The organism is Achromobacter sp. FW305-C-13 (assembly GCF_058783475.1).
The window spans coordinates 73,445-981,329 of sequence record NZ_JBYSYN010000001.1; the positions used below are offsets into that span (position 1 = coordinate 73,445).

Sequence of the window (907,885 nt, forward strand, 5' to 3'; positions counted from 1 at the left end):
TCGGAGCGCCCGTAGCTCAGCTGGATAGAGTACCTGGCTACGAACCAGGGGGTCGTAGGTTCGAATCCTGCCGGGCGCGCCAAGTTTTCAGTACCCCATGTTCCTTGTGAACGCAGGATGCGAAAAAACTTAAAAGAAAAAGCAAATAGGGGCAGCAGCAGCCCCAACGGCTTAATTATTCTGATATAATTTTGCCTCTTTGTCGGAGCGCCCGTAGCTCAGCTGGATAGAGTACCTGGCTACGAACCAGGGGGTCGTAGGTTCGAATCCTGCCGGGCGCGCCAAAGAAAGAAAATGGAAAGGCCTTTGATCTCGTATCGAAGGCCTTTTTGTTTTTCCGGCGCATGGCGTGCATGCGTATTGAAACTGCGCCGGGAAATTCAGTGCTGCGGCGCTTGTGTGGCCGCAGTTTGCGCGCCGTGCCGCGCATCATCGGTGTCTTCGAATCCCCAATCCCCCACGCTTGCCCAATCGTCTCCAAGGAGTTCGATGGGGTGCATGGTGCGGTCGGAGCCATTGCCGCAACTCATCGCGTCGGTCGGGCAATAGCGGTCGCAGCCCCAGCAGATGCGTTCGGGGTGCTTGGGATACATCGGAAATTTCTTGGCCATGGTTTGCCTGCATGCGCGGTGGGGCAGGATCCGGTCCTGTATTGCTGCACATTCAGCGTACTGCGCGGGGGCACAAGCCATCGTTGATCTGGCGCAAGGCATCGTGCATCCCCGAAAACCGCGGGTTTTCGGCCCCCGATTTGCACGATGGTATTTTTTCATGTTATAAACACGCCTCTTTCGGAGCGCCCGTAGCTCAGCTGGATAGAGTACCTGGCTACGAACCAGGGGGTCGTAGGTTCGAATCCTGCCGGGCGCGCCACCTTATTTTGAACACGCGGTATCAACGATGCCGCGGTTCAGCCGAAAGGCAAAAGCAATACAAAAAGCGGCTTGATGGTCATCTATCAAGCCGCTTTTCTTTTGTCTGGGCGACTGCTGCCAAGTCCGCTGCAGCAGGTCAATCGTGCATCACCACACCCGGATCACGCGCCCTGTCTGCGCGCCTTCGACGCTGCGGCTGTAGGCCAGGGCCACGCGGCTGGCGGGCGCGGCTTCGAAGCCGGGGAAGTACGGGCCATAGCTTGCCATCGACTCCTGCAGCACGGTCGGGCTGACGGAGTTGATGCGGATGCCTCGCAGCTCCACGGCCGCGCCGCGCACAAAACCGTCGATGGCGGAATTGACCGCCGAGGCGTTGGCGCCGAAGCGGATGGGTTCGTCGCTGACGATGCCGCTGGTAAGCGTGATGGAGCCGCCCGCGTTGACGTAGTGCTGGCCGATCAGCGCAAGGTCCACCTGGCCCAGCAGTTTGTCATGCAAGCCGATCTTGAACTGGTCTGCCGTCATTTCGGAGAGCGGGCCGAAGTGCAGGGTGCCGGTCGTGGAGACGATCGCGTCCACTTTGCCCACGCGTTCGAACAAGTTCCGAATGCTGTCGCTGCGGGTCACGTCGACCTGGTACTGGCCTTGGGTCTTGCCCACGGCGATGATGTCGTGGCGTTGGCCGAGCTCTTGTGCGACCGCGCGGCCGATGGTGCCGGTGGCGCCGATAAGGATGATTTTCATAAGGGTCTCCCGGGGATTGCCCGAAATCTGTTGGCTTTGGGGCGCACCGGCCAAGCGCCAGTGCATGCAAGCATTCTCGCCGTTCGATTTCCATGGAAAAATCCAGGAATGGTGGAAACACTTCACACTCAGGGTGCGTAATTCATGGACCGCTTGCTAAGCATGGAAGTGTTCGTGGCGGTCGTGGAGCTGGGCAGCCTGACCGCGGCGGCGGCGCGGCACCAGATGTCGGCGGCCATGGCGGCCAAGCACGTCAAGGGCCTGGAGGCCCGCTTGGGCGTACGCCTGATGAACCGCACCACGCGCCGGCAAAGCTTGACTGAGGCGGGTCAGGCCTATTTCGCGCGCTGCAAGACCATCCTGGCCGAGATCCGCGATGCTGAACAGGGCGCCGAAGCTTTGCGCCTGACGCCCAGGGGCCATTTGCGCATCACCTCGACCGTGACCTTCGGTTCATTCGCGCTGACGCCGGCCATTGCCGACTACCTGTCCATCTATCCCGATGTCAGTGTGGAGCTGGTGCTGAGCGATGCGGTGGAAGACATCGTCGCGGCGCGCTATGACCTGGCGGTGCGGATCGGCGAACCGGCGGATTCAACGCTCGTCGCGCGCACGATCGGACGCTACCAGATGATAGTCTGCGCGGCACCCGCGTATCTGGAGCGCTACGGAACGCCCGCCACGCCGGACGATCTGGTGCGGCATCAATGCCTGGATTTTTCCTATTGGAGCCGCCGCACGGGCTGGCAGTTGAACAGCGGGGACGGCAATCAGGTGGGGTATCCCACCGGCCGGTTCGTGTCGAACAATGGCCAGGCGCTGCGGCAAGCGTCGCTGGCGGGCTTTGGCGTGGTGCTGCAGCCCGAACTGCTGTTGGGTGATGACGTGCGCGCGGGCAGGCTGGTGCCGATCTTGCAGCCGTACTGGCCCGCCGCGCGCCCGATCTCGCTGCTGTATCCCAAGGACAGGCAGGCGTTGCCCAAGCTCACGACCTTCGTGGACTTCCTGGTGGATCGATTCACGCGGTAGGGCACGGGCTCACCGCCGTCGTCGGTCGACGGCCGTCAGCGAGATACCGTTTTTGAGCATCTCGTACGCCTGGCCGCCAAGCCAGGTGACTTTTTCGCCTGAACTGGTCCGACAGATGCAATGCATCTTCGGATCAAAGCGCGACGTGCCCAGCGCGGAATACGCGTCAAGGTCGGCCACGAAACGTTCAATGCGGTACAGGGTGCCATCAGGGGACGTGACCAGCACGTCCGTCAATCGTCTTGCGGTGCCGAGCATACTGCTTACCTCCTGCGCGGGGCCGTCTTTCATGCGGCGCCAAAGTCACGTGGACGCTTCAATTTCCGGAGCCAAGGGGAATCCCCCTCGCTGCGCTACTGAAAACGTCCCCCTAACAATGAATCATCGAGTTGGTCGGGTGACACGCCCAATGCTTCCGAAACGCGATCCAGGATGACCTGGCGAGGCCGTGGACGCGGCCGTTCCAATTCAATGTAGATAGAGTGATCCACGCCAAGCCGGGCAGCCATATCCGCAGTGCTGATATTGAGGTGCTCGCGCCAGGCGCGTATCAAGCTCCAATCGTTGCCGGTTTTTAGATTGACGACAGCTAGTGGTAAACGAGCGCGCTCCGCAGTCAGTTTCTTGTGCGGGGTTGCCCTGTATGCATCCGGCCCACTTCGCTTGGCGGCGCCGCTTTTGCGGGATTCGCCTCGGGGCGTCGTGATATCGGATTCGGCGGTGTAGATCGCACCGCCATTAGTCTGACGATACTGGTTATTTCCTATCCAGGAAAGCGTTTCGCCGTTATCAAGCATGCACTCGCAATCTAGGTGGTAATTGCTGGGAACGCTCTCAAGTTTGGCGATGGTTTCGGTGGTCGTGGCGTGGCGCACCACACGATGCAGGACACCGTCTGATGAGCGCACAAAGACATCGGGAAGTCTCCAGGAAAAAGGGATGATGCTCTCCACGGCCGAAACAGCTTGCGCCACTGTAATCCGGTGACGAAGCGGTGAGATTTGGGGTTTCCCCTCGACTGCTGCAGCAACCTTGTTTCTACTCCACAACGGCCCTAAAGATCTTCACAAATCTTCACCAGACATGACGCGATCAAGCCCGCGTCGCCCATCGGCAAGGGGCCTGTTGCTAGAGTGTGGCGGAGGGTGGTCAGCGGCCCGTGGCGCCGAAAGCCGCCGCCAGCAGGCGGGGCATGACGTCGGCGGCAGCGCCGTGCAAATTGCAGTGCGCTTGCCGGTCCAGCGGCGTCACGGTCGGGTTGACCTGAACGACCGTGGCTCCGGCGGCCAGTGCGCGTTGCGGCAATTCAGCGGCAGGGTAGACCAGCGCCGACGTGCCGATGGAGAAGAGCAGATCGCATTGTTCGGCCGCGCGCAGCGCGTCGCTCCATGCGTCGGCAGGCAGGCTTTCGCCAAACCAGACGACGCCGGGCCGCACCGGCGCGCCGCAATGCGTGCAGGCGGGCGGCGCGAGGCGGCGTCCTTCGTGGGGTTCCTCCGGCACGCCGCCGGACAACGCTTGCGGCGTACCGCAAGATGAACAGCGCGGCGCATGCAGGCTGCCGTGCAGGTGCGCTACCTGAGGGCTGCCGGCACGCTCGTGCAGGTCGTCCACGTTCTGCGTGACGACGATCAATTCGGGCACGTGGCGCGCCAACGCCGCAATGGCGCGGTGCGCGGCGTTCGGTTCGGCGCGCAGCGCTTGTGCGCGGCGCCATTCATACCAGCCCCAGACCACATCGGGATGCGCGCGGAACGCTTCGGGTGTGGCCAGTGCTTGCGCATCAAAGCGCGACCACAAACCGGTCAAGGCATCGCGGAAGGTGGCGATGCCGCTTTCCGCGGAAACCCCGGCGCCGGTGAAGACGACGACGCGCTGTGCGCCGTGTAACGTCTCCACCAGCGTGGGCGGAATATCTTGATAAGTACTCGTCATTTTCAACCTGGAAGATAGTCCGATACGCTGCGCGCTTACGCCCAGGCCTGTCAAGCGCGGCTTGGCTCCCATCGCCGTGATCGCGACAGGGATAAACGTGCGCAAGTATCCCGAATGGTGGATACTGGTTTTCTCATCTGGGATTTTCTCGCCGACACGGAGACACGCAATGCCCGACGCTTCACCCGGTCTGGACCGGCTTCGCCGTTTTATCGCCACCGCGACGCGCTTGGCCACCCCGGACGGGCTGGCGCAGACGCCGGCGCTGGAAGCGGCCTTCGCCGACCTGGTGCGCCACGACGATTGGTTGCCCGAGGCCTGTACCACGCCGCATCCGCAGTACTACCAGCAGTTCCTGCTGCATTGCGATCCGCTGGAGCGGTTTTCGCTGGTCAGTTTCGTCTGGGGACCAGGGCAGTTCACGCCGGTGCATGACCATGAGGTCTGGGGCTATGTGGGCATGCTGCGCGGCGCCGAAATCAATCAGCGCTACGTGCGCCATCCGGACGGCCAACTGACGCCCGCGGGCGAGGCCACCACCTTGCAGCCTGGTGACGTCGAACGCCTGTCGCCTGAAGAGGGCGACATCCATCGCGTGTCCAACGCCTTCGCGGATCGCGTGTCGATCAGTGTGCACCTGTACGGCGGCAACATCGGTGCGGTGTCGCGCCATGTCTATGATCCACAGACGGGGCAGCCCAAGCCATTTGTCTCCGGCTATTCGTCGCCCAGCCTGCCGAATCTGTGGGACCGGTCCGCCGCCGTGCGTGCCACCATCCCCGGGCTGAAAGGCTGAGCGCCGCGCCCCGAAAGCGCTGTTCGCGCGCGGCGTCTCATGCTATGTTCCTGTCCTAAATATTAGGAAAAAATAGCATGGACAAGACGCTGCTCAAGGGGCTGATGGTGTTGGAGGCGGTGACCGACGTGGACAATCCGCCGCGCACCATCGATGCGCTGGCCGCGCGGGTTGGCCTCACCCGCAGCAATACGCATCGCACATTGCAAACGCTGATCCACGCCGGCTACGTCATCAAGGACGATGACGGCGGCGGATACCGTGGCGCGGTGCGCCTGTTCGAACTGGCGGCGCGCCAGCTTGCGCAACTTGACGTGCGCAAACTGGCGGCCCCGTTCATGCGCACGCTGGCTGACCAGACGGGCGAAACCGTGCACTTGTCGGTACTGGACGGGTTTGATGTGGTCTACGTCGACAAGATCGACAGCCCGCAGCCCATCCGGGCCTATTCCATGGTGGGCGGCCGCGCACCCGCTTACGCCGTCGCAACCGGCAAGGCTTTGCTGGCCTACCAGCCTGACGGCTATGTCGAACGCTATGCCGAGCAACTGGTGCGGCACACGCCGTCCACCATCGTGTCCATGGCGCTGCTGAAAGACGAGCTGCGCAAGATCGCCCGCGCGGGCTACGCCGTGAACCGTGGCGAATGGCGCGAAGGCGTGGGCGGGCTGGCCGTGACGCTGTTCAACAGCCTGGACCAGCCCGTGGCGGCGGTGGGTATCTCCGGCCCGCTGGACCGCCTGAGCGCCGCTAGGATGAAGCAGCTGGCGCCGGATGTGTCGGCCTGTGCGCAGGCCATCTCGCAGGGGATGGGCTATCGGCGGGGTTTCCTGGATCAGTAAGCGGCGCCGGCCGCGCGAGCGCAATTGCGAGGCGCTGCGCCTGATCCCGCGCCAAGCGCGCGTTCACATCCATCGACGTGGTCCAGAAGTAGGTGCCGCCGGCCAGGCTGCCCAGCACCGAGATCTGCGTCAGCACCGCGTTCCGCGCATCTTTCAGGCAACCCGATTCGTAGTCCAGCGCGAGCCCGCCGAACGGGTCCGCCTGCGCATGACCGTCCTGCAGCAGCGTGGCGACCAATGGATCACGTGTGGCCGCGGCATCGACCGAGAAGCTCGTGGCGTTGACCAGATGGCGGCTGGCCTGCGTGACGAGGCCATCGGCCCCACGCAGGCGCGTTTGGAACTGCTGGTCCGCCGGGTCGTAGTGGCTGTCCACATAACCCGCCCGCACCTGCAACTGGCCGCTTTGGAACAGCGCCTGAAGTTTCAGCGCATTGCGCATCGGAAAGGTGGCGCGGCGCGCCATCCACAGGGATCGCCATTGCGATTGGAAAACGCGGCGTTCAGAGGCGGGCATCAAATGCCAGATCTGATCGACCGCCGCGTTGGTGGCGGCGGCCACCGCTTGCCAGGGGCGGGCCGCTTGCGACGAACGGCGGATCTCTTCTTCCAGCGCCGTGTGCGCGTCTGCGTCCAGGCCCAGCACGTCGTCGGCGTCCAGCGTGCCGCCCATCGCCCGCACCTCGTCTTTCAACGCTTGCGTGATGACCTCGACAGATAGCGTCCCGCCGTGGCGTGCGGCCAGTTGCAAGGCGCCGTCGCGGCTCAGGTGGCGCAACGCCGCGGGCGGCTGATTGTGGGGGCTGCGCACGGAGGGCAGCCGCCCGTTGCGCGATACACAGAGGATGGGCCCGCGATGGCCGGACTGCTGCAAGGCGGCGATGGCGTCCACGGCGCTGAGGCTGGTGCCCACGACGCACACGGCGTCATCCCGCGCGATCCTGTTTGCCAATTCGGCGACGGGGTAGGGGCTGTTGAAATAGCCTGGCGCGCCTTCCAGATGCGGAAAGGCCTGCGAAGGCAGGTTGCCGTTGCACAGCACCGCTTGGCGGGCACGCCATGGCGGCCCCTCGTCCGGATTCACGCAGACGGCGCCATCGGGCAGCGGCGACACGCGTTGCACCCGGCTTTGCACATGCAGCAATGTCACGCCCAACGATGGCGCCAACTGGCGGCAACGCGCATGGACGGCGCGCATATAAGCGCCGAACAGCGGCCGCGGAAGGAAGTCCGACGGAGCGACGGCCTCGACGCCCGCTCCGCGCAGCCAGGCGGGATCCTGCTCGCGCAGCCAGTCGACGAAGTCCATCCGCTGATCGGCCCGCGCCGACATGTTGCCGGCGGGGATGTTGAGCAAGTTGCTGGGCAGGTCTGACTGGTAGGCGCCGCCCGGCCCCGGCTCCGCTTGCGGTTCGAAAAGCGCAACGCGCAAGGGGAGGGAGGCGGGGCCGCGCCCCGCTGCTTCCAGTGCCAGCAGGAATTGGTAGAGCAGGCTGACGGCGACCGAGCCGCCGCCCACGATGGCCAGGTCCGCGGCCATCGATGGGGAGGATGCGTGGGCAGGCGTCATTTGGCGTTCGACATGCGCACCACGTCCGCCCAGCGGGCGACTTCCTGCTTGAGCACGCGGCTGGTGTCGGCGGGCGATGTGGCCACGGCATCGGCGCCCAGCTTCAACGCGGCCTGCTGCACCGAGCCCATGGCGGCGGCCTTCTGCATGCCAGCCGACAGCTTGTCGACGACGGCAGGCGGCGTGCCGGCGGGCGCCAGCAACGCGTAGGCGGTGGCGACGGAATAATCCTTCACGCCTTGCTCCATCAGTGTGGGCAGGTCGGGTAGCGCGGTGGCGCGCGTGGCGGTGGTTACCCCCAGCAGCCGGATCTTGCCGCTGGCGACCTGCGGCAGGAGCGCGGGCAGGGTTTCGATCACCATGTCGATCTGGCCGCCTAGCAAGTCGGTGATGGCCGGGCCGCTGCCGCGGTAGGGCACATGCATCAGGCGGGTGCCCGTCACCACCTGGAAGAGTTCGCCCGCCATGTGTTGCGACGTGCCCGGGCCTGCCGATCCGAACGTGATGGTGCCGGGTTTGCTCTTGGCCAGCGCGATCAGTTCCTGCACGTTTGTGGCGGGCACCTTGCTGTTCACGGCGACCGCCATCGGCATGCTGGTCGCCATGGAGACGCCGACAAATGCGGTGGCGAAGTCATAGCCCGGCTTGTCCGGCATGGCGGCGTGGATAGCATGGCTGCCTACGGCCCCCATCAGCAGTGTGTAGCCGTCGGGCGCCGATTTGGCGACGTACTCGGCGCCGATTTCGCCGCCCGCGCCCGCTTTGTTTTCGACCACCACGCCTTGCCCCAGAAGATCTCCCAGGTGTTGCGCGTAGATGCGCGCGGCGGCATCCGTGGCGCCGCCTGGGGGAAACGGCACGACCATGCGCACGGGTTTCGAGGGCCAGGCCTGGGCTTGGGCAGGGCCGGCGGCCAGCGCCAGAACGGCGCCGGCGAGCGCAATGCGCCACGTTTGCTTCATGGGGAGTCTCCTTGGTGTGGTCGGGCCGTTCTGCGCGGGCCCCTGCGGCTGCGGGGGCTTGCTGCGCTGCGACCCTGTTCTATAAGTCCTAAAATATAGGACTTGTATTCCAATAAATGGTTTACGTAGAATTCCACACGGTGATATGCTGGTCAACAATTAAGCGCGTCACCTAGGGATTGCACTAGGAAACACGGGTGAATGTCATAAATCCGTCCGGCATGATGCCATCCTGCAAACCGCGCTCTTATAATATTTTTCGAATCCTAAATATTGAATTTTTATAACGAGAGGTCAGACATGACACCCAGTTCGGCACTTGCCGGCATCACGGTGCTGGAGATTTGCAATGTCGCGGCGGGGCCGTTTTGCGGCATGTTGTTGGCGGATATGGGCGCCGACGTAATCAAGGTGGAAAACCCCGAGGGCGGCGACACCTTGCGCAGCTGGCCGCCCATCTCCGACGGCTACAGCGAGAACTTCGCGTCCCTGAACCGCAACAAGAAGTCGGTGACGCTGAACCTGAAAGATCCGGGCGACCTGGCCCTGGCGCGCGAACTGGCGCTGACCGCCGACGTGCTGATCGAAAACAACCGGCCGGGCGTGATGGACCGGTTGGGGCTGGGCTATGCGCAATTGCGCGAAGCCAATCCCAAGCTGGTCTATTGCTCGATCTCGGCCTACGGCCAATCGGGCCCGCGATCGCAGGAAGGGGGGTTTGACCTGACCATCCAGGCGATGAGCGGCATCATGAGCGTGACGGGCGAGGCCGGCGGCGAACCCGTGAAATGCGGCGTGCCGGTGGCGGACTTTTCAGCGGGGCTGTACGGCGCCTTCGCCATCGCGTCGGCGCTGCGCGCAGCCCAGGCCAGCGGGCAGGGCACGCACATCGACGTGCCGATGCTGGGCGCAACGCTGGGCATCGCCGCCTTGCAGACGTCGGAGTTCTTCGGCAGCGGCAAGGACCCGGTCAAGCTCGGGTCGGCGCACCCGCGCAACGCGCCGTACCAGGCGTTCCGATGCAAGGGGGGCTACTTCGGCATGGCCGCGGGCAACCAGGCGCTGTGGAAGGGCGTTTGCGCGACCGTGGGCCGCGAGGACCTGCTGGCCGACCCCCGCTTTACCGACACCAGCGCCCGCGCCCGTAACCAGACGGCGCTGCGCGAAATCCTTGAAGCCATCTTCGCCAATGACGATGCGCAGACCTGGCTGGCGCGCTTCCGTGCGGCCGGCGTGCCGTGCGCGCCGATCAACACATATTCCGAAGTGCTGGCCGACCCGCAGGTGGAGCACATGGGGTGGGTGCAGCCGGTGGAACTGCCCAACGGCGTGCAGACCCGCACCTTTGGCCTGCCGGTGCGGTTCGACGGCCAGACCACGGCGCTGCGCTTGCGTCCGCCCGCGCTGGGCGAACACAACGACGAGGTGCTGGGCGCCTTGCGCGGCGCCAAGAAAGGGGCGACGGCATGAGCGGCGTTCTGCATATCGACAAGCAGGGCGCGCGGCATGTGCTGACGCTCACGCGCGCCGAGAAGATGAATGCGCTGTCGGCCGAATTGGTGGAGGCGCTGATCACGGCGCTGGACGCGGCCGAGGCCCAGGGTGCCAGGCTGATCGTGCTGAAGGGCGAGGGCAAGAACTTCAGCGCGGGTTTCGACTTCGGCGACTGGCAGGCGCAAAGCGAGGGCGACCTGCTGCTGCGCTTCGTGCGCATCGAAACCTTGCTGCAGCGCCTGGCGGCATCGCCCTGCCTGACGGTGGCCTTGGCGCATGGTCGCAATTTCGGCGCGGGCGTCGACCTGTTCGGTGCGTGCAAGTGGCGCATCAGCGCGCCGGATGCCACGTTCCGCATGCCGGGGCTGAAGTTCGGCCTGGTGCTGGGTACGCGCCGCTTTGCCGCGCTGGTGGGCGCTGAACGGGCCCGGACGGTCTTGGAGCAAGCCGCGACGTTCAATGCGGAAGAGGCGTTGCGTGACGGCTTCGCCAGCCGGCTTGCCGAGCAGCAGGAATGGCCTGAAATCGAGCAACAGGCGGCGGAAACGGCAGCCGCGTTGACGGACGCCAGCCGGGTTCAGCTGTATGCGGCCCTGTCGCTTGAGACGCCGGATGCCGACCTGGCGCGCCTGGTGCGTTCGGCGGCGGCGCCGGGGTTGAAGGACCGCGTGGCCGCCTATCTGCAGGCGCGCTAGGGCACCAAGAATCAGCAGGGGAGGACAAGACAATGGCTTCGGGTTTCAATCAAAAGAACAAGCAGTGCTCGGTGGCGGAGCTGGCCGCGCTGGTGCCGGATGGCGCATCCATTGCGCTGGGCGGCAGCTTCCTGCACCGCGGGCCGTTCGCGTTCGTGCGCGAACTGATCCGCCAGGGCAAGCGCGATCTTGAACTGATCAAGCAATCGCCCGGCTACGACGTGGACATCCTGTGCCGCGCCGGCGTGCTGCGCCGCGTGCGCGCGGGCATCGTGGCGATGGAAGGCAACTTCGGACTGGCGCCCTGGTATCGGCGCGCCGTGGAGCGCCGCGAGGTCGAATTGGAAGAGCATGCCTGCGCCAGCCTGACGGCGGGGTTGCGGGCGGCGGCGTTCGGCGTGCCGTTCCAGCCTTGCGGCGGCCTGCATGGCAGCGGCTTGCCGGCGCTCAATGGCTGGGCCTGCCTGGACGACCCTTATGGTAGTGGCGAGAAGACGTATGTCGTGCCGGCCATTCGTCCTGACTTTGCCGTGATCCAGGCTTCTGAAGTGGACGCGCTGGGCAATGTGCGCGTGCACGGCACGGCGCATTGGGACCGCATCATGTCGCGCGCCGCAGGCAGCGTGCTGGTGGTGGCCGAGAAGGTCGTCGACAGCGCGGTGTTCGAAGCGCAGCCGGAATCCACGCTGGTGCCGTACTTCATGGTGCAGGCCTACGCCGTGGCGCCGGGCAGCGCGTGGCCGGGATCGTGCTGGCCGGATTACGCCATCGACTATCCCGCGGTAGAGGCATACATGGACAAGAACAGCGATCTGCAAGCGCATCTGGCCGCGGCGCCCGAAGCGCAAGGGGGCAATCATGGCTGAGCAATGGTCGGGCTTTTCGTACATCGTCACCAACCTGGCGCGTTTCATCCGCCCCGACGAGATCACGTTCAGCGGCGTCAATTCCACGATGCCGATGCTGGCGTGCCTGCTGGCGAAACGCGCCTATGACTGGGACTTCGTCTACATCAACGTGGCCGGCGGCGTGAATCCGCGGCCGTCGCACATTCCGATATCGAGCTCGGACCCGGTGCTGGCCGAGCACACGGCGTCGATTTTCTCGAACGAGGATTTCTACGATCTGTGCACGCGGGGCCGCATGGACCTGACCTTCCTGGGGGCGGCGCAGATCGACGGCGCGGGTTGCGCCAACAATTCCTGCATCGGCGACTGGCACGAGCCCAAGGTGCGCCTGCCGGGCGGCGGGGGCGGGGCGGTGATGCTGCCCACGGCGCGGCGCGCGTGCACGTGGCGCACGGAACACTCGCGCCGCACGTTCGTGCAGAAGCTGGATTTCATGACGTCCTGGGGCGGCTTCCATGGCGTGGTGACGCCGATCGCCGTGTTCGTGAAGCGCGATGGCAAGCTGGCCTTGCAGTCGTGGCATCCGGAGTCCAGCCTGTCTGAAGTGCGCGAACGCACGGGGTTCGAGTTCGACGCCACCGGCGCCGTGCCGTCCGAACCGCCCACGGCGGCCGAAGCCCGTGCGCTGCGCGAGCTGGATGCGGACGGTCAATTCGAACGCGACGCTGCCGTCGCGCTGCGCTAGGAGACCGCCATGACGATTGCCGAGGCCACGCTCGCGGTGGCGTGCGAACGCGCGTGGCGCCAGCCTGAATGGTCGGCGCGGCCCGCCATCGTGACGACCGACGAAACGCTGACCTATGCGGCGTTGTATCGCCGGGTGGGGCAGGTGGCCGGCGGCCTGCGTGCGGCCGGTGTGCCGCGCGGCGCTTTCGTGGCGGTGGCGATGGAGCGTTCGTTGGCGCAAGTGCTGGCCATCCTGGGCGTGATGGCGGCGGGGGCCTGCCCTTGCCCGCTGGAGCCGCGCCTGTCGGTCGAGGAGACGGCGCGGCGCGTGTCGGCGGTGGGTCTGGCCTGGATGCTGCACGATGTGGCCAACGCCGCGACGGCGGAGGCTTGCGGCCTGCCGCCAGCGCGCCTGCTGGCAGCCAGCGACATCGAGCAGGGGCCGGGGGATTGGTCGGGCAGCGACGTCGCGGCAGCCGACCCTGGCTTGCTGCTTTTTACCTCCGGTAGCACGGGCAACCCCAAAGGCGTGCTGCTCAGCCACCGGGGCCTGGCGAACAATGCGCGCGGCGTGTTGGCGCACACCGGCTTGACGCCGGACGACCGCCTGCTGCACGTGATGCCGCTGCATCACACCAACGCCCTGAACAACCAGATTTTCACGCCGCTGCTGGCGGGCGCCAGCGTGGCGCTGGCCGGCCGCTTCCGGGCGGACGACATGCCAGGCCTGCTGCGCGCGTTCCTGCCCACCATCATCACCGGCGTGCCCACCATGTACGCCCGCATGCTGGAATTGACGTTCGACCCGCAAAGCCTGGCGGGCTTGCGCTTCGCACGCTGCGGGTCGGCGCCGATCACCGAGGCATTGCACCGGCGTATCGAGGCCTTTCTGGGCTGCCCGCTGGTGGTGTCCTATGGCTTGTCGGAGGCGACCTGCACGTCCACGATGAATCCGCCCGGGGCGCGGCGCGTGGGCTCGGTGGGCACGGTGCTGGCGGGCCAGCGCGTAACCTTGCGGCTGCCGGACGGCTCGCAGGCCGCACCGGGCGGCGAAGGCGAGATCTGCATCGAAGGCGACAGCCTGATGCTGGGTTATCTGGGCGTGGACGACGCGGACGGCGGGGCGCCCTTGCTGTTGCGTACCGGGGACCTGGGCAGGTTCGACGAGCAGGGGTATCTGAGCATCACCGGCCGTATCAAGGACGTCATCATCCGGGGCGGCGAGAACATTTCGCCGGCGTTGATCGAAGGCGTGGTCACCGGTTTGGCCGGCGTGGCGGCGTGCTGCGTGGTCGGCGCGCCCGATGAGGACCTGGGGGAAGTCCCGGTGATTTTCGTGCAGCGTGACGGCGATGGCATGGTGGATGACGCGTTGCAGGCGTCGGCGATCCAGGCCGAGGTGCTGGCCCGCCTGGGGCGCATCTATGTGCCGCGCGATATCGTGTGGATCGATCGCCTGCCGGAAAATGCGGTCGGCAAGGTGGATCGCAAGGCCTTGGCGCGGCAGGTGGCCGCGCAGGCTGCCAGCGCATGAAGATCGCGCGGCCAGGTCGCCAGGCTGGGTAGGGGAAGCCTGGTCGGCAAGCGTCCCTCCCTGGCCCGCAAGATCCGATCAGGACTTGCCGCGCAGGCGGGCCAGTTCGGCCGAAAGTTCCGCCACCAGTGCCTGCGCGCGGGCCAGCGGGTCATGCCCATCGGGCACGATGCCGGCCGGGGCGGCATGGCCGGGTTCGGCTTGGGCCGGGGTGTCCTGCAGCCGGGGCTGCACGCTTTCGTGACCCACGCTGACATCCACATCGAACACCAGTTGCTCGGCGCGGTGCCAGGTCGTGAACCATTCCAGCGGCCGGCCGTGCTGGTCCATGCCCTGGCCTTGCAGCATCAGCAGCGGCGTGCCTGCCCGGGTATCCAGCAAGCCGGCCAGCCGGTCGTCCGCGGCAACCGCGCGGATCTGGTTGCGGCCGGCGCCCGGGCGCAGGCCGAAGCGTCGCGTCAGCACGCCGTGCAGGGACGCATCGGTCAGGTCATCGGCACGCAGGCCGGGCACCGCGTCGGCGGGTAGCCAGGTGCGCACGTAGGCGAGCGGGGCGTCTGCCACGTGGCGCAGGCGCTCCAGCATCAGCAACTGGGTCGTGCCGAAAAAGGCGGCGACGTCATCGGGCGGCTCGGCGCGCGCAAACGCCAGCACACGCGTCTGCAAGGCCACACCTGATTGGGCGAATTGCTCGTACAGGCCGGTTGAACGCTGCACCAGCCGCCGGTGTTCCTGGGGCGCCGCCACGGTTGCGGGGCGCCCGGTCTCGCGCTGGATCAGTCCCTCGGTGGCCAGGGCGGCCAGCGCCTGGCGCACCACGCTGCGCGCGACGCCAAAGCGATCGCACAGCGCGGCCTCGCTGGGCAGCACGGCGCCGGCCGCGAGCTTGTTCGTCCGGATATAGCCCCGCAGCAGGGTCGCAACCTGGGCGTGCAGCGGGATGTCTCCTGTGCGATCAAGAACGGGCAATGCGTCGTGCGTGGCGGGCGCCATGGGAATCAACCTCCGGTTTGTGCCCGCGCAGTTTCCCACACATGCGTCCAGCCCGGGGCCAGATGCGCGGCACGCTCGGCGGCCAGGATCAAACTGTCTTCGCGGGCGATGCCCTTGCCGGCGATGTCGAATGCGGTGCCGTGGTCTACGGACACGCGCACGACGGGCAGGCCTACCGTGATGTTTACGCCGTCATCGCCATAGACCGCCTTGAAGGGCGCGTGGCCCTGGTCGTGGTAACAGGCGATCACGAACTGCCACTTGCCGCGCACCGCTTGCGGGAACAGGGCGTCGGCCGGGATGGGGCCGGCGGCCAGGATGCCGGCCGCGTTGGCTTCGGCCACGGCGGGCGCCAGGATATCGGCGTCTTCGCTGCCGAAGATACCGTTTTCACCGGCGTGCGGGTTCAGGCCCGATACGGCCACCGGCTGGTCGCCACGGCCCAGTGCCTTGGCGAACGAACCGGCCAGACGCAGCACCGCGCGCATGCGCACGGGCGTCAGGTCTTCGATGGCCTGGCGCAGCGACACGTGGGTGGTGGCGTGGAAGATGTAGAGGTCGCCGGCCGAGAGCACCAGCGAGAAGGTCTTCACGCCAAACTCGTGGGCCAGCAGTTCGGTGTGGCCGGGCCACTTGTGGCCGGCGGCGTGCATGGCGGCTTTGTTCAAGGGCGCGGTGACGATGCCGTCGACTTCGCCGGCGCGCGCCAGGGCGCAGGCCGTGGTGACGAAACGCACCGATCCGTCGCCGGCGTCGGCGCTGATTTCGCCCAGCTTGACGTGGGCCAGCGACGGGCCGGCTTGCAGCACTTCGATCGTGCCCGGGGTGTTGGTGCAGTCCGCTGCGCGGTCCAGCTTGCGCACGATGGCGGCGTCGCCGCCCAGGCCCTGCACGGCCTTGATCATGACGTCCACGTCGCCGACCACCAGCAGGCGGGCCTTCTGGCGCAGTTCGTCATGGCCCATCAGCATCTTGGCCGTGATTTCCGGCCCGATGCCCGCCACGTCGCCCAGGGTGACAGCCAGCAAAGGCAGCTTGTTGGGTTGGGGTTGTGTCATCGCTTGAATCTCCTGTCGCGGATCGCGCGTACTGCGCGAACCAATACGTCTTCGGTGCCAAAGCCGCCGGCCTTGGTCACCACGGGCAGGCCCGCGGCCATGCCCCCGGTCAGCGTGCCCAGGGGCACGCCGCCCATTACTTCATCCACCAGCGCAATGCCGCGGGCGGCAAGCGCCACCAGCACGCTGCGCGCGCCGTCGCCGCCGGTGGCGACCACGCCCGCCGCGCGCGACGTCGTGATCAATTGCGCCGCCAGGCTGCCCAGACGCTCGGCAACCGTTTCGGAGTCCAGCCCGTCGAGTTGTCCTTCAGGCGCCAGCAACAGCACGGTGCCGGCCTCGGCTGGCGCCTGCGCATGGTGTTGCAGCAGCGGCTGGCTCCAGGCCTGCCATGCCGCGTCGTCGGCCAGTTGGGCCAGCGACGGTGTCCAGGTGTCTGCGCCCGAGGCTTGCAGGGCGGCGGCTTGCGCGCGCGCCGCGCTGTGCTGCGAGGTCACGACGACGACGACGGGCGCCGTCTGGTCGGCGCCGGCCCAGACGCGGGCCAGCGGCACGGCCAGGCCACCCGCGCCTACGGGCAGCGCGTGTTCACCGAGCAGGCCGATGGCGCGCGCCAGGCGTTCCAGGTCGGCATCGGTGGCGGCGTCAACCACGACCGTGTTGCCCGCCTGCCGGATGCGCGCGGCCAGCGTGTCGGGCGTATCGCCCGCTTGCGCCGCGACGTGGGCGCAGCCCAGCAAGGTGGGGATGTGGCTTTCGGTCACCGGCGTGACCGGATCGGTCGCGGCCGAGGTCTCGGTGACCGGCTTGCCGTTCACATACAGAATGCCCTGTTCGACGGTGCGGCCCGTGGCAGGAAAGGCGGGGCAGATCACCGCCACCGTGTCCGGGCCCCAGGCGTCGCGCGCCGCGTCGATCTCGGCCTTGAAGGCCCCGCGCAAGGTGGAGTCCACCTTCTTGTACAGGCGCGATACGCCGGCGGCGCGCAGTTGTTCGACGTTCTGCCGGATGACCCCGGCGGCGTCGGCGGCGGCCAGGGCGCGGCTGTTGGTCGTGACCGCCAGCACTTCGACACCCTCGGTCGCCGGGCCCGACAGCGCTTCTTCGGCGCCGCCGATGGACAGATGCGTGCTCCAGCCGGCGCGGACGAACTGCACCGCGGTGTCGCCGGAACCGGTCAGGTCATCGGCAACGATGGCGATGGTGGGCGTCAAAGCGCTTCTCCACGGGCCTCGCCCAAGGTGGGCGTGCCGCCGGTTACGTCCGCATCTTCGGACTTGAGTTCACCCGCGCGTTTCAGGAAATACGAGGCCAGGATCGGGGCCAGGATCGAGCTGATCAGCACGCATGCGGCGACCTGCGCAGTGGCGGTCGCGACGTATTGCTGGAAGTTGGGGTCGGCTGCCGCCACCACGGCGGGCGTGGCGATGGCGTTGCCGGCCGTCGTGCCTGCAGCAAAGCCCAGGCCGCTCTTGCCGCCGCGGCGCAGGATCATACGATAGCCCAGGTAGACCAGGCCGCCGGTGATGGGGCTGATGATCAGGCCCAGGATCAGGCCGCTCATGCCGCCGCTGACGACGGCGCCCAAGTTGATGCCGGTGCCCAGCGCAAAGGCGAAGAACGGGATGACGATGTTCGGCACGGGTTTGAGCACGTCGCGCCACTTCGGGTCCAGATTGCCGACCACGACGCCCAGCAGGAACGGCACCAGTGCCGCCACCAGGGCAATCATCGGAATATCGGCCAGGCCCGAGGCGCCCAGGAAAAGCAGGCTGAAGAAGGGGCCGTCGTTGACCGCGCTGGCCACATAGGCGCCGCGGTCGCGGGCATCGCCGTACTGGCCGGTGTAGGCCAGCCACAGGCCGCCATTGCTGTTGTCGAACGCGGCCAGCATGGCCAGGATCGACACGCCCAGCACGCCGTCCAGGCCGACGTAGCTGCCCAGAATGATGATCAGCGTGGCGGGCACCAGCGTCTTCATCAACAGGATGGTGCCGGCGGTAGCCAGGATGGGGCCGCCGGTGCGGGTGTTGACTTGCGTGCCGGTTGCGAAGATCAGCAGGGCGATCAGCGGCAGGGCGCTGTTCTTGAAGAGGGCGGTAGTGAAGCCGCCGATGGCCAGTGCATCAGGGGCGAAGGTGCCGATCAGGGAACCCAGGATCAGCGGCACCAGCATCAATCCACCAGGGATTTTCTGCATGGTGCCAAAAAAGGGCGAGCGGGAAGAGGCGGCGGTCGACACTTGCGGGAGTCTCCAGGACGGTTCTGGTGGGTTGCAGACGTTCGTTGACGCGTCTGTCAGTGGGGGTTGAAAAACCGTAGTGTACACCTGTACGTACAGCCGGTACGTACAGGTTTTCCCCATCCTGGAGTTCGTGTGCTGCCTTAGAAGCGGTAGGCCCCGCTCAGCATGACCGTGCGGCGCGCCCCGTAAAAGCAGTCGCCACGGTCCAGGCAGACGACTTCATAGGTACGGTCGGCGATGTTGTTGACGTTCAACGCGTAGCGCCATGGGCCATTGTCGTAGCTGACCATGGCATCAAACAAGGTCACGGCCGGTGTCTGCGGCGCGCCGCCATCGCGGAATGCCGTCAGGTAGCGCACCCCCGCGCCCACCGCGAAGCCCGGTTGTCCAGCTAGGGCGAAGCGGTATTTGCCCCACAGCGACGCCATGTGTTTGGGCAGGCCTTCCAGCTGCGGATCGGGATCGGTATAGATGTAGTTGGCGATCACGTCCACGTCTTTGGTGACCCGGCCGCGCAGCTCCAGTTCGACGCCGCGCGTGCGCGTCTTGCCCGCCTGGATCTGGTTGTTGGGGTTGTTCGGGTCGTTGGTCTGCCGGTTCTTCTCCCGCAAATCGTAGGCGGCGGCGGTGAACTCGATGTCGGCATCCTTCGGCATGTACTTGATGCCGGCCTCGACCTGCTTGCCGCGCATGGGCTTCCAGCGCTGGTCGTAGAAGTCGGAACCCGCGATCGGGGTGAAGGATTCGCTGTAGCTCAGGTAGGGAGACCAGCCGTTGTCGGCGGCATACATCAGGCCAAAGCGTTTGGTCGTGGCGTAGTCGGTTTCCTTGTCCTGGCCGTCGATGCGGTTGTCGGCGCGGTCGCGCCGGATGCCGGCCAGGAAGATCCAGTTCTTGTCGAACTTGATCTGGTCTTGCGCGTAGAAGCCCAACTGTTGTTGCTTCTGCTTCGGCGTGTCGGAGAGTTCATATTCCGGCAGGTTGCCGTAGACAGGGTGATACAGGTTCAGTGGCGCGCCCAGGCCGCTGGCCGTCTGGCTGGTTTCGCGGTAGTGCGAATAATCCATCCCGAAGATCACGGTGTGCTCGGTGCGGCCCCAGTTCAGCTTGCCTTCGATGTTCTGGTCAGCCAAGAGCGTACGCATGCGCGGCTTGTTGACGTAGAAGAAGCGGTCGGTGGTGGTCTGGTCTGCATCGATGTACGAATTGCCGCGCCGGTCACCGTAGACGTTCGGGTACAGCGACTGGTAGTCGACTCGGCTGACCGTGTTGCGAAAGTTCTGGCGGAACTTCCAGGTGTCGTTGAACTGGTGTTCGAACAGCCAGCCCACGCTGAATTGCTCGGTATCGTAAGCATCGAAACCCGGTTCACTGACAAAGCGGCGGGTCGGGATGCGGCCGTTCGGATTTTCCTGCACCGATCCGCTCCAGGGCAGGAACGACTGGGTGGTGCCGGCCTTGTCCTTTTGCCACAGGGCCTGCAAGGTCAGCGAGGTGGCGGCGCTGGGACGCCACGTGAGGGAAGGCGCCAGCATCAGGCGGTCGTCGGGCGCGTGCTGAACCTGCGTGTTGCTGTCGCGGCCCACCGCCACGACGCGGTAGAGCCACTGACCGTCTTCCGTCACCGGCCCGGTCAGGTCCGCCTGTATCTCGCGGCGGTTGTCGTTGCCCAGCACCACCCCGATCTCGCGTTGGGCTTCGGCCTGCGGGCGCTTGCTGACCAGGTTCACGATGCCGCCCGTACTGCCCTGTCCGTACAGCATGGAAGACGGGCCGCGCAGCACTTCCACGCGTTCCATTCCGTAGATCTCGGTGCGAGGGTTGTTGTAGTTGAAGAACTGACGCAGGCCGTCCAGGTATTGCGCCGGTTCCACGCCGCGGATTCGGACGTAATCGCCGCGGTTGTCCACGCCGTAGGCGTTGGGCCGCACGCCAGCCGCGTAATTCATCGCGTCCTGCACGTTCTGCGATCCCTGGTCCACGATCTGCCCGCGCGGAATCACCGTGATGGCCTGCGGAGTCTCGGACAACGGGGTATCGGTTTTGGTGCCGGTGGCGCTGCGCGTCGCGACATAGCCGTCGACGGGACCTGTCGCGGTCTCACCCGTGCCGGTGACCTGCACCGCGGGAAGTACCGTGGCGGGCTCGGTGGACGGGCCGGGTGGGGCGGGTTGGGCCTGAGCCGCCGCGCCGAAGCAGGCGGCCAGCAGGGCGGTGACGGGCAACAGGGTCTGCGACCGCGCTCGATGCGTGGTCGGATAAGGGTGGCGTTTCAAGAGATCTCCCCGGCGGCTGCTTGGCGGCCGATTACATATAGGAATAACAACGATAATTATTATTAATTGAGGGTCGGCCGGACACGCGAAATCAGGGTGATCGCAGATGTAAAAAAGCCCTGCAAACTGGCTGCGCGGGCAGTTTTATCGCATTAAATTCCATATTTATCAGCGGCTTGGAGCGGCTTCTGGTTTCGGTGCCCCGCAGCGGACGGGTGTTGGCCTCGCGCGACAAATGGCGTTTCAGGCGTACCGCGCCCGGCGCGTGCCGCCTTCGCGGCGGCTAGCCTTTTCCGAGACGATATTGTCGTCGGCCATGCGGCGCCCGCGCTGTTCGATACGGGCCAGGAAGTCGCGCAGCAGCGCGATTTCATCGAGGCTCAGGTCCTGCACCAGCAGGTCGTTCAGGCGGGCGACCTCGGGCAGCAGGCGCTGGTAGCGGTCGATGCCTTCGGCGGTTGCCTCCACGCGCACGACCCGGCGGTCGGCGCTGTCGTGAAGCCGCCGCAGCCAGCCCTTTTCGCACAGCGTCCCCAGCGTGCGCGAGGTGCGGGGTAAATCAAGCTTGGCGGCCGCGGCCAGTTCGGCCGAGTTCATGATGCCGCCTTCGACGGCGCAGGCCAGGATCCGCCATTCGCGACGCGTGATGCCGAAACGGCCTTCGCACAGCCGCACGAAGACCGGATTGCTTTGCGACCAAGCCTGATACAGCCGGTACATCAGCATGTCCGCCAGATGGGGCGGCTCGGACAGGGGCGTGGATGGCATGGCGTGCATATCGTTATGGAAAGTCCTGGATTAGATCAACCAACGGCCGCGTTGCTACAGTCCGCTCACTCAATCGGGTACCGGCCAAGCATGGATAACCATAACCGACAGCGGGCCACTGTCTCCAGGAGAAGACATTGCGTAAATGGATGATGGGCGCCCTGGTGGCGACGGCGTTGACCGGGCTGGCCCCGCTGGCCTGTGCGCAGCAAGCGCCGCTGGACGGCCCGCTGACCATCGTGGTGGGCTATCCGCCAGGCGGCAGTTCGGATCGCATTGCGCGGCTGGTGGCTGACCGGCTGAAAGACCGCGCCGGCGTGTCGGTGGTGGTCGAGAACAAGACCGGCGCCGGCGGCCGTATCGCGGCGCAGGGGTTGCATGCGGCGCTTGCCAGCCAGAACGTGCTGATGCTGGCCAACCCGGCCGTGATGGTGGTGGCGCCGCTGGTCTATGCCCAACCAGGCTACGACGCCCAGCAGGACTTCAAGCCCGTGTCGCTGGCCAGCCGCTACAAGTTCGCGCTGGCGGTGCCGGCCAGTTCGCCGATTCAGGATGTGGCCGCATTGCGCCAGTGGCTGCGCCAGAACTCCAAGCAGTTCACGGTGGGCGTGCCGGCCACGGGCAGCTTGCCCCACTTTTTCGCGTTGATGCTCGGGCGCGAGATCGAGCAGGAGCCGGAAGTGGTCGGCTACCGGGGATCGGCCCCGCTGATCTCGGAGCTGATCGGCGGGATCCTGCCGCAAGGCATCGATACGCTGGACACGCTGCTGCCGCAGCACCGCGCGGGCAAGATCCGCATCCTGGCCACGTCCGGAGACACCCGTGACGCGGATCTGAAAGAGGTGCCCACGTTCAAGGAAAGCGGTGTGAACCTGGCGGCCGACGGCTGGAACGCCTTCTTCGCCCCGGCCGCGATGCCGCAGGCCAAGGTCGACCGGCTGGGCGCGGACATCGCGGCCATCTTGCGCGAACCCGCCATGCAGGAGGCCGTGCGCGGCGTGTTCCTGGAACCGGTTTCTCTCGATGCTGCCGGCACCGCCGACGCGCTGGCCGCCTACCGCAAGCAATGGGAACCGGTGGTGCGGGCCTCCGGCTTCACGGCCACGCAATAAGAGGAGCCGACATGGGCACCGTGCAGAACGTATTGTTCATCATGGCCGACCAGCTACGGGCCGACCACCTGAGCTGTTATGGCCATCCCTACTTGCAGACGCCCAGCCTGGACGCGCTGGCGGCCCGCGGCGTGCGCTTTGACCGCGCTTTCGTGAATTCCGGCGTCTGCGGCCCCTCGCGCATGAGCTACTACACGGGGCGCTACCCGTCGCGCCATGGCGCGACCTGGAACCGCGTGCCGCTATCGGTCAACGAGATCACGCTGGGCGAGTACCTGGCCGGGCAGGGGCGGGAGCTGGCGCTGGCGGGCAAGACCCACATCATCCCCGACAAGGCGGGCATGGAGCGGCTGGCGATCGATGGCGCCTCCGAATTGGGCGTGTTGCTAAGCCGGGGCGGCTTCACCGAGCTGGACCGCTATGACGGCCATCACACGCCCGGCAAGGAAAGCGGCTACCCCGCATTCCTGCGCCGCAACGGTTATGACAGCGTGGACCCCTGGACCGATTACGTGATCGCGGGCGTGGATGCTGGCGGCAACGTCGTCAGCGGGTGGAACATGCGCAACGTGCATCTGGCCTCGCGAGTCGCCGAGCCGCATTCCGAGACCGCCTACATGACGGACCAGGCGCTGGATTTCATGAAGCGGCGCGGCGACCAGCCCTGGGTGCTGCACCTGAGCTACGTGAAACCGCACTGGCCCTACATGGCGCCAGCGCCCTATCACCAGCGCTATACCGCCGACCAATGCCTGCCCGTGCGGCGCAACCGCGAAGAACTGGTGGACGCGCACCCCGTTGTCGCCGCATACCGCCAGCAGGAAGAAAGCGTCAGCTTCTCCACGGACGAATGCGTGCGCGTGGTGCGGCCCGCCTATCAAGGCCTGATCCGGCAACTGGACGACCACCTGGGCCGGCTCTTCGACTATATGGAAGGCGCCGGCCTGATGAAGAACACGCTGATCGTGTTCACGGCGGATCATGGCGACTTCCTGGGCGACCACTGGCTGGGCGAAAAGGAACTGTTCTACGACACCGTGCAGCGGGTTCCCTTCATCGTAATGGACCCGTCGGCCGCAGCCGATGCCACGCGCGGCCGCGCCTTGGCGGACATGGTCGAGAGCGTGGACGTGGTGCCCACCGTGCTGCGCGCGCTGGGGACGGCCGGACCGGGCCATCGGCTGGAGGGCCGGGCGCTGCAGGAACTACTGCATGGCCGGGATGCCGCCACGCCTTGGCGGGATTGCGTGTTTTCCGAACTGGACTACAGCTTCCGGCAGGCGCGGGTGCTGCGCGGCAAGACGCCGCAGAACGCGCGCGCCTGGTCGGTGCGGACCGACCGCTGGCGCTACGTGCATTGGTTGGACGAGCCCGAGCAGCTCTTCGACCTGCATGCCGATCCTGACGAGTTCCAGGATCTGGGTACCAGCAGCGCGCACGCGGGGGTGCGCGCGGAATTGCGTGAACGCTTGCTGGACTGGATGCTGCGCGGCAAGCGCCGCACCACGATCAGCGATGAAGCCGTGGAAAACGCCACCAACGCGCACAAGCGCGCCGGTGTGTTTTTCGGGCAGTGGTAGGCGGGGCGGCCCTCAGGCCTTTACCGCGGAGCGGGTTTGGGATTGGGGGGCGGCATTCTGCGCCTCCGGCTTCAACTCCCGCCGCAATATCTTGCCCACGTTGGTGCGCGGCAAGTCATCGCGAAACTCCACGTAGCGCGGCACCTTGTAGCCGGTCAGTTGCGTGCGGCAATGGGCGATCAGCGTTTCCGCGTCCAGCCCGGGGTCCTTGCGGATGACGTACAGCTTCACCGCCTCGCCCGAGCGTTCGTCGGGCACCCCGACCGCGGCCACTTCGCGTACGCCGGGATGCAGCGCGGCCGCATCTTCGACCTCGTTGGGATAGACGTTGAAGCCGGACACCAGGATCATGTCCTTCTTGCGGTCGATGAGGAATACGTAGCCGTTTTCATCGACGTAGCCAATGTCGCCTGTGCGCAGGAAGCCGTCCGGGTACATCACCAGCGCGGTTTCGTCGGGCCGGTTCCAATAGCCTTGCGTGACCTGGGGTCCGCGCACGTAGATTTCGCCGCTTTCGCCGATGCCTTGCTCTTGGCCTTCGTCATTGCGGATGGAAATTTCGGTGGACGGCACCGGCAGGCCGATCGAACCGGTGAACACCTTGACGTCCAGCGGGTTGACGGTGACGGCGGGCGAGGTCTCGGTCAGGCCGTAGGCTTGCGCCAGCGACTTGCCGGTAACGGCGCGCCAGCGGTCGGCCACGGCGCGTTGCACCGCCATGCCGCCGCCCATCGTCAGGCGCAGGCGCGAGAAGTCCAGTTTGGCGAAATCGGGATGATTGAGCAGCGCGTTGAACAGCGTGTTCACCCCGGTGAAGGCGGAAAATGGCACCTTGCCCATCTCTTTGATCAAGCCGGGGATGTCGCGCGGATTGATGATGAGCAGGTTGCTGGCGCCGATCTTCATGAAGGTCAGGCAGTTCGCCGTCAGCGCGAAGATGTGGTAGAGCGGCAGGGCCGTCACGACGCACTCTTCGCCTTCTTTTACCAATGGCTTGATCCAGGCATGGGCCTGGCTCAGGTTGGCCACCAGGTTGCCGTGCGTCAGCATCGCCGCCTTGGCCACGCCCGTCGTGCCGCCGGTGTATTGCAGGCAGGCGAGGTCGCGCTGGTCCAGCGGTACCTCAGTGAATGGCATGTTGCGGCCGGCACGCAAGGCGTCGCCCAGCCGGACGGCGCCGGGCAGCGACCACGCCGGCACCATGCGCTTGACGCGGCGGACCACGAAGTCCACCAGCCGGCCTTTTACGGGCCCAAGCATCCCGCCGATGGACGTCACCAGCACGCGCTCGATCGCAGTTTGGGGCAGGGCCTTTTGCAAGGTGGCCGCGAAGTTGTCCGCCACTACGATGGCGCGCGCGCCCGAATCGGCCAACTGGTGTTCAAGCTCGTGCGCGGTATAGAGCGGGTTGCAGTTGACGACGACGCAGCCGGCGCGCAGCGCGCCGAACAGGCAGACCGGATACTGCAGCAGGTTGGGCATCATCAGCGCGACACGGTCGCCCTTGCCCAGCCCGTTGGCATGCAGCCATGCGGCAAAGTCGCGCGTCAGCGCGTCCAGTTCGGCGTAGCGCATCGACTTGCCCATGCTGATGTAGGCGGTCTTGTCCGCAAAGCGGCGGCAACTTTCCTGCACGACCGAGACCAGCGTCGTCACGCCGTCCATCTCGATCTCCGCGGGAACGCCGGAGGGATAGCTCTTGTGCCAGATTCGTTCCATCGTCGTGCCTAGTTGCCCAAGAGGGCTTTCTTCAGGGAGGCCTGCGCGGGGTTGTCACCCAGCCAGACACGCAGCAAGGCGCGCGCGAACTCGGGGCTGTCGACACGGCCCAGTTGCTTGCCGTTGCCCGAGACCGTGACGCCCCGGGCGTCGAAGTCCAGGTCGACCACGTCGCCCGTCTTGGCGGTGCCGATCTCGGCCATCAGGCGGGACAACCGGTCTGCTGGCGCTTTCAGCGCGGCAAGCTCCTGCTTCGGCGTATTGTCGCGCAATCCCTCCTGCAACGCGTCGTCCAGGCTTTTGCTGTCTACGTCGCGCAGCAACTGCAGGCGCATGCGGCGAGGCTCCGCACTGTTGACCAGGGCCGCGGCGTCGCTGCTCCTGGCGGTGGCGTACAGCGCGGCCACGTAGACTTTCACGACGAACTTGGTGCGCACGCCGGCGCCGTTGAGCACCAGCGCGTGGCCGCCTTCGGACAGCTGTTCCGGCACGCGCACGCCCGCGACGTCCATGTCGGCGGCAAACGCAGGCGCACCCGCCAGGGTAGCGGCAACGATGAAGCTCAGGGCGGCGGATCGCCCTCCAGAGATGGGATGCATGGGTCTCCTCCTGTGTTCTTTCGCTTGTAGAACTTCTTGTCGGCGATATAGATCGTGCGTTCCACGACGGCATAGACCACGCCGTCCTTGTCCTTCAACTCCACCGTGTACGTGCGGGTCGTCTCATGGTCCCGCGCCAGGATGCGGCGGATCTCAGCAATCTCTCCGGGCGGCAGCCGGAAGTCCACATACAGGGTCGTGTACGCGGGCTTGCGGAAGCGGATCGACGCTGCCTTGTCCCACACGATGTGGTCCGCGCCAAGGGCGGACATCAGCATCGTGGGATGCGCGCCGTCGGTTACCGCGAAGAGCGACCCGCCATACATCGACCCGACGATATTGCGCGTGCGCCGCTGCAGGGGCAGCTTGATGCGGATGTGCTGGAAGTCCGGCGACACATGCAGCACGCGGCCGCCGGTGGCGCGAAACGCCGGATGCAGGTTGAACCCCACCCGCATCAGGCGCGCGCGCCATTGCGGCGACAGGCTCTTGAACCAATAGGGTTGGATCACATCGCCTCGAACAGGCCAGCCGCACCCATGCCGGTGCCGATGCACATGGTGACCAGCCCGTACTTGCCGCCAGTGCGGCGCAGGCCGTGCGTGATCGTGGCCGTGCGGATCGCGCCCGTCGCGCCCAGCGGGTGGCCCAGTGCAATGGCGCCGCCCAGCGGGTTGACCTTGGCGGGATCCAGCTTCAGTTCCCGGATCACCGCCAGCGACTGCGCCGCGAAGGCCTCGTTCAGTTCGATCCAGTCCAGCGCATCTTGCGTGATGCCGGCGCGTTCCAGCACCTTGGGGATGGCGGCGACCGGGCCGATGCCCATGACTTCGGGCGGTACGCCGGCCACCGAGAAGCTGACAAAGCGCGCCAGCGGGCTCAGGTTGAATTCGCGCAGGATCCGGTCGGACACCAGGACCACGGCGGCTGCGCCGTCGGACATCTGCGAGCTGTTGCCCGCGGTGACGCTGCCGCGCGCCGCGAACACGGGGCGCAGCCGGGCCAGCGCTTCCGCGCTGCTGTCCGGGCGGGGGCCTTCGTCCACCTCAACCAGGCGGCGCACCACGCGCACGGCGCCGCTGGCGCCGTCCGGCAGATGCGACACCACTTCGAATGGCGTGGTTTCCGCGCGGAAGTGGCCGGCCGCGATGGCGGCGCAGGCTTTCTGGTGCGAGGCCAGCGCAAAAGCGTCTTGATCCTCGCGCGAGACCTTCCAGCGTTCAGCGACCTTTTCGCCGGTCAGGCCCATGCCGAAGGCCATGCCGATGTTCTCTTCGTGGGCGAAGATGGCCGGGTTCATCGACACCTTGTTGCCCATGATCTGCGGCATGGCGCTCATGGATTCGGTGCCGGCGCCGATCATGATGTCGGCTTCGCCCGTGCGGATGCGGGCGGCGGCATCCGCCACCGCTTGCAGGCCGGATGCGCAGAAGCGGTTGACGGTGACCCCGGCCACGCTTTGCGGCAGGCCGGCCAGCAGCAGGCCGATGCGTGCCACGTTCATGCCTTGCTCGGCTTCCGGCATGGCGCAGCCAGCGATCACGTCTTCAATGCGCGCCGTGTCCAGCGCCGGCACCTGGGCCAGCGCGCCGTTCAGCGCGGCGGCCAGCATGTCGTCGGGGCGGGTGGTGATGTAGGCGCCATTGCGCTTGCCCACCGGCAAGCGTGTGGCGGCGACGATGTAAGCGTCCTGAATCTGCTTGCTCATGTTCAACTCCTCATATCTCTACAGCGAGACAATCAACAGCGAGACCTATAAACCCCGCTCCCAACGCACCACGGTCCAACACAAGCGGGGCCGCGCGGATCCGGCTCCGCCGGTCCGCAGCCGGCGCCCCTGGGGGGAAGCGCCGCAGGCGCTGCGGGGGGGATTAATTCCGTAGAGGCTTGCCGGTTTCCAGGGTGTGGCGGATGCGGGCCTGGGTTTCAGGCGTGCGCAAGAGCGCCACGAATTCGCGGCGCTCCACCGCCAGCAGCCATTCCTCGTCCACCTTCGTGCCGGTTTCGATCTCGCCGCCGCACAGGGCCACGGCGGCACTGCGCGCCACGCGATAGTCGTGAGCGCTGATCATGCCGCCTTCGCGCATGTTGACCAGCACCATCTCGAAGTTGGCGATGCCGTTGCGGCCCGCCACCGGGATGTTCGCCAGGCGGGGCGGCGGCGTGTAGCCGGCCTGGGCCGCGGCGCGCGCCTGGCCGATGGCCACATAAAGCAGCTCGTCGGGATGGAACAGCACGATGTCGTGCTCGCGCGCAAAACCCGTGTCGATGGCTTCCAGCCCGCTCTTGGCGACTTGTGCCGTGGCAATGGTCTGGAAAATGGGTTGCAGGTAGGGGAAGACCTCGCCCGGGGTGGCGGTCTTGGCGGCCAAGGCGGCCGCGCGACCGGCGAACTCCTTGCTGCCGCCGCCTGCCGGGATCAGGCCGACGCCTGCTTCCACCAGGCCGATATAGCTTTCCAGTGCCAGCACGCGGTGCGAGGCGTGCATCAGGAATTCGCAGCCGCCGCCCAGCGCCATGCCCTGCACGGCAGCGACGGTGGGGATCTGCGCGTACTTGAACGATTGGGAGGCACGCTGGAATTTTTCCACCATGGCTTCCAGCATGTCGAATTGGCCGGCTGCGCAAGCCTCGACCACTTGCTGCAGGTTGGCGCCGACGGCGAAGGGGGGCTCGTGCCAGATCACCAGGCCGTCGAATTCGCGCTCTGCGCGGGCGACTGCTTGCAGCACGCCTTCCAGCACCTCGCCGCCCAGCGTGTGGTTCTTGGACGTGACGGACAGGATGGCGATCCCGGCGTCCACGTCGGGCAGATTCCACAGGCGCACGCCCTCGTTCTCCCACACCGTGACGCCGCGGTCATCGGCCCCTTCGCCGAACACGCGTTCCGGGAACAATTGACGGCGGTACACCGGCAGGGCCGAACGCGGATGCAGGCGGCCGGTGCGCGCGGAATACGAGCCTTCCGGCGTGTGCACGCCTTGGCGGCCGGGTTCCAGCGCCCAGGCGGGCAGGGGGGCGTCGCTCATGGCGCGGCCGGCGGCGATGTCTTCGGCCACCGCGGCGGCTATCGCTTGCCAGCCGGCGGCCTGCCAGGTTTCGAACGGGCCTTGCGCCCAGCCGAAGCCCCACCGCATGGCCAGGTCCAGGTCGCGTGCATTGTCGGCCACGTGCTCCAACTGCACGGCGCTGTAATGGAAGATGTCGCGGAACAGGCTCCACAGGAACTGCGCCTGCGGATGCTCGCTGGCGCGCAGTGCGGCAAAGCGGCGGGCGGGGTCGCGTTCCTTCAGCAGCGCGGCGACCTCGTCGGCCAGCTTGCCGGCGCTGGGCCGGTAGTCTTGCGCCTTCAGGTCCAGCACCAGAATGTCCTTGCCCTGCTTGCGGTAGACGCCGGCGCCAGTCTTCTGGCCCAGCGCGCCTTTCTGGATCAAGACGGACAACCAGGCGGGCAATGCAAAGTAGCGGTGCCAGGGGTCGTCGGGCAGGTTCTTTTCCATCGTGCCGACCACGTGGGCCAGCGTGTCCAGGCCGACGACGTCCGCCGTGCGGTAGGTAGCGCTCTTGGGGCGGCCGATCTTCGGGCCGGTCAGCGCATCGACTTCGTCAAACCCCAGCCCCAGGCGCGCGGTGTGGTGCATGGCCGCCAGGATCGAGAACACGCCGATGCGATTGGCGACGAAGTTGGGCGTGTCCAGCGCGCGGACCACGCCCTTGCCCAGCGTCGACGTCAGCCAGGTTTCCAGCTGGTCCAGCACCGCAGGCTGCGTGTGGGACGTGGCGATGATCTCCACCAGCCGCATGTAGCGGGGCGGATTGAAGAAATGGATGCCGCAGAAGCGGTCACGCAGGCTCGCGGGCAGCGCGTTGGCCAGCGCGTCGATGGACAGTCCGGACGTGTTTGAGGCGATGATGGCGTCGGGCGACACATGCGGGGCGATGCGCTCGTACAGCGCCGTCTTCCAGTCCATGCGTTCGGCGATGGCCTCGATGACCAGATCGCAGCCGCGCAGCGCGTCCAGATGGTCGTCGTAGTTCGCGGGGGTGATCAGGGCGATGCGGGCCGTGCCGGCCAGCGGCGCGGGTTCCAGTTTTTTCAGGCCGGCCAGCGCCTTCTTGACGATGCCGTTGCGGTCGCCTTCGGCCGCGGCCAGATCGAACAGCGTGACGGGCACGCCGGCATTGGCCAGGTGGGCGGCGATCTGCGCGCCCATGACGCCGGCACCCAGGACGGCGACGTGTTTGACGACGAACTTGCTCAAGGGATTCTCCTGGAAAAGCGGGCGGGCGGCGCGGGGCCGCTCGCCCGTGCAAGGCTAGAAGCGGGACGACAGTTGCAGGCCCACGATGTGGCCGCTGCTGTCATAGGTGCCCGCCACGCGGCCCTTGGTCAGCTGATTGCCGGACGTCGTGTCGATGTCCGTCTTGCGCAGGTACAGATAGGTGTAGCCCAGGTCCAGCGTCGTGTTCTTGGTGGCGGCCCATTGCACGCCGGTCGAGAACCAATAGCGGTCGTTGTCGGGCAACGACGTCGGGCGGTCGGCTTCCTTGTGAACCGGCGACTGGTCATAGGCTAGGCCGAATTTCCACTTCCAGTCGGGAGCGAACTTGTAGTTCGCGCCCACGGCGACGCGCCACGTGTCGCGGAAGTTCAGCGGCAGGTCGTCGTCGCGAGCGCCGGCGCCCGAGTTGCGGATCTTCAGGTCGGGGATGCTGCTCCAGCCCGTCCACGACACGTCGCCCAGCAGCTCCCACCGTTCGTTCAGCTGGTGCGTGGCGCTGAGGATCAGCGAGTCGGGCAGGTCCACGGAGGCCTTGGCGTCGAACGAGACCGATGCCTTGGTCGGGCCGATGCTGGTGATGTCGGTATCGCCCTTGGCCGTGTGCTTGATCTTCGAACGGTACGACAGGCCGATGCGCGTGTCTTCCGTCGGTTGCAGCATGAAGCCCACGTTCCAGCCCCAGGCGTCGCCCTTCAGGTTCAGGTCCGCATCGCCGTTGGTGGCCAGCGGCAGGCCGGCGATTGGCACCACCGTTTTCTTCTTGTAGTTGGCGTCGATGTGCTGCCAGTTCACGCCGAAGCCCATCGAGAACTTGTCGTTGACCTTGTAGGCGATCGACGGGTTCACGTTGATGGTCTTGATCTCGAACTTGTTGGAGTGGTACTGGCCGACCCAGCCGTCGTCGTACTCGGTCATCAGGCCGAACGGGGCGCCGACGCCCAGGCCGATGTACCACTGCTCGTTCAACTGCCAGGAAGCGTAGAGGTTGGGAACGACGCCCAGGTTGCCCGCGTCGCCGCCGTTGCCGCCGGTGGGCACCGACCCGTTCAGGCCGGAACCCGGAATGCCGGGCACGCTGGGGTTGCGGCTGTTGCCGTTGTCCGAGAACTTGAACGAGGGCTTGATGAGGTTGACCCCGCCCGAGAAGTTGATGCCGGGCAGATAGGTCATCCCTGCCGGGTTGTAGTAGATGATGCTGGCGTTTTCCGGGTTTGCCGCCGAGCCCGCGTACGCGTTGCCCAGCCCGCTGGCGTTCTGCTCTAAAAGCTGAAAGCCGGCGGCGTAGGACGTTGCGGATGCGCCCAGGCCGACCACAATGGCCGACAAGGTGCTCAGGGACAATGAACGTCTGCGCATGGTACTGCCTCCTCGAGTTGGATGTATGTCTCTATTGCACTGCCGGTCTGCTTGTCGGGCCGGTCTAATCGGCGTGAGCCGTTTCACTGCGGTGCTTCGGGTTGCTGCCTTGGTAATGCAGGGGTCCGCCCGTGAATGGCGCGAACCCCGTTCCGAAAATCACGCCCGCGTCGGCCAGGTCGGCGTCGGCCACGACGCCCGCTTCCACGCGTTGCCGGGTAGCGTCGATCAGCGGTTGGATCAGACGGTGCGCCAGGCCCGCCGGTGCAGTGGCCGGGCTGGCACCGCCTTGCTTGACCGGTTTGCCATCGCGCCAGGTGTAGAAGCCCTTGCCGCTTTTCTTGCCCAGGTCGCCGCGCGCCAGCCGTTCGGCCAGGCAGCGCGGCGGCTCGGCGCCGCCGGCCAGTTCCTCGCCCGCCGCACGCGCGATGTCCAGGCCTACGGTGTCGGCCAATTCCAGCGGTCCCATCGGCATGCCGAACGCCACCATGGCGGCGTCCACGGTTTCCGGCGCGACGCCGTCGTCCACGCTGCGCATGGCCTGCAGCATGTACGGCGCCAGCACGGCGTTGACGAGGAAGCCGGGCGCGCTCTTGACGGGCAGCGCCAGCTTGTCGATCTGGCCGACAAAGGCGCAGGCACGCGTGAGCGCGTCGCTGGCGTCGTCCTCGGCATGCACCACTTCGACCAGGGGCATCTTGGCCACCGGGTTGAAGAAGTGGATGCCGATCAGTTGCTTGGGGCGCGCCAAACCGGCGCGCAGGGTTTCAAGCGACAGGCTGGAGGTGTTGGTGGCCAGCAGCGCGCCCGGCTTCATGCGGGGCTCCAGCGACCGGTACAGCGAACGCTTGGCTTCGGGTTGTTCGCTGATCGCTTCGATGACGATATCGGCCAGCGGCACGCCGTTGCCCGCCGGGTCGGGGATCAACCGGTCGAACGCCGCGCGCGCCAGGCGCGGGTCTTTCAGGCGGCGCGCGTACAGCGTGGCTGCGCGCTGGATGGCCGGGGCGATGCGTGACATGTCCTGGTCTTGCAACGTGACCGTCAAGCCCTTGAACGCGCACCAGGCGGCGATGTCGCCGCCCATGACGCCGGCGCCCACCACGTGGACGTGGCGCGCGGGCGTGACGCCCGTTTGCTTGCCATTGGCCTTCAGGCGTTCCTGCAGGCGGAATACGCGCAGCAGATTGCGGGCGGTGTCCGACGCGATGATGCCGTCGATCAGCTCGGGCGCCAGCAGGGCGTTGCCGCCATGCTTTTCCCACAGCGTCACGATGGCGGGCGCGGCGGGGTAGTGGCCCAGGGGATCCTTGGCGGCGATCTGCTTGCGGGCCCGGTTGGCCACGATGGATTTGAGCGGCCAGTGGTTGGCCAGCCCGCCCAGGCCGCGCGCACGGCGCGGCGGCTTGTTCGACAGCACCGTCTGGCGGGCAGCCGCCCGCAGCAGGCGGGGCGGCACGCGGGCGTCGGCCAGGCCCAGCGCGGCGGCGCGGCGCGCATCGGCGCCACGGCCGGTCAGCATCATGTCCAGCGCGGCGGGCGCGCCGATGACTTGCGGCAGGCGCAACATGCCGCCCCAGCCCGGGAAGATGCCCAGCATGACTTCGGGCAGCGCCAGCGACGTGCCGGGCTGGTCAGCCACCAGCCGGTACCGGCAGGCCAGCGCCAGTTCCAGTCCGCCACCGAGGCAGTGACCCTGGATCAGCGCCAGCGTGGGATAGCGCACGGCGGCCAGGCGCTTGAACAGGTTCCAGCCGCGGGCCACCAGCGCGCGGCCCTGTTCGGGCGTGTCCAGGCTGGCGAATTCATTGACATCCGCGCCCACGATGAAGCCGGTGGCCTTGCCGGATTGGATGATCAAGCCCTTGGGCGGCGCGGCGTCCAGCGCGTCCAGCACCTGGGCAAGTTCGGCCATGGTGTCGGCCGACAGGGCGTTGACGGCACTGCCCGCCCGGTCGAACGTCAGCCACGCCACGCCGTCGGCGTCGCGCTCCAGGCGCCAGTGGGAAAGCGAGTCCAACGTCGTCATGGGCGGTCCTCGTCCAGGGTTTCAACCAGCATGGCGCCGCCTTGGCCGCCGCCGATGCAGATGGCCGCCATGCCGCGTTTGGCGCCGCGGCGCTTCAGGGCGTCAAGCAGATGCAGGACGATGCGGGCGCCGGAGGCGCCCACCGGATGCCCGATCGCGATGGCGCCGCCGTCCACGTTGAGCTTGGCGGGGTCAAGCGACCCCCATGCTGGCGTACCGAAGTGCGCTTGGCAATAGGCGTCGTCGCGCCATGCCGCCAGGCAGCCTAGCACCTGGGCGGCGAAGGCCTCGTTGATCTCCCACAAATCCAGGTCATTCAAGCCCAGGCCGTGGCGTTGCAGGATGGGGGTGGCTGCATGCACGGGCCCCAGGCCCATCTGTGCCGGATCCAGGCCTGCCCACTGGCTGTCGACGATGCGGCCCAGGGGGCGCAGGTTCCATTTGGCGACGGCCGCTTCGGAAGCCAGCACCAGCATCGCGGCGCCGTCGGTCACTTGCGAGCTGTTGCCGGCGGTGATGTTGCCCCAGGGCTTGTCGAAGACGGGCTTGAGCTTGGCAAGCTTTTCGGGCGTGGAGTCTTCGCGCACGCCGTCGTCATCGTGATACAGCTTGCCTTGGGTATCGATGAGCGGCGTGATCTCGGTCATGACGCCGGCTGCGCGTGCAGCCAGTGCGCGTTGATGGCTACCGGCCGAATAGGCGTCCATGGCCGCGCGATCGATGCCGAAGCGGGTGGCGACGTTTTCGGCGGTCTGGCCCATCGACAGACCCACGACGGGATCCGTCAGGCCTTTCAACAGGCCGATGACGGGGGCCAGGTTCTTCAGCCTGAAGCGACGCAAGGTGGCCAGTTTGGCGCCGACGCCGCGGGCCGCGTACCAGCCGGCCAACCAGCGCACCATGTCGTCCGAGAACAACAGCGGGGCGCGCGAGAGCGCATCCGTGCCCCCTGCCAGCACCAGTTCCGAGCGGCCGGACTGGATGTTGGCGATGCCGGAATCCAATGCCTGCATGCCCGAGGCGCAATTGCGCATCACCGTCCAGCCGGGCACCTTGTTGCCGCAGCCCAGGCGCAGCGCGATGACGCGGCCGATATTCACTTCATCGGGCGAAGGGGCGGCGCAGCCCACGATGACCTCGTCGAATTCCGTGGGCGCGAAGGGCTGGCGCAGCAGCAGGCCGCGGCCCGCCTGCACGGCCAGGTCGCCGGCGGAGAAGGGGCCGGGCCCGGTGCGCGCTTTCAGGAAGGGCGTGCGGGCGCCGTCGACGACGTAAACCGGTTTGAATGCCATCCGTTCCCTCCCTTAGGCGACCTTGAGCTCGGCGGCGGGCCTGGTTGCACCCGACGCGCCGAGGTCGAAGGGGAAATCATCCACTTTCACGACGGTATCGCGCAAGCTGTTGCGGCGTTTCACCACCGCATATTCTTCGGCGGTTATGCCGCCGGCCGCAAAGGCGGCATCCGCGATGTCGCGTACGTTGGCCTGCGGGTTGCCTTCCAGCGCGCCGCGTTTTTCCAGTTCGCGGATCTTGGCTTCGATGGGTTCGGCCTCCAGCGTGGCAGCCAGCGCCTGTTCGATGGCGCCCACGGGTTCTTCGGCTGTGGCGGGCAGGTGGCAGCCCGCCGTCAGCCGGTCGCGCGTGGCGCTGGGGTTGATCAGCAGGCGCGCCACGTCCTGGCCAAGCTGATCGGAGGGGGGCGACTGCGTGCGGCCCCACGGGAAGATGATGCGGGCCAGGCTCCAGGCCACGAAGCGGTTGGGGTAGTTGGCGAGCACGCCGTCGAACGCTTCCTGCAGCTTGAACAGCGCGTCCTGGATCGACCAGTGCGCAAGTGGCGCGTCGGCGGCCTGGCGGCCTTCGTCTTCGAAGCGCTTGAGCGTGGCGCTGATCAGGTACATCTGGGACAGCACGTCGCCCAGCCGCGCCGACAGGCGTTCGCGGCGCTTCAGGCTGCCGCCCAGCACCAGCATCGAGGTATCGGCCAACAAGGCGAAGGCGGCGGAATAGCGGCTAAGCAGCTTGTAGTACCGCAACATGTCCGGCGCTACGTCGGCGTTCACGCTGACGTAGCGGGCCCCGGTCAGTGCCGTGCCCAGCGCGCGCAGCTTGTTGCGGGCGACAAAGCCGACATGGCCCCAGAACGCGCGGTCGAAATCGGTCAGGCCTTGCTTCCTGTCAGGCGATTGGGCAGCCTGCATTTCGGCCAGCACATAGGGGTGGCATCGGATCGCGCCCTGGCCGAAGATGATCAGGCTGCGCGTCAGGATGTTGGCGCCTTCGACGGTGATGCCAATGGGGATCTGCTGATACGCCCGGCCCAGGAAGTTGTTGGGGCCCAGGCAGATGCCCTTGCCGCCGATCACGTCCATGCCGTCGTTGACGACCTGGCGCGCGCGCTCGGTCACGTGGTATTTCACGATCGCCGAGACGACCGAGGGCTTTTCGCCCAGGTCCACGGCGCCTGCGGTCATGCTGCGCGCCGCATCCATCATGTAGGTATGGCCGCCGATGCGCGCCAGCGCTTCTTCGACGCCTTCGAACTTGCCTACCGGCATGCGGAACTGGCTGCGCACGCGCGCATAGCCGCCCACGGCGCGGGCCGTCAGCTTGGACATCCCGGTGTTGGAGGAGGGCAGCGAAATCGAACGGCCCGCCGCCAGGCATTCCATCAGCATGCGCCAGCCCTGGCCCGCCATGGCCGGGCCGCCGATGATGAAGTCCAGCGGCATGAAGACATCGGTGCCGCGGGTGGGCCCGTTCATGAACATCGCATTCAGCGGGAAGTGGCGCCGGCCGGTGTCTACGCCAGGATGGTCGTGCGGCACCAGCGCGCAAGTGATCCCCAGGTCCTTCTTGCCGCCCAGGAGGCCCTCGGGGTCATACAGGCGGAACGCCAGGCCCAGCAAGGTGCAGACGGGCGCCAGCGTGATATAGCGCTTGTCCCAGGTGACGCGCATGCCGACCACTTCGCGGCCCTGCCATTCGCCCTTGCACACGATGCCGCTATCGGGGATGGCTGCGGCGTCGGAACCGGCCCAGGGGCTGGTCAGCGCGAAGGCAGGCACTTCTTCGCCCCGCGCCAGGCGGGGCAGGTAGTGGTTCTTCTGTTCGTCGGTGCCGTAGTGCAGCAGCAGTTCGGCGGGGCCGAGGGAATTGGGCACCATGACCGATACGGCCAGCGCGGACGAGCGCGTGGACAGTTTGGTGACGATTTCGGAATGGGCGTAGGCCGAGAAGGCCAGGCCGCCATATTCCTTGGGGATGATCATGCCCAGGAAACCCTGGGACTTCAGGTAGGTCCAGACATCGGCGGGCAGGTCGTAGCGTTCTTGCGTGACGCTCCAGTCATTGACCATGCGGCAGGCTTGCTCTGCCTGGTTGTCCAGGAAGTGCTGCTCTTCGTCGGTCAGGCGCGGACGCGGGTAGGCCAGCAGGCGGCTCCAGTCGGGCCGGCCGCGGAACAGTTCGCCTTCCCACCACACGGTGCCGGCCTCCAGCGCATCGCGCTCAGTGTCTGACATCTGCGGCAGCACTTTCCGGTACAGGTTGAAGATCGGCGCGGACAGCAGCGCCCGCCGGATGGGGCGCACGCCCAGCACGACGGCAGCAAGGAGCGCGATGACGACCAGCGCGATGAGGACTGCGTTCATTTCTTTGTCTCCGTATGGGTTCTGTTCTGGCTGCCGGTCCGCGGGGCCCGCTATGTGCCGGCCACGGGCGGCAGCGGTGCGCGCAGCCCGCCCAGCAGGAAGCTCATCAGCCGGGGCAGCAGCAAGTCGGGGTTGTCGGGTTGTTCGGCTTCGTCCAGCGTCCATCCCGTGACGGACCGCAGCAGGTCCGTGCCGATGATGGCGTACGACGTGGCGCCAAGCATGAACTGGAAGCGCCACACGATTTCGGCCTTGGGCACGTCGGGCAGCGCAGCGAACAGGGCATTGCGGTAGCGCTCGAGCACGTCGGCGTATTCCTCGGCGAACAGCGCGCGAATGAAGTCGGACGGGTCGGTCATGGTGCGTTCAAGCAGCGGCAGGAAGGTGCTGCCCGCCTGCGCGGGATCGGCGGCCAGCCGCAGCAGCGTGCCGAAGAAGGCGTCCACGATGAGCGACGGCTTCAAGGGTTTGCCGCCGGATTGCGACTCCAGTTCATCCAACAGGCGCAGACGCTCGCGATTGAGGACCTCCAGGCGCCGTTTGAGCACCGCCTGCACGAGTGACTCCTTGGAGCCGAAGTGATAGTTCACCGATGCCAGATTGACGCCGGCCGCGCCGGTGATCTGTCGCATCGATGTTCCGTCATGGCCTTGTTGCGCAAACAGCGCTTCGGCTGTGTCCAGGATGGATTCGCGGGTGTTGGGGGTTCTGATTTCTTGCATAAGGTTGAATTCAAACGTTCGTTTAAAAACATTATGCGGTAGCGAAGTCCGAGAAGCGAGCCTCGGCTATCCCCAATAGGGTTTACCCGTAATGGCGATCCTGCACCGGTTGATCTGAACCTTTCAGGTACTGAAGTACCGGTCGCCATGAACCCTTCAGGTATTAGGGCACTGGGCCAGATAGACCAGATGGATGAGGCGGCTCGCGCAGTCGGACGACCCGAACATCGACCGTAGGCAGGGGGGTGAGGCGTTTGCCCTCGGGCGGCCGACCTAGGATGAATGTGGTCTGGAACACGCGCCCAAAACGCCGCAGTATCAGCGCGAGGACTTGAACGCATTGCACCGGCGATACGTGACGCGGGCCCGTTTGCCAGACCGCTGCGGCTACCCGTGCGCCCTGACACAGGAGCAGGACAAATGAAGACCTACCGAGTGGGACTGCTGGTTGACGGGTATGAGCAACCCGGCTGGATGCATGAGATGGCGGAGTGGTTGATCCACAGTCAGGACTTCGACATGTCCGCCTTGTTGGTGATATCCCCCGAAGGCATGGGCAAGGCGCCGCGATTGGGCATGAAGGCGCTGTTCGGCACGCTGTCGCGCTTCGAAGCCCGGCTGCTGCCGGTCAAGCAGCGCCAGATGCTGGCCAATTGCCGCGACATGCGGCAGAGCATGCCGGCCGGCGTGCCGGTCTTGCCGCTGATGCCGCGGGAACCGGATAAGGGCGCGCCGGGCGAGGACGTCGTGGCCGCGCTGGGTCTGGACCTGGTGATCACGCTGGGTGCGTCGCTGGCCACACGGGCCCAGATGATGGGGTGGGCGCGGCTGGGCGTCTGGCAACTGAGCTATTCGGATATCGCGGTGTCGACCAGTCGATATGCCGGTTTTTGGGAGGTTTATCAACGCGAGGATCACACCACGGTGAAACTCTGGCGTGTCGGTCCGCAAGCGGATCAGGATGAGCTGCTGGACCAGCGCAGTTTCAACACGGAAGTGTTCTGGTTGAAAAATCAGGCTCGTGCGTTCAGCCTGGGAAATTTCATGGTCTACGACGCCCTGCAGGCGCTGGCCCGCGCCAGGCAGGCTTTGGCGGCGCCTGAAATGCAGATCATGAGCGGGCCGCGCCGGCCGGATCCGGCGGAGTGGGACAGTGCGGCATATATCGCGCGTCAGGCCTGGTTAATATCGGATTTGATTGTGCGCCGCATCATGAAACGTAATGTCCGATGGCGGATCGGCATGTTTCCGTCATCGCGGCAACAGGCGGTGATATCCGAGGCGAAGGTGTTGCAACCCCCGAAGGGGCGTTTTTTCGCGGACCCCTTTGTATATACCCACGACAAGAAACCATATATTTTTTTCGAGGATTACGACTTCACTTCCCGCAAGGGGACAATTTCGGTCGCGACCTACTCCGACGGGGCTTTCCGGCTGCTTGGCACCGCCCTGAACCTGCCTTATCACCTGTCGTTTCCATATATATTCGAACACGACGGCGTGACGTACATGGTGCCGGAAACGTGCGGAAACCGCAGTATTGAATTATGGAAGTGCACGGAGTTTCCGCTTAAATGGGAGCTTGATGTCACGCTGATGACCAATATATCCGCCGTGGATACTATTATTTTTAAACACGGAGAATACTGGTGGTTATTAACGAATATTGATCGAACAGACGGGCAAAGCCACTGTGACGAGCTTTTCGCGTTTTTTTCGGATTCGCCGCGATCCACCGTCTGGACGCCGCACGCGTGCAACCCTATCGTGCGCAACCCGATGCGGGCTCGTAACGCCGGAATCGTTGTCTCGCCTAGCGGAGACGTGATCCGATGCGCTCAGTACCAGGGCTTCTGCCACTACGGCAAGGGCGTCTCGCTGAACCGGATCGAGGAGCTCTCGCCGACCACCTACGTCGAAACGGACGGCGAAATCCACTACGCGAGCTTTTTGAGGAAGCGTCATGCTTCGATGCACCATTGGCACCACCAAGGGGGTCATACTGTATTTGACTTCGCCTATATGGAGTAAATGACGTCTCCGGCACAAAAATAAAAATGTTACCCATATTTCGATTGCAAGATGCCTGCACGGGCAGGGTGTGTCCGTGGAAACATATAGATAGGCTTTTGATCCAAAATCGGACTTTCTTGCCGCGGCGGGGGCGTGCCCCGCTGCGGCTTTTTTTCGAACGCTTCCACCCCCTCATCCCCGTCCCCATTGCGCTTGCGCAGGGTGAGGATCGCAGGGCATCTCCTGGGAAGACCATGGATTCTTGGTGAAAACCCTAGCGGTAAAAAGGGGGAGACAGGTATCTCATCCCTATTTACGAGAGTGATTAAGGCTAACGAATGATTTCTGTTTTTATCGGATTATATCGCCCTGAAACGTCTTGATTTTGGCAGTTTCGAACCATAAGATGGGTTCATGCCATCCGTTATGTTGGCTACCAAAGTTGCCCAGCCCAAACGCCCCGGTCCAGCTTCATTAGATATTCCGGGATGGTGCGGACCACCCACCGCAGGGTTGGAAAAAAAATAGTCTTCAGCACAGCGAAGATCCCTTCTAGGCCCGTCGAAAAACCGGGAGGACACCATGGCCAAGATGGTCCTGATTGAAGCTCATCCGCTATTGCGGTTGGGGTTGTGGCAGATACTTAGCAAGTTGGATGATGTGTGGGAAATCGAGGGGATGGGCCTGGCAGATTTGTCCAAGGCCGACGGCGCGCACGCTGGCGCCGATCTTCTGATCTACGGGTTGCCGGTAGATACCGACGAGGCATGGAGCGCATTGCACGAGATCCAGCGTGTGCTCACCCCGAAGCGGATTCTGCTTCTGACGGACGTGATGCCCTTGCCGATGCCGGTTCAAGGCCTGCCTGGCGCAAGCGTGTACGGTTGCCTGATGAAGACCGCTTCGGTCGAAATCCTGGAAGCCGCGATACGCCTGGTCATGGCAGGCGGGCAGTGCTTCCCCAGCGAGCAGGCATTGCAGGCGCCTGCGGCTACGGTTTGCGCCTTGCCTTCCCGCGATGCCGACGACGCATCCGGAAAGGGCACGATGCCGGTCAGCGCCGGGGCGCAGTTGCTTCAGATCACGCCGCGTCAGTACGAAGTCCTGGTGTTGCTGGCCAGGGGCTATCCGATCAAGACGGTCAGCCGGATGCTCAATATTTCGGTCGCTACTGCCAAGACGCATGCCTGCACGCTTTACCAGCGTCTGCATGTCAAGAACAAGGGAGAGGCCGTATACGCGGCGTTGCAGCGTGGCGCGACCTTGGAATGGCATGATCCCAATGGCAGGGATACGGACGCCGGGCAGATCTATGGGCGCAAGCTGGGGTAGTAGCGGGTTGCGCTGCCTGCCCGGCAGCCTGGAACGCACAGGTTCCGTTGCTGCCGGGTCCTCATAGCCATCCTGGCTAAGGCATACATAGCAGGGCCCGGCGTGCCGCTCGGCACGCCTTTCCTCCACCAATCATCCTCCTGACCGAGATTCAGCGGACGTAGCCGCTGATAGCATGGGTTGTGTCCGCAAGCATGGGTTGAGAGCGCGAATCACAACGCCTCGCCATCGCGATCCAATAGCGCGGACGAGATTCCCGTCATGCCGGCGCACCGCCAAAACCTGCCTTGGCAGCCTGATGCGCCGGCGTGATGGGAACCGTGTATGGGCCATGCGTCACAAGGTTCCTCCCGGGATGACAACCGTACTGATCGAAGACTACGCTCTGCTTCGCGTCGCTATCCAGCATGTACTGGAACGTGTCCGGAACGCCGACGACATCCTGGCTATTTCGCCAGCCCATCTGCTCAACATGTCCAGTTCGATCAACCGTCCAGTGGAATTACTGGTCGTCGGTTGCAGCGGCATGGCCGAGCAGGACATCGGGCTCATCTCCCAGGCGATGGCTTTCTTCATGCCCCGGCTGGTTCTGGTGCTTTACTCCGTGCTGGACCCTTCGGTCATGGGCGTATGCGCGCGTACCGGTGTTGCGGGATACCTGCCCAAAGCGTCAAGCCCCGACGCGCTGGCCGCGGCCGTCAGCCTGGTGATGGCGGGTGGCGAGTGCTATCCCCAGCCGGCTGGCCGGCCCCAGGCCGTCTCCCACGCGCCAGTGCAGGAGCTACGCGAACTGACGCAGCGGCAGGAAGAAATCCTGCAGCTGCTGGTGCAGGGCAAGACAATGCGGGAGATCGGCCAGCAGGTTGGCATATCGGTCGCCACAGTGAAGAGCCACGCCCGCACGCTGTACTGGAAGCTGAACGCGCGCAACCAGGCCGAAGCGGCCTATATCGCGGTGCAGATGGGATTGGTCCGAAGCGGCGGCGCGCTGGCACAGGGGAAAGCGGACAGCAATTGACAGGGAGCGGGGCGGGGGCGGTTGTTCCCGCCGCAATCACCTGATGGGAAACCGTAGGATGGGTGGAGCGCGAGAGTGCTTAGGCAAGAAAGTTTCTGCCCAGCGCGCGTAACCCATCAAGCAGCGGTGATTTCTTGGCAACTTCGGCCACAGCGCAGCCGCTGCGTGATGGGTTGCGCGCGCTGAACGCAAGAGTCCTTGTCTAAGAACTCTCGCGCTCCACCCATCCTACAACCCTCGCGCTCCACCCATCCTACGTATCACTCTCGCGTGTGCGGCTTTTCAGGGAGGCCGGTTTGGCCTTGGCGCCGACTACGGCGGCGAACTCGCGTTCGGCCGCGGCCAGCACCGCATCTACGTGCAGATGGGTCAGCGCGTACTGGCGTGCCGACGCGCCCAGGGTTTGGCGGGCGTGCGCATCGCTGCTTAGCGTGCGTATGGCCTGTGCCATGGCGTCGGCATCTTCGGGCGGGGTGAGCAATCCGCAATGCGCGACGACGTCGGCCAGTTCCGTGCCGGCTGCGGCCCCGCAGACCACGGGGCGGCCGCTGGCCAGCATGCCGGTCAGCTTGGACGGCATGACGAGATCAGCCGCGCCGGCGCGCTGCGGCAACAGGTGGATGTCCGCCGTGTTCAGCAGCGCGCCCAGCCGGGCCGCCGGTTGCAGATCCAGGAACCGGACGCGCGGCAAGCCGTCACAGCGCGCCTGCAGCGGCGCGCGTTCCGGCCCCTGGCCGCAGAATACGAACCAGACCCGCGTGTCGTCGGCAAGCTGACGGGCTACGTCGGCCAGCGTCTGCAGCCCTTGCTTGCCACCCATGTTGCCTGAGTACAGCGCAACGATTGCGTCTTGGGGAATGCCGAGCTCGGCGCGGTAGTCGCCGCCGTCCGCGCGGGGCGTGATGGCGTTGACGTCGATCCAGTTGGGCAGCAGCACCGCGCGCTCAGGCGCCACGCCTTTGGCCAGCGCCAGGTCCAGCATGCGGTGCGAGATCGTCGACACGCGGTCGAAGCGGCGCATCAGCCACCGTTCGGCGCGCTTGACCAGGGCGCGCAAACCGGCGCCCTTGAGCAGGCCCAGCTCGAACGCCGCGTCGACTTCGTAGTCCTGGATGTGCAGCCACGCGCGGGCGCCGCACAGGCGGGCGGTCAGCCAGGCGGCGGGCGCGCAGAACAAGGCGGGTTCCACCACAAGGATGAGGTCCGGCCGGCTGGCGGCCGCTCGCAGCAGTGACGGCAGACTGGACACTGCGAAGCTGGCCAGGTGAATCAGACGCTTGAGCCCACCGGGGCGCGTTGGCACCCACAGGGGCGCGCGGCGCACCGTGACCCCGGCACGTTCTTCCTTGCGGTAGCGGCCGGCGCGGTAGCCGTCGTGGACCTGCCATTGCGGGTAGTAGGGCGGTGCAGTCACGACACTGACCTCATGCCCGTGCGCAGCCATCCATTCAGCGAGTTCGGCACTGTACTTGCCGATGCCGGTCAGTTCCGGCGCGTAGTTGATACCGTAGATCAGTATCTTCATGGCGGCGTCGGCATGCGGGGGCGGACAGGCCGGCACGGATTGCCGTGGCACACCATCGCGGGCGGCATGTTGCGAAACACCGAACTGCGCGCACCCACCACGGCTTCGCGGCCGATCGTCACACCTGGGCCGACGAATACATCGGTCGCCACCCAGGCGCCGTCCTCGACGCGCACCGCGCGTTCGCGCAGAGGGAAATCCGGCTGGCCCGCATCATGGTCGGCCGCGCACAGGTAGCTGCGTTGCGACACCACGGCATGTGCGCCGATATGGATGGGCCCCAGACTGTAGATTACGGCGTCATCGCCGATCCAGGCGTAGTCGCCGATCTGGACCTTCCACGGATAAGTCACCGTGGCCGTTGGCCGGATCAGCACCTTGCGGCCGACCTGCGCGCCGAAGCAGCGCAACAGCCAGCGACGAAAACCGTATGCCACCTGCGGCGACCATCGGAACACCGTGCCTTGCACCATCCACCACAGCTGCACTGTCAACGCGGAGCGGCCGCGTTGCCCGGGGGCCAGCGCAAAGCGATCCAGTTGCTGAAGTGTGCTCATTTGGCGGCTCCCGCCACGGTGTCGGCCTGCGTGTCGCCGTCACGCGCCAGGCGCGCCTTCTGGAGTTCTTCGGTCTTGATGCGGATCTGCCAGTAATACATGGCGCGCGCCACCGCATAGTCGTAGCCCGCCTTGCCGTCCAGGAAGCCCAGGCGGAAGACGTAGGAATGCAGGAACGAGATCGGCGCCTTGAACGGCATGGCCTGGAAGATGCGCTTGAGCAGCGCGCGCGCGCCCACGTTGGCTTCGCGCGGGTCGTTCATCAGCCCCTTGGTGCGCAGGTTGGCTTCCCAGTCCGAATAGCGGTTGTGCTTGTCGAAATAATGGAAAAGCGAATCGTGGTCGTTGTGCACCATGCGCTGGCGCAGCGCAAAGGTCTCGCCCTTGACCTGCGGCTGGTAGTGGCCTTCGACCTCCCACATGTGGGCCACGTCCAGATCGTCGTAGTCCAGGAACCGGGACTGGTCGCGCGCCAGCAGCGCCAGTTTGTAGACGCGGTGGCCGTGTTCCAGCTTCTTGCCGCAGAACACGTAATCGAACGGCACGAAGGCGCCGCCCGCGCCGGCCGCGAAGCGCGGCAGGACCTCGCGGATTTCGGCAGCCAGCTCGGGCGTCATTTCCTCGTCGGCGTCCACGTACAGCACGACTGGGTGCGAGAACGGCAGTTGTTCCAGGCACCACTGCTTTTTCTTGGGGTACTTGCCGTTCCACTGGAAGTTCGAGACGCGGGCGCCCAGCGCCGTGGCCATGGAGCAGGTGGCGTCGGTGCTGTCGGAGTCCACGACGAACACCTCGTCGAATTCCACCAGCGCTTTCAGGCACTTGGCGATATTGCGTTCCTCGTTCTTCGTCATGACCACTACGGAAACCGGTATTTTCTGCATGATGCTGTCCTGTTCAAGGCGTGCCGCGTTGCATCAGCGGCTGGAATAGCGCGATGACGTTGCGGCAATGCCGCTCTAGGGAAAAGGCGTCGGCGCGCTCGGGGCCTTGCGCGGCCAGTTGCTCACGGATGCTGCCGTCGTAGGCCAGGCGACGCACAGCATCGGCCAGCGCCGCGGCGTCGCCGACCGGCACCAGCAGGCCGTAGCGGCCCGCATCCAGTATTTCCGCGGGTCCGTGCGGGCAATCGGTCGAGATCACCGGTACACCCAGGCATAGCGCTTCGACCAGCACGTTGCCGAAGCTCTCGCGGATGGAGGTCAACGCAAAGGCGCCCGCGCCCGCGATCACGGGGAAGGGGTTGTCGATGTGGCCAGCCAGCGTGACCGACGTGCGGGAAGGGCGTTCGTCGATGCGCTTTTGCAGCGCGTCGTGTTCGGAGCCCTCGCCCAGGATGGTGAAGGCGATGCCGGGATCGTCCAACAGGGCGGCGGCGTCGACCAGTGTGGCGTAATCCTTCACCGCTTCCAGGCGGCCCACGGCCACCACCTGATACGGGGTATCGCTGCCGCTTTCCTGGCGCTGGGCGCCTTGCTTGCGCACATTGTCCAGCGGCACGCCGTTGTAAATGGTGTGCACCTTGCCGCGCAACGGCGGAAACATGCTGACCAAGTCCTCCTTCACGCCGCGGGACACGCCCACCACGGCGTCATGGCGGCGGTAGGTCTGGCTGACCAGCCAACACTTCAGGCGCCGCATCCGCGACGCGCCGTAATGGATGGCCGGGCTACTGTGCTCGAACGCGACGGTGCGGAAGGTGCCGCCCAGGAGCTTCCTCGCCAGCACCACCAGCATGTTGCACAGCAAGCCGTGCGAGCACACGATTGCAGGCTTGTCGCGCCGGATCTGTGCCACCAGACGCATGAACGCCAGCGGCAGCATCAGCCGGAGCTTGGTGGGCGATTCGATGACCGGCAGCGCGCGGGTGACCTGCGGATTGCCTACCGGGTATTCGCGGTTGCGCGAACGCAGCAGGAACAGCGCGGAATCGACGCCCTGTTCCGGCAAGGCGTCCACGATGAAGGCGACGCATCTTCCGACGCCGCCGTGCAAGTCGGGCGCGACAAACAGGACATCAGGCATGGGGAATCACTCGCGGTAGCGCCCGGCGCGCGGTGTCCGGACGGTGGCTGGGGGTGAGTGCCGAACCAGGCGTGTCCGCCTGCGGCACGGGCATGATCTGCGCATTGCGCATCAGCGACAGGCAATAGCACAGCAGGAAGCCGGTGAACGCGGTCTTGGGCGCGTAGGCCAGGCCGCCCGACAGCGAGTCGATGAAGATGTAGATGGGGGCGGTGGCCAGCAGGTAGCGCCGGTGCATCTCCAGCCCGGGATGGTTGTATCGCTTGAGCAGCGTCAGCAGCAGGATCAGCAGTGGCGGCAGCATGATCATGATGGTGCCCACTACGCCGAACTTCATCAGGTAGAACGCCCAGGAGTTGTGCGCGAAGGTGCTGAGCTCGAAGCCGTTCTCTCCCATTACCCAGCTGCGAAAGCCCGCACCCTTGCCGAACACGGGGCTTTCAGCAAAGAAGTCCATCTGCCCCTGCATTTCCTGGATGCGGGCGCCGTAGCTGGAGTCCTCGTCCAGCTTTTCCACGCTGAAGATGCGGTTGGTCAGCACGTCCAGATAGCCGATGCTGGCGAACACCAGCACCCCGGCCACAGCGGCGGGCGCGAAGATCAGCACGGCGCGCCGGCGGATCTCGGGGCCGGATCCCAGCAGCACGGCGATCAGTACCGATACCGCCAATTGCAGATACTGGCTGCGGTTCAAAGAGAACACCAGCGCCAGCAGCATGTACACCGTCAAGGCGTAGGCCTTTGGCCCGGACACGTTCAGTGTGCGGCGGAAGTACAGCAGCGAGACGACGCCGAACGGAATGGCCCAGACGCCCAGCCGCACGTTGCGCAACGGGTTGGCCACGCTGAAGCCCTGCAGCTGCTCCAGCAACATCAGCGTGGCGACGGCCAGGCAGGCCGCCACGATGTACTTCTGCAGCACGGCGTAGGCGGCAGGGCTGTCGATGTCCTTGTAGCAAAGGAACGGCGTGCACAGGAAATAGAACACGATGCGCAAGTCGCGCGCCACGTCGCCCGTCTCGATGCCTGGGTGGTGCACCGACACCAGCAGCAAATAAATCACCGACATCGCCTGCAGGCCCAGCAGCGCGCCGAGCAGGCCGCGCGGCAGGGCGTAGGCGCTGGGCTCAGCGAGCCGCAGCGCTTTGACGGCCAGCATGGCGACGAACAGCACGTCGAACGGCGACAGCTTGAAGCTGCCCACGCCCAGGATGAAGCGGTCGTCGTTCAGGGCCAGGGCGGTGAACGCGAACAGCCCCAGCAAGTGCAGGGTGGATAGGCGGCGGTGCGGGCTCATGGGGGTGTCCTGGTAGGGGATCTAGTGGGCGGCCCAGTCGTCGCGTCCGAAGATCTTGGTCGTCAGCTTTTCGAACAGGTAGGACAAGTCCCCTTGGCGGGCATGGGCTGCGACCTTCGACGCGCGGCAGGACAGTTCGAACAGCCGCCCCAGCCCGGGCTCGGTGCGCCGGATGCGGGTCACGATCTGTTCGCGCTCTTCCAGCAGCACGTCCTGCATCAGCGCGGTCTTGGTCTCGTCATGCGCGGTGTAGACCCCCAGCGCGTCCGGCACGATCAGATTCTTGCCTTCGCGCAACAGGCGGCTCCAGAGCTCCAGGTCCATGCAGTAGCGCATGCTTTCCTGCAGCAGTCCGTACTTGCGCAGCAGGTCGCGGCGGAAGATGGCCGACTGGTTGGGAATGGACGCCTTCACCACGGTCAGCGTGCCGCGGTTGACCGGCGTGTAGTGGATCTTGCGGAAAATCTGGTTGTTCGCGTCGGCCACGAACAGGTTGCCGCTGACGATCGGCGCACGGCCCCGCGCGGCAGCCGCACCCAGCTTGCGCAGCGCACCGGGAAAGTACAGGTCGTCGGAGTTCTGCCAGCCGACGTAGTCGCCGGTGGCGCGCTCGAACCCTTTGTTGATGGCGTGCGACTGGCCGCGGTCCGGGGTGCTTTCCCAGTAGGTCAGGTAGCGTTCGTACTTGCGGATGATGTCCACGCTGCCGTCGGTCGACCCGCCATCGATGATGATGTACTCCAACCGCGGATAGCCCTGGTTCAGCACGGAAAGAATGGTGCGTTCCAGGAACTTGGCCTGGTTGAACGAGGGAGTCACGATAGTCACCTTGGGCAACAGGCCCCCGGCGATCGGCGCGGGCGGACGAAGCTCGCGGACGAAGTCGATGAGCTGACGTGAGTACTCGTTATGACGCTTGCGCATGTAAGACCTCAACATGTTGGGGTTATCGAGTGGCCGCTGGCAACGCGCCCGGGAAGTCGGGGCGCGATTGACGGATGGCGAGAGCGACGCCAGCCAGCGTGATTGCCGCGTAGGCCATGCGGCCCCAAGCCGCGGCGTGCTCGCCCGCCGCGTGTACCAATCCCGCCATGACGCACAGCATCGCCAGTCCGCCCAACCCGTTCAGGATGGCGACCGCGCGGGAATTCCCGAGGCCGAGCAGCGAGAAGTGCGCCGCGGCATTCAGGGAAAGCAGCCCCGATGCCACGATCAGCAGCCGGAAGGTGGCAAGATGGCCTGTCGCCACGTTGTCGCCCAGCAGCAAGTTCAATAGCGGATGGCTGACCGCGAGTACGGCTAGCGTGGCGCTGGTCGACAGCGCCAGGTTCCACAGCATCATGCGGCGGATCTCGTGTTCAGCGGCGCCCGCATAGGGCGGCGACACCGACAGGCGGCTGACGCGCGGCATGGCCTTCTGGAAGATCGCCACCGCCGCGGTATGGATGATCTGGCCGACTTGCACGCCGACGGTGTAGATCGCCAGCGCGGCCGGGCCCATCAAACTGCCCACCAGCACGCGGTCCACGGACCCGAACGCCAGCGCGCTCAGGCTGTTCAACCAGGACCAGCGCGAAAACTTGAATGCGTCCATCATCGCGGCGCGGTCGCGCACTGGGCGCACCAGCACCCGTCCGTAGGCACGCGAGAACACGCGCATCTTCACGGTGCCGGCGATCAGCAGCCCGAAGGCCTGCGCCACGCCCGTCCAGGTGGGTGACGCGGTCAGCCAGGCCGTGGCGCAAGCCAGCGCCATCGTGCCGGAACGGCTGAAGACCTCGCACAGCGCGGTGGCGCGGAAATCCTCGCGCCCCTTCAGGCAGCCCGAAAACAGCTGGTCATATTGCTGCGTCAGGTAGATGGCCAGCGCTGGCATGGCCAGCAGCGTCACGGCCACGCCGCCGAATGTCGCGGCGGGCCACCCCAGGCCCACGACCGCCCACAGCAGCACCGCAGCCAGCGTGACCACGCCCAGCGCGCAACCGATCAGCGACATGCTGACGCCGGCTGCGCGGTAGGCGCCGCCTGGTTCGTGCAGCCGTTCGGACACCAGCTTGGTCGCAGTCACGGCCGCACCCAGGTTGGCGGCGTTGCCGAAGCCGGCCAGCGCGATGATCATCGAATACTGGCCAAAGCCCACCGTGCCCAGTTGACGGAACAGGATGGGCAGGGCCACCAGCGCCGCAACCGGGCCGATGCCGTATTCCACCAGCCCCCAGAAAGAGGCATTGCCGGCGATGTGTTTCCTGACGAATCCAAGCATCGGATGGCCTATGGTTCATGCTGGCGCGGCCGTCAGGCCACGGGCAGCGCCTGTTGGGGTTGTTCGGCGCGTTCACGCAGGAAGTGGCCGTATGCCAGCGTGATGCCGTCGACGAGCGATACGTCGGGCCGCCAGCCCAGCGCCTGCACGCGCGACGAGTCCATGAGCTTGCGCGGCGTGCCGTCGGGCTTGGTGGTGTCGTAGACGATGCGGCCGTGGTAACCCACCACCCGCGCCACCAGTGCCGCCAGGTCCGCGATGGAGATGTCCTTGCCCGCGCCGATGTTGTAGATGCCTTCGGCGTCGGGGTGCTCCATCAGCGTCACGCAGGCCTGGGCCAGATCGTCCACGTACAGGAACTCGCGCAGCGGCGTGCCCGTGCCCCAGATCGTTACGCTTTCCTGGCCCGATTCGCGCCCTTCATGGAATTTGCGGATCAGCGCCGGCAGCACATGGCTGCTGTGCAGGTCGTAGTTGTCATGCGGGCCGTACAGGTTGGTCGGCATGGCGCAGATAAAGCGCGCGCCGTACTCGCGCTGGTAGGCTTCGCACAGCTTCAGGCCCGCGATCTTGGCGATGGCGTACGGCTCGTTGGTGGATTCCAACGGGCCGGTCAGCAAAGCGTCCTCGCGCAGCGGCTGCGCAGCCTCGCGGGGGTAGATGCATGACGAACCCAGAAACAGCAACTTGCGCACGCCGGCCGCATAGGCGGCGCGGATCACGTTGCACTGGATCATCAGGTTCTTGTATAGAAAATCGACCGGATGATTCTGGTTGGCCAGGATGCCGCCCACCTTGGCCGCCGCCAGGTACACCACGTCGACGGGGGTCGTCGAAAAGAAGCGGTGCACCTGGTTCTGGTTTTCAAGGTCCAGTTCGGCGCGGGTGCGGGTCAGCACATGGGGGTAGCCGCGCCGCTGTAGTTCGCGGGTGATCGCGGCGCCCACCATGCCGCGATGGCCGGCGACAAACACGCGTTGGTCCAGGTTCGTCATGGCGGACTACTCCTTGTAGGCGTAGATTTCGTAGCCGTTCTGCTCGACCAACGCGTCGCGGCGCGCGTCCTTCAGGTCGCTCTCCACCATTTCCTTGACCAGCTGCGCGAACGTGGTGCGCGGCGACCAGCCCAGCTTTTCCCGTGCCTTGGTGGGGTCGCCCAGCAGCGTCTCCACTTCGGTCGGACGGAAGTAGCGCGGATCGACGCGCACGATCACCTGCCCGGGCTTGATGTCATGGACTGGCGAGAACAGCACGGTGGCCGTCTCCTCCAGCCCTTCGCCTTCCCACGCCAGCAGGATGCCCAGCTCGCGCGCCGCCGTATTGATGAATTCGCGCACGCTGTATTGCATCCCGGTGGCGATGACGTAGTCCTCGGGCGTCTCTTGCTGCAGCATCAGCCACTGCATTTCGACGTAGTCCCGCGCATGGCCCCAGTCGCGCAGGGCCGACAAGTTGCCCAGGTACAGGCATTCCTGCAGGCCCAGGACGATGCGCGCCAGGCCGCGGGTGATCTTGCGGGTGACGAACGTCTCGCCGCGCTTGGGCGATTCGTGGTTGAACAGGATGCCGTTGCAGGCGTACATCCCATAGGCTTCGCGGTAGTTCACGCTGATCCAATAGGCGTACAGCTTGGCGGCGGCGTAGGGGCTGCGCGGATAGAAGGGGGTGGTTTCCTTCTGCGGCGTTTCCTGCACCAGGCCATACAGCTCAGAGGTGGAGGCCTGGTAGAAGCGCGACTTTTCCTCCAGCTTCAGGATGCGGATGGCTTCCAGCAGGCGCAAGGTGCCCAGGCCGTCGGCGTTGGCGGTGTATTCAGGCTCTTCGAATGACACCCCCACGTGGCTTTGTGCCGCCAGGTTGTAGATCTCGTCCGGCTGAACGGATTGCACGATGCGGATCAGGCTGCACGAATCGGTCATGTCGCCGTGATGCAGCACGAAATTGCGCGGCTGGTCGTGAGGATCCTGGTACAGGTGGTCGATGCGCGCGGTGTTGAACAGCGAAGCGCGCCGCTTGATGCCGTGGACCTCATAGCCCTTGGCCAGCAGGAACTCCGCCAGGTAGGCCCCGTCTTGGCCGGTAACGCCGGTAATCAGTGCCCGTTTTGGCATGGTTGTATCCTTAAGACTTAGTGACTGCACGAAAGGAGCCGAAGGCTGCGGAACCGATGTGCAATGAGATTACTGTTGCACCAGCCGCCGAGATATCGGCCAAAAGGTCTAAGAGTTCAGCCTGTCGGTAGGGAAAAAAGGACTGGATTGATTCGTCCAGGGCACCTAAAGCCGTGATCGCCAGCATGGCCACAAGGGCCGGGCGCCGGTTGACCGACAGGTAGATCAACGCGGTCAGGAAGGCGTAAGCCACAAGGTGCAGACGCTTGTCGCCGAAGGCATCCGACATGTCCGCCGCCAGCCCGGGCAGGTTGCCCACCGTCACCAGCACGGCGAAGAACAACCCCGCCACAGGCAGGCAGATCCGCGCCATGCCGCGCCGCCAGAAGGGTTCTTGCACCGGGTTTTCAGACACGGCCGTAGAGGTCCTGGAAACGCACGATGTCGTCTTCACCCAAGTACGCGCCTGATTGCACCTCGATGATTTCCAGCGGGATCTTCCCGGGGTTTTCCAGGCTGTGGGTTTCGCCCAGCGGGATGTAGGTCGACTGGTTCTCCGTCAACAGGTACTGCTTGTCGCCGTTGTAGATGCGCGCCGTGCCCGACACCACGATCCAGTGTTCGGCCCGGTGATGGTGCATCTGGGACGACAGGCGGGCGCCCGGCTTCACCGTGATGCGCTTGACCTGGTAGCGCGGCCCATGGCCCACCGAGTCGTACGATCCCCAGGGGCGCTGCACCTCGCGGTGGTGGTTCAGTTCCGACCGGTGCTGGGTCTTGAAGATCTCGACCAGGCGCTTGACGTCCTGCGACCGGGATTTATGGGCCACCAGCACGGCGTCGGCCGTTTCGATCACCACGATGTCGTCCAGGCCCACCGAAGCGACCAACCGGCTGGTGGAGTGGATCAGGCAGTTGCGGGAATCCTCGACCATGACGTCGCCTGTGGTGGAGTTGCCCTCCACCGTCTTCTGGGCGATGCCCCAGACCGCGTCCCAGGCCCCTACGTCGCTCCATGAGGCCGCCAGCGGGATGACGACGGCGCTGTCCGTGCGTTCCATGATGGCGTAGTCCATCGAATCACTGGGGCAAGCCTCGAACGACGGCCCGTCCAGATGGAACAGCCCGCTTTCCCCATGGCCGGTGGCCACAGCCGCCTGCACCTGCTCGAGCATCTTGGGGGCCAGGCGGGCCATTTCAGACAGGAAGACGGAGGCCTGGAAGGCGAACATGCCGCTGTTCCAGTAGTAGCCGCCGTCGTCGATGAAGCGCTGCGCCACCTCGGGCGACGGCTTTTCGACGAAGCGGCGCACGCGGCGGGCCGGCGCCATGACGCCGGGTTCTTCCGCCTGGATATAGCCGTAGCCGCTGAGCGGCGCGGTCGGGGTGATGCCGAAGGTCACCAGTGCACCCTGGCGCGCGGCCTCGTAGGCGGCGGCGAAGGCCGCGCTGAGCACCTCGCCGTCCTCCAGCACGTGGTCCGACGGCATGATCAGCATGATGGGGTCTTCACCGTCCCGCATGGCCCGCAACGTGGCCGCGGCGATCGCCGGGGCGGTGTTCCGCGCGAATGGCTCCAGGATTACCTCGGCGTCCTTGATGCCCAGTTCCAGGGTCTGTTCGGCGGCGATGTACTGGTGGGCGTCGTTGCACACCAGCATCGGCTTGGCCTGGGCGTTAGCCGAGCCCAGGCGCAGCAGCGTGTTCTGCAACAGGCTGCGGGCATCGGTCAAACGGATGAACTGCTTGGGCAGCAGTTCGCGCGACAACGGCCACAGGCGCGAACCGGAACCGCCGCAAAGGATGACAGCCCGGTAGGGGGGAGGGGGATTCGTCATGGCGCTCACTCCTTGAAGTAGGCCTGGGTGTACGGATGCACGCCGGGGTCGGCGGCGATCTCTTCCGCAGGCAGCCAGCGGTAGCTCTGGTGCTGCGCCTGCGGAAGACAAGCGGTGTCCAACGACAACTCGGCCTCGTAGGCGAGGACGACGTAATGGGTGGAGCGTCCGGCTTCACCCGCGAAATTGGTGCCATAGAAGTGTTCGTACACGCCGCGCGGCGTCCAGGCCTCGGCCGCGATGGCCAGGCCCAGCTCGTCATTGGCGATGCGGCGCAGCGCGTTGCGCAGGGATTCGTTCTTGCGGATGCGTCCGCCGGGCACGAACCAGGCGCCGCGGGCCGGCGGATTGGTCCGCAGGCCTGTCAGATAGCGGCCATTGGCGTCGCGCAGCAACAGGTCGATGGACACCAGCGGCAGCATCTCCACCGCCTGGCGGAAGTCGGCCTGGGCCAGCATGCCGCCGCGGCTCGTGTCCGTGCGGGCGCTGTGGCCCGGCCATCCCAAAGGCTTAGTAGACATTGCGGCCCGTCCATCCCGACACGGCCGTGCGGGCGATGATCAGCAGGTCCATCCGGAACGTCCAGTGCTGGATGTAGTAGATGTCGTGCTCGACGCGGTCGCTCATCTTGCGCAGCGTGTCCGTCTGCCCCCGGAACCCGTTGACCTGGGCCCAGCCCGTAATGCCCGGCTTGACCCGGTGGCGCATCATGTAGCGCTGCACCAGGTCCTTGTACATTTCGTTGTGCTCCAGCGCGTGCGGGCGGGGCCCGACGACGGACATGTCGCCCATCAGCACGTTCAGGAACTGCGGCAGCTCATCCAGGCTGGTGCGCCGCAGGAAGCCGCCGATGCGGGTAATGCGGGAATCGTTGCGGGTCGCCTGCGTGACCGTGCCATGTTCCTGATGCACGGTCATGGTGCGGAACTTGTAGACGTGGAACACCTTGCCGTCCACGCCCAGCCGCGGCTGGGTAAAGAAAACGGGGCCACGGGACGTCAGCTTCACCATCAGGGCGATGGAGATCATCAGGGGTGACAAGCCGATCAGCGCGCAAAAGGCGAAGCTGCGGTCGAAGACCTCTTTGGCCCAGCCCCGCACGCCGGCGGCCGGCAGGCTGTTGAGCTGGATGGCGGGCAAGCCCAGGAATTCGCCGATGCGGTGGCCCAGCAGCTGGATCGACATCACATCGGGGATCCACCGGATATCCACCAGGTCGTTGCGCAGGTGATAGAGCACTTCACGCAATTCCTGGCCCGCCTCCATCGGAAGGACGATCCAGATCTCGCGCACGTTGTGTTCATGGACGAAGGCGTGCAGGTTATCCAGGTCCTGCAGGCGGCGTACTTGCGGCGGCAGGCTTTCATGCGGTTCGGCATAGATGCCGGCCACGGTGTAGCCTGCGCCCCGGTACCGTTCGACGCGGCGCCACAGGTCATGGCCCAGTGCGCCAAAGCCCACCAGCAAGACGTTCTTCTTGTTCAGGCCCCGGTCGCGCGCTGCGCCCAGCGCCGCATAGACGGCGATGCGCACACCCGCCAGCGTCAAGGCCGACATGCCGAACCAGGTAGCCGCCCATATGCGCGATATCGCGGCGGTCTGATGCATGAGAAAACTGACGAGGATGCCCAGTGCGAACACGGTGGCCCAGGCCATCAGGCTGCGCACCACCAGATCCGTCAGCAGCCGGCCCCGCCACGACACGTACAGGCGGAACGCCGGAAAGATGGCGATCACGCCCAAGCCGCACAAGTAGACGAGGAACAGATGGATCTGCGGTGGGTCCGCCAGAGCATCGTCCGAGAATTTCAAACCGGTGGCAGTCAGGCCGCAGGTGATCACGATCGCGGCATCGAGCAAGCGGTATAGATAGCTTGCTCCGCTGAATCTTGCCGACGTGTCCGAGTTGGACGGGTCCATCGCGCACTCCTGTTCGTGGAGAATCTCTTGCGGCGAAAAAAAACGATGCACTGCCGCAAAACATGTGGCTACCGACGAAATCTTATTGAGTGCAAGGCGTACCCGAAACCTCCAAACGATGTAGGAGAAGGCTTAGGGCATCCGTCGAATGTGCGGGGCTTCGAAAAGAGAGTGGAATGTCGCAACCCGTTACGCATCGGGCTCCATTCCAAGCAACGAAGTCATTCACAGTGGATTTGCCATGACGACATTTTTCGGAACGTTGAGCCGAGCCATCGCCGCTATCGCGCTCGTGTCCTCGCTGGGCGCTTGCGCCCTGTCTCCCGGTATGACCTTTAATGCCAGCCACCTCGTAGATCCCCTGGATCCGAACTCCGTGGCCCCGATCAAGGAAATCACGCCGTCGCTGGTCGTGGACGACTTGCGGGCCCGCCAGGCACTGATCGACAACGACGGCGTGGACCGCCTGGTCGGCAGCGTCGAGCCCTACCGCATCGGCCCGGGAGACATCCTCTCCATTGTGGTCTGGGATCACCCCGAGCTCGTCCTTCCGACGCAAACCTACGCCATCGGGACAGGGGTGACCGAACTAGTCATGGGAGATACCGCCTCGGGCATTCCGGGCTATACGGTGTCATCCACTGGATACATCCAATTTCCCTATACGGGATTGCTGAAAGTGGCGGGGTTGACGGAACTTCAGGCGCGCAATCTCATAGTCAATAGTTCCGGCAAGTACATCCAGGATCCGCAGATCACAGTACGCGTGCTTGGCTATCGCAGCAAGCGCGTCTACGTCGAAGGCGAGGTCAAGTTGCCGGGCACGGTTGCCATCAATGACATCCCGATGACTCTGCTCGAAGCGGTCAACCGCGCGGGAGGTTTGCTGCCCACCGCCGACCGTAGCGCCGTCTATGTGATTCGTGATGGCCGCCGTACCCGCGTGAACCTGCCGGCGCTGATCGAACGTGGCCAGGACTTGAATCAGGTCATGCTGAAGTCAGGCGACATCGTGCGTGTGACGCCACGTGACGACAGCAAGGTGTTCGTGATGGGCGAAGTGTTCCTGCCCACCACGGTGGTGATGCGCGACGGACGCATGTCGTTGACCGAGGCGCTGGGCATGGCGGGAGGACCGAACCAGCTCACGGCTGACGCGTCGCAGATTTTTGTAGTGCGTAGTACCGAGCAGGCGACGCCGCTGGTGTTCCATCTGAACTCCAAGTCGCCGCAGGCTCTGGCGGTAGGAGCGAAGTTCGAGTTGGAACCCAAAGACGTCGTGTTCGTGGATACGGCAGCGCTGGTGCGGTGGAACCGCTTCATCAGCAACCTGTTCCCGAGCGCACAAACGGTACAGACCGTGAAATCGATCAACTAGTCCGACTTTCGGGGTCGCCAGACCCTAAACCACGCCTTTGGGGGCGCCGCGACCGCGGCGGCGCCCACGTCTGGAGAGCTGCATGTCGTTGCCCATCGAATCATTCGAGCCGAACGTTCCGGCTCGCCAGCAGGAAACCCCGTTGTCGTCCCACGTGGATGCGATCGTCTCGAACCGGTGGATGATCATCGCCATCACCTTGCTCGCCTTTCTCGGCGCCTTGGCATACGTGATGGTGACGCCATCGGTCTATTCGGCCGACATCATCGTGCAGGTCGAAGAGGAAATGCCCAATGGCCAGGCGCGCAGCCTGCTGGGCGACGTCTCCGCCATGTTCGACACCAAGGCAGAGACGTCCGGCGAAATGGAAGTGCTGCGTTCGCGCATGGTGGTGGGGCCCGCTGTCGACAAATTTCTGCTCTACATCCACGCGAAGCCGCGCTATTTCCCCGTGGTGGGCGAATGGCTGGCGCAGCGCTACGAAGCGCTGCCGTATCCGTCCAGCCTGCCGCGCGGCGGGTATGCATGGGGCGGGGAGTCCATCGCAATCTCGCAACTGGACGTGCCCAATGAATGGCTGGGCAAGCCGTTTCGCGTGACGACGCTGGGCGAAGGCCGCTACACGCTGACCGACAAGTTCACGGGCGCCACGTTCAACGGTACCGTGGGCAAGCCTGAACATTTCCTGTTGCCCGGCGGCGGCGCCATGGACGTGCACATCGACGCGTTGGCAGGCCGGCCTGGCACCGAGTTCACCGTGTCGCGCAGCTCGCGCCTGGCGGCGATCGAAGACGTGCAATCGCACCTGGGCATCTTCGAGCGCGGCCGCGCATCGGGCGTGATCGGCGTCACGCTGGAAGGCAACGACCCGGCGTTGACCACCGCGGTGCTGAACCAGATCGGCCAGGAATACGTGCAGCAGAACGTCAATCGCAAGTCGGCGCAGGCCGAGAAGTCGTTGACGTTCCTGGAGCAGCAGCTGCCCATCCTGAAAGGCGAACTGGACGCCGCCGAAACCAAGTACAACGCGCTGCGCAACAAGCGCGGCACGATCGACTTGAGCGAAGAAGCCAAGCTCATCCTGGCGCAATCCGTGGACGCGCAGACCAAGGTGATGGAGCTGCGTTCCAAGCGGCAGGAACTGATCACGCGCTTTGCGCCGACCCATCCCAGCATCGTGGCCATCGACCGGCAGATTACGTCGCTCTCCGGTGACGTCAGCCGCATCGGCAACAACATCAAGCAGCTGCCGGACCTGGAGCAGGACGTGGTGCGCCTGGTGCGTGACGTGCGCGTCAACACCGAGCTCTACACGGGCCTCTTGAACAACGCGCAGCAACTGCGGCTGATCCGCGCCGGCAAGGTGGGCAACGTGCGCATCCTGGATGCGGCCGTGCAACCCGACCGTCCCGTGCGCCCCAAGGCCGCGATCATCATCGGCGTGGCGACGGCCATCGGCCTGATCTTCGGCATGCTGTGCGCCTTCGTGCGTAATGCGCTGTTCGGCGGCCTGTCGGAACCCGAGGACGTCGAACGCTACACGGGCCTGCCCGTGTTGGCCGCCATCCCGTACAGCGACATGCAGGACAAGCTGTGGCGCCGCAGCCGCCGCAAGAACGCGACCGTGCCTGCGCTGCTCGCGCAAAGCCAGGGCAACGCGCCGCCCATCGAAAGCCTGCGTTCGTTCCGCAATGTGCTGCAGGCGTCGCTGCGACAGTCGGCCAACAACATGGTCATGTTCACCGGGCCTGTGGCGGGCGTGGGCAAGTCGTTCCTGTCGGCCAACTTCGCCTTCATCCAGGGCGGCGTGGGCAAGCGCGTGCTGCTGATCGACGCCGACTTCCGCAAGGGCCAGCTGAACCGCTATTTCGGCGTGCCGAAAGAGGACGGACTGTTCGAAGTGCTGTCGGGCACCATCCCGCTGACGCGCGTAAGGAAGCACAGCGTGTCCGAAGGCGTGGACTTCATCGCCACAGGCGCGGTGACCTTTGATCCGTCGGAACTGCTGGCCTCGCCGGTGTTCGGCGCCACGCTGCGCGAACTGGCGTCGCAGTACGACATGGTGATCCTGGATACGGCCCCAGTGCTGTCGTCGCCCGACGCGGCGGTGGTGGGCACGCATGCGGCGGCCGTCATGGTGGTGGTGCGCTCCGGCATGAACACCGTGGGCGAGATCCGCGAAACGGCCAAGCGGCTGATCCAGGCCGGCGCGCCGGTGGACGGCGTGTTGTTCAACGGGCTCAAGCTCATGCCGGAGCGCTTCGGCTTCCGGTCCAAGTATGGGAGTTATCGGTATTCCCGTGCGGCGTATTACGGCGATTTCAAACAGAACGGCCCCAAATAACGCCACCCGGAGAAACTGGCATGCACGGAACTTTTGGCTGGGATACCCCGCAAATTCTGGATGCGGTTTTCAAGGCTTATGACATACGCGGCACGGTGCCGGACGAGATCGATGCGCGCTTTGCCCACAGCCTGGGCATGGCGGTAGGCACCCAGGCGCGGGACCAGGGCGCGCGCTCGATCGTGGTCGGGCGCGACGGCCGGATCAGCAGCGTGGAACTGGCGGCCGCGCTGCAGGCGGGGCTGCGTTCGGCGGGCATGCACGTCATCGATATCGGCATGGCCACCACGCCGATGGTGTACTTCGCCACGCGCCTGATGGACACCGGCGCCGGCATCGCCGTCACGGGCAGCCACAACCCGCCGGCCCACAACGGCTTCAAGATCGTGCTGGATGGCGCGTCGCTGTACGGCGAAGGCATCACGGCCTTGCGCGACGCCATGCGCTTGCCGATCGAATCGGCCACCGTGGCGGGGGGACGCACCCAGATGCAGATCCAGCCCTGCTACGCGGCCCGCCTGCTAGGCGACATCCGCATGGCGCGCCCGATGAAGATCGCCATCGATTGCGGCAGCGGCGTGGCGGGCGCGGTGGCGCCGGCGCTGTTCCGCGCGCTGGGTTGCGAAGTGACCGAGCTCTTCTGCGAAGTGGACGGTTCGTTTCCTGGCCACCACCCCGACCCGGCAGATCCGCAGAACTTGCAAGACCTGATCTATTGCCTGCGCTATTCCGACTGCGAAGTGGGCCTGGCCTTTGACGGCGACGGCGACCGGCTGGGGGTGGTGACGAAATCGGGACAGATCATCTGGCCCGACCGGCAATTGATTCTCTTCGCGCGCGACGTGCTGGAGCGCAACCCGGGCGCCGAGATCATCTACGACGTGAAATGCAGCCGCCACGTGGCGCGCGCCATCGTCGAGGCGGGGGGCCGCGCCACCATGTGGAAGACCGGCCATTCGCTGATCAAGGCCAAGATGCGGGAGACGGGAGCGCTACTTGCTGGAGAGATGAGCGGCCACATGTTTTTCAAAGAGCGCTGGTACGGCTTTGACGATGGCATTTACGCCGCTGCCCGGCTGCTGGAGATCCTCTCGGCAGCGCCCGACCCGTCAGGCTTGCTGGAAAGCCTGCCGCAGTCCTGCGCGACCCCTGAAATCAAGCTGGACACTGCCGAAGGCGAGCAGTTCGAACTGGTGGAGACACTGCGCGCGCAGGGGGAGTTCCCTGGCGCCATCTCCGTCAACGATCTGGATGGCGTCCGGGTGGACTATGCCGACGGCTTCGGCCTGGCGCGTCCGTCCAACACCACGCCGACGGTGGTTTTGCGTTTTGAAGGAGACACCGTGGCCGCATTGGCCCGTATCGAGGAGGACTTCCGCAACGCGTTCCGGCGCATTGCACCTCACGTTCGTTTACCGTTCTAAGGAGCATCACGCGATGGGTAAGGCCAACTATGCGATTGAGGCGTTAAGGGCCAATTCCGGCCTGGCGCAAAGCCCCGAGTGGCAGGCGTTTGCGCAGGCCGCGCAAAGCGCCGGTTTGGACGCCGGCACGTTGAAAGTGATCGAAGCGGCGGGATTGTGCGTGGACTTGACCATGCAACGGCAGTCCCCCGCCCTGGAGGCGGCGGCGCTGAACCTGCTGCAGGCGCGCGGCCTGGCGGATGCGCGCCACGCGTTGTTCGCAGGCGACCCGGTCAACTGGACCGAAGGCAAGCCGGCCTGGCATACCGCGTTGCGCGCCGGGCGTACCCGCGAGCAACCGGACGGCCTGGATGCGGATTCCGTCTGCGAGTATTCGCGCATGACCGATTTCGTGCGCAAGGTAGACCAGACGGCCGATTTTTCCTCCGTGCTGCATATCGGTATCGGCGGCAGCGACTGGGGCCCCCGCTTGGCCATCCAGGCCTTCGGCGGCCCGGGGCAGCGTCGCCAGATCCGCTTTGTCTCCAATATCGACGGCCATGCTTTCCATGACGCCGTGGCCGGGCTGGACCCGCGCCGCTGCCTGGTGGTGGTGTCGTCCAAATCCTTCACCACGTCCGAGACCCTGCACAACGCGCGGGCCGCCATCGCCTGGCTCAAGCAGGGCGGCGTGACCGACGTGTCTGAGCATCTGGCGGCGGTCACGGCGAACGCGCCTGCCGCGCGCGCCCTGGGCGTGCCGGCCAACCAGGTGTTCAAGATGTGCGACTGGGTGGGCGGACGCTATTCCGTATGGTCGGTCGCCGGCCTGTCGATCGCATTGACGGTGGGTGCCGACGTACTGATCGGCATGCGGGCGGGCGCCGAAGCGATGGACCAGCACTTCCAGCAGGCGCCTTTCGCCTCGAACGCGCCGATCCAGCTGGCGCTGGCCGGTCTGGTGAACTGCAGCGTGCTGGGTCACAACTCCCTGAACATCGCCGCCTACAGCGCGCGCTTGCTGCACCTGGTGACGTACCTTCAGCAGTTGGAAATGGAGTCGTTGGGCAAGCGGGTCGCTGGCGACGGCACGGCCGTGGGCGTGCCGACGGCGCCGATCATCTGGGGCATGCCGGGTACCGATGGGCAGCACACGTTCTTCCAGTGGCTGCACCAGAGCGAAGACGGTGCGCCGGTGGACTTCATCGCCAGCCTGCAAGGCCATACCGACAGCCCCGACGCACACCGCATGCTGCTGGCCAATTGCCTGGCCCAGCGGCAGGCGCTGCTGCGCGGCAAGTGCCTGGAGCAGGCGCTCCTGGACGTGGCGCATATCGACGACCAGGAACGCGCGCTCAGCCTGGCTCAGCACATGGTGCATCCGGGCGGACGGCCGTCGACCCTGATCGTCCTGCGCCAGCTGGACCCGCGGGGCCTGGGCGCGCTGCTGGCCTTGTACGAGCACAAAGTGTTCGTGCAGAGCGTGGTCTGGGGCATCAACCCCTTTGACCAATGGGGCGTGGAACTGGGCAAACGCCTGGCCACCGGCATCGAACGCGAACTGGCAGTGCCGGTTTCGGCTGGGGTGGTGGACTGGGGCCATGACGCCTCCACGTCGTATTGGATCGACCGCTATCGCGGCCATGCCCAGGCACCGCGTTCGCGGCACGCATGGGTGCCGGGCGTGGCGGCGCACCTTTGACGGGGGCCGGCATGGCGGACCTGCATGTGCTGGTGACGGGCGGGGCGGGCTACATCGGCACGCACACGCTGGTCGCGATGCTGGCGGCGGGCCAGCGGCCGCTGGTGCTGGATAACTTCAGCAACGGCAGCCGCGAGGCCGTGCGCCGCGTCGAGCGCCTGTGCGGCGTGCCGATTCCGCTGATCGAGGGCGACATCCGTACCCCCGGTCTTGTGGAATCGGTGCTGGCCGACGCCGCGGGCCGGGGCGAGCCCGTGCAGGCGGTGCTGCACCTGGCCGGCTGCAAGGCCGTCGGGGAATCGGTGGCCGATCCGCTCAAGTACTACGACAACAACGTGGCGGGGTCGCTGGCCTTGCTGCATGCGATGCGCGAGATGGGCGTGGCGCGGCTGGTGTTCAGTTCGTCGGCCACGGTCTATGGCGAACCGCAATACCTGCCGTTCACCGAAACGCACCCGCTGGCACCGACGAACCCCTACGGCCGCACCAAGCTGATGGTGGAGGAAATGCTGCGCGATGTCTGCTCGGCGTCTCCTGCTTTCAGTGCGGTCACGCTGCGCTATTTCAATCCCATCGGCGCGCACCCCAGCGGGCTGATCGGTGAAAGCCCCCGCGACCTGCCCAACAACCTGTTTCCCTTCATCACCCAGGTGGCGGTGGGCCGGCAGCCGTTCCTGCGCGTGTTCGGAGACGATTACGACACGGCCGACGGCACGGGCGTGCGCGACTATCTGCACGTCATGGACCTGGCGCAAGGCCATGTGCAAGCCTTGTCGTATTCCGAGGATCACCCGGGTTTCGTGGCGGTGAACCTGGGCACAGGGCAGGGCACCAGCGTGCTGGAGCTGGTGCATGCCTTTGAACGGGTAAATGGCTGCCGCATTCCGGTGCGCACGCAGGGGCGGCGTCCTGGGGACATCGAGCGGATGTGGGCGGACCCCGCCCTGGCGGCCGCTTTGCTGGGCTGGCGCAGCACGCACGACGTGGCCGCCATGTGCGCCGACGGGTGGCGCTGGCAGCAAGGCAATCCGCAAGGCTACGACGCGCCCGGCCAGCTGCCGCCGGGGCACGGGGAGGCCGCCGCTACCCAGGCCGCCGCATAACCCCAATGCCGTGTCGGATGGGTTACGGAAAAAGGGCGCTAGCGGTTACAGTTGACGGGATTATTGCGTAGCAACATGGCCCGGCGGCCTGGCGCCGGGGGCCATGCACCGTCAGTGAGGCACTTCCATGTTTGAATTCCATCCGTATGCCGGGCAGCACGGCGCCTTGCCGGAGCAGTGGCAATGAGCGGCCCCTCCTACCTGCCGCCGGCCCACTGGAACCTGGACAGCATCGTGTCCGGCCTGCGCGACGCGCGCGTCGCCTGGCGCGGCCCGCGCGGCCGCTTGCGCGAAGACTCGGGCTTGCGCGAGTTCCCGTCGCAGGAAAGCCTGCGCCAGATCGTCAAGGACCTCTGTGGCGCCTTGTTCCCGATGCGCCTGGGTCCGATCGACCTGCGCGAGGAAGTCGAAGACTTCTACGTCGGGCACACCATCGGCGCCGCACTGGACGCGCTGCTGCACCAGGTCTGTCTTGAACTGCAATACGTGGGCCGCCATGAACACGTGGACCCCGCTGAAACCCAGCGGCGTGCCATCGAGATCGTGCGCCAGTTCGGCGCCGAGCTGCCGCGGGTGCGCGCCGCGCTCGACCTGGACGTGACCGCGGCCTACCAGGGCGACCCGGCGGCGCACAGCGTCGACGAGGTGCTGCTGTGCTATCCCGGGGTGGCGGCGATGATCCATCACCGCCTGGCTAACGTCCTGTACCGCCTGAACGTGCCGATGCTGGCCCGCATCGTGGCCGAGATCGCCCATGCAGACACCGGCATCGACATCCACCCCGGCGCCACCATCGGCCGCAGTTTCTTCATCGACCACGGTACGGGGGTGGTTATCGGCGAGACCGCCATCATCGGCGACCGCGTGCGGCTCTACCAGATGGTGACGCTGGGCGCCAAGCGCTTCCCGCCCGGTGAAAACGGCGAGCTGAAGAAAGGCCTGCCGCGCCACCCGTTGATCGAAGACGACGTCGTAATCTACGCTGGCGCCACGATTCTGGGCCGCGTCACGATCGGCAAGGGCTCGACCATTGGCGGCAACGTCTGGCTGACGCGCAGTGTGGCCCCGGGCAGCAACGTCACGCAGGCCAGCCTGGTCAGCGACATGCCGGATTGCGGCCTGGGCGGCTGAACCGCCTTTATCGATGCGCGCAGCGCCGCGTGCGCGGGCGGCCAGGACAGAGGAGTCAGGATGGATACACGAGTCTCGGATCTGGCCGCGCTGCGCGGCTTCGTCGACCGTCACCCGCGGCTGTTCGTACTGACGGGGGCGGGCGTCAGCACTGACTCCGGCATCCCCGACTACCGCGATACCGAAGGCGAATGGAAGCGCAAGCCGCCCATGACGCTGCAGACCTTCATGGGCGACGACCTGGCGCGTGCCCGCTATTGGGCCCGCAGCATGGTCGGCTGGCGCCGTTTCGGCAGCGTCAAGCCCAATGATTCGCACCGCGCGCTGGCGCGGCTGGAGTCGCGCGGCCACGTCACCGTGCTGGTCACGCAAAACGTCGATGGCCTGCACGAAGCGGCGGGCAGCCGCGAAGTCGTGGACCTGCATGGCCGGCTGGACGAGGTGCGTTGCATGAACTGCGACTGGCGCGGCGGCCGCCAGCCGTGGCAAGAGGCGCTTCTGCAGGGCAACCCGGAATGGACGTCGCTGGACGCCACGGATGCGCCCGATGGCGACGCCGACCTCGAGGGCGAGGATTTCTCGCGGTTCACCGTGCCGCCTTGTCCGCGCTGCGGCGGCATCGTCAAGCCGGACGTGGTCTTCTTCGGTGAAACCGTGCCCCGCGATCGCGTGGACCGGGCCAATGCCGGCCTGATGAGCGCCGACGCAGTGCTGGTCGTCGGCTCGTCGCTGATGGTGTATTCAGGCTACCGTTTCGTGACCGCGGCGTCCCGTAACGGCATGCCGATCGCCGCCATCAACCTGGGCCGCACGCGGGCCGATCCGCTGCTGACCCTGAAGGTGGAACAGCCCTGTGCGGTGGCGTTGGATGCCTTATAGGCACGCTTTTTGCCGGCCGGTTTTTGACCGGTCTAAGCAAGTGCTTGCCCCGTAAGGGATTTTTCGCTCTGTTACAGACCTTTCCATAGGGTTGTCCACAGGAACTGTGGATAATTCCTAGGGATAACCCCCATTTTTTACGTCTCTAGCGGCTCAAGCCCGTCGCCCAGCAACGCCTTGCGGGCGGCGTGCCAGCTGCCGGCATCCGGCGCATACAGCAGCCCGCCCGTGCGATGCGTGGGCTTGTAGGGCGAGCCGTCAAAGCGCGCGGCGTACCCACCGGCTTCCCGGTGCAGCAGCCAGCCCGCCGCATGGTCCCAGGCCGTCAGCTGGTTGTACAGCGCGATATGGCAATGGCCGGCTGCCAGCATCCGGTATTCATGGGCGGCGCAGCGCAGCGATGCGGTGCTGCCCAGGCGCGACAGGTTGCTATTGACGGTGGTGCGCAACGGTTCGGGCAGGGCGCCCGTGGCGATCAGGCCATCCATGTCTTCGGGCGGCGCCGGGCTGGCGACTGCCAGCGGGGCCTGCCGGCCGTTCTCGTATTCCATCCAGGCGCCTTCGCCGCGCACGGCCAGCGCGCTGTCGCGGTTGACGGGGTCGTAGATCACGCCCGCGATGACATCGCCGCGATGGCAGGCCGCGATCATCATGCCGAACAGGGGCAAGCCAGCCACATAGTTGCGGGTGCCGTCGATGGGGTCGATCAAAAAGGCCAGGTCGGCGTCGACCAGCATGTTCAGCAGGGCGGGATTGCGCGCGGAGGCCTCTTCGCCGATCAGTACGGCGCCGGGGTGCAGCTTGGCCAGGCGGGCGGCGATCAGGCGTTCAGCCGCCTCGTCCGCGTCGGTCACCAGGTCGCGCGGCGAACTCTTGCCCCGCACCGAGCCTTCCGGCAGGTTGCGATAGCGCGGCATGACCTCCGCAAGGGCGGTTTCGGCTAGCACGACGGCAAGCTTGCGGGTGTCCTCGCGGGTAAAAGTTCTGCTCATACTGACTCATCCAGGGAACGCGCAAATCTATCACGCCTGAGCGGCATTTGATCGTGTTTTGCAAGTCACTGGAATGAAAGGACTTTTTCCGGCTATGCAGGAGTTATCTGCCGGGTTGTCCACAGTTGGTGGGGATAAGCGGGCCGAAACCCGCTTATCCCTTAGGACGCCGCGCCGCCCCCTCGGGGGGCAGCAAGCACGCGTAGCGTGCGCGGCGTGGGGGCCGCACCGCCGCAGGGCCGCCCCAAGGCGGTGCCGCCCCCTCGGGGGGCAGCAAGCACGCGTAGCGTGCGCGGCGTGGGGGCCTTTTCTCTTAGCCCAAGTCGACGCACAAGTATTTGATCTCGAGGTATTCCTCGATACCGTACTTGGAGCCTTCGCGGCCCAGGCCGGATTGCTTCACACCGCCGAACGGGCCGACTTCGTTGGAGATCAAGCCGGTGTTGATGCCGACGATGCCGTACTCCAGCGATTCCGACACGCGCCAGATGCGGGCGTAGTCGCGGGTGAAGAAGTAGGCGGCCAGGCCGAAGATGGTGTCATTCGCCATGCCGATGACTTCTTCTTCCGTTTCAAAGCGGAACAGCGGGGCCACCGGGCCGAAGGTTTCTTCGGTCGCGAAGCGCATCGACTGGGTCACGTCGCGCACCACGGTCGGCTCGAAGAACGTGCCGCCCAGCGCATGCGGCTTGCCGCCAGCGATGACCTTGGCGCCGTGCGAGGTGGCGTCGGCGATGTGTTCCTGCACCTTTTCCACGGCGCTGGCGTCGATCAGCGGACCTTGCGTCACGCCGTCGGCGAAGCCGTCGCCCACCTTCATGGCATTGACCTTGGCCACCAGGCGCTTGGCGATCTCTTCATACACGCCGGCCTGCACGTAGATGCGGTTGGCGCACACGCAGGTCTGGCCGGCGTTGCGGTACTTCGAGGCCAGGATGCCGTCCACGGCGCGGTCCAGGTCGGCGTCGTCGAACACGATGAAGGGCGCGTTGCCGCCCAGTTCCAGCGACAGCTTCTTGATGGTGGGCGCGCATTGCTCCATCAGCGTGCGGCCGACTTCCGTCGATCCGGTGAAGCTCAGCTTGCGCACGACCTCGCTCTCGCACAGCGCCGCGCCGATATCGCGCGAGCTGCCGGTGATGACGTGGAACACGCCGGCCGGCACGCCGGCTTCTTCGGCCAGCACGGCCAGCGCCAGCGCGGTCAGCGGGGTCTGCTGGGCGGGCTTGACGACCATGGTGCAGCCAGCGGCAAGCGCCGGGCCGACCTTGCGGGTGATCATGGCGGCCGGGAAGTTCCACGGCGTGATGGCGGCGGTGACGCCGATGGGCTGCTTCAATGCCAGCAAGCGCTGGCCGGCCTTCGGGCTTTGCAGCACGTCGCCGTCGATGCGCTTGGCTTCTTCGGCGAACCATTCCAGGAACGAGGCAGCGTAGGCGATTTCGCCGGCGGCTTCGGTCACGGGCTTGCCCTGTTCGGACGTCATGATGGCGGCCAGGTCTTGCTGGTTCTGCATCATCAACTGCGCCCACTTCAGCAGGATCGCGGCGCGTTCCTTGCCCGTCTTGGCGCTCCAGGCCGGCAGCGCGGCTTGGGCGCTGGCGATGGCCTGTTCGGTTTCCTTGCGGCCCAGCTTGGGCACGGACACGATGGTCTTGCCGGTGGAGGGATTGTCCACCGGGATCGATGCGCCGTTGCCGGCGCCTACCCACTTGCCGTCGATGTAGCAGGCGTCGCGCAGCAGTTCAGGGCGCGACAGGGGATGGGTCAAAGCGGTCATTATCGGAGTCTCCTTGAATGAAATGCAGCAGGGCCAGGAAACGGCTGCGGGCGTGGCGGTAAACCGCAACACGCCCGCAATTGCCATGCCTGCCCAACCGAAGATCGGGTGTTCAGGCCCTGGGCATCAGGCGGCCAGCGCCTCGGACAGGATAACCAGTGCGCGGTCGAATTGCGCGTCGGGAATGGTCAGCGGGTACAGGAAGCGCAGCACGTTGCCGTACACGCCGCAGCTCAGCAGGATCAGGCCTTGCTCGAGCGCGCGCGCTTGCACGCGCTTGACGGCTTCAGCGTCCGGCTTGCCGTTGGCGTCGTTCAGTTCCAGCGCCACCATCGAGCCCAGGCCACGCACGTCGGCGATGCCCGCCACCTTGCCACGCAGGCCTTCCAGATGGGCGCGCAGCTTGTCGCCCAGCACGGTTGCGCGTTCGCACAGCTTTTCTTCGGCGATCACGTCCAGCACGGCATGTGCGGCGGCGACTGCCAGCGGGTTGCCGGCGTACGTGCCGCCCAGGCCGCCCGCGGCCGGGCCGTCCATGACGTCGGCGCGGCCGACCACGCCCGAGATCGGGAAGCCGCCGCCCAGGCTCTTGGCCATCGTGATGATGTCTGCCTGCACCGAGTGGTGTTCCATCGCGAACAGCTTGCCGGTGCGGCCGAAGCCCGTTTGCACTTCGTCGGCGATCAGCAGGATGCCGTGCTCGTCGCAAAGCTTGCGCAGGGCGGTCATCAGTTCAGGCGGGGTGATGTTGAAGCCGCCTTCGCCTTGCACCGGTTCGATGATGATCGCAGCCACGCGCTTGGGATCGATGTCGCACTTGAACAGCAGGTCCAGCGCCTTGAGCGAATCCGCCACGGTGATGGACTGGGTGCCGTTGGGGAACGGCACGTGGTAGATGTCGCCCGGCATCGGGCCGAACGACAGCTTGTAGGGGGCGACCTTGCCGGTCAGCGCCATGCCCAGCATGGTGCGGCCGTGGAACGAACCCGAAAAGGCGATGACGCCCGAACGGCCGGTGGCCGAGCGTGCGATCTTGATGGCGTTTTCAACGGCTTCGACGCCGGTCGTGAAGAACGCGGTCTTCTTCAGGCCGTCGATGGGGGCCAGGCGGTTGATGCGTTCGGCCAGCGAGATGTAGCCTTCGTACGGCACGATCTGATAGGCCGTGTGCGTGAAGTTGTCCAGCTGGGCGGACACGGCGGCCTTGACCTTGGGGTGCAGGTGGCCGGTGTTCAGCACGGCGATGCCGCCCGCGAAATCGATGTATTCCTTGCCGTTGGCGTCCCACAGCGTGGCGTTTTCGGCGCGCACCGCGTAGAAGTCGCACATGACGCCGACGCCACGCGGGGTGGCCAAGGAACGGCGGGTATTCAGGTCCTGATTCTTCATCTCTGCCTCGGGGAACGTGGTGGGCGGGAAAAACCTTATTTAATGCTACGATGGCCCCATTTGTGGGAACCACTTTAATAAAACAGGTAGAACCAATTGCGGTCCATTGTAGGTGACTTGCTGCTGCTGCGTTTGGCCGATGGGGCGAACGAGCCGATGAACAAGCGGCTGTACCGCGGCATCCGCGAAGCGATCCTGGACGGCGCCATCGCCGCGGACTCGCGCCTGCCGGCTTCGCGCGACCTGGCTGCCGAACTCGGCATCGCCCGCAATACCGTGGTGCATGTCTACAGCCAGCTGCTGGCCGAAGGCTATACGCGCAGCCGCCAGGGCAACGGCACCTTCGTCAACGCTTCGGTGCCGGATTCCTACCTGGCCAGCGGCCGCCGGCTGCGCCAGCCGCCGAAGTCGCAGCCGGGCCCGGCCTTGTCGCCGCGCGGCGCGGCCATCGTGGATGGCGTGTCGGCCTCGCCCTACCAATGGGGCGCCTTCATGCCCGGCGTGCCCGACCTGACCGAGTTCCCGCACAAGAAATTCGGCCGCATCTTCAGTTCGCTATGGCGCAACCCGTCGCCCGATCTGCTGACCTATGCCTACGGCGGCGGCCTGCCGGCGCTGCGCGAGGCGCTGGCCCAGCATCTGGCGCTGACGCGCTCCATCGACTGCGACCCTGAACAGATCATCATCACCGAAGGCTCGCACCAGGCCATCGACCTGACGACCCGCATCCTGGGCGAAGCCGGCGAGACCGCCTGGGTCGAAGACCCGGGCTATTGGGGCGCCCGCACCATCCTGCAGGCCAATGGCCTGCATACCGTGCACCTGCCGGTCGATGAAGAAGGCATGCGCCTGCCGGACGCCGTGGGTACGCCACCGCGCTTCATCTTCGTGACCCCCTCGCACCAGTATCCGCTGGGCCCCGTCATGTCGCTGACCCGGCGCCGCCAATTGCTTGCCGTGGCGCGGCAATGTGGCAGCTGGATCATCGAAGACGATTACGACAGCGAATTCCGTTTCTCAGGCCGGCCCATCGCATCGCTGCTGGGCCTGGAGCCGGATGCGCCCGTCATCTACATGGGCACCTTCAGCAAGACCCTGTACCCGGGCCTGCGCGTCGGGTATCTGGTATTGCCCAAGCCGCTGACTGCGGCGTTCCAGGCGGCGCATGCAGAGCTCTACCGCGAGGGGCATCTGATGACGCACGCGGCGCTGGCGACGTTCATCGCCGAAGGCCATTACGCGGCTCATATCCGCCGGATGCGCATGCTGTATGGTCGGCGCCGCGCGATGCTGGTCAACCTGATCGAACGCCGGCTGGGTCCGGATTGGCTGCACCGCGACGCCAGCATGGCGGGCCTGCATCTGGTCCTGACCCTGCCGCCGGATATGGATGATTTGCGCGTGGTCGACGTGGCGCGCAGCAAAGGCGTGCTGACGCGCGCGTTGTCGCGGTACTACGTGAATGCGCAAGGGCGGCGGCCGGGCCTGCTGCTGGGCTACGCCTGTGTGCCCGAGCACGACATCGCGCGCAAGTTCGAAGTGCTGTTGGAAAGCCTGGCGGAAGTCGCTCGCAAGCCCGCAGCGGCCTGAACGCCAGCGTCGACACCGCGGCCTTAGAACGGCAGTAGCGCGGACGCGAATGCGGCGGCGTTGCGCATGCCCTGGTCTTCGAAATTGGTGTTGAACACGGCATGCGCCTGGGCGCTTTGCGTCGCCAGCCGCGAAAAGCGCTCTGCCAATTCGGCCAGTTCCTGTTCCGTGTATTCATACTGGAAGCGTCCCGACGAGGCCGTGCCGGATACGTTCCAGGCCGCGGCATTACGGCCGTGCAAGCGCAGCAGCGTCAGTTCGGGATGGCTGCTTTCCCAAACGGCGGGCACCGTGTTGTCAAAGCCCTGGGGAGCGTCGACCACGGTATGCACCACGCCCAGGTCGCGTTCGAACGCGAGCGTGTCCGCCGTGGCCGTCGGGGTCTCGAACCAGCTGTGGTGCCGGAATTCCACCGAGATCAGGTGTTCTTCCATGCGCCGCGCGCACTCGGCCACGTGCGCCCGGCCGCGCGCATCACGCCGGATCCAGGGCGGAAACTGGAAATGCACCGCGCCCAGCTTGCCCGGCATCCGCAGCGGCTCCAGCGCCATCTGGTAGCGGCGCCAGAGTTCGTCGCGCAGGTCTTCGGGCATCTGGCCGTGATAGATGACGGGGTCTGGCCAGTCGTCCAATTCGCGGCCGATGTCTGCGGGCAATGCAGCAAGCGGCGTCTGGTGGCCGGTAAACAGCCGGAACGCCTTGATGTTGAAGACAAAATCATCCGGTGTGCGTTGCGCCCACAGGTAGGCGTTTTCCGCGGAGGGCAGGGCGTAATAGCTGGAATCGACCTCGGCCATGGCAAAGCGCGACGCGTAGAACCGCAGCCGGGCCTCGGCGCTGCGGACGCCGGGCGGGTAGAAGCGACCGCAGGCCAGTAAGGTGGGATCGGTCCAGGAGGCGGTGCCGGTCAGGATGAGCATGGGAAAGGGCGGAGGGCGTGAAGGGGTGGGGTGGCCACGCTGCTATGATAGCTGGATATATAGCCAGTCATTTGGCCCGTGGCCGCGCATCGTGCGCGCGACGCCCCGGCGCGCCAAGCGGCCTCCTACGCGTCATGCCCGAACAGAATCCCGCCCCGTCAAACAGCCGCCCCGACCCCCTGGCCGACCTGAACCCCGCCCAGCGCGAAGCCGCCGAATTCGGCGTCAATGGCGCGCATGGCGCGTCGGGCGATGGAGGTCCCCTGCTGGTCATCGCCGGGGCGGGGTCGGGCAAGACCAATACGCTGGCCCACCGGGTGGCGCACCTGATCTTGAATGGCGCGGACCCGCAGCGCATGCTGCTGCTGACGTTTTCGCGCCGCGCCGCCCAGGAAATGGACCGCCGCGTGGGATCCGTCCTGCAGCGGGTCATGAACCTGCGCGGCTCGCAGCAGGCGCCGTCCTTGCCCTGGGCAGGCACTTTCCACGCCATCGGCGCGCGCCTCTTGCGCGACTGCGCGCTGCGTATCGGTTTGTCCGAAGCCTTCACCATTCATGACCGCGGCGATGCCGAAGACCTGATGGGCATGGTCCGGCACGAGCAAGGCCTGTCGTCCACCAAGTCGCGCTTTCCGTTGAAGGGCACCTGCCTGGCCATCTACTCGCGCGTGGTCAACAGCCAGACGCCGGTGGCTGACGTGCTGAAGACGTCCTTTCCCTGGTGCGCCCAATGGGAAGAAGAACTGAAGAACCTGTTCCGCGGCTATGTGGCCGCCAAGCAGGATCAGCAAGTGCTGGATTACGACGATCTGCTGCTGTATTGGGCCGAGATGATGTCCGACCCCGGCATCGCCGCCGACGTCGGCGCGCGCTTCGACCATGTGTTGGTGGACGAATACCAGGACACCAACCGGTTGCAGTCGGCCATCCTGCTGGCAATGAAGCCGGACGGCCGCGGGCTGACGGTGGTGGGCGACGATGCCCAGTCCATCTATTCCTTCCGCGCCGCCACCGTGCGCAACATCCTGGACTTCCCCAATCAGTTTCCCGAGCCGGCGCGCGTCATCACGTTGGACCGCAATTACCGTTCGACACAGCCCATCCTGAACGCGTCCAACGCCGTGATCGGGCTGGCGACGGAACGTTTCGCCAAAGACCTCTGGACCGACCGCGCCTCGTCGCAACTGCCCGAGCTGGTGACGGTCAGCGACGAAGCTGGGCAGGCGCGGTGGGTGGCCGACCAGGTGCTGGCCCAGCGCGAGGGCGGCGCCACACTGAAGTCGCAGGCGGCTCTGTTCCGCACGGCCAGCCACAGCGCCGCGCTGGAACTGGAACTGACCCGCCGCAATATTCCCTTCGTGAAGTTCGGCGGCCTGCGCTTCCTGGAAGCCGCGCATGTGAAAGACCTGCTGTCGCTCTTGCGTTGGGCTGAAAATCCGCGTGGCCGCATGGCGGGCTTCCGGGTGGCGCAACTGATGCCGGGCATTGGTCCGGCCACGGCGGGCAAGTTGATGGACGCCATGTCCGCATCCGCCGAACCGTTGCGCGCACTGCGCGAATTCAAGCCGGGGGCGGCGGCGCAGGAAGAGTGGGGCGCGTTCGCCGACACGTATGCGGCGCTGTGCGATCCCGCCCTGCGCTGGCCGGCCGACGTGGACCTGGCCCTGCGCTGGTACGCCGGCCAGCTGGAACGCCTGTATGACGATGCGCGCGTGCGAAAGACCGACCTGGACCAGTTGGTGCGGCTGGCGGCGGGCTACCCGTCGCGGGAACGGTTCCTGACCGAACTGACGCTGGATCCGCCCGACGCCACCAGCGACGAATCCGGCGCCCCGTCGCGCGACGAAGACTACATGATCCTGTCCACCATCCACTCAGCCAAGGGCCAGGAATGGAAGGCCGTCTATGTGCTGAACGTGGTGGACGGCTGCATCCCGTCCGACATGAGCACGGGCACCGCCGAAGAGATCGAGGAAGAGCGCCGCCTGCTGTACGTGGCCATGACCCGGGCCAAAGAGCGCTTGCAGCTGATCGTGCCGCAACGCTTCTATGTGCACCAGCAGACGGGCATGGGCGACCGCCACGTCTATGGTTCGCGCACGCGCTACATCACCAATGCCATGCTGCCGCTGTTTGACCATCTGCCCAAGCCGCCCGCGCTGCCTGATCTACCCGGCGGCCAGCCCAAGGAACCGCAGGCCCCCAGCATCGACGTGACCAAACGGGTCCGCAGTCTGTTTTCCTAGAGGCGGCGCGGGGCGCCCTCAAACCTTCACCGGCCCGAGCCTGGGCTATCATCGGCCGATACCCATAAGTTGTCCGGTAGGGATCGCATTGCCTGAGGTAGTCCATGTCCGCTGAAGAGAATTTCGCCGACGCCCACAAGGGCGAGGTGGTCGCGTCGATAGCCTATGTGAACGGGCGCCGCGATCGGGAAGTGCCCATCGACGAGGTGGGGCAGCACATTAGCCGGTACAACGGCCAGCCGCAGGGGCAGCCGCCCGGCATGCTGTGGATCGGCTTGCGCAATCCCACGCCGGAATTGCTGGCCAGGGTTACCGGAGAACTCGGCGCCTGCGGCAAGAACCAGGAAGAAATGTTGGAACCGCACCGGCGCCCGAAGATCATTGACTACGGCAATATGGTCCTCATCGTGACCATCACCGTCGAGGTCGAGGCCGAGCGCCCCATCTTCGGCGAGACCCAACTGCTGATCGGCGACGGCTTCCTGGTGACCGTGCGCCGTGGCGCAACGGCCGCCCACAGCCCCTTGCGTGAACGGTTGGAGGCGTCGCCCGACCTGCTCAAGCGCGGCAGCGACTACGTCGCGTCCGAGGTGCTGGACTGGTTGGTCGACCGCTATGTGGCCGCCGCCGGCAAGATCGAAAGCGTGGTGGAAGGCGCCGAGCAGAAACTGCTGATCCGCGGCGCCAAGGATTCCGACATCCGCAGGCTGTACCGCCAGCGCCGCGACCTGTTGCGCATCCACACCGTGGTGTCACCGATGGCCGAGATCTGCCGCCGGCTGGCGCGGGTCGAGATGTCGGCAGTGGACGAACACGCGCGCCCGTATTTCGGCGAGGTCGCCGACCGCGTGCTGCGCGTGGATGAGTTGTTCAATGCCTTGCGCGAGTCGCTGGCCTTCGCGTTTGAAGCCAGCCTGATGATCGGCCAGGCTGCGCAGAACGACACCACCCGCAAGCTCGCGTCCTGGGCCGCTATTCTTGCCGTACCGACGGCGATCGCCGGCATCTATGGCATGAACTTCGAATTCATGCCCGAACTGAAGTCGCCTTGGGGTTATCCCATCACGCTGGGCGTCATCGTGTCGGTCTGTTCCATCCTGTATTGGCGTTTCCGCAAATCGGGCTGGCTGTAGGACCGGACGCAGTCCTTTTCTGCACGCCGGGCGGTTGGCGGCACGCGGCGTGTGGCAAACTTCCAGCGTTTCTAACCTGGAGCCCGGCCGGTGCGTGGCAAACCTTCCTTTCGCGGTGGCAGCAAGCTGACCGCCCTGATCGTCGCCGTGATTCTTGCGGCGGCAGGCGCCATCGTCAATTGGCTGCAGCCTTCGGGGCCTGATGCGCCCCGTCCGCCGGCCACGGGCACATCGACGGCACCTGGCCAAACCCAAGCCCCTTCCCGCTCCGGCCCTGCGCCGGCCGGCGGCGTACCTCAGGGCAGCTACACACTGACCGGCACCATCGTCAACGTGGCCGACGGCGATACCGTCACGCTGCGTGCGCCGGACGGCCAGCGGCGCATCCGCATGGACAGCATCGATGCACCGGAGGAAGGCCACGGCGCCGATCAGCCCGGGCAACCCTATGCCGAGGCCGCGCGGCAGAATCTGGCCAACCTGGTGGCAGGCAAGACCCTGACCGCTCAGTGCTACGAGAAAGACCAGTACGGCCGTGACGTGTGCGCCCTGATCCTTGAAGACGGCCGCTCGGCCAACCGCCTGCAGGTGGAGGCCGGCTACGCCTGGGCCTATACCGCCAGAAAGGGCGACTACCTGCGCGACAAGGCCATGCCTGACCTGCAACGCCAGGCCAAGGATGCCGGCCGTGGCCTGTGGGTACAGCAGGGCGCCATGCAGCCCTGGAAATGGCGTTACGACTGCTGGCGTCAACGCCAGTGCGGCTGAGTAGGACGGCTTCGGACTGCCCGACGCGGCCGCTAGGGGGATGCCTGGGTACTGGCTCCGTCCCGCGTTTGCTATTCTCTGTCGCAACGATTTGAAGGGAAGGTTTCCATGCGTGCATTCAAGCGGCTCTGGGCGACGGCCACGCTGCTGTTGCTGGCAGTGGCGGGCTGCTCGCAAGAAAGCCCGATCAACAGCCCGTATCCGTCCGGGGCGGAAAGCCAGAACACGTTCTACTCCGCGTTCACGCAGCGTTCGCCGAAGTATCTGGACCCGGCCAGCTCTTATTCCGTGGACGAAACGCCTTATACCTACAACATCTATGAGACGTTGTACGGCTATCACTACCTGAAGCGGCCCTACGAGCTGGTGCCGCGCTCGGCAGAGGCCATTGCTCCGCCGCTCTATCTGGATGCGCAGGGTAAACCGTTGCCTGCTGACGCGCCGGGCGAACAGATCGCCGAAAGCGTCTACGACATCAAGATCCGCCCTGGCGTGCGCTTCCAGCCGCATCCAGCCTTTGCCCGCAAGACCGACGGCAGCTACGACTACTTCCCGCTGGCCACGGGCGAACTGGACGACAAGTTCTATATTCCTGACTTTCCGCGGACCGGCACGCGCGAACTCACCGCGGACGATTATGTCTACGCGTTCCGCCGCCTGGCCAGCCCGCGCGTGGTGTCGCCCATCTATTCGGTGATGGCCGATCATATTCAAGGCATGAAGGAATACGGCGACCGCTTGCGTCAACGCGACCGCGACATGCGCCGCGACCTGCCCGGCGGCAGCACGCCGCCCTGGCTGGATCTCCGCGAAGCCGACGGCTTTACCGGCGTCCAGGCGCTGGACCCGCATACGCTTCGCATCCGGGTTACCGGCAAATATCCCCAGTTCAAGTACTGGCTGGCCATGACGTTCACGGCGCCCATCCCCTGGGAGGCCGACCGTTTCTACAACCAGCCGGGCATGGCCTCGCACGACCTGTCGCTGAACACCTGGCCTGTCGGGACCGGCCCCTACATGCTGGCCGAATCGCTGCCGAACCGCCGCCACGTGCTGGTGCGCAACCCCAATTTCCACGGTGAACCCTACCCTTGCGACGGCGAACCCGGCGACAAGGCGGCCGGCCTGCTGGCGGATTGCGGCAAGCCTACGCCCTTCATCGACCGCGCGGTGTTCAGCCTGGAAAAGGAAGCGATCCCGCTGATCGGGAAATTCATGCAGGGCTATTACGACGCGCCGCAGATCGAGCGCGGCGAGTACGGCGTCGCCATGCTGGTCGCAGCTGGAGACAGCCAGGATAAGGCCCGCCAGTACCGCGAGCGCGGCATCCGCCTGCCCACCACGGTCGAAACTGCCAATTGGTATATGGGGTTCAACTGGCTGGATCCCGTCGTAGGCAAGGGCGATACGCCCGAGCAGGCGGAAAAGAACCGCAAGCTGCGCCAGGCCATCAGCATCGTGTTCGATTGGGAAGAATATGTGGCCGTGTTCGAGAACAGCCAGGCCTCCGTGGCGCAGGGACCGGTGCCGCCCGGCGTGCTGGGTTACCGCGAACTGCCTGAAGGGTTAAACCCTGTCGTGTACGACCTGGTGGACGGCAAACCCGAGCGCAAGTCCGTCGACGTGGCCCGCCGCCTGCTGGCCGAAGCCGGCTATCCCGATGGCCGCAATGCCAAGACGGGAGCACCGCTGGTGCTGTACTACGACGCCATGCAAGGGGGCGGGTCGAATCCGCAGTTCGACTGGATGCGCCGCCAGATGAACAAGATCGGCGTGCAGCTGGACTTGCGGTCCACCGATTACAACCGCTTCCAGGACAAGATGACGCGCGGCGCGGCGCAGATCTTCCTGTGGGGCTGGAACGCCGATTATCCCGACGCCGAGAATTTCCTGTTCCTGCTGTATGGCCCCAACGCCAAGGCCAAAGGCGGCGGCGAGAACGCGGCCAACTACGACAGCCCCGAATTCAACAAGCTGTTCGAGCAGATGAAGTTCCTGGACGACGGCCCGGAAAAGGAAAAGCTGATTGCCAGGATGGTGGAGATCGTGCAGCGCGACGCGCCGTGGATGTTCGGCTTTTTCCCAATGTCGGGCGGCGCCTACCAGCAATGGGTCGGCAACGCCAAGCCGACGCAGATGGTGCGCAATACGCTCCAGTACCTGAAGCTCGACCCCGCGCTGCGGCAGCAGAAGATCGACGAATGGAATTTCCCAAGGTGGTGGCCGATCGGCCTGTTCGTGCTGCTGCTGGCCTTGGCGATCTGGCCGTCGTACGTCGCGCTCAAGCGCCGCGAACGCCAGACGGCCTTTGGACCTGGCGTCCGTAAGGAGCATTAATCATGATCGGCTATGTAATCCGCCGGCTGCTGTATGGCGTGCTGATTCTGATCGGCGTGAACCTCTTCACCTTCATCCTGTTCTTCGCGGTCAACACGCCGGACGACATGGCGCGCCTGGCCATCGGCGGACAGCGCGCCAGCCAGGACGCGGTGGAAAAATGGAAGGTCGAGCGCGGCTACGACAAGCCGCTCTTCTTCAACGCCAAAGCCGACGGGGCGGCCCGGCTAACTGATACCGTGTTCTATCAGCGGTCGGTGCCCCTGCTGGTGATGGAGTTTGGTGCGTCTGACAGCGGCCGCGATATCGGCCGCGAGATCAAGACCCGGATGGGCCCCAGCCTGGCACTGGCGGTGCCCACGTTCATCCTGGGACTCTTCGTCAGCATCGTGTTTTCACTGACGCTGGTGTATTTCCGGGCGACGCGGCTGGATTTCTGGGGCGTGGTGGTGTGCGTGCTGCTGTTGTCGATCTCCAGCCTGTTCTACATCATCGCCGGCCAATGGGTCTTCGCCAAGCTCATGCGCCTGGTGCCATTCTCGGGCTTCGCGGGTGGGTTGGACGTTGTCAAGTTCCTGGCGTTGCCGGTGCTGGTGGCGATCGTGTCGCGGTTGGGGCCCGAGGCGCGCTTCTACCGCACCCTGTTCCTGGAAGAAATCGGCAAGGACTACGTGCGCACCGCGCGCGCCAAGGGGCTGGCCGAACGCGTCGTGCTGTTCCGGCACGTGCTGCGCAATGCCATGCTGCCGATCCTGACCAGCACGGTCGCTGCCTTGCCGCTGCTGTTCATGGGCAGCCTGATCGCGGAGTCTTTCTTCGGCATCCCAGGCTTGGGCAGCTACACCATCGACGCCATCAATGCGCAGGACTTTTCCGTCGTGCGGGCCATGGTGTTCCTGGGCGCGGCGCTTTACATCGTGGGGCTGATCCTGGCCGATATTTCCTACACGCTGGCTGACCCCCGCGTCCGTTTCGAGTAGCCGCCATGCCGAAGATCGTCTTTCTATGGACCGATGTTGCGCTGTGGCTGATGGCGCTTTGCGCGTTGGCCTACGTCTGGCGGGTGCGCCGCAGTCCGAACCTGCGCGCGACCTGGGGGCGTGTGGCGCGCGACACGCCCGCCATGTGCTCCGCGGTCGTCCTGGTCGCGTTCACCCTGGTGGGCCTGCTGGATTCCGTGCATTACCGTCCGCAGTTGCCTCCTGTGGCGGGTGCGGCCGCCGATGCCCCGCCGGTCTATGCGCCTGTCGTCAAGTCGGCGCTCGATGGCCTGCTGTCGGGCACCGTGCTGACCAGCCCCGAAAAGAACTACTCGCAGCCGCTGGCGGCGAACCTGTTCCTGAAGGAAACCATGGTGGTCGATGGCAAGCCGGTGCGCGACTATCCGCGCTTGCGCGGCGCGGCCACCCATCTGACCTACCCCGACGAACAGCATATGGGCGATGTCCTGAAGCGCCTGGGACTCGGCCTGGCCGGTGGGCTGGGCGTGGCGTTGCTGGCTACCATCATCCTGTACGCCTGCCTGGCGCGGCGCACCGGGTCGGCGTCCGAGGCAGCCGGCCAATTGCTTGGCGGCCATGCCGACATCCCGTGGCGCGCCATGGCGGTGACGTTCACGTTGCTTTGCCTGACGGCCGGTGCGCTGGCCGGCCTGTCCAGCGGCTACCACGCGCTGGGCACCGACCGCATCGGCAACGACGTGCTGTGGCAAGCGCTGAAAAGCATCCGCACGGCGCTGGTCATCGGCAGCCTGACCACCATCGCCATGCTGCCGCCGGCCATCATCTTCGGCATTGCGGCGGGATACTTCAAGGGCAAGGTCGACGACGCCATCCAGTACCTGTACACCACCATTACCTCGATTCCCGGCGTGCTGCTGGTGGCGGCTTGCGCGCTGATGATGCAGGTCTATATCGACAACCACGCCGACCTGTTCGACACCTCGGTCGCGCGCGCGGACCTGCGGCTGTTCCTGCTTTGCATGATTCTTGGCCTGACCGGTTGGGCGGGGCTGTGCCGCCTGTTGCGCGCGGAAACGCTCAAGCTGCGGGAACTGGAATACGTGCAGGCCGCACGCGCGTTCGGCGTATCGCACTGGCGCATCATGACGCGCCACATGCTGCCCAACGTGGCGCATCTGGTGCTGATCACGGTGGTGCTGGAATTCTCGGGCCTGGTGCTCTACGAAGCCGTGCTGTCGTATCTAGGCATCGGCGTGGATCCCAGCATGAATTCCTTTGGCTCCATGATCAATGGCGCCCGGCTGGAGATGTCGCGCGATCCCATGATCTGGTGGAGCCTGATGACCGCTTTCATTTTCATGCTGGCGCTGGTGCTGGCGGCCAACCTGTTCGCTGATGCCGTGCGCGATGCGTTCGATCCGCGCACCCGCCGCTACAAGCCCAGCCGCATGGCTCGTCTGGGAGGCCTGTTCGGGCGCCGCCCAGCGCCGGCGCTGGCCGCCGATCCGCGTCCGTCCAAGTCGGGAGAAGCGCCATGAGCTACGACGCGCCTTTGCTCGATGTGCAGGGCCTTGATGTCGACATCGCCGGCGAAAGCGGCATGACGCACGCGGTCAAGCGCTTGCAGCTGGCCATCTCCCAACGGCAGACCTTTGCGCTGGTCGGCGAATCCGGATGCGGCAAGAGCATCACGGCGCTGGCGTTGCTGCGTCTGCTGCCGGACGCCGGCCGCATCGTCGGCGGGCAGATCGACCTGGACGGCGAAGACCTGAACCGCCTGCCTGAAAGCGCCATGCGCGGGGTGCGCGGGGGGCGGATCGGCATCATTTTCCAGGAGCCGTCCACCAGCCTGAACCCGGTCATGCGCGTGGGCGACCAGATCATCGAAACGCTGACGGCGCACACGCCCCTGCGCGGCGCGGCCGCTCGTGCCCGTGCGGTGGACTGGCTGCGGCGGGTGGGCATTCCCGAGCCCGAGCGGCGCGTGGACGACTACCCGTTCCAGTTCTCGGGCGGGCAGAAGCAGCGTGTCATGATTGCGATCGCGCTGGCGGCGGAGCCCCTGCTGCTGATCGCCGACGAGCCGACGACCGCGCTGGATGTTACGGTGCAGGCGCAGGTGCTGGACCTGCTGGCCGACATCCAGCGGGAGATGGGCATGGCCGTGCTGCTCATCACCCACGACCTGGCGGTGGTGAAGAACGTAGCGCATCACGTGGCGCTCATGCGCGGCGGAGAAATCGTTGAAAGCGCCAGCGCCGAGGAATTTTTCCGGGCGCCCAAGCACCCTTACGCGCGGCAGTTGTTCGAGGCCATTCCCACCTTTGAAAAGCGTGGCACTCCGCTGACCGAACAGCGCCGCCAGGCGATGGCGCGCGAAGACGGCCGCGCGGCAGGCCAGCGCGCGGCGCGCAAGCCCGGCGACGTGGTGCTGGACGTGCAAGACCTCAAGGTGCATTACCCCGTGCGCAAAGGCCCGCTGCGCCGCATCGTGTCGTGGGTAAAAGCGGTCGACGGCGTGACGTTCTCGTTGCGGGCCGGGGAAACGCTGGCCTTGCTGGGCGAATCCGGTTGTGGCAAGACCACCACGGGCAAGGCGCTGCTGCGTCTGATCGAGGGGGCGCGGATTTCCGGCCGGGCAATGCTGCAAGGCAAGGATGCGCTGTCGGCCGAACGGCGCACGCTACGCGACCTGCGCCAGGACATTCAGATCGTGTTCCAGGATCCCTACGCCTCGCTCGATCCGCGTATGCGCGTGGGCGACATCCTGGACGAAGGCCTGGCATCCCTGCGCCGCGGCATGAGCATGGAAGCGCGGGCCGCGCATGCGGCGCAATTGATCGAGCGGGTCGGCCTGCCGGTCAACACGCTGACGCGCTACCCGCATGAATTCTCGGGGGGGCAGCGCCAGCGCATCGCGATTGCGCGCGCGCTGGCGGTTGAACCCAAAGTCCTGATCTGCGACGAACCCACGTCTGCGCTCGACGTTTCCGTGCAGGCGCAGATCCTGGACCTGTTGCGCGAGCTTCAGGACGAACTGGGTATTGCCTACCTGTTCATCACGCACAATTTCGGCGTGGTTGAGTATCTGGCGGATCGCATCGCCGTCATGGATGGCGGGCGCATCATCGAACTGGGGCAGGCCGATGCCGTGCTGCATGCACCGCAGCAGGAACTGACGCGCCGGTTGCTGGCGGCCGTTCCCCGTCTGCAGTTCGGTACGCCGCCCGGGTGACGCCATGAAAAACACGCCCTGATCCTGTCGGATCAGGGCGTGCGGGGCACTCGGCGCCGTGCGCGCGGATTGGGGTCAGTGATCGTCGTGATGCGCGCTGCGCGTTTCCAGCCAAACCAGCGTGTCGTGCCTCAAGGTGCGGACGCATTGCGCCAGGAAGGCATGCACCGTTTCCAGCTCGGTGGTGTCGTAGCGGCGCGCCATCAGCATGACAGCTTCGGCAATCCACTGGCGCTCCTGCGACAGGTGCTGGCATTGTTCCTCGACCGGCCGGATCACGATCATCCGGCGATCCAGCGGGTGGCGGCCGCGCTGCACGTAGCCTGCCGCCTCCAGCCGGTTGATCAAGGCGGTCGCGCCGCCGGAGCTGATGCCCATCAACTGGGCGAGCTGCCCGGTGGGCAAGGCATCGAACTCCATCACCAGTTCCAGCGCCTTCAGATCCGCCAGGGGGATCCCCAGCTTTTCCGCCAGGGCCGACTGGCATGCGGCGTTGTACACCGAAAACTGCCGACCCAGCATCAGGGCGATATCGTCAAGCATTCCCGGGCGCAGGTCACTCGTGCGAGATTCAGGCATCACGGTCACATGCTCATGGTGAACGATGGATTCTTGTTGCAGCATGATGTCGCTCCCTTGCGGATGTGATGGTTTACTTCTTGGCCGACAGGCCGCCCAGCAGGCCACCCAACAGGCCGCCGTTGGCCGCGCCGCCCGTCGTCGACGAACCCGTCACGCCACCGGTGACTCCACCCAGCAAGCCGCCCAGCAACCCGCCGTTGGTCGTACCAGCACCGGCTGCGCCGCCGGCGCTGGCGCCAGCGCTGGCACCCGTACCCGTCGTCGCGCTGACCGAGACACCACCGACCACGCCGCCCAGCAGGCCGCCAAGCAAGCCCCCGTTGGCCGTGCCACCGGACGTGCCGCCCGAGGTGCCGCCGGTCGTTCCGCCGGTGACTCCGCCCAGCAAGCCACCCAGCAAACCGCCGTTGGCCGTGCCGCCCGTCGCGCCACCCACTGCGCCGGTCACACCGCCCAACAAGCCCGTCACCGGCGCCAGCAGGCCGCCCACGCCGCCTGCCGCCGGCGTACCGCCCACACCCCCCACGCCGCCGAGGAGGCCGGTGATCGGGCTCAGCAAGCCACCCGTGCCGCCAGCACCGCCGGTCAGTCCACCCGTCACGCCGCCCAAGCCCAGACCGGAGGTCAGCGAAGCGACAGCGCCCGTGGCGTTGGCGAGCGTCGCGCCCAGCGGATTCGGATTGCCCGGGGTGGCATTGAGCAAGCCGCCCGCGCTGGCAACCGCGCCGCCCAGGCCTTGCAGCACGCCATTCAGGCCTGCCGTATTGCCAGGCAAGGAGCTGCCGGCCGAGGCCAGGGTACCGCCCAGGTTCGTCAGCAGCCCGGCGACCGGGGCGCCCAGTTTGGTGGTCGCGCCCAGCTGTTGCGTCAGGCCAGTGACCGTGCCAGCCAGTGGGCTGGCGGTGGGGTCAAGCGCGGCGCCCAGGCCGGCCAGCGTGGGCTGCAGGCCCAGCGGCAGCACGTTGTCCACCGTTTTGCCCACGTTGCCCAGCGCCGGCTCCAGAATCGGCTTGGAGGGGCCGCCCAGCACGCCGCCGGTGATGCCGCCAACGGCTTGCGTGACCGGGTTCAACAGGCCGCCTTGGCCGGAGAGGCCGGCGGTCAAGGCGCCCACGGCGTTCGTCGCATTGCCCAGGATGGTCGTCAACGGCTGCGGATTGGCGGGGTCTGCGTTCAGCAGGCCGCCGGTGCTGGCCACCGTCTTGCCCAGGCCATCGACCAGGCCGCCCAGGCCGGAACTCAAGCCGCCCGGCAGGCCGGTGCCCTTGACCGTGGTGCCCAAATCGCTGACCAGGCCACCCACTTGCTTGGTGACGCCGTCCACGGGTTGGCCCAGACCGGTTGTGGCGCCCACTTCCTGGGTCAGCCCGACCACCGTATTGACGACAGGCGCCAAGGTAGGATCCAGCGCCTTGCCCACGCCGCCCAACGTCGTACCCAGATTCAGCGGCAGCGTGTTGTCCACGGCCTTGCCGGTATTGCCCAACGTGGTTTGCAGAAGGCCGGCCGTCACGGGATTAACGGGCGTATTCGGATCGGTCCCGCCGGGGTTGGTAGGATCGGTGCCGCCCGGGTTGTTGCCGCCCGGATTCGTCGGAATATCGGTACCGGGCAGGCCGGCTGATTTCTTGCCGCTTCCGCCACCGCCGCCGCAAGCAGCCAGTGCGCTCATCAGAGCAGCGGCCATGACGGTGGAGGTCAAAATACGTTGAATGCGCTTTGCGTCTACTTTGGTATACATGGCGAGCTCCTCGGGTTGGATAGGTCAGGCGATGAAACTGCCCGATACGTCTCTCCATGCATAAACCGTGCCAACATTTGTCCAGCGGCTGCGTTTTTGCTTGTAGTTGATATTGGCTACTAAATAAATTCCTTATAAATCATGGGTTTGTTCGTTGTTTTGAGGGTTTGCACCAAGCTTGAGAAACCCTCATTTTTGCGACGGCAAAAACCCTGCGAATGTTACGAATGGCAGGTTATTTCCCGTTACGTTACGGGCGACGTTACGTAACGTGGTGTGTGGGATGCGCAAAAAAAAGCGCCTGTGAACACAGGCGCGGTCGGTCGGGAAGGCGTTGTCGCTGGGTCAGAACGCGTCGTAGAACAGGGAATAGTTGGCGTTGAAGCGCACGTCCCGGTCATTGTTGACCGAGGCCGAGCCGATCGGCTTGGCGACGTTGAAATCGAACAGATAGTATTTATCGTCCGTGAACCGCAGGCCCAGGGCAACCGAGGACAGGTGCCGTTGGTTAATCGCCTGCAAGCCCTTGTTGTTGTACCAAGTGCGGGCATAGTCCACCAAGGCATACGGTTGCACGCTAGACAGGTATTCCCAACCCGTGCCGAAACGGCGGTTGACTTCGGCCGATACACCCACGCCCTTGTCGCCGCTTTGCTCGCCTTGCGCATACCCCATGGCATACCGCCAGCTCCCGAAAGAGACTTGCTCGGACGAGGGCAGGATATTGCTGGAATATTGCGCGGCCCCGGAAAACGTCAGGCCGAACTGCGCGGGCAACGCAAACGTTTGTTTCGCGTTCAGGTTGTAGCGCGTGAAATCCAGATCAAGAATTGGCGTGGCCGAATATCCATAATTGGTCGCAATGTCCTTTTTCGCACCCGCCGCATCAAACCCCTTCGATACGCTGGCGGTAACGTCGGTTGTCTTGCTTTCTGAGACCTGAATATATCGAAGCTCAGCGTTGGCGGCGCGCACTCTTGCGTCCTGCTGCAGCCAGAGGTCCGAGGTGCGCGAGTCGTACCGGTCTTTGGAGTTTGCGGCGTAAACACCCAGCGTCCCTGTGAGGGAGCGGGTGTTGTTCAGCAGAAAGGGATAACTGACGCCGACGCCGACGCGGTCGTTTTTCACCCGCCGCTCAAATCCCAGGTATTCGATGGCATCGTCCTGGGGCCTGGCGTCATAGTGATAGCCGTCGACCTTGATCGCCAATCCGTCCGGACCGATCGGCACGCGCACTTCGCCCATGACGTATTTGACGTCGTCGCTATTGAACGGGACGGATGCGGTCAGTTTCACCTGCTCGCCCAGCGGCGTCAGGCTGTTTGTGCCCAGGTTCACTATTGGCTGCATGCCGGTGCCCAGATCGGCAACGCCGCCTGTCACGCTCACCGGTTGGCGTGATGCCGTCAGCACCAGTTCCGTCGCGCCGTCCGCGCGGCGCGGAAGATCCAGGTTAGGCGTGAACTTCACGCCCGGCACCGTGCGCATCAGATTCAGTTGGCGTTCCAGCGTGGCTTGCTGCAACGGACGGTCTTCTTTCAACGGGCCAGCCAGCGTTTCCAGGCGGTCCAGCGCATTGCCGATATCGCCTTCGATTCGCACGTTTCCGATATAGCCCTCGACGACGGTCACCACAACCAGCCCATTGGCGAATGTCTGGTTCTGCACCAGCGCGAACGATAGGGGATACCCCTTATCGCGGTATAGCTGGGTGATCTTGTCTACCTGCTGCACCAATTCGCCCAGGCTGATTTCCTTGCCGGACAGCGGCGCAAGAATGGCCGATACCTCGTCGAAGGGAATGGCGTGGACGCCGCTGACGTCGAAGTTGAGTGGCACGATGCGTTGCGCCAACCTGGCTTGCAACGCCAATTGTTCGGGCGTGGCCGTTTCCACGACAGGAGGGGGCTGCTGAGCGCCTGGCGGCCTTTCCAACTGCGGCAGCGAGTCAACGGGGTTGCCCCGCAGCGGGCCATCCGCGCGTGCATTCGCACTGAAGGCAAGGGCGCAGATAAGGGCGAGGGTAAGCGGACTTGCCGGGTACGAACGTCTCATGCCTTTTGTATCTCTCATTTCTTCAGGCGCTGTCCGGTCATGTATTCGATATTCGTTAGATATTGAATATATCTAGGGACGCAACACAGGTAAGAAGTGTTTGCGAACGCCACAGGCGGTTATGGTGCCAGCCGCCCAGGATAATGACAATTTATTTCATTGTGACCGATCGGAAACGACAAGATAACAACATTGCGAAATGCTCAGGAACCGATTCATATACGAAATATCAGGGTTAACTAGGGGTTTTTAATAGGATTGATATAAATTTCAGGATATCCGTTACATGTCTGGGGCCTAAGTATCACGAATATTCGCGTAAACCCTGATGTGTATTAAATGTTAATAGATAAGACTATATAAACGTATCAAATCACATCGGTTTTCGGGCAATCGGGGGTCCACAAGATGGGCGCGTGTGACTGCAGTACTTCTCGGGAATGCCTGACCGCGGAACGCGGCGAATACAGGCCATTTCATTGGGGCCGTTCATGAACCCGGGCGACATCGTTCCCCTTTCGTTTCATGGCGGGCTGGTCGCGCTCTCGTTCCTGACTGCGGTGCTTGGCTCGTATGTGGCGCTGCTTGCTGCGGCGGGTATCCGCACTGAAACCCAGGACGGTGAAATACGTATCGGTTACATCCTCATCGGCGCCGTGGCCATGGGTGGAGTCGGTATCTGGAGCATGCATTTCATCGGCATGCAGGCGCAGAACCTGCCCTTCGACGTGGGTTATCAGCTTGGCCTCACCATACTCAGCTTCGTGGTCGCCGCGGGTTTTTCCGGGTGGGCGTTCTGGTATGTGGGCCGCGACCGTTTCACCTTCGGACGTTGCCTGGTGGGCGGACTGGCCGCTGGCCTGGGCGTTGCTGCCATGCATTATCTGGGTATGGGCGCCATGCGCATGCCGGCCGTATTGCTTTGGAATCTGCCGATGGTTGTTTTATCGGTGCTCATCGCGGTAATTGCTGCGTCAGCCGCGCTGTGGCTGGCTTTCAATACGCAGAATGAGTTTCAGCGCGGCGGAGCCGCCATTTTGATGGCAATCGCCGTGTGCGGCATGCATTACACCGGTGCGGCCGCCGGCACGGTTATCTGCACGACGCCGCGCGACTCTTCCAGCCTGCAAATCGGCGGGCTCATGCTTCCATATATCGCTTTTGCGTTGTCCGCCGTGACGCTGCTGATCATGCGTTGGCAGTTGCAGCGGGCATCGACCCGGTTCCGCGCCCGTATGGCGCAGCGGATCGACTCGATTATTGAATCGGCGCCGGTGTCGGAGTCTGGCAAGGTGCCAGGGTCCACGCTAGGGCCGGGTTAGTAGGGCCCCGGATTGCACGCGGGCGAGGAATGCTCCCGCAAAGCAAGCAGTTCCGGGCATAGGGGGCTGGTGTCGCTCGACGGCGCAGCTCAATTATCAATCGAGTCTTAGGAGCTCGACATGAAAGCGAAACTTGCGCAGTTCTGGAATGACGAAGAAGGCATCACCGCCCTGGAATACGGGCTGATCGCCGGGCTGATGGCGGTAGCGATCATCGCCGCAATCGGCTTCTTTACTGGAGGCCTGACCAGTCTGTTCACAGACTTGGGCGCCAAGCTTACCTCCCAGGGCGGGGCAGTTTAACGCCCAGCAAGCCTAGTCCATGTCGTGATGGCCCTTTGGGCCATCCGGCAGGCGGGCTGTACGAAATTTCATTGGCTTCAGCAGCATTCTGCGGTTCCGTTTGAACACTTCTGAAGTCTGGTTTGCTGAATTATCGGAAGGTCCCGCCTTGTATCCAGGGGAAGTGTTGTGGTGGCTGCTATTCGCCTGCTGGAATCTGGTGCTGATCTACAACGATCTGCGCTATCGCCGTGTTCCCAACGCGTTGATCGTTGTGGGGTTCGTGGCGCAGCTGCTTTGGCTGGCCGCGGCTTGGGCAGTGCCTGGTTGGGTGTATCCGCCTCGATGGCCCGGCTGGTTCATGGCAATCGCCGGCTTTCTGGCCGCAATACCGTTCCTGTTGTTATGGGGCAGGCGTCTGATGGGCGCGGGCGACGTCAAGGCCATCGCGATACTCGGCTTGCTGCTGGGGATCGCGCCGCTGATCCTGACACTGGTGCTGGCGAGCCTGCTGGCCGGCTTGCACGGCTTGCTGTATCTGATCGCGTCGCGCTATTGGCCAGTGACCGACCGTCTTCGCCAAATTCCGTACGCCGCGTATATGGGAGCCGCCGCGCTCAGCGTGGCGTGTATGCCCTTGAATTCGGCCTGGTATTCGTGGTGTTCTTCCTGGTGTTCTACGCGATTCTGACGTATTCGCTGGTAGCCGCCGCACAGCAATCCGTGACCCTTGCCGCGCAGGATGGCGCGCGAAAGGTATTGCAGTGGCAAAGCGGCACGCCTTCCTTGACGGTGCGGGCCAATGCCGGACGCGATGCCGCGCTGTATCAGGCCCAATGGATCAGTTCCATGTCCGCCGCAGGCGTCCAGGTTGCGGTCTGCGGAAGTTCTGGTGCGCTCAGTAGTTCGGCAGGCGGAACATGCAGCGGCATGCCGCTCGCGCAGGGTCAGGTCGAGGTCACCGTGTCCTACGCCTATGGCGCCCATCCGCTCATTCCGTCGTTGCCGCTGATGAATACCGTGTTGATGCCGGCCTCCGGCGTGCTTCGCGCCCGCGCCACGGTGCATCTGAATGGGGAGAGCTGATATGCGCGCCCCTATACGGAACCGCAACGGGCATCCCGCCCGGTCGCCGCAGCGTGGCATCGCGGCGCTGGAGTTCTCCCTGACTTTGATCATGCTGCTGATGTTCATCTTCGGTGTGCTCAGCTTTGGCGTGCTTTTCTGGATGCAGCAGCAATTGGCGTCGGCGGCGACCGACGGCGCCCGCGCAGCCGTGTTTGCGCAGTTCAATGGTCAATCGAATGTGCCCGTGGCCGCGTGTTCCGCGGCGATGAGCGCCTTTTCCACCGGCTCGGCGGTCGTTTGCACGACGGCAACGCGACCGTGCACGTGGGTCGGCTCGGGCGGCCAGCCAGCCAATTGCGCCACCGTCGCCCTGACGTATGACACGCAGTCCTGGCCATTGCTGGCCACGCTGCAGCGCCTGATCACCACTCTGCCGGGCATGGGTCCGAACTGGATCCCTACCCGATTGCGTTCGCAAGCCGTTGTTCAGATATCGCAAGGGACACCATGAGCAGTTTGAGCAAGATCGTCGCAGGTTTGTTGTTGGTGGCGGGCCTGGTCCTGGCCTTTGTCGCTTGGCGCTTGGCGTCCGTACCCAGCGCGCCTCCCGCCGGCGTTGCGCCCGTGTCGACGGCGCCAGCCGCTGCGCCGGTAAAACTTTATCGGGTCGTCGTCGCCAAGGAACCCATCCCGGCGGGCACTCGCATCGACACGGGAAAAATGTTGACGGTCGCCGAGTGGCAGGCAGCCCTGTCTGGCGGCTATGACAGCGTAGCGCCGTTGGAAGGTGCGGTCGCGAAGGTCGATATCTCCGCTGGCGATCCGCTGTTGCCAAGCTTGCTGGCTCAGGGGCTGGCGCGCCAATTGAAGGCGGGTGAGCGCGCGGTGGCGATTGCCGTGGATGAAGTGATCGGCGGTGGCAACCGCGTCGCGCCGGGCGACTGGGTCGACGTCTTCTTCATGATCGAGAAGGGGCAGGAGGTGCCGGGCGGCCAAGCGCGCTTGCTTCAGTCCCAGGTGCGCGTGCTGGCGTACGGCAAGGACTCCGTGGACGGCCCGGAAGCAAAGGCCGATGGACAGCAGGGCGCGCCCAGCCAACCCGCCAAGACGGCGGTGCTGGCCGTGCGGGTCGAACAAGTCAATCAACTGATTTTGGCCAGCCGCTCGGGACGTCTGCAATTGGCCTTGCGCCCCTTGAACGACGACAGCGTGCCCGATACGCAGCTGTTCGCCCAGCGCGGCACAGTACTGCCGGTCCGCGCAGACCTGACGCCTGAACAGCGCGAAGCACTCAAGGAAGGACCGAACCGCGCGTTTGCCGGTGAAAGCCTGGTCCAGCTTGACGGCACAACGACAAATGCGCGCGCGCCAGCGGCACCCGTGCGCGGTGCCGCCACTGGCGGAGGAGGCGGCAGGACGGTGGAAATCTTGCGCGGAGACAAATCCGAACGTGTGCGTTATTGATCGTGGCTTCGCGCGGCCAGACGCCGCGCGTGGCTGGAATCCTTCTTATGACTAGATTCAGCACAATGAAGAAATATCAGCGCACCACCATGATCTGCATCCTGTCGGCAGCTGCGGCGATGAACTACGGCGCCGCCGTCCGTGCGCAGAACGCCGCGCCCGGGGCGAATGCGCCGGCGCCGGCTCGTGATCTTGCCTTGGCCGTAAAGGGGCAGCAGACGCTGCTGCTGGACGGGGCGGTCCCGGCGCGCATCGCGATCGGTGACCCAGACGTTGCGGACGTGAAAGTCTTGCCGGCCTCGGGAAAGCGGGCGGGATCGATCCTGGTCTATGGCAAAAAACCAGGGACGACGCAGCTCCAGATATGGACCGGCAACAACGCCGCGCCGCAAATCTGGAACCTGCGCGTGGGGGGCAGCGTGCAGGGCGCATTGGCCACGCGAGGCATCGCGGGCGGCGCCAATGTCGACATCGCGGGAGACCGGGCGGTGGTGTCAGGCCATGCCGAGACGCCGATGGGACAGATAGCCTCCACCCTTATCGCCGCGTCCGCCGTAGGGGGCGATAAGAATGTTGTCGACGTGTCTTCGGCTGGCACCGGCGGTGTGGTGCAGGTCGAGGTGAAGGTGGTCGAGGTGTCGCGATCGGTCATGAAAGAAGCCGGCATCAACTGGAGCGCGGGCGGCAGCGGCCCCTGGAGCGCGACCAATAGTCTGGTCCCCTCCAGCCTCGCTTCGGCGGCGTCGGGCTTTTCCCTGTTCTACGACACCAAGAATTTCTCCGCCAATTTGCGTTTGCTGCAGACCAACGGCATGGCGCGCGTGCTGGCCGAACCTACGCTGGTCGCCATGACCGGGCAAAGCGCCAGCTTCCTTGCGGGCGGCGAACTGCCGATTCCCGAGGCGGGCGGCCTGGGAACGGTTTCCGTTACGTTCAAGCCCTTCGGCATCGGGCTGACGGTCACGCCGACGGTGCTGTCGCGTGACCGCATTTCGCTCAAAGTGGCGCCCGAAGCCAGCGAACTGGACTACAGCAACGGCATCGTGCTCAACAGCGGCACGGATTCCAGTTCGATCATCCCGGCGCTGCGCACCCGCCGTGCCGACACCACCGTTGAGTTGGGCGATGGCGAAAGCTTCGTGATCAGCGGGCTGGTGTCGCGCCAGACCAAGGCGATGGTCAGCAAAGTCCCCTTGCTGGGTGATTTGCCGATCATCGGGTCATTTTTCCGCAGTCTTGATTACACGCAGGACGAAACGGAATTGGTGATCGTGGTGACGCCGCGGCTTGTCCGCCCCATCGCACGCGGGGTGACTTTGCCGCTGCCGGGAGAAAAGCAAGAGCGTGCGGACAACGGCTTTAACGCCTGGGGCTACTACCTGACGGGTCCCATGGGCGGCCAACAAATGCCGGGTTTTTCGCGGTGACTAATATGAAGACACATGCAAGCGAGTGGGTTGGCCTGCAAAACAGCAAGCGGTTTCTGTTCTGCTCCAAAGGCGCGGATGTCGCCGTGCAGTTGGGGCAGGTGCTGGGCGACATAGGGATGCTGACCCAGGAGTCTCCCGGGACGGAAGAGTTGGCGCGGCGCCTGGCGGAAATTTCGCCCCAGGTGGTGTTTCTGGATTTCACACTTAGCGAAGACGAGCCCGGAAAGCTGTTCAAGTCGGCCGAGTTGGCGCGCACGCTGGCGCGCATCGCCCCGACATTGCCGCGCGTGGCGGTGGGTCTGTTGAGCCAGCCCGAGGGGGCGATCGCCGCGCTGCGGGCAGGTGTCAGCGACTTTGTTGATCCGACGGTCGCGCCGCAGGAAATCAAGGATATTGTGCTTCGGCTGCTGGATGCGCAGACGGACGGCGGCCGCAGCGATGGCTCGCGGCGTAGCGTCCTGCTGCTTGGCGCGCGGCCTGGCGTGGGTGCCAGCACCCTGGCCGTGCATCTGGCGCATATGGCGCAAGACCGTCTGAAGCAGGCGCACGGCGCGCGCGCCACGGCCAACGGAGGCAAGGGCGCCAAGGCGGTAGCGGCGGAATCGGGCGCCTCACTGCCGCTGTCCAGCCGTGTTGCCCTGATGGACCTTGGCTGGCCCGTGGGCGATTGCCAGCTTTATCTGAACATCGGCGGCGAGTTCGATTTCTCTGAAGCCGCGCGCAACCTGCGCCGCCTGGATTCCACCTTGCTGGCCTCGGCCATGCCGCATACGCCCAACGGTCTGAGCGTGTTGTCGTTGCCGCGAGACCTGAGCCAGATGCGCGACGTTTCGCAATCCGATTCTCTCCTGGTGTTCGAGCGCATGCGCCAGCATTTCGGCGTGGTGATCGCCGATTCAGGCGGCTTCACCAACCCTGAATTCGTGGCGGGCCTGGCGCGCGCTTCCGAGCAGAATTGGATCGTGACCGATCAGAGCGTCGGCGCCCTGGTGTCGCTGGCCGGGTTGCTGCAGGAATTGGAGCAACTGCATGTGGACCGGCGCAGCCTGGGCCTGATCGTCAATCGCTATGACGAACGCTACGGCATGACGGCACAGCAGATTGCCGAACGTTTTCAGTTGGAGTTGGTGGGCACCTTGCCTGACCGCACGCTGGCCTTGATGGTGTGCACGAACCAAGGGCATCTCTTGCATGAGGACGCTGAGCGCGACGTCTATGTGCGCGCCGTACAGACGCTGGTGGAAAAGCTGGGGGCGGAAGACAGTACGCCCGGAGGGCGAGCAAGCTGGCTGGCCACGTGGCTGCCCGGCGTGCACCGCCGTATGGTCGTCGGTTAACGCAACGACGCGAAGGACTGCAACGGAAGCCGACATGATCATGACAGCGACGATAGAGTTTGGCGGGGACGGCGATAAGGGTTTTTCGGCGTCGAACCGCTTCCAGGAAGTAAAGACGGCGGCTTACGAGCACCTGCTTTCTCGCATCGAGGAACTGGGCGCGGAGTTCGGCCGGTGGGCGCGGTCGGCGATCCAGGAATTCGTCGATATCGAGGTCGCCAGTTTCGTGCGCTTGCGCCGGGTGCCGATCAACGAAGGGGAAATGCGGCAGATCGCCGAGGCGCTGACCAAGGAGCTGGCGGGCCTGGGGCCGCTCGAGGACCTGCTGGCCGATCCGGCCGTCGAAGACATCCTGATCAACGGTTACGACAACGTGTTCGTCTCGCGCCGCGGTGTGCTGGCGCGCGAGACGCTGCGGTTCACCGACAACCAGCACGTGTTGCGCATCGTGCGGCGCATCCTGGCGCCCATCGGCCGCCGGCTGGACGAATCCAGCCCCATGGTGGATGCGCGCCTGCCCGATGGCGGCCGCTTGAATGTGGTGATCGAACCGCTGGCCGTGGACGGCCCCATGGTGTCGATCCGCAAGTTCCGGCAAGACCCGTTGAAGCCTGCGGACTTGCTGACCCTGGGTTCTTTTGACGAAGAGATCTACCGGCTGCTGCACGAAGCGGTCAAGAACCGTTGCAACGTGCTCGTGTCCGGCGGGACGAGTTCCGGCAAGACCTCGCTGCTCAACGCGCTGGCGTTCTTTATTCCGGAAACGGAACGCGTCGTCACCGTCGAGGACACGGCGGAACTGTCGCTGAACCACCCGCACGTCGTGCGTCTGGAATCGCGCCAGGGCGGATTCGACGGCAGCGGCGCGGTCAGTATCCGCGAACTGATCCGCAATAGCTTGCGGATGCGGCCGGACCGGGTGGTGGTGGGCGAAGTGCGCGGCGCCGAAGTCATGGACATGCTGCAGGCGATGAACACCGGCCACGAAGGATCGATGGCGACGATACACGCGAACTCTCCGCGCGAATGCCTGTACCGGATCGAAATGCTGGCGGGCTTTGCAGGGTTCCAGGGTAGCGAAGACAGCTTGCGCAGGCAGATTGCCAGCGCGCTGGATTTCATCGTGCAGATCGGTCGCCTGTCCAACGGCAAGCGCCGCGTGCTGTCGGTGACCGAGGTCACCGGCATGGGCGACAACGTGATTTCCACGCAGGAACTCTACCGGCACGAAACCTTCACGACGCCCGACGGCGAAGAAAAAGACCGCTGGAACTGGCTGGGAATCCATCCCCATACGCCCAAGCTAGCCAAGATGCGCACCGAGGCGCGCAACAACGATCCCACGCCGGGCGACAACGACGGCGGCGGATTCTGGAGCCGGAGGCGCTGATGATGGAAGCCCTGGTACTGGCAGGCCTGGCGGTGGTGCTGGCCATCGGCGCGGTGCTGCTTTGGCGCCATGCCAACAGCGGCGCGCGCCGGGCCGCGAGCTCCACGTTTCTGGAAAACCAGCTGAAGCGGGGGCGCGAGACACCGTCCACACCCGAACCGATTTTCGACAGCGCGCGGGCGCTGCGCAGCGGGCTGCCGGGTTGGGACCGCCTGTTGCTATTGGCGGGCGTGCGGCAAAGCACCGGGCTTTATCTGCGCCTTGCGCTTCCCTTGGTGGGCGCCACGGTGCTGGCTTGGCTGGCCTTGGGCATCGTGTCCGGCATTGTGACGTTGTTGCTGGTCGGCATCCTGGAATATTTCCTGCTGTGGTTGCGGGCCGACAAGCGCCAGCGCCGGATGATTTCGCAACTTCCCGCGTTCCTGGACAACATCGTTCGTCTGGTCACCATCGGCAACAGCATGGGCGCCGCGTTCCAGACCGCAGCCGCCACCACGGATGAACCGTTGCGGGAAGTGGTCGAGACGGCCGCCAGCCTGAGCCGCTCGGCCAAGGAACTGGACGCGGCCCTGGTGCATGTGTCCCGCCTGTACGGCTTGAAAGAGCTGTACATGATCGCTGCGGTGGTGTCGCTGGCGATGCGTTTCGGCGGACGCAGTGATCAGGTGCTGGAACGGATGGCTGCCTTCATGCGAGATGTGGCGCAGGCGCGCAATGAGTTGTCGGCGAGTTCCGCCGAAATCCGGCTGTCTGCCTGGGTCCTGGCGTTGCTTCCGGTGGGTATTGGGGGCTTCATCATGCTGACGAACAACGATCTCTTCATGAATTTGTGGCGCGACCCGGCGGGATTCAAGATGCTCATGACCGCCGTGTTGCTGCAGATCGGCGGCAGTTATTGGCTGTATCGCATGGCGAAGTCCATTTGACGGGAGCGGTGATGGATATCCTGAAGGCGTGGAGCGTCTCTTCCGTACTGGCGATGGGCTTGATGCTGATTGCGGCGGCGATGTTGGTGCTGGGTATTGGCATCGTGCGCCGGTTGCGCGGCCAAAGCCGCAACCGGCAGATCGTCGATCACGCGCTGGCCTCGCGGCAAATGGGCGGTGCGGCCTCGGCGGCGCTGCCGGCGCAAGACGGGCAGGGAAAATTCGCGGCCGCCACGCGCGCAGCCGATTCGTTTGGCAAACGCTTGAGCGAAGGCCGGCTGGCCGAAGCCTTGCTGGCGGGTGAAGACCGCAAGCTGGTGGATATCGCCGGCTACGCCGACCCGGCGACCGCCAGGTCGCGCTTTGTGGCATTTCGGTTCGGCCTTGCCATCTTGTTGCCCGTGGCCGCAGTGACGCTCGGGTTGCGTTATCACTATGTCGATTCCTTGTCGGGAATATTGGTCGCGGCGTTTTTTGGCTTCGCCATTGGCTACATGCTGCCCAAGTGGGTCGTGCGGCGCCGCGTGGCGCAGCGCCGCCGGCTCGCGGCGGACGAATTGCCCCTGTTGATCGACCTGCTGCGCCTGTTGCAAGGTGTCGGGCTGTCCATCGATCAGAGCATGCAGGTGCTGGTCACGGAGTTCGGCCAGGTGTTGCCAGTGCTGTCGCACGAATTGCGCCTGGCCTCTGAACTGTATGTGCGCGGACGCACGCGTGAACAATCCTTGGCCAGGCTGGCGGGCGGGTTCGACAACGATGACCTGTCCGCCATCTGCCGGCTGATCGCTCAGGTGGATCAGCATGGGGGAGCCGTGCAAGAGCCGCTGAATCGCTTTGGCGAACGGCTGCGGGATTCCCGGCGACTGGAACTGAAAGAGAAGGTCGGCAAGACCACGGTCAAGATGACGGGCGTCATGATCGTCACCTTGCTGCCTGCGCTGTTGATCGTCACGGGCGGCTCGGGGTTTATCGCGGTGATTCGCGCGATGTCGCGCATGGGGGGAACATGATGTCGGGCGCTAGGAGAAGTCGGCAGGGTGTGGTGCGCTGGACACTTGTCGCTGCAGTGGCGGCCACGGCCGCGGGCTTGAGCGGATGCAAGACCAATAGCGCGGAAACCGCGTGGCAGTTGATGCAGCAACAGCAGCAGGAACAGGCGATGGCGCGGCAGAAAGAGGACGAGGCGGAAGGTCGGCGCCGTCCCAAGGAACCGGAGATGATGCTGTCGCTGATTGCCGAAGCGCAGCGTCAGGAACGTTATTTTGCGTCGCTGGCGTACATCGACGCGTATCAGCAGAAATTCGGCAACGACAACCGCGTGGCGGTCATGCGCGCTGACGCCCTGCGCCAGACCGGGCAGATCGCCCTGAGCGAACAGGCGTATCGCGCGCTGACCCGCGGCGAGCAAGCGGCGGACGGTTGGCACGGCCTGGGCTTGATCGCAGGCGGACGTGGCCAGTTCGACCAGGCGGTCGATGATTTTTCACGGGCGGCCAAACTGGCGCCTACGAATGCGCGCATCCTGGGAGACCTGGGTTATGCGAGGCTGCGGGCCGGTGACGTGGACGGCGCGCGGGTGCCGCTTGGCCAAGCGGCGGAACTGGCGCCGGAGAACGGCAAGGTCCTGGCCAATATGGCGGTATTGCTGTTGGTCGAGGGCGACGCCGTGAAAGCTCAGCGATTGATGGATCAGGCCCAGCTTGGCGACGAGGCGCGGGGTCAGGTCCTGCGTCTGGCCTCCGAGATTCGCAGCTATCGCGCGCCGGCGCCCCTGCCGGCAGCGGCGGTCGGCGGTCCGTCGCCCACTCGCGTGTCCAGCGGTGAGGGCGCCGTGATGCCGATGATGCGTCCGTTGATGGAAGGCCTGGGCAATGGGCCCATCGTGCGTTAACTCCGTGTTCAGGAAACCGTTTATGTCTCAAGCTCGCATGCTTCGTTCATTCTCCCTGGCCCTGACCGTGGCTGCGTTCGCGCCGTTAAGCGCCCAGGCCCAATCCAATACGCCGCTGACCGGCACTATGTCCAACGGCGCTGCTGCGTCTGCCGCCCAGCCGGTGCCGGCGGCGACGTTGCCGGATCGGCCCGTCGTGCAGCAGGTGCCGTCGTCCTTGCCGCAGCCCGGCGCAGCGGCGGCGCAACCTGCGCCAGTGCAGGCGAGCCCGCAGGCTGCCACAGCGGCGGAGGGCCGGGAAGATTTCGGCGATGTCACGCGCGGGTTGCTCGCGGCGCAGGCCGACGGCCGCCGCGCCGGGGGCGCGCTGCCCATCCTGGGGCCCGTGTCTACCGCGGCCTGGAACCGTTACGTGGACAGCTTCACGCACCCGATTCCGGAATGGTTCCAGAAACGCGTGGAAACCAAGAACACGAATTAAGGCTCGGACAGGAGCCGGAGCACCAGATCATGCCAGCCACCCCTTTGCGATCTGCTTCCCTGCTGCGCCAGCGCGGCAGCATTACCGTGGCTGTCGTGTTCGCTGTGCTGGTAGGACTGGTGCTACTTGGCGTGGCGCACCTTGCCTACAGCTTCTATATGAAGCGCGAGATGCAGAAGGGGGCGGACCTGGCGGCTTTATCGGCAGTCCAGGTGCTGAGCATGGGGGCGGCCGCGGACTGCACGCGGGCTGTGGCCGCCGGGCGGACGTCGGCGTTGGCCAATGTGCCCAGCTTTTTCGATACCTTCACGGCAGCCGACGTGACGGTTGAGTGCAAGGTCTGGGATTCCACCCGGACCGATCCGTCCGGCATGCATATCTTCGATCCCACCAGCGGGCAGTCCTTCAACGCGGTGCGCGTGACCGTAAGCAAGCGGCTCACCAGCATCATTCCCAATTTTTCGGGCGGTGCAAGCGGCGGCACGCAAGTCACGACTACGGCGGTGGCTACGAACACGCGGCCCGTCGCGGCATTCATGGTGGGCTCGCGCCTGCTGCGCTTGCAGCGGGGCGGCCTGCTGTCGCAGTTGCTGGCGACCGTTGGCGCAACGCCCGCCCAATTGGATGTGCTGGATGCTGCAGGGCTGGCCAGCGTCAACATCACGCCTTCGGGTTTGCTTAAAGCCTTGGGTTTGCCCTTGTCGGTGGCAACCGGGGTGGGCACGCCTGCAGAGTTGGCTGCGGTCAATAATCTGACGCTGGGGCAATTGCTGAACGCCACGTTGACCGTGGTGAACCAGAGCGGTACCGCCAGCGCCGGCATCGGACTGATTAACAACGCCATCAATACGGTATTGGCGGTGATGCCGCTGAACCTGCCGGTCAAGCTGTTTGGCGACGGCGGCGTGCTGAACCTGTCCGTCGTGGGGGGAGACGCCACAGGTGCCCTGGCGGCGAACGTCAATGCCTTGAATCTGCTTGAAACCGCGTTGGTCGTCGCCAACGGACAGAACCTGATCAACCTGGGGTTAAGCGTGCCGCTGTTGGGCGTGGACGCGCGCGTGCGGGTCGTGGAGCCACCCACGCTCGCGGTCGGAGGCATTGGCACCCAGGCGACGAGCGCAGGAATCCGCGTCTACCTGCGCGTGAATACCAGCAACATCCCGCTGGTAGGGCCGCTGCTGGCCAATACACTGGGCACGAAGGTGGACCTGCCCATCATCATCGATGTGGCGCAGTCCACCGGCACCTTGACCAATCTGTGCCAGGCGCCGTTGACGCCATCGCAAGCCACGATCGCCGTGACCTCATCCGTGGCGAACGTCTGCTTGGGAACCTTTCCCGGCATGACGTCCAACACCGACCAGAACGCCGCGCACTTCGTGTCGCTGACCAACAGTTGCCAACCCAGCTCCTTTGCCGCCATTCAGCGCCATCAGGTTTTGAATGTGCTGGGTATCCTGCCGCTGACCGCCAAGGTCACATTGCCTGTTTTCAATTCGGCTGCGCCGGTGTCCGTGACGCTGACCGAACCGCCAGGGACTCCGTCGACGCAGACCGTCACCGCCACATCGATCAATCTGGGCGCGTTGGCGTCCAACCTGTCTGATGCGCTGATCGGCGGCATTCTGGGCGATCTTTTCAATACCGGTACGCCGCTCACGCCGGCCGAACGTACGGCGCTGGCGACGGATCTGGTGGGCGGTGGGGGCAACAACGCCGGCAATTCCATCACGCAGGTGGTCAATAACCTGCAATGGTCTACCACCGCGCTGAACCAGCTGAGCGCGCGCTTGACCACTGGCGGCTTGACCGGCGTGCTGGGCGGGACCTTGCAGTTGGTCGGCAATATCCTGAGTTCGCTGTTGCTGGCGCCCGTCAATGATGTGGTCTGCGCGTTGGGCATTACCCCGAGCGCCATCCGGACGTGCCGCATCAACTCGGTGGCCACGATGGCGCTTAGCGGCAGCTCGCAGGTCGGCGGGGTGTTGTCCATCGTCGTGAACCTGCTGCAGCCCGTGCTGGCGCCGTTGTCTGGGCTGCTGCAACAGTTGCTTGACGTGCTGGGCCTGAGCGTGGGCCAGACCGATGTATCGCTGCTGTCCGTTGATTGCGGGCAACCCCGTTTGGTGTTCTGAGGATGCCTGTGATTTTTGCCCGCTTCTTGCTATCCAAGCTATGACCCAGAAATTCGCCCGCGACGAGTTCGACGTGTACGTGTGGGAAGGCACTTCCGATATTGCCTCCCGGGCGGAGCGTTGCCTGGCCGGCATGGATGTGTCGCTGGTGCGGGCGGACGCCGGCACCGCGTTTCCGCCGCCGCGCGATCCGACGCGTCCGGCCGTGGCGCTGGTGTCCGTGTCGGTGATGGGCGACAACCGGTTCAGCGGCTACGACTGGCTGGCGGTGCAGGCGCTGCCGGTGATCTGGGTTGCGGCCGAATCCCGGGGGCGCGATTCGCGCTATTACCCGCCTGAATATTCCTACACGCTGCCGTTGGCGTTCACGACGGCGGACTTGCGCAAGCTGCTGTTCGAATTGCTGGGAACGCTGGACCAGTTCAACCGTACCGCGCCGAAGCGCGAACAGCCCTTGATCGCGGTGTCCGAGCCAATGCGTGCGTTGCTGGCCGAAGCCGAGATGTTCGCCGATTGCCGCAGCAACGCGCTGATCCATGGCGAAACGGGCGTCGGCAAAGAGCGTATCGCGCGCCTCTTGCATGACCGGGCGGAATGGTCGGACGGCCCGTTCGTGGCGGTCAATTGCGGCGCCATTCCGGAAGGCCTGTTCGAAGCGCATTTCTTCGGACACGCCAAGGGCGCCTTCACCGGCGCGGTCGGCGCTCATAAGGGGTATTTCGAGCAGGCCAACGGCGGCACGCTGTTCCTCGACGAAATCGGCGATTTGCCCTTGTACCAACAGGTCAAGCTGCTGCGCGTCCTGGAGCAGAGCGCGGTCACGCGCCTGGGCTCCAGCGTGGAGATCCCGGTGGATTTCCGTTTGGTTGCCGCCACCAACAAGGATCTGCGGGTGCTAGTGGGCCAGGACGAATTCCGGGCAGACCTGTATTACCGCCTGGCCGTGATCGAACTGCGCATTCCGAATCTGGAACAGCGGGGGGCGGAAGAGAAGATCGCCATTTTCCGCGCCTTGTTGGAGCGCCTGGGCGGCGAGGGCGACCCGCCGGACTGGCTGCTGGAGCGCGTGGCGCGCACCCGCTACGCGGGCAACGTGCGCGAACTGTCCAACGTGGCCGAGCGCGTGGCCATCATGCGCCGGCAGTTCAAGAGCTGGGATCAGGCGCGCATCGAGCGCATTTTTGACCAGATCGCCGAGCCGTTGCGCGCCGCCGGCACGCTCGGCACGGCCAGCACGCTGTGCGAACCGCCTGTCTTCACCGATGCCGAGCGCGCCGAGCGCGCCCGTATCCTGGCCGCGCTGGACGTCAACGGCTGGCGCCGCCAGGACACCGCCAATACCTTGGGCATCAGCCGCAAGGTGCTCTGGGAAAAGATGCGCAAACTGCATCTGGGGGGCGGCCAGGGCGAAACGGCGGAAGGGACGGTCGAGGCATCCTGATCATGCAATAGGGAAAGGCCCGTACAGGGCCACAAATTTGCTTGCGGCGAATGTAAGTGGGTCTGCCGTGAGCGAAATAAATTGCTATAGTTCCGCAACGATTTTTTTGGGGAAGGCATGAACGTCCAATTTATCCGTGCCGCCACTCGCATGGCGCTGTTAGGCACGGCACTGTCCGGCCTGGCGGCTTGCGCCAGCGCGCAATCCGAAGCGCCACGGCCCACGGTTAAGCAGGTCGAGGACAAGCCGGCCGCATCCACGCCGGTGACGCCGCCGCCGCCCGCCGCCGCGCCCACGGCTGCCGCCCGGCCATCGTCCACCGTGGCCGAATTGCAAGGCCTGATCCAGAACCGCCAGGTGTCCGAGTTGCGTACCGCCTATAACGGCACGTACGGCGCCAGCCTGCTGTTCAAGCCGGACGACCTGACCTATTACGTCGCCTTGTTCCAACAGAAAGACTTCTGGCGTGTGCTGAAGACTGTGTCGGAAAAGCAGGCGGAAGCCACGTACCGCGCGTTCACCACGCAATCTGCGGACCTGGCCGAAGTGGACATCAAGCGCATCAAGCTGCAAGCCGAATACGCGAACGCCGAAAAGCTGTTGGCCAGCCGCAGCGCGCAGCTCAGCACCTTGCAGGCCGACCGCACGCTGCGCATGCAGCAGGAAGAGCAGGTCGCGGCCCGCCAGGAGCAATCGCGCCAGGAAACCACGGCATTGGCTGATCAGCAAAAGGACGTGCGCCAGCAACTGCGTGATCTGCAGCGCCAGATCGATTCGTTGCAGGCTCAGCAGGCGCAAATCGACGCCAGCCCGGCCGCCAAGCGCGGCAAGTAAGCGGCGCCAATCGCCAGGACGGGCCTTCGGGCCCGTTTTTACTTGGAGGCTGCCCTATCCCCGCCTGAGGCGGGAGGATGGCGCCCGCCACGGGCGGATTCTTGTATTCTGGCTGCTGGACCCCATATAGCAACCATGGCTCTCAAAGTTTTCGACCTCCAGTGCGAGCACAGCCACGTTTTTGAAGGCTGGTTCGGATCGCACGATGACTATGACGCGCAGCAGGCGCGTGGCTTGGTCACGTGCCCCGTCTGCGGGTCGGCCAGCATCACCAAGCGTCTGTCTGCGCCGCGCCTGAACGTCTCCCACTTGCATGCGCCGGCCCAACCGCCCGCCGTGCCGGCTGGCGCGTCAGACGCCGAGAAAATGGCCGCTTTGCAGGCGGTCGTGATGAAGCAGGTGCGCGCGCTGCTGCGCAATACCGAAAACGTGGGGCCGCGTTTCGCCGAAGAGGCGCGCCGCATCCATGAGGGCGACGCCGACGAGCGTCCCATCCGCGGCACGGCCACGCCCGAAGAGCGCGAAGCGCTGGCCGACGATGGCATCGAAGTCATGGCGGTGCCCGACTTCCTGGACGATGAGCGTTTGCAGTAGAAGATGTCGGCAATATGGGCAAAAAAAAAGCCAGATCGGTAGGTCTGGCTTTTTTGTACCTGCTGGCCGGATCAGTTGTTGACGCGGCTGCGGTATTCGTTCGTGCGGGTGTCGATTTCGATCTTGTCGCCGATGGCGCAGAACAGCGGCACGTTCAGTTCGTAGCCGGTGTTGATCTTGGCCGGCTTGGTGACCTTGCCCGACGTATCGCCACGGACGGCGGGTTCGGTGTAGGTGATTTCGCGAACGAGCGTGGTGGGCAGTTCAACCGAGATGGCGCGGCCGTCGTAGAAGACCACTTCCACGGGCATCGCTTCTTCCAGGTAGTTCAGGGCATCGCCCATGCTTTCGGCTTCGATTTCGTACTGGTTGTACTCTTCGTCCATGAAGACGTACATCGGGTCGCCGAAGTAGGAGTAGGTGCACTCCTTGCGATCCAACTGGACGACTTCGAACTTTTCGTCGGCCTTGTAGACCGATTCGCTGGCCGAGGCGGTCAAGAGGTTCTTGAACTTCAGCTTCACAACAGCAGCGTTACGGCCAGACTTGTTGTATTCGGCTTTCTGGACCACGAGGGGATCCTTGCCGACCATGACCACGTTGCCGACTCGCAATTCCTGAGCGGTTTTCATCGATAAAACTCCGGGGGTGATGGGTGCACTCGCCGTGCTTGCAAAAAGCCGCTGCCGCGAAAGACACGGACAAAAGAAAGGGGTCGGAAGACGGGCCGTAAGACCCAGCAAAAGACCCTGCTTGCGGTTTCATGCACACCCCGGGAGGCGTTCATTGTTGAGGCCCGACAAATCCAGGGCGACTCAGAAAACTCTCTATTCTAACGTTTCTTGGCCAAGTCTGCGCAAAAGTCCGCCAGATTTTCAGCCAGATCCGGCTGGCTGGCTTGGGTGGCATCCCATTGCCGGGCGGCAGCACACCACGCTTGCCAGGGGGCGGGCGCCAGGGCTTGGGCAGTGGCTGCAGCCGTCTGCGCGGTTTCGGGCTGGTTCCACGCCCGGATCAGCGCATGCGCAGGATCGGGAGCCGGATAGCGGGCCAGCCAGGACTCCAGCTTTTCCAGATGGATGTTTTCCTCTTGCGGGTAGATCTGCCACACGAGCGGGCGTGCCGCCCAGGCCGCGCGGATGAAGGAGTCTTCGCCGCGCACGAAGTTCAGGTCCGCGCACCAGAGCAGGCGATCGAAATCCGGCTGGGCCACGAAGGGCAGGCGCGCCAGAAGGGGGAAGCCGGGCGCGGCGCACGCGGCTTCGAGGCCGGGGGCCACGCCCTCGGGAACCAGCAGCACGCTGGGTTGCGCGTTGGCCGCCAACGCCTGGACCAGCGCATCGACCGGCGCCGTGGGATAGCAAAACAGGGACACCGTGCGGGCACCGTCGCGGCGACGCAACAACAGGGCTTCGTCCACGCCCAGCGATCGGAGAAACGCGTTCTGCTGGTCCATGGACGCCTGCAAGGTGTCGCGTTCGGCATCCAGCCCGGGTTCGCGCAACAGGCCGCCCGTGGCGGGCGTGAAACCGGGAAAGAAAAAATGCTTCACCAGCCCGTCTGGCCGCTGCGACGGCAGGCCGTGGCAGCTTTCCACCCAGGCCTCGGCACTCAGGTATTCCAGATTGATCCAGACCGGATGCACGCGTCGCATGCTGTCCACGAACGCCGGCGGGGGATCGCAGGCGAACGCTTCGATGACGACGTCGCGCGCAGTCAGGGCCGGGTCCGGCGCATCAGACCAATGCACGATGTCCACCCCGCCCAGCTGCTGCCGTGCCGCCAGGGGTTCGATGCCGGGTTGGATGCGCGCAAAGCTGGCCAGGTCGTCCACCCACAGGCGGATATCCCAGCCGCGGCCTTGCGACAGCCGGCGCGCCAGCCGCCAGCAGACGCCGATGTCGCCGTAGTTGTCGACGACCCGGCAAAAGATGTCTGCTTGCATGGCGGCTTTAGTGGAACTTGGCGGGCGCGGCTTCGGCGTCTTCGGGCAGTTCGGCGTGCACCAGTTCGCCCAGCGGGTTCGGGAAGTAGGGCGCGCCGCAGTCTTCGCAGTATTCCGCCGGCAGCACGCCGGGGATGCGTCGCACTTCGGTCACGCCGTATTCCTTGAGCAACGCCGTGATCTCGTCGACCACATCGGGCTGGCCTTCGTCGGACGGCAGTTCTTCCTCGCGCCCGTACAAGGGCCACACGCAGCCGTAGTAAACGTCGTTGTTGTTGCGCGCCGTGAAGCCGATGCGGTATTCGTCGATGCGGCTTTCGCCGCAGCCGGCCACGACCGCGCGCAACTGCGACGCTTCCAGGCTGACCGCGCCTTCCAGCCAGCTGATGGCCGCGCGCAGCGACAAGGGACGCACCCGGCGGTCCGCTTCGCGGTTGCTGACGTAATAGGCGTCAGGCAGCAGCGCTTCGAATCCGCAGCCCGGCATCAGGGCGGCCAGGGTGGGCTGCGCCTGCGCGGCCCACTGTTCCTGGCAGGCGTCGCGGCTGGCGTCGGCTTCGCCCATCTGTTCCTGCCAGCGGAAGATGGGCGCGTTCTCGGGCACCGCCACGGCGCCGATGATGTAGCGCGTGTCGGCCAGCATGTTCGCGGTTTCGGCTTCGGTGTTCAGGGCCGGCTTGGTGGTTTCGGCACCCAGCGCCTGCGAGCCCAGGCGTTGCAGCCACTGCCAGGTTTCGCCGAAGGTGCGGGGCATCTGGTCCACGCTTACCAGCATGGGCATCAAGGCCGTGCGCGCCTGGCTGGACAGCACATGGCCATGCAACTGGGCCAGCAGAGCCTGCTGGGCGGGCGCCGCGACGGAGCCGGTGGGAATTGCGTAACGGGTCCAGGCGACGATGGGCGCGACGATCAGCAAGACGTCGTACAGGACGCCGTTCTTTTCGATCTTCATTGATTCGGACAGGGTTTCCGCCTGTTCGATCAAGACTTCGTAGGCGCCTATGTCGCTTTGCGCGAGGTGGTCCAGGGCTGCTTCCAGCGGGGCGTCCTGCCCAGCCTTCAGCAGCTTGGGAATCGCTTCGCCAAGCTGGTTCTCCCAGAACACGTCTTCGACGCGGCTGCCCGAGCGGTTAAGCGCCTGGGCAAGCGCAACCAGGCGGGTCGCGTCACGGGTCATGCGGGGAGCGGATTGGCTGCGGGATCGGGCCATAACTTCGGAGGACGTCCAGTAAGTGGTGTAACGGTGTAGTTTAACGCCCGCCGCGCGCCTCGGCATTGGGGGCGGACCCGGGCGTGCGGTTCATGCGCTGTCATGGAGACCGGAGGGCATGCGTTGGCGCAGGTGTCCGAATTGATGCTTAGATGGCAACAGATTATCCCCGCGAAGGGGGTTTATTGCTGAATAGAAACATCCGAAAATGCTTTCATCGACTTGATCTATGGAGGCATCGCCATGCGCTGGCCTACGCTTTTCGTTTCCCACGGCTCGCCCATGCTGGCCGTCGAACCCGGCCTGACCGGCCCCGTGCTGGCGGACTGGAGCCTTGCGCAAGGCCGCAAGCCCCGCGGCATCCTGGTGGTATCGCCCCATTGGATGGGCGAAGGGCTGGCGCTGTCCACGCGTGACAAGCAGGTGGCCTGGCATGATTTCGGCGGCTTTCCACCCGAGCTCTACACCCTGCAGTACGCCGCGCCGGGTTCGCCCGAACTGGCGGCGCGAGTGCAGGCGCTGCTTGCCGAATCCGGGATCGCCGCTGAACGCGATCCGCGCCGGCCGCTGGATCACGGGGCCTGGGTACCGCTGCGCTACCTTTATCCCGAGGTCGACGTGCCGGTGGTGCAGTTGTCGCTCGACATGGGGCGAGACGCCGCGGGGCAACTGGAGTTGGGCCGCGCGCTGGCACCCTTGCGCGACGAGGACATCCTGATCATCGGGTCCGGGTCGTTGACACACAATCTGCGCCACGTGCGGATGCCGCAGAACGCGCCCGCCGTGCCTTACGTGCCGGCATTCCAGGACTGGTATGCGCGTAATCTGGCCGAGCACAACGTGCCGGCCCTGCTGGACTGGCAGACCCAGGCGCCTGGCGCCATGCAGGCCCATCCGCATGACGACCACCTGATGCCGCTGTACGTGGCGCTGGGGGCGGGTGGGGCATCAGCCAAGCGGCTGAACGACGAGATCTCGTACGGGGCGCTGGCGATGGACGCCTATCAGTTCGACGACTGAATCCGCCAATTGCCTGCGTAAAAAAAGCCCCGGAACCGCAAGGTTCCGGGGCTTTCCCTATTGCGAGGGCCGCGCGCGGGCTCAGGCGGCCAGCAGTTGGCGCAGCACGAAGGGCAGGATGCCGCCGTGCTGGTAGTAATCGACCTCGATCGGGGTATCGATGCGCAGCAGCACCGTCACGTCCTGCTTCGAACCGTCCTTGCGGGTGATCGTCAGCGTCACGTCCTGCATCGGCTTGATGCCGTTTTCCAGGCCCGAGATGTCGTAGGTCTCTTCGCCGGTGATGCCCAGCGATTGCACGCTATCGGCGCCCTTGAACTGCAGCGGCAGCACGCCCATGCCCACCAGGTTACTGCGGTGGATGCGTTCGAAGCTGCGGGTGATGACGGCCTTCACGCCCAGCAGCTGGGTGCCCTTGGCCGCCCAGTCGCGCGACGATCCGGTGCCGTACTCTTCGCCGCCGAACACCACGGTGGGCGTGCCGTCGGCCACGTACTTCATGGCCGCGTCATAGATGGACATCTGTTCGCCGGTGGGCTGGAACAGCGTTTCGCCGCCTTCGAAGCGGCTGCCGTCCGGCAGCGACGGGATCATCAGGTTCTTGATGCGCACGTTGGCGAACGTGCCGCGCATCATGATTTCGTGGTTGCCGCGGCGCGAGCCGTAGCTGTTGAAATCGGCCTTCATGACGCCGTTGGCCTTGAGCCACTTCCCGGCGGGCGAGGTTTCCTTGATGGAACCGGCGGGCGAGATGTGGTCGGTGGTGACCGAGTCGCCGAACACGCCCAGCGCGCGGGCGCCCTTGACGGCCGGCATGGCGGCCGGCGTCATGCCGAAGCCTTCGAAGAAGGGCGGCTCAGCGATGTAGGTCGATTCCGGCCAGTTGTAGGTGTCGCCGTTGACGCCCTTGATGTTCTCCCAGAGCTTGCCCGGGTTGCTCTTGACCTGGCCGTAGTTGGCTTCGAAGACCTTCGGGTCCAGCGCATGCTTCATCAGTGCTTCGACTTCTTCGGACGTGGGCCAGATGTCGCCCAGCCAGACGTCGCCGTTCTTGCCCTTGCCCACCGGTTCGGTCATCAGGTCGCGCGTGACGGTGCCGGCCAGCGCGTAGGCCACGACCAGCGGGGGCGAGGCCAGGAAGTTGGCCTTGATGTTCGGGTGGATGCGCGCTTCGAAGTTGCGGTTGCCCGACAGCACGGCCGAGCAGACGAGATCGTTGCCGGTGATGGCTTCGTTCAGGTCCGACGTCAGGTCGCCCGCGTTGCCGATGCAGGTGGTGCAGCCGTAGGCGGCCACGTCGAAGCCCAGCTTTTCCAGGTAGGGCAGGAGGCCCGTCTTGGTCAGGTAGTCGGTGACGACGCGCGATCCGGGGGCAAGCGAGGTCTTGATGTGCTTGGGCACCTTCAAGCCGGCTTCCACGGCCTTCTTGGCCAGCAGGCCGGCGGCCAGCAGCACGTTCGGGTTCGACGTGTTGGTGCAGGACGTGATGGCGGCGATCAGGATGTCGCCATTCTTGATCTTGGTGCCGGTGCTGGTCGTGAAGGTTTCACCCAGCTTTTCGGCGGGCTGGTTGAAGCCGTTCTCGGCGATGGGCTTGGAGAACAGGTCGATGAACGTGTTCTTCACGTTGCCGATTTCGATGCGGTCTTGCGGGCGCTTCGGGCCGGCCAGCGACGGGGCCACGGTGGACAGGTCCAGCGTCAGCAGCTTGGTGAAGTTGATGTCCTGGGCGGCCGGGATGCCGAACATCTTCTGGGCCTTGAAATAGGCTTCGAAGGCGGCGATCTCGTCTTCGGTGCGACCGGTGCCGCGGAAGTAGTCGATGGTGCGTTCGTCGACCGGGAAGAAGCCCATGGTGGCGCCGTATTCCGGCGCCATGTTGCCGATGGTGGCGCGTTCGGCCACCGTCAGGCTGGCGGTGCCTTCGCCGCAGAATTCGACGAACTTGCCCACCACTTTCTCACGGCGCAGCATTTCGGTGATGGTCAGCACCAGGTCGGTGGCGGTGACGCCGCCGCGCAACTGGCCCTTGAGTTCCACGCCCACCACGTCGGGCGTCAGGAAGTACACGGGCTGGCCCAGCATGCCGGCTTCGGCTTCGATGCCGCCCACGCCCCAGCCCACCACGCCGATGCCGTTGATCATCGTGGTGTGGCTGTCGGTGCCCACCAGCGAATCGGGGTAGTAGACATTGTTCTTCTTGTCCTGATGCACGCCGCGCGCCAGGTACTCCAGGTTGACCTGGTGGACGATGCCGAAGCCCGGAGGCACGACGCCGAAGGTGTCGAACGCCTGCATGCCCCACTTCATGAACTGGTAGCGCTCCTGGTTGCGCTTGAATTCCAGCTTCATGTTCAGGTCCAGCGCATTCTTGGTGCCGAAATAATCGATCATGACCGAGTGGTCAACGACCAGGTCCACCGGCACCAGCGGTTCGATGCTCTTGGGGCTCTTGCCCATCTTGTCGGCCACCGAGCGCATGGCGGCGATGTCAGCCAGCAGCGGCACGCCGGTGAAGTCCTGCAGCACGACGCGGGCCACGACGAACGGGATCTCGTCTTCGCGGCGGGCATTGGCCTGCCAGTTGGCGAGCTGCTTGACGTGTTCTTCCGTGACCTTCTTGCCATCACAGTTGCGCAGCACGGATTCCAGCACGATGCGGATCGACACCGGGAGCCGCTGCACATCGATGCCGAGGGACTTGCCCAGCGCCGGCAGCGAGTAGTACTGACAGGATTTATTGCCGATCTTGAAATTCTTGAGAGTATCGAGGGTGTTGTGCGGCATGATGGACTCCGTGGTTTTGCCTGGCTTGCTGTTCCCAAGCGCAGGCGGCATTTTTTGGCGTTTTGGCGCGTTTGTCATTGTAGGGGAGACAAGCCCGTGCGCGTCCTTATGTCTTATATCTTATATAAGACTTGGGTGGCGCGTCAAAGTTCCGCCCCTGTTCCGGAAAGCGGCAGCCGGAACTGCTGCAAAACCCCTACTTTGGCGGACAAGGGCCAAGCCTGCAAGACCCCGCGGTTTTACCAAAGAAGTCCTACCGTTGCATGGCGGGCCGCGCCGGGGGCCGGGGGCCGGCGGGGCGGGGGCGTTTCAGGCGAGGAATTCGCGCAGCAGGGGCTCGAGTTCGGCTTTCAGGTAATCCACCAGGGCGCGCTGGGCGGTGGACGGGTAGGGGGTGGGCGAGGTCAGGATGAAGAGCTTGTCGCCAGGCCCTTCTGCCTTGTAGGCGGGCAGCACCTCGCGCAGCCGCCGGGCCTGCAGGTCGGGCTGCACGATGTAGGCCGGCAGCAGCGCCACGCCCGCGCCGTCGCGGGCCGCCTCGGCCAGGAAGGGGAAGTATTCGGATTGCAGCCGGGGCGCCAGCTTGATCTCGTAAGTTTGCCCTTTGCGGTGCAGGCGCAGCGTCGCCTGGGGCTTTGGGCCGGGCGGGCAAAGAAAGTCCAGCCGCCCCAGGTCGCGTGGATGCGCGGGCGTGCCGGCGCGCTGCAAATAGGCCGGGGCGGCGCATAGGTGCCATTTCACGTCCCCCAGTTCGCGCGCCACGTAGTCCTGCGGGGGCGTCGAGACCACGCGCAGGGCCACGTCGATCTCGGACGAGATCAAATCGCTGACCCGGTTGGAAAACAGCACGCGCAGGCTCAGGCTGGGATGCGCCAGCGCGAAGCGCACCAACAGCGGGCGCAGCGCATCCAGTTCGCCCAGCCCGGTCGGCAGCGACAGGCGAACGTGGCCGGTGGGTTCGGCGCCCAGCTTCTGCAAGGCGTGGCGCGCCGATTCCACCTCCCGGGCCATGCGGACGCCGTGCTCGTACAGCACGCTGCCCTGATGCGTGAGTTCCAGGCGGCGGGTGGTGCGTCGGATCAACTGCGCCCCGAATGCCCGCTCCAGTTTCTGCAGATTGCGGCTGACGTGGGATCGGGTGACCCCCTGGCGCGACGCCGCTTCGCTGAGCGTGCCCGCTTCAACGATGGTCACGAACAGCTGGATCAGGTTCAGGTCTAGCGTGGGCAAGGTGGATATGGGCGTCGTCGATTGTTGCCTATGAGGAAACAGAGTTTACTCAGAGTGGAGGATTGTCGCGATATCTACGCGTTGATATTCTGGCTCTGAACCGCATCGGCACCACGCGTCCGGTGCCGGCAATTCCAACGACAACAGGAGACAAACCATGCCGCAAAGCATGTTCCGGGCGGATTTGTTCCGCGGCCAGCGCATCCTCGTCACTGGCGGGGGAACCGGGCTGGGCTACGCGATGGCCGATCAATTGGCCTCCCTGGGCGCCACCGTCCATCTGTGCGGACGCCGCTTGTCCGTGGTCGAAGAAGCTGCCGCCGCACTGCGCGCCAGGCACGGGGGCGAGGCGCATGCCCACGCGGTGGACATCCGTGACGCGGACGCGGTCGACGCGATGGTGGAGGGGATCTGGACCACGCACGGGGGCCTGGACAGCCTGATCAACAACGCCGCCGGCAACTTTATCAGCCCGACCGAAAAGCTGTCGGCGCGCGGCTTCAACGCCATTGCCGATACGGTGTTCCGCGGCACGTTCTATACGACGCAGGCCGTGGGCAAGCGCTGGATCGCCACCGGGGCGCGAGGCGCCGTTGTGTCCATCGTCGTGACCTGGGTCTGGACCGGATCGCCGTTCGTGGTGCCTTCGGCCATGTCCAAGGCCGGCATCGACGCGATGACCAAGTCATTGGCGGTTGAATGGGGCCGGCACGGGATCCGCATGAACGCCATCGCGCCGGGTGTGATCCCCACGGAAGGCGCGACCGCGCGGCTACGCCCGAATGGCGACGGCCAGGACGCGCTGATTCAGCAGAACCCCATGCGGCGATTGGGCACGGGGCACGATATCGGGGAACTGGCAGCCTTTCTGCTGGGGCCCGGCAACGACTGGATCAACGGCCAGACGATTGCGCTGGACGGTGGCGACTATCTGGCCAACGGTGCGTATTTCAAACAGTACTTCGAATGGACCGAGGAAGACTGGGCTGCCGCGCGCGCCGCGATCGAAGCGCGAACCGCGCAGGACAAGGCGCTGCGCGCCGGGAAGCCGGCATGAGCGGACTGATCATCGCGGGCGACCTCCAGCTTGACCGCGACGCGCTCGCCGCGCGAGGCGAGCAGGTGGCGGCGGGGCTGGCGGCCATGGGCATACGCGAAGGCGACGTCATCGCGGTGCTGCTGCGCAACGGCATGCCCTATCTGGAAATCATCCAGGCCTGCAAGCGGCTGGGCTGCTACTACTGTCCGATCAATTGGCACTACACGGCCGAAGAGGTGGCCTTTCTGGTGAACGACAGCGGCGCGAAGTTGTTGATCGGCGAAGACGACCTGTGGCGCCAGGTATGGGCGGCGCTGCCGGCCGGCCTGCCCGTGCTGCGGGTCATGGCCGACGCGGGCGCGGCCTTCGAGGCCAACGACTACGAAGCCTGGCGTAACGCCCAGCCCCGGTATGACGGTCCGCTGGTCGCGCCGCGCGGCCACATGGCCTATACGTCGGGCACGACGGGGCGCCCCAAGGGCGTGGTGCGCCAGCCTTTTCCGGTGGACCGGCTTGCCGAGCACCTGGCGGCCGTGGAGGCTGTGGTCGAGCAGGCCTACGGCTTGCGCCAGGGGAGCCGCGCGTTGTTGCCGGCGCCGATCTACCACAGCGCGCCCAGCGTCTTCGCCCAGGTGGCGCTGCGCGTGTGCGACACGCTGGTGCTGACGCGGCGTTTCGACGCGGTCGAGGTCTTGCGCCTGATCGAGCAGCACCGCATCGATACGATCTACCTCGTGCCCATCATGTATGTGCGCCTGCTGAAGCTGGATGCGCAAACGCGGGCGTCATTCGATCTGTCTTCGCTGCGCTTCGTGGCTTCGACGGGCGCGCCCTGCGCCCCGGAACTCAAGCGCGCGATGATCGACTGGTTGGGGCCGGTCGTGCATGAAACCTACGCGTCCAGCGAAGCGGGCATGGTGACCGCGATCGATTCGCATGAAGCGCTGGCCAAGCCCGGCAGCGCGGGGCGGCCGATTGGGCCCGCGCAGGTGCGCATTTACGCGGAGGATGGCTCGGTGTGCGCGCCCGGCCAGGTCGGCCGCATCTACGTGCGCCAGCCGGCATATGCCGACTTTACCTACCGCAACCATCCCGAGGCGCGGCAGGCGGTCGAGCGCGATGGCCTGATCGGGCTGGGCGACCTGGGGTACGTCGACGAGGACGGCTATCTCTTCGTATGCGACCGCGAATCGGATCTGGTGATTTCGGGCGGCGTGAACATCTATCCGGCGGAAATCGAGCACCACCTGATGCAATACCCCGGCGTGGCCGATTGCGCGGTCTTTGGCGTACCGGATCCGGAGTTCGGCGAACGCCTGCTGGGCTTGGTCCAACCTGCGCCCGGGGCCGCGCTGGACCTGGAAGACGCCATGACTTGGCTGACCTCCCGGATCGCCCGCTACAAGGTTCCGCGCGGGCTAGAAATGCGGCAAGCGCTCCCACGCGACGACAACGGCAAGATCGCCAAGCGCCGCCTGCGGGCGGAATTCTGGGAGGGCCACGCGCGCAAGGTGTAGCGGCCCGGTGCGGCCATTGCGAAAGGCCGCCGTCGCCGTCGTCCAGTCCCTTCAGGCAGTACCCAATACAAGAGTCGGTAAAGACTCGGGAGACAAGCATGTTGCAGATGAATCGTTGGTTCGGCCGCGCCGCGGCCGCCATGCTGGTGTGCGCCGCAGGCGCCCCGCAGGCCCTGGCGGCATTCCCCGACAGGCCCGTCAAACTGGTGGTGCCCTACACGCCTGGCGGCGCGGCGGATCAGTTGTCGCGCGTGTTGGCCGAGCGCCTGTCGCGCGAGCTTTTTCAGTCGGTCGTGGTTGAAAACAAGCCGGGCGCCAACACCATGATCGCCGCCACCCAGGTGGCCCGCGCGCAGCCCGACGGCTATACGCTGTTCCTGGCCAGCAACGCCAGCATGGTGCTTAACCCCATGCTTTATCAGAAGATTTCCTACGACGCGGCGCGCGATTTCCGCGTGCTGTCGGTGGTGGCCGAGTTGCCGCTGGTGGTTGTGGCAAACAACGAGGTGCCTGCCACGACCTGGGCGCAGTTCGTCAGCTATGCCAAGGCGCGCCCCGGCAAGTTGAACTATGCGTCGGTCGGGATCGGCAACCCTCTACAGCTTGCGACCGAATTGCTCAAGATACGCACCGGCATCGATATTGCCCATATCCCGTACAACGGCAGCGCGCCCGCGCTCAGTTCATTGATGGCTAACGACACGCAACTGATGGTCGACGTTATCAGCACGTCCTTGCCGCTGGTGAAGGAAAACAAGATCAAGGCGCTGGCGGTGACCACGGCCGAGCGGCTGCCCGTGCTGCCGGACGTACCCACCGTGGCTGAAAGCGGTTTTCCGGGCTTCCGCGCGGCGACGTGGTTCGGCGTTGCCGTGCCGCTGGCCACGCCGGCCGCCGAGGCCAAGGCCCTGCAGGATGCCGTGGCCCGCGTCATGGCGCAGCCGGATTTCCGGGAACGCTTCCAGACCCTGGGGCTGATGATCCAGGCACCGCGCGATCAGGCTGAGACCGACCGGTACGTCGCCGAAGACCGCGAACGCTGGGGCGCGGTGATCCGGGCGAACCAGATCAAACTGGACTGAGCAGATTGGCCGGCGTCGCGGCGACTGCGGGGAAATGGGGGATTGCGCGGGTTACGCGGAACCCATAAGCTTCGCGTCAGCTAGGGCCTGTCCACGCAAAAGGGAGCTTCCTTTTCGCGTGTACAGGCCCTAGCGTCACTCCCTCATCAGGCAGCACTTTTTTGACTATCCATCTCAGTAGCGTCGTTGCCGGCCAGCCCCAGTCAGCGGGCGAGGCCTGCACTCTCCGCCAGTTCCTGCATACCGATTTCTCCCATAGCCCGTCGCCCGTCGTCATGGTGGATCACTTCATCATGACCGGCCCCACGGCCGCGCCCCTGCCGTACGCCGGCCTGTGCGCCGCCACGCTCCTATTGGAAGATGCCAAAGGCGTCATGCAATGCCGGGACAGCGCGGGCAACGACCATGAGGCGAGGGCGGGCGACCTGCATTGGACGGTCGCCGGCAAGGGCATCCTGCGCACGCAGCAGCCGACGGGCCCGGCCCGCTTGAACGGGCTGCGCATCGCCTTGAACCTGCCGGACCGGTTGAAGACCCTGCCACCGGCCGTGTCGCTGTTGCGCGCCTGGGAGATGCCGGTCATTCAGACGGACGCCGGCCGCGTCCGCGTCGTGGCAGGCAGCCACGGCGGCTGGCAGTCGCCGCTGGCCACCCCCGAGGCGCTGATGATCCTGGACGGCTGGCTGCGCCCGGGCGCGACCCAGCTGCTTCCGCTTGCGCCCGGCTGGAACGCCTGGGTCTACGCCGTACAGGGCGAGCTGGGGGTGCGTGCCCGGCATCGTCGACATGGAGTGCCGCCCTTGCCGAAGCGGCAGGGTGGGGACCCGGATTTTGCCGTGCTCCGAGAGGGGGCCGCGTTGGCGGCATCGGCGACATCCGCCGACGATGAAGGCGTGCTGCTGCTGATGGCGGGCAAGGTGCCCGCCCATTTTGTGTTGATCGCCGGCCCCGCCGTGGACGAACCCGTCTTTCGGCACGGCCCGATCGTAATGGCGAGTCAGCGGGACCTGACGCGGGCACTGGCCGCCTACGAGGCGGGCGACTTCGGACAGTTGCGGCAGGACCAGGCGGCTTGACCCTGCCGCCATAAGGGGCGTTTGTTGCGTGGAGACAACGAACCGTCTTTCTATTATTGGGGACGTAATGATAATGATTCTCTGTTTGATAAGATTTCTTGCGTAAGACCTCAAGACCCCTTGGTGAACGGGCTCGGCAAGGCCGTTCCGGCCTTGCGGTGGTGCGACTGATCAGCCGTTTTCCGTGCGTGACCCATCGGGATTTTGCGTTTCTTTGCGCAGCGACGCGCTTCTCTTGCCCCCTCTCGATCCCGATATGAAAATCAGAACTCTTGCCTGCGTGGCCGCTACGCTGCCGTGCCTGGGCGTCGTCTACGGTCAAACCGCACCCCAAGCCCAACCCGCCGCGCCCAACGGCTCTGTCGTGTCGATGGAAGCCATCAAAGTCGAGGCCAGCGCCGATGCGTCGGCCGGCGGCCTGGCTGCGCCCTTTGCGGGCGGGCAGGTGGCCACGGGCGGCCGCGTCGGCGTGCTGGGCACGCAAGACAACCTGAGCACCCCGTTCAGCATCACCAGCTATACGAACGAACTGATCCAGGACAAGCAGGCGCGCAGCGTGGGCGACGTGCTGCAGAACGACTCGGGCGTGCGCGTGGCGCGCGGCTTTGGCAACTTCCAGGAGTCCTACTTCATCCGCGGCTTCATCCTGAGCTCGGACGACGTGGCCTACAACGGGTTGTACAGCCTGCTGCCCCGCCAGTACATCGCCACCGAACTGTTCGAACGCGTGGAAGTGCTGCGGGGCGCCTCGGCGTTCCTGACGGGCGCGACGCCTGGCGGCGGCGGCATCGGCGGCGTCATCAACCTGGTGCCCAAGCGTGCGCCGAACGAGCCGCTGACCCGTGTCACCACCGGCATTTCCAGCGGCGGCCAGTTCCAGGTGTCCACCGATATCGCCCGGCGCTTCGGTCCGGACGACAGCACGGGCATCCGCTTGAACGCGGCACAGCGCAGCGGCGATACGGCAATCGATGACGAACATTCCCGCACCAGCCTGGTGTCGTTGGGCCTGGATTGGCGCTCGGCCGATACGCGTTTGTCGGGCGATATCGGCTGGCAGGAAAACAAGCTCAAGCGCGCGCGTCCGAACGTGACGATGGGGGCAGGCGTGACCAGCGTGCCTGACGCGCCCGACGCCAGCTCCAACTATGCGCAACCGTGGTCGTATTCCAACGAGCGCGACTTTTTCGGCACCGTGCGCGCGGAACATGACTTCAGCGACAAGCTGACCGGTTGGGCCGCCTATGGTTTCCGACGCAGCGATGAAGCGAACTCGCTGGGCAACGTGACCTTGACCAACGGCAGCACGGGCGCGGGCAATTTCTACCGCTTCGACAACACCCGCGAAGACAGCGTCAACACCGGCGAACTGGGGCTGCGCGCCAAGGTGCGAACGGGTCCTGTGGGCCATGAGTTCGTCGTGTCGGCGTCCTTCTTCGATCTGAAGAAGAAGAACGCCTACATCATGGATTACGCGAACACGTTCGCCACCAACATCTATGACCCGGTGTCTTACGACAAGCCTGCCTTCAGCGCCGGTGCGCTGCGTGGCAACGATATCGACAATCCTGCGCTGCAAGGGCGCACGCGCATGAGCAGCTACGCCCTGGGCGATACCTTGTCCTTCCTGGACGACAAGGTGCTGCTGACCCTGGGCATCCGCCATCAGCGCCTGTCGCAACGCGACTACGCCTACAACACCGGTAAGGAAAATGGCGCCTATGACGCCAGCCGCAATTCGCCTGCCGCCGGCATCGTGTTCAAGGTGGCGCCCAGCGTTTCGCTGTATGCGAACTACATTGAGGCGCTGGTTGCAGGACCGACGGCGCCTGCGAACGCCAACGGCCGGCCGGTGCCCAACGTTGGCCAGAGCCTGCAGCCATACGTGTCCAAGCAAAAGGAAATCGGCGTGAAGTACGAAGGCGACGGGCTGGGCGCCGGTCTGGCGCTCTTCTCCACGGACAAGCCGCGCGCGATGTACAACGCCAGCAACGAGCTGACGACCTCGGGCAAGGACCGCCATCAGGGCGCGGAATTGACCGTCTACGGCGAACCCGTCAAGAGTGTGCGCGTACTGGGCGGCCTGACGTGGCTGGACGCCGAGCAGCGCTCGACCGGCACGGCTTCGCTGGACGGCAACCGCGTGATCGGCGTGCCGCGCTTCCAGGCCAACATGGGCGTGGAATGGGATATTCCGGGCGTCCAGGGCCTGGCTGTAGACGGCCGCGTGGTCTACACCGGTTCGTCCTATGCGAACGATGCCAACACCCTCAAGGTCCCCGGCTGGACCCGCTTTGACGCCGGCCTGCGTTACATGGTGGACGTCGACGGCCACGTCGTGACCCTGCGCGCGCGCGTGGAGAACATCGCCAACCGCAACTACTGGTCGTCGGTGGGCGGCTACCCGGGCAACGGCTACCTGGTCCTGGGCGGTCCGCGCACGTTCCTGCTGTCTGCCAGCATGGACTTCTGATCGCGACCGGCATGAGCCGGCATGCATTCAAAACCCCGGCGCCAAGCCGGGGTTTTTGCTTTCTGCGCCGGCTTTCCGACTTGATGCGCGTGAGTCTTTGCGCCCAATAGTCCGATATTTTGGTAGATGGGCTTGTACCTGTGTAGTGGGATCGTCACCCTCTGGATGAACCCGCGCCTCTCCGGCCGCCGCGTTGCGGCGCTTATGGAAATATACGCAGATAACGTACAATTATGCAGGCACTATTTGTCGAGCTACCCCCGTTTCAGCGCCATCGATCCACCTACTTGGATGGCACCGGATTCTTGGCCTTGCAAGTCATGTTGCTGCGCAATCCAACGGCCGGCGAGCTGATACAAAAGGCCGGCGGCCTTCGCAAAGTCCGCTTTGCCGACTTACGCCGGCAGAAGGGCAAGCGAGGCGGTCTTCGCGTCATTTATTACTGGTGGTCCGGGGGGGCGCAGTTCTGGCTCTTCACCGTTTATGGCAAAGACGAGCAGGACGATCTGAGTGCTGTTCAACGAAAGGCACTTGAGGGGCTGTTGGCAGCCGAATTGAGAGAAAGGACATGCTGATGAAACGCGACATTTTTGCCGAGCTGACTGAAGGGTTCACGGCGTTGGCTGACGAGCGCAACGGGAAGGCCACGCTTAGGTCGCATAAGGTCCGCTTGAGCGAGCTGGCGGCGATTTCGGCGGACGAACTGGTCGCCATCCGGGAGCGCCTGAATATGTCGCGGCCGGTGTTCGCCATGTACTTGCGGACCAATGCTCGTACGCTTGAAAACTGGGAGCAGGGCAGGGCAAAACCCAATGCTCAGGCGACAACACTCATCCGCTTGGTGGAGAAGTACCCGGAAACGGTGGAACATTTGGCGGCACTGGCTTGAGCGGCAAGCCGGTCCCCGAGTGCCGGCGCTAAGGCCGCCTCTTCACCAGAACCATCCCCCCCGCGTCAGATCCGCCTCGCAGCTCTTGTACTGCGACGTGAACTTCTCCGCGCGCGCCTGCACCTTTTGCGACACCGTCTTCAGCCATGCCTTGCGGTCGTAGCTGCGGTTGCGGTAGCCCGTCCAGCCTTCGTGGTAATTCAAGTATTGGCCGTAGGCATCCCACTTCGATACCCCGTTGATGCGCTGCGACTTGCTCATGTACCAGCCCATGAAATCCAGCGCGTCGGCGAAGTTGTCTCGGCTGGAGCCCCAGCCGCCGGCCTCTTTCTTGTAGTCGGCCCAGGTTTCGTCCTTGGCTTGCGCATAGCCGTAGGCGGAACTGACGCGGCCCCAGGGGATGATGCCCAGGAAGTAGTAGCGGGGCGGCACGGCGTCCTGCTTGAACGAGGACTCCTGGTACATCATGGCCATCGGCACCGGGACGGGGGCGCCCCACTTCTTCTGCACTTTCAGGGCGGCGTCGTGCCAGTCGGGCTTTTCGCGGAAGATCGCGCAGATGTTCTCGGGATTGGATGGCGGCGCGGTGGCGCAACCGGCAAGCGCCAGCAGTAGCAGCGGCGGCAGCAAAAGCCGGGTCATTGGCAGGCGTCCTCCTGGATAAGGGGGGCGCAGGGGGCAAGCCGCGCCGGGTTAAGGGCCAAGTGTCACAAGGTAGCGCGATTGTATGAAAACGTATCGCCGGAAAAGTTCCGTCCCTGAAATTTTTTGACCCGCTCGGTCGGCATCCGTTTGCGGCGGCCAAAGAAAAACGGCCCCGGATCGCTCCGGGGCCGTCGTGCAGGCTGGAAACCTGGCTATCGCGCGAGGCTTAGACCTCGATCACGTCCGCCACGTCCTTGTAGTCCGCGATCTTGTCGAAGTTCAGGTATTGGTAGATCTGGTCGCCGCTCTTGTTGATGACGCCCATATCTGCCATGTACTCGTCCTTGGTCGGGATGCGGCCCAGCTTCGAGCAGATGGCGGCCAGCTCGGCCGAACCCAGGTACACGTTCGTGTTCTTGCCCAGGCGGTTCGGGAAGTTGCGGGTGCTGGTCGACATGACGGTCGCGCCTTCGCGCACTTGTGCCTGGTTGCCCATGCACAGCGAGCAGCCCGGCATTTCCGTGCGTGCGCCGGCCGTGCCGAAGACGCCGTAGTGGCCTTCTTCGGTCAGTTGCGTGGCATCCATCTTGGTCGGCGGGGCGACCCACAGCTTGACCGGGATGTCGCGCTTTCCTTCCAGCAGCTTGGAGGCTGCGCGGAAGTGGCCGATGTTGGTCATGCAGCTGCCGATGAACACTTCGTCGATCTTGGCGCCGGCGACTTCCGACAGCGTCTTGACGTCGTCCGGGTCGTTCGGGCAGGCCACGATGGGCTCGTGCACGTCGGCCAGATCGATTTCGATGACGGCGGCGTATTCGGCGTCGGCATCCGGAGCCAGCAGCTGGGGATCAGCCAGCCAGGCTTCCATGGCCTTGATGCGGCGGCCCAGCGTGCGCTCGTCTTCGTAGCCGTTGGCGATCATCCACTTCAACATCACGATGTTGCTGTTGATGTACTCGATGATCGGTTCCTTGTTCAGGTGCACCGAGCAGCCGGCGGCCGAACGTTCTGCGGAAGCGTCCGACAGTTCAAAGGCTTGTTCGACCTTCAGGTCGGGCAGGCCTTCGATTTCCAGGATGCGGCCGGAGAAGATGTTCTTCTTGCCTTGCTTGGCAACCGTCAGCAGGCCTTGCTTGATGGCGTACAGCGGGATGGCGTTGACCAGGTCGCGCAGGGTGACGCCAGGCTGCAGCTTGCCCTTGAAGCGGACCAGCACCGATTCCGGCATGTCCAGGGGCATCACGCCCGTGGCGGCGGCAAAGGCCACCAGGCCCGAACCGGCCGGGAACGAGATGCCGATCGGGAAACGGGTGTGCGAGTCGCCGCCGGTGCCGACGGTGTCGGGCAACAGCATGCGGTTCAGCCACGAGTGGATCACGCCATCACCCGGGCGCAGCGAAATGCCGCCGCGGGTGCTGATGAATTCCGGCAGCGTGTGATGCGTCTTGACGTCCACGGGCTTCGGGTAGGCGGCGGTGTGGCAGAACGACTGCATCACCAGATCGGCCGAGAAGCCCAGGCAAGCCAGGTCTTTCAGTTCGTCGCGGGTCATCGGGCCGGTGGTGTCCTGGCTGCCGACCGAGGTCATCTTCGGTTCGCAGTAGGTGCCCGGGCGGATACCGCGGCCTTCCGGCAGGCCGCAGGCGCGGCCGACCATCTTCTGGGCCAGCGTGTAGCCGCGGCCGGTGTCGACCGGATCCTTGGGCAGGCGGAACAGCGTCGACGGGGCCAGGCCCAGCGCTTCGCGCGCCTTGCTGGTCAGGCCGCGGCCGATGATCAGCGGAATGCGGCCGCCGGCGCGCACTTCGTCGAACAGCACGTCGGACTTCACTTCGAATTCAGCGATGACTTCGCCGTTCTTCAGTGCCTTGCCTTCGTAGGGGCGCAGTTCGACCACGTCACCCATTTCCATCTTGGAAACGTCGAGCTCGATCGGCAGGGCGCCGGCGTCTTCCATCGTGTTGTAGAAGATCGGGGCGATCTTGTTGCCCAGGCACACGCCGCCAAAGCGCTTGTTCGGCACGAAGGGGATGTCTTCGCCCGTGAACCACAGGACCGAGTTGGTGGCCGACTTGCGCGACGAACCCGTGCCGACCACGTCGCCCACGTAGGCGACCAGGTGGCCCTTTTCCTTCAGCGATTCGATGAACTTGACCGGGCCGCGCTTGCCGTCTTCTTCCGGTTCGAACGCGGCGCCGTCGCGCTTGTTCTTCAGCATCGCCAGGGCGTGCATCGGGATGTCGGGGCGGGTCGTGGCGTCAGGCGCCGGCGACAGGTCGTCGGTGTTGGTTTCGCCCGGCACCTTGAAGACGGTGATGGTCAGGCTTTCCGGCAGTTCCGGACGGCTGGTGAACCATTCGGCATCCGCCCAGCTTTGCAGCACGGACTTGGCGTTGGCGTTGCCGCGGTCGGCCTTTTCCTTCACGTCATGGAAGGCGTCGAACATCAACAGGGTCTTTTTCAGCGCATCGGCGGCGATGGTGCCGATTTCCGCATCATCCAGCAGGTCGACCAGCGGGCCAATGTTGTAGCCGCCGAGCATCGTGCCCAGCAGTTCCGTCGCCTTGGCACGGCTGATCAGCGCACAAGCTTCCTTGCCCAGCGCCACGGCGGCCAGGTAGGACGCCTTGACCTTGGCGGCATCGTCCACGCCGGCCGGCACACGGTAGGTCAGCAGTTCGACCAGATTCTGCTCCTCGCCAGCAGGCGGGTTCTTCAGCAGTTCGATCAGTTCAGCGGTTTGTTTAGCCGTAAGGGGCAGCGGGGGAATCCCCAGAGCCGCGCGTTCGGCAACGTGTTGGCGGTAGTTATCCAGCATGTGAGGCCTGCTCAAAGTCGGGTTGGAAGAAGGGTTGTTGGCGGAATTGTAGAGGGAAGAGGGGGGCGCAAGCAAATGTCTTATATCTTATATAAGACTTGGGCCGATAGCTGTTGCTTGCGGGCGACGGCGTGCGGGCGGCTGTGCGGGGCGGGCAAGAAAAAGGCGGCCCCGTGAGCCGCCTTTTTCGTCAGGCGCGCAGAGGCGGCGCCCGTTCCCGGCTTAGCGAGCCACGGCGTCGTAGACCAGGCCTACCCGGGCGAAATTGCCGCCGTATTGCTTGACCTGGGCTTCGAATGGCGCGCTCTCGCCCGGCTTGAGCTTGGGCAGCCGCAGTTCCTTGAACGTGGCGCCGGACAACTGGTCCTGGGCGTCGTACAAGCTGATCCAGACCCGCACGTTGTCGACCTCCGCCTGGTCCTCATTGCGTACCCGGCCGTGGACGGTGACGTACTTGTAACGGTAGCGGTAGCTGAAATTGAGGGTGCCTGTGCCGATGTTGGCCTCGGTGTTCTCCACCGTGACGGCCAGCTTGGGGCGGGGGCCGGGCATCGCAGCGCGCTTGACGGGCCGCCAATCCGCCTTCATCTCGGTCACGCGGTCATAGCGGCCGCCCGGCAGCGCCACCGGCACCCGCTCGCCCGGATACAGGTGGGTAGGCAGTTCCCATTCCTGGCGCAAGTCCACCGCGCGCGACCCGTCGAAGACGGCGATTTTCACCCGTGGCGACAGGGCCACATAGGTGTCGCTGGTGTTGACGAGCTCGGTATACAAAACGGGGCGTTCGATTTCGTCCAGCAGCCGGCGCGGCGCGGACAGGCTGAACGCTTTCGGGTCGAACAGGGCAAAGTCCGGGTCCAGCAGTTCTTCGGTGGTCAAGCGCACCTGGTCGATGACCCGGGTATTGGCCGGGCTGACCCGCACGATGCGGCTGGCAGGACCCGCCTCTTTGGGCGCGGTGTCCTTGGACGAGGCCGCGGCTTGCGGCGCGGGGGCGGGCGCGAATTTCTGCATGGCCCAGGGCCCCACGGGGGTGTGCTTGTACAGCGCGAAGCCAATGGCGGCCAGGATGATCAGCACCAGCCCGGCCTTGGCCGGCCGGGACAGGGGTTTCGCTTCGGAGCGGTCAGCGTTCACTTTGCACCATGTAATCGTAGGACGCGACGTTGCCGTCGCCGAGCATCTCGCAGTGCACGTCGAACGACGTCAGCGCGCCGGGCGCCAGAGGGCTGGCGGTGGCGTAGCCGTTGCCGGTGCCGATCATCGCGCCGTCGTCGCCGTAGAGGATGACGGTGATCTGGGTGCTGTTGGCCTCTGTCGCGCCCTGGTTCTTCAGCAGGCCGACCAGCCGGTACGACCCGTCGTTGCGCACCAGTTGCACCTTGCTGGGCGCCACATCGTTGTTCTTGCCGCGCGCGGGCGAGGGGGTGGCGACTTCCAGCGTGTAGCGGCTGTAGGCCTTGTCCGGCACGGAAATCAGCACGGGGGCGTATTCGCCAGGCTGCAAGCTGCGCGCCGAGGGCGACCCCCAGGACGACGACAGCGTCAATTCGCCCTGGAAGAAGGTCGCCGTCACGCGCGGCGCGTCGATCTTCTTGCCGGTCTCGTTGCGCATCATCATGACAAGCTGCTTGCGGCCGCGCTGCTGTACCTCGCGCACGTCGGTCAGCTTCACCAGCGACGCATCGATCGGCGGCGGTTGCACCAGGCGTTGCGGCACCGGCGAACGGCCTGAACTCAGCAGCGAGGCCACCAGGGGAATGGCGATCACCGCCGCCACGGCCAAGCCGATGGCCGCCAGCACGGCAGGCTTGACCTGCGGCGTCGGGCTGGGTTGCTGCATGCCGCGCAGGATCTTTTCCAGCCGCTGGGCGACATCGTCCTCTACCAGCGTCAAGGCGTGGCAGTGGTTGCAGCGGTATTCGTTGGGGGCCAATTTGGTGAACTGAGCGCTGCCGCAAGTCGAGCAGGTCAGGGTCACGGTATTGATCGTGGTGTGTTTGGGCGTCATTCAGGCGAGGTCTAACCGGCAAGGACTGACAGGGCGGCAAGAATAGCGGCAGTCCGTCGGGGACGGGGTGCAGGGACGCTTCTATTTGTGACAAGATATGTGATTGCGGCACGCGCGACGCCGGGAGGGGGCGCCGATACCCCGGTGATATCATCGCCGCCTTGGAAAGCCCCGCGCCGCGCACGCCATCCGTGCCCGCCCTCCGACATCCCCGACGCATGAGCATCTCCCAACATCTGCTGTTCCTGGCCTGCGTGGCGCTTGCCACCTATGCCCAGACCATGACCGGCTTTGCGTTCGGGCTCGTTCTGCTGGGGTTGTCGGGCGTATTCCAGTTGGCGTCGGTGTCCGAAGTGGCGAACGTGGTCAGCGTGCTGTCGCTGGTGAATGCCGCCGTGACGCTGGCGCGCGCCAAGCCGCAGGTGAACTGGTCGCTGATGGGGCCGGCCATGACGGCCAGCCTGGTGGGAGTCGGCGTGGGCGTGGCCGTGCTGACGTGGATCAGCGGGTCGACGACGGTGCTGCTGCAACTGCTGCTGGGTGTCACGATCCTGGCTTGCGCCGTCCTGCTGGTGGCGCGCGCCAAACCGCTGGAGCGGCTGTCGTCCAAGGCGTCATTCGTATTCTTCGGAGGGATATCCGGCGTGCTGGGCGGCTTGTTCTCAAGTGCCGGCCCGCCGATGGTCTATCACCTGTATCGCCAGCCCTTGCCGCTGGCGTCCATCCGCAACAGCCTGCTGGTGCTGTTTTCGCTGAACGCCGTGGTGCGCTTGGGCCTGGTGACCGGACAAGGGGCGTTCATGGCGTCGTCGTTCTGGCTCAGCGTGCAGGCATTTCCGGTCGTGATCGCCGTGACCTGGGTGGCGCGCCGTTATGGTTCGGCAGGTTCGATGAAGACCATCAAGCGCATGGTCTTTGTGCTGCTCTTGGCCGCCGGGTTGGGGCTGATCGTGCCGGCGGCGCGGATCCTGGCGGCGGGCTGACCCGCCGCTTGGCCATCGGCGCCGCGGCAATGCGTCAGGCGTGGCCGCCGCTGATGTAGCGTTCCAATTCGTGGATGATGAACTTCTGTTCGCTCATGACGTCCTTGACCAGGTCGCCAATGGACAGCAGCCCGATCAATTTTTCATTGTCGATGACCGGAAGATGGCGAAAGTGCCGCTCGGTCATCATGGCCATACAGTGCTCGCGCGTATCGCCGGGACCCACGTAATAGACCGAGTCCGTCATGATGTCGCGCACCTTGGTGCTGCGCGACGAGCGGTCTTGCAGGACGACTTTGCGGGCATAGTCCCGCTCGGACAGCATGCCCAGCACGGTATCGCCCTCTACGACCACCACCGCGCCGATGCTGCGCTCGGCCATGGTCTTGATGGCGTCGTACACCGATGAGTCCGGTGAAACCGTTACGACGGACTGGTTCGGCTTTTCCCTGAGAATCTCAGCAACTGTCTTCACGATGTGCTCCCGAATCGCTGGCAAGGTTCAACGTTGGACCGCGCGCCGCACGCCCAGCCCCGCGGGGTGCTGTGGCGCGACCATGCTCCATCCTAAGCCTGCCGGCCACCTTGCCGCAAGCGCGGCACCGGATATTTGGCGGGCTTGTCTCGGAACGCCTGGCTGGCCATCTCGCGCAGGTTGCGCGCGGCGCTGCGTTCCGTATCGGGATTCCATGCCAGTGACATGCCGATGGAAGCATCGGCAGGGAAATCGGCCAGCGTCTTGTAGATCACATTGGGCCCGGGATGGCGACGGCTGCCGGCGGGTACCAGCGCCACGCCCAGCCCGCTTTCTACCAGGCTCAGCAGCGTTTGCACCTGCACCGCTTCCTGCGTGATGCGGGGCGTGAAGCCGCGCAACTGGCAGGCGTTGATCGCCGCCATGCGCAAGCCCGCGGCTTCCGTCGCGGTGTACATGATGAAGGCCTCGTCTGCCAAGTCTGTCAGCCGGATGCGGCCGCGCCGCGCCAACGGATGCCCCTTGGGCACTGCCAGCGCGAAATTCTCGGTGGTCAGCGGGGCCAGGCGCACGTTTGACCCCATGGCCACCGGCACGCGCACGATGCCGACCTCCAATGTGTCTTCCGCCAGGTCCTGCATGATGCGGATTGAGGTCGCTTCACGCAGCACGACCGTCACGCCGGGATAACGTTGGCGAAAGAGAGGCAGGATGCGCGGCAGGATGCCGTGCGTGGCGGACCCCACGAAACCGATTCGCACGGTGCCGCCTTCGCCCGCCGCGCCCGCGCGCGCGGCCAGCCGGAACTGCTCGGCATGGAACAGGGCGCGGCGCGCTTCGTCCAGGGCGGCAAGGCCCGCTTCGGTCAATTGCACGCCTTGGCGGCCGCGCACGAACAGCGGCACGCCCACCATCTCTTCAAGCTTGCGGATCGAGACCGACAGCGGAGGCTGCGACATGTGCAGCTTTTCCGCCGCGCGATGGAAGTTCAGCGTCTCGGCAAGAACCAGGAACTGTTGTAGATGGCGGAAGTCCATGAAGGCGGCCCGGGAGGATGGTTCCCGTGGATGATACGGCGCGCAGGTAGGTCAGCGCATCCGCGCCGCTGGCCAGCGCATGGGCGCCGATGCGTTCGTGCCAATAGGATTCCGACCCGCCGGCCAGCCGCCACTCGCGCAGCCGCCGGGTGTACAACTGCAAGTCGTATTCCGCGGTGACGCCGAGTGCGCCATGCACCGCGTGCGCGATGTCGGCGACGACAGGCGCAGCCAAGCTGGCGCGTGCCTTGCCCATCGCGGCCAGCATCGCCTGTGGCCGGCCGCCTGCACCTTGGAACGCCAACTGCGCGGCCATGCGGACGGCCCAGACCTGTTCGGCCATCACACTGATCTGCTGCTGCACGGCCTGGAAGCGGCCGATGGGCTTGCCGAACTGCGCCCGCGTGTTGGCGTAGTCCAGCGTCAGCGAGAGCACTCGGTCCATGGCGCCGGCCATCAGGCCGGCATAGGCGGCGGCCGCCAGTTCGTCCAGCAGACTGCCGCTGCCCAGGCATTGCGCATCGGCCAGTGCCCACGAGGCCTCGCCGTCCAGGCTGCCATGCACGCCGTTCGGTTCGACCTGGCCGGCTTGCGTGGCCAGCAGCCAGGCTTGCCCGTTGATGTGTGCCAGGACGTTGTCCGCCACGCGGACCCACGGCACGTTGGCGCCCATCACGCGTCTGCCCTGGATCGACAGGCCGTGCGGAGCGATGGCGATCGATCCCGTTGGCCGTGCGCGGCCCGCGCCGGCAAGCCACGCGCGCGCCAGCATCGTGTGCGCGATCGGGTAGGGGCAGAGGTGGCGGCCGGCGGCCAGCATCACGGGCAGCGCATCGGGCAGGTCCAGCCCAGCGCCGCCCTGCGCCTCCGGGACCAGCGCGTCGGCGAACCCGGCGTCTTCGCAGGCTTGCCACGCGGCGGCGGCTGGTTGGCCTTGTTCAATGCCGCGAATCAGCGCGGGCGAGCAAGTCTGGGCGAACAGGCGTTCAGCGGCGTCGCCAAGCAGAGTGTCCATGATGTTCGTCCTTATCGAAGGCCAAGACCGCGGGCGATGATGCCGCGAAGTATTTCGCGCGTGCCGCCGCGCAAGGAAAAGGTGGGGCTGACCTGTTCCAGGTACGCCAGCGTGCGTAGCAGCGGCAACGGGGGCGGCACATCGGGGCGGCGGCCCAGCGCATCGCCGATCAAGCGCGGAATAAGCTGTTCCAGTTCCGTGCCCAGGTCTTTGACCAGCGCGGCTTCCGTTGCGGGGCTGCCGCCCGCCGCCAGCTTGCCCGCCACCGACAGCGACATGGCGCGCAGCACCGCCATCTGCGACAGGATGCTGCCCAGCGTGGCGCGGTCGCCGGCGTTGTCCGACAAGCCGCGGCAATGCGTCAACCAGCACTCGAGCAGCGCGATGCTGGAATACAGGCGTTCGGGGCCACTGCGCTCGAACGCGAGTTCGGCGTTCACCTGGGCCCAGCCCGCACCCGCTTCGCCGATCAGCGCGTCGTGGGGCAGTTCGACGTTGTCGAAGAACACTTCCGAAAAGTGGGCATCGCCCGCCAGGTCTTCGATGGGGCGGATGGAAACGCCGGGCAGCGCCAGGTCCACGATGAGTTGCGACAGCCCTTGGTGGCGGTCGTCCGCGGTGCCGGAGGTGCGCACGAGCGCAATCATGTAGTGCGAGCGGTGCGCGTTGGTTGTCCAGATCTTGCTGCCGTTCAGGCGCCAGCCGTCAGCCACGGGCTCGGCGCGGCTGCGGATGCTGGCCAGGTCGGAACCGGATCCCGGTTCGCTCATGCCGATGCAGAAGAATGCCTCGGCCCGGCAGATGCGGGGCAGGTAGAACGCCTGTTGGTCCGCCGTGCCGTATTTGTGGATCAGCGGCGCGCTTTGGCGGTCCGCGATCCAGTGGGCCGACACCGGCGCACCCGCCCCCAGCAATTCTTCCGACAGCACGAAGCGCGCGAAGTGGCCGCGCGCCGCGCCGCCATGTTCCCGCGGCAGGGTCAGGCCCAGCCAGCCGCGCTCGGCCAACTGGCGGCTGAAGGCCGCGTCGTATCCCATCCAGGACCGCGCGCGCTCGTCGGGCTCCAGGCCGTCAAGCGCGTCGGCAAGAAAGGCGCGCACCTCGGCGCGCAGGGCTTCATCCTCGGGCGGGATGGCGATGAGTTCCAGCGTATCGATCATGGGGCCTCCGGTGCCGCGCCGGCCCGTCAGGGGCACACTGACGGGGGGCTACGGCCACTATCCCGGAGCGCGACGGCGGCCGTCCAATATTATTTTTGGGATTTTCGATACCGATTTCGTATCACCAACGCCAAAACTAATATTGGACGACGTCCGCCGCCACGCCTACGCTGCGGAATCGGTCTTCGCGCACGGCGGCTGACCCGGCATCTTCAACATGGGGAGACAGGCATGACGGAACTTGTGCACTACGAGCAAAGCGCGGAGGGCGTTGTGACGCTGACGCTAGACGATCCGGCCACGCGCAATGCACTGACCGGCAGCGGCATCGTGGACCAGCTGCTGGCGGCGTTCGCGCGCATCGAGCGCGACCCGGCTGTGCGCGTGCTGATCCTGACGGCGGCCGGCAACGTGTTTTCTTCCGGCGGCAACATCAACGATATGCAGCGGCAGATCGGCCCCGAGGTCGGCAGCGCTGCCTTGCGCCAGGAATACCGCCACGGCATCCAGCGCCTGCCGCTGGCCCTGCATGCCTTGGAAGTGCCGACGATTGCCGCCGTCAATGGTCCTGCCGTCGGCGCGGGCTGCGATCTGGCCTGCATGTGCGACGTGCGCATTGCCGCGGAAGGGGCGAGCTTCGCAGAAAGTTTCGTCAAACTGGGGATCGTGCCCGGGGACGGCGGCGCCTGGTTCCTGCCGCGGCTGATCGGGTCGGCGCGGGCGGCTGAAATGTCGTTTACCGGCGACGCCATCGACGCGGGCACGGCGCTGGATTGGGGGCTGGTGTCGCGGGTGGTGCCGGCGGTCGAGCTGCTGCCCGCCGCCCATGCGCTGGCCGCGCGCATGGCGGCGAATTCCCCCGATGCGGTACGGCTGACCAAGCGCCTGCTGCGCGAAAGCCAGCATGTGCGGCTGGATACCTTGCTGGAGCTGTCGGCGGCGTACCAGGCGCTGGCGCACAAGACCGACGCGCACGCGCAGGCGGTGGGCGCCTTCATCGCGCAGCGCGCCGCGCGCAAGCCCCGCGGCTGAGGCGGGGAACGATCTGAGGCGGCTGGCCGGCGGTATGATGGAACGCATTACAAGGAGGAAACACCATGAATGAAGTCATCGTCGCTTCGGCCGTCCGCACCGCCATCGGCGACTTCGGGGGCGCGCTGAAAGACGTGCCGCCGTGCGACCTGGGCGCCACCGTCATCCGTGCCGCGCTGGAACGCGCCGGCGTCAAGGGCGACGAAGTCGGCCATGTCGCGGTCGGCCACGTCATCAATACCGAACCGCGCGACATGTACCTGTCGCGCGTGGCCGCCATGAACGCCGGCATCGCCAAGGAAACCCCTGCCTTCAACGTCAACCGGCTGTGCGGTTCGGGCCTGCAGGCCATCGTGTCGGCAGCGCAGACCATCCTGCTGGGCGACGCCGAGATCGCGATCGGCGCAGGCGCAGAAAGCATGAGCCGTGCTCCCTACATCGTGCCGTCGCAGCGCTGGGGCGCCCGCATGGGCGACAGCGTCATGCTGGACATGATGACCGGCGCGCTGTCGGATCCGTTCGGCCGCATGCACATGGGCGTCACCGCCGAGAACGTGGCGGCCAAGTTCGGCATCAGCCGCCAGGACCAGGACGCGCTGGCTGCGGAATCGCATCGCCGCGCGGCAGCCGCCATCGACGCTGGCTACTTCCGCGACCAGATCGTGCCGGTGGTGCAGAAGACGCGCAAGGGCGAAGTCGTGTTCGACACCGATGAGCACGTGCGCCGCGATGTATCGGCGGCCACCATGGCTACGCTCAAGCCGGTCTTCCAGAAAGAGAACGGCACGGTCACGGCAGGCAACGCGTCGGGCCTGAACGACGGCGCGGGCGCCGTGGTGCTGATGAACGCCTCGCTGGCAGCCAAGCGCGGCATCAAGCCGCTGGCCCGCCTGGTCGCCTACGCCCATGCAGGCGTCGACCCCGACATCATGGGCATCGGCCCCGTACCGGCCACGCAAGCCGCGCTCAAGCGCGCCGGCCTGACCGTGGACCAGCTGGACGTCATCGAAGCCAACGAAGCTTTCGCGGCGCAGGCCTGCGCCGTGTCGCGCGAGCTGAAGCTGGATCCGGCCAAGGTCAATCCGAACGGCAGCGGCATCGGCCTGGGCCATCCCATCGGCGCGACCGGCGCGATCATCACCGTCAAGGCGCTGCACGAACTGCAACGCGTGGGCGGGCGCTACGCGCTGGTGACGATGTGCATCGGCGGCGGGCAAGGCATCGCCGCCATCTTCGAGCGCATTTAAGCGCCTGGCCATCCAGGCGCTTTGACTCGACCGCGTTCCGCCGCCAGCGGCGGAACGCGCCGCCTCAAGCGTGGCCCAGGTAGTCCTGGGCCCACGCCAGGCACTCGGCGCGCAGCAGCGCGCCCATCTGCACACGGCGTGGCCCGTCCAGCCGGCTGCTGATCGCCCCGAAGCTGAACGCCACCCAGGTCAGTTCCGATACCGGGAACGCCACCCCCACCCCTGATACGCCCGGCGTGATCGTATCCACGATCTCGGAATAACCGGCCGTGCGCGTCTGCTTCACGGCCTTCATCAAGGCGCTGCTGGACACGCCGATCTGCGCGTAGCTGGCCGCGTGGCGGGCGTATAGCGACGCGATGTCCTCGTCCGGCAGGCTGGCCATCAGTGCCAGGCCGCCGGCGCCCACGCCCAGCAGGCGTCGTTCGCCCTGGTCGATCGTGAACACTTTCACCGGAAACGACCCGGCTTCCCGCAACAGGCACAGGGCGTAGTCGCCCTGGCGGATGACCAGAAACACCGTATCGCCGGACAGGCGCGCCAGCTTTTGCGCGAAGGGGCGCAGCGCGTCCAGCAAGGGCGTACGCCGTAGCGCAGCAAACCCCAACTGCATGGAATCCACGCCCAGCCGGTACCGCCGGGTCTTGTTGTCGCGTTCGGCGAACTGTTCTTCCAGCAGGCAGCTCAGCAGCCGGTGCGCGGTCGACCGTTCCAGGCCGGTGGCACCCATCACGCCTTGCAGGTCGATGCCGTCTTCCTGGTGTTGAGCCAGCACGCGCAGCAGCCCAAGCGCGCGGCGCATGCTCTGCGTGCCGTCGGTGGCAGTTAGTTTGTTCATATTATGGGAAATATTATTCGAATATTTTGTATTCTAGGATTTAAGGTGCGTTAATTCAATCCAGTCGATCCGCGCCGGTGTCGAGCGCGGGCATAGCAAGAGACGAGGAGACTATGGAATACGCCACCCTGGCCGTCGAGCGCTTTGACTCGGTATGCCGCATCAGCCTGGCGCGCGAGTCCGCGCGCAATGCCCAAAGCCAGCAGATGCTGGATGAACTGGACGACGCCCTGACGCGCGCCGAGCAAGACGATTCGGTGCGGGTCGTGGTGCTGGCCGGACGCGGCGCGCATTTTTCGGCGGGCCACGACCTGAAGGAAGCCCAGGCCAAGCGCGCCGACTTCACCGTGGAAGAGCGCTGGGACTACGAGTCGCGCCGCTATTACGGCTATTGCCTGCGCATCTGGGACTTTCCGAAACCGACCGTTGCCCAGGTACAGGGTGCCTGCGTCGCCGGCGGATTCATGATCGCCAACATGTGCGACCTGGTAGTGTGTTCCGACACGGCATACTTTTCGGATCCGGTGGGCCACACCTTGGCAGCCGCCGCCACCGAAGTGCTGATCCATCCGTGGGTAATGGGCCTGCGCAAGGCCAAGGAAATGCTCTACACCGGCGAGAAGGTCGACGCGCAGGAAGCGCTGCGCATCGGCATGGTGAACCGCGTCGTGTCCGAGGCCGAACTGGATGAGGCCACGCTGGCGTTGGCGCGGCGCATCGCGCAGGCGCCGCCGTTCGGCCTGCGCCTGATCAAGCGGTCGCTGAACCGTACCGCGGACGCCCAAGGGTTCCGTACGGCGCTGTCGGCGCACTTCGACACGCACCAGCTCTCGCACCTGAGCGAGGAATTCCAGGCGGTGCGCGAGCGCGGGCTCGCCCAAGCCATCCAGCGCAACAAGAAGGGCGAGGCCGCATGAGAAGGCCCTTGGATTGCCTGCTGAACCCGGGGTCCATCGCCATGATCGGCGCCAGCGCGAATGCCGGCCGCATCGGCGGCATGCCCCTGGAACTCCTGACCCGCTTCGGTTACGCCGGCGGCATCTATCCCGTGAACCCCAAGTATCAGGAAGTGTTCGGCAAGCGTTGCTGGCCGGACATCGAAGCCGTGCCTGAACCGGTGGACCTGGCCGTGCTGGCGATCGGCGCTGCCGAGGTCACGCCCATGCTGCGCCGCTGCCACGCCAAAGGCGTGCGCGCCGCCATTGTCTATGCCGCCGGCTTTGCCGAGGCGGGCGGCGAGGGTGCGCGCTTGCAGGACGAACTGGAAGCCTTCGTCGCCGAAAGCGGTATGGCCGTGGCGGGTCCGAACTGCATGGGATTCGCCAACCTGAACACGCAGGCGCACACGGCGTTTGCCTCGGTCTTCAAGACGGCGCCGGCGCAAACCGGCCCGGGCGTCGTCAGCCTGCTGACGCAAAGCGGCAACGTCTGTGCGGCGGTGTACGCCATCGCGCGCAGGCTGGACCTGCCGTTTTCGCACTTTATCAATACCGGCAATGAAGCGTGCCTGGATTTTTCGCAGTACCTGGAATATCTGGCGGCCGATCCACAGACGGAAATCGTGCTGGGCTACATCGAGCAGTTGCGCGACGGCGACCGCTTCGTGCGCGCCTGCCGCGAGCTTGAGCGTCAGGGCAAGCTGCTGATCGCGCTGAAGGCGGGCAGTACCGACAAGGGCGCGCAGGCGGTGCGGTCCCACACCTCCGCCCTGGCGGGGGACCGGCGCGTGTACGCGGCGGCCTTCCGCCAGTTGAACGTCATCGAGGCGTCGGACTTCGCACAGATGGCGCATCTGGCCAGCCTGGCGATGCTGCGCCACCGCAGCGCGGGAAAACGGGTCGCCGTGCTGACGATGTCGGGCGCGCTGGGCGCGATCCTGGCCGACAAGTTCATCGGCGCGGGGCTGGACCTGCCCGATCTGCCCGAATCCCTGCAAGCGGTGCTGCGCGGCGGTATTCCCGATTACGGCATGGTCGGCAACCCGGTGGACGTGACGGGTAACGTAGTCAACGATCCGGACTTCGTGCGTACCGTGCTGCAGGCGCTGGCGACGACGGACGCGATCGACGCGGTGGTGGTCTATGCGCCGGGTTACATGCTGGACCGCATGGCGGACGCGCTGGCAGAGGCTTCGCGCCAGCACGCGCGCTTGTTCGTCGCGATCGATACCGGCCTGGCGCAAAGCCGCGCCGCCTTGCGCGAGGCGGAAGTCGCCGTGTTCGAAGACCTGGGGCAAGCCGTGTCCGCTCTGGCGCCGTACCTGCTGTGGTGCGAAGCGCGCGGCGCCAAGCGCATCGCGCCGATGCCGCGCCTGGACGCGGCGCCCGTGCCGGCGCTGCCCTGCAATGAAGTCGAGGCGCGTGCATACGTGGCCGCTTTCGGACTGCCGCAGGCGATGGCGCCTGCCGCGCGCGACGCTGGCGAGGCAGTAGCCCAGGCGCGCGCCGCGGGCTATCCCGTGGCGCTGAAGATACTGAGCCCCGACATCGCGCACAAGACCGAAGCCGGCGGCGTGGCGCTGGGGCTGGCCGACGACGCGGCGGTCCAGGCGGCTTGCGCCCAGGTGCGCCAGTCCGCCAGCCAGGCGCAGCCCGATGCGCGCATCGACGGCGTGATGGTGCAGAAGATGGAGCGCGGCGTGGCCGAAATCATCGTGGGCGCCACGCGCGATCCCGTGTTCGGCCCGGTCCTGACCGTGGGCCTGGGCGGCGTGCTGACCGAGCTGTACCAGGACACCAGCCACCGCTTGCTGCCCGTGGATGAGGACATCGCCTTGCAGATGCTGCGCGAACTCAAGGCGTACCCGCTGCTGGACGGTTACCGGGGAAAACCCCGCGCCGATCTGGCTGCGGCATGCCGAAGCATCGTCGCCGTGGGCAATGCCCTGCTTGCGGCGCCCGCCGAAGTGGCAGAAATTGAAGTGAATCCATTGCTGATCAAAGAGGCAGGACAAGGCGTCGCGGTGCTGGACGCGCTGATCCTGCCCGCAACCCCGTAGCGCGAACACGCAATCACGCAACCTCGCGCAGCGTATCCCCAGGAGGAGACAAGCATGATGAAGAGACTATTGGCCGGCGTCGCGCTGGCCTGCATCGGCGTCGCGAACCCGGCGCTTGCCCAGGATCCGTATCCCACCCGTCCCGTACGCATCGTAGTGCCGTTTTCGCCGGGCGGCGCGGCGGACATCATGAGCCGACTGCTGGCCGAACGCCTGACGGCGAAGCTGGGGCAGACCGTGATTGTCGAGAACAAGCCGGGCGGTGGGACGATGATCGCGTCCGACTACGTGTCGCGCGCCGAGCCCGACGGCTACACCTTGCTGATGGCGGCGTCGTCGCTGGGCATTGCGCCCAGCATCTACGCCAAGGTCAACTACGACCCCATCAAGGACTTCGCGCCGGTCAGCCAGGTGGCGTCGGTCGTGCACGTGCTGGAAGTGCATCCGTCGATCCCGGCCAAGAACGTGGGGGAACTGATCGTCTACCTGAAGGCCAACCCGGGCAAGGTCAGCTACGGCTCGGTCGGCACCGGCAGCTCGACGCACCTGGAAGCCGAACTCTTCAACAGCATGGCGGGCACGCAGATGGCGCATATCCCGTACAAGGGTAGCGCGCCCGCGCTGAACGATCTGGTGGCCGGACGCATCCAGGTGATGTTCGACGCCTGGGCGTCGTCGGGCCCCTTCGTCAAGGACGGCAAGCTGCGTGCGCTGGCCGTGACCACGACGCGGCAGTCGGCCTCGGTGCCGGACCTGCCGACGGTGGCGGCCTCGGGCTTGCCGGGTTATTCGGCCATGCCGTGGCTGGGCCTGGTGGCCCCCGCGCGCACGCCGCAGCCGGTGATCGACAAGCTCTACCAGAACCTGGCGCAGATCCTCGCGCAACCCGATGTGAAGGCGCAGTTCGTGGGACTGGGGCTGGACATCATCGGCAGCGATCCCAAGACGTTTTCCGCCTTCATCCGGCAAGACGTGACCACCTGGGCCAAGGTGGCGCGCGAGTCCAACATCCGCCTGGAGTAGTACGCATGAGTCGATGGGAGAGCGCGGCGCAGGATGACGCCGCTTTCCGCCAGGAACTGCGCGGCTGGCTGGCTTCGGCCTATGCCCGTTTTGCCCGGGATTGGCCGGGCGGCGCGGCGCCGCGCGACCTGGATTTTCGGCGCGCCTGGGAAGACACCCTGTGCGCCAATGGCTGGTCCGGCCTGGGGTGGCCAAAGGCGTACGGCGGGCAGGACTTGCCGCTGTCGCGCCAGGCCGTGTTCCATGAAGAGCATGCGCGCTGCGGTGCGCCGTTGGGCGTGAACCTGATCGGTCACGGCATTCTGGCGCCGACCTTGCTGCACTTTGGCACCGAGCCGCAAAAGCGGCGTTTCCTGCCCGGCATCCTGGCCAACCGCGAGGTCTGGTGTCAGGGGTATTCGGAGCCGGGCGCCGGGTCCGACCTGGCATCGGTGCGCACGCGCGCAGAAGCGGTGGCGGGCGGCTACCGGCTGAATGGCCACAAGATCTGGACGTCGTTCGCCGACCGCGCGCAGTGGTGCTTCGTCCTGGCGCGCACCGATCCGCAGGCGCCCAAGCACCGTGGCCTGAGTTTCCTGCTGGTAGACATGCGCAGCCCTGGCGTTCGCGTGGAACCCATCAGGCAGATCACCGGCGAAGCCGAATTCTGCGAGGTGTTCTTCGAGGACGTCTTCGTGCCGCAGGACCTGCTGCTGGGAGAGGCGAACCAGGGCTGGAAAGTGGCGATGGCCGCCGCCAGCTTCGAGCGCGGCACCTACTTCATTCCCCGTCTGGTGCGCTTTGCCCAGGAGCTGGCTGTGGTGCGCCGCCTGGCGCTGCGCCCCGATGCGTACGGGCACGTGCCGGCCTCGTCCGCGGCCGTCCGCCACAAGTGGGCGCGGCTGGCGGCCGACAGCCATGTGCTGGCGCTGAAATCGCAGCGCGCGCTAAGCGCCGCCATGCGGGGCGACCCGCCCGGCCCGGAAGGCTCATCCACCAAGATCCACTGGAGCGAGGCGCACCAGCGCCTGCTGGAACTGTCGATGCAACTGCTGGGCGAAACGGCTTGCCTGGCGGAGGGCGCTGACGAGCAAGCGGCGGCGCTGGCGCATGCCTACCTGTGGTCGCGCGCGGAAACCATTCTTGCCGGCACGTCCGAGATCCAGCGAAACATCATCGCCGAGCAAATGCTGGGCTTGCCCAAAGGCTGACATGACTTTGCCCCTGACTGAAGACCAGCGCATGCTGCAAGACGCGGCGCAGCGCTTCCTGGCCGATCGCCATCCGCCTGCCGTGGCGCGCGGCGCGGGTGGCCCCGCGGCTGAGGCCCGGCTGGCCCTGTGGGCCGACATCGCGGCGCAAGGCTGGCCCGCGCTGCTGGCGCCCACCGCGTCCGACGGCCTGGGATTGGGCCTGCGCGAAGCCTGGATCGTGGCCGAGGCCGCCGGGCGGCATCTGCTCAGCCTGCCGCTGGTGGCCAATATGGTCGTGCTGCCCACCTTGTGCGAGGCCGGCCTGGAGGGCGCACCCGCGCAATGGGCGCGCACGATGATGGAAGGCGGCGCGTATTTCGCCGACGCGGCGTTGCGCCCGGATGGGTCCGCCTTTTTCGAGGGCGCGGGCGACGGCGTGCCGGCGCTTGCGGTGCGCAACATCGGCCCGCAGGCCTTGCGGCTGGAGCGGTATGCGCCGGCGACGGGCGTCGCGGGCCTGGATCCCACGATGCCGGTGGCTCAGGTGGCGCGCCCCGAATTGCTGGATCGCATCGATGTGCAGGTCAATGCCGGCACCTGGCAGCGGCTGCGGACGCGGCTGTGCCTGCTGCGCTCGGCCGAATTGCTGGGCGCGGCATCCGCCGCGCTGGACATGGCCGCGGCTTATGCCCGCGAGCGCCGCCAGTTCGACCGCGCCATCGGCGCCAACCAGGCGATCAAGCATCGCCTGGCCGATGACTGGATGGCGCTGGATGACGCGCGGCTTGCCGGCATGGCGGCGGCGTCGGCGCACGATGCCAGGGATTTTTCCGCCGATCGCGACAGCCTGTACGTGCCCTTGCTGGCGGTGGAGGGCGGGCGTCGCGCTGCGCAGAATGCCATCCAGGTGCATGGCGCGATGGGCGTGACCTGGGAATGCGACGTCCACTTGTATCTGAAGCGGGTGTTGCGCCTGTCGGCCAGCCTGCATGCCGAGGCGTCTTGCGCGGAGCTGCTGGAGCGAATCTGGGATGGCGCGGCAGAGGAAGAGGCGGTCGCTTCCGCCATCTGATGCGAGGCGGAGGTATCGCGTCTGATGGCGGACTGGGCGGGCCGCCTGACGCCAGGCGGCGTCCGACCTACAATCCCGCCATGAATAAATCGAACTTCCCCTCTGAATTGGACCAGCCGACGCTGTCCGAAGTGGATGGCGTCCGCTATCTGCACTTCAACACCGAATGGGTCCAGGGTGCGATGCGCATCAAGAATCCGTCGGAACTGGTGCTGGAATACACCGGGCAGATGATGGCCTGGCTGCTGTTCCTGGAACCGCCCAAGGAAGAGGCCATCGGCATGCTGGGCCTGGGCGCGGGATCGCTCGTGCGGTTCTGCGTGAAGCACACGCGCAGCCCGTTGCTGGCGGTGGAATGGAACCCGCGCGTGACGGCGGCTTGCCACATGTTCTTCCGCCTGCCGGGCGAAAACCGGCTGACGGTCGAGCACGCGGATGCCGGAGCATGGGTGGCCGACCCGATGAACGCCGGACGCTGCCCGGTGCTGATGGTCGACCTGTATGACGCCGCGGCCCAAGGGCCGGTGCGCGACAGCGTGAAGTTCTACCGCGACTGCCGCCGTGTACTGGGGGATGTGGGGGTGCTGGCGGTCAACCTGTTTGGCCGCCACGACAGCTTCGGCAAGAACATCGACAACCTGTCCAAGGCGTTCGATGACCGCGTGGTGCTGCTGCCGGAAATCGACGCGGGCAACCAGATCGTGCTGGCCTTTTCGGGCCCCAGCCTGGCGATCACCCCGGCGGAACTGCTGGAACGCGCCGAGGTCGTGGAAGCCAAGTACGGCCTGCCCGCGCGTCGCTGGGCGCGGGCGCTGACCCGTCACGCCGTGGACGGCGTGCTGCATTTCTAACGCGCGGGCGCCCAAAATCTTATTAGGGTAGTCACGGGGCGGAAGGGGGTTTACCTTTCCGCCCGCCGGGCTCTATCATGGGCTTATTCATAATTATGAATTACGGCGCAGCCAAAGCCGTCCCCCATGAGCCAACCTATCGTCCGTCAAGCCCTGTACCTGGAAGTCGCGGATCGGCTGCGCGCCATGATCCATGCGCGCGCGCTGAGCAACGGCGAATGGATTGACGAAATGCGGCTGGCGGGCGAGCTGGGCATTTCCCGCACCCCCCTGCGCGAAGCCTTGAAGGTGCTGGCCACCGAAGGGCTGGTGCGGCTGGAACCGCGGCGTGGATGCTTCGTCAACGAACTGTCCACGCAAGACCTGGAAGACATCTTTCCGCTGATGGCCATGCTGGAAGGGCGCTGCGCCTTCGAGGCCGCACGCAAGGCCAGCGACGCGGAACTGGCGGCGCTTGAGCCCCTGCACGCCGAACTGGCGGGCCATGCCAAGGCCGGCCGCATCGACGCCTATTACCAGACCAACTACCTGATCCACGAAGCCGTGCAGGCCTTGTCGGGCAACCAGTGGCTGACGGACATGGTGGGCAACCTGCGCAAGGTGCTTAGCCTGTCGCGGCACCGCAGCCTGGCGCGGCCGGGTCGCATCGAACAGTCCTGCGCCGAACACCTGGCCATCTTCGCCGCCTTAAAAGCGCATGACAGCGACGCCGCGCAGGCGCTCGCGCACACCCATTTGATGCGGCAGCTGGAAGCGCTGCGCGCATTAGCCAATGAAGACGCCGCCGATCCGGCGTTATCCGATCCCATCGTCATCCAGGAGCCCGCCCATGTCCGTACCCGCCAATCTCGCGCCCGCGCGGGGCGCACGCACGCCTGAGCCCGAGGCCGAAGCGATCGACGCCGCATCGGCCGCCGAAAGCGCCAGCCTGATGACGCGGCTGGGCCGCCTGTGGGAGCGCGGGCGCCTGCCCAGCGAATCCGAAGTGCGGCGCCTGTTCGAGGCGCGCCTGACGGACGTGGCTGCGAACAAGCTGGCGCGCCGCTGGTGCGAGCAGTACAGCGCAGCCGACGGCAAGGACCGCCGGCTGATGCTGGCCGCGTTGGCGCAGGTGCGGGCCACCTACGCGGGCGAGGGCGGCGAAGGCACGCGCTTGTTCAAGCGCTTCAACGCCCAGGCGCAAGGCCTGCGCTTCCTGGTGGAGCTGCGCGCCGACATGCTGCGCTGGCGCAAGCAGGTCGCGGGTATCCAGAGCCTGGACAAAGAGCTCGAAGGCCTCTTGTCGGCCTGGTTCGACGTGGGCCTGCTGGAGCTGCGTCCGCTCACCTGGGATTCGCCGGCGTCGCTGCTGGAAAAATTGATCCTGTACGAAGCCGTGCATGAAATCACGTCGTGGGACGACCTGCGCCGCCGCGTGTCACCCGACCGTCGTTGCTACGCGTACTTCCACCCGCAGATGCCGGGCGTGCCGCTCATCTTTGTGGAAGTGGCGTTTGCCAGCCAGATGGCCGACAACGTGCAGGTGCTGCTGGACAGCACGCTGCCGCCGCAGGACCTGGACAAGGCGCGCTGGGCGATCTTCTATTCCATCTCGAATACGCAACCGGGCTTGAAGGGCATCAGCTTCGGCAACTTCCTGCTCAAGCGCGTGGTCGAGCAATTGCTGGACGAACTGCCCAAGCTGAAGTCGTTCGCCACCTTGTCGCCGATTCCGGGGTTTTCCGACTGGCTCGGCAAGCTGGACGCCGAATCCGTCGAGGCCATCGTGCGTGAAGACAAGGCGCGCGCCAAGGAACGCAAGCGCGAAGGCGTGCCGGACGGGCAGCGCTGGGTGTCGCGTCTGGCCCAGGCTGCGCAAGGCCGCACGTCGGACGTGGTCAAGCGCGCGGGTTTCCGCCTTGCCGCCAGCTATCTGCAATCCATGAAGAACAATTTGCCGCTGGACGCCGTGGCGCGTTTCCACCTGGGCAACGGCGCGCGCATCGAACGCCTGAACTGGGCGGCTGACACGTCGCAGAAGGGGCTCAAGCAGTCTTGCGGCCTGATGGTCAACTATCTGTACGACCTGGACGAGCTGGACACGAATCTGGCCAAGCTGGGCGAAGGCAAGCCGCAAGTCAGCCGCAGCGTGGGCCGCGTGGCCTGACCGCCGGATACCCGGCGCCATCCATCAAGAAGAAAAGGGCAGGGGACATGACGGAAGACGTGACTGGCCGCGTGCGGCTGGAACGCGAGGGGGCGCTGGCCTGGGTGACGCTGTCGCACCCCGGTCGCCTGAACGCGATAACGGTGGGCATGTGGCGTGAACTGCAAGATGTGTTCACGCAGCTTGCCGCCGACGACGCCCTGCGCTGCGTGATCGTGCGCGGCGAGGGCGGCAACTTCGCCGCGGGCGCGGACATCCGCGAGTTTCCTGCCCAGCGCGCCGATATGGCAGGCGTGCAACGCTATCACCGCGACATCCTGGCGCCCGCGCTGCGGGCCGTGGCCCAATGCCCGCATCCCGTCATCGCGCAGATCGAAGGCGTGTGCGTGGGCGGGGGTCTGGAGATCGCCAGCCAATGCGACCTGCGCATCGCAGGGGCGTCGGCGCGCTTCGGCGTACCCATCAACCGGCTGGGCTTTCCCATGGCGCCCGATGAAATGCGCGGGCTGCTGGCGCTGGCCGGCCGTGCGGCCACGCTGGCCATCCTGCTGGAAGGCCGCGTGTTCGGCGCCGAAGAGGCGCAAGGACTGGGCCTCCTGACCCGCATCGTGGCGGATGATCAGGTTGCCGAGGCCACGCGCCGCAGCGCCGACCGCATCGCCCAGGGCGCGCCGCTGGCCGCCCGCATCAACAAGCGCTTGTCCGCAAGGCTGGCCCAAGGCGGCGCCTTGACCGAGGACGAGTATCAGGATTATTTCTCCTATGCCGAAAGCCGGGACCACAAGGAGGGCGTGCGCGCTTTCCTGGCCGGTGTAGACCCTTCCTTTTCCGGAGACTGACCAAGGTGAGCAACGCCAACCTCTATGCTGTCCTGCAAGGCGGCTTTCCCGAAGACCGCAGCAAAGTCGCGCTGGAAACGCCCGACCTTGAATACACCTGGGATGACATCGATCGCGCCAGCGCGTGCCTGGCCAACCTGCTGACGTCGCTGGACCTGCCGGCCGGCTCGCGCGTGGCGGTGCAAGTCGAAAAGTCGCCCGAAGCGCTGCTGCTGTACCTGGCCACGCTGCGCGCCGGCCTGGTGTATCTGCCGTTGAACACCGCGTACCGCGAATCAGAGATCGAATACTTCCTGGGCAATGCCGAGCCGGCCGTGGTGGTCTGCGCCAGCAAGAATCGTGACTGGGTACAGCGCGCGGCCGATCGCGCCGGTTGCGCTCACGTCTACACGCTGGACGAGGACCGCACCGGCACGCTGCTGGCGGCCGCCGGCGGCTTGCCGCAAACCTTCAAGACCGTGGCCCGCAAGCCGGATGACCTGGCCGCCATCCTGTACACGTCCGGCACCACCGGCCGCAGCAAGGGCGCGATGCTGTCGCACGGCAACCTGGCGGCCAACGCGCAGGTGCTGCACGAATACTGGGGCTGGCGCGAAGACGACGTGCTGCTGCACATGCTGCCCATCTTCCACGTGCATGGCCTGTTCGTGGCTTCGCACGGCGCCTTGCTGGCCGGCGCCAAGATGATCTGGCTGCCCAAGCTGGATGCCGACCAGGCGCTGCACTACCTGCCGCAAAGCACGGTGATGATGGGGGTGCCGACCTACTACGTGCGCCTTCTGGCGGATCCGCGTTTCGACCGCGCCGTGTGCGCCAAGATGCGCCTGTTCATTTCGGGTTCCGCCCCGCTGCTGGCCGAAACGTTTTCCGACTTCAAGTCCCGCAGCGGCCACGCCATCCTGGAACGCTACGGCATGAGCGAAACCGTCATGCTGACGTCCAACCCCTACGACCCGAAGCTGGGCGAGCGCCTGGCCGGCACGGTTGGACGCGCGCTGCCGGGCGTGCAGGTGCGCGTGGTTGACGACGCGGGCATTGCGCTGGCGCCGGGTGAAATCGGCAACGTGCAGGTGCGCGGCCCCAACGTGTTCTCGGGCTACTGGCGCATGCCGGAAAAGACCCGTGAAGAATTCACGGAAGACGGCTGGTTCAAGACGGGCGATGTGGGCCGCTGGGGCGGGGAATCCGCCGGGCGCGACGTGCCGGCCGACTACCTGTCCATCGTTGGCCGCAGCAAGGACCTGATCATCTCGGGCGGCTTCAACGTCTACCCGAAAGAGATCGAGACCCTGATCGACGACATGCCCGGCGTGGCGGAATCGGCCGTCATCGGCGTGCCGCACGCGGACTTCGGCGAAGCCGTGGTGGCCGTGGTGGTGCCCAAGGACGGCGTGTCGCTGGACGCAGGCGCCATGCAGCTTGAGCTGAAGTCGCGCATCGCGAACTTCAAGGTGCCCAAGCGCGTGCACATCATTGACCAGCTGCCGCGCAACACCATGGGCAAGGTGCAAAAGAACGTGCTGCGCGAAACCTATAAGGCGCTTTGACGCCTGCCAGGATGCCGGTCCCGATGGGCCGGCATTTTTTTATTCAAGGAGGTCCATCCCCACCCAACGCAACGCCGTCCTGGCAGCTTCATTCCATAAGAATTTCAAGAGACGAGACGCACAAAACCGCGCCGTCCCCATGATGCAGCAAAGAGGAGACAACATGACATATCGCAAGACCGCCGCGGCCGTGTTCGCCGTGGCCGCCCTGGGTTTCGGCGGCATCGCCGCCGCGCAATGGCCCGAGCGTCCCATCACGCTGATCGTCCCGTTCCCCGCAGGCGGGGGCACCGACACCTTCGCCCGTCCGCTGGCCCAGCAACTGACCACGCAGTTGGGTCAGGCGGTGGTCATCGACAACAAGGGCGGGGCGGGCGGCACGGTTGGCGCAGGCGTGGCCGCCAAGGCGCGGCCCGACGGCTATACCTTCTTCATGGGCGGCGCGCACCACGCGCTGGCCCCGTCGCTGTACAAGAGCCTGAACTACAACATCCAGAAGGATTTCGTGCCCGTCGCCCTGGTGGCCCAGCCGCCGCAGGTGGTGGTCATCAACGCCACCAAGCTGCCGGTGAAGACCTTGCAGGAATTCATCGACTACGCCAAGAAGCATCCTGGCGAAATCAACTACGGCACGGCCGGCAAAGGCAGCACGCACCACCTGGCCGGCGAACTCTTCGCCATGCAGACCGGGATCAAGCTGGTCGACGTGCCCTACCAGGGCGCGGGTCCGATGCTGTCGGCGCTGATCGGCGGCCAGGTGGACCTGGCGTTCGACGGCTTGGGTTCGTCGTCCGGCCATATCCGCGCGGGCGTGATCAAGCCCTTGGCGGTGGCCGCCACCGAGCGCTCGGCGTCCTTGCCCGATGTCCCGACCGCCGCCGAGGCCGGCGTGCCCAACTACGTCGTGTCGACCTGGTACGCCATCTGGGCGCCGGCCGGCACGCCGAAAGAGGCCGTCGACAAGATGGCCGTGGAAATCACCAAGGCCTTGAACACGCCGAAGATCAAGGAAACCTGGGCCGGCAACGGGTCGTCGATCCCCACGCTGACGGGCGCCGATTTCGGCAAATTCGTCGACAGCGAGGTGGATCGCTGGGCAAAAGTCGTGAAGGATTCCGGCGTCAAGCTGGATTAATGCACTCGCACGGACCGGTTTCCGATTACTATTGATAATCGTTATCATTGGTAAATCTGCTTTCCGGTCCGTCGAATGCCATGAGTCAAAGCGGTTCCCCAACCCCCGTCGAGGGGCTCTACATTCAGCACCAGTCATGGTTGCGCGACTGGCTGCGCCGCAAGACGGGGTGCCCGTTCGACGCGGCCGACCTGACCCACGACACCTACCTGAAAGTGCTGGTGCGGGATGACGACACGCGCACCTTGCGCGAGCCGCGTGCCTATCTGACGACCATCGCGCACGGCCTGATGGTCAATCTGTTCCGCCGCCGCGACATCGAACGCGCGTATCTGGACAGCCTGGCGCTGGTCGAAGACGCGTTCGCGCCATCGCCCGAGCGCCGCGCCCTGGCACTGGAAGCGCTGATCGAAATCGACCGCCTGCTCGACGGACTGCCGGCCAAGGTGCGCAAGGCGTTCCTGCTGGCACAGCTGGAAGGCCTGCGCCATGGCGAGATCGCCGAGCGCATGCAGGTGTCGGTCAGTTCGGTGCGCCAATACCTGGCGCGCGCCATGCAGCACTGCCTGGCGGCCTGGTGAGCCGGCGCGCCACGGCTCGGGCCGAACTGCCGCAATCGGTCATCCGCGAAGCCAGTATCTGGTTCGTCCGCCTGGGCGCCGATGAGGCGACCCCGGAGGACGGCGCAGCCTGTCGCCGCTGGATCGACGCCAGCCCGCTGCATCGGCTGGCGTGGGACCGCGTGGAGATGCTCGGGCGCCAGTTCGGCCAGGTCGAACCACAGGCCGGGCTGGCAGTGCTGGACCGTGTTCCGTCGCGCGGCCGACGCCAGGCCTTGAAGGCCTTGTCGCTGGCGCTGGGCGTGGGCGGGGCGGCGGCGGCCGGCCTGCCGTGGCGGACCTGGACATCGGACTTTGGCACGGTTGTGGGCGAACGCCGCGTCACCACGTTGTCCGACGGCAGTGTGCTTACCCTGAATACCGACAGCGCGGCCGACGTGCGCTTTGACGCCGCGCAGCGATTGATCGTCCTGCGCAAGGGGGAGTTGCATATCGCGTCCCATGCGGACCCTGCGGTTCCGGGCCGCCCGCTCGCGGTCGCCACGCCGCTGGGGCGGATCACCGCGCTCGGCACCCGCTACGTGGTGCGTCTGCTGGAGGGCGAGGCCTGGGTTGCCGTGACGGAAGGCGCGGTCCGGATCGAACCCGCGGCGGGCGGCGAGGGCGCCGCGCGGGTCGTGGAGGCGGGCGCCGGCACCTATTTCAATGCAAGCACCGTTCAGGCCGCAAGGCCCGCGCCGCACGCCGACGCCTGGGTCCAGGGTGCGCTGTTTGCCGACGCGATGCGGCTGGATGCGTTCGTCGATGAACTCAGCCGCTATCGCAAGGGCCGGTTGGTGTGCGATCCGGCGGTGGCGGGCCTGCGCATTTCAGGATCGTTCCCATTGGGCGACACCGACCGCGTCCTGGCCGCGGTGGAGCGCGCGCTGCCGGTGCGCGCCGACCGATACACGCGCTACTGGGTCGTGCTCCGGCCAAAATGAGGAAGGGCGCCCCGGCGGCAAAAAAAACCTGAACCACGCTGTCACTTTTGCATTCTCGATTGGCATACGGGTGAAGCAACACATCACTTCGCCTGGAACCCAACGAAATGTCTCTGCCCTTTTTCCCTTCCCATTCCGCCGCGCCGGCGGGTCTGCGTGTCAAGGCGTTTGCCGCGTTGGTGCTGGCCGCGATGGCCGGCGCCGCGGTGTCGCCCGCGCCCGCCCAGGCCCAGTCCGCGGGCGCCGTGGCCGCGGCCCGCCACAGCGTGAACGTGCCTGCGGGCTCGCTGGGGGCGGCCCTGTCCAGCTTTGCCCAGCAAACGCAGGTGCTGCTGTCGTTCGACCCCGCGCTGGCCGTGGGCATGGAGACGGCCGGCCTGCAGGGCGGGTACGGCGTGGACCAGGGCTTTGCCGCATTGCTGGCGGGCACTGGACTTGAAGCCGTGCGCCGGGCGGACGGCGATTACCTCTTGCAGCGCGTGGATGGCCAGCAGGCGACCCAGCTGGCGCCGGTGGTCGTGTTGGGGGCGGGCGCCACGACCGAAGGCACCGGGCTGTACACCGCCGACTGGATGCGTTCGGCCAACGGCTTGGTGCTGTCGCAGCGCGAGACGCCGCAATCGACCAGCGTGCTGACCCGCCAGCAGATGGACGACCGGTCCATCACGTCGGTACGCGACGTCATGGAAAACGCCACCGGCATGAACGTGCAGCAGGCGGAGTCCGAGCGGCTGAGCTACTACTCGCGCGGCTTTTCCATGGACACGTTCCAGTTCGACGGCGTGGTCAAGCCGCTGAACGGCATCTACCAATTCGGCGACGGCAACCTGGATCCCGTCATCTATGACCATGTGGAGATCATCCGCGGCGCGACCGGCCTGATGAGCGGCACCGGCAACCCCGGCGGTTCGGTGAATTTCATCCGCAAGCGGCCCACGCGCGAATTCCAGGGCGACTTCAAGCTGTCGGCCGGCACCGAAGACACCTACCGCGGCGAAGTGGACCTGTCCACGCCGTTCAATGAATCCGGCTCGGTGCGCGGGCGCATCGTCGGCGCCAAGGAACGGCGCGGCGACACCATGGACCTCTACAAGAAAAAGCGCGATGTGCTCTACGGCATCATCGAGGCGGACGTGGCCGAGGCCACCACCATCAGCGTGGGCGGTTCGGTGCAGCGCACGCGTCCCAGCGGCATCAGCTGGGGCGGCTTGCCGGCCCTGGACGCCAATGGCAAGCCGATCGACTGGCCGAAGGGGCAGGCCATGGGCGCCAAATGGTCGCGCTGGGACACCGATTCGCACGAGTACTTCGCGCAGATCGACCACGGATTCGCCAACGGCTGGAACGCCCGCCTGTCGTACACCCGCCTGGAAAACAAGTTCGACGCGCCGCTGCTGTTCACGTCCGACGTGCCGGTGACCATCGACGGCTTCTCGACGCCGCCGCTGCTGCGCAAGTTCGTCGGCGGCAGTGACCAGGACGTGGTCGGCGGCTCGATGGACGGTGACTTCGACGCTTTCGGCCGCCGCCATCAGTTCAACATGGGCTTTTCGCATTCGGTCATCAAGGCGTGGAACCAAAGCTGGGACACCTCGGACCAGGCGACCTACCCCATTCCCGACGTGAAGAACTGGACGGGCGACTGGCCCGCGCCGAACTGGGACATCCTGGCGCTGTCGCAGACTAACCGCAACGAGCAGACGGGCGTCTACGGCACGCTGCGCCTGGGCCTGACTGACCGCCTGCACCTGTTGACCGGCGCGCGCTGGACCCGTTGGGAATCGACGGAAACCAGCTGGGGCGTGACGGGCTATTCCCACACGTACTCCGAGGTCACGCCGTATGTGGGCGTGACTTATGACCTGAACGACACCTATACCGCCTACGCCAGCTACACCAACATCTTCCAGCCGCAGATGGTGAAGACGCAGACGTGGGAGATGGCGGGGCCGGCATATGGCCACAACTACGAAGCGGGTCTGAAGGCGTCGTATCTGGACGGCCGCCTGAACGCGTCCGTGGCGGTGTTCCAGACCGATCAGAAGGATGTCGCCGAGTACGGCGGCTACGACTATGCGCACGACGACGGCTGGTACTACATCCTGGACGGAACCCGCACACGCGGGTTCGAGGCCGAGGTGGCCGGCGAAGTGATGCCGGGCTGGAACGTCTTCCTGGGCTACACGTACCGCCAGTCCAAGGACAACACCGGCAAGAAGGTGCAGACCACCCAGCCCGAGCAGCTGCTGAAACTGAGCACGGCATACCGCTTGCCGGGCGCGTGGAACAAGCTGACGGTGGGCGGCGGCGTGCGGTGGCAGAGCCAGACCAGTGCGCAGACCTATTACGGCCTGCAATCCGGCTCGATCGTGCAGAAGCCCTATGCGCTGTTCGATCTGATGGCGCAGTACAACTTCTCGGACAAGACGCAGCTGCAACTGAACGTGCGCAACCTGGCCGACAAGAAGTACTACCGCTCCATGGGCTTCTACAACTCGGTCTTCTATGGCGAAGGCCGCGCCGCGCTGGTCACGCTGACCCAGCGCTTCTGACGCCTAGCGCCACTCGCTGGCCTGGCTGAGCTTGGTCAACTGGTCATGCGTCAGCGTCAGGCTGGCGGCCTTGACCAGTTCGTCCAGCTGGGCGATCGAGGTGGCGCTGACGATGGGCGAGGTGATGCCGGGCTGCGCGATCTGCCAGGCCAGCGCGGCCTGCGCAGGCGTGCAGCCGGCGTCCTCGGAAACCTCGTCCAGCGCCTTCAGGATGCGCAGGCCCCGGTCGTTCAGGTACGTGTCGACAATCTTCTGGCCGCGCGCGCTTTTGCCCACGTCGGCCGCGCTGCGGTACTTGCCGCTGAGAAAGCCGCTGGCCAGCGCGTAGTAGTTGATCGTGCCCATCTGCTGGGTCTTCACCAGGCTCTGCAAGCCAGATTCGAAGGGCTCGCGGCTGTACAGGTTGTATTCCGGCTGGATGCTTTCATAGCGCGGCAGGTCGTGCCGTTCCGCCGTGATCAGCGCTTCGGACAAGCGCACGGCCGTGTAGTTCGACGCGCCGATGGCACGCACCTTGCCGGATTCGAGGTGCTTGGCGTATTCCGCCAGCGTGTCGGTCAGCGGCGTATCGGGATCGTCCTTGTGGGACTGGTACAGGTCCACATGGTCCGTCTGCAGGCGGGCCAGCGACGCTTCCAGCGAACGGCGGATGTAGGCGGGCGCCAGGCCGCGGGCGTCGGGCCCCATCTCCATGCCGACTTTGGTGGCGATCAGCACGCGGTCGCGCTTGCCGGAACGCTTGAGCCATTTGCCAATCAGCGTTTCGGATTCGCCGCCCTGGTTGCCCGGGACCCAGCGCGAATAGACGTCGGCGGTGTCGATGAAATTCAGGCCCGCGTCGACCAGGGCGTCCAGCAGCGAGTACGTGCCAGCTTCGTCGACGGTCCAGCCGAAGACGTTGCCGCCGAAGGTGAGTGGGGGGATTTGCAGGCCGGAACGGCCTAGAGCGCGTTTGATCATGGTAGGGCCTTTGGATGCGGCGGCAGGCTGCCGGGAAAGGGTGGCCCGCCGCCGGTTTAGTATATTGGCGCCGCGTGCCCCGGTGTGGGGCATGCGGTGAGCGGCATGCACCATTTCAGGGATTCCCCCCAAGTTATTTTGCTTGGCGGCAAGTTAGACTATACGGCTTTATGGCTAGCCAAACAGGCGGGAAGCCGCCGATGCAGCCATAACGACGAAACCCCCCACGAAACCCCCACGACAACCCCCAACGAACAACGATCAAGGGTTCAAGGAGCTTAGTATGCTGATCGGAAAAAAACATTTTCTGACGGTTGGCGCCATGGCGCTGGCGATGGCTATCGCCGCGCCTGTGGCCGCGCAGCAGAAGTCGGTGGCAATCACCGCCATCGTCGAGCACCCGGCGCTGGACGCCGTGCGTGACGGCGTGCAAGACGCGCTCAAGCAAGCCGGCTATGAAGCGGGCAAGAACCTGAAGTGGCAATATCAAAGCGCGCAGGGCAACAACGGCACCGCCGCGCAGATCGCCCGCAAGTTCGTGGGCGACAAGCCCGACGCCATCGTTGCGATCGCCACCCCGTCGGCCCAAGCCGTCGTGGCCGCCACGAAGGACGTGCCGGTGGTGTATTCCGCCGTGACCGATCCCGTTGCCGCCCAGCTGGTTGCCAGCATGGACGCCTCGGGCACCAACGTAACCGGCGTGTCGGACCTGCTGGCTCTGGACAAGCAGGTTGACCTGATCAAGAAGATCGTCCCCAACGCCAAGCGCGTGGGCATGGTCTACAACCCGGGCGAAGCCAATTCGGTCGTGGTCGTGAAGAAGCTCCAGGAAATCCTGCCCAAGTACGGCATGAGCCTGGTCGAAGCCGCCGCCCCGCGTTCGGTCGACGTGGCTTCCGCCGCGCGCAGCCTGATCGGCAAGGTCGACGTCATCTACACCAACACCGACAACAACGTCGTGTCGGCCTACGAATCGCTGGTGAAGGTCGGCAACGACGCCAAGATCCCGCTGATCGCCTCGGACACCGACAGCGTCAAGCGTGGCGGCATCGCCGCCCTGGGCATCAACTACCGCGACCTGGGCGTGCAGACGGGCAAGGTGGTCGTGCGCATCCTGAAGGGCGAAAAGCCCGGCGCGATCCCGTCGGAAACGATCTCCAAGCTTGAGCTGTATGTGAATCCGGGCGCGGCCGCCAAGCAAGGCGTGACCTTGTCGGATGCCATCATCAAGTCGGCCGCGGTGGTCGTGAAATAAAGCGGTTCCGCGCGGACCCCGCCACGCCTATCCGGCGTGCGCGGGGTTTTTGTTAGGTTTTTTTGGTGTCTTGCCTTACCCCCAGGTCTTCAGGGCGGCAGCGTTCACAAGATGCTCGCGGCCCGGCGCAGTCTGCTGGTCTTGAATTGCCAGGTGCCCCGCCAACGCGGCGCGTGCCGCACCGGGCGTTTTTGCTCCCTGAACGGTCTTCTACGACTCCGCTTGCGGCATTGCCGACACGCGTGGAGACGCTTTGGCAGGAAACAAGCGAAAATGGCGGCCCGGGAAACGTTTATTGCGAAAGCTGGGGTAAAACTGACCCCCAAACGCAAGAAATCCGACGTTTCAAGTCTTTAATATGCACCTTCCTTACCCTGATTGGATTTGACCCATGTCATTGTTCTCGTTGTTAGGCGCGTTGGAGATCGGGCTGATCTTCAGCCTGGTGGCCTTGGGCGTGTTTATCTCCTTTCGCCTGCTGCGCTTCCCCGACCTGACCGTTGACGGCAGCTTCCCGCTGGGCGGCGCCGTCTGTGCCACGCTGATCGCGTCGGGCACCGATCCGTTTTCGGCCACCATCATCGCCACCTTCGCCGGCGCGGCCGCTGGGCTGGTCACGGGCTGGTTGAACGTGAAGCTCAAGATCATGGATCTGCTGGCCAGCATCCTGATGATGATCGCGCTGTACTCGATCAACCTGCGCATCATGGGCAAGCCCAACGTGCCGCTGATCACCGAACCCACTGTCTTCACGATCCTGCAGCCGGGCTGGATTTCGGACTACGTCGCCCGCCCGCTGATCCTGATCGTGATCGTGATCCTGGCCAAGCTGGCGCTGGACTGGTTCTTCGCCACGCAGACCGGGCTGGCCGTGCGCGCCACCGGCTCCAACGGCCGCATGGCCCGCGCGCAGGGCGTCAACACCGGTCGCATGATCCTGGGCGGCATGGCGTTGTCGAACGCGCTGGTCGCCCTGGCCGGCGCGCTGTTCGCACAGACGCAAGGCGGTTCGGACATCTCGATGGGCATCGGCACCATCGTGATCGGCCTGGCCGCGGTGATCGTCGGCGAAAGCATCCTGCCGTCGCGAAAACTGGTGCTGGCGACGCTTGCCGTCATCATTGGCGCCATCGTCTACCGCTTCTTCATCGCCCTGGCGTTGAACAGCGATTTCATCGGCCTGAAAGCACAAGACCTGAACCTCGTCACGGCGGTGCTGGTCACAGTCGCCCTGGTCATCCCGATGCTCAAGCGCCGCTTGGTCGGCAAGAAGGGATGAGCCCACCCCCGAAGCGCCTGCGGCGCTTCCCCCTCAAGGGGGCGCCGCTGGCGGACCGGCAAAGCCGGCTCCGCGGCGCAGGTGCTGCGACTGCACAATGGAGTACTTAAATGTTGTCCGCTAAAGATCTCAAGATTACTTTCAACGCCGGCACGCCCATCGAGACCCGCGCTCTGCGCGGCATGTCGCTGGAAATCCCGTCGGGCCAGTTCGTGACTGTCATCGGCTCCAACGGCGCCGGCAAGTCCACGTTCCTGAACGCCGTGTCGGGCGACCTGCCGGTCGATTCGGGCCGCATCGACATCAATGGCGTGGACGTCACGCGCCAGCCCGTCTGGGCGCGCGCCGGCCGCGTGGCCCGCGTGTTCCAGGATCCGATGGCCGGCACGTGCGAAGACCTGACCATCGAAGAAAACATGGCGCTGGCGCAAATGCGCGGCGCACGGCGCGGTTATGGCCGGGCCGTCAAGGCATCGATGAAGGACGGTTTCCGCGAACGCCTGTCCACCCTGGGCCTGGGGTTGGAAAACCGCCTTACCGACCGCATCGGTCTCTTGTCGGGCGGCCAGCGCCAGGCGGTCAGCCTGCTGATGGCGGCCTTGCAGCCGTCGCGCATCCTGCTGCTGGACGAGCACACCGCGGCGCTCGACCCGCGCACGGCGGACTTCGTGCTGCAGTTGACGGCCCGCATCGTCGCAGAGAACCAGCTGACCACCATGATGGTTACCCACAGCATGCGCCAGGCGCTGGACGTGGGCGACCGCACGGTCATGCTGCATCAAGGCCAGGTTGTGCTGGACGTGTCCGGCGACGAGCGCCGCGGCATGGACGTGCCGGACCTGCTGGCGATGTTCGAACGCGTGCGTGGCGAGAAGCTGTCGGACGACGCGCTGTTGCTCGGCTGATTCCGTCCGGTTCAAGCAAAAGCGCGCGGCCCGCAAAGGCCGCGCGCTTTTTTTTTGTCGCAGGACAGGGGGCGTGTCGCAGCGCCTAGGGCAGCTCGCGCCAGCGCGCCAGAAGCAAGGTTTCGATGTCATGCACGGGCAGGCCGGTGGCGCGGGCAACGGCATCGCGGTAGGGCGGCATGTTGGTGCACTCCAGCACGATGTTGCGCAGGCCGGAATCGCGCGCCGCGAGGCGCCGGGCGGCATCCACCACATTGCGTTCGACTTCGGCCAGATCCATCTCGGGGGCGTTAGCCAGGATGCGCGCGTGCATCTCGCAGCCGGGCGCGATGCCCTCGACGACTGCGTCGGCGGGAACGTCCACGGCGTCCAGAAGGGGGCGCGACAGCGACTGCGCATCGAAGGTCACGATGCCGACACGGTCCAGGCCCCGGCATTGCAGCAGGCTGGAGGTGACGACGGGCACCGGAACGGCCGCCTGCAGCACCGTCTGGTACCTGGCCAGAAACCCGCAGCTGGTTGAGATCAGCCGGGCGCCCTGCGCGGCCAGCGCCACGGCCGCGTCCACGAAGGGCTGCAGGAAGGACGGGTCAGCGTCTTGCACGATCTTGCGCGGCGAGGCGCCTTGCACGGTGACGAAGCGCACCGGGATGCCGGCGCGCGAGTAGGTCTCGCGGTTGCCGACGTCGCCCGGGGGCCGCGGAAAGCGGGTGTCCAGCATCAGCACGCCCAGGAATCCGGCGGGGACATGGCGTTGCGGGCTCAACGGCTTCTCCTCGAAAGAGTTAACAGGTCTTAGATGAAGCGGCCGGGACGGAACGCGTGATGGCGCGCTCGGCTGGTGGCGTCAAACATCAGTTCGCCCAGTATTTTCGCCGTTCCTGGCGCCGTGCTGAATCCGATGTGCTGGTGGCCCAAGGCCAGCCACAGGCCGGGATGGCGCGGGGCCTCGCCAATCATCGGGCGGCTGTCGGGCAGCGTGGGCCGCCGGCCCAGCCAGGCAGCCGGATCCAGCCGTTCGCCCAGCGGGAATGCCTCGCGCGCGCGCGCTTCGGACAATTCCAGTTGCACCGGCCTGGCCGGCGCTTCGCAGTCGTCCAGCTCGACCCCCGTCGTCAGGCGCAGGCCGCGCGCCATGGGCGACAGCACATAGCCGCCGCCGGTGTCGTAGACCGGGCGGGATACGCGCGCGCCGTTCAGGCCGCTGTAGTGCATGTGATAACCGCGTTCGAATGCCATGGGCAGATCGATACCCGTGGTCTTCAGCAGGCTTTTGGACCAGGGCCCCAGCGCCACGACCAGTTGATCCGCGCGCAGCGTTTCAGATCCCCGCGCGCCGTGCACGGTCCAGCTCTGGCCGTCGTGGCGGATGCCGCTGGCTGCCAAACGCCTGAACGTGCCGCCCGAGCGGCGGAAGAGGTCGGCGTAGGCCGCGACCACTTCATGCGGATCGTCTACCGAATACGAACCCTGGATCCACAACGCCCGATGAAAGATGGGCGCCAGCGCGGGTTCCAGGTCGGCCAGTTCGGCCGGGGCCAGCGTCTGGGTCGGAACCTGGAATTGCGCGTAGGCTTGGCGGGACAGCTCACCTCCATGCCAGGCCTGTTCCGAGCGATAGAGGAAAATCCAGCCGGTGTCGCGCAGGCGATGCCGGGCGCCGCTGGCGTCCAGCAACCGCAGGTGTTCCGGAGCCGACAATCGGATCAGTTCGTCCAGCGCCGCCGCGGTTTCCTGAAAGACCGCCGGTCGGGCGTTCAACAGAAACCGGGCTGCCCAACCCAGGTTCTTCGCCAGGTAGCTGCGGCGGTAGCGGAACTGGACGGTGTCGTTCTTGAGCAATCGGGGCAGTTGGCGCCACAAGCCGGGATGGTTGAACGGCATCAGCGAACTGCGCGCCAGCACGCCGGCGTTGCCCAGGGACGTTTCCATGCCAGGCTCCTGCCGGTCGACCAGGGTGACGGTGAGGCCTCGGCGCTGCAATTCCAGCGCGCAACAGACACCCACAATGCCCGCGCCCAGGACAATGACGTGCTTTCCCATGTGTCGTTCTTTTAAGCGTCAAGGACGGCGATTGTATTGCAGCCCCTGCACGGTGTTGAAGCACAATTGTGCCAGGTGTCCGTCAGGCCGATGGGACCTTTTGACCCAGGATACGGCCGGCCGCCACGACGCCCCACCACGAGGCCTCTTCGAAGACGGAATAGCCGGACAAGTCCGCATGCGCGAACAGGATCGGCCCGTCGACGTTCCGCAGCGCGGCCAGTCCCGGGTTGGACAGATAGCCGCATAGCGGAGAGGCCATCGCGTGGCCCCGCACGGTGATGTCAAGCCGGCGCGCGTTGCGCCAGAACTCGCGGCCATAAGCGGCGACCAGATCGGCGGCGGCTTCGTCGCGCAATGCTTGCGGGCTGGCCGTGGCCAGCCATTGCCGCGCGGCATTCGGCGTCTGCCCGCTTAGCGCGTGATAGGCGGTGAATACCGTGCGCGGCGACCGGGTCACGCGCAGCAGTTGGTGCGTGGACACGACGTACCCCAGCGCGCGGCCTTGATAGACCACGTTGTCCCACGACAGCGGTTCGCCGGGCGCTTCCAACGGGTAGCCTTCCAGCACGAAGTTGGACACCAGCCACGGCGCATGCGACGAGGCATGCACGGCAGGGTCATAGCCGTAAGCGCGGATGTCCGGCAACAGGCGCTGGGCCACGAATAGCGGCATGGCGCAGACCGTGCGGCCCGATTGCACGGTGTAGGCCCCGGGCGTGGGGCCGTCCGTCACGCAGGTCGTGAGCGGGCCGGCGGGCGTTTCCGTCACCCGGACCGCGGTGCCCGCAAGCAGCCAACGGGTGTGCCCCAGCTTGTGGTTGATCGCGTCCCGCATGCGGTCCGTCAGCGCGGCCAGGCCGCCGGGCCAGGTCAGCACCGCGCCTTCGCCGGCGTTGGCGGCGTGGCCGTCGCGGCTGGCGAAGTAGTGCAGGCCGGCCCAGGCCGATACCACGTCGTACTGCGCGCCGTAGTCATCGCGGCAGCAGTAATTCAGATACCAGTGCAGGGCGGGCGAGGTATAGCCTTCGCGCTCCAGCCACTGCTTGAACGTCATCGCATCCAGCGCGCGCCACGCGGGGTCCTGCGACGACAGCACGATGGGAATGCTGAATACCTTGCGGCCGTCGCTTCCGACTTGCGTGTGCAACTGGTCGATCAGCGCCAGGAACCGACGGTGCTGCGCCACGTCGGCCTCGGGCAGCCCGGTCATGGGCAGCAGCCCGTCTTCCCAATGCCCGTTGCGCAGCAGGCGCTCCTGCGGCGAATGCACCAGGATGGATTCGTCGTAGTACGGGCGCAGTTCGCCCGCGCCGCGTTCGATGATGCCGAAGTCGGCCAACATCTCGCGCACGTGGGTCGACGCCATGGACGGTAGCGGCAGATAGTGCGCGCCCAGCGGGTAGTCCAGTTCGCCTTGGCGGCCGGCCGCCGCGTTGCCGGCGAATTCCGGGCCTTGGACCACGACGAAATCGGTGTAGCCCTCCCGCGCCAGTTTCCAGGCGCAGGACAGGCCGGCCACGCCGGCGCCCAGGATGGCGACGCCGTGCCGGTAGCTGGCGGACGGCACGGGCAGCGTTGCGCCGTCGCGCAAGGCGTGGCCGGCCCGCATGCCGGGGTAATGGACATCCGGGGTGGTCTCGACGATACGCGACCGGTAATAGCCGGCCGTGCCCGCCACCGCCGCCGTGGCGGTGGCGCCCAGCAGGAAGCTGCGGCGTCTCATCAGCGGATGACCTTGCGCCAGTCCTCGTCGAAATAACGCACGAGCGACTGCTCATTCAAGCGATTGGGCGGCATCGCCAGGGCAGGCATGTCGGCCGGGAAATGGAAGAGCTCGCGCGTGGTCGCAGGATCCAGGTAGCGCGTGGGCACGGTGATCTTGTCGGGGGGCGTGTAGTCGCGCCGCTTGCTGGCCAGGATGAAGCCCCAGTCGCCGAAGGACGGCACATAGGTGTGGTACGGCCATGTGTTCAGGCCGGCTTCCTTCAAGGTGGCGTCCACGCTCCAGAAAGAGCGCGGCGCGAAGTAGGGCGACGTGGACTGGATCACCATGTAGCCGTTTTCGGCCAGGTGGCGCGCCATCAGGTGATAGACCGGCACCGAGTACAAGCGGCCAAGGCCGAAGTTCGACGGATCCGGGAAGTCCACCACGATGAAGTCGTAGACCTCGGCGTGGGTTTCCAGCCAGCGGCCGGCGTCGTCATTGATGACGGTGACGCGCGGGTCCTTCAACGACCCCTGGTTCAGCTTAACCAGTGGTTCCGAGCGCGAGAACAGCCCGGTCATGGCGGGGTCCAGGTCCACCAGCGTCACGTGCTCGATGTTCTTGTACTTGAGGATTTCGCGCACCGCCAGGCCATCGCCGCCGCCCAGCACCAGCACATTGCGCGCCCAGGGCAGGGTCTGCAGGCCCGGATGCACCAGCGATTCGTGATAGCGGTGTTCGTCGCGCGACGAGAACTGCAGGTTGTTGTTGATGTACAGGCGCAGGTCGTCGTGCCAACGGGTCACGACCAGGCGCTGATAGGGCGTGGTTTCCGCGTGCACCACGTCGTCGCCGTACAGGCCTTTTTCGGCCCAGGCGGTCATGGCGCTGGAATAGATGAAGCCCAGCGCCAGGAAACCGATCACCACGCAGGCGCGGATGGCCTTTTCGCCAGGGCGGCGGATTTCGGTGCGAAACAGCCAGGTGGTCCACAGCGCTACGCTGGCGTTCATGATGCCGAAGAGAAAGCTGGTGCGCAGCAGGCCCAGCTTGGGCGCCAGCAGCAACGGGAAGATCAGGGACACGGCCAGCGCGCCCAGGTAGTCGAACGTCAGCACGCGGCTGACGATTTCGCGGAATTCGGCCTTGCGCTGGTTGAAGACGCGCATCACCAGCGGGATTTCCATGCCCACCATCAGGCCGATGACGAACACCCCCACGTACAAGGCGGCGCGGAAGGGGGCGGACAGCCAGGCGAAAACCAGGAACAGGACGGCGGCGGAAACCCCTCCCAATAATGCGACCAGCAGTTCGACGTCGATAAACCGATTCAAAACGTCTTCGTCTTTTACATATTTTGACAACCATGAGCCGATGCCCATGGCGAACAAATAGCAGCCGATGACGGAAGAGAACTGAAGTATCGAATCGCCCAGTAAATAGCTGGCCAGCGCGCTGCTGATGAGCTCATAGCCCAAACCGCAGGAAGCAACGATCAATACCGATAGGATGAGAACGCGGTCGCGCATGAGGTGTCCGACACGAAAAATGCGTTCGCAGTATATCGAACGCCGCGTATATACTGCGCGCAATTGGGAGGGTGGCAATGGGAGAAGCGATGCATCCGGCGGTGACCTATCTGATCTATATCGTCTCGGCGCTCGTCATGCTGGGCATTTTCACGGCGGTCTACACCGCCGTGACGCGCTACAAGGAATTCGAGCTGATCCGCGAAGGCAATATCGCCGCGGTGCTGTCCTATGGCGGCGCGCTCGTCGGTTTCAGCTTCACCCTGTGCTCCAGCATTGCCGTGCACGCCAGCTTCGTCATGTTCCTGGTGTGGGGCGTTGCCGCCATGGTGGTGCAGATCGTCGTGTACGTCGTGGTCGCGCAGACCATCCGCGGGATGAACGAAGCCATCGAACAAAACAATATCGCCATGGGCGGCCTGATCGGCGCGATCTCGCTGTCCGCCGGCGTCGTCAACGCCGCCTGCCTGACTTAAGGCAGGCGCGCCGCATCCGATCTGACACGGGAGGACAATCCATGAGTCTCGGTTCATTTATCCGCAAGCAGTTCATTGACATCCTGCAATGGAACGAGGATCGCGATGGCGTGCTCGCCTGGCGCCATCCGATGCAGGATTTTGAAATCCAGTACGGCGCCAGCCTGACCGTGCGCGAATCGCAGATGGCGGTGTTCGTCAACGAAGGCAAGGTGGCCGATGTGTTCGGCCCCGGCATGTACAAGCTGACCACGCAGACGCTGCCGGTCCTGACGTACCTGAAGAACTGGGACAAGCTGTTCGAGTCGCCCTTCAAGTCGGACGTGATCTTCTTCAGCACGCGCCTGCAGCTGGGCCGCCGCTGGGGTACGGCGCAGCCGGTGACGCTGCGCGACAGCGAATTCGGCATGGTGCGGCTGCGCGCCTTTGGCGTGTATTCCTATCAGATCACCGACCCCGCCAAGTTCTATCGCGAAATCAGCGGCACGCGCGACGAATACACCGTCGACGACCTGGAAGCGCAGTTGCGCAACATGGTGGTCGCGGCGATGACGACGGCGCTGGGCGGCTCCAAGGTGCCGTTCCTGGACATCGCCGGCAACCAGGGCCTGATGTCGCAAAGCATCAGCGAACAACTGGCGCCGGTGTTCGACCGTTACGGCGTCAAGCTGGACAACTTCACGGTTGAAAACGTGTCGTTGCCCGAAGAGCTGCAAAAGGCGCTGGATACGCGGATTTCGATGGGCATGGCGGGCGATCTGGGCAAATTCACCCAGTACCAGACGGCCACGTCGATCCCATTGGCGGCGCAGAACGAAGGCGGCATCGCCGGCATCGGTGCGGGCCTGGCGGCCGGTGCCGCGCTGGGCCAGACCATGGCGGCCGGCCTGGGCGTAGGCCAGGGCCAGCCGGCCCAGCAAGCGCAGCCTGCCCAGCAGGCCGCGCCGGCTGCCGCGGCTGTCGACCCGGTCGCGCGGCTGCAGCAGCTCAAGGACTTGCTGGACAAGGGGTTGATCACCGCCGCCGACTACGACACGGCCAAGGCGGAAGTGCTGAAGAAACTCACCAGCTAAGGCCCCATGCAGCAGGTTCTGTGTCCGCAGTGCGGCGCCCCGGTCAAGTTCACGTCCACGGCTTCGGTCATGGCGGTCTGCGGCGCTTGCCGCAGCACCTTGTTGAAGGATGCCGATTCGGTCAGGCGCATCGGCGAAATGGCCGACGTGCTGGAAGACTATTCGCCCCTGTGCCTGGGGGCGACCGGCAAGTCCGACAGCAAGCGCTTCGACGTGGTCGGCCGCATCCAGCTGCGGTTTGACGAAGGCTACTGGAACGAGTGGTATGTCTGGTTCGAAGACGGGACCGACGGCTGGCTGTCGGACGCCTCGGGCCAGTACGCCCTGACGCGCCGCCGCAAGGTCAAGTCCACGCAGGGCATGCCGGCCTTTGCCGACATCGCGCCCGGCGACGAGCTGAAGCTGGACGGCCAGCGCTTCATTGCGGCCGATGTGCGGGCCTGCAAGGCGGGCGGGGCGCAGGGCGAACTGCCGTTCGTGCCCGGCGACGGCTGGGAAGCCAAGGTGGCGGATTTCCGCAGCCTGGACGCCTTTCTGACGCTGGATTTTTCCGACGGCCCCGAGCCAGAGCTCTACATTGGCCGCGCGTTCGACCTGTCCGCCATGCAGGCGGGGTCTTTGCGCACCAACGAGCAGGTCGAGGAAACGGCCGGCCGGTTCCGCGGCCAGATCAAGGCGCTGGAGTGCCCGAATTGCGGCGGCCCCATCAGCTTCGTGGCCGCCATGGCCACCCAGGTGGTCTGCCCGTCCTGCGCGGCGACGGTGGATTGCTCGGGCCCCACGGCGGAAGTCATCGAGAAGGCGAACAAGGTCAAGTCGATCAAGACCACGCTGTCGCTCGGCGCGGTGGCCAAGATCGACGGCGCCAGCTTTACGCTGATCGGCCTGATGAAATGCGCCGACCCGGATCCCGAAGAGCCCTCGGACTGGATCGAATACCTGCTGTTCAATCCGCAGAAGGGCTTTATCTGGCTGGTGGAAACGGACGAAGGCTGGGAGCGCGTGCAGGTGTGCGACACCTGGCCCAGCTACAACAACGCGACCAGCGTGCGTTGGCGTTCCAAGCTGTACCAGAAGCTGTACGACTACACCTCTCGCGTGGAAGTGCCGCTGGGCGCGTTCAACTGGCGCGTCAAGGCGGGCGACACGACCAAGATCACCGACTACAAGGCCGGCACGCTGAAACTGACGCGCGAACTGGGTGAGGCCGAACTCGGCTGGTCGGCCGCGGCGCCTGTTGCCCCTGCGCAATTGGCCGAATGGTTCGGCAACGCCGAACTGGCCAAGCAGAAGTCCCTGCCGCTGGGCGGCAAGCCGGGCGGTTACGGCAAATGGGCGTGGTTCGCCACGATCGGGATGCTGTTCCTGAACATGGGCAATATCTTCAATGGCCGCTTTGTCCCGATCCTGATCGGGTTGGCGTTCCTGTGGTTCCCCGCCAAGCTGGCGGACAAGCTTTCCGGAAAGGACGAATAGGACGATGGGCAAGTTCCTGTATGCCATCTATGCCCTGGTCGTGGTGATGGCCGCCACCGGCGCCAGCTCTCCCGGCGTCCGCATGGTGGGCGGAAGCGGCGGCAGCAGCAGTAGCAGCAGCTGGGGCAGCAGCTCGTCCGGCAGTTCGGGCTGGTCCTCTGGCGGATCCCACAAGTGACGGTGCATGCCACGCCTGGCCGCCACGTGCTGGCGGACTTCAGCGGCGTCGCGGCCGATCTCCTGACCGATGCCGCCGCGCTCGAGGCGCAGATGATTGCCGCCGCGCAGGCCGCCGGCGCCCAGGTCCTGAGCGCCCACTTCCATCATTTCGGCGAAGGCGCCGGCGTGACCGGCGTGGTCATGCTAAGCGAATCGCACATCAGCATCCATTCCTGGCCGGAACACCGTTACGCGGCCCTGGACATCTTCATGTGCGGGGCGGCAGAGCCGGAACGGGCACTGGCCTGCCTGCAAGCCGCGCTGGCGCCCGAGTCGGTGCGCGTCACGACGGTCGCCCGCGGCTGAACCCGGCTTTTCCACGGGTTTGATCTGGCTCAATTTGCGCTTTGGCTGCAAATTGACTAGCGTTATATACCTATATATATTTCGTTACCGATATCGCGATTTCCGAGGAGAAGAATATGTCTTGCAAACGCCCCTTGCTGGCGCTGGCGTTGTCCGCCTTCTGGGGCGCGAGCGCCCATGCCGGCGACCTGGTCGTGTCCGCCGCCGCCAGCCTGACCAACGCATTCAAGGAAGTGGCGCAAGGCTACGAGAAAGCAAACCCCGGCACCAAGGTCGTCCTGAACTTCGGCGCATCCGATGTACTGCTGCAGCAGATCGTGAAGGGCGCGCCCGCTGACGTATTCGCGTCCGCTGACCAGAAGGCGATGGACAAGGCCATCGAGGAAAAGGCCGTCAAGCCCGCCTCCCGCGTGGACTTCGCCGCCAACCAGATCGTGCTGATCGTCCCGACGGACAGCAAGGCCAACATCACGGCCCTGAAAGACCTGACGCGCGACGACGTCAAGCGCATCGCCTACGGCAACCCGGCGTCGGTGCCGGTCGGCCGCTACACGCAAGGCGCGCTGGAAGCCGCCGGACTGTGGAGCGCCGTGCAGGCAAAGAGCGTGCTGGCCCAGAACGTGCGCCAAAGCCTGGACTACGTGTCGCGCGGCGAAGTGGATGCCGGCTTCGTGTTCGCCACCGACGCCGCCATCATGCCGGACAAGGTCAAGGTCGCCGTGCGCGTGCCGTCGCAAACGCCCGTCACCTATCCCATCGCCGTGACGACGCGTGAAGCCGCCGCCAAGGAAGCCGCAAGCTTCGTGGCCTATGTGCTGTCGCCCGCCGGCCAGGAAATCCTGTCGCGCTACGGCTTCCAGAAGCCCTGAGCCTTGTTCAATAGCAGGAACTGATGACTGATCCGGTTTGGGTGCCCCTGCTGCTTTCGCTGAAAGTGGCAGGCTGGGCAACGCTGTTGGCCACGGTGGCCGGCACCGCCGCGGCGTTTGGCTTGTCGCGCTGGCGCTGGCCGGGCCGCGATCTGCTGGACGCCATTCTGACCTTGCCGCTGGTGCTGCCCCCGACCGTGCTGGGCTATTACCTGCTGGTCTTGCTGGGCCGGCGCGGCGTCATCGGCGAAACGCTGGCGGGGTGGGGCATCGAATTGGTGTTCACCTGGCAAGGCGCCGTGATCGCGGCGTCCGTGGTGGCCTTTCCGCTGGTGTTCAAGTCGGCGCGAGCCGCTTTCGAAAACGTGGACAGCCAACTGGAGAACGCGGCGCGCGTGCTGGGCGTCGGCGAGGCCGGGGTGTTCTTCCGCGTGACCTTGCCTTTGGCTGCCCGCGGCATCGCGGCTGGCGTGCTGCTGGCATTCGCCCGTGCGCTGGGCGAATTTGGCGCAACCCTGATGATCGCCGGTAACCTGCCGGGCCGGACCCAGACCTTGTCGGTCGCCATCTATGAAGCCGTGCAGGCCGGCGACGACCGCACCGCGAACCTGCTGGTGCTGGTCACGTCGGTGACCTGCGTCGTCGTCCTGCTGGTGGCGGGCAAGCTGGTGCCCATCGGCGCCGGTCAGCGCAACGGAGGCGGGCGATGAGCGTCAGCATCCAGGTCAATAAACGCATGGTGTCAGGCGACCGGCATTTCGAACTGGATGTCGCATTCACGTCGTCGTCCAAGCGCATCGCCTTGTTCGGGCCGTCCGGCGCGGGCAAGAGCCTGACGTTGCGCGCCGTGGCAGGCCTGCTGCGGCCGGATGCCGGGCGCATCGACATCAACGGCCGGGTGCTGTTCGATGCGCAGGCGGGCATCTGCCTGCCTTCGCAATCCCGCCGCGTGGCGTACCTGTTTCAGGACTATGCGTTGTTCCCGCATCTGACGGTGGCGCAAAACATCGCGTTCGGCTTGCGCCGCGGCTGGCTAAACCCGCCCAAGCGCGAAGTCGGGCCAGAAGCCCGGCGTTGGGTCGACGCATTCGAGCTGGGCTCCATCGTGGGCAGCTATCCGAACGAAATCTCGGGCGGGCAGAAGCAGCGCGTGGCCCTGGCTCGCGCGCTGACGCTGCAGCCCGACATCCTGCTGCTGGACGAGCCGTTTTCCGCGCTGGATTCGCAGTTGCGCGGCAAGATGCGCCAGGAACTGAACGTTCTGCAGCGGCAGCTGGACGTGCCGATGCTGTTGATCACCCACGATCCGGCGGACGTCGACGCCTTGGCCGACGAAGTGTTTGAAGTCCGCGACGGCAAGGTGCGCCGCCGCGACGAAGACCTGGGCGTTTGACGCCGAGGCTGCGCGTCAGTCCAGCACGCCCAGGATCACGCTTGAAGCCTTGAAAATGGCCACGGCCGGCGCGCCCACGGCCAGTCCCAGGTCGGTAGCGCTTTCATTGGTGACGATGGCTACGAGCGTCGTGCCGCCCTCCATGCCGATCAGGATTTCGCTGTTGACCGCGCCCGGACGCACGGCGCTGATCTTGCCCTGCAACTGGTTGCGGGCCGACAGCCGCAGGCCGGGGCCGGGCGCGCCGACGATGACGTTGGACGCCTTCACCAGCGCGATTGCTTCCTTGCCGGGCGCCAGGCCCAGTTCCATCGTGCTTTCGCGGGTGATGGTGGCCGCGATGGTGTGGCCGCCGGCGATGCGCAGCAGGATCTCGTCGTTGACGGCGCCGGTGCGGACTTCGATGACGGTGCCCAGGAATTTATTGCGTGCACTGGTTTTCAGCATGAAACGCCTCATCAGGTCGATGTCGCCGCTGGCATCCAGGCCAGCGCGCGTCAGATTGTCCATGAACTTCCGGTGTTCGGACTCCAGCGCCCGGAACGTCGCGATCAGGCGGCGTGCGCGATCGGTCAGTTGCGTACCGCCGCCGCCTTTGCCGCCGGCCGCTCGCACGACGAGGGGCTCGCCCGCCAGGTTGTTCATGGCGTCGATGGCGTCCCAGGCTCCCTTGTAGCTCATGCCCACGGCGCGCGCGGCAGCCGTGATGGAGCCCGTGGCGTCAATCTGCGCCAACAGGTCTATGCGGTTCTTTCCGCCCCAGGTCTGGGCGCCGGAACGAAACCAGATCGAGCCGTCTAGTTCCAACATGGTCAAGTGTGTATCGGGTCAGGAGTCATTCCGGAGTGTAATGGACGCACGTGCGCTGGCGGGGCGACTGCGGGCGGCGAATTTCAGGATGCGAATGAGATTCTGTTGAAACTTTACGGGGTTCGCGGCACTATGTTCAGGCCCTGGGCTCTCGGAGAGAACGACATGAAAGCGTTTAAAGCGTTGAAATGGGTGGCAGCGGGTTCCATGACGGCATTGCTTGCCGCGTGCGCATCGGGCCCGACGGTGAAAGGCGATTACGACCATCAGGCCGATTTCGCGCAGTACCGCACGTTCGGCTACATGACGCCGCTGGGTACGGACAAGGCGGGCTACAGCAGCCTGTTGACCGAAAGGCTCAAGGACGCAACTCGCGGCCAGATGGAAATGCGCGGCTATGCCTATAGCGCGACCAATCCCGATCTGCTCGTCAACTTCAGCGCCAAGCTCCAGCAAAAGACGCAGGTCACTCCGGCACCGCCGCCCATGGGACCGTACTACGGCTACCGGTCAGGGTTCTACGGCGGCTGGCCTGGTTACGGCTGGGGCGACGACGTCTACCAGTACACTGAAGGCACCCTCAACATCGACCTCGTCGATACGCGCCGCAAGCAGCTGGTGTGGGAAGGCGTCGCCGTGGGCGAAGTCCAGAATCCCGAAACCGCCGGCTCGCCGCAAAGCGTGGACAAGGCCGTTGCCGAGATCTTCGCCAAATATCCGTTCCGCGCGGGTGTCGCCGCGCCGCAGGTGCCGGATAAAAGCAAACGTTAGCCAGAGGTAGCTGCATGACCACTCGCCGCAAGTCCCAGTCCACAGACACCGGCGATACGCCTCCCTACGAAACCGTCGCCCTCGTGCTGCAAGGCGGGGGCGCGCTGGGGTCCTATCAGGCCGGGGTGTACCAGGGCTTGCACGAAGCGGGCATCCGGCCCAACTGGATATCCGGTATCTCCATCGGCTCGATCAACGCGGCCATCATTGCGGGTTCCCGCGAGGATGAGCGCGTTGACCGGCTGCGCGGATTCTGGGAAAGCATCTGCCGTCCGGCGGGGTTCGCCTCGGTGCCGTGGGGCGACACCCTGGCGGGCATGTTCGAAGGCATTCCCTTCGGATTCGGTTCGCCCGCCATGAACGGCCAGTTGTCTGCGTTCCAGGCGCTGTTCTCCGGCCAGCCGGGCTTTTTCAAGCCGCGCTTTCCGCCGCCGTATTGGGCGCACGGCCGCGGCGCTGCCTCCACCAGTTTCTACGACACCACGCCGCTTGCCGCCACCTTGCGCGAATTCGTGGATTTCGACCTGCTCAATAGCGGGTCGGTCCGGTCCAGTTTCGGCGTGGTAAACGTGCGTACGGGCAATTTCGCCTACTTCGACAGCCTGAAAGACAAGCTGGGCCCGGAACACATCATGGCCTCGGGCGCCTTGCCACCCGGCTTCCCATCGGTGGAAATCGACGGCGAACACTATTGGGACGGCGGTGTTGTCTCGAACACCCCGCTGGCGCAAGTGCTGACCACTGACAACATGCGCGACACGCTGGCCTTCCAGGTGGACTTGTGGCCTGCCCGCGGCGGGCTGCCGACCACACTCGAAGAGGTGGCCGAGCGGCAAAAGGACATCCAGTATTCCAGCCGGACCCGTTTGGTCACCGACCAGTTGCGGCGCGTGCTGAAGCTGCGGCATGGCCTGCAGCGTCTGCTGGAACGCCTGCCCGAGGACGAGCGCAGCGCGCCCGAGCTGGCTGAAATCCGCAAGCTGTCGCACACGCCGGCGACCAACATCATCAACCTGATCTACGAGTCCAAGCACCTCGAGCGCTTCTCCAAGGACTACGAGTTCGGCACTGAAGCCATGCGCGAGCACTGGGAATCCGGCTTGTCGGACATCCGCCGGACGCTGGCCAAGCCAGGCATTCTGGCGCGTCCCACCGAAGACAGCTGCTTCGTAACGCACGATATCCACCGCAACGGCAAGCGCAGTTAGGGCAGGGCGGTAGGACTAGTCTGATATTTGAGGCATTGCGCCGCCAGACGTCGGACACCCCGGTAGGCTTTCGGGACAACCTGCAACCTTGTTCCCGGATCCCGCTGCCGCCGTGCCTGGCGCGGCGGCCCTGGTGGAGACCCGCCATGAATGCGCCTGACCCCTTGGCTTCCAACCCGATGGACTCCACCCCTTTGGCTTCCCAGCCCTTGGGCGTCCCGAACCCGTCGCCGGTGCGCGCGGGCCGAGCGCGGCAGTCCGTTTCCGCTGGCCCGCCTCTTGCTCATGATTCCGAACGCAACGACGGCTGGTGGAGCCTGCTGTACCACGGATGGACGCTGATGGCGCCCGGCGGCGCCCGTGTCGACCTGACCGCGACGGAGCGCGCCTGCTTTCTTTGCCTGCTTCGGAACCCCCAGCGGGAACTGTTGCGCGAGGATCTGATGGCCGCGCGCGGTCCCGGCAGCAATCGCATCAGCATGCGCACCCTGAACGTCGCCATTTGCCGGCTGCGCCACAAGGTCCTCCAAACCGGCACCCGGCTGCCGCTGCACACTGTGCACGGCGTGGGCTATGTGTTCCTGGGTAATCTCAGAGAGGTTTCCAGCGGCTGAGCCTGTTACTTATTTATCCCTCCGCGCAGCGAGTCAAGGCCCGAAAGTACGTAATTTCCCCAATAACTGAGTTACATTATCGGGCTATTCACGTGTCATGATCGACGCATGGCTTATTCTGATCGCGCCTTGTTGCCGCGATTGAACCCTGCGCTGCCCTGACCCGGTCAATTGAAGCGGTTAACTACGCTACGCGGGGGTTTCAATGCGGTTTTCGCCTAAACGTGTTTCAGGTCTGGCTTTTTCCGGTGGCGTCCTCGCGCTGATATTGGCGGGATGCGGCGAAAAGCCCCAGATGAATCCCGGCATGCCCCAGGTCAGCGTCATTACTGTGCAACCCGAGCGTGCTCCCATCGTCTCCGAATTGCCGGGCCGCGTGGACGCCGTGCGCGATGCGCAGATCCGCTCGCGCGTGACCGGCATCGTCCAGAAGATCACCTTCGAGCAGGGCGGCGACGTCAAGGAAAACCAGCTGCTGTTCAAGATCGATCCGGCGCCCTATAAGGCTGCCTACGATCAGGCGACGGCACAGTTGAAGCAGGCGCAGGCGAATCTGTTCAGCGCCAAGCTGCTGGCCGACCGCTACGCCCCGTTGGTCAAGGCCAACGCCGTCAGCAAGCAGGAATACGACAACGCCGTGGCGTCGTTCCGCCAGGCCGACGCCGCCGTGGCGGCCGCCAAGGCCACGCAGGACAACGCGGCCATCAACCTGGGCTATACCGACGTCACCTCGCCCATCACGGGCCGCATCGGCAAGCCGCTGGTCACCGAAGGCGCGCTGGTCGAATCCACCTCCGCCACGCAAATGGCCACGGTGCAGCAGCTGGACCCCGTCTACGTGGACTTCACCCAGTCCACCGCGGAACTGGCCACGCTGCGCCGCGCGTTCGCCAGCGGCCAATTGCAGCAGGTGGGCAAGGACACGGCGCGCGCCACCGTCGTGCTGGAAGACGGCACCGAATACGCGCACGCCGGCAAGCTGCTGTTCACGGGCATTACCGTGGACCCGTCCACGGGCCAGGTGAACCTGCGCGCCGAAGTGCCCAACCCCGACGGCATCCTGCTGCCCGGCATGTACGTGCGCGTGCGGCTCGAGCAGGGCGTAAACGACAAGGCGCTGGTCGTGCCGCAGCAGGCGCTGCAACGCACCGCCGACGGTTCGCAGAGCCTGATGCTGGTCAAGGACAACAAGATTGAACAGCTGCCCGTCACCACCGGCGGCGCCCTCAAGAACAACTGGTTGATTACCAGCGGTTTGAAGGCCGGCGACGTCGTCGTGGTGGAAGGCTTCCAGAAGATCCGTCCCGGCGCGCCCGTGCAGGTCAGCCAATGGAACAAGAACGGCGCGCCTGCGCCCGGCGGTCAGCCCGCGGCGGCGCAACCCGGCGCCAAGCCGGCTGCCCCCGCCGAATCGCCCAAGCCTGCCGAGCCTGCCCAGCAGGACAAGGCAGCAGGCCAGAAATCGTAAGCGGCACGCGGCGCAGCAAGCGCCGCGTTCCCCTTTGGTGAGCATCGCTTTCAGAGTCAGCCCACATGCCGCAATTTTTTATTGATCGACCAATTTTCGCCTGGGTAGTTGCCCTGTTCATTCTGCTGGCAGGGGTGTTGGCCATCCCGAACATGCCGGTGTCGCAGTACCCGGACGTGGCGCCGCCGGCGATCACGATCACCGCCACCTACCCTGGCGCGTCCGCCAAGGAAGTGGCGGAATCGGTCACCAGTATCATCGAAGACAAGCTGAACGGCGCCAAGGGCCTGATCTATTACGAGTCGGTCAGCGATTCCTACGGCACCTCGACGATTACTGCCACCTTCGCGCCGGGCACCGACCCCGACCTGGCGCAGGTGGACGTGCAGAACCGCGTCTCGAACGTGATTGCGCAGTTGCCGTCCGCCGTGCAGCAGCAAGGCCTGAAATACGAGCAGACCAGTACCGGCTTCCTGATGATCGTGACGCTGTCGTCTACCGACGGTTCGCTGGATCAGACCGCGCTGGCCGACTACATCACGCGCAACGTGCAGAACCCGGTATCGCGGGTGGCGGGCGTCGGCCAGTTCCAGCTGTTCGCCGCGCCGCGCGCCATGCGCGTCTGGGTTGATCCCGCCAAGCTGGTGGGCTTCAACCTGAGCATGTCCGAAGTCAATCAGGCCATCGCCGCGCAGAACGTCCTGATCTCGGGCGGCAGCATCGGCGCGCCGCCCAACCCGGATTCGCAGCGCATCACCGCCACGGTCACGGCCAATGGTCAGTTGAGCACGGTTGAAGGGTTCGGCAAGATCGTCCTGCGCGCCAACACCGACGGCTCCAAAGTGCTGCTGCGCGACGTCGCCCGGATTGAAGTGGGCGCCGACAACTACCAGTTCGGGGCGCGCCTGAACGGTAAGCCTACCGCGGCGTTCGCCGTCGTGCTGTCGCCGGACGCCAACGCATTGGCCACGGCGCAGGGCGTGCGCCAGCAGATGGAAGAACTGTCCAAGTACTTCCCGGGCAACATCAAGTACGCCATTCCCTACGACACCGCGCCGTACGTGAAGGTGTCCATCGAGCAGGTGCTCCATACCTTGGCCGAAGCCATGGTGCTGGTGTTCCTGGTGATGTACCTGTTCCTGCAGAACGTGCGCTACACCCTGATCCCGGCACTTGTCGTGCCGGTGGCCATGCTGGGCTCGTTCGCGGTCATGCTGGCGCTGGGGTTCTCCATCAACGTGCTGACCATGTTCGCGATGGTGCTGGCCATCGGGATTCTGGTGGACGACGCCATTGTGGTGGTCGAAAACGTCGAGCGGATCATGGCGACAGAAGGCTTGCCGCCCAAGGAAGCCACCAAAAAGGCCATGCCTCAGATCAGCGGGGCCATCATCGGCATCACGCTGGTGCTGGTGACGGTGTTCCTGCCGCTGGCCTTCATGAGCGGGTCGGTGGGCGTGATCTACCGCCAGTTCTCGGTGGCCATGGCCGTGTCGATCTTCTTCTCGGCACTGCTGGCGCTGACGTTCACCCCCGCCCTTTGCGCCACGATTCTCAAGCCGGTGCCCAAGGGGCATCACAACGAAAAGAAGGGCTTTTTCGGCTGGTTCAACCGCAAGTTCGACGCCACCACACACGGTTACCAGAACTGGGTGTCGCGCATCCTGCACAAGGGCGGCCGCATGATGCTGGCCTTCCTGCTGCTGGTCGTGCTGCTGGGCTGGCTGTACCTGCGCCTGCCGTCGTCGTTCCTTCCCGAGGAAGACCAGGGCTACGTGATCAGCAACATCGAGCTGCCCACCGGCGCCAGCGCCAACCGCACGATCGAGGTGATCGAGCAGGTCGAGGAATACTTCCGCAATATCCCGGCCGTCGAGAACATCATCACGGTGCAGGGCTACAGCTTCAACGGCAACGGCCTGAACGCCGCTATCGCGTTCACCACGTTGAAGGACTTCAAGGACCGCAAGGGCCGCGAGGATTCCGCGGGCGCGATCTCGTTCAACGCGTTCCAGAAGCAGCTGATGGGCGTTCATGACGCCATGGTGTTCACCTTGGTGCCGCCGGCGATCTCGTCCCTGGGCAATGCCACCGGCTTCGACCTGCGCCTGCAGGATCGTGGTTCGGGCGGCACGGAAGCCCTGGCGGCGGCCACCGCCCAACTGATGGGCATGGCGATGAAGAGCCCGGTGCTGTCGCAGGTCCGGATCACGGGTCTTGCGGCGGGTACGCAGCTGACGCTGAACATCGACCGCGACAAGGCGGCCGCACTGGGCGTGGACTTCAACGAGGCGGCATCGCTGGTGTCGACCGCCGTGGGTTCTGCTTACCTGAGCAAGTTCCCCAACATGGGCCGGATGCAAAACATCTGGGTGCAGGCGGATGCGCCGTACCGCATGCAGCTGTCCGACATCCTGAAGCTGAATGCGCGCAACGCACAGGGCGGCATGGTCCCGCTGTCGACCTTCGTGTCGGCGGAATGGGTCCAGGGTCCGGTCCAGGTGGTGCGCTACAACAGCTACGAGTCCATGCGTATCGGCGGCAGCGCCGCGGCGGGCTACACCACGGGCCAGGCCATGGAAGAAATGCAGAACCTGGTGGCGCAGCTGCCGCAAGGCTTCGGCTACGAGTGGACGGGCTTGTCCTATCAGGAACGCCAGGCTGGCAACCAGGCCCCCATCCTGATGGGCCTGTCGCTGCTGATCGTGTTCCTGGTGTTGGCCGCGCTGTATGAAAGCTGGGCCATCCCGATCTCGGTCATGCTGGTCGTGCCGCTGGGCATGCTGGGCGCCGTGGCGCTGGTCAGTGCCCTGGGCATGTCGAACGACGTGTACTTCCAGGTGGGGATGGTGACCGTGATCGGGCTGGCGGCCAAAAACGCCATCCTGATCGTGGAATTCGCCAAAGACCAGTATGCGCGGGGCATGGGCCTCTACGAGTCCGCGGGGGAAGCCGCGCGCCTGCGGTTCCGGCCGATCCTGATGACGTCGCTGGCGTTCATCCTGGGCGTGGTGCCGTTGGCCATGGCCACGGGCGCCGGCGCAGCCAGCCAGCGCGCTGTGGGTCTGGGCGTGCTGGGGGGCATGTTGGCCGCCACCCCGTTCGCTGTGATCTTCGTGCCGACGTTCTTCGTGGTGGTGCTGGGCTTGTTCAAGACCCGTCCGCGTCTGCTGGGCGCCGAGCTGCGCGCCTGGGAAGAAGAGCAGGCCGCCAAGAAGGCTGCCGGCGGCACGGCGCCCGAGGCGCCAGGCGCGACCCCCACTCCCGCACAACCCAACGGTGGCCCGGAGGGCAAGGTATGAAAGCCCTGATGTTTAAACAGACCGCCTTGTCCGCCTTCGTGGCGGTGGCGCTGGCCGGCTGCTCGCTGGCCCCTGATTACAAGCGTCCCGACGCCCCGGTGACGGGCGCGTGGCCCGACCAGCCCAAGGTCCAATACGGCGGCTACGCCAATCCGACGTCGCTGGGGTCGCAGCCTTCGACATCGGTGATGCCGCAAGACGGCACGCCCGCGGCGGATCTGGGCTGGCGCGAGTTCTTCCGCGATCCGCGCCTGCAAAGCCTGATCTCGCTGTCGCTCGTCAACAACCGCGATCTGCGCGTGGCCGTGCAGCGTGTCGAAGAGGCGCGCGCCCAGTACGGCGTGCAACGCGGCGCGCAATGGCCGAGCATTGGCGCCGGCATCCAGGGCCAGCGCCAGCATCTGCCCGGCAACATGCGGGCAGGCGGCCCCGATTCCAGCTCGATCTCCAGTTCCTATCAGGCCGGCATCGGCCTGACGACCTTCGAGATCGATTTGTTCGGCCGCTTGCGCAACCTGTCCGAGGCGGCGTATCAGCAGTACCTGTCGACCGAGCAGGCGCAAAAGAGCGTGCAGATCACGCTGGTCGGGTCGGTGGCGCAGTCGTACTTCAACCTGCGCGCCGCCGAAGTCCAGCTGGAACTGACGCAGCGCACGCTGGCCTCGCGCCAGGAGTCCTACAACCTGGTCAAGCGCCGTTTCGATGGCGGCGTGGCGTCCGAACTGGACCTGAACCAGTCCAAGACCTTGCTGGATACGGCATCGTCCGATCTGGCGCAGCTGGCCCGGGCTCGCGCGCAGGCGCTGAACGCGCTGGTGCTGCTGGTGGGCGCTCCGTTGCCGGAAGACCTGCCGGCGCCGGCGACGTTCGGCCGCGACCAATTGCTGGCCACGGTGCCTTCGGGCCTGCCGTCCGACCTGCTGGAGCGCCGTCCCGATATCGTCGCGGCGGAAAACCAGCTGAAGGCGGCCAACGCCAACATCGGCGCGGCGCGTGCGGCGTTCTTTCCGACGATTTCGCTGACCGGCCTGCTGGGCGTGGCCAGCCCGTCGCTGGGCGACCTGTTCAAGGGCGGGCAGGGCTATTGGAGCTTTTCGCCGTCGATCACGACGCCGCTGTTTGCGGGCGGCAGCATCCGCGAAGGCCTGAACCTGGCGAAGGCGCGCGACAATATCGCGGTGGCGCAGTACGAACAGTCCATCCAGCAGGCGTTCCGGGAAGTGTCGGACGCGCTGGCGGGCGAAGCCACGTACGGCGCGCAGCTTGACGCCCAGCGCGCGTTGCAGGATTCGTCCGCACGCACCCTGGAACTGTCGAATCTGCGCTATACCAATGGTATCGACAGCTATCTGCAGGTGCAGACCGCGCAGGTGGATTTCTTCAATGCCCAGCTGTCGCTGGTGCAAACCGGTTTGGCCGCGCTGATCAACCGCGTGGAGCTCTACAAGGCGTTGGGCGGCGGCTGGGAAGAAACCACGAAAGAACCGACCAAAGTTACGACGACTGCTCAATGATAGAACTTGGTGTAAATATCGATCACGTTGCCACGTTGCGGCAACAGCGCCATACGGCGTATCCGGACCCGGTGGCCGCCGCGCTGCGCGCGGAGGATGCCGGCGCCGACCTGATCACGCTGCATCTGCGCGAAGACCGGCGTCATATCCAGGACGCGGATGTGTATGCCATCCGTCCACTCTTGCGCACGCGCATGAACCTGGAATGCGCGATCACCGCCGAAATGCTCGAGATCGCCTGCGCGGTCAAGCCCAGCGATGTCTGCCTGGTGCCTGAAAAGCGCACCGAACTGACCACCGAAGGCGGGCTGGAAGTAGCGGGTGCGATGGGTCCGGTATCGGACGCCGTGGGGTTGCTGGCTGAAGCCGGCATCCGCGTGTCGCTGTTCATCGATCCGGACCCGGTGCAGATCGCCGCGGCGGCCAAGGCCGGCGCGACGGTGATTGAACTGCATACGGGCGCCTACGCCGAAGCCGAAGGCGACGCCGCCCAGGCCGAATTGCAACGCATCCGCCTGGCGGTCACTGAAGGCCTGCGTCATGGCCTGCGCGTGAATGCCGGACACGGCCTGCATGTGGGCAACGTGTCGCCGGTGGCGGCGATCGACGGCATTTCCGAACTGAACATCGGCCACGCCATCGTGGCGCAGGCGGTGTTCGACGGCTGGGAAAAGGCCGTGCGCGACATGAAGGCGCTGATGGTGCAGGCCCGCCTGCAAGCGCTGCGCGGCCTGTGATGATGCCCCTGGGGCCCGCCCATGTCTGACACGCCCAAGCCCCCCGCGCCCGCCGGCGCCATTGCCGGCATCGGCATGGACCTCCTGCGCATCGATCGCATCGAGCGTGCACTGGAGCGCCATGGCGACCGCTTCGCGGAAAAAATCCTGGGCGTGGAAGAATTGCAGAAGTTCCATGCGCGCCGCGCCCGGGATCCGGTGCGCGGCGTGCGTTTCCTGGCCACGCGCTTTGCCGCCAAAGAGGCGTTCTCCAAAGCGATCGGCCTGGGCATGCGCATGCCTATGACGTGGCGTCGCGTGCAGACCCTGAACGCACCCGGCGGACGCCCGGTGCTCGTGATCGCGCCCGAACTGCTGGATTGGTATAACCAGCGTTTCGGTGCGGCGCACGTCTCCATTACCGACGAATCCGACATGGCCGCCGCGTACGTGGTGGTCGAACGCAAGCCGTGAGGCCTTGCCCCTGTTAGTGTAGGGGCCTGGCATCACCTTGCCTGACATAGACACAAGGACAGCCCCATGGCCAAGAAAAAATCCAAGGCGGTCCTGCCCCCCGGCCCCGTGATGGTCGATGTGGCGGGATACACGCTGACCAAGGAAGAGAAGGCCCGCCTGCGCCATCCGCTGGTCGGCGGCGTGATCCTCTTCGCCCGCAATTTCGAAAGCCGCAAGCAGCTGACCAAGCTGACGCGTCAGATCCACAAGGCCCGCAACGCGCCGCTGCTGATCCTCGTGGACCATGAAGGCGGCCGCGTGCAGCGCTTCCGCGAGGACGGTTTCACTCCCTTGCCTGCGATGCGCGACCTGGGCGCGCTGTGGGACCGCGATCCGTTGCAGGCCATGCGCCTGGCAACCGAGGCCGGCTATGTGCTGGCCGCAGAACTCCGCGCCTGCGGCGTGGACATGAGCTTCACGCCTGTGCTGGACCTGGACTACGGCGTCAGCAAGGTGATCGGCAACCGCGCCTTCCATTCCGATCCACGCGTGGTCACCATGCTGTCGCGCGCGCTGGTGCAGGGGCTGGCCCTGGCCGGCATGTCGGCCTGCGGCAAGCATTTCCCGGGCCATGGTTTCGTGGGCGCGGATTCCCACCACGAGATCCCCGTCGACCCGCGCGGGCTGGACGAGATTCTGAAGGACGACGCCGCGCCGTACGCGTGGTTGGGCGATGCCGTGCTGCCGTCCGTGATGCCGGCGCACGTGATCTACCCCAAGGTCGACAAGCATCCGGCCGGCTTCTCCAAGCGCTGGGTGCAGGACATCCTGCGCAAGCGCCTGGGGTATGACGGCGTGGTGTTCTCGGACGACCTGACGATGGAAGGCGCGTCGGTCGCCGGCGACATCCTGGACCGTGCCAACGCCGCCCTGCGCGCCGGCTGCGACATGGTGCTGGTGTGCAACCGGCCGGACCTGGCCGACGAACTGCTGTCGCGCCTGAAGTTCGACCATGCGCCCGAATCGGTCGAACGCATCCGCCGCCTGATGCCGCGTTTCGATGCGCCCGACTGGGATACCTTGCAGGCCGAAAGCCGTTATCAGAATGCCCGACGACTTCAATCTCAAATCGTTCCTGGCTGACCTGCCGCACCTGCCGGGTGTCTACCGGCACCTGGATGCGGCCGGTGAAGTCATGTATGTCGGCAAGGCGCGCGACCTGAAGAAGCGCGTCTCGTCGTATTTCCAGAAAAACCTGGCCAGCCCCCGCATTGCCCAGATGGTGTCGAAGGTGGCCCGGCTTGAGGTGACGGTCACGCGCTCGGAAGCCGAAGCGCTGATCCTGGAAAACAACCTCATCAAGAGCCTGAAGCCGCGCTACAACATCCTGTTCCGCGACGACAAGTCTTACCCCTACCTGCTGATCACGGGCCATGAATGGCCGCGCATCGCCTACTATCGCGGCGCGACGAACAAGCGGGGCCAGTACTTCGGGCCGTTCCCCAACGCCTGGGCCGTGCGGGAAACCATCCAGATCCTGCAGAAGGTCTTTCGGCTGCGCACCTGTGAGGACACCGTCTTCGCCAACCGCTCGCGGCCCTGTCTGCTGCATCAGATCGGGCGCTGTTCGGCGCCCTGCGTGGGCGCGATCGAAGCGTCGGAATACGAACGCGACGTGCAGCGCGCGGTGCGCTTTTTGAATGGCGAAGCCAAAGACGTGATGGGCGAGATCGAGACCCGCATGCAGCAGGCGGCGGGCGAGCTGCGCTTCGAGGAAGCCGCGGCGCTGCGCGACCAGATGGGTTCGCTTGCGCGCGTGCTGCATCAGCAGACCATGGAGAACACCAGCGGCGAAGACACCGACATCATCGCGGTGGCCGTGGCCGGCGGCAAGGTCTGCGTGAATCTCGCCATGGTGCGAGGCGGCCGCCACCTGGGCGATAAGCCGTTCTTTCCGTCGCACGCCGAGGGCGAAGCCGCGCCTCAGGTGCTGGAAGCGTTCCTGGCCCAGCACTACACCGACAACGCCATGCCGCCCGTGCTGGTCTGTTCGCACGCCTTGCCCGACCCGGACTTGATCGGCCTGCTGGTCGAGCAGGCCGGCGGAAAGCCATCCCGGATGCTGACGCGCCCGCAGGGCGCCCGCCGGTCGTGGCTGGAGCAGGCGCTGAAGAATGCCGAGATGGCGCTGGCGCGAGCCCTGACCGAATCCGGCGCCCGCGCGGGCCGCACCCTGGCGCTGGCCGAGGCGCTGGATCTGGACACCGACGAAGCCGCACTGGATGCGCTGCGCATCGAATGCTTCGACATCAGCCATACCGCCGGAGAAGCGACCCAGGCGTCCTGCGTGGTGTTCGAGCACCACGACATGCAACCGTCGCTGTATCGCCGTTACAACATCGCCGGTATCACCCCGGGCGATGACTACGCGGCGATGCGCCAGGTGCTGACGCGCCGTTTCGCCAAAGTCGCCGACGGCGACGCGCAAATGCCCGGCCTCGTCCTGATCGACGGCGGCAAGGGCCAGGTGGAAGTTGCCCGCAAGGTGTTCGTCGAATTGGGCCTGGATATCCAGACGCTGGTGGGCGTCGCCAAGGGAGAAGGGCGCAAGGTCGGCCTGGAAACCCTGGTGTTCGCCGACGAACGGCCCCCGGTCGCCCTGGGCGGCGAGTCCGCCGCGTTGATGCTGATCGCCCAGGTGCGCGACGAAGCGCATCGTTTTGCCATCACCGGCATGCGCGCGCGGCGCGCCAAGACACGGAATGTGTCTCGGCTGGAAGAGATCGAAGGCGTGGGCGCCCGGCGGCGCCAGCGGCTGTTGGCGCGCTTTGGCGGCTTTTCGGGGGTGGCATCGGCCAGCATCGAAGACCTGGCGTCGGTGGACGGCATTTCCCAGGATTTGGCCGAACGCATCTATGAGGCCCTGCGTGGATAGCTTTCAGCCACCGGCCGGGGGGGGGCCGCCGGGCCGCACCGATACAGCCAGCGTCACCCGGCTGATGTAGCATACGGACACTATGCCAATTAACGTTCCCATTATCCTGACATGGCTGCGCATCGCCATGATTCCGCTGGTGGTCGGGCTGTTCTACCTGCCCGAAAGCTGGATGTCGGTTCCCACGCGCGACACCTTTGCCGCCTGGGCGTTCATCATTGCGGCGCTGACCGACTGGTTCGACGGATGGCTGGCCCGCCGCTGGAACCAGACTTCGGCCTTCGGCGCCTTCCTGGACCCTGTCGCCGACAAGCTGATGGTGTGCGCCGCGCTGATCGTCCTGCTGGACTTGAGCCGCGTCGACGCGTTCATCTCGCTGATCATCATCGGCCGTGAAATCACCATTTCTGCGCTACGCGAATGGATGGCCAAGATCGGCGCCAGCGCCAGCGTGGCCGTGCACCGCCTGGGCAAGTTCAAGACGGCGGCCCAGATGGTGGCGATTCCCTGCCTGCTGTACAACCAGCCCGTCTACGGCATCAGCACCAAGCTGCTGGGCGACGTGCTGATCATTGTGGCGGCGGTGCTGACGGTCTGGTCGATGCTGTATTACCTGCAGCGCGCCTGGCCCGCCATCCGCGAGAAAGCGCTGTAAGCAGTCCCGCAGTATCCTGATTTCCAAACGGCGGCCCGGCTCGCGCAAGACGGCCGCCGTTACAGTTCAAGAGCGATGGCCGGCACGATCCGGCCCGGCCTTGCCGCCGCATTCGCCGCGCACACGACGCCCGGGCCGCCCGGACGTTGCCGGAGACAACCCGCGCGCCGCCTCACGGCGCGCGCCACTTGCCGCTGCCGCGGCCTTTTGCAATGAACACCGCTGCGAATACCTTGCCTTCGGACGCCGACGTCCGCCGACGCGACTGGCAGACCATCCTGCTCATCGGCGTGGCGCATGCCGCGTCGCACTTCTTCCAACTGGTGCTGCCGCTGCTCAACGTGTCGCTTGCCAACGCGTTCGGGCTGGACTTCGCCCGGGTAGGCGCGCTGGTGGCGACGTTCTACGTGGTGTCCGGCATCGGCCAGGCATCGTCGGGTTTCGTCGTCGACCGCATCGGCGCGCGGCCCGTGCTGTGGTTCGGGCTGACGTGTTTCGTGCTGTCCGGCCTGCTGATCGGTTCGGCTAACGGCTACGCCATGCTGATGGCGGCGGCGGTCGTCGGCGGCATCGGCAATTCCGTCTTCCACCCGGCCGATTACTCCATCATCAACCATCGCATCACGGCGTCCCGCCTGGGCCACGCGTTCTCGGCGCACGGCCTGACGGGCAACCTGGGCTGGGCGCTGACGCCGGTGTTCATGACCACGATCATCCTGCTGGCCGACTGGCGCGTGGCGGCTTATAGCGCCGCCGGCCTGGTGGCGGTGGTGCTGCTGCTGACGGTGCTGGGCCGGAACCTGCTTGGCGGTCCCACGGGCCTGGAGACGGACGTCCAAGGCGATGCCAAGACCATCAAGCCGGCGGCCAAACCGCAAGAGGGCGTGCTGGCCACGCTGGCCACGCTGCTGTCCAAGCCGGCCTTGTGGGGCGCGTTCCTGTTCTTCGCCTGCACGTCGGTCGCGCTGTCGTCGGTGCAGAACTACACGATTCCGCTACTGGACCAGTTGTACGGCCTGTCCGAAGTGCTGGCCAGCTCGGCGTTGTCCGGCTATATGGTGGCGTCCGCCGTGGGCATGGCCGCCGGTGGCTTCCTGGTGTCGGCCAACCCGCGCACGGAGCGCACGGTGATGGTGGCCCTGATGCTGGCAGGCCTGACGCTGGTGGTGCTGGCGCTGGGCCTGGTGCCTGCCGCGCTGGCGGCCCCGGTGGTGGGCCTGGCCGGTTTCTGCTCGGGCGTGGCCGCGCCTTCGCGCGACATGCTGATCCGCCGCGTGACGCCCAAGGGGTCGACGGGGTCGGTCTACGGGCTGGTGTATTCGGGCATGGACGTGGGGTCGGCGCTGGGGCCGCTGGCCTTCGGCATGCTGCTGGATGCCGGTTTGCGCCAGGGCCCATGGGTGGGCGCCGGCGTGGCGTTCGCCGTGGCCGCCTTGCTGGCGCAATGGATCGCGGTGCAGGCGCGCCGCGCCGATCCTGTCATGGCAGGTGGCGTGGCCGCCCGGTCCTGATCAGGCAGCTGGCAAGCGGCACGCGAAAAAAAGCGCACCCGAGGGTGCGCTTTTTGCTTTCCAGGCTTCAGGCGTGGGCCTCGATATGCGCGGCGATCGCGCGACCGATGTCTTCGGTGCGGGCGGTGCCACCCAGGTCGGGCGTGCGCGGGCCGTCTTTCAGGCAATGCTCGATGGCGGCCAGGATGGCGTCGTGCGCGTCCTGGCTGCCCAGGAACTGCAGCATCAGCGCGCCCGACCAGATCATGGCGATCGGGTTGGCGATGCCTTGGCCATAGATGTCCGGCGCCGACCCGTGCACGGGTTCGAACAGCGACGGGAATTTGCGTTCCGGGTTCAGGTTCGCCGACGGCGCGATGCCGATGGTGCCGGTGCAGGCAGGGCCCAGGTCCGACAGGATGTCGCCGAACAGGTTGGACGCAACCACCACGTCGAAGCGCTGCGGCTGCAGCACGAAGCGTGCCGCCAGAATGTCGATGTGCTGCTTGTCGGTCTTGACGTCGGGGTAGTGCTTGCCCATGGCATCGGCGCGTTCGTCCCACCACGGCATGCTGATGGCGATGCCATTGCTCTTGGTGGCCACCGTCAGCTGCTTGCGTTCGCGGCGGTTGGCCAGTTCGAACGCGTAGCGCATGACGCGGTCGGTGCCGTGGCGCGTGAAGACGGATTCCTGGATGACGATTTCGCGGTCGGTGTCGGCGAACAGGCGGCCGCCCAGATTGGTGTATTCGCCTTCGGTGTTCTCCCGCACGATGAAGAAATCGATGTCGCCGGCGCGCCGGCCGGCCAGCGGGCAGGGCACGCCGTCGAACAGCCGGACATGGCGCAGGTTGATGTACTGGTCGAATTCGCGCCGGAACTTCAGCAGCGACCCCCACAGCGAGATATGGTCGGGCACGGTCGCGGGCCAGCCCACGGCGCCGAAGAAGATGGCGTCGTAGCCTTGCAGCTGCGCTTTCCAGTCGGCCGGCATCATTTCGCCGTGTTCTGCGTAGTACTCGCAATTGGCCCAGGGGAAGGTGTCGATTTGCAGGGCCAGGCCGAACCGCTTGGCGGCGGCGTGGACGGCGCGCAGGCCTTCGGGCATGACTTCATTGCCGATGCCGTCGCCGGCGATCGCTGCGATTTTGAAAACTTGGGACATGGGGAGCATTGCCTGAAGAGAGAACAAGATCGGCCATGGTAGGCGCGGGTCCCAGCCATTTACAATGGACCATACTGTGAATTGACTGTGCACATATCGTGAATAATGACCTGCTGCCCGCCGACCTGCGCGTGTTCAACGCCGTCGCGCGCGCCTCCAGCTTCTCCAAGGCTGCCGAAGGCCTGGGCATGTCGCCCGCCTACGTCACCAAGCGCATCCGGCTGATGGAGGAAAGCCTGGGCACCAAGCTGTTTCACCGCACCACGCGGCGCGTGGTTATCAGCGAGGCCGGCGAACGCGTCTATCACTGGGCGCAGCGCGTGCTGGACGACATGGACCATCTGGTCGAAGAGGTCAGCGTCACGCGGCGTGAACCGCGCGGCCTGTTGCGCGTATGCAGCAGTTTTGGCTTCGGCCGGCGGGTGGTGGCGCCGGCGCTGTCGGCGTTCGTGGGCCAGCATCCCGCGATGCAAGTGCGCTTTGATGTCGCCGACCGCTTGATCGACGTGGCGGCGGAAGGCTACGACCTGGACGTGCGGGTCGGCGACGACATCGCGCCGCACGTGATCGCACGCAAGATCGCCAGCAACCATCGCGTGCTGTGCGCGGCGCCTGCCTATCTGGCTGAACGCGGCGTGCCGCGCACGCTGGCCGAGCTGCCCGCGCACGACTGCCTGGTCATCAAGGAACGCGACCATCCCTTCGGCGTATGGCGAGTGCATCGCGGGCGCCAGGCGCACACGGTGAAAGTCCGCGGCCCCTTGTCCGCCAACAACGGTGAAATGGTGGTGCAGTGGGCGGTGGACGGCCGGGGCATCATCCTGCGTTCGATGTGGGATGTCGGGCCGCTGATCGCCCAGGGCAAGCTCGTGCAGGTGCTGCCGCAGTACCGCCAGGAAGCGAACGTGTGGGCGGTGTATCCCACCCGCTTGAACGCGTCGGCCAAGGTCCGGGCGTGTGTGGACTTCCTGGAAGCGCACTTGCGCACCCAGGCGCCGCTCGACTGATCCGTACCCGCCAACTGATCCGCTGGTTGCGGCATATCAAGCCGGCTTCGCATCCCTCAGCGCCCGCCGCGGCAGTTGACGCGCCGCAAGGCCGGGCTCCACCCCTCCCGATGTAATAACCATAAATAATTAGTGGTTATTCAACAGGAGAAAGCACATGAGAAAGCAGAGTGCGTTGCTGGCGGCGGGCGTGGTTCTTGGGCTGTGGACGGGCCACGCGGTGGGCAACCCCCGGCAGGAGCCGATTTCCCCGATCGAGGCGGCCGTGGTGAAGGACCCCGCCAAGGTAGAGCTGGGCAAGAAGCTGTTCTTCGATCCGCGCCTGTCGCGCTCGGGCGCCATTTCCTGTAATTCCTGCCACAACCTGGGCATGGGCGGCTCCGACAACCTGAAGGCGTCCATCGGCCACAAGTGGCAGCAGGGATCGATCAATTCGCCCACGGTGCTCAATTCCAGCCTGAACATCGCGCAGTTCTGGGATGGCCGTGCCAAGGACCTGCGCGAGCAGGCTGGCGGCCCGATCGCCAACCCGATGGAAATGGCGTCCTCGCACGAATTGGCCGTGCAGGTGCTGAATTCGATTCCGGGCTACCGCGCGGAGTTCAAGCAGGTCTTCGGCAAGGACGGCATCACGATCGATGAGGTGACAGGCGCATTGGCCGCCTTCGAGGAAACGCTGGTGACACCGAACTCGCGTTTCGACCAGTGGCTCAAGGGCGATGACCGCGCGCTGACGGTCAAGGAACTGGCGGGCTACACGCTCTTCAAGAACAGCGGTTGCGTCGCCTGCCACAACGGCGTGGCGGTGGGCGGCAATTCATTCCAGAAGATGGGGCTGATCGAGCCCTACAAGACCGACAACAAGGCAGAGGGTCGCGCCGGCGTGACGGGCAAGGACGCCGACCGCTTCAACTTCAAGGTGCCGACGCTGCGCAACGTGGCGCTGACCTATCCGTACTTCCATGACGGCGAGGCCACCACGCTGACGCAGGCGGTGGATGTGATGGGCCGCCTGCAATTGGGACGCAAGTTCACGCCGGAAGAGAACGCGGACATCGTCGCGTTCCTGAAGACGCTGACCGGCGACCAGCCGGTGATCCAGTACCCGGTGCTGCCGCCGTCCGAAGACGGCACGCCCCGGCCCGAGCCCTTCATGAAGTAGGGCGGGCGGGGCTGGCGCGCTTATTGGCGGACGGTGCGCACGTCCGCCGGGGGCGCGGTTTCGAAATTGCTGCGCCACGGGTTGATGTCGAGCCCGCCGCGGCGCGTGTAGCGCGCGTAGACTGTCAATTGCTCGGGCGCGCAGGCCTGCATGATGTCGCTGAAGATGCGTTCGACGCAGTGCTCGTGGAATTCCGCATGCTGGCGGAACGACACCACATAGCGCAGCAGCGATTCGCGGTCGATGGGCGCGCCGCGGTAGCGGATCTGCACGCTGGCCCAGTCAGGCTGCCCGGTGACCGGGCAGTTCGACTTCAGCAGGCGCGATGCCAGCGTTTCTTCGACCACGTCCCCGGGGCGGGTGCGCAGCACCTGCGGCGCGGGCTCGTAGGTATCGATCTCGATATCCAGCTTGTCGATATAGATGCCATCCATTTCGCCCATGCGCAATTCGGAAAAGCGCTGCGGCAGGAAGAAGTCCAGGCCCACGGGGGCGCCGGCGGCGGCGCTCAGGTCGCGTTCCAGGCGGCCGCGCAGGGCCGCCGAATTGACCAGGCGCGTCTGGTTGAACGAGTTCAGGTAGAGCTTGAACGACTTGGACTCGATGATGTTGGGGCTGTCGGCCGGCACCGAGAAGGTGGCCATGGCCACACGCGGCTTGCCCTTGGCGTCCAGCCACGAGAGCTCGTAGGCATTCCACAGGTCCACGCCGGTAAACGGCAGGTTGCCGGCGTTCAGATTGAGCGCCGCGCGGTTGTGCGAACGCGCGATGGGGAAAAGCAGCGAAGGATCGTATTGCGAGGCGTAGGCCACGCTCTGGCCCAGCGGGCCGTGAGACAGGGTCATAGCGGAATCAGGGAATCAGCGGGAATGGGGGCATTGTAGGCGGTCCGAAAACCGGCGATTTTTCGTATTGTGAAATGTAAGTCTCGTCATGTGAAAGTCCCTGCTGCTGTGCAACGAGCGCCCATTTCACAGATGACAATATCGTTCCATAATGCGAAACGTCGAATATAAGATGATGATTTTAAAGAAAAACATTTTTCATCTTCTATAAGACACAAGCCTGCATTGCTCCGCAGCAGAGGCATAGACTTTGTCCAACGATTCACGCAATGCAAGACGCGAATCTTTTGAAGTCTTCTCATCACTGACCAGGAGCATCACCATGAGCACTCGCGAAACCGAAATCCGCAATTTGCAGAAAGACTGGGCTGAAAACTCCCGCTGGCAGGGCATCAAGCGCGACTACAGCGCTGAAGATGTCATCCGCCTGCGCGGTTCGATCAGCGTGCAGCACACGCTGGCCCAGCGCGGCGCCACCCGTCTGTGGGAACAACTGCATAGCGAGCCTTTCGTGAATTCGCTGGGCGCCCTGACCGGCAACCAGGCCATGCAGCAGGTCAAGGCCGGCCTGAAGGCAATCTACCTGTCGGGCTGGCAGGTCGCCGGCGACGCCAACCTGGCCGGGGAAATGTATCCCGACCAGTCGCTGTACCCCGCGAATTCGGTGCCGCAAGTGGTCCGCCGCATCAACAACTCGCTGGCCCGTTGCGACCAGATCCAATGGATGGAAGGCAAGAACCCGGGCGACGAAGGCTACATCGACTACTTCGCGCCCATCGTGGCCGACGCTGAAGCTGGTTTCGGCGGCGTGCTGAACGCCTTCGAACTGATGAAGTCCATGATCGACGCCGGCGCGGCGGGCGTGCACTTCGAAGACCAGCTGGCATCGGTGAAGAAGTGCGGCCACATGGGCGGCAAGGTGCTGGTGCCCACCCGCGAGGCCGTGGCCAAGCTGGTGTCGGCCCGCCTGGCGGCAGACACGATGGGCACGCCCACGCTGCTGCTGGCCCGTACCGACGCCGATGCGGCGGATCTGGTCACCAGCGACGTCGACGACAACGACCGCCCGTTCATCACCGGTGAACGTACGGTTGAAGGTTTCTTCCGCACCAAGGCCGGCATCGACCAGGCGATCTCGCGTGGTCTGGCCTATGCGCCTTACGCTGACTTGATCTGGTGCGAAACGTCCACGCCCAACCTGGAATACGCCCGCAAGTTCGCGGACGCCATTCATCGTCAATTCCCGGGCAAGCTGCTGGCGTATAACTGCTCGCCGTCGTTCAACTGGAAGAAGAACCTGGATGACGCGACGATCGCCAAGTTCCAGCGCGAGCTGGGCGCCATGGGCTACAAGTTCCAGTTCATCACGCTGGCCGGCTTCCACTCGCTGAACTACGGCATGTTCGAGTTGGCCCACGGCTACGCCCGCCGCCAGATGAGCGCTTTCGTGGAACTGCAGCAGAAGGAATTCGCCGCTGCCGAACTGGGCTTCACCGCCGTGAAGCACCAGCGCGAAGTGGGCACCGGTTACTTCGACGCCGTCACGCAGACGATCGAAGGCGGCCAGTCTTCGACCACCGCGCTGACCGGCTCGACGGAAGAGGCCCAGTTCGAACACGGCAAGGCGCAGAAGGCGGCCTGATCGCCTGAGCAGGGATTTGCAGTTGCAGTTGTAGGTGCTGTTGTAGGGTGGATTCAGGGTGCCTTCGGGCACCCTTTTTTTCACCCCACCTGCGCAACGAATGCTACGCGGCGGCCGGTTCCGCGGCCAGCGAGGCCATGTCGATCACGAAGCGGTACTTCACGTCGTTCTTCAACAGGCGTTCGTAGGCGTCGTTGACCGATTGGATCGGCACGATTTCGACATCGCTGACGATGCCGTGTTCGGCGCAGAAGTCCATCATCTCTTGCGTTTCTTCCATGCCGCCGATGGCGGAGCCTGCCAGCGACTTGCGGCCCATGATCAGGTTCGAGCCCGGGATCGGGTCCAGCGGCGTCAGCGCGCCCACCAGCGCCATGGTGCCGTTCAAGCCCAGCAGCGCCATGTACGGGTTCACGTCGTGGCTGACGGGCACCGTGTTCAGCAGGAAGTCGAACGTGCCGGCGTGCGCGGCCATGGCCTCGGGGTCGCGCGAGACCAGCACTTCATCGGCGCCCAGGCGCTTGGCGTCGCGCCCCTTGTCGGCCGACGTCGTGATCATCACCACGTGTGCGCCCAGTGCATGGGCGAATTTCACGCCCATGTGCCCCAGGCCGCCCAGGCCGATGACGCCCACTTTCTGGCCAGGCCCCACCTTCCAATGGCGCAGCGGGGAATAGGTGGTGATGCCGGCGCACAGCAGCGGGGCGACGGCCTTCAGGTCCAGCGTGTCAGATACTTTGACCACGAAGTGTTCGCGCACGACGATACGGTCCGAATAGCCGCCGAAGGTCAGCTGGTCGTTGCCGCGTTCGTGGTCGTTGTAGGTCAGCGTGGCGCCTTCTTCGCAGTATTGCTCCAGGTTCAGGCGGCAGGCCTTGCAGTGCAGGCAGGAATCCACCATGCAGCCCACGCCGGCGTAGTCGCCCGCCTTGAACTTGGTGACGTTCTTGCCCACCTGGGCGACGCGGCCGACGATTTCGTGGCCGGGCACCATCGGATAGACGGAGTTGCCCCAATCGCCGCGCGCCTGATGCAGATCGGAATGGCAGATGCCGCTGTAGAGGATGTCGATCAGCACATCGTCGTCGCCGGGTTCGCGCCGGGTGAAACTGAACGGAACGAGCGGGGTATCGGTGCTGTGGGCGGCGTAGCCTCGGGCTTGGATCATGACGGTCTCGAATAAATTCTGTTGAGCAGGCGTTCACAATATTCCGGCGAAACCAGGGGATCAAGCTAGAATTTCCGCATGTTTTATTCGAAGAATTTGCATAATCATGCTGCCCGATAACTTATCGCACCTGGCCGCCTTTTCCGCGGTGGCCCGTCACAGCAGTTTTCGCCGCGCCGGCGAGGAACTGGGTTTGTCGACCTCGGCGGTCAGCTATGCCATCCGCAGCCTGGAGGAACGGCTGGGGGTGAACCTCTTCAACCGCACCACGCGCAGCGTGGCGCTGACCGACGCTGGCCAGCGGCTGGCCGAGCGCCTGCTGCCGGTACTGAGCGACCTGGGCGACGCGCTCGAGGAAATGAACCACTTTCGCGGGACGGCGTCCGGCACCTTGCGCATCAACACGTCGCGCGCGGCTTCCTACATGCTGCTGATGCCGTTCGCCGCGCGTTTCCTGGCGGCCTACCCGGACATCCGGCTGGAAGTCGGCGAAGACGACAGCTTTGTCGATATCGTGGCGTCGGGCTTCGATGCCGGCGTGCGGCTGCTGGAGGCCGTGCCGGAAGACATGGTGGCCGTGCCCATCGGCCCCAGCCTGCGCGCCGCCGTCGTGGCGTCGCCCGCGTATCTGGAAGGGCGCGAGATCCCTCGCCATCCCCACGACTTGATGCGGCACGAGTGTGTGCGCTACCGCTTTGCCAGCGGCCGCTTCTACAAATGGGAATTCGAGAAAGACGGTGTGGCGATCGAAGTGGACGTCACGGGCCGCATCGCGCTAAGCGACGTGCATGCCGAGGTGCGCGCCGCGGTCGACGGCATCGGGATCGGCAGCGTGCCGGAATACTACGTGAGCGAGCTCCTGGAGTCGGGCCGGCTGGTGCGGCTGCTGGACGAATGGTGCCCGCCGTTCCAAGGTTTCATGCTTTATTACCCGCGGCAGCGGCGCGTGTCGTCCGCCTTGCGGGCGTTTATCGACATGGCCCGACTGGAAGGTGGTGCCTGAGTTCCATCACGCCGATCTCGCGTTGTGCGCGTGATGCGCGTGATGCGTTATGGACGCGCGCCTTCCAATAGCGCCTGCACCAGCCGGTTGTCCTGGTCGGTCAGCCGGCAGACGAACGAGATCTGACGGTAGGGCGCCTGCTTGCCCAGCGGCAGCACGCGTACCGGATGCACGTTCAGCAGGTTCGGACCCGGCTCGGGCAGCACGCACACGCCCAGCCCGGCAGATACCAGCGCCGTCAGCGCCGCCAGCGATTGCATCTCGATGCGGCAGCGCGCATGGGGCGCATGCTGCGCGACATAGCGCGCGGCAAGCCGGCCGCCGATGGTGGTCTTGTCGAAACGGATCCATTCGTACTGCTGGAACAGGTCGGCGACGCGCGTCTCGTGCGAATCGGGCGGCGCGATCAGCACCAGCGTTTCCCGGAACAGCGGTGTCCAGGCCAGGCGGCTGGAGCCCCCGGTTTCGGGCTGCGTGATGATGGCGGCGTCGATCTCGCCCTTCTTCAGCTTTTCGGTCAGCTCGGTCGCGCGTCCTCGCACCAGGCGCACGTCCAGCAGGGGGTAGCGTTCACGCAGCTTGCGCAGCAACGGGGGCAGCAGCGTCACTTGCAGCGGTTCGATGGTGCCCAGCCGGACGCGGCCTTCGACAGCGGGCGTGCTGCGCCGGCGCAGTTCGTCCAGGCGCGCCAGCGCCTCCTGCAGCACGGCATCGACTTCCGCCGCAAAGGCGTTGGGCCGCACTTGCAGCGCCGAGCGGTCGAACAAGGGCTGTCCGAAGTATTCCTCCATCTGCTTCATCTGCAGGCTGACGGCGCTGGGTGACAGGTTCATGTCCGCCGCGCCCGCCGCGAAGCTGCCGCCGCGCAACACGGCATTGAGCGTACGGAAAGATTCGATCTTCATCAGAAATCCTCACGTAGTGTTTTAAGAATCCTCGCTTTATATCACCAGGCGGGCGTCCTAGTATTCGCTTCAGACAAAACGACAAGCGGCATGCACGCAGGGCGTCGGACGCCCGCCTGACCGCAACCGAGGAGACCCCCATGACGAAGTCCTTTGCCGGCCTGCGCGCCGCCTTATTGCCCGCCTTGGCCCTGACCGTGGCGCTGGGCGCGCCCGGATTGGCTGCGTCGCAGGCGGCGCCCGCCGTCCCCGCGACGATCACGATGGTCGTGCCGTTCCCGCCGGGCGGCAGCAACGACGTGTTTGCCCGCGTGCTGGCCGAAAAGCTGGGCGCGCGCCTGTCCACGACCGTCATCGTCGAAAACCGGCCCGGCGCGGGTGGCGCGATCGGGGCGGAATATGTGGCCCGCGCACCGAAGGACGGCTCCGTACTGATGCTGTCGTCGTCCACGCTCACGACCAATGCGGCCGTGCAGACCAACCTGAAGTACGACGTCGTGCGCAGCTTCGCGCCGGTAGCGATGCTGGCGCGAAGCCCGATGGCGCTGGTCGTGGGCAAGGATTCACCCTACCAGTCCATGGCCGACCTGCTGGCCGTTGGCCGCAAGGAGCCGGGCAAGCTGACCTACGGCAGCGCGGGCTTGGGTTCGGTCAACCAGATGGCCAGCGAAATCCTGGCCGGGGGCGAGAAGACGTCGTTCACGCACGTGCCCTACAAGGGCATGTCGCATGCGCTGAACGACCTGGCCGGCGGCCGGGTTGATTTCGTGATCGGCAGCTTCGCATCCACGGCCTCGCTGCTCAAGGGCGGCAAGCTGCGCGTGCTGGCCGTGACCTCGCCCGAACGGTCGCAGTTCTATCCGGCGCTGCCCACCATTGGTGAAGGCCAGCCCGGCTATTCGGTGGAACTGTGGTGGGGCGTGCTGGCGCCGGCGGGAACGCCCGCGCCCTTGGTCGACAAGCTGAACGCCGAGATCCGCGGCATCGTCAACGACCAGAAGATGCGCGCCATGTTCGCCGAAGAAAGCGCGGTGCCGGCTGCGCTGACCGTGCCGCAATTCACTGAATTGGTCGAGACCGATGCCGCCAAGTGGAAGCAGGTGGCCCGTGACCGCAACATCTCCATCCAGTAAGCGCCGACCCCGCATCAACTCTCTTTCCCAGAGTGCAAGCATGAGAAGCAAACTGTTCGTACCCGGATCGCGCCCCGAGCTGTTCGCCAAGGCTCTGGCGGGCGCCGCCGACGCCTTGTCGTTCGACCTGGAGGACGCGGTGGCGCCGTCGCGCAAGGACGAAGCACGCGGCCATCTGGCCCGCATGCTGGCCGCGCCCGAAGCCGCCGCGTCGGGCAAGACGCTGATCGTGCGTGTCAATGCGCTGGATTCCGGGCAGTTTCATGCGGACGTGCAGGCCGTGGTGCGGCCGGGGCTGCACCTGGTGAACCTGCCCAAGGCGGAAAGCGAGGCCGACGTCGTGGCGGCGGCCAGCGCGGTCGAGCAGGCGCGCCGCGCCAACGGCGTCGATCAACCGGTCGGCTTGCTGCTGAACATCGAGTCGCCGCGTGCGCTGCGCCGGGCGGCCCGCCTGGCGGCGGCGCATCCCAGCGTGGCGGGTTTGCAGTTGGGGCTGGGCGATCTCTTCGAGCCGGCGGGCATCGCCCGCCGCGAGGCAGTGGCGGTGCAGCATGCCATGTTCGCCTTGCGCTTGGCGGCGGCAGAGGCGGGCGTGTTCGCCTACGATTCCGCCTTCGCCAATATCGAGGACGAAGCCGGCTACCGGGCCGAGGCGCAACTGGCCCGCAGCCTGGGTTATATCGGCAAAAGCTGCATCCATCCGCGCCAGGTGCCGTTGGCCAACGCGGCGTTCCGACCCACCGATGACGAGATCGCGCACGCGGGCCGTGTGGTTGAGGCCGCGCGCGAAGCATCTGCCAAGGGTGTGGCGGCATTCGTGGTGGACGGCCGCATGATCGATGGCCCTTTCCTGCGCCGTGCCGAGGCGATATTGCGGGTGGCGGCCGGGCTTGGGCTCGCGACGACACACGCGGAGCACGCGCAATGATGGCGGCGGCAACGCAATCGCCGGGCGGTCCGCTGGCGGGCGTCCGTGTGCTGGACCTGAGCGCCTACATCGCCGGGCCGTATGGCTGCACGCTGCTGGCGGATCAGGGGGCGGACGTCATCAAGGTGGAACCGCCCAGCGGCGACAACCTGCGCAAGTACCCGTCCACGCTGGATGCCGAAAGCCGCGCCTTTCTTGGCGTGAACCGCGGCAAGCGTGGATTGGTGCTGGACCTGAAAAACCCGGAAGCGCTGGCCGTCCTGCACGATCTGGCGCGGCAGGCGGACGTGCTGGTGCACAACTTCCGGCCCAGCGTGCCGGCCCGGCTGGGCATCGCCTATGAGCAGCTGGCCGAGATCAATCCCAGGCTGATCTACTGCGCCGTCACCGGCTATGGGGAAACCGGGCCGTTGAAAGACAAGGCCGGCTACGACCAGGTGCTGCAGACGATGACCGGCATGTGCGCGTTGCAAGGTAAGGCCGAGGGGCCGCCCGAGATCCTGTATGGATCGGTGGTGGACTACTACGCTTCATCCATGGTGGCCGCGGGCGTGGCCTCGGCGCTGTACGAGCGGGAACGCAGCGGGCGCGGCCAGTTCGTGGGCGTATCACTGTTGCGCAGCGCGCTGGCCTTGCAGTCCGCAAGGCTGGTCTGGGCCGAAGGCGAACCGCGCGACATCGGGCGCGACATGCGCTCGGGCGGCATCACGGGCATCCATCCCACGGGCGAGGGGTATCTGTACATCTCGGCCAACACGCCGCATTTCTGGCAGGCGCTGTGCATTAAGACCGGCTTGCCTGAGCTTGCCGCCAACGAACGTTACGACTCGGTGCGTAAACGCGCCGAACACCGCGACGAGATCGTGCCGCGACTGCACGAGGCGCTGCGCGCGCGCACAGCGCTGGAATGGGAGGCCTGGTTCGGCGAAGAGGTGCCTTGCGCGGCCGCACGCGGCGTGCAAGACATGTTCGACTTCCCGCAGGTGCAGGCCGAAAACATGGTCACGACGTTTACGCACCCCGTGGTGGGCAGCTACCGCGGGTTCGCCCAGGCCATCAAGTTCGGCCGCAGCCAGCCGGATGCACCCCGCGCCGCGCCCGCGTTCGGAGAACATAGCGAAGCGGTGTTGGCGGAGGCGGGGGTGTCAGCCGAGCGCTTGGCGGCGTTGCGGGAACGGGGGGCGCTGGGATGAGGAGGTGTATGCCACGAGGCAGGCGTCCTGGCGCGCAGCGGCTCCCCTCACAACCCTTCAGGACCGTGCATCCAGGCCGGGATGTTCCGTTGTTGATGCAAGACTCGCCAGACATCAATATGACTCGGGCAATCTACATAGAAGATCAGGTAAGGATAGCGAGTCAATGGCCAGGATTGAAGCCCTGGTAAATCGAGTTCGTGCGCATATTTGGACGACCCCGTCGCGGCATGACGGCTCAAGTGAGAATACGCACGCTCCAACGCATCAATGAAGCCCAGTGCCACTTGTTCCGACGCTTGGTCAGAGTAATAGGCGATGGCAGTGTCGATATCTTCGTTTGCCTGCAAACGAGGTATGACGGGCTTTCCCTTCACAGCTATGCGTCAGGTTTGAGACGTTTGCTGGCGAGAGCTCGCAGGTCGGAAAAATAGGTGGCGTCGGCGGGTACGCCCTGCGCGGACGACGCGCCGGCAATCATCAGCCCCCGCAATTGGAGCCGATCTTGATCCTTGCGAATCAGTTCCCGGACGTACTCGCTGCTGGTGCTGTAGCCACGTTCCGTGACTTGTTCGTCAACGAAAGATTTCAGCGCGTCCGGAAGGGAGATATTCATGGTGCCCATTCCCACAGCTTAGGAGGCTTGCCAAAATTTGGCAAGATGGGGGTGGCCGCAGTTCATTAGCCGGCCACCGCGGGCGCCCCGCCCAATGCCGCCAGGCAGTCTTCCAACGGCGGGATGGTCTGCGCCAGCGCGTCGACGGCGGCGGCGTCCACTTTTGACAGGGGCGGGATTTCGGCCAGCACGCGCACGTCGCCGAAGCGTTCAATGGCTTCCTTGTTGCCCGCCGACAGCGGGCCGCTCATGACGACGCCCAGCACGGGAATACCGCGGCGCTTGAGCGCTTCCAGGCTCAGCAACGTGTGGTTGATGGTGCCCAGGCCGCTGCGCGCGGCCAGCACCACCGGCATGTCCAGGCGGGCGATCAGGTCGATCATCATGTGCGTGTCGTCAATGGGCACGTACAGGCCGCCCGCGCCTTCCACGATCAAGGGGGCGTCGGTCGTCGGCGGCACGATGGTGGTCGCGTCGACCACCGTGTCTTCCAGCGTGGCGGCGGCCCAGGGCGACAGCGGCGCTTGCAGCACGTAGGCCGGCAAATGCAGGCGTTCGGGCGGCAGCCGGGCCAGTTGCGCGACGGTGTCGGTGTCGCCGGGTTCTTCGGACACGCCGGTCTGGACCGGCTTCCAGTAGTCGGCGTTCCAGGCGCGCGCCAGGATGGCGGACACCAGCGTCTTGCCGATGCCGGTGTCGGTGCCGGTCACGAAAACCCCGACGGGGCGTTGAGTCGTTTTTTTCCACATACCGTAGGCCAGGTGATACGTCACCGTGGCTCCTTGTTCGTCAAACGCTGCCAGCACGCGCCGCAGTGCCGCTGCGCTGAGCGGCGGCCGCCCGGGCGCGGGCGTGGTGGCGCCGATGCCTTTCAGGCCCTTTAGGAAAGTCAGGCCGTCAGGATGATTTTGTATCAGCCGTTCGCTGTGCACGCTACCGGCCAAATTGCCCATGGCCGGACGGATGGCGGCGCGCGCGGGGTAGCGTGGCGTGGCCGCCACGAGGCCCTCGGCGTGATGGGCGGTGCGCCATTCGCCGAATGTGCCGTCGGCCAGCGTCGCGACGGCCAGATAGCCGCCTGGCGCCAATAGCGCGGCTAGCCGGCCCAGGCCGGCGTTCAGGTCCGTAAACCATTGGACGGCCAGGCTGGAGCAGATCAGGTCGTAGGGGCCGGCGAGCGCCTGGGGGTATTCGCCGTCCAGCACTTCAAACCTTGCCGTGCCCGGCAGCGCCGGGCCGCGCTGCGAGGTGGCGAGCATGGCAGGCGAGATGTCGGTGACCGTCCAGTCGGCCGGCCCCAGCCGGCGGGCCAGTGCCTGGGTCAGCAGGCCGGTGCCGCAGCCGATCTCCAGGATGCGGGGGCGCGGGGGCAGGCGCAGCCGGGCGATATCACCGGCCAGCCGTTCGGCCGTGATGCGCTGGATAGGCGCATGGTCTTCATAGCGGTGCGCGGCCGCGCCGAAACGGGCGGCGACTTGCGGCTTGCGTGGAGCTTGCGTCATGGTGCGTGCAGTCAGGCCAGGCAATCAGGCCGCCTGGGTCAGTCGGGCAATGAATCCGGCGATATGGCGCGCACACCATGACGCGTCCGTCACCGGTAACAGATGGCCGCCCTGTTCCCGCTCATGCCGTTCGTCGCCGGCGCGGCCGCCAAATGCGGCTTGCGTCATCGCCGCGGGGACGATCGGGTCGTCCTGGCCCGCCAGGATCAGCAGCGGAACGGGCAGGACCGCCAGCGCGCCGCGCTGGTCTTCATCGCGAAGCGCTTCCAGGTCTTGGGCCAGCGTTTCTAGCTGCGGTTCGCCAAAGGTGGAGGCGTCGCCGCAGCGCTGGCGGAAATCCTGCAGGACCGCAGCCGGATCGGCCGACAGGCGCTTGACCATGCGGTCGAGCATGCGGCGCGGCACGCCGGCGTCGAAGTCCGGCGCCGCGCCAAAACGCGGGAAGCCGTTGATCGACACCAGGCCGCGGCAATCCGAAGGCAAGCCGCGCAGCAGCCGCAGCACGCCCATCGAATGGCCGATGGCGATGACCGGTCCTTCGATCTTCGGCGTGTGGGCCGTACCGAAGTAACCGGCGTCGGCGACTGCATGCGGCCAATCGCGCAGTTCGGCGCGCAGCGGCGTCCAGACCGAGGCGTCGAAGGCCCAGCCATGCACGAACAGCAGGGTGGGGCGCACGGGCCGTGCGTGGGCGTCCGTCATGCCAGCACCGCCGCAAAGCCGGCGATCAGTTGCGCCACGTCGGCGTCGCGGTGGGCGGCGCTGAGCGTCACGCGCAGCCGGCTGGTACCGGCAGGCACGGTGGGCGGGCGGATCGCCACGGCCAGCAGGCCCCGCTGTTCCAGATCGGCGGCGATCGCCAGCGCGCGGCCTTCGTCGCCCACCATGGCGGGCACAATCTGGGTGGACGAGGCGCCGGTGTCCAGCCCCATGCCCTGGAGCGCGGCGCGCAGATGGTCACCGGCGGCCGCCAGCCGGGCGCGTTCGGCGTCCAGCGTGGGCACCAGGTCCAAGGCGGCGTCCATCGCGCCCAGCACGGCGGGCGGCAGCGCGGTGGTGTAAATGAATCCCGAGCAGGTGTTGATCAGGTAGTCGCACAGCGCGCGGGACCCGGCCACGTAGGCGCCGAAGCCGCCCAGCGCCTTGCTGAACGTGCCCATTGCCAGGTCGATGCGGCCGGGCGCCAATCCGGCCAGCCCCATGCCGCCAGGGCCGAGCACGCCGGTGGCGTGGGCTTCGTCCAGGTAGACGAAGGCCTGATAGCGGTCGGCCAGTTCGGCTAGCCGGACGACGTCTGTCCGATCCCCGTCCATGCTGAACACGCTTTCCGTGATGATGAACCGGGAGACGGGCTTATCCGACCCCTCTGCGGCCCGGGCCGCGAGCAGGCGCTCCAGATGGTTCAGGTCGTTGTGCCGGAAACGGATCTGCTTCACGCCGGCCGCCTGGCAGCCGTGGTGCAGGCTGGCGTGGTTCAACTTGTCGGCATACAGCTCGACCTCGCCCCGGGTGTCGGCGGCGCGCAGCAGTGCGGGCAGCACCGCGGCGTTGGCCTGCCAGCCGGAGGCCAGCACGAGGGCGGCTTCGGTGCCTTTCAGGCGCGCCAGCTTGGCCTCCACTTGCTCGTGCAGGTCAAGATTGCCGCAGACCAGGCGCGAGGCCTGGGCGCCCGCCCCGTGGCGGGCTGCCCATTCCTGGGCACGCTCGATCAAGAGCGGGTGCTTGGACAGGCCCAGATAGTCGTTGCTGGAAAAATTCAGCACGGGCGCGCCGTTCAGCACGATCCGGCCGGGCGGCGCCGCCGAGGCGGTGCGCAGGCGGCGTCGCACGCGGCGGGTGTCGGCCAGGGCCAACTCGGAGGAAAACAGGGAATCCAGCTTTGACATCAATCGTTCCGGCAGCGACCGGCGGCAGGGGCTGCCCCGCGCCAGGCCGTAGAATGCGGGCCATTGTAGTGGAGGCGCGCGCGGCGGTTTTCGGGGACAAACCTCCCCGGGGCCGCCGGGCCGCCGCCGGTTTTTGCGGAGTTCAATCATGCACACGCCCGACTGGGTGGCCCAGGGCCAGCCACATATCTGGCTTCCCTATGCCCAAATGAAGACAGCCACGCCGCCGCTGCCGGTCGTGCGCAGCCACGGCAGCCGGCTGGAGCTTGCCGACGGGCGTAGCCTGATCGACGGCGTGGCGTCTTGGTGGACGGCTTGCCACGGCTACAACCACCCGGACATCGCCCAGGCGGTGCGCGCGCAGCTGGACGCCATGCCGCACGTGATGTTCGGTGGGCTCACCCACGAACCGGCGTTGACCCTGGCGCGCCGGCTGGCCGGATTGCTGGGCCCGGGGCTGGATCGGGTCTTCTATACCGATTCGGGCTCGGTGGCGGTGGAAGTCGCCATGAAGATGGCCGTGCAGTTCTGGCTGAACCAGGGCGAACGCGGCCGCAGCCGCTTTCTGGCGTTCCGCGGCGGCTATCACGGCGACACGTTCGGCACCATGGCCGTATGCGATCCGGACGAGGGCATGCACAGCTTGTTCCGGGGCATGCTGGCCGAGCACGACATCGTCGACCTGCCGCGCGACGAGGCCTCGATGGCAGCACTGGACCAATTCCTGGAGACGCGCGGGCCGCAACTGGCCGGCATCCTGGTCGAACCGCTGGTGCAGGGGGCGGGCGGCATGCTGCTGCATGAACCGGAAGTGCTGCGCCGCCTGCGTCGGCTGGCGGACCGCCACGGCCTGCTGCTGATCTTCGATGAGATCTTCACCGGGTTCGGGCGCACGGGCACGATGTTCGCGTTCGAGCAGGCCGGCATCCGGCCCGACATCATCACCCTGTCCAAGGCGCTCACGGGCGGCACGCTGCCGCTGGCCGCCACGGTGGCCAGCAACCGGGTCTTCGAGGCATTCTGGTCTGATGACCCGGCGCACGCGCTGATGCATGGCCCCACCTTCATGGGCAATGCGCTGGCTTGCGCGGCCGCCAACGCGTCGTTGGACCTGTTCGAGTCCGAGCCCCGGCTGGCGCAGGCGCAACGCCTGTCGACGGCGCTGGCTGCCGGCCTGGAACCCTGCCGCGACTTGCCCTGGGTGCGCGACGTGCGCGTGCTGGGCGCCATTGGTGTGGTGGAACTGGACGGCATCGCCGACCGCGAGGCCTTGAAACGCCGGCTGGTCGAGGCCGGCGTCTGGGTCCGCCCGTTCGGCAATGTCGTCTACCTGACGCCGGCGCTGACCATTGCCGACGATGAACTGGCCGCCCTGATGCGCGCCGTGGTGGACGTGCTGCGCCAGCAGCGCCCCTGATCCTGCCGGCGGCCCCGGCCGCCCCGCCTCGGAAAGGGGCGGAAAGGGCCTTGATCCAGATCAAGGCGCCTGGCCAGGGCGCTGGTTACCATCGGCGCATGCGAGCAAAATCGATCTTCGCCGTTCCTGGCTGCCTGCCCGATGCCGACCGCCAGCAGCGCCGCCACGCGCTGGTGCGCCTGTCGCTTGCCTGGCTGGCGATGATGCAGGTCATGATGTTCGCGTGGCCCGGCTACCTGCGGCACGACAGCATGCCCGCCGACGCCCTGGAAACGCTGGATTGGGCCATCGTGCTGATGAACTGGGCCAGCTTCGCGCTGACTATCCCCGTGGTGCTGTATTCGGCGTGGCCCATCTGGCGCCACGCGGGCGACAACCTGCGCCACGGCCGCGCCGGCATGGACGTGCCGGTGGCGCTTGGCATCGTCGCGGCCTTCATCCCCAGCGTGCACGCCACCTGGACGGGGCGCGGCGAAGTCTATTTCGATTCCGTCACGATGTTCGTGGCCTTCTTGCTGACAGCAAGATACCTGGAGCTCTGCGCGCGCCAGTCCTTCGGCGCGGCAGGCGGGCTGCGGCACCAGCGGGTCGAGGCCCAGCGCCTGGACCTGGGCGCCCGCGCCGACCGCCTGGCCTCGCGCTTCGTCCTGGCGCAGGTGGCGCTGGCGCTGGCAGCGGCTGCCGCGTGGGCCTACATCGATCCCGCGCACAGCATCCCGGTGATGGTGGCGCTGCTGGTCATGAGCTGCCCCTGCGCCATGTCGATGGCGGTGCCCACGGCCATGGCTTCGGCGCACTCGGCGCTGGCGGCGCACCCGTCTATGCCCGATGCCGCGCTGGACGAACTCTTGCGGCAAGCCCGCCACAAGGCCCGCCAGAACCTCTATGGATCGCTGGTCTGGCATCTGCTCATGACGCCGCTGGCGCTGGTGGGCTGGGTCACGCCGTGGCTGGCCGCCATTACCATGCTGGTCTCGTCGTTGGCGGTGGCCTATAACTCCTGGCGCCTGTGCCGCCGGGACTGGTCCGGCGAACTCTCGCCGTCCGGCGCGCTGGAAGCCGCGCAATGACCATCCTGTACCTGCTGTTGCCCCTGTCCCTGCTGTTCGTGCTGGCCATCGGCATATCGCTGTGGTGGGCCGTCTTCAACGGCCAGTACGACGACACCGACAACGCCGGCACGGCCATCCTGCGCGACGACGACAGCGGTCCCGCCAGCCGCGGCTGAAAGCCGCTGCGCATCGCGGTTCAGGTTCGGGCGACGCGCCCGCCTCGACCGCAACATTCGCCCATCTTCTTGCAGTTCCGTTGCGCGGGCGCCGCGTTCCCCTGCGGGCCATCCACTGCTTGATCCATATCAACGCCGACTTGTGTGACTAGTCCCATCATCTGAGCCTGGAGCTATTTGTTACTTTGGGGGAAGGGTGATGAACGATTGCGCCGCAATCGCAAGCAAGGCCGATACCTTCAACTACAAGATCGTGAGGCAGTTCGCGCTCATGACGGTGGTTTGGGGCATTGTCGGCATGGCTGTGGGCGTTTTTATCGCCGCGCAGCTGATTTGGCCTCAGTTGAATTTCGATACCGCATGGCTGAGCTACGGCCGCTTGCGCCCGCTGCATACCAACGCGGTGATCTTCGCCTTCGGTGGCAGCGCGCTGTTCACGACGTCCTACTACGTCGTCCAGCGCACCTGTCAGGCCCGCCTGTTCTGTGGCCCCTTGGCCGCGTTCACGTTCTGGGGCTGGCAGATCGTCATCGTCGCCGCCGCCATCACGCTGCCGATGGGATTCACCAGCAGCAAGGAGTACGCGGAACTCGAATGGCCGATCGACATCCTGATCACGCTGGTCTGGGTCGCCTACGCCATCGTGTTCTTCGGCACGATCATCAAGCGCCGGTCCAAGCACATCTACGTGGCCAACTGGTTCTTCGGCTCGTACATCCTGACCATCGCCATCCTGCACATCTTCAACAACATCGAAATGCCGGTGTCGTTGTGGAAGTCATATTCGGCGTATTCCGGCGTCCAGGACGCCATGGTGCAGTGGTGGTACGGGCATAACGCGGTGGGCTTTTTCCTGACCACCAGCTTCCTGGGCATGATGTATTACTTCGTGCCCAAGCAGGCCGGCCGCCCGATCTATTCGTACCGCCTGTCCATCGTCCACTTCTGGGCGCTGGCCTTCACGTACATGTGGGCGGGTCCGCACCACCTGCTGTATACGTCGCTGCCCGACTGGACCCAGTCGCTGGGCATGACATTCTCGCTGATTCTGCTGGCGCCCTCCTGGGGCGGCATGATCAACGGCATCATGACCCTGCAGGGCGCCTGGTACAAGCTGCGTACCGATCCGATCCTGAAGTTCATGGTGACGGCGCTGTCGTTCTACGGCATGTCGACCTTCGAAGGCTCGATGATGTCGATCCGCACGGTCAACGCGCTGTCGCACTATACGGACTGGACCATCGGCCACGTGCACTCGGGCGCGCTGGGCTGGGTCGCCATGATTTCCTTCGGTTCCCTGTACTACCTGATCCCGCGCCTGTACGGCCGCGAAAAGATGTACAGCGTGAAGGCGATCGAACTGCACTTCTGGATCGCGACCATCGGCGTGGTGCTGTACATCGCTGCCATGTGGATCGCCGGCGTGCAGCAAGGCCTGATGTGGCGCGATACCGCTTCCGACGGCACGCTGGTCTACAGCTTCGTCGAGGAACTGAAGACGCGCGTCCCGTACTACCTGATCCGCTTGCTGGGTGGCACGTTGTTCCTGTCTGGTGTGTTTGTCATGGCCTGGAACGTGTGGAAGACGGTGCGCGGCGCGCAACCGGTCAACCCCGCCATTCCGCTGGACGATCCCCACGCCGCTCGCCCGCCGGTCGTTGCGACCGCCGCGCCGGCTACTGTTTGACGAGGACATCATGGCCAACAAGAAACCTGGCTTCTTTTCTCACCAGACGCTTGAGAAGAACATCGGCTGGATGATCATCGCCAGCATCCTGGTGGTGTCCTTCGCGGGGCTGGTCCAGATCGTTCCGCTGTTCTTCCAGCACAGCACGACCCAGCCCGTCGCCGGCGTCGAACCCTACAGCCCGTTGCGGCTGATGGGGCGCGACGTATACATCCGCGAAGGCTGCGTCGGCTGCCACTCGCAGCAAGTGCGCGTGCTGGCGGCGGAAGTGCAGCGCTACGGCTCGTACTCGACGGCAGCGGAATCGGTCTTCGACCATCCGTTCCTGTGGGGTTCCAAGCGCACCGGCCCGGACTTGGCGCGCGTGGGCGAGCGCTACTCCGACGACTGGCACCGCATCCACTTGCGCGACCCGCGCAAGGTAGTGCCCGAGTCGAACATGCCCGCCTATCCGTGGCTGGAAAAGACGGTCATTACCGGCCAGAACGTGGCCGAGCGCATGCGGGCCCTGCGCGCCCTGGGCGTGCCTTACACCGACGCCGACATCGCGGCCGCACCCAAGGCCATCGAAGGCAAGACGGAAGAGGACGCGCTGGTCGCCTACCTGCAGGAATTGGGCGTAGGCGTGCGCAAGGCCCAGGCCAAGCAGGCCGAAGACGCCAAGAAGGCTGAAGCGGCCAAGAAGGCGGCAGCGCCTACCGCGCAATCCGCCGTGCAACCCGCCGCGCAAGCGGCCACGGGAGGCTGATCATGGTGGGCTACCTGAGCGCGATCGTCACCGCCATTTCGATGGCAACCTTTTTCGGCATCGTCTGGTGGGCCTGCTCGCGCGGCCGCCAGAGCGCCAACCGCGAATCGGCCATGCTGCCGTTCGCCCTGCCCGACGAGTTCGGCCAGGCACAACAAGATGGAGCGAATCGGTCATGAGCGATTTCGTTAATGGCTTCTGGGGGTATTTCATCTCGGTCGTCGCCGTGGGCGGCGTGGTCTGGTGCGTGTGGCTGCTGTACACGCAGCGCCGTTGGCTCACCAACAAGCCGGCCAACGGCCAGGTCGAAGACACCGGCCACGTCTGGGACGGCGACCTGACCGAGCTCAACAACCCGGTCCCCACGTGGTGGACCTGGATGTACCTGCTGGCGTGCGTGTTCGCGCTGGGCTACCTGTTCTTCATGCCCGGCCTGGGTTCGTACAAGGGCCAATTGGGCTACAGCAGCACGGAAGAAGTCGCGCGCCACCAGGCCAAGATGGCCGAGGCCGTGCGCCCGATCTACGCGCGCTTCGAGACCATGACCGTGCCGCAGGTGGCCCAGGACCCGGCCGCTCTGGAAATGGGCCAGCGCCTGTTCCTGAATACGTGCGCGCAATGCCACGGCTCTGATGCGAAGGGCGGCCCCAGCTTTCCGAACCTGACCGATGGCGACTGGCTGTATGGCGGTTCGCCGGAAACCATCATGGAGACTATCACCAAGGGCCGTCACGGCGTGATGCCGCCCTGGAAAGCGGCGATCGACGCCAAGACCGCCGGCGACATCGCCCAGTACGTGCGCTCGTTGTCGGGCTTGACGTCGGACGACATCCGCGTGTTCCGGGGCAAGCGCGAGTTCGCCAATTTCTGCGTGGCCTGTCACGGCGTGGACGGCAAGGGCAACCCGTTGCTGGGCGCGCCCAACCTGACGGACGACGTCTGGCTGTACGGCAGTTCGGAAGCCTCGATCGTCAAGACGATCCTGGACGGCCGCGACAACCGCATGCCGGCGCACGAGCACATCCTGAACCCCGAGCAGATCAAGGTGCTGACGGCGTGGGTGTGGGGCCTGTCGAACAACAAGCCGGCAGCCGCGGAGAAGGGCGCGGCGGCACCGGCCGCGCCGCTTGCGGCTACCGCGGCGAAGTAAGGCGAACAGCAGGGCTTAGGTGGGGGGCGCGTCTCGCGGCCCCCACATCATTGGACTTACCGTACGGAGCAGCAAATGGAAGATGGGTCAACCGCAAGCGTCGGCACGCCGCCTGGCGGAGACCCGCCGCCCTGGCAACCGTATACGCGGCCGCCGCGTCCCGGCCAGGAAACGCTGGAGCAGACCCTGGCGGGTGTGCGCAGCAAGATCTATCCGCGATCCGTTAGTGGCATCTTCGCCCGCTGGCGTATCGCCTTCGTCTTTATCACCCAGCTGATCTTCTACGGGCTGCCCTGGCTGCAATGGAACGGCCGGCAGGCCGTGCTGTTTGACCTGGGCGCACGCAAGTTCTACCTGTTCGGTCTGGTGCTGTGGCCGCAGGACGTGGTGTACCTAGCCGTGCTGCTGGTGATCTCGGCGCTGGCGCTGTTCCTCTTCACCGCCGTGGCGGGCCGGCTGTTCTGCGGTTACGCCTGTCCGCAAACGGTCTACACCGAAATCTTCATGTGGATCGAGCGCAAGGTCGAAGGCGACCGCATCGCGCGCATCCGTCTGGACGAATCCCCATGGACCTGGCGCAAGGCTCGCCTGAAGATCACCAAGCACTTCTTGTGGATCGCGCTGGCCTGGTGGACGGGGTCCACCTTCATCGGCTACTTCGCGCCGATCCGCGAACTGGGCCATGAGCTGTTCGCCTTGCAGCTGGGGCCGTGGCAATGGTTCTGGATGCTGTTCTACGGTTTCGCCACTTGGGGCAACGCCGGTTTCATGCGCGAGTCCGTGTGCAAATACATGTGCCCCTACGCCCGCTTCCAGAGCGTGATGGTGGACCCCGACACCTTTGTCGTTACCTACGACAAGCGTCGCGGCGACCCGCGGGGCGGACGTTCGCGCAAGGTGGACCACAAGGCCGCCGGCCTGGGTGACTGCGTGGATTGCAGTTTGTGCGTGCAGGTCTGCCCCACCGGCATCGATATCCGGGACGGCCTGCAGTACATGTGCATCGGCTGCGGCGCCTGTATCGATGCGTGCGAACAGGTCATGGACAAGATGCAGTATGAACCCGGCCTGATCCGCTACACGTCGGACCGCGCCATGCAGGATGGCCTGTCCGCCAAAAGCGCGCGTTCGCATCTGCTGCGCCCGCGCGTGCTGATCTACGGCACGCTGATCCTGATCATGGCGGTGGCGTTCGTGGCGTCGCTGGCGATGCGCAACCCCTTGCGGGTGGACGTCATCCGCGACCGCGGCGCGCTGGGTCGGGAAGTGGCGGGCGGGCAGATCGAGAACGTCTACCGCCTGCAGATCATCAACACGTCTGACACCGCCATGCGCCTGCGCCTGTCTGCAGACGGCATGCCGGGACTGGCTGTGATGACGGGCCAGCAGGGGTCGGACGTGGTTGAAGTGGAACCCGCCGCCAACAAGCTGGTTCCGATGGTGATCCGGGCGCCTGCCGGTGCCACGCCAGGCGCGCATGCCATCACGCTGCGCGCGCGCGGCCACGACGGCGAAAACCATCCGATCGAAACCGACGAACCCGCCAGCTTCTACGTGCCCGATTGAATACGTAAAGGACGAACCTCATGACCCTCGCACAATCCGCTCCGCCGCCCAAGCCCTGGTACTACGAACCGTGGCCCTGGATCCTGATGGCTGGCCCGTTCGCGGCCATGATCGGGTGCTTCATCACGATCTACTTCGCCTACAGCAACTTCACGCACGAGCCGATCCTGGAAGGCGTGGTCAAGCGCGGCCTGGTGATCGAGCAGGCGGCGCCCAAGACCGGCGAAGCCGCGCGCGCCAATCCCTGATGGGAGGACACAAATGGGCTTGCGTTCATTGATGTGGATACTGTGGCCGTCGTTCCTGGCGGCTGCGGCGGGCAGCGCCCTGATCTTTGCGCTGATCGATCCGTTGGACGTGGCGATCTTCGGGCACGTGCCCACGGGGCGCATGGGCTTCTACACGGTGTCGTTCTTCGTGTTGTGGGTGATGGCCGGCTTGTCCAGCACGCTGACGGCCTACCTGATGCCGAAAGCGGCCGAGGAAGACCCGCTGTAATCCCTCGGCCTCCCTGTGGAACGGGAGGAGGGGGGGGAAAGACTGGGGCTGAGAGACAGGGGGCCCGCCAATCTGGCGGGCGCCGCGTCATACTTTCTTGACGAACTCCGACTTCAGGCTCATCTGGCCGAAGCCGTCGATCTTGCAATCGATGTCGTGGTCGCTGTCGACCAGGCGGATGCCTTTGACCTTGGTGCCCATCTTGATCACCCCGCCCGACCCCTTGAGTTTCAGGTCCTTGATGACGGTGATGGTGTCGCCGTCCTGCAGGACGTTGCCGGCTGAATCGCGGTAGACGCGGGCGTCGTCGTCCGAGGCCGTGGCGTCTTGCGTCGACCATTCATGCGCACATTCCGGGCAGACGTAGCCGCCGCCATCCTCGTAGGTGAATTCGGATTGGCATTTCGGACAGGCGGGCAATGCACTCACGGGTGTACCTCAGGTGAAACGCGCGAATCGCGCAATGCTCGATTGTACTGCTCTCAGCGTCTATTTTTTCCCTAACAGGCGCCTATCTTCACGCATTTTCATGCAGTAAGTCGACAAAGTGCTGCCCCGCCGCGCTTAAGGGGCGGTCGCGCGGGACGATGCTGCCGAACGCCGCCAGCGACTGCCGGATCTGGTAGGGCAGGATCGCCAGCAGCCCGTGGCGTGCATACCGGCTGGCGACCGATTCCGGAATCACGCCCAACATCTGCGACTTCATCGCCAGGTTGGTGGTGGTCAGGATGGAGGCGGACTCGATCAACCCCGGCGGCAAGGCCGTGTTGTGGGACCGGAATTCATGTTCGATCACGTCACGCATCGGGCTGCCTTGCGGCTGCAGGATCCAGGGATAGGCCTGCATCGCGTCGAAAGCGACACGCCGCTTGCGGGCCAGCGGATGATCCACCGCCGCAATGACGGACAAGGCCTCGTCGCCGATCGGGCGGAACAGGTAGTTGCGGTCCGACAGGGTCAGCATGCGGCCAATCACCACATCCAGCTTGCCTTCGTTCAACTGCGCAATCAGCAGGTCGCTGGTGCCGGTGGAAATTTCCACGGCCAACAGCGGGTACGTCTGTTTCAGCCGCAGCAGCGCATCGGTCAGATGGCCGGGAGAGGCCGCCATGATGCTGCCGATGAAGAGCTTGCCGGCGCTGCCCAGCCGCAGTTCATCCAATTCGCGGGCCAACGACGACACCGTTCCGCGCATGCCGCGGAAATGGCCCATGACGCACTCGCCCGCGGGTGTCAGCGCCAGGCCGCGGCCCACGCGCTCGAACAGCGGCTGGCCCAGCGCCAATTCCAGCTCGTGCAGCATCTTGCTGGCGGCGGATTGGGTCATGTTCAGTTGCTGCGCGGCCGCGCGCAGGGTGCCGCGGTCGTCGATGGCAAGCAGCAGCACGACCTGCCGCATGCGCAGCCTGGCCAACAGGGCAGGGACATTCAGGTTGCGTTCCATGATTGATCGCCTCAGGTGAACGATTGGTGCGAAAGTTTCATTTTACGGAAACGGAGCTTCTCCCTAAGATGCATTCACAACAAATTGCCCGTCAGCGGCAAAGAATTCATCAAGGAGACAACCATGAAGATTCGCGTATTGGCCGCGATGGCGGCGGGCGCCCTGTGCCTGTCCGTCATGGCCCCCGGCCCGGCGCACGCCCAGGCGCAACCGGCAGATTGGCCCACCAAACCGCTGCGCCTGCTGGTCGGATCGGCGCCCGGCGGCGGCACCGACGCCATGGCGCGCGCCGTGGCCGACAAGCTGGGGCCCATGCTCAAGCAGACGGTCGTGGTCGAGAACAAGCCCGGCGCGTCCAACACGCTGGCGGCGGATCTGGCCGCAAAGTCGGCGGACAGCCACACCATGGTGATGGGCGTGTCGACGGCCCACGCGATTGCGCCCCATCTGCTGAAGCTGGGCTACGACAATGACCGCGACCTGACGCCCGTGGTGTTCGTGGGCGCGGTGCCCAACATCCTGGTCGTCAACAACCAGGTGCCCGCGAAATCGGTGCAGGAACTGATCGCGCTGCTCAAAAGCAAGCCGGGCGAATACAACTTCGCCAGCAGTGGCTCCGGCAGCACCCAGCACATCGCGGCGGAGCTGTTCAAGGACGCCACCGGCGTGCAGATGACGCACATCCCGTACCGCGGCAGCGGCCCGGCCATGGTGGACCTGATGGGCGGTCAGGTGCAGATCGCCTTCGAGACCGCGTCGTCCGTCATCCCCCACATCAAAAGCGGCAAGGTGCGCGCGCTGGCGGTGCTGAGCGCCCGTCGCAACGCCCAACTGCCGGATGTGCCGACGATGGCCGAGGCCGGCGTGCCCGGCGTCGAGATGAGCGCCTGGTACGGCATTTACATGCCCAGCGCCACGCCCGCCGCCATCCAGAAACGCATCCATGACGACGTCAACCAGATCCTGGCGCTGCCTGAAACGCAGACCCGCCTGTTGGCGATCGGCGCGGACATCACCCCGATGAGCCAGGAACAGTTCGCGCAGTTTCACAAGACCGAGAACCAGCGTTACGCCGGCATCATCAAGAAGAACAACATTTCCGTGGAATGAGCCCAGCATGAACCCGCAACCGCAACCCGTTATTGCCCTGACCCTGGGCGACCCCGCCGGCATCGGCGCCGAACTGATCGCCCGCCTGCTTGCCAAGCCGGAGGCCTGCCAACGCGCCAACATCGTGCTGGTGGGCGATGCCTGGCTATGGCGCGAAGGCCAGCGCGTGGCGGGCGTTCAAGTGGAGACCCAGGCGGTGGACAGCATCGAGGCGGTGCGCAACCGGCCGGACACCTGCGTGCCGGCGTGGCTGGAGATGGATACGATCCGGCCCGACCAGGTCACCGTGGGCCAGCCCCAGGCGGCGGGCGGCGCATCGGTGCTGCGCGTGCTGGATGCCTGCATGGATGCGGCGCGCGCCGGGCATGTGGATGCGATCTGTTTTGCGCCGTTGAACAAGTTCGCCATGAAGCTGGGCGGCTTGAAGCACGACGACGAACTGCACCACTTCGCGCAGTACCTGGGCGTCACCGGCTACTTCTGTGAATTCAACACGCTGGGCGAGCTGTGGACGTCGCGGGTTTCCTCGCATATTCCGCTGAAGGACGCCGCAGCGGCGCTCAGCATCGACGGCATCAAGGCGGCCACGCGGCTGATCTACCGGTCGCTCGAGGCTAACGGCATCGCCGCGCCGCGGGTGGCGGTGGCCGCCTTCAATCCGCACGGCGGCGACGGCGGCACGTGCGGCCGCGAAGAGGTCGACATCATCGCGCCCGCCGTGCGCCAGCTGAACGAGGAGGGGTTGCCCGTGCAGGGACCGTTCCCCGCCGACACCATCTTCCTGAGAGCGCAGGCCGGCGAGTTCCAGGCGATCGTCACCATGTACCACGACCAGGGGCAGATCGCGATCAAGCTGCTGGGCTTCGCGCGCGGGGTGACGGTGCAGGGCGGCCTGCCGATTCCCATCACCACGCCTGCGCACGGCACCGCTTACGACATCGCGGGCCAGGGCCGCGCCAACGTGGAGGCCACCTGGCAAGCCTTCCAGATTGCCTGCCGCATGGGCGTATCGCACCGTTTCCCGTCTTCCAAGTAGGAACCCGACATGAAGATCAAATCCGTCCGCGCCCGTGTTTTCGAATGGACCGGCAAGACCGTGCCGCCCCAGGGCAACTTCTGCTCCAACGCCATGGACCTGCTGTATTCCAAGCAGGAAACCATGAGCACGTTCCGCTTCCACGGCTGGACCGTCGTCGAAGTGGAAACCGATGACGGCATCGTGGGCCTGGGCAATGTGGCGCTGGCCCCGCGCGTGGCCAAGGCCATCATCGACCAGTACCTGGCGCCGCTGGTCGTGGGGCAGGACCCGTGGGACTACGAATACCTGTGGCAGCGCATGTACCGGGCCACGCACGCCTGGGGCCGCAAGGGCGTGACGATGGCGGCGATATCGGGCATCGATCTCGCCATCTGGGACATTCTGGGCAAGTCGGTGAACAAGCCCGTCTTCAAGCTGCTGGGCGGCCGCACCAAGGAGAAGATCCCCGTCTACTACTCCAAGCTGTACCGCACCGACCTGAAGGCGATGCAGGACGAGGCGCAGACCTATCTGGACCAGGGGTTCACCGCGTTCAAGATGCGCTTCGGCTACGGGCCGGCGCATCTGCAGAAGGGCGTGGTCGAGAACCTGAAGTCGGTCGAGGCCGTGCGCGAAGTCATCGGGTACGACACGGACCTGATGCTGGAATGCTATATGGGCTGGAACCTGGAATACGCCAAGCGCATCCTGCCCAAGCTTGAGAAGTTCGAGCCCCGCTGGCTGGAAGAGCCCGTCATCGCCGATGATGTCGACGGCTACGCCGAACTGAACCAGCTGACGTCGATCCCGATCTCGGGCGGCGAGCACGAGTTCTCGCTTTACGGGTTCAAGCAGCTGCTGGACAGGAAGGCGGTGTCGGTCGTGCAGTACGACACGAACCGCGTGGGCGGCATCACGGCGGCGCACAAGATCAATGCGCTGTGCGAGGCCTACAGTGTGCCGGTCATCCCGCACGCCGGCCAGATGCACAACTACCACCTCACCATGAGCACGCTGGCCTCGCCCATGAGCGAGTATTTCCCGATGTTCGACGTGGAAGTCGGCAATGAGCTGTTCTACTACATCTTCGACGGCGAGCCGGTGGCCAAAGAGGGCTTCATCGACCTGGACGACAATAAGCCGGGCCTGGGGCTGACGCTGAAGACCGAGTACCTGAACGATTTCAACATCATCGAATAGGCCCGCGGATGACAACGACCCCCACGACCCCCACGCCGCGCTACCGCGGCATCTTCCCCGTGGTGCCCACCCCGTTTACCGAGACGGGCGAACTGGACCTGCCCAGCCAGAAGCGGGCGGTGGACTTCATGATCGACTCGGGGGTGGACGGCCTGTGCATCCTCGCGAACTTTTCCGAACAGTTCGTGTTGTCGGACGAAGAACGGGAGGTGCTCACGCGGACCATCCTGGATCACGTGGCGGGCCGCGTGCCCGTCATCGTCACGACCACGCACTTCAGCACCCAGGTATGCGCGGCGCGCAGCCGGCGCGCGCAGGACCAGGGCGCGGCCATGCTGATGATCATGCCGCCCTACCATGGGGCGACGATCCGCGTGCCCGAAGCGCAAGTCGAGGCTTTCTTCCAGCAGGTGTCGGACGCGGTGGACATTCCCATCATGATCCAGGACGCGCCGGTGGCGGGCACGCCGATGTCCGCCGCGCTGCTGGCCAAGATGGCGCGCGAGATCCAGCAGGTGTCGTACTTCAAGATCGAAACTGCGGGCGCGGCTTCCAAGCTTCGCGACCTGATCGCGCTGGGCGGGGCGGCGGTGGAGGGGCCTTGGGACGGTGAGGAGGCCATCACGCTGCTGCCCGACCTGGACGCGGGCGCCACCGGATCCATGACGGGCGGCGGCTTTGCCGACGGCATCCGCCCCATCATCGAGGCACACCGCGCGGGCCGCCGCGATGAGGCCTACCGCCTGTACGAGCGCTGGTTGCCGCTGATCAACTACGAAAACCGGCAGGGCGGCATCCTCACCGCCAAAGCGCTGATGAAGGCCGGCGGCGTGATCGATTGCGAGGCGCCCCGGCACCCGTTCCCGCCCATGCGCCCGGAGGTCCGCCAGGGCCTCCTGGAAACCGCCCGCCGCTTGGACCCCCTGGTGCTGCGCTGGGGGCGTTAATCCCTGAAACGGGAACACTGCGTTCCGCCACGCCGAACAAGCTGTAACGGCGTGGCGGGTAAAATCTCCGGCTATCGATCACGTCGGGGGCTCGTGTGCAGCCGGTTATATCAGTTCAGGGCTTATCCAAACGATACGCTTCAGGGTTTCAGGCGCTCAAGAGCGTCAACCTGGAAATTCAGCGCGGTGAGATCTTCGCCTTGCTCGGGCCGAACGGCGCGGGTAAGACGACATTGATCAGCATCATCTGCGGCATCGTCAATCCCAGCGATGGCCGCGTACTGGCTGACGGCCACGACATCGTGTCGGACTTCCGCGCCGCGCGCTCCAAGATCGGCCTGGTGCCGCAAGAGATTTCCACCGACGCGTTCGAAAGCGTCTGGAACACCGTCACGTTCAGCCGTGGCCTCTTTGGCAAGCCGGCCAACCCCGCCTACATCGAAAAGGTGCTGCGCGACCTGTCCTTGTGGGACAAGAAGGACAGCCGCATCATGGCGTTGTCCGGGGGCATGAAGCGCCGCGTCATGATCGCCAAGGCGCTGTCGCATGAACCGGCCATCCTGTTCCTGGACGAGCCCACCGCGGGCGTGGACGTGGAGCTGCGCCGCGGCATGTGGGAAATGGTGCGGCGGCTGCGTGAAAGCGGCGTCACCATCATCCTGACCACGCACTACATTGAAGAAGCGCAGGAAATGGCCGACCGGATCGGCGTGATCCGCAAGGGCGAGATCATCCTGGTCGAAGAAAAGGACGCGCTGATGGCCAAGCTGGGTAAGCGCCAGCTCAGCCTGACCTTGAAAGCGCCGTTGCCGGGCATCCCGATCGCGCTGGACGCCTATCAGCTGGACTTGTCCAGCGATGGCTACAAGCTGGTCTACACCTACGACAACCAGGGCGGCGGCCAGATTTCCCAGCTGCTGCACGACCTGAGCCGGCTACAGATCGAATTCACCGACCTGAATTCATCGGAAAGCTCGCTTGAGGATATCTTTGTCAGCCTGGTACACGGTCAATCATGAACTTCTACGCCATCCGCGCTATCTACCTGTTTGAAATGGCCCGGGCCTGGCGCACGCTGATGCAAAGCGTGTTGTCGCCGGTCATCTCCACGTCGCTGTACTTCGTGGTGTTCGGTTCGGCCATCGGTTCGCACATGGTCGAGATCGACGGGGTCAGCTACGGCGCGTTCATCGTGCCGGGCATGATCATGCTGTCGCTCTTGACGCAAAGCATCGCCAACGCGTCCTTCGGCATCTACATGCCGCGGTTCTCGGGCACCATCTACGAAATCCATTCGGCGCCCATCTCGTACGTGGAGATCGTCATGGGCTACGTGGGGGCGGCCGCCAGCAAGTCCATCATCCTGGGGCTGATCATGCTGGCCACGGCGCGCCTGTTCGTGTCGTTCGAGGTCGCGCACCCGATCTGGATGCTGGGCTTCCTGGTGCTGACGGCCGTCACGTTCAGCCTGTTCGGCTTCATCATCGGCGTGTGGGCCGATGGCTTCGAGAAGCTGCAGATCATCCCGCTGATGATCATCACGCCGCTGACCTTCCTGGGCGGCACCTTCTATTCCATCAAGATGCTGCCGCCTTTCTGGCAGACCGCCACCTTGTTCAACCCGGTGGTCTACCTGGTCAGCGGCTTCCGCTGGGCGTTCTACGGCGTGTCTGATGTCAGCGTGGGCGTCAGCGTCGGTATGACGCTGGTGTTCCTCGTGGCCTGCCTGATCGGCGTACGCTGGATCTTTAAGACGGGCTACCGGCTGAAGACCTGATCAGCCAGGGGCTACCGGCGCGCGGCGGGCCATGCCGTCAAAGGCATCAAGCAGCCGTTCGCGCCAGGCATGGACGGGGTCGTCGTCTGCCAGCAGCACAAGCGGGCTGGTGCAGCGGGCCCACATGAACATGCCGAACACCGCGTAGTCGGCATAGCCAGGCTGGCCGCCCGCCAGGTAGGGCTGCTTGGCGAGCGTCAGGCGCAGCGGCAGCAGCGCCGCCCGCAACGCCGCGATCTGGTCGGCGTAGCCCGCAGGCAGGTCTTCCAGCTTGCCGAAGCGCTTTTCGCGCGATGCGCGGAAGTAGTCCACGTCTTTCTCATGGATCAGGCCGTGGATGGCGGGCAGCAGCAGGCGCGCCAGTACCGGCACCAGCGTGGCATCCGCCCAGGCGTTCGTGAACAGGGTGACGGCGCGCCCGCCCGCGCCGCCAAACAATGACGGCCGCTCGGGAAACGTGTCTTCCAGATAGCAGGCGATCTGCCACGAATCGCTGACGACATGTGTGTCGTGCACCAGCACGGGAACAAGCTTCTGGCCGGAAAAGTCGATCGCTTCCTTTTCGGTGAAGCGCCAGGGCACGGTCTTGGCGGACAGGCCCTTGTGGGCCAGCGCCATGTGCGTTTTCCAGCAATGCGGGCTGAAGCGTAGCGACGCGTCGGCGCCGGCCAAATCGTACAGGGTGAGATCCGGGTTCAAGATGCCGTGCTCCTTGGACGTGCCAGTGGATAAAGACGGCAGTCAGGATAACGCGTCCGGCGCGTTGCGGCGCGCAAGAAAAAGCGCCACGCGCCCGAAGACGCGTGGCGCAGGCCGGACAATCCCCGGTCCGGCCCTGGGTTACTTCGGCGCGCCCTGGCTCATGTTCATGACCCGCTGCTTCAACTGCGGGTCCTGCTGCACGGCCTGGCCGATGCCATTGAATTCTTCGACGGTCAGTCCGTCCGCACGCACCAGCTGCACCATCTTGGCGTCCGCTTCCTGCACCACCTTCTGCTTGGCGTCGTCCGACTTCGCGGCGTCGACCTTGGGGCGGTATTCGTCAACCACGCCGGACACCTTCTGCGATGCCGATGCGAAGCGTTGCAGCTGCTGGTCGGTGGGTTGCGAAATGGCGGGGGCCATCTGCGGTTGAGCCGGCGGCTGGCTGGCGTTCTGCGCCAGGGCGGGGGCACCGGACAGCGCCGTCGTCAGAATGGCGGCGGATAGGAATGCGTAAGTGGAACGCTGCATGAAACCTCCTTGTTCCGGTTGAATGTCCGACCATGATGACGACGGGACGTGCCGTGGGACAAGTTTCGCGATGTGTTTTCCTGTGTCGGCAGGCCACGAGATCCAAGCGCGGCGTGGGAGGGTCGCCCCTGGGGCGGCCGCGGATACGTTTTGCGCGGTTTCGTAGTCGCTGCTGGTCGCGATGTGTCTTTAGGTTTGTGCGTTGCAGCGCGGTTCGCGTGCCGAACGGTCAGATCAGCACCATGCTCAGCATCACCAGCGCCAGCAGCAAGACGTAGACGCGGGCGTGCAAGCGGTCGGGAATGCGGGGAATCAACGGCGCGGCCAGCCGGATGCCTGCCAGCGAACCCAGGGCCAATGCCGCGAACGCCAGCAGATCGACATAGCCGACGATCCACGGCGCGAGCGCGGCCTGCAGGTCGCGCGCCGCCGCCATGTACGCAAGCGTGCCCACGATGGCCACCGGCAGCGTCAGCGGGTTGGCCATTGCCGCCGCCTTGGCCATGGGCAGGCCGCGCCGGCGCAGCAAGGGCACGGTCATCACGCTGCCGCCCACCCCCAGGAAGGTGGCGATGGCGCCGATGGCCACGCCGCCGCCCACCACGACGCCCTGTCCCAAGGGCTGCGGCGCCTGCGTCGCATGCTGCTGCGCCAGGAAACCTTGGCGCAGCAGGCAGTCCAGGATCGTCACGCCCAGGTAGGCGATGAAGATCCAGCGCACCAGGTCGCCGCTGGCGCGGGTCGCGGCCCACGCGCCCAGCAGGGCGCCCACGGCGATAAAGCCGGCCAGCGGCCAGACGTAGGCACGCACGATGTTGCCGGCGCGCTGATGCTTGCGCGTTGCGGCGATGGAATTCACGATCATGACGCAGGTGGACGTCGCCACCGCGATATGCATGGCGGATTGGCCGATGGCGTCGCCCGCGCCGTGCGTAGCGGTGAGCACGCCGTACAGCACCGGCACCACGACAAAGCCGCCGCCGAAACCGAACAGGACCGTGGTGACGCCGCTTACGCAGCCGAACAAAGCCAGTACGAGATAAAGCATGCCGCCCATCCTTTCGCAGAGAAGGCGTCACGATACGGCGGCCGGTATTGGCCTGCTTTATAGGATTGGTCAATAATGTTCGTATTTCGGCCAAGCCTGCCGGGTTGCTCTCTGTCCGCCATGCGCAATACCCATATCGACCGCTACGATTCGCTGGACCGCGCCGTGGTCGCCATCGGCAACGACTATCCGCCTGGCCAGTTGCTGCCGGCCCACGCGCACCGGCGCGCGCAGCTGCTGTACGGCGCCACCGGCGTCATGCAGGTGGAGACCCGCGACGGCAACTGGGTGGTGCCTCCGCAGCGCGCCGTGTGGATACCCGCGGGCGTGACGCACCAGGTGCGCATGCTGGACGTCAGCACACGCAGCGCGTACATCGAGCCCGGCGCCGCGCGCGCGGATCGCGGCGCCTGCGAGGTGATCGAGGTGTCGCCGCTGTTGCGGCAACTGCTGCTGGAAGCCGTGGACATGCCTGCCGCCTATGAGCCGGACGGCCGTGACGGCGCGTTGGCGGCCTTGCTGCTGCACGAGGTCGATCGCGCGCCCGTGCTGCCCCTGCATATTCCACTGCCGCAAGACAAGCGCCTGGCCTCGCTGTGCCGCGCCTTCATCGCCGCGCCCGATGCGCGTGTGCCGCCCCAGGCATGGGCCGACCGCTTGCACATGAGCCTGCGCACCTTCAGCCGCCACTTCCGGCAGCAGACGGGCATGTCCTTTTCGGCGTGGCGGCAGCGCGCCTGTGTGGTGCTGGCGCTGGCGCGCCTGGCGTCCGGGCAGCCGGTTACCACCATTGCACTGGACTTCGGCTATCAAAGCCCGGCGGCGTTCTCCACGATGTTTCGCCGCGTGCTGGGCAGCCCCCCGACGGAGTACCTGCGGCAGGACTAGTGTGTTGGTACTATCGCCGCACGAATGTCGGCCCGTGACGGGCCGACCGCCGATACGGATTCCATGACCTTGTCGCAATCACCGCTTTCCGTTGGGATCGCCGGCGCCGGCAGCGCCGGGCTGGCGACTGCGCTCGCCCTGGCGCAGGCCGGGCATCAGGTGCGCGTCTTTGAAAAGCACCCGGGTTTCACGACCCTGGGCGCGGGCCTGCTGCTGCAGCCGCCCGGCGTGCGCGCGCTGCGTACGCTTGGGGTGGACGTGGCCGCGCTGAATGTGGGCGCGCCGATCGACCGCCTGCTGGGGGTGTCGCATCGCGGCTGGCGCGTTGTCGATATCGATTACGCGGGTGATGGCGCTCGCGCGGTGACCCGGGCGGCATTGGGCGGCGTGCTGTTCGACGCCTGCCGGCGTGCGGGCGTCGCGTTTTCGTTCGGCTGTCCTGTCCAGACGCTGGACAACCAGGCGGGCAGGGCGCGTGTGGTCCATGGCGACGGCGCCAGCCAGGCGGAATCCACCTTCGACGTGTTCGTGGTGGCCGATGGCGCGGCGTCCGCGCTGCGTGAACAGGTGGGATTGGCCAGCAAGTCCCGCGTCTACCGATGGGGCGCGCTGTGGGGGCAGTTCTGGGCGCCGGACTGGCCGGGGGCCACGCAGCTTTTGCAGCGCTTTCGCGGCACGCGTCAGATGATGGGGCTGCTGCCTACCGACATCGGACCGCAGGGCGTGCGCCTGTCACTGTTCTGGAGCATCCGCCATGATGCCTTGCCCGCTTGGCGCGCCGCGCCGATCGGGCAGTGGAAAGATCAGTTGCTGGCGTTGTGGCCCGAAGCCGCGCCGGTCGTGGACCAGGTGTCCCGGCATGAGGATCTGTCCGTGGCCACCTACCGCCACACGTGGCCGCGCGGACTGGCCGCCGGACCCTACTGTGCGGTGGGGGACGCCGGTCATGCGATGAGCCCGCAATTGGGGCTGGGCGCGACGCTGGCGGTGTTGGACGCGCTGGCGCTGGCCCGCGCGCTGGGACAGTACGGCGCCGCCGAGGGGCCGGGGCGTTATGCGCGCAGCCGGTTGCTGCCGTCGCGCATGTATCAGACGCTGAGCCGCGCCCTGACGCCGTGTTTCCAGTCGTCGGGCCCGGGCTTGTGGCGCGACCTGCTGTTCGGCGGTTCGCTGCTGGTGCCTGGTGTGCGCGGGTTGATGAAGCGGGGGCTGCTGGCGATGCCGGAGGCGGGCGCGGCCCGCCGCCGTTGACGGCGCGTCAGGCCGCGTACCACAGCACCGCGAAGAAATGGCACACGGTGCCGGCCAGCACGAACAGGTGCCAGATGAAGTGGCTGTAGCGCCAGCGGTTGTCGAACACGAAGAACACCACACCGCCCGTGTAGGCCAGGCCGCCGGCCACCAGCCACCACAACCCGCCCGTGGGCACGCGTTCGATCAGCGGATTCACGGCGATGATCACTAGCCAGCCCATCGCCAGGTAGAGGCCCGTCGAGACGGCCGGGCGATTCAGGCGCTTGCTGGCCTTCAGCCCCACGCCCAGCAGGGCCAGCCCCCAGACCAGGCCGAACAGGGTCCAGCCCCACGGGCCGCGCAGCGCGCCCAGCGCAAACGGTGTGTAGGTGCCGGCGATCAGCAGGTAGATGGCCGAATGGTCCAGCACGTTGAAGATCTGCTTGGCGCGGCATAGCGGCAGCGCGTGGTAGATGGTGGAGGCCAGGTACAGCAGGCACATCGATGCCGCGAAGACGGCGGCCCCCGCGATGAAGGCGGCGTCACCCTGGCGGACGGCGGCAATGATCAGGAAGGGCGCAGCGGCGAGGGCGCCTGCCGCACCCACCCCATGGCTGATGGTGTTGGCGATTTCTTCGCCCAGGGTCTGGGGTCTGTCGTTGGGAAACATGAATGCGTCTTGTTGTGTTGGTGCAAGGCTTCCACCATAGGCGCTTTGCGCGGCGCGCTCAAGCGGCCGCGCGCAGTTGGGAGCGATTGATGCGGGCCGGCTTGATCTTGTGCAAATCGCACAAGGGGTCGGCGCGTAGCAATGCGCGGCTGCGAAGTTACTCTGTGATACATTTCACGCAGAAATAAATCCGTCCGCAGAGGCGGTGTACGTTCTTTTTCCCGGGCTCGCGTCCGCGAACTGCGCGACCGCGCGGCCGCAACAGAAACTCTTAGGGGAGGCACCGATGATTCCGGCAATTGGCCTTATGGTTGGGGCATACATCGTTACGCGGATGACAGCCATGTTGACGCGTCCCGACTCCAGTAAAGTGGTCAGGGTATTGTCCATCCTTACGATCGCCGTTGCGTTGATCTCCTGTCTGCAATTGTTGACGGGCGGTCCCGGCCCGGCTCCAAGATTCTGAGATCCAGGCGTCCGTGACCTTGCGGGCGCGATGGCCGGCGTGCCGCAGCGAGCGGCCCCGCGGCGTCTAGACGCCGACGCGAAGTCGAGAAGGTTTACTGGCCGAGGCCTAGCAATGGCGCGCAGTTTTACCAGCCTGTTTTTCAAAGCCGCAAAGAAACTAAGCAAACTCCAGCGCGCCGCGATGCGCATGGCAGCCCCCAAGGCCGCCAGGAAGCGAACCACGTCGGCACGCAAGGCGGCAGCCAAGCCGGCGCCGCCGGCCGCCACGCCCCGCCAGCCGGCCGCGCCTTCATTGGGCGGCGGCCGTTGGGAATCGTCGCGGCAATTCTCTGACGGCGCGGGGCGTCAACTGACCTTCGCGCGCTACACCCCGGTATCTGCGCCACGCGCCGGCATGCCGCTGGTGGTGATGCTGCATGGATGCCGCCAGACGTCACTGGCATTTGCCCGCGGCACGCGCATGAATCAGTGGGCCGACGCAGGCGGTTTCATGGTGCTGTACCCGCAGCAATCCATGACGCGTCAGGTCCAGCGCTGCTGGCGGTGGTTCCAGCCCGATGACCAGCATGGGGGTGCCGAGGCCGACCTGATCGCGGCGCTGATCCGATCGGAAGTCGCGCGGCACGGACTGGACCCGGAGCGGGTCTACATCGCGGGCCTGTCCGCGGGGGCGGGCATGGCGGCGTTGGTGGCATTGCGGCATCCTGCGTTGATCGCCGCCGTGGCCATGCATTCCGGCCCGGTCGTGGGCGATGCCCATAGCGCCACGGGCGGCATCGGCACCATGCGGCGCGGCAGTCTCAAGCCCTTGCTGCCGTTGCTGGAAGGCGTGGCCAACCCCGCTGTATTCCGTCTGGGCATGCCCGCGTTGATTCTGCAAGGCCAGTTGGATCCGGCGGTGGCGCCCCGCAACGGCAAGCAACTGTTCGAACAGTTCCGCGCGTTGAACGACCTGCGCCCGGAAGACGTGCCGGTCGAGCGCGTGCTGGGGCTGGGCACCGACAAGGCGTACCGCCGCGTGGATTTGCTGCGCGGACGCAAGACGATCTTGCGCCTATGTGAAATCACGCGGCTGGAGCACGCCTGGAGCGGCGGGGATGCTTCGGTGAAGTACCACGCGCGCGGCGGCCCCGATGCCTCGGCGCTGGTGTGGCGATTCTTCCAGGGCTTGCGTCGGACGGGCGCCGGCCAATCACCGCCGTAGGCACCATTGTTCGCGAATCGGGAATGCAGTTGTCGAGGCCGCCGGCTGGGGAAACAGCGGGGCGCGGCGTAAGATCGCCGCATTCCTGACGCAGGCGGAGCGCGTGCTTCGCCCAGGCTGGCTTTTCTGGAAATATTAGCTATGTCCCTCTCTATTTATCGGGCGTCCGTGCCTGTCTTCGTTCGCGGCATGACCGTGCTGGCCGACCTGCTGGAAAAGGCGGTCGCCCATGCCCAGGCGGAAGGGCTCGACCCCGCCTCGCTCGTCAATGCGCGCCTGGCGCCCGACATGTATCCCCTGTCAGGCCAGATCCAGCGCGCCAGCGACGCCGCCAAGTTCGCCGTGCAGCGCCTGTCTCACGGGCAGGCCCCGAAGTTTCCGGATGAAGAGACGACCTTCGCGCAGTTGCAGCAGCGCATCGCCGACACCATCGCCTACCTGCAAAGCGTGACGCCCGAACAGGTGGACGGCGCGGAAAGCCGCAAGGTCGTCGTGAACTTCGGCGACTTCAAGCCGGAGTTCACCGGTGAGGACTACCTGCTGACGTTCGCGCTGCCCAACTTCTATTTTCACGTCACGACCGCGTACGCGATCTTGCGCAATGCCGGCGTGAAAATCGGCAAGCTGGATTTCCTGGGGCCGTATTCGCAGTAAGCCGCCGTTACGGCTTGGCGGCCGGGTCGCCGCAGCCGGTCATTTCGCCCATCTTCGCCATGTTCTGCTGGATTTCCTCGGGCGAATAATCGAACTGATGCGTGGCGATGGACCAGCGGTGGCCGAAGGGGTCCACGACTTGGCCGTAGCGGTCGCCCCAGAACATGTCGGCCACCGGCATCGTCACGGTGGCGCCGGCCGCCACGGCCTGCTTCATCGCCGCGTCCACGTCTTTCATGTACAGATGCAGCGTCACCGGGGAGCCTTTCAGCGCCTTGGCGCCCAGGCTGCCCCATTCGGGGAAGTCGTCCATCAGCATCAGCACGGAATCTCCGATACGGATGGCGGCATGCATGATCTTGCCGTTGGGCCCGGGCAAGCGCGCGAGCTCTTCGGCGTTGAAGGCTTTCTTGTAGAAGGCGATGGCATCCGAGGCGCCTTCGCACACGATGTGCGCGGTCAGCGTGTGCATGCCGTCGGGGATGGGATTCTTTGCGGGCGTAGCCATGGTGTGTCTCCAGAATCGTGGACTATCAGTGGGGGACGGAGCGCCCGGATGCCATGCGGTCCGGACGCCTCCTTTCTCTACGACGAACGAGGGCGGCCGATTTCGACAGGCCGCCCGATTTTTATTTGCCGACCAAGGTATGGAAGCCGCCCAGGCACATGCGCTTGAAATCGAAAATGCCTTCGCAGGACATGCCGGTCAATCTGGGATCCGCCATGACGAGGGCGTTGATCCGGTCGCGTTCGGCCTTGTTTTCGAACACGACCCAGGCGAACACCACCGTTTCGTCCTCTTTGGCGCCCGCGGCCGCGGTGAATGAGCCAAAGCCCTCCCTGTCGATGTCTTCCGCCACGCATTCCCGGTAGTCCAGCGCGCCGTGCTCCATCCAGACGGCCATGGCCTGTTCCGCCATGTTCTTGTACGTCGGCAGCTTGGCGCGGGGCACGGCAAGCAGGTAACCATCTATGTACTTATCCATCAACCACTCCTTTGATCCGTGTTGTTCTAAGCAGCGTCAGGCATGCCCGCTGGTCACGCTCGCTGCCGTCCGGCCTTGATGCCGGCAGATGTCACTGTATCGGGATTGAGGGCGGTTTCAGATAGGGGATTGCGACATTCTTGCAGGTGGATTGCGACAGTCGGCAGGCGTATGCTTGGCGTCTGGAAAAACGCCGCCGCGCCGCATCCGCTGCGCGGGTTTTTGGCCCTCTTCCCAGGGGGCATCTTCGGAGCTGCCCGGCGATGAAAAACGTCGCTTTCCTTTTGCCGACGGGAGCCAATATCGCCTCCCTGGAAACCGCGCGCCATGGCTTTCTGGTGGCCAATGAATATCTGGTGGCGCATGGCCGCGAACCGCGGTTCCAGGTGCGCACGCTGGCGCTGACCCGCGAGGTCAGCCTGGACGACGGCCGCATCAAGGTGCAGGCCGACCTGGTGCTGGCCGACCAGCCGGACATCGACATCTGCATCGCGCCGCCGCTGCTGGGCGCCGTGTCCGACGCCGTCCTGTCGAATCGTGAACTCATCGACTGGTTGTCCCGCCACCACCGCGAAGGCGGCGAAGTCGCCAGCCTGTGCATGGGCGCCGCCCTGCTGGCCGCGGGCGGGGTGCTGGACGGCCAGCAGGCGGTGGTGCATTGGGTGGCGCAGAACCTGTACGCCAGCCTGTTCCCGAACGTGGAGTGGGTCTGCGACCGGATCGTCATGGCCGACAACGGCATCTACACCAGCGGCGGCGCGTTTTCGGCCGCGCATCTGGTGCTGCACCTGATCGAGAAATACACGGATCGCGACACCGCCATCTGGTGCGCCAAGTACTTCCAGCTGGACTGGAGCCGCCAGAGCCAGCTGCCGTTCTCGGTGTTCATGGGCCAGAAGGGCCACGCCGACGATGTCGTGCGCGCCGTGCAGAATGACATCGAAGGCCGCTACACGGAAAAGATCACCGTGGAAGACCTGGCCGACCGCCATGCGATGGGCCGCCGCACCTTGGAACGGCGGTTCCGGCAGGCCACCGGAAACAGCATCGTGGAATACGTGCAGCGGGTCCGTGTCGAAGCGGCGAAGAAGCGGCTGGAGACCTCGCGCAAGAGCGTGTCGGAAGTGATGTACGAGGTCGGCTACAACGACACGAAGGCGTTTCGGGATATCTTCAGTAAGTACTGCGGCATGTCGCCGGTGGGCTATCGCGAACGCTATCAGTGACCCTGCGCACGAATGAGATCCCGGCGCAGATACTCCGCATGGGGAATGCCCAAAAGTGGCTATATGAACTGCTTGGGATTGGCTATCTTACTTAGCGCCAATTACCCCTATCATCTTTGGCATTGTCCCTAACCGTGGAACATCCATGCCCGAGCTGACCCAAGCGCTGAAAGCGCGCATTCTCGCGGCCGTCAATGACGGCTATGCCGACCAGACCGATACGCTGGCGCAGTTGGTCCGAATTCCCTCGCAGCGCGGCGAAGAAGCGGCCGCACAGGATTTCATGGCGGCGCAGTACGCGGCGCGCGGCTACGACGTGGACCGCTGGCAGATCGACATCGACGCCATCAAGCACATGCCGGGTTTCTCGCCGGTAGCCATCTCGTACGACAACGCGTTCAACGTGGTAGGCACCCACCGCTCGCGCACCCGCCAGGGCCGGTCGCTGATCCTGAACGGCCATATCGACGTGGTGCCCGTGGGGCCCCGGTCGCAATGGAGCCGCGACCCCTACGATCCCGCTATCATCGACGGCTGGATGCACGGACGCGGCGCGGGTGACATGAAATCGGGCCTCATCGCCTGCATGGCGGCGCTGGACGCGCTGCGCCGGGTAGGGCTGCAGCCGGCGGCCGACGTGTTCCTGCAATCCGTGGTGGAAGAAGAGTGCACCGGCAACGGCGCGCTGGCCTGCCTGCAGCGCGGCTACCGCGCCGATGCCGCATTCATTCCCGAACCGCTGCTGCCGATGCTGATGCGCGCCCAGGTCGGGCCCATGTGGTTCCAGGTGCTGGTCGACGGCGACCCCCAGCACGCGTCGGCGGCGTTCTCGGGCGCGGGCGCCAACGCCATCCAGAAAGCCATCTTCATGATCCAGGCGATGGACGAACTGGAAGAACGCTGGAATGGCCGCAAATGCGAGCACACTCATTTCTGCAATCATCCGCATCCCATCCGCTTCAACCTGGGCAAGATCGCCGGCGGCGACTGGCCCTCCAGCGTGCCCGCCTGGTGCACCTTCGACATGCGCGTCGCGGTGTTCCCGGGCCAGAGCCTGGAGGCCGCCCGCGCGGAGATCGAAGCGTTCGTCGCGGAAGTGGCGGCGCGCGATCCCTTCCTCGCCAAGCACCCGCCCAAGGTGATCTACCACGGCTTCATGGCCGAAGGCTATGAACTGAAGAATTCCGAGGACGTCGAGGCGGCGCTGCGGGTCAGCCATGAGGCGGTCTTCAACGAACCGCTGCAGGAATACGTCACCTCGGCCGCGACCGACGCCCGGTTCTATGGCCTCTACGCGGATACGCCGGCCATCGTCTACGGCCCGGAATGCCGCATGCCGCACGGCAACGACGAATCGGTGAACCTGGAATCGGTGCGCAAGGTGACGCAGACCATCGCATTGTTCATTGCCGAATGGTGCGGCCTGGAAGAGATCGCCGCATGACGATCCGCAGCACCGCAACCCCCACGGCCGAACAGGCGCTCTTTGCGGCCGAAGCCCCGAAACTGACCATCGACGATGCCCGCGCGATTGCCTGGGACGTCTTCGGGCTGCGCGCCCAGGCGGAATTGCTCAGCAGCGAGCGCGACCAGAATTTTCACCTGCGCCTGGACGATGGCAGCGCCTATGTCCTGAAAGCCACGCATCCCGCCGAGGATCCGGCGGTGACGGACTTCCAGACGCGGGCGCAGCTGCATCTGATGCGTGCCGACAGCAGCCTGCCGGTGCCGCACCTGCTGTTGACACGCGACGGCCGCTACGTGCACTGGCACGACGGGCCGGCGGGCGTGCGCCGCGCCATCCGGGTGATCACCTTTCTGTCCGGCACGCCGCTCTACAGGACCCCACGCAGCGCGTCGCAGGCGCAGGCTCTGGGCCACGCGCTCGCAGGCTTCGATCTGGCCCTGCGGGGGTTCGAGCATCCGACTGCGGACCACACGCTGCTGTGGGACCTGCAGCACGCGGAACAGGTGGCGGATCTGCTGGCGGGCATCGAAGACGCCGACCAGCGCGCGCTGGCCGAGCGCACCCTGGCGCGGTTCATGGCGCATGTGCGGCCGGCGCTGCCGGGCCTGCGCCGCCAGGTCATCCACAATGATCTGAACCCCTACAACGTCCTGGTGGACGCGGCGCAGCCCGACCGTATTTCGGCCATCCTCGATTTCGGCGACATGGTGCAGGCGCCGCTCGTGCAGGACCTTGCGGTGGCCTGCTCGTACCTGCTGGAAGATTCGGCCAGCCCGCTGGATCGCGCTGCGCTGTGCGTGGCCCGCTACCACCGCATGAATCCGCTGACGGATCCGGAGATCGCGCTGCTGCCGGACCTGATTGCCGCGCGCCTGCTGCTTACCGTGGCCATCACGGGCTGGCGAGCCAAGCAGCACCCCGAAAACCGTACCTACATCCTGCGCAACAACGCCCCGGCCTGGATCGGCCTGGCGCGACTGGCGGCCTTGCCGCAAGGGCGCGCCCGGGACATTCTGTCGCGGGCCTGCGGCGCCACTTTGGAGAATCCTGCATGAGCAAAGACAAGGCCATGTTGAACGCGTTCGACCCCGCTGCCGCCGGCAGCCTGCCCGCCGCCGAGCGCGCCCTGATCGAACGGCGCCAGCGCGTTCTCGGAACGGCCTACCGGCTGTTCTATGACAATCCGCTGCACATCGTGCGCGGCGAAGGCGTGTGGCTCTACGACGCTGGCGGAGAACGCTACCTGGACGCCTACAACAATGTGGCGTCGGTGGGCCATAGCCATCCGCGCGTGGTCGCGGCCATTGCCGAGCAGGCCGCGATGCTGAACACGCACACGCGCTATCTGCACGACGGCGTGGTGGAATACGCCGAGCGCCTCGTGGCCACGTTCCCGTCCGCGCTGTCGCAAGCGATGTTCACGTGCACCGGCAGCGAGGCCAACGACCTGGCGTTGCGCATTGCGCGCAGCCATACGGGCGCCAGCGGCGTCATCGTGACGGAACTGGCCTACCACGGCGTTACGGCCGCTGTCGCCGCGGTGTCGCCCTCGCTGGGCAAGACCGTGCCGTTGGGCGTCGACGTGCGTGCCGTGAGCGCGCCCGACACCTACCGGCACGATCCCGCGACGATCGGCGTGTGGTTTGCCGCCCGGGTGCAGGAGGCCATCGACGATATGCTGCGCCATGGCATCCGTCCGGCAGCGCTGCTGGTGGATACGGTCTTCTCCAGCGACGGTGTCTATACCGATCCGGCGCCGTTCCTGGCGCCCGCCGTCGAGGCCATCCGCGCCGCCGGCGGGCTGTTCATCGCCGACGAAGTGCAGGCGGGTTTCGCGCGCACCGGTTCGTGCATGTGGGGCTTCCAGCGCCATGGCCTGGTGCCCGACATCGTCACCATGGGCAAACCCATGGGCAACGGTCATCCGATAGCCGGTGTGGTGGCGCGTCCCGAGATCTTCGAGCGCTTCGGCCGCGATGCGCGCTACTTCAACACGTTCGGGGGCAATCCGGTGTCTTGCGCCGCGGCGCTGGCGACGCTGGATGTCATCCAGGACGAAGGCCTGCAGGCCAACGCGGCGCGCACGGGCGCCTATCTGCGGGATAAGTTCCGCGAGATGGCGCGCAAGCATTCTTGGATCGGCGATGTGCGCGGCGACGGCCTGTTCATGGGCATCGAACTGGTCAAGGACCAGGCGGCCAAAACGCCGGCCACCGAAGAGACGCATCGATTCGTGAACCTGATGCGCGAACACCGCGTGCTGCTGAGCGCTACCGGCCTGCGCGGCAACGTCATCAAGCTGCGGCCGCAGTTGCCGTTCAGCCTGGAGAACGCGGATCAGTTGATGCAGGCGGCCGACGAGGTGTTTGCCAAGCTGTAGGCAAGGACTCGCGCGGAGGCCCGTTCAGGCCGCCGCGCGGCGGCGTCTGGGCCGGGCTGCGGGCGAGGGGCTGCTGGCGCGGTCAAGCGCGCGCGCGAAGCGTTCCACACCAGCCGGGATCTGCGATCCCGGCACGCCGCCATAGCCCAGCACCACGGCGTTGCGGTCGCCCTGGGCATGATCGGGCAGGAAGTGGGGCTGGCCCAGCACGATGTTCTCGGCCTGCGCGTGGGCGACCAGCTGCGACACCGACACCTGCGGTGACAGGCGCGCGTATACGTGCAGCCCCGCCCGGGCCTGCGACAGTTCGACCATCGGGCCGACCTGCCGTAACAGTTCTTCCCGCAGCAGGCGCTGGCGTTCCGCGTATTCCAGCCGCATGCGTTTGATGTTCTGCGAAAAATGCCCGTCGTTCATGAAATCCGCCAGCGCGGCCTGCAGATGCAAGTGCCCCGGCCGGTAGATGCGCGCGCAGGCGTTGGAGAACGCGTGCGCGATATGTTCCGGAACGACCATGTAGCTCATGCGCAGGCCGGCGAACATGGTCTTGCTGAACGTGCCCATGTAGATGACGCGGCCATCGGTGTCCAGGCCCTGCAGGGACGGAATCGGTGCGCCGTCGTAGCGGAATTCGCTGTCGTAGTCGTCTTCGATGATCCACAGTCCGCTTGCGCGCGCGGCTTGCAGCAGTTCCAGGCGGCGCGCCAGCGGCATGACGACGCCGGTGGGATATTGATGCGAAGGGCTGCTGATCACGAGGCGCGCGCGCTTCGGCACCTTGCTGGCGGACAGATTCAGCCCGCCTTCGTCGACGTGGGCGGGCTGCACGCGGATGCCCGCGGCGGTCAGCAGCGGCGGAAAGGCCCAGTGGCAGGGGCTTTCCACCAGCGCGGCGTCGCCGGTGTCGGCAAGCAGGCGCGCGCAGAGGTCGATGGATTGGTGGGTGCCGGCCGTCAGGATGACCTGTTCCGGCTGGCAGACGACCGAGCGCGAAATGCGCAGGTAGTTCGCGATGGCCTCGCGCAGCGGCACGAAGCCCGCACCGTCCTTGGAATAGCCCGCCAGCGCCAGGTTGGATTTGCCCAGGTGGCGCGACAGCAGCCGCTTCCAGACATGGAAAGGGAACAGCGTCGCGTCCGCGATGCCCGGCACGAAGGCGCCCGTGTGCTGTCCCAGTCCGCCCGTGCCGCCGCCCGTGACTTCGCCGCGGGTGGACAGCCCCAGGCGCTGACGGGCCGCCGTTTCCGGGGAAGGCGCCGCCAGCGGACGCTCGCCGGTGTGTTCGACGAAGGTGCCGCTGCCCTCGCGGGCGGTGAGATAGCTTTCGGCGATCAGCCTGTCGTAAGCCAGGGAGATCGTAATGCGCGAAATCCCGAGCTCTTCAGCCAGCGCTCGCGAGGACGGCAGCCGTTGCCCGGCGACCAGGGTGTGGTCGAGCACGCCGCGGCGCACGATCTCGTAGATCTGCCGTTGCAAGGGCAGCTCGGATTCCCGCGAGAGGGCCCCGGCCAGGAGATCAGAGAGGAGCACTTCTTTCATCAAGTGGCCTTAGAACATTGGCATTTGTGGCTATACAAGATATAGCCAGTCGCTGCTATCGTCAATCACAGCCATCAAGGCATACAAGGGGAATTAAATGGACAGCAAGAGCAGCCGGCGTCAGCCGGTTCGCGCAGCTTCGGCAGCATTCTTTGGCACCATGATCGAGTGGTATGACTTTTACTGTTACGCCACCGCCGCGGCGCTGGTGTTCGGCGACGTGTTTTTCGCGACCGACGATCCCTTCATGGGTACGCTGGCTTCGCTGGGCACGTTCGCCATCGGCTTTTTCGCGCGCCCGTTCGGCGCATTGATCTTTGGCCACCTGGGCGACCGCGTCGGCCGCAAGCAGAGCCTGATCATTACTTTGACGGTGATGGGCATTGCGACCACGTTGATCGGGCTGCTGCCGTCGTATCACTCCATTGGCCTGGCAGCGGTCATCCTGCTGGTGGCGTTGCGGCTGGTGCAGGGCATCGCCGTGGGGGGCGAGTGGGGAGGCGCCGTGCTGATCGCGGCCGAGCACGCGCCGCCCAAATGGCGCACGTTGCTGGCGTCCGCGCCGCAATACGGCAGCCCCATCGGCCTGATCCTCGCCACCGGTGTATTCCGTATCGTCTCCGACCTGCCCAAGGAAGACTTCCTGAGCTGGGGCTGGCGCCTGCCTTTCATCGTGAGCGGCCTGCTGGTCCTGGTGGCCTTCATCATCCGCCGCGGCGTGAACGAAAGCCCGGAAATGGAAGAGCGGCTGAAAGAAAAGCGCAAGGAGCACATTGCGCCGATCGGCCTGGTGCTGCGCGAGCGCAAGCGCGCGCTGGCGTTGGGAATCGGCCTGTGCCTCCTGGGAATCTCGGGGTTCTACTTCGTGACGACCCTGATGATCACCTACACCACCACGTATCTGAACATCACCCGCCCGCAGATCCTTGACGTGGTGACCTGGGCCGGCGTGGTCGAACTGATCAGCTTCCCGCTGGCTTCCTACGTCGCGATGAAGATCGGCGAGCGCCGCTTCCTGGCGTACGTGACGGCGCTGGCGACGTTGTGGTCCGTGCCGATGATGATGCTCATCCTGACGGGCAACATCACCAACATTGCGATCGGCATCCTCGTGGCCATCTTCCTGATCGGCGCCTATTACGCCGTATTGGCCCCATACCTGCCGCGCGCGTTCCCGATCGAGATGCGCTATACCGGCATTTCCCTCAGCTTCCAGCTTTGCGGCGCGATTTTCGGTGGCACCACGCCGCTGGTGGGGCTGTGGGTGGCGCACAAGTTCGGCCTGAACTGGCCACCCCTGGCGCTGATGTTCGCCATCATCGCGGGCGCGAACTTCCTGTGCGCGGTTTACCTGCCCACGGACGAGCGCGATGCCGCGCGCGCCGCGGCTCGCAACCGCAACCTGACGCCGCAGCGGTCGTGATTTGGCGGGCTACACGCTGAGGCGCGTCCCGGTTCGTAGTCGTGATCAATGCGACGTGCCCGCCGCCCCGGCACGTTGAGGGCGGGTGGCCAGCACGCGGTCGTAGATGTCCAGCGTGCGGCCGACGAAACGCTGGACGCCGAATTCGGCCAGGCTTTTCGCGCGCGCCGCCTCGCTCATGGCGCGCAGGCGTTCGCGTTGCGTCAGGATCTGCGCCAGGCAGTGCGCGATGGCGGCCGGCGACCCGGGATCCACCACCCAGCCGTCAACGCCCTCGGTGATGTTTTCGGGCAGGCCCGCGTAGCGGCTGACCATCACCGGCTTGCCCATCGCCATCATTTCGCGGCAAGCGAAAGAAATGGTCTCGATCCGGGTCGACAGCACAAACCCGATGTCCAGCGCCGCCACGAACGGCCGCACATCGGACAGGTGGCCCGCGTAGTAGACGTGGTCCGCCATGCCCAGCGCCAGGACGCGGGCCTGCTGCTCGACGGTGGGCGGCTGCCCGGCCACCGCGACCAACAACTGTTCGCGCAAGGGCGCGGGCAGCAGGGCGACGGCTTGCACCATATGCAGCCAGTTCTTGTACGGGGCGGTGCCGGCATTGCTGCCGATGACGAGGCGGCCCGCCGTGCGGACGGGCCAACTGCTGCGCACGCTGGCACCCGCCGCCTGCGGATAGGGCTGGAACCGGTCGGTGTCCACGCCGTTCTTCACCGTCGAGATGGGGCGCCGTGCGTAGGCCGATCGCTGCAGTTTCCGATGCGTGTCTTCGCAGACGGCAATCACATGATCGGTGGCCAGGCTTGCGCGCAGAAAGGATCCAAGCCCGGAGACCGCATGGTTGTCGTGCTTGGTATAGACGATACGCGGCCCAGGTCCAGCCAGCTTCATTCTGGCCAGCATCGCGCAGCGGTGGTCCAGCGACCCGTTGACGTGCACGATGTCGAACTCCTCGGCCGCCATGATGTCCGCCAGGCGCGATACCAGGGCGGGCGTATGCCAGATCCGGCTGGAATAGTTCACCGCCATGGCTTCGGCAAGGCCGGCCTGTCGCGTTTCCCGGTACAGGCGGCTCGCCTGCGGCGCGGCCAGTGTGACGTGATACCGCGGTCCCAGATGCTGGATCAGGGTGGTGAGATAGGTGGTGTGCCCGCCGCCATCGCCCTTGTGGTAGTTGGTGTAGAGGATTTTCATGGTCGCCAGGCGCAGGGCGCCCGCAAGGCGGGCGGCACTTGCTTGAAGGTTTGGATTCCTGGCACTCTAGTCAGGCTCGACTTACCCTAGCGTGACCCGTTGCTGACGGGAGGGCGTCACAAAACTGACAAAACCCTTGCTGACAATTGCGTCAGGTTCAGGTCATGTTCTTGACGGGGTTGCCGGGCTAGAGTGACGGCGCGCCGTTGTCGCCGGTGCAGGGATGCGTACCGGCGGTGGAACCCGGCGGCAGCCGCGTCCAATCAAGACCTATTGAGATGGCCCTCGAAGAAAATGCGCCTGTTACTACTGGAAGACGAGGCCAAGACGGCCTCGTACATCAAACGCGGCCTGACCGGACTGGGCTACACCGTGGATGTGGCCGACGACGGCACCGAGGGGCTGTTCCTGGCGTTGGAGCAGGATTACGACGGCATCATCCTGGACGTCATGCTGCCCGGCCACGACGGCTACACCGTCCTGGAACTGCTGCGCGCGCGCAAGAAGACGCCCGTGCTCATGCTGTCGGCACGCGGCTCGGTCGATGAGCGGGTCAAAGGGCTGCGCAAGGGCGCCGACGACTATCTGCCCAAGCCGTTCTCGTTCACGGAACTGGTGGCGCGTATTCAGGCGCTGTTGCGCCGGGGCGCGGGTGCAAGCGGCGAATCCACCTTGCTTCAGGTTGCCGACCTGCAGGTCGACATGATGGCGCGCCGGGCGATGCGCGGCGGCCAGCGGCTGGACCTGACGGCCAAGGAATTTGCGCTGCTCAGCCTGCTGGCCCGGCACGAAGGCGAGATCCTCTCCAAGCTGATGATCGCAGAACAGGTCTGGGACATGAATTTCGACAGCGATGCCAATGTGGTCGAAGTGGCCATGCGGCGTTTGCGGGTCAAGGTCGACGCGCCCTACGACAACAAGCTGCTGCATACGGTGCGCGGCATGGGCTATCTGCTGGAAAGCCGCGATGTGCCCGGTGCGGCGCAACCGCTCGACTGAGCGATGAGGGCGTCCATCTCGACGCGCCTGGCGTTGATGTTCGGCCTGTCCGTGGTGCTGATCGTGTCGGTCTGTGCGGTGCTGCTGCATGGATCGTTGAAAGCGTCGTTGCAGCAGCAGATGCGCAACGAACTGGAATTGCGCCACTCACTGCTGGATCCGTTGCTGATGTCGCGCGATTCCAAAGCGTCCTGGGCGAAAGTCATCAACAAGCTCAACGCCCTGGCGCCGGACGACGGTCCCGACGCGCAGCACTGGGTGGTCAGCGAAGACCCTTTTTACCGTTACGGCGTCGACGCACCACGGGGCGTGGATTGGCGCGCCGTGCCCGACGGCTATTCCACGCTGGCGCTTGATGGCGACTGCCGCCCGCTGAATGTCTTCGTCACGACCCTGCCGCCTGTCGGCAGCCGCCCCGAGGTCCGCTTCATTGTCGCGCTGGATTCCACGCCTTATATGGAGACGTTGGGCGCCTTCACCAGCACGCTCGTCGGCATGTCGGTCGCCGGCACCCTGTTCGTCGCGCTGTTGGGTTACTTCATCGCCCGCCTGGGCCTGTTCCCGGTCAGGCGGCTGAGTGCGCAAGCCCACGGTCTGGCGCCGGGAAACTCCGGCCAGCGCTTGCGTACTGAGCATCTTCCCTCGGAAATCAAGGACATGGCGGTGTCGTTCAACGGCGTGCTGGAACGGCAAGAGGTCGCGTGGCGCCAGCTTGAGAGCTTCAACGCCGATGTAGCCCACGAACTGCGCACGCCCCTGACCAACCTGGTGGGGCAGACCCAATTGGGTCTGGCGGTGGGCAAGGACGTGCACGAATTCAAGGAACTGCTCCAGTCCAACCTGGAGGAGCTTGAGCGCATGACGTCCATCATCAACGACATGCTGTTCTTGTCGCACGCGCAAGTCGGCCGCATGACGATGGACCTGAGCGACGTGTCGTTGCGCGAAGAGGCCGCCAAGACCACGGAGTATGTCGAACCGCTGTTCGGCGACAAGGACCTGACGGTGACGCTCAGGGGCGATGCGCGGGCGCTGATCGACCGCAGGCTGTTCCACCGGGCGCTGGCGAACCTGCTTGAGAACGCGGCGTTTTATGCCAAGCCGGGCACCGATGTCGCAGTCGCGATGCAAGCGCAGGCCGGCATGGCCCAAGTGTGCGTTTCCAATGTGGGCGACCCCATCGACGCCCAATCGCTGCCGCGCCTGTTCGAACGCTTCTTCCGGGTGGAATCGGCACGCACGCAAAGCGACAAGCACCATGGCCTGGGCCTGTCCATCGTGAAGGCCATCGCGTCGATCCACCAGGGCGACGTGTTCGTGCGCAGCGAAAACGGGGTCAACACCTTTGGGTTCACGATGGCGTGCCGGCCGGCGCCGGGCGCGCATTAAGCGCCAGTCCGGGGGCGGGGCCACCGGACAGTGATTGGATACTCACCACTGCGGGATCGCTTCACCGGCATGGGCATTTGGCGCCTGATTCATGTGCGGCGGGGATGTCGGCTGCGCGTCAGCCGAACGTATCGGTTTGAGATTCGATGTAAAAATTTGTAGGTTATTATCTCGCGGCTTGCGTGATTTGAATGAAAGCCGCATCAGGCATACGCCTGGGTTAATAACAGTCAGATTCAAAATCCGGTATGAAAACGAGAAACAAGAAAGCACCGCATTACGCCACGCAATATGGCGCCATGGCCAGAAATGAATTACCCCGAGGTATGACGCGCCGCCCGCTGGCGCTTGCGATCTCCCGCAGTTTCGTCCCGGCATGGGCAGTTGGCGGCGCGATGCTGCTGAGCTCGGCGATGGCGCAGGGGACGGTGATTGGCGTCGGTGATATACACGAGCTGCCATTCAATCCCCTGGCTAACGCGCCGGTACACATGGCCGGCGGCACATTGGTGGCGCATCTGGATGCCGCCCTTACGCCGTTGCAAAAGCTCGTATTCGATGAGAATACGGGCAGCGTTGTGAAGGCAGACCAATATGCCACGCTGACAATCGGCGGCGGCATGGATTTACAGGGCATCGCGCATTTCGGCGAAATTGGCAACCTGGGGGTTATCCAATTGACGGACGGAGGCCCGATTACGGTCGGTGCGGAAGGCGGATTCACCGTAATGGGGGGCACTCTTAGGAATGCGGCAGGGAGCGACGCGCTGAGCAAACTTACCCGTCAGACCGCTTCTACCTATGTGCATCAGGACAGCACGCTGGACTTTCAAGGCGGCACGGCTTACATCAAGAATCTGCATGGCAACGGCACCATCAATGTCGGTCTGGGCTCGCAGGAAGCGCTGGTCGTAGAGGAGGGCAACTTCTCCGGGGCGATACTCGGCGGGTCCAAGTTCAAGAAGATCTCGTCGGGTACGTTTGAATACCATCACGACCAAGGGCTGAGCGGCGTGATCGAGGTGGCACAGGGCACGCTGCTGGCTGGTGGGACCGGAAGCTATGGCTCCGCCGGCAAGAGCATCCTCAATAACGGTTCGCTGGTGTTCAAGTGGTTCACTGGCGGCGCCTCGGGGGATATTTCGGGTTCCGGCAACCTCAGCGCGACAGAAAATTCGCTGGTCGCACTGACCGGAACGAACACCTACACCGGCACCACGAAGATCGACCATACCTCGCAGATCATCCTTGCCGACGCGGGAGCGCCGGTGGACTCGTCGAGTACGCTGGGAACGGGTGCGGTCTTGAATGATGGCAAGCTCAGCAATCAACGAGCCGGCCGTACGCTCATTGCCAATGGCATCTCGGGGTACGGAGCGGTATTTCACAGTAGCCCTGGCTGGTTGACGCTGTCGGGAGACAACACCTACAGCGGCGGCACGGAAATCACCAACGGCGGTACGCTGGAAATCGGGACCGGCGGTTCGACAGGCAGCCTGGGAACGGGATATTTGACCACCGCTGCCGGGAGCACGCTGATCTTCAACCGTGGCGACGATTTCTCTGTGGCCAATAACATGTCATATTCGGAGTCGACCCTTATCAAAAAGGGCGCCGGCACGATGACCGTCACGGGCTCTACGGGTGGTTTCAATGCACTGGTGGACATTCAGAGCGGCACGATCCGCTATGTGAACGGGCCGGGCTCATCGATGATCCCCCCGGGAAACATCAATATTGCGCAGGGCGCGCAAGTGGTTTTTGATAATGCAGAGATCTTTCCTTCCGGCGAACGGTTTACGGGGCAGGGGACGATCCGCAAGACAGGTGCGGCCCGATTCGATTACTCGGGAGACGGTTCTGGATTTTCCGGCTCCACCATCGTCGACGGGGGAGAACTCTATCTGGCGAATGGCTCGCTGGGCGGCACGTTGACCATCAACGCTGGCGGACGCTTGCAGGGCACGGGCCGAGTCGGGACGACGGACATTCTGGCGGGCGGCATGCTGGTCAGTTCAGGTTATTCCCGATTGCGAATCAACGGCGACCTGTCTCTCAAGGACGGTTCCACCTTCCGCTATTACCTGGGCGATCCTGGCCCCGACGCGCCCAACGCCGGCACGACCGGTTCCACCCGGGTGGTCGGCAACCTTGACCTGAACGCCAAGCTGCAGATTCGCGACAATGCGCAGCCGACCCTCGGCTACTACCGCTTGTTCGCCTACGGCGGTACGTTGAGTGGGAACGGACTGACGCTGGACACGATCCCGGCAAACCATACGCGCGACCAGTTCTTGATCGACACTACGCGTGCCGGTTTCGTCGACCTGCGCGTGGCTCCTGTCACTACGCCTGATGCTTTGCTGGTCTGGACCGGCGGCTCAGGAACATGGGGACCCGGTGGCCTGCAGTGGGAGACCGACGGCCAGTCAGGCTGGTCGGGTGCCTGGGGCCAGCAGCATGCTGTGTTTAAAGGCACCGCCGGCCAGGTGTCGGTCTCCGGCACCCAGAGCTTCAAGGGCTTGCAATTCGTGTCTGACGGCTGGCAGATCGGCCCGCTCGCGGGCGCCGGCGGGGCGTTGCAGACGGCACCCGATGGCAGCGAGCTGCGCGTGTTGGCAGGCGTGACCGCCTCCATCGGCGCGCCGATCGAGGGCAGCGGTGGGCTGGACAAGACGGGCGGCGGCACGCTGGTGCTGGACGGCGCAAACAATCACACGGGCGGCACTCGGTTGTCGGAGGGCGTGTTAAGCGTGTCGCAGGATGCAAGCCTGGGCGATGCCTCGGGCGGCCTGACGTTCAACGGCGGCACGCTGCGCGTGACGGGCCAGAGCTTCTCGCAGACGTCGCGCAACCTGCAGTGGAGCACGCAGGGCGGGGCGTTCGATATTGCGTCGGCCAGCAATCGCTTCACGGTGGGGCAGGCGCTGTCGGGCGCGGGCGACTTGGTCAAGCTCGGCGCCGGCACGCTGGTGCTGACGGGCACCAATGCCTACGGCAATACGCGCGTCGAAGCAGGCACGCTGGTGGGCAATACGGATTCGATCCGCGGCAATCTGCTGAATAACGGTTTCGTCGTGTTCGATCAGGCCGCTAGCGGAACGTTCGGCGGCGACATCTCGGGCTCGGGCGAAGCGACCAAGGCTGGCGCGGGTGTCCTGACGTTGTCGGGCCGCAGTGCGCAGAACTGGCGCGTGACGGCCGGTACGCTGGCCGCCTCGGGCGGTGCCTTGTCCGGCAATGTGGACGTGGGTGCGGCCGGGGCCTTGCATATGGACGCCCCGCAATCGAGTACCTATTCGGGCGTCCTGTCCGGAACGGGCGGCTTGTCCAAGACCGGCGCCGGCATGTTGGCGTTGACCGGCGACAGCGCGGGTTTTGCCGGAACTACCCGCATTGATCAAGGCATCTTGTCGGTCGGCATCAATGGGCAGGGCAAGCTGGGCGGCCAGGTGACGGTGGCTCGCGACGCCGTGCTGCAAGGAACGGGCACCGTCGGCGGCACCACCGTGCAGGCGGGTGGCATCATCGCGCCGGGGAACTCCATCGGCACGCTGCGCGTGGCGGGCGACCTGACACTGGAAGCCGGTTCCGTATACCGGGTCGAGGCGGACTCGCAATCCAACGAGAGCGACCGCATCGCAGTCAGCGGCACGGCCAATCTGGGTGGTTCGGTGCTGCATGTCGGCCCGGACGGCAATCTGGCGGGCGAGCGCAGCTACACGATTCTGACTGCGAACCGGATCAACGGCGCGTTCGATTCCGCATCGTCCGCGTTCGCGTATCTGGATGCGAACCTGGGCTATGACGCGCAGGCTGTCACCTTGCGCCTGGACCGCAAGCGCGTGCCGGTAGAACCCACCACGCCGTCCACGCCGGGCACGCGTCCGATGCGCTTTGCCGACGCGGCAGGCACGTCGAACCAGCGCGCCGCCGCGAATGCGCTGGACAGCCTGTCCGGTGCGAATCCGTTGTATCAGTACGTGCTGACCTTGCCGGAAGGCGCACCCGCCGGCGTGTTCGACAGCCTGTCCGGAGAGGCGCACGCCAGCGTGACGTCGGGCCTGAACAATCTGAGCGGACTGTCGCGGAACTTGCCGTTCAAGAGCTTGCGCGCCAATCTGGATGCCGGCCTTGCGCCGGGCGCCGCCACCGCACAGGCAGGCGGCACGTCGCCCGCATCGGCACTGCCGGGTTCGGCAGCGCAACCCGCTTGGGCCGAGCTTGTCGGCACCTGGCAGACGCTGGATGGCAACGGCAACGCCTCGCGCGTGGATCAGCGTACCGGCGGCGTGTTCGTCGGTGCAGACCACGCGGTGGGCGGCGGCTGGCGCTTGGGCGGCGCGTTGGGCTACACCGATAGCCGCATCCGGGTCGATGCGAATTCGTCCAAGGCGGATGTCGACAGCTACAGCGCCACGGTCTATGGCGGCAAGGCCTTCCAGGCCGGACCGGGCAAGATCAACCTGCTGGTCGGCGCCGGCTACACCTGGCACGACGTTTCCACGACACGCAACGTTGCGGTCGCGGGCCAGCAAGACAAGCTGACCGCGGACTACGGCGCCAGCACGGGCCAGCTCTTCACCGAAGTCGGTTATGCGTGGCCGGTGGCGGAGCGGGCGCAACTGGAACCGTTCGCGGGCGTGGCGTGGTCCGACACGCGTACCCGGGGCTTCCAGGAATCGGGTGGCTTGGCGGCATTGAGCGGGGAAAGCAACCGCAATTCGCTGACTACCACGACCCTGGGCCTGCGCGGCAAGACGGCGTTCTCCGCGGGTAAGACGGAGGGCGTGTTGCGTGCGGCCGCAGGCTGGCGGCACGCGTTCGGCGACGTTGAATCGCGGACCCGCCTGGCGTTCAACGGCAGCCAGCCCTTCACGGTATCCGGCGCGCCGCTGGCGCGCGACGCGGCGTTCACCGAGCTGGGCGTGGATATCGCGGTGTCGCGTTCTGCCACCATCGGCATCACCTACAGCGGCCAGTTCGGAGGCGGCAATCGCGAGAATGCCGGCTCCGTGGGCGTGACCTGGCGCTACTGATCGGGCGCCAGCTCAAGGCAGCGGCAGCGTCTTCCCGACGCTTGCCGCCAGCATCTGCGCGGTGGCCGCCGACAGGGTCCATCCCAGGTGGCCGTGGCCCGTGTTGTAGAACACGCCCGGGCGCTTGCCCGGGCCGACTCGCGGCATCATGTTGGGCGTCATGGGGCGCAGGCCGCACCAGGGCACCACGCGCGATGTCCGGATGTTGGGGAAATGCTTGCGCGTCCAGTCGATCAGCGGCTGCACGCGTTCTGCGCGGATGTCCATGTTGAAGCCGTTGAATTCCGCCGTGCCGGCCACGCGGAAACGGTCACCCAGCCGGCTGGTGACGATCTTGGCCGCTTCGTCCAGCAGGCTGACACGGGGGGCGGCGTCCCGGCTTTGCGCGTCGTCCAGGTGCACGCTGATGGAATAGCCCTTGACCGGATAGATGTTCAGCGTGTCGCCCATCTGTCGCGCGAACTTGCGGCTGACGGCGCCGGCGCAGATGACGACGGCATCGGTTTCGTGCTGCTCGCGCTGGGTGCCGCCTTCGCGCAGGACGTCCAGCACATAGGGACGGCTGTCGCGGCTGATCTGCTCGATGTCGGCGTCCTGCACGAACGTGACGCCATGGCGTTCGCACGCGCGCGCCAGGCCGCTCGTGAATTTGTGGATGTCGCCGGTGGCGTCCGACGGCGTGTAGAAGCCGCCGTGGCAATCCGTTTGCAGCGTGGGTTCGATATTGCGGGCTTCGCTGCCGGATACCGCGTACCGCTCCAGGCCGCCTGCCTGCAACAGCGCGTTCGAACGGCGGGCGGCGTCGAAGCTGGCCGCGTCGTGGTAGATGTGCAGGATGCCCCGGCGTTCCAGGTCGAAGTCGATGCCTTCGGCTTCGGCCATGTCGAAGAGATGCTGGCGTGCTTCGATGGCCAACCTCGTGGTGGCGATGGTGTTTTCGCGGTAGTTCGGGATCTGCGCCATGAACTGCGCCAGCCACGAATACTTGTGCCAGCTGAACTTGGGGTTCAGCAATAGCGGCGCGTTCTTGCGCCACATCCAGCGCAGGCCCTTCAGGACGGTGGCGGTGCTGTTCCAGACCTCGGCGTTGCTGGCCGACAGCTGGCCGCCATTGGCGTAGGACGTTTCCATGGCGGGATAGCGCTGGCGGTCGTAGACGGTGACCTGGTATCCCAGCTTGGACAAGGCATAGGCGGACGTGACGCCGGTGATACCGGCGCCAATGATGGCGATGCGGGGCATGATGGCTCCAGATTGAGTGGCCGCGGCCCGAACTGGCCGCCGCACCCCATCTGTCTTGGTACCTGAGAGCTTCACCCGCTGCGCTGATGACGGCGGGATCCCCTTCGGTGGGCGCGCACGGCGCCTCTCTCCAGATTGTCTAGACTCGCGCAGTCCTGTTGCCTGAGAGTTTCCGGGGCGGTTGCTCCGTCGGCGCCGGCCGCAAGGGCCAGTCTCTTCTGCGCGGTTTTGAATCGACGGAATAGAGAATAGCCAAGTTCTTGTCGAATGGGATTCAGGGTAAGTACTATGTCGGGCGGTCGGCAGCGGCTGGAAATGAAGGGATAGGACCATGAGAATGCAAGTTGAAAGTACCCGGCGCATCGCCTTGTCGGGGCTGGCGGTTTTGGCGCTGGGCGCAGGCGCTGCGCAGGCGTTTGCCGCGCCGACGCCTCCCGTAGACCCGACCACGGCCAGCCGCAGCATCGACGAAGCCGCGCAGGCCGTGATGCGCGAATACGGCGTGCCCGGCATGGCGATCGCCATCACGCGGGACGGCCGGCAGCAGTTCTACAGCTATGGCGTGGCCTCGCGCCAGACCCAGGCCAAAGTCAGCCGCGACACCCTGTTCGAGGTGGGCTCGATCAGCAAGACCTACACCGCGACCCTGGCGGCCTATGCCGAAGTGCTGGGCAAGCTGTCGTTGAACGACAGCCCCGCGCGCTTCCTGCCCGTCTTGCAGGGGTCGGATTTCGGGAAGCTGACGCTCGTCCATCTGGGCACGCATACCGGCGGAGGGTTTCCGTTGCAGGTGCCCGACGCCGTGCGCAACGACGCGCAGTTGATGGATTACCTGAAGGCCTGGAGGCCCCAGTACCCAGCGGGCACGTACCGCACCTATGCCAATCCCAGCATCGGGATGCTTGGGGTGGTGGCCGCCAAGAGCCTGGGCGAACCGTTCGCCAACGCCATGGAAAAGACGCTGTTTCCCAAATTGGGTTTGTCGCACACGTACATCGACGTGCCGGCCGCCGCGATGGGTGACTACGCTCAGGGCTACAACAAACAGGATGCGCCGGTGCGCGTGAATCCGGGCGTGCTGGCGGCGGAGGCCTATGGCGTGAAGACCAGCGCGCGCGACCTGCTGCGCTTTGTCGAGGCCAATCTGAATACGGCGGGCGACGCCGCTATCCAGCGCGCCGTCGCCCGCACGCACGTGGGCTATTACCGGATAGGGGACATGACGCAGGACCTGGCCTGGGAGCAGCTTGCCTATCCCGCCACGCTGGATGCGCTGTTGACAGCGAATGCGGGCACGCTGAACAGCCAGAGCCATCCGGCGGCCGCACTGAATCCCCCGCTTGCACCGCAGGATGCCGTGTGGATCAACAAGACGGGATCGACCAACGGCTTCGGGGCCTATGTGGCGTTCGTGCCGGCCAGGAAGGCGGGGGTCGTGATCCTGGCCAACAAGAACTATCCGAACGAGGCCCGCGTGCGGCTGGCCTACCGGATACTGGAAGAACTCGCGCGCTGAGCGTCAGCGGCGGTTTGGGGCTCGGCAGGGGCTGCGCCCGCGCGCGGCAGCAGTCCCATGATTTCCAGCCGCTGGCACAGCTGCCCCAGACGCTCCAATTTGTAGGCGTCCACGTCCACGCCGGCGTAGTCGTAAAAGCCCTGGGCGTCGCGCAGGCCGTTGCGGCCTTCCTGCATATTGCGAGCAATGACTTCAGGTGAGGCGAAGCGGGGGCCGATGGCTTCGGACAGGTAGCGCGAGGCGTAGTAAAGGATGTCGCCGCCGCCCCAATCGATGAATTCCAGCAAGCCCAGCACCGAAAAGCGCAGCCCGAAGCCCAGCCGGACGGCGGTATCGATGTCTTCGGCGCTGGCGACGCCTTCCTCCACCATGCGGGCGGCCTCGTTCATGGCAAGTGCCTGGATGCGGGGCACGATGTAGCCTGCGGACGGCGCGCACTGCACCGGCACCTTGCCCGCTTGGCGCAACGCCTCCAGCAGCTGCTGGGCGGCAGCGTCGCGCGTCTTGGGCCCCCGGCTGACTTCCACCAGCGGAATCAAGGCGGCGGGGTTCAACCAGTGCGCGTTCAGAAAGCGCTCGGGGTGCGGCACCAGTTCGGCCAGTTCGGTGACCAGGAAGGTGGACGTGGTGGATGCAATGACGGCGTCTGGCGTGCAGGTTTCCCCTAGCCATTGGAAGGCATCGCGCTTGGCGTCCAGCCGCTCCGGCACGGCCTCGAACACGATGCGCGCGCTTTGCAGGTCAGCCGTGGCGTCGTCGCGCCGACACAGCCGCACGCGGCCCATCACGGCATCCGCCTGGCCGGCGTCCAGCAGGCCCAGTTGGCCGAACGTGGCGAGCTCGCGGCGCAGGTTGGCCCGCACGCGGGCGTCGTGCGCGGATTGTTCTGTGGGCTGCCGCGGCTTGATGTCGATCAGCGTCACGTCCCGCCCGGCCAGCAGGTATGACAGGGTGATGCCTTCGCCCATGCGGCCGGCGCCGATCACGCAGATTCTGTCGGCCATGGTCAGCATCCTTGTGCCAGCAATTCGGCCATGCCACGGCGCGACAAGGCGTCCAGCCCCAGGCCTTCCAGGGTACGGCCTTCGGCGTACAGATCGCGTCCCGTGATGGCGCTGGCGACGCTCAGCAAGCCTTGCGCCACCGGGGTGGGCACGCCCGCCCACCGGCCGGCAGACACCAGGAACGACAGTCCTAGCCGCGTGTCTTCCAGCATGTAGCGGTGGGTATGCAGGTCGATGGTTTCGCGCCAGTCGCCGCTATCGGTCAGTTTGCCGTGGGCGCCGCGGCCGTACATCCATTCGTCGCCTTCGCGGGCGTAATGGTCGGCCAGCGGAAAGTGCGGCGCGGCATAGCCCAGGGCGACGCGGATGGCGATGCGTTCGGCGTCCAGCGCGTCGGTCACGCGGCGGATCGAGGCCTGCGTGCCTTCGTTGTGGATGTCCCACTTGTCGAAATGTTCCAGCGGGCCGGCGTTCATCATGATGAGGGGCGGGTGGATGATCGGGCCGGCATTCATCAGCGCACCGGACAGGCCGTCCTCGATGGGTTCGATGGCCGGATAGGCCTGCCGCAGCAGCGCCAGGGCTTCCTCCGACAGACGGCTGGGGAATACGCCCGTGGGCAGGCGGGTGGCGTAGCCGCTGATCACCACCTGGTTGCCGTGCTTGCGGGCCAGGTAGGGCAGCGTGCCGGTTTCCGCATAGGCGACGCGGGCCGGATTGCCCGCGTCTTTCTGGGCGCGGGCGAAGAGGTAGCTGCCGAAGGTGCCCGGCGGCAGGAACACGACCTGTCCATCGCGCAACAGCGGGCCAAGCGCCGGCGCCAGCGCCTGGTGCGTCGTGGCGGGTAGCGGGATGACCAATAGTTGCGCATGGGTCACCGCGTCTTCCAGAGCGTCCGTCAGCTGCAGATGACCGGGGCCCGCGCCCACCGGGACCTGGCGTGTGCCGCGGTAGTCGGTGACGGTCAACGCGCCCGCATCCCGCAAGCCCTGGAACGCGCTGCGGTCGCGGCGCCACCAGCGCACCTCATGCCCCTTTTCCGCCAGCTCGGCCGCCGCCGCATAGCAGCCGTGGCCGCCGCCTATTACGCTGATTCGCATGATCAAGCTCCTTCGATTGAAGCTTGATCCTAGCGGCGGCGCCAGGCGCGGGCTGCGCAAAATGCGCAAGCGCCGTTCCGATCCGGCAAGGGAATGGGCCGCGCTTATCCGCGATGCTGCCGCAAGGTGTCCGACGGCAGGCAGCCGTAGCGCTTGCGGTAATGCGTGGCGAAATGGCCGAAGCTCGTCACGCCATGGCGCAGCAGGATGTCGGTCACGCTGTCGCCCGTGCGCGCGGACTCAAGCGCCGCATGGACCAGCGCCAGGCGCTGATTGCGCACGTAGTCGCTGGGGCTTTGCTTGAGGAACTGCGTGAAGCCGTTCTGCAGCGTGCGAATCGACACGCCGCAGTGCGCCGCCAGATCCGCCAGCGAGATGGATTCGTCGACGTGGGTTTCGATGTATTCCCGTGCTCGGCGCACATGCTGGGGTAAAGGCTGCCTGCGATCGGCGCGCAGCAGGTCCGAATAATTGTGGGGCAACTGCGTCAGCAGCAGGGCCAGCAGATAGTCGGAGAAGCCTGCCGCCAGTGTCTGCGTCACGCCGTCGATCGCGGGGTGCTGGTACAGCCGGCACAGGTAGTCCAGCGTTTCGCGCACGGCGGCCAGGCCCGGTGCATCGGGGTCCACTTCCAGGTCGAACACCAGCGCATGGCGGATCGGCCGGTCCAGCAGGCGTTGCAACTGCTGTTCCAGCGCCTGCCGTTCCACGCGCAGGATCAGGTTGCGGCAATCCCGCCCGATGCTGATCACGCTGGGTTCCGAGGGCGACGAGATCGTCAGGCCGCCTTCACGCATGAGCGCGCGGCGCTTGCCCAGCGTGACCAGGCCGGAGCCTTGCAAGGTGATGCGGATCAGGTAATAGCTGGCGATGTCGCCGGCATCGATTTCGACTTCCGCGCCGTAGTGCAGGTCGAACAGCGCCGCGCTGCCGAAGAACACGCCGTACAGCCGTGACTGCAAGGGTTTCCCCTGAGCGACGCACATACGGTGCGACCACAGGTGCTGGCTGACCTGGTCCTTGATCTCGGTGGCGTTGCCCGAGTCCAGCAAGCAATGGCGGTTCAGCGGATAGGTGTCGTTGAACATGCTTTCCTGCGCGGTGGGAACAGTCGTTGCGTCCGGCGTATAGAGTCCGGTTGCGCAAAGACCTACAACAGATGGACAAACGGGACGCAGCCCGATCCCGGCACACTCCAAGGGAAAAACATGACTGACGCCACCCGGCAGCAAGGGACAAGACGAAGCTACGCCTACGAGTGGTACGTCGTCGTGATATGCATGCTAGCGTACATATTTTCCTTCGTCGACAGACAGATCCTGGCGCTGATGATCGAACCCATCAAGCACGATCTGCAGCTGTCCGACACGCAATTCAGCCTGCTGCACGGCCTGGCGTTTTCCTTGTTCTACGCCTTCATGGGCATTCCGATCGCCTTGCTGGCCGACCGCTATTCGCGGCCGAAGATCATCGCGATCGGGGTGGCGTTCTGGAGCCTGGCCACGGCCGCCTGTGGGCTGTCGCGCAATTTCGCGCAGATGTTCCTGGCGCGCATCGGCGTGGGCGTGGGCGAAGCCGCCTTGTCGCCCGCCACCTATTCCATGCTTAGCGACATGTTCCCGCGTGAGAAGCTGGGGCGTGCGGTGGGTATCTATTCGATCGGGTCGTTCATCGGCGGCGGCATGGCCTTCCTGATCGGCGGCTATGTCATCGACTTGCTGAAAAGCGTGGACACCGTGGTGGTGCCGTGGATCGGCGCGATGCGGCCCTGGCAGGTCACGTTCTTCATCGTGGGCTTGCCCGGCCTGTTGGTGGCGCTGCTGATCCTGTTGACGGTGCGCGATCCCCAGCGGCTGGGCCTGCGCCGCAATGCCGCGGGCCAGGCGCAAAAGCCCACGCTGCGCGACACCGTCCGCTTCCTGGGCCGGCACCGGGGCACGTTCTTCTGCCATTACCTGGGCTTTTCGTTCTATGCCATGGTGCTGTTTGCGCTGCTGGGCTGGACGCCCGCGTTCTACATACGGAAGTTCGGCATGTCGCCGGTCGAGGTGGGCTACATGCTGGGTGTGGTGGTGCTGGTGGCCAACACCGCGGGCGTGTTCTGCGGCGGCTGGCTGATGGACTGGCTGGCCAAGCGCGGTTACAGCGATGCGCCCTTGCGCGCCGGCGTGATCGGCGCCGTCGGCATGGCCTTGCCCGCGGTGGCCTTTACTCAGGTGGACAGCCTGTGGCTGTCGGTGGGTCTGCTGCTGCCCGCGATGTTCTTCGCATCGTTTCCCATGCCGACGTCCACGGCGGCCATGCAGATCCTGCCGCCCAACCAGATCCGCGCGCAGGTGTCGGCCCTGTTCCTGCTGATCTCGAATCTGATCGGCCTGGGGCTGGGAACCACGGCGGTCGCGTTGCTGACCGACCGCCTGTTTAAGCAGCCGGCGGCGGTGGGGCAGTCGCTCTCCATCCTGGTGGGCGGCGCGACGGTGCTGTGCATCGTGTTGCTGGCCGCGGGGTGCGCCCGCTACCGGCGCAGCCTGGCGTTGGAGGACAGCACGCAGGCGGCCTTGCGGCCTGCGCAGGTGATGCCCTGAACGGATAGGAAGGCAGGGTATGGGGGCGCACGCGACCTGTACAGGCGGACGGCAACGACCTGTACAGTGAGGCCGGCGCGATGTGATTGTGTATTTGCAGGGCGCTGGTACACAGTCAAGAATGGCCCGTACCGATGCCGCATGCCGCGGCCGTCCCCTGAACAGGAACTCCCATGACGCTTGCCTCCGCAACCCCCACCCTGGCCGACCTGCGCGTGGATGGCGCGCGCTTATGGCAATCCTTGATGGACCTGGCTCGCATCGGCGGCACCGAGAAAGGCGGCGTGTGCCGGCTGGCGCTGACCGACCTGGACCGGCAGGGCCGGGACCTGTTCGTCAATTGGGCGATGGACGCCGGCTGTGAGGTGCGCGTCGACGCCATCGGCAATATCTTCGCGCGCCGGCCAGGGCGCGACAACCGCCTGCCCGTGGTCATGACGGGCAGTCATATCGACACCCAACCCACCGGCGGAAAATTCGACGGCAACTACGGCGTGCTGGCTGGCCTGGAGGTGCTGCGCACGCTGAACGACGCCGGGGTGCAGACCGAGGCGCCGCTGGAACTGGCGGTATGGACCAATGAAGAGGGGTCGCGCTTCGTGCCGGTGATGATGGGCTCTGGCGTGTATGCCGGCGCCTTCACGCTGGAGCACGCGCTGTCGCAACAGGACCGGGATGGTGTGAGCGTGCGCCAGGCCTTGAGCGACATCCGCTACGACGGCGACGCCGCCGTGCCGCCGGCGCAGCCGGACGGCGTGGGCGCGTACTTCGAGGCGCATATCGAGCAAGGCCCGGTGCTGGAAGCGGCCGATACCGTGATTGGCGTGGTGACGGCCGCCCTGGGCCAGCGCTGGTACGACGTGGTGCTGACAGGCGTGGAAGCACATGCGGGCCCCACGCCCATGCCGCTGCGCCGCGACGCCTTGCTGGCCGCATCCGACCTGGTGCTGGCCGTGAACGAGATCGCGCTGGCGCACGCGCCGGATGCGCGCGGCACTGTGGGCTGGATGGACGTGTTTCCGAATTCCCGCAATGTCATACCCGGCCGCGTGCGCATGACGGTGGACTTGCGCGCGGCCGACGACGCCACGCTGTCCGCCATGGACGCCGCGTTGCGCGCAGCGGTGGATACCGCGGCGTCGGCCCGGGGCGTTGCCGCCCAGGTGGAGCAAGTGGTGTACTTCGCGCCGCAGCCTTTCGCTCCCGTGTTGGTGGATTCGGTACGCGAAGGCGCCAAGTCCTTGTCGCTGTCGGCCATGGACGTGGTCAGCGGGGCAGGGCATGACGCCGTGTACCTGGCGCGCGTGGCGCCCGCCGCGATGATCTTCGTGCCCTGCAAGGACGGCATCAGCCACAACGAGATCGAGGACGCGCGCCCCGAGCACCTGGAGGCGGGATGCAATGTCCTGCTGCGCGCCATGCTGGCGCAAGCCGGCGTGGCGGCATGATCCGCTGACGCGCATGCCCGCACCACGGCGGCGCACGCTGCGCTGACGTGGTGCCGCCGGCCACGGGCCCACGCCGTTCCTGACTGCATTTCCCGGGGCCTGCCCCGGGCGCTCCGATGCCCTGCACATGGCACAGAACTTGCTTATACAAATTCTGTGTACTAACTCTGTGCACGTGTACCTGGAGAACCACAATGCAGACACGGAGTATCCGCATCAAATCCCTGGCCGCCGCGCTCGCGCTGACGGCAGCGGGCGCCACCGCCTTCTCGCCGGCCACGGCGCATGCCGAAAAGGTGCTGCGCATCGGTATGACGGCGGGCGACATCCCGCGCACGCTGGGCCAGCCTGACCAGGGGTTCGAGGGCAACCGCTTCACCGGTATTCCGATGTACGACGGCCTGACCCAGTGGGACCTGTCCAAGCAGGACGGCCCCAGTGTGCTGATTCCCGGCCTGGCCCTGTCCTGGGACGTGGATGCCGCCGATAAGACCAAGTGGGTGTTCAAGCTGCGCCCAGGCGTGAAGTTCCATGATGGGTCGGACTTCAATGCGGACGCGGTGGTGTGGAACGTGGGCAAGGTGCTCGACAAGAGCGCGCCGCAGTTCGATCCCAGCCAGGTGGGCGTGACGGCTTCGCGTATGCCGACGCTGGTGTCTGCCCGGAAAATCGACGACCTGACGGTGGAGCTGACCACGTCCGAGCCCGATTCGTTCCTGCCGATCAACCTGACCAACCTGTACATGGCGTCGCCTGCGCAATGGCAGAAGAAGCTGGCCGCGGTTCCGGCGTCGGTGACGGACGCCGCCGAGCGCTCGCAGAAGGCCTGGGCCGCGTTTGCGGCCGACGCCGCAGGCACCGGCCCCTTCAAGATGGCCAAGTTCGTGCCGCGCGAACGGCTGGAAGTCGTGAAGTACGACGGGTACTGGGACGAGAAGCGCCGGCCGAAGATCGACCGCGTGGTGATGCTGCCGCTGCCCGAAGCCAACTCGCGCACGGCCGCGCTGATGTCCGGCCAGGTCGATTGGATCGAGGCGCCCGCGCCCGACGCTTTCGACGCGATCAAGGCTCGGGGTTTCGTCATCTATTCCAATGAGCAGCCGCACGTGTGGCCGTGGCAACTGTCGTTCAAGGAAGGGTCTCCGTGGTTGGACCAGCGCGTGCGCCAGGCCGCCAACCTGTGCGTGAACCGGGGCGAACTGAAGCAGCTGCTGGGAGGCATGATGGCCGAGCCCAAGGGCACGGTGCCGCCGGGCCATCCCTGGTGGGGCAACCCCAAGTTCGACATCAGGTATGACCCTGACGCCGCCCGCAAGCTGATGGCCGAAGCGGGGTATTCCAAGGCCAAGCCCGTGAAGGTCAAAGTGCAGACCTCGGCCTCGGGCTCGGGCCAGATGCAGCCCCTGCCCATGAACGAGTTCGTGCAGCAGAACCTGAAAGACTGCTACTTCGACGTGAGCTTCGACGTGGTGGAGTGGAACACGCTGTTCACTAACTGGCGCAAGGGCGCCAAGGACCCGTCAGCCAACGGCAGCGACGCCATCAACGTCAGCTTCGCGGCCATGGATCCGTTCTTCGCCATCGTGCGCTTCGTCAGCACCAAGACTTTCCCGCCCACGTCGAACAACTGGGGCTATTTCGGCAACGCCGAGATCGACGGCTTGATCAAGGACGCGCGCACGACGTTCACGCCCACAGAACGCGACGCCGCGCTCGCCAAGCTGCATGCGCGCGTGGTCGAAGAGGCGCCGTTCGTCTGGATTGCGCATGACGTCGGCCCGCGGGCCATGTCGCCGAAGGTCAAGGGCGTGGTGCAGCCCAAGAGCTGGTTCATCGATATCGCCACGATGTCGATGGATTGACCCTGAACGCGGGAAGGACGGCGCCCGGCGCGGCGTCCTTCCCGCACTAGCCGGTGACGCCTATGCTGTCTTACATTTTCCGGCGCGTGGTGTACGCCCTGCCCATCATGGTGGGGGTCGCGCTGCTCTGTTTCCTGTTGATCCACCTGGCGCCCGGCGATCCGCTGGTATCCATCCTGCCGCCCGACGCATCAGCCGACCTGCAGCGGCAACTGATGCAGCTCTACGGCTTCGATCGTCCGCTCGTCGAGCAGTTCGCGGGCTGGCTGTGGCGCGCGCTGCATGGCGATCTGGGCACCTCGATCGCTACCGGCCGCCCCGTTGCCGCCGAAGTGCTGAACGCCGTGGGCAATACGCTGCGGCTGGCCTGTCTGGCGACGATGCTGGGTTTTGTCGTGGGAGCGTTCCTGGGTTTCGTGGGCGGCTATTACCGCAACTCACCGATGGACCGCGTCGCCTCGTTCGTGTCCGTCGTCGGCGTCAGCGTGCCGCACTATTGGCTGGGCATGGTCCTGGTCATCGTGTTCTCGACCCAACTGATGTGGCTGCCGCCTACCGGCGCGGGCCCGGGCGGTTCGGGGGAGTGGGTGGCGGACTGGGCGCATTTCCGCCACATGATCCTGCCCGCCGTGACCATGTCGGTGATCCCGATGGGCATCATCGCCCGCACCGTGCGCGCGCTGGTGGCTGAGACCCTGTCGCAGGAATTCGTGGTGGGGCTGCGCGCGCGCGGGCTGACCGACCTGGGCGTCTTCCTGCACGTGGCCAAGAACTGCGCGCCCACCGCGCTGGCCGTGATGGGCCTGCAGCTGGGTTACCTGCTGGGCGGCTCCATTCTGATCGAAACCGTCTTTTCCTGGCCGGGCACGGGCTTTCTGCTCAACGCAGCCATCTTCCAGCGCGACCTGCCGCTGCTGCAGGGCACGATCCTGGTGCTGGCGCTGTTCTTCGTGGTCTTGAACCTGGCCGTCGACATCCTGCAAGGCCTGTTCGACCCGCGTATCGAAAGGAGCTGATCGCATGACCGATTCCCTTGCAAGCCTGGCGGCCGTCCCGGCCGTGGCGCCGGTGGCGCGGTCGCCCGGTTACTGGTCCAACGTGCTGCGCCGCCTGCGGCGCGATCCGGTGGCGCTGGCCGCCGGCGCTGTCATCCTGGCGCTGATCGTCATGGCGATCCTGGCGCCCTGGATCTCGCCGGCGGACCCGTTCCAGGCGTCGATGCTCAAGCGCCTGCGGCCCATCGGCACCGAAGGCTATCCGCTGGGCGCCGACGAACTGGGGCGCGACATGCTGTCGCGCCTGATGCTGGGCGCGCGCCTCTCGTTGTTCATGGGCATCGTGCCGGTGATCGCGGCCTTCGTGGTGGGTAGCGCCATCGGCATCCTGGCGGGCTACGCGGGCGGCTGGACCAGCACGCTGATCATGCGGGTGGTGGACGTGTTCTACGCGTTTCCGTCCGTGCTGCTGGCGATCGCCTTGTCCGGCACGCTGGGGGCGGGCATCTTCAACGCCATCGTGTCGCTGACCGTCGTCTTCATCCCGCAGGTCGTGCGTGTGGCCGAAAGCGTCACCGCGCAAGTTCGCCGCAGCGACTACGTTGACGCGGCGCGGGCGTCGGGCGCCTCGCCCTTCACGATCGTGCGGGCGCACGTGCTGTCCAACGTGCTGGGTCCGATCTTCGTGTATTCCACCAGCCTGATCTCGGTGTCCATGATCCTGGCCTCGGGCCTGTCGTTCCTGGGCCTGGGCGTGCGGCCGCCGGAACCCGAATGGGGGCTGATGCTCAACACGCTACGCACCGCGATCTACACGCAGCCCTGGGTGGCGGCGTTGCCCGGCGTGATGATCTTCATCACGTCCATGTCATTCAACCTGCTGTCCGACGGGCTGCGGTCCGCCATGGAGGTCAAGGAATGAGCGCACTGATCGAGACGGCACGCGCCGCCCACGGCGATGTGGGCGGGCCGGCCCAGCCGCTGCTGAGCGTGCGTGGGCTGGTCAAGCACTTTCCGCTGAAGCGGGACCCGCTGTCGCGCAAGCGGGGCGGCAACGCCGTGCGTGCGGTGGACGGCGTTGACTTCGACGTGAAGAAAGGCGAAACCCTGGGCGTGGTGGGGGAGTCGGGCTGCGGCAAGTCCACCACCGCACGGCTCGTGATGCAACTGATCACCCAGGATCGCGGCGAACTGGTGTTTGACGGCATGGCGGTCGGCTCGCGGGCACTGGCGCTGCGCGAATTCCGCCGCCAGACGCAGATGGTGTTCCAGGACAGCTATTCGTCGTTGAACCCGCGCATGACCATCGAAGATTCGGTCGCCTTCGGCCCGCTGGTGCACGGCACGCCCAGGAACGATGCCATTGCGGTGGCGCGCGGACTGCTGGGGCGCGTGGGGCTGGAGCCGCAGCGCTTCGCCGGCCGCTATCCGCACGAACTGTCCGGCGGGCAGCGCCAACGCGTGAACATCGCGCGTGCGCTGGCGCTCCATCCGCGTCTCGTCATCCTGGATGAAGCGGTCTCTGCGCTGGACAAGTCCGTCGAGGCGCAGGTACTGAACCTGCTGCTGGACCTGAAGGACGATTTCGGGCTGACGTACATGTTCATCAGCCACGACCTGAATGTGGTGCGGTACATCTCTGACCGCGTGATGGTCATGTACCTGGGCGAAGTCGTCGAACTCGGCCCCGTGGATCAAGTGTTCGACGCGCCGCGTCACCCCTATACGCAAGCCTTGCTGCGATCCATGCCGTCGATGGAGCCGGGGCAGCGCACCGAATCCGCGCCCTTGTCGGGCGACCCGCCCAACCCTATCGATCCGCCCTCGGGTTGCCGCTTCCACACGCGCTGCGCCCAGGCGCGCGCCGTCTGTGCGCAGCAGGCGCCCGACCTGACGCGGCAGGGCGACGGCCATGCCGTGCGCTGCCTGATCCATCAACCCGATTCCGGCTACGCCGCCTCAGGAGCGCTGGCATGACGTCCGCCCCGCAACCGCTTGTCAGTATCCGCAACCTGGAAGTCGCTTTCCAGGCCGGCGCGAAGACCGTGCATGCGCTTAATGGCGTGAACCTGGAAGTCGGCCGTGGCGAGGCCGTGGCGCTGATCGGCGAATCGGGCTCGGGCAAAAGCGTAACGTTGCGCGCGCTGATGCGGCTGCATCCGCCGCGCCGCACGCGCATGCGCGGCCGGATGCAGGTGGACGGGCGCGACGTGCTGGCGATGAACTCGCGCGAACTGGCGGCCATGCGCGGGCCGGTGGTGTCCATGGTGTTCCAGGAACCGCTGCTGGCGCTGGATCCGGTCTACACCGTGGGCCGCCAGATCGAAGAAATGGTGCGCCGGCATACGGGCAAGACGGCCGCCGAAGCGCGTGCGCAGGCCTTGTCGTTGTTCGAACGGGTGCGAATCCCCAGCCCGGAGCGCCGCCTGCAGGCCTATCCGCACGAGATGTCCGGCGGCATGCGTCAGCGCGCGATGATCGCGCTGGCCCTGTCGTGCAATCCGAAGGTACTGCTGGCCGATGAGCCCACGACCGCGCTGGACGCCACCGTCCAGATCCAGATTCTGCTGCTGTTGCGCGAATTGCAGCGCGAACTGGGCCTGTCCATCATCTTCGTGACCCATGACATCGGCGCGGCCGCCGAAATCGCGGACCGCGTCGCCGTCATGTATGGCGGCCGGATCGTCGAGCAAGGCACGGTCGCCGACCTGTTGCGGGCACCGCGCCACCCCTACACGCAGGCTTTGCTGAAGGGCAGGGCGCACGGCGCGATGCGTAAAGGGCAACGACTTGAAACCATTCCGGGCTCCCCGCCTGATCTGGCTGCCTTGCCGCCTGGCTGTTCGTTCGCGCCGCGTTGCAGCTTGGCGCAGCCGCGCTGCCAGGCGACGGTGCCCGATATCGAGCCCGTGGCGGCGGGGCACGAGGTACGGTGCATCCGGGTGGCCGAGACCCAGTAGCGGCGGCAAACCTGTTTCAACCTATCACCGGCGCAATCTGTCCCTGATATGGATTTTCATTCTTGGCCGATAATGCTTGCTGTTGCTCCCAGCCGGACCCCTTATGCCCTGCTTTACCCGTCGTGTTGCTTTGCCTCTGTTCGCCATCCTGTCGGCCGTTTTGGCGGGATGTACCTCCCCTAAACCGGCCTATGAACGCGAGGACTTCACCCAGAACGACGTGTTTTCCCGCACGTTCCCCACCGCCAGCACCACCGCCTGCGACGCCGGCCGCCGCGCCTTGCTGAGCCAGGGCTACAACATCGACCGGTTCGATCCGGCGCGGGTGTCGGGGCACAAGAATTTCCAGGGTGAAGATGGGCTGCATACCCAGATCAATTTCAATATCGACTGCGCCTCGGATGGCAGCGCCAACCAGCGCGCCACGGTATTCGCCAATGCCGTGCAGGATCGCTATTCGATCAAGCGCACGAGCAGTTCCGCCAGCGTGGGCGTGAGCGTGCTGGGGCAGGTGTCGATGCCGTTCGGGTCCAGCGATGATTCGCTGGTGAAGACGGCCAGCCAGACCGTGTCGCGCCCCAAGTTCTACGAAGGGTTCTTCCAGCTGCTGCAGCGCTTCCTGCCGGACGCCGAAGCCGCCGCTGCGCCGCATGTGCCGTCGCCGGCCCGTGCACGCGCCAACCCGGGCAAGCCGCAGGCGGCGCCGGCGGATCCGGTGGTCGCGCCGGACGCGCCGGCCGACACCCTGAACCCGGCCCTCGCCAATGGCACCCCGGCGGCAGCCGACAAGACGTCGCCCGCGGCGGAACCGAATCACGCGGCAACGCCGTCCGCGTCGGGCAATTCGGAAGCGGGGACTGCCGCGCCTGCGACCGCACCGGCCACGGCGCCTGCCGCCACGCCTGCAACCCCGCCCGCAGCCACCCCGGCCGTGCAGGCGCCGGCCCCTGGCGCGACGCCCGCCGCAACGCCCGCTGCGCCCGCGTCCGGCAACTAGCCCGGTCCGTGCGTCGCGCCGGTTTGCCTTGGCGCAATCCGGCGCGGGCTTTCGGCGCCTCAGGCCGCACGCCAGCGGTGATAATGCCGGCCATGACATACCAACTTCTCAAGATGGCCCACGTAGCGGCCGTCGTCGCCTGGATCGTCGGATCGCTGTTCGTCTCCCTGTTCCTGTTGTCGTCGCAGCCGCAAGACGGCGATGACGCGCCCAAGGAACGCAAGATGCTGGGTGCGCTGCGCCGGTGGACGCTGTGGGTGACCACGCCGGCGATGGTCATCTCCTGGATGATCGGCCTGCACCTGGCGATGACCTTCGGCTGGTTCGCGATGAACTGGATCTGGATCAAGGTCGGCTGCGCGCTGGCTTTGTCCGCCTTGCTGGGCATCCAGAGCGCCGCGTTGCGCCGTATGGCGCAGGGCAGCCCGAAACGGCCGCCGGCGGTGGATCTCTACGCGCCGTTCACCGTCATCGCCTGCGCGGTCATCGTGACACTGGTCGTCGTCAAGCCGTTCTGATGCGGCACGGGCGGCTTATGCCGCCGCGCCATATCCAAAGATCCCCGTAATAAGGACTCAACGAAGTATTCGTTCGTGCCCGTCGGGGCCCTCCCTAGAATCGTCTCTCTCATAACTGCATTGACTTAGAGGCGATTCCATCATGACTACCCGTTTTCTAGGTGCGCGCACCGCGCAGGGCAACACCCCGCCCGTCAAGCGGACGCGGCTCGTCCTCAAAACGCTGTTGGGCGCCGTGCTGGCATCCGCCGCGATGTTCCATGGCCCGGCGTTCTCCGCGGATCCCAAGCCTCTGAAAGTGGGCGTGCGCGGCGGGGTGGACGAGCAGATCTGGGAAGTGGTGACGCAGGTGGCCAAGAAGAACGGCCTGGCCGTTGAGCCCGTCGTCATCACGGGCACCGCCAGCCCCAACGAAGCGCTGAACAACGGCGACCTGGAAGCCAACGCCTTCCAGCACATTCCTTTCCTGAACGACCAGATCAAGCAGCGCGGCTATAAGCTGGTGCCGGTGGCGAACACGCTGATCTCGCCCATCGCCTTCTATTCCAAGAAGTACAAGTCGCTGAAAGAGCTGCCGGACGGCGCCCGCGTCGGCATCCCGAACGACCCCAGCAACCAGACCCGCGCGCTGGTGATTCTGCGCGATCAAGGTCTGATCACGCTGAAGGAAGGGTTCGACCCGGCAACCGGCACCGCTACGCTGGCCGATGTGACCTCCAACCCCAAGAAGCTGAATTTCGTGGAAAGCGCCTCCGTCGTGCTGGCGCGTTCGCTGCCGGACGTGGACACCGCCGCCATCGTCAACAGCTTCGCCTACCAGGCGGGCCTGATCGCCACGCGCGACGGCATTGCGGTGGAGAAGAAGGAAAACAATCCTTACGTGAACATCATTGCCGTGCGCGAAAAGGACAAGAACGCGCCGTGGGTGCCCGAGCTGATCAAGGCCTACCACTCTGAAGAAGTCCGCCAGTTCATCCTGAGCAAGTACGAAGGCTCCGTGATCCCGGTCTTCTGAGATGCAGCACGAATTCTCCTACCCCGGCTCGGCGGTAGCGGCCGGGTCGCCTGCTGGGCCGGACGCCCACATCGTTTTCGACGGGCTGCAAAAGCGTTATCAAAGCCCGCAAGGCGCGGTGGCGGCGCTGTCTGATGTGTCGTTCTCGGTGGCGCGGGGCGAGGTCTTCGGAATCATCGGGCGCAGCGGCGCGGGCAAGTCCACGCTGCTGCGGTCCATCAACATGCTGGAACGCCCCTCCGCCGGCCGCGTGCTGGTCGACGGGGTGGACGTGGGCCAACTGGACGAAGACGGGCTGGTGGGCCTGCGCCGCCGCATCGGCATGATCTTCCAGCACTTCAATCTGCTGTCGGCCAAGACGGTGGCCGAAAACGTTGCGCTGCCGCTGCGCGTGGCCGGCGTGAAGCCCGCCGCCGCACGCGCGCGCGCTGGTGCATGAGCCGGAAATCCTGTTGTGCGACGAAGCCACGTCCGCGCTGGACCCGGAGACCACGCAATCCATCCTGGCGCTGCTGCAGGACATCAACCGCAAGCTGGGGCTGACGGTGGTGCTCATCACGCACGACATGGCAGTGATCCGCGAAGTCTGCCACCAGGTGCTGGTGCTGGACGGCGGCCGCAAGGTGGAGCAAGGCGAGGTCTGGCGCGTATTCGGCAACCCGCAGGCGGACGCCACGCGCGCGCTCCTGCGCCCCTTGCAGCACGAACTGCCCGCGGACCTGGCGGCCCGGCTGGTGCCCGACTTGCAGGGCCGCGATGGCGTTGCCGTACTGCGGCTGCGTTTCACTGGGCAGGGTCGGCCTGACGGCGTGTCGCTGCAGGCCTTGGCGGCAATGGGGCCGGGCGCCACCTTGCTGCATGGCGGACTGGACCGGTTGCGCGGCCATGCGCAGGGCAGTCTGCTGGTGTCGGTGCCCGCGGGCGCATTACAGGAAGAGGCCGCGCGCGCCGCGCTGGTGGCCGATCAGATAAAGGTGCTGGGGTATGTCGCTGCCGATGCTTGATAAATACCTGCAGGCGTTCCTGCAGACCCTGGCGATGGTGAGCGTCTCCGCCGTCATCGCGATCGTGTCGGGCCTGGCGCTGGCCGTGGTGCTGACGGTGACCGCGCCCGGCAACCTGTACCCCAAGCCGCGCTTGAACAAGGTGCTGTCGATCACGGTGAACACGTTCCGCGCCATCCCCTTCATCATCTTGCTGGTGGCCATGCTGCCGTTCACGCGCTTCCTGGTGGGCACCACGTTGGGAACCTGGGCGGCCATCGTGCCGCTGTCGGCCAACCTGGTGCCGTTCTTTGCGCGGATCGCGCAGGTCAGTCTGAATGATGTGGATCACGGGCTGGTGGAGGCGGCGCGCGCGATGGGCTGCCGGCGCTGGCACATCGTGCGCCACGTGCTGTTGCCCGAGGCCTTACCCGGCATCATCGGCGGCATGACGGTCAGCGTCATCGCCATGATCAACGCATCGGCCATGGCCGGCGCCGTGGGCGCCGGCGGCTTGGGCGACCTGGCGATCCGCTACGGCTACGAGCGTTATGAAACCCGCGTGATGTTCGAGGTGATCGTGATCCTGATCGCGCTGGTGTCGATCGTGCAGTTCACCGGTGAATGGCTGTCGCGCCGGGCCGACCACAAGCGGTAGGCACGGGGCGGCGATGCGGGCGGGCGGACAAATCGGATCAGGGCAGCGCCGAGAGGATGCTGGCCAATTGCTGCTTGCCCAGTTGTTCCTGTTCGGCGGACATCTTGCCGATCGCCGCCATGTGCTGGCGGAACCGGTTCAGGTCGTCGTCGCGGTCGAACAGCAGTTCGTCGTGGTCCGCGTACCAGTGCTGGCGGTTGTCGTCCAGCAACGTGATCATCTGGCCGAACTCCTGCAGGATGCGCGTCTCAAGCGTCCAGACCTGCGCAAGGCTGGCGCTGCGCCGCGCCAGCGACGCGTCCAGGCCCGTCAGCATTTTCTGCTTTTCCGGTTCGCGGATCGCCAGCGAACGGATCATCGCGGGCATGTCCTTCAAGACCTGCAGGCTTTGCTGCTGGTATTTCGGCACCAGACGCTCGGCCTGCTCAAGAATCATCCGGCTTTCCACCAGGCCGGTGTCCCGGGCCAGCCGGTGCGCGTCCAGCAGTCGCGGCATGCCGATGTCGTTCAGGTCTTGAAGGTAGGCCTTGTGCTGCGCCAGCCGCTCGCCGGCCACGGTCTTGATGATGCGTTCCAGCTCGCCGTAGAACCCGGTGGCCTTGGGCGTGGGGTCGATGACCGGCAGGGCGTCGGGCACGCCTTCCGGGCTCGTGACCATCAGCTGCAAGGTGTCTGCGACCTTGCGGATTTCGGCCGCGGCCACTTTTTCCTGCTCGCGTTCGCTGGCATTGCGCAGGCCGATCACCACGGCCGACACAAGCACCGCCAGGCCGGCGAACAGCGCAATGCGCAGCCAGCCAGGCCGTGCACGCGGGGATCGCAAAGGCTTGTCCTGGGAAATCATGGCGCACCAGAAATTGGGGACACGGTTTTGAATGTAACGCAGTTTTCCGGCAAGGGCGTGACGCCTTTGCAATATCCGATGACAGGAGTTCAGCTATGTCCGACACCACGCAGCAAGGCTTTGCCACCCGCGCCATCCACCTGGGGTACGACCCTCTGGAGGAACAGGGCGCTTTGTCGCCGCCGTTGTACCTGACGTCCACCTACACTCAGGACAGCATCGAAACCTTCGACCAGATCCGCCTGGGTGAAAAGCAGGGCTATGTCTATGGCCGCACGCGCAACCCCACGCAGGCGCTGCTGGAAGAGCGGCTGGCGTCGCTGGAAGGGGCCGAAGCCGGCGTCGTGACCGCATCCGGCATGGCAGCCATTTCCGCCACCTTGTTTTCGCTGCTGCAAAGCGGCGACGAGATCGTGGTGGACCAGATCGTCTACGGCACCGCGTTCACCTTGTTCACGCAAGGGTTGAGCCGCTTTGGCATCCATGCGGTCTTTGCCGACTTTACGCGGCCCGAGACGGTTGCCGCGGCGATCGGTCCCAAGACACGCGCCATCTATTTCGAAACGCCGGCCAATCCGAACCTGCGCCTGGTCGATATCGCGGCCGTGTCCGCCATCGCGCGCGGCAAGGGCCTGTTGACCATCGTGGATAACACTTTCGCCACGCCGGTGCTGCAACGCCCGCTGGAACATGGCGCCGACATCGTGCTGCATTCCGCCACGAAGTACCTGGGCGGCCACGGCGACCTGTTGGCAGGGGCCGTCGTGGGCCGCAAGGAACATATTGACGCCATCCGTCTGCAAGGGCTGCGCTACTTCACCGGTGCGACCTTGTCGCCGTTCACGGCCTTCCTGGTGCTGCGTGGCATCAAGACGCTGGAACTGCGGGTGCAACGCCATAGCGAATCTGCCTTGAAGGTGGCCAAGCTGCTGCGCGAGCACGGGGCCGTGGCGGACGTGTTCTATCCGGGCCTGGAAGGCACCGCCGGCGCGGAGATCGCGCGGCGCCAGCAGGCGTCGGGCGGCGGCCTGGTGGCTTTCGAGCTCAAGGGCGGGCTCACTGCGGGGCGGACCCTGTTGAACAGCCTGAAACTGGCGCGCATCGCCGTCAGCCTGGGTGACCCGGAAACGCTGATCCAGCATCCCGCGTCGATGACGCACGCCAGCTATTCGGCAGAAGACCGCGAAAAGTACGGATTGTCCGAAGGGCTGCTGCGCCTGTCCGTCGGGCTGGAGACGCCAGAGGACATCCTGGCCGATCTCAAGCAGGGCCTGGATCGGGTGTAGGGAACGGGGCGCAGGTGTCGCGCCGCCACGCGACCCATTCGCCTGCGCCGTCGAAATGACGCAGGCCGCGGGCGGCGATTGCCCGCCCTGCGCGCAGCACGTCCATGTCCAACCCCGGCAGATTGCGCAGCAGGGCGGGCGGCAGGTGGTCGATGTCCAGCACGCGCTCGTCCAGATCCATGCGCATCAGCCCACCGCCGTCGGTAGGCACGCGCACGAACCACAAGCTTTCCATGTAGTCGCCGAACCAGGGGTCGGGATACATCGCTTGCGTGAAGACGAAGCCGAATTCGTGGATGTCGCTCCAGGGCCAGAACTCCTGGATGCCCATCGCGCGCGCCAGTTCGCTTTCGCGGGTGAGGCCGGCGTCATCGAAACGCACGGTCTCGCGCAAGGGATCTTCAGGGGGCGGTGGGCCGTTCAGGAAGCGCTTGAGGCGTGACCACATGGCAGGCAAGGGGGCGGAATCGGAGACAGATGGCGCAGTGTACCGGGCCGGCATTCTGTAAAAAATGTTACAACCTTTGATTCTCGTCAAATCCACGCCTCGGCGCGCACGGTAGGGTTTCGCCTTTGCCTGATGGGGCCGTCGGCGATCGGCCGGCCGGCGTGGGCCAGACGACAAGCGCAGCAAGGACAGGATTCATGACAGACAAGACCCCGCAAGCCGAACAAGCCGTAGCCGCCACGCCGAACAAGCGCGCGGGGGCTGCCGCCAAGCGTACCGCCAGCACCCGCGCCGGCACGGGTTCGCGCCGGGCGCAGCCGACAGCGGCGCCGCCTATTGAACCGGTGGTGCAGGCCCGCAAGCGCGTGGCCGCCCGGGAAGACGCCGCCCGCCAGGAAACCGTGTCGGTGCTGTCCGACATCGCGCGCCGCTACACCGTCGGACCCGAGGCGCAGGCCCACGAAGCCTTGCGTTCCGTCATCGAAGACCTGTCGCCCGACGATGCGCGCGCCGTGCATCGCGCGTTGCTGGATGCCAGCACGCAGGGGCCGAGCAGCCGCCGCAATCCCGACGAGGAACTGGCGACCGATTGGCGCGAGGGCATCTATCCCTATCGCCACCGCATGCTGCGCCGCAATTACGAAAAGCAGAAGTACCAGCTGCAGGTCGAGCTCTTGAAGCTGCAGGCCTGGGTCAAGGCGACCGGCCAGCGGGTGGTGATCCTGTTCGAAGGGCGCGACGCCGCGGGCAAGGGCGGCACCATCAAACGCATGATGGAACACTTGAATCCGCGGGGCGCACGCGTGGTCGCGCTGGAAAAGCCGTCGGACACCGAGCGGGGCCAGTGGTATTTCCAGCGCTATGTGCAGCACCTGCCCACGGCGGGCGAGATCGTGATGTTCGACCGGTCCTGGTACAACCGCGCCGGCGTGGAACGCGTGATGGGCTTTTGCTCGCAGCAGGAGTATCTGGACTTCCTGCGCCAGGTGCCGGACTTCGAACGCCATCTGGTCACGAGCGGCATCCATCTGGTCAAGTTCTGGTTCTCGGTCAGCCAGGAAGAGCAACGCCGCCGCTTCCTGCAACGCAAGGTGCACCCGCTCAAGCAGTGGAAGCTCAGCCCGGTGGATCTAGCCTCGCTGGACAAATGGGACGACTACACGCGCGCCAAGGAAGCGATGTTCGCGCATACCGACACCGCGGACGCGCCGTGGATCGTGGTCAAGTCCGACTGCAAGAAGCGCGCGCGACTTAATGCGATGCGCTATGTGCTGAGCCGCCTGCCGTACGAAGGCAAGAGCGGCGACGCCGGCATGGCGCTGGACCCGCTGATCGTGGGCCGGGCGCTGTAGGCGTTCAGGCGCCCAGGGCCTTCAGGTTCAACGTGTAGCTGCGTCCGATCCACACCGCGCAGTCGCGGTGGTCGCGCAGCGAATCGCCGGTATTGGGATGCATGAAGACATCCAGCGCACCATGGTTCAGGGTCAGCCAGGTCGAGATCTCGGCGAAGTGCGCCGGGGTGAATGCGATCTGGTAGCTCCATTGCGGATGCGGGCCGACGGGGCGCTCATGGAAGCGCCCCATTTCCATCTTGCCGTCGAACTGCGCGATCACACGTTCGCGCAGCGCGAACGCGGCATCACGGCTGGCGCCGTCGAAATACACATGGGCGTGCCAACTGGCGACGCTGCTTACGGCGACATCGTTCATGGTGGTCTCGTCAGGTTCAGCCACCGGCGCGCTTGGCGCGATGGCCGCTTTTTATCAGGGTATCGATGATGCGGTCGCAGTGGTCGCCCTGGACTTCGATCACACCGTCCTTGACCGTTCCGCCCGAGCCGCAAGCGTTGCGCAGCTGCTTGCCCAGCACGCCCAGCGCGATCGGGTCCAGCGCCAACCCCTTGACTACGGTCACGCTCTTGCCGCCACGGCCCTTGGTTTCGCGGGATACGCGGGCCACGCCGTCGCCAGCGGGCACGGGAGAGGGAGCCTTGCATTGGCACTGCGCCAGCGCCTGCCGGCAATCGGGGCACATGCGGCCGCTTTCAGTGGAATAGACCAGGCCGCCGGTTGAGCTGCGTTTCATGATGGACGTTGCGGAAATTCAAGGATATGCGCCGGATTATGCCAGCCCGGCACGCCTTACTTGCCCCGCATCTGGTCGATCAGCCGGCGGTCGCGCTTGGTCGGGCGGCCCGTTTCGATCCCCAGGGCGGGTTCCGGCGCCAGGCGCCGCATCTCGGCCGCGCGCTCGCGCGCCGCGACGCTTTCCGGCGTTTCTTCGTACAACAGGCGGGCGACCGGCGCGGGGCCGCGCACGCCGCTCACCGCAACCACGCGCACCTGCAGCGCCGGGTCTTCCTTGCGGACGGTGACCCGATCACCGGGGGCGACTTCGCGCGAGGGCTTGGCGGCCTGGTCGTTCACGAAGACCCGGCCTTTGCCAATTTCCTGCACCGCCAGGCTGCGCGTCTTGTAGAAGCGGGCGGCCCAAAGCCACTTGTCGAGTCGAATCTTGTCCATCTTGGCTGTCCCTGCGCAATTCTGCTTCAAGCCATGATGATAGCTGCGCCGGCAGGACGCCGCTGCGCGAAAAAAAGCGGCGCCCGACAAGGGCGCCGCAAGACCGGCAATCCGGCAACCGGGCTGGCTGGCCCGGCAGTACTCAATCCAGCTTCAGGTCCGCTTCCTTCACGACGCGCTGCCACTTGGCGATTTCGGCGCGGCGGAAGGTGTCCAGTTCAGCGGGCGTCGAGCCGATCGGCTCGGCGCCGATGCCGGCCAGCTGTTCGGCGATGGCAGGGTCCTTCAACACCTTGGCCAGCGCTTGCGATACCTGGTCAACAATCGCGGGCGGCGTGCCGGCCGGGGCGAAGACGGCATTCCATTCATACGTCTCATAGCCCGGCACGCCGGATTCCGCGACGGTGGGCAGGTCGGGCGCGGTCTTCGAGCGTTCCAGACCGCCGACGGCTATTGCGCGCAGCTTGCCGTTCTTTACGTGCTGCCAGGCCGATCCCATGCTGGCGAACATGACGGGCACCTGGCCGGACATGACGTCGATCATGGCCGGGCCGCCGCCCTTGTAGGCCACATGCTGCAACTGCGTCTTGGCCAACAGGTTGAACAGTTCGCCCGCCAGGTGCTGCGCCGAACCGGGGCCGGCCGACGCGAAATACACGTGGTCCTTGGCGCCGGGCTGGCCCAGCGTGATCAGGTCGGCCACCGTCTTGACCTCGTACGAGGGCGTGACGACCAGCACGTTCGGCACGCGCAGCAGCAACGAGACAGGCGCGAACGCGGTGAGCGTGTCGAACTGCATCTTGGAATGCAGCGCGGGATTCTGCGCGTGGTTCGAGGCGTCCAGCATCAGCGTGTAGCCGTCGGGCTGCGCCTTGGCGACGACCGCGCCGCCGATCATGCCGCCGGCGCCGCCGCGGTTTTCAATGACGACGGGCTGGCCCAGTTCGGCGGCCAGCTTGGGGCCGATCAGGCGGGCTACGACGTCCACGGTGCCGCCGGGCGGATAGGTCACGACCAGCGTGACGGCGCGTTCGGGATAGGCGGCGGATGCCGTGCTTGCGGCGCCGGCCAGCAGGCAGGCGGCAACGAGCAGGCCGCTACCGCGCGCCAGGCGTTTGATCAGGTGGGTCATGGTTTGTCTCCTTGGAATTGGAACAGCTGCAACGGCGTGCCGGCAAGCACGGCGTGCCGTTGCGTGGGGTCGTCGATCCAGGCGTCCAGCCATTGCGTTGCCGTGGGGTAGGACGCCAGGTGGCGGTGTTCGGTATGGGGCCAGTCGCTGCCCCACATCAGGCGGTCCGCGGTGTAGGCGGCCAGCAGTTGCTGCGCGGCCAGCCGGCCGGACGCGGCACAGTCCGCGGCCTGCCAGTTGCGGTAGGGGGCCGACAGCTTGACCCACACGCGGCCGCTGCCGGCCTGTTGCAGCAGGTACAGAAAGCCGGGGTCCGACACGCCGAGTGCCGGGTCGGGCCGGCCGAAATGGTCGACGACCACGCGGCAAGCGGCAGCCAGCAAGGCGGGCAGGATATCCGGCAGGCGAGCCGCCTGGATATGGACTTCGACGTGCCAGCCCAGCGCATTCACGCGAGCCAGCAGGGCCTGCCAGCCAGGGGCGGCAAGCTCGGGCACGGGCAAGCCGATCAGGTTCAGGCGGATGCCCACCACGCCGGCGTCGGCCAGCGCCTGCAATTCGCCGTCGGCGATGCCGGGGGCGACGACCGCCACGCCACGCAGGCGTCCAGAGGCGGCGCGCAGGGCGTCCAGCAGGTAGCGGTTGTCGGTGCCTAGAAAACTGGGTTGCACCAGCACGCCGTGACTGAGCCCGTGCGTATCCAGCAGCGCCAGGTAATCGGCCAGCGTCGCGTCGTAATCGGGCGTGTGGCGGCGCGTGTCGGCAAGCGCCAAGCCTTGCTGGAATACGTGCGCATGGGTGTCGACGGCAGCGCCGGTCGCGAGCGGGGGCAAGGCGGTCTCCTGTTCTGTGCGCAGACGTTGTCCACGCTGTTCTGTAAGGCGGGATTCTAAGAAGTCAGGGTATAGTTTTCTATTGTGGAAAATCGCTTTATATATATCGGATTGATATGGAAACTCGGCACCTGCGTTACTTCCTGGCGGTGGTGGACCACGGCAGTGTTAGCCGCGCATCGGAATGGCTGGGCATCGCCCAGCCTGCCTTGAGCCAGGCGCTCGCCCGCATGGAAAAGGATCTGGGAGTGCGCCTCTTTGAACGGTCGCGCCAGGGCGCCGCACCCACGCCGGCCGCGCTTGCCATCCTGGAAGACGTGCGGACCAGCGTGGCGCGTATCGATGCGGCGGCGCAGCGGGCGCGCGAGATCGGCCGCGGCAGCGCGGGGCAGTTGACGGTGGGGCTGGTGTCATCCGCGCTTTTCGACACCTTGCCGCGCGCGCTGCGCGAAATGCGGCGGCAAGCGCCTGGCGTGCGCGTGATCCTGCGCGAAATGAGCAACGCCGAACAAGCCGAGGCCTTGCAGACGGGCGAGATCGACATCGGCCTGATGCACACGCCGGTCGCCGTGGGCGGGCGCATGCGGGAACGGCAGTTGTTGCGCGACCGGCTGGTGGCCGCGGTGCCCGACGAGTTCGTCGTGGCGGAAGACGGGCAGGTATCAATGGCGCAGATCGCGCAAGCGGGGCTGGTGATGTATCCGCAGGCGCAGTTGCCGGCGTTCTATGCGGGCATCCTGGACGCCATGCGCAAGGGCGGGCACGATGCCCAGGTGGCGCAGGAGGCCAACCGGACGTTGACCGTCCTATCCTGCGTGGCGGGCGGGTGCGGCGTGGCGCTCCTGCCCAGCTGGATCCGCACGATGAATTTCGGCGGCGTGCGTTTTTGCGAAGTGCGCGACGGCCACAGCTTGCCCAGCTTCGACCTGAGCGCGATCTGGCCGGCCCGTTCGGTGCCCACGCTGGCTGATCTTTTCGCCAATCTGGACCTCGGTCCGCGCTGATTTTCGCGCAGCCTTTCACTGCGCGTTCAGCCGCGCTTTCAGAACGCTTAAGCCTGGCTTAAAACGGCATTTTCTTCGGAACCCGGGCCATCCGCCCCGTCTAACCAGAAACGGTTATTCGGGGGCTTGCCCATGGATCTGAACTGGCAGCAGCAATTGACGGAAAGCGCGCTGTGGCTCGTGCGCGCCTTCGGCATCACGGCCATCGCGATGGCCGCGATGGCGATGGTGCTGGCCCGCAGCACCGATTGGGGCCGGAAATTCTGGCGCCTGGCTTGGCCGTACCTGACGCCGCGGCGCAGTTGGCGCCCCTTGCTGACGTTGGCGATGCTGCTGCTTCTGGCGATGGCGGCGGTACGCATGACCGTGTTGTTTTCCTTTTGGTACAACGGCTTCTACAGTGCGCTGCAGGCACTCGACCCCTCCGCGTTCTGGCGCTTTTTGGGCATCTTTTCGGTGCTGGCGTGCGTGCACGTGGTGCGCACCCTGGCCGACAGCTATGCCGGCCAGTCTTTCGACATCCATTGGCGCGTGTGGCTCAACGACCGGCTGACGCGCGACTGGCTGGGTGCGGGCGCCTACTACCGCGGCCATTTCGTCGATGCGCCCGTTGACAACCCCGACCAACGCATCGAGCAGGACATCGCGATGTTCGTCACGGGTTCACGCACGCTGGCCATCGGCGCGTTGAGCGCGATCGTGTCGCTGGTGGCGTTCACGGGCATTCTGTGGGGCCTGTCCGGCCCCTTGTCGGTCGCGGGCGTCGAGATCCCGCGCGCCATGGTGTTTGTGGTCTTCCTGTACGTGACCGTCGCGACCTGGTTCGCCTTCAAGATCGGCCGGCCCTTGATCCAGCTGAATTTCCTGTCCGAACGCTTGACCGCCAACTTCCGCTACGCGCTGGTTCGACTGCGCGAAAACGCCGAGAACGTGGCGTTCTACCAGGGCGAAGCGGCAGAGCGCGCCACGTTGTGGACGCGGTTCACGGCCTATATCGCGAACTTGTGGGCGCGGGTCTACCGGGGCCTGAAGTTCGACGGGTTCAACCTGTCGGTCAGCCAGGTAGCGGTGGTGTTTCCCTTCATCCTGCAGGCTCCGCGGTTCTTCAGCGGCGCGATCAAGCTGGGCGATGTGATGCAGACGTCGCAGGCGTTCGGGCAGGTGCAGGATGCCCTGTCATTCTTTCGTACGTCCTACGATTCCTTTGCGCAATACCGTGCCACGCTGGACCGGCTGAACGGATTCCTGGATGCCAACGAAGCCGCGCGCGCCTTGCCGTCCGTGCAGACCGAGCCGCTGCCCGACGCGATGGAGATCCACGGCGTCACGGTGACGCGGCCGGATGGCAGCACGTTGCTGCACGAACTGAACCTGCAGATGCGCGCGGGGCAGAGCTTGCTGATCAAAGGCCCCTCGGGCAGCGGCAAGACGACGCTGTTGCGCGCCTTGGCCGGGTTGTGGCCCTACGCGCAAGGTCACGTGCGCCGGCCGCAGGGCGCGGCGGCGCTTTTCCTGTCGCAGCGGCCCTATCTGCCGCTGGGCGATCTGCGCGGCGCCGTGGCCTACCCCGGCGAGTCGCAGCCGGAAGACGATGCACGCCTGGCCGAGGCGTTACGCCAAGTCAACCTGGGGCATCTGGCCCTGCGCCTGGATGAAGTCGCGGATTGGTCCCGCATCCTGTCATTGGGCGAACAGCAGCGGGTGGCGTTTGCGCGGGTGCTGTTCAACCGGCCCGCCATCGTGTTTCTGGACGAGGCCACGTCTGCTACCGACGAAGGGCTGGAGTACATGCTGTACAGCTTGCTGCGCAGCGCCTTGCCCGATTGCATGCTGGTCAGCGTGGGCCATCGCAGCACGCTGGACCCGTTCCACACGCATCGGCTGGTGCTGGACGGCGCGGGCAACTGGACGGCGGGGCCGATGGCGCCGCCTGCCGCCGGCAAGCCATTGCGCGCCGCGGCTTGAGGCCACCCGGCCGCGTGGGCCGGGCGCCTCGGGTGGGGCTTTAGGTGCCCACGCGCAGCGGCCCGGTCAGCTTGCGCAGCGCGGCGATCACGCTTTGCGCGGTGATGCGGCCGGTCTTCGGATTGGCCGACGGAATGTTCTGGATCTCCATCGAGAAAGACGCCGAATCCGACACGACTTCAACGCGATGGATATTGCGTTCCAGCGACGGGTCCGCCCAGATTTCCAAGGTGGTGCGGTCCGGCCCAATGCCCGCCAGCGACACGCTGACCGCCACGTTCAGGTTGGCCGGAAAGCCGACGGCGGCCTCGCGCGGCGAACCGCGGAAGATCAGGCGCGGTTCGGTGATGTCCGCGATGTCGATATTGTTGTCGGTCAGGTAAGGCGCGCCCAGCAAGCCGCGCACAGGCTTGCGGGTGATCATCGTGACGGAATGGATCACGCCTTCGGCGGCGGCGGTGATGGCGTCCAGGCCCAGGATGGCGCCCGACGGCACCAGGATCTGGCCGTGGTGCTGGCGTGCCAGTTCGATCAGGTCGTCGTGGCGCAGCAGGGCGCCCGAGCTCAGCACCACCATCTTCTTGCCGCTGCGCAGCACCGGTTCGGCGATATTGCGGAACACAGCGGCCGGCGCGCATTCCACCACCACGTCGCAATGTTCGTGCAGGGCATCGATGGTGGTGAAGGTCGGGGCGGCTTGCGTCCAGGCGAAGGCCGGCGGAGCCTTGGGGTCGCGCACGGCGACGGCGGCGAGGGACAGGCCGGGCAAGCCGGCGTCCAGGGATTGCGCCACGGCTTGGCCGATGGCGCCGAAGCCGGCGATGCCGACGCGGTAGCTGTTCATAAGGGTCCAGAAGAGGGCTGCGGCGGACCGCGGCGGTTCACGGGGCGAGGGCGCCAATTCACACGGCGCTGGGCTGCCGGCCACTGTAGCCACCGTGCCGGCGGGCGTCAATGCGCAAGGAGGGGGCGGACCGGCATCTCGAATTCCACGCCGGCATAGTCGGGCGCGATATCAATGGCGCCTGAGGCCAATTGACCGGCCCAGTCGTCCAGCACACGGCGTTCTTCCGCGCCGACCTTGGCGCCGACCACCAGGCGCAGCGACGCGGCTTCCTCCAGTCCGAAGCGCGTGATCCGGCCAACCGCCAGCGCGCCCACGGCATGGTCGGCAGCGGCGCGCTCCACGCACAGCCCCGAGTCCGCCAGGGCAGATGCCAGGTACACCTGCGGATCGCGGGCCACCCAGTCCAGCACATTGCCGATCTGCCACACGCCGGTTTCGCGGCATACCCGCGTCACGCCGTCGCGGCCGCCATCCATCATGGCGAACAGCACGCGGGCGTCCCGGGCCGACAGTGCGCGCGTCCAGGCCGCGCCCAGTTCCGGGTCGTGCTGGTTGCCGCAGAATGCGGTCAGCGGGTCCTGGCCAGTCACGCGCCGCACGCCATCGGCATAGGCGGCGCGGCCCTTTAACCCCGGCCGCACGCGCTCGCCCGACAGGTGGGCGGCCCGGCCGTTGCTGGTGCGCAAACCGGCCAGCACGCCTGCCAGAAAGGCTGAGTGTTCCTGCAGGATCTCGTATGACGCGACATTGGGGGCGGTGTGATGCCCCTGGGTGATGGCGAATTGCGTGCCCGGAAATCGCGGCGCTACCTCGGCGACGGGCGCGTCGCCCTGGCCGCCATGCACGATGACGAGATCCGGAGCCGTGTCGCACAACTGTGCAATGCGCTCGGCGCGCGTCTTGGCGTCGTTGGCGGCTATCCATTCCCGCTGCAAGGGCAGGCCGGCCTGCGCGGCGCGTTCGGCGCCTTGCACGGCGGCTTCGTTGAATCCGCCACGGCCCGGACGGCCGAACAGCACCAGTATCCGGCGGGCGCTCACAGGCTGGCTCCCGTGGCCCGCACCACCGGCCCCCAGGCCTCGGCCTGAAGACGGACGAAGTCCGTGAATTGGGCGGGCGATTTGCGGGCCAGCACAAAACCTTGCCCTTCAAGCTTCGCGCGGATGTCGGGCGTTTCAAGCACGCGGCCGATTTCCTCGTTCACGCGCTGCGACACCGCATCGGGCAAGCCTGCCGGACCGGACAGGCCGACGAAGTTTTCGGCGATCAGGCCGGGATAACCCAGTTCACCGACGGCGGGGATGTCGGGGGCTTGCGGCACGCGCTGCGCGGTGGTGACGGCCAGCAGGCGCAATTGGCCGGTCCGCAGGAACGGCAGGTTTTGCGGCAGGGCGTCGACGGCAACGCGGATCTGTCCACCCAGCAGGTCGTTGCGCATGGCGCCGGACCCTTTGTAGGGAATGTGCTGCAGGCGTGCGCCCGTCTGTCGGGAATACAGTTCCCCCACGATCTGCCCCACGGAGGCCAGGCCGCCGCTGCCGTACTGCACGGGCTGGTCTTGTGCGCGGATCCACGCGGTCAACTCCGCGAAGGTGGTGACCGGCACCGACGGATGCACGACGAATACGGTGGGCACCGCGCCGACATAGGCGATGTGGTTGAAGCTGGAGAGCGCGTCATAGCCGCCTTGCGGCATCAGCGCGGGCGAGATCGACAAGGGCGCCGAATTCGACATCAGCAGGGTGTAGCCGTCGGCGGGCGCCTGGGCCACCAGGCTGGCGCCGATGGTGGAGCCCGCGCCGGGCTTGTTTTCGATCACGATCGGCTGGCCCAGCCGTTCGGCCAGCACCGGTGCGATGAGGCGTGCGGCGATATCGCTGGCGCCGCCGGGCGGGAACGTGACGACCAGGCGGATGGGACGGTCGGGCCAGACGGCGGCGCGTGCGGCGCGCGGGCGCGCCAAGGGCAGCGCCAATGCGCTGGCAAGCATGAATTTTCGACGGGAGAGCGGCATGGCGGGGCTTCTACATGGCGGCCGCGCGGGCGGCAAAGGGGCGTAATGTAGAAAACCGGGCAACGCCTGACAAAGAATTTGTAGCCGTTTGCTTATGCCCGCCGCGGCAAGCCGCGGCGGGTTCACTTCAAGGGCGCATGGCCCGATCGTCAGCTACCTTTCTGCGCGCGGGCCATGTAGTCGATGGTCAGGTTCGACAAGGCGCGCACGCCGTTCACCAGACCGGACTCATCCACGTAGAAGCGCGGCGAATGGTTGGGGGCGGCCTTCTCCACATCGGTGCCCTTGGGCGTGACGCCAAGGTAAAAGAACATGCCGGGCACCTTTTCCTGGTAGAAGGAAAAGTCTTCCGATGCCGTGGACTTCGGCTGCAGTCCATAGTTGCCTTCGCCCGCCACGCGGCGCAACGTGGAACCCATCTGCTCGGTCAGCGCCGGGTTGTTGACGGTGGCGTTATAGAGTTCGACCACGCGCACGTCGGCGCGGGCGCCGGCGCTTTGCGCGATCATCTCGGCGGTGCGGGCGATGCGTTGATGGATGTCCTTCTTCATGCCTTCGTCATACGTGCGGATGGTGCCCGTCATGGCGACGTTGTCCGGCACGATGTTCATGCGGTTGCCGCCGTGGATGGCGCCCACCGTGATGACGGCCGGCTCCAGCATGCTGTTGATCTGTCGGCTGGGAATGGTCTGCAGGCCCAGGATGATCTGCGAGCTGACGACGATGGGGTCGATGCCCGACCAGGGGCGCGCGCCGTGCGTCTGCTTGCCGGTGACGTCGATCCAGAACTGGTCGGCGGCGGCCATGGCCGGGCCGCTACGCCACGACAGCCAGCCGGCCGGGTAGGCGCTGGACACATGCAGGCCGAAGATGGCATCCACCTTGGGATTGTCCAGCACGCCTTCCTGCACCATCATCTTGGCGCCCCAGATCTTCTTGCCGTCGGGTTCGAAGTCGGCCGGGCTTTCCTCGGCGGGCTGGAAAATGAATTTCACGCTGCCGGGCAACTGGTCTTTCATGCCGGCCAGGACTTCGGCGGTGGCCATCAGGATGGCGGTGTGGGTGTCGTGGCCGCAGGCGTGCATCACGTCCACTTCCTTGCCCAGATAGGTGCCTTTGGCCTTGGAGGCGAACGGCACGTCCACTTGTTCCTTGACGGGCAGGGCGTCCATGTCGGCGCGCAGCGCCACGACCGGGCCGGGCTTGCCGCCCTTGAGCACGGCGACGACGCCCGTGCCTGCCACGCCGGTCTTCACGTCCATGCCCAGCGCGCGCAGATGGTCGGCCACAAGCTTGGCGGTGCGCGTTTCCTGGTTGCCCAGTTCGGGGTGTTGATGGATGTCGCGGCGCCAGGCGATGAGCTTGTCTTCGATCGCTTTCGCACGCTGGTCGATCTGTTCGGACAGGGCGGCGTTGGGCGCTGGAGCCAACGGGCCTTGCGTGCCGGGCGCGCTTTGCGCGGCGGCGGGGCCGGCCATCAGCAGATGGGCGGCAAGCGCCAATGGGGCCAGCCGGAACACTGTCTTGCGGGACTGCATGGTCTTCTCCTCGTGGTTGTTAACCTGTTATTGGGTGAGGATCTTACCCAAGCGCCGCGCGGCCGGCAGCTTTGTTACGGATGCTTAAAATCCGCTCCGTTTGATTCCGAAAGGTGGAATTCCGAACGCCGAAATCGCACGTTCAGGCGGCGTGCAGCGCGGGTTTTGCGCCGCGCGCCACGACCCACAGCAGCAAGGCTGCCACCACCGATGCACCGCCCGCGATCAGCATCGCGGCGTGAAAGCCGCCGGCCAGCGCATCGGCGAACCACGCGGCGACGCTTGCCGGCTGCTCGGGCATCACATGCCGCGTGACGGCGGCGCGCGCCACGCCGTGCGCATCGCTGACGCCGGCGTGGGCGAGCGTGCGCGTCAACGCGTCGACCGCGCGCCCGCTCATCAGTGCGCCCAGCAGCGCGATGCCGATCGTCATGCCCGTCTGGCGCAGCGCATTCATGGTGGCGGACGCCATGCCCGAGCGTTCGCGCGGCACCGTGGCCATGACCGCCATGCTGGTCGACGGCACCGCCAGCCCCATGCCCAGGCCCAGCATCACCATCAGGGATCCGGTCTCGAGCCAGGGCGTGTGCGCCTCGAACCGCATCATGCCCAGCATGGCCACGCCGATCAGGCCATAGCCCGCGACCATCAGCCGCGGCAGGCCGAAGCGAACATTCAGGCGGCCGAACACCGTGGACACCAGTCCGGCCGCGACGAACTGCGGCGCCATCCGCCATCCCGCCGCCAGCGGCGACAGGCCCTGCACATGCTGCAGATACAGGGAAAAGAAGAACAGGCTGCTGTAGCCGGAAAAGCCGAGCACGAAAGACGCGAAGTTGGTGGTGGCAAAGCCGGTGTCGCGGAACAGGGCCAGCGGCAACAGCGGCCGCGCCGCGCGATGTTCGACGACGAGGAATGCGGCCAACCCCACGGCCGCCACGCAAAGAGAGGCCATCGCGTCCACCGCCCCCCAGCCGTGTTCGCCCGCGGCGATCAGGCCGTACGTCAGCGCGCCCAGCCACACCACGCTCAGCGCCTGGCCCGCCGGATCGAATGCCGCGTGCTCGGGGTTCGCGCTTTCCTGGATGCCCCATGCGCCCAGCGCGATGGCCAGCGCGCCGACCGGCAGGTTGATCAGGAAGATGCTCTGCCAACTTAGATGCGCCACCAGCAGGCCGCCCAGCATCGGCCCCACGATCAGGGAAATCGCATTGCATGACGCCCACACACCGATTGCCTGCGCACGGGCCTTGGGATCGGGAAACGCTTGCGTCAGCAGCGACAGCGCGCCGGGGATCAGCAGCGCGCCCGCCACGCCCTGCACGGCGCGCCCGGCCAGCAGCACGGGCAGGGTGGTCGCCCACCCGCACAGCGCCGAACCCACCGTGAACAACAGCACGCCCGCCAGCCACGAACGCTTGCGGCCATAGCGGTCGCCCAACGGCCCCGCCGACAGCATGAAGGCGGACAGGAACAGCGCATAGGCGTCCACCACCCATTGCAGGCCTGCCATGTCGATCCGCAGCGCGGCCTGCATGGTCGGCAATGCTACGTTGACGATGCTGATGTCCAGGATGGTGATGAAGCTGCCCAGGTTGACGGCCAGGACGAGGGCGCGGCGGCGGGAGGGGTGCATGGAAGAAACCGGCTAGGGAAAAGATCATTCTAATTATCGACTGACCGTCGGTCAATTGAAAAGAACGCATTCTCGATACCATCCGGCAAGCGCCGCCACCGGTGCGGCGCTTGCCAAGGGGGTGACGCCTATTGCAGCTTGATGCCCAGTTCCTTGATCAGCGGCGCCATCTCGGTCCGGTCTGCGTCGATCGTGGCGCCCAGTTCCTCCGGCGTGCTGCCGATGGGGATCATGCCCAGCGTCTGCATCTGCGCACGCATCGCCGGGTCTTTCAGGATGTCGGACACCGACTTCTGGATCAGCGCGACGCGGTCCTTGGGAACGCCGGCGGGCGCCATCAGCCCGATCCAGGGTTGCGGCGCATAGTCCAGGCCGGACTCTTTCAAGGTCGGCGTGTCGGGCAGGCCGCCGAATCGTTCCGGGCTGGTGATGGCCACCGCGCGCAGGCGGCCGCTGTCGATCAGGCCCTTGGCGCTGGAGGGCGCGTCCAGGCCCACATCCAGCTGGCCCCCGATCAGGTCGTTCTGCGTCTTGCCGGACGAGGACGACGGCACGTACAGCGCCTTGATGCCGGCGCGCCGGGCTGTCTGTTCCCACACCAGATGAAACGCCGTGCCGATCGAGAACGAGCCCACGCTCAGGTTGCGCGCGCGGCTTTCGCGCACGAAGTCTTCCCAGGTCTTGATCGGGCTTTCCTTGGCGACGATGAAGATGAACGGGGTGCGCGCCACCAGCGAAATCGGCTGCAGGTCCTTTTGCGTGTCGAAGGGCAGGGCATCCACGGCGAACGGCACGATCGTCACGGTGGACGCCACCACCATGCCCAGCGTGTAGCCGTCGGGCGCGGACTTGACCAGGGCGCTGGTGCTGATGATGCCGGAGGCGCCTGGCCGGTTCTCCACCACCACCGGCTGCCCCCAGGCGGCGCCCAGCTTGCTGGCCAGCACGCGCAGCATCACGTCCACCGGTCCGCCGGGCGGGTTGGACACGATGATCTTCACCGGCTTGTCGGGATACGCGGCCGCGGCGGCCAATGGCGTGACCAGCGCGAGGGCCAGCGCAGTTTGCTTGAACATGAAATTCCCCTTGTGTTGTTGGTGTGTGCGTTGGCCGCGGAATCAGGCCTGGATGTGCTGGTGTGGCGCCATCGGCCAGCCGGGCGCATCGCCCCGGATGAAGGCGATCCAGGCGTCCTGGGTGCGGCGCGTCAGTTGGGCGGCGTGGGCCTCGGGCAATCCGGCAAGCATGGGGGCGGCCGCAAAGGTGTCCACGGTGTCGAAGACGAACGGCAGTTCGATGCAGTGGCAGGCGCCGAAGCGCGCGGTCGGCGCGACGTCGAAGCGCGCCAGCCAGGCTTGCCGGCCTTGCGCAACGGCGTCCTCGGCCCATTGGCGCGAGGGCGCGCCGAAGACCTGCTCGCCCACCTGCAGGCCGTCCGCATCGGCCGTGTGGCCGGGAAAGGCGGCCATCTCGTCGCGGGTATAAGCCACCAGCACGTCCGCGCGGGAGGCGCCCTGCTTCAGCGCAGGCGCGATGTCCTGCGGCAGCACCTGGCCGTCAAGCACCGGGCAGAACTGGCTGCGGCTGCTGCCTTCGGCGCGCAGCACGTCCTGCACGGCAGGGGCTTGCTGCGCCGCGAGCAGGGCGGACACCGGCAAGCCGCGTGCCGCGTCCAGAGAGTCGACGCCTGCGGCTTGCAGAAACGCCTGTCCCAGCACGTCGGCCTGCGCGGCGCTGCGAAAGCCGCGCCCCAGCGCCGCGCTTTGCAAGATGACGCGCGAGAAGCGGGGTTGCCGCGCCAGCATGGCGCAGATCGAGGACGCGCCCGCCGACTGGCCCATGACCGTGATCCGTTCAGGGTCGCCGCCCAGGTCCTCGATGTTCTCCAGCACCCAATCGATGGCCGCTTCCTGGTCGAGCAGGCCCATGTTGGCCGTTTGCGCGGGCACGTACAGCCAGCCCAGCGCGGCCAGGCGGTAGTTGACGGCCACGACCACCAGGTCGCCCCGGGCCGCCAGGCGCGCGCCGTCGTACCAGTCCAGCGCGCCGCCGCCGCTTTGCCAGGCGCCGCCGTGCAGCCACACCACCACGGGCCGCCGCGCGCGGTCCGCGCCGGGCGTCCACACGGTCAGGTGCAGGCAGTCTTCGGATTGCGGGGCATCGAAATCGCCCATGGCGCCGCGCAGCCGCGAGGGCAGTTGCGGCGCCACGGGACCCGGGCGCGCGGCGTCGAACTCGCCGCGCCATGCCGCGGGCTCCGGCGGCGCGAAGCGCAGGTTGCCCACGGGCGCCTGCGCATAAGGAATGGCGCTATAGCGGCAGATGCCGCCCGCATCGCGCATGCCAGTCAGGGTGCCGGCCCGCAGCACCGCCTGAACGGGTTGATTCATATCCTGCCCCTTGCATCGTTGTCGTGCGGCCGGCGTCCGGAGGGCGCCGCAGCCGTGGGGCTATGGTAGGGACGATCGGGGCAGGGCAGCCATGCCGGTTTTGAACATTGCCATGCGCAACCCGCATGGCCGGGGCGTTGCAGGGTTCACGTGCCGCCTATTTGGCGATTCGGGCGTCCAGGCTGTTGTCGGCCAGCGCTTGCGCCTGCGCCTGGGTCATGCCCAGGTGCTCGTACAGCGCATGGAAGTTCTCGTTGACGTAGCCGCCGAAGTAGGCCGGATCATCGGAATTGACGGTGACCTTCACGCCCGCGTCCAGCAGCGTCAGGATGTTGTGGTCGCGCATGTGTTCAAACACGCGCAGCCGGGTGTTGGACAAGGGGCAGACGGTCAGCGGGATCTGTTCGTCGATCAGGCGGGCGATCAGGTTCGGGTCTTCGGCGGCGCGCACGCCGTGATCGATGCGCAGTACCTTCAGCAGGTCCAGCGCTTCCCAGATGTACTCGGGCGGACCTTCCTCGCCCGCATGGGCCACGGCCGGCAGGCCTTCCGCGCGGGCGCGGTCGAACACCCGTTGGAACAGACGCGGCGGGAAGCCCTTTTCGCTGCTGTCCAGGCCGACCGAGATGAAGGCGTCGCGAAAGGGCAGGGCCTCGTCAAGGGTGCGCATGGCCTGCTCTTCGGGCAGGTGGCGCAGAAAACTCAGGATCAGGCCGCTGGTCACGCCCAACTGCTTGCGGCCGTCATCCAACGCCTGGCGGATGCCGTTGACCACAACGGCGAATGGCACGCCGCGGTCGGTATGGGTCTGCGGGTCGAAGAAGGGTTCGGTGTGCACCACGTTCTGCTCGCGGCACTTCAGCAGATAAGCCCAGGTCAGGTCGTAGAAGTCCTGCTCGGTGCGCAGCACGTCCGCGCCCAGGTAATACAGGTCCAGGAATTCCTGAAGGTTGCCGTAGTTGTAGGCGCCGCGCAGGGCATCGATGTCGGGCCAGGGCAGCGCCACGCCATTGCGTTGCGCCAGCCGGAAGAGCAGCTCGGGTTCCAGCGAGCCTTCCAGATGCAGGTGCAGTTCCGCCTTGGGCAATGTGTTGAGCCAGTCGTACATGGGTGCTCCGATAAAAATGGGTGATGCAAAGGCAGAGGCCGTGCGCCTACGCGGCCAGTGCGATGTTGTCTGCCTGGATGGCGCGTTCGACCTGCTCGGTGAAGGCGCGGGCCTGCAGCGTACTGGGGCGGTCGCGGCGCCAGATGGCAGCCAGGGGCGATTTTCCGATGGCGGGGCGGGCCGGCAGCACGAAGAGTTCGCCGCGGGCCTGGCGCACGGCGGCCACGCTGCCCGGCAGCATCCATAGATACTGCCCATCCAGCAGTATTTCGCGGCCGAATTCCAGGGATAGGGCGCCGATCATATCCGGAATCGCCAGTCCGGCCTTGCGCAGGGACATTTCCAGTTCGCCCCGGATGCGGCTGCCCGGCAGCGCAGTGATCCACGGGTAGGCCACATAGTCCGCCAACGTGGTGCCGGTGCGCCCCGCCAGCGGATGGCCGGTGGCGCAGGCCAGCACCACTTGGTCCTCCAGCAAGGTAGTGGAACGGTAGATCTGCGGATTGACCGTGGACGAGAAGCGGCTGATCAGCACGTCCACGCCGCCTGCGTCCAGGTCTTCAATCAGGCGTTCGTGCGTGCCGATCTCGATAGTCAGGGTGATGCGCGGATAGGCTTGCCGAAAGGCGCGCGCGGCCTGGGCGACCGGCCAGCCGGCGAACATCGAAAAGCACCCTACGGTCAGGCTGCCTTCGTCGCCGCGCGACATGGCAGCCAGGTCGATCTCGGCTTTACGGAAGTCGGTCAACAGCAGGCGGGCATGCCGGCACATGGCCTCGCCCAGCGGCGTACAGGTGGTGCCCTTGGCTGTGCGTTCGAAGAGGCGGGCGCCCACCAGCTCTTCGATCTCGGCGATCGCGCGCGACAGCCCGGACTGCGTGCTGTGCAACTGCGCCGCCGCCTTGGACAGGTTGCCCAATTCAGAGACGGTCAGCACGATTTCCAGGTGCCGGATGCGGAGCTTGCCTCGGAAGGGTGTCATGGCGCGCGGTCGGAGGGGATGTGCCGATTATTCTCCCGCGCCGGGCGCTTGGCAACGACGGCGCGGGATTCGGATATAGTTCGTCGCCAGGCAAAACAACGAATAACGCGGGGCACGCCAGTGGGAGCGGCCCGCAAGCCGGCTCGTAGGGAGACAGTCATGAATGCAGCGGTATTGGGCGCGCGACGGACGATCCGGCTTGCCGGCGCGGGGCTGATGGCGCTGGCCTTGAGCGCATGCGGCGTCGCCAAGGTGGACGAGGTCTCCGTCAAGTGGCCGCCCTTCCGGGACGGTACGCCCGTAGTGCTGCCGTCGGACCCGACGCAATGCCCGGATTTGACGGGCACGTACCAGGCGCAGGGCGAATACCGCTCGGGCGACCGCGAAGCAAAATCCTTGAACGATTTGCGCAATTTCCTCATCTACCCGCTGGATCTTCAGGGCATGCGCGACCCTGTGCTGCCCGAATGGCAGTCGACGCCCGCAGCGACCGTGGCCTTCACGCGCGCGGCGGGCGGATGGGACGTGCTGGCGCTTGACGGGCGTGGGGCACGGTCGGCCGCATATCTGCCTGAGCTGAATGGCGCGCAGGATACGGCCGCCCTGGCTCACGATGCCAGGGCCGGCGTGCCGGACGGCATTCGCCGGCACACCGGTTGCGCGCAGGGCCGGCTGTGGGTCAGCGTGCGGCACGATTGGCGCCAGTACGAATCCATGGGCGTGCGGCGGCATGTGGCGCTGTTTCGCCCCGAGGCCGGCGGCCTGCTGGTGACCGTGCGGAGCGAATCCGATTCCATTGGCCTCTTGCCCTGGTATTCCAACGAAGGCCGTGTGTTCCAGTATTGGTTCGCGCCGGCCGCGCGGTAAGCGCGGTTCCTGTTGCCGGCTTGTCTTTCACGTTCGGGCGGCTGTGGTCGCCCTCAACCTACGCTATCCATGAGCCGTAAAAGCCTGTCCATCTCTATTGTCTTCCTGCTTGTCGCCTTGATGCTGACCGCATTGTTCTGGCGGCATCAGTTCGCGCACACGCCGCCTTCGCTGCGCCATCAGGTCGAGGGGGAATTGAGTGGCGACACGCACATCTACGGCGAGTCGCCGCGCCAGGACGCCATGGCCCAACGCGCCTTGCTGGCCGACGCGCAGCGCGGCAATCCTGGCGCCCAGTTCATGCAGGCCATGATGCTTGAGCCGGTCGATAGGGAGGCCGCGCTGCGCTGGTACGAGGCGGCAGCCTCGCAAGGGTACGAAGACGCCATCGAGCGTTTGCGGCAGCTGCGCGAGCAGCCTGCGCTGCGGTAGGGCGGGCCTTGGACGCTCCTGCCGCCGATCCGCGCGCCCGCTTCGTGTCCGGGCCCCTGGGCCCGCATGTGCTGGAAATGATCCTGACGGGCTGGGCCAGCATGCTGGCCGTCTTCGCGGTGGAATTCCTGTCGCTGTTTTACCTGGGCACGTTGAAAGATGAAGCCGTGCTGGGCGCGGTCGGTTTCGGGTCGATGACGCAGTTCACGATCACGTCGGTGTGCATCGGCGTCACCGTGGGCGGCGCGGCGCTGGTGTCGCGTGCGTTGGGGTCCGGCAATGCGCGGCGCGCGCGGACGCTGGCCGGGGCGTCGCTGATCCTGATGGCGGGATCGGCGGTGGCAGCCGGCGCAATCTTCCTGGCGGCGATCGGGCCGTTTACCGCGGCCATCGGCCTGGCGGAAGACGTGCGTGGCCACTTGCTGTCGTATGTGCTGATCACGACGCCCTTCGCGGTGGTGATGGGGGTGGGCATGATGCTGTCGAACCTGCTGCGCGCGGCGGGTCACGGCCGCCAGTCCATGTGGGTGCTGCTGGCGGGCACCGCCACGGTGGCCGCGCTGGATCCCATCGTCATTTTCGTGCTGGATGGCGGCATGGAAGGCATCGCCTGGGCAAGCGGCGTGGGCCGCCTGGCCACGGTGGCGCTGGGCGCATGGCTGGTGTTGCGCAAGCATCGTCTGGTGGCCTGGCCGGCATGGCGCGCACTGCAGGCCGACCTTGCGGCAATCGGCAAGATTGCGCTGCCTGCTGCCCTGACCACGCTGGCTACGCCCGCGGCGGTGATCTTCACCGTCTCGACGTATGCGGGCTTCGGCCCCAGTGTCATGGCGGGCGCCACGGTGGTGGACCGTGTGCTGCAATTGGCCTACTCGCTGTTCTTCGTGCTGCCCGGCGCCATCGGCCCCATTCTTGGGCAGAACCTGGGTTCGGGGCAGTGGGAGCGAGTGAAACAGACGGTCAGGCTGACCGCGCGCTGGGCGTTGTGCTACGGCTTTGCCGCGGCCACGGTGCTGGCGGTGTTGGCGCCCTGGGTGCCGGACGTGTTCCAGGTTACGGGCCCGGGCCGCGACCTGATCATTTTCTTCTGCCGCTACGGCAGCTTCGCCTGGGCGGTGAACAGCCTGTTCTTCGTGTCGATCGCGGTGTTCAACAACCTGGGCTACGCCACCTATTCCACGGTCATCGGCTGGCTGCGATCCACCCTGGGCACCTTGCCGTTCGTGTGGCTGGGCGCGCACTACGGCGGGCCCGAAGGGGTGATGCTGGGGCAGAGCCTGGGCTTTGCCTTGTTCAGCGTGATTGCCATGGTCGTCTGCCTGCGCGTGCTGCGCGAGCCGCCGGCCGCGCTGTTGGCCAAGCGGGGCGCCTAGCGCCAGGTTGCGGTTCGACGGCGCGCGGTTCGATTTCGGCGGCTGGTCGCGGTACGATCCTGCCTGACTTCGATTTTTCAGGATTACCATGCGCCAGCGTTCCTCAGGCCCTCGAATCGATACCTTTTCCCGCGCCTTGCTGGCTGCCGCCGTGATGGCGGCAGCCGCCAGCGCCGCCCACGCGCAATCGCCCGAGTCGGCGACCGGTTCGCGCGTCCAATCGCCCGCCCCGGCGCCGGTGCAACCGGCCTTGACGCCCAAGCGCTCCTTCGACGATGTGACGGCCGCGCAAGAGGCGGCGAAAAAGCCCGCGGCCACAGAGGTTCCGGCCGCCACGGCGACCCCGGCCCCGGCCCCGACCCAAGTACCCGCCGCGACGGCCACAACGGAGCCTGCCGCGGCGCCCACGGTCATCATCCCGACCGAACTGGACACCAAGGCGTGCATCGCAAAGCTGCGCAAGGGCGCCACGGCAAACGGCCTGACGGTGGCCGACTGGGACAAGTACACCGCCAACGCCAAGCTGTTGCCGACGACCGTGGCATCCGCCAAGGGCCAGCCGGAAGGGCGCGAAAGCTGGTGGGACTACATCGCCAAGACGGTCGACGATGAACGCGTCAACGACGGCCGCGCCGTGATGAAGAAGGTCGGGCCGCAACTGAATGCGATCGGCCAGCAGTATCAGGTGGATCCGGCCACGCTCGTCGCCATCTTCGGTATCGAAACGAACTACGGCCGCCAGATCGGCAAGACCGACGTGCTCAACGCCTGGTTGACGCGCGCCTGCACCGAAAACAAGACGCTGTGGGAAAAGAACGCCTACGCCTCGGTGCGCCTGCTGCGCGACGGCACGGTCCCCGCCGACAGTTTCGTGGGTTCCTGGAGCGGCGCATTCGGCATGACGCAGTTCATCCCGACCTCGTTCTATGAATTGGCCGCGGACGGCGACGGCGATGGCCGCATCGACCTCTACAACTCGCTGCCCGATGCGCTGGCCTCCACCGCCAACCATTTGCGCAAGCGCCGCGCCAAGTGGACGCATGGCCTGCCGGCTGTCGTGGAAGTGCGCGTGCCGGCTGAAATCGCCGCCGCGATTCCGCCCGAGCCCGATGCGGAGTACGTGGGTTCGCAAGACCGCCGCAGCATCGCGCAATGGGCCCAGGCAGGCTTGAAGCAAGGCGACGGCTCGGTGCTCAAGCTGCCGTCGGGCAACGACGAGCAGGCCTATCTGTTTGCGCCCACCGGCGCCAAGGGCCCGGTGTTCCTGGCCACGGTGAATTTCGACGCCATCCTGCATTACAACCAGTCGCGCCGCTACGGCCTGGCCGTGTCGCTGCTGCTGAACCGCTTGCAGGGCGGCCCTGGCATCGTCGCGGCCTGGCCCACGGACGATCCCGGCCTGTCGCGCGCCGAGATCAAGCAACTGCAGGAAGACCTCTATGGCCGCGGCTATGACATCGGCGTGGCGGACGGCATTCCCGGCGCCAAGACCCGCGACGCGGTGCGCGCCGAGCAAGAGCGCCGCAACCTGCCGCAGGACGGCCGCGTGGGCAAGCGCATTTTCGACATCCTGAAGGCTGATCCACCGTTGGCGGCGCGCGCGCTTCCGCCCAAGTAAGCCGGGTACCGTTTTCGGCTTCGACGGCGGCGTAAGACACGGGTCGCACCGGCAGACAGGATGCCGGTAGCGGCCCGGCGACGCTATGATGGAGCCGTCACCTCATAGGCCCGTTTGTCATGCCGCAATCCGTGTTTCCTGACATTTTCCTGACTCCCCGGCTGCGCGCGCAGCGCATGCGGCAGGGGCATCTGCCGTTCATCACCGACATGCACGCCAACGCCGATCTGATGGAGACGATGGGCGGCACGCGTGATGCGGCCGCCAGCCGGCTCTACGTGGCGCAGAACGTCTCGCATTGGGACGAGTACGGGTATGGCATGTATGTGCTGGAAGATCGCCACACGGGTGCGCTGGCGGGCCGTGCCGGCCTGAAGTACACCGTGTCCGGCGACTACGGCGCCATCGAGCTTGCCTACGCCTTCCAGCCCGACTGCTGGGGGCAGGGTTACGCGGGCGAGATCGCCGCCTCGCTGATCGAAATGGGGTTCGAATTGTTGCCGGTGGACGTACTGTCAGCCGTGGCGCTGCGCTCCAATGCGGCGTCTCGCCGCGTCATGGAAAAGACCGGCTTGCGGTATGTGGGCGAAACGGGAGGCGACGATGCCAGCGCCAAGGTCCGCTATGAAATCCGGCGCAGGGAATGGCGGGCCGCCCACGCGCCAGCCAGTGCCTGAGGGCGGGCGGATCGGCGCTAACATTGCGTCATGAGCACGACGATCCTTCCCGAAGACAACGACCCGCAGCCCGTTCCGCCGGAGCGCCCCGCGCCCGAGGAATGCTGCAACAGCGGTTGCATCCCCTGCGTATACGACCGCTATGACGAGGCCATGGAAGCCTACCGCGAGGCGCTGAAAGCCTGGCGCGCCCGCCACGAAGTGCAGGTCAACCCGCCAACTTCATGTGGATGATCGGGAACGGTCGGCCCGCGTCGTCTTGGGCCGACCTGCCCACGTCTTCGAATCCGTAGTGCTTGTAGAAGCCGTGGGCTTGCGGGTTCTGTTCGTTCACATCCACCAGCAGGGTGCCGTGCAGCGAACGCGCGAAGTTCAGCAGCCGGCGGCCGGCGCCTTTGCCGCGCTTGTTGGCGTCCACGAACAGCATTTCCACCTTGTTGCCGGACAGGCCCATGAAACCGGCGAGTTCACCGGCATCGTCTTCACAGACCCACACGCGTACCGATGGCAGGTAGGTGTTGAGCACCTGCGGATACATGGCCTGGATTTCTTTTTCGGTCAGGAAGGAATGCGTGGCGCGCACTGAACGGAGCCAGATGTCCGCCAGGACCAGGTCGTCGCCGTGATTGCGTTCTCGGATATTCATTTTCTTATTGATTCTGTTTGTCCAAAGGCGCCGCGGTCCTTGGCCGCCGCGCCTTCATCCTGCCTACAGTCCTGAACGGTACAGCTCGGTAGCCGCCAGGACGGTTTCCATTTGCACAGTATGCGCGAAAACAAAGCGGTCGCCGTACACGGTTTCATCCGGAAACTCCGAGATCAGCGCCAGCGGCAGCTCTTCGCGATCGCTCTCGGTGATCTGCACCGGAATGCCGTTCAACACGTCGAAGCCGGATTCGAGCGCGTGCGCATGAAAGAGTTCCAACTGGCGCGCATTGAATTCCACCAGCCCCGGTACATTGCGGGCCAGCCGGGCCGTCACGCCCTCGATCAGGCGGCGCGCGCGTTCGCTCCAGCCCGGATGATGGCGCAACACCAGGAAGAAGCCTTTGGGGACCGTCCACAGTTCGAAATTGCGGGGTAGGTAACCGGATAGCGGACGCGTCCATTCATGCGCGGGGTAGCCATGCAGGTTGATGTGCAACTGCGCGCCGCTGATTGCGTGGGCCTGGTGGCGGCCGTCGCGTTCGAAGAATGGGGCGTGTTCGCGGTAGGCGATGTCGTCGCCCAGGGCGCTGTAGCGCGACGCGTGCAGCATGTGGCGCGGATGGTGTTCGCGCAGGCGGTTAAAGAGCGCGTAGCCATCCGGGTTCTCGGCGGCGATCAGCGCAAAGTGGGCGTTGCCGCGGGCGGCCAGCGTCTGCGCCGCGCGCAGGGCGCCCACGACGCCGGAGGTTTCGTTAGCGTGCTGCGCACCGGAAATGAAGACGGCGGGGCCGGGGCCGCGCACATAGGTGCCCAGCACCGGGCGGCCCTGGCGGGAGACGGCCTGGAATGCATCGCCGCCGAACGCCGCCATGCAGCCGGCGATCTGGCCGGCCGTCAGAGGTTCACGGCGCTGGTCCAGCGCGGCGTCAAGCGGCGAGGCAACAACGGGCGCCGGCGCCTCGAACGGTTCGACCGAAATCTGCACGCGCGCGGCGCCGTCATGGCGGCGGATATCGGGAATGATCTGCCCGGGCTGCAGGCCGCGGTCGCCGGAGGGGCGGCCGGAGTGGTGCTGGAAATGTTCCAGCAACGAAAAATACACATCCTCGTGCAGCGCTTCGAAGGTGCTGACGATTTCTTCGTCCACGGGCAGGGCGAAGTCCATGCCCGGCAGGTCGACGCGGATTTCCAGGCGGTCGAAATACGGCTCGTGCGCACCCCAGGGGTGGTTGCGCACGGTGTCGACGATGCTGCGGAACACTTGCTGGTATTCGGTGGCCTGGGCGGCGTCGGTCTGCACCTGGCCGTCGGCGTCGCGCACCCGCAGCCAGCCGGTGGGCGACAGTTCAGGCTTGCCGTCCTGGGCCTGGCCCAGCTGGTTGGGGGCGAAGACGCGCGTCTCTACCTTGCGGCCATCGGCGTAGGTCAGCGTGACGTCATAGTGCAGGTCGGATGCGCCGGCCTGCATCACCACGCGCACGCCTTCCATCAGGGCGACCAGCGGGTAGGCTTCCAGCGTGAAGCGCTTGGCCTGGGCATGCTCGTGCAACGGGTAACGCACGAGGGCGGACACGAGGCCCTCGCGTTCGACGTCTTCCAGGAAGAAATGCACCAGCGGTTTGTACGCGCTGCGAAAGCGCGCCGTCACACCCGCCTGCGCCAGTCGGGCTTCCGCCGCGCGGCGGGCGTCCACGCCCTCAAACAGCCAGCCTTCCACGACCGCCCCGCGCCAGGCGGGCGCCATGTAGGCGTGGGTCCAGGCGTCCAGCGTGCGGTCGAATGTTTTTTCCAGCAAAGACATGCTTTGTGTTCCTTCGGAGTTCTTTCGTCATCCGGCAATGGGAAAAATGCCCCTTGCGGGGCATTTGTGCTTTACACCTTACCGGTGGGGTCCAGGCGGTCTCGCAGCCAGTCGCCAAGCAGGTTCAGGCCCAGTACGGTCAGCATGATCGCCAGGCCCGGGAAGACGCTGACCCACCATGCGGTCTGCATGTAGGTGCGGCCATCTGCAAGCATACCGCCCCAGCTGGGGATCATCGGATCCACGCCCAGGCCCAGGAAGGTCAGGCTGCTTTCCAGCAGGATGTTGTTGGCCACGTTCAAGGTCATCAGGATCACCAGCGGACCCAGCAGATTGGGCACGATGTGGTGGCGGATCATCGCCAGATCGCGCACGCCAAAGGCGCGGGCGGCCAGCACGAACTCGCGTTCACGCAGCGCCAGGACCTGCGCCCGCACCAGGCGCGCATATTGCACCCATTGCGACACGATCATGAAGAAGATGACGTTGAACAGCCCGCCGCCCAGGATGGCGATGAACGTGATCGCCACCAGGATGAAGGGCAGCGCCAGCTGCACGTCGGCGAAACGCATGACGATCATGTCCCAGAAGCCGCGGTAGTAGCCGGCGATCAGACCCATGATGATGCCCAGCAGGGCGCCGCCCAGGACGGACGCGAAGCCCACCATCAGCGAAATCTTGCCGCCGACGATCACGCGGGCCAGCACGTCGCGGCCCAGCGGGTCGGTGCCGAACGGATGTGCGGCCGACGAGAAGGGCGCCATCAGGCGGGCGGCCAGGTCCATCGATTCGCCGCCGTCCGGGAACAGCCAGCCGGAGGTCAGCACCAGCAGGACCATGACGCCGGTCAGCAGGGCGCCCAGCACGAATTCCAGCGAACGGTAGCGGCTGCGCGGCTTGAAGGGCTTGGGAGCGGCGGCGGTGGGGGTGGTTGTCTGCATGATGCTTACCGCGTGCGGATACGGGGATCGACGATGCCATAGGCGATGTCGACGATCAGGTTGACCAGGACGATGACGGTGGCCAGCACGGTGACCGTGCCTTGCAGCACCGGGTAGTCGCGGCCGGAAATGGCGTCGAACGCCAGCGTGCCCAGGCCGGGCCAGTTGAACACCATCTCGATGACGACGATGCCGCCGATCAGGCCGCCGAACTGCAGGCCCAGGTAGGTGATCAGCGGAATCGCGCAATTGCGCAGCGCGTGCTTGTACAGCACCACGCGTTCCTTCAAGCCCTTGCTGCGCGCCACCATGATGTATTGGGCCGACAGCGTTTCCAGCATGGTCGTGCGCACCAGGCGGATATTGGTGGCGCTGAGGATGATGGCCATCGTCAAGGACGGCAGTATCAGGCTGGCCGGACCGCTCCAGCCCGAAGGCGGCAGCAGCGGGAACGTGATCGACAGCAGCAGCACCAGCATCAGCGCCAGCCAGAAGTTGGGGAACGACAGCCCCACCAGCGACAGGATACGGATGGCCTGGTCGGTGGTCTTGCCGCGCTTGATGGCCGCCTGGATGCCCAGCGGCAGCGAGATCAGGATCGAGAAGATCAGCGACGTGAAGGCCAGCATCAGCGTCGCGGGCAGCGCGTCGCCGATCAGCTTGGCGACCGACGTGCCGCCCATGAAGCTGCGGCCGAAGTCGCCGTGCAACAGGCCCTGCATGTACGACAGGTATTGCTCGTGGAAGGGGCGGTTCAGGCCCAGCGCCTGGCGGATGTTGGCCAGGTCCTGTTCGGTGACGCTGCCCGAGCCCTGGCTGAGCATCAGCGCGGGGTCGCCGGTCAGGCGCACGGCATAGGAGACAAGCAGCGTCACGGCGACGATCACGAAGACCGCCTGCAACACGCGTTTAATGAGAAATCCGGTCATAAGGCGCCGCCCCGGCTTGCGCCGGGACAGGTCGGTAATGTTATTGCTTCACAAGGGGCACAGTGCCAGTGGGATGCCAAGGAGCCGGCTCCGCCGGTCCTTAGGCATGCCCCCTTGAGGGGGAAGCGCGTGAGCGCTTCGGGGGTGGGTTCAATCTACGCTGGCTTCAAGGAAGCGGAAACGGATGTCGCCGGGGACTTCCAGGTTCTTCACGCGCTTGTTCACGCCCACGATCGTGTTCAGGCTGTACAGCGGCAGTTCCAGCGCCTGGTCGGCCACGTAGCCGGCAATCTCCTGCAGCATGGCTTCGCGCTTCTTCACGTCGTAGACGGTGCGTTGCGCTTCCAGCATGCCGTTGAGCTTGGCGTCGTTGTCGTACGGGTTCCACTTCTGGCCCGTGTGGTACATCAGGTAGGCGGTGTTGTCGTAGTCGTACGTCCAGCCGCCCCACTGGTTCTGCCACATTTCGCCCGTCTTGCCGCCCGGGATGATGTCATTGAGCAGCACGCCGGTTTCGTACGGCTTGATGGTCGCGCGCACACCCACGGCTTGCAGGTAGCCCGACACGGCCTGGGCCACTTCGCGGAAGTTCGAGTCGCTGCCGCGCACGTCGATCTGCACGGTGGCGCCCGGCTTCACGCCGGCCGCGGCCAGCAGCTTCTTGGCTTCGGCGGGGTTGAACGGCAGGGGCTTCTGTTCGGGGTTGTAGCCGAAGGACTGCGGGCCCTGGAAGCTGGCGATGACCTTGGCCTGGCCCAGCAGCAGCTGCTTGACGATGGCTTCGCGGTCGACGGCCATGATCAGCGCACGGCGCACGTCGCGGTTCTGGGTGATGCCGCCCTTGGTGTTGTAGCGCAGGGCGAAGGCCACGGGGCCGCCGGTCGAGATCACGTCGGCGTTGCCGGACTTCTTCACGGTGTCGATCAGGCCCAGCGGGATCAGCGTGGCGATGTCGATGCGGCCGGCTTGCAGCTCGGCGACCTGGGTGCCGGGTTCGCCGATGAAGCGGTACACGACCTTGTCCAGCTTGGGCTTGCCGCCCCAGTATTCGTCATTGCGCGCCAGCGTCACATTGACCTTGGGCTGGTAGCTTTCGAACTTGAACGGGCCGGTGCCGACCGGGTTCGTGTTGAAGAAGTCTTCGCCCTTTTCCTTGATGTACTTCGGCGGCACGATCATGGCGCCGTAGCCGGCCAGCTTAGTCAGCAGCACGGGGTCGGGTTGCTTCAGGATGAAGTCGACGGTGTGCTCGTCCACGACCTTGACCTCGCCGATCGAGTCGTAGTTGGACTTTTGCGGGCCCTTGGCGCCTTCCGCGCCCAGCAGACGGTCGAAGGTGAACTTCACCGCTTCCGCGTTGAAGGGTTCGCCGTTGTGGAACTTGACGCCTTCGCGCAGCTTGAAGCGCAGGCGCTTGTTCTCGTCCAGGTATTCCCAGCTGGTGGCCAGGCCCGGCTGCAGCTTCAGGTCGGCGCCGCGCATCGTCAGGCCGTCGTACAGGTTGCCGCCCACGGAACCCCAGAAGGTCACGAAGGTGTCGATCGGATCCCAGCTGCCCGGGTCCTGGTTGATGGCCACGCTGAGCGTGCCCGCGGCATGCGCGGTCGAGAAGACGGCGGGCAGCGCGCCGCCCAGCGCCAGGGTCAGGGCGGCGGCGGTGAAGGTGGTGCGTAGGGATTGCATGTTCGCTCCAGGGACGGGAAGTCGGGTCGGGCCGAGGGAAAAAGGGGGATTCAAGCCGCCCGGGCCACTTGGTGGCCGGGCGCGAATTCGATCAGGGGGATGATGGCGGGTTCGTCGCCCACGCGGCGGACCGGGCTGGGAATTTCGCCTTCGATCAACGACGTGTCGATGTGGCGGCCGGGTTCAGCGACCGGCACCGCGGCCAGCAGCTTGCGGGTATAGGCATGTTGCGGCGATTCGAAGATCTGGCGGCGCGTGCCCAGTTCCACGATCTGGCCCAGATACAGCACCGCAACGCGGTGGCTGACCTTTTCCACCACCGCCATGTCGTGCGTGATGAACAGGTAGGACAGGCCGCGGTCTTTTTGCAGGTCCATCAGCAGGTTCAGGATCTGCGCCTGGATGGACACGTCCAGCGCCGACACGGATTCGTCGGCGATGATCAGTTTGGGGTTGCTGGCCAGGGCGCGCGCGATGCAGACGCGCTGACGCTGGCCGCCCGAGAATTCGTGCGGATAGCGCTTGGCGTGTTCGGGCTTCAGGCCCACCTGCTCAAGCAGTTCGCCCACGCGGCGGGCAATGGCGGCGTCGCCGGCGAGGAGGCCGTGCGTACGGATGGGTTCGGCGATGCTGAACTCCACCGTCTTGCGCGGATCCAGCGACGCGTAGGGATCCTGGAAGATGTACTGGATTTCCTGGCGCAGGCGCTGGCGGCCCGCGGCGTCCATCGAAAAGATGTCCTGGCCGTTGTAGCGCACCGCGCCGGAGGTCGGGGCCACGAGCTGCTGCAGGGTCTTGCCAATGGTGGATTTGCCGCTGCCCGATTCGCCCACCAGCGCGAGCGTTTCACCCGGGTAGACGTCAAAGCTCACTTCTTCCACGGCATGCACGCGGTGCGTGACGCGGCCGAACAGGTTGTGGCCCACATCGAAGCGGGTGGTCAGTTTTTCAACGCGCAGCACCGGTTCGTCGTAGCGCGCCGTGTCCTGTTCGCGCGTTTCGCCCACTTCGCGCAGGGTGTCGCCATCCAGCACGGTCTGCGGCGTGCGCAGCGGCAGGTCGCTGCCGGTCAGGCTGCCCAGCCGCGGCACGGCGGCCAGCAGCGCGCGGGTATAGGGATGCTTGGGCGCGTTGAAGATCTCGTCGACGGTGCCTTGCTCGACCTTCTTGCCGCGCAGCATTACGACCACGTCGTCGGCCATTTCGGCCACCACGCCCATGTCGTGCGTGATGAAGATGACGGCAGTGCCCAGGTCGCGCTGCAATTCGCGGATGGTGTTCAGGATCTGCGCCTGGATGGTCACGTCCAGCGCGGTGGTTGGTTCGTCGGCGATCAGCAGGCGCGGCTGGCACGACAGGGCCATCGCGATCATCACGCGCTGGCGCATGCCGCCGGATAGTTGATGCGGATAGCGGTCCAGCAGTTGCTCGGCGTCCGGCAGGCGTACCTTCTCAAGCAGCTTGCGCGCCGATTGGCGGGCGGCGGACCGGGACAGCTGCTGGTGCAGCATGATGGCCTCGACGATCTGGTCGCCGATCGTGAAGACCGGGTTCAGCGAGGTCATCGGTTCCTGGAAGATCATCGCGATGTCGTTACCGCGGATCGCGCGCATCTGCTCGTCGGTGGCCTTCGTCAGGTCGGTCTCGCGGCCATCGTTGTCGCGGAACAGGATCTGGCCCGTGGCGATGCGGCCGCTCGTATAGTCGGTCAGCCGCATGATCGCCATGGACGTGACGGACTTGCCCGAGCCCGATTCGCCGACGATTGCCAGCGTCCTGCCGGGCCGGACATCGAAGTCCAGGCCGTCGACGGCGCGGAACACGCCGTTGTCGGTATTGAAATCAACCGATACGCCGCGTACGGACAGCAACGGGGCGGACGAAGAGGCAGTAGTGCTAGACAACGTGGATTCTCACAGCGAGGTGGCGGCGCGGGCAGCCTGGTCATACAGGCCCGACAGGGTGCGCAGGGTGTTGGCCAACTGGTGGTTGGCGTCGTCTGCGGCGGGGGAGTCGATGAACGATTTGACGAGGCATTGCTCGCGCACTTCGGCGTAGCGCTGGATCGCGGCGGCGCCGGCTTCGGTGGTCGTGTAGATCACTTCCTTGCCCGTCTTGGCGCTTTGGACCACGCCCAGCCGTTCCAGCTTCTTCAGCGAATAGTTCACCAGGTGGGTGTCTTCGACATTCAGCGTGAAGCAGATGTCCGCCAGCTTCTTGCCTCGGCCGCGATGGAACACGTGGTTGAGCACCAGGATGTCCAGCGAGGTCAGTTCGGGCAAGCCGGCGCACGCCATGCAGCGCACCATCCAGCGGTTGAAGGCGTGGGACGCGATGATCAGGCCGAATTCCACCTCGGACAGCTCCGGGGCGGACGAGGCGAGATGGGCGGAGGAAACAATGGCGTCCCGGACGGATACGGACATGGACAAGGTAGCTGAGGGACGGATCGATGACAAAATGTTGGCGAATTATTGACGATTTGTCGATATGGAGGCATTCGGGATAACCCGCAGGAATAAGGCAGGCCCGCGTGATCGCTGTCAGTTGTTTGCCGCCGCCGGCTAGTCCCGTTCCGTCAGGCGCCACCCGGCCGGCGTCCACGTCAGCGTATGCGTTGGCGCGATCGCCTCCAGGAAGGCCGCGTCATGCGACACCACGGCCATGGCGCCGGGGTAGTCCGCTAGGGCGTCTTCCAGCGCCTGCGCGGATGCAAGATCCAGATGGTTGGTGGGCTCGTCCAACAACAGCAGTTGGGCCGGCTGCTGGCGCCACAGGGCGCAGGCCAGCGCTGCCTTGATGCGTTCGCCGCCGCTGAGTGTCGCGGACGGCGCCTGCACCTGCGCGGCACCCAGTCCCAGCAGCGCCAGGCGGCTGCGCAGTTCGCCTTCCGGCAGCGCCGCGCCCGACGTGTCCAACGTCTGCAGCAGCGAACGGTCCTGCGGCAGCCCTGACGCACGCTGGTCCAGTCGGGCCGTGGGGACGCGGACGTCGCACACGCCCCGTTGCGGCGCCAGTTCGCCCGCCAGCATCGCCAGCAGGGTGCTCTTGCCGCAGCCGTTCGGTCCCTGGACCGCCAGCCTGAACGGGCCGGAGAGCGTAAGGCTCACCGCGCGGGCGTCTTCTGGATAGGGCGCAATGGCGTCCTCCAGATGCAAGACCCGGCGGCCGGTCGGCACCGCCGTCTGCGGCAACGCCAGCGCCACGTCCGACGATGGGGCCACACGGGCCACGGCGGCGTTGACGGCTTGATCCAGGCTGGCGCGGGCTTGCTCGCGGCGCAAGCGTTCCCGACCCGCATGCCCTTCGGCGTTTGCCTTTTTCATGCCCAGCAGGATGGGCGCCTGATTGGTGTCGCGCGCCTGGCGAGCGTGGCGCGCGTTGCGCTGCTGCTGCGCATCGTGTTGCTGGCGCAAGGCGCGCAGGCCGGCGTCGCGTTCGTGGCGGGCATGGGCCAGCGCGGCTTCAGCGGCCGCGGCTTGCCGGTCGTGCTGCTCACGCCACGCGCTGTAATTGCCGGCGTGCCCGGCCAGCGTGCCGTGCGCCAGTTGCACGATGTGCGACATGGCGTCCAGCAGGGCGCGGTCGTGGCTGACGACGATCAGGCCGCCGCGGAAGGCGGCGATCCGCTCCATCAGCCAACCGCGTGCACGCGCATCAAGGTGGTTGCTGGGTTCGTCCAGCAGCAGGCCGTCGGGGGCATGCAGCAGGGCGCCGGCCAGCGCCACCCGGGTCAGCTCGCCGCCGCTTGCCGCGCTGGCGGGATGCTCGGGCGCCCAGGCGGGCAGGCCGGCGTCCGTCAGCATTCGCGCCCATTCCTCGCGGATCAGCCAATGGCCGTCGGCCAGATCGAAGTCTTCTTGCCGCGCGCTGCCGGATTCCAGATTCGAGAGCGCGCGCAGGATCGCGGCGATGCCGGCCACGTCGGCCAGTGTCACCCCGGTTTCACGGGGCAGCGTCTGGGGCACGTAGGCGATCTGCCCGTGGCGCACGATGCGGCCGGACTGCGGCGGGAATTCACCGTGCAGCAGCCGCAGCAGCAACGATTTCCCCACGCCGTTGCGGCCGATCAGGCCGTGGCGCGCCGTGGCGAAGTCGTGGCTGATGTCATCCAGCAGCACGCGGCCATCGGGCAGCACGTGGCTCAGGTGGTGCAGGCTGAGAAAGGGCGAGGCCGCGGGCGGTTGGGGGTTCGCCGACGTCGGCGAATTGGGGGAATGCGCCTGAGGCGGCGCGTGCAATGACTGGGCCATGGAAAGCTCTCCGGGTCGGTGAGACGCCTTTTCCGCGTGTTGCGGCAAGGAGGATCAGGGGGAGGGCTTAAAGAATCATGGCCGGTCGGGGCTCCGCGATGGGGACGAATGGGAAGTTCGAGCCAGGGGGCTCGGGAAAGTTCCCATTATGGCCCGGCTTGCGATCCGACGCAGGCCGGCCACGATTGGGGGGAGGGCATCAGCCCTCCAGCATCCTGAGGTCGGGCGGCCGGTTCTCGATGATGGCCTCCATGGCAAAGAACCCGGTTACCGTCGATAACTCGAAATCCGTGATCAGCTTCTGGTAGAACCGGTCATAGCCCGCCATGCCGCGGCAGACCACCTTGATCAGGTAATCCCAGTCCCCGCCGATGCGGTAGAACTCGGTGACCTCTGGCAGGCGTTCAACGTGCTGGCGAAAGCCGTCGGCCCAGGCCTTGGCGTGGTGGCTGGTGCGGATCATCACAAACACCGTCAAGTCCAGGCCCAGCGCCACCAGGCTGACCTCGGCCCGCGTGCCGCGGATGATGCCGCAGGCATTCAAGCGCTGCAGCCTGCGCCAGCAGGCGTTCTGCGATAAACCCACCCGATCCGCCAGCTCGCGCTGGGACAGCGCGCCGTCTTTTTGCAGGCAGCTGATGATACTAAGATCAAACTTATCTATTTTTTCCATTTGTTCGATCATATGATCTATTTTGGCGTGTTTTTCGCAAAATATCGGTGATGTTTCTTCATGCCGTTCCATCGTATGATATTTCGGTACTTACCGGAACCCGCATCATCATGAATACGCCCGTCGCGACCCGCCCCGCCAAGCCCAGCCTCCTGCAGCAGTTCCAAGACAGCCTGAAAGCCGGGGATGCCGCGGCGGCGCTCGCCGAAGGGCTCATCGGCAAGGATGCCGTTATCGAAGGCCCGTTCGGCGTCAAACCGCTGGTCTACGCCGACTATGTCGCGTCGGGCCGCGCCCTCATGCAGGTCGAGCGCTTCGTCCTTGAACAAGTGCTGCCGTACTACGCCAACTCGCACACCGAAGCTTCCTTTTGCGGCGGATTCATTACGCGACTGCGCCGCGAAGCGCGTGCTGTGGTCGGCCGGTGTTGCGGCGCGAGCGACGCGCATGCGGTGATTTTTGCTGGCTCTGGCGCAACGGCAGGCATCAACCGGCTGGTGCACCTGTTCGGCGTGCACGCGGCCATCGCGGCCGGCCGCAAGGTCCGCGTGATCATCGGCCCGTACGAACACCACTCGAACATCCTGCCCTGGCGCGAATGCGGCGCCGACATCATCGAATTGCCTGAAAGCCCCGAAGGCGGACCGAGCCTCGCCGAATTGGCTACCGCTTTGGAAGCGCCCGACGGCACGCTCGTCGTCTGCGCCTTGTCGGCCGCCTCGAACGTGACCGGCATTGTGGCCGACGTACCCGCCATCACGCGGCTGGTGAAGCGGTCGGGCGCAAAAATGCTGTGGGACTACGCGGGCGGCGCGCCGTACCTCTCCATCCAGATGTCGCCGGCGGCCGATGCGCAAATCGATGCCATCGTGTTCTCGCCGCACAAGTTCATCGGCGGCCCGGGCGCATCCGGCGTGCTGATCGTGCGGCACGACGCCGTGGCCGAGAGCACGCCCACGTGGCCGGGCGGCGGCACCGTCAAATTCGTGTCCCCTGCCGGCCACGATTACAGCGGCAGCCTGGAATCGCGTGAAGAAGCGGGCACCCCCAACGTGGTCGGCGACATCCGCGCCGCGCTGGTCCTGCTGGTCAAGGAAGCCTTGGGCGCTGAATTCATGCGGCAACGCAACGCCCACTTCGTGCAGCGGGCGCTTGCCGCCTGGCGCGGAGCAGAACACCTGGAACTGCTGGGGTCGCTGACGGCGAACCGCCTGCCGATCTTTTCCTTCCGTGTGCGTAACGGCAAGGGCGGCTTCGTGCATCAGCAACTGGTGACCCGCATGCTGAGCGACCGGTTCGGCATCCAGGCCCGCGGCGGCTGCGCGTGCGCCGGGCCCTATGTGCATCGCCTGCTGGACATCGACGAGGCCCAGTCGCAACAGATGCGCCAGGCCATTCTTGATGGCCGCGAAATCGAAAAACCCGGGTTCATCCGATTGAATTTCAGTGCGCTGCTGTCCGATGCCAAGGCGGACTTCATCCTGGAATCGGTGCTGGCGCTGGCCGCGGACGCCGCGGATTTCGAAAACCTGTATGGCTTCGATCCCAGCCGTGCCATCTTCTTCCCGAAAAGCGCAGAGCTGGCCGTCGCGGCCTGATCAGTCTTTCATCTGCGGGCCGCAGGTCCGGATCCAGGCGGCCTTCAGATCGGTCAGGTCGTCGGACGCCCGGGTCAGCGTCTTGACCACCTGATCCGAAAAGGCCGCGCCCTGGCGGCGGCAGGCCTCGAAGTCATCGCTGAGCGCAAAGCGCGCATCCAGCAAATCCAGGCGGCCTTGGCACAGGTCGCGATTCAACTGCAGATCGTTGGACGCCTCGCGCGTGCGCTGGATGTCTTGCGCGCGCTTGATGCTGGCCAGCCCGGCGTCGATCCGGGCCACGCAGTCGTCTGCGGCTTGCGCGGATGCGCCCGCGAAGGCGGCGATGATCAGGAGGGCGGCCAGGGGCCGGCGGTGCAATGCTGCCATACGGTAAGACCTTGGTATTGCGCTGAAGATGCTCCGCATCATAACTGCTGCGAAAACGCGTCCGGCATGTTGCGGCGCGGGCGTTGCCACTGCATGGAAACTGGGAGGGACCTGCTCTCGCTTGAGGGCCGCGCACTCTTAGGCCGCGCCATCGATTCGGCAATAGGGTGCCGCTCAGGCAAGCACCAATTCTTTTCAGTAATCGTACAATCCCGCTCAGTCGAAATCGGGGGGTGCAATGGTTTACCGGGTTGAATATTCCAAGGTGGTCGAACTATTCGAGAGTGCTGGTGTGCACTTCAAAATTGACGGTTCGAGGCGTCATCAGCCCAAGGATCTGTTGACTTTTGAAGAAACCATACTGCTGGAACCGAATACAGCTTTTTTGACCGGATCTAACCTCTATTCCATAGGGGCCTTCTCTTATTCTTGGTCAAATCTGCCGGTGTCCGTATCGGTTGGCCGCTATTGTTCACTCGCTGCGAACATGGGAGTTCTTGGAACGCGCCATCCTCATGAGTGGATGTCTACCTCGTCGTTTACCTACGACCCGAACTTCGTGATTTTTGCTAGGCACGCGGCAGAGCGGCGGAAGAAGTATCCGGTCAGCAAGAGGCCGAGTTCTGAGCATCGGATATCCATCGGGCATGACGTCTGGATAGGCGCAAACGTCACCCTGAAGCCAGGCATTCGCATTGGTAGCGGGGCTGTTATCGCAGCAGGATCTATTGTCGTCAAGGATGTGCCGCCATACATGATAGTAGGCGGTAATCCTGCTAAACCGATCAAGCCTCGATTTGACGACAAGCTGGTGGAGAGGCTCTTGCAATCCGAATGGTGGAATTACAGCTTTACAGATTTTGATTCCCTGGACATCACGAAACCTGCTGAATTTCTGCCTGCTCTTGAAGACGCTGTTGGCAAAGGGGCTGTATTGCCGTATTCGCCAAAACCTCTTACCGGTGCAGAGATCAAAGCGTGGGCTGGCCTCGCCTAGTAGACATCAGTAGTGGAGTTGATAGCGATCTCCACCTCGCGGAACCGAACTATCTCATCAAGAGAGAGATTCAGGTTTTCCGGGCTTTCTGAGAGTTGGCGAAGTTGGCAGAGCCGCTTGGCCGCAGCGTGAAGTTCAGCGTCGCTGAGGCCAAGCGCGTCGACTTGCGATTCAGTTAATCGTGTCATTGGGTCCGGGATTATTCATGAAACTGACAAATTTTCGTGCTAGATACCTGTCCTTGTCCTGAACTCCATGAAGGAGAGTATCGCGCGCTGTTCTGGGCATCCTTGCCACCAAACTCGCCCGTCTGCGCTTGATGGGCATGGTTGGATATGAGGCTGCGGCGCGGATAGATGGGGTAGGACGTACGACTGCTGTGTAAAAACACACTTTACCGTTGCCTGAAACTGTCCTACCGTGCTCGTCATATCAATGACGCTTGCGGATTTTTTTGAATCCCTTCCATTGGACGCTCATTGATTGAAAGTTCTGTTTTATCAACACGTCACGTTGGAGATGAAAGAGAATGGCGAACACGCTCATCAAAGTCGATCTGGAACAGTCCCCGTACGAGAACAAGCAGATCCATAACCGATGGCATCCCGACATCCCGATGGCGGTGTGGGTCAAGCCCGGTGACGATTTCGTGCTGGAAACCTACGACTGGACCGGTGGCGCAATCAAGAACGACGACAGCGCCGACGACGTGCGCGACGTGGACTTGTCCACGGTGCATTTCCTGTCGGGCCCGGTGGGTGTGGAAGGCGCCGAACCCGGCGACCTGCTGGTTGTCGATCTGCTGGACATCGGCGCCAAGCCCGACAGCCTCTGGGGGTTCAACGGGTTCTTCAGCCGCAACAATGGCGGCGGTTTCCTGACCGAACATTTTCCGCATGCGCAGAAATCCATCTGGGATTTCCACGGCATGTTCACATCGTCGCGCCATATTCCGGGCGTGAATTTCGCCGGCCTGATCCATCCGGGACTGATCGGCTGCCTGCCCGACAAGAAGCTGCTGGACACCTGGAACCGGCGCGAGCAGGCGCTGATCGATACCAATCCCAACCGTGTGCCGCCGCTGGCGAATCCGCCGGCGCCCAAGACGGCGCATATGGGCGCGTTGCAAGGCGCCGAACGCGACAAGGCGGCGGGCGAAGGCGCACGCACGGTGCCGCCGCGCGAACACGGCGGCAACTGCGACATCAAGGACTTGTCACGCGGCGCACGCGTTTTCTTCCCGGTCTACGTGAAGGGCGGCGGGCTGTCTGTGGGTGACCTGCATTTCTCGCAAGGCGATGGCGAGATCACCTTCTGCGGTGCCATCGAAATGGCGGGCTGGGTGCACATGCGTGTGACTCTGATCAAGGGCGGCATGGAGAAGTACGCCATCAAGAACCCCATCTTCAAGCCCAGCCCGATTACGCCCGCCTACAAGGACTACCTGATCTTCGAAGGTATCTCGGTGGACGAAACCGGCAAGCAGCATTACCTGGACGTGAACGTGGCGTACCGGCAGGCGTGCCTGAACGCCATCGAATACCTGAAGAAATTCGGCTATTCGGGCGCCCAGGCCTATTCGCTGCTGGGCTGCGCGCCGGTGCAGGGGCATATCAGCGGGGTGGTCGATATTCCCAACTCGTGCGCGACGCTGTGGCTGCCGACCGAGATCTTCGACTTCGATATCCAGCCTTCGGCGGCCGGGCCCATCAAGCACATCAAGGGCGGGGTGGACATGCCGCTGTCACGCGACCGCTAGGAGAGCCAACGATGCCCATGTATGACTACGCCTGCGCGGATTGCGGCGAATTCACGGCCTTGCGGCCGCTGGCGCAATGGCGCGATCCGGCGGGTTGCCCGCAATGCGGCGCGATGTCCGGCCGCATCATCGGCGAGGCGCCGGCGATTTCGGCGCTGTCGTCCGCCGTGAATCGTGCGCGCGCCACCAATGAGCGCAGCGCGAATGAGCCGCGCAGTTCCCGAGCCGGCCACGGGATGAACTGCGGTTGTTGTTCCGGCGGACGCGCCTCCGGCAAGACGCGCACCACGCCTGACGGTGCGAAGTCCTTCGCGGGCGCAAGGCCCTGGATGATCAGCCACTAGGCAGGCGGGCGTACCGCAAGCAAAGGGCCGGATTGTCCGGCCCTTTTTTGTTGAAGATCGGGGGATGGGTGAAGCGCTTCAAGCCTCCAGCGGCGCGACCGCGGCGCCCTGGATCTTGTGCCGCGCCAGCGCCTCGGCGACGAAGCCGGACTTCTTCATGGCTTCGACAAAGGCGGCCAGATAGGCACTGGCCTTGTCGCCGCGGCTCTTGGGCACGCCCATCGCCTGGCGGATCAGCATGAAGTGGCCGTCCAGCAGGCGTAGCCCGCCCAGGCGTTGCGCGTCGCCTTCCAGCTGCTGTTTGACGCCTGCCGCCACTTCCATGTTCTCTTTCATGAACGTGTCCACGACGGCGGGAGACGTGGGTGCGCGGAAAATCTCGGCCTGTTTCAGTTCGCGCGTCAGGTACAGATCGTAGGCGCTGCCTTTGCCGACCACCACGCGCAGGCCCTTGCTGTCGACCTGATCCATCGCGGTGATGGGCGAATCCTGGCGCACCAGGTAGGCACCTTCGATCACGACGTACGGCGCCGTGAAAGCGATCTGCTCGCCGCGCAGCGGGTCAATGGCGAAAAAGCCCACGTCCGCCTGTTCGGCGGCCACGGCGTTCACGGATTCTCCGGCGGACTTGAACACCACCAGCTCCAGCTTCACGTCCAGGCGCCGCGCCAGTTCCGTGGCCAGGTCCACCGACACGCCGCCGGGCTGGCCCGTGGCGGGATCGGTGTTGGCCAGGATGGGGTTGCCCAGGTTGATGGACGCGCGCAACGTCCCGGTCGGGGCGAAGGCGGAGAGCAGCTCGTGGTCGGTCTTCATGGCTTCCTTGGGGTGGGGGTCGCGCCGCCGGGCGCAGGCGATTCCAGAAGAATAGCCGGAAGCCCGGGGCTTGCGCGATGCCTTATTGCGCGCGCCGCAGCACGTAGTGAGGGGCGAGCGGGCCGGTCGGGCGCGTGCCGTCGCGATACAGCATGGTCACCTGGTTTTCGCCGACGAAGTAGCGCTGGCTGTCGCCAGATGCGTCCAGCCGGATTGTGCTGCCGTCCGACTCCCAACTGAACGTGCCGGAGACGATCTCGGGCTGCGGTTCGCGGTCCAGGTATTGGGTCTGGCGCTCGTAGCGGTCGCCCTTCATCAAGGTCAACCGGGTCTTGATGCCGGGGCAGTCGGCGCAGGGCAGGGTGCCGTCGTAGCTGCCGGGCCAGTCCAGCGCATTGCGTGCAGTGTGTCCGTCGGCCGGGGTATCGCGGGCGTCATGGGACTTGAACGGGGCGCAGCCGGCAAGCAGGGCAAGGCTCAGGGTGCAGGTCAGGGTGGTTTTCATCATGGCGAGCTCCTGTTGGGAATACGGGTCCACGATACGGACAGTAAGGGTGGCATGCTGAAACGGGATGTAAAGCGCGGCGGAAATCTGCGCTACGCTTGACCTCTTCCCCCGCCGCAACGGCACTGAATCCCGAGCCATCATGACGAAAGCGAAAGGCGAACATCACTACACCGTCACGGTGAACTGGACCGGCAATACCGGCACGGGCACCTCCAGCTACGCGGCCTACTCGCGCAACCACGTGATCCAGGCCGAAGGCAAGCCCGATGTGCCCGGTTCGTCCGACCCGGCGTTTCGCGGCGACCCGGCGCGCTGGAACCCGGAAGACATGCTGGTGGCCTCGCTGTCCGCCTGCCACAAGCTCTGGTATCTGCATTTTTGCGCGGTCGAAGGCATTACGGTGGAGGCCTACCGGGACGAGGCGCAGGGCATCATGGCCGAGGATCCGGCGCGCGGCGGCGCGTTCACCCGCGTCACCTTGCGCCCGGAGGTCACGATCCGCGCGGGCGACGACGCGGCGCTGGCCGCCGAATTGCACGACCGCGCGCATCACTTCTGCTTTATCGCGAATTCCGTGAATTTTCCGGTGCGTTGCGAACCCCGCATCGTGTTCGCACAATGAGCGCGGCTTGCGGCAAGACCACGATCTGGGGCCGGCGCAGTTCCTTCAACGTGCAGAAGGTGTTGTGGCTGGCCGACGAACTGGGCCTGGACTATGAACATGTGCCCGCGGGCGGCCAGTTCGGCCAGCTGGACACGCCGGCGTTCCTGGTCATGAATCCGCACGGCAAGGTGCCCGTGCTGCGTGACGATGACGTGACCGTCTGGGAGTCGCACGCGATCCTGCGCTATCTGGCGGCACGCCACGGCGGTCCCGCATTCTGGCCCGTACAGCCGGCGGCCCGCGCACGTGCGGACGCCTGGATGGATTGGGCGCAGACCGCACTGCAGCCTGCTTTCCTGGTCGGCGTGTTCTGGGGCTATTACCGTACGCCCGAGGCCCAGCGCGATACGGCCGCCGTTGCCCGCAGCCTGGACGCCACGCATGCCTGCCTGCGCAAGCTGGACGAAGCGTTGGCGGATCGGCCCTATCTGAGCGGCGCGGCATTGGGCCTGGCGGACGTCCCCGCCGCGACGTCGCTCTATCGCTACTACGAACTGGATATCCCGCATCCGCCGTTGGCGCACGTGCGCGCCTGGTACGACCGGCTTCAAGCGCGGCCGGCGTATCGCCAGCATGTGATGGTGCCGTTCGGCGAGTTACGTGGCCGGCTGGAATTTTGACGGGCCGGGTGGGGTAGACTTCCCCGCACTCTCTGAACGTGGATAGCCATGACAACCGCTTTGATCGTAATTGACGTGCAGCGCGCCTTGTTTGAATCGTCGCCGCCGCCTGCGGACGCCGCCGACGTGTTGGCCCGCATCAATGACCTGACTGGCCGTGCGCGCGACGCCGGTGTGCCGGTGATCTATGTGCAGCACGAAAGCCCCGGTACGGCGATGGCGCATGGGCAACCCGGCTGGGAACTCGACACGCGCCTCGTGCCGTCGCCCGCGGACGCCCGGGTGCGCAAGACGACACCCGATTCGTTCCAGGGCACGACTTTGGGCCAGACCTTGGCCGCTGCGGGGGTGACCGAGCTGGTCGTGTGCGGCTACGCCACGGAATTCTGCGTGGACACCACCGTGCGCCGCGCGGCAGGCCTTGGGCTGCCGGTCACGCTGGCCGCCGATGCCCACACCACGCAAGACAAGGCGCACGCGCCCGGTGCGCAGATCCGCGCGCATCACAACGCCACGCTGTCCGCGATCGCGAGCTTCGGCGTGAAGATCGCAGCCGTGCCGGCCGCCGAAATCGTTTTTTCCGCCTCCGCGCCCCGCTGAAGCGACGCCTCAAGACTGATGGATCCTGAACTCCTCAACCTGCTCGTCACGCGGGACATGCCTTTCGGCAAGTACAAAGGGCGGCTGATCGCCGACCTGCCCGGCCCGTATCTGGCCTGGTTCGCGCGCAAGGGGTTTCCGCCGGGTGAGCTGGGCCGGCTGCTGGCCTTGATGCACGAACTGGACCACAACGGCCTGTCGTCCTTGCTGGCGCCGTTGCGCAAGTCGCGGCCCGCGGCACCCAAGCCGTAGCGCCCGAAACGGCGGGAAACAACTCCGGCCGCCGCTGTAGCGTCTTGGCACGATACCCGCTGGCGGGGGGCGCTACGATAAGGCGGCTCGCCCGGGGCGGGCCATCGCGTCTGCGCCCCAGGGCGATTGCTTATACGAAGAGAGGTCGCCATGAAGAAACACACCCTTTCCGCTTTCCTGTTTGCCGCCTTGTGCGCGGCGGGCGCCGCGCAGGCGCAGAACGCCCCGCCGGCCACGCAGGAGTACCAATATCCCAGCTTGCCTTCCAAGGACGGCAGCCAGTCGCCGCCTTCCACCTTGCGCATGACGGTCACGCCAGCGCCGGGCGCGGCGCCTGCCGTCATCCGGGATACCGCGGAAAGCCAGGCCCAGTACGTGCGCTGCCGCGAGGTCTCGGACCGCGCCGCGGTGTCGAACGCGCAGATGCAGGCCGGCGTGGCGCAGTGCCTGAAAGAGCTGGAGCAGCGCCGCCAGCAGTAAGGGCTGCGCCGGGCGGCAGGCAGGGCCGGCTTTCCGTTCTAGTCAAACGGTAATAATATTCAATCTCATCAACTCTGCCCGCCCGCGATCCGCGGCCGCCTTCCTGACCGTGCCCGCGACCCGCCCCGATCTTGACTGGACTGTCTCCGCCGCCACGCCCGCGATGTCGTTGGCGGGCGGCACACTGTGCTTCGGGCAGGCCGAGCGGGTGCATGAACACCTGGACCCCGGGCTGAAACTCGTGCTGGTGCTGGACGGCGACCTGCGCTACAGCGTGCGCGGGGCGCCGGCCACGCAGGTCAGCGGACCATCGTTGCACATGAGCCTGTGCCAGGACGCGATGGGCATGGAGCACGAGTTCGGCGCCGGCAGGGCGCTGCAGTTTGTGTCCCTGCGCACCGGCCTGGACCAATTGCGCGGCGCCTTTGCCATGGAACCCGCAGAATTGGGCGCGCTGCTGCGGGCTCCGCGCGGCGGCCTGCCTTACGCCGATGCCAACCTGCGCGTGAACCATGCGCTGCTGGCGCTGGGCCACCAGATGCTGGCCTGCCCGATGCAGGGGGCGCTCAAGCGCATATACCTTTCTGCCAAGGCGCTGGAACTGGCCGCGTTGGCGTTCAACGCCTTGCTGCCCGTGCGGGCACATACCCCGGAAAGCGGTCTGTCGCGCGGCGACGTCGAACGGCTGCATCACGCCCGCGATCTGCTGCTGGCGGATCTGCAGGACCCGCCCTCGCTGCCCGAATTGGCGCGGCGGGCGGGCGTCAATGTGAACAAGCTGACGACAGGGTTCCGCAAGCTGTTCGGCCAGAGTGTCTACGCCTTTGTGCGCGAACGCCGCATGGAGCAAGCGCACGCCTTGCTGGCCGCCGGCGCGTTGACCGTATCCGAGGCGGCCTACGCATGCGGCTACACCGATTCGCACTTCACCAAGGCCTTCCAGCGCCGCTACGGCGTGCTGCCCAGCAGCCTCGTGGTCCGCAACTGATACCGGGTCTGGCAGCTCTTCCGCAGGGATACTTCCGCAATCGCCAGTGAAACTTCCGCAATCGCCAGCGGGCAGATCGGCTCGTCTCTAGAATTATTTGAGAATAATTCTCAATAATGAATGAAGAGGAACGGCGGTGCGTAAACAGGTGAAAACACGGGCGGCCAGACCGCGGCAGGGCATGGCGCGCGTTGGGCATTGGCCGCTCTGGCTGGCGGTGGCCGCAGGGCCGGCGATGGCGGAGGATGCGCCATCGCTGCCGGCGGTGACGGAGGATGCGCCATCGCTGCCGGCGGTGACGGTAAGCGGCGAAGGCGTGGCGCAGGAGGCGCCCACGGTGGCCAAGCTGCCGCTGACCGTGCGCGAAATCCCGCAGTCCGTCACGGTGATCGGACAGGAGCAGATGCGCGAGCAGAACCTGCAAAGTCTGGACGACGTGATGCAGCATGCCACCGGCATCACGGTGCAGCCTTATCAGTTGCTGACCACGGCGTACTACGCCCGCGGCTTCAAGGTGGATTCGTTCGAACAGGACGGGGTGCCGGTGCTGATGGGCAATATGGCCGCGTCGCCGCAAGACATGGCGGTGTACGAACGCGTCGAGATCCTGCGCGGCGCGAATGGCCTGATGCATGGCGCGGGCAATCCGGCCGCCACGGTAAACCTGGTGCGCAAGCGGCCGCAGCGCGAGTTCTCGTTCAATGGTTCGGTCAGCGCCGGAAGCTGGGACCGCTATCGGGCCGAAGCGGATCTGGGCGGCCCCTTGAACGACAGCGGCAGCGTACGCGGGCGCATCGTCAGCGCGGTCGAGGATCGCGGCTATTTCTACGATGTGGCCGACCAGCAATCGGCGTTGCTCTATGCCATCGGTGAGGTGGACCTGGGGCCGCAGACCGTGCTGTCGGCCGGTGTGCAGACCCAGCGCATCCGCTCCACGACCAACATGGCGGGCGTGCCGCGCTACAAGGACGGCGGCGATATCGGTTTGTCGCGGTCCACGTATCTGGATGCCGCCTGGGACCGCTTCAACTGGGACACGACCCGGGTGTTCGCCAACCTGGAACACCGCTTTGGCGATGGATGGACCGCCAAGGTCAGCGCCAACTACCTGACCGCCGACAGCAACCTGAAGTACGCCGGCGCGTATGGCGCCATCGACCGTCAGACTGGGCTGGGTTCCCGCCTGACGGGCGGCGCCTACAAGTTCGACAACACGCAGGCCAGCGTGGATGCCTATGTCAGCGGCCCAATCCAATTGTTCGGCCGCCGTCATGAACTGCTGTTGGGCGGCAATGCGCAACGCACCACGTCCGAGCAATACACCGGCCAATTCACACCGGCGTTGAACGTGCCGGTGAATGTGTTCGACTGGGACCCGCATGGCGTGCCGGAACCGGGCGTCGGCCCGTACGCGTCGCCGGGCGAAACGCGCTTGAAGCAGCAGGGCGTCTACGGCATGGGCCGCTTTTCGCTGGCCGATCCGGTCACCCTGGTGCTGGGCGGGCGCATGAGCTGGTGGAACCAGACGGCGCCGGGCGCGCGGCAACAGATCGATCCCGAACTCACGCCCTACGGCGGCCTGATCGTGGACCTGAACTCGCAATGGTCGCTCTACGGCAGCTATGCGCAAGTGTTCCAGCCGCAAAGCCAGTTGACGCGCGAAGGCAAGCCGCTGGATCCCGTCACCGGCACCAACTATGAAGCCGGCGTGAAGGGCGAACTGGCGGACGGGGCGCTGAACGTGTCGCTGGCGGTGTTCCAGATCCAGCAGAAGGACCGCGCGATGCAAGATCCCGACTGGCCTTGCGTGGGCAACAACTGCTACTACGTCCAAGGGGGCGAAGTGCGCAGCCGCGGCATCGAAGCCGAGGCCAACGGGCAGATCACGCCCAACTGGTCGGTGGCCGGCGGCTACACCTTCAACACCAGCAAATACGTGAAAGATCCCATCTCGAACGGGCAGCCGTTCGCGAGCTTCACGCCCAAGCACATCTTCCGCGTCTGGGCGAACTATGCACTGCCCGTGCTGGACCGGCGCCTGAGCGTGGGCGGCGGTGTGCAGATGCAGTCCGGGTATTCGACGGTGTCGGGTCCCGTGACCCTGCGCCAGGGCGGCGTCACGCTGGTGGACTTGCGCGCGGCGTACCGCGTGGACAAGCACGTGACGGTGGCGTTGAACCTGAACAACGTCTTCGACCGTGGCTACTACCAAAGCCTGTCGGGCACGTCCTGGAACAACCGCTACGGCGAACCGCGCAACGCGATGCTGACGCTGCGCGCGCAGTACTGACCGCCAGCTTCGGGCTGGCGTGCAAGCCGCGCCAGCCCGCTTAACTTACCGGGAGTTTTCATAATGAATACCGAAGAAGCCCTTTTGCCGGGGGCCGTTTTTGACTGGCTCGACCACTTCATGGCGCTGGGCCAGGGCGGCGGCATGCGCCAGGTGGGCAAGCTTCGACGCCTGTCGCCGCAAGACGGCTGGCTGGTCGGCATCAAGGCTGTGGCAAGCGATGCCGACGTGCATGGCGATGTCTGGGAACGCCATCCCGCTGGCGACGAAATGCTGTGCGTGCTGGAAGGGCGAGTGGTGCTGACCCTGATGGAAGACGACGGCGGGCAAACCGACGTGCCGCTGGACCACCGCCAGGGCACCGTGGTGCCGCGCGGCGTGTGGCACCGGCTGCACGTGGCCTGTCCTGGAAAGATCCTGTTCGTGACGCCGGGGCACGGCAGCGAACACCGCCGCGTGGCGGCATCCCCCCAATAGGAAACCTTGACCGTGAATCGATTGGCAAACGGGCGCTTGTTCATCATGATCGCCGCCCTGTATTTTTCCCAAGGCATCCCGCTGGGCGTAGCGATGGAAGCATTACCCACGCTGCTTCGCCGCGACGGCGCGGGGCTGGGCACCCTGGCCTGGCTGCCGCTGGTGGGCTTGCCGTGGGTGCTGAAGTTCCTGTGGGCGCCGCAGGTCGACAACCGCTGGCGGCCGTCCGCGGGCCGCCGCCGCAGCTGGATCGTGCCGATGCAGTCCATCGTACTGGCCTGCATGGCGGGCGTGGCCTTGCTGGGTATTTCGTCCGCCAGCGCCGCCTGGGTCGTGGGGTTGATGGCCGCGGCGTCCTTGGCCAGCGCCACGCAGGACATCGCCACCGACGGCTTGACGGCCGAACGCTTCGAAGGCCAGGCGCTGGCGCGCGCCAACGCCGTGCAGGTGGGCGGAACGATGGTGGGTTTCTTCTTTGGAGGCCCGGGCGCGCTGATCATGGCGGGCTACATCGGGCAGGGTGGGGCGCTGGCCGTGTTGACGGCGGTCGTGGCGTTCAGCCTGCTGATGGCCGCGACCTGGCGCGAGACCCCGCTCGACGGCTGGGAGTCGGCTGCGCCGCGCCAGCGCGCCTCGCTCGCGGGCTTCGTGCGCCGTCGTGGCGCGTGGGCGCTGGCCGTGGCGGCCTTCCTGTCGGCGATGACGGCAGTGGCGGGCTACGGCCTGTCCAAGCTGTATCTGGTGGACGCCGGCTGGGAGCTTGATGCCGTCGGGCGCATCGGCATGGCCGGCGGCTTGGTCACCGTGCTGCTGGGGTGCGGCGGGGGCGCCTGGCTGATCGGAAAGCTGGGTGCGCGCAAGGTGCTGGCGCTGGGGCTGGCCGCATCCGGCGCCGCCGCGCTGGCCTGGATGGCGCAGGCCCAAGGCTGGACGTCCGTCCGGCCAGGCATGGCCTTCGCGGCGCAAGGCCTGGGGTCGTTCGGGGCAGGCGCGGCGTCGGTCGCGTTGATGACGCTGGCGATGCGCTTTGCCCGGCAGGGGCGGCAATCGGGCACGGACATGACGGCGGTGCAGAGCGCGCGCGACCTGGGCGAAATCCTGACGTCGTCGATGATGACGGGCCTGGCCGCCCAGGTCGGCTATGGGGGCGGCTTTGCCAGCGGGGTGGCGGTAGCGGCCGTCACATTGCTGTTTACGGCCACAGCCTTGCGGCGCGCGGTGCCGGCTTGAACGCGACGGTGCCTGGGGCGGGCGGGAAGGGCCACCGAGCGTGGCGCCTGCCCGCTGGCGGCGAAGCGAGTACACTTGTCCGCCGTTTTGCTATAAGCCCCAGAATTCTCCATGATTTCCTCCGCATGCGGCGTCGACTTCGGTACGTCCAACTCCACCGTAGGCTGGAGCCGCCCCGACCAACGCGCGCTCCTCGCCCTGGAAGACGGCAAGACCACCTTGCCGTCGGCCATCTTTTTCCATGACGAAGACGCCGAGGTCAGCTATGGCCGCGCCGCCATTTCCGACTACCTGGCCGGGTACGACGGGCGCTTGATGCGCTCGATGAAAAGCCTCTTGGGCAGTTCGCTGATCGACGGTTCGACGGAAGTGCAGGGGCGTTCGATCCCGTTTCGCGTCCTCTTGACCCGATTCATCGCGGAATTGAAGCGGCGCGCCGAAACCGCTGCGGGGCGCGATTTCACGCGCGCCGTGCTGGGGCGGCCCGTCTTCTTCGTGGACGACAATTCCGCTGCCGACCAGACCGCCCAGGACACCTTGGGCGAGATCGCGCGCAGCGTGGGGTTCACGGACATCGAATTCCAGTTTGAACCGCTGGCCGCCGCATTCGACTATGAATCGCAGATCGACCGCGAAGAGCTGGTGCTGGTCATCGACATCGGCGGCGGCACGTCCGACTTTTCGCTGATCCGCCTGGGGCCGGACCGTGCCGGCAAGGCCGACCGCCGCGACGACATCCTGGCCTATGGCGGCGTGCATATCGGCGGGGTGGATTTCGACAAGCAACTGAGCCTGGCGCACGTCATGCCCTTGCTGGGCTTGGGCAGCCAGCTGCGCAGCGGCAAGGACGTGCCGTCCACGCAGTACGGTAATCTGGCCTGCTGGCACACCATCAACCAGGCTTATACGCGCAAGGCGGCCGAGCATTTCGCCTATATCCGCGCCGAAGCCGGCGACCGCGAGAAGATCGACCTGCTGCTGAACCTGGTGAAGCAGCGCGCGGGCCATTGGGTGGCGGTGCAGGTGGAAGAGGCCAAGATCACGCTGTCGGAATCGCCGTCGGCCCGCATCGACCTGTCGCGCATCGCGCCGGAACTGGGCGTGGACGTGACGCGTCCGTCGTTCGATGCCTGCGTGGGCCGCCTGATCGAAAAGGTCGAGACCACGGTGGGCGCGCTGCTGCGCGACGCCGGCGTGTCCACGGCCGATGTGGATACGGTGTTCTTCACCGGCGGTTCCAGCCGCGTGCCGCGCCTGCGCGAAACCGTGTCGGCGCTGGTGCCGGGTGCTCGCAGCGTGGAAGGCGACCTGTTCGGCAGCATCGGCGCCGGCCTGGCGCTGGACGCCCGCCGCAAGTTCGACTGATCGCGTTGGAACGACCCGCCGCTTAAGTCGCCAGCATCGCGGGCACACGCGCCGCCAGCGCATCAACGGCGGTGCGTGTCTTGGCCGGCAGGTAGCGGGCCTGTGGCCAGACCGCGTGCACTTCCTGCGCCGCCATCCGGTCACCATGCATCAGGACGTCCAATTCGCCCGTGCGCACGTAGTGGGTGAGCATCCAGCACGGTAGCCAGGCGATCCCTGCGCCCGCGATCGCGGCGTCCGCAATGGCTTGCAGGTCGTCCAGCCGCAGCCGCGGCTGCACCCGCAACGGGATGACCTGGCCTTCCGCATCCTTCACCTCCCACCCGCGCTCCGCCCCGCCATGCGAGTAGATGATGCCGGCGTGCTGCTTCAGCTCGTCGATGGTCGTCGGGCGCCCATGCGCCCGGATGTAGGCGGGAGACGCGCCGATGCCCATGGTCTGCATCCCCAGCCTGCGCGCCGCCAGGCTGGCGCTGTCGGGCAAGGCGCCCACGCGGATGCCCAGATCGTAGCCTTCCTCGATCAGGTCGACCACGCGGTCATTGAATGAGATGTCCAGCTGGAGTTGCGGGTGGCGCATGGCCAGCTCTCGCAGGACCGGGGCGACGCAGTGCCGGCCGAACACGAGCGGCGCGCTGACCCGCAAGCGTCCTTGGGGTTCGCGGCGGCCGCTGTCGAGTTCGGCTTCGCCAAGCTGCAGTTCGGCCAGGGCGCGGATGCAGCGGTCGTAGTAGGCCTGGCCGTCGTCGGTCAGGCTTTGCTGGCGGGTCGTGCGATGGAACAGCCGGACGCCCAGGCGCGCCTCCAACCGCGCGACCGATTTGCCCACTGCGGACCGCGTGAGGTTCAGGCGATCGGCCGCCAGCGCGAAGCTGCCGGCCTCCACAGCCTGCACGAAGACTTCGATGCCGCTCAGCCTGTCATGGTTGCCCGTCGTGGCCATGCTGCCCTTCCTGTCTGTATTGGTTCTTAATAGGAACCATTGAAAATAATATAGGTTGACATTGTTGAACTGAATTCCGCATATCTTATCGGTACCCGGCCGCGCTGTCATCGGCAGCCGACGCGGCCAGTCTTGAAACCGAACAGGAGTCCACCATGCAGGCCTATACCGTCATCAGCGGCAAAGACATCGCGTCCCTCACGCGTATTACGCGCGAACCCCAGGCGCTGGGGCCGCACGATGTGCGTGTGCGCATCAATGCGGTATCACTGAACTTTCGCGACCTGATGGTGGTGCGCGGCGACTATCTGCAGGGCGCCTCCGGCCCGGTCATTCCGGCCTCGGACGCCGCGGGCGAAGTGATTGAGGTCGGCAAGGCCGTGACGCGCTTCGCGCCGGGCGACCGCGTGATGGGCTCGTTTTTCCCCGATTGGATCGATGGCGACGTCACGCCGGCCACGACGCGCATCGCCCCGGGCGCTGCGACGGACGGCGTGCTGTCCACTGAACGCGTCTTCGCCGAGTCCGCGTTGGCGGCCACGCCGCCCTCGTTGACCGACGAGCAGGCCTCGACCCTGCCTTGCGCGGCGGTCACCGCCTGGAACGCGCTGTTTGTCGCGGGCGGCGCCAAAGCAGGGCAGACGGCGTTGTTCCTGGGAACGGGCGGCGTGTCGGTCTGGGGCCTGCAACTGGCGAAGGCGGCGGGCCTGCGCGCCATCATCACGTCTTCCAGCGCGGGCAAGCTGGAACGGGCCCGGGCCATGGGCGCCGATGGCCTCATCAACTATCGCGATACGCCTGAATGGCAGGACGAAGCCTTGCGCCTGACCGCTGGCGAGGGCGCGCACGTCGTGCTGGAAGTGGGTGGTGAAGGTACGCTCGCGCGCTCCGTGGCGGCGGCGCGCATGGGCGGGACCATCGCGGTGATCGGCGGCGTCAGCGGGTTCGCGGCCGTGCCGGTGGCGCCCTTGGCGTTGATTGCCGGCAGCAAACGCTTGCAAGGCATTTTTGTCGGCAGCCGCAGGATGCTGGAGGACGTGGCGCGCTTCGTGGAAGTGGCGGGCATCGTGCCCGTCATCGACCGGGTATTCAGTTTCGATGAAGTCCCCGCCGCTTTTGAACACCTGGCATCCGGCGGCCATTTTGGCAAGGTCGTCATCCGGGTCGCCAAGTAGGCCCGGGCAGGGCGGGCAATGGCGGGTCGCGCGGGCGGCGATGGTAAGCTGCACTGCTTGCCGAAGGCGCTTTCGCGCCTGACTGTTCGAAGAGACCCAGAGATCCCCACGCGCCCTCATGACCCGTCCAACCGATACCCATCTTGTCGAAACACTGGTGACCAGCGAAGCACCTTATGAAGGCAGCTTCCTGAAAATACGGCGGGACACCGTCAGCCTGCCCAACGGCAATACGGCTACGCGCGAATACGTTGTGCATCCCGGCGCGGTCGTGGTGATCCCCTTGCTGGATGACGGCCGCGTTCTGCTGGAGCGCCAGTTCCGCTACCCGATCGGCCGCGTCATGACCGAGTTTCCCGCCGGCAAGCTGGACCCGGGCGAAGATCCGCTGGTTTGCGGCAAACGCGAACTGCTGGAAGAAACCGGCTACACCGCCGATCAATGGGCGCACGCCGGCGCCTTGCACCTGGCCATCGCCTATTCCACCGAGATCATCCACATTTTCTTCGCGCGCGGTTTGCGTGCCGGTCCGCGGCAACTGGATCAGGACGAATTCCTGGACGTGATCAGCGCGGACCCCGCCGAATTGCTGGCGGCGTGCAGCAAGGGCGAAGTCACCGACGCCAAGACGCTGACCTGCGTGCTGTGGATGCAGAACGTGCTGTCCGGCGCCTGGCAGCTGGACTGGCAGGACAACGCCGGCTGACATGCCCGCGTTCCCGGTCCTGGTCCAACCCGCCGGCCTGCGGTTCGAGGCCGACGCGGGCACGTCCGTCCTGCTGGCCGCGCAGGCCGCAGGCATCAAGCTGCCCAGTTCGTGCCGCAATGGCACCTGCCGGGCCTGCATGTGCCTGATGCTGGAGGGCTCGGTGGCCTATCGCATTGAATGGCCCGGCCTGTCGCGCGACGAGAAAGAAGAAGGCTGGATCCTGCCTTGCGTTGCGCACGCCACGTCGCCGCTAGAGATCCAGGCGCCGCTTGCTGCGCCCATCGAAGCCGCGCCGGCGGTGGCGCGGCCGCTTACCGGCGCCCGACGCTAATCGCCAGCACCGGGGCCAGGCCCACGGCCATGCCGGCCGCCATGCCCAGTGCCATGCCGGCAAAGGGCGCCGCGTTCAGCATAAGCGCCGCCGCGACGCCCAGCCGCGCTCCCAGCACCATCCCTATCGCCATGGAAAGCGCGCAGAGCAGGCGTTGGCCCAGCGGCGGCGCGCGGGTGCGCCCCACCGGCCATGGCGCGAGAGCCGCCAGCGCCATCGCAGCGCTGCTGGCCGGCATCAGGCTGGCGTGCCGCCACGCCATGTCCAGGAGCCCTCCCGGTGCGCCGCACTCGCTGGCCAGCAGCGCCGCAGGCGTCTGGCGCGTGTCGACCCACAGGCCCAGCGCCATGGCTACCAGGCAGGCCAGCCATAGCGCTGCCATGGTGCGTACGCCGTCAGGCGCAAGCGTGGCACGCCTTCGGGGCGTCGTCGTACCGGTCATGGTGACGGACCCAGTCGCCCAGGTTGAAGTGGGGGCCGGTTTCATTGCGGCCCAAGGGCGCGAAATCCAGATAGTTGTAGGCGCCGGCCAAGCGCTCCACGCCGCGTTCGAACGCCGAGTAGGTGTGGAAGATCTCGCCGTCCGGGTCCGAGTAAAAGGCGCTGGCGCCCGAGCGTTCTTCCACGCTGCCATCGGCCTGCGGCACCGAGGCGTGGAAGTCGAAGTTGAAGTCGCATCCCTCGGACGAGAACCAATCGAAGCGCCAGCCCATGCGCTGTTTGAAGGCGTCCAGCTTGGACAGCGGCGCGCGCGACACCGCCACCACCGATACGTCGTGATGGCGCAGGTGCATCAGGGCGCTGTCCAGATGGTCTGCCAGGAACGAGCAGCCGACGCAGCCTTCTTCCCAATCCGGGCCGTACATGAAATGGTAGAGGATCAGTTGGCGCTTGCCGTCGAACAGGTCGGCCAAGCCCCGCGGCCCGCCTGCGCTCTGGAATTGGTAAGGCTTGTCCACCCGCACCCAGGGCAGGTCAAGCCGGTCGCGGGCCAGGGCGTCCTGGGCGCGCGTCATCGCCTTTTTCGCGGACAAGCAGGGCCTCGCGGGCGGCGTCCCATTGGGGACGGGATACGACAGGATGGGGGGTCTGCATCGTACGACTCCTTTGCGTGGCAGGCCACTCGGGCCTGGGCAAGGCAAACGGCTATTCAGGCCGCGCTTGCCAGATGGTCCGCCAGCCGGTCCATCGCACCTGCCCAGCCGTGTTCGTGGCCGTCGCGGGTTGCCTGATCGACAAACGGGGTTTGCAGGAAGGCCAGTTCAGTGCCGCCCTGCGCGGGAGCAAATTCAAGCGTGATCAGTGACGTTTCTTCGGGGGTGTCGCGCCAGGCCCAGGTAAAGACCAGCCGGCGCTGCGGCTGCACCTCGTGGTACTCGCCGCTGGCGTAATGCGACTGTCCGTCCTCGGTGACGAAGCCCACCAGGTAGGCCCCGCCCACGCGTACGTCGGTGTCGGCCACCAGCACTTCGCGCGTGCCGGCCGGGCCGAACCAGCGCATCAGCGCTTGCGGGTCCGTCCAGGCGCGCCAGACTCGGTCGACGGGGGCGGCGAAGCGCCGCGTGAGCCGGAGCTCGAGGGGGGCGTTGTCGGAGCGGGTTTGGGTTGCCATGGGTGGATCTCCTCGTCGTGGTACAGGTACCGGGCCAGCGAATCCAGTTGGCCGTTCCAGAACTTCTCGTAGCGGGCCAGCCAGTCGGACGCCGCGCGCATGGGCTCGGGCGACAGCGTGCAACTGACCACGCGTCCGTCCTTGGCGCGGGCGATCAGCCCGGCGTCTTCCAGCACCCGCAGATGCTTCATGAAGGCAGGTAGCGACATGGCATGGGGCCGGGCCAGTTCGCTGACCGATGCCGTGCCCCGTTCCAGGTCGGCCAGCACCTGCCGGCGGGTGCCATCGGCCAGGGCGGAAAAGATGCTGTCCAGCGTGTCGTTGTTTAAGTTAACCATAAGGTTAAGTATCCGCCCGAAAAACTGCCGGCGTCAAGCCGGCAGCGTCGGGAATTTCCCTAGGTTAGTCGTGCCGGTGCATGGCCGACTGGTGCTTCGTGTCGCGCATCGTCGCGTACACCAGCAGCGACAGGAAGATCACGCCGGCCAGGTAGTAGTAGAACCACGCTTCGTGCCCTTGCTGCTTGAAGAACAGGGCGATGGCGGGCGCCGTGCCGCCGAAGATCGACACCGTGACCGCATAGGGCACGGCGACGCCGGTGGCGCGGATGTTGGTGGGGAACAGTTCGGCCTTCACCACGGCGTTGATCGACGTATACCCGGCCGTGAACACCCACGCGCCGCAGATCAAGAGGAAGGCGATGAAGGGCGAGCGGGTGTTCGACAAGGTCATCAGGATGGGCACCGTCAGTGCGGCCCCCGCCACGCCGAAGAAGATCAGGAGCGGCTTGCGCCCGATCTTGTCCGACAGCGCGCCATACAGCGGTTGCAGGATCAGCGCGAAGATCAACGAGGCCGCGATGATGTAGGTCGTGGTGATGTCGGTAAAGCCCGAGGTCTGCCGCACGAAGGTCTGCATGTAGGTGGTGAAGGTGTAGAACGCCGCAGTGCCGCCGGCAGTCAGCCCCACCACGATCGCCACCTCGCGCGGATACTTCATCAGGCCGCGCAGCGAGCTGGTCTTCGGCTTGGTCTTCTGCGCTTCCTTGTACGAGTCGGTCTCGGGCATGTCGCGGCGCATCAACGCAGTCACGATGGCCAGCAGGGCGCCGATCACGAAGGGGATGCGCCAGCCCCATTCCACCAACTGCTCATGCGTCAGGAATACGTTCTGCAGCAGCAGCAGCACCAGGATCGCGCAGAGCTGGCCGCCGATCAGGGTGACGTACTGGAAGCTGGAATAGAAGCCGCGGTGTTCCGGGTCGGATATCTCGGTCAGGTAGGTGGCGCTGGCGCCATACTCGCCGCCCAGGCTCAGGCCTTCGATCACGCGGGCCAGCGCCAACAGCGCGGGCGCCGCCAGGCCGATGGTCGCGTACGTGGGCGTGACGGCGATGATCAGCGAACCCACGCACATCATCACCACCGACACCATCAGCGATATCCGCCGCCCGTGCCGGTCGGCGATGTGCCCGAACAGCCAGCCGCCCAGCGGGCGCACGATGAAGCCGGCCGCGAACAACGTGGCGGCATTCAATTGCTGGACGACGGGGTCATGCGAGGGGAAGAAGGCGGGGGCGAAATACAGGGCGAAGGCGGTATAGGCGTAGAAGTCGTACCACTCGACCAGGTTGCCCATGGAGCCGACGAAGATGGCCTTGATGCGGCGTTTGGCGTCGGGCATGGCGAGATACGTTTGCGTCATAGCTGTTCTCAGGGTGAGCTTGTCGGGAGTCGCCGGACACGCGACCGCGCCTTGTCCTCGCCCGTCAAGATCGCAAGGCCAGCCGCGAAATGGAACATGCATCGCGGTATCTTGCGCCTGCCCACGCTGAAATGCACGTAATGGCGAACAGTTTTCATTCAGGTTTTTGTCAGGGTTGGCGATGCGCCAGCGCCCTGCAAGCGGCTGCGGCGTTACTTGCCGCGCGGCTTGATGATGTCGCAGGCCGCGGCCCGGTCGCCGGCCTGGGCGCCACTGCCCAACAAGGCCTGCGCGCCGCAGACGGAGCCGAACATGCCCTTGTTGTCGTGCCCCACGCCGCCGACCTCGAAGGTGGTGCGGTGCAGCGGCACCGGCTTCGCGCCGCGAGCGGCCAGCAGGTATTCGTACTGCACGTAAGCGGTGCCGCGGGCCAGGCGCGTGGCGCCCTGCGCCTCGGCGCCGCAGGTCTTGTCCAGCAGGCGGTGCTCGGGGTTGTTGTCGGCCCCGCCCAGCAGATAGATCACGTCGCGGGCGGCATAACGGACGAACAGCCGTGTGTCGTCGGTTTCGCGCGCGTACGGCGGCAGCTTGTCCGTGCCGTACTTGTACTGGTTGTAGGTGGGGCAGATGCCGCGTTCGTACGGCGCATAGCCTTTGCCGTCTGCGCGCGGGCGCTCGTTGGTCAGGTACAGGTAGGACGAGGGGTTTGCGATCACGTAGCGCAGCGCCAGCCCGTCGCGGCGCAGCGGGCCGTCGGTGTTGTTCAGCACGGCGTAGCGCTGCACCAGCTGCGCGCCAGCGGAGTGCCCGGCCAGCACGATGTTGGCCAGGGTGGGCAGGCGCTTGCGGTCGTCCAGGCTGCGCAGCAGGTCGTCCAGCACCTGGAACGAGGTTACGGGGGGCGGCCGCCCGGCGGCCTGGATGCTCTCTTCGCCGTCTTCCCAACTGGCCTTGCGCCATGCGGCCATGCCGCCAAAACCCGAATCGATGGACCCGGGAAAGCGCGGCGCCAGGACCAGCGTGTCGCGCGCCCGGTCGGGGTTGCGGGCCAGCAGGCCGGCGGCAGTGTCGTAGTAACGGTCGGCGTCGCGCTTCACGCCGTGGATGACGATCAGGACCTGCTTGATATCGCGCAGGTCGTCGCGGGCCAGGTCGCGGTTAGCATAGAACGGCATCTTGTACCGATGCCCTGGCTTGCCCAGTTCCACCGTCTGCCAACGCAACGGCGTGGCGCGCTTGGGCGCCGGAACGGTTTCGTCGTAATCGTAGGGGTCCGGCAGCGGCGTCTGCGCGCGCAGGGCCCAGGGGACAAGCGTCGCGGCCAGGGCCAGCGCGACGCCCAGTCGGCGCCCGAATCGCCGGCGCGCGGGCGCGTGCGGCTGGGGTCGGGACGCGGAAGGGGCGGGGGCGCGGCGCATGGCGCGGCCTGGCGTCAGCAGGTCTCTAGGCCCAGCAACTGCTTGAGCGCAGGCAGATCCAGGATGCGGACTTCGCGCTGGTTGATCTTGATCAGGCCTTCGCGCGCGAAACGCGAGAACAGCCGGCTGACGGTTTCCAGCGTCAGGCCAAGATAGTTGCCGATTTCTTCGCGGCTCATGCGCAGCACGAATTCCGTCGACGAATAACCCAGCGAGGCATAACGCTGCGACAGGTTCAGCAGGAAGGCCGCCAGGCGCTGTTCGGAACGCATGGCGCCCAGCGACGCCAGCATCTGGTGCGAACGCGTGATTTCGCGGCTCATCAGGCGCCGGAACTGCTGCTGCAGCGACGGCAGGTGCGCGGCCACGCGGTCCACGTCGCTCAAGCGGATGACGCAGACTTCGGAATCTTCCAGCGCGACGGCGGCCGACACGTGCTTGCCTTCCAGCATGCCGTCCATGCCGACGATCTCGCCGGGCAGGTGAAAGCCGGTGACCTGGATCTGGCCGGTCGCGTCTTCCAACTGGGTCTTGATGCTGCCAAAGCGCACGCTGTAGACGGCATCAAGCGGGTGATCCAGCGAATACAGCGTCTTGCCCTTTTCCAGGCGCACACGCTCTTTCACCAGCTCATCCAGTTTTTCCACTTCGGCGGCGGCCATTCCCACGGGCACGCACACGTGTCCCAACATGCAGGTGGAACAGTGGGCGCCATCAGGGGCAACGGGAACCCGTTTTTGCATACGATGACCTCTATAGTGCCCGTTGCGCGCCGGGGAGGGCGAAACGGGTGTAAAGCGTGAAGACAACAGCTATTGTAGTCTGTTGTTACTACGGCCGTCTTACGAGGTGCCGCCGGTCGTCCGGCCGTGCCGGTGCGCGATCCAGTCCTCGCCGGCGATATCGGTCGCGGCGCCCCGCAACGCCGGGTCGATGGGGTAATACTGGCAGCGGATTTCGGTGTTGCCCCGTTCCGCCGATTCCAGGCGCGCGATGATTTCGCGGCGCACAAAACAGCAGGGCTGCCCGGGCACGTATTCCTCGATTTCGTCCATCAGCGCGATCAGGGCGGGCTCCACCAGGTAGACCTCGCCGCGCACGCGGCGGCCATCTGCTACGGGGATCAGACCAGGCCAGTTGCCGAAGTCGACCAGCATGCCGGGCACGGACGCCGCACCCACCAGCCGGGCGGCGGGCAGGCCCCGTTTGGCGACCGCTTGCGCAAGATCATTGATTTCGCCGGCGCGTAGGGTGCCGTAGACAAAAACGTATATGCTCATAGGTCGGATTGTTGCTGCACGTCGTAGCAAAACAAGTGGCCGGATGGTGTTGAAATTCTCTCATCTGTCCGCATATTCAGGATATCGAGCCAGCCGGCACGTATCGGTCAGGCTCCCCAACAAGCCAAACGACCATTATGCGATTCGACAAACTGACTACCAAGTTCCAGCAAGCCTTGGCCGACGCCCAAAGTCTGGCCGCCCGTAACGATCATCCCTACATCGAGCCCGTCCACGTGTTGTCCGCCTTGCTGTCCGATCCGGACAGCGGCGCAGGCAGCCTGCTGGCGCGCGCCGGTGTGGCGGTCAACCGCCTGCAACCCGCGCTGGAAAGCGCGATGAAGGCGCTGCCGCAGGTGCAGGGCGACGACAACGTGCAGGTCGGCCGCGATCTCAACGCGGTGCTGACCCGTACCGACAAGGAAGCCGCCCGCCGCGGCGACACCTACATCGCCAGCGAACTGTTCCTGCTGGCGCTGGCCGACGACAAGGGCGAGGCCGGCCGCATCCTGCGTGAAGCGGGCCTGCAGAAAAAAGCCCTCGAAGCCGCGGTGGACGCCGTGCGCGGCGGTGAAAACGTCTCGGGCGCGGAAGGTGAATCCAACCGCGAAGCCCTGTCCAAGTACACCTTGGACCTGACCGAGCGCGCCCGCCAGGGCAAGCTCGATCCGGTGATCGGCCGCGACGACGAAATCCGCCGCACCATCCAGATCCTGCAGCGCCGCACCAAGAACAACCCGGTCCTGATCGGCGAACCCGGCGTGGGCAAGACCGCCATCGTCGAAGGCCTGGCGCAGCGCATCGTCAACGACGAAGTGCCCGAGAGCCTGCGCGGCAAGCGCGTGCTGTCGCTCGACCTGGCCGCGCTGCTGGCCGGCGCCAAGTTCCGCGGCGAATTCGAAGAACGCCTGAAGGCCGTGCTGAAAGAGCTGGGCCAGGACGATGGCAGCAACATCGTCTTCATCGACGAGCTGCACACCATGGTCGGCGCGGGCAAGGCCGAAGGCGCGATGGACGCGGGCAACATGCTCAAGCCGGCGCTTGCGCGCGGCGAACTGCATTGCATCGGCGCGACCACGCTGGATGAATACCGCAAGTACATCGAAAAGGACGCGGCGCTGGAGCGGCGCTTCCAGAAGGTGCTGGTCGACGAGCCCGATGTGGAATCCACCATCGCCATCCTGCGCGGCTTGCAGGAACGCTATGAGATCCACCACGGCGTCGAGATCACCGACCCGGCCATCGTGGCCGCGGCGGAACTGTCGCACCGCTACATCACCGACCGCTTCCTGCCCGACAAGGCCATCGACCTGATCGACGAAGCCGGTGCGCGCATCCGCATGGAAATCGACTCCAAGCCGGAGGTGATGGACAAGCTGGATCGCCGCATCATCCAGTTGAAGATCGAGCGCGAAGCCGTCAAGAAGGAAACCGACGACGCATCCAAGCGCCGCCTGGGCGTCATTGAAGACGAACTTGAAAAGCTGCAACGCGAATACAACGACTTCGAGGAAATCTGGAAGGCCGAGAAGGCGGCGGTGCAAGGCACGCAGGCTATCAAAGAAGAGATCGACAGCGTGCGCGCGGAAATGGCCGAATTGCAACGCAAGGGCCAGTTCGACAAATTGGCCGAGCTGCAATACGGCAAGCTGCCCGACCTGGAATCGCGCCTGAAGGCCGCCGAGGTGGGGGCTGCGCAGGCTGCTGAAAATGCCGAGGGCGACGAATCCCGCCCGCGTCTGTTGCGCACTCGTGTCGGCGCCGAGGAAATCGCCGAAGTCGTGTCGCGTGCCACGGGCATCCCCGTGTCCAAGATGATGCAGGGCGAACGCGAGAAGCTCTTGCACATGGAGGAGTTCCTGCACAAGCGCGTGGTGGGTCAGGACGAGGCCGTGCGCCTGGTCTCCGACGCCATCCGGCGTTCACGTGCGGGCCTGGCGGACCCGGCGCGGCCTTACGGTTCGTTCCTGTTCCTGGGCCCGACCGGCGTGGGCAAGACCGAGTTGACGCGTGCCTTGGCCGAATTCATGTTCGACTCCGAAGAGCACCTGATCCGCATCGACATGAGCGAATTCATGGAGAAGCATTCGGTGGCGCGGCTGATCGGCGCGCCGCCCGGATATGTGGGCTACGAAGAGGGTGGCTACCTGACCGAGGCCGTGCGCCGCAAGCCGTACAGCGTGATCTTGCTGGACGAAGTGGAAAAGGCGCATCCGGATGTCTTCAACGTGCTGCTGCAGGTGCTGGACGACGGCCGTCTGACCGATGGCCAGGGCCGTACGGTGGACTTCCGCAACACGGTGATCGTGATGACGTCCAACCTGGGTTCGCATCACATCCAGAGCCTGGCCGGCCAGCCGTACGACGTGGTCAAGGAAGTGGTGTGGGGCGAGCTCAAGCAGACCCTGCGGCCTGAGTTCCTGAACCGCATCGACGAAGTGGTCGTGTTCCATGGTCTGGAAGCGCAGCACATCGAGTCCATCGCCCGCATCCAGCTGCGTCGCCTTGGCGCACGGCTGGAGAAGCAGGAAATGCGGCTGGAAGTCACCGAATCCGCCTTGGCGGAACTAGCCCGCTCCGGCTTCGATCCGGTGTTCGGCGCACGCCCCTTGAAGCGTGCGATCCAGCAGCAGATCGAGAACCCGGTGGCCCGCCTGATTCTGGAAGGCAAGTTCGGCCCGCGCGACGTGGTGCCGGTGGACTGGCAGGACGGCGAATTCGTCTTCACCCGAACCTTGCAGTAACCCGCAAGCAAAAGCCCGGCGCAAGCCGGGCTTTTTTTGTGCCGTGCAGCCGGCGCCTGCAGGCTTACTTCACCAGTTCGATGTCGCCCGGCTTCCAGCTCTTGTCGAAGGCGGCAGTTTCAGGACCGTAAATGCGGATGTAGGCAAACCACCCCTTGCCCGACGGCGTCTTGATCCAGCGGTTCTCGCCGCCTTTGGGCGCCTTGGGCCCGAAGTACAGCTCGACGGGCTTGGTCTTGTCCACGTCCTTCAGTTCGAACAGCGAGCGCAGGGCTGCCATGTCCTGGTCCGTCTGGACTTGCGAACGCGTCGCGGCGTCATACACCGTGACCGACCAGAACAGCTTGCCCGGGACGGGTTGCGGAATCGTCAGCTTGTACTGCTTGCTGCCGTCCAGATAGGCGCCCTTGCTGTCGCGCGCGCCCAGCCAGTACAGCGAGCCCGCGCCGGCATCGCGCCGGAACATGGCGGGCGACGCCACGATGGCTTGGGCGAACCAGCGGTCGCGCGCTTCCAGGTCGATGCCTGCCGGCGTTTCAAATTGCGCGTTGGTCGGCACCAGGCCCGCCCACTCCCATTGCCGATCCGGCCAGTTCTTGCGATCAGGGCGGGTGCTGGCGAAGGCACCCACCAGCATCTGGTCCCGACCCTCGCGTGCGGCACGCGTCAGGATGCCTTTGGTGCGCGCATCGGGTTGGAAAGGCTTGCCCTTTTCGATGCCAAGTTCCGCCAGCAGTCCGTACATGGGCAGAAACTCGGGAACGCGCGCTTCGGCCTGGATGATGCCGTTGAGCCGCTCCCAGAATTGGAAGTTGTCTTCCCAGCGCAACGACGTGCTGTCCATCGCCTTTTTGGACGTGTCGACGGCAGTCAGGGGTTGTGGGTTATCGGCGCTGGCCAGCGGGTAGATCTTGATGTTGCGCAGGCCGTCCAGCGCCTTTTGCAAGTCGCCTTCGGCCGGCAAGGCTCGGACGGCGACCAGGTTCTTGAAGGACTTCGAGTGCCCGACGTAATAACCCTCGGGGATCTTGCCGGTGTATCCGGGCGGCAGCACCAGATGCTTGCCGCCTTTGCCCGCATCGGGACCGGGCAGGCCCATGTCCAGCACCCAGCCCTGGTTGTGGTCGTCCACCAGGCCGATGAACGGTCCCGGGGGCAATTCGATCACCATGGGGCCGTCTTTCAAATCCAGCACGCCTGAACCGTACGGCGTATCGGAATTGAGCGTGAACCCCACCTGGCGGGGGCCTGTTGCGGCAATGCCCCATTGCTTGCCGTCTTCGATGCCGACGGCTCGGTTGCCGTTGAAAATGCCTTCCACGGACACGGTGGGATACCAGAAGCGGTACGCCACGATCGCGCGCTGCAAGGCGGCGTCGTCGCGCGCGCGCTGGCTGGCCTTTTCGGTCGGGAAACCTTTGTTGAAAGGGTAGGAGGGCGGCGCGGCGGTATCCGCGGCGTGGGCGGGCAGACCCGCGGCAAAGCTCAGGCTCAAGGCGGCCAGGAAGGTGCGTTTCATTGTTTCATCCCAGATTGAGTGCGTATGCGGCCGCCAAAACGTCGCGTGGCGCAGGCGGGGGGCCGCAGAGATCGGGCCAGAAGGCGCGCAGGCCAGGCCTGCGCGCCTTCCGTTTGCTACTTCAGCTTCTCCACATCACCGGGTTTCCAGCTTTGGTCGAAGAACGGCTGCTTCGGTCCATACAGGCGCAGGATCACGAAGAAGCCCGAGCCGGGAACGGTTTTCAACCAGTTCTTGCCATGTCCCGCCGGTTCAGTGGGGCCGAAATAGATATCGGTCGAACCGTCAGGATTGACGTCGGGCCGGTCCATCGTATTGATGGAAGGGAACGGCTGCCCATTGGCCAGGCCCGCTGCGGTTTCCGGCCGGTACACGGTGACGGACCAGAAGATGCCCGCCGGAATGTCCTTGGGCAAGTGAAGCCGGTAGGACTTGCCGCCCGACAGCGGATCGCCGTCGGCATCCCGGAACGCGACGGGATACTTGGCGCCCATGCCCGCCATGTTCACGGCCATCGCCGGACTGGCGGAATACGCCAGCGCGAAAAAGCCGGTCCGCAGATCCAGGTACTTGAACGAAGGCCCGGTGAACTCCGTATTGACCGGGAAGGGATTCACCCATTGCCGGTCGGAATACCAGCGCGTGTTGGGAACGATGGGCGGAGGGTCGTAGGCGATCGCGCGGCCAATCCGGTAGGCCGTCTTGCCGGCCTTGTCCAGGATTTCCCGCGTGTGAGCGTCGGGATTGAACGGCTGTCCCTTGATGATCCCGATGCTGGCGAGCATGCCGCGCATGTCGGCGTCGACGGGGTCCACGTATTCGCTGTCGATGAACCGCGACAACATGTCGAAAGCCGAGCCGTCGGTGGGGTACAGCATGTTGGGTGTTGCCTTGGACCCATCCGGAAACTGCATGGGCTTGGCCGATGCCTCTTTACCCAGCGGATAGATTCGGGTGCGGGTGACCAGGTCCACCGGGTCGCCGAGATTGGCGGGGTCCTTGAAGAATGCGCGCCAGAAAACGAAGACGTTGTAGGTGCGCGACTTGTAGACGATGTAGCCCTTCGGGATCTCGCCTTGGTAATCGGGCGGAATGACCAGGTACTTTGCACCCTTGCCCTTGTCGGGGCCGGGCAGGCCCACGTCGCCGCACCAGACATCCTTGGCGTACGGCTCCGGGTACCAGGTTTTTTCCGCGACGGGCGTCGGGTTGCAAATGGGGCGCTGGAAGAAGTCGTCAAGAATGCCCTGAAGACCGGGCGGCACGTCCAGGACCATGGGCCCATCCTGCTTCAAGTCCAGGTAGCCCATCGCGTAGATGACGTCCGAGTTCGGCGTCGTGACCAGCGTGTTGGCGTTGAGCCGTTCTTTCCACACCGGAAGGACGTTGTAGCCCTTGCCGAACAGCCGTTCGGATCCTTCCTTCATGGCGAAGATGTTCAGCGCCGGTTGCGCCCACAAGTAGCTCTGGACGGCTCGTTGAAAGAGCAATTCGTCTTTGAGGGTTGCGGAATCCGCTTTGGAAAGGTACCCCTCTTGCAGGGGAATTTGCGAAAGCTGGTCGTACCGGGAGGATTTCTGAGAAGGCGGCGTGCCGCAACCCGCGATGAGGAAAGCCACTGCCAATGTCGAGCAAATTGCCTTGAGCGCCATACGGGTTCCTTAACAACGAATATTGATAAGTCACTTGAACGTGCCAACCGCGAATGCATCGAGAAAAAAACCGCGAGTCAGATTATCACGATTATTCACAAGTAAAGGGGTAGTTCCAGGCCGCGGCCCGTCGCCGCTTCCCAATCGGCGACGCCCGGCCTTTGAACCGTGGCGCGCCCGCTCAGGGGACGGTGTAATCGGCCCGCTGCGCACCGATCTGCCGCCCCACACTTTGCAGCGAGCGCAGCACCAGCGCCACCCCGCGCCGCGTGTCCTCGTCACGCAACAGCGCCAGCAGCCCCAGCAGGCTGGGCGGATGTGCTTCCGTCAGCGTTTGCGCATGGGCGGCGCGCACGCTGTTGGCGGCCGTCCATGCGGCGCCCGCCGCTTGTTCGGACAGCAGCCCAAGCTTCTCCACCATGGGCTGGTCCAGCAGATCCACCAGGTCGGAAGTCAGCGAGATCAGGTCGACGATGTTGTCCAGCCGTTGGCTGTCGACAAGCGGACGCAGCTTGCCGGCCAGCGCCTGCAGCGTTTCATCATGGGTATTCATGTTCATAGCATTCCCCTTGCGACCGCCCAGTACAGCCCCCGGTTGAATCCGTGCCGAAGCAGCCCGCCCAGTTTGGTCGGAGGCGTGGGCTGCACGTCATGGGTGTAGTCGTACCACAAGGGCATGCCCGCATTCAGCCCCATCTGGGCAACGGCCTGCACCCGGCCTTCGTAGACGCTGCAAGGGTGGCCCAGCCGGATTTCGCCCGCGATGTTGTTGGCGATGACGGGCGCCTGGTTGTGGCACGAGCCGCCCGCTTTGCTGACTGGCAGGTCCACCGTATCGCCGATGACGTAGACATTGCGCAACCCGTAGACCTGCATGGTTTCGTGATCGGTCGGCAGCCAGCCCTCGTTGTCCTCCGCCTGGGATACGCCTGACTCCAGCACGGCATCGACGGCGCGTATCGGCGGCGTCGCCATCAGAATGTCGAACGGTTGCTCGCCGCCTTCCGCGGAATACGCGACGCGCGCCTCCGGGTCCACGCGCGCCAGCGTGAAGCCGCGCTGGAACTTGATGCCGCGCTGCTCGAAGATGGCGGGCAGCACCTCGCAAGTGGGCTGTTGCAGGAACAGGCAGTTGCGCAAGAGTTGCGACGTGGTGGGGTAGGTGTAGACGATTTCGACTTTGTCGCGCACGCCGCGACGGCGCAAATAGTCGTCCAGCATCAGGGTGGTTTCAATGGGCGCGATGCCGCATTGGTGGGGCACGTTCGGCGTCTTCGGGAAGGTGACGCTGACGAAGATGCGGCCTTTGTCGATCTTGGCCAGCCGGCTGGCCAATTGGCGCGCCGGCGCGTACTGATAGAAATGATCGCCGGCTTCTTTCAGGCCTTCTATGCGTTCGGGCGCGGGGATGCAGCCCGTGGCGATGACCAGGTAGTCATAGCCGTAGCGCTTGCCCTGCTGCGTCAGCAATTCCTGGCTGTTGAATTCAAATCGCGTGACTTTATCGACGTGGAAATGGATCTCGGGGCGCAGCAGAGAACGTTCCGGGCGCTTCAACTCTTCCTGGAAGAAAAGATTGAAGGCCACATACATGAAGGCGGGCTTGTAGTAATGGTCAGGAGAATCCGACAACAACGTGACGCTGACCTCGCCTCGCGACACCTCGGGATATAGCTTGGAGACCAGCTGGTTGGCCAGCATGGTGCCGCCAACCCCACCGCCTACGACAACAATTCGCTTGCTCATAAAAATCCTCCAGTGAGAATAGTCAGGAACCAAGTGCAGTTGCGCGTCTATATGTACCAACGGCGGGTAATAAGGTCAATTAAATAACTATTTCTTATATTTGAGGGCATCTACCGCGCCGGAAGCGCTGCTTGCCAGCGGCATGCACAGTCGCTTCCGATTAATGGTGTCGGATTACAATCCGCGTCAGGCTGCTTGTAGCCATCCTCCCTTTTCGCACGACCCACTAACGATGGAATGTCATTCCGTATGAAATTCAAGGCTTTGACCCTGGGTATCCTGATGGTCGGCGCAGGCGCTTCGCAGGCCGCGACGGTGAAGGAAGTCTTCAACGCCAACATGCTGGGCACCAATCAGCGCTATTTCGAATCGGTTGCCGGCATTCCGCGTGAGTCCAACGGAAACGACCACTTGTTCCTCGTCCAGAACTGCCCGATCACCGCCACGATCGGCGGGGGCAAGGTGTCGGCGCTGCGTATGGAATTGGCCAATGGCTGCGAAGCCGACCTGCAAAGCTTCATCGGCGAATATGCGCCCAAGGCCGGCCAGCCCATCACGCCCGGCGCGTTCGGCCGGGGCCAGCGCTACACGGCAAGCTGCTTGACGGAATGCGGCAATGCCGTGGATCCGTCGGCCTATGCGCTGTGGGTCGCACCGCGCGCGGCGGGCGGTCTGGAGGTCCTGATGGAAATGGTGTTGGCCGGCGGCAAGGCGGCGGATGCCGCCGACCAATGGGAAGCGCACATGAAAAAGGCCGCGGGCAATGACTACGTGATCAACACGAAGTTCAACTGCGAGACCCGCTTCGACGACGTTGCCGAGGCCGCCTTCAAGGACGTGCCGGTCAACGCCATCACCATTGGCTACGGCTTGCCGACAGAGCGCTGCCGCTGAACGGGGGCGCCCGGTCAGTAATCCCAGATGACCGGGACCCAGCGAAAGGCGTCGCCGTTGACGGCGACCCGGCCGACCGACGGGAACGGCAAATGGGCCGCCACCAGCAGCCCGCCGTTCTCGGCCAACTCTTGAAAGAGGCCGATGCGGACGCGGGCCGATTCTTCGGGATCATGCTCGAAGCCGTTATGCCAGTCGGGATGGTCAAATCCCACCGGGAACATGGCGTCACCGGCAAAGGTCAGGCGCTCGCCGCCTGACACCAGGTCGACCACGCTGTGCCCCGGGGTATGGCCGCCGGTTAGGCGCACGATCACGCCCGGCGCGACTTCATGCGTGTCTTCGAAGATCACAAGCCGGTCGCGATATTCGTTGTAGAAGGCCGTAGCGGTTGAACGGAGCACGTCGGGCACCGGCTTGGGCATGACGGTGTGCGTGAAATCGGGCGACGTCCAGAATGCGACTTCGGTTGCCGACACATGGATGCGCACGTCCGGACGTAAGCGTTCCTTCACGCCGGCGACGAGCAAGCCGCCTACGTGATCCATGTGCATATGGGTGATGATCACGTCCGTGACGGACTCCAGGGCGATGCCGGCGGATTCCAGGCGCTGCGGGAATTGGCCGGCACGCGGAAAGCCCGGGAACTGCCCGCCCAGCCCCGCATCGATAAGGATCGTCTGGCCCGCGCTGCGGGCCACCATCACGTTAAGCGGCCAGTCGAAGGCATCCGGCGGCATGAACATGTGGCTCAGCCAATCCGCCAGGTCAGCGGGGTCGGCATTGGTGGCCATCGTCGAGGTGGGCAACGGCAGCACGCCGTCGCTGACCACCAGCGCGTCGATCTCGCCCACCTGCACCGCGTACCGGGACGGAACGAGGTCGATGGGCTTGAGGCTGTCGGGGTGCAAGGTGTTGTCGGTGGAAAGCATAGCGAAATCTCCTGAATGAGGGCCGGACTAACCGGCGTGGATGTGCCAGGCGACTGGCGGCAAATTGCCGTGCGACGCCAGGGGCATCAGGCGCGAAGAAAGGCGAGCAGGTCGGCGTTGACGCGGCCTTGCATCGTGGCCGTGAGGCCGTGCGGTGCGCCGGGGTAATAGATCTCCTTGGCGTGCTTGACCAGCCGCGCCGCCTTCTTCGCCGAATCGTGTACCGGCACGATCTGATCGTCTTCGCCATGCATGAACAGCGTCGGCACGTCGATCTTTTTCAGGTCTTCCGTGAAGTCGGTTTCCGAGAAGGCCTTGACGCATTCGTAGGCGTTCTTCTGGCCGCTTTGCATGCTCCACAACCAGAACTGGTCCAGCAGCCCTTGCGAGACCGTGGCGCCGTCGCGGTTAGCGCCGTAGAACGGGATGGCCAGCGCCTTGTAGAACTGCGAGCGGTCGCCGGCCACACCGTCGCGGATGCCGTCGAAGACCTCAAGCGGCAGCCCTTCGGGGTTGGCGGCAGACTTGAGCATCACGGGCGGCACGGCGCCGATGAGCACGGCCCGGGCCACGCGGCGGGTACCGTGGCGGCCGATGTAGCGCACCACTTCGCCGCCGCCGGTAGAGTGGCCGACCATCGTGATGTCTTTCAAATCAAGCGTCTCGATCAACTGCGCCAGGTCATCGGCATAGCCATTCATGTCGTTGCCTGAGGAGGGCTGCGCCGAGCGGCCGTGGCCGCGGCGATCGTGCGCGATGACCCGAAAGCCATTGCGCGCCAGGAAGTGCATTTGCCCGTCCCAGGCATCCGCGTTGAGCGGCCAGCCGTGCGAGAAGGTGACGACCGGGCCGTCGCCCCAGTCCTTGAAGTAGATCTGCGTGCCGTCCTGAGTGGTGAAGGTATTGCGGGTCATGGGCGTGCTCCGGTTGGGGTGGGGAGGTATTGCGGGGCTGCTGCGCTTGCTGCGTGGAAAGTGAAGGCATCGTAGGTCTGCGCCCCAGGTGCGCGGTAGGTCCTCGCCGGGAAGCACGCTGTTGTGCGGCGCGCACCAATTCGCCGCGCGGCGCAGTGGTGCGCCGCGTGCGGGCTTGCGAGAATGGGCACAGGCACGGGCATTGGGAATGCAGCAGCGGATTGGTGTCGTCCAGGCAACACCATGCGTCGTGTCGCGGCCCTACCGCCCCGCAAGCGATCCCTCTAGCATTTATCCCGAGGGTCGCAAGACGCGCGACGTTCGAAGGCGCGGCTCACCGCGCATTGATTGGGCGCCAGATGGCGCAAGGCCGACACCATGCATCTGGGAAAATCCTATCGCTTGAGCGAATTCGTGATCTGGACGCGCAGGAGCCTCTATGGCCTGTTGGCGCTAAGCCTCGCGCCCGTGCTGCTGTATCAGGTCGCCGGCCTGAAATGGTTGACGCTGCCGCTGTCGGTGGTGTCGCTGCTGGGTACGGCCACCACCTTCGTGGTCGGCTTCAAGAATGTGCAGACCTACGCGCGCACGGTCGAAGCGCAGAAGATCTGGATGAGCATCGTCAGTGCCAGCCGCTACTGGGGGGTGATCAGCCATACCTACGTGAGCGATCCGGGCCGGATCGCGGGCCTGGTGAACCGGCATCTGGCCTGGTTGACGGCGCTGCGCTATCAATTGCGCGAGGCCCGCGTCTGGGAAAGCGCGGGTAGCCGGCCCAACGCGGAATACCAGAGACGGTACGTGATCCCGGAACGTGTCGAATCGCTGGAGTCCGCACTGTCGCGGTATCTGCCGACACCGGAGATCGCGGCGTTGATGCCGGCCGACGGCAAGGCGGCGCAGCTGCTTGCCATGCAGGGCCGCGCGGTCAGAGGCCTGCTGGACGAGGGCGCCATCACCGCATCGGAGTATGCCGAACTCAACAGCCGCATCAGGGAACTGCTGGATCTACAGGGGCAGGCCGAGCGCATCAAGAATTTCCCATACCCGCGCCAGTACGCCATCATCAATACCTTGTTCGTGCGTTCGTTCTGCGTGGCGTTGCCGTTCGGCCTGGCGGCCCAGTTCGATCAGATCGGGCAAAGCGTCGGCGGATTCATGCATGCCCAGATGGTATGGCTGGCGGTGCCTTTCAGCGTGATTATCTCGTGGATCTACACCTCGCTTGAGCAGGTGGGCGAAAGCACGGAGAACCCTTTCGAGGGCAGTGCCAACGATGTGCCCATCAGCCGGCTGAGCACGATGGTCGAGCGGGACTTGAAGCAGATGCACGGCAGCGCCGACCTGCCGGGGCTATCCGTCAACGTGATCGTGCTGTAGTCCACGGGGTCCCGTGCGGCAGGATCCGATTGCGCGGCGCCGGCGCATCGTGCTTGTCGCCGCAGGGCGGCTGCGGCAAAATACTTTTCCTCCCGCGTCGCCTTGCTTGGCGTTGATCCCCTCCCTATGACCGACTCCGTGCTCCTCTTCGAGCGTCACCGTCCTCGCCTGTACGCGATCGCCTACCGCATGCTGGGGGCGGTGGCCGAGGCGGAAGACGTCGTGCAGGAAGCATGGCTGCGCTGGGACGGCACAGACCGCGCCGCGGTGCAGAACGCCGAAGCCTGGCTGGTCACCGCCACCACCCGCTTGTCCATCGACCGCCTGCGCGCGGCCAAGGCCGAACGCGAGAATTACGTGGGGGTCTGGCTGCCCGAGCCGATGCTGATGGCCGCGCCAGCCACGCCGGAACAGATCCATGAGCAAGCCGACGACGTGTCGGTGGCTTTTCTGTACATGCTGGAGCGCTTGTCGCCGGACGCCCGTGCGGCTTTCCTGATGCGGGAGGTCTTTGACGCCGACTATGAAGACATCGCGCAGACGCTGGATAAGAAGCAGGCCGCGGTCCGTCAGCTTGTGCGCCGCGCCAAGCAGCAGTTGAGCCAGGGCACTCCCCGCCAGACCGTGCCGCGTGCGACGTTGCAACGCCTGTTGCTTGCTTTTGCCGACGCGATGCAGCGCAGCGATTTCCACGGCCTGCATGCGCTGCTGAGCGACGACGCCGAGCTTATCGGCGACGGCGGCGGCAAGGTGTCGAGCTTTGCCAGCCTGGTGGGCGGCAAACGCCTGGCACAGCTGTTCTATGCCGGCAAACGCCGCTACCGCGATGGCCTAAGCACTGAAGTCGTTCAGGTGAACGGCCAATGGACCCTGTTGCGCTTCATCGATGGCCACCTTGAATCGGTGCAGGCCTACGAAACGGATGGTCAGCGTCTGACGCGGGTCCTGGTGCAGCGCAATCCGGACAAGCTTGCGCGTATTTCGGCCGCGCTGGCGCAAGACTGATACCGACGTCCTGCGCGGGCGTTGGTGCCTGCGGGGCAACATGGTGATCCCCTGCGCGGACCTACCGCAGCAACGCTGGTGCTCCTACGATGGGCTTTCCTTCACGCTGCCAAGGATTGGCCATGTCAAAGATCACGAAGTTCGCGTTGCCGCTTATCGCCGCGGGCGCGCTGTTGAGCCCGTTTGCCCACGCCGCCTCCGGTGCGGCGCCGGCCGACGCCATCGTCACGGAGCTGATGAGCAAGGACCTCCCGGACATCCCTGGCAAGGACGCGCTGATGATCGTCGTCGACTACCCGCCCGGCGCGGCCGATCCTGTCCACCGACATGACGCCTACAGCTTCGTCTATGTGCTTGAAGGCAGCATCGTCATGCAGGTCAAGGGCGGCAAGGAAGTGACGCTGACCCCCGGGCAGACCTTCTACGAAGGCCCCCACGACGTCCACACCGTGGGTCGCAACGCCAGTCAGACGCAGCCCGCCAAGTTCCTGGTCGTCCTGATCAAGAAGCAGGGGGCGCCCGTGTTGACCCCTGTGAAATAAGGGACGAACCATTGCGTGGAATGCGGGGTCTCGTCCCCGGGGGACAAAACTTTTTTTCGGGCGATGTCACGAAATGACCTGCTGCGCCGTCTTAACGGTAGGATCAACCTACTTGCGACGCCGCCATCATGCCGACATCTCCCTCCGCTTCCCCGGCTGCTCCCCCGGCCACTGGCCCGGACTCCCTGGCCGACAGTTTCGCCACCAGCTATGCCGGCGTCATGGCGTTCATCGCCGTCGCGGTGGAAGGCAACTTCGCCAAGGCCGGTGACCGGCTGGGCATCGGCCGGTCGGCCGTCAGCCGCAGTGTGCAGAAGCTGGAAGACCAACTGGGCATCCGGTTGTTCGTACGTACTACGCGCAGCACCTCGTTGACCGCCGAGGGCCAACGCTTCTATGAAGAGTGCCACCCGGGCGTGGATCGGATCATCCGGGCCCTGGACGACATGCGGGACCTGCGCGAGGGGCCGCCATCGGGGCAACTGCGCGTGTGTTCCACGGTGGGTTTCGGCCGCAAAGTCGTCGCGCCGCTGCTGCACGGGTTCCGCCAGGCCAATCCAAACATTTCGGTTGAGTTGTTGCTTGACGACGGGCCCACCGACTTCACCACGGATCGCGTCGATGTGTCGTTTCGCAACGGCCGCATGGAAGACAGCCGCGTGATCGCCAAGAAGGTGATTCCCATGCAGATGATGCTGTGCGCGTCGCCCGACTATGCGGCCAGGCATGGCCTGCCGGGCAGTGTCGAAGAAATTCCCGGCCATCAATGCGTGAACTTCCTGTTCGCGTCGGGGCGAGTCTACGAATGGGAATTCAAGGTGGGCGGCCAGCTGCGCAAGGTGGCGCCGTCCGCCATGCTGACTTTCAACGATGCCGATCTGGTGCTGCAATCGGTGCTGGACGGCCATGGCATTGCGCAAATGGCGGGCTACCAGGTCTGCGACCACTTGCGGGCGGGCACTCTGGTCGCCTGCTTGCCGCAATACGCCCCGGACGACCGCGGGCATTACCTGTGCTTCCTCAGCCGCGAACACTTGCCAGCGCGCATGCGCGTCTTCATTGACTACATGACCGAAGGCATCCGTGCGCGGGACCTGCAGATATTGGAAAGCCTGCTGCCGAAACAGGCGTAAGACGCTATTGCGTCAAGGCAACGATGCTTTCGATTCCGTCCTGGGCCATCTTGGAGTACGGGCACAGCCGTTCCGTGTTGCGCACCAGTTCCTCGGCGACGGCGCGGGCCACGCCGGGCAGATGGATGTTGATGTTCGCGGTCAGCGTATACAGCCCATCGACGGGATCGCGGCCGAACGAAACGGTGGCCGTCACGGAAGCATCCGGAATGGCCAGGCCCGCCCGCTCGGCCAGCATGCTCAGCGCGCCGTGAAAGCACGCCGCGTAGCCGGCGGCGAACAACTGCTCGGGATTGGTGCCCCCGCCCGTGCCGCCCATTTCGGCGGGCAAGCGCAGTTCCACCAGCAGTTCGCCATCATCCGAAATGGCGATGCCCGAGGCGCGGCCGTGCGCGGCCTCTCCGCCGCGCACCGTCACGCTGGTGGTGTACAGGGGATGGAAATCCGAGCCCCGGTACTTGTCCAGGAGACTTTGGGGAGGAGGCCGCAGTTTGCGCATAAGGTCCTCGGGGTTGCCGCTACTTTCGTACGCCCGAACGGCTGAACCAGGTGTCGAAGTCGATCTTGCCCAACCAAGGACCGGCGCCCGGAACCAGTGTTTCGTCGTTGAGCAGCGCACCGAAATAGCGTGCGCCTATGTCGGCCCGCACGGTGCGTTTATCGCCGATTCGATCCATGTAGCGCTGTGCCAGTTCAGCCAGGCGAACCCGGTCGGGACCGGCGATTTCCACGATGCCGTTCACCGGCGCCGCCAGGGTGGCATCGGCCATGGCCTGGGCCACATCGTCCGACGCGATCGGCTGGACGAAGGCGGGGGACAGCAGCACCTCGTCGCCCTGGGTGCCCGATTGCACGATGCCGCCCAGAAACTCGAAGAACTGCGTGCTGTGGACGATGGTGTAGGGGATGCCGCCTTTGACAATCAGCGCTTCCTGGGCGATCTTGCCGCGGAAGTATCCGCTTTCAGCCAGGCGGTGCGTACCGACGACCGACAGCGCGACGTGGTGGCGCACGCCAGCCCGGGCTTCGGCGGCCAGCAGGTTGCGGCCTGAAACCTGGAAGAACTCCAGCACCGCCTTGTCTTCGAACGAGGGCGAGTTGGCGACGTCCACCACGGTGTCCACGCCAGCGAGCGCTTCATCCAGGCCTTCGCCAGTGATCGTATTGACGCCGGTGGCCGGCGACGCGGCGATGGCTTCGTGGCCGCGCTCAGTGAGCAGCTTGACGAGTTTGGAGCCGATCAGGCCCGTCCCGCCGATTACCAGGATTTTCATGATGCGTCCTTAGTTGAATTGGGCTTTGTCCAGGCCATACGCCTTGTCGGCCGAGCCAGGCACGGTCTGGAATCCCACGTTCAGGCGATTCCACCCATTGATCGCCATGACGGCGAAGCTCAGGTCCGAGATTTCCTTTTCGGACAATTGGGTCCGGACGCGCTCATAGATGTCATCGGGCACGCCATGCGCGCCCAGGGTGGTCAGCGCCTCAGTCCAGGCCAGGCAGGCGCGCTCGCGCGGCGAGAACTCGGTGGATTCGCGCCAGATCGCAACATGGTGCAGGCGCAGCTCGCGTTCACCGTGGATCTTGGCCTGCTTCACATGCATGTCCAGGCAGAAGCCGCAGCCGTTGATCTGCGAGGCGCGGATCTCGATCAGATCCAGGATGGACTGCTCGATCGTCCCGGACTTCAAGAGCATGCCGAATTCGACGAATTTCTTGAACAGTTCGGGCGATAGCGCGAAAGCGTTTAGACGTTGGCTCATGGTGACTCCCTGGGTGGATTTGCGTGTCCCGGCCCTGTTGGGCGGGTGTGGCGTGTGTTTGAACAACGCCCAAATCGTAGGTCCGCAAGGAAATCGGCAGTAGGCCCGGCCAAGGGACCATGATGTTGCCTCAATAGCAACAATCATCCGGGGACGCACCGCCGCGTAGCCCGGGGAGGCTGCCGCCCACGCGCGACCGTTATCGCGCGTGGAGGGCAGGGCACGTCTTTTTACTGCGCCACCGTCACGAACACCGGGTTCGAATAGAACCACAGGTCGTTGTAGTTGCGCGCGTTGATGGCATTGAAGCGCGCCACGTTGTCGGCCAGGTCCACCTTGGCGTCGGGCAGCGGTTCGCCCGCGGCGGTTTCGCCGGCCACGTCCACGCCCAGGTTGGTGCCGCGCAACCGCAGGTACTGGCTCTTGTCGGCCGTCACCGTGGTCTTGATGACGTTGTAGCCCTCGGCATCCACCGTCCAGTCGGCGCGCGTGAAGCGGGCCAGCACGCGGGTCGTCGGGTTGGTGTCGGCGTCGTAGCCCGGCGTGCCGGCGGCAGCGCGCGTGCCGACCTCGCCCATGATCAGGTCTACGTGGTTGACGGTAGGCTTGACGTAGGTGGGGTTGCCGCTTTCGATCGGGTATTCGTAGTGGTTGCTGTCCGGGCTGCGAAAGCGGATGGTGACTTCCACGCGCTCGCCCTTGGCCGCCTTCAGCTCGCCACCCATGTGCACGGCGCCGCCTGCGCCCTTGGCCTGGAAGTCCAGCGCATCGATCAGGTCTCCGAATACGCCAAACATGCGGCCGCTCTTCAAGCCCGCAACCACCGAGGCCATGTCCTTGCCGTCCTTCCAGACGTGCGTCTTGGCGTACTCGCCGGGCGCATAGCCCGAACTGTAGAGGCCCGAAGCCGTGCGGAAGTGGAAGTCGGAATCCGCCACGGTCCAGATGCGGCGGCCTTCGCCCAGCAACGCGTCCCAAGTGCCGCCCAGGTGCGCCACCAGATAGTCCACGCCGCCATAGGTGCGGTTGGGCAGGAAGGCGTTGGTATAGGCCGTGGCGTAGCCGCCGCGGTCCGGTTCCATCTGGTTGCCCACCATGCCTTCGATGGCGAAGAAGACGTCCGGCGCCAGATCGTTCATCTCGCGCAGTTGCGCCACGGTGTACTTGCCGGCGTAACGCGACGGATGGTTCAGCAGCATGTAGCTGTCGGGATGCTTGTCGCGCAGCCATTTCAGCGCGGCCAGCGAATCGGCGTGGGTGGTGAACGCACGCGTCTGGCCTGCCAGGCGCGACACCAGCAGCGGGTCGAAAAGGGCGGGGTCACGGTTGGTGAACAGGTATTCGAATTCGGCCACCGCCTGCAGCGACTTGGCAGACATCGGGTCGTTCACGCCGATGCCGATGTTCACGTGGTCATGCGTGGGCATGTCCCATTCGAACGACGAAAAGATGATCTTGCCGGCATAGCGGCCAGCGGCTTGCGCCGTCTTGATGAACGGCACTTCGTACTGGGCCATGCCGGTGGAAAAAGGCACGGGTCCGCCGGCAAGCGCCGTACCGGTATGGTCGCGGCCCGACAGGCGCAAATGGTTCGAGATCGCGGCCCAGTCCAGCTTGTAGCGGTCGAAGGCCTGGTCCAGCGCGCTTTCCAGGCTGACTTGCGCGTCGTCCGATTGATAGGTGTGCACGTGCAGGTCGCCCGCGGTCCAGGCGCCGGTCTCAACCGGCTTGGGATCGACCGGCGTGGGCTCCGTCACCACCGGCGGGGTGGGTGTGACGACATCATCATCGTCGTCGTCGCTGCCGCCGCAGGCGCTCAACAGGGTGACGCAAACCAGCGACAACGGCATGACGGCCCGCCGCAAGCGGGATACTTCGAACTGCATGGACACACTCCAACGTCTGGCGGCCTGCGAAGGCATGGCCGCGAAAGGGCGGAACTATGCCCGCGGCGGGTGACGAGGGAATGACAGCCAGATGGGCGGGGGCAGTCGCGCCCGCCCAGGATTACGGCTTGGCGGGCTTGGCCTCGGCCACGGCCTGCCTGATGATGGCCTGCGCCGTCCAGCGCACGACGTCCGTGATTTCAGGCAACTCCAGGTGCCAGATGTCCTTCAACACCAGGAACACCTCGGACCCGTAGACCAGCGACAGCGCCTGCGCGACGCGGTCTTGCTGCGCCGGCGTCAAGTCGGCCGCCAGCGGGGCGATGGCGCGCTTCAGGATGTCGACCCGATGGCCACGCACCAGGCGCGGTTCGTTGCCCGCCTTGCCGGCGCTGGCTTCGGCGTGCTGCTGCAATGACACCATGATGGCGGCGCGCAAGGGCGCCTCGTGCGCTTCCAGCCGGGGAAAGGCGAAGCGCAGCAGTTCGTCCACGCGCGTGGCGGCGTCCGGCGCCGCGGAGTTCCAGGCCAGGATGGGGCCCAGGCTTTCATCCACGACGGCGGCGATCAGCGCGCTTTGGCTGGGGAAGTAGCGGTACGCAGTCGCGCGCGAGACCCGGGCATGTTCGGCCAACTCGGCGACGGACGGGGTGATCCCCTGGGCCATCAACTGCTGCGCCGCGTCCAGCAGCGTCTTGCGCATGCGGGCGCGGGGCCCATGCGGGGGTTCCCCGCTGGCTGCCGCCTGTGGGCTGGCGGGCGCGATCAGGCGTGCGGTGCCCGCCGCCGGGGCGGCTGGGGTGGCGAGGGAGGTTTGACGTGAGACAGGTGTCTCAGTATGATTCTTTCGTCTCATTTCTTGATTCTACAGGCCTTGCGGCCTCACATATCGAGGCGCGCACCGAGTGTAGCCGCCCGCGGAGGAGCCATGACGCATTCGAACCGGTGGGTCTTTGTCGCCGCCACCTACGACACCAAGGGCCACGAAGCCGAGTACGTGGTGGATCTGCTCAAGCGCGAAGGCCTGGACGTGGTGTCGGTGGACGTGTCCACCACCGGCGCCGCCAGCGCCGCCCAGGTGCAGGCGCAGGAAGTGGCCCGCAGCCATCCCGGCGGCGCGCAGGCCGTGTTCACCGGCGACCGCGGTACGGCAATTGCCGCCATGGCGCTGGCCTTTGAACGCTACGCGGCCGGCAACGGCGCCATCGGCGCCTTGCTGGGCCTGGGCGGTTCCGGCGGCACCGCGTTGATCACACCGGCCATGCGCGCGCTGCCCATCGGCACGCCAAAGCTGATGGTGTCGACGATGGCCTCGGGCAACGTTGCGCCTTACGTCGGCCCCTCCGATATCGCCATGATGTATTCGGTGACCGACGTGGCGGGGCTGAATCGCATCTCCCGTCGCGTGCTGGCCAATGCCGCCGGCGCGATCGCGGGCGCATTCCGCCAGGCGGGCGTCGCCATCGAAGACGATGGGCGGCCCGCCGTGGGCATCACGATGTTCGGCGTGACCACCGCCTGCGTGCAGCAGGTGACGCCGTTGCTGGAATCCCGCTACGACTGCCTGGTGTTCCACGCCACGGGCACGGGCGGGCAGTCGATGGAAAAGCTGCTGGACAGCCATTTGCTGGGCGGCGTGCTGGACCTGACCACCACCGAAGTCTGCGATTTCCTGTTCGGCGGCGTCCTGGCCTGCACCGAAGACCGTTTCGGCGCCGTGGCCCGCACCCGCGCGCCCTACGTCGGCTCTTGCGGCGCGCTGGACATGGTGAACTTCGGCGGGATGGATACCATTCCCGAACGCTATCAGGGCCGCAAGTTCTATCCGCACAATCCGCAGGTGACGCTGATGCGCACCACGGTCGAGGAAAACACCGCCCAAGGTGAATGGATCGCTGCCAAGCTGAACCAGTGCGATGGGCCGGTCCGCTTCCTGATCCCCGAAGGCGGCGTGTCCGCGCTGGACGCGCCGGGTCAGGCGTTCTGGGACCCCGAGGCTGACGCGGCCCTGTTCGCCGCGCTGGAGGCCAACCTGGTGCAGACGCCGCAGCGCCGGCTGGTGCGCGTGCCCTGCCACATCAACGACCCGCTGTTCGCCAAGACGGCGGTCGACCATTTTCTTGAAATCGCTACCCATTAAGGATTGCCGTCATGCCCCGTTTCGACCGTAACGACCTGCTGGACAAGTTTCGCGCCATGGTGCGCGCACGCACGCCCATCGTGGGCGGCGGCGCGGGCACGGGCCTGTCGGCCAAGTGCGAAGAGGCGGGCGGCATCGACCTGATCGTGATCTATAACTCGGGCCGTTACCGCATGGCGGGCCGGGGCTCGCTGGCCGGGCTGCTGGCTTATGGCAACGCCAACGAGATCGTCGTCGACATGGGCCGCGAAGTGCTGCCCGTGGTGAAGAAAACCCCGGTGTTGGCCGGCGTGAACGGCACCGACCCCTTCTGCGACTTCGACGTGTTTCTGGACGACCTGAAGCGCCAGGGTTTTTCCGGCGTGCAGAACTTCCCCACCGTTGGCCTGATCGACGGCACCTTCCGCGCCAATCTGGAAGAGACGGGCATGGGTTATGCGCTGGAAGTGGACATGATCCGCCTGGCGCACAAGAAGGGCATGCTGACCACGCCCTACGTCTTCAATGAAGACGACGCGGTGGCGATGGCCAAGGCCGGCGCGGACATCATCGTCGCGCACATGGGCCTGACGACGGGCGGCTCCATCGGCGCCGAGACCTCGCAGACGCTGGACGGGTGCGTGGCCGCCATCGACCGCATTGCCGCCGCCGCGCTGGCGGTGCGCCCGGATATCATCGTGCTCTGCCATGGCGGCCCCATCGCCACGCCCGAGGACGCCGCGCACGTGCTGCGCGCCTGCAAGCATTGCCATGGTTTCTACGGCGCCAGTTCCATGGAGCGCCTGCCCACCGAACAAGCGCTGACCGCTGCCACGCGCGAGTTCAAAAACCTGACTTTCTAAGAGGGTCCCATGCCGCATACCGTCCACATCAGTGCCATCATCCATGCGCCGCTGGAAACGGTCTGGCCGCTGTTCCGCGACTTCGACGGGCTGGCCGGCTGGCATCCCGGCGTGGCGCAAAGCCGGCTGGAAGCCGGTGGCCGCCATGACGCGGTGGGCAGCGTGCGGCACCTGACGCTGGCGCCTTCGGGCTTTGTGCGCGAACAGCTGCTGATGCTGGACGATCCCGGCACCGCGCTGCGCTATTCCATCATCGAGACCGACCTGCCGATGCGCGACTACGTGGCGGGTGTGTCCCTGCGCCCCATCACGGAAAGCGGCCACACCCTGGTCGAATGGTGGGCCGACTTCCGGGTGGAAGGAGCGCCGCTTGCCGACGTGGCGCAGGCCGTGGGGCAGGGCGTGTTCGCGACGGGCCTGGCGGCGCTGGACGTAAAACTGCGCGCCGGCTAGGCCATCGCTTTCTTCCCGGCCGGCACGCGCTTGCAGCCGGCCGGCAGCGGTGCATCGCGCAGATAGTCGTGGATGGCGCGGATCAGCGCCTGCGCGGCCGGGCTCAACGGATACTCCTTGTGCCGGATGATGCACACCGTGCGCACGACGGTCGGCCGCGCCAGCAGCGCGTAGGCCAGGCCGGGTTCCAGCACGCGTTGGGCGGCCAGCGCCGGCAGCACTGCCACGCCCAGCCCGGCCTTTACCAGGGCCGCTTGCGACGTCGTGCTGGAAGCTTCATAGAAGGGCGCGCCCGCCTCGATGGGCAAGTCCGCCCGAGCGCGCAAAAGCGCCATGATCCCCGTTTCGTCGACAACCCCCACCAGCTTGCGCTCGGCCAGGTCCGACCAGCGCATGGTGCCGTCGCGTCCCGGCCGCAGGCCGGTGTCGTCGGCACGGTAAAGCACCCCGAAACGGTCTTCCAGCACGGGGTCGAAGCGCAGCCCGGGCGCGTCGGCCCAGCGGCTGGTTAGCCCGAAGTCCACCTCGCGCGTGGCGACTTTGCGCTGGATGCGGCCGGAATTGTCGTCGCTCAGGTACAGGCGCACTGCAGGGTACTGTGCCGAGAAGCCGGCCGCGGCCGGCGCGATGATCTGCGTGATGGCCGATGGCGCCGCAGCAACGCCGACGCGTCCGCGTTCCAGCGCCCCATAGCGCACCACGTCTTCGATCACGCCGTCAAAATCCGCCAGCAGCCGCATCACGCGGGGCAGGAATTCCTCGCCGGCGGCGGTCAGCAGCACGCGCCGGCTGGTGCGTGCAAAGAGCTGGGTGGCGAGAGCCTCCTCCAGTTGGCGTACCAGGCTCGTGACCGAGGATTGCGTCTGGAACAGGCGCTTGGCGGCATGGGTGAAACTGGATTCCTGCGCCACCGCAACAAAGGCGGTCAAGTGCTTCAGGGTGACATGCTTGGGCAGGCGATTCATTTCAAACCACGATAGATGGATCAATAAAAACAATTTTTCCAGATTGATCGCGCGAACGATACTAGGGCCTTCATCCAGGCAGGACAATCATGCGGCAGGAAACATTGGATCTGATCATTGAAGGCGGCTGGGTCATCGACGGCCTGGGCGCGCCCCGGCGGCGGGCCGACGTCGGCGTGGCGGGCGAGCGCATTGCGGCGATCGGCGACCTGTCCGGCGTGGCCGCTGCCCGCCGGCTGGACGCCCGGGGCAAGATCGTGGCGCCGGGGTTCATCGACGTGCACGGCCACGACGACCTGATGTTCGTCGAAAAGCCGGGCCTGGAATGGAAGACCAGCCAAGGCATCACCTCGGTCGTGGTCGGCAATTGCGGCGTCAGCGGCGCGCCCGCGCCGCTGCCCGGCAACACCGCCGCGGCCCTGGCCCTGCTGGGCGAAACGCCGTTGTTTGCGGACATGCAGGCCTACTTCGATGAAGTGCGGTCTACCCAGCCGATGATCAATGTGGCCGCGCTGGTCGGCCACGCGAACCTGCGCCTGGCCGCCATGCGTGATCCGACGGCGGCGCCCAGCGTGGACGAACAGGCGGCCATGCAGCGCATGCTGGCCGAGGCGCTCGCCGCCGGCGCGGTGGGGTTCAGCACCGGTCTGGCGTACCAGCCGGGCGGCGTGGCCGAACCCGCCGAACTGGAGGGGCTGGCCCGCGTGGCCGCGGCGCATGGCGCGCTGCACACCAGCCATATCCGCAACGAAGGCGACGAGGTCGAAGCGGCCGTGGACGAAGTGCTGGCCGTCGGGCGCAATACGGGCTGCGCCACCGTGCTGTCGCACCACAAGTGCATGATGCCGCGCAACTGGGGCAAGAGCCGCGCCACGCTGGCCAACATTGACCGCGCCCGCGCCGAAGGCGTGGACGTGGCGCTGGACATCTATCCGTACCCGGGCAGCTCCACCATCCTGATTCCCGAGCGCGCCGAAAGCATCGACGATATCCGCATCACCTGGTCCACGCCGCATCCCGAATGCAGCGGCGAATCGCTTGCCGACATCGCCGCGCGCTGGGGCTGCGACAAGACGACCGCGGCCCAAAGGCTGTGCCCGGCAGGCGCCATCTACTTCGCGATGGACGAAGCCGAAGTACGGCGCATCTTCCAGCACGAATGCTGCATGGTCGGTTCCGACGGCTTGCCCAATGATGCGCATCCGCATCCGCGCCTGTGGGGCAGCTTCACGCGCGTGCTGGGCCGCTATGTGCGCGAGGCCGAGCTGCTGACGCTGGAGGCCGCCATCGCCAAGATGACGGCGCTGCCGGCGCGCGTGTTCGGCCTGGCCGGTCGCGGCCAGCTCAGCGTGGGGGCGTGGGCGGATATCACGGTGTTCGATGCGGACACGGTGGTGGACCGCGCCACGTGGGAGTCGCCCACGCTGGCGTCCACCGGCGTCGAGCACGTGCTGGTCAACGGCCAGCCCGTGTTTCCGGCAGCCGACGGCATGGCGCGCCCCGGAAAGATATTGCGCCGGGAACCCGCCGCGCGAGACCAGCACCCCGAATAACAACAGCAACCATCCTTCAGGAGACAACCCCATCATGATGATGCGCAAAACTTGTACGGCCCTTCTGCTTGCCGCCGTGCTGCCCGCGGCCCACGCCGCCTTTCCCGATCATCCCATCACCCTGATCGTGCCGTTCCCGGCCGGCGGCCCCACCGATATCGTCGGCCGGGTGGCGGCGGCGAAGGCGGGCGAGATCCTGGGCCAGCAGATCGTGGTGGAAAACCGCACCGGCGCCTCGGGCACCATCGGCATGGTCGCCACGGCGCGCGCCAAGCCGGACGGCTACACCGTGGGCCTGGCCACCGTCAGCACGCACGGCACCGCGCCGCACCTGTTCCCCAACCTGGCGTACGACCCGGTGAAGGATTTCACGCCCATCAGCAACCTGGTCACCAGCCCCAACATCCTGAGTGTGAATCCGAAGTTCCCCGCGCAGACGCTGGCCGACTTCGTGTCGCACGTGCGCGCCAATCCGAACAAGGACGGCTATGCCAACGCCGGCGCGGGCGGTGTGAACGACCTGGGCATGATCTGGTTCCTGCAGATCATCGGCGGCAAGATGAACAGCATCTCTTACCGTGGCTCGGCGCCCGCGTTGACCGACACCGTGGGCGGCGTGGTGCCGGTGATCTTCGACAACTTTCCGTCCTCGTTGCCCTACCTGAAAAGCAAGCATCTGCATGCGCTGGCCATCACGGGCGCCGAGCGCAACCCACGGCTGCCCGATGTGCCGACGTTCGCCGAGCAAGGCTACAAGGACTACGACGTCACCGCCTGGTACGGCGTCGTCGGGCCGGCAGGGATGCCCGCCGACGTGCGAGACAAGCTGGCGCAAGCCTTCGCCCAGGCCGTGCGCGATCCGGCCACGGCGGCAAAGATGGAAGAGACGGGCGCGTTCCCGCTGGGCAACACACCGGCGGAATTTGCTGAGCAGATCCGCAGCGAACGTGACCGCTGGAAGACCGTGATCGACCGCGCGCAGATCAAGCTGCAGTAAGCGCCGTCAGTAGACGTCGCGGCGGTAACGGCCGCCGTGCTGCAGGGCTTGCAGGCGCTCGTCGCCCAGGATGTCTTGCAGCGCGGCGTCCACGCCGCTTGCCATGCCTTGCAGGCTGCCGCAGACATAGATGGCGGCGCCCGCGTCCACCCAGGATCGCACCGCGTCGGCGTGTTCGCGCAGCAGGTGCTGCACGTACCGGCGCTGGGGCTGGTCGCGCGAATAGACGGCGTCCATGCGTTCCAGCGTGCCGTCTTGCCGCCAGGCGGCGATGTCCTCTTGGCAGAAGCGGTCATGCGCGGCGTTACGTTCGCCGAAAACCAGCCAGTTGCGCCGGTGACCTGCGGCGCGCCGCGCCTTGATCAAGGCCCGCAGGCCTGCCAACCCGGTGCCGTTGCCCACCAGGATCATCGGGCGTTCGTCGTCCGGCGCATGGAAATTGCGGTTGGCGCGCACGCGCAGTTCAATGCCGTCGCCTTCCTCGGCAATATGGGTCAGCCAGCCGCTGCCCAGCCCCAAGCCGCCGTCCGCGCTGCGCATCTGGCGCACCAGCAACTGGATGGCGCCATCTTCCGGCAGGGATGCGATGGAGTATTCGCGGTGCGCCTGTACCGGGCCGCCGCGTGCGTGCCGGGGGCCGATCTCGGCGATATCGCCGGCCATCCAGCGTGGTGCGTCGCCGGCGGGCGGTGTCAGCGTCAGCAGATAACAAGGGCCGCCCTGGCTGTCGGGATTCATCAGGGTGCGGCCAGCCAGGCGCCAGGTGTCGTACACGGGCGCTTGCCAGTCGGGCAGGTCGCTGCGGCCGGCCAGCAGGCCCAGGTGATGCTGCCAATGGCGCAGCGCTGCCGGGTCGCCGTTGTCCACTTCCACTAAATCGAACAGCGGTGTCGCGCCTTGGGCATGCAGCCAGTCGTCAAGCCGGTGGCCGAACCCGCAAAACTGGGCGTATTCGCTGTCGCCCAGCGCCAGCACGGCGTATTGCATGCCGGTCAGCGCCGGGGCCGCGCCGACGGCCGTTGGCAAGGCCTGCATCTGGCCGGCGAAGGCCGCAGCGGCGTCGGGCGGGTCGCCTTCGCCGTAGGTGCTGGCTACGAACAGGACGCGCCGATAGGTGGTCAGGCGCGCCAGGTCCAGTTGGTCAAGCGCCGCCACGCGAACCGTCAGGCCGCCAGCGCGCAGGGATTCGGCCGTCTGCGCGGCCAGGGTCTCGGCGTAGCCGGTCTGGGTTGCGTAGGCGACCAGCAATGTGTCTTCGGGCGTGGGGGCGTTCAGGGCTTGCAGGGCCTGTGCGTGCAGGGCTTGCAGCCGCCGGGCGCGCCGCCATGCCCATACGCATAGCAGCAGCCAAAGCCCCACCACGCATGCCGCAGCAATCAACCGGGTCAGGCTCATGGGGTCAGCGAGGCAGCGCCAGCGCCTGGAACGCCGGGGTGGCGGCGACGCGATAGGCGTCGGCGTCGCGCAGGATGAAGAGGGCCGCCAGGTCATGGCGGCGGGCATAAGCCAGGCCGTCCGTTTCGCCCAGCACCGTCAGCACGGTGGCCAGCGCGTCGGCCTGCATGCAGACCGGGTGCAGTACGGAAACCGAGGCCACGTTGTTGCGCACGGGCTGGCCGGTGCGCGGGTCGATGGTGTGGGCGTAGCGGGCCTCGCCGCTGCCGGCATGGCGCCGGTAGTCGCCCGACGTCGCGATGCTGCGGTCTTCAAGCGGCAGCGCCAGGGCATGGTCATCGCTGGCGTCGGGCACTTCGACGGCAACGCGCCAAGGCTGGCCGTCGGGCCGTTTGCCGCGTGCCCGCAATTCACCGCCGACTTCTACCAGATATTGCGTGATGCCCAGCGCGTCCAGCGCCATCGTGGCGCGGTCCACGCCGTAGCCTTTGGCGATGGACGACAGGTCCAGATAGGCGCCGCCGGGTTGGAAGGCGGCTTGCCGCGCAGTATCCAGCGCCACGCGCTGCCATCCGCAACGCAGGCGTGCGGCATCGATGGCGGCGGGCGAGGGCGGTTCAAAGGCGCGTTGATGCGGCCCGAACCCCCAGGCGTTGACCAGGGGGCCAACCGTCGGGTCATAGGCGCCCGCGCTGTCTTGCGCCAGCGCCATCGCATGGCGCAGCACATGGAAGAACGCGTCGGGCAATTCCCGCCAGCCAGGGCCGGCCTGATTGAACAGGCTGATGTCGGAGCCGGCTTCCCACGTGCTCATCTGGGCCACGACCTCATCCAAGGCGGCCTGGATCGCCATCCGCGCCGCCTGATCGCTGCAACCGGCGGGCAGCGCCATGCGGGCCGACCAGGTCGTGCCCATGGTTGCGCCAGCCAGCGCAGCCGGCGCCGCAAACGCGACCGGCATGGCGCCATAGGCGACGCGCACGGCGGGCGCCGCCGCGCCGCGCGGCGCATAGGAAGGAGAGGTCGCCACGCGCCTGCTGCCGCTTAGGGCTGCAGCACTTCGACGGTGCCGGCGTAGGACAGGCGGCGCTTCTTGGCTTGCGGCACGGTGACCTTGGCGTCTTCCATGCCGGCTTCAATCCAGTACAAGCCCGGCTGCGCCCACTTCACCGAGAACTTGCCGTCCTTGTCCGTCTTCAGCTTGATTTCGCCGACTTTGTCGCGATAGCGGCTGCCGCCGGGCACCACGTTCACTTCCAGTTCCGCGGTGGGCTTGCCATCCAGCAGCATCTGGAAGGTGGCTTCTTCGCCCGTGAACAGGTCATTGGGATGCGTGACGGGCGCCAACTCCAGGCCGCGGCCCACCGGCTTGACGGCGGTGGGCTTGCCCGCCGTGACGAAGGTTTCGACGCGGCCCAGGCTTTGCGACACTTCCAGTTCCTGCGCGTTGGCGGGGACGGCCTGGGCCATGCCTTCCACCTTGCCGAAGTAGCGCTTGTTCTTGCCGTCTTCCTTCCAGCGCGCGAACACGCCGTCGTTGACGACCGCCACGCGATAGGTGCCGCTTTGCTTGAGCTGCAGGTCGAAGGTGCTGCGCAGCTTGCCGCGGTTCAGGTTCTCGGCTTCGGCGGCGTTGCCGTCCGGGGCGATGACAGTCAGGCCGTCCAGGCGCAGCGGCGCGTGGTTGAAATAGAACTTGTCATTGCCCACGGCCGCGTCGACCGTGATCCAGCTGTCGGTGCCCGACAGCACGGTGGAGGACGGCACGATCCAGACGTCATGCGCCTGCGAGGCAAAGGGCAGGCACAGCGCCAGGGCGGCGGCCAGTTTGGCGGCGGATTTCATGGTTGCGCTCCTTGAAGGCGGTTCAATGGGATCAGGGTTTGAGGTCAAGCGCGATGGCGCCCAATTCGTGTTCGCCGCGGGCGGTCAATTGCTCGGCTTTTTGCGGCGGCCATTGGAAGGGGATGCGCAGCAGTTCGCGGCCGCCCACCTCGCGGGCAGCTTCCACCACCACGGCGTACTGGCCGGGCTTGAGGCCCGACAAGGGCTTGCTGGCGGCGTCGAAGCTCAGGGCATGCTTGCCGACAGGCTTGGTCGCGCCGCTCACGCCGTCCACCGGGAACTGCTGGTTGCGGCCGCTGCGGCGCCACCACTGGCGCATGTCCTTCAGCCACTCGGTGCCTTCGTTGTTCTTCTTGGCCACGTCGTACCAGACGGCCAGGTCGGCCGCCACGCTCTGGTCGGGGTTTTCGATCCAGATCGCCACGTAGGGGCGGTGGTACTCGGCCACGTCCAGGCGCGGCACCTCGATGTTCAGGCCGATATCGGCCGCTTGGGCCGTTCGGGCGATCAGGCCGGCCAAGAGGGCCGACAAGAGCAGTTTGCGCATGGAGTTCTCCAGGGGCGGATCGATGGAATCAGTGGATGAAGAGCAGGGCCAGGACCACGGGGATCACCACGCCCAGCCCCACCATGGGCCAGGTCGCGCTGCGGTTGCCGGCGTGCATCTTCAGCAGCACCAGCCCGGTCAGCGAAAAGACCAGACAGGCGACGGCGAAAATATCCAGGAACCAGCTCCAGGCCAGGCCCGTATTGCGGCCCTTGTGCAAGTCGTTCAGGTAGGAAATCCAGCCGCGGTCCGTGCGCTCGTATTCGACGTCGCCGCTGGCCAGGTCGATGGACAGCCAGGCATCGCCGCCGGCGCGCGGCAGCGACAAGTACACCTCATCGGCAGACCATTCGGCCGTCTTGCCGGCGGTGGCGGCGTCCAGCTCCTCATCCAGCCACTGCGCCACGGGGGCGGGCAAGGGCGCCTTCTTCTGCCCGGACGGCGCCGATAATTGCTTCAACACGGCCTCGGGCAGTTGCGCCTGCCGGCTGGTCACGACGGCCTTCGATTCGATGTGCGACGCGTTGTTCAGCGTCAGGCCGGTGACGGCAAACAGCAGCATCCCCAGCAGGCAAAGCGCCGAGCTGATCCAGTGCCATTGATGCAGCGTTTTGAGCCAATAGGCCCTGCGCCGGGGAGTGGGTTGACTGTCCATGCGGGATTCGATTTGAAGGCGCGGATTCTAACATTTAATGAGAATTACTCTTATAAAACACCGTGCTAAGCGCAGATGGAAATTTCAATCCGTTTCGAAGCGCCGCATCGCCCTGCGCCCCTGCGGCGTGGCGGCTGCCGCCCTGCGGGGATAAGATAGGCCACCCGTTACCAACACCGGAGGGCGTCATGCTGGAACCGCAATTGGTGGATCATATCGGTCGTCATTGGGGGTGGGTCGCCTTGCGCGGCGTCATCGCCATCCTGTTCGGATTGATGGCGCTGTTCATGCCGGCCATTACCTTGTCGGCATTGGTGCTGGTTTGGGGCGCGTTTGCGCTGGTCGACGGCGTGCTTGCGCTGATCGCCGGTATACGCATCCGCGACAACGGCAAACCGCTGTGGGCGTTGATCATCGTCGGCCTGCTGGGCGTGGCTGCGGGCATCGTGACCTTCCTGTGGCCCGGGCTGACCGCGTTGGTGCTGCTGTACATCATCGCCTTCTGGGCGCTGGCGGCTGGCGTATTCCAGGTCATCGCGGCTATCCGCTTCCGCAAGGAAATCCGCAACGAATGGCTGCTCGGCCTGTCGGGCGTGGTGTCCATCCTGTTTGGCGCCATGCTCATCGTGCAGCCCGGTGCGGGCGCGCTGGCGCTGGTGTGGGTCATCGGCATCTACGCCGTGTTTTTTGGCATACTGCTGCTGATTTTCTCCCTGCGGCTCAAGCAGCACCGGGCCCCCTGACCTCCATGACCGCCTACCAGACCCTGATCCCCCTGAACTTCCTGGCCGTGGGCCTGGGCGCCATCCTGGGCGCCTGGACCCGTTGGCTGGTCAGCCTGTGGCTGAACGTCGAATCCTGGCCGTGGGGCACGTTCGTCGTGAACCTGGCGGGGGGGTATCTGGTGGGGCTGGTGCTGGCGCTGGTGGCGGGGCATCCCGAATGGCCGGCATGGGTGCGCCTGGGTGCCATCACCGGCTTCATGGGCGGCCTGACCACCTTTTCCACGTTCTCGGCCGAAACCGTGGCTATGCTGGAGCGCGGCGCCTACGGCAGCGCGCTGGGCTATGCCGGGCTCAGCCTGGCGGGATCCTTGGTGTTGACGGCCGCGGGCATCGCCACGGCGCATCTGCTGCGCTAGGGAGGCTTGCCGGCCCCCGGCTGGCGGGCGGTGCAATCTGCAAGCCGCATCGCCACCGAGTCCACTCGTCCTTAATCCGCGCGAGGATTCAAGACGCGGGCGGCCTGCAGCCCGCTTTGCACCGCGCCTTCCAATACGCCGGGATAGCCCGTGTCGGTCCAGTCGCCGGCCAGCGCCAACGTGGGCCAGGGCGTGGAATTCAACGGCCGGGTCAGGCCCGGCACCGCGGCGAAGGTGGCGCGTTTTTCAATCAGAAGCTCAGCCGCCGACACTTCCGGCATGGCCGGCAGGCGTGCGGGATGGCGCGCAGCTTGTTCTGCCACCTGGTCGATCAGTGCCTCGATCACCTGATGGCGATTGCGTTCCGCGATGCTGGTGGCGGCGCTGGCCACCACGGCCAGTTCGCCCGCCTTGGTGTCGCCGGCCAATTGCGCGCGGTCGAACAGCCATTGCCCGACGTGGCCGCGCGCCGCTTCTTCGCGCAGCATCATCATGGGTTCTGGCAGGCGCCAGGGTTCGGCCAGCCGCAGGTTCAGGGTTGCGATGGGCAGATAGGTGAACGCTTTCAATGCATCCAGCAGGCCCGTGGCGCCGGCTTGCCGCAAGGGCGCATCCAGCAAGCGGGCCGCGAAGGCGGGCGGCACCGCCAGCACGGCGGCGTCAAACCGTTCCTGATTGACGACGATGCCGTTGTCCGACGGCTCCAGTTGGCGCACGGTGCTGCCGTAGCGCATCGTGACCTGGCGCGCTGCGGCGTCCGGCCACAAGGCGGAGAGGTCCGTGCAGGGCAGCAGCAAGTCGCTGTCTGCGCGCGTGCCGGCCAGGCTGTCGCGCAGCACGCGCGCAAACAGCGTCGCGCTGGCCGTGGCGGCAGGCGTGTTCAACGCGGCCAGGCAAAGGGGTTCCCAGACCTGGCGGATCAGCGCGTCGGATTGCGCGTGGTAATGCAGCAGTTGCTGCACCGTCCAGTCGCGCGGCGGCATCCACGACATGGCCTTCAGGCCGCGCATCAGGCGCAGGGAGGCAAAGCGGTCGGCCCACGACAGGCCGCGTGCGCGCAGGATGGCAATCGCCATGTGCAGCGGGGCGGGCAGGCGCGGGGCGGACAGATGAAAGCGGCCATCCAGGGAAGCCAGGCGCAAGGGCCGGCGCATCAGCAGGGCATCGGGATTGCGGCCCACGCGGCGCATCAGCGCCAGCGTGTGCTTGTAGGCGCCCGACAGCAGATGCTGGCCATTGTCCAGCGGGGCGTCGAAATCGCCATGGAACACGCGGCGGGCGCGCCCGCCAGGCGTGTGGCCGGCTTCGAAGACGGTGACCTTGGCGCCGGCTTCGCGCAGGGCGACGCTTGCCGCCAGCCCCGCCCAGCCTGCGCCGATAACCGCCGCCTTCACCGCGCCAACCGGCGGACCAGTCCGCGTCCGCCGCCCACCCAGGTTTTCCACGCCAGCCACAGCTTGCGCAGCGGGGTCAGCGAAATGCGCTGGTGCAGCACCTGCCAGTTGTCGCGTTCGATCTCGTCAAGCAGCGCGTGATAGATGGCGGCCATCATCAGCCCCGGCCGTTGCGACCGGCGGTCGGATTCGGGCAGGTTGCGCATCGCTTCGCGGTAAAGCTCGCGGGCACGGTCGGCCTGGAACTTCATCAGGGCGTTGAAGCGGTCCGAATACTCGCCATTCAGGATGTCCGAGGCCTTGACCTCGAATTGCTGCATGTCATTGACGGGGATGTAGATGCGGCCGCGGCGGGCGTCGTCGCCGACGTCCCGGATGATGTTGGTCATCTGGAACGCCAGGCCCAGCTTTTCGGCGTAGACCAGCGTCTTGGGATCGCTGTAGCCGAAGACGCCGGCGGACAGCTCGCCCACGACGCCGGCGGCATGCCAGCAGTATTTGCGCAAGCCCGGCCAATCCAGGTAGCGGGTCTGGTCCAGGTCCATCTCCATGCCATCGACCACGGCCAGCAGGCGCTCGCGGGTGATCGAACAGCTTTGCAGATGCGGTTGCAGCGCCCGGGTCACCGGGTGGTCCGGCTTGCCGTCGAACATCTGGTCGATCTGCGTGCGCCACCAGGCCAGCTTGACGCGGGCCAGCGACGGATCGGTGCATTCGTCGACCACGTCGTCCACTTCGCGGCAATACGCGTACAGCGCGGTGATCGCGCGGCGGCGTTCAGGCGGCAGGAACAGGAAAGAGTAGTAGAAGCTGGAACCGCTCTTGGCGGCTTTCTCCTGGCAGTATTCGTCAGGGGTCATAGATTAGGCAGGGCCTGTTACTTGATAGAGCGCCACAGCATGATGGCCCAGTCTTTGGCGCCCAATTCGGGGCGATTCATGAATACATCGTAGCCGCTCGCCTCGATACGCTCCAGCACGCGCAGCCCGCCTTGCACCACCAGGCGCAGCTCCAGGCCGATGCGGCCCGGCAGGCGGCGCGCCAGCGGAGCGCCGAAGTGTAGCAGCGCCCGCGTGCGTTCCACCTGGAAAGCCATCAGTTCGCGCCAGGCGGGCGTCAGGCGGCAGGCGGCCAGGTCGTCTTCGGTGACACCGTGACGGCGCAGGTCTTCCTGCGGGATGTACACCCGGTGCTTGTGCCAGTCCACCCGCACATCCTGCCAGAAGTTCACCAGTTGCAATCCCGAGCAGATGGCGTCGCTTTCGGCGGTGTCCTGCGGACTGGTCGCCTCGAACAGGTGCAGCATCAGGCGCCCGACGGGGTTGGCCGAGCGCGTGCAGTAGTCGGCCAGTGTGGCGTAGTCCTCATAGCGCTTGACGGTGATGTCCTGCTCGAAGGCGGACAACAGGTCGTAGAACGGCGTGATGGGCAACTGATGCTGGGCGATGGTCTTGGCCAGCGGGGTGAAGATGTCGGCCAGCGGCGGCAGGCCGGGCGGGGGCGTTGTGCCGGGTTCGGCGCCGATCCGGTGCAGCTCGGTGCGGAACGCCGCCAATTGGGCCAGGCGCTCGTCGTCGGTGGCGCTGCCCTCATCGGCGATGTCGTCCGCGGCGCGGGCAAACCGGTAGATATCGGTCACGGCGCCGCGCAGCCTGCGCGGCAAGAGCAGCGAGGCGACGGGGAAGTTCTCGTAGTGATCGATAGACATGATTAGCAGCTCGGGTCGGGTCCCCGGGGACCCTGTCGACATCATTTTAGAGTAGTCGTTTCATCAGGGCACGATGACGCCCGGCGCGGGCGGCGATCAGTTAGACTTAAGCGCCACAGGATCTCACATCATGCCGCGCCCAATTTCCGCCACCGTCTCCGTTTCTGCCCTTGCGCACAATCTTGCCACCGTGCGCCGCCACCTTGAACAGACTGCCGCCGCGGCATCCGGCCTGCCGCCGTCCATCTGGGCGGTCATCAAGGCCAACGCCTACGGGCACGGCATCGAGCAAGCGGTAACGGGCTTTTCCAAGGCGCAGGGCCTGGCGATGCTGGACCTGGACGAAGCCGTCCGCTGCCGCGAGGCAGGCTGGGGGGGGCCGATCCTGCTGCTTGAGGGGTTCTTCAACCCGGCGGACCTGGATCTTGTCGACCGCTATCACCTGAGCACCACGGTGCACAACCGCGAACAGCTGGACATGCTGGCCCGCGCGCGTTTCGCCCGCCGCGTGGACATCATGCTGAAGTTGAACAGCGGCATGAACCGCTTGGGTTTCAGCCCGGCCGCCTATCCCGCCGCCCATGAACGGGCCATGCTGCTGCAACAGCAGGGCACGGTGGGTTCGATCGGCAAAATGACCCACTTCGCCTGCGCCGACGGCCCCCAAGGCGTGAACGAGCAATTGGCCGTCTTTAATTCGGTGACGCATAGACTGCCGGGGGCGATCAGCGTCTGCAACTCTGCGGCCACACTGCGTTTCGCCGACATCGCGGTCGGTTCGCCCACCCAGACGCATTGGGTGCGCCCCGGCATCTGCCTGTATGGCGCGTCCCCGTTCGCCGACGCCGAAGCCGCGTCCTTCGGCTTGAAGCCGGCCATGTCGCTCAGCTCCGAGATCATCGCGGTGCAAGAGCTCAAGGCCGGTGAATCGGTCGGGTATGGCGCCATCTTCCGCGCCGAACGCGCCATGCGCATCGGCATCGTCGCCTGCGGCTACGCCGACGGCTATCCGCGCCACGCCACCACCGGCACCCCGGTTGTCGTGGCCGGCATCCGTACCCAATTGGTCGGCCGCGTCTCCATGGACATGCTGATCGTCGATCTGGATCCCATCCCGGCCGCCGGCGTGGGCGCACCCGTGACCCTCTGGGGCGAAGACGGTCCCTCCGTGGACGAGGTGGCCCAGGCCGCCGGCACCATCGGCTACGAGCTCCTCTGCGCCTTGGCGCCGCGCGTTCCCGTCACCCGTGACGCCTGAACGGCCTGCTTTTCCCCTGGCGCGGTCGCCTACGGCCGCTGTCGTCCAGGGGTGTCCGGAGGGCAAGAATTGCTACGCAATTTACAAGACAGCCGACGCCGGATGGTGTCTACTTGGAACACCGGGCGCTCAAGCGCCCGTTTTTGACACAGAAAACAGACTGCGAGGTTTCCACCCATGAAGGACAAATGCGTGCTCATTACGGGCGCCACCAAAGGCATAGGCTGGGCGCTTACGCAACGGCTGTCCGACATGGGCTGTCACGTGGTCGGTATTGCGCGCAACACCACGGACGTCGATTTTCCCGGTTATCTGTACGCCTGTGACCTGGCCGACGCCGGGCGCACCGAAGAAGTCCTGCGCGAAATCCGCGACAAGTTTCCCGTCGACGCCGTGGTCAACAACGTGGGCATCGCGTCCCCGCAGCCGCTGGGCGAGATCGACCTGGCCACCCTGTACAACGTGCTGGATTTGAACGTGCGCGTCGCGGTGCAGGTGACCCAGGCGTTCGTCGAATCCATGAAAGTGCGCCGCGCCGGCCGCATCGTCAACGTGGTCAGCCGCGCCATCTACGGCGGCCTGGACCGCACGGCTTACTCGGCCGCCAAAAACGCGCTGGTCGGTTGCACCCGCACCTGGGCGCTGGAATTGGCCGAGTACGGCGTCACGGCCAACGCGGTCGCGCCCGGCCCGATCGAAACCGAAATGTTCCGGGCCACGCGTCCGGCAGGCAGCGACGGTGAAAAGCGCGCGCTGGCCTCGGTACCCATGAAGCGCCTGGGCACGCCGGCCGAGGTCGCCGCCGCCATTGCCTTCCTGCTGTCCGACGATGCCGGCTTCATCACCGGCCAGGTGCTGGGCGTGGATGGCGGGGGCAGCCTGGGCGGGCGTTCTTAACGCGCAGGCACGTCCCTGCCGGCAGCGTCGCGATTTCGATCTTGCATAGTTCCTTAGGCAAGGGAATGACCGTACGGCGATTATTCTTCTTTGCGTTGTTCTGGCTGCTCGGCGCCGCAACGCCGGCGCTCGCCCAGACGCAGCAACCGCTGCTGCTCACCGTTCAAAGCCAGGTCCATCTTCAGCGGGCCGTGCCGGCGATCTCGGACGACGATTGGCGATGGTTGCGCCAAAAGCAGGAACTGGTGCTGGGGGTCGTGCAAGAGGACCGGGCGCCATTCGAAATCGTCTACCGCGACGGCACTTATAAGGGCATCACGGCGGACGTGAGTACGCTGACGGCCCAATTGCTGGGCCTGAACCTGCGCTTGCTCTCCTATCCGACGCGGGAAGCCGCGCTGAAGGCGCTCGATCAGAAAACGGTGGACATGGTCGGCGGCGAGGCGCATCCCGACGATCACCGAGTGGCGGCGTTCAGTTCGCCTTTCATCGTCGATCACGTGGCGATTTTCAAACGCGCGGTCGACACGCGGGACCTCCCCGCCGCCCTTGACGGCCTGGAAGTCGCCGTCGGGGCAGACGATACGTTGGCTGCCGAAGTGGCAGCGCGTTATCCCAAGGCGAAGATCGTGCGCTATGCCTCCACGGACGAAGGGCTCGGTGCATTGGCATTCGGCCACGCGGATGTGTATGTCGACGGGGCGCTTGCGGCGTATTACAGCATCAACCGGTCTTTCTTCGACTACGTGAAGTTCAGTCGCTACACAGAGATTGCGACGCGGTACAGCTACGCGCTGGCACTGGACAATGACCGGCTCCGCGGATTGGTGGACCAGGCGATCGCCGCAATCGGACAGACGCTGCCCGAGATCGCGCGTAGCTGGGCAGGCAGCGGTTTCATTCCGGGAAGCCGGAACATTTCCTTTACCCCCGACGAGTTGCGCTGGATCGAGGCGCATCCCAAGCTGCGGGTGGTGTTGAACGACGACCTTGCACCCGCCGCCTTCTTCAATTCGAACAAGGCATTTTCCGGGCTCGCCTCCGATTTGCTGGAAATGGTCACTTTTCAGACCGGGATCCAGTTCGACGCCTTCAGCCGTAAAGGCAGCTTTCCCGAGCAGATCAAGGCGATCGCCGACGGCGAGGCCGATATCGCCATGATGACTCCAACCGTCGAGCGCGAGCAAGTGCTCCGGTTCAGCCAACCTTTTTCCGTGGACCCCCTGGTGCTTGTCACCCGGAGAGACCTGGCCGGGCAGGGGCAGCCTGTGCGTAAGCTGGCGATCGGCGGGGGCCATACGGCTGCCGAGCTGGCCCCGCCGCGCTTTCCGACCGCCTCGCTCGTGGAGGCAAGCTCGAGCCTGGACGCCATGAACCGGGTCCATGCCGGACAGGCGGACGGCGCAGTCCTGGCCTTGCCGGCCGCGCGCTACTACATCGGTCGGCTGTTCAAGGATGAACTCGCGATCAGCGACGTGCTGGATTCCCCGCCCGTGGCGCTCAGCTTCGCTGTGCGGCGCAACGATCCTGAACTGCAATCCATCCTGAACAAGACGCTGGCGATTCTGACGCCCTATCAGATGAGCGCATTCGCCAACCGGTGGAAAGCGGAACCCGGCATGAGCGGCGAGACCTGGCGCGACTACGGCGTCATCATCGCCCAGGTCGTGGGCGCCGCCGCCCTGTTGTTGCTGGGCGTACTGGTCTGGGTCGCGATGCTTCGCCGCCAGATCCGCGCCAAGGCGCAAGCCAAGCAGGCGCTCAAGGAGCAGTTGCAGTTCGTCAAGACCCTGATCGACAGCATGCCGCCGCCCATCTACGTGCGCGATGGCGAGGGGCGGATGCTGGTCTGCAATCGTAGTTATCTCAAGGCGATGGGGCTGCAGGCGGCCGACGTGTTGGACAAGACCGCATTGGAGTTGCCGCCAGCCGAGTTCGAGGCGGCAGCGGACTTCCACGATACTTACATGCAGGCGATGCGAAAGGGAGAGATGATCTCGGGCGTGCATCGGGTGCGGATACGTGGCGTGGAGACCTGGGTCGATCATTGGGCGCAGCCGTTCGAAAATGCCGCAGGCGTGCCCAGCGGCGTGATCTGCGGGTGGCTGGACATCACCGAGCATCACAATCTGGTGCAGGAGTTCGCGGCTGCGAAAGATCTGGCGGATGCGGCCAGCCGGGCCAAAACGACGTTCCTGGCGACGATGAGCCACGAAATCCGCACGCCGATGAATGCGATCATCGGCGTGCTTGAATTGGCCTTGAAACGCGCGGACGACGCACCCATTGACCGCAACAGTATTGAAATCGCGTACGCCTCGGCCCAAGGCTTGTTGACGTTGATCGGCGATATCCTGGACATTGCCCGTATCGAGTCAGGGCGCCTGAGCCTGACCCCGGCGCGGGCCGGCTTGCGCGAGCAGGTCGAATCCGTCGCTCGTGTGTTCGATGGCCTTGCGCGTCAGAAGGGGTTGCGCCTGCTGTTGGAAATGGATGCGAGCATCCAGACGGACGTGCTGATTGACGCGTTGCGATTCAAGCAAGTGCTGTCCAATCTCGTGGGCAACGCGATTCACTATACGCATGGCGGCCATGTCCGGATCCATGTGGAAGGCCACGCCGTCGAGTCGTCTTTGCTTCAGGTCGACATCGCGATCGAGGACACCGGCATCGGCATATCGGAAGCTGACCAGCAGCGCCTGTTCAAACCGTTCGCCCAAGCGGGACGCGAGGCGGGCGCGACGGGCGGAACGGGCTTGGGGCTGGTCATCAGCAGGTCGCTCTGCGAAATGATGGGGGGCCGGCTGACGCTTGAAAGCGCGCCGGGGGTTGGAACCACAGTCAGGGTATCGCTTCGATTGCAGACGCTGCCAGCCATGCCCGCGGCGGACCTGCCGTCGCGGCAGCAGCCGATGCCGCCTCGCGTGCTGCAGATTCTGGTGGTCGACGACCATTCGGTCAGCCGCCAGATATTGGCGCAGCAATTGCGCTTTTTGGGGCATGAAGTGGAAGACGCGCCAGATGGCGTGGCGGCCCTTGAAAAGTGGCGGATGCACCCCTTCGATGCCGTGATCACGGATTGCCGCATGCCCGGCATGGATGGCGCTGCCCTGGCGGGGGCGATCCGGCAGGAAGAAGCGCAACGCAACGCAGACAGGACCCTCATCATTGGCGTCACGGCCGACGCGCAACCGGAAGAGATCGAACGCTACGTGCAGGGCGGCATGGACGAGTGCCTGGTCAAGCCCGTTGGTCTGGACACGCTGGGCGCACGGCTGGCGCACCACCTGTCCGTCATGGCGCAGCCTGAGCCGGCCCGGGGCGGCATCCGTGCGGATGCACCCTTGTTCGATCTGGCCCCTTTGCTTGAGATCGCTGGCGGCGATGATGGGCGGCATTGGGCGTTGCTTGAGGAACTGATACGCACCAACCGCGAGGACATCGCCAAGGTGCAGGCCCGTGCGGAGCAGGGCAACCTGATGCAGGTCGCGGAGCTTGCGCACCGCATTCAAGGGGCCGCCAGTATATTGAAGGCGACCAGCCTGGTGCAGGCGTGTGCGGAGGTCGAGCGCCTCTGCCATCAAGGGGGGGCGGCAGAGGCGCCAGCACTGGCATCTTCGATCCAGGCATTGACGCAAGCCGTTCTGGCCCTGGAACAAGGCCTGCTCTCGCAGCGCGGGAAGCGGTAGGGAGTCTGCGGGGGTATGCCACCTGTTGGCGATATCCGCTGTGGCGCGGAGCTTAGGAAAATTCCTACACGATGTTCAATCGCCGCCGATGGTTATCTCCCGTCCGGTGCGTAGCATCTAGGGGATGCGCAACCCTCCGCCTTCCACCCCCACCATGTCCGTTCTTTTCCGCAATCTGCTGATCCGCGTCTTCGCTGCGCTGATCGGTGCAGGCGTCTCGTTCCACGCTTATGCATTCCTTTACCCCGTTGCAGTCACTACACCGTTCATCGAAGGGGGGTCAGGCGAGTTACACATTACGACGAGAGTGGGCAAGCGAGAGATCGTTGGGGAAGACGGCGATCGGAAGGTACCCTACAACTCCATCATGCAGCCCGCACATTGGCTGGCCAGCGATCCTTCCCGCATATACGCTGCGACTCCCGTAGGGAACTGCACTTGGTATTGCGTAGCATCGACCCGCAACGACTCAATCGCTGACCTCGCCGAGCGATGGAGCTACTTGAGTTGGAGCGGTAAAGTGCTTATCCCGGGCGCGGCAGGATCCAAGGTTTGTTCCGGCGTCATCATCCGAACAGACCGCGATGAGGGGCTGGTGACTAGCCCTTTCTACGTCGGACCTAATTTCGACGGAAATTGCGGCTATGTGTACTCGAACTGCATCATGGAAATGCAAGGCGCTGCAGAGCTGATTCACGGCGAGATCTTCGATACCGATGCGGATGGCCACAGCGCCAGCACCCAGCTGAAGATTCGTTGCTATGGCACCACGTATGTGCGGATGCGTCTTGTCTCGGGTAGTGGTGCAGGCGACGAAGATCGGGTGACGTTAAGTAATGGGGGGAAAAGCCGCCTGTTCGTCAATGACAACCCTATCTCCAGCCAACTGCGCCTGCAAGACGGCATCAATACCGTGAAGCTGAGCGACAAGCTGGAAATCCCCGCCGATGTCACCCTGGGTAAGTTTACGGGTAGCGCCGTGCTGATGGTAGAGCCGTACTAGCTGCGCCTTGAAGCATCGTATCCCCGACGTGCGTCCTGCAGAACTCCACGAAATGGTCCGTCGGCATGGGCCGCGCATAGAGATACCCTTGCGCAATCGTGCAACCGAGTTCACGCAGTCGGGTTTGCTGCGCTAACGTTTCAACGCCTTCCACCACCAACGGCAGCTGCAGCGCTTTGGACATCTCGACGACGCTGCGGATGATTGTCGCGGCGCGTGGTTGGGTCTTCAAGCTGCGCGTGAACGTCGCGTCCAGTTTGATCTGATTGAACGGCAGGGCGCAAAGACGGTCCAGCGAAGCGTGCCCGGCGCCGAAGTCATCCATGGACAACCCGCAACCCATATCGCGCAGCTTCAAAAAATTGTCCAGAATATGGGCGGGTGTGCTGACCATCGCGTCTTCCGTGATTTCCAACATGATGTTGTGGGCAGATGCCTGATACTGCGCAAGCATTTCCCCGATACGCTCACTCAGGGCGGACGACGTCAGTTGAATAGGGTGCAAGTTGAATGCAAGCATGGTGGACACGCCTTGCCCGCGCAGGTCTGCCTGCATCGCCAGACCTTGTTCGAACATTGTCTGGAAAAGATCGTCAATCAAGCCACTGGACACGATTGTCGCTAAAAAATGTGCGGGTGAGAGCAGGCCGCGCGAACGATGATGCCAACGCGCCAACACTTCGGCTGCGAGCAGGACTTTGCCGTCGATATCCACGATGGGCTGATAGTACGCCTTGAATTCGCTGTTCTTCAGGCCTTGCCGCACCTCTTCCTGTGAGGCCGGACCATGATGGCCGGGGGCATGGCGCTGGCTGCCCCGTCGGAACTTGGCCATCAGCGATGCCAGTCGAGCCGGCTGCAACGCCCCTCCCAGATCTCCCAGGTACTCCAGATTCAGGCATTCAATCGCCGCGGCGATGCCGTCGCGCACAGCGGTTTCTGGCATGCCGCTGGTGATCACGGAATGGATCAAGGAAAGTTTGCTGGCTTCACGCAGGAAGGCCAGCCCATCCTGGCCCTCGTGATGCAGTTTGCAGATGGCGATATCGATGCCTCCGCAAGCCTTCAACAAGGTGATGGCCTTGGTGCCCTCTGAGGCTTCATAGATGCGGCCATCGACCATCGTTCTTAACGCCGTCACGATGACCATGCGTGAAAAGGGGTGGTCGTGCAAGACTAGGACGTTAAGGTTCTTCATTTGACGCCGACATAAACGTGAACAAGGTCGCTCATGCTAAGTACGGCGGCGGGTCGGGGCTAGGGGCAGATTCCGGGCAGAAAGTAGGAAACTTCCGAAATCATCGCGTCTATCTCAGTCATAGGTGAGCGTGAAGGTCAGCGTGGCATTCTTGATTTCGCCGCGGCCTATCTGATGACTTTCAAGTGCTTCTTTTTCGCCCTGCAGATAAGCCATGAACTCGATGTTGTTCGTTCCTGCCGTGACCTGACCAATGGCGTTTTTCGTTTTCAAGGGTAGGCGATGCCCTTGCGGCGTCTCCAGGCCGATGGCAACCCCGGCAATGCCGTCGCTGTCCAACGCCAGAAAGCCTGGCTGCTTGCTGCTTTCCGGTCCTTCGAAGTGAATGCTCAGGCTGTTGTTGCCTTGCGAGATGTCGCAGTTCAGCAAATGCAGCGTGATGGGTTGCCCGGGGGTTCGGCCATTCAGGTAAAGGGCACTGTCGGGTACCGACAGAAAGTTCAGTCGCACTTTTTCGCTTTCCGGGCTGAGCGTGCAGGCTTCCGCGACCAATCGTCCCGAGAAGGTCATATTGTCGCCAGCAGGCTGAGCCCCGGTCGCGGGGGCGATGCAGGAGAGGGTTGCCGCCAGCAGGGCCAAGCTGCGGGTGACCTGCTTTTTCATGCGCATGGTGGTCTCCTAATACAGCTCGGCGATCAGCAGGGCCGATGCCGTGAATTCTTTGAGTGGCAGGCGCGAGCCGGCCAGCTTTACGGGAACGGCTTCCAGCGTCGGCGGGGATTGCGAGGCGTCCAGTTTTATTTCCTGGGCAGTATTCAAGACAAAATCCGGGTAGTTGTTCAGGATCAGCTTGATGCCTAGATCGGGCACCGAAGACTGCACCGCGGCTGGTTCGAATTTGGTGGCCGTGCCCCTGACCGTCAGCTTCATTCTCCACGTTATGCCGGGCCGATTCATGCCTGGGCAATCGATTTGGTAGGGAACGATTTGTTTGTAGTTGTCGCCGTCGATCTTGCTGGTATTGATGTTCTGCTTGAATGCGACCTCGATACGTCTGCCATTGTCGCTGACAGTGCAGGGAGGGGGAGCCACCAGGTAGCCGTTGAATCTCATGTTCGGCTGTTCAGCATGGCTGCCTGCGGACGCAAGGACGGCCAAGAGCGCGCCGGCGAGGGGGGCTCGGGCCAGTTGTCGGAAACGATATGTCATTGATAGTCCACTATCAGGGTGGCCGCAGCACTGAACTCGCCGCCCGTAATCGTTCCTTCGCTATGCGCGACCAGAACGGCCTCCAGTTTCGGAGGCGAGGCGGGAGTCAAAGAAAACCAATCGTTCAGCGCGAGATTGGTCGTGTTCCGCTTCAGGGCGATGCCTAGACTGCTTTGGCCCGGAATGCCGAGCAGTTTGGAGTTGAAGTCGGCGCCCTTGCCAGAGATCTTCATATTGAGGGGGTAGGACAGGGCGCGCCGGCAGTCGAGCGTATAGCGGATCTGCGTGATCTTGTATTGCTTGCCGTCGATTCTGGAAATCTGCACATCGCCAAACGGGATGTCGATGGGCTTATTGTTGTTGATGATGCAGGGTATTTTTGCTCGGATCGTCCCGGAGATTTCAACGCGGACTTGATTCTTGGCGATAGCGGTTTGGGCCAACGACAGCGAGGGGGCGGCCAATATCAGGATCAAGGCCAGACCTGCGCGCAGCGGGCTGCAAAGGCGCTCCGAATGCGGGATGCGAGGGGTGGCGGTCACGTCAGTCATAGGTCAGATAGAGGTTGATATACGCATGAAATGCGCCGGGGCGCAGTGGGGCCGAGGTTCTCTCCGGGGTGACGTAGTAAGTCAGCACGCTGTCGCCCGGTTTCACGAACCACGGGCGGCTGGGCTTGTTCAGGTCAATGGGCCGTCTCAGGGCATCGGACAGCCGCAGGCCGAAGCCGGCCGCTCCCGTCACGCTGGCAAGCTCCGCGTTGTCCATGTCCGCCGATGCGCCGAACGTCACGCCGATGACGGGCTCGGCGCGGCTCCAGGCCAATGCTCCGCCGTGCTCGTCGCGCCGCCCGCCTTCGGTCCGCACGCACCCGCGCAGCCGTAGCTTGATGGCCACCTGCGCGCCCTGATCCCCGGCACGGTTCAGGTCCGCAGTACTGGTGTTGCCCAACCAGATCTCCTGGTAGGCGGAGTCCATCGCCAAGCTGCATGCGCTTTCCAGTAATGCGCCGGAAACGTGGAACGTGGCGTGGGGGCCTCTCGCGTCAGGTTTGTCTGCAGTCAGCCCAACGATTGGGTTCGCCGCCAACAACAAGGCGACCAAGATGGCGGACTTTGCATTGCGCTTGCTTGGCTTCTGATTCATGGTTTCTTCCATGCGAATGTGGCTGCGCGTTCAGCGGCGGCCCTCTACCGGCTTGGCCGTGCATTCGGCGCCCGAGCAATGGAACTCCAGCTGGGGCCGTCCGCCGTAGTCATTGACATAGGTCAGGACGGGCTTTTCGCCCAGCACCTTGACGCCGACACTCAAGGGCGCTTGCGATTGCGGGGCGAGCATCAAGGGTTCAAATGCATCCGGGGTTTTGCCGTTGACGCGATCCGAGGCATCGATAAGCGTGATGTAGAAGGGCGTTGGATTGTTTACGACGTAGTTGTCACCTTGACGCGTCAAGGTCAGGCGCTCTTGCCAAGGCGTGGATGAGGCGATCGGTGCCTTGCTGAGCGCCGCCGGCCGATAAAAGAGCTTGACGCGCGTTTGCAGCGCGATCTGCAGAGTGTTTGCCTTGTCGCTGCGCGGAGGAACCTCCCGCAAATTGAAGTAGAAGATCGATTCGCGGTCTTGCGGCAATTGCGCCAGCTCCGGCAACCCTTGAATCTTCACCTGGCTTTTGCCGCCCGGCTCAAGGCGCTGGATAGGCGGCACCACCACCAGAGGCGAGCTGATCTTCTCGTCGCGCTCGTTTTCGATCCAGGCTTGCGCCAGGTACGGCAACTGTTCGTTCTGGTTGCTGATGCTCAAGCTGACGGACTTGTCCTGGCCATTGAATACGACGCGGGTGCGATCCAGTGAAACTGCGGCGGTCGCGTGTTGCACGGTAAACAGCGTGGCCAATGAGAGCAGGGCAAGAGAGGAAATGAACTTGATTTTCATGTTTGAGGGTAGGGCTTGTTGATAAGGTTGTCAGGGTGGGTGCGTGCCAGCGAGCGGGGCGCGCCTAGGGCTCGCACTCGTAGGCTTGGCGCAGGGCAGGAGAATCCGCTTCGGTCGCAATGGTGAACAGGCAGGGCCTGTTGCCGCCCCACTCAACCGTCATGACTTCGCCGACTTGCATGCCGCTCAGGTAGACCTGCCCGTCGTCACCGACAATGCCGGTCTCCTGGCCTCTGCGGTTTTTCACGCTGACGCCGAAGGGCGCAGGCGTGCCGTCGGACAACCGCAGGGCGATCATCCCCTTTTCACCGGAGATGACCTCCAGGCTGCGGTAACCGATGGCGCCTTCCGTCAGCGTGGCCTGTGTGACCGAGCGCAAGGCTTCCACGTTGTCGGGCAGGTGGTCCAGGTCGATGGAGGCTTGGTTGCGGTAGTAGCTGTTGACATCCGTGATCACGGCCTTGCCGAACCCGTTCGTTTCCGTGGCCACGGCGTTGCCGCGCACGGGAACGCCGCCAACGCCGTGGGTGTCGACCATCAGGCGGGTTCCGCCGGGCGAGACGCTGCGATGCAAGGCGGCGCCGCGCGCGGTCACCGTGGCGCCGCCCTCCAACGACATGCCCATCGAGCTGTAGGCGCCGGCCTGATGGCTGGCGCTGACCACGGTTCGTGCCCACGATCCTTCGTATGACAGGTAGCCTTGCGCGGTGTTGCCGCCGTTTCCATGGCCTGCGCTGATCATGTAGTTGCTACGATCGTTCAGCCTGCTGTAGTAGCCCACGTCATGCGTGGAGCCGTTGCGGTTTGACGACGCGCTATAGCTGAGTGAACCCTTTTCACCAAAAGGAATGCTGAGCGACAGGTACATGCCGTTATCCGACGTGTGGTAGGCCTTATTGCTGTAGCCCGTCAACGAAACACTCAGGTTCTTCAAGCGTCCAATGTCGAAATAGCGCGAGGCAGACAGGCTGTAGCGCTTGTTAACTGGACCATTCCAATAGTTTTGATGGCTGTAATTGAGGTACACGTTCGTGCCCAGGTCGCGGAATTGCTTGCTGAACGAGATCGTGTACATCTCTTTGCTGCGGTTGATGGGATTGCCCTCGTATCGGGCATTGAGCACGTCATTCAGGCTTGTGAAGTTCTTCTGCGAGAACCGGTAGCCCGCAAAGGTGACCTGGCTGTCGTATTCGTCGAAGCGCTTCGAGTAACTGACCCGATAGGACTTCCCCATCAGTACCCGGCGTTCGCCGCCGACCACGGCGCGCGATTGCGTGACGTCGAATGACAAGGCGCCGAATGCCAGCAGGTCGCGGCCCACGCCAAGGGCGACGGCGCCATAATCCTTCGCGCCGAGGGCACCGCCAAAGAGCGACCAGCCGTTGCTGATGCCCCATGAAAACTCCCCGGTTCCGAACACGGGGCCTTGCAAGCGATGGTTCCATTCGGAAGGCTTGCCGGTCGCCAGATTGAAGCGCAAGCTTCCTGGCCGCGACAGGTAAGGGATGCTGGCAGTTGCGACCCGGAAATTCTGATGGCTGCCATCTTGCTCTTCAACGCTGACATCCAGGTTGCCACTGACGGCGTCATTAAGGTCCTGGATGCGGAACGGACCCGGAGGCACCTGGGTCTCGTACAGGACACGGCCTTGTTGCCTTACCACCACGCGGGCGTTGCTGCGCGCCACGCCCGTGATTTCAGGCGCGTAGCCGCGCAGGTTCGGCGGCAGCATGCTGTCATTGGTGGCAAGGCTGGCCCCCGTATAGCGAAAGCCCCCGAACAGGTTCGAGTTCAGATAGTCTTCCCCAACGATCAGGCTGGATTTCCACCCGGGAATGGCGCGCATTGCATAAAAGCGGCTCCAGTCGAACCGCTGCTTTGTCGGTCGGCCCGAGCCGCGTTCGGCCTGGGCCTGCCAATCCGCGCGCAGACGCCAGGCTCCGATGTTCAAGCCTGTCGTGCCGTTGCCGCTGAGATAGGTGCTGCGGTCGCCTTCGCGGGAGCGGCGGGTGGTTTGCGCGTTCAGGTTGTAGTCCAGCACTGCGCCCGCAATGCCGTCGTCCCATCTGGAAGGCGGGTCCCAGTTAGGTGCGGTGTATTCCAGATCGGCTTGCGGCAGGATCACGTAGATCGCCGCCTGGCCCAGGCTGGTGTTGACCTGCATGCCGGGTATGCTGCCGGTATCCAGGCAGGCGCCGTCGTTCCACCACGCCAGCTTGTCGATCGTGCCCTGGCGCAAGCCGAGTTCGGCGACGTGTTCGGGCGCCAGGCATGCAAGGCTGCCGCGTGGATCATCGGGCGGGGCGAGGAAATGGATGAGGGTGTCGGATAGCCGCTGCTGGTTTACATGCAACGTCAGGTTGTAGGCGCCAGGCATGATGTAGTTCGCGCGGGAGAACAGGCTCAGGTCGATGTTCTGCCGATCTTTCAGATCCAGCACATCCATGTTGAACTGGACCTCGTCGGAGGCCTGCGATAGGCCGGCCGCCAGGCATAAGGCGGTGCTCATCAAACCTTTGCGATAAATCACTGCTTTAGCCTCTGGAGGTATCGTGAAGAATCCGTCCCAAATGGCTCAGAAATAATGCATCCTCAGCCGGACGGTTATTTGATAATTGCCGGCCTTCAGTGCTTGACCGGTGCCTTGCAGGCTGAGCAAATAGCTCAATGTCGTGTCGCCGGACGGCGACAGGTATTCGCGTCGTGACGCGCCCGGCAAAATCGCATTGCCGTTGCTGTCATGCAGACGCATGGCGATGCCTCGCGCTGTGCCTGTTGCCAGAAAGAGATGGCTCTCGCTGTCTCCTTCGAAAGTGACGGCGAATGACTGCGAGCCTTTTGCACCACTGCCAGCGGTCTGGGTGCGGGCGCAGTCCTCGATGTAGATCCGGAAGGCCTTTCGGACGGAGCTCTCGCCGTCGACCAGCTTTGCAAGGGCCAGCGGACCCATATCGATGGTCTGGTCCTGGGAATCCACCCGCATGGTGCAAGCGGACGTGGCAATGGATCCGGTCATCGTTACGCGCCCGTTCAGTACGTTTCCCAGTGCTTGCTGACTAGCCAGGGACAGCGTCGCCAACAGCAGGAATAGCGTCCGGGAAGGGGCGGAAATTGCCTTGAACCTGTGCATCAGGCACCTCCTAACGAGGGGCTGGAGCCGGCCTTTGGCGCAGCTCCAGGTTCTGCGGCTTGCGGGTTACTTGTAGGTCAGCGTGAAGTTCACCGCGGCGTGGAATTCGCCCGGAACGAGGGTGGCATCCTTCTTGCCTTGCTGGCCGTCATCTTCCTGCTCGCCTTGCAGGAAAGCCTGGAATTCCATCGAAGGCGTGGCAGTGGAGATCTTCGTGGCGGACGATTCGTGGCCCATCTTGATCAATTCGCCGCGGCCATCAGCGATGCCCAGGCTGGCGCCCCGTGCTGCGCCCTGGATGGCGACCAGACCGTCATAGGCGTCGGACGGCGTGCTGGTCTGGAACGTTGCGGTGACGCTCTTTTTGGCGTCTGTCAGGTCGCAACCGAGCAGGTTGATTTTGAACGACTTGGGCGTGGACTTTTTGCCGCCCTTGAGTTCGGCGCTGGCAATTTGGTCCATCCGGACGGTTTGATTGACGGAGTCGCTGGCGATCGAGCAAGGCGCTTCGACGATCGAGCCTTCGAAACGAATTTCACCGTTGGGTTTGTCTGCGGCGAAGGCGGCGGTGCAAGCCGTGCCGAATGCAATCGATGCGATCAGGCGGGCCAACTGATTTTTTTTCATCACAATGTCCTTGGATAGTAGTTGCAGCTTTCGAGCCGGGTGTTCCGAGTCCACCGCCCCGGGGAGCCACAAAGGGCGGCGAGCGTTTGTTGGAATCACCTCGTGTTGAAGCTGAAAGCAGTGTAGGAATTGGGAAGTTCGTGAGAAATAGGATGCGTAGCAGCGTTATGTAGGAAATTTCCTAAGCGGCTCGCTGCATGTCGAGTCATGACCGGAAACGGAAACATTGAGATAATCCGGCCCCATTTGCGGCCGGCCATACGGCTTGCGCCGTCTTCTTTGCACTAAAATTCCCCGTCCTCAGATGCACCGCTGCGTGCGACGCGTTCGGTTTTGCCGATTGCCGGAGGTTTCTTCTTGAGATAGGCCCATCCCGACATGAACACAGTCTTAATCGTTGACGACCATCCGGTGCTACGCCTTGCCGTGCGCATGCTGTTGGAGACGAACGGCTTTCGGGTCGTTGGCGAGGTCGGCAATGGCATTGATGCTGTACAGATGTTCCGGGATCAGTCGCCTGATGTGGTGATCCTGGACATCGGCATTCCGAAGCTGGATGGCCTGAGCGTGATCGCCCGGATGCGCGGCATCGATCCGCGTAGCCATATCCTGGTGCTCACCTCGCTGTCCTCCGAAGCGTTTTGCCATCGGTGCATGCAGGCGGGCGCCAAGGGGTTTGTCTGCAAAGACGAAGATCTGAACAAACTGGTCAGCGCGATCAAGGCCGTGATGGCGGGGTACAGCGTGTTCCCGTCAACGGCGGTAGCCCCGGAGCACGGGCAGTTGTCCGAGGGGGCGATGATCAAGAGCTTGTCGGACCGCGAGATGACCGTGCTGCAATATCTTGCGCAGGGGCGGTCGAACAAGGAGATCGGCGATTTGCTGTTGCTTAGCAACAAGACAGTCAGCACCTACAAGACGCGCTTGCAGCAAAAGCTGGGCATGACGTCGGTGCTGGAACTTGCCGATTTCGCGAAGCGCAATGCGCTTCTGGGGGATGGCGAAGGCGCCTGAGGCGGGGCTCAGGCGCCAGGAAGACACGCGGGCTTAATAGGGGCCCGTGCCGGTTTGCACCGGTTTTGCGTCCTTGAATTCACCCGCCAGCTTTTCGGCCGCGCGGGCCAACAGCACGGCGTCCACGCCCACGGCCACGAAGGTCGCGCCCAGTGCCAGGTAATGCTTGGCCTGCGCCACGCCGCTGTGCAGGATGCCGGCGGCTTTGCCGGAGCGCACGATACGGGTGATGGCCTCGTCGATTGTCTTCAGGACCTCGGGGTGTTCCGGCTGGCCCAGATAACCCATGCCGGCCGACAAGTCGGCCGGGCCGATGAAGGCGCCGTCCACGCCGTCTACCGCCAGGATCTTGTCCAGCGCGTCAATGCCGGCCGGCGTTTCGATCTGCACCAGCACGCACATCTGGTCGTTGGCGCGTTCCAGATAGTTGGGGATACGGTTCCAGCGCGATGACCGCGCCAGCGCGCTGCCCACCCCGCGGATGCCGGCGGGCGGGTAGCGCACCGCAGCTACAGCCGCTGCGGCTTCCTCGGCGGACTGGATCATCGGAACAAGCAGGGTCTGCGCGCCCGTGTCGAGGATCTGCTTGATCTGCACCGAGTCGTTCCAGGCCGGGCGCACGACCGGCGCCACCGGGTAGGCGGCCACCGATTGCAGCTGCGACAGCGTCGTCTGCAAGGTGTTGGGGGCGTGTTCGCCGTCGATCAACAGCCAGTCGAAACCGGCGCCGGCGACGATCTCGGAGGTATAGGCGCTGGCCAGGCCGGCCCACAGGCCGATCTGGGGTTTACGGTCGCGCAAGGCTTGCTTGAAGGTGTTGGTGAGGATGTCCATGGACTGCATGCCGTGTTAAATGAAATGACAGTTGACGGAACCCAGCACGCCGTAATCGACACTGAACGTGTCGCCGGGCCGGGCGGCTACCGGCCGGGTGAACGACCCCGACAGGATGATCTCTCCGGCCGCCAGCGCGACGTCGTGGGCGGCCAGTTTGTTAGCCAGCCATACTACGCCATTGGCGGGGTGATTCAAGACGCCGGCGGCCACGCCGGTTTCCTCAATGACGGCGTTGCGCGAGAGGATGGCGCCGATCCAGCGCAGGTCCATGTCGCCGATCTTCACGGGCCGTCCGCCAATGACGACGCCTGCGTTGGCGGCGTTGTCGGCGATGGTGTCGAACACCTTGCGCGGGCGCTTGGTGTCGGGGTCGATGCCGTGCGAACGCGCGTCGATGATCTCCAGCGCGGGAATCACGTAGTCGACGGCGTCATACACCTGGAACAGCGTCACGTTCGGCCCTTCGAGGCGCTTGCCCAGCACGAAGGCCAGTTCGACTTCCAGGCGGGGCAGGATGAATCGGTCGGCGGGGATATTGCTGCCGTCCTCGAAGAACATGTCATCCAGCAGCATGCCGAAATCGGGCTCGTCGATCTGGGACGCCTGCTGCATGGCGCGTGAGGTCAGGCCGATCTTGTGGCCGCGTTTGACGCGGCCTTCAGCCAGCTTGATGTCCATCCACGCGCGCTGGATGGCGTAGGCGTCGGCAATGCTGATGCCGGGATGTTCCAGGGAGATCTGGCGGATCTGCGTACGGGTGCGTTCAGCGTCGTGCAGGCGCGCGGCAATGGCGCGCACGGTTTGGGTGTCTAGCATCGGGTGTCCGAAGGGATCAGGAAGGGAAGGGAGCCAGCGTGTTGACGAGTCGTCCAACGCCGTCGATTTCGGTCACGACCTCGTCGCCGGGCATGACGTTGACGATGCCGTCGGGGGTGCCCGTCAAGATCAGGTCGCCGGGCGACAGGGTCATGAAGCCGCTGAAGTATTCGATCAACGCGGGCACGTCGAACACCATGTCGCGCGTGTTGCCGCGCTGGGTCTCGACGCCGTTGACGGTGGTGCGCAGGTTCAGGTTCATGGGGTCGGGGACGTCGTCGCGGTCGACCAGCCAAGGGCCTAGCGGTGTGCAGGTGTCGCGGCTTTTGACGCGCAGGTTGGGGCGGTACCAATTCTCCAGGTAGTCGCGCAGCGCGTAGTCGTTGGCCACCGTATAGCCGGCCACATAGTCATAGGCCTCGCCCCGCGTGACGCCGCGGGCCGTCTTGCCGATGACCACCGCCAGCTCGCATTCATAGTGCATGTAGGCGACGTCGGCGGGGCGCAGGGTTCGCGCGCGGTGCCCGACGAAGGTGTTGGCGGCCTTCAGGAAGCCCAGCGGTTCCTCCGGCGCTTTGAAGGCCAGTTCCTTGGCATGGTCCGCATAGTTGATGGCCAGCGTGAACGTCGTGCGGGGTTCGAGGGGGGGCAGCCAGGACACGGCTTCTTCGGCCAGGACGCGGCCGTCGGCCAGACGGAGCTGGCCCGGACCCGCCTCGGTCGCCGCGTGGATGGCACCTTCGTAAACAATGCGTGCGTGTTTCATGGCGAATCCTCAGGCGGTGGCGGCGGTCAGCCGGTTGCCCAGCGTGCCGACGTGCAAGATGCGGATGTCGTAGCGCTGCCCGGCCCTGACGCGCGGGGCGTCGTAAGGGGCGCCGACCAGCAGCATGTCGCCGGCGTCAAAGCTCATGAATTGCGTGACGTCGGCGATCAGCCGCGCCACCGGTCGGACCAGATCGGCGGTGCTGGCGCGCTGCGCCAGGACACCGTCCACATGGACTTCGATTTCCAGCGTGTCGGGGTCGGGCACGGATGCCGCCGGCGCAAGATCGCGGCCGATGGGGCAGAAGCCGTCGCGGCATTTCTGCTTGAGGGCAGGCCGGAAGTAGCTGGCGTGCGGGACGGAAAGGTCGGCCACGACGCGATAGCCCGCCACGTAGGCCAACGCTTCCGCCTCGCTTACCTGGGTGGCGCGGCGCGAGAACACCACGCCCAGGCAGGCGCCCACTTCGACCTCGTCGACGTCGGCCGGTAGCGTGATGACGTCGCCGTCTTGCGCATACGTATTGGCGGGCTTGATGTAGAGCACCGGCGCTTGGGGCGCGGCCTTGTACGGCGGGGCGTCCATGGTGTCCCCCAACGCCTGCAACGCCTGGCGCGTGTTCAGCGCGGCGCCCACTACCGTGCGGGGCGGGGCCGCCAATGCGGCGGCGGCTTCGGCGGCGCGTGCGGCCAGGTAATCGCGGTAGTTGTTCACCTTGTAGTTCAGCACGGGGTCGGCCTCTTCGATCTGCATCGAGATGCCCAGCGGGCGGGCGGCCATGAGCGGCGCTAACGCGGCGGACAAAGCCTGGAACACGCGTTCGCCCAGCGCGGTCTTCTGCGTGTCACTACGTCCGTGCCCGATGCGCAGCACCACGTGGACAAAGGCGTTGTCCGGATGGCCATCAACAATCAGGCAGTCGTCCACGCGCAGCGCTCGCGTCCGGGCACCCGCCAGCGGGAACAGCGTGCCGTCGCCCACGGCGGCATCCTGCACCGTGCGCATCAGCGTGCGCGTGTCCAGGTCCAGGTTGCCCGAGTACTCAATCCAGATGTGGGGCATGTTGTCTCGCTCACCATATCGTTATCATGTTAAGTATCATAGTGAAAAAGGCCAGGGCCGGCAACGCCCGGAACGTGGCTGGGCAGGCAGGTCGGATCGGGATTTCCCGGCGTTGACAGCGCCCGGCCGCCGGCATAATGTTAACGTGTTAATTAAAAACACGGGCGAGATTGAGCCGCCCAATGCAGGAGGAGCGCACGTGAGCATCAAACATTGGATCAATGGCCGGCAGGTCGACAGCGCAGACCGCTTCGTCACCTATAACCCGGCCACCGGCGATGCCATTGACGAGGTCGCCGCGGGCGGCCAGGCCGAGATCGATGCCGCCGTGTCCGCCGCGGCGGACGCTTTCCCCAAATGGGCGAACACGCCCGCCAAGGAACGTGCCCGCCTGATGCGCCGCCTGGGCGAACTGATCGACCAGAACGTGCCGATGCTGGCCGACCTCGAGACGCGCGATACCGGTCTGCCGATCTCGCAGACGCGCAAGCAACTGATTCCGCGCGCTTCCGAGAACTTCACATTCTTCGCGGAAGTCTGCACGCGGATGAACGGCCACACGTACCCGGTGGACGATCAGATGCTGAATTACACGCTGTACCAGCCGGTCGGCGTGTGCGCACTGGTGTCGCCCTGGAACGTGCCGTTCATGACCGCCACCTGGAAGACGGCGCCGTGCCTGGCGCTGGGCAATACCGCCGTGCTGAAGATGTCGGAACTGTCGCCATTGACGGCAGACCAGTTGGGCAGCATGGCGCTGGAGGCTGGCATCCCGGCGGGCGTGCTGAACGTGGTGCAGGGTTACGGCGCTACAGCAGGCGACGCGCTGGTACGGCACCCCGGCGTGCGCGCGATCTCGTTCACGGGCGGCACCGTCACGGGCAAGAAGATCCTGGCTGGCGCCGGCGGCATCAAGAAGTACTCGATGGAACTGGGCGGCAAGTCGCCCGTCCTGATCTTCGACGATGCCGACGTGGAGCGTGCGCTGGATGCCGCCCTGTTCACCATTTTTTCGTTGAATGGCGAACGTTGCACCGCGGGCTCGCGCATCTTCGTGCAGCAAAGCATCTACGACGACTTCGTGCGCAAGTTCGCGGCGCGCGCCGAACGGCTGGTGGTTGGCGACCCGGGCGACGAGGCCACGCATGTGGGCGCGATGATCACGCGACAGCACTGGGAAAAGGTGACAGGCTACATTGATCTGGCCGAACGGGAAGGCGCCCGCATCCTGGCGGGCGGCGCAGGCAAGCCAGCCGGTTTGCCCGCGCACCTGGCGCATGGAAATTTCGTGCGTCCGACCGTGCTGGCCGAGGTCGACAACCGCATGCGTTGCGCGCAGGAAGAGATCTTCGGCCCGGTCGCCTGCCTGATCCCGTTCAAGGACGAGGCGGAGGGCCTGGCGCTGGCGAACGACGTGAAGTACGGGCTGGCGTCCTATATCTGGACGAGCGACATCGGTCGCGCGCACCGTCTGGCGCGCAGTATCGAAGCAGGCATGGTGTTCATCAACAGCCAGAACGTACGCGACTTGCGCCAGCCGTTCGGGGGCACGAAGGAATCGGGCACGGGGCGGGAAGGCGGCGAATACAGCTATGAGGTGTTCGCCGAAATCAAGAACGTGTGCGTGTCGCTGGGCGGCCACCACATCCCCAAATGGGGCGTTTAAGCCTCGGGAATCAGGAGACAACCATCATGGGTAAGCTCGCGCTGGCGGCCAAGGTGACGCATGTGCCGTCGATGTATCTGTCGGAACTTCCCGGCAAGCACCACGGTTGCCGCGAGGCCGCCATTGAAGGGCATCGCATCATCGGCCAGCGTTGCCGCGACCTGGATGTGGACACGATCGTGGTGCTGGACGTGCATTGGCTGGTCAATGCAGGCTATCACGTGAACGCCAACGGGCGTTTCAAGGGACGCTATACCAGCAACGAGCTGCCGCATTTCATCAAGGACATGGATTACGCCTACCGCGGCAATCCCGAACTGGGGCGGCGCATCGCCGAATGCGCCAATGAGGCGGGCGTGGGCACGCGTTCGCACGAGATCGACAGCCTGGAGCTGGAATACGGCACATTGGTGCCGATGCGGTACATGAATGGCGACGGCCGCTTCAACGTAGTGTCGGTGGCTGCCTGGTGCGCATGGCATGCGCTGGACGAAAGCCGTCGATTCGGCGCGGCGCTGCGCCAGGCCATCGAGGCCAGCGACAGCCGCGTCGCCGTGCTGGCCAGCGGATCGCTGTCGCATCGCTTCAACGACAACGGCAGCCCTGAGGCGGCCATGCACCAGATCAGCCGCGAGTTCCATCGTCAGGTCGACTTGCGGGTGGTCGAGCTATGGCGCCAGGGGGATTGGAAGACGTTCTGCGCGATGCTGCCCGACTACGCCGAGCATTGCGTCGGCGAAGGCGGCATGCATGACACGGCCATGCTGCTGGGGCTATTGGGGGGGGACAGTTACGACAAGCCGGTGGAGATCGTCACCGATTACTTCACCAGTTCCGGCACGGGGCAGATCAACGCGATCTTCCCGGTGCCGGCCTGAGTCACGCTTCGTCGGCGTCGCGCTTGATCAGGTCGACCATGGCGTCGACGTCGCGGTACAGGCGGTCCAGCAATTCCTTGCCGATCTTGCTTTCGATCTCTTGGTACTTCGCATCCACCTGCGGGCGCATGCGGTCGATGAGCTTATTGCTTTTGGGGGTCAAAGATATTTCCTGGCGCCGCTGGTCGGCGCTGGAGCGCACGCGCTTGATCAGGCCTTGTTCTTCCATGCCGGCCAGCATGCGGGTCAGGCTGGGGCTGAGGATCTGGCAACTGCGGGCGATCTGATTGGGTTCCATCGAGCCGACTTCGCTCAGGGTACGCAGCACCCGCCATTGTTGTTCGGTGACGCCCGCCGCATGCAGCACGGGACGGAAATGCGCCATCAGGGTTTCGCGCGCGTAAAGCAGCAGATGGGGAAGATTGCGGTGGTGGAAGCTCGGACTCATGGCGGCTATGTTAGCAAGAAGCCATCCATTTTTTGACCAAATATTTGCGTGCGTCTTGCGCGCCACACCGCCATCGGCGCCGCTTGGGGCGGGGCCGATGTCGGGGACGGGTCGGGGCTCAGGCCGGGTTTTGCTGAGCCAGTTCCTGCAGGTCGTCCGGCAGGGTCAGGTCCGGCGCACCTTGCTGCAATTCACGCAGTGCCGCGACGGCTTCGTCCTGCTGGTCGTCCTGGACCAACGCGCGGATGTGAGCCACGCGGGCCTCGACGTCCTGCTCGCTGAACGCCACGACTTCCGTGGCCGTGGCGTCGCCTTGCTGCGCCGTTTCGGCAGCAGCGGTTTCCGGGGCCGCGGGGGCCGCCTGAGGTTGGCTTGCGGCCGTGTCGGCCGGGGATGCCACCACGCGCTGGGTGGTGAGGGGTGCAGCTTGCTTGCCGGTCAGGGCTTCGGCCAGCGCAGCAGGGGCCGGCGCCGGTGAGCGTTCGGCACTGGTGCCGACTTCGTGGGGAGCCGTCAGTTGCGCGGTCACGTCCTGCATGTCGGCGCTTTCGCGCATGTCGGTCCAGGCGAATAGCCCGGCCACCATGGCGGCGCAAGCGGCCGCGGCCCAGCCGGGATGCCAGCTGTGGCCAGGGTGCCAGGTACGGCGCACCGCCGCGTCAAGTTCGGGACTGGTCCCGGGTCTGGGCTTACGGTACAGGGCGCGCAGATCCCGTTCATCGTCTTCATCGAAAGGGGGGCGATAGGTAATGCTCATGCGCGTACTCCTCGCGCCTACGCCCGGTGGCTGGACGTATCCGCGTTTGACCTTTGCTGGGCGCCGCGCCGGTGGTCCGGCGGTCTCGTCGTGGCTAGGGTCTTGTTCCGGTTTATGCGGCCTAGGCAAAGACCGCAGGGCGATTGCGCCGCGATTCCCGTTGCTGCGCCCGAGTAGGGCGTTGGGCGCCGGGTATGCCGTCCTGACGGGACGGTTCGACAATGCGCTGCACCCGTTGATTATGCGCGATTTGTGGAATTCCGGCAGGGAATTTCTTCTATTTGCATGATGTAACTTGAGACTGTCCCTGTTAGTGAAAGCGAAATGACAGATTCACGCACCGGGACGGCGCAAAGGGCTCGGCAAGAGGGGCGTTTTGATGTGCGGCCCGCGCGCTGGAACGACAGGTTGCCGGTACACTTTCGCGCATGGCCAAATCCCGAACTGTATACGTGTGCGCCGACTGCGGCGGCACCACCCCGAAGTGGCAGGGCAAATGCCCGCATTGCAACGCCTGGAACACGCTGGAAGAAACCGTGGAATCGTCGTCGCCTGCTGCGTCGGCGCACCGCTACGCGCCGCTGGCCTCGGCCAGCCCCGTGCGCAGCCTCTCTGAAATCGAAGCCCGCGAAACGCCGCGCCAGCCCACCGGGCTGGACGAATTCGATCGCGTGCTGGGCGGCGGCCTGGTGGCTGGCGCTGTGGTACTGATCGGCGGCGATCCGGGCATCGGTAAGTCCACGCTGCTGCTGCAGGCGTTGGCGTCGATGTCGCAGACGACAAGCGTCCTTTATGTCACGGGCGAGGAGTCCGCCGAACAGGTGGCGTTGCGCGCCCGCCGGCTGGACTTGCAGACGGGCAACGTCAACCTGCTGGCCGAGATCCGGCTGGAGGCCATCCAGGCTGCCGTGTCCGAGCAGAAGCCGACGGTCGCCGTGATCGATTCGATCCAGACCCTGTACAGCGGCGAACTCAGCGCGGCGCCGGGTTCGGTGTCGCAGGTGCGCGAATGCGCGGCCCAACTGACGCGGCTGGCCAAACAGACGGGCATCGCTATCGTCATGATCGGCCACGTCACCAAGGACGGTGCGCTGGCGGGCCCGCGCGTGCTGGAGCACATCGTGGACACGGTGCTGTATTTCGAGGGCGACACGCATTCGTCGTTCCGGCTGGTGCGGGCGTTCAAGAACCGCTTCGGCGCGGTCAACGAACTGGGCGTGTTCGCGATGACCGATCGCGGCCTGCGCGGCGTGGCCAATCCCTCGGCGCTGTTCCTGTCGCAGCACGAGCAGCAGGTCGCGGGTTCTTGCGTGATGGCCACGCAAGAGGGCACGCGGCCGCTGCTGGTCGAGATCCAGGCGCTGGTCGACAGTTCCCACGCGCCCAATCCGCGCCGGCTGACGGTCGGCCTGGAGGGCAACCGCCTGGCCATGCTGCTGGCGGTACTGCACCGGCATGCCGGCGTCACGACCTTCGACCAGGACGTGTTCGTCAATGCGGTGGGCGGCGTGCGCATTACCGAACCGGCGGCCGACTTGCCGGTGCTGTTGGCCATCATGTCGTCGCTGCGCGACAAGCCGCTGCCGCGCGGCCTGATCGCGTTCGGTGAAGTGGGCCTGGCGGGCGAAATCCGGCCTGCGCCGCGTGGCCAGGAGCGTTTGCGCGAAGCGGCCAAGCTGGGCTTTTCCATTGCGTTGATCCCCAAGGCTAACGCGCCCCGCCAGCCCATCGAAGGGCTGGAGATCTGGGCGGTGGACCGGTTGGACGCCGCGCTGGACAAGTTGCGTTGATGCCTTGGGCCGGCGGGTGCCGGACCGGGGCCTGTTGAACTTCCCTTTAGTGAATCGCCCATCCTGGACAAGGCCGGGTCTGCTGGAGCAAGACGTGAGTCTGTTTGTTATCGCCGCGTGCCTGGCCGCGGGTGGCCTGATCGGTTTCATGGGCGGCGTGCTGGGCATCGGGGGCGGACTCATCGCCATTCCCGCGCTGGTGCTGCTGATGGGAATGTCGCAGCAACTGGCGCAAGGCACGGCGCTGATCATGGTGTTGCCCGCCATCACGATGGCCGTGCGCAAGTACAACCAGCAAACCCGCATCGACAAGCGCGTGGCCGCCGCAGGGGCGGCAGGCGCCGTGGTCTTCACGTGGGTGGGCGCGCGGCTGGCCCTGGGCATCGACTCCAGCATCCTGCGCCAGAGCTTTGCGGTGTTCCTGTTTTTCATCGCCTTGTTCTACGTCTGGCAGACTTGGCGCGCCGCACGCCCCGCAACCCGGCGTCCGCGGGCCGACAAGGGCCCGGCGCCCACCTTTACCCCGCGCCGCGCCATTGCGCTGGGTATCCTGTGCGGGACGTTGGGCGGCTTCTTCGGCGTGGGCGGCGCGGTGTTGGCCGTGCCGATCATCACGTCGGTTTTCCGTTTGCCGCAAACCACCGCACAGGCCTTGGCGTTGAGCATGGTGATCCCCGGTTCGACCATCGCACTGATCACGTACGCATGGGCGGGCCAGGCGGATTGGATGGTCGGCTTGCCGCTGGCCATCGGCAGCCTGCTCTTCGTGCCTGTCGGCGTGAAGCTTGCGTACCGGCTTCCTGAACGCAAGCTGAGAATCTGCTTTGCACTGATGCTGTTCGCCACGGTCGGGCTGCTGGCATTCGAGGCGTGAGTGCGGCGCTTGCGGTGCGTATTAGCAAACGTTAGCGTCCGAAATTTTGTGGTTCCGCGGTGAACCTTCTGCAGGGCCTGCCTTCAAACGGAGTACGGGGTAAGCGGCGATGTTGCCGCCCCGTGTCGGAAAGGGCTTCGGCCCTTACATTCAGGAGTTCATGAAATGACGACTCACTCCCGTATCGCTGCGTTCTTGTCCACCTCGGCGTTATGCCTCGGTCTTGCTGCTGCGCCTTCGGCGTTCGCGGCAGGCGCCGACGCTTCTGCCAAGGCGGGCGAAACCAAGACCCAGGCGCAGCACAAGCATCACAAGTCTGACAAGACGTCCGCCAAACCGGCGGCCGCCAAATCGGGCACAGCATCGAAGATGGACCATTCCGGCGCCACGACGCCGGCGAAGTAAGCAGGGGGCTGTAAAGCCCGAAAGTAGTTCCTTTGCACGAAGACTGCCGATCCCGCGGGACCGGAAAGTCGAAAGCCTCTCGGTATGGGCACCGAGAGGCTTTTTTGTTGCTGGGTGGCGTGGAGGTCTTTGTCGCTTCTGCGCCGACGTGGCGCAGGGTGCGTTTATTCCACCGGCGTGATCACGCGGCCGGTGTCGAAATAGGCCTGCAGGTTCTCCAGCATCAGGTTCTCCATGGCCAGGCGCGTCTCCAGCGTGGCGCTGCCGATGTGCGGCAGGACAACGGCGTTGTCGCTCTTGGTCAGGGCTTCCGGCACCTTGGGTTCGTGTTCGAACACATCCAGCGCGGCGCAGCCCAGCTTGCCGGCTTCCAACGCGGCGACCAGCGCGGTTTCATCAATGACCGGGCCGCGCGCGATGTTGACGATGATGCCCTTGGGGCCCAGCGCTTCCAGGACCGGCTGGTTGACCAGATGGCGCGTGCTGGGGCCACCCACGGTGGCTACGATCAGGAAGTCGGCCCATTTGGCCAGGTCTACCAGTGAGGCCTCGTAGCCGTAGTCGATGTCATCGCGTTTGCGGCGGTTGTGATAGCGCACCTCCATGTCGAACCCGGTGCCGCGCTTGGCGATGGCCTCGCCGATCCGGCCCAGGCCCACGATGCCCAGCTTCTTGCCGCTGACGCGCAGGCCCAGCGGTATGCTGCCATGCACCTGGCCCCATTGGCCGGCGCGCACGAACCGTTCACCCTGGCCCATGCGGCGGGCGCCAGCGATCAAGAGGCCCCAGGCCAGGTCGGCCACGCAATCCGTCAGCACGTCGGGCGTATTGCTGACCTGCACGCCGCGCTTATGCGCCGCCTCGACGTCGATGGTCTCGTAGCCCACGCCCCAGCTGCAGATCGCCTTCAGGTCGGGTAGCGCGTTGATGAGTTCGGCATTGGCGCCGAAGTTGGCTGACGTGACGACCGCGGTGATGCCCTTGCCGTGTTCGGCCAGTGCGGCCTTGCGGTCGGGGAATTTCCACAGCTCTACCACGTCGTACCGGTCGGCTAGGTTCTTGTTGGCGGAGGGGGAGCCGGCCAGCGAGCCGACCTGGATGATGCGATGCTTAGTGGTCATGTTGTCGTACGGGTGGGTGGCGAAAACGGTCATGCTACTTGATTCAGCCTTGAAATCGGCTGAGGGGATGCCCGCGTGCATCCCCTGGTGCGTGCCCCGCCGGCTATTCCAGCTGGATGTTGGCCTTCTGGATAACGTCCTTCCACCGCTTGACCTCGCCTTGCTGGAACGCGGTGAACTGCTGCGGCGTATTGGCCACAACTTCAAAGCCCAGGCCTTGCAGCGTCTGTTCGGTCTTCGGGTCGCGCAATGCGGTCTGCAGGGCCTTGGACAATTGCTGCACCACCGCGGGCGGCGTTCCCTTGGGCACGGCGAAGCCTTGCCACGAATACACCACCATGTCCTTGATGCCGGCCTCGGTCAGCGTGGGCACGTCGGGCAGTTCGGGCGTGCGCGCATCGCCCGTGATGGCCAGGGCCTTCAGCTTGCCTGCCTTGATATGGTTCTGCACGGCGCCCAGGTTCTGGAACGACACGTTGACCTGGCCGCCGATCAGGTCCGCGATCGCGGCTCCGCCGCCCTTGTAGGGCACGTCCACGCCCGTGCTGTCCGTACGCTGGCGAAACAGCACGGCGGACAGGTGGTCCGAAGAGCCCGTGCCCGACGACGCGTAGGAGACGCTGCCGGGGTGCTTCTTCGCATAGTCGACCAGTTCGGCGACGCTGCCGGCGGGAAAGGAGGTGGCGGCGACCAGCACGTTGGGATTGCGCACGGCCTGGGTCAGGTATTCGAAGTCCTTGCTGGGGTTGTACGAGAGGTTTTTGTAGAGCGCTTCATTGATGGCGAAGGTGCCGATCGAGCCGACCATCATGGTGTAGCCGTCAGGCGTGCTGCGTGCCAGGGCCTGCGCGCCGATGGCGCTGTTGGCGCCGGGCTTGTTCTCGACCACGAAGGTCTGTCCCAGCAGCTTCGATAGCGCGGGGGTGACGGAGCGCGCGGTGATGTCGGACGAGCCGCCCGGCACGAAGGGCACGATCATGGTGACGGGTTTTTCGGGGTAGCCGGCGGCTTGGACCGCCGGCCCGCCAAGCATGGCGGCGCCCGCCGCGAAAGCGCAGATCAGTTTGTTCATGTTGTCTCCTGGTTCGCGTGATGATGAGAAGCCCGCCGCTCACGCGTTGCGTGCGGGCCTGGATCTGCGTCAGGTCAGTCGACCCTGGCGCCGGATGTTTTCACGACTTCTGCCCACTTCACGGTCTCTTGCGCCATGAACTGCTTGAACTGCGCCGGCGTGTTGCCCGTGGGCGTGGCGCCCTGGGCCTGCAATTGCGCGCGCACGGGCTCTTGCTGCAACGCGGCCGCCACGTCGCGCTGGATCTTGTCGACGATGGCGGGCGGTGTGCCGGCGGGGGCCAGCAGCCCGAACCAACTGGATGCGTCGTATCCCTTTACGCCCGCTTCGGCCAGCGTCGGCACGTCCGGCAAGGCGGGCGAGCGCGCGGCCGTGGTGACTGCCAGCGGCCGCAGCTTGCCGCCCTTGATGTAGCCCATGGAAGAGGGCAGGTTGTCGAAGATCAGGTCGGCGGAGCCGCCCATCACATCGGTCAGCGCGGGGCTGCTGCCTTTGTAGGGTACGTGCGTCATGCGGGTGCCCGTCATGCTCTGGAACAGTTCGCCCGACAGGTGCGTGGAGGTGCCGTTGCCGGTGGACGCCATGTTGACGGTGTCCGGATTGGCCTTCAGGTATTTGATCAGGTCGGCCACCGTGCGGATGCCGTGCTTGTCGGCGAACTTGGGATTCAGTTCAAGTATGTTCGGCACCGGGATCACCAGCGTGACGGGCACGAAATCCTTGACCGGGTCGTAGGGCAGCTTGGCGTAGACGGACTGGTTGATCGCATGCGTGCTGACGGTGCCCATCAGCAGCGTGTAGCCGTCCGCGGCGGCGCGCGCGGCTTCGGCCGAACCGACGTTGCCGCCCGCGCCTGCCTTGTTGTCCACCACGACCGACTTGTTCCAACTCTTGCCCAGTTCGGCCGCCACGACGCGCGCGGCGATGTCCGCCGTGCCGCCTGCGGGGAAGGGGACGATGATCTTGACATCGCGTTCCGGATAGTCGGCCAGGGCGGGTGCCGCAGGCAGCAGGAAGGCGGTAGCCGTCAACAGGGCGGCGGTGAGCAACCGGCGGCGCAGGGGGGCTGCTTGCATGGAACGTGTCTCCTTGGTGTGCGCGTGGCCGCGCATCGTTTGTGGGAATTCCGCCCCTGGCATGGCCCGAGGCGGCAAGCCGCAAGGCGCATGCGGCACCCTGCGTTTTGTTGCCGTTCTACTTGTCAAACAAATATAGGTATTGAGGTTATGCTTGTCAACCAAGTATACTTTTTTCACCTTACTCATCTGACAACTGGATCAGCCAGGAGCCCCGTCCATGAAAACTTCCCCGGTGTCCGCCCAGGACTTGCAGCGTTCGGTCATTGCCGTGCCGCCGTTGGCCCGCCACGACGATCTTTCCCTGAACGAAGCCGCCAACAAGGCGCTGCTGGGTCACCTGGAAGCCGGTGGCGTGCGCAACGTGATGTACGGCGGCAACGCCAACTTCTACAACGTGGCCGTCAGCGAATACGCGCGCATCGTGGACATGCTGGCCGGGCTGGCGGGGTCCGATACGTGGATCCTGCCGTCGGTCGGGCCCGACTACGGCAAGATGATGGACCAGGCGGCAATCCTGCGTTCGCGCCCGTTCCCCACGGCGATGCTGCTGCCCATGTCGTTTCCGTACACGGACGCCGGGCTGGCCGATGGCGTGCGGCGCTTTACCGATGCGCTGGGAAAACCTGCCGTGGTCTACATCAAGTCGGCTGACTACCTGGCCCCGGCCACCGCTGCGCGCCTGATCGAGGAAGGCCGCATCGTCGCGTTCAAGTACGCCGTGGTGCGCGACAACCCGGCAAAGGATCCGTACCTGTCGTCCTTGCTGCAAGCCGTGGATGCGCGCTGGATCGTCAGCGGCATCGGCGAACGCCCGGCCATCGTCCACTACCGCGATTTCGGCCTGAAGAGCTTCACGTCGGGTTCGGTCTGCGTGGCTCCGCGCGGCTCGATGCGCTTGCTGCACTTGCTGCAGGAAGGCCGCTACGACGAGGCCGAAGCGGTGCGCGAACATTACCTGGGCCTGGAAGACTGCCGCGACGGCATCAGCCCGATCCGCGTGCTGCACGACGCCGTGACCTTGTCGGGCGTGGCGGACATGGGGCCGATGCTCCCGCTGTTGACCGGCATCTCCGACGCCGAGCGCGAACGCGTGGCGCCTGTCGCGCGCGCGCTGGCCGCCTGGGACAAGGAAGCCGTGGCGGCCTGACCGTGAACGCGGCGGCTGCGCACCTCCCGTCGCACCGCCTGTTGGCGGTACGATGGGCGCTGTTCCCGTAAAGGTGAACAGGCCTAAGCATCCAGGAGGTTTCGTGGCCCGATCCAAAGCATCAACTTCATCCGAGCCGCAGGCGCCCGTCGAGTCCGACGCGTCGGGTTCGCCCCTGCTCGAACGCGGGCACCGGGTGCGGCTGGCGGATCAGGTCTACGGGCAGATTTTCGAGCAGATCGTGTCCGGCGGACTGAACGTGGGCGACAAGCTGCCCTCCGAAAACGAGATCTCGGAACGCTTCGGCGTATCGCGCCCGGTCGTGCGCGAGGCCCTGTTGCGCTTGCGCGCCGATGGCCTGATCACGGCGCATCAGGGCTTGGGCACGTTTGTCAGCCATCAGCCCGCGCCCCGCCTGAAGACCTTCAACGACGTGCAGAACGTCAGCGCCTATCTGCGCGCGCAAGAGGTGCGCGTGGCATTGGAAGGCGACGCGGCCCGCCTGGCTGCATTGCGCCGCACGGACGAACAGTTGAAGAAGATCGCCGACGCCCACGCGGCGTTCGCCGACAGCCTGACGCACGGCCAGGTGTCGCCCGAGGCCGATCTGGCGTTTCACGCCAGCATCGCCGAAGCCAGCGGCAACGACTTCTATCTGGGGGTGCTGGAAAGCATCCACGAATCCATCAACGGCTTCATGCGGCTGACCTTGAGCCTGACGCGCACCGGTTCCCGGCAACGCGCGCAACGCGTCGTGGACGAACACGCGACCATCCTGGACGCCATCCGCGAACAGGACAGCGAGCGCGCCCGCGTGGCCATGCAGTTCCATCTGGGGCAGGCGCGCCACCGGCTGGTTGACCGCGAGCGCGACTGACATCAACGACCAACGGAGACAATGAGTGCAAGGCAATGGAGCAATAGCGAAGAACGTGCCGGTCGAGCAGGTCCGCGAACAGATCCTGCAGGTGCTGCAAGCCTGGGGCATGGACGAAGATCTGGCGCACACCACGGCCGGCCTCATGGCGCAGACGGATCTGTTGGGCATCGATTCGCATGGCATTTCGATGCTGCCGTCTTACGAGGAAAAGTGGCGCGCGGGTTCCTTGAAGCTGGACGCCCGCGCGCGGGTCGTACGCGACGGCGGGGCCAGCGCCTTGATCGACGGCATGGGCGGCCTGGGTTACCCGGTGGCCTCACAGGCCATGCACCTGGCGGTCGACAAGGCGCTTACGCATGGTGTGGGCGCGGTGTCGGTCTGCAATTCGCATCACTTCGGCGCGGCCGGCGTGTATGCGCGCATCGCGGTGCAGCGCGGCGTGGTCGGCCTGGTCACCAGCAGCGCCAACGGCATCATCATGGTGCCCACGCGTGGCGCCATGCCCATGCTGGGCACCAACCCCATCGCGTTCGGCGCGCCTGCGGCCCACAACGAACCCTTCGTGCTGGACATGGCGACCACCACAGTCGCCGCCAACAAGGTCAAGGTCTACGACTTTCTGGACAAGCCGCTGCCGCCGGGCTGGGCGGTCGACGGGCAGGGCGGGGCGGTCACCGACGCCGACGCCGCAATGCAGTTCATCTTCAAGCGCCCCGAGGGCGGCCTGACGCCGCTGGGCGGCACGTCGGCCATGAGCAGCCACAAGGGCTACGGCCTGGCGATGATGGCGCAGATCCTGGGCGGCACGCTCAGCGGCAGCGCCTTTGCCGCTCGGCGTGCGCCCACCCGCCGTCCGGGCGAACCGGACGACGTGGGGCATTTCTTCCTGGCCTTGAATCCCGACGCGTTCCGCGCCGCAGGGTCGTTTGAATCCGATATGGATGACATGATCGACGCGTTGCACGACACGCCGCCCGCCCAGCCGGACGAGCCCGTGCTGGTGGCAGGCGAGCCCGAGGCGGCGGAACGCGAGCGCCGGCTGCGCCAGGGCATTCCGATATCGGCCGCGCTGGCCGATCGGTTGCGTGGTATCTGCGAGCGCGCCGGCACGCCGTATGTGCTGGAGGACATTTGCATCGGCTGATGCGGCCGTAACGCATCAAACAATAGGCCCAGACGATAGGCTCAGACCCGGACACCGGGCGATATACCTACAACAACCATGAGGAGACAACCATGCAACAGAACAAACCCGTGGCGCACAGACGCCTTGCCATCCTGGCCGCGGCGTCGGCCGGCTTGCTGACCCTGCTGCCGGCGGCAGCGATGGCGCAGGCTGGCGCCTGGCCTGCCAAGCCCGTCAAGCTGGTCGTGCCGTTCCCGGCCGGCGGCAGCACGGATTCCGTGGGCCGCTTGCTGGCGGCCGAGCTGTCCAAGGAGTTGGGCCAAAGCGTCATCGTCGAAAACAAGGGTGGCGCCAATGGCAACATCGGCTCCGACGTGGTGGCCAAGGCCGAGCCGGACGGCTACACCTTGCTGCTGTCCGGCGTGGGATCGAACGCCATCAGCTACGCCGTCTACCAGAACATGCCCTACCGCAACAGCGACTTCGCGCATATCTCGCTGCTGGCGACGGGCCCCAACGTACTGGTCGCCAACATGGAGTTCCCCGGCAAGACGTTTGCGGACTTCATCCGGCTGGCGCGCGAGAACCCGGGCAAGTACACGCACGCCAGTTCGGGCAGCGGCTCGTCGGGCCACCTCGCCATGGAAATGTTGAAGCAGGATGCCAAGATCGACCTGGTGCATGTGCCGTACAAGGGCGGCGCGGCCGCCATTACCGACATGATCGGCGGACGGGTCTCGGTGATGTTCCTGAACCAGGACACGCTGCTGCCGCAAGTCACCTCCGGCAAGCTGCGCGCGCTGGCGGTGGCCAGCGCGAAGCGCAATCCCGCTTATCCCGATACGCCGACTGTGGCGGAATCGGGTTATCCAGGCTTTTCGGCGGAATCCTGGTTCGGGTTGTCGGCGCCGGCCAAGACGCCGCCCGCCGTGATCCAGCGTTTGAACCAGGCCACCGTCAAGGCGCTGGCTTCGCCTGAGATCCGGCAGAAGCTCGAGAGCGTGGGCTTTGTGGTGGTGGGCGACGATCCGAAGTCGTTCTCGGCGTTCGTCGACAACGAAATCACGAAGTGGGGCAAGGCCGCGAAGGCCTCCGGCGCCCGCATGGACTAGGGCCAGTGCAAGGCTTCATGTAGCGTTAACAGGCCCTGACTGTTGTACCGCCGGGCTGCGGCCCGGCACACTCCGTATTCTCTTTTCTGCAAAAAACGAAGGCGGCAATGAACTCACCCTTACCCAATCGTTTCCGGCAACGCATCCTGGCCCGTGAACGACTCATCGGATTCTGGATGTGCATGTCCAGCCACATCACGGCCGAGCTTGTCGGGCTGGCGGACTTCGACTGGCTGCTTCTGGACGGCGAGCATTCGCCCAATGAAGTGCCGATGTTCCTGCAGCAGCTGCAAGCCCTGCAGGGCAGCGCCAGCGCCGCGGTAGGGCGGCCGTCGTGGAACGATCCGGTGCAGATCAAGCGCCTGCTGGATATCGGGTTCTACAACCTGCTGATTCCGTTCATCGAATCCGAGGCCGACGCGCGGCTGGCCGTGGCCGCCACACGCTATCCGCCGCAAGGCATCCGCGGCGTTGCTGGCGCGCAGCGCAGCAACCGTTATGGCACGGTCCCCGACTATCTGCAGACCATCAACGACAACATCTGCGTGTTGCTGCAGATCGAAAGCCGTCCGGGCATCGATGCCGTTGATGAGATCGCGTCGGTCGAAGGGGTGGATGGCGTGTTCATCGGCCCGTCGGACCTGGCCGCGGCATTGGGTCATATCGGCAACCCGGGCCACCCCGAAGTGCAAGAGGCGATCCGTCACCTGCATCAGCGCGTCACCGCGCAGGGCAAGGCCGTGGGCATCCTGGCGCCGGTCCATGCAGACGCGCGCCGCTACCTGGACATGGGCATGCACTTCGTCGCGGTGGGCACGGACCTGGGAGTGTTCAAGCAGGCGACGTTCGCGCTGCGCGACGCCTTCCCGACCTGAAAAGGGCAGGGCTGCCCCGCCTTGGGGCGGCCCGGCGGCTGTTCTTCTGCAGATTGGGCTTTCCGCTTATTCCTCCAGCGCCAGCAATTCGCTGACGGTCTGACGGCGCCGGATCAGGCGGGTGTTGCCGTTGTCGAGCAGCACTTCCGGCGCGAGCGGCCGGCTGTTGTAGTTGGACGACATCGACGAGCCGTAGGCGCCCGCGTTGTGGAAGACCATGAAGTCGCCGATGCGCGGCTGCGGCAGCAGCTGGTCGGACATGACGCCGCCTTCATCCTGGGTGAACACATCGCCCGATTCGCACAGGGGGCCGGCGACCGCGATGCGCGTTTCGGGCACGCCCTGCGGGGCCGAGCCGTCGGGCGCATGCACCGAGATGCGGTGATAGCTGCCGTACATGGCCGGGCGCATCAGGTCATTGAAGCCTGCATCCACCAGCGCGAAATCGCGCTCGGGGCGGCGGTTGACCGAATGCACTTCCGACACCAGCACGCCGGCTTCGGCAACCAGGAAGCGGCCGGGTTCGATCTCCAGCCGGACCGGGTGGCCCAGGAATTGCTCGATGCGCTTGCGGGCCGCGTCCCACTGCTCGAAATAGTGGTCGCAATCGATGCGCGGTTCGCCGTCGCGATAGGGGATGGACAGGCCGCCGCCCGCCGAGATGGCTTCCAGGTCGTGGTCCAGCGAGCGCACCACGTCGACCATGGCGTCGCAGACGCTGGACAGGTGGCCGTAGTCGACGCCCGAGCCGATATGCATGTGGACGCCGACCAGCTTCAAGCCGTAGCGGCGCACGATCGACACGGCTTCGGCGACGTCATCGATCCAGATGCCGTGCTTGCTTTGCGGACCGCCGGTATTGGTCTTGTTGCTGTGGCCGTGGCCGAAACCGGGGTTGATGCGCAGCCAGACGCGGTGCCCGCGCGAGGCCTGGCCCACGCGCTCCAGCATGTCCAGCGAACCCGCGTTGACGGTGATGCCGTGGCGGAGCACGGTGGCCAGCGTGGCGTGGTCGATCAGGTCGGCGGTGAAGACCATGCCTTCCGGTTCACCTTTGGGGTCGAAGCCCGCGGCCAGGCTACGTTCGATCTCTCCCAGCGATACGGCGTCGACGACCGCGCCTTCCTCGCGCATCAGGCGCAGGATGTGCAGATTGGAGCAGGCTTTCTGCGCGTAGCGGATGGTGTCGAAGCGGCGCAGTTGTGCGATGCGTTCGCGGATGACGGCGGCGTCGTACACCCACAGCGGCGTGCCGTGCTGGGTGGCGAGTTGGGTGAGTTGGCGCGGATCGAATGCCATGGCGGGCGGACCTTGATTGGGAATTGAAACCAGGCGGCATGATGCCTGTTCAAAGGCATCCAGTAAAATGCTTATGTTTCCAAGGTCCATTCATTCTTGATATGAGGTAGCCCATGCTGACGCATCGGCATATCGAAGTGTTCCGGGCGGTGATGATTGCCGGCAGCGTGACTCGGGCGGCCGAGCTCCTTAGCTCGTCGCAGCCCACGGTCAGCCGCGAACTGGCGCGCATGGAGCACAGCATCGGTTTCGCGCTGTTCGAGCGCGTGCACGGGCGTCTGCGGCCCACCATGCCGGCGCTGGCGCTCTACGACGAGATCCGGCAGTCCTATGCAGGGCTGGAGCGCGTGGCCTCCGCCGCTGCCCGTTTGCGGGCCTTCCGGGGTGGCCAGTTGTCGGTGATCGCCTTGCCGGCGTTCTCGCATTCGATCCTGCCCGACGCGTTCCGGCGCTTTCATGATCTGCATCCCGGCGTCAGCCTGGCGCTCGAGGCGCAGGAGTCGCCGTTCCTGGAAGAATGGCTGACGGCGCAACGGTACGACTTGGGGTTGACTGAACACGACGCGGCGCCCGCCGGCACGCGTGTGCAGCTGTTATTGCAAGTGGACGAGGTGTGTGTGCTGCCCGACGGGCACGCGTTGCTGGCAAAGCCGGCGATCGATCTGCCTGATTTCGAAGGGCACGCCTTCGTCAGTCTGTCGTCCAGCGACCCTTACCGGATCCAGATCGACGAAGCCTTCGCCGAGGCGGGGGTGCTGCGGCGGTCCATCGTGGAGACGCCCACGGCGGTGTCCGTGTGCACGTTCGTGCGCCAGGGGCTGGGCCTGGCCATCGTGAACCCGCTGACGGCGCTGGATTTCGCGGGGCGCGGCCTGCACATCCGTCCGATGCGCCGCTCGTTCCCGTTTCGCGTCAACGTGGTGTTTCCCGAACATCGTCCGGCAAATCCGCTGGTGGACGCGTTCATGGCGTCGCTAGCCGCCGCGGCCGACGCCATCAAGCGCGAGTTGGCGTCACGCATGGCGCAGGGCGGGGCGTAGCAGGAATAGCGGCGCGCGTGGCGTTTCGAGCAGGCAACAAAAAAGGATGCCCTGGGGCATCCTTCTTCATTTGCCGTATTCATGACGCCCCAAAAAGCAGGGGCGGCAGAATCTTAGGCCAGCGCCTTGATAGCGGCAGCCAGGCGGCTCTTGTGGCGAGCGGCCTTGTTCTTGTGGATGATGTTCTTGTCAGCCACGCGATCGATCACGCTCGAGGCCTTCTGGAACACTTCGCCAGCCGAAGCCTTGTCGCCAGCGGCGATGGATTGGCGAACGCGCTTGATGGCGGTGCGCAGCATCGAGCGCAGGCTGGAATTGTGCTTGTTGCGCTCAACGGATTGGCGAGCGCGCTTGCGGGCTTGGGCGGTATTGGCCATGTTGCTATATAAGTTGAATTCGGCAAAGTCGAACATTTTAGCAAGTCCCTGCGGGATTGCAAGCTTTTAATGTTTGATCTACCGATGGAGCGCCCGTCAACCGGGCGGGGGGCGCTAAGGGAAAGGTTCCTGGGCTGGAGAACCCGTAGCTGGAAAGACAATTCCCAAACTTGAGCACTCTTAGCTGGACAACCCTGGCGGATGGTCCTCAAAAAGCCTTGAGGAAAAACCCGCGGCGCCTACTGGATAAAAACACGGTACTGAGTATACAACGAAGCGGGCCGCAGGCACAGGCCCGAGGCACAGCGTTGTCAGGCGGCGACGTTGATCGACACGAACCAGGGCGTGAAGCGCCGGACGCTGATCGGCATCATGTCTTCGAGGGTCGCCAGCGCGGCATTGGTGTCGTCCAGCGGGAAATGGCCCGACACAGGCAAGCCGCCAGCCGCCATGGACAGGCGCAGCGTGCCGGTGCGATAGGGCCGCAGCGCGGCAATCACTTCGGCCAGCGGGCGGCCGCGGGCGTCGACCCAGCCGGATTCCCAGGCCGCCTCGGCCATGAGCTCGGCGCGGGGGGTATCCATGCGGGACGCGTCGAAACGGGCGCCGGTGCCGGCGCGCACGGAACCGTGGGCGCCCGACATGGTTTCCACTTCCACTTCATGTTCGTGCACCACGACGACGGTGCGTTGCGCCTGCTGGCGGACCATGTAACGGGTGCCCAGGGCGCGCACGGTGCCCTCGGCGGTCTGCACCAGGAAAGGGCGGCGCGCATCGGGGGCGACGGATACGGTCACGGCGCCATCCAGCAGGCGGACCTGGCGGTAGGCGGGCGTGAAATCCAGATTAACGCGGCTGCGTGCGTCCAGCAGCAATTGGCTGCCGTCCGACAGCACGTACCGGCGCCGCTCGCCCGTGGCCGTGGCGGCGTCGGCGGCCACGTTGTTCAGCGGGTAATAGGCGTTGCCGACATAGGCGGCGCAAGCGCCCGTACTGGCGAGCGCCAGCGCGCCGGTCAGAAAGCGGCGTCGGGCCGGCATGATGGCCGGAGGCGGAGGGATCAGCGGCTGCGCGGGCGATCCGGCGGCGTACCCGGCAGGGTAAGCGTCGCCGAGCCGGCCGAATGTCGATCCTGAGAGCGAGCCTGTCAGCTGTTGCCAGGCATTCTCATGGACAGGGTCAGCCGCACGCCACGCCAGGAAGTCGTTGTAGTCCTGCGCGGTCGCTTTGCCGGAGCGCAGCAGCAGCAACCAATTGATCACCTGGTCCGCCATGGGTTGTCCTTGGGCGTACTTCACTTCATCTTCCCGCATGCGGTGCTGGCGGGGATCCTTTCGATGGCAATTTGTAAATAATAAAGGTTTTTTACCAAAGATTACGGCCCGATTGTCAATTCTTGACGAATCTAAAGCAAAAAAGCCGGCTGAAGCCGGCTTTTTGATGGGGAAGGTACCCTAACGGCCGAAATTACCGGCTGGGACGTCGTCCAAAATCTCTAGGACGGAAGCCAAAGAGTAACAACATTCCGAAGTAGACCAGGCCGCTGGCGGCCAATACGCCGCCCAGCCAAGCCGCGCGCAGGCCGGAATGGGCCTGCAGGCCAATCCAATCGATCCGCCCGTCGGCATACCAAAGCAGGGCAGACAGCGCGGCCAGCGCGGGGATCAGGCGCAGCGCGAAGACCGCCCAGCCGGGGCCCGGCTGATACACGCCGCGGCGGCGCAAGCCGATCAGCAGCGCCAGTGCATTCAGGCACGCACCCAATCCGATGGCCAAGGCCAGGCCGGCGTGTGCCATCAGCGGCACCAGCGCCACGTTCATCAGCTGGGTCAGGATCAGCACGCCGATGGCGATCTTGACCGGTGTGCGGATGTCCTGCTTGGCGTAGAAGCCAGGCGCCAGGATCTTCACCGACAGCAGGCCGATCAGGCCGACCGAATAGGAAATGACGGCCAGGCGGGTTTGCAGCACGTCTTGGGCAGCGAAGGCGCCATAGTGGAACAGGGTGGCGACCAGGCCGTCCGATAGCAGCGCCATGCCCACCGCGGCAGGCAGGCCCAGCAGCAGCACCAGGCGCAGGCCCCAGTCCAGCAGGGCGCTGTAGCCGCCGTGGTCGTCGCGAGCGTGCGCGGCTGACAAGCTGGGCAGCAGCACCGTGCCCAGGGCGACGCCCAATAGCGCGGTGGGAAATTCCATCAGGCGGTCGGCAAACGACAGCCACGTCACGCTGCCCGGCGTCAGCCAGGTGGCGATGTTGGTGTTGATCAGCAGGGAGATCTGCGCCACCGAGACGCCCAGCGTGGCGGGGGCCATCTGCTTGAGGATGCGCTGCACGGTGGGGTCGGCCCACGCTTCGCGGAAACGCAGGGAGAAGCGCGGCGTGAGGCCCAGCCGCGACAGGGCGATCCACTGCACCGCCAACTGGGCCACCCCGCCGATCATGACGCCGATGGCCAGCGCGTAGACGGGGATGTCCATGCGGGGTGCGAGCCAGATGCAGGCGGCGATCATGGAAAGGTTCAGCAGTACCGGCGTGAACGCGGGGACGGCGAAACGGCGCCAGGTGTTCAAGACGCCTGAGGCGAAGGCGATGAGCGACATGCAGAAGATGTAGGGGAACATCATCCGCGTCATCCAGACGGCGGCGCCGAATTCGGTATCGCGGGCCGCGCCGCGCAAGCCGCTGGCCATGGCGGACACTACCCACGGGGCGGCCACGATGCCAATCAGCGTGATCAGCATCAGCGCGGCCGTCAACAGCAGGGCCACGCGGTCAAGCAGGGTGCGGACCTCTTCTTCGGACCGGTTGTTGCGCGCGGAGCCCAGGATGGGCACGAAGGCCTGGGCGAAAGCGCCCTCGGCGAACAGGCGCCGCAACAGGTTGGGAATACGGAAGGCGACCCAGAAGGCGTCGGTGATAGGGCCGGCACCAAAGGCGCGGGCGACCAGGATGTCTCGGATCAGGCCGGAAATGCGGGACAGCAGGGTGAAGCTGCTGACGGTGGCCGCCGAACGGAACAGGCTCATGGATGGATGACTGAAAAAAGTACGGGCCGGCCCGAAGCGACTGCGTGGAACGTGAAGACTGTCAAACAAAAAAGGCGGCCCACTTCGTGGGCCTGCCTTTGTACTACATCACTTCGGGGGCATGCGGATGGCGCCGTCCAGGCGGATGGTCTCGCCGTTCAGCATATCGTTCGTGACGATGCTGTAGACCAGCTTGGCATAGTCTTCCGGACGGCCCAGGCGTGCGGGGAAGGGGATGCTGGCGGCCAGCGAATCCTGCACTTCCTGGGGCATGCCGAAAATCATCGGCGTGCCGAAGATGCCCGGGGCGATGGTCATGCAGCGGATGCCCGTCTTGGCCAGATCGCGCGCGATCGGCAGGGTCATGCCGGCCACGCCGGCCTTCGAGGCGGCATAGGCCGCCTGGCCGATCTGGCCGTCGAACGCGGCGACCGAGGCGGTGTTGATCATCACGCCGCGTTCGCCGGTGGGCTCGGGCGTGTTGGCGCTCATGGCTTCGGCGGCCAGGCGCATCATGTTGAAGCTGCCGATCAGGTTGATCGACACGACCTTTTGGAACAGGTCCAGCGGATGCGCGCCGTTCTTGCCCACGATCTTGGCGGCGGGCGCCACGCCCGCGCAGTTCACCAGGCCGAAAAGGGCGCCTAGTTCAAGCGCCGCGGCGACGGCGCTCTTGCCGTCGGCTTCCTGCGTCACGTCGCAATGCACGTAGCGCTGGCCGAGTTCTTTCGCCAGGGCCTGGCCGGGCTCGTCCTGCACGTCGGCGATAACGACCTTGGCGCCGTTTTCCACCAGCATGCGCACGGTGCCTGCACCCAGGCCGGACGCGCCGCCCGTAACGATGAATATCTTGTTCGCGATTTCCATGTCTCTACCACCAGATCAGTTCAAGGGGATGAATGCGGCGCGGCGGGCGCCGAATGTGACAAGGCCTTCGGGCCGGGGCAGGAACGCATCGCGTCCGGCCGGCGCCGAAGGCCTGTGGGCCATCAATGCGCCAATCAGCTGTTGACGGCCTCGAAGAGGCGCGACTTGATTTCGTCGACGGCGCCCACGCCCGAGATCTTGCGGTACTTCGGGGCTTCGGCGGCGTTCTGCTGTGCCCAGGTCGAGTAGTAGTCGACGAGGGGGCGCGTTTGTTCGCGGTACACGGACAGGCGGTGGCGAACGGTCTCTTCGCGATCATCGTCGCGCTGGATCAGTTCTTCGCCGGTGACGTCGTCACGGCCTTCCACTTTGGGCGGGTTGAAGCGCACGTGGTAGCTGCGGCCGCTGGGCTGGTGCACGCGGCGTCCGCTCATGCGTTCGATGATGTCCTCTTCGGGGACTTCGATTTCCACCACGTAGTCCAGCTTGACGCCGGCGCTTTTCAGCGCGTCGGCTTGCGGGATGGTGCGGGGGAAGCCGTCGAACAGGTAGCCGTTCGCGCAGTCGGGCTGCGTCAGGCGGTCCTGGACCAGGCCGATGATGATCTCGTCGGAAACCAGACCGCCGGCATCCATGACCTTTTTGGCTTCAATACCCAGCGGCGTGCCTGCCTTCACGGCGGCTCGCAGCATGTCGCCGGTGGAGATCTGAGGGATGCCAAAGTGCTGGGTGAGAAACGCGGCCTGGGTGCCTTTGCCGGCGCCGGGAGGTCCGAGCAAGATAAGACGCATGAGTGCTCCTGATGGGGTTTATTTTTTGTGATCCGGGGGATTATGCCGCAACGCAGCAGCCAATGCGGAGCCGCGCTATGGGAAATAACCCTTATATCTGTTTGCTGTAGATCAACCGGACGCGCTCCAGATCCGCCGGGGTATCTACCCCTGCCGCAGGAGGGCTGGAGGCCCGGTGGACGACGATGTGGTGGCCATGTTCCATGGCGCGCAGCTGTTCCAGCGACTCGAACCGTTCCAGCACGCCTTGCGGCAGGGTCGGGAAGCGGCGCAGGAAGGACACGCGGTAGGCGTACAGCCCGATGTGATGCCAGGCGGGCAACCCGTCGGCCAGCACGCGTTCGCCAGCGGCCAAAGCGTCACGGGCCCAGGGAATGGGGGCGCGCGAGAAATACAGCGCGCGGCCGTCGACGGCACAGACCAGCTTGACGACATTCGGGTTGAAGAGCGCGTCCGCGTCGGCCAGCGGGCAGGCGCAGGTAGCGATGTCGGCTTCCGGATGGGCCTGGAGCTTGGCTGCGACGGCGTCGATGAGTTCGGGTTCGATCAGCGGTTCGTCGCCCTGGACGTTTACCACGATGGCATCGTCGGGCAGGCCCAACTGCTCCACGGCTTCGGCCAGGCGGTCAGTGCCGGTGGGGTGGTCGCCGCGCGTCATCAGCGCGGTCAGGCCATGGGCGTCGGCAGCTGCCTGGACGCGGACATCATCCGTCGCGATGTACAACTGCGATGCGCCCGACAGGGCGGCCCGTTCGGCCGTGCGCACGACCATCGGCTTGCCGGCGATGTCGGCAAGCGGTTTATCAGGCAGGCGGGTCGAGGCGGTCCGCGCCGGGATCAGGGCAATGAAGCTCACGATGGGGGCGTTCAGTTGGCGGCGGGCGTTTCGTCCAGCGCGCGGGCTTCCGACTCCAGCATGACGGGGATGCCGTCACGCAGGGGGAAGGCCAGGCGGTCGGCGCGGCAAACCAGTTCGGCTTGCTGCCGGTCGTGTTCGAGGCGGCCCTTGCACAAGGGGCAGACGAGGATGTCGAGAAGTCGGGATTCCATGACCGCGATTCTAAAACAGTTTTGCGGGTGGACAGCGTGGAGCTTTCCTTGGGGCGGACCTGATTCGCAGACCAAAGGAATACCGGTTTCCGAGCATTTGTTAATTCATGTCATGTTTTGCATTGAATGCTGCAAATTCGGGGACGGTTCGTCGCTATCATCCGCCGCGTTTCTCGGTAAAGGAAAGCAGCGCAATGGATGCGAACACCCTCAAGATTGGATTGATGCTGATCATTCTGGCCTGGTCAATCATCAGCTGGATCACTTATATGGTGCGGCGCAGCGACAACAAGGGGGCGTTGCGCGAGTTAAAGCAGCAGGGCGAGGCGCTGCGCCCCATGACCAGCGAAGAACGCGCCCTGGTGCAACCCTTCCTGGTGTCTCCCGCCAATCCCAAGAAGGCCGCCAGCCTTGTCAATGAGGGCATCGTCGCGCTAACCGGGCCTTTCGTGCGCCATGGGCTGCAGACCGGCCAGGGCGGGTCCACCATGCATGACACCTTGGGCGGGGTCGACGTGGTGTTGCCGTATGACGCCCGCGACTACCTGCTTGAGGACAATCAGGCCGAAGTGGCGATGACGGAAAAATTCGCCATTGTCGTGGCCCTGAACGGCCAATTCGACATCGCCGGCGGCCGCGACCGCGATCTGCGCCGGCAGAAGCAAGGCCAGCAGTGGTCGGGCGGCAAGGTGGGGGCGCTGCAAGACGTGGTGCCGGTGGACGTGTCGGCGGAAAGCGGGGAAGACGAGCGCGAGCTTGCAGACGCCCTGCGCGTGGAGATCCTGAACCAGCGCGATGAGACACCCGCAGAAATCGCCGAGCGCCAACGCCCCGGGATCGGGATCTGGATTGCCATGGTGTGGCTGCTGGTCTTCGCCGGCCTGGCCGCGACCGTGGCCTGTGGCGGTGTCGCCTTTGCGGGCGCAGCGGCGGCGCTGGCGGTGCTGGCGCTGTGGCTGACCTGGCGACGCCGGGCGCCGGATGCGCCGCAGAAGGTGAACCGGGCGCGCGGCGAGCTCAATGCCGTCGTGCTGACCAATCCGGAGAACACGCAGGCCGTGTCCACCCAGCTGTTCCTGGGCGACAAGCTGCCGATCCAGTTGCCTGACCATTGGCGCAGCACGCTGACCTTGCCTGACGACGGTCGGGTTGACGTGGACGTGCGCGTGGACGACTACGCCGTCCTGCGCTTGGGCAGCAACTATTCGGTGGATGAGGAGCAGCGCCGGTTTCCGCGTGTCTACTGGGGCCGCCATGCCACGCTTGCGCTTGTCGGGGTACTGGCCGGAATCGCGGTGTGGGCAACGGCAGACAACCTGAAGGGCGATGCGGCGTTGACGAGCGCCTGGCTGCGCGGCACGCCAGCTCGCAGCTATGAATCGGCGGCTGCCCTGACCCAGGACCCGCCGGGCTTCGGCACGATGGTGTCGCTGCAGGGCCACGGGCGCTGCGAGTTGCGCCGCATCGACGAGTTCGACCGTGCGGCTTTCGATTGCCATCGCTTGCGGTGGGACGGGGCGACGCCGCAGGCGGCTCCGCTGGAGGTGGATGCGCCCATCCTGCAGCTGTATTCGGGCGACTTCCTGAAGACCCGGCCCAACCCGATGATGGACATGATGATCCGGAGCCAGGCCATGCGCCAGATGGGCGACAACCCGATGGCGCTCTACGGTGCCCGCTCCCTGACGGCCGAGACCGTCGTCGGACTGAGTAAGACCGTGCTGACCATCGAGGCGGCGTGCGAGTCCGCAACCGGCGCTGCGATTGCCGCGTGCGACCACTTGAAGAAAGCGTTTGTCGATGGCCTGCTGCTGGCCAGGGAAGAGCCCGGGAATTGGCTGGAGCTGTTCCAGCTGGTGGAGGCCGGGGCGTTCAACGCCAATGGGCGCAGGGATGACGGCGTGCTGATGTCGCGCGACGTGCGCCGTCTGCGTGAGCTTGCCCGGTCCAGCATGGAGCCGGCGATCAAGGCGGCGCTGGACCGCGCGACCCGCAGCGCGATAGCGACCCAGAAGGGCGGCGTGATTCTGAACGTGCTGCCCGGCCCTTACGCCACGTTGCCCGACCTGAAGGACCTGCACAACGAGGACCTGCTGGCGGCCTGGAGCCAGCAGAAGACGGTGATGTCACCCGAAGGCGCAATGCCGTTCAAGCTTGCCGGCATGGTGGTGGGAGCGGGCGCCGATGCGTCGGGCGCCGATGCGTCGGGCGCGCCGGATATCACCGTGGATGCCTCGCGCAGCCTGGATGATCCATGGCCGGCCGTGGCCCGCATGGCGTGGCTGGCGTTGGCGGCTTTGCTGGTGCTGGTGCACGCGCCCCTCGCGCTGATCCGCATGCGGGCCTCCTCTGCGCGGGAGCGAGCCTTGCAGGAGTATGCGCAGCAGCGCAGCGCTGCCAAGCCCGCGTTTTTCTAGGCGCGGGCGGGGGCAGGCTGGCGCAGGGCCCGCGCCAGCCAATCGAACAGTTGCGGGTCCGAGAAGGCGGCCTGCACCGGCACTTCCCACAACCGTGCGTCGTGCAAGGCGGCGCACTTGATCGCGTCCTTGGACGTGACGAGGATGGTCTCCGCCGTGATCGCCTGGAAGGGCGATTCCGCATAGTCGTGGTGATCGGGCAGAGGCAGCGTCGCATCCAGCGCGATACCGGCGGCGCGCAGCGTCGCGAAAAACCGTTCGGGGTTGCCGATACCGGCCGCGGCCGCGATGCGCGGCTGCCCCGCATAGGCGGACAACGGCCGGGTGCCGCCACCTTCGATCTGGCGGGTTTCGCCCGGCTCCAACCACATCCGAACCTGGCGTGGACGGGCACTGCCCGTTACCGGCGGTCGGCCGTCGGCGGTGCCGATATTGGTGACCACCACATCCACATCCTGCAAGCGGCTGGCGGGTTCACGCAAGGGGCCGGCGGGCAGCAGGCGGCCGTTGCCGACGCCGCGCTCGTCCTGCACGACGATTTCGATGTCGCGGGCCAGCGCCAGGTGCTGCAGGCCGTCGTCCGAGACGATCACATCCACCTCGGGATGCGCTTGTAGCAGGGCCTGGGCCGCCAGGGCGCGTTTGGGATGCACCGAGACGGGGGCGCCGGTGGCGCGGGCGATCAGGGCGGGTTCGTCGCCGAAGCGGGCGGCTTCCAGGGCGCCGGTCCCGACACGGGCGTGTCCATCGATCTTGACGCCATAGCCGCGGCTGACCACGCCGGGCGTGTAGCCGCGGGCGCGCAGGCCCTCGACCGTGGCAATCACCATCGGCGTCTTGCCTGTGCCGCCCACATAGACGTTACCGACCACCACCACCGGCACGGGGGCGCGGTAGGCCGGGCGGGTGCCGTCCAGGTATTGCCTGCGCTTGCGCGCCACCGCCCATGCGGTCAGCGCGGACAGGGGCAGCAACAGGCTCGAAAGCCAGCCGCCGTGCTGCCACTGGCGCGCCAGCAGCGAGGCAGAAGAACGCGGGGTGGTCACCGGGAAGTCTGGGCGGCGAAGTTGACGCGGCCGATGCCGGCCAGCCGGGCGGCTTCCATGATGTTGATCACGGATTGGTGGGTGGCTTGGGCGTCGGCGTTGATGACGACCAGCGGCTCGGGCTTGCCGGCCGCGGCCTGGCGCAGGGCGTCGGCGATTTCGGGCGGGGTGGAAACGTCGATCAGCGTGCCGTTCAGAGCGTAGCGGCCGTCCTGGCTGACGGCGACTTCCAGCGCGGGGGGCGTGTCCTGTTCCGACGACGCCTGGGGCAGCGTTACCTTCAACTGCGTGAAACGCGCGAACGAGGTGGTGGCCGCCAGGAAGATCAGGATGACCAGCAGGACGTCGATGAGCGGAATCAGGTTGATGTCCAGTTCATCGCGGCCGCCCCGGGAGCCGCGGAAATTCATGAACGTCCCTCGCGCGAAGCCGGAAAGGACGACACGGCGCGGACCAGGCGCGACGCGGATTGCTCCATGGCGCTGAGGTAGCCGTCGACGCGGCTGCGCAGGTAGCGGTGCGCGATCATGGCGGGAATGGCAATCAGGATGCCGAAGCCGGTGTTGTACAGCGCCATCGAGATGCCGCGCGCCAGTTGGGCGGGGTCGCCGCCGCCGGGCGTGTACGAACCGAAAATTTCGATCATGCCGACCACGGTGCCGAACAGGCCCATCAGCGGCGCGACGACGGCGATGGTGCCGATGGCGGGGATGTAGCGACTGAGGTCATGCGCGACGGCGCGGCCCGTGTCTTCAACCACGTTGCGCAGTTCTTCGCGGGGCAGATGGCGGTGACGCATCACTTCGGCCAGCACGCGGCCCAGCGGCGAGTTACGTTCCAGCCGGTTGATCGATTCGGGGGTGTCCTGGTGGTTGCGCAGCATGTCGGCCACCTGCTCGTTCAGGCCGCGGGGCAGGATCAGGCTGCGGCGCAGGGAAAGGAAGCGCTCGAAGATCAGCGCCAGACCCAGCACGGATGTCGCCAGCAGGGGCCAGATAGGCCAGCCGGCCTCGCGCAAAATGGAAAGCAAAGCGTTCAACTCCCGGGAAACCGTGGCGCGCAAGGTGGCGTGCATCGGCATCTGATCAAGCCGAAACTGTAACGGTGCGGCGGGGTTGTGGCAAGGCGGGTTGACCCCGGAATTATCCACAGAAGTTGTGGATAATTCTGTGTAAAACTCTGCCGGAACGCTTGTGGGCACAGGGCTTGCGCTTGTTTGCTTCAAAAGGGCGCAGCAGTGTTTATGTAAAAATCCCATATAAATCAATGAATTGCACGGAAATTGCTGGCTATCAGGCCCGTTGCTGCAAAAAACTGTGGACGCGGTATCATTGCGGCCCGCTACGTATGCCCTGTGGACAGGTACGCATCGGAAAGCCCCATGACAATTGAATTTGCAGTCACAAACAACGCATTCGCGCGGGATATCCTGACGGTTGCCCAGCTGAACCAAGCAGTGGGGCAGTTGTTGGAGCGCAGCATCCCGGCAATATGGGTGCGCGGAGAGATTTCCAACTTCACGGCGGCGGCTTCCGGGCATTGGTACTTCACGCTCAAGGACAGCCGGGCCTCTGTGCGGGCTGTCATGTTCCGCAGCCGCGCCAGCGCGGTCGGTTTCGTGCCCCGGGCTGGCGATCAGATCGAAATCCGGGCCAGGGTTTCCCTGTACGAGGCCCGCGGCGACTATCAGCTGCAGGCCGACGCCATGCGCCGGGCCGGGCTGGGCAACCTGTATGAAGCATTTCTGCGCCTGAAAGAGCAATTGGCCTCTGAGGGCCTGTTCGATCCGGCCCGCAAGCGGGAGCCTGTCCGCCTGCCGCGCGCCATCGGCGTTGTCACGTCGCTGCACGCGGCCGCGCTGCGCGATGTGTTGTCGGCGTTGGCCCGGCGCGCGCCGCAGGTGCCGGTCATTATCTATCCGGCCCCGGTTCAGGGCGCGGACGCCGCCGGCCGCCTGGCGGCCCAGGTCCGCATGGCCAACGAGCGCGCCGAAGTCGATACCCTCCTGCTGGTTCGCGGCGGGGGCAGCATCGAAGATCTCTGGAGCTTCAACGACGAAGACCTGGCGCGCCAGGTGGCCGCCAGCGAGATCCCCGTGATCAGCGGCGTCGGGCACGAAACCGACTTCACCATCGTGGATTTCGTGGCCGACGTGCGCGCGCCGACGCCGACCGCCGCCGCCGAGCTGGCTTGCGTGCCGCGTTCCGAGTTGCTGGGCCGCGTCATGCAGACCGCCCAGGCCATGGCGCGGGGCCAGCAACGCCGCCTGGAGCGCGCCGCCCAGCGCCTGGATCGCGCGGCGGCGCAGTTGGTGTCCCCGGCGCAACGCCTGGAGCATCAGCGGGAACGCCTGAACAGCCTGCGCTTCCGCCTGGCTTCGGCCTGGTCCGGTCCGCAAGGCCGGCGCACCGCGCGCGTCAATCTGCTGGCCCAGCGGCTGACGCACCGGGTACCGGACACGGGCCGCGCCGCCGACCGCCTGGCGGGCGCCGTGCGCCAACTGGGCCAGGCGCATGCCCGCCTGCTGGTCCAGAACCGCAATCGGGTGGCGGCGGCCACCGCGCAACTGCGCGCACTGGATCCCGGCAACACCCTGGCGCGGGGATACGCGATTGCCCGCGACGGCGAAGGCCGCATCGTGCGCGATGCGGGCACCTTGTCTGCCGGGCAGGCGCTGGATCTGAGCTTCGCGCAGGGTGGCGCCGAGGTCCAGGTGCAGCAGACCCGCAAGACACGCGACGCCGACTGATACGATTCGGCCTGTCGAGCGCAGCGCTCGCGACGCGAACAAGGGCAGGGCGATGTTGCATAACAGTGGCTTGGGTTGGGTGGCCGGTGCGCTGGCCGCAGCGGCGATATCGCTGGGACAGGCGGCCATGGCGCAAGCGGGCCCGGCCGCGCCGCAAGCGCAACCACGCGCCTGCGATTGCGATTCGCCCTACCGCGAATACAAGCCGGCCGATACGCCGCAGACCAAAGCCCTGTTCGACGCCGTCAGCCGCAGCGACGAAGCCGCTTTTGCGGCCGCGTTGCGGCAGGTCGACCACCCTGGCGACTACGCGGTCGATGGCGTGCCCTTGCTGCATGCGCTGCTGACGCCGCCGCGTGCGCTGCGGGCCAAAGACGTCTACTGGAGCATCGCGCCAGAGGACGCGGCCCGCATCCGCGAGGCCTATCGGGCGGTGCTGCCGGCCCGCACCCGCATGTTGGCTGCGCTGCTGGCCACTGCGCCCGCACTGGACGACGTCACCTACCAATCGCGCCGGCCGCCCTTGCATCTGGCGATCTTGTACGGCACGCCCGTCATCATGGATATGCTGTTGGCGGCGGGCGCCAAACCGGATCAGCGCGGCGATGAAAACCGCAACCCCCTGGAGTTCCTGCTGAACCGCGATTTCGAATTCGCGGTGCGCATGACCTATCTGCCGCGCCTGGTCGACCGCCAGGACATGACGCGTATGGTGCTGGCGTTGTTCAAGGCCGGAGCAAGCCGGCCGTTCACGGATTTCGACGAACCGGCGGATGAATCCGTGCGACGCTTGTTTACTGACGAACAAGGCCGGCTGCGGCCTGCCGCGGATTTCATGGCATGGGAACCGATGGTCGAAATGACCGAAGGCGCCGAGCCCTTGCGCGCGCTGGCCGCGACGGGCAGCAAACCGGCGGTGGAAGACGGCCTGACGGTATTGGCGCTGGCCGCCTACCTGGGCAATGCGGACGCCGTGCCGGTGTTGATGGAACTGGGGCCTCGTACGGTGCCGGCTACCGGCTATGGGGAAAGCGGCGAACGTGACGTGTGGCTGGACGCCGCGCAGGCTGCGGTCGAGAGTGGGCATCCCGCCATCGCCGCGCAGTTGTTGCGGGCCGGCATGCCGTTTGCGCAGCGCGGTCCGCAGACGGGCGGCGGGAACTTGATCTTCGCGAAAGTCGAAGCATCCGCGCGGCCCATCATGAATCTTGCCGCCGCCAAGGGCGATATCGATACGTTGCAGCGCCTGCTGGCGCTGGGGGCACCAGTGGAAGGCGATGCAGCCGAATCCTACGGCGACACGCCTTTGGCCGACGCGGTGCGGGCGCGCCAAGCACCGGCCGTCACTCGCCTGCTGGCGGCCGGCGCCAATCCGGGTTTAGTGCGCGAAGGCTATGACCGGCAGTCCGCGCTCGAGGCTGCGGTGCAGACGGGCGATGCGGCGATCCTGCGTGAGTTGCTCGCCGCCATGCCAGCCGACACCTTGCGCGCGGCGCTGCGCGATCCGCAGCGTTCGCCGATGGCGCGGCTGTTGCGTGAGCCCGGCCCGCAAGGCGCCGCGATGCTGCGGTTGTTCATCGATGCGGGTTTTGACGTGAAGACGTTGGGCGCAGGCGCGATCCGGCAGGCGCTGGAAAATCGCGACGCCGCTCTGGCGTTGATGCTGATCGATGCCGGCGTGCCCGTGAACCCGCCGGCGCCGGGTCCTGTCGAGGCGGCCGCGCGCGACGGCGATCGTGTGGACGATCGCGCCGCCACGCCGCCGCTGTTGATTGCGGTGACGACGGGCCAAGCTGCCGTCGTCGATGCGCTGCTGGCCAAAGGGGCGGACCCGGTTGCCGCGTTGCCCGATGGCGAAAGCGCGTTGTACTGGTTGATTGGCCGGCAAGACACGGCGATGCTGGATCGCCTGCTGCGCGCCGGAGCGAAGCTGGACGATCCGCGGCTGCCCGAAGCGCCCGCGCCGTATGCGTTGCTGAATGCGGCTGTGGCCTCGGGCGATATGGCGCTGGTGCAGCGGGTCAGCCAGGCCAATGGCCAGGCGCTGGCGCGTGCGTGCTTGCCGGAGGGCGGTGAATTCAATCTGATCGACAAGCCGGGATACTTCGCGCAACTGCAGGCCGCAGGCTTTACTGGCCAGGAAGATCGATGCGCGCGCGAGGCCGGGCCCTTGCCGGAACGGGTGCTGTCGTTGTTGCTGCAAAGCCGGCATTGGGTGGTGGCGCGACGGGATACGGCGGTGCAGGTCTTGACGCAACTGCGGGCTTCGGGCGCGGATCTGGATGCACCGTTGGGCAGGGGCGACACGCCGCTGAACCTGGCGATCGAGCGTGGCCGCACGGATCTGGCCGACGCGCTGATGGCCGCCGGCGCCAGCCCCAATGCGCCCGATGCTTCCGGCCGCAGCCCGGCTTGGGTCGCGCTGGAAACCGGTCAGCCCGCCATGCTGTCCTTGCTGGCGCGTTATCGCGCGCGTTTCGATGCGGCTTCGGCACCTGCGGGCCAATCTTTCCAGAACACGCTGATGTGCCAGTCCTCGCCGGAATTCAAGCGTGTCCTGCAAGCGGCGGATGTGGCGCTGGCCACGACGTGCGCATCGCCGGCGTCGCCTAAGCGGTCCACCGCCAAGGCGGGCAGCAAATCCGCGAATGCGTCAGGACTGCCGGGCCATTACTACCTGCGCGGCTTGCGCGAAGTCGGCAGTGAACTCTTGCTGTCGGCGGACGGCAGCTTTGATTACCTGTTGAGCTACGGCGCGGTCGATGTCATGGCGCGTGGCGCATGGCGCAGCGATGGCAAGCACGTGTTCCTGGACACGCCGCCGATCCAGCCGTACTCGGCCATCGCCGACGTGCGCGCCGATGCGCGGCCCGCCGAGGCCGGACAGTTGACGGTGCGCGTGTACCATCGCGATCGCCCCGTGAAGCTGGATGTGGCGATGTCGTCCGCGGACGCTGACTTTGGCGGGGAGCCCAAGCAATCGGAAGGCGCGGATGGCGTCAGCGCGCCGATCGCGCCGGGTGCCTTGAAGGCCTTGGCCGTGTTCGTGCCGCTGCCTTCCGGGGCGCGCTGGCATGAAGTCGACCTCAGCAAGATCGACGCCGACACGCGAGCAATCCGCATCGATGTCGAGGCGCCTGAGGCCGCTGCCGGCACGCCCTTGCGCAAGACGCTGACGCTGCAGAAAGACGGCGCGCTGGTCGAGTCTGGAGACGGCCGCGAACTGCGATACGAGAAAGAGTAGCGTTTACAAAAACGGTCGCGGAAAAGTCATAAGCACATGTGTCCGTTAACCCCGCGCAAGCACGGGTTTAACAAGGTATCCTCATTAGTTGCCGATACAATTGACCGGCTTGATCGTGCACTCAACAGAAGGAACCAACACATGGCACATACTCTTCCCCCCCTGCCTTACGAACTGGACGCGCTGGCTCCGCACATCTCCAAGGAAACGCTGGAGTTCCACTACGGTAAGCATCACCAGACGTACGTCACGAACCTGAACAACCTGATCCCGGGTACGGAATTCGAAACGCTGTCGCTGGAAGACATCGTGAAGAAATCCTCGGGTGGCATTTTCAACAACGCCGCTCAGATCTGGAACCACACGTTCTACTGGAACAGCCTGGCCCCCAAGGCCGGCGGCGCACCCTCGGGCAAGCTGGCTGACGCCATCAACGCCAAGTGGGGCAGCTTCGACGCTTTCAAGGAAGCATTCAACAAGTCGGCAGCCGGCAACTTCGGTTCGGGCTGGACCTGGCTGGTCAAGAAGGCTGACGGTTCGGTCGACATCGTCAACACCAGCAACGCCGCCACCCCGCTGACCACGGCCGACAAGCCGCTGCTCACCTGTGATGTCTGGGAACACGCGTACTACATCGACTACCGCAACGCGCGTCCCAAGTACCTGGAAAACTTCTGGGCGCTGGTGAACTGGGAGTTCGCCGCCAAGAACTTTGCCTGATAGGCAAGGTTGCCAGATCCCGCGGCGCTTGCGCCGCGGCGCATGAAGAAACCCCTCGCATTGCCGAGGGGTTTTTCTTTTTTTCGTTCAGAAAGAATTCAGCTTACAAAACCCTGTCGATTGTCGAATTCATTGTGGGGAAATGACAAGAAAACACCCTTTTCTTTAGGGTTATCCCTAGAAACCCGGGCCGCTATTGTTGCCAGCAGTCTGCGGCTGAACCACGGCGCCGATGATCGCGGCTTGCCCGCCATAAACCGGGGTATCTACAGGGAAGGGAAGCATGTTGCGGTTATTTTCGGGCTTGCGCATTGGGGCGCGCCTGTCGGGCGCGTTTTTGCTTGTCGCCGTGATCGGCGGCGCGATCGGGGCCTTTGGCGTGTGGGGGCTGTCACGCATCAATGAATTGAACGACCGGCTTTACGACACCGAGTTGCGGGGCATCTCGGATATGAAGGAAGCCAATATCAACCTGATCTACGCGGGCCGCGCCCGTAGCGGCTATCTGGCCGCCTCAAGCGACCAGGACCGCCAGGCGTTGAAGAAGCAGTTCGACGACGCCGTCAAGAACATGGACGCGCTGCGCGAGAAGGCCGCCGCCAATTTCCATGCGGAAGAGGGCAAGCGCCTGCTGGCCCAGTTCGCGGAAACCGAACAGGTCTGGAAGCGCGAGTCGGCGGCGTTCTTTGCCGCCGCGCAGTCGCAGTCGTTGACCCAGGCGGATCCGCGCGTTGCGGAAATCGAGAAGCGGGTGATCGTGTCGTCCCAGAAGCTGGACGACCTGATGACCGATCTGTCGGTGAGCAAGGAGAAGGTCGCCGCGCAATCCGTGCAGGAAGGCACGGACCTGTACGACACGGTGCGCGCGGTCATGATCGCGCTGGCCGTGGCCGGCGTGGCCATCGGCATGCTGCTGGGCTGGCTCGTCACGCGCGGCATCGTGCGCCCGCTGGAACAGGCGGTCAAGGCGGCGCGCCAAGTCGCCGCCGGCGATTTGACGACCGACATCCAGGTATCCACCCGCGACGAGACGGGCGACCTGATGGGGGCGCTCAAGGCCATGAACGAAAGCCTGGCACGCATCGTCGCGGATGTGCGTGACGGGTGCGAAAGCATCGCTTCGGCGTCCTCGCAGATTGCGCAAGGCAACTCCGACCTGTCGCAGCGTACGGAAGAGCAGGCCTCGTCGCTGGAAGAGACCGCCGCGTCGATGGAAGAGCTGACCAGCACCGTGCAGCAAAACGCCAACAACGCCAGTGAAGCGGACCGCCTGGTCAGCCAGGCCTCCACGGTGGCAGTGCGCGGCGGCGAAGTGGTCGAAGGCGTGGTGCAGACCATGAGCGCCATTTCCGACAGTTCGCGCCGCATCGCCGATATCACAGGCGTGATCGACGGCATTGCGTTCCAAACCAACATCCTGGCGCTCAACGCCGCGGTGGAAGCGGCCCGCGCCGGCGAGCAAGGCCGCGGCTTTGCCGTGGTGGCAGGTGAAGTGCGCACGCTGGCGCAGCGTTCGGCCGTGGCGGCCAAGGAGATCAAGGCTTTGATCGACGAATCCGTCACACGCGTCGAAGGCGGCACGCGTCAGGTCGACGAAGCCGGCCGCACCATGCGCGAAGTGGTCGACAGCGTGCGCCAGGTCGCCGTCCTGGTGCGTGAAATCGCCAGCGCGTCGGAAGAACAGTCCTCGGGTATCGGGCAAGTGAACCAGGCCGTGGCGCAGATGGACACCGTGACGCAGCAGAATGCGGCGCTGGTGGAGGAGGCTGCGGCGGCCGCCGCCAGCATGCAGGAGCAGGCCTCCCATCTGGCGCAGGAAGTGCGCCGCTTCAAGGTGGACGCCAGCAGCGGCTCCGCCCGCCAGGCGCAAGCCCGGCTGGTGCAGGCCGTGCCGGCCGTGGCGAAGAAGCCCGCGGCATCCACGGCGCGTGCGGGTCAGGCTCGTCCGGCGTTGGCGCACGCGACCGACGACGACTGGTCGACGTTCTAAGTCCGTTGTCCAGAACGGCGGCGAGGGTTACGCCGCTGGTTGCAGGTTCGGATTGTGGGCTGCGGGTCAGGTGGGAATGGTAAGGTTAGCCACCTTCCGCCGCCTGCCAGCAGCCCATGAGCCTGACTGATTCGTTTCGCCGGATTTCCGCCGGCACCCGTCGCCTGATGCGCCGCAAAGTGCGCCAAATCAACCGCTTGTCGCGTAAGAGCCTGCAAATGCTCTTGTTGCTGGGCGGCGCGGGCCTGGTGGCCCTGATGTCGCTGGGCTTTGCCTATCTGGCCGACAAGGCGTTGGACTGGAATCGCGAATGGGTCGGCCATAGCGGCTGGCTCGCCTTGCTGGTGCTGCCGTTCAGTCTGGCCGGCTTGCGCTGGCTGACGCTGCGCTTCGCGCCCAACGCCTCGGGTAGCGGCATTCCACAAGTGATCGGCGCGCTGTCCTTGCCGCCTGGCCCCAGCCAAAGCAGCCTGGTGTCGCTGGCGCAGACCCTTTGGAAGATCCCGCTGGCTTTTTTCGGCATGCTGGCCGGCGCATCGATCGGCCGGGAAGGGCCGTCGGTACAAGTGGGCGCCGCGCTCATGCTGGCCTGGGGCGACTTCTGGAAGCGGCGCGGCGTGCAGTTGCGCGGCTTTCATTCCAACGAGCTGATCGCCGCCGGCGCCGCAGGCGGCCTGGCCGCTGCCTTCAATGCGCCGCTTGCCGGCGTCATTTTCGCCATCGAGGAACTGGGCCGGGGCACCGTGCTGCGCTGGCAGCGCCTGGTGTTGATCGGCGTGCTGGCCGCCGGCTTTCTGGTGGTCGCGGTGCAGGGCAACAACCCGTACTTCGGCGTATTCGGCGGGGCGCCGCTGGCGCACGGCATGGTGATGTGGATCATCGTCTGCGGCACGATTAACGGCGCGCTGGGCGGAATCTTCGCTCGCTTGCTGGGCAAGGGCGCGGCGGGCTCGGCGCCAGCGGCCTGGCGCGCCTGGATACGGGCGCACCCGATCTGGACGGCCTTCATCATGGGGCTGATCCTGGCCGTGATCGGCCTATGCACCGCCGGCTCGGTCTACGGCACGGGTTACGGCGTGGCGGCTGACCTGCTGTCGGGCCATGATACGGCGCCCGCCGGCTTCGGCCTGGCCAAGCTGGCGGCTACCGTGGCCTCGTACTGGGCGGGCATCCCCGGCGGCATCTTCACGCCGGCCCTGACGACTGGCGCCGGGATCGGCCAGCACATCTGGGAGTTGGCGGGCGACGGCGTGGACCAGCGCGTGCTGGTGCTGGTGTCGATGGCCGCCTTTCTGGCCGCCGCCACCCAGGCGCCGCTGACGGCCAGCGTGGTGGTCATGGAAATGACCGGTAGCCAGCCCATGCTGTTCTGGCTGCTGGTGGGGTCGCTGCTGGCCTCGGGCGTGTCACGCCAGTTCTGCCCGCAACCCTTCTATCATCTGGCGGCGGGGCGCTTCCGCCGGCAGGCGATCCTGGACGCGGGGCGCGCGGCAAAAATTGAGACGGCAGCCGGCCCGGCAGGGGCCAAATCCTCCTCGCCGTGACCTCCATGCACGCAAATCGTGCGTGCGCGGCGCACTATCAGGGTGAACACCTACTGGACATTGTCCGTGTGGCGGACATGATCACCTTGCACCAACTTGGCGCGAAATGCGCTGCGTTAACATCGGGCGATCCCGTTTTTCCCACTTCACTCCGAGCTTCTCATGACCGTGAATGCCTTTATTTGTGATGCGATCCGCACCCCCTTCGGCCGCTACGGCGGTGCGCTGGCGCCCGTGCGCCCTGACGATCTGGCTGCCGTCGCCATCAAGGCGCTGGTGGCGCGCAACCCCGGCGTGCGCTGGGAAGAGCTGGATGACGCGATCATGGGTTGCGCGAACCAGGCCGGCGAAGACAACCGCAACGTCGCCCGCATGGCGACCCTGCTTGCCGGCCTGCCGATCGAAGTGCCCGGCGCTACTGTCAACCGCCTGTGCGGTTCGGGCCTGGACGCCATCGGCACCGCTGCCCGCGCCATCCGCGCCGGCGAAGCCGGCCTGATGCTGGCTGGCGGCGTGGAAAGCATGAGCCGCGCGCCGTTCGTCATGGGCAAGGCCGACAGCGCGTTCTCGCGCAATGCCGCCATCTTTGACACGACCATCGGCTGGCGCTTCATCAACAAGCTGATGAAGGCGCAATACGGCGTGGACTCGATGCCCGAGACCGCCGAAAACGTCGCCGACGATTTCAAGATCAGCCGCGAAGACCAGGACTTGTTCGCGCTGGCCAGCCAGCAGAAGACGGCCCGTGCGCAAAAGGAAGGCGTGTTCGACGCTGAAATCGTGCCGGTGTCGATCGCCCAGAAAAAGGGCGATGCCATCATCGTCGCCAAGGACGAACACCCGCGTGAAACCAGCCTCGAATCGCTGGCCAAGCTGAAAGGCGTGGTCCGTGAAGGCGGCACCGTCACGGCGGGCAACGCGTCCGGCGTGAACGACGGCGCCGCTGCGCTGTTGCTGGCCGACGAAAAGGCTGCTGCCCGCCACGGCCTGACCCCGCGCGCCCGCGTGGTCGGCATGGCCACCGCCGGCGTCGCGCCGCGCATCATGGGTATCGGCCCGGCCCCCGCCACGCTGAAGGTGCTGGCCCAGACTGGCCTGACGCTGGACCAGATGGACGTGATCGAACTGAACGAAGCCTTTGCCGCTCAGGGTCTGGCCGTGCTGCGCCAGTTGGGCATTGCCGACAATGATCCGCGCGTGAACCCCAACGGCGGTGCGATCGCCCTGGGTCATCCGCTGGGCGCCAGCGGCGCACGTCTGGCCACCACCGCGATCAACCAGCTGCACCGTACCGGCGGCCGCTATGCGTTGTGCACGATGTGCATCGGCGTGGGCCAGGGCATTGCGCTGATCATCGAGCGCGTCTGACGCGCGAAGTGTTGTTTTTTCCCGCCGTTTTTCCACGGCGGGAATGACAAGGGAGCCCCGCGGGGCTCCCTTGTTGCATCCGGAAGGGGTGTTGCCGCCCCGGGGGCACGCCCCTCAGGGCAGGCCGTCGATTTTCCGCCCCGCCTTGACGCCGTGCTGGTCAAACCAGCCTTGGGCCATTTCCAGGGCGTAGCGGACGGGCTTTTTCGAGCAGTGCGGGTCTTCGGTCTGCGGGGCCATGTCGTCGATGTTGACGATCGTGCCGTCGTCGGCGATAAAGGCTATCGAGAGCGGCAGCAGCGTGTTGCGCATCCAGAAGCATTGCACGTCGGGCTGTTCGAATACGAACAGCATGCCGTCGTTGCCGGGCAGTTCCTTGCGGAACATGAGCCCGTCGCGGCGCGTGGCATCCGTATTGGCGACTTCTGCGCGGATAATATGGATACCCGCCGAAAGCTGAGTGGTCGGCAGCGTCGGCTGCGGGCCGGTCTGGGCATAGGCGCTGGCGCTCAATGTGAGCGCGGCGGCGGCCAATGCAGCGGATAACGCTCTCACCGGTGCTGATTTAAAGAACGCTGTCTTAAACAACGTGCGACTGACAGGGAACAACACAGCATTCTTCAGCATGGCCTGACGTAGTAATAGTGAAAATAACAAGGCGGGGCTCGAAAGCCCCGCCTGAATTAATGGCGCAACCTTACCGTTGCACTGTAAGGGTAACTCAGGCAGCCGTGATATTAAGTGCCTGTTTGCCTTTGGGCCCCTGGATAATTTCGAAGGCCACTTTCTGGCCTTCTTTCAGGGTTTTAAAACCATTCATCTGGATGGACGAAAAGTGGGCGAACAGATCTTCACCGCCGTCGTCGGGCGTAATGAAGCCGAACCCCTTTGCATCGTTGAACCATTTGACGGTGCCCGTCGATTTGGGATTGTCCCCTTGGACGGCGGTTGCGGTCGTATCAGACATGCGGACTGCCTCATTGAATCGTATGTTGACAGAAGGGCATCGCGGTCAAGACCCCTGTCCCCCCTCCGGCTTCCTGGCAGATTTTCGATGAGTTGAAAACCCCAGAATGCGCTGATAATGCGCCGCTTTTCTTCGTGTCGTCAAGTATGGAAACTACGTATTTCTGCGTGTAATTTTGCGTAAGTTACACGTTAGGCGTCCCCAGTTTAAATAGAATAGCCGCCCTATGAGTTCTACCTTGGATACCCAGCATGATTTGGCCGTCGAGAAGGCACCGGCACGCGCCGCGCCGCCTCCGATGTACCAGGTCCTGTTGCTCAATGACGACTACACGCCGATGGAGTTCGTCGTGAAAGTCCTGCAAAAATTCTTCAATAAGAACCACGAAGAGGCAACGCGGATCATGCTTCAGGTGCATCACGAAGGGCGCGGGGTTTGCGGGGTGTATCCCCGTGACCTCGCGGCGACGCGCATTGCCCAGGTCGGGCAGTATGCGCGGGCACGTCAGCACCCGCTGCAGTGCGTGATGGAACCGGTCTAATAACCAAGAGAAGACGCCGCCAGCGATGGCGGCGTTGTGCTGTCCGTCATTTGCAGGAAAGTAGTATCCGCGTACCGGGAAGCACGCGGACAAGTTGGTCGGCAGCTCCGCCGCAAAGGAGCATTGAATTTGAGTAAGGCGGAGGGGTTTGCCGTGAGTGGAAAGATCAGCAAGACATGGCTGGCGGTAGCCGGCGTTGTGGTTTTGGCAGGGGCCATCGGCGCGGGCTGGTGGATGGGCAAGGACCGCCAAGCGGCCGCGCCTTCACCCGTACCCGCCGCAACCTCTCCGGCGGCGAATACGCCAGCTGCGGCTTCCGGCGATGGCAAACCGGCGCTGCCGGCCAGCGCGGTGGTCGGGGCGGCTGACCCCTTCGCGGCACTGACCTGCCAGCCGCGTCAATATAACGACACGCTGTCGCTCTCCGTCACGTTCACGCAACCCGTGGACGGCAAGGCAAACCTGGATAGCTTCCTTCAGGTGACCGACATCGGTTCCACGTCCGGCAAGGACGACCAGGACAGCGAATCCGCCGCGTCCCCGAACGACCAGCCGGCTTCTGTGAAGCCGGGCGACGCCGCGCCCAAGGGCAAGATCGTCAAGGGCAACTGGGTCGTGGGCGAGAATCCGCGGATGGTGTATTTCCCGTACATCCAGCCGCAGCGCAAGTATGCGATCACGGTGCGTTCGGGTCTGCCCGGCGTGGGCGACAAGGTCGTGCTGGCCGAATCGTCGAACTGCGAGGTCGATACCCAGGCCATGCCGCCGTCGTTCTACTTCGCCAGCCGCGGCGTTGTGCTGCCGGCCGGCCAGAATGGCGGCCTGCCCGTGGCGACGGTCAATGTGTCCGAAGTGGACGTGCAGTTCCTGCGCGTGGCCCCGGACCGTGTGCCGGAGCTGTTCGAAACCGTTCTGGGCATCGGCCGCAACACCGCTGCCGAGTCCAACGATGAAGAAGGCGGCTACGACGAAGAAGACGGCTGGCGCTATTCGGACAACCGCAGCCTGAAGGGCTCGGTCAGCAACTGGGACCTGGACCGCCTGAATTCGCTGACGACCAGCGTCTATCAAGGCCGTTTCCTGACAGACGACAAGCCCAACCGCCGCCATGTGACGTTCCTGCCGGTCGAAGGCGTGAAGGAACTGCAAGAGCCCGGCATCTACATCGCGGTCATGAGCCAGCCCGGCCGTTTCCGCTACGAATACCAGGTCACGTATTTCTACGTGAGCGACATCGGCCTGCATGCGCGCCGCTACAGCGATCGCATCGAAGCCTATTCCGTGTCGTTGAAGACGGGCCAGGCCATTTCGGGCGCCACGTTTGAATTGGTGGACGGCGCCGGCAAGTCGCTGGCCAAGGCCGCCGCCGATTCGCAGGGCCATGTCCGTTTCGAAGGCAGCTTCACCAATGCGCGCGTCATCCGCGCGTCGCGCGACAAGGAAATGACCGTTCTGGCGCTGGCCGAGCCCGCTCTGGATCTGTCGGAATTCGACACGGGCGGCCATACCTCGCGCCCGAACAACCTGTTCGTCTACGCGGGCCGCAATCTATACCGCCCCGGCGAAACGTTCAACGTGTCGGTGCTGCCGCGCGACCTGGACGGCCGCGTGCTGACCCCCGCGCCGCTCACCGCCACGATCAAGCGCCCTGACGGCCGCGTGGTGCAGACCACCTTGTGGCAGCCCAAGAAAGATCTGGTGGGTTACGTAGAACGTTCGATCGAGCTGCCGCTGGATGCGCAGACCGGTTCGTGGCTGCTTGAGCTGCGGGTGGATCCCGCCTCGCGCGCGCCGGACGCGTCGTGGAAGTTCCAGGTCGAAGAATTCCTGCCCGAGCGCATGAAGATGGCGCTGACCTCCGAACAGGAAGTGCTGTCGGTCGGCGACGACCTGACGGTCGACGTGCAGGGCGACTACCTGTACGGGGCGCCGGCCGCCGGCAATCGGCTGTTGTCGACCTTCCAGGTCAAGCGCGACCGCTTTGCGTTGGCCCAGCAATGGCCGGGCTTCATCTTCGGTGACGTGGCTGACGATTCGCGCCGCTCGTTCGGCGAACTGCCGGAAGCGGCGCTGGATGACAAGGGCTATGCGCAGCTGGAAGTGCCTTCCAGCACCGCCGGCACGCATTCGCCCATGAAGCTGCGGGTATCGGCCAGTCTGCTGGAATCCGGCGGCCGTCCGGTGGTGCGTTCCATCGAACGCAGCGTCTGGCCCGCCGACAAGCTGATCGGCGTGCGTCCGCAATTCGACAGTGACGTGGCCCGCGAAGGCGCGCCCGCCACGTTTGAAGTGATCCGCGCAAACGCCCAAGGCAAGCTCGAACCGCTGGCCCAGGCCCAGATGCGCCTGTTCCGCGAAGAGCGCCAGTACTACTGGCGTTTCGATGACCAGCGCGGCTGGAACAGCGGCTATACCGAAACCGACGAACTGCTCGATTCGCGCGAGATCGCGCTGACCGACCGCACCCAACTGACCGTGCCGGTCAAGTGGGGCCGTTATCGCCTGGAACTGACCGACCCGGAAACGGGCGAGACGATGCGTTACCGCTTCTATGCGGGCTGGAACGCGCAGGACGCCGATGCGATGGGCAACCGTCCGGACCGCGTCCAGATGAAGCTTGAAGGCGTGCCGGCCAAGCCGGGTGACACCGTCAAGGTGACGCTGACCCCGCCGCATGACGGCCAGGCCCTGGTGACGGTCGAAGGCGACCGCATGCTGTGGTCCACCTGGGTTGCCGTGAAGGCGACGGGCACCCAAGTCGAAATCCCAATCAGCAAGGACTGGAAGCGTCACGACCTGTACGTGGCTGCCGCCGTGTTCCGCCCGGGCAGCGAAGGCGACCGCGTGACCCCGGCGCGTGCGCTGGGCCTGGCGTTCCTGCCGATCGCCAGCGCCGACCGCAAACTGGACGTCAAGCTGACCGCGCCGCCCAAGGCCGTGCCGGAAAACAAGACGACCGTGCGCGTCAAGGTGGACGGCGCTCATGGCAAGCAGGCCACGGTGACCCTGTCGGCCGTGGACGTCGGGATCCTGAACATCAACCAATACGCCACGCCCGATCCGCTGGACTTCTTCTTCGGCAAGCACCGTTACGCGCCCGAATTGCTGGACATGTACGGCAAGCTGATCGAAAAGATGGACGGCACCAAGGGCAAGTTGAAGTGGGGCGGTGACGCCGCCATGCGCGGCGACAGCAAGAGCCTGCCGAAGAAGGTCAAGCTGGTCGACCTGTTCTCGGGCCCGGTAACGCTGAACGCGCAGGGCGAAGCGGACATTCCGCTGGACCTGCCTGATTTCAACGGCACGCTGCGCCTGATGGCCGTGGCCTTCACGGCCGACAACTACGGCAGCACCGACACCGAAATGGTGGTGGCGGCGCCGATCGTGGCGGAACTGAACACCCCGCGTTTCATCACCCCGGGCGACCAGGCGGCGATTGCGCTGGATGTGACCAACCTGAGCGGCGCCGAACAGAAGATCACGGTCAAGCTGGAAGCGCTGGACCCCCTGGCGATTCCGGATGGCGTGCGCACGTTGACGCTGAAGGACAAGCAACGCACGACCCTGCGCTTTAACGCTACCACCACCGGCTCGTACGGTTTGGGCCTGATGCGCCTGACCGTCGACGGCCAGGGGGGCGGCAAGCCCGTGCATATCGTGCGCGAATCCGTCTTGCAGGTGCAGCCGGCCTATGCGGGCGAACGCCAGGTGCGCCGCCTGCGCCTGAACCCGGGCGAGTCGAACACGCCGCAGGCGTCGTGGGTGTCTTCGTACTATCCGGATTCGGCCTTGATCAGCATGACGGTGTCGAACCGTCCGCCGTTCAACGTCAACCGCCTGGTCGAAGGCCTGCTTGCCTATCCGTACGGGTGCACCGAGCAGACCATCAGCCGTGCCTTGCCGTGGGTGCTGATCGACGAAGACGTCGCCAAGCAGTTCGGCCTGAAGCCGCGCTCGCAGACGGAGCGCGCCACCCAGGTCTCGGGCGCGATCGCCCGCCTGTCGGGCATGCGCAACGCCGTGGGTTCCTACAACCTGTGGAGCGGGTCGACGTCCCGCGACGTCTGGCTGACGGCTTATGCCGTGGGCTTCCTGCAAGATGCGCGCGACAAGGGCTTCGAAGTGCCGGAAGCCACGCTGGACCGTTCGCGCCAGTGGCTGCTGGAGCAAGTGCAGCAGACGTCGAACAGCTTCGGCACCTGGTCCGTGAACCTGCGCCGCAACGTCGAGGCAGGCCGCATCGACGGCAACGACGCCAACATCCTGCGTGAAGACCATCGCCGTTTCGCCGGCCTGGCGACTGCAGTGCTGGCGTTGGCCCGCGACAAGAAGGCGCCGTTGTCGACGGTCCGCCAACTGTTCGACAACTACCAGGAACGCGCGCGTTCGCCGCTGCCGCTGATCCAGCTGGCCGCCGCATTCAAGCTGATGGGTGACGAAGGGCGCATGAAGTCCGCGCTGGACGCCGCCATGACGCGCGAGTACGGGTTCCCGCGCCGCAACTACAACGCCTATTACGACGAATGGCTGGGCGACTACGGCAGCAGCGTGCGTGATTACTCGCTGGCGTATGCGCTGGCCAACCAGTACGGCTTGAAGCACGAGCGCCTGGAAAACCTGCTGACGCAGTTGACCGCCCGCCTGGGCAACCGCTCGTACCTGTCGACGCAGGAACGGATGTCGCTGTTGCTGGCCGCGCGTGCGATCGGCGGCGACAAGGGCACTCCGTGGGAAGCCTCGCTGACGGTCAACGGCGCGCACAAGCCGCTGGATGGCGGCAAGAGCGACCAGACGGTGGCGCTGTCGGCCGCGGACCTGGCCAATACGCAACTGGTCAACACCGGTTCGCAATCGCTGTTTGTCGAGTACGACATCCAGGGCAGCCCGACGGTTGCGCCCAAGCCGCGCAATGACGTGATTCAGTTGAAGCGCGGCTGGTACCGTCCGGACGGCAAGCCGTGGGATGGCGGCACGCTGCAGACCGGCGACATGCTGGTGGTGTGGCTGCAGGCATCGGCCAACCAGAGCATCCCCGATGCCCTGATCGAGGACCGCGTGCCCGCGGGCTTCGAAGTCGAGAACCTGAACCTGTCGCAAAGCCCCGAGATGCAGGAATGGACGATTGGCGGACGCCGCGTGGCCGAAGCCATGTCCGATTCCAACATCAAGCATCGCGAGTTCCGAGACGACCGTTACGTGGCCGCCGTGTCTCTCGGCCGCGGCAAGGTGGACGTGTTTTATCTGGTGCGCGTCGTGACGCCGGGCCGCTTCGCGGTGCCGTCGACGGTGGCCGAGGATATGTACCGTCCGGAAATCCGTGGCGTGGGTGAGCAGTGGAGCACGGTCGACATCCGCGATCGCGGCGCCAAGCGTCCTTGACCGCCGCCGCCACCCCCGCGACGGGCGCCCAGCGCGCCCGTCGCTGGCGGCGGCGCGGCATCATCGCGGCCAGCGTGTTGTTTGCGCTGGCCGCGTTGTTATTCGTGCTGGACCGCCTGTATCCGCTTCCCGCCATCGACTCCGGCGGGGCGGCGGTTGTCGTCGCCGCCGACGGCACGCCGCTGCGCAACTACCCCAGCCGCGACGGGATCTGGCGTTATCCGGTCAAGCCGGACCAGGTGTCGCCCAGCTATCTGGATACCTTGCTGACCTATGAGGACCGCTGGTTCTACTGGCACCCCGGGGTGAATCCGGTCGCGCTGGCGCGCGCGGGTTGGCAATGGGCCACCAACCGGCGCATCGTGTCGGGCGGGTCCACGTTGACCATGCAGGTCGCACGCCTGATCGATCCGCAACTGGCAGGTAAGCCGTCGCGGTCGATGTCCGCGAAATTGCGCCAGGCGTGGCGCGCCGTGCAGCTGGAAATGCACTACAGCAAGGACGAAATCCTGTCCTTGTATCTGACGCATGCGCCAATGGGCGGCATTGTGGAAGGCGTGGAGATGGGGTCGCGCCTGTGGTTGGGCAAGCCTGCCCGCGACCTGAGCCCGGCCGAAGCCGCCATGCTGACCGCCTTGCCCCAGGCGCCGTCGCGCCTGCGCCCAGACCGCCATCCCGAGGCGGCGCAGACGGCCCGCGACAAGGTGCTAGACCGCATGGCCGAATTGGGCCGGTGGACGCCGGCGGAAGTCGCCGACGCCAAGATCGAAACCGTGATCGCGCCGCCGTTGCGGGCGCGCTGGCTGGCGCCGCTGGCCGCTCAGCGCCTGTTGCAGGAAGCGGGCGGCAAGTCCGCCAAGCGCCGGCCGGGCGAGCGCCCGCCGCTGGTTGCTTCCACGCTGGACGCCGACATGCAGGCTGCGGTGGAACGTATGTTGCTGGACCGCGTCGACGGCCTGCCGCCCAAGGTGTCGATGGCGGTGCTGGTCATGGACAACGATACGCTTGAGGTCAAGGCCTACGCCGGATCCGCCGATTTTTCCGACGATACCCGTTACGCCCATGTGGATATGGTGCGCGGCGTGCGTTCGCCGGGTTCTACTCTGAAGCCGTTTTTGTATGCGCAGGCGCTGGATGAAGGCTTGATCCATTCCGAAAGCCTGCTGATCGACGCGCCGATGTCGTTCGGCGGCTACGCGCCGGGTAATTTCCAGGCGGCGTTTTCCGGGCCGATCAGCGTGTCGCAGGCGCTGCAGCGGTCGTTGAACGTGCCGGCCGTGGACCTGCTGGACCGCGTCGGCCCCGTCAGTTTCGCCTCGGTTATGCTGGCTGGCGGGGTCCGGTTACGTTTGCCCGCCGGTGCCGAACCGAATTTGAGCTTGATTTTGGGCGGGGGTGGCACCACATTGGAAGAACTGGTCGGCGCTTATCGGGCGTTGGCCCGGGGCGGGATCTCCGGCCGGCCGCGTTTGCGCGCGGAGCAGCCGCGGATCGAGTCCCGTATGATGAGTGCTGGAGCCGCCTGGATCGTCCGCGATATTCTGGAAGGCGGGGGGCATCCCGACCGGCCTTTCTACCAGTCGGGTAGCCCGGCCCGGCGGCTGGCCTGGAAAACCGGGACCAGCTTCGGCTTTCGGGACGCCTGGGCGATCGGGGTGACCGACAGATGGACGCTTGGCGTCTGGGTCGGCAGGCCGGATGGCACACCGAACCCCGGGTTTTTCGGGGCGAATGTGGCGGCACCGCTACTGCAGGACATTGTGCAGGCGTTGCCGGAAGGGGTGCAGCAGGTGCGTAGCCGGCCCGAAACGGTGCAGGCGGCAGTCACGTGCTGGCCCTTGGGTTACAGACTGGGCAGCGTGCCCTCGGGGGAATGCCCCGAACAGCGCGCGGCCTGGCTGCTGAATGATACGGCGCCGCCGTCTTTTGCCGGCTACGCCGACGCCACGCAGGGGCCATTGCGCCTGGGCGGCGTGGCCAAGGGATCGGTGCTGCGGCCCGTGCCCGGAAGTCGGCAGGTGGCGCTGGATGTGGATGTGCAGGGCGCTGAAGGCGAAGTATGGTGGATGCTTGATGGGCGCGTGGTGAATCACGGCGCGTCGAGTCATCCGTTTAAATTGGTGCTGGCGCAAGACGGCCGGTATACGCTTACCGTCATGGACACACAAGGCCGTCACGACAGCGTGGTTTTTGAAATCGCTGGCGTTACGCCATGATCGGCATAGAATATGAATCGTGTATTTGACCGCTTCGATGCAATACGGAGGAAGCGTGATTTCTCAAGAGCTTGAAGTCAGCCTGCATATGGCTTTCGTCGAGGCCCGTTCGGCCCGGCACGAATTTATTACCGTCGAGCACCTGCTGTTGGCACTGCTCGATAACGCTTCGGCAGTCGAGGTCCTTCGCGCTTGCGCGGCGAACCTGGACGACTTGCGCCGCAACCTGCGTCAGTTCGTCTCGGAGAACACGCCCGTGATCCCGAGCGGCGCCGAGGTCGACACGCAGCCGACGCTGGGCTTCCAGCGCGTGATCCAGCGCGCAATCATGCATGTTTCCGCAGGCGGCACCGGCAAGAAACCGGTCACCGGCGCAAACGTGCTGGTGGCCATTTTTGGCGAAAAGGACTCCCATGCTGTGTATTACCTGCAACAGCAGGGCGTGACACGGCTGGATGTGGTCAATTTCCTGTCGCATGGCATTACCAAACAGCCCCAGGTGGAGTCCGCCGCCGTGCAGAAAGAGCAGCAGACCAATGGTGAAGAGCAGGGCGAATCGCGTCAGTCGCCGCTGGATCAGTACGCCACCGACCTGAACGCCGCTGCGCTGGCGGGCCGCATCGATCCCCTGATCGGACGCGAGCACGAAGTCGAGCGCGTGATCCAGGTGTTGTGCCGCCGCCGCAAGAACAACCCGCTGCTGGTCGGCGAGGCCGGCGTGGGCAAGACCGCCATCGCCGAAGGCCTGGCGTGGCGCATCACGCGCGGCGAAGTGCCCGAAATCCTGCAGGCCGCCCAGGTCTTTTCGCTGGACATGGGCGCGTTGCTGGCCGGCACCAAGTACCGCGGCGATTTCGAACAGCGTCTGAAGGGCGTGCTCAAGCAGATCCGCGGCAACCCCGATGCGATCCTGTTCATCGACGAAATCCATACGCTGATCGGCGCCGGTTCGGCCTCGGGCGGCACGCTGGATGCGTCCAACCTGTTGAAGCCCGCTTTGTCATCCGGGCAGCTCAAGTGCATTGGCGCCACCACGTATACGGAGTATCGCGGCGTGTTCGAAAAGGACCACGCGCTGTCGCGCCGGTTCCAGAAGATCGATGTGCCCGAACCCAGCGTCGAGCAGACCGTGCAGATCCTGCGCGGGCTCAAGAGCCGCTTCGAAGAACACCACAGCGTGCGCTATTCGGCTGCCGCCTTGTCGGCCGCCGCCGAGTTGTCCGCGCGCTTCATCAATGACCGTCACCTGCCCGACAAGGCCATCGACGTGATCGACGAGGCCGGCGCGGCACAGCGCCTGCTGCCGCGTTCGCGCCAGAAGAAGGTGATCGGCAAGGTGGACATCGAGAACATTGTCTCCAAGATCGCCCGTATTCCGCCGCAGTCCGTCTCCAACGACGACCGCAGCAAGCTGGCGACGCTGGACCGCGACCTGAAGACGGTCGTGTTCGGCCAGGACGGCGCCATCGATGCGCTGGCTGCCGCCATCAAGATGGCGCGCTCGGGTCTGGGCAAGCCGGAAAAGCCGATCGGCGCATTCCTGCTGTCGGGTCCCACGGGCGTGGGCAAGACCGAAGTGGCACGCCAACTGGCGTTCACGCTGGGTGTCGAGCTGCTGCGTTTCGACATGTCGGAATACATGGAACGCCATGCGGTGTCGCGCCTGATCGGTGCGCCGCCGGGATACGTGGGGTTCGACCAGGGCGGCCTCTTGACCGAAGCCATCACGAAGCAGCCGCATTGCGTGCTGCTGCTGGATGAAATCGAAAAGGCGCATCCGGATGTGTTCAACATCCTGCTGCAGGTCATGGACCACGGCACGCTGACCGATAACAACGGCCGCAAGGCGGACTTCCGCAACGTCATCCTGATCATGACGACGAATGCGGGCGCCGAAACCTTGAATCGCCCGTCGATCGGGTTTGCCAATTCGCGGATGCTGGGCGACGAAATGGCGGAAATTCGCCGCATGTTCACGCCGGAATTCCGCAACCGCCTTGATGCGATCATTCCGTTTGCCGCGTTGGACCGCGAGGTCATCCTGCGCGTGGTGGACAAGTTCCTCATGCAACTGGAAGACCAGCTGCATGAGCGCCGCGTGGAAGCCGTGTTCACCACGAAACTGCGCGAACACCTTGCCAAGGAGGGGTTCGATCCGCTCATGGGCGCACGTCCCATGCAACGTCTCATCCAGGACACCATCCGCCGCGCGCTGGCCGACGAACTGCTGTTCGGCAAGCTGGTCGACGGGGGGTCGGTCACGGTCGACCTGGACGATGCGGGCAAGGTGACGCTGGACTTCGACGACAGCGGCAAGCCGCCTTCGTCGGATGCGCCGGACAAGCAGGAAGTCGAACTGATCGATTGATGACCGCGGACCGCCAGCCGCTGATCGAGTGCGAACATTGCGCAAGCGTTTATCGCCGACATCAGCTTGAACCTGGCGAGACTGCCAATTGCGCCCGCTGCGGAGCCATACTCTGGCGCTACAGCGGGCTTACTTTGTCCAATTGGCTGGCCCTCGCCATCTCTGCCCTGATCATCTTCGGGGTGGCCAACGCCTACCCGGTCGCTTCCATGTCCGTTCAGGGCATGGTGCAGCAGGCGTCGTTGCTGGACGCCATTTCCATCACCTGGCGCCAGGGCCATTGGGTGGTCGCCATCATGACCGGCCTGGCTGGTTTTGCGCTGCCGCTCCTGCAATTGACGGTGCTGCTCTGGGTGCTGGGCCCCTTGTCGCAAGGGCGCGAACCCGCGGGATTCCGGGGCGCAATGCGTCTGCTGGGCGTGCTGCGGCCCTGGTGCATGGTGCCCGTGTTCCTGTTGGGCGTGCTGGTGGCGGTGGTGAAGCTGGCCGGCATGGCCGCGGTGTCACCCGGCATCGGGCTGGGCGCCTTCGGCGTGCTGACCATCTTCCTGACGATGCTGGGGCGCCTGTCGCCGCATGTGCTGTGGCGTTTCGCGGAATCCGCAGGCGTCGCACCCGTCCATATCCCCGAAAGCAGCCCTGACACGGTGCTGGCCGGCTGCCATGTCTGCGGGCAGGTCCAGGCCCTGCCGCGCGACGCGGACCCCGAAGAAGAACACCATTGCGTGCGCTGCGAAGCCGTCGTGCATTACCGCAAGCCGGACCACCTGGCCCGCACCTGGGCGCTGCTGCTGGCGGCGGTCGTCTTCTACATTCCCGCCAACGTGCTGCCCGTCATGCAGGTCAGTTCCGTGCTGGGCGACAGCGCCCACACCATCCTGGGCGGCGTGGTGGAGCTCTGGCAGATGGGGTCCTGGGACATCGCGCTGATCGTCTTCATCGCCAGCGTGGCCGTGCCGCTGACCAAGCTGCTGGCGCTGATCCTGCTGCTGCTGACCGAGCAATGGCGCAGCACCACCAATCTGCGGCCGCGTACCCGCTTGTATCAAATGGTCGAGTTCATCGGCCAATGGTCGATGCTGGACGTTTTTGTCGTTATATTGCTGGCGGCGCTGGCCGATTTTCAGGGACTGATGGAAATCAGCGCCGGCGCGGGCGCCGCGGCCTTTGGCGTGGTGGTGATCCTGACCATGTTGGCGGCCATGAGCTTCGATCTGCGACGCAGTTGGGATCTGGCAGGCGAAAGCGAGATCGATATGCCTGAGGTCGAGGGCCGGACCCGCCCCGAGCAAGCGCCGCAGACCCCGCCGTCTCACGTGGCACCTGTAACAAGCAAAGAAGTGGGCTAGCAACACCCGTGGTTCGCCGCTTAAGAAGAAAAAAGGAAAATTGATGTCCGACCAAGCTCCTGGATCCGGTGACGAAAAGAAGTACCAATCGCCGACCATCTCGCGCAAGCAAAAGAGCCGGATTTCATGGATCTGGCTGGTGCCGATCGTGGCGGCGCTGATGGGCATATCGCTGGTCGTGCGCACGTGGATGCAGGCCGGCCCGGACATCTCCATTTCATTCAATACGGCCGAAGGGCTGGAAGTGGGCAAGACCCAGCTGCGCTACAAGGACGTGAACATCGGCACGGTGAAGTCCATCGGCTTCAACAGCGACCGCAGCAAGGTGGTCGTGCAGGCCGAACTGGCCAAGGAAGTGGCGGACCTGGCGCGCGAAGGCACCAATTTCTGGGTGGTCCGGCCGCGGCTGGATGTCAGCGGGGTGTCGGGCCTGGGCACGTTGTTGTCGGGCGCCTACATCGGCGTGGACGCGGTCGAGGGCAAGAACGGATCCAGCAGCAAGGCCACCAAGCTCAACTTCGAAGGGCTGGAGATTCCGCCGGCGGTCACGCATGACCGCGCCGGCAAGCGCTTCATGCTCAAGGCCTCGGATCTGGGTTCGCTGGACATCGGGTCACCCGTCTACTTCCGCCGCATCAATGTGGGCCGCGTGATCGGCTATGCGCTGGACAAGACGGGCGGCGCCGTGAATGTCGAAGTGTTTGTGGATGCGCCCAACGACAAGTTCGTGACCAACGGCACGCGCTTCTGGAATGCCAGCGGCGTGGACTTCAGCGTGAATGCAGACGGCCTGAAGGTGCGCACGCAGTCGCTGGTGTCCATGGCGGTGGGCGGCGTGGCGTTCGAGCCCGTCCAGAGTGCGCGCGACGGCACCTCGCCGGCACCTGCCGATGCCCATTTCGACCTGTATCCCACCGAGTCGGCCGCCAAGGCCAACCCGGACGGCGAGGCCTTCCCGATCCGCATGCGTTTTGACCAATCGATCCGCGGCTTGGCGGTGGGCGCGCCGATCGACTTCAGCGGCATTACGCTGGGCAACGTGACGCAGATCAACCTGGACTTCGATCCGGTCTCCAAGCGCTTCTATTCGCTGGTGGACGCGACGCTGTACCCGGAACGCCTGGGCCGCGTGTACGAAGAAGTGCGCGACCGGGCAGTGAAGGACGGCGACGTGGCCGGCACCCGCCTGCTGGGCGTGATGATCAAGCACGGCCTGCGCGCACAGTTGCGCACGTCGAACCTGCTGACGGGCCAGCTGTACGTGGTGCTGGATGATTTCCCGAATGCCAAGCCGGTGGATTTCAAGCCGTCCGACCCGGCGATCATTCCGACCATCCCGGGCAACCTGGATCAGTTGCAGCAGCAGGTCAGCAATATCGTCGCCAAGATCGAGAAGATTCCGTTCGACAAGATTGGCGAAGACCTGCGGACGACGCTGGCCAGCACGTCCAAGCTGATGAACCGCCTGGACAAGCAGGTGGCGCCGGAAGCGCAGAGCATGCTGAAGCAGGCCAAGGAGTCCATGGCGAACATCAATGCCATGCTGGCCTCGGACGCGTCCCTGCCGGTCAATACCGAAAAGGCGATGCAGGAGCTGAGCCGCGCGGCGCGTTCACTGCGCGCACTGGCTGACTTCCTGCAATCGAACCCCGAAGCCTTGCTGCGTGGCCGCGGCAATGATCCGATTCCCGGCGCAGGCCCTGTCAGGAACTGAAGAACATGACTATTTCCTCGATGCGTACCGTCCTGTCCCTGCTGGTTGCGGGCGCTGCCCTGGCGGGCTGCGGCTCGTCGCCACCGGTGCACTACTACACGCTGCAAGGGCCGGCGGCCCCGGCGTCGGCGGCGGCTGCACCGGCGGCCTTCCTGATCGAAGTCCAGCCCGTCAGCCTGTCGACGCAGGCCGATCAGCCGCAGTTGATGGTGCGCACCGGCGACGGCAGTGTGTCGGCGTTGTATTCCGAACGCTGGAGTTCGCCGCTGGGCGACGAGCTGCGCGGCGCGCTATCCGATGCGTTGAAGCGGGAGCTGGGCGCGCTGGATGTGCAGATGGTCAAGCCCGGCCCCGGCGCCGCGGTGTGGCGGGTGCAGACCGACGTGCAGCGCTTTGAACTGGTCTCCGGCAGCATGGCGCAGTTGGATGCCACCTGGCGCGTACGCCCGGTCAACATGAAGGGCACGGGCCTGATTTGCCGCAGCGTGGTCACGGAGAACGTTTCGGAAGCCGGCGTGCCGGCGTTGATCGCCGCCCAGCAGCGCGCGGTGGTCAGCCTGGCTGGCGCCATGGCCTCGGCCATGCGTGGGCAGACCCCGGCAGGCTCGGGTTCGGTGCAAATGCTGGGTTGCTCAGCCTTGGAGGACTGAGAAAGCCGCGTGATCTCAAGTGGTTAACCTAGGGTTAACCTTAATACAAACACGGTTGCAACCTGTCTAGCATACGGTCCTACCCATGCTGGATTCCTTTCGGATCCAGTATTACCTTTGCCATGCGACAGGAAGCAATCTCTTATGGCCAGCACGACCCTTGGCGTCAAAGTCGATGACGCACTACGCGACCGCCTGAAGGCAGCCGCGCACAAGCTCAATTGCACGCCGCATTGGCTGCACAAGCAGGCAATCCTTGCCTACCTGGACAAGATCGAGCGCGGCCATCTGCCAGCCGAAATGTCGCATCTGGGCATCGATGCCGGCACGGATGACGACGCCGGCGATAGCCAGTCGGCGCCCACGCCGCCGTTCTACGAGTTTGGCCAGGACGTGCAGCCGCAGTCCGTGCTGCGCGCAGCCATCACCGCGGCCTATCGCCGCCCCGAGCCGGAGTGCGTGCCGCTGCTGCTGGGCCAGGCCCGCATGCCGAACCTGGAAAAGGTGCATGCGATGGCGTCCGACCTCGTCAAGAAGCTGCGCGGCAAGCGCAAGGGCGGCGGCGTCGAAGGGCTGATCCAGGAATTTTCGCTGTCCAGCCAGGAAGGCGTGGCGCTGATGTGCCTGGCCGAAGCGCTGCTGCGCATTCCCGACCGCGCCACGCGCGACGCGCTGATCCGCGACAAGGTCGCCCGCGGCGACTGGAAGTCCCACATGGGCGGTTCGCAGTCGCTGTTCGTGAACGCCGCGACCTGGGGCCTGATGATCACCGGCAAGCTGGTGGCCGTGAGCAGCGAGCAATCGCTGTCCAAGGCGCTGACCCGCCTGATCGGCAAGGGCGGCGAGCCGCTGGTGCGCAAGGGCGTGAACATGGCCATGCGCATGATGGGCGAGCAGTTCGTGTCGGGCCAGACCATTTCCGAAGCGCTGGCCAACAACCGCAAGATGGAAGCCCGTGGCTTCCGCTATTCCTACGACATGCTAGGCGAAGCCGCGACCACCGCGGAAGACGCCGAACGCTATTACGCTTCGTACGAGCAGGCCATCCACGCCATCGGCAAGGCCGCGGCCGGCCGCGGCATCTATGAAGGCCCGGGCATCTCGATCAAGCTGTCCGCGCTGCACCCGCGCTATTCGCGCAGCCAGCGCGAACGCGTCATCGCGGAACTGCTGCCGCGCGTGAAGGCGCTGACGGCGCTGGCCCGCAGCTACGACATCGGCCTGAACATCGACGCCGAAGAAGCCGATCGCCTGGAGATCTCGCTGGACTTGCTGGAAGCGCTCTGTTTCGCGCCCGAGCTCGACGGCTGGAACGGCATCGGCTTCGTCATCCAGGCCTATCAGAAGCGCGCGCCGTTCGTGATCGACTACGTGATCGACCTGGCCCGCCGCAGCCGCCATCGCGTGATGGTGCGCCTGGTCAAGGGCGCCTACTGGGACAGCGAGATCAAGCGCGCCCAGGTGGACGGACTGGAAGGCTATCCCGTCTATACCCGCAAGCTGTACACCGACGTGGCCTACCTGGCGTGCGCCCGCAAGCTGCTGGGCGCGCCCGAAGCCGTGTACCCGCAGTTCGCCACGCACAACGCCTACACGCTGGCGGCCATCTATCAGTTGGCTGGCCAGAACTACTATCCCGGCCAGTACGAGTTCCAGTGCCTGCACGGCATGGGTGAACCGTTGTACGACGAAGTGGTGGGCCCGCTGGCCCAGGGCAAGCTGAACCGTCCGTGCCGCATCTATGCACCGGTCGGCACGCACGAAACGCTGCTGGCCTACCTGGTGCGCCGCCTGCTGGAAAACGGCGCCAACACCTCATTCGTGAACCTGATCGGCGACGACAGCATTCCGGTGGAAACGCTGGTGGCCGATCCGGTCGAAGCCGCCTCGCGCATCGTGCCGCTGGGCGCGCCGCACGAGAAGATCGCGCTGCCGCGTGAACTCTATGGCAATCCGCAGCAGGGCGCTCGCGCCAACTCGGCGGGCCTGGATCTGACGAACGAACACCGGCTGGGGTCGCTGTCCGCCGCGTTGCTGGCCAGCGCCGGCACGCCGTGGCGTGCGGGTCCGATGCTGGGCGAGGGCGGCGAGGCCTGGGATGCGGCGCGCGCCATCGAAGTGCGCAACCCCGCCAACCTGCGCGACATCGTGGGCCATGTGATCGAAGCGCAAGCCGACGAGGCCGACACCGCCTTGCGCGCGGCCGCCAACACGGCCCCCATCTGGCAGTCGACGCCGGTGGCGGAGCGGGCGCAGTGCCTGCGCCGTGCGGCGCAATTGCTGGAAGAGCAGATGCAGACCCTGCTGGGCCTGATCGTGCGCGAAGCCGGCAAGTCGCTGCCCAACGCGATCGCCGAAGTGCGCGAAGCCGTGGACTTCCTGCGCTACTACGCCGACCAAGCCGAACAGGAATTCAGCAACGACACGCACCGCCCGCTGGGCACCGTGCTGTGCATCAGCCCCTGGAACTTCCCGCTGGCCATCTTCACGGGCCAGGTCGCGGCCGCCTTGGCCGCGGGGAATACCGTGGTGACCAAGCCCGCCGAGCAGACGCCGTTGATCGCCGCGCAAGCGGTGGCCATCCTGCGCGCGGCCGGCGTGCCTGCCGGCGCCGTGCAACTGCTGCCGGGCCGCGGCGAGACCGTGGGCGCCCAGTTGGTCGCCAGCCCCGCCGTGCGCGGCGTGATGTTCACCGGCTCGACCGACGTGGCGCGCATCATCGCGCGTACGCTGGCCGATCGCCTGGACGATAACGGCCACACCATTCCGCTGATCGCTGAAACCGGCGGCCAGAACGCGATGGTGGTGGATTCGTCGGCGCTGTCCGAGCAAGTGGTGTTCGACGTGCTGAGCTCGGCTTTCGACTCGGCCGGCCAGCGCTGCTCGGCGCTGCGCGTGCTGTGCGTACAGGAAGACAACGCCGACCACGTGCTGACGATGCTGCGCGGCGCGATGCGCGAGCTGAGCGTGGGCAATCCGGATCGCCTGTCTGTGGACGTGGGTCCGGTCATCGATACCGACGCGCGCAACGGCATCCAGCGGCACATCGAGACGATGCGTACCGCAGGCCATCGCGTGGACCAGGTCGAACTGAATGGCGAATGCCGCCATGGCACCTTCGTGGCGCCCACCATCATCGAAATCGACCACATCAGCGAACTGACGCGCGAAGTATTCGGCCCGGTGCTGCACGTGGTGCGCTACAAGCGCGATGAGCTGGACGCCTTGCTGGACGCCATCAACGGCACCGGCTACGGCCTGACCTTCGGCGTGCATACCCGTATCGACGAAACGATCGCACACGTCACGGGGCAGGTGCATGCCGGCAACGTCTACGTCAATCGCAATATCGTGGGCGCGGTCGTGGGCGTGCAGCCCTTTGGCGGGGAATGCCTGTCGGGCACCGGTCCCAAGGCGGGCGGTCCGCTGTATATGTACCGCCTGCTGGGCACGCGTCCGGCGGGCTTGCCGCCGGCGCTGGACGCCGCGGCGCCCCTGCCGCAGCGCATGGCCTTGCCCGGCCCCACGGGCGAGACCAATACCTATATGGTCGAACCGCGCGGCGCCGTCTACTGCGTGGCGGCGACCGAGGCCGGCGCACGGGCGCAATGGTCGGTGGCCCGCCTGACGGGCAACCATGCCTGGTTCGCCGACACGCCGGCCGCGCAGGCGCTGCTGGCCACGCTGGATGCCGAGCAGCAAGGGCAAGCGGGCATCCTGGCCGACGACGAGGTCGATCAGGCGGACTACCAGGCCGTGCTGTTCGAGGGCGATGGCGACGCGCTGCAGGCGCTGAACCAGCGCATCGCACAGCGGCCGGGTGCCATCCTGTCGGTGCATGGCCTGACGTCCGACGCCTTGGCGGCCGGCGCCGGCTACGTGCCGGAACGCTTGCTGACCGAGCGCTCCATCAGCGTCAATACGGCCGCGGCAGGCGGCAACGCCAGTCTCATGACGATCGGCTGAAGGTGACCGGACGGTAACCCCCGGACCACCGGGGCTATCGTCCAGTAACCGAGGGTTATCTCCAATATCGGGCAGGGTTGCACTGGAAGCAAAATCCGGTCGCACCTCAAGTCCGGATGTCGCAACCCGGCATCCGGACTTTGCAGAAAATGCATGCGCAGCACCTGGTCACCGCCGGGGCTGCGGTAGTAAAAGAAACCAAAAGCCTGGCTAAAAGCTCAGGTATAACAAGGCAATAAGTCCGACACCCCGGAGGATTCCCCATGAAGTTCCGCACCACTTTGAAGCTTCTCGCCGCCAGCATCGCCGCCGTCGGCATGACGGCCGCCGCCCACGCCGCCGACATCAAATTCGGCTTTGCCGCCCCGCTGACGGGTCCGCAATCGCACTACGGCGAAGACATGCAGAACGGCCTGAACCTGGCCCTGGAAGAGGCGAACAAGAAGGGCATCAAGGTCGATGGCCAGCCGGCCAAATTCGTGTTGGTGTCGCGTGATGACCAGGCCGATCCGCGCGTGGGCGTGCAGGTGGCGCAACAGCTGGTTGACCAGGACGTCGTGGGCATCCTGGGCCACTTCAACTCCGGCACGACGATCCCCGCGTCGCGCGTCTACCATGAGGCCGGTCTGCCCCAGATCGCCATGGCGACCTCGCCCGAATACACCAAGCAGGGCTACGAAACCACGTTCCGCATGATGACCAGCGACACCCAGCAGGGCGCCGCGGTCGGCAAATTCATCGTGCAGAACCTGAAGGCCAAGAAGGTTGCGATCATCGATGACCGCACCGCCTACGGCCAGGGCTTGGCCGACGAAGTCGAAAAGGCCGTCAAGGCCGCCGGTGGCGAAGTGGTCCGCCGTGAGTACACGACGGACAAGGCCAACGACTTCACCGCCATCCTGACCAACATCAAGGGTTCCGCGCCCGATGCGATCTTCTACGGCGGCCTGGATGCGCAATCCGGCCCGATGAAGCGCCAGTTGGCCACGCTGGGCCTGAAGGCGCCGCTGGTCTCGGGTGAAATGACCCGCAGCGACACGTTCATCAAGCTGGCCGGCGACGCCGCCGACGGCACCTATGCCTCGCTTGCCGGCGTGCCGCTGGACAAGATGGTCGCGGGCAAGGACTTCGAACAGCGCTATCAGGCGCGCTTCAAGAAGGCCCCCGGCGTGTACGCGCCTTACGCCTACGACGGCGCCTGGAACATGATCACCGCGATCGAGCAGGCCGGTTCCGCCAAGCCCGAGAAGTACCTGCCCGTGCTGGCCAAGCTGGACCGCAAGGGCGCCACCAGCGAGCACATTTCCTACGATGCCAAGGGCGATCTGAAGGAAATCTCGGTCACCATCTACGAAGTCAAGAACGGCAAGTGGGAGATGGTTGAAACGATGGTCAGCCAGGCCAACTAAGGCGAGTTGAACCAGGCGGATGCCGGCCGCGCCGGTGTCCGCCCACTTTGTCCGCACGCGCCGCCCGGCGTGTGCGGCGCGCACCCCGCGCCCGGCCCGTGACGTCTCCGGCCGCGCGCCCCGCGCGACTTTTCCAGGCTTATTTCCGCGGCCCCTATGGATATCTTCATTCAACAATTGATTAACGGCGTCACGCTAGGCAGCGTGTACGCCCTGGTCGCCCTTGGCTACACCATGGTGTACGGCATCATCGGGCTGATCAACTTCGCGCATGGCGACGTCGTCATGATCGGCGCCATGGCGGCCACGACGATCGCCATTTCGCTGGTGGGCGGTGATCCCGGCGTGTCCGCCTTCGTGGTGCTGGGCGTGGGCCTGCTGGTGTCCGTGCCGCTGTGCATGGCGGTGGGCTGGACGGCCGAGCGCGTGGCCTACCGGCCGCTGCGCCGTGCGCCTCGCCTGGCGGCGCTGATCACCGCGATCGGCGTGTCCATCATCCTGCAGAACGTGGCGATGATGGGCTGGGGCCGCAACTACCTGAACTTCCCGCAGGTGCTGTCGCCGCACGTCTTCGAATTCGCCGGCGCGCGCATGAGCACGCTGCAGATCGCCATCGTGGTGATTGCGGCGCTGATCATGGGCGGCCTGCTGGCCGTGGTGCACAAGACCCGCCTGGGCACGGCGATGCGCGCTACCGCGCAGAACCGTGAAGTGGCGGGCCTGATGGGCGTGAACATCAATACGGTCATTTCGGCCGCGTTCCTGATCGGTTCGGCGCTGGCCGCCGTGGCCGGCATGATGGTCGCGACCTATTACGGCGTGTCCCAATACACGATGGGCTTCATGCTGGGCCTGAAGGCCTTCACGGCCGCCGTGTTGGGCGGCATCGGCAACATGGTCGGCGCCATGGCCGGCGGCTTGCTGCTGGGCATCATCGAATCGCTGGGTGCCGGGTACATCGGCGACCTGACCGGGGGCTTCCTGGGCAGCCATTACCAGGACGTGTTTGCGTTCTTCGTGCTGGTGCTGGTGTTGATCTTCCGTCCGTCCGGCCTGTTGGGCGAACGTGTGGGAGACCGCGCATGAGTTCCTCGTTGAAAGCAAGCGGGCTGTCGACCCGCAACCTGATCGGCATCGCGCTGATCGGCATCGTGCTGGCGGTGCTGCCCTTTGTGATCGGCATGGCCGGCCAGAGCTGGGTGCGCATCCTGAACTTCGCGTTGCTGTACGTGATGCTGTCGCTGGGCCTGAACATCGTGGTGGGCTTTGCCGGCCTGCTGGATCTGGGCTACATCGCGTTCTACGCGGTGGGCGCCTATACCTGGGCCTTGCTGGCCTCGCCGCACTTCGGGCTGCACCTGCCGTTCTGGGCGATCCTGCCGATCGCGCTGGCGGTGGCGTGCATGTTCGGCGTGCTGCTGGGGGCACCCACGCTCAAGCTGCGAGGGGACTACCTGGCCATTGTGACCTTGGGCTTCGGGGAAATCATCCGCATTTTCCTGAACAACCTGAACGCCCCGATCAACATCACCAACGGGCCGCAGGGCATCAACCGCATCGACACCTTCAAGGTGGGCGAATTCGCGTTCGGGCGCACGGAAAGCCTCTTCGGCATCCGCTTCACCGGGCCCGAGAAGTACTACTACCTGCTGCTCGCGCTGACGCTCATCATCATCGTGGTGTGCGTGCGCCTGCAGAATTCGCGTATCGGCCGCGCGTGGGAAGCCATTCGTGAAGACGAGATCGCCGCCAAGGCGATGGGCATCAACACCCGCAACATCAAGCTGCTGGCGTTCGCGATGGGCGCTTCGTTCGGCGGTGTGGCGGGCGCGTTGTTCGCGTCGATGCAGGGCTTTGTCAGCCCTGAGAGCTTCTCGCTGATGGAATCGATCTCGATCCTGTGCATGGTGGTGCTGGGCGGCATGGGCCATATCCCGGGCGTGATCCTGGGCGCGTTGATCCTGGCGGCCTTGCCGGAGTTCCTGCGTGCGGTCGTCGAGCCGTTCCAGCACATGGTGTTCGGCGCCGTGATCCTGGACCCCGAAGGCATTCGCATGCTGCTGTTCGGCCTGGCGATGGTGTGCGTCATGCTGTTCCGTCCTGCGGGCCTGTGGCCGTCGGCGGTGCGCAAGCGTGAACTGGCCACCAAGACGCAAGGAGGCGCGGCATGAGCAAACTGCTGCAAGCCCAGGGCCTGGGCAAGCGCTTCGGCGGCCTGCAAGCCTTGTCGGACGTCAGTTTCGATATCGAGCAAGGCGAGATTTATGGGCTGATCGGCCCGAACGGCGCGGGCAAGACCACGCTGTTCAACGTGCTGACCGGCCTGTACATCCCGGAAGAGGGCAACTGCACCTTCAATGGCGAATCCATGTCGGGCAAGAAGCCGCATGAAGTCGCCTTTGCGGGCCTGGCGCGCACCTTCCAGAATATCCGCCTGTTCGCCAACCTGTCGGCCATCGAGAACGTGATGATCGGACGCCACATGCGCACCAAGGCGGGCGTGCTGGGCGCCGTGCTGCGCACACGCGGCACGCGCGCCGAAGAGGCCGCCATCGAGGCGCGGGCGCAAGAGCTGCTGGACTACGTGGGCATCGGCCATCGCGCCAACGACGTCGCGCGTTCGCTGCCTTATGGCGACCAGCGCCGGCTTGAGATCGCGCGCGCCCTGGCGACGGATCCCAAGCTGCTGGCGCTGGACGAACCCGCCGCCGGCATGAACGCGTCGGAAACCGTGGTGCTGCGCAAGCTGGTCGAAAAGATCCGCGGCGACGGCGTCACGGTGCTGCTGATCGAACACGACATGAAGCTCGTCATGGGGCTGTGCGACCGCGTGCTGGTGCTGGAATACGGCAAGGTGCTGGCGATGGGCAAGCCTGCCCAGGTGCAACGCGATCCCAAGGTCATCGAAGCGTATCTGGGCGCCGGCGCGGCGCAGGACCCGCTGATTAACAAAGAGAGCCCGGCAACATGACGGCATCCCAACCCTTATTGGAACTGCGCGGCCTGCAGGTCTCGTACGGCGGCATCCGCGCGGTGCGCGGGATCGATCTGCGCGTGGACGAAGGCGAACTCGTGTGCCTGATCGGCGCCAACGGCGCCGGCAAGAGCACGACGTTGCGCGCCATTTGCGGCCTGGTGCCGCTGGCGGGCGGCGAAGTGGTCTATGGCGGCCAATCGATCGGCGGCCAGAAGTCGCATGAACTGGTCCGCAAGGGCCTGGTCATGGTGCCGGAAGGCCGTGGCATCTTCGGCCAGCTGACCATCGAGGAAAACCTGGCGATGGGCGCGTACATCCGCCGCGATGCCGCGCAGATCCGCCAGGACACTGACCGCGTCTTCACGCTGTTTCCGCGCCTGGCCGAACGCCGCAAGCAAGCAGCGGGCACCTTGTCCGGCGGCGAGCAGCAGATGGTGGCGATGGGCCGCGCGATGATCGCGCGCCCCAAGCTGCTGTTGCTGGACGAGCCGTCGATGGGCTTGGCGCCTTTGATGGTCGAGAAGGTCTTCGAGGTGGTGCGCACCATCGCCAGCGAAGGCGTCACGATCCTGCTGATCGAGCAGAACGCGCGCCTGGCGCTGGAAACCAGCCATCGTGGTTATGTGATGGAGTCGGGTGAGATCATCCTGTCCGGGCCCGCGGGTGACATGCTGCACGATCCCAAGGTGCGTGCGGCCTATCTGGGCGAGTCCGAGTAGGGCGCGCCGATCTTGCGCAGGGCTTCGAGCTTGTGGATGTGAAGGTTCTTTAACCGCCGAGGCTGCCCTGCGTCATTCCGATGCTCGCCCCGGTGGGGCTGCGCTTCAGATGGCTCCGGGCAGCCTCGGCTGACGGCGGCCTCATGCGTTGGTTTTGGACCCCGATCATGGGCAGGGGCCGTGAGCCGGCGCCCGGGCGGAGGGATCCGAAGCGCAGCCCCGTCGGGGCGAGCATCGGAATCCCGCAGCTCGGACGCCGGCGTCTCAAGCACCCTGCCTCCCGAAACCGACCGTCAGCAATCCAGCCAAAAACGTTCTAAGCCGGTGCGCGTTCACGGTCCACGGCCATGACCGCGCCGGCCTCGATCAGTGCGTCAATTTCCTGCTGGCCGTAGCCGAACTCTCCCAGGATCGCGATGGTGTCCTCGCCCAGGCGAGGCGCCGCGCGGTGGTATTGCGCGGGCGTGGCCGACAACTTCACCGGCATACCGACGGTGCGCACCTTGCCGGCCACCGGGTGGTCCTGCTCGACCACCATGCCGCGCGCCAGCGTCTGCGGATGCGACAGCGCCTGCGCGATCGAATGCACCGGGCCGGCGGGCACACCGGCCTCGTCGAAAACGTCCAGCCATTCCTGCGCGCTGCGCGTCTCCAGGATGGCCGACATCTCCGCCACCAGTTCGTCGCGGTTGTTCATGCGATCGCGGTTGCGGGCGTAGCGCGGATCGTCCGCCCACTCCGGCTTGCCCAGCGCTTGCGCGATGCGCTGCCAGTTCTTTTCATTCGCGCCGCCGATGATGATCCAGTCCGTGCCCGTGGGGAATGCCTGGTAGGGCGCGCTCAGTACATGGGCCGAACCGGTGGGGCCGGGGGAGACGCCGCTGCCGAAGTAGATCGCGGCGTGCCAGTACAGTTGCTGCAGGCTGGCTTCCAGCAGCGAGGTCTCGACGATCTGGCCTTCGCCGGTGCGCTGCTTGTGCTGATAGGCGGCCAGCACGCCGAACGCGGCCAGCAGGCCCGCATTGATGTCGGCCACGGAATTGCCGGTGCGCAGCGGCGGGCCGCCGGGTTCGCCGGTAATGGCCATCAGGCCGGAGAAGCCCTGCGCCACCAGGTCGAAGCCGCCCTTGTCGGCGTAGGGGCCGGTGGTGCCGTACCCCGATACGGCGCAATAGATCAGGCCCGGGTTTTCCTGGCGCAGCGTGTCGTAGCCCAGCCCCAGCTTTTCCATCGTGCCCTTGCGGAAGTTCTCGGTGACGACGTCGGCGTCGCGGATCATGCGCAGCAGGACCTTCTTGCCTTCGGGGTGTTTCAAGTCCAGGGCGATGGCGCGCTTGTTGCGGTTGAGCATGAGGTAGGGCGCCGAGATGCCGTTGATCTGCGGGTCGCGATACTGGCGGGAATCGTCGCCGCCATCGATCTTTTCGACCTTGATGACGTCGGCGCCCAGGTCGGCCAGCATCATGCCGCAGGTAGGGCCGGCCATGATCTGCGACAGCTCGATCACGCGCATGCCGGCCAACGCGCCGACGGGCGCATCGGAGCTGGAGGAGGGCGGGCGGCCGGAGCCGCGGGTGTCGTTATGCATGCAGGTTCCTTGATCGGCGTTTAGCGGCCGTTGAATTGCGGTTTGGTCTTGGCGAGAAAGGCGCGGTAGCCGGCTCGGAAGTCCTCGGTGTCGAAGCAGTCGAAGGCTTCGTCGCGGTCGGCGTCGGTCAATGCCTTGCCCTGGACCAGGTTGCGCACGAATTTCTTGTGCCAACGTGCCACGAGCGGCGCTCCGTCGGCGATGCGGCGCGCGGCGGCCTGGGCTTGCTCGGCCACCTGATCGTCCGGCACGACGCGCGTGACCACGCCCAGCCGCAACGCTTCGGCGGCGTCGAATATCGTTCCTTCCAGCAGCACTTGCAGCGCGGTGGTCGGGCCGACCAGGCGCACCAGCGGCGCCAGTTCCGAATACGACATCACGAGCCCCAGGTTCTTGATCGGGACGCCGAACCGCGAGCTTTCGCCGCAGATGCGTAGATCGGCCAGACTGGCGATCTCCAGGCCGCCGCCCACGCAGATGCCGTGTATCTGCGCCACGACCGGATGGCGGCAGCCGCCGATGGCCTCGATCGTGCGGCGCATGACGGCGCCATATTCCACGGCCTGCCGCTTGTTGCTGCGCGCGGTTTCGAATTCGCTGATGTCGTTGCCGGGCGAGAACGCCTTTTCGCCAGCGCCGCGCAGCAGCACGCAACGCACACTGTCGTCGCGGTCCAGTTCCAGGAAGATGTCGCCAAGCAGACGCCAGCCGTCGATGGTGAAGGCGTTGAGCTTTTCGGGCCGGTTCAGCACCACGGTCGCGATGTCGCCGTCGCGTTGCAGCAGGATGGGCGTGGAGTCGGGGGTAGAAGTAGCGTTCATGGGGTTCCTTTGGTCGGGCGCGGGGGCGAGCCCCCGCAGGGGATCACTGTTTCGTCAGGCCAAGGCTGGCGGTGAGCTTGCCGTACTTGGTCCATTCGTCGCGCACATAGGCGGCGAAGGCCGCGGGGGTTTGCGGCCCGCCGCCCAGGTCCATGCCTTGGTCGGCTAGCTTTGCCGCGATCTCGGGGTCGGCCAGAGTCTGGGCCAGCGCCCGGTCCAGCTTGTCCATGATCGGGCGGGGCAGCTGCGCCGGGGCCAGCACCGCGTACCACTGCACGATGTCCAGGCCCTTGATGCCGGATTCCGCCAGGGTGGGCACGTCGGGCAGCCGCTTGCTGCGTTCGGCGCTGGTGACCGCCAGCGGTCGTAGCTTGCCCGCCTGGATCTGGTTGATGGCGCCGGGCAGCGTGTCGAAGTTCATGTCCACATTGCCACCCAGCAGGTCGGTCATGGCCTGGCCGCTGCCCTTGTAGGGAACGTGCTCCATCGACACGCCGGCGATCTGCGAGAAACGCGCGGCGCTCAGATGTTGCGGGCTGCCCATGCCCGACGAGGCGTACAGCAGCTGCTTGGGTTTGGCGCGGGCGTCATCCACCAGGTTCTGGACGGTGGCGTAGCGGTGCTTGGTGGGGTTTACGACCAGCACGTTGGGCACCGACCCGATGTACCGCACTGCGGTGAAATCCCGGATGGGGTCGATGCTGGATTGCACGACATAGGGCGCGGCGACCGTGGACTGCATGTTCGCCAGCAGCAGCGTGTAGCCGTCGGGGTCGGCTTTTGCCACGTAATCGGCGGCGATCAGGCCCGAGGCCCCCGGCTTGTTCTCGACCACGATCTGCTGGCCAAGCAGGGTGGACAGGCGCGCGGACACGATGCGCGCCGAGACGTCTGTGCCGCCGCCGGGCACAAACCCGACGACCAGGCGGATGGGGCGTTCCGGCCACTTCGCCGGGTCCTGCGCCAGGGCGGGGCTGGCGGCGGCCACGCCGGCCGCCAACGCCAGCGCGCCCGTCCAGGCGCGAGCATGCTTGTTCATATCGAGTCTCCTTGGTGGATGGAACCTGCCCGGGCGTTGCTTGATTTATGATGGGATCAGGTTGGTATTCCTTTGGTGTTTGGTATACCAGATACAAAAATAATCGATGTTGTGAGCGTGAACAACCCATGGCTAACCCTGAAAGTCCGATCCCGGAAGTGTCCGTCCCCGATTTGGCGATTCATCACCCGACCCTGCCGGCGGTTGTGGCCGAGCGGCTGCGGCAGCTGATCATCGACGGCACGTTGAAGCCCGGCACCTGGCTCAACGAGCGGGACCTGTGCGATCAATTGAAGATTTCACGAACGCCGTTGCGCGAGGCTTACCGGATGCTGGCCTCGGACGGCCTGGTGGCGTTGCAGCCCAAGCGCGGGGCGATGGTGATCGAGTTGTCGGCCGACGACATCGAGAACATTTTCGATGTGCTGTCCGTGCTGGAGGGATTGGCTGTGCGTAGCGCGGCCGAGCGCGCGTCCGAGGCGGAGCTTGCCGAGATCGCTCGCCTGCATGCGCAGATGCTTGAAAACTACGAGAAGCGGGATATCCGCGCGTACTTCGCGGCCAGCATGGGCACGCATATCGCGATCAACCGCGCCGCCCACAATCCCGCGCTGACACAGTCCTATGACCGGCTGAACCTGCAGGTGCAGGCGCTGCGCTACAAGTCCAACTTCGATCTGGACGAATGGACGACGGCGGTCGCGGACCACGAGGCCTTCGTGCAGGCGCTGATGGCGCGCGACGGCAAGCGCGCCGAAACGCTGATCCGCAAGCACGTGGGCGGCAAGAAGGCCTACAACCTTCGTGGCCGCCCAGGCGCTGCGGTCAAATCCTGAACCCGGCCCGCGCCGGTCAAGCGGGCTGCGCCGTCAGTTGCTTCTTGCCAATGCGCAGCGCGATCACGGCGGCGATCAGGCCGGTTGCGCCCGAGATGATGAACGCCGTCATGTAGCTGCCTTGCGCTTCGCGGATGGCGCCGGCCATCCACGCGGCGGTGGCCGCGCCCAACTGGTGGCCGGCGACGATCCAGCCGAAGACGATTGCCGCATCGCGTTCGCCGAACGCTTCCGTCGTCAGGCGCAGCGTGGGCGGAACCGTGGCGATCCAGTCCAGGCCGAAGAAGATCGCGAAGATCGACAGGCTGTAGAACGAAAAGTCGGAATAGGGCAGGTAGATCAGCGACAGGCCGCGCAGCGCGTAGTAGACGAAGAGCAGCTTGCGCGGGTCGTAGCGGTCGGTCAGCCAACCCGAGGCCGTGGTGCCTATCAAGTCGAAGATGCCCATGATCGCAAGCAGGCCGGCTGCCTGGACTTCCAGCATGCCGTGGTCGCCGCAAAGCGCGATCAGGTGCGTGCCAACCAGGCCGTTCGTGGTGAAGCCGCAGATGAAGAAGGTCGCGAACAGGAACCAGAACGTGCGGGTCTTGGCGGCGCGCGCCAGGGCGCCGAAGGTGGCGGCGACCATGCCGGTGCGCGGTGCGGCGGGAGCGGGCGGCGCGTCCGGATCGCTGCCGAACGGCACCAGGCCGACGCTGGAAGGGCGGTCGGGCACCAGCCACCAGGCTAGCGGCACCAGCGCGGCGGCGGCGGCGGCCACCGTCCAGACCACGCGGGTCCAGTCGCCGGAGGAAGCCAGCGTGGCCAGTACCGGCAGGAACACCAGCGTACCGCTGGCGGTGCTGGCGGTCAGCAGGCCCATTACCAGGCCGCGATGCTTGGTGAACCAGCGATTGACGATGGTGGCGCCCAACACCGAGGCCACCGCGCCCGAACTGATGCCCGAGAACACGCCCCAGGTCATGAGCAGGTGCCAGGGTTCGGTCATGTAGGCGCTGACGGCGCTGGAGGCGGACATCAGCACGAGCGCCCCGATCAGGATGCGGCGCAAGCCGAAGCGCTCCATCGCGGCGGCGGCGAAGGGGCCGATCAGGCCATACAGGAAGATGCCGACGGCCGCGGCGAACGAGATCGAACTGCGGCTCCAGCCGAACGCTTCTTCAAGCGGCACCAGCAATACGCTGGGCGACGAGCGCAGCCCGGCCGACACCAGCAACGAAAGGAAAATCACCGCGACCACGACAAAAGCGTACTTTTGGCCGGCGCGCCGGAACGGGATGGGGGGGTGGGCTATACTCATGTTACTGACCGGTACGTATTTAGATTTGCGAATAGTACGTACCGGTCAGTAACATCGTCAAGCACTATTTGATGGAGACCCGAATGGCCAGCAAACCCTCCGCCCCGTCCGTCACCCCGGACCAGCCGGCAACCAAACCGCTGCTGGCGGCCGACCGCATCCGCAAGACCGCGCGCGAAATGTTCTACCGCGATGGGATCCGGGCGGTCGGAGTCGACGCCATCGTGACCCAGGCCGGCGTGACCAAGCCCAGCCTGTACCGCAGCTTTTCGTCCAAGGACGAGCTGGCGGCGACCTATCTGCGCGATTACGACGCAGAATTCTGGGCGCGTTTCAATGCCGCTTGTGATGCGCATCCGGGCGATCCGCGCGCGCAACTGCTGGATTACCTGTCGGGTTTGAGCAAGCGCGCCGTGCTCAGTGGTTACCGGGGCTGCGGGCTGACCAATGCGGCGGTCGAGTATCCCGAACCCGAGCATCCGGCCCGGGCGGTTGCCGTCGAACACAAGCTGGAGTTACGCCGCCGGTTGAACGAGATGGCGGCGGGCATGGGCGCGGGCGACCCCGAGGCGCTGGCCGATGGCTTGCTGCTGTTGATCGAGGGCGCTTTCGTTTCCAGCCAGCTGTTCGGCGAAGGAGGCCCGGCGGGAAGGGTGGCCGAGATGGCCGATAAGCTGATCCAGGCCCATTTGCCCGGCTGAAAGATGTATTGCGCTGCACAAAAGCAGTGCTTAATGTGGTGCCGCATGCACCGTTATGGTGGTGTTTGTACCCATTGCGCAACGAACAAATTAATGGTTGATATTTTCGTTGCAACGCAGCAAACGCGGATCTAACATGAATTCGTGTTGTTCCACATCGCCTTTCTCAAGGAGAGAATCATGAGCGATACCGCGTTGAAAAATGCCCGTATGTCGGATGCGCTGGAGCGGTCCTTGATCCGCGAGGCCGTCAAAGCGGAAACCCTGTCCGGCCCCTTCACCCGTGGCACCTGGCTGCGCCTGAAGACGCGCCTGGCTTCGTGGGGCGGCGCCGTGGGCGAAGTCCTGCATGACATGGACGTCGGCCGACAGCAGCATCCGGTCATCTCCGCCCGCCACTGAGCGCAAGCGGTCCGACAGAAAAAACGCCAGCGATTGCTGGCGTTTTTTTTGCGCTGGGGTTGCCCCCAGGCGATGCCGGTAGCCCGGCTCACACCACCATGTCGACCAGCAGGTAGCCGTCCAGGATCACGATGCCGACCGTGGCGCTGACCGCGGCCCAGGCCCAGGCGCCGCGCAGCGCATGCTGGCCCATGACGCCCTTGCGGCAGGCCAGCAGCACCAGCGGCCCCAAGGCGAAGGGCAGGGCCAGGCTCAAGATGACCTGACTCAGCACCAGCAGTTCGTCGGGGTCCTTGCCGCCCGTGAAGATCAGCAGGCCCATGGCGGCGGCGCCCGCAATCAGGCGGGTCATCAATGCGCGCCGGCGGTCCGACCAGTTGCTGCGGATCTGGAAGCCCTTGGACAGGATGCGTCCGGCCAGCACGCCCGTGATCGTGGAGCTTTGGCCGGCGGCATAGAGCGCCACGGCGAAGACGATGGCGGCGCCGATACCGAGCGTCTGGCCGATCACGGCATGGGCGTCGTCCAGGCTGGACACGATCAACCCCGACCCGGACAGCGAGGCCGCCGCCACGATCATGATCGCCGAGTTGATCAGCATGGCCACGCCCAGAGACACGATGGTGTCGTTGCGAGCCAGGCGCATCGCCATGTCGAGCGCGGACGGAGGCAGCGCTTTGGCGCGTTCGGCCAGCGAGCCGGAGTGCAGATAGAGGTTGTGCGGCATCAGGGTCGCGCCCAGGATGCCCAGGGCGATCAGGAAGCCTTGCGGGTCGCGCAGCGCATGGCCGGTTTGCGTGACGCCGTGCGCCACTTCCGTCCACGCCGGATTGGCCTTGAACAGCAGGTAGACGAACGACGCGGCCACCACCGCCAGCAGCAGGGCGATGACGCGTTCATGGCGGTCGGCATTGCCGCGGGTCAACGCCAGCACGGCGAAGGTACCGACACCGGTCACCGCCACGCCGGCGATCAGCGGCAGGCCGAACAGCAGGCGCAGCGCGATTGCGCCGCCGATCAGTTCGGCCAGGGCAGTGGCCAGGATGGCGGCTTCACCAGCCAGCCACGCCGCCTTGGACCAGCGCGGCGACAGGTGGCGGGCCGTCAGCGTGGCCAGATCTTGCCCGGTGGCCAGTGCCAGGCGCGATACCAGGATCTGGAAACCCAGGGCCAGGAATGCTGAGGTGATGACGACCATCAGCAATCCGTAGCCAAAGCCGCTGCCGCCGGCGATGTCGGTGGCCCAGTTGCCCGGATCGATGTAGCCCACGGCCACCAGGATGCCGGAGCCGACCATGCGGCGCAGATTCGCCGACACCTGGGCGTCTTGCGCAAGGGCGGCTTTGCCGCCCGATATCGCGTAGATGAATCCGGTCATACGACACTCCTGAGAATGATTCTCATTGTCTAGAAGAGAGTGCCGGCCGTCAAATTGATTTTGGGCAAGACCGGGATAGGGGTGCCCAATGGCGCGTCCCCCAGGGACACGCCATCAGGGCAGGGCAGAATCAGGACTTCAGCTTGGCGTCCATGGTGATCTTGGCCTTGAGCACCTTCGACACCGGGCAGCCAGTCTCGGCCTTGCGGGCGGCTTCTTCGAAGGCTTGCGCGGTGGCGCCGGGGATGACGGCTTCCACGGTCAGGTGGACCGCGGTGATGGAAAAGCCGTCGTCCACTTTGTCCAGCGTGACTTCAGCCTTGGTGTCCAGGCTGGTGGCGACCAGGCCGGATTCCGACAGGATGTTGGACAGCGCCATGGTGAAGCAGCCGGCGTGCGCGGCGCCCAGCAGTTCCTCGGGGTTGGTGCCCGGGGTATCGCCGAAGCGCGTATTGAAGCCGTAGGGCTGGCTCTTGAGCGCGCCGCTTTGGGTGGAGATCGTGCCCTTGCCAGTCTTCAGATCGCCCGACCAGGCGGCGGATGCGGTTTTCTTCATGGTGACTCCTGTTGAGGGGGGCGCGCCCATCACGGGCGCGTCCGGTGCAGGGATGCGATCCGCCGCTGCGGGCGGTGCATGTTGCCGAAGGCGGCATCGTTCATGATACGGCGAGGCTAGGGGGCGGGCGCGGGATCCACCGGTGCGCAACGGCAAGCCGATGTAACGGCAGGCCGAAGCGCGCCAATGCCATCAGGCAAAATAGCGCCATCGCTTTCATTCAACTCGAAGAGCCTGCTGTCATGTCACGCCATTTCCTGCGTTATGCCTGCGCCGCCGCGCTGGTCTTTCCCGTTTTGTCCGCCCACGCCGACGTCGTGATCGGCGTGAACGTGTCGACCACGGGGCCCGCCGCCGCCATCGGCATCCAGACCAACAACGCGATTCGCCTGTGGCCGAACACGCTGGGTGGCGAGCCGGCGCGCTACGTGGTGCTGGACGACGGCACCGATGTCAGCCGCGCGGTGAAGAACATGCGCAAGCTGACCTCCGAAGACAAGGTGGACGCCATCGTCGGCCCCAACACCACGGCCGCCGCGTTGGCCGGACTGGACGTGCTGGCCGAAACCAAGACGCCGATGATCGCGCTGGCGGCCTCCAGCGTCATCGTGGAACCCTTGTCCGACCCTAAGCGCGCCTGGGCGTTCAAGATGCCGCAGAACGATTCGCTGATGGCGACCGTGCTGGTGGAAGACATGAAAAAGAAGGGCCTGAAGAACGTGGCCTTCATCGGTTTCGCGGATTCCTATGGTGACAGTTGGTGGAAGGAATTCACCGCCGCCGCTGGCGACGACTTGAAGATCGTGGCGCAGGAGCGCTTCCAGCGTACCGATGCGTCGGTCGTGGGCCAGGCGTTGAAGGTGATCGCCGCCAAGCCGGACGCCGTCCTGGTCGCCGGCGCCGGCACGCCGTCCGCCTTGCCGCAGAAGACGCTGCTGGAACGCGGGTACACCGGCGCCATCTACCAGACCCATGGCATCGGCACGCTGGAATTCCTGCAGGTCGGCGGCAAGGACGTGGAAGGCACCCTGTTCCCGACCGGCCCGGGCGTGGTGGCGCGAGAGCTGCCTGACAGCAACCCGGTCAAGAAAGTGGCCGTGGCGTTCGCCGACAAGTACGAAGGTCAGTACGGGGCCAATACGCTGACGCAGTTCGCGGGCGACGCCTACGGCGCCTGGATGCTGCTGGATTCGGCAGTGGCCCGGGCGTTGAAGACGGGCGCCAAGCCCGGCACGCCGGAATTCCGCGCGGCCTTGCGCGATGCGCTGGAAAATACCCGCGACCTGGTCGTGCCCAACGGTGTGCTGAATATTTCGAAGGACAATCATCAGGGTTTCGACGAACGCGCCCGCGTAATGGGTGTCGTCAAGAACGGCCGGTTCTCCTACGCGCAGTAGCCGTAAACATAAATACCTACCTTTCGTAGCATTTACTGACGCTCCATAGGGCATCAGTCCCCAAAAGCAGGCTTAGGCCTGCTTTTTCACGCCCATATGATTCGTATAGAAATCATTTAATAGCGTATTATTTTTAGTGAAGCCATGCACCTAGAAATAAATTCGGGAGAAAAAATCCATGACCTTGCTCCAATCCAGACGCTTGTTGTTGGCCTTGAGCCTGGGCGTATTGGCCGCGTGTTCCGACTCGGGGGCCGATAAGGCCGCAACGGGCGGCGGCGCGCCAGCAGGCGCGACGAACACGTTGGAAGCGGCCAAGGCCGCAGGCAAGATCCGTATCGGCTACGCCAACGAGGCGCCGTTCGCCTACATGGACAGCAAAGAAGCCAAGGTCACCGGTGAATCCGTCGAGATTGCCCGCGTTGTGCTCCAACGCATGGGCATCAACGAAGTCGAGGGCGTGCTGACCGAGTTTGGCTCCTTGATTCCGGGCTTGGCCGCCAAGCGTTTCGACATCATTGCCGCCGGCATGTACGTCACGCCCGAGCGCTGCCAGCAGGTGGCGTTCTCGGACCCGACGTACGGGGTGGGCGAGGCCTTCCTGGTCAAGCAGGGCAACCCCAAGAACCTGCACAGCTATGAAGACGTGGTGAAGAATCCCGACGCCAAGCTGGGCGTCGTGGTGGGCGCCATCGAGGGCGACTACGCCCAGAAAGTGAAGATTCCCGCTGGGCAGGTCGTGGTGTTCCCGGACGCCGTCAGCGCCTTGTCCGGCGTGCAGGCCGGCCGGGCCGACGCCTATGCTGCCACCGCGCTCACCATCAACGACCTGATGGGCAAGACGCAGGACGGCAGCGGGCTGGAGAAGGCCGACCCATTCACGGACCCCGTGATCGACGGCAAGGGCGTGCGCGGCTATGGCGCTTACGCGTTCCGCACCGACGACAAGGCCTTCGCCGACGCCTTCAATGCGGAACTGGCCAAGTACATCGGCACCGATGAACACAAGAAACTGGTGGCGCCCTTCGGCTTCACCAGCGAGGAGCTGCCCCAGGGCGTGACCGCCGCCAAGCTCTGCGCCGGACAATAAGGGGCGCCGATGCAACTGATTTCAGAGCACATCGCGGAGCTGGTGCCGCCCCTGCTTGAGGGGCTGGTCGTTACGCTGGAAATCATGGCCGGCGCCGTCGTGCTGGCCGTGCCGCTGGCCCTGGCCTCCGGCATTGGGCGCATGTCGCCGTTGCGGCCGGTGCGCTGGCTGGCGTCGGTCTATGTCGAAGTCTTCCGGGGCACGTCGGCCCTGGTGCAGCTGTTCTGGTTCTATTTCGTGCTGCCGCTGTTCGGCGTCCAGTTGCCGGCCATGCTGGTGGGGATTGTTGTGCTGGCATTGAACGCCGGCGCCTACGGGGCCGAAGTGGTGCGCGGCGCCATCCGGGCCGTGCCGCCCGGTCAGCGCGAGGCCGGCGTGGCGCTGAACCTGACCCGTGCCCAGATCCTGCGCCGCATCGTGGTGCCGCAGGCGATTCCCGCCATGCTGCCGCCCGCCGGCAACCTGCTGATCGAACTGATGAAGAACACGGCGCTGGTGTCGCTGATCACCATCACCGACCTGACCTTCCGCGGCCAACTGCTGCGCAGCGAAACGCTGCGCACGACGGAGATCTTCGCCTTGATGCTGTTGATGTATTTCGGGGTGGCCTTGCTGATCACCGCGGGCGTGCGTCTGCTTGAGCGGAGGGTCCGCGTCCGATGACACCGATATTCGATTGGTCTTTCGCGCTGGAGATCCTGCCCACCCTGGGCTCTGCCCTCATCATCACCATCCAGGCGACGGTATTGGGCATGCTGGTGGCGGTCACGCTGGGCCTCGTGCTGGCGATGTTGCGGCGGTCTCGGCTGCGCATCGTGTCGCTGCCCACGGCGTTCGTGATCGAGTTCGTGCGCAGCACGCCGCTGCTGGTGCAGATGTATTTCCTGTTCTATGTGCTGCCGTTGACGGGGGCGCAGATGTCGCCGCTGACGACCGGCATCGTGGCGCTGGGGCTGCACTATGCCGCGTATTGCGCCGAGGTCTACCGCGCCGGCATCGAGGCGGTGCCCCGCGGGCAATGGGAAGCGGCCACCGCCTTGAACATGTCGCGCTGGCGCACCGCCATTGGCGTCGTGCTACCCCAGGCGATCCCGCCCGTGGTGCCGGCGCTGGGCAACTACCTGGTGGCGATGTTCAAGGACACGCCGCTGCTGTCGGCCATCACCGTGGTGGAACTGCTACAGCAAAGCAAGATGATCGGGTCCGCGACGTTCCGGTACACCGAACCCCTGACGCTGGTGGGCCTGCTGTTCCTGGCCCTGAGCCTGGTGGCGGCGTGGGGTGTGCGCGGCCTGGAGGCCCGCCTGCAACGATATGGAGGAAAGCGATGAGCGCCAGCTTGAACATCAGGAATCTGCATAAGCGTTACGGAGAGCTGGAGGTGCTGCGCGGCATCAATCTGGAGATTCCGGCAGGCCAGACGGTGGCGGTGATCGGCCCGTCCGGGTCGGGCAAGTCCACCTTGCTGCGCGTGCTGATGACGCTGGACCAGCCCACCAGCGGCGATATCGAGATCGACGGCCAATCCATGTGGAAGGACGAGCAGGGCCGCCCCGTGGGCGCGAATTCCGAACACCTGCGCCGCGTGCGCGGCAAGATCGGCATGGTGTTCCAGCACTTCAACCTGTTCCCGCACATGACGGCGCTGGGCAACGCGATGGAGGCGCCGGTGCATGTGTTGGGCATGCCGAAAGACCAGGCACGCGAGCGCGCCGTGGAATACCTCGACATGGTGGGCCTGGGCGACAAGCTGGATGTCTATCCCGCCCAATTGTCGGGCGGCCAGAAGCAGCGGGTGGGCATTGCGCGCGCGCTGGCGATGTGCCCCGAGATCATGCTGTTTGACGAAGTCACCTCCGCGCTGGATCCCGAGCTTGTCGGCGGCATCCTGCAGATCCTGCGGGACCTGTCCGCCCGGCGCAGCATGACGATGATCATCGTCACCCACCAGATGAAATTCGCCGAACGCAGCTCGGACCGCACGCTGTTCTTCGACGAGGGCAATATCGTCGAGGACGCCGAGTCCCCGGTGCTGTTCAGCCAGCCGAAAGAAGCGCGCACGCGTCAGTTCCTGGACAGCGTGATCGAAGGCCAATAGCGGATGCGTGGGGGCGGCATTTAACCCTGACGGGGGCGTTGGGATTGGGATCAGGGCCAACGGCGGGCGCTATGCTGTGGCGTCCAACGGCCCGGAGGCCCCAGCATGAGTCATCTGTTCAGTCCCACGGCGATCGGCAACGTCCCGCTTGCCAACCGCATCGTCATCGCCCCCATGTGCGAATACTCGGCCGAAGCGGGCTGTGCCACCGACTGGCACATGATCCATCTGGGCCATCTGGCCTTGTCGGGCGCGGCGTTGCTGTTCACGGAGGCCACCGCGGTCGAGGCCGATGGCCGTATCTCGCCGGGGGACCTGGGCCTGTGGTCGGACGAGACCGAGGCCGCCCTGGGCCGCGTGGTGGCCGCGGTGCGCCGTTATTCCCCCATCAAGCTCGGCATCCAGCTGGGCCACGCCGGCCGCAAGGCGTCCAGCGACGCCCCCTGGAACGGCGGCCAGCTTGTCCCGCCCGCCAACGGCGGCTGGCAGGGCTGGGCGCCGTCGGCCATTGCGCACAATGCGTCTGAACCTCCGCCCCATGCGTTGGACGAGGCCGGCCTGGCACGCGTGCGCGACGCGTTCGTGGATAGCGCCCGCCGCGCCATCCGCCTGGGCTTTGACGCCATCGAATTGCATGCCGCCCACGGCTACCTGCTGCACCAGTTCCTGTCGCCCCTGTCGAACCAGCGCCAGGACGCTTACGGCGGCTCGCTGGAAAACCGCATGCGTTTCCCGCTGGAAGTCTTCCAGGCGCTGCGCGAGGTCACCCCATCTTCCGTGGCGCTGGGCGTGCGCGTATCGGCCACCGATTGGGTAGAAGGCGGCTGGGACCTGGAACAGACCTTGGTGTTTGCGCAGGCGCTGAAATCGCGTGGCTGTGAATTCATCGACGTGTCCAGCGGCGGCGTGTCGTCGCAGCAGAAGATCCCCGTGGGGCCGAACTACCAGGTGCCGTTCGCAGAAGCGATCAAGCGCCAGGTCGGCATGCCCACCATTACGGTCGGGCTGATCACCGAAGCGCAGCAGGCCGAAGACATCCTGGCGCAAGGGCAGGCCGACATGGTCGCGCTGGCGCGCGGCATGCTCTACGACCCGCGCTGGCCGTGGCATGCGGCGGCGCAACTGGGCGGTCAGGTGACCGCGCCGCGCCAGTACTGGCGTTCGCAGCCCCGCGAGCTGAAGGAACTGTTCGGCGAGACGCGCTTCGGCCAGCGCTGACCCATCCTGATTGCCGCGCGTTCGCACGCGCATGAAAAACGCCGCATCGATGCGGCGTTTTTCATTCAGGGCAGGGCGCGGCTTACAGGCGCGAATAGGCCTGTTCCAGCTCGCGGTTCAGCGCATCGGCAAAATCCGCACTGGCCGGGTCCAGTTGCGCCAGCAGGCGCGCCAGCACGACGTTGTCTTCTTCGCCGTTCCAGATCTTGATGTACGTGCCTTCCTTGTAGCCGTGCTGTTGGCGGAAGATGTTCAACACGTTCTTCGACACGTATTGCGTGTAGGCGTCGTTCCAGCTCATTTCGCACGCCGTCATGGTCTGTTCCAGCACCTTGTAGCTGGCGCGGCCGCAGACGGCCAGGCCGCCGATGAGTTCCAGCAGTTCCGGCACGGGCAGGCCGTTCAGCACGTAGGTCTTGCCGTCCAGCACGACCGAGGGCGCGGTGGCCAGATCGGCCACGAGGGCATCGGCCGCGCCATCAAGCTGGCCGCGGGCCTCGACGATCGTGTGGGACAGGTAGAAGTGCAGGATGTCGACCAGTTCCATCTGCACCTGGGGCAGGTCGATGGTCTGCTTCTTCCACCACTTCCAGCCGTAGTGCTCCAGGGCTTCGGCGGACTCGACGAAGGCGGCGCGCAGGAAGCGGGCTCCGCCGTTGACCCAGTCGGGATTGATCATGCTGTTCAAGTGGTCCTGCAACTTCAGCATCGTGGCCGCCTGGGCCTGGTTCAATCCGACAACGTTATTCACTTTCACTCCGGGGTTTCATGGGGGTATTCAATCGCGGCGGAAATGTTAGCACTTAGCCAACGTGCCGTCGGGCCGCTGGCGTCAGCCGCCGTCCTTCCGGTACGACGACGTTTTCAGCGGCGGCAGCTTCCCCGGCAGCGTCTTGCGCGGATTGCGCGCGGCGCCGGCCGCCTTGATCAGCATGAATGCGAAGAACCCCAGGAAGACGGCGGGCACGAATTCGTCCAGCTCGAACTGCGGGCTGCGGAACGCACGGAATGCGATGTTGACGGCGGCCCAGCCCGCCAGGATCCCCGCGATCGTCAGGATGGCGCCGATCTTGCGCTGCCGGGCGCGCCGGGCCAGCGAGACCGTGCCTTCGTCGCTTTGCGCCGGCGCAGTGGCGCCCGGCGAGGCGGCGTCGCGCCGGGCCTGCATGGGGGGCGAAGCCGGTTTGCCCCAGGGCGCGGTGGACAGCGAGTCGGAGGCAGGCGGCGGCACGGGCACGGCGGCCGGCGGGGCGGATTTACGGCTGGCTTCGCGCTTGTCGGGAACCCGGCCGGGCGTGGTGCCGCCCGCATTCGTCAGATTCTCGATATAGCGCGCGAAATCGCCGTTTTTCGGCTCCAGATCTATCGCCATGACTCCCTCTTTCGGTTCAATTGCCGCGCCGGACCCGCGCCGGTTGACGGCGCTTGCGGACCATGGCGAGCAGAAGTCCGCATCCTAGCAGCACGGAGAGCCCTGCGCCGATCATCATGGCAATCTGTTGCGCGTTTTCGGCGGTGCCCAGGCTGCGCGCGGTGATGTACCCCGGCGCCAGCATCAGCGGCATCCACAGGAAGGCTGACAGCACATTGGCCAGTTGGAAGCGGCTTTGCGCCATGCCCATCACGCCGGCGACGGTGGGAATGGTGGAGCGGATCGGTCCCAGGAACCGGCCGATCAGCACCGATGCGAAGCCGTAGCGGTAGAAGAACAGACGGGCGCGCGCCACACCGGTGCGTTGCTGCTTGAGCGGCCAGCGGCGCAAGACGCCGGGGCCGGCCCAGCGCCCCAGCCAATAGGACAGCGCGTCGCCCACGATGGCGCCCGCGATGCCCCAGGCGATGACGCCCCAGGGGTCCAGTGTGCCGGCGCCGATCAGCCCGCCCGTCAGCAGCATCAGCGCGGTGGCAGGAATGAACAGGCCAAGCAGCACCATGGATTCACCCAGGGTCAGCAGGAACGTGATCGGGCCGGCCCACACCTGGTTGGCCTCGATGAAAAGGCCGATTTTGTCTATGTATTGGTCCATGAAGGCGAAGTCTGAAAATTAGCTGAAAGCAATCGGGTATCTTAACGCCTGCTTTGGTGGCCAAATGTTATCTAGGCTATCTGAATGATGCGACGCATTGAGGAACTATGGATTCAGTGACACAAGCCGTGCTGGGCGCGGGCATACAGGGCGTCATGCTGGGGCGCTTTCAGGGGCGCCGGGCGCTGATCTACGGCGCCGCGCTGGCCACGGTGCCGGACCTGGACGTGCTGATGCGCTATCCGGACCCGGTTTCGCTCATGACCTATCACCGGGGATTTTCCCATTCGGTGTTCGTGCTGACCGGCCTGGCGCTCTTGCTGACCTGGCTGATACGCAAATATTGGCCGCAGGCGCCGTATGGGGGGCGAAGGCTGTTCCTGACCTTATGGCTGGTGCTGGTGACGCATCCGGTGCTGGACGCGTTCACGGTCTACGGCACGCAGCTTTTCTGGCCATTGGCGACCATTCCCGAAAGTTGGTCGGCCATCTTCATCATCGACCCGGTCTATACGGTGCCGCTGCTGGCGGGCGTGGTATTCGCCATCGCGGTGGGCATGACGGACCGCGCGCGGCGGCTGTTGGCGGCCGCCTTGATCTTCAGCACGGCCTACCTGGGCTTTGGCCTGGCCAGCCGCATGGTGGCCGAAGAGCGCGTGCGGGACGCGATGCGGCAGCAGGGCATCGCCGTCACGGAATTGCGCGCCGTGTCGATGCCGTTCAATACCCTGTTGTGGCGCGTGATCGCCAAGACGGCGGACGGCGACTACTACGAATCAGTCAGCAGCCTGTTTGACCGCGGCCAGCCGGAATGGCTGCGCCAGCCCTTGAACCTGGATCTGGGCCAGGCGCTGGCCGACGTGCCCTTGCTCCAGCGGCTGCGGTGGTTCACGGATGACTGGCTGCGTTACGACGCGATCGGCGACGCGCTGGTGGTGACCGACCTGCGCATGGGCATGGCGGGGCACTATACCTTCCGCTTCAAGATGGCCGAGCGCACGGTGGACGGCAACTGGAAGCCGGTCACGCCATCCAGTTGGCCCAGCGAGCGGGGCGGGTGGGCCGAATTGAAATTAGTGTTGGCTCGCATTCTGCACGCGCAGCCGCCCTTGCCGTTGGCGAATTGGTCGGTGCTGTCGACGAAGTAGGCGCGTGGCGTGTGCGGGTCAGGTGCAGGCAGCGATTGCCATGTCGCCGACCATCTCGGCAATCTCCGCGACGTCCTGTTCAGACAAGGCCGGCACGCCAAGCCGACGCAGCAGCGCCTCGCGCGCGACCGCAAACGCAAGCGCCTGGCCCAGGATCGCGTGGGCACGAAGCACCTGATCCCGCCGGCCGCGGTCCTCCTTCCGGATGTCGGCCACCAGATCCGCGACGTTCGTATGCAGCGGCAGGAACAGCCGCGTGTAGAGCGCATCGAATTTTTCTGTCGGCCGGAGCTGTTCGCGCGCCAGCAGCAGGCTGCCGGCTGTCGATGCCTCGGAATCCAGCAGGGTGCGGGCAAAGTCCCGCATGAGCGACCGGAGCGCGACGCGGGCTGCGTCGGCCGAGGCAGCCGCGGGTTGCCGCAGATCCAGGCGGTCGACGATGCCCGCGGCCACCTGTTCCAGCACGGCGGCGTACACGCCTTCCTTGCCGCCGAAGTGGTAAGGGATGGCAGACTGGTTCACGCCCGCTTCGTCCACCAGTTGCCGTGTCCGCACGCCGTCGATCCCTTGGCGGCTGAATAGGGCAAGCCCGGCCCGGATAAGCCGGTCCCGGGTGTCGCGGGTGCGCGCGTTGAGCGTGTCCAGATCTTGCATCGATGTCGTCATTTCCAGGCGTTCGTGCCTTGCTAGATATCGGCGTGCATCAGCCGCGTGGAGTTGTCGTTCAGTTCGACCCCTGCCGTGGCGCCGACAAGCACAGTGCCGCCGATATTAGCCATGTGCCGCCCGAAGGCGCAATTCGGTTCGAAGGCAAAGCACATGCCCTCTTGCAGCGGAACGTCGCGCCCCACGGTGGGCAGCCGCTTCAGCGCAGGATAGCGGGCGGCTTCGGGCAGCGATTCGATGCCCGGTGCGGTGCCGAATCCTACAGGACCGTAAGGATTGATGCTGTGGATCAGCGGATGGACGTGCCAGCCACCTGCCGCCAGCAACGGGGCTTCCATGGCGTCCACCACATCGCCGAACGTGCGGCCAACGCGCAATGTCTGCACGCCTGCCTCGTAGCTTGCGCGGGCGATGTCGGCCGCGCGCAGGATATCGGGATGCACCTCGCCGAGCGCCACGGCAGCCTGGTGTTGCGTTTCCATCATGCCGTACAAGGCGAAGATCTCGGACAGGATCAAATCCCCTTCGCGCAGCACCCTGGGCGCCTGGGCGCGGTATTGCCATGCCGCAGGTCCCCAACCGACATATTCCGGGCCCGACCCGAGCAGTATTTCGGCCGTATAGCCGCCCATCGAAAAGCAGGTTGCCGTCACCGCCGCCACTAATTCGGCCTCGGAGACGCCCGGCTTGGCGGTGGCCCTAAGGGTTTCGCTCATGGCTTCGCCGATATGTGCGGCGTAACGCAACAAGCCAAGTTCTTCTTCGCTTTTTACGGACGCGCGCTGGAAGAAGGCCCGGAACACCGGAACGAATGCGGCGTCGGGCATCGCTGCCTCCAATGCCTGAAGCGTCCTGGCCGGCATGGCGCCGTCGAAATAAAAGGGCGGATAGGGTTCCAGCCCGATGATGCCGATCCGGGTGCCGTTCATCCCGCGGCTTGCCAGCCAGGCGCCGACGTCGCGGCCCGTCTTGCCAACGAACAACTGTTCGGGCGCGATCCATTGCAGGTCGCCGCGTAGGGCCGCTTGCAGGTGGTCAGCCACCATCAACGACGCAAAGGTGTAGACCCGCGGCGTTTCGTCGCCGATGAAAACCACCATCGATCCGGGGCGGTCATTGGTGAAGTAGCAGTCCTGGGCAAAACCGGCAGGCGCGCAGGCCTCCCGGTCGCCATACACGATCAGGGCTTCCAAGCGCTCGGCATGCATCACCTCGCGGGCAAGTTGCCAGCGGCGGTCGCGTTCAGCGAGGGTGAGGGGGGAAGGGAAGGTAGGCAAGGCGAAGTCCTGATGGGGAGGGTTGAGACAGGGTCGCAATTTAATTCATTCAAATGAATTAATCAATTGAGGGGGGAGCCTCCGTATTGACTGCCCGTCGCGCGTTGTTTTATTCTGGTTCCCTATTAAGGAACTTAAGTTCCGATTTATGGAACAAACATGAGTATTCTCGATGGGGTCCAACGCGTCCTCGGGTTGTATGCGGAAGGCGCGGCGGAATTGAGTTTCACTGACGTGGCCGCGCGCCTGGCCATGCCCAAGAGCACGGCCTCCCGCCTGCTGAACCAGATGCAGCACTACGGCATGCTGGACCAGGACGCCGCCACGCGCCGCTATCGTCCCGGCGCGTTGCTGGCCCAGGCCGTGCGGGCCGGCATGGCTGCCACGCCGCTGGATGAAGCTTGCCGCGCCGTGCTGGCGCGCTTGTCGGACGACAGCGGCCTGACGGCCTATCTTTCCACGCTTAACCAGCGTGAAACCGTGGTGCTGCAACGATTGAACGGTTCGCATCCCGTGCAGGTGCTGTCGCCGCCCGGCTCGCGCCGCAACGCCTCGGGCACGGCCATGGGGCGCGCGCTGCTGTCGCGCCTGAACGATGCCGAATTCCAGGCCCTGTATGGCACGGATGCCGCCCAGCCCCTGCCGATGGAAGGGCGCGACTGCCCCGCCACGGTCGGCGACCTGGCCCGCCTGGTCGCGCAGACCCGTGCAGACCATTGCGGCGTAGCCATTGATCAGGCCATGCCCGGCATTGGTGCCGTGGCGGCCGCCGTGCGCGACCCGGCAACGGGCGAATTGCGCGGACTGTGCCTGTCGTTCGTGTCGTTCCAGGCCGATGCGGCGCGCGTGGCGCGCCTGCGTGAATCCGTGCTGCAGCAGGTGGCCGCGCTAGGCCGCGAATTGAATGACCCTTACTGGTTGAGCTGAACTTCTCCCTTTCCCGATGCGTCCTCGCGGGCGCCATCCAGAACATCCCTTGACGGAATCTTCCCCCATGAACCTCTTGCTCCTCAGCAATTCCAGCAGCGACGCCGGCTACCTGGTCCACGCGATGCCGGACATCCGTGAATTGATCGAATCCCTGCCGCAAGGCGCGCCGGCCGTGTTCGTGCCGTTCGCCGGCGTCACGCGCGACTGGGATGACTACACCGCGCTGGTCGTGTCGGCACTGGCCGACACCGGCCTGGCCATCCAGGGCCTGCACCGCGCCGAAGACCCGGTGGCCACGCTGGAAAGCGCCGCGGTCATCATCGTCGGGGGCGGCAACACCTTCAATCTGTTGGGCCAGCTGCGCCGCCAGGGCCTGCTGGACGTGGTCGCGCGCCGCGTGCGCGCCGGTGCGGCCTACCTGGGGTGGAGCGCCGGTTCCAACCTGACGTGCCCCAGCATCTGCACCACCAACGACATGCCCATCACCGATCCGGAAGGTTTCGACGCGCTGGGGCTGCTGTCGTTCCAGATCAACCCGCACTACACCAACGCCCACCCGCCGGGGCACCGCGGCGAAACGCGCGCCCAGCGTCTGGCCGAGTTCTGCACGCTGAATCCGACGATGCCCGTGCTGGGCCTGCCCGAAGGCGCGGCGCTGCGCGTGCGCGGCGACATGGTCTCGTTGATCGGCCCGCATGATGCCCCGCTGTTCCAGGGCCACGCCGAGCCGCGCGTGTTCCGTCCTGGCCCGCTGGAGATTCCCGCATGAAGCAGGTGATCGATACCATCGAGCTGCTGTCGTCCGCGCACATCACGGGCGAAGCCGTGGCGCAGGTGCTGCGCGATGCCGGCCAGTGCGAGGTGGAAGTGACCCGCCTTGAACGCGACGGCGCGGCCACGGATTTTCTGTCCATCGTGATCCCCGGCGCGGATGACACCGCGCCGCAGCTGGGCATTGTCGGCCGCTTGGGCGGCATCGGCGCCCGCCCGGCAGTGACAGGCCTGGTGTCGGACAGCGACGGCGCGGTGGTTGCGATTGCCGCGGCGCTCAAGCTGATGGCGATGGCTCGCCAGGGCGACGTCATGCCGGGCACCGTGCGCATCCGCACGCACATCTGCCCGCGCGCCGGCACGCGTCCGCACCATCCCGTGCCGATGATGCGTTCGCCGTTCCCGATGCGCGAAATGATGTCGCACGAAGTCGATCCGCGCATGGACGCCATCTTGTCGGTCGACACGACGCGCGGCAATCGCCTGGTCAACAAGCGCGGCGTGGCGTTGACGCCGGTGGCCAAGCAGGGCTACCTGCTGCGCATTCCGGAAACGATGCTGGACGTGATGGGCTGGGTCAGTGGCGAGCTGCCCGTGACCCTGCCGCTGACCACGCAGGACATCACGCCGTACGAGAACGGCCTGTGGCATGTGAATTCGCTGATGCAGCCAGCGATCGTGACGGACGCGCCGGTCGTGGGCGTGGCGCTGACCGCGCAGACCACCGTGCCCGGTTGCGCGACTGGCGTCACGAACGCGGTGGATGCCGACGTGGCGATGCGTTTCTGCATCGAGATCGCCAAGCTGTACGGCCAGCGCACGATGACGTTCTTCGACGACGCGGAATGGGCGGTCTTGCAAGGTCGCTACGGTTCGATGGCCCATCTGCAGACCGTCGGTCGTGTCGACGGCGGCGCAGCATGAGCGCGCCCCATTCGCGCCGGGTGGCCTTCTTCACCATCGGTGAATCGCCGCGCAGCGATGTCGTGCCCGAGATGGCGCGGCAGCTGGGCGAGACCGTTCAGATCAATGAATTCGGCGCGCTCGATGGGCTGGACGCTGCGGCGTTGGCCGCAATGGCCCCGCGGGACGGCGAATACCGTTTCGCCACGCGCTTGCGCGATGGCGCCCAGATCCAGCTGGATGCCGCCGCTGCCGAAGCCCGGCTGGCAGCGGTCATGCAGCAGGCGGATGGCGCCGGCTACGACGTGTTGGTGCCGCTGTGCACCGGCACCGCCATCGCGCCGATGCGCACGCTGGTCGTCGAGCCGCAGCAGGTCGTCGACCATCTGGTCGCGGGCTTGTCGCAGCACTGCCGCAAGGTGGGGCTGGTGGTGCCGCTGGCCGAACAGGTCGACTTCTTTCACATGGCCGTGCCGCTGTCCTGCGAAACGCAGGTCGTGCACGCCTCGCCCTATGAAGCCGATGCCGGCCAGGCCGCCCGCAATTTCGCGCAAGCGGGCCAGGCGCTGGCGTCATGCGACCTGATCGTCATGCATTGCATGGGCTACGCGGAGCGCATGCGCCAGGCCGTCGCGCAGGCGTCCGGCCGCCCGGTGCTGCTGTCGAACCGCCTGGTCGCGCAGGCGCTGTCGCAACTATTGGAATAACGCCGCCAACGCTGGCCGATGCGCGGTTGCGGATCCGTTGTCTGCCGCCGTGCCGGATGAGCGGCGAGGGGAGACGAAGCTGTCTTCGTCAATTTATCGTTCGGAGTGTCCTTTCATGTTCAGCCTTACCCTGCACCGCGCCCTTGGCGCCTTGTTCGCCATCACCGCCCTGACGGCCGCCTCTACGGCGGTCGCCGCCGATGCGTGGAAACCCACAAAACCCGTGCGGCTGCTGGTGGGCTTTGCGCCCGGCGGCTCGGCCGACACGCTGGCGCGCCTGCTGGCCGAACCGCTGTCGCAGCGGCTGGGCCAGACGGTCGTCGTCGAAAACCTGGCTGGCGCCGGCGGCAACATCATGGCGTTCCGCCTGTCGCAATCGCCCGCCGACGGCTACACCATTGGCATTGCGGCGGCCGGTTCCATGGCCATCACCCACGTGCTGAACCCGAAAGGCACCAACTACAAGCCCGCGGACTTCACCCCCATCACGCTGGCTGCGGTCCAGCCGAACGTGGTGATCGTGAACAAGGACGTGCCCGCCAACAACCTGGCCGAGCTCAAGGATTATTTCCAGAAGACGCCGACCGCCACCTACGGCACGGCGGGCGTGGGCATTTCCAACCACCTGATCGCCGAAACCATGCTGTACAAGATGGGCGTGAAAGTCCCGCACGCCGCCTATCGCGGCGCCGCGCCGGTCATCACCGACCTGTTGGGCGGCCACATCGCGATGACGATGGACAACATCTCGACCGCGGCGCCCCTGGCCTCGCAAGGCAAGGTCAAGGCCATCGCGGTCGCATCGATCAAGCGCGCGCCCCAACTGCCCAACGTGCCGACGTTGGACGAACAGGGCCTGAAGGGTTTCGACATGCCGACGTGGCAGGGCGTGTTCGCGCCGGCAGGCCTGCCCGCCGACGTGCTGGCGGCCTACTACGCCGCGCTGCAAGACGTGCTCAAGCAGCCTGGTGTGATCGAGAAGATGGCGGGCCTGGGCTCGGAGCCGGTAACGGACATGACGCCCGAGAAGACCAGCCAGTTCCTGGAAAACGACCGCAAGCAGTGGGCCGATATCGTGAAGGCCGCGAATATCAGCCTGGAGCAGTAAGCGGTAGGGGGGTGAGAGGATGACACCCGGCGCTTGCCGAGTCACCCTCGACGCTATGCCATCTTGTGGCCGGTGCAGTGCGTGTGCCCCTTCGTAGGATGGGTGAAGCGCGGGAGATCGGGGGCAAGAACCCACGTCTGGAGCGCGCGTAACCCATCAAACAACGCTGGCTTGCTAAGCCGGTTCAGCCACAACGCGGCCGCTGCTTGATGGGTTACGCGCGTTCGACGGCAGAGTTCTTACCCCCAATCTCCCGCGCTTCACCCATCCTACGCCGGGTACCTTGCGGCGATTTCCGCGATCAGGCGGCGTGCGGCGTCCAGCTTGTCGGCGGCGGGCAGGGGGTGCGCGCCTTGCTCGTCGAACAGCACCAGTTCGGTGGTGTCCGCGTCCATGACCTTATGCGCCAGGTTGCCCACCAGCAGCGGGATGCCCTTGCGGGCGCGCTTGGCTTCGGCGTGTTCCGCAAGCTTTTCGGTTTCAGCGGCAAATCCCACGCACCATGGGCCGTTTTCCAGCTTGGCCACTTCGGCCAGGATGTCCGGATTGGGTTCGAATTCCATCAGCGGCGCGCCGCCGCCTTCGCTGGTCTTCTTCAGCTTCTGCGTGCTGACGTTCTTCACGCGCCAATCCGCCACGGCAGCCACCGCGATGAAGATATCGGCGTCGGCGGCGCTGGCCATCACGGCGTCGTGCATCTGGCGCGCGGTCATGACCGACAGCGCGGTGACGCCGCGCGGCACGGGCAGGAAGGTGGCGCCGGTGATCAGCGTGACGCGGGCGCCGGCTTCGCGGGCCGCGCGGGCCAGCGCGTAGCCGGTCTTGCCCGACGAGCGGTTGCTCAGCACGCGCACGGGGTCCACCGGTTCGGACGTGGGGCCTGCGGTCAGCAGCACGTGGCGGCCGGCCAGCAGCTTGGGTTGGAAGAAGGCGATCAGGTCGGTCAACAGCTCATGCGCTTCCAGCATGCGGCCGTCGCCCGTTTCGCCGCAAGCCTGTTCGCCGGCCGAGGGGCCCAGGACGCTGATGCCGTCGGCGCGCAATTGTTCGACGTTGCGCTGCGTGGCCGGGTTGGCCCACATCTCGCGGTTCATCGCGGGCGCCACCAGAAGCGGACAGGCGCGCGCCAGGCACAGCGTGGACAGCAGGTCATCGGCCATGCCATGGGCCAGCTTCGCCATGAAGTCGGCGCTGGCGGGGGCGATCAGCACGGCGTCCGCGCCGCGCGTCAGATCGATGTGCGCCATGTTGTTGGGCACGCGCGCATCCCAGGCGTCCACGAACACCGGGCGGCCCGACAGGGCTTGCATGGTGACGGGGGTAATGAAGTGCGTGGCCGCCTCGGTCATCACCACGTCGACCGTGGCGCCTTGTTCGGTCATGCGCCGCACCAGCTCGGCGATTTTGTAGCAGGCGATGCCCCCGGTCAGACCGAGGACGATGCGTTTGCGGGCGAGATCGAGCATGAGGGCGTGGCGGCGGGTTCAGCGCCGTGAAAACGAGGAATGGAGGGTGATTTTATTCTGCATTGCGGCATTGCGCCGTTCGCGATGCATTCAGGGGGGATCAAATAGGGCAAAACCCAGCCCCGGGGGAGGGGCGGCCGGGGCGTTGCGCCCCGGCGGCGGTCGTCAGGCTTGCGGTTTCTTGCGGCTGCGGAGCAGTTCGTCCAGCACCAGCAGCACGGCGCCGCAGCTGATTCCCACGTCCGCCAGGTTGAAGGCGGGGAAGTAGGAGTCTTTCCAATAGAACAGCAGAAAGTCCACCACGTGGCCATACACCACGCGGTCGATGACGTTGCCGATGGCCCCGCCCAGGATCAGCGTCAGCGCCAGGCTGAACCGGGGCTGCCCATGCGTGCGGCGCAGGATGATCGTGATGACCACTGCCGCCACGATGCCCAGGGCAGTGAACAGCCAGCGTTGCCAGCCTTCTTCGGATGCCAGGAAGCTGAATGCGGCCCCCCGGTTGAACAGCAGCGTGAAATCGAAGACCGGCAGCACGTTGACCCGTTCGCCGTACTGGAACGAGGTATTGAAGTACACCTTGGTCAACTGGTCCAGCACAATGATCAGCAGCGCCAGCGCCAGCCAGCCGCCCACGCGCGCCGGCGCGGCGCGGGTGGGGGCCGTGCCCGTCACTCCCGGATCGGAGGGGCGGGCCATGTTCAAGCCTTGTCGCGGGCTTCGCCCGAGCCGAACAGGTTGGACACGCAGCGGCCGCAGATCTCGGGGTGGTCAGCGTCCTGGCCCACGTCCAGGCGCCAGTGCCAGCAGCGTTCGCACTTCTTGTGCGTTGACGGCGTCACCTCGATGCGGGTCTCGCCTTCGCCCGCGTGCACGGTGGCGCGCGAGACGATCAGCACGAAGCGCAGGTCGTCGCCCAGGCTGGCCAGCAGTTGCTGGTCGTCGCCATTGGCGTAGAGATCGACTTCCGCTTGCAGCGACGAACCGATGTCGCCCGCCGTGCGCACTTCTTCCAGCTTGCGCTGGACGTCGGCGCGGATGGCGCGCAGGCGCGCCCACTTGGCGGTCAGCGCGTCCGCATCGGCAAACGGCGGCAGCGCGTGGTAGACCTCGGTGAAGATCGTCGTGCGGGCCGCGTCGGCCTGGTGCTTCAGTGCGGACCCGACCAGTTCCTTCCAGGCCTCTTCAGCCGTGAAGGACAGAATCGGCGCCATCAGCTTCAGCAGCGTCTGCGTGATGTCCAGCAGCGCCGTCTGCGCCGAGCGGCGCGCCACGCTGCCGGGGGCCGACGTGTACAGGCGGTCTTTCAGGATGTCCAGGTAGAACGCGCCCAGGTCTTCCGAGCAGAACGTCTGCAAGCGCGAGACGGCCGGGTGGAAGTCATAGCGTTCGTAGTTGGCCTGCACTTCGGACTGCATCTGCGCCGTCATGGCCAGCGCGTAGCGGTCGATCTCGAAGAGCTCGCCGTACGGCACCGATTGCGACACCGCGTCGAAGTCGGCCACGTTGGCCAGCAGGAAGCGCAGCGTGTTGCGGATGCGGCGATAGCCTTCCACCACGCGCTTCAAGATCTCGTCCGAAATGGAGAGTTCGCCCGAGTAATCGGTGGAAGCCACCCACAGGCGCAGGATTTCCGCGCCCAGCGAGTCCGACACCTTTTGCGGGGCGATCACGTTGCCCACCGACTTGCTCATCTTGCGGCCCTGGCCATCCACCACGAAGCCGTGCGTCAGCAGCGCCTTGTAGGGCGGCTGGCCGTACAGCATGCAGCCGGTCAGGAGCGAAGAATGGAACCAGCCACGATGCTGGTCCGAGCCTTCCAGGTACAGGTCGGCGGGCCAACCCAGTTCAGCACCGTGCGAGCCGGCGAATTCGCCATCCTTGCCGCCCAGCACCGTGGCGTGCGTGCTGCCCGAATCGAACCAGACGTCCAGCGTGTCGCGGTTCTTTTCGTACTGGCCGGCTTCGTCGCCCAGCAGGTCGCTGGGTTCAATGGCTTGCCAGGCTTCGATGCCGCCTTGCTCGACGCGCTGCGCCACCTGTTCCAGCAATTCGGACGTGCGCGGGTGCAGTTCGCCGGTTTCTTTGTGCACGAAGAAGGCCATCGGCACGCCCCACTGGCGCTGGCGCGACAGGGTCCAGTCCGGACGATTGGCGATCATGGCGTGCAGGCGGGCGCGGCCCCAGGCCGGGTAGAAGGCCGTGGCGTCGATGCCGGCCAGTGCCGATTCGCGCAGGGTCGGACCGCCATCCTTGGGGGCCACGTCCATGCCGGCAAACCATTGGCTGGTGGCGCGGTAGATGATCGGCGTCTTGTGGCGCCAGCAGTGCATGTAGCTGTGCTTGTGCTTTTCGACGTGCATCAGCGCGCCGGCTTCGGTCAGCGCTTCGACGATCTTGGGGTTGGCGTCCCAGATGGACAGGCCGCCGAACAGCGCCAGGCTGTCCACGTACTTGCCGTCGCCCATGACCGGGCTGATGAAATCGGTGTCCTTCATGCCGTGCGCCTTGCACGACACGAAGTCTTCAATACCGTAGGCAGGCGCCGAGTGCACCACGCCCGTGCCCGAGTCGGCCGTGACGTAGTCGCCCAGGTAGATAGGCGAGCGACGATCGTACGCGGCATTGAACTGCGCCAGCGGATGACGGAATTCGATGCCCGACAGCGCTTCGCCCGGTGCCGTGGCGATGATTTCGCCTTCCAGGTTCCAGGATTTCAGGCAGGCTTCGACGCGGTCTTTCGCGACCAGCAGCAGGGGGCCGAACTTGGGCGCCGGGGACACCCGCACCAGCGCGTATTCGATTTCCGGATGCACGTTCAGCGCCTGGTTGGACGGGATGGTCCAGGGCGTGGTCGTCCAGATCACGATGGCGCCGTCTTCCACCGACTCCAGGCCGAAAGCCTTGGCCAGCTTGGCCGGTTCGGCAAACGGGAAGGCGACGTCCACGGCCGGGTCGACGCGGTCGGCGTATTCCACTTCGGCTTCGGCCAGGGCCGAGCCACAGTCGAAACACCAGTTCACGGGCTTCAAGCCGCGGAACACGTAACCCTTGTCCAGGATGCGTCCCAGCGCGCGGATTTCGTCGGCTTCATTGCTGAAGTTCATCGTCATGTACGGACGGTCCCAGCCGCCCAGCACGCCCAGGCGCTTGAAGTCCTTGCGCTGGCGGTCGATCTGCTCCAGCGCGTAGGCGCGGGCCTTCGACTGCACTTCCGCCACGGGCAGGTGCTTGCCGTACTTCTTTTCGATCTGGATTTCGATCGGCATGCCGTGGCAGTCCCAGCCTGGCACGTAATGCGCGTCATAGCCGGCCATGTTGCGGCTCTTGACGATGATGTCCTTCAGGATCTTGTTGACCGCGTGGCCGATGTGGATGTCGCCGTTCGCGTAGGGCGGACCGTCGTGCAGCACGAAACGGGGCCGGCCGCGGCTGGCCGCACGGATCGCCTGGTAGACGTGGTTTTCCTCCCACTGCGAAATCCAGGCGGGCTCGCGCTTGGCAAGGTCGCCCCGCATGGGGAAGGGGGTATCGGGCAGGTTGAGGGTCTTTTTATAGTCCATGAACGGCAAAATAGGCGCGCGCGTTTCGCGCGTCTTCGGCGATGGCGGCAGTCAGGGAAGGGAGATCAGGAAATTTTTCTTCGTCCCGCAGCTTGTGCAGGAATTCGACGCGTACGAGTTTACCGTAAGCGTTGACCGTGTCGTCCAGCAGGTGCGACTCAAGCAGCACGCGGCCGCGGTCTTCGACCGTCGGGCGCACGCCCAGGCTGGCAACCGCAGGCAGCGGGCGCTCGGCCAGGCCATAGACCTGCACCACATAGATGCCCGAGCGGGCGGCGCAACGTTCGGCCACGCGCAGGTTCATCGTGGGAAAGCCCAGGGTGCGGCCCAGCTTCTGGCCATGGATCACGTGGCCGCTGATGTGGTACGGGTGGCCCAGCAGATGGCGGGCGCGGTCCAGGTCGCCTACGGCCAACGCCGTGCGGACCTCGGAACTGGAAATCCGGTGGCCTTGCTGATCGGTCACGTCGGCCAGCGTCTGCACCTCGAAACCATGGCGCATGCCGGCTTCGCGCAGCAGGTCGATATCGCCGCTGCGCTTGTGGCCGAAGCGGAAATCCTCGCCCACCAGCAGCCATTTGGCTTGCAGCCCCTGCACCAGCAGGTTCTCGATGAAGGCGTTGGCCGACATTTCGGCCAGCCGGGCGTTGAAGCGTTCCACCACGACCTGGGACACGCCGTAGCGCGCCAGCGCCGCCAGCTTGTCGCGCAGTCCGGATATCCGGGTGGGCGCCAGTTCGGGGCGTTGGTTCAGGGTGGCGAAATACTCCCGCGGATGCGGCTCGAAGGTCATGACGGCGGGCGTCAGGCCGCGCTCGCGAGCGACTTGGCAGACGCGCGCCAGCATGGCCTGGTGCCCGCGATGGACGCCGTCGAAATTGCCGATCGTCAGCGCGCAAGGGGCGCGCCGGTCGGGCGGAGGCAGGGATCGGTAGATGCGCAGCGATGGTTTCACGAGCGAGAGTTTACAATTTTGGATTCCGGGTTTGTTCTAATCCCCCCAACCATTTCTGCGCGACCGGTATTTCCGGGGTGCGCAATGGCGGCGGACAAGCCCTTTTGCGACAAGCAAGGCGCCCCTGCCGGGCGCCCTGGGGGCTAAATATTTGGATTCTTCTATCTTGCCGGAAACACAATTTTCTAAACGCCGCCTCGTCATCCTGATCTCGGGGCGGGGCAGCAACATGCAGGCGCTGGCCGAAGCGTGCCGCGACGAGGGCTGGCCGGCCGAAATCGCCGCCGTCATCGCCAGCCGGCCGGATGCCGGCGGCCTGGAATGGGCCGCCGCCCAGGGCATCCCCACGGCAGCCCTGTACCATAAGGACTACGCCAGCCGCGAAGCGTTTGACGCCGCCCTGGCCGCTGAAATCGACCGCTACGCGCCCGACTACGTCATCCTGGCGGGTTTCATGCGCGTCCTGACCCCGGGCTTCGTCAACCACTATGCCGGCCGGCTGGTCAATATCCACCCCTCGCTGCTGCCGGCGTTTCCTGGGCTGCACACCCATGCCCAAGCCCTGGCGACGGGAGTGCGCGTACACGGCTGCACGGTGCATTTCGTGACACCGGTGCTGGACCACGGCCCCATCATCGCCCAGGGCTGCGTGCCGGTCCTGGCCGGCGATACGCCGGAACTGCTGGCTAATCGCGTGCTGGCAGTGGAACATCAGGCTTTTCCGGCTGCCGTGCGCTGGCTGGCCGAAGGCCGGGTTACGCTGACAAATGACCACCGGGTGGACGTGCAGGGCGATCCCGCGCGCTTGTTCACCTGGTCGCCGGCCGCTTGATCGGCCCCGAATCGCACTGAATCGCTTTTATCGGGCGGAACTCCTCCGCCCCACTGGAACACACCATGACTAAACCCCAATCTCCGCGTTCTCGTCCGGCAGGCACCCCGAGGGCAGCCTCCGAAGGGCGCGACGGTCGGTCCTTTTTCTCGCGTCCCAAGGGCGATGCCCGCGAGGCGCCTCAGCGCGAGCGCAGCGATCGCGGGCGCGACGAGCGTCCCAGCCGGGATGCCGGCCGTCCGGCCCCGCGCCCGTCGTTCGACGCGCCGCGCGGCGAGAACCGCGGTGAAAACCGTGGCGAACGCGGCGCCTTCGGCGGCGAACGCCGGGAAGGCCAAGGCCGGCCCACGCCGCGTCCGTCCTACGACGCACCGCGTGGCGAGAACCGTGGCAACGGCCCGCGTGGCGATAGCCGGGGCGGGGAACGGGGCTCCTACAGTTCGGACCGCCGTGAAGGCCAGGGCCGCCCGGACTCGCGTCCGTCGTACGGCAACGGCCCGCGTGGCGACAGCCGTGGCGGCGAACGTGCTCCCTACGGTTCGGACCGCCGTGAAGGCCAGGGCCGTCCGGACTCGCGTCCGTCCTACGGCAAAGGCCCGCGCGGCGACAGCCGTGGCGGCGAACGCGCCTCTTATGGTTCGGATCGCCGCGAAGGCTCCGGCCGTCCGGATTCGCGTCCGTCGTACGGCAATGGTCCGCGTGGTGACGGCCGTGGCGGTGAACGCGCTGCCTACGGTTCGGACCGCCGCGAAGGCTCCGGCCGTCCGGATTCGCGCCCGTCGTACGGCAACGGCCCGCGCGGCGACAGCCGTGGCGGCGAGCGTACTTCCTACGGTTCGGATCGCCGCGAAGGCTCCGGCCGTCCGGATTCGCGTCCGTCGTACGGCAATGGCCCGCGTGGCGACAGCCGTGGCGGCGAACGGACGTCGTATGGTTCCGAGCGCCGCGAAGGCCAGAACCGGCCGTCTTATGATGCGCCGCGCGGTGATGACGCCTCGCACGGCCATCGCGAGCAGGCCCCGCAAAAGCCGCAATTCAACCGTCCGCGCCAATCCTATGCGGCCATCCGCATCGATCAGGTGCAGCGTGTCCTGGGCGAAATCCTGCAATGGACCTATCCGGCCGATTCCGCGCTGTCGCACTGGCTGCGCCACCATCCCAACCTGGGCGCGCGCGACCGTTCCGAAGTCGCCGAAGCCGTCTATGACGTGCTGCGCCATCTGCGCCGCTACCGCCAGTTCGGTGAAAGCGGCGTGGGCCCGGCCTCGCGCCGTCTGGCCATCCTGGGCCTGAACGCCACGCTGGGCGCCGAAGCGCTGGAAGAGGGCATGGACGCCGCCGAAGCCGAATGGCTCAAGCGCGTGTCGCAGATCGATCTGGCGACCTTGCCCCGCGCGGTGCGCGGCAGTATCCCCGACTGGCTGGACGAACGCCTGAGCCAGATGGATAGCCCGGAAACCCTGGTCGAAGCGCTGAACCGCCAAGCCAGCCTGGATTTGCGCGTCAACCCGCTCAAGGCCGAGCGCGACGCCATGTTGACGGAACTGCAGCAGAGCGCCGGCCGCTACGAACCCGTGGCCATGCCGTTTTCGCCGTGGGGCATCCGCATGGAAGGCCGTCCGGCCATCAACCGCTGGCCGCAGTTCGAAAACGGCAGCATCGAAGTGCAGGACGAAGGCAGCCAATTGCTGGCCCTGCTGGTCGCACCGCGCCGCGGCGAAATGATCATCGACTTCTGCGCCGGCGCCGGCGGCAAGACGCTGCTGCTGGGCGCGCTGATGCGCTCCACCGGCCGCCTGTACGCCTTCGACGTGTCGGCCGCGCGCCTGGCCCGCGCCAAGCCACGCTTTGCGCGTAGCGGCCTGTCCAACGTGGTGCCTGTCGTGATCGACAGCGAGAACGACGCCCGCGTGAAGCGCCTGGCCGGCAAGGCCCAGCGCGTGCTAGTCGATGCGCCTTGCAGCGGCATCGGTACCTTGCGCCGCAACCCCGACCTGAAATGGCGCCAGCACCCCGAGGCGCTGGCCGAATTGGGCCGGTTGCAGGAACGCATCCTGAACAGCGCCGCGCGTTGCGTGGCGCCCGGCGGCCGCCTGGTGTATGCCACGTGCAGCCTGCTGGCGGAAGAAAACGAGGTGCAGGCCGAGCGTTTCCTGGCCAGCCACCCCGAATTCGAGCGCCTGGACGCCGCCGAGATCCTGGCCGCGCGTTGCGAAACGCTGAAGCTGGAAGGTCCGTACGTCCAGCTGCGCCCTGACGTGCACGGCACCGACGGCTTCTTTGCTGCAGTGTTCGAGCGCAAAAAGAAGGGCGCAGCCGGCACAACGGCCGAAGCCGCCGACGCGGCGGACGCCGACGCCGATCTGGACGCCGATGTTGATTTGGCCCTGGACGGGGCCGAGGACGCGGACGCGCCGGTCAAGGCCGAAGCATCTGCTGCCGACACGGCCGAGACGACCCCCGCGGGCGAATCCGAAGCCGAAACCCTGGCTGACGCCGTCCCCGAGGCCGACGCGGCCAAGGAAGACAAGCCGGCCTGATGCGCGATCGGTTCGCGCCGGCTCAGGGAGCCGGCGTGACGCCGACTGTCGCGCTGAATCGGCGGGTGCCCAGCGTCTTGTTCTGGTATTTCACTTCCCAGGCCAGCGTGTCGGCGCCCGGCTGGTCCGCCTGGTAGACCACCTGCGAGACCGCCACCGGCCGATAGGCGCAACGCCCCGAATCGCTGGACTGGCCACGCGTCTGCATGATGCTGGCCTTGCCCAGCTTCGGGCTCTGCGTGATCTGCACGCGCGGCGCCCGCAGCGCCAGGCAATCCGACCCGCGGATCTCGTAATACGAGGCTAGTACGACGACGTCGCCCGACTTCATCGTCTGGGCGGGGGCGGGCGCGGCGAACGCAATGGCCAGCGTCGACAGGGTCGCAAATAAATAGGGTCGGATTGTTTTCGGCAACATCAGTGGGGCAAAAGAGACAATTTGGTCAGGGGTAAGGGCGGCGAGTGTGCGCCGGGAACGTGGCGTCCTCAAGACGAAATTCCCTTGCTGACAGGAACTTTAGTAGCGAAATGTAGCCAAAACCTAGTGCCATTGCGAATACCCCCCACTTTCATGGGGTAGCCGGCCCCACGCGCCGGATGTCCGCAAGGCTCGGCCTCGCGATTGCCCGAAATGGCCGCGAGAGAGGGCTTTTGTGCTCTAAAACCGGGGCTTAGTCCTTGATTTCGCTCAAAAACTATTTTGAAACTCCCTTGTCATAAGAAGACAAAGGTAAGCTAAACTTCAGGCACTTCTCAAGCGAGGCTCATAACAGCTTTATGGATTACATCCTCTCCTTCATTGCCGGCGGTCTGACCCAAGCCACTTGGTGGCAGGTCGTCGTATTCACCCTTGTCGTGACGCACATCACGATTGTTGCGGTCACGGTTTTTCTCCATCGCAGCCAAGCGCACCGCGGTCTGGATTTGCATCCGGCTGTCATGCACTTCTTCCGTTTCTGGCTCTGGATGACGACCGGCATGGTCACCAAGGAATGGGTCGCCATTCACCGCAAGCATCACGCCAAGTGCGAAAAGGAAGGCGATCCTCACTCGCCCATGCTGTTCGGCATCTGGAAGGTGCTATTCCGCGGTGCGGAGCTGTATCGCGAAGAATCGAACAACAATGAAACCATGGCCAAGTTCGGCCACGGCACGCCTGACGACTGGCTCGAACGCAACGTCTACAGCAAGCACAGCTTGTGGGGCGTGCTGTCCATGCTGGCCATCGACGTCGCCCTGTTCGGCGCCATCGGCGTGACGGTGTGGGCTGTGCAAATGGCCTGGATTCCCTTCTGGGCGGCTGGCGTCGTCAACGGCATCGGCCACTACTGGGGCTACCGCAACTACAACAGCCCGGACACCAGCACCAACGTGTTCCCGTGGGGCATCGTGATTGGCGGCGAAGAACTGCACAACAACCACCACGCCCACGGCACGTCGGCCAAGTTCTCGGCCAAGTGGTACGAATTCGACATCGGCTGGTGCTACATCAACATCCTGAAGTTCTTCGGCCTGGCCAAGATCAAGAAGGTTGCGCCCAAGCTGAAGCTGGATGACACCCGCACGGGCATCGACCTGCGTACGCTGCAAGGCGTGATCACGCACCGCTACGAAGTCATGGCCCGCTATGCGGACGTGATCAAGAGCGCTGCCCGCGAAGAACTGAGCAAGTTGAAGGCCTCGCGCCAGGAAGGCAACGCCGAATGCGGCTATACCAAGCTGCATCAAGTGCGCCGCGCCATCCACCGCAACGAGGACATCCTCCAGCCGGAACAGCTTGCCGCCGTGGACAAGGCCATCGCCCAGAACAAGTCGCTCGCGACCCTGGTGCAAATGCGCCGCGAACTCGGCCGCATCTGGGAAAGCTCCAGCGCCAGCAGCGAACAGCTCCTTCATGACTTGCAGGCCTGGTGCCAGCGCGCCCAGCAAAGCGGCATCGCCGGGCTCGAGCAGTTTGCTCAACATCTGCGCCGCTACGCGGCATGATGCTAGAGAAGCTCAACCCTGAACAACGCGCCGCAGTAACGTTAGAACCGCAGCACGCCCTGGTCTTGGCCGGGGCGGGCAGCGGGAAGACCCGGGTACTCACTACCCGCATGGCCTGGCTGATTCAAACCGGCCAGGCTTCGCCTTTTGGGCTTCTGGCGGTCACGTTCACCAACAAGGCCGCCCGCGAAATGTTGGCGCGCATGTCGGCGATCTTGCCGATCGACACCCGCGGTCTCTGGATCGGGACGTTCCACGGCTTGTGCAATCGCATGCTGCGCGCGCATCACCGCGATGCCGGCTTGCCGCAAAGCTTCCAGATCCTGGACGTCACTGATCAGCTTGCCGCCATCAAGCGCCTGATGAAGGCCAATGGCGTCGACGACGAAAAGTACCCACCGCGCGATGTGCAGCGTTTCATCAACGGCGCCAAGGAAGAAGGCCTGCGTCCGCAGGACGTCGAAGCCTATGACGCCCATCGCCGCCGCCTGATCGAGATCTACCAGCTTTACGAAGCCCAGTGCCAGCGCGAAGGCGTGGTCGACTTCGCTGAGCTGCTGCTGCGTGCCTACGAACTGCTGTCGCGCAACGCGCCGGTTCGCGAACACTACCAACGCCGTTTCCGCCACATCCTGGTCGACGAGTTCCAGGACACCAACACGCTGCAGTACAAGTGGCTGCGCCTGTTGGCAGGCGGCGGCGCGGCCATCTTCGCCGTGGGCGACGATGACCAGTCCATCTATGCCTTCCGCGGCGCCAATGTCGGCAACATGTCCGACTTCGAACGCGACTACGCGCATGGCACCGTGATCCGGCTGGAACAGAATTACCGTTCGTTCGGCCACATCCTGGATTCCGCCAATGCGCTGATCGGCCATAACAACGGCCGCCTCGGCAAGAACCTGTGGACCGACCAGGGCGAAGGTGAACCGGTGCGTGTCATCGAGCAGCCTTCCGACGGCATGGAAGCCCAATGGATCGTGGACGAAATCCGTTCGCTGATCCATGACGGCAGCCTGCGCCGCGAGATCGCCGTGCTGTATCGCAGCAACGCGCAATCGCGCGTGCTGGAGCACGCCATCTTCTCGGCCGGCATTCCCTACAAGGTCTACGGCGGCCTGCGCTTTTTCGAGCGCCAGGAAATCAAGCACGCGCTGGCGTACCTGCGGCTGATGGCCAACCCCAACGACGACACGTCGTGGATGCGGGTCGTCAATTTCCCGACGCGCGGCATTGGCGCGCGTACGCTGGAACAACTGGCCGACGCGGCACGCGCGCACGACACCAGCCTGTATGCGGCGGTGGCGTTGGTGGGTGGCAAGGGCGGGTCCAACCTGGCCCAATTCGCGCAGCTGATTCATCGCCTGATCGAAGAAACGCGCGATCTGCCGTTGCCGGAAATGGTCGAGCACATGCTTGAGGCCAGCGGCCTGAACGCCCATTACAAGGCCGAACGCGAAGGCGCCGAACGCCTGGAAAACTTGAACGAACTGATCACGGCCGCGGCTGTGTTCGCTTCCGAAGAGAACTACGACGGCATGCCCGCCGGTGTGGTGCCTGAGCAGGCCACCTCGTCGACGCTGATGCCGGGCGTGGTCGACGCGCCCATCGTGGCCTCCGACGGCCTGACGCCGCTGGCAGGGTTCCTGTCGCACGCAGCGCTGGAAGCCGGCGACAACCAGGCCCAGCAAGGCCAGGACGCCGTGCAACTGATGACGGTGCACGCGGCCAAGGGCCTGGAATTCGACGCGGTCTTCATTACCGGCCTGGAAGAGGGGCTGTTCCCGCACGAGAACAGCATCCTGGAACAGTCCGGGCTGGAAGAAGAGCGCCGCCTGATGTATGTGGCGATCACCCGCGCGCGGCAGCGCCTGTACATCAGCCTGGCCCAAAGCCGGATGCTGCATGGCCAGACGCGCTACGCCATGCGCTCGCGCTTCCTGGACGAGATTCCCGAAGAGCACCTGAAGTGGCTGTCGCCCAAGGCCGGCCTGGCGCCGGTCAGCAGCACGGGCGCTGGCTGGGGCGGGGGCAACCGCGGCGACGCTTTTGGACGCAAGGCCACCAACACCATTGCGCCGCGTCAACCGCGCGGCGTGGCAAGCGGTGTCACGGTGGGCGACAAGCAGTATCGTGTGGGTCAGGGCGTGCGTCACGCGCGGTTTGGCGACGGCACGATTATTGGCTTGAGCGGCGCAGGACAAGACGCGCAGGCAGAGATCCAGTTCCGCGACGTCGGCGCCAAGACCTTGGCGCTGGGCATCGCCAAGCTTGATATTGTTCAGGGTTGAAAAATGGCCAACACCGATTCCCCGAAAGCCGAGTTGGCGTCGCTGCGCGCCGAGGTCGATGAAATCGATCAGCAGATCATGCTGCTGCTGGGGGTGCGCTTCCGTTGCACCGACATGATCGGCGAACTCAAGACCAACCATGGCATGGACCTGGTGGATCCCCAGCGGGAATCCCAGCAGGTAGAGCGCATCCGTCGCCTGGCCGAAGAGGCGGGCGTGCCGCCTGCCTTGGCTGAGACCATCCTGCGCGAAGTGATCGACACCGTGGTCGACCATCACACCCGCCTGCGCGAGCGCCCGTACTCGTAATGCCAGGCTGGCGGCGCCTTGGGGCGCCGCCTTCCCCTTTCCCTACAAGACCTTCATGAACGCCAGCAAGGCGTCGATGTCGTCCGCGCTGAGATCCAGCGGCCGGATGTGTTCGGACTTGCGCGGCGCATAAGGGTCTGGGGGATCCGCGGGGGCGGCCTCCCGGCCCATGCCCACGTTGTACATCCGCAGCAACCCCTTCAGGTCCGCGAACAGGCCGTTGTGCATCCACGGCCCTGCCAGCGAAACATTGCGCAGGCTGGGCGTACGGAATGTGCCCAGGTCGGCCGGATCGCGGGTGACTTCGAAGCGCCCCAGATCCTGGTTGCGCCGCCCATAGAACGCCAGGCCGATATTGTGGAACTGATGGTCCGTCAGTAGCGCGCCGCTGTGGCAGTTCATGCAGCGGGCCTGGGTGCGGAACAGATGCATGCCCAGCAGTTCCTTGTCGTTCAATGCGCCCGGGTCTCCTGCGAGGAAAGCGTCGAATCGCGTTGGCTGAGGGCGAAGCGTGGCAACGTAGGCGGCCAGCGCACGGGCAAGCCGGTCGGTGTCAATGGCATTGCCCGCCGCCGGCCCGAAGGCCTTCAGGAATTGCTGAGGGTAGGGCGGCAGGGCCTGCAATCGTGCAATGGCGCTTCCCAGGTCATGGTTCATCTCGCGGCTGTCCTGGACCGGGCCCAGCACCTGCGCTTTCAGCGTGTCGGCGCGCCCGTCCCAGAACAGGCGCGGCGCGAAGGGCGCAGCCAGCAGCGAGGGCGACCGGCGCCTGCCCATCAGCCGGTCTTCGCCGACGGCCAGCGGCCGGCCGTCGGTAAAGGCGCGCTGCGGCATATGGCAGGACGCGCAAGAGACCTGCCCCTTGCGGGACAAGTGCGCATCGAAGAACAGCATCTGGCCCAGCGCCACGACGTCGGGTTGTTGGACGTCCCGCGCCAGTTCAGGACGGCCGGCATTCGCGGCCATCCAGGTCAGCGGCGGCGCGTCCACCGGAGGCACCGCGGCCCATTCCGTCCAGGTGATGCCCGGATCAACGGTGGGGGCGGGCCATTGGCCTAGGGGCCCGGCATAACGGTCCCGCAGGCAAGCTATGTTCCAGGCGCCTGCTTCGTGGCAGGCTACCGCTGTGGTCATCCCAGGCGGCTCGGCCGGGATGGCGGAACCGGCGGCAAGGGCGAGGGTGAGGGCGGCGGCCGCCGCTTGAAAGCCCCGGCGTAGGTATGCGCGGCGCATCAGAAGCGGTAGCTGGCTTGCACCCAGATCTCGCGGCCGACTTGATAGGTGTTTCGGTTGATCGCCAAATTGGGGTTGGAGGCGGTGATGGCCGGCGTCTTGTTCAACACGTTCAGGACGTCCAGGGTGAAAGCGACGTTGCGCGCGAAGGTGGGCTCCCAGATCAGGCGGGTGTCCCAGGTCCAGTACGACGCCAGCCGGGTGCTGCGGTAGCTTTGCAGCGACTCGGGACGCGGCCCGTATCCCACGTAGACGGACGACATGCGCGAGCTGCGCCACTGGATGCTGTTGTCCCAGGTCAGCCCGCCCTTGGGCCAGATGCCGGTCAGCGACAGCGAGGCTTTTTGGGGTTGGTAGAACGAGACGGGCGGACGGTCGATGGCGCGCATGCGCTCGCCGTCGTACAAGATGTATTCGTCCGGGTCGCGCGCATCGCCTTCATAGCCTTCGACCAGATCCGCGTTGACCTTGCGCTTCTGGTAGCTCCAGTCGGCACGCGCCGTCCAGCGGGTATCCATCAGGCGCCATGGCGTCAGCGTCCGCAGCGACAGGCTGATGGTGTCCGTGGTGGATTTGCCGTTGTTGAGGTAGCGGTAGCCCTGAATGCTGTCGCCGCTCTTACTGACCTGATCGCGTCCGTTGCGGTGCACATAGGCCGCCAGCCCTTCCAGGCTGCCCATCCGCTGCCTGACCGACAGCGCCCATTCGTCGTCGTACGGGGTGCGCAGGCCCTCGTAGGACACGTAATACGGCTTGGATCCGTCTGCTACCGGGTTGCCGTAGCGGTCCAGCACTTGTCGCCTGAGCGTGTTGATCCGCTCTTCCAACGCAATGTTCAGCACGTCCGAGCCGTAGTAGCGGGCCCAGCCGCCGCTGACCACGGTGTTGCCGTCGCCGAACGCATCCCAATCCAGGCGGGTGCGCGGCGACAGGTTGGTGTTGCCCAGAAAAGTCTCGCGGTCGTAGCGCAGGGCGCCGGTCAAGGCCACGCGGTCCAGTTCCACCCGATCCGACAGATAAACGGATGCGGCGTTGTATTTCGTTTCGACGGTTCCGCGTAGATAGTGCACCTTGCTGGCATGGCGTTCAGCGCCATTGGCGGCATGCGTGGCGATGTACGAATAGGCGTCGCTGAAACGTTCGAAATTTACGTCGACGCGTTGCAGGTCGACGCCGGCATACGGGGTATGGGTGAAGGCGCCGGTGCGGAGCGGGTCGAAGTCGATGCGGCCCTTCAGCGTCCAGGTGTCCTGTTCCTTTTGCTCTTTTCCAAAGCCCCCCGTCACGTATTGCGGGATCGACGGAAATTTGTGCGTGACCAGCGATGTCGCGTCGGACGAGCGGTTGCTAAGCGCATTGTCCCAACCCGCCTGCACCGAGGCGCGGCCCCCCTGGAATGCGTGATCCAGGTTCCATCCCACGCCGCGCGCGGCATGCGTGTTGTCCCATTGCGTGTCCCGGAACGTGTCGCTTGAAAGCGTCTCGCGGCGGTCGCTGTACTTCAGCGTCAGGTCGGAAATGGTGTCCGCCGTGGCCCGCACCGTGAACTTGCCCAGGAAGTTGTCGATGCGGTCGTCGTAGTTGTCTTCGCCTTGGGTGGGCTGGTCGCCATCCACGCCCATGTTCCAGCGCCGGATGCTGGATTCGCGACGCGACATGCTCAGCACCGCGCCCGTCTTGTCATTGATGGCGATGTCGCCAATGGCGGTGTAGAAGCGCTTCTTCCATTCCGGAGAGAACCCCGGCTTGCCCTGGCCCCAGCCGGTCTCGTCGCCTTCGGCGATTTTCTGCTGGGTCATCTTCGACGTGTTCCAGCGGTAGTCCAGTTGCAGATGGTTTTCGCCCGATGGCCGGCGTAGCCGCGCGTCCACCACGCCGCCGGTGAAGCGCCCATACTCCACAGGCACAAAGCTGTCCATCACACGGACCTCACCCAACAGATTGGTATCGACGAAGTAGGACTGCGAGTTGCTGGGAATGTTGCCGACCTGCAAATTCAGGTTCTTGCTGGCCGGATCGACGCGGTTGGTTGCGTCCATCCCGTCGATCTGGAATAGATTCTGATAGGGGCTGGAACCGTGGAAGGAAATGTCTTCCACATTCATCGAGCCGCGGTTTGCCGAGCCGTTGGCCGGGGCGTTCGTGCGCACGGCTGGGTGGGTGGCTACCAGTGACGTCAGGTCCTGGTTGGCCGTAGGCGTGGTGGCGATCTCTTCCTGGGTATAGACGCGTTCATCGCTGTGTTCGCCGTATACCTTCACCGCTTCCAGGCGCAGCGCGGAAAACTGGTTCGTCTTGTCTATGTAGATGATGTAGCGGCCAGGGCCGTCGCCGCGTAACGCCAGGCCTGACCCGCGCAGCAACTGATCCAGCGCGTCCAGCGGCGACAAGGTGCCCCGCAACGCGGGCGCCGATTTTCCCGCGACAGCGGCCGGCACGAACGACACCTCCAGATTGGCCTGCTGCCCCAGGGCCAGCAAGGCGCTTCCCAGCGGCTGGGCGGGGATGTCGAAGGCAACCGGTGTGGCGCGGGTCTGGCCCAGCGCCGGGTCGGCCAGCGTCAGCGCTGCGCTCAACGCGATGGTTGCGGCGCGGAGGCGGCGCGTGGAAATGCGGGAAGACATGCGTAAGTCCTAAGCAGTAATGTCAGCCGTAGGACGTCGGCACTGCCCAAACCCCTCATCATTATGGCGATGAATAATTTATATCGATTCTCATTTACTGATTGAGTTCGGGCCGAACGCCTTCATCGCAAGATCAGCAAACCCGGCAAGTCGGTCACGCGCACGGGCGTCTGCGCCAGCAGCAGTTCCAATGCCCGTTGCGGGTCGGCGACGAGCGCGGTGCCTGACACGCGTTGCGTCTTGGCCGCTTCACCAATCACCAAGATGTGCTTGGCGCTGTAGCGCGCCAGCGCATCCGCCGCGGTCTGCAGCGGCACGTCGTCGAAGCTCAGCAGGCCTCGCGTCCAACCGGGCGACGCCGTGCCGGCCTCGGCTTCGCGTTTGACGCCTGCGGGCGTCACCTGCACCGTTTCGCCAGCGGATAAGGTCAGGCCTTGATCGTCTGCGCACGGCAGGCAGCGCACGGCGACCTGGTGCTCCTGTACCTCGACGCGAGTGCCGTCCTGGCCCAGTTCCACCGTGAAGCGCGTGCCCAGCGCAGTGGCGGAGGCCTCGCGCGTGATCACGGAGAACGGCGCCATGCCGGGTTGTCGCGGCGTCGGTTCGAACTGGGCGCGTCCGGCCAGCAATCGAACCTGGCGACGGCCGTCGGCATAGTCCAGCGCCAGCGCGCCGTGCGCATCCAGCACCACCGCCGAGCCGTCCGGCAGCGTGATGTGGCGTACCCTCGCATCGGCCCTGTAGTCGGCCTGCGGAACGTCCGTGGACCCGAACCAGCCGGCGAATGCGGCCGTCAGCAGCGCCAGCAGGGCGGTGGCGCGCAGCTTGCGGGCAGGCCGTTTGGCAAGCTTGCCGCGATCGATCTCGCCCATGCGGCGCCACAGGCGCGACAAGCGGTCATACGCGGCCGCGTGCCGGGCATCGGCCTGATACCAGGCTTCGAACTCGGCATGGGCCGCGTCGTCCAGCCGCTGGCCGCTCTGGCGGATGACCCAGCGCGAGGCTTCTTCAACGGGGTCGGGCGGGCGAACGCGCGTGGCCATCAGCCGGCCAGCGCCAGGTCGCAGGCCAGCAGGATGCGCATCATGTGCTTTTCAACAGCGCTGACGGATATCGCGAAGCGCTCGGCGATGGCGCCGTAGGTCAGGCCTTCGTGGCGGTGCATCACGAAGACGTCCAGGCTGCGGCGAGGCTGGGCGAGCAGGGCGGATTCCAGGCGGCGCAGGGTCTGGTGGGCGGAAGCTACGTCGAAGGTGTCGGCGGCATACGCCACGGGCAGCGCCGCGGCGTAGTCGGCGGTGGCAGAGAGCTCACGCGTGCGGCGGCGATGCCAATCGGTCGCGATGTTTGCCGCCACCCGGAATACGTATGCCCGATCATTGTCGGGGCGGGTGCGGTCGTTGAATTCCGCCAGCTTGATCCAGGTGTCCTGTGCGCAGTCCTGGGCCACGTCGCGTGAGCCGGTGCGCATCGAGAGAAAGCCAAGCAGTTCGCGGTAGTGGCGGAGAAATACGTCCGTAAGCGTAGACATGTCGCTGGCGCCTGGCGCCAGATGGAGTCAATTTCGCGACGAAGTATAAATGATAATGGTTATTATTAATAGGTAAGAGCGGAGGCTTGAGCAGCGGGACCGGCCCGCCGCTCAAGCGTCACGCTAGGCTTCGCTCTGGTCGATTTCTTCCAGGGAACCCTGGATCTCAAGCCATTGCTCTTCAAGCTCGTCGATGCGTTTGCCATGTTCGCCGTGTTCGGCCATGACCTTCTGGCGCTCCGCGCGGCGCGCGTCCGAATACAGGTCCGGGTCGGCGATGACGGCGTCCAGCGCGTGGAGCTTGGTCCGCAGCTTTTCCATTTCGGATTCGACTTTGGCCAGCTTGGCTTCCAGCGGTTTGCGCAGGGCGGACAGGCGTTGCCGCTGCTCGGCTTCGGCCCGGCGTTGCGCCTTGCGGTCCACGACGGGTTCGCCGCCTTCGGCGTTTTCGCGTGCCGCTTCGGCACGTTCTCCGGCATTGCGGGCCGCCAGCCAATCGCGGTAGTCCTCAAGGTCACCGTCGAACTCGCGCACAGCGCCGTCCGCCACGATCCAGAAACTGTCCACGGTGGTGCGCAGCAGGTGCCGATCGTGCGACACCAACAGCATGCTGCCCCCGAAGTCGGCCAACGCGGCGGCGAGGGCCTCGCGGGTCTCAACGTCCAAGTGGTTGCTGGGTTCGTCCAGCAGCAGCAGGTTGGGCTTTTGCCAGACGATCAGTGACAGCGCCAGGCGCGCCTTCTCGCCGCCCGACATGGGCCCGACCTTGCTGGTGACCGTGTCGCCCGAAAAGCCGAAGCCGCCCAGGTAGTTGCGCAGTTCCTGTTCGCGGGTCTCCGGCGCCAGACGGGCCAGATGCGCGATGGGCGTGCTGTCCACGTCCAGCATGTCCAGCTGATGCTGGTGGAAGTAGCCGATGGCCAGTCCGCGCGAGGCGCGGCGTTCGCCCGCCTGCACGGGAATCTCTTCGGCCAGCGTCTTGATCAGCGTGCTCTTGCCTGCGCCGTTGGCGCCCAGCACGCCGACGCGGCTGCCGGCACGCACCATCAGGGTCACATCGCGCAGGATGGGAACGGCATTACCCGCTGCGTCCGTGTACCCGGCGGACAGGTGTTCCAGCGTCAGCAAGGGGTCCGGCACCTGGTCGGGCGACGGGATGCGGATGTCGATGCCCGCTTCGGCATGCAAGGGCGCCAGCACCTGCATGCGGGCCAGCGCCTTGACGCGGCTTTGTGCTTGCTTGGCCTTGGACGCCTTGGCTTTGAATCGGTCGATGAAGCCTTGCAGGCGAGCCGTCTCGCGGGTCTGGCGTTCGTAGGCGATATTGGTCTGGCGCAGGCGTTCGGCGCGTTGCGTCAGGAAGTCGCCATAGCCGCCACGGTAACGCACCAGCTTGGCGTGGTCGAAGTGCAGGATCGACTTGGCCACCGCATCCAGGAATTCGGTGTCGTGGGAGATCAGCATGACGGTGCCCGGATAGGCGGCCAGCCATTTCTCCAGCCACAGCATCGCGTCCAGATCCAGGTGGTTCGTGGGTTCGTCCAGCAGCAGCAATTCGGACGGCGCCATCAGCGCGCTTGCCAGGGCCAGGCGCATGCGCCAGCCGCCGGAAAAGCTCTCTACCGGCTGCATCCACTCGTTCGGCTTGAAGCCCAGGCCGGCCAACAGCTGTTCGGCGCGCGAGGCCGCGCTCCAGGCGCCGGCTTCCACCAGCGCCGCCTCGACTTCTGCAATCTGCGTGCCCTGGTCGTCCGTCAGCGTAGCGCGGCGCGCCTGCAATTCGCGCAGGTGCGTGTCGCCGTCGATGACGAATTCACGGGCGGGGCGGTCGTCGGCATCCAGCTCCTGCTTAACGCTGGCGATGCGCCAGCCGACGGGCAGGTGCACGGTGCCGGCGTCCAGGTCCAGGGCGCCGGTCAGCAGGGCGAATAGCGAGGACTTGCCTGCGCCGTTCTTGCCCACGATGCCGACGCGTTCGCCCGGATGAACAACGAATTCAGCGCCGTCCAACAGCACTTTCGTGCCGCGGCGCAGGGTCAATCCAGTAGCGCGTATCACAGGGTAAGTTGCTCTCGGGTAAGCAGCAGAAGCTGGTCCGATGCCTCTTCCGTATCCAGCCACACGGGGGATAGCTGCGGGAAGGCGGCTTCGAAGAAGTCGCGTTCGTGGCCGATCTCCAGCACGATCACGCCGTCTTGCGTCAGGTACTGGGGAGCCGCCGCCAGAATGCGCCGCACCAGGTCCATGCCGTCTTCGCCGCCGGCCAGGGCCAGGTACGGTTCGTGACGGTATTCCTGCGGCAGCACGTCCATGGATCCGCTGTTCACATAAGGCGGATTGCAGATGATGACGTCGTACTGGCGTGCCGGCAGGCTGTCGAACAGATTGCTTTCGTGCAGGTCCAGTCGGTCTTGCAGGCCGTAGTCGTCCACGTTGCGGCGGGCGACTTCCAGCGCGTCGGCCGACACGTCTACCGCGTCCACGTGGGCGTAGGGGAAGGCCAGGGCCGACAGGATGGCCAGGCAGCCGGAGCCGGTGCACATGTCCAGCACGTTTTCCACCGCCAGCGCGTCCTGCACCCACGGCGACAAGCCCTGGTCCAGCAGTTCGGCGATAGGCGAGCGCGGCACGATGACGCGCTTGTCCACGTAGAAACGATGGCCACGCAACCAGGCCTCGTTGGTGAGGTAGGCGGCGGGCACCCGCTCGGTCACCCGGCGTTCCAGCAAGTCCAGCACGCGGTCGCGCTCTTCGCGCACCACGCGGGCGTCCAGGAACGGTTCCAGCGTGTCCAGCGGCAAGTGCAGGGCGTGCAGCGTCAGATAGACCGCCTCGTCCCAGGCGTTGTCGCTGCCGTGTCCCAGCGCCACCTGGGCGCTATTCAGACGCGACACCCCATAACGGATGAGGTCACGCAGGGTCAGCAGTTCTTGGCGGGCAGATTGATACATAGTTAGACCTTTATCCCAACCGGGCGTTTTCCCCGCAGGGCCATGCCAAGGGGAAAAAGCCCCCCTTTTGGGGGGGCTGGGACTTATTTGGACAGCAGGAGGTTTTCCAGCGTGCGCCGATAGATGTTCTTGAGCGGTTCCAGCGAAGCCACTTCGATACGCTCGTTGACCTTGTGGATCGTGGCGTTGCCGGGGCCGAACTCAATCACTTGCGGACAGATCTTGGCGATGAAACGGCCGTCGGACGTGCCGCCGGTGGTGGAAAGCTCGGCGGTCACGCCGGTTTCAGCGTGAATCGCCTGCACCAGCGCATCCGTCAGCGAACCGCGCGGGGTCAGGAACGGCTCGCCGCCCAATTCCCAGTCCAGGTCGTATTCCAGGCCGTGCTTGTCCAGCACCGCATGCACGCGCGCCTTCAGGCTTTCCGGCGTGCTGGCCGTCGAGAACCGAAAGTTGAACAGCGCCACGGCTTCGCCCGGCACCACGTTGGTGGCGCCCGTGCCCGAATTCAGGTTCGAAACCTGAAACGTCGTGGGCGGGAAGTACTCGTTGCCCTTGTCCCATTCGATCTCGACGATTTCCGCCAGCGCCGGAGACAGCTGGTGCACCGGGTTGCGAGCCAGATGCGGGTAAGCCACGTGGCCCTGGATGCCCTTGACCGTCAACTTGCCCGACAGGGAGCCGCGGCGCCCGTTCTTGCAGGTATCGCCCAGCACGTCGCCCGAGGTCGGCTCGCCGACGATGCAGTAGTCCAGCTGTTCGCCGCGCGCTTTCAGCGCGTCGCAGACGATGGCGGTGCCGTCAATCGACGGCCCTTCTTCGTCGGACGTGATCAGCAGTGCGATCGAACCGCCGTGTTGGGGGTGGGCCGCCACGAATTCCTCGGCCGCCACCACGAAGGCAGCAATCGAACTCTTCATGTCGGCCGCCCCACGACCGTACAGCCAGCCGTCGCGTTCGGTGGGAACGAACGGATCGCTCTCCCACTTTTCGCGCGGACCCGGAGGCACCACGTCCGTGTGACCGGCGAACACGGTCAGCGGCGCAGCGCTGCCGCGCCGGGCCCACAGGTTGGTGACGCCGCCTTGGGCGATGGTCTCGCACGTGAAGCCGATGCGTTCCAGCCGGGCGGCAAGCGCCGCCTGGCAGTCTTCATCCGCCGGCGTAACCGAGGGGCGGGCGATCAGGTCCTTGACCAGATCCAATACGGCTTCGGACGGCCGTGCGGTCGTGCTGCTCATTACGCCCTCAGCAGATCATTGATGCTGGTCTTGGCGCGCGTTTGCGCGTCGACACGCTTGACGATGACGGCGCACGCCAGGCTGTGCGAACCGTCGGCCGAAGGCAGCGAACCGGGAACCACGACCGAACCCGACGGCACGCGGCCGTAGGTGATCTTGCCGGTGGCGCGGTCAAAAATCTTGGTGCTTTGCGACAGGAACACGCCCATGGCCAGCACTGAGTTCTCTTCCACGACCACGCCTTCCACGACTTCCGAACGGGCGCCAATGAAGCAGTTGTCTTCGATGATGGTGGGGTTGGCTTGCAGCGGTTCCAGCACGCCGCCGATGCCGACGCCGCCGGACAGGTGGACGTTCTTGCCGATCTGGGCGCACGAACCGACGGTGGCCCAGGTGTCGACCATCGTGCCTTCATCGACGTAGGCGCCGATGTTCACGTAGGAGGGCATCAGCACCACGTTGCGGCCAATGAAGGCGCCGCGGCGGGCGACGGCGGGTGGCACCACGCGGTAGCCGCCTTGCTTGAAGGCGTTGTCGCCGTATTCCGAGAACTTGAGCGGCACCTTGTCGTAGAACTGCAGGGGCGCCTGGCCCATGATGGCGTTTTCGCTCAGGCGGAACGACAGCAGCACGGCCTTCTTGATCCACTGGTGGACCACCCAGTCGTCATTGATTTTCTCAGCCACGCGCAAGCGGCCCAGATCCAGGCCGTCGATGGTGTGTTCCACCGCTTCGCGCACCTCGGCGCTGGCGTCGGCGGGCGACAGGTTGGCCCGGTCGTCCCAGGCTTTTTCGATGGTGGTCTGCAGGTCGAGAGTCATAGCGGCTCAGCTTTTTAAAGGTTGATCAAACAGAAGTATGTACAAAATGGGCGATGCGCTCGGCTGCCTGCACGCAGTCAGCCAAAGGCGCCACCAACGCAATACGGATGCGGCCGTGGCCGGGATTCGCGCCGTGCGCTTCCCGCGCCAGGAAACTGCCCGGCAGAACGGTAACACCGGTGCGGCCGTAAAGGTCACGCACAAAGGCCGTATCCGACCCCGGCGTGGCCGCCCACAGGTAGAAAGACGCCTGCGGGCGCGACACGTCCAGCACGTTTTCAAGAATGGGCACCACCGCGTCGAACTTTTCGCGGTACAGGCGCCGGTTGTCCTTCACGTGCGCCTCGTCCGACCAGGCAGCGACGCTGGCTGCGGAAACCAGCGGGCTCATCGCACTGCCATGATACGTGCGATACAGCAGGAAGCGGCCAATCAGCGCCGCGTCGCCCGCCACGAAACCCGACCGCAGGCCGGGCACGTTGGACCGCTTGGACAGGCTGGAGAACGCCACCAGATTGCGGTAGTCGTCCCGGCCCAGGCGGCGCGCCGCCTGCAGGCTGCCCAGGGGCGGGTTGCCTTCGTCCAAGTAGATCTCGGAATAGCACTCGTCAGACGCGATGACAAAGCCGTAGCGGTCGGACAGCTTGAAGAGCGTTTCCCATTCGTCCAGCGCCATGACGTTGCCGGCCGGGTTGCCGGGCGAGCACACGATCACGAGCCGCGTCTTTTTCCAGACCTCGTCGGGCACGTGGCTCCAGTCGCTGGAAAAATTGCGCAACGGATCGGCGTTGACGAAGTAGGGCGTGGCGCCCGCCAGCAGCGTGGCGCCTTCATAGATCTGATAGAACGGGTTGGGGCAGATGACCACCGAACCCGCCGACGGGTCGATCACCGTCTGCGTAAAGGCGAACAGCGCTTCGCGCGAACCCAGCGCCGGCAGCACCTGCGTGTCGGCATCGGGGGCGGGGATGCTGTAGCGGCGGGCCAGCCAGCCCGAAATCGCCTGGCGCAGCGCCGGGTCGCCCTTGGTGGACGGGTACACGGACAGGCCGCCCATGTGGTCACGGATCGCCTGCGCGATACGTTCCGGCGCGGCGTGCTTGGGCTCGCCGATCGACAGATTGATGGGCGTCAGGCCGTCCGGCTGCGTGCTGGCGGAAGCCAGCAACGCCCGCAGTTTTTCGAACGGGTAGGGGTGTAAAGCATCGAGGCGCGGATTCATGACGCAAGATTTTAACAAGCAAGCTACAATAGCGGGCTTGACCTTTAGCGAAGGTGGCGAAATTGGTAGACGCACCAGGTTTAGGTCCTGACGCCGTAACAGGTGTAGGGGTTCGAGTCCCCTCCTTCGCACCACATATTGCCTGACGTTGTTTGGCGTTACGCCGACAATGTCATCCAACCCCCGAGCGCTCGAATGCGCCGGGGGTTTTCTTTTGCTTCCAGCTAAGACATCCCCCATAAGGGGACGCATGACGCGCCAACGTCAGTAAGTACAGCGCCGGGAAACCAAGGCCTCAGGGCTTGGGGGACCCGGCAGGTTGGGGCGGTGGATAGGCTTGGTTCAGGTACTCCACGATCAGCGGCACTTGTTCGGCCGGAATGGGGGCGCCGTAGGTGCCGACCATCTTTTTGACTTCGGCATCCCAGAAGCCCAATGGCATCGGCGGCTGCGACGACAAGTAATCGACCGAGTGGCACATCAGACATAGGGCCGCGCTTTGGGCTCCGGCGCCGGTGCCGGGGTGCAGCGTTGCGGTTTCCGGCGGGAGCTGGATGTCCAGGGCAGCGGCGGATGCGCAGGCAGACATCGCGGCCAGGGCGATGGCTAGCCTGACCAGGCGGCCGTGGGGGTGGCGACGGGTGGAGCGGGTCATGGGAGCTCCTTACGCGGCGTTGACGCGCACGGTTTCGACCACGTTGCGCATGTACCCCGACGGGTTCCACAGCGGGTCTAGGGGTTGGGTTTCGCCCGCCGTATTGGTGGCGCGGACCTTCAGGACATAGACGCCGGCCTGCTCAGGCGTGAAGTCGGCGTGCCACTCGCGGAAGGAGTAGCGGCCCAGGTCCTCGCCCAGAGAGGCGGCGCGCCAGGTCTTGCCGCCGTCGGCCGAGAATTGCACGTCGCGAATGCCGCGGCCGCCGTCGAAAGCAATGCCTCGAACCGGCACGCGTTGGCCCTTGGTCACGCGGGCGCCGTCTGCCAGGCCGGTGATGAAGCTGCGCACGTTGTAGCGGCCGATGGGGCGAGTTTTTTCTGGCGCTTTGCCCACCGGACTGCAGGCGCAGTCGTTATCGGGAATGCGGTAGGCCTTCTGCATCCAGAAGCCGTCGAACTCGGTGTTCAACACCTGGATGTCGGCCAGGTGTTTTACCCAGTAGGTGCCGTAGTAACCGGGCACCACCAGCCGCACGGGATAGCCGTTGAGCAAGGGCAGGTCGGTTCCGTTCATGGCGTAGGCCAGCATGACTTCGCCGTCCATGGCGTGGGCCGCGTCCAGCGCCTTGACGAATTCCGGGGTGCCTGGCAGCACGGGCCGGTCCAGGCCTTCGAAGGTGATTTGGCGGGCGCCGGCCTGGATGCCCGCCTTTTCCAGGATGCGCTTGAGCGGAATGCCCACCCAGCGGGCATTGCCCATCGCGCCATTGCCCAGTTGGCCTCCCCCCACGCGTGGCTCAAAAAAACCCCGGCTGTTGCCGGAGCATTGGGTGACGGCGACCAGTTCGACGGGCGCGCCGAACTGCTGCTTCAGGTCGGTAAGCGACAGTTCAAGGGGCGTGCCGACCAGGCCGCCGACACGCAGCCGGTAGGTGGCTGGGTCAATGGCGGTCGGAATGTTTCCCAGGTGGTAGCGCACGAAGAAGGCATCGTTGGGCGTGATGACGCTGTCGTTGAACACCTCAAACGGCGTTTCCAGTTGCGGTGGCCGCGAGGTCTGGCGGATCAGGGGGCGCTTCTGCGGGTAGGCGATCAGGTCGCGCTCGCCGTTCGCGAAAGGCAGCGTGACTGTGGCCGGGGCGGCCAGGCCGATCAGGCTATGGCTGGCCAGCGTGCCGGCCGCGCCCACGGTACAGGCTTGGCGCAGGAAGCGCCTGCGCCCATCCGAATCGAATGTGCTCATGCTTGTCTCCTCGTTGTTTTTTTCCGCACTCCGCTATACGCGGAGCGGTCGGATGAGGCTACGCCGGGCTAGCTGACGGGCACGTTAATTGTCGCGGCACGCTTACAACGGTCGTTCCAATAATCGCGTTATCTGCAGAATCCGCGCGCCTCTTCCCGATGCGACGCTCAAGTTTCCGCCCCGGTTGCCGTTAATGCCGATACAGCTTGTATAAGCCACCGGAAAAACAGTCCTATGTTTGATTTCATCTCCATCGTCGTAACCATCGTTGCCCTGATTGCCTGGGCAATTCATCGCCAAAAGAAGCGCCATAACGCATTGTTGGCGAAGTTTCGTGAACACAATCAGCGACTTGGTACGGCCTTCCCCGAAGACAGCGTCGACAGCGAATTGATTCTCAGCGATAAGGACAAGAAGGTCGTCATCGCATTTGATCCCCAAACGCAAAAGCTCTGCATGGTGTCGGGCAAGAATGATCCGGGCGAGGTGCTCGACTTTTCTTATATTCGGCAATGGCAATTGAAATGGACCGAGGTTTCAGGCAACGGCGGGCTCGCGTTCAAGAATGTCCATTTCGCCTTTTCAACCAGCGACCTCAAAAGACCGCTGATCAATATCCCCGTGGCCGGTAAAGGGTATGGCGACACCTGGAATAGCCGCCTGGGGATTCTGATGGGCGCCTGAGCAATTTCAAGCTCAGCGCCTTTCCCGACTACCCGCCTTCGGCCTCCGGCGCCGGGCGGTTCGGGAATACGTTCAGCGACATGATTTCGCGTTCGTATTCCGTCATCAGCATGCCCACCAGGTGGCCATGCAGCAACCCGAAGCGGGTCCAGTTCAGCGGTTCGCTACCCGGCAGCAGGTCCAGCAAAAGAAGTTGGCCGGTGCGTACCGTGCCCACGAAATAAGCCCGTTCGTCCAGGCCGCCCGCGGGCGGGGCATGATAGATCTTGACTGCCCGGCCGGTATCGTCCTTGCGCCACGCGCTGACGCCTCTTGCGGCGGCGTCATCGGTGCGCTTCAGATTATTCTGGATCGTCATCCAGAGGCCTTTGGCGTTCGGGGTATGTACAACAATCGTCATGGGCAGGTTTTTTCCGTGTTGGCGGGCAACATGGAATTTATCCAGAACCCTCCGAAAGCGACAAGCCCTGATTCGCCTCAGGCCGACCGTCTGATCAGTTCTTCACCTTGACGCGATCACGCCGCTTCTCGGTCCGGGGTTCCACGTCGCGTCCCAATTGCACATCCATCAAGATCGCGGCGTGCACTTTTGCGCGGCTGGCTTCAATGCGATGCATGCACGACCAGCCGCGTTCTGCCGCGACCGCCAGTTTTTTGTCCAACTCCGTGTGGCGGCGGCGTTTGTTTTCGGTCGACATGTTGCCGAGTTCTTGATCGGTGATTAAGCGCATCTGAATTCCTTTTCAGTCGGGTTGTGTGATCGGGTGATCGCCTCTTTGCGGGTTTGCGTAAATGTGCGAATGCGCGGCGCGTAAATGCGGCGCCGGCAATGTCGAGCGTTGCTTGGAATCGGCCGTAGTGTGCCAGCTTGTGTATTTAATGCAAGTCGTTGAAAAATAAAGATAAAAAAGTATAAGAATTACGTTTTCCATATACTTTCCAGCGACTTTGGATACTTTTTTCAGCAGGCGAAAATTGTCGCGGAACAGGGTTTGTCCTGATGCCCAACCTGCTTGACACCCCATCGCGCAACCCATAAAGTCACCGCACAGATTTAGATAAAAGACCATCTGTAAGGTGGTCTTTTATCGCGTGCAGATTGCGTCGACCTCTTACAGAAATAATTCCAAGAGGAGACGACTGTGCAATCATCGACCGTGAAAATACGTGGCATCGACGATGTCATCGCTTTTATCGATTCACGCCCCGGCATTGCTGGCCGGGCCGGCCTCATCTGGTGGCTGGCGCTGGGCGGACTGTTCCTGGATGCGTTTGCGAATTCGGCGTTAAGCGCGGGCCTGGGCCCGATGACGCGCGACTTGGGCCTGAAAGCGGGCCAGGTCGCGTTGATGACCTCGTTTGCTTCTTGGGTGGCCATTGCCTTCAATCCCATCGGCGGCTGGATGGCGGATCGTTGGGGGCGCATCCGGCCCTTGATCATCGCCAAGTTCCTGGCCGTGATTGGCGCGGGGCTGGTGATGTTTGCGCCCAGTTTCGAAGTCATCCTGGTGGGCCGCTTCTTCGTGGGTGCGGCCTACGGGATCGACTTCGCCATCGCGATGGCCGTTCTGGCCGAGTTCACCCCCGTCAAATTCAAGAGCCGCCTGAACACCTGGCAGGGCATGTGGTACACGGCCGTCTGCACGAACCTGCTGTTGGCGATGCTGTTCTTTTCGTGGGATGTGGGCGATTCGATCTGGCGCTATTCCGTTGCGGCCACGGCGATTTTCGCGCTGGTCATCCTGGTGCTGCAGCTGAGCTACATGGTCGAAAGCCCGATCTGGCTGGCCCGCAAGGAACGGGTCGAGCAGGCGGCCCAGGCCATGACGCGCATCTACGGGCAGGCCTTTGTCGCCGCGCCGCCGGCTGAACGCGTGCCGGTTGTCAACCAGGCCAAGCGGGGGCTGGCCAACGTGCTGCTGATCTTCCGTGGCGTGTACTTGCCTCGCACGATCCTGGCCGCCACGGTGCAGATCGGCCAATCGATCCAGTACTTCGCCGTGGGCTGGTATCTGCCGCTGATCAGCGCGGCCTTGTTCGGCAAGGACTTCATCTACGCCACGATCGGCGCGCTGGTGTTCAACATCTTCGGCATCTTTGGCGGCTTCCTGTCGCCGTACATCGGACGCAAGCTGGGATTGCGCCGCGCCTCGGCGTTCGGCTTTGCGATGGTGTTCGTGATCCTGCTCATCCTGGGCTCCTTCCACGGGCAGATGCCGTTGTGGCTGGCGGTGGCGCTGCCGTCGCTTTTCATCCTGTTCCACTCCGGCGGCCCGGGGGCCAACGGCAAGAGCCTGTCGTCGCTGTCTTTCCGCAGCGAGCTGCGCGCCGGCGCCAACGGCATCATCGGGGCGCTGGGTTCCACCGGCGCCGCGGTGGGCCTGCTGGTGTTTCCGATCTTTCGCGAGAACTACGGCCTGGAAAAGACCTTTCTGATCCTGTCGGTCGTGCCCCTCATCGCCAGCATCATCTGCTTCGTGATCAAGTGGGACCCCACCCGCACCACCATCAACCCCGATACCGAGACCGGCGCGCCCCAATTCAAGGACGACGGCGCGCTGGCTACCCTGGACCCCGCCATTGGGAAAGCCTCGCGATGACAAACAACCCTGTGATTCTGGCCATTGATGAGGGCACGTCCGGCACGCGGGCAGCCACCGTGTCCGCCGACGGTCACGTGTCGTGCCTGGAATATCAGACGCTGCACGTGGAGACGCCCCGGCCCGGCGTGGTCGAGCAGGACGCCAACGAGATCCTGGAAAAGACGATCAGCGTCTGCCGCGCCACCATCGCCCAGGCCCAACGGGCGGGGCAGCAGATCGCGGCAGTGGCGCTGGCAACGCAGCGCGCCACCGCCGTTCTGTGGGACACGCGGACGGGGGCTGCGCTGGTGCCGGCCATGGTGTGGCAGGACACCCGCTTCGTCGACGAGCTGGATCAGTTGGCGCCCGACTGGGACGCGCGATTGCTGGACCGCGTGGGCCGTCCCGTGGGCGTACGGTCGCTGTATCTTTGGGCGGCCCGCCATCTGCGCGATACGCCGCAGGTCGGGCAGGCCTGGCGCGAGAAGCGTCTGGCGTTCGGCACCGTGGACAGTTGGCTGCTGTGGCATTTCTCACAGCGCCGCGAGGTGGTCACAACACCGACCAACGCCACCTCGTCCGGGGCCTATGTGCTGGCGGATCATCGCTATTACCTGGAATGGGTGCAAGAGCTGGACTTCCCGTTCGAGCTCTTGCCCGCCTTGCGCCAGGACGCGGACGACTTCGGCCGGACGCGTCCCGAGGTATTGGGTATCGAGGTGCCGATCCTGGCGTCCGCGGGCGACCAGCACGCCGGCGCGATCGGCCTGGGCTGCCTGGACCGCGGACAGGCGATGTGCGTGCACGGAACGGGCAGCTTTGTGGACTTGATCATCGGCCCCGAGCCGCCCGTGAACTCGGGGCTGTCCGAAGGTTCGCTGACTATGACGGCCAGGCGCCAGGACGGCGTGTCGCACTTTGCCGTCGAGACCTTTGTGGCGACGACGGGGTCCGCGTTGAACTGGGTCTGCGAAAAGCTGAAGTGGTTTGCGGATGCGCGCGAGATCAGTGCGCTGGCGGCGACGGTGGGCGCATCGCAGGGGGTGACGTTCGTGCCTGCCCTGACGGGCTTGCGCGTGCCCCAGATGGAAGCGGCCGCGCGCGCCTCATTGACCGGCGTATCGATGGCGACGACGCAGGCCGAAGTCGCCTACGCCATTCTGGAAGGCATCGCGCATTCGGTGACCAGCTGCATCGAGGCGGATGAAGCCGTGTCGGGCGTGCGGGTGTCCGAACTGGTAGTAGGTGGCGGCTTGTCTTGCAGCGATCCCTTGCTGCAGATCCAGGCTGATCTGATCGGCATCCCGATCCGCCGCATGCAGGAATCCGACCGCGCCAGTCTGCGCGGCATTGCCTATCTGGCGGGTTCGTCCGGGCTGTTGTGGCCGTCGCTGCATGATGCCTGCAAGACCATTGCGACCGATGCGGTGTTCCAGCCAGCCATCGATGCGGCGGAACGCGCGCGGCGCCGAGCATTGTGGCACGCCCGCGTGGGCTCGGAATTGGGGCACGTCAGGCAGTTCAAGCAGGAAAAAGAGGAGGCGTTGCACAAATGATCGGTTGGCTATCCAGAAAGCCCAGGAAGGACCGGGCCGATATGACGAACACCGAGCCATTACGTCTGATGCGGCAAGAGCAATTGGACAGGTTGGGCAGTGAGCAGTACGACATACTTATCGTGGGCGGCGGGATTACCGGCGCGTATGCGGCGTTGGATGCCAGCTTGCGCGGGTACCGCGTGGCTGTCGTCGAGAAGGACGATTTCGCATCGGGCACGTCTTCGAAGTCGTCGAAAATGGTGCATGGGGGGCTGCGCTACATCGAACAGGGCAACCTGGGGCTGGTGCGGCATTCCTTGCACGAACGCCAACGCTTGCGCCGCAATGCGCGGCATCTGGTCCAGCGCCTGCCGTTCCTGTTTCCGATCCTGGAGCGCGACGGGGTGTTCGACAAGCGCCTGGCCAAGGCCTTTGAAAGCCTGCTGTGGACGTACGACATGGCAGGCGGCTGGCGCGAAGGCATCCTGCATCAGAAATTGACTGCGGCGGAAGTGCTGTCGCATTGCCCGACCTTCAAGGAAGAGGGGCTGCTGGGCGGATTCCTGTACTTCGATGCGCGCGTGGACGACGCTCGGCTGACGCTCGCCGTTGCGCGTACGGCCGCCTTCCATGGCGCGACGGTCATCAATCACGCCAAGGCGATCGAGGTGACGCGCAATGCGCAGGGCAAGGTCGACGGCGTGATCGTGCAGGCGGGCCAGCAAGAGATCCGCGCGCGCGCCGGCGTAGTCATCATGGCCACCGGCGTCTGGTTGCGGGATTGGAGCGGCGCGAAGCGGGGTGATGCGTCGGCGTTGCACGTGCGTCCCGCCAAAGGGGTGCACGTGGCGGTGCCCTGGCTGAAGGTGCGCAACGACTGCACCGTCACCATCCCGGTGCCAGGCCGCAGCCGTCGCGCCACGATCACGCGCTGGGGCAACGTGTCGTATCTGGGCACGACGGATGAAGACTACGAAGGCGATCTGGACGACGTGTACTGCACGCGCCGCGAGCTGGACTTCCTGCTGGAAGGCGCACGCTCGGCCTTGAAGACCGATCTGCAGGCGGAGGACGTCGTGGGCAGTATCGCGGGTTGCCGGCCGCTGGTCGGGCCAGCCGGCGGCAAGACGCTGGAGATGAAGCGCAATCATGAAATCCGCGTGGCCGCGGATGGTCTGGTCACGATCGTGGGCGGCAAGCTGACCACGTCGCGTCACATGGCCGAACAGACGATCGACGCCGCGCAGCAGGTCATCGGTCAGCGCAATCCGTGCCAGACGAAGAAGGCCTATCTGTTGGGCGCGGCGGGCTACGACCCGCAAGCGATTGTGGCCTCGGGCGGCATGTCGGCGCATCTGGGCGAGCGGTATGGCACCGAGGCGCGCTTTGTCAGCGACTTGATGCAGGCCGCGCCAGCGCTGCAGACGCCCATCGTCCAGGGCTTGCCGTACACCGAGGCCGAAGTCCTGTACGCCGTGCGCCATGAATTGGCCGGCACGGTCGAGGACGTGCTGTCGCGCAGGATGCGCGCCCGCCTGATGGCGCGCGACGCATCCGCCTTGGCCGCGGCGCGTGTGGGACAGATCCTGCAATCCGAATTGGGCTTGGCGCCCACCGTTATCACGCAGCAGGTCAACGACTACCTGGCTGCGATCCAGCACGAAAAATCCGTACTTATGGGAGACAAGGAATGATCAGCAAAGAAGCCATCAAGCGCGGCTACAACCGTGGCAACTACGTCGTCGGCGCGCACACGCCGCCGGCCTATGCCGCCGCATTGGCCCAGACCGGCTCGGAACCCGGGTTGCAGCGCGATCCGGTGCGCGTGTCTGCGGGGCAGATCGACGCGTTGCGCCACGTGGCCGACGAGGTGTTGACCGACACCACCGATGTCGTCGCCTGGACCCGTGATTGGTGGGCGGGGTCGATGATGTCGGAAACGGGTGGCAAACCTGCCACGCCGCATGCGGTGATCGTCAGGGTGTCTTCGGTGGAGCAGGTGCAGGCGGTGATGCGCATCGCCAACGCGGACGCCATCCCCGTCACCGTCTCGGCGGGCCGCAGCAACGTCACCGGCGCCGCCTTGCCCGTGCGCGGGGGCATCGTGCTGGACGTCTGCCAGTTGAACAAGCTGATCGGCGTGGACCGCGAAAGCCAGATCGTCGAGGTGGAGGCGGGCATGTTCGGCGACGTGTTCGAAGAGACGATCCAGAACGAGTACGGCTTGACCATGGGCCACTGGCCATCATCGTTCGGCATCAGCTCCGTGGGCGGCTGGGCGGCGTGCCGGGGGGCGGGCCAGTTGTCCACGCGCTACGGAAAGATCGAAGACATGGTATTCGGCATGGATGTGGTGCTGGCCGACGGCAGCCTCATCAGCGTAGGCGGCTATTCCCGCGCGGCGGTGGGCGCTGACCTGCAGCAGGTCTTCATCGGGTCCGAAGGCACGCTGGGCGTGATCGTGCGTTTGCGCTTGAAACTACATCGGCTGCCGGACTACGGCCGAGCCATTGCCTATGGCTTCAAGACCTTCGCCATCGGCCTGGAGGCGTGCCGCGAAATCATGCAGCGCGGCGCCAACCCGGCGGCGCTGCGGCTGTATGACGAACTGGAAAGCGGCGTGCAGTTCAACCGGCCCGACCTGAACGTGCTGCTGGTGGCCGACGAAGGCGCGCGCCAGATCGTGGACGCCGTCATGGAGATCAGCCAGGGCGTATGCGAGGAACTTGGGGAGAAGCTGGATGGGGACGCGGTCTTCGAACGCTGGCTGGAAACCCGCTACCTGACGGGCAAGAGCGCCGAAGGCTTCAAGCGCAGCCCGGGATTTGTGGCCGACACGCTGGAAATGGCGGGTCGCTGGAGCGACCTGCCGGGCATCTACGCCGAAGTGGTGGCAGCGGTCAACGCGGTGCCGGGCACGCTGGCGGGTTCCGCGCATCAGTCGCACGCCTACGTCGACGGGGCCTGCCTGTATTTTTCGTTGCGCGGCGAGGTCGAGGTGGAGCGGCGCGCGCAGTGGTATCGCGCGGCCTGGGATGCGGCCAATGCAGTGCTGATTAAATATAATGCCGCGCTCAGCCACCATCACGGGGTGGGCCTGTTGCGCGCTCCGTACATGCAGGAATCGCTGGGCGGCGCCTTCGACGTGCTGTGCACGATCAAGCGCACGCTGGATCCGCAGAACATCCTTAACCCCGGCAAGCTGGGATTGAGCGATGCGCGCTTTTACGGTCAGGAAAATCGATAACCATGGATAGGTCATTCGGGGCATGTCTGGCGCGCCATCCCGTCATCGCGACGATGTACGGGCTTGAGCAGATCAATACCTTCGTGGGCAGCGTGGCCGAAATCGGCATTGTCGCCAACGTCGAGTTGCGCAAGCTGGCGCCCGTGATCGCGGCGCTGAACCGGGCGGGCAAGTTCGCGATCGTCAACATAGACAGCTGCGAAGGCCTGTCGCAAGACAAGGGCGGCGTGGAGTACCTGGCCGATATCGGCGTGGCCAGCCTGGTGTCCACCCGCGTGGCCACCATCCAGCGCGCCAACCGGGCGGGCATGGTCACGATGCAGAAGGTGTTCGTGACCGACCGCTCGACCTGGCCGCGCAGCGTCAAGGCGCTGGAGCAGAGCGACCCCAATCTGGTCCAGCTGATGCCGGCGCCGATGCTCACGCACATGGCGGAGCAGGACCTGAAGGCCCTGCCTCCCATTGTGGCGTCGGGGTTCGTCTGCAATCAGACGGATATCGGTATCGCGATGAAGCACGGCGCGGTGGGCGTATCAACCAGCGACCATGCCTTGTGGAGCCTGGACCCGCGGCAGCTCAAGGGCTGACGCCATCCCGCTGCGAGCCAAATCCGCGCTTCAGTGCCAATGATCTGACCAGAAGAACGGTTGGATCATTGCGCTGGATATATATCCAGCATTCTGATCAAATCAAGGGTTCCACCCGCCGCTAAACCGCACGGCCGGGCCGGTTTCACTTGCTAAGGCTGATCATGAAATTCGGATACACCATCATCTATGTGCCCGACGTCGCGGCATCGCTGACCTTCTTCGAACGCGCGTTCGGCTTTTCCCGCCGCTTTCTGCATGAATCTCAAACCTATGGCGAACTCGACACGGGCGAGACCACGCTGTCGTTCGCCGCGCATGCGCTGGGCGACATGAATTTCGACGGCGGGCATATCGAAGCCTCGTCTTCCCCCAAACCACTGGGCATGGAAGTCGCTTTCGTGACGGACGATGTGGCCGCAGCGCATGCGCAAGCCGTCGCAGCGGGCGCCACGGAACTGAGCGCACCGGTGGCCAAGCCGTGGGGGCAGGTCGTGTCGTATCTGCGCTGCCCGGACGGCACGCTTGTGGAGTTGTGCACTCGTGTGCAGGGCTGATCGGCCTTCGCGGACTCAGCGCAGGTCGCTGCGCCGGTAAAGCGTCAGGCCCAGCGCCAGCGCAGCCAGCATGCCGGCGCAACCGCGGTTGACCCACGTCATTACCCGCGCGGAAAACGTCCGCATGGCGTGGCGTCCGCCGAAGGCGTAAAGGCTCATCATCAGGCAGTCGATGGCGGCGCTGGTCACTGCCAGCACCAGGTATTGCTGGGCCACGGGCGCGGCAGGCTGGATGAACTGCGGCAGGAACGCCGAAAAGAACAGGACGCCCTTCGGATTGGACAACCCGACGAACAGCGCCCTGAAAAATGCTGAACGGCCGCTTGCGGGCGACGGTGCGGCATTCGCCCGCAAGGCTTGCGCGGGTGCGCGCCAGATGGCCCATGCCAGATAAAGCAGATAGGCCGCGCCGCCCCATTTCACGATCGAGAACAACTGCTCGGACGCCTGCAACAGCGCGCCCAGCCCGCAACCCACCGCACCGATCAGGATCAGGTCCGATAACGCCGCGCCGGCGATGCCGCAGCGAGCGACCCGCATGCCGTGGCAAGCACCATTGTTCAAGGCCAGCAGCATCGACGGGCCAGGCGTGATCATCACCGCACTGACGGCAACGATATAGAGAAAGAGAGTGGAGGCGTCCATATCCAGTTGGGGCCGTTCGAGGCGGCATCAGGATAGCGCGAAATGCCCGGGCCTTTCAGCATCGGTCGTTTGCACGATCGCCGGATCCTGTCGGGGGCCTTACCGTCAGCAATGCCTTGGCGTGGGCGCCGGCCCGGACAAGAACTGTCAAGATTTTCAGTTCTTTAAAGTCATGATCGCCGCTGCGCGATACCTTGGGCTTTTCGTAATCGGAGAGTTGACATGTATTCGCTACCAAAACGTTGCGGCGCAGAATTTTTCGGCACGTTCTGGCTGGTGCTGGGCGGGTGCGGCGCCGCGGTGCTCGCGGCCGGATTTCCCGAGTTAGGCATCGGCTTCGCAGGCGTCGCGTTGGCATTCGGACTGACGGTGCTGACGATGGCGTTCGCGGTGGGCCATATCTCCGGCGGCCACTTCAATCCGGCGGTCACGGTCGGCCTCTTTGCCGGCGGCCGGTTCCCCGCCAAGGACATCCTGCCCTATGTGATCGCGCAGGTCTTGGGGGCGATCGTGGCGGCAGCCGTGCTGGCCTGCATCGCCAGCGGCAAACTGGGCTTTGACCTCAAGGGCAGCCATTTCGCGGCAAACGGCTATGGCGCGTATTCGCCGGGCAAGTACTCGCTTGCGTCCGCGCTGGTGACGGAAGTGGTGATGACCGCTGGCTTTCTGTTCGTGATCCTTGGCGCCACGTCCAAGCGCGCGCCGGCCGGCTTTGCGGCCATCCCGATCGGGTTGGCGCTGACGCTGATCCACTTGATCAGCATCCCCGTCACGAATACGTCGGTGAATCCGGCACGTTCGACCGGGCCGGCGCTGTTCGTGGGCGGTTGGGCGATAGAGCAGTTGTGGCTGTTCTGGGTTGCGCCGATCGCCGGCGCCATCATCGGCGCCATCGCGTACCGCCTGGTCAGCAATCCGGCGGCAGAGCGGGGCTAGCCGACCAACACCTAAGTCACTTCGTTCAACTGCGCCAGCAGGGCGTCTGCCGGAAATCCTTGCGTGCGGTACCTGACGGGGTAACCGACTTCCCGCGCCAGCAGGGGTTCAAGCAGGTGCGCCGCCTGCTCCCATGACACGACCCGGACTTCGCCGATCTCGTCTTCGGCATCCGGGCGGACCAGCGCCAGGCGATCGACCTTGGGCAGCGACGTGTCCACGCCACGCGTCCATGACGCCAGCGAGAACGAGGTGGCGGGGTCATCCTCCTGAGTGAAGAGGTTGTAGTTGGCGACGAAGATATCCATGCCCTGTTCTTCGTGGATGTGATCCAGCGCCTCTTTCTGGGCGTCGTATTCCGACTTGTCCAGCAAGCGGGCCAAGTGCGCCAGGCGGTGCGCCAGCGCGGGGCTGCCTGGTTGGTAGCGCAAGGGTTCGCGGTCTTCATAGTGGTACATGTGTGCGCTGACCACTCGCCCATGCTGCAACGCCTGCAGACAGAATTCCACCATGGCGACCAGTCCGTCGTCGTCGTTGTCCCCCGTGACAAGCAGCACGTCGCGGGTGGGCATCATGAACACGGGGCGGCCGCGCACGGGTACGCGCTCAAGCATGTCGGGCAGCAGCGCGCGGCTGATGTCATAGCCGTCCGCCCAGCCGCCGCGGTAGACGCCCGGCGCCAATTCGGAAAAATGGTCGGGAGCGTCGCGCAGGTTGTCGATGGCGATCGCCAGTGCCTCTTCGAACGTCAATCCCCATGCGGCCTCGGGGCCGTTGGTCAGGGTGGAGATGGCATCGGGATGGTCCAGTGCCAGCAGAACGACGCAATCGTCGCCAAAAGGGCGGAAGGCGGGGTGGAAGGCCGAGTCGTTGCCCTCAGTGCGGACGTGGTGCAGGCGCACGTCCTCCAGCGCGCTGCGGCCGCGGATGACGGCCCTGAGCATCGGCCGGGCGACGGAGGCCTGTTGCGGCGTGCCTTGCGTGCTGCTGGACAAGGCGGACACGAAGCCCTGCAAGGCCCGCTTCTGTTCCGCCCCGCGGGTGTTGCAATAGGCGTGGTAGGCGTTGTGCAGGTTGAAGTACGAGCCTTCGCCCAGCAGCAGGCGGAATTCATCCGCCTTGTAGCTCAGCGCGTTTGAGAATCCTTCGCGCCGCGCCGCGGCGACGAACAGCTTGGCGAACTGGTCCGGCGAGGGCTTGCGCCGGAAGAGAGAATCGAAAAAACCCATGAGCCCACCTTTGTTTCAAGTGCCGGGCGGCGCGACGGCCGGTCCGCAACGGATCATTGTGGCCAGTGAACCTCATCGCGTCCAGCGATAAAGCCTGTTGCTCAGGACGCCGTAAGTCGGATGTCCCTACGCTTGCGGGCTGTTGCCTGCCCAAGAGCGCTGCCGATGACGACGTCCCCTCTACCCGCCGCCCATCCGGATGCGGCGCACTACGACCGCACCACGATCGTGTTCCATTGGCTGACGGCCTTCCTGGTCGTCGGCCTGTTTGCACTGGCCGAGACCTGGAGCTTCCTGCCGCGCGGAACGCCGACGCGCCGCTTGCTGCAATCGCTGCACATCTCATTCGGCCTGGCGTTCGCGGCGGTCTTCGTGTTGCGCATCGTCTGGCGCCTCTGTCAGGGCAGGCGCTTGCCGCCCGCCTCCCGCGGCTGGTTGCGAGTGGCTAGTACGGGTGTACACGGCCTGCTGTACCTGCTGATGGCCGCGCAGATCGTGCTGGGATTCCTGTTCCGGTGGGCCCAGGGCGAGCCGTTCGCCTTCTTCGGCCTGTTCAACGTGCCCACGCTGATCGCCATCGACCACGAGCAGCGCCGGTTCATCGGCGGGCTGCACGATACCGTGGCCTGGACGATCATCATTCTGGCGCTGCTGCATGCGCTGGCGGCCCTGTTTCACCATTACGTCCTGCGCGACGGCGTGCTGCGCCGCATGCTTGCCAGCCGGTAAGACACCGGGAAATACGGGCCGGAAGGTGAAAAGCGGGCGGGGCAGGTTGTACATTACGCACTGTCACCTGCCTTATCACTACAGGATTCCTTCATCATGACCGCCCCAGAAGTCGTTATCTCCCCGTCGATCCCCTGCGCCAACGATCGCCCCTTCGTGCTGTTCGGCGGCATCAATGTGCTGGAATCGCTGGATCTGGCGCTGCGCGCCTGCGAGGAATACCAGCGCGTGACCCGCAAGCTGGGCATCCCGTACGTGTTCAAGGCGTCGTTCGACAAGGCCAACCGCTCGTCCATCCACTCTTACCGCGGCCCGGGGCTGGAAGAGGGGATGAAGATCTTCGAAGCGGTCAAGAAAGAGTTCGGCGTGCCGGTCATCACCGATGTGCATGAACCTTGGCAGGCCGCGCCGGTGGCCGAAGTCGTCGATATCCTGCAATTGCCCGCTTTCCTGGCGCGGCAGACGGATCTGGTGGTGGCGCTGGCGAAAACGCAGCGCGTGGTGAACATCAAGAAGCCCCAGTTCCTGAGCCCGACCCAGATGCTGAACATCGTCGAGAAGTTCACCGAGGCCGGCAACGACAAGCTGATCCTGTGCGACCGCGGCACCAGCTTCGGTTACGACAATCTGGTCGTCGACATGCTGGGTTTCGGCGTGATGAAGAAAGTGACGGGCAACCGTCCGTTGATTTTCGACGTGACGCACGCCTTGCAACAGCGCTCGGCGCTGGATGCGGCTTCCGGCGGCCGCCGCGAGCAGGTCGCCGAGCTGGCGCGTGCCGGCATGGCGGTCGGTCTGGCCGGCCTGTTCCTGGAAGCCCACCCCGACCCCAAGAACGCCAAATGCGACGGCCCCAGCGCCTTGCCGCTGGACAAGCTGGAACCGTTCCTCACCCAGCTCAAGCAGCTGGACGACCTGGTGAAGTCCTTTGCCCCCATCGACATCGAACCGTGACGCGGGCTGTCATCCTGCCTCCGTCAACTTGTTATACGATCCAGGCCACACTTTAGGGAGGCCTGGATGTCTTTGCATGTGATCGTCGCCGTTCGAAAAGAACCCGTCAGCGGGCATATCGCCTACGTGCGCTGGGGCCAGGCCGAGCGCGGCGTGCCCGGCTGGGTCACTGAACCCGTGACGGCGGCGGCATCGGAAGTGATCGACGTCATCAAGGACGGTGGGGCTGTTGAAACCGCCTTCAGCGTAGAAGGCACCAGCGTCGCCTTGCGTGCAGTGCGGGTGCTGGTCGACGACGACGGACGCGAGCACCTGGCGTCCGTGCCGGTCCCCAGCTCCACGCTGCACACGCTGTTCGATCTGCCCGAGTTCTAGGCGGCTGCGCGGCGGCCTTCGGCAAAGCCGCGCAGCGCCTCGTCGGCCAGACGGTAGCGCACCCATTCATCCATCGGCAGCGCGCCGATGGACCGGTAGAAATCAATCGCCGGCTTGTTCCAGTCCAGCACGCTCCATTCCAGGCGGCCGCAGCCGTTGGCAACGGCTTCCTGCGCCAGATGGCGAAGCAGATCGCGTCCCGCTCCGATACCGCGGTGTTCGGGCGTGATGTACAAATCTTCCAGATAGATACCGTTCTTGCCCAGCCAGGTCGAATAGCTGTAGAAATAGACGGCGTAACCGATCGCCTTTCCGTCCACGAGGCACATCAGGGCCTTGGCGGGGGCCTGGGGGGCGAACAAGGTGCGGGCGACGTAGTCGGCGCTGGCGATCACCTCGTGCGCGGCGCGCTCGTAGACGGCCAGTTCGGTGATGAAAGCGTAGATTTGGGCCGCATCCGAAGGGGTGGCGGGGCGGATGGTGATATTCACGTTGACTTCCTCCAAATGGGACGGCCATGCTACCCGCTAATGCGCGGATTTGCAGGCAGGGTGGAAGTTGGGTCACCGGGAATCCCCCCACTTGCGCCGGTTGGCCTGCGGCGCGACGCTAGCGTAGGAATCCGCCCTCGCGTCCGGACGTGTACACAAAGGGGTTGCCCTGTATGGCTGAGTCTGGTTCTGCCGCTGGTCAAACGCCATCCGGCCTGCCGCATAAGCGGCGGCGACTTTCCTGGATCTGGCTCGTGCCCATCGTTGCGGCGGTGGGCGGATTGCTGCTGGTGTTGCAGGTCTGGCTGAGCGCGGGTCCCACGGCCGTCATCCATTTCCAGACCGCCGAAGGGCTGGAGGCCGGCAAAACCCAGGTTCGCTACAAGGAGGTCACCGTCGGCCTCGTCGAACGCGTCGCCCTGAATCGGCAGCGTTCCGGCGTGGACGTGACCATCCGCGTGGATAAGGACGCCAACGGCCTGCTGCAGGACGGCACCGTGTTCTGGGTGGTCAGGCCCCGCCTGACGCTAAGCGGCGTGTCCGGGCTGGGCACGTTGCTGTCGGGTTCGTATATCGGCCTGGATCCGGCGGGAAGCCGTGGCAAGGACGGCGCAAGTCCGAAGAGTCGGTATGAATTCACCGGGTTGGAAGTGCCGCCTGAGGTGGCGCAGGACCGCGCGGGCAAGCGCTTCACGCTGCAGGCCAAGGATCTGGGGTCGCTCGATATCGGGTCGCCGGTGTACTACCGCCGCATCGCCGTGGGCCAGGTGGTGGGATACCGTTTGTCCAAGGGCGGAGAGGGCGTGGACGTGCAGGTGTTCATCGACGCGCCCAACGATGCCTATGTCAATGAAGGCACGCGCTTCTGGAATGCCAGCGGCGTGGACTTCAGCGTGGACGCCCGCGGGTTGCAGATGCGGTCGCAATCCCTGTTATCGGTGATCATCGGCGGCGTGGCGTTCGACACGCAGGAGCAGCGCAGCCATCAGGCGGCGGCCGCCGATGCGTCGTTTGTCATCTATCAGAACGAAGAAGCGGCTCGCGCCCAGCCCGACGGTGTTCCGCTGCGCATCCGCATGCGATTCGACCAGTCCGTGCGCGGCCTGGTGGTTGGCGCGCCCATCGATGCGTATGGCGTGACGATCGGCAACGTGACGGCGATAAATCTGGATTTCGACAGGACCACTCAGCAGTTCTACGCGGTGGCGTCCGCCACGCTGTATCCCGAACGCCTGGGCGGGCAGACCTTCGGCAAGATCAGGGAATACGCCGGAAGCGACTTGCAGCACCCCAGCGGCAAACTGTTGGCGGCGATGATCGAACGCGGCACACGCGCGCAGTTGCGCATCGGCAACCTGCTGACCGGCCAGCTGTACGTGGCGATGGTCGAATTCCCGGACGCCAAGCCGGTCACGTTCAAGATGGAGGACGAGCCCTTCATTCCCACCGTGCCGAACAACCTGGATCAATTGCAGCAACAGGTCAACAGCATCCTCACGAAGCTTGACCGCGTGCCGTTCGACGCGATCGGGACCGAGCTGAGCGGGGCCTTGCGCGCAGCCGCCAGCCTGGTCAGGCGGATGGACACGAAGCTGGCGCCCGAGGCGCAGGCCTTGCTGCGGCAGGCCAACCGGTCCCTGGCGGCCGTGGGCGGATTGCTGGCGCCGGATGCCGTGTTGCCCCAGAACGCGGACGTCGCGTTGCGTGAACTGGGCAGGGCTGCCCGATCGCTGCGGGAGCTATCGGATTACCTCCAGACGCATCCGGATGCGTTGCTACGCGGAAGGGCGCCGGATGCGCCCGTCCGACGGTAGTTTCTGCATTGCAGGGCTTGCCCTTACCGCCGCGCCGGCGACGGCCTGTGCGCGGCACGAGGGCGGACGCGGCACTCGGCGCGGGTACGGCACTTGCTGCAAGCTCCATGCGACCGGCTGCTGCAAGAGGGCGCCGGCACGGTATCAGAGGGGGGACAATCGCATGGACCATAGTGAAATGATGGTGCGCATGATCTCGCAGCCCGTTGCGCCGGGCAAGGTCGACGGCTGGGACGGCATACTCTCGGCCTATGCGGATTGCCTGTTGCAGGTACAGGCCAAACTATCGGACGCCGACGTCACGCGCTTCCTTGAAGTCGGAGCCCTTGTCTTTCGTACTTGCTGTCAGGAAGAGGCGCGGCAACGCTGGACGGCCGAGGAGCTGGCCGCATTCCATCGCAAGCGCGAATTCGGCGTCTAGCCGCCCGTTCAGTACAAGCACTGGCTGAGGGTAAATTTGCGGCCGAACGCGCGGACCTCGTCGCCGTCCACCGAGGCGGCCACATCCCAGTGGCAGCCGCGCGTCACCAGGAAGGACTGGCCAAGCAGCGCATGGCGTAGCGCAAACTGCCAGAAGGCCGATTCCGTGCCGACCGGTTCCAGTTCGTGCGGCCCGATCATCAGGCGGGAGGGCCGTGGCGTGGCTCCCATCGACCATCTCAAGGCGATCGCCATGAAGGCGAAACGCGCCGAAAGCGAGGAAGGTTGAACGCAAAGCAGTCGGATCTTGTTGCTCATGGACGTCACCTTGTTCAGGTGTCGTCAGCGTAACAAAGACCCGTGTGACGTTCCATACCGCGTTTGGTGGATTTCAGGCCCGATGGTCCAATATTCGTCGATACCGCGCGGGTTCAATGCTTGGCGGCGTTCGCTCTCGTGACCCGTGCAAGCAGCAGCCAGGCCAGTGCGGGCGCGACGGCGAAGGTGGCAAACAGCCAGCGTGCCGCGTGCTGCGCGCCTTCGACACCGCCCGGGTCGGCCAATCCCGCGCTGTTGGTGACCACCCCCGCCAGCGCGGCCGTCACCGCCGATGCGTACAGTTGCACGGTGGTGATCGAGGACGACGTCAGCGTTTCCTCGCCCTTGGGCGCGGCGTTGAAGATCCGGGTGAGCAAATGCGGCCATGCCAGCCCAATGCCGAATCCCACGCCTGCCAGCGCGACGATATAGGCCGCCAGGCCTGCCACGGATGTCAGCACCGCCGTCTGCGGCGTCATGATGGCCAGGCCGATCAGCGAAGCCAGGATCACGACGGGGCTCAGGCGTACCAGGCGATCGGCAGCAGTCCCCGTGCGCGTCGAACTCGGCATCGCGGCAAGTGTCCAGCCCGCCGCCATCGCGGCCGTCATGTAGCCCGCGGTCAGCGGTGACAGGCGATGGATGACCTGCAGGAAGTAGGGCACGAAGATCTCGGTCGTAATGGCGGCCACCACCAGGCACATCACGGCATACAGCGCACCCAGCGGTGCGCGTATCGAATACGCGCCTGTCGGCAGCAAGCGCTTCTTGGCGCGTGAATCCACTCGGGCGATCAGTGCGGCGATCGTCAGGCCGCCAGCGATGCCCGCCAGGTTCCAGCCCAGATCCGTCGACAGGCTGGCCAGCGTGATGGCCAGCACGGACGTCACCAGCAGCGCAAGCGTGCCCAGGGGCAAGGACGAAGGCGGGGCAGGGGGCACCGAAGCCCGGCCGCCAACCTTGAACGTCACGATCAAAGCCAGTGCGGCGGCCACAGGCAGCAAGGCCCAGAACGCCAGCCGCCAATGGCCGGTCTGGGCGAAGATGCCGCCGATTGCCGGACCGCACAAGGTGGCCACGCCCCACATGCCCGACACCAGCGCCATGGCGCGCGACCAGAGGGGCGCATCGAACACCAGCCGGATCAGCGCATAGCTGAGCGCAAAGAGAATGCCGCCGCCCAGCCCCTGGATGCTGCGGCCGGCCAGCAACACCGGCATGCTGGGCGCCAGAGCACAGACGACGGCGCCGGCGGTGAAGATGGCGACGGCTACCAGGTACGCCGCGCGCGGACCCAACGCTTCGATCAATTTGGCCGATAGCGCCGATCCGATGATGGAGGTCACGACGAACAGTGTCGTGTTCCAGGCGTAGTACTCCAGCCCCCCGATGTCCTGGATGACGCTGGGCAGGATAGTGGTCACGATATAGACATTGATGGCGTGCAGCGCCACGCCGCCTGCCAGGGCGATGGAGCGCAGGGCGTTGGCGCCATGCAGCAGGTCGGCCCAGGAAGCGTTTGAATCAGGAGTGGTGCTGGCGGCCACAACAGTCTCCAGGATTATTTAAACAAGTTTATGCTTTGATAATACGTGCATTGCAGCCGATGCACAATCGAAGGCCTGTCCTGCAGTGAGTGTCCTAGAGCCGCCGCAAGCCGCGCAGCAGCAGGTCCAGCGCATGCAGGGCCTGCTCAAGTCGGGGGGCACCCGCCGGCGCATCGGCAATCCAGACGGCGGCGTCGGCCAGGCTGCCATTGATCAGCCGCGCCAGCGCGTGCGGATCGGCGTCATCGATGATCTGCGCTGCCATCAGGCCCTGCAGCAGCCCGGCCAGCGACGCGACGCATTGTTGCTGGGCGGCTTCGGAAGCCGGGCCCAGCACCGCCCGCGCGTCCTGCAGCACGATGCGCCGGACGTCGGGTTCGGTCGCCATATGCAGGTACGCGCGGCAGCGTCCGCGCAAGGCGTCCCAGGGGGCGGCCGCCTGCGCCGACACCACATTGAGCCGTTGATCCATTTCGTCGTCGATTTGTTCGACCACGGCCGCCAGTAGGCCCTTTTTGTCACCGAAATGGTGATACAAAGCCCCTCGCGTCAGTCCCGCGGCTGCGGTCAGATCATCCATCGACGTGGCGGCGTAGCCCGTGTGCTGAAAGGCGTGCCTGGCAGTCGCCAGCAGCTTGGTCCGGGTGGCCTCGATCATCTCGGCGCGGGAACGCGACATGCAATTCTCCAGTGACATACGGCGTGTATGTTAATTGACATACGCAATGTATGTGAATACGATCTCGCCGTCTACCAGGTTCAAAAGGTTATCGGTGTCCAATCCGTATCGTGAGTTGTTCAAGGCGCCCGGCGCCACCGGTTTTGTGTTGGCCGGCGCGATCGCGCGCCTGCCCTTGCCGATGATCGGCATCGGCATCATCACGATGCTGTCGGAAGTGCGCGGGGCCTACGCGCTGGCGGGGGGCGTTGCCGCCACTTTTGCGTTGGCCACTGCCTTGCTGGCCCCGCGCATCTCGCGCCTGGTGGATCGGCATGGGCAAGGGCGAGTGCTGCCGGTGGCGGCCGGCATTTGCGTGCTGGCGCTGATCGGCCTGGCCGCATGCGTCCAATGGAATGCGCCGGATTGGACGCTGTTCGTCTTTGCCGTGCTGGCGGGCGCCTTGCCCAGCATGCCCGCGATGATCCGCGCGCGATGGACGGAAATCTACCGCGACCAACCGCAGTTGCGTACGGCCTATGCGCTGGAATCCGTGGCGGATGAACTTAGCTTCATCGTGGGGCCGCCCATTTCAGTGGGGCTGAGCGTGGCCTTGTTTCCCCAGGCCGCACCGCTCGCCGCAGCCTTGCTGCTGGCGGTGGGTGTGACGGCGTTCGTCTTGCAGCGGGCGACCGCGCCCGCCGTCCAGGTCAGGCAAGCAGGGCGCGAGGCCTCGGTGCTGCGCATGCCCCCGATGCAGTCGCTGGTGGCGATGATGTCTGCCATGGGCGTGATCGTCGGCACGATCGACGTGCTCAGCGTCGCGTTCGCCCGGGCGCAAGGGGTGCCGGCGGGCGCCAGCCTCATCCTGTCGGCCTATGCTTTGGGTTCCTGCGTGGCGGGGCTGGTTTTCGGCGTGCTGAAATTCCAGATGCCGCTTGCGCGGATGCTATCCATTGCGGCGGCGGTCACGGCCTTCACGACCTTGCCGTTGCTGCTGGTGAATGACCTCATCACGCTCTCGCTGGGCGTGCTGCTGGCCGGGTTGTCATTTGCGCCCACCATGATCATCGCCATGGCGTTGGTTGAAAGCAGCGTGCCCGGACAGCGCCTGACGGAAGGGCTGACGTGGCTGGTGACGGGCCTGGGCGCGGGCGTGGCTGCCGGCGCGGCGATGGCGGGCTGGGTGGTCGACCACTACGGCGTCCGGGCGGGATTCTGGACGGCGGTCGTCGCCGGCGCCATCGTGCTGCTGGTGGCCTTGCCGGGGGCGCGGGCCGGCGCGGCAGGGCGCGTGGCTTCCTGAGGCGGGCGTCTCGATAGAATGGCGGTTCCGGCGCGCTGCGGGGCGCGCCGCCTACAGGAGCACATCATGTCCCGAACCGTCGTCAATCCCGACACCGTTTTCAACACCGTCCAGTATGGATTCAGCCAAGCCGTCATCGTGACGGGGCAGCGCCGGATGCTGCTATCCGGCCAGGTCGGCGTCGACATCAACGAACGAACTGTCGGGCCCGGCCTGCAAGAGCAGACCGAGGCCGCGCTGGACAATATCCAACGCGTGCTGGCGGCGGCGGGCGGCTCCATGGCGCAGGTAATCATGCTGCGCATCTACATCTGCGAGACGGTCCGCGAAGATCAGGAAGTAATCGCGCAAGCCTTGCGCGACCGCTTTCCTGTGGACCCGCCGCCTTCGTCCTGGGTCATCGTCAGCGGGCTCTCCCTGCCGGAATGGCTGGTCGAGATCGAAGCCGAAGCGATGCTGGACTAGGCGCCTAGGTTTTTTCGCGCCAGGGCGTGGCGGTGAACGCCGCACGCAGATGCGCCAGGAATCCGGCGGTTCGCGCAGACAGGTCCTGGCGCGATTTCACCAGGGCCACCACATTGGCGTCAGGCAGGTTCCATCCGGCCAGCAACGGCACCAGCGATCGCGCCTTCACGTGTTCGGCCACATCCCATTCCGACCGTGCGACGATGCCGTGCCCGGCCAGCGCCCACTCAAGCGCGGCCGCGCCGGTATTGCTCGACAGCACGGGCGCGATGCGCACGCCGACAGCCGGCCCGCGCCCACGCTTGAAGCGCCACAGCGTCACGTCCTCGTCGTTTTCGCGCAAGGCGATGCAGTCGTGGTCGCGCAGGTCTTCCGGCTTGGCGGGCGCGCCATGGCGCGCCAGATAGGCGGGCGACGCGCACAGGATGCGGCGGTTGGGCGCCAACGGGTAGGCCACCAGCGTGGAATCGCGCAATTCGCCGATATGCACCATCACGTCCCAGTTGTCGGTCGCCAACCGCGGCGGACCATCCGACAGCGTCAGGCTCGCGGTGATGTTGTCGCTGCTATTGCGAAAACCGGCCACGAGGCCGGCCACGTAGCGCTGGCCGAAACCCAACGGCGCCACCACGCGCAAATGGCCTGCCACCACGCCGCGACGTCCCGCCAGTTCATCCGCCAGATCACCCAATTCGCCGCAGATCTGCCCCGCCCGCAGCGCCAGCAGCCGCCCTTCGTCGGTCAGCGCCGTGCCGCGCCCCGACCGGTTGACCAGCCTGACGCCCAGGCGCTTTTCCAGCGCGTGCAGCCGCTGCGTGACGGCAGGAGGCGTCACGTCCAGGGCGCGCGCCGCCTGCGCCAGGGAAGGGGTGGCCGCCAAGGTCATGAAAAACCGCAGGTCGTCGGTGGTGATCATTCAGATTCGGCTTAATTAAAAATTAAGCTTTTATTAAACACGTATGGGGCGCGCCACGCCATACTTCATGCAACTGGACCCCGGGCTCGCCTGGCGTCCTCCCGATCTGAACTGCCGAGACCCGCCCCGATGACATCCGCCCATCTACCGACCCCCCCGGATACCCTGGACACGCCTTGCCTGCTGCTGGATGAAACTCGCATGACGCGCAATATCCAGCGCCTGAACGCGCTGATGGCCGGCCATGGGGTGCAATTGCGGCCGCATCTTAAAACGCCTAAATCGATCGACGTGGCCCGCCGCGTGATGGCCAGCCCCCAAGGCCCGGCCGCCGTGTCCACGTTGCAAGAAGCCGAACAGTTCGCCGCGGCCGGCGTCACCGATCTGCTGTATGCCGTCGGCGTGTCGCCTTCCAAGCTGGACCGCGTGCTCGCCTTGCGCGGCAAGGGCGTGGACCTGACCGTGGTCGTCGACAGCATCGAAGCCGCCCAGGCGGTCGCCGATCGTGCCACGGCCGAGGGCCGCCCCGTGCCCACGCTGATCGAGATCGATTGCGACGGCCACCGCGCCGGCGTGCAGCCGGGTAATCACGAGCATCTTCTCTCCATCGCCCGTGTGCTGCATGCCGCAGGCTGCCTGCGCGGCGTCATGACGCATGCCGGCGAGTCCTACGGCTGCCGCAGCCTGGAGGCGATCGCCGATATGGCCGAACAAGAGCGCTGGGCTGCCGTCAGCTGCGCTGAAGCGATCCGCCAGGCAGGGCTGCCGTGCCCGGTCGTCAGCGTCGGCTCCACGCCCACCGCCCACTTTGCCCGCCACCTCGATGGCGTGACGGAAGTGCGCGCGGGCGTGTACGTGTTCTTCGACCTGGTGATGGCAGGGCTGGGCGTGTGCTCCGTCGACGACATCGCCGCCACCGTGCTGACGACCGTCATCGGCCATCAGGCCGACAAAGGCTGGATCCTTGTTGACGCCGGCTGGATGGCCATGTCGCGCGACCGCGGCACGGCCAAGCAGCCGGTGGATCAGTTGTATGGCCTGGTGTGCGACGTCGACGGCAAGGTCTATCCCGACTTGCTGCTGGCCGAAACCAACCAGGAACAGGGCATCATCATGCTGCGCGCGGGAAGCAGCGCGCGCCTGCCCGATCTGCCCCTGGGGACGAAGCTGCGCATCGTGCCCAATCACGCATGCGCCACCTGCGCCCAGCACGAGGCCTATCAGGTGGTGCGCCCGGGCGAGCCGGGCGTGGTGGCCCGCTGGGAACGCTTCCGCGGCTGGTAAGTCCTGGCGCGCCCGCCCCATATCAACAGGAGTCCACGATGGAATTGATCAATACCCCCGATGCGACGCCGCCCGCCGGGCATTACTCGCAGGCGGTACGGGCGAATGGCTTTGTCTTCGTCTCGGGGCAGCTGGGTTTCCGGGCGCCCGCGCAGGCAGGCGCCAAGCCGCAATTGGCGGACGGGGCTTCCGCCCAGACCGAAGAGGCCCTGCGCAGCGTGAAGGCGATTCTGGCAGCCGCCGACGCCTCGCTGGCCGCGGTCGCCAGCGTCACGGTGTATATCCCGGATATCGCGCTATGGGATGAGGTGAACCGGGTCTACGAACGCGTGTTCGGCGCCCACCGCCCCGCGCGGGCCATCGTGCCCACGCGTGAGCTGCACTACGGCGCGCTGGTCGAGATCAGCGTGGTGGCGGTCGCCGCCCAGGGCTGATCCCGCGCCTATAATGCGGGCGCCTTCATGCCTTCGGGGGAGAACGTTCGCATGCAGTACGAATATTTGTTCTGGTCCATGGCCGCGATGGTGGCGGCCGCGCTGGTCGGCGGCTCGCTCTGTGGCCGCCTGCGCTCGGTCAAACAGGTGCTGATCGGGGTGGTCGTGCTGGCCGCCGCGGTGTTCGTGGCGGTTTTCCTGCTGTCGCGCCATGGTGGCTTCAGCGACCTGTCGGCGATGCTGTCGATCGCCGCCTTCATGTTCAGCCTGGTGATCGGCACTGCCGCATCGCTGCTCACGCGGCGCATCCTGCAGCGCCGCTGAGCACCAGGCTACCGCCTTATTCTTCGGCGTCGAAGTCTTCGGCGTCTTCTTCGTCGTCCTCGTCCTGCTCCAGGGCATCGTAGCCCTTCCACGTGATGCGCCAGCGCGTCGCGGCGGCGCTGGCGGCCGTCTCGCTGACTTGCTTGACCAAGCCGGCGTCGGCCAGCAGGTCCAGATGATGCGCAATGGTCTGCAGGCCTTGCTCTTCGGGGTGCGGGGCCAGGGCGGCGTTCTTGATGTCGTGCGTGCTCAGGTTGGGGCCAGGCGCGTCGCGCAGGGCGCCCAGAATCGTGACGACCAGATCGAAATCGCGTTGCATGATGTTCACCGTGTAGAAAATGGGTAAGCCGACAATAGCAGAGTTCCGTGGCGCCGATGCGACAGGGCGCAAGGCCGGGTTACAGTCCAGGGTTCTCGACAACGAAACACACAGAACGCTATGAAGAAACCCGCTGAACGCGATTGCCTCGCGCTGATCCCCGGTTACTCGGGCCAGGCTGCCAAGCTCTTTCTTTCGCGCGGCGAAGACGACCGCATTGCCGGCGTGACGGTCTATGACCTGCTGGGTCACGTCAAGCAGCAGGGCGACGCCGAGGCCGTTGCCACCTGGATCGGCGAATGGCTGGCCGAAGAGGCGGGCAACCGCAAGGCGCGCCGCACCCAACTGCTGGCCCAGATGTTCATCTGCAAGTTGGCCGGCGACGACAAGGACGCCTTCCTGGCCGCCCAGAAGCCGCTGATCCGCGTCCTGGCCGAAGCCGGGGTGCGCTGCCGTAGCGTCGCAGCCACGTCCGGCGCCGCCAGGCAGTCCCTGGGTCCGAATGTCAAGAAGCATTAGCATAAGGCTGTTATAGTCGCGCCTGGGCGTGAGATTGCACCTTCACGGTGCGTGCGCCCAAGCGGGCTAGGCCCGCTGATCAAGGAAGATTGAACATGGAAATAGTAAGTCGGCACCTTGCCGACGTGACGGGCGGCGTCGAGCTGCTCACGACGATCGATGGCGAGTCCATCAGCGTCTATGTCGTGGTGGGCGTAACCGATCTCAATGCGATCGCGGACATCGTTCCCATCGAAAAGGTCGAAGCTGGGGCGGATATACACGCTTCAAATGTCGACAATGTTGATAATGCGCAAGAACAAATCGACCAAGTCCTGGAAAATATGAATCCCGGCGACGTGGCGGTTTTCCTTTGCTCGGGTTCCGATGCTTTTGGCGCGGCGCTCGATTTGTTGGGTTTACCTATCGACGAGTAAGCCTGGCGGCAAACCAAAGTGCCTATCTGAACGACGTATGAGGGGTGTACGGGTTTAGACGGCATTTATATAAGCCTTGATTGTTTTTTTATGAATGTATGGGTGTTTACACCTATGCAGGGACAAGTTTTGCCTATGAAAACGTGCAAATTTTCAACGCAGTTTCTCTTTGTTGCATTATTGGCACGTATTTTTTAGGATTATGTTGACTTGTGAGGGGAACATAACGATAGTGTCGGCACACGATCACAAGCGTTGCGATTTTCGTTCAGTGCCGTGCCTTTTCCGGCTCAGCGTTATTGTTCTACTGTCCCCTCCTTGATTGATTCGTGACCTCCGGGCATTTGCCCATTATCTCTAGGAAATACAGTATGGAAACCGGCGTCGTTAAGTGGTTCAATTCGGAAAAAGGCTATGGCTTCATCACCCCGGAAGCGGGTGGTAAGGATCTGTTCGCTCACTTCTCCGAAATCCAGGGTTCTGGCTTCAAGTCTCTGGAAGAGAACCAGCGCGTCAGCTTTGTGACGGCCAATGGCCCCAAGGGCCCGCAAGCCACGAAGATTCAGGTCCTGTAAAGGTCTGAGTTTTCAAAAAAGCCCCTTCGGGGGCTTTTTTTGTTTTTGCGCGGTATCCTTCTGAAGTTCGGTCTGCAGGTGGCGTTACCCGCCATGCGGGCTCACCATGCCTCCAGGATCCCCGCCATGACCTCATCGTCCCCGAAGCCCCTTGCCGTGCAACCGCAAGACGTGGTCGCGTTCTGGATGGATGCAGGCCCACAGCAGTGGTTCAAGAAGAGCGACGCTTTCGATGCCGAGTTCCGCCAGCGGTTCGAAGCCGCGCATTGGGCCGCCGCGTCGCGTGAGCTGGATGCCTGGCTGGAAGATGCCGACGGCGCCCTGGCGCTGATGATCCTGCTGGACCAATTCCCGCGCAATGCCTATCGCGGCACGGCACACATGTTCGCCACCGATCCCCTGGCCCAATATTTCGCTGAACGCGCGATCGCTTCCGGCCACGACCTGGCGGTGGATCCACAGCTGCGCCAATTCTTCTATATGCCGTTCGAACACGCCGAAAGCCTCGTGACGCAAAACCGCAGCGTCGCGCTGATGGAGCCGCTGGACGCGGATTCCCTGCGCTGGGCCGTCCTGCATCGGGACATCATCAAGCGCTTCGGGCGTTTCCCGCACCGCAATGCGGCGCTGGGCCGGCAGACCACGCAGGCCGAGCAGCAATTCCTGGACGCCGGCGGCTTTTCTGGCTAGCGTGTTCGGCGGGGCGGAGCCGACGTCTCGGCAAGGCCCCATCCGCCACCCGGTATCGGCATGTATCTGTTCATGCCAAGGTGAAAATGTTCAATCGCACGACGCGTTTCAAGCGGCCGCGACCCGCGTTTTAGCCATGCGGACGTGCGCATTGAATTGACGCTTCGACCATTCGCATATTTGACGTTTTTCGGGGTTCACCAATACACTGGGTTCAGCGAGATTCTCAAGCGACGCGGTCTGCGTTAACTTGTCGCCGTCAGTGGTGCTGCGGTTGCTTCCTCTCCCATCCTTGATGATCTGGCGCCCCGCGAGCAATCGCATTTTCTAGGTTCAAGGACACTCCATGGCAACCGGCATCGTTAAGTGGTTCAACGCCGAAAAGGGTTATGGCTTCATCATGCCCGACGACGGCAGCAAAGACCTTTTCGCTCATTACTCCGAAATCCGCAGCGAAGGCTATAAGTCGCTTCAGGAAAACCAGCGCGTCACCTTCGAGGTCGGCACCGGCCCCAAGGGTCCGAGCGCCAAGAACATCAAGGTCGCGGCCTGATGTTTTCCGGGTAGCGCCCCGGGGTGGATCCCGGTGTTCGGCCCATAAAAAAGCCCCCATGCGCAACGCATGGGGGCTTTTTTTTGCCGCCGGGCCGCCCCAAGGCAAAAAGCGCCCCCTTGGGGGCAGCAAGCACGCAACGCGTGCGCGGCGTGGGGGCCCTTTTTGCCGAAGTTAGTGCTTTTGCGTCGATGTCGTCGACAGCTTGTCCACCAGCGCGATCCCCAGCGCCGACAGGATGAACAGCGCGTGGATGATCGTCTGCCACATGACGCCGGCTTCGGTGAAGCGCGCGTTGGGCGTGCCGATCGTGCCGGCTTCGATGAAGGTGCGCAGCAGGTGGATCGACGAGATGCCGATGATGGCCATCGCCAGCTTCACCTTGAGGACGCTGGCGTTGACGTGGCTCAGCCATTCGGGCTGATCCGGATGGTTCTGCAGACGCAGGCGGGACACGAAGGTCTCGTAGCCGCCCACGATCACCATCACCAGCAGGTTCGAGATCATGACCACGTCGATCAGGCCCAGGACCAGCAGCATGATTTCCATTTCGCCAAAACTGCTGGCGTGCGTCACCAGGTGCCAAAGCTCTTTCAGGAAGAGCATGACGTACACGCCTTGCGCGACGATCAGGCCCAGGTACAGGGGCAATTGCAACCAGCGGGAACTGAAGATCAGGCTGGGCAGCAGGCCTAGGCGGGGAGGGGGGGTGTTATGCATGTTGGGTGCGAGCCGTTGTTATGGGGCGATGAAAAGTGCGGCGGCAATTCTATCAATGCCCGGACTCGCCGGGCATGAGTTTTTTGTGGCGCGTTCATGTTGGGGAAAGCGGCGCAATAGCACGGTTGCGCGCGGCTTGCTGGGCTTTTATGTAAGCGAAACTGCCATTTGCGAAACTCTGTGGCGAAACGCTTTGAGCGCTTTTGGCATGGATAGAATTGCCGCCTCACTCGCATAGAGCCAGTCAAGAGGAGTTTGTTCCCATGAAGATCCGCTACACCGTTGCCGCGTTGACCGTTGCGCTTGCCCCTTATTCTGCGTCGCATGCTCTCGATATCGGCGGCCTGGTGGGCGCTGGCAGCAAGGTTGTTCAAGCTGCCACCCTGAGCGATGCCGAAATCAAGACCTTGTCCGACAAGGCTTGCGCGCAAAGCGACTCGCAGGAAAAAATCGCTGCCCCCGGCAGCAAGTACGACGCCCGTCTGCAGAAGATCGCCAAGTCGCTGGGCGGCACGGTCAATGGCCAGAAGGCCAACTACAAGGTCTACATCACCAAGGACGTCAACGCCTGGGCGATGGCCAACGGCTGCATCCGCGTCTACAGCGGCCTGATGGACATGATGACCGACGACGAAGTGTTGGGCGTGGTCGGCCACGAAATCGGCCACGTGGCGCTGGGCCACAGCAAGAAGGCCATGCAGACGGCCTACACTGTGTCGGCCGCGCGTGACGCCGCTGGCGCCGCTGGTGGCGCGACGGTTGCCGCCCTGAATTCCTCGCAGCTGGGCGACCTGACCGAGAAGTTCATCAATGCGCAATTCTCGCAATCGCAGGAAAGCGCCGCAGATGACTATTCGTTCGACCAGCTGCAGGCCAAGAAGCTCAATACCCGTGGTCTGGTGACGGCATTTCAGAAGCTGGCCGAGCTGGATGGCGGCAAGAGCGATATGATGAGCTCGCACCCGTCCTCGGCCAAGCGCGCTCAGCACATCGAAGATCGCATCGCCAAGGCCAAATAAAGGCGTCGAAAAGACGTTCTCCCTCCCTTTTCGGGCGGAAAACGGGGCGCGAGCATCCGGGCAAATCCGGGGCTCGCGCCCCTTTGCGTCAGGGATCCGGAAGTTTCCGGTAAAATGCCGCGTTTATCCGCCCGTAATCTCATCTCTCGGAAAATAGGTCTTTTAATGCAGCCTGTGGTTGAAACCCTCTCCGGCCTGGAGCGCCGTGTTGATCTGGCCGTCTCGGTGGCCGACGTCGAAAAGGAAGTCCAGGCGCAATTGAAGCGCGTGGCTCGCACCGCCAAGGTCCCCGGCTTCCGCCCGGGTAAAGCTCCGCTCGCCATGCTCGAGCGCAGCCATGGCCCCAGCATCCGCTACGACGTGATCAATAGCCAAGTTGGCCGTGCGTTCGAACAAGCCATCGACGGCGCCAAGCTGCGCGTCGCTGGTGCCCCGAACCTGGAACCCAAGACTGAAGGCGTCACCGACGACACGCTGGCGTTCACCGCCACGTTCGAGGTCTACCCCGAAGTCGTCGTGCCGGACCTGTCGTCCCTGGCCGTCACCCGTTTTGACACCGCCGTCACCGACGCCGAAGTCCAACAGACCCTGGACGTCCTGCGCAAGCAGCGCGCCACGTTCGAAGCTCGTGAAGGCCGCGCCTCGCAAGACGGCGACCGCGTCACGCTGGACTTCGCCGGCACCATCGACGGCGTGCCGTTCGAAGGCGGCAAGGCCGAAGACTTCCCGTTCGTGCTCGGCCAAGGCCGCATGCTGCCGGAATTCGAAGAAGCCGCTCGCGGCCTGAAGGCTGGCGAAACCAAGGTCTTCGAACTGAAGTTCCCTGACGACTACCAAGGCGTGGAAGTCGCCGGCAAGACCGCCGAATTCACCATCACCGTCAAGGAAGTGGCTGAAGGCGTCCTGCCCGAACTGAACGGCGAATTCGCCAAGTCGCTCGGCCAGGCCGAAGGCGACATCGAAAAGCTGAAGGCCGACATCCGCAGCAACATCGAGCGCGAAGTCAAGGTCCGTTCGGCTGGCCGTACCAAGTCCAGCGTCATGGACGCCCTGGTCGAAGCCGGCAAGTTCGACGTGCCGAAGTCGCTGGTCGACAACGACGTGCAAGGCCGTGTTGCCGCTGCCCGCGAAGAGCTCAAGCAGCGCGGCATCCCGAACGCCGAGTCCGTGCCGATCCCGGCTGAAGCCTTCTCGACCGAATCCGAGCGCCGCGTCCGTCTGGGCCTGCTGGTGTCGGAACTGGTCAAGCAAGCTCAGCTGCAAGCCAAGCCCGAGCAAGTTCGCGCGCGCATTGAAGAATTCGCCGAGAACTACGAACAACCCGCTCAGGTTGTCAGCTATTACCTGGCTGACCGCCAGCGTCGTGCTGAAATCGAGGCTATCGTGCTGGAAGACAACGTTGTCGCGCACGTGCTGGAAAAGGCCAAGGTCACCGAAGAAAAGGTGCCTTTCGATCAGTTGATGGGGATGGCGTAACACTATGCAGAGATTCACCGATTTCTATGCGGCAATGAATGGCGGGTCTTCGGTGACCCCCACCGGCCTGGGCTACATTCCCATGGTTATCGAGCAGTCGGGGCGCGGCGAACGTGCCTACGACATCTATTCGCGTCTGCTCCGCGAACGGCTCATTTTCCTGGTGGGTCCGGTCAATGACGCAACGGCCAACCTGGTTGTGGCGCAGTTGCTGTTCCTGGAATCGGAGAATCCTGACAAGGACATTTCCCTGTACATCAACTCGCCCGGCGGGTCGGTGTATGCGGGAATGGCCATTTTTGACACCATGCAGTTCATCAAGCCGGACGTATCGACCCTGTGCACCGGCCTGGCGGCCAGCATGGGCGCGTTCCTCCTGGCGGCTGGCAAGAAGGGCAAGCGTTTCACGCTGCCTAACTCGCGGATCATGATCCATCAGCCGTCGGGCGGCGCCCAGGGCCAAGCGTCCGACATCCAGATCCAGGCTCGCGAGATCCTGGACCTGCGTGAACGCCTGAACCGGATCCTGGCCGACAACACCGGCCAGTCGATGGAGCGTATCGGCCTGGACACGGAACGTGACAACTTCATGTCCGCCGAAGATGCGGTATCGTATGGATTGGTGGACAAGGTGATGACCTCCCGCTCGGAAGGCTGACTTCCCGGTTGATCCGAACCCGCTGCCATCAAGTTTGAGTAAGCGCATGCGCTGGACCCTTTATCCGGTCTGGCGCATCTTTACCTGAGATACGAAACAAATATGCCTGAAAAAAAGGGATCGGCAGACGCAAAAGTGCTGCATTGCTCGTTTTGCAATAAAAGCCAGCATGAAGTCCGCAAGCTGATCGCGGGTCCGTCGGTGTTCATCTGCGATGAATGCATAGACCTGTGCAACGACATCATCCGCGAGGAAGCGCAAGCGACCGCGCGCGCGGCGATTCGTTCCGAACTGCCTACTCCGGCCGAAATCAAGACCTTCCTGGATCAGTACGTGATTGGGCAGAACTCGCCCAAGCGCATGCTGGCCGTGGCGGTCTACAACCATTACAAGCGCATTCGTCACGGCGAGATCAAGGGTGACGAAGTCGAGCTCTCCAAGAGCAACATCATGCTGATCGGCCCTACCGGGTCGGGCAAGACGCTCCTGGCGCAGACGCTGGCGCGCATGCTGAATGTGCCTTTCGTCATGGCTGACGCCACCACGCTGACCGAAGCCGGTTACGTGGGCGAAGACGTCGAGAACATCATTCAGAAGTTGCTGCAGAACTGCAACTACGAAGTCGAGAAGGCGCAACGCGCCATTATCTATATCGACGAAATCGACAAGATTTCCCGCAAGTCCGACAACCCGTCCATCACCCGCGACGTCTCGGGCGAGGGCGTGCAGCAGGCCTTGCTCAAGCTGATCGAAGGCACGGTTGCCTCGGTGCCCCCGCAGGGCGGCCGCAAGCACCCCAACCAGGACTTCGTCCAGGTCGACACGACGAACATCCTGTTCATCGTCGGCGGCGCTTTCGACGGGCTGGAAAAGGTCATTCGCGACCGCACCGAGAAATCGGGCATCGGCTTCTCGGCTTCCGTACGCGCCAAGTCCGAACGCGGCGTGGGCGAACTGTTCTCGGAAGTCGAACCCGAAGATCTGATCAAGTTCGGCCTGATCCCTGAACTGGTTGGTCGCCTGCCTGTCGTCGCTACGCTGGACGAACTGGACGAAGCGGCTCTGGTGCAGATCCTGACCGAGCCCAAGAACGCCTTGCTCAAGCAATTCCAGAAGCTGTTCGCGATGGAAGGCGCCGAGCTGGACCTGCGGCCTGCCGCATTGAAGGCCATTGCCCGTAAGGCGCTCAAGCGCAAGACCGGCGCCCGTGGCCTGCGCTCGATCATCGAGCAGACGCTGCTGGACACCATGTACGAGTTGCCGTCCCAAGGCAACGTCAAGCGTGTCGTGGTGGACGAGAACGCCATTGAAGGTGAAGGCAAGCCCCTGCTGATCTACGCCGACGAAGCCGGCGAAACGGAAAAGCCGGACCGCGGAGAAGTCCGCGACGCCGCAGCCTGATATTTCAAAAAAACCCGTTCCTGTAACGGGTTTTTTTCCTTCCTGGCGGCCCGCAGGGGCATTTTTTTTTGCCTTTTGTTTATCGGGCCGCCGGGATCTTGAATTTTCGGCTATTGTTCCCATAACAGACGTAACTGACGTGGATAGCTCGGGGTATACCCGGGCCTCCTGTCCCCGATACGCCGAGTCATACCGAGGAACCTCCTATGTCTGCCAGCCAGACCCTGCCTTCCGACCCGATCGACCTGCCCCTGCTCCCACTTCGCGATGTCGTGGTGTTCCCGCACATGGTCATCCCGCTGTTCGTCGGCCGTCCGCGCTCTATTCGCGCGCTCGAGGTTGCGATGGAAGCGGGCAAAAGCATCATGCTCGTGGCCCAAAAGTCCGCCGGCAAAGATGACCCCACCCCCGAAGACGTCTACGAGATTGGTTGCGTAGCCGGCATCCTGCAAATGCTCAAGCTGCCCGACGGCACCGTCAAGGTGCTGGTCGAAGGTACCCAACGTGCCCGCATCAACAGCATTGAAGACGCCGATTCGCACTTCACCTGCCAGGTGACGCCGATCGAGCCGGACGCCATGCAGGGCTCCGAGACCGAGGCGTTGCGCCGCGCGATCGTTGCCCAGTTCGAACAATACGTAAAGCTCAACAAGAAGATCCCCCCGGAGATCCTGACCTCGTTGGCTGGCATCGATGATGCCGGTCGCCTGGCCGACACGATCGCCGCGCATCTTCCGCTGAAGCTCGAGCAGAAACAGAAGATGCTCGAGATCGTCGGCACGTCCGAGCGCCTTGAAGGTCTGCTTACCCAGCTCGAAACCGAAATCGACATCCTCCAGGTCGAGAAGCGGATTCGCGGCCGCGTGAAGAAGCAGATGGAAAAGAGCCAACGCGACTACTACCTGAATGAGCAGGTCAAGGCCATTCAGAAGGAGTTGGGCGAAGGCGAAGAGGGCGCGGACATCGAAGAGCTTGAAAAGAAGATCATCGCTGCCCACATGCCCAAAGAGGCGCGCAAGAAGGCCGATGCCGAGCTCAAGAAGCTCAAGCTGATGTCGCCCATGTCGGCCGAAGCCACCGTGGTGCGCAACTACATCGATACGCTCATCAACCTCCCCTGGAGGAAGAAGAGCAAGATCAACAACTCGATCGCCAATGCCGAGACGGTGCTGGACAACGACCACTACGGTCTGGAAAAGGTCAAGGAACGCATCCTCGAGTATCTTGCCGTGCAACAGCGCGTGGACAAGGTGAAGGCCCCGATCCTGTGCCTGGTTGGACCTCCGGGCGTGGGTAAGACCTCCCTGGGCCAGTCCATTGCCAAGGCGACGAACCGCAAGTTCGTGCGCATGGCCTTGGGCGGCGTTCGCGACGAGGCCGAGATCCGTGGCCACCGCCGGACGTACATCGGCTCCATGCCGGGCAAGATCGTCCAGAACATGTCGAAGGTCGGTGTGCGCAATCCGCTGTTCCTGCTTGATGAAATCGACAAGCTGGGCATGGATTTCCGTGGCGACCCCTCGTCCGCGCTGCTCGAAGTGCTGGATCCGGAACAGAACCACACGTTCCAGGACCACTACATCGAAGTCGACTTCGACCTGTCGGACGTCATGTTCGTGGCCACCAGCAACACGCTGAACATTCCGCCGGCGCTGCTCGACCGTATGGAAGTGATCCGCCTGTCCGGTTACACGGAAGAGGAAAAGATCCATATCGGCCGCGACCATCTGCTGCCCAAGCTGATGAAGAACAACGGCGTGAAGGACAGCGAGCTGACGGTGGACGATTCCGCGCTGCGCGACATCGTGCGCTACTACACCCGCGAAGCCGGTGTGCGTGCGCTCGAACGCGAAGTGGGCAAGATCTGCCGCAAGGTCATCAAGCAATTGCTGACCCAGACCGATCGCGCCAAGGCCGAAGGCAAGACCTTTGAGGTCAAGCCGGTCAATGTCACGGGTGAAAACCTGAGCGACTACCTGGGCGTGCGCCGCTACACCTTCGGCATGGCCGAAAAGGAAAACCAGATCGGTCAGGTGACCGGCCTGGCGTGGACGGAAGTCGGTGGCGACCTGCTGACGATCGAAGTCGCGGACATGCCCGGCAAGGGCGTCATCCAGCGCACCGGTTCGCTCGGCGATGTGATGAAGGAGTCGGTCGAGGCGGCTCGTACGGTGGTGCGCTCGCGTGCCCGCCGTCTGGGGTTTGCTGACAGCGTCTTCGAGAAGCACGACATGCACGTGCACGTGCCGGAAGGCGCGACCCCCAAGGACGGTCCGTCCGCGGGTATCGCGATCACGACCGCCATGGTTTCGGCTTTGTCGCGCATCCCGGTGCGTGCCGATGTTGCCATGACCGGCGAGATCACGCTGCGCGGCGAAGTGCTGCCGATCGGCGGCCTGAAGGAAAAGCTGCTGGCTGCGCACCGTGGCGGCATCAAGACGGTCTTGATCCCGGAAGAAAACGTCAAGGACTTGGCGGAGATCCCGGACAACGTCAAGAACCACCTTGAGATCGTGCCGGTCCGTTGGATCGACAAGGTGCTCGAACTGGCCCTGGAACGTCTGCCTGAGCCGCTGGCTGAGGAAGAAGCGGTAAAGGAGCCCCTGGTGGCCAAGCCGGCTGAGCCGGGTTCGACCGATCCGGTGCTCAAGCACTGATCACGACCCCAAGGGCGCCTTCGAAAGAGGGCGCCCAATGAAAAACCCCGCTGCGGCGGGGTTTTTCTTTTGCGCCAAGGGCGCGTTGGCGCCAGAGGCTTTGAAGGACGGGCTAGTGCAGCGCGTGCGTGCGGATCAGGCCAACCGCAATGCCTTCCAGTGCAAATTCCTGGTCGGCTTCCACCACGATCGTTTGGAAGTCCGGGTTTTCGGGCAGAAGCTCGATATGCCCGTTGGTGCGCTGCAGGCGCTTGACGGTGACGTCGTCGCCCAGGCGGGCCACGACGATCTGGCCGTTGCGGGCTTCAGAGGCCTTCTTCACGGCCAGCAGATCCCCTTCGAGGATGCCGGCGTCACGCATGCTCATGCCGCGCACCTTCAACAGGTAGTCGGGCGCTTGCGCGAACAGGTGGGGGTCGACGCCCACTTCGCGTTCGACGTGTTCAGCGGCAAGAATGGGGCTGCCGGCGGCGACACGGCCCACCAGCGGCAGCAGCAGCTGCGCCAGCGAGGGTATGGGCAGGGAAGCCTGCGAAGAGGCGGAGGCGCCGTCCTTCAGGCGGATGCCCCGCGAGGCGCCGGCGGTAAGCTCGATGGCGCCCTTGCGGGCCAATGCCTTGAGATGGTCTTCCGCCGCGTTGGGCGAACGGAAACCCAGGGCCTGGGCGATTTCGGCACGCGTCGGCGGGAAGCCGGTGCGCGTGACGGTTTGCCGGATGAGGTCCAGGATTTGTTGCTGGCGATCTGTAAGTTTGCTGGCCATGGCGATGATCCGGTGCGAGCGGACTGTACATATATACAGCGCCATTCTGGGGGACGTAGCGCAAAAAAGCAAGCCAGTCCAGGGCCCCTTCAGCAAAACGGAGCCCGAAGGCTCCGTTTTTCAGCAATCAGGCCAGATGGCCCAAGCTCTGGGTTACAGCACGGCGGCGATGCCGGCGGCAACCTTGTCGATGTTGCCGCTGTTCAGGGCGGCGACGCAGATGCGGCCGCTGGAAACGGCGTAGACGCCGTGTTCTTCACGCAGGCGATCCACTTGCGCGGCGGTCAGGCCCGAATACGAGAACATGCCGCGTTGCTGCAGGACGAAGCTGAAGTCCTGCTTGCCGCCGTGTTCCTTGATCTTCTCGACCAGTTGCTTGCGCATCAGGCGGATGCGGTCGCGCATGCCGGCCAGTTCTTCTTCCCACATGGCGAAGAGTTCCGGCGTGTTCAGCACCGTCGACACCACCGTGCCGCCATGGGTGGGCGGGTTGGAGTAGTTGGTGCGGATGACGCGCTTCAACTGGCTCAGCACGCGGGTGGCTTCTTCCTTGCTGCCAGCCACGACCGTCAGTGCGCCCACGCGTTCGCCGTACAGCGAGAACGACTTCGAGAACGACGAGCTGATGAACATGGTCATGTCCAGGTCGGCGAACAGGCGCACGACCGAGGCGTCTTCCGTCAAGCCTTCGCCAAAGCCCTGGTAGGCGATGTCGAGGAACGGGACCAGATTGTTTTCCTTCACGACGGCGGCGATCTGCTTCCACTGGTCGGCGGTGGGGTCCACGCCGGTCGGGTTATGGCAGCACGCGTGCAGCACGACGACGGTCTTGGCCGGTGCGGCCTTCAGGTCCGCCAGCATGGCGTCGAAATTCAGGCCGCGGGTGGTGGCGTCGTAGTACGAGTAGGTGCCGACTTCGAAGCCAGCGCGCTCGAACAGGGCGCGGTGGTTTTCCCAGCTGGGGTTGCTGATCAGGACCTTGGAGGTCGGCAGCAACTGGCGCAGGAAGTCGGCGCCGATCTTCAGCGCGCCCGTGCCGCCCAGAGCCTGGGTGGTCAGAACGCGGCCGGCGGCGGCCAACGGGGATTCTTTGCCCAGCAGCAGCGCTTGAGCGCCCTGGTTGTAGCCGGCGATGCCTTCGATCGGCAGGTAGCCGCGTGCGGCGGCGGCCTCGATGCGGGCGGTTTCGGCTTTGCGTACGGCGCCCAGCAGGGGGATCCGTCCCTGATCGTCGTAGTACACGCCCACGCCCAGGTTGACTTTACCGGGACGCGTATCCGCGTTGAATTGTTCGTTCAGACCAAGAATGGGGTCGCGCGGCGCGAGTTCGACGGAATCGAAAAGGTTGCTCATGGGACTCTGATGAGGATGGGTGGACGCAGTACGGTGTGCTGTGGATAATGGGGGGTTTACCCTGGAACAGTCTAGCATGCCCAAGAGCCCAATAGACCCGAGCAGCGCGGGAGATCTGAATGATGATCTCGCTGCGGATCTGACGGCGGCGTCGGCATCGGCTGCGCCCCTGCCGGGGCGGGAAGTGAAGCCCGGATTCGTCGAGTATCCGGACAGCCCATTTCAGCTTTATCAGCCTTATCCTCCTGCAGGCGACCAGCCCGCGGCCATCGACGGCCTGACGCAGGGGGTCGAAGATGGCCTCATGTTCCAGACGCTGCTGGGCGTGACGGGATCGGGCAAGACCTACACCATGGCCAACGTGATCGCCCGGATGGGGCGGCCCGCCTTGGTACTGGCCCCTAATAAGACGCTGGCGGCGCAGCTCTACGCTGAAATGCGGGAGTTCTTCCCGAAGAACGCCGTCGAGTATTTCGTCTCTTACTACGATTACTACCAGCCCGAGGCCTACGTGCCCACGCGCGACCTGTTCATTGAAAAGGATTCGTCCATCAATGAACACATCGAGCAGATGCGGCTGTCGGCCACCAAGAGCCTCTTGGAGCGTCGGGACACAATCATCGTGGGCACGGTGTCGTGCATCTACGGTATTGGTAACCCGGGCGACTATCACGCGATGGTGCTGATCCTGCGTAGCGGGGACCAGATTTCCCGCCGCGAGATCCTGGCCCGCCTGGTGGCGATGCAGTACACGCGCAACGACGCGGAATTCACCCGCGGCGTGTTCCGGGTGCGTGGCGAGACCATCGACATCTTTCCGGCGGAAAGTGCCGAACTCGCCCTGCGCCTGACGCTGTTTGACGACGAGATCGAAAGCCTGGAGCTCTTCGACCCGCTGACCGGCCGCATCCGCCAGAAGCTGCCGCGGTTCACCGTTTACCCCGGCTCGCACTATGTGACCCCGCGCGACACCGTCCTGCGCGCCATCGAGACCATCAAGGAAGAGCTGCGCGAACGCGTCAAGCGCTTCGTCGATGATGGCCATCTGGTCGAGGCGCAACGGCTGGAGCAACGCACCCGGTTCGACCTGGAGATGCTGCAGGAGCTGGGTTTCTGCAAGGGCATCGAAAACTACTCGCGGCACCTGTCCGGCGCGGCGCCGGGGGATCCTCCGCCCACGCTGATCGATTACCTGCCGTCGGACGCGTTGATGTTCATCGACGAAAGCCACGTCACCATCGGGCAGCTGAGCGGCATGTACCGCGGCGACCGCTCGCGCAAGGAAACCCTGGTGCAGTACGGCTTTCGCCTGCCGTCGGCGCTGGATAACCGGCCGCTCAAGCTCGAGGAATTCGAAACGCGGATGCGCCAGTGCGTTTTCGTGTCGGCCACGCCGGCCGCCTACGAGAAAGAGCACGCGGACAATGTGGTCGAGCAGGTCGTACGGCCCACGGGGCTCGTCGATCCCTTGGTTGAGGTGTTGCCGGCCCGCACCCAGGTGGACGACCTGCTGGGCCAGATCAAGGCGCGCGTGTCGCTGGGCGAGCGTGTGCTGGTCACCACCCTGACCAAGCGCATGGCGGAAGACCTGACGGACTTCCTGAGCGAGCACGGGGTGAAGGTGCGCTATCTGCACTCCGACATCGACACGGTGGAACGCGTGGAAATCCTGCGCGACCTGCGCCTGGGCACGTTCGACGTGCTGGTAGGGATCAACCTGCTGCGTGAAGGGCTGGACATCCCCGAAGTGTCGCTGGTGGCCATCCTGGACGCGGACAAGGAAGGTTTCCTGCGTTCCGAGCGCAGCCTGATCCAGACCATTGGCCGCGCGGCGCGCAATCTGAACGGCCACGCCATCCTGTACGCCGACCGCATTACGGATTCGATGCAGCGCGCAATGGAGGAAACCAGCCGTCGCCGCGCCAAGCAGCTGCAATTCAACATCGACAACGGCATTACGGCCCGCGGGGTGCAGAAAGCGGTGCGCGAACTGATCGACGGCATCGTCGCCCCGGTTCAGCACGATGCGCTGGAAGCTGCCGTGCCGGCGGAATTCCTGAAGGACGAAAAGGCCCTGGCGCGCGAACTCAAGCGCCTGGAAAAGCTGATGATGGACCATGCCCGGAACCTGGAGTTCGAGCAGGCCGCTGCCGCCCGCGATGCCTTGACGGCCTTGAAGCAACGGGTGCTTCTGGATGGGGCGGTGTAGCAAAGCACGTATCAAAACGTGTCTGTTTGCTGACGCCTACCTGAAAATATGTAAAACCCGCAATGTTGCAATTGCGGCTTCACAATCTTCGTGAATCCCCGGGATCCGAGCCTGTTTCCTGCGACTGAATATCCGCTTAACTCATTGATTTCAATGGCAATAGTCCGGATATTCGGCAGCCCTTATCCAATCGGATAATTGCAAAAAAAGCTTGCCTTATCTCGGGTTTTCCCGCACACTTACTTCCATGATGACCAAGGTACTTTTCGTTTGCATGGGCAATATCTGTCGCTCGCCGAGCGCAGAGGGCGTGTTTCGCCATTTGGTGAACGACGCGGGTTTGGGCGATGTTGTTCGCATCGACTCCGCGGGCACGCACGCGTTTCATATCGGCGAGGCGCCTGATGCCCGGGCGCAGGCTGCGGCGCGTAAGCGCGGCTACGAGATCACGCACTGTGAGGCGCGTCAGGTCACCGCGGAAGATTTCCGCGACTTTGATCTTATCCTCGCCATGGACTGGGACAATCTGTCCGCCATGCAGCAGCAGTGCCCCAAAACCTATCAGCACAAATTGATGCTGCTGATGCGCTTTGCCAATGAGTTCGAGGAGGCCACCGTGCCTGACCCGTACTATGGCGGCGCCGATGGTTTCGGCAAGGTGCTCGATTATCTGGAAGACGCCTGTCAGGGTGTTCTTGAACTGGTCCGTAAGCGCGCTACCCAGTACCAGGCGGCGTGACCGTCTAGGCCGTAGAGCCGCCCGCTGAGCGGCTCTCGGCGTACTTGGCAGTGAAAAAACCGCGCAAATGCGCGGTTTTTTCTAGCCGGGAGCCATACCAAATTAGTCGGGAATAGGCTATACTTGAGCCAATTACTCGGGTATTGACCGCTGGATTCGCTGGCGGCCATTGCCGAATCACAGGGAACCCACCATGCGGCTAACTACCAAAGGGCGTTTCGCCGTGACTGCCATGATCGATCTGGCTATGCGGCAGCATAGCGGCCCGGTCACTCTTGCGGCCATCAGCCAGCGTCAGAATATTTCGCTTTCCTATCTGGAACAGCTGTTCGGGAAACTGCGTCGCCACGAACTCGTGGACAGCGTGCGCGGCCCGGGCGGCGGTTATTCGCTTGCACGCCTTGCGCGCAACGTGACCGTTGCCGACATCATCTTCGCGGTCGATGAGCCGCTGGACGCCACGAGCTGTGGCGGCAAACGGGACTGTACGAGCGGCAACGACGGCAAGCCGGGCAAGTGCATGACGCACGAACTCTGGGCCACGTTGAATCGCAAGATGGTCGATTACCTGGATTCGGTGTCCCTGCAAGATCTGGTTGATCAGCAGCGCGTGCGCCAATTGCAGGAAGCCAACAATCAAGCGCAGGCCTGCGCGGTACGTGTGAATCGGGTAGGGGGCACGAATGCCGCCGCCAACGCCCCGACCACGACCGTCGCCGCCAATGCCACCGTATAAGCAGTATCAGGAGTTGTAGATATGACCACCCGCCCGATTTATTTTGACTATTCGGCCACGACGCCCGTCGACCCCCGCGTCGTGGACAAGATGGTGCCCTGGCTGTACGAGAACTTCGGCAACCCGGCATCGCGCAGCCACTCGTTCGGCTGGGATTCCGAAGAAGCCGTTGAACGCGCCCGCGAAGAAGTTGCCAAGCTGGTCAACGCCGACCCGCGCGAGATCGTCTGGACCTCTGGCGCCACCGAATCCGACAACCTGGCCATCAAGGGCGCCGCGAACTTCTACGCGGAACGCGGCAAGCACATCATCACCGTCAAGACCGAACACAAGGCGGTGCTGGATACCTGTCGCGAGCTCGAACGCCAAGGCTTCGACGTCACGTATCTGAATGTGAAAGACGATGGCCTGATCGACCTGGATACCTTCAAGGCCGCGCTGCGCCCCGATACCGTGCTGGTGTCGGTGATGATGGTGAACAACGAGATCGGCGTGGTCCAGGATATCGAGACGCTGGGCGAGATCTGCCGTGAAAAGGGCATCATCTTCCACGTGGACGCCGCTCAGGCGACGGGCAAGGTGGAAATCGACCTGCAAAAGCTGAAGGTCGACCTGATGTCGTTCTCGGCGCACAAGACCTATGGCCCCAAGGGCATCGGCGCGCTGTATGTTCGCCGCAAGCCGCGCATCCGCATCGAAGCGCAAATGCACGGCGGCGGCCACGAGCGCGGTTTCCGCTCGGGCACGCTGGCCACGCACCAGATCGTCGGCATGGGCGAAGCGTTCCGCCTGGCCCGTGAAGAAATGGGCACCGAGAACGAGCGCATCCGCATGTTGCGCGATCGTCTCTGGAATGGCCTGTCGCAAATCGAAGAGGTCTACCTCAACGGCGACATGGACCAGCGCGTTCCGCACAACTTGAATGTCAGCTTCAACTACGTCGAAGGCGAGTCCCTGATCATGGCGATCAAGGAACTGGCCGTGTCCAGCGGTTCGGCCTGCACCTCGGCCAGCCTGGAGCCGTCCTACGTGCTGCGCGCCCTGGGCCGCAACGACGAGTTGGCGCACAGCTCTATCCGTTTCACCCTGGGCCGCTTCACCACCGAAAAGGAAGTGGACTTCGCCATTGAATTGCTCAAGAGCCGCGTGGGCAAGCTGCGCGACATGTCGCCGCTTTGGGAAATGGCCAAGGAAGGCGTTGACTTGAACACCGTGCAGTGGGCCGCGCACTAAGCGCCCGCGCCAAGAAATACGTGGAGAAATAACATGTCTTACAGCACCAAAGTTCTGGATCACTACGAAAACCCGCGCAACGTCGGTTCGTTCGACAAGTCGGACGAGTCGGTCGGTACCGGCATGGTCGGCGCACCCGCCTGTGGCGACGTCATGAAGCTGCAGATCAAGGTGAATGAAGCCGGCGTGATCGAAGACGCGCGCTTCAAGACCTACGGCTGCGGTTCGGCCATCGCTTCCAGCTCGCTCGTGACCGAATGGGTCAAGGGCAAGACGCTGGACCAAGCGATGAACATCCGCAACACGCAGATCGCCGAAGAACTGGCATTGCCGCCGGTCAAGGTTCACTGTTCCATCCTGGCCGAAGACGCGATCAAGGCCGCGGTGCAGAACTACAAAGAAAAGCACTCGGTTCCGGCCGAAGCGGTGGCAGGCTGATCATGTCCGTTACCCTGACCCAACAGGCTGCCACCCATATCGGGCGCTACTTGCAGAAGCGCGGAAAGGGTATTGGCTTGCGGCTCGGCGTTAGGACGACGGGCTGCTCCGGCATGGCCTACAAGTTGGAATACGTGGACGACTCGGCGCCGGAAGACGCCGTGTTCGAAAGCTTCGGCGTGAAGGTCTTCATTGACCCGAAGAGCCTGGCTTACCTGGATGGCACCGAGCTGGACTACGCCCGCGAAGGCCTGAACGAAGGTTTCAAGTTCCGCAACCCCAACGAAAAGGCGACCTGCGGCTGCGGCGAGTCGTTCACGGTGTAAGTCTTGGCTGGAGACGACCACTTCAGCCTGTTCGGCTTGCCGGCACGCTTTGACCTGGACGCGCAAGCGTTGGAGTCCGCGTGGCGTGCTGTCGCCGCGCAAGTGCATCCCGACCGTTACGCCACGGCCAGCCCCGCGGAGCGACGCGTGGCCATGCAGTGGGCGGCGCGCGCGAACGAGGCGTACCGCGTGCTGCGGGATCCCTTGCTGCGCGCACGTTACCTGTGTGAGCAGGCAGGCATTGATCTGCAGACCGAAAGCAATACGTCCATGGACACGGCTTTCCTGATGCAGCAGATGACCTGGCGCGAGATGCTGGACGATGCGCGCGACGACGCCGATGCCCTGGCCGCCTTGCAGACGGAGTTGGAAGCGGCGCGCACTGCGATGCGCGCCACGTTGACGCGTCTGCTGGACAACGAGCGCGACTACGCGACTGCCGGGCTGAAGATCCGGGAATGGATGTTCGTGGAAAAGCTGGCGGAAGAGCTGGCGCACGCGCAGCCCGCCGGATAGTCCAAGCCGCGTTGGGGCGCCTGAAGCAGGCGCCCGGATTTCGCCGCCTACTGAGCAGAAAAATACAATCATGGCCTTATTGCAGATATCCGAGCCCGGCGAGTCGCCCGCGCCGCACCAGCGCAAGCTGGCGGTGGGGATCGACCTGGGCACTACCAATTCTCTGGTCGCGGCCGTGCGCAGCAGCGTCGCCGAAGTGCTGCCTGATGCAGAAGGCCATGCCTTGCTGCCCTCGGCGGTGCGTTATTTCCCGGGTGGCAAAGTCACCACCGGCCGCGAGCCGCTGGCTCAGCAGGCCGAAGACCCGTTGAACACCGTCGTGTCCGTGAAGCGCTTCATGGGCCGTTCGCTGGAAGAGGCTCGCGCCACGCGTGCGCCGTATGAATTCGTGGACGCGCCCGGCATGGTGCGCATCCGCACCGCGCAGGGCGACCTGAGCCCGGTCGAGGTGTCGGCACAGATCCTGGCGGTGTTGCGCCAGCGTGCCGAAGACGTCCTGGGCGACGACCTAGTGGGCGCGGTCATCACCGTGCCGGCGTATTTTGACGACGCCCAGCGCCAGGCCACGCGCGACGCTGCCCGGCTGGCTGGCCTGAATGTCTTGCGCCTGCTGAATGAGCCCACGGCCGCGGCGATCGCCTATGGCCTGGACCACGCCTCGGAAGGCGTGTATGCCGTGTACGACCTGGGCGGCGGCACCTTCGATATTTCCATTCTGCGCCTGACTCAAGGCGTGTTCGAAGTGATCTCCACCGGCGGCGATACGGCGCTGGGCGGCGACGACTTTGACGCCTTGATCGCCGACCACGCCGTGGCCAAGCTTGCCGCTGGCGAGTTTTCGCCGGCTGACCGGCGCGGGCTGTTGATGGCGGCGCGGGCTGCGCGCGAAGCACTGTCCGATGCCGAATCTGCCAACCTGAAGCTGACGCTGGCGGACGGGCGCGATGTCGACGTCGTGCTGACCCGCGCAGAATTCGAGGCACTGGCGCAACCTCTGGTAGAGCGTACGCTGGATTGCGCGCGCCGAGCGCTGCGCGATGCGTCGCTGAAGGCAGCCGATGTGCGCGGTGTGGTGATGGTGGGTGGCGCAACGCGCATGCCTGTCGTTCGCGCCGCTGTCGGCCGTGTATTCGGCACGGAACCGTTGACCGATCTGGACCCGGATCAGGTGGTGGCGCTGGGCGCCGCCTTGCAGGCCAACCTGCTGGCGGGCAATCGCGCGCCGGGCGAGGACTGGCTGCTGCTGGATGTGATTCCGCTGTCGCTGGGGCTGGAAACCATGGGTGGGCTGGTCGAGCGCGTGATTCCGCGCAACAGCACCATTCCTGTCGCCCGCGCTCAGGAATTCACGACGTTCAAGGATGGCCAGACGGCCATGAGCATCCATGTGGTGCAGGGCGAGCGCGACCTGGTGGCGGATTCGCGTTCGCTGGCCCGGTTCGAGCTGCGCGGCATCCCTCCGATGGTGGCGGGCGCCGCGCGCATCCGTGTGACCTTCCAGGTGGATGCGGATGGCCTGCTGAGCGTGACGGCCCGTGAACAAAGCACGGGCGTCGAGGCCGCCGTGTCGGTCAAGCCGTCGTACGGGCTGACCGACGACGAGATTGCGCAGATGCTGGCCGACAGCGTGGCGCAGGCCGATACGGACGCACGCGCCCGCATGCTGCGCGAGCAGCAAGTGGATGCACGCCAGTTGGTGGAATCCGTGCAGGCGGCCCTGGCCGTCGACGGTGACCTGCTGGACGCGGAAGAACGCAAGCATGTTGACGAATGCCTGCAGGCCGCCATTGCCGCGCAGTCCGCGCAGGATGTGGACACGGTGAAAGACGCGGTGCAAGCGCTGTCGGCTGCGACCGACGACTTTGCCGCGCGGCGGATGGACCGCAGCATCCGTGCCGCACTGGCGGGCCGCAAACTTGATGAGATCGCCTGATTAGACGTATGCCGAAACTGACTGTATTGCCTCATCCCGATTACTGCCCCGAGGGCGCCGTGATCGAAGACGCGCCCAAGGGCGTGTCGATTTGCCGTGTCCTGCTGGACAACCACATCGACATCGAACATGCATGCGAGCTGTCGTGCGCGTGCACGACCTGTCACGTGGTGATCAAGCAAGGTTATTCCGCGCTGGAAGACGCGACGGACGACGAAGAGGACTTGCTGGACAAGGCCTGGGGCCTGACCCCGACGTCGCGCCTGTCGTGCCAGGCGTTGGTGACCGATACCGACCTGACGGTCGAGATTCCCAAGTACACCATCAACCACGCCAAAGAGGGCCATTGATGAAGTGGACCGACACCTACGACATTGCCGCCGCGCTGGTCGACGCGCACCCGGACGTAGACCCCAAGACGCTGCGTTTTACGCAACTGCGTGAATGGGTCATGGCCTTGCCGGAATTCAGCGACGACCCCGCCCATTGCGGCGAGAAGATCCTGGAGGCCATCCAGATGGCCTGGATCGACGAAGCGGACTGACCGACGCTACCGAACGCTCCCTCTGGGAGCGTTTTTTTTTCCGCCGGGCCGCCCCAAGGAAAAACGCCCCCTCGGGGGGCAGCAAGCACGCGAAGCGTGCGCAGCGTGGGGGCCTCTCCATTCTGGCGAGCCGCGGTCATGGCGACCACGGTATCATCAAGCCTCTGCTCGTTGATCCCTTTAGCTTGAGTCTACCGATGCCCGCTGCCCAATTGCGTTTTGGCCTGGCCGCCAATCGATTGCACCACGAAAGCCCCGATGCCGCCTTGTTTACCTGGCTGCGCGCATGTTCATCCACGATACGGGAGCTGGGCGTGCAACTGCACACCGTCGGCCGCACGCATGATGCGATCGTGCGCGAAGGCATGCTACAGGGCTACAGCGGCTTGATCCGGTACCCGTACGGGCGCGAGGGTGGCTTGATGAAGCTGGTGGCTCGCGTGACTGAGGGCCGAGACGGGCAGGCGCCGTTCGATGGCGCGATCTATCTGATCGACCCGGTGGACCCGTCTTCGATTTTCCCCGAGGCGTTGGCGTTGAAGCGCCAATGCATCACGCATGGCCGGCCGTTCATTTCGACCTTGGCCGGGGCGATTGAATGGATGGAGGTCGAACGCGTGCACGCCGGGTTGGCGCCGGACGTGTCGGCCTCGCGCCTGTTCAACTTCACGGGCCAGACCTTGGCGATGATCGCCCACGATGCGTTGAAAGACGAGATGGTGGCGTTCGCCAGCGAGCATTTCGACGTGCTGTCGCAGTTTGCGCGGCGGGTGGCTACAGGCACGACCGGCGGTCGCCTGAACGAATTGGCGTGGTCGCGCGGCTGGCCCAAAGACACCCCTTGGGTGCACCGCTACCTGAGCGGGCCGCTGGGCGGCGACGCGCAGATCGCGGAGCTGGTGCTGGAACATCAATGCCAGCGCGTGATCTTCTTCGAAGACCCGCACGTGGCGCGCCAGCACGAGGCGGACATCCAGCTGCTGGAACGAGCGGTGCGCGTGGTGACGGAATCGGCGACCTGCGCTACCTCGCCGACCGTGGCGCGGCGTTGGGCGCAGGCGGTGGAAAAGCGCGCCGGCCTCATCTGACCGCCGTCAAGCAGGCGGCCGGCCATCGACGATGATCCGGCTGACCTGATCGGCCACGGCCGAGGCCGCCATCGATAGCGGCAAGACGTCCGAGCGGCAAAGATAGACCGGCCGGGTCATGCGCGGCTTCTTGATGCGATGGAGCACCACATCCCCGCGCATCGCCTCTACCCGCACGGCTTCATACGACAGGATCGTGTGCGCCAGGCCCGCCTGAACCAGTTCTATCAATTGCGGGATCGCGTTGGCTTCGGCGATGACGCGGAAGGCCGCGTGCTCCTGTTGCTGATAGTGGTCCAGCAGCCTGCGCAGGCTGTGCGGATTGCCGGGCAGCACCAGCGGTAATTCGGCAAGCGCCTGCAGCCCCATCGTGGGCAAGGCGTCGAGTTCGACCGCGCGCGGCTTCGCCCTGGTCCGGGGCGGAGGCGGGGACACCACCACCAGTTCCTCGTCGATCAAATGCTGAAAGCGCAGGTCGACCGCGGCGTCGTCGCTGAACGTCAGGCCCAGGTCGGCATGCCCCGAACTGACGAAGCCCGGGATGTAGCCGGTGCTGGACTCGATGATCTTGAGATACACGCCGGGCCAGTGCGCAAGGCTGAAGCGCAGTAATGGCACGGCGACCAGCTTTGCCATGGACATCGACATTGCCAGCGACACCGTGCCGCGCGGGGCGGTCAGGTCTTCACGCACATCGGCGCGGGCCGCATCGATACGGCCCAGGATCTCGCGTGCGTGCGCAAGCAGGCGCGTGCCGGCGGTGGTGGGGGCGACGCCGCGCGCACTGCGGTGCAGCAGCACCACGCCCAGGTCTTCCTCCAGGTTGCGAATCAACAGGCTCAACGCGGGCTGGGCGACATGGAGCGCGGCCGCGGCGCGGCTGATCGAGCCTGCGGAAACCACGGCGACAAAGCACTGCATAGCGCGAATCGACATCGACATGAAGGCACTCGACGAAGGTAGATATCATAATTTTATTATGGGCCGCATATAAAAACGGTATTTCTCGTATATCTTTCCGCTTCGCATAATGCAGCGCCACCATCGAAAAACATACGGAGACATCATGGCGCTCATGAAAGCACTGGCTGCCGCGCTTGCGGCAACCGTTCTGGCCTCGCCGGCCGTTGCGGATACCTGGCCCTCGAAACCCATTACGCTGCTGGTGCCGTTCTCGGCCGGCGGCCCGACCGATTTCATCGCCCGACTGGTGGCGGAGCCGCTCTCGCGGGAACTGGGGCAGCAGGTCATCGTGCAGAACAAGCCCGGGGCAAGCGGCAACGTCGGCTATCAAAGCGTGCTGAATGGGCCGGCAGACGGCTACACGCTGATGCACAACACGGTGGGGATGCAGGCGATCAATCCGCTGATGTATCCCAGCGCGAAGATGCATCCGTTGCAGGATTACGTGCCGGTGGGCATCACCGGCGCCATGCCCAATCTGTTGGTCGTCAACCCCGAGCGGACGCCGGTGAAGACGCTGGACGAGCTGGTTGAGCGCGGCCGGGCGACGTCTAACGGGCTGAGCTACGCCACCTTCGGGCCGGGAAGTTCGCCACATGTGTACGGCGCGCTGTTGCAAAAGGCCGCCAAGTTCCAGGCGGTAGGCGTGGCCTACAAGGGCAGCGCGAACGCCGTGACCGATGTGATCGGCGGGCAGATCGATTTCCTGTTCGACAGCATGTCGACCAGCATCGGGCAGGTCCAGGCCGGCAGGCTCAAGGCGCTGGCGATCACCTCGGCCCAGCGTTCGCCGATGTTGCCCGACGTGCCGACGCTGAAGGAAGCCGGTTATGGCAGCCTGGACCTGAAGTTCTGGTTTGCGCTGCAGGTGCCGGCAGGCACGCCGCCTGAGGTCGTGACGAAGTTGCGCGGCGCCGTGGCGAACGTCGTGGCAAGCGACGCGTACCGCAAGGCCATGCAAGAGCGCGGCGCGGAAGCCTTGCCCGTGGCGCCGGCTGACCTGGACGCCTTTTTCAAGCGCGAAACGGCCCAATGGACCGACGCCGCCAACGCCGTGGGGCTGAAGGCCGAATGATGAACCTGCCCACCTCTGCACGTATGGCGCCGCTGAAGGACATCGTCGTCCTGGATTTGAGCAAGGTGCTTGCCGGACCGCTTTGCGGCCAGTATCTGGGCGAGCTGGGCGCCCGGGTGATCAAGGTCGAGCCCGTGGGCACGGGCGACGACACCCGCGCCTGGCTGCCGCAGGACGCAGGGCAATCGGCGACGTTTCTGGCGGTGAACCACAACAAGCGCAGCCTGGCCGTGGACTTGAAGACCGACGCGGGCAGGGCGGTGGTGCACCGGCTGGCCGAGCAGGCGGACGTGGTGCTGCAGGGCTTCGGCGGCAAGACCGCCGCGCGCCTGGGCGTGGACTACGACACCCTGAGCCGCCTGAACCCGAAGCTGATCTACTGCGAAATTTCGGGGTATGGGCGTGAGGGTCCGATGGGCGAAGAGCCCGGTTATGACGTGATGCTGCAAGCCTTCAGCGGCATGATCAGCACCATGGGCGAGCCGGGTGGAAGTTATGCGCGTGCCAGCTTCTCGCCCGTGGACTTGGGCACGGGCTCTTTCGCACTAAGCGGCATCCTGGCGGCGCTGCTTGCGCGCAGCCAGACGGGTGTCGGCCAGTATCTGGACGTGTCGCTGCTGGATACCTCCCTGGGCTTGATGTCGTACATGGCGCAGAACTACTGGCGCACCGGTAGGATTCCGCAGCGGATGGGAACGGGCCATCCCGCGATGTGCCCGTATCAAGCGTTCAGGGCGGCGGATGGCGACCTGATGCTGGGCGTTGGCAATGATGCGCAATGGCAGCGCTTTTGCGCCGTGGCGGGCTTGCAGGATTACGTTGACGCGCCGGAATTCGCAAGCAATGCGGCGCGGGTGCGCAACTTCGACGCGACCGTGACGCTGGTGCAGGCGCGTATCCAGACGCGCACCGTGGCGCAATGGCTGGCGGCATTGAAGCCCGCGGGGATCGCGTGCTCGGCTATCCATACCTTGGATCAGGCGCTGGCGCATCCACAGGTTGCGGCGCGCGAGTTGATCGTGACGACCCAGCACCCGGTACTGGGCGAGGTGCGCAATATCGGCTTGCCTGTGCGGTTCAACGGGCAGCCAAGGCAGGCCGCGCGGCCGGCGCCGCTGCTGGGCGAACACAGCCGGGAGATCCTGGCGGACCTGGGCTACACGTCCGGGGAGATCGAGGCGATGCTTGCCGCAGGCAGCGTGCAGGCGGCGACGCAATGTTCGGAAGCTGGAGAACCATCATGACCTACCTGCGCTACGAAGTCCGCGACCGGGTCGCGGAGATTCATCTGTGCCACGCGCCCGTCAATGCGCTGGATGTGGACATGCTGGACGCGCTGATCGCCGCGCTTGAGCGTGCCAACGCCGACGCTTACGTGAGGGTCGTGTTGCTGGCCAGCGACCTGCCCGGCAGGTTCTGCGCGGGGCTCGATATGAAAAAGCTGCTGGCGAGTACACCCGTGCAGGTCCATGCGCTCTTGACCCGGCTGTACATCAAGCTGTACGACGCCCAGTTCAATTTGACCAAGCCGTCGATCTCCGTAGTGTCGGGCGCGGTGCGGGGCGGGGGCATGACGGTGGCCATTTCCAGCGACATGATCGTTGCCGCGGACACGGCAACCTTCGGCTACCCCGAAATCGATGTGGGGGTGCTGCCGGCGATCCACTACGCGCACCTGCCCGCCATCGTGGGCAAGCACCGGGCGTTTGATCTGCTGTTTACAGGCAGGACGTTCAGCGCGCATGAAGCGCACGCATCGGGCCTGGTGACGCACGTGGAACAGGAAGCGCAATTGCTGTACGCGGCGCGCACGCTGGCGCAATCCCTGGCGTGCAAGCCGCCGCAGGTGTTGGCGATGGGCCGGCGTGCTTTCGTGTTCGCCAACGATAACGACTACCGCCGCAAACTGGCGACGGCGGTCGAGGTCTTCTGCAATGCAGCGGCGACGCCTGACGCCGCCGAAGGCCTGGCCGCCTTCGTGGAAAAGCGCGCGCCGATCTGGCGCGACCCGCAGGCGTGATCCGTCATTCGCCCTTGAAATCGGGCGCGCGCTTTTCGAGAAACGCCTGCACGCCTTCGGCGAAGTCGGCGCGCGAGGCCGAATCCAGGAAGCGCGCCGTCTCTTCCGCCAGTTGGGTTTCCAGCGAGGCATGCTCGGCCGACCGCAGCAGGTCCTTCGCGCCTGCGATGCCGTGCGGCGCGTGGCGCGCAAGCGCTTCGGCGTAGGCCTTGGCTGCAGTGTCCAGCTCACCGGCGGGCGCGACGCGGGTGAGGATGCCCCAGGCCAGCGCATCGCTGGCGGTGAAGGCGTCGTGGCGCAGCAGCAGGTCCAGCGCGCGCCGGGAACCTAGTACGCGCGTCAGGCCGTGCGTCATGCCCGCGTCGGGCGTGGCGCCCAGTTTCAAGTAGGCGGTCATGAAACGGGTGCCCGCGTCGGCGATGGCGAGGTCGCAGGCCAGCAGCAGCGACAGGCCGGCGCCGGCCGCCACGCCATGCGCCTGCGCCAGCCAGACCTTGTCCATGCGCCCGATGCGGGAGATGAAATCATTGAGCGGCGTGAAGAGGTCCTGCAGCGTGTTGCGCACCTGAGCAGCGTCGCCGGTGAACATGCTGATATCGCCGCCCGCGCAAAACGCCTTGCCCGCCGCGCGCAGGCGCACGACACGGATTTCGCGGCGCGTCTCCAGCCATTGGGCGGCTTGCTGTAAGTCTCGCGCCATGGCAACGTCGATGGCGTTCAGCGCATCGGGACGGTTCAGCGTCAGGGTGGCGAGGGTGTCTTCGGCTTCAAGCAGCACCGTTTTGAACGTCGGAAGTCCTTGGGTCATGGCGTGTCTCCGTTATCGGGTAAGTACCAACTGTCGATCCAAAAACCGCGATGCTATGGTCTGAACCGAGCGCTTGCTTGGTTTTGTTTTAAGCACGCTTAGCGTAACGCATCGCTGCATGGCACAGAAGCACTGTGTGGAGCACTACCGCATTGAACGATTTTCCGGCGCTGGTCTGGCGTAGGTAAAGACAGGTTCGTTGCATCTCCTGGCTCGCGGGTCGCCTGATTCATCGCCTTAAAAAATGTCCGCCCAAGGCGGCAAGAACTTCGCGATCAAAAAAGCGAGGAGACAAATGGTGGATCAGTCCGAGCAACCTCCCTTGCTGGAGGTGGATGGGGTTACCTTGGCGTTCGGCGGGGTCAAGGCATTGACCGGCGTGGGCTTTCGCGTGGCGCCGGGTTCCATCACCACGGTCATCGGCCCCAACGGCGCCGGCAAGACCTCGCTGTTCAATACCATTTCCGGGTTCTACAAACCAGCCGCCGGACAAGTCCGGTTCGAAGGCCGCGACATCACGCGCGTGGCCGCGCCCGAGCGCGCCAAGCTGGGGCTGGCGCGCAGTTTCCAGAACATCGCGCTGTTCCGCGGCATGACGGTGCTGGACAACATCAAGCTGGGCCGCCATGCGCACTTGCGTACCAATGTGCTGGACGCCTTGTTCTACCTGGGCCGCGCACGCCGTGAAGAGATGGCTCTGCGGGCCGACATCGAAGAACGCATCATCGACTTCCTGGAGATCGACCACATCCGCCATGCACCGGTGTCGGCCTTGTCCTACGGCCTGCAAAAACGCGTGGAACTGGCGCGTGCGCTTGCCATGAACCCCAAGGTGCTGATGCTGGACGAGCCCGTGGCAGGCATGAACCGCGAAGAGACGGACGACATGGCGCGCTTCATCCTGGATGCGCGGTCCGAGTGGGGCGTGACCGTGCTGATGGTGGAGCACGACATGGGCATGGTCATGGATTTGTCGGACCACGTAGTGGTGCTGAACTTCGGGCAGGTGATCGCGGACGGCACGCCTGGCGAGGTGCAGGCCAATCCCGAAGTCATCAAGGCGTATCTGGGGGCGGGCGATGTTGGCGACCTGCGCCGCCGCTTGCGGGAGGCGGCCTGATGGACATGCTGTTCTTCCTGGAAGTCACGCTGGCGGGACTGGGCAGCGGCGGGCTGTATGCGCTGGCGGCGCTGGCCTTCGTGATCGTCTACAAGGCGACGCGGGTCGTGAACATCGCCATCGGCGAATTCCTGATGCTGGGCGCCTACGTGTTCTATGCGTTTGCGACGGGCATGGAGTGGCCGATCTGGCTGGCGATCGTAGGCGCCGTGGTGGTGTCGGGCGCCTTGGGCGCGCTGGTCGAACGGCTGACGATACGGCCCATGCTGGGCGAGGCCCCGATATCGGTGTTCATGGTGACGGTGGGGCTGGCGTCGATCCTGGTCGGCGCGGTGGAACTGATCTGGACCGCCGACCAGCGGCGCTTGCCGGAGTTCATGCCGCGCGCGCCGGTGATGGTGGGCGAGGCGTTCGTGGCGCCCAAGGTGTTCTACGGGTTCTGGGTGGCCGTGGTGCTGGCCTTGCTGGTGCTGGTGGTGTTTCGCTACTGGCGTGGCGGGGTGGCCTTGCGCGCCACGGCGTCGGACCAGGGCGCCGCCTATGCGATGGGCATCAACGTGCCGCGCGTGTTTTCACTGGCCTGGGTGGCGGCGGGCGCGCTGGCGGCGGTGTCGGGCGTGATCGTGGGCGCCATCGGGGGCATTTCCTCGTCGATGGGCGTCTTTGGCCTGTCGGTGCTGGTGGTGGTGATCGTGGGCGGACTGGACAGCGTGGCCGGCGCCCTGGTCGGCGGCGTGTTCATCGGATTGCTGGAGGCCTGGGCGGGCGCCTATCTGGGGGGCGAGTACAAGCTGCTGGCTACTTTCATCGTGCTGGTCGTGGTGCTGATGGTCAGGCCGTACGGCCTGTTCGGCACCCGTGAAATCGAGAGGCTCTGACCTATGCGCATCGCGACTGCGAAGCAGACCTACCTGGCCGACGAGTCCCTGTTCGACACGCGCACCCAGCATGTGTGGCTGGCGTTGCTGGCGGCCTCGCTGGTCCTGTTCCCGTTCGTGGCCGACGCCTATTGGCTGTACCTGGCCTGCCTGGTGGCCATCAATGTCGCCAGCGCGACGGGCTTGAACATCCTGACGGGCTATACCGGGCTGGTCAGCCTGGGGCAGGCCGCCTTCATGGGGCTGGGCGCGTATACGGTGGCCGTCATGGAGCTGCGACTGGGCACGCCAGTGCTGGTCAACCTGCTGGGCGGCGGCGTGGTGGCGATGCTGGGCGGCTTGCTGGTGGGCATTCCTTCATTGCGCGTAAAGGGGCTGTACCTGGCGATCGCCACGATCGCGGCGTCGTTCATTGCCCACTTCATTTTTGCGAACTGGCAGTTCACAGGCGGCACCAGCGGCTTGCAGGTGCCGCCTGCGCGCCTGCTGGGCGTGGACCTGGATACCTCGTTCAAGATCTATTGGTTGATCGTGCCCGTGACGGTGCTGATGGTGCTGGGCGCGGCGAACTTGTTTCGCACGCGCATCGGCCGGGCCTTCATCGCCATCCGCGACCGCGACATCTCGGCCGAGGTGCTGGGCATCCGGCTGTTGCGCTACAAGCTGCTGTCTTTCGGCCTGTCGTCGTTCTACGCGGGCGTGGCGGGCGGCCTGTGGGCCTACTTCTTTCGCGTGGTGACACCCGAGAGTTTCCCGCTGATCATGTCGATCTTCTTCCTGGCCGCCATCATCGTGGGCGGCATGGGCTCGATCCTGGGTTCCATCCTGGGCGCCGTCTTCATGACGATGGTGCCCGAACTGCTCAAGCTGATCGTGGGCTGGCTGCCGGTGGGCGGCGACGCGCTGCGGCTGGTGTCGCCCGTGCGCACGATCGTCTTCGGCCTGCTGATTGTGGGCTTTCTGATCTTCGAGCCCCACGGGCTCGCGGAAATCTGGCGGCGCGTGCGTCGCTTCTTCCACCTGTGGCCATTCCGGACCTGAGCGCCGACTGGCCGTTTGCATGACCCATAAGACCCAAGGAGACACACCATGAAGCGCATCCGGTTAGGCAGCGGTTTATCGAGGTTGTTGGCCCCGTTGGGCCTGGCGGTGGCTTTGGCGGCGCCCGTGGCGCAGGCGGCGGACGATCTGGTGCTGGGCGGGTCGATCCCGTTGAGCGGGGTGTTCGCCTTCGCCGGGCAAGGCATCCATGCGGGCATTACCGACTACGTGAAGATCGTCAACGACCAGGGCGGCGTGAAGGGACGCAAGTTGCGCTATGTGCCGGAAGACACGGCGTACAAGGTGGATGCGTCGGTGGCGGCGTTCAAGAAGATCACCAGCCAGAACAAGGTGAATTTTTACTACGGCGATTCGACGGGCTTCTCCAAGACCATCAACGCCGAGCTGAACCGCACGGGCGACATCCTGATGACGGGCGCGTCGTTTGCCACCGAGCTGAACGATCCGGCCAAGTATCCCGCCCAGTTCATGCTGGGACCTGACTACACCGAGATGTTCGGCATCCTGCTGCGCTACATCGCCAAGGAGCAGCCCGGCGCGAAAGTGGCGTTCGTGTATTCCGATACGGAGTTCGGCCGCGACCCGATCGCCAGTTCGCGGGCCGTCGCTGAAAAACTGGGGCTGAAGGTGGCCACCGAGATCATGACGCCGCCGGGCAGTGTGGACGTCTCGACCGAGGTCATCAAGCTGCGCCGCGCCGATCCCGATTTCACGATCTTCCACGGGTACGTGCTGGCGCCCATTCCGGAATTCGTGGGGCAGGGCAAGCGCATGGGGCTGAAGACCCGCTACATGGGCACGTTCTGGACCATGGACAATTCCACCGTGATGCAGATGGGCGAGGACGCCGAGGGCTTCATGGGCGTGATGCCGTATCGCTACTACTACGACACGGAAGGCGATGCGCCGATGCTCAAGAAGATCCGCGAAATGCGTCCGCAGTACCAGAGCACCGGCTACATGCAGGGCTTCCTGGCGGCCATGCTGTTCACGGAAGTAGCCAAGCGCACGTTGGATGCCGGCAAGGAGCTGACCAGCGCCAACATGAAGGCTGCGCTGGACGGCATCAAGGACTTCGATACGGGCGGCCTGATCGGCGTGCCGATCTCGATCAAGGGCAATTCCATTCCGGTGGGCCGGATCTATCGCGCCGATGTGAAGCAGAAGCAGATGGTGCCCGCGTCCGATTGGATCGTGCTGAAGTGAGGCGACCGTGAACCCGGGACTTGACGCGCAAGCCATGACGACGGCGCCGCCTGCGGTGGTGCTGGACATCAACAATATCGAAGTCGTCTACAACAAGGCGGTGCAGGTGTTGCGCGGCCTGTCCCTGTCGGTGCCCGCCGGCAGCATCGTGGCGCTTTTGGGCAGCAACGGCGCCGGCAAGTCCACGACGCTCAAGGCGGTGTCGGGGCTGCTGGACCTTGAGGACGGCGCGCTGGTGCGCGGGCACATCGTCTTCAACGGGGGCGATACGGCGGGCGCCAAGCCGCAGAACCTGGTGCGGTCGGGGCTGGCCCACGTGATGGAAGGACGCCGGGTGTTCGAGGACCTGACCGTGGAAGAGAACCTGGTGGCGGCGACCTATGCGTTGACCGGCAGGCCGGGCGCGCGGGTGGATTTCGACCTGGTCTACGGGTATTTTCCGCGCCTGTTCGAACGCCGCCGCGGCCTGGCAGGTTATCTGTCAGGGGGCGAACAGCAGATGCTGGCCATCGGCCGCGCGCTGATCGCGCAGCCCAGGCTGATGCTGCTGGACGAGCCGTCGCTGGGCTTGTCGCCGATGCTGGTGGAGAACATCTTTTCCATCATCGCCCGCATCAACGCCGAGCAGGGCGTGTCAATGCTGCTGGTGGAACAGAACGCGTCCGTGGCGCTGGCCGTCGCGCATTACGGCTACATCATGGAGACGGGCAAGGTGGTGATCGACGGCACCGCCGACAAGCTGGCGGCGGATCCGGACGTGCGCGAATTCTATCTAGGCGTCGGTGGCACGGGCGAGACCCGCGGGTTTCGCGACATCAAGCACTACAAGCGGCGCAAGCGCTGGCTGTCATGAAGGACAAGACCGTGATCGCCTCTCTCGATACGGCCGTGTGGCCCGAACTAACCTTGCCGCAGATGCTGCGCGAGCAGGCGCGGCGCCAGCCATCGGCCATCGCCATCCGGCAAAAGGATTTCGGCATCTGGAAGCCGCTGACCTGGGCGGACTATTGGCAGCGCGCCTGCCGCGTCGGGCTGGGCTTGCGGGCGCTGGGCTTGAGCCGGGGCGGGCGGGTGGCCATCGTGTCCGAGAATCGCGTGGAATGGTTGCTGACGCAGCTGGGCGCGGGCGCCGTCGGCGGGGTAGCGGTGGGCGTGTATTCGACCAGCCCGGCCGCAGAGATGGGCTACGTGCTGGAGCATGCGGACGTGGAACTGGTGGTGTGCGAAGACCAGGAGCAGACCGACAAGGTGCTGCAAGTGGCCAGCCGCCTGCCGTTGCTGCGGCGCATTGTCATGATGGAAACCAAGGGCCTGCGCTCCTACGCACCCGCCGAGCGCGGGCGCATCGTGACGTTCGCCGAGGTCGAGGCGGATGGCGCGGGGCGGGAGGCCGCCGAGCTGGCGGCCTTGAACACGGCGCTGGATGCGCAGTCGCTGGACGATACGGGCCTGATGATCTATACGTCGGGCTCCACCGGCAAGCCCAAGGGGGCGATGCTCAGCTACCGCAACATGCGCGGCGTGGCGCCGGGCATCGCGGAACGGTTGGCTATGGATGCCCGCAGCGTGCACCTGTCTTATCTGCCGCTGTGCCATGTGGCCGAGCAGATGCTGTCGACCTTCGTGCCGCTTTACCTGGGCTCCCAGGTGAACTTCGGCGAATCCATCCGCACGGTGCAGGAAGACCTGCGCGAAGTGGCGCCGACGATTTTCCTGGGCGTGCCGCGCATCTGGGAAAAGCTGCACGCGTCGATATCGATCAAGATGCAGGAAGCCGGGCGCCTGCAGCAATGGCTGTACCGCCGGGCGTTGGCGGCGTGCGCGCCGTTCCTGGAGAAGTCGCCCGCGCAGTACACCGCGCGTGAACGCCTGACGCATGCACTGTGGTACTGGCTGGTGTTGCGCGCCTTGCAGAACTTTATCGGCTTGCGGCGCGTGCGGGTGGCGATGACGGGCGCGGCGCCGATTCCGCCGGACGTCGTGCGCTACTTCCGCAATCTGGGCGTGCCGCTGCTGGAGGTCTATGGGCTGACGGAGTCGGCCGGCATGATCTTCGGCCAGCATCCCGACCGCGTGACAGTCGGGACGGTGGGCGAACCGATCCTGGGCGTGGACTGGAAGTTGGGGGATGCCGGCGAACTGCTGGTGCGCGGTGACATGGTGTTCCAGGGCTACTACAAGCACGCCGAGGCGACCGCCGACACCGTGCGCGACGGCTGGCTGCATACGGGCGACGTCGTGGCCGAGCAGGACGGCCGCGTCCGTATCGTCGACCGCTTGAAGGACATCATGATCACCGCAGGGGGCAAGAACCTGACGCCGTCCGAGATCGAGAACGCGGTCAAGGGCAGCCCCTACGTGAAAGAGTGCATCGTGATCGCCGATGGGCGCAAGTACGTGTCGGCGCTGATCCAGCTGGAGTTCGACACCGTGGGCAAGTGGGCGGAATCGCGCCGCATCGCGTTTACGCATTTCCGGTCGCTGGCCGAATGCGAGCAGGTGCGCGAGCTGGTCCAGCAGGAGGTGTCGCGCGCCAATGCGGGCCTGGCGCCCGTGGCGCAGATCAAGCGTTTTCATCTGCTGACCAAGGAACTGGACCACGACGACGGCGAGGTGACGGCGACGATGAAGGTCAGGCGCGCCAGCATCTACCGCACCTACGCGAACGAAATCGAAACGCTGTACGTTGAGGAGACGCTGGCATGAACGAAGCCGTGATCGTGGAAGCGGTGCGAACGCCCTTCGGCCGCCGCGGCGGGTGGTGGGCCGACACGCGCCCGGATACGTTGCTGGCCCAGACGGTGCAGGGGCTGCTTGCGCGCGCCGGACTGCCGGGCGCCCAGGTCGAGGATCTGATCGCCGGCTGCGTCAGCCAGGCGGGCGAGCAGGGGGCCAACATCGGTCGCCTGGCGGCGATGCTGGCGGGCTTGCCGGAAAGCGTGCCGGGCGTGGCCCTGAACCGCATGTGCGGGTCCAGCCAGCAGGCGGTGCATTTCGGTGCGCAGGCCATTGCCGCAGGCGACATGCGGTATGTGGTGGCCGGCGGCGTGGAGAGCATGAGCCGGGTGCCCATGTTCCTGGATGTGACATTGGGGCAGGGCGAGTTCCGCGGTTTTGAATCGCTGAACCCGGCGTTGCTGGAGCGCTATCCGCTCATCCATCAGATCGAAAGCGCGGAGCGCATTGCCGACCATTGGCAGCTATCGCAGGCGGCGATGGACGAGTGGGCGCGGGAAAGCCATGCGCGCGCCTGGGCGGCTGCGAAGGCGGGCCGGCATGCGGAATTGCTGCCGGGTCCGCAAGGGGGCGGGGATCGGGATGAAGGTATCCGCGAGGCGACCGACCCAGCCCGCATGGCGGCCATGGCGCCTGCGATGCGTGCCCCGGGACAAGGCGGCGTGACCGCCGCCAATGCCAGCCAATTGGCGGACGGCGCGGCGGCGGTCTTGCTGGCCGACCGCGACACCGCGCTGGCCGACGGCTTGCGGCCGCGTGCGCGTTTCCTGGCGCGGGTGGTGGTCGGGTCGGATCCCGTGATGCAGCTGACGGGCGTGATTCCCGCCACCCGGCTCGCGCTGGCGCGCGCGGGCCTGACGCTCGAGGACATCGACTGGATCGAGATCAACGAGGCCTTCGCCAGCGTGGTGCTGGCCTGGCAACGTGAACTGGACGCCAAGCTTTCGCGGGTGAATCCTTGGGGCGGCGCGATTGCGCACGGACATCCGCTGGGCGCGACCGGCGCGGGGCTGATGGCCAAGATGCTGGCTGGGCTGGAGGCAAGCGAAGGCGAGTTCGGCCTGCAACTCATGTGCATCGGCCATGGCATGGCGACGGCGACCATCATCCAGAGGCTGTGAGCGCACATGGAAAAGACCGAAGCTGCCGCGCCGCGAGAAGAGGGCGCGGATTCCGAACGCCGCCGCGAGCTGGTGCTGGCGGCAGGCAGGCTCTTCTGCAAGCACGGCTACGAGCGCACGACGGTGCGCGAATTGGCGCGCGCCGTCGGCCTGCAGTCCGGCAGCCTGTTCCATCATTTCCGCAGCAAGGAAGAGATCCTGGTGGCGGTCATGAACAACGGCATCCAGGAAGTGATCGACGATGGAGAGCGGGCGCTGGCGCGGTACGACGTACCGGCCGACCGCCTGGGGGCACTGTTCCGGGTCCATATGTGGAGCATGCTGCACGGCGCTGGCGGCGATGCGATGAATGCGCTGGTGTATGAATGGCGCAGCCTGTCGGCACCGAGCCAGTCGGCCGTGAAGGCGCTGAGCGACCGCTACGAGGCCATGTGGCAATCGGTGGTGTCGGATGCGGTGAACGCCGGGCTGATCAAGGGCGATGCGCGCGTCATCAAACGCTGCGTGCTGGGGGCGATGAACCTGACGGTGCAGTGGTACAAGCCCGGCGGACGGCTGGCGCCCGCCGAGTTCATTGATGCGATGTTGTTGGCGGCCTTGCCGACCCTGCCGTCAGGCGTGGGGACGTGGCCGGTGGAAGCAGTCAGCCGCGGCGCTTGAGGAATGCACCCACGGCGCAGGCGATGCCCAGCGCCAGCAGCGAGCCCGACACGGGAAGCAGGAAGTCCGCCTCGCCGTGATAACCGCCACCGGTGACGCCGCCCGCCACGCCGCCCATCCATAACAGGGCGGTCAGCAGGGACGCCGCGACGGCGATCGCAGCGGCGATGCACAGTGCGATGAAGATCGGGCGGCGCGGCCGCACGGGCTGATAGGGCGCGCCCGCTTGGACGCGGCGAGGTTGCTTGATCCAGTAGACCAGCCCCGCCACGACCAGCAGCAGCATCAGGATCTTGAAGATCATGATGCGGTCCGCTGCTTAGTCTTCACGGCGCAGGTGCGGGAAGAGGATGACGTCGCGAATGCTGGGGCTGTCGGTCAGCAGCATGACCAGGCGGTCGATGCCGATGCCGCAGCCGCCCGTCGGGGGCATGCCGTATTCCAGGGCGCGGATGTAGTCCGCGTCGTAGAACATGGCTTCTTCGTCGCCCGCGTCCTTGGCTTCGACCTGCGAACGGAAGCGTTCAGCCTGGTCTTCGGGATCGTTCAGCTCCGAGAAGCCGTTGGCGATTTCCCGGCCCGTCATGAACAGCTCGAAACGCTCGGTGATGCCTTCGCGCGTGTCGGAGGCGCGCGCCAGCGGCGACACTTCGACCGGGTAGTCGATGATGTAGGTCGGGTTCCAGAGCTTGGCTTCGGCGGTCTCTTCGAACAGGGCCAATTGCAGTGCGCCCAGGCCGGCGCGCGACAGCACGGGGCCGTCGGCGTCCGCGCCCAGCTTCTTCAGTTCGGCGCGCACGAAGGCGGCGTCGTCCAGCTGCGCCTGCGTATAGCCCGGCGCGTACTTGAGGATGGCTTCGCAGATCGTCAGGCGGTCAAACGGCTTGGACAGGTCCAGTTCGCGTTCGCCGTACGTGAGGACGGCGCTGCCAGTGGCCGAGATGGCGGCCTGGCGGATCAGCTCTTCCGTGAAATCCATGAGCCAGCGGTATTCCGCGAAGGCCGCATAGAACTCCATCATCGTGAATTCAGGATTGTGACGCGGGCTGACGCCCTCGTTGCGGAAGTTGCGGTTGACTTCGAACACGCGTTCGAAGCCGCCGACGATCAGGCGCTTCAGGTAGAGCTCGGGCGCGATGCGCAGGTACATTTCCATGTCCAGCGCATTGTGGTGCGTCACGAAGGGCTTGGCCGCCGCGCCGCCCGGGATGGGGTGCAGCATCGGGGTTTCCACTTCGAGGAAGCCGGCGTTCAGCATGAACTGGCGGATGCTGCCCACGGCCTTGCTGCGCGCTTCAAACGTGCGGCGCGTGGCGTCCGTCATGATCAGGTCGACGTAGCGCTGGCGGTAGCGCAGTTCCTGGTCGGCCACGCCGTGGAACTTGTCCGGCAGCGGGCGCAGCGACTTCGACAGCAGGCGGGCGGTGGCGGCATGCACCGACAGTTCGCCCTTGTTGGTTTTGAAGACCGACCCTTCGATCGCGATGATGTCGCCGATGTCCCATTGCTTGAACGCGGCGTAGTTGTCTTCGCCCAGCGTGCCGCGGTCCAGGTAGATCTGGATGCGGCCGGTGCTGTCTTGCAGCGTGGCGAAGCTGGCCTTGCCCATGACGCGCTTGAGCATCATGCGGCCGGCGACCTTGACGGTGACGGGGGCGGCGGCCAGGGCTTCCTGCTCCAGGCCGTCGTACTTGTCATGCAGGGCCGCGGCGCGGGCGTCCGGAACGAAATCGTTGGGGTACGCGACCCCGGTTTCGCGCAGTTTGGCCAGCTTGGCGCGCCGTTCGGCGATCAAGCGGTTTTCATCCTGGGCGGGGGCCGGAGTGGTCGAGTGGTCGGTCATGGTCGGGGGATCAGTCGTAATTGCGGATGTCGTCGATTTCGGTCGTGCCGAAATCTTCGCGATCCAGGTAGGCGAGGATGCGGGAGGCCACGTTGGCGGGCGAAGACAGCTTGCCCGTGGCGTGGAAGTCCTGGAACTTGGCCAGCGCCGGGAAGCTTTCCGGGTCGCTGGAGCGGATGGTGGCCTGCATGTCGGTGTCGACGATGCCGGGGGCCAGCGCGACGATGCGCGCGCCATCGGCGCCCTGTTCCTGCTTGACCACGCGCGAGTACATGTCGAGTGCCGCCTTGGTGGCGCAGTACACGCCCCAGCCGGCGTTCGGGTTGCGGCCCGCGCCGGAGGAGATGTTCAGGACACGGCGGTCAGCCTTCAAGTCTTCGACGGCGGCCAGGAAGCGCGCGGTCAGCAGCATGACGGCGGTGACGTTCAGATTGAACGCCGTGGTGATGGCCGCGCTGTCGATCAGGGCGTCGGTGCCGGCGACGGGATGCACGGTGCCGGCGTTGTTGATCAGCAGGTAGCGGCGGGCGTCGCGCGGCAGGGCGGCGCAGATGCGTTCGGCAGTGGCCTCGGCCGCTTTCAGGTCCGAGAGGTCCACGGACAACTGTTCCAGCTGCACGTCTTGCGAACGTGCGTAGGCGGTCAGTTCGGGGTCTTCGCGGCGGGCCAGCGTGATCAGGCGGGTGCCCGGTTTGGCCAGGCCGCGCGCCATGGCGGCGCCGATGCCGCGCGATGCGCCGGTCAGGATTGCGATGGTGTCAGACATTCGTGGACCTCTGGGTGCGGTTAGCGGAAGTAGCGCAAGAGACTTAGACGCCTTGCTTCAGGCTGGCCTGGATGAAGGGATCCAGGTCGCCGTCCAGCACTTTCTGCGTGTTGGAGATTTCAACGTTCGTGCGCAGGTCCTTGATGCGGCTCTGGTCCAGCACGTAAGAACGGATCTGGTGGCCCCAGCCCACATCGGTCTTGGAGTCTTCCAGCTTCTGCTGCTCGGCCATGCGGTTGCGCATTTCCAGTTCGTAGAGCTTGGACTTCAGCATCTGCATGGCTTCGGCGCGGTTGCGGTGCTGCGAGCGGTCGTTCTGGCACTGCACCACGATCCCGGTGGGGATGTGGGTCAGGCGCACGGCCGAGTCGGTCTTGTTGATGTGCTGGCCGCCCGCGCCGGAGGCTCGGTAGGTGTCCACGCGCAGGTCGGCGGGGTTCACATCGACTTCGAACGAATCGTCGACTTCGGGGTAGACGAACACGCTGGCGAACGACGTGTGGCGGCCGCCCGAGGAGTCGAACGGGCTCTTGCGGACGAGGCGGTGCACGCCGGTTTCCGTGCGCAGGTAGCCAAAGGCGTATTCGCCTTCGATCTTGATCGTGGCCGACTTCAGGCCCGCGACTTCACCTTCGGATTCTTCCAGGATTTCCGCCTTGAAGCCCTTGCGTTCGGCGTACTTCAGGTACTGGCGCAACAGCATCGAGGCCCAGTCCTGCGCTTCCGTGCCGCCCGCGCCTGCCTGGATGTCCACGAAGCAGTTCAGGGGATCGGCCGGATTGGAGAACATGCGGCGGAATTCCAGGTCTTCGAGCTTTTCCTGGTAGCCGTCGGCGTCCACTTCGATGGATTCCAGCGTGGAATCGTCGTCGTCGGCCTTGGCCATTTCGAACAGTTCGTTGGCGTCGGCCAGGCCCGTGCCCAGCCCCGTGAGCGTTTCCACCACGGTTTCCAGCGCTTTCTTCTCACGGCCCAGGTCCTGGGCGTGCTTGGGGTCGTTCCAGACGGCCGGGTCTTCGAGCTCGGCGTTTACGACTTGCAGGCGTTCAGCTTTGGCATCGTAGTCAAAGATACCTCCGTAGAGCCTGTTCGCGCTCCGCGTAATCGGCGAGGCGGGCTGCGAGCTGGTTCTGACGTTCGGCTTCCATGATGATCCTGTCCTGATGACTTTTGTGCGAAACCTGGCATTTTACCGTGGATGGACCATCTGCGCGGGCGCGTGTTGCAAGAAGGGGGACGGATCCGGCTCTAGGGGTTTGCGTGAGTCAGGCCAAGTTGTTCAGTTTCTTGTCACCTGGTGCGCTCTAGGCTTGTTCCAGCGGCCGTTGCGTCCCCGTTCGGGATGCCGGACCGCCGTACCGGCAATCCGCCGGACGATCCCGCCAGAGGACAGGAGACATAGATGGAAAACACGATGACCCCCGGGGTCACGCCGGCGATCCCGGCGAGTGAGGAGGACCGCATCTACCGCAAGGTGGGGTGGCGGTTGGTGCCGCTATTGGTGGTTTGCTACGTCGTGGCCTACCTGGACCGCGTGAACGTGGGCTTCGCCAAACTGCAGATGCTGCAGGAGCTTCAATTCAGCGAAACGGTCTATGGGCTGGGCGCGGGCATTTTCTTCATCGGCTACTTCATCTTCGAGATTCCCAGCAACATCATCCTGCACAAGGTGGGCGCGCGGATCTGGATTGCGCGGATCATGATCACCTGGGGGATCATCTCCGCCTGCATGATGTTCGTGACCAGCGTCCACATGTTCTATGCGCTGCGCTTCCTGCTGGGCGCGGCCGAGGCCGGCTTCTTCCCCGGCATCATCCTGTACCTGACCTACTGGTATCCGGCGGCGCGGCGCGGTCGCATCACGACGTTCTTCATGACCGCCGTGCCCATGTCGGGCCTGATCGGCGGCCCGATCTCGGGCTGGATCATGTCCACGTTCCATGGCGACCACGGCCTGTCGGGCTGGCAGTGGCTGTTCCTGCTGGAAGGCATTCCGTCGGTGGTGATCGGCGTGCTGGTGCTGATCTATCTGGATGACCGCATCAACAAGGCCAAATGGCTGACGGCGTCCGAAAAGGCCGTGCTGATCCGCAACATCGCAGCGGAAGAGCAGCAGAAGGAAGATCCGCCGATCCGCGCCGCGCTGACCCGTCCGCGCGTCTGGGCCATGGCGCTGATCTACTTTTCGTTCGTGATGGGCCTGTATGGCGTGGGCTTCTGGATGCCGAGCCTGATCAAGAGCACAGGGGTGCAAAGCCCGCTGGCGATCGGCCTCTTGACCGCGATCCCCAACCTGTTCGCCGTGATCGGCATGATCCTGATCTCGCGCAATTCCGACCGTCTTCGCGAGCGCCGCTGGCACGTGGCGCTGCCCGCGCTGTTTGGTGCGGTGGGCCTGTTCTTCTCGGCCGTCTGGAGCGGCAACACGGTGTTGGCGATTCTGGCGCTGACGGTGGCCAACATCGGCATCTGCACGGTACTGCCGTTGTTCTGGAGCCTGCCGACCGCCTTGCTGGGCGGCACGGCGGCCGCTGCCGGCATCGCGCTGATCAACTCGGTGGGCAACCTGGCGGGCTTCGTCAGCCCGTATCTGGTGGGCTGGTTGAAGGACATGACCGGCACGACCAATACCGGGCTGTACATGCTGTCGGGCTGCCTGGTAGTGGGTGCGCTGGTGGCATTGGCGCAACCGGCCAAGCTGGTCAACAAATAACAGGATTCGCCCTGGGGGCGGTACCGACGGCGGGGTGCTTGAAAGAGCCCCCGCCGTTTTTCGTCATGCCGCGTGTTCGATGACCAGCTGCACCGACACCATGCCGTTCCAGACGTTCTGCTCCAGGCGATAGGCGGCCTGGATGTGTTCGGGCAGCGACTGGTCGTGGCCGAACCAGATGGCGTCAAAGCGCTGGTGGCCGCGTTCCAGCGACAGCTTCAGATGCTTTTCGCCCACCAGGCGCTGGTTGCGCACGGTGAATTCGTCCAGGAACAGGGGGGCGGCAAAACCGGCGCCCCAGACCTGCTGCTGCAGCATGCCCGCGACATCGGCGTTGGCGTAGCCGGATTCCAGCGATCCGTCGGTTTCGATGACGGGTTCGAAGGTGTCGCGTCCGGTCAGTTCACGCACGGCGGCGTCGAACGCGGGGGCGAAGGCCGGGAAGTCTTCGCGGCCCAGGGTCAGGCCCGCCGCCATCGCATGGCCGCCGAACTTGCGGATCAGGTTGGGATGGCGCTTGGACACGAGGTCCAGCGCGTCGCGCAGGTGCACGTCGGGAATCGAACGGCCAGAGCCGCGGATTTCGTCGTCGCCCGCCGGCGCGAAAGCCAGCGTGGGGCGCCAGAATTTCTCTTTCAGGCGGGAGGCGACCAGGCCCACCACGCCCTGGTGCCAGCCCGGGTCGAACACGCAGACGGTAGCGCCCGAGGCGGCATTGGGTTCTTCCATGGCAGCCAGCGCTTGCTCGCGCATTTCGGCTTCGATGGTGCGGCGTTCGCGGTTGATGTTGTCGAGCTCGCGCGCCATTTCCAGCGCCTGGGCTTCGTCATCCGTGGTCAGGCAGGCGATGCCCAGGCTCATGTCGGCCAGGCGTCCCGCGGCGTTGATGCGGGGGCCCAGCGCGAAGCCCAGGTCAAAGCCGTTGGCGCTACGCGGTTCGCGGCCGGCAACGGCGAAGAGCGCGCGCAGGCCCGGTTGCAGCCGGCCGCTGCGCATGCGCTGCAGGCCTTGCGTGACCAGCAGGCGGTTGTTGGCGTCCAGCTTGACCACGTCGGCCACGGTGCCCAAGGCGACCAGGTCGGACAACGTGTCCAGGCGCGGGCCGCCGTCGGCCGCATAGACGCCGCGGCGGCGCAGCTCGGCGCGCAGCGCCAGCATCATGTAGAAGATGACGCCCACGCCGGCCAGGTTCTTGGACGGAAAGCCGCAACCCGGCTGGTTGGGGTTCACGATGGCCAGCGCGTCGGGCAGCGTGTCGCCCGGCAAGTGGTGGTCGGTGATGACCACGCCGATGCCGGCCGCGTTGGCGGCGGCCACGCCGTCCACGCTGGCGATGCCGTTATCCACCGTGATGATGATGTCGGGCTTTCCGCTGCGGTGCCGGACGGCCAGGTCGACCACGGCGGGCGACAGGCCATAGCCGGTTTCGAAGCGGTTGGGCACCAGGAAGTCGACGTCTGCGCCCATGGCGGACAGGGCGCGCAGCCCGACGGCGCAAGCGGTGGCGCCGTCGCAGTCATAGTCGGCCACGATCAGCATTTTCTTGCCGGCCTGCAGGGCGTCGGCCAGCACGCCGGCGGCATGCGCCGAGTGCGTCAGGCCGGCGGGCGGCAGCAGCGACGGCCAGGCCAGCTTGGTCTGGTCGGGGTGCGTGACGCCACGGGCGGCCCACAGGCGGGCGAGCAGGGGGTGGATGCCCGAGGCTTCCAGGACGTGACAGGCGTCCAGGTCGGCCGGACGGATGGTTAAGCGGGGTGTGACCACCAGGCGCTCCAGTTTTTCTTGGGCGCGGGCAGCAAGCCAAGCAGGCCCCCGCGCGGTTTCAGGGTGAGGGCGACCTTGCGGTCGTCGCCCAGCAGCAGCAATTCAGTGGCCGTGTCGGGCACGCCTTTCTTGCCGGCCAGCGGCCGCAGGTGCTGGGCATCCAGTTCGGCAAGTGCGTCCAGCCAGGCGGACCAGTCGCCCGTGCGTTGCGGCGCGTCCAGCTCCGTCAGCACGCGTTCGGGGCCCGCTGGCGCGATGGGCCAGGGCGTGCCGCCGCCATACAGCCACAAGGCGTTGACGGGCGCCAGGCCGCGGGCGGCTCGCGCGTCGTTGACGGGGTGCTCGTGCCACGCCATCTGTATTTCATTCAGCAGCCGTCGCCAGGGACGCGTTTCCGTGTCCTGGCGCCACCACTCGTTCAAGCGCTGGCCGGCCACCACCTGCGGCGAGGCGGTCTGCGGGCGCAGGCCGTCGGGCAGCCGCAGGCGCCAGCGTTGGGGCGATAGCGCATCCACCGCAAAACCGGTGCCTTCGAACAGCGGGCGCGCCGTGTCCAGCAGGGCGGCGGTTTCTTCGGGTAGCAGGTCCATCTGGCCCGGATCCAGCAGGTTGGCCTGGTCGGCGCCCAGCGCCAGGTGGACCAGTTCGGCCAGCCAGACCGCGTCGCCGGCAGGGGCCTGGCCGGCGGCCAGCAGCGGCCCCAGGCCGGCGCCTTGCAGCAGGCCGGGTTCGGGCGTGTAGCCCGCGCGGGTCAATTGCCAGGATTCGAAGGCCGTGCAACCGTGGGCACGCACGTCGAAGGCGGCGGGCCGGGCGGCGCCGGCCAGCAGCCAACTGTGCAGCGTGGGGGCGCGTTCGGGCAGAAGCTTGGCCAGTTCGGCGGCAACGGGAAGGGCGGGCAGGGCGCCCGGAATGACGATCAGCATGGCGGGGATTGTAGTCCGCGCGGGGCCGGGGAACTAAGCGGCGTCGGCAACTGCCATAGCTTGACACGCCTGGTCGTGGAACCGCACATCCGCGGCGCGATTTCCAGGCTGTTAATGCCATAATGCGCACGTGCTGAAAATACCCTACGAACTCTGGATAGGCGCCCGCTATGCCGGGTTGGCCCGAATCCGCCAGCGACGCGGGCGCCGCGATCGCTTCATCTCTTTCATCGCCGCCAGCTCCATGGCGGGCATCGCGCTGGGCGTCGCCGCCCTGATCGTGGTGCTGTCCGTGATGAACGGGTTTCAAAAAGAAGTGCGCGACCGCATGCTGTCGGTGCTGCCGCACATTGAACTCTACATTCCTGGCGGCTTGCCGGAGCGCGTGCTGGACCAATGGCAGCAGTTTGCCGACGCGGCCAAGCAGAACCCCGAGGTCAAGGCCGGCGCGCCCTTCGTGGCCGCGCAGGGCATGCTGGTGCGAGGCCAGGCGTTGCGAGGCGTGCAGGTGCGCGGCATCGACCCGGCCACCGAAGGCAACGTGTCGGACCTGCCGCGCCAGATGGTGTCGGGCAAACTGACCGACCTGAAGCCCGGCGGCTTTGGGGTGGTGCTGGGTAATGAACTGGCTGACGGCCTGGGCGTGAAACTGGGCGATACGCTGCTGATGATGGCGCCCCAAGGTTCGATCAGCCCCGCCGGATTCGCGCCGCGCATGCGCCAGTTCACCGTGGTGGGCGTGTTCTCGTCTGGCCACTATGAATACGATTCCTCGCTGGCGTTCGTCGACAACGAAGACGCCGCGCGCGTGTTCCGCGAAAGCGGCACGGCCGGTGTGCGCCTGCGCATCGCCGACATGCAGAAGGCGCCCGAAGTGGCCAGCGAACTGAAGAAAGTGCTGCCGCCTTATGTGATGGCCAGCGACTGGTCGCGCAACAACCGCACCTGGTTCGCGGCCGTGCAGACCGAAAAGCGCATGATGTTCCTGATCCTGGCGCTGATCGTGGCGGTGGCGGCGTTCAACCTGCTGTCGTCGCTGGTAATGGCCGTGAAAGACAAGCAGTCCGACATCGCCATCCTGCGCACCTTGGGCGCGGGGCCGGGCGAAGTGGCCCGTATCTTCCTGGTGCAGGGTGCGCTGATCGGCGTGATCGGCACCTTGCTGGGCGTGGCGGGCGGCATTGTCATCGCGTACAACGTGGACGTGATCGTGCCCTTCATCGAACGGTTGCTGGGCGTGCATTTCCTGCCGCGCGAAGTCTATTTCATCAGCGCCTTGCCGTCCGATCCGCAAATCGGCGATATCGTCACGATCGGCATGACCTCCCTGGTGCTGTCGCTCCTGGCGACGCTGTATCCCAGCTGGCGCGCGTCGCGCCTGCAACCCGCACAGGTGCTGCGCCATGATTGATGCTCCGAATCGTGCGTCGTTGACGCCTGCCTTGCAGGCCGAGAACATCGTCAAGGTCTACGACGAAGGCCCTGCGCGCATCGAAGTGCTCAGCAACGTCAGCCTGTCTGTCGCGCGTGGCGAGATGGTCGCCATCGTTGGCGCATCCGGCTCGGGCAAGAGCACCTTGCTGCATATCCTGGGCCTGTTGGACGTGCCGACCAGCGGTTCGGTGTCCGTCGACGGAAAACTGGCGATGGGCTTGTCCGAAGCCAAAAAGAGTGCCGTGCGCAACAGCAGCCTGGGTTTCGTGTACCAGTTCCACCATCTGCTGCCCGAGTTCTCGGCGCTGGACAATGTGGCAATGCCGCTGATCGTCCGCCGGGAAAACCGCGACAAGGCCCGTGCGGCGGCGCGCGAGGTGCTGGCGCTGGTGGGGCTGGCTGCCCGCGAAGACCACTTCCCGGGGCAACTGTCCGGCGGCGAACGCCAGCGGGTGGCGCTGGCGCGTGCGCTCGTGACGCGGCCGGTGTGCGTGCTGGCCGATGAACCGACGGGTAACCTGGACCGCAACACGGCGCACAAGATGTTCGAACTGCTGACCCGGGTGAACCAGGAATCGGGCACGGCGTTCGCCATCGTGACGCATGACCCGGAACTGGCCGCCCGCGCCGACCGCCAATTGCTGATGGAAAACGGCCGCCTGGTATCGGGATAAGGCAATCCGGGTGGATAATCCTGTCGAGGAGGCCACGCCCATGCTGATCGACACTCACTGCCATCTGGACGCCGCCGAGTTCGACGCCGATCGCCAGCAGGTGGCCGACCATGCTTGCGAGGTCGGCGTCCAGTCCATTGTGATTCCGGCCATCGAACGCGCCAATTTCCCCATCGTGCGGGATCTGGCCGGCCAGATCGCCGGAGGCGCTTACGCGCTGGGCATCCATCCCTTGTACGTGCAGCGCGCCGACGATTCCGACCTGGATGTGTTGCGCGATACCATCAAGCAGTCGTTGGGGGATCCGCGATTCGTCGCCATCGGCGAGATCGGCCTGGATTTCTTCGTGCCCGAGATCTCGTCGGGTGAACCACGCGAACGCCAGGAACGCTTCTATGCCGCGCAACTGGCCATGGCGGCGGAGTTCCACCTGCCGGTGCTGCTGCATGTGCGCCGGTCGCAAGACATCCTCTTGAAATACCTGCGCCGGCATGGCCGCATCGGGGGGATCGCGCACGCCTTCAACGGCAGCGCGCAGCAGGCGCAAGCGTTCATCGACCAGGGCTTTGCCTTGGGGATGGGCGGGGCCATGACCTATGAACGCGCCTTGCAGATCCGCCGCCACGCGGTAGAGGTGGATCTGGCCCATCTGGTGCTGGAAACCGACGCGCCGGACATACCGCCGGCCTGGCTGCACCCCCCGCAGCGCCGCAACCGGCCGGGCGAGCTGGCCCGCATCGCCGGCGTATTGGCAGACCTGCGCGGTATCACGGCCGCCCAAGTGGCTCATGCCACCACCGCCAATGCCATGCGCGTTCTGCCGCGGTTGCCGGCCGCCATCCTGGCCGACGCCGACTGACTTCCGTCCCCCGATGTACGCAGCGCGATAACAGCAGTTGTCGTGCGGATGCGTCATTTTTCTAAGAATTTTCTGGAAACTTGCTAAAAGCTGAATAAAACCTGACAAAAAGTTGAATCGAATATTGGGAATGAATATCATTGCCGTTCACTGAAAATTCCAATCAGCGCAATGCGCGCCGCCCTACCGGGGTGGTCTCAATTGATTCCCTATGTCGACTCAGAAATGCATCAAGGGCTCCGGGGGAGCTCGTCCCGCCCATTTCCCGTCTTTCCGCTTGTTGCCGCTGGCCTTGGCGATCGCCGCAGCGGGCAGCGCCCAGGCGCAATCCGCGGCCGGCGCGAAAGAAGACACCATGGGCGTCGCCCAGATGGATACCGTCGTGGTGACCGCCGCGGGCTTCGAGCAGGAAATCAAGAACGCGCCGGCGTCCATTTCCGTGATCACCCGCGAACAACTGGAGACCAAGCCGTTCCATAACCTGGCCGATGCGGTGGCCGACGTGGAAGGCGTGACGGTGGAGCGGGGCGGTAAAGCGGGCGGCATGAACATCAGCATCCGCGGGCTGCCCAGCGATTACACGCTGGTGCTGGTGGATGGCAAACGCCTGAACCAGAACAGCTCGGGCGCACGCCCCAACGGCTTTGGCGACGTGGACACCAACTTCATTCCTCCGATGGCGGCCATCGAGCGCATCGAAGTCGTGCGCGGGCCCATGTCGACCCTGTACGGGTCGGATGCAATGGGCGGCGTGATCAACATCATCACCCGCAAGGTCAGCCAGGATTGGATGGGCCAGATCACGCTGGACGGCACGGCGCAGGGGGACAACGCCTTCGGCAACAACTACGGCGCGGCGTTCTACCTGAGCGGCCCGATCAAGACCGACAAGCTGGGCCTGACCTTGCGTGGCGGCCAGTACCGCCGCCTGAGCGCGAACGGCAGCTATCCGGTCAATCAGGCCGAGTTCAACAGCGGCAACTACACCGGCGACATTGCCAGCTTCTCCGGCCTGGGCGACAGCAAGCAGCAGAACGTGGGCTTGCGCCTGGCGCTGACCCCCAACCGCAACCACGACATCCTGTTCGACGTGGATAGCAACTGGCAAACGTATGACAACGCCAACGGTGAACTGGGCACGCTGAATACGAGCATCGCGCCCAACCGCCAGGGCGGCGGCTACGATCCCGAAATGAAGTTCAACCGCCAGCGCTATGCGCTGACGCATTTGGGCCGCTACAGCGGTTCCATCAGTTCCGACACCAGCCTGGTCTACGACACGACCGAAACTATCGGCCGCACCAACCCCATGAATTCGCCGCGCCGGCCCTCCGATGGCGCCAAACGTGACCTGGAATACGACAACTGGGTGTTCGACACCAAGTGGACGATGCCGCTGTTCAACGACCGGCACAACCTGACGATGGGCGGGCAATGGCGCGAGCAGCAGTTCAAGGACACGCTGGTCTCTGCGCCGCTGGATCAGCGCCAGTACCAGTGGGCGCTGTTCGCGGAGGACGAATGGCGCATCGTGGATGACCTGGCGCTGACGGCCGGCGCACGTTACGACCGCAACGAGCAGTTCGGCGGCAAGTGGAGCCCGCGCGGCTATCTGGTGTGGAACGCCACGCCGATGTGGACCGTCAAGGGCGGCGTGAGCAAGGGCTACAAGACGCCGGACATCAACCTGATGACGGACGGGATCATCGGTCTGGGCGCGCAGGGCACCATGCCGCTGCTGGGCAATTCGCAACTGAAGCCGGAGAGCAGCACCTCGTCCGAACTGGGGCTGCTGTTTGACAACGGCGAGGGCCTGTCGGGCAACCTGACCGCGTTCCACACCAAGTTCAAGGACAAGATCGACTCGCAGAACGTCCCCAACTGCCTGGCCAGGGGCGGGCCGGCGCCGGGGTGCCTGGATCTGGGCGTCTGGGAGCGCAACGGTGTTCCCGTGGACAATTTCTCGCAGCGCGTGAACGTCGACACCGCCACCATCCAGGGCTTTGAACTGGGGGGCCGCATTCCGCTGTATGGCGGCGTATCGTTCAACGGCAACTACACCTTGACCGCCAGTGAAGTGACCTCGGGCGCGAAGGAAGGCCAGCCCCTGGGTTCGCAGCCGCGCCATGCGCTGAACCTGGGCTTGAACTGGCGCATCAACGACCAGTTCAATGCGTGGGTCCGTGGCGAATACCGCGCCAAGCAGTTCAACGACATGAACTGGGAGAAGGAACAGGTGTTCTACAACCCGTACTGGCTCGCCAGCATGGGCGGTTCCTACGTGGTTAACAAGAACGTGACCCTGTCGGCCTCGGTCTTCAACCTGTTCGACAAGAACTTCGTGAACTATGGCGCGACGAAGGTCGGCGCCAACGTGCCGGCGGCCAACGCGAACTGGACCAATTCGTACCGCCAGGTGCTGGAAGGTCGTCGCCTGTGGGTGTCGGCGAACATTACGTTCTGATCCGCCTAATGCCTGGCTTTGGCCGGGCATTCTCCGGAGGGCCCCGCCGGTGTGCGGGGCCTTTTTCCGTTCAGTCTGTGAGTAGCGGCAGTTCCATGCGGACGCTCAGGCCTTGCGGAGAGACATTGCGCGCCGATATCCGGCCCTTGTGCGCGGCGATCGCGGCTTGCGCGATGGACAGGCCCAGGCCGGCGCCGGAACCTGGCGCCTTCGATCCGGATGCGGTGCGGAAGAACGGCTCGAACAGGGATTCCAGGTCCGCTGCGGGCACGCCCGGCCCGCGGTCTTCGATTTCCAGGCAGGCTTCGCGCACGCCGATCGAGAGCCGAACCCGTATCGCGCTGTGCGCGGGGGCGAAGCGCAGGGCATTACGCAGCACGTTCTCGATGGCGCTGGCCAGGCTGTCGCGATCGCCCGTCACCGCTACCGGGGGCGGCCTTTCCCAGAGGATGCGCACTTGCTGTTCGCCAGCCTCGAAGCGGGCATCGTCCACGACCGCAGTCACGACGTCGGTCAGGTCGAGCGTATCGCTGGGCTCGGGCTGGGCGCCCAGGCGGGCCAGGCGCAGCGTGTTGCCCACCAGTGCGTCCAGGCGTTCGCATTCGCGTTCGATGCGGTCCAGCTGCACGTCCTGGCGTTCATCCTTGCGGCGCGCCAGTTCTGCCGCCAGCCGCAGCCTCGCCAGCGGTGAGCGCAATTCGTGCGCGATGTTGTGCAGCAGCTGTTCGCGGGTGTCGACAAGCGCCTTGATCCGGTCCGCCATGGCGTTGAAATCGCGCGCCAACAGGCCAAGTTCGTCCTTGCGGCCAGCCAGCTTGGGCGGCGTCTGGGCATCCAGGCGGCCGGCGGCCAGCGCGTGCGTGGCCTGGCGCAACTGCGTCAGGGGCGCGGTGACGTGGCGGGTCAGTGCCCAGCACAAAGGGGCGGTTACCGCCAGCGCGAAGAGCAGCAGCGCCAGTGCCACGGGCGAGAGCCCCAGCACTTCCCAATGCGACGAGTCAAAGGGCAGGAACAGCATCAGCAACTGGGATCCGTCGGGCAGCGGCAGAAGCTGCGGCTGCCACCAGGAAACGCGTTCTCCGACCGGGTCAGGCTGCAGGTAGTCCGCTTGCGGGGACTGGTCGGTCGCCGCCCGGTACGCGGCAAGCCAGTCGTGCATGCGGGTGGGCAGCGTGCGGCCCAGGATCTCGGCGTCCTGGGCGTCCAGCACGTAGATCTTGAGCGCCGAGTAGCGTTGGTCCATGGCTTGGACCCAGCGTTGCAGGCCGTCGACGCCGTGGTTGCGGGCGACTTGCCGGGCGTCGTGGGTCAGGCTGGCCGGGTTCAGGCCGTCAAGCGAATTGATGCGATACCAGGCGACCGTCGCGGTGAACAGCATGCCGCACACCAGGATGATCGTCATGGCGCCCCAGAAGGTCAGGAACGCGCGCCAGAAGAGCGATCGGGTGGGCAGCGGCCACGGCATCAGGCCGCACCCGCCAGCACATAGCCCAGCCCGCGCAGATTGCGGATCGACAGGGAGTCGCCGGACGCGTCCAGGTGCAGCTTCTTGCGCAGTGTGCTGATGTGGGTGTCGATGCTGCGGTCGTAGCGTTCCGGCCGGCGGCCCAGCGCGTACATGCCGATCTGTTCGCGGGCGATGACTTGCCCCGGGGCGCGCATCAGCAATTCCAGGATGCGTTGTTCGGCGCCCGTCAGCAGGATGTCTTCACCATCCAGGCGGACGCGTCCGCTGGCGGGGTCCAGCGTCAAGGCCCCGAGCGTCAGCGTGGGGGCGGTGGCTTCCGGTACTTCCTCGAAGCGCCGCAGCACCGCCGTGATGCGCGCTTTGAGTTCACGCGGGCTGAACGGCTTGGCCAGGTAGTCGTCGGCGCCGAATTCCAGCCCCAGCACGCGGTCGGTCTCGCCGCCGTGCGCGGTGAACATGATGACCGGCCGACGAGAGCGCCGGCGGTAGTGCTTGAGCAAGTCCAGCCCGTTGCCGTCCGGCAGCATCAGGTCAAGCAGCACCAGGTCGTAGTCGTCTTGCGCCAGCAGGGCAAGGCCGTGGGCGCCGGTATGAGCCAGCGTGAGCAGGCAGTGATTGGGTTCGAGGTATTCGCGCAGCATCTGTGCAAGCTCGACGTCGTCGTCGATCAGCAGGATGCGGTGCGCCACCGCTGAGTGAGAAAAAGGCATCCGTATCAAGTGTCCCGCACCCGGTAGTGTGGCGCATGGCCATGCCGCCGAGTGTCAAGAAGTGCGAAGAAGGTAAAAGTTGTGGAAAGGCGTTTGCCCGGTTCCGACACCCTCAATTCTAATATGAGAATAGTTTTCATTAAGAAATGAGGGCTGGACTCAGCGCCGCACACGGGGTGCGCCGCGGGTTCGGTACGGGAGAAAGCGGAATCATGAGCAGCAAAGATCTGGCCTTGGGCGGCCGCATTCGGGTGTCGCGCACGCGTTTGGCGGCGGCACTTTGCGCGGCGGGACTGGGCATGGCCCCGGCGGCGGTTTGGGCGCAGGCAACCGATTCCGCCAAGACGATGGAAACCGTCGTGGTGACTGCCAGCGGGTTCGAGCAGCAGATCAAGGACGCGCCGGCGTCGATCAGCGTGATCACCCGCGAAGACCTGGACAAGAAGTTCTACCGTGACGTGAACGACGCGCTGCTGGAAGTGCCGGGCGTGATCATCACGGGCGGGGGCGACCGCCAGGACATCAGCCTGCGCGGCATGGGCCCGCAATACACGCTGATCCTGATCGACGGCAAGCGCCAAAGCTCGCGTGAAACCCGTACCAATTCGGATTCCGCCGGCGTGGAAGGCGGCTGGACGCCGCCGTTGGCGGCCATCGAACGCATCGAAGTCGTGCGCGGCCCGATGTCGTCACTGTATGGCTCGGATGCGATGGGCGGGGTGATCAACATCATCACCCGCAAGGTGCCCAACGAGTGGGGCGGCGAAATTCGTCTGGACACCACTATCCAGGAAAGCAACAAGTCGGGCGATATCTACCAGGGCAATTTCTATCTGTCCGGCCCCATCAAGACCGACCTGCTGGGCTTGCAGATCTATGGCCAAGCATCGCAGCGCGATGAAGACAATATCGTCAACGGCTTTCGCAAGCGCAATTCGGACAGCGTGACGGCCAAGCTGGCGCTGACGCCGAACCGTGACCACGACATCGTGCTGGAAGGCACGACCATGCGCCAGAAGTACGAGAACACGCTGGGCAAGACGGTCGCGCCGCTGGCGCCGGGTGTCGCATGCGGGCGTACCGGCTGCCCGGCATCGTCGGAAACGGACTACCGCAGTAACAAGTGGGCGCTGTCGCACACGGGCCGTTGGGGCTGGGCGGTGTCGGACAGCTACGTGCAGCAGGAAGAGTTCGACAACCGTTCGCGGCAGATGAAGATCAAGAACCTGAATCTGCAGACCAGCTGGACGCTGCCCCTGGGCTCGCACATGCTGACCCTGGGCGGCACCTACCTCAGCCAGCGTTTGAACGACCAGACCGGCAACCAGTTGGCCGGCGGCCCCAGCAAGATCGACCGTTACCAATGGGCGCTCTTCGCCGAAGACGAATGGCGCTTGACCGACAGCTTTGCCGTCACCGCCGGCCTGCGCATGGACGATGACGAGAACTTCGGCACGCACTTCAGCCCGCGCCTGTACGGCGTGTGGCAGATGGCCGAACGCTGGACGCTCAAGGGCGGCGTGTCCACGGGCTTCCGCGCGCCGGACTTGCGCCAGACGGTGGCAGGCTGGGGCCAGGTCAGCCGCGGCGGCAACATGTACGGCAACCCGGACCTGACGCCCGAGAAGTCGGTGACCGAGGAAATCGGCATCCTGTATGACGACGGCGAAGGCTTCAACGCCGGCCTGACCGTGTTCAACAACGACTTCAAGGACAAGATCACCCGCGTCGGGTGCCCGGCCTCGCAATGCCCCGAAGGCCCGAACCAGTTCGGCGCCGACCCCACGACCTACATGAACGTGGACAAGGCGGTGTCGCGCGGCGTGGAAGCCAACCTGAAGCTGCCGCTGGCCCGCGACTGGTCGTTGACCAGCAGCTACACGTTCACGAAGTCGGAGCAGAAGTCCGGCCAATACCAGGGCCAGCCGCTGAACCAGCTGCCCAAGCACCTGTTCACGACCACCTTGAATTGGCAGGCGTCTGACGCACTGCAAGCGTGGGCCCGGGTGAACTACCGCGGCAAGGAAAGCCAGCCCATCACCAGCGCCTCGTCGTCCTCGTTCATCGCGCCGTCCTACACCTTCGTGGATCTGGGCGGTTCGTATGCGGTGAACAAGACCGTGTCGGTGTATGCCGGCATCTACAACCTGTTCGACAAGCAGGTGACCTATGACGATTACGAGTTCGTGGAAGACGGCCGCCGCTACTGGCTGGGCGTCGGCGTGAAGTTCTGATCTTGAGAGTAGGGGGGCGCTTGCGTCCCCCGCAACACAAAGAGGTGCGTATGACGATGCAAGGAAACACGAGCTGTGCCCGCCGCTGGTTGATGCAGGCAGGCGTCGCGTTGGCGATGGGCGCGGCAACGGCCGTGTGCGCGGCGCAGGCCACGCTGCCCGTCAAGCATGCGCGCGGCGAGACCGCCGTGCCGGCCAATCCGACCAAGACCGTCGTGATGGACATGGCCGTGCTGGACACGATGCACGCGCTGGGAATCGAAGCGATGGGCGTGCCGGCGGTCGCCAAGCTGCCGCCCCAGCTTGCCCAGTACGCAGATCAGCGTTACTTGAAGGTCGGCTCGCTGTTCGAACCGAATTACGAGGTCATCCATGCCGCCCAGCCGCAGGTGATCTTCGTGGCCGGGCGGTCGGCGCCCAAGTATGACGAACTGGCCAAGCTGGCCCCCACCGTCGACCTGACGGTCGACCCGAAGGACCTGGTCGGCAGCGTGACGCGCAACACCGAGACGCTGGCGGCCATCTACGGCAAGCAGCCGCAGGCCAAGGAAAAGCTGGACGCGTTGCGCGCGTCGATTTCGGCGCTGCACGGCCAGGCGGCCAACGCCGGCACCGCGCTCATCGTGCTGACGACGGGTGGCAAGATGAGTGCCTACGGTCCGGGTTCGCGCTTTGGCGTGATCCATGATGCATTCGGCGTGAAGCCCGCCGTCGTGGGCTTGAACGTGTCCAATCACGGCCAGGCCATCTCGTTCGAATTCATCGCCCAGACCGATCCGGACTGGCTGTTCGTGATTGATCGCGACGCCGCGATCGGCCGCGAAGGCGTATCGGCCCAGCGCATGCTGGACAACGATCTGGTGCGCCCGACCAAGGCTTGGAAGAACAAGCGTGTGGTGTACCTGAACGGCTTCAACTGGTATCTGCTGGGCAGCGCCGGACTGACTTCCATGCAGCAGAACGTGGACGAGATCGCCGCGGCGCTGGCGCAAGGAAAGTAAGCGGCATGGGTGTTGCGAGCAAGGGCCGCCGGTGAATTGGCGGCGAAAGGTGAGCGGTTGGGGCGGCCTGGCCGCCGTGTTGGTGCTGCTGGTGGTGCTGTGCGCCGCCAGCGTCAGCCTGGGCGCGGGGCAGCTGTCGCTGGCCGCGCTATGGGGCGTAGGCGAAGAGGCCGACCGCGCCTGGCGCTTCCTGATGGTCAGCCGCGTGCCACGCACCGTGGCCTTGCTGCTGGCCGGCATGTCGCTGGCGGTTGCTGGCCTGATCATGCAGATGCTGGTGCGCAACCGTTTCGTGGAACCGACGACGGCCGGCACCGTCGAGTCCGCGACGCTGGGCATCCTGGTCATTACCCTGCTGGCGCCGGATACGCCGGTGATCGGCAAGATGCTGACCGCCACGGCTTTCGCGCTGGCCGGCACCTTGCTGTTCCTGGCGCTGTTGCGCCGGGTGCCGCTGCGCACGCCCTTCATCGTGCCGCTGATCGGACTGATCCTGGGCGGCGTGATCCACGCGGTCACTACCTTTGTGGCGTTCCGGTTCGACCTGCTGCAATCGCTGCACGCCTGGACGACAGGCGATTTCTCGGGTGTGCTGCGTGGCCGCTATGAGCTGCTGTGGATCGGCTTTGCGCTGGCGTGCGCGGCCTATGCCGCCGCTGACCGCTACACGGTGGCCGGCATGGGCCGCGAATTCGCCTCAAACCTGGGGCTGAATCACGCACGCCTGACATTCGTCGGCCTCTTGATCGTGTCCGCGATTTCGGCCGTGGTGGTGGTGACGGCGGGCGGCATCCCGTTCCTGGGCCTGATCGTGCCCAACGCCGTCAGCCTGGTGCTGGGAGACAACATGCGCCGTTCCATCCCCTGGGTCGCGGCGCTGGGCGGCGTCTTCGTGCTGGCCTGCGACATCATCGGCCGCCTCATCATCCACCCGTATGAAATCCCCATCGGCACGGTCGTCGGCGTGCTGGGCAGCATCCTGTTCCTGTGGCTGTTGCGCAAGAGGAGGAACCGCCTTGGCTGAGACAGTGCTTGCCGTCACCCGCGAGGCGGTTCGGCGCGCGCCGCAGCCGTTGCGCCTGATGTGGCTGGGCGTGGCCGCCTTGGTATGCGTCGTGGCATTCATGACCTTGGGCGCCAACGGCCAGTGGTCGTTCGTGATTCCGTTTCGCGGCGGCAAGCTGGCGGCGATGCTGCTGGTGGCGTATGCCGTGGCGGTGTCGTCGGTGCTCTTCCAGACCATTACGCACAACCGCATCCTGACGCCCGCGATCATGGGCTTCGATGCGCTGTACCTGCTGATCCAGGCCGTTGTGGTGTTCGGGTTCGGGCAGGCGGCGACGGCCGCGAACCACCCGGTGGCGGCCTTCCTGCTGGAAGTCGGCGCCATGACCGCGTTTGCCTGCCTGTTGTTCCGGTGGCTGTTTTCGGATGCGGTGCGCAGCCTGCATCTGATGATGCTGGTGGGCATCGTCTTCGGGCTGCTGTTTCGCAGCCTGTCCAATTTCGTGGTGCGGCTGATCGACCCTAACGAATTCCTGGTGTTGCAGGACCGCATGTTCGCCAGTTTCAATTCGGTGCGCGTGTCGCTCTTGCCGATCGCGTTTGCAGCCGTCTGCGTGGCCACGCTGGTGGTCTGGCGCATGCGGCATCGCTACGACGTGCTGGCGCTGGGCCGCGAGATCGCGGTGAACCTGGGCGTGGACTACCGCCGCAGCCTGATGCTGACCCTGGTGGCGATTGCCGTGCTGGTGTCGGTGTCGACGGCGCTGGTGGGGCCCGTGACCTTCTTCGGCCTGCTGGTCAGCAACCTGGCCTACCAGGCGATGGGGTCGGACAAGCATCGGTACACGATCCCCGCCGCCACCTTCCTGAGCGTCATCTTCCTGGTGGGCGGCCAGACGCTGCTGGAGCGCGTGCTGGGCCTGAACACCACGGTTAGCGTGGTGATCGAATTCGTGGGCGGCGTGATGTTCCTCTTCCTGATCCTGCGCAGGGGGCGCCGATGATCGAAATTCAACAACTGACCAAGCACTACGGCGACAGCGTGGTTGTCGACGACGTCAACTTGGAACTGCCGGCCAACGGCGTTACCGCCATCATCGGACCCAACGGCGCAGGCAAATCGACCTTGCTGTCGATGATCAGCCGCTTGCTGCCGATGTCGGCCGGGCAGGTGAAGGTGGATGGGCTGGATGTGACCCGCGCCGATAGCCGCGAACTGGCCCGCCGGCTGTCCATCCTGCGCCAGGACAATCACCTGCCGTTGCGCCTGACGGTGAACGACCTGGTCGCGTTTGGCCGCTACCCGCACACCGGGGGGCGGTTGACGCTGGACGACAAGGTGCACATCGACCGCGCCATCGCCTATCTGGACCTGGAGCCCCTGGCCGGCCGCTATCTGGATGAGATGTCCGGGGGGCAACGACAGCGCGCATTCGTGGCGATGGTGCTATGCCAGGACACGCGCTACGTGTTGCTGGACGAACCCTTGAACAGCCTGGATATGAAACATGCGGTGGCCATGATGGGCACCCTGCGTCGCGCGGCCGATGAGCTGGGCAAGACGGTGGTGCTGGTGCTGCACGACATCAACTTCGCGTCCAGCTATGCGGACCGCATCGTGGCGATGCGGCAGGGGCGCATCGCGCATCTGGGCACCCCGGCGGAATTGATTCGCGCCGAGGTATTGAGCCCGCTGTATGAACTGCCGATCGATGTGCACGAAATCGGCGGCAAGCGGATTTGCGTGTATTACCGGTAGGGCCACCGCCGACCTGAATCGGCTGGCCCTGCCGGAAGCCGTCAGCGCGCCGATTCCGTGCTGGCGACGAGGTTGCCCTGGCGCGCCGCACGATGCCGGCGTTCCAGCAGGACGGCCCACAACCACAAGGGCATGGCGCCCAGCGCCAGCAGGCTGCCGACCCAGCCGGTCGACGTCCAGCCATAGCCCGCGGCAATCGCCAGCCCACCCAGCAGGGGGCCCAGAGCGTTGGCGGTGTTGAAGGCCGAGTGGTTCAGCGCCGCGGCCAGGCCTTGGGCATCGCCCGCCACGTCCATCAAGCGGGTTTGCAGCACGGTGCCCAACGCGCCGCCCACCCCCACCAGGAACACATTCAGCGTGATCAGCCAGACGTTGTGCGCCATCAGCGGGAACAGCGCCAGCACCGCGGCCGACCACAGCAGCAGCAGGCCGGCGGTGCGCATCACCGCGCGGTCGGCAAAGATCGGCACCACCATATTGCCGACCGTCAGGCCCACGCCAAACGCGCTGAGCACAAACGGCACGACCGACGGCGACACCTGCGTGACGGCGCCAAGCGTGTCGGCCAGATACGTGTAGACCGAGAACAAGCCGCCGAAACCCACGGCGCCGATGGCCAGCGTGATCCAGACCTGGCCGCGGCCCAGCGCGCTCAACTCGCGCAGCGGGCTGGCCTTGTGGTCGGCGGGGGTGTCGGGCGCAAAGATGGTCACGCTGACCATCGTCAGCACGGCCAGCAGCGACACCAGGGCGAAGCTCCAGCGCCAGCCGATCACCTGGCCCAGCCAGTTGGCCAGGGGCACGCCAACGATGGTGGCGACGGTCAACCCGAGAAACACGCGGCCCACGGCCATGGTGCGCCGGTTGGCGGGCACGAGCGAACTGGCTACCAGCGACGCAATGCCGAAGTACGCGCCGTGGGGCAGCCCGCTCAGGAAGCGGAAGAACAGCATCCAGTGGTAGTCAGGCGCGATCGCGCTCAGGCCGTTGCCGATGGCGAACAGCCCCATCAGGGCGATAAGCAGCCGGCGGCGGGGCATTCTGGCGCCCAGCACGGCAAGGATCGGCGCGCCCACCACCACGCCCAGCGCATAGGCGCTGATGACGTGGCCGGCGGTGGGGGCGTCGATGCCGAGCGACTGAGAGAAGTAGGGCAGCAGGCTCATCGTGGCGAACTCGGTGGTTCCGATGGCGAAGCTGCCGACAGCAAGGGCAAGCAGCACCAGTGCGGGCCGGTGCTGCGTCGAAGAGGGGTGGGACATGTGATTACTAGGGGGAGTCGCTGAAATGTTGCGGCGCAACAGTGTCATTGTAAGCACCCTAAGCTGTCATTTAAATGTCTGGTGCCTAAAAGGGGCTCGACCCTCGGACAGGGCGTTTGATGGCCCGGCGCGCCGCGCAACGCCATGTTGAGCTTGCAGTATGGGATGCAGCCCTCAGCGCAAGGGCGATTCCCGGGTGAGGCTGTCGGTTTCCAACGCCGCCAGCCCGTCCAGGAAACGCCAGGCGAAGGAACCCGGGCCCTCGGCCAAGACTTCCGCGCGTTGGCCGGCGATGCCGAAGCACGACAGCGCAGCGACGGCGGCGGTATAGGGGTCGCCTTTGGAGACGGCCGCGAAGGCGCCGACCAGCGCGGTCAGGGCGCAGCCCGTGGCGGTGACGCGTGGCATCAGCGCGGACCCGCCCGTGATGCGCACGGCGCGCCGGCCGTCGGTGACGTAGTCGGTTTCGCCGGTAACGGCCACGACCGTTTGGTGGGCAGCGGCGATGTCCCGTGCAGATTGCTCGGCCTGCGCCACGGCGTCGCGTGCGTCCACGCCTTTGCCCGTGCTTTGGCCGCCGGCCAACGCGATGATCTCCGAGGCGTTGCCGCGGATGATGGCAGGGCGCAAGGCTAAGAGGCGCCGTACGGCGTCGCGGCGGAAGGCGGTGGCGTGGTGGGCCACCGGATCCAGCACCCAGGGGATGCCTGCCTGGCGGGCGGCGTCTGCGGTCAGCAGCATGCTTTCCAGCCAGGGCGCCGACAGCGTGCCGATATTGATGACCACCGCGCCGGCAATCCGCGCGAATTCCGGCGCTTCGTCCGTGGCGTGCACCATGGCGGGTGACGCGCCCATCGCCAGCAGCACGTTGGCCGCGAAGTTCATGGAGACGAAATTGGTCAGGCACTGCACCAGCGGGGCGTCGCGGCGGACGGCCGCGTACAGGTCTTGCGACGCCCGGGCCAGGGCGGCGTTGTCGGAGAGGGAATCAGCCATGCGCAAAGGGGATCAGGGGGATCTGCATATGGTCTGGCTGGCCGCCGGCCTTGTCAAGCCGGGTGCGGAGCCTGCATCGGGGGCGCCGTCTGCGGGGCCCCGCCGCCCCTCTACGCCGCCCGCGGTTGCTCGCGCGCCAATGTGTGGCGGTTGGGCGGCCGTTGCAGGCCCAGGTGCTCGCGCAGTGTGGTGCCCTGGTATTCGGTGCGGAACAGGCCGCGGCGGCGCAGTTCCGGCAACACGTGTTCGATGAAATCGTCCAGGCCACCGGGCAGCCAGGGCGACATGATGTTGAAGCCGTCGGCGCCGCCTTCCTCGAACCATTGCTGCAACTGGTCAGCAATGCTTTGCGGCGTGCCGACGACCTGCTGGTGGCCGCGTGCGCCGGCGATGCGCAGGTAGAGGTCCCGGATGGTCAGGTTTTCGCGCTGCGCCAGGTCTATCAGCAACTGCTGGCGGCTTTTGCCGCCGTTCGTCTCGGGCAGCGACGGCAGCGGTCCATCCACCGGGTAGGAAGACAGGTCAATGCCCCCGATCATGTTCGACAGCAGCGACACGCCCACGACAGGATGGATCAGATCCTGGAGCGTCTGGAATTTCTCTTCGGCTTCTTCTTGCGTGCGCCCGACGATGGGGAAGATGCCCGGCATAATCTTGATGCCGTCGGGGTCTCGGCCGTGTTGCGCCGCGCGATGCCGGATGTCGCCGTAGAACTCGCGCGCCTGATCGAACGTTTGATGCGCCACGAAGATGACTTCGGCCGTGCGCGCCGCCAGATCGCGGCCAGCCTCGGACGCGCCGGCCTGCACCACGACTGGCCAGCCTTGGGGGGAGCGTCCGACGTTCAAGGGGCCGCGGACGGAGAAGTGCTTGCCCTTATGGTTAAGGGCGTGGTGCTTGCCGGCATCGAAGAATTCACCGGTGTGCTTGTCCCGGATGAACGCGTCGTCTTCCCAGGTGTCCCACAAGCCCGTCACGACGTCGTAGAACTCTTCGGCGCGCTGGTAGCGCAACGGATGCGCAACGTGCGTGTCCAGATTGAAGTTCTGCGCTTCGCCTTCGCCGCTGGAGGTGACGAGATTCCAGCCGGACCGGCCGCCGCTGATCAGGTCCAGCGACGCGAACTTGCGGGCCACATGGTAGGGCTCGTTGTAGGTCGTGGATACCGTGGCGATCAACCCGATGCGTTCGGTGACGGCCGCCAGCGCGGACAGGAGCGTGAGCGGTTCGAAATGCTCCGCGCGGGCCGTGCGCGAGAGCGAGGCGCTGTGCGTGTTGCGCACGCCGACCGAGTCGGCAAAGAAGACCGCGTCGAATTTGGCGGCCTCGGCTTTGCGCGCCAGGTCCACGTAGTGCCGGAAGTTCTGGCCGGCGTCGGCCGAAGCGTCGGGGTGGCGCCACGCGGCGATGTGGTGGCCGGTCTGCATCAGAAAGGCGCCCAGCTTGATTTGGCGGGAAGGAGTGCTCATCGGGTTTCCAGGTCAATGCGGGAAAGGGGGCTACCAGGCCATGCGCAGGCGATCCAGGGCAGGCAGCGTGCCTACCGTGGCCGTCAGGGCGCCGGGAGGCGGCAGGCGCTCGTTGTCGGCAATGCGGCCGTCGGGGTCCAGGAAGTCTCCAAGTACGTCGTCGCGCAGCCGGATGAAACGCAAGTCGCTGCGGTTGCGCGGATGCGGCAGGTCGACGTCGACGATGCGGCGGATGCGTCCGGGGCGTGGCTGCATCACCACGACGCGGTCGCCCAGGAACACGGCCTCTTCCACGTCGTGGGTGACAAGGATCATCGTGATCTGCTCTTTTTCCCAGATGCGCTGCAGTTCGTTCTGCAACCGCGAACGCGTCAGCGCGTCCAGGGCGCCCAGCGGTTCATCCAGCAGCAGCACGCGCGGCCGGTTCACCAGGCCGCGCGCGATGGCCACGCGCTGGGCCATGCCGCCCGAGATCTGGTGCGGGAAGGATTTCTCGAAGCCCTGCAGCCCCACCAGCGCGATATGCTCGGCCACCAGCTCTTTTTTCTCGGCCTTGGTCAGCGCCGCATTGCGCAGGCCCGCCGCGATGTTGCGTTCCACATTGAGCCAGGGGAACAGCCGATGGTCCTGGAACACGATGCCGCGGTCCAGCCCGGCGCCTTGCACGGGCTTGCCGTCCAGCAGGATCTGGCCGGAGTAGTCATCGTCCAGGCCCAGGATCAGGCGCAGCAGGGTGGATTTGCCGCAGCCGCTGGCGCCCACGATGCTGACGAAGCGGCCCGCGGGCACGTCCAGGTTGATGTCTTGCAGCACCTGCAGGGCTTGTGCGCCGTCGCCGCTGCCCGCATAGCGCTTGCCCACGCCGCGGATGCTCAATTCCTTGCCGAAGGTATCCGTCATTCCTTTTCTTCCGTTGTCATGCGGCGCCGAAGCGGTGCCGCGCCAGCCGGCGCTCCAACGCGCGGGCCAATGCGTTCATGGACCATCCCACCACGCCGATCACAAACATGCCGAAGATCACGAGGTCCATCTGGAAATGCTCGCTGCCTTCGATCAACGTGTTGCCGATGCCGTGGCCGGCCACCAGCAGGTATTCCGCCCCGATCGTGGCCAGCCAGGAATAGATCAGCGCCAGGTAGACGCCCGTGAAGATCGAGGGCGCGGCCGCCGGCACCACTACATGCAGCAGCGTCTGCCAGCGCGAATAGCCGAATACGCGGGCCACTTCCAGCAACGAGGCCGGCGTATTGCGGATGCCGTCGCAGGTGTTGACGACCACGGGCACCAACGCCGCCAGCGACAGGAAGGTCACTTTGGCAACATCACCCAGGCCGAACCACACGGAGATCAGCGGAATCCAGGCAAAGAGCGATATCTGCTTGAAGGTGTTGAAGCTGGGGCCCACGATCCGGTTGAACAGCGGCAACAGCCCCAGCAGCGCACCGAGTGCCAGGCCCAGCGTGGTGCCGATCGCAAAGCCCGTCAGCTCGCGCGCAAGGCTGGCGCTGAGCGCCCGCCACAATTGGCCCGAGGCGATCTGGTGGGCGGCGGTGTCCAGCACCTTGCCGGGAGAGACCAGCAACGGCGTCGACACCCATCCCAGGTGTGCAAGCGTCCACCACGCCGCGATGGCCACGGCAGGCAGCACCAGGCCGCGCCAGCGGGCGCCCAACCAGGCGCGCCAGGCGAGGACCCGGTGCGACGCCGGGGCAAGGCCGGTCTGAGCGATGGTCATAGGCGGACTCCGGTATTCGATACGCCCAGGCGGGTGCCTGCCTGGTTGGCGCTGACGCGGTTTTCGGCCAGGTCCAACAGTTTGTCGATGGCGTAGCCGATGGCGCCCACGACGATGACTGCGGCCATGACCAGATCCAGCTGGAACAATTGCCGGCCATAGACGATCAGGTAACCCAGCCCTTCGCTGGATGCGACCAGCTCGACCACGACCAGCGACAGCCAGGCCTTGGTGAAGCCCAGGCGCAGGCCGGTGAAGAGCGTCGGCAACGCATACGGCAGCACGACTTCCAGCACCTGCTGGCGGCGCGTGTAGCCGTAGACGCGCGCCACTTCCAACAGGCTCGCCGGCGTCTGCCGGAAACCCTGCAAGGTGTTGAGCGTGACGGGCACCAGTGCCGCCTTGGCGATCAGGATGTATTTCAGCGGTTCTCCGATGCCCACCAGCAACAGCACGAAGGGCAGCCAGGCCAGCACGGGGATCTGCACGAGCGCGTTGAACGTGGGCAGCAGATAGGCCTCAAGCGGACGCCACAGCCCCATCGCAGCGCCCAGCGCCAGGCCCAGGGCGCTGCCCACCGCGAAGCCGACCAGCACCCGCTGCAGGCTGGCGTGCATGTTCAGCCAAAGGTCGCCGCTGGTGTACAGGTCTTGCAGCGTCAGCCAGACGAAGTGGGGCGACGGCAGCACTTGCTCGGATATCCAGCCCTGGGACGCGCCCAGTTGCCATAGGATGAGCAACGAGACGGGCAGCAGCCAGGGCAGCAGGCTTCCCCCTGCATGGCGCAGCAACGCGTAGGGCGCGCGGCCGGCACGTGGCCTTGCCGGTGCGGGCGAAACGTGGGCGGGTGAGACGGGGGCGGGTGAAACGGGGGCGTCCAGGGTGTTCTCTGCCATGGCGCTTTCCTTATCGCGTCGGCGCAGCGGCGGCCTGGCGCTCGCCTGCGGCCGGCTTTCCTTGCGCGTTGAAGGCGGTCCAGCGGCCGGTCAGGTTCGCCTTCTGCAGCGCGGCGTTCAGGTAGCGCGGTTCGAACCAGCCGTCCACGCTGACCGGGCGGCGGATCAGCTTCAACTTGAGCGCGTCATCGGCTACCGCTTGGTAGCGCGCCGTCAGGAATTCATCGAGCAGCGGTGAATTGCGGACGGCCAGCGTGTCGCCGTCGAATTCCGCCTGCCAGGAGGCATACGGCGTGCCGCTGCGCGCCCAGATATTGAACAAGGCATCGCGGTTCTGCTCTTCCGAAGACCACTGCGCGGCGCGCACGAACACGTCAACCACCCGTTGCACCGCGTCGGGATTCTCTTTTTCGAAGTCCTCGCGGACCAACAACGCCGCCTGCCGCGTGAAAGACGGATCCTGGCCTTTGGTGGAATAGATGATGCGCGCCAGGCCCTGGTCGCGCAGCTTGAAGTATTCGTAGCCGCCGAACGCCGCATCCACGCCGTTGGACACCAGCGCCGCCTGCGCGCTGCCGCCGTCCAGGTTCACGCCCTTGATGTCGCGTTCGGTCAGGTTCTTGGAGGCCAGCACATTGATGGCGACCAGGTGTCCGTTCGTACCGCGGAAGATCGAGACCTTGCGGTCCTTCAAGTCCTCCAGGCCGTTGAGCGTGGAGTCCTTGGGCGTGGACACGTACAGGTTGTTGCGCACGCCGCTGCCAAGCAGGATGCGGGTCTTCAAGCCGTTGGACCGGCCCACCACCGCGGGCAGGTCGCCCTGGTAGGCGAAATCAATCTGCTTGTTCGACAGGGCCTCGTTCACGGCGGGACCGGCGCCTTTGAAGAACAGCCATTGCACCTGGGTGCCGGTGCCCTTGAAGGTTTCTTCCAGCCAGTTGTTGGCGCGGGCGACGCCGCCGGGCGAGCCGCCCCACGTGATCGGATCGCCGCCGCCGGCGGTTGCCACGCCGATCCGGATCACATCGGGCGCTGCCGACGCCACGGCACTGGCGGCGCACAGGGCAACGCCCAGCAACAGGCGTGAGATCAAGCGGGCAGAGGGCAGGTGGTACATGGTCGTTCCGTAGAAAGATGAAAAACGGGGATGAGCGAAACCGGTCCGCGCCGGCAAACGGGCAGACCGCCGCCCGCCAGGGGCGGACGGAAGGTGAGGGATGGGTCAGGCTGTCAGGCGGCGCGTGCCTGCAGCGTCTTCTCGATGCGCGTGCCTTTGAAGAACTGCGGATGCGCCTGTGTGTAGAAGCGGTAGGGGTTGTCGAAGACCAGCGCCTTGAAATCCGCCTCGGTGATCACGCCTTGCTCGACCAGGTCCCAGCTTTCGGCCAGCGGTTCGGTCAGGTCCGGCACGTCCCAATGGCCCACATCAGACGACCAGATCGCATTGAGCTTCACGTTCAGCGGATTTACGCGTTCGTTGAAGGCGGCGCCAACAGTCCTGTCATCGGCTTCGGAACCGAAGTAGAAGCTGTCGACCCAGCGCGTGCGGATGTCCTCGATGCTTTCGATGCCGGCGGCCGCGAAATCGTCAAGCTCGTCGCCCTGCGGATCGCGGCTGTGGGGCAGGGCAGAGACGCCAAGGCTGTCCTCCAGCAAGGTGGACTTGTCCACGCTGCGTCCTTGAAGCAGGTCTGCGCCGTAGCGTTCGAACAGATCTGCCAGCAGGTCGATATCCGCATTCGCGGGGTTGTAATGCTGGACCGCGTTGCGGTTGCGCTTTTCCCAGCGGTCAACCAGGTGTGCGTATACATGCGCGCCCCAGTCGGCGCCACCTTCCAGCAGCGCCACGCGCAGGCCCGGAAAGCGGCGGGTGACGCCGCCGAAGAACAGGGCCTTTGCAAAGGCCTGCGAGCCGTCGGCGAAGTGGCCGATGTGGTTGAACATGTAGTTGCTGATGGAGTGCCGCCCCGTCCAGCCCTGGCTGCCGTAGTGCGTGGCCAGCGGCACGCCAAGCTCTACCGCCTTGGCCCAGAACGGATCGTAGTCGTACTCGCTATCCAGGCCGAAGAAATCCACGTACGACGCATGGCGCGCGATGTCCGGGTATTGCGCGGGCGGGTATTTGTCGGCGATGGCCTTGATCGGCCGGCGCACGCCGCCCGGTATGTTCGCGACCTTCAAGCCCAGCGTATTGACCGCGAATTCCAGTTCCTCGATGGCTTCCTGCGGGTTGTACATGGGAATGCCGGCCACCGGCGTCAGGCGGTCGCTGTACTTGCGGTATTGATCCGCGTGGAAGTGATTGATCGCGCGATGCAGTGGCTGGCGGAATTCATTACCGGCGCCCAGCGGGGCCAGCACATCGTTCGGAAACAGGATGGAATAGTCCGAGCCTTGCTCTTCCAGCCGCTCGTACAGCAGTTCGGGCAAGGTGACGGTGGCCAGATCCAGGGTGTTGCGCGTGACGCGCGCCCACCACGGGGCGCGCAGCGTGCGGTGGTATTGCCTTTCGTCGGGAGTCTGCTGGTACCAGTCCTTGCCCTCGGATTTCGTGGCGAAGCGTGACCCCTGGGTCTTGCGCAGGATGTCCACCAGCTTGGCCCCGCCGTAATGCTGGATGTAGTCCTCCAGAACGGGCGCGTAATCGTTGACGTGTACGTCGGTATCGATCACCGGGTAGTCCAGCTTGGCCTTGACGGCGGTGGAACGGGACGCCTGGGTACGGTGCAGCCGGTCATTCATGGAGGTCTCCGAAAATGAAGCGAAGGCGGCGCCTTGCGCGTTGCGGCAAGGTCGGCACGGACACATCACAGTACGGGAGGGATGGGCGTAGCCAAACGACGAATTCGAAATGTCGTTCTGAGTGATGTACTTATGGCGTGGGCGCAATGGGCGCGCGTGGCCGCCGAAGCGGTCCGCCCAGCCTGCGTGAGCAGCGGCAGTACGCCGTCAGTGGGCCGAACAGGTAGGCGAATGCCTGGAGGGGATGGGAAAGGCCCACGATGCGGGGCCTTGCCTTGAGGGTGCGTTACTCAGCCATGCCGGCCGGTAATAATGGGTGATCGCGTGCCGCCGGCCGGCGCAGCGCCGAACCGGTGGCACGCAGGCCGTATCAGACGCCGACGACGGAGACCGCCTTCGTCACCAGGTAGGCCTCAAGCGCTTCCGGGCCGCCCTCAGAGCCGTAGCCGGAATCCTTCACGCCGCCGAACGGGAGTTCAGCGGACGGGGTGGCGGGCTGGTTGACCCAGAGCATGCCCACTTCAAGACGGCGCGACAGCTCGTGCACCGTCTTGATCGACTTGGTGAAGCCATAAGCGGACAGCCCGAACGGCAGGCGGTTGGCTTCACGGATGGCCTCGTCCAGCGTTTCGAAACTGCGGATCGCGGCGATCGGGCCGAACGGTTCTTCATTGAAGATGTCGGCGTCGAGCGGGACATCGGTAAGGATGGTGGGCGCAAAGAAATTGCCGGCGCCGCCGACCCGCGCGCCGCCGGTGGCGATGCGCGCGCCCTTTTCGCTGGCGTTCTTGACGATCTTGTCCATGGCCGTCAAACGGCGGTCATTGGCCAGGGGCCCAAGTGTCGTGCCTTCGGTCAGGCCATCACCCAGCTTGAGCTTTTCGGCATGAGCGACGAAGGCTTTCTCGAATGCGGCCTTGATGCTCTTGTGGACCAGGAAGCGCGTCGGCGAAATGCAGACTTGGCCGGCGTTGCGGAACTTGGCGCCGCCGGAGGCCTTCACGGCGAGTTCGACGTCGGCGTCCTCGGCCACGATCACCGGGGCGTGGCCGCCCAGTTCCATCGTGACGCGCTTCATATGCAGGCCGGCCAGCGCGGCCAGTTCCTTGCCGACCGGGGTCGAGCCCGTGAACGTGACCTTGCGGATCACCGGATGCGGGATCAGGTAGCTGGAAATCTCGGCAGGCGAGCCGAAGACCAGGCCCAGCACGCCCTTGGGGATGCCGGCGTCGACAAAGCAGTTCAGCAGGGCGGCGGGGGACGCGGGGGTTTCTTCGGGCGCCTTCACCAGGAAGGAGCAGCCGGTGGCCAGCGCGGCACCCAGCTTGCGGACGACTTGGTTGACCGGGAAATTCCACGGGGTGAACGCCGCGACGGGGCCGACGGGTTCCTTGATGACCAATTGCTGTGCCAGCGGGTTGCGCGACGGCACGATGCGGCCATAGACGCGCAGCGCTTCGTTGGCGAACCAGTCGATGATTTCAGCGCCGGCCAGCACTTCACCGCGCGCTTCGGCCAGCGGTTTGCCCTGTTCCTGGGTCAGCAGGCGGGCCACCGAATCGGCGCGTTCGCGCAGCAGGGCGGCGGCACGGCGCATGACGGCGCAGCGCTCATGGGCGGAGGTGTCGCGCCAGGTTTCGAACCCGCGCTGCGCGGCGGCCAGCGCCAAGTCCAGGTCTTCGCGCTTGGCGTGGGCGACCTGGCCGATCTTCTGGCCGGTGGCGGGATTGACGACGTCAATGCGCGCGCCGCCTTTCGCTTCGCGCCATTCGTTGTCGATGAGAAGCAGGGTATTGGGGTAATCGGCCATGGGGTCTCCGTAACGCGTCCGGTCAGTAGGGAAACAATGACTCTACGCCGAAATTCCGGACGAATCCACCGCCCGGGGGGCGGGCGCCTGAGCGGGGACCCCCGCGCTCGGACGTGCGCCCCTGGGACCAGCGCTGGCCAAGGGCTTGCCGAGGGCCTTGGAGGATTGCCGGGTCAGGGCAGAGCAGGCTCGTCCGGTCACACGGCATACGTCACCCGATGCGCCTCGGTCGGCAGCGGCAGGTCCCAGCGGTGCAGCATGCCGGTCAGCGTCTTGTTCGACAGGGACGTATCACGCCGGCTGTTCCGCCGCAGCAATTCGGCACGCGGCTGCTCAAGATAGACCAGCTCGACGTGCGCGTGATAGGAATACAGCAGATCCAGCGTCTTTTTGCGCATCAGTTCGCTAAGGTGGGTGGCGTTCCAGACGAAGGGCGCCTTGCGCCGCAACAGCTCGCGGGCCCGGTCGATGGCCAAGTGCGCCACCATGCCTTCGTTCTTGCCGTGGCGCAGGCCCAGTTCCTCTCGCGCATCGTCGAATGAAATCACCGGCAGATCGGGATGATGCCGGGCGACCCAGGTGTTCTTGCCCGATGCGGGCAGGCCCGACATCACAATGACTCGCGAACCCGGTTCCTGAAACAGCGGGTAATCGGGATGCACGTCGGCGCCACGAAAATAACTGACCGCCGTATGAACATCGGCGAAGGGCCGCGGCTGGCCAAAGCAACGCTCTTCGCGCGCCAACTCGCAGAACAGCGCGATGTTGTCCAACACGCGTTGGCTATCCGCGCAGATGCGCCCACGCATGTCGGCTTCGGCAAGCATGGCGAGCAGGGGGATGTCGATCTGCCAGGACAGTTCGCGCACGATGAACTCGGGCGTCTTGCCGCGGCGCGAGCCCTCCAGGGCAAAGAACGGCACCTGGTGGACCGCGATCAATCTGCATACGGCTTCGCGCACGGCAAAGGGCACGCCGGCATCCCATAGCGCGATACGCGCATCGATGGCGCCCTTGCGGGAATGGCCCGGCTGGCCGATGGCGCCCGTGACAGGGTCGATGACCGTGGTGCTGTGCTTGGCAACGTCGTGCAGCAAGGCTGCAAGAAACACCACTTCCTGGTCAGCCCGGGCCGCCGCCTGGTACTGGGGCAAGGCGAGCAGCGCTTCCACCACCATTTTCGTATGGGTCCAGACATCACCCTCGCCGTGATAGCGCAGGTCTTGCGGCGTGGTCTTGGCCAGTTCCAGAGCGGGAAATGCCGCCAGGCAGGCGTCGTAATCCGGCGTGTCGCCGGGGGCAGGCGTGAGCGCCTGCAATTGTGCGTATTGCATGATCTATTCCTTATTGTCCGGTGGCGCCGCGCAGCGTGTCCCAGTCCACCGCGAGGCGCGGTGCATAGAGGTCCACGCCGGGCGCCAGCAGGTTGGGCACGTAGGGCTGTTCGGAATGATGTTTGTCCGAGTCCAGGATGGCCTGCACGAAGTCGCGGCGCACCCACTTGTAGCGGCCAACTGTCCTGCCGTCGGCTTCCACCTTGATGTACAGGCCCTCCGACAGGTCCGACTTGTCGCATTGCTTCCAGGCGCGTTGCAGGTCCAATCCTTCGCGCAGCACGGTGGCCTCAAAGGCCTCGCGCCAGTCCGGCGTCTTGGCCAGCGACGGCCGCAGCAGGGCTTTGAGCGTGTCAAGCCTGGACGGGGCCACGCCTTCATACAGGACCGGCACGGACAGGACGGGGCCGCCTGCCAGCAAGGCGCGGCGTGCGTCGGTGGAAAGGAAGTCGCCGCTGTGGCGATCCAGGACGTCGAACTCGAAGAAGTGATGCGGCAAGGCGTCGTAGAACACCGAGTGCTTCTTCGTCAGCGTTTCGCCGTACATCACATAGCGGTCTTCCAGCCGCTCCAGCAGCCAGTCGGCGTGCGCCGCGGCCCATGCCTTGACGAAATTGAATTGCCGTTCGCGGCCGCCGCCCACCAGATAATGCCCGCGCGATTGCAGCAGCAGTTCGCCCGATGGGCTGAAGCTGATGCCGGTGTTGGCACCGTCGAGCTTTTCTTCGACGACCAGATGCAGGCCGGCCAAGCGGCGGTACGGCACATGGTCATGGCCTTCGTCACCGTCTTGCAGGCGCGAGCCTTCCAGGTGCGGCGTGCGGGGGTAGCGGAACAGGTCCAGCGATTGCGCGTAAGCGCAGAAATCTTGCGTCATGGGGTCTTCTCCAAAGCAGTGGAAAAGCCGACGACGCAGTCTGGACGGGAAAGGAAAGCGAGTGGGTGTGTGCTTCCTGGAACCGCGCCTGGACCCCGTGGCATGCGCTCAAGACGCAGGCGTCGAGCAGCAAGGGGCGCGCAGGCAGACCGCGATTACCAGGGCGGTAGTCGTCGGCGTTTAGGCGTAGTGACGGATGGCAGACACGGTTGCACTCAGAAAGGAAGGGGGTGGAAAAGAGGCCGAATCCTAAGATACCGGGAAGGGGTTTGTCAATGCGGGGGGGATGGGGGGAACACAGCTTGTGTGGGAATTTCCCGAGGTGGATAAACCCGTTCACCCGGTGGTACGCCTCACGTCGCGGCGTCCTACGCTCCTGGTTTTAGGAGAGGGACATTATCGGTCGTTGAAATAGGCGCCGGACTGAGCTAGCCCGGGTTTTCCGGACACCCGACGTAGCCAATACTTGGCTGCCGAGAGCAAAGAATGTTCTCTTGTTGGCCCGACTGCCGGCAGCACCCGAAGGCGTAGCACCCGCGACATTAAGAACATTGGCGATCATGTTCGCGCGATTTCCTGTGCAAAGGAACCGCCTGCTGGCGGTGCAGCGAAGCAAAGCGTTCTAGTGCATTGGAGGCCTTGTGTGTGGCATTCAACTTGCGCTTATCTCCAGCGCGTTAGCCACTCTTCCTTGGTGATGCGGCTTATGTGTTCAGTTCGATAGTCGTTTAAAAACTGGTTGAACTTGTTTTCCTCAGTGTGATGGGGTCGGAAACCGCACTTTTCCTGCGCTTTGAATGACTTCTCATTGTCGGCGAAGTACCCGCACCACAAAGCCCGAATCCCCAGGTTCTCGAACGCATGGCGCATCAGCTCTTTGACAGCCTCAGGGATAAATCCTTGCCCCCAAAAGGGAACGCCAATCCAGTATGCGACTTCGGCTTCGTCTTCGGCGATGTCGAAATTGCTGTCCTTGCCGATGAGAAGGCCAACCATGCCAATTGCTTTGTCGTCCGCTTGCAGCGCGACGGCGTAGATCTCAGAGTGATTAAAAATGGTTTCGATCACTTGGCGGCTGTATTCCAAGCTGGTATGGACCGGCCAGCCAGCGATGGGGCCAATTCGCTCATCGCTTGCATGTTCAAAGAGGCTTGGGGCGTCATCGGCGCACCAGGGCCGGAGGGACAGACGTGCAGTACTCAGCATAGATTTACATTCCTGTAGCCATGAAAATTGCCAATGGAAGTGTATCGACGCCGGGACAACGCATGAAGGTTGAAACGTGAGTGAATTCGGTAATTTTCAAAACATTCGCCCATCTTTCCAACGATTTACTCTACAGTTTCTGTCGAAATGGAAACTATCCTTCAGCTATTTGACGCAGGTCCCGATGACGTACTCATGGGGCGCATGGAATTCAATGACCAGATAGGACGTTTGATCCCGCTGGCCTATGTCGTCGTCCTGATCTGTCAACAGGGCATCGCTGAGTGGCATGTGAACTTTCAACCATACCGCATGGAGAAGAATGATTTTCTTGTGTTGGCCGAAGACTCAGTCGCACTGATCCAGACCAAGTCGGAGGACTTTGCCTGCAGTTGTTATGTCATCAGTCGGCCGCTTGCTGCGGAAGTCGCAGATGGATTGCCTACCAGCCTGTTTGTCTACCTAAGCCGTTCGCCTTTTTTTTCCGGAAAGAAGCGGCTAGTGGCCTACCAGAAGGCTTGGGAGCAGCTGGCCGCAGTAATTCACACCCAATGCTCAACTCACAAGCGGGCCATGTTTATCAATCACTTTCGTAATTTTTTTCTTTGGATCTGCGAATGGGTCGGAAGGATCGATACTAATTCAAACAGTGATTTCAGCAGGCCGGAGGCAATCTGTTGGAAATTCTGGGATCTCATTTCCGCAAACCACAAGACCCAGCGTGCCGTGGCCTTCTATGCGAACCGTTTGCACGTGACTCCATACTACCTGTCACAGCTCACCAAAAAGTTCTTCAATGACTCTCCGAAAGCGCTTATCGACAGGCAGGTTGTGCTGGAGATCAAGAAGCAGCTATCCCACCCAGGAATCTCGGTGCAAGAAATTGCGGAGAATTTGCACTTCATCGACGCGTCTTATCTCGGAAAATATTTCAAACGGCATACCGGTGTGGGAATGACAGAATACAGGAATCGAAGAAATTATTGACCGGCCATGCTCCAACACTAAGTGAGGACCTATGCCGTCTTGTGCTACCGAAGATTGTTGTAGGCGCTCGAGTCTCGCCTCCACGGTCTAGCGTGCAGCGGCTCTGGTAGTAAGAGCAAATCTAGAGATTAGATGCATGAATCCATTGATTGAAAGCCTGGTCACCCAGGCGCAAGAACGCTTCGCCGCGGCCACGGACTCCGCCGCGCTCGAAAACGCAAAGGCCCGCTTCCTGGGCAAGGACGGCGAGCTGACGGTCCTGCTCAAGGGTTTGGGCAAGCTAGATCCCGAGCAGAAGCGCGACATGGGCGCGTGGATCAATCAGGCCAAGCAGAAGGTCGAAGAGTTTCTGAACTTGCGCCGCGCCGCACTGGCGCAGGCCGAACTGGACGCCCGCCTGGCTTCCGAAGCTATTGACGTATCACTGCCGGGCCGCGGTCGCGTGCCGGGCGGCATCCATCCGGTGATCCGGACCTGGGAACGCGTGGAAGCCATCTTCCGTTCCGTTGGCTTCGATGTGGCCGACGGTCCCGAAGTGGAAAACGACTGGACCAATTTCACCGCGCTGAACAGCCCGCTGGACCATCCCGCGCGCTCCATGCATGACACTTTCTACGTCGACATGAATGACGCCGACGGCCAGTCGCTGCTGCTGCGCACGCACACCAGCCCCATGCAGGTGCGTTACGCCCGCATGCACAAGCCGCCCATCAAGGTCATCGCGCCGGGGCGCACCTATCGCGTCGACAGCGACGCCACGCACTCGCCCATGTTCCATCAGGTGGAAGGGCTCTGGATCGCCGAGGACATCTCGTTTGCCGATCTGAAAGGCGTGTACACCGATTTCCTGCGTTGCTTCTTTGAAAGCGACGATCTTGTCGTGCGTTTCCGTCCGTCGTTCTTCCCGTTCACGGAACCGTCCGCCGAAATCGACATGATGTTCACCTCGGGTCCCAACCGCGGCCGCTGGCTGGAGATCTCCGGCTCGGGCCAGGTGCACCCCGAAGTGGTGCGCAATTTCGGTCTTGATCCCGAGCGCTACATCGGCTTTGCCTTCGGTTCCGGACTTGAGCGCCTGACGATGTTGCGCTACGGCGTGAACGATCTGCGCCAGTTCTACGAAGGCGATTTGCGCTTCTTGCGCCAGTTCAACGAATAACAGACGGCTGATCATGCAATTTCCTGAATCCTGGCTGCGTACGCTGGTCAACCCTCCGATCGCAACCGATGAACTCGCGCACCGGCTCACCATGGCCGGCCTGGAAGTCGAAGAGACCGTGCCCGCCGCGCCCGCCTTCACCGGCGTGGTCGTGGGCCATATCGTCGACATCGCGCCGCACCCCGACGCGGACAAGCTGCGCGTCTGCCAAGTGGACGACGGTTCCGGCGAACGCCTGCAGATCGTGTGCGGCGCGCCGAACGCGGCCGCCGGCCTGAAGGTGCCGCTGGCCCGCGTGGGTGCGGAACTGCCTGGCGGCATGAAGATCGGCGTGGCCAAGATGCGCGGCGTGCAATCGTCGGGCATGCTGTGCTCGGCCCGCGAACTGGGTCTGTCGCAAGACCATGCCGGTCTGTTGGAGCTGCCTGCCGACATGGTGCCCGGCCAGTCCATCCGCGACGCGCTGGACCTGGACGACACGCTCTTCACACTCAAGCTCACGCCCAATCGCGCCGATTGCCTGTCGATCCTGGGCGTGGCGCGCGAAGTCGCGGCCTTGACCGGCGCGCCGCTGTCGGTGCCGACCGCCGTCGCCGTGCCTGTCACGCTGGATGAGCGTCTGCCGGTCAAGATTGAAGCGCCCGACCTGTGCGGCCGTTTCGGCGGCCGCGTGATCCGCGGCGTGAACGCCCGCGCGGCAACGCCCGACTGGATGAAGTCGCGTCTTGAGCGCGCCGGCCAGCGTTCGCTGTCCGCGCTGGTGGACATCTCCAACTACGTCATGCTGGAACTGGGCCGCCCGTCGCACGTGTTCGATCTGGACAAGATCGGCGGCGACATCAGCGTGCGCTGGGCGCATGAAGGCGAAACGCTGGAACTGCTGAACGGCCAGACCGTCACGCTGGACCCGAAGGTCGGCGTGGTGGTGGCGGGCGATCAGGTGGAAAGCCTGGCCGGCATTATGGGCGGCGAAGCCACCTCCGTGACGCTGGACACGCAGAACATCTATCTGGAAGCCGCGTTCTGGTGGCCGCAAGCCATTGCCGGCCGCGCGCGCCGCTACAAGTTCAGTTCGGAAGCCAGCCACCGTTTCGAACGTGGCGTGGACTACGCCAGCATTCCCGAGCACCTTGAATTCATCACCCGCCTGATCATCGAAATCTGCGGTGGCCAGGCCGGTCCGCTGGATGACAAGATCGTTAATCTGCCCAAGCGCGAACCGGTGCGCATGCGCCTGGCGCGCTGCCATCGCGTGCTGGGCGTGCCCGTCACGCAAGAGCAGGTCGCCAAGATCTTCAACAGCCTGAGTCTGGAGTTCACGCTCGAAGGCCACGACTTCATCGTCACGCCGCCGTCGTACCGTTTCGACCTGGAAATTGAAGAAGACCTGATCGAGGAAGTGGCTCGCATCTACGGCTTTGAGAACATTCCCACCGTGCCGCCGATGGCGCGCGCCAAGATGTTCTCGCAGCCAGAAGTGCATCGCGGCGCGCATGCGCTGCGCCGCCTGGCTGCCGCGCAGGACTACCAGGAAGTCGTGAACTACAGCTTCGTCGAAGCGGATTGGGAGCGCGACTACGCCGGCAACGACACGCCGCTCAAGCTGGTCAACCCCATCGCCAGCCACTTGTCGGTGATGCGTTCCAGCCTGATCGCCAGCCTGGTTGCCAACATCCGCCACAACGCCAATCGCAAGCAGACGCGCGTGCGCCTGTTTGAGTTGGGCCGCGTCTTCACGCGTGACGACTTGCCCCGGGACGGCCCGCTGGCCGTGGCCGGCGTGCGTCAGCCCCTGAAGCTGGCCGGTGCCGCGTGGGGCCCGGCGGTGGAAGAGCAATGGGGCGTGCCTGCGCGCCATGTGGATTTCTACGACGTGAAGATGGATGTCCAGGCGCTGTTCGGCGCCCGCGGCTCCCGTCTGCGTTTTGAGGCCGCCGCCTATCCGGCGCTGCATCCGGGCCGCAGCGCTCGCATCGAACTGGACGGCAAGGAGGTCGGCTGGATCGGCGAACTGCATCCGCGCCTGGCGCAGAAAGTGGATCTGGCGCATGCACCGGTCGTGTTTGAGGTCGACGTGGCCGCCTTGTCCAAAGGCGAACTGCCGCAGGTGCGTGAACTGTCGCGCCAGCCTGTGGTGGTGCGCGATCTGGCGCTGTGGGTCGACGCTCACGTGTCGGCGCAATGCATCCTCGACACTGTCGCCGCGGCCATCAAGGCAGATCCGAAGCTGTCGGTGGTGCAGGACGCGCGCCTGTTCGACGTGTGGCGCGAGAAGTCCCAAGGCAGCGAGCCCGTCACGGGGAAAAGCCTTGCTTTCCGTTTCTGGCTACAGGACACCGAGGTCACGCTGGACGAGGCCCGCGTGGCAACTTGCCTAGCGCGCATCAAGGAAGCCTTGGTGGCTGCGCATGGCGCGCGCCAACGCGCTTGAATTTGGGAACAGCCTGCAGGTACCGTAGACTTATGCAAATACCTACACCCGCGGTGCCGGCGCTTGAAATCCGGATGGCACGCGTGGCATGACGCTCAGATGTCTGTCCGCGCATGACGCGGCCGTCGTGGGGTCGTTATCTGCGAAATCGGGGTCTTGAGTGCGCATAGCAGCATGGTCGGGGCAGGCCAGGGCTCAGCCCAATGGTATATGCGCTGCTCTCGCCAGGCCTTTTCCGCGCGCGGGTAAGCTCAGCCGCGCCTGGATCTGCCCTTCCTGCACTGCATATCCGCTGCTTGCGGACTCACGCCTCAAGCTTCAATGAGATAGTTCACGCTCATTTCGGTCTTGCCAGAAGGGGCGATTTGCTGTCGGGCTTCTCCCACTTGTTTAAACCCGGCGCTGAGAAGAACCCTCTCAGACGCGGGATTTTCTTGAACCGTTCGAGCATGCAGCTTCCTTATTCCGAGCTTCCGAGCAATTTCCCTCGCCAGCTTGACCGCACGGCTTGATACCTGTCGGCCGCGATGCTCAGGCGCTACCCAATAGCCAATCTCCGCATCCTCTACTCCTACATCGAAGATCACTAGGCTGCCGAGGAACGAGTTCGAGCAGGCATCCGAAATTGCTAGCACGGCCAAAGTCCCGGTCCTTAGTCCGTCTGCGATTGCACCATGCACAAGGTCTCGAACGATCTGCGGCGTGTATTCCTCCAAGGGCAAGTGCGCAAATTGCTTAACTAGCAGATCCTTCGTGCCGGCTGCGTAGGCCTCCACGTCCTCCTCTGACATCGCTCTAATCGTCACCACGCCATCCGAGGCAGGCAAGACGGTGTGGAAGCTGCGTTCTACCGAACTGATAACGACATTGCTTGGATTGCTCATTCTTGCTTCCTATGTTGTGTCGATTGCTTGTGTCTGGGGTACAACAGCGGCACCCACGTATTCGACGTGGGGCATCTCGCCAAACTCACCAAATTGCATGCAGAATTAAGCATTCTGAGTCAGTTCGACGGGCCCCAGTTCGACACGATCATCTTGCGGCAGCGGCATATCGCACACCTGCAAATATTGATCGTCGAGAGCAACAGAATTTTAGACGTACGGGCTGTGCCGTGTGAGCGCGGGAGATCCGGGTACGGTGTCAGACCGCAATTTCCAAGCAGGCTCCTGGCAACTGGCCCTATGCCAGTGGCGCTGCCACCATGGGGAAAGCGGTGGCGTGGACGAAACAGTCTCGCGTCTAACGTTCCGTCATCTCCGCATGGGTCCCCGTATCGATCGGCAAGCCCTCCTTACGGCCGCCCGAGGTGGACAACCATGTTCATTCGATGACCCGACGTGTTGCGTCACGACCTACGCTCCTGGCTTTAGGAGAGGGTCATTACCGGTCGTTCATTCTGTTTGGCGTTCGTCGCCGGCGCAGCGCTGGTGCAATGCTTGCCGGCATTGCCGGGACGGACGCTGTTGTGGCTGGTCGCGGGCGGGGGGATCGTTGCCGCAGGCTGCTGGGCGCGCTGTCGCCACGACGCGCTCCGTATTGCCTGTGCCCTAACGCTGGGACTATGTATGGGCACGCTCAACGCCAGCCTTCAGGCCCAACACCGCCTGGATGACGCCTTGGCGGACCTCCACCAGGATCAGGTGTCGCGCCTGATCGTGCGCGTGGCTGAGCTGCCGGACGGAGACGAACAACATCAACGTTTTGTGGCCGAATTGGCGGAACCCGCCCGGCCCGGCATTCCGTCGCGTATTCAGGTGACGTGGCAGGCGCCGCCGGGCGCAAAACGCGGAAGCTTGCAGGAACTGCCCCAACTGCTGCCCGGCCAGGTCTGGCGCATGGCGCTGGTGTTGCGGCGTCCGCATGGCGTGCTGAACCCGGCGGGGCCTGATGCGGAGGCGCGGATGTTTGCCCGGGGTTTGCGCGCGGTGGGCACGGTGCGGGGGCAGCCGCGTTTGCTGGATGACGCGCCTTGGGCATCGCCGGGCATCGCCATTGAACGGGCGCGGCACCTGGTGCGCGAGGGCTTGCGCAAGGCGTTGGGCGAGCATCGCTATGCGCCGGTGCTGATCGCGTTGGCGATTGGGGATCAGGCTGGCGTGGCGCGGGACGACTGGCGCATCTTCAACCGCAGCGGCATCACGCATCTGGTGTCGATCAGCGGTATGCACGTGACCTCAATCGCCGGCATTGCGGGGGTGCTGGTGGCGGCGCTGTGGCGGCGAGCGCGGTGGGGGGGCGTGGGCTTGGCGGAGTTTGCGCCGTCGCGCGTTGCGGGCGGCGCGGCGGCGGCTGTCGTTGCCTTGCTGTATTGCCTGTTGGCGGGATGGGGCGTGCCCGCGCGGCGGACGTTTTTCATGTTGTCGGTGGTGCTGGCAGCGGCGATGTCGCGGCTGCCGCTGACGGCAGGTCGGGTGCTGGCGTGCGCGGCGGCGGGGGTGGTGGCGTTGGACCCGTGGGCGCCGCTTTCGGTTGGGTTCTGGTTGTCGTTCGGAGCGGTGGCGATTCTGCTGCGCATAGCGGATGTGCCGTTCGACGCGGAGGCGAGCTGGCGCCAGCGCTGGATGGCCCGGCTGGGGCAGGCAACGCGCCTGCAGTTGCTGGTCACACTGGGGCTGACGCCGCTGCTGGCGTTCCTGGTGTATCAGGTATCGGTGGGGTCTCCGCTGGCCAACGCGGTGGCGATTCCCTCGGTGACGTTCGTTGTGACGCCGCTTGCGCTGCTGTGCGCGGCGCTGTCGGTGGTGCCGGGTGCGCAAAGCGCCGCGGCCTGGGTTGGGCAGTTGGGGGTGGCCGCGTTCGATTACACGATGGTGCCGGTGGCGTGGGTGGGCAATGCGGGGTGGGCGAGCTTTGCGGTGGCGGCGGCACCGTGGCCGTGGCTGCTGCTGGCGGTGGCGGGAATGGTGTGGGCCTTGCAGACGCGGGGCTGGCCGGCGCGGCATGCAGGGTGGGTATGCATGTTGCCATTGCTGTGCTGGAGGCCGGACCGTCCGGATCCTGGCCATTGGCGGATGAGCGCGCTGGATGTGGGGCAGGGCAGCGCCATCCTGGTTGAAACCGCCAGCCAGACATTGCTGTTTGATGCCGGCCCGCGCCATTACGGCGGGAGCGACGCCGGCGAACGTGTGGTGGCGCCGTTTTTGCAGGCGCGCGGGATCGGCGCGCTGGACGCGCTGGTGCTGTCGCATGCCGATCAGGACCACGTGGGCGGCACGCGGGCGGTGTTGGCCGCGGTGCCGGTGGGGCGCAGTTATGCGTCGTTTGATGTGGCGGCGTTTGTGCGGCGGGATGCTCGGCTGTGGCCGGATGCCGCTGCGCAGCCGGCCTTGCCGCAAGAGATGTTGCGGTGCCGACGGGGCGACGCCTGGGACGTCGATGGCGTGACGTTCACCTTCCTGCATCCGGCCGGTGGCGGCAGCGGAGCAGTTGCCGACCGCAACGCGGACAGTTGCGTGCTGCGCGTGGAGGGCGTCAGCCATTCGCTGCTGTTGACAGGCGACATCGGCGTTGCGCAGGAGCGCGAACTGGTCGCGCGCGGCGTCCCTGCGACGGATGTGGTGATGGCGGCGCATCACGGCTCGGCGTCATCGTCTGGACGGGACTGGGTAGTGGCGACACAGGCCAGCCACGCCTTGGCGCAAGCCGGTCACCTGAACCGTTTTCGGCATCCGGCGCCGGCGGTCGAGCGGCGTTGGTTGCGTGCGGGGGCAGCGTTCTGGCGCAGCGACCGGAACGGGGCGGTGATGGCGGTATCCAGCACGCAAGGGTTGGACGTGTGGTCGCAGCGGGACCGCGGGCGGCGGTATTGGCACGGGCGCTAGGCGGAGCCGGGCGCGATGCCGTTCATGGCCCGCATGGGCACAAGAGGCCTTGGATCAGTCCGGCGCGTTCTTGCGGGTTTGCTTCACGAGAGGCGGCGGCGACGGCGGGGGAGCGATGTCGCTTTTCTCTACAACGTAACGCACGGGCAGCATGACGATTTGCTTGTCGGGCGCCATGTCAGGGGTGAAGGCGGGCAGTTTGCCCCCGCGCCGGATCATGGCGAGCGTCGCATTGTCTACCGCGACGTTGCCTGAAGATCGAGCCAGGGTCACGGTGTCGATGACGCCGCTGGGCAGGATGACGATGCGCACCTGGACGTTCAGGTCCGCCTTCGCCTCGTGGATCTGTGGGGGCGCCTCGATCTTGCGTTGCAACTGCTGGCGGATGGCGGTGTGCCATTCCGCCTGCGTCGTCAAGGTACTGGCGAGCAAAGGCAAGGGCAGGCACAGAGCGAGGGCGGCGATAAGAGATGCGCGGAACCGCCAAGACATGAGGGAATCTCCTGGGTGGGGGCCGTCCGGCCATTGGCCGGACAAATCCCGGCCAGCATAACCGACGACCGCACGCGCCTTATGCCGTGCCCGTGGCCAGATCGTCGAACAGCCGGTCGCCGCCCATCTGGCCGCCCTTGAGCATCAGTTCGACGCCATCGATGACCGGATCGTCGCTGCGGGCGACGCTGACGGTGACCCCTGGCGCCAATACGCGATGGAAGGCCAGCCCCCACAACCCCAACGCCAGCGTGGCCTGGCTGGAAGTATCGCCGCCGGCGATGCCAATGCGTGACAGCCGCTTGCCCGCTTGGGCGCTGGCTGCGACGATCGACGCCACAAGTCGCGCGGTGCCGCTTGCGGTGGCGGCCGCCTGTTGGGCGGTGACGGTTTGCGCGGGGCGGTCGGTGTGGACCAGCACGTTGCGCCCTTTGGCCAGCAACGAGGCAGCCTGCTGCACCTGCTGCGCGGCGTAGTCCGGATCGTCCAGCAGTCGCTGGACCTGTAGCGGCTGGCGCGTGTATTGCTGGCACGCGGCGATCTGCCGGGCCGTGACGGGTGACAGGCTGCCGGCCACGATCAGGACAGGTCCCGCCGCAGGCGCCAAGGGGGCGGGGGCGCTCGCGCGGCTGGGCGCGTGGGCACGGGCCAGCGCTTGCTGCACGCTGCTGGGCCCGACCGCCAGAAGCGGCACGCAGGCGGCCGCGCGCCAGATCAGGCGGCCGATGATGGGTAACTGCTCATCGTCGATCACGTCGAACAACACGGGGCCGTCGGAGGTGTCGATGATGCTGTCGATCCAGTCCTCCACGCCGGGGGCGTCGGCAGCTTGCCGCAGGCGCGGGTAGGCGGTGTGCGGCACCGAACGGATGTCGGCCACCCCTTGGGCCGCCAGATGCAGGCGCAGGTCGGCCTCGTGCATGGGCGTGACGGGGTGCTGGCTCATGACAGGATGGCGGTCGATGCGGTGAATCTCGGGCGCACTGCCCGCGCGGGCGAACAGTTGGGCGAAGCTGCAATAGCGCCCGATGCCGGGTTGTCCGCCGACGATGGGCACGAGCGGGTTCGGCATGTGGCGGCGCAGTTCGCGGATGGCGACGCCGATACTGCCGACGTGCGGCGCGCTGTCGAAGGTGGAACAGCATTTGTAGTGCAGCACGCGCGCGCCGGTGCCGGCCATGAAGCGGCCGACGGCGCGCAGCTCGGCTTCCATCTGATCGGGCGCCATGGCGCGCGCGGCGCCCGCGATGCCCAAGGCGTCCAACGGACCCGCGCGGCGCAGTTGTTCAGGCGTGGGCACGCCCAGGAACAGCAGGCTGCGCAGGCCCGCGCGGGCCACTTCGGCCAGCGTGTCGGTTGCGCCCGTGAAGTCGTCGCCGTACCAGCAGACGCGCGGTGCGGACGTGCCGTCTTCGGCGCCAGTCATGCGCGGTTTCCGAAGAAGGCCAGGGCGCGTTGCAGTTCCGGCGCATGGCGCGCGAAGTCTTCCAGCGACTGCCCTTCGCGCACGGCCTGCCAAGCCTGGCGGATGCTCTGCACGCCGGCGGCGGGGCCGTCCGGATGAGCCAGGATGCCGCCGCCCGACATGAACATCAGGTCGTCGGTGCGTACCGCCGACCACGTGGCGGGGACGGTGCCGGCCCATTGGCCGGACGAGAACGCCGGCATGACGGGGTCGTCGATGCCCAGCGTCAGCGACGCGAGGCAATCGCGCGCGGACTCGACGACTTCGCGGTCGTCCTGGGCGAATTTGCCCTGCAAGCCGTGCACGTGCATATGGTCCACGCCCGCCAGCCGCCACAGCGTCTGGTAAGCCTGGAAATCCATGCCCAGCAGTGGCGCGCGGGACAGGGCGCCATAGCCGTTGCGATGGCCGTGCAGGGCCAGTGGCGTGCTGCGGCGCAGGGTCTGGATCGCCGAGAAGCCGCACCAGTTCAGGCTGGCCATGACGCAGGTGCCTTCTTCGCGTTCGATCAGGTCGGCGTGGCGACGCATGGCGTCGGTCTCGTCGCTGATGTTGAAGGCCACCATGACTTGCCGACCCGTGCGTTCGCGGTGCGCCCGCACCACCGCCATGACGGCGGCCACGCGCTGCGCCAGCGGGGCGTGCGCGGGGTTGGCGCAGACCTCGTCGTCCTTGATGAAGTCCACGCCTGCCGCGCATAGCTGCGCCACCAGATGCGCGGTCTGTTCGGGCGACAGCCCGACATTGGGCTTGATGATGGTGCCCACCAGCGGCCCGGTCGCAACGCCGGTCAGTTGGCGCGTGCCGGCGATGCCGACTTGCGGCATGTCGAACTGCGCGCGGTAGTTGGCCGGCAACTCCAGGCTTTCCAGGCGCAGGCCGGTGACTTCGCCCAGGTCGTACAGGTTGCCGCCGACGGTTGCCGCCAAGGTCGCCAGGTTGGCGCCCACGTTGGCGACGGGGAAGGCGATGCGGACGCGGGCCCGCTGGTACTGCCCGGGCATGCCGCCCGCCTGCCGCGCCAGCCAGGCGTTGGGCAGGCTGGGCGTGGCGACGGATTCCAACAGTTCGACGGACTCCACGCGCGCTCTTGCGCGGGCGCGCAGTTCGTCGGTTTCGCCCTGCACGCGGGTGAACGTGCCGCAGGACTGCTCGCCTGCCATGACCTCCGCGACCCGGGCGGGGTCCATCGGCGTTTCGATCAGGTAGGTAGCGCTAAACAATTGGGAATTCATGGTGGCGGGCGGCAAGCGGTGTCGGGGCGGGGGCTTTTACAGGCGGCTCAGGTCGGGGAACGGGCGGACCGGATCCTTGCCGTCCCAGTCGGTGGCGCTGTTGCGGATCAGGTCGAACAGGCGGCCTTTGGGTCCAGCCACTTCGGACAGTTCGATCACCGTGCCGGGGTGGTATTCGGTGTCGAAATAGATGAAGCGGCCTTTTTCGCCGACTTCGCCGCTCATCTTGGGCTTGAAGCCCTGGGCCAGCAGGCGTTCCAGATCGGCGTCGTAGTTTTCGGTCCAGTACGCCACGTGCTGCAAACCGGTGCGGCCCGCCTGCAGGAAGTCGCGGTACATGGACGGCACGTCGTTGCGGGTCTGGATCAGTTCGACCTGCACGAAGCCCGAATTGGCCAGCGCCACCGAGTTGTGCGGTTCGTGGCTGACGCCGTCGTACTGGTAATTCACGATCGGCACGCGCGGGTTGTAGTACCAGGGGCCTACGCCCAGCGTGGTGCTCCAGTAGTCCATGGCGGCTTCGATGTCGTGCACCACATAACCGAGTTGGCGGATTTCGCCCAGGAAACGACTCATGATGGATCTTTATGAAAAGGTGGCTGAATAGGCGAGGCGTGCGGCAGGCGTCGGGCGCCCGCCGCGTCGCGTCACAGGAAACCGATCGAGAACCAGGGGAAAGCGGCGACGACAATCAACCCGACCAGCAGCGCGGCGATGTAGCCCCAGATCGGGCCGATGCCCTCGTTGGGGTCGACGCGGCTGATGGCGCAGGCGCCGTAGTAGCCCACTCCGAAGGGCGGCGCGAACAGGCCGATGCCCATGGCGAAGATGACGACCATCGCGTAGTGCACTTCATGCACGCCGGCCTGCACCGCGATCGGGAACAGCAGCGGCCCGAACAGCACGATGGCGGGAATGCCTTCCAAGACGCTGCCCAGGATGATGAAGGCGACGATGGACACGGCCAGGAAACCGTAGCTGCCGCCGGGCATGCCGGCCATCAGGCGGGCCAGGTCGCCCGAAAAGCCCGATTGCGTCAGCGCCCAGGCCATGGCGGTGGCGCAGCCCACGATCAGCATGATGGCGCCGGACAGCGAGGCCGTTTCGATCAGCATGGGCCGCAAGCGCGCCCAGTCGAAACGCCGATAGATCAGGATGCCAATCACGGCGGAATACACGATGCCGATGGTCGATACTTCGGTGGCCGTGGCCACCCCTTCAACGACCGCGGCGCGGATCACGAAGGGCAGGGCGACGGCGGGCAGGGCGATGACGAAGAAGCGGCCGATTTCCTTCGCGCTGAAACGTTGCGCCAGGCTCAGGTCTTCCTTGCGGTAGCGCCACCACACCACCGAACACAGCGCCAGCCCCAGCACCACCGCGGGCAAGAGACCACCCGTGAACAGCGCGGCGATGGATACGCCGGTGACCGACCCGATCGTGATCAGCACGATGGACGGCGGAATGGTCTCGGTCTGCGCGCCCGTGGCCGACAGCAGCGCCACCAGGTCGCCCGGCTTGGCGCCGCGCTTTTGCATTTCCGGGAACAGCACGGGCGCGATGGCCGCCATGTCGGCGATCTTCGAGCCCGAGATGCCCGACACCAGGTACATGGCGCCGATCAACACATAGGACAGGCCGCCGCGCACGTGCCCCAGCATGCTGGCCAGGAACTGGATCATGGCGCGCGCCATGCCCGTCATCTCGATCAGCGAGCCCAGGAAGATGAAGAGCGGCACCGCCAGCAGCATCAGGTGCGACATGCCTTCGTCCAGCCGGCCGACCATGACCTCCATCGGCGTATTGGTGGTGAGCGCCAGATACGAAAACGTCGCCAGCGCGAACGAGAACGCGATGGGCACGCCCGAGAACACGGTGGCGGCCACGATGCCGACGAAAAAGATCACCAGGTTGATCTTGCCCAGCCCCTTGAAGAGCGGCTGCGCCAACCAGAACACGGCTACCACCACGGCCACCCCCACCAGCGCCATCAGCACTTGCGGCAGCGGCTGGGTGCGCAACAGGCGCAGCACGGCCACCACGGCCATCAGGCCCATGCCCACCGGAATGGCTGACGCGCGCCACGCGTTGCTGAGTTCCAGCGCCGGCGTGATGATGAAGTGTTCTTCGTGGGCGTACTCGATGGCGGGCGCCAGGATCAGGATCAAAAACGCCAGCGACGCGGCCAGCGCCACGGTTTCCAGCTGCGCGCGGCGCGCCGGGCTGACGTTGTTGACCAGCGCCGTCATGCGCATGTGCTCGCCGCGCCGCAGGGCCACGACGGCGCCCAGCATCGACAGCCACAGGAACAGGATGGAGGCGAGCTCGTCGGACCAGACCAGCGGGCTATGGAACGCGTAGCGTGCGACCACGCCGGCGAACAGCACGAAGATCTCGATCAGCACGATGGCGGCGGCGGCGTGCTCGACGACACAGCCCAGCGCGCTGTCCAGCGCGCCGGCGGCCCGGCGCAGGGGATTGGCCGGCAGCACCGGGGCCGCGGCGTGGGGGGCGGACAGGGAGGACATGGCGCGACCTCAGGCCAGCTTGCCGACGCTTTGTTCCAGCAGCGACCAGGCTTCGTTGCCGAAACGGCCTTGCCATTCCTTGTAGAAGCCGGCGGTGCGCAACTGTTCGCGGAAGCTGTCGGCGGCCGGCTGGTTGAAGAGCAGACCCTTGGCTTCCAGGTCGGACTGCACCGAGGCGTTGAGCTTCTTGATGTCTTCGCGTTGCGCCAGGCCGGCTTCGTTGATGCCGCGCGCGACGATCGTCTTCAAGTCTTCCGGCAGGCCTTCCCACATGCGGCCGTTGGCGATGAACCAGTAGCCGTCCCAGATGTGGTTGGTCAGCGAGCAGTACTTCTGCACTTCGTAGAGCTTGGCGACCTGGATGATGGGCAGCGGGTTTTCCTGCGCGTCCACCACCTTGGTCTGCAACGACGAATACACCTCGCTGAACTGCAGGCTGGCGGGCGCGGCGCCCAGGCCCTTGAACATGGAGATCGGCAGCGAGCTGACCGGCACGCGGATCTTCAGGCCATTCATGTCGGCGGCGGAGGCGACAGGCGCCTTGCTGCTGGTGGTCTGGCGAAAGCCGTTGTCCCACATCTTTTCAAACGCGTAGAGCTTGCGCTGTGCGATAGCGGCGCGTACGTGCGCGCCCAGCGCGCCGTCCATGGCGCCCCAGACCTGGTTGTAGTCCTTGAAGGCGAAGCCGACGGCGTTGATGGCGGCCACCGGCACCAGCGTGGCGATGACCAGCGCCGACGGCGTGAAGAAGTCGATGCCGCCCGAGCGCACTTGCGCCAGCATGTCGGTGTCGCCGCCCAACTGGTTGTTCGGGAAAATCTTGATGTCCACGCGGCCGTTGCTTTCCTTCAGGATGCGTTCGGCGGCTTCCTGGGCGCGGATGTTCAGCGGATGCGTGACCGGCAGGTTGTTGCCGTATTTCAGCGTGTAGTCGGCGGCGCGCGCAATCAGCGGGAATCCGCCAGCCAGGGCCACGGCGGGAACGGCGCAAAGGCGGCGCAGGGCACTGCGGCGTGTCAGCAGCTTCATGGTTGTCTCCATAATCGTATTTATGATGTTTTTTGATGTGCCACAAAAACGCCAATCCCATGCGGCAGTGTGGACAATAGTGAATAGGCGGTAATATCGTCAAACCTTATTCATGATGGTTTTTGATGTGAATAAAACTGCCCCCGAACGCAAGCTCGCCCGCCTGGCCGACGTAGCCGCGCGCGCCGGCGTGTCCACCGCCACGGCCGACCGCGTGCTGAACCGCCGGCCCGGCGTGCGCGCCAATACTGCGCAAAAGGTCTTCAAGGCCGCCCTCGAACTGGATTACCTGCCCGAACAGGAACTGGGTGCGGCGGCCCCGGCCGAACCGATGCGGCTGGTGTTCCTGCTGCCGCGCGGCAGCAACCGCTACCTGCGCATGCTGGGCGACACCGTCAGCTATGCGCACGAGCACTTCGGGCCGCTGAATGCCAAGTGCCAGATCGAATATGTGGAAAGCTTCAACCCCGACGCCCTGGCGCAGGCGCTGGCTAAGCACGGCAAGCGCGCCGACGGCATCGCCTTCATGGCGCTGGAGCACCCGGTGGTGCGCGAAGCCGTCAACACCTTGGCGCAGCTGGGCGTGCCGACGGTCACGCTGATTTCTGATCTGGCCAACAGCGCGCGCACGGCCTATGTGGGGCTGGACAACCGCGCCGCGGGCCGCACGGCCGGCTACCTGATCGCGCGCTTCATCGGGTCGCGCGCGGCGCATGTGGCGCTGATCGCCGGTTCGCGCCACTACCGCGCCCACGAAGAGCGCGAAAGCGGTTTTCTGCAGTTGTACGCCGAGCAGTTCCAGGCCATGCAGGTGGTGGACCTGCGTGAAGGCTATGACGATGCCCAACGCAACTACGAACAGACGCGCCAGTTGCTGGAGCAATATCCCAATCTGGCGGGCATCTACAACATCGGCGGCGCGTCCGACGGCGTGGCGCGGGCGTTGAAAGAGGCGGGTCAGCAGCACCGGGTGGTGTTCATCGGCCACGGCTTGACGCCCGATACCCGGTCCTTGCTGATCGACGGCACGATGGACGCCGTCATCACGCAAAGCCCGATGGAGGCGCTGATGAGCTGCGTGCGCATCTTCTGCAACCTGCGCGACAAGCGCAGCCCGATGAACGGCGTGGAGCTGGCGCGCAGCCAGGTGATTTTCCGCGAGAACCTGCCGTAGTCCGCGCGGGGTATCGCATCCGTACATGTATTGCTTGCATTTTAACTGCCTAGGCAGATAAAATTCGCCAATCGACCTCTATCGGCCTGAAGGCAACCATGTCTCCCGTCAAACCTACCGTGCTGGACCGTTTCCATACCGGCGAACTCGGCTTCATGGTGACGTCGGTGCGCAACAGCATCCACGAGGCCCTGGAACGCGAATTGGCCCCGTTCGAACTCACGACGCCGCAGTACGTGGTGCTGAACTGCCTGGCCAAGGGCTGGGGCCGCACGCTTAGCGACTTTTGCCGGGTGCTGGCGTACGACTCGGGCGCCATGACCCGGCTGCTGGACCGCATCGTGGCCAAGGGCTTCATTCGCCGCGTGGAAAACGAAGCCGACCGGCGCAGCTATCTGATCGAACTGACCGAACAGGGGCAGGCCGCGTTGCCGCAAGCGCTTGCAGCGGCCGAGGTCGCCATGCAGCGTCTGTTGGCCGGGTTTTCGGAAGGCGATGCCGAGACCTTGCACAGGCTGTTGTCACGCTTGCTCGTCAATGCAGCAGCGGACTGACAGTACCGGCTGACACCCACGGCTGATATCACCAGCCGCTTTTTTTAATCATTTATCTGCCTAGGCATATACAGCCTGGGCATAGACAAACGTTTACCGTACCGCCGCCATGAGTCCTACCCACCCCCCGGTTCCGCCTGCCTTGCTGATGACGATCGGTGCGCTGACGTTCGTTGATTTCCTGCAGAACGGCATGGTCACGTTTGCCGCCGCGCCGATCATGGGCGAGATCGGTGCCAGCCCAGAGGAATACACAACGGTTGCAGTCATCTACGCCTGCGTCGCCGTGGTGTTGATTGCGTTGCAGGGGTGGCTGGTGCATCACCTGGGTTTGCGCCGCTACCTGCTGGCGTCCCTAGGCGCCGCGGGGGTAGGCGCCGTGGTGTGCGCCTTGTCGCTCAGCGAAGCGGGCTTTTTGCTGGGCAGGGTGTTGATGGCTACGGGGTGCGCTGCCATGCTGACTTCGTCGCGGCTGACGGTAAACCTGATCCCGCCGGGCCCTGCGCGGTTCCAGGGCATCAAGGCGCTGGCGACCGGGCTGTGCACGGGTACGGCGCTGGCGCCCTGGCTGGCGTCTCTGGCGGTCGAGCATGACGGCTGGCCGCTGATGTTCTGGCTGGTGGCGGTGCTGTCGGTGCTGGCGATGATCCCGGTCGCTTTGTCCATGCCGGGCAAGGAAGGCGGCGCGACGGTGGCCGGGCAGGCCCGCCTGGCGCCGATCGCCGCGCTGGGGCTGGGCAGCTTCCTGGTGTTGCATGCCCTGCAGCGGTCCTATTACGACTTCTTCAGTGACCGCCATCTGCTTGTGCTGTTCGCGTTGGCGGGGCTGGCCGCGCTGGCATATTTCGTGTGGTCGGAAACGCGCACGGGTGCGCCGCTGCTCAAGCTGGGCGGGATGAAAGAGGTGCGCTTCCTGAGTGGCCTGGCGCTCTTCATGTTCTGCTATCTGATGCTGGGCGCCAACGGCTATCTGGTGCCCCTGATGTTGCAGCGCGCGCTGGGCCATTCCTGGGCCAACACGGGCGTGTTCTTTGCGATGGGGCTGGGCGCGGGCGTGCTGACGTTTGCGGTGATGTCGCAGTTGCTTGCCCGCTGGCCGTCGCCGCGCAAGTTCTTCGTGGCGGGATTCCTGGCGCTGGCGGCGTTCGGCGTCCTGATGTCGCGCCTGTCGCCCACGGCGGACGCCTGGACGGACGTGTTGCCCGCGCTGGCCTGCTACGGCGTGTTCATCATGATCGTCATGCCCGCCACGGCCATGAACACCTTCGCGGGGCTGACCCACGACCCCGCCGTCTTCGCCCATGCGCAGCAGGTGAAGAACATGTTGGCGCAGGTGGGACAGGCGCTTGGCATCATGCTGGCCACCGTGGGGCAGCAGTGGCTGACGTCCGAGCACTACAACGTGCTGCAAGAGAGCATCGCCACGGGCAACGCCAATTTCGAAGCGGCCAAGGCACAGCTCAGCAGCGTGTACGCCACGGTGGCAGATCCCGCGCAGGCGCAGCAGATGGCCATGGCCCATATCTCGCAAATGCTGAATCAGCAATCGGTGCTGTTGGCGAATCTGGATCATTTCCGGGTGCTGGCCGTGCTGGCGGTGGCCGGCGTCCTGGTCAGCCTGACGCAGCGGGTGTTCCGGTAGGCCCGCGCGTCAATTGCCGTCTAACTGACCGCCTGACTGACCGCCCAATTGGCCGATCACCTGGCGCGCCACGTCCGCCAGCGCCAGGCCGGCGTCCATCGCGGCGCGTTGCAGGCGTTCATGCGCGGCTTGCTCGGTCAGGCCGTAATGGCTGATCAGCAACAGCTTGGCGCGGTCGATGCGCTTTTTTTCGTCCAGCGCGCCGCGCACGGCGTTCAGCGCGTCGTCGGTGCGATGCAGGCGCAGCGTCTGTTCACGCATCATGTCCAGGATCGACCGCTCCAATTCATTGCCCACGCCGTCCGGGGGCGGCGTATCGACAACGCGGCTTTGCACGCTGTACAGCATGCTGGGCGCGCGGCCGCTGGCATGGTCGGCATAGCGGCTTAGCAGCAGGCGGCGGTCGTTCAGCTCTTGGCGGGTTTCGGCGATGCGCCGGTTGCATTGCTGGGCCAATGCTTCGGCCAGCAGGCTTTCGACGTCGCGCATGGCATCGATGCGCGCCGTGCTCAGGTTGAACCACAGCTCGGCCAGGGCGCCATCCACGCGTTGTTCGCTGGAGGTGTGCTGCGCCATGTCGCGCATGCGCTGCATGGGCGGGTCTTGCTGCTGGAGTTCGGCCCAGCATTGCAGTGCGGCGCCTTCCGCATAGTGGGCATAGGTATCGAAGCTGCGCCGCTGGTTGGCGGCCAGGCCCAGCATGCGTGCTTTCTGGGTGTCGGTGAAATATCCGGCCGTAAAGCCCGTCACGCCGCAGGCGCGTTCCTGGCCGCTCAATTCCTTGCCCTGCATGAAGTTCAGCAGCGCCACCAGGATGCGGGTCACGCCGGGATCCAGCGCCGAATCGGCCGCTTCGAAGACCACGGCCAGCAGGCTGCCGATCACCTGGGTGAAGCGCGAATCGGCATCCTCGACGGGCACGGATCGGTCGCGGACGTGCCGGCGCAGCGCGGGCAGCTCATCCAGGCGGAACAGGGCGAAGGCGATGCAGTTGAGCAGGCGCGCGCGGCCGCTGCCCTGCGCGCTGTCGGCGGCTTCGCCGTCCAGAAACTGGCGTGCCTGCGCCTCGACGCTTGCGGCGTCCTGGCTTAGTCCGGCCAGGGTGGGTTGCAGGCGGCCCGGCGGGCTGCACAGCGTCAGGTTGGAGTAACCGCGCTCTTTTTGCAGCGCGTGCACGAGCGCACTGATGCGCACCACCAATTCGCAGGTGCCCGCCAGGGCTTCCAGGCCCTGGAGTTCACTGCGCCGGGCGGCAAGCAGGAAGCGCAACGGCGGCGGCAGGTGGCGTTCGGTCATGGCGTGTCAGGCGATTTCCACGGCGTCGCCGGCAAAGCGCGCTTGCCAGGTGCGCAGCTGCTGCTCCGGAAACTGCACGCAGCTGCCGTCGGCCAGCCGGAAGTGTTGCTTGTAGAGCGGCGAGGCCACCACCAGTTCGCCACCGATATGACCGACCAGACCGCGGCCGATGACGTTTGCGCCCGATTTCGGATCGCGGTTTTCGATGGCGTACAAATCGGGGCCTTCGGCGCCGGGCAGGTAGAACAGGGCGATCTGTTCGCCATCCACCAGCACGACGACGCCGGACTGGGCTACCAGATCCTGCCGCGTGCAGACGGGACGCCAGGAGCGGGAAGGGGCGAGGGCGGGAGCGTTCATCAGGCGATTTCCTCTGCGATGGGGATGACGCGCGCGGGTGCGCGCGCCGGGGCAGGGCGGGGCTGGCCGCGTTCCTGGACGAACTGGATGTCGGGGTCGCCGCCGCGATCGTTCACGAAGGTGCGGAAGCGCTTGAGCTTTTCCGGGTCGTTCAGTGCGTTGGCCCACTCGCATTCGTAGCGGTCCACCACCAGTTGCATCTGGGCGTCCAGTTCCGCGCACAGACCCAGGCTGTCGTTCAGCACCACGTCCTTCAGATAGTCCAGGCCGCCTTCCAGCGATTCACGCCAGACGGAGGTGCGCTGCAGTTTGTCGGCCGTGCGGATGTAGAACATCAGCACGCGGTCGATGGTGCGGATCAGCGCGGCGTCATCCAGATCAGTGGCGAACAGCTCGGCGTGGCGCGGGCGCATGCCGCCGTTGCCGCACACGTACAGGTTCCAGCCGTTTTCGGTGGCGATCACGCCGATGTCCTTGCTTTGCGCTTCGGCGCATTCCCGGGTGCAGCCTGATACCGCGAACTTCAGCTTGTGCGGCGAACGCAGGCCCTTGTAGCGGTGTTCGATATCCAGCGCCATCTGCACGCTGTCCTGCACGCCATAGCGGCACCAGGTGCTGCCCACGCAGGATTTCACGGTGCGGGTGGACTTGCCGTAGGCGTGCCCGGTCTCGAAGCCGGCGGCGATCAGCTCGGCCCAGATGTCGGGCAGTTCATGCAGTTGCGCGCCGAAGAGGTCGATGCGCTGGCCGCCTGTGATCTTGGTGTAGAGCTTGTACTTCTTGGCCACCGCGCCGATGGCGATCAGGCCGTCGGGCGTGATCTCGCCGGCGGGAATGCGCGGCACCACCGAATACGTGCCGTTCTTCTGCATGTTTGCCATGAAGGTGTCGTTGGTGTCTTGCAGCGGCACCAGGTGCGGGTCCTGGATGGGGTGGTTCCAGCACGATGCCAGGATGGAGCCGACCGCAGGCTTGCAGATGTCGCAACCTACGTGCCCCTTGCCATGGCTGGCCAGCAGGGCCTCGAAGGTTTCGACGCCGCCCACGCGCACGATGGCGTACAGCTCTTGGCGGGTGTAGGAGAAATGCTCACACAGGCTTTTGTCCACGGCGACGCCGCGGCTGGCCAGTTCGTGTTCCACCACCTGCTTGAGCAGGCTGGCGCAGCCGCCGCAGCCCGAGGCCGCTTTCGTGCAGCGTTTGACGCTGGCCAGATCGGTGCAGCCGCCGTCGATGGCGGCGCTGACCGCGCCTTTGCTGACGTTGTGACAGGAGCAGAGGGTGGCAGTCGCCGGCAGCGCATCCACGCCCAGCGCGGGCGCGGCCTGGCCCAGCGGCAAGATCAGGCCGGCGGGATCGGCCGGCGGCGCGATGCCGTTCTGCACATACTGCAGCAGGGTGTCGTAATAGCGGTTGTCGCCGACCAGCACCGCGCCCAGGACGCGCTTGCCGTCGGCCGACACTACCAGCCGGCGGTAGCTGGACCCGGCCTCATCGATGTAGCGGTAGCTGCGCGCACCCGGCGTCGTGCCGTGCGCGTCGCCGATGGACCCGACGTCCACCCCCAGCAATTTCAGCTTGGTCGACATGTCTGCGCCCGAGAACGCTTGTTCCGGCGCGTCGCAGAGATCGGCCGCAACGATGCGCGCCATCTGATAACCCGGCGCCACCAGCCCGAACACGCTGCCGTTCCAGGCCGCGCATTCGCCGATGGCGTAGATGCGGTCGTCGCTGCTGCGGCAGCGGTCGTCGATGGCCACGCCGCCGCGTTCGGCCAGCGCCAGCCCGGCCTGGCGCGCCAGCGTCACTTGCGGGCGAATGCCGGCCGAGAACACGATCAAATCGGTTTCCAGCGGCTCGCCTTCGGCAAAGCGCATGCGGTAGCGGTAGCGCGTGCCGGGTTTGATGTCCTGCGTGGCGCGCGACAAGTGTACGCCCACGCCCAGCGCCTCGATCCGGGCGCGCAACGCGGCGCCGCCGGCGTCGTCCAGCTGCACCGGCATCAGGCGCGGCGCGAATTCCACCACATGGGCTTCCAGGTTCAGCGATTTCAACGCATTGGCGGCCTCCAGCCCCAGCAGCCCGCCGCCCACGACCACGCCGCGCCGCGCGCCGCTGGCCGCCGCGCGGATCAGGTCCAGGTCGTCGATCGTGCGGTACACCAGCCGGGACGCGCCCTCGGCGCCGGCGATCGGGGGAACGAAGGGGTAAGAGCCGGTGGCCAGCACTAGCTTGTCATAGGCGAGGCGGCCCGTCGCTGTCACGATTTCCCCGGCCTGGCGGTCGATCTCCAGCACCGGCTCGCCCAGGTGCAGCGTCAGCCCATCCTGTGTATAGAACTCGGCCCCGCTCATCGCCATCGACTCGGCGTCCCGCCCGTTCAGGTATTCGGACAGATGCACGCGGTCGTAGGCGCGGCGGGTTTCTTCGCCGTAGACGTGGATGCGATAGCGTGCCAGCGCGCCGCGGGCGATCAGCTGCTCGACGCAATGGTGCCCCACCATGCCGTTGCCGATCACGACCAGGGTCTGCAAGGAATCGGAAGTGGCCGCTGCTTTCATGAAGTTCCCCAGGCTTGGATACGTGAATCAAAAAGGCAAAAGGCGCCCTGGACCTTGCGGTCGGGGCGCCTTTGCCGGAACTGCTCGAGTTGTGGTGCGGGCCTTGCGGCCTGCATGGACACTTAAGCAAGGTCCGTGCCAGCGAAATGCAATAGGCCTGGGTGGGCGGATTTTGTCCGCGTTTTCATAGGGGCACGCGGCAGGAAAAGGCGGTGATGCGACCAAGCGGCGGAACGGCCCGGCGCGCAGTCATGCGTCAAACCGGTGCAGGGTGGGGTGCACGCCGCACCGGTTTGGCGCGATGCCTGCCGCGCTGACTTGCGTGACGGGTCAGCCGCGCAGCGCCGCCTCGATCGCGCTGATGTCGATCTTGCCCATGGTCATCATGGCTTCGAACGCGCGTTTGGCCGCGGCGGGGTCCGGGTCGATGATCGCGGCGGACAGGATGCGCGGGGTGATCTGCCATGACAGTCCCCACTTGTCCTGGCACCAGCCGCAGACGTTTGCACTGCCGCCGTTTTCGATGATCGCGGTCCACAGGCGGTCGGTCTCTTCCTGGTCGTCGGTCGCGACCTGGAACGAAAAGGCCTGGTTGTGCTGGATGCCTGGGCCGCCGTTCAGGCCCAGGCACGGTATGCCCATGACCGTGAATTCGACAGTCAGGATATCGCCTTGCTTGCCCGCCGGATAGTCGCCGGGGGCACGGTGGACCGCCTTGACGGCGCTGTCCGGAAACGTCTTGGCGTAGAACGTCGCGGCCTCCAGCGCATCGCCGTCGTACCAGAGGCAAATCGTATTTTTACTGAGCATCGTGTGTCTCCTGAGGTTGAACTGCTGCTGGCTGGCCCGTCCGTTCGGCAGACACGCATTGGGCTTGCCGCCGTCAGCCCGCCAGCACTTGCTCCAACTTGGCCTTCAGCGACGTGGCCGCTTGCGGCGCCCGTGCCAGGCCGGACTGTGCGAAGGCGCGCGCACGGTCGGCTTCGCCCAGGTGCAGGGCGATACGTGCCATGTGCAGCGTCTTGGCGGGGTGAATCTGGTCGGGGTCCGTCTGTTGCAGCAGGCGTTCGCAACTGGCGGGATAGGTGTCGTACGGCGCGAAGAATGCGTGGCCCTGCCGGGTCCATTCGCTGACGATGAATTCGACGTTCTCTTCTGCCTGCGCGCTATCTGCGCCGTACGCCCAGCCGAAGGCTTCGCCTGGAGGCGGGTCGATGCGGTCGCGGAAGAGGCAATGCGACTCCTCGATCTGGTCGGGGGGCACGAAGGATCCGCCCTCGCCGGGCAGGAAATCGAAGTGCGCGCCCAGGTTCAGATAGCAGGCCTTGCCGCCGCTGGCCGCCTGGATGTTGAACACATGGACGACCGGGCCGCGGATGCGCCGCAGGGTCTGCCCCGAGCCCTCGAACCCTTCCGCCTTTAGGACGGGGAAGAGTCGTTTCGTCAGCAGTTTGAGGAACGCGGCGCGGGTCACGGCAGGCATAGGGGCTTGGGGGGTCGTCAAGAATGGGACATTATTGAACTTCCGCCGCGCCCGGGTCGTGCGCAAAATCGTGACATTTGAAACGGGAATAGACGCGGCAGCGCCGTCAGGCGAACGCCGCCTGCACGGCGTCAAAGGCGGCGGCCACCAGCGGGTCGTCCCGGCGCGCGGTCTGGGTGACGAAAGACAGTTCTGCCTGGATGGCCAGCCCTTTCACCAGCAGCAGCCCGTTGGCCTGGGACTCCCGCAACGCGATGGAATCCCGCGCCAGCGACAAGCCCACCCCCGACCGCACCAGGTCCAGCATGGACGCTTCCTGGTCCACTTCGGCCACCGCGTTGGGGGTCAGCCCCAGCGAATCGAACTTGTCCGTCAGCAGGCGGTGGTGCACGGAATCGGGCGGGGTCCAGATCCACGGCAGCGCCGCAATTTCGGCCCAGCCGCGGCCTGTCACCTGCGCGCCCCAGCCTTTTGGGGCCACCACGTAATAGGCGAACGACGCCAGCGGCAGCGCTTGCAGGCCCGGCTGGCCGGCGGCAGGCGCCGGCGGACCCAGGCAAAAGCCCACGTCCAGGTCGCCGGCGCGCACTTGCCGGCCGACCGACCCCGACATGCCGTGGCGCAGGGTGGGCCGGATTTTCGGGTAATGCTCAACCAGGTATTGCAGGGTGGCGCCCAGCCGCAGGAATTCCGGATCCAGGATGGTGCCGATGCGCAATTCGCCTTGCACGGTATCGCGCAAGGCGCCGATGGCCCGCTGGAAGTCGTCCAGCGCATCCAGCACGCGTTGCGCTGACGGCAGCAACGCCCGTCCGTCCGCATTCGGCGCCAGACCTTGCGCGGTGCGCGAGAACAGGGTCAGGTCCAGGGATTCCTGGAAGTTCTTCAGTTGCAGGCTGAGCGCGGGCTGGGTCAGATGCAGGTGCTCGGCCGCGCGCGTCAGATTGCCTTCGCGCGCCACGGCGGCAAAGGTCCGGATGTGCTTGAGGTCCATGGCGGTGTCCGGAAAGGGGGTATGCATTATTAAAGATGCTTATAAAGCGTTTTTCAACATTTCATTGGACAGTTCCGGGCCGCTGCGCCAGAGTCACGCCAGATGCCCGGCGCGCGTCCAGACGCCGCAGCCGGGTCGGCTCACCGTGGCGGCAGCCCCAAAAGCGCCGCTACCCAGATAAGAAGAGCTTATGGAGACATACGACATCATCATCGTGGGCGCGGGGTCGGCCGGCTGCGTGCTGGCCAACCGCCTGAGCCAGGACCCGGGCACCCGGGTCCTGCTGCTGGAGGCCGGCGGCCGCGACAACTACCACTGGATCCACATCCCGGTGGGATACCTGTATTGCATCGGCAACCCACGCACGGACTGGATGTACCGCACGGTCAAGGAACCGGGGCTGGGTGGCCGTTCGCTGATCTACCCTCGGGGCCGGGTGCTGGGTGGATGCTCGTCCATCAACGGCATGATCTACATGCGCGGCCAGCGTGAAGACTACGAAGACTGGGCCGCGCTTTCGGGCGACCCGGCCTGGGGCTGGGATCAGGTGCTGCCAGTCTTCAAGCGCAGCGAGGACTATCACCGCGGCGCCGACGAATTCCACGGCGCCGGGGGCGAGTGGCGCGTCGAGTCCCAACGCTTGCGCTGGGACATCCTGGAAGCCTTTGCCAGCGCGGCTGAGCAGGAAGGCATTCCGCGCGTGCAGGACTTCAACCGGGGCGACAACTTCGGCAGCGGCTACTTCGAAGTGAACCAGCGGCGCGGCTGGCGGTGGAACACGTCCAAAGCGTTCCTGCGCCCGGTGGTCAAACGCCCGAACCTGCATGTGATGACGGGCGCGCAGGCCGAGCAACTGGTGTTCGAGGGCAAGCGCTGCGTCGGCGTGCAACTGCGGCGCGGCGGCCAAAGCCTGACCGTGCGCGCGACGCGCGAAGTGGTGATGGCGGCGGGGGCGGTGAACACGCCTCATCTGCTGGAGCTGTCGGGCATCGGAGAACCCGCCCGGCTGCGTGAAAGCGGCATCGCGCTGCGCCATGCCTTGCCCGGCGTGGGCGAGAACCTGCAAGACCACCTGCAGCTGCGGGTCATCATCAAGGTCAACGGCGTGAAGACGCTGAACCGGATTGCCTCGTCGTGGCTGGGAAAGACGGGCATCGGTCTGGAGTATTTGCTGAAACGCAGCGGGCCGATGAGCATGGCGCCGTCCCAACTGGGGGCGTTCGCCAAGTCCGACCCCGGGCAGTCGCGCGCCAACGTGGAATTCCACGTGCAGCCGCTGTCGTTGGGTGCTTTCGGCGAACCGCTGCACGACTTCGACGCCTTCACGGCCAGCGTGTGCAATCTGCGGCCGACGTCGCGCGGCAGCATCCATGCGCAGGGCCCGGCCGGCACGCCGGAAGCTGCGACGCCGGTCATCGCCGCCAACTACCTCAGTACGGAAGCGGATATCCAGGTGGCCGCCGATTCGATCCGGCTGGTGCGCCGCATTACGGCGGCCCCGGCCTTGCAGCGCTATCAGCCGCAGGAATGGCTGCCCGGGCCGGCTTACCAGACAGACGCGCAATTGCGCGAAGCGGCCGGCAAGATTGGCACCACCATCTTCCATCCGGTAGGCACCTGCGCAATGGGCAAGGACGCCGACAGCGGCGCGGTGGTCGACGCGCGGCTGCGGGTCTTCGGACTGGAGGGCCTGCGCATCGCCGACGCGTCGGTCATGCCGCTGATCACGTCGGGCAACACCAATTCGCCGACCATCATGATCGCGGAGCGGGCGGCAGATATGATTCGCGAAGACGCGGGCAGGGGATGAGGAAACGGTTTAATAAGGCACAAGAAGAACGGGAACCGCGAGGTTCCCGTTGTTCTTGGTGTTGTCAGGCGTTCAACGCAAAGAACGGTAAGTGTCTTTCCGCTGCGGATGCGTCAGCATCACCTGCCAAAGCTGGCCTTCACGCGAACGGAAGAAGCCGGCGCAACACATCAGATAGTATTTCCACATGCGGTAGAAGCGCGTGCCGTAGCGTTCCTGCAGCGTGGGCCACGCGCGTTCGAACCGGTCCCACCACGCCATCAGCGTGCGGTCGTAATCGGCGCCGAAGTTGTGCCAGTCTTCGATGATGAAGCGGTGTTCGACGGCGCTGGCGATCTCGCGCGCGGACGGCAACTTGCCGTTGGGGAACACGTAGCGGTCGATCCAGGGGTCGGTGCTCTGGCTGGTGGCGGCGATGCCGATGGTATGCAGCAGAAAGATGCCGTCGGGCGCCATCAGGCGCTGCACGTTGCTGAAGTAGGTGTCGTAGTTCTTCGGCCCCACGTGCTCGAACATACCGACCGACACCACCTTGTCGAAACTGCCTTGCAGGTCGCGGTAGTCTTGCAGCAGCAGTTGCACGGGCAGGCCCTTGACGCGCTCCTGCGCCAGCGCCAGCTGCTCTTTCGACACCGTCACGCCCGTGACCGTGACGCCATAGTTTTCGGCGGCGAACTTGGCCAGCCCGCCCCATCCGCAACCGATGTCCAGCAGCGTCTCGCCCGGCTTCAACTGCAGCTTGCGGCAGATCATGTCCAGCTTGGCCAGCTGAGCCTCTTCCAGTGTCTGGGCGTTTTCCCAGTAGGCGCAGGAATAGATCATGCGGCTGTCCAGCATCGCCTCGAACACGTCGTTGCCGGCATCGTAGTGCTGTTCGCCGACCTCAAAGGCGCGGTTCTTGGACTGCAGGTTGAACAGCTTGTGCCGCAGGTGTTCGGCGATCAGCTTGATGCGGGCGACGCCCAGCGCGGCCGATCCCATGTCCGCGCGCAGCAGGCGGGTGAAGAGCTCGTCCAGCTGCTCGCAATCCCACTCGCCATCCATATAGGACTCGCCCAGCCCCAGCGACCAGCTGGCGAAGACGCGCTCGTACATGTGCTTGTCATGCACCTGGATGTCCCAGGGGCGCGGACCGTTGATCAGGACGTCGGCCCGGGACAACACGTCCTGGAGCACTTTGGGCGGTTCGGGGGGAGGGGGGCTGACCGCGGGAGGGGGGGAATGATCGGTGGTCAGCGGAGAGACGGGACTGCTTTGCTGCATACGGACTCCATATCAATTTTGGGATGACTGATCTGGCAATGCCTGAAGCTCATTACTCTCGCCCTAACGGGCAGGCAACTCCAATTTAATGATTGGATCGGCGCGATAGGAAACGGCAATTTCCTACCGTGCTGCGGGTGCGCCTAAGAGGATGGGCTTGATCGTAGCGAGGCGCGGGCCGGGTGTCCAGCACGGGCAGCGGGGGGCGGCGCGGCGGCCACATCCCCGTGCCGTTCATGTGATTGTTCGACTGGCGCGATTACACTAGTCCGCCTTAGTGCGCCGCCGTTTCAGGCTTGCGCCGATCCGTGGAGTGTTTTGATGGTGGACGCCAGCCTGCAACCTCGTTTGGAATTCGTCACCTGCGCCAGCCCGGCCGGTTTGCACCGGATGGCGTACTGGGAATGGGGCGATCCCGCCAACGACCAGGTGCTGCTCTGCGTGCACGGCCTGACCCGCAGCGGGCGCGATTTCGACGCGCTGGCGCGCCGGCTGGCCGGGCGCTACCGCGTGGTCTGCCCTGACGTGGTGGGCCGTGGCCGATCCGACTGGCTGGCCAATCCCGCTTTCTACACGGTGCCGCAGTACGTGTCCGACATGGTCACGCTGATCGCGCGCCTGCGTCCGGCCCGGCTGGCCTGGGTGGGTACGTCGATGGGCGGGCTGGTCGGCCTGGCGCTGTCGGGCGCCGCCGCGTTCGCCGGCGCCTTGCAGGCCATGCGTCCGCATGTGGGCATGTTGCCGCCCGGACAAGGCATCCGGCTGGACAAGCTGGTGCTGAACGACGTGGGGCCGCGTCTGGAAACCGGCGCCTTGTCGCGCATTGGCCAGTACGTGGGCGAACCGGGTGAATTCGCTTCGTTCGAGGAAGCCGTGGCCACCATGCGGGCCAATTCCCAGACCTTCGGGCCGCACACCGACGCGCAATGGGCGGACCTGGCCCAGTACCTGTACCCGGAATACGGCGGCAAATGGGTCAAGCACTACGATCTGGCCTTAGCCCAGCCGCTGGCGGCCCAGACCCCCGAAGAATTGGCTGCCGGCGAACAGATCCTGTGGCGCTCCTATGACGCGGTGTCCTGCCCCGTGCTGATCGTGCGCGGCGCGCTGTCCGATTTGCTGACGCCCGCCACCGTCGAAGAAATGCTCAAGCGCAACCCGCGGGCCCAGGCGCTGGAAGTGCCCGGGGTGGGGCATGCGCCCACGCTGATCGCCGACAGCCAGGTGGACCCGGTCGCGGCGTTTCTCCTGGCCTGATCGTCCGCCCTGCGATTATGGGGACAGCCCGGCGCTATCCAGGGTGCCGGGCCTTCTCTACAATAGACCCATGACATCGCCCACCCTGAACATCGATCTGCATTGCCATTCCACCGTCTCGGACGGCGCGCTTGCGCCCCGCGATGTGGCGCAGCGCGCGCATGCCAACGGCGTGGACGTCTGGGCATTGACCGATCATGACGAAGTGGGCGGCCTGGCCGAAGCCGCCAGCGCGGCCAAGGACCTGGGCATGCGCTTTGCCACCGGTGTCGAGATTTCCGTGACCTGGGCCGGCCTGACGGTGCACATCGTGGGCCTGCGCTTCGACCCGGAAAACACCGCCTTGGTCGAAGGTTTGCGCAAGACCCGTTCTGGCCGCGCCGAACGCGCCAAGCGCATCGGCGAACGCCTGGCGGACATGGGCATGCCCGGCGCCTACGAAGGCGCGCTGCCGTTCGCCGGCAATCCCGAACTGATCAGCCGCACGCACTTTGCGCGGTATCTCGTCGAAGCCGGCTACTGCCCCGACGTGCAAACCGTTTTCACCAAGCACCTGGGCGACGACCGGCCCGGCCACGTGCCCATGCAATGGGCCACCCTGGCCGAAGCCGTGGGCTGGATCCGCGGCGCGGGCGGCATCGCCGTCATCGCGCATCCGGGGCGCTATAAGTACACCCCGCTGCAATTCGCCGCGCTGTTCGACGAATTCCTGCAACTGGGGGGGCTGGGCATCGAGGTCAACACCGGTAGCCATACCGCCGAAGAAGCCCGCCAATACGCCGAGGTTGCGCGCCGCTATGGGTTCCTGGCCTCGCGCGGGTCGGATTTCCATAGCCCCAAGGAAAGCCGGATGGACCTGGGCCGTTTGCCGCCGCTGCCGTCCGACCTGAAGCCGGTCTGGCACGACTGGTTCTGACGCGGGCGGTCATCGCCGCCCATCCTGCAAGCCATCGATTGTGAGCGCGCCCTTGCGGCGCATGCGCCATGAACAAAGCCTTTGTTAAAGAGTCCGATAACGAGGACGACGACGATCTGCCGCAAGCCCAGGCGTTGCCGGCAGGCACCAAGAACTACATGACCCCCGAGGGCTATGAACGCCTGCGCGGCGAACTGACGCACCTGATGAATGTGGAGCGTCCGTCCGTCGTGCAAGTGGTGTCCTGGGCGGCGTCCAACGGCGACCGTTCCGAGAACGGCGATTACCTGTACGGCAAGAAGCGCCTGCGCGAGATCGATCGCCGCATGCGCTTTTTGACCAAACGGCTGGATATCGCCGAAGTGGTGGACCCCGCCGCGCAACCCAACCGCGACCAGGTGTTCTTCGGCGCCACGGTGTCGTACTCGGACAAGGCCGGCGAAGACCACACGGTCACCATCGTCGGCGTGGACGAGGCCGAACCGCTGGCCGGCAAGATCAGCTGGATTTCACCGGTGGCGCGCGCGCTGATCAAGGCGCGCGAAGGCGATACGGTCGTGCTGCGCACACCGGGCGGGATCGAAGAGCTGGACATCCTGGAAGTCAGCTACCCGTAGCCCAAAAAGGAAACAGGCGCCAGCTTGTGGCCGGCGCCTGTTTGGTTGGGAGGGATCTGACGTCCCTGCCTCGGTGTGGCGGCTTGCGCCGTCGTTCCCCTGGGGCTTGCTGCTAATTCAGTTCCTTTGACTCGCGCCGCTTACTTCTTGCGCGCCGCGATCGACTTTTCGGCCATGTTGACCAGGTCTTCGCCGATCTGCTTCTTCCACTTGTCGTAGACGGGCTGGGTGACCTTGGCGAAGGCGTCGTGCTCGGCTTGCGACAGCGACGTCACGGTCACGCCGTGGCCTTCGATCTCTTTCAGCAGCGACGGGTCTTCGGGCGTGACGCCCTTGCGCGCGATCACGATCTGCTGCTTGCCGGCGTCAAGCGCGGCCTGGCGCACGATGTCGCGGTCCTTTTCCGACCACGAATTCCAGACCTCGCGGTTGACTACGAAGATCAGCGGGTCGGCCACGTAGTTCCACAGGGTCAGGTATTTCTGGCCCACCGTGTACAGCTTGGAGCCCGTGTAGATGGACAGGGGGTTTTCCTGGCCGTCCACCGCGCCGCTGGCCAGCGCGGGCTGCGCATCGGCCCAGCTCATCTGCGTGGGGTTGGCGCCCAGCGCCGTGAACGTGTCGATGTACAGCGGCGAACCCACCACGCGCAGCTTCATGCCCTTCATGTCTTCGGGCTTCTTGATGTCGCGCTTGGAGTTGCTGAGCTGGCGGTAGCCGTTTTCACCCCAGGCCAGCGGCACCACACCGGCTTTCTCGATCAGCTTGAACATTTCGCGGCCCACGTCGCCTTGCACCAGCGCGTCGATGGCGGCGTAGTCGGGCATCAGGAAGGGCAGCGAGAACAGGTTCAACTGCTTGACCTGCGGCGACCAGTTGATGGTGGAGCCCACCGCCATGTCGATCACGCCCTGGCGGATCGCGGTGAATTCGCGGGTCTGGTCGCCCTGGACCAGCGAGGTGCCGGGATAGACCTTGATGTTGATGCGGCCCTGGGTGCGTTCGCGCACCAGGTTGGACCAGATTTCGGCGCCCTGGCCCCACGGGAAGGTGGTGCCCACGACGATGGACAGTTTGTATTCGGGCTTGTAGTTTTGCGCGATGGCGGGCGCCGTGCCGACGACGGCGGCGGCGCACAGCGCGGCGCCGATCAGGTTGCGGAAGTTCATGCGATGTCTCCTCTCACTGCGAGTGTGTCTGTTGTTGTCTTGAGATCCAGCACTTCAATAACCCAGCTTCAATAGCCCAGCTTCAATAGCCCAACTTATGCGGCAGCCACAGCGCCAGTTGCGGGAATACCAGCACCGCCACCAGCACCAGGAACATGGCGCCCAGCAGCCACACCACCCAGCGCACCGTGGATTCCATCGGCACGCGCGCAATACGGCACGACACCATCAGGTTCACGGCGAGCGGCGGGGTGAACTGGCCCAGCGCCACCTTCAACGTCAGGATCACGCCGAACCACACCGGATCCCAGCCGTAGGCATTGGCGATCGGCATCAGCAGCGGCACGAAAATCAGGAAGATCGAGATTCCGTCCAGGAACATGCCCACCGTCATCAGCAGCAGGATCAACAGCGACAGCACTCCCCATTCGCCCAGCCCGGAATTGACGATGGCGTGGGTGATCGGGTCGATCACGCTCAGCGTGGACAGGGCCCAGGCGAAGATGCCCGCCAACGTCACCACCAGCATGATCACGGCGGACAGCTCGGCGGCTTCGCGCAGGATGGTGTACAGATCGCGGAACTTGATGGTGCGGTGAATGAAGCCGCCCACGAACAAGCCGTAGAACACGGCGACGACCGCGGCTTCGGTGGGCGTGAACCAGCCCATGCGCATGCCGCCCAGGATCAGCACCGGAGCAGCCAGGCCCCACGACGCTTCGCGCAGGCTGGCCCAGAAGGGCGGGCGCGGCAGGTGAGATTCCAGCGCGCCCATCTTGTACTTGCGCGACAGCCAGACGGCCGGAACGATCAGGGCCAGGCCGGCCAGGATGCCCGGGATCATGCCGGCGGCGAACAGCGCGGGCACCGAGGCGCCCGGCACTAGTACCGAATAGATGATGAAGGCGACCGACGGCGGGATCAGGATGTCGGTGGCGGCGCCTGCCGCCACGATCGAGGCCGAAAACGAGCCCGGATAGCCCGCGCGCGACATGGCGGTGATCATCACCGCGCCCACGGCCGCCGCGCACGCCGGTCCGGACCCCGAGATGCCGCCCAGGAACATCGCGACCGCAATAGACACCAGCGGCAGCATGCCGGGGCCGCGGCCCACAATGGCGATGGCAAAGTCCACCAGCCGCTTGGCCACGCCCGACCGGTCGAAGATAGAGCCGACCAGGACGAACATGGGGATGGCCAGCAGCGGGTACTTAGCCAGGCCGGCGTAGAAGTTCTGCGGCACGGTCAACAGGCCATACCAGGGCGTGTCCAGGTTGGACAGCACGATGGCGACGGTGCCGCCGATGCCCAGCGCCACGCCGACCGGCACGCCGATCAGCATCAGGATGATGAAGACGATAAAGAGGATGGAGGCGATCATTTGGCGTCGGTCCCTGCGCCACGCGCGATGCGGCGGAGGATGCCGACGGTGCGCAGCGAGATCGCCGCAGCCATCACGGGCAGCCAGACGGAATACCACCAGGTCGGCACGCCGATCGCGGGGGAGGTCTCTTCATAAATGAATTCGTCCGACACGAGCTTCACCGATAGCACGGTCAGCAGCACGAAGAATGCCAGCACGCAGCTGTTGGCGATCAACGCCATGATGCGCTGGCGGCGCGGCGAGCCGTTGTCCGCCAGGATCTCGATACGGATATGGTGGTTGCGCACGAAGGCCACGCTGCCGCCCGCCATCGTCAGCACGATCAGCAGGAACACCGAGATCTCTTCCGTCCAGGCGAAAGACTGGTCGGTGAAATAACGCACCAGCACGTTCGTGAAGGTAATCAGCGCCAGCGTGGCCAGCAAGATCACGGCCAGCCAGTCTTCGATGGCCAGCGGCACCTTTACGGCGGGATCTGCTTCAACGGGGATGATCGGTTCGACAGGCTCGGCGGGGGCTTCGGGGCGGGACATGGGGTGAGGCGACGGCTTCGGCGCTTGACGCGCGTTCTATGAATAAGTCGCTGCATCCTACCGTTGCCCCGCAGACGCGATAGTTCGTGTTTTCCCGTGGTGCGGGGCGGCAACAACATGCTGCATTGCACCAGAGCAGCCCGTGCAGGAAGCGGCGGGGCAGGGATAAACCACGTTCGCGTCGGGGCTTTACTGGAATATTGCTTCGCACCATTCCAGTGCGCGGCATCCAGAATTCTTTTGTAACACGGGACAAAACCGCGGCTTCGGACCCTTCTTGAACAAGCGCTCCGGGAAAACCCCCTAAACAGGTAAAATCACTTTTTGCACCCATCCTTATACGGCGCCCGCATCGTGTCCCTAGTTCAGCATCTGCCTGGTTCCTCCGTCCTGTCCTCCTTTCGTCGTGATCGCCTTCTTGCGCAACTGAAGGAAGCCGGCCTGCCGGTGGCCGACATCTCCGCCCGTTACGAGCACTTCGTCAGCACCGACGCCGCCTTGACGGCCGAACAGCAGCAACACCTGACCCAACTGCTGGATTACGGCACGCCCAGCACGGCCGACGTGCCGGCCAAGAGCCTGTCCCTGCTGGTCATTCCGCGCCTGGGCACCATTTCCCCGTGGGCCAGCAAGGCTACCGACATCGCCCACAACTGTGGCCTGGCGTCGGTGCACCGCATCGAACGCGGCGTGCGCTACGTGATCACCCCGGAACGCGGCCTGCTGGGCACCAAGTCGTTTGACGACGCCATGCTGGCGCGCGCGGCCGACTGTCTGCACGACCGCATGACCGAAACCGTGGTCGACGCCAGCTTCGACGGCCAGGCACTGTTCCAGACGCTGGCTGGCAAGCCGATGCGCACCGTGGGCGTCCAGGCTAACGGCGTGCAGGCTTTGGCCGAAGCGAACGTCTCGCTGGGCCTGGCCCTGTCGGAAGACGAAATCGAATATCTGGCCAAGTCGTTCACCGACCTGGGGCGCGACCCCACCGACGTCGAACTGATGATGTTCGCGCAGGCCAACAGCGAACACTGCCGCCACAAGATCTTCAACGCCGAATGGGTGATTGATGGCCAGGAACAGCCCAACACGCTGTTCGGCATGATCCGCGCCACGCACAAGGCGCAGCCGGAAGGCACGGTCGTCGCCTATTCGGACAACGCCGCCATCATGGAAGGCGGCCCCGCGCAGCGCTTCCAGGCCGGCGTGCCCGGCGTTACGGGCGAGGGCGCCGACGGCGCCAAGTACATCCGCCGCGACACCACCGTGCATACCTTGATGAAGGTAGAGACGCACAACCACCCGACCGCGATCGCGCCGTTCCCCGGCGCCTCGACGGGCGCGGGCGGCGAAATCCGCGACGAAGGCGCCACCGGCCGCGGCTCCAAGCCCAAGGCCGGCCTGACTGGTTTCACCGTGTCGCACCTGCGCTTCGACGACGCGCTGCAACCCTGGGAAGCCGATCACCACGGCCTGCCCGAACGCATCGCTTCGCCGCTGTCCATCATGATCGACGGCCCCATCGGCGGCGCGGCGTTCAACAACGAATTCGGTCGGCCCAACCTGCTGGGCTACTTCCGCTCGTTCGAGCAGACCGCCGGCGGCACGCGCTGGGGCTACCACAAGCCCATCATGATCGCGGGCGGCCTGGGCAGCATCGACGCGGGCCTGACCCACAAGGACGTGATTCCCCCCGGCGCGCTGCTGATCCAGCTGGGCGGCCCGGGCTTCCGTATCGGCATGGGCGGCGGCGCCGCCTCCAGTATCAGCATGGGTAGCAACTCGGCCGAGCTAGACTTCGATTCCGTCCAACGCGGCAACCCGGAAATCGAGCGCCGTGCGCAGGAAGTTATCGACCGCTGCTGGCAGCAGGCCGAGAACAACCCCATCATCGCCATCCACGACGTGGGCGCGGGCGGTTTGTCCAACGCCTTCCCGGAACTGGTCAACGACGCCGGCCGCGGCGCCATCTTCGACCTGAAGCGCGTGCCGCTGGAAGAGTCGGGTCTGTCGCCCGCAGAAATCTGGAGCAATGAATCGCAGGAACGTTATGTCCTGTCGATCCTGCCGAAGGACCTGGAACGCTTTGACGCCATCGCCCGCCGCGAACGCTGCCCGTACGCGGTCGTGGGCGTGGCCACCGAAGAGCGCCAACTGCGCGTGGTGGACGGCGAGGGCCTGCCGGGCCTGGACGCTATTCGCCCGCAAGGCGACGCCGAAGTGCGCCCCGTGGACGTGCCGATCGACGTGATCCTGGGCAAGCCGCCGCGCATGACGCGCGACGTGCGCCGTCTGCCCGGCGTGTCCGCGCCGCTGGACCTGGCCGGCATCGACCTGACTGAAGCCGCCTACCGCGTGCTGCGCCACCCCACGGTGGCCAACAAGTCCTTCCTGATCACCATCGGCGACCGCACCGTTGGCGGCCTGTCCAGCCGTGACCAGATGGTCGGCCCCTGGCAGGTGCCGGTGGCGGACTGCGCCGTGACGCTGGCGGATTACGAAGGCTTCCGCGGCGAAGCCATGTCGATGGGCGAACGTACCCCCATCGCCATGCTGGACGCCCCGGCCTCCGGCCGCATGGCCGTGGCCGAAGCCCTGACCAACCTGGCCGCCGCCGACGTGGCGCGCCTGGAAGACATCAAGCTGTCGGCCAACTGGATGGCCGCTTGCGGTGTGGAAGGCCAGGACGCCGCGCTGTACGACACCGTGTCCGCCGTCAGCGAACTGTGCCAGGCCACGGGCCTGTCCATTCCGGTGGGCAAGGATTCCCTGTCCATGAAGACGTCCTGGGAACAGGACGGCGAGCAGCGCCAGGTCGTGGCGCCGGTGTCGCTGGTCGTCACGGCGTTCGCGCCGGTGGCCGACGTGCGCGCCAGCCTGACCCCGCAGCTGCGCACCGACGCGGGCGACAGCGTGCTGATCCTGATCGACCTGGGCCGTGGCCGTCACCGTATGGGCGGCTCGATCCTGGCGCAGACCTACAACCAGGTCGGCGAGACTGTGCCGGATATCGATTCGCCGCAAGACCTGCGCGCCTTCTTCATCACCATCCGCACCTTGGCCGAAGCCGGCACCATTCTGGCTTACCACGACCGTTCCGACGGCGGCCTGTTCGCCACCCTGACCGAAATGGCCTTCGCCGGCCGCACCGGTATCTCGGTGAACCTGGACATGCTGACTTTCGATCCGCAATCGGCGGATTGGGGCGACTACAAGATCCGCCCGGATCAGGTGAAGGTGCAGCGCGAAGAACTGACGCTCAAGGCCCTGTTTTCGGAAGAGGCGGGCGCCGTGATCCAGGTGCCGGCATCGCAGCGCGACGCTGTCATGCAAGTGCTGCGCGGCGCGGGCCTGTCGGCCCACTCGCACGTCATCGGCGGCCTGAACGGCGCCGACGAAGTGGAGTTCTACCGCGACGGCAAGAAGGTCTGGGGCCAGCCGCGCGCCGAACTGGGCCGCGCCTGGAGCGAAGTGTCCTACCGCATCATGGCGCGCCGCGATAACCCCGCGTGCGCCCAGGCTGAACTGGACGTCTGGAACGACACGACCGACCCGGGCATGAGCCCGAATGTGTCCTTCGACCCGCAAGAGAACATCGCTGCGCCGTTCATCAACACCGGCCGCCGTCCGCGCGTGGCCATCCTGCGCGAGCAGGGCTGCAACAGCCAGGTCGAAATGGCCTGGGCGTTCGACACCTCGGGCTTCGAAGCCATTGACGTCCACATGACCGACCTGCTGGCCGGCCGCGTGGACCTGGCGCAGATGCAGGGCCTGGTGGCCGTGGGCGGTTTCAGCTACGGCGACGTGCTGGGCGCTGGCGAAGGCTGGGCGCGCACCATCCGCTTCAACAGCAAGCTGTCGGACCAGTTCGCCGCGTACTTCGCGCGTCCGGACACGTTCGCGCTGGGTGTGTGCAACGGCTGCCAGATGATGGCCGCGTTGGCGCCGATGATCCCGGGCGCCGAGCACTGGCCGCGCTTCACGCGCAACCAGTCGGAAAAGTACGAAGCCCGCCTGTCGATGGTGGAACTGGCCAAGTCGCCGTCCATCTTCTTCAACGGTATGGAAGGCGCCCGCATCCCGGTCGCCGTGGCGCACGGCGAAGGTTTTGCCGATTTCTCGCAGCAGGGCGACGCCAGCCGTGTGCTGACTGCCGCACGCTATATCGACAACCGTGGCCAAGCCACCGAAGCCTACCCGTTCAACCCGAACGGCAGCCCGGGCGGCCTGACTTCCGTCACCACGGCCGATGGCCGCTTCACGGTCATGATGCCGCACCCGGAACGCGTGACGCGCAACGTCATGATGTCGTGGGCGCCCGAAAAGTGGGGCAATGCGGACCAGGGCGGCACGTACAGCCCGTGGATGCGCATCTTCCGCAACGCGCGCGTCTGGCTGAAGTAAGGCCGGACAAGCAACGTCAGGCCCGCACGTCGGGCACAGGAACAAAACGGGCCCTGCGGCCCGTTTTTTTTCGTCCAGGGCAGGGCGCAGAAGCCGCGTTTTGCATGTAACCCAATGAGATATTTAACTTTTCATTGCATTGGGCCGTTAACCGGATGAGCGTTACGCAACCCCGGAGTGGCCTTTCATGTTCAAGAATTTAAGTATCCGCGCAATCCTGACGTCCGCCTTGGGCGTCTTTTTCGCGCTTTTCCTGGTAACCGGCGCAGCCGTGTACCAGCAATTGACGTCCAACCGCACTTCGATTGAATTGCTGCTGGACACCAACCTGGTCCGTGCCAACGCCGTGGACGGCGCAGGCGCTGAATTGCTGCGTGCGCGCCTGGTCCTGTTGGCGGCGCAGAGCGCGCTGCTGGAAGGCAAGAGCATCGACACGCTGGCCAGCATGCAGCGGCTGGACGGCTATACCAAGAAGGCGTCGGACCTGATCGACAGCGCACGCAAGCAGCCTGAGACGTCCGCCGAGGGCAAGCCCTTGTTCGACGCCGCACTGGCCGCCTACGACGTGTATCAGCGCGACGCGATCGCGCCGATGGTGGCCGCCATTCGCGCCGGCAAACCGCAGGACGCCAGCCGGCTGAACCTGGAAAAGGTCACCCCGCTGGGCATCGCCTTCACGCAGGCTATCCAGAAGTACGTGGACTATGCGGACGATGTGGGTCAGCGCGTGGCGCGCGACACGTCTGCGCGCATCAACGGCGCGATCGTGCTGCTGGTCTGTCTGCTGGCCGTGGTGGCCGTGCTGGTGGTAAGCCTGTACGTGGTCTTCGCGCGGTCGGTGTTCCGTCCGCTGCATGATGCCGGCCGCCTGTTCGACCGCATCGCCAGCGGCGACCTCAGTAACCGCATCGAGCAGCGCGGCGACAACGAGATCGGCGTGCTGTACGCCGCGGTCAAGCGCATGCAGGACAGCCTGGCCCGCACCGTGTCCGCCGTGCGCCTGGGCGTGGAAGAGATCCACACCGGTTCGCGCGAGATCGCGGCCGGCAACATCGACCTGTCTTCCCGCACCGAGCAGCAGGCGGCCTCTTTGGAGGAAACCGCGGCCAGCATGGACGAATTGTCGTCCACCGTGAAGAACAACGCCGACAGTTCGCGCAGCGCCTCGCAGTTGGCGACGGCGGCCTCTGAAGTGGCCACCCGCGGCGGCAAGGCCGTGGGCGACGTGGTGGGCACCATGCGCGGCATTGCCGACAGCTCCAAGCGCATCGCCGACATCGTCGGCGTGATCGACGGTATCGCCTTCCAGACCAACATCCTGGCGTTGAACGCGGCCGTGGAAGCGGCACGCGCGGGCGAGCAGGGCAAGGGCTTTGCGGTGGTCGCCAGCGAAGTGCGCGCACTGGCGCAGCGCAGCGGCCAGGCGGCCAAGGAAATCAAGGGCTTGATCGACGAGTCGGTGCAGAAGGTGTCGATCGGGTCGGACCAGGTGGAAGCCGCCGGCGCCACCATGCAAGAGATCGTGGTGTCGGTGCGCCGCGTGACGGACATCATCAACGAGATTTCCAGCGCGTCCGAAGAGCAGTCGCAGGGCATCCAGCAGGTGAACCAGGCAGTGTCGCAGATGGACAGCGTGACGCAGCAGAACGCGGCGCTGGTCGAAGAAGCGGCGGCGTCCGCCGCGTCGCTGGAAACCCAGGCGCAACGCCTGCGCGAAGCGGTTGCGGTGTTCAAGCTGCAAGCCGGCGGCCGGGTGATCGACGAGGAAGCGCCCGCGTTGGGCCGCGGTGCGGAGCCGGCGCTGCTGGGCGCCTGATGGGGGCGATGCCGCTGATGGCGCCGATGGCGTTCGTCGCGGCAGTCCTGGCTCCAGCCATGCAATGAAAAATGCCCCTTGCGGGGCATTTTTCATTAGCGCGGTACCGAGACGATTATTGATCCAGCTGGATCTTGGCGTCGGCCGCCACGTTCTTCCACTTCTTCACGTCGCTGGCGATCACCTGCTGGAATTCATCCGACGTGCCGGCCACGACCGTGCCGCCCAGGCTGGCCATCTTGGCCTTTACTTCCGGCGTGTTCAGCGCCTTCACCGAAGCGTCGTGCAGCTTCTTCTTCACGTCTTCCGGCAGGCCCTTGGGCGCCAGCAGGCCGTTCCAGGCATTGGCTTCATAACGCGGCAGACCGGCTTCCTTGAAGGTCGGCGTGTCGGGCAGTTCCGGCGAACGCGTATCGGCGGCGATGGCGATCGGACGAATCTGGCCGCCCTTGATGTAGGGCAGCGATGCCGGCACCGGTTCCCAGATCATCGACACCTGGCCGCTGATCACATCGGTGAACGCCGGGCCTGCGCCGCGGTAGGCGATGTGCATGAGCTTGGCGCCCGTCATCGACTTCATCAGCTCCATGGCCAGGTTGCCCAGGCCGCCCGCGCCCGACGAGGCGTAGGTGTAGCGGTCCGGATTCGCCTTGGAGGTGGCGATCAGCGCGTTCAGATCGGCCGCCGGGAAGTCCTTCGTCACGCTCAGCACGCCCGGCACGGTCACCAGTTGCGTGATCGCGGTGAAGTCCTGCACGGCGTCATAGGTTAGCGACTTGTACACGGCGGGGTTGGTGCCGTGGGTGCTGGAGGAGGCCAGCAGCAAGATGTAGCCGTCGGGGGCGGCATCGGCGACATAACGCGTGCCGATCGAGCCGCCGGCACCCGCCTTGTTTTCCACGACCACGGTGGCGCCCAGTTCTGTGCCCAGTTGCGCGGCGAAGACGCGGCCGATGATGTCGGCGGTGCCGCCGGGGGCGAACGGCACGATCAGGCGCAGGGGCTTGGAGGGGTAGTCGGTGGCCTGTTGCGCCGAAGCGGCGCCGGCGGCCAGCGTGACGCCGGTCAGCAGCGCCAGGGCGATGGTGGATTTCTTGAAGTTCATCTGTGTCTCCAGGCGAAGGTTAGTCGAGGCTGCGGTCGAGCCAATCGACGATCAATCCGGCTATCTGGTCGCTATTGCGGTCCAGCATGCAGAAATGGGAATTGCCGGCGATGCCGGCGGAAGGCAGGTCCAGCGTTTCGGCGCGGACGCCCGCAGCACGCAGGGCCCGCCAATAGGCGTCCGTCTGGGCGCGGTAGCGCAGCCAGGTCTCGTCCGCCTGAAAGTGATCGCCCCACAGCAGCAAGTGCGGGGGCAACTGCCAGGGCACTGCGGCCGGGGTGCCGGTGGGTTCCAGCCCGACGACGGCGCGGATGGTGGCGGCGTATTCATGGGCCAGCAGCGTGGCGAAGCCGCCGCCCTGGCTATGGCCGAAGACGATGCAGGGGCCAGCCAGTTCCAGTAATTGCCGGTACGCGTCCAGCGCCATGTCGCCATGCGTCAGCCAACGCGGCACGAACTGTTTGGCGAAAGTGTCGAAAGCGTCGATGGGGAACTGTTGCGCCGGATAGGCGTGGCGCGGTTGCCCGGCGGGCGCGTAGCCCGAAGCCGGGCCGATGCGGAACAGGCGCCAGGCTTCTTCCTTGGACCGGAAGATCGGTGCGCTGTCATAGACCTGCGGATACATCGCCCAGGACGCGCGGCCGCGTTCGGGCGCATCGGATACGAACACGTCGTACCCCGCCTGCAGCAGGCGCCACAGCCAGCCTTCGCGGCCGTCGGGCGTGCTCTCCCATTGCGCGCCCGTCATGCCGCCGCCGTGCCAAAGCAACACGGGGTAGGGATGCAGCGGCTTGGCCAGCCGGTATTCCTGCACGTAAAGCTGGCCGACGCTGTAGCCGCCGTTCATGTCGATCAAGCGGGCCGACGCGTTGTCCACCACTTTTTTCTGCAGCATCGGCACGCCGCCGGCCACGGCTTCGACGCCGCCCAGGAAATGGCTGCGGATGGATTTGAGCAGGACAGGGGAGTCGGACATCGGCATTTCCAAGGAATGGACGCCGCGATGTTAGTTGCCAGATGTATCTGGGTTGTGCAAAATGAGCCACTCCTGTGCCGATTCGGCACAGGGCGGAGGAGATATGGACATCAAATGGCTGGAAGACTTCGTCGCCTTATCGAAGTCGCGCAACATGTTCCAGGCGGCCGAGGCGCGCAGCGTGACGCATCCGGCGTTCGGGCGCCGCATCAAGGCGCTTGAGGAATGGGCGGGCGTGCCGCTGGTTGAGCGCGGCCATCAGGCCACCACCCTCAACCCGGCGGGGCGCAGCATGCTGGCTGCGGCCATCGACGTGCTGGACATCCTGCGCGACACACGCCAGGCGCTGCAGAAGCCCGAGCAGGAGCGCAACCGCAAGATCACCATCGCCTCGGGCAAGACGCTGGCGCATTCCGTGCTGCCGGGCGTGATGGCCAGCGTGCAGCAGGGCATGCCGGCGTTCCAGCTGAAAGTCATCACCACCACGCTGAATTACGGGGTGGACATGCTGGCGGACGGCGAGGTGGATTTCCTGCTGTGCCATGCGCACGAGCCGCTGTACGCCAAGATCGACAACCCCGGCTACCGGTGCCGGCGCGTCGGCGCCGACAAGCTGGTGGCCGTCAGCGCGCCCGTCAGCCCGGGCGGGCGGCACCCGCGCCACGCCGTGTCCAAGCTGGCCTCGGACCCCGCCGTGCCGTTCCTGGCATACGCGGACAGCATGTCGCTGGGCCGCATCCTGCATGACCGCCTGCGCGGGCTTTGCATGGTGCCGCTGCTGCAGACCATGTATGAATCCGATCTGGCCGATGCCTTGCACGCGATGGCGCGCCAGGGTTTCGGCCTGGCCTGGTTGCCGCATACGCTGATCGAAGCCGACCTGCGCGCCGGCACGCTGGTGCGCGCCGACAGCGCCCGCAACGATATCCATATGGAGATCCGGCTGTACCAGTCGGTCGACAACGCCAAGCCGCTGGCCCGCCAGGTATGGAGCCGGATCGAGGCCTACGCGGCCAGATGACGGCACCGTTTTGGCGCTTTGAGCGATCAAACGGGGACAAAAGATGCCGCCGGGCACGCTCAGGCATAAAATAGAAAATTACCCCTTTCCCGCACACACAGGATCCCGCGCCATGAACGCACGTATCCCCGAAGACGCACTGCCGCCCACCCTGGACCCCAAGGCCCTCCAGGAATTTGTCGACGACAAATGGGATAACGAGATCATCCCCGCGCTGACCGACTACATCGCCGTGCCCGCCAAGAGCCCGGCGTTCGATGCCGACTGGGAAAAGAACGCGTTCATCGAGCGCGTGGTGCGCGATGCGGCGCAATGGGTCGAAGCGCAGAAGGTGTCGGGCCTGAAGCTGGAAGTGGTGCGCCTGCCGGGCCGCACGCCCGTCATTTTCTTCGACGCGCCCGCCACCCGCAGCGACAACGGCGACACCGTGCTGCTGTACGGTCACCTGGACAAGCAGCCGGAATTCTCGGGCTGGCGCGCGGGTCTGGGCCCGTGGACGCCCAAGTACGAAGACGGCAAGCTGTATGGCCGCGGCGGCGCGGATGACGGCTACGCCGTGTACGCCTCGCTGACCGCCATCATGGCGCTGGACAAGCAGGGCATTCCGCGTCCGCGCTGCGTGGGCATCGTCGAGACCTGTGAAGAATCCGGCAGCTATGACCTGCTGCCATACGTGGACGCGCTGCGCGACCGCCTGGGCAACGTGGCCCTGGTGGTGTGCCTGGATTCGGGCGCCGGCAACTACGACCAGCTGTGGATGACCACGTCGCTGCGCGGCATGGTGTCGGGCACGCTGGAAGTCCAGGTGCTGGACGAAGGCGTGCACTCGGGCGACTCCAGCGGCGTCGTGCCGTCGTCGTTCCGCATCCTGCGCCATCTGCTGGACCGCCTGGAAGACAGCGGCACCGGCCGCCTGTTGCCGCAAAGCCTGCACTGCGAGATTCCCGCCGAACGCATCGAACAGGTGTCTGCCACCGCGCGCATCCTGGGCGACGAAGTCTGGCGCCGTTTCCCCTGGAGCTGCGGCGCTGAAGGCGGCTTCGTGCTGCCGATGACGACCGAACCCGAACAGGCCCTGCTGAACCGCACCTGGCGTCCGACCCTGTCGGTGACCGGCGCCGAAGGCCTGCCGCCGCTGTCCAGCGCCGGCAACGTACTGCGCCCGCGCACCGCGTTCAAGCTGTCGCTGCGCCTGCCGCCGTTGGTGGACGCCGTGGCCGCCTCGCAAGAGATCAAGGAATTGCTGGAAGCCGACGCGCCCTACAACGCCAAGGTCATCTTCAAGGCCAACGAAGGCGCCGCCACCGGCTGGAACGCCCCGGCGTCCGTGCCGTGGCTGACCCAGGCCCTGGACGCCGCGTCCCAGGAATACTACGGCCAACCCTGCGGCTACATCGGCCAGGGTGGCACGATTCCGCTGATGAGCATCCTGCAAAAGGGCTTCCCCAAGGCCCAGTTCATGGTCTGCGGCGTATTGGGCCCCAAGTCCAACGCCCACGGTCCCAATGAATTCCTGCACGTGCCTTACGGCAAGAAGCTGACCGCAGCGGTCGCCCAAACCATGGCGGCCATGCCGGCTGCCTGACGCACCCGCATGCCCCACAGAGCGCGGGCCGCCAGGCCTTGCGCTCTTTCTTTTTTCAGGACTGACCCGATGATTTCCACTTCCGACGCCTACGCCAACGTGGTTGCCGAAACCCGCGATTGGCTGACCAAGGCCGTGATCGGCCTGAACCTCTGTCCGTTCGCCAAAGCGGTCCAGGTCAAGGACCAGATCCGCTTTGCCGTCAGCGACGCCACCGACGCCGAGGGCGTGCTGACCGACCTGCAGGACGAACTGGCGCTGCTGGCCGAAACCGACCCCGAAAAGATCGACACGACCTTGCTGATCATCCCGGACGCGCTCGACGACTTCCTGGATTTCAACGATTTCGAAGAACTGTCCGACCGCTTGCTCAAGCGCATGCGCCTGGTGGGCGAGCTTCAGGTCGCTACCTTCCACCCGCTGTTCCAGTTCGCCGATACGCAACCTGACGACATCGAAAACTTCACGAACCGCTCGCCGTACCCCATCCTGCACCTGCTGCGCGAAGACAGCATCGACCGCGCCGTGGAATCCTTCCCGGACGCCGCCGAGATCTATGAAAAGAACATCGACACGATGAACAAGCTGGGCCTGGAAGGCTGGAAGAAGCTGATGACCAAGGCCTGACGGCGGGGCTTGACCGCTGTTGGGGGGAGGCCCTCACGGGATATCCCTAAATGGCGGACGAATCAGATTGCATACAACATACCGTTTCCTTGCTGGAGACCCGTATGCGAATGAATCGCCGCCACGCCCTGGGCGCGCTTGCCGCGCTGCCCCTGATGACCCGTCCCGTCTGGGCCCAGAGCACGTTCCCCACGCGCCCCGTGCGGCTGCTGGTGGGTTTTGCGCCCGGCGGCCTGACCGACATTGCCGCCCGCGCGCTGGCCGAACGCATGGGCAAGACGCTCAAGCAGAACGTGGTGGTCGAAAACCGCCCCGGCGGTCAGGCCATCATCGCGACGGTGGCCGTGGCGCGCGCCGAGCCGGATGGCTATACGCTTGGGTTCGCCGGCACCAACGGCATGATCCTGAACCCTTTGCTGTACAACAACCTGCCGTACCAGCAGTCGGACTTCAAGCAACTGGGGTCGATGGGCAAGTCGCCCATGCTGTTGATCGTGCACCCCGCGCTGGGCGTGAAGAACGTGCAGGAATTCATTGCGCTGGCCAAGAAGAAGCCGGGCGACATCACCTGCGCCCATGCCGGCCGCGGCGTCATCAACCACCTGGCGCTGCTGCATTTTCAGTCCAAGACCGGCACCCAGTTTCAGGACGTGCCCTACAAGGGCAGTGGCCCCGCGCTGCTGGACTTGATGGCCGGCACGGTGCAAAGCACGTTCGACTTCCCCACCTCCGCGCTGGCCAATATCAAGTCGGGCAAGCTGCAGGTGCTGGCGGTGACCGCCGACAAACGCTTGTCCAGCTTGCCTGACGTGCCCACCATGAAAGAGGCCGGCGTGGACGACTTCGAACTCTACACCCGCATGATGATCTCGGGCCCCGCCGCCATGCCGGCGGAGGTGGTGAAAGTGCTGGAGAACGCGGTGCGCGAAGGCACGCGGGACCCCAGCCTGGTGCAGCAGTTCGCCGAACAGGGCGTGGCGGTAGAGTTCACGTCGTCCGCCGATCTGGACAAGGTGATTGCCGACGAATCCGCCATGTGGGCCCAGGTCATCAAGGCCAACGGCGTACCCAAGACCGATCTGAAAGCGTAAGGACACCCCGTGACTGAACAAGCCCGCATCACCGTCAATCCCGAATTCGCGCTGATCGACGTCGCCCGCGACATCCGCATCGACGGCTTTCCGGCCTACGCCTTCATCACCGTCACCGCCACCATGCAGATGTGTGGCGCCCCATGGCGCTCGCAAGCCGTCTTCGTGGCCGGCCACGACGGCAGCCTGGACTTGGGGCGCGACAGCCCCGTCTCGGGCAACTATGCCGAACCCTCAGCGATGGGCATCGTGTGGTCGATGGTGTGCGAAGACATGAGCCGCGTGGTGTTTCCGCCCGATCGGACGGATCCCCTGGTCATCCAGATCGAAGCGACCGACGGCAGCCACATCGCCTCGGCGCGGCTGGTGCAGGAGTTCCTGGAAGAGGGCGTGACCCATCGCGCGGTGCGCGAACAGGTCGGCGGCATGACGGTGTCGGGCGAACTCTATACGCCGGCCGGCCCCGGTCCGCATCCGCTGGTGATCTACATGAACGGCTCGTCGGGGGGCGTAAATGCGCCGCGCGCCGCGCTCTTCGCCGCCCGCGGGTTCCAGTGCCTGGCTCTGGCCATCTTCAACTACGAAGGGCGGCCCAAGTACCTGAACGACATGCCCCTGGAGTATTTCCAGCACGTGCTGCAATGGGCACGCGCCGAACTGGCGCCGCGCGACGGCTTTGTCGCGTTGTCCGGCATCAGCCGGGGTGGCGAAACCTCGCTGCTGGTGGCCTCGCACTATCCGGAACTGGTCAGTGCGGTCGTGGCTTACGTGCCGTCGCCCGTCACGCATGGCGTGGTCAGCGCCGGTGCGCCCGGGACGGGGCGCAATGCGCAGGTCTGGACGCAGGGCGGCGAACCGTTGCCGCATTTGTGGCAAGACAACGCCAGCGCGGATTGGGAAGCGGCCTACGCGTCGGAACCGCCATACCGGCAGACCCACGCATTCCTGAGCGCCACCCGCGACAGCGCCGCCTTTGAACGCGCGCGCATCCCGGTTGAAAACTATCCCGGCCCGGTCATGCTGGTCAGCGCGTCCGACGACGGCTTCTGGCCCAGCACCGCTTATTCAGAAATCGTGATGCGGCAGCGCCAGTCGCACGGCCTGCCCGCCTTCCATCATGTGTGCATGGGGGCGGGCCACCACGTGCACTATCCCTACTTGCCGGCCACACTGATCAGCAAGCCGCATGCGATGTCGGGACTGCTGCTGGACGCCGGCGGTACGCCCGCCGCGAACGCGGCGGGCAACGAGGGCTCTTACATGGCAGTGCTGGAATTCTTGGCCAGAGCCGCAGGCTAAGCTGCCTTACTCTTCGCTCGTCCATTCCACCTGCACGCCCAGGCTGCGCAGGTTTTCCACGAACTGCGGATGCGCCCGGCGAATCGGGGTCGCGTTGCGGATTTCGGAGCGGCCCTTGATGCTGCTGGCCACCATGAACAGGGCGATGGCCACGCGGATGATGTAGGGGCTTTCGACCACCGCCGGCGTCAGTGGATTGCCGCCGAACGTCACGACGCGGTGCGGGTCCGACGAAAACACGTGCGCACCGAACTTCGACAGCTCGCCCGTCCAGCCCAGGGCACCGTCGTACACCTTGTTCCAGAACATCGCGTTGCCCTCGGCGCACACGCCCAGCGCGATGAAAATCGGCAGCAGGTCGACCGGGAAATACGGCCACGGCGCCGCTTCCACCTTGGTCAGCACATTGCTGGTGAAGGGCGTTTGCACCTTCAGCGGGCCCGAACGCAGTGCGCGCGACCAGCCGTCCTTGTGTTCGATCTGCACGCCGAACTTGGCGAACGTGCGGTCGATCAGCGGGAAATTGCCCGGCGTGCGGTTGCGCACCACGACGTCGCCGCCCGTGATGGCGCCCAGCGCCAGGAACGTGGTGATTTCGTGGAAGTCTTCTTCAAACGTGAACTCGCCGCCACCCAAGCGCGTGCCGCCGCGCACTGTCAGGCGGGACGTGCCGATACCGTCGATATCGGCGCCCATCATCGTCATGAAACGGCAGAATTCCTGCACGTGCGGCTCGGAAGCGGCGTTGGTCAGCGACGATTCACCTTCGGCGGCCGCCGCGCACAGCACGAAGTTCTCGGTCGTAGTGACCGACGCGTAGTCCAGCCAATGATGGGTGGGTTTGAGCGCGCCGCTGCTGCGCACCAGCAAGGAGCCGCTTGCGCGCTCGACCTCGCCGCCGAATGAACGGAAGATCTCCACGTGCGGGTCGATCTCGCGCACGCCCAGCGTGCAGCCCTTCACATTGTCTTCCAGCCGCGCCACGCCAAAGCGGGCCAGGAGCGGCGGCACCAGCATGATGGATGACCGCATTTCTTCCGGCAGGCGGTGGGCGGCGGCGTCGAACTGGGTGTGCTTGTGGTGCAGATCCAGCGTGCGGGTGGTCTCATCCAGCCGGACTTCGCTGCCCAGCGTGCGGAAAATGTCCAGGATCTTGCGCACGTCCGTGATGTCCGGGACCCCATGCAGCTTCAACGGCTGATCCGTCAACAGCGTGGCGCACAGAATGGGAAGTACGGCGTTTTTGTTGGCCGAAGGAATGACGCGGCCGCGCAGGGGCGTGCCACCGTGGACGATGAGGTTGGACATGGGGAGAAAGGCGGCCGGAGTGAAAAAAGAGAGGAGAGCGCGGGGAATTGTACTGGCGTCGCGCCGCGCGGATTGGGGACGGAGTATTCCAAACGTTTCAAACTGCATGCATCCGCACCTGGAGTGCTCAACCCGGCGCTTGCGGCAACCCGAAATTATGGCGTAGAAGCCGCAAGCTAATCTGCCAAGGCCTATAGGGAAATCGGGTCAATCGCGATGGCGGGGCACACGCGCCGCACAATGCGGGACAGTGTCCAAATTCCGCATCCCTTTCCCGGAGAGCCCTCATGAGCGAAACCCCCAGGCCGGAACACGCCATCCTGCTGCGCAACACCATGGCATTCGATCGCGATCATGCGGACGAATTCAAGCACGCGATCCACGATGCTGTGCGGTTCGCCCAGCAGAATGCACCGCAGTTGATGGTGCAGGTGTTCATCGATGCCGACCAGGCGCTGTGCTACAGCTTCCAGTTGTACAAGGACTCCGACGCGATCCTGCGCCACTGGGAAGTGTCTGACCCCCATATCGCCGCGGTCATGAAGCACTGCGAGGTCAAGCGCATGGAGGTCTACGGCAGCCCCAGCGAGGCCGTGCGCAACGGGATACTGGCGGCGGTGGGCAGCGATAAGGTCACGTTCACGCCGGAGCTTGTGGGGTACTACCACCTGCGGTGACGAGGGCGCTGGGCTTGGACCGAGGCTGGCGCCCGCGATGCAGGCGCCCGCTCGGCAAGCGCAGGCTCAATGTCCGACGACGACCGCACCCGAACTGCGCAGCCCGGGCCGGAACGCGTAAGCGTGGCCCGACGACGCAATCATGAACGCAACACCCGCCAGGATTACCAGGGCCCACGGGAAAACGCCTGCGCCCCACACGTCAAGCAGCATGCCGCCCACCACGCCCGCGCCGGCAATCGCCCCATTCCAGGCGACGACATTCATGGACAGCGCCACGTCGGCGCCGCGGCCGGCTGCGTCTGCCAGCGCCGTCTGCAGCAGCGTGGCTGCACCGCCAAAGCTGATTCCCCACACCGCGATTCCCACGTAGATCACGGCCGGATTTGCCGGGACCAGGCCAAACGCAAGCGCGGTGGCGCCAAACGCGGCCAGGCTGGCCAGCACCGTCGAACGCAAGTGGCGGTCGACCAGCTTGCCCGTGATCCAGATGCCGACAAGCGCGGATGCCCCAAATATGAACAGCACCAGGTCCACTCGCGCGCCCAGTCCGGCAGGCGCGACAAAGGGCGCGATGTAGGTGTAGAGGATGTTGTGGGCCAGCATCCACGCGATGACGACGGCCAGCACGCGCCGCACGCCAGGCGTCGCGAAGACGCGGCGCAGCGGCATGCGCTCATGAGCGGACTGGCCGGGGTAGTCGGGCACCTTGGCCAGCACCCACGCGATCAGCACCAACGTCAATCCGGACATGATCCAGAACGCCGCGCGCCAGCCCACCGCGGATCCCAGCAAGGTGCCCAGCGGCACGCCCAGGGACAAGGCGATGGGTGTGCCCACCATGGCAAGCGCCATCGCCTGGCCTTGCTGGTAGGGGGCGACCATGCGCCGCGCATAACCGGCCAGCAGGCTCCAGGCCAGCCCCGCCGCCACGCCGGCAAAGAATCGCGCCACCAAGGTTACTCCGTAATGGGATGACAGGGCCGTGGCCGAATTGAAGACCAGGAAGCCGACGATGGTCAGCAGCAGGACGTTGCGGCGCCGCCAGCCGTGGGTGGCGATCGTCAGCGGAATGGCCGCCAGCAGCGAACCCAGCGCATAGGCGGTGACCATCTGGCCGGCCAGCGACGCGCTGACATCCAGCCCGTCGCTGATCTGCGGCAGCAGTCCGGCGGGCAAGGTCTCGGTGACGATACAGATAAAGCCGGTCATCGCCAGCGCCAGCAGGGCAGAGACGGGCAGGCGGTCGGAGGCGGGCTGTCCGGCCTGAGTGGAAAAGTGGCTCACACAAAAATCCTTTTGAAGATGAATCGGGACCGATCGGGCAGACGGGCGGACGGCTGACCGTCGGCAATGGCTCACCATTTATATATCGATCGGTACAAATGTAGGGTGCGAGCCAACGCGTTGTCAACGACTTTTGTATCGAGTAGTATGGATGTCGTGATCAAAGGAGTCTGATATGGCGCAGATGGGCCGGCCGCGCGCGTTTGATCGTCACCAGGCGATCGACCAGGCGTTGCATCTATTCTGGGAGCAGGGCTACGAATCCACGTCGTTGAGCCAACTGAAAGCCGGCATTGGCGGCGGCATTTCCGCGCCAAGCTTCTACGCAGCCTTCGGGTCGAAAGAGGCCTTGTTTCAAGAGACCGTGCAGCGCTATTTGCAAACCTATGCGCAGGTCACGGAATGCCTGTGGGACGACGCCATGCCCGCCCGCAATGCGGTCGAACTGGCGTTGCGCCAATCGTCGAAGATGCAGTGCGAGCGGGGGCATCCCAAGGGCTGCATGGTGGCGCTGGGCGTCATGAGCGCACCGACGCCCGAGCACGCGGACGTGACCAAACCCCTGACGGCCTCACGCCAACGCACCCGTGCGGGCTTTGTCCATTGCGTGGAACGCGGCATCGCCAGTGGCGAATTGTCCGCCACGACGGACGCCCGGTCCCTGGCGTGCGTGTTTGACGGGTTCCTGGTGGGGGTGTCCACGCTGGCGCGCGATGGTGTCCGCTATCCCACCTTCGACGCCGCGATCACGCAGCTGATGACAATCTGGGACGCCTCGCGCAGCCAGGCATAAGCGCTGGCGGGGCCGCAGCGGGCTGCCGGCAAGCCGACGGACCACGCCCGCGTCCCGCCATGCGCTTACGCCGCTCGGCGCAGCTTCACGCCGGGAAAGTCCACGGGCACCGCAAACGCCACGTTCACATAGTTCGTGAACAGGTTCAGCGCCACATGCGCCAGGATTTCGACGATGGCTTCGTCGTTGAAGCCCGCGGCGCGCACGGCTTGCACGTCCGCCTGGCTGACCTGGCCGCGTGCTTCCACCAACTGCAATGCAAAGCGCAAGGCGGCGGCCGTCTTGGGGTCCGTCGCTTGGCCGGCCTGGGCTGCCGACATCTCTTCCGCGCTGGCGCCGGCCTTGCGGCCCAGCGCCGTGTGGGCGGCCAGGCAATATTCGCAGGCATTGCGGTCGGCCACCGCCACGGCAATCTGTTCGCCCAGCTTGGCCGGGATGACGCCGCCGCCCAAGGCGCCGAACGCGCCCCACATGCTTTGCAGCGCGGCGGGCGAATTGGCCACGGCCTTGAACATGTTGGGCGTTGCGCCAAAGGCGCCGTGGATCTGGGTCAGCAGCGCAGCGCGGTCGGCGGTGGTGTTGCTGGAATCGATGAGGGATACGCGGGTCATGGTCATTACTCCTGTCTGGGTAGGGGACGCCGCCAAGTAGTGGCGGGTTAAGGGAATCGTACGTACCATTCCTGGATGTATGGGGTTGTTATGTCCATAAAACATGTCCTATAGTCCAAGCCATGAATACCCCGATGCTTCCCCCTGTTGATCGTCTGTCGGCCCTGCTGGATCGCTTCCGCGTGCGCGCCAGCTTGTTCCACACGGGGGCGCTCTGCGGTATCCAGACCTTCGAGGCGCAGCCGGGCAGGGGCTTTCTGCATGTGCTGCGCCAGGGCGAAATGGAAATCCGGCACCTGCCTGGCGCGGCCGGCCCGCAACGCATGACGCTGACCGAACCGACGCTGCTGTTCTATCCCCGCGCCATGCACCATGAGTTCATCAATCCGCCCGTCGCCGGGTCGGACTTCACCTGCGCGGCGCTGGATTTCGATGGCGGCGAGCGCAATCCTCTTGTGCAGTCTTTGCCGCCGGTGCTGCGGGTGCCGTTGAATGCCGTCGAAGGGCTCAGGCCCGCCTTGGATCTGCTGTTTGCCGAGGCCGACAACGTACGTTGCGGGTCGCGCCTTTTGGCGGATCGGCTGTTTGAGGTGGTGCTGATCCAGTTGCTGCGGTGGATACTCGATCACCCCGCACAGGCCGGAGTCAGCAGTGGGCTGGTGATGGGGCTGGCGGATCCGAAGCTGGCCCGGGCGCTGGTGGCCCTGCACCAGGCGCCGCGAGACGATTGGCCGCTGGAGAAAATGGCGGCCATCGCCGGCATGTCGCGCAGCGCTTTTGCTGCCGCCTTCAAGGAGGCCACGGGCACGACGCCGGCCGCCTACCTGACCGACTGGCGCTTGAGCCTGGCGGCATCGATGATGCGGTCAGGCCGCCCCGTGAAACGAGTCGCGGACGAGCTGGGCTTTGCCAGCGCGTCGTCCTTGTCCAAAGCCTTCCGGCAACGGATGGGGGCCTCGCCGCGGGATTGGCTGGTGGCGAACCGCTAGACCGCTTGCGGCGGCGCAGGTTCGACTTCGACGGTGACGTGAGACAGGCCGGACAGGTGGGCCAGCCGCGACTTGTAGGCCGAAGGCGCCAGCGGGTGATCGGCCGATACCGAAACGATGACGGCGTGGTGGCCCGGGCCCACTCGCCAGACGTGCAGGTCGGTGATCCGCGCGCCGGTGGTTTCGATGGCAGAGCGGATGCGGTCCGCAAGTTCGCCGTCGCCAGGAACTTGATCCAGCAGCGCGCCGCCGGTGTTGCGCACCAGCGCCCATGACCAGTTCGCGATGACCAGCGCCCCAGCAATGCCCATGACCGGGTCGGCCCAATACCAGCCATAACTGCGGCCCAGCAGCAGCGCCACGATAGCCAGTACCGAGGTCAGCGCATCCGCCAGTACGTGCATATAGGCCGAACGCAAGTTGTTGTCGCGCGCGGCGTGGTGAGCATGGCCGTGATTGCCATGGCCGTGCGTGTGGTCATGCCGATGTCCGGCGGCGTGCGTGTGATGGTGATGGTCCGTGTCGTCTTTCAGCAGCCATGCGCTGACGAGGTTCACGGCCAGTCCAACGACTGCGATGCCGATGGCCTCGTCGAATCGGATGGCGACGGGGTTGGCCAGCCTGACCGCGCTTTCCCAGCCGATCAGCAGCGACACCATCGCCAGCACGATGGCGCTGGCGAAGGCCGCCAGGTCGCCCAGCTTGCCCGTGCCGAAACTGAAACGGGCATCTTGCGCATGGCGACGGGCGTATCCGTAAGCCAGCGCCGCAATCAGCATGGCGCCCGCATGCGTGGACATATGCCAGCCGTCGGCCACCAGCGCCATCGATCCGTAGAGCGTCCCGGCGATGATTTCCACCAGCATCATGCTGGCTGTCAACGCGATGACCAGCCACACCTTGCGTTCGTTGCGGCGATGGTCTGCGCCCAGGAAGACGTGGTCGTGGTTGGCGGGGGGAAGGGCGTGATGGAGGCTCATGGCGGTGTCCCTTGCGTGGAGGCTGCCGGCTTACTTCAGATAACTGCGCATGACTTCAACCAGCTCTTCGCCGCCTTGCTGGCGTTCGGCGTCGGTGGCCGCGGCCAGGACGTGTTCCCGCAAGTGGTCTTCCATGACTTCGGCCGTCAAGCCGTTCATGGCCCCGCGGGCGGAGGCGAGCTGGCGCAAGATCTCCGCGCATGGCGCTTGGGATTCCAGCGCGCGTTCCACGCCTTCCAATTGGCCTTTGATGCGGCGTACGCGGGCGATGAGTTTGGCGTTCTGGGCGTGAAGATGCGACATGGATGGCGGGCAAAAATATAGTGTAGGGGACTATATTATTCAGCCCAAGCCATTGCTGGCAAGCGATATCCGGTAAGGCCTACGCGACGTTTGCCCGGAACTGCTTGCGGTAGGCGGAAGGCGAAATCGCGAACGCGTGCGTGAAGTGCTGCCGAAACGACACCGATGACCCGAAACCGACGTTTTCAGCGATCTGGTCTACCGCTTGGCCGCTGGTCTCAAGCAGGCGCTGCGCGGCGGCCAGGCGGTGGTTCAACACCCAGCCGGACACCGTGGCGCCCGTCTTCGCCTTGAATCGCCGCGTGAAGTTGCGGCGGCTCATGCCGGCTTTATCGGCCAGCAGGTCCAGCGTCAGGGGCTGCTGCAGGTTTTCGATGGCCCAGTCCAACGTGGCGCTGAGCATGTCCGAGCCCTTGCGTTCGGGCAGCGGCTGCTCGATGTATTGAGCCTGGCCGCCATGCCGATGGGGGGCGACGACCATGCGGCGGGCAACGCGGTTGGCGATCTCGGCGCCGTGATCGCGGCGCAGCAGGTGCAGGCAGCAATCGATGGCGGCGGCCGTGCCCGCGGACGTCAGGATATCCCCGTCATCGATGTACAGGGATTTCCGGTCCAGGCGGACTTTCGGATGCCGGCGCTCGAAATCGTCGCCCCATACCCAGTGCGTGGCCGCCGTGCGCCCGTCCAGCAAACCCGCTTCGGCCAGCACGAAGGTGCCCAGGCATAGCCCGGCGATGCGGGCGCCGCGGGCGTGGCCGGCCCGCAATGCGTCCAGCAGCGCGGGGGGCGCGGATTCCTCGGGGTCGCGCCACGCGGGCATGATGATGGTGTCGGCCTGGGCCAGCGCCGACAGGTCGTGTTCGACCTCGATGTTGAACCCGGACATCGTGGGGATCAGCCCGGTTCGTTCGCCGCAGATCAGCAACTGATACCGCGGCACACCCAAGCGGGCCAGATCGTCGCCGAACACCATGCAGGGGACGGACAGATGGAACGGGCTGATGCCTTCGAAGGCGATGACGGCGACGGTATGCATGGCAGGCGTGGGGGGGCTGGCGCAGGGCCGGTGCAGGGGCAGGATGGCTTTGGCCCGATTCTAGCAATTGTTGTCCATCGGGCCACTATCGCCAACCGGGCGTTAGCGGGACACTGGGGCTTCTTTCACTTCACTCCAAGAGGCAAGCCGTGAACCATCCCACCATCCGTACGCTGGCCGGCGCCGCCGCCCCGGCCTCGATCGACGCGTCCAGCACCGCTTTGCTGGTGATCGATTTCCAGAACGAATATTTCAGCGGCAAGTTGCCCATTCCCGCGGGCAAGACGGCGCTGGGCAATGCGCAACGCTTGATCGCGCACGCCGACAAGGCGGGCATTCCCGTCTACCACGTCCAGCACGTCACGCCTGCGGGCAGCCCGGTCTTTGCCGACCAAAGCCCCACCGGCGAGTTCCATGCCGAATTGCAGCCGGGCGCCAAGCACCACGTCGTGCGCAAATCCTCGGTCAGCGTGTTTCCCACGACCGACCTGGACCAGCAGTTGAAGGCCGCCGGTGTGAAGACGCTGGTGATCACCGGCCTGATGACGCACGCTTGCGTGGCCGGCGCCGCGCGCGACGCCGTGCCGCTGGGCTACGGCGTTATCGTGGCCGAAGATGCCTGCGCCACGCGCGACCTGGACCGCGCCGACGGCAGCGTCGTCGGGCATGACAGCCTGCACCGGGCCGCGTTGGCCAGCATTGATGACACGTTCGGGGATGTCTTGACGACGGAACAGGTGTTGAAGCTGCCCGTCGTGTGAGGGGCGCTTAGGGCCGCGCGGGGCTGGGCTCGGCCAGGCCCGGATTTTTACGGATCAGGATGACGCCGGCGATGGTCAGCGCCAATCCGCCGCCGACATACGGCAAACCAAAGATAAGCGCCCAGAAGAAGAGCGCCGTGTTTGCGTCATTGGCGGCGCGTGCGCCCACGGTCGCCGCATCATGCGCCGGGAAGTCCATCGTCAGCAGGCTCATGGGGACCGTCAGCAACAACGAGATCCCCAACAGCGCGCAGCCCCAGCCGATCAGGCGGCGCATATTGGGAACGCGGACCAGCGCCGCCGCGACCGCGATCGTCAGCAGCAACGTGATGATGCCGCCGGCCAATTGCAGTTTGTCCACGGTGGCGGCTTCGGCAGCCACGTCGGCGCCCGCCGCCGGCCCGTTCAGCCCGAACGCGAGGATCAAGAGCGGATTGACCATGCCGTAGGCGGCTCTGCCAACCAACAGGCCAAATGCAATGCTGGCCAGCCATTTGATCGCGGTAGGGGGCATCGTGGATTCCGGGTCGAGGCGCTGGCGGCTTAGTAATAGATATCGACGTAGTCGGTCAGGCGGCCGCAGCTTTCCATCTGCTGCAAACGCCAGTATTTGCGTTTGCCAGTGGCGCGGAACTCGTAGTCGCCAGTGCGTTCGCAGCGACGGCCTTTATCCGGCGCATCCAGGATCAGGATGGTGCCGCGGAACACAAAGCGGTCGCTGTCGATTGAGACGATTTCACCCTTGATTTTCAAGGTGCCTTCAAAGTTGGCTTGCGTGCCATCGATGCGCACGACGTCGTTTTCATCTTTTGCGGTCAGGTGGCCGCGATCGGCGGACCAGAGCCATTGCACGCTGACGCCGCTGTTGTTCAGCAGGCGTTCGTAGGCGGCCTGGTTCTTGATTTCGGTCTTGGCGACCGGCGCAAGGGCGGCGCCATTCTGCTGGGCCGGTGCGACGCTTTGTTGGGGGGCAGCGCCGCTCTGCTGAAGGGGGGCGGCGTTCTGCTGGACGGCGGCGCCATTAGGCTGGGCGGGGCCATGGGCCCGCACCGCGCCCGCATTCTGCGCCGCAATAATGGGCGAAGCCACGGCAAGCGCAAGGCCGAACGCCAGGGGAATCATCCGGGAAATCCGCTTCGGCTTATGGGCGGTAGTCGTATCGCGATCAGGCGTCGTGTGCATGGTCATGAATAGAGGGGAAAATGCCGCCCTCAGGCGAGGGCGGTTACGGGCGCCTAAATTAGCATGCAGATTGCGTCAAAGCGTTGCCGGTTTTCGGCGGAATGTATCTATCGGTTAACCAACGGAGTGTCTTACGCCCCGGTCCGCTTTTGCACATTCTGCTGATGCAGCAGACGGACTTGCTCGGCAAACTCCGCGACCGGCCCGTCGACTTCTATGCCGTCCACCACTTCGCCAATGGCCAGCGGCCGCACCCGCGACGCCGGCACGCCCCATTCGCGCATCCACGCCGAATACTGTGCGGACGAACTGGCGTAGACGATGCGGCCCAGGCCCACCCAGCCATGCGCGGCCGAACACATCGGGCAATGTTCGCCCGAGGTATAGACGACGCAGCTGGCCCGCTCGGATGCCGGCACATGGTTGGCGGCCCAGCGGGCAATCTCGAATTCCGGATGCTGCGTGTGGTCGCCGCCCGCCACATGGTTGTGGTCTTCAAACAGCACCTTGCCATCGGCGGACACCAGGATGGAACCGAAGGGTTCGTCGCCCGACTCCAGGGCTTGCCTGGCCAGCGCCACGCACCGTGCAAGGTGCTTCTTGTCCTGTTCGTTGATCACGGGGGTCTCCTTGTTCTGGAAAGCGGCGTCTGCCGGGAATGGCCCAAGGATATCGCGGTGCTGGCCAAGCAGGGTAGAGTGGCGGGGTTAACGCGCTGGCGTATCCGAACCGGGGAATCTGCATGCTGACCGTCCATCATCTGGGAAAATCGCAATCCGAACGCATCGTGTGGCTGTGCGAAGAACTCGCCATCCCCTACGAATTGAAGGTCTATGACCGCGACCCGGTCACCCGCCTGGCGCCGCCCGAATACAAGGCGCTGCATCCGCTGGGCACCGCGCCCATCATTACCGACGGCGACACCGTGCTGGCCGAATCCACCGCCATCGTCGAATACCTGCTGGCCAAGTTTGGCAATGGACGCCTGACGGCGGCGCCGGCCGATGCGAACTTCGCGGATTATCTTTATTGGTTCCATTTCGCCAACGGCTCGCTGCAGCCCGCTTTGATGCGGTGCATGGTCCTGGCCCGGGCCGAGGTGCCGGCAGACAAGCCGGTTGTGCAGTTTGCCGATGCCCGGCGCAAGCAGGCGCTGAGCCTGATCGATACACGCTTGGGGGCGAACGATTATCTGGCGGGCAACGCGTTGACCGCCGCGGACATCATCGCGGTGTTCTCGTTGACGACGATGCGGCTGTTCTACCCGTTCGACTTGTCGCCGTATCCGAATATCCTGGCCTATCTGCAGCGCATCGGCGCCCGTGACGCGTACCGTCGCGCGATGAAGCAGGGCGACCCGGATATGGCGCCGATGCTGGCTTGAAGCCGCACTCGTAAAAGACCAGGGGCCCGCCAATCGGCGGGCCCCTGGTCTTTTACGGATGGCGTTACAGCAGCAGCGGGGAAATCTTGCTGCCGTCTACCGACACGCCGGCCATCAGGCCGCCGTTGTTCATGACAAAGCCCACGATGGGCTGCTGCACGGTATTGGAATCGATATTGCCGTTTGCGCCCACGTTCGCCACGGCAACCGTCGCATCGGCCCCGATCGTCCACCCGCTGCTGGCGCGGAACTTGGCCAGGGCGTCATCCGTCATGAACAGCACCACCATGGCTTTGGACTGGGCGCCCGCCTGGAATCCGATCGAGCCGCCCGTGATGCTGTAGTAGCCGGTGTCCTGGCCGTTCACCCGCAACACGCCCGTTCCATGCTGCGCGCCGACGATGAAGCTGGCGCTCAGCACCGCCGGAAATACCAGCACGCCACGGGCTTGCGCGACCAATTGCTTGGACTGCGGCGCGGCCTCGTACAGCTTGGACAAGGTGGCGGAGGTGGCGGCATTCAGTTCCTGGCGCTTTTCGGCGGCGGTGGGCGACGCCTGTGGGCCGTTCATGGTGCAACCGGCAAGGAACACGCTGGCCACCCCGAGCGTCAACGCGGCCACGCCAGTTTTACGCAATTTCGAAAAAGAGTTGAGCATGTGGACTTCCTTTTGGTTGCAAGCGACCGGGTTGCGTCAGGGTTGACGCTAGGGTGAAGATTACTCCCGCCCGACGCCTTCGGACGCGGTTTCGATCGCCGCGCGCAAATAAACCGCGTGCGCCATCGGTTTAACATCGCGCCATGCTCATTTCCCTTATCCTCCTTTGGATTGCGTTGTCCCTGGGGGTCGGCCTGTTGGCGGCCCGGCGGGGGCGCAAGGCGGTCGGCTGGACGATTCTTGCCTGCCTGATCAGCCCGGTCGTGGCCGGCATTTTCCTGATGACCATCGACGACCGCTCGCCGCGCGCCAGGCAGCCTGTTGTCGCGACGCACATCGATTGCCCGGGATGCGGCCAGCGCATCCTGCGGGACGCCCGCGTGTGCCGCCATTGCGGCGGCACGGTGGCCGAGATGGCGGACCGCAGCGAAGCAGAACGGATCGCGGCGCTGCGGCGGCTTGGCGTGTCCGAGCCATTGGTGCAGTTGTCATCCGGCACTTGCCTGCACGAGGCGTTCCGCGGCATCTGCGTCGGCCCCCCAACGCGTGCCTACCCGCGGCCCGGCGTGTCCGATGGCCCGGTCTGGATCGCGCTTTGGGACCAGGACAGCATGGTCTACGCCGTCCTGGAAGACGAGGACGGTTTGGAGTTCAACCGCTACAGCATCGAACGCCCGCGCGATATCGACGTGATCGCCCGCAGCGAGCAAGGGTTCTGGCTGCATCGCTTTGATTTCCTGTACGAACGCGACCTGCCGGATGACACGCTCCGGCAAGCCGCGCAGGCGGTCGGCTTCCGGTACCTGGACCGATTCCTGCGCGAACGGCATGCGGCCGACGCGCAGTTGGGAACCTTCGCCGCGCATCGGGCGTGGCTTCAAAGCCTGATCGCATCCGTCGATAACGATGCGGCAAGCGTATTGACGACGGCAATCCCGCCGCGCTAAATTCGCTTTGCAGCGCGCAATGCGCGGCCGTAGGCGTTACCGTCATCCAACGCGTCCTTTGTCGAGAGGATCCCAGCTGGGAGTGTCTTGACAGTACAAAGGCGCGCTGGCATGACGTCACTTCCCCCACTTTCTTCGCTTCGCCCCATCTTGGCTTCTGCCATGCCGGGGCCGCTTGCCGTGGGGCGCGTTCGCGGGATCCTGATCCACGAACCGCACCCGGCGACGTCGCCAGCCCGCCACCTTGACGGATGCCTCTTGCATCCCAGGAGTCGCGAATCATGAAAACCACTGGCAACACCATCCTTATCACCGGCGGCACCAGCGGCATTGGCCGTGCACTGGCCGAAGCGTTCCACGACCAGGGCAACCGCGTCATCGTCACCGGACGTCGGCAACGCTTGCTGGATGACATCACCGCCAGCCGGCCGGGCTTGACCGGCATGGCGCTGGACCTGGACGACCCGGCCTCGTTGCCTCAAGTCGTCGCCGACGTTCAACAACGCTTTCCCGACCTGAACGTGCTGATCGCCAACGCCGGTATTTCGCGGGCGGAAGACGTGCGCGCAGATGGCTGGGACGCCACGGCCACCCAGGCCATTGTCGATACCAACATCATGGGTGTCGTGCGCGTCACAGCGGCGTTCCTGCCGTTCTTGAAACGCAACGCGGACGCGGTGCTGATGGCAACCAGCTCCAACCTGGCCTTCATCCCCCGCGCCGACTTTCCGGCCTATTGCGCCAGCAAGGCATTCCTGCATTCGTGGCTGCAATCGCTGCGCCACCAACTGCGCCAGGTGCCGGTTCAAGTGCTGGAATTGGCGCCGCCTTATGTGCAAACGGCGCTGACCGGCGGCAGCCAGGCCTCGGATCCCCGCGCGATGCCGCTGGCGGAATACGTGGCCGAGGTGATGCAACGGTTGTCGACGGGCGATTACCCCCGGGGTGAAGTGCTGGTTGAACGCGACCGGGCCCGGCGCTGGGCAGAGCGTGACGGGCGGTACGACGCGACGTTTGCGGCAATGAATCCGGACTGATTCGACGGGTCGTTTGACGATATGATGGCAGCGGCATTGCGGCCGCCGTCCCTGCGCGACGGCGGCCGCGACCCTGCACGGATGGCGCAGGGGTGCGCTTGACTCCCTGCCTGCGCGGCAGGGCAAACCGGTACGCGTGCCCGCGGGCAGCGTTGATAAGGGTCTTCCGATGCGTCTGAACCAGTGCCAGAACTTCCACGACTTTCGCCGCATGGCGCGCCAGCGGTTGCCCGGCCCGATCTTCAACTACATCGACGGCGCTGCCGACGATGAAACCACCTACCGGCGCAACACCGACGCGTTCGAAGCTTGCGACCTGGTGCCTGACGTGCTGCGCGGCGTGGCCCAAGTGGACATGTCCGTGACGGTGATGGGCCAGAAGCTGGCGATGCCCGTCTATTGTTCGCCGACGGCCCTGCAGCGCCTGTTCCATCACGACGGCGAGCGGGCCGTTGCGGCGGCGGCCGGCAAATTCGGCACGATGTTCGGCGTGTCGTCGCTGGGCACGGTCAGCCTGGAGGAAGCCCGCCAGATCAGCGGCGGCCCCCAGGTCTACCAGTTCTACTTCCACAAAGACCGCGGTCTGAACCGCGACATGATGGTTCGCGCCAAAGAGGCCGGCGTCCAGGTCATGATGCTGACCGTGGACAGCATCACCGGCGGTAACCGTGAACGCGACAAACGCACGGGCTTTGCCATTCCCTTCCGGCTAAATCTGGCGGGCATCGCCCAATTCGCCGCCAAGCCGGCCTGGGCGCTGAACTATGTCACGCACGAACGCTTCCGGCTGCCGCAGCTGGACGGCCACGTCGACATGGGCGGCGGCGCCATGTCGATCAGCCGCTATTTCACCGAAATGCTGGACCCGGCCATGTCATGGGACGACGTCGCCGACATGGTGCGGCAATGGGACGGCCAGTTTTGCCTCAAAGGCATCATGTCGGTGGAAGACGCCAAGCGGGCCGTCGACATCGGCTGCACCGGCATCGTGCTGTCGAATCACGGCGGGCGCCAACTGGACGGCTCGCGCAGCGCTTTCGATCAACTGGCGGAGATCGTCGACGCGGTGGGCGACCGGATCGACGTGATGATGGACGGCGGCGTGCAGCGCGGCACGCATGTGCTCAAGGCGCTGGCGCTAGGCGCCAAGGCGGTGGGGTTGGGCCGCTACTACCTGTTCCCGTTGGGGGCCGCAGGCCAACCCGGCGTGGAGCGGGCGCTGGATTTGATGCGGATCGAAATCGAGCGCGCCATGAAGCTGATGGGGTGCCGGACCGTCGCTGAACTTCAGCGGCGGCATTTGCGGTTCCGTTGAGCGGTTGCGTTGCCGGCCGCCGCGGCATGCGCGGGGGCTTGCTTGCCGCGACACCGGGCAGTGAATCTATACGGGCGTGACGGCGCCGCGGCCAGAGAAGTGGCCTTCGATGTTCTCCAGGAAGATCGTGAATTGCGCGTCGATGGATTCGGGCGACCAGCCCGCCAGGTGCGGCGTCAGGATCAGGTTGTCCAGGCCGATCAGTTCGGTGGGCGGCTTGGGTTCGCTTTCGTAGACATCGATGCCGGCGCCCGCGATGACTCCTGTGGCCAAGGCCGATGCCAGCGCCGGCGTGTCCACAATGCTGCCGCGGCCCACGTTGACCAGAAAGCCCTCGGTGCCCAGCGCCTGCAATGCCGCTGCATTGATCGCATGGTGGGTGGATGCACCGCCGGGCGCGGCGCAGACCAGCACATCGCTCCATTCGGCCAGCGCCAGCAGGCTGTCGAAGTACTGGTAGGGCGACCCGGCCTTGGGGGTGCGGTTGTGGTAGCCGATTGGCATGCGGAACGCGCTGGCGCGCGTGGCCAGCTTTTCGCCGATGGCGCCCATGCCGAAGATGCCCAGCCGCTTGCCCGACACATTGGGAGGCGGCGTGATCGCCGTGCGCCACACCCCGTCGCGGCAAAGCTGGTCCAGCTTGCGGAAATTGCGCATGCAGGCAATCACCAGGCCCATCGCGTGGTCGGCCACGCATTCGTCGTTGGCGCCGCGGCCATTGGTGACGACGATTCCGCGTGCGCGGGCCGCATCCACGTCCACGGTCTCGTGACCGACACCCATGCATGACACCAGTTCAAGCGCCGGCATCGCGGCGATTTCGGCGGCGGTCAGCCCGATGGTGCCGATGGTCAGCACCGCCTGAAAGCGCGAGGCGTGCGCGGCGATGGCCGCTTGCCGTTCTTCGGGCGTGGGCGCATAGGTGACGTCGTAGCGCTGCTTCAGGCTTTCCAGGTTGGCGGGCACCACGGGGCATAGGACAAGCAGGGATGTCTTCATTTCCGGTCTGCAAAAAAGGCAAGGCCGGGCGGTGCCCGGCGGAAGGTTTGGCTAGGGGAAAAACTATATGCCTTTTCGCAAGACCTGTCCGCGTGGCGGGGCGTCGGCGTCAGGTCGCGAGCAGTTCCGTGTGGCGTGGCAGCCTGGACGCCGTCCAGCCCTGCAGGCTTTCCCGCAACAGCGATACCGCGGCCCGGCCGCTTTCGTTCAGCCGCGTCGACGCATACATGCCGAACTGCGCGTTCAGGCTGGACGCGCCGTCCGGCCCGATCGAGATGACGCGCATCGTGTCCGGCCGTATGCACTCGGTCGTCAGTACCGCCACGCCCAACCCATTTTCCACCGCCGCGATGGTGGCGCCCACGTTGTGGCTGGTGAGCGAGACCCGGAAGTCGCGTCCCGCCGCAGTCAGTTCATCGAACACCAGCCGGCGCCAGGAGCAGGGCTCGGCATACACGATCACGTCCAGCGGCTGGTCGGGGCGCGGCACGTCATCGATGCCGCACACCCAGTGCAGATCCACCGACCAGGTCTCGACGGGTTCATCCACAAAGGCGGCGCAGACGCCCAACGCCACATCCAGCGTGCCTTCCTGCCAGCGCGCGGCCAACCGTTCGCCGTCGTCAACCACCACTTCCAGGTGCAGTTGCGGGCACGAACGTTTCAACCGGCCCAGGGCGGCCGGCAGCGCCGCTACGGCAACGTCTTCCGACAGCCCGATGCGCACGCTGCCGGCGACGGCACGCTCGCGCAGCCGAGCCGACGCCGCCTCGCCCAGCGCCAGGATGCGGTGGGCGTAGCTCAGCAGCAGTTCGCCTTCGGTCGTGGGCGACATGCCGCGGCCTGTACGGTGCAGCAACCGCTTGCCCACCATTTCTTCCAGCCGCCGGATCTGCGTGCTTAGCGCCGACTGCGCGCGCCCCGCGTGATCCGCGGCTCGGCTCAGGCTGCCATAGCGGCAAACGGCCACAAAGGTGCGCAGCAGGGCAGGGTCGAAATCGCCTGACATTATCAATCCGTTAAGTCTGAATTATGAGAGTTCAGTCTACCTTTATCTCTTGCGGGTGCCTAGGATCGAGTTGTCGCTAACCGACTGACCCCATCCACGGAGATTTCCCCCATGTCTGCACCCCAAAACCTGCGCGTCGTCCTGGCTTCCCGCCCCGTCGGCCGCCCCAAACCCAGTGATTTCCGCTTTGAACATGCGCCCATTCCCCAGCCCGGCGACGGCCAGGTCCTGCTGGAGACCCAGTATCTGTCCCTGGATCCCTACATGCGCTGGCGCATCAGCGCGGCCAAGTCCTACGCGCCGCCCATCGAGATTGGCGACGTGATCGTGGGCGGCACGGTCGCGCGGGTGAAAACGTCGCGCCATCCCGATTGGCGTGAGGGCGACATCGTCTTGGCGGAATCCGGCTGGCAACATTACGCGCTGTCTGACGGCACGGGCCTGCGTCGCCTGGACCCCGCCATCGCGCCGCCATCCACCGCGCTGGGCGTGCTGGGCATGCCGGGCCTGACGGCGTACGTCGGCCTGCGCAACATCGGCCAACCCAAACCCGGCGAAACCGTCGTCGTCGCCGCCGCCAGCGGGGCGGTGGGCTCAGTCGTGGGCCAGATCGCCCGCATCCAGGGCGCGCGCGCCGTCGGCATTGCTGGCGGCCCGGAAAAGTGCGCTTTCGTGAAAAATGAATTGGGCTTTGACGCCGTCGTCGACCATCAAGCGCCTGATTTTGCGGAGCAATTGGCCAAAGCCTGCCCGGACGGCATCGACGTCTACTTCGAGAACGTCAGCGGCCATGTATGGGACGCGGTGGTGCCGCTGCTGAACAATTTCGCCCGCGTGCCGGTGTGCGGGTTGATCGCCAATTACAACGACGGCCCGTCCACGCTAAGCGGCCCGGACCGCCTGCCCGGCACGATGCGCGAGATCCTGGCCAAGAGCGTCACGCTGCGGGGATTCATTGTGTATGAGTTCGCAGACGCGCAGCAAGACGAATTCCTGCGCCAGGCGGGGCAGTGGATCCAGGAAGGTAAGCTGCGCTGGCGCGAAGACGTGGTCGACGGGCTGCAGCAAGCGCCCCAGGCGTTCATCGGCCTGCTGGAAGGAAAGAACTTCGGGAAACTGGTGGTAAGGGTAGGGCAGTAGCGGTTTCCCGCCCCTTACGCTTCAGTCCGCCACGGCTTGCGGCGTCGCGCCTTCGGTTTAGGCACCACGCCCAACCGCGGGTCGCGCGCCAGCGCTAGATCCACTAGCTTCGCCGCGATCGCCTCGAACGACTCGTCGGTCTGGGGCAGGTACAGCCACTTTCCGAGTTCCGGATGCGGGTTCAGGCTGGGAATATCCACCATCAGGGCTGCCTGCCGTTCATGCGACGTGCACACCATGACGCCGTTCCACGGTTCGTCCCGGTCGGCCACCACCAGGTACAGCATGTCGTCCAGGTAAGCGGCGTCGCAGCCGAACATCTTGCGGCGGACATAGTTGGCATCTTGCTCCAGGGGATCAAGGATCCACAGCAGCGAGTTCTGGCGAACGACGCGCTGCTTTCTGGGCGGGGCGAAAGGATCGGGTGCGTTGCGCATGGGAATCGGGGCCTACTCCAGGCCGGGGTCGGCTTGAACCAAGTGCTTCCAGGGGAAGACGTTCTGGTCAAAATGGCTGACGTAGCCGCCTTGGGTCGCCTGTATCACCATGAATTGCAGCGACGGGCGCATGGCTCGTAGCGCGTGCAATTGTTCCAGGCTCAGGCAGGTGTTGCGCAGGCGCAGGCTATGCACGGGATCCAACGCGGCGCTGGCGAACAGCCTTTCGTAGGCGGCAAATGGCGTTATGGCGGTTTCAGGGCGGGACCGCGCCCAGGTGAACTGCAGTTCGCTGGACTCCGTGAAATCCAACAGCCCCAGCGTGGGCAAATTGCCCGAGGCTGTCAGGTTGTCGATGAAACCCTGCGTATCCGAACCTCCACCGATCCGCATTATCGACAGCTGGGGCAAGGGCACCTGGAAGAACGTCGCGTCCGGCGCGTTCGGCACCACCAGATCGCTCAAGTAAGGTGCTTTGGCGGCAAACCGCGCGATCTCGCCGCCTTCCTCCATGATGCTGCCGGCCCGCACGATCATCGACGTGTTGTGGTCCTCGGGGGCGGTCGGCCGGATCGACAAAAACCGCAAGCGCGGGAATTGCACCCCACTGTCCAGCAACGGCGTGAATTCCCACTCGCGCGTCCCGTTCGCGCCTTCATCGGGGCCGGTGAACGCCAGGGACACCAGCGTGTCGGCCACCTCTTGCCGGGCCAGGCATTCCAACGTCCACTCGAAAGGCTCGTCCCAGCTACCGCCGAAATACTCCACATGCAGGCCGCCATGCAGCGGCGCGATCGTCAGATACTGATAGAGGCGCGTCCACAGCGGCAAATCCGGCTGGTCGATATCCGCGTCCAACTCGATTGCGGCGTCAATCGTGAAGGCATGAATTCGGCGCTGCAGCGCCATCAGGGCCTGATAGCCGGGCGTGGAGAACAGGGTTGTCATCTAGGCTGTGTCGCGGATGGGCTCGCAGGGGGCGGATGGCGGGAAAGCGGACGCGCCCGTCGCCAGGAAACCGCCAGTTTAGCGGCCCGCGGCGCAGGCAGCGGGGGCTTGGCCCGCCGCACTGCCTATAATTCCCCCAATCCCCGCTTTTTGACGGCAACCCTGCCGTGCCTCATGTCCACCTCGCCTGTACGCGTGCTGTCGGTCATCCCGCCGATGACGCAGTTGAACACCCCATATCCGTCTACCGCCTACCTGACGGGCTTCCTGCGCTCGCGCGATGTCACCGCGTACCAGGAGGACCTGGCGTTGGCGCTGGTGCTGCGCCTGCTGTCCACCGATGGCCTGCGCGCCGTCGCGGAGCGCATCGAGGCGATGCCGATTGCCAAGCACACGCCGCCCATCCAGGCCTTCGTGGCCATGCAGTCGCGTTACCTGTCCACGATCGGCCCCACGATTGCCTTTCTGCAAGGCCGTGACTCCACGCTGGCGCACCGTATCGTCGGCCGACATTTCCTGCCCGAAGGCCCGCGATTCAGCTCGCTGGACGTCTACCTGGACGAAGAGGGCGGCGACCCCTTGGGTTGGGCCTTCGGCGCGCTGGGCCTGCACGACCGCGCCAAGCACCTGGCCACCCTGTACCTGAACGACTTGGCCGACGTGCTGCGGGACGCCATCGATCCGCGCTTCGAATTCGTGCGCTACGCCGAGTCCCTGGCAGGCAGCCAGCCCACCTTCGACCCCTTGGCCGACGCCCTGGCGTCCCCGCCGACACTGGTCGACGACACGCTGCAAGCACTGACGCGTGAAGCCCTGGCCCGTCACACGCCCACGATGGTGCTGCTGTCGGTGCCGTTCCCGGGCGCCGTCTACGCCGCCTTCCGCATCGCTCAAACCATCAAGGCGCAAGACCCCAGCATCATCACCGTGCTGGGCGGCGGCTTCGTCAACACCGAACTGCGCGAACTGAAAGACCCGCGTGTCTTCGACTACTTTGACTTCGTCTGCCTGGACGCCGGCGAACGCCCCTTGCTGGCCCTGCTGCAACACGTGCAAGGCAAACGCTCGCGCCAACGCCTGGTCCGCACCTTCCTGCGCGACAAGGACTCGGGCGCCGTCCAGTACGTGAACCTGATCGAGCCCGACGTGGCGTTTGCCGAAGTGGGCACGCCCACCTGGGACGGCCTGCCGCTGGACCGCTACCTGTCGCTGCTGGACATGCTGAACCCCATGAACCGCCTGTGGAGCGACGGCCGCTGGAACAAGCTGACCGTGGCGCATGGCTGCTACTGGAAGAAATGCAGCTTCTGCGACGTCAGCCTGGACTACATCGGCCGCTATGAAGGCGCATCGGCCTCCGTGCTGGCCGACCGCATCGAAGCCATCGTCCGCGAAACCGGGCAGACCGGTTTCCACTTCGTCGACGAAGCCGCACCGCCCAAATCGCTGAAAGCCCTGGCCACCGAACTGATCGACCGCAACGCCGGGATTTCCTGGTGGGGCAACATCCGATTCGAAAAAACCTTCAGCCCGGAGCTATGCGAGCTGCTGGCCGACAGCGGCTGCATCGCGGTATCTGGCGGCTTGGAAGTCGCCTCAGACCGGCTGCTAAACCTGATGAAGAAAGGCGTATCGGTGGACCAAGTGGCCCGCGTCACGCGCGCCTTCACCGACGCCGGCATCCTGGTGCACGCCTACCTGATGTACGGCTTTCCCACGCAAACGGTGCAAGACACCGTGGACGCGTTGGAATACGTGCGTCAGTTATTTGAAAACGGCTGTATTCAAAGCGGGTTCTTCCACCGCTTCGCCTGTACGGTGCATTCCCCGGTGGGGAAGAACCCCGAAGAATACGGGGTGACGCTCAAGCCTCTGCCCGATGTGACGTTCGCCAAGAACGACATCGGTTTTCATGACCCGACGGGTGTGGATCACGATGCCTTGGGTCGTGCGCTGAAGAAGGCGATTTATAACTACATGCACGGCATTGGTCTGGAAGAAGACGTGCGGACGTGGTTCCCGTTCAAGGTGCCGAAGACGACGGTGTCGCGAAACAAGATTGCCAGGGCGTTGAGTCAGCAGGGGTAGGCAGCGTTCATGCCTGGGCGATAACCCCTTGGATAGCGGTAGCGTCGTGCTTGATGTCGGTGCTGGGACGGCAGGCGCGCCTCAAAACATAGCGCCGGGTATTATGGCGATCGACGTGTTCACGGACCGACTGCCCCGGTAGTCACAAGGTAGCTCGATGAGAAAACATATTGCACTGCTGGCGCTACCGACCGCGCTCTTGGCCGGATGCGGCCCGAACAAAATCATTGTGGATCTGCCTTCGCCCCAGGGCCAGTACCACGTTGAGGTCCGCAAATGCCCCCAACCTGGCTCCATGACTCGGACCGAGCAAACCCAGGTCTCGGTCTTGAAGTCTGGCACCTCAGAGAATTGCCAGTCCGCGGTGAACGCGCTGGCGCAATTCAAATCTCTTTCGCCGGACGACCAACTGCAGTTGGAATGGCTTTCCGATGCGGAGCTTAGAGCCTGGCATCCGGGCTTTGATCCCAAGTCCGGGCCGGCCTCCGCCTCATACAAGGCTGATAATCCGGTCAAGATCATATTCGCGCCGGCCAAATAATCAGCGCGTCGCGTTCGACAGGAGCGGCGGCTACGTCGACGGCTTAGCGCCGTCGCAATGGTTCCGGAACGCCTTCTCGCCCGCATCAGAGATTTCTACCCACTTCTGATCCGGCGGGGCGTCCGCGACGTAGCTGTCGTGCCAGTTCCACCACTTATAGGTCTGCGTCTGCGGATATCCCTCGGGTGAGTCCTCCCAGACCTCTTGCCGGCCCAGCGGCGTGATGTCCAGATAGTTCCACGTCCCGCCCATCTGCTCGTCACCGCGGTTATTCAGAAAGTACGTGCGGAACACGCGATTGCCATCGCGGAAGAACACGTTCGTCCCGTGCCATTCGTCTACCCCAAAGTCTGCGTCGAAACTGTCGGTCAGCGTGAACCAGGGCATGTCCCAGCCCATGCTGGCCTTCAAGCGGGCGATGTCGGCTTGCGGGGCGCGTGACACGAAGACCAGCGTCGTATCACGGGCGTTCAAATGCGCCAGGTGCGCGACCTGATCTGCCACCATCGAGCAGCCCCGGCAGGCGTGCTCGGGCCAGCCATAGACGCCAGGCTCGAAGAAGGCGCGGTAGACGATCAACTGCCGGCGGTTGTCGAAAAGGTCGAGCAGGGTGCGCTTGCCATCCGGGCCTTCGAAGACGTATTCCTTGTCGACGGGCGTCCAGGGCATGCGGCGGCGTTCGGCCGCCAAGGCGTCGCGGGCGCGGGTCTGGGCTTTCTCTTTGAGTAGGAGTTGCTGGCGAGCGGATTCCCATTCGTCGGGGGTGACGATTGGGGGCGTTTGCATGGGGCCGGTGGGTTGGATGGGAGCGGTCATGGGTTGATGCCTCCGAGTGTGGATACCTCTTGCTGGGACGATCGAGGGATCGCGCGGCGGTCCATCGTTGGATGATGCTGAGGGATAGTGTTGCACCGGGAGGCGGGCGGCGGGAGTAACAAATGTGGCGATATTTCAGTGACTTAGCGGGCAGCCGGGGCTGGGTCGAGCGCGGATCTAGCGACCCTTTTGCCAAACGAACGATACTTGCGTCGTTCGCTGCAACGGCAAACCAATACTGGCAAAGCGCGCCTCGATACGCTCGCACTCCCGCGCATCAATGCGTTCTCCGAGGACCAATGGAAGCCGCCCGCACCGATTAAGGGCGTCCGCTACGCCGATCTGGAGCAGATCAGCCGTCGCGCGTGCCGCCGCAAGCACGTTGTCCATTGGGCACGACACCAGTTCAAGATCGAATTCAGCGACTAGGTCACGGGATATTCCCGGTGATGGCTGCGGCTCGCTGCCACCGCCATAAAATTCCCCGCGATCAAGAAACGCGTCCTGCTCAGCATAGTGTTCGAGCGCAGCCGCATAGTCTTCAAGCCGCGAAAGCGGTTGTTGGCGCTTCTGGACACTCAGCACGTCGGCGAAGGTGGCGGCCTCTAGGTAAGCCACCAGCCCGTGCGCGACTGCGAAGGCGGGCGGTTGCGCGCCATCTCCGTCAAGCTCGAGTTCCGTTTCGTCGTCCCTGGAAGACAAATAGATCTGGGCTTCGACCAGCGGAACCCCATCTGTCGCGTAGACCCAGCAATAGCGGTCCCACACATCCCTATCGTCGTGACACGCTGCAATGGCTTCGATGCTGTCGAGAAGGCTTAAACACTCACGCATGAAAATGATCTGTCCAAAGTAATGATGATGCCACCCTGTGGTTACGCCATGCCGAAACAATGTGGCCGAGCCAGGGTTCCGCTGACCTGCAGCCCTAGTCTGACACCATTTTTTACCGACTTACCCAGCCGTCATGATGATCGCGACCCGTACACTATCCGATCATCAAGGAGCGATATGTCGATGCAAACGTTGGGCCGTTACGGAGTGGTGCTGTTTCTTGCTGCCCTGAGTTCAGGGTGTTCTTCAGTCATTGGCGAGTGCGGACTTGTTCGCAGCAGCTGCATGTATGAGGGCCAGTACGAGCAGGGCGAGGAAGACTATGCCGAAGCGGAAGCGAAGCGCTTGAACAAGCAGTCCACGGATCAACTGCGTCGAAGCAATTGATACCCAGGCCGCGCCTGTCCCGCTTGTGAGGTCTTACTCTGACGCTTGCCAATTTCGGAAGTGTTCGAACAAACGAAACCCGACATAGGTTTCGCGGTCGGGTTGGCGACGCCCATAATAGCAATCCCAATAGCTGGTCATGCGTTGCTGCGCCAACGCCAGAAAGGCAGGATTGTCTCTAAGCACCGCGCCGTAGATCTGCTTGTCCAGCAAGGGCAAGCAGGTCTCGATTTCCTGCAGAATTTCAACGACGTACTCGCTGCAAAGCTGCAGCAGGAAAGGCGCAACCCAAGGCTTCGAACCCCCAGCCAGACGCCCAATTTGGCGTTGGCGCACGTGGCCATCGTGATGACGCGCCTGTATGCACGCGTAGAGCAGCGCCTGGGGTTCGTTCAACTGTGAAAACAGGGAATCGTCACCTCGATGTTGAACGCGATACGGCAGCGTCAATGGCGCTTGCTGCACAACAACGGACAATCCGCGGCCGCTCATGACGCTGGGGCAGATGTATTCGGCGATCAGCGCGACATCGGATCGCTGGTTCGGGGGGAATGCCGCTGCTAAAAGCGTCGTTTGCTCTGGGAAGGCCTTGTGTTGGCGAGAGGGCATGGTGGGAAATAAAGTGTCAGGCTGCAGTTTGGCATGGGACGCCTAGGAAAAATTGCAGTCTGGTGCCTATGTTCTGTGAAGTGCCGCTCGCACCCGGTAGCCGGCTGTCGCAGGTTATCTATCGTCGAGACCTTAAAGATCTGCCTCACTCAGACGTGGCTTCAGGGCTGCGGCGCGCGCGATGTCGGCGTCTGCTCCAGATGCGTCTCCCAGTTGCCGTCTGACCAACCCGCGACCCAGAAATGCTCTTGCGTCTTGGTCTTGGGCTAATACATGGTCGAAGTCGGCCAACGCGCTTTTGAGCTGCCCGAGCTTTCTAAGTACGTTGCCCCGGTTCGTATAGTTGGTGATGTTGTTGGGCTTAAGGCGAATGGCCTCATTGATATCCGCCACTGCTAAATCCAGTTCCCCCAATTTCTCATAGCTCGCCCCACGCATGGCATATAGCGAAGCGCCGTGATACACGGGGCCGCCCTTTTTTTCGTCGATCAGTGCGGTATAGATGCTGGCGGCGTTCCGATAGTCTTTCTCTCGATCGTAGAGCCACGCGACCTGGAGGTTATCCATGCCAAGGTCATCCTCTTGCGTCAGGGTGGCAGCAAGTTGATAGTTGGATATCGCTTGTTTGGCATCTGTATCGTAGAAGTGGTCGCCCAGATAGCGGTACGCCGTGGGCTCTTTCGGGTCGGTTCTTATAGCTTCCCGATAACGTTCTACCGAGCGAGATGCCAAGACCGCTTGCTCGTCAGCGCTACCCCCGGTTGCCATGCGGTCATAGGCAAGGCCTTCGTGCGCAATTGCCCAGGCGCGAAGCACCGTGTTATTCCCGGCAGCCTCTCCTAACTTGATGCAGGCGGCAACAACGGCATCCAACGGGGTGCGCAAGGAAAAGCCGCAGTTGGCGCGCAGGTCAGCCAGGTTCAGCGGCGCGGCCGCGACGGTGTCTGCGGCCGGTTGCGCGGGTTCCAGTGGGAGCGAGATGCCGGCAAGCGCGGTGGCTGCGATCAGAAGGGACGACGCACTGCTGGCGAAAGCTAAGGACAAGGTGCGTGCGCATTGCGTGGTAGACAAAAGAACTCCTGGTCCTCGGGCTATAGAGTGAAACCACATAGTGATTCTGGTTGGCGATATCGTGCTATGCGTGAGATTGCTCGGGTGGGGCGCTATGTTTGACGCGCCAGTCCAATAGCGTTTGTACGCCGGCGGCGGTATTCGGCATCGAACGGGCGCTGGGCGCCGAATTAGGCCACCATCTGGGGTATCCCCCGGCCGTAGATCGCGCCGAGCAAGCCACCAACCAGCGCAACGGCAAGAGCGGCAAGACCGTGCTCACCGACGACGGACCGCTGCGGGTACACATCCCGCGCGACTGCGACCGCGGCTTCTCTCCGATCCTGATCCGCAAGCACGACCGCCGCTTTACCGGGTTCGATAACAAGTTCATCGCGAGGCAGCGATGGCTTCGATGCTGTCGAGAGGGCTGAAAAGCTTGGCCATGGAAACACTGTCAGTCAAAAGGAACGATGATGCCAGATCATGCCTCCGCTAGCCCGGCACGCAGCCTGACACCATTTTTTTGAGATGGCACGGAGAGAGAGGGGATTGCGCATGCGGCGATGGGGTTAATGCCGGGGACTAGTGCGGTGACGGTGCCGGTTTTGATGGACGGAGGGGTGGCTCTGGGGGCGATCACGGTTACGGCGATGGCAGAGAGGTTGGGGATGGAGAGATTTGGGATGGTGGTGGAGAGGATGAAGGCGGTGGCGGGAGGGATTGCGGGGAGGTGGGGGCGGGTGGAGGGGAAATGAAAGGAAAGCTCGGCGGGTACAGAGGGTCTTGCACATAAGCATTCAGCTTAACGAACGACCGAGTGCAGAAAACAGATCGGTATCTGCTTATGTATGGCCTCTTGTATGGCGATTTAGATCTGCCGTAGATCAAAGTTAGTAACTAAGGTAACATTTAGAATCTTTGGCCGACCTTGGCCCCTGAAGTCTTGCTTTAGGGCAACGCGATCAGCAACGATTCGTTAAGCCAAGTTGTCACTGCGGTTTGCTTGTGCATCAGCTTTGGCAAGGTCGGCGGACACCACCGCAAACGCAGCCCAAGCACGGGGCAGCACAATCCGCATCATCGGTCAGGGCTCTGAGTAAGGCGCGCATACGCGCTTTCCGAGATAGAGCGTTTCTATCCTGCAACCTTAGAACGAGATGTTGATGTTCCGTATCGCTATCGCGGCACCAGTTGCTCTCACCTTTGGCGCTTTCACGACCGCCAATCACGCATTGATCTCCCAAGATTCCCGGAGCAAGCTGGAAGGAACATGCATCGTTTCCTCCCGCTATGGCCAATCCGATTTCACAGCCTTTACCGCCGGCAAGGCGGCATTCGCGATGCTTGGCGCTGCTGCTATGGTGTCGGAAGGTAATGCCATCGTGAAAGAACACGGCATCGAAGATCCCGCGACTGCGATCTCAGCCGGACTGCAATGCAAGCTAAACGAGCTTGAACAATTTGGTGTCCTTAAATTCAGTTGAATTATAAAGTAAGTGCGTTGGGTTGTTGGTCACATGCGTTTTATTGATAAATAGATTATATGAATAGAATATATCTAACTACTTCAGATTATGGGTATGTCGAGCTAGCCATCAAGGGTGATGTGCCGACCTATAAGAATATTTTTACCGTTTTGGTCGGAAAAAATGGTGTCGGGAAAAGCCGATTATTGTCTAATATTGCCAAAAGCTGCATACAAAAATATGAGACTGTTCTTGATGGGTTTTATCATGCTGATCGCTACATTAATCCAAAATTAATCGCAGTTTCGACTAGCCCGTTTGATAAGTTTCCGTCAAATCGCAGGTATGGTAATTCGGCCGATACGGAAACGAACTATAGGTATGTTGGTATGCGCGGGGAGGGGCCATTTGGGGCTTCAAGCGCGGTGTCACTGCTCGCTTCCGCCGCCAAGGGGTGGTTGGAAAAACTTGCGAAAGAAGATAATACGGCGAATCTTTTGGATGTATTCCATTCTTTAGATTTCGAGCCGAATGCAGAGTTTATTTTCAAGCCTGGTTATATTGGAAAAATTGAATCAATTTTTCACGTGAATCATCGCTATGGTGATAGGGTTTTGCAAGAGATCAATAACCTGAACTTACGGCATGAAATTAGCTTGGATGAGCGTTATATCAGTCACCTGAAAGGCTATAGTGAAGATAAACGCCGCGATATATATGCGGCCATGGTTGAAGTAAACCAATTTGAAACCACGCGTAAAGCAGTCACGCTCGCCGTAAATTTCGTTACAGGTGAGTTTCACGCGGGGTCTCATTTTGCCAACAAAAGCCTCGCGAAATCTATTTTGACACTTCTAAGTGCGGGTCTGATGCGTCTTATGGACATCCGGCTCATGAAAAAAAGTTTTGGCCCCATGTCGCTAAAACTAGCTAGTTCGGGGGAGCAATGTCTCTTGGTGATGATGCTCGGCATAGCAGGGCACATAACAGACGGTTCAATAATTCTTATAGATGAGCCAGAGATTAGCTTGCATCCGCGCTGGCAGGAGGAGTTCATCATAATGCTAACTCGAACTTTTTCCTCATATGCTGGATGCCAATTTATTATTGCAACGCACTCGCCTCAAATAATATCTAGGCTTCCCGGTGAAGGGTGTTACGTCACATCATTATCAGATAGAACAGTTCGAAGGGCGGAAGATTTTCGAAAGCGCTCAGCTGATTACCAACTCGCAGAACTTTTCGATGCTCCGGGGATAATGAACGAATACATCGCCAGACTTGCCTTCAGCTTATTGTCGAGAGTGAAAGCGGCAAAGAGGGTTACCAGTGAAAATTTGGTTGAACTCGATCGGTTGAAAGGCTTGGCTAGAAATTTGGATCCACTAGATCCTACTGGAGACTTAGTGGAATCGGTGATGCAGTTGTGTGAAATATATGCCAATAATTAATCACCCAATTAAATTTAGTGCTGAGTGTGCGACCATCATCCAGCAAAAGCAGTCAGACCCCAATTTTGGTCATACGAACTGGGGGGACGAGGATCTCACATTTCTCCGTGGGGAAGTGAGGAATCATTACCGAAATGTGCAAAAGCTGCAATGTGTTTACTGTAGAGGTGCTGTAGGCGTGCGAGCTGCTCATGCTTCTCCTATCGAACATATAGTTCCGAAATATCAATATCTAGAATTTATTTTTGAGCCCAGAAACCTATGTGTGGTTTGTGCGGACTGCAACGAGTATAAGGGAAAAAATGAGGTTTTCCACGAGCCTGTTATTGCTGGTGTGCGCCGAAAACGCTATCCAACGGCATCGTCGGCGTTTCGTATCATTCATCCTCATATTGATGAATATGAGGAGCATATATTGAAAGCGAACCGAATTTATGTGGATTTGACCCCTAAGGGCCACTACACCATTGGTATTTGCAAATTAAATAGATTTTTTCATCATTTTGGGGCGTGTGATGAATTCGTTGATGATACTAATTTGATAGCTGCGACCGAATCTTTTTTCAATGACGGGACGGTCGATATGGCAGCGCTGGCAGCTTAAATGATGTGGCTCACTGACTGCGTCGCATAGGGTGCGGGCGAACACCAGTGCTTGGTGGATGCTGAAAGAGTGGAAGAAGGGATCGAAGTTAATGCATTGGATGTAACGTCACCCCAGAAAAAGGTGTCAGACTACGATTTCACCACTTAAATACTGTGAAATTGTAGTCTGACCCGTTTTCTTGGGGATTACCTTCCGATGCGTGAAGGGTTAGACATTGCAATGCATGCAGTACCAAGTCGTTAAAGTTGGTGTGACGTGCAGGCGAGAACATTTTGAGACGGCCCTCGAAAACTGGGCTAAATTCGAAGATAATGTTCAAATCGATAATCAAAGAAATATATCAATAGACATAAACGTATGAATCAGAATCCTGGACTCCGCCCTGCTGTGCGCTTAAACGACTTTGGGCCTAAAGAAATTGAAATTGTTCATAATCTGGCGACGATTTTTTTTGTCTCTAACGCAAAGATTGGAAAGGCGGGAAAGGATCGGTATCCAGTAATTTATCTGAAACCTACTGATGATCTGCAACAGAGATTCTGCTTCTTCTCTGAAATATTATGCGTTATTCATCCATATCCCGTATTGGACTCACGGGTCATTGATTTCATCGACAAGACATTAGCAGCAAGCCAAAGTCGACTGGACCGCCTATGTGTCTTTATTGTATCTAACGCATCTGACGTGGAAGCTAACGTGCCCAAGGTGAGTATCACTAGCGAAGCTCGGGTTTTTGTGCCTTTCAGGTATAACGAGTTAGCCGGCAGTGTCGCCGGAAAAGCGGACATTGTGAGGCGACGCCTAGAGGAGAATCTCTATACCAAGGATCTATTTGCGATCTCGTCTGCGTTGAAGACCGACAGATATTTTTTTGGGCGGCGAACAGATGTGCAGAGAATCATCGGAAAATATAACGAGGGAGAAAATAGTTCGATATTTGGCCTAAGACGTATCGGAAAAACATCCGTACTTTGGGCCGTCGTCAGAGAACTGCGCGATATCGGTGCTCCTGTGGCATTCATCGACTGCACGGATACGCGCTACCACAAAGCTCGCTGGAACCATACGCTTTTCCGAGTTAAACAGGCCTTATTTCAAGCGAACTCCATGTCAGAGTCAGGGCGCAGCGAGTACGAATATTCTGAAGCCGGTGCGTCTGCTGCATTCTCCGACGATCTTCTTCTGATCAGAAAAATCTTCGGAAAACCCATACTACTAATTTTCGACGAAGTCGAAAACCTATCCTTTGATCTTTCACCGACCAACCATTGGACTAGCGGCTCAGATTACCTAGCATTCTGGCAAACAATGCGGTCCATTTTTCAACAAAATCCAAACTTATTTTCATTTCTGATCTGTGGTGTCAACCCCCGCTGTGTTGAAACACCTCTTATCGGACCAAGTTTAGACAATCCTCTTTATAGATATGTGGAGCCGACATATCTCGGCTTTTTTGATGTGGATGATGTCGCGGCGATGCTCAAATACATCGGCGGATACATGGGAATGTCCTTTGATACCGAGGTGTACACATACTTAACTGATGAATACGGGGGGCATCCGTTCCTAATTCGGCAAGTGTGCAGCAAATTACATCAATTACATCTAAAGAAACATCTTCCGCGGAAAGTCCATATCAAGAAGGAGGCATATAGGGAAAAGCGAGACGAACTAAGACTTGGCACGCGAGATTATATTGATCTAATTCTCCGAATCTTAAGAGAACGGTATGTCGATGAGTACCAACTTTTGCAGCATCTTTCCGCCGATGATCACCAAACATTCTCGTCATATGCTTTAGATGAGCCCGCCTTGATAAATCACCTATTGGGATACGGGCTCGTGACGAAAGCAGGCGATAGGTACCACTTTCGCATAATCGCAGTGCAAGATGCAATAGCAGATACAGCGAAGCATCTTCGCTCTCCTGAAACGTTGGAAGAACGTTGGGAACTACTCAATGCGGAGCGAAACTCCTTCGAGCAAGAACTGAGAAATATAGTAAAGAGAACCTTGAAAATTGCGTTTGGTTCGGCATGTGCCAAGAACATTTTCATAGATGCAATGGCGAAAAAATCCCAAAAAAGCAAGGCAAAATCTTATTCATATGACGACATATTTCGTGGCGAAATTTATTTCTCCGACTTGAAACGCGCAGTTCTTTCAGAATGGGAGTCATTTAAGAATATATTCAGGAATGACAGGTTTCGTTTTGAGGAGGCAATGAATACCGTTAACAAATTGAGGGCCGACGCACACGCTAACGAAATAAGCGGAGAGGATTTTTCGTCGGCGATGGAGGCTATCCGGTGGTTAAAAAGCTCGATCGAGGAAAATGCATAATTAATATTTTTGAAGCGCCCTGCATAATTAATATTTTTGAAGCGCCCAACAACAACGCGGTTGTCATATTCGCTTTGAAAATAAAGGTCTTAGACTACAATTTTGGAAAGAACTTGTAGTCTGAGACCTTTTGGGTAACCGGCTGGAAACTGTCGGTCAACATTTCTTCTTGATTGACCGCTTCAGGCTGGGAGCAGACAATCCAAATTCGACATTTAGAGCGCAGGTAAGCGACGGACCGGTTATTCGTCGAGCGCGGCCGTGAACTACAACAGCTCGGCCTCTCAGCCCGTTTGCGTTCGAACACCGTCGGTGAAAGTTCGTTCACCCCGGAAGTTCCTCCAGTATCAGATCGCATTCGCCCAATCCTCTAAGATGTGGCGCTACGCTGCGAATTGGACGGGTCCGGCATAAAAGGCAAGAACATCTGGGTCTCGACTATGTGAATTATTGCGACAATGCGTTACATTCAAACCCTACAACCGGGGGGAGAAGGATATGAAGATATCTGATGCACAGGGAGCAGGGTTTGATGCCTGGGTGATTCAACGGTTGCAGCGCTGGGGCATCGAATCTCTTACCGACGTTCAGCAACGGGCACTTGCGGCGGGCGCAGCCGATGGCCGAAGTCTCGTCGTCAGTGCGCCAACTTCGTCCGGCAAGACCCTAGTGGGGGAGATTGCGGTCCTTTGCGCTCTTCGAGCCGGGGTCCGAGCGATCTATCTCGTTTCCCACAAGGCGCTTGCTGACCAGAAGTACCTCGATTTCGTCGCTCGCTTCGGCGAAGGCGCTGCTGAGCCAATCGGTTCAGTTGGGCTAAATACGGGAGACCGCATTGAAGGAGATGTCGACGCGCAGTTGGTAGTCGCAACTTATGAGAAGGCCCTCGGCCTCTTTCTAAGTGGTCGCCTCAGGCCGAATAATGCACTGGTTGTTGCGGACGAGCTGCAAATTCTTGGCGAGCCTGGTCGCGGGCCAGACATCGAAGCGCTCTGCTCAGCGCTGCGCCAGCGCGGTGCCAAGCAATTCGTGGCGTTATCCGCGACCGTCGAGAATCCAGAGGACATAGCGGGATGGATGATGTGCGATTTAGTTCGCAGCTCGTACCGCGACGTGCCTCTGCACCAAGATATCTGGTTCCACGGCCAGGTTCATCGCACGAAGTTCGGTGACGAAAGTGGGCAGGACGTGAGTGGTGGTGCTCCCGTGACGAACGAAATCGGAGGCGTTGTGAATCATCTTCTCCAGCTAGGTCGAGGCCCTGTCCTGGTGTTCACTGAAAGCCGGCGCGAAGCGCAGAGCTTCGCAACGACGTTCGGGCAAAGCCGACCCCGCGTCGCCATGGGTGTTGATTTGGCTCAGCAGCTTGACCTTTTCTCAGAGCCAACAGATTCGTCAGATCAACTGCGCGAGAACGCAGAGCGCCGCGTTGCTTTTCATACTGCCGACTTGTCACCGCAGGAGCGCCAAGTCATTGAGGCTGGCTTCGTTGACGGAAGGTTCGAGGTTTGTTTTGCCACTTCAACTCTCGCGGCAGGGGTCAATTTTCCGTTCCGGACCATAGTCTTTTCCAAGCTCACTTATCGCTACGGCAACCGGGCGGGAAGCCACTTAGTCAGATCCGACTATCGCAACATGTCAGGCCGGGCTGGTAGGCTTGGTATGCATCCCGACGGGTTCGCTGTTCTGCTGCCGCAGAATAGTGTAGAGCTTGCCCACGCCAATATGCTGGTGCTACCCGACAATGATCGGCTCAACTCGCAACTGGTGAACCTAAGCATCCGCAAGACAATTTTGACGCTTGTGGCCTCGGGTCTTGCGAGCAGTTTTTCTGAAGTGATGGTCTTCTTTGAGAACACTCTGTACTGGTATCAGACTCTTAACCGGAATCCGCAGAAGCTGGCGACTCTTACTATAGAAAGCCGTGCCGCCGTCGAATGGCTCAATGCCAATAGATTGATCCGCGAGCAATCTGGCTCCCTGGTTATTACCCCGTTAGGCAATGTCGCGGCGGTGTCCGGCCTGCTTCCTGCCACTGTAGTGCAGCTCGCCGAAATGCTGCGTGTCATCGGACCGAACCTCGTCGCGAATTTCGATGATTGGATTCTTGGCTTGATCTACGCAGCTTGTGCCAGCGACGAATTCCGGGCTGAACGTCCATCACGGTTTTTCCCTTTTCCTTCACGCACGACATACGAGTCGATGACGTACTGGGGAACGAAGTTGTTGCCTGTAGAGATCGACCGCAACGACATGAAGTTAGCCCAGTGCGCCCACGCGGTTGCACTCTATGCCGAAGGATTGGCGGATCGGAAGATCTCACACATCGCTCATGTCCCAAGCGGCTCAATCCATCGCCTCGCGCTGGACGTGGCTTGGGTGCTTGATGGTTTGCATAAGCTCACGACCACGCCAGAGCTCAGTTGCCCGCAAACGGTGAGCAACCAGATTGCGATGCTGGCTCGCCGGGTCCGTTGGGGAGTGCCAGCCGAGGCGCTGGATGTACTGCGAGTTGCCGAACGGCACGGCGTGCCGGGCTTTGGTCGGCAACGAGCGATGACCCTCGTCGCCCAGGGTATCGCGACCTTGCACGACGTATTGGCAACGCCTAAGGAGAAGCTGGTGCAATTGCTCCGAAGTGAACCACGCGCCCAGGCCCTGCTAGACGCCGTTTCGAATACTGTCGGATTTGGACCGAGCAGACTTGCTTCGGCTCATCGCAAGGCCGGACAGGAGCTGGGTGTCGAGCGTCAGGTCAAGGCTTGTGACGAAGCATTGGGAACGGAGTACGAAGAGGCGATTGCAACACTCCTGCGGGTCGAAGTCTCCTGGAGCGTCACCGTGCTTGACGACGGTACGCGCCCTAACGTGCCGGATCTGCTCATTGTATTAGGCGTGCAGCAAATCTTGCTGGAATGCAAGACCTGCACTAAGGCGCCGCCTCTAATCAAGAAGGAGGAAGCCTGGGCGGTTGCTCAGAAGGCGGCAGACTTCGATCCTGCGATGCGACGCGTGACATTGGGCAAGCCGGCGTTCGACGAAACTTCGAAGAAGAAGGCTGCGGCGTCGAAAGACATCACACTTGTCGAACACAGTATATTTATGGAAGCTCTGTTACGCGTCCATGCAGGTACGCTCCCCGCAGCCGACTTCATGACTTGGCTTAGTAGCCCGGGCGTTGCCGAGCTCGAACGCCTTGGCGGTAATCCGACCTATATCGGGAAATAGAGTCTTCGCGCTTGCGCGACCACGGTACAGATCCGGGAATCGGCAATCTCTTCAATGCGAAAAGGGTCTCCTCACCGCTGATGTGCGTGGAAGGTCCGACATCCTCATCGCCGAAGGCATCGACTGTGTCACGCCTCAAATAATCCTATGGTTTAGGCCATCGTGATCGACTGGATGACTCAAATGGAGACACTGTCGTGTAATGCGTACACGCCCGCCAACGACCGCTCTCGCTGCGGAACTGTCGGTCACGCCGGCGGGCTGAAGGACTGCAACGGGTCGTAAGCCGACTCACGGACAGTGCTTTCGGCGCTTGCTGACATGACTGCGCTACTGCCTCGGCGTTCCAGCCTTGGACAATAAGGGTTCTAACGGCGGCTCATCCATTGAGCTTTCTGCTAGATCAGCGATCTGATCGCACAGGCTCTCTACTCCACCCATCAAATTCGATACGACCCAACCATGGAGTGGCCTAATTTCCGTCGCCCCCGGCTCATTCGCGCTATTCCCCACAATCCTCGCAATAGCCCAAATTCCCAAGCAAGCCCGCTCGATCTTCCGCAAATCATCAACGCGAACAACACCGAACTCCGGATCATCCGGCGTGGCCCAACGGTCATAGGTAAAATGGTGGTCGCTCATTTCGGCGCTCCGGTGTAATTGACGCGATGAAAGAAAGGAGGCCGCCATTGCAGCGGCCACTTGTTCTGTCTTTCCGGCTGTCAACCCGGGCGATCCTTTGGACCACGGGGCGAGTATGCCCCGCTAAGCACGGACGCAATGCGGTTCTGTGCCAAATTGATCACGCTTTTTTTAAGGCAAGCGCAATTGCGGAGGACTACTGATCAGGCAAGGATCAGCAGTCCATCACCAGTAAAAGCTATCTGTGGTTCATGCCAATCAGCCAAGCAAATACCTACTCAGCGACGGCCGCCCCAGCCACCGGTACAAAAAACCGATCCTTCAACTCCTGCAACCCAATCCTCTCCAACATCTCCGTCAACCTCTCCGCAGGCTTCCGAGTCGGCAGATTTTTGTGCTGCGCGATGATGAGTTCATTTTTCATCGAATGCTCCCACCCCACCAGCTCCGTCACACTAACCTGATACCCATGCGCCTCAAGCTGCAAGCACCGCAGCACATTCGTAATCTGGCTTCCAAACTCCCGCGTATGCAGCGGATGCCGCCAAATCTCCGCCAACGGATCAGCCAGCGCCTTCCCCTTATTCTTCCTTAGCACCGACGCCACCTCCGCCTGGCAGCAAGGCACGACCACGATGTACTTCGCCTTCTTCTCCAGCGCAAAGTGAATCGCGTCATCGGTCGCCGTATTACAAGCGTGCAACGCAGTCACCACATCAATCGTCCCCGGCAACCGACTCGAAGTAATCGATTCCGCCACAGACAGATTCAAGAACGACATCCCGCCAAACCCCAGCCGCTTCGCCAGTTCCTCTGACGACTTCACCAGTTCTTCGCGAGTTTCGATCCCATAAATATGGGAGCCATTCCCCACGGCATCCTTCTGTTCCTTGAAGAACAAGTCATACAGAATGAAGCCCAGGTACGACTTACCAGCCCCATGATCCGCGAGCGTGACGGCGCCGCGTTCTTGTTGCACGTCTTTCAGCAACGGCTCGATGAACTGAAACAGGTGATAGACCTGCTTCAGTTTGCGGCGGCTGTCCTGGTTCATCTTGCCGTCGCGGGTCAGGATGTGCAGGGCTTTGAGGAGTTCGATCGACTGGCCGGGGCGGATGTCGTGGGTTTTTTCTGACATGGGGAAAGGCAAAGCGCCCCGCTAGGGGCGGGGCGCGTAGAGGCGCGGAAAGCGTCAGTTTAACGAAAACGCTGACGCGGCCGTGGGGCAGTCGAAAAGCCGACCGTCAGGCGGCGGAGGGGAACACCGGCTCCCCCAAGTTCAACATCAAGCGATTCGCCCAGGCAAAGATCGCATCCGAGTGCAGCAGATCCAGGATCTCGCCTTCGCTCAGGCCCACGTCCTTCAGTTCCTGGACGCTGTTCGCATTGACGTTCGCCTGCGCTTCGGTGATCTGGATCGAGAACTTGCCAATCGCTTGTTCACGCGCATTCGTCCCAGCGGAGGCGGGATCTTCAAACACCTGCGCGATCACGTCATTGCGCTTGGCCAGTTGCTCAAAGCGCTGCGCATGGACCGATGCGCAGTACACGCATCCATTGACGCGCGACACGACGGTCGAGCCCAATTCCCGTTCCGCACGCGACAGACCCCCCGGCGCGTACATGATGGCGTTGAACGCTGCCGAGCGCTGGCGCAGGATTTCCGGTTGGTGGACCAGGAACAGGTAGTAGTCCGAGACCTTGGCCTTGGGGTGGCTTTCTTCCAGGACGGCGATTTGTTCCGGGCTGGCGGTGTCGACGTTGACGACGTCCAGCCAGGCTTTCCACTCCAGCACTTCGTTGGTGAAGCCGTGGGCCTTGAGGACGGCGCCGGGTGCGGTGGTACCGGGTTTGGCGGCGACCGCGCCAGCTTCAGCCGCATTGGCGGGTACCGTCTGGCCTTCGGCCGCTTGCAACGCCATCAAGCCCGCGACGAGGCGGGTCTGGTATGACAGGAAGGCGATCAGTTGCGACAGGGTGACGACCGCGGGGGTAGAGACGCCTGCGGCCGGCAGGGTCTTGAGCGCAGCTTCGTCGCCTTCGACGGGGTTCTCAATCAGCTTGCGCGTGAATTCCAACACCGCAGCCAGGCGCGGGTTTGCGGCGTCTGCCGGCTTGCCGGATTCAGCAACGGCGATGTCGGCGGGGGCAGCGTCCGTTTCGGCCAAGCGGGCGCGGTAGTGCGAGGCCAAGAGCGGCGACGGGCTGATTCGGGTGGCGTACAGCGCGACCAGCAGGCGTTCGGTCAGCGACAGGCCGGGCAGGGCGGGGTCGAACAGGGCGTCGTAGCTGCCTTGCGTGGCGGCGGCGACTTTTTCGCGTTGGTGGCGAACCTCAAAAGTTTTGCTGCCGGGGGTCAGGCCGACGAGCTTGTCGACCAGATCATTGACGGCGTCATAGACGATGGGTTGTTGTGCCATGGGGATGTTCTCCTTGGTGTCTGTTCAGCCGGCGTTGCCGGGGTTGCTTGCGGACGTGCTTGCCGAATCCGCGCCAGCCGAAGCCGAAGCCGCCCGCGCCTTCACCGCCGCGTCCAAAAAATTCTTCACGCCTTCCCACGATTCCTGGTCGGCGCGAGCGTTGTCCTTGGGGTTGCCGCCGCTGGTGCTGATCTTGCCCGACACGGGGTGGGCGTAGACGAGCTGGGTAGTGGGCACGTACGGGAACAGGATCGAGTGGCCGCCGTTTTCGTAGTCCAGCCATTCGACGGGGTAGGGGTGTTTCACTTCAAGCAACTTGTCCTGCACCATCTTCGAGTACAGGCTCGACGGCCAGGAACCATCGTCGGTAGCCGACAGCAGGATGACCGGGCCCTCAATGTCTTCCACGCGAATGCGGGCGCGGGCGACGGCGTCGGGGTCTTGCAGCGCGGTCAGGATGGCTTTTTCGTGACGATGCGGCGAGGGGCCTTCGTCAAACGGCGCCCACGTCGCGGTGCGGTTGTTTTCCCAGACGTGGGGGATGGGCTTGCCGCCCAGCAACCACGTGGGGCCTTCTCGGCCGATCTTGGGGTCGCAGGCGTTCTGGCCGCTGTGGACGACGGCGCCGGGTACGTAGGCGACGACGGCGGACACTTCCTTGGGGAAGGTGGCGCCTAGCAACAGCACGAGTTCACCTCCGCGCGACTGGCCGCTGATGGCGACGAAGTCGTGCTTGGGCTGGACCTTCTTGCGCAGCCAGCGCAGGCCGGTCTGGAAGTATTCCAGCGGGGTGTTCGAGATGTAGTCGGATAGGCCCGGCGCCTTAAAGTAGGCCAGTGCAAAGGCGGCGTAGCCGCGCGACGCATACAGCGCCGCGCGCGGTTCGTTGATGCCGCCGCCGGACCCGTTCAGGATCATGACGGCGGGATGCGAACCCGGCTTGCTGCCTGCCGGCAGGTACAGCGTGCCGACCAGGCCTTCTTCGCGGACCTCGTGGCGGGTGACGCCGTCCAGCGCCAGCCGTTGCGTGAAGCTGGCTTGCGCCTGCGCGCCGGCCACGCGGGCGACCACGTCGGTGACGAGCGCGTCGGTCACCGGGTGGTTGAAATGTTCGCGGCTGGGCGAGTCCACGGGCGACTGCGACCAGATCAGGCCCATGGGGGCCAGACCCTTGTAGTCACCCGACACGGGCGCGTCGCGGGTAAGGTCGACGGCGCCGTCGTCGCCCGCCGTGTAGGCGGCCTGGGCTTGCCAGAGCACGCCGTTGCGGCGGGTCAGGGTGGTGATCTCCACCGTCTGGCCGGGTTCGACGTGTTCAACCCGGATCTGGCGCGGCACGTCGATCAGGGCGTCCGCGGGGGTGATGGTTAAGGTCGGCACCATGGCTTTACTTGCCCGTGTCCTTGGTGACCATCATGGCGGCCGTGCGGTCGCTGGTCATCGGGGTGACCTTCAGGCCCTTCTTGGTGGCCCAGATGTTCTTGTAGTGGTACAGCGGGATGATGCCGACGTCGTCCGCCACGATCTTGACGGAGTCGCGCAGGATGGCTTCACGCTTGGCCACGTCGAATTCCGAGGTGGATTGTTCCAGCGCGGCGTCTACCTTGGGGTTGGTGTAGTGGCCCCAGTTGGAAGCGCCCAGGCCCTTCTTGGCGTCGACGGTGGCCAGGATGTTGACCAGCGCGTAGCTGGCTTCACCCGTGCCGTTGCCCCATGCCAGCATGCTGACGGCGAATTCGTTCTTGTTGGCGCGGCCCGAATACACGGCCCACGGCACGACTTCCACTTGGGTCTTCACGCCGATGCGGGTCCAGAATTGCGCAACGGCTTGGGCCGTCTCCGGGCCTTGCGGGTAGCGGTCGTTCGGCACGTGCATGGTCAGCTTGAAGCCGTCGGGGAAGCCCGCTTCGGCCAGCAGCTTCTTGGCTTGTTCGACGTCGTTGGGGATGTCCTTGACGTCGGGGTTGTAGCCGAAGGTGCCCTTGGGCATCCACTGGTTGGCTTCGGTAGCGGCGCCTTGCAGGATGCGGTCGGAAATGGCCTTGCGGTTGATCGCCAGGTTCAGCGCCTTGCGCACGCGCAGGTCCAGCAGCGGGTTCTTGTCGAGCGGCTTGCCGTTGTTGTCGGTGATGTACTGGTTGGGCGCGGGGTTGAAACTGGGTTGCAGGATCATGACGCGCAGGCCGTCGTACGGGTACACCGAGATGTTCGAGGCCTTTTGCAGCTTGGCCAGGTCCGACACCGAGACCTTGTCGATCACGTCCACGTCGCCCGCCAAGAGGGCGGCGGTGCGGGAGGCGGCGTTGTTGATGTAGCGGTAGTTGACCTTGTCCCAGGTGGCTTTGTCGCCCCAGTAGCCGTCGTTGCGTTCCATGATGACGCGGTCGCCCGGCGTGTAGGACACGAACTTGTACGGGCCAGTGCCGATGACGGCCTTGCCCGAGTTGTAGTCTTCGGTGGTCGACTTTTCCCCGACGTGCTTGCTGACGACGTGCACCGACGCCAGGTTCAGCGGCAGGTCGGGGTTGGGGGCCTTGGTCTTGACGATCAGCGTCAGCGGGTCCTTGGCGGTCATCGTGTCGATGGTGCGCAGGTAGCCGGCGTAGGTTGCCACGCTGCCCGGCACGGCGCGCGCGCGGGTGTAGGAATAGATCAGGTCGTCGGCGGTGAACGGCGTGCCGTCTTGCCACTTGACGCCTTCACGCAGCTTGAATTCCCAGGTGGTGTCGTCCAGCGGCTTCCAGCTGACGGCCAGGCCCGGCTGCAGCTTGTTCCACTTGTTCTCGATCAGCAGGTCCCAGAAGTGCAGGGCCACCGAGCGGTCGCCGGCGTGGTTGTTCAGTTGCGGGTCCAGCGACGACAGCGGGTCGGCAAAGCCGATCGTCAGGTTGTCGGCGGAAGCCGCGGCGGACGCGCCCAGGATGGCGGCGGTAAGCGTGGAGAGAATCAAGCGTTTCATGTTCGGGGTCCTTGGTAGGGGGGGAACGAAGTGCAGTGTTCCGAAGGCTGCGCTGTGTTTGCGTACAACGCAGCCGATTAGGTTCAGGCCATGTCGTTCAAATGACAGGCGCTTAAATGGTTGATGGCGATTCCCTTCAACGTGGGAACCTCGGTCTTGCAGCGCGGCATCGCATGCGGACATCGCGGATGGAAATGGCAGCCGCCGGGCGGGTTCAGCGGGCTGGGGATCTCGCCCTTGATCGCGGTAAAGATCTTGTGGCGCGATTTCAGGCTGGGAATTTCCGCCAGCAGGGCTTGCGTGTACGGGTGGTTGGGGCGCTGGAAGACTTCTTCCACCGTTGCCGTTTCCACGACGCGGCCCAGGTACATGATGACGACGCGGTCGGACAGGTGCTCCACCACGCCCAGGTCATGGCTGATGAACAGGTACGTCAGGTTCAGTTCTTCGCGCAGGTCCATGAAAAGATTCAGGATCTGCGCCTGGATCGACACGTCCAGCGCGGCCACGGCTTCGTCGCAGACCAGCATGGACGGCTGCACGGCCAGCGCGCGGGCGATGCCGATGCGCTGGCGTTGGCCGCCGCTGAATTGATGCGGATAGCGTTGGCGAAGCGCAGGGTCCAGGCCGGCGCGTTCCAGCTGGGCGCTGACGTAGTCGTCAAAGCCGGCGTTGTCCACCAGGCCGTGGATGCGGGCCGCTTCGCCGACGATCTCGTCCACGCGCAGGCGCGGGTTGAGACTCGCGTACGGGTCCTGGAAAATCATCTGCACGGTCAGGCGCGCGGCGTGGGCGGCGGCCGAGTTCATGTCCGACGGGCGCACGCCGTTGATGCGGACTTCGCCGCCCGACGGCGTCAACAGGCCCGCTGCGATGCGGCCCAGCGTGGACTTGCCGCAGCCGGATTCTCCGACCAGGCCAACCACTTCGCCAGGGTTCACGATCAGGTCGACGTTGTCCACGGCGCGCGTGATGGCGGGCGGCTTGGATAAGCCCAGCTTTTGCATGGCGCGGCCGGCGGCGCCGATCTTGCGTTCGCCAAAGCGCTTGCTGACTTGCGCAAGGTCAATCAGCGGGGTGGGGGCGGCTGATAGAGTCATGCCGTTACCTCGCTGGTTTGGATCGTGGGATGGAAGCAGCGCACTTTATGTTCGGGCAAGGCTTGGGTAATGCCGGGTTGCTGGCCACAGGCGGCGGTGGCGCGCGAGCAGCGCGCGGAAAACGCACAGCCGGCGGGCAGGTGCAGCAGGTTGGGCGTCATGCCGGGAATCTGGCGCAGGCGCTGCCCGCGCTGGTTGTTGCTGGGCAAGCTGTCGATCAGGCCCACCGTGTACGGATGCTGCGGACGGTCCAGCACGTCGTCCACCTTACCGTGTTCGACGATGCGGCCGGCGTACGTCACGGCCACGTCGTCGGCCAAGCCGGCCACGACGGACAGATCATGCGTGATCCAGATCAGGCTGGTGCCGTGTTGCTGCGCCAGCTTTTGCACTTCGGACAGGATCTGCGCCTGGATGGTGACGTCCAGCGCGGTCGTCGGCTCATCCGCGATGATCAGGTCGGGGCGGTGCAGCATGGCAATGGCAATGGCCACGCGCTGGCGCATGCCGCCCGACAACTGATGCGGGTAAGCCAACAGGCGCTCTTCCGGGCTGGGAATGCCCATCATGCCCAGCGTGTCACGGGCCAGCGTGCGGGCTTGAGCCTTGCTCATCCTGTTGTGGGCGCGCACCGTTTCGATCATCTGCACGTCCACCCGCAAGACGGGGTTCAGCGTCATCATCGGATCCTGGAAGATCATGGCGATGCGGTTGCCCTGCAACTTGCGCAGCTCGCGGGGCGACAACTTGGTCAGGTCGCGGCCCTGGAACAGGACTTCGCCGCCGACGATGCGGCCCGGCGCGTCCACCAGGCCCATGATGGAAAAGCCGGTGACGGATTTGCCCGAGCCAGATTCGCCGACCAGGCCCAGGATCTTGCCGCGCTCCAGCGTGAACGACACGTCGTCCACGGCGGGCAGCACGCCCGCGCGGGTATGGAAGTGGGTGCGCAGGTTGCGCACCTCAAGCGTGGCCGGCGCGCCGGTGGCGGTGCGGTCGGTCATTTGTGGGTCCTCGGGTTCAGCACGTCGCGCAGGCGGTCGCCCACCAGGTTGATGGCGACGATGGTGATCAACAGCGCGATGCCGGGGTAGAAACTGATCCAGTATTCGCCGGACAGCATGTATTGGAAGCCGTTGGAAATCAGCAGGCCCAGCGATGGTTCCGTCACGGGCACGCCCAGGCCCAGGAAGCTCAGGGTGGCTTCCAAGGTGATGGCGCGCGCAATCTGCAGGGTGCCGATCACGATCAGCGGCGGCAGGCAGTTGGGCAGGATGTGCTTCAACATGATCCGCCAGTTGGGGATGTCCAGGCAGCGGGCGGCTTCCACGTATTCGCGGCGGCGTTCCACCAGGGCCTGGCCGCGCGCGGTGCGGGCGTAGTAGGCCCATTCCAGAATCACCAGCGTCAACACCACGTTGCCCACGCCTTTGCCCAGGTAGGCCAGGATCATCATGGCCACCAGGATCGACGGGAACGACAAGATCAGGTCGACCAGGCGCATGATGATGGCATCGACTTTGCCGCCCGCGTAGGCGGCCAGCAGGCCCAGCAGCGTGCCGACGATGCCGGCAATCACGGCCGAGCCCACGCCCACCATCAGGCTGATGCGCAGGCCATACAGAATGCCGGACAAGAGGTCGCGGCCCTGGCCGTCAGTGCCCAGCCAGTAGTGGAACGTGCCCAGGCCGTTCATGGAACCCGGCGTCATGCGGGAATCCAGCACGTCGATCTGCAGCAGGTCGTACGGGTTCTGCGGCGAAATCCACGGCGCGAAGATCGCGGCCAGGATCAGCAGCGTGGCGATGACCAGACCAAATACCGCCGTCTTGGACGACAGGAATTCGGTCAGGTTACGTCGCCAGGGCGATTCGCGGCGCAGGGCGGGCGCGGGCGTCGGAGTAGAAGTGGCGCTCATGCCGAGCCCTCCAGCCGTACCCGGGGGTCCAGCACTTTATAAAGAATGTCCACGATCAGGTTCAGCGTCACGAACAGGCACACGACCACGATCAGGTAGGCGACGATCACGGGGCGGTCCAGCGCGTTCAGGCTGTCCAGGATCAGCTTGCCGGCGCCGGGCCAGGAAAAGATGCTTTCCGTGATGACGGCAAACGCAATGGTCGAACCCAGTTCCAGGCCCAGCACGGTGACCAGCGGGATCATCGTGTTGCGCAACACGTGCACACAGACCACGCGGAACGGCGACAGGCCCTTGGCTCGGGCGAACTTCACGAAGTCCAGCGGGATCACGTCGCGCACGCCGGCGCGCGTCAGGCGGATGACCAAAGAAATCTTGAACAGCGACAGGTTCAGCGCGGGCAGGATCAGGTGGCGCCAGCCATCGGCCGTCAGCCATGACCACTGGAAACCCAGGAACTCCACCGTCTGTCCGCGGCCGCTGGCGGGCAGCCAGCCCAGCGACACGCTGAACGTCATGATCAGCATCAGCGCCACCCAGAAGGTGGGCAGCGAGAAGCCGACGATGCTGCCGGCCATGATCATCTTGGAAAAGCGGCTGTCGGGGTACAGGCCTGCCACCAGGCCCAGCGGCAGGCCGATGCTGACGGCCAGCAGCAGGGCGCTGATCGCCAGTTCCAGGGTGGCCGGCAGGCGCTGGATCACCAGTTCGATGGCGGGGATGTTGTAGACGAAGCTGTTGCCCAGATTGCCGTGCAGCGCCCCGTTCAAAAAGCCCAGGTACTGCTGCCACAAGGGCTTGTCCAGACCCAGTTCCGCGATGATGCGGGCGCGGTCCACCTGGTCGACGTCCTGGCCGATCAGGATGTCCACGGGGTTGCCGATGGCGTGCAGGCCCACGAAGACGATCAGCGTCATCAAGAAAACAACCACGACGGCTTGCGCCACGCGGCGTAGCAACCAGCCGGTCATTGCGCGGTCTCCGCCTGCGGTGCCGAGGCCGGGGGTTGGGCGGCAACCCACTCGTCGCCGAACACCTCGGGTTCAGAGAACGCTTCCATATTGGCGTAGTACGTCTCGACGTCCTCGCGGTAGAACAGCCCCGCGATGCCTTGCGCCAGGCGCTTGGCACCGTCGCTGATGGCGGGGATGTCCCCCGAGATCGTGCCTTGCGTCAACGCGGCCGGGTACGAGAAGCAGTGCACGCGGTCCAGGCCCGGGCAGGCGCCAGGGACCTTTTCCTGCAGTTCGAAGACGGCGCCCAGGTCGGGCGAATCGTGCAGTTCCTGGTCTTCTTCGCCTGCGGGCGGAGTGAAGCGGTCGCCCCAGTTGCGCACGTGGGGCGCCAGCGGCGCGAATTCCGGACGCACGGTCCAGTCGATGCGGAAGCCCGTCGAGAAGATCAGGAAGTCCAGCACGAATACGCCCTTGGGCGTGGTGACGTGGATCTCGTCGCCGACCATTGCCAGGTCTTGCACGCCACACCCCAGGTTGAAGCGGGCGTTGGGGAAGCGAGACACGCGCAAGGTGCTGCCGCGCGGGGGCGGCACTTGCGCGGCGTTGATGTAGTGGCGGATCTTCCACTTCCATTCGTCGGGCAGCGTCAGGTGGCCGTGGGTCAGGCCCGGGTTGCCTGCGCCTTTGCCCTTGTTCACGCGCGGAATGTCGTTGCGGCGGATCAGCAGGTCGACGCTGGCGGCGCCGGCTTCCAAGGCGGTCGCGGCGCTGTCCATGGCGGACGCGCCTGCGCCCACGACGCCGACGCGCTTGCCGGCCAACGTGGCGTAGTCCATCACGTCGGACGAATGCGCCCAACGGTCGCGCGGCAACTTCTTTGCAAAATCAGGCACATAGGCGCCGCCCAGGCCGTCGCGGCCGGTAGCCAGCACGACGCGGCGCGCCAGCACCGTGCTGCGGCCGGCGGGGGATTCAATGTCCAGCTGCACCAGGCGGTCGGCGCGCGGCTGCACGGACAACACGCGGTGTTCGTTGCGCACGTCCAGGTTCAGCACGCGGCGATACCAGCGCAGGTAGTCCATCCATTGCAGGCGGGGAATCTTGTCCAGCGCTTCCCAAGCGTCCGAGCCGAACTGCGCTTCGAACCAGGCGCGGAACGTCAGTGCCGGCAAGCCCAGGGCAGGGCCCGTCAATTGCTTGGGGGACCGCAGCGTTTCCATGCGGGCGGTGGTGGCCCAGGGGCCTTCATAGCCTTCGGGGGCCTGATCGAAGATCGGTGCGGCGATGCCCAGATGCGTCAAAGACGCCGCGGCAGCCAAACCGGCCATGCCGCCGCCGATGACGACCACGTCCAGGACTTGCTGGCCGTCCACCAGGCGCGGCGCGACCCAGCTCTTGGCGGGAATTTCCAACCAGGACAGGTCTTGCCGCAGGCGCGCTTCCAGCGCGGCTAAGCCTTGCGGCGGGGTGGCAAGGGGCAGATTCATAGTGCGGGGGTTTCCATAACAGGGGCGTCATCACCGTAAATCGACTGCAACAGTGCCGAGTGCTCACACGCGTCGTGCAGCACAAAGCCGGGCAGCAGGGCAGCGGCGGCATCGGCCAGCGCGTCGGCCATGGCCTGGCAGGCCGGCGTCAGGGGTTGCGACTGCGGGGTGATGACCCCAAAGAAAAAGGGGATGTCCAGGTCGATGGGCCGGATTGCCACGCCCGGCATCGGGACGCCGTAAGCGGTAATCGGTTCCAGCACCGACACGCCCAGTCCGGCGCGCACGGCGGCCAGGGCGTTGACGGACGAATTGGTTTCGATGGTGCCTGGCGCATTGCCGTCCGGGGCCAGCGCGGCATCCAGCCGGCGGCGCAGGCGATAGGGGTTGGCCATGGTGATCAGGCGGCGTCCGGCAAGCGCCGTGACGGGCACCACATCGTGAGCGGCCAGCGCGTCGTCTTCCGGCAGCGCGACGACACAGGGCGCCTGCCCGATCCAATGCACGTTCAGGCCGCGATGCTCCAGCGGCAAGCTGGTGGCGCCCAACTGCGCGGCGCCGCTCAAGACGGCGTGCACGACGCGTTCGGGTGAAGCGCTGCGCACCTGGATGCGTGTGCCGGTGGTCTGGGATTCAATGCGCTTGAGCGCGTCGGGCAACAGCCCGGCAGCCAGGGCAGAGGTGGCGGCCAGCAGCAGCGGCTTGGCTTGCCCGCGGGCGATCTCTTCGGCGCGGCCGCGGATCTGCTGCAGGCTGGCCAACGCGCGTTCCACGTCGTCATACAGCAGGAAGCCTTGCTCGGTCGGCGTCACGCGGGGGCCGCTGCGGCTGAAGAGCGCGTAGCCGATCTCGGCTTCCAGCTCTTGCAGCAGGCGGCTGATGGCCGGCTGCGAACGCCCAAGCAAACGCCCGGCAGCGGTGACGCTGCCTGTGGACATGACGGCCGCGAAGGCCTCGAGTTGACGTAGTTCCATCTGTCTTGCTTTATGCTCAGAGCGAATTCTTGCCCGGCAAGTATGCGCGCTGCAAATAGTTAAAAGGCATAAGCAAATTCCCTAATAGGGGATTTCCTGATGCCTTTTCATTACTTCCAGTTATTTCAAGGGCTTAGCGGGTTTTCCCTAAACGAGTTTTCTGGGCGCGGGGAAATTTGGCGTGACCTTGGCGTGACTTCAGGCGGCTGCCAGCGGGCCGCCGGCATGCAAAGCGAGGCCCCGTGGGATCGGGGCCTGCGGTGGCGTCCTGCCGGCTAGACAATAAGAAAGGGCAGCAGGATGATGCCGTGAAGCAGTACGAATGCGCCGAATATTGCCATTTGGGTCTCCTGGTTCAGACGAGTCGTTGCCACTTCAACGGTTGACGGGGCGGGCGGGATTGCCCACCACGGTTGCGCCGGCGGCCACATCGCGGGTGACCACGCTGCCCGCGCCAATGATCGCGTCATCCCCCACTGTTATACCGGGCAAGATTAGCGCGCCGGCGCCGATCCACACATTCGCGCCGATGCGGACCGGGCGGCCGAACTCCAGTCCCGCGTTGCGGGTGGCGGCATCGCGCGGGTGGTCCGCGGCCAGGATCTGCACGCCGGGCCCGATCTGGGTCCGGTCGCCGATGGTCACCTCGACCACGTCCAGAATCACGCAGTTGAAGTTCAGGAACACCCCGGCGCCCAGGTGGATATTGAAGCCGTAGTCGCAATGGAATGGCGGGCGCACCACGGCGCCTTCACCCACCGATCCCAGGCGTTCCCGCAAGAGCGCAAAGCGCGGCTCGGCAGGCTGGGCAAGGGCGGCGTTGTATCGGGCCAGCCACGCCATGGTGGCCGCTTGTTCCTGCTGGATTTCTGCGGCGGTGGGGTCGTACAGGGCACCCGAGCGCATTTTCTCGATCTCGCCGCTTACTTGTATAGGGGGCATGGAATTCCTTTGCCAAATCGGCATGCGTACTGAGTGGGTGAAGGGCTTGTTTGCGAACCCTTACATCGCTGTTACGACTCCGAAGATAGGATTCTCATAACCAAAAATCGGAACGCATAATGAATAAGCAAAATCCCCCGCCCGAACCCAAAAAGCGACGCTGGCCATTTGGCAATTGGGAAGAACAGTCATAAACGCGCCGCCGCTGCCGCGCGCAAACACATCAATCAATAGTCATTCGGAGGCCTGATGGATTGCTCAGTCGAAGGAAAAGTTGCTTTTACCAACGGCCATTCGTACCACTTCGCCACCGTGGATGCTGCCTTGGCTTTTGCCGAGTGCGTAAAAAGCTCGCAGCAGCCCGACCAGTGTGCCGCCATGCATGGCAGTACGCAAATGGTGAAGCTGGAAGAGGTCAAGTCGAAAGAGGAAGAAGACGAAGAAGAGCGCGACCGCTAGGTCCGCATTGCTTAATCAGTGCTTGGGCAACACGAATTCCACCCGGCGGTTCTGCGCGCGCCCCTTCGGATTGTCAGCGCCATTGGCCAACGCGTTGGGCTGCACGGGCCGGGTGTCCCCGTAGCCCTTGGCTGCCAGGCGCGCCTTATCCACGCCGTGATTCGCCAACCATTGCAAGACGGCGTTGGCCCGTTTCACTGACAGTGTCTGGTTATACGAGGCCGTGCCCTTGGCATCGGTGTGGCCCTCAATGGCGACGCGGCCGGCGGGGGCCGCCTGGATTGCCCGCGCAATATCCTGCAAGGCGGGCTCGGCGGTTGGCCGGATAGCGGCCTTGTCGAAATCGAACAGCACGTCGCCCAGCATCGATACCGTGACGGCGTCCTTGTCCTGCCGCACTGACAAGCCTTCGTGGCGGCCCGCCAGATCGCTTATCTGCGCGGATAGGTCCGAGACGCCCGCACCCGTGTCTGACGGGAATCCCTTCAAGTCCAATATGGTCGCCTGCAAATCCAGGACTTCCGCTTTATACGGCGGCTCTTGCGCAGCAGCGCCGTGGGCCAAGATCAGTAGCGCTGCGGCCAGCGCGGCCGGAACATACCGGGCGGGGGCCATGATCAGCGGTCGGTGATCTTGATGGCGTCGAAAGTTTCGACACCCGGTATGGTCAGGGACACCTCTGTAATGTCTTTGGGCGGCGCGGGGAATTTGCCCTGCCAGGCGCCCGCGATCGGCGCGTCTTTCGAGGTTTTCAGCACCAGTTTCGGATTGGTCAGCGGCTTATCGTTGCTGTCTTTCAGCAGCAGGTGCTTTTTATTGCCGGCGATGACATAGAAGCTGTCTTCGTAATCGTTTTTCGTGATCTGCGAATACACCATTTCCGTCTTGCCGGGCACGATCGGTTTGAACCGGACCTTAAGGGTCAGGATATCGCCGCTACGCACCGCTTCAACCACCTGGCCTTCAGCCGTGCCGGTTTCCGTCAGGCCCGTCGCCAGCGGTTTGGTGCCAGTGGCCTCGGTTGCGGCCTGGGCATGTGCGGCGTGGTTGAAACTGGCCAACGTCAACATTGCGCCCAACGCACAGGCCGCCACGGCGGGTCTGATGGGATTCACGATAAGCCTCCTTGATTGATCCGGTTGGATCAGACTCAAGCTATCGGCCTAATCCAATGGGCGATAGTCTGCTTTCGCGGCGCATATTTCAATGCGATTATTTTCCAAATCGTTACCGTGATAAGGAATGCGCAGCGGCCCTCGGAAGAGGGCGTGCAAGGGGAAGCGGGGGGACGCTGCGGGCCATAACGGAAACTGGATGGCCCGCGGCGCAAGAAACATGTGGTTGTATTCTTTCGCCGGCGGCCCATCGACGTGCCTGTTGATTAACCGGGCCTAACCGCCGCGATGTCCACCGTGATACCGGGGCGCGGACATATTGCGCGGGCTTTCTTTATGCTGGGCACTGGCCAGCGCCTTGCGCCGGGCCTCTTCTTGCAGATGATCCGCTTTGGCGCGGTCCTTTTCGGCGTGCGGGGAAACCGGAGCGTCGGGGGCGGCGGGGGCTTGCGGAGAGCGGGGGGGATGGGACGTCATGATGCGTACCTGTTCAGGTGACGCGGCATATGCCGTTCAAATACGGTACACCCGGTCCGGCAGGGATTCCAGCGGTCAATCGCAACAGCCCGCTTACGGCGGAATTCGTATTTTGTTCCAACCCGGTAGACTGACGGGGCTGATGCGTGCATGGCGACACGCGCCGGCTATCCGGCCCGTGTGGGCGGCCGGCTTGATAACCATAATCGGGGGATCCGAATTCATGAAAATAAAAAAACTCATCGAAGAACGCCGCCAAGGCGAACGGGCTGCGGTCAGCGAGCGTGCCGACCCCTCGGATGCGGAATTGCTGGCCGCGCTGGACCAGTTGGATGGAGCGGAATTCAGCTCCATTGCGCTGGTGACCGAAGACGAAACCGTCATGGCGATCGGCGGCGGCGAAGGCGCCTATGTCGTGTCCATTACGCTGGATGACGACGCCCGTATCTATACGCTGGTCGATCCGGCCAAATCCGAGGACCACGACCAGGACGTCGTGGTCGGCGGCCAGTCGGGCAGCTATCAGCAATACCAGTGCGTGGACCGCGCGCTTGCTCTGGCGGCGGTCAGGCATTTCCAGCAGGCAGGCGAGCCCTCGCCCGAGCTGCAGTGGGTCAGCGAATAGGCGCGTCGCGTCGATTCCAGGCACGCCGCTAAACCCCGAAATCCGCTTCTCCCTTGCACCGCCTGCCCGCCATCCGCGGGCGGGCCTTGTCCCCGGCTACGACTAAAGTCCGATGCGCAGGCCATGCCGCCGGAGTAACTTCCGGTCGGAATCAGCGCATCGAAAAGTGGGTCAATCGGTAACTAATTGCGGATTCATCCCCGCGAATGGATCACTGCCGCCGGCATATCCCCCAAATTCCGTATTCCGGAAAAATGGGGTCATTACCTGTGCGTGAAATATATCGATTTATAACGCCCGTTGCCCGAATTAGCGCCCAAATTCCGGGTTTTCCGCAGTGCATATGCCTAGTTTCAGGGATAGACGAAGTTTGTCAAAACCCGTCTAATTCTTGCGATTGTTCATCCTAAAGACGTATGGATTTTCGCAAGTAGGCGTGGTTCTGCGCGTGCATCAGCCTTGCCGAAAACTTGAACAAGTAACAAACACCGGGTAAGGAGATTTTAATAATGTCAGCGACTGTGTTTTACGAACGGGCTGTTGCACTGGACCGTGCGGCGCACCAGAACACCAAAATCCAGATCCAGCCGGATCATTACGCCTTCGCGCTGGATACGAATGCCCTGCCTATCGCCGCCAGCGAATTTGCGGACGCCGGCCGTCATTACCCTATCGTTTTCGTGGGCGATGAAGCCGGCAATTTCCATGTGGCCGTGCTGCTGGGCCTGGAAGACAAGTCCAACCTGTTCGTGACCGAACTGGGCACCTGGAAGGCCGATACGTATGTGCCGGCCTTTGCACGCCGCTATCCCTTCGTGCTGGGCACCACGTCCGAGGCCGACCGTCTGGCCGTATGCATCGATGAGTCCTACCCCGGCATCAACACCGCCGACGGCGTGGCCTTGTTCGAAGACGGCAAGGAAACCGGCTACCTGACGCAGATGATGGAATTCCTGCGCGTGTTCCAGGGCGAAATGGAGCTGACCAAGAACATGGCCAAGCGCCTGAACGAGCTGGGCCTGCTCGCCGCCAAGACGATCACCATCTCGCAAACCGACGGCGACCGCTACCTGAGCGGCTTCTGGGTCGTGGATGAACAGAAGTTCGCCGGCATCGACGACGCCCGCGTGGTCGAACTGCAGCGCACCGGCATGCTGCGCCTGATCGAACTGCATCGAGCGTCGCTGGGCAACATCCAACGCCTGGCCATGCAGCTGGATGAGCAGCGCCGGGTGAAGGCGCAGCAGCAAAAGGACGTGGCGTCCAGCACCGACGCCGCGCCTGTCGAGTCCGCGGCCTGATCCGCCGTCAGGGCGATGCTGACCGCCTCCTTGACTCCCGCGATCGGTACGGCCTCGAGCCAGGCTGGCGCCGAGCCCCAGATCCATATCCCCCTGCACACGCTGCACGGGGAACCCCGGATCTGGGCGGATCGCCTGCTGTCCGTATTCAAGGGCAGGCAGATCGACGGGGTCGAGTGGTCGATGAAGTTCTCGGCCGCCGGCCTGGTCGGTAACCGTTTCATGCTGGGCATCCAGCGTGACCACTGGCATCAGCTGGACCTGGCTACGCTCTCGCAGGCGCTGGCCATCCCGCAGGCGCTGTGGATGCGCGTGGTGCAAGACATGGAGCACGCACGCGCGATGTTCTTCGCCTACGAGCCCGACGGCGCGGCCGGCACCTACCGCGTGTATCTGGAATTCATGCCGACGCCCGACGCGTTGCGCCAGCACGGCGTTCTGCCGCTGGGCTGCGGGTACAAATGGCATCCGGCCACGCAACGCGAAGCCGCCGTGACCGCCTACCGGATGCGGCATCTGGAAGACCGTGCGGCGTTCGACGCCCATCTGGCGCCGTACCTGGCCAAGCTTGCCAATCCGGTGCTGCGGCAGGTGGCGCAGGGCATCGTGGCACAGGCCTCTGCCCAGGCCGATCCGGCGGGTTTCATGTTTCTGGAAGTGGACGAGGCCGACACCCGGCGCGATTCGTTCACGCTCACCTTCCGTGGGGCGGATCTGCCCCTGCGGGCCTTCATCCCCGATCTCTTGCGACTGGCCGCCAGCCTGGCTTTGGTTGAAAGCGAGGTCCTGGGTTTTCTTTTGCCCGACGAACCGCGCAGCCTCTATAGCCTGGCTGCCGGCGCCGCGCGGGACGGACACGAGTTTCTGACTGTCTACTATGACTGACAACGACAAGCTTCTCTTCCGCCCGGCGCATGCGCGCAAGGGCCTGTTGGCGGTAGCCGCGCTGGCCGCGCTGAGCGTGGCGGGTTGCGCGTCGCAAGACCGAGCCGCTTCGGCGCCCGCCACTGCGGCGCCTGCCTCTACCGGCGCCGCGTCCTCGGGCGTGCAGACGGAAAGCGGATCGCTCAAGATCGGGCAGCATACGCCGCAGGAAGATTCCGGCTTCGGCAAGGCCACCCCCAGCGCGCAGATGGACGAAGTGCCGCCCACGCCCGCGCCGCGTTTCGACGAGAACACCGTGCTGCCCGCGCCTGCGTCCTACCTGGCGGAGAACATGCCGGCGTATAACGGCGCGCAGTTGCCCGACCAGTCCGACCCGATGACGCTGGACCAGGTCTACATGATGGCGCTGCAGAACGATCCGCAACTGCAAGGCGCTTATCAGGAACTGCAAGCGGTGGGCTATGGCGTGATGTCCGCGCGCGCGGGCCTCTTGCCCAGCGTCAGCGGCGAGGTCAACCGCAGCCGCGTTCGTCAGAACGTGGTCGACAGCGAAAACGCCGTCTATCAGACAGGGCGCGCGAACTGGGCCGAAAACGGCTGGGCGCTGACTCTGAACCAGCCCATCTTCGAACTGGGCGCCTATCACAAGTGGCGCCAGTCGCAGGATGCCGAGCGCAAGGAAGTGGCCAGCTACGCCTACGCGCAGCAGGACCTGATGCTGCGCACCGCCACCGCTTATCTGAGCGTGCTGGCTGCCCAGGATCAGATCGAACTGACCGAGGCCGAGCGCCGCACGACCCAGAAGCAGAAGGAATTGGTCCAGGCGCGCTATCACAGCGGCCAGGAAACCCGCGTGGGCCTGAGCGAAGTGCAGGCCCGCCTGGACATCCAGGACGCCAACACCTTGCTGGCCAGGAACGATTACCTGGACAAGCAGCAAGCCGTCCAGGAAATCGTCGGCTACGGCAATCTGAAGCTGCGCCCGGTGCGCAAAGACCTGCCGATGACGCTGCCCGTGCCCAACGACCCCCAAGCCTGGTTGCGCACGGCGCTGGACCAGAACTGGTCGATCCGCGCGGCCTCGGCCGGCGTGGCGGTGGCCGAAAAGGAAGTGTCGGTGCAAAAGGCCGGCTACTACCCCAGCGTGAATCTGCGCGCCTCCACCGGCCGCAACGAAACCGGCGGCAGCCTGTTCGGCGGCGGCAGCACGGTGGCCGACACGCGCTTTACCGTGAACCTGTCCGTGCCGATCTTCCAGAGCGGCTACACGTACGGCATGAGCCATGCGGCGGCCAGCCGCCTGAGCGCGGCCTCGTCCGACCTGAGCCTCACGCGCCGCAAGGTGCAGCGCCAGCTGTTCTCGTCGTTCCAGAACATCGTGATCGGCATCGACCGGATCAAGGCGCTGAACAGCTCGGTGGAATCCTTTGAATTGGCGTTGAAGCTGAAAGAAGAAGGCTTTCAGGCTGGGCTGAACGACATCGTCAGCGTGCTGGATGCCACGCGCAATCTGTACAACGCGAAGCGTCAGCAGGCTGAAGCCGGATACAACTTTGTGCTGGACGGGCTGAAGCTGAAGCAGGCCGCCGGCACGCTGAGCGCGGCGGATATCGCGGCGATCAGCCAGCAGATGCTGTAGCGCTGTAGCGGTAGAGCGGCAAGGGGCGCGCGGCAGTTCGCTCGCCCTGGCAAGGAACGCGAGAGCAAGGCCACGCAAAAGCAGGGCCATCCGGGGGGTTACCGGATGGCTCCGAATCGTTTAATTCAGGGCGTTTCAGGCGCCCGCCAAACAAGTGTCGAGCGACGATATGAGCATGAAGAAACTGGCGCGCAAACTCTGGACCGGCCGTTCCTCCCGCGAGGTGCAGCAATCCTTGTTCCGCAGGCGGCCCCTCTTCGAGGCGCTGGAGCGCCGTTATCTCATGTCGGCCGAGCTGCTGGTTCCGCCGCCGCCGCCCACCAGCGACCAGGCCCCCATCGTGGCGCCGGCCAATCCCGGCGCTGCCGCTGCCGGCGCCCAGGGCAAGAAGCCCACCGCGCCGGGCACCCACCCCTATCTGGTGGAACGCGCCGCCTTCAAGGCCGCTACCCAGCACAGCGAAATGCTGACGCTGGACCAATACGCCAAGGCCAACGCCACGCGCCAGGGCGAAGCCAAGGCGTGGTTGCCGGGGCAGGAAGCCAGCCAGGCCAAACCGTCCGCTGCGGCCGCGAACATCCCCGGCTACACCACGCAGTCCGAACAGACGCCGGTGCGCCAGATCATCTTCGTGGACCCGGCCGTCGACAACGCCGAGCAGATCGTGCAAGGCCTGTACGGCCTGATCAGCGGCAAGACCGAAGGCCTGGATGGCCTGGTCAAGCCCACGGGCGAGGGGCCGCAAGTGCAGGTGCTGCGTAGCCATGACACCGAGATCATCGTGCTGGACGGACGCTATGACGGCGTGGACCAGATCACGCAGATCCTGGCCCAGCACAAAGACCTGGCGGCGGTCCAGATCATGAGCCACGGCAGCGTGGGTTCGCTGACACTGGGCACGGCCACGCTGGGCGAGGGCCAGCTCGATACGTACAAGGAGCAGTTGCGTGCCTGGGGCGATGCCTTGTCGGAAGACGGCGACATCCTGCTGTACGGCTGCAACGTGGCGGCCGGTCGCGCGGGCGTGGCCTTCGTGGACAGCCTGTCGGCCATCACGCGCGCCGATGTCGCGGCGGCGACCCACACGGTGGGCACTGCCGCGCTGGGCGGCGACTGGGTGCTGGACTACCGCAATGGCGTGATCGACACCAACACAGTGACGGTCGCCAGCTGGAACGGGGTGATGGCCAGCGCCAAGGGCCTGCAGAGCGGCGGTTCCACGCTGCAGGGGGTGGCGGTCAATGACCACCTGATCGGCTACGGCAGCGACAACACGTTCGTGTTCGACAACAATTCGACCTCGGCCGTCACGACGATCGAAGTGCGCCAGGGCATGAAGCTTGAGAACGGCGTCTGGGTGCGCAACGAAGACGACGACAACAGCAACAACACGCTGGATTTCTCGGGCATCAAGGGCAACGTCACCGCCATCATCAGCAACAACGACGCCTACCAGATCACCTATTCGACGGTGGATGCGGGCAACAACTGGACCCAGCACGTCGTCAACGTGGTGTTCAAGTCCGCCGATGGCACGCAAAGCCTGAAGATCGGGGACAAGACCTTCAACCTGATCGGCACAGCGCTGGATGGCAAGACCATCCTGGATTACAGCGGCTATGCCACCGGCGTCACGGTCGACCTTTCCGGCCCCACGGAAGACGCCAATGGCGAAGACGTTCCGCCGCCGCCGCCGACCGGATTCGGCTATGTGCGAGCGATCAGCGGCGTCAAAGGTTCCACGCAGGGCGGCAACAAGATCACCGTGGTGGGCGACACCACCGTCACGATCAACAACGCGCAAGACATCATTACGGGTAGCGGCGGCGGCAACACCTACATCGTCGCAGGCGGCACCATCGGTTTTACCCTGACCCAGCAGGCTGGCCAAAGCGGCAACACCCTGGACCTTTCCCAATTTGGCGCCGACATCACTGCCCGTGTGCAGACGGGGGGCGGCGTCAGCGTATTCCTGGGCGCCGGGTTGGCGGCCGACGGCAGCATCAATAGCCTGGCGACCGCGCTGGTCAGCAATCTTGACGTCCAGATGTTCTTCGGCGTGGCCGGCAAGACTACGCTGGATTACTCGGCCTATGAAGACAACGTCACCGTCAACCTGAACTTCCAGGACGGCAACACCGGGCTTTACGACGCCAGCGGCCTGGCGGGTGTGCTGAACATCAGCAACGTCATCGGCGCGGGCGGCAATTATGGCAACGACATCGTCGGCAGCCTGGGCGACAACATCATCACCGTGGCCAACAGCCGCGGGCAGAACCGCATCAGCGGCGGCGGTGGCAACGATCTGGTGATCGGCAACCTGGCCACCGGCGGCGCAACTGAATACATTGCGGGCGTGGACAGCAATGCCACGCTTAGCGGCGACAAGACCTCGGCCACGTTGACAAACACGCCTGTTGGCGCGGGCACCGCTACGACGGTGACCCTGCGCGGCGTGAACGCCGTGACCTTGCAGGACTATCGCACCATCGACCCCACGGCGGCCGTGGGGACGACGAATCACGCCGGCACCAGCGTCACGCTGGACGGCACGAACTATCGCGGCGATCTCACCTTGATCGGCAGCGCGGGCGCCAACGTCCTGAAGGGCGGTTTGGGCCACAACACCTTTACGGGGTACCAGGGCGCGAACGAGCTCTGGGCGCAGGCCGGATCGCTCAGCAACACGCTGGACGAAAACGGCGAATGGAATTTCACGCTGACCAATACGGGCTTGACGGCCACGTATCAAACCGACGGCACGGCGCTGGCGGCAGGGCAGGCTGCGCCCACTCTGGCCAACACGCTGCATGGCGTGTTCAGCGATGCGCGCCTGAACGGCGGCCTGGGTTCCACGTTGATCGACGCATCCGCCTTTTCGGGCAACACGGTGTTGGTCAGCGGTCTGATGATGGGCGGCGTCATCAAGTCGGGCTCCGGCGCGAACACCAAGCACCAGATCATGCTGCTGGGCGGGCGCTATGCCATCACCGGCGGCACGGGCGCCCACGCCACCACCGAACTGGTGGTGGCCGCCGACGGCCTGACGGGCATCGACGGCGCGGGCTATGAAGCGCAGATTGCCGCGACCGGCGGCGTGGGCTATGTGTCGTTCGAGCAGAATGGCGGCACCAACTGGATCAAGCGCGCGGCGGGCGAAACGCAGGCCACCGCGTCTACCTACGCCAACATCACCAGCGCGCGCGTCATCAGCGGCGAATACGGCAACTGGATCGACACGTCGCGCTTTGCGGGCGCGGCCGTGCTGGATGGCTCGGCGGGCCTGGCCAACACCTTCATCATCAGCAACGCCTACGCCACGCAGGTGATCGGGTCGGCCGGCATCAACACCATCGAGCTGTCCACGGGCGGCAAGAACGTGGCGCTGAACAATACCCAGCTCACGATCGGCACGGGCGGCGCCGCCATCAACAGCGCCTTCACGAACGTGAATGACTTCCGCTTCGTGGTGCAGGGCGGCAGCGCCAACACGGTGGACACCTCCGCGTTTACGGGCGTGACGACGCAGACCTATCTGTCGGACCTGACCTCGGGCTACACGCCGGCCGAAGGCCCGGCGTTGGCCTTCCTGTTTCCCAACCATGCCAACGCCCGGGTCGATGTCGGCCTGGAAGGCGTGCGCACGGTGCAAGACCTGCTGGACGCCATCGGTGCCGGCATCATGGTGAACGCGGCCGGTGAGCCGTTGCGCGTGGCCGTCAGCGGCCCGAACGCAGGCAAGCTGATTCCGGCCTCCGACACCACCACCGAGTGGGACTACCTGTACGCGCTCACGGCCAGCCTGGACGCGCAGGGCCGCTTGCAGATCGCCTACAGCCAGGACGCCATCGCGGCGGGCTTCTCGGGCGTGTTCACGTTGGCGCCCGGCATGCAGGCGGCGCTGAACGCGGACGGCACGGTGTCGAACTCCACCGTCAGCCTGTCGGACGCGGCCTACAAGCTGGGCTTGATCGTGGCGGGCCAGGTGCAAACCAGCTCGACCGGCGCGGGCGTGCTGACGGGCGCGGCGCTGGCCATCGGCCATCAGACGCAGTTTGTGCTGGCGGGCACGAATTCCACCATCCGTTCGGGCGGTGGCGACAACACCTTTGTCGTCAATTACGGCCAGTCGGCGAACAATACCGGAGCGGGCAACAACATCGTCACGCTGGCGACGGCCACTGGCAATCACCTGGTGGTCAATACCAGCGTCGGCGCCGTGTTGTCGGGTCCCAACGTGCATTACGTCAATGCCGGGACGAGCACGAATGTCGTCAACTACGGCGGCAACGCGTTCACCGACGCCACCGTCATCGCCACCAACACCACCGGCGCGACCACGCTGGATGCCTCTGCCTGGAGCGCACCGGTCACGCTGGCCACCAGCGGCGGCTATGACACGCTGAAGGGCAACACGAACAACGTGTCCTTCGTGGTGACGCAGCCAGCCGACACCGCGAACGGCACCGTCACGGTGTCGCTGGCGTCGAACGCGGGGTCGGGCAACAGCCTGCAAGTGATGGCGCTGGGCGCGGGCACGGCCTTGTCGACCCTGATCTCGGCGACCGGCACCATCCTCGGCGTGACGCTGGGCGCCAACACCGACAAGCTCGACTACGTGCTGGACATCGGCAATGGCATGGTGGACACGGCGCTTGCCGTGACCGGCCGCAACGTCATCATCCGCGGCCAATCGTTCTCGGTAAACACGGACATCACGCTGGACGCTGCCCATACCTTGCGGTTGGAAGGCGAGAAGATCACGGTCGGCGCCACGACTGGCGCGAATATCGTGCTGGCGGCGGGCGCCGTCGAACTGGCGGCGCAACGCTACCGCCCGTGGCGCAGCGGCTTTGCCCAGATCTACACGCTGGAAACCAGCATCACGATCAACAACGCCACCTTATGGGCGCAGAATGCGTCGGGCGCGGGCGTCAGCCTGACGACCAAGATCGACAGCAAGGACTACGATCTGGACCCGCTGATCAAGAACGCCGCGAACCAGAGCGGTGTGCTGGGCACGCTGGCGGGCGGGGTGAATTCCGCGTTTGATGCGCTGATGAAGTTCCTGGACGGCGCCAGCGCCATGGCGTCGTGGGCGGGCATCACCTACAAGTCGTCCATCAATGTGGGCGCGCAGGCGCGGCTGGTGTCCAACAGCGACGTCACCATCACGTCGACCTCGTCGGCCACGGTGGCGCTGAGCCCCTTGGTGTCCAAGGTGGCCAGCATCGGCGTGGGCGTGTTGCAGAATTACTCGCACATCGACGTGCAAGGCACGGTGATCGCCTCCAAGGCCATCACCATCAAGTCCGAGGTCACGAACGATATCTCCGTGACCCTGCTGCCGGGCCAGCTGGGCGCAGTGCCCGCCGTGATCGGCGTGGGCGTGGCGGTGGTGCTGAGCGAATCCACGGTGCACATCGGTACCGGCGCGCGTCTGGAAACGGGCCTGCAACACACGGCCGACCCGACAACGGGCACGGTCAGCAATGTGGGCGGCGACGTCACCATCCAGGCCATCACCAATCACAAGAGCACGATTTCGATCACCGCCAAGGGCGCGATGGCCGAAAGCGACGACACCAAACCGGTGACGGGCGCGGATGGCAAGATCGATCCGTCCAAGGAAGCCGGCAAGTACAAGGCCAGCGTGGCCAAGGTCGGCGTGGCGGTGGGCTTTGCCTACAACCAGCTCAAAACCGAAGCCTTCATGGACGGCTCGGTGGTGACGCGCAACGCGGGCAAGGTCACGGTCGAGGCCAAGGCGCTGGACAAGGGTAGCGCGATTTCGGTCAAGACGATTCTGGGCGGGCGCGCCGCGACCGGCAGCGATTATCTGTCGTCGGCGCAAACGGAGGCCAAGAGCGCGGCCATTTCCAAGACGGTGACGCCGGTGGTGGGCGGCGCCTTGAGCGGCCTGGGCACCGGCGCGCAGTACGTGAAGAGCTTCTTCAGCGGGCTGGTGTCGGATAGCCGGGGTGGCAAGTTCGGCGACAAGGTCAAGGAAATCAAGCAGGAGAAGGATTTCGAGGACCGCGCCAAGTACGACGAGGACATCCAGAAGGAAATCGACAACCCGTCCACCGAGTTCCAGGTGGGCGCGGCGCTGGGCATGTCGATGAGCAACATCACGACCACGGCGCGCATCGGAAACGGCGTGAACGGCGCCACGGTCAACACGGCGGGCGGAGACGTCACGGTGAATGCCGTGACGCAATACAACACCAAGCTGACGGTGATGAGCGGGGTGGACGATCAGGCCATCGCCGACAAGCAGGCGTTCCTGAAAAAGAAAAACGACCTGACGACCAACCAGCCGGAACGCGCGACGGGGCCGGACGGGTCGGACTTTGGCGCGGCGGCCGCGGTGGTCATCGGCATTGAAGACGTCAAGACGCAGGCCAGCCTTTCCAAGAACGCCAGCATCAGCACCACGGGCGGCGACGTGGCCGTAACGGCCAGCACGCTGAACCAGATCGACCCGAACAAGCTGTGGTTGGTGAATCTGTATGCGCCCTTCGATGGCATCCAGGGCAAGTGGAACGCGGCCGATGGCACCTCGGCCAAGATGACGGTGGCGAGCGACGCCGCCAAGAGCTTCCTGAATAATCTGCAGGCCACGCTGACCAGCACGGGCGGCATCTCGTCCAGCTTCAGCACCTGGGCCAGCGCCACGGCCAAGAGCAAGAAGCTGGCCCTGTCGGGGGCCTTCACCGTATTGGTGCAAGACACCAAGACGCAGGCCAATGTGGCGGGCGCGATCGATACCCGCATTGCTGGCGCCGCCGCCGGCGACGTCACCGTTGACGCCAAAAATTCCTCGCAGCGCTTGAATCTGGTCGGCAACATCATCCTGCCGTCGGTGTCGATCGGCGGCGAGAAGTCGCTGAAGAAGGCCGACGCCAAGGCCGACGGCCAAAGCCGCCTGAGCTATGGCAAGGATTTGACGAAGGGTTTCCTGACCCCGAAGTACCAGGGCTTCGATTACGGCAGCAGCTCGAAGGAAGGCTCGGCCATTGGCGTGTCGGTGTATGTGAACGCGGCCAAGCACGACACGCGCGCGGTCGTCAGCGACACGGCGGTGATCAACACCGGCAAGCTCACGGTCAATGCCGACAATGAACTGATCTCGGTCACGCTGGGCGCCTCGGGCGGCCAGGCCAAGACGCTGGCGCTCAATGGCGTGGTGCTGGTGAATTCCACCAGCGCGACGACGCTGGCCCAAGTGGGCCGCGCCGCAACGGTGAACGCCAGCGGCGCGGCGGCCATCCAGGCCACCGACGCTACCTGGGTCGGCACGATTGCCGGCGCCGCCGCCAGTTCGCAGGCGGCGGGCGTGGGCATGAGCGTGTCCATCAACGACGTCAATCGCTGGACGCAGGCGCTGATCGGCGACACCTTGCGCGTGTCCGATGGCGCGCCCTCGGCCTTGGCGGCCGGCACGTTCTCGGCGGCCTCGCTGTCGGTGCGGGCGGAAAACAAGGGCTTTGTCGGCAACTTCGCCGTGGCCGGTTCGCGCGTGTCCAGCCCGGTGGCGGGCGCGGGCGGCGGCACGGGCGCGGGGGCGGGCGGCTCGGGCGGCGCAGGCGGCACCGGCACCGATACTTCGGCCATCAAGCTGCCGGGCAGCCAGGGCAATGCAACTCCCGGCACCAGCACCCCGACCTTGCCCAGCACGGATGTCAGCAGCGTGCTGGACTCGGTCAGCGGCCAGGTGGGCCAGCTGACGCAGGACGCGGGCGCGCCGGCATCCGGCGCAGGCGGCTCGGCCGCCAGCAGCCAGCCGTCGAAGGCAGGCGTGGCGATTTCGGGCGCGGTGGCTGTCAACATGGTCAGCGACTTTGCCCAGGCCTATGTCAACGCGGCGGGCATGGTCATCAAGATTGGCGGTGACGCGTCGATTACCGCGTTGAACAACACCCACGCGCTGGCGCTGTCGGGTTCGGCGGCGTTGGCGCAGTCGGACACGGCCAAGTCCAACGTGGGCGTGGCCGGCGCCTACAGCATGAACATGCTGGGCGGCGAAGCCCGCGCCGAGGTGATGGCGGTGGGCGAACTGGCCGTTACCGCCAACCTGGCGCTGGCGGCTCGCCGGACCGGCGTCGCGGTGACGATTGCCGCCGGCATGGCCGGGGCCAAGGGGCAGAAGGGCGTGGCGGTGGCGGGTTCCGCTGCCGTGGGCGTGGCGGACTACGCCAACATCGCGGTGCTGAGCAACGCGGCCAAGGTGTCGGCGCGCGACATCACCATCCAGGCGCGCGACCTGAGCGTGCTGGCCACCGTGGCGGGCGCGGCCGCCAGCTCGGACGGCAAGGCGGGCGTGGGCGCGGCGATTGCCGTCAACACCAGCACCAGCAACGTCGAGGCGGGCATCCGCCAGGTGACCGACCTGCTGTACACGGGCCGCGTGGACGTGTCGGCGGAATCCACCCAGGTGGTCGTGGGCTTTGCCGGCGCGTTCGGCATGGCGCGCGATGGCGCGGGCGTGGGCGGCTCGGTGGCCGTCAACGTGGTGTCCAACCGCATTGAAAGCTATTTGATCAACAGCAAGGTCACGCACAGCGGCGCGGCCACCGGCAACCACGACGTGAACGTCAGTGCGTCGGACAAGACCACGCTGGTCGCCATTACCGGCGCGGCCGGCGCGGGCAAGAAGGCGGGCGTGGGCATCGCCGTCAGCTACAACGAAATCGGCAACGCGGTCATGGCCGGCATCCAGGGTTCGACCGTGGATACCAAGGGCCACGGCGCGGTGAACATCAGCGCTGAAGACACCTCGTCACTGGGCGGTGGCGCGGTCGGCGTGGGCGTGGGCATGGGCCAGGCCAAGTTCGCGGCCGCGGGCTCGGTGCAGGTCAACCGGGTCAGCTCGGCCGTGGCGGCCTATGTGCTGCCCAGCTACGCCGGCAATGGCGCGGTGGCGGCGCGCAGCACCATCAACGCCACGGCGCTGACGGTGAAGGCGACCGAGAACAATACGCTCGTCGCCGTGACCGGCGGCGTGGCCGTGGCCGCCGGCGGCTCGGTGGCCGTGGGAGCATCGGTCAGCGTCAACGAGATGAGCTCGCGCACCAGCGCGCTGATCGACAACGCCGACGTGGACGTCAGCGGCCAGGTGGACGTGTCGGCACATTCGTCGCCGTTGCTGGTGTCGGTGGGCGCGGCAGGCGCCTTGTCGAAGAATTTCGCGTTGGCCGGCGCGGTCAACGTCAACATGATGCGCGGCGCAACCGAAGCGCGCATCAGCAACAGCACTATCAAGGCAGGCAGCCTCGCGGGCTTCTCGGGCGATGCCGTGCGGGTGAACGCGTCGGACGCATCCGCGCTGTACGCCATCACCGTGGCCGGTTCCATCGCCACGCAGGGCGCGGCGGTGGGCCTGGCCGTGGCGGTCAACATCATGGGCGGAAACACCGCCTTTGACCGCAACCTGCTCAGCTTCAACAACGGGACGCTGGCCGATTCCGGCGCGGCGGTCACGACGGCGGGCGTGGCCGACAATGCCGGAACGACGGCCAATCCGAAGGTGACGGCGGCCATCCAGCGCAGCGATGTGCACGCGGCGGCCGGCAACGTCAACGTGTTCGCTGGCCTGGTGGACCCGATGGCGGCGGGCGGCAACGCGCAGCTGAACGGCGGCGACCAGCTGTCGGTGGGCGGCAGCGACGTCAAGGTGGACCAGGGCGGCAGCACGCTGACCTTCACCGGCAACGCGGCGGCCGTCATCAACGGTACGGCCGACAACAGCGGCAACGGCGGCATGCCGGGGCAGGGCGGTACGACGGGCGGCGAGTTCTCGGGCTGGCAGACGGGCGACGGCGTTTACGTGAGCGCGGGCGCGTCCAACATCAAGCTGGCCGATGGTTCCAGCCTGCGCAACGACCGCGTGTACTACGTGATCCGCCGCGAGGCCGCCAATGGCGAGGCCGTGATCCAGCTGGCCGACACGCAGGAAGACGCGCTGCGCGGCAAGGCGCTGCAATTCAGCAGCGTGAGCAATCTTGCCGCCGTGGGCTTTGCCCATGTGCGCATGCAGAATTCCACCAGCGTCAATCTTCAGCCATTCCACGGTGTGGACGCGGGCGTGACGCTGAACCCGGCCACCAACACGCTGACCTTGAGCACGCCGTTTGCCGGCGTGCAGGAAGGCTCGGCCATCGTGTACAGCGGTTCGGTGGGCAGCAATGGCCAGATCGACGACGTGCTGGCCAACCGCATTCTTGCGCAGGGCAAGGATGTGCTGAAGGTGGGCGTGACGTATTACGTGGTCAACCTCAGTGCCGACCAGACCTCGTTCCAGCTGCGTGACGGCCAGGGCAACCTGGTGGATTTCAGCGGCGCATCGGTCAGCGCAGCCCCGCAACGCTTCAGCGTCAACAACCCCGCGGGCGCGGTGCTGAACGCCGATGGCAGCCTGACGCTGCCCAAGGCGCATGGCCTGGCGACCGGCGACAAGGTGGTCGTCAGCGTGGCCGCCAACGGCGTGCTGACGGGCCTGACGAACGATCACGTATACGTGGTTGAGGTCGTGGACAGCACCACGCTGCGCTTCAAAGACGTGAACGGCGCCGCCGTCACGCTGGCGGCGCTGGGTTATGTGGCGGAATTCAATGCCGGCACCAAGCGCTATGACTACTTCCTGACGGATGCGGCGGGCAACAAGCTGCTGGACGCGCAGAACCAGCCGATGACCGTCAACCCGGACGCGATGATCGCGTTCACGCAGGTCGAGCTGCAACGCCAGACCTCGCAGACGACGACCACCACCGGCAGCGACGGCACCGAAAACACCAGCATCACGCAGGGCACGCCGACGGACGCCACGCTGTCAGCCAGCAGCGGCAAGTCGCAGGTGGCGGGCGAGAACAGCTTTACCTTTGCCACCGACGCGGGTCTGGCCACGGGCGACACCGTGATCTACCGCAGCCAGGGCACGGAGATTGCGGGTCTGGTCGATGGTCAGCGTTACTACGTCATCAACGCGTCGCAAGGCGGCGCGTTCCGCTATCAATTGGCGACGTCGCTGGACAATGCACGCGATGGCATCGCCATGCAGTTGGGCGCCGTGACGGGCACGGGTGGCATCAGCTTGCAGAAGGCCGTGGACCGCATCACCTCGGGTGGTCTGATTGCGCTGGACATCGGTTCGCTGACGCAAGGCCATGGCTTGACCAACAGCATGCTGAGCATCACGGTGGCCGGCGCCGGGGGCAAGTCCCTGGGCGGCGCGGGCGCCATCGGCGTGAACCTGTCGCGGGCGGATGTGTCCGCCATCATCGACAACACGGGCGCGGCGGCGGGCACCAAGGTGCTGTCCGAGGCCGGCGCGGTGTCGGTATCGGCGCAGGACGCCAGCCGCATCGTCACGGCCACGGGCGCGCTGGGCATTTCGGTGACGCAAGGTGCGTCGGCGGCGATTGGCGCATCGGTCAGCGTGGCGGACATGCGCAACGACGTGCGCGCCGCCATCGCAGGGGCCACGGTCACGGCCGAGTCCGTGCAGGTGCGCGCGGAAGAACGCGCCAGCATCTACAACGTATCGGTGGGCCTGGCGGGCGGCGCGGGCGTGGCCGTGAGCGGCTCGGTGGCCGTCAACACGATCCAGAACACGGTGCATGCGCAGATCCGCGATGCGTCCGTGACGGCGACGGCGGGCGATATCCGAATCGCCGCGCGCGACATGGCCAGCATTGCGGCACTGGCGGGCAATGTGTCCGTCTCCGTGGGCGGCCGCGTGGCGGCCGGCATGGCCTTTGCCGTCAACCAGATTTTCGACACGGTGTACGCGGGCGCGGTGCGCTCGTCCTTGTCGGCGGCGGGCGACATCGTGGTGCTGTCCACGTTTGCCAAGCCCGATGATTTGTCGCCGGGACTGAACGCGCAGATTTCCGCCATGGCGGTCAGCGGCGCGGTCGCGGCGGGCGGCTCCGGCGCCAATGTGGGCTTTGGCGGGTCGGCGGTACTGAACTGGATCGCCAACACCATCACCGCCGAGATCGGCGACACGGTCAGCGGCCAGGACGTGGTGGCGGACGGCGACATCGTCGTGCAGGCCTCTGACGAATCCACCATCAACAGCCTGGCCGGCGCAGTGGCGCTGGGCCTGGGCTCGCAAGGCGCCAGCGTGGCGGTGGGCGCCAGCCTGTCCTACAACTACCTGGGCGGCGCGCCCGCGGGCAATGCGCGCGAGCACTCGGTGTCGGCCTTGATCCGCGACACGCAGGGCGCCGTGCGCGGCGCGCATGTGCAGGTGGCCTCGCTGTTCACGGGCCAGATTCACAACGTGACCGTGGCGGGCAGCGTGGCCGTGGGCACGGCGGCGGTGTCGGTGGGCGGGGCCGTGTCGGTCAACCGCGTCAACAGCAAGAATGAAGCCGGCATCCGCAACGCGCGCCTGGTCGAGGCCCTGTCCTCGGGCGGCGCGCCGGGCGTGGCCGTGCAGGCGCGCGACGACGGCTATGTGCTGGCGGTGGCGGGCGGTTTGGGCGTGGCGGTGTCGCCGGGCAGCGGCGCGGGCATCGCGGCCGGCGTGTCGGCCACCGACAACACGGTCAGGAACCACACGCTGGCTTATATCGACGGCAGCTCGGTCAGCGACGCGAATGCGCGCACGCAGATCGGTTCGGCCAACGGCATCGCGGTGGACGCCATCAATGAGTCGCGCATCGTGTCCACGTCGATCGGCGTGGCGGCGGCGGTGGCGGTGGGGCAGGGCTTTGCGGGCGCCGGTGCAGGCGCGGGCAGCGGCAACACCATAGGCGGTTCGGTGCAAGCCACGCTGCGCAATGTGGACCCCAAGAACAACGGCACGATCGACGGCGACGTGCACGTCAAGGCCGAGAACACCGGCAGCATCGTCACCGTGGCGGGCGCGCTGGCCGTGGCGGTGTCGGCAGGCGGCATGGGCGCGGGCGCGTCCGTGGGCGTGTCGGTGGCCATCAGCGACATCACCACCGTCGTCAAGGCGCTGGTGGACAACGCCGTGATCCGCACGCGCGCCGGCAGCCAGGGCGTGACGGTGTCGGCCAGCGACACGGCGGCCATCACCGCCGTCGCCGTGGGCGGCGCGGTCAGCGTGCAGGCCGGCAGCGCGGGCGTGGCCATTGCGGTGGGCACGAGCGTGGCGGTCAATAAAGTGTTCAACTCGGTGCACGCCCAGATCCAGGGCGGCCGTATCGAAACGGGCGGCGCGGCGCTGACGGTCAGCGCTACGCAGCAGGCCGACATCACGTCGGTAGTGCTGGGCGCGTCCGTCGCGGTGTCGGTGGGCGATAGCGCCAACGCCGCCATCGGCGGCGGCGGCGCGCTGGCGCGCAACGTCATTTCCGCCAGCGTGCAGGCGGTGGTGTCGGATGCGGTCATCGACACGTCGGGTGCGGGCAACACGTTCGGCGCGCTGGACGTGTTGGCGCTGGGCCTGTCGCAGATCAACGCGGTGGTGCTGGGCATGTCGGCCTCGGTGTCGGTCAGCCACTACGCGGCGGCGTCTGCCTCTGTGGGCGTGGCCATGGCCGAGAACGTCATCGGCTACGACGTCAACAGCGCCGGGCAGGTGGTGGCGCTGGGCGCGGGCCGTCCGGTCAATGAAATCGTGGCCGGCATCGACGGCAGCACGGTGACGGCGGGCGCGGTGCGTGTCAACGCCAGCAACGCCACCTTCAAGGCCGACGGCAGCGTCGACCAGCAGCAAAGCATCAACGCCGTGGTGGTGGCGGGCGCGGTCGCGGTGTCGGTGGCCTACGCGCCGCCCATCGTGGACGGCGCCAGCCTGGCGGTGTCGGGGGCCGGCGCGGGCGCGCGGGCCGTCAACAAGATCAAGACGGGCATCACCGCCCGCATCACGGACCAGAATCAGGCGCATGCGTGGAACGCGGCCACCGTCTCGGTGGTGGCGATGGACGCGGCCCGCATCGACAGCACGATTGCCGCGGTGGCGATCTCGGTGGCGGTGTCGCTGGGCGCCACCGCGTCCCTGTCGGTTGCGGCGTCCCTGGCGCAGAACGACGTGGGTAACGCGGCGCTGGCCAAGGTGGATGGCGTGAACTTCGTCAACGCCCCGGCCATTACCGTCAAGGCGGACAGCCAGGCCAGAATCCATACCGTGTCGGTGGCGGCATCGGTCGCCGTGGGCGTGGGCCTGGGCGGCATATCGCTGGTGGGCGGCGGCGCCGATGCGCGCAATGTGATCAGTTCGTCGGCCACGGCGTTGATGAACGGCTCGCGCTTCAGCGGCAACGGCGCCAATACGTTGACCGTGGATGCCGACATGAGCGGCACGATCAAGTCCACCGTCGTGGTCGCCAGCGTGGCCTTCACGGCGGCGGGCGGCTCGCTTGCCATCGGCGCCTCGGTGGCCGAGAACGACATCACGCAGGAGGCGGGCGCGCGCGCCACGCTGTCCAATACCCAGGTGTCGAACCTGGGCGCCATCAACGTCACGGCCGACACGATCCAGACGCTGGAAACGGTGGTGGTGGCGGGCGCGGTGGGCATTGCCTACAACGGCGTCGCGCTGGCGGCGGCGGGATCCAACGCATCGAACAGCACGCGCGCCGTGACGCGCGCCCAGGTGGATGGGCTGACGCAGATTGACGCCAACGTGCGCGGCGCGGACAGCTTGACCGTCAAGGCCACGAACACCGCCGCGCTGAAGGCAACGGCCGCGGGCGCGGCCTTGTCCGGCACGTCGCAGGGACTGGCCTTGTCGGTGGGCGTGGCGCTGGCCAGCAACAAGGCGTTGGGCGCGGTGGAGGCGTCGGTGTCGAATTCGACGCTGAGCGTGGGCACGGGCGCGCAGATGACGCGCGTGTCCGTCGCTGCCGAAGATACGACCACGCTGAACGCCAAGGCCATCGGCGCCTCGCTGGCGTTTGCGATGTCGGGTGGCTCCTTGGCGGTGGGCGCGTCGGTGGCGAAAAACGTCGCCGCGACGAGCGTGCAGGCGTCGGTGAACGCGTCGACGCTGAACGTGTCGGATTCGGTGTCGGTGTCGGCCAAGGAAACCGCCACGCTGGATGGCGTGTCGGTGGCGGCATCGGTCGCGGCCGGCTTCTCGGGCGTGTCCGTGTCCGGTTCGGGCGCGGAGGGCACGCACATTGTGGGTAACGACGTGGGCAGCCGCATCACGGGCTCGACCCTGACGGCGGGCACGGGGGTGTCCGTCAAGGCGGACAACACGTCCACGATCTCGGCGGTGACGGGCGCGGTGTCCGTCAGCGCGACGGGGGCGGGTGTGGCGGCCAGCATTGGCGTGTCGATTGCCAACAATACCTTCGGCACGTATTCGGGCGACGGCATCAGCCGCACGAACCGCGCGCTGGCGTCCATCGACAACAGCACCATCAACGTCGCCAAGGGCAATGTGGATGTGCTGGCGACCTCGACGGAAACGCTCACCAGCGTCAACTTCGCGGGCAGCGTAGCGGTGGCGGGCATGGGCGGTTCGGCCGCGGGCTCCGGCGTGCAGGTGACGAACCGCTTTGGCACCACCACGTCCGCAACTATCCAGGGCTCGGACGTGACGGCGGGCATCACGGGCGGCGCGGGTTCGGTGACGGTGCGGGCGCAAGACACCAGCACCATCCTGAAATCGGGCGCGTATGGCGTGGCCGTGGCGGCCTCGCTGCCGGTGCCGGGCAATTTCGGCCTGAACCTGGCCCTGGCCGTGACGCTGGTGGACAGCGTGGCCGAGAACCAGGTCAGCGCCACCATCAACACTGCCAGCGGCAAGAACGTGGGCGCCTATGACGCCGTGTCGGTGCTGGCGCTGGAGACGACGAACTTCAAGGGGCTGGACGCGGTAACGGCCTCGGTGGCGGTGGGCGGTGGCATCGCGGCCTCGGGCGCCGGGGTGCGGGTTACGAACAACACGCGCAACAACGTCAGCGCCCGGGTCTCGGGCGGCGGCCAGGTCGGCGCCTTGGGCAAGGTGGACATCAAGGCCGACACCAAGATCACGGCAGAGATCGACCTGACGCAAGTCAGCGTGGCGGTCGGCATGGTGGGCGTGGCGGTGGGCGTGGGCATTGCCGAGAACATCTCGCGCGACACCACGACGGCCTCGGTGGACGGCGCAGCCGTCTCCGCCCCGGTGGTGGACCTGAGCGCGCTGGTGGCCGTGGACTTCAGCCAGACCCAGACGGCCGGCGTAGCCGCCACGACGGGGCTGGCCGTCAACGTCAACAAGGCACTTGTCGACATCGGCGCGACGACGCTGGCCGAGGCCAAGAACGGCGCGGTGCTGACGGGCGTGGCGGTGACGACGCCCGGGCTGGGCGTCACGCCCGGCATGGTCAACATCAATGCGCAGGGTAGCTACCTTGGCCGCGCCTATGCCAAGGCGATCACGGGCGGGGTCATCGGCGTGGGCGTGATGAGCGCCGAAACGCGCCTGGGCGGCTCGCTCAAGGCGTCCGTGGACAATGCGACGGTGCAGGGCGCCATCGTGGGCATCACGGTGGGCGCCACCACGGAACGCAACGGCGAAGCCGGCCTGCTGGCCGAGGCGCGTTCGCTGGAAGTGGGCGGCGTGACGGTGTCGATCGACACCGCGTCGCTGACGACCAACCTGGATGCGCGCGTGCAGATCGGCAACAACGCCCGCGTGGACGGCACGATGCTCAGCATCTCGGCCAGCCAGGTGCAGTCGGTGGACGTCAAGATGGACGCCGGCACGATTGCGCTGGTGGCGGGCCGCCAGGGCAAGATCGACGTGGAAGTGGGCGGCAAGTCCGCCATCGACATCAGCGGCGGCGCGCAGGTCTCCGGCAACAAGCTGGACATCCGCAGCAACAACACCGTGCGCGGCACGTCCACGCTGTCGGGCTATTCCGTCCGGGTGGCGGGCGCCGACGTCAGCAAGCACACGGTGTCGATCAAGCCGGAATCCACCATCACCATCACCGGCTCGCGCCAGGCGACCGACACCATCACCACCGCCGGCATGACGGTGGTGCAGGCGCGCGGCGACTACGGCACGCCGGGCATGCTGGACCTGGTGACGACCAACGACATCATCTACACCCAGAAGAACAAGATCACCGGCGTGGCCGGGGTCTCGGTCACGCTGTCGACCAACCATCTGAGCACCGACGGCAGCCTGTCGCAGGTGAAGGTGGACGGCGCGTTCCTGCGCAACGCCTTTGGCGACGTGGTCATGGCCGCCAACACGCGCGGCGTCACGACGACCATCAGCGACCTGCTGGTGGTGTCCGTGTCCAGCTTCAGCAAGTCGGACAGCAACAACGACCTGACGGTGCGAAACAGCATCCAGATCGACAATTCCTCGATCGAGGCCGATAGCATTCTGGCGCTGGCGGGCAATGGCAAGGCGTCCGACCCCTTGTCGACCGGCTATCTGCTGGCCAACGACAACGTGTCGTTCACTCTGGTGGGCATCGCCCAGATTCCGGATGTGGACAGCGGCGCGAAGGCGCGCCAGATTAATACGGTGCTGATCGACGGCGTGTCGTCCAGCGGTTCGCTGCTGAAGGCGCAGCGCAACGTGCGCCTGGAGACCAACCCATCGACCTTGGATCAGGCCAAGGTGAACGGCTCGGTGCAGGTCATCGGCCTGAACCTGAACCCCACCGCCAAGCTGGCGGACGGGGTGGTGGACACCAGCTCCAGCAAGGTCGCCACGGGTGCGGCCACGCAGATCATCGCGGGCGTAAACAACGCGGCCAACCTGTTCGTGATCCCGGCCGAGCTGCTGAAAGAGCTGGGCCTGACCAGCCTGGGCGTGCAGGCGGCGGGCGGCGCGGTGAAGTTCGATTCGAACTCGGCCATCGTCAAGGCCATTCTGGAAAAGTTGCTGGGCGCGGGCAAGACCAGCCTGGACGGCGCGGCCGGCACGGTCAATATCGACGTGAACTATGAGCTGACGGCATTTACCGCTAGCGACATCAAGGTCAACGTCACGACCGGCATGATCATCACGGACGGCAATGGCAACTACTACCGTTACAACAGCCTGGACAGCCGCGACCTGAATCTGGCCGATGAGAACTACGGCAACAGCTATTGGCTGCGTCTGAATAACCCGACCCAGGCCCAGAAGGACGAAGCGCTACGCACGGACTTCGGCGCCACGGCGGCCGCCCAGGTGGGCAGCCTGTACTTTGTGCTGAAGACCCTGGACGTGGGCATGCCCACGCTGCGCTACGCCAGCCAGCAGAACATCATCAGCGAGCAGATCCGCACGTTGACGAAGATGCAGAACGAGCACGCGTCCGACCCGCAAGCGGTGGCGCGCTACCAGGCCAACATCGCCGCCTTGCAGCGCCAGTTGCAAAGCATCCAGATGGCGACGGTGGTGGACGGGCAAGTCCGCTACCTGGATTCGTTCTCCACGTTCTATATCGAAATTCCCGATATGTACGCGTCAGGCGGATCGGTCTACGTCAGCGCCACGGACACCAGCGGCGTGAACCGGGCGGGCATCGACGCGCGCGCCAACACACAGATCAACATCGTCAACGATTCGCCGATGCTGATGAACGTGTATGACGCCGTGGTGCTGGACGGCACCATCATCCGGCCGGGTTCCGATGGACAGTTGAAGGTCTTCAAGACCGGCCATCTGTACATCAACGACGTGCCGGTCAAGGGCGCCTCGGGCTCCGACACGGCCGAGGTCAATATCAGCCAGGTCAAGAACGCCTGGGCCGCGGACCCGTTCGGCGGCATGCTGGACGAGATCAAGGCGGATGGCAGCCGAGACAAATCGCTGGCCAACCTGATTGCGAACGCGCCGGTGGACCTGGGCCTCTTGGGCGCGGTGGTCAATCCGCTGGGCAAAGTCTCGGTGATCAACACGCTCGGCAGCATCAATGTGTCGGGCACGATCCAGGCGGTCAGCCTGGACATCGTGGCCAAGGGCAACTTCAGCCTGCAAAGCGAAGGCTGGTTCAACACCGGCGCCGACCCCACGCTGCTCAACGACAGCTGGGCCAGCGTCGTCAACGCCTTGAAGAGCAATAGCGCCAGCACCGGCATCAGCGACACGATGCAGAACGTGTTGCTGAAGTGGGGCTACATGAAGCTGGGCTCGTTCGCCCAGTACATGAACAGCAACACGGCGGCGCGCGACTCGCGCATCTTCGCGCTGGGCGCCGTGAGCATTTCGGCGCTGACGCTGAACATCGACGGCAAGATCCAAAGCGGCCTGACGGACGCCTATATCAAGATCGATAGCTCGTTCCGTGGCGACCAGGATAAGTCCCTGCAGGATGGCAATGGCTACGCGGTCAGCGGGGTGTCGTTCAGCGCGGACGGGTCGTTGAACCGCTATGGCGCCATCACGGGCCGTTTCGACTACGCCACGCAGACCATCATCCTGGACCCCATCCGCCTGGCGGGCGGCAGCATTTCGCTGACGGGGCAGATCGTGTCGGTGGGCAACGGCAACCTGATCGTGGCCAACGGCTACGCCTCGGTGCATATCGACAACCAGACCACCTACGGACTGGTGACGGGCGACATCGACGTCAGCACCTACCGCCGTGGCCGCATCGAAATCATCGACACCGCACGTGGCCAGAAGGATCTGTACGAGCTGCAAGGCACGAACAACGTCGTGCACACGGTGTGGAACAAGTTCGTGCAAGTGCAGCCGACGCCGGGGGAAGTGAACCCCTTGACCTGGATCTGGGTGTACGACAACGGCAACGGCCAGCAGAACACGGCCGGTTCCAGCAGCGCGGCGGGCACGCTGCAAGACGGCCAGACGCTGACCCTGAACTACAAGCCCCAGGCCGGCCAGATGATGGTGTGGGTCATGGGCTGGAGCTCGGGCGAAACCACTACCACCGTCTACACGACCAAGCAATTCAACCTGTTCGGCGACTTCGATCCGCTGGGCTGGCTGACCGACAAGAACACCAGCAAGTCCGGCCCCGTGACGGTCTTCGAGACGCCGCGCCCCGTGCTGGTGTCCACCGTCGTGGCCTACGACGGCGTGAATTCCGTGCCGGATGCGCTGAAGGCGCAACTGAGCGCCAGCGGCAAGCTGAATGACGCGCTGTTGCCGACCACGATCGAAGGCAGCGGGACGCAGAAGCTGGTGGAGGATTCCCACGGCACCATCACCGGCCCCGACGGTAAGCACTACCGCCTGGAAACCACGGGCGGCACGGCGCTGGACACGTCTGTGTTCAGCGTGGCCTACCGCAAGTTCAACACCGGCGTCATCGTGCGCAATGATGGCCCGCACACCAGCGGCGGCGGCTGGCTGCGCACCAAGACCACCACGCTGACGCAGGTGGTCGAGAAGAAGCAGCAGGAACTCTTCACTTTCTACATGCCGGCCTCGCAAGAGATCACGCTGAGCTTCATGGGCTCCAGCAACGCCGACAACGCGATCTACATCCGCAGCAATGGCGACATCACGCTGGCCGGCAACCTGATCGTGGGCAACGGCAAGACGGTGCGCATCGAGGCCGTGTCGGCGTCCAAGCCCACATCGATCACGATGCAGGGCGAAGTCGGCATCATGGCGCGCGATGTAAACGGGCAAATGCCCACGGGCGCAAACGCCCAGGTGAACGTGGACGCCATCGCGCTGGGCGGGGCCATCAAGCTGAACCTGATGGGCTCCAACGGCTACACGCGCGCCGAGGCGCGCAACGACATCCGCTTGAACTACTTCTCGGATGGCGGCGCGAGCTCGTGGGCGACGCTGAAGAAGGTCAGTTCGTCCGCCGGCACGGTGTACATCGAGGCGCTGAACGGCATCTTCAGCCATGCGTCCAGCGGGTCGGACACCGTGGTGTCGGGCAATCGCATTGAACTGAACGCGGGCTACGGCGCGATCGGCACCGCGTCCAAGGCGCTGACGATCAACGCGCGCCAGGGCTTTGCCGCCCAGGCGGGCCTGGCGGGCGGCCCCGCGGGCGTCGACAAGAGCATTTACCTGTCGCAAAACGTGCTGAACGCCGACCTGACGCTGGTCAAGCCGGTGAACTGGACGAATCCCCAGGCCTCCGTCTACGCGGAGCTGGGCAGCGTCAATATCACGCTGAATGGCGGTTCGCTGCTGGATGGCGAGCTGGCCGATACGCGCACCGCCACCGAGAAGGCGTATCCCACGGTTACGGCCAAGATCCTGGCCGACCTGAACGCACAACTGGCCCAGTACGACAGCTACTGGTCGGGCGTGCGGTCCTTGCAGACGGCCACCATCACGCTGGGCGGCGTGGGCACGTACCTGAGCACGCAGGCCGAAGGCGGCCAATACCTGGCGCTGAGCCTGACGGCGGACCAGTACAACGCCGCGCTGAAGGCGGCGGTCGACGGCCAGCATCTGGTGCGGCTGGCCTATAACAACAGCTTGAACGGCAATGTGCGCACCGAGATCCTGGGCTATCTTGGACTGGTGGCGGGCAGCGGCGTGAACAACGTCTATCAATTCACCTTCACCGTGTACGACCCGGCCAACCCGGGCGCGGTCACGGGGGCGGTGTCGCTGGCGGCGCTGGGCTATACCGCCGGTAGTCAGGGCGTGCTGTACGGCCCGTCGTACGCGCTGGCCGGCGCCACGGATCAAGCCAACGCCAATCTGCCGATCTCGTTCACGCTGCCTTCGGGCGCGCTGACGGTGCAGCAGGGCTCAAGCACGCTGCGCCTGCAACTGAGCAACGCCCAGTTGAACGCGCTGGCCAGCCGGTCGGGGCAGACGCAGGGCGACCTGTACCAGCGCGCGCTGGCGGGTTTGCGTACCTATACCTATGTGTTGGTGGATGGGCAGAAACTGGCGATTGACCAGATCTTGCCCACTGGCGCTCAATGGTGGGGTTCGAACAGTTTCGACAGCATCCTGATCACGCTGAAGTCCCCGTATGTGGGCGACCTGAGCAACGTGGACAGCTCCGGCCATCACAACCTGAACATCGTGCTGGGCAATGCGTCCGGCACGATGGGCGCGGGCGACACCAGCGGCACCACGAACGCCACCCGGCCGACGGTGCCGGCAACGAATGCGCCGGCGCCCGTGCTGGGCGCCAATGACCGGGACATGTCGGCCGACATCATCGCGGCCATCACGCAGTACAACCTGGATCATCCGCAAGCCAAGATCGCCACGGGTACCGGCTCGCTGTACGCCAACCTGACGGCGACGGCGCCGGGCAGCACCTGGTCGGTCATCGAGCGCACCGTCACCGGCAACACGCTGCAACTGGCGGGCAATTCGCTGGGTTGGCAGATGCCGGGATCGGGCACGGTGCAGCAATACAACGACTGGATGAACAGTGCGGTCAACGGGCTGATCGGCAGCACCATCACCTTCACGATCGACGGGGTGGAATACACCCGCCGCATCGAATCGCTGAAGCTGGTGCTGGCCGACGGTTCGCCCGCCACCAGCGTCAACAACGGGCAGAACCAGATCGCGATCACGTTCTCGGGTACGGCCATCTCGGTCAAGAGCTACTACGTGCGCGATGGCGCGAACGTGGTGACGTCCACGGTGCTGCCGTCGCAGCTGGTCTATGGCCTGACCGGCCTGGGCAAGGGAACGAACTCCGTCTCCGTCGCGTACATGATCCAGCGAGGCTTTGGCGCCACGGCGCTCAAGCAAGGCGTCCTGACGTCCGACACGCCGAACACCAATTGGGGCTGGTTCGGCAGCAACCTGCTGCCGTTCTACACCTATACGGAAACGTCTGGCGCCGGTTACGCCGAGTTTGTCGACATGGGCAACGGCTTCAGCTGGGACCTGAACAAGGTCAACCTCAGCGATGTGGCGCGCACGCAGCTGGCCAATAGCATCAAGGCGCTGCTGCAAAGCGGGCAGTCGATCTCGTTGGCCGGGCTTGAGCTGTACATGACGAACCAGAACGGCAGCCTGCAAGGCCACGATCTGGGCGTGTACGACAACGGCACGCTGCACATCCTGACCATTGTCGACGCCGACGGCAACCCGCTGACGGCATCCAGCCCCGACAGCGCCTGGCTGACCGGCCGCATCACGTTCTCGGGCAAGGTGTATGCGCAGAAGTCGCAGCTGGAAGACCTGAACGTCTACCAGAACACCAATGTGCACGACACGACCACGTCGGGCGGCTACACGCCGGTGCTGCAGGGCATGACGGTGAATGCCGGTATCCGCCTGGTGGACAACGGCTTCACCCAGCAGTCCCTGACGCAGTTCGGCGTGGCCACGCTGACCCTGCCGGGCAACGACCGCCTGGTGCAAGGCCAGCGCGTGGAACTGAGCTTCGCCAATTCCACGCAGACGGCCATCTATTACATCCAGAGCGTCAACGGGCGCGTCGTGACACTGTCGGACAGCGTCAACGGCGCCTTCAATGGCGGTGCCGCGGTCACCATCGACAAGATCTTCGGCGTGGCGGGGGCGACGCCGGGCGCGGTGACGGTGCGCTTGCTGGACGCGGCCGCCAGTGGCGCTTCGGTGTCGACGGACAACGTCATCACCTTGAGCGACATGAACATCGTGCCGGTGACGGACGCCAACGGTCAGGTAACGGGCTACCGCGCCTTGCAGAACTATGACCGTGTCTATCTGAACGACGTGCGCGTGCAGATCGGCAAGACGGCCAGCCTGCAAACCAACGTGGCCTATTACGTGCTGGTGGGCGCGAACAACACCATCCAGCTGTTCGCCTCCAAGGAACAGGCGGTGCTGCATCAGCAGATTGAACTGCTGAACCAGACGGCCGAGGGCAGGGAGCTGGTGAAGGCGTTGTTCACCGACGCCGGCATCACGGGCGAATTGCTCCGCGGCTTTGCGGCGGCCGATGTGAACGGCATGTTCACCGTGTCCACGCACTTGTTCCAGACGCAGGCGGCCGGTTCCACCGCGGGTCTGAGCGCGCAGATGCAGGCGCTGCACGAGCAGCTGAAGAACCAGGGCTTCGATCCGAACTACCTGGCTGCGGCGCTGGACATCACGGCGGCACAGAACCTTGTCAAGTCCACGCGTAACCAGATCGTTTACGACTACGTGGTCGACAAGGAACTGGCGCAGACGGCCGAATACCACAACTACTGGCTCGACCGGCTGGAGTCCACCACCGGCGCGGTCAGCTCGGGCCTGACGTCCGTGGGATCGGGCAGCTTCAAGCTGGCCAATATGAACATCGTGGACGACGGCACGGGGCAGCTGCGCGCGCTGCGCACGGGCGACGAGATCTACTTCCGCCAGTCGATCGGCAATGTGCGCGCCGATACGGCGTACTACGCCATCGTGGGCGCGGACGGCACCATCCGCCTGGCGGCGACGCTGGCCGACGCCATGCTGTACCAGACGGGGGCGGGTCAGAACGGCGGCTTGCTGGCGCTGTACCCGAACATGGGTGACGCGATCACGGTGGCGTTCGACGCCTCCAGCCTGAACGGTGCGGGCGTCGAGGCGTACACGCGCACTTACACGGTGCGCGCCGACGCGCCGGCCCAAACGGCGGCCGAGATCGCGCAGTTCGGTCAAACCTATAACGCGGGTTACTTCTTCTACTTCTCGACGGCCACGCTGCGCAATATCGAGAACAATCTGCTGTACCCGGTGTCGGCCGCCATCAATGAACAGGTGTTCGACGTGGACGGCGATACCGACGGCGCGCCGCCTGCGGACCGCTTCCTGAACGTGAAGGCCGGCGGCGGCATCGTGTTGCGCACGTCGGGCCAGGGCTCGATCGGCGCCCAGCTGGGTGACTACACGCTGCAACTGCCCAGCCTGGGCGGGCTCACCGATGACGAACGGGCCAACGTGTTCGACTCGCTGCCCGAGGCCGACAAGGCCATTTTGTCGCGCGCCAACGCCGTCAACCTGGCGGGCGTGTATCACACGCTGTACCGCTACATCGGCCCGGCCGGCACGCAGCCGCTGGACCGTGCCAGCGTTGACTTCTCCGACACCAGCTTGTGGCAGCGCTTTGAACCGCAGTTCTCCAACGACGCGGCGTTCAAGCTGGGCGCAACCTTGCCCGCCAACAGCGCCGTGCAGTTCCTGTTTGCGGACCGCTTTGGTCTGTACGAGAACAGCCGCGAGGTCTTCCTCTACAACAGCAAGTTGCTGGAAGGCGCCTCGGCCGCCGACATCAACCAGTGGCAGGCCAATGTGGCCGCCGCGCGCGCCAATGGCGTGCAGGTGGTGGACATCGGCAGCGGCTTCCTGGACCCGGTGTGGAAGTCCGTCAGCGTGCCTTACATGGCGCAAGACGGCGCCAGCCCGCAGGCCCTGGCCAGCGGCATGCTGGTGGGCGATATGCGCGACCCGCGCTACCTGACGCTGAAGCTCACGCGTTCGCTGGCGGTGCAGGCCGTCAACGGCGTGGTGTCCGCATATAGCGACACCACCGTGGGCCTGGATTCGCCCAAGGGCAGCATTCGCCTGGGCGATATCCACGCCAAGGACGGCATCACCATCACGGTCAGCGCGCAAGGCGGTTCCATCATCGGCACCGACGCCGGCACGTTGGAAAGCGCGGGCCAGGTCAGCCTGGTGGCCGACAAGGACATCGTGGGCAGCACGGCGGACGCCAACGGCATCTATCAGTACGACGCCACAAAGCATCTGCAACTGAGCCTGACCGCCGGCCACGCGCTGTATGTGGAAGCGGGCGGGGTGGCGCGCGTGTCGCAGTCCGGTGCGCAGGACCTGAACCTGGTCCTGGCGAACACCAAGGGCACAGCGGTCGGAGGTTCGTCCTACCAGACGGACGCCAATCTGCTTGTGGGTCAGGTGGTGTCGGCCGGCAGCGTCACGCTGAAGGCGGGCTTGTCGATCCTGAACGCCACGTCAGACGGCCAGCGCCAATACGCCAACGTGGTCCTGACGGACCTGAGCGCGGCGGATCTGGCCGGCCTGGGTTACGTGCGCGAGGTGGCGCTGATTGCCGGCAAGTCGGTGGGCCGGCTGGGCGCCGAGGTGTCGCAGCAGGGCACACCGCTGTTGGTCAGCGTGTCGACGAGCGATGCGCAGGCCACGGTGCGCGCGTCGGCTACCGAAGGCGTCAACCTGTACGGCATGCATGGCTTGCGTCTGGGGGGCATCAGTGTGGTGGATGCCGGCGGGATGCGCGGCGATGCGCGCATTTACGCGCTGGACGCCATCCTGAACGGCACGCCTGTTGGTCAGGCCGCGATCACGGCACGCAATGTCTGGCTGGAAACGCTTTCCGGCACCATCGGGGAACTGAGTTCGCCGTTGCTGACGGATATGTCGGGCTATCTGGTGGCCTCGGCGCTGGGTTCGATATCGCTTAGCCAGCTGGGCGTGCATGACCTGGCGCTGGCGCGGGTGGAGTCGCGGTCCCGCGACGAGATCCACTTGAGCAGCCAGGCCAGCATCGTCAACGACAAGACCGCGCAGCCGGGCCTGTCCAGCAGCCGGGTGGACGCGGTAGTGACGGGCGGCAGCCTGTACTTCGTAGCGGCGGGTTCGGTGGGCGGCTATGTCCAATCCGACATGGACGGCACGCTGGTGAATGACGCGCTGATCGTGGCGGTCGTGGGGCCGCAGGCGACGATCAATGCAAAGGCCGACGGCGACGTGGCCCTGGTGCAGTTGGGCGCGGCGACCGATGCGCAGGGCGTGTCGCAGGCGCTGTCCATGAACATCGGGCGCATCGACGCCGACAATGCCTGGCTGGTGGCGCGTCATCAGGCGGGGCAAGCCGGCACGTCGGGCGATATCGTCCTGGCGGCGGATTCCGTCGTCAGCACGGTAGGCGTGTTGAGCCTGCTGGCGGGCAATAACCTGTTCCAGGCGGGACGCAATGGCGCGCAGCCCGGCGCGCTGATCCAGGCAGGCCAGCGCATGAACCTGCGCGTGGACCGCGATGACCGCGGCGCGGCGGGCTATGGCAAGGCGTCGGTGTTGGACATCAACGGCCGGCTGTTGGCGCCCGAAGTCTATGTCTACGGCAGCCAGACGGGCGACAACACGATTGCCTTCAGCAACACCGCCGACATTGGCGGCGCGCTGGACAGCAATCTGGCGTTGACTCAAGGCAAGTTGCTGGACGTGACCGGTGGCAGCGGCCAGGACCGCGTCACGGTGCAGGCGCTGCTGATCAATCAGCAGCAGACCACGGTGCGCACGCTGGACGGCGACGATACCGTGGTCTTCGACACCACCGACGTGCGCGGCGACATCACCGTGCAGAGCGGGCTGGGCAATGACGCCGTGTCCGTGCTGGCCACGCAGATCGCTGGTGACTTGACGGTGGACGGAGGGGATGGCGGCAATACCATCCTGGTGGATACGGCGACCATCGGTGGCAATACCGACATCACGACCGGTTCGGGCGTTGACTTGGTGACGCTGCTGAACAGCGGTTTGTCGGGCGCGTTGACAGTGGACGCCGGCAACGGCAACAACACGATCCTGCTGGACACGGTGACCATTGGCGGCGATGCCGATATCACGACCGGATCGGGCGTTGACTTGGTGACGCTGGTGAACAGCGGCCTGACGGGTTCGTTGACGGTGGATGCCGGTGACGGCAACAACACTGTCCTGCTGGACACGGTGACCATTGGCGGCGACGCTGATATCACGACCGGTTCGGGCGTGGACTCGGTGACGCTGCTGAACAGCGGTTTGTCGGGCGCGTTGACAGTGGACGCGGGCAACGGCAACAACACCGTCCTGCTGGATACGGTGACCATTGGCGGCGATGTCGATATCACGACCGGTTCGGGCGTGGACCTGGTGACGTTGTTGAACAGCGGCCTGACGGGTTCGTTGACGTTGGATGCCGGTGACGGCAACAACACGATCCTGCTGGACACGGTGACCATTGGCGGCGACGCTGATATCACGACCGGTTCGGGCGTGGACCTGGTGACGCTGGTGGACAGTGGCCTGACGGGCGCGTTGACGGTGGATGCCGGTGACGGCAACAACACTGTCCTGCTGGATACCGTCACAGTAGGCGGCGACACGGCGATTGCCGCCGGGTCGGGCGACGACGCAATCACGGTGCTGGACAGCGCGTTGACCGGCTTGTTGACGGTGGACGGCGCCGATGGCGACAACATCGTGCTGGTGCAGACGTCCGCGGTTAGCGGCAAGGCGAAGATCGTCACCGGTTCGGGTGCGGATCTGATCACGCTTGTGGACAGTGCATTCGGCGACGCGGTGACGGTCGCCGGGGGCAATGGCAGCAACACGGTCCTGCTGGATACCGTGACCGTCGCGGGCGCGACCTCGATCACGACCGGCTCCGGCATGGACGAGATCACGCTGCGCGACAGCGGCCTGACGGGGGCAGTGACGGTGGATGCCGGTGACGGCGACAACATCGTCTTGTTGGACACCGTGAGGGTGGGTGGTGGCACCACGATCACGGCTGGACTGGGCGACGACCTGATCGGCCTGCTGGACAGCAACCTGGGCGGCGCGTTGACGGTTGACGCGGGCGAGGGCGACAACGCTGTTGTGCTGCAGACGGTGACGGTTGCCGGCGACAGCACGATCGCAGCTGGTGCCGGCAATGACCTGATCGCGCTGGTTGATAGCGATTTGACGGGGGCGCTGACGGTCAAGGGTGGCCATGGCGACAACATCGTTTCCTTGGACACGGTGACGGTCGGTGGCAACACCGCGATCACGACGGGTGTCGGCGACGACCAGATCGTGCTGCTGGATAGCGGCCTGACCGGTTCGCTGATGGTGGGTGCCGGCAACGGTGACAACTTCGTCTTGCTGGACACGGTGACGATCGGTGGCAACACCGATATCACCACGGGTTCCGGCGCCGACCAGATCACCTTGCTGGATAGCGGCCTGACCGGATCGCTGACGGTGGATGCCGGCAACGGTGAAAACTTCGTGTTGCTTGACACGGTGACCGTCGATGGCAACACCGATATCACCGCCGGCTCCGGCGCCGACCATCTCGTGCTGCTGGATAGCGGCCTCACCGGTTCGCTGACGGTGGATGCCGGCAACGGCGACAACGTAGTGCTGCTGGATACGGTGATCATCGGCGGCAACACCGACATCACCACCGGTACCGGCGCCGACCTGATTACCTTGTCGGACACCGATTTCCTGGGCCGTCTGACCGTGGATGCCGGTGCCGGCGACGACAAGATCTGGATGTCGCAAATCCTGTTGGCCCGCGGCGCCACGGTGCTGGCGGGCGAGGGCGACGACTATATCTACCTGTCGGCGCGTGCGCTGGCAGGCGGTATCGCTTTGCACGGCAACGACGGCAACGACCTGATCGTGCTGGACCAGTTGCCGTCGCTGACCAGCCAGCAGGGCACGCCGGGCGTGACGGATCGCGTGGATGTGGACGGTGGCCGCGGCGCCGACCACGTCATCGTGAACCTGAGCGCGGCACTGACGTCGATCCTGATCAATGTCCACGATTCGGACGACAACGGCGCCGAGAACCTGGCCGACGTCAACAAACTGACCATCAACGGCACGACCGAGGACGAAAGCTTCCTCGTACGCGCCAACTACGTGGCCAAGATCACGCCGCAAGGCGCCGGCTATGCCGACGACGTTCAGCGCGTGAACTACGACCGCACCATGACGGGCGGGTTGCGCCTGAACGCGGTGGATGGCGGCAACCGCTTCTACATCGACGACACCAGCACCTATGTGGTCATCGACGGCGGCCTGGGCAGCGACGCCAGCAAGCACAACGAGTACCAGATCGGCCAGTTGTATGCGCTGGACCGCCAGTTCCCCAACGTGGCGGCGGGCGACCAGATCGATACCGTCCAGACCACACAAGGCTATCTGTCGCGCGGCAACAGCTTCGGCATGACGCTGTACGGCGCGGAAAACAGCAGAAACGTCTTCCGTGTCTATAGCAACGCCGCGCCGCTCGCCCTGTACGGCGGCCGCCGCGACGACGAGTTCATGGTCTACGCCTTCAAGCAGGCGCAGCCGCAGGCCAATGGCGAACGCGGGTATGTCATCAACGGCCCGGTGGCCATCGATGGCGGTGAAGGGCTGAACACCTACACCATGTTGGGTTCCGAAGACGACGACGCCTTCGTGCTGACGCAAGAGGGCATCCGCGGCGCCGGTCTGAACACCAGCTACCAGAACATCCAGCGCGTGAACCTGGATGCACGCGAAGGCAACGACCATATCTACGTGCTGTCCACGCGCAGCAACGTCATCACTACACTGATCGGCGGTCGCGACAGCGACACCTTCGACCTGTCGGGCGACGTGGCGGGCAACACCATCGTCACGGGGCGTAGCGGTTCACGCGACGTGTTCGACGGCGCCCAACCGGTCAGCATCACCGCCCAGCCGGGCCAGCTGGACGCCAACGGTGGCAATGCCTTGTCGCTGTCGGTGAATCTGGACGCCAGCGTGCTGCCGCGTCCGGCCTCTGGCCAAGCCTACGTGTCCCTGAGCAGCGCCATGGTGGCTTCTGCCTTGTACGGGTCATTGACACAAGGCGTCGGCCTGTCCGCGGCGGATGCGCTGGCGGCGGCCATGCAAAGCCTGCAAGGGCGCGGCGTGCTGCTGTCGACCGACGGCGGGTTGACCTGGCATCAAAGCGTGGTGCTGGCCTTCGACGCCAACGGCGTTGGGGCGCAGGCATGGGGCGCCACGCAGCAAGTGCTGGTCAAGATCGAAGACGGCGCGGGCGTGGGCTTGCCGCCGCTGAGCCTGGCGGGTCGCGACCTGCATTTGTCGGCCTCGCTCTTCACCACGTTGCCGGGCCTGCAAGACGTGGCCTTGGCGCCGATCCTCGTCCAAGTGGCGGACCCGGCCTACGCCGGCCCGGCCAACGAACCGGGCAAGGTGCGTCACCCGCGCGCGACGGACCAACCCGTCATCAAGGTGGATCCGGTCACGGGCATCAGCTATGCCAACTACGGCGATCAGCCGCACGACGTGTCCGGCATCCAAGGCACGTTGCTGATCGAAGGCGACACGCTGGACCGCCCGGACTACGACGACACCTTGCGTGCCGGCGTGGGCTTGCCAAGCGAGACGGACGGCGTGCTGGGCGCGCGTTACGACGGGGTGGCGTCCACCGCACCCGTCAATGACCGGGTCCGCATCTTTGACGACGGCACGACGACCGGCCAGACCGGCATGCAGGATCAGGTCGACAACCTGAGCGGCCTGGGCCGCGTGTATGACCACGCGCAGGCGTCCGATTTCGGGCGGATCACCGGGCTGGGCATGACGCCGGGATTGGGCGGCGCGGGCGGGACGGTCTTGCAGACCGGCCAGGCCGGCACCCATGTGTACGACCGCGGCATCATTTTCCATGGCGTGCAGTCGGTCAACACCATGCTGGGCCAGGGCGACGACACCTACACGGTGCGCCACGCCACGGTGGGCACGGTGACCTTGGTGCAAGGTGGCGGCGGCAACAACCTGCTGGTGGCCGAGGGCAACACGGTGGGCGGCGCCGATCGCCCGGTCCTGCTGTTCGGTTCGACCAGCCAGGACGATGCCTACTACACGGCGCAACCGGGTCAACGCCTGGCAGGCCAGGCACTGGCCTTCGGCGCAGCCGGCAATAACGTGCTGGACGCGCGTACCACCACGCAGGGTGTCATCCTGTACGGCGGAGCGGGCAACGACCTGATCTACGGAGGCTTGGGCAATGATCTGATCGCGGGTGGCGGCGGCAACAACGTCATCCATGCGGGCCAGGGCAACAACATCGTGTTCGGAAACGCCGGCATGAATATCGACCTGGGCACGCCGATGAACATGGGTACGGCGGCAACGGCGGACGTGCAATCGCTGCCGGCGCTGACCCTGGTGTTGACGCCGCAGCAGGCCGCGGGCCTGGCGGTGGGCGGCTCGGCCGACCTGCTGGCGGCCGGCGGCAACACGATCACGGCGGGCGACGGCAACAACATCGTGTTCGCCAACTTCGGCCGTATCGTCACCGTGGATCCGGTGAACTACCTGCGCAACCGGGGCGACTTCATCGACGCCGCGGCTCCGGGTACGGACGCGCGCTATCTGGCAGGCGTCGGCCTGCAGATGCTGGAGACCATCAACCTGCCGGCGGGTGGCCTGAACACCATTACGGTGGGTGCCGGCCGCAACGCCCTGTTTGGCGGCATGGGCGACGACATCGTCCGGGCCGTGGGCGCGGGCGGTTTCAACCTGATCGCCGGGGACGGCGCACGGGCGTTGTTCACGGCCGGCGGCCGCATCGCCATGTTCGAGTCCACGCATCCTTCGGTGGGCGGCAACGACAGCCTCTACAACAACGGCGAAGGCGTGATGATCGGCGGCATGGGCGCCGACCTGCTGGAAAGCGGCGCGGGCAACAACGTGATGTTCGGTGACAACGGCCGGGTGGTGCTGGTCAATGACCGCATGAGCCTGATCGAAACCATCGACATCGCGTTTGGCGGCGACGACATCCTGTTGGCGGGTCCCGGCAACAACGTCATGCTGGGCGGCATTGGCGCGGATAACTTCCGCGGCAGCCTCTCGAAGGACGTGATGGTGGGCGACTTCGCGGCAATCTATATCCAGCCGGAAAGCGGCCGCATCATCAATCTGACCCGCTTCGGTCAGGGCGGCAATACGCCCGACCTGATCACGCGGGCGATGGAGGACCTGTTCTCGTGGAACGGCAACTTCGGCGACTGGTCGCGGCCGGTGTTCGGGGCGCTGACCACCCGTTGGGGCGCGGATAGCTACCTGAATGCTGACGTACACGACCTGATCGATCGCATCCGCCTGGGCGCGGCACGCCCGGACATCGTGATCGACCGCGACGGCGGCGGGCTTTCCGATTATGCTTCGTCGGCCACGGCAGGCGAGGTATCGATGCGTACCGATCAGACGGTGCAGGACGGCGGCCAGGGTTATGCGGGCGGTACGCCGCCGGTCGATCCGTCAGACGAACAAGCGCCGCAAGCCGACGCGCAACCGGTCGCATCGCTGCCGGATGCCGAGCCGGCGGATCGGCGTGCTGACGGCTTGGCCGACCCGTCGCCGGCCGCCGCTATCCCGGAGTCGGGCGCGTCCGCGGCCGAACGGGTGGCGATGGCGGCCGGGGTGGGCTTGCTGGGGTTGAGCGGCGCGTTGGGCACGTCCGGCAACGGCACGGTCGTGTTCAATTCGAAGACCAATACGTGGGAACCGAAGGCCGGCCGCAAGCGCGGCTTGAGCGTGCGGCGCGAGGCTCCCCAGCTTACGGAGATTGGAAGCGAGGATGAATGATGCAGTCGTGCCCGCGCAGGTCAAGCGCGCGGACCTGGCCTGGTGGTCGGCGCTGTCGGCCGCCAGCGACCGCCAGTCTTTCCTGGACGCGTGGCTGGCCTTGCAGGCCGGCCAGTTGGCGGGGGTGCGTCACGCCGCGTTGATCCTGGGCGAGCCGGACACTGGCCCGTTCGAGGCGGTGTCGCAATATCCCGTGGGCAGCCGTCCGGGCGCGTCGTTCTACGGCGCGGTGGACGAATCCCTGCAGGGCAGGGAGGTCGCGGTGTCGGCCGATGCGCATGCGCTGGTGGTGGCTTATCCCATCGTCCTGGCCGGGCGCGTCCATGGCGTGGCGGCCTTCGAGACCGCCATGCAGGCGCCCGAACCGCTGGTGCAGGCGCTGCGCTGGGGGACGGGCGTGCTGGAATTCTGGCTGCTGCAACGCCAGGAAACCGACAGCGCGCAGACGGTCGAACGTCTGATGGTCGTGATCAACAGCGTGGCGCGCGCACTGAAGGAAGGGAAGTTCAAGGACGTGGCGCTGACCCTGGTGACCGACCTGGCCACCCGGCTGGAGTGCGATCGGGTCAGCATCGGCTTTCGCCAGGATGGCCGCAGCAAGGTGTATGCGCTGTCGCACAGCAGCCGGCTGGTACAGAACATGAACCTGATGCGCAGCGTTGCCGAAGCCATGGACGAGGCCATCGACCAGAACACGACGTTGTGTCTGCCCCAGGACGAGGGCCGTACGATCCAGCTGCGCGCGCATCAAAAGCTGGCGCGCGAATTCGGCAACCGCAACGTGCTTACCGTGCCGTTCGCACCGGAAGACGAGGCCCGTGGCGCGCTGGTGTTTGAACGCCCCGACAACCAGCCATTTGACCGGCAAAGCATCGAGCTTTGCCAAAGCGTGGTGCTCTTGACCGGCCGGGTGCTCTATCAACGCTTGCAGCAGGAACGGCCCTTTTGGCGCAAATGGCGCGATGGGGCCTTGCGCGAATCGGGCCGCTTGCTGGGGCCGCGCCATATCGGGCGCAAATTGCTGGCGCTGGCGCTGGTGGCTGCCGTCGCCTTCGGCGTATTCGCCCACGGCCCGTACCGCATCAGCGCCACCGCCACCGTGCAGGGCGTGGTGCAACGCGTGCTGGCGGCGCCGTTTGACGGCTACATCAGCGAGGCGACGCACCGCGCGGGCGACGACGTCAAGCAGGGCGACGCCCTGGCCGCGTTGGACACGCGCGAGACCGAACTGGAACTGCTGCGCGCCGGTAATCTGGAAGTGCAGTACCGCCGCCAGGCCGAAGAGGCGTCGGCGCGGGGCGACAGCGCGGCCGCCGCCATCGCGCAGGCCCAGGCCCGCCAGGCCATGGCGCAAATCCAGTTCTACCGGGAACAGGTCCAGCGGTCGACCTTGCGCGCGCCCTTTGACGGCATGATCGTCAGCGGCGACCTCAGCCAGCAGTTGGGCGAAGCCGTCAAGCGCGGGCAAGAGCTGTTCAAGCTGTCGCCGCCGGACGGCTACCGGCTGTGGCTGGACGTGGAAGACCGGCTGATCGACGACGTGGCGGTGGGCCAGACTGGCCGCGTGGCGCTGGCCGCCATGCCCGACCGGCAGATTCCGTTCACGGTTACGCGCATCGTGCCCCTGGCGCAGGTGCAGGAAGGCAAGACGGTGTTCCGCCTGGAAGCCAGCCTGGACCCGAAGTCGGCGCCGGCTTTGCGGCCGGGGATGGAGGGCGTGGGGCGCATCGACATCGATGAGCGCCGCTACGTCTGGATCTGGACGCATGTGTTTTTTGATTGGCTACGCCTGAAATGGTGGGGCTGGTTCGGCTGACGAGCAGAAGATGTCTAGCACCGCGCTCTATAGCAATTCCTGGCACCGGGTCAGCACGCTGCGCCCGAGGCTGCGTTCGCACATCCATATCCATCGCCACGTGTACCGGGGCGAGGTCTGGTACGTGATGCAAGACCAGAGCAATGGCGAATTCCACCGCTATACGCCCGAGGCCAACCTGCTGATCAGCTTGATGGACGGCCGCCGCACGGTGCAGGAGATCTGGGAGATCGCCTGCGGCCAGCTGGATGACGACGCCATGCCGCAGGACGAGGTCATCCGCCTGATGGCGCAGTTGCACCGCGCCGACGTGTTGACCACCGATCGCGCGCCCGACGTGCGCGATCTGGTCGAACGCCGCAAGCGCCAGCGCATGCAGAAGGTCAAGCAATACATCGGCAACCCCAGCGCGCTGAAAATGCCGTTGCTGGACCCCGACCGCTGGCTGACGCGCCTGCTTCCGGCTTACCGCTGGCTGTTTACCTGGGTGGGCGCCTTGCTGTGGTTGGGCGTGGTCGGGGCGGGCGCGGCGCTGGGCGCCATGCACTGGCAGACGCTGACGCACAACATCTGGGACCAGGTGTTTTCCACCGGCAACGTGCTGGCCATGGCGCTGGTCTATCCGGTGGTCAAGGCCATCCACGAGCTCGGGCACGCCTGCGCCGTGAAGGCGCGCGGAGGCGAGGTCCATGAAATCGGCCTGATGTTCCTGCTGCTGGTGCCCATCCCGTATGTGGACGCCTCGGCGGCCTCGGCCTTCGCGGACAAGCGCTGGCGCATGCTGGTGGGCGGGGCGGGGATCCTGGTGGAACTGTTCCTGGCGGCGGTGGCGATGATCGCCTGGACGCAGCTGGATCCGGGGCTGGGCCGGTCGCTGGCCTATACAGTCATTGTGCTGTGCGGCGTGTCCACGCTGTTCATGAACGGCAATCCGCTTTTGCGCTATGACGGCTACTACGTGCTGTCCGACGCCATCGAGATCCCCAATCTGGGCCAGCGTTCCAACGGCTACCTGGGCTATCTGTTCAAACGCTATGCGCTGGGCCTGCGCGGCGTGGAGGCGCCGCGCGCCACCCCGGGCGAACGCGCCTGGTTCGTGGGGTATGCGGTGCTGTCCTTCTGCTACCGCATGTTCATCATGTTCCTGGCCATCTTCATCATGGCCGGGCAGTTCTTTTTCTTCGGCGTGCTGCTGGCGATGTGGGCGCTGTTCAACACGATCGTGATGCCGTTGTGGCGCCTGGGTCGCCAGTTCTACGCCGACCCGCAGATCCAGGCTCACCGCTTCCGTTCCTATGTGATCTGCGGGGTATGTGTGCTGGGCGTGGCAGGTCTGGTGGGCGCGGTGCCCATGCCGTCGTCCACCGACACGGAGGGCGTCGTCTGGGTGCCGCCGACCGCGCAGGTCAGGGCGCCCGTGGCCGGTTTTGTCCGGGCCCGCCAGGCGGCGGATGACGCGCCCGTGGGGGGGGGCGCGCCGCTGATGGCATTGGAAAACGATGAATTGATTCGCCGCGACGCCATGTTGGCCGCGCAGGTTGACGAATACCAGGCGCGCTACGTGCAGGCCTATGCGCAAAACCAGGTGCAGGCGGCCATCATGCGCCACCAGTGGACCAGCCTGCAAACCGAGCGCCGGGCGATCCAGGAACAGGTGCAGGCGCAGCAGGTGCGCAGCCCGCACGCCGGGCGCTATGTGTCGGCGCAGCCCGAAGACATGACGGGGCGCTACGTGCAGCGCGGCGAGTTGCTGGGCTATGTGCTGACGGATGCCGAGACCGTGCGGGTCGTCGTGCCGCAGTCCAGCCTGGAGCGTATCCACCGGTCGCTCAAGGATGTGCGCGTCCGCTTGGTGCAGGACAGTGGGCAGGAATTCGTGGCCAGGATCGCCCGCGAGGTGCCCGCCGCCACCGACGAATTGCCCAGTCTGGCGCTCAGCCTGCAAGGCGGGGGCAGCATCGGCGTGGACCCGCGCAAATCGCAGGAAGGGCGCGCCAAATCGTCCGAAAACCTGTTCGTCATGGACCTGACCCTGCCCGAGGACGCGCCGCGCGCCTACCTGGGCGCACGCGTCTATGTGAAGTTCTCCCACGAGCCCCGCCCGGTCGCGCTGCAAGCCTACGATGCCGTGCGCCAGATGGTGCTGCGCCAGTTCCGGTTCTGACATGCACGCCTTTGCCGCCCTGAACCCCGACCCGCTCTATCCTGAAAAGGAAAGCGAGCGCCATGCCAACAAGCTGGAAGCCTGGGGCACGGGCACCTTGCGCTGGCTGGGTCGCAAGTGGCGCGAACCGCTGTGGCGCACCCGGCGCATCCTGTCGCGCGTGCGGCGCGAAACCGCGGCGCTGGGCGATATCGACCTGGCGGGCGTGCGCCGGCGCGCAGATGACATCGCATTCGACCTGCGCGCCAATGGCATCACGCAGGAGAGCGCCGCACGTGCCTTCGCGCTGATCCGCCAAGCGGGTCGGCTGGCGCTGGGCAAGGCGCATTTCGATGTGCAATTGCTGGGCGGCTGGGCCATGTTGCAAGGCATGGTGGCCGAAATGCATACGGGCGAAGGCAAGACGCTGACGGCGACGCTGCCCGCCGCCACAGTCGCCATGGCTGGTCTGCCCGTGCACGTCATCACCACCAACGACTACCTGGTGGAACGCGACGCGCAGATCATGGGGCCGATCTACGAGGCGCTGGGCCTGTCGGTGGCGTGGGTCAGCATGGAAATGGACATCCCCGCGCGGCGCAAGGCCTACCAGGCGGACGTGGTCTATTGTTCCAACAAGACGCTGGTGTTCGACTACCTGCGCGACCTGATCGTGCTCGATAGCGACAAGGACGAAGACGCGCTGCGCCTGGAGCGCTTGCGCGGGGCGCAGGGCAGGCTGAACCAGCTGTACCTGCGCGGTCTGTGCTTTGCCATCGTGGACGAGGCAGACAGCGTGCTGGTGGACGAGGCGCGCACGCCGCTGATCATTTCGGGCGTGCAGGAAGACGACACCACCGAGGTCACGCGCCAGGCCATGGAACTGGCGGGTGGCATGGTGCCCGAGCATTACCGCCTGCACCGCGGCGAGCGCCGCGTGACGCTGACCGAGCTGGGCCGCGAATACCTGCGCGGGCAGTGCGCCGTGCTGCCTGCCCCCTGGAGCATCCCGTTCCGGCGCGAGGAACTGGTGCTAAGCGCGCTGACCGTGCTGCATCTGTACCGGCTGGACGAGCAATACATCATCCGCGACGAGAAAATCATGGTCGTGGACGAGTTCACCGGGCGCGTGATGCCGGACCGGTCCTGGGGCCAGGGCCTGCACCAGATGCTGGAACACAAGGAAGGGCTGGAACTAAGCGAACCGCGCGCCACACTCAAGAGCATCAGCTACCAGCGTTTTTTCAAACACTATCTGCTGCTGTCGGGCATGACGGGAACCGCGGCCGAGATCCGCGCCGAACTGGGCCGCGTGTATGACCTGCCGGTAGTGCGCATTCCCACCCATCGTAAGTCGCGCAGGCGGTACGCGCCGGATGCCGTCTACCCCACGCTGGCCGAGAAATGGGCCGCGGTGCGCGACCGCACCCGCGCGCTGCACCAGCAAGGGGTGCCGATCCTGATCGGTACGCGCTCGGTCGCGGCGTCCGAGCAGGTGGCGCAGGTGCTGGCCCAGGCGGGCCTGCCCGCCGTGGTGCTCAACGCCAAGCAAGACGCCGACGAAGCCGACATGATCGCGCGCGCTGGCGAGATCGGCAGCATCATGATCGCCACCAACATGGCGGGGCGCGGCACCGACATCCCACTGTCCGACGCCGCGCGCGAGGCCGGTGGCCTGCATGTCATCCTGACCGAACGGCATGAATCCGCACGCATCGACCGGCAACTCGAAGGCCGCTGCGGGCGCCAGGGCGACCCCGGCCATGTCGAAGCCATTCTGTCGCTGGAAGACGCGGTGCTGGACAGCGTGACCGGCAGCGCGTGGGCCAAGCCCATGCAGATCCTGCGCGCGCCCCGCGCTCAGGGATGGCATGGGTTGGCCGCGCGCTGGTTGCGGTTTGCGCAAGCCCGCACCGAACGAAAACTGGCCCGCGACCGCCGCCAAATGGTGGCCGCGGATGAAGAACTTGAAAACTCCCTGTCGTTTTCCGGGCAGGGCGACTGACATGCAAAGATCCCATCTCATGACGCTACGCCTTCGACTGCTTTGCCCCGCCTTGCTGGCTGGCCTGCTTGCCGCTACCGGCGTTCGCGCCCAGGGCCTTCCGCCGGATGCCCGCCTGCCCGTATTGGCGGAGCCGGCCTTGTCTACGCAGGGCGACAATCTGCATGCGCCGATGGCCTGCCTGATCGAACCGTTCCAGGTGTCCGAGCTGGGCAGCGCATCGGCGGGCGTGCTCAGCAATGTGCTGGTCCAGCGCGGTGATGTTGTCAAGAAAGGCCAGGTGGTGGCCGAGCTGAACACCAGCGTCGACGAAGCCACCTTGGGGCTGCGCCGCGCCGAAGCGGCCTACCTGGGCCGCGTCGTCGAGCGCAATGCCGACCTGTTCAAACGCCAACTATTGCCGGCCGGCGACTACGACGAAATGACCTCACGCAGCCGCCAGGCGCAACTTCAGGTGGCGCTGCAGCAGGCGATCCTGGCCGAGCGCAGCATCAAGAGCCCGTTCGACGGCGTCGTCGCGGAACGCTTTGCGGGGCCGGGTGACCGTGTCAACGACAACAAGATCGTCAAGCTGGCGCAGATCAACCCCTTGCTGGTGAAGGTGGTCGTCCCCGAAGGCCTGTACGGGCAGATCAAGGCCGACGCGAATGCCGAGGTCACGGTGAACCAGGCCATCAGCGGCAAGCCGCTGCAGGCCAAGGTGTGGCGCATCGACCGGGTCATGGACGCGGCTAGCGGCACCTTTACGGTGCTGCTGCGCGTTCCTAATGACGGCAATGCCATCCCGTCGGGGATCCGGTGTTCGGTCAAGTTCTGAAAACAGGCGTGGCCTGGCGTTGGGTCACACCACCCGAGTCAGCACCTTTTCATCCCGGAACCAGCCATCCAGGTTGGCGACCATCAAGTCCGCCATCGCGCGGCGGGTTTCGTGCGTGCCGCTGGCGATGTGCGGCAGCAGCACCACGTTGTCCATTGCGTTCAGCGCGGCCGGCGTTGCCGGTTCGTGCTCGAACACGTCCAGGCCCGCGCCGGCGATGCGTTTGTCCTGCAAGGCGCTGACCAGCGCGGCTTCGTCCACGACCGTGCCGCGCGCGATGTTGATCAGCCAGCCCTGGGGGCCCAGCGCGTCCAGCACTTCTGCATTCACCAGGTGGCGGGTCGCACTGCCTCCGGGCACGGCCAGCACCAGGAAATCGCATTCGGCCGCCAAGGACTTGATGTCGGGGCAGTAGCGGTAGCCGGCCGGGGCGTCAGCGCGCGGTTTGCGGCTGGTGTACAGGATATCCATGTCGAAGGCCGCGGCGCGGCGGGCGATCTGCAGGCCGATGTTGCCCAGTCCGGCAATGCCGCAGCGCTTGCCGCTCATGCGTGTGGCAAGCGGAAAGCATTCGTTGGGCCAGCGGCCGGCACGCACGAAGCGGTCGGCCTCGACGATGCGGCGCGGCGCCGCCAGCATCAACGCCAACGCCGTGTCGGCGACGCAAGCGTCCAGCACGCCGGGCGTGTTGGTGACGACCACCCCGCGTTCCTGGGCGGCTGCCAGGTCGATGGTGTCGTAGCCCACGCCAAAGCTGAAAATGCCCTCAAGCGCGGGCAACGCCTCGATCAGTTCGCGGGTGGCGCCGAAGCGGCCGCTGGTGGCGATGCCGCGAATGGACGGCCCATGTTCGCGCAGCAGCGTGGCGGGATCTGCGGCTTCCCACAGGCGGTGGACGCGATAGCGGGATTCCAGATCGGCCACAAGCTCGGGCAGCAAGGGGCCGACCATCAGCAGGTGGGCGGAGGAGGCGGGCAGGGAATCTGTCATGGATACGGCTTATGAGAAAGGCCCGGTGACCGGGCCGGATGGGGATCAGTTCGTCTGGATATTACGGGTCTTGATGATCTGCCCGTAGCGCGCGCGTTCGCTGGCGGCCAGCTCTTGCAATTGCTGCGGGGTGGAACCATGCGCGACCGCGCCTTGGGATTCCAGCTTGGTTTTCATGGCGGGGTCGGCGGCAATCTCTCGGATCGCTTGCGACAGTTTGTCGATGACGGCGGGCGGGGTGCCGGCCGGCGCCAACACGGCGGTCCAGGATCCGGATTGCGCGTTCTTCACGCCGGCCTCATCAATGGTCGGCACGTCCGGCATGGCGGGCGACCGTGCGGCGCCTGTCACCGCCAGCGCCCGCAACTTGCCGCCTGTCACGTAGGGCATGGTTTCCAGCACCGAGGCAAACAGCATGTCCACGCGGCCCGCCATCAGGTCCGTCATGGCCGGGCCGCCGCCTTTGTATGGCACATGCATCAGGTCCACGCCAGTGGCTTGCTGGAAGATCTCGGCGGACAGGTGCGGGGCGCCGCCTGTGCCGGAACTGGCAAACGTGTGCTTGCCGGGTTCGGCACGCGCCAGCGTCACCAGTTCGGCCACGTTCTTGGCCGGCAGCCCCGTGGGCACGACCAGCACGAAGGGTAGGTCCGAGAAAAGCGAGACGGGGGCGAAGGCCGTCGCCGGATCCGAATGCAGCTTGTAGATCCACGGGTTGATGGCCAGCATCCCGGAATTGGCGAACAGCAGGGTGTAGCCGTCGGCCGGCGAACGCGCCACCAGATCTGCGGCGATCTGCCCGCCCGCGCCCGGGCGATTGTCCACCACCACTGACGACGCCAGTTTGTCGCCCAGGGCGGCCGCCAGCAGCCGTGCCGAAATATCGGTGCCGCCGCCCGGTGAAAAGGGGACGATCAGGTTGATCGGGCGCTCCGGATACCCGGCGGCGCTGGCGTTACACGGCAACGCGGCGGTGGCGGCCAGGGCCAGCGCCGCGGCGATGAGCCGGACGCGTTGTCGCGCGATGGGGGTTGTCTCCATGTCTCTCTTCTCTTTTTGGTGTGGGAAGCGGCGTCTGCCGCGGAAAAACGTGCTGCGTCGGTGCTCCTTTGCTTCCTGCGGGCCGGCGGGCGGCCTTGTTGCCGAGTATAGAAACGGCTGTTGATGGATAGCCGTTCGAGCTATAAATAGCATTGATCAATTCAAGAGTTGAATCGATGGAATTCCGTCAATTGGAGTGTTTCATCGCCGTCGCGGAAGAACTGCACTTCGGCCGGGCGGCCGAGCGGCTATGCATGACGCAGCCGCCACTATCCCGGCAGATCCAGTTGCTGGAGCAGGATCTGGGCGTGACGCTGTTCGAACGCAATAGCCGGCAGGTGCTGCTCAGCGCGGCGGGCAGGCGCTTCTTGCGCGACGCGCGGCACTTGCTGGAATTCTCCGCGCGCGCCGCCGCTACCGCGCGGCGCACCTCCGGGGGCGAGGCCGGGCACATCACGCTGGGTTTCACCGCGGTCGCGTCGTACCGGCTGATGCCGTCGATGATCATGCAGGCGCGCAAGCTGCTGGCCGGCGTCGAGATCCAGCTTCGCGAAACCGTCAGCACCGATCTGGCGCGCCTGCTGCTGGCGCGCGAACTGGACGCCATCCTGGCGCGCAGCGTGCCGCAACAGGCCGGCATCGAATCGCGGCTGGTCGAACGCGAGCCCCTGGTGCTGGCGTTGCCCGCAGGCTCCCCTTTGTGCGAACACGACACCGTGCCGTTGCGCCTGTTGCAGGGCCAGCCTTTCGTGCTGTATTCGCCCCGGGAAGGCAAATACTTCTATGACCGCATCGTGGGGGCGTTCGGCTTGGCCGACGTGCAGCCGGACTACGTACAGCGTGCGGGGCAGACGCACACTTTGCTGGCGCTGGTGCGGGCCGGCTTGGGCGTAGGCATCGTGCCGGATTCGGCGCGGGAACTGCGATTTGAAGGGGTGGAGTTCCGACCGATCGGCCAGCGAGACTTATACGCGGACATGTATCTGGCCTGGCACGCGCAGCATGACAATCCGGCGCTGGACGCGTTCCTGCAGCGGGTGGCGGGCGTCGCGGCCAAGTGAGTAAACCGGGCGGCCGCGACGGCGGCCGTCACATCTGCATTTTCTTCTTGCCCAGCAAGGTCAGCGCCAGGCTTCTGCCTGTACGCATGAAGGGGTAGAGCGCCGTTGACAGGCACGGGTTGCGGAAGACGGCGGCGTTCACGCTATTGAAGAAATCGTTGCCGGTGCTGATCAGCGCCAGCCGGTTGATGCAGTCGGCGCCCCAGTAATCCTGGCCGTCCAGATGCAGCAACATGCCCTGGTTCAGGTCGTACCCTTGGGCCTTGTAGGCCACCGCCAGATCCGGGTGGTCGCGCATATTAAGCAGGTCGATCGGGCCCACGGCCTTCTGCAGTTGCAGCATCCGCACATAGTTCGAGCAAAAGGGGCAGTCTCCGTCATACAGCAGGAAGTTCTTGGCGATGGCCATGGCGCACCCTATAGTTTTGCGCGGGCGCGGGAATCCCGCCCGCCTGTACCGATTAAAGCGCATTTCGTCCGTGATAAAAAAGTGCCCGACCCGTCGCGCTCGCGGCGCCCGCATTCGACACTCAAAGGGATGTACTTCAGCATGACCACCGCAAAGATTCCCCTGGACCGGTTTCCGACAGTCCCGCTCGTCGGCGCGCCTACGCCGATCCAACGCATGGATCGTCTGGCCGCAGCCTTGAAGGGGCGCCTGCAAGGCGTGCAGCTCTACGTCAAGCGTGATGATTTCATGCCCTTGGGCGGGGGCGGGAACAAGCTGCGCAAGCTGGAATTCCTGTTGGGCGACGCCTTGGCCCATGGCGCCGATACCGTCATCACCGTGGGCGGACTGCAGTCGAATCATGCGCGCCTGACGGCGGCGGCCGCGGCGGTCACTGGCCTGGCCTGTGAACTGGTCCTGTCACGCGCCGTGCCCCGGGACGACGCGGAATACGAGCACAACGGCAACATGCTGCTGGACCCATTGTTCGGGGCCCGGGTCACCATCGCACCGGCAGGCACGGACAGTCTGGCAGCGGCCCAGGCGCGTGCGGAAGCGCTGCGCGCCCAAGGTCGGCGCGTTGTCGTGCTTCCCACTGGCGGGTCGACCCCGCTGGGAAGCCTGGGATACGTCAGCTGCGCCCAGGAAGTCCTGAACCAGGAACGCGAACTCGGCGTGGAATTCTCGACCGTGGCGGTCGCCAACGGCAGCGGCGGGACGCAAGCCGGTCTGGTGACGGGCTTTCACGCGGCGGGCCGAGACCCCGGCCTGGTTCAGGGATATGGCGTTCTGGCCGTCGAATCTCAGACTATCGCCACGACCCACGCCTTGGTGGCCGGCGCGTGCGAGCTGCTTGGGCTGGCGTCACCCACCGTATCCGCAATCCGCGTGAATGGATCGCATCGCGGTGAGCACTACGGGGCGGCCACCCCGGGAATGCTGGACGCGGTCACGACCGTTGCCCGGTCCGAGGGCTGGTTGCTGGACCCCGTCTACAGCGGCAAGGCGTTCGCGGGCTTGCTGGCCGATATCGAACAGGGCAAATACGCGCCCGGCTCGAATGTCCTGTTCGTAATGACGGGCGGCCAGCCTGGCCTTTTCGCCTATCGCAGCGCCTTCGAGCCGACGCGGGCGACTGGCGCCGACCGCGGCTAGGCCTTCACGCTTCGGGCCCCGCACCGGGCAGGTCGGCCGACGCCTGTTGGCCGCGCTGCGCGGCGCCACGGTCCTGCGCCCGCCACCGCGCGCGCAAGCCGGCGATCTGGCGCAACGCCTGCTGCGACATCTTCCACCAGCCGAACGGGCGCGGATCGGCCAGCATGCTCATGGCGCGGGCGTAGTCCAGCGTCAGCCCCGGCGTCCAGGCCATGGTCATGGCGCGCTTGCGGATCTGCGAGGCCACCCAAAGCTCGGGCGTCAACAGCAGCCGGATCAGCACGCGCCATCCCGCCCGGCTGCCGTGCAGCCGGCCCACCACGCCGTCCAGCGCGGCATCAAGCGCCCGCGCCACCGAGCTTGAACAATTGCGGTGGGTCAGGTTGTAGGTGCTGTTCTGCCGGTACTCGTTCCAGAACGCGGCCAGTTTGTCGGGGTCGTAATTCCGGATGCGCACGCGCATGGTGGACGGGCACCAGGCCTTGGATTCGGTCGCATAGTCAGGTTGATACACGCCGGGGATGTCGTTGTCGGGCGTCGCGCGCAACAGGTTGCCGAACTCGTCGGGCGACCGGTCGATTTCTTCCTTGGGATACAGGCTGATATAGATGCCTTCCGGGGACTCCAAGGCGGCGTGGCCGGTGGAGATCACGCCGTTCACATCGACGGCCGCGATGTAGCGGTCAACGACGGGATAGTTGCGCGTTTGTGCCTTGGCGGAACCGGACGGCGTCCAGACGTGGACGGTCAGCGCCCGCTCGGAATCGGCGGGTGGGCCGTCCCACACGGGCGACGCGGCCGCCGGCGCGGCCGGCATGAAATCCGAAGAATCATTGGCGGCGAAGGCCGGGTTCGAGGCCAGGTGCTTGACGCGCCGCGCCAGCCACAGCAGTTTCAGGCCCGCAATGGCCAGGAAAAGGCCCAGGCAATACGGCACCGTGCCGACGTAATTGGTGGGGTAGGGCTGGAAGAAGAAAATGGCCAGCAGGATTTCGGCCACCCCTCCGGCGAAGGCGTAGCGCCAGCGGTCGTAGCGCACGACATAGGCGGCCAGGCATTGCAGAACCCCGTCCATCAGGAACAAGGCGCCAAAGATCATCGACAGCGCGAAGTGCCCGTGGTGGTGCCCGATCAGGATCAGCGTGCCCGCCAGCAGCACGAATACACCCTTGGTGTAGCGCAAGACGCGCTGGCCGCCCACGCCGGAAGAGGCGATCAGCAGCGTGGCCAGTCCTTCAATAATAAAGAGGACGGCAAAGGCATTCAGGGGGAAGTAGAGTGCGTTGTCCAGCGCGTCGATGAAGACGCATATGCCTGCCGCCAGAAAGAATGCGCCGACTGCGAACAAGGCGCGCCAGCGTTTGCGCAGATAGGGGACTCCCAACAGCAGCAATACAAGTTGTGGCATGCCAGCGGTCCGGAAAGGGGAAGGCGGATAGGAGCTCAGAACAGCATGGTACCGAAACCCGGTCGATTCTGAACACGTTAATGCAATCCTTCAATACGGTTTCCCATCCGCTTCCGCAGACCGCAGGGCCGCCGGGTAGCGTGCCCTGCAACGATTCGTCTTAATCGGGCGCTGGCCAGGCCAGGCCCATCGCGTAGGCGCGCAGGTCCTGCGGCCACGTGGCAATGCACTGCGCAAAGCGTTCGCGGTCGTCTGCATAGAGCGCCCGGGTTGCGTCCTCGAAACTGGCCAGGTTGCCGGCCATGCTGGACATGAATCGGTAGGCGGCTTCCTGGCGCAGGCGCTGCTCGTCCCGCGCCTCGTTGTCGCGGCGCGCCTGCTCGACCAGCTTGCGCAGCGCCACCGAGGCGCCGCCGGGTTGCGCGCCCAGCCAGTCCCAATGCCGAGGCAGCAGGGTGACTTCACGCGGCACGACGCCCAGCTTCGGCCGGCCGCGGCCGCGGCCGCGGGGCTGTGCATCCGCGGCATCGACAGCGTCGGGTTCGACGGCGGGCAAGTCGGCGGCAGGCGGCGGCGCATGGCGCGCCACGATTTGCGCGTCGTCGCCGCGCAAGTCCAGGTCCGTCTGTTGGCCCGTGCTGTCCTGAAAGACCAGCACCGCCTCGCGGTCGGACGCATTCATGGCCCTTTTGACGGCCAGCGCCACGTCGGCCAGGGGGCCCGCGGCCAGGATGCGGTGGCCTTCGAAGGCGGTGTAGGAAAGGGGGGAGGCAGTGCTAGACATGGCGGCAGGGTTCCGTGCCTGAGTGGAGTTAAGCTGGTCCGTATTATGACCCGGGTAAAAATATAAGTCAATATTGTCCGGGTAGAATTGTTCTTCGAGTGAGATTGTTCACTAGAAATTGGGGTCGCATCGCCAGTCGGTTGGTTGCATTCGCTGACTTGCCAGACTGCAAAAATTCCGTACAAACCTAGGGTCAACACCTAGTCAAAACATGCAGGCGGCGTATAATCTTGCTTTGCGCCCGGAGTTACCCATGCGTCTCGTTCAAAAAGCGCTCACCTTCGACGATGTGTTGTTGGTGCCTGCGTATTCCGAGGTGTTGCCGCGCGACACCTCCCTGGCCACGCGCCTGACTCGCAATATCAGCCTGAATATCCCCCTTGTGTCCGCCGCCATGGACACCGTCACCGAATCGCGTCTGGCCATCGCCATGGCGCAAGAGGGCGGCATCGGGATCATTCACAAGAATTTGTCCGCCGATGCCCAAGCCCGTGAAGTGGCTCGTGTGAAGCGCCACGAATTCGGCATCGTGATCGATCCGGTCACCGTCACCCCCCAGATGAAAGTGCGCGACGCCATTGCGTTGCAGCGCCAGCATGGCATCTCGGGCCTGCCGGTGGTCGAAGGCCGCAAGCTGGTCGGCATCGTGACCAACCGCGATCTGCGTTTCGAAGAAAACCTGGATCAGCCCCTGCGCAACATCATGACGCCGCAGGAACGCCTGGTCACCATGAAGGAAGGCGCCACGCTGGATGAAGCGCAGGCCCTGATGCACAAGCACCGTCTGGAACGCGTGCTGATCGTGAACGACGGCTTTGAACTGCGTGGCCTGGCCACCGTCAAGGACATCGTCAAGAACACCGAACACCCGATGGCCAGCAAAGACGGCCAAGGCCAGTTGCGCGTTGGCGCAGCGGTTGGCGTGGGCGCCGGCACCGAAGAGCGCGTGGAAAAGCTGGTCGCGGCAGGCGTTGACGTCCTGATCGTCGACACGGCCCACGGCCACTCCAAGGGCGTGCTGGAAGGCGTGCGCTGGGTCAAGCAGAACTACCCCAAGGTTGAAGTCATCGGCGGCAACATCGCCACCGCCGCCGCCGCGCGCGCGCTGGTCGAGTACGGCGCCGACGGCGTCAAGGTCGGTATCGGCCCCGGCTCCATCTGCACCACGCGTATCGTGGCCGGTGTGGGCGTGCCGCAGATCCATGCCATTTCCGAAGTCGCCAAGGCGCTGGAAGGCACGGGCGTTCCGCTGATCGCCGACGGCGGCATCCGCTACTCGGGCGACGTCGCCAAGGCGCTGGCCGCCGGTGCATTTGCCTGCATGATGGGCGGCATGTTCGCCGGTACGGAAGAAGCCCCGGGCGAAGTCGTGCTGTTCCAAGGCCGCTCGTACAAGTCGTACCGTGGCATGGGCAGCCTGGGCGCCATGACGGACGGCTCGGCCGACCGCTACTTCCAAGACCCGTCCAACAACGCCGACAAGCTGGTTCCGGAAGGCATCGAAGGCCGCGTCCCCTACAAGGGCAGCGTCCTGGCCATCATCTTCCAACTGGTCGGTGGCATCCGCGCCTCGATGGGCTACTGCGGCGCCGCAACCATTGATGACATGCGCACCAAGGCCGAATTCGTGGAAATCACCTCTGCTGGTGTCCGCGAGTCCCACGTGCACGACGTGCAGATCACCAAGGAAGCGCCTAACTACCGCGCCGACTGATCTACACAGTCAACTACAATGTCATGCATTACGCACCGGCAGAATCGCAAAATCTTGTAGCGGTTCTGCCGGTGCGGTTTTATTTCTAACGGGTAGAGTCTCCATGCACCAGCGCATCCTCATTCTTGACTACGGTTCGCAAGTCACCCAGCTGATCGCCCGCCGCGTGCGCGAAGCCGGCGTCTATTCTGAAGTCCACCCGGGCGACGTCGACGACGCCTTCGTGCGCGAACAGATGGCGCAAGGGCTGAAGGGCATCATCCTCTCGGGCAGCCACGCTTCCGCCTACGAAGAAGGCTCCATGCGCGTGCCGCACGCCGTGTTCGAGCTGGGCGTGCCTGTCCTGGGCATCTGCTACGGCATGCAGTCCATGGCGCAGCAACTGGGCGGCGTGGTCAGCTTCTCGGACCACCGCGAATTCGGCTACGCCGAAGTCCGCGCGCACGGCCACACCAAGCTGCTGGACGGCTTGGCCGACTTCACCACGCCTGAAGGCCACGGCATGCTGAAGGTCTGGATGAGCCACGGCGACAAGGTCACCGAGCTGCCCCCGGGCTTCAAGCTGATGGCCTCCACGCCGTCGTGTCCCATCGCCGGCATGGCCGACGAAGACCGCCGCTTCTACGCTGTCCAGTTCCACCCCGAAGTCACGCACACCGTCCAAGGCAAGGCCCTGTTGGCCCGCTTCGTGAACGAGATCTGCGAATGCCAGGGCGACTGGAACATGCCCGACTACGTCGCCGAAGCCGTTGCCCGCATCCGCGAGCAAGTCGGCACCGACGAAGTCATCCTGGGCCTGTCCGGCGGCGTGGATTCGTCCGTTGCCGCGGCGCTGATCCACAAGGCCATCGGCGACCAGCTCACCTGCGTGTTCGTCGACCACGGCCTGCTGCGTCTGGACGAAGGCAAGCAGGTCATGCAGACCTTCGCCGAAAACATGGGCGTGAAGATCATTCACGTCGATGCCACCGCGCAATTCATGGGCAAACTGGCCGGCGTCGCCGACCCGGAAGCCAAGCGCAAGATCATCGGCCGCGAATTCGTCGAAGTGTTCCAGGAACAAGCCGGCAAGCAGCAAAGCGCCAAGTGGCTGGCCCAGGGCACGATCTACCCCGACGTCATCGAATCCGCTGGCGCCAAGACGGGCAAGGCCACCTCCATCAAGTCGCACCACAACGTGGGCGGCCTGCCGGACACGCTGAACCTGCAACTGCTGGAGCCGCTGCGCGAACTGTTCAAGGACGAAGTCCGCGAACTGGGCGTGGCCCTGGGCCTGCCGCCGCAGATGGTCTACCGCCACCCGTTCCCCGGCCCCGGCCTGGGCGTGCGGATCCTGGGCGAAGTGAAGCATGAATATGCCGAACTGCTGCGCCGCGCGGATGCGATCTTCATCGAAGAACTGCGCAACACCAAGGACGAAGCCAGCGGCCTGACCTGGTACGAGCTGACGTCCCAAGCGTTCGCCGTGTTCCTGCCGGTCAAGTCGGTGGGCGTGATGGGCGATGGCCGCACGTATGAATACGTTGTTGCGCTGCGTGCGGTCCAGACGTTTGACTTCATGACGGCTGATTGGGCGCCGCTGCCGCATCCGCTGCTGGCTCGGGTTTCGTCGCGGATTATTAATGAAGTCCGCGGGATTAACCGGGTGGTGTACGACGTGTCGAGCAAGCCGCCGGCGACGATTGAGTGGGAATAAGTTACATAGTTTTCGGGGCTATCGGCAACTATCGAAAAATCAACGTAACTTGTTGATTTTAAAAAGATATATTGCCATTGGCTATCGAAGGCTATCGCTGACAAGCGGACCATTTTGCCGGTAAGGCTGACGGTGTCCAAACCAGTGAGTACTGGCCTAAAATTTTTACCGCAAGCCTGCCGGAAGGGGCAGCGGTAAAAATTCTAGCAAAAAGCTAGGATTCATGCGGGTTTCCGGGCGGTTGCAGGTTTTGAAGGTGGGTGGCGGTAAACGTCTCCCCCTCTGGAGAACACCATGCTGACGGACACCGCTTTCAAGAATCTCAAGCCGCAGGCAGCCATGTACAAGGCGGCCGACCGGGACGGCATGTACGTCACGGTTTCGCCCGCAGGCACGATCACCTTGCGGTACAACTACCGCATCAACGGTCGGCGTCAGACGTTGACCATCGGCCGCTACGGGCCTGCAGGGCTGACGTTGGCCAAGGCACGTGAGCGCTGCATGGAGGCCCGCCGTTCGGTCTCGGAAGGCGTTTCGCCGGCGCAGGAGAAGCAGCCCCAGAAGCGGCAGATCGCGCAGAGCCAGACATTCGGCGAGTTCGTCACGCGATGGGCCGTGGAGGCCCGGATGGCCGACAGCACGCGTTCGATGCTCCAGTCCATCCTGGACAGAGACGTCCCGCCGACTTACCGTAACCGGCTGCTCAGCGAAATCAGCGCCGACGATCTGCGTGAGCTGTGCAACAAGTTCAAGGCGCGCGGAGCGCCTGCCACGGCTGTGCATGTTCGCGACGTCGTGAAGCAGGTTTTCAGCTTTGCCATCCTGCACGGCGAGAAGGTATCGAACCCAGCGGACGACGTGGGGCCGTCTTCCATCGCCACCTTCGTGCCGAAAGATCGTGCGCTGTCCCTCCAGCGAGATCAAGGTCATGCTCAGCCAGATGGAGTTCGTGGCCTCGTACCCCACCATCAAGCTGGCACTCAAGATGATCGTGCTGATCCTGGTTCGCAAGGGGGGAGTTGATTCAAGCCACCTGGGATGAGGTCGAGTTCGAGAATGCGCTGTGGACCGTCCCGAAATCGTGGATGAAGGCCGGCAAGCCGCACACCATCTATCTGTCGCAGGAGATCCTGGACATCATGGTGGCCTTGCGGACGTGTGCCGGTGGCTCGCGTTACCTTTCACCGTCACGCTATGACGGTGAAAAATGCATGTCCAACGCGACCCTCAACCGGGTCACGTACCTTCTCGCGAATGGGCGAAGACTAACGGCCTCGAACTGGATCCTTTTACCGTCCACGACCTGTGGCGGACCGGTTCGACCATCCTGAATGAACTGGGTTTCAACAGCGACTGGATCGAGAAGTGTCTGGCGTATGAGGATGGACGTTCTTCGCGAGGCATATACAACAAGGCTGAGCACGCCGTCCGGCGTCGCCACATGCCTCAGGAGTGGGCCGATATGGTGGGCCTGGGTGGCGGGGAGGGCACACACAGCGACGCTGATGCCGCCATCGATGACGATGCTTACGACCCAGGCCTAACTTCCACTGGGCGGTGCTTGCGCTGTCGAACGTCGGGGGAGGGTGCTCGCTCCAGTTGCGTGGAGTCCGAAGAAGTTCGACGAGCATCCAGCCAAGCTTCCACTTCGTATGCATCCCAGACCACGCATCGGGCGGTGATGTTGAAGCGGCGGGGGAATTCGCCGCGACGTTCCATTTTGTGGATGGTGGTATCGGCGACCGGGACCATCGTGCGCGATTCCTGGCGTCGGATGGCGCGCCGCAGCGGACGCACAGCGGGCACCAAAAATGGCCCGGGCTCGCCACGAATCGTCTGTAAAGCAGCAGAACGGTGGGGGACTGAAATTCCAGGGCTGTCGTCAATTCGCTTCACTGTTTCAACTCCATTTGCGGTCGAGGTGGCCATGCCAATGGCCCGAACGTTTTTTGATGTATTGGCGGGAGTAACCGCATGCGCAAGCCTCAAACAATGAAACAAAAGTCGGTGCATTTTCGAGAGAGTGCTCTGTAGCCTAGCTGATCGCAATGCCTTCCAGTCGGCCTTTTTCAAGAGTTCCCAACAGTATGGCGCATTGCTTTTCCGTAGGGATTTTTGCGGGAATCTGCATGGCGACATTGAGCACGCCTATCTCCTTGGGATTCAGAAGAAACTTGATCGACAGAGCGTCGTGCAGGCGCTTCCATTCCTTAGCCGGAATTTCAAGAACGCGTCGCTGGGCTTCTATGCCGTTGTCAATCTTCTGAGTCTGCTTCGCGGCCTTGGTTTCGGTCGCTTGGTCTTCGGCGGAAACAAGCAACTCATCGAAATCCGGGGGAAGGCTCTTTTCCATTTTCCCGATCAGTTCCTGAATGCGCACCCAGCACGCATCCTTCTTGCACCATTCACCGATGTTGGAAATTCCCTGGGGCGGATGAGCGATGTCGTCGTTCACGGTCTTTGCGATCACGGCAAGGGTGCGGTTGAGCAGGTCGCCGGCGCCCTGTGCGTTCCACACGCTCAGAAAGTCGAAGACCTTGCCTCGGCGAGTCGCTATCTCGTTGAGCGATGCAAGCGTGTAGGCCACGATGTTGGCACGGTAGCCGTTGTACCAAAGCTGGGCGGATACCACGCGTTCCGCGGCGCGGAAGATCAGGCCACGGGCCACTGCCCTGCGAAAGTAGAACTCATTGAATCCGTCCGAGGACTTCTCCCATTCCTTGCCCACGCGGGACGCATACTTGGCGAAGTTCTTCTGTGCGCCGAGGTTGACCCATTTAGGATGGTCGTCCCAGACGTTCTCGAACTTTGCGAGGTCGGTCTTCGTGAACATCTGTGGCTTTGGATGCTCGGCCTTGAAGCGTTTCTGCTCGGCTGCGTTGAGCTTGGACTGGGCATCCGCATACTGCCCTCGCGCCCGCTCGTAGAACCACCGGGTCTCGCGCTGGGCCCCGCGTTGCGCAGGAGCCCAGAGCCGCCGCGAGAAGGTCTCCATGCGGACATGGAACGGGTGATTCGAAAAGAAATCCGCAGCGTTCACACGGTTCTGAGTGTTGGCGTACTCCGAGATGCGAGGAACGACGAGTTCGCTCGACTCGCTGTCGATGACCGACAGCTTCATCTGGACAAAGATACATGCGAGATCAGCCTTGTCGCGCTTGCGCGTATGAAAGAGCGAAGCGGTGGTCTGCCCTCCGTTGACTATCTGGAGATCGGTGATGCCCACTATCTGGAGCCCGGTGTTGGTCATCCTGGTCTGCACGCCCTGGGCCGTCGCGGTTACGCCGTTGTTGTAGGCGAAGAACATGCCGGGCTCGCTCATGATGGTCGACCTGATGCCTTGATTCACACTCCCACGGGCCTGGAGAAAGGTCCGCACGTTCTGTTCAAGAAGTCGCGCACCATACTTCTCGTAGAGCGTCGCCAGAATTGCGGCAGGCATGACGATAAGGAAAGACTGATAGGCGTCCTCGCCCAGATGAGCAGGTAGGCAGGAAATTCCGCTTCCGAACATGGCCTCGAAATCCAGATCGAGAGGTTCCTTGTGACTGCGGGAGCTTCGCTGCCGCATAAGGCGCGTCAAGTCCCAGATGTGGAAGGTGGTGGGGATGCCCGCAACCTCCGTCTCTGCCAGCGATTGGATCTTTCCGCTCAACGCACGTTCGGATATGAGGAATAGGTTGATCTGGTGAATCACGCCCTTACGGTCCTCGAGTTGCCGTGCCAAGCCGTATTCCGGCGAGGTCACTTCCAGCTGCTTGGCCAGTCCTTTGCCGATGCACGCTTCGACGAAGTTGGTGGCGCGCTTGAATGCCGCGTCCACTTCGGTTCGGGACAGCGACGCCAGTTCACTGCGACTGTCGAAATCGGCGACGAACAAGTCCAGGACGCCCTCGTCGTTGAACCAATAGCCGTCCACACGCATACCGCGCTGGGCCCGGTAATGGCAGAACTCGAAGCCTTCGGTGAAGCCTGTTTCGACGAGTTCCTTGGTAACCGATTCCATGAATTCCGCAAGCAGGAAGCTACCGTTTGCTTCGGCGCCGGCGAGCAGCTCCTGTCGGAAATCATTGAAGAACTCTTCCGGCGTGGCATCCATTCATGGCTCTCCGAAAATTTCGTGCTCTGCGCATCCGAAGGCGGTGATCGCCTCGAGCTCGATGTCGTATGAAACCCTCGCCAAGCCCTTCGCGATCTCCGACCTGACGAGCCTGGGAAAGGACGGTCCGACCCTGTAGGCCTGACGCTTTCCAACCTGCAACCTGGGTTTGTCGTATTCCGGGACAGGAACGTAGCCGCAGGCTCCAAGCTTGTCGGCGAGCTGCTCCCGGGATTCGGAAAACTCCAGTTCGTCCTCGATCATTCGCACCAGTTCGTTGAGAGAGTGGGCGTTTTCCACATCGGCCTGCTCGCTCAGCCGAACGGTGTAGAGAAAGATGTTCTCGGTCAAGCCTTCCAGCTGGTCCTCTGAAGAGATCCGTACACAACTGCGTTCATGGCCAGAGAGAGACTTAACCTCGATTGCCGAATCGCCGAAGTGAAAGTCCTGATGTGCATCGTCAGGCCCGCGCCATGCCGCCACCGCGGCCTGCTGTGGAAGGGTGTGCTGGTACAGAGTGCGAAGAACGAGAAGCTCGGCATACAGACCTCGAATCTCGGCGTCCGACAGCAGCCGCGCATTCTTGCCGGACAGAAAGGACTTCCAACGCTTCAGATGGATCAATGCCAGCGTCAGCGCAGTCTGCGAATCACCTATCGATGAGAGAGTCGAGACGATGGTTTCGCACAGCACTAGGAACAGATCCTGATCGGCATGCCGAGCGAGTGTCAGCACGAGCCTCTGCTGGGTTGCGCTCTCGCCGGCGCGGAGATCCAGTCCGATGCCATGGACCCTGGTCGCTTCCTTTCTGAACTGCGCGGTGTGATCGCCAGTCAGTTCTACCAGCATCAGGGACTGGCCATCAGAGTTTCTGCCCCAGTAGAGCGAAACTCCGGTTGTGCCTGCTATTCGCCTGACGTTGTAGTCGATCGAAGGCTTGGCAATGCCTTCCCAGGGAGTGGCCTTACTCATCGAAATCGTCCTCGGAGTCAGGATCGTCCTCGAAGGACCTGTACATCTGTTCGATCCACACGCGATTGGCAACGACCTTCGTCTCTATGCCGAACAGGCCGTGGGGAAAGCTGATGCCGAACGCCGGAACACGCTGCCCGGAAAGAGCCTCGACTGCCACGTTGGTGGGTTCCAGCACGTGGATCATCAACAGTGGCTTGTTTCGCACCACGCGGTAGTGGAGATCCGATGTCTTTTTGGTCTTGCTTTTTTCGTCGCCGGAAGCGATGCGAATGGCTTCGGCAACCTGGTCGCTGGTCAATCCCAGCTTCTCATCGCCCCGACTGGCCAAGCGATATCCTGCAAGCAGCCACTCGCCGTCCTTGGCGCCTTCTGCCGTGCGATCCTGCGCACCGAGCACGAATTCTTCGGGAATGCCTAGCCCCTTGGACACGAGGAGAACGTCGCCCTTCCTGTTGAACTTCTCCGATATGGCCTGCAGATAGGTCAGAGCATGTGACTTGGTGGGGGCAAATTTTCTGTGCGCTCGGAAGCGGACGATGAATGACTCGATTTGCTCGACGTCAACGTCCTGAATGAACCAGCCCTTTTCGGTTGGCGTCACTGAGCGGCCGAAGCCAGATTTCCAATACTCCTTGATCAGGTCTTCGTTATCCTCATTGGTCTTCCTGTCGGTGGGCAGCGTGCTGCTTTCGACCAGTTTGCCTGTGAAGTTCTGATTGAGGATGACGGTTTCGCCGCCGCGCATCTTATTGGCCGCCGTGATCAGCAGGCTGTCTGAAAGATGTTGAACATACAGGCCGAAGTCTCTCGGGCTCATCTTATCCCGGCGCATTTGCCTGATCTGCTCTCGCAGTTCGTCGGAAGCGTTCGCGATGAATCCGTACCAATCGATCGAATCACCGCCGAGATGCACTCTGCAGAGATCCTCGAAGCCGGGTCTGTAGCCGAACCATCTGCCCATCTGCATGAGGGTGTCGTACATGCGGGTGTTCCGGTACATGTAGCTGACGGTCAGCCCTTCTATGGTTAGACCCCGCGAAAGGCTCAGGCCACCGATCGCAACTGCGGTGAGACCGACGCCTTCCTTCTCGTATCGCTTGAAGTCCAGGACGTCCTCGGTTTTGCTGTTCACGACGTAGAGCCGAAGATGTTCGAATGCCCCCAAAAGGGCGGTCTTCACGTCGTCCCAATCGAACTCGCAATCGCCGAACTCGCTTTCGAAGGCTTCCCGAAGCGCCGACATGTACTGATTCTTGGAGGACACCTCTTCCGGCATCATGTAGTTTGCCTTGACCGCTTCGCGAAGCCGGCGTTCGCGAATGCTGATGAAGTTTCTGATCTCCTTTTGAATGGAGACGAAGCGCGAAGCATTGATCATCATGGAACAGTGCTTTCCGGTCTGCCCCCGCAGATTCCGGATCGCCCTGGCGACGATGAACTGGTCGAACGCGCGGTAGAGACTGGGTGGCAGCTCGACGACAGGATCATCCTTCTTGTGAGAGAAAGGAAGATAGCCCTCGCAATCCGTGATCCTGCCCAGGATCGATGCGCTGGAAACGGGGTTCAGGAAGACCTTCTCTGGTCCGAAATAGGTGGTTGGCGCGTCGAGCGAATAGATGAAGTCCCGTGGGAACAGTTCCTCTCTGACGTCGCTGTCGAAAGCATCCGGATTGATGAAGATGTTCGCGAAGGGGGTAGCCGTGTAGCCGACATAGCAGGACTTCGCGAACAGACTGAGGATCTGGCGAATCATTGCGTTGGTACGCGTCGGCTTGAGATCTTCCTTGTTGGTATTGATGGACGCGTTGTCGGCCTCATCGTCGATCAACAGCATGGGGACATCGGAGATACGGCCATCACCCTGGGCATTCAGACCCTTCAACCAGTTGTGCAGGGCCTCCAGCGTTTTGACGTTCTTCTTGATGACCAGGATGATGGGCTTGCTGAAGTCGTTGATCTTCCAGCCGCTGTTGTCCGCAGTGCTCTGGTTGAAGTCTTCGTTGACATTGGTGAGCGTCGCAGGCTGTGGATAGCCCTTTCTCTTTCCAACGCCGATCGCAACCCTGTTCTTTGGATCGCTCGAACGCCCGATGAAGCCCTCGTCGACCCGCTCCTGAGTCTGCCTCCGCAGGTTGTTGTGGATGCCGGCAATGACGATGATGAACTTGTAACCCGCGTCCGCAGCCTTGGCGATCACGCCCATGTAGTTGGCCGTCTTGCCGGACTGAACGTGGCCGATCACGAGCCCCCGCCGATTCCATGCTCCCTCGCTCTTGGGATCCTGGAGCAGCCCGAGAATCTTGGTTGCCACGTCGCTCAGTGATTGAACGAGCGTCGGCTGCCACTTTTCACCCCTCAGATAGTCCTCGTAGGCGTTCGAGTAGGTCCACTCGATGCCCTCTCGCTTGTAGACCCAATCCTCATCGTGATTGGCATCCGGATCGACCAGGGATACGCCTTCACCCATCGAGGTGTCGATGGCGATCATCGCTTCTTCCACCGCCGAGCGGAGATCGCCGCTGTAGCCGAGCAACGGTGCAAGGAGTGCGGCTCTGATCTCGACGTCTGCCTTCGAGGGGGTCTCCTTCTGGTCCTCGAACGCCGTGATCAAGGCCTGAACCAGGCCCTTTTCCTTCTCGTGCTGTCTTGCTGTCACCTGAATTCCTCCCTCATGAATCTTTCGACGGTTCCCTCGTGTCGCTCGAAAAGGCGCGTGGATCGGACTATTTCCATGAACGTGCTGGCGGTCCCTGGTCCATGTCCCCACAGGGCGGTCCGCAGATCGCGAAGATGCTGCAGGGCGTCATCGTCGACTGGTACCTGACTGACTTCCCGCGGGTGGCTGGAATAGTCGGAATAGATCATCTCGATCGGCAGTGCAGCGGATATCGATTCGAGGAGCAGGTGAACGTTCTTGCGGCCGGCTTCGTCGAGTCTTTCCGTCAGACGTCGAACCAGTGGATGAGCACCGTTTAGCGCATAGCGGATGCCCCCATGATCGGCGTAGCGTTCCCACACAGGTGCCGATACTTCCTCGAACAGGCGCCGTCCTCGACCGCGGTGAACCGTCGTGCTTCTTCCTGATACTTGCCCGATGATCTGGCGCAGCCGTTCGCGCACGGGCAATGGGGGCCGCGCACGCGACTTCTTGATGTCGATGGTCCAAGACTCGTCCAGACTGTTGGGGAAGTCGATCTGGACCCGAGCCAGCTTGGTTGCCTCGCCCTTGGGTATCAAGCGAAACCAGTCGCCCCAAGCCATGAGTCGACCGTTTCGGTAAATGTAGGCCCCTTGATTCGAGATGAAGTCGCTGCGGCTTTGGTAGTAGTCATATTCACGCACCCCCAACCGAGAATGGTGAGGCAGAACGTATGGCTGAAGGTGAACTGCGGCCGAACCTATGCGGACGATCTCTTCCGGCAGGATCTGAGTGGCATTGTTCTTTCGACAGAATGGATCGAAGGCTTCCACGGGGTGTCCGTTCACGGAGATCGCAAGTTTCTGTGCGCCTCGGATTTCGCCTGCGAGGAATCGGTGGAAGACGAGACCCAGATGCCTTTCCAGAACATCCAGCTTTTCGCTGATGATCTCGTCGCGTCTGTTGCCGGCCTCATCTTCGGTCAGCCGATCGAGGTTCTTCCAGATGACTGCCGTTCCATGACTGCCGACGCGCTGGAGGCAGGGCAGGGCAGTGATGTCCTCGGCATCGAGAATCGACAGAAGCCATTCGTCAGACGCGTCGATTCGATCCAGGTTCCATTCTGCCGCGCTGATCGAGCCGTCCTTGGCGCTTGCCACCGTGAGGGAACGACATTGGGAAAAGGATGCCGTCTTCAGGCCCAGCCCGAACCTCCCGAGGTCTTTCGGGGAACGCTGCTGCCTCGGATTGACTGCCCCATGCCGCATGGCCTTCAACAGCTCGCTGGCGTCCATACCCTTGCCGTTGTCGAGGATGACCAGAATCGGTTCGGAACCCGTTGCATCGCAGAGGATATCGATGTGCGTGGCGCCTGCGGAAATGCTGTTGTCGATCAGGTCGGCAACCGCCGTCTCCAACGAGTAGCCAAGGTCACGCATTGATGCCGACAGACTGGCCGCGCTTGGCGGAAGCGGGTAATCGCGTGCCATCAGCCTGACATCAACTTTGATGACCGATCAAGGTCGAACGCCGCAGCGGTTTTCCGAATGGCCGATAACCAGCCAGAGAATTTCGAAAGCATTTCCTCGGACGCCCCTCCTGAACCAATTTCCCCTAATGTAACATGACAGTAACCACATGTTGCGACTATTGGATGATTCGCTGATGTCAAGGCGCGTTTCACCCGCCGTTCCGGGGTAGGGCGTGCCATCCGCCCATGAAGCTCCCGACCACGCCACAGCGCAACCGGATGATGGCCGGCATCCGCGGGAAGATCACCGGGCCTGAGCTGAGACTCCGACATGCTCTATTTGCTGCGGAGTTCAGGTCCCCCTGCATCGGCGTGATCTGCCGGGATCTTGCGATATGGTTTTCCCGAGGTATCGCACTGCTCTGTTCGTGCACGGATGTTTCTCTACGGCATGAAGGCTTGCCGGTACACAACGGTAAACGCCCTATTCTTAGCGACGCTTCTATGGGGGAATTACCAGATGACCGGAAAGTGGCTTGTGGATGCTCGAATGGCTGACAGCACTGGGCCATGCGAAAAAGCATCGTTGATCGGGACATCCTGCCGGCTTTCGAGAAGCGACAGCTCAACGAGATTACCGCAGATGACCTGCGTGCTCTCTGTAATAAGATGAAGGTTCGTGTGGTTCCGGCACCGCGGTGCATGGCCGTGACATCGTGAAGCAGGTTTATGCCTTTGCGATGCTGCACGGTAAAAAGTTGGATAGCCCCGCGATGGCGCATCAGGCGGTCAAAAGAACTTCCTGGACTTCGGAAACGTCGAGCGACGGGAGGCTTCCGACGTTGATGCTGTACTTGATTCCAGTCACGCCAAGTGGCGGCAAGTAATCATCGGGGAGCCTGGGAAAGTCGCCGACAACCTCGAAGACGTGAACGTCGCGGAATGTGAACCGCAGCAAGGCTCCAGTCTGCCGAAGGCCTTCATGCCAGCCGAGTTGAGCCAGGCGTGAATCGAAGGCGTCGAGCGCACGTCCATCCGATCCCAGCTTCTCTCGAATTTCATCGATGCGGTCTGCCAGCGTTTCGTCGCCGCCCAAGCTTTTCTCCAGCATCACGCTCACGAACAGAAGGCGTTTGCTGGCGGGGGCCTTGAGCTGATCGAGGCGGGAAATCTCGTGTTTCGGCTCAGATCGCGTGGTGGTCTTTACTTCGACGTGGACGCCTTGTCCGACGAAATCGTGTCGCTCCCTTTCCGGGCCGCTCCAGAGGTGACAGACCCGGCTGCCGAGGGTTGGGAACAGCACATTCGAGAGCACCCAGAGTTCGCCGAATAGGCCGATCTGCTCTGCCGTGCTGAGCTCTGGTGCGAGCGGGCGTAATGCCGCGCGCATGTCGTCGATGATTCGTTCAACCGAGACAGCAGGATCGCGGCCTTCGATGCGGATGGCATGGAGGACCTTGTTGGTGACCAGCGTAAGCAGTTCTTCGTGGTGGCTGCGGGCGGAGACATCCAGCCAGGTCTGTTCGCCTTCCAGGGTGCGGACCTGAAGGCTTTGCAGGTCCGGCGGCAGGTTTTTCGGGGCGACGTCGATTGCCAGCAGCAGGTGCAGCCGTCCGTCGTCTGACACGCCGATCAGCGCCGCTTCCATGTCTTTTGCAGCTTGTTCGTAGATGGCCTCGTGTGGAAGCCGCTGCTCGCGCAAGCTTGCCCAGCGGTCCTGTGTGATCTCAACCATTGCGGACCCCACGGTTCACGACAAACCTTTGTTCGCCGTCTGCAGTGCGGGGCAGCGATAACGCAAGGCCCAGCACGGCCTGTGTTGGCGCGCGGAGCGGTTCGGGATCGAGGGGATAGAGCAGGAGCAAGCCCTGCTGCGCAGGTCGGTCCTCGCGCATTGCGCGGGCATTGAAGCCTGAGGCAGCGCGGTAGTTTTCCGGCCCGCCATGCAGATCAACACCTTCATGGCGAGGATCGATAAGGATGCCGATCGATTCGTTGGCCTGCAACGAACGTTGAACAAGGCCGAACGGCCTTCCACCTAGCAGAACCGCGCGTTCCCGCTGCGGGTTGGCTACGAATATGGTCCAGTTCGTCAGCTCTCCCGCTTCAGCGCGTTCCAGGATCCAGTCAGCAATCTCTGCGCCCTGAAACGCAATGCTGTTCGGGTGTCCTTCATAACGCCGCAGGAACAGTGCGATGTCCTCGGCCGGCACATCGTGGGCGATGGCGCCGCCGTGTGCATCCTGCGTCGGAGGATGCTGTCGCAGCAGGGCAGACGCTCGGTCGACGTTCCGTTCCAGCAATTCCCGATCCTGCATGGGAAACAGAATTGTCTGCGGGTTCTCGCCAGACCATGACTGAGCTTCATCAGCCTGCATCCTGCTCTTGTTCTTGCTGGTGAGCAGGAGCTTTGAATGGGCGCGCATCCGGATGGCCATCTGGTCTGGCCTGCGGCCGGCCTTGTTCAGTGCTGTGATGGAATCCCGCAGGGACTCCTCAACAAGCGCCAGTTCCACAAACCACTGAGCGATGCCCTCGGTTGTCCAGATGCGGATCAGGTCTTCATAGCCTGTCCTGAAACCATACCAGCGGGCCATCTGCAGCAGCGCGTCCGCCAGCGTTGTGGTGCGCAGGAAGTAGGCGATTGTCAGTCCCTCAAGCGTCAGGCCGCGTGACAGCCGATTGCCGCCCACTGCAACGAGCTGTCGCCCAGGCTTGGCGTCGTACTCCAGTTCGTCGCCCGTCGTGCTGTTGAGCACAACGACGATCAGACGGGCCAGGTTCGTCACTGCCTCTTCCAGGAGAGCCTCTTCGCTGCAGGGCAGATCGACCTGTCCCAGTCCTGTGAGCGTTGACCGGAACATCTGCTTGAGTACACCGGGTTCGGCACTCTCATGATGGAACCAGTTGCGGATCTGTTCCTCGATCGCTTCACCAATGCGTAACTGGTCCTGCTGGAGCTGGGATACGTGCACCAGCATCGTGTTCGGCTTGCCCGACTGGCCGCGCAGCAACCTGATGGCGCCGGCTAGTGCAAACGTCAGAAGGGCATCGGCGAGCGACTGGGGTAGATCCAGCGGACCCCGGGCAACGATCGTCTCACTCCTTTTGCGCTGCTTCGGCTTCAGAGCCTTCACATCCGCCGGGTCTACGGGGCGGAGTACGTCACGCCCTTGCGCACTGATGCCGAAAAGCTCCTCGGTCCCTGTGTAGCCGTCAGGCCGCGGAAGCTGCACGACGAAGTCCTTGGGGAACAGGTCTTCTCCGACCTGGTTGTCGCTGGCGTCCGGGTCTATAAGGATGTTGGCGAATGGCGTCGCCGTGTAGGCGATGTATGTAGCCCGCGGAATCTTGCTGAGAATGTCGCGAATTAGCGCGTTGGTCAGTGACGGGGCCGTGTCGGCATCCGGTTCGGTGTCCGCGTCGATACTGGGATCACGTCGATTTCCGCGTGTATTGATGGAAGCCTGATCGGCCTCGTCATCGATGAGAAGAACCGGTACATCAGCGAGGCGGCCTTCGAGTTTTCCGAACCACTGGTTGAGCCGATTCAGGATCGGAGTGATTTTTTTGGCGACGATCAGAACGGTACCCGTCGATGCGAATCCGTCGGCCACCTTCGGTTCACGAAAGTCTGCAGCCGCATCGGTCAGCGTGATCCAGTCGACGCCGGTCCCGGCAAGCTCCAGGTCCAGGCGTTGCTGCGTCTGGTTCCGCAGCGAATCGTGGATGCCGGAAAGAACGATGATCAGGCGATAGCCGACATCAGCCGCTCGCGCCGCTACAGCTGTGAAATTGGCTGTCTTGCCGGACTGGACGTAGCCGACGACCAGCCCGCGGCACTGGAATTCCGGGCGAGCGATGGGCGTTGTCTTTGAGATGATCCGCAGTGACTCTTCCGCGACCGACGCAATCTGGTGCGGCTTCCACTTGGGTTGAGACCTCAGATAAGCTTCATGCCGGGACCAGTTGGTCCAGGCGGTTCCGTCGGTCCACAGGGCCAGCCTGGGCTTCAGCGTGAGGGGAAGCGGAAGTCGGATCTGCATCAGGCCTTGTCCGAAAACTGGTCCGGGACACCGGCTGTCTCCAGCGCGCGAAGGAATTCAGAGAGAGCAGTCTTGACCTCGGCATCCTTGTCAATGAGTTGTACGAGCGTTACCAGCGTCGGCATCAGGGGGGTGACCTCGACTTCTTCGCCCTTGAATCCCGTCTTGCGTTGCCATGGCTTGTCGCCGCTGCTGACGAGGCGGATTGAAGTCCTGTCTTTTTTCGCTGTGGGGGCTGGAGCCGGGGGGGCTCCCGGCGCTGTCGTTGGAGGGATCAAACCGCCCGGCGCTGGCGTGACGGTCGGCGACACAGTACGGCCGCCTCCTTTCGGTGCCGGCGCAGGCTTTTCCTTTTTGTTGTACCGGAGGCGGGCGGCTGCGCGAGGGCCTTTAATCAGGGCTTCGAGGGGCTTAGTGATCGCAAAGGGCAGGCGAATGAGCTGCTTGCTGATATCTACCTGCAACTGCTCATCTGCCAGCCTGTCAAAGTCGACTGCGACACGAATTAGCTTGGTGTGTTCATCCTTGGCGAAGAGATCTTCCCAGCCACCCCATTTGATAAGCCGGTCAAGCCGATAGAAGTACATGCCCTGTGCATCGTTGGCCCTGCCGTTCAGGGTGTGGCGGTCGCGTTCGACGCGTTGCCCCAGCGGTGGCAAATCCTTGACGTACTCTTCGAACTCTGCCTCGTTCGGTGTGACATAAGCTCGTACATAGAGTGCCGGCGTCTTGTCCGGCGTAAGACCGGGAAGCTCGATGCGATGCTGGTCATACTCCTTCGTCAGAGGATGTCCCATGGGGTTGTTGGCGCGCAGGATGTCATCATTCAATCGGATGACGACCTTCTCGCGCCCGCGCGCCTTGCCTTCAAGGTACCGGTGAAAGACAAGTTCGAGGTGCGACTTGATGGCGGCAAGCTCCTGCGCATAGGGGGAATCTGACTTACCCCTGGCAGGCTCCATTGAGGGACGCATCTGCGTGAGCAGCACGGCTGTGCCCGAGTCGCCGATGGCCACAGCAGAGACATGCTCGGGAGCCACCGGGTCGCTTAGCAGCGCCCAACGGCGCGTCTTGGCAAGATGTTCCTTGTCCCAGGTGAGGGTTGTAGAATGGTTTTCGGCAGCCTTCGACACTACCGTCAGGCGATCGGCCTGAGACCAAGCCGCACCCTTGAGCCCATAGCCGAACTTGCCCAGGTCGCCATCGTCGTATTCACGCTGGTGCCCGATCTTCATTGCGTCTCGCAGGCCCGATGGCGTCATGCCGGTGCCGTCGTCGCGGATGCACATCCATCGGCCGCCCGCATTGGGATTCGGGAATGTGATGTTGATTTCCCGCGCGCCATGCGAAAGGCTGTTGTCCACGAGATCGGCCACAGCGCTGGGCAGACTGTGACCGGCACGCGCCAGGATCTTGAAAAGGCCGAGCGGGTCCGGGGCGGCGTCATCGTCGTTGTGGTTATTGTCGTTTTCTTTGTATGACGTCGCGGACACAGTTTTTGCCTCCTTGAATACCTGGGGGAAGTGATCCGAGAGCACTGTCTGGCAGTGCTGGCCCTCATCACCGTACAACGCGATCATTGCGGATTTACCTAGCCGGGCGCTTTCTCCATGGCCGAGGATCGAAGAATGGGCTGGGTGGTCTGCGGGGATGACAACCCAGGATGCATTGGCCGGGGTAGTCGAGGCGTCCACGACCATTGCAAACAGAACACCAGGGTCGACAAATCTGTAGAAGGGACTCGTCGGGCAGTCTCCTTCGAATCTCCAGTTTCGGTGCTGCCGCTTCAGCCAAGAGGCAACCTCTACGACGGTGTGCTCGTCTTCCAGGCGCCGGCAGTTGATGGGGATGATGTCCTGGTCTTCGGCGGAGGGAAAGACTATGTCGACGACGTCCCAGTCGAAGTTGATGGCGCGCTGCTTGGCGCGTTCCTTTCCCTGACGGCGGTATTCGTGAAACATGCCTAGTTCGGACGGTTTCAGCAGTCGGAGGATGGTGAACTTCACTTCGTTCCCTCGGTGGTCTTGATCTGTGATGGGTCCAGGCCCAGCAGGGATACGCGCATGTCTGGTGTCCTGGGGGCGCCCAGGCACTCCCGGATTCCACGAGCAATGGCATAGGCAAACAGCGGCGGGACGGCGTTCCCGATCTGCTTGAATGCCGGGTTCATCGATCCCTTGAAAATGAAACCGTCCGGGAAAGATTGGAGCCGCGCAGCCTCGCGTACCGTGATGGTGCGTGCCTGATCCGAGTCAAAGTGGATGTGGGAATAGGAGTCCTTGCCGAGGTGCGCCATCAGCGTACGTACCGGGGCATCAGCGCGGAGCTTCCACCACTTGTTCGGAAACTTTCCCGGGTCGTACGGAATGCGCCAAGCCGTGATGTAGGAACTGACATCCGCGTTTCGCGGATCTGTAGGCAAGCCGCGCTTCTTACGGTTGGCTAGCCAAGTAGCGATTTTCTGCTCGACATAGGCATGCACCTGCGGGTACTCCCAGCCAGGCTGAATCTCGGCAAAGATCTTGTAATCCCGGGGGAGGTATCGGAAGACATGGCCGGTCGTGGACTTGGTCGCAAAGCCCTTCCACTCCCGCATCAGACGTGAGTAGGGTGTTGTCGGATTTTGGGTCGTGTACTCGACGGACTCTGCCGGATCCTTTGCCCCGCGGCGGATGGCGCCGCTACTCAACAATTCTCTGGCAAACCGGGGCGGGAGATCCGCAAGGGCGTCAGAGGCCGAGGTGGCCGCGGGAGAGTCGGGTGCGGGGTCCGGGATCCAGCGATGGTGCGCCGAGCCTTCGGCCTTCAGCACGCGGCGCGCAGCATTCTTGGAGCTGGTATAGCCGGAGGGCAGAACGAGGTGGTGCGTCGGCACGGGAAACCGGGGTTTGATGCCGGCAGAACGGTGGATACCGACAAGAATCATCCGCTCCCGCATCTGAGGAACCCCGTACCAGACGGAGTTTAGCAGCGTGTAGGCAACGTCGTAGCCTTCATCGGCAAGGCTCTTCGAAACCAGCTCGGCAACGTTGGTGCCGCCATGGTTCAGGATGTCCGGCACGTTCTCCATCAGTAGCGCGACGGGCTTTGTCGCCCGGATGAACGCGACGTACCGCTCCCACAGGCTCACCCGACCGTCTACGAGGAATGCCTGGTCTGCCGTGACCTCTTCACGCAGGCGCGCCTGCTCGCGGAGCTTGGCCCGGCCTACACGGGCGAACGCCTGACAGGGGGGGCCGCCGACGAGGACATCGATCTGGCGGTCCGTGGCACCCTGCAATCCCAGATCGCCGAAGACAGTGTCTGCGGTTTCGGTTACCGCGTCGCGGGGGGTGTGGTGCGCTTCCTTGTCACCCCCGACCGAGCGCGAGCCGAAGTTGGCTCCGTGCGACTTTGCAGCCCACGGGTCCAGTTCGATGGATGCGACCGGCGTGAAACCGGCAGTCAGGAAGCCCAGGGAGATGCCGCCACATCCGGCGAACATATCCATGTAGCGGATCTCTCCGCCGTTCTGTATGCGCTGCAGCTTGTCGCGGATCAACTTGTGATCGGAGGTCGAGGCGCGGGAATTCTTGCCATTCGAGGAGGGCAGGTCGGCAGTCGGGGTGTCGGGTTTTTCGTAGGTCTTGCTGGACTGCGACTTTCGCAGTTCGGTTTGGATGGACATCCGGTATCTCTCATAGGGAACATGCGCCAGGACCATCTGCACGGAGTGCAGGTGGTCGGCGTCTCAGGCCTGTTCACACCACGCGCCGCGACTCGGCTTGACGTTACGTCTGCCGGGCGCCAAATGGTGCATTGTGTCATAGTGTAATGAAGCCGCCGGCATGTCTCGCCTGAGAGCCTGCGAAGGCATAAGTTGGGTGTACTTTCATGATTGTATGAATTTCACATGGATTTTTTTTTCTTCTCAGTTTTCGGTAGGCGCTTGCAAGCTCGATCGCATCAACGAGGATGGCGCCTATGGCGAAATGGCTGTTCGGCGTGGCAAGCACCCTTGCCCCGATATCCGCGAATGTGTGGTCCCGGTAGAGGCGCTGATGGATATCGTTTCACCTGAAAAGCGTTCCCGAATGATGGCAGGCATCAAGGGAAAGAACACCAAGCCGGAACTGGTTGTCCGCAAGCTTGTTCACGGAATGGGCTTCCGTTATCGGCTGCACCGCAAGGATCTGCCGGGTTCTCCAGATTTGGTTTTTCCGCGTCTGAAGAAGGTGATTTTTGTCCATGGCTGTTTCTGGCATCGGCATACCGGATGCAGATTTGCCTATACGCCAAAGTCAAACGCGCAGTTCTGGCTGGATAAGCTAGAGGGCAATATTCGACGCGATAGTCAGGCAGTGATGGCTCTGGACATCCTGGGCTGGCAGGTTCTGATCGTGTGGGAGTGCGAGGTTTCCGATCTGCCCGCCCTGACCCGGAAGGTGAGTTCGTTCCTGACGATTGACCAAAACTGATCATCGGCAAACGGTCGAATGCTCTCGTTCGGAGAAGGCAAATGCGGTTTTGATTAATCAACCGAAGAATCGCTATCCGATTCTGTTCGTTCATTGAATCCCCCGACCGATGGGTTTATCAAGGAAACTTCGGAGTTACGGAACTCCATGATGGTTTTGTCGTTCTCTGCAGAGGGGCTGTGTCTACTGCTGTTTGAAGAACAGCTGTTGGAGGAAACCGGTGTCTCGTACACCGAGGGTGACAGGAGGTATGTTACTCATCTCTTGGCGGAGCGAAACATGAAAGCGGTTTCCATCGTAAAGTCGAAGCATAATTCCGCCGCGATATTTGTGGGCTGCAGTTTTCGAGCGGTACGGCGTTGAGTGCATTGAGGCTCACCATAAGAAGCCTATATCGACATATTCTTCGGCATACGTTGTTCGCTATCCGGCTTTGCGTTGCTTTACCCAAATTGTCATAGAGCCGTGCATAAATATATGAAGGTATAGGGCGGCGATTATTCGCATAAAGAAATCGATCGTTGGAATTTTAGAAAAATGCGCGATATAAGTTTGCACTCGGAGAGTGGTGATGATGTAGAAGAGGTCTTTGACGAAAGCTCTGAGACTGCGACCTGGTTTCTGATTTCTGAAGCGTTCTTTGCCGTAGTCATATAAACCTCCCGGACTAATCGGTGACAAAATCAATCAAAACATTCAATTTCATTCCTGCCCGATGAGTGCACAACCAGCAGTTGATCTCCTTTCGAAGATGCTGATCGACCAGCAAACGCGCGCAGCCAGCTACTTTGCGGGCTACGAGCGATTGGCCATCACGGAAGTGTTCCGGACGCTGGACATGTGCGCCTTTGCCTTCCGGATGGCCCCTAACCGAAAGCATCTCCTGCAGCGAGACCAGGCGCGCCACTGGATGTTGGCGGGCGCCGCTCCCGCGTTGAAGCCACTGCTGAAGGGGGTTGCCGAGGTCGAGGGGCCTATGCCTTGGGGGCCGTCCTCCAATAGGTGGACCAGAGTCGTGGAGGGCCATCTGCTGCGATGCGGACAGCTGACTTGGCTACACCGCCTAGCCAGTCTGGAGAGGTACGGGCTTAGTCACACGACTACCGGAGCCTCGAAGATGCGCATCGAAGTCGTATCCGATGAACATGAGGCTGCAGACCGCGAAGCATTGGCGTGGCTGGGCCTCCAAAGGCTTGATGCCGCTGAGGTGCGGGGAGAGCTTGACTTGGCGAAGGGCCAGCTGAAGCGACTTCGAAGGCGACTTGATAAGAAGTCGGGGACTGACATGGGCGGCTGGTTCATTCGATATACAGGCGACGAGGAACTGTTTGAGCGTAGCCGCCAGCGGGTACGCGATCTCCAGCCTATCTGGCACGAGACCGAAGCTCTCCCCGATGGCGCAATGATCGGCGGGAAGACCTTTCGAGAGTGGAAGGATGCATGTTGCGTTGCCGCGGCTGCCGTTTTGCACCACATTGAATTTTCCACTCGCCTCAAGACGACTCATCCGGGCATCGACCTACGCAACCTGTTGACCATGTTCATCAGGCGCGATGACCTTGAGCGCGTATGGCAGGAGCGGGGGCTTGAACCCGATTGGATCAGAGAGGTTTCGCAGGCCATGACGCTAGACTGCCAGTCCGTAGATGAGGTGCTGCTGCATCATGACACGCCGTTTCCCTTCTACGTGGACATGGGGCGCGAATTTATCCTTGCTCCATCGCTTTCAGCGTTGCTGAACCCATTCGTTGGTGTCGTGAGGCATCTTAGGTCATGCTACCGCGGTGACTGGGATCGCGCGGTAGATAGCCGGGAAGCGGTATTTCGCTCAGATCTTGCCGCAGTCTTCAACGAGCCACGCTATGCCGTGCTGCCCTCGGGTGTCACGCTCCGGCGCTCTGATGGCACCCTGCTAACCGATGTCGATGCTGTGGTACAGGACAAGGTAAGCGGCACCGTGGCGCTCGTACAGCTGAAGTGGCACGACATCTTTGGCAAATCGCTCCGGGAACGAGAGAGTCGAAAGCGGAACCTTCTCGCCGCGAACCAATGGGTTGAACGCGTCGCGGCCTGGGTAGGCGAGCGCTCGTCGGCCGACATCGCGATGGCGGTCGGCATGCCTGTGGCCGAATGTCAGCAGGCTGAGAAGCCAGTCATTCTGGTCGTAGCCCGCTACGCTGCACGCTTTTCGGGCGCAGGTGCATGTGACCCACGTGCCGCCTGGCTGTCCTGGCCCGAACTGGTCCGCGCCGCCACTTCGGATGCTCGCGAGATTGACATTTTGCGGCATGTGGCAACCGCCTTCGAGGGCGTAGACCGCAGCGCCCGGCCAAGCAGTGACGAGCGGGAAGCTGCTTCCTGGCAGTTGCGATTTTCGGGACTGAATGTCGAAGTGGTCCGGCGCACCAGGGTGTAGTACAAGGGTTTTAAGCTGGGTTGCGTTTTGCCAGAGCGAGCACTGGCTGTTCGATCGTTGAGTCTGAGGCCTATCGGCAGAGTGTGTTGTGTCATTTAGTCGCTTGTCATTAAAAAACTAAATAACACAACAAAGGCAAGGCCTGGGATGGACGCAGAACGCCTTACCTCTGGTGGGTCTTTGCTAGTGATTGGTTCTTGAGTGCGAGCACTAGCCTGGGTCCGGGATGGCATGGCAGATGGGAAGGCGTAGTCGTTTTGAGGTGATCTGATGTGCGCTAAGATGTATTTAGATCGATAATCTGCTGGAAAGTGTGAACAGCCTACAAATCGCTCCAACTCTCGCACCAGAAAAAGATGAGTGATTTCGACGGTAAAATTGTCGATAAAAAGCTGAGTCGATCTGCGCCAAACCCCTTACCCACGCGGGTTTCGGGGCCTGTTGATGATTGAGTGGGAATAACGTCCTTGGCGGGCAACCGCCAGCGATTGCAATAAGAACGGGAGGACTCGAATTCGAGTCCTCCTTTTTTCGTTCGGACTAAAGCGGTATCGCTAAGCCGTGCTTGTCGTCACCCGCAAACTAGGGTTATCCGGGATTCTTTATGCTTAAAGTTTTGTGAAGAATGAGCGGCAGATGCAGGGCTGCCGCCGCGATGAGGCATCACGGCGGTTCACCGGGGTGCGGCACTTGACGCACCGTACGCAGGTCGCGCGGTGGCGCCCGGTAAGGAGAATCGCATGCTGCTGCGTAGACATTGCCTAGCCGTGATGATGCTGGCGCTGACGGGCTGGGCGACGGGCAGCCATGCACAAACGCCGTCTCAGGCTTGGCCTGCCAAGCCGGTGCGCCTGGTCGTGGGGCTGGCCCCTGGCGGGCTGGTCGACGTGCTGGCGCGCACGGTACAGCCGCATTTGGCCGAGGCCTTGAAGCAGACGGTTATCGTGGAGAATCGGGGCGGCGCGGGCGGCAACGTGGCGGGCGCCGAGGTTGTGCGCAACGGCGGAGACAATCACACCTTCTTGCTCAATCCGTCGACGACTGAATCAGTCAACCCGCTGATGTTCGCCAGCATGCCGTTCGATCCGCAGCGGGACCTGCGGCCGGTCGCCTTGTTGGCCAACAGCCAGTTGTTCCTGTTCGTCCGGTCCTCGCTGGGCGTCGATACGCTTGAAGCGTTTGTCGAATACGCGCGCAAACAGCCCAATCCGCTTAACTACGGTTCGGCCGGCAACGGCACGACGCCGCATCTGGCTGGCGAGTTGCTCAAGCAGGCTACTGGCATGCAGGCCACCCATGCGCCATATCGCGGCGTGGCGCCGGCGATACAAGACCTGGCCGCGGGCCAGATCGACTTTGCGTTTGGACCGGCCACGGTCTTTCCCATGGTGCAATCGGGCAAGCTGAAGGTGCTGGCGGTGGCGAGCCGGCAACGGGCTGCTGTCGCGCCCGACATCCGCACCTTTTCTGAGGCCGGCATTGACGGCGTTTTCGCGGACAGCCTGTTCGGCGTGTATGCCGCCGCCGGCACCCGCGATGATGTGGTCGCTCGCATGAACGGCGAAATCAACAAGGTGCTGGCGCGGCCGGAGATCAAGGCGCGGTTCCTGGACGCCGGCGCCGAGGCGCTACCGCTGAGCGTGGCCGACTACGCCGCGCGTGTGCAGGACGAAAAGAAACTGTTCGCCCCATTGATGAAGTCGCTGGGGTTGAAGGAACAGTAGGTAGAACAACGATCCCTTCACCCCCCTTACCACTTCAGCTCAGCATCAGCCGAGCAGTTCCTTCCGAACAATCTCCGCGCCTTCGCTCAGCGCCAGCAGCTTGCCTTTCGCAATGGCGCGCGACAACGGCGCCATGCCGCAGTTCGTGCACGGATACAGCTTGTCGGCGTCCACGAACTTAAGCGCCTTGCGCAGCGTATTGGCGACTTCTTCCGGCGTTTCAACCTTGTCGCTGGCCACGTCGATGGCGCCGACCATGACCTTCTTGCCGCGAATCAGTTCGAGCAGATCGATCGGCACGTGCGAGTTGTGGCATTCCAGCGAGATGATGTCGATACTGGATTGCTGCAGCTTGGGGAACGATTCCTCGTACTGACGCCATTCCGAACCCAGGGTCTTCTTCCAGTCGGTGTTGGCCTTGATACCGTAGCCGTAGCAGATGTGCACGGCGGTTTCGCACTTCAGGCCTTCGATGGCGCGTTCCAGGGTGGCGATGCCCCAGTCATTGACTTCGTCGAAGAAGACGTTGAATGCCGGCTCGTCGAATTGAATGATGTCGACGCCTGCGGCCTCGAGTTCCCGAGCTTCCTGGTTCAGGATCTTGGCGAATTCCCAGGCCAGCTTTTCGCGGCTCTTGTAGTGGCCGTCGTACAGCGTGTCGATCATCGTCATGGGGCCAGGCAGGGCCCATTTGATGGGTTGCTTGGTTTGCTGGCGCAGGAACTTGGCGTCTTCAACGAAAACCGGCTTCTCGCGGCTGACGTCGCCCACGACGGTGGGCACGCTGGCGTCATAGCGATCACGAATGCGGACGGTTTCGCGCTTTTCGAAATCCACGCCGCTCAGGTGCTCGATGAACGTGGTGACGAAGTGCTGACGGGTTTGTTCGCCGTCGCTGACGATATCAATGCCGGCGTGTTGTTGTTCTTGCAGCGCCAGGCGCAGGGCGTCTTGCTTGCCCTCGACCAGTTCCTGGTCTTCCAGTTTCCACGGCGACCACAGCTTTTCGGGCTGGGCAAGCCAGGAAGGCTTGGGCAGGCTGCCGGCGGTCGAGGTGGGCAATAGCTTTTTCATGATCTGTGGTCTTGTGTGTTTTGAGTGATTAGAGGGCGTAGTTGGCGGCCCAGCTTTCGAGCGTCTTTGCGTACGGCTTGATGAAGTGCTCTTCCGTGAACTTCCCTTGCTTGACGGCTAGCTGGCTGCGTTCTTCGCGGTCATAGACAATCTGCGTCAACGAGTAATCCTGGTTCTTCAGGCTCGGTTGATAGAGTTTGCCGGCGGCGGAATTGGCGTTGTAGATCTCCGGGCGGTAGATCTTCTGGAACGTATCCATCGTGCTGATGAGGCTGATCAGCTCAAGATTGGTGTAGTGGCCAAGCAGATCGCCTTGGAAGTAAAAGGCCAAGGGCGCGGCGCTACCCGGGGGCATGAAGTAGCGGACCTGCAAACCCATTTTTTCGAAGTACTGATCCGTCGGGGAGAATTCATTTTGCTGATATTCAACGCCCAGGATGGGGTGCTGGTTTTCAGTGCGATGGTAGGTCTTGCTGCTGGACGCGCTGATGCAGATGACGGGCGGCTTGCTGAAGTGCGCTTTGTAAGTGCTTGAATTCACAAAGTGCTTGAACAGCTTGCCGTGCAATTCGCCGAAATTGTCGGGTGTGCTGAACGTGGATTTATTGTTGTTGTGTTCCGACAGCAGCACGCTGAAGTCGTAGTCGCGCACGTAGGACGAGAAGTTGTTCCCGGTAATGCCTTCAATGCGTTCGTTGTTTTTCCGATCGACGATATTGGTTTTCAATATTTCGATCAGCGGAAAAACGTCACTGCCGCCTTCCGCGCCAATGTGCATTTCAACGGAAATGATTTCGAGCTCAACCGCGTAACGATCGCCCTTGGGGTTGTCCCAATGCGCCAGGCTGTTGAAACGCCGGTCAATCATTCGCAGGGTGTTGCGCAAATTCTCCTGGCGGCTCGCGCCCCTGGCCAGATTGGCAAAGTTGGTCGTGATGCGCGTGCTGTCGGACGGCTGATAATTCTCATCAAAAGAGATGCTCTTGATGCTGAAGGTGAAGTCTTGGCTCATTGCGATTAGGTGTGATTATTTTTGCGAAAATTGAGTCGGTCTGCCGCTGGTCGGCGGACGCTATCGCCGCGCGACGCGGCAGCCGGATTAACTTGGGTTCAGGCTGCGACCGCTTCTCGCTCGGTGGCAGCACTTGAAGGGCGCATCAATTCGACCAAGGGCAACGCCCGTTGGACCGCCAGCCTGGCCCGTTCGATCAGGGCCTCGTCCTGCAGGCGGTAGTCGGCGAAATCCTTGTCGGTCGCGTAGACGCCCAGCGGCAGCGTACGTGCCTGGAAGAAGCTGAACAGCGGCCGCAATTGGTGATCGATCATCAGGGCATGGCGTTCGCTGCCACCGGTGGCCGCCAACAAGACGGGCGTGTCGATCAAGGCGTCCTGATGAATGAAGTCGAAGAAGTGCTTGAACAGTCCCGTGTACGAGCCGCGGTAGACCGGGGTGGTCACCACCAGGATGTCAGCCTGCTCGACCGCGGCAAGTTCGCGCTCCACCGTGTCGGGCAGCTGCGAGCGCCAGACCGCGCCCGCCAGTTGCGGGGCGAGCTGGCCCAGTTCGACCAGGTGCTGTTCACACGGGACTTCGTCGGCGATCAGGTCCAGCAGGTGCTCTGCCAGGGCTGCCGACTTCGAGGGGCGTTGCAGTCCGCCGGAAACTGCTACGAGACGGAGTGGACGTGTCATCTTTGCTTCACATGAATGGGTCTACGCGGCGCCGCATCTGCTTTTGTGCAGGTGCAGCAACAGGCCGGGATCCGCATACTAGGGGAGGGTGGTGATGAAGTAAAATGGTTTTATTTCACGAATCCATGAGCGGAAATCATCTGAATGCTTGAGCGCATCCACCTCAGCATCGTCCAGCAGGTCGAAAAGCAAGGGTCATTGACGGCCGCAGCCGGCGTGCTGAACCTGACCCAGTCGGCCCTGAGCCACAGCATGAAGAAGCTGGAGCAGCAACTGGGCACCGACGTCTGGCTGCGCGAAGGTCGAAGCCTGCGCCTGACGCAGGCCGGTCAATACCTGCTGGCGGTGGCAAACCGAGTGCTGCCGCAACTGGACCTGGCCGAAGAGCGCCTGGGCCAGTTCGCGCAGGGCGAGCGCGGGGCGCTGCGCATTGGGATGGAATGCCATCCTTGCTACCAGTGGCTGCTGAAAGTGGTGTCCCCCTATCTGGCCGCATGGCCCGACGTGGATGTGGACGTCAAGCAGAAGTTCCAGTTCGGCGGGATCGGCGCGCTGTTCGGCTACGAGATCGACCTGCTGGTCACGCCTGATCCGCTGTTCAAGCCGGGCCTGAAGTTCGAGCCCGTGTTCGATTACGAACAGGTGCTGGTCGTGCCCAAGGGCCATGCCCTGGCAACGGCTGCGTACGTAAAGCCCCAGCAGCTGACCCAGGAAGTGCTTATCAGCTATCCCGTGGACATCGAGCGCCTGGACATCTACAACCAGTTCCTGTTGCCGGCCGGTGTGACGCCCAAGCGCCACAAAGCCATTGAAACCACCGACATCATGGTGCAGATGGTGGCCAGCGGCCGCGGCGTGGCGGCGCTGCCACGCTGGCTGGTCGAGGAATACGCGGCCAGGATGGACGTGGTGCCCGTGCGGCTGGGCGTGCGCGGCATCGCCAAGCAGATCTTCCTGGGCGCGCGCGAGGCAGAAACTACCATCGACTACGTGCGGGCCTTCATCGAACTGGCCCGCCAGCCGGCTGCTGGCGCCACCTCGGCCCCTGCGCAAGAAGTCACTCGCTGAATCCCACCGTTGAACGTAAACCGCTAGCCGAGCCGTTCGGCGTGCCTGTCATTGATGCCCTTGATTCATCCCAGTTCCCCCAAGTTGCCCGGCCACATCACCGATGCCTATTCATTGGAAGTCAGCGCGAAGGACATTCCAGCGCTGACCGCGGCGGCGCCGCGGATGTTGCCGGGGTCGACCGTTTCCATTCCCTATCTGCCAGGCCAGGACAACGACGCGAGATTGGCCGCGGCGCGGGCCGTGCGCGCACTGGGCTTGGTACCCATGCCGCACCTTTCTGCGCGCCGTATCACCTCGCTTGCGGAGCTTGAGTCCTTCGTCAAGCGCGCGGTCGCTGAAGCCGGCGTCGAGCGCTGCTTCGTGATCGCAGGAGATCCGTCGACGCCGCTGGGGCCGTTTGCCGATAGTTCCTCGTTGATCGAAACCGGCGTATTCGAGCGTGCGGGCATCCAGGTTGTCGGCGTAGGCGGGCATCCGGAAGGCCATCCGGTCATGAGCGCGGCCGATCGGTGGGAGGTGCTTGAACGCAAGTGCCGCAGCATTGGCATGCGCGGCATGACGCCCTTGATCGTCACGCAGTTTGGATTTGATGCCGACATCGTGCTGGCGTGGCTGAAAACCCTGCGCGAGCGTGGCATCGAGCATCCCGTGCGCGTGGGCGTGCCGGGCCCCGCAGGGATCGCGGTGCTTGCCCGCTATGCCGCCTTGTGCGGCGTCAGCGCATGCGCATCGATGTGGTCCAAGTACGGTATTTCCCTGGGCAAGCTGTTCGGCACGGCTGGGCCGGATGTTTTTGTGGATCGCTTGGCTGCGGGGCTCACAGAAGAACATGGAGAGGTAAGCCTGCATTTCTTTCCATTCGGAGGGATCGCGCAGTCTGTGAAATGGATCGCGCAGTACCGCGCCCAGGGTCAGTAACTGCGTGCCTTGCCGAGAGCCGTTCGCGTGGCCGTCAAGCGTGGCGAACAAGCTCAAGGCGCCTCAGAGGCGGGGGCCAAGCAGGTCGGCAAGGCCGATGGCTTTGTATATCTCGGCACGCATGCGGTCCGCGACGGCGTTGACGACTTCCGCGCCGTCCTGCGAGGGATCCACGTGGACGCGGAAAGGACGCTTGCCGTGGGGAAGGCCGACGACGCGCACGATCTGGCGGGCGACTTCTTCGGGATCCGCATCGCTGGGTTCCAGACCCGCCAGCCCCTCGAGCGCCCTGGCGGCCACGCCGGCATAGGGACCTTGCTCGTACTCGGCGACGATGTGGGTGTCCTCGGGCTTGCCCGAATGGGCGAAGTGGTTCGTGCCTTTGGTGAAGGCGCCCGGCACCATGATCGTGGTTTCGATTCCCCAGCGGGAAAGTTCGGTCGAGTACGACACGGCCAGCGCATCCATGGCGGCCTTGGCCGCGAAGTAGGGCGCGAGGAAGGGGGGCGTTCCGCCACGCGTCGAGGATGAACCCACCCAGACCAGCAGCGCCTTGCCCTGCTTGCGCAATTGCGGCAACGCCGCCCGGTTGACGCGTTGCGCGCCCAGCACGTTCACGTCGTACTGCTGGGCCAACTGTTCCGGAGTGAAAGCCTCGGCCGGGCCGAAGACCATATGACCGGCGTTGTGGACGATGACGTCCAGCCTGCCCGCTTCGGCTAGGACTTGTCCAATGGCAACGTTTGCGGAGGAATCGGACTGCACGTCAAGTTCGACGGTGCGCAGGTCCACGGCGTTGTCGGCGGCCCATTGCGCGGCTTGCGCGACGCGGGACGCATTGCGGTCCGTGGTCGCGCGCATCGACGCGTAGACGGTGTGGCCGGCCTTGGCCAGCGCTTTGGCGGTCATGAGCCCGAAGCCCGACGAAGCGCCGGTGATCAGGGCAATTTGGGAAGTCGTCATGGCATTGATCCGGTGGTTGAGTTGACGGGATCAATTCTGGACTGTTCCGTTTGGAAGATAATTGGGCGGTTATGAAGATAATAATTTCATTTGCTTTAACAATAGTGAATGGAGCGCTCCTGTTTTCCCTGCCCTGTGCCCAGCGGGCAGGCGTCACCGCGCCAGATCGAACCAACCCTGGGCGGCGATGCTGCCATTCACGCACAACTGCACCGCGTGCCTGCCGGCGTAGTGCGTGCGGGTCGTGAAGTCGCGGATCTGCTGGCTGCGGCTGAGCGTGATGGCCTGGCCTGGTTCCAGGGTCAGCTCTTTCAGCCTGAACGCCTTGAACGTGGCGGCGCCGTTTTGCCGCACGTAGCCGATGCGGTACAGGACGATCAGTCGCCGGGGCGCGGACGCGGTCGAGCGTAAGGTGCAGGCAAGGGTGAGCGTATCGCCGAGCACAAGCCGGGCGGGCGTCACCTGGAATGCGTCGACCTCGATGTCTGCGGTGGATTCGGCGCCCAGCATCGCCAGCGCCTGCGCGCTGCCTTGCTTGACCAGCGTGCGCAGGGCATGGCGGATGATCCATCGCGTATGCGGGTCCTCGATGCCCCATTGCGCCGCGCGTGCAAGCACCCATGCCGGATTGGCCTTGGTGATGTCGTTCAGGTGGTTGGCGACGGACCGGCGCACATACAGGCTTGGGTCGGCGCGCAGATTGTCGAGGATCGCGGCGGCAAGTGCGGGAGACGCTTCGAGGGCGCCCAGCCGGAACGACCACGGCAGACGCGGCCGTGTGCCTTCGCTGGCCAGGCGGCGCACGGCGTCGTTGGGGTGTCGCGACCAGGCCGTCATGATCTCCAGCGCGCGGGGCAGGTCGTCGCGCAGGAACTCGCGTACGGCGAATTCCGACGTGCCGAACGGCGTGAAGAATTTCAACGCGTCCATGGAGCGTTCGAAGGCCTGGCGGCCATGCTGGCCCACATAATCGGGCGCGACGAGCGACATGAAGCCGTTGCCCAGGCGAGGCGCCGCTTCCATCAGCAATGCCAGTACGCCTACATACCCGCCAAGCAGGTCATGGGCGCCCGCGGCGACGGCATCGCTGGCGCGCCGCACGCGCTCCATCAGTGTCAGCGTTTCCAGGCCGTCCAGCGCGGTGGAAAGGAACCGGCGGGTGTCGAAGCGGGCGCATATCGATTGAAGTACGGCTGACAGCTCGCGCAACTGCGCGGGCCCCATCGAATCCTTGAGCGGGGCGTGGGTCTGGGTGGTCATCGGGCGGGGAAATTCCTGAGTCGGGCCGGACACGGCCGGGCGGGGGGCTAGTGTCGGCGATCGTCGTGTCAATTCCTGTCAGCAGCTTGCGCGGACGCGCCGCGCCCATCCCATTTGCCGCGGCTATCAATCGGGCGGCCAAATCAAGTAAGCGGTCGCGAACGCGTGTTCACATGGGCGCGCGTTCGAGCGCATCAGATTGATCGGAAGCATTGAGGTACCATCTTTCGGCAGCGATCCTGGGGTGTTCTTGAAGGCGGCGACAGGCCGTCTTCAACGATGCAGACAGGGATCGCATCAATGCCAAACGAATCAAGAAAAGGAAAAAATCTGATGCGCTTAAAGGCTCTCGCCCTCTGCTTGATGGCCGGTTTCGCAGGTTCGGCCGCTGCACAAGACAGCACCCAATCGTTGCAGCAGGCATTCAAGCAGATACCGCAGGTGGTGCTTACCGCCCCGGAAGCGATGCAGATATTCTTTGTGGACGTGCAAGCGTGGCGCGGGCTGGAAAAAGCCGGACCCTCCGCGGATGGCATGCGCAGATTGGCGATGGCGCAGTGGATCAGCCCGCTTCAATCCGTGGGATACGGTCTGGACCAGTGGTCGACCAACGCCAAAATCCCTTTCGATGAACTCTCTTATTTCGCCGCGTTCGGCCAGGCGCCTGGCAACGTCACCTATTGGGGGATGAAGGACGGTAAATCCGTGGCGGGGCTGGTTGATCGCTTAAAGCAGGCCGATTTCGCCGCGGTGGGGGGTGACGTCCCCGGCGTGCTCGCCAATGGCGAGGCGCAGAAGATGGACATGAAAAAGGCCAATCCCAGAGACCCCTGGAGAGGCTCGATGGGCAAGGCCAGCTTTGTCCTGCCGCTGGATACCGCGCTGGTTCAGGCGCCCGCCGCAACGGGAATGAACGTACTGGCGAAACCGACGCCGTCGGTGGCCGACAGTGCAGTCGTTGCCGCCTGGGTTGCCGGGCTGAAGGAAGCCGTTCCTTCTGCCGACGGCCACATTGTGCAGGCCGCGGTGATTTCGCCGGTCTTGGGCCTGGAAGGCGTGGATCCGGCGAAGGTGTTGCCCGCTACGCCCGCAGACTTCGACGCGGCAAAGCGCAATCTTGAAGCGGCTGCGGCATCCAGCGCGCGCGGCATCCCGCCTTACTTCTCCGGCATACTGGCAGACGCCCAGATCAACAACGTCCCCGCTGTGGTCATTTCGCTGGCTTATGCGGATTGCGCCACCGCCAAGCAGGCCGTTGACGGCATCGGCGCCGCATGGAAGGAAAGCATGGCTGCGTCGGTAGAGGCCACGGTCTCGGGGCGTACCGTCCAGGCCGGTAAGCTGTGTGCCGCGGTCGTCAGCATGACTTCCCCCAAAGCAGAGAATGCGGGCAATCCGATTCTGTCTCAGGTGATGAACCGCTATATGCAGCGCGATTTCAAGGTGCTGCAGATCGGCGCGTCGCGCTGATCGCCAGACAGGTCAGCGCGGGGTTAGGAAGTGCTTCATGCGTTCTATTTCCTCATCCAGCGCACTGCGGAACGCAGCGTCTTTGGGCGCTGTGCCCGCCACATAACCGAACGCGGGCGCCAGGGGTCCTTCGTTCGCTGACACGTTGGCCCAGCCGATCACCTTCTCACGCCATAGCATCGGCAGTGCGTAATAGCCAAACTGGCGTTGCGCCGGCGGCGTGTAGGCCTCGAACTTGTACGTCCAGTCCCAGAGCAGCGTGAAGCGGCGCCGGTCCCAGACCACGGGGTCGAACGGGGCCAGCAGCCGTAGTCGGTCATCGACCGCGTAACGGCGCGAGCGCGGGTTTTCGTCGGCAGGCCAGTACCAGGTGGTGCCATCGATGCGGCAACTGGCCAGGTGCTCGCGCGCCAGGCGCAGCGCCGCCTGGATTTGCGCGGTCAGATGGGGAGCCCCATAGCCGAGCAATCGCAGCAGATAGGTCAGGCTGGCGGCGGGCAGCGGCGCGTATTTGCGTACCACCAGGTCGATCAACGTGGCGGCGCGCCGAACGGCGCCGGCGGGGCTGTCGTCCGCGGGCGGGTGCGAGGCGGCCTCGTAGATACGCGTGCCACTGTCGCGCCGTTTCACTCGCAGCAGGCCGCGATAGTGCATGCCGTCCAGCAATTGCGTGCTGGCGTTGCTTGACCCTCCCCAATAGTTTTTCACGCGGCCGTGCTGAAAGTGCTGATCGACCTGGCGCGGGTGGACCGCGCCGTGTTCACGCACGAAAGCCAGCACGTCCGCGGCTTTGCGCTCGGTCTCGGCATCCCAGGCTTTCCTGGCCTGGCGGGGGTGCATCAGCGTCAGGTGTTCGCTTGGCAGGAAGCCGTAGTTGACCAGGCAGTCCTCGTCGATCGCCAGGCGCGTGTAGCGGCGCTCCAGGTCGCCCGCGCGGTAGTCCTTGACGCGGTGGCGCAGCGTCAGGTCCTGTGCCCGGGCGGGGGCGCGGATCGGGTCGGCCTGCACAAAGCCCAGGCGTCGGATTGCCGCCGGCAAGGTGACGGGCGTGAACAGGCTGCGCACCACGGCGTAGTGGCGCAGGTCTTCAAGGCGGGGTTCAGTAGGCATGTGGCAATTGAATCACGGTGAGAACAACGCCCGCTCATCGTCGAACACTGCAACCAGAAATTCGACAACCGTCCGAATCGGCAGGTCTTTACGGTCTTGCCGTCGAGTCAGCAGCATGATCTCGCGCGGCGGCGGTGCCGCGTCCAGCTTGCACGGTGCAAGACCCGGCGTCGTCCGCCCGACGTAGTGCGGCAGCAGCGCAATCCCCACGCCTGATCCGGCCGCCGTGGCCTGCGCCACCTGATTGTTTGCCCGAAAGACCATGCGGGCCTGCGGAAAATGGCGGGCAAGCCAAACGGCCTCGGGCAGATAGGCATTCGCCTCATCGAACCCGACAAAGACAGGTTCCGCCCCGCCTTCGATCCGCTCACAAAGCGTGGGTGTTCCATAGAAACCGAATGCCATCAGGCCCAGGGGCTTTGCGATGAAGTCACCGTCCTGGGGCCGGCCCAGGCGGACGGCGATATCGGTGACATGCCGCTCCAGGCTCACCGAGCGAAGATCCGTGGCCAGGTCGATGTCGATGCCGGGATGCTGCAGCGGCAATCTGGCCAGTCTGCCCACCAGAAACCCCTGGGACAGGGCAGGGGGAGCATTGACCCGGACCAGGCCGCGCGGCGTGCCGTCTGCGCTGCCTCTGCCCAGGGTGTGGACGGCAGCCTCCATGTCGCTGGCGGCCGCCAGCGCGTGGGTTCCTGCCGGCGTCAACACGTATCCCTCGGGGCGGCGCTCGACCAGCTTTTCCCCTAGCGTGGCCTCCAGCGATTGAAGGCGGCGCGAGATCGTCGAATGGTTGGTCGACAGCGCCCGCGCAGCCGCGGACAGGCTGCCGTAGCGCCCTAGCGCGAGGAATACGCGGATGTCCTGCCAGTCGGGCTCTGTGCGTTTTTTATCAGCCATTGAGCAAGAATAGCGGATTTTCGAACAGGTGCGATGCGCCTACTGTACGGGTCACGCCAACCCCAATACAGAAGGAGCATCATGAGCAACGAACAGAAAGTCGCCATCGTTACCGGCGCATCGCAGGGCCTGGGCGAGGGTATCGCCCGTGCATTTCTCAGCCGCGGCTACCGCGTCGTCGGGACGTCCCGGTCCATCAAGCCATCGGACAATCCGAACTACCTGACCATCGCGGGCGACATCGGCGATCCGGCGACGGGAAGGCAGGTTGTGGAGCAGGCGTTGGCCCGTTTCGGACGGGTGGATACGCTGATCAACAACGCCGGCATTTTCGTCGCCAGCGAATTCACGGCATATACCGAGCAGCAGTACCGGGACATGCTGTCGACCAACTTGAATGGGTTCTTCTACACCACGCAGCATGCCGTCGAGGCGATGCTCAAGCAGGGCAGCGGCCACATCGTGCAGATCACCACGACGCTGGTTGACCAGGCCAACTCCAACGTTCCGTCGGTTCTGGCGTCGTTGACCAAGGGTGGCCTGGCCGCGGCAACGCGTAGCCTTGCGATCGAGTACGCCTCGCGCAACATTCGCGTGAACGCGGTGTCGCCGGGCATCATCAAGACGCCCATGCACGCCCCGGAAACGCATAGCGCGCTGGCCGCATTGCATCCCATGAAGCGAATGGGCGAGGTCGCCGACGTGACCCAGGCGGTACTCTATCTAGAGGATGCCGGTTTCGTGACTGGCGAGATCCTGCATGTGGACGGCGGGCAAGTCGCGGGCGCCTGATCGTCGAGAAGGCCGACCCCTACAGCGATGCAATCAACCGGAGAACACAGATGCCCTACGTGAATATCAAAGTCACCCGCGAAGGAACCGCGCCCGGCGCGACGGCGACCACGCCCGAGCAAAAGCGCGCGCTCATCAAGGGCGTCAGCGACTTGCTGTTCGAGGTGCTGGGAAAGCCCCACGCGTCGACCTTCGTCGTCATCGACGAGGTAGACATGGAGAACTGGGGCGTTGGTGGCGTCACGGTGCCGGAATACCGGGCGCAACAGGCCAAGGTCGACAAGTAGATCCGCCGGCATGGCATCCGGCTGCGGTTCCGGGGTTCCGAAACGCGGGTCGGATGCCCGCCGGACGGATCTGTCTGTGCCGCTGGCGCGACCGCTATTTATCCACCGACCGCATATCGCAGGTCGTTTCCTCAGAGGTGCAGATGCCGCGAAACCAGGCGCGCCCCTGGGTGCGGTCATTGGGAGCCAGCAGCTCCCACTTCTCGCTTTGGCGCATCTCGTAATCCAGCAGTAGCCACTCGCCCTGGCAGGCGACGATGCCGCGCAACGCGGCGCGTTCCGTCATCCAGTCGCTTCCCAGGTCTACCAGTCGTTCGCTGCCGGCGTCCGGGCGAGCATATCCCCGGGCCGACTGGATACCGACCTTCGCATCCGTCGCCTCGATCCAGCCCTCGCCCTGATACACGGGTCGTGGCCGGCTCTCTTCGTTGCCGGTCATGGCGTCGCTGGCGTTCTTGATCTTGAGCCAACCGTCGCGCGCCTCGGTCACGTCGAAGGTGACGCTGTAGTAGTCGATATCGGGATCAGGGCCGTCGCCACGAGTCGTCGGCAGGCTACCCACCGCTTCGGCCTGGGCGGAGGGCGAAGCGCGCACCGGTATCGCGGGCTTCTCATTGGCTGTCCAACCCGAGAAACTGCATGCCGTCGGGCCTGGCGGGACCCAGGCTGCGACCTTGGGCGCGGCATGGGCCGTGAGCGTGGGTGACAGGGCCAGCGTGGCAAGCGCCAGGAACATCCGTCGAACAGTCATGGGGTTGATCTCGTCCTCTGCAGGATGCGGGATGCAAGATTGGAGGAGGTTTTCGGGCTGGTGAAACCGTACCATACCAAGCAGCGTCGAGTTGTGCTTGGTCTTGCAGCCGGCCAGCGGATAGGGTGATCGAGGAATTATTGCGCCGCTGACGCGGGCGTCTGCTCGGCGTGGCTGACAGGCACCAGTTTCCGCCACCATGCTTCACCCGCGTGGGGCGCGTTCAGGTCCACCCGCTCGCCCATTTCAGGCGTGGTCAAGGCCACGTTTTTCATGGCGGCCAATTCCGCCACGCGTTCAAACGGTTCCTGCCAGGCGTGCATCGCCAGGTCGAAGGTGCCGTTATGAATCGGCAGCAACCAGCGGCCGCGAAGATCCAGGTGCGCCTGAAGCGTCTGTTCCGGCTGCATGTGCACGTAGGCCCAGCGCTTGTCGTAGGCGCCGGTCTCCATCAGCGTCAGATCAAATGGGCCGAAGGCGTCGCCGATGGCCTTGAAGCCGTCGAAGTAGCCGGTGTCTCCGCTGAAGAACACGCGCAGGTCCGCATCTTGGATGACCCATGATGCCCACAGGCTGCGGTCGCTGTCGGTCAAACCACGGCCCGAGAAGTGCTGGGCCGGCGTGGCCGTCAAGCGCAGCCCGTCGACTTCCGTCGACTGCCACCAGTCCAGTTGTTCCACCTGCTTCGGATCGATGCCCCAGGCGATCAGTTGGTCGCCGACGCCTAGCGGGGTGATGAAGCGGCCGGTCTTGCCGGCCAGTTGCATGACGGCCGCGTGGTCCAGATGGTCGTAATGGTTGTGGGACAGGATGATCCCGGCAATGGGGGGCAGGTCTTCAATGGCGATGGGGGGCGCATGAAAGCGCGCCGGTCCGAACCATTGCACCGGCGAGGCGCGTTTGGAGAAGACCGGGTCGGTCAGCCAGTAACGGCCACGCAGTTTCAAAAGCACGGTGGAATGGCCCAGGCGATACAGGCTGCGGTCGGGGGCGGCATCAAGCTGGGCGCGAGTTAGCGCGCGGACAGGAATGGGTTGGTCGGGAACCGTGCCGGTGGGCTTGTCGAACAGGAATGCCCACGTCAATTTCAGACCGTTCCAGAAGCCCATGGGCGGGCGCGGCGATACGTTCCCGAAACGGCCGTCGCGGTGCTGGGGCGAGTCGGGGTAGCTCGGCTGAGTGCAATGGACGTAGGCGGTATTGGCGGTCACGGCAAGAATTCCAAGCAGTAAGAAGGCAAGGGCGTAGACGGAGAGACGCTTCATGGAAGGCATCTTGAATGTAGACTGCACAGTGTAGTTTTGTTTTTTTAAAAAGTACACTGCCCGGTGTAAAATAGCGTTTCTACCGTCTTAGGCCGTTCCATGCCCAATCCGCCCAAACGTCTGACCGACCGCAAACGTGAAGCCATCATGCGTGCGGCGGTGGACGAATTCCGGACGGCGGGATACGAGGCCACCAGCATGGACCGCATTGCTGCTGCCGCGGGCGTTTCCAAGCGTACGGTCTACAACCATTTCCCCAGCAAGGAAGAGCTGTTCGGACAGATGCTTGAGCAACTGTGGGACAGCAGCGCCTCCAGCGTGGACTTGGCCTATCGCACTGACCTGCCGCTGGATCAGCAGCTTAAGCAGCTATTGATGCAGAAGCTTGAATTGCTGGGCGATTCCAATTTCATCGATCTGGCGCGCGTAGCGCTGGCCGAGATCATCCATTCCCCCGAGCGGGCGCAGGGCATCGTGTGCCGGATGGGAGAAAAGGAAAGCGGCGTCACCGCCTGGATCCAGGCCGCGATCGCCGACGGACGCCTGGCCGCAGTCGACCCGGACTTTGCAGGCCATCAGCTGCAGGGGCTGGTGAAGAGTTTTGCGTTCTGGCCCCAGGTGACCTTGGGGCAAGCGCCGTTGAACCCGGCCGAGCGTCAGCGGGTGGCGGATTCCGCGGTGGCGATGTTCCTGGGCTGCTACCAGCGCCGTAGTTGAAGGGGCGGGCGGCATTGCGCCGCCCACGCACCCCGGATCAAGTCAGCTCAGGCCTGCCGGCCCATGATGCTTAGCGCCACGGCCTCGGCAATCTTGATGCCATCCACGCCCGCAGACAGGATTCCCCCTGCATAACCGGCGCCTTCGCCAGCCGGGAACAAGCCCTTGGTGTTGATGCTTTGCAGCGTTTCGTTGTCGCGCTTGATGCGGATCGGCGACGAGGTCCGCGTCTCTACGCCGGTCAGCACGGCGTCGTGCATGCCATAACCCTTGATGGTCTTGTCGAAGGCGGGAAGCGCCTCGCGGATGGCGGTAATGGCAAACTCGGGCAGTGCGGTGGCCAGGTCGGTCAGGTGCACGCCGGGCGTGTAAGAGGGCAGCACGGAACCGAATTCCGTCGACGCCTTGCCCGCGATGAAATCCCCCACCAGTTGGCCCGGCGCGCTGTAATCGCCGCCGCCCAGCTCAAACGCGCGCGACTCCAGCGCACGTTGGAAATCCACGCCAGCCAGCACGTGTTCCGGGTAATCCTCCTCGGGCGAAATTCCCACGACAATACCCGCGTTGGCGTTGCGTTCGTTGCGCGAATATTGGCTCATGCCGTTGGTGACGACGCGATTGGGTTCAGAGGTTGCCGCCACCACCGTGCCGCCGGGGCACATGCAGAAGCTGTATACCGATCGCCCGTTGCTGGCGTGGTGCACCAGCTTGTAATCCGCCGCGCCCAGAATCGGATGGCCGGCGTTCGGCCCGAACCGCGCCTTGTCGATCAGCGACTGCGGGTGTTCGATCCGGAAACCCACCGAAAACGGCTTGGCTTCCATGAACACGCCTTGGTCGTGCAGCATCTGGAAGGTGTCGCGCGCGCTATGGCCGATGGCCAGCACGACGTGGTCGGCCTCGATATGCTCGCCACTGGCCAGCGTCACGCCGGTGATCTGGCCGTTCTCTCGCTGCAGCGTTTCCACTTTGCTGGAGAACCGGACTTCGCCACCCAGTTTGGTGATGGTGTCGCGCATGACTTCCACCATGCCCACCAGGCGGAACGTGCCGATGTGCGGCTTGCTCACGTACAGGATTTCTTCCGGCGCGCCGGCCAGCACGAATTCCTTGAGCACCTTTTCGCCGTAATGCTTGGGGTCCTTGATCTGGCTGTACAGCTTGCCGTCGGAGAAAGTGCCCGCGCCGCCTTCGCCGAATTGCACATTCGATTCCGGGTTCAGCACGCGCTTGCGCCACAGGCCCCACGTATCTTTAGTGCGTTCCCGCACCGCCTTGCCGCGTTCCAGGATGATGGGCTTGAAGCCCATCTGCGCCAGTACCAGTCCGGCAAACAAGCCACAGGGGCCGGTGCCGATGACGATAGGGCGCTTGTTCAGGCTGGCGGGCGCCTGGGCAACGAACTTGTATTCGGTGTCGGGCGTGGGCTTCACATGGCGATCATCGTGAAACCGCTTGAGCAGCGCGGCTTCATTTTCGATGTCGATATCCAGTGTGTAAGTCAGCAGGATATTGTGCTTTTTGCGCGCGTCGTAGCTGCGCAGGAAGATGGTGAAGCCGTGCAGGTCGCTGGCCGGAACGCCCAGTTTTTTCAGAATCGCTGCGGGCAATTCTTCGGGGGTGTGGTTCAGCGGCAGCTTGATTTCAGACAGTCGCAACATGCTTTGGTCCAGATGAATGGGCGATCACAACGTCGCCAAAGCAGGAATTGTACTGGACGGCACCAGGACGTAAGGGATGCCGTGGCCTATCCAGCTGGAGGCCATCCGCCAGCCTGCCCGCGTGGGAGGACCGAGCAGATTCGAAGTAGTACGAGCTGTTTTTTTTCCGTTTCCTAGGGACCGGAGGGCTCCTTATTACTAAAGTAATGCCTGTCGATCGCATGTGTTGTGGCGGCAAAGTCCATGGCAAAACGATGTCTGCACTGAATAAGCGGTGCACGCATGGTGAATGTCTGTTCACTGCAAACCCTTACGGTAGTCGCAGTCAAATCCCTCAGTATCAGGAACCAAAAATGAAACGTAGTACCTTCGCATCCTTGTCCGCGGCCGGCGCATTGGTGGTGGCGCTTGCGCCGGGTGTCTCGCACGCCCAATGGGATGGCCAAGTCAAGTTCGTGGGCAAGGTCTCTGATACGACCTGCCTGATTAACGGCAAAGCGCCAGGCATGGGCAACATCCTGGAAGTGAGCATGGGCGAGCACGCACCGGGCTTCTTTACCGCCATTGGCAAGAAGACCACGCCGGTGCCGTTCGACATCGTCCTGACCTCTGGTCCCGGGGCCAGTTGCACAGCCACTAAGACGGCCAGCATCGCCTTTGACAACGATGCTGCCCACGTTGATAAGGCGTCGGGCAACTTGAAGATTTCCAGCACGTCGCCCGCCAAGGGCATCCAGATCGAAATCAACGATGCGGGCAACACAGCCACCGGGAAGATTCGTCTTGGAGTGGCGCAGACGAACCCCCAAAAGGTTGTGCTTAGCGATTCGGGCGGCACTCTCTCGTATACGGCCAACTATGTCTCGACGGCTGCCACCGTCAACGCTGGCACGGCAGTTTCGATTATTCCGTTCATGGTTGCGTACGAATAATCGGCCGCTGAGTTAGTAGGAGTGGTGATCATGACGCCAGTAGTGCGTAGGGTTTGTTCCGCTTTAATGGCTGGCGTCATGACCTGGGCTGCTTGCGCCAGTTCGGCGCAAGCAGCTTTGGTATTGATGGGAACAAGAGTGGTCTATCCGTCGGACGCCAAGGACGTGACAATTCGGGCTCGCAACGAAGGTTCTCAGCCCGTGCTGGCACAAGTATGGATGGACGATGGCAGTCCGGGCGTCGCACCCGCCAATATGGTGGTGCCCTTCACAGTTTCGCCGGTGCTTACCAGAATCGACCCGAACTCCAGCGCGGTTATCCGCCTGATGTACATGAAGGGTCCGTTGCCTGACGATCGCGAAACTCTGTTTTATCTCAACGTGCTAGAGGCGCCGCCGCGCAGTGATGCCACGAACTCGGCAATGTTCAGCTTCAGAACGCGTATCAAGCTGTTCTTCCGTCCAGCCGCTCTGCGCGATGGGATAGACGACGCGCCGGCCAAGCTGGAATGGCAGTTGGTGCAGTCCGCTACGGGCCCTGCGCTAGAGGTCAACAACCCCACGCCGTACCATGTTTCCATGTCGTCCATCGACTCGGTGTCGGGTGGAAGGACGGCCGCATTGGGTGGCGGAATGGTCGCGCCGTTTAGCGTCGAGCGCTTCAAACTGCCCAAGGGCGCAACGGCCGGTGACCGCCAAAAGATGCTCATCCGCTACGAGGTCATTAACGACTACGGCGGTCGGCATACGTTAGAGCGCTCACTGTCGCATTAGGCGCCTGCGGCAGCCCATCAGGGCTGGCCATCTATTCAGCACTTGTATTTGGATCACGGGAATGTACGCTTCACTGCGGGGAAAGACACGTCTGGCGATTGGCCAACGTAAGAGAAATAACTGTGGCGGCAAGGCGCGATCTCGCCGGAGCCCCAGGCTGTTGTTCCTGGCGTTGGCCACCGCATTCGGTGCCAGCGCGCTTGCCCAGGAGGCGAAGCGGGTCGTGCAATTCGACCCGCAGATTCTGATGCCCGGGATCGGGGGCGCCACCATTGATCTTTCCCGCTTCGAACGCAGCGGGTATGTGGCGCCAGGTCAGTATCGGCTGGAACTCTACGTCAACGGCAAGTGGCGGGGCACTCAGGATATCGAATACCGCGGCTCAAAGGCGCTTGGAGGACAGCCCTGCTACAACGTTGAGTTTCTGCAGCGCGCTGGGCTCGATATCCAGCTGAGCGCTCGCTATGCCGCCGAGCAAGGCCGCGTGCCCTTGGGTGACGATCTGGTTTGCGAGGACCTGGACCAGTTCGTTCCGGGTGTTCTTGTCAAAACCGATATGGGTGAGCAGCGGCTATACCTGACGGTGCCTACCTACTACCTGCAGGCGGCCCTGGCGGACAACTACGTGGACCCCCGCTATTGGGATAGCGGAGTCACGGCGGGCCGGTTGAACTACAACGCGAACATCAACACCATGGAGAGCAACGGGCGCCGTTACACCCGAGGCTATGCCGGGTTGAATGGCGGCGTGAACCTTGGCGCGTGGCGCTTGCGCCACTTCGGCGCGTTGACCTGGGGGTCGAATGGCGCGGGCGCGAACTATCAGCGCGGACAGACCTATATCGCGACCGACATCCCAGCCTGGCGCTCGCAGTTGCTGATCGGCGAAACCTCGACAGGCGGCGACTACTTCGACGCCATCTCGTATCGTGGCGTGAATATAAGCAGCGACGAACGCATGCTGCCGCAGAGTTTACGCAACTATGCGCCGGTGATACGCGGTACGGCGGCTACCAATGCGTCGGTCTCGGTCTTTCAGCGTGGCTTCCTGATTTATGAAACCACGGTGCCTCCGGGCCCATTCGCCATCGACAGGGTGCAGGCGGCCGGCTTCGGCGGAGACCTCGACGTCAAGATCGTTGAAGCCAATGGCGAAGAGCACACGTTTGTCGTGCCTTTTGCGACAGGTGTTGAGCTATTGCGCCCGGGCACCATGCGGTACTCAGTGTCGTTCGGGCGTGCCATGTCGTCGGCAAGCCGGAGCAGCGGACAGAACATTTTTGAAGGTGTCATCAGGCGCGGCCTGAGCAACATGGTGACCGGATATGGCGGCTTGGCGGCCAGCGACCATTACGGATCGCTCATGGGTGGGGCCGCGATCAATACATCGTTGGGCGCCTTCGGGGGCGACGTTACCGTTGCCAGCGCGAATCTTCCGCATCAGGGCACGATATCCGGTTCAAGCTATCGCGTTGCGTACAGCAAGAACCTGCCGAATAGCGGCACCAACTTTTCATTGATGGCATATCGATATTCTACTAGCGGCTTCGTTGGGTTCAACGAAGCCATCGCAATGCGGGATGCGGGTCAGATCCGCCGATATGGCGATTTGGGGCGGCCGCGCAACCGGTTTGACCTTAACGTCAGCCAAGACTTGGGGCCATCGCTCGGCACGGTGTATGCCAGCGGATCGGCAACGCAGTACTGGAAGCGGTCCGGTAGTGCTGTGAGCTACAGCATGGGGTACACGAACCGTTGGCGCGACGTGACATATTCGCTTAGCCTGCAGCGCATGCAGAGCATGTGGCCGGGCAGCTCGGTGTATGCCGCCGGGCGAGACAAGAGCACGGTCGTGGCGTTCAATATTTCGATCCCATTGGGCCGCTCCACCAGCGCGCCGGTTTTGAATACCTTCGTCAACCACGACAGCCGTAGCGGGACGGATATTTCGACGGGGGTCTCCGGCCACCTGGATCAACGCGGCGATATGTCCTATTCCCTGTCCGCATCGCGGGATACGCGCGGCGGCACCAATTCCGCCGGCGGCAACCTGGACTATCGGGCGTCGGCGGCCAACGTGGGTGTCAGCGTGTCTCAGGGCAGCGGCTATCGCCAGGGGTCGTTGCGAGCCAGCGGCAGCGTGCTGGCCCATCAGGGCGGCATAACCTTTGCGTCCATGCTGGGTGAAACCGTGGGCTTGCTGCATGCGCCCGATGCAGAGGACGCCCGTGTGGGATACAGCCAGAACAAGGTCGATAGCCGCGGCTACGCGTTGATCACAAGCCTGTCGCCCTATCAACTCAATACCGTGGAGATCAATCCCGGCGACATGTCGGATGATGTAGAGCTGTTGAATACCTCGCGTAGCGTGGCTCCCCGTGCCGGCGCAGTCGTGTTGCTGTCCTATCCGACCCGGCGGGCGCGGCCTGTGCTTATCGATAGCCGCCTGCCGAATGGCGAAACGTTGCCGTTCGGTGCTGATGTATTCGACACGGTGACCGGAGATTCCATCGGCGGCGTGGGGCAGGGCAGCCGCATTGTGATGCGAGCGCAGCAAGACCAGGGTTCAGTCCGCGTGGAGTGGGGAGAAAAGCCCCATCAACAGTGCTTGATTGACTATCAACTGCCAGAACGGCCCAAGGGGCAAAAGCAAGACGGATACGACGCGTTGGAACTGCCTTGTAAGCCGGTGCCGGCCAAGGCTCGTCCTATGTCTCCAATGGCGGGCCGATGAGGGCATCTTCCCGATCGACCGTTGCGTCGAGATGGCTGGCGCGGTTTTGCTTAATGGTGACGGCGGCTTTGCCGGCGTTGGCATGCGCCGACCTGGCCGTCACGGGCACGCGTTTTGTCTATCCCGAAGGCGAAAAGGAAATCGTCGTGTCGCTGCGCAATACCGGCAACGACCCTATCCTGGTGCAGACGTGGTTGGACCATGGCGGCGCCGAGCCGGACCTGAGCCGCTTGAAGGTGCCCTTTGTGCTGTTGCCACCGTTGTTCAGGATGGACCCCGGCCAGCGTAAGACGCTGCAATTGCGATACACCGGAGAGCCGTTGCCACGGGATAGAGAAACCGTGTTCTGGATCAACCTGCGGCATGCGCCGACAAAACAGGACTCCGGGTCAAAGTTGCAGGTGGTGCTGAGCTATGTGATGAAAGTCCTGTACCGCCCGAACAGTCTGGCCGGGAAGGCCAAAGACGCGCCTGCGCAAGTGCGCTGGAGATATCACAAAGGCGCAGAGCGGGGTGCCCCGTATATCCAGGCCGAGAATCCCACACCTTATGCCGTATCGCTGGCGACGCTAAGCCTGCGCAGCGGCGCTAAACCCATTGGGTGGACGGGCTTGACCATCCTACCCAAAACAACAGAACGCTTTGCGTTACCTGCCGGATCGGCGCCGCTCGTTAGCGGCGCCACCCTGCAGTTCGAGGCCGTTGACGACTTGGGGCTGGTGATCCCCGGGGTGGCTACGCTTCAGGACGCTTTGCCGTAATCGTAAGATCAGCGCGCCCTCGATCAGACAGGGGCCGTGTTATTGGAGAAATTCAGCTATGCGAGCAGTATCACTTTTTCGTGTCAGTCGGACGGGGGCAGGGGTACTCGCACTAGGAGGTGCGCTGCTGCTTGGTGCGATGGATGCGGCGGCCCAAGTGAATCCCCGCTGGGCCAAAGAATGCAAACTTCTCCAAATTGGCGATACGGGCAACGGTGGTGCAACCCCGTGGGAGAAGACCGGTGCGGATACGTCGACGGTAAATAACGTGATTGCGCGCCGCTCGCTATCGGTAACGGCCAAACATACTTATTGGAGAGAGGCGTTTGCCGAGGAGCCGAGGATGATTCATGGGGGGCGCTGGAAGGATGTTCCGCCCCAATTTTCGGCTTTGCATCTTATTCCGACTAACGTGAAGGGCTTGTCCATCCGGATTTCCGGCACTGAAAGCCCGGGCGCATATGTAAGTGCTCAGAAACTCGACCGGTACCTGAAGTTTTACTCTGCAGGGCTCCAGGCGCCTTCACAGAATTTTGGTTTCTACACCGGTCAGAGCATTGTTGTTGAGGTGGTCGTGACAGGCCCCGTAGAACCGGGTTCACATATCTTGAATGATCTTGATCCAGCATGGGCCGGTACAAAATTCGAAGTTGTGGCGACACAGCGATCAAAAATCGAGACTCCGGCGAACGGTGTGTTTTTTGATTCAGATGGCTCGGATGGGTTCGGTCCTGACGGAGGTCCTCAATGCCGCGATGTTAGAGCTTATACCGTGAAGGACATCCTGACGTCGGAGGGCGGGGGCGGCGGACTTCCGATCGAAGCAAAATGTACCGTTGATGCTAAGTTTCAGGGAGCGGGCTTTACGTTGCCCATGGGGCAATATTCCGTAGGAGATTTTCGATCAAACGGGTCGCTTGGCAAAGAGGTTCCCTTTGATGTTTCCGTCCACACCTGCGCCGCTGGGGCCAAACCCAAGATCGCCTTCAATGCGCAATACGGATTGATTTCCGGCGTTAGCAACGTCCTGCAGCTTCAAGATCATGCCGCGGGTACGAGTGCCAAGAATTTGGGCATCATTATTACCAAACAGGGTAGTGAGCAACCGTTGATCATTGGCCAAGGAGGCGACGTGGGCCAAAAATACGAGTTCGATAATGTTCCTGTCTCGGGCGTGGCTGCAAATGGCACCGCGGAGATAAAGCTAGGCGCACGATATCGCCGAACTGATCAGGATCTTCAGCCCGGCGTCAAAGCAGGGGTGGCGAATAGCCAGGTGAATTTCAAGATCTACTACGATTGACGGGCCTTTCGTTGCGCTCAGGCAGGCGGAGTTTGGCCCTGCCTGGGCGTATGGGATTTGCCAGAGGCCTCGTGCGAGCGAAGGAAATCTCTGCTGAACCGTCCATACGCTGGCCTGGAATTCAACCCGGCCAGCGAACTGAAACAAGCGCTCGATGCAATGGCTCGGCTCAAAAGCTTGTAGCCGGATTTAGTGTGGGCGGGGTGTCTCTACGGCGGATTACTACCGCCACGACATCAAAGCCTTCAACGGTTCAGTCTGGGACGAAGGCCTGAATCCGCATTGCATCGAATCTTTGGCGAAAGCGAAACGAGAGATCGCTGCCTGGTGCCAGAACTACAACCAAATTCGGCTTCACATAGGTTTGAACGATTCAACACCCTGTGAGTTTGCCCGGAACACAGCCTCCGACAACAAGCCGCAGGCTCATGACAGCCCGATCACTAACCTCGACGATACCCAAGAAGACCAAGTGGACCAATGAAAACCCCCGAGGGTTGTGATATCCAACGCTCGGGGGCTGTTCACGATCTCTGCGGTCCTTGCGTAGGCCGACCGTGCCACGGGCTCGATCGGCTATACGCTTGAACTGAATCAGGGATACATGTCAATTGATCCGTAGTTGATTCCGACAATCGGGACCTGGCTTGCCTGGCCCCAAGTGAAGTTACCGACCATGGTGCCGTAGTTGATGCCTGCCAGCCCACCGAAGGATTGGCTCAAGTTGCGGCGGAAATCCACTTGGCCAGAGGAAGTGGAATACCCGACGTAGCCCTGATTGACGCCGACCAAGCCGGCCAGCGTCATGCCCGTGCCGTGATAGAGCTGTCCCTGCTGCGCGGTAACACGGCCTTCGGCGGTGGAGTGTTCAACCCTGCCATCTTCCTGGTTGTGGCCAACGAGGCCACCAATGGTGGCGTAGTAGGAGCCGACGACCTCGCCCGATGCGGTACCGCCGGTAATGCTGCCGGCATTCAGCCCCACCAAGCCTCCCGTCGTGCTGTATACGCCGCCTTGCGCCACGGCAGCCGAGTTGGACGCCTCGATAGTCCCACGGTTGTAGCCGACCAAGCCGCCAACTGCAGCATAGTCGCCTGCAGAAACCCTCTCCACGTTCGATATGCCATAAAAAACGTTGCCGTTGTTGGCACCCACCAAACCGCCTATGCGGGTACCGCCATTGCCGTAAACAGATGACACGGTTTTGCCGCTAGATTCACCGTTCTGAATCGAACCACCGACGCCGTTATAGCCGACCAGACCGCCGATGTTGGCTGCATAGCGACGATCTTCAACAGTGTTGGCGGCCCTGACGTCTTGCACGTACCCGCTATTGTTCGCACCGATCAACCCGCCAGTGTTCGCGCCGTTGGTGCTGGACACGCTACCGGAGGCGCTCGCCGTCGAGATGGCGCCGCCGTTGTTGACGCCCACCAGGCCGCCGACGGAGCCGCCGGAGGTGGCCGAGACTTGCCCGGTACTGTCGGCTTGGGTAATACTGCCGTTGTTGAAGCCGACCAAGCCGCCGACGTTGCTGGAGGCGCCGCCGGTGACGGCTCCCGTACTGCCGACGATGGCAAGTGAGCCGTTGTGGTTTGAACCGACGAGACCGCCGACGTTGAGATTGGCGCTATTCGCCGTGACCGCCACCGCGCTGGTCGAATCCAGAATGCGGCCATTTTCGTTGAGACCGACCAGACCACCCATGCCGCCCAGGTCGTTACGCTGCAACACGCCGCTGACGGTGCCGCTTGCGTAGCTGTTCCATATGGTGCCGTTATTACGGTTAACACCGACTAGACCGCCCATGCTGCTGGTGTAGGCGCTACTGCGAACTGAACCGGAAAATGTGGAGTTGCTGATGATTCCGCCATTTTGGTTCGTGCCGACCAAACCGCCCACGACGTTGGCACGGTAGGGGTTTCCATTGAGGGTGGTGGCGATGACATTGACGTTGTCAATCAAGCCGGTGTTTCGACCGGCCAACGTACCGATGGAAGCGGATGCGACGTTTGCATTGGCAGACTTGATGTTCATCGCAACGAGGTCGAGGTTCCGGATGATGCCAGCAGACGACGAGAACAAACCAAGATTGTCCCCCGTGCTGACAACGGGGAAGGCCACCAGCGTATGGCCCATGCCGTCGAACACGCCGTTGAACGTGCCGTAGGCGCCGCCGATGGATTCGAACGTTGCCATGGCTACCATGTCCGTACCCAGCACGTAAAGGCCGTTGAGATTGTTGTTCACGGCCTGCAGTGCGGCCTGGTTCTGGATGACGGCATGGTAAATGTTATTGGATAGGAAGCTGGCGCCTGCTCCGCTTAGCGTGATATTGGCTTTGGGATCCCGCAACCTGTAGTTGGCGGTAGACGGTTTGGCTGTCCCGACTCCGGTGCCGGTAGCGGATGTGGTCGTGTTCAGTGCGACGCGCGCATTCGCGCCGCTCAGCACAATCCGGTCGCTGATGTCGATGCGTTCGTCGGCCAATAGATTCAGGGCGCTGCTTGCACCCGAGGCCGATACGGCGCCGTTCAATACGGTCTTGCCGGCGCCGCCATGCTTAGCGTTCAGCGTGAGGCTACTGCCAGACGTCCAGCTAAGTGGCGCGTTTACCACCACGTCTCCCGCGGTGCTGGCCAGTTCGATGCTGGTAGTGGCCAGATTGCGATTCAATGTGTCCGCATGGATGGTCGGGTTGGCGCTGGCCGCCGTGCTTTCAACGTTGACGTTATCGCTTTTGAGCCTGAAGGTGCCGGTGTAGCCGTTGGTGGCGCGCGTGTCGAGGGTGGTGCCCAAACGCACCCGCACGTTTTTGCCTGAAGCATCAATCGAGCCGCCGTTGCCATAGCTTGTCAAGCCGGTCGCGCTTAAGCGGCCAGCTACGTCCACGGTGCCTCGCGTTCCGCCGTCCAGCACGATCTTGCCGGGCACGTTGTTCAGTGTTTTGGCCTCGATGACGCCGTTGTTGTTAACCACGGAAGAGAGGGGCGAGGCGTTGCTGGATCTGGCCTTCAGCAATACTTGACCGCCATCCGCGCGGATCGTGCCGCTGTTGCGCGCCAAGGCGTTGGCCGCGGCTGCGTTGATTTCCAGCTTGACCAGCCCGCTGCCGGTGCTGACAGTGACCTTTTGGCCCGCGGCCAAAGCAGTGGTGCCGAGGTGGGATTGGATGGTGCCCATGTTGATGGGACGGGCTCCCAGCAGCAGCACGTCGCCGCCGTTCGCGGTGATCACCCCACCGTTCAAGACCTGATTGGTGCTCCCTCCTTCGAATACGAATTCGCCATTGGTGTTGTTGAAAAAGCTTGCGGGGTCTGTCGTCAGGGTCGATGCCACCAGACCGCCGACGTTCACCTTGGAGCCGGCATTGAACACAATGCCGTTCGGGTTGACGATGAAGATTTTGCCGCCGGCGTTAAGGCTGCCGTTGATTGTAGTGTTGGTAAGGCCTGAAACGTAGTTCAGCGCCATGTCGCTGCGTTGTTGGTTGAAGGTGACACGTTCGCCGGTGTCCACGCCGAAGCTGTCCCATTTGATGACGGCCTTGGGTGAACTCTGATTGATCACCGTTTGCCCGCCATTGCTCCAGATGCTGGCCGAGCCATGCGTGACCGTGCCGCCCGTGGGCCCCGCATGAGCGATAGGCAGCAATGCCGAGAGCCCAAGGACGACGGCCGCCATGACGCCGGCGCGTACGCCCGAGCAGCTGGACTTGCCGCGTTGCTTGGCGGATTCGCCAGCGACGCTCCAGCATCCCTTGGATTCATTCCATATGACGGTGTATGACTTGTTCATAGTGCCTTCTGGTAAGTAATGCGTCAGGATGACCCGACGCGGGGTTGAAAAACTTGTGCGCCGCCCAGCTCAAAAGAGCCGGGTGGCCTGGAACCACAAGCGCGGTTCGCGCTTGGGGCCTTCTTGTTGATAGTTGTTCTGTTCCAGCGGCCATGCGGCCGTCAGCGTGATCTGGTGTTGCTGGCCGCTTTGGATCAGGCTCACCCCCATGGCGGACAACTGTTGGCTATTGCGGCCGCTGGCCCAGGGGCGTTTGTTCAGACGCACGGCGCCTTTGTCGAGGAAGACACCCAGCTGCAAGCCCGGCATGGGCAGATAGCGCAAGTCCAGACTGCCTTGCCAGCCTTCGTCCCCGCTGGCGGCGCCGTTGGGAAAGGCGCGTACGCCAAAGGGGCCGCCCAGGCTGAATTTTTCTGAACTGTCCAGGTTCTTTGACGCCAGTTGGGCGTTCAATTGGGCGGATAGCATGAATGGACCGGGTAGGTTCTGCAGGCGCAGAAGGGTGATGTTGGCCTTACCGAATCTGCCGGCCGAGCGGCTGTACAGACGATCCCCCTGGCGGCTGCCGGCGTCGCGAAGCTGTAGCGAACCGATGCCGTAGGACAGGTACATCGCCGTGCGGCCGCCGCCCATCAGGCCGTCATCGCGGCTGCCGTTCAGCGACGCCGTCCATAGCCCGACATGCTTGCGGTTGACGACTTCAAATAGATCCATCGCGTCGCGCATGCTCTTGTCGTCATACTGGAGTTGGGCCTGCAGTGTTTGATGGCGGCTGCGCAAAAGCGGTTGTTGCACGAACAGGGAGACGATGGAGGCCTTGCCGTGCGCATCCAGCAGGTCGAAGTCGCGGCCTAAGCGATAGCGCATGTTGGAGGCGCTTACGCCCAATCGTGTCAGGTGTGGGCCGACCGGTACCTGGTAAGCCGCGCGGTAGTAGCGCTGCTTCTTGTCGCTGGTCAGCAGACGCAGATTCAACTGGTCGCCCAGGCGTAGCGGGCTGTTCACGTCCAACGTGCCAGCCATGCGGAATTCACCGGTGTAATAGCCGCCGAAGTTGTCGACATCGAGGCTGCCTGCCGTCAATGGGCCAGGTTCGGCATCGACGAACAAATCGGTCGAGCCGGGCGTCTTGCCCGGGCGTAGCGTGCCCTGGACCTGGATGCCGGGCATGTCGTTGACGAGCATCAGCCGGTTATCCAGAGTATCCAAGTGCACCGTGTCGCCTTGGCGCAATGGAGAAAACGCCCGTTGCAGAACCGCGTCGCTGACTCGGCTCTGGTTGTTCAGGGTCACGCTGTCGTAGACGCCTTCTTGGATGGCGATCTGCACGACGCCCTCGACGATCTCTTGCGGGGGCAGGTAGGCGCGGGCAAGCAGATAGCCGCGGCCTTGATAAAACTCGGTGATACGGTCGGTGGCGGCGCGCAGGCCGTCAAGGCTTTGCTCAGTGCCTGACAGATCCGCCAGTAGTAGCAGCAATTCGGCGTCTTCGAAGACTTGATTGCCGCGCAGTTGGAACCCGCTGATCAGAACGCCGGGGCCTTCTGATTGGCCTGTGGTCGAAGGTTGGGACGAGGGCGCGGCGACATCCAGGCTTGGTTGCGCGGCGGGAGGCGCAAATGCGGGTAGTGTCGATTCCAGCTCTCTGAGGGCCCGGCCGGCGTCCGGAACTTGGGCAGGGGCTGCTAGCGGAGGAAGACTCAGCAACAAGCCAACTGTTAAGCGCCAACGCAATCCGGGGGTAGAAAAACATGGCGGAGTGAAATTCGAGCGCCCAGGAAATATCTTTCGGCGCACTATCGCCAATGCATCATGAAACATTATTTAGTTCTATCCGCTGATGTCAGCGGCCTATCCGTAGTTCTATCGTTGCCGTGAGCCGATCGCGAATATGTGTATGCAGGGGTGCGATGCCTGCTTGGGCAGTGGACGCCGCGCCGCTCTAATTATTCGGTGGGCGGCGGGTCTATCGCGAGTCGGTCGCCAAGGGATAAATATAGGTTTTTGTAGGACTAAGGGAATCAGGATTGGTACGAAATTGATTTGGGAATACTTCGAAATTTTGTTCGATTAATTCGTGGCTGCTTAGGCAGAGTTGATAAAAGCGATTTAATTAATCGGATTCTTGTTGCGTGATGTTCAATTGTTGTCAGTTGATGTGGATTTGGACGCGGAATTTGTCTTATTTTTCATTTGTACCGATGATATTGTCGACACGCGAAAGCTGCCTTGAAGAGGGGGGCTCGTCTACAATAAATTCGAAGTAGTTTTTTTCTCTCTTGATAGGAAGAGCGGCGTTGGCATTTAAAACGGAGATATATGTAGCGCTTGTCGATGATCATCCGGCGGTGTCGCTGGGCGTGGCGTCCGTCTTGAGCGACAAGACAGGCTTGGTGGTGGTGGGACAAGCCACGGATTCGACTGGCCTGATGAGCTTGCTTGATGAAAGTCCGTGCCACGTGCTGATTTCTGATTTTTCGATGCCGGGCGGGAAGTACGGAGACGGCTTGGCGCTTATCGCTTATCTGGCACGGCGTTATCCGACGCTGCGCACAGTCATTTACACGATGTTCGATAGCCCGATATTGATGTGGGCGATGGTGCGGCAGAATGTCACGGGAATCGTCAGTAAATGCGATTCCCCCAGTCATTTGGTTAATGCCGTGCGAGCTGTGTGTGCTGGGCAGAAATATTATTCACCGGTAATAAAGGAGTTGTTGCTGAATAATATGCAGATGGGAGAAGAGGGGCGATTGACGCCGCGCGAAGCGGAAGTCGTTCGTTTATTCTGCGCGGGAGGGACCATTACGGGTATCGCCGGAATGGTGCACCGTAGCGTGCAGACGATCAGTACCCAGAAGCGAAGCGCGATGCGCAAGCTTGGCGTGACAACGGATGCCGAGTTGATCCGTCATGTGCTGGGCAATGGGATGGCCACGTCGATAGATCTGGCCGGCGCCGAGGGTGTACAGCCCTAGCGTTAGAAGAATTCGTCCAGCAGGCAGTAGAACTTGATGCGCTGCGCGTCGGGCGCGACGCCATACTTGCGGAAGAAGGGCGCGACCCATTCCTCACCGACATTGCGGGCAATGCTGCGCGCCGCCAGGGCAAGGTCTTGAAAGCGGTCTGCGATGCCCAATCGGCCGCAGTCGATGAAACCGGTGAAACGGTTACCGTCGACCATGAAGTTGGGAAGGCAGGCATCGCCGTGCGTCACCACGAAGTCATGCTGGGCGGGTCGGTTTGACAGCAGCTCGGCGAACACCTGGCTGGTCGATCGTCCCAGCCGTTCGTCGTCGAAGTCGGCCTCGTCGACGAGGCCGGCGTCGACATGAAGCCGCGCCCGCGCAAGGCGCGTTTCCAGCCGGTGGTCAAAGGGGCAGGCAGCGACAGGCAGGCGGTGCAAGTCGCGTAATGCCGTGGCTAGCACGCCAATGACTTTTGCGGGCGGCAGAGCCGCGCTGGCCAAGTCCTGGCCGCGAAGCGCCGTCATGAGAAGCCAGTGGCGCGCGCCTTCGGTTACGGTATCCAGCACGTGCGGGGCCGGTTGGCCGACCTGCATCAACCAGCGAAGGCGATTGATCTCGTCGGGCAACTCGTTCACGGAGCTGGCAGATTCTGATTTCAGAAATAGGTCTGGCTGGCCGGGACGCCGCACGCGGAACACGTCCGCGCGCGACTCGCCAATGGACTGTTGTTCGATGGAGGCATGAGCGAAGCCGTCGCGCCACTTGGCGGGCAGGGCGATCCGGTTGCAGTCCGTTGTATTGAGCGATTCCATTGGCTTGCCAATTCTCTAGGCGGCTTCAGAGCGAGCTTCGACATGATAATCAGACTTGGCCACACTTGGCGCTAGCCGCGCCCGGAATCGCTTTCGTACTGTTGCCACGCGTCCCGCGCGCTGGCGCCCTGATGGATCATCGCCATCAATGCCCGCACCACCGCCGCTGGATTAGCGTGCTGGTAGACGTTGCGTCCGTACACCAGGCCCACCGCGCCCTGGTCCAGCAGTTCCCATGAGCGGCCGAATACGCGTTGCAGGTCTTCACGGCCGCCGCCTCGCACCAGAACGGGGCATCGGGCCGCCTGCACCACGCGGTGGAAATCGCGGGTTTCGGTGGTGGGATCGGCCTTGATGATGTCGGCGCCCATTTCGCGAGCCAGGCGCACCAGCGTCACGATCTTTTCGGCGTCGCCGTCCACCATGTAGCCGCCGCGGGCAGAGTGGGGGGCCATGACCAGCGGTTCGATCATCAGCGGCATGCCGTAGCGGTCGCAGTCGGCCCTGACGCGCGCGATGTTCGAGACGCATTGGCGGAACAGGTCGGGTTCGTCGGGCAGCATGAACAGGTTGACGACGGCGCAGGCCGCGTCCATCTGTACGGCGGGCAGCACCGGGTCTTGGGTGTTCTGGAGCACGGCCCACATCACGCGGTGCGTGGTGGCGTTGTAGGGGTTGCCCATGTCCAGGCGCATCACCAGCGCGGGCTTTTCACGCCCCGGGCGCTGCTGCAGCAGGCCGGCCTGGCCGTAGTTGAGCTGGATGGCGTCGGGGCGCGCCGCGGCCAACTGGTCGATGACGGCGGGCATGTCTTCCAGGCCGTCCAGGAATCCGGGTTCGTTGCAGACGCCGTGGTCGACGGCGATATCCAGGCAACGCCCGGCGGTCAGCAGGCGATTCAGGCGCGCTTCTTTGTTGTGCGTCATTGAAGGTTCCTTGTCCGTCAGTCGAGGGTGGCAAGATGGCGGGCGGCGGCCGCGTCGATGGCGGCGAGGGCGGCCGTATCCAGCTTGAGGTCGGCCGCGCCGGCGTTCTGGATCGCCTGCGCGGGCGTGCGCGCGCCGCACAGGGCGGTGCTGACGCCGCCGTTGCGGGTGGTCCAGGCGATCATCAACTGCGCGTACGAGCAATCCAGGCGTTGCTGCAAGGGCGCCAATGCCTCGAAGAAGGCTTTGAGTCGCTGGCGGTTGGCGGCGGAAAAGCGCGGGTTGCCGGCGCGCTGATCGTCGCCCGTGAATTGCCGGTCGGGGTCGATCGGGCCGGCCAGCAGGCCCAGCGCCAGCGACGAATAGCCCAGCGAGGCCACGCCGTGGTGCCGGCATGGGGGCAGCAGCGTGGATTCGATGTCGCGGTCGATCAGGCTGTAGCGTTCCTGGATGGCGTCCACGGGGCCCTGCTCCAGGTATTCGGCCAGCGTCTCGGGCGTGGCGTTGCTGATCCCGATGGCGCGGATCTTGCCCTGGCGCTTCAGGTCAAGCAGCGCGCCCATGGTTTCGGCGACCGGCGTGGTGCTGTCCTGCCAGTGCGTGATGTAGAGGTCGATGTAATCCGTTTGCAGGCGGGCCAGGCTTTGTTCCACTTCATGGAAGATGGAGGCGCGGCCCAGATAGCGGTGCACGGGTTTGCCGTCTTCGTCGAAGAAGTGCGCGCCCTGTTGCGTGTGCCAGACCAGCCCGCATTTGGTGGCGATGACGGCGTCGTGCCGGCGTCCTTTCAGGGCGGTGCCGACCAGGCGTTCGGCATGCCCCAGGCCATAGGCGGGCGCGGTATCGATCAGGCGGACGCCGGCGTCCACGGATGCGCGGATGGCGTCGATGGCTGCGGCGTCATCGCCGCCGCCCCACATCCAGCCGCCCATGGCCCAGGTGCCCAGGCCGACGGTTTCGCATTCGATGCCGGACGCGCCCAGTGTTGTGATGTTCATCGGTGTCCTTTCTTGACGTTCATAAGATGGTCGACGGTGACGGCGGCCAGCAGGATCAGGCCCTTGACGACGTCTTGCCAGTACGGTGAGACATCCAGCAGGATCAGGGAACTGGTGACGACCGAGAGCAGGGCAAGACCCAGCACGGCGCCCAGGACCGTGCCGGAGCCGCCTTTCAGGCTGGCGCCGCCGATCACCACGGCAGCGATCACGTTCAGTTCCATTCCCAGGCCGAAGGTGGGCGTGGCGGCGCCGAAGCGTGCGGTGTAGACCACGCCCGCCAGCCCCGCGAGTGTCGAGCACAGCACGGTGACCCAGAACTTCACGCGGCCCGTGCGGATGCCGGAATACAGGGCGGCTTTTTCATTGCTGCCGGTGTAGAACACCTTGCGCAGCAGCGCCGCCCGGCGCAAGGCGAAGTCGCTGACGATGACGATGGCGGCGAAGATCAGGATGACAGCGGGGATGCCCCCGATGACGCCCTGGCCGATGAACTTGAACTGCGCCGGTAGCGAGAACAGCGACTGCGGCGTGCCCTGCGTGATGGCCAGCGACAAGCCGCGTACGATCACCATGAAGGCCAGGGACGCGATGAAATGGCTGAGCCCGATGCGGGTCACGCACAGGCCGATCAGCGCGCCCACGACACCGCTTGCCGCGATGGCGGCCAGGCTGGCGGTCCATGGGTCCACGCCCATCAGGAACAGCTTGCCGGTGATCACCATGGCCATGCAGACGACGGAGCCTACCGACAGGTCGATGCCGCCCACGATCACCAGCAGGGTCATGCCGACCACGACGATGCCTTCGATGGAAAACGACAACAGCATCGCGCGTATGTTTTCCCAGGTCAGGAAATGCGGCGACGCGAAGCTCATGCCGATGGCAAGGAGCGCAATGATCAATAACAGGCCGGCTTCGCGCATGCTTGCCAGCCGGTGCCGCAACGGGACCCCGGTGGCGGGGCGCGCGGGCGTCAGTCCGGCGTCATGCAGCAGAACGGCGTCGGCCGCGGGGGAGGGTTTGAGTTCGGACATCAGATCGTCTCCTGGGCGCTGAGGCCCGAGGCTAGTCTCAGCAGCCTTTCTTCAGTCATTTCGCTGGCCGCCAGCTCGCCGGCCAGGCGGCCGTCGCGGATCACCAGCGCCCGGTCGCACAACCCGATGATTTCGGGCAGTTCGGAAGAGATCACGACCACGCCCACGCCCTGGCTGGCCAGGTCGCGCAGGATGTGATGGATCTCGGATTTGGCGCCTACGTCCACGCCGCGCGTGGGTTCGTCCATCAGCAGCACGGCGGGGTTGGTGGCCAGCAATTTGGCGATCGCGACCTTCTGCTGGTTGCCGCCCGACAGGCTGGCGGCGTCGATGGCCACGCCGTCGGACTTGAGCTTGAGCCGCGCGCCCAGTTCCGTGGCCAGGCGCCGTTCCGCGCGTCGCCGCAACAGGCCGAAACGCGAACTGATGCGGGCCAGCGCCATCGACGATATGTTCTGTTCAATGGGAAGTTCCAGGAACAGGCCCGCCGCCTTGCGGTCTTCGCTGAGGTAGGCGATGCCATGGCGCAGGGCGTCGCCGTAGCGGCGGATGCGCAGCGGTTCGCCTCGCAACCGCACGCTGCCGCGCCGCGCGCGCCGCAGGCCGCACAGGGTCTCGGCCAGTTCGCTGCGCCCGGCGCCCATCAGGCCCGAGATGCCCAGGATCTCGCCGCGATTGAGCGTGAACGAGATGCCGTGCACGCTGACGTCGTCGGCGATGCCGTCGACTTCAAGCAAGGGGGCGGCGTTACCGCCTGCCGCCAGTTTGGGCGGGTAGTAGCAGCCCAGTTCCCGCCCGACCATGCTGCGCACCAGCGCATCCGGCGTCAGGCCCGACAGCGGGGCGCAGAGTACGTCGCGGCCGTCGCGCAGGACGGTGACGCGGTCGCAGTGCTGGAAGATCTCGGCCATGCGGTGGCTGATATAGATGATGCCGATGCCCTGCGCTTTCAGATCGTGCAGCACGCGGAAGAGGGCGGCGGATTCCACTTCGGTCAGCGCCGCCGTGGGTTCGTCCAGGATCAGGACTTTGCAGTCCAGGGTCAGCGCTTTGGCGATTTCGACCAGTTGCTGGCTGGAGATGCCCAGGTCGTCCACGCGCAGGCCAGGGTCGATCTGCTGCCCCAGCCTTGCCAGCACCTGGGCGGCGCGCGCATTCAGGCTGGCGAAGTCCATCCAGGCGCGCGGCCGGGTGGTGATCTCGGGCATGAAGATGTTCTCGGCTACCGTGGCGTCGCCGCACAGCGCGATTTCCTGGTGGACCAGGCCGATGCCCAGCCGCATGGCGTGGGCCGGCCCGTCGATGACCACGCGCTCGCCGTTCAGCCGGATGTCGCCCTCGTCAGGCGCGTGGATGCCGTCGATGATTTTCATCAACGTCGACTTGCCGGCGCCGTTCTCGCCGCACAGGGCGTGGATTTCGCCCCGTTGCAGCGAGAAATGCACGCCGGCCAGCGCGCGCGACGCCCCGAAACGCTTGGCGATGCCGTGCAGTTCCAGCAGGGGCGGTTGCGCGGTCATTCGTTGATGCCCTTGGTGCCGCGGCGCGCCAGGTACTTGTCCCAGTAGAAGTCGTCGGCGTTGGCCTTGCTGACGATGGACAGGCCGTTGTCCAGGAAGGGCACGGCCATCGGGTTGGTGCCGTTGCGCTTGGCGTCGTTCATCGGGTCGATCAGTTGCTGGTTGCGCGCCAGGAACAGCAGCATCATGCCCATGTAGCCTTGCACGCCCTGGTTCGGGTTGACCGAGCCATAGACCTCGCCCGACTTGATCATGTCCAGGATCTTGGCGTTCACGTCGCAGCACAGCACCTTGATGTTCTTCTTGGTTTCGATGCTGGCTTGCGCCGCGCCCAGCGCGGAATTGGCTTCGGGCATGAACAGCGCGGCCAGGCCGGGATTTGCCTGCGCCAGGCTCAAGGTGGCCTGGTAGGCCTTGTTGGGGTCCTGGTTGCTGGCGGCGCGGCCCACGAGTTTCATGCCGGGGTGCTTTGTCTTCATGCGGTTGATGAAGGCGGCGATGCGGCGGTCGTGGTTGTCCTGGCCGGGGTTCTCCAGCACGGCGTAGTCGCCTTTGCCGTTCAGGGCCGCGGCGATCGCGTCGGCGGCCTGGGCGCCTTCGCGTTCGTTGTCGGACGTGACGAACGACACGCGCTTGGAGTTGGGGGAGTCGGCCGCGAAGGTGACGACGGGGATGCCCATCGCCGCGGCGCGGTTGATGGGCTCGATGAACGGATCCGGGTTCATCGGGTGCAGCAGGATGCCGGCGGGCTTGCGGGCCAGCTCCTGCTCGAAGGAGGCCAGTTGCTTGTTGACGTCGTACTCGGGCGTGCCCGAGTACCGCGTCTTGACGCCTAGCGTGTGGCCCAGCTGCTTCATCATTTCATAGACCGGGAACCAGTATTCCACCCCGGACACCATGACGTTCATGACATAGACGTCGCTGGCGGCTCCCTTCAAGCCCGTACCCGGCGCGGCGGGCGCGCTTTGTGCAAAGGCATTGGCTCCTGCCAGGCTGGCGCCCGCAGCGGCTACGGTCTTCAAGAAATCTCTTCTCATGTTGCGCTCCTTTTCCTCGCATTGATCCATTGCCTGCTGGCGTGGATACCCGGTGGTGGGCCTGATTGGCTCAACTCGTTGTTATGACATCGAATGAACTATATGGCAGCGAAATTATTTCTTTTACTAGGGGAAACACTGCTATCCTGCCGAAAATATCTGTAGACAATGTCATAACATGAAAGCCGACATATTCCTGGGTATCGACATGGGGTCCACGGGCCTGAAGGCAGTTGCCTTCGAGGCTGGGACGGGAGCCACGCTGGCCGCCTCGGGCGGCGGGCTGCCCTATAGGCATCTGCCTGGTGGCGGCTGCGAATTACGTGCGGACGCCATCGACGCGGCGCTGATGCAGGCCCTGCGCGGAGTGGCCGCGCAACTGGGGCCGCGTGTGGCTCAGGTGCAGGCGCTGTGCTGCACCGGCCATGGCGCGGGGCTGTACGCGCTGGACGAGCGGGGCGATCTGTTGGCCGGGCGCGCCGTGGCATCGACCGACCAGCGGGCTGCCGGGCTGGCGCGGAATCTGGCGCAGCGGCACGGGGACGCCCTGTATCAGGAAGTGGGCTGCCGGCCGTGGTCGGGCCAGCCCAGCCTGGTTGCCGCGGAATTATTCGATGCGCAAGGCGGTGGGCATCGGGCGATTCGCCGCCTGCTGTTCGCCAAGGACTATCTGGGGTTCCTGCTTAGCGGAGAAATCGCCACCGACGCCAGTGACGTCAGCACCGCGGGCCTGCTGAATCTGGACACCGGCGTGTGGTCTGCGTTGGCCTTCGAGGCGGCCGGCCTGGCGGACCTGATGCCGCGCGCACTGCCACCGATCGTGCCCACGGGCACGGTGATCGGGCGCCTGCTGCCGGCGCGCGCGGCCGCCTGCGGGCTGCCTGCCGGCCTGCCGGTCGTCATGGGCGCGATCGATCTGCTGGCGTCCCTGTCGGCGGTGGGCGCCGTCAAAAGCGGCTATGCGGTGGCGGTGTTCGGCACCTGGTGCGTGAACGCCGTTGTGGCCGATGCGCGCGAACCCAAGCCGGAGGTCGGCGCGATCGTGCGCCATGGGCCGCCGGCCTCGCGGCTATATCTGGAGAACAGCCCTTCGTCCATGGCGAATGTGGCGTGGCTGGCGCGCGCGCTGCAGTTCGACGATGCGGCCGCGGCGGTGGACTGCGCGATGTCGGTGCCGCTGGGCGCGGAGGGCTTGCGCTTTCTGCCTTTCATCAACGGGGGCGGGGTGGCGGCGGGCGCAACGGCGGGCTTCGTGGGCTTGAAGGGGCATCACGGGCGTGCGCACATGGCGCGCGCGGTCATCGACGGCGTGGCGGCGTTGCATGCCTGGCACTTGAAGCGCCTGGCCGCGCATGGCCTGGGCGTGCCGGGCCGGGTGGCTGCCTTGGGTGGCGGCGCGCGCGATCCACGGCTGGTGCGCTTGCTGGCCGATTTCCTGGGCCATCCTGTTGAGCGCTGTGGCGATGACGAGACCGGGGCGCGCGGCGCGGCCGGCTATGCGGCGTTGTCCCAAGGCGCAAGCGCGGACGAGGCCTTGCCCGTGCGTTGCGTGACCGAAGCGCCGGATGCGACGACGGCGCAAGCGCATGCCGAGTTCCATTCGGAATTTGAAGCGCTGATCGGCAATATGGCGCCCGCCTTCGCGCAATTGGCGGGGCGTGCGCCATGACGACGCCAACCTTGCCCTATGCGCGTCCGGCCGCGTTGGCGGGCCGGCATTTCTCTACGGTGATCGTGGGCGCCGGCATCAATGGCGTGGGCGTGTTCCGCGATTTGTCGTTGCAGGGCGTGGACTGCCTGATCGTCGACAAGGGCGACTTTGCGGCCGGCGCCAGCAGTGCGCCGTCTCGGATGATCCATGGCGGCTTGCGTTACCTGGAAAGCGGCGCATTCGCGCTGGTGGCGGAAGCCACCCGCGAACGCAATCGCCTGCTGCGCAACGCGCCGCATCTGGTGCGTCCGCTGGAAACGGTGGTGCCCTTGTCCAGCCGTTTCGGCGGCCTGCTGGGCAGCGTGCTGCGCTTTGCCGGATTCAAGGCATCGCCCGGGGCGCGCGGCGTATTCGTGGTGGCGCTGGGCCTGCGCCTGTATGACCGCTTGGGACGGCGCCAGCGCGTGATGCCGGAACACCGCATCGCCAGGGCCTCGGCCGCCGACAACATCCTGTTCCGGGAGTCGGTGGGCTGGACGGCCACGTATTTCGATGCCTGGATCAGCCATCCCGAATGGTTGATCCAGGAACTGATGGCCGACGCGCATGCCGACCAGCCCGCGTCGCTGGCGGCCAACTATTGCAATGTGACGGCGTGCCGGGGCAGGACCCTTAGCCTGCGCGACGAGATCACCGGGGAAACCGTCGAGGTCACCGCGGACACCGTGGTCAATGCCACGGGCGCGTGGCTGGACCGGTCCGCCGGCGTGCTGGAAGGGGCGGGTTCACGCGTCATGGGCACGAAGGGCTCGCACTTGATCCTGGACCATCCCGCGTTGCGCGCGGCATTGGACGGGCGCATGGTGTATTTCGAAGCGTCGGACGGACGGGTCTGCATCGTTTATCCCTTTATGGATCGCGTGCTGGTCGGGTCCACCGACATTCCGGTTGATGATCCCGACCAGGCGGCTACCGAATCCGCCGAGATCGATTACCTGCTGGACGTGCTGGGCGAGGTCTTCCCGCGGCTGCGTTTTGCGCGCGGCGACGTCGTCTACACTTACGTCGGCGTGCGCCCGCTGGCGTATTCGGATGCGGACAAGCCCGGCCAGATATCGCGCGACCACGCGGTGGTGGTCGATCCGCCGAACGCCGTGCGCGAGGTTCCGCTGGTGTGCCTGGTGGGTGGCAAATGGACCACGTTCCGATCCCTGGCGGAATTGGCCGCGAACCAGGTGCTGACGCTGCTGGACCGGCCCCGTCTGCGCTTGACCGAGGCGCTGGCTATCGGCGGTGGTGCGGACATGCCCGCGGACGGCCCGGCCAGGGAACAACTGGTCGATACGATCCGGGCTGGCTCAGGCCTTTCGCGCGAACGGATCGACGGGCTGGTCAGCCGCTACGGTTCGCGTGCCGACGGCCTGGCGCAGGCCTTCGCGGCCGCAGGGGACGTTCCGCTGCGCCATGCGCCGGACTATTCCGAAGCCGAGATCCGCATGCTGTGCCGCCAGACCGGCGTGCAGCATCTGGCCGATCTGGTGATCCGCCGGACCTTGCTGGCGATATGCGGCCGCGTCACCGACGGCTTGCTGGCCGAATTGGCGGATCTGGCCGCAGAGGCGCAGGGTTGGACGGACACGCGCCGGCGCGACGAGTGGCTGGCGTGCGCCGCCATTCTGCGCGATCGGCATTTTGTAGATATTGATTCAAGCCTTAGCCTTATCACGACATGAGCAGCCCCATCCCGACCCAAGACGTACTGGACCGCAGCGCCGGCGCCCCGCTTTGGGCGCAGTTTCGCGACGTGGTGCGCGGCAAGATCCTTCAAGGCGAACTGACGGTGGGGGCCAAGCTGCCCACCGAGGCCGAGTTCGGCGAACAGTACGGCATTTCACGCATTGTGGTGCGGGAGGCGTTGGCGGATCTGGTGCGCAATGGCCTGATCTACAAGATCCGCGGGCAGGGCGCTTTTGTGTCGGCGCGCGAACGCGACGAGGACTTCGTATCGACGGTGCTGGGCTTTTCAGATGAAATGGCCCGCAAGGGTCGCACCGTCCGCACCCAGGTGCTGGTGCAGGAGCTGCGCGCGCCGACTGCGCAGGAAGCGACGTCGCTCGCGCTGAATGAAGCGGACATGGTGGTGGCGCTAAAGCGCTTGCGCAGCGTGGACGGCGAACTGCAGTTACTGGTGGAGACTGCCGTGCCGGCAGATCTGGCGCCCGGCCTGCACCGCACGCGCCTGGAAAACCGTTCGCTGTATGACGTGCTGCGCCGCCAGTACGGGTTGCGCATCGTGCGGGCGGAGCGCTGGATCGATGCGGTGGCGCCCGACGCGCACACGTGTGAATTGTTGGGCATGGCCAGCGCCGAACCGTTGCTGCGCATCGAGTCCATTGCTTACGGTTCGAATGGCCGGCCGCTGGAATACTACCGCGCGTTGCACCGCTGCAAATCGAGCCGGCTGCACGTTCAGACCACGACCTGAGGCCGCGGTCCGCCCCATCAGAAGAGGTTCAGCGCTTGCGCCACCCATAGCGCCAGGCCGATCGCGATGCCGATCAGCAGCATGCGCCGCAGTCCGCCACCCGAGGGGACCGCGCCGGGCGACAACGACGGATCCGCATTGACGCGCGAGGGGTGCGACGCGCCGGCGGCGGGAGCAGGGCGCGCCGAGGGGGCGTCGACCTGATCTGGGCTATCGGTTTCGATGGTGAACGCAGGCTTGCGCTTGCCGTCCGCCGCATCGCCCGCGAAGTCCTGCACGTCGATGCCCGCGTTTTTCAGCATGTCCCACAGGCCGCCCAGGTCTTTGCCGCTGCGCAACGCCTCGATGCGTTCGCGTTCGGCGCGCGGAACCTCATCCAGGCTGTCGTACTTGCGGCCGTTCACCGTGACCGCGCCGTCCTTGATCAGGACGTTGAACGATTCCCCGTTTTCCAGGCCTGCGTAGCTCCATTCCTGAGTGACGCTGACGCCGTCCATCTTGCTGTCCAGCAGGTCTTCGATGTGGACGCGCTGCTCGGGCGTGAGGTCCGAGGTGGAACTCCAGCTGCGCGTGGTCGTCGAACTGCGCCAGGTCTTCGTCTTGTCGTTCATGGGAGGGATCCGTTGCTGTTCCTTGCCGCGAAATATACAGAATCCGTTAACCCGCTTGTCAGAAAAGCCCGCTTTTGCGGGCTTCTTACATTGTCCTTAAAGCAAAAGACAATCCCATGTCAAGAAAATCGAACTGATACGGTCACTTGAGCAGATCAGATGGTCGAAAAGGCGCATAATGCGACCACCTTCTCTTATGTCCCTTTTCAAGAGCAGGTTCGATTTTCTGTAAGCAAAGAGCGTGTTGTCACTAGCTCGGCAGTTCGTGTTTCCAGGTTTCATGTTCGGTAGCGCGCTAGGACAACTTGGAGTATTCACGGAGATGTCTATGACAGAAGATGCAAAGCCGCGCCGGCGGTTTCTGCAAGCGTTGGCCATCGTGCCAGCGTCGACGATGGCGGTAGGGGCCTTGACCACGGCCTGTACCAGCGCCGACGAAGGCAAGGCCGCCCAGGCCGCCAAGCCCTACGCACCCACCTATTTCACCCCGCCTGAATGGACCTTCATCGTGGCCGCCGTGGATCACCTGATCCCCGCCGACGAGTACGGTCCGGGCGCCATTGCCGCCGGCGTGCCTGAGTTCATCGACCGCCAGATGGAAACGCCCTTTGGCCACGGCAAGCTTTGGTACATGCAAGGCCCGTTCCATCCCGACCAGGTGCCGGAACTGGGTTACCAGCTGAACCAGACTCCCCGCGAGGTCTACCGCCACGGCATCGAAGCCTGCAACGCCTGGTGCGTGAAGACGCACGGCAAGGTGTATGCCGAGCTGGACAAGCCGCTGCAGGAACAGATCCTGAAGGATCTGCAGGGCGGCAAGATCGAGCTCGAGACGGTGCCTGCCAGGACGTTCTTCAGCTTCCTCTTGTCCAACACGAAGGAAGGGTTCTTTGCCGATCCGATCTACGGCGGCAACAAGAACATGGTGGGTTGGAAGATGGTGGGCTTTCCCGGCGCGCGCGCCGACTATATGGACTGGGTTGACCAGCCCAATGTGAAGTACCCCTATGGCCCCGTGTCTATCTCTGGGGAGAAGGGTTAATCATGGCGATCAAGAAAGATAAAGTGGATGCGGTCCTGGTCGGGTTCGGCTGGACCGGTGCGATCCTGGGTCAGGAACTGACCGAAGCCGGGTTGCACGTGCTGGCGCTGGAGCGCGGCGGCATGCAGGACACGCCGAAGGACGCCGAGTACCCGAAGGTGATCGACGAGCTGGCGTATTCCGTGCGCGGCAAGCTGTTCCAGGACCTGTCCAAGGAAACCGTGACGATCCGCCATGGCGTGGACGACGTGGCCGTGCCGTACCGCCAGAACGGCTCGTTCCTGCTGGGAACGGGCGTGGGCGGCGCAGGCTTTCACTGGAACGGCATGCACTACCGCGCGCTGCCTGAAGAGCTGGAACTGCGCACGCGCTACGAAACGCGCTACGGCAAGAAGTTCATTCCGGAAGGCATGACCATCCAGGACTTCGGCGTGACGTACGACGAACTGGAACCGTACTTCTCGAAATTCGAGTACGTGTGCGGCACGTCCGGCAAGGCCGGCAACCTGAACGGCAAGATCGTGGAAGGCGGCAACCCGCTGGAAGGCAAGCGCAGCAAGGAATTCCCGCTGCCCGCGCTGCCCAACACGTATGGCGCGCAGTTGTTCGAGAAGGCCGCGCGCGAAGTCGGGTTCAATCCGTATCCGGCGCCCGCCGCCAATGCCTCGGGCCCGTACACCAACCCCTACGGCGTGCGCCTGGGCCCCTGTAACTTCTGCGGTTTCTGCGAAAACTACGGGTGCTACATGTACTCGAAGGCGTCGCCGCAGACGACCATCCTGCCAGTGCTGCTGAAGAAGCCGAATTTCGAGCTGCGCACGCATTCGCAGGTGATCAAGGTCAATCTGGATTCCACCGGCAAGAAGGCCATCGGCGTGACGTACATCGACGCCCAGGGCCGGGAAATCGACCAGCCTGCCGATCTGGTGATCCTGTCGGCCTACCAGATGCACAACGTGCGCCTCTTGCTGCTCTCCGGTATCGGCAAGCCGTATGACCCGAAGACCAATGAAGGCGTGGTCGGCAAGAACTACGCATACCAGATGAACGGCGCGGTGAACGTGCTGCTGCCCAAGGGCACCCAGCTGAACCCCTTCGTGGGCACCGGCGCGGGCGGCGTGGGCATGGACGACTTGAACGGCGACCAGTTCGACCACGGCCCGTTGGGCTTTCTGGGCGGCGCCAGCATCCGCCACGTGCGCTACGGCGGCCGTCCCATCAAGCAGACGCCGACGACGCCGGGCACCCCCAGCTGGGGCACGGCCTGGAAAGCGGGTGTGCAGGACGCGTACCAGCGCTTCATGACCATCGGCATTTCCGGTTCGGTGATGTCGTACCGCGACGCCTATCTGTCGCTGGATCCGACGTACAAGGACGCCTATGGCCAGCCGCTGCTGCGCATGACGTTCGACTGGCATGACAACGAGTTCGACATGCTGGGCTACATGGGCAAGCGCATGGAGACCGTGGCCAAGGCCATGAATCCGGAGAAGCACTTCGTGGCCGTGCGCAAGAAGGGCGCGCGCTATGACACGCGCGTCTACCAAAGCACGCACAACACCGGCGGCGCGATCATGGGCTCGAACCCCAAGGAAAGCGTGGTCAACAAGTACCTGCAAAGCTGGGATGTGCCGAACGTGTTCGTGATGGGCGCCTGCGTGTTCCCGCAGAACATGGGCTACAACCCGACCGGGCTGGTGGGCGCCTTGGCCTTCTGGGCCGCGCAGGCGATCCGCGACCAGTATCTGAAGAACCCCGGCCCGCTGGTCCAGGCTTAAGGAGACGGAACAATGTTGAAGCAAACCATTGTTGCGGCCTTCTCGGCCCTGGTCGCCAGCGCCGCATTCGCGGCGGACGGCACGCCGGCCGCGGCGGATGCGCAGATGATCAAGCAGGGTGAATACCTGTCGCGCGCCGGCGACTGCATCGCCTGCCATACGGCCAAGGGCGGCAAGCCCTTCGCCGGCGGACTGGGCATCGAGTCGCCGCTGGGCACGATCTATTCGACCAACATCACGCCCGACAAAGAGACGGGCATCGGCAACTACACCTACGAGGACTTCGACCAGGCCGTGCGCCACGGCAAGGCTCGCGACGGGCATTCGCTGTATCCGGCCATGCCGTACACCGCGTACGCCAAGGTCACGCCCGATGACGTGAAGGCGCTGTATGCCTACTTCATGCATGGCGTGGAACCGGTCAAGCAGGAAAACAAGGACACGGACATCTCGTGGCCCATGTCGATGCGCTGGCCCTTGACCGTGTGGCGCTGGATGTTCGCACCGGACGTCGTCAGCGGCCCCGCTGCGAGCGACTTGAAGGGCGCTGACCGCGAAGCGCTGCTGCGTGGCCAGTACCTGGTCGAAGGCCTGGGCCATTGCAGCACCTGCCATACGCCGCGCGGTTTCGCCTTGCAGGAAAAGGCGCTGAGCGACGCGGACGGCTCGGCCTTCCTGTCGGGCGGCGTGGTGGAAGGCTGGCTGGCCAAGAACCTGCGCGGCGACGCCACCGACGGCCTGGGCAACTGGACGAAGGAAGACATTGCTGTCTTCCTGAAGTCTGGCCGCAACGGCCATTCGGCTGCGTTCGGCGGCATGGCGCAAGTGGTCGAGGACAGCACGCAGCACTTGTCCGACGCCGATCTGAACGCCATTGCGGTGTATCTGAAGAGCTTGCCGCCGGTCAACAAGGACGCGACCAAGCCGTTGGCCTATGACGAGTCCGTGGCGCAAGCGCTGCGTACCGGCAAGGATAAGAGCGATGGCGCGATGGCGTTCCTGAACAACTGCGCCGCCTGCCACCGCAGCACCGGCAAGGGTTATACGGAAACGTTCCCGCAGTTGGCGCTGAGCTCGACGGTGAATTCCGCCGATCCGGCCTCGCTGATCCACATCGTGCTCAAGGGCGCGCAGATGCCGGGCACGACGGCGGCGCCCACGGCCTACGCGATGCCTGGCTTCGACTGGCGCATGACCGACAAGGAAGTCGCCGACGTGGTGACCTTCGTGCGGTCCAGCTGGGGCAACAAGGGCGCGGCAGTCAGCGCGTCGGATGTGGCCAAGGTGCGCAAGGAAGTGGGGGCGGCCGCGCAGCCCGCGCGTTAACGCGCCCCGCGGTTCCGCAAGACGGTTCCGCATGATGGCGGCGCCGGAAAGTCCAGGCTTTCCGGCGCCGCTTTTTTATTTGATGCGTCGCGCCCAGATTGTCCGCCACGGGCAGACGCGGGGATTACCCGCCTGCTATGATTACTGGATAAAACACCAGCTATCCGGCCCGGCCGATGTTCCCCCCGCACCGTTACTACTACCTTCACAATTTCCAGCGCGCGCTGGCGTGGGTCGCTGACCGCTACGCCGACCTGCTGGATGCCGGCGAACGCCGTTTCCTGGAAGACTTCCAGGCCTTGCCGCAGTCGTCCCAGGCGTTGATGGTGCGCATGCTGATGCGGCGCGGGCCGTGGTTCCGCGCCAGCCGGCTGGTCTATGAGGAAATCGCCAGCACGCAGGATGCCGCGGCGCCGCTGCAGGCGCTGGGGTGGCTGGACGCCGACGCGCCAATGACGTTGGACGAGCTGTTCGCCCTGCATACCAAGCCCGAGCTTTGCCGCCTGTTTGGGGATGCCTCGGTCAAGCCGGCGGCGCGCAAGGCGGACCTGCTGGAGGCCTTGCGGGCTCGGCACGATGCGCCCCAGCCCTATGCGGCTTGGAACCCCGCGGCCGACGAGCCCGTGTGGCGCGTGATGGTGGGCGATCTTTGCGAACGCTTGCGCCTGATGTTCTTCGGCAACCTGTACCAGGACTGGTCGGAATTCGTATTGGCCGACCTGGGCGTGTTCCAGTACGAGGCCGTGCCGTTCGAGGCGTCGTCGCGGGCATTCCAGACGCGGGCGGACGTGGACGGCTATCTGGCCTTGCATGCCTGCCGGGCGGCGCTGGACGAAGGCGCCGAACTGGACGCCTTGCTGCGGGCGGTGGACGATTGCGCCAGCCAGAACCCCTGGCTGGAAAAGCGCCGCGCCAAGGTGCTGCTGCGGATCGGGCAGGCGTGCGAGCGGGTGCAGGACTGGGCGGCGGCGCAGCGCGTGTACGCGCGCTGCGCGTACCCCGGCGCGCGGCATCGCCGCATACGCGTGCATGAACGCATGGCGCAGTATGGCGAGGCCTTGGCGCTGGCCTTGCAGGCGCAATCCGCGCCCGAAAGCGAAGAGGAAAGCCAGCGCGTGGCGCGGATGCTGCCGCGCCTGTATCGGGGCGCGGGGCAGGGCGCGCCCGCGCGGGCGGCGGCCCCGGCCTTGCTGCGCACGGATCTGAGCTTGCTGCGGCCGGCCGAGCCGATGCCGGTGGAATTCGTTACCCGGGACCACCTGCATCAGGACGATGCGCCGGTTCACTACGTTGAGAACGCGCTGATCAATTCGCTGTTCGGCCTGCTGTGCTGGCCCGCCGTCTTTGCGCCGTTGCCGGGCGCGTTCTTCCATCCGTTCCAGCGCGCCCCGGCGGACCTGGATGCGCCGGATTTCCACCAGCGCCGCGCGGCTTTGTTCAACGACTGTCTGGGGCAGCTGGACACGCACGCGTATCGCGATGTGATCTTGCAGCGCTATGCGGAAAAATCGGGCGTGCAATCGCCGTTCGTGTTCTGGGGCGCGTTGTCGGACACGCTGTTGGCACAAGCGCTGGACTGCCTGCCGGCCGCGCATCTGAAGCTGTATTTCACTCGGCTGCTGCGGGACGTCAAGACCAACCGCTCGGGCTTTCCGGACCTGATCCGTTTCTGGCCGGCACAGCGCCGCTACGAACTGGTCGAAGTCAAAGGGCCTGGCGACAAGCTGCAGGATAACCAGATCCGTTGGCTGCAGTATTGCGTGTCGCATGGAATGCCGGTTCGCGTCTGCCACGTCAGTTGGCGGGAGGATGCCGCATGAGTTATGCCGTGGCGGTGCGTGCGCTGTGCGAGTTCACCGCGCGGGCGGGCGATCTGGACTTGCGTTTCACGCCGGCGCCGACGGGGCTGGAAGGAATGGCGGGCCACGCGGTGGTGACGGGCCGGCGCGGGCCGGCCTATGAAACCGAAGTGGCGCTGTCCGGCCAGCATGAAAACCTGCTGGTGCGAGGGCGGGCCGACGGCTACGACCCTATAGCCAACCAGCTGGAAGAGGTCAAGACGTATCGCGGCCAGTTGGACAGCGTGCGTGAGAACCACCGCGTGGTGCATTGGGCGCAGGCGCGCGCCTACGGCCATCTGTTGTGCCAGGCTCGCGGGCTGGAGCAGGTGCGGGTGGCCCTGGTGTATTTCAATGTCGTCACCGAAGAAGAAACGGTCCTGGTGGAAACGCACGAGGCGTCGGCGCTGGCGGCCTTCTTCCAGGAGCAATGCGGCCGTTTCCTGGCCTGGGCCAAGACCGAGCTAGCCCATCGGCAAGCGCGCGATGCCGCGCTGGAAAAGCTGGCATTTCCGCATGGCGAATTCCGTGCCGGGCAACGCGACCTGGCCGTGGCCGTGTACCGCACGGCGCGCGACGGCCGCTGCCTGATGGCGCAGGCGCCCACCGGTATCGGCAAGACGCTGGGCACGATCTTCCCGCTGCTCAAGGCCAGCCCCGGCACGGGCCTGGACAAGATCTTCTTCCTGGCGGCCAAGGGGTCGGGGCGGGGGCTGGCAGTCGAAGCGCTGGACACCGTCAATGCGCAGCCTGCGGCGCCCGCGCTGCGGGTGCTGGACCTGCAGGCACGCGACAAGACCTGCGAGCATCCGGATCTGGCCTGCCACGGAGATTCCTGCCCCTTGGCGAAAGGGTTTTACGACCGCTTGCCGCAAGCGCGCGAAGCGGCGTTGCAACACGTCCGGCTGGATGCGCCCACCGTACGCGCGACGGCCCGCGCGCATCAGGTGTGTCCGTACTACCTGTCGCAGGAGCTGATCCGCTGGAGCGACGTGGTGGTGGGCGACTACAACTATTACTACGACGCCACGGCGATGCTGTACGCCATGACGCAGGCCTACCAGTGGAAGGTGGCGGTGCTGGTGGACGAAGCCCACAATCTGGTGGACCGGGCGCGCCGCATGTACACGGGCGAATTGGACCAGGCATCGCTGTCCGCCGCGCGCTATGCCGCGCCCAAGGCGCTGAAAAAGCCGCTGGACGGCCTGCAGCGGTCTTGGAACGCGCTGAACAAGAAGCAGGGTGAACGGTATCAGGCCTACGAGATGGTGGCCCCGGGCCTGCTGACCGCCGTGCAGAAAGCGGTAGGCGCCATCATGGAGCACATGGCCGAGTCGCCGTTGGCGCAAGACGATCCCGTCCTGACGTTCTACTTCGAAGCGCTGCAGTTCATGCGCCTGGCCGAGCAGTTCGGTTCGCATGCGCTCTTTGACGTGACGCTGTCGGATGTGGGCGTGGCCAGCGCCAAGACGCGGCCGTCCACCTTGTGCGTGCGCAACGTGATCCCGGCGCCGTATCTGGCGGCGCGCTACGCGGCGGCGCACGCGACGGTGCTGTTTTCCGGCACGCTGAGCCCGCAGCAGTTCTACCGCGACACCCTCGGGCTGCCCAAGGATGCACCCTGGATCGACGTGGCCGCGCCGTTCCAGGCCGAGCAGCTGGCGGTACGGGTGGTGGGCAACGTGTCCACGCGCTATCGCGACCGCGAACGTTCGCTGGCGCCGATCGTCGACTTGATCGCGACCCAGTATGCCGAGCGGCCCGGCAACTATCTTGGGTTTTTAAGCAGCTTCGATTATTTGCGCCAGGTGTCCGACCTGATGCGCGAACGCCATCCCACGGTGCCGATCTGGCTGCAGACGCCGGGCATGGATGAACCCGGCCGCGCCGCGTTCCTTGCCCGGTTCACCGAGACCGGCCAGGGGGTGGGTTTTGCGGTGCTGGGTGGCGCGTTCTCGGAAGGGGTGGACTTGCCAGGCAAGCGGCTGATCGGCGCGTTCATTGCCACGCTGGGCCTGCCGCAAGTGAACCCCGTGAACGAAAACATGAAGCGGGCCATGGACTTGCGCTATGGCGAAGAGAACGGCTACGACTACACCTACCTGTACCCGGGCATGCAGAAAGTGGTGCAGGCGGCCGGCCGGGTGATCCGTACCGAACAGGACGTGGGCACCGTGCACCTGATCGACGACCGCTATCGCCGCGCCAAGGTGCGCGGCCTGTTGCCCAGTTGGTGGCAGGTGGACTGATCCGCTAGGGCGTGGCCGTCACGCCATCGCGGGCGGCGTGCGGGCGCCGCGGCCCCAGCAGCGCATGGATGGCCAGCGCGGTCAGCACGGCAATGCCAGCCAAGGCGTGCAGCACGTGGCGGAAGGCCTCGTTATAGCTGTGCTGCAGCAGCTCGGATGCGCCCGGCAACAAGGCCGCCGCTTCGTGCAACTGGCCCAGCGCGGCGCGGTTGGCAGCCATCAGGATGGCCTGGCCGTCGGTGCCGGCAGGCAGCCCCGCCGTCAGCGGCATCTGGATCAGCAAGGCCAGCAGCGCGCTGACGACGGCGATGGCAATGCCATCCGCCGATACGCGCACCGTGTTGAAGATGCCGGTGGCCATGCCGACGTTGCGCGGTTCCACCACGCTGACGGCCATCGCGTCCATCAAGCCCCACGGCACGCCGATGCCGATGCCGATCAGGCTCATCGGCAACCACAGGCCGGTGGCGCCTGTGGTCATAACGTCCGCCAACCAGACCAGGCCGGCGGCCACCGCCAGCAGGCCCACCGCGGACAGCACGCCCGGGTTGAACCAGCGTGTCAGCAATGCGGCCAGGAACGGCACGACCAGCAACGGTGCGGCCAGACCAATCATCAACTGGCCGGCCGCCAGCGCGCTGTAGCCGTCGATACCGATGAAGCGGCCGGGCAGCAGGGCGATCAGCACGATGAAGAGGAACGCGGGCGAAGCCGCCAGCACCTGAACGCCGACGAAGCGCGCGTCGCCGAACAGGCTCAGGTCCAGCATGGGCCGGGCGGCGCGGCGCTCGACGTGCACGAACACGCCGGCCAGCAGGGCAGACGTCAATAGTGCGCCGATGACGTGCGCATCCGTCCAGCCCGTTTCGGGCGCCAGCAACATGCCGTAGGTGAACAGGCCCAGCGCGCCGGTGAAGCTGATGGCGCCCGGCCAGTCCAAGCGGCCTTGGGGGGCGCCGACGGTCGGGCGCACGCTGACGGCCACCATGACGGCGCCCAGCACGCCCACGCCGCCCGTCGCCAGGAACACCCATTCCCAACCGGCGGCCTGCACCATCCAACCGGATGCCAGCGGCCCGAACGACAGGCCGACGCCGAAGGTGGTGCCCAGCAAGCTGAACGCACGGGTGCGCGCCACGCCGTGGAACAGCGGGGCCAACGACGACATGGCGGCGGCGAACGCGGCCGCGCCGCCCATGCCCTGCATCAGCCGCATGACGTCGATCCAGCCCGTGGTGGGCAGATAGGGGATGGCGAACGTGGCGGCGCAGAACCAAGCCAGGCCCAGCAGCCAGACCCGGCGGGGGCCGTACAGATCGGTCAGGCTGCCCGACACCATGATGACGCTGCCGTACGCAAGGATGTAGCCGTTCAGGATCCAGTTCAGTTCAACCGGCGTGCCGCCCAGCGCCTGGCTGATCGACGGCAGGACCACGGCGGGGCCGGTGAAGCACAGCGGGATGAGCAGGGCTGTCAGGCAGGCAGACAGCAGTTGCAGCCAGCGATGGCGGGAGGATGGGGATTCGGGAAGGTGCATGAGGACGAGCGGGTCTGAACAAGGGCGCCGCGCGGCGGGATTGCGGTGCGGCGGCAGAATGACGGCAAGCTTAGGGGCCACTGGATAAAAGAAAAACAGGCTAGGATTCCGAATATTCAGGACAAAAACGTCCGCAATGGGGATGAGGATGGATAGTCTTAGCGGCATCGGCGTCTTTGTGATGGTCGCGGAAACGCGCAGCTTTTCCGAGGCGGGGCGGGTGCTGGGGGTGTCGCCGTCGGCGGTGGGCAAAAGCGTGGCGCGGATGGAAGAGCGCTTGAAAGTGCGTCTGTTCCATCGCAGCACGCGCCACATTGCGCTGACCCCGGAAGGCGAGAAATTCCTGGAGCGTTGCCGCCGCATCCTGTGCGAAGTGGAAGCCGCTGAATTGGAACTTTCCGAAGCGACGGATGCGCCGCACGGCAAGCTGCGGGTGAGCCTGCCGCGCTACAGCGGGCTGTTCGACGCCAGCATCGCCAGCTTCATGCGGCAGTACCCGGCCGTGGAACTGGACCTGGATTTCACGGACCGGATGGTGGATGTGATCGGCGAAGGCTACGACGCCGTGGTCCGCACCGGCGACATGGACGATTCCGGCCTGAAGCGCCGGCGGCTGGGGCCGTTCCGGCGGGTGCTGGCCGCAGCGCCCGACTATTTGCGCCTGCATGGCACGCCCAAGCGCGCGGGCGACCTGCTGCGCCACGCCTGCCTGCATTACCGGTATCCCGCGACGGGCCGGCTTGAAAAATGGCCGCTGAAACAGGGGCCGGACGCGCAATCGCTCGATTTGCCCCTGACGCTGGTCTGCAACAGCGTCGAGATGCGGATATCCCTGGCGGTGGGCGGGCAGGGCATCGTCTGCCTGCCGGATTTCACGATCCGCCGCGAACTGGCTGCGGGCCAGTTGCAGATCGTGATGGAAGACCGCACGCGCGGCAGCGGCACGATGTGGGCGCTGTGGCCCGCCAGCCGCCATGCGTCGCCCAAGCTGCGGGTCTTTATCGACCATCTGGCGCAGCACCTGTTTCCCTGAACCCGGCCAGGCCGCCCTTGTAGGATGATGATCATCATATTAATATGATGATCATCATCTAATGGCTGGGCCTGTCATGCGCTACGACAACGGACACAAACGGGAAACGCGGATACGCATTCTGAAGACGGCGGCGGAAGCGGTGCGTGCCGACGGGCCCGACCGGATCGGCGTGGCTGCGGTGATGCGCCAGGCCGGCATGACGCACGGCGGCTTCTACGCCCATTTCAATTCGAAGGACGCGCTGGTCGAGGCCTCGATCGAACACATGTTCGACGAGGCGCTGGCCCGCGCCCAGAAGCGCATGGACGGACGACCGCCCGCCGACGGCCTTGCCGCCTACGTGGACGCCTACCTGTCGACCGCCCATTGCGAGGCGCGCGCCCATGGCTGCCCGCTGGTGGCGCTGGCGGCTGATCTGCCGCGCCAGTCTGACGCCTGCCGGCAGGCCTACGCCGCCGGGTTGCGCCGACTGGTTCAGGCTCTGGCCGGGCGGCTGGCCGATGCCGGCTACCCCGAACCGGAACCGCTGGCCCGTTCGGTGCTGGCTGAATTGGTTGGCGCGGTTTCCCTGGCCCGTTGCGAGACCGATGCGCAACGGGCGAATGCCATGCTGGCGGACGCCCGCCGGCTCTTGAAGGCCCGCCTGGGCCTGGAGCAATGCTGATGACATCCCAACCGACCCCCCATCGCGAACCCAGCCTGGTCGAGGAGACCGGCGCGGGTCTGGACGGCCTGGCGCAACTGCGCGCGTTGCTGGCCTCCGGCCGCAAGCCCGGCATCATGGTGACGCTGGATTTCGACTTCGTGGAAGTGGAAGCCGGGCGTGCGGTATTCGCCGGCACGCCGGGGCCGCAGGCCTACAACCCCATTGGCACGGTGCACGGCGGGTATGCCGCCACGCTGCTGGACTCGGCGTGTGGTTGCGCCGCGCATTCCCAACTGACGGCCGAGCAGGCCTACACCACGCTGGAGCTGAAGGTGGCGTATCACAAGGCCATCACGCGCCACAGCGGCCTGCTGCGGGCGGAAGGCCGGGTCTTGTCGATGGGCCAACGCGTGGCCTATGCCGAAGCCAAATTGACGGACGCGCAGGGCCGCCTGCTGGCCTCGGCCACGTCCACCTTGCTCGTGTTCGCGCGGCCGGCCCCGGCCGTCGCCGCGGGTTGAGACGACTCGTTTAAAAGGAACAGCCATGATTGCCGCAGATCCCATTGTCATTGTTGCCGCCGCGCGGACTCCGCTGGGGCGTTTCCTCGGGGGCCTGGCCCCAGTCACCGCCGCCGACTTGGGCGCCGTCGCGATCCGCGCCGCGCTGGAACGCGGCGGCGTGCCGGCTTCCAGCGTGGATGAAGTGCTGATGGGATGCGTGCTGCCCGCTGGCCAGGGACAGGCGCCGGCGCGTCAGGCGATGCGCGCGGCCGGCGTGCCGGATGCGGTGGGTGCCACCACGGTCAACAAAGTGTGCGGGTCCGGCATGAAGGCGGCGATGATTGCGCACGACCAGATCCTGGCCGGCGCGATCGACGTGGCGGTGGCCGGCGGCATGGAGTCCATGAGCAACGCGCCGTACCTGCTGAAGAAGGGGCGGGCGGGTTATCGCTTCGGCCATGACCGCGTCTACGACCATCTGGCGCTGGATGGGCTGGAAGATGCCTACGAGGCAGGGCGGCCGATGGGCGACTTTGGCGAAAGCGCCGTGCAAGCCTATGGTTTCACCCGCGCCGACCAGGACGCCTATGCGGCCGAGACGCTGCGGCGCGCGCGGCAGGCGGTGGAGTCCGGCGCGTTCGCGGCCGAGATTACGCCGGTGGCGGTGCCGGGCAAGGGCGGGGCGCTGATGGTCGACCAGGACGAGAACCCGTTGAAGGTATCGCCCGAGAAAATCCCCACCCTCAAGCCCGCCTTCCGCGAAGACGGCACCATTACCGCGGCCAGCGCATCGGCCAACGCGGACGGCGCGGCTGCCCTGGTGCTGACCCGCGAATCGGTCGCGCGGCGCGAAGGCTGGCCGGTGCTGGCCCGCATCCACGGCCATGCGACGCACAGCCAGGAGCCGGCCTGGTACACGACGGCGCCCATCCCGGCCGTCCGCAAGTTGCTGGACAAGGCCGGTTGGCAGGTGCAGGACGTCGACCTCTTCGAGATCAATGAGGCGTTCGCCGTGGTGGCCATGGCCGCAGCGCAGGACCTGGGCATTGCCCGCGACCGGTTGAACGTCAACGGCGGCGCCTGCGCCCTTGGGCATCCGATCGGCGCGACGGGTGCGCGGCTGATCGTGACCTTGCTGCACGCCTTGCAGGCGCGTGGCCTGCGGCGCGGCGTGGCGGCGTTATGCATCGGCGGGGGCGAGGCCACGGCCGTGGCGATAGAGCGGGTTTAAGCAGACCGGCCCGGCGCCTGCCGGGCGCGCGCGGTCTGCCGGGTTTGCGTAGTATGTCGGTTGCGCCGGGCGGTCGCCGCCTGCGCCCATAATGACAAACCAGGAGACCGCATGCCCCCCGCCACGCCGGCTGCAACCGCCAGCCTGAACCCCATCGTCGCCTTGCCGGCGCACGCCCTGTCGGATGCGATCCGGCGGCGCGAGCTGTCCTGCGTCGAAGTGATGCGCGCCTATCTGGCGCATATCGACCGCGTCAATCCCAAGATCAATGCCATCGTCGCCCGCCGTGATTCGGACGCGTTGCTACGCGACGCCGCCGAGCGCGACGCACAGCTGGATGCGGGACAGTGGCTGGGCTGGATGCATGGCATGCCGCAGGCCCCGAAGGACCTGACGGCGGTGCGCGACATGGTCACGTCCATGGGGTCGCTGGTCTACAAGGACTTGGTGACGCCGCATGACTCGATCATCGTCGAACGGATGCGGGCATCGGGCGCCATCTTCATTGGCCGCAGCAATGTGCCGGAATTCGGCCTGGGGTCGCACACCTATAACCGGGTCTACGGCACTACCGGCAACCCTTACGATCCGACCAAGACCGCCGGCGGCAGCAGCGGCGGCGCCGCGGCCGCACTGGCCGCCCGCATGTTGCCGGTTGCCGATGGCAGCGACTTCGGCGGGTCGCTGCGCAACCCCGCGGCGTTCTGCAACGTCTATGGCATGCGGCCATCGGCCGGCCGCGTGCCCTTCGGCCCGGCGCCGGAAGTATTCTTGAAACAGCTGTCCTACGAAGGCCCGATGGGCCGGACGCCGCGCGACGTGGCGCTGCTGATGTCCGTGATGGCGGGGCACGACAAACGCTCTCCGCTGTCATTGCGCGACGACCCGGCGCAGTTCGCCGCCCCGTTGGACGCCGACCTGCGCGACAAGCGCATCGGCTGGCTGGGCGACTGGAACGGCTACCTGGCCATGGAGCCGGGCATCCTGGAGCTGTGCAGCCAGGCGCTGGCCGCGCTGGGCACCGTGGGCTGCGATGTCGTCGATTACCAGGTGCCGTTCGCCGGCGACCGCTTGTGGCGCATCTGGCTGGCGCATCGGCATCTGATGGTGGGCAGCCAGTTCCACGCCTTGGTTGAAAACCCCGAAACGCGCAAGCTCGTCAAGCCGGCGTTGATCTGGGAAGTCGAGGGGTTGGAAGGCATGACGGCGCGGCAGGTCTACCAGGCCACCGAAGAGCGCAGCGCCTGGTACCAGACTGTGCTGCGCATGTTCGACGAGGTCGATTTCCTGGCCGTGCCGTCGGCGCAGGTCTTTCCGTTCGACGCGACGCTGGACTGGCCTAAGCAGATCGCCGGACGCCCCATGGATACCTACCATCGCTGGATGGAGACGGTGACGCCGTGGACGCTGGCGGGCTGCCCCGTGATCAGCGTGCCGGTGGGGTTCAACGCGCAGGGCTTGCCGATGGGGATGCAACTGGTGGGGCCGCCGCAGGCCGACCGGGAGGTGCTGTGCCTGGCGCACGCCTACGAGCAGGCAAGCGACTGGGTGCATGCGCGGCAGCCGGAAGCCCTGTGGCGGGAGCCCGGCTGAAGGGCGATTCTGGTACGCACTGTCACCGCAAAAGACAAGGGCTTGTAAGCGGACTTTGCATTTTTCCGACGAACCGGCCGCTTCGTCGGGGTTTCCCTTGCATTTTCATGGCTGACAGGCCAAGCCTTTGCAATAATTAGCGAAATTACCCACATCCCGTCATAAAGTGGGCGCGGGCGCGCGTCGCGGCGCGTCCGATCGTTCAGGGGCGTCCTTTGGGGCGTTGAAGCATTGAACCAGCACAAAGGTCTCCCGGCATGAAGAATCTGACACTCCGCCAGCGCATCCTGGCCAGCTTCCTGGTCATCCTGGCCATCATGGCGTTGATGGTGGTGGTGGATTACCGGCGCCTGCTGCATATCGAGGAAGAGGTCGCCACGATCAACACCGATGCGGTGCCGGGCATTTACTACAGCACCTCGATCCGGTCGTCCTGGTTCGCCGGTTTCGTGGTGGTGCAGGATGCCTATAACTCGGACACCGATGCCGAGCGCCGCACCGCCCTGGAAGCGCTGCCCAAGAACGACCAGCAGCTGGAAGAGAACATTGAGCTGTACCGCCGGACGGTATCGCGCGGCGATGACCGCAAGATGTTCGACGAATTCGAATTGGAACTGCAGGCCTACAAGCGGATCCGCGCCGACATCCTGGATCAGGCCGTGACGAGCAACGTGGCGCAGGTGCAGGCGCGCATCAAGACGGAACTGCGGCCCGCGTTCTACAAGGGCCGCGACACGCTGGCCAAGATGGTGGCTGAAAACAAGCGGCAAGCCGACGAGTCCGCGGTCAGCATCCAGAAGTCGGTGGATACGGCGGAGGTCGGGATGCTGGTGTCGCTGGCGCTGGCGATTGCCGCCGCCGTCGTGTGCGGCTTCCTGTTGATGCGGGCCATCGCCAACCCGATGCGCGATATCGTCAAGACCCTGGAATCCACGGGCGGCGGCGACCTGACCCGCCGGCTGTCGCTGGCGCGCAAGGACGAGTTCAACGCCATCGAAACCGGCTTTAACGGCATGGTCGATGAGTTGACGGGGCTGGTCAGCAAGACGCAGCGCTCGGCCGTGCAAGTGGCAACGTCCGTTACCGAGATTGCCGCTACGTCCAAGCAACAGCAGGCCACGGCGTCCGAAGTGGCGGCCACCACGACCGAGATCGGCGCGACGTCGCGCGAGATCTCCGCGACCTCGCGCGAACTGGTGCGCACCATGACCGAAGTGTCCGGCGCCGCCGAGCAGACGGCGTCGCTGGCGGGCAGCGGCCAGGTCGGGCTGGCGCGCATGGAAGACACGATGCGCAACGTGGTCGGCGCGGCGGGATCGGTCAACGCCAAGTTGGCAATCCTGAATGAGAAGGCCGGTAATATCACGCAAGTGGTCACGACGATCACGAAGGTGGCAGACCAGACCAACCTGCTGTCGCTGAACGCGGCAATCGAAGCCGAGAAGGCCGGTGAGTACGGCCGCGGCTTCGTGGTGGTGGCGACCGAGATTCGTCGTCTGGCCGACCAGACCGCGGTGGCCACCTACGACATCGAGCAGATGGTGCGTGAGATCCAGTCGTCGGTGTCCGCAGGCGTGATGGGCATGGACAAGTTCTCGGAAGAAGTGCGCCGCGGCATGGCCGACATGCAGCAGGTGGGCGACCAGCTGTCGCAAATCATCCAGCAGGTGCAGACGCTGGCGCCGCGCGTGCAGATGGTCAACGAAGGCATGCAGGCCCAGGCTACAGGCGCCGAACAGATCAATCAGGCCCTGCAGCAGTTGAGCGATGCGGCGCAGCAGACGGTGGAGTCCTTGCGCCAGTCCAGCCTGGCTATCGAAGAGCTGACGCTGGTTGCCAATGACCTGCGCAGCGGCGTGTCGCGCTTCAAGGTGTGAAACCGGTCATGGCTGCGCTAGCGCCTTCTTCGTCCGAGCCCGGCGCCGCGCTTGCCGCGGCGCGGCGGCTTTATCTGCTGTTTCGCATCGGCGAAGACCGCTATGCGCTGGATGCGGCGGACGTGGTCGAAGTGCTGGGCCTGCGCGCCTTCAAGCAGGTGCCCGGTACGCCGCCTTGGGTCGCGGGCATGCTGGACCGGCGTGGCGTGCCAGTGCCCGTGATCGACATGAGCGCGTTGGCAGGTCAGGGCAGCGCGGTCACGGTGACCAGCACCCGGCTGGCGCTGGTGCGCTACCGTCCGGACCCGGGGGCAGAAAGCCGCTTGCTGGGTCTGATCCTGGAGCAGGCGACCGAGACGCTGCATTACGACCCGGCGGCGTTCCAGCCTTACGGGATGGACAATGCCGGCGCCCGCTATCTTGGCCCGGTGCTGAGCGACGCGCACGGCATGGTGCAGGCCGTCAACGTCGGGGACCTGCTGCCCGCCCCGGTGCGGGCGCTACTGTTCCCGCAGGCCGGCGACGGGCGTGAAGGCGAGGCGCGGCCATGACCTTGATCGACGAATTCAGCGCCCTGCTCAAGCGCAAGATGGGCCTGGACAGCGGCTCGATCGGCAAGGCGGCGGTCGAGCGCGCGGTCCGGCACCGCATGGGCGCGGTGAACGCGGCGGACGAAAGCGATTACTTGATGCGGGTACAGGCTTCGGCGGCTGAAATGCAGCAGCTGATCGAAGCCGTGATCGTGCCGGAAACCTGGTTTTTCCGGTACCCGGAGTCGCAGGCGGCAATGGCGAAGCTGGCATGCGAACGTTTGTTCGCGGCGGGCGTGGCTGACGACCGTGTGCTGCGCGTGCTGAGCGTGCCGTGTTCCAGCGGCGAAGAGCCGTATTCCATCGCCATGGCCTTGCTGGATGCAGGCGTTCCCGCCGCGCGGTTCCAGGTCGATGCCGTGGACATCAGCGAACGCATGGTCGAATTCGCCCGGCGCGCGGTATATGGCCGCAACTCGTTTCGGGGCGACGATCTGGCTTACCGCGGCCGTCACTTTGCCGAGACGGCCGATGGCTACCGGTTGGCGGCGGTGGTCAGGGAAAAGGTGCGCTTTCAGCAGGGCAACCTGTTCGACGCCAACCTGTTGCTGGGCGCCGCCCCTTACGATTTCGTGTTCTGCCGCAATTTGCTGATTTATTTCGACGCGGCCACGCAAGAGCGCGCGGTGCAGGTGCTGCGGCGCTTTACGCGCGGCGACGGCGTGATCTTCGTGGGGCCCGCAGAAACCAGCCTGATGACGGCGCGGCGCCTGCCTGCCGTACAGATGGCCCGGTCTTTCGCATTTTCGGCGCAGGCCATGCCGCCGCCCGCCGAAACGTATGCGCCGGCCAAGCCGATCGTGCATGCCTGGACGCCGCCCCGGCGGCCCGTGGCGCAGCCGCCGGCGGCGCGCTTGCCCTTGCCGCATGCGGCGATTGCGCCTGCGGCGACCGTCCTGGCCCCGGCCTCGGTTCCGGCTTCACACGGCACCCACGCCGACGTGTCCTTGCGCCAGATTGCGGCGATGGCGGACCAGGGGCGCGTGCAGGACGCGCTGGCGCAATGCCGGGCGCACCTGGAAATCCATGGCGCCAGCGCCGACGGCCTGCATCTGCTGGGCCTGCTGCAAGACGCTGCGGGCGACGCGCGTCAGGCGCAGGCCGCCTATCGCAAGGCGCTGTACCTGGATCCGACGCATCGCGAAGCCCTGCTGCATCTGGCCGCATTGATCGCGTCGGCGGGCGATGTGGAAGGCGCCCGCCGCCTGCAAGCGCGCGCGGCGCGAGAGGAGGCCCGTCGTGAGTGAATCCATCGCGCTGCTGTCCGACGTGGACGACTGCTGGAACCGTATCGGCATCCGCGGCGACAAGAGCTGTGGCCAACTGCCGGGGCATGTGCACTGCCGCAACTGTCCGGTCTATGCGACGGCGGCCAAACGTATCCTGGACCGGCTGCCGCCCCAGATGGACGTGCAGGACCATGAACCGGAAGCTCAACACAGTACGCGTCAGTCGTCGCTGCTGGTGTTCCGCCTGGGCCGGGAGTGGCTGGGCCTGCCCACGCGGGCGCTGGACGAAGTGGCCGGCACGCGCCCCGTCCTGACGCTGCCGCACCGCCGCGACCCGGCCGTGCTGGGCGTGACCAACGTGCGCGGTACCCTGACCGTCTGTGTGTCGTTGGCGCGCCTGCTTGGCCTGGATGCCGCGCCGGTGGATGCGCGAGAACGGGCCGCTGCCCGCATGCTGATTTTTGGTGGCACCGGCCGAGCGGTCGTGCTGCCCGTGGATGAAGTGGAAGGCATACACGCGGTGGACCTGGATGCGCTAGAGCCGCTGCCGGCCACGGTGGAAGGCGCAAGCCAGACCTATTCACGTGGCATGGCGCGTTGCGGCGGCCGTGGCGTAGGCGTATTGGACGAGAATCTGCTGATGCAAGCTTTGGAACGGAGTCTGGCGTGAATCCGGACGAGATGCGCGACGCGTCGCTCCTGGAGCTGTTCCAGCTCGAAACCCGCACCCAGGTGCAGGTGCTGAACAACGGCCTGCTGGCGCTGGAACACGATCCGACGTCGGCGGCCCAGCTGGAAGCCTGCATGCGCGCGGCGCATTCGCTCAAGGGAGCGGCCCGGATTGTGGACCTGCATCCAGCGGTGCGCATCGCCCACGCCATGGAAGATTGCCTGGTGGCCGCGCAAGAAGGGCGGTTGCGGCTGCAGGCCACCGATATCGATGCATTGCTCCTGGGCACCGACTTGCTGCAGCGGGTCGCCACGCCCGGCGTCGAGCTGGGCGGCGAGATCGATGAACTGGTGGTCCGCCTGAGTAATGCGCCCAATGCGCCGCCAGCGGCGCCGGCCGTGCCGCCGCGTGCGCCCCGGCCGTCGGATTTCCTGCCGCCGATTCAACGCGTGGATGAGCCGCCCTTGGCGGCGCCGGCAGCGGCGCCTGTGGCCGCATCGGCGCCGTCATCGCAGACGATGGTGCGCCGGAGTTCAGACCAGGGCATCTCGGAAGGCGAGCGCGTCTTGCGGGTGACGGCGGATACACTGAACAAGCTGCTGGGCCTGTCCAGCGAAACGCTGGTGGAATCGCACTGGGTCGGACCGTTCGGCGCATCCATGCTGCGGCTGCGGCGCATGCAGTCGGGCGCCGCGCAGGCGCTGGACGGCGTGCGCGCCGCGCTGGCGGGCCAGCACGTGGACGCACGCGTCCAGGCCGCGCTGGACGATGCCCAGCGCATCGTGGGGGAATGCCAGCAGGAACTGGCGCGACGCACCAGCGAGGTCGACGAATTCGGCTGGCGCATGAGCCATCTGGCGCAACGCCTGTACGACACCGCGCTGGCCTGCCGCATGCGCCCGTTCGGCGACGGTGTGGGCGGCATGGCCCGCATGGTGCGCGATCTGGGCCGCTCGCTGGGCAAGCAAGTGCGGCTGGAGATCGAGGGCGACGCCACCCAGGTCGACCGCGACATCCTGGAAAAGCTGGATGCGCCCCTGATGCATCTGCTGCGCAATGCGGTGGACCACGGCATCGAAATGCCGATGGACCGCATGGACGCCGGCAAGTCGCCGGAAGGCCTGATCAAGTTGGCGGCGCGCCACGCCGCTGGCATGCTGCTGATCGAGCTGAGCGACGACGGAGCGGGCATTTCCCTGGATCGGCTGCGTGTCGAAGTGGTGCAGCGCAAACTGACGAACGCCGAAACGGCTGCCCGGTTGAGCGAGGCCGAACTGCTGGAATTCCTGTTCCTGTCGGGCTTCAGCACGCGTGGCGAAGTCACCGAAATTTCGGGGCGAGGGGTGGGCCTGGACGTGGTGCAGACCATGGTGCGGCAATTGCGCGGCGCCGTGCGGATCCACCAGACCACGGGGCAGGGCACGCGCTTTGTGCTGGAAATGCCGCTGTCACTATCTGTGGTGCGCAGCTTGCTGGTGGAGGTGCAGGGCGAGATCTACGCGTTTCCGCTGGCGTATGTCAGCCACGCCTTGCAGGTGCGTGCCGAAGAGATCGAACAACTGGAAGGCCATCAACACTTCCGCTTCATGGACAAGCAGATCGGCCTGGTGTCGGCGCGCCAGATCTTGCGCGCTGGCGAACCGGCGCCTGCGGCGGAGTCGGTGGCGGTGGTGGTCGTGGGCGATCACGACAAGCTTTACGGCATTGCCGTAGACCGGTATGTGGGCGAGCGCACGCTGGTGGTGCAGCCGCTGGACCCGCGGCTGGGCAAGGTGCAGGATGTAATGGCGGGCGCCCTGATGGACGACGGCACGCCGCTGCTGATCCTGGATGTCGAAGACATGCTGCTGTCGGTCCAGAAGCTGATCGAAGGCGGACGCCTGACGCGCGTGGATGGCGGCGGCGCGGTTGTCCAGGCGCGGCGCCGCAAGCGCGTGCTGGTGGTGGATGATTCCCTGACGGTGCGCGAACTGGAACGCAAGCTGCTGCTGAACCGGGGCTTCGAGGTTGCCGTCGCGGTGGACGGCATGGACGGCTGGAACATGCTGCGCGGCGAGGACTTCGACCTGGTCGTCACCGACGTCGACATGCCCCGCATGGACGGCATCGAGCTCGTGTCCCGGATCAAGGCGGACGCCAGGTTGCAAAGCCTGCCGGTGATGGTAGTGTCGTACAAGGACCGCGAGGAAGACCGGCGGCGTGGGCTGGATGCCGGCGCCGACTACTATCTGGCCAAGGGCAGCTTCCATGACGACGCGCTGCTTGACGCCGTCGAAGACTTGATCGGAAAGGCACTCACGTGAGAATCGGGATCGTCAACGATCTGCAAATGGCGGTTGAGACCATGCGGCGCGCGATTGCGCTGGAGCCCGGCCTGGAAGTGGCGTGGGTGGCAAGCGACGGCGAACAGGCGGTGGCGCAGTGTGCGCGCGACCGGCCGGACGTGGTGCTGATGGACCTGATCATGCCAGTGATGGACGGGGTGGAGGCCACGCGCCGCATCATGGCGGAAACGCCCTGCGCCATCGTCGTAGTGACGGCGGACGTGGCCCGCCACACGGCGCGCGTGTTCGACGCCATGGGCTATGGCGCGCTGGATGCGGTGGACACGCCGGTGGTGGGCGATGCCGACATGCGCACGGCCGCCGCGCCGCTGCTGCGCAAGATCCGCAATATCGGCTGGCTGATTGGCCGCTACGGCAATCGGCCGGCGTTGACGCCCGTGGACAAGCCATCGCCCAAAGCGTCCGCGCAGCGCCTGCTGGTGATCGGTGCGTCGGCGGGCGGCCCGGCCACCCTGGCGCAACTGCTGCGCGACGTGCCGCTGGATTTCCCCGCGGGCATTGTGCTGGTGCAGCATGTGGACGCGTCGTTCGCCGCCGGCATGGCGGATTGGCTGAACGACCAGGTACTGTTGCCGGTACGGCTGGTGCGGGAAGGCGAACGGCCGCTGCCCGGGCAGATCCTGTTGGCGGGTACCGACGACCACCTGCATTTGCTGGCGGATGGCACGCTGCGCTACACCGAAGATCCGAAGGAAAGCCTGTATCGACCCTCCATCGACGTGTTCTTCCACAGCGTGGCGCAACATTGGCGCGGCACCGCGGTCGGGGTGCTGCTGACCGGCATGGGGCAAGACGGGGCGCGCGGGCTGAAGGCCTTGCGTGAACGGGGATACCTCACCATCGCGCAGGATCAGGCCACCAGTGCTGTGTACGGCATGCCGAAAGCGGCGGCGGCCTTGCAGGCGGCGGTGGAAATCCGACCATTGAACCAAATCGCTCCCCGCTTGATCCAGGCCTTTGCCTGAGCGGCTCGATATCGTCAGACATCAAGGAAATACTATGCACCCTCCCATTGACAGCTCGGCTTCCGCGGATTTGAACTCGCATGCGGCCATGGTGCTGCTCGTCGACGACCAGGTGATGGTCGGCGAAGCGATCCGGCGGGCGCTGGCGACGGAGGGGAATATCGATTTCCACTACTGCTCAGACCCCTACAAGGCGCTGACGGTGGCGATCCAGACGCGTCCCACCGTCATCCTGCAGGATCTGGTTCTGCCGGGCGTGGATGGCTTGAGCCTGGTGCAGGAATACCGCAACCATCCCGTCACGCGAGACATCCCGATTATCGTGCTGTCCACGAAGGAAGACCCGGCCATCAAGAGCGCGGCCTTTGCTGCGGGCGCCAACGATTATCTGGTGAAGTTGCCTGATTCCATCGAACTGGTGGCGCGCATCCGCTACCACTCGCGTTCGTACCTGGCGCTGGTGCAGCGCGACGAGGCCTACCAGGCCCTGCGCCAAAGTCAGCAGCAGCTGCTGGAAAGCAATATGGAATTGCGCCGCCTCACGAATTCGGACGGCCTGACCGGCCTGGGCAACCGCCGCTATTTCGACGAATACCTCAACGCCGAATGGCAACGCGCGCGCCGCGACGGCCGCGAGATCAGCATGCTCATGATCGACGTAGACCACTTCAAGGCCTACAACGACACCTATGGCCACATCGCGGGAGACGAAGCGCTCAAGCGCGTGGCCAACACCATTTTCGCCAGCTGCGACCGGTCTACCGACCTGGCGGCCCGCTTCGGCGGCGAAGAGTTCGCATTGGTGCTGCCGGGCACGCCCGCCGGCAGCGCGCGCCTGGCCGCAGAAAAGCTGCGCCGCGCCGTCGAGGCCATGCAGATTCCGCAAAAGGACACGGGTTCGGGGCCGTGGCTGACGGTCAGCATCGGTACTGCCACTGCTGTGCCTGCGGCAGAGCAGCCGTGCACCGACCTGATCCTCGCGGCCGACCGCGGGCTGTACCAGGCCAAGCACCAGGGGCGCAACCGCGTCGTGCCGGGTTCGATGCCGCCCGTGGCGGAATAGGCGGCCGCCTACAGGTGCAGTTTGGTCGACGACTTCACTTCATGCATCGACAGGGTGCTTAGCAATTCCTTCACGCCGGGCAAGGTGCGCAGGCGGTTGCGCACGAATTCGGAATAGGCGTCGAAGTCGCGCGCGACGATATGCAGCAGGTAGTCGTGTTGGCCGGTGGTGTTGTGGCAGGCCAGCACTTCGGGCATGGCGGCCACGGCGGCCTCGAAGGCGTGGCACAGTTTTTCAGTGTGGTTCTCCAGCGAGATGCTGACGAACGCCACCACCCCCATCCCCAGCGCGCGGCGGTCAAGAATGGCCTGATAGCCGCGGATGACGCCCGAGGTCTCCAGCCGCTTCAGCCGTTTCCAGCAAGGCGAGGCCGACAGCGATACGCGCTCGGCCAGCTCGGCATTGCTCAGGCGTCCATCTTCTTGAAGGATTTTCATGATTTTCCAATCGATCGCGTCAAGTTGATGTAACAAGGCAGTGTCTTTCATAAATCCGTTCTGATGGGAAACAACGTTTCCTATTATCGCGGTCTTGTGACCGAAATGGAAAGAATATTGGGATGGCCTGCGCCCATACTGCAAGACATCCCGATGCGGCCGGCGCTATTGTCATCGAATGCGAGACGCGCCTGCCCGGTCGGCTGGAACCCCAGAGAAGAGGCACACCATGACGTATTCGACCTATCACAAGAAAGAGTTTTTTGGCCGTCCCCTGCATGCCGAGACGCAGATGATGTCGTACGGCTACGACCCCTTCCTGTCGGAAGGGGCGGTCAAGCCGCCGGTGTTCCTGACGTCGACGTTCGCGTTCCGCTCGGCCGAAGACGGCGCGGCCTTTTTCGACCTGGTGTCAGGGCGCAAACCCCTGCCGCAGGGCGAATCGGCCGGCCTCGTGTACAGCCGCTTCAACCATCCCAACCTGGAGATCGTGGAAGACCGGCTGTCGTTGCTGGACGGTTCGGAAGATGCCGCCGTGACCTCCAGCGGCATGGCCGCGATCAGCGCGGTGCTGATGGCTTTTCTGCGGCCTGGCGACCAGTTGGTGCAGTCACTGCCGCTGTATGGCGGTACCGAGACCCTGATCGCCAAGATCTTCCCGGAATGGGGCATCGGATCGCATCCGATCCAGGACGGCTTGTCGCCCAAGCACATGCGGGCCGCGCTCGAGGCCGCCGCGGCCAAGGGACCGGTACGCGTGTTCTATATCGAAACGCCCGCCAATCCCACCAACTCGCTGATCGATTTTGAGGCCATGAAGAACGAGTTGGACGCGTTTGAGACGCGCCACGGCTACCGGCCGATCTCGGTATGCGACAACACGCTGCTGGGGCCCATCTTCCAGAAGCCCGCCGAACATGGCGTGGACTTGTGCGTGTATTCGCTGACGAAATACGTGGGCGGCCACAGCGACCTGGTGGCGGGCGCCGTCACGGGCACGAAGGAGTTGATCAAGAAGGTGCGGGCGATCCGCAGCGCGTTTGGCTCGCAGCTGGATCCGCATTCCTGCTGGATGATCACACGCTCGATGGAGACCGTGGTGCTGCGCATGAAGCAGGCGGCACGCACGGCGACCAAGGTGGCCCAATGGCTGGCGGGCAACCCGTATGAAAAAGTGCAGATATTCCATCCCGAGATGATCTCCGACCGCGCGTATCAAGAGGTCTACAAGCGCCAGTGCACCGGGCCGGGGTCGACGTTTGCCTTCGTGCTGGACGGCGGGCGCGAGCGCGCGTTCCGCTTCATCAACGCGCTGCATCTGTTCAAGTCGGCAGTCAGCCTGGGCGGCACCGAATCGCTGGTCTGCCATCCCGCATCCACCACGCATTCTGGCGTGCCAGCGGCCGAACGCGATGCGGCGGGCGTGTCGGAAGGGCTGATCCGCGTGTCCATCGGGCTTGAGCACGAAGAAGACCTGATCGCCGACATGGACAACGCCTTCCGCAAGCGCTGACCGGGTCTGTCCGCCTAAGCCCGGGGCGCAGGGCGGTGCCCGGGCAGGGCGGACAGCAGCCAGGCGGTGGACAGCGCTGCCGCGATACCCGCTGCGGCGTAGAACGGCAGCCAGCCCGCGCGCGCGATCAGGGCCGGCATGCCCAGCAGCGCCAGCGTGCCGATGAATCGGCCCACGCCATACAGCAGGGAGTAGTCCGTGGCGGCTTGGCCGCCCGACGCCCAGCCCAGGATGAGGCCGCCCAGCACGATGTAGATGCCGGCCACGCAAGCGCCTGCCGTCACCGACGCGGCAATCGCCAGCCCGGCGTGGCCGCCATGCACGGCCGCCATGATGGCGGTCGTACTGGCCACCGCCGCTCCGACGAACGCCCACAAGACCGGCCGCGGCGCGGCGCGCGTCAGCAGCCACGGTGTGGCGATGGCGGCCGCCAGGTTGGCCAGCGGCGCCGCGATGCCCATCACCCAGCCGATGCGCGCCAGCGGCACGCCCAGGTCCACCAGCATCAGCCGGTTCATGTTGAACAGCGCCATCAGCGCGCAGGTGACCAGGCTGACGCGCAATAGCCGGCTTCGCATCACGGGTTGGCGCAAGGCCGCGGCCAGGCTGGCTTGCGCTGGGGCGCCGCGGTGCGGGCCTGGACCGGACTCCTGCAGCATCCATACGGGAACCGTCGCCAGCGCCATCACCGCGGCCAGCAGCAGGAAGACGCCGGTCCACCCCACGCTGGGGAAGACGCCCACCAGCAAGCCGCCGCCGAACACCGCGCCCAGCGACATCCCGCCGACCTTGGCGCCTGAGGCGGCCGAGCGGTAAGCGGCCGGGATGTGTTCGACCGTCCAGGCGTCCAGCGCCACATCCATGGTGGACACGGACAGGGTGGCAGCCAGGGCCAACGCGTACAAGGCGGGCACGGGCAGGGCGGCGCCAAATGCGATGCCGACCACCGCCGCCACGCCGACGGCCTGCGCCGTGATGATCCAGCCGGTGCGCCGGCCCAGCCAGGGCAGTGCCCGGCGGTCGATCCAGGGCGCCCACAGGAACGTCAGGCCAAAGGGCAGGTACAGCGCAAACACCCAGCCCATCGAGGCCAGCGCCACGCCTTTGCTGCGCAGGATCGGACCGATGCCTCCCTGTACGAAGCCGATCACCGCGCCCAGCGAGACATACAGGGCCGCTACCGCGGCCAGCGGCAGCCAAGGCGAAGGCGGGCGCGCGGAAGTCGTGCGCGTCGTCATGTCAGAACTTCCAGCTCATGCCGACGCCGGCCAGCCGTTCCTGGCCAAGGCGCACGGAACTGACCGTCGGCCCCCAGCTTTGGCCGGCGATCAGGTACTGCTTGTCGAACAGGTTGTAGACGAAGCCGTAGATTTCCAGCGGCCCGTTGGACCAGCCCGCGCGCAGGTTGACGACCTCGTAGGCGGGCAGCGTAAAGCTCTCTTTGACGTCGGCGGCGCGTGCTCCCACGTGCTGCCAGACGATCTGACCATTCAGTTTTCCCGGCAGGCCCAGTCCTTGTGCGGGCGCTTCAGCCTGCACTCCGAGGTTGGCCGTCAGCTTTGGCACGTTCGGCACGCGGTTGCCCGATTGCGCGCCCGTGGCGCTGCCTGCCGGCACCGACGCCAGTTCCGCATGGGTATAACCCACGCCGCCGATCAGCGTGACGTTCGGATGCACGCGCGCGGCGAACTCGATTTCCGCGCCTTTGCTGCGGTAGTCCAGCGACGCCGGCGTGAACAGCAGCGCGGACGGATTGAAGACGATCAGGTGGCCGTTCTTGACGTCGTTCATGAACACGGACGCGTTCACGTCCAGGCGACGGTCCAGCCACTGGGATTTCACGCCTACTTCATACGTCCAACTGGTAGAGGCCGCAAAAGGCGTTTCCGGTTTGCCAGTGGGCGTATTGACCGAGACGCCGGCAAATCCGCCCGACACGTAGCCGCGCGACACGGTGGCGTAGGTCATCAGCGTGTCCGTCCAGTCGTAGGACAGGCCGGTGCGCCCGGTCAGGAAGTTGTCGGATAGCGTGCTGTGCTGGCGGTAGCTGTCGACGACGGCAGGGTTACCGTTGCCGGTGAACTGGTAACGCGCGTCTTTGCTTTCGTGCGTGTAGCGCAAGCCCAGCAGACCCTTCAAGCGCTCGGTGACCGGGACGCTGGCCTCGCCGAACAGGGACGCACTGTCGGTCTTGATGCGGTTGGCGTGCGTGCCGTTCTGCGTCTGGAAGTTGAAGGCGGCGGGCGATGCGTTGGCTTGGGTGTCGTTGGCGAAGCTGGAGTGGAAATAGTTGGCGCCTACCGTCCAGCCCAGCGCGCTGGTTTCGGGCGAACTCAAGCGGAATTCCTGCTGCCACGTCTGCTCGCGGAAATGGATGTCGGCGAAGTCCGCGTAAGGCGTGTTGAAGACCGAGGCGGGGCGGCCCGTCATTGCGGAATAGATCAATCCGTCGGTCAGGTCGAACGCCTGGGTGGAACGTGAATCCAGATAGCTGGTCAAGGAGGTCAGCGTGAAATCTTCGAACTCGTGTTCTACCTTGACGCTGCCGCCGGCATCGCGCCAATCGATCCGATTTTCCGGGTCGACCGCCGTCTGCGGGAAGTGCGGGTTCTGGGCCCAGATGAAGCGCGGGGCCGCACTTTTTTGCTGGTCGTAGGTGCCCGTGAACGTCACGACCGTATTGGCGCCCGGCGTCCACAGCACCGTGCCGCGCGCGGCGCCCACGTCCGCCCAGCCGTCCTTGCCACCCGAAGCCAGATTGGACACCGTGCCGTCGACCGTGGTGTAGCGCAAGGCCAGTCGAGCGGCGACGGTGTCGGACAGCGCCTCGTTGCCTACCAGTTCCCCCAGCCGGTGGCCGTGGCTGCCGATTTCGCCCCGTATTGAATATTCGCGTTCAAAGCGCGGCAGATTGGGGATGATGTTGATGGCGCCGCCTTGCGTGTTGCGGCCGAACAGCGTGCCTTGCGGGCCACGCAGCACTTCCACGCGATCGATGTCCAGCAGGGTGGGCGGGGCGCCATAGACCGAGCGCGGCACGTCGTTGGCGTACATTACGACGGAGGTGTCGTCAGGGGACAAGGGCGCGAACGAGCCCACGCCGCGGATGTTGAAGACATTTGAATTCTGGCCACCCGTGTCGACGAAAGACAGGTTGGGCGAGGACCGGGCCAGGCCGGCGTTGCCGGCGGTGGGGGCGGCGTCGACGCGCAATTGTGATTCGCTCAGCACGGTCATGCTGATCGGCACGCTTTGCGCGCTTTCCTCGCGGCGGCGGGCGGTGACTGTGACGGGCGCTAGCTCGACGGCTGTGGCGGAGTCGGGCGTTGACGGCCTGGCGGACCCGTCGGGCGCCTGGGCCCAGCCGGGCGAACTGGCCAGCGCAAGCGCCAGGCATAGGGGGGAAAGGGCATGGCGGGGCGTGGCCTGCGACTTCAACACGGGTGACTCCAGAATCGTTAATGAGAATTTTTCGCAATTCTATTGACTAAACAGTTGGTCAGTCAATTGATCGATTCGTTCCGTCACCGTAAAATGGCAGTCAGATCAGACAGGAGAACAAGGCATGGCAGAGCTGCGCCCGCAATACACGACGCCGGATGCGCGCGACGTCATTCTGGAATCTGCGTTGACGCTCTTTGCGCGGTCGGGCTTCGATGGGTCGACGATGCGCTTGATCGCGCAGGAGGCTGGGGTGTCCCCAGGCCTGATCCACCACCACTTCAAGGACAAGGAAACCCTGTGGTCGAAGGTGGGTGAGTGCATTACCGAGGATTTCATGGCCGCGATCGAACCGGCCACCCGGTTGCCGGTGTCCGCTCGCACCGTGCCGGACATGGTGGGCGGCTACCTCACTTACTGGAAATCGCATCCCGCCGCGCTGCGCTTTCAGCTGTGGCGCGTGATGGGCGCACAGGAGGCCGAGCGCCGGACGCGGTCAGAAAGGTTGAACCAACTGTTCGTGCCGGTATTCGCCGCCGCGCAGAAAGCGGGTTTCGTGCGCAACGACATTCCGCCCGGCCAGGCCATGATCACCACCGGCGCGTTGATCCAGTACTGGCTGCACAGCCGCATCGAAGTCGAGGATGCGATTGCGGTGGGGGGCGGGCAGTTGCCCGACGAAGACGCGTTCCTGAGCTACGTGCTGAGCCTGATCGCGCCCGCAAAGACATAGCAAAGCCGATCATCGGAAAGGCAACACGGCGCGCCGAAGCGCGCCGTGTTGCCGCGGGATGCGCTCAGGCGGCGTGCGCCGGCCTGCGCGTGCGGTTCAGCAGCACGAAGACGGCGGTGGCCAACAGCATTACGGTCGCGGTCGCGATCACCACTGCGTAGCCGGTGTCGAAGGCCGACTTGGCCACCTGCGTCAAGGCGGCCGCAACGTCTGCCGGCAGGCCTTCGGCCACCAGCAGTGCGTCGTCCAGGCTGTCGCGTACGGACGCCGCCTGCGTCACGCCCGCCGGCACGTCCAGCGTCTGCGCGTAGACGCCAGTCAGGATCGATCCCATCAACGTCACGCCCAAGGCGCCGCCCAATTCGTACGACACCTCTTCGATCGAGGCCGCCATGCCGGCGCGTTCCGGCGTGGCGCTTTGCATGATGGAGCTGGAGGCCGCCGTCATGGTGGCGCCGATGCCCACGCCCAGCACGGTCAGGCTGGACATCTGGGCCATGAACGACCCGTCATAGCTCAGCAGGTAGCCGCCCATGCCCAAGCCCGAGACGGTCAGCGCCAGGAACATCAGGCGGGGTCCGCGGACGTAGGCCAACAGCCATCCCGCCAGCGGACCCGCCACGAAGGCGGCCAGCGGCAGCGGCAGGATGTAGAGCGCGGCCTGGATGGGCGACATGCCCACCACCAACTGCAGGCGCTGGCTGAACACGAGCTCCATACCGAACAAGGCGGCGCCCGCGAACAGGGCGGCGGCAACACCCGAACTGAAGGTGGCGTTGCGGAAGATGGCGAAGTCGATCAACGGGTACGGACGACGGCGCTGGCGGCGAACGAACACCGTCAGCATCGCAACGCCTGCCACGCAGGCCAGGCCCGCATGCAGCCACGACGTCGCGGCCTTGCCCAGTTCCTTCAACGCATAAGCACAAAGGATCAGCCCGGCCATGACCTGCAGCGAACCGGCCAGGTCCCAGGGGCGCGCGGCGCTGGGCCGGCTGGCGGGAATGCAGCGCCAGGCCAGCGGTAGCGCCAGCAGCACGATCGGCACGTTGATCAGGAACACCGAGCCCCACCAGAAGTGCTCCAGCAGCACGCCGCCCACGACGGGGCCCAACGCAGCACCACCGGAGGCGACTGACGCCCAGATGCCGATGGCGACGGCGCGTTCGCGTTCGTCGGTGAAGGTGAGGCGGATGATGGACAGCGTGGCCGGCATCATCATGGCGGCACCCACCGCCAGCAGCACGCGGGCGGCGATCAGGGCGGGGGCGCCGGGCGAATAGGCGGCGGCGAACGAGGCCACGCCGAACACGGCCAGGCCCATCATGAACAGGCGCTTGTGGCCGAGCCGGTCGCCCAGCGTGCCCATGCCCAGCAGCAGGCCGGACACGACCAGCGCGTAGACGTTCACGATCCACAATTTTGCCGAGGCCGAGACGCCCAGGTCGTGCGTGAGCCGGGGCAAGGCGGTGTACAGCACCGTCATGTCCACCACGATCAACAACAAGGCGATGGACACGATGGCCAGCACCAGCCAACGGCGCGGATCGGCCGTGGCGACAGCGTTCGAATGAGTCCGCTGCATAGTTCTACTCCTGTGAGGCAACTGAAAACCGGCGGCTGCTACGGTGCGGCGCCAGCGTCAGGTCCGGTATTATCTATCTGTATATTTGCCTGAAAAAGTTTGATTCCATCTATTAAATTGATGGATGGATAGGAGTCGCCATGCAATGGACCTTGGATCAACTACGCCAATTCGTGGCGGCCGCGGACGCCGGTTCGTTTTCCGCCGCGGCACGCGGGCTGGGCCGCGCGCAGTCGGCCGTCAGTACGTCGGTCGGGCTGCTGGAAGCGGACCTGGGCGTGGAACTGTTCGACCGGTCGCGGCGCAATGCCACGCTGACGCCCGTGGGTGAAGTGATGCTGCAAGAGGCCCGCGAACTGCTGCGCCAGGCGGGAGGCCTGGATCAGCGCGCCCTGTCGTTCGCCGCGGGGCAGGACGCGCGGCTGTCCATCGCGCTGGACGAAGCGTTGCCGTATCAGGTGCTGGGCGCGCTGGTGCTGGAGCTTGCGGCGCGCTTTCCGGCGCTGGAATTGACGCAACTGAATGGCACCGCGACCGAAGTGGCCGATTACGTGCATCAGGGCCGCGCCAGCATTGCTTTCCACTTCGACCGAGGCGATCCGGGCAGCGCCTTTGCGCACCGCTATCTGGGCCATGTGGAGCAGGCCGTCTTCGTGGCATCGGGCCACCCGCTGGCGGGTCTGGCCGAAGTGACGCGCAGCGATCTGGCGCGCTACCGGCAACTGGTGATGCAGATGGAAGGGGTGGACGAGGTGGTGCTGAGCCCGACCGTGTGGCGCACCGACAGCTTCTACAGCATTGCCGGCATGGTGGCGGACGGCCTGGGCTGGGCGATCCTGCCCTTGAACATCGCGGAATACGAGAGCTTTCGCACCACGCTTGCGCGCGTGCCGTGCGCGGGCCTGTCCTTGCCCATGCTGTCCGTGCGGACCTTATGGTTGCAAGGCGCGTCGTTGAGTGCGACCGAAACCTGGCTGCAGCAGCGCATGGGCCAACTGCTGGGGGCGGGCGGCTAGCTGAGCAGGGCGGTGACCAGATCGCCGCCTGACCGGCCGTCGTCCGTGAAGTTCAGCGCTGTCTGGACGTGTTCCAGATGTTCGTCCATCAGCGCGCAGGCGCGTTCGGTGTCGCCCGCGCGGGCGGCCTCGATGAAGGCGTGGTGCTCTTGCGACGAGCAACTGGCGTCGTGCGAGCTTTGATAGAGCACGGTGATCACGGCGCTGCGCGCGGACAGTTCGCGCAGCATGCCCGTCAGCACCGAATTGCCCACGGCTTCGGCCAGCAGGATATGGAAATGGCCCAGCAGGTGATTGCGTTTCTGGACGTCGCCGCTCTCGAGCGCGCGGCGCTCTTCGGCCAGGTGGGCATCGATGCGGCGAAAGTCGGCGGCCGTGGCGTTGGCGACGAATTCCTTGGCCAGCGCGGCCTCCAGGATGCGGCGCACGGCGTAGACCTCGCGCGCCTCGTTCGCGTCCGGCTTGCTGACGAAGGCGCCCTTGTCGGGCACGATGTTGATCAGCTTGTCCTTGCTGAGCATCAGCAGCGCCGCGCGGATCTTGGTGCGGCTGACCTTGTAGACGCGCGCCAGCGCTTCTTCGCGCAGCCGGGTGCCCGGCGGAAGCTTGTGCGCCACAATGGCGGCGGCCACTTCGCGGGCGATGTCGTCGGCGCTGGGATCTAGCTGAACTTCCTGGGTCATGGGGCGCGGCTGGGGCTGCCGGAAGGGAAAAACCATCGGGCAGCCAGTCTATCAAAAAGCCGAACAGGAAAGGCAGACATTTTTTGAATACAAAAATACCATGCAATCCTGGCCGGCTTTCCTCCTTTCAGCGCGGGTGGAAGGCTGCAGGCTCGAAGCGCCCCAGCGCGTCCAGCAATGCCGTCCAGGCCTTCACCCCCTGGCTGATCGACGACAGGCGGAAGAATTCATTGGGTGCGTGCACGTCTTCGTCGGGCAGATTGAACCCGAACATCAGGGTGTCGATGCCCAGCATTTCCTTGAAGACGGACGTGATGGGGACGCTGGCGCCCAGCCGGACGTGGATCGGCCTGGCCCCGCCGGGCACCTGCAGCACGGCTTGCGCCGCGGTTACCAGGGGATGTTCCGGGTGCAGCGTGGCGGCGGGCGACCCCGGGTTCAGCGCCACGACCTCCAGTTCGCAGCCCGCCGGGCAGCGGGCTTGCAGATGCGCCAGCACCGCGTGGATGACTTGCGCGGGGTCCTGGCCTTCCACGATCCGGACCGTCAGTTTGGCCTGGGCTTCGCAGGGGATGATGGTTTTGACGCCCGCGCCGGTGTACCCGCCCCACATGCCGTTCACGTCCAGCGCCGGGCGCAGCGTGATCCGTTCACGGGGGCTGTAGCCCGGTTCGCCGTGCGAGGCGCCCGCCACGTCGGTGAAGAACGCGGCTTCGTCGTAGGGGAAGGCCGCCGTGTCCTGGCGCTGCCGCGGCGTAGGGGGCTCGGCGCCCGCATGGAAACCGTCGACGGCGACGCTGCCGTCGTCCGCGTGCAGCGACGCCAACAGCGCCGCCATTTCGTGCAGGGCGTTCCTGACGCCGCCGCCGTAGCGGCCTGAATGCAGGTCTTTGGACGCCGTGCGCAGCTTGACCTCCAACGCGGCACTGCCGCGCGCGCCGGTGTTGATGGTGGGTGTCGTGGCGCTGGCGCGGCCGCCGTCGGCCGACAGCACGGCATCCGCGGCCAGCAGGTCGCGGTAGCGATCAATCAACGGGCGCAACGACGGGCTGCCCGTTTCCTCTTCGCCTTCGATGAACACCTTGATGTTGACCGGGCAGGCGCGCAGCGTGGCCAGGAAGGCGAACACGACTTCCAGCGCAATGGTGGTCGACCCTTTGACGTCGGACGTGCCGCGTGCATACAGGCGGTCGCCGACCTGCGTAGGTTCGAAAGGCGGGGTACGCCACAGCGCGACGGGGTCGGCGGGCTGGACGTCGTAGTGGCCATAGATCAGCACGGTTGGCCGCCCCGGCGCACTGGTCCATTCGGCATACACCGCGGCTTCGCCGCCGCCGTCCAGCAACTGCACCTGTTGCAGTCCTTCGGCGCGCAGCCGTTCGCACAGGAAGCGGCGCGCCTCGTCCATGGACGCGGCGTAGGCGGGGTCGGCGCTGACACTGGGGATGCGCAGGAACGTTTTGAGCCACGCTTCGATCTGCGGCTGGCGGGCGGCCAGATGATTCAGGACGGGCTGGAGAGTATTGGTCATGGAAGGGGCCGGAAGAAAGGGAGGGCGGCGCATGCCGGGGCGCAGGCCGGTCGGGCGGGGCGTTTAATCGCCGCGGAAGCCGCTGCGCTGCACCAAGTCGGCCAGACCGGCAATTTGTTCCGTGTAGAAGGCGTCGCCTTCGGCGAGCGTCTGCGGTGCGAACAGGATCTTTCCCTGCGCCTCCAGCGTCTTGCGGGCCGCGGGGTCGCGCAGCGAGGCCTGGATCGCGGTGTGCAGCTTCTGGACCGCCGCGGCCGGGGTGCCTTTCTTCACCAGATAGGCGGTCCAGATGGTGTAGTTGAAGTCCTTCAGCGTGGCGCTTTCCTGCACGCTGGGCACGTCGGGCAGCGCGGCCAGGCGTTCCCGGTTCAGCGTGCCGATGATCTTCAGCCGCCCTTCGCGGCGCAGGTCTTCGTAGTTCGCCTGGTACGGCATGATGGCGAAATCGATCTGGCCACCGGCCATGTCGGTGATCAGCGGCGCGCCGCCGCGGTACGGGATGTGCGTCAGCGCGACACCGGTGCGCTCGGCCAGCGCAGCGGTGATCAGGTGGATCATCGACCCTGCGCCGCCTGATCCGTAGGTCAACGGCACGCTGCGCTGGCGCGCCAGGGCGACCAGTTCATCCACATTGGCCGCGCCCAGGTCCGCGCGTGTCACGACGACGTAGGGCGACGTAGCCACGGGCGCCACGAACTGGAAGTCGTCCGGCTTGTAGGTGACGGACTTGTTGGTCAGCCCGGCCAGGATGAGCTCGTTGGGCGAGCCCTGAAACAGGGTATAGCCGTCGGCCTTGGCATTCAGCACGCGGTTCGCGCCCAGCGCGCCGTTGGCGCCGCCCAGGTTTTCGACGACCACCTGCACGCCCAGCGACTGCGACATCGGCGCCTGCACGGCGCGGGCAGTGATGTCGCTGGCCGCGCCCGCCGGGTAGGGCACCAGCAGGGACACGGGCCGGGCAGGATAGTCCTGCGCCTGCGCGTGGGCGCCGACGCCCAACCCGGTCAGCAGCGAGACGGCGGCGATCATCAGATTCTTTTTCATGGCATTCCCCTTGTGATGGATCCGAGTGCTGGATGGGATGCTAGAAGCGGCCGTTTCATCTGTCCAATCGATTGATTGGCTGATTACAATGCGTTTTATGCATGATTAATGCGATCAACGGGGTCGGGGCCATGAACCTTTCGCAGCTTGCTCATCTGGTGGCGCTTCTGGAGACCGGCTCGTTCACGCGGGCGGCCGAAGCGCTGCACTTGTCGCAGCCGGCATTCAGCCGCAGCATCCAATTGCTGGAAGGAGAACTGGGCGCGCTTGTGGACCGCATCGGCAAACGCAATGAGCCCACGCCGCTGGGCCGCCTGGTCGGGCAGCGAGCGCGGCGCGTGTTGGCCGAGGTCGAAGAAATCCGCCGCGAAGCGGAAATGCTGGCGCAAGGCGAAACCGGCGCCATCCGGCTGGGGTTGGGGGCGGCGCCCAGCGCCTTGCTCAGCGTGCCGTTGATGCAGCACCTGCTGGACCACTACCCGAAGCTGCGCGTCAAGCTGTCGCGCGGCCCCACGGAATCCTTGCTGGTCAGCCTGCGCGAGCGCGTGCTGGACGCGCTGATCGTGCACATCCGTACGCTGGACAACGAAGAAGACCTGGAGTTGGCGCCGATGCCGGCGCTGGCGTCGGGCTTTGTCTGCCGGCCGGACCATCCACTGCGGGACTTGCGGTGCGCAACCTTGGCCGACGTGTTGCGCTATCCCGTCGTGTCGACCGGTTTAAGCCCGGAAATCCGGCGGCGGCTCGCGGGCGCCGCTGCGCCGGCGGGGTTCGAGCTGCATATGGAATGCGAAGACATTTCCTACCTGTTCGATATCGTCGAGCGGTCGGATGCGGTTTTCCTGGGCGTGCTGGCCTCGGCGCGCACGCTGACGGAATCGGAACGGCTTGTTCGCCTGCCGCCGCCGCCGGATTTCGATATCCAGGCGCACTTCGCGTTCGTGACCTTGCGTGGCCGCAGCATCAGCCCGGCCACGCGCATCACGCGGGAACGCTGCTTTCAGGTCATTCAGGAAGCGGCGGGGACGTAAGCCCCGCGTGCGTCAGTCCTTCGCCATCAGCCCCAGGTATTCGATCAGGCCCTTTTCCTTGACGTACGTGGCCTGGGCCCAGTCCTTGTAATCCTGGCTGTTGCGGTAGGCCGGTTCCTGGTTCAACTGCTTCATGACGTCCACGCTGGCCGGATCGAACAAGGCCTTCTTAAACGCGTCGTGCAGGGTTTTCACGACCGCGGGGTCCATGCCCTTCGGTCCGGCCAGGCCGTAGGGCGAGGTGGACACGACCTTGTAGCCCAGCTCTTGCGCGGTGGGCACGTCGGGCCAGCGGGTCGTGCGCTTGTCGCCGAAGGTCACCAGCAGCCGCATCTTGCCGGCGTCCACGAACTGGTCCCAGCCCGTGGCGTCGCTTTGCGCCATGACGTGGCCGCCCAGCAGCGCCTGCTGCATGTCGGCGTTGCCCTTGAACGGCACGTGGTTCAGCTTGACCTTGGCGTTGATGGCGATTTCCTCGATCAGCAGATGCGGCGACGAACCGATGCCGGTGGAGCCGTAATCGATCTTGCCGGGGTTCTGGCGCGCGGCTTCGATGTATTCGTTGAAGGTCTTGTACGGCGAATCCGAACGGACCGTGAAGCCGAAGGTGTAGCCCGACAGCCCGATGATGAAGCTGAAGTCGTTGATGGGATCCCAGCTGCTCTTTTGCATGTAGGGCATGCGCAGCATCGCCAGCGTGTACAGGCTGATCGTGTAGCCGTCCGGCTTGGCGGTGCGGGCCATCGTGGCCGTACCCAGCGTGCCGCCCGCGCCGGGGCGGTTCTCGACGATGACGGTCTGGCCCAGGTACTTGGAGGCGTCCTGCGCCACGATGCGCAGGTGGCGGTCGGTGGAGCCGCCGGCCGGGAAGGGCACGATCAGCGTGATGGGCTTGGTGGGGAAAGTGGATTGCGCGCCGGCGGACAGCGGCAGGGCGGCGCCGGCGGCGGCGAACAGCAGGGCGCCCAGGCAGGCGCGGCGCAGAGGCTTCTTGAGCATGGGGTTTGTCTCCAGTGGTGTTGTTATGGCTTGTTGTGAGGTTTGGAACGGCAGCGGCTCAGTCGCGCAGGGCGACCTTCACCGGCAGCCGCGCCAAGGCTTCGCGCAACTGCTCCCTCAGCGGCGCGGGCGTGCCGGGAGCCGCTTGCACGGCGACCTCCGGTTGCGCGTCGGCCAGCACGCGGAAGATCTGGGCGTCTTCCGTCAGGCCGGCCGCCTGCAAGGTGCGCGCCACCACGGACTCCACCGCTACAGCGGTGGCCAGGCGGCGCAAATCGGGTTTGTAGATCTTGCCCACGTTGGTCATGGGCATGGCGTCCAGGACGATGACGCGTTTGGGCCGAGCCGGGCCTTCGTCCACGTGGGCCGCGGCGTAGGCGACGAGTTCGGCTTCGGTGGCCTGGGCGCCGTCGGCCAGCGTCACGAAGGCCACGGGCAGTTCGCCGGCGTAGGCGTCCGGTGCGCCGACCGCGGCGCACAAGTGCACCGCCGGGTGCGTGGCCAGCGCGTCTTCGATGGTCTTCGGGTCGATGTTGTGGCCGCCGCGGATGATCAGATCCTTGGCGCGGCCCTGCAGATGCAGCCGGCCCTCGTCATCCATGAACCCCACGTCGCCGCTGATCAGCCAGCCGTCTTCGGTAAAGGCGCGCGCAGTGTCTTCGGGGTCGAGGAAGCCGGGGATCACGTTGGGCGCCTTGAAGAGCACCATGCCGGCCGTGCCTGCAGGCAGGTCGCGCGCCGCCTGGCCCGACGGGACGTCCAGCCCCACGATGCGCACCTGTACATAGGGCAGGGGGAACCCCACGCAGTTCACGGGAAATTCCGAGCCGGGCGGCGTGATGGACGAAATGCCCGCCATTTCGGTCATGCCCAGGCTCTCGTTCACGTGCAGCCCGAACAGGCGCTTGAAGCGCGCGGCAAGCTCGGCGGGCAGCGGCGCGGCGCCCGTGCGGCAATAGCGCAGCGACGAGATATCGGCGCCGGCGAGCGGTACGTCCGCCAGCGCGGCCAGGATGGTGGGCACGCCCTGCAAAGAGGTTGCGCGGTGCTTTTCCACCAGCCGCCAGTAGTTGCGCAGCACATCGCGGTTGCGCAGCAGCAGGGTGGTGGGAATGACGGTTTCCACGCCCGCAGACAGGGCGGCCAGCGACGCCGGCAGCACGCCCGCCACGTGGAATAGCGGATAGCCGTTGATGACCACGTCGCTGGGCCCGGCGTTCTGCAACTGCACGGCGGCCCAGGCGGTGAAGACCTGATTGGCGTGAGTGTGGATGGCCAGCTTGGGCGCGCCCGTGGTGCCGCCCGTATGGAAATATGCCGCGACGTCGTCGGCGCGGATCACGCGTTCGCTAAGCAGGCGGTCGGCCGGTTGCGCCGAACGGTTGGCGTTGAAATCCAGCGCATAGTCGGGCAAGGCGGGGCGGGCCGACAAGGGCTCGTCCAGCGGGGCCACGCGCAGCAGGGTCTGCAAGGTGGGCACGCGTTCACGCAGCCGCAAGGCCTTGGACCAGGTGCCGCATTCGGCGTCCGAGCCATAGGCGATCACCACCTTGGCGCGGGCCGTCGTCATCAGCGAGGCGAGCTTGTCTTCGCTCAGCAGCGGATTCAGCGGCTGGACGATGCCGGCGGCTTCGCTGCCCCACAGCGCCAGGTGGTATTCCAGGCAGCCGGGCAGAATCACGCCGACGGCGTCGCCCGCGCGCACGCCAAGGTCATGCAGCAGGTTGGCGGTCTGGTGGATGCCGGCCAGCAGCTCCCGATAGCTCCAGCGTACGGCCTCGTCGTCCGGGTTGGCGGTGCGCAAGAAGGTTAGCGCGGTCTTGTCGCCGAAAGCCGCAGCCGAATTGCGGAAGATCTCGTAGGTGCTCTGCACCGTCAGCGTTTCGGCCAGCGGGCGCGATTGCAAGCGCTGCACGTCGGCGGCGCTGCGCACCAGGAAAGGCGCCGCGAACGGGCGCGACAAGGGCGGGACGGTATAGGCCTGCGTCATGTCCTGGCGTCCTCCGTTCAAGCCTGCCCCAGCGCGATGTAGCGGCGCAGGTGGTGGTCTTCGTCGCCCAGCTGGTGGTCGATCATCACCAGGCGCTTGGCGTAGTGCGCCAGGGGCAGTTCCCACGTCATGCCGATGCCGCCGTGCAGCTGGATGCTTTCTTCGGCCACCAGCGTGCCGATGCGGCCGATGGTGTATTTGGCGGCGGACAGCGCGCGTTCGCGAGTGGCGCGGTCGGGGTGGTCGACGGCGGCGGCGGCGTTGATCACGGCCGAGCGCGCCTGTTCGATTTCCAGCAGCACGTCGGCCATGCGGTGCTGCAGGGCCTGGAAGCTGCCGATGGGGGTGCCGAACTGGCGGCGCGTGCGCAGGTATTCCAGCGTGGCGTCGCGGGCGCAATCCATGGCGCCCACGGCTTCCGAGCACAGGGCCAGGATGCCGCGGCCGATGGCGCGTTCCAGCACCGCGTAACCCGCGCCGGCCTCGCCCACCAGCGCGTCGGGGCCAAGCTGGACGTTGTCGAAGCTGACTTCGGCGGCGCGTCCGCCATCGATCAGGCCATAGCCGCGTACCGACAGCCCGGGCGTGCCGGCGCTGACGAGGAAGAGGCTGATGCCCGCTTCGTCATCTTCCGCGCCGGCCGTGCGGGCCGACACCAGGAGCAGGTCCGCATGTTCGCCCGCCGTCACGACCGCCTTGGCGCCGTTGAGCACCCAGCCCTCGCCCGAGCGTTCGGCACGGGTGCGCACTTGCGCCAGGTCATAGCCCGATTCCGGCTCGGCTTGGGCCAGCGCGGCGGTGATGGCGCCTGCGATCAGGCCCTCCAGCGCTTCACGCTGGGCCGGCGTGCCGGCCGCGGCGATGGCGCTGCCCACCATCAGGGCGTCCAGGAACGGTTCGACGACCAGCCCGCGGCCCAGCGCTTCAAAGACCACCGAGATATCGAATCCCGCGCCGCCCAGGCCGCCGTCGGCCTCGGTGAACAGCGCGCCGATGGCGCCCAGTTCGGCATAGCGGCGCCAGAATTCCACGCTGTAGCCTTGCGGCGATTGCGCGTGGCGTTCGCGCGTGGCGAAGTCGTACTGCTCGGTGACAAAGCGGCGCAGCATGTCGGAGAGCATGCGCCGGTCTTCAGTGTGTTCAAAATTCATGGCCGGCCCTTACAGTCCCAGGATCATCTTCGAGATGATGTTCTTCTGGATTTCATTGGAGCCGCCGAAGATCGACAGCTTGCGGTTGTTGAAGTACTGCGCCGCGGCGCTGTCGGCGCCTTCCGGCCCGATGGGCGGGGCGTCATAGCCGTCATGCAGCGCTTCGGGCACGAAGGGGCGCGCATAGGGGCCCATGGCGCGCCGGTTCAACGCGGTGATTTCCTGCCGGATCTGCGTGCCGCGGATCTTCAGCATCGAGCTTTCGGCGCCGGGCGCGCCGCCGCCGGCAACTGCCGCCACGACACGCAGGTTGGTGGTGCGCATATTGGCCAGTTCGATCTCGAGGCGGGCCAGGCGGGCGGCGAAGTCCGGGTCTTCCGCCAACGGGCGGCCATGCTTCTTTTGCCGGGCGGCCACGGCTTTCAGGCGTTCCAGCGCTGCTGTCGACTGGCCCACGCCCGCGATGTTGGTGCGTTCATAGGTCAGCAGGTACTTGGCGCAGGTCCAGCCGCGGTTTTCTTCGCCCACCAGGTTTTCGGCCGGCACGCGCACGTCCGAGAAGAACACCTCGTTGACTTCGTGTTCCCCGTCCAGCGTGATGATGGGGCGCACTTCGACGCCCGGGCTGTTCATGTCGACCAGCAGGAAACTGATGCCTTCCTGGCGGCGGCCTTCCTGCGACGTGCGCACCAGGCAGAAGATCATGTTGGCGTACTGGCCCAACGTGGTCCAGGTCTTTTGCCCGTTGACGACATAGCTGTCGCCGTCGCGCACGGCGGTGGTCTTGACGGAAGCCAGGTCCGAGCCCGCGCCGGGTTCGGAATAGCCCTGGCACCACCAGTCGCTGCCGTCCAGGATGCGGGGCAGCCAGTAGTTGCGCTGCGCTTCGGTGCCGTACTTGATCAGCACGGGGCCCAGCATGCTCAGCCCGAAGGGCACGATGCGGGGCGCGGCGGCCAAGGCGCATTCATTGTCGAAGATGAATTTCTGCGTGGCGCTCCAGCCGGTGCCGCCGTATTCCACGGGCCAATGGCTGGCCAGCCAGCCTTGCTGATTCAGGATGGCGTGCCATTCGACCATGTCGGCGCGCGCCAGCAGCTTGCCCTGGCCGACCTTGTCGGACAGGCGCTGGGGCAGCTTGGCCGCCAGGAACGCGCGCACTTCGTCGCGGAACGCGTTTTCTTCGGGGGTGAATTCGAGGTCCATGTCGGTCCTTAATAGATTTCAAACAGGCCGGCCGCGCCCATGCCGCCGCCGATGCACATCGTGACGACGGCATAGCGGGCGCCGCGGCGGCGGCCTTCGATCAGCACATGGCCGGCCAGCCGCGCGCCCGTGACGCCGAACGGGTGGCCCAACGCGATCGAGCCGCCATCCACGTTCAGGCGGTCCATCGGGATGCCCAGCTTTTCCTGGCAGTACAGCGCTTGCGAGGCAAAGGCTTCATTCAGTTCCCAGAGATCGATGTCCTGCACCTTCAGGCCGTGGCGCGCCAGCAGCTTGGGAACCGCATAGACGGGGCCGATGCCCATTTCGTCGGGCTCGCAGCCGGCAATGGCCAGGCCGCGGAAGGCGCCCAGGGGGCGAATGCCGGCGCGCTGTGCCTCGCCCGCTTCCATCAGCACGCAGGCTGCCGCGCCATCCGACAACTGCGACGCGTTGCCGGCCGTCACGAACTGGCCTTCGCCGCGCACGGGGGCAAGCCCCGCCAGCGCCTCATAGGTGGTGCCGGGACGGTTGCACGTATCTTTGTCCACCGTGACTTCGCGTTCGGTGACGGCGCCGGTGGCGCGGTCGGTGACGGACATGGTGGTGGTGACCGCGATGATCTCTTCGCGGTAGCGGCCGGCGGCCTGGGCGGCTTCGGTGCGCGCCTGGCTTTGCGCGGCGAAGCGGTCCTGGGCTTCGCGGCTGATGCCGTAGCGGGCCGCCACGATGTCGGCGGTCTCGATCATGGGCAGGTAGAGCTCGGGTTTGTTGGCCACGATCCAGGGATCCATGCCGCTGACGCCGTCGTCGCGGGTGCGGATCTGCGACACCAGTTCCACGCCGCCCGCGATGGCGGCAGGCGCGCCGTCCATGACGATGCGGCCAGCGGCTGAGGCGATGGCCTGCAGGCCGGACGCGCAATAGCGGTTGACGGTGGCGCCGCCCACGCTGACGGGCAGGCCCGCGCGGATCACCGCCTGGCGGCCGATGTTGCGGCCGGTCGCGCCTTCGGGGTAGCCGCAACCGATGAAGGCGTCTTCGATCAGCGCGGGGTCGATGCCGGCGCGGTCGACGGCGGCGCGCACCGCGTGACCGGCCAGGGTGGGCCCGGCGATCAGGTTGAATTCACCGCGCCCCGCCTTGGTGATGGGGGTGCGGGCGGTAGAGACGATAACGGCTTCGCGCATGGGGTTTCCTGTCGAAGAAAGTGGGTTCGGAATCGGCGGGATCGGAATCCGGCGGATCAGGCAGCCTGGTTCAGGCTGGCGAAGTTGCGGCCGGATTCCGCTAGCTGCACGAGCAGCGGCGACGGCTTCCAGAATGCGGGGTCTTCCTCGGCGTAGCTGCGGATGTCGGCCAGCACGCGGTCCAGCCCCACGCTATCGGCGTAATGCAGCGGCCCGCCGCGGTAGCGTGGAAAGCCGTAGCCCGACAGGAACACCACGTCCACGTCGGACGGACGCAACGCAATGCCCTGGTGCAGGACGTTGGCGGCCTCGTTGATCATGGCGGCCAGGTAGCGGCGCTGAATGTCTTCGTGCGTGAAGGGGCGCGGCGTGACGCTCGCGCGGCGGCGTTCTTCGTCGATGATGGCCAGCACTTCCGGATCGGGCGTGCCCACGCGCGCGCCGTCGGGATACAGGTAGAAGCCGCGGCCCGTCTTTTGGCCGAACCAGCCGCGTTCGCACAGGCGGTCGGGAATCTGCACATAGCGCAGCGCCGGGTCGCGCGTGGCGGCGCGGCGCTTGCGCGTGGCCCAGCCGATGTCGCCGCCGGCCAGATCCGCCATCTGGTACGGCCCCATCGGATAGCCGAATTCGCGCACGGCCGCGTCGATGTCGTAAGGCGATGCGCCGTCTTCCATCATCATGTCTGCCGCCTGGCGGTGCACGGCCAGGATGCGGTTGCCGATGAAGCCGTCGCACACGCCGGCGCGCACGGGCGTCTTGCGCAGTCGCCGCGCCAGTTCGAACCCGGTGGCCACCGTTTCCGCGGACGTGTGTTCGCCCACCACGATTTCCAGCAATTTCATGATGTTGGCGGGCGAGAAGAAGTGCAGGCCCAGCACATCGGCCGGGCCGCGCGTGGCGGAGGCGATGCGGTTCACGTCCAGATAGGACGTGTTCGTGGCGAGGACGGCGCCCGGCTTGGCCACGCGGTCCAGTTGGGCGAAGACGGCAAGCTTGACGTCCATGTCCTCGAAGACGGCTTCGATGATCAGGTCGGCGTCGCCCAGTGCGTCGTAGGTGGTGGCGCCGCTAAAGCGCGCCATCCGGGCGTCGCGCTCGTCTGCGGTGATCCGGCCTTTCTTCTGCAGCAGGTCGTACACCTGAGCCACGCGTGCGCGGCCGCGTTCCAGCGCGGCGTCGTCCTGTTCGACCATCACGACCGGCAGGCCGGCATCCAGCACCGACACGGCGATGCCCGCGCCCATCGTGCCGCCGCCCACCACGCCAATTTTTTCGAGCCGGCGGGGACGCGCCGCTTTCAGTTCAGGGATCTTGGCGGTTTCGCGTTCGGCAAAGAACGCGTGCACCAGGCCGGCCCGCTGCGGGCTGTCCAGGCATTGCAGAAACAGCGCGCGTTCGGTGCGCAGGCCTTCGTCAAACGGTTGTTCGATGGCGGCGCGCACGGCGTCGACGATCTTCGCGGGCGAGTACAGGCCGCGCAAGGTCTTGGCGACCTGTTCGCCTGCGGCGGAGGCTTCGGCCAACGCTGCGGCCTTGTCGGCCAGCGCGTCCGTGGCATCGCGGCTGCGGCGCGGGCCGGCGCCTTCGGCCAGCAAGCGGCGGGTGTAGGCCAGACCCGCGGCCAGGGCATCGTCGCCGTCGCCCAGGGCGTCGACCAGGCCGGCTTTCAGCGCCGCCTCGGCGGACAGGTGCTTGCCCGACAGCATCAGGTCCAGCGCCGCGCGGGCGCCGATCAGGCGGGGCGTGCGTTGCGTGCCGCCTGCGCCGGGCAGCAGGCCCAGGTTCACTTCGGGCAGACCGAGCTTGGCGCCGGGCAGGGCGACGCGGTAATGCGCGGCCAGCGCCACTTCCAGTCCGCCACCCAGGGCCGCGCCGTGCAGCACGGCCACCACCGGCTTGTCGCTGGCTTCGATCTGGTTGCACACGTCGGGCAGCGCGGGCGGCTTGGGCGGCTTGCCGAATTCGCGGATGTCCGCGCCGGCGATGAAGTTCTTGCCGGCGCCCACCAGCAGGATGGCGCGCACGTGCGGGTCCGACTGCGCGGCCTGGATGGCCGCGGCAAGGTCGTGGCGCACGTCGGCGCTCAGCGCATTCACGGGAGGGTGGTCAAGGGTGATGACCAGGATGTCGTCGTCGCGGCGCGCGTGGGCGGCGCCGGCAGGTTGCTTGTCCGTCATGGGACCTTGTCTCCAATGGGGCGTCCGCCGTGGCGGCGCCTGGCGGGCCAGAACGGCTCGTCTCTTATTTCCTTATTCTTTCCCAGTAAAGATGTCTTGACAATGGCATCTAGAATTGACATGGCGGATAATAAAATTTGACAATGGCCGTGGAGGAGCCTCATGGACACTAAATCCCTGACCTTGCTGGTGGAAATCCTGGACGCCGGCAACCTGAGCGAAGCCGCGCGCCGCCTGAAGATGACGCGCGCCAATGTCAGCTACCACCTGAACCAGCTGGAGCGTTCGGTGGGCATGCAGCTGGTGCGGCGTACGACGCGGCACGTCGAGGCCACTGAAATTGGACTGAAGCTGTATCAGCACGGGCGCAGCATCCAGGATGAACTGGTGGCCGCCCGTGAATCCGTTGAAACGCTGGGCAAGACGCCGCAAGGCAAAGTGCGCCTGAGCGTACCCAGTGGCTATGGGCAGTTCGTGATGACGCCGTGGCTGCTGGAATTCAAGCAGGCGTACCCAGACATCGTGCTGGACGTGCTGTTCGAGAACAGCGTGGACGACCTGCTACGCGACGAAGTGGATATCGCGGTGCGCATCATGTCCGAGCCGCCGCAGAACCTGGTGGCGCGCGAACTGGGCCAGGTCCGCTACGTGGCGTGCGCGTCCAAGGCCTTTGCCGACGCCCGCGGCCTGCCGCAGCGTCCCGAAGACCTGGCGGGCACGCCCGTCATCAGCGCGGCCGTCATCGGCCGGCCGTTGCGGCTGTCGGCCTATTATGGCGGCCAGCCGCGCCAGCACGTGGTGCTGGAACCCACCGTGATCTCCCGCAACTACGCCTTCCTGCGCGACGCGATCCGCGCCGGCCTGGGGGTGGGCGTGGTGCCGGACTACGTGGTGCATGACGACATCGCCCGTGGCGACCTGTTGCCCGCGCTGACCGAGTGGCGGCTGAGTATCTTCGGCCGGGGCATGTACATGCTGTACATGCCGAATCGGCACCATCCCCGCGCGATCTCGATGATGATCGAATTCATCCTGGAGCGGGCCCAGCGCGGCCACGAGGGCCAGCCGGGCCTGCTGGCGCTGGCGGGCTAAATACGGTCAGGCACGCCACTTGCTGTCCGCTGTCGATAATCGATTGTGGGGGGCAGGATGGAAATCACGACACCGGTCGCGACAGCACCGGGCGCGGTGGAACGCGCGAAGCCGACGGAAAACGTCGACACGGGGGAGGAGGCCGCAAGCCCCGCCGAAGAGAAAGTGACGGTGCAGGAGGCAGGACTGATCTCCGAGCCCCGGCCGGACACCCCTTATGTCTGGGCACGCGGCGCCTGCCTGACCACGCTGACCGTCCTGGCGGTGCTGTTCACCCTCAAGCTGGCGCAGGAATTCATTGTGCCCGTGGTGATGGCGATTGTCGTGGCCTATGCGCTGGACCCCATCGTGAGCCTGATGGGGCGCGCCCGCGTGCCGCGCGCGGTCGGGATCCTGATCTTGATGTTCGTCATCGCCACCGGCCTGGCGGGCTTGGCCTACGTCACGCAGAACCAGGTCAGTTCGATCGTGCAGGCGCTGCCGGAAATCTCCGGAAAGCTCTCTCGCACCCTGACCGGCATTTCCAGCGGGGACGGTTCTTTCTTTGAAAAGCTCAAGGGCGCGGCCGGCGTGTTGCAGGACAGTGGGGGCATTGTGCCCGGTCGGCAGGTGGTGGTGGCGAAGTCCGATTCCGGCTTGAGCGATTTCCTGCTGTGGGGATCCAAGGGCGTGGCCGCCTTCATCGGGCAGGCGACGATGAGCGTGTTCCTGGTGTTCTTCCTGCTGTTGTCCGGCAACGCGTTCAAGCGCAAGTTCGTGAAAGTGGCCGGCAAGACCTTGTCGCAAAAGAAGATCAGCGTGCACATGCTGGACCAGATCAACAGCTCCATCCATCGGTACATGGCGATGATGCTGGTGACTAACCTGGCATTGGGCCTGATGTCGTGGGTGGCATTCCGTCTGCTGGGCCTGGAAAACGCCGCGACCTGGGCCGTGGTCGCTGGCGCGCTGCACATCATTCCGTACTTCGGCCCGTTGCTCACCGCGGTGGGCACCGGGATCGCGGCCTTGATCCAATTCGGCGAGATCGGCCCGGCGCTGGCGGTGGCCGGCAGTTCGGTGGTCATCGCCTTGTTGATGGGCGTAGTGGTCACGACCTGGATGTCCGGCCGCATCGCCAAGATGAACGCCGTGGCGGTCTTCATGCTGCTGCTGCTGTTCACCTGGCTGTGGGGCGTGTGGGGAACGCTGCTTTCCGTGCCGCTCGCCTTCATCGCGAAAGTGGTCGCTGACCACATCGAAGGATTGGAGGCCGTGTCGGAGTTCCTGGGCGAGTAAGCACGGGCACGCCACATGCTGAAGGGAGTTTCCCTCCCCTTGAATCACGCCACTGTCCTCGCCATGCCAACCCGAATCGCCCGTTCGATTTCCCCCGAATCCCCCGGCCAGACGATTCAGCACGTCCTGGCCGGCGCCCGGCCGCCGGTAGATCCCGGCCATTGGCTGGGCGAGCTTGTGCGCGCCGGCTTTGGCGGGTTGCCGTTGCCGGGCTCGGGCGGCACCTTGCCGCGCTGGCGGGCGCTTGCCGCGGTTGCCGCGGTGGATCTGGGCTTGGCCAAATTATTCGAGGGGCACACGGATGCGCTGGCCATTCTTGCCGAGCTGCAAGCGCGCGTGGACGCGCCCGAAGATGCCTGCTGGGGCGTCTGGTGCGCCGAGCCGCCCGACATGCGCGTGGGCATACGCGCCCACGCCGCCGGCGGGGTCATGGTCAGCGGCTTGAAGGGATGGTGCTCGGGTGCTGCGGCGCTAAGCCACGCGATCGTCAGCGGTTGGAACGGCGCAGGCGAACCTTGCCTGGCCGCCGTGGCGCTGGCGCAGCCGGGCGTGACCGTCACCACGCAAGGCTGGCACGCCGTCGGCATGCGCTCGTCCGCCAGTGTGAATGTGGTTTTCGACCAGGCGCGGGGCGCCGCCGTCGGCACGCCGGGCGCCTATGTGGACCGCCCGGGTTTCCTGCATGGCGGCGCGGGCATTGCCGCATGCTGGTATGGCGCGTTGGCGGGCATTGCCGAAAGGCTGCGTGCCGCTGTCGCAAAGGGTCGGCCCGACCCGTACCGACTGGCGCATCTTGGCGCCGTGGATGTTGCCTTGGCCGAGGCGCGGGCGGTGTTGCGCGAGGCCGCCGCGGCGATCGACGCCCATCCCGAAGACGGCTGCGTACTGCATACCGCGCGGGCACGCCTGGCGGTGGAAGCCGCCGCAGAAGACGTGTTGAACCGCGTGCCGCGCGCGCTGGGGGCCGGCCCGTTATGCCGCGACGCCGCCTTGGCGCAAGCCCTGGCCGACTTGCCCGTGTTCATCCGGCAGAGCCACGCGGAACGCGATCAGGCCGCGCATGGCGAGCACGTTGCGCAACACGGAGAGCCGCCTTGGGCACTGTAGATGATCACCATTTCGAACGCCTGTACCGCCAGGACGACGACCCTTGGCGGGTCGCGACTGCCTGGTATGAACGCCGCAAGCGCGCCGTGCTGCTGGCGACATTGGCGCGCGAACGCTATGGCCACATCTTCGAGGCGGGCTGCGGTGGCGGCGACATGACGCTTGCCCTGGCGCAGCGCTGCGACCAGCTCTGTGCCGTGGACCTGGCGCCCAGCGCGGTGCGCCGCGTTCAGGCCCGGCTGCGTGCCGACCCGGTGGCGGCCACGGTGCGCACGCTGGCGTTGAAGTTGCCGCAGCAATGGCCGCCCGTACCCTCGGCGGGCTTCGATCTGATCGTCGTCTCGGAGCTGGCGTATTACCTGGACGACGCCGCCTGCGCGCTGTTCCTGGCGCGCCTGCGCAGCAGTTTGGGAGCGGGCGGAGAATTGGTCGCCTGCCATTGGCGTCCCGCGTTCGATGACCGCCTGCAACCTACCGACCGTCTGCATGATGCGATGGGAGCGCTGCCCGGCTTGCAGCGGCTGGTGCATCACCATGAAGAAGATTTTCGTCTGGACCTCTGGCGCAACCCCTTGTAAGGAGCAGGCGATGATCGGAATCTGCATACCCGCCCATAACGAAGAACGGATGATCGGCGCCTGCCTGCGCGCCGCGACCCGCGCCGCCCGCCACCCGCTGCTGGCAGCCGAACGCGTTGAGATCGTCGTAGTGCTGGACCGTTGCCGTGACCGTACCGAGCAATTGTCGGCGGCGTGGCCGGTGCGGTGCCTGCGGGTCGAGGCGGGCAACGTGGGCGTCGCCCGGGCCTTCGGGGCGCAGCATCTTCTTGATGCGGGCGCACGCTGGCTGGCATTCACGGACGCCGATACCCGCGTGTCAGCGCGCTGGCTGGTGGACCAGTTGTCTTTAGGGGCGGAAGTCGTTTGCGGTACCGTGGGCGTGTCGGGCTGGGCTCAGCATGGCGCGCATGCGCGACAGGCCCAGCGCCGATTCGCGACCCACTACCAGGACCAGGACGGCCACCGCCACGTGCATGGTGCAAACCTTGGCATCGAGGCGCATGCGTACCGGCATATCGGCGGCTTTGCCGCGCTGGCCTGCAGCGAAGACCAGGCACTGGTGGACCGGCTGGAGCAGGGCGGCGCCCGCATCGCCTGGACGGCGCTGCCGCGGGTGACAACCAGCGCGCGGCCGTACTCCCGCGTGGAAGGCGGCTTTGCCAGCGCCTTGCGCCAAGGCTGGGACGAACCCGACTAGCTTGAACCGCTGGCGATCGCCGGAGAGATGCGATGAATATCGAAGCCGTCTGGTTCCTGCTGATCGGTGCGTTGTTCGTGTTGATGGCGGTGTCCAAACGCCTGATCGATGCGCTGCCCATGACCGGCGCCATGGTGTATCTGGTCGTGGGCTTTCTTATCGGCCCGACAGGATTGGGGCTGCTGAACCTGGATCTCTACCGCGACAGCCACTTGCTGCGCCTGGCGACCGAAGCGGCATTGCCGGTTTCGCTGTTCGCAGTCGGCATGCATTTGCGCGTGGCTTGCGGGCATCCGCTGTGGCGCCTGCCGCTGCGCCTGGCGGCGCCGGCCATGCTGCTGACCATTGCGCTGATGACGGCATTCGGCATGGGCCTGTTGGGCTTGGGATTGGGGGCGGCAGTGCTGTTGGCGGCGGCGCTGGCGCCGACGGACCCGGTGCTGGCCAATGAATTGCGGCCGCGTGAAGCAGGCGATGACGAACCGCTGCGCTTTGCTTTGTCGGGCGAGGGCGGCGCCAATGACGGGGCGGCGTTTCCTTTTGTGGTCCTGGGCATCGCCCTGTGCAACGCGGGACCGGCCGGGCTAGATCAGCCGTGGCCGTTGGCGGCCGCCCTGATCTGGGGCGTAGTGAGCGCGGTGGGAATCGGCTGGTTGCTGGGCACGCTGGGCGAACGCCTGATCGCTACGCTGCGGATCCGCTATGGCAACGCCCTGGGGCTGGACGAGTTTCTGGCCCTGGGGCTGATGGCGCTGTGCTACGGGGCGACCTTGCTTGCGCATGGCTACGGGTTTCTTGCGGTCTTCTGCGCCGGGGTGGCGTTGCGCCAGCAGGAGCTGCGCGCCACCGGCAGCGGCCGGACGCCGCGTGCCGTCTTGCAGGAAGTCACGCCCGCCGAAAGCGAAGAAAGCACCCAGGACCCGCAATTGGCCCACGCCCATCTGGCGGAATCGATGATGGCGACGTCGGTGGGGCTGGAACGCTTTGCCGAATTGGCGCTGATGCTGGTCATCGGCTGCGTGGTGTCGGCGCATTGGCGCGACATGCTGGGTTGGACGCCGCTCTTTGTGGCGGCGGTGCTGTTCTTCGCGGTGCGGCCGGCCAGCGTGATGCTGGCGCTGGCTGGGTCGTCGATGGACCGGCGCCAGCGTTGGCTGGCAAGCTGGCTGGGCATACGCGGCGTGGGCACTTTCTACTATCTGCTGCTGGCGGTGGAGCAAGCGCCGCAGGACGTGTCCCGGGCGCTTGCGCCGTTGTTGCTGGCCGCCATCGTCGCCTCCGTGCTGGTGCACGGCATCTCGGCGTCCCCCCTGATGGGGTGGTACTACTCGCGGCTGTCAGCGCGGCCGCGCCGCGGCAAGGCATCGCGGCCGGCGTAGACGGCAGCCGCGCCCAGTTCGCGTTCAATGCGCAGCAGGCGGTTGTACTTGGCGGTGCGGTCGGCGCGCGATAGCGACCCGGTCTTGATCAGGCCGCAGTTGGTGGCCACCGCCAGGTCGGCAATGGTGGTGTCCTCGGTTTCGCCGGAACGGTGCGACATGACGGCGCCGTATGCCGCGCGGCGGGCTATTCCCAATACCTGCAGGGTCTCGCTCAGCGTGCCGATCTGATTGGCTTTGACCAGGATGGCGTTGCCGATTCCGGCCGAGATGCCAGCTTCGAACAGGCGGGGGTTGGTGCAGAAGACATCGTCGCCCACCAGATGGCAGGCATCGCCCAGCCGTGCGGTCAGGGCTTGCCAGCCGGCAGGGTCGTCTTCAGCCATGCCGTCTTCAATGGATACGATGGGGTAGTCGCGGACCAGGCGCGCCAGGTAATCCACCTGCTGTTCGCGGCTGCGCACCACACCTTCGCCCTGATAGCGATAGCCTGCATCGGTGTGGAATTCGCTGGCCGCCGGATCCAGCGCCAGCGCAATGTCCGTGCCCGCGCGCAGGCCGGCCTGCTCGATGGACGCCATGATGAAGTCCAGCGCCTCCGGTGCCGTGCGCAGGACGGGTGCGAATCCGCCCTCATCGCCCACATTGACGCTGTGACCGGCCGCCAGCAGCTTGCCGCGCAGGGTGTGGAAGACTTCGGCGCCCATGCGGATGGCTTCGGCGAAGGTTTCCGCGCCCACCGGCAAGATCATGAATTCCTGGAAATCCAGCGGATTGTCGGCGTGTGCGCCACCGTTGATGATGTTGATCATCGGGACGGGCAGCACTTGCGCCTGCACGCCGCCCAGGTGGCGCCACAGCGGCTGTCCTTCACTGGCGGCTGCCGCGTGCGCCACTGCCAGCGAGACGCCCAGCAAGGCGTTGGCGCCCAGGCGGCTTTTGTCCGCCGTGCCGTCCAGGCCGATCATGATCCGGTCGATGGTGGCCTGCTGATCCGCTTGCTGGCCCAGCAGCGCATCCCGCAACTCGGTATTGACGGCACGCACGGCGCCAAGCACGCCGCGGCCCAGATAGCGTGCGGGATCCGCGTCGCGCCGCTCCAGTGCTTCATGCTGGCCCGTCGATGCGCCGGACGGTACCAGCGCCACGCCCATCGTGCCGTCATTCAGCCGGACTTCGACCTCGACGGTGGGGTTGCCGCGGCTGTCCAGTGCCTCGTGGGCGGTGATGTCAATGATGTTCATGGGGCTCCTGATGGTCAGATTATTGAAACAAAGAAATGGTCTTTATCCTTGCAATCCGACGTGCAATACTGCAAGGCATTGAACTGATTGCGGGATATCCAGGCGATATCCTAAAAAAACAACGCGATCCGGAAAATGCAGTTTTTCTGGGTATTCGTCAGTTTTATTGACATAAGGAGTGCCGTGCGCCAACTGCCGCCCCTATCCGCCGTTCGGGCATTCGAAGCCATTGCACGGACCGGCTCGGTCACGCGCGCCGCGGAAGAACTGTGCCGCAGCCACGGCGCCGTCAGCCGGCACCTGAAGCTGTTGCAGGAACACGCTGGCGTGCCGCTGTTCGACAAAGACGGCACCGGGCTGAAGCTCACCCCCGCGGGCGCGACCTTCTACGCGTCGGTGCGCGCCTCGTTCGACCAATTGGAAAGCGCTTACGAACGATTGGGTCGCGAAGCCCAGGGCCCGGGGCTGCACGTGGCCTGCAGCGCGACCTTCGCGATGCGCTGGCTGGTGCCGCAACTGGCGGTGTTCTATCGCGAGCATCCCGATATCCGCATCCGCCTGTCGATGACGTCCGCCCGTGAAATGCGCAACGAGGGCGCGGACCTGCTGCTGGCGTGGGATCTGTCGGGCTACACGGACGCCGACCGGCGCCGCGCGCTGACGCTTGCGCCCGTGCGATTTGGCGCGGTCTGCACGCCCGCCTATGCCCGGCGCGCGGCGTCCGACCAGGTGCGCATCGCCCATGAGTACACGTCCAGCGCCTGGAATCAATGGGAGGCCATTACAGGCGTAGCGGTGGCCGCCGCGGGCCACTTGGCGTTTCCACACACGCACCTGTGCATCGAGGCCGCGCTGTCCGGACTGGGGGTGGCGCTGGTAGAGAAGCGGCTGATCAGCCGCGAACTGGAAGAGGGCTCCCTGGTCGCACCCTTTGGATTCGTGGCGTTCGACGGCGGCTTGCGCGCGCTGCCCGCCGCCAGTCGGAGCCTGTCGGGGCACGCGGATGCGTTTGTCGCGTGGCTGCGCCGCGCGCTGGCGGATCCGGCGGCGTAAGCGGGGCGCAAAGATCCACTGGGCAGCCTGATTGGCGCTGCCAGTTGGTATGCTGACGCATCGCCTTGCCGGAAACTCCATGCCCGATCCGTCCCGACCCTCGACGCCATCCGCCCCGCACTCCGCCTTGGCGTCCGACACGCGCCGCACGCAGTTACGGCGCATGAAGATCGCTGCGCTGGCCTTGCTGGTGGCCATGGTCAGCGGCTTCATCACCAGCCACGTCATGGGCGGGCAGGGCGTGTGGGCTTGGGTGCGGGCGTTTTGCGAGGCGGCGACGGTGGGGGCGTTGGCCGACTGGTTCGCGGTAGTGGCGCTGTTTCGCCGTCCAATGGGCCTGCCGATTCCGCATACGGCCATCATTCCCAGCAACAAGGACCGCATCGGCGACAACCTGGCCGTGTTCGTCCGCGATCATTTCCTGGACCCGGACACGTTGATGGAGAAGCTGCGGGTCTTCGACCCGGCCGCCCGCCTGTCCCGCTGGCTGATCCGGCCGCGCCAGGCGCATGCCTTGAGCGACGGCGCGCGCCGCGTAGCCTTGCAGACGCTGGACATGCTGGACGACCAGGCAGTGCGCGGGGTGATCCAGGAATTCGTGGTGAAGAACCTGCGCCGCTGGGATGCGGCGGGTACCGTGGGCGAGGTTTTGGGTCTCCTGACCCGAGATGGTCGCCATCAGGAGCTGCTGGACGCGGCCATGGAGCGGCTGGGCGGCTACCTGGGTGAAGACGACGTGAAGGAACGCGCATCGACCCTGCTGGTGAAATTCGCCCGCAAGGAATGGCCGCGCATCATCGCGGCCGTCGATGTGATCAAGTCGGTGGACGGCATTGCCGACAATCTGGCCGACCGGCTGGCGTTGGCGCTGGTGCAGGAAGTGCGCGATGTGCTGTCCGAACCCGACCACCCCGTCAGGCGCGACTACGAAGCCTGGGTGCTGAACTACATCGAACGCCTGAAGACCGACCCCGCCTTGTCGGCGCAGGTCGAAGACCTGAAGCAGCGGGCCATCGACCACCCCAAGGTGCAGGAGTATGTGCAGGGCCTGTGGGACGACATCCACGCGGCGCTGCGGCGCGACCTGTCGGACGAGGATTCGGCACTGGCCCGCCATCTGGAAAGCGCCTTGCTGGCGCTGGGCCGCAAGCTGGGCGAAGACCCGAGCTTGCGTGACGCCATCAACAATCACGTGCTGGGCAGCGCGCGGCGCCTGACCGGCCGCCTGCGCATCGGCGTGACGGAACATATTTCGCGCACCGTGAAGAACTGGGACGAACGCCACCTGGTCGACGAACTGGAACTCAGCGTGGGGCGCGACCTGCAGTACATCCGCTTCAATGGCACGTTGGTGGGCGGCCTGATCGGCGTGGCGCTGCACGCGCTGGTGCTGCTGGTCAATCGTTAACAAGCCTGATCGCTTGTATCAGGAATGAAGATTGCTGGCCCACCAGGCGGCGCCGGTGCTATTGTCATTGGCGCCCAGGGCCAGGTTGGCGCCGTTTGCGCCGGGCCGGGCATCCGCACTTCGCGTGCATGATTCCAGGAGGCACTTCATGAAGAAAATCTCGATGCTTGTCGCGGCGCTGGCAATGGCGGGCGCCTCGAGCGCCGCACTGGCCGAAAACGTCTCGATGTCATTCCTGACCGCCGACGGCATAGGCAAAAGCGCCGGCACGATTTCGCTGAAGGACACCAAGGGCGGCTTGCAGATCACGCCGAACCTGAAGGGCTTGCCGCCGGGCGAACACGGTTTCCACGTGCATGAAAAGGGTTCTTGCATGCCGGGCATGGTGAACGGCCAGACGGCGCCGGGCGGTGCCGCAGGCGGCCACCTGGATCCCAAGGGCACCAAGGCCCACAAGGGCCCGATGGCCACCGACGGCCATCAGGGCGACTTGCCCTTCATCTTGGTGGCAGCCGACGGCACGGCCAAGAAGGCCGTGGTGGCGCCGCACCTGAAGCTGGCGGACGTGAAGACGCATGCGGTCATGGTGCACGTGGGCGGCGACAACTACAGCGACACGCCCGCGCCGCTGGGCGGCGGAGGCGGCCGCCTGGTTTGCGGCGTGGTGAAGTAAGCGCAAGCAAGGGTGCGCCGGGTTGCCGCGACGGCCGGTCAGGCCGTGCCGTTGCGGCCGTGCAGCCGGTAACCCTCGCGCTCGGCCAGCCGGTCGTAATAGGCGGCAATCGCCGGCAGGGCGGGCTTGTCGAAGGGCGTGGCAAACCACCGGTTCACCGACAGCCCCACGGGAATGTCCGCCAGCGAAAAAGCGTCACCGGCCACATAGGCGCCGGTCAGCGCCAGGCGTTGTTCCAGGATGCCCATGAAATGCGCCCAAGCCTGGCACGACGCCTGGATGCTGGCGGCATCCAGGTGTTCAGGCGAACGCCGCGCCAACGCCATGAAGGCATAGCTCCAGGACCGGTTCAGGTCTGTTGCCTGCCAATCCATCCATTGATCCACCCGCGCACGCAGCCGGGGCCCGGCCGGGTACAACTGCTGGCCGCCGTATTGCCCGGCCAGGTAGCGGATGATGGTGTTGGACTCCCAGAGCACAAAATCGCCGTCTTCGATGACGGGCACCATGGCATTGGGATTCAGCGCCAGGAAGCGCGGGTCCGAGGTCGCCTGGAAGCCCGCGCCCCAATCTTCGCGGGTAAACGGCAGGTTCAGTTCGGCGCAGGTCCACAGCACCTTGCGTACGTTGATGGACGAAGCTTTACCCAGTATTTTCAGCATCTTGCGAACGGCCCGGTGCATTGGCGTGGAGGAATCCGGGCAGTCTAGCGGCTGCCTGGTGCCGTCGCCAGATACAGATCGGGGCGACGGCGGGCGTAACAGCGCAGCGGCGTGGCAGGCGGCGGCCTGCCTTCAGGCGCCCGCCGCTTCAGGCTGGCTGCGCAGCCGTCGCACGGGCGAGGCGAACAGCACCAGGAATTGCACGAGGAATCCTGCGGTCGAGACCCACAAGCACGCATCCAGGCCCACGTGGGCGGCCAACGTCGCGCCGATCAGCGCGCCGACGGGCCGGGCGCCGAACGTCGCGGTCAGGATCACGGCGGACACGCGGCCCAGCAGGGCATTGGGCGTCACGGCCTGGCGCAGCGTGGTGGTGGTGATGGTCCAAAGGATGGGACCGGCGCCGAACAGGAAAAACCCCACCGCCGCCCAGATACCGGAGGGCAAGACCAGCGTCGACAGCAGGATGGCGCTTGCCGCCAGCGCCGATAGCGGACCCGAGGCGATCATCGCGCCGAAAGACAGGCGGCGCGCCAGCCACGGCGCGGCCAGGGCGCCGGCGAGCATGCCGCCGCCATACACGCCCAATGTGATGCCCACGCCGGCGGCCGTCAGGCCCAGGCGTTCGATGGCGTACACGACGTATACGGCCTGCAACACGAACCAGGCAATGTTGAAGAACACAGCGGTCGCCAGCACCGGCCGCAGCAGCGGGTGCGTGCCGACAAAGGCCGCGCCTTCGCGCAGTTCGGCCAGCAAGCGCCGGCGGGTCACGGGCTTGGGCGCATCGGCAGGCAGGCCCGCCAGCAGGGCCGCGGCCAGCAGCGACAGCGTGGTGGCGATCACATAGGCGACCGGCGCACCCATCCAGCCCACCAGCGCACCGCCTGCCGCGGGGCCTGCGGAGAACGCACTGCTGCGCGCCAATTCCAGCCAGCGGTTGGCGCTGGCCAGATCGCTGGCGGGGACAAGCCGGGGTACCAGCGCCGGGGCGGCCACGTTGTAGGCCACCGTGCCGACCGCGCCCAGGAAACCCAGCGCCGCCAGCCAGCCCAGGCCCAGTCTGCCCATCCACAGCAACGCCAGCAGGCCCAACAAGCTGGCCGCGCGGACGCACTCGGCGGCGGTCATCAAGGCGCGGCGCGACATCCGGTCCGCCAGCACGCCGGCGGGCAGGGACAGCAGCAGGAAGGGCAGGGTTTGCGCGGTTTGCAGATAACCCGTCTGCGCGGCGGTGGCGCCCAGCGCCAGCACGGCGACCAGCGGCGCCGCCGCCAGAGCCATCTGTTCAGAAAACTGGGCGGCCAGGTTCGAGGCGGCCAGACGGCGGAAGGCGGAGGGCAGGGCAGGCATGGGCGACGCCCGTCAGGGCGCTGGAAACGGCAAGGGCACGATCATGATCGTGCCCTTGGGCGGCCGCACTCCGGTCCTTGCGGCCGGATTCGCGTGAATCAGGGGATAGGCGGGTAGTCGCCGTAGCCGTCCGGCCAGGGGGTCAGCACTTCGTACCCGGTTTCGGTCACGACAACCATGTGCTCCCACTGCGCCGACAGCGAGCGGTCCTTGGTCACTACCGTCCAGCCGTCGGGCAATTGCTTGGACGCCGGTTTGCCGGCGTTGATCATGGGTTCGATCGTGAACATCATGCCGGGTTGCAGCACCATGCCTTCGCCAGGACGTCCGTAGTGCAGCACTTGCGGATCGTCGTGGTAGATCTGGCCGATGCCGTGGCCGCAGTATTCGCGCACGATGCTGAAATGCTCGCGGTGCGCGACGGTCTGGATGGCATGGCCGATGTCGCCCAGCGTCGCGCCGGGCTTGACTGCCATGATCCCGGCGCGGGTGGCTTCGTAGGTGGTGTTGACCAGGCGGCGCGCCAGCGGGCTGGGCTGGCCCACGTAGTACATGCGGCTGGTGTCGCCGAACCAGCCGTCCTTGATGACGGCCACGTCAATGTTCAGGATGTCGCCGTTCTTCAGCACCTTAGCCGACGGGATGCCGTGGCAGATCACATGGTTGACGGATGCGCAGATCGTCTTCGGAAAGCCGTGATAACCGACGTTGGCGGGAATAGCCTTCAGCACGTTCACGATGTATTCGTTGCAGATGCGGTCCAGCTCATCGGTGGTGACGCCGGGGCGCACGTGTTCGCCGATCATGTGCAGCACTTCCGCCGCCATGGCGCCGGCCTTGCGGGCCATTTCGATGTCGGCGGCGGATTTGATGGAAACCTTCTTCGCCATTTATGCGGCCTCCTGCTGGGCGGCATCCGGTAAGCGCCGGGAAAGGGACGCGATGGTAAAGCCTTCGCTTTGTTCGATGCGGATCAGCAACTGGCAGATATCCGCGTGGTGCAGGTCGGGATAGAGTTCGGACAGCATGCCGATGCGCATCCAATGTTCGGCCTGGGAATTGATCGAGCGGCTGAGGGCGCCGCTGGCGACGCGCAGATTCTCATGCATCTGCTCAGAGATTTTGACGAGACCCATGGTGGGAGTGATCCATATATGGTTTGTATATGGATCGTATCTTACTGCGTGGCAGTGAGCGGTGCAAATCGCCGGCACCGGCAGGCGGTCCGCCGCTGCGTTCAGCGCGTCTTGGCGCGCGGCGTCTTCTTGGCGGCGCCAGACTTGGCCGCACCCGTTTTGGCCGCACCCGCGCGTGCGGTTTCCTTCGGCGCCGGCGCCGTCGCCACGTGGACTTGCTCCATCCACATCAGCGCGTCCGTATACGACAGGAACTGCTGCAGATAGCCGGGCGACAGCTCGCGCATCAAGGTCAGCGCGCGGTGCACCAGCTGGTTGGAATTGAGCGGGCCGGCGTTCTTGTGGACCTGCTCCTGCGATTGGCGCACTTGCCGGTCGGCGCTGACCTGCGACCAGACGCCGCGAAAGTAGTCCAGCATCTGCACGTCGGGATAAGTGGCCCGCAGGCCCAGCGTGTCGCGCGTCCAGCCGCTGACGCCGCCGGGGGGATCCGGGTCGGCCAGATAATCGATCAGGCCGGCCAGGGCGCTGGCGGGGGGGGCGGCATCCGGGGCGCGGATGTCAGCGGCAGCGGCTGCGACCTGGCTTTCGTAAGCCTGGAGCAGGGCGGCCAGCTTCGCGTCCAGCAGTTGGCGCGCGGGGCCGTCCAGCAGGGCCGTGCGCCGCGCCATCGCCTCCAGGAAACGGAAGCGCACCGGGTCGATGCGGTCTGCCCTGCAATCACGCCAGGCATCCAGCGTCGCTTGCGCGTCAGGCGGGGCCAAGTGCGTGCCGTCACTGCGCACGCGGCTTTCCCGGATCGTTGGACGGCTTGGGGATCGGCGTGATTTCCACGCGGCGGTTCTTCGCGCGCCCCGCTTCATCGGCGTTGGAGGCCACCGGCTGCTCGGACCCGAAGGCGGCGGCGAATACGGTGGACGAGGGCACGCCTTCGTCGATCAGCGCGCGCGTGACGGTCAGGGCGCGCTGCGCCGACAGATCCCAGTTGTCCGCAAAGCGGCGGTTGCCTTCGCGCACCTGCTGGTCGTCGGTATAGCCGCTGACCATCAGGATTTCGTCGTGCGTCTTCAGATAGGATCCCAAGGGCTCGATCAGGGTCTTCAGGATCTCACGGCCTTCAGGCTGCAACTGGTCGGAGTTCAACGCGAACAGCACGCTGCCGCTGATGCCGATGCGGCCATTGATCAGCGTGACGCGGCCGGCCGCCAGCGGACCCGCCAGCGCCTGTTCCAGCGTCTCGCGCCGCTGCGTTTCTTCCTGCCGCTGCTTCACCTCTTCTTCCAGCTGCGTCGACAGTTGCAGCTGCACGCCGATCACGCTGACCAGGATCAGCACGAAGGCGCCCAGCAGCACCGACATCAGGTCGCCGAAGACGGCCCAGGCCGGTGCGGTCGCCTCCACGCCGCCGTCGATGTCCTCGCTCATGCGGCTTCGGCTCCGGCGGTGGCGCGCTGGATGGCCAGCTGCTGCAGGTTTTCGATGATCTGCTTTTGCGACATCAGGCTCAGGTCGACCACTTCACGGGCTTGCGCCACGTAGTAGGACAGTTGCTCGTCACCGCGCGCGATGGACTTGTCCAGCGCCGCTTCGATGCGTTGCAGATGGGCCACCAGCTTGTCGTTGGACTCGCCGAACAGTTGCACCGCGGTGCCGAACGATTCGCCCAGGCTGGCCACTTCCACGGCGCTGGTGGTGACTTGCGCCGCCACGTCGGTGAGCTTGCCGGTTTCGGCTTCGACGCGATCGGTGAACTGCGTGCCGACGCGTTCCAGCAACTCGGCCGACGAGGCGACCAGCGCGTCTACGGCCGTGCGTTGTTCGGCGGCCGTGTGGTTCACGGCGTTCAGCAGCGTGTCCAGCGTTTCCAGCAGGCGGTTGCGCTCTTGCAGCATGTCGTTGTCGCGCACCATGCTGTCGGACAGCTTCTGGCGCAGTTCGCCGATGACCTCGGCGGCGGCCTTGGGCGCTTCCGACGCGGCTTGCACCAGGCGGCCGATCTCGGCGATGGTGTCGCTGGCGTGCGCCTGCGTCTGCGCGGTGATGTCGTGCGCGGTCTGGGCCAGCGTGTCGCAGATCTGCTGCTGCTGGCTGGCGGTTGCGGCGCCGGCCTGATCCCATTCGTGGCGCAGCGCGTCGGCCATCACGGCCAGTTTGTCAGTCCATGTGGCCAAGCGCGCTTCGTCCTTGGACGCCACCGCGGCTTGCAGGTCGGCGTGCGATTGATCCAGTGTGCGCAGGAACGAGGTCGAGTGCTGCTCGAAGGTCGCCGCAGCGGTTTCCAGCGCCTGGCGATTGGCGGCGGCCAGTTGCTCGCCCACGTTTTCCTGGCGCGCCTGCGCGTCGGTCCAGGCCTGGGTGACATGGCTTGCCGCCGTTTCCAGGCGGGTGGACACGTTTTCCAGCAGGCTGGCCTGCGCCTCGGTCTGCGCGGTGATGTCGCGCGTGGCCTGAGTCAGCGTGTGGGTGATGGCTTGCTGGCGGTCGGCGGCTTGCACGCCGGCCAGTTCCCATTCCTGGCCCAGCGCATCGGCCATGGCGGCCAACTTGCCGGTCCAGGCGGACAGGCGTTCTTCGTCCTTCGCGGCCAGGGCGGCTTGCAGGTCCGCATGCGACTGGTCCAACGTGCGCAGGAGCGCCGCCGAGTGCTGCTCGAACGCGACGGCTGCCGTGGCCAGCGCCTGCTGGTTGTCCGCGGCCAGTTTTTCGCCGACCTGTTCCTGGCGCGTCTGTGCGTCGGTCCAGGCTTGGGTGACTTCGCGCGCGGCCGTCTCAAGGCGGGTCGACACCGTCTCCAGCAAGCGGGCTTGCGCCTCGCTGCGGGTGGCGACGTCTTCGGCCGTCAAGGCCAGCGTGTCGCTGATTTCCTGCTGGCGGGTGACCGTGTGGTCGCCGGCCGCCTTCCATTCCTGGCCCAGCGCCGCGGCCATCGTGGCAAGTGTGCCGGTCCAGGCGGCCAGGCGTTCGTGATCCTTCGCGGCCAGCGCGGCGTGCAGGTCCGTGTGCGATTGCGCCAGGGTGTGCAAGAGCGACGCCGAGTGCTGCTCGAAGGCGGCTGCCGCGGTGGTCAGGGCCTGCTGGTTGTCCGCAGCCAGCTTTTCGCTGACCTGCTCCTGGCGGGACAGCGCCGTGTTCCATTGGTCGGACACGCGGGCGGCGGCTGTTTCCAGACGGGTCGACACGCTTTCAAGCAGCTGGGCCTGGGCCTCGGTCTGGGACGTGACATCGCGTGCCGTGCGGGCAAGCGAATCCGTCCAGGCAGTCAGGCGCGCTTCGTCGCGGGCAGCCAATGCGGCTTGGAGGTCGGTATGCGATTGGTCCAGCGTGCGCAAGAGCGATGCCGCGTGCTGCTCGAAGGCGGCGGCGGCGGTGGTCAAGGCTTGCTGGTTGTCCGTGGCCAGCTTTTCGCCGACCTGTTCCTGGCGGGACAGCGCAGCGTCCCAGCGGTCGGACACGCTGTTGGCGGCCGCTTCCATGCGCGCCGACACGCCTTCCAGCAGGCTGGCTTGCGTGGCCGCCTGGGCGTTGATGTCGCGCACGGTCTGGGCCAGCGTATCGCTGATGGCCTGCTGGCGGTCGGCGGCTTGCGCGCCGGACTGCTGCCATTCCTGGCGCAGGGTGGCGCCCATGGCGCCCAGCGTCTCGGTCCAGGCGGCCAGGCGTTGCTGGTCGCGCGACGCCAGCTCGGATTGCAGCAGGGAGTGCGATTGGTTCAAGGTGCGCAGCAACGAGGCGGAGTGCTGCTCGAAGCTGGCGGCCGCCGCGGTCAGGGCTTGCAGGTTGTCGCCGGCCAGCTTTTCGCTGACGCGCTCTTGCCGCGACAACGCGGAAGTCCAGGCGTCGGACAGGTTGCCCGACGACGCTTCCAGGCGCGTGGAGACGCCGTCCAGCAGCGCGGACGAGCGTTGTTCAAAGGTCTCGGCAAAACGGTCCAGTGACGCGCGCAGGTCCTGCGCAAGTGCTTCGCTTGCACGCTGCTGGCCGGCCAGGGCCTGGTTCCAGATATCGGCCACATTGGCGGTGGACGCCTGGAAACCCGAGGTCAGGCTGGCCAACTGCTGCTGCACGGCCTGCGTCACCGTGTCTTGCAGACTGGCGGTCTCGCGCGACAGGCTGGCCATCGTGGCTTGCACCACGGGTTGCAGCGCCACGCCGGCGGAACGCGCGCTTTCGGCCACGCCTTCCTTCATGGACTGTTCCATCACGGAGGCCAGGCGGGCGTAGGCCGCCTCGGCCTTGCCCTGGAACACGTCCTGGCTGGCAAGCTGCCGCTCGTTCATGGATTGGGTCTGCTTTTCCATGCTTTGCATCATGGTCTGCAGGCGGTCGACCAGCGTGGGCATCGCCTCGGCTTGGCGTTGCATCACCTCAGCCTGCCGTTGCAGCAGCTTGAAGGATTCTTCGCGCTGATAGCTTTGCGAATACACGCGCAGGGTGGTGGCGATCTTGGTGTCCAGCAGTTGCGCGGCTTGCACGCGTTCGCGGCGGCATAGCGCGGCCAACAAACCCAGCATGGCGGACGTAGCCACGCCCGCGATCGAGGTGCCGAATGCGAATCCCAGGCCCTTGACGGGAGCTGCCAGCGACGCGCGAATGGCGCCCAGATCGGTGGCGCTTTCCAGTGCCATGCCGGTGCCGCGCAGCGTCACGACCATGCCCAGGAAGGTGCCGAGCATGCCCAGCAACACCAGCAGGCCGACAAGATAGGGCGTCAACGCCGGGCCGGGCAGGCCGACCCGTTCGCCTTCCACCCGCAGCCGCGCCGCATTGCGCAGGCTGGGATGCAACGGGTCCAGCCAGGAGGCCAGACTGGCCGGCGCTTCCTTCAGGTTGGCGACCGCACGCGTCAGGCTGGAGGTGGCTTGCTGGTAGCGCAGCAGTTCCAGCGCGCCGGCTAGATAGCAGACGCCGATCAGCAGCGTGACGGCCAGCGCCAGCGGATTGGTGCCGGCATAGCCCGCGCCGATCCAGCCCACGACGGCCAGACCGGCCAGGAAAACGACGAAATTGATCAGATACTTGGACATAGTGTCCCGGTTAGCTGGCGCGAAGGGCGGCAAGCAGCCCTTCGACCGGTTGTAAACGAACATCCAATTCGGCGAGCAGGACGCTCCGCATATCCTTGCGGAACACGTCCAGCCATGCGCCGGGTGTTATCGACACGGGCGCCGGTTCAGGCGCCGTGGCGCCTTCTGCCTCGGCGCCCGCGCCGTCTTCAGTTTGCGTATCGGCGCTGGCCTCGGCCAATGCTGCCGCTTCGGCCAGGCGCAGGCGGTCGAAATGCCCGCCAAGCAGCTTGGGGATCACGCCGAGCAGGGCGCGTTCCTTCGGCAGCAGCGCCCGGTCCATGATGGCGTCCACCACTGCCAGACGCGTCATTTCGCCGTTCTTGGCCGCGACCATTCCGCGCAGACGACTGCGCAGATTGCCCACGCTGGTCTCCATCGTGTGCTGCAACGACTGATACCGTTGCCGGAAATTCGAGTAATCCGCTTCGGCTTCCGCGACGGCCGCCGGCTTCTTCGCCGGCGCTTGCCCCGGAATAGGCCGTTTGGCGGCGGTCGCCGCCGTGTCGCTGGCGATGGCATCCGCCAGCGTGGTCCGGACGCGCATGCACTCGCGTTCCTCGGCGCTGCTGAACGTCCGCGCGCCGGGGGCAATCACCGGCGGGCTGGTGTTCAAGGCCGCGGATAGCGCGATCGCGTCCGTCCAGCCAAGCCACTGGCTCAGATGGTCGGAAAGCGATTGCCTGGATTCCGGAACGTCGACATCCGTCAGGCGAGTCAGCAAGCGAATGAGCGTCGGGCCGCTTAAACCTGTGCGCTGTGGGGCTTGCAACATACCACCAGAGTCAAAAAGGGGGGAGTTTACACGCTGGCGAGGCGGGAAAGGCGGCGCCGGAGGGGGCTTTCGGCGTAAAACGGGGACGTATAACTGCCAGGGTGCAACAGTGTGACGGCGCAGGCGGGTTGCTGGCACGGGTGCCCACGGGTGGTAGATTAGTTTCCAGGCCCGGGCCAGCAGGAGCGATAGCGTGGCGGCACCTCCATGGATATTCTGATTTCAAGCGCGTCGCGCGCGTTGGCGGCGGGCGATCCGCTGGGCGCGCTGAACCACGTCGCCCTGCGCGACGATGCGCCGGCGCTGGCGTTGCGCGGGATCGCGATGGCGCAACTGGGCGACTTCGTGCGGTCCAAAGCGCTGCTGCGCCGCGCGGCCAAGGCATTCGGCGCGACGGACGCCGTTGCCCGCGCCCGTTGCGTGGTGGCCGAGGCCGAGGTCGCGCTGGCCTCGCGGGATCTGGCGTGGCCGGAAAAGTCGCTGGCCGCCGCCCGGGCCGCGCTGGCCGCGCACGGGGACGTGGTCAATGCCGCCCATGCGGCGCATCTGCAGGCGCGCAGGCAATTGCTGACCGGCCGGCTGGAAGAGGCGGGGCACACGCTGGCCGCCGTGGACGCTGCGGGGCTGTCCGCCGCGTCGCGCGCGATCCATGAACTGATCCGGGGCGGCATCGCGTTGCGCCAGGTGCAGGCGTCGGCGGCCAACGCGGCGCTGGCCCGCGCTGCACAAGCCGCCGGCCGGGCGGGCATCCCGGCCTTGCTGGCGGAAGTGGACCATGCGTTCTCCGCGTTGAGCGCGCCGGCCGGCCGCCGGGTCGGGCAGGGCGAATCGCGGGACATGACGTTGGGCGAGGTGGAAGCACTGCTGGCGTCCAAGGCACTCGTCGTCGACGCCTGCCGCAATGTATTGCGGCGCGAGGGCCGGGCGGTGCCGCTGGCCAGCCGCCCCGTCCTGTTCACGCTGGCGCGGCTGCTGGCCGAGGCCTGGCCGCAGGACGTATCGCGTGAACTGCTGATCGCCCAGGCTTTTCGGACCGGCTTCCAGGACGACTCCCATCGTGTGCGCTTGCGCGTGGAGATCGGGCGCTTGCGCGCGGCGATGCGTCCGTTGGCCGGCGTCAGCGCGACGAAGCACGGCTTTGCGCTGAAGCCGGAGGGGGCGCCGGAGGTGGTGGTGCTTGCCCGCCCCCTGGAGGCGGCCGACCGGGATCAAGCCGCGGTGCTGGCCTGCCTGGCCGATGGCCAGGCGTGGTCCAGTTCCGCGTTGGCGCTGGCGCTGGGCGCCAGCCAGCGCACCATGCAGCGGGCGCTGGATGCGCTGGCGGCGGCCGGGCAGGCGCAGCCGTTGGGGCACGGGCGCGCGCGCCGGTGGATGACGCCGCCGGTGCCGGGTTTCACGACAAGCTTGTTACTCCCGGCATTGCTGCCCGGTGGGTAGCATGACTTCTCCACCTAAACAGGATGCGATCATGAAACGAACCCAAGCCAAAATCCTCCGTGAATACGGGCCGTTCCCCGGCGTCGACAACGTGCATGGCGTCACGTTCGATGGCCAACAGGTCTGGTTCGCGACAGGTGAGCAACTCGTCGCGCTGGATCCCGGTAGCGGCGAAACCCCGCGCGCGCTGAACGTCGCGGCCAGCGCCGGCACGGCCTTTGACGGCAAGTATTTCTATCAGATCGCCGACGGGCGCATCCAAAAGGTGGATCCGAAGAACGGCCGCGTGCTGTCGACGATTCCAGCGCCCGGCGGCGGTGGAGATTCCGGCATGGCGTGGGCCGAAGGCTCGCTATGGGTCGGCCAGTATCAGCAACGCAAGATCCATCAGGTGGACCCCGAGACCGGCCGCGTGTTGCGCACCATCGATTCCGACCGCCATGTCACCGGCGTCACGTGGGTGGACGGCCAGCTTTGGCACGGCACCTGGGAGAACGACGCCAGCGAGCTGCGGCGCCTGGAACCCGCAACTGGCGACGTGCTGGAAAGCGTCGAGATGCCCGAAGGTGTCGGGGTGTCGGGCCTGGAGTCGGATGGCGCGGATCGCTTCTACTGCGGCGGGGGCAATAGCGGCAAGGTCAGGGCGGTGCGGCGCCCCGGGTAGAATCAGTCGTGGGGCTTGGCCCCTGGACTTCACTCTGGGAAACGCATGAAGCTTGCTTCGCTAGGTATTTTGGGAATGGCCGCGGTCGGCTTCGCGGCGCACGCCGAGCCGCTCGTCGTCCCGACTCCGGAGCAGGCGCATGCCGCCGTGGTCACATTGCTGGGCGACGATCTGCCCGGCATGAAACAGTCGCAGCTGGCCATCGGCACCTGCCTGCCCGCGCCCAACCCGTCGCACAAAGGGCGGGTCTCTTGCACCACCATGCTGCTGATGCCGGCGGGCACCTCTGAGGCGCCGATGGACTTCTATCAGGATGGCGGCAAGTGGGTGGCCTCTCCGCCGACCAACCTGGAATTGCCATTTCCCGATCCCAAGCTGGCGAACCAGCATTGGGTGCCGGGGACAGGCAAGCCGTAGACGGCCGAAGCCGCTTCATGCTTGTGCTGCCCCCGGCTCCAGCGCTGGGTCGGCCGAACGCGTATGGCCACGTGCGCCCATCTTGCCCAGGCGTTCAGGCGGTGAGGGGGGGCAGCGTAAGGGGGCGCAGCAGCACGTCCTCGTAGAACGCACCGATGGGTGAGGCCAGGTCGCGGACCTGGATCTCCAGCACCCAGATGCCGTCGCCGGGAATGAAGTCGGCGTTCGCCAGCCGGTGCTTGCCGTACAGCGCATGCGGAAAATCCGATACCCGGTGCCCCGCGATATCGTGCACCAGCGCGCAGCCGTATTCGTGGGCGTAGACATCGGCCAGGTCATACAGGGCTTGCCCGGTCAGGCCGTCCAGCCACGCCAGGCGCGCGCGCTGGAAGACGTCGCGGGCCGCTTGGGCGCAGCGCTGCTGGTCTGCGTCGGCGCCAGTCACGAAGGTGTCGCCGTAGTCGCCTTCGTAACCGTCCCAGACCGGGCCGATATCGACGACGAAGATATCGTTTTCGCCCAGCGTGCGGCTCCGGTCGGTGGGTTGCACTGCGGGGGATTGCGAATCGGGGCCGAAGCGGATGTAGGTGGGATGCCAATTGTGGGACGCGCCCATGCGCTGCAAATGCTGGTCGGCCAGCGCGATGGCCTCGCCCGTGGTGATGCCGGGCGTCATCAGCGCGGCGATCTCGCGTACCGCGTCCATCGACCGCCGGCGCGCATCCAGGATGCCGTCCAGCGTGAAGCGTTCGCTGACGCGTTCCCAGGGATGCGGCGGCCGGCCGGCGGAGGCCCCCACCGGCCCCGTGCTGCCGGAAGGCAGAAACGCTTCGGACTGGAAGCGTCCTTCCGGCAAGCCCATTTCGCGCAAGCGTGCCTGCGCCGCGCGAACCATGGCGCCATTGCCGCAGGCGTAGACCATCGTGCGCGACCAATCGTGGCCCGCTTCGGCTGCCACGTCCTGCACATAGCGCGTGTGGGTCCCGTCGTCGGAAACGTCGCCCGACACGACTGGATGCCACCGGAAGACACCGTCCTTGCCTTGCAATGCGTTCAGCAGGCCGCTGGCGTAGCAATCCTCCGGCGTCCGGCCGCCCCAGTAGAGCGTCACGCGTTGCATGCTGCGGCTGTCGAGGGCCGCCATCAGGATGGGGAACACGCCGGCAAAGCCCGTGCCCGTGGCCAGCAGCACCAGATGGTCGATGCCGTCGGGGCGGGTGGCCGGCCACACGCAAGCGCCGTGCGGCCCGTCCAGCGTCACCGTGTCGCCCGGCGTCAGCGCGGGCAACAGCTGGTTGGTGAACGTGCCGGCGGGCGTGCGGCGAATGTGGAACGCCAGCCGTTGCGGGCCGCCGGCCGTGGGGAGGCTCGCAATCGAAAAGCAGCGATGGCTGCCATCGTCCAACAGCCAGCGTACATGTTGGCCGGGCTGGTAGTCGAAGGATGCGTCGCCTGGGACTTCGATGATCAGTTCGGTCACATCCATCGTCAACGGACGTCGCGAGACCACGCTTGCGCGCACGGGCTGCGGCGCCTTGGCTGGCGCGGTCCAGTGTGGAAAGCGCAGCGTCAGGTCGCTGGCCGCGCGGCACTGGCACATCAGCAATTCATCGTCGGCAGGCACATAGGAACGCTCGGTCGGCGGCACGATGCGCTCGTAGCGCCCCGCCAGCACCTGCGCCCGGCACGAGCCGCACTCTCCGCGCTGACAGGAAAACGGGACGGGCGTGCCATCGGCCAGCGCGGCATCCAGGATAGAAACCTGGCCGTCCGTCGCGAACGCGCCGGCGGGCAGGGTGATGGTGTAGGACGAGGTCATGGCAGGTTCCGGGTGACTGATGGCAGAGGGCTTCCAGACCACAATTTATCGATAGAATGGCTTATCAAATAGAGCCATATTTCTAATAATGAACAAGCCACTTTCAAGCCGGAAGAAATTGGAATCCAGCCTGGACTTGCCCCTGGAGTCGCCCCGTGACGGGGAATCCAAGCAAACCTGGGTCTATCGGCAGATTCAGGAGCGGATCCTGAAGGGGGCGCTGGCTTCCGGCGTACGCCTGCCGTCCACGCGCAGCCTGTCGCAACGCTGGCACGTGTCGCGCTCGACGGTCGAGGCCGCCTACGACCAATTGCGGGGCGAAGGGTATACGGCGGGCGCGGTCGGGTCGGGCACCTACGTGTCGGCCGTCATCCCGGACAATTTCTTTCATCGGGGCCTGCCAGGCGCAGGCGGCCCCGACACGAGGCCGGCGCGGCCTGCGGGCGCCTCAGCCGCCCCGCCCGCGCCCCGGCTCGAACCGCTGTTCGCCGCCCGGACCGCCGACGCGTCGCTGTTCCCCATGGCAACCTGGCGCAAGGGGCTGATGGCCAGCGCGCAGCGCGTCACGCCCGGCCAGTTGGCCAACGAAGAATCCCAAGGCTGGCTGCCGTTGCGCGAACAGATCGCGCACTATCTGGGCGCCGCCCGCGGCATTTCGTGCGACGCCGATCAGGTCGTCATCCTGACCGGCATCCGCGACGGGCTGGACCTGAGCGCCCGCATCCTGCTTACCCGGCAAGACAAGGTGCTGGTGGAAGACCCGGGCTATCTGAACGCCATGCCGCTGTTCAGCCAGTTCACGCCCCGCGTCGTGCCGATCGCCATCGACGAACACGGTTTTTCCGTGGCGCGCGCCCGCCGGCAACGCGGCGTGAAGCTGGTGCACGTGACCCCTGCGCACCAGTCGCCCACCGGCGTCACGATGCCGGTCTCGCGTCGCCTGGAACTGCTGGCGTGGGCCGAACAGGCGGATTGCTGGATCATCGAAGACGACTACGACAGCGAATTCAACTACGACAGCGCGCCCTTGGCGGCGTTGAAAAGCCTGGACACCGCAGACCGCGTCATCCATTGCGGCAGCTTCAACAAGACGATGTTCAATGCGCTGCGGATTGGCTACGCGGTCGTGCCGAAGCGATGGGTCGCCGCATTCGCCCGGGCGCGCCATACGACGGGAAGATCCAACAGCATGATCGAGCAGATGACGCTGGCGGGCTTTCTTGCAGACGGCAGCTTTGCCCGCCATGTCCGCAAGGCCCGCGCGGTGTATGCCCAGCGGCGCGATCTGGTGTTGCGCCTGCTGGCGCAGGCGGCGGGCGGCAAGGCGCTACGGACCAGCGGCGAGCATGCCGGCTTCCATCTGCTGTGGTGGCTGCCTGCCGATGTGGATGCGGCAGCGTTGCAGGATGCGGCCCGGGCGCGGGGCGTGGCGTTGCAGCCCGTGTCGGACTACTGCCGGCGCGCGGCCTTGCCTGCGGGCCTGGTGATCGGCTACAGCGGGCTGGACGAGCAGGAACTTGTCCGGCAGGGGGCGTTGCTGCGCGACTTGCTGGCGGGCGCGCCCGCCCATATCCGAAAGGATTAATCCGAAAGTCTAGGGTAATTCCTGACAACAAGCTGATTGTCAGGTGTTAGTCAGGAAGGTTTAATCAGCACAAAGTTGCAAAGCGGTCGCAGTCCCGGCACCGGGAAGCTCGCAGCAGGCGTTTCTCTCGTGTCCATGCAGGTGCAGTCACTACAAGCTGGTCCGTGTAGTCCACCAAGGAGACAACAAGCCATGCAACAACCCACGAAACCCCGCCGCAAGTTCATTTCCGGCGCTGCCGTCGCGGGCGCCGCCGCACTGGGATTCCCCGCCGTCGCCCGGGCGCAGAACGCACCCATTTCCTTAAGGTTCCAAAGCACCTGGCCCGCCACGGACATCTTCCACGAGTTCGCGCGCGACTATGCGCAGAAGGTCAACGACATGGCCGGTGGCCAGTTGAAGATCGAGGTGCTGCCCGCCGGGGCGGTCGTGAAGGCGTTCGACTTGTTGGACGCGGTGTCGGCAGGCACGCTGGACGGCGGCCACGGGGTCGTGGCCTATTGGTACGGGAAGAACACGGCCGTGGCGCTGTGGGGATCGGGGCCGTCTTTCGGCATGGACGCCAACATGCTGCTGGCCTGGCACGAATACGGCGGCGGCAAGGAATTGCTGGTGGAAATCCAGAAGGCGATGGGCGTGAACGTGGTGTCGCTGATGTACGGGCCGATGCCGACCCAGCCTTTCGGCTGGTTCAAGCGGCCGGTGACCAAGGTCGAGGACGTCAAGGGCGTGAAGTTCCGCACGGTGGGGCTCGCCATCGACATGTACACGGCGATGGGGGCGGCGGTTAACGCCTTGCCCGGCGGCGAGATCGTGCCGGCGCTGGACCGCGGCCTGCTGGACGGGGCCGAGTTCAACAACGCGTCGTCGGACCTGGCACTGGGCTTTCAGGACGTCTCCAAGATCTGCATGCTGCAGAGCTTTCACCAAAGCGCCGAGCAGTTCGAAGTGCTGTTCAACAAGGGCAAGTACGACTCCCTGCCGCCGCACTTGAAGCACGTTTTGAGCAATGCCGCCCAGGCCTGCAGCGCGGACATGTCCTGGAAGGCGGCGAACCGCTATTCGCAGGACTACATCAAGCTGCAGAAGGACCACAACGTCAAGTTCTACAAGACGCCTGACGCGATCCTGCAGGCGCAGTTGAAGATCTGGGACGAGATGATCGCCAAGCGGTCGGCCGAGAACCCCTTGTTCAAGAAGGTGCTGGACTCGCAGCGGGTATTCGCCGAGCGGGTGGGGCGCTGGCACGGGGACGTGTCGGTGAATTACCGCATGGCCTACAACCACTACTTCTCGCGCGGCACCAAGCCGGCCTGACGCAGGTCTGCCTTGCCGCCTGCTTGCTGCCCCCGAGGGGCCAGGCGGGCGGCGCGTGCGCGCGAAGGGCGCCATGCGTCTCGTCCTGGATGTCCGATGATCCGACTCATACGCTTGATTGACCGCATCTCCACCTTCGTCGGGCAGACGTTTGCCTGGCTGATCGTCGTGCTGGCCCTGCACGTGTGCTGGGAGGTGGCGGCGCGCTATCTGCTGAACCGGCCCAGCGCCTGGGCGTTCGACATGCAGATGATGTATTACGGCATCCTCTTCATGATGGCGGGGGCCTACACACTGGCCAAGAACGGGCACGTGCGCGGCGACATCCTGTACGGCTTCCTGCCGCCGCGGGTACAGGCCGGGCTGGACCTGGTTCTCTTCATCGTGTTCTTTTTCCCGGGCGTGATCGCGCTGGTGTGGGCCGGCTGGTATTACGCCGGCTACTCCATCGCTATCGGCGAGCACTCGTCGCTGATGGCCGACGGGCCGCCCATCTATCCCTTCAAGGCCTTCATTCCGGTGGCGGGCGCCGTCCTGCTGCTGCAGGGCGTGGCCGAGGTGCTGCGTTGCGTGCTGTGCCTGCGGCGCGGCGCCTGGCCATCGCGCGAAGAGGACGTCGAGGAAGTGGACGTCGACAAGCTGAAGAAGATGGTGCACGTGAAGGACGAAGACATCGCCCAACTGGACCGCTACGTGACCACGCCCAAGGAGCCCCGCTGATGAAAATCCACAAGGCGTTGTGGTTCGGGCTGTCCTGCATCGGGATCGTGCTGCTGATGATCGCGTTCCTGACCCCGTGGGGCGAGCTCACCACGGGGCACATCGGCCTCTTGATGCTGGCGCTGATCGTGGTGGCGATCATGCTGGGGTTTCCCACGGCGTTCACGCTGATGGGCATGGGCGTGTTGTTCACCTTCCTGGCGTACTACATGCAGAGCGCGGACGCGGGGCGTTCCATCGGGCAGACGCTGGACCTGATGGTGCAGCGCACGTACGCCACGATGACCAACGATTCCCTGATCTCGATCCCGTTGTTCGTGTTCATGGGCTATCTGGTCGAGCGGGCCAACCTGATCGAAAAGCTGTTCCGTTCCATGCACTTGGCGCTGGCGCGCCTGCCCGGCGCGCTGGCGGTAGCCACGCTGGCCACCTGCGCGATCTTCGCCACGGCGACCGGCATCGTCGGCGCGGTGGTGACGTTGATGGGGCTGCTGGCAATGCCCGCGATGCTGAAGGCGGGCTACAGCGTGCGGCTGACGGCCGGCGCCATCACGGCGGGCGGTTGCCTGGGCATCCTGCTGCCGCCGTCGGTGATGCTGATCGTGTACGGCGCGACGACCGGGGTGTCGGTGGTGCAGCTGTACGCGGGCGCATTGTTTCCTGGGATCATGCTGGCGGTGTTGTACATGCTGTACGTGATCCTGGTGGCCAAGCTGCGTCCGGACATGGCGCCGCCGCTGCCGGTGAACGAGCGCGGCGTGCCGCTGCCGCCCGAGACCCGGGCGCTCGCCGCTACGGGATACACGCGCGCCGTTTCGGGCATGGTGGCCGCCATGTTCAAGGGCCGCCGCAACCGCGACGTGCCGTTCGGCTTCCTGCTGCGCAACATGGCGACGGCGCTGGCGCCGCTGGCCTTGACGCTGCTGCTGGTGGCGGTGGTGCACCATGGGGTCACGCGGCCCCAGGTCGTCTACGACATCCCGGCAGAACTGCAACTGGGATCAGGCGGCTTTGATTCCGGCTCTGGCTTGAGCGAGCCCGACGTGGGCGGCCTGGCGGAACCGCCGTCGGGCGAATTGGCCGAGCCTCCGTCTTCGGATGCGGGAAGCTCCAGCTTGGCCGAGCCGCCCGGCACGCCTGCTGCGTCGGGCGGGGCTCAAACCCCAGCGGCAGAGCCCGTCGCGCCCGACGGGGCGGCGGCGCAGTCCGTTCCCGCACCGAAAGGTTTCTGGATCTTCGTCGCCGTGTGCGCCGCGTTGCTGGTGGTGTTCTACGCGGCGCTGACGTGGGCGAGGCTGGAAATCTTCAAGATGCTGATGTCGTCGTTCTTCCCGCTGGCCGTCATGATCGCGGCAGTGCTGGGGTCGATCGCATTCGGCCTGGCCACGCCCAGCGAGGCCGCGGCCATGGGGGCAATGGGCGGCGCCTTGCTGGCGCTGGCGTACCGGCGGCTGAACCTGCCGGTGCTGCGCGAATCCGTGTTCCTGACCGCCAAGACGAGCGCGATGGTGTGCTGGCTGTTCGTGGGCTCGTCGATCTTTTCCGCGGCGTTCGCGTTGCTGGGCGGCCAGCGCATCATCGAGGACTGGGTGCTGTCGCTGGGCTTGACGCCCATCCAGTTTCTGCTGCTGGCGCAGGTCATCATCTTTCTCTTGGGCTGGCCGTTGGAGTGGACCGAGATCATCGTGATCTTCATGCCCATCTTCGTGCCGCTTCTGAATGCCTTCGGCATCGACCCGCTGTTCTTCGGCCTGCTGGTGGCGCTGAACCTGCAGACCGCTTTCCTGTCGCCGCCCGTGGCCATGTCCGCGTTCTACCTGAAGGGCGTGTCGCCGCCGCATGTGACGCTGAACCAGATTTTCCTGGGCATGATGCCGTTCATGGGAATCCAGGTGGTGGCGATCTTCCTGCTGTACATGTTCCCGGGGATCGGGATGTGGCTGCCGACGGTGCTGTACCGGTAGGGGAGTATGCTGTCGTCAGCACCATCCTGGACGCACTACGGGAAGCTGACACATGACCTCTACACCCTCTTCATCGCAGCAGGCACGGCCCTTGGAGATCGGTGACATCACCGTCATCGACAACTCCAAGCTGAAGAAGGCCGTGACGGCCGCGGCGCTGGGCAACGCCATGGAATGGTTCGACTTCGGCGTATATGGCTTTGTCGCCTTCGCCTTGGGCAAAGTCTTCTTCCCCGATGCATCGCCGGCGGTCCAGACGATCGCGGCGCTGGGTACCTTCTCGGTGCCTTTTCTGGTCCGGCCGCTGGGCGGCGTGTTCTTCGGTGTGATGGGTGACCGCTTCGGCCGGCAGAAAGTCCTGTCGCTGACCATCATCATCATGGCGATCAGCACCTTTTGCATCGGGCTGATCCCCTCGTATGAATCCATCGGCATCTGGGCGCCGATCCTGCTGCTGATGTGCAAGCTGGCGCAGGGCTTCTCGGTGGGGGGCGAGTACACCGGGGCGGCGATCTTCGTGGCCGAGTACGCGCCCGACCGGCAGCGGGGTTTCCTGGGCAGCTGGCTGGATTTCGGGTCGATCGCGGGATTCGTACTGGGCGCCGGGCTGGTGGTGCTGCTGCAGACGATCCTGCTTGAGCAGACCTTCCTGGACTGGGGCTGGCGCCTGCCGTTCTTCCTGGCGGGGCCGCTGGGCTTGCTGGGCCTGTATCTGCGCCACGCCGCCGAAGAGACGCCCGCGTTCACGCAACAGCTTGAAAAGATGGAGAAAGAGGATCAGGACGCCGTGCAGGAGCGGCCCACGGTGTCGTTCCGCGAGATCTTCTCCAAATACCGCAAGGCGCTGCTGATCTGCATCGGCATGGTCCTGGTGACGAACATCACCTACTACATGCTGCTGACCTTCATGCCCACTTACCTGACGAGCAGTCTGGGGTATTCCGAAGAGCACGGGGTGCTGATCATCATCGTGGTCATGATCGGCATGCTGTTCGTGCAGCCGGTCGTCGGTTTCGCCAGCGACAAGGTGGGCCGCAAGCCCTTTCTGCTGGCGGGCAGCCTGGGCCTGCTGGTGCTGGCGGTGCCGGCCTTCAAATTCGTGGGTAGCGACAATACCGGGCTGATCTTCCTGGGCCTGCTGTTCATCGCGGTGCTGCTCAATTGCCTGACGGGCGTCATGGCCTCGACGCTGCCTGCGCTCTTTCCGACGCGGATCCGCTATAGCGCGCTGGCCAGTTCATTCAACATCGCCATCATCATCGCCGGCCTGACGCCGACGCTTGCTGCGTGGCTGGTCGAGGAAACCGGCAATCTGATGATGCCCGCCTACTACCTGATCGTGGCGGCCACCATCGGGCTGATTACCTCGTTCTTCCTGCCTGAAACGGCAAACCGGCCGCTACGGGGCGACACGCCGAATGCATCCAGCAAGCGAGAAGCCAAGGTGCTGCTGCAGGAAGCGTACGAAACGATCGAGCAAAGCGTGCAGGACGTCGAGACCGAGATCGCGGAGCTGGAAGAAAAACTGGAGGCCTTGCGGCAGCGCCGCCAACGGCTTGCGGACCGTCATCCTTCCCTGGAATAATCAGCCGGCCCCGGGTTCCGGGGCCATGCCTATCCCGCAACCTGTCATAGAGACGACCGATGATCGCCAACATCCAGAACAAACCGAAATGGCTGTTTTCGCAATTGGGGCAGTTGGTCATCGGCGTGGGCCTGCTGGCGCTGGTCTTCAATTATGCCTATCGGTTCACGGTGGACCGGAACATCAATTCGACGGTCTTTCATGTGTCGACGGTGGTGCTGGGGCTGATCGCCTTTCTGATCATCCGCCGCGACTATGTCTTCGTGAACCGTTATGCCTTCAACGACAACGAGATCTCGGTCCACACCTTGCTGGGCGTCAAGAAAAGCTATGCCACGTCAGAGTACGAGTTCGTGCCGTCGCTGCATAAGGCCGTGAACCTGCCCGAACAGCGCGCCGCGTTGTCGTTCTACGTGCGCAACGCCAAGACCAAGAAGAATGTCCGGAATTATTCCTGGACCGGCTTCGCGCCCGAGGATTTCCAGGCCGTTTCCCGGATGTACGGCTATCGCGGCGAGACGGACTTCAGCCAGAAGGATTTCGGCAAGCGTTGAGCGTGCCGGCCATCTTGGCTATTCGGTGACCAGATACGCCTGGCCCCCGGGCGCCAGGTAGGGTGTCAGATCCTTGAAGGGCACTGTCGCGTGTGTACCCAGGCAGACGCCCATCGCATGGCCGATGCCGGAAATCGACAGGGTCAGCACGCCCGGCGATTCCGTGCCCAAGGCCAGATAGCTGGGCCATAGGTCCGAGCAGCCATCCAGTGAATCGTCTTGCGCGTCGCCCTTGGTGTTGGCCTTGGCGGCGGCCAGCGGCGCGCGCGCTTTTTCCATCAGCGCCAGCAGCGCGGGGCTTTCCTTGCGCCAGCCGTTCTCGCCAGGGACGTAGGCGTCGAGCACGCGGTTCCAGTCCAGGTATTCGCCCCGCAGCAGATCGAAAGTGTAGGGCTCGAAATGGTTGTCGGGGTGGGCGCCGCCACAGTACAGGCTGCCTGACTCCGTCACAGTCATCAGCGCCTTGGACAGCCATTGAACGGTGATGGCTTCTTCGTCGTAGCTGCCCAGCGTGCCGGCGGCGGGGTTGCCGTCGGTGTAGGCCGACGCCATGCAGGCCAGCGCCGCCAGGTTCATCTGCCAGTGCCGCTGTTCCAGCAAGGCGTTGACGCGTTTGACGACTTGCGGGTCCGGGTGCCGGCTGAGCCGCGGGTAGCTGAATTGCGTGCGGGGGTCGCGCCACATGCGATAGGCGACGGGGCCGTTGCCGCTGTCCTGGCCGACGGGCACGGCATGGCCGGCCAGCTTCAAGGTTTCATAGGGGGCGGTTTCGGCATTGATGCCGACGTTCACGTCGATGCCGCTACCCACGCCGCCGCTGATTGCATTGGTGACGGCCTGCACGCTGCCTGGCGCCGATACCTCGGGATCGTATTCGGCTACGCGGCGCAAGGTAAAGCTGCGCGGCTTACCGGTGCGCGCGTCGATCCATTGCCCCGTGTAGCCGTCGGCGTCGCGCCTGCCTTGCCAGGTGGCGGCGGCAATGGTCGCCAACTCGTCCGTTTCCGGATCCTTGCCGGCGTCGACAAGCGCCTGGACGGTCTTCGGTTCGACCAGCGCCTGCGCCGTGCCTTTCAACGGAATGTCCACGCCATGCTTGGGATAGAAGTAGCGGCCGGTCAGCACGCCGTTTTCCGCCGGCCGGCTGTCCAGTTCCATCACCACGTCGCCCGCGCCCTGCAGCGTGCCTGTGTACACGGTGCGCGGGGCCGCTTGGGCCAGGTTGCCGGCTTGCGCCAGAAGCGCCAGCGCGACGGCGCCAAGCGTCGAACGGGGCAGGCGGAAGGGGATCATGAGGTGATCAGTTTTCGGATTGGCCCGATGCGGCCGACAGGCTCACTTGCCCGAACGTCATCCACACATACGCGGTTTCGGATGCTTGGGCCCGATAGGTGCCGGTGGCTTCGCCCAGGCGCATGGCCACGGCCGTGAACTCCCAGGCCAGCGCGTCGTCGCACTGGACCTTGCGGTGGGTGTAGGCGGGAAGGCCGTGCGCGCGTCCGAAGGCCAGCGCCAGTTGCGCGTGTTCGGACAGTTCGGCGGGCACGGAGGGGTGATCCCATCCCCACAGGAAGCTGCCGTCGGCGCTGTTGGACGTGCCGACGATCTGCACGGGTGCCGTCGCGGTGATGCCGCCGGGCAATTGGAAGACGATGCTGGCGCTGTCCATGTCCACCGACCATTGCTCGGCTTCGTCCAGATGCCACGTGGCGCAATGCGCGCTGGTGGCGGCCTGCATGCCCTCCAGGCTCTGGGCGATGAAGGCTTGGACGTCGAAGGGCTGGGTGGTGTCGGACATGCTGGGTGGTTCCGTGAATGGGAAGTCGGAATGATAGGGCAGATCAGGCCAGGCTTCGGCCAACAATCTAAGCACGGGCAGTTTGCATGCAAGTGATTAGGCGCCTTACTATATGCCCTTGAATCGAAGAACAGGAAGACACCCATGTCCCACGCTGTACGCATGCCGCCCATGCTCGAACCGAAACACCATGCGTTGCTGGACGAGGCAGCGCGCCGCGGGTTGGCCTCGGCCGACGACATCGGCCTGTGTTTTCAGTTGCTATCGCTGGCCAACGCCATCGACCGCGATTGCGCGGCACGGCTGGCGCCGCAGCAGTTGTCGGAAGGCAAGTTCGTGCTGTTGTTCCTGTTGCACGATCAGGCGGATGGCCTGTCTGCGCATCAGCTTGCGGACGGGGCAGGCGTGACGCGCGCGACCATCACCGGCCTGCTCGATGGACTGGAGCGCGACGGATTCGTGCTGCGCGTACCCGGCCAGCTGGATCGGCGCAGGGTCATGGTGACGTTGACAGCCAAGGGTAAGTCGGTGGCGGCGACGCTGTTCAAGGAACACACGGACTGGATCGGTTCCCTGTTCGGGGGCTTGGCCGCTTCGGACAAGGCTCGGTTAAGCGACCTGCTGGCGCGCGTCTGGGTTGGAACCGACACCGGCCGCGCCGCCTTGCGCAAGGAGCCGCAATGACCCGGACCGCATCGCCTGCCACCAAAGCCTCGGGCCGCGGCGTCAAGGACATCAGCGCCACCCGACTGGCACAGTTGAACGCGGGCGCGCCCGCCTCGACCCTGACCGAATGCCTGGCGGTGGATTTCGCGGCATTGATGCAGGCGGTCGCGCCGGAAATCGGCGCCGAAGCCATCGCGCAGATGCGCGCGGAAGCCGCCATCGGCATTTCCAAGCGCATGGCGGTGGCGGCACGGATCCTGGGCGACTACCTCGGTCCGCAGGCCGATGCGCAATTCAGGACCCACGAATCCGACACCGTGCGCGGCTGGGCCTGCTTCCTGGTTGGCGCATCGCCGGACGTGTCCTTGCAAGCCCGCCTGGACCGTATCCGCCCCTTGGCGGACGACGCCCATTTCGGCGTGCGCGAATGGGCGTGGCTGGCGCTGCGCCCGCGCCTGGCCGACGACGTGGAAGCGTCAGTACAGGCGCTACGGCCGTGGACCCAGGACCCGTCCGAGCGTGTGCGCCGTTTCGCTAGCGAATCCCTGCGTCCGCGCGGGGTCTGGTGCGCCCACATCGCGGCGCTGAAGTCGGACCCGGCCATCGCGCTGCCGCTGTTGGAGCCGCTACGCGCCGACCCGGCGGCCTATGTGCAGGATTCGGTGGCGAACTGGCTGAACGATGCCAGCAAGGACCAGCCTGCATGGGTGCGCGCCGTGTGTGCGCGGTGGCTGGCCGGCAAGCCCGCCGCCGCGACCGAGCGCATCTGCAAGCGCGCGTTGCGTTCGATCGGGGCGTAGCGGCATCGATGTCAGAGCTGGCTCATCCCGCCGTCCACGATGATCTCGGTGCCAACGATGAAGGCGGACTCCGGCGCGGCCAGGTGCAGCACGGTGGACGCCAGTTCCTGGGGCGTGCCGAAGCGGCCCAGCGGAATCTGCGCCTGGATGCCGGCTGCGGTCTTTTCCAGGGCTTCGGCGTCCAGGCCCAGCTTGCCGTAGATGGGGGTAGAGATCGGGCCCGGGCTCACCACGTTCACGCGGATGCCGCGCGGCAACAGTTCGGCCGATAGCGTCTTGGCCAAGGAAATCAGGGCGGCCTTGCTGGCGGCGTAGATGGACGACGCCGGCATGCCGATGTGGGCGTTGATCGACCCGTTCAGCACGATGGAGGCGCCGGGGTTCAATAACGGGTCCAAGGCCTGCAGCTGGAAGAACACGCCTTTGATGTTGGTATTGAAGGTCTGGTCCCAAAGGTCTTCGGTGGCGTCTGCCAGCGTGGCGAATTTGGCGATGCCGGCGTTGACGAAGACCGCGTCCAGCCGGATGCCGGCCGTTTGCAGCGCGTCGGCCAGGGCGGCTGCCGCGCCGGGCGCGCCTGCGGTGTTCTGGATGGCCACGGCGCGTGCGCCCAGCGTGGCGCGGGTGGTTTCCAGGGCGGCGGCATCGCGCCCCGTGACGATGACGCGGGCGCCTTCGGCCGCGAAGGCTTGCGCGGCCGCCAGGCCGATGCCGCTGGTGCCGCCGGTGACCAGGACGGTCTTCTGTTCAAAACGGTTCATGGTGATCTCCTTGGGAGTCGTTCGATAAGGTGTAGCCATAGTGCGCCGGGCCGGGCGCTTTGTCGTACGATCTTCCGGACGAACACGTTCGAAGGAATCGCACATGTTGACGGTGAATGAACTGGCGCTGCTGGAAGCCATCCGCGACAGCGGCAGCCTGTCGCGGGCGGCGGTGAAGCTGGGCCGCGCGCCGTCTTCGGTGTCGCACGCGGCCCGGCAACTGGAAGAACGGTTCGATGCGCTGCTGTTCGACCGCCGCCGCTACCGGCTGCAATTGACGCCGGCGGGCCAGTTGCTGGCCGATGAGGCCGCTCGGCTGATGCTGGACGTCTCGCGCCTGACGCAACGCGTCAAGCAGGTGGCCAGCGGCTGGGAGGACCGGCTGCACATCGTCAGCGACGAGATCCTGGAATTCGAACTGATGTCGCCCTTGATTCAGGCGTTCGACCGTCTGGACTCGGGCGTGACGCTCCGGTTTACGCACGAAGTCCTGGGTGGCACGTGGGAAGCGCTGCGCGAAGGCCGGGCCGATCTGATCGTGGGGGCGACGAACGAACCCCAGTCTATGCCGAATCTGCAGTGGGCGGCACTGGGCGAAATGGAGTGGGTGTTTGCGGTATCGCGCCGCCATCCGCTCGCCAAAAGCAAAGCCCCCTTGCGCCAGGACCAGATCCAGCAGCATCGGGCCGTGGTCGTGGCGGATACGGCTCGCGGCGCGTCGGCTCGTGCCTATGGACGGGTGGGTGGCCAGGCGGTGCTAGCGGTGCCCAGCATGCGCGCCAAGATCCTGGCGCAGCGCGACGGCCTGGGCGTGGGCTGGGTGCCGCGCCACCGGGTGGCCTCTCTGCTGGAACGCGGCGAACTCGTGGAAAAGGCAACCGAGACGCCGCGCGAGCCGAACCTGCTGTATCTGGCATGGCGCGGCGGGCATGAGGGCAGGGCGCTGCAATGGTGGCTGGATGCGCTGCGCCAACCCAAGATGGCGCTAGCCCTGATGCGGGGGATCGACGCTTTCGGTTGAGGGGCCAGTTGATCCGTCGCCCATCGGTGAGTGGCCGATGCGCCCGCGTTACGTACCGCTGGTAGCGCCTTCGGCGGCCAGCGCCGCCAGCACGCTGGGCCGTTGCGCGATGCGGGCCATATAGGCCGCAAGGGCGGGCCAGCGCGCCAGGTCGATGTCGAAGAAGACCGCCCAGCGCAGTACCGTGTACAGGTAAGCGTCGGCCACGCCGAAGCGGTCTTCGACCAGATACCGACGCACCTCCAACTCGCGCGCTGTGTAGTCCAGGCGCTTTTCCAGCCGCGCTTGCCACCAGCGGCGTGCCGCAGCCGGCAGGTCGCGGTTGAACAACGGGCCGAAACCGCCATGGATTTCGGTGCTGATGAAGTTCAGCCATTCCTGCAACCGGCTGCGCGCCCACGTGCCGTTGGGCGGCGCCAGGCCGGCCTCGGGCTTCAGGTCGGCCAGATACTGGACGATGGCCGGGCCTTCGGTCAGCACCTGCCCGTCGCCGCATTCAAGCGCGGCGACATACCCCTTGGGATTGATTGCCAGGAAGTCGCTGCCATCGGCGCTGCGCTTTGTCCGGTTGTCCACGCGTACTAGCGTGAAAGGCAGGTCCAGTTCGCGCAGCACGATGTGCGGCGACAGGGAACACGTGTCGGGTGCGTAATACAGCTTCATGGGTGAGTCCTGGATTCAACGAGACGCCCAGATTGAGGCTGCGCAAGGCATGCGTAAAATTACTTTTTCATAAATGTGCCATAAGTAGAACTGATTCCATGATGAATCTGATGCATTGGCGGCTGGTGTTGGCGGTGGTGGACGCCGGCAACATCACGCACGCTGCCGCGCAGGTGGGCATGACCCAGTCCGGCGCCAGCCAGGCGATCGCGCAGTTGGAAGACACCTTGGGCGCGCCGCTCTTCACGCGGGAACGCCGGCAGACCGTTCCGACGGCGCTGGGGTTGCGCGTGGCGGACGAAGCCCGCGCCATGCTGGGCGCGCTGCATCGCATCCAGGCGCTATCGCGCGAAGCGAGCGGCGCCGCAAGCGGCACGCTGCGGCTGGCCAGTTTCCCGATGGTGTTCTCGACCGTGCTGCCGCCGGTGCTGCGGCGCTTCCGGCAATTGCACCCGGCCATCGAGGTGGTGTCGCTGGAGGCCTCCGACGACGAAGTCGAAACCCTGCTGGCTGCCGGTACCGTGGACGTGGGCGTCGTGCTGAACGCCGCGCCGGGCAGGCAGGTATGCCCGCTGGGGCAAGACGAATGGATGGCCGTGCTGCCCGCCGCGCATCCGCTGGCGCGCGCGGGCAGCGCCATCGACTTGGCAGCGCTGACGGCCCAGCCCTTCGTGCTGGCCACGGGCGGTTGCAGCGTGCATGCGCAGAGCCTGGCGGCGGATGCCGGCCTGGCCATCGCAGACGTGCGGGCTTCGGTCCGCGATTGGAGCAGCGCCTTCGCGCTGGTCCGTGAAGGCCTGGGCGTGACGCTGGTGCCCGCGCTGACTTTGCCGGAAAACCGCCGTGGCCTGCGCGTGTTGCGGCTGGCCTTGCCGCTGTATCGGTCGTTCGGCCTGGCGGCCTCGGCCCAGGCGGCGGACAGCCCGTCGGTGCGGGCGCTGTTCAGCATGTTGCAGCGGGATGACAAGGCGGGGTAGGCAGGGCAGTCGGATCCGGCGCGCTTGTCATGGCGCGGACACGGTGCTGTCATACGCTTTCGCGCTTTCTAGCAGACATCGACAGGAAGTTCCCATGCTGATACGCACTGCCACTTCCGAGGACAGCGCCGCCATCGCGGCACTGCTGACGCAATTGGATTACCCCGGTACCGCGCCCTTCATGCCACAGAAGATCGCGCAACTGACCGTTCACCCCGATGTGCGGCTGCTAGTCGCCGAAGACGACGCGGGTCAGTTGCTGGGCTTCATTGGACTGCACTTCATGATCCAGCTGGCGCTGCCCGGCGATTTCTGCCGCATCACATATTTCTGCGTCAGCGACCAGGCGCGTAGCGCAGGCGTGGGACGGCGGCTGGAAGCGGCGGCCGAGGACGAAGCGCGCGCACGCGGCTGCGACCGCATCGAAGTGCATTGCCATGAACGCAGGACGGATGCGCACAGGTTCTATTACCGGCAGGGGTACGAGGAGTCACCGAAGTATTTGATGAAGCGGGTGTCGTAATCCGTAAAATCCCGCCTAAGACATCCAACGCGGCATCCGCCGCGCACAACAGTCCAAAGGACGGGAATGGAAGAGACAACGCAGGACACGCCCCTTGATTGGGCGTCGCTGGTCGACGACCTGAACAAGCTGCTGCGCTTGAAGACCACGGTCATCGGCATGAAGCTGTTCGAGGACGAGGCCGCCATGGCGGGCGTGAAGGGCTTGCGGCGGCCGCAGGCCACGCATACGACCGACCAGATCGTCGGGATGGCGGCGCGGCTGGGTTGGACGGTGGGTATTACCGGCGACGACCTGGTCGGTTCGCAATGCCGCGCGGTGGTGGGCCTGGGCCCGCAGGACGAAGCCTGGAAAAGCGGCAAGGACTACGTAGGTGTGTGGCATGCGACCGAGGCCGACGCGCGGGCACGCCAGGAGGCGTTGTCCTGTGTGCCCGCGGGCAAATACCGTGGGCTGGTGGTGTCGCCCTTGGCCTCGGGCCGGCTGGACCCGCCCGACATCTGCCTGGTGTATGCGACGCCGGGCCAGATGATCATTCTGATCAATGGCTTGCAGTGGAAGAACTACCGGCGTTTCGATTGGAGCGTGGTGGGCGAGACGGCCTGTGCGGACTCTTGGGGCCGGGCGCTGGCTACCGGCGAACCCAGCTTGTCCTTGCCCTGTTTCGCCGAACGCCGTTATGGCGGCGTGCCTGACGAAGAGATGCTGATGGCGCTGCCGCCGCGTTACCTGCCGGTGGCGATCGCAGGCATGAAGGCGTTGGCCGCCAACGGGTTGCGATATCCGATCGCGCCGTACGGCATCCAGAACGATGTACGCGCAGGCATGGGCGTGAGCTATGCGCAAACGCCCAAGGCCTAGCCGGCGTCGCGCAGGGCGGCCGCCAGCGCGCGTGCCGCGGGCCCCAAAGGCAGGTCGATGCGGTGCGCCAGATAGGTCTCGGTGGCGACCTGGCTGGCGCGGCCCAGGCTGTCCGTGGGCAGGCGCAACAGGCGGCCTTCGGCCAGGTCGCGTTCCACCAGCCACAGCGGCAGACGGCCCCAGCCAACGCCCGCCAGGATCAGCGCATGCTTGGTGTCCTGGCCGCTGACGCGGCACGTCTGCGGCGACAGCACGGCGAAGTCGCGCCCTTCGGTCAGAGTGGACGGGTCCGACTGCACGATCTGCAGGTGGTCGGCCAGTTCGGGCGTGCCCAATGCGGCGTCGGACGGCGAGCGCCGCGCCAGGGGATGGCCGGCGCCGACGACAGCGACCATCTGCACCGAGGACAGCGCCTCTACGGCGATGCGCGGGTGGCGGAAATGTTCGCCGGCGATGATGCCCAGCGTGTGGCTGCCAGTCAGCAGCGCGTCGATCGGGCCGCCCAGCGGCAGCACGGACACGCGGGTGGCGACGGTCGGGTAGGCGGCACGCAAGGCGTTCAGCGCAGTACCGACCGCGGCGATCGGGAACAGCGTATCCACGACTATCGGCAGCTCAAGCTCGACGCCTTCGCCCAGGCCTTGCGCCCGGGCGCGCAGGGCGTCCACGCGCAGCAGGATGTCTCGGGCGTTGGCCAGCAGCGCTTGGCCCTGCGGGGTCATGACGGGCCGGCGGCCGCTGCGGTCGAACAGCGTCACGCCCAGTTGGTCTTCCATGTTGGCGATGGCGTGGCTGACCGCCGACTGCACGCGGGACAGCCGGCGCCCAGCCGCGCGGAAGCTGCCGGTGTCGGCCACGGCGGCGAACACGCGCAGCTGGTCCAGGGTAAGAGCGTCTATCATCTTCCCGCTGATCTATTCAGTCGATCGGTTCCATCAAAAGATTATCACTTATCAAGATCGTTTCCGGCAGGCATGCTGTCGGGATCGCATGGGAAGAGAGGCGGGAATGAACCAGGTTGAAACGCGTTGGGCCGGGGTGCTGGCCATTGTGGGCGCGGGTGTCGTGGCGTCGTTGCAAGTGGGCAAGGTCATCATCGCCGCGCCGCTGCTGCGCCAGGACATGGGGCTGGACCTGGCCTCGATCGGCACGCTGACGGCCGTGTTTTCAATACTGGGCGTGGTCGGCGGGATTGCGGCAGGCGGCGTGATTGCCCGCTTTGGTGCGCGGCGCATGTTGCTGCTGGGACTGGTGGCGACGGCCTTGGGCACGGCCGCAGGCGCCACGGCGCCCGGTTACGGCATTCTGCTGGCGTCGCGCGTGATCGAAGGCCTGGGTTTCCTGATGATCACGGTGGCAGGGCCCGCGGCCCTGCAGCGCATGGTGTCGGGCTCCAACCGGGATTTCGCCTTTGCGCTCTGGAGCTGCTACATGCCCGCCGGCATGGCCATCGCGATGCTGGCGTCGCAGGCGTTTGACCATTGGCAGGCGTACTGGTGGTGCGCGGGCGCGGCGGTCGTGGTCGCGCTGGCCTGCGTGGCGGCGCTGGCGCCGGCCACGCCTGGTAGCGCCAGCCTGTCTTGGGGCGGCTTGCGGCAAGACACGGCCGACACACTGGGGGCGGCGGGGCCCGTACTACTGGCGCTGTCGTTCACGCTGTACAGCCTGATGTTCTTCGCGCTGTTCACCTTCCTGCCGGTGCTGCTGATGGAGCAATTGGGTTTGACCCTGGCGAAGGCCGGCCTCTATAGCGCGATGGCCAGCGCCGCCAACATCATCGGCAACCTGGGCGCGGGCATGCTGCTGGCGCGGGGCTGGCGGCGGTCGACGCTGATTGCCTGCGCCAGCGTGACGATGGGTGTGGTGGCGCTGCTGATCTTCCGCTCGGTCTTGCCGGCGATGCCCACCTTCCTGTTGTGCGTGCTGTTTTCGGCGGTGGGCGGCCTGATTCCCGCCACCTTGCTGGGCACCGCGCCGTTGGTGGCGCCGCGTCCCGCGCTGACGGCGGCGTCGGTAGGCCTGGTCATGCAGGGCAGCAACCTGGGGCAGGTCATCGGCCCGGTCACCGTGGGCGGCGTGATCGACCGCTACGGCTGGGCGTCGGCGTCCTACGTCGTGCTGGCGGCCGGCCTGGGCGGGTTGCTGATCGCGGCTTGCCTGCGTCGGGTGCGCGCGGCGCGCCTGTAGCGTCAAGGCGAGTCGTCCGTCGTATGGCGGTTGGCGGCGCGTCATGAAGCCGGCCTATCATGGAGGTCGATACTGGGTTGATTTTGTTTGGAGCGACCATGCATACGCCTGCCACCCGCCTCGTCATCTTCGATTGCGACGGCGTTCTGATCGATAGCGAAATCATTGCGGCGCGCGCCCAGTCGCGCGCGCTGGCCGAACACGGCATCGCCATCACTCCCGAAGACGCCGCCCGCCGCTTCGCCGGCATCCCCGACGCCGACATGTGGCAGACGCTGCAAGCCGAGAACGCCTGCACCTTGCCCGACGGCTTCGCGCGGCAGTATGCCGACCGCCTGGAAAGCACGTTCCGCCAGGAGCTGCGGGCCTTGCCCCATGTCCACGAGACGCTGGCCACGCTACGCGCGCGGGGGCTGGATGTCTGCGTGGCATCCAGCAGCACGCCGCCGAAACTGGAGGCCGCGTTAAAGCTGGTCGGCCTGTGGGACGCCTTTGCGCCCAACGTGTTTAGCACGGCGCAGGTCGCCAAAGGCAAGCCCGCCCCGGACGTCTTCCTGTTCGCGGCGCGCCAGATGCGCACCGCCATCCTGGACTGCGTGGTGGTGGAAGACAGCGTGCCCGGCGTGCGCGCCGCCCGCGCCGCACGCATGCGGGCGGTGGGTTACGTCGGCGCGTCGCACAACGGGCCGGACCAGCGCCAGCGCTTGCTGGCTGAAGGCGCGTCCGACGTGATCGACGACCTGAGCCAGTTGCCAGGCCTGCTGTAGTCAGACGGCCGCGGGAACGGGTTCGGGCTTGACGCGCACCGCGCGCAGCACGCCGACCACCAGCAGGGCGATGCCCGCCATCGTCAGCGGTTCGGGCATCGAGCCACGCAGGATGAAGGCATAAGCCAGCGCGGCCAGCGTTTCAAACACGATCAGTTGGCCGGCCAGCGCGGTGGGCAGCCGTTGGCTGGCCTCGTTCCAGCACAGCGTGCCCAGCCAGGACGCGAACAGGCCGATGATGATCATCAGGCCCAAGAACACTTCCGGACGGGGCCCCAACGGCATGGCGAAACCGCTGCCCGCGACGGCCATGCCGCCCCACAGCACCGCGTAGCCCGCCAGCGCCAGGGGCAGGGTGGCCACGCCCTGGGCGGTGGCCCAGGTGCTGGGACTGCGATCGGGGTGTGCCCGCAGCCAGTCGGCGTTGCGCAGCGGATACCAGGTCCAGCAAGCGACGGCGGCCAGCGCCAGTACTGCGCCGACCGCGTAGCGGCCCAGGTCCGCGTCGGCGTCCTGGCGCAGTGCGGCAAGCTCCACCTGATTGACGCAGCCGATGCCCAGCGCGATCAGCGCCAGCGACGGCGCCAGGCGCTTCCACGGCAGCTTGCCGTCGCGGCGCGCGCTGCGCAGGTTGGCGCACACGGCGATCACGACGGGCAGCGTGCCGATGATCATGGTGGGGACGGGGCCGCCCGCGCGCTGAATGGCGCTGGCCAGGCACAGGTAGTACAGCAGGTTGCCGATGGCGGCCAGTTTCAGGGCTTCAATCCAGTCGGCACGGGTCAAGAGCCGCAGGCGATGACGGTCCAGCCAGGCAAGCGGCAGCGCAATCAGGCCGAAGGCCAGGTAGCGCGCAACGGATTGGAGTGCGGCCGGGTATTCCGGCAACAGCAGGGGCCCTACGAAGACCAGCCCCCACATCAGGCCGGCGGCCAGGGCATAAAGGGTTCCCGCCCACATACATTGCTCCAGGTAATCAATGCGGGCAGTCTAGCCAGCGGCGGGCAGGCCGGTCTTGTACCAGATTGCGGTGCCCCGGCTAGCCGCGGACCTGCTTCTGGTAGCGGGCGGGCGTGACGCCGTAGCGGCGCGAGAAAGCGCGGGTCAAGTGCGCCTGATCGGTCAGGCCGGCGGCCAGCGCCACCTGGGCGGGCTCGATGCCCGCAGCCAGCAAGCGCTTGGCTTCGAACAGCCGCAAGGCCATCAGCATCTGTTGCGGCGTGGCGTGGTGCTGCGCCTGGAAGCGGCGCAGGAAGTGGAACGGGCTCAGTCCCGCAACCGCCGCAAGTTCGTCCAGCGTCAGCCGACGCGACAGATGGGCGCGCAGGTAATCGATGACGGGCGCAAAGCGCAGCGCGCCTTCGTCCGGCGCGGCGCGGGGCACTTGGGCGTGGCGGCGGAATTCGCCCAGCAACGTGTACAAGGCGCTGTCGAAGGCCAGCGGTTCGCGCGCCTGCCACAGGGTGTCTAGCAGGGCGGTGACGCGCTGCGCGCAAGCGCTGTCGTGGCCGACGGCCGTATCGAACCACCAATCGGATTCCCCGGTGACGCGCGCCACCACGTCCGGGTCGATGTAAGCCATGCGGTAGCGCCAGCCGGTCTCAGTTTCCGCCTGGCCGGTGTGCAGTTCGTCCGGATTCATCAGCACGACCGAACCGGAGGGTGCCAGATGCTCCGCGCCCCGGTAACGGAAACGTTCCACCCCGGATTCGATGGCGCCCAGGCCATAGGCCTCGTGCGTGTGGGGTTCGAAGGCGTGGCGCACGATGTGCGCGCGGTACAGCTCCACGCCCGGCTGGTGCGCCGCATGACGGAATTCGGCACGGTCATTGGGATGGTCGAACGCCGCCGGCACGCCCGTCAGGACGGGCGCGCCCAGCTCGGCAGAGGCGGCGGAATCGGAACGCATGATTGGGATTTAAGCATGCCGCAAAGACCGCGTCAGGGGGACACGGACGCGTGGCGCACGCCAGGGCCCACCTGTGCAATGAATCCCTGGAGTTCCTGAATGCTCATAGGGCGGCCAAACAGCCAGCCTTGCGCATATTGGACGCCGCGCGCTTGCAGGATGTCCCGCTGTGTTTCCGTTTCCACGCCTTCGGCGATGACTTGCATGCCCAGCGAGCGTGCCAGGTCGATGATGTGGAAGGTCACCAGGCTGGTCGGCGCCTCGGTGCCGAGCGTGTCCACGAACATCTTGTCGATTTTCAGGAAATCCAGTTCGTAAGTCGCCAGGTACGACAGGTTGGAATGCCCCGTGCCAAAGTCGTCGATTGCCATGCGGAAGCCACCTGCGCGCACCGCCAACAACACATTGCGCGCCTTTTCCGGCGCCATCAGCCCGCGTTCGGTGATTTCGAACATCAGGCTGGCCGGTTCGATTTCTGCGTGTTGCGCCAATTCCCTCATGCGCATCTGGGCATCGTGCGAATGCAGGTCCTCGGATGAGAGGTTGATGGAGATGTGCACGCCCGGGTTCGCCCGCAGCAGCCCGGCAGCTTCCCGCACGACGATCTCCATCACGCGGGCGGTGATCCGCCCGATCATCCCTTGCGCCTCCGCAAGCGGGATGAAAACGTTCGGGCTGACCAGCACGCCGTCTTCATTGCGCCACCGGGCCAGCGCTTCAGCGCCCACGCACCGGCCGTTGCGCAAATCGATGATGGGTTGGTATTCGACGAAGAACTCGTCGCGCTCGAAAGCGGCCTGCAACTCGCCGCTCAAGGACAAGCGGCGCCGCGCGACAACGCCAACGGCGCCCGTCAGCAGCACGCCCAGGGCGAGGCCAACGGGTCCCAGTACGTACGCGGAACGCCGTACCTGCGCCGCCACCAGCGAAGATGGTATGGCCGCCAGCGCTGCGCTGTCGGTCGTCTGCGACGGCCGGATGACCACCAGATAGCCGTTGTCTTCGAACTGGACGGGCTGGTCGCGATAGCGGTGGGCCCATTCCCCGCGGATGGCGCCGCGGTGTCCCACGATCTGGTGCTGGCCGCCGATAAAGAATGCCAGGGACACGGCGGAATCCCGGTTCAGCAGATCCAGCCCCAGATCGGCGTCGGCAAGCGCGGCATATCCGTCGCGTCCCACCACGCTGAAGGCCTGGCCCGGCAGGCCGGGCAGTTCGACCGCGCTCCAGAAGTGCAATCCGGACTGGCGATTGGCGTCGGGCTTGCCGAGATTGATGCGGATATCTTGCGTGCCGAGCGTTGTGCAAATAAGCGCATCGTTCTCGAGGCGGCCCATGCCCGCCACGTGGCTGAAAGAGCCGGACAGCATGCTCATGCGGGCCAGTTGTTCCGTCGAGCAAGGGGGGCCGGCGGGATGGTTGTTCAGGGCGCTGATGGCGTCGCTGATTTGCAGGCGTGCGGTGTCGGCACGTTGCAACACATCGTCCGCCATGTCATGCAGCGTGGCCAATACATCCTCGCGCCCCTGGATTTGCGCCAAGAGCAACGACAACGAGAAGGGTACGAGCAGAGCCAGTACTCCGACCGCCGACGCCAGCAACACCGTGCCAGTCTTGTTCATGCGCCGCTCCATCCCCCGCATTTTTGTGTCGGATGAGGCTACTCCCGGCAGGAGGCCGCGGCGTGTGCATTGACAATATTTGACAGTCGAAGGGAGCGTGCGGTCTCACCCCGGGTTGGACGAGGGGTCTTGCCCCTGCATGTCGCGGGCGCGCGCCAGCAGCAACTCGCGTTCGCGGGCGTTGCGCGTCATGCCGGCGGCGCGCTCGAATTCCGCGTAGGCCTCGGCGTGGCGGCCGAGCTTGGCGAGCAGGTCGCCGCGCACGCTGGGCAGCCAATGGTAGTTGGCCAGTGCTGCATCCGCCGCCAGCGCGTCGACGAGGTCAAGCCCCGCTTGCGGGCCGAACGCCATGCCGACGGCAACGGCGCGGTTCAGCGCCACCACTGGCGACGGCATCACTTGCGCGAGCGCGTCGTAAAGCGCCACGATGCGCGGCCAATCGGTGTCCTGCGGCGTGCGGGCGCGCGCATGGCAGGCCGCCAATTCGGCCTGCAAGGCATACGCGCCCAACGCCCCGCCTTGGGCGGCCGACCGCGCCAGCGCCGCCAGTCCGCGCCGGATCAGCAAGGGGTCCCAGCGGCCGCGGTCCTGCTCCATCAGCAGCACCGGGCGGCCTTGCGCATCGGTGCGGGCCCGCAGGCGGGAGGCCTGCAGTTCCATCAGCGCCACCAGCCCATGCACCTCGCCTTCGCCCGGAGTCAGTTCAGCCAGGATGCGGCCGAGGCGCAACGCTTCGTCGCACAGCGCCGGGCGCATCCAGTCATCGCCCGACGTGGCCGAATAGCCTTCGTTGAAAATCAGGTAGATGACCTCCAGCACGGACGCCAGGCGCGGGCCGCGGTCCTGCTCGCGAGGCACTTCAAAGGGCACCTTGGCCGCGGTCAGGCTACGCTTGGCGCGCACGATCCGCTGGGCAATCGTGGACTCCGACGCCAGGAAGGCGCGGGCGATCTCTGCGGTAGACAGACCGCCCAGCAAGCGCAGCGTGAGCGCCACGCGCGCTTCGGTGGACAGCACCGGATGGCAGGCGGTGAACACCAGGCGCAGCAGGTCGTCACCGATATCGTCCTGGCGGGCGGCGTCCAGCGCATCGACAAAATCGGGTTCCACGTCGGCCTGCAAGGCCTCCAGCTCGTGGCCGATCTGATCGTGCTTGCGGGTGTGCAGCGCGTCCAGGCGCAAGCGGTCGCGGGCGCGGTTTTTTGCGGTGGTCATCAGCCACGCTCCCGGGTTATCCGGCACGCCGGTATCGGGCCAGCGCTCCAGGGCGGCCACCAGCGCATCCTGCGCCAGCTCTTCAGCCAGGCCGACATCGCGCACCAGCCGCGCGACGCCGGCGATGACGCTGGCGGCTTCGATCCGCCAGACCGCCTCGATGGCCCGATGGGTTGCCGCCTGGCTCATGCGCCGGCCGCTTCGCCCGGAACCATGTACACCAGTTCCCAGATATGGCCGTCCAGGTCTTCGAAGCCATGGCCGTACATGAAGCCATGGTCTTGCGGCGCACGCGGCGCAGTGCCGCCAGCGGCCACCGCCCGGGCGACCAGATCATCGACTTCGGCGCGGCTTTCGCAAGACAGGCAGATCAGTACTTCGGTGGCCTGGGTGGCGTCGACCAGCGGCTTGCCGGTGAACCCCTGGAAGAAGTCCTTGGTCAGCAGCATGGCGTAGATGTCGTCGCTGATGACCATGCAGGCGCCCTGGTCGTTGGTGAACTGCGGGTTGAAGGTGAAGCCCAGGCGCTTGAAAAAGGCTTGGGATTTCTGCATGTCGCCGATGGCGAGGTTGACGAATATCTGCTTGTGCATGGGTTTGCTCCGGTGTGGGCCTGGCGCGTTGCGGCCAGGGCGATCAGCGGCTGACGCCTGGAATGTCACGGAAACGGTCAACGGCCTGGCTGGGGGCGAAGTCTTCCAGCTCGTACAGCTGGCGTACTTCGATGTCGCAAGGTTGGCCGATGAAGGGTTCGGGAAAACGCAGCGCCCACTGCATCGCCTCTTCGCGCGAGCGCACCTGGATCATGGTATAGCCGGCGATCAATTCCTTGGTCTCGGCAAAAGGCCCATCCACCACCGTGCGCTGGCCTCCCTCGTAGTGCACACGCCATCCTTTGGACGAGGGCTTCAAGCCGTTGGCGTCCAGCAGCACGCCGGCCTTGGCCAGCGCTTCATGGTAGGTCGCCATTGAGGCTAGCAGGCTTTCTTCCGGCATCAGGCCGGCTTCGCTGTCGGGCGTGGCCCGGACGATGATCATGAATCGCATCTGAGTCTCTCCTGGGGGTTGGACATCGCAGCCTGGGTTCCCGTCGGGACTTTCGGCTTGTACTGGGACGACGAACGGGAAGACGCTGGATCGACAAAGAATTTTCGGTCCTAGGGTAAATACCGGGATGCGGGCCAGGAAGAAGCCGCCATGCAGCCTGTTACGAACCGCCGGACCTGGTTGCAGCCGCCTCTCCTACACTCGCAGCGTTTTGTTCCAAACGAGGGTTGATATGAAAATGTTGTGCGGTCTGGCCTTGGCGGCCATTTTGCTTTCCGGCTGTGCCGTTTACACGCCCAGCGGTTCGGTCGTTGTCGATCCCCATGACGGGGGTGGCCGTGGCGGATTCTGTCCGCCCGGACAAGCCAAGAAAGGAAACTGTTGACCGACAGGCCAGGCCTGGCCCGGCTTTTTCGGGCCGGCGCTCCGGTTTCTTGCCGGGGACTTGCTGTGCGGGGCGTGGCGTCGAGCGGGAGGCCCTACATGAAACAGGGTCCCAATTCACGAACCTCGACCGTCGCCCATTGCGCCGCCGGGCATTCGGCGGCCAGCGCCAGGGCTTCTTCGCGGCTGTCGCACGTCAGCAGGAAGAATCCGCCGATCATTTCCTTGGCCTCGGCGTAGGGGCCGTCCACCAGCGAGCGTTCGCCGTCGCGGATTTGCAGGCGCACGCCTTCGGACTCGGATTTCAGGGATTCAGCTTGCGTCAGCAGGCCGCGCGCCTTCAACCCTTCGGCATAGCGCACCATCTGCGCATAGGCCTCGCGGCCTTCCTCGGGCGTGCGTTGGGCGCGCTGGCCCACGGGTTCAACGATCAGCAGCAGGTAGGACATGGGGTTTCCGGATTCTGGCTCACGGTGGCGGGTTCGGAAAGCTTACGTCAGTCTTCCTGGAAAATCGATGCGAAAGCCGCTCGTGAAACCAGGAACGAACTCGCAACGGTACGGGAGGTTTTCATTGACGTGAAGATCGGGTAATGTTTCATTAAATAAAATAAATTCCATTAGATGAAACCGTGAATCGTCCCGTCCTCACCCGCGAAAACTCGCTTGTCGTCCACCTTTGCGGCTTGTCGCAACGCCCCATCGCTTCACATACACGCGAGCGTCTGGCCCAGGCTTTCCTGGATTGGTTTACGGCCGGCTGGTCGGGGGCGACTGCAACTTGCGCGGAAAACTACCGCCGCGTGGCGGGGGACTGCCATCCCGGCGCAGGGGACGCTCCCGTGTTTGGGGGCGCCCAGATGAACGCCAACGGGGCGGCATTCGCCAATGCGGCCATCGCCCATATTCGGGAAATCGACGACGCGCACCGTGCCGCCATGCTGCACCCGGGTGTGGTGTCCGTCACACCGGTGTTGGCATTGGCGGCCAGCGCAGGCATGACGCAACGGCAGGTGGCCGACGCGGTCATCGCCGGCTATGAAGTATCGCTGCGCTTGGGCGAAGCGCTGGGCACACGCCATGCGGCGGGGTTTCATGCCACCGCGACGGCCGGCGCCGTGGGGGCGGCGGCGGCATCAGGGGTCGCGATGGGGCTGACGCCGGCCATGCTGCATCATGCCCTGGGAATCGGCGCCACGCAGGCGGCCGGGTTATGGCAGTTGGTCGATGATGACGCGCACGAGGCCAAATCGCTGCATCCGGCATTCGCCGTGCGTAACGGCATGGCGGCGGCTTATGCCGCGCGCGCCGGCCTGCCCGGCGCACAGCGCTTTGCGACGGGTTCACGCGGGCTGTATCGATTGTTGGCCGGGGACGGCCCGCTGGACGCGCTGGACGGCGGCCTGGATGCGCCCGAACGCGTGAACACTGCCACGATCAAGGCCTGGCCTTGTTGCGCGCAGCTTTTCACGCCGCTGGACGCTACCCGGGAGTTGATGGACCAGCATGCACCCGCGCCGGATGAGATCGAATCCATAGACGTGGAGATCTTCACGCACGCGCTGAAGATCGCCGGGGTCGAGTGGCCCGCCAAGCCGGCAGAAACGTGCTTCTCTTTGCGGTACGTGGTGGCGCGTTTGCTGCTTGCGGGCAAGCTGGGCATTGAAGACATGGAATCCCCGGACCTGCATGCGCCGGGCCTGTTGGCGCTGGCGCGCCGCATCACGGTGCGCACAAGCGAGGTCTTCCAGCAGGAATTCCCCCGCCTGCGCCCTTGCCGCGTGACGTTGACGCTGAAAGACGGGCGGCAATGGAGCGCGCTGAGGAAGCTGCGCAAGGGGGATCCGGAAGATCCCTATAACTGGGCGTCGTTGCAGGCGCGCATGCGCGCCTTCGCGCCCGCGATGGACGACGCCGCAGCGAGGGCCATTGTGGCTTGGTGCGAGCGTTTTACGGATGCCGGCCAGGACGCGGACATCTGCCTGCCAGCGCCTGGGCTGTTTGGGGCAGCGCCGCATTCCTAGGGGCGTCGGGCCGGCCGGCGCCGGCGTTTTCAGGCGTCGGCTTTGGGCGTCCAGGCCGCAGGGGGCGTGGTGCGAAATCCTTGCAGGGCGAGCTCGTGGCGCACGATTTCCACTGCCTTGAGCTGCGCGGCCTCGTCATGGCGGGATGCCAAACCGAGTACGACCAGCGCACCGATGAAGGCGTCGTCGGCATCGAACACCGGCAGGGCCACCGATGCCATTTCGGCAACCCGTTCGGAACGGGTCATCGCATATCCGTGTTCGTGGATGCCGCGAGCAAGGGGCGTGGTTCCACCGGTGAACGCCCGCAGCACATGCGCAGAAGACCCGCCATCCTTCAGACTGATCCGCTTGCCGACCTCGACGTGGTGACGCACTTCCCTGGAGGTGTTTTCGCGGTACAGGCAGATGCGGTCTTCACCGCTGCGCACGTACAGCGCAACGGTTTCGCCTGTCTGTTCCATGATGCTGCGCAGTGCCGGCTGCAAGCGCGAGCCCAGGTCGAACGTGTCGCGGTAGAGCATGCCCATGTGCAGCAGCGCCGGTCCTAGCGCGTAGGTGCTGCTGTCGTAGCGATGAATCATGCGCGCCTTGATGAACACGCCGAGCAGGCGCAGCAGCGTGGCTTTGTCCAGGCCGGTGCGTTCAGCCAGGTCGCGCAGCGACAGGCGCAGATTGTCTTCGCCGAAGCACTCCAGAACGGAAATGCCGCGTTCGAGCACGCCGGCGGGCGGCTTAGGGGAATTCTCGCTTGACACGGTTTCAGATGCTTCCTATAGTTTTGTTCAATAAAACATATTTTAATCAATGAAACGAAAGTCGGCTACCGGACCAGGGAACGCCGCTCGATTTCAACCAGGAGACACGCAAACGCCGGGCATGACGCCCGGCCACGCGGACCGTAGCATTATGCCCAATCAGATTGATGCTCTCGCAACGGCGCTGCGCGCCATCATCGGCCCGGGACACGTGTTGACCGCCGACGCCGATACGGCGCGCTACACCACGGACTGGCGTCGAAACTTTCCGGGCGTGGCGCGCGCCGTGGTGCGGCCGGCCAACACCCTGGAAGTGTCGCGCGTGGTGGCGTTATGCGCGGCGCACAGGGTGGCCGTGGTGCCGCAGGGAGGCAACACCGGACTGGTCGGCGGCTCGACGCCCGATGCCTCCGGGCGGGAGGTGGTGTTGAGCCTGGACCGCATGACGGCTGTGCGCCGCGTGGATGCGCTGGACAACAGCATCACGCTGGAAGCGGGCTGCACGGTGCTTGCCGCCCAGCAGGCGGCCTCCGAGGCCGGCCGGCTGTTCGCCCTGTCCCTCGCTTCTGAGGGAAGCGCCACGGTGGGCGGGGTGGTCTCCACCAATGCTGGCGGTGAACAAGTACTGCGTTATGGCAATACGCGGGACCTTACGCTAGGCCTGGAGGTGGTGCTGGCCGACGGCAGCGTGCTGCCGCAGTTGGGCACGCTGCGCAAGGACAACACCGGCTACGACCTCAAGCAATGGTTCATCGGCGCCGAAGGCACGCTGGGCGTGGTCACCGCCGCGGCCTTCAAGCTGTACGCGTTGCCCCGCAAGGTCGTGACGGCCTGGGTCGCGGTGCCGACGCCGCAAGCCGCGGTGGATCTCCTGGCCCGCTTGACGGATGCGGTGGGCGAGCGCGTGACGGCCTTCGAGCTGATCGGACGCCAGACCTTGACCCAGGTGCTGGCGCATCCCTTGGATGGCATGCGCGATCCGCTTGGGCAACCGTCGCCCTGGGCCGTGCTTTTCGACGTGTCGGAAACCTCGGCGCTGATGGATCCCGAGCCCGCGGTTCAGGCCGTGCTGGAAGCGGCGATGGAGGAGGGGGGCGTCACCGACGCGGTGATCGCTGCGTCTGGCCGCCAGGCGCACGACCTCTGGGCGTTGCGCGAGCACGTGCCGGAAGCGCAGCGGCTGGACGGCCGGTCCATCAAACACGATATCTCGGTGTCGGTGTCCCGGATTCCCGAATTCATCGCAACCGCCGGCGCAAGGCTTCAGGCGTTGATGCCCGGCATCCGCATCGTCTGCTTCGGCCACGTCGGCGACGGCAATCTCCACTACAACCAGAGCAAGCCCGAGGGCATGGCCGACGCCGCCTTCCGCGCGCAGGAAGACGCGGTGCATGACGCCGTGCACGAAACCGCCGCTGCATTGGGCGGCTCAATTTCCGCCGAGCATGGCATCGGCCGGCTCAAGCAGCAAGCGTTTCTCCAGTTCAAACCTGCCGTGTCCGTTGAGGTCATGCAGCGCATCAAGCACGCGCTGGATCCCTTGGGCACATTCAACCCCGGCCGCCTGTTTCCGCGTACCGACCGCCAACCTTCCTAATCATCAGGATCCTGCGCCATGCCCGTTTCCGTCTTCGACATGCAATCGCTCCAGCATCTTTGGAGCACCGACGAATTGCGCGACATCTTCTCGGAAGAGACCCGCATCCAGAAGTGGCTTGACTTCGAGGCGGCATTGGCCGAAGCGCAAGCCGAGCTGGGCATCATTCCGGCCGCGGCAGCAAAGGAGATCCGTGCCCAGGCCAAGATCGCGAATATCGATATCAGCCAGATGTCGGCAGAGATCCGGCGCATCAAGCATTCATTGGTCCCTGCGCTGAAGCAATTGCAAGCGCGTTGCGGCGCTGACCACGGCGAATGGGTGCACTACGGCGCCACGACGCAGGATGTGGTCGACACCGGCGTAGCCTTGCAACTCAAAGCGGTGCACGCCGTCATCTTGCGCGATGTCGCGGCCGTGGGGCACGAGTTGGCGCGGCTGGCGCAAGCACATCGCGACACGCCCATGGCGGGACGCACGCACGGAGTGCAGGCGCTTCCCATCACGTTCGGGCACAAATGCGCGGTCTGGCTGGACGAGTTGTCCCGCCATCATGACCGCCTGAAAGAGTCCGAAGCGCGGGTGCTGGTGGGCATGGTCGCCGGAGCCGTGGGCAGTCAGGCGTCGCTGGGCGAACAGGCTGAAGAGGTGGAGCGACGCACGCTGGCCAAGCTGGGGCTGGGCGCGCCCGCGGTCAGTTGGGCGCCCGCGCGCGACAGGTTCACCGAATACGCGTTGGTGCTGGCCATGCTGGGGGCCACGTTGTCGAAGATCGGCAACGAGCTCTTCAATATGCAAAGAAACGAATTCGGCGAAGTGGAGGAAGCGTTCTCGGCGGGCAAGCTGGGCTCGTCCACCATGCCGCACAAGCGCAATCCGACTTCGGCCGAAAACCTGGCCGGCTTGTGCCGGCCGTTGCGTGCCAGCGCGGCGTTGATGCTGGAAGGCATGGTGCAGGAAGGTGAGCGCGACGGTGTGGCCTGGAAGATCGAATGGAAAGCGTTGCCCGAGTGCTGCCTGATCGCCGGCGCCATGCTGTTCCAGGCCAAGAACCTGCTGGCCGGACTGCGGGTGGATGCGGACGCCATGGCGTTGAACCTGGACCGCATGCGCGGCTACCTGCTCTCCGAACACGTGATGCTGGAACTGTCTGAACGCGTGGGCAAGCAGACGGCCCATGAGTGGATCTATGAAGCGTCGATGCATGGCATCACCCACAAGCTCGATTTCGCCCAGGCATTGCGCCAGCATAAGGACCTGGCGGCGCTGCTGGGCGAAGACGAGATCCTGCGTCTGACCGACCCTGCCGGCTATCTGGGGCAGTGCGCCGCGTCAGTGGACAGGGTGGTGCAGAGACAACAGGCCGGATGGCTTGGCGCCTGACGGATTCCCTGAAAAAAACAAGCCAGGAGACAGACACTATGGGCATTTCTTTCACCATCCGCCGGGGCCGGCGATTTGGGGCCGCCGCCGTAGTTGCAGGGGTGGGCATGGCTGCTGTGGCGGGCGGCGTGGCGCACGCCGCGTATCCCGATCGTCCCATCACGCTGGTGGTAGGTTTTCCGCCGGGCGGCGGAGGCGATCTCTACGGACGCCTGGTCGCGACCGCCATGGGCAAGACGATCGGCCAGACCGTGATTGTCGAGAATCGGCCGGGGGCGGGCGGCAACATCGCCGCCGGCCTTGTCGCCAAGGCGGCGCCCGATGGCTACACCATCCTGTTGGCCATGAGCGGCAATCTGGCCGTGTCGCCCGCGCTGAAGCCGCAGAGCCTGCCCTACAAGGTGCCGGAGGACTTCACGCCGATCGGCCTGATCCTGGAAGCGCCGCATGGCTTGTTCGTCGCGACACCGTCGCGCTTCAAGACTGCGCAGGAAGTGATCAAGACCGCCAAGGACAAGGAGTTGACCTTCGCTTCCACCGGCACCGGCGGGGCGGCCCACATCGGCATGGAAACCATCAAGGAACTCGGACACCTGAAGCTGCTGCATGTGCCGTACAAGGGGTCTGGCCCTGCGATTACCGACATGATCGGCGGGCAGATCGACATGTTCTTCGCCACCGCGTCGCCGCTGGTGCCGCAGGTGCAGCAAGGCCAATTGCGCGTGCTTGCGTTGACCGGCAGCCAGCGCAGTCCGATCTTGCCGGACGTGCCCACGTTCAAGGAGCTTGGCATCGATATGACCATGACGCAATGGTATGGCCTGGCGGCGCCGGCCGGCACGCCGCCTGATGTGGTCAAGGTATTGTCCGACAGCCTGTCGCGCGCCTTGAAGGATACGTCAGTGCAGAACGCCATCCGCAAGGACGCCGCCATGGAGCGCGACCTGCCGTTGGACCAGTTCAAGCAATACATCATTCAGGACATCGCCAATTACCGCAAAGCCGCTACCCCCGACCTGCTGAAACAGATCGGGCAGTAGGGCCGCGCTTGTACAACCCGACCATCCTCAAACCGGGAGACTTCTTCATGTTGCAGAACTGGACCGACACGCTCGCCAACAACCGCAAGGCGGGCGAAGCGCTGGGCAAGCACAATCCCCAACTACTTACCGCGTTCCGCGCGTTGAACCAGGCGCAAGGCGCCACCGGCACGCTGGATGCCAAGACGCGCGAGCTGATCGCCTTGGCGGTGGCCGTCACGACGCGCTGCGACGGTTGCATCGCGGCGCACGCCGACGCCGCACGCAAGGCCGGCGTGACCGAAGTGGAATTGAGCGAAGCGTTGAGTACCGCCATCGCCCTGAACGCCGGTGCGGCCTACGTGTATTCGCTGCGTGCGATGGACGCGTTGGCGGCCGGCCAGGCTTGAATGGGGAACCGCGTATGTACGACACCTTGATCGCCGCGGAGGAATTGGCCCGCGCGTTGGCGCAACCGGGGCGGGACGACATCCTGGTCCTGGACTGCGGCTTTGACCTGACGGATGCGCAGGCGGGGCGCCGCCATTACGACGCCGGGCATATCCCGGGCGCGGCCTACGTGCATCTGGAAGATACGCTCAGCGGCACCAAGACGGGGGGCAACGGGCGCCATCCGCTGCCTGACCGCACGGCCTTCGCGCAGGCGATGGCCGCGCTGGGCGTAAGTCGCCAGACGCAAGTCGTCGCCTATGACAATGCAGGCGGCATGTACGCGGCGCGCCTTTGGTGGCTGCTTCGCTGGATCGGCCATGACGCTGTGGCGGTGCTGGACGGCGGCGAGGGCGCCTGGCAAGCTGCGGGATACCCGCTTACCACGGACGCGCCCGCCAAGCGGGCCGCGGGCGCGCTGCCGGTCCGCGACAGCCGCCAGCCCACGCTCGGCTACGTGCAACTGCGCCAGGCGCTGGCCGCGGGCGGACGCGTCGTGCTGGATGCGCGCGCGCCAGACCGCTACCGGGGCGAGAACGAAACACTGGACGCCGTCGGCGGCCACATTCCGGGTGCGTGCAATCGGTTCTTCCGGGATAACCTGGGCGCCGATGGCCGGTTTCTTCCCGCCGACCAGTTGCGTCAGGCCTTCCTGTTGCGCATGGACGGCCGCGCGCCGACCGACGTCATCAGCCAGTGCGGCTCCGGGGTCACGGCGTGCCACAATTTGCTTGCCATGGAAGTGGCGGGGTTGACGGGCGCGACCCTGTACCCTGGCTCGTGGAGCGAATGGAGCGCGCAACCAGACGCCCCGATCGCCACCGGCCCTGATGCCTGAACCCCTCATGAACGATTCTGTCTCCCGCCCGCCCCGTCCCGACACGGACCGCAAACCCCACAGTGCCCATTGGGGTGTTTTCTCCGCTGCCTGGAAAAAAGGTGCGCTCGAGGTGCTGCCGCACCCGGGCGATCCGGACCCCAATCCGTTGATCCAGAACTTCACCAACGCGCTGGACCACCCGGTACGGGTCAAGGCGCCCATGGTGCGGCGGGGGTGGCTGGAACGGGGGCCGGGACCCGACGCCGCTCGGGGCCGCGACGGCTATGTGCAAGTCAGTTGGGAGCACGCGCTGGACCTGCTGGCCGCCGAATTGAAGCGCGTCAAGGACTTGCATGGTCCGCAAGCCGTGTTCGGAGGCTCTTACGGCTGGTCCAGCGCGGGGCGCTTCCATCACGCCCAGAGCCAGGTCCACCGGTTCCTGAATACGGCGCTGGGCGGTTACGTGCGATCGGTTAACAGTTACAGCGCCGGCGCGTCGGCCGTGATCCTGCCGCATATCCTGGGCAGCATGGACGACGTGGCGCGCCGCAACGTCACGTGGGAGCAGATCGTGGGGCACACGGACGTCGTGCTCGCGTTCGGCGGCATGGCTTTGAAGAACTCGCGGGTGGCCAGTGGCGGCATCAGCCGCCATATCGAACGCGAATCCATGCGCCAGGCCGCAGCGCGGGGCTGCCGTTTCATCAATATCAGCCCGTTGTCATCGGATTTTCCGACAGATGCTCAGGCGGAGTGGATACCGGCCGTGCCTGGCACCGACGTGGCGCTGATGCTGGCCCTGGTGCACGAGCTGGTCGCCCACGGGTGGCATGACGAGGTATTCCTGGCGCAGTTCTGCGAGGGCTGGGAGGATTTCCAGCACTATCTGCTGGGCCGCCAAGACGGACAGGCGAAGAACGCGGCTTGGGCCGCCGCCATTTGCGGCGTACCCGCAGCGAAGATCGCCGAGCTGGCGCGACTGTTGCGCGGCAAGCGGGTGCTGGTGACGGTCGCGCATTCGCTGCAGCGCGCCGAACACGGCGAGCAGCCCGTCTGGATGGCGGCTGTGCTGGCGGCCGCGCTCGGCCAGCTGGGTTTGCCCGGCGGCGGCTACGCCTACGCGCTGGGTACGCTGGCGCATTACGGCAAGCGCAGCAATGCCGTGCCGGTGGCGTCCTTGCCGCAGGGGGTCAACGGGGTTAAGGCCTTCATTCCCGTCGCGCGGATTTCTGACATGTTGCTGCACCCTGGGGAACCCTTTGACTACAACGGCAAGCGCATGCCGTATCCGCACGTGCGCCTGGCCTATTGGGCGGGCGGCAATCCGTTCCATCATCACCAGGACCTCAAGCGTCTGACGTGCGCGTTCGCCACGCTGGACACATTCGTCGTTCATGAGATCGGCTGGACCGCCACGGCGCGCCATGCCGACATCGTCCTGCCCTGCACGATGACGCTGGAACGCGAGGACATCGGCGGCGCGCCGACGGATCCGCTCCTGGTGGCCATGCACCGTATCGCCGCGCCCAACGGCCAGGCGCGTGATGATTACGACATCTTCGCAGACTTGTCGGAGCGCCTGGGCACGCGGCAGGCTTTTACCGAAGGTCGCACCAGTGGCCAATGGCTGCGCCACCTTTACGAAAAGACCCGGGTAGCCTTGCAGGAAAAAGGCCTGGACGCGCCCGATTTCGACCAATTCTGGGAAAAGGGCGAATTGACGCTTCCCCAACAAGATGACGATGGCGGCATCTTGCGCGCGTTCCGCGCAGACCCCTCCGGCAAGCCGTTGCCCACGCCCAGCGGCAAGGTCCAGATCAGCTCTCCGGTCATTGCCGGTTTCGGCTATGTGGATTGTCCGGGCCATCCGGCATGGCTGCCGCCGGAAGATGCGCCTACGCCGGCTTTCCCGTTGTTCCTGGTCGCCAACCAACCCGCCACCCGTCTGCATAGCCAACTCGACTTCGGCGCGCATAGCGCGTCCCGAAAGCGCCAAGACCGGGAAGTTTGCACGCTGCACCCGCAGGATGCCGCCGCGCGAGGCATTGCCGATGGCGATATCGTCCGGCTGTTCAATGCGCGTGGCGCCTGCTTGGCCAGCGCCGCGCTCAGCACGACCATCATGCCCGGGGTGGTGCAACTGCCCACCGGCGCCTGGTACGACCCGGTCGAGGACGCCAGCGGCCAGGTGGCGCTGTGCGGCCATGGCAATCCGAACATCTTGACGCGCGACGCCGGTACCTCATCGCTGGCGCAGGGCTGCAGCGGGCAACTGACTTCGGTGCAGGTCGAACGCTTTGACGACGCTTTGCCTCCGATGCGCGCGTTCGAAGCGCCGGCCGCCGAGACGGTTGTCAGCGGGTAGCGGTCGGCGCCCGCCGCACACCGCCCATCAGGCGCTGCCCACGGGCGGCGCCCGTTGGCCTATTCTTCACGTCTGGCCCGAAAAATGCCGTGTGACCCATCGCTCGCACACCGCCCATAGCTCGGGCGCGCCTTTTTTGATGGCGGGCCCATAGCGCGAAACGACCTGTTCCAGCGACACGCCGCTTTCGGTCCAGGTGCCGCCGCCCGTGTGGATGTTGATCAGCAGCGGCTGAAAACGGTCGAGGGCTTTCGCGAACTGGGCGTCGTCGGTCTCGGCTTGCTCGAATTCCTGCCACAGCCCCAGGAATTCGTCGCGTTGCGCCTGCGGCAGCAGGCCAAACAGCCGCGTCGCCGCCTGGGATTCACGTTCAGCCTGCCGTTCTGCGGAATGCCCGCCGTGGATCGGCGTATCGCCGACGTCGATCTCGACGACGTCATGCAGCAGGAGCATCTGCATGACCCGGTTGATATTGACCGACCCGGCGGCATACTGGCCCAGGACCAGCGCGTACATCGCCAGGTGCCAGGAGTGCTCGGCGGTGTTTTCCTTCCGGCTTTGATCCAGCAGCGGCGATTGCCGGATGACCGTCTTCAGCCGGTCGATTTCCCGTAGAAAATCCAGCTGCCTTTCCAGTGCCGTCGATTGCGTCATCTTGCCCGCCCAGAGTTTGTCCACCCTCCAGTGTACGGAAATGCGTCAGCCCTGGCGGGTCACCGCGCTGGGTCGGCAGCTTGGGCGGGGGCCTGGGCCTGCTTGACCGGGGTCTGCTTCGGCGCGATGTCCATGATCAGTTCGACGCGGCGGTTGGCGGCGCGGCCGGCTTGCGTGTCGTTGGACTCGATGGGACGGGTTTCGGCGTAGCCCACGGCACGCAGCCGCTGCGCCGACACGCCGTCGCGCACCAGTTCACGCAGCACGCTGGTGGCGCGGCTGCTGGACAGTTCCCAATTGGAGGCGAATTGCCGGGTCTGGATCGGCACTGGGTCGCTGTGTCCTTCCACCGACACCTGATATTCGTTCTTGGTCAGGATGGCGGCCAGGCGCTTGATGACCTCCAGGCCGGCGGGGCTGAGCGTGGCTTGGCCCGAGGGGAACAGCAATTCATTGCTGATGCGGAAGCTGACGGACTGCTCGTTGATGATCACGTCCACCGACTTGCCCAGGTCGCCCAGGCCCAGCGATTCCTTGGAAGGCGCCTTCAACGGCGGGGCGGCGTCGGCCACTTTCACGCCGTCGTCGACGGGGGGCGCTTCGGCGGCTTGGCTTTCAGCGGGCGGTTCGGCCCAGCTGGCAGGGATCGGCGTGGCGTCGAATTCGGCGTATTCGCCATCGTATTTAGGCAGGCCGCTTGCGGCCAGCGTGCCGACCAGCTCAACGGGCGTGTCGGACGCGGCAGGCGCCTGACCGTGCAGGCGCGCCACCGCCAGCATCACCACCAGCATGGCCAGCAGCAGGGTGATCAGGTCCAGATAGCTCAGCAACCAGTTCTCGGAGTCCTGCTCCACGGTCTCTTCGACGTGCCAGCGGGCGTAACGATCCTTGCGGTCGGTCTGGCTGGGGCGCCAGCCGCTGTTGTCCGCCGCTTTCTGGGCGCGCAACTGGGCCTGGCGGGCCTGTTCGATCCGCTGCGCCAGGGAAGGGGAAATCAGGCTCATTGACGCGCGGCGGCCGGACGGGTGATGGAGACGGGTTGGGCGGCGGGTTTGACCTGGCCTTCCGTCTTGGGTTTGGGCTGCGTCGTGGCGGCCAGGCCGCCGTCGTAGATTTCGTCTTCGACGTGCATGACGAAGGAATTCAGGGTCTCGCGCACGACCGCCGGGCCGCGCTTTTCGCACATCATCGAGATGCCTTGCAGCACCATGTTCATGGATTCAATGCGGCGGGCGGTGCGGCGTTCAAGCTTCAAGGCGATCGGCTTGCAGACCAGGTTGGCCAGCAGGATGCCATAGAACGTCGTCATCAGGCCCACGGCCAGATGCTGGCCGATCATCGTCATGCTGCCGTCGCCCAGCACCGCCATCAGGTTGATCAGGGCGACCAGCGTGCCCAGCATGCCGAAGGCCGGCGCAAAGGTGGCCATCACGCGGAACATCTGCGCTTCGGCCTGTTCGCGGGCCCGCAGCCGGGCGACGCGCCATTGCAGCACTTCGATGATCTGGTCTTCGGGGGTGTTGTCGATGATGAGCTGCACGCCCGTGCGCAGGAACGGGTTCGAGACCTTCTTGAGCTCTTGCTCGACCTTGTGGACGTCGGTGTTCATCCACAACTGCGCCATCGACACCAGTTCTTCGATATCGCGCTGCTGGTCGTGCTGGTCGTTGCGGAACACGGTGCGCACCAGCTTGAAGATGCGCAGCACTTCAGGCAGCGGGTAGGCGATGAACAGCGCGGCGCAGGTGCCGCCCAGAACGATGGCCAGGCCGGGCAGGTTGAAGTACATGCTGGCGTCGGTGGCGGACAGCGCGACGACGATCAGCAGGGTAAGCAGGCCGACGACGGCGCCGATGACGGAAGACGGATTCATGGATCTTGGCCGAAAGGGTAGGCATGCCGCGCGCGGAATGCCGGATTTTCGGGAAATTCTAGCCAGGACCCGAGCGAGTCAATCCGCCGGAAAAGAGGGCGAAAGGGCCGGTAAGCGCCGGCTTAACCGCTTAGTCAGCCGGCGGTCTGGCGCCAAAAATGGGGTCGTATTCCGCTGCTCAAGCATGGCGCTGGCGCCGGGCCAGCCATTCTTCGCGGGTGATTTCCCAGATTTCCGCGGGCTGGCGGCCGCTGACGAAGCCGCGCTCTTCGGTGCCCACCACGCGCATTCCGCTGCGTTCGGAGATCTTGCGCGATCCGGTGTTGGCGACGGCCTTGGGCGCCCGCAGGAGCGGCTTGCCCAGCACCTCGAACCAATAGGCGGTGACGGCGTCGCTGGCTTCGGTCATGTAGCCGCGGCCATGGAAGTCCGGGGCCAGCCAGAAGCCGCGGTTGTTATGGGATTCGTCGTCCATCAGGCTGATCACGCCGATCAGGCGGCCGGGGGCGTCCAGCGTGCGTACGGTCCAATGCCATTGTTCGCCCCGGCGGATGGCGGGCAGCGCCACGCGCTCGATGTAGTCACTTGCGCCGTTGTCCGGGTACGGCCAGGGCACCTGATCCGCCAGGAAACGCACGATCTCCCATTGCGGAAAGACGCGCTGGATGGCATCGGCGTCCTCCATGCCTAGCGGCAGCAGGGTAAGGCGGGCGGTGGTCAGGGCGGGGTAGGGCATGGTGGCGGCGGGGCGGGCGCAGAGGGGCCGGAAGGGCGGTCGCAAGGGCGGTCGCGAGGGCGGCCAGAGGGTGGTGGAGCCGGATATGTATATCATGAGCGGTATCTGGCGGTCAGCCGCTACAGCCGCCGCAGCATTGGAGAACCACATGAATACCCCCAACGAAAACGTCAGCATGGCGCTTTTCTGCGACTTCGAGAACGTAGCGCTGGGTGTGCGCGACACCAAATACCAGAAATTCGACATCCGGCCCGTGCTGGAGCGCCTGCTGCTCAAGGGCAGCATCGTCGTCAAGAAAGCCTATTGCGACTGGGAGCGGTACAAGGAATTCAAGGCCCCGATGCACGAAGCCAATTTCGAGCTGATCGAGATTCCGCACGTGCGCCAGTCGGGCAAGAATTCGGCCGATATCCGCCTGGTCGTCGACGCGTTGGACTTTTGCTACACCAAGTCGCACGTCAACACGTTCGTGATCATCAGCGGCGATTCCGATTTTTCGCCGCTGGTATCCAAGCTGCGCGAAAACAACAAGAAGGTCATTGGCGTGGGCGTCAAGCAATCCACGTCCGATCTGCTGATCGCCAACTGCGACGAATTCATCTTCTATGACGATCTGGCCCGCGAAGGCCAGCGCACCGCCGACGCGCGCCGCGACAACCGGGGCGGCACCAACGCCGGCCAGCGCCGGACGCCGGACGAAGAGCGCCGCCGCAAGGAAGAGCTTGAGGCCCGCAAGACCCAGGCGGTGGAAATGGTCGTCGAGACCTTCGAGGCGCTGATGGCCGAGCGCGGCGACAGTGGCAAGATCTGGGCGTCGGCGCTGAAGGATGCGCTCAAGCGCCGCAAACCGGATTTCAACGAGTCGTACTACGGCTTTCGCGCCTTCGGCAATCTGCTGGACGAAGCGCAGTCGCGCGGCTTTCTGGAAGTGGGTCGTGAAGAGAAGTCCGGCACCTACGTTTATCGCGACAGCGCCGACAGCGCACCGGCCGTGAACCGCTCGGGTGGCCACAGCGGATCCCGTTCCGCGCAAGGCCGCCAGGCGGCGCCGGCCGACGTCGAGGCCGACGAAGCGCAAGCCGGCGCGGTGCAAGCCGGCGCGGTGCAAGAGGAAGCCAACCCCCGTCCTTCCCGCAAATCGCGCGGTGGGCGCAAGTCGGGCAGGGGCGCCAGCCAGCATGCGGAAGCGGCTGTGGCCGTGCCGTCGGATGCGGCATCTGAGGAACCGGCCGCGCCGTC

General features: G+C 65.1%; 779 protein-coding genes, 4 tRNA genes, 6 pseudogenes and 2 riboswitches (1 of these 791 only partly in view). Of the genes and pseudogenes, 427 read left to right on the plus strand and 362 right to left on the minus strand.

What is annotated here, in order from left to right:
• Window positions 1–5 precede the first annotated feature (5 nt).
• Together AC3WMU_RS00405 and AC3WMU_RS00410 are read left to right on the plus strand one after the other, a co-directional pair.
• Window positions 6–82, plus strand: a tRNA-Arg gene (locus AC3WMU_RS00405).
• A gap of 125 nt (window positions 83–207) precedes the next feature.
• Window positions 208–284 (plus strand) — tRNA-Arg (locus AC3WMU_RS00410).
• 96 nt (window positions 285–380) lie between these two features.
• On the opposite strand, the gene AC3WMU_RS00415 is transcribed toward AC3WMU_RS00410, so the two are convergent.
• Entirely contained in the window at window positions 381–611 is a 231-nt protein-coding gene (locus AC3WMU_RS00415) for a DUF3079 domain-containing protein (protein WP_006225521.1), read from the minus strand.
• Window positions 612–796: 185 nt separating this feature from the next.
• Between AC3WMU_RS00415 and AC3WMU_RS00420 the strand changes: the two genes are divergently transcribed.
• Window positions 797–873: transfer RNA gene (locus tag AC3WMU_RS00420), tRNA-Arg, on the plus strand.
• Between the two features lie 149 nt (window positions 874–1,022).
• On the opposite strand, the gene AC3WMU_RS00425 is transcribed toward AC3WMU_RS00420, so the two are convergent.
• The gene (locus AC3WMU_RS00425; RefSeq protein ID WP_006225522.1) at window positions 1,023–1,619 is read right to left on the minus strand and encodes a short chain dehydrogenase; all 597 of its coding nucleotides are present in this window, start codon (window positions 1,617–1,619) and stop codon (window positions 1,023–1,025) included.
• Between the two features lie 144 nt (window positions 1,620–1,763).
• Here AC3WMU_RS00425 and AC3WMU_RS00430 point away from each other — a divergent pair, with 144 nt between their 5' ends.
• A complete protein-coding gene (locus AC3WMU_RS00430) occupies window positions 1,764–2,648 on the plus strand; it encodes a LysR family transcriptional regulator (RefSeq protein ID WP_280026806.1) in 885 nt (294 codons plus the stop codon).
• A 9-nt stretch (window positions 2,649–2,657) separates the two neighbouring features.
• On the opposite strand, the gene AC3WMU_RS00435 is transcribed toward AC3WMU_RS00430, so the two are convergent.
• From AC3WMU_RS00435 to AC3WMU_RS00445, 3 genes are all read right to left on the minus strand, one after another.
• Window positions 2,658–2,906 (minus strand): hypothetical protein, encoded by a 249-nt coding sequence (locus AC3WMU_RS00435; RefSeq protein ID WP_175216741.1) that lies wholly within the window; start codon window positions 2,904–2,906, stop codon window positions 2,658–2,660.
• 95 nt (window positions 2,907–3,001) lie between these two features.
• Entirely contained in the window at window positions 3,002–3,601 is a 600-nt protein-coding gene (locus AC3WMU_RS00440) for a helix-turn-helix domain-containing protein (protein ID WP_006225525.1), read from the minus strand.
• 196 nt (window positions 3,602–3,797) lie between these two features.
• Window positions 3,798–4,583, minus strand: coding sequence for an SIR2 family NAD-dependent protein deacylase (locus AC3WMU_RS00445; protein WP_006225526.1), 786 nt, complete (start codon window positions 4,581–4,583; stop codon window positions 3,798–3,800).
• A gap of 169 nt (window positions 4,584–4,752) precedes the next feature.
• Here AC3WMU_RS00445 and AC3WMU_RS00450 point away from each other — a divergent pair, with 169 nt between their 5' ends.
• On the plus strand, window positions 4,753–5,379 hold the full coding sequence (locus AC3WMU_RS00450; protein ID WP_280026804.1) for a cysteine dioxygenase family protein: 627 nt from the start codon (window positions 4,753–4,755) through the stop codon (window positions 5,377–5,379).
• Between the two features lie 77 nt (window positions 5,380–5,456).
• A complete protein-coding gene (locus AC3WMU_RS00455) occupies window positions 5,457–6,221 on the plus strand; it encodes an IclR family transcriptional regulator (protein WP_006225528.1) in 765 nt (254 codons plus the stop codon).
• On the opposite strand, the gene AC3WMU_RS00460 is transcribed toward AC3WMU_RS00455, so the two are convergent.
• Together AC3WMU_RS00460 and AC3WMU_RS00465 are read right to left on the minus strand one after the other, a co-directional pair.
• On the minus strand, window positions 6,130–7,791 hold the full coding sequence (locus AC3WMU_RS00460; RefSeq protein WP_492281636.1) for an FAD/NAD(P)-binding protein: 1,662 nt from the start codon (window positions 7,789–7,791) through the stop codon (window positions 6,130–6,132). The genes AC3WMU_RS00455 and AC3WMU_RS00460 overlap by 92 nt on opposite strands.
• Window positions 7,788–8,753 carry a Bug family tripartite tricarboxylate transporter substrate binding protein gene (locus AC3WMU_RS00465; RefSeq protein ID WP_492281637.1) on the minus strand — a complete coding sequence of 322 codons (966 nt, stop codon included), beginning with the start codon at window positions 8,751–8,753 and terminating at the stop codon, window positions 7,788–7,790. The genes AC3WMU_RS00460 and AC3WMU_RS00465 overlap by 4 nt, the downstream gene beginning before the upstream one ends.
• 300 nt (window positions 8,754–9,053) lie before the next feature.
• Between AC3WMU_RS00465 and AC3WMU_RS00470 the strand changes: the two genes are divergently transcribed.
• From AC3WMU_RS00470 to AC3WMU_RS00490, 5 genes are read left to right on the plus strand one after another with little or no spacing between them, the layout of a single operon-like run.
• Window positions 9,054–10,223 carry a CaiB/BaiF CoA transferase family protein gene (locus AC3WMU_RS00470; RefSeq protein WP_427961995.1) on the plus strand — a complete coding sequence of 390 codons (1,170 nt, stop codon included), beginning with the start codon at window positions 9,054–9,056 and terminating at the stop codon, window positions 10,221–10,223.
• The gene (locus AC3WMU_RS00475) at window positions 10,220–10,942 is read left to right on the plus strand and encodes an enoyl-CoA hydratase/isomerase family protein (protein ID WP_488704408.1); all 723 of its coding nucleotides are present in this window, start codon (window positions 10,220–10,222) and stop codon (window positions 10,940–10,942) included. The genes AC3WMU_RS00470 and AC3WMU_RS00475 overlap by 4 nt, the downstream gene beginning before the upstream one ends.
• Before the next feature lie 32 nt (window positions 10,943–10,974).
• Complete coding sequence (locus AC3WMU_RS00480) at window positions 10,975–11,808, plus strand: CoA transferase subunit A (protein ID WP_088589083.1); 834 nt, start codon at window positions 10,975–10,977, stop codon at window positions 11,806–11,808.
• On the plus strand, window positions 11,801–12,535 hold the full coding sequence (locus AC3WMU_RS00485; protein WP_006225534.1) for a CoA-transferase subunit beta: 735 nt from the start codon (window positions 11,801–11,803) through the stop codon (window positions 12,533–12,535). The genes AC3WMU_RS00480 and AC3WMU_RS00485 overlap by 8 nt, the downstream gene beginning before the upstream one ends.
• Before the next feature lie 9 nt (window positions 12,536–12,544).
• Window positions 12,545–14,050, plus strand: coding sequence for a class I adenylate-forming enzyme family protein (locus AC3WMU_RS00490; RefSeq protein WP_492281638.1), 1,506 nt, complete (start codon window positions 12,545–12,547; stop codon window positions 14,048–14,050).
• 78 nt (window positions 14,051–14,128) lie between these two features.
• Here AC3WMU_RS00490 and AC3WMU_RS00495 read toward each other — a convergent pair whose 3' ends face one another.
• The 6 genes from AC3WMU_RS00495 to AC3WMU_RS00520 form a co-directional block, all read right to left on the minus strand.
• On the minus strand, window positions 14,129–15,043 hold the full coding sequence (locus AC3WMU_RS00495) for a GntR family transcriptional regulator (protein ID WP_006225536.1): 915 nt from the start codon (window positions 15,041–15,043) through the stop codon (window positions 14,129–14,131).
• A gap of 5 nt (window positions 15,044–15,048) precedes the next feature.
• A complete protein-coding gene (pdxA, locus tag AC3WMU_RS00500) occupies window positions 15,049–16,101 on the minus strand; it encodes a 4-hydroxythreonine-4-phosphate dehydrogenase PdxA (protein WP_280026799.1) in 1,053 nt (350 codons plus the stop codon).
• The gene (gene dtnK / locus AC3WMU_RS00505; protein ID WP_492281639.1) at window positions 16,098–17,315 is read right to left on the minus strand and encodes a D-threonate kinase; all 1,218 of its coding nucleotides are present in this window, start codon (window positions 17,313–17,315) and stop codon (window positions 16,098–16,100) included. The genes pdxA and dtnK overlap by 4 nt, the downstream gene beginning before the upstream one ends.
• Window positions 17,312–18,301 (minus strand): 2-keto-3-deoxygluconate permease, encoded by a 990-nt coding sequence (locus tag AC3WMU_RS00510; RefSeq protein ID WP_052017898.1) that lies wholly within the window; start codon window positions 18,299–18,301, stop codon window positions 17,312–17,314. Before AC3WMU_RS00510 ends, dtnK begins: the two co-directional genes overlap by 4 nt.
• A gap of 185 nt (window positions 18,302–18,486) precedes the next feature.
• The gene (locus AC3WMU_RS00515; RefSeq protein ID WP_492282344.1) at window positions 18,487–20,571 is read right to left on the minus strand and encodes a TonB-dependent siderophore receptor; all 2,085 of its coding nucleotides are present in this window, start codon (window positions 20,569–20,571) and stop codon (window positions 18,487–18,489) included.
• A gap of 294 nt (window positions 20,572–20,865) precedes the next feature.
• Window positions 20,866–21,399: a MarR family winged helix-turn-helix transcriptional regulator gene (locus AC3WMU_RS00520; protein WP_006225541.1), complete on the minus strand. Its 534-nt coding sequence runs from the start codon at window positions 21,397–21,399 to the stop codon at window positions 20,866–20,868.
• Window positions 21,400–21,527: 128 nt separating this feature from the next.
• Between AC3WMU_RS00520 and AC3WMU_RS00525 the strand changes: the two genes are divergently transcribed.
• Complete coding sequence (locus AC3WMU_RS00525; RefSeq protein WP_492281640.1) at window positions 21,528–22,502, plus strand: Bug family tripartite tricarboxylate transporter substrate binding protein; 975 nt, start codon at window positions 21,528–21,530, stop codon at window positions 22,500–22,502.
• Between the two features lie 11 nt (window positions 22,503–22,513).
• Complete coding sequence (locus AC3WMU_RS00530; protein ID WP_492281641.1) at window positions 22,514–24,082, plus strand: sulfatase-like hydrolase/transferase; 1,569 nt, start codon at window positions 22,514–22,516, stop codon at window positions 24,080–24,082.
• A 12-nt stretch (window positions 24,083–24,094) separates the two neighbouring features.
• On the opposite strand, the gene AC3WMU_RS00535 is transcribed toward AC3WMU_RS00530, so the two are convergent.
• From AC3WMU_RS00535 to AC3WMU_RS00580, 10 genes are all read right to left on the minus strand, one after another.
• Window positions 24,095–25,801 (minus strand): AMP-binding protein, encoded by a 1,707-nt coding sequence (locus AC3WMU_RS00535; protein WP_492281642.1) that lies wholly within the window; start codon window positions 25,799–25,801, stop codon window positions 24,095–24,097.
• Window positions 25,802–25,809: 8 nt separating this feature from the next.
• Entirely contained in the window at window positions 25,810–26,400 is a 591-nt protein-coding gene (locus tag AC3WMU_RS00540; RefSeq protein WP_006225545.1) for a chalcone isomerase family protein, read from the minus strand.
• A complete protein-coding gene (locus AC3WMU_RS00545; protein ID WP_035213518.1) occupies window positions 26,364–26,909 on the minus strand; it encodes a DUF4442 domain-containing protein in 546 nt (181 codons plus the stop codon). Before AC3WMU_RS00545 ends, AC3WMU_RS00540 begins: the two co-directional genes overlap by 37 nt.
• Window positions 26,909–28,108: an acetyl-CoA C-acyltransferase gene (locus tag AC3WMU_RS00550; RefSeq protein WP_006225547.1), complete on the minus strand. Its 1,200-nt coding sequence runs from the start codon at window positions 28,106–28,108 to the stop codon at window positions 26,909–26,911. The genes AC3WMU_RS00545 and AC3WMU_RS00550 overlap by 1 nt, the downstream gene beginning before the upstream one ends.
• A 163-nt stretch (window positions 28,109–28,271) precedes the next feature.
• Window positions 28,272–30,662 carry a 3-hydroxyacyl-CoA dehydrogenase/enoyl-CoA hydratase family protein gene (locus AC3WMU_RS00555; RefSeq protein ID WP_492281643.1) on the minus strand — a complete coding sequence of 797 codons (2,391 nt, stop codon included), beginning with the start codon at window positions 30,660–30,662 and terminating at the stop codon, window positions 28,272–28,274.
• A 54-nt stretch (window positions 30,663–30,716) separates the two neighbouring features.
• Window positions 30,717–32,039, minus strand: a complete 1,323-nt coding sequence (locus AC3WMU_RS00560; protein WP_035213456.1) for an OmpP1/FadL family transporter — start codon at window positions 32,037–32,039, stop codon at window positions 30,717–30,719.
• A gap of 64 nt (window positions 32,040–32,103) precedes the next feature.
• Window positions 32,104–34,068, minus strand: coding sequence for a 3-hydroxyacyl-CoA dehydrogenase NAD-binding domain-containing protein (locus AC3WMU_RS00565; protein WP_454677423.1), 1,965 nt, complete (start codon window positions 34,066–34,068; stop codon window positions 32,104–32,106).
• Entirely contained in the window at window positions 34,065–35,360 is a 1,296-nt protein-coding gene (locus AC3WMU_RS00570; protein ID WP_454677422.1) for an acetyl-CoA C-acetyltransferase, read from the minus strand. The genes AC3WMU_RS00565 and AC3WMU_RS00570 overlap by 4 nt, the downstream gene beginning before the upstream one ends.
• A 12-nt stretch (window positions 35,361–35,372) precedes the next feature.
• On the minus strand, window positions 35,373–37,721 hold the full coding sequence (locus AC3WMU_RS00575) for an acyl-CoA dehydrogenase (RefSeq protein WP_006225552.1): 2,349 nt from the start codon (window positions 37,719–37,721) through the stop codon (window positions 35,373–35,375).
• A 50-nt stretch (window positions 37,722–37,771) separates the two neighbouring features.
• Window positions 37,772–38,443, minus strand: coding sequence for a TetR/AcrR family transcriptional regulator (locus tag AC3WMU_RS00580; RefSeq protein WP_006225553.1), 672 nt, complete (start codon window positions 38,441–38,443; stop codon window positions 37,772–37,774).
• A 420-nt stretch (window positions 38,444–38,863) separates the two neighbouring features.
• On the opposite strand from AC3WMU_RS00580, the gene AC3WMU_RS00585 reads away from it, so the two are divergent.
• The 3 genes from AC3WMU_RS00585 (at window position 38,864) to AC3WMU_RS00595 (ending at window position 42,806) form a co-directional block, all read left to right on the plus strand.
• On the plus strand, window positions 38,864–40,474 hold the full coding sequence (locus AC3WMU_RS00585; protein WP_454677421.1) for a glucosamine inositolphosphorylceramide transferase family protein: 1,611 nt from the start codon (window positions 38,864–38,866) through the stop codon (window positions 40,472–40,474).
• Window positions 40,475–41,038: 564 nt separating this feature from the next.
• Window positions 41,039–41,788: a response regulator transcription factor gene (locus AC3WMU_RS00590; RefSeq protein ID WP_006225555.1), complete on the plus strand. Its 750-nt coding sequence runs from the start codon at window positions 41,039–41,041 to the stop codon at window positions 41,786–41,788.
• Window positions 41,789–42,143: 355 nt separating this feature from the next.
• Complete coding sequence (locus AC3WMU_RS00595) at window positions 42,144–42,806, plus strand: response regulator transcription factor (protein ID WP_006225556.1); 663 nt, start codon at window positions 42,144–42,146, stop codon at window positions 42,804–42,806.
• A 253-nt stretch (window positions 42,807–43,059) separates the two neighbouring features.
• Here AC3WMU_RS00595 and AC3WMU_RS00600 read toward each other — a convergent pair whose 3' ends face one another.
• The 13 genes from AC3WMU_RS00600 to AC3WMU_RS00660 are packed head-to-tail and all read right to left on the minus strand — an operon-like array spanning window position 43,060 to window position 56,342.
• Window positions 43,060–44,331: a glycosyltransferase WbuB gene (locus AC3WMU_RS00600; RefSeq protein ID WP_454677420.1), complete on the minus strand. Its 1,272-nt coding sequence runs from the start codon at window positions 44,329–44,331 to the stop codon at window positions 43,060–43,062.
• Entirely contained in the window at window positions 44,328–44,888 is a 561-nt protein-coding gene (locus AC3WMU_RS00605; RefSeq protein WP_006225559.1) for a putative colanic acid biosynthesis acetyltransferase, read from the minus strand. Before AC3WMU_RS00605 ends, AC3WMU_RS00600 begins: the two co-directional genes overlap by 4 nt.
• Window positions 44,885–45,772 (minus strand): glycosyltransferase family 2 protein, encoded by an 888-nt coding sequence (locus AC3WMU_RS00610; protein ID WP_035213460.1) that lies wholly within the window; start codon window positions 45,770–45,772, stop codon window positions 44,885–44,887. The genes AC3WMU_RS00605 and AC3WMU_RS00610 overlap by 4 nt, the downstream gene beginning before the upstream one ends.
• Before the next feature lie 13 nt (window positions 45,773–45,785).
• Complete coding sequence (locus AC3WMU_RS00615) at window positions 45,786–46,913, minus strand: glycosyltransferase (protein WP_427937407.1); 1,128 nt, start codon at window positions 46,911–46,913, stop codon at window positions 45,786–45,788.
• Window positions 46,906–48,210 carry an O-antigen ligase family protein gene (locus AC3WMU_RS00620; RefSeq protein WP_424624849.1) on the minus strand — a complete coding sequence of 435 codons (1,305 nt, stop codon included), beginning with the start codon at window positions 48,208–48,210 and terminating at the stop codon, window positions 46,906–46,908. Before AC3WMU_RS00620 ends, AC3WMU_RS00615 begins: the two co-directional genes overlap by 8 nt.
• Before the next feature lie 21 nt (window positions 48,211–48,231).
• Window positions 48,232–49,134 carry a glycosyltransferase family 2 protein gene (locus AC3WMU_RS00625; RefSeq protein WP_006225563.1) on the minus strand — a complete coding sequence of 301 codons (903 nt, stop codon included), beginning with the start codon at window positions 49,132–49,134 and terminating at the stop codon, window positions 48,232–48,234.
• Window positions 49,135–49,156: 22 nt separating this feature from the next.
• On the minus strand, window positions 49,157–50,473 hold the full coding sequence (locus tag AC3WMU_RS00630) for an oligosaccharide flippase family protein (RefSeq protein ID WP_006225564.1): 1,317 nt from the start codon (window positions 50,471–50,473) through the stop codon (window positions 49,157–49,159).
• Window positions 50,474–50,505: 32 nt separating this feature from the next.
• The gene (locus AC3WMU_RS00635) at window positions 50,506–51,468 is read right to left on the minus strand and encodes a GDP-L-fucose synthase family protein (protein ID WP_006225565.1); all 963 of its coding nucleotides are present in this window, start codon (window positions 51,466–51,468) and stop codon (window positions 50,506–50,508) included.
• Window positions 51,469–51,474: 6 nt separating this feature from the next.
• Window positions 51,475–52,584, minus strand: a complete 1,110-nt coding sequence (gene gmd, locus AC3WMU_RS00640; protein ID WP_492281644.1) for a GDP-mannose 4,6-dehydratase — start codon at window positions 52,582–52,584, stop codon at window positions 51,475–51,477.
• Window positions 52,585–52,594: 10 nt separating this feature from the next.
• Window positions 52,595–52,957 carry a VanZ family protein gene (locus AC3WMU_RS00645; RefSeq protein ID WP_006225567.1) on the minus strand — a complete coding sequence of 121 codons (363 nt, stop codon included), beginning with the start codon at window positions 52,955–52,957 and terminating at the stop codon, window positions 52,595–52,597.
• 34 nt (window positions 52,958–52,991) lie between these two features.
• Window positions 52,992–54,422, minus strand: a complete 1,431-nt coding sequence (locus tag AC3WMU_RS00650) for a mannose-1-phosphate guanylyltransferase/mannose-6-phosphate isomerase (protein ID WP_006225568.1) — start codon at window positions 54,420–54,422, stop codon at window positions 52,992–52,994.
• A 5-nt stretch (window positions 54,423–54,427) separates the two neighbouring features.
• Complete coding sequence (locus AC3WMU_RS00655; protein WP_006225569.1) at window positions 54,428–54,880, minus strand: GDP-mannose mannosyl hydrolase; 453 nt, start codon at window positions 54,878–54,880, stop codon at window positions 54,428–54,430.
• A gap of 52 nt (window positions 54,881–54,932) precedes the next feature.
• Complete coding sequence (locus AC3WMU_RS00660) at window positions 54,933–56,342, minus strand: undecaprenyl-phosphate glucose phosphotransferase (RefSeq protein ID WP_006225570.1); 1,410 nt, start codon at window positions 56,340–56,342, stop codon at window positions 54,933–54,935.
• Between the two features lie 241 nt (window positions 56,343–56,583).
• Between AC3WMU_RS00660 and AC3WMU_RS00665 the strand changes: the two genes are divergently transcribed.
• From AC3WMU_RS00665 to AC3WMU_RS00695, 7 genes are all read left to right on the plus strand, one after another.
• Window positions 56,584–57,720: a polysaccharide biosynthesis/export family protein gene (locus AC3WMU_RS00665; protein ID WP_006225571.1), complete on the plus strand. Its 1,137-nt coding sequence runs from the start codon at window positions 56,584–56,586 to the stop codon at window positions 57,718–57,720.
• An 82-nt stretch (window positions 57,721–57,802) separates the two neighbouring features.
• The gene (locus AC3WMU_RS00670) at window positions 57,803–60,064 is read left to right on the plus strand and encodes a GNVR domain-containing protein (RefSeq protein WP_006225572.1); all 2,262 of its coding nucleotides are present in this window, start codon (window positions 57,803–57,805) and stop codon (window positions 60,062–60,064) included.
• A gap of 20 nt (window positions 60,065–60,084) precedes the next feature.
• Window positions 60,085–61,488: a phosphomannomutase/phosphoglucomutase gene (locus AC3WMU_RS00675; RefSeq protein WP_006225573.1), complete on the plus strand. Its 1,404-nt coding sequence runs from the start codon at window positions 60,085–60,087 to the stop codon at window positions 61,486–61,488.
• A 13-nt stretch (window positions 61,489–61,501) separates the two neighbouring features.
• Window positions 61,502–63,169 carry a glucose-6-phosphate isomerase gene (gene pgi, locus AC3WMU_RS00680; RefSeq protein WP_006225574.1) on the plus strand — a complete coding sequence of 556 codons (1,668 nt, stop codon included), beginning with the start codon at window positions 61,502–61,504 and terminating at the stop codon, window positions 63,167–63,169.
• Between the two features lie 11 nt (window positions 63,170–63,180).
• Entirely contained in the window at window positions 63,181–64,272 is a 1,092-nt protein-coding gene (galE, locus tag AC3WMU_RS00685) for a UDP-glucose 4-epimerase GalE (RefSeq protein WP_052017899.1), read from the plus strand.
• A gap of 183 nt (window positions 64,273–64,455) precedes the next feature.
• The gene (gene epsC, locus AC3WMU_RS00690) at window positions 64,456–65,403 is read left to right on the plus strand and encodes a serine O-acetyltransferase EpsC (protein WP_006225576.1); all 948 of its coding nucleotides are present in this window, start codon (window positions 64,456–64,458) and stop codon (window positions 65,401–65,403) included.
• Window positions 65,404–65,463: 60 nt separating this feature from the next.
• Window positions 65,464–66,282 (plus strand): NAD-dependent protein deacetylase, encoded by an 819-nt coding sequence (locus AC3WMU_RS00695; protein ID WP_006225577.1) that lies wholly within the window; start codon window positions 65,464–65,466, stop codon window positions 66,280–66,282.
• 137 nt (window positions 66,283–66,419) lie between these two features.
• On the opposite strand, the gene AC3WMU_RS00700 is transcribed toward AC3WMU_RS00695, so the two are convergent.
• The 3 genes from AC3WMU_RS00700 to gabT form a co-directional block, all read right to left on the minus strand.
• A complete protein-coding gene (locus AC3WMU_RS00700; protein ID WP_427955602.1) occupies window positions 66,420–67,274 on the minus strand; it encodes an inositol monophosphatase family protein in 855 nt (284 codons plus the stop codon).
• Between the two features lie 313 nt (window positions 67,275–67,587).
• Window positions 67,588–69,054, minus strand: coding sequence for an NAD-dependent succinate-semialdehyde dehydrogenase (locus AC3WMU_RS00705; RefSeq protein WP_006225579.1), 1,467 nt, complete (start codon window positions 69,052–69,054; stop codon window positions 67,588–67,590).
• Window positions 69,055–69,180: 126 nt separating this feature from the next.
• The gene (gene gabT / locus AC3WMU_RS00710; protein WP_006225580.1) at window positions 69,181–70,443 is read right to left on the minus strand and encodes a 4-aminobutyrate--2-oxoglutarate transaminase; all 1,263 of its coding nucleotides are present in this window, start codon (window positions 70,441–70,443) and stop codon (window positions 69,181–69,183) included.
• Between the two features lie 96 nt (window positions 70,444–70,539).
• On the opposite strand from gabT, the gene pdxR (AC3WMU_RS00715) reads away from it, so the two are divergent.
• On the plus strand, window positions 70,540–72,033 hold the full coding sequence (gene pdxR / locus AC3WMU_RS00715; protein WP_411431423.1) for a MocR-like pyridoxine biosynthesis transcription factor PdxR: 1,494 nt from the start codon (window positions 70,540–70,542) through the stop codon (window positions 72,031–72,033).
• Between the two features lie 23 nt (window positions 72,034–72,056).
• On the opposite strand, the gene AC3WMU_RS00720 is transcribed toward pdxR (AC3WMU_RS00715), so the two are convergent.
• Window positions 72,057–72,953 (minus strand): DUF72 domain-containing protein, encoded by an 897-nt coding sequence (locus AC3WMU_RS00720; protein WP_492281645.1) that lies wholly within the window; start codon window positions 72,951–72,953, stop codon window positions 72,057–72,059.
• A gap of 134 nt (window positions 72,954–73,087) precedes the next feature.
• Here AC3WMU_RS00720 and AC3WMU_RS00725 point away from each other — a divergent pair, with 134 nt between their 5' ends.
• The 7 genes from AC3WMU_RS00725 to AC3WMU_RS00755 all read left to right on the plus strand — a co-directional run bounded on the left by AC3WMU_RS00725 (window position 73,088) and on the right by AC3WMU_RS00755 (window position 83,634).
• The gene (locus tag AC3WMU_RS00725) at window positions 73,088–75,199 is read left to right on the plus strand and encodes an ATP-dependent helicase (RefSeq protein WP_492281646.1); all 2,112 of its coding nucleotides are present in this window, start codon (window positions 73,088–73,090) and stop codon (window positions 75,197–75,199) included.
• Window positions 75,200–75,303: 104 nt separating this feature from the next.
• Window positions 75,304–76,332, plus strand: coding sequence for a magnesium and cobalt transport protein CorA (locus tag AC3WMU_RS00730; RefSeq protein WP_006225584.1), 1,029 nt, complete (start codon window positions 75,304–75,306; stop codon window positions 76,330–76,332).
• A gap of 90 nt (window positions 76,333–76,422) precedes the next feature.
• A complete protein-coding gene (locus tag AC3WMU_RS00735; protein ID WP_280026785.1) occupies window positions 76,423–77,100 on the plus strand; it encodes a thermonuclease family protein in 678 nt (225 codons plus the stop codon).
• 108 nt (window positions 77,101–77,208) lie between these two features.
• Window positions 77,209–79,437 (plus strand): ABC transporter substrate-binding protein, encoded by a 2,229-nt coding sequence (locus tag AC3WMU_RS00740; protein WP_492281647.1) that lies wholly within the window; start codon window positions 77,209–77,211, stop codon window positions 79,435–79,437.
• Window positions 79,438–79,439: 2 nt separating this feature from the next.
• Entirely contained in the window at window positions 79,440–80,417 is a 978-nt protein-coding gene (locus AC3WMU_RS00745; RefSeq protein ID WP_006225587.1) for an ABC transporter permease, read from the plus strand.
• Between the two features lie 5 nt (window positions 80,418–80,422).
• Window positions 80,423–81,937, plus strand: coding sequence for an ABC transporter permease (locus AC3WMU_RS00750; protein WP_492281648.1), 1,515 nt, complete (start codon window positions 80,423–80,425; stop codon window positions 81,935–81,937).
• On the plus strand, window positions 81,934–83,634 hold the full coding sequence (locus AC3WMU_RS00755) for an ABC transporter ATP-binding protein (RefSeq protein WP_492281649.1): 1,701 nt from the start codon (window positions 81,934–81,936) through the stop codon (window positions 83,632–83,634). Before AC3WMU_RS00750 ends, AC3WMU_RS00755 begins: the two co-directional genes overlap by 4 nt.
• A gap of 75 nt (window positions 83,635–83,709) precedes the next feature.
• On the opposite strand, the gene AC3WMU_RS00760 is transcribed toward AC3WMU_RS00755, so the two are convergent.
• The 3 genes from AC3WMU_RS00760 to AC3WMU_RS00770 all read right to left on the minus strand — a co-directional run bounded on the left by AC3WMU_RS00760 (window position 83,710) and on the right by AC3WMU_RS00770 (window position 88,012).
• A complete protein-coding gene (locus tag AC3WMU_RS00760) occupies window positions 83,710–84,258 on the minus strand; it encodes a MarR family winged helix-turn-helix transcriptional regulator (protein WP_006225590.1) in 549 nt (182 codons plus the stop codon).
• Between the two features lie 28 nt (window positions 84,259–84,286).
• A complete protein-coding gene (locus AC3WMU_RS00765; RefSeq protein WP_006225591.1) occupies window positions 84,287–85,957 on the minus strand; it encodes a collagen-like triple helix repeat-containing protein in 1,671 nt (556 codons plus the stop codon).
• 345 nt (window positions 85,958–86,302) lie between these two features.
• On the minus strand, window positions 86,303–88,012 hold the full coding sequence (locus AC3WMU_RS00770) for a ShlB/FhaC/HecB family hemolysin secretion/activation protein (protein WP_035213465.1): 1,710 nt from the start codon (window positions 88,010–88,012) through the stop codon (window positions 86,303–86,305).
• A 491-nt stretch (window positions 88,013–88,503) separates the two neighbouring features.
• On the opposite strand from AC3WMU_RS00770, the gene AC3WMU_RS00775 reads away from it, so the two are divergent.
• From AC3WMU_RS00775 to AC3WMU_RS00855, 17 genes are all read left to right on the plus strand, one after another.
• Window positions 88,504–89,334, plus strand: coding sequence for an MHYT domain-containing protein (locus AC3WMU_RS00775; protein ID WP_424624863.1), 831 nt, complete (start codon window positions 88,504–88,506; stop codon window positions 89,332–89,334).
• A gap of 120 nt (window positions 89,335–89,454) precedes the next feature.
• On the plus strand, window positions 89,455–89,637 hold the full coding sequence (locus AC3WMU_RS00780) for a Flp family type IVb pilin (protein WP_006225594.1): 183 nt from the start codon (window positions 89,455–89,457) through the stop codon (window positions 89,635–89,637).
• Between the two features lie 163 nt (window positions 89,638–89,800).
• Window positions 89,801–90,307 carry a prepilin peptidase gene (locus AC3WMU_RS00785; RefSeq protein ID WP_280027014.1) on the plus strand — a complete coding sequence of 169 codons (507 nt, stop codon included), beginning with the start codon at window positions 89,801–89,803 and terminating at the stop codon, window positions 90,305–90,307.
• Window positions 90,274–90,702: a TadE/TadG family type IV pilus assembly protein gene (locus tag AC3WMU_RS00790; protein WP_006225596.1), complete on the plus strand. Its 429-nt coding sequence runs from the start codon at window positions 90,274–90,276 to the stop codon at window positions 90,700–90,702. Before AC3WMU_RS00785 ends, AC3WMU_RS00790 begins: the two co-directional genes overlap by 34 nt.
• Window position 90,703: 1 nt before the next feature.
• A complete protein-coding gene (locus AC3WMU_RS00795; RefSeq protein ID WP_006225597.1) occupies window positions 90,704–91,195 on the plus strand; it encodes a TadE/TadG family type IV pilus assembly protein in 492 nt (163 codons plus the stop codon).
• Window positions 91,192–92,148: a Flp pilus assembly protein CpaB gene (gene cpaB, locus AC3WMU_RS00800; RefSeq protein ID WP_492281650.1), complete on the plus strand. Its 957-nt coding sequence runs from the start codon at window positions 91,192–91,194 to the stop codon at window positions 92,146–92,148. Before AC3WMU_RS00795 ends, cpaB begins: the two co-directional genes overlap by 4 nt.
• A 65-nt stretch (window positions 92,149–92,213) precedes the next feature.
• Complete coding sequence (locus AC3WMU_RS00805) at window positions 92,214–93,575, plus strand: type II and III secretion system protein family protein (RefSeq protein ID WP_424624968.1); 1,362 nt, start codon at window positions 92,214–92,216, stop codon at window positions 93,573–93,575.
• Window positions 93,572–94,915 (plus strand): pilus assembly protein CpaE, encoded by a 1,344-nt coding sequence (locus AC3WMU_RS00810; RefSeq protein ID WP_035213470.1) that lies wholly within the window; start codon window positions 93,572–93,574, stop codon window positions 94,913–94,915. Before AC3WMU_RS00805 ends, AC3WMU_RS00810 begins: the two co-directional genes overlap by 4 nt.
• A gap of 34 nt (window positions 94,916–94,949) precedes the next feature.
• Window positions 94,950–96,305 carry a TadA family conjugal transfer-associated ATPase gene (locus AC3WMU_RS00815; RefSeq protein ID WP_006225601.1) on the plus strand — a complete coding sequence of 452 codons (1,356 nt, stop codon included), beginning with the start codon at window positions 94,950–94,952 and terminating at the stop codon, window positions 96,303–96,305.
• Window positions 96,305–97,231, plus strand: coding sequence for a type II secretion system F family protein (locus tag AC3WMU_RS00820; protein WP_006225602.1), 927 nt, complete (start codon window positions 96,305–96,307; stop codon window positions 97,229–97,231). The genes AC3WMU_RS00815 and AC3WMU_RS00820 overlap by 1 nt, the downstream gene beginning before the upstream one ends.
• 11 nt (window positions 97,232–97,242) lie before the next feature.
• Window positions 97,243–98,241 (plus strand): type II secretion system F family protein, encoded by a 999-nt coding sequence (locus tag AC3WMU_RS00825; RefSeq protein WP_006225603.1) that lies wholly within the window; start codon window positions 97,243–97,245, stop codon window positions 98,239–98,241.
• Window positions 98,241–99,122 (plus strand): tetratricopeptide repeat protein, encoded by an 882-nt coding sequence (locus AC3WMU_RS00830; protein ID WP_052017894.1) that lies wholly within the window; start codon window positions 98,241–98,243, stop codon window positions 99,120–99,122. The genes AC3WMU_RS00825 and AC3WMU_RS00830 overlap by 1 nt, the downstream gene beginning before the upstream one ends.
• A gap of 22 nt (window positions 99,123–99,144) precedes the next feature.
• Complete coding sequence (locus AC3WMU_RS00835) at window positions 99,145–99,603, plus strand: DUF3613 domain-containing protein (RefSeq protein WP_035213472.1); 459 nt, start codon at window positions 99,145–99,147, stop codon at window positions 99,601–99,603.
• A gap of 29 nt (window positions 99,604–99,632) precedes the next feature.
• A complete protein-coding gene (locus tag AC3WMU_RS00840; protein WP_006225606.1) occupies window positions 99,633–101,741 on the plus strand; it encodes a TadG family pilus assembly protein in 2,109 nt (702 codons plus the stop codon).
• 40 nt (window positions 101,742–101,781) lie between these two features.
• Window positions 101,782–103,182, plus strand: a complete 1,401-nt coding sequence (locus tag AC3WMU_RS00845; protein ID WP_006225607.1) for a sigma 54-interacting transcriptional regulator — start codon at window positions 101,782–101,784, stop codon at window positions 103,180–103,182.
• A 117-nt stretch (window positions 103,183–103,299) separates the two neighbouring features.
• The gene (locus AC3WMU_RS00850; protein ID WP_006225608.1) at window positions 103,300–104,016 is read left to right on the plus strand and encodes a DUF2968 domain-containing protein; all 717 of its coding nucleotides are present in this window, start codon (window positions 103,300–103,302) and stop codon (window positions 104,014–104,016) included.
• Window positions 104,017–104,151: 135 nt separating this feature from the next.
• Complete coding sequence (locus tag AC3WMU_RS00855; RefSeq protein WP_006225609.1) at window positions 104,152–104,610, plus strand: DUF1178 family protein; 459 nt, start codon at window positions 104,152–104,154, stop codon at window positions 104,608–104,610.
• 71 nt (window positions 104,611–104,681) lie between these two features.
• On the opposite strand, the gene efp is transcribed toward AC3WMU_RS00855, so the two are convergent.
• From efp to AC3WMU_RS00870, 3 genes are all read right to left on the minus strand, one after another.
• A complete protein-coding gene (efp, locus tag AC3WMU_RS00860) occupies window positions 104,682–105,242 on the minus strand; it encodes an elongation factor P (RefSeq protein ID WP_006225610.1) in 561 nt (186 codons plus the stop codon).
• Window positions 105,243–105,442: 200 nt separating this feature from the next.
• Window positions 105,443–106,555, minus strand: coding sequence for an elongation factor P maturation arginine rhamnosyltransferase EarP (gene earP / locus AC3WMU_RS00865; protein ID WP_280026778.1), 1,113 nt, complete (start codon window positions 106,553–106,555; stop codon window positions 105,443–105,445).
• A gap of 7 nt (window positions 106,556–106,562) precedes the next feature.
• Entirely contained in the window at window positions 106,563–107,765 is a 1,203-nt protein-coding gene (locus tag AC3WMU_RS00870) for a DUF2863 family protein (RefSeq protein WP_006225612.1), read from the minus strand.
• A gap of 243 nt (window positions 107,766–108,008) precedes the next feature.
• Between AC3WMU_RS00870 and AC3WMU_RS00875 the strand changes: the two genes are divergently transcribed.
• Window positions 108,009–108,785: a DODA-type extradiol aromatic ring-opening family dioxygenase gene (locus AC3WMU_RS00875; protein WP_035213525.1), complete on the plus strand. Its 777-nt coding sequence runs from the start codon at window positions 108,009–108,011 to the stop codon at window positions 108,783–108,785.
• Window positions 108,786–108,866: 81 nt separating this feature from the next.
• On the opposite strand, the gene acnA is transcribed toward AC3WMU_RS00875, so the two are convergent.
• Together acnA and AC3WMU_RS00885 are read right to left on the minus strand one after the other, a co-directional pair.
• Entirely contained in the window at window positions 108,867–111,572 is a 2,706-nt protein-coding gene (acnA, locus tag AC3WMU_RS00880) for an aconitate hydratase AcnA (RefSeq protein ID WP_006225614.1), read from the minus strand.
• A 309-nt stretch (window positions 111,573–111,881) separates the two neighbouring features.
• Window positions 111,882–112,811, minus strand: a complete 930-nt coding sequence (locus tag AC3WMU_RS00885) for a LysR family transcriptional regulator (RefSeq protein ID WP_424624868.1) — start codon at window positions 112,809–112,811, stop codon at window positions 111,882–111,884.
• Window positions 112,812–112,971: 160 nt separating this feature from the next.
• Between AC3WMU_RS00885 and AC3WMU_RS00890 the strand changes: the two genes are divergently transcribed.
• From AC3WMU_RS00890 to AC3WMU_RS00920, 7 genes are all read left to right on the plus strand, one after another.
• A complete protein-coding gene (locus AC3WMU_RS00890; protein WP_424624969.1) occupies window positions 112,972–113,859 on the plus strand; it encodes an SDR family oxidoreductase in 888 nt (295 codons plus the stop codon).
• On the plus strand, window positions 113,856–115,358 hold the full coding sequence (locus AC3WMU_RS00895) for an AMP-binding protein (RefSeq protein ID WP_492281651.1): 1,503 nt from the start codon (window positions 113,856–113,858) through the stop codon (window positions 115,356–115,358). Before AC3WMU_RS00890 ends, AC3WMU_RS00895 begins: the two co-directional genes overlap by 4 nt.
• A gap of 98 nt (window positions 115,359–115,456) precedes the next feature.
• On the plus strand, window positions 115,457–116,440 hold the full coding sequence (locus AC3WMU_RS00900) for a Bug family tripartite tricarboxylate transporter substrate binding protein (protein ID WP_492281652.1): 984 nt from the start codon (window positions 115,457–115,459) through the stop codon (window positions 116,438–116,440).
• A gap of 161 nt (window positions 116,441–116,601) precedes the next feature.
• Window positions 116,602–117,516, plus strand: a complete 915-nt coding sequence (locus AC3WMU_RS00905) for a pirin family protein (RefSeq protein ID WP_035213473.1) — start codon at window positions 116,602–116,604, stop codon at window positions 117,514–117,516.
• A gap of 256 nt (window positions 117,517–117,772) precedes the next feature.
• Window positions 117,773–119,989 carry a TonB-dependent receptor gene (locus AC3WMU_RS00910; protein WP_492281653.1) on the plus strand — a complete coding sequence of 739 codons (2,217 nt, stop codon included), beginning with the start codon at window positions 117,773–117,775 and terminating at the stop codon, window positions 119,987–119,989.
• A gap of 305 nt (window positions 119,990–120,294) precedes the next feature.
• Window positions 120,295–120,564: a toxin gene (locus tag AC3WMU_RS00915; protein ID WP_234704808.1), complete on the plus strand. Its 270-nt coding sequence runs from the start codon at window positions 120,295–120,297 to the stop codon at window positions 120,562–120,564.
• Window positions 120,564–120,878: a helix-turn-helix domain-containing protein gene (locus AC3WMU_RS00920; protein ID WP_035213531.1), complete on the plus strand. Its 315-nt coding sequence runs from the start codon at window positions 120,564–120,566 to the stop codon at window positions 120,876–120,878. The genes AC3WMU_RS00915 and AC3WMU_RS00920 overlap by 1 nt, the downstream gene beginning before the upstream one ends.
• Before the next feature lie 42 nt (window positions 120,879–120,920).
• Here AC3WMU_RS00920 and AC3WMU_RS00925 read toward each other — a convergent pair whose 3' ends face one another.
• The 4 genes from AC3WMU_RS00925 to AC3WMU_RS00940 all read right to left on the minus strand — a co-directional run bounded on the left by AC3WMU_RS00925 (window position 120,921) and on the right by AC3WMU_RS00940 (window position 126,352).
• Window positions 120,921–121,520 (minus strand): transglycosylase SLT domain-containing protein, encoded by a 600-nt coding sequence (locus AC3WMU_RS00925; RefSeq protein WP_280026772.1) that lies wholly within the window; start codon window positions 121,518–121,520, stop codon window positions 120,921–120,923.
• Between the two features lie 229 nt (window positions 121,521–121,749).
• A complete protein-coding gene (acnB, locus tag AC3WMU_RS00930) occupies window positions 121,750–124,341 on the minus strand; it encodes a bifunctional aconitate hydratase 2/2-methylisocitrate dehydratase (RefSeq protein WP_280026771.1) in 2,592 nt (863 codons plus the stop codon).
• Window positions 124,342–124,563: 222 nt separating this feature from the next.
• A complete protein-coding gene (locus AC3WMU_RS00935) occupies window positions 124,564–125,478 on the minus strand; it encodes an FxLYD domain-containing protein (RefSeq protein ID WP_280026770.1) in 915 nt (304 codons plus the stop codon).
• Entirely contained in the window at window positions 125,468–126,352 is an 885-nt protein-coding gene (locus AC3WMU_RS00940; RefSeq protein ID WP_280026769.1) for an FxLYD domain-containing protein, read from the minus strand. The genes AC3WMU_RS00935 and AC3WMU_RS00940 overlap by 11 nt, the downstream gene beginning before the upstream one ends.
• Window positions 126,353–126,570: 218 nt before the next feature.
• On the opposite strand from AC3WMU_RS00940, the gene AC3WMU_RS00945 reads away from it, so the two are divergent.
• Window positions 126,571–127,335, plus strand: coding sequence for a TSUP family transporter (locus tag AC3WMU_RS00945; RefSeq protein ID WP_006225626.1), 765 nt, complete (start codon window positions 126,571–126,573; stop codon window positions 127,333–127,335).
• A gap of 34 nt (window positions 127,336–127,369) precedes the next feature.
• Here AC3WMU_RS00945 and AC3WMU_RS00950 read toward each other — a convergent pair whose 3' ends face one another.
• From AC3WMU_RS00950 to AC3WMU_RS00965, 4 genes are all read right to left on the minus strand, one after another.
• Window positions 127,370–127,810 carry a CBS domain-containing protein gene (locus AC3WMU_RS00950; protein ID WP_006225627.1) on the minus strand — a complete coding sequence of 147 codons (441 nt, stop codon included), beginning with the start codon at window positions 127,808–127,810 and terminating at the stop codon, window positions 127,370–127,372.
• 92 nt (window positions 127,811–127,902) lie between these two features.
• The gene (locus AC3WMU_RS00955; protein WP_492281654.1) at window positions 127,903–128,847 is read right to left on the minus strand and encodes a LysR family transcriptional regulator; all 945 of its coding nucleotides are present in this window, start codon (window positions 128,845–128,847) and stop codon (window positions 127,903–127,905) included.
• Window positions 128,729–129,862, minus strand: a complete 1,134-nt coding sequence (locus AC3WMU_RS00960; RefSeq protein WP_492281655.1) for an acyl-CoA dehydrogenase family protein — start codon at window positions 129,860–129,862, stop codon at window positions 128,729–128,731. Before AC3WMU_RS00960 ends, AC3WMU_RS00955 begins: the two co-directional genes overlap by 119 nt.
• 11 nt (window positions 129,863–129,873) lie before the next feature.
• Window positions 129,874–131,022, minus strand: coding sequence for an acyl-CoA dehydrogenase family protein (locus AC3WMU_RS00965; protein ID WP_492281656.1), 1,149 nt, complete (start codon window positions 131,020–131,022; stop codon window positions 129,874–129,876).
• A 231-nt stretch (window positions 131,023–131,253) separates the two neighbouring features.
• Here AC3WMU_RS00965 and AC3WMU_RS00970 point away from each other — a divergent pair, with 231 nt between their 5' ends.
• Together AC3WMU_RS00970 and bktB are read left to right on the plus strand one after the other, a co-directional pair.
• A complete protein-coding gene (locus AC3WMU_RS00970) occupies window positions 131,254–132,054 on the plus strand; it encodes a crotonase/enoyl-CoA hydratase family protein (protein ID WP_427962466.1) in 801 nt (266 codons plus the stop codon).
• Window positions 132,055–132,119: 65 nt separating this feature from the next.
• Window positions 132,120–133,301 carry a beta-ketothiolase BktB gene (gene bktB, locus AC3WMU_RS00975; RefSeq protein ID WP_006225632.1) on the plus strand — a complete coding sequence of 394 codons (1,182 nt, stop codon included), beginning with the start codon at window positions 132,120–132,122 and terminating at the stop codon, window positions 133,299–133,301.
• 64 nt (window positions 133,302–133,365) lie between these two features.
• Here the strand turns inward: bktB and AC3WMU_RS00980 are convergent, their stop codons facing one another.
• Window positions 133,366–134,139 carry an IclR family transcriptional regulator gene (locus AC3WMU_RS00980; RefSeq protein WP_006225633.1) on the minus strand — a complete coding sequence of 258 codons (774 nt, stop codon included), beginning with the start codon at window positions 134,137–134,139 and terminating at the stop codon, window positions 133,366–133,368.
• A 113-nt stretch (window positions 134,140–134,252) separates the two neighbouring features.
• On the opposite strand from AC3WMU_RS00980, the gene AC3WMU_RS00985 reads away from it, so the two are divergent.
• The 14 genes from AC3WMU_RS00985 to AC3WMU_RS01050 all read left to right on the plus strand — a co-directional run bounded on the left by AC3WMU_RS00985 (window position 134,253) and on the right by AC3WMU_RS01050 (window position 151,017).
• The gene (locus AC3WMU_RS00985; protein ID WP_492281657.1) at window positions 134,253–135,056 is read left to right on the plus strand and encodes an enoyl-CoA hydratase; all 804 of its coding nucleotides are present in this window, start codon (window positions 134,253–134,255) and stop codon (window positions 135,054–135,056) included.
• On the plus strand, window positions 135,053–137,137 hold the full coding sequence (locus AC3WMU_RS00990; protein ID WP_492281658.1) for an acetate--CoA ligase family protein: 2,085 nt from the start codon (window positions 135,053–135,055) through the stop codon (window positions 137,135–137,137). Before AC3WMU_RS00985 ends, AC3WMU_RS00990 begins: the two co-directional genes overlap by 4 nt.
• 54 nt (window positions 137,138–137,191) lie before the next feature.
• A complete protein-coding gene (locus AC3WMU_RS00995; protein WP_035213480.1) occupies window positions 137,192–138,160 on the plus strand; it encodes a Bug family tripartite tricarboxylate transporter substrate binding protein in 969 nt (322 codons plus the stop codon).
• A gap of 5 nt (window positions 138,161–138,165) precedes the next feature.
• Window positions 138,166–139,350 (plus strand): acyl-CoA dehydrogenase family protein, encoded by a 1,185-nt coding sequence (locus tag AC3WMU_RS01000; RefSeq protein ID WP_492281659.1) that lies wholly within the window; start codon window positions 138,166–138,168, stop codon window positions 139,348–139,350.
• Window position 139,351: 1 nt separating this feature from the next.
• Window positions 139,352–140,404 carry an acyl-CoA dehydrogenase family protein gene (locus tag AC3WMU_RS01005; protein WP_454677405.1) on the plus strand — a complete coding sequence of 351 codons (1,053 nt, stop codon included), beginning with the start codon at window positions 139,352–139,354 and terminating at the stop codon, window positions 140,402–140,404.
• An 80-nt stretch (window positions 140,405–140,484) separates the two neighbouring features.
• Window positions 140,485–141,255, plus strand: a complete 771-nt coding sequence (locus tag AC3WMU_RS01010) for a class I SAM-dependent methyltransferase (RefSeq protein ID WP_006225639.1) — start codon at window positions 140,485–140,487, stop codon at window positions 141,253–141,255.
• Window positions 141,256–141,381: 126 nt separating this feature from the next.
• Entirely contained in the window at window positions 141,382–142,134 is a 753-nt protein-coding gene (locus AC3WMU_RS01015; protein WP_006225640.1) for a GntR family transcriptional regulator, read from the plus strand.
• The gene (locus AC3WMU_RS01020) at window positions 142,085–143,401 is read left to right on the plus strand and encodes a malonyl-CoA decarboxylase domain-containing protein (RefSeq protein WP_280026758.1); all 1,317 of its coding nucleotides are present in this window, start codon (window positions 142,085–142,087) and stop codon (window positions 143,399–143,401) included. The genes AC3WMU_RS01015 and AC3WMU_RS01020 overlap by 50 nt, the downstream gene beginning before the upstream one ends.
• Before the next feature lie 47 nt (window positions 143,402–143,448).
• Entirely contained in the window at window positions 143,449–144,240 is a 792-nt protein-coding gene (locus tag AC3WMU_RS01025) for an enoyl-CoA hydratase/isomerase family protein (protein ID WP_006225642.1), read from the plus strand.
• A 5-nt stretch (window positions 144,241–144,245) separates the two neighbouring features.
• Window positions 144,246–145,787 carry a malonate--CoA ligase gene (locus AC3WMU_RS01030; protein WP_424624880.1) on the plus strand — a complete coding sequence of 514 codons (1,542 nt, stop codon included), beginning with the start codon at window positions 144,246–144,248 and terminating at the stop codon, window positions 145,785–145,787.
• A 163-nt stretch (window positions 145,788–145,950) separates the two neighbouring features.
• On the plus strand, window positions 145,951–146,922 hold the full coding sequence (locus tag AC3WMU_RS01035) for a Bug family tripartite tricarboxylate transporter substrate binding protein (RefSeq protein ID WP_006225644.1): 972 nt from the start codon (window positions 145,951–145,953) through the stop codon (window positions 146,920–146,922).
• 80 nt (window positions 146,923–147,002) lie between these two features.
• Entirely contained in the window at window positions 147,003–147,503 is a 501-nt protein-coding gene (locus AC3WMU_RS01040; protein WP_492281660.1) for a sigma-70 family RNA polymerase sigma factor, read from the plus strand.
• The gene (locus AC3WMU_RS01045) at window positions 147,500–148,465 is read left to right on the plus strand and encodes a FecR domain-containing protein (RefSeq protein WP_006225646.1); all 966 of its coding nucleotides are present in this window, start codon (window positions 147,500–147,502) and stop codon (window positions 148,463–148,465) included. Before AC3WMU_RS01040 ends, AC3WMU_RS01045 begins: the two co-directional genes overlap by 4 nt.
• Window positions 148,466–148,572: 107 nt before the next feature.
• Window positions 148,573–151,017, plus strand: a complete 2,445-nt coding sequence (locus AC3WMU_RS01050) for a TonB-dependent siderophore receptor (protein ID WP_454677402.1) — start codon at window positions 148,573–148,575, stop codon at window positions 151,015–151,017.
• 3 nt (window positions 151,018–151,020) lie between these two features.
• Here AC3WMU_RS01050 and AC3WMU_RS01055 read toward each other — a convergent pair whose 3' ends face one another.
• Window positions 151,021–151,977 (minus strand): aldo/keto reductase, encoded by a 957-nt coding sequence (locus AC3WMU_RS01055; RefSeq protein ID WP_492281661.1) that lies wholly within the window; start codon window positions 151,975–151,977, stop codon window positions 151,021–151,023.
• Window positions 151,978–152,260: 283 nt separating this feature from the next.
• Here AC3WMU_RS01055 and AC3WMU_RS01060 point away from each other — a divergent pair, with 283 nt between their 5' ends.
• The 3 genes from AC3WMU_RS01060 (at window position 152,261) to AC3WMU_RS01070 (ending at window position 155,416) form a co-directional block, all read left to right on the plus strand.
• On the plus strand, window positions 152,261–153,232 hold the full coding sequence (locus tag AC3WMU_RS01060; RefSeq protein ID WP_006225649.1) for an ABC transporter substrate-binding protein: 972 nt from the start codon (window positions 152,261–152,263) through the stop codon (window positions 153,230–153,232).
• 391 nt (window positions 153,233–153,623) lie between these two features.
• Window positions 153,624–154,511 carry an ABC transporter permease gene (locus tag AC3WMU_RS01065; RefSeq protein ID WP_006225650.1) on the plus strand — a complete coding sequence of 296 codons (888 nt, stop codon included), beginning with the start codon at window positions 153,624–153,626 and terminating at the stop codon, window positions 154,509–154,511.
• 110 nt (window positions 154,512–154,621) lie between these two features.
• Window positions 154,622–155,416 (plus strand): ABC transporter ATP-binding protein, encoded by a 795-nt coding sequence (locus AC3WMU_RS01070; protein WP_006225651.1) that lies wholly within the window; start codon window positions 154,622–154,624, stop codon window positions 155,414–155,416.
• A gap of 85 nt (window positions 155,417–155,501) precedes the next feature.
• Here the strand turns inward: AC3WMU_RS01070 and AC3WMU_RS01075 are convergent, their stop codons facing one another.
• The 4 genes from AC3WMU_RS01075 to AC3WMU_RS01090 form a co-directional block, all read right to left on the minus strand.
• On the minus strand, window positions 155,502–156,182 hold the full coding sequence (locus AC3WMU_RS01075) for an aspartate/glutamate racemase family protein (RefSeq protein WP_006225652.1): 681 nt from the start codon (window positions 156,180–156,182) through the stop codon (window positions 155,502–155,504).
• Window positions 156,183–156,211: 29 nt separating this feature from the next.
• Window positions 156,212–157,459, minus strand: a complete 1,248-nt coding sequence (locus tag AC3WMU_RS01080) for an NAD(P)/FAD-dependent oxidoreductase (RefSeq protein WP_006225653.1) — start codon at window positions 157,457–157,459, stop codon at window positions 156,212–156,214.
• 82 nt (window positions 157,460–157,541) lie between these two features.
• The gene (locus AC3WMU_RS01085; protein WP_492281662.1) at window positions 157,542–159,185 is read right to left on the minus strand and encodes an NAD(P)-binding protein; all 1,644 of its coding nucleotides are present in this window, start codon (window positions 159,183–159,185) and stop codon (window positions 157,542–157,544) included.
• On the minus strand, window positions 159,185–160,696 hold the full coding sequence (locus tag AC3WMU_RS01090; RefSeq protein WP_006225655.1) for a polyamine aminopropyltransferase: 1,512 nt from the start codon (window positions 160,694–160,696) through the stop codon (window positions 159,185–159,187). The genes AC3WMU_RS01085 and AC3WMU_RS01090 overlap by 1 nt, the downstream gene beginning before the upstream one ends.
• Window positions 160,697–160,785: 89 nt before the next feature.
• On the opposite strand from AC3WMU_RS01090, the gene AC3WMU_RS01095 reads away from it, so the two are divergent.
• From AC3WMU_RS01095 to AC3WMU_RS01105, 3 genes are read left to right on the plus strand one after another with little or no spacing between them, the layout of a single operon-like run.
• Complete coding sequence (locus tag AC3WMU_RS01095; RefSeq protein ID WP_006225656.1) at window positions 160,786–161,172, plus strand: DUF350 domain-containing protein; 387 nt, start codon at window positions 160,786–160,788, stop codon at window positions 161,170–161,172.
• Between the two features lie 41 nt (window positions 161,173–161,213).
• Complete coding sequence (locus AC3WMU_RS01100) at window positions 161,214–162,245, plus strand: SPFH domain-containing protein (RefSeq protein WP_006225657.1); 1,032 nt, start codon at window positions 161,214–161,216, stop codon at window positions 162,243–162,245.
• Window positions 162,246–162,251: 6 nt separating this feature from the next.
• The gene (locus AC3WMU_RS01105) at window positions 162,252–163,721 is read left to right on the plus strand and encodes a DUF4178 domain-containing protein (RefSeq protein WP_424624888.1); all 1,470 of its coding nucleotides are present in this window, start codon (window positions 162,252–162,254) and stop codon (window positions 163,719–163,721) included.
• Between the two features lie 27 nt (window positions 163,722–163,748).
• On the opposite strand, the gene AC3WMU_RS01110 is transcribed toward AC3WMU_RS01105, so the two are convergent.
• Window positions 163,749–163,907 (minus strand): hypothetical protein, encoded by a 159-nt coding sequence (locus AC3WMU_RS01110; protein ID WP_492281663.1) that lies wholly within the window; start codon window positions 163,905–163,907, stop codon window positions 163,749–163,751.
• Here AC3WMU_RS01110 and speD point away from each other — a divergent pair.
• From speD to AC3WMU_RS01130, 4 genes are all read left to right on the plus strand, one after another.
• Window positions 163,896–164,246 carry an adenosylmethionine decarboxylase gene (gene speD / locus AC3WMU_RS01115; RefSeq protein ID WP_492281664.1) on the plus strand — a complete coding sequence of 117 codons (351 nt, stop codon included), beginning with the start codon at window positions 163,896–163,898 and terminating at the stop codon, window positions 164,244–164,246. The two genes, AC3WMU_RS01110 and speD, sit on opposite strands and share 12 nt — an antisense overlap.
• Before the next feature lie 116 nt (window positions 164,247–164,362).
• Complete coding sequence (gene modA, locus AC3WMU_RS01120; protein WP_492281665.1) at window positions 164,363–165,115, plus strand: molybdate ABC transporter substrate-binding protein; 753 nt, start codon at window positions 164,363–164,365, stop codon at window positions 165,113–165,115.
• Between the two features lie 23 nt (window positions 165,116–165,138).
• Window positions 165,139–165,825: a molybdate ABC transporter permease subunit gene (gene modB / locus AC3WMU_RS01125; RefSeq protein ID WP_006225661.1), complete on the plus strand. Its 687-nt coding sequence runs from the start codon at window positions 165,139–165,141 to the stop codon at window positions 165,823–165,825.
• Window positions 165,822–166,508, plus strand: a complete 687-nt coding sequence (locus AC3WMU_RS01130; RefSeq protein WP_006225662.1) for an ATP-binding cassette domain-containing protein — start codon at window positions 165,822–165,824, stop codon at window positions 166,506–166,508. The genes modB and AC3WMU_RS01130 overlap by 4 nt, the downstream gene beginning before the upstream one ends.
• Window positions 166,509–166,523: 15 nt before the next feature.
• On the opposite strand, the gene AC3WMU_RS01135 is transcribed toward AC3WMU_RS01130, so the two are convergent.
• On the minus strand, window positions 166,524–167,318 hold the full coding sequence (locus tag AC3WMU_RS01135) for a TOBE domain-containing protein (RefSeq protein ID WP_035213483.1): 795 nt from the start codon (window positions 167,316–167,318) through the stop codon (window positions 166,524–166,526).
• A 165-nt stretch (window positions 167,319–167,483) separates the two neighbouring features.
• Between AC3WMU_RS01135 and AC3WMU_RS01140 the strand changes: the two genes are divergently transcribed.
• The 12 genes from AC3WMU_RS01140 to AC3WMU_RS01195 all read left to right on the plus strand — a co-directional run bounded on the left by AC3WMU_RS01140 (window position 167,484) and on the right by AC3WMU_RS01195 (window position 182,468).
• A complete protein-coding gene (locus AC3WMU_RS01140; RefSeq protein ID WP_006225664.1) occupies window positions 167,484–168,089 on the plus strand; it encodes a DUF4136 domain-containing protein in 606 nt (201 codons plus the stop codon).
• Between the two features lie 14 nt (window positions 168,090–168,103).
• Window positions 168,104–169,297 carry a patatin-like phospholipase family protein gene (locus AC3WMU_RS01145; protein ID WP_006225665.1) on the plus strand — a complete coding sequence of 398 codons (1,194 nt, stop codon included), beginning with the start codon at window positions 168,104–168,106 and terminating at the stop codon, window positions 169,295–169,297.
• Window positions 169,298–169,443: 146 nt separating this feature from the next.
• Window positions 169,444–169,911, plus strand: coding sequence for a helix-turn-helix domain-containing protein (locus AC3WMU_RS01150; protein ID WP_006225666.1), 468 nt, complete (start codon window positions 169,444–169,446; stop codon window positions 169,909–169,911).
• A gap of 205 nt (window positions 169,912–170,116) precedes the next feature.
• Window positions 170,117–171,379 (plus strand): efflux RND transporter periplasmic adaptor subunit, encoded by a 1,263-nt coding sequence (locus tag AC3WMU_RS01155; RefSeq protein ID WP_035213486.1) that lies wholly within the window; start codon window positions 170,117–170,119, stop codon window positions 171,377–171,379.
• A gap of 65 nt (window positions 171,380–171,444) precedes the next feature.
• Window positions 171,445–174,681 (plus strand): efflux RND transporter permease subunit, encoded by a 3,237-nt coding sequence (locus AC3WMU_RS01160; protein WP_492281666.1) that lies wholly within the window; start codon window positions 171,445–171,447, stop codon window positions 174,679–174,681.
• A complete protein-coding gene (locus AC3WMU_RS01165) occupies window positions 174,678–176,195 on the plus strand; it encodes an efflux transporter outer membrane subunit (protein WP_006225669.1) in 1,518 nt (505 codons plus the stop codon). Before AC3WMU_RS01160 ends, AC3WMU_RS01165 begins: the two co-directional genes overlap by 4 nt.
• Complete coding sequence (locus AC3WMU_RS01170) at window positions 176,192–176,932, plus strand: pyridoxine 5'-phosphate synthase (RefSeq protein WP_006225670.1); 741 nt, start codon at window positions 176,192–176,194, stop codon at window positions 176,930–176,932. The genes AC3WMU_RS01165 and AC3WMU_RS01170 overlap by 4 nt, the downstream gene beginning before the upstream one ends.
• Before the next feature lie 21 nt (window positions 176,933–176,953).
• Window positions 176,954–177,385, plus strand: coding sequence for a holo-ACP synthase (gene acpS / locus AC3WMU_RS01175; protein ID WP_006225671.1), 432 nt, complete (start codon window positions 176,954–176,956; stop codon window positions 177,383–177,385).
• A gap of 66 nt (window positions 177,386–177,451) precedes the next feature.
• Complete coding sequence (gene nagZ / locus AC3WMU_RS01180) at window positions 177,452–178,510, plus strand: beta-N-acetylhexosaminidase (protein WP_280026747.1); 1,059 nt, start codon at window positions 177,452–177,454, stop codon at window positions 178,508–178,510.
• On the plus strand, window positions 178,473–180,302 hold the full coding sequence (uvrC, locus tag AC3WMU_RS01185; protein WP_006225673.1) for an excinuclease ABC subunit UvrC: 1,830 nt from the start codon (window positions 178,473–178,475) through the stop codon (window positions 180,300–180,302). Before nagZ ends, uvrC begins: the two co-directional genes overlap by 38 nt.
• An 82-nt stretch (window positions 180,303–180,384) precedes the next feature.
• A complete protein-coding gene (pgsA, locus tag AC3WMU_RS01190; protein WP_006225674.1) occupies window positions 180,385–180,957 on the plus strand; it encodes a CDP-diacylglycerol--glycerol-3-phosphate 3-phosphatidyltransferase in 573 nt (190 codons plus the stop codon).
• Window positions 180,958–181,169: 212 nt separating this feature from the next.
• A complete protein-coding gene (locus AC3WMU_RS01195; RefSeq protein ID WP_006225675.1) occupies window positions 181,170–182,468 on the plus strand; it encodes an MFS transporter in 1,299 nt (432 codons plus the stop codon).
• A gap of 67 nt (window positions 182,469–182,535) precedes the next feature.
• Here AC3WMU_RS01195 and AC3WMU_RS01200 read toward each other — a convergent pair whose 3' ends face one another.
• The gene (locus tag AC3WMU_RS01200) at window positions 182,536–183,612 is read right to left on the minus strand and encodes a tartrate dehydrogenase (RefSeq protein ID WP_006225676.1); all 1,077 of its coding nucleotides are present in this window, start codon (window positions 183,610–183,612) and stop codon (window positions 182,536–182,538) included.
• Between the two features lie 98 nt (window positions 183,613–183,710).
• Between AC3WMU_RS01200 and AC3WMU_RS01205 the strand changes: the two genes are divergently transcribed.
• Both AC3WMU_RS01205 and AC3WMU_RS01210 read left to right on the plus strand, forming a co-directional pair.
• Window positions 183,711–184,619: a LysR substrate-binding domain-containing protein gene (locus tag AC3WMU_RS01205; RefSeq protein ID WP_167390073.1), complete on the plus strand. Its 909-nt coding sequence runs from the start codon at window positions 183,711–183,713 to the stop codon at window positions 184,617–184,619.
• A 157-nt stretch (window positions 184,620–184,776) separates the two neighbouring features.
• A complete protein-coding gene (locus AC3WMU_RS01210) occupies window positions 184,777–185,781 on the plus strand; it encodes a cytochrome-c peroxidase (RefSeq protein ID WP_006225678.1) in 1,005 nt (334 codons plus the stop codon).
• Between the two features lie 20 nt (window positions 185,782–185,801).
• On the opposite strand, the gene queF is transcribed toward AC3WMU_RS01210, so the two are convergent.
• The gene (gene queF / locus AC3WMU_RS01215; protein ID WP_006225679.1) at window positions 185,802–186,626 is read right to left on the minus strand and encodes an NADPH-dependent 7-cyano-7-deazaguanine reductase QueF; all 825 of its coding nucleotides are present in this window, start codon (window positions 186,624–186,626) and stop codon (window positions 185,802–185,804) included.
• 322 nt (window positions 186,627–186,948) lie between these two features.
• Between queF and aceA the strand changes: the two genes are divergently transcribed.
• Window positions 186,949–188,268, plus strand: coding sequence for an isocitrate lyase (gene aceA / locus AC3WMU_RS01220; RefSeq protein WP_006225680.1), 1,320 nt, complete (start codon window positions 186,949–186,951; stop codon window positions 188,266–188,268).
• Between the two features lie 103 nt (window positions 188,269–188,371).
• Here aceA and AC3WMU_RS01225 read toward each other — a convergent pair whose 3' ends face one another.
• Window positions 188,372–189,436 carry an NAD(P)-dependent alcohol dehydrogenase gene (locus AC3WMU_RS01225; protein ID WP_006225681.1) on the minus strand — a complete coding sequence of 355 codons (1,065 nt, stop codon included), beginning with the start codon at window positions 189,434–189,436 and terminating at the stop codon, window positions 188,372–188,374.
• 106 nt (window positions 189,437–189,542) lie between these two features.
• Here AC3WMU_RS01225 and AC3WMU_RS01230 point away from each other — a divergent pair, with 106 nt between their 5' ends.
• Window positions 189,543–190,439 (plus strand): LysR family transcriptional regulator, encoded by an 897-nt coding sequence (locus AC3WMU_RS01230; RefSeq protein ID WP_006225682.1) that lies wholly within the window; start codon window positions 189,543–189,545, stop codon window positions 190,437–190,439.
• Window positions 190,440–190,486: 47 nt separating this feature from the next.
• Here the strand turns inward: AC3WMU_RS01230 and AC3WMU_RS01235 are convergent, their stop codons facing one another.
• On the minus strand, window positions 190,487–191,344 hold the full coding sequence (locus tag AC3WMU_RS01235; RefSeq protein WP_006225683.1) for a LysR family transcriptional regulator: 858 nt from the start codon (window positions 191,342–191,344) through the stop codon (window positions 190,487–190,489).
• 140 nt (window positions 191,345–191,484) lie between these two features.
• Here AC3WMU_RS01235 and AC3WMU_RS01240 point away from each other — a divergent pair, with 140 nt between their 5' ends.
• From AC3WMU_RS01240 to AC3WMU_RS01250, 3 genes are read left to right on the plus strand one after another with little or no spacing between them, the layout of a single operon-like run.
• Window positions 191,485–192,477, plus strand: a complete 993-nt coding sequence (locus AC3WMU_RS01240) for a tripartite tricarboxylate transporter substrate binding protein (RefSeq protein ID WP_006225684.1) — start codon at window positions 191,485–191,487, stop codon at window positions 192,475–192,477.
• A gap of 40 nt (window positions 192,478–192,517) precedes the next feature.
• Window positions 192,518–193,405 carry an HpcH/HpaI aldolase/citrate lyase family protein gene (locus AC3WMU_RS01245; RefSeq protein ID WP_424624891.1) on the plus strand — a complete coding sequence of 296 codons (888 nt, stop codon included), beginning with the start codon at window positions 192,518–192,520 and terminating at the stop codon, window positions 193,403–193,405.
• Window positions 193,402–194,598: a CaiB/BaiF CoA transferase family protein gene (locus tag AC3WMU_RS01250; protein WP_006225686.1), complete on the plus strand. Its 1,197-nt coding sequence runs from the start codon at window positions 193,402–193,404 to the stop codon at window positions 194,596–194,598. Before AC3WMU_RS01245 ends, AC3WMU_RS01250 begins: the two co-directional genes overlap by 4 nt.
• Window positions 194,599–194,645: 47 nt before the next feature.
• On the opposite strand, the gene AC3WMU_RS01255 is transcribed toward AC3WMU_RS01250, so the two are convergent.
• Genes AC3WMU_RS01255 through bioF form a run of 5 tightly spaced genes read right to left on the minus strand, consistent with a single transcriptional unit; the run spans window position 194,646 to window position 198,602 of the window.
• On the minus strand, window positions 194,646–194,975 hold the full coding sequence (locus AC3WMU_RS01255; RefSeq protein WP_006225687.1) for a type II toxin-antitoxin system RelE/ParE family toxin: 330 nt from the start codon (window positions 194,973–194,975) through the stop codon (window positions 194,646–194,648).
• Between the two features lie 2 nt (window positions 194,976–194,977).
• Complete coding sequence (locus AC3WMU_RS01260; RefSeq protein ID WP_006225688.1) at window positions 194,978–195,223, minus strand: ribbon-helix-helix domain-containing protein; 246 nt, start codon at window positions 195,221–195,223, stop codon at window positions 194,978–194,980.
• A gap of 56 nt (window positions 195,224–195,279) precedes the next feature.
• Window positions 195,280–196,716, minus strand: a complete 1,437-nt coding sequence (bioD, locus tag AC3WMU_RS01265) for a dethiobiotin synthase (protein WP_427937917.1) — start codon at window positions 196,714–196,716, stop codon at window positions 195,280–195,282.
• 24 nt (window positions 196,717–196,740) lie between these two features.
• Entirely contained in the window at window positions 196,741–197,418 is a 678-nt protein-coding gene (locus tag AC3WMU_RS01270) for an alpha/beta fold hydrolase (protein WP_492281667.1), read from the minus strand.
• Window positions 197,415–198,602 (minus strand): 8-amino-7-oxononanoate synthase, encoded by a 1,188-nt coding sequence (bioF, locus tag AC3WMU_RS01275; RefSeq protein WP_006225691.1) that lies wholly within the window; start codon window positions 198,600–198,602, stop codon window positions 197,415–197,417. The genes AC3WMU_RS01270 and bioF overlap by 4 nt, the downstream gene beginning before the upstream one ends.
• Window positions 198,603–198,750: 148 nt before the next feature.
• Between bioF and AC3WMU_RS01280 the strand changes: the two genes are divergently transcribed.
• The 10 genes from AC3WMU_RS01280 to AC3WMU_RS01325 all read left to right on the plus strand — a co-directional run bounded on the left by AC3WMU_RS01280 (window position 198,751) and on the right by AC3WMU_RS01325 (window position 206,896).
• Window positions 198,751–200,019, plus strand: a complete 1,269-nt coding sequence (locus tag AC3WMU_RS01280) for an adenosylmethionine--8-amino-7-oxononanoate transaminase (protein WP_280026740.1) — start codon at window positions 198,751–198,753, stop codon at window positions 200,017–200,019.
• A 98-nt stretch (window positions 200,020–200,117) separates the two neighbouring features.
• Window positions 200,118–201,089, plus strand: a complete 972-nt coding sequence (locus AC3WMU_RS01285; protein WP_035213540.1) for a P-type ATPase actuator domain-containing protein — start codon at window positions 200,118–200,120, stop codon at window positions 201,087–201,089.
• On the plus strand, window positions 201,086–201,247 hold the full coding sequence (gene ccoS, locus AC3WMU_RS01290) for a cbb3-type cytochrome oxidase assembly protein CcoS (protein ID WP_006225694.1): 162 nt from the start codon (window positions 201,086–201,088) through the stop codon (window positions 201,245–201,247). Before AC3WMU_RS01285 ends, ccoS begins: the two co-directional genes overlap by 4 nt.
• Window positions 201,248–201,446: 199 nt before the next feature.
• A complete protein-coding gene (ccoN, locus tag AC3WMU_RS01295; protein ID WP_006225695.1) occupies window positions 201,447–202,934 on the plus strand; it encodes a cytochrome-c oxidase, cbb3-type subunit I in 1,488 nt (495 codons plus the stop codon).
• A gap of 10 nt (window positions 202,935–202,944) precedes the next feature.
• Window positions 202,945–203,682 (plus strand): cytochrome-c oxidase, cbb3-type subunit II, encoded by a 738-nt coding sequence (gene ccoO, locus AC3WMU_RS01300; RefSeq protein ID WP_006225696.1) that lies wholly within the window; start codon window positions 202,945–202,947, stop codon window positions 203,680–203,682.
• Window positions 203,683–203,684: 2 nt separating this feature from the next.
• The gene (locus tag AC3WMU_RS01305; RefSeq protein WP_006225697.1) at window positions 203,685–203,861 is read left to right on the plus strand and encodes a cbb3-type cytochrome oxidase subunit 3; all 177 of its coding nucleotides are present in this window, start codon (window positions 203,685–203,687) and stop codon (window positions 203,859–203,861) included.
• Entirely contained in the window at window positions 203,858–204,832 is a 975-nt protein-coding gene (ccoP, locus tag AC3WMU_RS01310; protein ID WP_006225698.1) for a cytochrome-c oxidase, cbb3-type subunit III, read from the plus strand. The genes AC3WMU_RS01305 and ccoP overlap by 4 nt, the downstream gene beginning before the upstream one ends.
• A 75-nt stretch (window positions 204,833–204,907) precedes the next feature.
• Window positions 204,908–206,398, plus strand: coding sequence for a cytochrome c oxidase accessory protein CcoG (gene ccoG, locus AC3WMU_RS01315; protein ID WP_006225699.1), 1,491 nt, complete (start codon window positions 204,908–204,910; stop codon window positions 206,396–206,398).
• Between the two features lie 20 nt (window positions 206,399–206,418).
• Window positions 206,419–206,646 carry a FixH family protein gene (locus tag AC3WMU_RS01320; protein ID WP_492281668.1) on the plus strand — a complete coding sequence of 76 codons (228 nt, stop codon included), beginning with the start codon at window positions 206,419–206,421 and terminating at the stop codon, window positions 206,644–206,646.
• A 13-nt stretch (window positions 206,647–206,659) separates the two neighbouring features.
• Complete coding sequence (locus AC3WMU_RS01325; protein ID WP_006225701.1) at window positions 206,660–206,896, plus strand: hypothetical protein; 237 nt, start codon at window positions 206,660–206,662, stop codon at window positions 206,894–206,896.
• An 87-nt stretch (window positions 206,897–206,983) separates the two neighbouring features.
• Here AC3WMU_RS01325 and AC3WMU_RS01330 read toward each other — a convergent pair whose 3' ends face one another.
• Together AC3WMU_RS01330 and AC3WMU_RS01335 are read right to left on the minus strand one after the other, a co-directional pair.
• Entirely contained in the window at window positions 206,984–207,325 is a 342-nt protein-coding gene (locus tag AC3WMU_RS01330; RefSeq protein ID WP_006225702.1) for a zinc ribbon domain-containing protein YjdM, read from the minus strand.
• A gap of 88 nt (window positions 207,326–207,413) precedes the next feature.
• Window positions 207,414–208,340, minus strand: coding sequence for a LysR family transcriptional regulator (locus tag AC3WMU_RS01335; RefSeq protein ID WP_006225703.1), 927 nt, complete (start codon window positions 208,338–208,340; stop codon window positions 207,414–207,416).
• A 123-nt stretch (window positions 208,341–208,463) separates the two neighbouring features.
• Between AC3WMU_RS01335 and AC3WMU_RS01340 the strand changes: the two genes are divergently transcribed.
• From AC3WMU_RS01340 to AC3WMU_RS01365, 6 genes are all read left to right on the plus strand, one after another.
• Window positions 208,464–209,450 (plus strand): Bug family tripartite tricarboxylate transporter substrate binding protein, encoded by a 987-nt coding sequence (locus AC3WMU_RS01340; RefSeq protein ID WP_315135490.1) that lies wholly within the window; start codon window positions 208,464–208,466, stop codon window positions 209,448–209,450.
• 7 nt (window positions 209,451–209,457) lie between these two features.
• Window positions 209,458–210,486 (plus strand): 4-hydroxythreonine-4-phosphate dehydrogenase PdxA, encoded by a 1,029-nt coding sequence (locus AC3WMU_RS01345; RefSeq protein WP_492281669.1) that lies wholly within the window; start codon window positions 209,458–209,460, stop codon window positions 210,484–210,486.
• A gap of 9 nt (window positions 210,487–210,495) precedes the next feature.
• Window positions 210,496–211,668: an L-rhamnonate dehydratase gene (locus tag AC3WMU_RS01350; RefSeq protein ID WP_006225706.1), complete on the plus strand. Its 1,173-nt coding sequence runs from the start codon at window positions 210,496–210,498 to the stop codon at window positions 211,666–211,668.
• Window positions 211,669–211,676: 8 nt separating this feature from the next.
• Window positions 211,677–212,615, plus strand: coding sequence for a dihydrodipicolinate synthase family protein (locus AC3WMU_RS01355; protein ID WP_006225707.1), 939 nt, complete (start codon window positions 211,677–211,679; stop codon window positions 212,613–212,615).
• Between the two features lie 95 nt (window positions 212,616–212,710).
• Window positions 212,711–213,634, plus strand: coding sequence for an ABC transporter ATP-binding protein (locus AC3WMU_RS01360; protein WP_492281670.1), 924 nt, complete (start codon window positions 212,711–212,713; stop codon window positions 213,632–213,634).
• Complete coding sequence (locus AC3WMU_RS01365; protein ID WP_006225709.1) at window positions 213,631–214,392, plus strand: ABC transporter permease; 762 nt, start codon at window positions 213,631–213,633, stop codon at window positions 214,390–214,392. The genes AC3WMU_RS01360 and AC3WMU_RS01365 overlap by 4 nt, the downstream gene beginning before the upstream one ends.
• On the opposite strand, the gene AC3WMU_RS01370 is transcribed toward AC3WMU_RS01365, so the two are convergent.
• The 3 genes from AC3WMU_RS01370 to AC3WMU_RS01380 all read right to left on the minus strand — a co-directional run bounded on the left by AC3WMU_RS01370 (window position 214,393) and on the right by AC3WMU_RS01380 (window position 216,673).
• Window positions 214,393–215,091, minus strand: a complete 699-nt coding sequence (locus AC3WMU_RS01370) for a glutathione S-transferase family protein (protein WP_492281671.1) — start codon at window positions 215,089–215,091, stop codon at window positions 214,393–214,395.
• A 141-nt stretch (window positions 215,092–215,232) separates the two neighbouring features.
• Window positions 215,233–215,625 (minus strand): DUF4168 domain-containing protein, encoded by a 393-nt coding sequence (locus tag AC3WMU_RS01375; protein WP_006225712.1) that lies wholly within the window; start codon window positions 215,623–215,625, stop codon window positions 215,233–215,235.
• Window positions 215,626–215,854: 229 nt separating this feature from the next.
• Window positions 215,855–216,673 carry a sulfite exporter TauE/SafE family protein gene (locus AC3WMU_RS01380; RefSeq protein WP_492281672.1) on the minus strand — a complete coding sequence of 273 codons (819 nt, stop codon included), beginning with the start codon at window positions 216,671–216,673 and terminating at the stop codon, window positions 215,855–215,857.
• A 120-nt stretch (window positions 216,674–216,793) separates the two neighbouring features.
• Here AC3WMU_RS01380 and AC3WMU_RS01385 point away from each other — a divergent pair, with 120 nt between their 5' ends.
• Both AC3WMU_RS01385 and AC3WMU_RS01390 read left to right on the plus strand, forming a co-directional pair.
• The gene (locus AC3WMU_RS01385; protein WP_035213546.1) at window positions 216,794–217,561 is read left to right on the plus strand and encodes an AraC family transcriptional regulator; all 768 of its coding nucleotides are present in this window, start codon (window positions 216,794–216,796) and stop codon (window positions 217,559–217,561) included.
• 24 nt (window positions 217,562–217,585) lie between these two features.
• The gene (locus AC3WMU_RS01390; protein WP_492281673.1) at window positions 217,586–218,812 is read left to right on the plus strand and encodes an FAD-dependent oxidoreductase; all 1,227 of its coding nucleotides are present in this window, start codon (window positions 217,586–217,588) and stop codon (window positions 218,810–218,812) included.
• Window positions 218,813–218,819: 7 nt separating this feature from the next.
• Here the strand turns inward: AC3WMU_RS01390 and trhA are convergent, their stop codons facing one another.
• The gene (trhA, locus tag AC3WMU_RS01395; RefSeq protein WP_088588960.1) at window positions 218,820–219,464 is read right to left on the minus strand and encodes a PAQR family membrane homeostasis protein TrhA; all 645 of its coding nucleotides are present in this window, start codon (window positions 219,462–219,464) and stop codon (window positions 218,820–218,822) included.
• A 655-nt stretch (window positions 219,465–220,119) separates the two neighbouring features.
• Here trhA and AC3WMU_RS01400 point away from each other — a divergent pair.
• Window positions 220,120–221,136: an extracellular catalytic domain type 1 short-chain-length polyhydroxyalkanoate depolymerase gene (locus AC3WMU_RS01400; RefSeq protein ID WP_234704809.1), complete on the plus strand. Its 1,017-nt coding sequence runs from the start codon at window positions 220,120–220,122 to the stop codon at window positions 221,134–221,136.
• 141 nt (window positions 221,137–221,277) lie between these two features.
• Window positions 221,278–221,790: a DUF1993 domain-containing protein gene (locus tag AC3WMU_RS01405; RefSeq protein ID WP_492281674.1), complete on the plus strand. Its 513-nt coding sequence runs from the start codon at window positions 221,278–221,280 to the stop codon at window positions 221,788–221,790.
• Between the two features lie 7 nt (window positions 221,791–221,797).
• On the opposite strand, the gene AC3WMU_RS01410 is transcribed toward AC3WMU_RS01405, so the two are convergent.
• Complete coding sequence (locus AC3WMU_RS01410) at window positions 221,798–222,298, minus strand: VOC family protein (protein ID WP_280029598.1); 501 nt, start codon at window positions 222,296–222,298, stop codon at window positions 221,798–221,800.
• A gap of 121 nt (window positions 222,299–222,419) precedes the next feature.
• Window positions 222,420–222,776 carry a DUF1428 domain-containing protein gene (locus AC3WMU_RS01415; RefSeq protein ID WP_424624899.1) on the minus strand — a complete coding sequence of 119 codons (357 nt, stop codon included), beginning with the start codon at window positions 222,774–222,776 and terminating at the stop codon, window positions 222,420–222,422.
• A gap of 263 nt (window positions 222,777–223,039) precedes the next feature.
• Here AC3WMU_RS01415 and AC3WMU_RS01420 point away from each other — a divergent pair, with 263 nt between their 5' ends.
• From AC3WMU_RS01420 to AC3WMU_RS01435, 4 genes are all read left to right on the plus strand, one after another.
• Window positions 223,040–224,002, plus strand: coding sequence for a GlxA family transcriptional regulator (locus tag AC3WMU_RS01420; protein WP_424624900.1), 963 nt, complete (start codon window positions 223,040–223,042; stop codon window positions 224,000–224,002).
• Between the two features lie 145 nt (window positions 224,003–224,147).
• A complete protein-coding gene (locus AC3WMU_RS01425) occupies window positions 224,148–225,446 on the plus strand; it encodes an ArgE/DapE family deacylase (RefSeq protein ID WP_492281675.1) in 1,299 nt (432 codons plus the stop codon).
• A complete protein-coding gene (locus AC3WMU_RS01430) occupies window positions 225,443–226,525 on the plus strand; it encodes a phosphotransferase (protein WP_280029591.1) in 1,083 nt (360 codons plus the stop codon). Before AC3WMU_RS01425 ends, AC3WMU_RS01430 begins: the two co-directional genes overlap by 4 nt.
• A complete protein-coding gene (locus AC3WMU_RS01435) occupies window positions 226,522–227,850 on the plus strand; it encodes an aspartate aminotransferase family protein (protein WP_280029590.1) in 1,329 nt (442 codons plus the stop codon). Before AC3WMU_RS01430 ends, AC3WMU_RS01435 begins: the two co-directional genes overlap by 4 nt.
• 24 nt (window positions 227,851–227,874) lie before the next feature.
• On the opposite strand, the gene pdxR (AC3WMU_RS01440) is transcribed toward AC3WMU_RS01435, so the two are convergent.
• Window positions 227,875–229,389 (minus strand): MocR-like pyridoxine biosynthesis transcription factor PdxR, encoded by a 1,515-nt coding sequence (pdxR, locus tag AC3WMU_RS01440; RefSeq protein WP_492281676.1) that lies wholly within the window; start codon window positions 229,387–229,389, stop codon window positions 227,875–227,877.
• 97 nt (window positions 229,390–229,486) lie between these two features.
• On the opposite strand from pdxR (AC3WMU_RS01440), the gene AC3WMU_RS01445 reads away from it, so the two are divergent.
• Window positions 229,487–230,812: an MFS transporter gene (locus AC3WMU_RS01445; RefSeq protein ID WP_492281677.1), complete on the plus strand. Its 1,326-nt coding sequence runs from the start codon at window positions 229,487–229,489 to the stop codon at window positions 230,810–230,812.
• A gap of 45 nt (window positions 230,813–230,857) precedes the next feature.
• Here the strand turns inward: AC3WMU_RS01445 and AC3WMU_RS01450 are convergent, their stop codons facing one another.
• The gene (locus AC3WMU_RS01450; protein ID WP_280029585.1) at window positions 230,858–232,009 is read right to left on the minus strand and encodes a glycosyltransferase family 4 protein; all 1,152 of its coding nucleotides are present in this window, start codon (window positions 232,007–232,009) and stop codon (window positions 230,858–230,860) included.
• Between the two features lie 294 nt (window positions 232,010–232,303).
• Here AC3WMU_RS01450 and AC3WMU_RS01455 point away from each other — a divergent pair, with 294 nt between their 5' ends.
• From AC3WMU_RS01455 to AC3WMU_RS01465, 3 genes are all read left to right on the plus strand, one after another.
• Window positions 232,304–233,008 (plus strand): heavy metal response regulator transcription factor, encoded by a 705-nt coding sequence (locus tag AC3WMU_RS01455; RefSeq protein WP_424624903.1) that lies wholly within the window; start codon window positions 232,304–232,306, stop codon window positions 233,006–233,008.
• 3 nt (window positions 233,009–233,011) lie between these two features.
• Window positions 233,012–234,397: a heavy metal sensor histidine kinase gene (locus tag AC3WMU_RS01460; protein ID WP_492281678.1), complete on the plus strand. Its 1,386-nt coding sequence runs from the start codon at window positions 233,012–233,014 to the stop codon at window positions 234,395–234,397.
• Window positions 234,398–234,723: 326 nt separating this feature from the next.
• Entirely contained in the window at window positions 234,724–239,436 is a 4,713-nt protein-coding gene (locus tag AC3WMU_RS01465) for an autotransporter domain-containing protein (protein ID WP_492281679.1), read from the plus strand.
• 12 nt (window positions 239,437–239,448) lie between these two features.
• On the opposite strand, the gene AC3WMU_RS01470 is transcribed toward AC3WMU_RS01465, so the two are convergent.
• Window positions 239,449–240,678: a D-amino acid dehydrogenase gene (locus tag AC3WMU_RS01470; protein WP_492281680.1), complete on the minus strand. Its 1,230-nt coding sequence runs from the start codon at window positions 240,676–240,678 to the stop codon at window positions 239,449–239,451.
• Between the two features lie 40 nt (window positions 240,679–240,718).
• A riboswitch (glycine riboswitch) is annotated at window positions 240,719–240,818 on the minus strand.
• A riboswitch (glycine riboswitch) is annotated at window positions 240,819–240,909 on the minus strand.
• A 100-nt stretch (window positions 240,910–241,009) separates the two neighbouring features.
• Between AC3WMU_RS01470 and ampC the strand changes: the two genes are divergently transcribed.
• The gene (gene ampC, locus AC3WMU_RS01475) at window positions 241,010–242,194 is read left to right on the plus strand and encodes a class C beta-lactamase (protein WP_492281681.1); all 1,185 of its coding nucleotides are present in this window, start codon (window positions 241,010–241,012) and stop codon (window positions 242,192–242,194) included.
• Here the strand turns inward: ampC and AC3WMU_RS01480 are convergent.
• The 3 genes from AC3WMU_RS01480 to AC3WMU_RS01490 all read right to left on the minus strand — a co-directional run bounded on the left by AC3WMU_RS01480 (window position 242,164) and on the right by AC3WMU_RS01490 (window position 245,386).
• Window positions 242,164–243,207 (minus strand): 3-hydroxybutyryl-CoA dehydrogenase, encoded by a 1,044-nt coding sequence (locus tag AC3WMU_RS01480; protein ID WP_492281682.1) that lies wholly within the window; start codon window positions 243,205–243,207, stop codon window positions 242,164–242,166. The two genes, ampC and AC3WMU_RS01480, sit on opposite strands and share 31 nt — an antisense overlap.
• Complete coding sequence (locus tag AC3WMU_RS01485; RefSeq protein WP_492281683.1) at window positions 243,201–244,298, minus strand: NAD/NADP octopine/nopaline dehydrogenase family protein; 1,098 nt, start codon at window positions 244,296–244,298, stop codon at window positions 243,201–243,203. The genes AC3WMU_RS01480 and AC3WMU_RS01485 overlap by 7 nt, the downstream gene beginning before the upstream one ends.
• 104 nt (window positions 244,299–244,402) lie before the next feature.
• The gene (locus AC3WMU_RS01490; RefSeq protein ID WP_006225736.1) at window positions 244,403–245,386 is read right to left on the minus strand and encodes an AraC-like ligand-binding domain-containing protein; all 984 of its coding nucleotides are present in this window, start codon (window positions 245,384–245,386) and stop codon (window positions 244,403–244,405) included.
• A 120-nt stretch (window positions 245,387–245,506) separates the two neighbouring features.
• On the opposite strand from AC3WMU_RS01490, the gene AC3WMU_RS01495 reads away from it, so the two are divergent.
• The 12 genes and pseudogenes from AC3WMU_RS01495 to AC3WMU_RS01550 all read left to right on the plus strand — a co-directional run bounded on the left by AC3WMU_RS01495 (window position 245,507) and on the right by AC3WMU_RS01550 (window position 258,319).
• Complete coding sequence (locus AC3WMU_RS01495) at window positions 245,507–246,883, plus strand: spinster family MFS transporter (protein WP_488704207.1); 1,377 nt, start codon at window positions 245,507–245,509, stop codon at window positions 246,881–246,883.
• 173 nt (window positions 246,884–247,056) lie between these two features.
• A complete protein-coding gene (locus AC3WMU_RS01500; RefSeq protein ID WP_492281684.1) occupies window positions 247,057–248,331 on the plus strand; it encodes a Zn-dependent hydrolase in 1,275 nt (424 codons plus the stop codon).
• A 194-nt stretch (window positions 248,332–248,525) separates the two neighbouring features.
• On the plus strand, window positions 248,526–250,193 hold the full coding sequence (locus tag AC3WMU_RS01505; protein ID WP_006225739.1) for an ABC transporter substrate-binding protein: 1,668 nt from the start codon (window positions 248,526–248,528) through the stop codon (window positions 250,191–250,193).
• 62 nt (window positions 250,194–250,255) lie between these two features.
• Window positions 250,256–251,209: an ABC transporter permease gene (locus AC3WMU_RS01510; RefSeq protein WP_006225740.1), complete on the plus strand. Its 954-nt coding sequence runs from the start codon at window positions 250,256–250,258 to the stop codon at window positions 251,207–251,209.
• Between the two features lie 4 nt (window positions 251,210–251,213).
• The gene (locus AC3WMU_RS01515) at window positions 251,214–252,110 is read left to right on the plus strand and encodes an ABC transporter permease (RefSeq protein WP_424624909.1); all 897 of its coding nucleotides are present in this window, start codon (window positions 251,214–251,216) and stop codon (window positions 252,108–252,110) included.
• A complete protein-coding gene (locus AC3WMU_RS01520; RefSeq protein ID WP_006225742.1) occupies window positions 252,107–253,165 on the plus strand; it encodes an ABC transporter ATP-binding protein in 1,059 nt (352 codons plus the stop codon). Before AC3WMU_RS01515 ends, AC3WMU_RS01520 begins: the two co-directional genes overlap by 4 nt.
• Window positions 253,162–254,148, plus strand: coding sequence for an ABC transporter ATP-binding protein (locus tag AC3WMU_RS01525; protein ID WP_006225743.1), 987 nt, complete (start codon window positions 253,162–253,164; stop codon window positions 254,146–254,148). Before AC3WMU_RS01520 ends, AC3WMU_RS01525 begins: the two co-directional genes overlap by 4 nt.
• 103 nt (window positions 254,149–254,251) lie before the next feature.
• A complete protein-coding gene (locus AC3WMU_RS01530; protein WP_424624911.1) occupies window positions 254,252–255,145 on the plus strand; it encodes a DUF2242 domain-containing protein in 894 nt (297 codons plus the stop codon).
• Window positions 255,146–255,237: 92 nt separating this feature from the next.
• Entirely contained in the window at window positions 255,238–255,663 is a 426-nt protein-coding gene (locus AC3WMU_RS01535; RefSeq protein ID WP_006225745.1) for a CopD family protein, read from the plus strand.
• Window positions 255,664–255,916: 253 nt separating this feature from the next.
• Entirely contained in the window at window positions 255,917–256,678 is a 762-nt protein-coding gene (locus AC3WMU_RS01540) for a MetQ/NlpA family ABC transporter substrate-binding protein (protein ID WP_052017901.1), read from the plus strand.
• A gap of 1 nt (window position 256,679) precedes the next feature.
• Window positions 256,680–257,682, plus strand: a pseudogene (locus AC3WMU_RS01545) (methionine ABC transporter ATP-binding protein).
• Window positions 257,663–258,319 (plus strand): methionine ABC transporter permease, encoded by a 657-nt coding sequence (locus AC3WMU_RS01550; protein ID WP_280029571.1) that lies wholly within the window; start codon window positions 257,663–257,665, stop codon window positions 258,317–258,319. Before AC3WMU_RS01545 ends, AC3WMU_RS01550 begins: the two are co-directional and overlap by 20 nt.
• Window positions 258,320–258,356: 37 nt before the next feature.
• On the opposite strand, the gene AC3WMU_RS01555 is transcribed toward AC3WMU_RS01550, so the two are convergent.
• On the minus strand, window positions 258,357–259,142 hold the full coding sequence (locus AC3WMU_RS01555) for a hypothetical protein (protein ID WP_192816735.1): 786 nt from the start codon (window positions 259,140–259,142) through the stop codon (window positions 258,357–258,359).
• 116 nt (window positions 259,143–259,258) lie between these two features.
• Here AC3WMU_RS01555 and AC3WMU_RS01560 point away from each other — a divergent pair, with 116 nt between their 5' ends.
• Window positions 259,259–260,449: a trans-sulfuration enzyme family protein gene (locus AC3WMU_RS01560; RefSeq protein ID WP_280029570.1), complete on the plus strand. Its 1,191-nt coding sequence runs from the start codon at window positions 259,259–259,261 to the stop codon at window positions 260,447–260,449.
• Here AC3WMU_RS01560 and AC3WMU_RS01565 read toward each other — a convergent pair.
• The gene (locus tag AC3WMU_RS01565) at window positions 260,424–260,897 is read right to left on the minus strand and encodes a hypothetical protein (protein WP_454677377.1); all 474 of its coding nucleotides are present in this window, start codon (window positions 260,895–260,897) and stop codon (window positions 260,424–260,426) included. The two genes, AC3WMU_RS01560 and AC3WMU_RS01565, sit on opposite strands and share 26 nt — an antisense overlap.
• 197 nt (window positions 260,898–261,094) lie before the next feature.
• On the opposite strand from AC3WMU_RS01565, the gene ppk2 reads away from it, so the two are divergent.
• Window positions 261,095–262,249 (plus strand): polyphosphate kinase 2, encoded by a 1,155-nt coding sequence (gene ppk2, locus AC3WMU_RS01570; RefSeq protein WP_088588934.1) that lies wholly within the window; start codon window positions 261,095–261,097, stop codon window positions 262,247–262,249.
• A gap of 4 nt (window positions 262,250–262,253) precedes the next feature.
• Here ppk2 and AC3WMU_RS01575 read toward each other — a convergent pair whose 3' ends face one another.
• The 5 genes from AC3WMU_RS01575 to AC3WMU_RS01595 all read right to left on the minus strand — a co-directional run bounded on the left by AC3WMU_RS01575 (window position 262,254) and on the right by AC3WMU_RS01595 (window position 265,385).
• Window positions 262,254–262,607, minus strand: a complete 354-nt coding sequence (locus tag AC3WMU_RS01575; RefSeq protein ID WP_006225753.1) for a DOPA 4,5-dioxygenase family protein — start codon at window positions 262,605–262,607, stop codon at window positions 262,254–262,256.
• Between the two features lie 16 nt (window positions 262,608–262,623).
• Entirely contained in the window at window positions 262,624–262,983 is a 360-nt protein-coding gene (locus AC3WMU_RS01580) for a translation initiation factor Sui1 (RefSeq protein WP_006225754.1), read from the minus strand.
• 56 nt (window positions 262,984–263,039) lie between these two features.
• Window positions 263,040–263,420 (minus strand): RNA-binding S4 domain-containing protein, encoded by a 381-nt coding sequence (locus AC3WMU_RS01585; RefSeq protein WP_088588931.1) that lies wholly within the window; start codon window positions 263,418–263,420, stop codon window positions 263,040–263,042.
• A gap of 142 nt (window positions 263,421–263,562) precedes the next feature.
• Window positions 263,563–264,552 carry a tripartite tricarboxylate transporter substrate binding protein gene (locus AC3WMU_RS01590; RefSeq protein WP_492281685.1) on the minus strand — a complete coding sequence of 330 codons (990 nt, stop codon included), beginning with the start codon at window positions 264,550–264,552 and terminating at the stop codon, window positions 263,563–263,565.
• Window positions 264,549–265,385 (minus strand): amidohydrolase family protein, encoded by an 837-nt coding sequence (locus AC3WMU_RS01595; RefSeq protein WP_006225757.1) that lies wholly within the window; start codon window positions 265,383–265,385, stop codon window positions 264,549–264,551. Before AC3WMU_RS01595 ends, AC3WMU_RS01590 begins: the two co-directional genes overlap by 4 nt.
• A gap of 116 nt (window positions 265,386–265,501) precedes the next feature.
• On the opposite strand from AC3WMU_RS01595, the gene AC3WMU_RS01600 reads away from it, so the two are divergent.
• Both AC3WMU_RS01600 and AC3WMU_RS01605 read left to right on the plus strand, forming a co-directional pair.
• Window positions 265,502–266,389 carry a LysR family transcriptional regulator gene (locus tag AC3WMU_RS01600; protein ID WP_006225758.1) on the plus strand — a complete coding sequence of 296 codons (888 nt, stop codon included), beginning with the start codon at window positions 265,502–265,504 and terminating at the stop codon, window positions 266,387–266,389.
• A gap of 132 nt (window positions 266,390–266,521) precedes the next feature.
• Entirely contained in the window at window positions 266,522–268,354 is a 1,833-nt protein-coding gene (locus tag AC3WMU_RS01605; protein WP_492281686.1) for an ABC transporter ATP-binding protein/permease, read from the plus strand.
• 40 nt (window positions 268,355–268,394) lie between these two features.
• On the opposite strand, the gene AC3WMU_RS01610 is transcribed toward AC3WMU_RS01605, so the two are convergent.
• The 9 genes from AC3WMU_RS01610 to AC3WMU_RS01650 form a co-directional block, all read right to left on the minus strand.
• Complete coding sequence (locus tag AC3WMU_RS01610) at window positions 268,395–269,198, minus strand: aspartate dehydrogenase (RefSeq protein WP_492281687.1); 804 nt, start codon at window positions 269,196–269,198, stop codon at window positions 268,395–268,397.
• Between the two features lie 107 nt (window positions 269,199–269,305).
• Entirely contained in the window at window positions 269,306–270,241 is a 936-nt protein-coding gene (locus AC3WMU_RS01615; protein WP_492281688.1) for a BMP family lipoprotein, read from the minus strand.
• Window positions 270,238–271,215, minus strand: a complete 978-nt coding sequence (locus tag AC3WMU_RS01620; RefSeq protein ID WP_427958214.1) for a Bug family tripartite tricarboxylate transporter substrate binding protein — start codon at window positions 271,213–271,215, stop codon at window positions 270,238–270,240. Before AC3WMU_RS01620 ends, AC3WMU_RS01615 begins: the two co-directional genes overlap by 4 nt.
• Window positions 271,216–271,364: 149 nt before the next feature.
• The gene (locus AC3WMU_RS01625; protein ID WP_492281689.1) at window positions 271,365–272,753 is read right to left on the minus strand and encodes an amidohydrolase; all 1,389 of its coding nucleotides are present in this window, start codon (window positions 272,751–272,753) and stop codon (window positions 271,365–271,367) included.
• A 142-nt stretch (window positions 272,754–272,895) separates the two neighbouring features.
• Window positions 272,896–274,389 (minus strand): MFS transporter, encoded by a 1,494-nt coding sequence (locus tag AC3WMU_RS01630; protein WP_492281690.1) that lies wholly within the window; start codon window positions 274,387–274,389, stop codon window positions 272,896–272,898.
• A gap of 128 nt (window positions 274,390–274,517) precedes the next feature.
• Complete coding sequence (locus AC3WMU_RS01635; protein WP_088588923.1) at window positions 274,518–275,465, minus strand: Bug family tripartite tricarboxylate transporter substrate binding protein; 948 nt, start codon at window positions 275,463–275,465, stop codon at window positions 274,518–274,520.
• A gap of 42 nt (window positions 275,466–275,507) precedes the next feature.
• Window positions 275,508–276,779: a carboxylesterase family protein gene (locus AC3WMU_RS01640; RefSeq protein ID WP_492281691.1), complete on the minus strand. Its 1,272-nt coding sequence runs from the start codon at window positions 276,777–276,779 to the stop codon at window positions 275,508–275,510.
• Between the two features lie 157 nt (window positions 276,780–276,936).
• Window positions 276,937–277,887, minus strand: a complete 951-nt coding sequence (locus AC3WMU_RS01645; RefSeq protein WP_492281692.1) for an adenosine deaminase — start codon at window positions 277,885–277,887, stop codon at window positions 276,937–276,939.
• A gap of 46 nt (window positions 277,888–277,933) precedes the next feature.
• A complete protein-coding gene (locus tag AC3WMU_RS01650; protein ID WP_424624924.1) occupies window positions 277,934–278,869 on the minus strand; it encodes a LysR family transcriptional regulator in 936 nt (311 codons plus the stop codon).
• Window positions 278,870–279,028: 159 nt separating this feature from the next.
• Between AC3WMU_RS01650 and AC3WMU_RS01655 the strand changes: the two genes are divergently transcribed.
• The 6 genes from AC3WMU_RS01655 (at window position 279,029) to AC3WMU_RS01680 (ending at window position 284,070) form a co-directional block, all read left to right on the plus strand.
• Window positions 279,029–279,736, plus strand: a complete 708-nt coding sequence (locus AC3WMU_RS01655) for a hypothetical protein (protein ID WP_492281693.1) — start codon at window positions 279,029–279,031, stop codon at window positions 279,734–279,736.
• A gap of 69 nt (window positions 279,737–279,805) precedes the next feature.
• Window positions 279,806–280,168, plus strand: a complete 363-nt coding sequence (locus AC3WMU_RS01660) for an SEL1-like repeat protein (RefSeq protein WP_006225771.1) — start codon at window positions 279,806–279,808, stop codon at window positions 280,166–280,168.
• A gap of 8 nt (window positions 280,169–280,176) precedes the next feature.
• Complete coding sequence (locus AC3WMU_RS01665; RefSeq protein WP_454677363.1) at window positions 280,177–281,541, plus strand: MATE family efflux transporter; 1,365 nt, start codon at window positions 280,177–280,179, stop codon at window positions 281,539–281,541.
• A gap of 88 nt (window positions 281,542–281,629) precedes the next feature.
• The gene (locus tag AC3WMU_RS01670; protein WP_492281694.1) at window positions 281,630–283,159 is read left to right on the plus strand and encodes a lytic murein transglycosylase; all 1,530 of its coding nucleotides are present in this window, start codon (window positions 281,630–281,632) and stop codon (window positions 283,157–283,159) included.
• A gap of 119 nt (window positions 283,160–283,278) precedes the next feature.
• A complete protein-coding gene (locus AC3WMU_RS01675; protein WP_006225774.1) occupies window positions 283,279–283,836 on the plus strand; it encodes a GNAT family N-acetyltransferase in 558 nt (185 codons plus the stop codon).
• A 30-nt stretch (window positions 283,837–283,866) separates the two neighbouring features.
• The gene (locus tag AC3WMU_RS01680) at window positions 283,867–284,070 is read left to right on the plus strand and encodes an oxidoreductase-like domain-containing protein (RefSeq protein WP_006225775.1); all 204 of its coding nucleotides are present in this window, start codon (window positions 283,867–283,869) and stop codon (window positions 284,068–284,070) included.
• Here AC3WMU_RS01680 and AC3WMU_RS01685 read toward each other — a convergent pair.
• From AC3WMU_RS01685 to AC3WMU_RS01725, 9 genes are all read right to left on the minus strand, one after another.
• Window positions 284,045–284,482 carry an acetyltransferase gene (locus AC3WMU_RS01685; RefSeq protein ID WP_006225776.1) on the minus strand — a complete coding sequence of 146 codons (438 nt, stop codon included), beginning with the start codon at window positions 284,480–284,482 and terminating at the stop codon, window positions 284,045–284,047. The genes AC3WMU_RS01680 and AC3WMU_RS01685 overlap by 26 nt on opposite strands.
• Window positions 284,483–284,545: 63 nt before the next feature.
• A complete protein-coding gene (locus tag AC3WMU_RS01690) occupies window positions 284,546–286,285 on the minus strand; it encodes a M14 family metallopeptidase (RefSeq protein WP_454677362.1) in 1,740 nt (579 codons plus the stop codon).
• Between the two features lie 71 nt (window positions 286,286–286,356).
• Window positions 286,357–287,226 carry an ABC transporter permease gene (locus AC3WMU_RS01695; RefSeq protein WP_006225778.1) on the minus strand — a complete coding sequence of 290 codons (870 nt, stop codon included), beginning with the start codon at window positions 287,224–287,226 and terminating at the stop codon, window positions 286,357–286,359.
• Window positions 287,227–287,231: 5 nt separating this feature from the next.
• The gene (locus AC3WMU_RS01700) at window positions 287,232–288,155 is read right to left on the minus strand and encodes an ABC transporter permease (RefSeq protein WP_006225779.1); all 924 of its coding nucleotides are present in this window, start codon (window positions 288,153–288,155) and stop codon (window positions 287,232–287,234) included.
• Window positions 288,156–288,305: 150 nt separating this feature from the next.
• Entirely contained in the window at window positions 288,306–289,838 is a 1,533-nt protein-coding gene (locus tag AC3WMU_RS01705) for an ABC transporter substrate-binding protein (protein WP_006225780.1), read from the minus strand.
• Window positions 289,839–289,888: 50 nt separating this feature from the next.
• On the minus strand, window positions 289,889–291,742 hold the full coding sequence (locus AC3WMU_RS01710; protein WP_035213505.1) for an ABC transporter ATP-binding protein: 1,854 nt from the start codon (window positions 291,740–291,742) through the stop codon (window positions 289,889–289,891).
• Between the two features lie 9 nt (window positions 291,743–291,751).
• Complete coding sequence (locus AC3WMU_RS01715) at window positions 291,752–292,264, minus strand: winged helix DNA-binding protein (protein WP_035213506.1); 513 nt, start codon at window positions 292,262–292,264, stop codon at window positions 291,752–291,754.
• A gap of 138 nt (window positions 292,265–292,402) precedes the next feature.
• A complete protein-coding gene (locus tag AC3WMU_RS01720; RefSeq protein WP_492281695.1) occupies window positions 292,403–294,091 on the minus strand; it encodes an ABC-F family ATP-binding cassette domain-containing protein in 1,689 nt (562 codons plus the stop codon).
• 199 nt (window positions 294,092–294,290) lie between these two features.
• Window positions 294,291–294,776, minus strand: a complete 486-nt coding sequence (locus tag AC3WMU_RS01725) for an Lrp/AsnC family transcriptional regulator (RefSeq protein ID WP_492282345.1) — start codon at window positions 294,774–294,776, stop codon at window positions 294,291–294,293.
• Between the two features lie 98 nt (window positions 294,777–294,874).
• On the opposite strand from AC3WMU_RS01725, the gene AC3WMU_RS01730 reads away from it, so the two are divergent.
• Window positions 294,875–296,362: an aminotransferase class V-fold PLP-dependent enzyme gene (locus tag AC3WMU_RS01730; RefSeq protein ID WP_492281696.1), complete on the plus strand. Its 1,488-nt coding sequence runs from the start codon at window positions 294,875–294,877 to the stop codon at window positions 296,360–296,362.
• On the opposite strand, the gene AC3WMU_RS01735 is transcribed toward AC3WMU_RS01730, so the two are convergent.
• Window positions 296,363–296,731, minus strand: a complete 369-nt coding sequence (locus tag AC3WMU_RS01735; RefSeq protein WP_088589935.1) for a hypothetical protein — start codon at window positions 296,729–296,731, stop codon at window positions 296,363–296,365. It abuts the gene before it with no gap.
• A gap of 640 nt (window positions 296,732–297,371) precedes the next feature.
• Here AC3WMU_RS01735 and AC3WMU_RS01740 point away from each other — a divergent pair.
• The 3 genes and pseudogenes from AC3WMU_RS01740 to AC3WMU_RS01750 all read left to right on the plus strand — a co-directional run.
• Window positions 297,372–297,581, plus strand: a pseudogene (locus tag AC3WMU_RS01740) (CatB-related O-acetyltransferase); the annotation flags it as partial.
• Between the two features lie 676 nt (window positions 297,582–298,257).
• Window positions 298,258–299,487, plus strand: a complete 1,230-nt coding sequence (gene fmdA, locus AC3WMU_RS01745; protein WP_424624935.1) for a formamidase — start codon at window positions 298,258–298,260, stop codon at window positions 299,485–299,487.
• Window positions 299,488–299,498: 11 nt separating this feature from the next.
• A complete protein-coding gene (locus AC3WMU_RS01750) occupies window positions 299,499–299,831 on the plus strand; it encodes an FmdB family zinc ribbon protein (protein ID WP_492281697.1) in 333 nt (110 codons plus the stop codon).
• Between the two features lie 78 nt (window positions 299,832–299,909).
• Here the strand turns inward: AC3WMU_RS01750 and AC3WMU_RS01755 are convergent, their stop codons facing one another.
• Together AC3WMU_RS01755 and AC3WMU_RS01760 are read right to left on the minus strand one after the other, a co-directional pair.
• Entirely contained in the window at window positions 299,910–300,647 is a 738-nt protein-coding gene (locus AC3WMU_RS01755) for an ABC transporter substrate-binding protein (RefSeq protein ID WP_454677360.1), read from the minus strand.
• An 82-nt stretch (window positions 300,648–300,729) separates the two neighbouring features.
• Window positions 300,730–301,155 carry a copper resistance protein NlpE gene (locus AC3WMU_RS01760; RefSeq protein ID WP_006225365.1) on the minus strand — a complete coding sequence of 142 codons (426 nt, stop codon included), beginning with the start codon at window positions 301,153–301,155 and terminating at the stop codon, window positions 300,730–300,732.
• A 139-nt stretch (window positions 301,156–301,294) separates the two neighbouring features.
• Between AC3WMU_RS01760 and AC3WMU_RS01765 the strand changes: the two genes are divergently transcribed.
• From AC3WMU_RS01765 to AC3WMU_RS01810, 10 genes are all read left to right on the plus strand, one after another.
• Window positions 301,295–301,777 carry an OsmC family protein gene (locus tag AC3WMU_RS01765; protein WP_280029538.1) on the plus strand — a complete coding sequence of 161 codons (483 nt, stop codon included), beginning with the start codon at window positions 301,295–301,297 and terminating at the stop codon, window positions 301,775–301,777.
• Window positions 301,774–302,439, plus strand: a complete 666-nt coding sequence (locus AC3WMU_RS01770) for a glutathione S-transferase family protein (RefSeq protein ID WP_492281698.1) — start codon at window positions 301,774–301,776, stop codon at window positions 302,437–302,439. Before AC3WMU_RS01765 ends, AC3WMU_RS01770 begins: the two co-directional genes overlap by 4 nt.
• A 48-nt stretch (window positions 302,440–302,487) precedes the next feature.
• Window positions 302,488–303,039, plus strand: coding sequence for a cysteine hydrolase family protein (locus tag AC3WMU_RS01775; protein WP_315135635.1), 552 nt, complete (start codon window positions 302,488–302,490; stop codon window positions 303,037–303,039).
• Between the two features lie 18 nt (window positions 303,040–303,057).
• Complete coding sequence (locus AC3WMU_RS01780; protein WP_006225369.1) at window positions 303,058–303,291, plus strand: DUF3820 family protein; 234 nt, start codon at window positions 303,058–303,060, stop codon at window positions 303,289–303,291.
• A 150-nt stretch (window positions 303,292–303,441) separates the two neighbouring features.
• Window positions 303,442–303,771: a hypothetical protein gene (locus AC3WMU_RS01785; RefSeq protein WP_006225370.1), complete on the plus strand. Its 330-nt coding sequence runs from the start codon at window positions 303,442–303,444 to the stop codon at window positions 303,769–303,771.
• Between the two features lie 109 nt (window positions 303,772–303,880).
• Entirely contained in the window at window positions 303,881–304,759 is an 879-nt protein-coding gene (locus AC3WMU_RS01790) for a helix-turn-helix transcriptional regulator (RefSeq protein WP_492281699.1), read from the plus strand.
• Window positions 304,760–304,940: 181 nt separating this feature from the next.
• On the plus strand, window positions 304,941–307,049 hold the full coding sequence (locus tag AC3WMU_RS01795; protein ID WP_492281700.1) for a TonB-dependent siderophore receptor: 2,109 nt from the start codon (window positions 304,941–304,943) through the stop codon (window positions 307,047–307,049).
• A gap of 63 nt (window positions 307,050–307,112) precedes the next feature.
• Window positions 307,113–307,526 carry a cupin domain-containing protein gene (locus tag AC3WMU_RS01800; protein WP_492281701.1) on the plus strand — a complete coding sequence of 138 codons (414 nt, stop codon included), beginning with the start codon at window positions 307,113–307,115 and terminating at the stop codon, window positions 307,524–307,526.
• A 45-nt stretch (window positions 307,527–307,571) separates the two neighbouring features.
• Window positions 307,572–308,756, plus strand: a complete 1,185-nt coding sequence (locus AC3WMU_RS01805; RefSeq protein WP_427958578.1) for a RhtX/FptX family siderophore transporter — start codon at window positions 307,572–307,574, stop codon at window positions 308,754–308,756.
• Between the two features lie 111 nt (window positions 308,757–308,867).
• Window positions 308,868–310,121: an Hsp70 family protein gene (locus AC3WMU_RS01810; RefSeq protein ID WP_492281702.1), complete on the plus strand. Its 1,254-nt coding sequence runs from the start codon at window positions 308,868–308,870 to the stop codon at window positions 310,119–310,121.
• Window positions 310,122–310,143: 22 nt separating this feature from the next.
• Here AC3WMU_RS01810 and AC3WMU_RS01815 read toward each other — a convergent pair whose 3' ends face one another.
• Window positions 310,144–311,064: a LysR family transcriptional regulator gene (locus AC3WMU_RS01815; protein ID WP_492281703.1), complete on the minus strand. Its 921-nt coding sequence runs from the start codon at window positions 311,062–311,064 to the stop codon at window positions 310,144–310,146.
• Between the two features lie 155 nt (window positions 311,065–311,219).
• Here AC3WMU_RS01815 and AC3WMU_RS01820 point away from each other — a divergent pair, with 155 nt between their 5' ends.
• The 3 genes from AC3WMU_RS01820 to AC3WMU_RS01830 all read left to right on the plus strand — a co-directional run bounded on the left by AC3WMU_RS01820 (window position 311,220) and on the right by AC3WMU_RS01830 (window position 313,279).
• Window positions 311,220–312,239, plus strand: coding sequence for a zinc-dependent alcohol dehydrogenase family protein (locus tag AC3WMU_RS01820; RefSeq protein WP_006225373.1), 1,020 nt, complete (start codon window positions 311,220–311,222; stop codon window positions 312,237–312,239).
• A gap of 118 nt (window positions 312,240–312,357) precedes the next feature.
• Window positions 312,358–312,945 (plus strand): NUDIX domain-containing protein, encoded by a 588-nt coding sequence (locus tag AC3WMU_RS01825; protein ID WP_006225374.1) that lies wholly within the window; start codon window positions 312,358–312,360, stop codon window positions 312,943–312,945.
• A 1-nt stretch (window position 312,946) separates the two neighbouring features.
• Window positions 312,947–313,279, plus strand: a complete 333-nt coding sequence (locus AC3WMU_RS01830; RefSeq protein WP_006225375.1) for a 2Fe-2S iron-sulfur cluster-binding protein — start codon at window positions 312,947–312,949, stop codon at window positions 313,277–313,279.
• Here the strand turns inward: AC3WMU_RS01830 and AC3WMU_RS01835 are convergent.
• The 8 genes and pseudogenes from AC3WMU_RS01835 to AC3WMU_RS01870 form a co-directional block, all read right to left on the minus strand.
• Window positions 313,260–313,661 carry a hypothetical protein gene (locus AC3WMU_RS01835; protein ID WP_280029526.1) on the minus strand — a complete coding sequence of 134 codons (402 nt, stop codon included), beginning with the start codon at window positions 313,659–313,661 and terminating at the stop codon, window positions 313,260–313,262. The genes AC3WMU_RS01830 and AC3WMU_RS01835 overlap by 20 nt on opposite strands.
• Before the next feature lie 13 nt (window positions 313,662–313,674).
• Window positions 313,675–314,374: pseudogene (locus tag AC3WMU_RS01840) on the minus strand (DUF899 domain-containing protein).
• Window positions 314,375–314,429: 55 nt separating this feature from the next.
• Window positions 314,430–314,891: an SRPBCC family protein gene (locus AC3WMU_RS01845; RefSeq protein WP_081534260.1), complete on the minus strand. Its 462-nt coding sequence runs from the start codon at window positions 314,889–314,891 to the stop codon at window positions 314,430–314,432.
• Window positions 314,780–315,229 carry an ArsR/SmtB family transcription factor gene (locus tag AC3WMU_RS01850; protein ID WP_006225379.1) on the minus strand — a complete coding sequence of 150 codons (450 nt, stop codon included), beginning with the start codon at window positions 315,227–315,229 and terminating at the stop codon, window positions 314,780–314,782. Before AC3WMU_RS01850 ends, AC3WMU_RS01845 begins: the two co-directional genes overlap by 112 nt.
• A 64-nt stretch (window positions 315,230–315,293) precedes the next feature.
• Window positions 315,294–316,595, minus strand: coding sequence for an MFS transporter (locus AC3WMU_RS01855; protein WP_006225380.1), 1,302 nt, complete (start codon window positions 316,593–316,595; stop codon window positions 315,294–315,296).
• Window positions 316,596–316,807: 212 nt separating this feature from the next.
• Window positions 316,808–318,013 (minus strand): hypothetical protein, encoded by a 1,206-nt coding sequence (locus tag AC3WMU_RS01860; protein WP_454677352.1) that lies wholly within the window; start codon window positions 318,011–318,013, stop codon window positions 316,808–316,810.
• Window positions 318,014–318,027: 14 nt separating this feature from the next.
• On the minus strand, window positions 318,028–318,756 hold the full coding sequence (locus AC3WMU_RS01865) for a helix-turn-helix domain-containing protein (RefSeq protein ID WP_006225382.1): 729 nt from the start codon (window positions 318,754–318,756) through the stop codon (window positions 318,028–318,030).
• Between the two features lie 99 nt (window positions 318,757–318,855).
• Window positions 318,856–319,293 (minus strand): gamma-glutamylcyclotransferase family protein, encoded by a 438-nt coding sequence (locus AC3WMU_RS01870; protein WP_006225383.1) that lies wholly within the window; start codon window positions 319,291–319,293, stop codon window positions 318,856–318,858.
• A 137-nt stretch (window positions 319,294–319,430) separates the two neighbouring features.
• Here AC3WMU_RS01870 and clpB point away from each other — a divergent pair, with 137 nt between their 5' ends.
• The gene (gene clpB, locus AC3WMU_RS01875; protein WP_006225384.1) at window positions 319,431–322,037 is read left to right on the plus strand and encodes an ATP-dependent chaperone ClpB; all 2,607 of its coding nucleotides are present in this window, start codon (window positions 319,431–319,433) and stop codon (window positions 322,035–322,037) included.
• Between the two features lie 64 nt (window positions 322,038–322,101).
• Here clpB and AC3WMU_RS01880 read toward each other — a convergent pair whose 3' ends face one another.
• From AC3WMU_RS01880 to AC3WMU_RS01895, 4 genes are all read right to left on the minus strand, one after another.
• Window positions 322,102–323,556, minus strand: a complete 1,455-nt coding sequence (locus AC3WMU_RS01880) for a DUF1254 domain-containing protein (protein WP_492281704.1) — start codon at window positions 323,554–323,556, stop codon at window positions 322,102–322,104.
• Between the two features lie 116 nt (window positions 323,557–323,672).
• Window positions 323,673–324,983 carry a DUF1254 domain-containing protein gene (locus tag AC3WMU_RS01885; protein ID WP_492281705.1) on the minus strand — a complete coding sequence of 437 codons (1,311 nt, stop codon included), beginning with the start codon at window positions 324,981–324,983 and terminating at the stop codon, window positions 323,673–323,675.
• A 406-nt stretch (window positions 324,984–325,389) separates the two neighbouring features.
• Window positions 325,390–325,761, minus strand: coding sequence for a DUF1641 domain-containing protein (locus AC3WMU_RS01890; protein ID WP_492281706.1), 372 nt, complete (start codon window positions 325,759–325,761; stop codon window positions 325,390–325,392).
• A 2-nt stretch (window positions 325,762–325,763) separates the two neighbouring features.
• Complete coding sequence (locus tag AC3WMU_RS01895) at window positions 325,764–326,954, minus strand: NAD(P)/FAD-dependent oxidoreductase (RefSeq protein WP_492281707.1); 1,191 nt, start codon at window positions 326,952–326,954, stop codon at window positions 325,764–325,766.
• Window positions 326,955–327,203: 249 nt separating this feature from the next.
• Here AC3WMU_RS01895 and AC3WMU_RS01900 point away from each other — a divergent pair, with 249 nt between their 5' ends.
• The gene (locus AC3WMU_RS01900; protein WP_280028639.1) at window positions 327,204–327,848 is read left to right on the plus strand and encodes a hypothetical protein; all 645 of its coding nucleotides are present in this window, start codon (window positions 327,204–327,206) and stop codon (window positions 327,846–327,848) included.
• A 14-nt stretch (window positions 327,849–327,862) separates the two neighbouring features.
• Here AC3WMU_RS01900 and AC3WMU_RS01905 read toward each other — a convergent pair whose 3' ends face one another.
• Both AC3WMU_RS01905 and AC3WMU_RS01910 read right to left on the minus strand, forming a co-directional pair.
• Entirely contained in the window at window positions 327,863–328,780 is a 918-nt protein-coding gene (locus AC3WMU_RS01905) for an MBL fold metallo-hydrolase (protein ID WP_454677348.1), read from the minus strand.
• A gap of 86 nt (window positions 328,781–328,866) precedes the next feature.
• Complete coding sequence (locus tag AC3WMU_RS01910; RefSeq protein ID WP_492281708.1) at window positions 328,867–329,694, minus strand: alpha/beta fold hydrolase; 828 nt, start codon at window positions 329,692–329,694, stop codon at window positions 328,867–328,869.
• A 378-nt stretch (window positions 329,695–330,072) separates the two neighbouring features.
• Here AC3WMU_RS01910 and AC3WMU_RS01915 point away from each other — a divergent pair, with 378 nt between their 5' ends.
• The 4 genes from AC3WMU_RS01915 (at window position 330,073) to AC3WMU_RS01930 (ending at window position 333,754) form a co-directional block, all read left to right on the plus strand.
• Window positions 330,073–331,074: a bestrophin family protein gene (locus AC3WMU_RS01915; RefSeq protein WP_492281709.1), complete on the plus strand. Its 1,002-nt coding sequence runs from the start codon at window positions 330,073–330,075 to the stop codon at window positions 331,072–331,074.
• Between the two features lie 126 nt (window positions 331,075–331,200).
• Window positions 331,201–332,079, plus strand: coding sequence for an RNA polymerase sigma-70 factor (locus AC3WMU_RS01920; protein WP_492281710.1), 879 nt, complete (start codon window positions 331,201–331,203; stop codon window positions 332,077–332,079).
• A gap of 122 nt (window positions 332,080–332,201) precedes the next feature.
• Window positions 332,202–332,621, plus strand: a complete 420-nt coding sequence (locus AC3WMU_RS01925) for a cupin domain-containing protein (protein WP_424624949.1) — start codon at window positions 332,202–332,204, stop codon at window positions 332,619–332,621.
• Window positions 332,622–332,749: 128 nt separating this feature from the next.
• Window positions 332,750–333,754 (plus strand): LysR family transcriptional regulator, encoded by a 1,005-nt coding sequence (locus AC3WMU_RS01930; RefSeq protein WP_492281711.1) that lies wholly within the window; start codon window positions 332,750–332,752, stop codon window positions 333,752–333,754.
• Between the two features lie 4 nt (window positions 333,755–333,758).
• On the opposite strand, the gene AC3WMU_RS01935 is transcribed toward AC3WMU_RS01930, so the two are convergent.
• The 5 genes from AC3WMU_RS01935 to AC3WMU_RS01955 all read right to left on the minus strand — a co-directional run bounded on the left by AC3WMU_RS01935 (window position 333,759) and on the right by AC3WMU_RS01955 (window position 338,172).
• Complete coding sequence (locus tag AC3WMU_RS01935; protein ID WP_280028650.1) at window positions 333,759–334,253, minus strand: Ohr family peroxiredoxin; 495 nt, start codon at window positions 334,251–334,253, stop codon at window positions 333,759–333,761.
• 19 nt (window positions 334,254–334,272) lie between these two features.
• Window positions 334,273–335,028 carry an SDR family oxidoreductase gene (locus AC3WMU_RS01940; RefSeq protein WP_492281712.1) on the minus strand — a complete coding sequence of 252 codons (756 nt, stop codon included), beginning with the start codon at window positions 335,026–335,028 and terminating at the stop codon, window positions 334,273–334,275.
• 9 nt (window positions 335,029–335,037) lie between these two features.
• The gene (locus AC3WMU_RS01945; RefSeq protein WP_006225397.1) at window positions 335,038–335,517 is read right to left on the minus strand and encodes a carboxymuconolactone decarboxylase family protein; all 480 of its coding nucleotides are present in this window, start codon (window positions 335,515–335,517) and stop codon (window positions 335,038–335,040) included.
• A 230-nt stretch (window positions 335,518–335,747) separates the two neighbouring features.
• Window positions 335,748–337,403: a CehA/McbA family metallohydrolase domain-containing protein gene (locus tag AC3WMU_RS01950; RefSeq protein WP_492281713.1), complete on the minus strand. Its 1,656-nt coding sequence runs from the start codon at window positions 337,401–337,403 to the stop codon at window positions 335,748–335,750.
• Between the two features lie 121 nt (window positions 337,404–337,524).
• On the minus strand, window positions 337,525–338,172 hold the full coding sequence (locus tag AC3WMU_RS01955) for a TetR/AcrR family transcriptional regulator (RefSeq protein ID WP_035213411.1): 648 nt from the start codon (window positions 338,170–338,172) through the stop codon (window positions 337,525–337,527).
• A 159-nt stretch (window positions 338,173–338,331) separates the two neighbouring features.
• Between AC3WMU_RS01955 and AC3WMU_RS01960 the strand changes: the two genes are divergently transcribed.
• Genes AC3WMU_RS01960 through AC3WMU_RS01970 form a run of 3 tightly spaced genes read left to right on the plus strand, consistent with a single transcriptional unit; the run spans window position 338,332 to window position 340,838 of the window.
• Window positions 338,332–339,543, plus strand: coding sequence for a Tm-1-like ATP-binding domain-containing protein (locus AC3WMU_RS01960; RefSeq protein ID WP_492281714.1), 1,212 nt, complete (start codon window positions 338,332–338,334; stop codon window positions 339,541–339,543).
• 11 nt (window positions 339,544–339,554) lie between these two features.
• Window positions 339,555–340,385, plus strand: a complete 831-nt coding sequence (locus AC3WMU_RS01965) for a phosphoenolpyruvate hydrolase family protein (RefSeq protein ID WP_280028658.1) — start codon at window positions 339,555–339,557, stop codon at window positions 340,383–340,385.
• A 9-nt stretch (window positions 340,386–340,394) separates the two neighbouring features.
• Complete coding sequence (locus AC3WMU_RS01970) at window positions 340,395–340,838, plus strand: SRPBCC family protein (RefSeq protein ID WP_492281715.1); 444 nt, start codon at window positions 340,395–340,397, stop codon at window positions 340,836–340,838.
• Here the strand turns inward: AC3WMU_RS01970 and AC3WMU_RS01975 are convergent.
• On the minus strand, window positions 340,835–341,803 hold the full coding sequence (locus AC3WMU_RS01975) for a LysR family transcriptional regulator (RefSeq protein WP_035213412.1): 969 nt from the start codon (window positions 341,801–341,803) through the stop codon (window positions 340,835–340,837). The two genes, AC3WMU_RS01970 and AC3WMU_RS01975, sit on opposite strands and share 4 nt — an antisense overlap.
• A gap of 89 nt (window positions 341,804–341,892) precedes the next feature.
• Between AC3WMU_RS01975 and AC3WMU_RS01980 the strand changes: the two genes are divergently transcribed.
• Complete coding sequence (locus AC3WMU_RS01980; RefSeq protein WP_488705827.1) at window positions 341,893–343,356, plus strand: N-acyl-D-glutamate deacylase; 1,464 nt, start codon at window positions 341,893–341,895, stop codon at window positions 343,354–343,356.
• 37 nt (window positions 343,357–343,393) lie between these two features.
• A complete protein-coding gene (locus tag AC3WMU_RS01985; protein WP_035213413.1) occupies window positions 343,394–344,353 on the plus strand; it encodes a tripartite tricarboxylate transporter substrate binding protein BugE in 960 nt (319 codons plus the stop codon).
• Between the two features lie 6 nt (window positions 344,354–344,359).
• Here AC3WMU_RS01985 and AC3WMU_RS01990 read toward each other — a convergent pair whose 3' ends face one another.
• The 5 genes from AC3WMU_RS01990 to AC3WMU_RS02010 are packed head-to-tail and all read right to left on the minus strand — an operon-like array spanning window position 344,360 to window position 348,795.
• Window positions 344,360–345,748 carry a sulfite reductase subunit alpha gene (locus tag AC3WMU_RS01990; RefSeq protein WP_492281716.1) on the minus strand — a complete coding sequence of 463 codons (1,389 nt, stop codon included), beginning with the start codon at window positions 345,746–345,748 and terminating at the stop codon, window positions 344,360–344,362.
• Between the two features lie 4 nt (window positions 345,749–345,752).
• Window positions 345,753–346,778 carry an FAD:protein FMN transferase gene (locus tag AC3WMU_RS01995; protein ID WP_492281717.1) on the minus strand — a complete coding sequence of 342 codons (1,026 nt, stop codon included), beginning with the start codon at window positions 346,776–346,778 and terminating at the stop codon, window positions 345,753–345,755.
• A gap of 14 nt (window positions 346,779–346,792) precedes the next feature.
• A complete protein-coding gene (locus tag AC3WMU_RS02000; RefSeq protein ID WP_492281718.1) occupies window positions 346,793–347,593 on the minus strand; it encodes a DUF4198 domain-containing protein in 801 nt (266 codons plus the stop codon).
• A gap of 31 nt (window positions 347,594–347,624) precedes the next feature.
• A complete protein-coding gene (locus AC3WMU_RS02005) occupies window positions 347,625–348,140 on the minus strand; it encodes a DUF2271 domain-containing protein (RefSeq protein ID WP_006225409.1) in 516 nt (171 codons plus the stop codon).
• Window positions 348,141–348,168: 28 nt separating this feature from the next.
• The gene (locus tag AC3WMU_RS02010; RefSeq protein ID WP_492281719.1) at window positions 348,169–348,795 is read right to left on the minus strand and encodes a PepSY-associated TM helix domain-containing protein; all 627 of its coding nucleotides are present in this window, start codon (window positions 348,793–348,795) and stop codon (window positions 348,169–348,171) included.
• A 188-nt stretch (window positions 348,796–348,983) separates the two neighbouring features.
• Here AC3WMU_RS02010 and AC3WMU_RS02015 point away from each other — a divergent pair, with 188 nt between their 5' ends.
• The gene (locus tag AC3WMU_RS02015; RefSeq protein ID WP_006225411.1) at window positions 348,984–349,538 is read left to right on the plus strand and encodes an HdeD family acid-resistance protein; all 555 of its coding nucleotides are present in this window, start codon (window positions 348,984–348,986) and stop codon (window positions 349,536–349,538) included.
• Between the two features lie 5 nt (window positions 349,539–349,543).
• The gene (locus tag AC3WMU_RS02020; protein WP_006225412.1) at window positions 349,544–349,936 is read left to right on the plus strand and encodes a fluoride efflux transporter CrcB; all 393 of its coding nucleotides are present in this window, start codon (window positions 349,544–349,546) and stop codon (window positions 349,934–349,936) included.
• A gap of 71 nt (window positions 349,937–350,007) precedes the next feature.
• Here AC3WMU_RS02020 and hpnE read toward each other — a convergent pair whose 3' ends face one another.
• The 3 genes from hpnE to hpnC are packed head-to-tail and all read right to left on the minus strand — an operon-like array spanning window position 350,008 to window position 353,038.
• On the minus strand, window positions 350,008–351,330 hold the full coding sequence (gene hpnE, locus AC3WMU_RS02025; RefSeq protein WP_006225413.1) for a hydroxysqualene dehydroxylase HpnE: 1,323 nt from the start codon (window positions 351,328–351,330) through the stop codon (window positions 350,008–350,010).
• Window positions 351,327–352,190, minus strand: a complete 864-nt coding sequence (hpnD, locus tag AC3WMU_RS02030; protein ID WP_006225414.1) for a presqualene diphosphate synthase HpnD — start codon at window positions 352,188–352,190, stop codon at window positions 351,327–351,329. The genes hpnE and hpnD overlap by 4 nt, the downstream gene beginning before the upstream one ends.
• A gap of 17 nt (window positions 352,191–352,207) precedes the next feature.
• Window positions 352,208–353,038: a squalene synthase HpnC gene (gene hpnC, locus AC3WMU_RS02035; protein WP_006225415.1), complete on the minus strand. Its 831-nt coding sequence runs from the start codon at window positions 353,036–353,038 to the stop codon at window positions 352,208–352,210.
• Between the two features lie 130 nt (window positions 353,039–353,168).
• On the opposite strand from hpnC, the gene alr reads away from it, so the two are divergent.
• The 4 genes from alr (at window position 353,169) to AC3WMU_RS02055 (ending at window position 359,885) form a co-directional block, all read left to right on the plus strand.
• Entirely contained in the window at window positions 353,169–354,296 is a 1,128-nt protein-coding gene (gene alr / locus AC3WMU_RS02040) for an alanine racemase (RefSeq protein ID WP_006225416.1), read from the plus strand.
• Window positions 354,297–354,473: 177 nt separating this feature from the next.
• Window positions 354,474–355,193 (plus strand): SDR family oxidoreductase, encoded by a 720-nt coding sequence (locus tag AC3WMU_RS02045; protein WP_006225417.1) that lies wholly within the window; start codon window positions 354,474–354,476, stop codon window positions 355,191–355,193.
• Window positions 355,194–355,258: 65 nt separating this feature from the next.
• Window positions 355,259–358,882 carry an ATP-binding protein gene (locus AC3WMU_RS02050; RefSeq protein ID WP_492281720.1) on the plus strand — a complete coding sequence of 1,208 codons (3,624 nt, stop codon included), beginning with the start codon at window positions 355,259–355,261 and terminating at the stop codon, window positions 358,880–358,882.
• A gap of 124 nt (window positions 358,883–359,006) precedes the next feature.
• Window positions 359,007–359,885: an MrpH family fimbial adhesin gene (locus AC3WMU_RS02055; RefSeq protein ID WP_131224897.1), complete on the plus strand. Its 879-nt coding sequence runs from the start codon at window positions 359,007–359,009 to the stop codon at window positions 359,883–359,885.
• On the opposite strand, the gene AC3WMU_RS02060 is transcribed toward AC3WMU_RS02055, so the two are convergent.
• From AC3WMU_RS02060 to AC3WMU_RS02100, 9 genes are all read right to left on the minus strand, one after another.
• Entirely contained in the window at window positions 359,848–361,083 is a 1,236-nt protein-coding gene (locus tag AC3WMU_RS02060) for an EAL domain-containing response regulator (protein WP_081534263.1), read from the minus strand. The genes AC3WMU_RS02055 and AC3WMU_RS02060 overlap by 38 nt on opposite strands.
• Before the next feature lie 114 nt (window positions 361,084–361,197).
• Window positions 361,198–361,752: a fimbrial protein gene (locus AC3WMU_RS02065; RefSeq protein ID WP_424624960.1), complete on the minus strand. Its 555-nt coding sequence runs from the start codon at window positions 361,750–361,752 to the stop codon at window positions 361,198–361,200.
• A 9-nt stretch (window positions 361,753–361,761) separates the two neighbouring features.
• Window positions 361,762–362,292 (minus strand): fimbrial protein, encoded by a 531-nt coding sequence (locus AC3WMU_RS02070; RefSeq protein WP_081534266.1) that lies wholly within the window; start codon window positions 362,290–362,292, stop codon window positions 361,762–361,764.
• A complete protein-coding gene (locus tag AC3WMU_RS02075) occupies window positions 362,289–362,843 on the minus strand; it encodes a fimbrial protein (protein ID WP_280028681.1) in 555 nt (184 codons plus the stop codon). The genes AC3WMU_RS02070 and AC3WMU_RS02075 overlap by 4 nt, the downstream gene beginning before the upstream one ends.
• Window positions 362,836–363,450 carry a fimbrial protein gene (locus AC3WMU_RS02080; RefSeq protein ID WP_492281721.1) on the minus strand — a complete coding sequence of 205 codons (615 nt, stop codon included), beginning with the start codon at window positions 363,448–363,450 and terminating at the stop codon, window positions 362,836–362,838. Before AC3WMU_RS02080 ends, AC3WMU_RS02075 begins: the two co-directional genes overlap by 8 nt.
• Window positions 363,451–363,468: 18 nt before the next feature.
• Window positions 363,469–364,224, minus strand: a complete 756-nt coding sequence (locus AC3WMU_RS02085; RefSeq protein WP_006225425.1) for a fimbria/pilus periplasmic chaperone — start codon at window positions 364,222–364,224, stop codon at window positions 363,469–363,471.
• Between the two features lie 64 nt (window positions 364,225–364,288).
• The gene (locus AC3WMU_RS02090) at window positions 364,289–366,733 is read right to left on the minus strand and encodes an outer membrane usher protein (protein ID WP_492281722.1); all 2,445 of its coding nucleotides are present in this window, start codon (window positions 366,731–366,733) and stop codon (window positions 364,289–364,291) included.
• A gap of 66 nt (window positions 366,734–366,799) precedes the next feature.
• A complete protein-coding gene (locus AC3WMU_RS02095) occupies window positions 366,800–367,354 on the minus strand; it encodes a fimbrial protein (RefSeq protein ID WP_006225427.1) in 555 nt (184 codons plus the stop codon).
• A 66-nt stretch (window positions 367,355–367,420) separates the two neighbouring features.
• Complete coding sequence (locus AC3WMU_RS02100; RefSeq protein ID WP_006225428.1) at window positions 367,421–367,981, minus strand: fimbrial protein; 561 nt, start codon at window positions 367,979–367,981, stop codon at window positions 367,421–367,423.
• 378 nt (window positions 367,982–368,359) lie between these two features.
• Between AC3WMU_RS02100 and AC3WMU_RS02105 the strand changes: the two genes are divergently transcribed.
• Entirely contained in the window at window positions 368,360–368,995 is a 636-nt protein-coding gene (locus AC3WMU_RS02105) for a response regulator transcription factor (RefSeq protein ID WP_006225429.1), read from the plus strand.
• Window positions 368,996–369,028: 33 nt separating this feature from the next.
• Here AC3WMU_RS02105 and hpaI read toward each other — a convergent pair whose 3' ends face one another.
• Genes hpaI through AC3WMU_RS02125 form a run of 4 tightly spaced genes read right to left on the minus strand, consistent with a single transcriptional unit; the run spans window position 369,029 to window position 372,476 of the window.
• Complete coding sequence (gene hpaI, locus AC3WMU_RS02110; protein ID WP_492281723.1) at window positions 369,029–369,829, minus strand: 4-hydroxy-2-oxoheptanedioate aldolase; 801 nt, start codon at window positions 369,827–369,829, stop codon at window positions 369,029–369,031.
• Window positions 369,830–369,844: 15 nt separating this feature from the next.
• The gene (gene hpaH / locus AC3WMU_RS02115; RefSeq protein WP_492281724.1) at window positions 369,845–370,648 is read right to left on the minus strand and encodes a 2-oxo-hept-4-ene-1,7-dioate hydratase; all 804 of its coding nucleotides are present in this window, start codon (window positions 370,646–370,648) and stop codon (window positions 369,845–369,847) included.
• A 16-nt stretch (window positions 370,649–370,664) separates the two neighbouring features.
• On the minus strand, window positions 370,665–371,414 hold the full coding sequence (locus tag AC3WMU_RS02120) for a fumarylacetoacetate hydrolase family protein (RefSeq protein ID WP_006225433.1): 750 nt from the start codon (window positions 371,412–371,414) through the stop codon (window positions 370,665–370,667).
• 9 nt (window positions 371,415–371,423) lie between these two features.
• A complete protein-coding gene (locus tag AC3WMU_RS02125; RefSeq protein WP_492281725.1) occupies window positions 371,424–372,476 on the minus strand; it encodes a fumarylacetoacetate hydrolase family protein in 1,053 nt (350 codons plus the stop codon).
• Window positions 372,477–372,675: 199 nt separating this feature from the next.
• Here AC3WMU_RS02125 and hpaE point away from each other — a divergent pair, with 199 nt between their 5' ends.
• A complete protein-coding gene (hpaE, locus tag AC3WMU_RS02130) occupies window positions 372,676–374,142 on the plus strand; it encodes a 5-carboxymethyl-2-hydroxymuconate semialdehyde dehydrogenase (protein WP_492281726.1) in 1,467 nt (488 codons plus the stop codon).
• Window positions 374,143–374,168: 26 nt separating this feature from the next.
• A complete protein-coding gene (hpaD, locus tag AC3WMU_RS02135; protein ID WP_492281727.1) occupies window positions 374,169–375,020 on the plus strand; it encodes a 3,4-dihydroxyphenylacetate 2,3-dioxygenase in 852 nt (283 codons plus the stop codon).
• Window position 375,021: 1 nt separating this feature from the next.
• On the opposite strand, the gene hpaR is transcribed toward hpaD, so the two are convergent.
• Window positions 375,022–375,468: a homoprotocatechuate degradation operon regulator HpaR gene (hpaR, locus tag AC3WMU_RS02140; RefSeq protein ID WP_006225437.1), complete on the minus strand. Its 447-nt coding sequence runs from the start codon at window positions 375,466–375,468 to the stop codon at window positions 375,022–375,024.
• Window positions 375,469–375,586: 118 nt separating this feature from the next.
• Complete coding sequence (locus AC3WMU_RS02145) at window positions 375,587–376,225, minus strand: hypothetical protein (RefSeq protein ID WP_424624964.1); 639 nt, start codon at window positions 376,223–376,225, stop codon at window positions 375,587–375,589.
• 428 nt (window positions 376,226–376,653) lie between these two features.
• On the opposite strand from AC3WMU_RS02145, the gene radA reads away from it, so the two are divergent.
• The 3 genes from radA to AC3WMU_RS02160 all read left to right on the plus strand — a co-directional run bounded on the left by radA (window position 376,654) and on the right by AC3WMU_RS02160 (window position 379,294).
• Window positions 376,654–378,015 carry a DNA repair protein RadA gene (radA, locus tag AC3WMU_RS02150; RefSeq protein ID WP_088589994.1) on the plus strand — a complete coding sequence of 454 codons (1,362 nt, stop codon included), beginning with the start codon at window positions 376,654–376,656 and terminating at the stop codon, window positions 378,013–378,015.
• Window positions 378,016–378,109: 94 nt separating this feature from the next.
• Window positions 378,110–378,889, plus strand: a complete 780-nt coding sequence (locus AC3WMU_RS02155; protein ID WP_424624965.1) for a sulfite exporter TauE/SafE family protein — start codon at window positions 378,110–378,112, stop codon at window positions 378,887–378,889.
• Between the two features lie 165 nt (window positions 378,890–379,054).
• A complete protein-coding gene (locus AC3WMU_RS02160; RefSeq protein ID WP_006225441.1) occupies window positions 379,055–379,294 on the plus strand; it encodes a hypothetical protein in 240 nt (79 codons plus the stop codon).
• A 164-nt stretch (window positions 379,295–379,458) separates the two neighbouring features.
• Here the strand turns inward: AC3WMU_RS02160 and AC3WMU_RS02165 are convergent, their stop codons facing one another.
• The 3 genes from AC3WMU_RS02165 to AC3WMU_RS02175 all read right to left on the minus strand — a co-directional run bounded on the left by AC3WMU_RS02165 (window position 379,459) and on the right by AC3WMU_RS02175 (window position 382,563).
• Entirely contained in the window at window positions 379,459–380,415 is a 957-nt protein-coding gene (locus AC3WMU_RS02165) for a 2-hydroxyacid dehydrogenase (protein WP_006225442.1), read from the minus strand.
• Between the two features lie 103 nt (window positions 380,416–380,518).
• Entirely contained in the window at window positions 380,519–381,487 is a 969-nt protein-coding gene (locus tag AC3WMU_RS02170) for a Bug family tripartite tricarboxylate transporter substrate binding protein (protein WP_492281728.1), read from the minus strand.
• 74 nt (window positions 381,488–381,561) lie between these two features.
• Window positions 381,562–382,563, minus strand: a complete 1,002-nt coding sequence (locus tag AC3WMU_RS02175) for a Bug family tripartite tricarboxylate transporter substrate binding protein (RefSeq protein ID WP_492281729.1) — start codon at window positions 382,561–382,563, stop codon at window positions 381,562–381,564.
• Window positions 382,564–382,783: 220 nt separating this feature from the next.
• Between AC3WMU_RS02175 and AC3WMU_RS02180 the strand changes: the two genes are divergently transcribed.
• The 5 genes from AC3WMU_RS02180 to garL all read left to right on the plus strand — a co-directional run bounded on the left by AC3WMU_RS02180 (window position 382,784) and on the right by garL (window position 387,706).
• Entirely contained in the window at window positions 382,784–383,713 is a 930-nt protein-coding gene (locus AC3WMU_RS02180; protein ID WP_006225445.1) for a dihydrodipicolinate synthase family protein, read from the plus strand.
• 52 nt (window positions 383,714–383,765) lie between these two features.
• Window positions 383,766–384,590, plus strand: a complete 825-nt coding sequence (locus AC3WMU_RS02185; protein ID WP_492281730.1) for a FadR/GntR family transcriptional regulator — start codon at window positions 383,766–383,768, stop codon at window positions 384,588–384,590.
• Window positions 384,591–384,615: 25 nt separating this feature from the next.
• Entirely contained in the window at window positions 384,616–385,737 is a 1,122-nt protein-coding gene (locus tag AC3WMU_RS02190; RefSeq protein ID WP_492281731.1) for an Ldh family oxidoreductase, read from the plus strand.
• Window positions 385,738–385,829: 92 nt separating this feature from the next.
• Complete coding sequence (locus tag AC3WMU_RS02195) at window positions 385,830–386,831, plus strand: Bug family tripartite tricarboxylate transporter substrate binding protein (protein WP_280028710.1); 1,002 nt, start codon at window positions 385,830–385,832, stop codon at window positions 386,829–386,831.
• 107 nt (window positions 386,832–386,938) lie between these two features.
• A complete protein-coding gene (gene garL / locus AC3WMU_RS02200) occupies window positions 386,939–387,706 on the plus strand; it encodes a 2-dehydro-3-deoxyglucarate aldolase (RefSeq protein WP_035213403.1) in 768 nt (255 codons plus the stop codon).
• Between the two features lie 66 nt (window positions 387,707–387,772).
• Here garL and lysA read toward each other — a convergent pair whose 3' ends face one another.
• The gene (lysA, locus tag AC3WMU_RS02205) at window positions 387,773–389,005 is read right to left on the minus strand and encodes a diaminopimelate decarboxylase (protein WP_492281732.1); all 1,233 of its coding nucleotides are present in this window, start codon (window positions 389,003–389,005) and stop codon (window positions 387,773–387,775) included.
• Between the two features lie 113 nt (window positions 389,006–389,118).
• Here lysA and AC3WMU_RS02210 point away from each other — a divergent pair, with 113 nt between their 5' ends.
• A complete protein-coding gene (locus tag AC3WMU_RS02210) occupies window positions 389,119–390,045 on the plus strand; it encodes a LysR family transcriptional regulator (RefSeq protein ID WP_492281733.1) in 927 nt (308 codons plus the stop codon).
• Window positions 390,046–390,158: 113 nt separating this feature from the next.
• Here the strand turns inward: AC3WMU_RS02210 and rpsT are convergent, their stop codons facing one another.
• From rpsT to AC3WMU_RS02245, 7 genes are all read right to left on the minus strand, one after another.
• Entirely contained in the window at window positions 390,159–390,422 is a 264-nt protein-coding gene (gene rpsT, locus AC3WMU_RS02215; RefSeq protein ID WP_006225453.1) for a 30S ribosomal protein S20, read from the minus strand.
• 311 nt (window positions 390,423–390,733) lie between these two features.
• Complete coding sequence (locus AC3WMU_RS02220; RefSeq protein WP_035213426.1) at window positions 390,734–391,696, minus strand: FecR domain-containing protein; 963 nt, start codon at window positions 391,694–391,696, stop codon at window positions 390,734–390,736.
• Between the two features lie 193 nt (window positions 391,697–391,889).
• Complete coding sequence (gene murJ, locus AC3WMU_RS02225; RefSeq protein ID WP_492281734.1) at window positions 391,890–393,449, minus strand: murein biosynthesis integral membrane protein MurJ; 1,560 nt, start codon at window positions 393,447–393,449, stop codon at window positions 391,890–391,892.
• A 108-nt stretch (window positions 393,450–393,557) separates the two neighbouring features.
• Window positions 393,558–394,316, minus strand: a complete 759-nt coding sequence (locus tag AC3WMU_RS02230) for a 3-hydroxyacyl-CoA dehydrogenase (RefSeq protein WP_492281735.1) — start codon at window positions 394,314–394,316, stop codon at window positions 393,558–393,560.
• A 134-nt stretch (window positions 394,317–394,450) separates the two neighbouring features.
• The gene (gene adk, locus AC3WMU_RS02235; RefSeq protein ID WP_315139388.1) at window positions 394,451–395,107 is read right to left on the minus strand and encodes an adenylate kinase; all 657 of its coding nucleotides are present in this window, start codon (window positions 395,105–395,107) and stop codon (window positions 394,451–394,453) included.
• A gap of 91 nt (window positions 395,108–395,198) precedes the next feature.
• On the minus strand, window positions 395,199–395,963 hold the full coding sequence (gene kdsB / locus AC3WMU_RS02240; RefSeq protein WP_006225457.1) for a 3-deoxy-manno-octulosonate cytidylyltransferase: 765 nt from the start codon (window positions 395,961–395,963) through the stop codon (window positions 395,199–395,201).
• A gap of 11 nt (window positions 395,964–395,974) precedes the next feature.
• Window positions 395,975–396,157 carry a Trm112 family protein gene (locus AC3WMU_RS02245; RefSeq protein ID WP_006225458.1) on the minus strand — a complete coding sequence of 61 codons (183 nt, stop codon included), beginning with the start codon at window positions 396,155–396,157 and terminating at the stop codon, window positions 395,975–395,977.
• 194 nt (window positions 396,158–396,351) lie between these two features.
• Between AC3WMU_RS02245 and AC3WMU_RS02250 the strand changes: the two genes are divergently transcribed.
• Entirely contained in the window at window positions 396,352–398,574 is a 2,223-nt protein-coding gene (locus AC3WMU_RS02250; protein WP_492281736.1) for an IgaA/UmoB family intracellular growth attenuator, read from the plus strand.
• Here the strand turns inward: AC3WMU_RS02250 and lpxK are convergent.
• From lpxK to AC3WMU_RS02265, 3 genes are read right to left on the minus strand one after another with little or no spacing between them, the layout of a single operon-like run.
• Window positions 398,571–399,620 carry a tetraacyldisaccharide 4'-kinase gene (lpxK, locus tag AC3WMU_RS02255; RefSeq protein ID WP_492281737.1) on the minus strand — a complete coding sequence of 350 codons (1,050 nt, stop codon included), beginning with the start codon at window positions 399,618–399,620 and terminating at the stop codon, window positions 398,571–398,573. The two genes, AC3WMU_RS02250 and lpxK, sit on opposite strands and share 4 nt — an antisense overlap.
• Window positions 399,617–400,030, minus strand: coding sequence for an ExbD/TolR family protein (locus tag AC3WMU_RS02260; RefSeq protein WP_492281738.1), 414 nt, complete (start codon window positions 400,028–400,030; stop codon window positions 399,617–399,619). Before AC3WMU_RS02260 ends, lpxK begins: the two co-directional genes overlap by 4 nt.
• Entirely contained in the window at window positions 400,027–400,650 is a 624-nt protein-coding gene (locus AC3WMU_RS02265) for a MotA/TolQ/ExbB proton channel family protein (RefSeq protein WP_088590123.1), read from the minus strand. The genes AC3WMU_RS02260 and AC3WMU_RS02265 overlap by 4 nt, the downstream gene beginning before the upstream one ends.
• 351 nt (window positions 400,651–401,001) lie before the next feature.
• Between AC3WMU_RS02265 and xseA the strand changes: the two genes are divergently transcribed.
• The 6 genes from xseA (at window position 401,002) to pcaF (ending at window position 411,235) form a co-directional block, all read left to right on the plus strand.
• Window positions 401,002–402,369: an exodeoxyribonuclease VII large subunit gene (xseA, locus tag AC3WMU_RS02270; protein WP_492281739.1), complete on the plus strand. Its 1,368-nt coding sequence runs from the start codon at window positions 401,002–401,004 to the stop codon at window positions 402,367–402,369.
• A gap of 52 nt (window positions 402,370–402,421) precedes the next feature.
• Entirely contained in the window at window positions 402,422–405,613 is a 3,192-nt protein-coding gene (locus AC3WMU_RS02275) for an ankyrin repeat domain-containing protein (RefSeq protein WP_492281740.1), read from the plus strand.
• A gap of 141 nt (window positions 405,614–405,754) precedes the next feature.
• Complete coding sequence (gene sodB / locus AC3WMU_RS02280; protein ID WP_006227881.1) at window positions 405,755–406,333, plus strand: superoxide dismutase [Fe]; 579 nt, start codon at window positions 405,755–405,757, stop codon at window positions 406,331–406,333.
• 283 nt (window positions 406,334–406,616) lie between these two features.
• Window positions 406,617–408,323 (plus strand): methyl-accepting chemotaxis protein, encoded by a 1,707-nt coding sequence (locus AC3WMU_RS02285; RefSeq protein ID WP_492281741.1) that lies wholly within the window; start codon window positions 406,617–406,619, stop codon window positions 408,321–408,323.
• A gap of 116 nt (window positions 408,324–408,439) precedes the next feature.
• A complete protein-coding gene (locus tag AC3WMU_RS02290) occupies window positions 408,440–409,867 on the plus strand; it encodes a chloride channel protein (RefSeq protein ID WP_492281742.1) in 1,428 nt (475 codons plus the stop codon).
• Between the two features lie 162 nt (window positions 409,868–410,029).
• Entirely contained in the window at window positions 410,030–411,235 is a 1,206-nt protein-coding gene (gene pcaF / locus AC3WMU_RS02295) for a 3-oxoadipyl-CoA thiolase (protein ID WP_088590008.1), read from the plus strand.
• A gap of 114 nt (window positions 411,236–411,349) precedes the next feature.
• Here the strand turns inward: pcaF and AC3WMU_RS02300 are convergent, their stop codons facing one another.
• Entirely contained in the window at window positions 411,350–411,862 is a 513-nt protein-coding gene (locus AC3WMU_RS02300) for a DUF192 domain-containing protein (protein WP_492281743.1), read from the minus strand.
• Window positions 411,863–411,956: 94 nt separating this feature from the next.
• Window positions 411,957–412,202: a cold-shock protein gene (locus tag AC3WMU_RS02305; RefSeq protein WP_006220277.1), complete on the minus strand. Its 246-nt coding sequence runs from the start codon at window positions 412,200–412,202 to the stop codon at window positions 411,957–411,959.
• 226 nt (window positions 412,203–412,428) lie between these two features.
• Here AC3WMU_RS02305 and clpS point away from each other — a divergent pair, with 226 nt between their 5' ends.
• The 13 genes from clpS to AC3WMU_RS02370 all read left to right on the plus strand — a co-directional run bounded on the left by clpS (window position 412,429) and on the right by AC3WMU_RS02370 (window position 435,490).
• Window positions 412,429–412,743, plus strand: a complete 315-nt coding sequence (gene clpS, locus AC3WMU_RS02310) for an ATP-dependent Clp protease adapter ClpS (protein WP_006220276.1) — start codon at window positions 412,429–412,431, stop codon at window positions 412,741–412,743.
• A 153-nt stretch (window positions 412,744–412,896) separates the two neighbouring features.
• A complete protein-coding gene (locus tag AC3WMU_RS02315; RefSeq protein ID WP_492281744.1) occupies window positions 412,897–418,122 on the plus strand; it encodes an alpha-2-macroglobulin family protein in 5,226 nt (1,741 codons plus the stop codon).
• Complete coding sequence (gene pbpC, locus AC3WMU_RS02320; RefSeq protein ID WP_390882136.1) at window positions 418,119–420,338, plus strand: penicillin-binding protein 1C; 2,220 nt, start codon at window positions 418,119–418,121, stop codon at window positions 420,336–420,338. Before AC3WMU_RS02315 ends, pbpC begins: the two co-directional genes overlap by 4 nt.
• Window positions 420,339–420,393: 55 nt before the next feature.
• Window positions 420,394–422,706, plus strand: coding sequence for an ATP-dependent Clp protease ATP-binding subunit ClpA (clpA, locus tag AC3WMU_RS02325; RefSeq protein WP_006227890.1), 2,313 nt, complete (start codon window positions 420,394–420,396; stop codon window positions 422,704–422,706).
• On the plus strand, window positions 422,706–424,055 hold the full coding sequence (locus AC3WMU_RS02330) for a paraquat-inducible protein A (protein WP_488703868.1): 1,350 nt from the start codon (window positions 422,706–422,708) through the stop codon (window positions 424,053–424,055). The genes clpA and AC3WMU_RS02330 overlap by 1 nt, the downstream gene beginning before the upstream one ends.
• A gap of 43 nt (window positions 424,056–424,098) precedes the next feature.
• On the plus strand, window positions 424,099–425,769 hold the full coding sequence (locus AC3WMU_RS02335; RefSeq protein WP_488703867.1) for a PqiB family protein: 1,671 nt from the start codon (window positions 424,099–424,101) through the stop codon (window positions 425,767–425,769).
• A 5-nt stretch (window positions 425,770–425,774) separates the two neighbouring features.
• Window positions 425,775–426,419, plus strand: coding sequence for a PqiC family protein (locus AC3WMU_RS02340; RefSeq protein WP_492281745.1), 645 nt, complete (start codon window positions 425,775–425,777; stop codon window positions 426,417–426,419).
• 144 nt (window positions 426,420–426,563) lie between these two features.
• A complete protein-coding gene (putA, locus tag AC3WMU_RS02345) occupies window positions 426,564–430,385 on the plus strand; it encodes a trifunctional transcriptional regulator/proline dehydrogenase/L-glutamate gamma-semialdehyde dehydrogenase (RefSeq protein ID WP_492281746.1) in 3,822 nt (1,273 codons plus the stop codon).
• A gap of 263 nt (window positions 430,386–430,648) precedes the next feature.
• Window positions 430,649–431,794, plus strand: coding sequence for a branched-chain amino acid ABC transporter substrate-binding protein (locus AC3WMU_RS02350; protein ID WP_280028726.1), 1,146 nt, complete (start codon window positions 430,649–430,651; stop codon window positions 431,792–431,794).
• 234 nt (window positions 431,795–432,028) lie between these two features.
• On the plus strand, window positions 432,029–432,880 hold the full coding sequence (locus AC3WMU_RS02355) for a branched-chain amino acid ABC transporter permease (RefSeq protein WP_390882138.1): 852 nt from the start codon (window positions 432,029–432,031) through the stop codon (window positions 432,878–432,880).
• Window positions 432,877–433,965 carry an ABC transporter permease subunit gene (locus tag AC3WMU_RS02360; protein ID WP_492281747.1) on the plus strand — a complete coding sequence of 363 codons (1,089 nt, stop codon included), beginning with the start codon at window positions 432,877–432,879 and terminating at the stop codon, window positions 433,963–433,965. The genes AC3WMU_RS02355 and AC3WMU_RS02360 overlap by 4 nt, the downstream gene beginning before the upstream one ends.
• On the plus strand, window positions 433,962–434,765 hold the full coding sequence (locus AC3WMU_RS02365; protein ID WP_280028728.1) for an ABC transporter ATP-binding protein: 804 nt from the start codon (window positions 433,962–433,964) through the stop codon (window positions 434,763–434,765). Before AC3WMU_RS02360 ends, AC3WMU_RS02365 begins: the two co-directional genes overlap by 4 nt.
• On the plus strand, window positions 434,762–435,490 hold the full coding sequence (locus AC3WMU_RS02370; protein ID WP_454677320.1) for an ABC transporter ATP-binding protein: 729 nt from the start codon (window positions 434,762–434,764) through the stop codon (window positions 435,488–435,490). The genes AC3WMU_RS02365 and AC3WMU_RS02370 overlap by 4 nt, the downstream gene beginning before the upstream one ends.
• A 316-nt stretch (window positions 435,491–435,806) precedes the next feature.
• Here AC3WMU_RS02370 and AC3WMU_RS02375 read toward each other — a convergent pair whose 3' ends face one another.
• Genes AC3WMU_RS02375 through AC3WMU_RS02385 form a run of 3 tightly spaced genes read right to left on the minus strand, consistent with a single transcriptional unit; the run spans window position 435,807 to window position 438,938 of the window.
• Window positions 435,807–437,078, minus strand: coding sequence for a CaiB/BaiF CoA transferase family protein (locus tag AC3WMU_RS02375; RefSeq protein ID WP_454677319.1), 1,272 nt, complete (start codon window positions 437,076–437,078; stop codon window positions 435,807–435,809).
• A 20-nt stretch (window positions 437,079–437,098) separates the two neighbouring features.
• Window positions 437,099–437,899 (minus strand): enoyl-CoA hydratase-related protein, encoded by an 801-nt coding sequence (locus AC3WMU_RS02380; RefSeq protein ID WP_492281748.1) that lies wholly within the window; start codon window positions 437,897–437,899, stop codon window positions 437,099–437,101.
• A 43-nt stretch (window positions 437,900–437,942) separates the two neighbouring features.
• Window positions 437,943–438,938: a tripartite tricarboxylate transporter substrate binding protein gene (locus tag AC3WMU_RS02385; RefSeq protein ID WP_006227902.1), complete on the minus strand. Its 996-nt coding sequence runs from the start codon at window positions 438,936–438,938 to the stop codon at window positions 437,943–437,945.
• 128 nt (window positions 438,939–439,066) lie between these two features.
• On the opposite strand from AC3WMU_RS02385, the gene AC3WMU_RS02390 reads away from it, so the two are divergent.
• Entirely contained in the window at window positions 439,067–439,774 is a 708-nt protein-coding gene (locus AC3WMU_RS02390; RefSeq protein WP_427956177.1) for a GntR family transcriptional regulator, read from the plus strand.
• A 16-nt stretch (window positions 439,775–439,790) separates the two neighbouring features.
• Here AC3WMU_RS02390 and AC3WMU_RS02395 read toward each other — a convergent pair whose 3' ends face one another.
• Window positions 439,791–441,074, minus strand: a complete 1,284-nt coding sequence (locus tag AC3WMU_RS02395; protein ID WP_280028735.1) for an MFS transporter — start codon at window positions 441,072–441,074, stop codon at window positions 439,791–439,793.
• Between the two features lie 83 nt (window positions 441,075–441,157).
• On the opposite strand from AC3WMU_RS02395, the gene AC3WMU_RS02400 reads away from it, so the two are divergent.
• Both AC3WMU_RS02400 and AC3WMU_RS02405 read left to right on the plus strand, forming a co-directional pair.
• The gene (locus AC3WMU_RS02400) at window positions 441,158–441,775 is read left to right on the plus strand and encodes a TetR/AcrR family transcriptional regulator (RefSeq protein ID WP_280028737.1); all 618 of its coding nucleotides are present in this window, start codon (window positions 441,158–441,160) and stop codon (window positions 441,773–441,775) included.
• Between the two features lie 180 nt (window positions 441,776–441,955).
• On the plus strand, window positions 441,956–442,177 hold the full coding sequence (locus AC3WMU_RS02405) for an XRE family transcriptional regulator (protein ID WP_454677314.1): 222 nt from the start codon (window positions 441,956–441,958) through the stop codon (window positions 442,175–442,177).
• A gap of 88 nt (window positions 442,178–442,265) precedes the next feature.
• Here the strand turns inward: AC3WMU_RS02405 and AC3WMU_RS02410 are convergent, their stop codons facing one another.
• Window positions 442,266–443,555 (minus strand): Nramp family divalent metal transporter, encoded by a 1,290-nt coding sequence (locus AC3WMU_RS02410; protein ID WP_492281749.1) that lies wholly within the window; start codon window positions 443,553–443,555, stop codon window positions 442,266–442,268.
• Between the two features lie 130 nt (window positions 443,556–443,685).
• The gene (locus tag AC3WMU_RS02415; RefSeq protein ID WP_006227908.1) at window positions 443,686–444,111 is read right to left on the minus strand and encodes an OsmC family protein; all 426 of its coding nucleotides are present in this window, start codon (window positions 444,109–444,111) and stop codon (window positions 443,686–443,688) included.
• 242 nt (window positions 444,112–444,353) lie between these two features.
• Here AC3WMU_RS02415 and AC3WMU_RS02420 point away from each other — a divergent pair, with 242 nt between their 5' ends.
• The 6 genes from AC3WMU_RS02420 to AC3WMU_RS02445 all read left to right on the plus strand — a co-directional run bounded on the left by AC3WMU_RS02420 (window position 444,354) and on the right by AC3WMU_RS02445 (window position 449,914).
• A complete protein-coding gene (locus AC3WMU_RS02420; protein WP_006227909.1) occupies window positions 444,354–445,508 on the plus strand; it encodes an ABC transporter substrate-binding protein in 1,155 nt (384 codons plus the stop codon).
• Window positions 445,509–445,686: 178 nt separating this feature from the next.
• Window positions 445,687–446,598, plus strand: a complete 912-nt coding sequence (ehuB, locus tag AC3WMU_RS02425) for an ectoine/hydroxyectoine ABC transporter substrate-binding protein EhuB (protein WP_006227910.1) — start codon at window positions 445,687–445,689, stop codon at window positions 446,596–446,598.
• A gap of 9 nt (window positions 446,599–446,607) precedes the next feature.
• Entirely contained in the window at window positions 446,608–447,261 is a 654-nt protein-coding gene (ehuC, locus tag AC3WMU_RS02430) for an ectoine/hydroxyectoine ABC transporter permease subunit EhuC (protein ID WP_088590025.1), read from the plus strand.
• Window positions 447,258–447,929, plus strand: coding sequence for an ectoine/hydroxyectoine ABC transporter permease subunit EhuD (gene ehuD, locus AC3WMU_RS02435; protein ID WP_088590026.1), 672 nt, complete (start codon window positions 447,258–447,260; stop codon window positions 447,927–447,929). The genes ehuC and ehuD overlap by 4 nt, the downstream gene beginning before the upstream one ends.
• Window positions 447,926–448,696, plus strand: coding sequence for an ectoine/hydroxyectoine ABC transporter ATP-binding protein EhuA (gene ehuA / locus AC3WMU_RS02440; RefSeq protein ID WP_424626083.1), 771 nt, complete (start codon window positions 447,926–447,928; stop codon window positions 448,694–448,696). Before ehuD ends, ehuA begins: the two co-directional genes overlap by 4 nt.
• A 105-nt stretch (window positions 448,697–448,801) precedes the next feature.
• Complete coding sequence (locus tag AC3WMU_RS02445; protein WP_006227914.1) at window positions 448,802–449,914, plus strand: NADH:flavin oxidoreductase/NADH oxidase; 1,113 nt, start codon at window positions 448,802–448,804, stop codon at window positions 449,912–449,914.
• Between the two features lie 82 nt (window positions 449,915–449,996).
• On the opposite strand, the gene AC3WMU_RS02450 is transcribed toward AC3WMU_RS02445, so the two are convergent.
• The 3 genes from AC3WMU_RS02450 to AC3WMU_RS02460 all read right to left on the minus strand — a co-directional run bounded on the left by AC3WMU_RS02450 (window position 449,997) and on the right by AC3WMU_RS02460 (window position 451,941).
• The gene (locus AC3WMU_RS02450; protein ID WP_280028806.1) at window positions 449,997–450,647 is read right to left on the minus strand and encodes a dUTPase; all 651 of its coding nucleotides are present in this window, start codon (window positions 450,645–450,647) and stop codon (window positions 449,997–449,999) included.
• Between the two features lie 99 nt (window positions 450,648–450,746).
• Window positions 450,747–451,286, minus strand: coding sequence for a hypothetical protein (locus AC3WMU_RS02455; RefSeq protein ID WP_088590029.1), 540 nt, complete (start codon window positions 451,284–451,286; stop codon window positions 450,747–450,749).
• A 16-nt stretch (window positions 451,287–451,302) separates the two neighbouring features.
• Window positions 451,303–451,941 carry a DedA family protein gene (locus AC3WMU_RS02460; RefSeq protein ID WP_424626084.1) on the minus strand — a complete coding sequence of 213 codons (639 nt, stop codon included), beginning with the start codon at window positions 451,939–451,941 and terminating at the stop codon, window positions 451,303–451,305.
• 107 nt (window positions 451,942–452,048) lie between these two features.
• Between AC3WMU_RS02460 and AC3WMU_RS02465 the strand changes: the two genes are divergently transcribed.
• Complete coding sequence (locus AC3WMU_RS02465; RefSeq protein WP_492281750.1) at window positions 452,049–453,089, plus strand: metal-dependent hydrolase; 1,041 nt, start codon at window positions 452,049–452,051, stop codon at window positions 453,087–453,089.
• Between the two features lie 18 nt (window positions 453,090–453,107).
• Here the strand turns inward: AC3WMU_RS02465 and AC3WMU_RS02470 are convergent, their stop codons facing one another.
• A complete protein-coding gene (locus AC3WMU_RS02470; RefSeq protein ID WP_492281751.1) occupies window positions 453,108–453,743 on the minus strand; it encodes a CerR family C-terminal domain-containing protein in 636 nt (211 codons plus the stop codon).
• Window positions 453,744–453,775: 32 nt separating this feature from the next.
• Window positions 453,776–455,032 (minus strand): M24 family metallopeptidase, encoded by a 1,257-nt coding sequence (locus AC3WMU_RS02475; protein ID WP_492281752.1) that lies wholly within the window; start codon window positions 455,030–455,032, stop codon window positions 453,776–453,778.
• 159 nt (window positions 455,033–455,191) lie between these two features.
• Between AC3WMU_RS02475 and AC3WMU_RS02480 the strand changes: the two genes are divergently transcribed.
• From AC3WMU_RS02480 to AC3WMU_RS02500, 5 genes are all read left to right on the plus strand, one after another.
• On the plus strand, window positions 455,192–455,959 hold the full coding sequence (locus AC3WMU_RS02480; RefSeq protein WP_088590033.1) for an IclR family transcriptional regulator: 768 nt from the start codon (window positions 455,192–455,194) through the stop codon (window positions 455,957–455,959).
• 67 nt (window positions 455,960–456,026) lie between these two features.
• Window positions 456,027–456,731, plus strand: coding sequence for a dipeptidase PepE (gene pepE / locus AC3WMU_RS02485; protein ID WP_492281753.1), 705 nt, complete (start codon window positions 456,027–456,029; stop codon window positions 456,729–456,731).
• Window positions 456,728–457,657: a DUF1177 domain-containing protein gene (locus AC3WMU_RS02490; RefSeq protein ID WP_492281754.1), complete on the plus strand. Its 930-nt coding sequence runs from the start codon at window positions 456,728–456,730 to the stop codon at window positions 457,655–457,657. Before pepE ends, AC3WMU_RS02490 begins: the two co-directional genes overlap by 4 nt.
• A complete protein-coding gene (locus AC3WMU_RS02495; protein ID WP_492281755.1) occupies window positions 457,654–458,343 on the plus strand; it encodes an AroM family protein in 690 nt (229 codons plus the stop codon). Before AC3WMU_RS02490 ends, AC3WMU_RS02495 begins: the two co-directional genes overlap by 4 nt.
• A 115-nt stretch (window positions 458,344–458,458) precedes the next feature.
• Window positions 458,459–459,451: a Bug family tripartite tricarboxylate transporter substrate binding protein gene (locus AC3WMU_RS02500; RefSeq protein WP_492281756.1), complete on the plus strand. Its 993-nt coding sequence runs from the start codon at window positions 458,459–458,461 to the stop codon at window positions 459,449–459,451.
• A gap of 269 nt (window positions 459,452–459,720) precedes the next feature.
• Here AC3WMU_RS02500 and coaBC read toward each other — a convergent pair whose 3' ends face one another.
• The 4 genes from coaBC to AC3WMU_RS02520 all read right to left on the minus strand — a co-directional run bounded on the left by coaBC (window position 459,721) and on the right by AC3WMU_RS02520 (window position 465,435).
• The gene (gene coaBC / locus AC3WMU_RS02505; protein WP_006227926.1) at window positions 459,721–460,917 is read right to left on the minus strand and encodes a bifunctional phosphopantothenoylcysteine decarboxylase/phosphopantothenate--cysteine ligase CoaBC; all 1,197 of its coding nucleotides are present in this window, start codon (window positions 460,915–460,917) and stop codon (window positions 459,721–459,723) included.
• Between the two features lie 165 nt (window positions 460,918–461,082).
• On the minus strand, window positions 461,083–461,616 hold the full coding sequence (lspA, locus tag AC3WMU_RS02510; RefSeq protein WP_052017968.1) for a signal peptidase II: 534 nt from the start codon (window positions 461,614–461,616) through the stop codon (window positions 461,083–461,085).
• Window positions 461,617–461,618: 2 nt separating this feature from the next.
• Window positions 461,619–464,480 carry an isoleucine--tRNA ligase gene (ileS, locus tag AC3WMU_RS02515; protein ID WP_492281757.1) on the minus strand — a complete coding sequence of 954 codons (2,862 nt, stop codon included), beginning with the start codon at window positions 464,478–464,480 and terminating at the stop codon, window positions 461,619–461,621.
• A complete protein-coding gene (locus AC3WMU_RS02520; RefSeq protein ID WP_006227929.1) occupies window positions 464,470–465,435 on the minus strand; it encodes a bifunctional riboflavin kinase/FAD synthetase in 966 nt (321 codons plus the stop codon). Before AC3WMU_RS02520 ends, ileS begins: the two co-directional genes overlap by 11 nt.
• Window positions 465,436–465,601: 166 nt before the next feature.
• On the opposite strand from AC3WMU_RS02520, the gene purN reads away from it, so the two are divergent.
• Together purN and AC3WMU_RS02530 are read left to right on the plus strand one after the other, a co-directional pair.
• The gene (gene purN / locus AC3WMU_RS02525) at window positions 465,602–466,267 is read left to right on the plus strand and encodes a phosphoribosylglycinamide formyltransferase (RefSeq protein WP_006227930.1); all 666 of its coding nucleotides are present in this window, start codon (window positions 465,602–465,604) and stop codon (window positions 466,265–466,267) included.
• Window positions 466,268–467,346: 1,079 nt separating this feature from the next.
• Window positions 467,347–468,807, plus strand: coding sequence for an RsmB/NOP family class I SAM-dependent RNA methyltransferase (locus AC3WMU_RS02530; RefSeq protein WP_492282346.1), 1,461 nt, complete (start codon window positions 467,347–467,349; stop codon window positions 468,805–468,807).
• A gap of 22 nt (window positions 468,808–468,829) precedes the next feature.
• Here the strand turns inward: AC3WMU_RS02530 and AC3WMU_RS02535 are convergent, their stop codons facing one another.
• Window positions 468,830–469,225 carry a hypothetical protein gene (locus tag AC3WMU_RS02535; RefSeq protein ID WP_492281758.1) on the minus strand — a complete coding sequence of 132 codons (396 nt, stop codon included), beginning with the start codon at window positions 469,223–469,225 and terminating at the stop codon, window positions 468,830–468,832.
• 359 nt (window positions 469,226–469,584) lie between these two features.
• Here AC3WMU_RS02535 and AC3WMU_RS02540 point away from each other — a divergent pair, with 359 nt between their 5' ends.
• The 3 genes from AC3WMU_RS02540 to AC3WMU_RS02550 are packed head-to-tail and all read left to right on the plus strand — an operon-like array spanning window position 469,585 to window position 473,393.
• Window positions 469,585–470,793, plus strand: coding sequence for a DesA family fatty acid desaturase (locus AC3WMU_RS02540; RefSeq protein WP_006227933.1), 1,209 nt, complete (start codon window positions 469,585–469,587; stop codon window positions 470,791–470,793).
• The gene (locus tag AC3WMU_RS02545) at window positions 470,790–473,084 is read left to right on the plus strand and encodes a UvrD-helicase domain-containing protein (protein ID WP_006227934.1); all 2,295 of its coding nucleotides are present in this window, start codon (window positions 470,790–470,792) and stop codon (window positions 473,082–473,084) included. The genes AC3WMU_RS02540 and AC3WMU_RS02545 overlap by 4 nt, the downstream gene beginning before the upstream one ends.
• 3 nt (window positions 473,085–473,087) lie before the next feature.
• Window positions 473,088–473,393: a chorismate mutase gene (locus AC3WMU_RS02550; protein WP_006227935.1), complete on the plus strand. Its 306-nt coding sequence runs from the start codon at window positions 473,088–473,090 to the stop codon at window positions 473,391–473,393.
• A gap of 42 nt (window positions 473,394–473,435) precedes the next feature.
• Here AC3WMU_RS02550 and AC3WMU_RS02555 read toward each other — a convergent pair whose 3' ends face one another.
• The 9 genes from AC3WMU_RS02555 to dapC form a co-directional block, all read right to left on the minus strand.
• Window positions 473,436–474,527, minus strand: a complete 1,092-nt coding sequence (locus tag AC3WMU_RS02555) for a cytochrome-c peroxidase (RefSeq protein WP_492281759.1) — start codon at window positions 474,525–474,527, stop codon at window positions 473,436–473,438.
• A 98-nt stretch (window positions 474,528–474,625) separates the two neighbouring features.
• A complete protein-coding gene (locus AC3WMU_RS02560) occupies window positions 474,626–477,250 on the minus strand; it encodes a TonB-dependent receptor plug domain-containing protein (protein WP_492281760.1) in 2,625 nt (874 codons plus the stop codon).
• Between the two features lie 122 nt (window positions 477,251–477,372).
• Window positions 477,373–478,293 carry a FecR family protein gene (locus AC3WMU_RS02565; RefSeq protein ID WP_492281761.1) on the minus strand — a complete coding sequence of 307 codons (921 nt, stop codon included), beginning with the start codon at window positions 478,291–478,293 and terminating at the stop codon, window positions 477,373–477,375.
• Window positions 478,293–478,781, minus strand: a complete 489-nt coding sequence (locus AC3WMU_RS02570) for an RNA polymerase sigma factor (RefSeq protein ID WP_315139528.1) — start codon at window positions 478,779–478,781, stop codon at window positions 478,293–478,295. Before AC3WMU_RS02570 ends, AC3WMU_RS02565 begins: the two co-directional genes overlap by 1 nt.
• Before the next feature lie 123 nt (window positions 478,782–478,904).
• Window positions 478,905–480,839 (minus strand): ABC-F family ATP-binding cassette domain-containing protein, encoded by a 1,935-nt coding sequence (locus AC3WMU_RS02575; protein ID WP_085947003.1) that lies wholly within the window; start codon window positions 480,837–480,839, stop codon window positions 478,905–478,907.
• On the minus strand, window positions 480,836–481,732 hold the full coding sequence (prmB, locus tag AC3WMU_RS02580; protein WP_492281762.1) for a 50S ribosomal protein L3 N(5)-glutamine methyltransferase: 897 nt from the start codon (window positions 481,730–481,732) through the stop codon (window positions 480,836–480,838). Before prmB ends, AC3WMU_RS02575 begins: the two co-directional genes overlap by 4 nt.
• Window positions 481,733–481,815: 83 nt before the next feature.
• Entirely contained in the window at window positions 481,816–482,973 is a 1,158-nt protein-coding gene (dapE, locus tag AC3WMU_RS02585) for a succinyl-diaminopimelate desuccinylase (RefSeq protein WP_492281763.1), read from the minus strand.
• Window positions 482,973–483,794, minus strand: coding sequence for a 2,3,4,5-tetrahydropyridine-2,6-dicarboxylate N-succinyltransferase (dapD, locus tag AC3WMU_RS02590; protein WP_006227943.1), 822 nt, complete (start codon window positions 483,792–483,794; stop codon window positions 482,973–482,975). Before dapD ends, dapE begins: the two co-directional genes overlap by 1 nt.
• Window positions 483,795–483,819: 25 nt before the next feature.
• The gene (gene dapC / locus AC3WMU_RS02595) at window positions 483,820–485,016 is read right to left on the minus strand and encodes a succinyldiaminopimelate transaminase (protein ID WP_492281764.1); all 1,197 of its coding nucleotides are present in this window, start codon (window positions 485,014–485,016) and stop codon (window positions 483,820–483,822) included.
• A 47-nt stretch (window positions 485,017–485,063) separates the two neighbouring features.
• On the opposite strand from dapC, the gene AC3WMU_RS02600 reads away from it, so the two are divergent.
• A tRNA-Leu gene (locus AC3WMU_RS02600) sits at window positions 485,064–485,150 on the plus strand.
• A 161-nt stretch (window positions 485,151–485,311) separates the two neighbouring features.
• On the opposite strand, the gene sorB is transcribed toward AC3WMU_RS02600, so the two are convergent.
• Together sorB and sorA are read right to left on the minus strand one after the other, a co-directional pair.
• Window positions 485,312–485,671 (minus strand): SorB family sulfite dehydrogenase c-type cytochrome subunit, encoded by a 360-nt coding sequence (gene sorB / locus AC3WMU_RS02605; RefSeq protein WP_454677297.1) that lies wholly within the window; start codon window positions 485,669–485,671, stop codon window positions 485,312–485,314.
• 9 nt (window positions 485,672–485,680) lie between these two features.
• The gene (gene sorA / locus AC3WMU_RS02610; protein ID WP_492281765.1) at window positions 485,681–486,916 is read right to left on the minus strand and encodes a SorA family sulfite dehydrogenase catalytic subunit; all 1,236 of its coding nucleotides are present in this window, start codon (window positions 486,914–486,916) and stop codon (window positions 485,681–485,683) included.
• A 234-nt stretch (window positions 486,917–487,150) separates the two neighbouring features.
• Here sorA and AC3WMU_RS02615 point away from each other — a divergent pair, with 234 nt between their 5' ends.
• A complete protein-coding gene (locus AC3WMU_RS02615) occupies window positions 487,151–487,600 on the plus strand; it encodes a hypothetical protein (protein ID WP_006225346.1) in 450 nt (149 codons plus the stop codon).
• 28 nt (window positions 487,601–487,628) lie between these two features.
• Here AC3WMU_RS02615 and AC3WMU_RS02620 read toward each other — a convergent pair whose 3' ends face one another.
• Both AC3WMU_RS02620 and AC3WMU_RS02625 read right to left on the minus strand, forming a co-directional pair.
• Window positions 487,629–488,000: a hypothetical protein gene (locus tag AC3WMU_RS02620; RefSeq protein ID WP_035213362.1), complete on the minus strand. Its 372-nt coding sequence runs from the start codon at window positions 487,998–488,000 to the stop codon at window positions 487,629–487,631.
• 94 nt (window positions 488,001–488,094) lie between these two features.
• Window positions 488,095–488,331 carry a hypothetical protein gene (locus AC3WMU_RS02625; RefSeq protein ID WP_006225344.1) on the minus strand — a complete coding sequence of 79 codons (237 nt, stop codon included), beginning with the start codon at window positions 488,329–488,331 and terminating at the stop codon, window positions 488,095–488,097.
• Window positions 488,332–488,742: 411 nt separating this feature from the next.
• Between AC3WMU_RS02625 and AC3WMU_RS02630 the strand changes: the two genes are divergently transcribed.
• From AC3WMU_RS02630 to AC3WMU_RS02655, 6 genes are all read left to right on the plus strand, one after another.
• Window positions 488,743–490,200, plus strand: coding sequence for an MFS transporter (locus AC3WMU_RS02630; protein ID WP_280028308.1), 1,458 nt, complete (start codon window positions 488,743–488,745; stop codon window positions 490,198–490,200).
• Window positions 490,197–491,738, plus strand: a complete 1,542-nt coding sequence (locus AC3WMU_RS02635) for an FGGY family carbohydrate kinase (protein ID WP_492281766.1) — start codon at window positions 490,197–490,199, stop codon at window positions 491,736–491,738. Before AC3WMU_RS02630 ends, AC3WMU_RS02635 begins: the two co-directional genes overlap by 4 nt.
• Window positions 491,735–493,414, plus strand: a complete 1,680-nt coding sequence (locus AC3WMU_RS02640) for a glycerol-3-phosphate dehydrogenase/oxidase (RefSeq protein WP_492281767.1) — start codon at window positions 491,735–491,737, stop codon at window positions 493,412–493,414. Before AC3WMU_RS02635 ends, AC3WMU_RS02640 begins: the two co-directional genes overlap by 4 nt.
• Window positions 493,411–494,967 (plus strand): FAD-binding oxidoreductase, encoded by a 1,557-nt coding sequence (locus AC3WMU_RS02645; RefSeq protein ID WP_492281768.1) that lies wholly within the window; start codon window positions 493,411–493,413, stop codon window positions 494,965–494,967. The genes AC3WMU_RS02640 and AC3WMU_RS02645 overlap by 4 nt, the downstream gene beginning before the upstream one ends.
• A gap of 2 nt (window positions 494,968–494,969) precedes the next feature.
• Complete coding sequence (locus AC3WMU_RS02650; protein WP_006225339.1) at window positions 494,970–495,554, plus strand: glycerol-3-phosphate responsive antiterminator; 585 nt, start codon at window positions 494,970–494,972, stop codon at window positions 495,552–495,554.
• A gap of 164 nt (window positions 495,555–495,718) precedes the next feature.
• On the plus strand, window positions 495,719–496,111 hold the full coding sequence (locus AC3WMU_RS02655) for a VOC family protein (protein WP_492281769.1): 393 nt from the start codon (window positions 495,719–495,721) through the stop codon (window positions 496,109–496,111).
• Between the two features lie 15 nt (window positions 496,112–496,126).
• Here the strand turns inward: AC3WMU_RS02655 and AC3WMU_RS02660 are convergent, their stop codons facing one another.
• Window positions 496,127–496,756, minus strand: coding sequence for a LysE family translocator (locus AC3WMU_RS02660; RefSeq protein WP_492281770.1), 630 nt, complete (start codon window positions 496,754–496,756; stop codon window positions 496,127–496,129).
• 222 nt (window positions 496,757–496,978) lie between these two features.
• Here AC3WMU_RS02660 and aqpZ point away from each other — a divergent pair, with 222 nt between their 5' ends.
• Window positions 496,979–497,692: an aquaporin Z gene (gene aqpZ / locus AC3WMU_RS02665; RefSeq protein ID WP_006225336.1), complete on the plus strand. Its 714-nt coding sequence runs from the start codon at window positions 496,979–496,981 to the stop codon at window positions 497,690–497,692.
• Window positions 497,693–497,703: 11 nt separating this feature from the next.
• On the opposite strand, the gene AC3WMU_RS02670 is transcribed toward aqpZ, so the two are convergent.
• The gene (locus AC3WMU_RS02670; RefSeq protein WP_006225335.1) at window positions 497,704–498,921 is read right to left on the minus strand and encodes a DUF1444 domain-containing protein; all 1,218 of its coding nucleotides are present in this window, start codon (window positions 498,919–498,921) and stop codon (window positions 497,704–497,706) included.
• Between the two features lie 165 nt (window positions 498,922–499,086).
• Between AC3WMU_RS02670 and AC3WMU_RS02675 the strand changes: the two genes are divergently transcribed.
• From AC3WMU_RS02675 to AC3WMU_RS02685, 3 genes are all read left to right on the plus strand, one after another.
• Complete coding sequence (locus AC3WMU_RS02675; RefSeq protein ID WP_280028300.1) at window positions 499,087–499,650, plus strand: cytochrome b; 564 nt, start codon at window positions 499,087–499,089, stop codon at window positions 499,648–499,650.
• A 96-nt stretch (window positions 499,651–499,746) separates the two neighbouring features.
• Window positions 499,747–500,604, plus strand: coding sequence for a 3-deoxy-8-phosphooctulonate synthase (kdsA, locus tag AC3WMU_RS02680; protein WP_006225332.1), 858 nt, complete (start codon window positions 499,747–499,749; stop codon window positions 500,602–500,604).
• Between the two features lie 66 nt (window positions 500,605–500,670).
• A complete protein-coding gene (locus AC3WMU_RS02685; protein ID WP_280028299.1) occupies window positions 500,671–500,979 on the plus strand; it encodes a carbohydrate isomerase in 309 nt (102 codons plus the stop codon).
• On the opposite strand, the gene AC3WMU_RS02690 is transcribed toward AC3WMU_RS02685, so the two are convergent.
• The gene (locus AC3WMU_RS02690; protein WP_492281771.1) at window positions 500,976–501,470 is read right to left on the minus strand and encodes a GNAT family N-acetyltransferase; all 495 of its coding nucleotides are present in this window, start codon (window positions 501,468–501,470) and stop codon (window positions 500,976–500,978) included. The two genes, AC3WMU_RS02685 and AC3WMU_RS02690, sit on opposite strands and share 4 nt — an antisense overlap.
• Before the next feature lie 173 nt (window positions 501,471–501,643).
• Between AC3WMU_RS02690 and AC3WMU_RS02695 the strand changes: the two genes are divergently transcribed.
• Window positions 501,644–503,284: a PqiB family protein gene (locus tag AC3WMU_RS02695; protein ID WP_424922738.1), complete on the plus strand. Its 1,641-nt coding sequence runs from the start codon at window positions 501,644–501,646 to the stop codon at window positions 503,282–503,284.
• Window positions 503,285–503,447: 163 nt separating this feature from the next.
• Window positions 503,448–503,705: a hypothetical protein gene (locus AC3WMU_RS02700; RefSeq protein WP_035213355.1), complete on the plus strand. Its 258-nt coding sequence runs from the start codon at window positions 503,448–503,450 to the stop codon at window positions 503,703–503,705.
• An 8-nt stretch (window positions 503,706–503,713) separates the two neighbouring features.
• On the opposite strand, the gene AC3WMU_RS02705 is transcribed toward AC3WMU_RS02700, so the two are convergent.
• From AC3WMU_RS02705 to AC3WMU_RS02715, 3 genes are all read right to left on the minus strand, one after another.
• Window positions 503,714–504,022: a hypothetical protein gene (locus AC3WMU_RS02705; protein WP_006225327.1), complete on the minus strand. Its 309-nt coding sequence runs from the start codon at window positions 504,020–504,022 to the stop codon at window positions 503,714–503,716.
• A gap of 113 nt (window positions 504,023–504,135) precedes the next feature.
• Window positions 504,136–505,569, minus strand: coding sequence for an MFS transporter (locus AC3WMU_RS02710; RefSeq protein ID WP_006225326.1), 1,434 nt, complete (start codon window positions 505,567–505,569; stop codon window positions 504,136–504,138).
• Window positions 505,570–505,663: 94 nt separating this feature from the next.
• Complete coding sequence (locus AC3WMU_RS02715) at window positions 505,664–506,248, minus strand: TetR/AcrR family transcriptional regulator (RefSeq protein WP_006225325.1); 585 nt, start codon at window positions 506,246–506,248, stop codon at window positions 505,664–505,666.
• A 94-nt stretch (window positions 506,249–506,342) separates the two neighbouring features.
• Here AC3WMU_RS02715 and AC3WMU_RS02720 point away from each other — a divergent pair, with 94 nt between their 5' ends.
• Complete coding sequence (locus tag AC3WMU_RS02720; protein WP_424626104.1) at window positions 506,343–507,533, plus strand: MFS transporter; 1,191 nt, start codon at window positions 506,343–506,345, stop codon at window positions 507,531–507,533.
• Between the two features lie 66 nt (window positions 507,534–507,599).
• Window positions 507,600–507,998, plus strand: a complete 399-nt coding sequence (locus AC3WMU_RS02725; RefSeq protein WP_424626105.1) for a RidA family protein — start codon at window positions 507,600–507,602, stop codon at window positions 507,996–507,998.
• Between the two features lie 4 nt (window positions 507,999–508,002).
• On the opposite strand, the gene AC3WMU_RS02730 is transcribed toward AC3WMU_RS02725, so the two are convergent.
• Window positions 508,003–508,914 (minus strand): LysR family transcriptional regulator, encoded by a 912-nt coding sequence (locus AC3WMU_RS02730; RefSeq protein WP_492281772.1) that lies wholly within the window; start codon window positions 508,912–508,914, stop codon window positions 508,003–508,005.
• Between the two features lie 201 nt (window positions 508,915–509,115).
• Here AC3WMU_RS02730 and AC3WMU_RS02735 point away from each other — a divergent pair, with 201 nt between their 5' ends.
• The 3 genes from AC3WMU_RS02735 to AC3WMU_RS02745 are packed head-to-tail and all read left to right on the plus strand — an operon-like array spanning window position 509,116 to window position 510,956.
• Window positions 509,116–510,198, plus strand: coding sequence for an alanine racemase (locus tag AC3WMU_RS02735; protein ID WP_492281773.1), 1,083 nt, complete (start codon window positions 509,116–509,118; stop codon window positions 510,196–510,198).
• A gap of 38 nt (window positions 510,199–510,236) precedes the next feature.
• Window positions 510,237–510,632 carry a RidA family protein gene (locus AC3WMU_RS02740; RefSeq protein ID WP_492281774.1) on the plus strand — a complete coding sequence of 132 codons (396 nt, stop codon included), beginning with the start codon at window positions 510,237–510,239 and terminating at the stop codon, window positions 510,630–510,632.
• A gap of 51 nt (window positions 510,633–510,683) precedes the next feature.
• Complete coding sequence (locus tag AC3WMU_RS02745; RefSeq protein WP_492281775.1) at window positions 510,684–510,956, plus strand: hypothetical protein; 273 nt, start codon at window positions 510,684–510,686, stop codon at window positions 510,954–510,956.
• A 16-nt stretch (window positions 510,957–510,972) separates the two neighbouring features.
• Here the strand turns inward: AC3WMU_RS02745 and AC3WMU_RS02750 are convergent, their stop codons facing one another.
• Window positions 510,973–511,275: a DUF2513 domain-containing protein gene (locus AC3WMU_RS02750; protein ID WP_492281776.1), complete on the minus strand. Its 303-nt coding sequence runs from the start codon at window positions 511,273–511,275 to the stop codon at window positions 510,973–510,975.
• A 120-nt stretch (window positions 511,276–511,395) separates the two neighbouring features.
• Here AC3WMU_RS02750 and AC3WMU_RS02755 point away from each other — a divergent pair, with 120 nt between their 5' ends.
• The 5 genes from AC3WMU_RS02755 to AC3WMU_RS02775 all read left to right on the plus strand — a co-directional run bounded on the left by AC3WMU_RS02755 (window position 511,396) and on the right by AC3WMU_RS02775 (window position 514,028).
• On the plus strand, window positions 511,396–511,794 hold the full coding sequence (locus AC3WMU_RS02755) for a hypothetical protein (protein WP_006225316.1): 399 nt from the start codon (window positions 511,396–511,398) through the stop codon (window positions 511,792–511,794).
• Between the two features lie 95 nt (window positions 511,795–511,889).
• Complete coding sequence (locus AC3WMU_RS02760) at window positions 511,890–512,210, plus strand: hypothetical protein (protein ID WP_006225315.1); 321 nt, start codon at window positions 511,890–511,892, stop codon at window positions 512,208–512,210.
• 371 nt (window positions 512,211–512,581) lie between these two features.
• Window positions 512,582–512,785 carry a cold-shock protein gene (locus tag AC3WMU_RS02765; protein ID WP_006220190.1) on the plus strand — a complete coding sequence of 68 codons (204 nt, stop codon included), beginning with the start codon at window positions 512,582–512,584 and terminating at the stop codon, window positions 512,783–512,785.
• A gap of 126 nt (window positions 512,786–512,911) precedes the next feature.
• On the plus strand, window positions 512,912–513,475 hold the full coding sequence (locus AC3WMU_RS02770) for a DUF924 family protein (RefSeq protein WP_052017888.1): 564 nt from the start codon (window positions 512,912–512,914) through the stop codon (window positions 513,473–513,475).
• Between the two features lie 346 nt (window positions 513,476–513,821).
• Complete coding sequence (locus AC3WMU_RS02775; RefSeq protein ID WP_006225311.1) at window positions 513,822–514,028, plus strand: cold-shock protein; 207 nt, start codon at window positions 513,822–513,824, stop codon at window positions 514,026–514,028.
• A gap of 174 nt (window positions 514,029–514,202) precedes the next feature.
• Here AC3WMU_RS02775 and AC3WMU_RS02780 read toward each other — a convergent pair whose 3' ends face one another.
• Entirely contained in the window at window positions 514,203–514,748 is a 546-nt protein-coding gene (locus tag AC3WMU_RS02780) for a TIGR00645 family protein (protein WP_006225310.1), read from the minus strand.
• A 263-nt stretch (window positions 514,749–515,011) separates the two neighbouring features.
• Here AC3WMU_RS02780 and loiP point away from each other — a divergent pair, with 263 nt between their 5' ends.
• The 5 genes from loiP to lon all read left to right on the plus strand — a co-directional run bounded on the left by loiP (window position 515,012) and on the right by lon (window position 521,959).
• Window positions 515,012–515,767 carry a metalloprotease LoiP gene (gene loiP, locus AC3WMU_RS02785; RefSeq protein ID WP_006225309.1) on the plus strand — a complete coding sequence of 252 codons (756 nt, stop codon included), beginning with the start codon at window positions 515,012–515,014 and terminating at the stop codon, window positions 515,765–515,767.
• A 165-nt stretch (window positions 515,768–515,932) separates the two neighbouring features.
• Window positions 515,933–517,243, plus strand: a complete 1,311-nt coding sequence (tig, locus tag AC3WMU_RS02790; RefSeq protein ID WP_006225308.1) for a trigger factor — start codon at window positions 515,933–515,935, stop codon at window positions 517,241–517,243.
• Between the two features lie 4 nt (window positions 517,244–517,247).
• Window positions 517,248–517,901 carry an ATP-dependent Clp endopeptidase proteolytic subunit ClpP gene (gene clpP / locus AC3WMU_RS02795; RefSeq protein ID WP_006225307.1) on the plus strand — a complete coding sequence of 218 codons (654 nt, stop codon included), beginning with the start codon at window positions 517,248–517,250 and terminating at the stop codon, window positions 517,899–517,901.
• Between the two features lie 102 nt (window positions 517,902–518,003).
• Entirely contained in the window at window positions 518,004–519,302 is a 1,299-nt protein-coding gene (gene clpX / locus AC3WMU_RS02800) for an ATP-dependent Clp protease ATP-binding subunit ClpX (protein WP_006225306.1), read from the plus strand.
• Window positions 519,303–519,508: 206 nt separating this feature from the next.
• A complete protein-coding gene (gene lon / locus AC3WMU_RS02805) occupies window positions 519,509–521,959 on the plus strand; it encodes an endopeptidase La (RefSeq protein WP_006225305.1) in 2,451 nt (816 codons plus the stop codon).
• Between the two features lie 112 nt (window positions 521,960–522,071).
• Here lon and lexA read toward each other — a convergent pair whose 3' ends face one another.
• Together lexA and AC3WMU_RS02815 are read right to left on the minus strand one after the other, a co-directional pair.
• Window positions 522,072–522,722 (minus strand): transcriptional repressor LexA, encoded by a 651-nt coding sequence (gene lexA, locus AC3WMU_RS02810; RefSeq protein WP_088590071.1) that lies wholly within the window; start codon window positions 522,720–522,722, stop codon window positions 522,072–522,074.
• 153 nt (window positions 522,723–522,875) lie between these two features.
• Complete coding sequence (locus AC3WMU_RS02815; protein WP_088590072.1) at window positions 522,876–524,075, minus strand: amino acid aminotransferase; 1,200 nt, start codon at window positions 524,073–524,075, stop codon at window positions 522,876–522,878.
• Window positions 524,076–524,151: 76 nt separating this feature from the next.
• On the opposite strand from AC3WMU_RS02815, the gene uvrB reads away from it, so the two are divergent.
• The 11 genes from uvrB to AC3WMU_RS02870 all read left to right on the plus strand — a co-directional run bounded on the left by uvrB (window position 524,152) and on the right by AC3WMU_RS02870 (window position 533,837).
• A complete protein-coding gene (gene uvrB / locus AC3WMU_RS02820) occupies window positions 524,152–526,284 on the plus strand; it encodes an excinuclease ABC subunit UvrB (RefSeq protein WP_492281777.1) in 2,133 nt (710 codons plus the stop codon).
• A gap of 247 nt (window positions 526,285–526,531) precedes the next feature.
• On the plus strand, window positions 526,532–527,023 hold the full coding sequence (locus AC3WMU_RS02825) for a low molecular weight protein-tyrosine-phosphatase (RefSeq protein ID WP_006225301.1): 492 nt from the start codon (window positions 526,532–526,534) through the stop codon (window positions 527,021–527,023).
• A gap of 193 nt (window positions 527,024–527,216) precedes the next feature.
• Entirely contained in the window at window positions 527,217–527,759 is a 543-nt protein-coding gene (iscR, locus tag AC3WMU_RS02830; RefSeq protein ID WP_035213312.1) for a Fe-S cluster assembly transcriptional regulator IscR, read from the plus strand.
• A 21-nt stretch (window positions 527,760–527,780) separates the two neighbouring features.
• A complete protein-coding gene (locus AC3WMU_RS02835; RefSeq protein ID WP_006225298.1) occupies window positions 527,781–528,992 on the plus strand; it encodes an IscS subfamily cysteine desulfurase in 1,212 nt (403 codons plus the stop codon).
• 33 nt (window positions 528,993–529,025) lie between these two features.
• A complete protein-coding gene (gene iscU / locus AC3WMU_RS02840; protein ID WP_006225297.1) occupies window positions 529,026–529,430 on the plus strand; it encodes a Fe-S cluster assembly scaffold IscU in 405 nt (134 codons plus the stop codon).
• A gap of 2 nt (window positions 529,431–529,432) precedes the next feature.
• Window positions 529,433–529,756, plus strand: coding sequence for an iron-sulfur cluster assembly protein IscA (iscA, locus tag AC3WMU_RS02845; protein WP_006225296.1), 324 nt, complete (start codon window positions 529,433–529,435; stop codon window positions 529,754–529,756).
• A 3-nt stretch (window positions 529,757–529,759) separates the two neighbouring features.
• Window positions 529,760–530,272, plus strand: a complete 513-nt coding sequence (gene hscB / locus AC3WMU_RS02850) for a Fe-S protein assembly co-chaperone HscB (protein ID WP_006225295.1) — start codon at window positions 529,760–529,762, stop codon at window positions 530,270–530,272.
• 70 nt (window positions 530,273–530,342) lie between these two features.
• Window positions 530,343–532,205: a Fe-S protein assembly chaperone HscA gene (gene hscA / locus AC3WMU_RS02855; RefSeq protein WP_006225294.1), complete on the plus strand. Its 1,863-nt coding sequence runs from the start codon at window positions 530,343–530,345 to the stop codon at window positions 532,203–532,205.
• A gap of 8 nt (window positions 532,206–532,213) precedes the next feature.
• On the plus strand, window positions 532,214–532,555 hold the full coding sequence (gene fdx, locus AC3WMU_RS02860; protein WP_006225293.1) for an ISC system 2Fe-2S type ferredoxin: 342 nt from the start codon (window positions 532,214–532,216) through the stop codon (window positions 532,553–532,555).
• Window positions 532,555–532,749, plus strand: a complete 195-nt coding sequence (gene iscX / locus AC3WMU_RS02865; RefSeq protein WP_006225292.1) for a Fe-S cluster assembly protein IscX — start codon at window positions 532,555–532,557, stop codon at window positions 532,747–532,749. The genes fdx and iscX overlap by 1 nt, the downstream gene beginning before the upstream one ends.
• Before the next feature lie 197 nt (window positions 532,750–532,946).
• Window positions 532,947–533,837 (plus strand): methylglyoxal synthase, encoded by an 891-nt coding sequence (locus AC3WMU_RS02870; RefSeq protein WP_006225291.1) that lies wholly within the window; start codon window positions 532,947–532,949, stop codon window positions 533,835–533,837.
• A gap of 6 nt (window positions 533,838–533,843) precedes the next feature.
• Here the strand turns inward: AC3WMU_RS02870 and AC3WMU_RS02875 are convergent, their stop codons facing one another.
• Window positions 533,844–534,779 carry a LysR family transcriptional regulator gene (locus AC3WMU_RS02875; RefSeq protein WP_424625845.1) on the minus strand — a complete coding sequence of 312 codons (936 nt, stop codon included), beginning with the start codon at window positions 534,777–534,779 and terminating at the stop codon, window positions 533,844–533,846.
• 124 nt (window positions 534,780–534,903) lie between these two features.
• On the opposite strand from AC3WMU_RS02875, the gene AC3WMU_RS02880 reads away from it, so the two are divergent.
• The 3 genes from AC3WMU_RS02880 to AC3WMU_RS02890 are packed head-to-tail and all read left to right on the plus strand — an operon-like array spanning window position 534,904 to window position 537,895.
• The gene (locus tag AC3WMU_RS02880; protein ID WP_006225289.1) at window positions 534,904–535,875 is read left to right on the plus strand and encodes a Bug family tripartite tricarboxylate transporter substrate binding protein; all 972 of its coding nucleotides are present in this window, start codon (window positions 534,904–534,906) and stop codon (window positions 535,873–535,875) included.
• Window positions 535,872–537,119: a CaiB/BaiF CoA transferase family protein gene (locus AC3WMU_RS02885; protein ID WP_492281778.1), complete on the plus strand. Its 1,248-nt coding sequence runs from the start codon at window positions 535,872–535,874 to the stop codon at window positions 537,117–537,119. Before AC3WMU_RS02880 ends, AC3WMU_RS02885 begins: the two co-directional genes overlap by 4 nt.
• Complete coding sequence (locus tag AC3WMU_RS02890; protein WP_492281779.1) at window positions 537,116–537,895, plus strand: enoyl-CoA hydratase/isomerase family protein; 780 nt, start codon at window positions 537,116–537,118, stop codon at window positions 537,893–537,895. Before AC3WMU_RS02885 ends, AC3WMU_RS02890 begins: the two co-directional genes overlap by 4 nt.
• Before the next feature lie 4 nt (window positions 537,896–537,899).
• Here AC3WMU_RS02890 and AC3WMU_RS02895 read toward each other — a convergent pair whose 3' ends face one another.
• On the minus strand, window positions 537,900–538,703 hold the full coding sequence (locus AC3WMU_RS02895; protein ID WP_280028268.1) for an enoyl-CoA hydratase/isomerase family protein: 804 nt from the start codon (window positions 538,701–538,703) through the stop codon (window positions 537,900–537,902).
• Between the two features lie 295 nt (window positions 538,704–538,998).
• Between AC3WMU_RS02895 and AC3WMU_RS02900 the strand changes: the two genes are divergently transcribed.
• The 8 genes from AC3WMU_RS02900 to AC3WMU_RS02935 are packed head-to-tail and all read left to right on the plus strand — an operon-like array spanning window position 538,999 to window position 547,486.
• Window positions 538,999–539,823, plus strand: a complete 825-nt coding sequence (locus AC3WMU_RS02900) for an ABC transporter ATP-binding protein (RefSeq protein ID WP_006225285.1) — start codon at window positions 538,999–539,001, stop codon at window positions 539,821–539,823.
• Window positions 539,823–540,701 carry a branched-chain amino acid ABC transporter permease gene (locus tag AC3WMU_RS02905; protein WP_006225284.1) on the plus strand — a complete coding sequence of 293 codons (879 nt, stop codon included), beginning with the start codon at window positions 539,823–539,825 and terminating at the stop codon, window positions 540,699–540,701. The genes AC3WMU_RS02900 and AC3WMU_RS02905 overlap by 1 nt, the downstream gene beginning before the upstream one ends.
• A 3-nt stretch (window positions 540,702–540,704) precedes the next feature.
• A complete protein-coding gene (locus AC3WMU_RS02910; RefSeq protein ID WP_088590079.1) occupies window positions 540,705–541,742 on the plus strand; it encodes a branched-chain amino acid ABC transporter permease in 1,038 nt (345 codons plus the stop codon).
• Between the two features lie 48 nt (window positions 541,743–541,790).
• Complete coding sequence (locus tag AC3WMU_RS02915; RefSeq protein WP_454677285.1) at window positions 541,791–542,969, plus strand: ABC transporter substrate-binding protein; 1,179 nt, start codon at window positions 541,791–541,793, stop codon at window positions 542,967–542,969.
• A 34-nt stretch (window positions 542,970–543,003) separates the two neighbouring features.
• Window positions 543,004–543,822: an ABC transporter ATP-binding protein gene (locus AC3WMU_RS02920; RefSeq protein WP_454678133.1), complete on the plus strand. Its 819-nt coding sequence runs from the start codon at window positions 543,004–543,006 to the stop codon at window positions 543,820–543,822.
• Window positions 543,819–545,675 (plus strand): AMP-dependent synthetase/ligase, encoded by a 1,857-nt coding sequence (locus AC3WMU_RS02925; RefSeq protein WP_492281780.1) that lies wholly within the window; start codon window positions 543,819–543,821, stop codon window positions 545,673–545,675. The genes AC3WMU_RS02920 and AC3WMU_RS02925 overlap by 4 nt, the downstream gene beginning before the upstream one ends.
• Entirely contained in the window at window positions 545,672–546,826 is a 1,155-nt protein-coding gene (locus tag AC3WMU_RS02930) for a thiolase family protein (protein WP_492281781.1), read from the plus strand. The genes AC3WMU_RS02925 and AC3WMU_RS02930 overlap by 4 nt, the downstream gene beginning before the upstream one ends.
• A gap of 6 nt (window positions 546,827–546,832) precedes the next feature.
• Entirely contained in the window at window positions 546,833–547,486 is a 654-nt protein-coding gene (locus AC3WMU_RS02935) for a TetR/AcrR family transcriptional regulator (protein WP_492281782.1), read from the plus strand.
• On the opposite strand, the gene AC3WMU_RS02940 is transcribed toward AC3WMU_RS02935, so the two are convergent.
• The 4 genes from AC3WMU_RS02940 to prfB all read right to left on the minus strand — a co-directional run bounded on the left by AC3WMU_RS02940 (window position 547,470) and on the right by prfB (window position 551,243).
• Entirely contained in the window at window positions 547,470–547,790 is a 321-nt protein-coding gene (locus AC3WMU_RS02940; RefSeq protein ID WP_006225277.1) for a hypothetical protein, read from the minus strand. The two genes, AC3WMU_RS02935 and AC3WMU_RS02940, sit on opposite strands and share 17 nt — an antisense overlap.
• A gap of 15 nt (window positions 547,791–547,805) precedes the next feature.
• On the minus strand, window positions 547,806–549,329 hold the full coding sequence (gene lysS, locus AC3WMU_RS02945; protein WP_006225276.1) for a lysine--tRNA ligase: 1,524 nt from the start codon (window positions 549,327–549,329) through the stop codon (window positions 547,806–547,808).
• Window positions 549,330–549,339: 10 nt separating this feature from the next.
• Entirely contained in the window at window positions 549,340–550,095 is a 756-nt protein-coding gene (locus tag AC3WMU_RS02950) for an SDR family oxidoreductase (protein ID WP_006225275.1), read from the minus strand.
• Between the two features lie 43 nt (window positions 550,096–550,138).
• Window positions 550,139–551,243, minus strand: a protein-coding gene (gene prfB / locus AC3WMU_RS02955) for a peptide chain release factor 2 (RefSeq protein WP_100220410.1) whose coding sequence is annotated in 2 segments (ribosomal slippage) — window positions 550,139–551,161 and window positions 551,163–551,243 — 1,104 coding nt in all. Because the reading frame shifts where the segments join, the coding sequence is not laid out codon by codon here.
• A gap of 254 nt (window positions 551,244–551,497) precedes the next feature.
• Here prfB and AC3WMU_RS02960 point away from each other — a divergent pair.
• Entirely contained in the window at window positions 551,498–552,808 is a 1,311-nt protein-coding gene (locus AC3WMU_RS02960; RefSeq protein ID WP_492281783.1) for an MFS transporter, read from the plus strand.
• A gap of 63 nt (window positions 552,809–552,871) precedes the next feature.
• Here AC3WMU_RS02960 and recJ read toward each other — a convergent pair whose 3' ends face one another.
• Both recJ and AC3WMU_RS02970 read right to left on the minus strand, forming a co-directional pair.
• On the minus strand, window positions 552,872–554,572 hold the full coding sequence (gene recJ / locus AC3WMU_RS02965) for a single-stranded-DNA-specific exonuclease RecJ (protein WP_088590131.1): 1,701 nt from the start codon (window positions 554,570–554,572) through the stop codon (window positions 552,872–552,874).
• A complete protein-coding gene (locus AC3WMU_RS02970) occupies window positions 554,554–555,498 on the minus strand; it encodes a hypothetical protein (RefSeq protein WP_424626511.1) in 945 nt (314 codons plus the stop codon). The genes recJ and AC3WMU_RS02970 overlap by 19 nt, the downstream gene beginning before the upstream one ends.
• Before the next feature lie 178 nt (window positions 555,499–555,676).
• Here AC3WMU_RS02970 and AC3WMU_RS02975 point away from each other — a divergent pair, with 178 nt between their 5' ends.
• From AC3WMU_RS02975 to AC3WMU_RS02990, 4 genes are all read left to right on the plus strand, one after another.
• Window positions 555,677–556,909 (plus strand): lipoprotein-releasing ABC transporter permease subunit, encoded by a 1,233-nt coding sequence (locus tag AC3WMU_RS02975; protein ID WP_006225270.1) that lies wholly within the window; start codon window positions 555,677–555,679, stop codon window positions 556,907–556,909.
• Window positions 556,902–557,606: an ABC transporter ATP-binding protein gene (locus AC3WMU_RS02980; protein ID WP_006225269.1), complete on the plus strand. Its 705-nt coding sequence runs from the start codon at window positions 556,902–556,904 to the stop codon at window positions 557,604–557,606. Before AC3WMU_RS02975 ends, AC3WMU_RS02980 begins: the two co-directional genes overlap by 8 nt.
• Window positions 557,607–557,646: 40 nt before the next feature.
• Window positions 557,647–558,465: a TatD family hydrolase gene (locus AC3WMU_RS02985; protein WP_006225268.1), complete on the plus strand. Its 819-nt coding sequence runs from the start codon at window positions 557,647–557,649 to the stop codon at window positions 558,463–558,465.
• A 211-nt stretch (window positions 558,466–558,676) separates the two neighbouring features.
• Window positions 558,677–560,929, plus strand: coding sequence for a TonB-dependent receptor domain-containing protein (locus AC3WMU_RS02990; protein ID WP_492281784.1), 2,253 nt, complete (start codon window positions 558,677–558,679; stop codon window positions 560,927–560,929).
• A 70-nt stretch (window positions 560,930–560,999) separates the two neighbouring features.
• Here AC3WMU_RS02990 and AC3WMU_RS02995 read toward each other — a convergent pair whose 3' ends face one another.
• Both AC3WMU_RS02995 and AC3WMU_RS03000 read right to left on the minus strand, forming a co-directional pair.
• On the minus strand, window positions 561,000–562,394 hold the full coding sequence (locus AC3WMU_RS02995; protein ID WP_006225266.1) for a sensor histidine kinase: 1,395 nt from the start codon (window positions 562,392–562,394) through the stop codon (window positions 561,000–561,002).
• Window positions 562,394–563,107, minus strand: a complete 714-nt coding sequence (locus AC3WMU_RS03000; protein WP_035213308.1) for a response regulator transcription factor — start codon at window positions 563,105–563,107, stop codon at window positions 562,394–562,396. The genes AC3WMU_RS02995 and AC3WMU_RS03000 overlap by 1 nt, the downstream gene beginning before the upstream one ends.
• A gap of 212 nt (window positions 563,108–563,319) precedes the next feature.
• Between AC3WMU_RS03000 and AC3WMU_RS03005 the strand changes: the two genes are divergently transcribed.
• From AC3WMU_RS03005 to AC3WMU_RS03025, 5 genes are read left to right on the plus strand one after another with little or no spacing between them, the layout of a single operon-like run.
• Window positions 563,320–565,341 carry a ligand-gated channel protein gene (locus AC3WMU_RS03005; RefSeq protein WP_006225264.1) on the plus strand — a complete coding sequence of 674 codons (2,022 nt, stop codon included), beginning with the start codon at window positions 563,320–563,322 and terminating at the stop codon, window positions 565,339–565,341.
• A gap of 50 nt (window positions 565,342–565,391) precedes the next feature.
• Entirely contained in the window at window positions 565,392–566,342 is a 951-nt protein-coding gene (locus AC3WMU_RS03010) for a siderophore ABC transporter substrate-binding protein (protein ID WP_006225263.1), read from the plus strand.
• 49 nt (window positions 566,343–566,391) lie between these two features.
• Window positions 566,392–567,366: an ABC transporter permease gene (locus tag AC3WMU_RS03015; RefSeq protein WP_424922737.1), complete on the plus strand. Its 975-nt coding sequence runs from the start codon at window positions 566,392–566,394 to the stop codon at window positions 567,364–567,366.
• Window positions 567,367–567,424: 58 nt separating this feature from the next.
• Complete coding sequence (locus tag AC3WMU_RS03020) at window positions 567,425–568,351, plus strand: iron chelate uptake ABC transporter family permease subunit (protein WP_035213344.1); 927 nt, start codon at window positions 567,425–567,427, stop codon at window positions 568,349–568,351.
• Window positions 568,348–569,106, plus strand: a complete 759-nt coding sequence (locus tag AC3WMU_RS03025) for an iron ABC transporter ATP-binding protein (protein ID WP_006225260.1) — start codon at window positions 568,348–568,350, stop codon at window positions 569,104–569,106. Before AC3WMU_RS03020 ends, AC3WMU_RS03025 begins: the two co-directional genes overlap by 4 nt.
• Window positions 569,107–569,147: 41 nt before the next feature.
• On the opposite strand, the gene AC3WMU_RS03030 is transcribed toward AC3WMU_RS03025, so the two are convergent.
• From AC3WMU_RS03030 to AC3WMU_RS03085, 12 genes are all read right to left on the minus strand, one after another.
• Window positions 569,148–570,368, minus strand: a complete 1,221-nt coding sequence (locus AC3WMU_RS03030; protein WP_492281785.1) for an MFS transporter — start codon at window positions 570,366–570,368, stop codon at window positions 569,148–569,150.
• 174 nt (window positions 570,369–570,542) lie between these two features.
• Window positions 570,543–571,364: a hydroxyethylthiazole kinase gene (gene thiM / locus AC3WMU_RS03035; protein WP_492281786.1), complete on the minus strand. Its 822-nt coding sequence runs from the start codon at window positions 571,362–571,364 to the stop codon at window positions 570,543–570,545.
• A 110-nt stretch (window positions 571,365–571,474) separates the two neighbouring features.
• On the minus strand, window positions 571,475–572,833 hold the full coding sequence (locus AC3WMU_RS03040; RefSeq protein WP_006225251.1) for an LLM class flavin-dependent oxidoreductase: 1,359 nt from the start codon (window positions 572,831–572,833) through the stop codon (window positions 571,475–571,477).
• Window positions 572,834–572,863: 30 nt separating this feature from the next.
• Window positions 572,864–573,733, minus strand: a complete 870-nt coding sequence (locus AC3WMU_RS03045) for an ABC transporter ATP-binding protein (protein ID WP_006225250.1) — start codon at window positions 573,731–573,733, stop codon at window positions 572,864–572,866.
• A 16-nt stretch (window positions 573,734–573,749) separates the two neighbouring features.
• Window positions 573,750–574,568, minus strand: a complete 819-nt coding sequence (locus AC3WMU_RS03050) for an ABC transporter permease (RefSeq protein WP_492281787.1) — start codon at window positions 574,566–574,568, stop codon at window positions 573,750–573,752.
• Window positions 574,565–575,464 carry an ABC transporter permease gene (locus AC3WMU_RS03055; RefSeq protein WP_454677270.1) on the minus strand — a complete coding sequence of 300 codons (900 nt, stop codon included), beginning with the start codon at window positions 575,462–575,464 and terminating at the stop codon, window positions 574,565–574,567. The genes AC3WMU_RS03050 and AC3WMU_RS03055 overlap by 4 nt, the downstream gene beginning before the upstream one ends.
• Window positions 575,465–575,474: 10 nt before the next feature.
• Window positions 575,475–576,581, minus strand: coding sequence for an ABC transporter substrate-binding protein (locus tag AC3WMU_RS03060; protein WP_454677269.1), 1,107 nt, complete (start codon window positions 576,579–576,581; stop codon window positions 575,475–575,477).
• Window positions 576,582–576,694: 113 nt separating this feature from the next.
• On the minus strand, window positions 576,695–578,206 hold the full coding sequence (locus tag AC3WMU_RS03065) for an amidohydrolase family protein (protein WP_454677268.1): 1,512 nt from the start codon (window positions 578,204–578,206) through the stop codon (window positions 576,695–576,697).
• Between the two features lie 370 nt (window positions 578,207–578,576).
• Complete coding sequence (locus tag AC3WMU_RS03070) at window positions 578,577–580,016, minus strand: NAD-dependent succinate-semialdehyde dehydrogenase (protein WP_006225245.1); 1,440 nt, start codon at window positions 580,014–580,016, stop codon at window positions 578,577–578,579.
• A gap of 197 nt (window positions 580,017–580,213) precedes the next feature.
• Window positions 580,214–581,350 (minus strand): AAA family ATPase, encoded by a 1,137-nt coding sequence (locus AC3WMU_RS03075; protein WP_492281788.1) that lies wholly within the window; start codon window positions 581,348–581,350, stop codon window positions 580,214–580,216.
• Window positions 581,351–581,360: 10 nt separating this feature from the next.
• On the minus strand, window positions 581,361–582,227 hold the full coding sequence (locus AC3WMU_RS03080) for an RNA ligase family protein (protein ID WP_492281789.1): 867 nt from the start codon (window positions 582,225–582,227) through the stop codon (window positions 581,361–581,363).
• 663 nt (window positions 582,228–582,890) lie between these two features.
• Window positions 582,891–583,433 (minus strand): GNAT family N-acetyltransferase, encoded by a 543-nt coding sequence (locus AC3WMU_RS03085; protein WP_492281790.1) that lies wholly within the window; start codon window positions 583,431–583,433, stop codon window positions 582,891–582,893.
• 204 nt (window positions 583,434–583,637) lie between these two features.
• On the opposite strand from AC3WMU_RS03085, the gene AC3WMU_RS03090 reads away from it, so the two are divergent.
• The 3 genes from AC3WMU_RS03090 (at window position 583,638) to pheT (ending at window position 588,010) form a co-directional block, all read left to right on the plus strand.
• Window positions 583,638–584,420: a helix-turn-helix domain-containing protein gene (locus AC3WMU_RS03090; RefSeq protein WP_492281791.1), complete on the plus strand. Its 783-nt coding sequence runs from the start codon at window positions 583,638–583,640 to the stop codon at window positions 584,418–584,420.
• Between the two features lie 136 nt (window positions 584,421–584,556).
• Complete coding sequence (gene pheS / locus AC3WMU_RS03095) at window positions 584,557–585,579, plus strand: phenylalanine--tRNA ligase subunit alpha (protein WP_492281792.1); 1,023 nt, start codon at window positions 584,557–584,559, stop codon at window positions 585,577–585,579.
• Between the two features lie 13 nt (window positions 585,580–585,592).
• Window positions 585,593–588,010 carry a phenylalanine--tRNA ligase subunit beta gene (pheT, locus tag AC3WMU_RS03100; RefSeq protein WP_492281793.1) on the plus strand — a complete coding sequence of 806 codons (2,418 nt, stop codon included), beginning with the start codon at window positions 585,593–585,595 and terminating at the stop codon, window positions 588,008–588,010.
• Between the two features lie 311 nt (window positions 588,011–588,321).
• On the opposite strand, the gene AC3WMU_RS03105 is transcribed toward pheT, so the two are convergent.
• A complete protein-coding gene (locus tag AC3WMU_RS03105) occupies window positions 588,322–588,894 on the minus strand; it encodes a GNAT family N-acetyltransferase (protein WP_492281794.1) in 573 nt (190 codons plus the stop codon).
• A 519-nt stretch (window positions 588,895–589,413) separates the two neighbouring features.
• Between AC3WMU_RS03105 and AC3WMU_RS03110 the strand changes: the two genes are divergently transcribed.
• Window positions 589,414–591,834: a DNA internalization-related competence protein ComEC/Rec2 gene (locus AC3WMU_RS03110; RefSeq protein ID WP_492281795.1), complete on the plus strand. Its 2,421-nt coding sequence runs from the start codon at window positions 589,414–589,416 to the stop codon at window positions 591,832–591,834.
• A 54-nt stretch (window positions 591,835–591,888) separates the two neighbouring features.
• On the opposite strand, the gene AC3WMU_RS03115 is transcribed toward AC3WMU_RS03110, so the two are convergent.
• The 6 genes from AC3WMU_RS03115 to AC3WMU_RS03140 all read right to left on the minus strand — a co-directional run bounded on the left by AC3WMU_RS03115 (window position 591,889) and on the right by AC3WMU_RS03140 (window position 598,583).
• On the minus strand, window positions 591,889–592,326 hold the full coding sequence (locus AC3WMU_RS03115; protein ID WP_454677264.1) for an energy transducer TonB family protein: 438 nt from the start codon (window positions 592,324–592,326) through the stop codon (window positions 591,889–591,891).
• A 79-nt stretch (window positions 592,327–592,405) separates the two neighbouring features.
• Window positions 592,406–593,752, minus strand: coding sequence for a four-carbon acid sugar kinase family protein (locus AC3WMU_RS03120; protein ID WP_454677263.1), 1,347 nt, complete (start codon window positions 593,750–593,752; stop codon window positions 592,406–592,408).
• Complete coding sequence (locus AC3WMU_RS03125; protein WP_035213339.1) at window positions 593,749–595,026, minus strand: ribulose-bisphosphate carboxylase large subunit family protein; 1,278 nt, start codon at window positions 595,024–595,026, stop codon at window positions 593,749–593,751. Before AC3WMU_RS03125 ends, AC3WMU_RS03120 begins: the two co-directional genes overlap by 4 nt.
• A gap of 36 nt (window positions 595,027–595,062) precedes the next feature.
• Window positions 595,063–595,602, minus strand: a complete 540-nt coding sequence (locus AC3WMU_RS03130; protein WP_006225238.1) for a VOC family protein — start codon at window positions 595,600–595,602, stop codon at window positions 595,063–595,065.
• 71 nt (window positions 595,603–595,673) lie between these two features.
• Window positions 595,674–597,554 carry a TRAP transporter large permease gene (locus AC3WMU_RS03135; protein ID WP_006225237.1) on the minus strand — a complete coding sequence of 627 codons (1,881 nt, stop codon included), beginning with the start codon at window positions 597,552–597,554 and terminating at the stop codon, window positions 595,674–595,676.
• 9 nt (window positions 597,555–597,563) lie between these two features.
• Window positions 597,564–598,583: a TRAP transporter substrate-binding protein gene (locus AC3WMU_RS03140; protein ID WP_006225236.1), complete on the minus strand. Its 1,020-nt coding sequence runs from the start codon at window positions 598,581–598,583 to the stop codon at window positions 597,564–597,566.
• A gap of 112 nt (window positions 598,584–598,695) precedes the next feature.
• Here AC3WMU_RS03140 and AC3WMU_RS03145 point away from each other — a divergent pair, with 112 nt between their 5' ends.
• From AC3WMU_RS03145 to AC3WMU_RS03155, 3 genes are all read left to right on the plus strand, one after another.
• A complete protein-coding gene (locus AC3WMU_RS03145) occupies window positions 598,696–599,757 on the plus strand; it encodes a LacI family DNA-binding transcriptional regulator (RefSeq protein WP_492281796.1) in 1,062 nt (353 codons plus the stop codon).
• Between the two features lie 98 nt (window positions 599,758–599,855).
• On the plus strand, window positions 599,856–600,311 hold the full coding sequence (locus tag AC3WMU_RS03150; protein WP_492281797.1) for a MarR family winged helix-turn-helix transcriptional regulator: 456 nt from the start codon (window positions 599,856–599,858) through the stop codon (window positions 600,309–600,311).
• 109 nt (window positions 600,312–600,420) lie between these two features.
• On the plus strand, window positions 600,421–601,953 hold the full coding sequence (locus tag AC3WMU_RS03155) for an MFS transporter (RefSeq protein WP_280028195.1): 1,533 nt from the start codon (window positions 600,421–600,423) through the stop codon (window positions 601,951–601,953).
• A 9-nt stretch (window positions 601,954–601,962) separates the two neighbouring features.
• On the opposite strand, the gene AC3WMU_RS03160 is transcribed toward AC3WMU_RS03155, so the two are convergent.
• From AC3WMU_RS03160 to AC3WMU_RS03185, 6 genes are all read right to left on the minus strand, one after another.
• Window positions 601,963–603,249 (minus strand): nitrate- and nitrite sensing domain-containing protein, encoded by a 1,287-nt coding sequence (locus AC3WMU_RS03160; protein ID WP_492281798.1) that lies wholly within the window; start codon window positions 603,247–603,249, stop codon window positions 601,963–601,965.
• A 6-nt stretch (window positions 603,250–603,255) separates the two neighbouring features.
• Window positions 603,256–603,609 carry a nitrite reductase small subunit NirD gene (gene nirD, locus AC3WMU_RS03165; protein WP_088591175.1) on the minus strand — a complete coding sequence of 118 codons (354 nt, stop codon included), beginning with the start codon at window positions 603,607–603,609 and terminating at the stop codon, window positions 603,256–603,258.
• Window positions 603,609–606,170, minus strand: a complete 2,562-nt coding sequence (gene nirB / locus AC3WMU_RS03170; RefSeq protein ID WP_424625475.1) for a nitrite reductase large subunit NirB — start codon at window positions 606,168–606,170, stop codon at window positions 603,609–603,611. Before nirB ends, nirD begins: the two co-directional genes overlap by 1 nt.
• Before the next feature lie 330 nt (window positions 606,171–606,500).
• Window positions 606,501–606,980 (minus strand): VOC family protein, encoded by a 480-nt coding sequence (locus AC3WMU_RS03175; RefSeq protein WP_006225229.1) that lies wholly within the window; start codon window positions 606,978–606,980, stop codon window positions 606,501–606,503.
• A gap of 73 nt (window positions 606,981–607,053) precedes the next feature.
• Entirely contained in the window at window positions 607,054–607,653 is a 600-nt protein-coding gene (locus tag AC3WMU_RS03180) for a DUF4304 domain-containing protein (protein WP_424625476.1), read from the minus strand.
• Between the two features lie 106 nt (window positions 607,654–607,759).
• Window positions 607,760–608,647: a LysR family transcriptional regulator gene (locus AC3WMU_RS03185; protein WP_035213337.1), complete on the minus strand. Its 888-nt coding sequence runs from the start codon at window positions 608,645–608,647 to the stop codon at window positions 607,760–607,762.
• 190 nt (window positions 608,648–608,837) lie between these two features.
• Between AC3WMU_RS03185 and AC3WMU_RS03190 the strand changes: the two genes are divergently transcribed.
• On the plus strand, window positions 608,838–610,457 hold the full coding sequence (locus tag AC3WMU_RS03190) for a GMC family oxidoreductase (protein ID WP_488703775.1): 1,620 nt from the start codon (window positions 608,838–608,840) through the stop codon (window positions 610,455–610,457).
• A gap of 72 nt (window positions 610,458–610,529) precedes the next feature.
• Here AC3WMU_RS03190 and cfa read toward each other — a convergent pair whose 3' ends face one another.
• Window positions 610,530–611,720: a cyclopropane fatty acyl phospholipid synthase gene (cfa, locus tag AC3WMU_RS03195; protein ID WP_006225225.1), complete on the minus strand. Its 1,191-nt coding sequence runs from the start codon at window positions 611,718–611,720 to the stop codon at window positions 610,530–610,532.
• A gap of 321 nt (window positions 611,721–612,041) precedes the next feature.
• Here cfa and AC3WMU_RS03200 point away from each other — a divergent pair, with 321 nt between their 5' ends.
• From AC3WMU_RS03200 to greB, 3 genes are all read left to right on the plus strand, one after another.
• Window positions 612,042–612,977 carry an alpha/beta fold hydrolase gene (locus tag AC3WMU_RS03200; protein WP_492281799.1) on the plus strand — a complete coding sequence of 312 codons (936 nt, stop codon included), beginning with the start codon at window positions 612,042–612,044 and terminating at the stop codon, window positions 612,975–612,977.
• Window positions 612,978–613,047: 70 nt separating this feature from the next.
• On the plus strand, window positions 613,048–613,893 hold the full coding sequence (locus AC3WMU_RS03205) for a 3',5'-nucleoside bisphosphate phosphatase (protein WP_280028186.1): 846 nt from the start codon (window positions 613,048–613,050) through the stop codon (window positions 613,891–613,893).
• A gap of 68 nt (window positions 613,894–613,961) precedes the next feature.
• The gene (greB, locus tag AC3WMU_RS03210; RefSeq protein ID WP_006225222.1) at window positions 613,962–614,510 is read left to right on the plus strand and encodes a transcription elongation factor GreB; all 549 of its coding nucleotides are present in this window, start codon (window positions 613,962–613,964) and stop codon (window positions 614,508–614,510) included.
• A 140-nt stretch (window positions 614,511–614,650) separates the two neighbouring features.
• On the opposite strand, the gene AC3WMU_RS03215 is transcribed toward greB, so the two are convergent.
• The 3 genes from AC3WMU_RS03215 to AC3WMU_RS03225 form a co-directional block, all read right to left on the minus strand.
• Window positions 614,651–615,679 carry a DctP family TRAP transporter solute-binding subunit gene (locus AC3WMU_RS03215; RefSeq protein WP_424625480.1) on the minus strand — a complete coding sequence of 343 codons (1,029 nt, stop codon included), beginning with the start codon at window positions 615,677–615,679 and terminating at the stop codon, window positions 614,651–614,653.
• Between the two features lie 82 nt (window positions 615,680–615,761).
• Window positions 615,762–617,060: a TRAP transporter large permease gene (locus AC3WMU_RS03220; protein WP_492281800.1), complete on the minus strand. Its 1,299-nt coding sequence runs from the start codon at window positions 617,058–617,060 to the stop codon at window positions 615,762–615,764.
• On the minus strand, window positions 617,057–617,596 hold the full coding sequence (locus AC3WMU_RS03225; RefSeq protein WP_424625481.1) for a TRAP transporter small permease: 540 nt from the start codon (window positions 617,594–617,596) through the stop codon (window positions 617,057–617,059). The genes AC3WMU_RS03220 and AC3WMU_RS03225 overlap by 4 nt, the downstream gene beginning before the upstream one ends.
• A 354-nt stretch (window positions 617,597–617,950) precedes the next feature.
• On the opposite strand from AC3WMU_RS03225, the gene purL reads away from it, so the two are divergent.
• Complete coding sequence (gene purL, locus AC3WMU_RS03230) at window positions 617,951–622,000, plus strand: phosphoribosylformylglycinamidine synthase (protein ID WP_492281801.1); 4,050 nt, start codon at window positions 617,951–617,953, stop codon at window positions 621,998–622,000.
• Window positions 622,001–622,187: 187 nt separating this feature from the next.
• Complete coding sequence (locus AC3WMU_RS03235) at window positions 622,188–623,816, plus strand: methyl-accepting chemotaxis protein (RefSeq protein ID WP_315139237.1); 1,629 nt, start codon at window positions 622,188–622,190, stop codon at window positions 623,814–623,816.
• Between the two features lie 115 nt (window positions 623,817–623,931).
• Here the strand turns inward: AC3WMU_RS03235 and AC3WMU_RS03240 are convergent, their stop codons facing one another.
• Both AC3WMU_RS03240 and AC3WMU_RS03245 read right to left on the minus strand, forming a co-directional pair.
• Window positions 623,932–624,921, minus strand: a complete 990-nt coding sequence (locus AC3WMU_RS03240; RefSeq protein WP_280028181.1) for a Bug family tripartite tricarboxylate transporter substrate binding protein — start codon at window positions 624,919–624,921, stop codon at window positions 623,932–623,934.
• Window positions 624,922–624,940: 19 nt separating this feature from the next.
• Complete coding sequence (locus tag AC3WMU_RS03245; protein WP_492281802.1) at window positions 624,941–625,897, minus strand: alpha/beta hydrolase; 957 nt, start codon at window positions 625,895–625,897, stop codon at window positions 624,941–624,943.
• 103 nt (window positions 625,898–626,000) lie between these two features.
• Between AC3WMU_RS03245 and AC3WMU_RS03250 the strand changes: the two genes are divergently transcribed.
• The 5 genes from AC3WMU_RS03250 (at window position 626,001) to AC3WMU_RS03270 (ending at window position 631,520) form a co-directional block, all read left to right on the plus strand.
• Window positions 626,001–626,918 (plus strand): LysR family transcriptional regulator, encoded by a 918-nt coding sequence (locus AC3WMU_RS03250; RefSeq protein ID WP_492281803.1) that lies wholly within the window; start codon window positions 626,001–626,003, stop codon window positions 626,916–626,918.
• 112 nt (window positions 626,919–627,030) lie between these two features.
• Window positions 627,031–628,503, plus strand: coding sequence for a M20 family metallopeptidase (locus AC3WMU_RS03255; RefSeq protein WP_454677256.1), 1,473 nt, complete (start codon window positions 627,031–627,033; stop codon window positions 628,501–628,503).
• A 69-nt stretch (window positions 628,504–628,572) separates the two neighbouring features.
• On the plus strand, window positions 628,573–629,130 hold the full coding sequence (locus tag AC3WMU_RS03260) for a DUF1415 domain-containing protein (protein ID WP_454677255.1): 558 nt from the start codon (window positions 628,573–628,575) through the stop codon (window positions 629,128–629,130).
• Between the two features lie 104 nt (window positions 629,131–629,234).
• Window positions 629,235–630,221, plus strand: coding sequence for a Bug family tripartite tricarboxylate transporter substrate binding protein (locus AC3WMU_RS03265; RefSeq protein WP_035213303.1), 987 nt, complete (start codon window positions 629,235–629,237; stop codon window positions 630,219–630,221).
• Between the two features lie 9 nt (window positions 630,222–630,230).
• On the plus strand, window positions 630,231–631,520 hold the full coding sequence (locus AC3WMU_RS03270) for an acyl-CoA thioester hydrolase/BAAT C-terminal domain-containing protein (protein ID WP_492281804.1): 1,290 nt from the start codon (window positions 630,231–630,233) through the stop codon (window positions 631,518–631,520).
• 6 nt (window positions 631,521–631,526) lie between these two features.
• On the opposite strand, the gene AC3WMU_RS03275 is transcribed toward AC3WMU_RS03270, so the two are convergent.
• Complete coding sequence (locus tag AC3WMU_RS03275) at window positions 631,527–632,828, minus strand: UDP-N-acetylglucosamine 1-carboxyvinyltransferase (protein ID WP_088591190.1); 1,302 nt, start codon at window positions 632,826–632,828, stop codon at window positions 631,527–631,529.
• A gap of 287 nt (window positions 632,829–633,115) precedes the next feature.
• Here AC3WMU_RS03275 and AC3WMU_RS03280 point away from each other — a divergent pair, with 287 nt between their 5' ends.
• A complete protein-coding gene (locus AC3WMU_RS03280) occupies window positions 633,116–633,505 on the plus strand; it encodes a hypothetical protein (protein ID WP_424625488.1) in 390 nt (129 codons plus the stop codon).
• 66 nt (window positions 633,506–633,571) lie between these two features.
• Here AC3WMU_RS03280 and AC3WMU_RS03285 read toward each other — a convergent pair whose 3' ends face one another.
• Complete coding sequence (locus tag AC3WMU_RS03285) at window positions 633,572–634,717, minus strand: MFS transporter (RefSeq protein WP_492282347.1); 1,146 nt, start codon at window positions 634,715–634,717, stop codon at window positions 633,572–633,574.
• A gap of 250 nt (window positions 634,718–634,967) precedes the next feature.
• Here AC3WMU_RS03285 and AC3WMU_RS03290 point away from each other — a divergent pair, with 250 nt between their 5' ends.
• The gene (locus AC3WMU_RS03290; protein ID WP_492281805.1) at window positions 634,968–635,585 is read left to right on the plus strand and encodes a TetR/AcrR family transcriptional regulator; all 618 of its coding nucleotides are present in this window, start codon (window positions 634,968–634,970) and stop codon (window positions 635,583–635,585) included.
• 65 nt (window positions 635,586–635,650) lie between these two features.
• Here AC3WMU_RS03290 and AC3WMU_RS03295 read toward each other — a convergent pair whose 3' ends face one another.
• On the minus strand, window positions 635,651–636,196 hold the full coding sequence (locus tag AC3WMU_RS03295) for a carboxymuconolactone decarboxylase family protein (protein WP_088591220.1): 546 nt from the start codon (window positions 636,194–636,196) through the stop codon (window positions 635,651–635,653).
• 134 nt (window positions 636,197–636,330) lie between these two features.
• Between AC3WMU_RS03295 and AC3WMU_RS03300 the strand changes: the two genes are divergently transcribed.
• The gene (locus AC3WMU_RS03300) at window positions 636,331–637,185 is read left to right on the plus strand and encodes an AraC family transcriptional regulator (protein WP_492281806.1); all 855 of its coding nucleotides are present in this window, start codon (window positions 636,331–636,333) and stop codon (window positions 637,183–637,185) included.
• Here the strand turns inward: AC3WMU_RS03300 and dmeF are convergent.
• The 3 genes from dmeF to AC3WMU_RS03315 form a co-directional block, all read right to left on the minus strand.
• Window positions 637,182–638,165 (minus strand): CDF family Co(II)/Ni(II) efflux transporter DmeF, encoded by a 984-nt coding sequence (gene dmeF / locus AC3WMU_RS03305; protein WP_454677250.1) that lies wholly within the window; start codon window positions 638,163–638,165, stop codon window positions 637,182–637,184. The genes AC3WMU_RS03300 and dmeF overlap by 4 nt on opposite strands.
• 30 nt (window positions 638,166–638,195) lie before the next feature.
• Complete coding sequence (locus tag AC3WMU_RS03310) at window positions 638,196–638,468, minus strand: metal/formaldehyde-sensitive transcriptional repressor (RefSeq protein WP_006225203.1); 273 nt, start codon at window positions 638,466–638,468, stop codon at window positions 638,196–638,198.
• 79 nt (window positions 638,469–638,547) lie between these two features.
• Window positions 638,548–639,504, minus strand: coding sequence for a GlxA family transcriptional regulator (locus AC3WMU_RS03315; RefSeq protein WP_280028166.1), 957 nt, complete (start codon window positions 639,502–639,504; stop codon window positions 638,548–638,550).
• Window positions 639,505–639,653: 149 nt separating this feature from the next.
• Between AC3WMU_RS03315 and AC3WMU_RS03320 the strand changes: the two genes are divergently transcribed.
• A complete protein-coding gene (locus tag AC3WMU_RS03320) occupies window positions 639,654–640,265 on the plus strand; it encodes a cysteine hydrolase family protein (protein ID WP_006225201.1) in 612 nt (203 codons plus the stop codon).
• 7 nt (window positions 640,266–640,272) lie between these two features.
• Here the strand turns inward: AC3WMU_RS03320 and AC3WMU_RS03325 are convergent, their stop codons facing one another.
• The 3 genes from AC3WMU_RS03325 to AC3WMU_RS03335 all read right to left on the minus strand — a co-directional run bounded on the left by AC3WMU_RS03325 (window position 640,273) and on the right by AC3WMU_RS03335 (window position 642,067).
• Window positions 640,273–640,779, minus strand: coding sequence for a hypothetical protein (locus tag AC3WMU_RS03325; RefSeq protein WP_280028164.1), 507 nt, complete (start codon window positions 640,777–640,779; stop codon window positions 640,273–640,275).
• A gap of 29 nt (window positions 640,780–640,808) precedes the next feature.
• Window positions 640,809–641,387: a hypothetical protein gene (locus AC3WMU_RS03330; RefSeq protein WP_006225199.1), complete on the minus strand. Its 579-nt coding sequence runs from the start codon at window positions 641,385–641,387 to the stop codon at window positions 640,809–640,811.
• A 191-nt stretch (window positions 641,388–641,578) separates the two neighbouring features.
• Window positions 641,579–642,067 carry a nucleoside deaminase gene (locus tag AC3WMU_RS03335; RefSeq protein ID WP_006225198.1) on the minus strand — a complete coding sequence of 163 codons (489 nt, stop codon included), beginning with the start codon at window positions 642,065–642,067 and terminating at the stop codon, window positions 641,579–641,581.
• Between the two features lie 122 nt (window positions 642,068–642,189).
• On the opposite strand from AC3WMU_RS03335, the gene AC3WMU_RS03340 reads away from it, so the two are divergent.
• Window positions 642,190–642,831 (plus strand): glutathione S-transferase family protein, encoded by a 642-nt coding sequence (locus AC3WMU_RS03340; RefSeq protein ID WP_006225197.1) that lies wholly within the window; start codon window positions 642,190–642,192, stop codon window positions 642,829–642,831.
• Window positions 642,832–642,895: 64 nt separating this feature from the next.
• On the opposite strand, the gene AC3WMU_RS03345 is transcribed toward AC3WMU_RS03340, so the two are convergent.
• The gene (locus AC3WMU_RS03345) at window positions 642,896–643,489 is read right to left on the minus strand and encodes a BPSL1445 family SYLF domain-containing lipoprotein (protein ID WP_006225196.1); all 594 of its coding nucleotides are present in this window, start codon (window positions 643,487–643,489) and stop codon (window positions 642,896–642,898) included.
• Window positions 643,490–643,632: 143 nt separating this feature from the next.
• Here AC3WMU_RS03345 and AC3WMU_RS03350 point away from each other — a divergent pair, with 143 nt between their 5' ends.
• The 3 genes from AC3WMU_RS03350 (at window position 643,633) to AC3WMU_RS03360 (ending at window position 646,788) form a co-directional block, all read left to right on the plus strand.
• The gene (locus tag AC3WMU_RS03350; protein ID WP_492281807.1) at window positions 643,633–644,436 is read left to right on the plus strand and encodes a hypothetical protein; all 804 of its coding nucleotides are present in this window, start codon (window positions 643,633–643,635) and stop codon (window positions 644,434–644,436) included.
• A gap of 281 nt (window positions 644,437–644,717) precedes the next feature.
• Window positions 644,718–645,473: an SDR family oxidoreductase gene (locus AC3WMU_RS03355; RefSeq protein WP_424625494.1), complete on the plus strand. Its 756-nt coding sequence runs from the start codon at window positions 644,718–644,720 to the stop codon at window positions 645,471–645,473.
• A gap of 169 nt (window positions 645,474–645,642) precedes the next feature.
• Complete coding sequence (locus AC3WMU_RS03360) at window positions 645,643–646,788, plus strand: alpha-hydroxy acid oxidase (RefSeq protein WP_280030137.1); 1,146 nt, start codon at window positions 645,643–645,645, stop codon at window positions 646,786–646,788.
• A 66-nt stretch (window positions 646,789–646,854) separates the two neighbouring features.
• Here AC3WMU_RS03360 and AC3WMU_RS03365 read toward each other — a convergent pair whose 3' ends face one another.
• Window positions 646,855–647,787, minus strand: coding sequence for a 2-hydroxyacid dehydrogenase (locus tag AC3WMU_RS03365; RefSeq protein ID WP_492281808.1), 933 nt, complete (start codon window positions 647,785–647,787; stop codon window positions 646,855–646,857).
• Window positions 647,788–647,896: 109 nt separating this feature from the next.
• On the minus strand, window positions 647,897–648,796 hold the full coding sequence (locus AC3WMU_RS03370) for a LysR family transcriptional regulator (RefSeq protein ID WP_088591205.1): 900 nt from the start codon (window positions 648,794–648,796) through the stop codon (window positions 647,897–647,899).
• A gap of 111 nt (window positions 648,797–648,907) precedes the next feature.
• Here AC3WMU_RS03370 and curA point away from each other — a divergent pair, with 111 nt between their 5' ends.
• Window positions 648,908–649,936, plus strand: a complete 1,029-nt coding sequence (gene curA, locus AC3WMU_RS03375) for an NADPH-dependent curcumin/dihydrocurcumin reductase (protein WP_492281809.1) — start codon at window positions 648,908–648,910, stop codon at window positions 649,934–649,936.
• A gap of 14 nt (window positions 649,937–649,950) precedes the next feature.
• On the opposite strand, the gene AC3WMU_RS03380 is transcribed toward curA, so the two are convergent.
• Window positions 649,951–650,373, minus strand: coding sequence for a hypothetical protein (locus tag AC3WMU_RS03380; RefSeq protein WP_492281810.1), 423 nt, complete (start codon window positions 650,371–650,373; stop codon window positions 649,951–649,953).
• A gap of 12 nt (window positions 650,374–650,385) precedes the next feature.
• Window positions 650,386–651,321: a hypothetical protein gene (locus tag AC3WMU_RS03385; protein WP_492281811.1), complete on the minus strand. Its 936-nt coding sequence runs from the start codon at window positions 651,319–651,321 to the stop codon at window positions 650,386–650,388.
• Between the two features lie 174 nt (window positions 651,322–651,495).
• On the opposite strand from AC3WMU_RS03385, the gene AC3WMU_RS03390 reads away from it, so the two are divergent.
• Together AC3WMU_RS03390 and AC3WMU_RS03395 are read left to right on the plus strand one after the other, a co-directional pair.
• On the plus strand, window positions 651,496–653,409 hold the full coding sequence (locus AC3WMU_RS03390) for a B12-binding domain-containing radical SAM protein (protein WP_492281812.1): 1,914 nt from the start codon (window positions 651,496–651,498) through the stop codon (window positions 653,407–653,409).
• Between the two features lie 157 nt (window positions 653,410–653,566).
• On the plus strand, window positions 653,567–653,950 hold the full coding sequence (locus AC3WMU_RS03395; protein WP_492281813.1) for a hypothetical protein: 384 nt from the start codon (window positions 653,567–653,569) through the stop codon (window positions 653,948–653,950).
• Between the two features lie 30 nt (window positions 653,951–653,980).
• Here the strand turns inward: AC3WMU_RS03395 and AC3WMU_RS03400 are convergent, their stop codons facing one another.
• Window positions 653,981–654,766 (minus strand): DUF899 domain-containing protein, encoded by a 786-nt coding sequence (locus AC3WMU_RS03400; RefSeq protein WP_492281814.1) that lies wholly within the window; start codon window positions 654,764–654,766, stop codon window positions 653,981–653,983.
• A gap of 177 nt (window positions 654,767–654,943) precedes the next feature.
• Window positions 654,944–655,600: a DUF7716 domain-containing protein gene (locus AC3WMU_RS03405; protein WP_492281815.1), complete on the minus strand. Its 657-nt coding sequence runs from the start codon at window positions 655,598–655,600 to the stop codon at window positions 654,944–654,946.
• Between the two features lie 177 nt (window positions 655,601–655,777).
• Between AC3WMU_RS03405 and AC3WMU_RS03410 the strand changes: the two genes are divergently transcribed.
• A complete protein-coding gene (locus tag AC3WMU_RS03410; protein WP_035213300.1) occupies window positions 655,778–655,987 on the plus strand; it encodes a hypothetical protein in 210 nt (69 codons plus the stop codon).
• 33 nt (window positions 655,988–656,020) lie between these two features.
• Here AC3WMU_RS03410 and AC3WMU_RS03415 read toward each other — a convergent pair whose 3' ends face one another.
• Both AC3WMU_RS03415 and AC3WMU_RS03420 read right to left on the minus strand, forming a co-directional pair.
• On the minus strand, window positions 656,021–656,596 hold the full coding sequence (locus AC3WMU_RS03415) for a hypothetical protein (protein WP_492281816.1): 576 nt from the start codon (window positions 656,594–656,596) through the stop codon (window positions 656,021–656,023).
• Between the two features lie 132 nt (window positions 656,597–656,728).
• On the minus strand, window positions 656,729–657,667 hold the full coding sequence (locus AC3WMU_RS03420) for a tetratricopeptide repeat protein (RefSeq protein ID WP_492281817.1): 939 nt from the start codon (window positions 657,665–657,667) through the stop codon (window positions 656,729–656,731).
• Window positions 657,668–657,813: 146 nt separating this feature from the next.
• Between AC3WMU_RS03420 and AC3WMU_RS03425 the strand changes: the two are divergent.
• From AC3WMU_RS03425 to AC3WMU_RS03450, 6 genes and pseudogenes are all read left to right on the plus strand, one after another.
• Window positions 657,814–658,044 (plus strand): annotated as a pseudogene (locus tag AC3WMU_RS03425) (transposase); the annotation flags it as partial.
• 768 nt (window positions 658,045–658,812) lie between these two features.
• Window positions 658,813–659,133: a hypothetical protein gene (locus AC3WMU_RS03430; protein WP_492281818.1), complete on the plus strand. Its 321-nt coding sequence runs from the start codon at window positions 658,813–658,815 to the stop codon at window positions 659,131–659,133.
• A 59-nt stretch (window positions 659,134–659,192) separates the two neighbouring features.
• Window positions 659,193–660,566 carry an AAA family ATPase gene (locus AC3WMU_RS03435; protein WP_492281819.1) on the plus strand — a complete coding sequence of 458 codons (1,374 nt, stop codon included), beginning with the start codon at window positions 659,193–659,195 and terminating at the stop codon, window positions 660,564–660,566.
• Between the two features lie 136 nt (window positions 660,567–660,702).
• On the plus strand, window positions 660,703–661,170 hold the full coding sequence (locus tag AC3WMU_RS03440; protein WP_492281820.1) for a hypothetical protein: 468 nt from the start codon (window positions 660,703–660,705) through the stop codon (window positions 661,168–661,170).
• 360 nt (window positions 661,171–661,530) lie between these two features.
• Entirely contained in the window at window positions 661,531–663,516 is a 1,986-nt protein-coding gene (locus AC3WMU_RS03445) for an ATP-binding protein (protein ID WP_492281821.1), read from the plus strand.
• 498 nt (window positions 663,517–664,014) lie between these two features.
• The gene (locus AC3WMU_RS03450; RefSeq protein ID WP_492281822.1) at window positions 664,015–666,744 is read left to right on the plus strand and encodes a DEAD/DEAH box helicase; all 2,730 of its coding nucleotides are present in this window, start codon (window positions 664,015–664,017) and stop codon (window positions 666,742–666,744) included.
• A gap of 330 nt (window positions 666,745–667,074) precedes the next feature.
• On the opposite strand, the gene AC3WMU_RS03455 is transcribed toward AC3WMU_RS03450, so the two are convergent.
• The 12 genes from AC3WMU_RS03455 to AC3WMU_RS03510 all read right to left on the minus strand — a co-directional run bounded on the left by AC3WMU_RS03455 (window position 667,075) and on the right by AC3WMU_RS03510 (window position 680,142).
• On the minus strand, window positions 667,075–667,386 hold the full coding sequence (locus AC3WMU_RS03455; protein ID WP_492281823.1) for a hypothetical protein: 312 nt from the start codon (window positions 667,384–667,386) through the stop codon (window positions 667,075–667,077).
• A gap of 274 nt (window positions 667,387–667,660) precedes the next feature.
• Window positions 667,661–668,524 carry a class I SAM-dependent methyltransferase gene (locus tag AC3WMU_RS03460; RefSeq protein ID WP_492281824.1) on the minus strand — a complete coding sequence of 288 codons (864 nt, stop codon included), beginning with the start codon at window positions 668,522–668,524 and terminating at the stop codon, window positions 667,661–667,663.
• Window positions 668,525–668,630: 106 nt separating this feature from the next.
• Window positions 668,631–669,806, minus strand: coding sequence for a CMD domain protein (locus AC3WMU_RS03465; protein ID WP_492281825.1), 1,176 nt, complete (start codon window positions 669,804–669,806; stop codon window positions 668,631–668,633).
• Window positions 669,807–669,830: 24 nt separating this feature from the next.
• Window positions 669,831–671,189: an acyl-CoA thioester hydrolase/BAAT C-terminal domain-containing protein gene (locus tag AC3WMU_RS03470; RefSeq protein WP_492281826.1), complete on the minus strand. Its 1,359-nt coding sequence runs from the start codon at window positions 671,187–671,189 to the stop codon at window positions 669,831–669,833.
• A 4-nt stretch (window positions 671,190–671,193) separates the two neighbouring features.
• Window positions 671,194–672,765: an ABC transporter substrate-binding protein gene (locus AC3WMU_RS03475; RefSeq protein WP_280025934.1), complete on the minus strand. Its 1,572-nt coding sequence runs from the start codon at window positions 672,763–672,765 to the stop codon at window positions 671,194–671,196.
• Between the two features lie 83 nt (window positions 672,766–672,848).
• Entirely contained in the window at window positions 672,849–673,865 is a 1,017-nt protein-coding gene (locus AC3WMU_RS03480; protein ID WP_280025935.1) for an ABC transporter ATP-binding protein, read from the minus strand.
• On the minus strand, window positions 673,862–674,869 hold the full coding sequence (locus AC3WMU_RS03485; RefSeq protein ID WP_492281827.1) for an ABC transporter ATP-binding protein: 1,008 nt from the start codon (window positions 674,867–674,869) through the stop codon (window positions 673,862–673,864). Before AC3WMU_RS03485 ends, AC3WMU_RS03480 begins: the two co-directional genes overlap by 4 nt.
• Window positions 674,866–675,783, minus strand: a complete 918-nt coding sequence (locus AC3WMU_RS03490; protein WP_280025937.1) for an ABC transporter permease — start codon at window positions 675,781–675,783, stop codon at window positions 674,866–674,868. The genes AC3WMU_RS03485 and AC3WMU_RS03490 overlap by 4 nt, the downstream gene beginning before the upstream one ends.
• Entirely contained in the window at window positions 675,780–676,754 is a 975-nt protein-coding gene (locus AC3WMU_RS03495; protein WP_492281828.1) for an ABC transporter permease, read from the minus strand. The genes AC3WMU_RS03490 and AC3WMU_RS03495 overlap by 4 nt, the downstream gene beginning before the upstream one ends.
• Window positions 676,751–678,226, minus strand: coding sequence for a flavin-containing monooxygenase (locus AC3WMU_RS03500; RefSeq protein WP_006227054.1), 1,476 nt, complete (start codon window positions 678,224–678,226; stop codon window positions 676,751–676,753). The genes AC3WMU_RS03495 and AC3WMU_RS03500 overlap by 4 nt, the downstream gene beginning before the upstream one ends.
• A complete protein-coding gene (locus tag AC3WMU_RS03505) occupies window positions 678,223–679,200 on the minus strand; it encodes a LysR family transcriptional regulator (RefSeq protein ID WP_088587075.1) in 978 nt (325 codons plus the stop codon). Before AC3WMU_RS03505 ends, AC3WMU_RS03500 begins: the two co-directional genes overlap by 4 nt.
• 375 nt (window positions 679,201–679,575) lie before the next feature.
• Entirely contained in the window at window positions 679,576–680,142 is a 567-nt protein-coding gene (locus AC3WMU_RS03510) for a sugar O-acetyltransferase (protein WP_113914596.1), read from the minus strand.
• Window positions 680,143–680,391: 249 nt separating this feature from the next.
• On the opposite strand from AC3WMU_RS03510, the gene AC3WMU_RS03515 reads away from it, so the two are divergent.
• The gene (locus AC3WMU_RS03515) at window positions 680,392–680,601 is read left to right on the plus strand and encodes a hypothetical protein (protein ID WP_492281829.1); all 210 of its coding nucleotides are present in this window, start codon (window positions 680,392–680,394) and stop codon (window positions 680,599–680,601) included.
• Window positions 680,602–680,616: 15 nt separating this feature from the next.
• Here the strand turns inward: AC3WMU_RS03515 and AC3WMU_RS03520 are convergent, their stop codons facing one another.
• Window positions 680,617–681,216: an OmpA family protein gene (locus tag AC3WMU_RS03520; RefSeq protein WP_492281830.1), complete on the minus strand. Its 600-nt coding sequence runs from the start codon at window positions 681,214–681,216 to the stop codon at window positions 680,617–680,619.
• A gap of 2 nt (window positions 681,217–681,218) precedes the next feature.
• Window positions 681,219–681,716, minus strand: coding sequence for a hypothetical protein (locus tag AC3WMU_RS03525; RefSeq protein ID WP_492281831.1), 498 nt, complete (start codon window positions 681,714–681,716; stop codon window positions 681,219–681,221).
• Between the two features lie 700 nt (window positions 681,717–682,416).
• On the opposite strand from AC3WMU_RS03525, the gene AC3WMU_RS03530 reads away from it, so the two are divergent.
• The 9 genes from AC3WMU_RS03530 to AC3WMU_RS03570 all read left to right on the plus strand — a co-directional run bounded on the left by AC3WMU_RS03530 (window position 682,417) and on the right by AC3WMU_RS03570 (window position 726,575).
• Window positions 682,417–682,818 carry an Imm1 family immunity protein gene (locus AC3WMU_RS03530; RefSeq protein ID WP_492281832.1) on the plus strand — a complete coding sequence of 134 codons (402 nt, stop codon included), beginning with the start codon at window positions 682,417–682,419 and terminating at the stop codon, window positions 682,816–682,818.
• Between the two features lie 509 nt (window positions 682,819–683,327).
• Window positions 683,328–684,119: a SapC family protein gene (locus AC3WMU_RS03535; protein WP_088587081.1), complete on the plus strand. Its 792-nt coding sequence runs from the start codon at window positions 683,328–683,330 to the stop codon at window positions 684,117–684,119.
• A gap of 15 nt (window positions 684,120–684,134) precedes the next feature.
• Window positions 684,135–685,004: a hypothetical protein gene (locus AC3WMU_RS03540; protein WP_492281833.1), complete on the plus strand. Its 870-nt coding sequence runs from the start codon at window positions 684,135–684,137 to the stop codon at window positions 685,002–685,004.
• A complete protein-coding gene (locus tag AC3WMU_RS03545; RefSeq protein WP_492281834.1) occupies window positions 684,997–686,643 on the plus strand; it encodes a TolC family outer membrane protein in 1,647 nt (548 codons plus the stop codon). Before AC3WMU_RS03540 ends, AC3WMU_RS03545 begins: the two co-directional genes overlap by 8 nt.
• A 169-nt stretch (window positions 686,644–686,812) precedes the next feature.
• Window positions 686,813–719,794: a DUF4347 domain-containing protein gene (locus AC3WMU_RS03550; protein ID WP_492281835.1), complete on the plus strand. Its 32,982-nt coding sequence runs from the start codon at window positions 686,813–686,815 to the stop codon at window positions 719,792–719,794.
• Window positions 719,787–721,610 (plus strand): efflux RND transporter periplasmic adaptor subunit, encoded by a 1,824-nt coding sequence (locus AC3WMU_RS03555; RefSeq protein WP_492281836.1) that lies wholly within the window; start codon window positions 719,787–719,789, stop codon window positions 721,608–721,610. Before AC3WMU_RS03550 ends, AC3WMU_RS03555 begins: the two co-directional genes overlap by 8 nt.
• Before the next feature lie 10 nt (window positions 721,611–721,620).
• Complete coding sequence (locus tag AC3WMU_RS03560; RefSeq protein ID WP_492281837.1) at window positions 721,621–723,774, plus strand: efflux RND transporter periplasmic adaptor subunit; 2,154 nt, start codon at window positions 721,621–721,623, stop codon at window positions 723,772–723,774.
• Window position 723,775: 1 nt separating this feature from the next.
• The gene (locus tag AC3WMU_RS03565) at window positions 723,776–725,758 is read left to right on the plus strand and encodes a preprotein translocase subunit SecA (RefSeq protein WP_492281838.1); all 1,983 of its coding nucleotides are present in this window, start codon (window positions 723,776–723,778) and stop codon (window positions 725,756–725,758) included.
• Window positions 725,759–725,777: 19 nt separating this feature from the next.
• Complete coding sequence (locus tag AC3WMU_RS03570; RefSeq protein WP_006224225.1) at window positions 725,778–726,575, plus strand: efflux RND transporter periplasmic adaptor subunit; 798 nt, start codon at window positions 725,778–725,780, stop codon at window positions 726,573–726,575.
• 24 nt (window positions 726,576–726,599) lie between these two features.
• Here AC3WMU_RS03570 and AC3WMU_RS03575 read toward each other — a convergent pair whose 3' ends face one another.
• A complete protein-coding gene (locus tag AC3WMU_RS03575; RefSeq protein WP_492281839.1) occupies window positions 726,600–727,565 on the minus strand; it encodes a 2-hydroxyacid dehydrogenase in 966 nt (321 codons plus the stop codon).
• Window positions 727,566–727,610: 45 nt separating this feature from the next.
• A complete protein-coding gene (locus tag AC3WMU_RS03580) occupies window positions 727,611–728,606 on the minus strand; it encodes a Bug family tripartite tricarboxylate transporter substrate binding protein (RefSeq protein WP_315131298.1) in 996 nt (331 codons plus the stop codon).
• A 176-nt stretch (window positions 728,607–728,782) separates the two neighbouring features.
• Here AC3WMU_RS03580 and AC3WMU_RS03585 point away from each other — a divergent pair, with 176 nt between their 5' ends.
• Window positions 728,783–729,667: a LysR family transcriptional regulator gene (locus tag AC3WMU_RS03585; RefSeq protein WP_006224228.1), complete on the plus strand. Its 885-nt coding sequence runs from the start codon at window positions 728,783–728,785 to the stop codon at window positions 729,665–729,667.
• Window positions 729,668–729,695: 28 nt separating this feature from the next.
• Here the strand turns inward: AC3WMU_RS03585 and AC3WMU_RS03590 are convergent, their stop codons facing one another.
• Window positions 729,696–730,076 (minus strand): DCC1-like thiol-disulfide oxidoreductase family protein, encoded by a 381-nt coding sequence (locus AC3WMU_RS03590; RefSeq protein WP_006224229.1) that lies wholly within the window; start codon window positions 730,074–730,076, stop codon window positions 729,696–729,698.
• Between the two features lie 141 nt (window positions 730,077–730,217).
• On the opposite strand from AC3WMU_RS03590, the gene AC3WMU_RS03595 reads away from it, so the two are divergent.
• Entirely contained in the window at window positions 730,218–731,270 is a 1,053-nt protein-coding gene (locus AC3WMU_RS03595) for a D-cysteine desulfhydrase family protein (protein ID WP_202803395.1), read from the plus strand.
• Between the two features lie 4 nt (window positions 731,271–731,274).
• Here the strand turns inward: AC3WMU_RS03595 and AC3WMU_RS03600 are convergent, their stop codons facing one another.
• Window positions 731,275–732,678 (minus strand): HdeD family acid-resistance protein, encoded by a 1,404-nt coding sequence (locus tag AC3WMU_RS03600; protein ID WP_052017859.1) that lies wholly within the window; start codon window positions 732,676–732,678, stop codon window positions 731,275–731,277.
• A gap of 160 nt (window positions 732,679–732,838) precedes the next feature.
• Window positions 732,839–733,462, minus strand: a complete 624-nt coding sequence (locus tag AC3WMU_RS03605) for a DUF2239 family protein (protein ID WP_492281840.1) — start codon at window positions 733,460–733,462, stop codon at window positions 732,839–732,841.
• A gap of 253 nt (window positions 733,463–733,715) precedes the next feature.
• Between AC3WMU_RS03605 and guaB the strand changes: the two genes are divergently transcribed.
• The 3 genes and pseudogenes from guaB to AC3WMU_RS03620 all read left to right on the plus strand — a co-directional run bounded on the left by guaB (window position 733,716) and on the right by AC3WMU_RS03620 (window position 738,416).
• Window positions 733,716–735,176 (plus strand): IMP dehydrogenase, encoded by a 1,461-nt coding sequence (guaB, locus tag AC3WMU_RS03610; RefSeq protein WP_006224233.1) that lies wholly within the window; start codon window positions 733,716–733,718, stop codon window positions 735,174–735,176.
• Window positions 735,177–735,279: 103 nt separating this feature from the next.
• Complete coding sequence (guaA, locus tag AC3WMU_RS03615) at window positions 735,280–736,872, plus strand: glutamine-hydrolyzing GMP synthase (protein WP_006224234.1); 1,593 nt, start codon at window positions 735,280–735,282, stop codon at window positions 736,870–736,872.
• Between the two features lie 294 nt (window positions 736,873–737,166).
• A pseudogene (locus AC3WMU_RS03620) lies at window positions 737,167–738,416 on the plus strand (tyrosine-type recombinase/integrase).
• On the opposite strand, the gene AC3WMU_RS03625 reads toward AC3WMU_RS03620, so the two are convergent.
• Genes AC3WMU_RS03625 through AC3WMU_RS03645 form a run of 5 tightly spaced genes read right to left on the minus strand, consistent with a single transcriptional unit; the run spans window position 738,400 to window position 746,074 of the window.
• Entirely contained in the window at window positions 738,400–739,011 is a 612-nt protein-coding gene (locus AC3WMU_RS03625) for a helix-turn-helix transcriptional regulator (protein WP_492281841.1), read from the minus strand. The pseudogene AC3WMU_RS03620 and the gene AC3WMU_RS03625 overlap by 17 nt on opposite strands.
• Window positions 738,908–740,971, minus strand: a complete 2,064-nt coding sequence (locus tag AC3WMU_RS03630) for an AIPR family protein (RefSeq protein ID WP_492281842.1) — start codon at window positions 740,969–740,971, stop codon at window positions 738,908–738,910. The genes AC3WMU_RS03625 and AC3WMU_RS03630 overlap by 104 nt, the downstream gene beginning before the upstream one ends.
• Entirely contained in the window at window positions 740,972–741,943 is a 972-nt protein-coding gene (locus AC3WMU_RS03635) for a PD-(D/E)XK motif protein (protein WP_492281843.1), read from the minus strand.
• Complete coding sequence (locus tag AC3WMU_RS03640) at window positions 741,936–744,602, minus strand: Z1 domain-containing protein (protein WP_492281844.1); 2,667 nt, start codon at window positions 744,600–744,602, stop codon at window positions 741,936–741,938. Before AC3WMU_RS03640 ends, AC3WMU_RS03635 begins: the two co-directional genes overlap by 8 nt.
• Entirely contained in the window at window positions 744,599–746,074 is a 1,476-nt protein-coding gene (locus tag AC3WMU_RS03645; RefSeq protein ID WP_492281845.1) for an ATP-binding protein, read from the minus strand. The genes AC3WMU_RS03640 and AC3WMU_RS03645 overlap by 4 nt, the downstream gene beginning before the upstream one ends.
• 319 nt (window positions 746,075–746,393) lie before the next feature.
• On the opposite strand from AC3WMU_RS03645, the gene AC3WMU_RS03650 reads away from it, so the two are divergent.
• Window positions 746,394–746,510, plus strand: a complete 117-nt coding sequence (locus AC3WMU_RS03650; protein ID WP_492282348.1) for a hypothetical protein — start codon at window positions 746,394–746,396, stop codon at window positions 746,508–746,510.
• Between the two features lie 65 nt (window positions 746,511–746,575).
• Window positions 746,576–746,828, plus strand: a pseudogene (locus AC3WMU_RS03655) (phage integrase central domain-containing protein); the annotation flags it as partial.
• Window positions 746,829–746,836: 8 nt separating this feature from the next.
• On the opposite strand, the gene AC3WMU_RS03660 reads toward AC3WMU_RS03655, so the two are convergent.
• The 4 genes from AC3WMU_RS03660 to AC3WMU_RS03675 are packed head-to-tail and all read right to left on the minus strand — an operon-like array spanning window position 746,837 to window position 753,768.
• Window positions 746,837–747,790 (minus strand): PD-(D/E)XK motif protein, encoded by a 954-nt coding sequence (locus AC3WMU_RS03660; RefSeq protein ID WP_492281846.1) that lies wholly within the window; start codon window positions 747,788–747,790, stop codon window positions 746,837–746,839.
• Entirely contained in the window at window positions 747,783–750,101 is a 2,319-nt protein-coding gene (locus AC3WMU_RS03665) for a Z1 domain-containing protein (protein WP_492281847.1), read from the minus strand. The genes AC3WMU_RS03660 and AC3WMU_RS03665 overlap by 8 nt, the downstream gene beginning before the upstream one ends.
• Window positions 750,101–752,107: an ATP-binding protein gene (locus AC3WMU_RS03670; RefSeq protein ID WP_492281848.1), complete on the minus strand. Its 2,007-nt coding sequence runs from the start codon at window positions 752,105–752,107 to the stop codon at window positions 750,101–750,103. Before AC3WMU_RS03670 ends, AC3WMU_RS03665 begins: the two co-directional genes overlap by 1 nt.
• Complete coding sequence (locus tag AC3WMU_RS03675; RefSeq protein ID WP_492281849.1) at window positions 752,104–753,768, minus strand: DNA cytosine methyltransferase; 1,665 nt, start codon at window positions 753,766–753,768, stop codon at window positions 752,104–752,106. The genes AC3WMU_RS03670 and AC3WMU_RS03675 overlap by 4 nt, the downstream gene beginning before the upstream one ends.
• 214 nt (window positions 753,769–753,982) lie before the next feature.
• Between AC3WMU_RS03675 and AC3WMU_RS03680 the strand changes: the two genes are divergently transcribed.
• From AC3WMU_RS03680 to AC3WMU_RS03690, 3 genes are all read left to right on the plus strand, one after another.
• Window positions 753,983–754,558, plus strand: coding sequence for a very short patch repair endonuclease (locus AC3WMU_RS03680; RefSeq protein WP_492281850.1), 576 nt, complete (start codon window positions 753,983–753,985; stop codon window positions 754,556–754,558).
• Between the two features lie 1,117 nt (window positions 754,559–755,675).
• Window positions 755,676–756,974 carry a hypothetical protein gene (locus AC3WMU_RS03685; protein ID WP_492281851.1) on the plus strand — a complete coding sequence of 433 codons (1,299 nt, stop codon included), beginning with the start codon at window positions 755,676–755,678 and terminating at the stop codon, window positions 756,972–756,974.
• Between the two features lie 740 nt (window positions 756,975–757,714).
• A complete protein-coding gene (locus tag AC3WMU_RS03690; RefSeq protein ID WP_492281852.1) occupies window positions 757,715–758,698 on the plus strand; it encodes a Bug family tripartite tricarboxylate transporter substrate binding protein in 984 nt (327 codons plus the stop codon).
• Window positions 758,699–758,743: 45 nt separating this feature from the next.
• Here AC3WMU_RS03690 and AC3WMU_RS03695 read toward each other — a convergent pair whose 3' ends face one another.
• The 3 genes from AC3WMU_RS03695 to msuE all read right to left on the minus strand — a co-directional run bounded on the left by AC3WMU_RS03695 (window position 758,744) and on the right by msuE (window position 761,464).
• Window positions 758,744–759,772, minus strand: coding sequence for a methionine synthase (locus AC3WMU_RS03695; protein ID WP_315131324.1), 1,029 nt, complete (start codon window positions 759,770–759,772; stop codon window positions 758,744–758,746).
• 28 nt (window positions 759,773–759,800) lie between these two features.
• Complete coding sequence (locus AC3WMU_RS03700) at window positions 759,801–760,784, minus strand: DUF1852 domain-containing protein (protein WP_006224243.1); 984 nt, start codon at window positions 760,782–760,784, stop codon at window positions 759,801–759,803.
• 98 nt (window positions 760,785–760,882) lie between these two features.
• Window positions 760,883–761,464, minus strand: a complete 582-nt coding sequence (msuE, locus tag AC3WMU_RS03705) for an FMN reductase (RefSeq protein ID WP_280025953.1) — start codon at window positions 761,462–761,464, stop codon at window positions 760,883–760,885.
• Window positions 761,465–761,608: 144 nt separating this feature from the next.
• On the opposite strand from msuE, the gene AC3WMU_RS03710 reads away from it, so the two are divergent.
• Entirely contained in the window at window positions 761,609–762,532 is a 924-nt protein-coding gene (locus AC3WMU_RS03710; RefSeq protein WP_006224245.1) for a LysR family transcriptional regulator, read from the plus strand.
• A gap of 54 nt (window positions 762,533–762,586) precedes the next feature.
• Window positions 762,587–763,453: a methylenetetrahydrofolate reductase gene (locus AC3WMU_RS03715; RefSeq protein ID WP_492282349.1), complete on the plus strand. Its 867-nt coding sequence runs from the start codon at window positions 762,587–762,589 to the stop codon at window positions 763,451–763,453.
• Window positions 763,454–763,516: 63 nt separating this feature from the next.
• Here the strand turns inward: AC3WMU_RS03715 and AC3WMU_RS03720 are convergent, their stop codons facing one another.
• Together AC3WMU_RS03720 and AC3WMU_RS03725 are read right to left on the minus strand one after the other, a co-directional pair.
• Window positions 763,517–764,416, minus strand: coding sequence for an SDR family oxidoreductase (locus AC3WMU_RS03720; RefSeq protein ID WP_492281853.1), 900 nt, complete (start codon window positions 764,414–764,416; stop codon window positions 763,517–763,519).
• 153 nt (window positions 764,417–764,569) lie between these two features.
• On the minus strand, window positions 764,570–765,676 hold the full coding sequence (locus AC3WMU_RS03725; RefSeq protein WP_492281854.1) for a DNA alkylation repair protein: 1,107 nt from the start codon (window positions 765,674–765,676) through the stop codon (window positions 764,570–764,572).
• Window positions 765,677–765,976: 300 nt separating this feature from the next.
• Between AC3WMU_RS03725 and AC3WMU_RS03730 the strand changes: the two genes are divergently transcribed.
• Entirely contained in the window at window positions 765,977–767,146 is a 1,170-nt protein-coding gene (locus tag AC3WMU_RS03730) for a hypothetical protein (RefSeq protein ID WP_492281855.1), read from the plus strand.
• A 12-nt stretch (window positions 767,147–767,158) separates the two neighbouring features.
• Here AC3WMU_RS03730 and AC3WMU_RS03735 read toward each other — a convergent pair whose 3' ends face one another.
• Together AC3WMU_RS03735 and AC3WMU_RS03740 are read right to left on the minus strand one after the other, a co-directional pair.
• A complete protein-coding gene (locus tag AC3WMU_RS03735) occupies window positions 767,159–768,256 on the minus strand; it encodes a DNA glycosylase AlkZ-like family protein (RefSeq protein WP_492281856.1) in 1,098 nt (365 codons plus the stop codon).
• A 12-nt stretch (window positions 768,257–768,268) separates the two neighbouring features.
• Window positions 768,269–769,156: a LysR family transcriptional regulator gene (locus AC3WMU_RS03740; RefSeq protein WP_280025959.1), complete on the minus strand. Its 888-nt coding sequence runs from the start codon at window positions 769,154–769,156 to the stop codon at window positions 768,269–768,271.
• Window positions 769,157–769,237: 81 nt separating this feature from the next.
• Here AC3WMU_RS03740 and AC3WMU_RS03745 point away from each other — a divergent pair, with 81 nt between their 5' ends.
• Both AC3WMU_RS03745 and AC3WMU_RS03750 read left to right on the plus strand, forming a co-directional pair.
• The gene (locus tag AC3WMU_RS03745) at window positions 769,238–769,948 is read left to right on the plus strand and encodes an SDR family NAD(P)-dependent oxidoreductase (protein ID WP_454677154.1); all 711 of its coding nucleotides are present in this window, start codon (window positions 769,238–769,240) and stop codon (window positions 769,946–769,948) included.
• A gap of 50 nt (window positions 769,949–769,998) precedes the next feature.
• On the plus strand, window positions 769,999–770,235 hold the full coding sequence (locus AC3WMU_RS03750) for a tautomerase family protein (RefSeq protein ID WP_006224253.1): 237 nt from the start codon (window positions 769,999–770,001) through the stop codon (window positions 770,233–770,235).
• A 94-nt stretch (window positions 770,236–770,329) separates the two neighbouring features.
• On the opposite strand, the gene AC3WMU_RS03755 is transcribed toward AC3WMU_RS03750, so the two are convergent.
• Window positions 770,330–770,986, minus strand: coding sequence for a hypothetical protein (locus tag AC3WMU_RS03755; protein ID WP_492281857.1), 657 nt, complete (start codon window positions 770,984–770,986; stop codon window positions 770,330–770,332).
• Between the two features lie 137 nt (window positions 770,987–771,123).
• Complete coding sequence (locus tag AC3WMU_RS03760) at window positions 771,124–772,251, minus strand: MBL fold metallo-hydrolase (protein ID WP_424624693.1); 1,128 nt, start codon at window positions 772,249–772,251, stop codon at window positions 771,124–771,126.
• Between the two features lie 99 nt (window positions 772,252–772,350).
• Between AC3WMU_RS03760 and AC3WMU_RS03765 the strand changes: the two genes are divergently transcribed.
• Window positions 772,351–772,968, plus strand: coding sequence for a TetR/AcrR family transcriptional regulator (locus tag AC3WMU_RS03765; protein WP_006224258.1), 618 nt, complete (start codon window positions 772,351–772,353; stop codon window positions 772,966–772,968).
• Between the two features lie 47 nt (window positions 772,969–773,015).
• Here the strand turns inward: AC3WMU_RS03765 and AC3WMU_RS03770 are convergent, their stop codons facing one another.
• Complete coding sequence (locus tag AC3WMU_RS03770; RefSeq protein ID WP_280025961.1) at window positions 773,016–774,629, minus strand: NAD(P)/FAD-dependent oxidoreductase; 1,614 nt, start codon at window positions 774,627–774,629, stop codon at window positions 773,016–773,018.
• Window positions 774,630–774,982: 353 nt separating this feature from the next.
• On the opposite strand from AC3WMU_RS03770, the gene AC3WMU_RS03775 reads away from it, so the two are divergent.
• The 6 genes from AC3WMU_RS03775 to AC3WMU_RS03800 all read left to right on the plus strand — a co-directional run bounded on the left by AC3WMU_RS03775 (window position 774,983) and on the right by AC3WMU_RS03800 (window position 781,617).
• Window positions 774,983–775,561, plus strand: coding sequence for a fimbrial protein (locus AC3WMU_RS03775; protein ID WP_006224260.1), 579 nt, complete (start codon window positions 774,983–774,985; stop codon window positions 775,559–775,561).
• A 30-nt stretch (window positions 775,562–775,591) separates the two neighbouring features.
• Window positions 775,592–776,335: a fimbria/pilus periplasmic chaperone gene (locus AC3WMU_RS03780; RefSeq protein WP_035212938.1), complete on the plus strand. Its 744-nt coding sequence runs from the start codon at window positions 775,592–775,594 to the stop codon at window positions 776,333–776,335.
• A 61-nt stretch (window positions 776,336–776,396) separates the two neighbouring features.
• Window positions 776,397–779,069, plus strand: a complete 2,673-nt coding sequence (locus AC3WMU_RS03785) for a fimbria/pilus outer membrane usher protein (RefSeq protein WP_492281858.1) — start codon at window positions 776,397–776,399, stop codon at window positions 779,067–779,069.
• 53 nt (window positions 779,070–779,122) lie between these two features.
• Window positions 779,123–779,830, plus strand: coding sequence for a fimbrial biogenesis chaperone (locus tag AC3WMU_RS03790; RefSeq protein WP_454677151.1), 708 nt, complete (start codon window positions 779,123–779,125; stop codon window positions 779,828–779,830).
• 58 nt (window positions 779,831–779,888) lie between these two features.
• Complete coding sequence (locus tag AC3WMU_RS03795; RefSeq protein ID WP_131224889.1) at window positions 779,889–781,133, plus strand: fimbrial protein; 1,245 nt, start codon at window positions 779,889–779,891, stop codon at window positions 781,131–781,133.
• Window positions 781,134–781,368: 235 nt separating this feature from the next.
• Window positions 781,369–781,617, plus strand: a complete 249-nt coding sequence (locus tag AC3WMU_RS03800) for an integrase core domain-containing protein (protein ID WP_081534152.1) — start codon at window positions 781,369–781,371, stop codon at window positions 781,615–781,617.
• Between the two features lie 110 nt (window positions 781,618–781,727).
• Here the strand turns inward: AC3WMU_RS03800 and AC3WMU_RS03805 are convergent, their stop codons facing one another.
• Together AC3WMU_RS03805 and AC3WMU_RS03810 are read right to left on the minus strand one after the other, a co-directional pair.
• Window positions 781,728–784,931 (minus strand): GLUG motif-containing protein, encoded by a 3,204-nt coding sequence (locus AC3WMU_RS03805; protein WP_492281859.1) that lies wholly within the window; start codon window positions 784,929–784,931, stop codon window positions 781,728–781,730.
• Between the two features lie 69 nt (window positions 784,932–785,000).
• Window positions 785,001–786,728, minus strand: a complete 1,728-nt coding sequence (locus AC3WMU_RS03810) for a ShlB/FhaC/HecB family hemolysin secretion/activation protein (protein ID WP_424922721.1) — start codon at window positions 786,726–786,728, stop codon at window positions 785,001–785,003.
• 500 nt (window positions 786,729–787,228) lie between these two features.
• Here AC3WMU_RS03810 and AC3WMU_RS03815 point away from each other — a divergent pair, with 500 nt between their 5' ends.
• Entirely contained in the window at window positions 787,229–787,909 is a 681-nt protein-coding gene (locus tag AC3WMU_RS03815; protein WP_006224267.1) for a response regulator, read from the plus strand.
• Between the two features lie 2 nt (window positions 787,910–787,911).
• On the opposite strand, the gene AC3WMU_RS03820 is transcribed toward AC3WMU_RS03815, so the two are convergent.
• The 6 genes from AC3WMU_RS03820 to AC3WMU_RS03845 form a co-directional block, all read right to left on the minus strand.
• Window positions 787,912–788,712, minus strand: coding sequence for an APH(3')-II family aminoglycoside O-phosphotransferase (locus AC3WMU_RS03820; RefSeq protein ID WP_492281860.1), 801 nt, complete (start codon window positions 788,710–788,712; stop codon window positions 787,912–787,914).
• Window positions 788,713–788,783: 71 nt separating this feature from the next.
• Complete coding sequence (locus AC3WMU_RS03825) at window positions 788,784–789,638, minus strand: class I fructose-bisphosphate aldolase (protein WP_492281861.1); 855 nt, start codon at window positions 789,636–789,638, stop codon at window positions 788,784–788,786.
• A gap of 17 nt (window positions 789,639–789,655) precedes the next feature.
• Window positions 789,656–790,636 (minus strand): aldo/keto reductase, encoded by a 981-nt coding sequence (locus AC3WMU_RS03830; RefSeq protein WP_492281862.1) that lies wholly within the window; start codon window positions 790,634–790,636, stop codon window positions 789,656–789,658.
• A complete protein-coding gene (locus AC3WMU_RS03835) occupies window positions 790,633–791,673 on the minus strand; it encodes an ABC transporter permease (RefSeq protein ID WP_280025968.1) in 1,041 nt (346 codons plus the stop codon). Before AC3WMU_RS03835 ends, AC3WMU_RS03830 begins: the two co-directional genes overlap by 4 nt.
• Window positions 791,673–793,193: a sugar ABC transporter ATP-binding protein gene (locus AC3WMU_RS03840; RefSeq protein WP_006224272.1), complete on the minus strand. Its 1,521-nt coding sequence runs from the start codon at window positions 793,191–793,193 to the stop codon at window positions 791,673–791,675. Before AC3WMU_RS03840 ends, AC3WMU_RS03835 begins: the two co-directional genes overlap by 1 nt.
• Window positions 793,190–794,230: a substrate-binding domain-containing protein gene (locus AC3WMU_RS03845; protein ID WP_035212942.1), complete on the minus strand. Its 1,041-nt coding sequence runs from the start codon at window positions 794,228–794,230 to the stop codon at window positions 793,190–793,192. The genes AC3WMU_RS03840 and AC3WMU_RS03845 overlap by 4 nt, the downstream gene beginning before the upstream one ends.
• A 178-nt stretch (window positions 794,231–794,408) precedes the next feature.
• On the opposite strand from AC3WMU_RS03845, the gene AC3WMU_RS03850 reads away from it, so the two are divergent.
• Genes AC3WMU_RS03850 through AC3WMU_RS03860 form a run of 3 tightly spaced genes read left to right on the plus strand, consistent with a single transcriptional unit; the run spans window position 794,409 to window position 798,366 of the window.
• A complete protein-coding gene (locus AC3WMU_RS03850; RefSeq protein WP_424624686.1) occupies window positions 794,409–795,899 on the plus strand; it encodes an FGGY family carbohydrate kinase in 1,491 nt (496 codons plus the stop codon).
• Window positions 795,896–797,614 (plus strand): glycerol-3-phosphate dehydrogenase/oxidase, encoded by a 1,719-nt coding sequence (locus AC3WMU_RS03855; RefSeq protein ID WP_424624685.1) that lies wholly within the window; start codon window positions 795,896–795,898, stop codon window positions 797,612–797,614. Before AC3WMU_RS03850 ends, AC3WMU_RS03855 begins: the two co-directional genes overlap by 4 nt.
• Window positions 797,611–798,366 (plus strand): GntR family transcriptional regulator, encoded by a 756-nt coding sequence (locus AC3WMU_RS03860; protein WP_006224276.1) that lies wholly within the window; start codon window positions 797,611–797,613, stop codon window positions 798,364–798,366. Before AC3WMU_RS03855 ends, AC3WMU_RS03860 begins: the two co-directional genes overlap by 4 nt.
• A gap of 17 nt (window positions 798,367–798,383) precedes the next feature.
• Here the strand turns inward: AC3WMU_RS03860 and AC3WMU_RS03865 are convergent, their stop codons facing one another.
• Window positions 798,384–798,977 (minus strand): hypothetical protein, encoded by a 594-nt coding sequence (locus tag AC3WMU_RS03865; protein WP_006224277.1) that lies wholly within the window; start codon window positions 798,975–798,977, stop codon window positions 798,384–798,386.
• Window positions 798,978–799,305: 328 nt separating this feature from the next.
• Between AC3WMU_RS03865 and AC3WMU_RS03870 the strand changes: the two genes are divergently transcribed.
• The 5 genes from AC3WMU_RS03870 to AC3WMU_RS03890 all read left to right on the plus strand — a co-directional run bounded on the left by AC3WMU_RS03870 (window position 799,306) and on the right by AC3WMU_RS03890 (window position 807,210).
• Window positions 799,306–800,019 (plus strand): gluconate 2-dehydrogenase subunit 3 family protein, encoded by a 714-nt coding sequence (locus AC3WMU_RS03870; protein WP_280025974.1) that lies wholly within the window; start codon window positions 799,306–799,308, stop codon window positions 800,017–800,019.
• A gap of 2 nt (window positions 800,020–800,021) precedes the next feature.
• A complete protein-coding gene (locus AC3WMU_RS03875) occupies window positions 800,022–801,797 on the plus strand; it encodes a GMC family oxidoreductase (protein WP_006224279.1) in 1,776 nt (591 codons plus the stop codon).
• Between the two features lie 12 nt (window positions 801,798–801,809).
• The gene (locus tag AC3WMU_RS03880; RefSeq protein WP_424624684.1) at window positions 801,810–803,123 is read left to right on the plus strand and encodes a c-type cytochrome; all 1,314 of its coding nucleotides are present in this window, start codon (window positions 801,810–801,812) and stop codon (window positions 803,121–803,123) included.
• A gap of 176 nt (window positions 803,124–803,299) precedes the next feature.
• A complete protein-coding gene (locus tag AC3WMU_RS03885; protein WP_492281863.1) occupies window positions 803,300–804,943 on the plus strand; it encodes a VRR-NUC domain-containing protein in 1,644 nt (547 codons plus the stop codon).
• Window positions 804,940–807,210 carry an ATP-dependent DNA helicase gene (locus tag AC3WMU_RS03890; RefSeq protein WP_492281864.1) on the plus strand — a complete coding sequence of 757 codons (2,271 nt, stop codon included), beginning with the start codon at window positions 804,940–804,942 and terminating at the stop codon, window positions 807,208–807,210. Before AC3WMU_RS03885 ends, AC3WMU_RS03890 begins: the two co-directional genes overlap by 4 nt.
• A gap of 4 nt (window positions 807,211–807,214) precedes the next feature.
• Here AC3WMU_RS03890 and AC3WMU_RS03895 read toward each other — a convergent pair whose 3' ends face one another.
• Window positions 807,215–808,747: an MFS transporter gene (locus AC3WMU_RS03895; RefSeq protein ID WP_492281865.1), complete on the minus strand. Its 1,533-nt coding sequence runs from the start codon at window positions 808,745–808,747 to the stop codon at window positions 807,215–807,217.
• 148 nt (window positions 808,748–808,895) lie between these two features.
• Between AC3WMU_RS03895 and AC3WMU_RS03900 the strand changes: the two genes are divergently transcribed.
• From AC3WMU_RS03900 to AC3WMU_RS03955, 12 genes are all read left to right on the plus strand, one after another.
• Window positions 808,896–809,780, plus strand: coding sequence for a LysR family transcriptional regulator (locus AC3WMU_RS03900; protein WP_280025979.1), 885 nt, complete (start codon window positions 808,896–808,898; stop codon window positions 809,778–809,780).
• 76 nt (window positions 809,781–809,856) lie between these two features.
• Complete coding sequence (locus AC3WMU_RS03905; protein WP_006224285.1) at window positions 809,857–810,447, plus strand: TetR/AcrR family transcriptional regulator; 591 nt, start codon at window positions 809,857–809,859, stop codon at window positions 810,445–810,447.
• Window positions 810,441–810,950: a PaaI family thioesterase gene (locus AC3WMU_RS03910; RefSeq protein WP_280025981.1), complete on the plus strand. Its 510-nt coding sequence runs from the start codon at window positions 810,441–810,443 to the stop codon at window positions 810,948–810,950. The genes AC3WMU_RS03905 and AC3WMU_RS03910 overlap by 7 nt, the downstream gene beginning before the upstream one ends.
• Window positions 810,951–810,975: 25 nt before the next feature.
• On the plus strand, window positions 810,976–812,163 hold the full coding sequence (locus tag AC3WMU_RS03915) for an acetyl-CoA C-acyltransferase (RefSeq protein ID WP_492281866.1): 1,188 nt from the start codon (window positions 810,976–810,978) through the stop codon (window positions 812,161–812,163).
• Window positions 812,164–812,274: 111 nt separating this feature from the next.
• Window positions 812,275–813,756, plus strand: coding sequence for an amidase (locus AC3WMU_RS03920; RefSeq protein ID WP_492281867.1), 1,482 nt, complete (start codon window positions 812,275–812,277; stop codon window positions 813,754–813,756).
• Window positions 813,757–814,013: 257 nt separating this feature from the next.
• The gene (locus AC3WMU_RS03925; RefSeq protein WP_006224289.1) at window positions 814,014–815,633 is read left to right on the plus strand and encodes a methyl-accepting chemotaxis protein; all 1,620 of its coding nucleotides are present in this window, start codon (window positions 814,014–814,016) and stop codon (window positions 815,631–815,633) included.
• A gap of 8 nt (window positions 815,634–815,641) precedes the next feature.
• Window positions 815,642–816,184, plus strand: a complete 543-nt coding sequence (locus AC3WMU_RS03930; protein WP_492281868.1) for a chemotaxis protein CheW — start codon at window positions 815,642–815,644, stop codon at window positions 816,182–816,184.
• Window positions 816,181–817,470, plus strand: coding sequence for a CheR family methyltransferase (locus AC3WMU_RS03935; RefSeq protein WP_006224291.1), 1,290 nt, complete (start codon window positions 816,181–816,183; stop codon window positions 817,468–817,470). Before AC3WMU_RS03930 ends, AC3WMU_RS03935 begins: the two co-directional genes overlap by 4 nt.
• Window positions 817,463–818,122, plus strand: coding sequence for a chemotaxis protein CheW (locus AC3WMU_RS03940; RefSeq protein ID WP_424624680.1), 660 nt, complete (start codon window positions 817,463–817,465; stop codon window positions 818,120–818,122). Before AC3WMU_RS03935 ends, AC3WMU_RS03940 begins: the two co-directional genes overlap by 8 nt.
• Complete coding sequence (locus tag AC3WMU_RS03945; protein WP_424624679.1) at window positions 818,119–820,425, plus strand: hybrid sensor histidine kinase/response regulator; 2,307 nt, start codon at window positions 818,119–818,121, stop codon at window positions 820,423–820,425. The genes AC3WMU_RS03940 and AC3WMU_RS03945 overlap by 4 nt, the downstream gene beginning before the upstream one ends.
• Window positions 820,422–821,432: a chemotaxis response regulator protein-glutamate methylesterase gene (locus AC3WMU_RS03950; protein WP_006224294.1), complete on the plus strand. Its 1,011-nt coding sequence runs from the start codon at window positions 820,422–820,424 to the stop codon at window positions 821,430–821,432. The genes AC3WMU_RS03945 and AC3WMU_RS03950 overlap by 4 nt, the downstream gene beginning before the upstream one ends.
• 34 nt (window positions 821,433–821,466) lie before the next feature.
• Entirely contained in the window at window positions 821,467–822,495 is a 1,029-nt protein-coding gene (locus AC3WMU_RS03955; protein WP_424624678.1) for a diguanylate cyclase, read from the plus strand.
• A gap of 8 nt (window positions 822,496–822,503) precedes the next feature.
• Here the strand turns inward: AC3WMU_RS03955 and AC3WMU_RS03960 are convergent, their stop codons facing one another.
• Window positions 822,504–822,983: an Lrp/AsnC family transcriptional regulator gene (locus AC3WMU_RS03960; protein ID WP_315131448.1), complete on the minus strand. Its 480-nt coding sequence runs from the start codon at window positions 822,981–822,983 to the stop codon at window positions 822,504–822,506.
• A gap of 178 nt (window positions 822,984–823,161) precedes the next feature.
• Here AC3WMU_RS03960 and AC3WMU_RS03965 point away from each other — a divergent pair, with 178 nt between their 5' ends.
• The gene (locus tag AC3WMU_RS03965) at window positions 823,162–824,445 is read left to right on the plus strand and encodes a cystathionine gamma-synthase family protein (RefSeq protein WP_424624677.1); all 1,284 of its coding nucleotides are present in this window, start codon (window positions 823,162–823,164) and stop codon (window positions 824,443–824,445) included.
• A gap of 14 nt (window positions 824,446–824,459) precedes the next feature.
• Here the strand turns inward: AC3WMU_RS03965 and AC3WMU_RS03970 are convergent, their stop codons facing one another.
• Together AC3WMU_RS03970 and AC3WMU_RS03975 are read right to left on the minus strand one after the other, a co-directional pair.
• On the minus strand, window positions 824,460–825,683 hold the full coding sequence (locus AC3WMU_RS03970) for an MFS transporter (RefSeq protein WP_492281869.1): 1,224 nt from the start codon (window positions 825,681–825,683) through the stop codon (window positions 824,460–824,462).
• A 1-nt stretch (window position 825,684) separates the two neighbouring features.
• On the minus strand, window positions 825,685–827,883 hold the full coding sequence (locus AC3WMU_RS03975) for a TonB-dependent receptor (protein WP_424624723.1): 2,199 nt from the start codon (window positions 827,881–827,883) through the stop codon (window positions 825,685–825,687).
• Between the two features lie 127 nt (window positions 827,884–828,010).
• On the opposite strand from AC3WMU_RS03975, the gene AC3WMU_RS03980 reads away from it, so the two are divergent.
• On the plus strand, window positions 828,011–828,619 hold the full coding sequence (locus AC3WMU_RS03980) for a TetR/AcrR family transcriptional regulator (protein WP_006224300.1): 609 nt from the start codon (window positions 828,011–828,013) through the stop codon (window positions 828,617–828,619).
• A 64-nt stretch (window positions 828,620–828,683) separates the two neighbouring features.
• Here AC3WMU_RS03980 and AC3WMU_RS03985 read toward each other — a convergent pair whose 3' ends face one another.
• On the minus strand, window positions 828,684–830,204 hold the full coding sequence (locus AC3WMU_RS03985; protein WP_006224301.1) for an MFS transporter: 1,521 nt from the start codon (window positions 830,202–830,204) through the stop codon (window positions 828,684–828,686).
• Window positions 830,205–830,344: 140 nt separating this feature from the next.
• On the opposite strand from AC3WMU_RS03985, the gene AC3WMU_RS03990 reads away from it, so the two are divergent.
• Window positions 830,345–831,220: a LysR family transcriptional regulator gene (locus tag AC3WMU_RS03990; protein ID WP_006224302.1), complete on the plus strand. Its 876-nt coding sequence runs from the start codon at window positions 830,345–830,347 to the stop codon at window positions 831,218–831,220.
• On the opposite strand, the gene AC3WMU_RS03995 is transcribed toward AC3WMU_RS03990, so the two are convergent.
• The 3 genes from AC3WMU_RS03995 to AC3WMU_RS04005 form a co-directional block, all read right to left on the minus strand.
• A complete protein-coding gene (locus AC3WMU_RS03995) occupies window positions 831,217–831,903 on the minus strand; it encodes a GntR family transcriptional regulator (RefSeq protein ID WP_006224303.1) in 687 nt (228 codons plus the stop codon). The genes AC3WMU_RS03990 and AC3WMU_RS03995 overlap by 4 nt on opposite strands.
• Window positions 831,904–832,030: 127 nt before the next feature.
• Window positions 832,031–833,434 (minus strand): dipeptidase, encoded by a 1,404-nt coding sequence (locus AC3WMU_RS04000; RefSeq protein WP_492281870.1) that lies wholly within the window; start codon window positions 833,432–833,434, stop codon window positions 832,031–832,033.
• Window positions 833,435–833,497: 63 nt separating this feature from the next.
• Window positions 833,498–834,478, minus strand: a complete 981-nt coding sequence (locus AC3WMU_RS04005; RefSeq protein WP_315131460.1) for a Bug family tripartite tricarboxylate transporter substrate binding protein — start codon at window positions 834,476–834,478, stop codon at window positions 833,498–833,500.
• A 131-nt stretch (window positions 834,479–834,609) separates the two neighbouring features.
• On the opposite strand from AC3WMU_RS04005, the gene AC3WMU_RS04010 reads away from it, so the two are divergent.
• Window positions 834,610–835,509 (plus strand): LysR family transcriptional regulator, encoded by a 900-nt coding sequence (locus AC3WMU_RS04010; protein WP_006224306.1) that lies wholly within the window; start codon window positions 834,610–834,612, stop codon window positions 835,507–835,509.
• Between the two features lie 12 nt (window positions 835,510–835,521).
• On the opposite strand, the gene AC3WMU_RS04015 is transcribed toward AC3WMU_RS04010, so the two are convergent.
• The 6 genes from AC3WMU_RS04015 to AC3WMU_RS04040 are packed head-to-tail and all read right to left on the minus strand — an operon-like array spanning window position 835,522 to window position 844,225.
• Window positions 835,522–836,508 carry a tripartite tricarboxylate transporter substrate binding protein gene (locus AC3WMU_RS04015; RefSeq protein ID WP_006224307.1) on the minus strand — a complete coding sequence of 329 codons (987 nt, stop codon included), beginning with the start codon at window positions 836,506–836,508 and terminating at the stop codon, window positions 835,522–835,524.
• A gap of 58 nt (window positions 836,509–836,566) precedes the next feature.
• Window positions 836,567–838,498 (minus strand): acyl-CoA synthetase, encoded by a 1,932-nt coding sequence (locus tag AC3WMU_RS04020; RefSeq protein WP_492281871.1) that lies wholly within the window; start codon window positions 838,496–838,498, stop codon window positions 836,567–836,569.
• 17 nt (window positions 838,499–838,515) lie between these two features.
• A complete protein-coding gene (locus tag AC3WMU_RS04025) occupies window positions 838,516–839,649 on the minus strand; it encodes an acyl-CoA dehydrogenase family protein (protein ID WP_492281872.1) in 1,134 nt (377 codons plus the stop codon).
• A gap of 9 nt (window positions 839,650–839,658) precedes the next feature.
• Entirely contained in the window at window positions 839,659–840,855 is a 1,197-nt protein-coding gene (locus AC3WMU_RS04030; protein WP_492281873.1) for an acyl-CoA dehydrogenase family protein, read from the minus strand.
• Between the two features lie 8 nt (window positions 840,856–840,863).
• A complete protein-coding gene (locus AC3WMU_RS04035; RefSeq protein ID WP_006224311.1) occupies window positions 840,864–842,045 on the minus strand; it encodes an acetyl-CoA C-acyltransferase in 1,182 nt (393 codons plus the stop codon).
• A gap of 56 nt (window positions 842,046–842,101) precedes the next feature.
• Complete coding sequence (locus AC3WMU_RS04040; protein ID WP_006224312.1) at window positions 842,102–844,225, minus strand: 3-hydroxyacyl-CoA dehydrogenase NAD-binding domain-containing protein; 2,124 nt, start codon at window positions 844,223–844,225, stop codon at window positions 842,102–842,104.
• Window positions 844,226–844,387: 162 nt separating this feature from the next.
• Between AC3WMU_RS04040 and AC3WMU_RS04045 the strand changes: the two genes are divergently transcribed.
• The 6 genes from AC3WMU_RS04045 to AC3WMU_RS04070 all read left to right on the plus strand — a co-directional run bounded on the left by AC3WMU_RS04045 (window position 844,388) and on the right by AC3WMU_RS04070 (window position 850,338).
• Complete coding sequence (locus tag AC3WMU_RS04045) at window positions 844,388–845,317, plus strand: LysR family transcriptional regulator (RefSeq protein WP_006224313.1); 930 nt, start codon at window positions 844,388–844,390, stop codon at window positions 845,315–845,317.
• Between the two features lie 57 nt (window positions 845,318–845,374).
• The gene (locus AC3WMU_RS04050; RefSeq protein ID WP_492281874.1) at window positions 845,375–846,595 is read left to right on the plus strand and encodes an AI-2E family transporter; all 1,221 of its coding nucleotides are present in this window, start codon (window positions 845,375–845,377) and stop codon (window positions 846,593–846,595) included.
• A 63-nt stretch (window positions 846,596–846,658) separates the two neighbouring features.
• A complete protein-coding gene (locus AC3WMU_RS04055; protein ID WP_492282350.1) occupies window positions 846,659–847,702 on the plus strand; it encodes an acyl-CoA dehydrogenase family protein in 1,044 nt (347 codons plus the stop codon).
• Entirely contained in the window at window positions 847,690–848,280 is a 591-nt protein-coding gene (locus tag AC3WMU_RS04060) for a class I SAM-dependent methyltransferase (protein ID WP_280026002.1), read from the plus strand. Before AC3WMU_RS04055 ends, AC3WMU_RS04060 begins: the two co-directional genes overlap by 13 nt.
• A gap of 10 nt (window positions 848,281–848,290) precedes the next feature.
• Window positions 848,291–848,959 (plus strand): glycosyltransferase family 2 protein, encoded by a 669-nt coding sequence (locus AC3WMU_RS04065; protein WP_492281875.1) that lies wholly within the window; start codon window positions 848,291–848,293, stop codon window positions 848,957–848,959.
• 32 nt (window positions 848,960–848,991) lie between these two features.
• Window positions 848,992–850,338, plus strand: a complete 1,347-nt coding sequence (locus AC3WMU_RS04070) for a cation:proton antiporter (RefSeq protein ID WP_006224318.1) — start codon at window positions 848,992–848,994, stop codon at window positions 850,336–850,338.
• Here the strand turns inward: AC3WMU_RS04070 and eno are convergent.
• Window positions 850,284–851,582, minus strand: coding sequence for a phosphopyruvate hydratase (gene eno / locus AC3WMU_RS04075; protein WP_492281876.1), 1,299 nt, complete (start codon window positions 851,580–851,582; stop codon window positions 850,284–850,286). The genes AC3WMU_RS04070 and eno overlap by 55 nt on opposite strands.
• A gap of 135 nt (window positions 851,583–851,717) precedes the next feature.
• On the opposite strand from eno, the gene AC3WMU_RS04080 reads away from it, so the two are divergent.
• The 3 genes from AC3WMU_RS04080 (at window position 851,718) to sodC (ending at window position 854,716) form a co-directional block, all read left to right on the plus strand.
• Window positions 851,718–852,635, plus strand: a complete 918-nt coding sequence (locus AC3WMU_RS04080; protein ID WP_492281877.1) for a LysR substrate-binding domain-containing protein — start codon at window positions 851,718–851,720, stop codon at window positions 852,633–852,635.
• 79 nt (window positions 852,636–852,714) lie between these two features.
• Window positions 852,715–854,043 carry a DUF445 domain-containing protein gene (locus tag AC3WMU_RS04085; RefSeq protein ID WP_052017861.1) on the plus strand — a complete coding sequence of 443 codons (1,329 nt, stop codon included), beginning with the start codon at window positions 852,715–852,717 and terminating at the stop codon, window positions 854,041–854,043.
• A 148-nt stretch (window positions 854,044–854,191) separates the two neighbouring features.
• A complete protein-coding gene (sodC, locus tag AC3WMU_RS04090) occupies window positions 854,192–854,716 on the plus strand; it encodes a superoxide dismutase [Cu-Zn] SodC (RefSeq protein WP_492281878.1) in 525 nt (174 codons plus the stop codon).
• Between the two features lie 38 nt (window positions 854,717–854,754).
• Here sodC and AC3WMU_RS04095 read toward each other — a convergent pair whose 3' ends face one another.
• The 8 genes from AC3WMU_RS04095 to AC3WMU_RS04130 all read right to left on the minus strand — a co-directional run bounded on the left by AC3WMU_RS04095 (window position 854,755) and on the right by AC3WMU_RS04130 (window position 863,705).
• A complete protein-coding gene (locus AC3WMU_RS04095) occupies window positions 854,755–855,378 on the minus strand; it encodes a glutathione S-transferase family protein (protein WP_424626555.1) in 624 nt (207 codons plus the stop codon).
• Between the two features lie 132 nt (window positions 855,379–855,510).
• On the minus strand, window positions 855,511–856,731 hold the full coding sequence (locus AC3WMU_RS04100) for an MFS transporter (protein WP_492281879.1): 1,221 nt from the start codon (window positions 856,729–856,731) through the stop codon (window positions 855,511–855,513).
• A 98-nt stretch (window positions 856,732–856,829) separates the two neighbouring features.
• On the minus strand, window positions 856,830–857,621 hold the full coding sequence (gene map / locus AC3WMU_RS04105; protein WP_006224325.1) for a type I methionyl aminopeptidase: 792 nt from the start codon (window positions 857,619–857,621) through the stop codon (window positions 856,830–856,832).
• Complete coding sequence (locus AC3WMU_RS04110; protein ID WP_492281880.1) at window positions 857,622–857,867, minus strand: ParD-like family protein; 246 nt, start codon at window positions 857,865–857,867, stop codon at window positions 857,622–857,624.
• Between the two features lie 101 nt (window positions 857,868–857,968).
• Window positions 857,969–858,652, minus strand: a complete 684-nt coding sequence (locus tag AC3WMU_RS04115; RefSeq protein WP_006224327.1) for a DUF2894 domain-containing protein — start codon at window positions 858,650–858,652, stop codon at window positions 857,969–857,971.
• Entirely contained in the window at window positions 858,642–859,292 is a 651-nt protein-coding gene (locus tag AC3WMU_RS04120) for an OmpA family protein (RefSeq protein WP_006224328.1), read from the minus strand. The genes AC3WMU_RS04115 and AC3WMU_RS04120 overlap by 11 nt, the downstream gene beginning before the upstream one ends.
• Window positions 859,289–862,891, minus strand: a complete 3,603-nt coding sequence (locus AC3WMU_RS04125) for a DUF802 domain-containing protein (protein WP_492281881.1) — start codon at window positions 862,889–862,891, stop codon at window positions 859,289–859,291. The genes AC3WMU_RS04120 and AC3WMU_RS04125 overlap by 4 nt, the downstream gene beginning before the upstream one ends.
• 10 nt (window positions 862,892–862,901) lie before the next feature.
• Entirely contained in the window at window positions 862,902–863,705 is an 804-nt protein-coding gene (locus AC3WMU_RS04130; protein ID WP_035212947.1) for a DUF3348 domain-containing protein, read from the minus strand.
• A gap of 207 nt (window positions 863,706–863,912) precedes the next feature.
• On the opposite strand from AC3WMU_RS04130, the gene AC3WMU_RS04135 reads away from it, so the two are divergent.
• The 3 genes from AC3WMU_RS04135 to AC3WMU_RS04145 are packed head-to-tail and all read left to right on the plus strand — an operon-like array spanning window position 863,913 to window position 866,223.
• Entirely contained in the window at window positions 863,913–865,142 is a 1,230-nt protein-coding gene (locus AC3WMU_RS04135) for a helix-turn-helix domain-containing protein (protein ID WP_492281882.1), read from the plus strand.
• A 31-nt stretch (window positions 865,143–865,173) separates the two neighbouring features.
• Entirely contained in the window at window positions 865,174–865,806 is a 633-nt protein-coding gene (locus AC3WMU_RS04140; protein WP_492281883.1) for a Vgb family protein, read from the plus strand.
• 45 nt (window positions 865,807–865,851) lie between these two features.
• Window positions 865,852–866,223, plus strand: a complete 372-nt coding sequence (locus AC3WMU_RS04145; protein WP_492281884.1) for a hypothetical protein — start codon at window positions 865,852–865,854, stop codon at window positions 866,221–866,223.
• Window positions 866,224–866,317: 94 nt separating this feature from the next.
• Here AC3WMU_RS04145 and AC3WMU_RS04150 read toward each other — a convergent pair whose 3' ends face one another.
• Window positions 866,318–868,042, minus strand: coding sequence for an NAD(P)H dependent flavin oxidoreductase family protein (locus tag AC3WMU_RS04150; protein ID WP_492281885.1), 1,725 nt, complete (start codon window positions 868,040–868,042; stop codon window positions 866,318–866,320).
• A gap of 118 nt (window positions 868,043–868,160) precedes the next feature.
• On the opposite strand from AC3WMU_RS04150, the gene pdxR (AC3WMU_RS04155) reads away from it, so the two are divergent.
• The 6 genes from pdxR (AC3WMU_RS04155) (at window position 868,161) to AC3WMU_RS04180 (ending at window position 875,767) form a co-directional block, all read left to right on the plus strand.
• Window positions 868,161–869,627 (plus strand): MocR-like pyridoxine biosynthesis transcription factor PdxR, encoded by a 1,467-nt coding sequence (pdxR, locus tag AC3WMU_RS04155; protein ID WP_006224335.1) that lies wholly within the window; start codon window positions 868,161–868,163, stop codon window positions 869,625–869,627.
• Window positions 869,628–869,819: 192 nt separating this feature from the next.
• Window positions 869,820–870,944 carry a TRAP transporter substrate-binding protein gene (locus AC3WMU_RS04160; RefSeq protein WP_006224336.1) on the plus strand — a complete coding sequence of 375 codons (1,125 nt, stop codon included), beginning with the start codon at window positions 869,820–869,822 and terminating at the stop codon, window positions 870,942–870,944.
• Between the two features lie 96 nt (window positions 870,945–871,040).
• Window positions 871,041–871,664, plus strand: coding sequence for a TRAP transporter small permease subunit (locus AC3WMU_RS04165; RefSeq protein WP_006224337.1), 624 nt, complete (start codon window positions 871,041–871,043; stop codon window positions 871,662–871,664).
• Entirely contained in the window at window positions 871,664–873,628 is a 1,965-nt protein-coding gene (locus AC3WMU_RS04170) for a TRAP transporter large permease (RefSeq protein WP_492281886.1), read from the plus strand. The genes AC3WMU_RS04165 and AC3WMU_RS04170 overlap by 1 nt, the downstream gene beginning before the upstream one ends.
• A gap of 52 nt (window positions 873,629–873,680) precedes the next feature.
• The gene (proP, locus tag AC3WMU_RS04175) at window positions 873,681–875,213 is read left to right on the plus strand and encodes a glycine betaine/L-proline transporter ProP (protein ID WP_035212948.1); all 1,533 of its coding nucleotides are present in this window, start codon (window positions 873,681–873,683) and stop codon (window positions 875,211–875,213) included.
• A 59-nt stretch (window positions 875,214–875,272) separates the two neighbouring features.
• Window positions 875,273–875,767, plus strand: coding sequence for a hypothetical protein (locus AC3WMU_RS04180; RefSeq protein ID WP_006224340.1), 495 nt, complete (start codon window positions 875,273–875,275; stop codon window positions 875,765–875,767).
• Window positions 875,768–875,785: 18 nt separating this feature from the next.
• Here the strand turns inward: AC3WMU_RS04180 and AC3WMU_RS04185 are convergent, their stop codons facing one another.
• Complete coding sequence (locus AC3WMU_RS04185) at window positions 875,786–877,060, minus strand: hypothetical protein (RefSeq protein WP_492281887.1); 1,275 nt, start codon at window positions 877,058–877,060, stop codon at window positions 875,786–875,788.
• 7 nt (window positions 877,061–877,067) lie between these two features.
• Entirely contained in the window at window positions 877,068–877,565 is a 498-nt protein-coding gene (locus AC3WMU_RS04190) for a DUF6882 domain-containing protein (protein ID WP_006224342.1), read from the minus strand.
• A gap of 144 nt (window positions 877,566–877,709) precedes the next feature.
• Between AC3WMU_RS04190 and AC3WMU_RS04195 the strand changes: the two genes are divergently transcribed.
• Entirely contained in the window at window positions 877,710–878,249 is a 540-nt protein-coding gene (locus AC3WMU_RS04195) for a MarR family winged helix-turn-helix transcriptional regulator (RefSeq protein ID WP_492281888.1), read from the plus strand.
• Window positions 878,246–879,031 (plus strand): HEAT repeat domain-containing protein, encoded by a 786-nt coding sequence (locus tag AC3WMU_RS04200; protein ID WP_492281889.1) that lies wholly within the window; start codon window positions 878,246–878,248, stop codon window positions 879,029–879,031. Before AC3WMU_RS04195 ends, AC3WMU_RS04200 begins: the two co-directional genes overlap by 4 nt.
• Window positions 879,032–879,042: 11 nt before the next feature.
• Here AC3WMU_RS04200 and AC3WMU_RS04205 read toward each other — a convergent pair whose 3' ends face one another.
• Window positions 879,043–879,792 (minus strand): SDR family oxidoreductase, encoded by a 750-nt coding sequence (locus AC3WMU_RS04205; RefSeq protein ID WP_088587181.1) that lies wholly within the window; start codon window positions 879,790–879,792, stop codon window positions 879,043–879,045.
• 103 nt (window positions 879,793–879,895) lie between these two features.
• On the opposite strand from AC3WMU_RS04205, the gene AC3WMU_RS04210 reads away from it, so the two are divergent.
• The gene (locus AC3WMU_RS04210) at window positions 879,896–880,813 is read left to right on the plus strand and encodes a LysR substrate-binding domain-containing protein (protein ID WP_492281890.1); all 918 of its coding nucleotides are present in this window, start codon (window positions 879,896–879,898) and stop codon (window positions 880,811–880,813) included.
• 48 nt (window positions 880,814–880,861) lie between these two features.
• On the opposite strand, the gene gstA is transcribed toward AC3WMU_RS04210, so the two are convergent.
• Window positions 880,862–881,476, minus strand: coding sequence for a glutathione transferase GstA (gene gstA / locus AC3WMU_RS04215; protein WP_280026024.1), 615 nt, complete (start codon window positions 881,474–881,476; stop codon window positions 880,862–880,864).
• 98 nt (window positions 881,477–881,574) lie between these two features.
• On the opposite strand from gstA, the gene AC3WMU_RS04220 reads away from it, so the two are divergent.
• The 3 genes from AC3WMU_RS04220 (at window position 881,575) to AC3WMU_RS04230 (ending at window position 883,837) form a co-directional block, all read left to right on the plus strand.
• Window positions 881,575–882,453, plus strand: a complete 879-nt coding sequence (locus AC3WMU_RS04220; protein ID WP_492281891.1) for a LysR family transcriptional regulator — start codon at window positions 881,575–881,577, stop codon at window positions 882,451–882,453.
• A 94-nt stretch (window positions 882,454–882,547) separates the two neighbouring features.
• Window positions 882,548–882,976, plus strand: coding sequence for a GNAT family N-acetyltransferase (locus AC3WMU_RS04225; protein WP_492281892.1), 429 nt, complete (start codon window positions 882,548–882,550; stop codon window positions 882,974–882,976).
• A 66-nt stretch (window positions 882,977–883,042) separates the two neighbouring features.
• Window positions 883,043–883,837 carry a DUF169 domain-containing protein gene (locus tag AC3WMU_RS04230; RefSeq protein WP_006224351.1) on the plus strand — a complete coding sequence of 265 codons (795 nt, stop codon included), beginning with the start codon at window positions 883,043–883,045 and terminating at the stop codon, window positions 883,835–883,837.
• Here the strand turns inward: AC3WMU_RS04230 and AC3WMU_RS04235 are convergent.
• On the minus strand, window positions 883,834–884,739 hold the full coding sequence (locus AC3WMU_RS04235) for a LysR family transcriptional regulator (protein WP_492281893.1): 906 nt from the start codon (window positions 884,737–884,739) through the stop codon (window positions 883,834–883,836). The genes AC3WMU_RS04230 and AC3WMU_RS04235 overlap by 4 nt on opposite strands.
• Before the next feature lie 106 nt (window positions 884,740–884,845).
• On the opposite strand from AC3WMU_RS04235, the gene AC3WMU_RS04240 reads away from it, so the two are divergent.
• Window positions 884,846–886,024, plus strand: a complete 1,179-nt coding sequence (locus AC3WMU_RS04240; RefSeq protein WP_006224353.1) for an MFS transporter — start codon at window positions 884,846–884,848, stop codon at window positions 886,022–886,024.
• A gap of 98 nt (window positions 886,025–886,122) precedes the next feature.
• Window positions 886,123–886,791 carry an HAD family hydrolase gene (locus AC3WMU_RS04245; protein ID WP_006224354.1) on the plus strand — a complete coding sequence of 223 codons (669 nt, stop codon included), beginning with the start codon at window positions 886,123–886,125 and terminating at the stop codon, window positions 886,789–886,791.
• Here AC3WMU_RS04245 and AC3WMU_RS04250 read toward each other — a convergent pair whose 3' ends face one another.
• The 7 genes from AC3WMU_RS04250 to AC3WMU_RS04280 all read right to left on the minus strand — a co-directional run bounded on the left by AC3WMU_RS04250 (window position 886,792) and on the right by AC3WMU_RS04280 (window position 893,417).
• Window positions 886,792–887,751, minus strand: a complete 960-nt coding sequence (locus tag AC3WMU_RS04250; RefSeq protein ID WP_454677112.1) for a DMT family transporter — start codon at window positions 887,749–887,751, stop codon at window positions 886,792–886,794.
• Between the two features lie 79 nt (window positions 887,752–887,830).
• Window positions 887,831–888,700 carry an AraC family transcriptional regulator gene (locus AC3WMU_RS04255; RefSeq protein ID WP_006224356.1) on the minus strand — a complete coding sequence of 290 codons (870 nt, stop codon included), beginning with the start codon at window positions 888,698–888,700 and terminating at the stop codon, window positions 887,831–887,833.
• 32 nt (window positions 888,701–888,732) lie between these two features.
• The gene (locus AC3WMU_RS04260) at window positions 888,733–890,322 is read right to left on the minus strand and encodes an EAL domain-containing protein (RefSeq protein WP_006224357.1); all 1,590 of its coding nucleotides are present in this window, start codon (window positions 890,320–890,322) and stop codon (window positions 888,733–888,735) included.
• 105 nt (window positions 890,323–890,427) lie between these two features.
• A complete protein-coding gene (locus AC3WMU_RS04265; RefSeq protein WP_006224358.1) occupies window positions 890,428–891,726 on the minus strand; it encodes an RNA polymerase sigma factor in 1,299 nt (432 codons plus the stop codon).
• Entirely contained in the window at window positions 891,723–892,130 is a 408-nt protein-coding gene (locus AC3WMU_RS04270; protein ID WP_006224359.1) for a VOC family protein, read from the minus strand. The genes AC3WMU_RS04265 and AC3WMU_RS04270 overlap by 4 nt, the downstream gene beginning before the upstream one ends.
• Before the next feature lie 43 nt (window positions 892,131–892,173).
• Window positions 892,174–892,584: a YciI family protein gene (locus tag AC3WMU_RS04275; protein ID WP_006224360.1), complete on the minus strand. Its 411-nt coding sequence runs from the start codon at window positions 892,582–892,584 to the stop codon at window positions 892,174–892,176.
• Window positions 892,585–893,063: 479 nt separating this feature from the next.
• Window positions 893,064–893,417, minus strand: a complete 354-nt coding sequence (locus AC3WMU_RS04280) for a YciI family protein (RefSeq protein WP_006224361.1) — start codon at window positions 893,415–893,417, stop codon at window positions 893,064–893,066.
• Window positions 893,418–893,599: 182 nt separating this feature from the next.
• On the opposite strand from AC3WMU_RS04280, the gene AC3WMU_RS04285 reads away from it, so the two are divergent.
• The gene (locus tag AC3WMU_RS04285; RefSeq protein ID WP_280026035.1) at window positions 893,600–894,991 is read left to right on the plus strand and encodes an MmgE/PrpD family protein; all 1,392 of its coding nucleotides are present in this window, start codon (window positions 893,600–893,602) and stop codon (window positions 894,989–894,991) included.
• A 29-nt stretch (window positions 894,992–895,020) separates the two neighbouring features.
• Here the strand turns inward: AC3WMU_RS04285 and AC3WMU_RS04290 are convergent, their stop codons facing one another.
• On the minus strand, window positions 895,021–895,749 hold the full coding sequence (locus tag AC3WMU_RS04290) for an IclR family transcriptional regulator (RefSeq protein WP_234704784.1): 729 nt from the start codon (window positions 895,747–895,749) through the stop codon (window positions 895,021–895,023).
• A 151-nt stretch (window positions 895,750–895,900) separates the two neighbouring features.
• Here AC3WMU_RS04290 and AC3WMU_RS04295 point away from each other — a divergent pair, with 151 nt between their 5' ends.
• From AC3WMU_RS04295 to AC3WMU_RS04320, 6 genes are read left to right on the plus strand one after another with little or no spacing between them, the layout of a single operon-like run.
• A complete protein-coding gene (locus AC3WMU_RS04295) occupies window positions 895,901–897,346 on the plus strand; it encodes an FAD-binding oxidoreductase (RefSeq protein WP_492281894.1) in 1,446 nt (481 codons plus the stop codon).
• Between the two features lie 18 nt (window positions 897,347–897,364).
• Complete coding sequence (purB, locus tag AC3WMU_RS04300) at window positions 897,365–898,729, plus strand: adenylosuccinate lyase (RefSeq protein ID WP_006224365.1); 1,365 nt, start codon at window positions 897,365–897,367, stop codon at window positions 898,727–898,729.
• Window positions 898,730–898,767: 38 nt separating this feature from the next.
• On the plus strand, window positions 898,768–899,769 hold the full coding sequence (locus AC3WMU_RS04305; RefSeq protein ID WP_492281895.1) for a Bug family tripartite tricarboxylate transporter substrate binding protein: 1,002 nt from the start codon (window positions 898,768–898,770) through the stop codon (window positions 899,767–899,769).
• Window positions 899,770–899,816: 47 nt separating this feature from the next.
• Entirely contained in the window at window positions 899,817–900,158 is a 342-nt protein-coding gene (locus tag AC3WMU_RS04310; protein ID WP_035213000.1) for a carboxymuconolactone decarboxylase family protein, read from the plus strand.
• A 14-nt stretch (window positions 900,159–900,172) separates the two neighbouring features.
• Window positions 900,173–901,036, plus strand: a complete 864-nt coding sequence (locus AC3WMU_RS04315) for a sulfurtransferase (protein WP_492281896.1) — start codon at window positions 900,173–900,175, stop codon at window positions 901,034–901,036.
• A gap of 7 nt (window positions 901,037–901,043) precedes the next feature.
• The gene (locus AC3WMU_RS04320) at window positions 901,044–903,383 is read left to right on the plus strand and encodes a molybdopterin-dependent oxidoreductase (protein WP_035212953.1); all 2,340 of its coding nucleotides are present in this window, start codon (window positions 901,044–901,046) and stop codon (window positions 903,381–903,383) included.
• Between the two features lie 66 nt (window positions 903,384–903,449).
• On the opposite strand, the gene AC3WMU_RS04325 is transcribed toward AC3WMU_RS04320, so the two are convergent.
• The 4 genes from AC3WMU_RS04325 to AC3WMU_RS04340 all read right to left on the minus strand — a co-directional run bounded on the left by AC3WMU_RS04325 (window position 903,450) and on the right by AC3WMU_RS04340 (window position 906,646).
• On the minus strand, window positions 903,450–904,037 hold the full coding sequence (locus AC3WMU_RS04325) for an HD domain-containing protein (RefSeq protein WP_492281897.1): 588 nt from the start codon (window positions 904,035–904,037) through the stop codon (window positions 903,450–903,452).
• Between the two features lie 59 nt (window positions 904,038–904,096).
• Window positions 904,097–905,041, minus strand: coding sequence for an OmpA/MotB family protein (locus tag AC3WMU_RS04330; RefSeq protein ID WP_492281898.1), 945 nt, complete (start codon window positions 905,039–905,041; stop codon window positions 904,097–904,099).
• Window positions 905,038–905,910, minus strand: coding sequence for a motility protein A (locus AC3WMU_RS04335; protein ID WP_006224372.1), 873 nt, complete (start codon window positions 905,908–905,910; stop codon window positions 905,038–905,040). Before AC3WMU_RS04335 ends, AC3WMU_RS04330 begins: the two co-directional genes overlap by 4 nt.
• Before the next feature lie 178 nt (window positions 905,911–906,088).
• A complete protein-coding gene (locus AC3WMU_RS04340; RefSeq protein WP_492281899.1) occupies window positions 906,089–906,646 on the minus strand; it encodes a GNAT family N-acetyltransferase in 558 nt (185 codons plus the stop codon).
• Between the two features lie 148 nt (window positions 906,647–906,794).
• Between AC3WMU_RS04340 and AC3WMU_RS04345 the strand changes: the two genes are divergently transcribed.
• Window positions 906,795–907,885: the 5' portion of an NYN domain-containing protein gene (locus tag AC3WMU_RS04345; RefSeq protein WP_006224374.1), read on the plus strand. Its footprint extends 625 nt past the window's final position; 1,091 of the gene's 1,716 nt are visible here — the first part of the coding sequence; it begins with the start codon at window positions 906,795–906,797; its stop codon lies beyond the right edge, outside the window.

Excerpts from the sequence above, each read along its gene's own strand:
- fmdA (WP_424624935.1), top strand. The coding sequence starts at position 298,258 with ATGGCGAACACGCTCATCAAAGTCGATCTGGAACAGTCCCCGTACGAG.
- AC3WMU_RS03745 (WP_454677154.1), top strand. The coding sequence starts at position 769,238 with ATGAGCAACGAACAGAAAGTCGCCATCGTTACCGGCGCATCGCAGGGC.
- AC3WMU_RS03360 (WP_280030137.1), top strand. The coding sequence starts at position 645,643 with ATGCGTCTGAACCAGTGCCAGAACTTCCACGACTTTCGCCGCATGGCG.
- AC3WMU_RS04275 (WP_006224360.1), bottom strand. The coding sequence starts at position 892,584 with ATGCGATTCATGATCATCGTCCGGGCCACGCCCGACAGCGAAGCCGGC.
- AC3WMU_RS01925 (WP_424624949.1), top strand. The coding sequence starts at position 332,202 with ATGTCAAAGATCACGAAGTTCGCGTTGCCGCTTATCGCCGCGGGCGCG.
- AC3WMU_RS03625 (WP_492281841.1), bottom strand. The coding sequence starts at position 739,011 with ATGTCGCCATGCAGATTCCCGCAAAAATCCCTACGGAAAAGCAATGCG.
- AC3WMU_RS01280 (WP_280026740.1), top strand. The coding sequence starts at position 198,751 with ATGCACACGCCCGACTGGGTGGCCCAGGGCCAGCCACATATCTGGCTT.
- AC3WMU_RS03070 (WP_006225245.1), bottom strand. The coding sequence starts at position 580,016 with ATGGCCGATTACCCCAATACCCTGCTTCTCATCGACAACGAATGGCGC.
- AC3WMU_RS01690 (WP_454677362.1), bottom strand. The coding sequence starts at position 286,285 with ATGTCTTTGCTGGAAAAAACATTCGACCGCACGCTGGACGCCTGGACC.
- ccoN (WP_006225695.1), top strand. The coding sequence starts at position 201,447 with ATGAACGATTGCGCCGCAATCGCAAGCAAGGCCGATACCTTCAACTAC.
- AC3WMU_RS03205 (WP_280028186.1), top strand. The coding sequence starts at position 613,048 with ATGACATCGCCCACCCTGAACATCGATCTGCATTGCCATTCCACCGTC.
- pheS (WP_492281792.1), top strand. The coding sequence starts at position 584,557 with ATGAATCCATTGATTGAAAGCCTGGTCACCCAGGCGCAAGAACGCTTC.
- hpaD (WP_492281727.1), top strand. The coding sequence starts at position 374,169 with ATGGGTAAGCTCGCGCTGGCGGCCAAGGTGACGCATGTGCCGTCGATG.
- AC3WMU_RS03560 (WP_492281837.1), top strand. The coding sequence starts at position 721,621 with ATGTCTAGCACCGCGCTCTATAGCAATTCCTGGCACCGGGTCAGCACG.
- AC3WMU_RS03785 (WP_492281858.1), top strand. The coding sequence starts at position 776,397 with ATGTACGCTTCACTGCGGGGAAAGACACGTCTGGCGATTGGCCAACGT.
- AC3WMU_RS02560 (WP_492281760.1), bottom strand. The coding sequence starts at position 477,250 with ATGTCTTCCCGCATTTCCACGCGCCGCCTCCGCGCCGCAACCATCGCG.
- AC3WMU_RS01325 (WP_006225701.1), top strand. The coding sequence starts at position 206,660 with ATGGGCTTGCGTTCATTGATGTGGATACTGTGGCCGTCGTTCCTGGCG.
- AC3WMU_RS01715 (WP_035213506.1), bottom strand. The coding sequence starts at position 292,264 with ATGTCCGTATCCGTCCGGGACGCCATTGTTTCCTCCGCCCATCTCGCC.
- AC3WMU_RS00855 (WP_006225609.1), top strand. The coding sequence starts at position 104,152 with ATGGCTCTCAAAGTTTTCGACCTCCAGTGCGAGCACAGCCACGTTTTT.
- AC3WMU_RS03080 (WP_492281789.1), bottom strand. The coding sequence starts at position 582,227 with ATGACGCAAGATTTCTGCGCTTACGCGCAATCGCTGGACCTGTTCCGC.
- rpsT (WP_006225453.1), bottom strand. The coding sequence starts at position 390,422 with ATGGCCAATACCGCCCAAGCCCGCAAGCGCGCTCGCCAATCCGTTGAG.
- iscX (WP_006225292.1), top strand. The coding sequence starts at position 532,555 with ATGAAGTGGACCGACACCTACGACATTGCCGCCGCGCTGGTCGACGCG.
- AC3WMU_RS01700 (WP_006225779.1), bottom strand. The coding sequence starts at position 288,155 with ATGACCGGATTTCTCATTAAACGCGTGTTGCAGGCGGTCTTCGTGATC.
- AC3WMU_RS03145 (WP_492281796.1), top strand. The coding sequence starts at position 598,696 with ATGATGGTTTTTGATGTGAATAAAACTGCCCCCGAACGCAAGCTCGCC.
- AC3WMU_RS03700 (WP_006224243.1), bottom strand. The coding sequence starts at position 760,784 with ATGAGCCAAGACTTCACCTTCAGCATCAAGAGCATCTCTTTTGATGAG.
- AC3WMU_RS03495 (WP_492281828.1), bottom strand. The coding sequence starts at position 676,754 with ATGACCGGCTGGTTGCTACGCCGCGTGGCGCAAGCCGTCGTGGTTGTT.
- AC3WMU_RS00645 (WP_006225567.1), bottom strand. The coding sequence starts at position 52,957 with ATGGCGCGGATCTGCCTGCCTGTGGCGGGGTTGTTCTTCGCCGTGCTG.
- AC3WMU_RS02080 (WP_492281721.1), bottom strand. The coding sequence starts at position 363,450 with ATGGAAGAAACCATGAATCAGAAGCCAAGCAAGCGCAATGCAAAGTCC.
- AC3WMU_RS01760 (WP_006225365.1), bottom strand. The coding sequence starts at position 301,155 with ATGATGAAAACCACCCTGACCTGCACCCTGAGCCTTGCCCTGCTTGCC.
- cfa (WP_006225225.1), bottom strand. The coding sequence starts at position 611,720 with ATGCAGCAAAGCAGTCCCGTCTCTCCGCTGACCACCGATCATTCCCCC.
- AC3WMU_RS03180 (WP_424625476.1), bottom strand. The coding sequence starts at position 607,653 with ATGCCTGCCGTGACCCGCGCCGCGTTCCTCAAACTGCTGACGAAACGA.
- AC3WMU_RS01050 (WP_454677402.1), top strand. The coding sequence starts at position 148,573 with ATGTCTCTGCCCTTTTTCCCTTCCCATTCCGCCGCGCCGGCGGGTCTG.
- AC3WMU_RS00805 (WP_424624968.1), top strand. The coding sequence starts at position 92,214 with ATGAAGAAATATCAGCGCACCACCATGATCTGCATCCTGTCGGCAGCT.
- AC3WMU_RS04010 (WP_006224306.1), top strand. The coding sequence starts at position 834,610 with ATGAACCTTTCGCAGCTTGCTCATCTGGTGGCGCTTCTGGAGACCGGC.
- AC3WMU_RS04340 (WP_492281899.1), bottom strand. The coding sequence starts at position 906,646 with ATGCCCTACCCCGCCCTGACCACCGCCCGCCTTACCCTGCTGCCGCTA.
- ccoS (WP_006225694.1), top strand. The coding sequence starts at position 201,086 with ATGACCATCCTGTACCTGCTGTTGCCCCTGTCCCTGCTGTTCGTGCTG.
- AC3WMU_RS00845 (WP_006225607.1), top strand. The coding sequence starts at position 101,782 with ATGACCCAGAAATTCGCCCGCGACGAGTTCGACGTGTACGTGTGGGAA.
- AC3WMU_RS00990 (WP_492281658.1), top strand. The coding sequence starts at position 135,053 with ATGAGAAGGCCCTTGGATTGCCTGCTGAACCCGGGGTCCATCGCCATG.
- AC3WMU_RS00540 (WP_006225545.1), bottom strand. The coding sequence starts at position 26,400 with ATGCATCCCATCTCTGGAGGGCGATCCGCCGCCCTGAGCTTCATCGTT.
- acnA (WP_006225614.1), bottom strand. The coding sequence starts at position 111,572 with ATGCCGCACAACACCCTCGATACTCTCAAGAATTTCAAGATCGGCAAT.
- AC3WMU_RS02245 (WP_006225458.1), bottom strand. The coding sequence starts at position 396,157 with ATGGAATCCCGACTTCTCGACATCCTCGTCTGCCCCTTGTGCAAGGGC.
- AC3WMU_RS00465 (WP_492281637.1), bottom strand. The coding sequence starts at position 8,753 with ATGAAGCAAACGTGGCGCATTGCGCTCGCCGGCGCCGTTCTGGCGCTG.
- AC3WMU_RS03725 (WP_492281854.1), bottom strand. The coding sequence starts at position 765,676 with ATGACCACCCAGACCCACGCCCCGCTCAAGGATTCGATGGGGCCCGCG.
- AC3WMU_RS01920 (WP_492281710.1), top strand. The coding sequence starts at position 331,201 with ATGACCGACTCCGTGCTCCTCTTCGAGCGTCACCGTCCTCGCCTGTAC.
- AC3WMU_RS01385 (WP_035213546.1), top strand. The coding sequence starts at position 216,794 with ATGCGCAATACCCATATCGACCGCTACGATTCGCTGGACCGCGCCGTG.
- AC3WMU_RS02170 (WP_492281728.1), bottom strand. The coding sequence starts at position 381,487 with ATGAACAAACTGATCTGCGCTTTCGCGGCGGGCGCCGCCATGCTTGGC.
- lspA (WP_052017968.1), bottom strand. The coding sequence starts at position 461,616 with ATGGCCCGCCCCTCCGATCCGGGAGTGACGGGCACGGCCCCCACCCGC.
- dapD (WP_006227943.1), bottom strand. The coding sequence starts at position 483,794 with ATGACTCTCGACCTGCAGACCACCATCGAAAAAGCCTGGGACGACCGG.
- AC3WMU_RS02910 (WP_088590079.1), top strand. The coding sequence starts at position 540,705 with ATGCGCATCGCGACTGCGAAGCAGACCTACCTGGCCGACGAGTCCCTG.
- AC3WMU_RS03115 (WP_454677264.1), bottom strand. The coding sequence starts at position 592,326 with ATGTCTTGGCGGTTCCGCGCATCTCTTATCGCCGCCCTCGCTCTGTGC.
- AC3WMU_RS01485 (WP_492281683.1), bottom strand. The coding sequence starts at position 244,298 with ATGCGAATCAGCGTAATAGGCGGCGGCCACGGCTGCTATGCGGCGGCG.
- AC3WMU_RS04330 (WP_492281898.1), bottom strand. The coding sequence starts at position 905,041 with ATGAGCCTGATTTCCCCTTCCCTGGCGCAGCGGATCGAACAGGCCCGC.
- AC3WMU_RS02415 (WP_006227908.1), bottom strand. The coding sequence starts at position 444,111 with ATGAAGAAAACCGCATCCGCCGCCTGGTCGGGCGATCTGAAGACTGGC.
- AC3WMU_RS02555 (WP_492281759.1), bottom strand. The coding sequence starts at position 474,527 with ATGACCACAGCGGTAGCCTGCCACGAAGCAGGCGCCTGGAACATAGCT.
- AC3WMU_RS00485 (WP_006225534.1), top strand. The coding sequence starts at position 11,801 with ATGGCTGAGCAATGGTCGGGCTTTTCGTACATCGTCACCAACCTGGCG.
- AC3WMU_RS00995 (WP_035213480.1), top strand. The coding sequence starts at position 137,192 with ATGATGAAGAGACTATTGGCCGGCGTCGCGCTGGCCTGCATCGGCGTC.
- ehuD (WP_088590026.1), top strand. The coding sequence starts at position 447,258 with ATGACACCGATATTCGATTGGTCTTTCGCGCTGGAGATCCTGCCCACC.
- AC3WMU_RS01870 (WP_006225383.1), bottom strand. The coding sequence starts at position 319,293 with ATGAGCATATACGTTTTTGTCTACGGCACCCTACGCGCCGGCGAAATC.
- earP (WP_280026778.1), bottom strand. The coding sequence starts at position 106,555 with ATGCAAGCAGACATCTTTTGCCGGGTCGTCGACAACTACGGCGACATC.
- AC3WMU_RS03675 (WP_492281849.1), bottom strand. The coding sequence starts at position 753,768 with ATGTCCATCCAAACCGAACTGCGAAAGTCGCAGTCCAGCAAGACCTAC.
- AC3WMU_RS01285 (WP_035213540.1), top strand. The coding sequence starts at position 200,118 with ATGCGAGCAAAATCGATCTTCGCCGTTCCTGGCTGCCTGCCCGATGCC.
- AC3WMU_RS03970 (WP_492281869.1), bottom strand. The coding sequence starts at position 825,683 with ATGACGACGCGCACGACTTCCGCGCGCCCGCCTTCGCCTTGGCTGCCG.
- AC3WMU_RS03835 (WP_280025968.1), bottom strand. The coding sequence starts at position 791,673 with ATGTCCGAACTCAAACCCTCCCCCGCGGCCGACGCCGTTCTGCTGCAT.
- AC3WMU_RS01495 (WP_488704207.1), top strand. The coding sequence starts at position 245,507 with ATGACTGACGCCACCCGGCAGCAAGGGACAAGACGAAGCTACGCCTAC.
- AC3WMU_RS01015 (WP_006225640.1), top strand. The coding sequence starts at position 141,382 with ATGAGCCAACCTATCGTCCGTCAAGCCCTGTACCTGGAAGTCGCGGAT.
- AC3WMU_RS02490 (WP_492281754.1), top strand. The coding sequence starts at position 456,728 with ATGAAGCAGGTGATCGATACCATCGAGCTGCTGTCGTCCGCGCACATC.
- AC3WMU_RS03575 (WP_492281839.1), bottom strand. The coding sequence starts at position 727,565 with ATGACAGATTCCCTGCCCGCCTCCTCCGCCCACCTGCTGATGGTCGGC.
- AC3WMU_RS02350 (WP_280028726.1), top strand. The coding sequence starts at position 430,649 with ATGAAGTTCCGCACCACTTTGAAGCTTCTCGCCGCCAGCATCGCCGCC.
- AC3WMU_RS01500 (WP_492281684.1), top strand. The coding sequence starts at position 247,057 with ATGACGCTTGCCTCCGCAACCCCCACCCTGGCCGACCTGCGCGTGGAT.
- AC3WMU_RS00670 (WP_006225572.1), top strand. The coding sequence starts at position 57,803 with ATGTCGTTGCCCATCGAATCATTCGAGCCGAACGTTCCGGCTCGCCAG.
- AC3WMU_RS04265 (WP_006224358.1), bottom strand. The coding sequence starts at position 891,726 with ATGAGCCAGGCGGCAACCCATCGGGCCATCGAGGCGGTCTGGCGGATC.
- dapE (WP_492281763.1), bottom strand. The coding sequence starts at position 482,973 with ATGAGCAGCACGACCGCACGGCCGTCCGAAGCCGTATTGGATCTGGTC.
- pdxA (WP_280026799.1), bottom strand. The coding sequence starts at position 16,101 with ATGACACAACCCCAACCCAACAAGCTGCCTTTGCTGGCTGTCACCCTG.
- AC3WMU_RS02905 (WP_006225284.1), top strand. The coding sequence starts at position 539,823 with ATGGACATGCTGTTCTTCCTGGAAGTCACGCTGGCGGGACTGGGCAGC.
- AC3WMU_RS04160 (WP_006224336.1), top strand. The coding sequence starts at position 869,820 with ATGCAACAACCCACGAAACCCCGCCGCAAGTTCATTTCCGGCGCTGCC.
- AC3WMU_RS00580 (WP_006225553.1), bottom strand. The coding sequence starts at position 38,443 with ATGCAAGAAATCAGAACCCCCAACACCCGCGAATCCATCCTGGACACA.
- AC3WMU_RS00575 (WP_006225552.1), bottom strand. The coding sequence starts at position 37,721 with ATGAACGCAGTCCTCATCGCGCTGGTCGTCATCGCGCTCCTTGCTGCC.
- AC3WMU_RS00720 (WP_492281645.1), bottom strand. The coding sequence starts at position 72,953 with ATGCTCATCCTGACCGGCACCGCCTCCTGGACCGATCCCACCTTACTG.
- AC3WMU_RS02935 (WP_492281782.1), top strand. The coding sequence starts at position 546,833 with ATGGAAAAGACCGAAGCTGCCGCGCCGCGAGAAGAGGGCGCGGATTCC.
- AC3WMU_RS02880 (WP_006225289.1), top strand. The coding sequence starts at position 534,904 with ATGGCGCTCATGAAAGCACTGGCTGCCGCGCTTGCGGCAACCGTTCTG.
- nirB (WP_424625475.1), bottom strand. The coding sequence starts at position 606,170 with ATGAAAGCAGCGGCCACTTCCGATTCCTTGCAGACCCTGGTCGTGATC.
- pcaF (WP_088590008.1), top strand. The coding sequence starts at position 410,030 with ATGACCGTGAATGCCTTTATTTGTGATGCGATCCGCACCCCCTTCGGC.
- pgi (WP_006225574.1), top strand. The coding sequence starts at position 61,502 with ATGGGTAAGGCCAACTATGCGATTGAGGCGTTAAGGGCCAATTCCGGC.
- AC3WMU_RS03505 (WP_088587075.1), bottom strand. The coding sequence starts at position 679,200 with ATGGAACTACGTCAACTCGAGGCCTTCGCGGCCGTCATGTCCACAGGC.
- iscR (WP_035213312.1), top strand. The coding sequence starts at position 527,217 with ATGCGGCTAACTACCAAAGGGCGTTTCGCCGTGACTGCCATGATCGAT.
- AC3WMU_RS02455 (WP_088590029.1), bottom strand. The coding sequence starts at position 451,286 with ATGGCGATAGATCTGGAGCCGAAAAACGGCGATTTCGCGCGCTATATC.
- AC3WMU_RS03220 (WP_492281800.1), bottom strand. The coding sequence starts at position 617,060 with ATGATCGCCTCCATCCTCTTTATCGTCTTCATCATCCTGATGCTGATC.
- proP (WP_035212948.1), top strand. The coding sequence starts at position 873,681 with ATGACCTCTACACCCTCTTCATCGCAGCAGGCACGGCCCTTGGAGATC.
- AC3WMU_RS02950 (WP_006225275.1), bottom strand. The coding sequence starts at position 550,095 with ATGTCTGACACCATCGCAATCCTGACCGGCGCATCGCGCGGCATCGGC.
- AC3WMU_RS04245 (WP_006224354.1), top strand. The coding sequence starts at position 886,123 with ATGCATACGCCTGCCACCCGCCTCGTCATCTTCGATTGCGACGGCGTT.
- AC3WMU_RS04225 (WP_492281892.1), top strand. The coding sequence starts at position 882,548 with ATGCTGATACGCACTGCCACTTCCGAGGACAGCGCCGCCATCGCGGCA.
- AC3WMU_RS01470 (WP_492281680.1), bottom strand. The coding sequence starts at position 240,678 with ATGCCCCGCATCGCCATCATTGGCGCCGGTATCACCGGCGTCACGTCC.
- AC3WMU_RS01235 (WP_006225683.1), bottom strand. The coding sequence starts at position 191,344 with ATGAAGATCGAATCTTTCCGTACGCTCAATGCCGTGTTGCGCGGCGGC.
- AC3WMU_RS01060 (WP_006225649.1), top strand. The coding sequence starts at position 152,261 with ATGCTGATCGGAAAAAAACATTTTCTGACGGTTGGCGCCATGGCGCTG.
- AC3WMU_RS01410 (WP_280029598.1), bottom strand. The coding sequence starts at position 222,298 with ATGGCTACGCCCGCAAAGAATCCCATCCCCGACGGCATGCACACGCTG.
- AC3WMU_RS00450 (WP_280026804.1), top strand. The coding sequence starts at position 4,753 with ATGCCCGACGCTTCACCCGGTCTGGACCGGCTTCGCCGTTTTATCGCC.
- AC3WMU_RS03060 (WP_454677269.1), bottom strand. The coding sequence starts at position 576,581 with ATGTACCACCTGCCCTCTGCCCGCTTGATCTCACGCCTGTTGCTGGGC.
- AC3WMU_RS02835 (WP_006225298.1), top strand. The coding sequence starts at position 527,781 with ATGACCACCCGCCCGATTTATTTTGACTATTCGGCCACGACGCCCGTC.
- pepE (WP_492281753.1), top strand. The coding sequence starts at position 456,027 with ATGAACCTCTTGCTCCTCAGCAATTCCAGCAGCGACGCCGGCTACCTG.
- AC3WMU_RS01150 (WP_006225666.1), top strand. The coding sequence starts at position 169,444 with ATGAATGCGCCTGACCCCTTGGCTTCCAACCCGATGGACTCCACCCCT.
- AC3WMU_RS03460 (WP_492281824.1), bottom strand. The coding sequence starts at position 668,524 with ATGTCAGAAAAAACCCACGACATCCGCCCCGGCCAGTCGATCGAACTC.
- AC3WMU_RS03105 (WP_492281794.1), bottom strand. The coding sequence starts at position 588,894 with ATGAGCAATCCAAGCAATGTCGTTATCAGTTCGGTAGAACGCAGCTTC.
- AC3WMU_RS01540 (WP_052017901.1), top strand. The coding sequence starts at position 255,917 with ATGTTCCATGGCCCGGCGTTCTCCGCGGATCCCAAGCCTCTGAAAGTG.
- AC3WMU_RS01795 (WP_492281700.1), top strand. The coding sequence starts at position 304,941 with ATGGCGCGCGTTGGGCATTGGCCGCTCTGGCTGGCGGTGGCCGCAGGG.
- AC3WMU_RS03750 (WP_006224253.1), top strand. The coding sequence starts at position 769,999 with ATGCCCTACGTGAATATCAAAGTCACCCGCGAAGGAACCGCGCCCGGC.
- AC3WMU_RS02090 (WP_492281722.1), bottom strand. The coding sequence starts at position 366,733 with ATGAGCACCGCCTTATGCCTGGCGGCCGGCCTATCGCAGGCCTCCGAC.
- AC3WMU_RS00875 (WP_035213525.1), top strand. The coding sequence starts at position 108,009 with ATGCGCTGGCCTACGCTTTTCGTTTCCCACGGCTCGCCCATGCTGGCC.
- AC3WMU_RS01935 (WP_280028650.1), bottom strand. The coding sequence starts at position 334,253 with ATGCGCAAACTGCGGCCTCCTCCCCAAAGTCTCCTGGACAAGTACCGG.
- AC3WMU_RS01830 (WP_006225375.1), top strand. The coding sequence starts at position 312,947 with ATGCCCGCGTTCCCGGTCCTGGTCCAACCCGCCGGCCTGCGGTTCGAG.
- AC3WMU_RS04325 (WP_492281897.1), bottom strand. The coding sequence starts at position 904,037 with ATGACGCAATCGACGGCACTGGAAAGGCAGCTGGATTTTCTACGGGAA.
- AC3WMU_RS02640 (WP_492281767.1), top strand. The coding sequence starts at position 491,735 with ATGATCGGTTGGCTATCCAGAAAGCCCAGGAAGGACCGGGCCGATATG.
- AC3WMU_RS01580 (WP_006225754.1), bottom strand. The coding sequence starts at position 262,983 with ATGAAACGCAGCTCAACCGGCGGCCTGGTCTATTCCACTGAAAGCGGC.
- AC3WMU_RS01825 (WP_006225374.1), top strand. The coding sequence starts at position 312,358 with ATGACCCGTCCAACCGATACCCATCTTGTCGAAACACTGGTGACCAGC.
- AC3WMU_RS03585 (WP_006224228.1), top strand. The coding sequence starts at position 728,783 with ATGGAATTCCGTCAATTGGAGTGTTTCATCGCCGTCGCGGAAGAACTG.
- AC3WMU_RS00630 (WP_006225564.1), bottom strand. The coding sequence starts at position 50,473 with ATGCTTGGATTCGTCAGGAAACACATCGCCGGCAATGCCTCTTTCTGG.
- AC3WMU_RS00840 (WP_006225606.1), top strand. The coding sequence starts at position 99,633 with ATGCCAGCCACCCCTTTGCGATCTGCTTCCCTGCTGCGCCAGCGCGGC.
- AC3WMU_RS02285 (WP_492281741.1), top strand. The coding sequence starts at position 406,617 with ATGTTGCGGTTATTTTCGGGCTTGCGCATTGGGGCGCGCCTGTCGGGC.
- AC3WMU_RS03735 (WP_492281856.1), bottom strand. The coding sequence starts at position 768,256 with ATGCCTACTGAACCCCGCCTTGAAGACCTGCGCCACTACGCCGTGGTG.
- AC3WMU_RS01950 (WP_492281713.1), bottom strand. The coding sequence starts at position 337,403 with ATGCAGTTCGAAGTATCCCGCTTGCGGCGGGCCGTCATGCCGTTGTCG.
- AC3WMU_RS01785 (WP_006225370.1), top strand. The coding sequence starts at position 303,442 with ATGAAGAAACACACCCTTTCCGCTTTCCTGTTTGCCGCCTTGTGCGCG.
- AC3WMU_RS01885 (WP_492281705.1), bottom strand. The coding sequence starts at position 324,983 with ATGAAGGAAGGATCCGAACGGCTGTTCGGCAAGGGCTACAACGTCCTT.
- clpP (WP_006225307.1), top strand. The coding sequence starts at position 517,248 with ATGCAGAGATTCACCGATTTCTATGCGGCAATGAATGGCGGGTCTTCG.
- AC3WMU_RS01430 (WP_280029591.1), top strand. The coding sequence starts at position 225,443 with ATGACGATCCGCAGCACCGCAACCCCCACGGCCGAACAGGCGCTCTTT.
- AC3WMU_RS00705 (WP_006225579.1), bottom strand. The coding sequence starts at position 69,054 with ATGACCGCTTTGACCCATCCCCTGTCGCGCCCTGAACTGCTGCGCGAC.
- AC3WMU_RS01525 (WP_006225743.1), top strand. The coding sequence starts at position 253,162 with ATGACGTCCGCCCCGCAACCGCTTGTCAGTATCCGCAACCTGGAAGTC.
- AC3WMU_RS03265 (WP_035213303.1), top strand. The coding sequence starts at position 629,235 with ATGCGAATGAATCGCCGCCACGCCCTGGGCGCGCTTGCCGCGCTGCCC.
- AC3WMU_RS03540 (WP_492281833.1), top strand. The coding sequence starts at position 684,135 with ATGCTGACCGCCTCCTTGACTCCCGCGATCGGTACGGCCTCGAGCCAG.
- AC3WMU_RS02495 (WP_492281755.1), top strand. The coding sequence starts at position 457,654 with ATGAGCGCGCCCCATTCGCGCCGGGTGGCCTTCTTCACCATCGGTGAA.
- AC3WMU_RS02220 (WP_035213426.1), bottom strand. The coding sequence starts at position 391,696 with ATGGCGGACCAGGTGATCAATTGGTTGCTGCTGCTGCGCTCCGGCAAA.
- modB (WP_006225661.1), top strand. The coding sequence starts at position 165,139 with ATGACTGATCCGGTTTGGGTGCCCCTGCTGCTTTCGCTGAAAGTGGCA.
- AC3WMU_RS04250 (WP_454677112.1), bottom strand. The coding sequence starts at position 887,751 with ATGTGGGCGGGAACCCTTTATGCCCTGGCCGCCGGCCTGATGTGGGGG.
- AC3WMU_RS02375 (WP_454677319.1), bottom strand. The coding sequence starts at position 437,078 with ATGCATAACGACACCCGCGGCTCCGGCCGCCCGCCCTCCTCCAGCTCC.
- AC3WMU_RS01605 (WP_492281686.1), top strand. The coding sequence starts at position 266,522 with ATGGATCTGAACTGGCAGCAGCAATTGACGGAAAGCGCGCTGTGGCTC.
- AC3WMU_RS01305 (WP_006225697.1), top strand. The coding sequence starts at position 203,685 with ATGGTGGGCTACCTGAGCGCGATCGTCACCGCCATTTCGATGGCAACC.
- AC3WMU_RS02250 (WP_492281736.1), top strand. The coding sequence starts at position 396,352 with ATGGATGCGAACACCCTCAAGATTGGATTGATGCTGATCATTCTGGCC.
- AC3WMU_RS01170 (WP_006225670.1), top strand. The coding sequence starts at position 176,192 with ATGATAGAACTTGGTGTAAATATCGATCACGTTGCCACGTTGCGGCAA.
- ppk2 (WP_088588934.1), top strand. The coding sequence starts at position 261,095 with ATGACAGACAAGACCCCGCAAGCCGAACAAGCCGTAGCCGCCACGCCG.
- AC3WMU_RS03545 (WP_492281834.1), top strand. The coding sequence starts at position 684,997 with ATGACTGACAACGACAAGCTTCTCTTCCGCCCGGCGCATGCGCGCAAG.
- AC3WMU_RS04120 (WP_006224328.1), bottom strand. The coding sequence starts at position 859,292 with ATGAGCGAGGACATCGACGGCGGCGTGGAGGCGACCGCACCGGCCTGG.
- AC3WMU_RS03825 (WP_492281861.1), bottom strand. The coding sequence starts at position 789,638 with ATGACGCACAACAAAGAAGCGCGCCTGAATCGCCTGCTGACCGCCGGG.
- AC3WMU_RS03290 (WP_492281805.1), top strand. The coding sequence starts at position 634,968 with ATGGCGCAGATGGGCCGGCCGCGCGCGTTTGATCGTCACCAGGCGATC.
- AC3WMU_RS02735 (WP_492281773.1), top strand. The coding sequence starts at position 509,116 with ATGACGCGCAATATCCAGCGCCTGAACGCGCTGATGGCCGGCCATGGG.
- AC3WMU_RS01625 (WP_492281689.1), bottom strand. The coding sequence starts at position 272,753 with ATGCAGTCCCGCAAGACAGTGTTCCGGCTGGCCCCATTGGCGCTTGCC.
- AC3WMU_RS00560 (WP_035213456.1), bottom strand. The coding sequence starts at position 32,039 with ATGCGCAGACGTTCATTGTCCCTGAGCACCTTGTCGGCCATTGTGGTC.
- AC3WMU_RS03500 (WP_006227054.1), bottom strand. The coding sequence starts at position 678,226 with ATGAATCTGCCCCTTGCCACCCCGCCGCAAGGCTTAGCCGCGCTGGAA.
- AC3WMU_RS04260 (WP_006224357.1), bottom strand. The coding sequence starts at position 890,322 with ATGAACAAGACTGGCACGGTGTTGCTGGCGTCGGCGGTCGGAGTACTG.
- AC3WMU_RS03255 (WP_454677256.1), top strand. The coding sequence starts at position 627,031 with ATGAACGCACGTATCCCCGAAGACGCACTGCCGCCCACCCTGGACCCC.
- AC3WMU_RS02460 (WP_424626084.1), bottom strand. The coding sequence starts at position 451,941 with ATGGACCAATACATAGACAAAATCGGCCTTTTCATCGAGGCCAACCAG.
- cpaB (WP_492281650.1), top strand. The coding sequence starts at position 91,192 with ATGAGCAGTTTGAGCAAGATCGTCGCAGGTTTGTTGTTGGTGGCGGGC.
- AC3WMU_RS01590 (WP_492281685.1), bottom strand. The coding sequence starts at position 264,552 with ATGACCCACCTGATCAAACGCCTGGCGCGCGGTAGCGGCCTGCTCGTT.
- AC3WMU_RS04255 (WP_006224356.1), bottom strand. The coding sequence starts at position 888,700 with ATGCGTTCCGATTCCGCCGCCTCTGCCGAGCTGGGCGCGCCCGTCCTG.
- gmd (WP_492281644.1), bottom strand. The coding sequence starts at position 52,584 with ATGCCAAAACGGGCACTGATTACCGGCGTTACCGGCCAAGACGGGGCC.
- bioF (WP_006225691.1), bottom strand. The coding sequence starts at position 198,602 with ATGTCAAAGCTGGATTCCCTGTTTTCCTCCGAGTTGGCCCTGGCCGAC.
- AC3WMU_RS02565 (WP_492281761.1), bottom strand. The coding sequence starts at position 478,293 with ATGGCCACGCGCGTTCGCCCGCCCGACCCCGTTGAAGAAGCCTCGCGC.
- AC3WMU_RS01765 (WP_280029538.1), top strand. The coding sequence starts at position 301,295 with ATGACGAAAGCGAAAGGCGAACATCACTACACCGTCACGGTGAACTGG.
- AC3WMU_RS02175 (WP_492281729.1), bottom strand. The coding sequence starts at position 382,563 with ATGCAAGCAGCCCCCCTGCGCCGCCGGTTGCTCACCGCCGCCCTGTTG.
- AC3WMU_RS03395 (WP_492281813.1), top strand. The coding sequence starts at position 653,567 with ATGAGAAAACATATTGCACTGCTGGCGCTACCGACCGCGCTCTTGGCC.
- AC3WMU_RS03635 (WP_492281843.1), bottom strand. The coding sequence starts at position 741,943 with ATGAGTAAGGCCACTCCCTGGGAAGGCATTGCCAAGCCTTCGATCGAC.
- AC3WMU_RS03065 (WP_454677268.1), bottom strand. The coding sequence starts at position 578,206 with ATGAATGACCGGCTGCACCGTACCCAGGCGTCCCGTTCCACCGCCGTC.
- AC3WMU_RS01705 (WP_006225780.1), bottom strand. The coding sequence starts at position 289,838 with ATGCAATCCCTACGCACCACCTTCACCGCCGCCGCCCTGACCCTGGCG.
- AC3WMU_RS02395 (WP_280028735.1), bottom strand. The coding sequence starts at position 441,074 with ATGAGTATAGCCCACCCCCCCATCCCGTTCCGGCGCGCCGGCCAAAAG.
- AC3WMU_RS00455 (WP_006225528.1), top strand. The coding sequence starts at position 5,457 with ATGGACAAGACGCTGCTCAAGGGGCTGATGGTGTTGGAGGCGGTGACC.
- AC3WMU_RS04020 (WP_492281871.1), bottom strand. The coding sequence starts at position 838,498 with ATGACGCAGGCCTATACCGTCCCGCCCTTGTCGCGCCCGTTCGCGGCG.
- AC3WMU_RS04030 (WP_492281873.1), bottom strand. The coding sequence starts at position 840,855 with ATGGACCTCGAATTCACCCCCGAAGAAAACGCGTTCCGCGACGAAGTG.
- AC3WMU_RS02305 (WP_006220277.1), bottom strand. The coding sequence starts at position 412,202 with ATGTCTGATACGACCGCAACCGCCGTCCAAGGGGACAATCCCAAATCG.
- AC3WMU_RS00570 (WP_454677422.1), bottom strand. The coding sequence starts at position 35,360 with ATGGCATTCAAACCGGTTTACGTCGTCGACGGCGCCCGCACGCCCTTC.
- gabT (WP_006225580.1), bottom strand. The coding sequence starts at position 70,443 with ATGAAGAATCAGGACCTGAATACCCGCCGTTCCTTGGCCACCCCGCGT.
- uvrC (WP_006225673.1), top strand. The coding sequence starts at position 178,473 with ATGCCCGACGACTTCAATCTCAAATCGTTCCTGGCTGACCTGCCGCAC.
- AC3WMU_RS00730 (WP_006225584.1), top strand. The coding sequence starts at position 75,304 with ATGTCCGCTGAAGAGAATTTCGCCGACGCCCACAAGGGCGAGGTGGTC.
- AC3WMU_RS01980 (WP_488705827.1), top strand. The coding sequence starts at position 341,893 with ATGCGGCAGGAAACATTGGATCTGATCATTGAAGGCGGCTGGGTCATC.
- AC3WMU_RS01655 (WP_492281693.1), top strand. The coding sequence starts at position 279,029 with ATGAATGCAGCGGTATTGGGCGCGCGACGGACGATCCGGCTTGCCGGC.
- AC3WMU_RS01735 (WP_088589935.1), bottom strand. The coding sequence starts at position 296,731 with ATGGCAGCATTGCACCGCCGGCCCCTGGCCGCCCTCCTGATCATCGCC.
- AC3WMU_RS01650 (WP_424624924.1), bottom strand. The coding sequence starts at position 278,869 with ATGACACCCTTCCGAGGCAAGCTCCGCATCCGGCACCTGGAAATCGTG.
- AC3WMU_RS02355 (WP_390882138.1), top strand. The coding sequence starts at position 432,029 with ATGGTGTACGGCATCATCGGGCTGATCAACTTCGCGCATGGCGACGTC.
- AC3WMU_RS03245 (WP_492281802.1), bottom strand. The coding sequence starts at position 625,897 with ATGTCCGACTCCCCTGTCCTGCTCAAATCCATCCGCAGCCATTTCCTG.
- AC3WMU_RS03820 (WP_492281860.1), bottom strand. The coding sequence starts at position 788,712 with ATGGAATCGCTCAATACAACGGACTGCAACCGGATCGCCCTGCCCGCC.
- AC3WMU_RS00780 (WP_006225594.1), top strand. The coding sequence starts at position 89,455 with ATGAAAGCGAAACTTGCGCAGTTCTGGAATGACGAAGAAGGCATCACC.
- AC3WMU_RS03955 (WP_424624678.1), top strand. The coding sequence starts at position 821,467 with ATGCACCCTCCCATTGACAGCTCGGCTTCCGCGGATTTGAACTCGCAT.
- AC3WMU_RS03380 (WP_492281810.1), bottom strand. The coding sequence starts at position 650,373 with ATGCGCAACGCACCCGATCCTTTCGCCCCGCCCAGAAAGCAGCGCGTC.
- AC3WMU_RS02410 (WP_492281749.1), bottom strand. The coding sequence starts at position 443,555 with ATGACCGGATTCATCTACGCGATATCGGGCGGCAAAGCCGCCCTTGCG.
- AC3WMU_RS00955 (WP_492281654.1), bottom strand. The coding sequence starts at position 128,847 with ATGGACTTCCGCCATCTACAACAGTTCCTGGTTCTTGCCGAGACGCTG.
- AC3WMU_RS03405 (WP_492281815.1), bottom strand. The coding sequence starts at position 655,600 with ATGCGTGAGTGTTTAAGCCTTCTCGACAGCATCGAAGCCATTGCAGCG.
- AC3WMU_RS01680 (WP_006225775.1), top strand. The coding sequence starts at position 283,867 with ATGAGCACGACGATCCTTCCCGAAGACAACGACCCGCAGCCCGTTCCG.
- dmeF (WP_454677250.1), bottom strand. The coding sequence starts at position 638,165 with ATGAGCCTCCATCACGCCCTTCCCCCCGCCAACCACGACCACGTCTTC.
- AC3WMU_RS02990 (WP_492281784.1), top strand. The coding sequence starts at position 558,677 with ATGTCGACTCAGAAATGCATCAAGGGCTCCGGGGGAGCTCGTCCCGCC.
- AC3WMU_RS03435 (WP_492281819.1), top strand. The coding sequence starts at position 659,193 with ATGAATAGAATATATCTAACTACTTCAGATTATGGGTATGTCGAGCTA.
- AC3WMU_RS02890 (WP_492281779.1), top strand. The coding sequence starts at position 537,116 with ATGACCTACCTGCGCTACGAAGTCCGCGACCGGGTCGCGGAGATTCAT.
- AC3WMU_RS02480 (WP_088590033.1), top strand. The coding sequence starts at position 455,192 with ATGAGTATTCTCGATGGGGTCCAACGCGTCCTCGGGTTGTATGCGGAA.
- AC3WMU_RS00425 (WP_006225522.1), bottom strand. The coding sequence starts at position 1,619 with ATGAAAATCATCCTTATCGGCGCCACCGGCACCATCGGCCGCGCGGTC.
- AC3WMU_RS03325 (WP_280028164.1), bottom strand. The coding sequence starts at position 640,779 with ATGCCCCCTACCGCGATCAAATGGCTGGCCAGCATTGCATTTGGCCTG.
- AC3WMU_RS00430 (WP_280026806.1), top strand. The coding sequence starts at position 1,764 with ATGGACCGCTTGCTAAGCATGGAAGTGTTCGTGGCGGTCGTGGAGCTG.
- AC3WMU_RS04035 (WP_006224311.1), bottom strand. The coding sequence starts at position 842,045 with ATGCGCGAAGCCGTTATCGTCTCTACCGCCCGCACCCCCATCACCAAG.
- AC3WMU_RS04315 (WP_492281896.1), top strand. The coding sequence starts at position 900,173 with ATGTACGACACCTTGATCGCCGCGGAGGAATTGGCCCGCGCGTTGGCG.
- AC3WMU_RS01140 (WP_006225664.1), top strand. The coding sequence starts at position 167,484 with ATGAAAGCGTTTAAAGCGTTGAAATGGGTGGCAGCGGGTTCCATGACG.
- AC3WMU_RS00605 (WP_006225559.1), bottom strand. The coding sequence starts at position 44,888 with ATGAGCACACTTCAGCAACTGGATCGCTTTGCGCTGGCCCCCGGGCAA.
- AC3WMU_RS00510 (WP_052017898.1), bottom strand. The coding sequence starts at position 18,301 with ATGCAGAAAATCCCTGGTGGATTGATGCTGGTGCCGCTGATCCTGGGT.
- AC3WMU_RS01270 (WP_492281667.1), bottom strand. The coding sequence starts at position 197,418 with ATGACGGACGCCCACGCACGGCCCGTGCGCCCCACCCTGCTGTTCGTG.
- AC3WMU_RS03980 (WP_006224300.1), top strand. The coding sequence starts at position 828,011 with ATGGCAGAGCTGCGCCCGCAATACACGACGCCGGATGCGCGCGACGTC.
- AC3WMU_RS04025 (WP_492281872.1), bottom strand. The coding sequence starts at position 839,649 with ATGAATTTTGAACACACTGAAGACCGGCGCATGCTCTCCGACATGCTG.
- AC3WMU_RS02770 (WP_052017888.1), top strand. The coding sequence starts at position 512,912 with ATGACCTCATCGTCCCCGAAGCCCCTTGCCGTGCAACCGCAAGACGTG.
- AC3WMU_RS02550 (WP_006227935.1), top strand. The coding sequence starts at position 473,088 with ATGGCCAACACCGATTCCCCGAAAGCCGAGTTGGCGTCGCTGCGCGCC.
- AC3WMU_RS02730 (WP_492281772.1), bottom strand. The coding sequence starts at position 508,914 with ATGATCACCACCGACGACCTGCGGTTTTTCATGACCTTGGCGGCCACC.
- AC3WMU_RS03025 (WP_006225260.1), top strand. The coding sequence starts at position 568,348 with ATGATCGAAATTCAACAACTGACCAAGCACTACGGCGACAGCGTGGTT.
- AC3WMU_RS02875 (WP_424625845.1), bottom strand. The coding sequence starts at position 534,779 with ATGTCGATGTCGATTCGCGCTATGCAGTGCTTTGTCGCCGTGGTTTCC.
- AC3WMU_RS01905 (WP_454677348.1), bottom strand. The coding sequence starts at position 328,780 with ATGCTTTCCACCGACAACACCTTGCACCCCGACAGCCTCAAGCCCATC.
- adk (WP_315139388.1), bottom strand. The coding sequence starts at position 395,107 with ATGCGTCTTATCTTGCTCGGACCTCCCGGCGCCGGCAAAGGCACCCAG.
- AC3WMU_RS03890 (WP_492281864.1), top strand. The coding sequence starts at position 804,940 with ATGAGTTATGCCGTGGCGGTGCGTGCGCTGTGCGAGTTCACCGCGCGG.
- AC3WMU_RS01510 (WP_006225740.1), top strand. The coding sequence starts at position 250,256 with ATGCTGTCTTACATTTTCCGGCGCGTGGTGTACGCCCTGCCCATCATG.
- AC3WMU_RS00590 (WP_006225555.1), top strand. The coding sequence starts at position 41,039 with ATGGCCAAGATGGTCCTGATTGAAGCTCATCCGCTATTGCGGTTGGGG.
- AC3WMU_RS04165 (WP_006224337.1), top strand. The coding sequence starts at position 871,041 with ATGATCCGACTCATACGCTTGATTGACCGCATCTCCACCTTCGTCGGG.
- AC3WMU_RS04195 (WP_492281888.1), top strand. The coding sequence starts at position 877,710 with ATGTCCCACGCTGTACGCATGCCGCCCATGCTCGAACCGAAACACCAT.
- pheT (WP_492281793.1), top strand. The coding sequence starts at position 585,593 with ATGCAATTTCCTGAATCCTGGCTGCGTACGCTGGTCAACCCTCCGATC.
- AC3WMU_RS02165 (WP_006225442.1), bottom strand. The coding sequence starts at position 380,415 with ATGACCACTAAGCATCGCATCATCCAGGTCGGCTCGCTGGCCGGCTCC.
- AC3WMU_RS00985 (WP_492281657.1), top strand. The coding sequence starts at position 134,253 with ATGGAATACGCCACCCTGGCCGTCGAGCGCTTTGACTCGGTATGCCGC.
- AC3WMU_RS00550 (WP_006225547.1), bottom strand. The coding sequence starts at position 28,108 with ATGAGCAAGCAGATTCAGGACGCTTACATCGTCGCCGCCACACGCTTG.
- AC3WMU_RS03240 (WP_280028181.1), bottom strand. The coding sequence starts at position 624,921 with ATGAACTTCAAGAAATCCACCATCGCCCTGGCGCTGCTGACCGGCGTC.
- AC3WMU_RS03055 (WP_454677270.1), bottom strand. The coding sequence starts at position 575,464 with ATGGCAGAGAACACCCTGGACGCCCCCGTTTCACCCGCCCCCGTCTCA.
- AC3WMU_RS04190 (WP_006224342.1), bottom strand. The coding sequence starts at position 877,565 with ATGTCCGACACCACCCAGCCCTTCGACGTCCAAGCCTTCATCGCCCAG.
- AC3WMU_RS01435 (WP_280029590.1), top strand. The coding sequence starts at position 226,522 with ATGAGCAAAGACAAGGCCATGTTGAACGCGTTCGACCCCGCTGCCGCC.
- curA (WP_492281809.1), top strand. The coding sequence starts at position 648,908 with ATGTCTGCACCCCAAAACCTGCGCGTCGTCCTGGCTTCCCGCCCCGTC.
- AC3WMU_RS02625 (WP_006225344.1), bottom strand. The coding sequence starts at position 488,331 with ATGCGCTTAATCACCGATCAAGAACTCGGCAACATGTCGACCGAAAAC.
- AC3WMU_RS04135 (WP_492281882.1), top strand. The coding sequence starts at position 863,913 with ATGGATATTCTGATTTCAAGCGCGTCGCGCGCGTTGGCGGCGGGCGAT.
- AC3WMU_RS02635 (WP_492281766.1), top strand. The coding sequence starts at position 490,197 with ATGACAAACAACCCTGTGATTCTGGCCATTGATGAGGGCACGTCCGGC.
- AC3WMU_RS01565 (WP_454677377.1), bottom strand. The coding sequence starts at position 260,897 with ATGTGGTCACGCCTCAAGCGCTTCCTGAACGGCCCACCGCCCCCTGAA.
- AC3WMU_RS02900 (WP_006225285.1), top strand. The coding sequence starts at position 538,999 with ATGGTGGATCAGTCCGAGCAACCTCCCTTGCTGGAGGTGGATGGGGTT.
- AC3WMU_RS03550 (WP_492281835.1), top strand. The coding sequence starts at position 686,813 with ATGAGCATGAAGAAACTGGCGCGCAAACTCTGGACCGGCCGTTCCTCC.
- AC3WMU_RS04170 (WP_492281886.1), top strand. The coding sequence starts at position 871,664 with ATGAAAATCCACAAGGCGTTGTGGTTCGGGCTGTCCTGCATCGGGATC.
- greB (WP_006225222.1), top strand. The coding sequence starts at position 613,962 with ATGAACAAAGCCTTTGTTAAAGAGTCCGATAACGAGGACGACGACGAT.
- loiP (WP_006225309.1), top strand. The coding sequence starts at position 515,012 with ATGAAGATCCGCTACACCGTTGCCGCGTTGACCGTTGCGCTTGCCCCT.
- AC3WMU_RS03385 (WP_492281811.1), bottom strand. The coding sequence starts at position 651,321 with ATGACAACCCTGTTCTCCACGCCCGGCTATCAGGCCCTGATGGCGCTG.
- AC3WMU_RS03050 (WP_492281787.1), bottom strand. The coding sequence starts at position 574,568 with ATGACCATCGCTCAGACCGGCCTTGCCCCGGCGTCGCACCGGGTCCTC.
- AC3WMU_RS02420 (WP_006227909.1), top strand. The coding sequence starts at position 444,354 with ATGTCACGCCATTTCCTGCGTTATGCCTGCGCCGCCGCGCTGGTCTTT.
- clpX (WP_006225306.1), top strand. The coding sequence starts at position 518,004 with ATGCCTGAAAAAAAGGGATCGGCAGACGCAAAAGTGCTGCATTGCTCG.
- AC3WMU_RS01985 (WP_035213413.1), top strand. The coding sequence starts at position 343,394 with ATGATGCGCAAAACTTGTACGGCCCTTCTGCTTGCCGCCGTGCTGCCC.
- AC3WMU_RS01600 (WP_006225758.1), top strand. The coding sequence starts at position 265,502 with ATGGAAACTCGGCACCTGCGTTACTTCCTGGCGGTGGTGGACCACGGC.
- AC3WMU_RS02380 (WP_492281748.1), bottom strand. The coding sequence starts at position 437,899 with ATGAACGCTACTTCTACCCCCGACTCCACGCCCATCCTGCTGCAACGC.
- AC3WMU_RS02010 (WP_492281719.1), bottom strand. The coding sequence starts at position 348,795 with ATGGACAGTCAACCCACTCCCCGGCGCAGGGCCTATTGGCTCAAAACG.
- AC3WMU_RS03755 (WP_492281857.1), bottom strand. The coding sequence starts at position 770,986 with ATGACTGTTCGACGGATGTTCCTGGCGCTTGCCACGCTGGCCCTGTCA.
- AC3WMU_RS00765 (WP_006225591.1), bottom strand. The coding sequence starts at position 85,957 with ATGTATACCAAAGTAGACGCAAAGCGCATTCAACGTATTTTGACCTCC.
- AC3WMU_RS00615 (WP_427937407.1), bottom strand. The coding sequence starts at position 46,913 with ATGCCTGATGTCCTGTTTGTCGCGCCCGACTTGCACGGCGGCGTCGGA.
- hpnD (WP_006225414.1), bottom strand. The coding sequence starts at position 352,190 with ATGACCCCTGACGAATACTGCCAGGAGAAAGCCGCCAAGAGCGGTTCC.
- AC3WMU_RS03515 (WP_492281829.1), top strand. The coding sequence starts at position 680,392 with ATGGATTGCTCAGTCGAAGGAAAAGTTGCTTTTACCAACGGCCATTCG.
- AC3WMU_RS01855 (WP_006225380.1), bottom strand. The coding sequence starts at position 316,595 with ATGACGCAAACGTATCTCGCCATGCCCGACGCCAAACGCCGCATCAAG.
- AC3WMU_RS03190 (WP_488703775.1), top strand. The coding sequence starts at position 608,838 with ATGGAGACATACGACATCATCATCGTGGGCGCGGGGTCGGCCGGCTGC.
- AC3WMU_RS04050 (WP_492281874.1), top strand. The coding sequence starts at position 845,375 with ATGGAAATCACGACACCGGTCGCGACAGCACCGGGCGCGGTGGAACGC.
- AC3WMU_RS02335 (WP_488703867.1), top strand. The coding sequence starts at position 424,099 with ATGTCCGACCAAGCTCCTGGATCCGGTGACGAAAAGAAGTACCAATCG.
- AC3WMU_RS04235 (WP_492281893.1), bottom strand. The coding sequence starts at position 884,739 with ATGATAGACGCTCTTACCCTGGACCAGCTGCGCGTGTTCGCCGCCGTG.
- AC3WMU_RS01095 (WP_006225656.1), top strand. The coding sequence starts at position 160,786 with ATGCATCCGGCGGTGACCTATCTGATCTATATCGTCTCGGCGCTCGTC.
- AC3WMU_RS02615 (WP_006225346.1), top strand. The coding sequence starts at position 487,151 with ATGTTTGATTTCATCTCCATCGTCGTAACCATCGTTGCCCTGATTGCC.
- AC3WMU_RS01815 (WP_492281703.1), bottom strand. The coding sequence starts at position 311,064 with ATGGCCACGACGGGCAACCATGACAGGCTGAGCGGCATCGAAGTCTTC.
- AC3WMU_RS03020 (WP_035213344.1), top strand. The coding sequence starts at position 567,425 with ATGTGGCTGGGCGTGGCCGCCTTGGTATGCGTCGTGGCATTCATGACC.
- AC3WMU_RS04045 (WP_006224313.1), top strand. The coding sequence starts at position 844,388 with ATGGACACTAAATCCCTGACCTTGCTGGTGGAAATCCTGGACGCCGGC.
- acnB (WP_280026771.1), bottom strand. The coding sequence starts at position 124,341 with ATGCTGGATAACTACCGCCAACACGTTGCCGAACGCGCGGCTCTGGGG.
- AC3WMU_RS03490 (WP_280025937.1), bottom strand. The coding sequence starts at position 675,783 with ATGAGCGCCACTTCTACTCCGACGCCCGCGCCCGCCCTGCGCCGCGAA.
- garL (WP_035213403.1), top strand. The coding sequence starts at position 386,939 with ATGAACTCACCCTTACCCAATCGTTTCCGGCAACGCATCCTGGCCCGT.
- AC3WMU_RS01960 (WP_492281714.1), top strand. The coding sequence starts at position 338,332 with ATGACGCATTCGAACCGGTGGGTCTTTGTCGCCGCCACCTACGACACC.
- AC3WMU_RS03920 (WP_492281867.1), top strand. The coding sequence starts at position 812,275 with ATGCCCCCCGCCACGCCGGCTGCAACCGCCAGCCTGAACCCCATCGTC.
- nagZ (WP_280026747.1), top strand. The coding sequence starts at position 177,452 with ATGGCCAAGAAAAAATCCAAGGCGGTCCTGCCCCCCGGCCCCGTGATG.
- AC3WMU_RS01520 (WP_006225742.1), top strand. The coding sequence starts at position 252,107 with ATGAGCGCACTGATCGAGACGGCACGCGCCGCCCACGGCGATGTGGGC.
- AC3WMU_RS01585 (WP_088588931.1), bottom strand. The coding sequence starts at position 263,420 with ATGGACAAGATTCGACTCGACAAGTGGCTTTGGGCCGCCCGCTTCTAC.
- AC3WMU_RS01005 (WP_454677405.1), top strand. The coding sequence starts at position 139,352 with ATGACTTTGCCCCTGACTGAAGACCAGCGCATGCTGCAAGACGCGGCG.
- AC3WMU_RS00535 (WP_492281642.1), bottom strand. The coding sequence starts at position 25,801 with ATGGAACGAATCTGGCACAAGAGCTATCCCTCCGGCGTTCCCGCGGAG.
- AC3WMU_RS03330 (WP_006225199.1), bottom strand. The coding sequence starts at position 641,387 with ATGATTCCCCTGGCGTTCGGCCTTGCGCTTGCCGTGGCTTCGCCCATT.
- AC3WMU_RS01195 (WP_006225675.1), top strand. The coding sequence starts at position 181,170 with ATGAACACCGCTGCGAATACCTTGCCTTCGGACGCCGACGTCCGCCGA.
- AC3WMU_RS01770 (WP_492281698.1), top strand. The coding sequence starts at position 301,774 with ATGAGCGCGGCTTGCGGCAAGACCACGATCTGGGGCCGGCGCAGTTCC.
- ampC (WP_492281681.1), top strand. The coding sequence starts at position 241,010 with ATGAGAATGCAAGTTGAAAGTACCCGGCGCATCGCCTTGTCGGGGCTG.
- AC3WMU_RS00445 (WP_006225526.1), bottom strand. The coding sequence starts at position 4,583 with ATGACGAGTACTTATCAAGATATTCCGCCCACGCTGGTGGAGACGTTA.
- AC3WMU_RS03660 (WP_492281846.1), bottom strand. The coding sequence starts at position 747,790 with ATGGTTGAGATCACACAGGACCGCTGGGCAAGCTTGCGCGAGCAGCGG.
- AC3WMU_RS00850 (WP_006225608.1), top strand. The coding sequence starts at position 103,300 with ATGAACGTCCAATTTATCCGTGCCGCCACTCGCATGGCGCTGTTAGGC.
- AC3WMU_RS00595 (WP_006225556.1), top strand. The coding sequence starts at position 42,144 with ATGACAACCGTACTGATCGAAGACTACGCTCTGCTTCGCGTCGCTATC.
- AC3WMU_RS03250 (WP_492281803.1), top strand. The coding sequence starts at position 626,001 with ATGGACATCAAATGGCTGGAAGACTTCGTCGCCTTATCGAAGTCGCGC.
- AC3WMU_RS02535 (WP_492281758.1), bottom strand. The coding sequence starts at position 469,225 with ATGTTGCCGAAAACAATCCGACCCTATTTATTTGCGACCCTGTCGACG.
- AC3WMU_RS01845 (WP_081534260.1), bottom strand. The coding sequence starts at position 314,891 with ATGGCAACCCAAACCCGCTCCGACAACGCCCCCCTCGAGCTCCGGCTC.
- AC3WMU_RS00480 (WP_088589083.1), top strand. The coding sequence starts at position 10,975 with ATGGCTTCGGGTTTCAATCAAAAGAACAAGCAGTGCTCGGTGGCGGAG.
- uvrB (WP_492281777.1), top strand. The coding sequence starts at position 524,152 with ATGCCCAAGAGCCCAATAGACCCGAGCAGCGCGGGAGATCTGAATGAT.
- AC3WMU_RS02825 (WP_006225301.1), top strand. The coding sequence starts at position 526,532 with ATGATGACCAAGGTACTTTTCGTTTGCATGGGCAATATCTGTCGCTCG.
- AC3WMU_RS01505 (WP_006225739.1), top strand. The coding sequence starts at position 248,526 with ATGCAGACACGGAGTATCCGCATCAAATCCCTGGCCGCCGCGCTCGCG.
- AC3WMU_RS01880 (WP_492281704.1), bottom strand. The coding sequence starts at position 323,556 with ATGAAACGCACCTTCCTGGCCGCCTTGAGCCTGAGCTTTGCCGCGGGT.
- AC3WMU_RS03160 (WP_492281798.1), bottom strand. The coding sequence starts at position 603,249 with ATGACCGAACGCCACCTGCCGCCGCCGTTGCGCTTCCTGCTTGCCGCC.
- AC3WMU_RS01455 (WP_424624903.1), top strand. The coding sequence starts at position 232,304 with ATGCGCCTGTTACTACTGGAAGACGAGGCCAAGACGGCCTCGTACATC.
- AC3WMU_RS02765 (WP_006220190.1), top strand. The coding sequence starts at position 512,582 with ATGGAAACCGGCGTCGTTAAGTGGTTCAATTCGGAAAAAGGCTATGGC.
- AC3WMU_RS03760 (WP_424624693.1), bottom strand. The coding sequence starts at position 772,251 with ATGAAGCGTCTCTCCGTCTACGCCCTTGCCTTCTTACTGCTTGGAATT.
- AC3WMU_RS03985 (WP_006224301.1), bottom strand. The coding sequence starts at position 830,204 with ATGCAGCGGACTCATTCGAACGCTGTCGCCACGGCCGATCCGCGCCGT.
- galE (WP_052017899.1), top strand. The coding sequence starts at position 63,181 with ATGGCGGACCTGCATGTGCTGGTGACGGGCGGGGCGGGCTACATCGGC.
- AC3WMU_RS02275 (WP_492281740.1), top strand. The coding sequence starts at position 402,422 with ATGTTGCATAACAGTGGCTTGGGTTGGGTGGCCGGTGCGCTGGCCGCA.
- AC3WMU_RS02725 (WP_424626105.1), top strand. The coding sequence starts at position 507,600 with ATGTCCCGAACCGTCGTCAATCCCGACACCGTTTTCAACACCGTCCAG.
- AC3WMU_RS02655 (WP_492281769.1), top strand. The coding sequence starts at position 495,719 with ATGAAATTCGGATACACCATCATCTATGTGCCCGACGTCGCGGCATCG.
- AC3WMU_RS00825 (WP_006225603.1), top strand. The coding sequence starts at position 97,243 with ATGGATATCCTGAAGGCGTGGAGCGTCTCTTCCGTACTGGCGATGGGC.
- AC3WMU_RS03905 (WP_006224285.1), top strand. The coding sequence starts at position 809,857 with ATGCGCTACGACAACGGACACAAACGGGAAACGCGGATACGCATTCTG.
- AC3WMU_RS00835 (WP_035213472.1), top strand. The coding sequence starts at position 99,145 with ATGTCTCAAGCTCGCATGCTTCGTTCATTCTCCCTGGCCCTGACCGTG.
- AC3WMU_RS02545 (WP_006227934.1), top strand. The coding sequence starts at position 470,790 with ATGATGCTAGAGAAGCTCAACCCTGAACAACGCGCCGCAGTAACGTTA.
- AC3WMU_RS04180 (WP_006224340.1), top strand. The coding sequence starts at position 875,273 with ATGATCGCCAACATCCAGAACAAACCGAAATGGCTGTTTTCGCAATTG.
- AC3WMU_RS03000 (WP_035213308.1), bottom strand. The coding sequence starts at position 563,107 with ATGCCTTTTTCTCACTCAGCGGTGGCGCACCGCATCCTGCTGATCGAC.
- AC3WMU_RS02815 (WP_088590072.1), bottom strand. The coding sequence starts at position 524,075 with ATGAGCAACCTTTTCGATTCCGTCGAACTCGCGCCGCGCGACCCCATT.
- AC3WMU_RS03855 (WP_424624685.1), top strand. The coding sequence starts at position 795,896 with ATGACGACGCCAACCTTGCCCTATGCGCGTCCGGCCGCGTTGGCGGGC.
- AC3WMU_RS02895 (WP_280028268.1), bottom strand. The coding sequence starts at position 538,703 with ATGACCCAAGGACTTCCGACGTTCAAAACGGTGCTGCTTGAAGCCGAA.
- AC3WMU_RS03730 (WP_492281855.1), top strand. The coding sequence starts at position 765,977 with ATGCCAAACGAATCAAGAAAAGGAAAAAATCTGATGCGCTTAAAGGCT.
- AC3WMU_RS03400 (WP_492281814.1), bottom strand. The coding sequence starts at position 654,766 with ATGACCGCTCCCATCCAACCCACCGGCCCCATGCAAACGCCCCCAATC.
- AC3WMU_RS02750 (WP_492281776.1), bottom strand. The coding sequence starts at position 511,275 with ATGCAACGCGATTTCGATCTGGTCGTCACGATTCTGGGCGCCCTGCGC.
- AC3WMU_RS00870 (WP_006225612.1), bottom strand. The coding sequence starts at position 107,765 with ATGGCCCGATCCCGCAGCCAATCCGCTCCCCGCATGACCCGTGACGCG.
- AC3WMU_RS00600 (WP_454677420.1), bottom strand. The coding sequence starts at position 44,331 with ATGAAGATACTGATCTACGGTATCAACTACGCGCCGGAACTGACCGGC.
- AC3WMU_RS02995 (WP_006225266.1), bottom strand. The coding sequence starts at position 562,394 with ATGCCGTGGCCGCTGCCCACCCGATCGCTCTTCTGGCGCGCGTTCCTG.
- kdsA (WP_006225332.1), top strand. The coding sequence starts at position 499,747 with ATGACCGCCCCAGAAGTCGTTATCTCCCCGTCGATCCCCTGCGCCAAC.
- AC3WMU_RS02185 (WP_492281730.1), top strand. The coding sequence starts at position 383,766 with ATGGGCGCTGTTCCCGTAAAGGTGAACAGGCCTAAGCATCCAGGAGGT.
- aceA (WP_006225680.1), top strand. The coding sequence starts at position 186,949 with ATGAGCACTCGCGAAACCGAAATCCGCAATTTGCAGAAAGACTGGGCT.
- AC3WMU_RS03840 (WP_006224272.1), bottom strand. The coding sequence starts at position 793,193 with ATGACCGCGCAACCGCCCCTGCTGGAACTGCACGGCATCGCCAAGCGT.
- AC3WMU_RS03365 (WP_492281808.1), bottom strand. The coding sequence starts at position 647,787 with ATGAAGACATCCCTGCTTGTCCTATGCCCCGTGGTGCCCGCCAACCTG.
- AC3WMU_RS03370 (WP_088591205.1), bottom strand. The coding sequence starts at position 648,796 with ATGTCAGGCGATTTCGACCCTGCCCTGCTGCGCACCTTTGTGGCCGTT.
- AC3WMU_RS01850 (WP_006225379.1), bottom strand. The coding sequence starts at position 315,229 with ATGGTTAACTTAAACAACGACACGCTGGACAGCATCTTTTCCGCCCTG.
- AC3WMU_RS02070 (WP_081534266.1), bottom strand. The coding sequence starts at position 362,292 with ATGACATATCGTTTCCGACAACTGGCCCGAGCCCCCCTCGCCGGCGCG.
- AC3WMU_RS02685 (WP_280028299.1), top strand. The coding sequence starts at position 500,671 with ATGTCTTTGCATGTGATCGTCGCCGTTCGAAAAGAACCCGTCAGCGGG.
- AC3WMU_RS03300 (WP_492281806.1), top strand. The coding sequence starts at position 636,331 with ATGCTTCCCCCTGTTGATCGTCTGTCGGCCCTGCTGGATCGCTTCCGC.
- AC3WMU_RS01720 (WP_492281695.1), bottom strand. The coding sequence starts at position 294,091 with ATGGCCCAGTCATTGCACGCGCCGCCTCAGGCGCATTCCCCCAATTCG.
- AC3WMU_RS04005 (WP_315131460.1), bottom strand. The coding sequence starts at position 834,478 with ATGAAAAAGAATCTGATGATCGCCGCCGTCTCGCTGCTGACCGGGTTG.
- prmB (WP_492281762.1), bottom strand. The coding sequence starts at position 481,732 with ATGTATCAATCTGCCCGCCAAGAACTGCTGACCCTGCGTGACCTCATC.
- AC3WMU_RS01365 (WP_006225709.1), top strand. The coding sequence starts at position 213,631 with ATGAACTTCTACGCCATCCGCGCTATCTACCTGTTTGAAATGGCCCGG.
- AC3WMU_RS02620 (WP_035213362.1), bottom strand. The coding sequence starts at position 488,000 with ATGACGATTGTTGTACATACCCCGAACGCCAAAGGCCTCTGGATGACG.
- hscA (WP_006225294.1), top strand. The coding sequence starts at position 530,343 with ATGGCCTTATTGCAGATATCCGAGCCCGGCGAGTCGCCCGCGCCGCAC.
- AC3WMU_RS00740 (WP_492281647.1), top strand. The coding sequence starts at position 77,209 with ATGCGTGCATTCAAGCGGCTCTGGGCGACGGCCACGCTGCTGTTGCTG.
- AC3WMU_RS03185 (WP_035213337.1), bottom strand. The coding sequence starts at position 608,647 with ATGGACCTCAAGCACATCCGGACCTTTGCCGCCGTGGCGCGCGAAGGC.
- AC3WMU_RS03900 (WP_280025979.1), top strand. The coding sequence starts at position 808,896 with ATGGATAGTCTTAGCGGCATCGGCGTCTTTGTGATGGTCGCGGAAACG.
- AC3WMU_RS02645 (WP_492281768.1), top strand. The coding sequence starts at position 493,411 with ATGATCAGCAAAGAAGCCATCAAGCGCGGCTACAACCGTGGCAACTAC.
- AC3WMU_RS03930 (WP_492281868.1), top strand. The coding sequence starts at position 815,642 with ATGGCTGCGCTAGCGCCTTCTTCGTCCGAGCCCGGCGCCGCGCTTGCC.
- AC3WMU_RS02985 (WP_006225268.1), top strand. The coding sequence starts at position 557,647 with ATGCTGATCGACACTCACTGCCATCTGGACGCCGCCGAGTTCGACGCC.
- AC3WMU_RS01810 (WP_492281702.1), top strand. The coding sequence starts at position 308,868 with ATGATTTCCTCCGCATGCGGCGTCGACTTCGGTACGTCCAACTCCACC.
- hpaH (WP_492281724.1), bottom strand. The coding sequence starts at position 370,648 with ATGCTAGACACCCAAACCGTGCGCGCCATTGCCGCGCGCCTGCACGAC.
- ehuC (WP_088590025.1), top strand. The coding sequence starts at position 446,608 with ATGCAACTGATTTCAGAGCACATCGCGGAGCTGGTGCCGCCCCTGCTT.
- coaBC (WP_006227926.1), bottom strand. The coding sequence starts at position 460,917 with ATGCTCGATCTCGCCCGCAAACGCATCGTCCTCGGTCTGACCGGGGGC.
- AC3WMU_RS03775 (WP_006224260.1), top strand. The coding sequence starts at position 774,983 with ATGAAACGTAGTACCTTCGCATCCTTGTCCGCGGCCGGCGCATTGGTG.
- AC3WMU_RS03215 (WP_424625480.1), bottom strand. The coding sequence starts at position 615,679 with ATGAACTTCCGCAACCTGATCGGCGCCGCGCTGTGCGCCGCCGCCGTC.
- AC3WMU_RS03475 (WP_280025934.1), bottom strand. The coding sequence starts at position 672,765 with ATGAAACGCTTGATTCTCTCCACGCTTACCGCCGCCATCCTGGGCGCG.
- AC3WMU_RS01670 (WP_492281694.1), top strand. The coding sequence starts at position 281,630 with ATGCGCCAGCGTTCCTCAGGCCCTCGAATCGATACCTTTTCCCGCGCC.
- AC3WMU_RS02465 (WP_492281750.1), top strand. The coding sequence starts at position 452,049 with ATGGATTCAGTGACACAAGCCGTGCTGGGCGCGGGCATACAGGGCGTC.
- AC3WMU_RS02885 (WP_492281778.1), top strand. The coding sequence starts at position 535,872 with ATGATGAACCTGCCCACCTCTGCACGTATGGCGCCGCTGAAGGACATC.
- AC3WMU_RS02120 (WP_006225433.1), bottom strand. The coding sequence starts at position 371,414 with ATGAAACACGCACGCATTGTTTACGAAGGTGCCATCCACGCGGCGACC.
- AC3WMU_RS00675 (WP_006225573.1), top strand. The coding sequence starts at position 60,085 with ATGCACGGAACTTTTGGCTGGGATACCCCGCAAATTCTGGATGCGGTT.
- AC3WMU_RS02760 (WP_006225315.1), top strand. The coding sequence starts at position 511,890 with ATGGAAATAGTAAGTCGGCACCTTGCCGACGTGACGGGCGGCGTCGAG.
- AC3WMU_RS02060 (WP_081534263.1), bottom strand. The coding sequence starts at position 361,083 with ATGAAGAACCTTAACGTCCTAGTCTTGCACGACCACCCCTTTTCACGC.
- AC3WMU_RS04335 (WP_006224372.1), bottom strand. The coding sequence starts at position 905,910 with ATGAATCCGTCTTCCGTCATCGGCGCCGTCGTCGGCCTGCTTACCCTG.
- AC3WMU_RS01025 (WP_006225642.1), top strand. The coding sequence starts at position 143,449 with ATGACGGAAGACGTGACTGGCCGCGTGCGGCTGGAACGCGAGGGGGCG.
- AC3WMU_RS03885 (WP_492281863.1), top strand. The coding sequence starts at position 803,300 with ATGTTCCCCCCGCACCGTTACTACTACCTTCACAATTTCCAGCGCGCG.
- AC3WMU_RS02700 (WP_035213355.1), top strand. The coding sequence starts at position 503,448 with ATGGACCATAGTGAAATGATGGTGCGCATGATCTCGCAGCCCGTTGCG.
- AC3WMU_RS01775 (WP_315135635.1), top strand. The coding sequence starts at position 302,488 with ATGACAACCGCTTTGATCGTAATTGACGTGCAGCGCGCCTTGTTTGAA.
- eno (WP_492281876.1), bottom strand. The coding sequence starts at position 851,582 with ATGAACATCATTGACATCACCGCCCACGAGGCACTGGACAGCCGCGGC.
- AC3WMU_RS03605 (WP_492281840.1), bottom strand. The coding sequence starts at position 733,462 with ATGTCTAGCACTGCCTCCCCCCTTTCCTACACCGCCTTCGAAGGCCAC.
- AC3WMU_RS01820 (WP_006225373.1), top strand. The coding sequence starts at position 311,220 with ATGCAGGCCTATACCGTCATCAGCGGCAAAGACATCGCGTCCCTCACG.
- AC3WMU_RS01245 (WP_424624891.1), top strand. The coding sequence starts at position 192,518 with ATGAGAAGCAAACTGTTCGTACCCGGATCGCGCCCCGAGCTGTTCGCC.
- AC3WMU_RS02100 (WP_006225428.1), bottom strand. The coding sequence starts at position 367,981 with ATGAAAAAAAATCAGTTGGCCCGCCTGATCGCATCGATTGCATTCGGC.
- AC3WMU_RS00830 (WP_052017894.1), top strand. The coding sequence starts at position 98,241 with ATGTCGGGCGCTAGGAGAAGTCGGCAGGGTGTGGTGCGCTGGACACTT.
- AC3WMU_RS03030 (WP_492281785.1), bottom strand. The coding sequence starts at position 570,368 with ATGTCCCACCCCTCTTCGACGCAGCACCGGCCCGCACTGGTGCTGCTT.
- AC3WMU_RS03465 (WP_492281825.1), bottom strand. The coding sequence starts at position 669,806 with ATGGCACAACAACCCATCGTCTATGACGCCGTCAATGATCTGGTCGAC.
- AC3WMU_RS02775 (WP_006225311.1), top strand. The coding sequence starts at position 513,822 with ATGGCAACCGGCATCGTTAAGTGGTTCAACGCCGAAAAGGGTTATGGC.
- AC3WMU_RS02125 (WP_492281725.1), bottom strand. The coding sequence starts at position 372,476 with ATGCCCCACATCTGGATTGAGTACTCGGGCAACCTGGACCTGGACACG.
- AC3WMU_RS00620 (WP_424624849.1), bottom strand. The coding sequence starts at position 48,210 with ATGAGCCCGCACCGCCGCCTATCCACCCTGCACTTGCTGGGGCTGTTC.
- AC3WMU_RS02020 (WP_006225412.1), top strand. The coding sequence starts at position 349,544 with ATGACCGCCTACCAGACCCTGATCCCCCTGAACTTCCTGGCCGTGGGC.
- AC3WMU_RS00815 (WP_006225601.1), top strand. The coding sequence starts at position 94,950 with ATGATCATGACAGCGACGATAGAGTTTGGCGGGGACGGCGATAAGGGT.
- AC3WMU_RS01940 (WP_492281712.1), bottom strand. The coding sequence starts at position 335,028 with ATGAAAATCCTGGTAATCGGCGGGACGGGCCTGATCGGCTCCAAACTC.
- AC3WMU_RS01105 (WP_424624888.1), top strand. The coding sequence starts at position 162,252 with ATGCAGCAGGTTCTGTGTCCGCAGTGCGGCGCCCCGGTCAAGTTCACG.
- AC3WMU_RS02705 (WP_006225327.1), bottom strand. The coding sequence starts at position 504,022 with ATGAGCAACAAGATCCGACTGCTTTGCGTTCAACCTTCCTCGCTTTCG.
- dapC (WP_492281764.1), bottom strand. The coding sequence starts at position 485,016 with ATGAATCCGCGCCTCGATGCTTTACACCCCTACCCGTTCGAAAAACTG.
- AC3WMU_RS03150 (WP_492281797.1), top strand. The coding sequence starts at position 599,856 with ATGTCTCCCGTCAAACCTACCGTGCTGGACCGTTTCCATACCGGCGAA.
- AC3WMU_RS03155 (WP_280028195.1), top strand. The coding sequence starts at position 600,421 with ATGAGTCCTACCCACCCCCCGGTTCCGCCTGCCTTGCTGATGACGATC.
- AC3WMU_RS00635 (WP_006225565.1), bottom strand. The coding sequence starts at position 51,468 with ATGACGAACCTGGACCAACGCGTGTTTGTCGCCGGCCATCGCGGCATG.
- AC3WMU_RS01230 (WP_006225682.1), top strand. The coding sequence starts at position 189,543 with ATGCTGCCCGATAACTTATCGCACCTGGCCGCCTTTTCCGCGGTGGCC.
- AC3WMU_RS02540 (WP_006227933.1), top strand. The coding sequence starts at position 469,585 with ATGGATTACATCCTCTCCTTCATTGCCGGCGGTCTGACCCAAGCCACT.
- AC3WMU_RS02960 (WP_492281783.1), top strand. The coding sequence starts at position 551,498 with ATGGAAAACACGATGACCCCCGGGGTCACGCCGGCGATCCCGGCGAGT.
- pgsA (WP_006225674.1), top strand. The coding sequence starts at position 180,385 with ATGCCAATTAACGTTCCCATTATCCTGACATGGCTGCGCATCGCCATG.
- AC3WMU_RS01160 (WP_492281666.1), top strand. The coding sequence starts at position 171,445 with ATGCCGCAATTTTTTATTGATCGACCAATTTTCGCCTGGGTAGTTGCC.
- putA (WP_492281746.1), top strand. The coding sequence starts at position 426,564 with ATGGCCAGCACGACCCTTGGCGTCAAAGTCGATGACGCACTACGCGAC.
- AC3WMU_RS03845 (WP_035212942.1), bottom strand. The coding sequence starts at position 794,230 with ATGAGAAGAGATTTCTTGAAGACCGTAGCCGCTGCGGGCGCCAGCCTG.
- AC3WMU_RS03595 (WP_202803395.1), top strand. The coding sequence starts at position 730,218 with ATGACCACCGCAAAGATTCCCCTGGACCGGTTTCCGACAGTCCCGCTC.
- AC3WMU_RS03125 (WP_035213339.1), bottom strand. The coding sequence starts at position 595,026 with ATGAATTCCCAATTGTTTAGCGCTACCTACCTGATCGAAACGCCGATG.
- AC3WMU_RS04280 (WP_006224361.1), bottom strand. The coding sequence starts at position 893,417 with ATGTCCTACCTGCTGCTGATCGTTGAACCCGTGGGCCAGCGCGCCCAA.
- AC3WMU_RS04220 (WP_492281891.1), top strand. The coding sequence starts at position 881,575 with ATGATGAATCTGATGCATTGGCGGCTGGTGTTGGCGGTGGTGGACGCC.
- AC3WMU_RS03695 (WP_315131324.1), bottom strand. The coding sequence starts at position 759,772 with ATGAAAAAGCTATTGCCCACCTCGACCGCCGGCAGCCTGCCCAAGCCT.
- AC3WMU_RS01345 (WP_492281669.1), top strand. The coding sequence starts at position 209,458 with ATGAACCCGCAACCGCAACCCGTTATTGCCCTGACCCTGGGCGACCCC.
- lon (WP_006225305.1), top strand. The coding sequence starts at position 519,509 with ATGTCTGCCAGCCAGACCCTGCCTTCCGACCCGATCGACCTGCCCCTG.
- nirD (WP_088591175.1), bottom strand. The coding sequence starts at position 603,609 with ATGAACGCTCCCGCCCTCGCCCCTTCCCGCTCCTGGCGTCCCGTCTGC.
- AC3WMU_RS02780 (WP_006225310.1), bottom strand. The coding sequence starts at position 514,748 with ATGCATAACACCCCCCCTCCCCGCCTAGGCCTGCTGCCCAGCCTGATC.
- AC3WMU_RS03530 (WP_492281832.1), top strand. The coding sequence starts at position 682,417 with ATGAAAATAAAAAAACTCATCGAAGAACGCCGCCAAGGCGAACGGGCT.
- AC3WMU_RS04000 (WP_492281870.1), bottom strand. The coding sequence starts at position 833,434 with ATGACCAATACTCTCCAGCCCGTCCTGAATCATCTGGCCGCCCGCCAG.
- AC3WMU_RS02210 (WP_492281733.1), top strand. The coding sequence starts at position 389,119 with ATGCTGACGCATCGGCATATCGAAGTGTTCCGGGCGGTGATGATTGCC.
- AC3WMU_RS01085 (WP_492281662.1), bottom strand. The coding sequence starts at position 159,185 with ATGAGACGCCGCAGCTTCCTGCTGGGCGCCACCGCCACGGCGGCGGTG.
- AC3WMU_RS04055 (WP_492282350.1), top strand. The coding sequence starts at position 846,659 with ATGCCAACCCGAATCGCCCGTTCGATTTCCCCCGAATCCCCCGGCCAG.
- AC3WMU_RS00960 (WP_492281655.1), bottom strand. The coding sequence starts at position 129,862 with ATGGACACTCTGCTTGGCGACGCCGCTGAACGCCTGTTCGCCCAGACT.
- AC3WMU_RS02405 (WP_454677314.1), top strand. The coding sequence starts at position 441,956 with ATGAGCGATACCGCGTTGAAAAATGCCCGTATGTCGGATGCGCTGGAG.
- AC3WMU_RS01065 (WP_006225650.1), top strand. The coding sequence starts at position 153,624 with ATGTCATTGTTCTCGTTGTTAGGCGCGTTGGAGATCGGGCTGATCTTC.
- lexA (WP_088590071.1), bottom strand. The coding sequence starts at position 522,722 with ATGGCCAGCAAACTTACAGATCGCCAGCAACAAATCCTGGACCTCATC.
- AC3WMU_RS02980 (WP_006225269.1), top strand. The coding sequence starts at position 556,902 with ATGATTGATGCTCCGAATCGTGCGTCGTTGACGCCTGCCTTGCAGGCC.
- AC3WMU_RS02570 (WP_315139528.1), bottom strand. The coding sequence starts at position 478,781 with ATGTCTACGCTTACGGACGTATTTCTCCGCCACTACCGCGAACTGCTT.
- AC3WMU_RS01530 (WP_424624911.1), top strand. The coding sequence starts at position 254,252 with ATGCCCTGCTTTACCCGTCGTGTTGCTTTGCCTCTGTTCGCCATCCTG.
- AC3WMU_RS03680 (WP_492281850.1), top strand. The coding sequence starts at position 753,983 with ATGAATTTCACATGGATTTTTTTTTCTTCTCAGTTTTCGGTAGGCGCT.
- AC3WMU_RS03715 (WP_492282349.1), top strand. The coding sequence starts at position 762,587 with ATGCCCTTGATTCATCCCAGTTCCCCCAAGTTGCCCGGCCACATCACC.
- msuE (WP_280025953.1), bottom strand. The coding sequence starts at position 761,464 with ATGACACGTCCACTCCGTCTCGTAGCAGTTTCCGGCGGACTGCAACGC.
- AC3WMU_RS03315 (WP_280028166.1), bottom strand. The coding sequence starts at position 639,504 with ATGCATACCGTCGCCGTCATCGCCTTCGAAGGCATCAGCCCGTTCCAT.
- AC3WMU_RS03340 (WP_006225197.1), top strand. The coding sequence starts at position 642,190 with ATGCTGACCGTCCATCATCTGGGAAAATCGCAATCCGAACGCATCGTG.
- AC3WMU_RS00585 (WP_454677421.1), top strand. The coding sequence starts at position 38,864 with ATGAAGACCTACCGAGTGGGACTGCTGGTTGACGGGTATGAGCAACCC.
- hpaR (WP_006225437.1), bottom strand. The coding sequence starts at position 375,468 with ATGAGTCCGAGCTTCCACCACCGCAATCTTCCCCATCTGCTGCTTTAC.
- AC3WMU_RS04230 (WP_006224351.1), top strand. The coding sequence starts at position 883,043 with ATGGAAGAGACAACGCAGGACACGCCCCTTGATTGGGCGTCGCTGGTC.
- AC3WMU_RS01010 (WP_006225639.1), top strand. The coding sequence starts at position 140,485 with ATGAATAAATCGAACTTCCCCTCTGAATTGGACCAGCCGACGCTGTCC.
- AC3WMU_RS01355 (WP_006225707.1), top strand. The coding sequence starts at position 211,677 with ATGACAACGACCCCCACGACCCCCACGCCGCGCTACCGCGGCATCTTC.
- AC3WMU_RS01110 (WP_492281663.1), bottom strand. The coding sequence starts at position 163,907 with ATGCACCGTCACTTGTGGGATCCGCCAGAGGACCAGCCCGAACTGCCG.
- AC3WMU_RS03480 (WP_280025935.1), bottom strand. The coding sequence starts at position 673,865 with ATGACTCTATCAGCCGCCCCCACCCCGCTGATTGACCTTGCGCAAGTC.
- AC3WMU_RS00610 (WP_035213460.1), bottom strand. The coding sequence starts at position 45,772 with ATGCAGAAAATACCGGTTTCCGTAGTGGTCATGACGAAGAACGAGGAA.
- AC3WMU_RS00890 (WP_424624969.1), top strand. The coding sequence starts at position 112,972 with ATGTTCCGGGCGGATTTGTTCCGCGGCCAGCGCATCCTCGTCACTGGC.
- ehuA (WP_424626083.1), top strand. The coding sequence starts at position 447,926 with ATGAGCGCCAGCTTGAACATCAGGAATCTGCATAAGCGTTACGGAGAG.
- AC3WMU_RS03175 (WP_006225229.1), bottom strand. The coding sequence starts at position 606,980 with ATGCTCAGTAAAAATACGATTTGCCTCTGGTACGACGGCGATGCGCTG.
- AC3WMU_RS01145 (WP_006225665.1), top strand. The coding sequence starts at position 168,104 with ATGACCACTCGCCGCAAGTCCCAGTCCACAGACACCGGCGATACGCCT.
- hpnC (WP_006225415.1), bottom strand. The coding sequence starts at position 353,038 with ATGTCTATCGATCACTACGAGAACTTCCCCGTCGCCTCGCTGCTCTTG.
- clpB (WP_006225384.1), top strand. The coding sequence starts at position 319,431 with ATGCGATTCGACAAACTGACTACCAAGTTCCAGCAAGCCTTGGCCGAC.
- AC3WMU_RS03345 (WP_006225196.1), bottom strand. The coding sequence starts at position 643,489 with ATGCTCAACTCTTTTTCGAAATTGCGTAAAACTGGCGTGGCCGCGTTG.
- AC3WMU_RS03690 (WP_492281852.1), top strand. The coding sequence starts at position 757,715 with ATGCTGCTGCGTAGACATTGCCTAGCCGTGATGATGCTGGCGCTGACG.
- AC3WMU_RS02195 (WP_280028710.1), top strand. The coding sequence starts at position 385,830 with ATGCAACAGAACAAACCCGTGGCGCACAGACGCCTTGCCATCCTGGCC.
- AC3WMU_RS02470 (WP_492281751.1), bottom strand. The coding sequence starts at position 453,743 with ATGCAAGATCTGGACACGCTCAACGCGCGCACCCGCGACACCCGGGAC.
- AC3WMU_RS03430 (WP_492281818.1), top strand. The coding sequence starts at position 658,813 with ATGTTCCGTATCGCTATCGCGGCACCAGTTGCTCTCACCTTTGGCGCT.
- AC3WMU_RS01210 (WP_006225678.1), top strand. The coding sequence starts at position 184,777 with ATGAGAAAGCAGAGTGCGTTGCTGGCGGCGGGCGTGGTTCTTGGGCTG.
- AC3WMU_RS03485 (WP_492281827.1), bottom strand. The coding sequence starts at position 674,869 with ATGACCGACCGCACCGCCACCGGCGCGCCGGCCACGCTTGAGGTGCGC.
- AC3WMU_RS01805 (WP_427958578.1), top strand. The coding sequence starts at position 307,572 with ATGATCGCCGCCCTGTATTTTTCCCAAGGCATCCCGCTGGGCGTAGCG.
- ccoG (WP_006225699.1), top strand. The coding sequence starts at position 204,908 with ATGGAAGATGGGTCAACCGCAAGCGTCGGCACGCCGCCTGGCGGAGAC.
- AC3WMU_RS01460 (WP_492281678.1), top strand. The coding sequence starts at position 233,012 with ATGAGGGCGTCCATCTCGACGCGCCTGGCGTTGATGTTCGGCCTGTCC.
- AC3WMU_RS03010 (WP_006225263.1), top strand. The coding sequence starts at position 565,392 with ATGACGATGCAAGGAAACACGAGCTGTGCCCGCCGCTGGTTGATGCAG.
- AC3WMU_RS01135 (WP_035213483.1), bottom strand. The coding sequence starts at position 167,318 with ATGTTGGAACTAGACGGCTCGATCTGGTTTCGTTCCGGCGCCCAGACC.
- AC3WMU_RS03740 (WP_280025959.1), bottom strand. The coding sequence starts at position 769,156 with ATGGCTGATAAAAAACGCACAGAGCCCGACTGGCAGGACATCCGCGTA.
- AC3WMU_RS04205 (WP_088587181.1), bottom strand. The coding sequence starts at position 879,792 with ATGAACCGTTTTGAACAGAAGACCGTCCTGGTCACCGGCGGCACCAGC.
- AC3WMU_RS03535 (WP_088587081.1), top strand. The coding sequence starts at position 683,328 with ATGTCAGCGACTGTGTTTTACGAACGGGCTGTTGCACTGGACCGTGCG.
- AC3WMU_RS01080 (WP_006225653.1), bottom strand. The coding sequence starts at position 157,459 with ATGGGAAAGCACGTCATTGTCCTGGGCGCGGGCATTGTGGGTGTCTGT.
- AC3WMU_RS04200 (WP_492281889.1), top strand. The coding sequence starts at position 878,246 with ATGACCCGGACCGCATCGCCTGCCACCAAAGCCTCGGGCCGCGGCGTC.
- AC3WMU_RS01380 (WP_492281672.1), bottom strand. The coding sequence starts at position 216,673 with ATGCTTTATCTCGTACTGGCTTTGTTCGGCTGCGTAAGCGGCGTCACC.
- AC3WMU_RS01480 (WP_492281682.1), bottom strand. The coding sequence starts at position 243,207 with ATGCTGACCATGGCCGACAGAATCTGCGTGATCGGCGCCGGCCGCATG.
- ccoP (WP_006225698.1), top strand. The coding sequence starts at position 203,858 with ATGAGCGATTTCGTTAATGGCTTCTGGGGGTATTTCATCTCGGTCGTC.
- iscU (WP_006225297.1), top strand. The coding sequence starts at position 529,026 with ATGTCTTACAGCACCAAAGTTCTGGATCACTACGAAAACCCGCGCAAC.
- AC3WMU_RS04145 (WP_492281884.1), top strand. The coding sequence starts at position 865,852 with ATGAAGCTTGCTTCGCTAGGTATTTTGGGAATGGCCGCGGTCGGCTTC.
- AC3WMU_RS00760 (WP_006225590.1), bottom strand. The coding sequence starts at position 84,258 with ATGCTGCAACAAGAATCCATCGTTCACCATGAGCATGTGACCGTGATG.
- AC3WMU_RS00565 (WP_454677423.1), bottom strand. The coding sequence starts at position 34,068 with ATGACGACGTTGGACTCGCTTTCCCACTGGCGCCTGGAGCGCGACGCC.
- AC3WMU_RS01780 (WP_006225369.1), top strand. The coding sequence starts at position 303,058 with ATGGATCCTGAACTCCTCAACCTGCTCGTCACGCGGGACATGCCTTTC.
- AC3WMU_RS03570 (WP_006224225.1), top strand. The coding sequence starts at position 725,778 with ATGACGCTACGCCTTCGACTGCTTTGCCCCGCCTTGCTGGCTGGCCTG.
- xseA (WP_492281739.1), top strand. The coding sequence starts at position 401,002 with ATGACAATTGAATTTGCAGTCACAAACAACGCATTCGCGCGGGATATC.
- AC3WMU_RS03915 (WP_492281866.1), top strand. The coding sequence starts at position 810,976 with ATGATTGCCGCAGATCCCATTGTCATTGTTGCCGCCGCGCGGACTCCG.
- AC3WMU_RS01930 (WP_492281711.1), top strand. The coding sequence starts at position 332,750 with ATGCCGACATCTCCCTCCGCTTCCCCGGCTGCTCCCCCGGCCACTGGC.
- AC3WMU_RS04320 (WP_035212953.1), top strand. The coding sequence starts at position 901,044 with ATGAACGATTCTGTCTCCCGCCCGCCCCGTCCCGACACGGACCGCAAA.
- AC3WMU_RS03130 (WP_006225238.1), bottom strand. The coding sequence starts at position 595,602 with ATGAGTCGTTTCCTGGGCGAAATCCGCCAACTCGGTTATGTGGTGCAC.
- bktB (WP_006225632.1), top strand. The coding sequence starts at position 132,120 with ATGAATGAAGTCATCGTCGCTTCGGCCGTCCGCACCGCCATCGGCGAC.
- AC3WMU_RS03645 (WP_492281845.1), bottom strand. The coding sequence starts at position 746,074 with ATGGCACGCGATTACCCGCTTCCGCCAAGCGCGGCCAGTCTGTCGGCA.
- AC3WMU_RS03120 (WP_454677263.1), bottom strand. The coding sequence starts at position 593,752 with ATGACTGGCGCCGAAGACGGCACGTCCGCACCGCGCGTCTGCTGGTAC.
- AC3WMU_RS02340 (WP_492281745.1), top strand. The coding sequence starts at position 425,775 with ATGACTATTTCCTCGATGCGTACCGTCCTGTCCCTGCTGGTTGCGGGC.
- radA (WP_088589994.1), top strand. The coding sequence starts at position 376,654 with ATGGCCAAATCCCGAACTGTATACGTGTGCGCCGACTGCGGCGGCACC.
- AC3WMU_RS01390 (WP_492281673.1), top strand. The coding sequence starts at position 217,586 with ATGTCGGCCCGTGACGGGCCGACCGCCGATACGGATTCCATGACCTTG.
- AC3WMU_RS03795 (WP_131224889.1), top strand. The coding sequence starts at position 779,889 with ATGCGAGCAGTATCACTTTTTCGTGTCAGTCGGACGGGGGCAGGGGTA.
- sodC (WP_492281878.1), top strand. The coding sequence starts at position 854,192 with ATGAAGAAAATCTCGATGCTTGTCGCGGCGCTGGCAATGGCGGGCGCC.
- AC3WMU_RS03925 (WP_006224289.1), top strand. The coding sequence starts at position 814,014 with ATGAAGAATCTGACACTCCGCCAGCGCATCCTGGCCAGCTTCCTGGTC.
- AC3WMU_RS01350 (WP_006225706.1), top strand. The coding sequence starts at position 210,496 with ATGAAGATCAAATCCGTCCGCGCCCGTGTTTTCGAATGGACCGGCAAG.
- AC3WMU_RS03765 (WP_006224258.1), top strand. The coding sequence starts at position 772,351 with ATGCCCAATCCGCCCAAACGTCTGACCGACCGCAAACGTGAAGCCATC.
- AC3WMU_RS01090 (WP_006225655.1), bottom strand. The coding sequence starts at position 160,696 with ATGCGCGACCGCGTTCTCATCCTATCGGTATTGATCGTTGCTTCCTGC.
- AC3WMU_RS00725 (WP_492281646.1), top strand. The coding sequence starts at position 73,088 with ATGCCCGAACAGAATCCCGCCCCGTCAAACAGCCGCCCCGACCCCCTG.
- thiM (WP_492281786.1), bottom strand. The coding sequence starts at position 571,364 with ATGGCTGATTCCCTCTCCGACAACGCCGCCCTGGCCCGGGCGTCGCAA.
- AC3WMU_RS01945 (WP_006225397.1), bottom strand. The coding sequence starts at position 335,517 with ATGAGCCAACGTCTAAACGCTTTCGCGCTATCGCCCGAACTGTTCAAG.
- AC3WMU_RS03045 (WP_006225250.1), bottom strand. The coding sequence starts at position 573,733 with ATGACGGATACCTTCGGCAAGGAATTGAGCATCCGCGGCGTGGGCAAG.
- AC3WMU_RS02370 (WP_454677320.1), top strand. The coding sequence starts at position 434,762 with ATGACGGCATCCCAACCCTTATTGGAACTGCGCGGCCTGCAGGTCTCG.
- AC3WMU_RS00895 (WP_492281651.1), top strand. The coding sequence starts at position 113,856 with ATGAGCGGACTGATCATCGCGGGCGACCTCCAGCTTGACCGCGACGCG.
- AC3WMU_RS01415 (WP_424624899.1), bottom strand. The coding sequence starts at position 222,776 with ATGGATAAGTACATAGATGGTTACCTGCTTGCCGTGCCCCGCGCCAAG.
- AC3WMU_RS02300 (WP_492281743.1), bottom strand. The coding sequence starts at position 411,862 with ATGCTGAAGAATGCTGTGTTGTTCCCTGTCAGTCGCACGTTGTTTAAG.
- AC3WMU_RS02095 (WP_006225427.1), bottom strand. The coding sequence starts at position 367,354 with ATGCACAGGTTCAAGGCAATTTCCGCCCCTTCCCGGACGCTATTCCTG.
- AC3WMU_RS03850 (WP_424624686.1), top strand. The coding sequence starts at position 794,409 with ATGAAAGCCGACATATTCCTGGGTATCGACATGGGGTCCACGGGCCTG.
- AC3WMU_RS01260 (WP_006225688.1), bottom strand. The coding sequence starts at position 195,223 with ATGGGCACCATGAATATCTCCCTTCCGGACGCGCTGAAATCTTTCGTT.
- guaB (WP_006224233.1), top strand. The coding sequence starts at position 733,716 with ATGCGTCTCGTTCAAAAAGCGCTCACCTTCGACGATGTGTTGTTGGTG.
- AC3WMU_RS03085 (WP_492281790.1), bottom strand. The coding sequence starts at position 583,433 with ATGCTGAGTACTGCACGTCTGTCCCTCCGGCCCTGGTGCGCCGATGAC.
- AC3WMU_RS00460 (WP_492281636.1), bottom strand. The coding sequence starts at position 7,791 with ATGACGCCTGCCCACGCATCCTCCCCATCGATGGCCGCGGACCTGGCC.
- AC3WMU_RS00920 (WP_035213531.1), top strand. The coding sequence starts at position 120,564 with ATGAAACGCGACATTTTTGCCGAGCTGACTGAAGGGTTCACGGCGTTG.
- AC3WMU_RS01450 (WP_280029585.1), bottom strand. The coding sequence starts at position 232,009 with ATGAAAATCCTCTACACCAACTACCACAAGGGCGATGGCGGCGGGCAC.
- sodB (WP_006227881.1), top strand. The coding sequence starts at position 405,755 with ATGGCACATACTCTTCCCCCCCTGCCTTACGAACTGGACGCGCTGGCT.
- AC3WMU_RS00750 (WP_492281648.1), top strand. The coding sequence starts at position 80,423 with ATGCCGAAGATCGTCTTTCTATGGACCGATGTTGCGCTGTGGCTGATG.
- AC3WMU_RS03630 (WP_492281842.1), bottom strand. The coding sequence starts at position 740,971 with ATGGATGCCACGCCGGAAGAGTTCTTCAATGATTTCCGACAGGAGCTG.
- AC3WMU_RS03275 (WP_088591190.1), bottom strand. The coding sequence starts at position 632,828 with ATGTCCAACCTCATCGTCCACGGTGGCACGCCCCTGCGCGGCCGCGTC.
- AC3WMU_RS03870 (WP_280025974.1), top strand. The coding sequence starts at position 799,306 with ATGACAGAAGATGCAAAGCCGCGCCGGCGGTTTCTGCAAGCGTTGGCC.
- AC3WMU_RS03520 (WP_492281830.1), bottom strand. The coding sequence starts at position 681,216 with ATGGCCCCCGCCCGGTATGTTCCGGCCGCGCTGGCCGCAGCGCTACTG.
- AC3WMU_RS04040 (WP_006224312.1), bottom strand. The coding sequence starts at position 844,225 with ATGACGGACAAGCAACCTGCCGGCGCCGCCCACGCGCGCCGCGACGAC.
- AC3WMU_RS03355 (WP_424625494.1), top strand. The coding sequence starts at position 644,718 with ATGAAAACCACTGGCAACACCATCCTTATCACCGGCGGCACCAGCGGC.
- AC3WMU_RS03780 (WP_035212938.1), top strand. The coding sequence starts at position 775,592 with ATGACGCCAGTAGTGCGTAGGGTTTGTTCCGCTTTAATGGCTGGCGTC.
- AC3WMU_RS03860 (WP_006224276.1), top strand. The coding sequence starts at position 797,611 with ATGAGCAGCCCCATCCCGACCCAAGACGTACTGGACCGCAGCGCCGGC.
- AC3WMU_RS01000 (WP_492281659.1), top strand. The coding sequence starts at position 138,166 with ATGAGTCGATGGGAGAGCGCGGCGCAGGATGACGCCGCTTTCCGCCAG.
- AC3WMU_RS02230 (WP_492281735.1), bottom strand. The coding sequence starts at position 394,316 with ATGGAAATCGCGAACAAGATATTCATCGTTACGGGCGGCGCGTCCGGC.
- AC3WMU_RS02745 (WP_492281775.1), top strand. The coding sequence starts at position 510,684 with ATGCAGTACGAATATTTGTTCTGGTCCATGGCCGCGATGGTGGCGGCC.
- AC3WMU_RS03350 (WP_492281807.1), top strand. The coding sequence starts at position 643,633 with ATGCTCATTTCCCTTATCCTCCTTTGGATTGCGTTGTCCCTGGGGGTC.
- AC3WMU_RS01040 (WP_492281660.1), top strand. The coding sequence starts at position 147,003 with ATGAGTCAAAGCGGTTCCCCAACCCCCGTCGAGGGGCTCTACATTCAG.
- AC3WMU_RS02970 (WP_424626511.1), bottom strand. The coding sequence starts at position 555,498 with ATGCTGATCGTCATTCCGGGCGCCCTGCCCGCCCTTCCCGTTGCCGCC.
- AC3WMU_RS03895 (WP_492281865.1), bottom strand. The coding sequence starts at position 808,747 with ATGCACCTTCCCGAATCCCCATCCTCCCGCCATCGCTGGCTGCAACTG.
- AC3WMU_RS04125 (WP_492281881.1), bottom strand. The coding sequence starts at position 862,891 with ATGTCCAAGTATCTGATCAATTTCGTCGTTTTCCTGGCCGGTCTGGCC.
- AC3WMU_RS01225 (WP_006225681.1), bottom strand. The coding sequence starts at position 189,436 with ATGATCCAAGCCCGAGGCTACGCCGCCCACAGCACCGATACCCCGCTC.
- AC3WMU_RS03310 (WP_006225203.1), bottom strand. The coding sequence starts at position 638,468 with ATGTCGCATCTTCACGCCCAGAACGCCAAACTCATCGCCCGCGTACGC.
- AC3WMU_RS00470 (WP_427961995.1), top strand. The coding sequence starts at position 9,054 with ATGACACCCAGTTCGGCACTTGCCGGCATCACGGTGCTGGAGATTTGC.
- AC3WMU_RS00660 (WP_006225570.1), bottom strand. The coding sequence starts at position 56,342 with ATGGACCCGTCCAACTCGGACACGTCGGCAAGATTCAGCGGAGCAAGC.
- AC3WMU_RS01340 (WP_315135490.1), top strand. The coding sequence starts at position 208,464 with ATGAAGATTCGCGTATTGGCCGCGATGGCGGCGGGCGCCCTGTGCCTG.
- AC3WMU_RS01640 (WP_492281691.1), bottom strand. The coding sequence starts at position 276,779 with ATGAATCAACCCGTTCAGGCGGTGCTGCGGGCCGGCACCCTGACTGGC.
- AC3WMU_RS03875 (WP_006224279.1), top strand. The coding sequence starts at position 800,022 with ATGGCGATCAAGAAAGATAAAGTGGATGCGGTCCTGGTCGGGTTCGGC.
- AC3WMU_RS02930 (WP_492281781.1), top strand. The coding sequence starts at position 545,672 with ATGAACGAAGCCGTGATCGTGGAAGCGGTGCGAACGCCCTTCGGCCGC.
- AC3WMU_RS00980 (WP_006225633.1), bottom strand. The coding sequence starts at position 134,139 with ATGAACAAACTAACTGCCACCGACGGCACGCAGAGCATGCGCCGCGCG.
- AC3WMU_RS02105 (WP_006225429.1), top strand. The coding sequence starts at position 368,360 with ATGAACACAGTCTTAATCGTTGACGACCATCCGGTGCTACGCCTTGCC.
- AC3WMU_RS03410 (WP_035213300.1), top strand. The coding sequence starts at position 655,778 with ATGTCGATGCAAACGTTGGGCCGTTACGGAGTGGTGCTGTTTCTTGCT.
- ehuB (WP_006227910.1), top strand. The coding sequence starts at position 445,687 with ATGACCTTGCTCCAATCCAGACGCTTGTTGTTGGCCTTGAGCCTGGGC.
- aqpZ (WP_006225336.1), top strand. The coding sequence starts at position 496,979 with ATGTATTCGCTACCAAAACGTTGCGGCGCAGAATTTTTCGGCACGTTC.
- AC3WMU_RS04110 (WP_492281880.1), bottom strand. The coding sequence starts at position 857,867 with ATGGGTCTCGTCAAAATCTCTGAGCAGATGCATGAGAATCTGCGCGTC.
- murJ (WP_492281734.1), bottom strand. The coding sequence starts at position 393,449 with ATGAGCCTGTTCCGTTCGGCGGCCACCGTCAGCAGCTTCACCCTGCTG.
- AC3WMU_RS01990 (WP_492281716.1), bottom strand. The coding sequence starts at position 345,748 with ATGAGCCTGACCCGGTTGATTGCTGCGGCATGCGTGGTGGGGCTTTGG.
- AC3WMU_RS04095 (WP_424626555.1), bottom strand. The coding sequence starts at position 855,378 with ATGCTGAAAATACTGGGTAAAGCTTCGTCCATCAACGTACGCAAGGTG.
- AC3WMU_RS01695 (WP_006225778.1), bottom strand. The coding sequence starts at position 287,226 with ATGCAGACAACCACCCCCACCGCCGCCGCTCCCAAGCCCTTCAAGCCG.
- AC3WMU_RS01400 (WP_234704809.1), top strand. The coding sequence starts at position 220,120 with ATGGCAGCCCCCAAGGCCGCCAGGAAGCGAACCACGTCGGCACGCAAG.
- AC3WMU_RS02360 (WP_492281747.1), top strand. The coding sequence starts at position 432,877 with ATGAGTTCCTCGTTGAAAGCAAGCGGGCTGTCGACCCGCAACCTGATC.
- queF (WP_006225679.1), bottom strand. The coding sequence starts at position 186,626 with ATGACCCTGTCTCACGGCCCGCTGGGCCAGAGCGTGGCCTACGCCTCG.
- AC3WMU_RS02675 (WP_280028300.1), top strand. The coding sequence starts at position 499,087 with ATGACGACGTCCCCTCTACCCGCCGCCCATCCGGATGCGGCGCACTAC.
- AC3WMU_RS02445 (WP_006227914.1), top strand. The coding sequence starts at position 448,802 with ATGAGTCATCTGTTCAGTCCCACGGCGATCGGCAACGTCCCGCTTGCC.
- AC3WMU_RS01250 (WP_006225686.1), top strand. The coding sequence starts at position 193,402 with ATGATGGCGGCGGCAACGCAATCGCCGGGCGGTCCGCTGGCGGGCGTC.
- AC3WMU_RS01155 (WP_035213486.1), top strand. The coding sequence starts at position 170,117 with ATGCGGTTTTCGCCTAAACGTGTTTCAGGTCTGGCTTTTTCCGGTGGC.
- AC3WMU_RS01020 (WP_280026758.1), top strand. The coding sequence starts at position 142,085 with ATGTCCGTACCCGCCAATCTCGCGCCCGCGCGGGGCGCACGCACGCCT.
- AC3WMU_RS03565 (WP_492281838.1), top strand. The coding sequence starts at position 723,776 with ATGCACGCCTTTGCCGCCCTGAACCCCGACCCGCTCTATCCTGAAAAG.
- AC3WMU_RS03710 (WP_006224245.1), top strand. The coding sequence starts at position 761,609 with ATGCTTGAGCGCATCCACCTCAGCATCGTCCAGCAGGTCGAAAAGCAA.
- AC3WMU_RS04150 (WP_492281885.1), bottom strand. The coding sequence starts at position 868,042 with ATGACCTCGTCCTACACCATCACCCTGCCCGCCGGCGCGTTCGCGACG.
- lysA (WP_492281732.1), bottom strand. The coding sequence starts at position 389,005 with ATGGCATTCGATCCGCGCCAACTCACCCAACTCGCCACCCAGCACGGC.
- AC3WMU_RS00755 (WP_492281649.1), top strand. The coding sequence starts at position 81,934 with ATGAGCTACGACGCGCCTTTGCTCGATGTGCAGGGCCTTGATGTCGAC.
- AC3WMU_RS04140 (WP_492281883.1), top strand. The coding sequence starts at position 865,174 with ATGAAACGAACCCAAGCCAAAATCCTCCGTGAATACGGGCCGTTCCCC.
- AC3WMU_RS03600 (WP_052017859.1), bottom strand. The coding sequence starts at position 732,678 with ATGCCACAACTTGTATTGCTGCTGTTGGGAGTCCCCTATCTGCGCAAA.
- AC3WMU_RS03280 (WP_424625488.1), top strand. The coding sequence starts at position 633,116 with ATGAGCGAAACCCCCAGGCCGGAACACGCCATCCTGCTGCGCAACACC.
- AC3WMU_RS01620 (WP_427958214.1), bottom strand. The coding sequence starts at position 271,215 with ATGCCGCTCTCCCGTCGAAAATTCATGCTTGCCAGCGCATTGGCGCTG.
- AC3WMU_RS02915 (WP_454677285.1), top strand. The coding sequence starts at position 541,791 with ATGAAGCGCATCCGGTTAGGCAGCGGTTTATCGAGGTTGTTGGCCCCG.
- trhA (WP_088588960.1), bottom strand. The coding sequence starts at position 219,464 with ATGTTTCCCAACGACAGACCCCAGACCCTGGGCGAAGAAATCGCCAAC.
- AC3WMU_RS03510 (WP_113914596.1), bottom strand. The coding sequence starts at position 680,142 with ATGCCCCCTATACAAGTAAGCGGCGAGATCGAGAAAATGCGCTCGGGT.
- AC3WMU_RS00625 (WP_006225563.1), bottom strand. The coding sequence starts at position 49,134 with ATGCGCAAGCGTCATAACGAGTACTCACGTCAGCTCATCGACTTCGTC.
- AC3WMU_RS02740 (WP_492281774.1), top strand. The coding sequence starts at position 510,237 with ATGGAATTGATCAATACCCCCGATGCGACGCCGCCCGCCGGGCATTAC.
- AC3WMU_RS03235 (WP_315139237.1), top strand. The coding sequence starts at position 622,188 with ATGTTCAAGAATTTAAGTATCCGCGCAATCCTGACGTCCGCCTTGGGC.
- AC3WMU_RS03555 (WP_492281836.1), top strand. The coding sequence starts at position 719,787 with ATGAATGATGCAGTCGTGCCCGCGCAGGTCAAGCGCGCGGACCTGGCC.
- AC3WMU_RS03140 (WP_006225236.1), bottom strand. The coding sequence starts at position 598,583 with ATGAAGCTGCTGACACGCCGCAGTGCCCTGCGCCGCCTTTGCGCCGTT.
- AC3WMU_RS02365 (WP_280028728.1), top strand. The coding sequence starts at position 433,962 with ATGAGCAAACTGCTGCAAGCCCAGGGCCTGGGCAAGCGCTTCGGCGGC.
- AC3WMU_RS03285 (WP_492282347.1), bottom strand. The coding sequence starts at position 634,717 with ATGACCGGCTTTATCTGTATCGTCACCGAGACCTTGCCCGCCGGACTG.
- AC3WMU_RS00940 (WP_280026769.1), bottom strand. The coding sequence starts at position 126,352 with ATGACGCCCAAACACACCACGATCAATACCGTGACCCTGACCTGCTCG.
- AC3WMU_RS01165 (WP_006225669.1), top strand. The coding sequence starts at position 174,678 with ATGAAAGCCCTGATGTTTAAACAGACCGCCTTGTCCGCCTTCGTGGCG.
- AC3WMU_RS02180 (WP_006225445.1), top strand. The coding sequence starts at position 382,784 with ATGAAAACTTCCCCGGTGTCCGCCCAGGACTTGCAGCGTTCGGTCATT.
- map (WP_006224325.1), bottom strand. The coding sequence starts at position 857,621 with ATGGCGAAGAAGGTTTCCATCAAATCCGCCGCCGACATCGAAATGGCC.
- AC3WMU_RS02015 (WP_006225411.1), top strand. The coding sequence starts at position 348,984 with ATGCTGGAACCGCAATTGGTGGATCATATCGGTCGTCATTGGGGGTGG.
- bioD (WP_427937917.1), bottom strand. The coding sequence starts at position 196,716 with ATGACGCAAGCTCCACGCAAGCCGCAAGTCGCCGCCCGTTTCGGCGCG.
- AC3WMU_RS03260 (WP_454677255.1), top strand. The coding sequence starts at position 628,573 with ATGATTTCCACTTCCGACGCCTACGCCAACGTGGTTGCCGAAACCCGC.
- AC3WMU_RS01070 (WP_006225651.1), top strand. The coding sequence starts at position 154,622 with ATGTTGTCCGCTAAAGATCTCAAGATTACTTTCAACGCCGGCACGCCC.
- AC3WMU_RS04100 (WP_492281879.1), bottom strand. The coding sequence starts at position 856,731 with ATGCCTGCCCTGCCCTCCGCCTTCCGCCGTCTGGCCGCCTCGAACCTG.
- AC3WMU_RS01535 (WP_006225745.1), top strand. The coding sequence starts at position 255,238 with ATGACATACCAACTTCTCAAGATGGCCCACGTAGCGGCCGTCGTCGCC.
- AC3WMU_RS03995 (WP_006224303.1), bottom strand. The coding sequence starts at position 831,903 with ATGACCCAGGAAGTTCAGCTAGATCCCAGCGCCGACGACATCGCCCGC.
- AC3WMU_RS01965 (WP_280028658.1), top strand. The coding sequence starts at position 339,555 with ATGCCCCGTTTCGACCGTAACGACCTGCTGGACAAGTTTCGCGCCATG.
- AC3WMU_RS01560 (WP_280029570.1), top strand. The coding sequence starts at position 259,259 with ATGTCCGACACCACGCAGCAAGGCTTTGCCACCCGCGCCATCCACCTG.
- AC3WMU_RS02925 (WP_492281780.1), top strand. The coding sequence starts at position 543,819 with ATGAAGGACAAGACCGTGATCGCCTCTCTCGATACGGCCGTGTGGCCC.
- AC3WMU_RS01320 (WP_492281668.1), top strand. The coding sequence starts at position 206,419 with ATGACCCTCGCACAATCCGCTCCGCCGCCCAAGCCCTGGTACTACGAA.
- AC3WMU_RS00900 (WP_492281652.1), top strand. The coding sequence starts at position 115,457 with ATGTTGCAGATGAATCGTTGGTTCGGCCGCGCCGCGGCCGCCATGCTG.
- AC3WMU_RS02000 (WP_492281718.1), bottom strand. The coding sequence starts at position 347,593 with ATGAAATCCGCCGCCAAACTGGCCGCCGCCCTGGCGCTGTGCCTGCCC.
- lysS (WP_006225276.1), bottom strand. The coding sequence starts at position 549,329 with ATGACCGACCACTCGACCACTCCGGCCCCCGCCCAGGATGAAAACCGC.
- AC3WMU_RS03720 (WP_492281853.1), bottom strand. The coding sequence starts at position 764,416 with ATGACGACTTCCCAAATTGCCCTGATCACCGGCGCTTCGTCGGGCTTC.
- AC3WMU_RS02005 (WP_006225409.1), bottom strand. The coding sequence starts at position 348,140 with ATGCGCAAACTGCTCTTGTCGGCCCTCTTGGCCGGCCTGATCGCCCGA.
- AC3WMU_RS03295 (WP_088591220.1), bottom strand. The coding sequence starts at position 636,196 with ATGACCCGCGTATCCCTCATCGATTCCAGCAACACCACCGCCGACCGC.
- AC3WMU_RS02385 (WP_006227902.1), bottom strand. The coding sequence starts at position 438,938 with ATGAACAAGCATGCTCGCGCCTGGACGGGCGCGCTGGCGTTGGCGGCC.
- AC3WMU_RS01550 (WP_280029571.1), top strand. The coding sequence starts at position 257,663 with ATGTCGCTGCCGATGCTTGATAAATACCTGCAGGCGTTCCTGCAGACC.
- AC3WMU_RS00820 (WP_006225602.1), top strand. The coding sequence starts at position 96,305 with ATGATGGAAGCCCTGGTACTGGCAGGCCTGGCGGTGGTGCTGGCCATC.
- AC3WMU_RS01610 (WP_492281687.1), bottom strand. The coding sequence starts at position 269,198 with ATGAACAGCTACCGCGTCGGCATCGCCGGCTTCGGCGCCATCGGCCAA.
- AC3WMU_RS01335 (WP_006225703.1), bottom strand. The coding sequence starts at position 208,340 with ATGGAACGCAACCTGAATGTCCCTGCCCTGTTGGCCAGGCTGCGCATG.
- pdxR (WP_492281676.1), bottom strand. The coding sequence starts at position 229,389 with ATGAAAGAAGTGCTCCTCTCTGATCTCCTGGCCGGGGCCCTCTCGCGG.
- AC3WMU_RS01895 (WP_492281707.1), bottom strand. The coding sequence starts at position 326,954 with ATGAGCAAGCGAATTGTTGTCGTAGGCGGTGGGGTTGGCGGCACCATG.
- AC3WMU_RS00665 (WP_006225571.1), top strand. The coding sequence starts at position 56,584 with ATGACGACATTTTTCGGAACGTTGAGCCGAGCCATCGCCGCTATCGCG.
- AC3WMU_RS03665 (WP_492281847.1), bottom strand. The coding sequence starts at position 750,101 with ATGCAGATCCGACTTCCGCTTCCCCTCACGCTGAAGCCCAGGCTGGCC.
- AC3WMU_RS03960 (WP_315131448.1), bottom strand. The coding sequence starts at position 822,983 with ATGAAAGACACTGCCTTGTTACATCAACTTGACGCGATCGATTGGAAA.
- AC3WMU_RS03770 (WP_280025961.1), bottom strand. The coding sequence starts at position 774,629 with ATGTTGCGACTGTCTGAAATCAAGCTGCCGCTGAACCACACCCCCGAA.
- AC3WMU_RS00925 (WP_280026772.1), bottom strand. The coding sequence starts at position 121,520 with ATGACCCGGCTTTTGCTGCCGCCGCTGCTACTGCTGGCGCTTGCCGGT.
- AC3WMU_RS02940 (WP_006225277.1), bottom strand. The coding sequence starts at position 547,790 with ATGATCTTCAAGATCCTGATGCTGCTGCTGGTCGTGGCGGGGCTGGTC.
- iscA (WP_006225296.1), top strand. The coding sequence starts at position 529,433 with ATGTCCGTTACCCTGACCCAACAGGCTGCCACCCATATCGGGCGCTAC.
- AC3WMU_RS04015 (WP_006224307.1), bottom strand. The coding sequence starts at position 836,508 with ATGCTCAAGAAGCCTCTGCGCCGCGCCTGCCTGGGCGCCCTGCTGTTC.
- AC3WMU_RS04305 (WP_492281895.1), top strand. The coding sequence starts at position 898,768 with ATGGGCATTTCTTTCACCATCCGCCGGGGCCGGCGATTTGGGGCCGCC.
- AC3WMU_RS03935 (WP_006224291.1), top strand. The coding sequence starts at position 816,181 with ATGACCTTGATCGACGAATTCAGCGCCCTGCTCAAGCGCAAGATGGGC.
- AC3WMU_RS01685 (WP_006225776.1), bottom strand. The coding sequence starts at position 284,482 with ATGAATATCCGAGAACGCAATCACGGCGACGACCTGGTCCTGGCGGAC.
- AC3WMU_RS01515 (WP_424624909.1), top strand. The coding sequence starts at position 251,214 with ATGACCGATTCCCTTGCAAGCCTGGCGGCCGTCCCGGCCGTGGCGCCG.
- AC3WMU_RS00520 (WP_006225541.1), bottom strand. The coding sequence starts at position 21,399 with ATGCACGCCATGCCATCCACGCCCCTGTCCGAGCCGCCCCATCTGGCG.
- AC3WMU_RS01660 (WP_006225771.1), top strand. The coding sequence starts at position 279,806 with ATGAGCCGTAAAAGCCTGTCCATCTCTATTGTCTTCCTGCTTGTCGCC.
- AC3WMU_RS03865 (WP_006224277.1), bottom strand. The coding sequence starts at position 798,977 with ATGAACGACAAGACGAAGACCTGGCGCAGTTCGACGACCACGCGCAGC.
- AC3WMU_RS02075 (WP_280028681.1), bottom strand. The coding sequence starts at position 362,843 with ATGACTGACGTGACCGCCACCCCTCGCATCCCGCATTCGGAGCGCCTT.
- AC3WMU_RS03880 (WP_424624684.1), top strand. The coding sequence starts at position 801,810 with ATGTTGAAGCAAACCATTGTTGCGGCCTTCTCGGCCCTGGTCGCCAGC.
- AC3WMU_RS01375 (WP_006225712.1), bottom strand. The coding sequence starts at position 215,625 with ATGCAGCGTTCCACTTACGCATTCCTATCCGCCGCCATTCTGACGACG.
- AC3WMU_RS01730 (WP_492281696.1), top strand. The coding sequence starts at position 294,875 with ATGAATACGCCCGTCGCGACCCGCCCCGCCAAGCCCAGCCTCCTGCAG.
- AC3WMU_RS02055 (WP_131224897.1), top strand. The coding sequence starts at position 359,007 with ATGCGCAACCCTCCGCCTTCCACCCCCACCATGTCCGTTCTTTTCCGC.
- AC3WMU_RS01425 (WP_492281675.1), top strand. The coding sequence starts at position 224,148 with ATGCCCGAGCTGACCCAAGCGCTGAAAGCGCGCATTCTCGCGGCCGTC.
- tig (WP_006225308.1), top strand. The coding sequence starts at position 515,933 with ATGCAGCCTGTGGTTGAAACCCTCTCCGGCCTGGAGCGCCGTGTTGAT.
- AC3WMU_RS01975 (WP_035213412.1), bottom strand. The coding sequence starts at position 341,803 with ATGAATCGCCTGCCCAAGCATGTCACCCTGAAGCACTTGACCGCCTTT.
- AC3WMU_RS01835 (WP_280029526.1), bottom strand. The coding sequence starts at position 313,661 with ATGGCAGCGCTATGGCTGGCCTGCCTGGTAGCCATGGCGCTGGGCCTG.
- AC3WMU_RS01865 (WP_006225382.1), bottom strand. The coding sequence starts at position 318,756 with ATGCAAAAACGGGTTCCCGTTGCCCCTGATGGCGCCCACTGTTCCACC.
- AC3WMU_RS03135 (WP_006225237.1), bottom strand. The coding sequence starts at position 597,554 with ATGTCCTCCCTGTCCGCCCCCCACGCCGCGGCCCCGGTGCTGCCGGCC.
- AC3WMU_RS02920 (WP_454678133.1), top strand. The coding sequence starts at position 543,004 with ATGACGACGGCGCCGCCTGCGGTGGTGCTGGACATCAACAATATCGAA.
- AC3WMU_RS01750 (WP_492281697.1), top strand. The coding sequence starts at position 299,499 with ATGCCCATGTATGACTACGCCTGCGCGGATTGCGGCGAATTCACGGCC.
- AC3WMU_RS02065 (WP_424624960.1), bottom strand. The coding sequence starts at position 361,752 with ATGCGCATGAAAAAGCAGGTCACCCGCAGCTTGGCCCTGCTGGCGGCA.
- AC3WMU_RS02670 (WP_006225335.1), bottom strand. The coding sequence starts at position 498,921 with ATGGGTTTTTTCGATTCTCTCTTCCGGCGCAAGCCCTCGCCGGACCAG.
- AC3WMU_RS03910 (WP_280025981.1), top strand. The coding sequence starts at position 810,441 with ATGCTGATGACATCCCAACCGACCCCCCATCGCGAACCCAGCCTGGTC.
- AC3WMU_RS01200 (WP_006225676.1), bottom strand. The coding sequence starts at position 183,612 with ATGTCCCAAGTTTTCAAAATCGCAGCGATCGCCGGCGACGGCATCGGC.
- AC3WMU_RS03075 (WP_492281788.1), bottom strand. The coding sequence starts at position 581,350 with ATGCAATACGCACAATTGCAGGCGCTCACGCCTGCCCCCGGCGACACG.
- AC3WMU_RS01420 (WP_424624900.1), top strand. The coding sequence starts at position 223,040 with ATGAAAAACGTCGCTTTCCTTTTGCCGACGGGAGCCAATATCGCCTCC.
- AC3WMU_RS03200 (WP_492281799.1), top strand. The coding sequence starts at position 612,042 with ATGGTGGACGCCAGCCTGCAACCTCGTTTGGAATTCGTCACCTGCGCC.
- AC3WMU_RS01800 (WP_492281701.1), top strand. The coding sequence starts at position 307,113 with ATGAATACCGAAGAAGCCCTTTTGCCGGGGGCCGTTTTTGACTGGCTC.
- AC3WMU_RS02500 (WP_492281756.1), top strand. The coding sequence starts at position 458,459 with ATGTTCAGCCTTACCCTGCACCGCGCCCTTGGCGCCTTGTTCGCCATC.
- AC3WMU_RS00910 (WP_492281653.1), top strand. The coding sequence starts at position 117,773 with ATGAAAATCAGAACTCTTGCCTGCGTGGCCGCTACGCTGCCGTGCCTG.
- AC3WMU_RS03580 (WP_315131298.1), bottom strand. The coding sequence starts at position 728,606 with ATGGAGACAACCCCCATCGCGCGACAACGCGTCCGGCTCATCGCCGCG.
- AC3WMU_RS01035 (WP_006225644.1), top strand. The coding sequence starts at position 145,951 with ATGACATATCGCAAGACCGCCGCGGCCGTGTTCGCCGTGGCCGCCCTG.
- AC3WMU_RS03830 (WP_492281862.1), bottom strand. The coding sequence starts at position 790,636 with ATGAACATCACAACACTGGGCGCGTCCGGCATCGAATGCGAAACCGTC.
- AC3WMU_RS03685 (WP_492281851.1), top strand. The coding sequence starts at position 755,676 with ATGCGCATCGAAGTCGTATCCGATGAACATGAGGCTGCAGACCGCGAA.
- AC3WMU_RS00495 (WP_006225536.1), bottom strand. The coding sequence starts at position 15,043 with ATGGCGCCCGCCACGCACGACGCATTGCCCGTTCTTGATCGCACAGGA.
- AC3WMU_RS00795 (WP_006225597.1), top strand. The coding sequence starts at position 90,704 with ATGCGCGCCCCTATACGGAACCGCAACGGGCATCCCGCCCGGTCGCCG.
- AC3WMU_RS02400 (WP_280028737.1), top strand. The coding sequence starts at position 441,158 with ATGGCCAGCAAACCCTCCGCCCCGTCCGTCACCCCGGACCAGCCGGCA.
- AC3WMU_RS03790 (WP_454677151.1), top strand. The coding sequence starts at position 779,123 with ATGGTGACGGCGGCTTTGCCGGCGTTGGCATGCGCCGACCTGGCCGTC.
- AC3WMU_RS01100 (WP_006225657.1), top strand. The coding sequence starts at position 161,214 with ATGAGTCTCGGTTCATTTATCCGCAAGCAGTTCATTGACATCCTGCAA.
- modA (WP_492281665.1), top strand. The coding sequence starts at position 164,363 with ATGTCTTGCAAACGCCCCTTGCTGGCGCTGGCGTTGTCCGCCTTCTGG.
- AC3WMU_RS01910 (WP_492281708.1), bottom strand. The coding sequence starts at position 329,694 with ATGACCCGCAATACCTTCACCACTCAGGACGGCACGCAGATCTACTTC.
- AC3WMU_RS04065 (WP_492281875.1), top strand. The coding sequence starts at position 848,291 with ATGATCGGAATCTGCATACCCGCCCATAACGAAGAACGGATGATCGGC.
- AC3WMU_RS00475 (WP_488704408.1), top strand. The coding sequence starts at position 10,220 with ATGAGCGGCGTTCTGCATATCGACAAGCAGGGCGCGCGGCATGTGCTG.
- ileS (WP_492281757.1), bottom strand. The coding sequence starts at position 464,480 with ATGGACTATAAAAAGACCCTCAACCTGCCCGATACCCCCTTCCCCATG.
- AC3WMU_RS00655 (WP_006225569.1), bottom strand. The coding sequence starts at position 54,880 with ATGCTGGCCCAGGCCGACTTCCGCCAGGCGGTGGAGATGCTGCCGCTG.
- AC3WMU_RS02330 (WP_488703868.1), top strand. The coding sequence starts at position 422,706 with ATGACCGCGGACCGCCAGCCGCTGATCGAGTGCGAACATTGCGCAAGC.
- AC3WMU_RS02755 (WP_006225316.1), top strand. The coding sequence starts at position 511,396 with ATGAAGAAACCCGCTGAACGCGATTGCCTCGCGCTGATCCCCGGTTAC.
- AC3WMU_RS02390 (WP_427956177.1), top strand. The coding sequence starts at position 439,067 with ATGGCTAACCCTGAAAGTCCGATCCCGGAAGTGTCCGTCCCCGATTTG.
- epsC (WP_006225576.1), top strand. The coding sequence starts at position 64,456 with ATGAGCGGCCCCTCCTACCTGCCGCCGGCCCACTGGAACCTGGACAGC.
- AC3WMU_RS04130 (WP_035212947.1), bottom strand. The coding sequence starts at position 863,705 with ATGTTGCAAGCCCCACAGCGCACAGGTTTAAGCGGCCCGACGCTCATT.
- AC3WMU_RS01635 (WP_088588923.1), bottom strand. The coding sequence starts at position 275,465 with ATGTTCAAGCAAACTGCGCTGGCCCTCGCGCTGGTCACGCCATTGGCC.
- AC3WMU_RS03090 (WP_492281791.1), top strand. The coding sequence starts at position 583,638 with ATGGAATTCAATGACCAGATAGGACGTTTGATCCCGCTGGCCTATGTC.
- AC3WMU_RS04085 (WP_052017861.1), top strand. The coding sequence starts at position 852,715 with ATGCCCGATCCGTCCCGACCCTCGACGCCATCCGCCCCGCACTCCGCC.
- AC3WMU_RS03005 (WP_006225264.1), top strand. The coding sequence starts at position 563,320 with ATGAGCAGCAAAGATCTGGCCTTGGGCGGCCGCATTCGGGTGTCGCGC.
- AC3WMU_RS00745 (WP_006225587.1), top strand. The coding sequence starts at position 79,440 with ATGATCGGCTATGTAATCCGCCGGCTGCTGTATGGCGTGCTGATTCTG.
- AC3WMU_RS03590 (WP_006224229.1), bottom strand. The coding sequence starts at position 730,076 with ATGGCCATCGCCAAGAACTTCCTGCTGTATGACGGAGACTGCCCCTTT.
- sorB (WP_454677297.1), bottom strand. The coding sequence starts at position 485,671 with ATGACCCGCTCCACCCGTCGCCACCCCCACGGCCGCCTGGTCAGGCTA.
- gstA (WP_280026024.1), bottom strand. The coding sequence starts at position 881,476 with ATGAAGCTGTATTACGCACCCGACACGTGTTCCCTGTCGCCGCACATC.
- AC3WMU_RS00945 (WP_006225626.1), top strand. The coding sequence starts at position 126,571 with ATGAGCATCTCCCAACATCTGCTGTTCCTGGCCTGCGTGGCGCTTGCC.
- AC3WMU_RS02145 (WP_424624964.1), bottom strand. The coding sequence starts at position 376,225 with ATGAGCATTACCTATCGCCCCCCTTTCGATGAAGACGATGAACGGGAT.
- AC3WMU_RS02695 (WP_424922738.1), top strand. The coding sequence starts at position 501,644 with ATGGCTGAGTCTGGTTCTGCCGCTGGTCAAACGCCATCCGGCCTGCCG.
- acpS (WP_006225671.1), top strand. The coding sequence starts at position 176,954 with ATGTCTGACACGCCCAAGCCCCCCGCGCCCGCCGGCGCCATTGCCGGC.
- AC3WMU_RS01465 (WP_492281679.1), top strand. The coding sequence starts at position 234,724 with ATGACGCGCCGCCCGCTGGCGCTTGCGATCTCCCGCAGTTTCGTCCCG.
- AC3WMU_RS01630 (WP_492281690.1), bottom strand. The coding sequence starts at position 274,389 with ATGCACCCCTCCCGCCGCCGCGCCCTCGTCCTGGCCGTCAACCTGGGC.
- AC3WMU_RS04295 (WP_492281894.1), top strand. The coding sequence starts at position 895,901 with ATGCCCAATCAGATTGATGCTCTCGCAACGGCGCTGCGCGCCATCATC.
- AC3WMU_RS01130 (WP_006225662.1), top strand. The coding sequence starts at position 165,822 with ATGAGCGTCAGCATCCAGGTCAATAAACGCATGGTGTCAGGCGACCGG.
- AC3WMU_RS02715 (WP_006225325.1), bottom strand. The coding sequence starts at position 506,248 with ATGTCGCGTTCCCGCGCCGAGATGATCGAGGCCACCCGGACCAAGCTG.
- AC3WMU_RS02085 (WP_006225425.1), bottom strand. The coding sequence starts at position 364,224 with ATGAAAATCAAGTTCATTTCCTCTCTTGCCCTGCTCTCATTGGCCACG.
- AC3WMU_RS02260 (WP_492281738.1), bottom strand. The coding sequence starts at position 400,030 with ATGAATTTCCGCGGCTCCCGGGGCGGCCGCGATGAACTGGACATCAAC.
- AC3WMU_RS03450 (WP_492281822.1), top strand. The coding sequence starts at position 664,015 with ATGAAGATATCTGATGCACAGGGAGCAGGGTTTGATGCCTGGGTGATT.
- AC3WMU_RS04310 (WP_035213000.1), top strand. The coding sequence starts at position 899,817 with ATGTTGCAGAACTGGACCGACACGCTCGCCAACAACCGCAAGGCGGGC.
- AC3WMU_RS00695 (WP_006225577.1), top strand. The coding sequence starts at position 65,464 with ATGGATACACGAGTCTCGGATCTGGCCGCGCTGCGCGGCTTCGTCGAC.
- alr (WP_006225416.1), top strand. The coding sequence starts at position 353,169 with ATGCCGCGCCCAATTTCCGCCACCGTCTCCGTTTCTGCCCTTGCGCAC.
- AC3WMU_RS03990 (WP_006224302.1), top strand. The coding sequence starts at position 830,345 with ATGCAATGGACCTTGGATCAACTACGCCAATTCGTGGCGGCCGCGGAC.
- AC3WMU_RS02045 (WP_006225417.1), top strand. The coding sequence starts at position 354,474 with ATGAAGGACAAATGCGTGCTCATTACGGGCGCCACCAAAGGCATAGGC.
- AC3WMU_RS04210 (WP_492281890.1), top strand. The coding sequence starts at position 879,896 with ATGTTGACGGTGAATGAACTGGCGCTGCTGGAAGCCATCCGCGACAGC.
- AC3WMU_RS00650 (WP_006225568.1), bottom strand. The coding sequence starts at position 54,422 with ATGACGAATCCCCCTCCCCCCTACCGGGCTGTCATCCTTTGCGGCGGT.
- AC3WMU_RS02160 (WP_006225441.1), top strand. The coding sequence starts at position 379,055 with ATGACGACTCACTCCCGTATCGCTGCGTTCTTGTCCACCTCGGCGTTA.
- AC3WMU_RS01575 (WP_006225753.1), bottom strand. The coding sequence starts at position 262,607 with ATGAACGATGTCGCCGTAAGCAGCGTCGCCAGTTGGCACGCCCATGTG.
- AC3WMU_RS02650 (WP_006225339.1), top strand. The coding sequence starts at position 494,970 with ATGGATAGGTCATTCGGGGCATGTCTGGCGCGCCATCCCGTCATCGCG.
- hpaI (WP_492281723.1), bottom strand. The coding sequence starts at position 369,829 with ATGGACATCCTCACCAACACCTTCAAGCAAGCCTTGCGCGACCGTAAA.
- AC3WMU_RS01725 (WP_492282345.1), bottom strand. The coding sequence starts at position 294,776 with ATGATCGAACAAATGGAAAAAATAGATAAGTTTGATCTTAGTATCATC.
- AC3WMU_RS03225 (WP_424625481.1), bottom strand. The coding sequence starts at position 617,596 with ATGTCCCGCCCCGAAGCCCCCGCCGAGCCTGTCGAACCGATCATCCCC.
- purB (WP_006224365.1), top strand. The coding sequence starts at position 897,365 with ATGCCCGTTTCCGTCTTCGACATGCAATCGCTCCAGCATCTTTGGAGC.
- AC3WMU_RS02050 (WP_492281720.1), top strand. The coding sequence starts at position 355,259 with ATGACCGTACGGCGATTATTCTTCTTTGCGTTGTTCTGGCTGCTCGGC.
- AC3WMU_RS04080 (WP_492281877.1), top strand. The coding sequence starts at position 851,718 with ATGCAGTTTTTCTGGGTATTCGTCAGTTTTATTGACATAAGGAGTGCC.
- AC3WMU_RS00435 (WP_175216741.1), bottom strand. The coding sequence starts at position 2,906 with ATGCTCGGCACCGCAAGACGATTGACGGACGTGCTGGTCACGTCCCCT.
- AC3WMU_RS04270 (WP_006224359.1), bottom strand. The coding sequence starts at position 892,130 with ATGCACAAGCAGATATTCGTCAACCTCGCCATCGGCGACATGCAGAAA.
- AC3WMU_RS01405 (WP_492281674.1), top strand. The coding sequence starts at position 221,278 with ATGTCCCTCTCTATTTATCGGGCGTCCGTGCCTGTCTTCGTTCGCGGC.
- AC3WMU_RS01900 (WP_280028639.1), top strand. The coding sequence starts at position 327,204 with ATGAAATTCAAGGCTTTGACCCTGGGTATCCTGATGGTCGGCGCAGGC.
- AC3WMU_RS01915 (WP_492281709.1), top strand. The coding sequence starts at position 330,073 with ATGCATCTGGGAAAATCCTATCGCTTGAGCGAATTCGTGATCTGGACG.
- AC3WMU_RS03455 (WP_492281823.1), bottom strand. The coding sequence starts at position 667,386 with ATGAGCGACCACCATTTTACCTATGACCGTTGGGCCACGCCGGATGAT.
- clpS (WP_006220276.1), top strand. The coding sequence starts at position 412,429 with ATGAGTTCTACCTTGGATACCCAGCATGATTTGGCCGTCGAGAAGGCA.
- AC3WMU_RS00530 (WP_492281641.1), top strand. The coding sequence starts at position 22,514 with ATGGGCACCGTGCAGAACGTATTGTTCATCATGGCCGACCAGCTACGG.
- AC3WMU_RS01890 (WP_492281706.1), bottom strand. The coding sequence starts at position 325,761 with ATGAATACCCATGATGAAACGCTGCAGGCGCTGGCCGGCAAGCTGCGT.
- AC3WMU_RS04185 (WP_492281887.1), bottom strand. The coding sequence starts at position 877,060 with ATGATCCCCTTCCGCCTGCCCCGTTCGACGCTTGGCGCCGTCGCGCTG.
- AC3WMU_RS00965 (WP_492281656.1), bottom strand. The coding sequence starts at position 131,022 with ATGATCGATACGCTGGAACTCATCGCCATCCCGCCCGAGGATGAAGCC.
- AC3WMU_RS03805 (WP_492281859.1), bottom strand. The coding sequence starts at position 784,931 with ATGAACAAGTCATACACCGTCATATGGAATGAATCCAAGGGATGCTGG.
- AC3WMU_RS04070 (WP_006224318.1), top strand. The coding sequence starts at position 848,992 with ATGAATATCGAAGCCGTCTGGTTCCTGCTGATCGGTGCGTTGTTCGTG.
- AC3WMU_RS04240 (WP_006224353.1), top strand. The coding sequence starts at position 884,846 with ATGAACCAGGTTGAAACGCGTTGGGCCGGGGTGCTGGCCATTGTGGGC.
- AC3WMU_RS01445 (WP_492281677.1), top strand. The coding sequence starts at position 229,487 with ATGGACAGCAAGAGCAGCCGGCGTCAGCCGGTTCGCGCAGCTTCGGCA.
- efp (WP_006225610.1), bottom strand. The coding sequence starts at position 105,242 with ATGAAAACCGCTCAGGAATTGCGAGTCGGCAACGTGGTCATGGTCGGC.
- AC3WMU_RS01055 (WP_492281661.1), bottom strand. The coding sequence starts at position 151,977 with ATGATCAAACGCGCTCTAGGCCGTTCCGGCCTGCAAATCCCCCCACTC.
- AC3WMU_RS02660 (WP_492281770.1), bottom strand. The coding sequence starts at position 496,756 with ATGGACGCCTCCACTCTCTTTCTCTATATCGTTGCCGTCAGTGCGGTG.
- AC3WMU_RS03415 (WP_492281816.1), bottom strand. The coding sequence starts at position 656,596 with ATGCCCTCTCGCCAACACAAGGCCTTCCCAGAGCAAACGACGCTTTTA.
- AC3WMU_RS01675 (WP_006225774.1), top strand. The coding sequence starts at position 283,279 with ATGCCGCAATCCGTGTTTCCTGACATTTTCCTGACTCCCCGGCTGCGC.
- guaA (WP_006224234.1), top strand. The coding sequence starts at position 735,280 with ATGCACCAGCGCATCCTCATTCTTGACTACGGTTCGCAAGTCACCCAG.
- ccoO (WP_006225696.1), top strand. The coding sequence starts at position 202,945 with ATGGCCAACAAGAAACCTGGCTTCTTTTCTCACCAGACGCTTGAGAAG.
- AC3WMU_RS03390 (WP_492281812.1), top strand. The coding sequence starts at position 651,496 with ATGTCCACCTCGCCTGTACGCGTGCTGTCGGTCATCCCGCCGATGACG.
- AC3WMU_RS01645 (WP_492281692.1), bottom strand. The coding sequence starts at position 277,887 with ATGTACGACTGGCTCAACACATTGCCCAAGGCGGAACTGCACCTGCAT.
- AC3WMU_RS00700 (WP_427955602.1), bottom strand. The coding sequence starts at position 67,274 with ATGAGCAGAACTTTTACCCGCGAGGACACCCGCAAGCTTGCCGTCGTG.
- AC3WMU_RS03965 (WP_424624677.1), top strand. The coding sequence starts at position 823,162 with ATGACGTATTCGACCTATCACAAGAAAGAGTTTTTTGGCCGTCCCCTG.
- AC3WMU_RS03445 (WP_492281821.1), top strand. The coding sequence starts at position 661,531 with ATGAATCAGAATCCTGGACTCCGCCCTGCTGTGCGCTTAAACGACTTT.
- AC3WMU_RS00490 (WP_492281638.1), top strand. The coding sequence starts at position 12,545 with ATGACGATTGCCGAGGCCACGCTCGCGGTGGCGTGCGAACGCGCGTGG.
- AC3WMU_RS03470 (WP_492281826.1), bottom strand. The coding sequence starts at position 671,189 with ATGGTGCCGACCTTAACCATCACCCCCGCGGACGCCCTGATCGACGTG.
- AC3WMU_RS01490 (WP_006225736.1), bottom strand. The coding sequence starts at position 245,386 with ATGTTCAACGACACCTATCCGCTGAACCGCCATTGCTTGCTGGACTCG.
- AC3WMU_RS00770 (WP_035213465.1), bottom strand. The coding sequence starts at position 88,012 with ATGAGACGTTCGTACCCGGCAAGTCCGCTTACCCTCGCCCTTATCTGC.
- AC3WMU_RS03040 (WP_006225251.1), bottom strand. The coding sequence starts at position 572,833 with ATGAGCACTCCTTCCCGCCAAATCAAGCTGGGCGCCTTTCTGATGCAG.
- AC3WMU_RS00415 (WP_006225521.1), bottom strand. The coding sequence starts at position 611 with ATGGCCAAGAAATTTCCGATGTATCCCAAGCACCCCGAACGCATCTGC.
- AC3WMU_RS00970 (WP_427962466.1), top strand. The coding sequence starts at position 131,254 with ATGACGGAACTTGTGCACTACGAGCAAAGCGCGGAGGGCGTTGTGACG.
- fdx (WP_006225293.1), top strand. The coding sequence starts at position 532,214 with ATGCCGAAACTGACTGTATTGCCTCATCCCGATTACTGCCCCGAGGGC.
- AC3WMU_RS01860 (WP_454677352.1), bottom strand. The coding sequence starts at position 318,013 with ATGCGCCGCGCCCCCGCCCCTTCCGCGTCCCGACCCCAGCCGCACGCG.
- AC3WMU_RS02870 (WP_006225291.1), top strand. The coding sequence starts at position 532,947 with ATGCCCGCTGCCCAATTGCGTTTTGGCCTGGCCGCCAATCGATTGCAC.
- AC3WMU_RS01755 (WP_454677360.1), bottom strand. The coding sequence starts at position 300,647 with ATGAAGACCGACCACGAGCTGCTCTCCGCCTTCGCCCCGACCGGGACG.
- AC3WMU_RS01970 (WP_492281715.1), top strand. The coding sequence starts at position 340,395 with ATGCCGCATACCGTCCACATCAGTGCCATCATCCATGCGCCGCTGGAA.
- AC3WMU_RS00775 (WP_424624863.1), top strand. The coding sequence starts at position 88,504 with ATGAACCCGGGCGACATCGTTCCCCTTTCGTTTCATGGCGGGCTGGTC.
- AC3WMU_RS02290 (WP_492281742.1), top strand. The coding sequence starts at position 408,440 with ATGAGCCTGACTGATTCGTTTCGCCGGATTTCCGCCGGCACCCGTCGC.
- AC3WMU_RS01240 (WP_006225684.1), top strand. The coding sequence starts at position 191,485 with ATGACGAAGTCCTTTGCCGGCCTGCGCGCCGCCTTATTGCCCGCCTTG.
- sorA (WP_492281765.1), bottom strand. The coding sequence starts at position 486,916 with ATGAGCACATTCGATTCGGATGGGCGCAGGCGCTTCCTGCGCCAAGCC.